Annotated in this window: 829 protein-coding genes, 4 tRNA genes, 10 pseudogenes and 1 riboswitch (2 of these 844 running past the window's edge); of the genes and pseudogenes, 469 read left to right on the top strand and 374 right to left on the bottom strand. The window is 65.3% G+C overall.

Features of this window, described 5'->3' with window-relative positions:
* From AN936_RS18965 to AN936_RS18955, 3 genes are all read left to right on the top strand, one after another.
* Positions 1-255 carry the 3' portion of a 3-hydroxyacyl-CoA dehydrogenase NAD-binding domain-containing protein gene (locus AN936_RS18965; protein WP_054589446.1) on the top strand. 612 nt of this gene lie to the left of the window's left edge, so only the last 255 of its 867 coding nucleotides appear in the window; its start codon lies beyond the left edge, outside the window; the stop codon is at positions 253-255.
* A 152-nt stretch (positions 256-407) separates the two neighbouring features.
* Positions 408-896, top strand: a complete 489-nt coding sequence (locus AN936_RS18960) for a hypothetical protein (RefSeq protein WP_054589445.1) — start codon at positions 408-410, stop codon at positions 894-896.
* A gap of 21 nt (positions 897-917) precedes the next feature.
* Positions 918-2,060 (top strand): epoxide hydrolase family protein, encoded by a 1,143-nt coding sequence (locus AN936_RS18955; protein ID WP_054589444.1) that lies wholly within the window; start codon positions 918-920, stop codon positions 2,058-2,060.
* A gap of 39 nt (positions 2,061-2,099) precedes the next feature.
* On the opposite strand, the gene AN936_RS18950 is transcribed toward AN936_RS18955, so the two are convergent.
* The 3 genes from AN936_RS18950 to AN936_RS18940 form a co-directional block, all read right to left on the bottom strand.
* Positions 2,100-2,417: an MliC family protein gene (locus AN936_RS18950; protein ID WP_054589443.1), complete on the bottom strand. Its 318-nt coding sequence runs from the start codon at positions 2,415-2,417 to the stop codon at positions 2,100-2,102.
* 2 nt (positions 2,418-2,419) lie between these two features.
* The gene (locus AN936_RS18945; protein ID WP_084758539.1) at positions 2,420-3,034 is read right to left on the bottom strand and encodes a beta/gamma crystallin-related protein; all 615 of its coding nucleotides are present in this window, start codon (positions 3,032-3,034) and stop codon (positions 2,420-2,422) included.
* 80 nt (positions 3,035-3,114) lie between these two features.
* On the bottom strand, positions 3,115-4,356 hold the full coding sequence (locus AN936_RS18940; protein WP_054589442.1) for a NupC/NupG family nucleoside CNT transporter: 1,242 nt from the start codon (positions 4,354-4,356) through the stop codon (positions 3,115-3,117).
* 149 nt (positions 4,357-4,505) lie between these two features.
* Here AN936_RS18940 and AN936_RS18935 point away from each other — a divergent pair, with 149 nt between their 5' ends.
* From AN936_RS18935 to AN936_RS18905, 7 genes are read left to right on the top strand one after another with little or no spacing between them, the layout of a single operon-like run.
* Positions 4,506-6,476, top strand: a complete 1,971-nt coding sequence (locus AN936_RS18935; RefSeq protein WP_149037725.1) for an alpha/beta hydrolase family protein — start codon at positions 4,506-4,508, stop codon at positions 6,474-6,476.
* A 44-nt stretch (positions 6,477-6,520) separates the two neighbouring features.
* Entirely contained in the window at positions 6,521-7,168 is a 648-nt protein-coding gene (locus tag AN936_RS18930; RefSeq protein ID WP_054589440.1) for a queuosine precursor transporter, read from the top strand.
* The gene (argB, locus tag AN936_RS18925; protein ID WP_054589439.1) at positions 7,165-8,073 is read left to right on the top strand and encodes an acetylglutamate kinase; all 909 of its coding nucleotides are present in this window, start codon (positions 7,165-7,167) and stop codon (positions 8,071-8,073) included. Before AN936_RS18930 ends, argB begins: the two co-directional genes overlap by 4 nt.
* 41 nt (positions 8,074-8,114) lie before the next feature.
* Positions 8,115-8,423: a YggT family protein gene (locus AN936_RS18920; protein ID WP_054589438.1), complete on the top strand. Its 309-nt coding sequence runs from the start codon at positions 8,115-8,117 to the stop codon at positions 8,421-8,423.
* Position 8,424: 1 nt separating this feature from the next.
* Positions 8,425-9,321, top strand: coding sequence for a bifunctional methylenetetrahydrofolate dehydrogenase/methenyltetrahydrofolate cyclohydrolase FolD (folD, locus tag AN936_RS18915; RefSeq protein ID WP_054589437.1), 897 nt, complete (start codon positions 8,425-8,427; stop codon positions 9,319-9,321).
* Entirely contained in the window at positions 9,321-9,992 is a 672-nt protein-coding gene (locus tag AN936_RS18910) for a hypothetical protein (RefSeq protein ID WP_054589436.1), read from the top strand. The genes folD and AN936_RS18910 overlap by 1 nt, the downstream gene beginning before the upstream one ends.
* On the top strand, positions 9,992-10,621 hold the full coding sequence (locus AN936_RS18905) for a MarC family protein (RefSeq protein WP_054589435.1): 630 nt from the start codon (positions 9,992-9,994) through the stop codon (positions 10,619-10,621). The genes AN936_RS18910 and AN936_RS18905 overlap by 1 nt, the downstream gene beginning before the upstream one ends.
* 63 nt (positions 10,622-10,684) lie before the next feature.
* Here the strand turns inward: AN936_RS18905 and AN936_RS18900 are convergent, their stop codons facing one another.
* The gene (locus AN936_RS18900) at positions 10,685-11,374 is read right to left on the bottom strand and encodes an OmpA family protein (protein WP_054589434.1); all 690 of its coding nucleotides are present in this window, start codon (positions 11,372-11,374) and stop codon (positions 10,685-10,687) included.
* Between the two features lie 251 nt (positions 11,375-11,625).
* On the opposite strand from AN936_RS18900, the gene AN936_RS18895 reads away from it, so the two are divergent.
* A complete protein-coding gene (locus tag AN936_RS18895; RefSeq protein WP_054589433.1) occupies positions 11,626-12,951 on the top strand; it encodes a hemolysin family protein in 1,326 nt (441 codons plus the stop codon).
* A gap of 152 nt (positions 12,952-13,103) precedes the next feature.
* Here AN936_RS18895 and glpX read toward each other — a convergent pair whose 3' ends face one another.
* Positions 13,104-14,072: a class II fructose-bisphosphatase gene (gene glpX, locus AN936_RS18890; RefSeq protein WP_054590425.1), complete on the bottom strand. Its 969-nt coding sequence runs from the start codon at positions 14,070-14,072 to the stop codon at positions 13,104-13,106.
* Between the two features lie 141 nt (positions 14,073-14,213).
* Here glpX and AN936_RS18885 point away from each other — a divergent pair, with 141 nt between their 5' ends.
* The gene (locus AN936_RS18885; RefSeq protein ID WP_234715640.1) at positions 14,214-14,609 is read left to right on the top strand and encodes a hypothetical protein; all 396 of its coding nucleotides are present in this window, start codon (positions 14,214-14,216) and stop codon (positions 14,607-14,609) included.
* Here AN936_RS18885 and AN936_RS18880 read toward each other — a convergent pair.
* Both AN936_RS18880 and AN936_RS18875 read right to left on the bottom strand, forming a co-directional pair.
* Positions 14,606-15,934 (bottom strand): homoserine dehydrogenase, encoded by a 1,329-nt coding sequence (locus tag AN936_RS18880; protein WP_054589431.1) that lies wholly within the window; start codon positions 15,932-15,934, stop codon positions 14,606-14,608. The genes AN936_RS18885 and AN936_RS18880 overlap by 4 nt on opposite strands.
* A 93-nt stretch (positions 15,935-16,027) precedes the next feature.
* Positions 16,028-16,840 (bottom strand): hypothetical protein, encoded by an 813-nt coding sequence (locus AN936_RS18875; RefSeq protein ID WP_234715639.1) that lies wholly within the window; start codon positions 16,838-16,840, stop codon positions 16,028-16,030.
* Positions 16,841-17,191: 351 nt separating this feature from the next.
* On the opposite strand from AN936_RS18875, the gene AN936_RS18870 reads away from it, so the two are divergent.
* The 6 genes from AN936_RS18870 (at position 17,192) to AN936_RS18845 (ending at position 21,900) form a co-directional block, all read left to right on the top strand.
* Positions 17,192-17,848 (top strand): energy transducer TonB, encoded by a 657-nt coding sequence (locus tag AN936_RS18870; RefSeq protein ID WP_054589429.1) that lies wholly within the window; start codon positions 17,192-17,194, stop codon positions 17,846-17,848.
* 134 nt (positions 17,849-17,982) lie between these two features.
* The gene (locus AN936_RS18865; protein WP_054590424.1) at positions 17,983-18,729 is read left to right on the top strand and encodes a MotA/TolQ/ExbB proton channel family protein; all 747 of its coding nucleotides are present in this window, start codon (positions 17,983-17,985) and stop codon (positions 18,727-18,729) included.
* 125 nt (positions 18,730-18,854) lie between these two features.
* Entirely contained in the window at positions 18,855-19,373 is a 519-nt protein-coding gene (locus tag AN936_RS18860) for an ExbD/TolR family protein (RefSeq protein WP_084758537.1), read from the top strand.
* Positions 19,374-19,405: 32 nt separating this feature from the next.
* Positions 19,406-19,831 carry an ExbD/TolR family protein gene (locus AN936_RS18855; protein ID WP_054589428.1) on the top strand — a complete coding sequence of 142 codons (426 nt, stop codon included), beginning with the start codon at positions 19,406-19,408 and terminating at the stop codon, positions 19,829-19,831.
* A gap of 113 nt (positions 19,832-19,944) precedes the next feature.
* Complete coding sequence (locus AN936_RS18850) at positions 19,945-21,255, top strand: UDP-glucose dehydrogenase family protein (protein ID WP_054589427.1); 1,311 nt, start codon at positions 19,945-19,947, stop codon at positions 21,253-21,255.
* A gap of 78 nt (positions 21,256-21,333) precedes the next feature.
* Entirely contained in the window at positions 21,334-21,900 is a 567-nt protein-coding gene (locus AN936_RS18845; RefSeq protein ID WP_054589426.1) for a superoxide dismutase family protein, read from the top strand.
* Positions 21,901-21,945: 45 nt separating this feature from the next.
* On the opposite strand, the gene AN936_RS18840 is transcribed toward AN936_RS18845, so the two are convergent.
* Positions 21,946-23,544: a spinster family MFS transporter gene (locus tag AN936_RS18840; RefSeq protein WP_054589425.1), complete on the bottom strand. Its 1,599-nt coding sequence runs from the start codon at positions 23,542-23,544 to the stop codon at positions 21,946-21,948.
* Between the two features lie 106 nt (positions 23,545-23,650).
* On the opposite strand from AN936_RS18840, the gene AN936_RS18835 reads away from it, so the two are divergent.
* Positions 23,651-24,139, top strand: a complete 489-nt coding sequence (locus AN936_RS18835; RefSeq protein ID WP_054589424.1) for a low molecular weight protein-tyrosine-phosphatase — start codon at positions 23,651-23,653, stop codon at positions 24,137-24,139.
* Here AN936_RS18835 and thpR read toward each other — a convergent pair.
* Positions 24,049-24,663, bottom strand: a complete 615-nt coding sequence (gene thpR / locus AN936_RS18830) for an RNA 2',3'-cyclic phosphodiesterase (protein ID WP_054589423.1) — start codon at positions 24,661-24,663, stop codon at positions 24,049-24,051. The two genes, AN936_RS18835 and thpR, sit on opposite strands and share 91 nt — an antisense overlap.
* Before the next feature lie 139 nt (positions 24,664-24,802).
* Here thpR and AN936_RS18825 point away from each other — a divergent pair, with 139 nt between their 5' ends.
* A complete protein-coding gene (locus AN936_RS18825) occupies positions 24,803-25,540 on the top strand; it encodes a Bax inhibitor-1 family protein (RefSeq protein ID WP_054589422.1) in 738 nt (245 codons plus the stop codon).
* A gap of 290 nt (positions 25,541-25,830) precedes the next feature.
* Here the strand turns inward: AN936_RS18825 and AN936_RS18820 are convergent, their stop codons facing one another.
* Both AN936_RS18820 and purD read right to left on the bottom strand, forming a co-directional pair.
* The gene (locus AN936_RS18820) at positions 25,831-26,571 is read right to left on the bottom strand and encodes a hypothetical protein (RefSeq protein WP_054589421.1); all 741 of its coding nucleotides are present in this window, start codon (positions 26,569-26,571) and stop codon (positions 25,831-25,833) included.
* 59 nt (positions 26,572-26,630) lie between these two features.
* Complete coding sequence (gene purD, locus AN936_RS18815; protein ID WP_054589420.1) at positions 26,631-27,908, bottom strand: phosphoribosylamine--glycine ligase; 1,278 nt, start codon at positions 27,906-27,908, stop codon at positions 26,631-26,633.
* Here purD and xseA point away from each other — a divergent pair.
* The 5 genes from xseA (at position 27,907) to AN936_RS18790 (ending at position 35,966) form a co-directional block, all read left to right on the top strand.
* Complete coding sequence (gene xseA / locus AN936_RS18810) at positions 27,907-29,355, top strand: exodeoxyribonuclease VII large subunit (protein ID WP_054589419.1); 1,449 nt, start codon at positions 27,907-27,909, stop codon at positions 29,353-29,355. The two genes, purD and xseA, sit on opposite strands and share 2 nt — an antisense overlap.
* A gap of 87 nt (positions 29,356-29,442) precedes the next feature.
* Entirely contained in the window at positions 29,443-29,655 is a 213-nt protein-coding gene (locus AN936_RS18805; protein WP_054589418.1) for a DUF2093 domain-containing protein, read from the top strand.
* Positions 29,652-30,578 carry a peptidoglycan DD-metalloendopeptidase family protein gene (locus tag AN936_RS18800; protein WP_054589417.1) on the top strand — a complete coding sequence of 309 codons (927 nt, stop codon included), beginning with the start codon at positions 29,652-29,654 and terminating at the stop codon, positions 30,576-30,578. The genes AN936_RS18805 and AN936_RS18800 overlap by 4 nt, the downstream gene beginning before the upstream one ends.
* A 265-nt stretch (positions 30,579-30,843) precedes the next feature.
* Entirely contained in the window at positions 30,844-33,909 is a 3,066-nt protein-coding gene (locus AN936_RS18795) for a TonB-dependent receptor domain-containing protein (RefSeq protein WP_234715638.1), read from the top strand.
* Between the two features lie 68 nt (positions 33,910-33,977).
* Positions 33,978-35,966 (top strand): tetratricopeptide repeat-containing sulfotransferase family protein, encoded by a 1,989-nt coding sequence (locus AN936_RS18790; RefSeq protein WP_054589415.1) that lies wholly within the window; start codon positions 33,978-33,980, stop codon positions 35,964-35,966.
* On the opposite strand, the gene AN936_RS18785 is transcribed toward AN936_RS18790, so the two are convergent.
* Complete coding sequence (locus AN936_RS18785) at positions 35,963-36,679, bottom strand: 2OG-Fe(II) oxygenase (RefSeq protein ID WP_234715637.1); 717 nt, start codon at positions 36,677-36,679, stop codon at positions 35,963-35,965. The two genes, AN936_RS18790 and AN936_RS18785, sit on opposite strands and share 4 nt — an antisense overlap.
* Before the next feature lie 62 nt (positions 36,680-36,741).
* Between AN936_RS18785 and AN936_RS18780 the strand changes: the two genes are divergently transcribed.
* The 5 genes from AN936_RS18780 (at position 36,742) to AN936_RS18760 (ending at position 42,504) form a co-directional block, all read left to right on the top strand.
* Positions 36,742-37,062, top strand: coding sequence for a hypothetical protein (locus AN936_RS18780; RefSeq protein WP_149037724.1), 321 nt, complete (start codon positions 36,742-36,744; stop codon positions 37,060-37,062).
* A gap of 4 nt (positions 37,063-37,066) precedes the next feature.
* A complete protein-coding gene (locus AN936_RS18775) occupies positions 37,067-38,020 on the top strand; it encodes an aspartyl/asparaginyl beta-hydroxylase domain-containing protein (protein WP_054589412.1) in 954 nt (317 codons plus the stop codon).
* Positions 38,021-38,023: 3 nt separating this feature from the next.
* Positions 38,024-38,647 (top strand): sulfotransferase family 2 domain-containing protein, encoded by a 624-nt coding sequence (locus AN936_RS18770; RefSeq protein ID WP_054589411.1) that lies wholly within the window; start codon positions 38,024-38,026, stop codon positions 38,645-38,647.
* A gap of 23 nt (positions 38,648-38,670) precedes the next feature.
* Entirely contained in the window at positions 38,671-39,267 is a 597-nt protein-coding gene (locus AN936_RS18765) for an aspartyl/asparaginyl beta-hydroxylase domain-containing protein (RefSeq protein WP_054589410.1), read from the top strand.
* A gap of 234 nt (positions 39,268-39,501) precedes the next feature.
* Positions 39,502-42,504, top strand: coding sequence for a TonB-dependent receptor plug domain-containing protein (locus tag AN936_RS18760; protein WP_234715636.1), 3,003 nt, complete (start codon positions 39,502-39,504; stop codon positions 42,502-42,504).
* A gap of 72 nt (positions 42,505-42,576) precedes the next feature.
* On the opposite strand, the gene clpB is transcribed toward AN936_RS18760, so the two are convergent.
* The gene (clpB, locus tag AN936_RS18755; protein WP_054589408.1) at positions 42,577-45,159 is read right to left on the bottom strand and encodes an ATP-dependent chaperone ClpB; all 2,583 of its coding nucleotides are present in this window, start codon (positions 45,157-45,159) and stop codon (positions 42,577-42,579) included.
* Between the two features lie 163 nt (positions 45,160-45,322).
* Entirely contained in the window at positions 45,323-46,897 is a 1,575-nt protein-coding gene (locus AN936_RS18750; protein ID WP_054589407.1) for a leucyl aminopeptidase, read from the bottom strand.
* 157 nt (positions 46,898-47,054) lie between these two features.
* Between AN936_RS18750 and AN936_RS18745 the strand changes: the two genes are divergently transcribed.
* The 4 genes from AN936_RS18745 (at position 47,055) to AN936_RS18730 (ending at position 53,939) form a co-directional block, all read left to right on the top strand.
* On the top strand, positions 47,055-49,211 hold the full coding sequence (locus tag AN936_RS18745; RefSeq protein WP_173585675.1) for an acylase: 2,157 nt from the start codon (positions 47,055-47,057) through the stop codon (positions 49,209-49,211).
* Positions 49,212-49,309: 98 nt separating this feature from the next.
* Positions 49,310-52,195, top strand: coding sequence for a M16 family metallopeptidase (locus AN936_RS18740; protein ID WP_054589406.1), 2,886 nt, complete (start codon positions 49,310-49,312; stop codon positions 52,193-52,195).
* Positions 52,196-52,220: 25 nt separating this feature from the next.
* A complete protein-coding gene (locus tag AN936_RS18735; RefSeq protein ID WP_054589405.1) occupies positions 52,221-52,523 on the top strand; it encodes a hypothetical protein in 303 nt (100 codons plus the stop codon).
* Between the two features lie 177 nt (positions 52,524-52,700).
* Positions 52,701-53,939 (top strand): multidrug effflux MFS transporter, encoded by a 1,239-nt coding sequence (locus tag AN936_RS18730; protein ID WP_234715635.1) that lies wholly within the window; start codon positions 52,701-52,703, stop codon positions 53,937-53,939.
* A 65-nt stretch (positions 53,940-54,004) separates the two neighbouring features.
* Here AN936_RS18730 and AN936_RS18725 read toward each other — a convergent pair whose 3' ends face one another.
* From AN936_RS18725 to AN936_RS18705, 5 genes are all read right to left on the bottom strand, one after another.
* Entirely contained in the window at positions 54,005-55,570 is a 1,566-nt protein-coding gene (locus AN936_RS18725; RefSeq protein WP_054589403.1) for an amino acid permease, read from the bottom strand.
* A 115-nt stretch (positions 55,571-55,685) separates the two neighbouring features.
* Entirely contained in the window at positions 55,686-57,860 is a 2,175-nt protein-coding gene (pbpC, locus tag AN936_RS18720) for a penicillin-binding protein 1C (protein WP_054589402.1), read from the bottom strand.
* 230 nt (positions 57,861-58,090) lie between these two features.
* Positions 58,091-63,934 (bottom strand): MG2 domain-containing protein, encoded by a 5,844-nt coding sequence (locus AN936_RS18715; RefSeq protein ID WP_084758536.1) that lies wholly within the window; start codon positions 63,932-63,934, stop codon positions 58,091-58,093.
* A 259-nt stretch (positions 63,935-64,193) separates the two neighbouring features.
* Entirely contained in the window at positions 64,194-64,571 is a 378-nt protein-coding gene (locus tag AN936_RS18710; RefSeq protein ID WP_054589401.1) for a histidine triad nucleotide-binding protein, read from the bottom strand.
* A 14-nt stretch (positions 64,572-64,585) separates the two neighbouring features.
* The gene (locus AN936_RS18705) at positions 64,586-64,906 is read right to left on the bottom strand and encodes a phosphoribosyl-ATP diphosphatase (protein WP_173585691.1); all 321 of its coding nucleotides are present in this window, start codon (positions 64,904-64,906) and stop codon (positions 64,586-64,588) included.
* A 91-nt stretch (positions 64,907-64,997) separates the two neighbouring features.
* Between AN936_RS18705 and ung the strand changes: the two genes are divergently transcribed.
* The 4 genes from ung (at position 64,998) to AN936_RS18685 (ending at position 67,253) form a co-directional block, all read left to right on the top strand.
* A complete protein-coding gene (gene ung / locus AN936_RS18700; RefSeq protein ID WP_054589399.1) occupies positions 64,998-65,711 on the top strand; it encodes a uracil-DNA glycosylase in 714 nt (237 codons plus the stop codon).
* Positions 65,708-66,466, top strand: coding sequence for a sulfite exporter TauE/SafE family protein (locus AN936_RS18695; protein WP_054589398.1), 759 nt, complete (start codon positions 65,708-65,710; stop codon positions 66,464-66,466). The genes ung and AN936_RS18695 overlap by 4 nt, the downstream gene beginning before the upstream one ends.
* The gene (locus AN936_RS18690; RefSeq protein WP_054589397.1) at positions 66,463-66,921 is read left to right on the top strand and encodes a YaiI/YqxD family protein; all 459 of its coding nucleotides are present in this window, start codon (positions 66,463-66,465) and stop codon (positions 66,919-66,921) included. Before AN936_RS18695 ends, AN936_RS18690 begins: the two co-directional genes overlap by 4 nt.
* A 149-nt stretch (positions 66,922-67,070) precedes the next feature.
* Positions 67,071-67,253 carry a hypothetical protein gene (locus tag AN936_RS18685; protein ID WP_145923569.1) on the top strand — a complete coding sequence of 61 codons (183 nt, stop codon included), beginning with the start codon at positions 67,071-67,073 and terminating at the stop codon, positions 67,251-67,253.
* Between the two features lie 86 nt (positions 67,254-67,339).
* Here the strand turns inward: AN936_RS18685 and AN936_RS18680 are convergent, their stop codons facing one another.
* Positions 67,340-67,561, bottom strand: coding sequence for a hypothetical protein (locus AN936_RS18680; protein WP_054589395.1), 222 nt, complete (start codon positions 67,559-67,561; stop codon positions 67,340-67,342).
* Positions 67,562-67,660: 99 nt separating this feature from the next.
* On the opposite strand from AN936_RS18680, the gene AN936_RS18675 reads away from it, so the two are divergent.
* Entirely contained in the window at positions 67,661-68,002 is a 342-nt protein-coding gene (locus AN936_RS18675; RefSeq protein WP_054589394.1) for a DUF962 domain-containing protein, read from the top strand.
* 28 nt (positions 68,003-68,030) lie between these two features.
* Positions 68,031-68,459 carry an OsmC family protein gene (locus AN936_RS18670; protein WP_054589393.1) on the top strand — a complete coding sequence of 143 codons (429 nt, stop codon included), beginning with the start codon at positions 68,031-68,033 and terminating at the stop codon, positions 68,457-68,459.
* Positions 68,460-68,463: 4 nt separating this feature from the next.
* Here AN936_RS18670 and AN936_RS18665 read toward each other — a convergent pair whose 3' ends face one another.
* The 4 genes from AN936_RS18665 to AN936_RS18650 all read right to left on the bottom strand — a co-directional run bounded on the left by AN936_RS18665 (position 68,464) and on the right by AN936_RS18650 (position 71,221).
* Positions 68,464-69,048: a 2'-5' RNA ligase family protein gene (locus AN936_RS18665; RefSeq protein WP_054589392.1), complete on the bottom strand. Its 585-nt coding sequence runs from the start codon at positions 69,046-69,048 to the stop codon at positions 68,464-68,466.
* Between the two features lie 100 nt (positions 69,049-69,148).
* A complete protein-coding gene (locus AN936_RS25330; protein WP_201782939.1) occupies positions 69,149-69,721 on the bottom strand; it encodes a hypothetical protein in 573 nt (190 codons plus the stop codon).
* A gap of 43 nt (positions 69,722-69,764) precedes the next feature.
* Positions 69,765-70,655 carry a hypothetical protein gene (locus AN936_RS18655; protein WP_149037723.1) on the bottom strand — a complete coding sequence of 297 codons (891 nt, stop codon included), beginning with the start codon at positions 70,653-70,655 and terminating at the stop codon, positions 69,765-69,767.
* Positions 70,656-70,759: 104 nt separating this feature from the next.
* Entirely contained in the window at positions 70,760-71,221 is a 462-nt protein-coding gene (locus AN936_RS18650; RefSeq protein ID WP_054589390.1) for a glycine zipper 2TM domain-containing protein, read from the bottom strand.
* A gap of 182 nt (positions 71,222-71,403) precedes the next feature.
* Here AN936_RS18650 and AN936_RS18645 point away from each other — a divergent pair, with 182 nt between their 5' ends.
* Positions 71,404-72,270 carry an arylamine N-acetyltransferase family protein gene (locus AN936_RS18645; protein ID WP_054589389.1) on the top strand — a complete coding sequence of 289 codons (867 nt, stop codon included), beginning with the start codon at positions 71,404-71,406 and terminating at the stop codon, positions 72,268-72,270.
* A gap of 8 nt (positions 72,271-72,278) precedes the next feature.
* Here AN936_RS18645 and AN936_RS18640 read toward each other — a convergent pair whose 3' ends face one another.
* The 5 genes from AN936_RS18640 to AN936_RS18620 form a co-directional block, all read right to left on the bottom strand.
* Complete coding sequence (locus AN936_RS18640) at positions 72,279-73,172, bottom strand: hypothetical protein (RefSeq protein WP_054589388.1); 894 nt, start codon at positions 73,170-73,172, stop codon at positions 72,279-72,281.
* Between the two features lie 75 nt (positions 73,173-73,247).
* Complete coding sequence (locus AN936_RS18635; RefSeq protein WP_158500117.1) at positions 73,248-74,816, bottom strand: hypothetical protein; 1,569 nt, start codon at positions 74,814-74,816, stop codon at positions 73,248-73,250.
* 69 nt (positions 74,817-74,885) lie between these two features.
* Entirely contained in the window at positions 74,886-75,713 is an 828-nt protein-coding gene (locus AN936_RS18630) for a ThuA domain-containing protein (RefSeq protein WP_054589386.1), read from the bottom strand.
* Between the two features lie 86 nt (positions 75,714-75,799).
* The gene (gene arr / locus AN936_RS18625; RefSeq protein ID WP_054589385.1) at positions 75,800-76,216 is read right to left on the bottom strand and encodes an NAD(+)--rifampin ADP-ribosyltransferase; all 417 of its coding nucleotides are present in this window, start codon (positions 76,214-76,216) and stop codon (positions 75,800-75,802) included.
* Between the two features lie 195 nt (positions 76,217-76,411).
* Positions 76,412-76,882, bottom strand: coding sequence for an Lrp/AsnC family transcriptional regulator (locus AN936_RS18620; RefSeq protein WP_054589384.1), 471 nt, complete (start codon positions 76,880-76,882; stop codon positions 76,412-76,414).
* Between the two features lie 97 nt (positions 76,883-76,979).
* On the opposite strand from AN936_RS18620, the gene putA reads away from it, so the two are divergent.
* Complete coding sequence (putA, locus tag AN936_RS18615; protein WP_054589383.1) at positions 76,980-80,075, top strand: bifunctional proline dehydrogenase/L-glutamate gamma-semialdehyde dehydrogenase PutA; 3,096 nt, start codon at positions 76,980-76,982, stop codon at positions 80,073-80,075.
* Positions 80,076-80,256: 181 nt separating this feature from the next.
* Here putA and AN936_RS18610 read toward each other — a convergent pair whose 3' ends face one another.
* Positions 80,257-81,195, bottom strand: a complete 939-nt coding sequence (locus AN936_RS18610) for a tetratricopeptide repeat protein (RefSeq protein WP_173585674.1) — start codon at positions 81,193-81,195, stop codon at positions 80,257-80,259.
* 157 nt (positions 81,196-81,352) lie between these two features.
* Between AN936_RS18610 and gdhA the strand changes: the two genes are divergently transcribed.
* From gdhA to AN936_RS18585, 5 genes are read left to right on the top strand one after another with little or no spacing between them, the layout of a single operon-like run.
* Positions 81,353-82,708, top strand: a complete 1,356-nt coding sequence (gene gdhA, locus AN936_RS18605; RefSeq protein WP_054589382.1) for an NADP-specific glutamate dehydrogenase — start codon at positions 81,353-81,355, stop codon at positions 82,706-82,708.
* 60 nt (positions 82,709-82,768) lie between these two features.
* On the top strand, positions 82,769-84,226 hold the full coding sequence (locus AN936_RS18600) for a multiheme c-type cytochrome (RefSeq protein ID WP_054589381.1): 1,458 nt from the start codon (positions 82,769-82,771) through the stop codon (positions 84,224-84,226).
* A gap of 4 nt (positions 84,227-84,230) precedes the next feature.
* Positions 84,231-86,210 carry a heme-binding protein gene (locus AN936_RS18595; protein WP_054589380.1) on the top strand — a complete coding sequence of 660 codons (1,980 nt, stop codon included), beginning with the start codon at positions 84,231-84,233 and terminating at the stop codon, positions 86,208-86,210.
* A 3-nt stretch (positions 86,211-86,213) separates the two neighbouring features.
* On the top strand, positions 86,214-88,115 hold the full coding sequence (locus tag AN936_RS18590) for a hypothetical protein (protein WP_234715633.1): 1,902 nt from the start codon (positions 86,214-86,216) through the stop codon (positions 88,113-88,115).
* On the top strand, positions 88,116-92,417 hold the full coding sequence (locus AN936_RS18585; RefSeq protein WP_420496818.1) for a hypothetical protein: 4,302 nt from the start codon (positions 88,116-88,118) through the stop codon (positions 92,415-92,417).
* Between the two features lie 47 nt (positions 92,418-92,464).
* On the opposite strand, the gene AN936_RS18580 is transcribed toward AN936_RS18585, so the two are convergent.
* Positions 92,465-94,558: a RelA/SpoT family protein gene (locus AN936_RS18580; RefSeq protein WP_054589379.1), complete on the bottom strand. Its 2,094-nt coding sequence runs from the start codon at positions 94,556-94,558 to the stop codon at positions 92,465-92,467.
* 124 nt (positions 94,559-94,682) lie between these two features.
* Here AN936_RS18580 and AN936_RS18575 point away from each other — a divergent pair, with 124 nt between their 5' ends.
* The 4 genes from AN936_RS18575 to AN936_RS18560 all read left to right on the top strand — a co-directional run bounded on the left by AN936_RS18575 (position 94,683) and on the right by AN936_RS18560 (position 98,560).
* Positions 94,683-95,942 carry a glycosyltransferase gene (locus AN936_RS18575; RefSeq protein ID WP_054589378.1) on the top strand — a complete coding sequence of 420 codons (1,260 nt, stop codon included), beginning with the start codon at positions 94,683-94,685 and terminating at the stop codon, positions 95,940-95,942.
* A gap of 137 nt (positions 95,943-96,079) precedes the next feature.
* Positions 96,080-96,589: a winged helix-turn-helix transcriptional regulator gene (locus AN936_RS18570; RefSeq protein ID WP_054589377.1), complete on the top strand. Its 510-nt coding sequence runs from the start codon at positions 96,080-96,082 to the stop codon at positions 96,587-96,589.
* Between the two features lie 43 nt (positions 96,590-96,632).
* A complete protein-coding gene (locus tag AN936_RS18565) occupies positions 96,633-97,757 on the top strand; it encodes a sensor histidine kinase (protein ID WP_054589376.1) in 1,125 nt (374 codons plus the stop codon).
* Positions 97,754-98,560, top strand: coding sequence for a LytR/AlgR family response regulator transcription factor (locus AN936_RS18560; RefSeq protein ID WP_054589375.1), 807 nt, complete (start codon positions 97,754-97,756; stop codon positions 98,558-98,560). The genes AN936_RS18565 and AN936_RS18560 overlap by 4 nt, the downstream gene beginning before the upstream one ends.
* A gap of 108 nt (positions 98,561-98,668) precedes the next feature.
* Here the strand turns inward: AN936_RS18560 and ribA are convergent, their stop codons facing one another.
* The 4 genes from ribA to AN936_RS18540 form a co-directional block, all read right to left on the bottom strand.
* Positions 98,669-99,736, bottom strand: coding sequence for a GTP cyclohydrolase II (gene ribA, locus AN936_RS18555; protein WP_054589374.1), 1,068 nt, complete (start codon positions 99,734-99,736; stop codon positions 98,669-98,671).
* Positions 99,733-100,518, bottom strand: a complete 786-nt coding sequence (locus AN936_RS18550) for an exodeoxyribonuclease III (protein WP_054589373.1) — start codon at positions 100,516-100,518, stop codon at positions 99,733-99,735. The genes ribA and AN936_RS18550 overlap by 4 nt, the downstream gene beginning before the upstream one ends.
* 476 nt (positions 100,519-100,994) lie before the next feature.
* Positions 100,995-101,645, bottom strand: a complete 651-nt coding sequence (locus AN936_RS18545) for a LolA family protein (protein ID WP_084758534.1) — start codon at positions 101,643-101,645, stop codon at positions 100,995-100,997.
* Positions 101,646-101,762: 117 nt separating this feature from the next.
* Positions 101,763-104,075 carry a DNA translocase FtsK gene (locus AN936_RS18540; RefSeq protein WP_054589372.1) on the bottom strand — a complete coding sequence of 771 codons (2,313 nt, stop codon included), beginning with the start codon at positions 104,073-104,075 and terminating at the stop codon, positions 101,763-101,765.
* Between the two features lie 125 nt (positions 104,076-104,200).
* Here AN936_RS18540 and AN936_RS18535 point away from each other — a divergent pair, with 125 nt between their 5' ends.
* Positions 104,201-105,442, top strand: a complete 1,242-nt coding sequence (locus AN936_RS18535; RefSeq protein ID WP_054589371.1) for an FAD-dependent monooxygenase — start codon at positions 104,201-104,203, stop codon at positions 105,440-105,442.
* Between the two features lie 94 nt (positions 105,443-105,536).
* On the top strand, positions 105,537-106,205 hold the full coding sequence (locus AN936_RS18530) for a sigma factor (RefSeq protein WP_054590416.1): 669 nt from the start codon (positions 105,537-105,539) through the stop codon (positions 106,203-106,205).
* A 4-nt stretch (positions 106,206-106,209) separates the two neighbouring features.
* On the opposite strand, the gene AN936_RS18525 is transcribed toward AN936_RS18530, so the two are convergent.
* Complete coding sequence (locus AN936_RS18525) at positions 106,210-106,860, bottom strand: LON peptidase substrate-binding domain-containing protein (protein WP_054589370.1); 651 nt, start codon at positions 106,858-106,860, stop codon at positions 106,210-106,212.
* 4 nt (positions 106,861-106,864) lie between these two features.
* On the bottom strand, positions 106,865-107,776 hold the full coding sequence (locus tag AN936_RS18520) for a tetratricopeptide repeat protein (protein WP_054589369.1): 912 nt from the start codon (positions 107,774-107,776) through the stop codon (positions 106,865-106,867).
* 198 nt (positions 107,777-107,974) lie between these two features.
* Between AN936_RS18520 and AN936_RS18515 the strand changes: the two genes are divergently transcribed.
* From AN936_RS18515 to AN936_RS18470, 10 genes are all read left to right on the top strand, one after another.
* Positions 107,975-108,049, top strand: a tRNA-Gly gene (locus tag AN936_RS18515).
* Between the two features lie 195 nt (positions 108,050-108,244).
* Positions 108,245-109,096 (top strand): hypothetical protein, encoded by an 852-nt coding sequence (locus AN936_RS18510; protein ID WP_054589368.1) that lies wholly within the window; start codon positions 108,245-108,247, stop codon positions 109,094-109,096.
* Between the two features lie 178 nt (positions 109,097-109,274).
* Complete coding sequence (locus AN936_RS18505; RefSeq protein ID WP_054589367.1) at positions 109,275-109,448, top strand: helix-turn-helix domain-containing protein; 174 nt, start codon at positions 109,275-109,277, stop codon at positions 109,446-109,448.
* Between the two features lie 62 nt (positions 109,449-109,510).
* Positions 109,511-110,038 carry a hypothetical protein gene (locus AN936_RS18500; RefSeq protein ID WP_149037721.1) on the top strand — a complete coding sequence of 176 codons (528 nt, stop codon included), beginning with the start codon at positions 109,511-109,513 and terminating at the stop codon, positions 110,036-110,038.
* A 207-nt stretch (positions 110,039-110,245) separates the two neighbouring features.
* Positions 110,246-110,614, top strand: coding sequence for a hypothetical protein (locus tag AN936_RS18495; protein ID WP_054589365.1), 369 nt, complete (start codon positions 110,246-110,248; stop codon positions 110,612-110,614).
* Positions 110,611-112,512 carry a type IV secretion system DNA-binding domain-containing protein gene (locus AN936_RS18490; protein WP_054589364.1) on the top strand — a complete coding sequence of 634 codons (1,902 nt, stop codon included), beginning with the start codon at positions 110,611-110,613 and terminating at the stop codon, positions 112,510-112,512. The genes AN936_RS18495 and AN936_RS18490 overlap by 4 nt, the downstream gene beginning before the upstream one ends.
* Complete coding sequence (mobF, locus tag AN936_RS18485; RefSeq protein ID WP_054589363.1) at positions 112,512-115,322, top strand: MobF family relaxase; 2,811 nt, start codon at positions 112,512-112,514, stop codon at positions 115,320-115,322. Before AN936_RS18490 ends, mobF begins: the two co-directional genes overlap by 1 nt.
* Positions 115,323-115,362: 40 nt before the next feature.
* Entirely contained in the window at positions 115,363-116,283 is a 921-nt protein-coding gene (locus AN936_RS18480) for a nucleotidyltransferase and HEPN domain-containing protein (protein ID WP_054589362.1), read from the top strand.
* Between the two features lie 219 nt (positions 116,284-116,502).
* Positions 116,503-116,994, top strand: a complete 492-nt coding sequence (locus AN936_RS18475; RefSeq protein WP_234715632.1) for a hypothetical protein — start codon at positions 116,503-116,505, stop codon at positions 116,992-116,994.
* Positions 116,991-117,503: an RNA polymerase sigma factor gene (locus tag AN936_RS18470; protein ID WP_054589360.1), complete on the top strand. Its 513-nt coding sequence runs from the start codon at positions 116,991-116,993 to the stop codon at positions 117,501-117,503. Before AN936_RS18475 ends, AN936_RS18470 begins: the two co-directional genes overlap by 4 nt.
* A 207-nt stretch (positions 117,504-117,710) precedes the next feature.
* Here the strand turns inward: AN936_RS18470 and wecC are convergent, their stop codons facing one another.
* Together wecC and wecB (AN936_RS18460) are read right to left on the bottom strand one after the other, a co-directional pair.
* Positions 117,711-119,003, bottom strand: a complete 1,293-nt coding sequence (wecC, locus tag AN936_RS18465; protein ID WP_054589359.1) for a UDP-N-acetyl-D-mannosamine dehydrogenase — start codon at positions 119,001-119,003, stop codon at positions 117,711-117,713.
* Positions 118,993-120,108, bottom strand: coding sequence for a non-hydrolyzing UDP-N-acetylglucosamine 2-epimerase (wecB, locus tag AN936_RS18460; RefSeq protein WP_054589358.1), 1,116 nt, complete (start codon positions 120,106-120,108; stop codon positions 118,993-118,995). The genes wecC and wecB (AN936_RS18460) overlap by 11 nt, the downstream gene beginning before the upstream one ends.
* A 250-nt stretch (positions 120,109-120,358) precedes the next feature.
* Here wecB (AN936_RS18460) and AN936_RS18455 point away from each other — a divergent pair, with 250 nt between their 5' ends.
* The 5 genes from AN936_RS18455 (at position 120,359) to AN936_RS18435 (ending at position 127,005) form a co-directional block, all read left to right on the top strand.
* Positions 120,359-121,144 carry a metallophosphoesterase family protein gene (locus AN936_RS18455; RefSeq protein WP_054590415.1) on the top strand — a complete coding sequence of 262 codons (786 nt, stop codon included), beginning with the start codon at positions 120,359-120,361 and terminating at the stop codon, positions 121,142-121,144.
* A gap of 171 nt (positions 121,145-121,315) precedes the next feature.
* Positions 121,316-122,737 (top strand): O-antigen ligase family protein, encoded by a 1,422-nt coding sequence (locus AN936_RS18450; RefSeq protein ID WP_084758533.1) that lies wholly within the window; start codon positions 121,316-121,318, stop codon positions 122,735-122,737.
* A gap of 72 nt (positions 122,738-122,809) precedes the next feature.
* Positions 122,810-123,550: a polysaccharide biosynthesis/export family protein gene (locus AN936_RS18445; RefSeq protein WP_084758532.1), complete on the top strand. Its 741-nt coding sequence runs from the start codon at positions 122,810-122,812 to the stop codon at positions 123,548-123,550.
* Between the two features lie 18 nt (positions 123,551-123,568).
* Positions 123,569-125,755: a GumC family protein gene (locus tag AN936_RS18440; protein ID WP_054589356.1), complete on the top strand. Its 2,187-nt coding sequence runs from the start codon at positions 123,569-123,571 to the stop codon at positions 125,753-125,755.
* Between the two features lie 26 nt (positions 125,756-125,781).
* Entirely contained in the window at positions 125,782-127,005 is a 1,224-nt protein-coding gene (locus tag AN936_RS18435; protein ID WP_149037720.1) for a hypothetical protein, read from the top strand.
* A gap of 45 nt (positions 127,006-127,050) precedes the next feature.
* On the opposite strand, the gene AN936_RS18430 is transcribed toward AN936_RS18435, so the two are convergent.
* The 20 genes from AN936_RS18430 to AN936_RS18335 all read right to left on the bottom strand — a co-directional run bounded on the left by AN936_RS18430 (position 127,051) and on the right by AN936_RS18335 (position 150,374).
* Positions 127,051-127,995 (bottom strand): formyltransferase family protein, encoded by a 945-nt coding sequence (locus AN936_RS18430; protein ID WP_201782937.1) that lies wholly within the window; start codon positions 127,993-127,995, stop codon positions 127,051-127,053.
* The gene (locus AN936_RS18425; protein WP_201782936.1) at positions 127,901-128,470 is read right to left on the bottom strand and encodes a sugar transferase; all 570 of its coding nucleotides are present in this window, start codon (positions 128,468-128,470) and stop codon (positions 127,901-127,903) included. Before AN936_RS18425 ends, AN936_RS18430 begins: the two co-directional genes overlap by 95 nt.
* Positions 128,467-129,147: a PIG-L deacetylase family protein gene (locus AN936_RS18420; protein WP_234715631.1), complete on the bottom strand. Its 681-nt coding sequence runs from the start codon at positions 129,145-129,147 to the stop codon at positions 128,467-128,469. Before AN936_RS18420 ends, AN936_RS18425 begins: the two co-directional genes overlap by 4 nt.
* Positions 129,148-129,177: 30 nt before the next feature.
* Positions 129,178-130,122 (bottom strand): NAD-dependent epimerase/dehydratase family protein, encoded by a 945-nt coding sequence (locus AN936_RS18415; protein ID WP_054589353.1) that lies wholly within the window; start codon positions 130,120-130,122, stop codon positions 129,178-129,180.
* Positions 130,119-131,282: a glycosyltransferase family 4 protein gene (locus AN936_RS18410; RefSeq protein WP_054589352.1), complete on the bottom strand. Its 1,164-nt coding sequence runs from the start codon at positions 131,280-131,282 to the stop codon at positions 130,119-130,121. Before AN936_RS18410 ends, AN936_RS18415 begins: the two co-directional genes overlap by 4 nt.
* Complete coding sequence (locus tag AN936_RS18405) at positions 131,282-132,481, bottom strand: glycosyltransferase (RefSeq protein WP_054589351.1); 1,200 nt, start codon at positions 132,479-132,481, stop codon at positions 131,282-131,284. The genes AN936_RS18410 and AN936_RS18405 overlap by 1 nt, the downstream gene beginning before the upstream one ends.
* On the bottom strand, positions 132,478-133,560 hold the full coding sequence (locus AN936_RS18400; protein WP_084758528.1) for a glycosyltransferase: 1,083 nt from the start codon (positions 133,558-133,560) through the stop codon (positions 132,478-132,480). The genes AN936_RS18405 and AN936_RS18400 overlap by 4 nt, the downstream gene beginning before the upstream one ends.
* Positions 133,561-133,564: 4 nt before the next feature.
* Entirely contained in the window at positions 133,565-134,965 is a 1,401-nt protein-coding gene (locus tag AN936_RS18395; protein WP_054589350.1) for a hypothetical protein, read from the bottom strand.
* On the bottom strand, positions 134,962-136,155 hold the full coding sequence (locus tag AN936_RS18390; protein WP_054589349.1) for a glycosyltransferase: 1,194 nt from the start codon (positions 136,153-136,155) through the stop codon (positions 134,962-134,964). The genes AN936_RS18395 and AN936_RS18390 overlap by 4 nt, the downstream gene beginning before the upstream one ends.
* Before the next feature lie 7 nt (positions 136,156-136,162).
* Positions 136,163-137,509, bottom strand: coding sequence for a lipopolysaccharide biosynthesis protein (locus AN936_RS18385; protein WP_054589348.1), 1,347 nt, complete (start codon positions 137,507-137,509; stop codon positions 136,163-136,165).
* A gap of 64 nt (positions 137,510-137,573) precedes the next feature.
* Positions 137,574-138,728 (bottom strand): non-hydrolyzing UDP-N-acetylglucosamine 2-epimerase, encoded by a 1,155-nt coding sequence (gene wecB / locus AN936_RS18380; protein ID WP_054589347.1) that lies wholly within the window; start codon positions 138,726-138,728, stop codon positions 137,574-137,576.
* Position 138,729: 1 nt separating this feature from the next.
* Positions 138,730-139,854 carry an NAD-dependent epimerase/dehydratase family protein gene (locus AN936_RS18375; protein ID WP_054589346.1) on the bottom strand — a complete coding sequence of 375 codons (1,125 nt, stop codon included), beginning with the start codon at positions 139,852-139,854 and terminating at the stop codon, positions 138,730-138,732.
* Positions 139,851-140,876, bottom strand: a complete 1,026-nt coding sequence (locus tag AN936_RS18370; RefSeq protein ID WP_054589345.1) for an SDR family NAD(P)-dependent oxidoreductase — start codon at positions 140,874-140,876, stop codon at positions 139,851-139,853. Before AN936_RS18370 ends, AN936_RS18375 begins: the two co-directional genes overlap by 4 nt.
* Before the next feature lie 109 nt (positions 140,877-140,985).
* Positions 140,986-142,287, bottom strand: a complete 1,302-nt coding sequence (gene tviB, locus AN936_RS18365) for a Vi polysaccharide biosynthesis UDP-N-acetylglucosamine C-6 dehydrogenase TviB (protein ID WP_054589344.1) — start codon at positions 142,285-142,287, stop codon at positions 140,986-140,988.
* On the bottom strand, positions 142,284-143,297 hold the full coding sequence (locus AN936_RS18360) for an NAD-dependent epimerase/dehydratase family protein (protein WP_054589343.1): 1,014 nt from the start codon (positions 143,295-143,297) through the stop codon (positions 142,284-142,286). Before AN936_RS18360 ends, tviB begins: the two co-directional genes overlap by 4 nt.
* 256 nt (positions 143,298-143,553) lie before the next feature.
* Positions 143,554-145,500, bottom strand: coding sequence for a polysaccharide biosynthesis protein (locus AN936_RS18355; RefSeq protein ID WP_054589342.1), 1,947 nt, complete (start codon positions 145,498-145,500; stop codon positions 143,554-143,556).
* Positions 145,501-145,863: 363 nt separating this feature from the next.
* Positions 145,864-146,628 (bottom strand): ABC transporter ATP-binding protein, encoded by a 765-nt coding sequence (locus AN936_RS18350; RefSeq protein ID WP_054589341.1) that lies wholly within the window; start codon positions 146,626-146,628, stop codon positions 145,864-145,866.
* Entirely contained in the window at positions 146,621-147,604 is a 984-nt protein-coding gene (locus tag AN936_RS18345) for a FecCD family ABC transporter permease (RefSeq protein ID WP_054589340.1), read from the bottom strand. Before AN936_RS18345 ends, AN936_RS18350 begins: the two co-directional genes overlap by 8 nt.
* A complete protein-coding gene (locus AN936_RS18340) occupies positions 147,604-148,398 on the bottom strand; it encodes an ABC transporter substrate-binding protein (protein ID WP_054589339.1) in 795 nt (264 codons plus the stop codon). The genes AN936_RS18345 and AN936_RS18340 overlap by 1 nt, the downstream gene beginning before the upstream one ends.
* A gap of 23 nt (positions 148,399-148,421) precedes the next feature.
* Entirely contained in the window at positions 148,422-150,374 is a 1,953-nt protein-coding gene (locus tag AN936_RS18335; protein ID WP_054589338.1) for a TonB-dependent receptor plug domain-containing protein, read from the bottom strand.
* Between the two features lie 75 nt (positions 150,375-150,449).
* A riboswitch (cobalamin riboswitch) is annotated at positions 150,450-150,638 on the bottom strand.
* Between the two features lie 221 nt (positions 150,639-150,859).
* On the opposite strand from AN936_RS18335, the gene AN936_RS18330 reads away from it, so the two are divergent.
* Positions 150,860-151,096, top strand: a complete 237-nt coding sequence (locus AN936_RS18330; protein WP_054589337.1) for a hypothetical protein — start codon at positions 150,860-150,862, stop codon at positions 151,094-151,096.
* A 301-nt stretch (positions 151,097-151,397) separates the two neighbouring features.
* Here AN936_RS18330 and AN936_RS18325 read toward each other — a convergent pair whose 3' ends face one another.
* The 3 genes from AN936_RS18325 to AN936_RS24810 all read right to left on the bottom strand — a co-directional run bounded on the left by AN936_RS18325 (position 151,398) and on the right by AN936_RS24810 (position 154,804).
* Positions 151,398-151,730 (bottom strand): hypothetical protein, encoded by a 333-nt coding sequence (locus AN936_RS18325; RefSeq protein ID WP_149037718.1) that lies wholly within the window; start codon positions 151,728-151,730, stop codon positions 151,398-151,400.
* Between the two features lie 489 nt (positions 151,731-152,219).
* Positions 152,220-153,986, bottom strand: a complete 1,767-nt coding sequence (locus AN936_RS18320) for a diguanylate cyclase (protein WP_201782934.1) — start codon at positions 153,984-153,986, stop codon at positions 152,220-152,222.
* Between the two features lie 260 nt (positions 153,987-154,246).
* Positions 154,247-154,804: a hypothetical protein gene (locus AN936_RS24810; protein ID WP_149037717.1), complete on the bottom strand. Its 558-nt coding sequence runs from the start codon at positions 154,802-154,804 to the stop codon at positions 154,247-154,249.
* A gap of 716 nt (positions 154,805-155,520) precedes the next feature.
* On the opposite strand from AN936_RS24810, the gene AN936_RS18315 reads away from it, so the two are divergent.
* Positions 155,521-155,796, top strand: coding sequence for a hypothetical protein (locus tag AN936_RS18315; protein WP_054589336.1), 276 nt, complete (start codon positions 155,521-155,523; stop codon positions 155,794-155,796).
* A 444-nt stretch (positions 155,797-156,240) separates the two neighbouring features.
* Complete coding sequence (locus AN936_RS18310) at positions 156,241-156,825, top strand: sulfite oxidase heme-binding subunit YedZ (protein ID WP_234715630.1); 585 nt, start codon at positions 156,241-156,243, stop codon at positions 156,823-156,825.
* Here the strand turns inward: AN936_RS18310 and AN936_RS18305 are convergent.
* Positions 156,810-157,277 (bottom strand): helix-hairpin-helix domain-containing protein, encoded by a 468-nt coding sequence (locus tag AN936_RS18305; protein ID WP_234715629.1) that lies wholly within the window; start codon positions 157,275-157,277, stop codon positions 156,810-156,812. The two genes, AN936_RS18310 and AN936_RS18305, sit on opposite strands and share 16 nt — an antisense overlap.
* 717 nt (positions 157,278-157,994) lie before the next feature.
* Here AN936_RS18305 and AN936_RS25805 point away from each other — a divergent pair.
* Positions 157,995-158,129 (top strand): hypothetical protein, encoded by a 135-nt coding sequence (locus tag AN936_RS25805; protein ID WP_257719788.1) that lies wholly within the window; start codon positions 157,995-157,997, stop codon positions 158,127-158,129.
* A gap of 321 nt (positions 158,130-158,450) precedes the next feature.
* On the opposite strand, the gene istB is transcribed toward AN936_RS25805, so the two are convergent.
* Positions 158,451-159,179: an IS21-like element helper ATPase IstB gene (gene istB / locus AN936_RS18295; RefSeq protein WP_031304487.1), complete on the bottom strand. Its 729-nt coding sequence runs from the start codon at positions 159,177-159,179 to the stop codon at positions 158,451-158,453.
* Entirely contained in the window at positions 159,166-160,680 is a 1,515-nt protein-coding gene (istA, locus tag AN936_RS18290; RefSeq protein ID WP_021238707.1) for an IS21 family transposase, read from the bottom strand. The genes istB and istA overlap by 14 nt, the downstream gene beginning before the upstream one ends.
* A 105-nt stretch (positions 160,681-160,785) precedes the next feature.
* Here istA and AN936_RS25855 point away from each other — a divergent pair, with 105 nt between their 5' ends.
* On the top strand, positions 160,786-161,355 hold the full coding sequence (locus AN936_RS25855; protein ID WP_084758524.1) for a lasso peptide biosynthesis B2 protein: 570 nt from the start codon (positions 160,786-160,788) through the stop codon (positions 161,353-161,355).
* Positions 161,352-163,130: an asparagine synthase C-terminal domain-containing protein gene (locus AN936_RS18280; protein WP_054589332.1), complete on the top strand. Its 1,779-nt coding sequence runs from the start codon at positions 161,352-161,354 to the stop codon at positions 163,128-163,130. Before AN936_RS25855 ends, AN936_RS18280 begins: the two co-directional genes overlap by 4 nt.
* Here AN936_RS18280 and AN936_RS18275 read toward each other — a convergent pair.
* Together AN936_RS18275 and AN936_RS18270 are read right to left on the bottom strand one after the other, a co-directional pair.
* On the bottom strand, positions 163,070-165,241 hold the full coding sequence (locus AN936_RS18275) for a prolyl oligopeptidase family serine peptidase (protein ID WP_054589331.1): 2,172 nt from the start codon (positions 165,239-165,241) through the stop codon (positions 163,070-163,072). The two genes, AN936_RS18280 and AN936_RS18275, sit on opposite strands and share 61 nt — an antisense overlap.
* Positions 165,242-165,243: 2 nt before the next feature.
* Positions 165,244-167,781, bottom strand: coding sequence for a TonB-dependent receptor (locus AN936_RS18270; RefSeq protein ID WP_054589330.1), 2,538 nt, complete (start codon positions 167,779-167,781; stop codon positions 165,244-165,246).
* 371 nt (positions 167,782-168,152) lie between these two features.
* On the opposite strand from AN936_RS18270, the gene AN936_RS18265 reads away from it, so the two are divergent.
* On the top strand, positions 168,153-169,037 hold the full coding sequence (locus AN936_RS18265; RefSeq protein ID WP_054589329.1) for a PAS domain-containing protein: 885 nt from the start codon (positions 168,153-168,155) through the stop codon (positions 169,035-169,037).
* A 31-nt stretch (positions 169,038-169,068) separates the two neighbouring features.
* Here AN936_RS18265 and AN936_RS18260 read toward each other — a convergent pair whose 3' ends face one another.
* The 5 genes from AN936_RS18260 to AN936_RS18240 all read right to left on the bottom strand — a co-directional run bounded on the left by AN936_RS18260 (position 169,069) and on the right by AN936_RS18240 (position 171,457).
* Complete coding sequence (locus AN936_RS18260; protein WP_054589328.1) at positions 169,069-169,455, bottom strand: hypothetical protein; 387 nt, start codon at positions 169,453-169,455, stop codon at positions 169,069-169,071.
* Positions 169,455-170,039, bottom strand: coding sequence for a JAB domain-containing protein (locus tag AN936_RS25140; protein ID WP_054589327.1), 585 nt, complete (start codon positions 170,037-170,039; stop codon positions 169,455-169,457). Before AN936_RS25140 ends, AN936_RS18260 begins: the two co-directional genes overlap by 1 nt.
* The gene (locus tag AN936_RS25135) at positions 169,979-170,476 is read right to left on the bottom strand and encodes a hypothetical protein (RefSeq protein ID WP_054589326.1); all 498 of its coding nucleotides are present in this window, start codon (positions 170,474-170,476) and stop codon (positions 169,979-169,981) included. Before AN936_RS25135 ends, AN936_RS25140 begins: the two co-directional genes overlap by 61 nt.
* Before the next feature lie 38 nt (positions 170,477-170,514).
* Positions 170,515-170,829 (bottom strand): hypothetical protein, encoded by a 315-nt coding sequence (locus AN936_RS18245; protein WP_149037716.1) that lies wholly within the window; start codon positions 170,827-170,829, stop codon positions 170,515-170,517.
* 88 nt (positions 170,830-170,917) lie between these two features.
* Complete coding sequence (locus AN936_RS18240) at positions 170,918-171,457, bottom strand: helix-turn-helix domain-containing protein (protein WP_149037715.1); 540 nt, start codon at positions 171,455-171,457, stop codon at positions 170,918-170,920.
* 352 nt (positions 171,458-171,809) lie between these two features.
* On the opposite strand from AN936_RS18240, the gene AN936_RS25800 reads away from it, so the two are divergent.
* Positions 171,810-171,935, top strand: a complete 126-nt coding sequence (locus AN936_RS25800; RefSeq protein ID WP_257719787.1) for a hypothetical protein — start codon at positions 171,810-171,812, stop codon at positions 171,933-171,935.
* 163 nt (positions 171,936-172,098) lie between these two features.
* On the opposite strand, the gene AN936_RS18235 is transcribed toward AN936_RS25800, so the two are convergent.
* Complete coding sequence (locus tag AN936_RS18235) at positions 172,099-172,635, bottom strand: hypothetical protein (RefSeq protein ID WP_234715628.1); 537 nt, start codon at positions 172,633-172,635, stop codon at positions 172,099-172,101.
* A 588-nt stretch (positions 172,636-173,223) separates the two neighbouring features.
* On the opposite strand from AN936_RS18235, the gene AN936_RS24800 reads away from it, so the two are divergent.
* Positions 173,224-173,835: a hypothetical protein gene (locus AN936_RS24800; RefSeq protein WP_158500116.1), complete on the top strand. Its 612-nt coding sequence runs from the start codon at positions 173,224-173,226 to the stop codon at positions 173,833-173,835.
* 384 nt (positions 173,836-174,219) lie between these two features.
* Positions 174,220-174,423, top strand: a complete 204-nt coding sequence (locus tag AN936_RS18230; RefSeq protein WP_054589323.1) for a hypothetical protein — start codon at positions 174,220-174,222, stop codon at positions 174,421-174,423.
* A gap of 24 nt (positions 174,424-174,447) precedes the next feature.
* Here AN936_RS18230 and AN936_RS24275 read toward each other — a convergent pair whose 3' ends face one another.
* Together AN936_RS24275 and ftsH are read right to left on the bottom strand one after the other, a co-directional pair.
* Positions 174,448-174,759, bottom strand: a complete 312-nt coding sequence (locus AN936_RS24275; RefSeq protein WP_201782933.1) for a hypothetical protein — start codon at positions 174,757-174,759, stop codon at positions 174,448-174,450.
* Between the two features lie 896 nt (positions 174,760-175,655).
* Positions 175,656-177,599: an ATP-dependent zinc metalloprotease FtsH gene (ftsH, locus tag AN936_RS18220; protein WP_054589321.1), complete on the bottom strand. Its 1,944-nt coding sequence runs from the start codon at positions 177,597-177,599 to the stop codon at positions 175,656-175,658.
* Positions 177,600-177,839: 240 nt separating this feature from the next.
* On the opposite strand from ftsH, the gene AN936_RS18215 reads away from it, so the two are divergent.
* Together AN936_RS18215 and AN936_RS18210 are read left to right on the top strand one after the other, a co-directional pair.
* Positions 177,840-179,627, top strand: coding sequence for a recombinase family protein (locus tag AN936_RS18215; protein WP_234715627.1), 1,788 nt, complete (start codon positions 177,840-177,842; stop codon positions 179,625-179,627).
* Positions 179,628-179,680: 53 nt separating this feature from the next.
* Positions 179,681-181,360, top strand: coding sequence for a recombinase family protein (locus tag AN936_RS18210; protein ID WP_084758516.1), 1,680 nt, complete (start codon positions 179,681-179,683; stop codon positions 181,358-181,360).
* Between the two features lie 65 nt (positions 181,361-181,425).
* On the opposite strand, the gene tilS is transcribed toward AN936_RS18210, so the two are convergent.
* The 7 genes from tilS to AN936_RS18175 all read right to left on the bottom strand — a co-directional run bounded on the left by tilS (position 181,426) and on the right by AN936_RS18175 (position 188,439).
* Positions 181,426-182,451, bottom strand: coding sequence for a tRNA lysidine(34) synthetase TilS (tilS, locus tag AN936_RS18205; protein ID WP_084758514.1), 1,026 nt, complete (start codon positions 182,449-182,451; stop codon positions 181,426-181,428).
* A complete protein-coding gene (locus AN936_RS18200; protein ID WP_054589318.1) occupies positions 182,405-183,364 on the bottom strand; it encodes a tetratricopeptide repeat protein in 960 nt (319 codons plus the stop codon). The genes tilS and AN936_RS18200 overlap by 47 nt, the downstream gene beginning before the upstream one ends.
* A gap of 118 nt (positions 183,365-183,482) precedes the next feature.
* Positions 183,483-184,334, bottom strand: a complete 852-nt coding sequence (locus AN936_RS18195; RefSeq protein WP_054589317.1) for a helix-turn-helix domain-containing protein — start codon at positions 184,332-184,334, stop codon at positions 183,483-183,485.
* 155 nt (positions 184,335-184,489) lie between these two features.
* Positions 184,490-185,791: an ATP-dependent protease ATPase subunit HslU gene (gene hslU, locus AN936_RS18190; RefSeq protein ID WP_054589316.1), complete on the bottom strand. Its 1,302-nt coding sequence runs from the start codon at positions 185,789-185,791 to the stop codon at positions 184,490-184,492.
* Between the two features lie 74 nt (positions 185,792-185,865).
* The gene (locus AN936_RS18185; protein WP_335337315.1) at positions 185,866-187,032 is read right to left on the bottom strand and encodes an FAD-dependent oxidoreductase; all 1,167 of its coding nucleotides are present in this window, start codon (positions 187,030-187,032) and stop codon (positions 185,866-185,868) included.
* Positions 186,978-187,544 (bottom strand): ATP-dependent protease subunit HslV, encoded by a 567-nt coding sequence (hslV, locus tag AN936_RS18180; protein ID WP_054589315.1) that lies wholly within the window; start codon positions 187,542-187,544, stop codon positions 186,978-186,980. The genes AN936_RS18185 and hslV overlap by 55 nt, the downstream gene beginning before the upstream one ends.
* A gap of 472 nt (positions 187,545-188,016) precedes the next feature.
* A complete protein-coding gene (locus AN936_RS18175; RefSeq protein WP_149037712.1) occupies positions 188,017-188,439 on the bottom strand; it encodes a hypothetical protein in 423 nt (140 codons plus the stop codon).
* Positions 188,440-188,841: 402 nt separating this feature from the next.
* Between AN936_RS18175 and AN936_RS18170 the strand changes: the two genes are divergently transcribed.
* From AN936_RS18170 to AN936_RS18130, 12 genes and pseudogenes are all read left to right on the top strand, one after another.
* Complete coding sequence (locus tag AN936_RS18170) at positions 188,842-195,027, top strand: autotransporter domain-containing protein (protein WP_054589313.1); 6,186 nt, start codon at positions 188,842-188,844, stop codon at positions 195,025-195,027.
* Between the two features lie 72 nt (positions 195,028-195,099).
* Positions 195,100-196,635, top strand: coding sequence for a class I SAM-dependent methyltransferase (locus AN936_RS18165; RefSeq protein WP_054589312.1), 1,536 nt, complete (start codon positions 195,100-195,102; stop codon positions 196,633-196,635).
* Positions 196,628-197,290 carry a LuxR C-terminal-related transcriptional regulator gene (locus AN936_RS18160; RefSeq protein ID WP_054589311.1) on the top strand — a complete coding sequence of 221 codons (663 nt, stop codon included), beginning with the start codon at positions 196,628-196,630 and terminating at the stop codon, positions 197,288-197,290. Before AN936_RS18165 ends, AN936_RS18160 begins: the two co-directional genes overlap by 8 nt.
* A 246-nt stretch (positions 197,291-197,536) precedes the next feature.
* Positions 197,537-198,196, top strand: coding sequence for an AfsR/SARP family transcriptional regulator (locus AN936_RS24795; protein WP_149037711.1), 660 nt, complete (start codon positions 197,537-197,539; stop codon positions 198,194-198,196).
* Positions 198,197-198,621: 425 nt separating this feature from the next.
* On the top strand, positions 198,622-198,990 hold the full coding sequence (locus AN936_RS24790; RefSeq protein ID WP_149037710.1) for a hypothetical protein: 369 nt from the start codon (positions 198,622-198,624) through the stop codon (positions 198,988-198,990).
* A gap of 212 nt (positions 198,991-199,202) precedes the next feature.
* Entirely contained in the window at positions 199,203-199,607 is a 405-nt protein-coding gene (locus AN936_RS18150; protein WP_054589309.1) for a helix-turn-helix domain-containing protein, read from the top strand.
* A 150-nt stretch (positions 199,608-199,757) separates the two neighbouring features.
* On the top strand, positions 199,758-199,904 hold the full coding sequence (locus tag AN936_RS25130; protein WP_158500115.1) for a hypothetical protein: 147 nt from the start codon (positions 199,758-199,760) through the stop codon (positions 199,902-199,904).
* 1,073 nt (positions 199,905-200,977) lie between these two features.
* Complete coding sequence (locus AN936_RS18145; RefSeq protein WP_054589308.1) at positions 200,978-201,208, top strand: AbrB/MazE/SpoVT family DNA-binding domain-containing protein; 231 nt, start codon at positions 200,978-200,980, stop codon at positions 201,206-201,208.
* Between the two features lie 4 nt (positions 201,209-201,212).
* Positions 201,213-201,605: a PIN domain-containing protein gene (locus tag AN936_RS18140; protein ID WP_054589307.1), complete on the top strand. Its 393-nt coding sequence runs from the start codon at positions 201,213-201,215 to the stop codon at positions 201,603-201,605.
* Between the two features lie 157 nt (positions 201,606-201,762).
* Entirely contained in the window at positions 201,763-201,966 is a 204-nt protein-coding gene (locus AN936_RS24785; protein WP_149037709.1) for a hypothetical protein, read from the top strand.
* 146 nt (positions 201,967-202,112) lie between these two features.
* A complete protein-coding gene (locus tag AN936_RS18135) occupies positions 202,113-202,571 on the top strand; it encodes a MucR family transcriptional regulator (protein ID WP_054589306.1) in 459 nt (152 codons plus the stop codon).
* Between the two features lie 99 nt (positions 202,572-202,670).
* Positions 202,671-203,060, top strand: a pseudogene (locus tag AN936_RS18130) (ATP-binding protein); the annotation flags it as partial.
* 138 nt (positions 203,061-203,198) lie between these two features.
* On the opposite strand, the pseudogene AN936_RS18125 reads toward AN936_RS18130, so the two are convergent.
* The 8 genes and pseudogenes from AN936_RS18125 to copC all read right to left on the bottom strand — a co-directional run.
* Positions 203,199-203,522 (bottom strand): annotated as a pseudogene (locus AN936_RS18125) (type II restriction endonuclease); the annotation flags it as partial.
* Positions 203,523-203,707: 185 nt separating this feature from the next.
* Positions 203,708-204,301 (bottom strand): c-type cytochrome, encoded by a 594-nt coding sequence (locus AN936_RS18120; protein ID WP_223181176.1) that lies wholly within the window; start codon positions 204,299-204,301, stop codon positions 203,708-203,710.
* A 264-nt stretch (positions 204,302-204,565) separates the two neighbouring features.
* Entirely contained in the window at positions 204,566-205,042 is a 477-nt protein-coding gene (locus AN936_RS18115) for a YybH family protein (RefSeq protein WP_011542707.1), read from the bottom strand.
* A 52-nt stretch (positions 205,043-205,094) separates the two neighbouring features.
* Positions 205,095-207,416 carry a heavy metal translocating P-type ATPase gene (locus tag AN936_RS18110; protein WP_039578973.1) on the bottom strand — a complete coding sequence of 774 codons (2,322 nt, stop codon included), beginning with the start codon at positions 207,414-207,416 and terminating at the stop codon, positions 205,095-205,097.
* Between the two features lie 166 nt (positions 207,417-207,582).
* Positions 207,583-208,260 (bottom strand): class I SAM-dependent methyltransferase, encoded by a 678-nt coding sequence (locus AN936_RS18105; protein WP_003046415.1) that lies wholly within the window; start codon positions 208,258-208,260, stop codon positions 207,583-207,585.
* Between the two features lie 137 nt (positions 208,261-208,397).
* Positions 208,398-209,087 (bottom strand): helix-turn-helix domain-containing protein, encoded by a 690-nt coding sequence (locus tag AN936_RS18100; RefSeq protein WP_003046411.1) that lies wholly within the window; start codon positions 209,085-209,087, stop codon positions 208,398-208,400.
* A 32-nt stretch (positions 209,088-209,119) separates the two neighbouring features.
* Positions 209,120-210,088 (bottom strand): copper homeostasis membrane protein CopD, encoded by a 969-nt coding sequence (copD, locus tag AN936_RS18095; RefSeq protein ID WP_003046408.1) that lies wholly within the window; start codon positions 210,086-210,088, stop codon positions 209,120-209,122.
* A gap of 6 nt (positions 210,089-210,094) precedes the next feature.
* Complete coding sequence (copC, locus tag AN936_RS18090) at positions 210,095-210,478, bottom strand: copper homeostasis periplasmic binding protein CopC (RefSeq protein ID WP_011542702.1); 384 nt, start codon at positions 210,476-210,478, stop codon at positions 210,095-210,097.
* A 143-nt stretch (positions 210,479-210,621) separates the two neighbouring features.
* Here copC and AN936_RS18085 point away from each other — a divergent pair, with 143 nt between their 5' ends.
* The 10 genes from AN936_RS18085 (at position 210,622) to AN936_RS18045 (ending at position 219,167) form a co-directional block, all read left to right on the top strand.
* Positions 210,622-210,888 (top strand): hypothetical protein, encoded by a 267-nt coding sequence (locus tag AN936_RS18085; RefSeq protein ID WP_003046403.1) that lies wholly within the window; start codon positions 210,622-210,624, stop codon positions 210,886-210,888.
* A gap of 2 nt (positions 210,889-210,890) precedes the next feature.
* Entirely contained in the window at positions 210,891-211,328 is a 438-nt protein-coding gene (locus AN936_RS18080) for a periplasmic heavy metal sensor (RefSeq protein ID WP_003046401.1), read from the top strand.
* Positions 211,325-211,909 (top strand): RNA polymerase sigma factor, encoded by a 585-nt coding sequence (locus AN936_RS18075; RefSeq protein WP_003046398.1) that lies wholly within the window; start codon positions 211,325-211,327, stop codon positions 211,907-211,909. The genes AN936_RS18080 and AN936_RS18075 overlap by 4 nt, the downstream gene beginning before the upstream one ends.
* Positions 211,910-212,028: 119 nt before the next feature.
* Positions 212,029-213,864, top strand: coding sequence for a copper resistance system multicopper oxidase (locus AN936_RS18070; protein ID WP_420496817.1), 1,836 nt, complete (start codon positions 212,029-212,031; stop codon positions 213,862-213,864).
* Entirely contained in the window at positions 213,861-215,072 is a 1,212-nt protein-coding gene (locus tag AN936_RS18065; protein WP_003046391.1) for a copper resistance protein B, read from the top strand. The genes AN936_RS18070 and AN936_RS18065 overlap by 4 nt, the downstream gene beginning before the upstream one ends.
* A 92-nt stretch (positions 215,073-215,164) precedes the next feature.
* Entirely contained in the window at positions 215,165-215,554 is a 390-nt protein-coding gene (locus tag AN936_RS18060) for a DUF305 domain-containing protein (protein ID WP_223181178.1), read from the top strand.
* Positions 215,555-215,714: 160 nt separating this feature from the next.
* Positions 215,715-216,080 carry a DUF411 domain-containing protein gene (locus tag AN936_RS18055; RefSeq protein WP_234715625.1) on the top strand — a complete coding sequence of 122 codons (366 nt, stop codon included), beginning with the start codon at positions 215,715-215,717 and terminating at the stop codon, positions 216,078-216,080.
* 26 nt (positions 216,081-216,106) lie between these two features.
* Positions 216,107-216,454 (top strand): hypothetical protein, encoded by a 348-nt coding sequence (locus AN936_RS24775; protein WP_003046382.1) that lies wholly within the window; start codon positions 216,107-216,109, stop codon positions 216,452-216,454.
* A 7-nt stretch (positions 216,455-216,461) separates the two neighbouring features.
* Positions 216,462-216,620 (top strand): hypothetical protein, encoded by a 159-nt coding sequence (locus AN936_RS24770; protein ID WP_231292907.1) that lies wholly within the window; start codon positions 216,462-216,464, stop codon positions 216,618-216,620.
* Positions 216,621-216,695: 75 nt separating this feature from the next.
* On the top strand, positions 216,696-219,167 hold the full coding sequence (locus AN936_RS18045; protein WP_054589301.1) for a TonB-dependent receptor plug domain-containing protein: 2,472 nt from the start codon (positions 216,696-216,698) through the stop codon (positions 219,165-219,167).
* 36 nt (positions 219,168-219,203) lie between these two features.
* Here the strand turns inward: AN936_RS18045 and AN936_RS18040 are convergent, their stop codons facing one another.
* Positions 219,204-220,109, bottom strand: coding sequence for a LysR substrate-binding domain-containing protein (locus AN936_RS18040; protein WP_003046376.1), 906 nt, complete (start codon positions 220,107-220,109; stop codon positions 219,204-219,206).
* 55 nt (positions 220,110-220,164) lie between these two features.
* On the opposite strand from AN936_RS18040, the gene AN936_RS18035 reads away from it, so the two are divergent.
* The 7 genes from AN936_RS18035 to AN936_RS18005 all read left to right on the top strand — a co-directional run bounded on the left by AN936_RS18035 (position 220,165) and on the right by AN936_RS18005 (position 229,848).
* Positions 220,165-221,235 (top strand): amino acid ABC transporter substrate-binding protein, encoded by a 1,071-nt coding sequence (locus AN936_RS18035; RefSeq protein WP_003046368.1) that lies wholly within the window; start codon positions 220,165-220,167, stop codon positions 221,233-221,235.
* Positions 221,232-223,424 carry an ABC transporter permease subunit gene (locus AN936_RS18030; RefSeq protein ID WP_223181174.1) on the top strand — a complete coding sequence of 731 codons (2,193 nt, stop codon included), beginning with the start codon at positions 221,232-221,234 and terminating at the stop codon, positions 223,422-223,424. The genes AN936_RS18035 and AN936_RS18030 overlap by 4 nt, the downstream gene beginning before the upstream one ends.
* A complete protein-coding gene (gene metC, locus AN936_RS18025; protein ID WP_053555647.1) occupies positions 223,414-224,661 on the top strand; it encodes a cystathionine beta-lyase in 1,248 nt (415 codons plus the stop codon). Before AN936_RS18030 ends, metC begins: the two co-directional genes overlap by 11 nt.
* Complete coding sequence (locus AN936_RS18020) at positions 224,658-225,410, top strand: amino acid ABC transporter ATP-binding protein (protein ID WP_039578994.1); 753 nt, start codon at positions 224,658-224,660, stop codon at positions 225,408-225,410. The genes metC and AN936_RS18020 overlap by 4 nt, the downstream gene beginning before the upstream one ends.
* A gap of 285 nt (positions 225,411-225,695) precedes the next feature.
* Entirely contained in the window at positions 225,696-228,401 is a 2,706-nt protein-coding gene (locus AN936_RS18015) for a TonB-dependent receptor domain-containing protein (protein WP_037553305.1), read from the top strand.
* Between the two features lie 11 nt (positions 228,402-228,412).
* Positions 228,413-229,117, top strand: a complete 705-nt coding sequence (locus AN936_RS18010; protein ID WP_011542692.1) for a PepSY domain-containing protein — start codon at positions 228,413-228,415, stop codon at positions 229,115-229,117.
* Positions 229,114-229,848 (top strand): PepSY domain-containing protein, encoded by a 735-nt coding sequence (locus tag AN936_RS18005; protein ID WP_011542691.1) that lies wholly within the window; start codon positions 229,114-229,116, stop codon positions 229,846-229,848. The genes AN936_RS18010 and AN936_RS18005 overlap by 4 nt, the downstream gene beginning before the upstream one ends.
* Before the next feature lie 6 nt (positions 229,849-229,854).
* Here AN936_RS18005 and hutC read toward each other — a convergent pair whose 3' ends face one another.
* From hutC to AN936_RS17975, 6 genes are all read right to left on the bottom strand, one after another.
* On the bottom strand, positions 229,855-230,655 hold the full coding sequence (gene hutC, locus AN936_RS18000; protein ID WP_011542690.1) for a histidine utilization repressor: 801 nt from the start codon (positions 230,653-230,655) through the stop codon (positions 229,855-229,857).
* A 63-nt stretch (positions 230,656-230,718) separates the two neighbouring features.
* Positions 230,719-232,044 carry an alginate export family protein gene (locus AN936_RS17995; protein ID WP_011542689.1) on the bottom strand — a complete coding sequence of 442 codons (1,326 nt, stop codon included), beginning with the start codon at positions 232,042-232,044 and terminating at the stop codon, positions 230,719-230,721.
* Between the two features lie 162 nt (positions 232,045-232,206).
* Positions 232,207-232,962, bottom strand: coding sequence for an arsenical resistance protein ArsH (gene arsH, locus AN936_RS17990; protein WP_011542688.1), 756 nt, complete (start codon positions 232,960-232,962; stop codon positions 232,207-232,209).
* Positions 232,963-232,967: 5 nt separating this feature from the next.
* Positions 232,968-234,032 (bottom strand): ACR3 family arsenite efflux transporter, encoded by a 1,065-nt coding sequence (arsB, locus tag AN936_RS17985; protein ID WP_054590406.1) that lies wholly within the window; start codon positions 234,030-234,032, stop codon positions 232,968-232,970.
* A gap of 10 nt (positions 234,033-234,042) precedes the next feature.
* Positions 234,043-234,471, bottom strand: coding sequence for an arsenate reductase (glutaredoxin) (gene arsC, locus AN936_RS17980; RefSeq protein ID WP_054589300.1), 429 nt, complete (start codon positions 234,469-234,471; stop codon positions 234,043-234,045).
* A 13-nt stretch (positions 234,472-234,484) separates the two neighbouring features.
* Complete coding sequence (locus AN936_RS17975) at positions 234,485-234,814, bottom strand: ArsR/SmtB family transcription factor (RefSeq protein ID WP_011542685.1); 330 nt, start codon at positions 234,812-234,814, stop codon at positions 234,485-234,487.
* Between the two features lie 94 nt (positions 234,815-234,908).
* On the opposite strand from AN936_RS17975, the gene AN936_RS17970 reads away from it, so the two are divergent.
* Positions 234,909-235,334 carry a DUF5990 family protein gene (locus AN936_RS17970; RefSeq protein ID WP_011542684.1) on the top strand — a complete coding sequence of 142 codons (426 nt, stop codon included), beginning with the start codon at positions 234,909-234,911 and terminating at the stop codon, positions 235,332-235,334.
* 26 nt (positions 235,335-235,360) lie between these two features.
* Here AN936_RS17970 and AN936_RS17965 read toward each other — a convergent pair whose 3' ends face one another.
* Entirely contained in the window at positions 235,361-236,629 is a 1,269-nt protein-coding gene (locus AN936_RS17965) for a tyrosine-type recombinase/integrase (protein WP_054590405.1), read from the bottom strand.
* A 791-nt stretch (positions 236,630-237,420) separates the two neighbouring features.
* A complete protein-coding gene (locus tag AN936_RS17960; RefSeq protein ID WP_054589299.1) occupies positions 237,421-238,296 on the bottom strand; it encodes an aldo/keto reductase family oxidoreductase in 876 nt (291 codons plus the stop codon).
* 93 nt (positions 238,297-238,389) lie between these two features.
* Between AN936_RS17960 and AN936_RS17955 the strand changes: the two genes are divergently transcribed.
* Positions 238,390-239,331, top strand: a complete 942-nt coding sequence (locus AN936_RS17955; protein WP_054589298.1) for a LysR family transcriptional regulator — start codon at positions 238,390-238,392, stop codon at positions 239,329-239,331.
* A gap of 104 nt (positions 239,332-239,435) precedes the next feature.
* On the opposite strand, the gene AN936_RS17950 is transcribed toward AN936_RS17955, so the two are convergent.
* The 4 genes from AN936_RS17950 to AN936_RS17935 form a co-directional block, all read right to left on the bottom strand.
* Positions 239,436-239,948, bottom strand: a complete 513-nt coding sequence (locus tag AN936_RS17950; RefSeq protein WP_084758508.1) for a zinc-binding dehydrogenase — start codon at positions 239,946-239,948, stop codon at positions 239,436-239,438.
* Between the two features lie 107 nt (positions 239,949-240,055).
* Positions 240,056-241,279 (bottom strand): alpha-hydroxy acid oxidase, encoded by a 1,224-nt coding sequence (locus AN936_RS17945; protein ID WP_084758507.1) that lies wholly within the window; start codon positions 241,277-241,279, stop codon positions 240,056-240,058.
* A 233-nt stretch (positions 241,280-241,512) separates the two neighbouring features.
* Positions 241,513-242,241 (bottom strand): helix-turn-helix domain-containing protein, encoded by a 729-nt coding sequence (locus AN936_RS17940; protein ID WP_054589296.1) that lies wholly within the window; start codon positions 242,239-242,241, stop codon positions 241,513-241,515.
* Positions 242,242-242,368: 127 nt separating this feature from the next.
* Complete coding sequence (locus tag AN936_RS17935; protein WP_158500114.1) at positions 242,369-244,510, bottom strand: TonB-dependent receptor; 2,142 nt, start codon at positions 244,508-244,510, stop codon at positions 242,369-242,371.
* A 305-nt stretch (positions 244,511-244,815) separates the two neighbouring features.
* Here AN936_RS17935 and AN936_RS17930 point away from each other — a divergent pair, with 305 nt between their 5' ends.
* The 5 genes from AN936_RS17930 (at position 244,816) to AN936_RS17905 (ending at position 252,056) form a co-directional block, all read left to right on the top strand.
* Positions 244,816-246,024 (top strand): serine hydrolase domain-containing protein, encoded by a 1,209-nt coding sequence (locus tag AN936_RS17930; protein ID WP_054589294.1) that lies wholly within the window; start codon positions 244,816-244,818, stop codon positions 246,022-246,024.
* Between the two features lie 55 nt (positions 246,025-246,079).
* Entirely contained in the window at positions 246,080-247,402 is a 1,323-nt protein-coding gene (locus AN936_RS17925) for a spinster family MFS transporter (protein WP_054589293.1), read from the top strand.
* 19 nt (positions 247,403-247,421) lie between these two features.
* The gene (locus tag AN936_RS17920; protein ID WP_054589292.1) at positions 247,422-248,654 is read left to right on the top strand and encodes a metal-dependent hydrolase family protein; all 1,233 of its coding nucleotides are present in this window, start codon (positions 247,422-247,424) and stop codon (positions 248,652-248,654) included.
* 435 nt (positions 248,655-249,089) lie between these two features.
* Complete coding sequence (locus AN936_RS17910; RefSeq protein ID WP_084758500.1) at positions 249,090-250,346, top strand: serine hydrolase domain-containing protein; 1,257 nt, start codon at positions 249,090-249,092, stop codon at positions 250,344-250,346.
* Between the two features lie 183 nt (positions 250,347-250,529).
* Positions 250,530-252,056 (top strand): M81 family metallopeptidase, encoded by a 1,527-nt coding sequence (locus AN936_RS17905; RefSeq protein ID WP_054589289.1) that lies wholly within the window; start codon positions 250,530-250,532, stop codon positions 252,054-252,056.
* Here AN936_RS17905 and AN936_RS25325 read toward each other — a convergent pair.
* The 3 genes from AN936_RS25325 to AN936_RS17895 all read right to left on the bottom strand — a co-directional run bounded on the left by AN936_RS25325 (position 251,974) and on the right by AN936_RS17895 (position 254,761).
* Positions 251,974-252,315, bottom strand: coding sequence for a hypothetical protein (locus tag AN936_RS25325; RefSeq protein ID WP_201782932.1), 342 nt, complete (start codon positions 252,313-252,315; stop codon positions 251,974-251,976). The two genes, AN936_RS17905 and AN936_RS25325, sit on opposite strands and share 83 nt — an antisense overlap.
* A gap of 363 nt (positions 252,316-252,678) precedes the next feature.
* Complete coding sequence (locus AN936_RS17900) at positions 252,679-253,620, bottom strand: cytochrome P450 (protein ID WP_054589288.1); 942 nt, start codon at positions 253,618-253,620, stop codon at positions 252,679-252,681.
* 445 nt (positions 253,621-254,065) lie between these two features.
* Positions 254,066-254,761 (bottom strand): type 1 glutamine amidotransferase domain-containing protein, encoded by a 696-nt coding sequence (locus AN936_RS17895; RefSeq protein WP_054589287.1) that lies wholly within the window; start codon positions 254,759-254,761, stop codon positions 254,066-254,068.
* A 266-nt stretch (positions 254,762-255,027) separates the two neighbouring features.
* Between AN936_RS17895 and AN936_RS17890 the strand changes: the two genes are divergently transcribed.
* A complete protein-coding gene (locus tag AN936_RS17890; RefSeq protein ID WP_054589286.1) occupies positions 255,028-255,942 on the top strand; it encodes a LysR substrate-binding domain-containing protein in 915 nt (304 codons plus the stop codon).
* 233 nt (positions 255,943-256,175) lie between these two features.
* Here AN936_RS17890 and AN936_RS17885 read toward each other — a convergent pair whose 3' ends face one another.
* A complete protein-coding gene (locus AN936_RS17885; RefSeq protein WP_054589285.1) occupies positions 256,176-256,622 on the bottom strand; it encodes a carboxymuconolactone decarboxylase family protein in 447 nt (148 codons plus the stop codon).
* Between the two features lie 279 nt (positions 256,623-256,901).
* Between AN936_RS17885 and AN936_RS25125 the strand changes: the two genes are divergently transcribed.
* Positions 256,902-257,585: a hypothetical protein gene (locus tag AN936_RS25125; protein WP_234715623.1), complete on the top strand. Its 684-nt coding sequence runs from the start codon at positions 256,902-256,904 to the stop codon at positions 257,583-257,585.
* A 19-nt stretch (positions 257,586-257,604) separates the two neighbouring features.
* Positions 257,605-257,802, top strand: a complete 198-nt coding sequence (locus AN936_RS25120; protein WP_054589283.1) for a hypothetical protein — start codon at positions 257,605-257,607, stop codon at positions 257,800-257,802.
* Between the two features lie 303 nt (positions 257,803-258,105).
* Here AN936_RS25120 and AN936_RS17870 read toward each other — a convergent pair whose 3' ends face one another.
* Positions 258,106-259,527 (bottom strand): aldehyde dehydrogenase family protein, encoded by a 1,422-nt coding sequence (locus AN936_RS17870; protein WP_054589282.1) that lies wholly within the window; start codon positions 259,525-259,527, stop codon positions 258,106-258,108.
* Positions 259,528-259,660: 133 nt separating this feature from the next.
* Here AN936_RS17870 and AN936_RS17865 point away from each other — a divergent pair, with 133 nt between their 5' ends.
* The gene (locus AN936_RS17865; protein WP_158500113.1) at positions 259,661-260,269 is read left to right on the top strand and encodes a TetR family transcriptional regulator; all 609 of its coding nucleotides are present in this window, start codon (positions 259,661-259,663) and stop codon (positions 260,267-260,269) included.
* A gap of 10 nt (positions 260,270-260,279) precedes the next feature.
* Here the strand turns inward: AN936_RS17865 and AN936_RS17860 are convergent, their stop codons facing one another.
* Positions 260,280-261,065, bottom strand: a complete 786-nt coding sequence (locus tag AN936_RS17860; protein WP_054589280.1) for an SDR family NAD(P)-dependent oxidoreductase — start codon at positions 261,063-261,065, stop codon at positions 260,280-260,282.
* An 8-nt stretch (positions 261,066-261,073) separates the two neighbouring features.
* The gene (locus tag AN936_RS17855) at positions 261,074-262,816 is read right to left on the bottom strand and encodes an N-acyl-D-amino-acid deacylase family protein (RefSeq protein ID WP_054589279.1); all 1,743 of its coding nucleotides are present in this window, start codon (positions 262,814-262,816) and stop codon (positions 261,074-261,076) included.
* Positions 262,817-262,898: 82 nt separating this feature from the next.
* Here AN936_RS17855 and AN936_RS17850 point away from each other — a divergent pair, with 82 nt between their 5' ends.
* Positions 262,899-263,498: a TetR/AcrR family transcriptional regulator gene (locus tag AN936_RS17850; RefSeq protein ID WP_158500112.1), complete on the top strand. Its 600-nt coding sequence runs from the start codon at positions 262,899-262,901 to the stop codon at positions 263,496-263,498.
* Here the strand turns inward: AN936_RS17850 and AN936_RS17845 are convergent, their stop codons facing one another.
* Entirely contained in the window at positions 263,499-265,664 is a 2,166-nt protein-coding gene (locus tag AN936_RS17845; RefSeq protein WP_054589277.1) for a molybdopterin-containing oxidoreductase family protein, read from the bottom strand.
* Between the two features lie 176 nt (positions 265,665-265,840).
* Between AN936_RS17845 and AN936_RS17840 the strand changes: the two genes are divergently transcribed.
* From AN936_RS17840 to AN936_RS17830, 3 genes are read left to right on the top strand one after another with little or no spacing between them, the layout of a single operon-like run.
* Complete coding sequence (locus AN936_RS17840; RefSeq protein ID WP_084758495.1) at positions 265,841-268,168, top strand: TonB-dependent receptor; 2,328 nt, start codon at positions 265,841-265,843, stop codon at positions 268,166-268,168.
* On the top strand, positions 268,168-269,424 hold the full coding sequence (locus AN936_RS17835) for a cytochrome P450 (RefSeq protein WP_054589275.1): 1,257 nt from the start codon (positions 268,168-268,170) through the stop codon (positions 269,422-269,424). The genes AN936_RS17840 and AN936_RS17835 overlap by 1 nt, the downstream gene beginning before the upstream one ends.
* Before the next feature lie 9 nt (positions 269,425-269,433).
* Positions 269,434-269,805, top strand: coding sequence for an EthD domain-containing protein (locus AN936_RS17830; RefSeq protein WP_054589274.1), 372 nt, complete (start codon positions 269,434-269,436; stop codon positions 269,803-269,805).
* Here AN936_RS17830 and AN936_RS17825 read toward each other — a convergent pair.
* Both AN936_RS17825 and AN936_RS17820 read right to left on the bottom strand, forming a co-directional pair.
* Positions 269,802-270,812: a DUF7065 domain-containing protein gene (locus tag AN936_RS17825; protein ID WP_054589273.1), complete on the bottom strand. Its 1,011-nt coding sequence runs from the start codon at positions 270,810-270,812 to the stop codon at positions 269,802-269,804. The two genes, AN936_RS17830 and AN936_RS17825, sit on opposite strands and share 4 nt — an antisense overlap.
* A complete protein-coding gene (locus tag AN936_RS17820) occupies positions 270,809-271,933 on the bottom strand; it encodes a phosphotransferase family protein (RefSeq protein ID WP_054589272.1) in 1,125 nt (374 codons plus the stop codon). The genes AN936_RS17825 and AN936_RS17820 overlap by 4 nt, the downstream gene beginning before the upstream one ends.
* Before the next feature lie 218 nt (positions 271,934-272,151).
* Here AN936_RS17820 and AN936_RS17815 point away from each other — a divergent pair, with 218 nt between their 5' ends.
* The 7 genes from AN936_RS17815 (at position 272,152) to AN936_RS17785 (ending at position 279,609) form a co-directional block, all read left to right on the top strand.
* Positions 272,152-272,757, top strand: a complete 606-nt coding sequence (locus AN936_RS17815) for a TetR/AcrR family transcriptional regulator (protein WP_054589271.1) — start codon at positions 272,152-272,154, stop codon at positions 272,755-272,757.
* A gap of 106 nt (positions 272,758-272,863) precedes the next feature.
* Positions 272,864-275,188, top strand: a complete 2,325-nt coding sequence (locus tag AN936_RS17810; RefSeq protein ID WP_158500111.1) for a TonB-dependent receptor — start codon at positions 272,864-272,866, stop codon at positions 275,186-275,188.
* Positions 275,189-275,201: 13 nt separating this feature from the next.
* Entirely contained in the window at positions 275,202-275,993 is a 792-nt protein-coding gene (locus AN936_RS17805; RefSeq protein ID WP_054589269.1) for an SDR family NAD(P)-dependent oxidoreductase, read from the top strand.
* Positions 275,994-276,006: 13 nt separating this feature from the next.
* Positions 276,007-276,525 carry a cupin domain-containing protein gene (locus AN936_RS17800; RefSeq protein WP_054589268.1) on the top strand — a complete coding sequence of 173 codons (519 nt, stop codon included), beginning with the start codon at positions 276,007-276,009 and terminating at the stop codon, positions 276,523-276,525.
* A complete protein-coding gene (locus AN936_RS17795; RefSeq protein ID WP_234715622.1) occupies positions 276,522-277,613 on the top strand; it encodes a zinc-binding dehydrogenase in 1,092 nt (363 codons plus the stop codon). Before AN936_RS17800 ends, AN936_RS17795 begins: the two co-directional genes overlap by 4 nt.
* Positions 277,610-278,116, top strand: a complete 507-nt coding sequence (locus AN936_RS17790) for a hypothetical protein (protein WP_149037706.1) — start codon at positions 277,610-277,612, stop codon at positions 278,114-278,116. Before AN936_RS17795 ends, AN936_RS17790 begins: the two co-directional genes overlap by 4 nt.
* Entirely contained in the window at positions 278,113-279,609 is a 1,497-nt protein-coding gene (locus AN936_RS17785; protein ID WP_201782929.1) for a long-chain-fatty-acid--CoA ligase, read from the top strand. The genes AN936_RS17790 and AN936_RS17785 overlap by 4 nt, the downstream gene beginning before the upstream one ends.
* Positions 279,610-279,611: 2 nt before the next feature.
* On the opposite strand, the gene AN936_RS17780 is transcribed toward AN936_RS17785, so the two are convergent.
* On the bottom strand, positions 279,612-280,247 hold the full coding sequence (locus AN936_RS17780) for a TetR/AcrR family transcriptional regulator (RefSeq protein ID WP_054589265.1): 636 nt from the start codon (positions 280,245-280,247) through the stop codon (positions 279,612-279,614).
* Positions 280,248-280,321: 74 nt separating this feature from the next.
* Here AN936_RS17780 and AN936_RS17775 point away from each other — a divergent pair, with 74 nt between their 5' ends.
* Genes AN936_RS17775 through AN936_RS17760 form a run of 4 tightly spaced genes read left to right on the top strand, consistent with a single transcriptional unit; the run spans position 280,322 to position 284,399 of the window.
* Positions 280,322-281,347: a phosphotransferase family protein gene (locus AN936_RS17775; RefSeq protein WP_234715621.1), complete on the top strand. Its 1,026-nt coding sequence runs from the start codon at positions 280,322-280,324 to the stop codon at positions 281,345-281,347.
* 11 nt (positions 281,348-281,358) lie between these two features.
* Positions 281,359-282,096, top strand: coding sequence for an SDR family NAD(P)-dependent oxidoreductase (locus tag AN936_RS17770; RefSeq protein WP_054589263.1), 738 nt, complete (start codon positions 281,359-281,361; stop codon positions 282,094-282,096).
* Positions 282,097-282,110: 14 nt separating this feature from the next.
* On the top strand, positions 282,111-283,337 hold the full coding sequence (locus AN936_RS17765; RefSeq protein WP_054589262.1) for an acyl-CoA dehydrogenase family protein: 1,227 nt from the start codon (positions 282,111-282,113) through the stop codon (positions 283,335-283,337).
* A gap of 21 nt (positions 283,338-283,358) precedes the next feature.
* The gene (locus AN936_RS17760) at positions 283,359-284,399 is read left to right on the top strand and encodes an alcohol dehydrogenase family protein (protein WP_054589261.1); all 1,041 of its coding nucleotides are present in this window, start codon (positions 283,359-283,361) and stop codon (positions 284,397-284,399) included.
* Positions 284,400-284,466: 67 nt separating this feature from the next.
* Here the strand turns inward: AN936_RS17760 and AN936_RS17755 are convergent, their stop codons facing one another.
* Positions 284,467-286,461, bottom strand: a complete 1,995-nt coding sequence (locus tag AN936_RS17755; protein ID WP_201782928.1) for a serine hydrolase domain-containing protein — start codon at positions 286,459-286,461, stop codon at positions 284,467-284,469.
* A 376-nt stretch (positions 286,462-286,837) separates the two neighbouring features.
* On the opposite strand from AN936_RS17755, the gene AN936_RS17750 reads away from it, so the two are divergent.
* The gene (locus AN936_RS17750; RefSeq protein WP_054589260.1) at positions 286,838-287,089 is read left to right on the top strand and encodes an FAD-dependent oxidoreductase; all 252 of its coding nucleotides are present in this window, start codon (positions 286,838-286,840) and stop codon (positions 287,087-287,089) included.
* Between the two features lie 246 nt (positions 287,090-287,335).
* Positions 287,336-288,049 carry a Bax inhibitor-1/YccA family protein gene (locus AN936_RS17745; RefSeq protein ID WP_149037705.1) on the top strand — a complete coding sequence of 238 codons (714 nt, stop codon included), beginning with the start codon at positions 287,336-287,338 and terminating at the stop codon, positions 288,047-288,049.
* A 39-nt stretch (positions 288,050-288,088) separates the two neighbouring features.
* On the opposite strand, the gene AN936_RS17740 is transcribed toward AN936_RS17745, so the two are convergent.
* A complete protein-coding gene (locus tag AN936_RS17740; RefSeq protein ID WP_054589258.1) occupies positions 288,089-289,099 on the bottom strand; it encodes a MipA/OmpV family protein in 1,011 nt (336 codons plus the stop codon).
* Positions 289,100-289,287: 188 nt separating this feature from the next.
* On the opposite strand from AN936_RS17740, the gene AN936_RS17735 reads away from it, so the two are divergent.
* From AN936_RS17735 to AN936_RS17715, 5 genes are read left to right on the top strand one after another with little or no spacing between them, the layout of a single operon-like run.
* Positions 289,288-290,115, top strand: coding sequence for a hypothetical protein (locus AN936_RS17735; RefSeq protein ID WP_054589257.1), 828 nt, complete (start codon positions 289,288-289,290; stop codon positions 290,113-290,115).
* Positions 290,112-290,360, top strand: coding sequence for a hypothetical protein (locus tag AN936_RS17730; RefSeq protein ID WP_054589256.1), 249 nt, complete (start codon positions 290,112-290,114; stop codon positions 290,358-290,360). The genes AN936_RS17735 and AN936_RS17730 overlap by 4 nt, the downstream gene beginning before the upstream one ends.
* Entirely contained in the window at positions 290,347-290,868 is a 522-nt protein-coding gene (locus AN936_RS17725; RefSeq protein ID WP_149037704.1) for a hypothetical protein, read from the top strand. The genes AN936_RS17730 and AN936_RS17725 overlap by 14 nt, the downstream gene beginning before the upstream one ends.
* 55 nt (positions 290,869-290,923) lie before the next feature.
* Complete coding sequence (gene dxs / locus AN936_RS17720; protein ID WP_054589254.1) at positions 290,924-292,852, top strand: 1-deoxy-D-xylulose-5-phosphate synthase; 1,929 nt, start codon at positions 290,924-290,926, stop codon at positions 292,850-292,852.
* A 29-nt stretch (positions 292,853-292,881) separates the two neighbouring features.
* A complete protein-coding gene (locus AN936_RS17715; protein WP_054589253.1) occupies positions 292,882-293,550 on the top strand; it encodes a hypothetical protein in 669 nt (222 codons plus the stop codon).
* Between the two features lie 56 nt (positions 293,551-293,606).
* Here the strand turns inward: AN936_RS17715 and AN936_RS17710 are convergent, their stop codons facing one another.
* From AN936_RS17710 to purE, 10 genes are all read right to left on the bottom strand, one after another.
* Positions 293,607-294,026 (bottom strand): DUF3035 domain-containing protein, encoded by a 420-nt coding sequence (locus tag AN936_RS17710; RefSeq protein ID WP_054589252.1) that lies wholly within the window; start codon positions 294,024-294,026, stop codon positions 293,607-293,609.
* A 25-nt stretch (positions 294,027-294,051) separates the two neighbouring features.
* Positions 294,052-294,597, bottom strand: coding sequence for a signal peptidase II (gene lspA / locus AN936_RS17705; protein ID WP_054589251.1), 546 nt, complete (start codon positions 294,595-294,597; stop codon positions 294,052-294,054).
* Positions 294,594-297,488 (bottom strand): isoleucine--tRNA ligase, encoded by a 2,895-nt coding sequence (ileS, locus tag AN936_RS17700; protein ID WP_054589250.1) that lies wholly within the window; start codon positions 297,486-297,488, stop codon positions 294,594-294,596. The genes lspA and ileS overlap by 4 nt, the downstream gene beginning before the upstream one ends.
* 148 nt (positions 297,489-297,636) lie before the next feature.
* Complete coding sequence (locus AN936_RS17695; protein ID WP_054589249.1) at positions 297,637-297,927, bottom strand: GIY-YIG nuclease family protein; 291 nt, start codon at positions 297,925-297,927, stop codon at positions 297,637-297,639.
* Between the two features lie 71 nt (positions 297,928-297,998).
* On the bottom strand, positions 297,999-299,045 hold the full coding sequence (locus AN936_RS17690) for a glycerophosphodiester phosphodiesterase family protein (RefSeq protein WP_054589248.1): 1,047 nt from the start codon (positions 299,043-299,045) through the stop codon (positions 297,999-298,001).
* Positions 299,046-299,118: 73 nt separating this feature from the next.
* Positions 299,119-300,048 (bottom strand): bifunctional riboflavin kinase/FAD synthetase, encoded by a 930-nt coding sequence (locus tag AN936_RS17685; RefSeq protein ID WP_054589247.1) that lies wholly within the window; start codon positions 300,046-300,048, stop codon positions 299,119-299,121.
* Positions 300,045-301,262 (bottom strand): dipeptidase, encoded by a 1,218-nt coding sequence (locus tag AN936_RS17680; RefSeq protein WP_054589246.1) that lies wholly within the window; start codon positions 301,260-301,262, stop codon positions 300,045-300,047. The genes AN936_RS17685 and AN936_RS17680 overlap by 4 nt, the downstream gene beginning before the upstream one ends.
* Positions 301,262-301,756 (bottom strand): dihydrofolate reductase, encoded by a 495-nt coding sequence (locus AN936_RS17675; protein ID WP_054589245.1) that lies wholly within the window; start codon positions 301,754-301,756, stop codon positions 301,262-301,264. The genes AN936_RS17680 and AN936_RS17675 overlap by 1 nt, the downstream gene beginning before the upstream one ends.
* Positions 301,753-302,826 (bottom strand): 5-(carboxyamino)imidazole ribonucleotide synthase, encoded by a 1,074-nt coding sequence (locus AN936_RS17670; protein WP_257719810.1) that lies wholly within the window; start codon positions 302,824-302,826, stop codon positions 301,753-301,755. The genes AN936_RS17675 and AN936_RS17670 overlap by 4 nt, the downstream gene beginning before the upstream one ends.
* A 4-nt stretch (positions 302,827-302,830) precedes the next feature.
* Complete coding sequence (gene purE, locus AN936_RS17665; RefSeq protein WP_054589244.1) at positions 302,831-303,328, bottom strand: 5-(carboxyamino)imidazole ribonucleotide mutase; 498 nt, start codon at positions 303,326-303,328, stop codon at positions 302,831-302,833.
* A gap of 178 nt (positions 303,329-303,506) precedes the next feature.
* On the opposite strand from purE, the gene AN936_RS17660 reads away from it, so the two are divergent.
* The 4 genes from AN936_RS17660 to AN936_RS17645 all read left to right on the top strand — a co-directional run bounded on the left by AN936_RS17660 (position 303,507) and on the right by AN936_RS17645 (position 305,747).
* Complete coding sequence (locus tag AN936_RS17660) at positions 303,507-304,151, top strand: GGDEF domain-containing protein (protein WP_054589243.1); 645 nt, start codon at positions 303,507-303,509, stop codon at positions 304,149-304,151.
* 79 nt (positions 304,152-304,230) lie between these two features.
* Positions 304,231-304,560: a hypothetical protein gene (locus tag AN936_RS17655; RefSeq protein WP_054589242.1), complete on the top strand. Its 330-nt coding sequence runs from the start codon at positions 304,231-304,233 to the stop codon at positions 304,558-304,560.
* 30 nt (positions 304,561-304,590) lie between these two features.
* Positions 304,591-305,163 carry a hypothetical protein gene (locus tag AN936_RS17650; protein WP_054589241.1) on the top strand — a complete coding sequence of 191 codons (573 nt, stop codon included), beginning with the start codon at positions 304,591-304,593 and terminating at the stop codon, positions 305,161-305,163.
* A gap of 98 nt (positions 305,164-305,261) precedes the next feature.
* Positions 305,262-305,747, top strand: coding sequence for a Dps family protein (locus tag AN936_RS17645; RefSeq protein WP_054590401.1), 486 nt, complete (start codon positions 305,262-305,264; stop codon positions 305,745-305,747).
* A 172-nt stretch (positions 305,748-305,919) separates the two neighbouring features.
* Here AN936_RS17645 and AN936_RS17640 read toward each other — a convergent pair whose 3' ends face one another.
* From AN936_RS17640 to AN936_RS17625, 4 genes are all read right to left on the bottom strand, one after another.
* Complete coding sequence (locus AN936_RS17640) at positions 305,920-307,293, bottom strand: glutamate--cysteine ligase (protein WP_054590400.1); 1,374 nt, start codon at positions 307,291-307,293, stop codon at positions 305,920-305,922.
* A gap of 61 nt (positions 307,294-307,354) precedes the next feature.
* A complete protein-coding gene (locus AN936_RS17635; protein ID WP_054589240.1) occupies positions 307,355-309,721 on the bottom strand; it encodes a beta strand repeat-containing protein in 2,367 nt (788 codons plus the stop codon).
* The gene (locus AN936_RS17630) at positions 309,721-311,634 is read right to left on the bottom strand and encodes a proprotein convertase P-domain-containing protein (protein ID WP_234715619.1); all 1,914 of its coding nucleotides are present in this window, start codon (positions 311,632-311,634) and stop codon (positions 309,721-309,723) included. Before AN936_RS17630 ends, AN936_RS17635 begins: the two co-directional genes overlap by 1 nt.
* Before the next feature lie 155 nt (positions 311,635-311,789).
* A complete protein-coding gene (locus AN936_RS17625) occupies positions 311,790-312,536 on the bottom strand; it encodes a 16S rRNA (uracil(1498)-N(3))-methyltransferase (RefSeq protein WP_054589238.1) in 747 nt (248 codons plus the stop codon).
* A gap of 204 nt (positions 312,537-312,740) precedes the next feature.
* Between AN936_RS17625 and AN936_RS17620 the strand changes: the two genes are divergently transcribed.
* The 4 genes from AN936_RS17620 (at position 312,741) to ubiA (ending at position 316,891) form a co-directional block, all read left to right on the top strand.
* Positions 312,741-314,663, top strand: coding sequence for a TadE/TadG family type IV pilus assembly protein (locus AN936_RS17620; protein ID WP_054589237.1), 1,923 nt, complete (start codon positions 312,741-312,743; stop codon positions 314,661-314,663).
* Positions 314,660-315,259 (top strand): TadE/TadG family type IV pilus assembly protein, encoded by a 600-nt coding sequence (locus AN936_RS17615; protein WP_054589236.1) that lies wholly within the window; start codon positions 314,660-314,662, stop codon positions 315,257-315,259. Before AN936_RS17620 ends, AN936_RS17615 begins: the two co-directional genes overlap by 4 nt.
* Entirely contained in the window at positions 315,250-315,912 is a 663-nt protein-coding gene (locus tag AN936_RS17610; RefSeq protein ID WP_084758488.1) for a TadE/TadG family type IV pilus assembly protein, read from the top strand. Before AN936_RS17615 ends, AN936_RS17610 begins: the two co-directional genes overlap by 10 nt.
* Before the next feature lie 70 nt (positions 315,913-315,982).
* Complete coding sequence (gene ubiA, locus AN936_RS17605; protein WP_054589234.1) at positions 315,983-316,891, top strand: 4-hydroxybenzoate octaprenyltransferase; 909 nt, start codon at positions 315,983-315,985, stop codon at positions 316,889-316,891.
* Here ubiA and smc read toward each other — a convergent pair whose 3' ends face one another.
* The 4 genes from smc to AN936_RS17585 form a co-directional block, all read right to left on the bottom strand.
* A complete protein-coding gene (gene smc / locus AN936_RS17600; RefSeq protein ID WP_054589233.1) occupies positions 316,892-320,335 on the bottom strand; it encodes a chromosome segregation protein SMC in 3,444 nt (1,147 codons plus the stop codon).
* Between the two features lie 304 nt (positions 320,336-320,639).
* A complete protein-coding gene (locus AN936_RS17595; RefSeq protein ID WP_054589232.1) occupies positions 320,640-321,383 on the bottom strand; it encodes a thioredoxin domain-containing protein in 744 nt (247 codons plus the stop codon).
* Positions 321,384-321,420: 37 nt separating this feature from the next.
* A complete protein-coding gene (locus AN936_RS17590) occupies positions 321,421-322,146 on the bottom strand; it encodes a thioredoxin domain-containing protein (RefSeq protein WP_054589231.1) in 726 nt (241 codons plus the stop codon).
* Between the two features lie 14 nt (positions 322,147-322,160).
* Positions 322,161-322,733, bottom strand: a complete 573-nt coding sequence (locus AN936_RS17585) for a DUF721 domain-containing protein (protein ID WP_054590399.1) — start codon at positions 322,731-322,733, stop codon at positions 322,161-322,163.
* Positions 322,734-322,759: 26 nt separating this feature from the next.
* Between AN936_RS17585 and AN936_RS17580 the strand changes: the two genes are divergently transcribed.
* From AN936_RS17580 to nudC, 3 genes are all read left to right on the top strand, one after another.
* The gene (locus AN936_RS17580; RefSeq protein WP_420496816.1) at positions 322,760-323,824 is read left to right on the top strand and encodes an A/G-specific adenine glycosylase; all 1,065 of its coding nucleotides are present in this window, start codon (positions 322,760-322,762) and stop codon (positions 323,822-323,824) included.
* Positions 323,821-325,107, top strand: a complete 1,287-nt coding sequence (locus AN936_RS17575; RefSeq protein ID WP_054589230.1) for a serine hydrolase domain-containing protein — start codon at positions 323,821-323,823, stop codon at positions 325,105-325,107. Before AN936_RS17580 ends, AN936_RS17575 begins: the two co-directional genes overlap by 4 nt.
* A 266-nt stretch (positions 325,108-325,373) precedes the next feature.
* Positions 325,374-326,243 carry an NAD(+) diphosphatase gene (gene nudC, locus AN936_RS17570; protein WP_054589229.1) on the top strand — a complete coding sequence of 290 codons (870 nt, stop codon included), beginning with the start codon at positions 325,374-325,376 and terminating at the stop codon, positions 326,241-326,243.
* Between the two features lie 144 nt (positions 326,244-326,387).
* On the opposite strand, the gene AN936_RS17565 is transcribed toward nudC, so the two are convergent.
* From AN936_RS17565 to AN936_RS17555, 3 genes are all read right to left on the bottom strand, one after another.
* Positions 326,388-326,813, bottom strand: a complete 426-nt coding sequence (locus tag AN936_RS17565; protein ID WP_054589228.1) for a DUF2497 domain-containing protein — start codon at positions 326,811-326,813, stop codon at positions 326,388-326,390.
* A 75-nt stretch (positions 326,814-326,888) separates the two neighbouring features.
* A complete protein-coding gene (locus AN936_RS17560; RefSeq protein WP_054590397.1) occupies positions 326,889-328,382 on the bottom strand; it encodes a TolC family outer membrane protein in 1,494 nt (497 codons plus the stop codon).
* A gap of 34 nt (positions 328,383-328,416) precedes the next feature.
* Positions 328,417-329,079: a protein-L-isoaspartate O-methyltransferase family protein gene (locus tag AN936_RS17555; RefSeq protein WP_054589227.1), complete on the bottom strand. Its 663-nt coding sequence runs from the start codon at positions 329,077-329,079 to the stop codon at positions 328,417-328,419.
* 266 nt (positions 329,080-329,345) lie between these two features.
* Here AN936_RS17555 and AN936_RS17550 point away from each other — a divergent pair.
* Positions 329,346-329,419: transfer RNA gene (locus AN936_RS17550), tRNA-Cys, on the top strand.
* Positions 329,420-329,493: 74 nt separating this feature from the next.
* Here the strand turns inward: AN936_RS17550 and AN936_RS17545 are convergent.
* From AN936_RS17545 to AN936_RS24255, 5 genes and pseudogenes are all read right to left on the bottom strand, one after another.
* Positions 329,494-330,042 carry a winged helix DNA-binding protein gene (locus AN936_RS17545; protein ID WP_149037703.1) on the bottom strand — a complete coding sequence of 183 codons (549 nt, stop codon included), beginning with the start codon at positions 330,040-330,042 and terminating at the stop codon, positions 329,494-329,496.
* 86 nt (positions 330,043-330,128) lie between these two features.
* On the bottom strand, positions 330,129-330,530 hold the full coding sequence (locus tag AN936_RS25795) for a spore coat protein U domain-containing protein (RefSeq protein ID WP_158500109.1): 402 nt from the start codon (positions 330,528-330,530) through the stop codon (positions 330,129-330,131).
* A gap of 116 nt (positions 330,531-330,646) precedes the next feature.
* On the bottom strand, positions 330,647-330,796 hold the full coding sequence (locus AN936_RS25110; protein WP_158500108.1) for a hypothetical protein: 150 nt from the start codon (positions 330,794-330,796) through the stop codon (positions 330,647-330,649).
* Positions 330,793-331,206: an amidohydrolase family protein gene (locus tag AN936_RS17535; protein WP_054589225.1), complete on the bottom strand. Its 414-nt coding sequence runs from the start codon at positions 331,204-331,206 to the stop codon at positions 330,793-330,795. The genes AN936_RS25110 and AN936_RS17535 overlap by 4 nt, the downstream gene beginning before the upstream one ends.
* A 40-nt stretch (positions 331,207-331,246) precedes the next feature.
* Positions 331,247-331,692 (bottom strand): annotated as a pseudogene (locus tag AN936_RS24255) (hypothetical protein).
* A 251-nt stretch (positions 331,693-331,943) separates the two neighbouring features.
* Here AN936_RS24255 and AN936_RS17525 point away from each other — a divergent pair.
* Complete coding sequence (locus AN936_RS17525; protein ID WP_054589223.1) at positions 331,944-332,699, top strand: helix-turn-helix domain-containing protein; 756 nt, start codon at positions 331,944-331,946, stop codon at positions 332,697-332,699.
* Between the two features lie 19 nt (positions 332,700-332,718).
* Here the strand turns inward: AN936_RS17525 and AN936_RS17520 are convergent, their stop codons facing one another.
* Positions 332,719-334,095, bottom strand: coding sequence for an amidohydrolase (locus tag AN936_RS17520; RefSeq protein ID WP_234715618.1), 1,377 nt, complete (start codon positions 334,093-334,095; stop codon positions 332,719-332,721).
* Positions 334,096-334,250: 155 nt separating this feature from the next.
* On the opposite strand from AN936_RS17520, the gene AN936_RS17515 reads away from it, so the two are divergent.
* From AN936_RS17515 to AN936_RS17495, 5 genes are all read left to right on the top strand, one after another.
* Positions 334,251-334,631: an OsmC family protein gene (locus tag AN936_RS17515; protein ID WP_054589222.1), complete on the top strand. Its 381-nt coding sequence runs from the start codon at positions 334,251-334,253 to the stop codon at positions 334,629-334,631.
* 186 nt (positions 334,632-334,817) lie between these two features.
* Entirely contained in the window at positions 334,818-335,429 is a 612-nt protein-coding gene (locus AN936_RS17510) for a TetR/AcrR family transcriptional regulator (RefSeq protein WP_054589221.1), read from the top strand.
* Between the two features lie 405 nt (positions 335,430-335,834).
* On the top strand, positions 335,835-337,103 hold the full coding sequence (locus AN936_RS17505) for an efflux RND transporter periplasmic adaptor subunit (protein ID WP_054589220.1): 1,269 nt from the start codon (positions 335,835-335,837) through the stop codon (positions 337,101-337,103).
* 135 nt (positions 337,104-337,238) lie between these two features.
* Positions 337,239-340,445 (top strand): efflux RND transporter permease subunit, encoded by a 3,207-nt coding sequence (locus AN936_RS17500; RefSeq protein WP_054589219.1) that lies wholly within the window; start codon positions 337,239-337,241, stop codon positions 340,443-340,445.
* An 11-nt stretch (positions 340,446-340,456) separates the two neighbouring features.
* On the top strand, positions 340,457-341,866 hold the full coding sequence (locus tag AN936_RS17495) for an efflux transporter outer membrane subunit (RefSeq protein WP_149037702.1): 1,410 nt from the start codon (positions 340,457-340,459) through the stop codon (positions 341,864-341,866).
* 4 nt (positions 341,867-341,870) lie between these two features.
* Here AN936_RS17495 and AN936_RS17490 read toward each other — a convergent pair whose 3' ends face one another.
* Both AN936_RS17490 and AN936_RS17485 read right to left on the bottom strand, forming a co-directional pair.
* Positions 341,871-343,241, bottom strand: coding sequence for a PLP-dependent aminotransferase family protein (locus tag AN936_RS17490; RefSeq protein WP_234715617.1), 1,371 nt, complete (start codon positions 343,239-343,241; stop codon positions 341,871-341,873).
* Positions 343,231-343,662, bottom strand: coding sequence for a DUF983 domain-containing protein (locus AN936_RS17485; RefSeq protein ID WP_054590393.1), 432 nt, complete (start codon positions 343,660-343,662; stop codon positions 343,231-343,233). The genes AN936_RS17490 and AN936_RS17485 overlap by 11 nt, the downstream gene beginning before the upstream one ends.
* A 313-nt stretch (positions 343,663-343,975) precedes the next feature.
* On the opposite strand from AN936_RS17485, the gene AN936_RS17480 reads away from it, so the two are divergent.
* The 4 genes from AN936_RS17480 to AN936_RS17465 all read left to right on the top strand — a co-directional run bounded on the left by AN936_RS17480 (position 343,976) and on the right by AN936_RS17465 (position 351,402).
* Positions 343,976-345,307, top strand: coding sequence for a hypothetical protein (locus tag AN936_RS17480; RefSeq protein ID WP_054589217.1), 1,332 nt, complete (start codon positions 343,976-343,978; stop codon positions 345,305-345,307).
* Positions 345,308-345,467: 160 nt separating this feature from the next.
* A complete protein-coding gene (locus tag AN936_RS17475) occupies positions 345,468-350,180 on the top strand; it encodes an NAD-glutamate dehydrogenase (RefSeq protein WP_054589216.1) in 4,713 nt (1,570 codons plus the stop codon).
* Complete coding sequence (locus AN936_RS17470; RefSeq protein ID WP_054589215.1) at positions 350,180-351,043, top strand: ATP-grasp domain-containing protein; 864 nt, start codon at positions 350,180-350,182, stop codon at positions 351,041-351,043. The genes AN936_RS17475 and AN936_RS17470 overlap by 1 nt, the downstream gene beginning before the upstream one ends.
* A 53-nt stretch (positions 351,044-351,096) precedes the next feature.
* Positions 351,097-351,402: a hypothetical protein gene (locus tag AN936_RS17465; protein ID WP_054589214.1), complete on the top strand. Its 306-nt coding sequence runs from the start codon at positions 351,097-351,099 to the stop codon at positions 351,400-351,402.
* Between the two features lie 26 nt (positions 351,403-351,428).
* Here AN936_RS17465 and AN936_RS17460 read toward each other — a convergent pair whose 3' ends face one another.
* Positions 351,429-351,656: a ribbon-helix-helix domain-containing protein gene (locus AN936_RS17460; RefSeq protein WP_054589213.1), complete on the bottom strand. Its 228-nt coding sequence runs from the start codon at positions 351,654-351,656 to the stop codon at positions 351,429-351,431.
* 74 nt (positions 351,657-351,730) lie between these two features.
* Here AN936_RS17460 and AN936_RS17455 point away from each other — a divergent pair, with 74 nt between their 5' ends.
* A complete protein-coding gene (locus AN936_RS17455; protein ID WP_084758481.1) occupies positions 351,731-352,162 on the top strand; it encodes a DUF4019 domain-containing protein in 432 nt (143 codons plus the stop codon).
* Positions 352,163-352,456: 294 nt separating this feature from the next.
* Here the strand turns inward: AN936_RS17455 and phbB are convergent, their stop codons facing one another.
* The 8 genes from phbB to AN936_RS17415 all read right to left on the bottom strand — a co-directional run bounded on the left by phbB (position 352,457) and on the right by AN936_RS17415 (position 361,161).
* Positions 352,457-353,179, bottom strand: coding sequence for an acetoacetyl-CoA reductase (gene phbB / locus AN936_RS17450; protein WP_054589211.1), 723 nt, complete (start codon positions 353,177-353,179; stop codon positions 352,457-352,459).
* 110 nt (positions 353,180-353,289) lie between these two features.
* A complete protein-coding gene (locus AN936_RS17445) occupies positions 353,290-354,975 on the bottom strand; it encodes a DUF1963 domain-containing protein (RefSeq protein WP_054589210.1) in 1,686 nt (561 codons plus the stop codon).
* 77 nt (positions 354,976-355,052) lie between these two features.
* The gene (gene hemH, locus AN936_RS17440) at positions 355,053-356,048 is read right to left on the bottom strand and encodes a ferrochelatase (RefSeq protein ID WP_054589209.1); all 996 of its coding nucleotides are present in this window, start codon (positions 356,046-356,048) and stop codon (positions 355,053-355,055) included.
* Positions 356,045-358,333, bottom strand: coding sequence for a xanthine dehydrogenase family protein molybdopterin-binding subunit (locus AN936_RS17435; protein WP_054589208.1), 2,289 nt, complete (start codon positions 358,331-358,333; stop codon positions 356,045-356,047). Before AN936_RS17435 ends, hemH begins: the two co-directional genes overlap by 4 nt.
* Before the next feature lie 65 nt (positions 358,334-358,398).
* Positions 358,399-359,115 carry an SIMPL domain-containing protein gene (locus tag AN936_RS17430; RefSeq protein WP_054589207.1) on the bottom strand — a complete coding sequence of 239 codons (717 nt, stop codon included), beginning with the start codon at positions 359,113-359,115 and terminating at the stop codon, positions 358,399-358,401.
* Between the two features lie 53 nt (positions 359,116-359,168).
* A complete protein-coding gene (locus AN936_RS17425) occupies positions 359,169-359,765 on the bottom strand; it encodes a hypothetical protein (RefSeq protein WP_054589206.1) in 597 nt (198 codons plus the stop codon).
* Complete coding sequence (locus AN936_RS17420; protein WP_054589205.1) at positions 359,762-360,184, bottom strand: CoA-binding protein; 423 nt, start codon at positions 360,182-360,184, stop codon at positions 359,762-359,764. The genes AN936_RS17425 and AN936_RS17420 overlap by 4 nt, the downstream gene beginning before the upstream one ends.
* The gene (locus AN936_RS17415; RefSeq protein WP_054589204.1) at positions 360,184-361,161 is read right to left on the bottom strand and encodes an Mrp/NBP35 family ATP-binding protein; all 978 of its coding nucleotides are present in this window, start codon (positions 361,159-361,161) and stop codon (positions 360,184-360,186) included. Before AN936_RS17415 ends, AN936_RS17420 begins: the two co-directional genes overlap by 1 nt.
* Positions 361,162-361,252: 91 nt before the next feature.
* On the opposite strand from AN936_RS17415, the gene hflK reads away from it, so the two are divergent.
* The 4 genes from hflK to AN936_RS17395 all read left to right on the top strand — a co-directional run bounded on the left by hflK (position 361,253) and on the right by AN936_RS17395 (position 365,410).
* Positions 361,253-362,422 carry a protease modulator HflK gene (gene hflK, locus AN936_RS17410; protein WP_084758479.1) on the top strand — a complete coding sequence of 390 codons (1,170 nt, stop codon included), beginning with the start codon at positions 361,253-361,255 and terminating at the stop codon, positions 362,420-362,422.
* The gene (gene hflC / locus AN936_RS17405) at positions 362,422-363,273 is read left to right on the top strand and encodes a protease modulator HflC (protein WP_054589203.1); all 852 of its coding nucleotides are present in this window, start codon (positions 362,422-362,424) and stop codon (positions 363,271-363,273) included. Before hflK ends, hflC begins: the two co-directional genes overlap by 1 nt.
* Positions 363,274-363,411: 138 nt before the next feature.
* Complete coding sequence (locus AN936_RS17400) at positions 363,412-364,908, top strand: Do family serine endopeptidase (protein ID WP_054589202.1); 1,497 nt, start codon at positions 363,412-363,414, stop codon at positions 364,906-364,908.
* Positions 364,909-365,041: 133 nt separating this feature from the next.
* Positions 365,042-365,410, top strand: coding sequence for a VOC family protein (locus tag AN936_RS17395; RefSeq protein ID WP_054590391.1), 369 nt, complete (start codon positions 365,042-365,044; stop codon positions 365,408-365,410).
* A gap of 440 nt (positions 365,411-365,850) precedes the next feature.
* Here the strand turns inward: AN936_RS17395 and AN936_RS17390 are convergent, their stop codons facing one another.
* From AN936_RS17390 to AN936_RS17380, 3 genes are all read right to left on the bottom strand, one after another.
* On the bottom strand, positions 365,851-366,432 hold the full coding sequence (locus AN936_RS17390; RefSeq protein WP_054589201.1) for a CHAP domain-containing protein: 582 nt from the start codon (positions 366,430-366,432) through the stop codon (positions 365,851-365,853).
* A gap of 175 nt (positions 366,433-366,607) precedes the next feature.
* Positions 366,608-368,959: a putative bifunctional diguanylate cyclase/phosphodiesterase gene (locus tag AN936_RS17385; protein ID WP_054589200.1), complete on the bottom strand. Its 2,352-nt coding sequence runs from the start codon at positions 368,957-368,959 to the stop codon at positions 366,608-366,610.
* A 98-nt stretch (positions 368,960-369,057) separates the two neighbouring features.
* The gene (locus AN936_RS17380) at positions 369,058-370,818 is read right to left on the bottom strand and encodes a fatty acyl-AMP ligase (RefSeq protein WP_054589199.1); all 1,761 of its coding nucleotides are present in this window, start codon (positions 370,816-370,818) and stop codon (positions 369,058-369,060) included.
* A 181-nt stretch (positions 370,819-370,999) separates the two neighbouring features.
* Between AN936_RS17380 and AN936_RS17375 the strand changes: the two genes are divergently transcribed.
* The 4 genes and pseudogenes from AN936_RS17375 to AN936_RS25850 form a co-directional block, all read left to right on the top strand.
* Entirely contained in the window at positions 371,000-371,572 is a 573-nt protein-coding gene (locus tag AN936_RS17375) for a regulatory protein RecX (protein WP_054589198.1), read from the top strand.
* 35 nt (positions 371,573-371,607) lie between these two features.
* Positions 371,608-372,069 carry a DUF192 domain-containing protein gene (locus tag AN936_RS17370; protein WP_054589197.1) on the top strand — a complete coding sequence of 154 codons (462 nt, stop codon included), beginning with the start codon at positions 371,608-371,610 and terminating at the stop codon, positions 372,067-372,069.
* 61 nt (positions 372,070-372,130) lie between these two features.
* Positions 372,131-372,517 carry an NADH:ubiquinone oxidoreductase subunit NDUFA12 gene (locus tag AN936_RS17365; protein ID WP_054589196.1) on the top strand — a complete coding sequence of 129 codons (387 nt, stop codon included), beginning with the start codon at positions 372,131-372,133 and terminating at the stop codon, positions 372,515-372,517.
* 53 nt (positions 372,518-372,570) lie between these two features.
* Positions 372,571-372,930, top strand: a pseudogene (locus tag AN936_RS25850) (DUF2155 domain-containing protein); the annotation flags it as partial.
* Positions 372,931-372,974: 44 nt separating this feature from the next.
* Here the strand turns inward: AN936_RS25850 and aat are convergent.
* Both aat and AN936_RS17355 read right to left on the bottom strand, forming a co-directional pair.
* Complete coding sequence (aat, locus tag AN936_RS17360; RefSeq protein ID WP_257719809.1) at positions 372,975-373,751, bottom strand: leucyl/phenylalanyl-tRNA--protein transferase; 777 nt, start codon at positions 373,749-373,751, stop codon at positions 372,975-372,977.
* Positions 373,748-374,596 (bottom strand): class I SAM-dependent methyltransferase, encoded by an 849-nt coding sequence (locus AN936_RS17355; RefSeq protein ID WP_054589195.1) that lies wholly within the window; start codon positions 374,594-374,596, stop codon positions 373,748-373,750. Before AN936_RS17355 ends, aat begins: the two co-directional genes overlap by 4 nt.
* Positions 374,597-374,651: 55 nt before the next feature.
* Here AN936_RS17355 and AN936_RS25590 point away from each other — a divergent pair, with 55 nt between their 5' ends.
* Both AN936_RS25590 and AN936_RS17350 read left to right on the top strand, forming a co-directional pair.
* Positions 374,652-374,837 (top strand): hypothetical protein, encoded by a 186-nt coding sequence (locus AN936_RS25590; protein WP_145923529.1) that lies wholly within the window; start codon positions 374,652-374,654, stop codon positions 374,835-374,837.
* A gap of 10 nt (positions 374,838-374,847) precedes the next feature.
* Complete coding sequence (locus tag AN936_RS17350) at positions 374,848-375,834, top strand: isopenicillin N synthase family dioxygenase (protein WP_054589194.1); 987 nt, start codon at positions 374,848-374,850, stop codon at positions 375,832-375,834.
* Between the two features lie 4 nt (positions 375,835-375,838).
* Here the strand turns inward: AN936_RS17350 and AN936_RS17345 are convergent.
* Positions 375,839-376,816: pseudogene (locus tag AN936_RS17345) on the bottom strand (CpaF family protein); the annotation flags it as partial.
* Between the two features lie 94 nt (positions 376,817-376,910).
* Between AN936_RS17345 and AN936_RS17340 the strand changes: the two are divergent.
* Positions 376,911-378,266: an IS1380-like element ISPme1 family transposase gene (locus tag AN936_RS17340; protein WP_012112698.1), complete on the top strand. Its 1,356-nt coding sequence runs from the start codon at positions 376,911-376,913 to the stop codon at positions 378,264-378,266.
* Positions 378,267-378,592: 326 nt separating this feature from the next.
* Positions 378,593-379,687 carry a Zn-dependent alcohol dehydrogenase gene (locus AN936_RS17335; protein ID WP_054590112.1) on the top strand — a complete coding sequence of 365 codons (1,095 nt, stop codon included), beginning with the start codon at positions 378,593-378,595 and terminating at the stop codon, positions 379,685-379,687.
* Between the two features lie 191 nt (positions 379,688-379,878).
* On the opposite strand, the pseudogene AN936_RS24760 reads toward AN936_RS17335, so the two are convergent.
* Positions 379,879-380,082 (bottom strand): annotated as a pseudogene (locus tag AN936_RS24760) (transposase domain-containing protein); the annotation flags it as partial.
* 18 nt (positions 380,083-380,100) lie between these two features.
* Positions 380,101-380,619, bottom strand: a pseudogene (locus tag AN936_RS17330) (CpaF family protein); the annotation flags it as partial.
* A gap of 322 nt (positions 380,620-380,941) precedes the next feature.
* Here AN936_RS17330 and rimP point away from each other — a divergent pair.
* From rimP to rbfA, 6 genes and pseudogenes are all read left to right on the top strand, one after another.
* A complete protein-coding gene (gene rimP, locus AN936_RS17325; protein ID WP_054589192.1) occupies positions 380,942-381,487 on the top strand; it encodes a ribosome maturation protein RimP in 546 nt (181 codons plus the stop codon).
* Positions 381,487-383,112, top strand: coding sequence for a transcription termination factor NusA (gene nusA, locus AN936_RS17320; protein ID WP_054589191.1), 1,626 nt, complete (start codon positions 381,487-381,489; stop codon positions 383,110-383,112). Before rimP ends, nusA begins: the two co-directional genes overlap by 1 nt.
* Positions 383,093-383,863 carry a DUF448 domain-containing protein gene (locus tag AN936_RS17315; RefSeq protein WP_084758473.1) on the top strand — a complete coding sequence of 257 codons (771 nt, stop codon included), beginning with the start codon at positions 383,093-383,095 and terminating at the stop codon, positions 383,861-383,863. Before nusA ends, AN936_RS17315 begins: the two co-directional genes overlap by 20 nt.
* Positions 383,864-383,880: 17 nt before the next feature.
* Positions 383,881-386,418, top strand: coding sequence for a translation initiation factor IF-2 (gene infB, locus AN936_RS17310; protein WP_054589190.1), 2,538 nt, complete (start codon positions 383,881-383,883; stop codon positions 386,416-386,418).
* A gap of 84 nt (positions 386,419-386,502) precedes the next feature.
* A pseudogene (locus AN936_RS17305) lies at positions 386,503-386,768 on the top strand (GIY-YIG nuclease family protein).
* A 42-nt stretch (positions 386,769-386,810) separates the two neighbouring features.
* Positions 386,811-387,212 carry a 30S ribosome-binding factor RbfA gene (gene rbfA, locus AN936_RS17300; protein ID WP_054590388.1) on the top strand — a complete coding sequence of 134 codons (402 nt, stop codon included), beginning with the start codon at positions 386,811-386,813 and terminating at the stop codon, positions 387,210-387,212.
* Positions 387,213-387,222: 10 nt separating this feature from the next.
* Here rbfA and AN936_RS17295 read toward each other — a convergent pair whose 3' ends face one another.
* Complete coding sequence (locus AN936_RS17295; RefSeq protein WP_054589189.1) at positions 387,223-388,647, bottom strand: WS/DGAT/MGAT family O-acyltransferase; 1,425 nt, start codon at positions 388,645-388,647, stop codon at positions 387,223-387,225.
* Positions 388,648-388,872: 225 nt separating this feature from the next.
* Between AN936_RS17295 and AN936_RS17290 the strand changes: the two genes are divergently transcribed.
* The 7 genes from AN936_RS17290 to AN936_RS17260 all read left to right on the top strand — a co-directional run bounded on the left by AN936_RS17290 (position 388,873) and on the right by AN936_RS17260 (position 395,211).
* Positions 388,873-389,475, top strand: coding sequence for a thymidine kinase (locus AN936_RS17290; protein WP_054589188.1), 603 nt, complete (start codon positions 388,873-388,875; stop codon positions 389,473-389,475).
* On the top strand, positions 389,468-390,010 hold the full coding sequence (locus AN936_RS17285) for a GNAT family N-acetyltransferase (RefSeq protein WP_054589187.1): 543 nt from the start codon (positions 389,468-389,470) through the stop codon (positions 390,008-390,010). The genes AN936_RS17290 and AN936_RS17285 overlap by 8 nt, the downstream gene beginning before the upstream one ends.
* 45 nt (positions 390,011-390,055) lie before the next feature.
* A complete protein-coding gene (locus tag AN936_RS17280; RefSeq protein ID WP_257719786.1) occupies positions 390,056-390,463 on the top strand; it encodes a DUF6491 family protein in 408 nt (135 codons plus the stop codon).
* Positions 390,464-390,496: 33 nt separating this feature from the next.
* A complete protein-coding gene (gene truB / locus AN936_RS17275; protein WP_054589185.1) occupies positions 390,497-391,471 on the top strand; it encodes a tRNA pseudouridine(55) synthase TruB in 975 nt (324 codons plus the stop codon).
* A 25-nt stretch (positions 391,472-391,496) separates the two neighbouring features.
* Positions 391,497-391,766, top strand: coding sequence for a 30S ribosomal protein S15 (rpsO, locus tag AN936_RS17270; protein WP_054590387.1), 270 nt, complete (start codon positions 391,497-391,499; stop codon positions 391,764-391,766).
* A 192-nt stretch (positions 391,767-391,958) separates the two neighbouring features.
* Complete coding sequence (pnp, locus tag AN936_RS17265; protein WP_054589184.1) at positions 391,959-394,280, top strand: polyribonucleotide nucleotidyltransferase; 2,322 nt, start codon at positions 391,959-391,961, stop codon at positions 394,278-394,280.
* Between the two features lie 199 nt (positions 394,281-394,479).
* Positions 394,480-395,211 carry a hypothetical protein gene (locus AN936_RS17260; RefSeq protein ID WP_158500107.1) on the top strand — a complete coding sequence of 244 codons (732 nt, stop codon included), beginning with the start codon at positions 394,480-394,482 and terminating at the stop codon, positions 395,209-395,211.
* Positions 395,212-395,241: 30 nt separating this feature from the next.
* On the opposite strand, the gene AN936_RS17255 is transcribed toward AN936_RS17260, so the two are convergent.
* The gene (locus AN936_RS17255; protein WP_084758471.1) at positions 395,242-396,774 is read right to left on the bottom strand and encodes a M28 family peptidase; all 1,533 of its coding nucleotides are present in this window, start codon (positions 396,772-396,774) and stop codon (positions 395,242-395,244) included.
* A gap of 102 nt (positions 396,775-396,876) precedes the next feature.
* Between AN936_RS17255 and AN936_RS17250 the strand changes: the two genes are divergently transcribed.
* The 14 genes from AN936_RS17250 to phhA all read left to right on the top strand — a co-directional run bounded on the left by AN936_RS17250 (position 396,877) and on the right by phhA (position 411,584).
* Positions 396,877-397,584 (top strand): peptidylprolyl isomerase, encoded by a 708-nt coding sequence (locus AN936_RS17250; RefSeq protein ID WP_054590385.1) that lies wholly within the window; start codon positions 396,877-396,879, stop codon positions 397,582-397,584.
* 61 nt (positions 397,585-397,645) lie between these two features.
* Positions 397,646-398,437: an outer membrane protein assembly factor BamD gene (locus AN936_RS17245; protein WP_054589182.1), complete on the top strand. Its 792-nt coding sequence runs from the start codon at positions 397,646-397,648 to the stop codon at positions 398,435-398,437.
* A 49-nt stretch (positions 398,438-398,486) separates the two neighbouring features.
* The gene (gene recN / locus AN936_RS17240) at positions 398,487-400,172 is read left to right on the top strand and encodes a DNA repair protein RecN (protein WP_054589181.1); all 1,686 of its coding nucleotides are present in this window, start codon (positions 398,487-398,489) and stop codon (positions 400,170-400,172) included.
* A complete protein-coding gene (locus tag AN936_RS17235) occupies positions 400,169-400,852 on the top strand; it encodes a GNAT family N-acetyltransferase (RefSeq protein WP_234715615.1) in 684 nt (227 codons plus the stop codon). Before recN ends, AN936_RS17235 begins: the two co-directional genes overlap by 4 nt.
* Positions 400,852-401,247 carry a putative quinol monooxygenase gene (locus tag AN936_RS17230; protein WP_084758468.1) on the top strand — a complete coding sequence of 132 codons (396 nt, stop codon included), beginning with the start codon at positions 400,852-400,854 and terminating at the stop codon, positions 401,245-401,247. Before AN936_RS17235 ends, AN936_RS17230 begins: the two co-directional genes overlap by 1 nt.
* Positions 401,244-403,388: an NAD-dependent DNA ligase LigA gene (gene ligA, locus AN936_RS17225; RefSeq protein WP_054589179.1), complete on the top strand. Its 2,145-nt coding sequence runs from the start codon at positions 401,244-401,246 to the stop codon at positions 403,386-403,388. Before AN936_RS17230 ends, ligA begins: the two co-directional genes overlap by 4 nt.
* A 159-nt stretch (positions 403,389-403,547) precedes the next feature.
* A complete protein-coding gene (locus AN936_RS17220; RefSeq protein WP_054589178.1) occupies positions 403,548-404,717 on the top strand; it encodes a sterol desaturase family protein in 1,170 nt (389 codons plus the stop codon).
* A 40-nt stretch (positions 404,718-404,757) separates the two neighbouring features.
* Positions 404,758-405,150, top strand: a complete 393-nt coding sequence (locus AN936_RS17215) for a hypothetical protein (protein ID WP_054589177.1) — start codon at positions 404,758-404,760, stop codon at positions 405,148-405,150.
* A gap of 71 nt (positions 405,151-405,221) precedes the next feature.
* On the top strand, positions 405,222-407,213 hold the full coding sequence (locus tag AN936_RS17210; RefSeq protein WP_054589176.1) for a TonB-dependent receptor family protein: 1,992 nt from the start codon (positions 405,222-405,224) through the stop codon (positions 407,211-407,213).
* Between the two features lie 12 nt (positions 407,214-407,225).
* The gene (locus AN936_RS17205; RefSeq protein WP_054589175.1) at positions 407,226-408,566 is read left to right on the top strand and encodes a PepSY-associated TM helix domain-containing protein; all 1,341 of its coding nucleotides are present in this window, start codon (positions 407,226-407,228) and stop codon (positions 408,564-408,566) included.
* A 26-nt stretch (positions 408,567-408,592) separates the two neighbouring features.
* Complete coding sequence (gene modA, locus AN936_RS17200; protein ID WP_054590383.1) at positions 408,593-409,360, top strand: molybdate ABC transporter substrate-binding protein; 768 nt, start codon at positions 408,593-408,595, stop codon at positions 409,358-409,360.
* Positions 409,360-410,055, top strand: a complete 696-nt coding sequence (modB, locus tag AN936_RS17195; RefSeq protein ID WP_173585672.1) for a molybdate ABC transporter permease subunit — start codon at positions 409,360-409,362, stop codon at positions 410,053-410,055. Before modA ends, modB begins: the two co-directional genes overlap by 1 nt.
* A complete protein-coding gene (locus tag AN936_RS17190; RefSeq protein ID WP_054589174.1) occupies positions 410,045-410,662 on the top strand; it encodes an ATP-binding cassette domain-containing protein in 618 nt (205 codons plus the stop codon). Before modB ends, AN936_RS17190 begins: the two co-directional genes overlap by 11 nt.
* A gap of 52 nt (positions 410,663-410,714) precedes the next feature.
* A complete protein-coding gene (gene phhA, locus AN936_RS17185) occupies positions 410,715-411,584 on the top strand; it encodes a phenylalanine 4-monooxygenase (RefSeq protein WP_054590381.1) in 870 nt (289 codons plus the stop codon).
* A gap of 5 nt (positions 411,585-411,589) precedes the next feature.
* On the opposite strand, the gene AN936_RS17180 is transcribed toward phhA, so the two are convergent.
* The 4 genes from AN936_RS17180 to AN936_RS17165 all read right to left on the bottom strand — a co-directional run bounded on the left by AN936_RS17180 (position 411,590) and on the right by AN936_RS17165 (position 415,329).
* Positions 411,590-412,561 (bottom strand): 50S ribosomal protein L11 methyltransferase, encoded by a 972-nt coding sequence (locus AN936_RS17180; protein ID WP_054589173.1) that lies wholly within the window; start codon positions 412,559-412,561, stop codon positions 411,590-411,592.
* Between the two features lie 3 nt (positions 412,562-412,564).
* The gene (locus AN936_RS17175) at positions 412,565-413,257 is read right to left on the bottom strand and encodes an SDR family NAD(P)-dependent oxidoreductase (RefSeq protein WP_054589172.1); all 693 of its coding nucleotides are present in this window, start codon (positions 413,255-413,257) and stop codon (positions 412,565-412,567) included.
* 118 nt (positions 413,258-413,375) lie between these two features.
* Positions 413,376-414,728, bottom strand: coding sequence for a methyl-accepting chemotaxis protein (locus tag AN936_RS17170; protein ID WP_054589171.1), 1,353 nt, complete (start codon positions 414,726-414,728; stop codon positions 413,376-413,378).
* A 127-nt stretch (positions 414,729-414,855) separates the two neighbouring features.
* Positions 414,856-415,329 carry an Lrp/AsnC family transcriptional regulator gene (locus AN936_RS17165; protein ID WP_173585671.1) on the bottom strand — a complete coding sequence of 158 codons (474 nt, stop codon included), beginning with the start codon at positions 415,327-415,329 and terminating at the stop codon, positions 414,856-414,858.
* A gap of 161 nt (positions 415,330-415,490) precedes the next feature.
* Here AN936_RS17165 and ald point away from each other — a divergent pair, with 161 nt between their 5' ends.
* The 6 genes from ald (at position 415,491) to AN936_RS17135 (ending at position 420,640) form a co-directional block, all read left to right on the top strand.
* Positions 415,491-416,606, top strand: a complete 1,116-nt coding sequence (ald, locus tag AN936_RS17160) for an alanine dehydrogenase (RefSeq protein ID WP_054590379.1) — start codon at positions 415,491-415,493, stop codon at positions 416,604-416,606.
* A 20-nt stretch (positions 416,607-416,626) separates the two neighbouring features.
* On the top strand, positions 416,627-416,860 hold the full coding sequence (locus AN936_RS17155) for a hypothetical protein (RefSeq protein WP_054589170.1): 234 nt from the start codon (positions 416,627-416,629) through the stop codon (positions 416,858-416,860).
* A 375-nt stretch (positions 416,861-417,235) separates the two neighbouring features.
* Positions 417,236-417,685 carry a succinate dehydrogenase, cytochrome b556 subunit gene (gene sdhC / locus AN936_RS17150; RefSeq protein ID WP_054589169.1) on the top strand — a complete coding sequence of 150 codons (450 nt, stop codon included), beginning with the start codon at positions 417,236-417,238 and terminating at the stop codon, positions 417,683-417,685.
* Positions 417,678-418,085, top strand: a complete 408-nt coding sequence (gene sdhD, locus AN936_RS17145) for a succinate dehydrogenase, hydrophobic membrane anchor protein (RefSeq protein ID WP_054589168.1) — start codon at positions 417,678-417,680, stop codon at positions 418,083-418,085. Before sdhC ends, sdhD begins: the two co-directional genes overlap by 8 nt.
* 1 nt (position 418,086) lies before the next feature.
* Complete coding sequence (gene sdhA / locus AN936_RS17140) at positions 418,087-419,889, top strand: succinate dehydrogenase flavoprotein subunit (RefSeq protein WP_054589167.1); 1,803 nt, start codon at positions 418,087-418,089, stop codon at positions 419,887-419,889.
* Between the two features lie 316 nt (positions 419,890-420,205).
* The gene (locus tag AN936_RS17135; RefSeq protein ID WP_054589166.1) at positions 420,206-420,640 is read left to right on the top strand and encodes a PilZ domain-containing protein; all 435 of its coding nucleotides are present in this window, start codon (positions 420,206-420,208) and stop codon (positions 420,638-420,640) included.
* An 85-nt stretch (positions 420,641-420,725) separates the two neighbouring features.
* On the opposite strand, the gene ctrA is transcribed toward AN936_RS17135, so the two are convergent.
* Both ctrA and AN936_RS17125 read right to left on the bottom strand, forming a co-directional pair.
* Positions 420,726-421,433 carry a response regulator transcription factor CtrA gene (gene ctrA, locus AN936_RS17130; RefSeq protein WP_054589165.1) on the bottom strand — a complete coding sequence of 236 codons (708 nt, stop codon included), beginning with the start codon at positions 421,431-421,433 and terminating at the stop codon, positions 420,726-420,728.
* Positions 421,434-421,637: 204 nt separating this feature from the next.
* Positions 421,638-422,585, bottom strand: a complete 948-nt coding sequence (locus AN936_RS17125; RefSeq protein WP_054589164.1) for a LysR family transcriptional regulator — start codon at positions 422,583-422,585, stop codon at positions 421,638-421,640.
* A gap of 135 nt (positions 422,586-422,720) precedes the next feature.
* Here AN936_RS17125 and AN936_RS17120 point away from each other — a divergent pair, with 135 nt between their 5' ends.
* The 7 genes from AN936_RS17120 to AN936_RS17090 all read left to right on the top strand — a co-directional run bounded on the left by AN936_RS17120 (position 422,721) and on the right by AN936_RS17090 (position 427,022).
* Positions 422,721-423,419 carry a pirin family protein gene (locus tag AN936_RS17120; protein ID WP_054589163.1) on the top strand — a complete coding sequence of 233 codons (699 nt, stop codon included), beginning with the start codon at positions 422,721-422,723 and terminating at the stop codon, positions 423,417-423,419.
* A gap of 89 nt (positions 423,420-423,508) precedes the next feature.
* Positions 423,509-424,105, top strand: coding sequence for an FMN-dependent NADH-azoreductase (locus AN936_RS17115; RefSeq protein ID WP_054589162.1), 597 nt, complete (start codon positions 423,509-423,511; stop codon positions 424,103-424,105).
* 4 nt (positions 424,106-424,109) lie between these two features.
* Positions 424,110-424,928, top strand: coding sequence for a DODA-type extradiol aromatic ring-opening family dioxygenase (locus tag AN936_RS17110; protein ID WP_084758466.1), 819 nt, complete (start codon positions 424,110-424,112; stop codon positions 424,926-424,928).
* Positions 424,929-424,934: 6 nt separating this feature from the next.
* Positions 424,935-425,618 carry an RluA family pseudouridine synthase gene (locus AN936_RS17105; protein WP_054589161.1) on the top strand — a complete coding sequence of 228 codons (684 nt, stop codon included), beginning with the start codon at positions 424,935-424,937 and terminating at the stop codon, positions 425,616-425,618.
* A complete protein-coding gene (arfB, locus tag AN936_RS17100) occupies positions 425,611-426,012 on the top strand; it encodes an alternative ribosome rescue aminoacyl-tRNA hydrolase ArfB (protein ID WP_054589160.1) in 402 nt (133 codons plus the stop codon). The genes AN936_RS17105 and arfB overlap by 8 nt, the downstream gene beginning before the upstream one ends.
* 9 nt (positions 426,013-426,021) lie before the next feature.
* Entirely contained in the window at positions 426,022-426,609 is a 588-nt protein-coding gene (locus AN936_RS17095) for an SOS response-associated peptidase family protein (RefSeq protein ID WP_054589159.1), read from the top strand.
* A gap of 89 nt (positions 426,610-426,698) precedes the next feature.
* Positions 426,699-427,022 carry a PilZ domain-containing protein gene (locus tag AN936_RS17090; RefSeq protein WP_054589158.1) on the top strand — a complete coding sequence of 108 codons (324 nt, stop codon included), beginning with the start codon at positions 426,699-426,701 and terminating at the stop codon, positions 427,020-427,022.
* Here the strand turns inward: AN936_RS17090 and AN936_RS17085 are convergent, their stop codons facing one another.
* Positions 427,023-427,448, bottom strand: a complete 426-nt coding sequence (locus AN936_RS17085; protein WP_054589157.1) for an EVE domain-containing protein — start codon at positions 427,446-427,448, stop codon at positions 427,023-427,025.
* Between the two features lie 119 nt (positions 427,449-427,567).
* On the opposite strand from AN936_RS17085, the gene AN936_RS17080 reads away from it, so the two are divergent.
* The gene (locus tag AN936_RS17080; protein ID WP_054590377.1) at positions 427,568-428,497 is read left to right on the top strand and encodes an isopenicillin N synthase family dioxygenase; all 930 of its coding nucleotides are present in this window, start codon (positions 427,568-427,570) and stop codon (positions 428,495-428,497) included.
* 184 nt (positions 428,498-428,681) lie between these two features.
* Here AN936_RS17080 and AN936_RS17075 read toward each other — a convergent pair whose 3' ends face one another.
* The 6 genes from AN936_RS17075 to AN936_RS17050 are packed head-to-tail and all read right to left on the bottom strand — an operon-like array spanning position 428,682 to position 433,139.
* Positions 428,682-429,086, bottom strand: a complete 405-nt coding sequence (locus AN936_RS17075; RefSeq protein WP_054589156.1) for a DUF1801 domain-containing protein — start codon at positions 429,084-429,086, stop codon at positions 428,682-428,684.
* Entirely contained in the window at positions 429,083-429,493 is a 411-nt protein-coding gene (locus AN936_RS17070; protein ID WP_054589155.1) for a DUF1801 domain-containing protein, read from the bottom strand. Before AN936_RS17070 ends, AN936_RS17075 begins: the two co-directional genes overlap by 4 nt.
* A 23-nt stretch (positions 429,494-429,516) precedes the next feature.
* Positions 429,517-429,939, bottom strand: coding sequence for an SRPBCC family protein (locus AN936_RS17065; protein ID WP_054589154.1), 423 nt, complete (start codon positions 429,937-429,939; stop codon positions 429,517-429,519).
* Positions 429,936-430,259, bottom strand: a complete 324-nt coding sequence (locus tag AN936_RS17060; RefSeq protein ID WP_054590376.1) for an ArsR/SmtB family transcription factor — start codon at positions 430,257-430,259, stop codon at positions 429,936-429,938. Before AN936_RS17060 ends, AN936_RS17065 begins: the two co-directional genes overlap by 4 nt.
* Before the next feature lie 56 nt (positions 430,260-430,315).
* Positions 430,316-431,947, bottom strand: coding sequence for an alkaline phosphatase D family protein (locus tag AN936_RS17055; protein ID WP_084758462.1), 1,632 nt, complete (start codon positions 431,945-431,947; stop codon positions 430,316-430,318).
* A gap of 58 nt (positions 431,948-432,005) precedes the next feature.
* Positions 432,006-433,139 (bottom strand): DUF3667 domain-containing protein, encoded by a 1,134-nt coding sequence (locus AN936_RS17050; protein WP_054589153.1) that lies wholly within the window; start codon positions 433,137-433,139, stop codon positions 432,006-432,008.
* 76 nt (positions 433,140-433,215) lie between these two features.
* On the opposite strand from AN936_RS17050, the gene AN936_RS17045 reads away from it, so the two are divergent.
* The 29 genes from AN936_RS17045 (at position 433,216) to AN936_RS16905 (ending at position 457,405) form a co-directional block, all read left to right on the top strand.
* Positions 433,216-434,499, top strand: coding sequence for a glutamate-5-semialdehyde dehydrogenase (locus AN936_RS17045; RefSeq protein ID WP_054589152.1), 1,284 nt, complete (start codon positions 433,216-433,218; stop codon positions 434,497-434,499).
* A gap of 32 nt (positions 434,500-434,531) precedes the next feature.
* Complete coding sequence (locus tag AN936_RS17040) at positions 434,532-434,786, top strand: CopG family ribbon-helix-helix protein (protein WP_054589151.1); 255 nt, start codon at positions 434,532-434,534, stop codon at positions 434,784-434,786.
* Complete coding sequence (locus AN936_RS17035) at positions 434,786-435,070, top strand: type II toxin-antitoxin system RelE/ParE family toxin (protein WP_054589150.1); 285 nt, start codon at positions 434,786-434,788, stop codon at positions 435,068-435,070. The genes AN936_RS17040 and AN936_RS17035 overlap by 1 nt, the downstream gene beginning before the upstream one ends.
* On the top strand, positions 435,067-435,720 hold the full coding sequence (locus AN936_RS17030; RefSeq protein WP_054589149.1) for a nicotinate-nucleotide adenylyltransferase: 654 nt from the start codon (positions 435,067-435,069) through the stop codon (positions 435,718-435,720). The genes AN936_RS17035 and AN936_RS17030 overlap by 4 nt, the downstream gene beginning before the upstream one ends.
* The gene (gene rsfS / locus AN936_RS17025; protein ID WP_084758460.1) at positions 435,717-436,127 is read left to right on the top strand and encodes a ribosome silencing factor; all 411 of its coding nucleotides are present in this window, start codon (positions 435,717-435,719) and stop codon (positions 436,125-436,127) included. Before AN936_RS17030 ends, rsfS begins: the two co-directional genes overlap by 4 nt.
* A gap of 145 nt (positions 436,128-436,272) precedes the next feature.
* Positions 436,273-436,701 carry a 23S rRNA (pseudouridine(1915)-N(3))-methyltransferase RlmH gene (locus AN936_RS17020; RefSeq protein ID WP_054590373.1) on the top strand — a complete coding sequence of 143 codons (429 nt, stop codon included), beginning with the start codon at positions 436,273-436,275 and terminating at the stop codon, positions 436,699-436,701.
* Positions 436,698-437,912: a murein hydrolase activator EnvC family protein gene (locus AN936_RS17015; RefSeq protein ID WP_054589148.1), complete on the top strand. Its 1,215-nt coding sequence runs from the start codon at positions 436,698-436,700 to the stop codon at positions 437,910-437,912. The genes AN936_RS17020 and AN936_RS17015 overlap by 4 nt, the downstream gene beginning before the upstream one ends.
* A 129-nt stretch (positions 437,913-438,041) precedes the next feature.
* A complete protein-coding gene (locus AN936_RS17010; protein ID WP_054589147.1) occupies positions 438,042-439,433 on the top strand; it encodes a S41 family peptidase in 1,392 nt (463 codons plus the stop codon).
* 11 nt (positions 439,434-439,444) lie between these two features.
* On the top strand, positions 439,445-439,924 hold the full coding sequence (locus tag AN936_RS17005; protein ID WP_054589146.1) for a disulfide bond formation protein B: 480 nt from the start codon (positions 439,445-439,447) through the stop codon (positions 439,922-439,924).
* Entirely contained in the window at positions 439,921-440,436 is a 516-nt protein-coding gene (locus AN936_RS17000) for a demethoxyubiquinone hydroxylase family protein (protein WP_054589145.1), read from the top strand. Before AN936_RS17005 ends, AN936_RS17000 begins: the two co-directional genes overlap by 4 nt.
* Before the next feature lie 80 nt (positions 440,437-440,516).
* Positions 440,517-441,131 (top strand): hypothetical protein, encoded by a 615-nt coding sequence (locus AN936_RS16995; protein WP_054590372.1) that lies wholly within the window; start codon positions 440,517-440,519, stop codon positions 441,129-441,131.
* Between the two features lie 291 nt (positions 441,132-441,422).
* A complete protein-coding gene (locus AN936_RS16990) occupies positions 441,423-441,743 on the top strand; it encodes a hypothetical protein (RefSeq protein ID WP_234715614.1) in 321 nt (106 codons plus the stop codon).
* A gap of 138 nt (positions 441,744-441,881) precedes the next feature.
* Positions 441,882-443,225, top strand: coding sequence for a TldD/PmbA family protein (locus AN936_RS16985; RefSeq protein WP_054589143.1), 1,344 nt, complete (start codon positions 441,882-441,884; stop codon positions 443,223-443,225).
* Positions 443,226-443,236: 11 nt separating this feature from the next.
* Positions 443,237-444,028: an inositol monophosphatase family protein gene (locus tag AN936_RS16980; protein ID WP_084758458.1), complete on the top strand. Its 792-nt coding sequence runs from the start codon at positions 443,237-443,239 to the stop codon at positions 444,026-444,028.
* 197 nt (positions 444,029-444,225) lie between these two features.
* Positions 444,226-444,594, top strand: a complete 369-nt coding sequence (gene rpsM / locus AN936_RS16975) for a 30S ribosomal protein S13 (RefSeq protein WP_054589142.1) — start codon at positions 444,226-444,228, stop codon at positions 444,592-444,594.
* A gap of 99 nt (positions 444,595-444,693) precedes the next feature.
* A complete protein-coding gene (gene rpsK, locus AN936_RS16970) occupies positions 444,694-445,083 on the top strand; it encodes a 30S ribosomal protein S11 (RefSeq protein ID WP_003040416.1) in 390 nt (129 codons plus the stop codon).
* A gap of 99 nt (positions 445,084-445,182) precedes the next feature.
* The gene (locus AN936_RS16965; protein ID WP_054589141.1) at positions 445,183-446,241 is read left to right on the top strand and encodes a DNA-directed RNA polymerase subunit alpha; all 1,059 of its coding nucleotides are present in this window, start codon (positions 445,183-445,185) and stop codon (positions 446,239-446,241) included.
* A 106-nt stretch (positions 446,242-446,347) separates the two neighbouring features.
* Positions 446,348-446,767: a 50S ribosomal protein L17 gene (gene rplQ / locus AN936_RS16960; RefSeq protein WP_054589140.1), complete on the top strand. Its 420-nt coding sequence runs from the start codon at positions 446,348-446,350 to the stop codon at positions 446,765-446,767.
* A gap of 212 nt (positions 446,768-446,979) precedes the next feature.
* Positions 446,980-447,285, top strand: coding sequence for a helix-turn-helix domain-containing protein (locus AN936_RS16955; RefSeq protein ID WP_084758456.1), 306 nt, complete (start codon positions 446,980-446,982; stop codon positions 447,283-447,285).
* A 154-nt stretch (positions 447,286-447,439) separates the two neighbouring features.
* The gene (locus AN936_RS16950) at positions 447,440-448,015 is read left to right on the top strand and encodes a GbsR/MarR family transcriptional regulator (protein ID WP_054589138.1); all 576 of its coding nucleotides are present in this window, start codon (positions 447,440-447,442) and stop codon (positions 448,013-448,015) included.
* A gap of 10 nt (positions 448,016-448,025) precedes the next feature.
* Positions 448,026-448,703 carry a DUF4166 domain-containing protein gene (locus AN936_RS16945; RefSeq protein WP_054589137.1) on the top strand — a complete coding sequence of 226 codons (678 nt, stop codon included), beginning with the start codon at positions 448,026-448,028 and terminating at the stop codon, positions 448,701-448,703.
* Entirely contained in the window at positions 448,696-449,115 is a 420-nt protein-coding gene (locus AN936_RS16940; RefSeq protein ID WP_054589136.1) for a thiol-disulfide oxidoreductase DCC family protein, read from the top strand. The genes AN936_RS16945 and AN936_RS16940 overlap by 8 nt, the downstream gene beginning before the upstream one ends.
* Before the next feature lie 2 nt (positions 449,116-449,117).
* Positions 449,118-450,773 (top strand): SDR family oxidoreductase, encoded by a 1,656-nt coding sequence (locus tag AN936_RS16935; RefSeq protein ID WP_054589135.1) that lies wholly within the window; start codon positions 449,118-449,120, stop codon positions 450,771-450,773.
* Between the two features lie 96 nt (positions 450,774-450,869).
* Positions 450,870-453,023 carry a prolyl oligopeptidase family serine peptidase gene (locus AN936_RS16930; protein WP_084758454.1) on the top strand — a complete coding sequence of 718 codons (2,154 nt, stop codon included), beginning with the start codon at positions 450,870-450,872 and terminating at the stop codon, positions 453,021-453,023.
* A complete protein-coding gene (locus AN936_RS16925) occupies positions 452,999-454,138 on the top strand; it encodes a hypothetical protein (protein WP_054589134.1) in 1,140 nt (379 codons plus the stop codon). Before AN936_RS16930 ends, AN936_RS16925 begins: the two co-directional genes overlap by 25 nt.
* A 16-nt stretch (positions 454,139-454,154) precedes the next feature.
* Positions 454,155-454,649: a GAF domain-containing protein gene (locus AN936_RS16920; protein ID WP_054589133.1), complete on the top strand. Its 495-nt coding sequence runs from the start codon at positions 454,155-454,157 to the stop codon at positions 454,647-454,649.
* A 422-nt stretch (positions 454,650-455,071) separates the two neighbouring features.
* On the top strand, positions 455,072-455,950 hold the full coding sequence (locus tag AN936_RS16915; RefSeq protein WP_054589132.1) for a glycine zipper domain-containing protein: 879 nt from the start codon (positions 455,072-455,074) through the stop codon (positions 455,948-455,950).
* Between the two features lie 187 nt (positions 455,951-456,137).
* Positions 456,138-456,665: a hypothetical protein gene (locus tag AN936_RS16910; protein ID WP_054589131.1), complete on the top strand. Its 528-nt coding sequence runs from the start codon at positions 456,138-456,140 to the stop codon at positions 456,663-456,665.
* Between the two features lie 197 nt (positions 456,666-456,862).
* Positions 456,863-457,405: a hypothetical protein gene (locus AN936_RS16905; protein ID WP_054589130.1), complete on the top strand. Its 543-nt coding sequence runs from the start codon at positions 456,863-456,865 to the stop codon at positions 457,403-457,405.
* A 75-nt stretch (positions 457,406-457,480) separates the two neighbouring features.
* Here AN936_RS16905 and AN936_RS16900 read toward each other — a convergent pair whose 3' ends face one another.
* Entirely contained in the window at positions 457,481-458,380 is a 900-nt protein-coding gene (locus tag AN936_RS16900; protein ID WP_054589129.1) for a crotonase/enoyl-CoA hydratase family protein, read from the bottom strand.
* A 238-nt stretch (positions 458,381-458,618) separates the two neighbouring features.
* On the opposite strand from AN936_RS16900, the gene purC reads away from it, so the two are divergent.
* A complete protein-coding gene (purC, locus tag AN936_RS16895) occupies positions 458,619-459,398 on the top strand; it encodes a phosphoribosylaminoimidazolesuccinocarboxamide synthase (RefSeq protein WP_054589128.1) in 780 nt (259 codons plus the stop codon).
* A 64-nt stretch (positions 459,399-459,462) separates the two neighbouring features.
* Here the strand turns inward: purC and AN936_RS16890 are convergent, their stop codons facing one another.
* Positions 459,463-461,481 carry a lipoxygenase family protein gene (locus tag AN936_RS16890; protein WP_054589127.1) on the bottom strand — a complete coding sequence of 673 codons (2,019 nt, stop codon included), beginning with the start codon at positions 461,479-461,481 and terminating at the stop codon, positions 459,463-459,465.
* Positions 461,482-461,632: 151 nt separating this feature from the next.
* Here AN936_RS16890 and AN936_RS16885 point away from each other — a divergent pair, with 151 nt between their 5' ends.
* Together AN936_RS16885 and AN936_RS16880 are read left to right on the top strand one after the other, a co-directional pair.
* Entirely contained in the window at positions 461,633-462,778 is a 1,146-nt protein-coding gene (locus AN936_RS16885; protein WP_234715613.1) for a GGDEF domain-containing protein, read from the top strand.
* A 41-nt stretch (positions 462,779-462,819) separates the two neighbouring features.
* A complete protein-coding gene (locus AN936_RS16880; RefSeq protein WP_054589126.1) occupies positions 462,820-465,714 on the top strand; it encodes a M16 family metallopeptidase in 2,895 nt (964 codons plus the stop codon).
* A gap of 150 nt (positions 465,715-465,864) precedes the next feature.
* Here the strand turns inward: AN936_RS16880 and AN936_RS16875 are convergent, their stop codons facing one another.
* The gene (locus tag AN936_RS16875) at positions 465,865-466,062 is read right to left on the bottom strand and encodes a DUF1192 family protein (protein ID WP_054589125.1); all 198 of its coding nucleotides are present in this window, start codon (positions 466,060-466,062) and stop codon (positions 465,865-465,867) included.
* A 139-nt stretch (positions 466,063-466,201) separates the two neighbouring features.
* Between AN936_RS16875 and AN936_RS16870 the strand changes: the two genes are divergently transcribed.
* Positions 466,202-467,200: an NAD(P)H-quinone oxidoreductase gene (locus AN936_RS16870; RefSeq protein ID WP_084758452.1), complete on the top strand. Its 999-nt coding sequence runs from the start codon at positions 466,202-466,204 to the stop codon at positions 467,198-467,200.
* Positions 467,201-467,207: 7 nt separating this feature from the next.
* On the opposite strand, the gene AN936_RS16865 is transcribed toward AN936_RS16870, so the two are convergent.
* Complete coding sequence (locus tag AN936_RS16865) at positions 467,208-468,341, bottom strand: dipeptidase (RefSeq protein ID WP_054589123.1); 1,134 nt, start codon at positions 468,339-468,341, stop codon at positions 467,208-467,210.
* Positions 468,342-468,553: 212 nt separating this feature from the next.
* Here AN936_RS16865 and AN936_RS16860 point away from each other — a divergent pair, with 212 nt between their 5' ends.
* From AN936_RS16860 to AN936_RS16850, 3 genes are read left to right on the top strand one after another with little or no spacing between them, the layout of a single operon-like run.
* On the top strand, positions 468,554-469,213 hold the full coding sequence (locus AN936_RS16860; RefSeq protein ID WP_234715612.1) for a DUF1013 domain-containing protein: 660 nt from the start codon (positions 468,554-468,556) through the stop codon (positions 469,211-469,213).
* A gap of 3 nt (positions 469,214-469,216) precedes the next feature.
* Positions 469,217-470,356, top strand: a complete 1,140-nt coding sequence (locus AN936_RS16855; RefSeq protein ID WP_054589122.1) for an MBL fold metallo-hydrolase — start codon at positions 469,217-469,219, stop codon at positions 470,354-470,356.
* Entirely contained in the window at positions 470,353-471,327 is a 975-nt protein-coding gene (locus AN936_RS16850; RefSeq protein WP_234715611.1) for a TraB/GumN family protein, read from the top strand. The genes AN936_RS16855 and AN936_RS16850 overlap by 4 nt, the downstream gene beginning before the upstream one ends.
* Here AN936_RS16850 and AN936_RS16845 read toward each other — a convergent pair.
* On the bottom strand, positions 471,299-471,574 hold the full coding sequence (locus AN936_RS16845) for a hypothetical protein (protein ID WP_149037700.1): 276 nt from the start codon (positions 471,572-471,574) through the stop codon (positions 471,299-471,301). The genes AN936_RS16850 and AN936_RS16845 overlap by 29 nt on opposite strands.
* Positions 471,575-471,700: 126 nt before the next feature.
* On the opposite strand from AN936_RS16845, the gene AN936_RS16840 reads away from it, so the two are divergent.
* Positions 471,701-472,885: a DUF481 domain-containing protein gene (locus AN936_RS16840; RefSeq protein ID WP_234715610.1), complete on the top strand. Its 1,185-nt coding sequence runs from the start codon at positions 471,701-471,703 to the stop codon at positions 472,883-472,885.
* Here AN936_RS16840 and AN936_RS16835 read toward each other — a convergent pair.
* From AN936_RS16835 to AN936_RS16790, 10 genes are all read right to left on the bottom strand, one after another.
* Complete coding sequence (locus AN936_RS16835; RefSeq protein WP_054589120.1) at positions 472,882-473,340, bottom strand: VOC family protein; 459 nt, start codon at positions 473,338-473,340, stop codon at positions 472,882-472,884. The genes AN936_RS16840 and AN936_RS16835 overlap by 4 nt on opposite strands.
* 19 nt (positions 473,341-473,359) lie before the next feature.
* Complete coding sequence (locus AN936_RS16830; RefSeq protein WP_054590365.1) at positions 473,360-474,898, bottom strand: M20/M25/M40 family metallo-hydrolase; 1,539 nt, start codon at positions 474,896-474,898, stop codon at positions 473,360-473,362.
* A 92-nt stretch (positions 474,899-474,990) separates the two neighbouring features.
* Positions 474,991-475,476, bottom strand: a complete 486-nt coding sequence (locus tag AN936_RS16825; protein WP_054589119.1) for a hypothetical protein — start codon at positions 475,474-475,476, stop codon at positions 474,991-474,993.
* 84 nt (positions 475,477-475,560) lie between these two features.
* The gene (locus tag AN936_RS16820; RefSeq protein WP_054589118.1) at positions 475,561-477,096 is read right to left on the bottom strand and encodes a M20/M25/M40 family metallo-hydrolase; all 1,536 of its coding nucleotides are present in this window, start codon (positions 477,094-477,096) and stop codon (positions 475,561-475,563) included.
* 215 nt (positions 477,097-477,311) lie between these two features.
* A complete protein-coding gene (locus AN936_RS16815) occupies positions 477,312-477,602 on the bottom strand; it encodes a GIY-YIG nuclease family protein (protein WP_054589117.1) in 291 nt (96 codons plus the stop codon).
* A gap of 121 nt (positions 477,603-477,723) precedes the next feature.
* The gene (locus tag AN936_RS16810) at positions 477,724-479,247 is read right to left on the bottom strand and encodes a fumarate hydratase (RefSeq protein WP_054589116.1); all 1,524 of its coding nucleotides are present in this window, start codon (positions 479,245-479,247) and stop codon (positions 477,724-477,726) included.
* Positions 479,248-479,317: 70 nt separating this feature from the next.
* Positions 479,318-480,181, bottom strand: coding sequence for a hypothetical protein (locus tag AN936_RS16805; RefSeq protein ID WP_201782926.1), 864 nt, complete (start codon positions 480,179-480,181; stop codon positions 479,318-479,320).
* A gap of 34 nt (positions 480,182-480,215) precedes the next feature.
* Positions 480,216-480,680 (bottom strand): Fur family transcriptional regulator, encoded by a 465-nt coding sequence (locus tag AN936_RS16800; RefSeq protein ID WP_054589115.1) that lies wholly within the window; start codon positions 480,678-480,680, stop codon positions 480,216-480,218.
* Positions 480,681-480,807: 127 nt separating this feature from the next.
* Complete coding sequence (locus tag AN936_RS16795; RefSeq protein ID WP_173585670.1) at positions 480,808-481,242, bottom strand: MerC domain-containing protein; 435 nt, start codon at positions 481,240-481,242, stop codon at positions 480,808-480,810.
* A gap of 285 nt (positions 481,243-481,527) precedes the next feature.
* Positions 481,528-483,198: a long-chain-fatty-acid--CoA ligase gene (locus AN936_RS16790; RefSeq protein WP_054589114.1), complete on the bottom strand. Its 1,671-nt coding sequence runs from the start codon at positions 483,196-483,198 to the stop codon at positions 481,528-481,530.
* A gap of 126 nt (positions 483,199-483,324) precedes the next feature.
* Between AN936_RS16790 and AN936_RS16785 the strand changes: the two genes are divergently transcribed.
* The 19 genes from AN936_RS16785 to AN936_RS16690 all read left to right on the top strand — a co-directional run bounded on the left by AN936_RS16785 (position 483,325) and on the right by AN936_RS16690 (position 506,668).
* Complete coding sequence (locus AN936_RS16785) at positions 483,325-483,873, top strand: hypothetical protein (protein ID WP_149037699.1); 549 nt, start codon at positions 483,325-483,327, stop codon at positions 483,871-483,873.
* A gap of 32 nt (positions 483,874-483,905) precedes the next feature.
* A complete protein-coding gene (pabB, locus tag AN936_RS16780; protein WP_173585669.1) occupies positions 483,906-485,726 on the top strand; it encodes an aminodeoxychorismate synthase component I in 1,821 nt (606 codons plus the stop codon).
* A 115-nt stretch (positions 485,727-485,841) separates the two neighbouring features.
* Entirely contained in the window at positions 485,842-487,053 is a 1,212-nt protein-coding gene (locus tag AN936_RS16775) for a pyridoxal phosphate-dependent aminotransferase (protein WP_054589112.1), read from the top strand.
* 275 nt (positions 487,054-487,328) lie between these two features.
* Positions 487,329-489,632 carry a TonB-dependent receptor gene (locus AN936_RS16770; protein WP_054589111.1) on the top strand — a complete coding sequence of 768 codons (2,304 nt, stop codon included), beginning with the start codon at positions 487,329-487,331 and terminating at the stop codon, positions 489,630-489,632.
* 66 nt (positions 489,633-489,698) lie between these two features.
* Complete coding sequence (locus tag AN936_RS16765; RefSeq protein WP_054589110.1) at positions 489,699-491,642, top strand: CocE/NonD family hydrolase; 1,944 nt, start codon at positions 489,699-489,701, stop codon at positions 491,640-491,642.
* 327 nt (positions 491,643-491,969) lie between these two features.
* On the top strand, positions 491,970-492,659 hold the full coding sequence (gene msrA / locus AN936_RS16760) for a peptide-methionine (S)-S-oxide reductase MsrA (protein ID WP_054589109.1): 690 nt from the start codon (positions 491,970-491,972) through the stop codon (positions 492,657-492,659).
* A 148-nt stretch (positions 492,660-492,807) separates the two neighbouring features.
* Entirely contained in the window at positions 492,808-493,968 is a 1,161-nt protein-coding gene (locus AN936_RS16755; protein WP_054589108.1) for a serine hydrolase, read from the top strand.
* Positions 493,969-494,046: 78 nt separating this feature from the next.
* A complete protein-coding gene (locus tag AN936_RS16750) occupies positions 494,047-494,358 on the top strand; it encodes a hypothetical protein (RefSeq protein ID WP_054589107.1) in 312 nt (103 codons plus the stop codon).
* A gap of 103 nt (positions 494,359-494,461) precedes the next feature.
* Positions 494,462-495,670, top strand: coding sequence for an ADP-forming succinate--CoA ligase subunit beta (gene sucC, locus AN936_RS16745; RefSeq protein ID WP_054589106.1), 1,209 nt, complete (start codon positions 494,462-494,464; stop codon positions 495,668-495,670).
* 111 nt (positions 495,671-495,781) lie between these two features.
* Positions 495,782-496,531, top strand: coding sequence for an electron transfer flavoprotein subunit beta/FixA family protein (locus AN936_RS16740; RefSeq protein WP_054589105.1), 750 nt, complete (start codon positions 495,782-495,784; stop codon positions 496,529-496,531).
* Entirely contained in the window at positions 496,528-497,457 is a 930-nt protein-coding gene (locus AN936_RS16735; protein ID WP_054589104.1) for an electron transfer flavoprotein subunit alpha/FixB family protein, read from the top strand. Before AN936_RS16740 ends, AN936_RS16735 begins: the two co-directional genes overlap by 4 nt.
* Before the next feature lie 12 nt (positions 497,458-497,469).
* Entirely contained in the window at positions 497,470-498,831 is a 1,362-nt protein-coding gene (locus tag AN936_RS16730; protein WP_054589103.1) for a DUF389 domain-containing protein, read from the top strand.
* A gap of 93 nt (positions 498,832-498,924) precedes the next feature.
* Entirely contained in the window at positions 498,925-500,205 is a 1,281-nt protein-coding gene (locus AN936_RS16725) for a serine hydrolase domain-containing protein (RefSeq protein ID WP_054589102.1), read from the top strand.
* A gap of 55 nt (positions 500,206-500,260) precedes the next feature.
* On the top strand, positions 500,261-501,253 hold the full coding sequence (locus AN936_RS16720) for a cupin-like domain-containing protein (protein WP_054589101.1): 993 nt from the start codon (positions 500,261-500,263) through the stop codon (positions 501,251-501,253).
* A 192-nt stretch (positions 501,254-501,445) separates the two neighbouring features.
* Positions 501,446-501,521, top strand: a tRNA-Cys gene (locus AN936_RS16715).
* 424 nt (positions 501,522-501,945) lie between these two features.
* On the top strand, positions 501,946-503,091 hold the full coding sequence (locus AN936_RS16705; RefSeq protein ID WP_201782925.1) for a slipin family protein: 1,146 nt from the start codon (positions 501,946-501,948) through the stop codon (positions 503,089-503,091).
* Between the two features lie 77 nt (positions 503,092-503,168).
* Positions 503,169-503,951, top strand: coding sequence for an enoyl-CoA hydratase (locus AN936_RS16700; protein ID WP_054590361.1), 783 nt, complete (start codon positions 503,169-503,171; stop codon positions 503,949-503,951).
* A gap of 70 nt (positions 503,952-504,021) precedes the next feature.
* Positions 504,022-505,365, top strand: a complete 1,344-nt coding sequence (locus AN936_RS16695; RefSeq protein ID WP_054589100.1) for a phosphotransferase family protein — start codon at positions 504,022-504,024, stop codon at positions 505,363-505,365.
* A 13-nt stretch (positions 505,366-505,378) separates the two neighbouring features.
* The gene (locus AN936_RS16690) at positions 505,379-506,668 is read left to right on the top strand and encodes an acyl-CoA dehydrogenase family protein (protein WP_054589099.1); all 1,290 of its coding nucleotides are present in this window, start codon (positions 505,379-505,381) and stop codon (positions 506,666-506,668) included.
* Positions 506,669-506,687: 19 nt separating this feature from the next.
* Here AN936_RS16690 and AN936_RS16685 read toward each other — a convergent pair whose 3' ends face one another.
* Positions 506,688-507,017: a DMT family transporter gene (locus tag AN936_RS16685; RefSeq protein ID WP_054589098.1), complete on the bottom strand. Its 330-nt coding sequence runs from the start codon at positions 507,015-507,017 to the stop codon at positions 506,688-506,690.
* Positions 507,018-507,147: 130 nt separating this feature from the next.
* A complete protein-coding gene (locus tag AN936_RS16680) occupies positions 507,148-507,897 on the bottom strand; it encodes a class I SAM-dependent methyltransferase (RefSeq protein WP_054589097.1) in 750 nt (249 codons plus the stop codon).
* Positions 507,898-508,023: 126 nt separating this feature from the next.
* Between AN936_RS16680 and AN936_RS16675 the strand changes: the two genes are divergently transcribed.
* Together AN936_RS16675 and AN936_RS16670 are read left to right on the top strand one after the other, a co-directional pair.
* On the top strand, positions 508,024-509,763 hold the full coding sequence (locus AN936_RS16675) for an N-acyl-D-amino-acid deacylase family protein (RefSeq protein ID WP_054589096.1): 1,740 nt from the start codon (positions 508,024-508,026) through the stop codon (positions 509,761-509,763).
* Positions 509,763-510,770: a zinc-dependent alcohol dehydrogenase family protein gene (locus AN936_RS16670; RefSeq protein WP_054589095.1), complete on the top strand. Its 1,008-nt coding sequence runs from the start codon at positions 509,763-509,765 to the stop codon at positions 510,768-510,770. Before AN936_RS16675 ends, AN936_RS16670 begins: the two co-directional genes overlap by 1 nt.
* 9 nt (positions 510,771-510,779) lie before the next feature.
* Here AN936_RS16670 and AN936_RS16665 read toward each other — a convergent pair whose 3' ends face one another.
* Both AN936_RS16665 and nhaA read right to left on the bottom strand, forming a co-directional pair.
* Positions 510,780-512,375 carry a hypothetical protein gene (locus tag AN936_RS16665; RefSeq protein WP_234715609.1) on the bottom strand — a complete coding sequence of 532 codons (1,596 nt, stop codon included), beginning with the start codon at positions 512,373-512,375 and terminating at the stop codon, positions 510,780-510,782.
* Positions 512,372-513,658, bottom strand: coding sequence for a Na+/H+ antiporter NhaA (gene nhaA / locus AN936_RS16660; RefSeq protein WP_054589093.1), 1,287 nt, complete (start codon positions 513,656-513,658; stop codon positions 512,372-512,374). The genes AN936_RS16665 and nhaA overlap by 4 nt, the downstream gene beginning before the upstream one ends.
* Positions 513,659-513,807: 149 nt before the next feature.
* Here nhaA and AN936_RS16655 point away from each other — a divergent pair, with 149 nt between their 5' ends.
* The 5 genes from AN936_RS16655 to AN936_RS16635 all read left to right on the top strand — a co-directional run bounded on the left by AN936_RS16655 (position 513,808) and on the right by AN936_RS16635 (position 519,975).
* Positions 513,808-515,214 carry a glycosyl transferase family protein gene (locus tag AN936_RS16655; protein ID WP_054589092.1) on the top strand — a complete coding sequence of 469 codons (1,407 nt, stop codon included), beginning with the start codon at positions 513,808-513,810 and terminating at the stop codon, positions 515,212-515,214.
* Between the two features lie 497 nt (positions 515,215-515,711).
* Positions 515,712-516,371 carry a hypothetical protein gene (locus AN936_RS16650; RefSeq protein WP_158500106.1) on the top strand — a complete coding sequence of 220 codons (660 nt, stop codon included), beginning with the start codon at positions 515,712-515,714 and terminating at the stop codon, positions 516,369-516,371.
* 107 nt (positions 516,372-516,478) lie between these two features.
* A complete protein-coding gene (locus tag AN936_RS16645) occupies positions 516,479-517,387 on the top strand; it encodes a sulfite exporter TauE/SafE family protein (protein ID WP_054589090.1) in 909 nt (302 codons plus the stop codon).
* Positions 517,384-518,160, top strand: coding sequence for a TIGR02186 family protein (locus AN936_RS16640; RefSeq protein WP_054589089.1), 777 nt, complete (start codon positions 517,384-517,386; stop codon positions 518,158-518,160). Before AN936_RS16645 ends, AN936_RS16640 begins: the two co-directional genes overlap by 4 nt.
* A gap of 93 nt (positions 518,161-518,253) precedes the next feature.
* A complete protein-coding gene (locus AN936_RS16635; protein ID WP_149037697.1) occupies positions 518,254-519,975 on the top strand; it encodes an ATP-binding protein in 1,722 nt (573 codons plus the stop codon).
* 108 nt (positions 519,976-520,083) lie between these two features.
* Here the strand turns inward: AN936_RS16635 and AN936_RS16630 are convergent, their stop codons facing one another.
* The 10 genes from AN936_RS16630 to AN936_RS16585 form a co-directional block, all read right to left on the bottom strand.
* The gene (locus tag AN936_RS16630; RefSeq protein ID WP_054589088.1) at positions 520,084-520,470 is read right to left on the bottom strand and encodes a VOC family protein; all 387 of its coding nucleotides are present in this window, start codon (positions 520,468-520,470) and stop codon (positions 520,084-520,086) included.
* 48 nt (positions 520,471-520,518) lie between these two features.
* Positions 520,519-521,730: a cell wall hydrolase gene (locus AN936_RS16625; RefSeq protein ID WP_234715608.1), complete on the bottom strand. Its 1,212-nt coding sequence runs from the start codon at positions 521,728-521,730 to the stop codon at positions 520,519-520,521.
* Positions 521,731-521,867: 137 nt separating this feature from the next.
* Complete coding sequence (locus AN936_RS16620) at positions 521,868-522,329, bottom strand: hypothetical protein (RefSeq protein ID WP_149037696.1); 462 nt, start codon at positions 522,327-522,329, stop codon at positions 521,868-521,870.
* Between the two features lie 23 nt (positions 522,330-522,352).
* Positions 522,353-523,342, bottom strand: coding sequence for a DUF4189 domain-containing protein (locus AN936_RS16615; protein WP_054589086.1), 990 nt, complete (start codon positions 523,340-523,342; stop codon positions 522,353-522,355).
* Between the two features lie 374 nt (positions 523,343-523,716).
* Positions 523,717-524,511 carry an ABC transporter ATP-binding protein gene (locus AN936_RS16610; RefSeq protein WP_054589085.1) on the bottom strand — a complete coding sequence of 265 codons (795 nt, stop codon included), beginning with the start codon at positions 524,509-524,511 and terminating at the stop codon, positions 523,717-523,719.
* 291 nt (positions 524,512-524,802) lie between these two features.
* On the bottom strand, positions 524,803-525,060 hold the full coding sequence (locus AN936_RS16605) for an ATP synthase F1 subunit epsilon (protein WP_054589084.1): 258 nt from the start codon (positions 525,058-525,060) through the stop codon (positions 524,803-524,805).
* Positions 525,061-525,108: 48 nt separating this feature from the next.
* Entirely contained in the window at positions 525,109-526,650 is a 1,542-nt protein-coding gene (gene atpD, locus AN936_RS16600; RefSeq protein WP_084758446.1) for a F0F1 ATP synthase subunit beta, read from the bottom strand.
* Between the two features lie 57 nt (positions 526,651-526,707).
* On the bottom strand, positions 526,708-527,583 hold the full coding sequence (locus tag AN936_RS16595; protein ID WP_054589083.1) for a F0F1 ATP synthase subunit gamma: 876 nt from the start codon (positions 527,581-527,583) through the stop codon (positions 526,708-526,710).
* Positions 527,584-527,639: 56 nt separating this feature from the next.
* Positions 527,640-529,169, bottom strand: coding sequence for a F0F1 ATP synthase subunit alpha (gene atpA, locus AN936_RS16590; protein WP_054589082.1), 1,530 nt, complete (start codon positions 529,167-529,169; stop codon positions 527,640-527,642).
* Between the two features lie 3 nt (positions 529,170-529,172).
* Positions 529,173-529,739, bottom strand: coding sequence for a F0F1 ATP synthase subunit delta (locus tag AN936_RS16585; protein WP_054589081.1), 567 nt, complete (start codon positions 529,737-529,739; stop codon positions 529,173-529,175).
* Positions 529,740-529,998: 259 nt separating this feature from the next.
* Between AN936_RS16585 and AN936_RS16580 the strand changes: the two genes are divergently transcribed.
* Positions 529,999-530,676: a dienelactone hydrolase family protein gene (locus tag AN936_RS16580; protein WP_054590357.1), complete on the top strand. Its 678-nt coding sequence runs from the start codon at positions 529,999-530,001 to the stop codon at positions 530,674-530,676.
* A complete protein-coding gene (locus AN936_RS16575) occupies positions 530,673-531,461 on the top strand; it encodes an alpha/beta hydrolase (RefSeq protein WP_149037695.1) in 789 nt (262 codons plus the stop codon). Before AN936_RS16580 ends, AN936_RS16575 begins: the two co-directional genes overlap by 4 nt.
* A 161-nt stretch (positions 531,462-531,622) precedes the next feature.
* Here the strand turns inward: AN936_RS16575 and AN936_RS25585 are convergent, their stop codons facing one another.
* The 3 genes and pseudogenes from AN936_RS25585 to AN936_RS25925 form a co-directional block, all read right to left on the bottom strand.
* Entirely contained in the window at positions 531,623-533,182 is a 1,560-nt protein-coding gene (locus AN936_RS25585) for a S1C family serine protease (RefSeq protein ID WP_054589079.1), read from the bottom strand.
* A gap of 41 nt (positions 533,183-533,223) precedes the next feature.
* A complete protein-coding gene (locus tag AN936_RS25580) occupies positions 533,224-533,484 on the bottom strand; it encodes a hypothetical protein (RefSeq protein WP_234715607.1) in 261 nt (86 codons plus the stop codon).
* Between the two features lie 223 nt (positions 533,485-533,707).
* Positions 533,708-533,794: pseudogene (locus AN936_RS25925) on the bottom strand (hypothetical protein); the annotation flags it as partial.
* A 411-nt stretch (positions 533,795-534,205) separates the two neighbouring features.
* On the opposite strand from AN936_RS25925, the gene AN936_RS16560 reads away from it, so the two are divergent.
* Genes AN936_RS16560 through AN936_RS16550 form a run of 3 tightly spaced genes read left to right on the top strand, consistent with a single transcriptional unit; the run spans position 534,206 to position 536,573 of the window.
* Positions 534,206-534,676 carry a DUF1203 domain-containing protein gene (locus AN936_RS16560; RefSeq protein WP_054589078.1) on the top strand — a complete coding sequence of 157 codons (471 nt, stop codon included), beginning with the start codon at positions 534,206-534,208 and terminating at the stop codon, positions 534,674-534,676.
* Positions 534,673-535,713, top strand: a complete 1,041-nt coding sequence (ada, locus tag AN936_RS16555) for a bifunctional DNA-binding transcriptional regulator/O6-methylguanine-DNA methyltransferase Ada (RefSeq protein ID WP_054589077.1) — start codon at positions 534,673-534,675, stop codon at positions 535,711-535,713. Before AN936_RS16560 ends, ada begins: the two co-directional genes overlap by 4 nt.
* The gene (locus tag AN936_RS16550) at positions 535,710-536,573 is read left to right on the top strand and encodes an isocitrate lyase/PEP mutase family protein (RefSeq protein ID WP_234715605.1); all 864 of its coding nucleotides are present in this window, start codon (positions 535,710-535,712) and stop codon (positions 536,571-536,573) included. The genes ada and AN936_RS16550 overlap by 4 nt, the downstream gene beginning before the upstream one ends.
* Here AN936_RS16550 and AN936_RS16545 read toward each other — a convergent pair.
* From AN936_RS16545 to AN936_RS16525, 5 genes are all read right to left on the bottom strand, one after another.
* Positions 536,477-538,018 (bottom strand): hypothetical protein, encoded by a 1,542-nt coding sequence (locus AN936_RS16545; protein WP_054589076.1) that lies wholly within the window; start codon positions 538,016-538,018, stop codon positions 536,477-536,479. The two genes, AN936_RS16550 and AN936_RS16545, sit on opposite strands and share 97 nt — an antisense overlap.
* A gap of 34 nt (positions 538,019-538,052) precedes the next feature.
* Complete coding sequence (locus tag AN936_RS16540; RefSeq protein ID WP_149037694.1) at positions 538,053-539,639, bottom strand: tetratricopeptide repeat protein; 1,587 nt, start codon at positions 539,637-539,639, stop codon at positions 538,053-538,055.
* A gap of 355 nt (positions 539,640-539,994) precedes the next feature.
* A complete protein-coding gene (locus tag AN936_RS16535) occupies positions 539,995-542,163 on the bottom strand; it encodes a primosomal protein N' (RefSeq protein WP_054589074.1) in 2,169 nt (722 codons plus the stop codon).
* A gap of 49 nt (positions 542,164-542,212) precedes the next feature.
* A complete protein-coding gene (locus AN936_RS16530) occupies positions 542,213-543,298 on the bottom strand; it encodes a PepSY-associated TM helix domain-containing protein (protein WP_054590356.1) in 1,086 nt (361 codons plus the stop codon).
* 2 nt (positions 543,299-543,300) lie between these two features.
* A complete protein-coding gene (locus AN936_RS16525; protein ID WP_420496815.1) occupies positions 543,301-545,451 on the bottom strand; it encodes a TonB-dependent receptor in 2,151 nt (716 codons plus the stop codon).
* 126 nt (positions 545,452-545,577) lie between these two features.
* Between AN936_RS16525 and AN936_RS16520 the strand changes: the two genes are divergently transcribed.
* A complete protein-coding gene (locus tag AN936_RS16520) occupies positions 545,578-547,899 on the top strand; it encodes a patatin-like protein (RefSeq protein ID WP_054589072.1) in 2,322 nt (773 codons plus the stop codon).
* 111 nt (positions 547,900-548,010) lie between these two features.
* On the top strand, positions 548,011-549,123 hold the full coding sequence (locus tag AN936_RS16515) for a hypothetical protein (protein WP_054589071.1): 1,113 nt from the start codon (positions 548,011-548,013) through the stop codon (positions 549,121-549,123).
* A 21-nt stretch (positions 549,124-549,144) separates the two neighbouring features.
* On the opposite strand, the gene dnaJ is transcribed toward AN936_RS16515, so the two are convergent.
* Positions 549,145-550,269 (bottom strand): molecular chaperone DnaJ, encoded by a 1,125-nt coding sequence (gene dnaJ, locus AN936_RS16510; RefSeq protein ID WP_054589070.1) that lies wholly within the window; start codon positions 550,267-550,269, stop codon positions 549,145-549,147.
* Positions 550,270-550,420: 151 nt separating this feature from the next.
* The gene (dnaK, locus tag AN936_RS16505) at positions 550,421-552,325 is read right to left on the bottom strand and encodes a molecular chaperone DnaK (protein ID WP_054589069.1); all 1,905 of its coding nucleotides are present in this window, start codon (positions 552,323-552,325) and stop codon (positions 550,421-550,423) included.
* Positions 552,326-552,481: 156 nt separating this feature from the next.
* Here dnaK and AN936_RS16500 point away from each other — a divergent pair, with 156 nt between their 5' ends.
* The 3 genes from AN936_RS16500 to AN936_RS16490 are packed head-to-tail and all read left to right on the top strand — an operon-like array spanning position 552,482 to position 554,896.
* Positions 552,482-553,018 carry a copper chaperone PCu(A)C gene (locus tag AN936_RS16500; RefSeq protein ID WP_054589068.1) on the top strand — a complete coding sequence of 179 codons (537 nt, stop codon included), beginning with the start codon at positions 552,482-552,484 and terminating at the stop codon, positions 553,016-553,018.
* A 7-nt stretch (positions 553,019-553,025) separates the two neighbouring features.
* Positions 553,026-553,508 (top strand): hypothetical protein, encoded by a 483-nt coding sequence (locus AN936_RS16495; RefSeq protein ID WP_054589067.1) that lies wholly within the window; start codon positions 553,026-553,028, stop codon positions 553,506-553,508.
* Between the two features lie 44 nt (positions 553,509-553,552).
* Positions 553,553-554,896 (top strand): DNA recombination protein RmuC, encoded by a 1,344-nt coding sequence (locus tag AN936_RS16490; protein ID WP_054589066.1) that lies wholly within the window; start codon positions 553,553-553,555, stop codon positions 554,894-554,896.
* Here the strand turns inward: AN936_RS16490 and AN936_RS16485 are convergent.
* Genes AN936_RS16485 through AN936_RS16450 form a run of 8 tightly spaced genes read right to left on the bottom strand, consistent with a single transcriptional unit; the run spans position 554,893 to position 560,921 of the window.
* Entirely contained in the window at positions 554,893-555,603 is a 711-nt protein-coding gene (locus tag AN936_RS16485) for an META domain-containing protein (RefSeq protein ID WP_054589065.1), read from the bottom strand. The genes AN936_RS16490 and AN936_RS16485 overlap by 4 nt on opposite strands.
* Positions 555,604-555,655: 52 nt before the next feature.
* Positions 555,656-556,477, bottom strand: coding sequence for a TrmH family RNA methyltransferase (locus tag AN936_RS16480; RefSeq protein ID WP_054589064.1), 822 nt, complete (start codon positions 556,475-556,477; stop codon positions 555,656-555,658).
* A gap of 4 nt (positions 556,478-556,481) precedes the next feature.
* Positions 556,482-556,760 (bottom strand): HPr family phosphocarrier protein, encoded by a 279-nt coding sequence (locus AN936_RS16475; protein WP_054589063.1) that lies wholly within the window; start codon positions 556,758-556,760, stop codon positions 556,482-556,484.
* Positions 556,760-557,161, bottom strand: coding sequence for a PTS sugar transporter subunit IIA (locus AN936_RS16470; protein ID WP_054590355.1), 402 nt, complete (start codon positions 557,159-557,161; stop codon positions 556,760-556,762). Before AN936_RS16470 ends, AN936_RS16475 begins: the two co-directional genes overlap by 1 nt.
* A 38-nt stretch (positions 557,162-557,199) precedes the next feature.
* Positions 557,200-558,141, bottom strand: coding sequence for an RNase adapter RapZ (gene rapZ, locus AN936_RS16465; protein WP_054589062.1), 942 nt, complete (start codon positions 558,139-558,141; stop codon positions 557,200-557,202).
* Entirely contained in the window at positions 558,138-558,581 is a 444-nt protein-coding gene (locus AN936_RS16460; protein WP_054589061.1) for an HPr kinase/phosphorylase, read from the bottom strand. Before AN936_RS16460 ends, rapZ begins: the two co-directional genes overlap by 4 nt.
* Positions 558,582-558,634: 53 nt before the next feature.
* The gene (locus tag AN936_RS16455) at positions 558,635-560,221 is read right to left on the bottom strand and encodes a sensor histidine kinase (protein WP_054589060.1); all 1,587 of its coding nucleotides are present in this window, start codon (positions 560,219-560,221) and stop codon (positions 558,635-558,637) included.
* Positions 560,211-560,921, bottom strand: coding sequence for a response regulator transcription factor (locus AN936_RS16450; protein ID WP_054589059.1), 711 nt, complete (start codon positions 560,919-560,921; stop codon positions 560,211-560,213). Before AN936_RS16450 ends, AN936_RS16455 begins: the two co-directional genes overlap by 11 nt.
* Before the next feature lie 267 nt (positions 560,922-561,188).
* Between AN936_RS16450 and AN936_RS16445 the strand changes: the two genes are divergently transcribed.
* A complete protein-coding gene (locus AN936_RS16445) occupies positions 561,189-562,790 on the top strand; it encodes a phosphoenolpyruvate carboxykinase (RefSeq protein ID WP_054589058.1) in 1,602 nt (533 codons plus the stop codon).
* Between the two features lie 49 nt (positions 562,791-562,839).
* Positions 562,840-563,289: a hypothetical protein gene (locus AN936_RS16440; RefSeq protein ID WP_054589057.1), complete on the top strand. Its 450-nt coding sequence runs from the start codon at positions 562,840-562,842 to the stop codon at positions 563,287-563,289.
* On the opposite strand, the gene AN936_RS16435 is transcribed toward AN936_RS16440, so the two are convergent.
* From AN936_RS16435 to AN936_RS16425, 3 genes are all read right to left on the bottom strand, one after another.
* On the bottom strand, positions 563,286-564,203 hold the full coding sequence (locus AN936_RS16435) for a DUF2268 domain-containing putative Zn-dependent protease (protein ID WP_054589056.1): 918 nt from the start codon (positions 564,201-564,203) through the stop codon (positions 563,286-563,288). The two genes, AN936_RS16440 and AN936_RS16435, sit on opposite strands and share 4 nt — an antisense overlap.
* The gene (locus tag AN936_RS16430) at positions 564,200-566,053 is read right to left on the bottom strand and encodes a DUF885 domain-containing protein (RefSeq protein ID WP_084758445.1); all 1,854 of its coding nucleotides are present in this window, start codon (positions 566,051-566,053) and stop codon (positions 564,200-564,202) included. The genes AN936_RS16435 and AN936_RS16430 overlap by 4 nt, the downstream gene beginning before the upstream one ends.
* A 126-nt stretch (positions 566,054-566,179) precedes the next feature.
* Entirely contained in the window at positions 566,180-566,599 is a 420-nt protein-coding gene (locus AN936_RS16425) for a DUF3597 domain-containing protein (protein ID WP_054589055.1), read from the bottom strand.
* Positions 566,600-566,776: 177 nt separating this feature from the next.
* Between AN936_RS16425 and AN936_RS16420 the strand changes: the two genes are divergently transcribed.
* Positions 566,777-567,367, top strand: a complete 591-nt coding sequence (locus tag AN936_RS16420) for a DUF937 domain-containing protein (RefSeq protein ID WP_054589054.1) — start codon at positions 566,777-566,779, stop codon at positions 567,365-567,367.
* 31 nt (positions 567,368-567,398) lie between these two features.
* Here the strand turns inward: AN936_RS16420 and AN936_RS16415 are convergent, their stop codons facing one another.
* The 3 genes from AN936_RS16415 to rplU all read right to left on the bottom strand — a co-directional run bounded on the left by AN936_RS16415 (position 567,399) and on the right by rplU (position 569,041).
* Complete coding sequence (locus AN936_RS16415; protein WP_054589053.1) at positions 567,399-567,995, bottom strand: GNAT family N-acetyltransferase; 597 nt, start codon at positions 567,993-567,995, stop codon at positions 567,399-567,401.
* A 238-nt stretch (positions 567,996-568,233) separates the two neighbouring features.
* Complete coding sequence (gene rpmA, locus AN936_RS16410; RefSeq protein ID WP_054589052.1) at positions 568,234-568,503, bottom strand: 50S ribosomal protein L27; 270 nt, start codon at positions 568,501-568,503, stop codon at positions 568,234-568,236.
* A gap of 46 nt (positions 568,504-568,549) precedes the next feature.
* Complete coding sequence (rplU, locus tag AN936_RS16405; protein ID WP_054589051.1) at positions 568,550-569,041, bottom strand: 50S ribosomal protein L21; 492 nt, start codon at positions 569,039-569,041, stop codon at positions 568,550-568,552.
* A gap of 227 nt (positions 569,042-569,268) precedes the next feature.
* On the opposite strand from rplU, the gene AN936_RS16400 reads away from it, so the two are divergent.
* Positions 569,269-569,790: a hypothetical protein gene (locus AN936_RS16400; protein WP_054589050.1), complete on the top strand. Its 522-nt coding sequence runs from the start codon at positions 569,269-569,271 to the stop codon at positions 569,788-569,790.
* 103 nt (positions 569,791-569,893) lie between these two features.
* Here AN936_RS16400 and pspF read toward each other — a convergent pair whose 3' ends face one another.
* The gene (gene pspF, locus AN936_RS16395) at positions 569,894-570,919 is read right to left on the bottom strand and encodes a phage shock protein operon transcriptional activator (RefSeq protein WP_054589049.1); all 1,026 of its coding nucleotides are present in this window, start codon (positions 570,917-570,919) and stop codon (positions 569,894-569,896) included.
* 177 nt (positions 570,920-571,096) lie between these two features.
* On the opposite strand from pspF, the gene AN936_RS25790 reads away from it, so the two are divergent.
* From AN936_RS25790 to AN936_RS16350, 10 genes are all read left to right on the top strand, one after another.
* The gene (locus AN936_RS25790; protein ID WP_257719785.1) at positions 571,097-571,228 is read left to right on the top strand and encodes a hypothetical protein; all 132 of its coding nucleotides are present in this window, start codon (positions 571,097-571,099) and stop codon (positions 571,226-571,228) included.
* 105 nt (positions 571,229-571,333) lie between these two features.
* Positions 571,334-571,996, top strand: a complete 663-nt coding sequence (gene pspA / locus AN936_RS16390; protein ID WP_054589048.1) for a phage shock protein PspA — start codon at positions 571,334-571,336, stop codon at positions 571,994-571,996.
* A gap of 12 nt (positions 571,997-572,008) precedes the next feature.
* Positions 572,009-572,284, top strand: a complete 276-nt coding sequence (gene pspB / locus AN936_RS16385) for an envelope stress response membrane protein PspB (protein WP_054589047.1) — start codon at positions 572,009-572,011, stop codon at positions 572,282-572,284.
* Between the two features lies 1 nt (position 572,285).
* Positions 572,286-572,666, top strand: a complete 381-nt coding sequence (gene pspC / locus AN936_RS16380; RefSeq protein ID WP_054589046.1) for an envelope stress response membrane protein PspC — start codon at positions 572,286-572,288, stop codon at positions 572,664-572,666.
* 32 nt (positions 572,667-572,698) lie between these two features.
* Positions 572,699-572,998, top strand: coding sequence for a hypothetical protein (locus tag AN936_RS16375; RefSeq protein WP_054589045.1), 300 nt, complete (start codon positions 572,699-572,701; stop codon positions 572,996-572,998).
* Positions 572,999-573,010: 12 nt separating this feature from the next.
* On the top strand, positions 573,011-573,328 hold the full coding sequence (locus AN936_RS16370) for a hypothetical protein (RefSeq protein ID WP_054589044.1): 318 nt from the start codon (positions 573,011-573,013) through the stop codon (positions 573,326-573,328).
* A gap of 14 nt (positions 573,329-573,342) precedes the next feature.
* Positions 573,343-573,591: a hypothetical protein gene (locus tag AN936_RS16365; RefSeq protein WP_054589043.1), complete on the top strand. Its 249-nt coding sequence runs from the start codon at positions 573,343-573,345 to the stop codon at positions 573,589-573,591.
* A 39-nt stretch (positions 573,592-573,630) separates the two neighbouring features.
* Complete coding sequence (locus tag AN936_RS16360) at positions 573,631-573,900, top strand: hypothetical protein (RefSeq protein WP_054589042.1); 270 nt, start codon at positions 573,631-573,633, stop codon at positions 573,898-573,900.
* Between the two features lie 26 nt (positions 573,901-573,926).
* A complete protein-coding gene (locus AN936_RS16355; RefSeq protein WP_054589041.1) occupies positions 573,927-574,184 on the top strand; it encodes a hypothetical protein in 258 nt (85 codons plus the stop codon).
* A 94-nt stretch (positions 574,185-574,278) separates the two neighbouring features.
* Positions 574,279-574,689 carry a SufE family protein gene (locus AN936_RS16350; protein ID WP_054589040.1) on the top strand — a complete coding sequence of 137 codons (411 nt, stop codon included), beginning with the start codon at positions 574,279-574,281 and terminating at the stop codon, positions 574,687-574,689.
* A gap of 72 nt (positions 574,690-574,761) precedes the next feature.
* Here AN936_RS16350 and AN936_RS16345 read toward each other — a convergent pair whose 3' ends face one another.
* From AN936_RS16345 to AN936_RS16315, 7 genes are all read right to left on the bottom strand, one after another.
* Positions 574,762-578,193: a TonB-dependent receptor gene (locus AN936_RS16345; protein WP_054589039.1), complete on the bottom strand. Its 3,432-nt coding sequence runs from the start codon at positions 578,191-578,193 to the stop codon at positions 574,762-574,764.
* Between the two features lie 274 nt (positions 578,194-578,467).
* Positions 578,468-579,049 (bottom strand): hypothetical protein, encoded by a 582-nt coding sequence (locus AN936_RS16340; protein WP_054589038.1) that lies wholly within the window; start codon positions 579,047-579,049, stop codon positions 578,468-578,470.
* Entirely contained in the window at positions 579,049-580,317 is a 1,269-nt protein-coding gene (clpX, locus tag AN936_RS16335; RefSeq protein ID WP_054589037.1) for an ATP-dependent Clp protease ATP-binding subunit ClpX, read from the bottom strand. The genes AN936_RS16340 and clpX overlap by 1 nt, the downstream gene beginning before the upstream one ends.
* A 259-nt stretch (positions 580,318-580,576) precedes the next feature.
* Positions 580,577-581,227, bottom strand: a complete 651-nt coding sequence (locus AN936_RS16330; protein WP_054589036.1) for an ATP-dependent Clp protease proteolytic subunit — start codon at positions 581,225-581,227, stop codon at positions 580,577-580,579.
* A 136-nt stretch (positions 581,228-581,363) separates the two neighbouring features.
* Positions 581,364-581,702, bottom strand: coding sequence for a ferredoxin FdxA (gene fdxA / locus AN936_RS16325; RefSeq protein WP_054589035.1), 339 nt, complete (start codon positions 581,700-581,702; stop codon positions 581,364-581,366).
* Positions 581,703-581,813: 111 nt separating this feature from the next.
* Positions 581,814-582,173, bottom strand: a complete 360-nt coding sequence (locus AN936_RS16320; RefSeq protein WP_054589034.1) for an RNA-binding S4 domain-containing protein — start codon at positions 582,171-582,173, stop codon at positions 581,814-581,816.
* Entirely contained in the window at positions 582,173-584,947 is a 2,775-nt protein-coding gene (locus tag AN936_RS16315) for a helicase-related protein (protein ID WP_054590353.1), read from the bottom strand. The genes AN936_RS16320 and AN936_RS16315 overlap by 1 nt, the downstream gene beginning before the upstream one ends.
* 280 nt (positions 584,948-585,227) lie before the next feature.
* Between AN936_RS16315 and AN936_RS16310 the strand changes: the two genes are divergently transcribed.
* The 4 genes from AN936_RS16310 to AN936_RS16295 are packed head-to-tail and all read left to right on the top strand — an operon-like array spanning position 585,228 to position 590,634.
* Positions 585,228-586,772, top strand: a complete 1,545-nt coding sequence (locus AN936_RS16310; RefSeq protein WP_054589033.1) for a M23 family metallopeptidase — start codon at positions 585,228-585,230, stop codon at positions 586,770-586,772.
* A 60-nt stretch (positions 586,773-586,832) separates the two neighbouring features.
* Positions 586,833-587,831 (top strand): porphobilinogen synthase, encoded by a 999-nt coding sequence (gene hemB / locus AN936_RS16305; protein ID WP_054589032.1) that lies wholly within the window; start codon positions 586,833-586,835, stop codon positions 587,829-587,831.
* A complete protein-coding gene (locus tag AN936_RS16300) occupies positions 587,828-590,089 on the top strand; it encodes a fused MFS/spermidine synthase (protein ID WP_054589031.1) in 2,262 nt (753 codons plus the stop codon). Before hemB ends, AN936_RS16300 begins: the two co-directional genes overlap by 4 nt.
* Positions 590,086-590,634, top strand: a complete 549-nt coding sequence (locus AN936_RS16295; RefSeq protein ID WP_054589030.1) for a gamma carbonic anhydrase family protein — start codon at positions 590,086-590,088, stop codon at positions 590,632-590,634. The genes AN936_RS16300 and AN936_RS16295 overlap by 4 nt, the downstream gene beginning before the upstream one ends.
* Positions 590,635-590,742: 108 nt before the next feature.
* Here AN936_RS16295 and AN936_RS16290 read toward each other — a convergent pair whose 3' ends face one another.
* The 6 genes from AN936_RS16290 to AN936_RS16265 all read right to left on the bottom strand — a co-directional run bounded on the left by AN936_RS16290 (position 590,743) and on the right by AN936_RS16265 (position 596,802).
* Positions 590,743-591,315, bottom strand: coding sequence for a urate hydroxylase PuuD (locus AN936_RS16290; protein WP_054589029.1), 573 nt, complete (start codon positions 591,313-591,315; stop codon positions 590,743-590,745).
* A 79-nt stretch (positions 591,316-591,394) separates the two neighbouring features.
* Positions 591,395-592,069: an inner membrane-spanning protein YciB gene (locus AN936_RS16285; protein ID WP_054589028.1), complete on the bottom strand. Its 675-nt coding sequence runs from the start codon at positions 592,067-592,069 to the stop codon at positions 591,395-591,397.
* Entirely contained in the window at positions 592,066-592,992 is a 927-nt protein-coding gene (ftsY, locus tag AN936_RS16280; RefSeq protein ID WP_054589027.1) for a signal recognition particle-docking protein FtsY, read from the bottom strand. Before ftsY ends, AN936_RS16285 begins: the two co-directional genes overlap by 4 nt.
* The gene (locus AN936_RS16275) at positions 592,989-594,227 is read right to left on the bottom strand and encodes a MiaB/RimO family radical SAM methylthiotransferase (RefSeq protein ID WP_054589026.1); all 1,239 of its coding nucleotides are present in this window, start codon (positions 594,225-594,227) and stop codon (positions 592,989-592,991) included. Before AN936_RS16275 ends, ftsY begins: the two co-directional genes overlap by 4 nt.
* A complete protein-coding gene (gene dapF, locus AN936_RS16270; protein WP_054589025.1) occupies positions 594,224-595,030 on the bottom strand; it encodes a diaminopimelate epimerase in 807 nt (268 codons plus the stop codon). The genes AN936_RS16275 and dapF overlap by 4 nt, the downstream gene beginning before the upstream one ends.
* Positions 595,031-595,170: 140 nt before the next feature.
* Positions 595,171-596,802, bottom strand: a complete 1,632-nt coding sequence (locus AN936_RS16265) for a putative bifunctional diguanylate cyclase/phosphodiesterase (RefSeq protein ID WP_054589024.1) — start codon at positions 596,800-596,802, stop codon at positions 595,171-595,173.
* Between the two features lie 251 nt (positions 596,803-597,053).
* Between AN936_RS16265 and ffh the strand changes: the two genes are divergently transcribed.
* The 4 genes and pseudogenes from ffh (at position 597,054) to AN936_RS16245 (ending at position 601,340) form a co-directional block, all read left to right on the top strand.
* Positions 597,054-598,517 carry a signal recognition particle protein gene (gene ffh / locus AN936_RS16260; protein WP_054589023.1) on the top strand — a complete coding sequence of 488 codons (1,464 nt, stop codon included), beginning with the start codon at positions 597,054-597,056 and terminating at the stop codon, positions 598,515-598,517.
* A gap of 47 nt (positions 598,518-598,564) precedes the next feature.
* Positions 598,565-599,041 (top strand): annotated as a pseudogene (rpsP, locus tag AN936_RS16255) (30S ribosomal protein S16); the annotation flags it as partial.
* A gap of 228 nt (positions 599,042-599,269) precedes the next feature.
* A complete protein-coding gene (gene rimM, locus AN936_RS16250; RefSeq protein ID WP_054589021.1) occupies positions 599,270-599,764 on the top strand; it encodes a ribosome maturation factor RimM in 495 nt (164 codons plus the stop codon).
* Between the two features lie 58 nt (positions 599,765-599,822).
* The gene (locus AN936_RS16245) at positions 599,823-601,340 is read left to right on the top strand and encodes a serine hydrolase domain-containing protein (protein ID WP_054589020.1); all 1,518 of its coding nucleotides are present in this window, start codon (positions 599,823-599,825) and stop codon (positions 601,338-601,340) included.
* A gap of 8 nt (positions 601,341-601,348) precedes the next feature.
* Here the strand turns inward: AN936_RS16245 and AN936_RS16240 are convergent, their stop codons facing one another.
* Together AN936_RS16240 and AN936_RS25105 are read right to left on the bottom strand one after the other, a co-directional pair.
* Positions 601,349-602,338 (bottom strand): GGDEF domain-containing protein, encoded by a 990-nt coding sequence (locus tag AN936_RS16240; RefSeq protein WP_054589019.1) that lies wholly within the window; start codon positions 602,336-602,338, stop codon positions 601,349-601,351.
* A 353-nt stretch (positions 602,339-602,691) separates the two neighbouring features.
* Positions 602,692-602,844 (bottom strand): hypothetical protein, encoded by a 153-nt coding sequence (locus AN936_RS25105; RefSeq protein WP_158500105.1) that lies wholly within the window; start codon positions 602,842-602,844, stop codon positions 602,692-602,694.
* Positions 602,845-602,949: 105 nt separating this feature from the next.
* On the opposite strand from AN936_RS25105, the gene AN936_RS16235 reads away from it, so the two are divergent.
* The 15 genes from AN936_RS16235 to glnA all read left to right on the top strand — a co-directional run bounded on the left by AN936_RS16235 (position 602,950) and on the right by glnA (position 617,626).
* Positions 602,950-603,870 carry a LysR substrate-binding domain-containing protein gene (locus AN936_RS16235; protein ID WP_054589018.1) on the top strand — a complete coding sequence of 307 codons (921 nt, stop codon included), beginning with the start codon at positions 602,950-602,952 and terminating at the stop codon, positions 603,868-603,870.
* A gap of 45 nt (positions 603,871-603,915) precedes the next feature.
* Complete coding sequence (locus tag AN936_RS16230; protein ID WP_054590352.1) at positions 603,916-604,203, top strand: AbrB/MazE/SpoVT family DNA-binding domain-containing protein; 288 nt, start codon at positions 603,916-603,918, stop codon at positions 604,201-604,203.
* A complete protein-coding gene (locus AN936_RS16225) occupies positions 604,200-604,580 on the top strand; it encodes a type II toxin-antitoxin system VapC family toxin (protein ID WP_084758442.1) in 381 nt (126 codons plus the stop codon). Before AN936_RS16230 ends, AN936_RS16225 begins: the two co-directional genes overlap by 4 nt.
* Positions 604,577-605,314 carry a tRNA (guanosine(37)-N1)-methyltransferase TrmD gene (gene trmD, locus AN936_RS16220; protein ID WP_054589017.1) on the top strand — a complete coding sequence of 246 codons (738 nt, stop codon included), beginning with the start codon at positions 604,577-604,579 and terminating at the stop codon, positions 605,312-605,314. Before AN936_RS16225 ends, trmD begins: the two co-directional genes overlap by 4 nt.
* Before the next feature lie 5 nt (positions 605,315-605,319).
* On the top strand, positions 605,320-605,697 hold the full coding sequence (gene rplS / locus AN936_RS16215; protein ID WP_054589016.1) for a 50S ribosomal protein L19: 378 nt from the start codon (positions 605,320-605,322) through the stop codon (positions 605,695-605,697).
* A 94-nt stretch (positions 605,698-605,791) separates the two neighbouring features.
* Positions 605,792-606,415, top strand: coding sequence for a DUF1287 domain-containing protein (locus AN936_RS16210; RefSeq protein ID WP_201782923.1), 624 nt, complete (start codon positions 605,792-605,794; stop codon positions 606,413-606,415).
* A gap of 47 nt (positions 606,416-606,462) precedes the next feature.
* Positions 606,463-607,488 carry an aspartate-semialdehyde dehydrogenase gene (locus tag AN936_RS16205; protein WP_054589015.1) on the top strand — a complete coding sequence of 342 codons (1,026 nt, stop codon included), beginning with the start codon at positions 606,463-606,465 and terminating at the stop codon, positions 607,486-607,488.
* A gap of 61 nt (positions 607,489-607,549) precedes the next feature.
* Positions 607,550-608,329: a dimethylarginine dimethylaminohydrolase family protein gene (locus tag AN936_RS16200; RefSeq protein WP_054589014.1), complete on the top strand. Its 780-nt coding sequence runs from the start codon at positions 607,550-607,552 to the stop codon at positions 608,327-608,329.
* Entirely contained in the window at positions 608,326-608,943 is a 618-nt protein-coding gene (locus AN936_RS16195) for a DUF2238 domain-containing protein (RefSeq protein ID WP_234715603.1), read from the top strand. Before AN936_RS16200 ends, AN936_RS16195 begins: the two co-directional genes overlap by 4 nt.
* 2 nt (positions 608,944-608,945) lie before the next feature.
* The gene (locus AN936_RS16190; RefSeq protein ID WP_054589012.1) at positions 608,946-609,563 is read left to right on the top strand and encodes a hypothetical protein; all 618 of its coding nucleotides are present in this window, start codon (positions 608,946-608,948) and stop codon (positions 609,561-609,563) included.
* 273 nt (positions 609,564-609,836) lie between these two features.
* Positions 609,837-612,176, top strand: coding sequence for an ATP-dependent Clp protease ATP-binding subunit ClpA (gene clpA / locus AN936_RS16185; RefSeq protein WP_054589011.1), 2,340 nt, complete (start codon positions 609,837-609,839; stop codon positions 612,174-612,176).
* A gap of 164 nt (positions 612,177-612,340) precedes the next feature.
* Positions 612,341-613,180 carry a type I methionyl aminopeptidase gene (map, locus tag AN936_RS16180; protein ID WP_054589010.1) on the top strand — a complete coding sequence of 280 codons (840 nt, stop codon included), beginning with the start codon at positions 612,341-612,343 and terminating at the stop codon, positions 613,178-613,180.
* Positions 613,181-613,388: 208 nt separating this feature from the next.
* Positions 613,389-615,575, top strand: coding sequence for a PQQ-dependent dehydrogenase, methanol/ethanol family (locus tag AN936_RS16175; RefSeq protein ID WP_054589009.1), 2,187 nt, complete (start codon positions 613,389-613,391; stop codon positions 615,573-615,575).
* Between the two features lie 228 nt (positions 615,576-615,803).
* Positions 615,804-616,142, top strand: coding sequence for a P-II family nitrogen regulator (locus AN936_RS16170; RefSeq protein ID WP_037518110.1), 339 nt, complete (start codon positions 615,804-615,806; stop codon positions 616,140-616,142).
* Positions 616,143-616,213: 71 nt separating this feature from the next.
* Positions 616,214-617,626: a type I glutamate--ammonia ligase gene (gene glnA, locus AN936_RS16165; protein WP_054589008.1), complete on the top strand. Its 1,413-nt coding sequence runs from the start codon at positions 616,214-616,216 to the stop codon at positions 617,624-617,626.
* 68 nt (positions 617,627-617,694) lie between these two features.
* Here the strand turns inward: glnA and AN936_RS16160 are convergent, their stop codons facing one another.
* Both AN936_RS16160 and AN936_RS16155 read right to left on the bottom strand, forming a co-directional pair.
* Positions 617,695-618,354: a hypothetical protein gene (locus AN936_RS16160; RefSeq protein ID WP_149037691.1), complete on the bottom strand. Its 660-nt coding sequence runs from the start codon at positions 618,352-618,354 to the stop codon at positions 617,695-617,697.
* Positions 618,351-618,563 carry a helix-turn-helix transcriptional regulator gene (locus AN936_RS16155; protein ID WP_054589006.1) on the bottom strand — a complete coding sequence of 71 codons (213 nt, stop codon included), beginning with the start codon at positions 618,561-618,563 and terminating at the stop codon, positions 618,351-618,353. Before AN936_RS16155 ends, AN936_RS16160 begins: the two co-directional genes overlap by 4 nt.
* Before the next feature lie 171 nt (positions 618,564-618,734).
* Here AN936_RS16155 and AN936_RS16150 point away from each other — a divergent pair, with 171 nt between their 5' ends.
* From AN936_RS16150 to argJ, 3 genes are all read left to right on the top strand, one after another.
* Positions 618,735-620,033 (top strand): M20/M25/M40 family metallo-hydrolase, encoded by a 1,299-nt coding sequence (locus AN936_RS16150; protein WP_054590349.1) that lies wholly within the window; start codon positions 618,735-618,737, stop codon positions 620,031-620,033.
* Positions 620,034-620,124: 91 nt separating this feature from the next.
* A complete protein-coding gene (locus AN936_RS16145; protein ID WP_054589005.1) occupies positions 620,125-621,564 on the top strand; it encodes an aldehyde dehydrogenase family protein in 1,440 nt (479 codons plus the stop codon).
* Positions 621,565-621,718: 154 nt separating this feature from the next.
* Positions 621,719-622,945 carry a bifunctional glutamate N-acetyltransferase/amino-acid acetyltransferase ArgJ gene (gene argJ / locus AN936_RS16140; protein WP_054589004.1) on the top strand — a complete coding sequence of 409 codons (1,227 nt, stop codon included), beginning with the start codon at positions 621,719-621,721 and terminating at the stop codon, positions 622,943-622,945.
* A 96-nt stretch (positions 622,946-623,041) separates the two neighbouring features.
* On the opposite strand, the gene trxA is transcribed toward argJ, so the two are convergent.
* From trxA to AN936_RS24755, 9 genes are all read right to left on the bottom strand, one after another.
* Positions 623,042-623,362 carry a thioredoxin TrxA gene (trxA, locus tag AN936_RS16135; protein WP_054589003.1) on the bottom strand — a complete coding sequence of 107 codons (321 nt, stop codon included), beginning with the start codon at positions 623,360-623,362 and terminating at the stop codon, positions 623,042-623,044.
* Positions 623,363-623,396: 34 nt separating this feature from the next.
* The gene (gene addA, locus AN936_RS16130) at positions 623,397-626,936 is read right to left on the bottom strand and encodes a double-strand break repair helicase AddA (RefSeq protein WP_054589002.1); all 3,540 of its coding nucleotides are present in this window, start codon (positions 626,934-626,936) and stop codon (positions 623,397-623,399) included.
* A complete protein-coding gene (gene addB / locus AN936_RS16125; protein WP_054589001.1) occupies positions 626,936-629,905 on the bottom strand; it encodes a double-strand break repair protein AddB in 2,970 nt (989 codons plus the stop codon). Before addB ends, addA begins: the two co-directional genes overlap by 1 nt.
* Positions 629,898-630,617: a nucleotidyltransferase family protein gene (locus AN936_RS16120; protein WP_234715602.1), complete on the bottom strand. Its 720-nt coding sequence runs from the start codon at positions 630,615-630,617 to the stop codon at positions 629,898-629,900. Before AN936_RS16120 ends, addB begins: the two co-directional genes overlap by 8 nt.
* Complete coding sequence (locus AN936_RS16115; RefSeq protein ID WP_054590348.1) at positions 630,614-631,585, bottom strand: aminoglycoside phosphotransferase family protein; 972 nt, start codon at positions 631,583-631,585, stop codon at positions 630,614-630,616. The genes AN936_RS16120 and AN936_RS16115 overlap by 4 nt, the downstream gene beginning before the upstream one ends.
* Positions 631,582-632,034, bottom strand: coding sequence for a tRNA (adenosine(37)-N6)-threonylcarbamoyltransferase complex ATPase subunit type 1 TsaE (gene tsaE, locus AN936_RS16110; RefSeq protein WP_054588999.1), 453 nt, complete (start codon positions 632,032-632,034; stop codon positions 631,582-631,584). Before tsaE ends, AN936_RS16115 begins: the two co-directional genes overlap by 4 nt.
* Complete coding sequence (locus AN936_RS16105) at positions 632,031-634,394, bottom strand: PAS domain-containing sensor histidine kinase (protein WP_054588998.1); 2,364 nt, start codon at positions 634,392-634,394, stop codon at positions 632,031-632,033. Before AN936_RS16105 ends, tsaE begins: the two co-directional genes overlap by 4 nt.
* Positions 634,395-634,663: 269 nt before the next feature.
* Complete coding sequence (gene ahcY, locus AN936_RS16100) at positions 634,664-636,079, bottom strand: adenosylhomocysteinase (RefSeq protein ID WP_054588997.1); 1,416 nt, start codon at positions 636,077-636,079, stop codon at positions 634,664-634,666.
* Positions 636,080-636,153: 74 nt separating this feature from the next.
* The gene (locus tag AN936_RS24755) at positions 636,154-636,507 is read right to left on the bottom strand and encodes a hypothetical protein (protein ID WP_158500104.1); all 354 of its coding nucleotides are present in this window, start codon (positions 636,505-636,507) and stop codon (positions 636,154-636,156) included.
* On the opposite strand from AN936_RS24755, the gene AN936_RS16095 reads away from it, so the two are divergent.
* Complete coding sequence (locus AN936_RS16095; protein WP_234715601.1) at positions 636,494-636,880, top strand: hypothetical protein; 387 nt, start codon at positions 636,494-636,496, stop codon at positions 636,878-636,880. The two genes, AN936_RS24755 and AN936_RS16095, sit on opposite strands and share 14 nt — an antisense overlap.
* Here AN936_RS16095 and AN936_RS16090 read toward each other — a convergent pair.
* Positions 636,877-637,443, bottom strand: a complete 567-nt coding sequence (locus AN936_RS16090) for a YqgE/AlgH family protein (RefSeq protein WP_054588995.1) — start codon at positions 637,441-637,443, stop codon at positions 636,877-636,879. The genes AN936_RS16095 and AN936_RS16090 overlap by 4 nt on opposite strands.
* A 162-nt stretch (positions 637,444-637,605) precedes the next feature.
* Here AN936_RS16090 and AN936_RS16085 point away from each other — a divergent pair, with 162 nt between their 5' ends.
* From AN936_RS16085 to AN936_RS16070, 4 genes are all read left to right on the top strand, one after another.
* On the top strand, positions 637,606-638,088 hold the full coding sequence (locus AN936_RS16085; protein ID WP_054588994.1) for a peroxiredoxin: 483 nt from the start codon (positions 637,606-637,608) through the stop codon (positions 638,086-638,088).
* A gap of 227 nt (positions 638,089-638,315) precedes the next feature.
* Positions 638,316-639,800 (top strand): AMP nucleosidase, encoded by a 1,485-nt coding sequence (locus AN936_RS16080; RefSeq protein WP_054588993.1) that lies wholly within the window; start codon positions 638,316-638,318, stop codon positions 639,798-639,800.
* Complete coding sequence (locus AN936_RS16075) at positions 639,797-640,588, top strand: SDR family NAD(P)-dependent oxidoreductase (protein ID WP_054588992.1); 792 nt, start codon at positions 639,797-639,799, stop codon at positions 640,586-640,588. Before AN936_RS16080 ends, AN936_RS16075 begins: the two co-directional genes overlap by 4 nt.
* Positions 640,589-640,791: 203 nt before the next feature.
* The gene (locus AN936_RS16070) at positions 640,792-641,718 is read left to right on the top strand and encodes an OmpA family protein (protein ID WP_054588991.1); all 927 of its coding nucleotides are present in this window, start codon (positions 640,792-640,794) and stop codon (positions 641,716-641,718) included.
* Positions 641,719-641,777: 59 nt separating this feature from the next.
* On the opposite strand, the gene AN936_RS16065 is transcribed toward AN936_RS16070, so the two are convergent.
* The 4 genes from AN936_RS16065 to AN936_RS16050 form a co-directional block, all read right to left on the bottom strand.
* Positions 641,778-642,671 carry an SDR family NAD(P)-dependent oxidoreductase gene (locus AN936_RS16065; RefSeq protein ID WP_084758440.1) on the bottom strand — a complete coding sequence of 298 codons (894 nt, stop codon included), beginning with the start codon at positions 642,669-642,671 and terminating at the stop codon, positions 641,778-641,780.
* Positions 642,672-642,747: 76 nt separating this feature from the next.
* Positions 642,748-643,344: a TetR/AcrR family transcriptional regulator gene (locus AN936_RS16060; protein WP_234715600.1), complete on the bottom strand. Its 597-nt coding sequence runs from the start codon at positions 643,342-643,344 to the stop codon at positions 642,748-642,750.
* A gap of 108 nt (positions 643,345-643,452) precedes the next feature.
* On the bottom strand, positions 643,453-644,007 hold the full coding sequence (locus AN936_RS16055) for a sigma-70 family RNA polymerase sigma factor (protein WP_082395379.1): 555 nt from the start codon (positions 644,005-644,007) through the stop codon (positions 643,453-643,455).
* 105 nt (positions 644,008-644,112) lie between these two features.
* Positions 644,113-644,553 carry a BLUF domain-containing protein gene (locus AN936_RS16050; RefSeq protein ID WP_054588987.1) on the bottom strand — a complete coding sequence of 147 codons (441 nt, stop codon included), beginning with the start codon at positions 644,551-644,553 and terminating at the stop codon, positions 644,113-644,115.
* 169 nt (positions 644,554-644,722) lie between these two features.
* On the opposite strand from AN936_RS16050, the gene AN936_RS16045 reads away from it, so the two are divergent.
* Together AN936_RS16045 and AN936_RS16040 are read left to right on the top strand one after the other, a co-directional pair.
* Positions 644,723-644,977 (top strand): NepR family anti-sigma factor, encoded by a 255-nt coding sequence (locus tag AN936_RS16045; protein WP_054724460.1) that lies wholly within the window; start codon positions 644,723-644,725, stop codon positions 644,975-644,977.
* Positions 644,977-645,627 (top strand): sigma-70 family RNA polymerase sigma factor, encoded by a 651-nt coding sequence (locus AN936_RS16040; RefSeq protein ID WP_054588985.1) that lies wholly within the window; start codon positions 644,977-644,979, stop codon positions 645,625-645,627. The genes AN936_RS16045 and AN936_RS16040 overlap by 1 nt, the downstream gene beginning before the upstream one ends.
* A gap of 6 nt (positions 645,628-645,633) precedes the next feature.
* Here AN936_RS16040 and AN936_RS16035 read toward each other — a convergent pair whose 3' ends face one another.
* From AN936_RS16035 to leuC, 5 genes are all read right to left on the bottom strand, one after another.
* Positions 645,634-645,927 carry a hypothetical protein gene (locus AN936_RS16035; RefSeq protein ID WP_054588984.1) on the bottom strand — a complete coding sequence of 98 codons (294 nt, stop codon included), beginning with the start codon at positions 645,925-645,927 and terminating at the stop codon, positions 645,634-645,636.
* A 62-nt stretch (positions 645,928-645,989) separates the two neighbouring features.
* A complete protein-coding gene (locus AN936_RS16030; protein WP_257719784.1) occupies positions 645,990-646,199 on the bottom strand; it encodes a DUF167 domain-containing protein in 210 nt (69 codons plus the stop codon).
* 65 nt (positions 646,200-646,264) lie between these two features.
* The gene (locus tag AN936_RS16025; protein ID WP_054590347.1) at positions 646,265-647,260 is read right to left on the bottom strand and encodes an NADPH:quinone oxidoreductase family protein; all 996 of its coding nucleotides are present in this window, start codon (positions 647,258-647,260) and stop codon (positions 646,265-646,267) included.
* Between the two features lie 29 nt (positions 647,261-647,289).
* A complete protein-coding gene (gene leuD / locus AN936_RS16020) occupies positions 647,290-647,880 on the bottom strand; it encodes a 3-isopropylmalate dehydratase small subunit (protein ID WP_054588982.1) in 591 nt (196 codons plus the stop codon).
* On the bottom strand, positions 647,877-649,307 hold the full coding sequence (leuC, locus tag AN936_RS16015) for a 3-isopropylmalate dehydratase large subunit (RefSeq protein WP_054588981.1): 1,431 nt from the start codon (positions 649,305-649,307) through the stop codon (positions 647,877-647,879). Before leuC ends, leuD begins: the two co-directional genes overlap by 4 nt.
* Before the next feature lie 222 nt (positions 649,308-649,529).
* Here leuC and AN936_RS16010 point away from each other — a divergent pair, with 222 nt between their 5' ends.
* Positions 649,530-650,048 carry a sterol desaturase family protein gene (locus tag AN936_RS16010; protein WP_054588980.1) on the top strand — a complete coding sequence of 173 codons (519 nt, stop codon included), beginning with the start codon at positions 649,530-649,532 and terminating at the stop codon, positions 650,046-650,048.
* Between the two features lie 2 nt (positions 650,049-650,050).
* Here the strand turns inward: AN936_RS16010 and AN936_RS16005 are convergent, their stop codons facing one another.
* From AN936_RS16005 to AN936_RS15980, 6 genes are all read right to left on the bottom strand, one after another.
* Complete coding sequence (locus AN936_RS16005) at positions 650,051-650,731, bottom strand: glutathione S-transferase family protein (protein ID WP_054588979.1); 681 nt, start codon at positions 650,729-650,731, stop codon at positions 650,051-650,053.
* A complete protein-coding gene (locus tag AN936_RS16000) occupies positions 650,719-651,696 on the bottom strand; it encodes an NAD-dependent epimerase/dehydratase family protein (protein ID WP_054588978.1) in 978 nt (325 codons plus the stop codon). Before AN936_RS16000 ends, AN936_RS16005 begins: the two co-directional genes overlap by 13 nt.
* A 65-nt stretch (positions 651,697-651,761) precedes the next feature.
* Positions 651,762-653,042 carry a serine hydrolase domain-containing protein gene (locus tag AN936_RS15995; RefSeq protein WP_054588977.1) on the bottom strand — a complete coding sequence of 427 codons (1,281 nt, stop codon included), beginning with the start codon at positions 653,040-653,042 and terminating at the stop codon, positions 651,762-651,764.
* 10 nt (positions 653,043-653,052) lie between these two features.
* On the bottom strand, positions 653,053-653,694 hold the full coding sequence (locus AN936_RS15990) for a CoA transferase subunit B (RefSeq protein WP_054588976.1): 642 nt from the start codon (positions 653,692-653,694) through the stop codon (positions 653,053-653,055).
* The gene (locus AN936_RS15985) at positions 653,694-654,566 is read right to left on the bottom strand and encodes an HAD family acid phosphatase (protein WP_149037688.1); all 873 of its coding nucleotides are present in this window, start codon (positions 654,564-654,566) and stop codon (positions 653,694-653,696) included. Before AN936_RS15985 ends, AN936_RS15990 begins: the two co-directional genes overlap by 1 nt.
* Positions 654,566-655,288, bottom strand: a complete 723-nt coding sequence (locus AN936_RS15980) for a CoA transferase subunit A (protein ID WP_054588974.1) — start codon at positions 655,286-655,288, stop codon at positions 654,566-654,568. The genes AN936_RS15985 and AN936_RS15980 overlap by 1 nt, the downstream gene beginning before the upstream one ends.
* Positions 655,289-655,376: 88 nt before the next feature.
* Here AN936_RS15980 and AN936_RS15975 point away from each other — a divergent pair, with 88 nt between their 5' ends.
* On the top strand, positions 655,377-656,276 hold the full coding sequence (locus AN936_RS15975; RefSeq protein WP_054588973.1) for a LysR family transcriptional regulator: 900 nt from the start codon (positions 655,377-655,379) through the stop codon (positions 656,274-656,276).
* Between the two features lie 124 nt (positions 656,277-656,400).
* On the opposite strand, the gene AN936_RS15970 is transcribed toward AN936_RS15975, so the two are convergent.
* Positions 656,401-657,192: a response regulator gene (locus AN936_RS15970; RefSeq protein ID WP_054590346.1), complete on the bottom strand. Its 792-nt coding sequence runs from the start codon at positions 657,190-657,192 to the stop codon at positions 656,401-656,403.
* Positions 657,193-657,443: 251 nt separating this feature from the next.
* Between AN936_RS15970 and AN936_RS25830 the strand changes: the two genes are divergently transcribed.
* The 7 genes from AN936_RS25830 (at position 657,444) to AN936_RS15935 (ending at position 666,601) form a co-directional block, all read left to right on the top strand.
* The gene (locus AN936_RS25830; RefSeq protein ID WP_269465187.1) at positions 657,444-658,919 is read left to right on the top strand and encodes a sensor histidine kinase; all 1,476 of its coding nucleotides are present in this window, start codon (positions 657,444-657,446) and stop codon (positions 658,917-658,919) included.
* Between the two features lie 45 nt (positions 658,920-658,964).
* Positions 658,965-660,215 carry a putative DNA modification/repair radical SAM protein gene (locus AN936_RS15960; protein WP_054588972.1) on the top strand — a complete coding sequence of 417 codons (1,251 nt, stop codon included), beginning with the start codon at positions 658,965-658,967 and terminating at the stop codon, positions 660,213-660,215.
* Complete coding sequence (locus AN936_RS15955) at positions 660,212-661,639, top strand: UdgX family uracil-DNA binding protein (protein ID WP_054588971.1); 1,428 nt, start codon at positions 660,212-660,214, stop codon at positions 661,637-661,639. Before AN936_RS15960 ends, AN936_RS15955 begins: the two co-directional genes overlap by 4 nt.
* The gene (locus AN936_RS15950) at positions 661,639-662,652 is read left to right on the top strand and encodes a ligase-associated DNA damage response exonuclease (protein ID WP_054588970.1); all 1,014 of its coding nucleotides are present in this window, start codon (positions 661,639-661,641) and stop codon (positions 662,650-662,652) included. Before AN936_RS15955 ends, AN936_RS15950 begins: the two co-directional genes overlap by 1 nt.
* Complete coding sequence (locus AN936_RS15945; RefSeq protein WP_054588969.1) at positions 662,649-664,217, top strand: cisplatin damage response ATP-dependent DNA ligase; 1,569 nt, start codon at positions 662,649-662,651, stop codon at positions 664,215-664,217. Before AN936_RS15950 ends, AN936_RS15945 begins: the two co-directional genes overlap by 4 nt.
* A 232-nt stretch (positions 664,218-664,449) precedes the next feature.
* Positions 664,450-665,064 carry a superoxide dismutase gene (locus tag AN936_RS15940; protein ID WP_054590344.1) on the top strand — a complete coding sequence of 205 codons (615 nt, stop codon included), beginning with the start codon at positions 664,450-664,452 and terminating at the stop codon, positions 665,062-665,064.
* 157 nt (positions 665,065-665,221) lie between these two features.
* Positions 665,222-666,601, top strand: a complete 1,380-nt coding sequence (locus AN936_RS15935; RefSeq protein ID WP_054588968.1) for an L-serine ammonia-lyase — start codon at positions 665,222-665,224, stop codon at positions 666,599-666,601.
* 52 nt (positions 666,602-666,653) lie between these two features.
* Here AN936_RS15935 and AN936_RS15930 read toward each other — a convergent pair whose 3' ends face one another.
* Together AN936_RS15930 and AN936_RS15925 are read right to left on the bottom strand one after the other, a co-directional pair.
* Positions 666,654-667,310 (bottom strand): DMP19 family protein, encoded by a 657-nt coding sequence (locus AN936_RS15930; protein ID WP_234715599.1) that lies wholly within the window; start codon positions 667,308-667,310, stop codon positions 666,654-666,656.
* Entirely contained in the window at positions 667,310-668,203 is an 894-nt protein-coding gene (locus AN936_RS15925; protein ID WP_054588967.1) for a LysR family transcriptional regulator, read from the bottom strand. The genes AN936_RS15930 and AN936_RS15925 overlap by 1 nt, the downstream gene beginning before the upstream one ends.
* A 114-nt stretch (positions 668,204-668,317) precedes the next feature.
* Between AN936_RS15925 and AN936_RS15920 the strand changes: the two genes are divergently transcribed.
* From AN936_RS15920 to fghA, 5 genes are all read left to right on the top strand, one after another.
* Entirely contained in the window at positions 668,318-669,430 is a 1,113-nt protein-coding gene (locus AN936_RS15920; protein ID WP_054588966.1) for an S-(hydroxymethyl)glutathione dehydrogenase/class III alcohol dehydrogenase, read from the top strand.
* A 71-nt stretch (positions 669,431-669,501) separates the two neighbouring features.
* Positions 669,502-670,362 (top strand): formyltetrahydrofolate deformylase, encoded by an 861-nt coding sequence (gene purU, locus AN936_RS15915; protein ID WP_054588965.1) that lies wholly within the window; start codon positions 669,502-669,504, stop codon positions 670,360-670,362.
* 54 nt (positions 670,363-670,416) lie between these two features.
* Positions 670,417-670,797 carry a VOC family protein gene (locus AN936_RS15910; protein WP_054588964.1) on the top strand — a complete coding sequence of 127 codons (381 nt, stop codon included), beginning with the start codon at positions 670,417-670,419 and terminating at the stop codon, positions 670,795-670,797.
* A gap of 9 nt (positions 670,798-670,806) precedes the next feature.
* Positions 670,807-671,313: a prolyl-tRNA synthetase associated domain-containing protein gene (locus AN936_RS15905; RefSeq protein WP_234715598.1), complete on the top strand. Its 507-nt coding sequence runs from the start codon at positions 670,807-670,809 to the stop codon at positions 671,311-671,313.
* Positions 671,310-672,158 carry an S-formylglutathione hydrolase gene (gene fghA / locus AN936_RS15900; protein WP_054588963.1) on the top strand — a complete coding sequence of 283 codons (849 nt, stop codon included), beginning with the start codon at positions 671,310-671,312 and terminating at the stop codon, positions 672,156-672,158. Before AN936_RS15905 ends, fghA begins: the two co-directional genes overlap by 4 nt.
* Positions 672,159-672,254: 96 nt before the next feature.
* Here the strand turns inward: fghA and AN936_RS15895 are convergent, their stop codons facing one another.
* The 5 genes from AN936_RS15895 to AN936_RS15875 form a co-directional block, all read right to left on the bottom strand.
* Entirely contained in the window at positions 672,255-673,241 is a 987-nt protein-coding gene (locus AN936_RS15895; RefSeq protein WP_054588962.1) for a quinone oxidoreductase family protein, read from the bottom strand.
* Between the two features lie 102 nt (positions 673,242-673,343).
* Positions 673,344-675,185: a DEAD/DEAH box helicase gene (locus AN936_RS15890; protein ID WP_054588961.1), complete on the bottom strand. Its 1,842-nt coding sequence runs from the start codon at positions 675,183-675,185 to the stop codon at positions 673,344-673,346.
* Between the two features lie 148 nt (positions 675,186-675,333).
* On the bottom strand, positions 675,334-676,506 hold the full coding sequence (locus tag AN936_RS15885) for an NAD(P)/FAD-dependent oxidoreductase (protein WP_054588960.1): 1,173 nt from the start codon (positions 676,504-676,506) through the stop codon (positions 675,334-675,336).
* Between the two features lie 6 nt (positions 676,507-676,512).
* Positions 676,513-676,692 carry a hypothetical protein gene (locus tag AN936_RS15880; protein WP_054588959.1) on the bottom strand — a complete coding sequence of 60 codons (180 nt, stop codon included), beginning with the start codon at positions 676,690-676,692 and terminating at the stop codon, positions 676,513-676,515.
* Positions 676,689-677,165: a GreA/GreB family elongation factor gene (locus AN936_RS15875; RefSeq protein ID WP_054588958.1), complete on the bottom strand. Its 477-nt coding sequence runs from the start codon at positions 677,163-677,165 to the stop codon at positions 676,689-676,691. Before AN936_RS15875 ends, AN936_RS15880 begins: the two co-directional genes overlap by 4 nt.
* 163 nt (positions 677,166-677,328) lie before the next feature.
* Here AN936_RS15875 and AN936_RS15870 point away from each other — a divergent pair, with 163 nt between their 5' ends.
* The 3 genes from AN936_RS15870 (at position 677,329) to AN936_RS15860 (ending at position 679,142) form a co-directional block, all read left to right on the top strand.
* Positions 677,329-678,105: a head GIN domain-containing protein gene (locus AN936_RS15870; RefSeq protein ID WP_054588957.1), complete on the top strand. Its 777-nt coding sequence runs from the start codon at positions 677,329-677,331 to the stop codon at positions 678,103-678,105.
* Positions 678,106-678,148: 43 nt separating this feature from the next.
* Complete coding sequence (locus AN936_RS15865) at positions 678,149-678,856, top strand: head GIN domain-containing protein (protein WP_054588956.1); 708 nt, start codon at positions 678,149-678,151, stop codon at positions 678,854-678,856.
* A gap of 64 nt (positions 678,857-678,920) precedes the next feature.
* Positions 678,921-679,142 carry a hypothetical protein gene (locus AN936_RS15860; protein ID WP_054588955.1) on the top strand — a complete coding sequence of 74 codons (222 nt, stop codon included), beginning with the start codon at positions 678,921-678,923 and terminating at the stop codon, positions 679,140-679,142.
* Positions 679,143-679,410: 268 nt separating this feature from the next.
* Here the strand turns inward: AN936_RS15860 and AN936_RS15855 are convergent, their stop codons facing one another.
* Positions 679,411-680,214 (bottom strand): SDR family oxidoreductase, encoded by an 804-nt coding sequence (locus AN936_RS15855; protein WP_054588954.1) that lies wholly within the window; start codon positions 680,212-680,214, stop codon positions 679,411-679,413.
* Between the two features lie 147 nt (positions 680,215-680,361).
* On the opposite strand from AN936_RS15855, the gene AN936_RS15850 reads away from it, so the two are divergent.
* The 7 genes from AN936_RS15850 to AN936_RS15820 all read left to right on the top strand — a co-directional run bounded on the left by AN936_RS15850 (position 680,362) and on the right by AN936_RS15820 (position 688,853).
* Positions 680,362-681,360, top strand: a complete 999-nt coding sequence (locus AN936_RS15850; RefSeq protein ID WP_054588953.1) for an energy transducer TonB — start codon at positions 680,362-680,364, stop codon at positions 681,358-681,360.
* 90 nt (positions 681,361-681,450) lie between these two features.
* A complete protein-coding gene (locus AN936_RS15845; protein WP_234715597.1) occupies positions 681,451-681,711 on the top strand; it encodes a hypothetical protein in 261 nt (86 codons plus the stop codon).
* 114 nt (positions 681,712-681,825) lie between these two features.
* On the top strand, positions 681,826-684,561 hold the full coding sequence (secA, locus tag AN936_RS15840) for a preprotein translocase subunit SecA (RefSeq protein WP_054588951.1): 2,736 nt from the start codon (positions 681,826-681,828) through the stop codon (positions 684,559-684,561).
* Positions 684,562-684,911: 350 nt separating this feature from the next.
* Complete coding sequence (locus tag AN936_RS15835) at positions 684,912-686,309, top strand: circularly permuted type 2 ATP-grasp protein (RefSeq protein WP_173585668.1); 1,398 nt, start codon at positions 684,912-684,914, stop codon at positions 686,307-686,309.
* Positions 686,309-687,250 (top strand): alpha-E domain-containing protein, encoded by a 942-nt coding sequence (locus AN936_RS15830; protein ID WP_054588950.1) that lies wholly within the window; start codon positions 686,309-686,311, stop codon positions 687,248-687,250. Before AN936_RS15835 ends, AN936_RS15830 begins: the two co-directional genes overlap by 1 nt.
* Positions 687,251-687,264: 14 nt before the next feature.
* On the top strand, positions 687,265-688,068 hold the full coding sequence (locus AN936_RS15825; protein WP_054588949.1) for a transglutaminase family protein: 804 nt from the start codon (positions 687,265-687,267) through the stop codon (positions 688,066-688,068).
* A 53-nt stretch (positions 688,069-688,121) separates the two neighbouring features.
* Positions 688,122-688,853, top strand: a complete 732-nt coding sequence (locus tag AN936_RS15820) for a peptidase (protein WP_054588948.1) — start codon at positions 688,122-688,124, stop codon at positions 688,851-688,853.
* Positions 688,854-688,959: 106 nt separating this feature from the next.
* On the opposite strand, the gene acs is transcribed toward AN936_RS15820, so the two are convergent.
* The 5 genes from acs to fsa all read right to left on the bottom strand — a co-directional run bounded on the left by acs (position 688,960) and on the right by fsa (position 694,215).
* Complete coding sequence (acs, locus tag AN936_RS15815; protein WP_054588947.1) at positions 688,960-690,924, bottom strand: acetate--CoA ligase; 1,965 nt, start codon at positions 690,922-690,924, stop codon at positions 688,960-688,962.
* Between the two features lie 155 nt (positions 690,925-691,079).
* Positions 691,080-692,573 (bottom strand): acetyl-CoA acetyltransferase, encoded by a 1,494-nt coding sequence (locus tag AN936_RS15810; RefSeq protein WP_054588946.1) that lies wholly within the window; start codon positions 692,571-692,573, stop codon positions 691,080-691,082.
* The gene (locus AN936_RS25785) at positions 692,570-692,692 is read right to left on the bottom strand and encodes a hypothetical protein (RefSeq protein WP_257719783.1); all 123 of its coding nucleotides are present in this window, start codon (positions 692,690-692,692) and stop codon (positions 692,570-692,572) included. The genes AN936_RS15810 and AN936_RS25785 overlap by 4 nt, the downstream gene beginning before the upstream one ends.
* A 1-nt stretch (position 692,693) precedes the next feature.
* Positions 692,694-693,488: an enoyl-CoA hydratase-related protein gene (locus AN936_RS15805; RefSeq protein ID WP_054588945.1), complete on the bottom strand. Its 795-nt coding sequence runs from the start codon at positions 693,486-693,488 to the stop codon at positions 692,694-692,696.
* Positions 693,489-693,564: 76 nt separating this feature from the next.
* The gene (fsa, locus tag AN936_RS15800; protein ID WP_054588944.1) at positions 693,565-694,215 is read right to left on the bottom strand and encodes a fructose-6-phosphate aldolase; all 651 of its coding nucleotides are present in this window, start codon (positions 694,213-694,215) and stop codon (positions 693,565-693,567) included.
* Positions 694,216-694,431: 216 nt separating this feature from the next.
* On the opposite strand from fsa, the gene radA reads away from it, so the two are divergent.
* The 4 genes from radA to AN936_RS15780 are packed head-to-tail and all read left to right on the top strand — an operon-like array spanning position 694,432 to position 698,660.
* The gene (radA, locus tag AN936_RS15795; protein ID WP_054588943.1) at positions 694,432-695,793 is read left to right on the top strand and encodes a DNA repair protein RadA; all 1,362 of its coding nucleotides are present in this window, start codon (positions 694,432-694,434) and stop codon (positions 695,791-695,793) included.
* A gap of 10 nt (positions 695,794-695,803) precedes the next feature.
* Positions 695,804-696,364 (top strand): CvpA family protein, encoded by a 561-nt coding sequence (locus tag AN936_RS15790; RefSeq protein ID WP_173585667.1) that lies wholly within the window; start codon positions 695,804-695,806, stop codon positions 696,362-696,364.
* Positions 696,361-696,789, top strand: a complete 429-nt coding sequence (locus AN936_RS15785) for an iron-sulfur cluster assembly scaffold protein (protein ID WP_054588942.1) — start codon at positions 696,361-696,363, stop codon at positions 696,787-696,789. Before AN936_RS15790 ends, AN936_RS15785 begins: the two co-directional genes overlap by 4 nt.
* Before the next feature lie 2 nt (positions 696,790-696,791).
* A complete protein-coding gene (locus AN936_RS15780) occupies positions 696,792-698,660 on the top strand; it encodes a cation:proton antiporter (RefSeq protein WP_084758436.1) in 1,869 nt (622 codons plus the stop codon).
* Between the two features lie 209 nt (positions 698,661-698,869).
* On the opposite strand, the gene aroB is transcribed toward AN936_RS15780, so the two are convergent.
* Both aroB and AN936_RS15770 read right to left on the bottom strand, forming a co-directional pair.
* Complete coding sequence (gene aroB, locus AN936_RS15775) at positions 698,870-699,973, bottom strand: 3-dehydroquinate synthase (protein WP_054588940.1); 1,104 nt, start codon at positions 699,971-699,973, stop codon at positions 698,870-698,872.
* The gene (locus AN936_RS15770) at positions 699,961-700,536 is read right to left on the bottom strand and encodes a shikimate kinase (RefSeq protein ID WP_054588939.1); all 576 of its coding nucleotides are present in this window, start codon (positions 700,534-700,536) and stop codon (positions 699,961-699,963) included. The genes aroB and AN936_RS15770 overlap by 13 nt, the downstream gene beginning before the upstream one ends.
* 243 nt (positions 700,537-700,779) lie before the next feature.
* Between AN936_RS15770 and AN936_RS15760 the strand changes: the two genes are divergently transcribed.
* From AN936_RS15760 to AN936_RS15745, 4 genes are all read left to right on the top strand, one after another.
* The gene (locus AN936_RS15760) at positions 700,780-702,597 is read left to right on the top strand and encodes a hypothetical protein (protein WP_054588937.1); all 1,818 of its coding nucleotides are present in this window, start codon (positions 700,780-700,782) and stop codon (positions 702,595-702,597) included.
* Between the two features lie 107 nt (positions 702,598-702,704).
* Positions 702,705-703,628 (top strand): tyrosine recombinase, encoded by a 924-nt coding sequence (locus AN936_RS15755; RefSeq protein WP_054588936.1) that lies wholly within the window; start codon positions 702,705-702,707, stop codon positions 703,626-703,628.
* Between the two features lie 9 nt (positions 703,629-703,637).
* Entirely contained in the window at positions 703,638-704,585 is a 948-nt protein-coding gene (locus AN936_RS15750; RefSeq protein WP_054588935.1) for an acetyl-CoA carboxylase carboxyltransferase subunit alpha, read from the top strand.
* A 146-nt stretch (positions 704,586-704,731) separates the two neighbouring features.
* Positions 704,732-706,240, top strand: a complete 1,509-nt coding sequence (locus tag AN936_RS15745) for a M48 family metalloprotease (RefSeq protein ID WP_420496814.1) — start codon at positions 704,732-704,734, stop codon at positions 706,238-706,240.
* Positions 706,241-706,309: 69 nt separating this feature from the next.
* On the opposite strand, the gene AN936_RS15740 is transcribed toward AN936_RS15745, so the two are convergent.
* Positions 706,310-706,501 carry a Flp family type IVb pilin gene (locus AN936_RS15740; RefSeq protein ID WP_054588934.1) on the bottom strand — a complete coding sequence of 64 codons (192 nt, stop codon included), beginning with the start codon at positions 706,499-706,501 and terminating at the stop codon, positions 706,310-706,312.
* A 137-nt stretch (positions 706,502-706,638) separates the two neighbouring features.
* Complete coding sequence (locus tag AN936_RS15735) at positions 706,639-706,818, bottom strand: Flp family type IVb pilin (protein ID WP_054588933.1); 180 nt, start codon at positions 706,816-706,818, stop codon at positions 706,639-706,641.
* Between the two features lie 66 nt (positions 706,819-706,884).
* On the opposite strand from AN936_RS15735, the gene AN936_RS15730 reads away from it, so the two are divergent.
* Positions 706,885-707,313, top strand: coding sequence for a (deoxy)nucleoside triphosphate pyrophosphohydrolase (locus tag AN936_RS15730; RefSeq protein ID WP_234715596.1), 429 nt, complete (start codon positions 706,885-706,887; stop codon positions 707,311-707,313).
* On the opposite strand, the gene AN936_RS15725 is transcribed toward AN936_RS15730, so the two are convergent.
* A complete protein-coding gene (locus AN936_RS15725) occupies positions 707,310-708,155 on the bottom strand; it encodes a methyltransferase domain-containing protein (protein ID WP_054588931.1) in 846 nt (281 codons plus the stop codon). The genes AN936_RS15730 and AN936_RS15725 overlap by 4 nt on opposite strands.
* Before the next feature lie 42 nt (positions 708,156-708,197).
* On the opposite strand from AN936_RS15725, the gene AN936_RS15720 reads away from it, so the two are divergent.
* From AN936_RS15720 to AN936_RS15695, 6 genes are all read left to right on the top strand, one after another.
* A complete protein-coding gene (locus AN936_RS15720) occupies positions 708,198-709,046 on the top strand; it encodes a ComF family protein (protein ID WP_054588930.1) in 849 nt (282 codons plus the stop codon).
* 4 nt (positions 709,047-709,050) lie between these two features.
* Positions 709,051-709,311 carry a glutaredoxin 3 gene (grxC, locus tag AN936_RS15715; RefSeq protein ID WP_054588929.1) on the top strand — a complete coding sequence of 87 codons (261 nt, stop codon included), beginning with the start codon at positions 709,051-709,053 and terminating at the stop codon, positions 709,309-709,311.
* Between the two features lie 4 nt (positions 709,312-709,315).
* Positions 709,316-709,786, top strand: coding sequence for a DUF1178 family protein (locus tag AN936_RS15710; RefSeq protein WP_054588928.1), 471 nt, complete (start codon positions 709,316-709,318; stop codon positions 709,784-709,786).
* Between the two features lie 51 nt (positions 709,787-709,837).
* A tRNA-Arg gene (locus tag AN936_RS15705) sits at positions 709,838-709,914 on the top strand.
* A 52-nt stretch (positions 709,915-709,966) separates the two neighbouring features.
* A complete protein-coding gene (locus AN936_RS15700; protein ID WP_054588927.1) occupies positions 709,967-710,326 on the top strand; it encodes a hypothetical protein in 360 nt (119 codons plus the stop codon).
* A 96-nt stretch (positions 710,327-710,422) separates the two neighbouring features.
* Positions 710,423-710,806, top strand: a complete 384-nt coding sequence (locus AN936_RS15695; RefSeq protein ID WP_084758434.1) for a winged helix-turn-helix domain-containing protein — start codon at positions 710,423-710,425, stop codon at positions 710,804-710,806.
* Positions 710,807-710,816: 10 nt separating this feature from the next.
* Here the strand turns inward: AN936_RS15695 and AN936_RS15690 are convergent, their stop codons facing one another.
* On the bottom strand, positions 710,817-711,335 hold the full coding sequence (locus AN936_RS15690) for a homogentisate 1,2-dioxygenase (RefSeq protein WP_149037686.1): 519 nt from the start codon (positions 711,333-711,335) through the stop codon (positions 710,817-710,819).
* An 86-nt stretch (positions 711,336-711,421) separates the two neighbouring features.
* Here AN936_RS15690 and AN936_RS25565 point away from each other — a divergent pair, with 86 nt between their 5' ends.
* The 4 genes from AN936_RS25565 to AN936_RS15675 are packed head-to-tail and all read left to right on the top strand — an operon-like array spanning position 711,422 to position 713,525.
* Entirely contained in the window at positions 711,422-712,351 is a 930-nt protein-coding gene (locus AN936_RS25565; protein WP_054588925.1) for a TonB-dependent receptor plug domain-containing protein, read from the top strand.
* Positions 712,239-712,832: a TonB-dependent receptor plug domain-containing protein gene (locus AN936_RS25560; RefSeq protein WP_234715840.1), complete on the top strand. Its 594-nt coding sequence runs from the start codon at positions 712,239-712,241 to the stop codon at positions 712,830-712,832. The genes AN936_RS25565 and AN936_RS25560 overlap by 113 nt, the downstream gene beginning before the upstream one ends.
* A 40-nt stretch (positions 712,833-712,872) precedes the next feature.
* On the top strand, positions 712,873-712,998 hold the full coding sequence (locus AN936_RS25555; protein ID WP_234715595.1) for a TonB-dependent receptor: 126 nt from the start codon (positions 712,873-712,875) through the stop codon (positions 712,996-712,998).
* A gap of 41 nt (positions 712,999-713,039) precedes the next feature.
* Positions 713,040-713,525, top strand: coding sequence for an MgtC/SapB family protein (locus AN936_RS15675; RefSeq protein WP_054588923.1), 486 nt, complete (start codon positions 713,040-713,042; stop codon positions 713,523-713,525).
* Here AN936_RS15675 and AN936_RS15670 read toward each other — a convergent pair.
* The 5 genes from AN936_RS15670 to AN936_RS15650 form a co-directional block, all read right to left on the bottom strand.
* Positions 713,522-714,373, bottom strand: a complete 852-nt coding sequence (locus tag AN936_RS15670; protein ID WP_054588922.1) for an FAS1-like dehydratase domain-containing protein — start codon at positions 714,371-714,373, stop codon at positions 713,522-713,524. The genes AN936_RS15675 and AN936_RS15670 overlap by 4 nt on opposite strands.
* Positions 714,373-715,968: an acyl-CoA dehydrogenase family protein gene (locus AN936_RS15665; protein WP_054588921.1), complete on the bottom strand. Its 1,596-nt coding sequence runs from the start codon at positions 715,966-715,968 to the stop codon at positions 714,373-714,375. Before AN936_RS15665 ends, AN936_RS15670 begins: the two co-directional genes overlap by 1 nt.
* Positions 715,969-716,083: 115 nt before the next feature.
* Entirely contained in the window at positions 716,084-717,298 is a 1,215-nt protein-coding gene (locus tag AN936_RS15660) for an acetyl-CoA C-acetyltransferase (RefSeq protein ID WP_054588920.1), read from the bottom strand.
* 1 nt (position 717,299) lies between these two features.
* Positions 717,300-718,508: a CoA transferase gene (locus AN936_RS15655; RefSeq protein WP_054588919.1), complete on the bottom strand. Its 1,209-nt coding sequence runs from the start codon at positions 718,506-718,508 to the stop codon at positions 717,300-717,302.
* Positions 718,508-719,683: an acyl-CoA dehydrogenase family protein gene (locus AN936_RS15650; RefSeq protein ID WP_084758432.1), complete on the bottom strand. Its 1,176-nt coding sequence runs from the start codon at positions 719,681-719,683 to the stop codon at positions 718,508-718,510. The genes AN936_RS15655 and AN936_RS15650 overlap by 1 nt, the downstream gene beginning before the upstream one ends.
* A 97-nt stretch (positions 719,684-719,780) precedes the next feature.
* Here AN936_RS15650 and AN936_RS15645 point away from each other — a divergent pair, with 97 nt between their 5' ends.
* Positions 719,781-720,527 (top strand): IclR family transcriptional regulator, encoded by a 747-nt coding sequence (locus AN936_RS15645; RefSeq protein WP_054588917.1) that lies wholly within the window; start codon positions 719,781-719,783, stop codon positions 720,525-720,527.
* Here AN936_RS15645 and AN936_RS15640 read toward each other — a convergent pair.
* From AN936_RS15640 to AN936_RS15620, 5 genes are all read right to left on the bottom strand, one after another.
* Positions 720,520-721,383, bottom strand: coding sequence for an ATP-grasp fold amidoligase family protein (locus AN936_RS15640; RefSeq protein WP_084758430.1), 864 nt, complete (start codon positions 721,381-721,383; stop codon positions 720,520-720,522). The genes AN936_RS15645 and AN936_RS15640 overlap by 8 nt on opposite strands.
* Complete coding sequence (locus tag AN936_RS15635; protein WP_054588916.1) at positions 721,383-722,765, bottom strand: efflux transporter outer membrane subunit; 1,383 nt, start codon at positions 722,763-722,765, stop codon at positions 721,383-721,385. Before AN936_RS15635 ends, AN936_RS15640 begins: the two co-directional genes overlap by 1 nt.
* The gene (locus AN936_RS15630) at positions 722,765-723,931 is read right to left on the bottom strand and encodes an HlyD family secretion protein (protein ID WP_054588915.1); all 1,167 of its coding nucleotides are present in this window, start codon (positions 723,929-723,931) and stop codon (positions 722,765-722,767) included. Before AN936_RS15630 ends, AN936_RS15635 begins: the two co-directional genes overlap by 1 nt.
* Positions 723,928-725,613, bottom strand: a complete 1,686-nt coding sequence (locus AN936_RS15625; RefSeq protein WP_054588914.1) for an MFS transporter — start codon at positions 725,611-725,613, stop codon at positions 723,928-723,930. Before AN936_RS15625 ends, AN936_RS15630 begins: the two co-directional genes overlap by 4 nt.
* A 61-nt stretch (positions 725,614-725,674) precedes the next feature.
* Entirely contained in the window at positions 725,675-726,583 is a 909-nt protein-coding gene (locus AN936_RS15620) for a LysR family transcriptional regulator (RefSeq protein WP_054588913.1), read from the bottom strand.
* An 89-nt stretch (positions 726,584-726,672) separates the two neighbouring features.
* Here AN936_RS15620 and AN936_RS15615 point away from each other — a divergent pair, with 89 nt between their 5' ends.
* From AN936_RS15615 to ahpF, 3 genes are all read left to right on the top strand, one after another.
* Positions 726,673-727,839, top strand: coding sequence for an MFS transporter (locus tag AN936_RS15615; protein WP_054588912.1), 1,167 nt, complete (start codon positions 726,673-726,675; stop codon positions 727,837-727,839).
* Between the two features lie 113 nt (positions 727,840-727,952).
* Complete coding sequence (ahpC, locus tag AN936_RS15610) at positions 727,953-728,516, top strand: alkyl hydroperoxide reductase subunit C (RefSeq protein ID WP_054588911.1); 564 nt, start codon at positions 727,953-727,955, stop codon at positions 728,514-728,516.
* 80 nt (positions 728,517-728,596) lie between these two features.
* Positions 728,597-730,180 (top strand): alkyl hydroperoxide reductase subunit F, encoded by a 1,584-nt coding sequence (ahpF, locus tag AN936_RS15605; RefSeq protein ID WP_054588910.1) that lies wholly within the window; start codon positions 728,597-728,599, stop codon positions 730,178-730,180.
* A gap of 140 nt (positions 730,181-730,320) precedes the next feature.
* Here ahpF and AN936_RS15600 read toward each other — a convergent pair whose 3' ends face one another.
* The gene (locus AN936_RS15600; protein WP_054588909.1) at positions 730,321-731,223 is read right to left on the bottom strand and encodes an AraC family transcriptional regulator; all 903 of its coding nucleotides are present in this window, start codon (positions 731,221-731,223) and stop codon (positions 730,321-730,323) included.
* A 99-nt stretch (positions 731,224-731,322) separates the two neighbouring features.
* Between AN936_RS15600 and AN936_RS15595 the strand changes: the two genes are divergently transcribed.
* A complete protein-coding gene (locus AN936_RS15595; RefSeq protein ID WP_054590336.1) occupies positions 731,323-732,063 on the top strand; it encodes an SDR family oxidoreductase in 741 nt (246 codons plus the stop codon).
* On the opposite strand, the gene glpD is transcribed toward AN936_RS15595, so the two are convergent.
* On the bottom strand, positions 732,064-733,581 hold the full coding sequence (glpD, locus tag AN936_RS15590) for a glycerol-3-phosphate dehydrogenase (protein ID WP_054588908.1): 1,518 nt from the start codon (positions 733,579-733,581) through the stop codon (positions 732,064-732,066). It abuts the gene before it with no gap.
* A gap of 275 nt (positions 733,582-733,856) precedes the next feature.
* Here glpD and zwf point away from each other — a divergent pair, with 275 nt between their 5' ends.
* The 11 genes from zwf (at position 733,857) to AN936_RS15535 (ending at position 748,125) form a co-directional block, all read left to right on the top strand.
* Entirely contained in the window at positions 733,857-735,326 is a 1,470-nt protein-coding gene (zwf, locus tag AN936_RS15585; protein WP_084758429.1) for a glucose-6-phosphate dehydrogenase, read from the top strand.
* Positions 735,319-737,160, top strand: coding sequence for a phosphogluconate dehydratase (edd, locus tag AN936_RS25550; RefSeq protein WP_054588907.1), 1,842 nt, complete (start codon positions 735,319-735,321; stop codon positions 737,158-737,160). The genes zwf and edd overlap by 8 nt, the downstream gene beginning before the upstream one ends.
* A complete protein-coding gene (locus AN936_RS15575) occupies positions 737,157-737,777 on the top strand; it encodes a bifunctional 4-hydroxy-2-oxoglutarate aldolase/2-dehydro-3-deoxy-phosphogluconate aldolase (protein ID WP_257719782.1) in 621 nt (206 codons plus the stop codon). The genes edd and AN936_RS15575 overlap by 4 nt, the downstream gene beginning before the upstream one ends.
* 68 nt (positions 737,778-737,845) lie before the next feature.
* Positions 737,846-739,426, top strand: a complete 1,581-nt coding sequence (locus AN936_RS15570) for an HAD-IB family hydrolase (RefSeq protein WP_234715594.1) — start codon at positions 737,846-737,848, stop codon at positions 739,424-739,426.
* Positions 739,427-739,429: 3 nt separating this feature from the next.
* Positions 739,430-741,781 (top strand): glycerol-3-phosphate 1-O-acyltransferase, encoded by a 2,352-nt coding sequence (locus tag AN936_RS15565; protein WP_054588905.1) that lies wholly within the window; start codon positions 739,430-739,432, stop codon positions 741,779-741,781.
* Between the two features lies 1 nt (position 741,782).
* Positions 741,783-743,354, top strand: coding sequence for a wax ester/triacylglycerol synthase family O-acyltransferase (locus AN936_RS15560; RefSeq protein ID WP_054588904.1), 1,572 nt, complete (start codon positions 741,783-741,785; stop codon positions 743,352-743,354).
* A 23-nt stretch (positions 743,355-743,377) separates the two neighbouring features.
* Positions 743,378-744,826, top strand: a complete 1,449-nt coding sequence (locus AN936_RS15555; protein ID WP_054588903.1) for a DUF3336 domain-containing protein — start codon at positions 743,378-743,380, stop codon at positions 744,824-744,826.
* Positions 744,827-744,828: 2 nt separating this feature from the next.
* Complete coding sequence (locus tag AN936_RS15550; protein ID WP_054588902.1) at positions 744,829-745,689, top strand: alpha/beta hydrolase; 861 nt, start codon at positions 744,829-744,831, stop codon at positions 745,687-745,689.
* Entirely contained in the window at positions 745,686-746,618 is a 933-nt protein-coding gene (locus AN936_RS15545; protein WP_054588901.1) for an alpha/beta fold hydrolase, read from the top strand. The genes AN936_RS15550 and AN936_RS15545 overlap by 4 nt, the downstream gene beginning before the upstream one ends.
* A 40-nt stretch (positions 746,619-746,658) precedes the next feature.
* A complete protein-coding gene (locus AN936_RS15540; protein ID WP_054588900.1) occupies positions 746,659-747,660 on the top strand; it encodes an NAD(P)H-dependent glycerol-3-phosphate dehydrogenase in 1,002 nt (333 codons plus the stop codon).
* Positions 747,661-747,786: 126 nt separating this feature from the next.
* Positions 747,787-748,125, top strand: coding sequence for a hypothetical protein (locus AN936_RS15535; protein ID WP_054588899.1), 339 nt, complete (start codon positions 747,787-747,789; stop codon positions 748,123-748,125).
* A 273-nt stretch (positions 748,126-748,398) separates the two neighbouring features.
* On the opposite strand, the gene AN936_RS15530 is transcribed toward AN936_RS15535, so the two are convergent.
* The 5 genes from AN936_RS15530 to AN936_RS15510 form a co-directional block, all read right to left on the bottom strand.
* Positions 748,399-749,553, bottom strand: coding sequence for an acyl-CoA dehydrogenase family protein (locus AN936_RS15530; protein ID WP_054588898.1), 1,155 nt, complete (start codon positions 749,551-749,553; stop codon positions 748,399-748,401).
* Positions 749,550-750,755, bottom strand: coding sequence for an acetyl-CoA acetyltransferase (locus AN936_RS15525; protein ID WP_054588897.1), 1,206 nt, complete (start codon positions 750,753-750,755; stop codon positions 749,550-749,552). Before AN936_RS15525 ends, AN936_RS15530 begins: the two co-directional genes overlap by 4 nt.
* 192 nt (positions 750,756-750,947) lie before the next feature.
* Complete coding sequence (locus AN936_RS15520; protein ID WP_054588896.1) at positions 750,948-752,387, bottom strand: 3-oxoacyl-[acyl-carrier-protein] synthase III C-terminal domain-containing protein; 1,440 nt, start codon at positions 752,385-752,387, stop codon at positions 750,948-750,950.
* The gene (locus AN936_RS15515; protein WP_054588895.1) at positions 752,384-753,232 is read right to left on the bottom strand and encodes a MaoC/PaaZ C-terminal domain-containing protein; all 849 of its coding nucleotides are present in this window, start codon (positions 753,230-753,232) and stop codon (positions 752,384-752,386) included. Before AN936_RS15515 ends, AN936_RS15520 begins: the two co-directional genes overlap by 4 nt.
* Positions 753,232-754,149 carry an SDR family NAD(P)-dependent oxidoreductase gene (locus tag AN936_RS15510; protein WP_054590333.1) on the bottom strand — a complete coding sequence of 306 codons (918 nt, stop codon included), beginning with the start codon at positions 754,147-754,149 and terminating at the stop codon, positions 753,232-753,234. The genes AN936_RS15515 and AN936_RS15510 overlap by 1 nt, the downstream gene beginning before the upstream one ends.
* 89 nt (positions 754,150-754,238) lie before the next feature.
* On the opposite strand from AN936_RS15510, the gene AN936_RS15505 reads away from it, so the two are divergent.
* Positions 754,239-754,982 (top strand): IclR family transcriptional regulator, encoded by a 744-nt coding sequence (locus tag AN936_RS15505; RefSeq protein ID WP_054588894.1) that lies wholly within the window; start codon positions 754,239-754,241, stop codon positions 754,980-754,982.
* Here AN936_RS15505 and AN936_RS15500 read toward each other — a convergent pair whose 3' ends face one another.
* Entirely contained in the window at positions 754,983-755,612 is a 630-nt protein-coding gene (locus AN936_RS15500; protein WP_054588893.1) for a TlpA family protein disulfide reductase, read from the bottom strand.
* Between AN936_RS15500 and argH the strand changes: the two genes are divergently transcribed.
* The 5 genes from argH to AN936_RS15475 all read left to right on the top strand — a co-directional run bounded on the left by argH (position 755,611) and on the right by AN936_RS15475 (position 760,581).
* A complete protein-coding gene (gene argH, locus AN936_RS15495) occupies positions 755,611-756,981 on the top strand; it encodes an argininosuccinate lyase (RefSeq protein ID WP_054588892.1) in 1,371 nt (456 codons plus the stop codon). The genes AN936_RS15500 and argH overlap by 2 nt on opposite strands.
* Before the next feature lie 4 nt (positions 756,982-756,985).
* The gene (locus AN936_RS15490) at positions 756,986-757,243 is read left to right on the top strand and encodes a hypothetical protein (RefSeq protein ID WP_173585665.1); all 258 of its coding nucleotides are present in this window, start codon (positions 756,986-756,988) and stop codon (positions 757,241-757,243) included.
* A 10-nt stretch (positions 757,244-757,253) separates the two neighbouring features.
* Positions 757,254-758,513: a diaminopimelate decarboxylase gene (gene lysA, locus AN936_RS15485; RefSeq protein WP_054588890.1), complete on the top strand. Its 1,260-nt coding sequence runs from the start codon at positions 757,254-757,256 to the stop codon at positions 758,511-758,513.
* Between the two features lie 125 nt (positions 758,514-758,638).
* Positions 758,639-759,409 (top strand): precorrin-2 dehydrogenase/sirohydrochlorin ferrochelatase family protein, encoded by a 771-nt coding sequence (locus tag AN936_RS15480; protein WP_054588889.1) that lies wholly within the window; start codon positions 758,639-758,641, stop codon positions 759,407-759,409.
* Entirely contained in the window at positions 759,406-760,581 is a 1,176-nt protein-coding gene (locus AN936_RS15475) for an aminotransferase (protein ID WP_054588888.1), read from the top strand. The genes AN936_RS15480 and AN936_RS15475 overlap by 4 nt, the downstream gene beginning before the upstream one ends.
* Here the strand turns inward: AN936_RS15475 and AN936_RS15470 are convergent.
* Positions 760,578-761,222, bottom strand: coding sequence for a DUF4198 domain-containing protein (locus tag AN936_RS15470; protein ID WP_054588887.1), 645 nt, complete (start codon positions 761,220-761,222; stop codon positions 760,578-760,580). The genes AN936_RS15475 and AN936_RS15470 overlap by 4 nt on opposite strands.
* A 178-nt stretch (positions 761,223-761,400) precedes the next feature.
* Here AN936_RS15470 and AN936_RS15465 point away from each other — a divergent pair, with 178 nt between their 5' ends.
* From AN936_RS15465 to AN936_RS15450, 4 genes are all read left to right on the top strand, one after another.
* On the top strand, positions 761,401-763,503 hold the full coding sequence (locus AN936_RS15465) for a TonB-dependent siderophore receptor (RefSeq protein WP_054588886.1): 2,103 nt from the start codon (positions 761,401-761,403) through the stop codon (positions 763,501-763,503).
* Between the two features lie 129 nt (positions 763,504-763,632).
* Positions 763,633-765,777 (top strand): TonB-dependent siderophore receptor, encoded by a 2,145-nt coding sequence (locus tag AN936_RS15460; RefSeq protein ID WP_054588885.1) that lies wholly within the window; start codon positions 763,633-763,635, stop codon positions 765,775-765,777.
* 169 nt (positions 765,778-765,946) lie between these two features.
* Complete coding sequence (locus AN936_RS15455) at positions 765,947-766,954, top strand: DUF3011 domain-containing protein (protein WP_054588884.1); 1,008 nt, start codon at positions 765,947-765,949, stop codon at positions 766,952-766,954.
* Between the two features lie 118 nt (positions 766,955-767,072).
* A complete protein-coding gene (locus tag AN936_RS15450; protein ID WP_084758427.1) occupies positions 767,073-767,999 on the top strand; it encodes a DMT family transporter in 927 nt (308 codons plus the stop codon).
* Positions 768,000-768,002: 3 nt separating this feature from the next.
* Here the strand turns inward: AN936_RS15450 and AN936_RS15445 are convergent, their stop codons facing one another.
* Both AN936_RS15445 and AN936_RS15440 read right to left on the bottom strand, forming a co-directional pair.
* Positions 768,003-768,614 (bottom strand): 2-hydroxychromene-2-carboxylate isomerase, encoded by a 612-nt coding sequence (locus tag AN936_RS15445; protein ID WP_420496813.1) that lies wholly within the window; start codon positions 768,612-768,614, stop codon positions 768,003-768,005.
* Positions 768,611-769,342: an SDR family oxidoreductase gene (locus tag AN936_RS15440; protein ID WP_054588882.1), complete on the bottom strand. Its 732-nt coding sequence runs from the start codon at positions 769,340-769,342 to the stop codon at positions 768,611-768,613. The genes AN936_RS15445 and AN936_RS15440 overlap by 4 nt, the downstream gene beginning before the upstream one ends.
* A 67-nt stretch (positions 769,343-769,409) precedes the next feature.
* Here AN936_RS15440 and AN936_RS15435 point away from each other — a divergent pair, with 67 nt between their 5' ends.
* Positions 769,410-769,913, top strand: a complete 504-nt coding sequence (locus AN936_RS15435) for a winged helix-turn-helix transcriptional regulator (protein WP_234715593.1) — start codon at positions 769,410-769,412, stop codon at positions 769,911-769,913.
* Here AN936_RS15435 and clpS read toward each other — a convergent pair whose 3' ends face one another.
* From clpS to AN936_RS15420, 3 genes are all read right to left on the bottom strand, one after another.
* Positions 769,914-770,279, bottom strand: a complete 366-nt coding sequence (gene clpS / locus AN936_RS15430; protein WP_054588880.1) for an ATP-dependent Clp protease adapter ClpS — start codon at positions 770,277-770,279, stop codon at positions 769,914-769,916.
* A 189-nt stretch (positions 770,280-770,468) separates the two neighbouring features.
* Positions 770,469-771,209 carry a phasin family protein gene (locus AN936_RS15425; protein ID WP_054588879.1) on the bottom strand — a complete coding sequence of 247 codons (741 nt, stop codon included), beginning with the start codon at positions 771,207-771,209 and terminating at the stop codon, positions 770,469-770,471.
* A gap of 122 nt (positions 771,210-771,331) precedes the next feature.
* The gene (locus AN936_RS15420) at positions 771,332-773,101 is read right to left on the bottom strand and encodes a PHA/PHB synthase family protein (RefSeq protein ID WP_054588878.1); all 1,770 of its coding nucleotides are present in this window, start codon (positions 773,099-773,101) and stop codon (positions 771,332-771,334) included.
* 113 nt (positions 773,102-773,214) lie between these two features.
* Here AN936_RS15420 and AN936_RS15415 point away from each other — a divergent pair, with 113 nt between their 5' ends.
* Complete coding sequence (locus AN936_RS15415; protein ID WP_054588877.1) at positions 773,215-774,435, top strand: LL-diaminopimelate aminotransferase; 1,221 nt, start codon at positions 773,215-773,217, stop codon at positions 774,433-774,435.
* Positions 774,435-774,914, top strand: a complete 480-nt coding sequence (locus AN936_RS15410; protein WP_054588876.1) for a DUF2721 domain-containing protein — start codon at positions 774,435-774,437, stop codon at positions 774,912-774,914. The genes AN936_RS15415 and AN936_RS15410 overlap by 1 nt, the downstream gene beginning before the upstream one ends.
* 1 nt (position 774,915) lies before the next feature.
* Here AN936_RS15410 and AN936_RS15405 read toward each other — a convergent pair whose 3' ends face one another.
* On the bottom strand, positions 774,916-776,502 hold the full coding sequence (locus tag AN936_RS15405; RefSeq protein WP_054588875.1) for an amidase: 1,587 nt from the start codon (positions 776,500-776,502) through the stop codon (positions 774,916-774,918).
* Between the two features lie 111 nt (positions 776,503-776,613).
* On the opposite strand from AN936_RS15405, the gene AN936_RS15400 reads away from it, so the two are divergent.
* A complete protein-coding gene (locus AN936_RS15400; protein ID WP_054588874.1) occupies positions 776,614-777,930 on the top strand; it encodes a spinster family MFS transporter in 1,317 nt (438 codons plus the stop codon).
* 15 nt (positions 777,931-777,945) lie between these two features.
* Here AN936_RS15400 and AN936_RS15395 read toward each other — a convergent pair whose 3' ends face one another.
* From AN936_RS15395 to AN936_RS15380, 4 genes are read right to left on the bottom strand one after another with little or no spacing between them, the layout of a single operon-like run.
* Complete coding sequence (locus AN936_RS15395; protein WP_054588873.1) at positions 777,946-778,536, bottom strand: NADPH-dependent FMN reductase; 591 nt, start codon at positions 778,534-778,536, stop codon at positions 777,946-777,948.
* Between the two features lie 8 nt (positions 778,537-778,544).
* Positions 778,545-779,057 (bottom strand): L,D-transpeptidase family protein, encoded by a 513-nt coding sequence (locus AN936_RS15390; protein WP_054588872.1) that lies wholly within the window; start codon positions 779,055-779,057, stop codon positions 778,545-778,547.
* Positions 779,054-779,653, bottom strand: a complete 600-nt coding sequence (locus tag AN936_RS15385; RefSeq protein WP_054588871.1) for a ferric reductase-like transmembrane domain-containing protein — start codon at positions 779,651-779,653, stop codon at positions 779,054-779,056. Before AN936_RS15385 ends, AN936_RS15390 begins: the two co-directional genes overlap by 4 nt.
* 47 nt (positions 779,654-779,700) lie before the next feature.
* Positions 779,701-780,990, bottom strand: a complete 1,290-nt coding sequence (locus AN936_RS15380) for an adenylosuccinate synthase (protein ID WP_054590331.1) — start codon at positions 780,988-780,990, stop codon at positions 779,701-779,703.
* 174 nt (positions 780,991-781,164) lie between these two features.
* Here AN936_RS15380 and AN936_RS15375 point away from each other — a divergent pair, with 174 nt between their 5' ends.
* Positions 781,165-781,542 carry a DOPA 4,5-dioxygenase family protein gene (locus AN936_RS15375; RefSeq protein WP_054588870.1) on the top strand — a complete coding sequence of 126 codons (378 nt, stop codon included), beginning with the start codon at positions 781,165-781,167 and terminating at the stop codon, positions 781,540-781,542.
* Positions 781,543-781,643: 101 nt separating this feature from the next.
* Here the strand turns inward: AN936_RS15375 and AN936_RS15370 are convergent, their stop codons facing one another.
* From AN936_RS15370 to AN936_RS15360, 3 genes are all read right to left on the bottom strand, one after another.
* The gene (locus AN936_RS15370; protein ID WP_054588869.1) at positions 781,644-782,759 is read right to left on the bottom strand and encodes an ATP phosphoribosyltransferase regulatory subunit; all 1,116 of its coding nucleotides are present in this window, start codon (positions 782,757-782,759) and stop codon (positions 781,644-781,646) included.
* A 142-nt stretch (positions 782,760-782,901) separates the two neighbouring features.
* Positions 782,902-784,488, bottom strand: a complete 1,587-nt coding sequence (serA, locus tag AN936_RS15365) for a phosphoglycerate dehydrogenase (protein ID WP_054588868.1) — start codon at positions 784,486-784,488, stop codon at positions 782,902-782,904.
* 84 nt (positions 784,489-784,572) lie between these two features.
* A complete protein-coding gene (locus AN936_RS15360) occupies positions 784,573-785,700 on the bottom strand; it encodes a phosphoserine transaminase (protein ID WP_054590330.1) in 1,128 nt (375 codons plus the stop codon).
* Between the two features lie 172 nt (positions 785,701-785,872).
* Here AN936_RS15360 and AN936_RS15355 point away from each other — a divergent pair, with 172 nt between their 5' ends.
* Positions 785,873-786,586, top strand: a complete 714-nt coding sequence (locus AN936_RS15355) for an extensin family protein (RefSeq protein ID WP_054588867.1) — start codon at positions 785,873-785,875, stop codon at positions 786,584-786,586.
* A gap of 49 nt (positions 786,587-786,635) precedes the next feature.
* Entirely contained in the window at positions 786,636-787,511 is an 876-nt protein-coding gene (locus AN936_RS15350) for an LOG family protein (RefSeq protein WP_054588866.1), read from the top strand.
* A gap of 49 nt (positions 787,512-787,560) precedes the next feature.
* On the opposite strand, the gene AN936_RS15345 is transcribed toward AN936_RS15350, so the two are convergent.
* Positions 787,561-787,995 carry a c-type cytochrome gene (locus AN936_RS15345; protein ID WP_054588865.1) on the bottom strand — a complete coding sequence of 145 codons (435 nt, stop codon included), beginning with the start codon at positions 787,993-787,995 and terminating at the stop codon, positions 787,561-787,563.
* Positions 787,995-788,663: a c-type cytochrome gene (locus AN936_RS15340; RefSeq protein WP_054588864.1), complete on the bottom strand. Its 669-nt coding sequence runs from the start codon at positions 788,661-788,663 to the stop codon at positions 787,995-787,997. Before AN936_RS15340 ends, AN936_RS15345 begins: the two co-directional genes overlap by 1 nt.
* A gap of 179 nt (positions 788,664-788,842) precedes the next feature.
* On the opposite strand from AN936_RS15340, the gene AN936_RS15335 reads away from it, so the two are divergent.
* A complete protein-coding gene (locus tag AN936_RS15335) occupies positions 788,843-789,733 on the top strand; it encodes a prephenate dehydratase (RefSeq protein WP_054588863.1) in 891 nt (296 codons plus the stop codon).
* A 4-nt stretch (positions 789,734-789,737) separates the two neighbouring features.
* Here the strand turns inward: AN936_RS15335 and AN936_RS15330 are convergent, their stop codons facing one another.
* The 3 genes from AN936_RS15330 to AN936_RS15320 all read right to left on the bottom strand — a co-directional run bounded on the left by AN936_RS15330 (position 789,738) and on the right by AN936_RS15320 (position 792,256).
* Positions 789,738-790,421, bottom strand: a complete 684-nt coding sequence (locus AN936_RS15330; protein WP_054588862.1) for a CDP-alcohol phosphatidyltransferase family protein — start codon at positions 790,419-790,421, stop codon at positions 789,738-789,740.
* Positions 790,422-790,568: 147 nt separating this feature from the next.
* Entirely contained in the window at positions 790,569-791,066 is a 498-nt protein-coding gene (locus AN936_RS15325; RefSeq protein ID WP_054588861.1) for a hypothetical protein, read from the bottom strand.
* Between the two features lie 32 nt (positions 791,067-791,098).
* The gene (locus AN936_RS15320; RefSeq protein ID WP_234715592.1) at positions 791,099-792,256 is read right to left on the bottom strand and encodes a hypothetical protein; all 1,158 of its coding nucleotides are present in this window, start codon (positions 792,254-792,256) and stop codon (positions 791,099-791,101) included.
* Between AN936_RS15320 and AN936_RS25545 the strand changes: the two genes are divergently transcribed.
* A complete protein-coding gene (locus AN936_RS25545; protein WP_234715591.1) occupies positions 792,239-792,700 on the top strand; it encodes a hypothetical protein in 462 nt (153 codons plus the stop codon). The two genes, AN936_RS15320 and AN936_RS25545, sit on opposite strands and share 18 nt — an antisense overlap.
* Here AN936_RS25545 and AN936_RS15315 read toward each other — a convergent pair.
* The 5 genes from AN936_RS15315 to purT form a co-directional block, all read right to left on the bottom strand.
* Positions 792,688-794,385 carry an Hsp70 family protein gene (locus AN936_RS15315; protein ID WP_054588859.1) on the bottom strand — a complete coding sequence of 566 codons (1,698 nt, stop codon included), beginning with the start codon at positions 794,383-794,385 and terminating at the stop codon, positions 792,688-792,690. The two genes, AN936_RS25545 and AN936_RS15315, sit on opposite strands and share 13 nt — an antisense overlap.
* Positions 794,386-794,488: 103 nt before the next feature.
* Positions 794,489-797,299 carry a DNA polymerase I gene (gene polA / locus AN936_RS15310; RefSeq protein WP_054588858.1) on the bottom strand — a complete coding sequence of 937 codons (2,811 nt, stop codon included), beginning with the start codon at positions 797,297-797,299 and terminating at the stop codon, positions 794,489-794,491.
* Between the two features lie 33 nt (positions 797,300-797,332).
* Positions 797,333-797,788 carry an AAC(3)-I family aminoglycoside N-acetyltransferase gene (locus AN936_RS15305; RefSeq protein WP_054588857.1) on the bottom strand — a complete coding sequence of 152 codons (456 nt, stop codon included), beginning with the start codon at positions 797,786-797,788 and terminating at the stop codon, positions 797,333-797,335.
* Entirely contained in the window at positions 797,785-798,438 is a 654-nt protein-coding gene (locus tag AN936_RS15300; protein ID WP_054588856.1) for a TVP38/TMEM64 family protein, read from the bottom strand. Before AN936_RS15300 ends, AN936_RS15305 begins: the two co-directional genes overlap by 4 nt.
* A gap of 16 nt (positions 798,439-798,454) precedes the next feature.
* Entirely contained in the window at positions 798,455-799,636 is a 1,182-nt protein-coding gene (gene purT, locus AN936_RS15295) for a formate-dependent phosphoribosylglycinamide formyltransferase (RefSeq protein WP_054590329.1), read from the bottom strand.
* Positions 799,637-799,746: 110 nt separating this feature from the next.
* On the opposite strand from purT, the gene AN936_RS15290 reads away from it, so the two are divergent.
* Positions 799,747-800,223 (top strand): methylated-DNA--[protein]-cysteine S-methyltransferase, encoded by a 477-nt coding sequence (locus AN936_RS15290; protein WP_054588855.1) that lies wholly within the window; start codon positions 799,747-799,749, stop codon positions 800,221-800,223.
* Between the two features lie 15 nt (positions 800,224-800,238).
* Here the strand turns inward: AN936_RS15290 and AN936_RS15285 are convergent, their stop codons facing one another.
* Positions 800,239-800,676: an Lrp/AsnC family transcriptional regulator gene (locus AN936_RS15285; protein ID WP_054588854.1), complete on the bottom strand. Its 438-nt coding sequence runs from the start codon at positions 800,674-800,676 to the stop codon at positions 800,239-800,241.
* Between the two features lie 142 nt (positions 800,677-800,818).
* Here AN936_RS15285 and AN936_RS15280 point away from each other — a divergent pair, with 142 nt between their 5' ends.
* Entirely contained in the window at positions 800,819-801,865 is a 1,047-nt protein-coding gene (locus AN936_RS15280) for an ornithine cyclodeaminase (RefSeq protein WP_054588853.1), read from the top strand.
* Between the two features lie 36 nt (positions 801,866-801,901).
* Positions 801,902-802,840, top strand: coding sequence for an arginase (rocF, locus tag AN936_RS15275; protein WP_054588852.1), 939 nt, complete (start codon positions 801,902-801,904; stop codon positions 802,838-802,840).
* A gap of 12 nt (positions 802,841-802,852) precedes the next feature.
* On the opposite strand, the gene AN936_RS15270 is transcribed toward rocF, so the two are convergent.
* A complete protein-coding gene (locus tag AN936_RS15270) occupies positions 802,853-803,725 on the bottom strand; it encodes a helix-turn-helix domain-containing protein (RefSeq protein WP_054588851.1) in 873 nt (290 codons plus the stop codon).
* 192 nt (positions 803,726-803,917) lie between these two features.
* Between AN936_RS15270 and cysD the strand changes: the two genes are divergently transcribed.
* From cysD to AN936_RS15240, 6 genes are all read left to right on the top strand, one after another.
* Positions 803,918-804,832, top strand: coding sequence for a sulfate adenylyltransferase subunit CysD (gene cysD / locus AN936_RS15265; protein ID WP_084758425.1), 915 nt, complete (start codon positions 803,918-803,920; stop codon positions 804,830-804,832).
* A complete protein-coding gene (gene cysN, locus AN936_RS15260) occupies positions 804,832-806,760 on the top strand; it encodes a sulfate adenylyltransferase subunit CysN (protein WP_054587794.1) in 1,929 nt (642 codons plus the stop codon). Before cysD ends, cysN begins: the two co-directional genes overlap by 1 nt.
* Complete coding sequence (locus AN936_RS15255) at positions 806,757-807,518, top strand: 3'(2'),5'-bisphosphate nucleotidase CysQ (RefSeq protein ID WP_054588849.1); 762 nt, start codon at positions 806,757-806,759, stop codon at positions 807,516-807,518. The genes cysN and AN936_RS15255 overlap by 4 nt, the downstream gene beginning before the upstream one ends.
* On the top strand, positions 807,515-808,693 hold the full coding sequence (locus AN936_RS15250) for a sulfotransferase family protein (protein WP_054588848.1): 1,179 nt from the start codon (positions 807,515-807,517) through the stop codon (positions 808,691-808,693). Before AN936_RS15255 ends, AN936_RS15250 begins: the two co-directional genes overlap by 4 nt.
* A complete protein-coding gene (locus AN936_RS15245; RefSeq protein ID WP_054588847.1) occupies positions 808,686-809,870 on the top strand; it encodes a hypothetical protein in 1,185 nt (394 codons plus the stop codon). Before AN936_RS15250 ends, AN936_RS15245 begins: the two co-directional genes overlap by 8 nt.
* A gap of 70 nt (positions 809,871-809,940) precedes the next feature.
* Positions 809,941-812,331, top strand: a complete 2,391-nt coding sequence (locus AN936_RS15240; RefSeq protein ID WP_054588846.1) for a TonB-dependent receptor — start codon at positions 809,941-809,943, stop codon at positions 812,329-812,331.
* A gap of 70 nt (positions 812,332-812,401) precedes the next feature.
* On the opposite strand, the gene AN936_RS15235 is transcribed toward AN936_RS15240, so the two are convergent.
* Positions 812,402-814,009: a GMC family oxidoreductase gene (locus AN936_RS15235; RefSeq protein WP_054588845.1), complete on the bottom strand. Its 1,608-nt coding sequence runs from the start codon at positions 814,007-814,009 to the stop codon at positions 812,402-812,404.
* A gap of 118 nt (positions 814,010-814,127) precedes the next feature.
* Here AN936_RS15235 and AN936_RS15230 point away from each other — a divergent pair, with 118 nt between their 5' ends.
* From AN936_RS15230 to AN936_RS15220, 3 genes are read left to right on the top strand one after another with little or no spacing between them, the layout of a single operon-like run.
* Complete coding sequence (locus AN936_RS15230) at positions 814,128-815,306, top strand: aromatic ring-hydroxylating oxygenase subunit alpha (RefSeq protein WP_054588844.1); 1,179 nt, start codon at positions 814,128-814,130, stop codon at positions 815,304-815,306.
* Between the two features lie 37 nt (positions 815,307-815,343).
* Positions 815,344-816,843 carry a class I adenylate-forming enzyme family protein gene (locus AN936_RS15225; RefSeq protein WP_054588843.1) on the top strand — a complete coding sequence of 500 codons (1,500 nt, stop codon included), beginning with the start codon at positions 815,344-815,346 and terminating at the stop codon, positions 816,841-816,843.
* 10 nt (positions 816,844-816,853) lie between these two features.
* A complete protein-coding gene (locus tag AN936_RS15220) occupies positions 816,854-818,074 on the top strand; it encodes a cytochrome P450 (RefSeq protein WP_054588842.1) in 1,221 nt (406 codons plus the stop codon).
* A 1-nt stretch (position 818,075) separates the two neighbouring features.
* Here AN936_RS15220 and AN936_RS15215 read toward each other — a convergent pair whose 3' ends face one another.
* A complete protein-coding gene (locus AN936_RS15215; RefSeq protein ID WP_054588841.1) occupies positions 818,076-818,717 on the bottom strand; it encodes a TetR/AcrR family transcriptional regulator in 642 nt (213 codons plus the stop codon).
* A 142-nt stretch (positions 818,718-818,859) separates the two neighbouring features.
* Between AN936_RS15215 and AN936_RS15210 the strand changes: the two genes are divergently transcribed.
* Both AN936_RS15210 and AN936_RS15205 read left to right on the top strand, forming a co-directional pair.
* Positions 818,860-819,717, top strand: a complete 858-nt coding sequence (locus AN936_RS15210) for an alpha/beta fold hydrolase (RefSeq protein WP_054588840.1) — start codon at positions 818,860-818,862, stop codon at positions 819,715-819,717.
* Between the two features lie 154 nt (positions 819,718-819,871).
* Positions 819,872-822,319, top strand: coding sequence for a TonB-dependent receptor (locus AN936_RS15205; RefSeq protein WP_054588839.1), 2,448 nt, complete (start codon positions 819,872-819,874; stop codon positions 822,317-822,319).
* A gap of 194 nt (positions 822,320-822,513) precedes the next feature.
* Here the strand turns inward: AN936_RS15205 and AN936_RS15200 are convergent, their stop codons facing one another.
* From AN936_RS15200 to AN936_RS15190, 3 genes are read right to left on the bottom strand one after another with little or no spacing between them, the layout of a single operon-like run.
* Positions 822,514-823,809 (bottom strand): MFS transporter, encoded by a 1,296-nt coding sequence (locus AN936_RS15200; protein WP_054588838.1) that lies wholly within the window; start codon positions 823,807-823,809, stop codon positions 822,514-822,516.
* A complete protein-coding gene (locus tag AN936_RS15195) occupies positions 823,806-825,914 on the bottom strand; it encodes a molybdopterin-containing oxidoreductase family protein (RefSeq protein ID WP_054588837.1) in 2,109 nt (702 codons plus the stop codon). Before AN936_RS15195 ends, AN936_RS15200 begins: the two co-directional genes overlap by 4 nt.
* Positions 825,915-825,931: 17 nt before the next feature.
* Positions 825,932-828,244, bottom strand: a complete 2,313-nt coding sequence (locus AN936_RS15190) for an arylsulfatase (protein WP_054588836.1) — start codon at positions 828,242-828,244, stop codon at positions 825,932-825,934.
* A 105-nt stretch (positions 828,245-828,349) separates the two neighbouring features.
* Here AN936_RS15190 and AN936_RS15185 point away from each other — a divergent pair, with 105 nt between their 5' ends.
* Both AN936_RS15185 and AN936_RS15180 read left to right on the top strand, forming a co-directional pair.
* A complete protein-coding gene (locus AN936_RS15185; protein ID WP_054588835.1) occupies positions 828,350-829,498 on the top strand; it encodes an aromatic ring-hydroxylating oxygenase subunit alpha in 1,149 nt (382 codons plus the stop codon).
* An 80-nt stretch (positions 829,499-829,578) separates the two neighbouring features.
* Positions 829,579-831,114, top strand: coding sequence for a class I adenylate-forming enzyme family protein (locus tag AN936_RS15180; protein ID WP_054588834.1), 1,536 nt, complete (start codon positions 829,579-829,581; stop codon positions 831,112-831,114).
* Positions 831,115-831,314: 200 nt separating this feature from the next.
* Here the strand turns inward: AN936_RS15180 and AN936_RS15175 are convergent, their stop codons facing one another.
* On the bottom strand, positions 831,315-832,934 hold the full coding sequence (locus AN936_RS15175; protein WP_054588833.1) for a tannase/feruloyl esterase family alpha/beta hydrolase: 1,620 nt from the start codon (positions 832,932-832,934) through the stop codon (positions 831,315-831,317).
* Positions 832,935-833,114: 180 nt separating this feature from the next.
* Here AN936_RS15175 and AN936_RS15170 point away from each other — a divergent pair, with 180 nt between their 5' ends.
* The 4 genes from AN936_RS15170 to AN936_RS15155 all read left to right on the top strand — a co-directional run bounded on the left by AN936_RS15170 (position 833,115) and on the right by AN936_RS15155 (position 838,447).
* Positions 833,115-833,741, top strand: a complete 627-nt coding sequence (locus tag AN936_RS15170; protein WP_084758414.1) for a TetR/AcrR family transcriptional regulator — start codon at positions 833,115-833,117, stop codon at positions 833,739-833,741.
* Positions 833,742-834,086: 345 nt separating this feature from the next.
* Positions 834,087-836,474, top strand: a complete 2,388-nt coding sequence (locus AN936_RS15165; RefSeq protein WP_054588831.1) for a TonB-dependent receptor — start codon at positions 834,087-834,089, stop codon at positions 836,472-836,474.
* 61 nt (positions 836,475-836,535) lie between these two features.
* Positions 836,536-837,276 carry a cysteine hydrolase gene (locus AN936_RS15160; protein ID WP_158500101.1) on the top strand — a complete coding sequence of 247 codons (741 nt, stop codon included), beginning with the start codon at positions 836,536-836,538 and terminating at the stop codon, positions 837,274-837,276.
* Positions 837,266-838,447, top strand: coding sequence for a CaiB/BaiF CoA transferase family protein (locus tag AN936_RS15155; RefSeq protein ID WP_054588829.1), 1,182 nt, complete (start codon positions 837,266-837,268; stop codon positions 838,445-838,447). The genes AN936_RS15160 and AN936_RS15155 overlap by 11 nt, the downstream gene beginning before the upstream one ends.
* A gap of 162 nt (positions 838,448-838,609) precedes the next feature.
* Here AN936_RS15155 and AN936_RS15150 read toward each other — a convergent pair whose 3' ends face one another.
* Positions 838,610-839,815 (bottom strand): aromatic ring-hydroxylating oxygenase subunit alpha, encoded by a 1,206-nt coding sequence (locus AN936_RS15150; protein WP_054588828.1) that lies wholly within the window; start codon positions 839,813-839,815, stop codon positions 838,610-838,612.
* A gap of 149 nt (positions 839,816-839,964) precedes the next feature.
* Here AN936_RS15150 and AN936_RS15145 point away from each other — a divergent pair, with 149 nt between their 5' ends.
* Positions 839,965-841,572 (top strand): AMP-binding protein, encoded by a 1,608-nt coding sequence (locus tag AN936_RS15145; protein ID WP_054588827.1) that lies wholly within the window; start codon positions 839,965-839,967, stop codon positions 841,570-841,572.
* Here AN936_RS15145 and AN936_RS15140 read toward each other — a convergent pair.
* The 4 genes from AN936_RS15140 to AN936_RS15125 all read right to left on the bottom strand — a co-directional run bounded on the left by AN936_RS15140 (position 841,544) and on the right by AN936_RS15125 (position 846,859).
* Entirely contained in the window at positions 841,544-843,145 is a 1,602-nt protein-coding gene (locus AN936_RS15140; RefSeq protein WP_054590328.1) for an AMP-binding protein, read from the bottom strand. The two genes, AN936_RS15145 and AN936_RS15140, sit on opposite strands and share 29 nt — an antisense overlap.
* Before the next feature lie 5 nt (positions 843,146-843,150).
* On the bottom strand, positions 843,151-843,942 hold the full coding sequence (locus AN936_RS15135) for a DUF2889 domain-containing protein (RefSeq protein ID WP_054588826.1): 792 nt from the start codon (positions 843,940-843,942) through the stop codon (positions 843,151-843,153).
* A gap of 109 nt (positions 843,943-844,051) precedes the next feature.
* Positions 844,052-844,660, bottom strand: a complete 609-nt coding sequence (locus AN936_RS15130; protein ID WP_054588825.1) for a TetR/AcrR family transcriptional regulator — start codon at positions 844,658-844,660, stop codon at positions 844,052-844,054.
* A gap of 84 nt (positions 844,661-844,744) precedes the next feature.
* A complete protein-coding gene (locus AN936_RS15125) occupies positions 844,745-846,859 on the bottom strand; it encodes a molybdopterin-containing oxidoreductase family protein (protein WP_054588824.1) in 2,115 nt (704 codons plus the stop codon).
* Between the two features lie 97 nt (positions 846,860-846,956).
* Between AN936_RS15125 and AN936_RS15120 the strand changes: the two genes are divergently transcribed.
* Positions 846,957-848,396 carry an aldehyde dehydrogenase family protein gene (locus AN936_RS15120; RefSeq protein WP_234715590.1) on the top strand — a complete coding sequence of 480 codons (1,440 nt, stop codon included), beginning with the start codon at positions 846,957-846,959 and terminating at the stop codon, positions 848,394-848,396.
* Between the two features lie 41 nt (positions 848,397-848,437).
* On the opposite strand, the gene AN936_RS15115 is transcribed toward AN936_RS15120, so the two are convergent.
* The 3 genes from AN936_RS15115 to AN936_RS15105 are packed head-to-tail and all read right to left on the bottom strand — an operon-like array spanning position 848,438 to position 851,895.
* Positions 848,438-849,454 (bottom strand): acyl-CoA dehydrogenase family protein, encoded by a 1,017-nt coding sequence (locus AN936_RS15115; protein ID WP_054588822.1) that lies wholly within the window; start codon positions 849,452-849,454, stop codon positions 848,438-848,440.
* Entirely contained in the window at positions 849,451-850,641 is a 1,191-nt protein-coding gene (locus AN936_RS15110; RefSeq protein ID WP_054588821.1) for an acyl-CoA dehydrogenase family protein, read from the bottom strand. Before AN936_RS15110 ends, AN936_RS15115 begins: the two co-directional genes overlap by 4 nt.
* Before the next feature lie 57 nt (positions 850,642-850,698).
* On the bottom strand, positions 850,699-851,895 hold the full coding sequence (locus AN936_RS15105) for a cytochrome P450 (protein WP_054588820.1): 1,197 nt from the start codon (positions 851,893-851,895) through the stop codon (positions 850,699-850,701).
* 226 nt (positions 851,896-852,121) lie between these two features.
* Here AN936_RS15105 and AN936_RS15100 point away from each other — a divergent pair, with 226 nt between their 5' ends.
* A complete protein-coding gene (locus AN936_RS15100) occupies positions 852,122-854,257 on the top strand; it encodes a molybdopterin-containing oxidoreductase family protein (protein ID WP_054588819.1) in 2,136 nt (711 codons plus the stop codon).
* A gap of 11 nt (positions 854,258-854,268) precedes the next feature.
* Here AN936_RS15100 and AN936_RS15095 read toward each other — a convergent pair whose 3' ends face one another.
* Together AN936_RS15095 and AN936_RS15090 are read right to left on the bottom strand one after the other, a co-directional pair.
* Positions 854,269-854,913: a TetR family transcriptional regulator gene (locus AN936_RS15095; protein WP_054588818.1), complete on the bottom strand. Its 645-nt coding sequence runs from the start codon at positions 854,911-854,913 to the stop codon at positions 854,269-854,271.
* 26 nt (positions 854,914-854,939) lie between these two features.
* Positions 854,940-855,260 (bottom strand): 2Fe-2S iron-sulfur cluster-binding protein, encoded by a 321-nt coding sequence (locus AN936_RS15090; RefSeq protein WP_054588817.1) that lies wholly within the window; start codon positions 855,258-855,260, stop codon positions 854,940-854,942.
* A gap of 128 nt (positions 855,261-855,388) precedes the next feature.
* Between AN936_RS15090 and AN936_RS15085 the strand changes: the two genes are divergently transcribed.
* Genes AN936_RS15085 through AN936_RS15065 form a run of 5 tightly spaced genes read left to right on the top strand, consistent with a single transcriptional unit; the run spans position 855,389 to position 860,850 of the window.
* On the top strand, positions 855,389-857,005 hold the full coding sequence (locus tag AN936_RS15085; RefSeq protein ID WP_054588816.1) for a GMC family oxidoreductase: 1,617 nt from the start codon (positions 855,389-855,391) through the stop codon (positions 857,003-857,005).
* Positions 857,002-857,775: an enoyl-CoA hydratase-related protein gene (locus AN936_RS15080; RefSeq protein WP_054588815.1), complete on the top strand. Its 774-nt coding sequence runs from the start codon at positions 857,002-857,004 to the stop codon at positions 857,773-857,775. Before AN936_RS15085 ends, AN936_RS15080 begins: the two co-directional genes overlap by 4 nt.
* A gap of 10 nt (positions 857,776-857,785) precedes the next feature.
* Positions 857,786-858,562, top strand: coding sequence for an enoyl-CoA hydratase/isomerase family protein (locus AN936_RS15075; RefSeq protein WP_054588814.1), 777 nt, complete (start codon positions 857,786-857,788; stop codon positions 858,560-858,562).
* 21 nt (positions 858,563-858,583) lie between these two features.
* Complete coding sequence (locus AN936_RS15070; RefSeq protein WP_054588813.1) at positions 858,584-860,068, top strand: aldehyde dehydrogenase; 1,485 nt, start codon at positions 858,584-858,586, stop codon at positions 860,066-860,068.
* On the top strand, positions 860,065-860,850 hold the full coding sequence (locus tag AN936_RS15065; RefSeq protein WP_054588812.1) for an SDR family NAD(P)-dependent oxidoreductase: 786 nt from the start codon (positions 860,065-860,067) through the stop codon (positions 860,848-860,850). Before AN936_RS15070 ends, AN936_RS15065 begins: the two co-directional genes overlap by 4 nt.
* On the opposite strand, the gene AN936_RS15060 is transcribed toward AN936_RS15065, so the two are convergent.
* Positions 860,847-862,010: a thiolase C-terminal domain-containing protein gene (locus tag AN936_RS15060; RefSeq protein WP_054588811.1), complete on the bottom strand. Its 1,164-nt coding sequence runs from the start codon at positions 862,008-862,010 to the stop codon at positions 860,847-860,849. The genes AN936_RS15065 and AN936_RS15060 overlap by 4 nt on opposite strands.
* On the bottom strand, positions 862,007-862,417 hold the full coding sequence (locus AN936_RS15055; protein ID WP_054588810.1) for a Zn-ribbon domain-containing OB-fold protein: 411 nt from the start codon (positions 862,415-862,417) through the stop codon (positions 862,007-862,009). Before AN936_RS15055 ends, AN936_RS15060 begins: the two co-directional genes overlap by 4 nt.
* A gap of 130 nt (positions 862,418-862,547) precedes the next feature.
* Here AN936_RS15055 and AN936_RS15050 point away from each other — a divergent pair, with 130 nt between their 5' ends.
* Complete coding sequence (locus AN936_RS15050) at positions 862,548-862,922, top strand: EthD domain-containing protein (RefSeq protein ID WP_234715589.1); 375 nt, start codon at positions 862,548-862,550, stop codon at positions 862,920-862,922.
* A gap of 15 nt (positions 862,923-862,937) precedes the next feature.
* On the opposite strand, the gene AN936_RS15045 is transcribed toward AN936_RS15050, so the two are convergent.
* Positions 862,938-865,193: a CaiB/BaiF CoA-transferase family protein gene (locus tag AN936_RS15045; protein WP_234715588.1), complete on the bottom strand. Its 2,256-nt coding sequence runs from the start codon at positions 865,191-865,193 to the stop codon at positions 862,938-862,940.
* 201 nt (positions 865,194-865,394) lie between these two features.
* Here AN936_RS15045 and AN936_RS15040 point away from each other — a divergent pair, with 201 nt between their 5' ends.
* The 6 genes from AN936_RS15040 (at position 865,395) to AN936_RS15015 (ending at position 871,213) form a co-directional block, all read left to right on the top strand.
* Positions 865,395-866,504, top strand: a complete 1,110-nt coding sequence (locus tag AN936_RS15040) for an acyl-CoA dehydrogenase family protein (protein ID WP_201782921.1) — start codon at positions 865,395-865,397, stop codon at positions 866,502-866,504.
* Positions 866,505-866,514: 10 nt separating this feature from the next.
* Complete coding sequence (locus AN936_RS15035; RefSeq protein WP_054588807.1) at positions 866,515-867,738, top strand: acyl-CoA dehydrogenase family protein; 1,224 nt, start codon at positions 866,515-866,517, stop codon at positions 867,736-867,738.
* Between the two features lie 19 nt (positions 867,739-867,757).
* Positions 867,758-868,546: a crotonase/enoyl-CoA hydratase family protein gene (locus tag AN936_RS15030; RefSeq protein WP_054588806.1), complete on the top strand. Its 789-nt coding sequence runs from the start codon at positions 867,758-867,760 to the stop codon at positions 868,544-868,546.
* A gap of 11 nt (positions 868,547-868,557) precedes the next feature.
* On the top strand, positions 868,558-870,048 hold the full coding sequence (locus tag AN936_RS15025) for an acetyl-CoA acetyltransferase (RefSeq protein WP_054588805.1): 1,491 nt from the start codon (positions 868,558-868,560) through the stop codon (positions 870,046-870,048).
* A 110-nt stretch (positions 870,049-870,158) separates the two neighbouring features.
* Complete coding sequence (locus AN936_RS15020) at positions 870,159-870,815, top strand: TetR/AcrR family transcriptional regulator (protein WP_234715587.1); 657 nt, start codon at positions 870,159-870,161, stop codon at positions 870,813-870,815.
* Positions 870,812-871,213 carry a GFA family protein gene (locus AN936_RS15015; protein ID WP_054588803.1) on the top strand — a complete coding sequence of 134 codons (402 nt, stop codon included), beginning with the start codon at positions 870,812-870,814 and terminating at the stop codon, positions 871,211-871,213. Before AN936_RS15020 ends, AN936_RS15015 begins: the two co-directional genes overlap by 4 nt.
* Before the next feature lie 24 nt (positions 871,214-871,237).
* On the opposite strand, the gene AN936_RS15010 is transcribed toward AN936_RS15015, so the two are convergent.
* The 3 genes from AN936_RS15010 to guaA form a co-directional block, all read right to left on the bottom strand.
* Positions 871,238-871,978, bottom strand: a complete 741-nt coding sequence (locus AN936_RS15010; protein WP_054588802.1) for an SDR family NAD(P)-dependent oxidoreductase — start codon at positions 871,976-871,978, stop codon at positions 871,238-871,240.
* A 128-nt stretch (positions 871,979-872,106) separates the two neighbouring features.
* The gene (locus tag AN936_RS15005) at positions 872,107-873,027 is read right to left on the bottom strand and encodes a M14 family metallopeptidase (protein WP_054590326.1); all 921 of its coding nucleotides are present in this window, start codon (positions 873,025-873,027) and stop codon (positions 872,107-872,109) included.
* A 23-nt stretch (positions 873,028-873,050) separates the two neighbouring features.
* Positions 873,051-874,637: a glutamine-hydrolyzing GMP synthase gene (guaA, locus tag AN936_RS15000; protein WP_054590325.1), complete on the bottom strand. Its 1,587-nt coding sequence runs from the start codon at positions 874,635-874,637 to the stop codon at positions 873,051-873,053.
* 194 nt (positions 874,638-874,831) lie between these two features.
* Between guaA and AN936_RS14995 the strand changes: the two genes are divergently transcribed.
* Positions 874,832-877,279 (top strand): TonB-dependent receptor plug domain-containing protein, encoded by a 2,448-nt coding sequence (locus AN936_RS14995; protein WP_054588801.1) that lies wholly within the window; start codon positions 874,832-874,834, stop codon positions 877,277-877,279.
* Positions 877,280-877,282: 3 nt separating this feature from the next.
* Here AN936_RS14995 and AN936_RS14990 read toward each other — a convergent pair whose 3' ends face one another.
* The 5 genes from AN936_RS14990 to AN936_RS14970 all read right to left on the bottom strand — a co-directional run bounded on the left by AN936_RS14990 (position 877,283) and on the right by AN936_RS14970 (position 882,975).
* Complete coding sequence (locus AN936_RS14990) at positions 877,283-878,332, bottom strand: glycosyltransferase family 4 protein (RefSeq protein ID WP_054588800.1); 1,050 nt, start codon at positions 878,330-878,332, stop codon at positions 877,283-877,285.
* Between the two features lie 10 nt (positions 878,333-878,342).
* The gene (locus tag AN936_RS14985; protein WP_054588799.1) at positions 878,343-879,224 is read right to left on the bottom strand and encodes a UDP-2,3-diacylglucosamine diphosphatase; all 882 of its coding nucleotides are present in this window, start codon (positions 879,222-879,224) and stop codon (positions 878,343-878,345) included.
* Between the two features lie 263 nt (positions 879,225-879,487).
* Positions 879,488-880,927 carry an aldehyde dehydrogenase family protein gene (locus AN936_RS14980; RefSeq protein ID WP_054588798.1) on the bottom strand — a complete coding sequence of 480 codons (1,440 nt, stop codon included), beginning with the start codon at positions 880,925-880,927 and terminating at the stop codon, positions 879,488-879,490.
* Between the two features lie 49 nt (positions 880,928-880,976).
* Positions 880,977-881,270: a GIY-YIG nuclease family protein gene (locus AN936_RS14975; protein WP_054588797.1), complete on the bottom strand. Its 294-nt coding sequence runs from the start codon at positions 881,268-881,270 to the stop codon at positions 880,977-880,979.
* A 58-nt stretch (positions 881,271-881,328) separates the two neighbouring features.
* A complete protein-coding gene (locus AN936_RS14970) occupies positions 881,329-882,975 on the bottom strand; it encodes an acetolactate synthase large subunit (RefSeq protein ID WP_054588796.1) in 1,647 nt (548 codons plus the stop codon).
* Positions 882,976-883,638: 663 nt separating this feature from the next.
* On the opposite strand from AN936_RS14970, the gene AN936_RS14965 reads away from it, so the two are divergent.
* Positions 883,639-884,853: an IS256-like element ISSpma2 family transposase gene (locus AN936_RS14965; RefSeq protein WP_006954973.1), complete on the top strand. Its 1,215-nt coding sequence runs from the start codon at positions 883,639-883,641 to the stop codon at positions 884,851-884,853.
* Between the two features lie 273 nt (positions 884,854-885,126).
* Positions 885,127-885,423 (top strand): hypothetical protein, encoded by a 297-nt coding sequence (locus AN936_RS24750; RefSeq protein WP_234715586.1) that lies wholly within the window; start codon positions 885,127-885,129, stop codon positions 885,421-885,423.
* 3 nt (positions 885,424-885,426) lie between these two features.
* On the opposite strand, the gene cobT is transcribed toward AN936_RS24750, so the two are convergent.
* Positions 885,427-887,250 (bottom strand): cobaltochelatase subunit CobT, encoded by a 1,824-nt coding sequence (cobT, locus tag AN936_RS14960; protein ID WP_054588795.1) that lies wholly within the window; start codon positions 887,248-887,250, stop codon positions 885,427-885,429.
* 166 nt (positions 887,251-887,416) lie between these two features.
* Between cobT and AN936_RS14955 the strand changes: the two genes are divergently transcribed.
* Together AN936_RS14955 and AN936_RS25780 are read left to right on the top strand one after the other, a co-directional pair.
* Positions 887,417-888,613: an MFS transporter gene (locus AN936_RS14955; RefSeq protein ID WP_201782920.1), complete on the top strand. Its 1,197-nt coding sequence runs from the start codon at positions 887,417-887,419 to the stop codon at positions 888,611-888,613.
* Positions 888,610-888,744: a hypothetical protein gene (locus AN936_RS25780; protein ID WP_257719781.1), complete on the top strand. Its 135-nt coding sequence runs from the start codon at positions 888,610-888,612 to the stop codon at positions 888,742-888,744. Before AN936_RS14955 ends, AN936_RS25780 begins: the two co-directional genes overlap by 4 nt.
* Before the next feature lie 6 nt (positions 888,745-888,750).
* Here the strand turns inward: AN936_RS25780 and AN936_RS14950 are convergent, their stop codons facing one another.
* Positions 888,751-889,941, bottom strand: coding sequence for an alpha/beta hydrolase (locus AN936_RS14950; protein WP_054588793.1), 1,191 nt, complete (start codon positions 889,939-889,941; stop codon positions 888,751-888,753).
* Positions 889,942-890,097: 156 nt separating this feature from the next.
* On the opposite strand from AN936_RS14950, the gene AN936_RS14945 reads away from it, so the two are divergent.
* Positions 890,098-891,171, top strand: coding sequence for a DUF5694 domain-containing protein (locus AN936_RS14945; protein WP_054588792.1), 1,074 nt, complete (start codon positions 890,098-890,100; stop codon positions 891,169-891,171).
* 4 nt (positions 891,172-891,175) lie between these two features.
* On the opposite strand, the gene cobS is transcribed toward AN936_RS14945, so the two are convergent.
* The 3 genes from cobS to AN936_RS14930 all read right to left on the bottom strand — a co-directional run bounded on the left by cobS (position 891,176) and on the right by AN936_RS14930 (position 893,405).
* Positions 891,176-892,165, bottom strand: a complete 990-nt coding sequence (gene cobS, locus AN936_RS14940; RefSeq protein ID WP_054590324.1) for a cobaltochelatase subunit CobS — start codon at positions 892,163-892,165, stop codon at positions 891,176-891,178.
* A gap of 201 nt (positions 892,166-892,366) precedes the next feature.
* Positions 892,367-892,804: an ester cyclase gene (locus AN936_RS14935; protein ID WP_054588791.1), complete on the bottom strand. Its 438-nt coding sequence runs from the start codon at positions 892,802-892,804 to the stop codon at positions 892,367-892,369.
* Between the two features lie 10 nt (positions 892,805-892,814).
* Positions 892,815-893,405, bottom strand: coding sequence for a DnaJ domain-containing protein (locus AN936_RS14930; protein ID WP_054588790.1), 591 nt, complete (start codon positions 893,403-893,405; stop codon positions 892,815-892,817).
* A gap of 28 nt (positions 893,406-893,433) precedes the next feature.
* Between AN936_RS14930 and AN936_RS14925 the strand changes: the two genes are divergently transcribed.
* The 5 genes from AN936_RS14925 to AN936_RS14905 all read left to right on the top strand — a co-directional run bounded on the left by AN936_RS14925 (position 893,434) and on the right by AN936_RS14905 (position 896,452).
* Positions 893,434-893,712: a BolA family protein gene (locus AN936_RS14925; protein WP_054588789.1), complete on the top strand. Its 279-nt coding sequence runs from the start codon at positions 893,434-893,436 to the stop codon at positions 893,710-893,712.
* A gap of 11 nt (positions 893,713-893,723) precedes the next feature.
* A complete protein-coding gene (locus tag AN936_RS14920) occupies positions 893,724-894,092 on the top strand; it encodes a DUF2200 domain-containing protein (RefSeq protein WP_054588788.1) in 369 nt (122 codons plus the stop codon).
* A gap of 24 nt (positions 894,093-894,116) precedes the next feature.
* Positions 894,117-895,001, top strand: coding sequence for a pirin family protein (locus tag AN936_RS14915; RefSeq protein ID WP_054588787.1), 885 nt, complete (start codon positions 894,117-894,119; stop codon positions 894,999-895,001).
* The gene (locus AN936_RS14910; RefSeq protein WP_054588786.1) at positions 894,998-895,447 is read left to right on the top strand and encodes a hypothetical protein; all 450 of its coding nucleotides are present in this window, start codon (positions 894,998-895,000) and stop codon (positions 895,445-895,447) included. Before AN936_RS14915 ends, AN936_RS14910 begins: the two co-directional genes overlap by 4 nt.
* 81 nt (positions 895,448-895,528) lie before the next feature.
* On the top strand, positions 895,529-896,452 hold the full coding sequence (locus AN936_RS14905) for an alpha/beta fold hydrolase (protein ID WP_054588785.1): 924 nt from the start codon (positions 895,529-895,531) through the stop codon (positions 896,450-896,452).
* Positions 896,453-896,479: 27 nt separating this feature from the next.
* Here the strand turns inward: AN936_RS14905 and AN936_RS14900 are convergent, their stop codons facing one another.
* Entirely contained in the window at positions 896,480-897,253 is a 774-nt protein-coding gene (locus AN936_RS14900; RefSeq protein WP_054590323.1) for an SDR family oxidoreductase, read from the bottom strand.
* A gap of 312 nt (positions 897,254-897,565) precedes the next feature.
* Here AN936_RS14900 and AN936_RS14895 point away from each other — a divergent pair, with 312 nt between their 5' ends.
* Together AN936_RS14895 and AN936_RS14890 are read left to right on the top strand one after the other, a co-directional pair.
* Positions 897,566-898,324, top strand: coding sequence for a helix-turn-helix domain-containing protein (locus AN936_RS14895; RefSeq protein WP_054588784.1), 759 nt, complete (start codon positions 897,566-897,568; stop codon positions 898,322-898,324).
* Between the two features lie 3 nt (positions 898,325-898,327).
* Positions 898,328-898,582 carry a hypothetical protein gene (locus AN936_RS14890; RefSeq protein ID WP_084758402.1) on the top strand — a complete coding sequence of 85 codons (255 nt, stop codon included), beginning with the start codon at positions 898,328-898,330 and terminating at the stop codon, positions 898,580-898,582.
* On the opposite strand, the gene AN936_RS25260 is transcribed toward AN936_RS14890, so the two are convergent.
* Positions 898,579-899,019, bottom strand: coding sequence for a hypothetical protein (locus AN936_RS25260; protein WP_420496812.1), 441 nt, complete (start codon positions 899,017-899,019; stop codon positions 898,579-898,581). The two genes, AN936_RS14890 and AN936_RS25260, sit on opposite strands and share 4 nt — an antisense overlap.
* On the opposite strand from AN936_RS25260, the gene AN936_RS14880 reads away from it, so the two are divergent.
* The gene (locus tag AN936_RS14880) at positions 899,018-900,175 is read left to right on the top strand and encodes a serine hydrolase domain-containing protein (protein ID WP_054588782.1); all 1,158 of its coding nucleotides are present in this window, start codon (positions 899,018-899,020) and stop codon (positions 900,173-900,175) included. The genes AN936_RS25260 and AN936_RS14880 overlap by 2 nt on opposite strands.
* Before the next feature lie 24 nt (positions 900,176-900,199).
* On the opposite strand, the gene AN936_RS14875 is transcribed toward AN936_RS14880, so the two are convergent.
* The 3 genes from AN936_RS14875 to pdxH form a co-directional block, all read right to left on the bottom strand.
* Positions 900,200-901,405, bottom strand: coding sequence for a cation:proton antiporter (locus AN936_RS14875; RefSeq protein WP_054588781.1), 1,206 nt, complete (start codon positions 901,403-901,405; stop codon positions 900,200-900,202).
* An 84-nt stretch (positions 901,406-901,489) separates the two neighbouring features.
* Complete coding sequence (locus AN936_RS14870; RefSeq protein WP_054588780.1) at positions 901,490-902,311, bottom strand: PhzF family phenazine biosynthesis protein; 822 nt, start codon at positions 902,309-902,311, stop codon at positions 901,490-901,492.
* Positions 902,308-902,886: a pyridoxamine 5'-phosphate oxidase gene (pdxH, locus tag AN936_RS14865; protein ID WP_054588779.1), complete on the bottom strand. Its 579-nt coding sequence runs from the start codon at positions 902,884-902,886 to the stop codon at positions 902,308-902,310. Before pdxH ends, AN936_RS14870 begins: the two co-directional genes overlap by 4 nt.
* Positions 902,887-903,024: 138 nt before the next feature.
* On the opposite strand from pdxH, the gene AN936_RS14860 reads away from it, so the two are divergent.
* The 4 genes in view from AN936_RS14860 to AN936_RS14845 are tightly spaced (at most 3 nt apart) and all read left to right on the top strand, a layout consistent with a single transcriptional unit that may run on beyond the window.
* Complete coding sequence (locus tag AN936_RS14860) at positions 903,025-903,960, top strand: DnaJ C-terminal domain-containing protein (protein ID WP_054588778.1); 936 nt, start codon at positions 903,025-903,027, stop codon at positions 903,958-903,960.
* Between the two features lie 3 nt (positions 903,961-903,963).
* Entirely contained in the window at positions 903,964-905,049 is a 1,086-nt protein-coding gene (locus tag AN936_RS14855) for a YihY/virulence factor BrkB family protein (protein WP_084758390.1), read from the top strand.
* Positions 905,046-905,873, top strand: coding sequence for an SDR family oxidoreductase (locus AN936_RS14850; RefSeq protein ID WP_054588777.1), 828 nt, complete (start codon positions 905,046-905,048; stop codon positions 905,871-905,873). Before AN936_RS14855 ends, AN936_RS14850 begins: the two co-directional genes overlap by 4 nt.
* Positions 905,866-906,387, top strand: the 5' portion of a protein-coding gene (locus AN936_RS14845) for a GNAT family N-acetyltransferase (protein WP_054588776.1). It continues 9 nt past the right edge of the window; 522 of the gene's 531 nt are visible here — the first part of the coding sequence; it begins with the start codon at positions 905,866-905,868; its stop codon lies beyond the right edge, outside the window. Before AN936_RS14850 ends, AN936_RS14845 begins: the two co-directional genes overlap by 8 nt.

Here is a 906,387-nt window from a genome sequence, read left to right as displayed (position 1 = left end):
GTCGCGTCGATGCAGGACATCGATACGGGCTGCCGCCTCGGCCTCAACCATCCGATGGGGCCGATCACGCTGGCCGACTTCATCGGGCTCGACACCTGCCTCGAGATCATCCGCGTGCTCTACAGCGGCACCGGCGATCCGAAATTCCGTCCCGCGCCGCTGCTCGTCAAATATGTCGAGGCGGGCTGGGTCGGCAAGAAGGCCGGGCGCGGCTTCTATGACTGGACGGGGCCGGAGCCCGTGCCGACGCGGTGACGGAAAGCGGCCGCGCGCCGCCCGGCATTTATGGCTGGACGATCGCTGTGCCATTGCACAGTGTGGCAGCGGTCGGCGATGGAACGGAGCCGAAACGGCCGGCGGGCGTTTGTAAGACAAGGCGCCCTCCGGCGCCGCCAGGGGAGCCGATCATGCACCGCAAAATTGCCTTCACGCTTTCGCTATTTGCCCTGACCTCCGCCGCGCCGCTTTACGCGCAACAGGGGGCGCCCGAAGAAACGACGATCAAGAAAACCGCCGATTCGGTGACCGAACCCTTCGACGGCAAGGAAGTCCCCGAAAAGCTGTTGGCGATCCAGGACGATCCCTATTCGCTCGGCGGGCTCGGCAAATGCGCCGCGATCATCCGCGAGGTTACCGAACTCAACGAGGTGCTCGGCCCCGACGTCAACGAGCAGGTCGACAAGAGCCTCGGCAAGAAGCGCGAGGAAACCACCGGCCGCGTCGCGGGCAATGTGGCCGGCTCGATCATCCCGTTCGGCGGGCTGATCGGCGAGGTCACCGGCGCCAATGCCGAACGCCGCCGCTATGCCTTTGCGGTCTATGCCGGGACGGTGCGCCGCGGCTTCCTGAAAGGCATCGGCCTGCAACGCGGCTGCAAGGCGCCGGCGCGGCCCTGACCACCGCACAAGGGGAAGGTGATGAACGTCGAACATATCCGCCCATTCCGCGTTGAGGTGCCGCAGGACGCGCTCGACGATCTTCGCGACCGGCTGGCACGCACCCGCTGGCCCGAGAAGGAAACGGTCGACGATTGGGATCAGGGCATTCCGCTCGCTTACGCCCGCGAACTCGCCACCTATTGGCGCGACGAATATGACTGGCGGCGGATCGAGGCGCGGCTCAACACCTGGCCCAACTTTCTGGCCACAGTCGACGGGCTCGATATCCATTTCCTCCATATCCGCTCGGACAATCCTGCCGCGCGGCCGCTGGTGCTGACGCACGGCTGGCCGGGATCGGTCCTCGAATTTCTCGACGTCATCGAACCGCTGTCGGCCGACTATCACCTCGTCATCCCGTCGCTTCCCGGTTTCGGTTTCTCGGGCAAGCCCACCCGCTCCGGCTGGGATGTCGAGCAGATCGCCGCCGCGTGGGACGCGCTGATGCGCGCGCTCGGCTATGACCGCTATTTCGCGCAGGGCGGCGACTGGGGCAGCGCGGTAACCTCGGCGATCGGCATGCATCACGCCGGCCATTGCGCGGGCATCCACGTCAACATGGTCACCGGCGCGCCGCCGCCCGAGCTGATGAGCGATCTCACCGATGAAGAGAAGCTCTATCTCGCGCGCTTCGGCTGGTATCAGGCCAAGGACAATGGCTATTCGACGCAGCAGGCAACGCGGCCGCAGACGATCGGCTATGCGCTGACCGATTCCCCGGCCGGACAGATGGCGTGGATCGCCGAGAAATTCCACGGCTGGACCGATTGCGGGCACCAGCCCGGCGGCCAGTCGATCGGCGGCCATCCCGAACAGGCGGTGTCGAAGGATGCGATGCTCGACACGATCAGCCTCTATTGGCTGACCGCCAGTGCTGCTTCGTCGGCGCGGCTCTATTGGCACAGCTTCCGTCAGTTCGCGGCGGGCGAGATCGACGTCCCGACGGGATGCAGCCTGTTCCCGAACGAAATCATGCGCCTGTCGCGGCGCTGGGCCGAACGGCGGTATCGCAACATCGTCTATTGGAGCGAAGCGGCTCGCGGCGGCCATTTCGCCGCGTGGGAACAGCCCGAGCTGTTCGCCGCCGAGGTCCGCGCCGCCTTTGCACAGATGGATCTTTGAAAGGGCCGCCGGCTTTTACCGGCGGCCCATCCCCCTTTTTCAGAGCGGACGCATCGCGACGCGGCAGCTTTCGGGCGCCGAGCGCAGCGCGGTATTCCATGTCACGCTGTTGCCGGTGCGATGCAGCCGGGCGCCGCTCTTGTTCTCGTAAATCTGGCCCATATTGGCCGGCGTCGACCGCAGGGTCATCGTCTGGCGTCCGTTGACGCGGACGATCGCGGCATTGGGCAGATAGTTGACGACCAGCCGCGTTCCGCGGTCGCAATCATAGGATGTTCCGGTACGGGCCGGGGTGGAGGCGCAGGCCGCCAGCATGAGCGTGGCGGCGGCGAGGGCGAGGGGGGCGGAGCGGCGCATCGTCAATAGCCCGAGCGGACGCACAGCACGTCGGCGAGATAGACGCGGTTCGCGACCGTTTCCATATGCTCGCGCGCCGAGCCGTTCCAGCCGACGGAGCGGCACCAGCTGTCGGCGGTGCGCGCGGCGCAATTGGCGGTCGACGATCCGCTGGCGCAGGCGAGAACGCGGTAGCCGCCAGTGCCGGGCTGGGTATGGAATTCGGCGAAATTGCCACGCACGACCTGATCGTTCGCGGGCGGGTTGGGGTTCCAGCCGCCACCCCCCGATCCAACGGGGCGGATCGACTGGATGGTCAGCCCGCGCAGGACGTTGCCGAGCATCGGGGTGTCGCGCTCGACCGTCCGGCAGGTACCGCGATAGCGCGTCTTTTCGCACAATTCCCAGCGGCCGCTGGCGACCCGGATCGAATTGACCGGCCACGCGAGGCCGAGGTTGGACTTGGCCTCGCCGATGAACACTGCGGGGCCGCGGTAGGCGGCATCGCGATAGATGGTGGCTTCGGGCGGCCGGTACCGCCGTTCGTCGGGAATCTGCGCCGTGCTGGTCGTCAGCATGCCGCTCCCGGCGATCAGGATAATTCCCGCCGCCGCTTTCCATGGGAATGAAAGTCGCATCACCGCAAAACCTTTCCCTGCCAAAGGTCACTGCTGGTCCCGGGGAAGGCTACGTCACACCGGCCCGATTTGCAATCCGGCTACATCAGCCCGAGCATCAGCCCTGCCAGAGCCGCGGACATCAGGTTTGACAGGCTGCCCGCGAGCAGCGCCTTCAGCCCGAGCCGCGCGATCATCGGCCGCTGGTTCGGGGCGAGTCCGCCGGTCACCGCCATCTGGATCGCGATGCTCGAGAAATTGGCAAAGCCGCACAGCGCAAAGGTCGCGATCGCGACCGAGATCGCCGACAAATCGCCCTGCACCTTGCCGAGGTCGATGAAGGCGACGAATTCGTTGAGCACGACCTTGGTCCCGAACAGGCCGCCCGCGACGGCACTTTCGTCCCACGGCACCCCCATCAGCCACATGACGGGACGAAAGATCGCGCCGATCACCGCCTGAAAGGACAGGTCGGGATAGCCGAACCAGCCGCCGATGCCCGCGAGCAGCCCATTGGCGAGGGCGACGAGTGCGACGAAGGCGAGCACCATCGCGCCGACCGCGACCGCCAGCTTGACCCCCGTCTGCGCACCCTGCGCCGCCGCCATGATGATGTTCGCGGGGCGCTCCTCGTCGTGGCTCGCCTCGGGCATGATCACGGGTTCGATGCCGATGTCCTTGGGATCGTCGGGCATCATGATCTTGGCCATCAGGATGCCGCCCGGCGCCGACATGAAGCTGGCCGCGAGCAGATAGGGCAGCAATTGCTCGCCGATCATGCTGGCATAGGCGCCGAGAATCGTCCCCGCGACCCCCGCCATGCCGACGGTCATGACGGTGAACAGCTGCGACGGCGTCAGCCCCGCGAGATAGGGACGGATGACGAGCGGGCTTTCGCTCTGGCCGACGAAGATATTCGCCGCGGCGCCGAGGCTTTCGACTTTGGTGATGCCGGTGATCGTCTGGATCGCGCCGCCGACCCATTTGATCACCAGCTGCATGATGCCGAGATAATAGAGGATCGAGATCAGCGAGGCGAAAAAGATGATCACGGGCAGCGCCGCGATTGCAAAGCTGTTGGCGCCGATTTCGGGCGAGGCGAGCGGCCCGAAGATGAAATCGGTTCCGGCCTTGGCATAGCCGAGCAGGTTCGACACGCCGCTCGACATCGCTTGGATGATCGCGCGGCCCCATGGCGTCCCGATCACCAGCAGCGCGAAGCCGGCCTGCAGCAGGAAGGCGGGCACGACGACGCGCAGGCGGATCCAGCGGCGATTCGACGAAAACAGCAGGGCAATCGCCAGCAGCGCGACGATGCCGAGCAATCCGATAAACCGTTCCATAGTCCGCCGCGTCTCCGCCAAGATGATGCCGCCTGTCTAACGGGCTTTGGCGGCGGGGCAAGGGAATCGCAGCGGTGCGCGTCGCGCTATCGGGCTTGGCGCGCGGTGAATTGGTTTGTAGTTACAGGCTGTTGAAGGGGGGGGTGATCATGCGGTGGTTCCTGGTTCTGACGGGCCTATTGGCGGGCATGATGGCGGCAGCGGCGGCCGAACCTGGATCGCCTTCTCCAGCACCGGCGGCGACTGCGCCGCTGCCGACACAGGCTTTTGCCGAGTTGCCCTTCGTTGAAGGCGCTCGATTGTCTCCCGACGGCAGACATCTGGCAGGGCTTTTTGCCGTCCGTGGCGAACAGCGCATCGTCCTGCACGAGATCGGCAGCGATTTCAGCACGGCGGTGATCATCAAGCTCCCGGACGATGCCGAAGTTGGCTGGCTACGCTGGGTCGGCAACGACAACGTCATCGCAGGTGTCACCGCGTTGCAACAGGTCACGGGCGATCGATGGTATATTTCACGCCTCGTCGGGATCAGCCGCACGACGGGCAAGGTGACCAAGCTGCTCTGGGATCTGAACGGGCAGAATACGGCAAATCTGCTGTGGGTGCCGGCCGACGGCAGTACCGAGATCCTCGTGGCGGCGCAAAATTCAATCTACAGCTCGCCCGAATTTTGGCCCGCAGTCTATCGCGTCGATGTAACGTCCGGACGCAAGCGGCTGGAAGAAAAGGGACGGGAGGGCGTGCTTGACTGGGGCGCTGATCACCTGGGCCAAGTTCGTTACGGCATCCATTATCGCGACCAAACTACGAAGGCGGCGCTCCTCTACCGGTCGGCCGGCAAGGACGTTTTTCAGGCGGTCGATAGCGCACAGCTGCGCGACGAAGAGGATCTACGCGTCCCGTTTCTATTCGTTCCGGGCGGTGATAACGGCTTTGCCATTGCCGAGGGCGCCGACGGGCGATCCGTCGTAACCGAAGTCGACATTGTTACCGGGCGGCATATTCGCACCGTCTATGCCGCCAAGGGCGCCAATATCGAAGGCCTCGCGCTGTCCGTTGACGGGTCGAAGCTGCTTGGCGTCTATACGAACGACCCGGCGCGGCCGGTACACTGGCTCGATCCCGTCATGGCGGCGCACCAGAAGGAGCTCGACGGCCGCGCGCCGATGGCTGTCGTCCGGATCGAAAGCTACAGCCAGGACCTCGCGAAGATGCTCGTGAGGGTCAGTACGCCCGAAAATCCGGGCCTTTTATTCTATTATGACACCGTCTCGGGCAATCTTGCCAAACTGGCGGAGATGAACGAGGCGATCGGCAGCAAGCGGCTTTCACGGGCAAAAATGGTGCAGTACAAGGCCCGCGACGGCCTAGCGATCGAAGGCGTACTCACCTTGCCCCGCCATCGCACCGCAACGCCGCTGCCTTTCATCGTCATGCCGCACGGTGGGCCCTGGGCGCACGACGCGCTGGACTATGACTATTGGGCGCAGTTCCTGGCCGAGCGCGGCTATGGCGTTCTCCAGCCGAATTTCCGCGGCTCGACCGGTTACGGGGCGGCCTTCGAACGCGCCGGGCAGGGGCAGCTGGGCTTTGCGATGCAGGACGATGTCAGCGACGGTGTCGAGTGGGCGGTGAAGGAAGGGATCGCCGATCCGAAACGCGTCTGCATCGTCGGGGGCTCCTACGGCGGCTACGCGGCGATGTGGGGCATCGCCAAGGATCCCGATCTCTATCGCTGCGCCATTTCGATCGCCGGCGTCGCCAACCTGCGGCGCGAGGTCAACGATTTCGCCCGCAGCACGCGCGGCCGCCTCTATCGCGGCCAGTGGGAGAAGATGACGCCCGATTTTGCCGCCGTGTCGCCGATCCACGCGATCGACCGGATCAAGGCGCCGCTGCTGTTGATCCACGGCAGGAAGGACGCCACCGTCGATCATGTCCAGTCGGTGAAGATGCACGCGGCGATGACGAAGGCGGGAAAAGCGGTCGAGTTCGTGTCGGTCCCGCTTGCCGACCATTATTTCAGCCGCGAGGCCGACCGAATGACGCTGCTGACGGCAATGGAAAGCTTCCTGCAAAAATATAATCCGCCCGATGGAAAGGATAACCCGTCCGATTGAGCGCGCATCTTTCCAGCGCCCGCAAAAGCGATTAAGCGGCGCCGATGGAACAAGGCTCCCCGCGCGTGATCGCGCCCTCCCTGCTGCTCTTCGCGATCCTCTATGGCGGCATGGTGCCGCTCGGCGGCTTTCTGGGCGCGAAGCAGGTCGCGCTCGGGCCGCTGGCGGTCGAGGCGGGCATCTTTCCCTTCCTGACCCTGATCGCGATTTCGAGCGGTATCGCCGAACTGCACGGGCGCGTCGTCGCCGACCGGCTGGTGCGGCTGGGCTTCATTCCGCTGATCCTCGCGATTATCCTCACCGTGTTCGTGCTGCAATTGCCGACCGACGCGGGAATGTACGAGCCCGCGAAGGAGGCGTTTCCGATCATCGTCGGCCAGGGCTGGCGGATGATGGCGGCGGGCATTCTCGCCTATGGCGTCTCGGTCAGCCTCAACGTCTGGCTGTTTTCGCGGATGACCGCGAACAACGGCCGGCTGCTGCCGCTGCGCGGGTTCGTCGCGGCGGCCTTGAGCCAGATCATCGATACGCTGATCTTCATCACGGTCAGCTTCTATGGCGTGCGGCCGATCGGCGACCTGATGCTCGGCCAGATGATCGCCAAGGTGGTGCTGTCGGCGGTAATGGTGCCGTTGCTCGTGATGGCGGTGGTCGCGATCGGCCGCCGCCTCGATACAAAGAATGCGGAATGACCCCTGTGACTGACCCCTCGAAAATGCCCGACCTGCTCGCCAAGGCGGAAACGCTCGTCGAGGCGCTGCCCTATCTGCAGCGTTATGCCGGCGAGACCTTCGTGATCAAATATGGCGGCCACGCGATGGGCGATCCCGAAGCGCAGCGCGATTTCGCCGAGGATGTCGTGCTGCTGAAGGCGGTCGGCATCAATCCGGTCGTCGTCCACGGCGGCGGGCCGCAGATCGGCGCGATGCTGAAACAGCTCGGCATCGAATCGCAGTTCGTCGGCGGGCTGCGTGTCACCGATGCTGCGACCGCCGAGGTTGCCGAAATGGTGCTGGCGGGCAAGATCAACAAGGAAATCGTCGGCTGGATCGCCGGGCTCGGCGGCCGCGCGGTCGGCATTTCGGGCAAGGACGCCAATCTGGTGCTCGCCGAAAAGGTCCATCGCAGCGAACCCGACCCCAATTCGGGGATCGAGCGCCACGTCGACCTCGGCTTCGTCGGCGAGCCGGTGGCGGTCGACCCGACGATCCTCGCCAATCTGACCAAGGATAATTTCATCCCGGTCATCGCGCCCGTCGCGCTGGGCGCCGACGGCGCGACCTACAACATCAACGCCGACACGATGGCGGGAGCAATCGCCGGCGCGCTTGGCGCGAAGCGCTTTTTCCTCCTTACCGACGTTTCGGGTGTGCTCGACAAGTCGGGCGCACTTCTTACCGATCTCGACCGCCCGGCGATCGAGGCGCTGAAGGGCGACGGGACGATCACCGGCGGCATGATCCCGAAGGTCGAGACGTGCGTCGCCGCGGTCGATGCCGGGGTCGAGGCGGCGGTCATCCTCGACGGACGCATCCCGCATGCGATGCTGCTCGAAATTTTCACCGCCAGGGGTGCAGGCACGCTCATTCACCGCTAGGAGGGGGCTACGACCCGACACCAGCCTGGCCGGAGACCCTGATGTACGTAATGTTGCTGCAAATCCTGTCGATCATCCTCAACGTGCTGTGGTGGATCATCATCGTGCAGGCGGTGATGTCGTGGCTGATCGCCTTCAACGTCATCAACACCCACAATGATTTCGTGGCGCAGCTCTGGAATGTGCTCGAACGGATTACCGAGCCGCTCTATCGCCCTTTCCGGCGGATCATGCCCGATTTCGGAGGGCTTGACCTGACGCCGATGGTCGTGCTGATCCTGATCATCATCCTGCAGGGGCCGGTGATCTCCTATCTCTATCAGCTCGGCATGAACGCCGGGGTGGCCTGACATGACCGCCGCGGACGTCATCGACGGCAAGGCGTTCGCCGCCGGCCTGCGCGCACGGATCGCCGATGCGGTTCCCGCCTTCGCCGCCGCGACGGGCCGGGTGCCCGGTCTCGCGGTCGTCCTCGTCGGCGACGATCCGGCGAGCGCGGTCTATGTCGGGTCGAAGGGCAAGGCGACGGTCGCCGCCGGCATGGCGAGCTTCGAGCATCGCCTGCCCGCCACAGCGACGCAGGACGAGGTCGAAACGCTGCTGCGCCAGCTCAACGCCGACGACAGCGTCGACGGCATCCTGCTGCAATTGCCGCTTCCCGGCCATCTCGACGAACAGGCGGCGGTCGCGACGATCCACCCCGACAAGGATGTCGATGGGCTGACTCCGGTCAGCGCGGGCCGCCTGGCGCTCGGCATCGCCGGGATGGTCCCCTGCACGCCCTATGGCTGCCTGCTGCTGCTGCAGGACCGGCTCGGCGACCTTTCGGGCAAGGATGCGGTGGTGATCGGCCGCTCGATCCTCGTCGGCAAGCCGATGGCGGCGCTGCTGCTCGGCGCCAATTGCACCGTCACCATCGCGCATAGCCGGACGCAGGACCTTGCCGATGTCGTGCGCCGCGCCGACATCGTCGTCGCGGCGGTCGGGCGTCCGGAGATGGTGAAGGCCGACTGGATCAAGCCCGGCGCGACGGTGATCGACGTCGGCATCAACCGCCTGCCGCCCGCCGAGGGCGCCGCGAAAGGCCGGCTGGTCGGAGACGTCGACTATGCGGGCGCGGCATCGGTCGCGGCGGCGGTCACCCCGGTGCCCGGCGGCGTCGGTCCGATGACGATCGCGTGCCTGCTGCGCAACACGCTCGTCGCCGCGCATCGCCGCGCCGGGCTCGCCGACCCGGAGGGTTTCTGATGCGGCGTTTGCTGATCGCCGCGGTTCTGTCGTCGGCGATCGCGATCGGCGGCGCGGCGGCGCGCGAGCGCGACCGGCCGCTGGCGCCGAACCCCAGCGCCTATATCGCCGCCGAAATCGCCTTTGCCCGGCTGGCGCAGGAAAAGGGCCAGTGGACGGCGTTTCGCGAGACGGCCGCGCCCGATGCGGTGATGTTCGTGCCGCAGCGCGTCGTCGCGCTGGACTGGCTCAAATCGCAGAAGGACCCGGCCGAGGCGGTCAAATGGCAGCCGCACGCCGTCTATATCAGTTGCGACGGCCATAGCGGCGCCACCACCGGCGCGTGGCAGAAGGGCGGCGCGCAGGGCTATTTCACCACCGTCTGGCGGCGCGATCCCAAGAAGGGCCGGATACGCTGGGTACTCGACCATGGCGACACGCTGACGACGCCGCGCGATGCGCCCGATTTCATCGAAGCGAAGCAGGCGAAATGCGGTTCGCGTCCCGGGGTTGCGGTCGATGCGGGCGAGGAAGGCGGCGGCGATATGGTCGTCGGCGTTTCGCCCGACCAGACTTTGAGCTGGACGTCGAGCGTCGCCGCCGACGGGTCGCGCCGCGTCACGGTGCGGATGTGGGACGGCACCGCGATGCAACCGGTGATCGACGACCGCGTCGCGGCGGCGCCCCGCTGATGCTCGACCTCTTCATCTCGGCCTTCGTGACGCTGTTCGTGATCATCGATCCGCCGGGCTGTGCGCCGATCTATGCCAGCCTGACGACAGGCGCCAATGCCGAACAGCGCCGGTCGATGGCGATCCGCGCCGTGATCATCGCGGGCGCCATCCTCGTCTTCTTCGCGATGTTCGGCGAAGCGCTGCTGAGTTTCCTGCACATCGACCTCGACAGCTTCCGCATCGCGGGCGGTGTCATGCTGTTCATCATCGCGATCGACATGGTGTTCGAAAAGCGCACCGAACGGCGCGAGCAGCGGGCCGAAAAGGTCAAGGCGACCCCGGAGATCGAGGATGTGTCGGTCTTTCCGATGGCGATGCCGATGATCGCCGGGCCGGGATCGATCGCGTCGGTGATGCTGCTGGTGGCGCAAAACAACGGGCTCGACCGTGCCTTCGTGATCTTCGCCGCGTTGCTTCTCGTGCTGCTGCTGACGCTTGCCGCGCTGCTGTCGGCGGGGCCGCTGATGCGGTTGATCGGCAATAAGGGCGAGGCGCTGATCACCCGGCTGCTCGGCGTGCTGCTCGCCGCCCTCGCGGTGCAGTTCCTGATCGACGGGCTGAAGGCCAGTTTTCCCAGCCTAGCCTAAAAGCGCATACAAAAAAGGGCGCCGCCCACAGGCGACGCCCTTTCCTGTCCACGGGAGTGGAGATCAGCGTGCGGCGTTCACATCGGCCTGCGTCACCGGCGCGATGCGGATTTCGACGCGGCGGTTGCATTGATAGTCGGCTTCGCTGCGTTCGGGCGAACATTTGAGCTGCGATTCGCCATAGCCCATCGTCGCCATGCGGGCGCGTTGGATGCCGCGGCCGCCCAGATAGTCGGCGACCGACGCGGCGCGGCGTTCGGACAGGCCTTGGTTATAGCTGTCGCTGCCGGTCGAATCGGTGTGACCATAGATGTCGATATAGGTGCTCGGATATTCGGCGAGCGTCGATGCGACATTGTCGAGGGCGCTGCGAAACTGCGATTTCACCAGCGCGCTGTTATAATCGAAGGTGACGTCGCCGGGCATGTTGAGCACGAGCTGGTCGCCCTGCCGTTCGACGTCGATGCCGGTGCCGGCGGTACGTTCGCGCAGCTTCTTTTCCTGCTGATCCATATAATAGCCGACGCCCGCGCCGGCGACCGCGCCGATGCCCGCGCCGACGATTTCCTCGGTGCGGCTGTTCTTGCCGCCGATGAGATCGCCGAGCAGATAGCCGCCCAGCGCGCCGCCGACGCCGCCGATCGCGGCCTTTGAAATCTTCTTCTCGCCAGTCACCGGATCGGTGACGCAGGCGCTCAGCGACAGCGCGCCGATGCTCGCGAGGATGGTGAGCCTGATCATATTGGTCTTCATCTTTTCGCTCCCTTGCTTGGCGGTCCGACCCGGTCCTGCGATGGCCGCCCAATGTGCCGATAACAGCTGGCCCGCCAACTGGTTCCAAAATCATGCTGAACGGCGGCTGAGCCGGGCGACGATCCCCCTTGGCCGGCTGGCGCCGATCCCATTGTGTATCCCGTCGCCTTTCGCCTATAGGAAGGCATGACCGAAGCTGACAGGGGCCGGGCGCCGATGCGCCGTACGACCGCCCCCCCCTCGATTCTCCCATGACCCCTTTTCCCTGGTCGGATGTCGTGATCATCCTGATCCTCATCCTCCTCAACGGCGTTTTCGCCATGTCCGAACTCGCGATCGTCTCGTCACGCGACCCGCGGTTGCAGGCCGCCGAAAAGCGCGGCAGCCGCGGCGCGAAGATCGCGCGCCAGCTCGCATCGGACCCCGGTCGTTTTCTCTCGACCGTGCAGGTCGGCATCACGCTGATCGGCGTGCTGACCGGCGCTTATTCTGGCGCCAGCCTCGGCCAGCCGGTGGCCGAGCGCCTGCAGGCGCTGTTCGGGTTCGACGCGGAAACCGCCTTGTCGGTGGCCTTCGCGCTGGTCATCGCACTCACCACCTACGCTTCGCTGATCGCCGGCGAACTGGTGCCCAAACAATTTGCGCTCCGCGCCCCCGAACGGATCGCGATCATCGTCGCGCCGATGATGTACTGGCTGTCGCGAATCGCCGCGCCGCTCGTCTGGCTGCTCGACAACAGTTCGGCGCTGGTCTTTCGCCTGCTCGGCCTCAACCGCGAATCGGAAGACCGGGTGACCGCCGAGGAACTGCACCTGATCGTCGCCGAGGCGTCGAAATCGGGGGTGATCGAGGAAAGCGAGCGCGCGATCATCTCGGGCGTCGTCCGGCTGGCCGACCGTCCGGTGCGCGAAGTGATGACGCCGCGCAAGGATGTCGACTGGATCGAAATCGTGTCGGACGCCGACATGGTGCGCGCCAAGCTGCTCGAAACCCCGCACACGCGCATCCCCGTCGCGCGCGGTTCGGTCGACGAGATCGTCGGCGTCGTGCAGGCGCGCGATATCGCGGCGGCGCTGTTCCGCGGCGACACGCTCGACCTTGAAACGCTGACCCGGCCGGCCAAGGTCATCCACGACCAGATCGACGCGATGGACGCGCTCGAAAGCCTGCGCGCGGCCGACGTGCCGATGCTGTTCGTCCATGACGAATATGGCCATTTCGAAGGACTGGTGACCCCCGCCGACCTGCTCGCGGCGATCGCCGGCGAATTCGCGTCGGACCAGGATATCGGCAGCGAACCCTTCGTCGTCGAGCGCGACGACGGCAGCCTGCTGATCGCCGGATCGATGCCCGCCGACCAGATGGCCGAACGATTGGGAATCGAACTGGCGGACGATCGCGACTATGCGACCGCCGCCGGCCATGCGCTTGCCATTCTGAAGCGCTTGCCGGAGGAAGGCGAGCATTTCAGCGACAAGGGCTGGCGCTTCGAGATCGTCGACATGGACGGCCGCAAGATCGACAAGCTGCTCGTTAGCGAAATCCGCCGGCCGAAGGACGACGGCGAGGACGAATAGGGCGAGGCGGCGAAAACCGCCGTTGCTTTCCATTTTCGTCATCCCCGACTTGATCCGGAATCCATTTCGGCGTCGGGGTCATGGACCCCGGATCAAGTCCGGGGTGACGATCTGACAAGGCCAGTGTCCGGCCGCAACCGCCCGGTGTACGGTTACCCCGCCCGATGTTCGCCCTTAACCCAGCGCACCGTCCCCGACGAGGCGCGCATCACGACAGTTTCGGTGGTCATCACGCCGTCGCGGCGATGCTTGACCCCGCGCAGCAGCGACCCGTCGGTGACGCCGGTCGCGGCGAAGATCACGTCGCCCTTGGCAAGGTCTTCGAGGTCATAGACGCGGTCGAGATCCTCGACGCCCCATTTGGCGGCACGCTTGCGTTCGTCGTCGTTGCGGAACAGCAGCCGGCCCTTGAACTGGCCGCCGACGCAGCGCAGCGCCGCCGCGGCGAGGACGCCCTCGGGCGCGCCGCCCGACCCCATATAGATGTCGATGTTGGTTTCGGGGTTGGTCGTCGCGATCACGCCGGCGACGTCGCCGTCGGGGATCAGCGCGACGCCGCAGCCGAGGCTGCGCAATTCGGTGATCATCGCTTCGTGGCGCGGCCGGTCGAGCACGCACACCATGATGTCCTCGGGGCCGCAGCCCTTCTCGCGCGCCACCGCCTCGACATTTTCGCGGATGCTGTTGTCGAAATTGACGATGTTCGGTGAATAGCCGGCGCCGACCGCGAGCTTGTCCATATAGACATCGGGGGCGTTGAGCAGGCAGCCTTCCTCGGCGATCGCCAGCACCGCGAGCGCATTGGGCCCCGCCTTGGCGGTGATCGTCGTGCCTTCGAGCGGGTCGACCGCGATGTCGATCTTCGGGCCCTTGCCCGGCGCATTGCCGACCTTTTCGCCGATATAGAGCATCGGCGCCTCGTCGCGCTCGCCTTCGCCGATGACGATGGTGCCGTCCATATAGAGCGTGTTGAACGCGGTGCGCATCGCCTCGACTGCCGCGGCATCGGCGGCTTTCTCGTCGCCGCGCCCGATCAGCTTCGCCGCCGCGATCGCCGCGGCTTCGGTGACGCGCACCATTTCGAGCACGAGCACCCGGTCGAGGTTGCTGCTGTTCGTCATCCCGATACTCTCCGTCTTTGCTATTGCCTTGCCGCCCCCGTCGGGCATGGTGCGCGCCATATGGCCGGCCGCACCGCTTGTCGAGGATGCTTCGCCCGATTCGGCGGCGCTTTTGCCGCATCCTGTGTCATCGCGATGACGATGGCAGGGACGACCGCCGCACAGGTGCAGGGGCCGCCCGCACCGCCGCCGCCGCGCAATGCCGAAACCGCTGCCGCCAATGCCAAGGAGATGGTCGACCCGATCCGGCGCTGCAAACCGGCCGACGATGGGTCGATTACCGTGTGCGGCACCGACACGGAGCGGCATCGGCTGTCGCCCGAGCTGCGTGCGATCGCGGGGGTCGGCCGCGACGCCAGGCCCAAACTGCCGCGCGCCGAGGCGCAGGGGATGATGTTCGACCGCCTGCCCTATAATTGGGTGGCGCTGGGCAAGGGCTATCCGCCCGGGCCCGAATATAATGCGCTCTATGAAATGGCGAAGCGTGCGACCGATCCCGATACGGGTACGCCGGTCCCCGAAGAAGCCGAACCTTAAAGCGCGAGGATCGGCATGTGCATCGGCGTGCCGACGACATGGTCCGACGCCGCGAGGATGCCGAGCGCGGCGTGGATCGCGCTCGCCGGGCCCTCGTGGGTGACGAGCACGATGATGACGCTGTCCTCGTCGTCGCCGCCGCGCTGGATGAGGCTTTCGATCGAGACGCCGGCGTCGCGCATCGCCGCGGCGATCTCGGCGAGCACGCCGATGCGGTCCTCGACGATCAGGCGGACATAATGTTTGCCGATCCGTGCGCCCGCGTCGGCCGCCGGGGCTTTATCGAGCGAATCGACCGGCATCGCGAAGGCGGGGCCATATTCGTCGCGCGCGATGTCGATGATGTCGGCGACGATCGCCGACGCCGTCGGTCCCGCGCCGGCGCCGGCGCCTTCGAAGAACAAGCGGCCGACGAAATTGCCCTCGGCGACGACAGCGTTGAGCGCGCCCGGAACATAGGCGAGCGGGTGGTCGGCGGGGACGAGGCATGGCTGGACATGCTGATAGAGGCCGCCGCCGTTTTCTCCGCTGTCGCGCTCGGCCATGCCGATCAGGCGGACGCGATGCCCGAGAGCTTCGGCTTCGCGGATGTCGGCCGCGGTCAGATTGCGGATGCCGTCGGCGGTCACCGCATCGATATCGAGCTTCGTCCCGAAGCACAGCGCGGCGAGGATCGACAATTTATGTGCCGCGTCGATGCCGTCGACGTCGAAGGTCGGATCGGCTTCGGCATAACCCTCGGCCTGCGCCGCGGTGAGCGCCTCGGCGAAGCTCGCGCCGTTCCGTTCCATTTGGGTCAGGATATAATTGCAGGTGCCGTTGAGGATGCCATAGACGCGCGCGATCTCGTTCGCCGACGCGCCCTCGCGGATCGCCTTGATCACCGGGATGCCGCCTGCGACGGCGGCCTCATATTTGAGCGGCGTGTCCTTCGTTTCGGCCAGCCGCGCGAGGTCGAGCCCATGGTGCGCGATCATCGCCTTGTTCGCGGTGACGAGCGCCTTGCCCGCGCCGAGCGTCTGGCGCGCCAGCGTCAGCGCTGCGCCATCGGCGCCGCCGATCATTTCGACCACGACGTCGACATCGTCGGCCGCGACGAGCGCACCCATGTCGTCTTCCCAGCGATAGGAAGCAAGGTCGATGCCGCGGTCGCGGTGGCGGTCGCGCGCCGAGATGGCGACGATCTCGACCGGGCGTCCGGCGCGGCGCGCGATCAGGTCGCGATTGGCCTCGAGCAAGCGGACGACGCCGCCACCGACGACCCCGATCCCGGCGAGCGCGACGCGGAGCGGCGGGCGTGGGGCAGGAACGGTGGAAGCGGACATCGGGGCACTCCTTGGATGACGGTCGCCAGCGCCCCTATCGGCTTTTCGCCATGACACAAGCCCGCTGTGCCTTGGCGGGCCGGTAGCTCTTCTTTATCCGGCCACGGGAGGCTTGCGCGTTCGCGTGCATTCGCCGAGCGCGCCAAGCACGACGGCATAATCCGACGCGGCCTTGCGGCGGTCGTCGGGAGCCGTGCCCGCCAGCTTGTTCAGCGGCAGGTTTTTCGGCAGCCCGCAGGCAAGGCGGTACCACGCCAGCGTATTGCGTTTGGGCACCGCGGCCGATCCATCGACGATCTCGCCGAATGCCGCGGCCCAGCGGCGCGACCCGTCGGCGGCGGTCAGGATGGTGAGCGAAACCGGCTCGCCCGTCTTGGTATCGAGGAACAATTGCGTCTCGCCCTCGCCCGGCAGCGTGCCCGGGACATGGAAGCCGTTGGCGATTCCCTTGATCGCGGGCGGCGCGCCCGGCTTGACGAGCTCGGTCAGGATCGCGCGCAGTTGCGCCTCGGTTGCCGGATCCCACAAAAGCTGGGCGTCGGGCGCGATCAGCCGGACGCTCCCGGTGCTGTTGGTGCCCGCCGCAGTCCCCGCGACAGGGCGGGCAAAGAGCAGGACGGGCTGTTTCTTCTTGAGCTTCGCCGCCTTGCCGTTCGCCGCCAGCGGCAGATCGACGAGATAGGTGATCCGCGCGGCGAGCGGCCCCGATCCGCGAATCAGCCCGACGACGTCGGCCTCGACGTAGAATCGGGCGTGCCCGGCCGCGAGACCGGGTGCACGGTCGGGCTTCAGGACCGTGGCGCTGCGAATTTGGGCGTGGATCGTCATCGGCGCGGCGGTCGCGAGATCGGCGATGTCGGCGTAGCTATAGGCGCTTACCGTCGCGGGAGCGCTGGCGGTCTGCATCGCGGAAACCGGCTGAATCCCGCCCGTTGCAAGCAAAATTCCGGCAAGGGCGGTCGGCAAAAGCGCGCGCATGGTCAAATCACTTTCCATCATTTGTGACACCGGGATGACACCGGTAACGCTATCGGAAGCCCCATCATGGGGCAGGGCACATTAACCGCTGATAAAGGGTTTGCGAACTTGCCGCCACCGCGATAGGACGGGCCCGAAGCGTCCGGCAAGAACATAAACAGCCGGATGCTATGCTATCGGGTCTCGCAAAACGCATCGGAAATCATCCGGGCATTTGGCAACCGAACCCGATGGTACGGATTGGTGTCAGGATGATCTAGCAAGGAGCGTCGTCCCTGAATGGCTTATGGTGATAATGTCGACCCTAAAAACAGGGTAGTGGCAATTGTCTTGGTTGGTCTGTTCACGGCAGTGCTGGGCTATGGCCTGGTAAATGGTTTGAACATCAGTATCGTCAAGAAGATTGCCGAAAAATTGGACGTGGTGGACGTCGAAGAGCCGCCGCCGCCGGAGGAGCCGCCGCCGCCGCCGCCGCCGGACAACAAGCTGCCGCCGCCGCCTCCGGTCGTGACGCCCCCGTCGCCGATTCCGCCGCCGGTAACGACGAACACGGTCCAGTCGGTGCCGACCCCGCCGCGGCTTCCGCCGCCGCCGGTCTATACGCCGCCGGCCCCGCCGGCGCCGCCGCCGGCTCCCGACCTGAGCGCACAGGGCACGCCGAAGGGCAATCCGGGCCGCTGGGCGACGAACGACGACTATCCGGCGCGCGCCATGCGTGAGGAACGCGAGGGAACGACCGGCTTCCGCGTCACCTATGGTGTCGATGGCCGGATCACTTCGTGCGACATCACCTCGTCGAGCGGCCATGCCGACCTTGACGCGGAAACGTGCAAGCTGATCACGCGTCGCGGCCGCTTCAATCCCGGCAAGGACCGTGCAGGCAACCCCACGGGCGGGAGCTACAGCAATCGTATCCGGTGGCAGATTCCGCGCTGACAAGGCGCGGGTCGCCCCGACCCAGTATTTTGACTAATTTTATTCTTTGAGAGGGAATAACCAGCATGTTTAATCTGATCGCAAATGCCGCCGCTGCGGCGCCGGCAGCTGCTCACGACGCAGGCCTGAGCCTGATGCCCGCTTCGATGTGCGTTAAGGAAGAAGGCCAGAACCCTTACGGTCTCGTTCCCGCGCTGTGCGAAGGCGGCATCGTGTCGCAGATCACCTTCCTGGTGCTGCTGATCATGTTCATCGGGACGCTCTACATCCTGTTCACCAAGCTGTTCGAACAGAATAAGGTGATCAGCCAGGGCAAGGCGGTCGACGCCAATTTCTGGCGCGCGCCGACGCTGGCCGACGGTGCCGCGAAGCTCGAAAAGAACAGCGCCTATCGTCAGGTCGTCGAAGACGGTCTGCGCGCCAACGAAGAGCATAACAAGCTGACCGACCCCGTCGAAGCCCACGACTGGATGCACGGCACGCTCGAGCGGTCGCAGAACCACATCAACTCGAAGCTCAACGGCGGCCTCGCCTTCCTCGCGACCGTGGGTTCGACCGCGCCGTTCGTCGGTCTGTTCGGTACCGTTATCGGTATTCTTCGCGCCCTCGTGAAGATCGGTGCGTCCGGTCAGGCGTCGATCGATACCGTCGCAGGTCCGGTCGGTGAAGCGCTGATCATGACCGCTATCGGTCTGATCGTCGCCGTTCCCGCGGTGCTCGCGTTCAACTGGCTGCAGAGCCGCAACAAGGCGATTGCCCGTCGTCTGTCGACCTTCTCGAACGACGTTCTCGGTTCGATCATGTCGGGTGGTCAGGTGAAGCCGGCGGTTGCCGCCGCTCCGGCGAAGGCTGCTCCCGCCGCCGCGCCGAAGAAGGCCTGACCGGTCTAATGGATCCTCGCCACGCCTCCCGACGGGGGCTGGCGAGGTCCGCTGGACAGGTCGATGCGCCGCTGGCGGGTCGACCCGGTCCGTAACAGACAATTTTGTGACAGGATGCTAATCCTATGGCGATGAGTGCAGGCGCAAAGGGCGAAGAAGCCCCGATGTCCGAAATCAACACGACGCCGCTCGTGGACATCATGCTTGTGTTGCTCATCATCTTCCTCATCACGGTTCCCGTGGTGTTGGAGACGGTGAACCTCAAGCTGCCGGCCGTGGTATTCGAGCCGACGACGACGAAGCCAGAAAATGTGCTGCTGTCGGTCCGTTCGGCCGACACCGACGGCGACGGCGAACCCAACCCCGAGAGTACGGCATGCGAAGTCTATTGGGGCCAAACCCCGGTCGATTCGCGCGAATTGCTACAGCGTGGGCAAGACAAGCTCGAAAAGCTGCTCGAAGATATCGGCGGACCGCAGAATATCACTGAGGAAAATTTCCCCGAAGTGCATATCCGCGGCGACATCAACACGCCGTATCAGTGCATCGGCGGGGTGATCTACACGATGCAATATGCCGGCTTCCAGAAGATCGGGTTCATTTCGGAACCGGCTCCTGGTTCGGGTACGGTGGGCCGCCTGTAAGGCGGTCCGCGCAGTTATGAAGGAATAATCCTATGTCCATGGCCGTTGGCGATCGGGACGACAATGAACCGATGATGGACATGAACACGACGCCGCTTATCGACGTCATGCTCGTGCTCCTCATCATGTTCATCATCACCATCCCGGTCCAGACCCACGCGGTGAAGATCGACCTGCCGGTTCCGACCGACAGCAAAAACAATGTCGATCCGGAAAAGAACAAGGTGATGATCGACCCGGCCGGGACGATCACCTGGAACGGCGCACCGGTCGACCTTGCCCAGCTCGCGAATTATCTCGAGCAGACCAAGGCGCTGCCGGTCGAGCCCGAGCTTCAGGTTCAGCCCGACCCCTATGCGCGTTATTTCGTCGTCGACAATGTGATGGCGGTGATCAAGCGCAGCGGAGTCGGCAAGCTCGGCTTCGTCGGCAACGAACAATATGCGCGCGTTTTCTGATCACTGATCCTTAACGCGTTTTATGGAAAGGGCCGCGAAGCAATTCGCGGCCCTTTTCGTTTGAAACATTTGTCCTTAATGACACGCCGGCCGCAACAACAAAGGTAGTTCGCATGAAAATCGCCATGATCGGAACCGGCTATGTCGGGCTGGTATCGGGGGCGTGCTTTTCCGATTTCGGCCATGACGTCGTCTGCGTCGACAAGGACGCCGGCAAGATCGAGGCGCTGAACGCGGGGCGGATGCCGATTTACGAGCCCGGCCTCGATTCGCTGGTCGCCAAGAATGTCGCGGCGGGCCGCCTGTCCTTCACCACCGACCTTGCGCCTGCGGTTGCCGGGGCCGACGCGGTGTTCATCGCGGTCGGGACGCCGTCGCGCCGCGGCGATGGCCATGCCGATCTTTCCTATGTCTTCGGCGCCGCCGAGGAACTGGCGGCGACACTCGATCATGATTGCGTGATCGTCACCAAATCGACCGTGCCCGTCGGCACCGGCGACGAGGTCGAGCGCATCCTGCGCGAGGGCGCGCCCGGGCGCTCGCACAGCGTCGCCTCGAACCCCGAATTCTTGCGCGAAGGTGCCGCGATCGGCGATTTCAAGCGCCCCGACCGCATCGTGATCGGTGCCGAAGACGCGCATGGCGAGTCCGTCCTTCGCGAAGTTTACCGGCCGCTCTTCCTCAACGAGGCCCCGATCCTCGTCACGCGCCGGCGCACCGCCGAGATGATCAAATATGCCGCCAACGCCTTCCTCGCGACCAAGATCACCTTCATCAACGAGATCGCCGATCTTTGCGAGGCCGTCGGCGCCGAGGTGCAGGACGTCGCGCGCGGCATCGGGCTCGACAACCGGATCGGCGCGAAATTCCTCCACGCCGGTCCCGGCTATGGCGGGAGTTGCTTCCCGAAAGACACGCTCGCGCTGCTCAAGACCGCGCAGGACAATGAAGTGCCGCTGCGCCTCGTCGAAGCGACGGTGCAGGCCAACGACCTGCGCAAGCGTGCGATGGGCCGCAAGATCATCGCGGCGATGGGCGGCAACGCGCGTGGCAAGACGGTCGCGCTGCTCGGGCTCACATTCAAGCCGAACACCGACGACATGCGCGATTCGCCGAGCCTCGCGATCGTCCAGACGCTGCTCGACGCCGGCGCGCGCGTCACCGCTTATGATCCCGAAGGAATGGAGATCGCGGCGCCGATGATGCCCGAGGTCGAAATGAAGGCGAGCGCCTATGCCGCAGCCGAAGGCGCCGACGCGGTGGCGATCATCACCGAATGGGATGCCTTCCGCGCGCTCGATCTCGCGCGGCTTGGCGGCAGGATGGCCGACAAGCTGCTCGTCGACCTGCGCAACATCTATCGCCGCGACGAAGTGCTCCGGCATGGCTTTCGCCATATCGCTATTGGAACCCGCGCCGAATAAGGGCATTCATCCTTTGAAGGGCCCGGACGGTCGCCGATGCGGCCGCCGTGCCCCACGCCAATCCATGGGGAGCAAGTTATGACGATCGTATCGCGCCGCAACGGCACATTGCTGGCCACCGGCCTGATCGCCCTCGCGCTGGCGGGCTGCGCCAGCCTGACGGGCAAGGGATCGCCCGACAAGCTGCCCGAGCCCGATGCGGTGGCGCAACTGACCGACGCCAGCGGTAGCGATCGCGGCCGCGTCGATATTTTCAAGGATACGAACGGCCTCCGGCTCGAACTGGTCGCGCGCGGCTTCGCGGCGGGCACCTATGGCATGCACGTCCACGCCGTCGGGCTTTGCGAAGGCCCCAAATATACGAGCGCCGGGCCGCACTGGAATCCGACCGGCGCGCAGCACGGGCGTGAAAATCCGATGGGCGCGCATCATGGCGACATGCCGAACCTCGTCGTCGAGCCCGACACGATCGGCCGCGCGACGCTGACCCTCGTCGGCACGCGCCTGGCCGGCGACGGCGGGTTGCTCGACGCCGACGGCGCGGCGTTCGTGATCCATGCCAAGCCCGACGATTACCGGACCGATCCCAGCGGCAACAGCGGCGACCGCATTGCCTGCGGCGTGATCGTCGCCAAGGCGGACTAGTCGCAATCGCTCCTCCCCGCGCGCGGGGAGGAGTCCCGGGACAACCTAGACCCGCGCCCGTTCCTCGATCGTCGCTTCGGCCTGCGGCACGGCGCGATAGGCATAGATGAGCAGCCCGAGCGCGATCGGCGCGACGCCGATCAGCGACAGGATGCCGGTGCGCAGGTCGCCCACCGGTTTGCCGTCGACGATTGTCCCGGCAAGATCGGAAATCTGTCCGACCATATAGGGGCCGAAGGACAGGCCGACGAGCGTCGTGCCGAGGAAGAAGGCGGCCGTCGCCGTCCCGCGCATCCGCGGCAGCACCAGATCCTGCGTCGTAGCCGCGGCGGCGCCCAGTGCGGCGGCACCGAAAAGGCCGGCAAGGAAGTTCATCGTATAGAATATCGTCGAATCCTCGGTCGTATAACCGATCCAGATCGGCACGACCGGCGCGACGACGCCGAAGATGATCATCAGGATGCGCCCCGCCGGGTTTTTCTCGCGCAGCGCGTCGGCGATCCGGCCGCCGATGATCACTCCGACAAAGCCGCTGACCGCGCCGTTCGCGCCGAGGATGAAGGCCAGTTCCTGCTTGGGGAGGCCCAGCACCGCTTCGGCATAGGGCGCCGACCAGAAGGCGAGCGCATAGGCGGCGAGGCTGACAAGGCCGTAGCCCAATGTCGTGCAGATAAACGCCGGCGTCCCCCAGATCAGCCGGAAGGTCGCGGGATCGTGTGCGCGGAGCGTGCAGGCCCAGGAGAAGACAGCATAATAGCCGAGTGCGACGGCCGACCATTGCGGGAAATTGCCGGTCAGCCCGATCATCCACCAGGCAAAGGCGCTGACCGCCGCGGCGAAGCCGATGTTGATCGCCAGTGCCGCGGGCCCGCGCTGCCATGCGCCATAAAGCGTAAGCGGCGGCACGATCATCGACAGATCCTTGCCGAATTCGCGGAAGGGCGTCGGCGAGCCGTGCGCCGGGGTGCCGTCCATCGCCCCGCGCACCGGCTCGCGCAGCGATGCGACCCACAGGGCGAGCAACAGTCCAGGAATGCCGACGGCGAGGAAGGCCGCCTGCCAGCCCACCAGCCCCAACGGGCCGCCAGCCGGATAGGCCCTATTCCACCCCTCGAGGATCAACGCGCCAATGAACAGCGAAACGCCGCCGCCGAGGTACAAGCCCGACGAATAGATGGCGAGCGCCGTCGCTTTCTGCCGCTTCGGGAAATAGTCGGAGATCAGCGAATAGGCGGTCGGGCTGGCGGTCGCTTCGCCGACGCCCACTCCCATGCGCGCGAGCGTCAGGGTCGCCTGGTTGTATGCGAAGCCCGATGCGGCAGTCATCGCCGACCACAGGGTCAGGCCGATCGACAGCAATTTCACCCGGTTCCAATTGTCGGCGAGGCGGCCGAGCGGAATGCCGAACAGCGCATAAAAGACCGCGAAGGCGGCGCCGCCGAGGAAGCCCATGTCGCCGTCGGACAGGCCAAGGTCGGCCTTGATATCGACCGCGAGGATACTGAGGATCTGCCGGTCGATGAAGTTCAGGATATAGACGACGACGAGCACCAGCAGCACGTACCAGCTATAGCCGCTCGCGCTGGCCGGGGCGGCGGGCGCCTGCTCGTGCGCCGCGCCACCGTGGCTCATATCCTCGGCCATCTGGCATCCCTCCCACTCACCCGTTATCGTTGACGCCAATGGCTAGCAGAGCCGCGAAAAGGCGCAAGTTGAAAGTCGGTTCAACTTTGCGGGCGACAGGAGCGATATGCGTAACGATCGACAGGATGCGAAACCCGCGATTCTCTTCCTCTGTCTCGGCAATATCTGCCGCTCGCCGCTGGCCGAGGGCGCGGCACGCGCGGCCTTTGCCGCAGCGGGCATCGATGCGACGCTCGATTCGGCGGGCACGGCCGACTGGCATATCGGCCATCCGCCCGACCGGCGCGCGCAGGCCGAGGCGCGTCGCCGCGGCACCGACATCGGCGACCTTCGGGCTCGCCAGCTGGTTCGCGAGGATTTCTATCGCTTCGACCTGATCCTCGCCGCCGACGAAGCCAACCTTCGCGATGCCCGTGCACTCGCGCCTGCCGATGCGATGGCAAAGCTGCGGCTGATGCTCGATTTGGTGCCGGGGCGCGCGGGCGACAGCGTCGCCGATCCCTATTATGGCGACGAAGGCGGCTTTGCCGCGACGTGGGACGATGTCGGCGCGGTCGCCGCGGCGCTGGTCGCGGCGTCTGCGAAAAGCGTATAGCGCGCGACCGGATGATAGCGCGACCCGCCATGGCCCATCTCGCTTTCGTAGAGCAGGGCATGGTCAAAGACGAAGGGTGCGCTCGCGAGATCGCTGTGCAGCGCGAGGAACGGCGCGACCAGCCCGGCGGCATGACTCAGGCGGGCAAGGGTGATATGCGGCTGAAAGGCACGCGTTTCGGGATCGACGCCGACACGCGCGAGGAGTTGGTCGACCTTGCGGTGGAGTGCCGCAACCGGTTCCTGTGGCTCGACGCCGGCCCAGACGGTGTGCGGGCGACCCCGGCGTTCGAACATTCCGACCCCGGCAAGGCGCGCGGCGACGGCGGGCGCGTGCAGGCTGCCGAGCGCCGCGGCGATATCCTCGGCACGGTGGCGGTCGACCTCGCCGATGAAGCGCAACGTCAGGTGAAGCTGGTCGTCGCTCTGCCAGCGGGCGGCGGAAATGCCGTGCATCGCGGCGACGAGCTGTTCGCGGATCGCTCGCGGCGGCCGCAGCGCGACGAAGAGGCGGTGGGTCGACATGGCCGCGCCAGCATAGGAGCTTTGCGGCGTTCGAAAACCGCAAAGCGCGGGTAATGTCCGGTTTCGCTTGAAAGCGGGGAGGAAAATGCCGATATTCGCCCTACGGCCGGTATGGGCTGGCCGGTGATGGAGATGAAAAATGGCGAATTGGAACGACCCCAATGTGGCGGCTTCCGGTTTTGGCGCCGGCGCGAACGCAATGGACCAGGCCGTCGATGCCGGGCTGCGGTCGTACATGCTGTCGGTTTACAACTACATGGCGTCGGGGGTGCTGCTGACCGGCATCGTCGCGCTGCTCTTTTCGCGCTGGGAAGGCGCGCCCGCCCTGCTGTTCGGCCCGGGCGCGGTCAAATATCTGATCATGTTCGCGCCGCTGGCATTTGTGATGGTGCTGAGCTTTGGCATCAACAAGCTATCGACGACCGCGGCACAGGGCCTGTTCTGGGCTTTCTCGGTCGTCATGGGCCTGTCGATGGCGTCGATCTTCTTCGTCTTTACCGACGCGTCGATCGCGCAGACCTTCTTCGCGACGGCGGCCGCCTTCATGGGCCTCAGCCTCTATGGCTATACGACCAAGAAGGATCTGTCGGGCCTCGGCACCTTTCTGATCATGGGTGTGTTCGGCATTATCGTCGCGATGCTGCTCAATGCTTTCGTCTTCCAGTCGAATGCGCTCAGCCTGGCGATCAGCGTGATCGGCGTGCTCGTTTTCGCGGGTCTGACGGCCTATGACACGCAGAAGATCAAGAGCATGTATTTCTATGTCCGCGGGACCGACTTTGTCGGCAAGTCGGTGATCATGGGGGCGCTCAGCCTCTATCTCGACTTCGTCAACATGTTCACCTTCCTGCTCAACCTGCTGGGCAGCCGCGAATAAGCGGTCGGACAAGCAATCGAACGGGAAAGCCCGGCGAAGCGATTCGCCGGGCTTTTTCTTTGCGTGAAAGATCGTCGGGTTTGAATGTCGGCTTTGGGGTGGGGAACGGACGTTGGCGGTTCCGATGTGATCCCCGGCGGAAGCCGGGGCCCAGAGCGATGGAAAGCCGGCCTTGCGTGACTACGCCCTGGGCCCCGGCTTTCGCCGGGGTGCACGACGGGAACGGCAACTATCGGCCGCAATCGGCCGTTAAGAGCGCTTGCGATACAAGCCTCGAAACACTGCCGAAATCAGAGTTCGCCGCCGAGCGCCCCATATTTCGCTTCGAAACCGGCCTTGTCGCCGCGGGCAAGATACCCCGCCTGATCGACGATATTGTCGCGCGCGATACGGCCTTGGAACGCGCCGAGTTGCGGATCGATCACCGCGATATCGGCGTCGGTCCAGTCCGCGATCTGTTGAAAGCTGGTGACGCCGAGACCGCCGAGCAGCGCGACCATCTTGGGCCCGACGCCCTTCAACAATTGCAGATTGTCCGTCTTTGCCGCCGGCGCCGGCGCCGGCGAAGGTGCCGGAGCGGGTTCGGGGGCCGGCGGCGGAACGGTCGGTTCCTCGGGAACAGCGCGCTCCGGTTCCGACGTGGGCTCCGGTTCCGGTTCCGGCTCGGGCGCCGTGGCAGGGCGGGGTTCGGGGGCGGGCGGCGTCTCGGCTGCGGGCGCTGCCGGAACCGAGGGTTCTTCGGGAATATCGAGGGCGGGCTCGGGCTTTGGTGCGGGAGGAGGCGCCGCCTTGGCGACCGGCGTGGGCGGCGGCGTCGGTGCGGGTGCCGGCTCGACCGGCTTGAAGCGCGCCGGCTCGGCCGCGATGATCTCGGGCTTTGCCGGTTCGAGCGGCTTGCGCGGTTCGGCGCGAGTCGCGGCCGGCGGCGCGATCTCTTCGGGTTTCTTGCGGCCGAAGAGCCACCACAGCAGTATGACCGCGACGACGAGGCCGACGACCGCGACGATCCAATTTTCCTGAAGCCACGTCATGTTGCTCTCCCTGCTTTCCGTTCAGCCTATGCGGGCGCGCCGGCCGCGTCCAGCGCCGCCTATTCCGCCTCGCGCGCGACCTCGCGCCAGCCGATGTCGCGGCGGCAGAAACCGGTCGGGAAATCGAGTTTGTCGACCGATGCGTAGGCCCGTGCCTGCGCTTCGGTAACGCTCTTGCCCGTCGCCGTCACGTTGAGGACGCGGCCTCCCGTCGCAACGATTGCGCCATCGACCCTCGCCGTTCCGGCGTGGAAAACGCGCACGCCGCCAGCTTCGGCCGCGGCGATGTCGCGAATCGCGCCGCCCTTTTCGGGTGTGCCCGGATACCCGTTCGCCGCCATTACGACGGTGAGCGCATAGTCGTGCGCGAAGGCCGGCGCCTCCGCCGCGGTAATGCTGTCCGTGGCAGCGGCGTACAGCAGCGCCGCGAGGTCGCCCCTGAAGCGCATCATCAGCACCTGGCATTCGGGATCGCCGAAGCGGCAATTATATTCGATCAACTTCGGCCCTTCGCCGGTGAGCATCAGCCCGGCGAACAGCACGCCGACATAAGGCGAGCCCTCGGCGGCAAGCGCCCTGACAGTCGGCCGGATGATGCGGTCCATCACCGCGGCTTCGAGTTCGGCGGTGAGCACGGGCGCGGGGCTGTAGGCGCCCATGCCGCCGGTGTTCGGACCGATATCGCCGTCGCCGACGCGCTTGTGATCCTGCGCGCTGCCGAATGCGATCACGTCCGTACCGTCGGACAGCGCGAAGAAGCTTGCCTCCTCGCCGGTCATGAATTCCTCGATCACCACCTCGGCGCCGGCGCCGCCGAAGGCGCCGTCGAACATGTCGTCGATCGCAGCCGCCGCTTCGGCCGCGGTTTCGGCGATGATCACGCCCTTGCCTGCGGCAAGGCCGTCGGCCTTGATCACGACGGGGATCGCAAAGCCCTCGAGCACCGCATGCGCTTCCTCGGCGCTGGTGCAGCGGACATAGGCGGCGGTCGGGATCGACGCACGCGCGCACAGGTCCTTGGTGAAGCCCTTCGATCCCTCGAGCCGCGCTGCCGCGGCGCCGGGGCCGAAGGTCGCGACGCCGATCGCGCGCAGCCGGTCGGCGAGCCCCGCGACCAGCGGCGCTTCGGGACCGACGACGACGAAATCGATCGCGTGCGCCTTTACGAACGCGATCAGGCTGTCGATGTCATCTGCGGCGATCGCGACGCATTCGGCGTGCGCCTCGATCCCCGGATTGCCCGGCGCGGCATAGAGCTTGCGGCAACTCGCCGATTGCGCCAACTGCCAGCTCAGCGCATGTTCGCGGCCCCCCGAGCCCACCAGCAGGATATTCATGTCTGTCCCTTTTCCCGATACGGCGTCCGACGATGGCACCGAAGCGCGGCTGTTAGCCGAGGCGGCGCCGGGGGACAATGCGCCTGCCTTGTCAGTCAGCCAATTGTCGGCGGCGATCAAGCGGACAGTCGAGGATGGCTTCGCGCGCGTTCGGGTACGCGGCGAGCTGTCGGGCGCCAAGCGCGCGGCCTCGGGGCATTTCTATGCGGCGCTGAAGGACGATAATGCGCTGATCGACATGGTGATGTGGAAGGGGCAGGCGGGGCGCCTCGCCTTCCGGCCCGAGGACGGGATCGAGGTGATCGCGACCGGCAAGCTCACCACCTATCCCGGGCGTTCGAAATATCAGCTCGTCGTCGACACGCTGGAGGTTGCGGGCGAGGGTGCGTTGATGCTCCTGTTCGAAAAGCTCAAGGCACGGCTCGGTGCCGAAGGGCTGTTCGACCCGGCGCGCAAGCAGCCACTGCCGCGGCTTCCCGCTGTCATCGGAGTCGTCACGTCGCCGACCGGTGCGGTGATCCGCGACATCCTCCACCGCCTCGCCGACCGTTTTCCGATGCACGTGATCGTCTGGCCGGTGCTGGTGCAGGGCGACGGCGCGGCGGCGCAGGTCGCCAATGCGGTGCGCGGGTTCGATGCGATCCGGCCGGGCGGGCCGGTGCCGCGTCCCGACCTCGTCATCGTTGCCCGCGGCGGCGGCTCGATCGAGGATCTGTGGGCGTTCAACGAGGAAGTTGTCGTGCGCGCGATCGCCGATTGCCGCATCCCGACGATCAGCGCCGTCGGCCACGAAACCGACGTGACGCTCGCCGATCACGTGGCCGACGTGCGCGCGCCGACCCCGACGGCGGCCGCCGAGATCGCGGTGCCGGTGCGCGCCGAGCTGCAGGAATTGCTCATCCATCGCGCCAGCCGCATGATCGGCGCTGCGAACCGGCATCAGGCCCTGGCAAGTGAACGGCTTGCCGCCCTCGCGCGGCACCTGCCGCGGCGCGAGGCGCTTTACGCGCCGCAGCGGCAGCGGCTCGACGATGCCGGCGACCGGCTCGACCGGGCGCAGCGGCACCGGCTGACGGTGGTCGCCGAACGGCTGGCGACGCGCGGTGCGGCGCTGCGTCCCGGCCTGCTCGCGCGGCGCTGGGATCGCGACCGGGCGTTGCTCGAAGGGCTAGGGCGGCTGCTCGTCTCGCTCGACCCGCGCGCGCTGCTGTCGCGCGGCTATGCGATGGTGCGCGATGCGGGCGGGGCGATCGTGACGACGGCCGGCGCCGCGCGCGAAGCAGGGGCGCTCCGGCTGCAATTCGCCGACGGCGACGTGCCGGTTGCGGTGAGCGGGGGCGATCCGACGCCTCCGTCGCCGGCGCCAGTTTCGTCTCCGGCTCCGCCAAAGTCGGCCCGCAAACCTGCCGATCTATGGCCGGAGCGGGGGCAGGGCGAGCTGTTCTGAGCCGCCGACGTAACGGGGAGGGGGTGGCTGCGCTGCCAGATATGGCTATAGTCGGGCAAAGACCCGACACCGAATGGACCAAAAACCATGTTGATCGCCAGCCGCAACCGCCTCGCCAACCTCCACTACGGACCCAACGGCTTTCGTGTCCTGTCGCCGGGCGACCATGTCCTGTGCGCGGTGACCGGGGTGGCGATCGGGCTCGACGAGCTGCGCTACTGGTCGGTCGCGCGGCAAGAACCCTATGCTACGGCGGCGATCTCGGTACAGGCCGCGCTGGACGATACGCGCGGCGCATGAGGGGCACGAAGGACCGGTTCCGCACCGCGGCCGCGCTGCCGCTATTGATCCTCACGGCGAGCTGCGTCCCGCCCGCCGGCACGCCCGCCCCGATGCCGCCGCCCGTCGCAAGCCCGGCGCCGACACCGGCACCGGTGCCGCGACCGAGCGCGCCGGTGCGTAGCGATTTCACCTTTCGCGGCATGCCCGAACAGGGCGGCGTCCTGATCGGGCAGGTGCCGGGCGGTACGCGCACGCTGATGCTGGACGGCAAGGCGGTGCCGGTCGCCGCCGACGGCAGCTTCCTCATCGCCTTCGACCGCGATGCCGAAACCGGCCAGCACCTCGTTGCCACGCTCGCCGACGGACGCGCCGTCGAGCGCTCTCTCGCGGTCGCGGCGGGGAGCTGGCGGATCGAGCATATCAACGCGCCCTATCGTGGCAGCGCGGCGAGCGACGCCGAGTTCGAGCGCCGCCGTCCCGCCGAACTCGCGCAGATCGCCGAGGCGCGGCGGACCGATCACGAATCGAACGGCTGGCGGCAGCAATTCCGCTGGCCGGTGACCGGGCGCCTGTCAGGCTTCTTCGGGTCGCAGCGCGTCTATCAGGGCAAGCCCGGCAGCTATCACGGCGGCACCGACGTCGCGGTGCCGGCGGGAACCCCCTTCGTGGCGCCCGCCGACGGGGTCGTCGTGCTCGCGGCGGCGGCACCGTTCACGCTCGAGGGCAACCTGCTCATCGTCGACCATGGCATGGGTCTCAACAGCGCCTTCCTCCATTGCCAGCGGCTCGACGTGAAGGTCGGCGACAGGGTGGTCCAGGGGCAGCGGCTGGGGACGGTCGGCCGGACGGGACGCGCCACCGGGCCGCACATGCACTGGGGCCTCAAATGGCGCGACGCGCGGCTTGATCCCGGAAAACTCGCGGGCCCCATGGGCAACTGAGCTGCCGCGGAGCCCGAAGCGATTTCGTAACCGATGAAACAAAATGTCGCGAAACAGGTGCGGCTACCGCATTGTGTTTCGTCGTTTCTCCGGGTTGTTGCAAATACGTCACAATCACTTCCGAAACCGCCGAACGCGCCGGGAATTTCCTTTACTCAAGATGAATGACCCTCCATCCCGCACGCTATCGGGGTGTCTGCTCGGGGGTTTGTGCCTTCGCGCTGGGGCCCGGGTATCTTAGCCACCAGTAGCAAGGGACTGCACTGTGAAGAAAACCCAACTTTCCATGCTGAAACTGAGCGCCGCGCCCCTCGTCTTGGGCGTCGCGATGGTTTCGGCTCCCGTCCAGGCGCAGGACGCGCCCGCCGACGAAGGCGAAGCGACGATCGTCGTCACCGGTTCGCGCATCGCGCGTCCGAACCTCGAATCGAACAGCCCGGTTGCGGTTGTCACCGGCGAAGCGACGGTCGAAAACGCCGACGTCACGCTCGACACCTTCCTCAACACGCTGCCGCAGGTCAATCCGGCCGGCACCACCACGTCGAACAACCCCGGCAACGGCGGTCAGTCGAACATCAACCTGCGCGGTCTCGGCTCGAACCGCAACCTCGTCCTGATCAACGGCCGCCGCCCGATGGTGTCGGCATCGGACCAGACGGTCGATCTTAACACGATCCCGCAGGGCCTGATCGAGCGCATCGAAATCGTGACCGGCGGCGCCGGCGCGGCTTACGGCGCCGACGCGGTCGCGGGTGTCGTCAACCTGATCCTCAAGGACAATTTCGAAGGCATCGATCTTCGTGCGACCTATTCGAATTCGGTTCCGAAGACCGACGCGCGCGAATATCAGATCAGCGGCATCATCGGCGGCAACTTCGCCGACGGTCGCGGCAACATCGCCTTCTCGGCCGAATATTCGAAGCGCCAGGGCCTGATCAAGGCGCAGCGTCCGTTCGCGTCGCAGGCGACCTCGACGACGAGCTCGTTCCCCACCGGTTCGCTGACCAACAGCGCCCTGAACCCGTATGACCAGGCTGCTGTCGATGCCCTGTTCACGAGCTATGGCGTTGCCGCCAGCCAGCTTCCGCGCGTCAACCAGCTCGCGTTCAACTCGGACGGTTCGCTGTTCGGCGTCGGGACGTTCAACAGCCCGGTCGAGGTGTCGAACTTCCGCTACGACCTTGCCTCGCCGGCGAACCCGAACCTCAACTTCTACCCTGACTTCTACAGCTACAACTTCGACATCGTGAACATCCTCGTCCTGCCGCTGGAGCGCAAATCGGCGTTCCTGACCGCGAAGTACGAGATCAATCCGGCGTTCGAAGTGTTCGTGCAGGGTGGCTACACCAACTATAACTCGGCGACGGCGCTTGCGCCGACCCCGGTCAGCACCGGCATCGTCAACACCAACAGCACGGCATCGGTCCTGAACGCGCGTTCGCCGCTGGTGAACCTGATCCAGGATGGCGGTCCGAACGACGGCCAGCCGGGACGCATCACGGGCTTCGTGGTGCCGGTTTCCAACCCGTTCATCTCGGACGATCTGCGTCTGTTGCTCAACTCGCGCACGGGCAATGACCCCAACCTTGCGGGCACTGGCGCCGATGAAGGCGTGCGTATCGGTTATCGTTTCCTCGGTACCGGTCTGCGCGAACAGCAGCTCGAGAACGAAGTCATCCAGGGCCTCGTCGGCCTGCGCGGCGAGTTCGCTCCCGGCTGGCGCTATGAAGCCTATTACAGCTGGGGCGAAACCACGATCGACCAGCGCGCGACGGGCAACGTCAACGTCCAGAAGGTGCAACAGCTGCTCGAAGCCGCCGACGGCGGCGTCAGCCTCTGCGACGGCGGCTTCAACCCGTTCGGTATCCAGCCCTTCTCGCAGGATTGCGTCGATTTCGTTTCGGAAACGGGCGTGACGCAGACCAAGTTCACGCAGAAGGTTGCCCAGGCTTATGTCTCGGGTGAGCTCGCCGATCTGCCGGGCGGCCCGCTGGGCGTCGTGTTCGGTGTCGAACAGCGCAAGTTCAAATATGCGTTCGACCCGGGCGCTCTCTTCGGTCCGATCGCCGGCTTCAACACCAGCACGCCCGACCTCGGTACCAACGAGTTCCTCGACTTCTTCGGCGAACTTCGTGCGCCGATCATGGATACGCTGGAACTGTCGCTGACCGCGCGTCATTCGAAGAGCGACTTCAACGACATCCAGAACGGCGTCGATGGATCGCCGTCGAACGACTGGACCTATGGTGGCACGATCACCTGGAGCCCGATCGATCAGGTTCGCCTGCGTGCGAGCTACCAGCACTCGGTCCGCGCGCCGAACTTCGGCGAACTCTTCTCGGGCGGCGGCAGCTTCCCGCAGATCTTCGACCCCTGCTCGGCGAACAGCAACTTCCGCCAGAATGGCGGCGCCGATGCCCGCGCGCTCTGCATCGCGACCGGAGTGGGTGCAGGCACGGCCGATACGTTCGTTGCGACTCCCGGTGCCCAAGCGTTCATTACGACGACTGGCAACCCGAACCTGAAGCCGGAAAAATCGGACACCTTCACCGTCGGTGCGGTGTTCCAGGCCGGCGGCTTCACGGGGTCGATCGATTATTACAACATCAAGATCAAGGACACGATCCTCAACCCCGATGTCAATGAAATCATCGCATCCTGCTATGGTTACAACGACATCAACCCTGAGCTCGATCCGGACAGCCCGTTCTGCGACGCGATCGGTCGTTCGAACAACAGCATGACGGGTATCTACCTGCCGGCAGAACTCGGCGGCGACGCCAGCGGTTACTTCCAGTTCGTCAACGCCGGGTCGGTCAAGACCTCGGGTGTCGACGTTCAGCTGGGCTATCGTCTGCCGACGCCGTTCATCAACGAAGACAGCGCGCTCAACCTGAACCTGATGGTCAACTACCTGATCGACTTCAAGAATGTCGGTCTGGGTGGGCTGAAGACGGATTATGCGGGCACCGCATCCTACTTCGGCGCTGGCCTGGGAACGAGCTTCCCGCGCTGGAGGGCGACGCTCAACACCAAGCTCAACATCACGCGTGAGCTGAGCTTCGACACCCGCGTCCGCTTCACCGACTCGATGAAGAACCGCGCTGCGGTCCAGTATGTCGGCGAAGAGTTCACCGGTCCGGGCAGCGTCTTCTACTTCGACTTCGCGCTTCAGGCCGAAGTCGATGCGATGACCTTCCGCATCGGCGTCAACAACGCGTTCGACAAGCAGCCGCCGACCTATGCACCGAACGTGCAGTCGGGCACCGATCCGTCGCTGTACGACGTCATCGGTCGCCGCGCTTACGTGTCGGCACGCCTGAAGTTCTAAGCTTCGGCAACCAACGAATGAGGAGGGCGGGACTGGTGTCCCGCCCTCTTTTTTTATAGACAGCGTCGATGACCGTGACCGACAGATTACGCGCCGCTTATGCGGCCTATGCCAAGGGCGACCTTGCGACCGCGAAGGCCCAGGGCGAAGCGGCGCTCAGCGTCCAGCCGACCAATCCCACCGTGCTCCAGCTGCTTGGCGTCGTTTCGTGCCAAACCGGTGCGTTGCGGCAGGGGGTGGATTATCTCCGCCGGGCGCTCGCCAATGGCGCCGACACCAGCGATACCCGGATCAACCTCGCGCGTGCCCTGCTCGATCTGGGCGAGGCGGACGAGGCGGCGCGTGTGTGCGCCGAAGGCGATGTCGCAGGATCGGCCGAATTGAAGGTTATGCAGGCGCAGATACTGAAAGCGCAGGGGCGCGCGACCGAAGCCGGCTGGGCCTATGAAAAGCTGGTTTCGGACGATCCGAAGAATTTCGCCGCCTGGAACAATCTCGGCAATGCACGGCACGAGGCCGGCGATCTGGAAGGCGCGTTGCAAGCCTTTCAGGAAGCGCGGCAGATCGATCCGAAATCCTCGCTTGTCCACACCAATATCGGCCGCGTCCTGATTTCGATGGACCGCTATGAAGATGCGTGCCGGATGCTCGAAAAAGCGGCGCTGCTGGCGCCGCAGGAGGCGGCACCGCTGATCGAACTGGGGCGGGCGCTTACCAGTATCGATCATGCCGAACCGGCGCTGCGCGCGCTTGGCGCGGCGGCGCGTCTCGATCCGTCGAATCCCAGAATCTTCCTGGCGATCGCCATCGCCTTTCTCGACCTGTCGAACAACGACCAGGCCGAGCGGGCGCTGCGCTTTGCGATCAAGGCCGATCCGCACTTCGCCCCCGCCTATCTCAACCTGGGCATCCTGCTCGAAAAGGCCAACCGGCTCGACGAGCTACGTGCCGTACTGGCCGATGCCACCGCGGCGGGGGTAACCGGCGACGATATCGATTATCTCCGCGCGCTGATGCTGTCGCGCGACGGCGACCGCGACACCGCGCTCGCGCTGATCCGCGACCTGCATGGGTCGAGCGTCAATTCGACGATCCGGATGCAATTCGCGGGGCAGCTCGCCGACCGGCTCGGCCGGGCGGAGGACGCGCTCTATTTCTATGAGGAAATGAACCGGGCCCAGGCGCAAAGCCCGATGGGGGTCGGCGTCGATCGCAGCGCCTATCAGCGCGCCATTGCTGCGGCCGATCGCCAGACGACGCAAGCCTGGTTCGCGGGATGGGCCGAGGTGCCGCCCGCTGCCGACCGCGCTTCGCCCGCTTTTCTGGTGGGTTTCCCGCGTTCGGGCACCACCTTGCTCGACACGATCCTGATGGGACACAGCGGCACCCATGTGCTCGAAGAGCTGCCGATTATCGAGGAACTGGCGCAATCGCTGGGCGACCTCGACCACATCCGCACGCTCGACGCGGCCGCCGTCGCCGACCTGCGGGGCCGCTATTTCGCCGAACTCGACAAGCGCGCGCCGCCCCCGGCCGGCGCGCTCGTCATCGACAAGAATCCGCTGTCGATGATCCGCGTCCCGCTCATCCATCGCCTGTTTCCCGACGCGAAGTTCATTCTCGCGATGCGGCATCCTTGCGACGTCGTGCTCAGCTGCTATATCCAGAATTTCAAGCCGACCGAGGCGATGGCGAGCTTTCTCGATCTCGCCAACGCCAGCCGCACCTACGACAGCATTTTCCATTATTGGGAAAACTGCCGGGCCCTGTTCCCGATCAACGTGCATATGCTGCGCTATGAAGCGATGATCGCCGACGTTGCGGCGGCGACGCGGCCGCTTTTCGATTTCCTCGGGCTCGACTGGGAGGAGGGCGTCCTCGATCACCAGAAAACGGCGGTCGAGCGCGGCTTCATCCGCACCCCCAGCTATGCGCAGGTTACCGAACCGATCTATTCGTCGGCGAGCGGGCGCTGGAAGCGCTACGAACCCCAGATGCGCGAAATCCTACCGATTCTCGCGCCGTGGGTCGAGCGTTACGGTTACAGCCTCGACTAGCCGTCGCGCGCGCGCAGCCAGCCGGTGATCGACAGGCGTGGTTCGGGCGCGAACGGGGTGACATAGCTGACGCTATGCTGTTGCGGCACCGAGAAGAGCCGTAGCGCGTCCATGCGGGGGGCAAAGGCTTCCTCGATTTTGCCGTCGTCGCCGTGGAACATCAGCAGGCCGCCCCATTCGGCGCGCCATGCCGGCGCCAACGAATAGACATAGGCGGCGCGGCGGTGCTTGCCCGCCACATCGTCGTCGTGGCGGGTCAGGAAATGTCCCGCGCCATAACTCGTCGCCTGACCGTCGGCAAAGGCCGCATCCTTGCAGCCCAGAATGGCGCCGAGCATAGCCAGCACGGCGGGCGAGGAGAGGAAGGCGACGAACCCGGTCAGCAGGTCAGAGGGATCGAGGGTACGGCCGGCATCGGGAACGCGAATAGCCTCGTACCGATACTGGAAACCCTCGCGGCCTGCGTTCACGATATGCCGGTCGAGTTGGACGTGCTGGGCGGGGTCCATCGCCGCATAGGCTTCGCGCGTCATCTCATAGACCTTGTCGCCCGCGTTCATGACAAGCTTCCAGTCGGTGCGCGCGAGCAGGTAATGCCGCAGGGTTTCGGCCTGCCCCTCCGCCAGCAAGCCCTCGATCTCCACGCGCCCGTTGCGCAGGAACTGCCGCCGCAGCGCATCGTGGTCGATCCGGTCCGAAAGCCGAAAATCCAAGGCCATGATCCTTTGGTTCCCAAGGGTTTTCCCGCCCGGTCGCTGGCGGGGTCGAATTGACAGTGACGGGGGCAAGCGAATATATTCCTTGCATAGCGATATTGCTTTGGAGTTGGACTGTCATGCGCGGAATTCATCTGTTGAGCCTCGCCTCTGCTTCCTTGCTGCTTCCCATAACCCCCGCGTTCGCCAGCCCTTCGACCGACAAGGCGGCTGTCGATGCTAAGGACAAGATGGTCTGCAAGCGCACCCAGCGGACGGGTACGCGTTTTTATAGCCAGATCTGCAAGACTGCGGGACAATGGGAAGCAATTGAGGAGGAGCAGAAGCGCAATGCGCGCGAACTGATCGATCGCCCGCAGATCGAGATCCGGCGCGAGTGACCCGATGAAGCTGGGGATGCCGCTGGTCAAGCTGGCGCGGCAATATTGTGCTGAAACGCTGGCCGCCGAGGTTGCGGCCTTGCCCGCGGCTGCCTGGTTGCCGCACCCCGGCCGCCTGCCCGGCAACGATGCGGTGCCGCTGATCACGCCGGCGGGACAGGTGTCGAACGGGTTCAGCGGCCCGATGGCGCCGACCGAAGCGCTGCGCCAATGTCCCTATATCACCGAAATCCTTGCCGATCTGGGTGCGGTGTGGGGGCGTAGCCGGCTGATGGGGCTGGCGCCGGGGGCGGTCGTGCCCGAACATGTCGACGTCGGCTATTACTGGCGCACCCATATCCGCATCCACATCCCGGTGATCACCAACCCCGGCGTTGCCTTCAGCTGCGATCGCGAGACCGTCCATATGGCGCCGGGCGAATGCTGGCTGTTCGACAGCTTCTGCCTGCACAATGTCCGCAACGACGGCGACCAGAAGCGCGTCCATCTGGTGCTCGATACCGTCGGCGGCGAAAAACTGTGGGGGCTGATTGCCGAAGCCAAAAATATGGGCCGCGATGCGCAGCCGGTCCAGCGGATCGCGCCGGGATCGGTCGCGCCGGTGCCGCTTGCCTATGAACAGGTCAACCTGCCCGCGGTGATGTCGGTGTGGGAAGTGCGCTGCCATATCGATTTTCTGCTCGCGCAATGCGCCGATACCGACGCGCGCGGCGTGATCGCGGCGCGGCTCGAGCAGTTTGCCAACGCTTGGGGTGCGCTATGGGCGCAATATGGTACCGCAGCGGCGGGGCTTCCGGCCTATCGCCGGCTGATCGGCGACGTCCAGCGCGACCTCCAGCGGCTCGAGGCGCAGCGTATGCTGCTCCCGAACAATGTTCCCTTCGACCGCGCGCTGGCCGAACTGGTGTTCATGGTCGCCGCGCCCGACGCGGCATCGCCGGTCGCTGCTGCTGCCTGACCGATGATCGTTTCGTACAAGCACCGCTTCATTTTCGCCGCGATTCCGAAAACCGGAACGCATTCGGTGCGGCACGGCCTGCGCGAGCATATGGGACCCGACGATATCGAGCAGGCCCGCCTGTTCGTCGAAAAGAAGTTCCCGATCCCCGAACTCGCGCGGCTCGGCCACGGGCATATCAGCCTTGCCGAAGTGCGCCCTTTCCTCGGCGAGGAGACCTTCTCGGACTATCTGAAATTCGCTTTCGTCCGCAACCCGTTCGACCGCTTCGTCTCCTATTGCGCCTTTGCGACCAGTCGCGAGGGGACGTTCGCGCGCGACCCGCAACGCGTGATGCGCCATTTCCTGTTTGTCGCGCCGCCGCATCAGCACATCATCTTTCGCCCGCAACATCTGTTCCTGACCGACCGCGACGGAACGCTGCTCGCCGATATGCTGGGCAAGGTGGAGGAGATGCAGCAATCCTATGATGCGATCTGCGCGCGCATCGGCATCGCGTCGACGCCGCTCGATCATGCCAACCGTTCGCAGCGCGGCGCCTATCGCGACTATTATAATCAGGAACTGATAGACGGCGTCGCGAAAATCTATGCCCGCGACCTCGACCTCTTCGGTTATGAATATTGACCGGCAAGATTGAGGCGCGCGCCATGTATCCGAACCCTCGCAAGACCAAAAGCATCCGCCGGCTCGGCGCAGTCGACATCGCGGCGCTGAAGGCCGCGGTGCTCGCGATTCCCGAAGACATATGGCAGGCGGAAAATGCCGACAAGCCGAACCGTTTCGAGGCGCTCGACGCGACCGCGCACATCGTCTTCCGCTTCGTATCGGACGTGCGCGATTGGCGCGCCTCCTTCGCGCGGCCGATCTGGGAGGCCTGGGAGCCGTTGATCATGCCGGTGCTGCGCGCGGCGACCGCCGATTATGGCTATGCCAACGGGGTCTTCCCGCGCGTCATGCTCGCGCGCATGCCCGCCGGCGGTATCATCCAGCCGCACCGCGATGCCAACCCGGCCGCCAAATGGCCGCACAAGATCCATGTGCCGATCCAGACCAACCACCAGGTGCTGTTCCGCCTCGGCGGCGAGACGCACCATATCGCCGAGGGCGAGGCGGCCGAGGTGAACAATATGGACATGCATGCGGTGGTCAATCGCGGTGCCGACTCGCGCATCCACCTGATCTTCGAATATTATGATGCCGATCAGGCGGACCCCGCGTGGATCGGCGAGGCGGTTGGCGCCTGACGCTTCACCGGCGAACCGTGCCGCGTCCGGGACAGGCTGAGACGGTCGGGCCCGGCATCGTGCCCGCTTGTTGCATCATGGCCACAGTGGCGCCAGAAATGACCGAAATGATTGGAGATTTTCTTTACTCCTGAGGCGGTGGTTGCCAAGCACCACTGCATGGGGGTGTGCTCGTGGCGTACCAACACCCCCACGGCGCATGCCGCTATGATCCACGAGCAAGGAACTTCAAACGTGAAAAAACTGATCGATGCGCGGCGCCTTCGCCTTGGCGCGGCCCCGCTGGCTATGGGCATTGCGCTCATTGCGGTTCCGGCGATCGCGCAGGATGCGCCCGCCGATGAAACAGCCGCCGAAGAAGGCGATGCCATCGTCGTCACCGGGACGCGGATCGCGCGCCCCGATTTCAGCAATCCCAATCCGGTGGTCACCGTCGATTCGACGACGATCCAGCAGTCGGGCCAGACCAACCTGACCGAATTCCTGTCGGACAACCCCGCCCTGCTCGGTTCGCAGCGCAACATCAACACCGGCGGTTCGAACCTGCTGAATGCGCAATCGGTCGGCGTCAATCTGCTCAACCTGCGCAACCTCGGCACCAGCCGGACGCTCGTCCTCGTCGACGGCAAGCGCCATGTCGCGGGCTATCCCGGGACGGCCGCGGTCGATATCAACACGATCCCGACCGATCTCGTCGAGCGCGTCGATGTGCTCACCGGCGGGGTGTCGGCGATCTATGGCGCCGACGGCGTTTCGGGCGTCGTGAACTTCATCCTCAAGAAGGATTTCGAGGGCCTGAGCCTGCGCGCCCAGAACAGCATTTCGCAGCGCGGCGACGCCGGCGAGCGCTATATTGCGGCGACCGCGGGCAAGAATTTCGCCGACGGCCGCGGCAATGTCACGGTTGCCTACGAATTCAACGAAACCGACCGGTTCAGCCAGAAGCAGCGCCTGAACTACGGACGCACCGGCCCGTCCTATGCGCTCGTGCGCAATCCGAACGATGGCGATCCCAATTCGGCCGATGACGATCCGAACGTGCCCGACCGCATCCTGCTGACCGGCCTGCGCTGGGCCGACAGTTCGATGGGCGGTGCGATCGATTTCACCGGCGACGGCGTTCCCGAATTCACCGGCGAGGGCAAACCCTATGACCTCGGCAGCTATGTTCCCGGCACCGCCTTCACCATCGGCGGCGACAGCACGCCGCGCGAGACCTATTATGGCGACTACACGCCCTATACGCGGCGCCACATCGCCAACGCGATGGCGAGTTACGAGTTCGATCCGGCGTTCAAGCTGCACGCCGAGGTCAAATATGTGAAGTCGAAGGCGTGGACCGAATCGCAGCCGACCTATGACCTTTATACCGAGCTCGCACCCGACAACGCGTTCCTGATCGAGCGTTTCGGCGAAGATCTGGCGTCGGAGGGCGCGCTGTTCAGCCGCGACAATTTCGATTTCGGCCAGCGCCGTTACGAACTCGACCGCGAACTGTGGCGCGGCGTGATCAGCGCGACGGGCGAGCTGACGCCGCACCTCAACTATGACGCGTCGTTCGTGTTTGGTCAGGCGACGCAGCGGTCGACCAACTATGGCGACCGGATCGCCGACCGCTATTATGCGGCGCTCGATTCGGTGTACGACGCCGACGGCAACATCACCTGCCGCATCAACCTGCCCGGCGAAACCGACATCTTCGGGTCGAGCTTCGGTAATCCGGTCGTGTTCAACGGCCCGCCGAAGACGTTCCGGCCGGGCGAGTGCGTGCCGCTCAACATCCTCGGCAACGGTTCGCCGTCGAAGGAGGCGCTCGCCTTCGTCCTCGCCGACCATTCGGACTATTCGCGCCTGCGCCAATATGTCGCCAGCTTCGCACTGTCGGGCGACACAGGCGCCTTTTTCGAGCTGCCGGGCGGCCCGGTCGGCTTTGCTCTCGGCGCCGAATATCGCAAGGAAACGAGCTATTCGCGGCCGTCCGAATATAGCCAAGGCGGCGACCTGATCGACAATAGCGCGGCCCAGGTCGAACGCGGCAGCTTCGACGTCAAGGAGGTCTATGGCGAAATCCGCCTGCCGATCCTCGCCGACATGGCCTTTGCGAAGGATTTGTCGGTCGGCGGCGCGATCCGCGTCTCCGACTATTCGACGGTCGGCACGACGACGACCTGGAACGTCAACGGCACCTATGCGCCAGTGCGCGACATCGCCTTCCGCGGCACCTATTCGAAATCGGTGCGCGCGCCGAACATCACCGAATTGTTCTCGCCGCTGAACGGGTCGTTCGAGTTTATCGACGATCCGTGCGGTCCCGACCGGATCGCCGAAGGCAAGGCACCGCGCGAGGCCAATTGCCGCGCGGCGCTCGGCGCGCTCGGTATCGACATCGATGCCGTCGACGGCGACGGCGACCCGCTGTTCGATCCCGCGAACAACGGCGCTTCGCCGGGGAACAGCAGCTTGCTGGGCCAGCAGGGCGGCAACCCCGACCTCAGCGCCGAAAAGGCGAAGACCTGGACGGCCGGCGTGGTGCTCAACCCGAGCTTCCTGCCCGGCCTGACGATGAGCTTCGACTGGTACGACATCAAGCTGACCAAGGCGATCCAATACTCTACCGCGCAGGATATCGTCGACCTCTGCTACGATCAGCCGTCGCTCGACAACGACTATTGCGCGCTGATCAGCCGCAGCGGCACGACCGGCTTCGTCAACAATTACAAGGTCATTCCCCAGAATGTCGCTTCGTTCCGCACCGCGGGCCTCGATGCGAACATCCGCTACCGGATCGACCTTGGCGACAAGGCAGGCAGTCTCGACCTGCGGCTCGTCGGCAATTATCTCGACAAGCTGAGCTTCGTGCCGTCGCTCGGTGCGGATCCCGAAAACGAGCGCGACAGCGCGGCCTATCCGGCGCCCAAGTTCAGCGCCAGCTTCGACCTGACCTGGCACAAGGGGCCGTTCACGCTCAACTATGGCATCGACTGGTGGGACAAGACCCGCCGCGTGACCCGCGAGGAGCAGGCGGCGAACCCCGATTATGCGCCCTCGCAATATATCTGGTACCGCCAGAAGTGGGAGCATGAACTGTATATGGCGTATGACGTCGCCGACAGGTTCCAGTTCTACGGCGGCGTGAACAACCTCTTCGACCGCAAGCCCGACGACGGCGCGGTCGGCTATCCGATCAGCGCGGTCGGCCGGTCGTTCTACGTCGGGATCAAGGCCAAGGTGTTCTGATCCGGCAGAACGAGACAAAAAAGGGGCCGGAGGGATTTTCTCCGGCCCCTTTCTTTTGCCTTGAGGCGCGGCTCAGCCGGCCGGTGTCAGGATCAGCGCCCCGTCGCCTTCGTCGACTTTGATCGTCGAGCCGTCCCGGACCTCGCCCTTCAGGATCAGGTCGGCGAGCGGGTCCTGCAGATATTTCTGCACTGCCCGCTTCAATGGCCGGGCACCGTAGACGGGATCGTAACCGACGCGGCCGAGCCACGCGCGCGCCGCGTCGGTGAGGTCGAGCGTCACCTTGCGATCGGTCAGCAGCTTCTGGACGCGTGCGACCTGGATATCGACGATGCCGCCCATATGCTGCTGCGCGAGGCGGTTGAAGAGTACGATCTCGTCGAGCCGGTTCAGGAACTCGGGCCGGAAATGCGCCCGCACGACTTCCATCACCGCAGGCTCGGCCTGTTCGACCGGCGCGTCGTCGGGCAGCGCCGCGATCGCCTGACTGCCAAGGTTCGAGGTCAGGATGATCAGCGTGTTGGTGAAGTCGACCGTGCGGCCCTGCCCGTCGGTCAGCCGCCCGTCGTCGAGCACCTGCAGCAGGATGTTGAACACGTCCTGATGCGCCTTTTCGACCTCGTCGAACAGCACGACCTGATAGGGGCGGCGGCGCACCGCTTCGGTGAGCGTACCGCCTTCCTCATAGCCGACATAGCCCGGCGGCGCCCCGACGAGCCGCGCGACGCTGTGCTTCTCCATGAATTCGGACATGTCGATGCGGACCATCGCATTGTCGTCGTCGAACAGGAAACGCGCGAGCGCCTTGGTGAGTTCGGTCTTGCCGACGCCCGTGGGGCCGAGGAACAGGAAGGAGCCGAGCGGGCGGTTCGGATCCTGAAGGCCCGCGCGGGCGCGGCGGACCGCGGTCGACACGGCGCGCACGGCTTCGTCCTGGCCGATGACGCGCTGGGTCAGCGTGTCCTCCATGCTCAGCAGTTTCTCGCGCTCGCCCTCCATCATCCGGTCGACGGGGATGCCGGTCCACTTGCTGACCACCGCGGCGATATCGTCGGCGGTGACTTCCTCACGCAGCATTGCATTGCCCGCCGCGGTCTGCGCCGCCTCGAGCTGTTTTTCGAGGCCGGGGATGGTGCCGTAGCTGAGTTCGCCTGCCTTCGCGAGGTCGCCCGCGCGCTGCGCCTGGTCGAGCGCCGAACGCGCCGCGTCAAGCTCTTCCTTGATCTTGGCCTCGGCGTGGATCTTGTCCTTCTCGGCATGCCATTTCTGGGTGAGCTCCGCCGACTGCTGCTCGAGATTGGCGAGTTCGGACTGCAAGGTCGCGAGTCGGTCTTTCGACGCAGCGTCGCTTTCCTTGCTGAGCGCCGCTTCCTCGATCTTCATTTGGATGATGCGGCGGTCGAGGCCTTCGATCTCCTCGGGCTTCGATTCGACTTCCATGCGAATACGGCTTGCCGCCTCGTCCATCAGGTCGATTGCCTTGTCGGGCAGGAAGCGGTCGGAGATATAGCGGTTCGACAAGGTCGCGGCGGCGACGATCGCGCCGTCGGTGATCCGCACGCCGTGGTGCAGCTCATATTTCTCCTTGATGCCGCGCAGGATCGAGATCGAATCCTCGACCGTCGGTTCGCCGACGAACACCGGCTGGAAACGCCGCTGGAGCGCGGGGTCCTTTTCGACATGCTTGCGATATTCGTCGAGCGTCGTCGCGCCGATGCAGTGCAACTCGCCGCGTGCCAATGCTGGTTTCAGCAGGTTCGAGGCGTCCATCGCGCCCTCGCCCTTGCCCGCGCCGACCAGCGTGTGCATCTCGTCGATGAACAGGATTATCTCGCCCTCGGCGGCCTTCACATCGTCGAGCACGCCCTTCAGCCGTTCCTCGAACTCGCCGCGATATTTGGCGCCCGCGATCAGCGCGCCCATATCGAGCGACAGCAGGCGGCGATCCTTCAAACTGTCGGGCACGTCTCCGTTGACGATGCGCAGCGCGAGCCCTTCGGCGATCGCGGTCTTGCCGACCCCGGCTTCGCCGATCAGCACTGGGTTATTCTTGGTCCGGCGCGCGAGAATCTGGATCGTGCGGCGGATTTCCTCGTCGCGGCCGATGACGGGGTCGAGCTTGCCCTCGCGCGCGACTTCGGTGAGATCGCGCGCGAATTTCTTGAGCGCCTCATAACGGTCTTCGGCCGAGGCGGTGTCGGCCGTGCGCCCGCCGCGCAGATCGTTGATCGCCTTGTTGAGCGCATCGGCCCTGACGCCCGCGTCCGCGAACGCCTTGCCCACCGGGCTATTCGCCGCGAGCACCATCGCGAGCAGCAGCCGCTCGACGGTCACATAACCGTCGCCCGCCTTGCTCGCGACCTGTTCGGCCTGGTCGAGCAGGCGCACCGCGTCATTGTCGAGCCCCGGCGTTTGCTGCGCGCCCGATCCCGACACCGCGGGCACCTTGGCGAGCAACGCGTCGATGCCCGCGACCGCGCGCGCCGCGTCGCCGCCGCTCTTCGCGATCAGGCCAGCCGCCATGCCTTCATTGTCTTCGAGCAGCGCTTTCGCGATATGCTCGGGCGAAATCCGCTGGTGGTTCATGCGGATCGCGATCGTCTGCGCCGCCTGCAAAAAGCCCTTGGCGCGATCGGTAAATTTTTCGAGGTTCATTCTGGATAAGCCCCTTTCTCGCCAAGCAAGATAGTGTTGCTATTGTGCAACACAAGGGGTGTCCTGCTAGTTCCCGTCCGTGTCGAGCGAAGTCGAGACACCCAGAAGGCGCGCGTCACCGATGAGCATCTCGACTTCGCTCGATGCGAACGGAAAAGGCGGGTTACGAACCTGACCGTGCCAGCTCGTCGAGCAGCCTGACGCCAAAGCCCGACATGCCCTTCGGCACCAACGGGGTCGCCTTGTCGGCCTGGTTGACGCCGGCGATGTCGAGATGCGCCCACGGCGTCGCTTCGTCGACGAAATAGCCGATGACATGCGCCCCGATGCTCGCGCCCGGCCCCTGGCTCGGGGCGATGTTGCGGATGTCGGCGATGTCGGACTTGATCTTCTCGGCATAATTTTTGTGGAGCGGCATGCGCCACAATTCCTCGCCGCTCGCCGTCCCGGCCGCGAGCAGCGCGGCGGCGAGCTTCTCGTCGCGCGCGAACAGGCCCGCATATTGATCGTCGAGCGCGCCGACGATCGCGCCGGTCAGCGTCGCGATGTTGACGATCGCCCGCGGCTTGTAAGCGCTGGCGACATATTCGTTCGCATCGGCGAGGACGAGGCGGCCTTCGGCGTCGCTGTTGAGCATCTCGATCGTCTTGCCCGACATGGTGCGGGTGATGTCGCCGGGGCGCTGGGCGTTGCCGTCGGGCATATTCTCGGCCAGCGCCGCGACACCGACGACATGGACGGGCGCGCGCGATTTGGCGAGCGACAGCACCGCGCCGACCGCCGAGGCGGCGCCCGACATGTCGCCCTTCATGTCCCACATGCCAGCGCCGGGTTTCAGCGAAATGCCGCCCGAATCGAAGGTGATCCCCTTGCCGACGAAGGCCAGCGGCGCGTCGGGCGCGCCGCCGCCGCGATAGCGGACGAGCAGCAGCCGCGACCCGCGCGGGCTGCCCTGACCGACGCCGACGAGCGTGCCCATGCCGAGCTTGCGCATCGCCGCTTCGTCGAGCACTTCGATGCTGACGCCGCCGACACCGGCAAAGGCATCGCGGACGCGCGCGACGAAACTTTCGGGATAGATGATGTTCGCGGGTTCGTTGGCGAGGTCGCGCGACAGGCGCACCCCGTCGGCGAGCGGCTGCCAGCGTCCGTCGAAAGCGGCTTTGGCGGCAGCGGGATTGGCGCCGAGCAGCGTCACCGCGCCCGTCGGCACCGCCTTCCGGTCGACGGTCTTATAGCGGTCGAAGCGATATTGGCCGAGCGCGAAGCCATAAGCGACGTCGGCCGCCGCTGCGTCGCCATAGGCGCCCGCGACCGTCACCGGCTGCGCTTCGTTCGCCAGTTCCTGTGCTGCCTTGCCCCCCGCCTCGGCGAGCGCGAGCGACGAGGGCGCAGCGCCGGCGCCGACGAGCAGGACGCGCGAATGCGCCCCGATGCCGCGCAGCGACAGGGTCGATCCGGCTTCGCCCTTGTAATCGGCGGCGGCGATCGCGGCAGTGACGGCCTGCCGCTCGGCGCCGGTCAGCGGTGCCCCGTCCAGCGGCGGCAGCACCGCGTCGGTCATCACGACGACCAGCGCACCCCCCGCCGGGGCTTCGGCGGCGAAGCCGATCGCGCGGCCGGTGCTGTTCGCGGCGGTCGCCGGAACGACGCCCGAACCGGTGACGGTCTGGGCCAGCGCGGCGGATGCCGGGGCAAAAGACAGGCAGGCGGCGAGGAGCAGGCTCTTGGTGCGCATTGGACGATAATTCCCTGTTTTTCAAATGATGCTGCCTGCATAGCGGGACCGGCCCGCCGCGCAAACCGCACTCGACGAACGACAGCCGCTTGCCATCCGACGACAGGGTCGCCACACAGGCGCGATTTTGAAACATGCCCCGACGGGAGAATGGACCATGCTGCGACGGGCTTTGCTGGCTTTGCTGTTGCTGCTTGTCGTCGGGGCGGCATCGCTCGCTTTCTGGGAGCCGCTGACCGCCAGCGCGCCGCCGGCACCGACCTACAAGCCCGCCGATGTCCGGATCGCGCGCGACAAGTTCGGCGTCCCTCATATCTTCGGCAAGACCGATGCCGATGTCGCATACGGCGTCGCTTATGCGCATGCCGAGGATGATTTTTCGACCTTGCAGGAAGTGCTCGCGATGACGCGGGGCCGCGCGGGCGCGATGCTCGGCGAGGATGGCGCCAAGGTCGATTATGCCGCGGCGCTGCTGGATATCCGGGCAACGACGGCGCGCGACTGGCCGCGGCTGCCGGAGGATGTGAAAAAGCTCTTCACCGCCTATGCGGCGGGGCTCAACCATTATGCCGACAAGCATCCGGGCGAGGTACGGCTGTCGGGGCTGTTCCCGGTGACCGGCGAGGATGTGGTTGCGGGTTTCGTGCTGCGTTCGCCCTTCTTCTTCGGGCTCGATTCGGTGCTCGGATCGCTCGTCGGCGATACGCCGATCGGTCGCGAGGGCGGCCCGGAGCTCGACGCGACAGGCAAGCTGGTGCCGCGCGAGCTGACGCCGGTCGGCACCGATCCCGCCGATAACGGATCGAACGGTATGGCGGTTGCGCCCGCGCGGTCGACCGACGGCGCGACGCGGCTGGTCTCGAATTCGCACCAGCCATGGACCGGTGGAGTCGCCTGGTACGAACTCGTCGTCCATTCGGAAGAGGGCTGGGATTTCGCCGGCGCGAATTTCCCCGGCTCGCCCTATCCCTTCCTCGGCCACAATAAATATCTCGGCTGGACGAATACGGTGAACCGGCCCGACCTGATCGACGTCTACCAGCTTGTTCTCGATGGCGAGGGCAAGAATTACCGCTTCGACGGCAAATGGCTGCCGCTCGAGGAAAGGCGCATCTGGTTGAAGGTGAAGTTCGGGCCGTTCGTCCTGCCGGTGCCGCGCACCATCTGGCGTTCGGTTCACGGACCGGTGATCAAAAATGCCAAAGGGGCGTTCGCGATCCGCTACGCGGGGCAGGACCAGGCGAATATGGTCACCCAATATTACCGGCTGAACAAGGCGAAGAATTTCGCCGAGTGGCGCGCTGCGATGGCGGGGCAGGGCGTGCCCGCGACCAATTTCATCTATGCCGACGCCGCGGGCAATATCGGCATGTTCTATAATGCGATGTTCCCCGACCGGCCGGCGGGATACAACTGGCGCGGCGTCCTGCCCGGCGACACCTCGGCGGACATCTGGACGAAGACGCTGCCGTTCGACCGCGTCCCCGCGCTGGTCAATCCGCGTTCGGGCTATGTGATGAACGCCAACAACACGCCGTGGGTCGCGGCCGGGCCGGGCGACGAACTCGACGCCGCCGCCTTTTCGCCTTTGCTCGGCATCGAGGACGACATGACCAATCGCGCCGCGCGGCTGATCGACCTGTTCGAGGCATCGGGGCAGATCGACGAGGCGCGGCTGAAGGCGATCAAATATGACACCAGCTATGCGAAGACCGGCTATGCCAAGGCGTGGATCGACCGCATCCTCGCGCTCGACGTCAAGGGCGATCCGGCGCTCGTCGAGGCGCAGCGGCTGCTCGGCAAATGGGACTGGAACCTCGACGGCAAGGGCCACGGCGATGCGCTCGCGCTGATGCTGCTCCGCCCCGCGAACGGCAGCCATTATCAGCGCCGTGCCGAGCCCGATCCGCTGACGACATTGAAGGAGGTCGTCGCGCATTTGCAGGATCATTTCGCGGGTCTCGACCCCAAGCTCGGTACGGTGCTGCGGCTGCGCCATGGCGAGGGACCGCACCGCGTCGACCTGCCGCTCGACGGCGGTAACGACACCGTCCGCGCCTCGACCTTGTGGGACGAAGAGCCCGACGGGCGGCTGAAGGTGCGCCACGGCGACAGCTTCATCATGTTCGTGACTTGGGACAGGGCGGGGCGCGTCCGCTCCGAATCGATCCAGCCCTTCGGCGCCGCAACGACGCGGCCGGACAGTTCGCATTACAACGATCAGGCGCCGTTGTTCGTGGCGCACAAGCTGAAGCCGGTGCTGTTCGACCCGGCGGCGCTGAAGGCCAGCGGTGCGCGCTTCTATCGGCCTTGAAAGGCGCATTCCGCTGTCCTAAACCGCTGATACAGTACCTTTCCGGCGCAACGCCGCGCGCTGGCAATCCCCTGCCTCGCGTCTTCAAGAGGATGTCCATGTCCCGTTTTCCCCGCCTCGCTATCGCCCTTGCGCTTTCGACCTCGCTCGTCGCCGCGGGGCCCGCGCTCGCCAAATCGAAGGCCGCCGCGCCGGCGCCGATCGCCGACCTCGTGAAGGCGGTCGATATCCCCTATCAGAGCTTCACGCTCGACAACGGCCTCCGGGTCATCGTGCACGAGGACAGGAAGGCGCCCGTCGTCGCGGTGTCGGTGTGGTACCGCGTCGGGTCGAAGCACGAGCCGAAGGGCAAGACGGGCTTTGCGCACCTGTTCGAGCATTTGATGTTCAACGGGTCGGAAAATGCGCCCGGCGATTTCTTCGAGCCGCTGCAACAGGTCGGCGCGACCGACAGCAACGGGACGACCAATGTTGACCGCACCAACTATTTCGAGACGGTGCCGACCGGTGCGCTCGACCGCGCGCTGTTCCTCGAAAGCGACCGCATGGGGCATCTGCTCGGCGCGGTGACGCAGGAAAAGCTCGATAATCAGCGCGGCGTCGTCCAGAACGAAAAGCGCCAGGGCGACAACAATCCCTATGGCCTGCTGCGCTACGAGATTTTCGAGAATCTCTTTCCGACCGGCCACCCCTATCATCACAGCACGATCGGCTCGATGGCCGACCTCGACGCGGCGAGCCTCGCCGATGTGAAGAAATGGTTCACCGACAATTACGGCCCGAACAATGCGGTGCTCGTGCTCGCCGGCGACGTCGATCTTGCGACCGCGAAAAAGAAGGTGGCCGAATGGTTCGGCGATATTCCGCGCGGGCCGGCGGTGCAGGCGCCGAAGACGTCGGTCCCCAGCCTGCCCGCGCCGCTCGCCAAGGAGGTCAAGGACCTTATCCCGACGACGCGCCTCTACCGCATGTGGGCGATCCCCGGACTCAACGATCCCGAGGCGGTGCCGTTGCAGATGGCGATGGGCGTGCTCGGCGGCCTGTCGTCGTCGCGGCTCGACAACGCGCTCGTCCGCAAGGATCCGGTCGCGGTTGCGGTCGCCGCTTATGCCCAGTCGTTCGAGGATGCCGGCATCCTGATCGTCCAGGCCGACGTCAAGGACGGGGTCGACCCCGCGCATGTTGCGAAACGGCTCGACGAGGAAATCGCCGCCTATCTGGCGAGCGGCCCGACCGCCGACGAACTGCAGCGCACTGCCGCCAGCTATCTCGGCGGCACGATTTCGGGGCTCGAAGCGGTCGGCGGGTTCGGCGGCAAGGCGGTGACGCTGGCCGAGGGCGCGCTCTATTCGAACGATCCCGCCTATTACAAGGTCGAGCTCGACCGGATGGCGAAGGCGACGCCCGAACAGGTGAAGGCGGTTGCGAACAAATGGCTGTCGCGTCCGGCCTTTTCGCTGACCTATACGCCGGGCGAGCGTACCGAGGGCGGCGAAGCGCGTGGTGGCGCGGTGACGGCGGGCAAGATCGCCGCCGCCGTCGAGCCCGACCGCTACTGGAACGCCGCGCTTGGCGATGTCGGCCCCGACACCGGGATCGGCGATGCGACGTCGATCGCCGACCGGTCGCAATTGCCTGCGGTCGCCGAGCTGAAGGCGCTCGATTTCCCGGCGATCGAACGGACGAAGCTCAAAAACGGGATCGAAGTCGTGTTCGCGCGACGCGCGACGGTACCGACGGTCAACGTCGCGGTGAGCTTCGACGCCGGCTATGCCGCTGATCCGCATAATGCTCTCGGCACCCAGTCGCTGATGCTGAGCTTGATGGACGAGGGCACGACCAGTCTCGATTCGATCGCTTTCGCCGAAGCGAAGGAGCGCCTCGGCGCGCAGATCGACGGATCGGCGAACGCCGACGAGACGGTGTTCAGCTTGTTCGCGCTCAAGCCCAACCTCGGCGCCTCGCTGAGCCTGCTCGCCGATTATATCCGCAACCCGGCGTTCGACGCGAAGGAACTGGAGCGCGTCCGCGCGCAACAGCTCAACCGGCTGAAGGCCGAGATGAACAATCCGAACGCGATCGCTTCGCGGGTGCTCATGCCGGTGCTGTACGGTGCGGATCATCCCTATGGCATCCCGCCGTCGGGGCTCGGCGATGCCAAGTCGGTGGCGGCTGCGACCCGCGACCAGCTTGCGGCCTTTCATTCGACATGGGTCCGTCCCGATACGGCGCGGATCTTCGTCGTCGGCGACACGACGCTCGCCGAGGTGAAGAAGCAGCTCGACGCGAGCTTCGGGGCATGGAAGGCGCCGGCAACGGCGAAGCCGGTCAAACATTTCGACATCGCGATCCCGGCGCCGAAACCGCGTATCCTGCTGTTCGACCGCCCCAAGTCGCCGCAGTCGGTGATCCTCGCGGGCAAGGTGCTCGACGCCAAGGGCGGCGACAAGCTCGAGGTGCTGCAATCGGCGAACGATATCTTCGGCGGCAACTTCCTGTCGCGCTTCAACACCAATTTGCGCGAGACCAAGGGCTGGTCCTACGGCGTGCGCAGCCGCATCTCGGGCGAGCAGGACCGCGTGAACTGGGTGGCGGCGGCGCCGGTCCAGGCCGACCGCACCGGCGATTCGATCCGCGAGCTGCAAAAGGACCTCAAAAGCTTCCTCGGCGACAACGGCGTGACGAAGGAGGAACTCGAGCGCACGATCAACGGCAGCGTTCGCGAACTGCCCGGCAGCTTCGAAACCTCGGGCGACGTGCTCGGCGGCCTGAGGGCGATCGTCAAATACGGGCGCGCCGACGATTATTACGAGACATTGCCCGCAACCTATGAAGCGATGACTGCGGCCGAGATCGACGTCGCGGCGCGCAAGGCGCTCAGCACCGACGATCTCGTCTATGTCGTCGTCGGCGATGCCGCCGTGGTCAAACCGCAGCTTGACGGATTGGGTCTGGCGGTGGAAACGGTGCCTCCAGCTAATTAACATTTGTTTCAGTAGGAGAGATAGGATGGCCCAAGTTGACGGCAGCTACGATTGCGTGACCAAGTCGCCGATGGGCGACCAGAAGTCGGTGTTCACCGTGACCAGCGACGGCGACAGCTTCACCGGGCAGAATGCCGGTGCGATGGGTTCGCTCGATGTTGAGAACGGCAAGGTCGATGGCAACAAGCTGACCTGGACGATGAACATGAAGGTGCCGATGCCGATGACGCTCGAATGCGAAGCGACGATCGACGGCGACGCGCTGACCGGCACGATCAAGGCGGGCGCCTTCGGTTCGATGGCGATGACCGGCACCCGCCAGGGCTGATTGCCGGGACGATTTGCAGAAGGGCCGTCCTGCCGCGTGCGGGGCGGCTCTTCTGTTTTGGGCCGCCACATACAGCTTTGTCTTTTTCATTGAATAGCATTGCCAATCGATACCGGAGGCATGCGGGGGCTATCCAAAGCAGCGGCATAGGCGCATAGCGCCGCTGCAATGCACAAAATGACTCAGTCTTCGCAGCGGTCGGGTCTCCCGGGCGATCGTGAAATGGTGTTCATGATGGCGATGGTCATGGCGCTCAACGCGCTCGCCATCGATGCGATGCTCCCCGCGTTGCCCGCAATCGGTGCGACGCTCGGGGTGACTGTCGCAAACGACCGCCAGTTCGTCATTTCGATCTATCTGCTCGGCACCGCGATAGGCTCGCTGGTCTACGGCCCGCTCGCCGACCGCTTCGGCCGCAAGGGCGTGCTCGTCCCGGCGCTCGTCGCCTATACGGTCTTTGCGATCGGTTGCGGTCTTGCGACCAGCTTTCCGATGCTGCTTGCGCTGCGTTTCGCGCACGGGATGGTCAGCGCCGCGCTGGGGGTGATCGTCGTCGCGGTGATTCGCGACTTGTTCGCGGGCGATGCGATGGCAAAGCGCATGTCGCTCATCTTTCTCGTCTTCATGATCGTCCCGGTCATCGCGCCGACGCTCGGGGCCGGGGTGGCGGCGATCGCCGGCTGGCGCTGGATCTTCCTCGTGCTCGCCGTGATGGGCGTCGTCATGCTCGTCTGGCTGCGCCGCCTGCCCGAGACGCTGGCGGCGGAGGACGTCCGTCCGCTCGACTGGCGGACGCTGATCGCCGGCTGGGCGACGGTGACCCGCCACCGGCGGGCGACGGGCTATATGATCGCTGCGGGGGTGATGCAGGGCGCCTTGTTCGGTTACCTCAACAGCAGCGAACAGATCATCGCCGAAGTGTTCGGTTCGCGCGCGCTCTTCCCGCTTGTCTTCGCCTGCGTCGCGATCGGCATCGCGATCGCCAATTTCTCCAACGCCGCGATCGTCGAGCGCTTCGGGACGCGGCGCGTTTCGCAGACGGCGGTATTTGCGTTCATGGCGACATCGCTCGCCCAGATCGCCGCCGCCCTGAGCGGCGTCGAAACGCTGGCGATGTTCACCGTGCTGATGATGGTCAATGTCGGCCTGATCGGCTTTATCGGCAGCAATTTCGGGTCGATCGCAATGGAGGATTTCGGGCATATGGCCGGCGTTGCGTCCTCCTATCAAAGCTTTGCCAGGACGCTGCTCGCGGCGAGCGCGGGGGCGCTGATCGGTCAGCAATATGACGGTTCGACGCTGCCGCTGGCCTATGCCTTTGTCTCCTGCGCGGTGGCCGGCCTGCTGCTGGTGCTGTGGGCCGAGCGCGGCAAATTGTTCACCCGTCCGGGAACCGCGCCGAAAACGCCCTTCTGACCGACAAGAAAAAGGGCCGTCGCAGCCGGTGCTGCGACGGCCCCTGAACTTTCCCGGAGCGATCTTTATTCGTGGATCGGCGCGGTGGGTTCCAGATCGTCCTCGTGCAGTTCCACGATCCCGCGGCCGAGATGGCTGCGGCTGCGGCTATAAGTGAAATAGATCACGAGACCGAGGATGCCCCAAAGGGGCAGCACCAGCATCGCGTCGAGCGGCAGGTTGAAGAAGAGGAAGATCGTGCCGGCGATGGTAAGCGGTCCCACCAGCCAGAGCGCCGGGGTGCGGAACGCGCGCGGTGCGTCGGCGGCGGTCTTGCGCAGGATCATCACCGCGATGGCAACCATCATGAACGCATAAAGCGTGCCGGCGTTGGCGATGTCGGCGAGCTTGCCGACCGGCAGGAAGGCCGCGGCGAACGCGACGACGATGCCGGTGACCGCGGTGATCACGTGCGGCGTCTTCCACTTCGGGTGCACCTTGCTCCACGATTCGGGCAGCAGGCCGTCGCGGCTCATCACGAAGGCGATGCGGGTCTGGCCGAACAGCAGGATCAGGATGACCGACGGCAGCGCGACGAAGGCGGCGATGCCGAGCATGTTGCCGACGCCCGACCAGCCGATCTGGCGCAGCACATGGGCCAGCGCCTCGTTCGAGCAGACGAGCGGCAGATTGTCCTCGGCAAAGGTCGCGCACTGGCGCGCCAGTTCTTCGGACCCGGCGGGGAAGGGGATGCCGTTCGGGCCCATGATCGGCTGGCCGCCGATCGTGCCTACCGCGCCTGCGGCGACGAGAATGTAGAAAACGGTACAGAACAGCAGCGACCCGATCAGCCCGATCGGAACGTTGCGCTGCGGATTCTTGGTTTCCTCGGCGGCGGTCGAAACCGCATCGAAGCCGACATAGGCGAAGAAGATCGTCGCCGCGGCGCCGATCGCGCCGATGCCCGAGCCGAAACCGCCGAAGACGCCGGCGGGCAGGAAGGGGTTGAACTTGTCGGTCGAGAATTGATCGCTCGGCAGCGTCAGCAGGATGAAGGCCGAGAGCGCGGTGACCTTGATCGTCACGAGGACCGCGTTGAAGCGCGCGCTTTCGGTGGTGCCGATCATCAGCAGCCAGGTCATCAGCAGCGCGATGACGACGGCGGGCAGGTTGATGAAACCGCCCTCGATCCCGCCGAGCGCCAGCGGCGCGCCGGCGAGGAAGGATGGCAATTGTATCCCGAGGAACTGGTTCAATATCGTGCCGGAGAAATAGCCGGACCAGCCCACCGACACCGCCGACGCGGCGACGGCATATTCGAGGACCAGCGCCCAGCCGACGGTCCAGGCGAGAATCTCGCCCATCGTCGAATAGGTATAGGTGTAAGCGGACCCGGCGACCGGGATCATCGCCGCGATTTCGGCGTAGCAGAGCGCGGCGACGACGCAGATCAGACCGGCGATGGCAAAAGCGAGCATCAAGCCGGGGCCGGCCTTTTGCGCGCCGGCGGCGGTGAGCACGAAGATGCCGGTACCGATGACGCAGCCGATGCCGAACAACATCAGCTGAAAGGCACCCAATGTACGCGGAAGTGACTTCTTCTCCGCGGCCGCCAAGATGGCGGCGAGCGGTTTGACGCGACCAAATATCATGTGTGTATCCCCTTGTGGGCGTCCCTGGACCGGCGCCCCTCTCCTGACCGGGCAGACTAGCCGCTCGCCCGGACAGCGCAACTTAATTTCGCTAGGCCTATCGTGCCTATCGCACCTATCGCACCGTGAAGCGGACGCGGTCGATCGTGCGTCCGCCGGGATCGACGAGGGTCAGGATATGGACGCCGGGGCGCGGCAGGAGCTGCAGCCCGGCATCGGCGTCGCCCGCCGGCTTTTTGTCGAGGATCAGCCGGTAACCGGCGACCGCGCCGCTGACGGTGACCGCCAGCCGTTGCCGGTCGATCGGGATATCGGGGTCGAGCGCATAGACGCTGCCGCTGAGCGGACTGGTGATGCGTGGACGGCGCGCCACCTCGGGTGCGGCGGCCATTTCGGTCTGCGCGGTGCCTCGGATAAAATATTCGCGGCGCGGCGGCTCGCGGGTGCCGGGAAGGCTGATCTGGCGGGCTTCGACGCCATCGGGCATCGTTGGCGGCTTGCCCGGCCGGTCGGCGTGAAGCGCGAGCATGACGTCGCGCCACACCGGCGCGGCGCCCGAGGTGCCCGACACGGCGCGCATCGAATCGCCCTCGAGATTGCCGACCCAGACCGCAACGGTGAAGCGGTCGGACCAGCCGATGCACCAATTGTCGCGCATGGCCTTCGACGTGCCGGTCTTGGCGGCGGCCCAGAAGGGGAGACGGAGCGCGCTGTCGGCGCCGAAGGCGTCGGCGCGCGCGGTTGCGTCGGCGAGGATGTCGCCGACGATGAAGGCGGCGGCGGGGCTGACAATCTGGCGTTCGTCCTGCGGCGCTTTGCCGGGCGTAAAATGCACCGGCGACCAGCGCCCCGCGTTCGCGAAGGTGCGGAAGGCATTAGCCTGTTCCACCAGCGAAACTTCGGCCGATCCGAGCGCGAGGCTGAAGCCGTAATATTCGCCGTCTTCGACGAGGCCGTGGTAGCCGAGGGCCCAGAGGCGGTCGCGGAACTCCTGGACGTCGTCGATGACGAGCGTGCGCACCGCGGGAACGTTCAGCGAGGAAGCGAGCGCGTTGCGGACGCTGACCGGCCCCTTGAAGCTGCGGTCGTAATTCTTGGGAACGTAGAGCCCTGAAGCAGTGTCTAGCTGGACCGGGCTGTCGTCGAGGATCGACGCCGCGGTGAGCCAGCCATGTTCGATCACCTGCGCATAGAGATGCGGTTTCAGCGTCGAGCCCGCCTGCCGCCGCGCGTTGGCGCCATCGACCGCCGCCGCGGTCGATTTGAGACCGACGCCGCCGACATAGGCAATGACGTCGCCGGTGGCATTGTCGAGCACGACGACCGCGCCGTCGCGGACGCGGTCGGAGCCGAGACCGGCAAGCTGGCGGCGTAGCGCGACGATCGCCGCCGTCTGGATCCGGCGGTCGATCGTTGTCGTGACGCGCTTGCCGGGTTTGTCGAGCAGGCGGACGGCGAGGTGCGGAGCGAGCGCCGGGTCGAACTGCGCGGCGCGCTCGCCCGAGACGAGCGTCGCCGCCGCGGTGCGGATCGCGCTGCAATCCTTTGCCTTGACGGCGCGGCAGGCGCGGCGGCCGAGCGCTTCGGCGCCCGCGGCGGGATCGGGGAGCAGTCCGGCGAACAGCGCCGCGTCGGTGCGCGTCATGGCGGCGGGCCGCTTGCCGAACAGGCTGCGTGCGCCAGCGCCGATCCCCTGCGCCTCGCCGCGCAAGGGGACGAGGTTGAAATAGGCCTCGAGCATCTGGTCGCGCGTCCAGCCCGACGCGAGCGCCTGTCCGGCGCGCATCTGACGGATCTTGGTGCGCCAGTCGCGCTTGCCCGGCTGCGCGAGGCCGGGGTCAATAAAGGCGGCAAGCTGCATCGGCAAGGTCGAGGCGCCGCGCGAGCGATCGCCGGTTCCCCCGATCTTGAAGCGTGCGCGAACTGCGCTGGCGACCGCGAGCCAGTCGACGCCGCCGTGCGACCAGAAGCGCCGGTCCTCGCTTTGCACTACGGCGTCGCGGACGGCGGGGCTGATGTCCTGCAGCGGCACCCACGCGAGGCGGCGTCGTTCGAAGTTGACGCGCTCGCTGTCGAGCAGGCGGCCGTCGCGGTCGTAGAGCCACGCTTCGCTGGACTGCCAGTTCGCGCGGACGCTTTCGTAGGCGGGCATCGCGGGCGGACGGGTGAGGAGGTGGGCGACGGTGACGAGGATCAGCGCGGCGAGCGCGAGCCAGGCAAGGGCGTCGAACCAGCGGCGTTTGCGTGGAGAATGCCCGCTACCCTGAACCTGCTCAACCAACCTCGTCATGCTGAACTTGTTTCAGCATCCATGGCCCGGCTTTGCCTCCAACGCCGGGCGGGTCGCGAGGACAGGCCATGGACCCTGAAACAAGTTCAGGGTGACGAAATCTGGATATTCGGGGTTCCCCGTGATTCCCGTTCGTGTCGAGCGAAGTCGAGGCACGCCAAGGGCGTGCGCCGCCGATGGGCATCTCGACTTCGCTCGACGCAAATGGACAATGAGGGGGCGTCTATTCATTACGACCCCACATTCGCCACCGTCACCGGGGTGTTCGGCCACTGGCCGCGGATCGCGGGCGAGTACATCGCCTCGACGCGGGTCGGCGGCAGCGAGAAGCGGCCCGAGCCATTGAGTCGGACGACATATTCGACGGCATGGGTGCCCGCGGGCATCCAGCCGAAATAGCCGCGCCAGCTATCCTTGCCGCGTTCGACATAGCTCGGCTGCGCGCCCGATCCGCTCGCCTGCTGGCCAAGCATTTCGGACTGGCCGCCGAGGTTGCCGACGATCGTCGCGCCCGGCGGGACCGGATCGTTGATGACGACCCATGTCCGCCCGGCCGCAGCAACGACCTCGATGCGGATCTTCACCACATCGCCGCGCGTCAGCCGGTCCTTGTTCGCCGCCTTGACGATGCTCATCGAGCGCTTGATCCGGTAGCCGGCGTTGAGCGGCTCCTTGAGCGGTACCGCGGCCTTGACGCTGACCGTCGCCCATGGCGCGCCGGTGCCTTCATGGCTGAGGCTCATCGTCGCCGCGGCGAGCGCGACACGCAGCGGCGAGGGCGCCTCGGCGGGCAGCGGCCAGCTTTGTGACGCGCTGTTCCCCGCGAGGGCGATATTGGTGACGCCGGTGATCGCGCTTGCCGGATAAAGCTCGGCGAAGCGGCGGACGGTGGTGGCGCCCCATGCGTTGGCGGGGGTGGTGTCCCAATGCCCCTTGCGCTGGCGCTGCGCCACGCCGACCATCAGCTTGCCGGCGTCGTCTTCCCAGCCCTGACGGCCGAGCACGGCTTCGAGCGCCTTGACCGCCATTTCGTCGCCGCTGGTCATCATCCACCAAGGCGCGCGCGCGTCGTCGACAAGGTCGAGGCGCGTGCCTTCGTAGACGAGCCGCTTGCGAAGCTCGGCTTCGGCGGCGGTGCGCAGGCCGGCGGCGTTCCGCACGCCGGGCGTCTTTTCGAGCGCGACGAGCCAGTCGGCGAGCGTGCCGGTGGCCATGTCGACTGGCGCGACGTCGATCGCCGCGACGAGCGCGGGGCTCGACGCATTGTTGCGCGCGAGCGCCGCCAAGGCCGCGATGCGGACCGGGCGGATGTCGTAAGGGCCATAGCCCTTGCGCGTCAGCCGCCCGTCGACGACCGCCTGCAGCGCCTTGATCATCTTCGCTTTCGACGCCTCGGGGATCGCGTAACCGTTTGCCGCCGTGATCGCGAGGACATAGGCGGTGAGTTCCGCCGAGCCTTCGAGCCGGTCGTTCGGCCAGTAGCGGAGCAGCCCGTCGTCATCGAGATAGGTCGGCATTGCGCCCGCGAGTGCCTGCCAGCGGCCGATATCCCCCAAGGCGATGGCGCGCGATGTCGACTGCTCGAAGCAATTATAGGGATAGATCGCCATATAATCGCGCACCCCCGACAGCGGCGGCGCGAGCGTGCCGGCGAGCGCGACGTCGACATAGCCGCCGGGCAGGGCGCCCGCCGGGATGGCGATCGGCAGCGTCGTCGCGGGGCCGACACGGAACAGGCTGGCGGCCCAGGTTTCGACCGGCACCGCGGGTTCGACGACCTGCTGCGCGACGAGGCGGTCGCGCTGCTTGCCGTTCTTCGACACTGCCTCGACCGTCCATTCGATCGGGCCGGTCTGTTCCGGCGCGGTCATCGACCAGCTGATCGGCACTGCGCCGCCCGCTGGAATGGTAACCGTCAGCGGCGGCGCGGTCGCGACCGCGGGCGACAGCGTCGCGCTGGCGGTGACCGTCATCGCCTGATCGGTGCCGTTGCGCAGCGTGAAGCGCGCGTCATAGCTGTCGCCGGTGCGGACGAGTTCGGGCATGCCGGCGAAGACCGACAGATCCTGCACGGTGCGCACGCTGGTCGACCCGGTGCCGAAATATTGCGATCCGTCGGTCGCGATCGCGACGAGGCGGAAGCCCGACAGATTGTCGGACAGCGGCACATCGACGAGCGCGCGGCCCTTGCTGTCGAGCGGGACATTGCCCTTCCACAGCAGCACGGGGCGGAAATCCTCGCGGGTCAGTCCCGAAAGGTCGCCGCCACCGCCGCCGCCGGGTTCGAGCGCCTTGCGGCCATAATGGCGCTTGCCGACCACCTGCATCTGCGCGGTCGAGGTCAGCACGTCGAGTGTGCGTTCGCCCATCATCGCGTCGAGGACGTCCCAGCTTTCGTTCGGGGCAAGCTGGAGCAGCGCCTCGTCGACCGCGGCGAAGGCGACATCGGCGTTGGCGGGCGCCTTGCCGTTCGGCGTCTTGACCTCGATCGCGACCTTTGCGGTTTCGCGGACGGCGTATTTTTCCTTGTCGGCCTTGACCTTGACGCCGAGCTGATGGCCTTCCCAGCCGACCTTGATGCGCGCGACGCCCATCCGGTAGCTCGGCTTGGCGAGGTCGACGAGCGCGGTCGGGGGGGCGCCCTCGCTATTCTCGATCTTGAAGCCGACCGCGCGTTTCATCTTGCGGAACCAGCTTTCGCCGCCGGTCACGCGCCCGCGTACCGCCATCACCGAGACATAGACGTCGGGCGCGTAGGTGGCGGGCAGCTTGACCTTGACCACCGGGTTGGTGCCCTTGAGCGGCACGACGAAGCTCGACAGCACGCCCTCGCGTTCGACGGTGACGAGCGCGGTCGCCTCGCGGAACGGCATGCGGACCTGGAAGCTGGCGGTATCGCCCGCCACGTAGCGCGGCTGTTCGGCGATCACGTCCATACGGTCGCCATTGTCGCCGCCGAACCACCAGTCGTCGTCGCCCGCGAGCCAGACCGAACGCACCGCGCGCGCTTCGTTGCCGTCGGCATCCTGGGTCGTCGCGACGACGGTCACCTCGCCCGAGACGCCGGGCGCCATCGCGCAGCTCGCGCGGCCGAGCTTGTCGGTCGTCGCCGAACAATTGGCGGCGAGCCGGGTCGTCCGCATCTGGTTGTCATAGGCATAGAAGCCGCCGATCAGGCGGCGCCGCGCGGTGATGATCTCGCGGTTGTAGACCGCGACCTGGACGCGCTGGCCGCGGATCGGCTTGCCGTCCAGATCGAGCGCGATGAAATTGAGCCGGAGGTCGTTGTCGCGCATCAACCAGCCGTCGGTCTTGAGGCCGAGGCGGACGGCGGACGGGAAGAGGGTGATGCGACGGCTGGCGGTCAGCGTTTCGCCATTGGCATCCTCATAATCCATTTCGGCCGCCATCACCGTCGGTTCGGTAATCGGCTGGTCGACTGCGACGTTGGCGGTTGCGGTGCCATTGGCGTCGAGCAACAGCGGCACCGAGCGCGCGAGCGGCATCTCGGCACCGGGTTCGTCGCCGCTGTCGTCGAGCTGGACGGTGCCTTCCTTCACCGGCTGGCCGTCGAAATCCCAGTCCTTATAATCCTCGGGCGGCGACCAGCTCGGGCGGAAATTGGTGCGTAGTTCGACCGGCAGGCTCGCGGCAGGGCCGCCCGAGAGATAGCTGACGAACAGCGACAATGGCACCGCGGTCGGGCGCACCGGCGCCATTTTGGGGCCGGTCACCGTCGCCTTCATCGTCGGCAGGCGATATTCGTCGACCTTGACCGACTGGTTCGACCAGATCGTCTTGTCCTCGCCATCCTTGTCCTTGGTGACGAAGACGAGCTCATAATCGCCCATCGGCGCCGAGGCCGGGACGTTCCATGTCGTTTCGCCGCTGCCGGTCGCCGCAATGCTGAACGGCATCTCGAATTCGGTGTCCGATCCGCGGTGGACGAGGCGGAGCTTGCCCGCCAGCGGCTCGGGGGTCTTGAAGCCGGTGCCGACCGGGCGGCGCAGCAGATGCTTCATATGGACGGTCTCGCCCGCCTTGACGAGCGCGCGGTCGAAGACGGTGTGGAGGATATCCTCGCGGTCCGACCAGCCGTAAGGAAGGTCGAAGTCATAGGGGCGGATGCCATTGCCCCAGTCGGTGAGGGTGAAGCTGAAATCATCGCCGCTGCGCGCGGTGACCATCAGCGCATGGCCTTCGCTGCTGTTCGGATCGGGATCGTCCTCGCAGCTCGAATAGGTTTCGGGCTGCGGCAGCCCGTTCGGGAAGGCGAGACGGCCCGACTTGTCGGCGGTGCCGCGTGCGAGCAGGCGGCCGGTGCAGCTATCCGAAACGCGGATTTCGGCGCCCGCGACGGGGAGGCCGGTATCGAGCGAGGTGACCCAGGCGAGCGAGGCTTCGCGGCCCCATTTGAAATGCACCGCCATGTTGGTCACCAGCGCCGCGGTCGCGACATAGCGCGTCGCCTTGCGGCCGAGCAGTGCCGCGCCGAGTTCGGGGCTGGCGATCTCGACGACGTGGAAACCCTTTTCCGACAAGGGTATACCGACGACCTCGAACTCCTTGCCGCCCGCGGGGGGCGAGAGCTGGAGGTCGCGGCGTTCGCCGCCCGCCGGCGCGCCGTTGAATACCGATTTGGTGCCGGTATAGTTGACCGTCACTTCCTTGCCGGTGCGGTCCTTTTCCTCGCGATAATCGGTATCGTCGGCGTCATCGACGCGCTTCAGCCAGCGCGCGATCGCGGCATCGTCGTCGCCGACCTTGAGCGCGGTGGCGGGCATCTTTAGGTTCGCCTGGACGAGCGACGATTCGACCCCGCGCACGGTGACCGGCAGTACGCCGCCCTCGCTCGCTTCCAATATGCCGAACTCGGCGGCGAATTTGACCAGCGGCGGCGCGCGGTCGATGTGGAATTTGAGCGGGAAGTTCGACTGGTTCTGCAAGCGTCGGCCGCTCTGGTCGGTGACATCGGCGGGCAGGGTCAGCGTCGCGTCGACATTCTGCGGCAGCGGGCCGATGAAGCGGACCTGCGTCAGATACGCATCATTCTTGTCGTCGTCATCGACCTTCGGGATCAGCCGCTTGCCGTCGGCGGTGGAGAGCGTCGCGGCGAGTGCGGTCTCGCGCGCGACCGGCGAGGCGAAGCTCAGCGTCACGTCCTTGATCGGGTTGCAGCCCGCCTGCGGATTGACGCGGCTGCACGACATCTTGGCGGTAAAGGCGGGACGGATGTCATAGTCGAAGCGCTGGTCGCGCCCCGCGGTGCGGCTCGGGACGCCAGCCTGCGAAATGCGCGCGTCCCAGACGAGCGCCATGTCGCGGCCGGGGGGCAGCGGGCGGCGGCACTTGACCGGCACGACGCGGTCGAGCGCCGCCTCGCGATCGGCGCCCGCGGCAGGTAGGCGCAGCGGCAGGCCGGCGTCATAGGCGAAGGACTGGCGCGACCAGTTGTTGTCGCCGAGCCCGGTCAGGATTTCGGTTGCGGTCTCGCGCGGCAGGACGTCGAGCGGAATCTTCTCGCCGATCCCGTCGACGGCGCAATAGCCGAAGCGGCCGACCGAGGCGCGGTCGGCGGCGACATTGGTCGCGACGAGGAAGATCTGGTCCTCCTCGATCCCGTCGTAGATGCCGCCCGCGAGCACAGCACGCGCCGACGGGCCGCCGGTGTCGAGCGCGAAGCGGTCGTTGCCGCCGACCGCGACGCCGCGCGCGGTGGTGAGGTCGGAGCGAAGCTGGACGTGGCAGCTCAGTCCGCCGGGCAGCGGCTTTTCGAATTCGAGCACCCAGGTGCGCGTGTCGACCCAGCGGCCGTCGGCGGGGAGTTTGCAATCGTTGGTCGCGGGGGCCTTGGCGCGGGGGTCGCCGAGCGGCACCATGTCTTCGGAAAAGCGCAGCGTGAAGCGGGTAATCGTGCCGTCGCCGGTGCCCGAACTGCCGGGCGCAGCGAGGGTGACCTGCGGGACGGTATCGGCGGCCGCGGTCGCCGCCATCGCGAGGCTCAGGGGGATGATGAGCGCCAGTTTCGCCTTGCCGGCCAGCCGCTCCGCCAGCGCGCGCCATCCCGTCTTCATCGCACCGTCTCCCCGCTTTGACATGCGCGACTATCCTGCTGGAAACAGGGACAAGAGTCCACCGCGCATCGCGCACGCTTAGTCTTATCTGCGCGCGGCGCTGTGACCGCGATCATAGACAGGCGGAAAAGTCGGAAGATGCGCGGCACAGGATCCCCAATATTCTTCATCCCGAACTTGATCCGGGATCCAGACACGGTGGGTCGAATGGACCCCGGATCAAGTCCGGGGTGACGAGTAGGAGAGGGTTGCCGTCAGCTTAGCGGACAAGCATCGGCCCGAGCGGCTGTCCGGCGAAAAGATGGACGTGGAGATGCGGGACTTCCTGCCCGCTGTGCGGCCCGACGTTGGCGAGCAGGCGGTAGCCGGGGACGACGAGGCCATTGTCGCGTGCGACGGTGCCGACCGCGCGGACGAAGCCCGCAATTTCCGCTTCGCTTGCGCGCTGCGAAAAATCGTCCCAACTCACATAGGGTCCCTTGGGGATTACGAGGATGTGTATCGGCGCCTGCGGGTTGATGTCGTGGAAGGCAAGCGCATGCTCGTCTTCATAGACGGTCTTTGACGGCAGTTCGCCGCGCAGGATGCGCGCGAAGATATTATTGTCGTCATAGGGAAGCGTCGCGTCAATCGCCATGAAGGATACTCCTGTTATCGCGCGCGGCTGGCTTTTTCGGCGTGACCCGAGGTGCCGTGGCGCCGGGCGAGCTCGGCGGCGACGTCGCCCCAGGCGATGCCGCGGTCGGCGAGCAGCACGGTGAGGTGGAAGATCAGGTCGGCCGCCTCGCCGGTCAGCGCCGCATCGTCCTCGGTGAGCGCGGCGATGACGGTCTCGGTCGCTTCCTCGCCCAGTTTCTGCGCGATCTTGCCACGGCCTTTGGCGGCAAGGCTGGCGACATAGGAGGCGCCCGCATCGTTCGCGGCGAGCCGTTCCTTCACCACCGCTTCGAGCTGCGCGAGCGCGCCGCCGATATCCTGTGCCATGCCCCGATCCTTTCGGGAGCGTGCCTAGCCGCCCAATAGCCGCTGGACAAGGCGTGGCGGCTCCGGTCAAAGGGCGCGCATGGCCGAGGTCAAACTCCATCCCGACTGGCTCGCCCGTATCGGCGGCGAGTTCGAACAGCCCTATATGGCGGCGCTCAAGCAATTTCTCGCGGACGAGCGGGCAAAGGGCAAGGCGATCTATCCGCGCCCGCGCGACTGGTTTGCCGCGCTCGACGCGACCCCGCCGCACGATGTGCGCGTCGTGATCCTCGGGCAGGATCCCTATCACGGGCCGGGGCAGGCGCACGGCCTGTGCTTTTCGGTCCAGCCGGGGGTGCGCACCCCGCCGAGCCTCCTCAACATCTACAAGGAGATGGAAAGCGACCTCGGCATCGCCCGCGCCCGCCATGGATATCTCAAGCATTGGGCCGACCAGGGCGTGCTGCTGCTCAACAATTGCCTGACCGTCGAGGCGGGACAGGCGGCGTCGCATCAGGGCAAGGGTTGGGAGAAGTTCACCGACGCTGCGGTCGCGGCGGTCGCGGCCGACCCGGCGCCGAAGGTCTTCATCCTGTGGGGCAGCCATGCGCAGAAGAAAGCGGCGAACGTACCGGGGCTGGGGGCGGGGAGCCCGCACCTGATCCTGCGTGCGCCGCATCCGTCGCCGCTGTCGGCGCACAACGGCTTTTTCGGGTCGCGGCCGTTCAGTCAGGCCAATGCCTTTCTGGAAGCGCATGGGCGCGGCGCGATCGACTGGCGGCTTCCCGACGACCCCGGGCACGCCCCGGGATGAGCATTTTGGCCGACCCGGCGACGCTCGCGGTCCTGATCATCGCGGTGGTTCTGGTCGGCATGGCAAAGGGCGGGCTTGCCGGGGTCGGCGCGCTTGCGACGCCGCTGGTCGCGCTCGTCCTCCCGCCTGCAACCGCGGCGGCGATCCTGCTGCCGATCCTGATCGTGCAGGATGTGATCAGCGTCTGGTCGTTCCGCCATACGTGGGACGGCTGGATCATCGGCTGGATGCTGCCCGGCGCGGCCGCCGGCATTGCGGTCGGCTGGTATTATGCCGAGCGGGTGAACGAGGGGCAGTTGATGATGGCGCTCGGCGCAATCACGCTGGCGTTCGGCGTTTATCGGCTGTGGGTCGAACGCGGCGGGCGGATCGTCGCGCCGTCGACGTCGCCCGGCTGGGTCGGCACGATCTTCGGCGGCATCATGGGGCTGACCAGCCAGATCGCGCATGCCGGCGGACCGCCGTTCCAGATGTGGGTCACGCCGCGCAAGCTGCCGCACCTGACCTTCATCGGCACCAGCGCGATCCTATTCGCAATCGTCAACTGGATGAAGGTGCCCGCCTATCTCGCGCTCGGCGCCTTTCCGCACGAGGTGGTCGTCGCGGCGCTGCTGCTGATGCCGCTCGCGATCGTGTCGACGCTGGTCACGGTGCGCTGGATGAAACGGATGAACCCCGCGCGTTTCTATGTGCTCATCTATGTTTTGATGGTGCTGCTCGGCGCGAAGCTGCTCTGGGACGGGGTGTCGGCATGAGCGCGATCCGGATATTGGTCGATGCCGATGCCTGCCCGGTGAAGGACGAGGTCTATCGCGTCGCGTGGCGGCACGAGGTCGCGGTGACGATCGTCAGCAACAGCCGGCTGCGCGTCCCCGACCACCCGCTGATCGAGCGGGTCGTCGTCTCCGACGGCTTTGACGCCGCCGACGACTGGATCGTCGAAGCGGCCGATGCGCGGAGCATCGTGATCACCTCGGACATCCTGCTCGCCGACCGGGCGCTCAAAGCCGGCGCGACGGTGCTGGCGCCGACGGGCAAGCCGTTCACGCTCGCCTCGATCGGCCCCGCGATCGCGACGCGCGCGATCATGGCCGACCTGCGCGCCGGGGGCGACCAGATCGGCGGCCCGCCGGCCTTTTCGAAAGCCGATCGCTCGCAATTTTTGCAGGCGCTCGACGCCGCGCTCGTCCGCCTGAAGCGCCAGGCGTAATTTCTTCCGTTTCTTTCCAAGGCTTTGTGAAATTGTTTCGCGCCAGTGACGGCGATCACCGCCGCGCGCGCGGCGTCGCGGCATAAGCGGGGCATCGGGAACGACCCGAGCCAGTTTCGAACAGACGAACCGCTTTGAAAGGAATGACGATGACCCGGAAGATGTTTCTCGCCCCCGTACTTGCTCTCACCGTTCTTGCGTCGGCGACCCCCGCGATGGCGCAGTCGGCGCAGCCCTCGCAGGGCATGACGATCACCACCAACCCGGTGCAGATTCTCATCGGCCTGCTGCTGCCCGCGGTGCAGAAGGTGCGCGAAGCCGCGAACCGCTGATCCACATTTACCGATTTCGGGCCGGTCCCTCCGGCCGGTCCGGATGACCCTCCCGCCGATGCGACCCCGGCGGGAGGGTCTTTGCGTCAATTGCCCGCGCGGCGGTGCATGACGAAAGCGAGCAGCATGACCACCGAGCTGAAGCCCACCAGCGCGCCCGCGCCGGTCGAGATCATCTCGATCGATGCCACCGGATCGTTCGAATTCCAGGCCCCGCTCTTCGTCTGCGCGACCATATACCAGGCGCCGATGAGGATGATCGCATCGAGCAGGACCAGACCGAGCAGCGCGCGCGTCGATTTCTTCATATGCTCCTCTGTATAGAGCCTCGCCAGTCTATCACGATGGGGGGCTCGCGTCTTCAAGGGCCGCTTGACCTCGCCGCCCGCCCGCCGCATCCTCGCGCCATGCCGGGACGCTACACAAGCTTCGCCGAATTCTGGCCCTTTTATCTGCGCGAACACAGCAAGGCGCGCACGCGGGCGCTGCATTATGTCGGCACCAGCCTGGTCGTGCTGATCGCCGTCGCGGCGGTGGCGAGCGGGCGCTGGGGCTGGCTCGCCGCGCTGCCGCTCGCGGGCTATTTCTGCGCGTGGGTCGCGCATTTCGGGGTCGAGAAGAACCGGCCGGCGACCTTCACCTATCCGCTGTGGAGCCTCGCCGCCGACTTCCGCATGTGGGCGCTGTGGCTCACCGGCCGGCTGGGCCCCGAGCTCGACAAAGCAGGAGTCGCGCGCGGCGCGTCCTGAAAACGGTTTTGGCCAAGGAGACATATCGATGACCGTCAATCGCGCATCCGCCCGTTACGAAGGCTTCGGCAAGGAAGGGCGGGGATCGATCACCACGAAGTCGGGCGTCCTCGACAAGCAGCCCTATGGTTTCGGCACCCGCTTCGAAGGGCAGCCGGGAACGAACCCCGAGGAGCTGATCGCGGCGGCGCATGCTGCCTGTTTCACCATGGCGCTGTCCTTCGGGCTCGCGCGCGCCGGCTATTCGGGCGACACGCTGGAGACGAGCGCGGCGGTGACGCTCGAGCAGCAGGACGGCGGTTTTGCGATCGTCAAATCGGCGCTGACGCTGACCGGCACGGTGCCGGGGATCGGCGCCGACGAGTTCGCGAAGATTGCCGAGGAAGCCGAGAAGAATTGCCCGGTGTCGAAGCTGCTGAACTGCGAGATCACGCTCGAGCACAGCCTCGAAAACTAGGGTCCTAGGCGGCGCGGCGCAGCGGCGGCGGCAGTTCGTCTTCCATGAAGGCGAAGGCGCCCTGCGCCGGCGGAAGCAGCGACCAGCTTTGCAGCACGCGGTGGCGGCGATGGCCGACATGGCTTTCGATCAGGACGAGCTCGCGCGGCGTCCACCGCCAGGCCATGGGGACAGGGTCGAAGGCACAGGCACCATAGCCGAGCGTGATGTGAGGCCGCAGCCCCGACTTTCGATGCATCGGTTCGATGCCTTGCGCCGCCAGGAGCGCGACGATGCCCTCATAGAGATGGCGTATGCCGCCGATGCTGCCGACCGTGGTGAGTTCGGCCCCCATTTCCCGGCTCATGATCCGACCGAAGGGAATGTGACTCGCAGCGGGGAGCCCCGATGCGAACGCCGTCGTGACGCGCTGCCGCAGGAAAGGCTGCGGCTCGGCTGTTTCGGCGATCGTGCAGAGCGTCAGGTGATAATTTTGCGGCTTCAGCCCCGCAAACAGGTCGCCCGCGACGGGCGGCAACTGGCGCGCGAGCCAGCCCGCACGGTCGGCGGCAACCTGAAAGCCCAGGAAATAGCGGAACATCGGGTCCATCGTCCTTCCTCCGAATCGGATCAATGTTTCTATTATGTTCTCATTTACCGGAAGAGTCGAATCGCAAGGGACGGGGAGGGCGTGCCCTCCCTCGGTGCGGTCAGCCCTTTTTCGCCGCGCAATCGCCGTCGCGCTTTTCCTTCTTGCCGTTCGCGAGGAACCAGCGTGCATCGTCGACCATCGCCGGGTCGTTCATATAGCAGACGTCGGTGGCGCCGGTCTTCGGATCGACAAGGACCATCCACTGATGCTCGCCGCATTTATGCTGCTGGCACGACCAGGAAGCGATCTTTCCGTCGATCGCCTCGATCGGCGCCGAGGGGCCCTGCGTCGTGGTAATGGCGGTGCGGATGCGGGCGTCCTTCACTGTTGCCGCAATGCCCGCCTTGACCAGCGGATGGTCGCCGAAGGCGATGCCGTCGACCTTGTCGAACGGGTATTTGCCGACATAGGCGGCAAGGTCGGGGGCGCCCGCCGCGGGTGCCGCAGCGGCCGGGGCGGCTGCCGGCGCTGCGGTTTCGGGCGTAGCCGAGGCGGCGGGCTGTTCCTTCGCCTCGCCGGCCGGCGCCGCGGCTGCCTGCTTTTCCGGGCTGGCGCCGTCGCATGCCGCCAGCGTCAGGACGGCCGCGCCGATCAGGGCAGCAAGGGGCAGGCGGGGCGCGCGAAAGATCATGTCATATCTCCTGTGGAATGGGCCGGGTGATGGCAAAGCGGGATCAATCCTCGCCAGCGTCGCGGGCGGCGCCGACATGCAGGCGCACGACGCGCGCGATCGCCTTGCGCTGTTCGTTCGAGCGAAAGGCCGGGTCGAGCCGGTAAAGCCCGGCGAGGAAGCCGAGATCCCAGTGGGTCAGGCTGGGCGGCGCGGCCTCGGCGCCGCCCGGGCCGAAAAGCGAGAGGATCGTCGGCATCGCCTGCGCGGCGCCGCGACCGTCATCGGTTCGCGCGAGCGTCCGCATCGCGGCATAGTCGGCGAGCTGGGTCAGCGTCATGTCGCGGAGCGCCGATGCCTCGACGAGCAGGAAGGCGCCGCTGAATTCGAACTGGATCGTCGTACCGATGCGCGTCGGCACGACCTGGTTCTGGACATAATAATCGACCGCGCCATCCTCGGTGCGGCCGACAGGGCGGCGGTCGGCCCCCTTCAGGCGGACGATCTGCCACGCCGCGACGGGACCGTCGCCGTTCGCCAGCGCCGCTATCTCGGCTTTCGGGAGCGTGTCGAAGAAATCGGGGCGCGTCTTTTGCCAGTGCGCGATGGCGCGGGCCCGGTCATCGACGACGAGGATGACGAGATTGGGGCGGCAGTTCTCCCTCGCGGTGCGGATGTCGGCTGCCTTGGCGACGGCGCGGATACGGCGCGCGACGATCGCGGCATCGCGTTCGGCGAGCCCGATGCTGGTCGGGCACAGCGGATCCTCAAACCGGGCGATCTGGTCCTTTTGCGAGGACGTGGCGATGGCGTCGACGAAGGTTTCGCTTCGCCGGTCGGGACCGCGCTGACCGGTTACGACGAGCTCGCGCGGATCCGTGGGGGCCGGGGGCGGCACGACGGCGGGAGCGGGCCCGGCGGACAGCGCCATTGCCAACAGGATCGTCGTCGTCATCCGGCATCATGCCGACCGTTGCCGGCCAATGATAGGCCGGAAACAGCCGGGTTCCAATAGTTTGATGACCACTGCCGGCAGGCAGGCCGCGCGTTACCGCGGCCTTAGCGGCAGCGCACGCCGTCCTTTTCCTTGCTGGCGCTACGATCGATTGCCCGGCCCGCGACGGCGCCGCCGACCGCGCCGAGCACGGTGCCGAGGGTCTTCGAATCGCCCGGCGCGATGACGTTGCCGGCAATGCCGCCGACCACCCCGCCGACGATCAACCCGGTCGACCCGTCGCTGCGGCGGCAATAATATTGGCCGTTGCGGCCGCGATAGACGCGGTCGTTATTCGACAGGCGGCGTTCCTTGTAACGGCGGTCGCTGCGATAATAATCGTCGGCATAATAGCCGCCGCGCCGCGGATCGGGCCGGTCATAGTCGTAACGGCCATTCTGGTCGTAATAGCCGCGATCATAATAGCCGTAGCCGCCGTCGTCATAGGCGCCATAGCCGCCGGTCGAGGCACAGCCGCCGGCGAGCATCGTCGCGGCGATGAGGGGGGAAAGCATCAGTCGGTTCATCTGCTTCACTCCTGATGGGGGCCGGCGAGCCGGCGTGCCCGCCGGGTTTGGCGCGGCATGCGGGGAAGCTTATGCCGGATAGACCCGCGAGACCGCCCGCAGGTTCCCGCTTATCGCTTGATCTCCACCAAGGTTGAGCTTTCATAAGATGCGGCGAACGATTCGCGAGACCGGAGAATGGCATGCCGCACGACCCCCGACCCACCGCAGATTTTGCTGCCCCGCCCGACGTCGACCTGCCGCGCTACCTTGCGCGGATCGGCTATGACGGACCGCTGGCGCCGACGCTCGAGGTGCTCGCTGCGCTCCAGGCAGCCCATATCGCCGCGATCCCGTTCGAGGCGATCGACGCGCTCACCGGCGCCGGCGTCGATATCGGCGCCGAGGCGGTCGATGCCAAGCTGATCGCGGCGCGGCGCGGTGGCTATTGCTTCGAACAGAACGGGCTGTTCCTGCGCGTGTTGAGAGCGCTCGGCTTTGCCGCCGAAGGCCTGATCGCGCGCGTCCGGTGGATGCTGCCCGACGATGCGCCGCCGACGCCGCGGACGCATATGGCGGTGCGGGTCATGCTCGACGGACGCGCGTGGCTCGCCGATGTCGGCTTCGGCGCCGCCGTACCGCCCGCGCCGCTCGCGTTCGATGTCGCCGCACCGCAGGAAACGCCGCACGAAACCTATCGCATCGCGCGGCGCGGGGCCGAATGGCGGCTCGCGGCGCTGATCGACGATGAATGGCGGACGCTCTATGCCATCGAGGACGCGTCGCCCCCGGCGATCGATTACGAAGTGGGCAACTGGTACACCGCGGCACACCCCGATTCGCATTTCCGCCACCAGCTGATCGCCGCGCGGACGACCGCAGAGGCGCGTTACGGGTTGCGCGACAACCGGCTGTCGATCCGCTTTGCCGACGGGCGCAGCGAGCGGCGCTATCTTGGCGCCGACGAGATCGAGGAGGCGCTGGCGTCGATTTTCCTGCTGCCGGTGCGGCCGCACTGGCGCACCGCGATCGAGCGGGCCGCGACCGCGGAGATAGCCGTGCCGGCCTGAGCGGCGGCTCATTCTTTCGCCGGCGGGACGCTTTCGAGGTCGCGGACCATCGCCCTGCCGATTTCGGCGCGCTGCTGCGGTGCGAAGCGGTCGGTGCTGATCGCGTTATAGCCGCGCAGATAGGCGAGGTCCCAATGGGTCAGGGTGGGCGGCACCTCGCTGCCCATCGGCGCCTCCAGCACCGTCAGGATCGTCGGCGCGTTCAATTTTTCCAGCCGCTCGGGATCGGCGCGGGTGAAGGCGCGCATCGCGGCATAATCGCCGACCTGCGTCGTCGTGAGCCCCGCAAGCGCGCGATATTCGACCACGACAACCGATGCGACGATCATCGGCCGCGTCGTCGGGGCGATCCGCGACGGCGTATCGGTCGAGCTCAATATGCGATAGCCGCGCTGGTTGTTCATCGGCACCGACGTCCCGTTGCGATCGACCACATCCTCCAGATACCAGGAGACTGCAGGACCGGGGCGGCTGGCGAGTTCGACCGGCCGGTTTTCGTCGCCCTTGAAATAGGCGGGATGCGCGCGAAGCAGCGCGCGGACCAATTCTTCCTTGTCCTGCGCGAAGATGACCAGCGCATTGGGGCGGCAGCCGGGGACGGCGACGCGCATCTTCGCCGACATGGCGACCCGGCGCATTCGTGCGGTCACCGCGGTATCCTGCGCTTCGCTCAGCCCGACCGCCGCCGGACACACCGCGTCGCGGTCGAAGCGCGCGACCGGATCGATCCCCTGTGTGTCGGTGAGGTCGCGGACAAAGGCGCGGATCTGCCGCTCGCGCTGCTCGCGGTCGTTCTTGCCGATCACGACGATGTCGGATTTGCCGGTTGCCGGCGCGCTTTCCTGCGCCGCCGCTCCGGCGAAGCAGGAAAGCGCGAGAATGAGGGTCGTCAGCGGACGCATCGTCGATTCTTCCGTGCGGCAGGAACCCGTCGCGGCAGTTTAGGTGCGGGCGCGCGATACGCAAGCCGCTTGCCGTTACGGATCGGCGGGAAATACCGGGATACGCGTGCAATCGCTCGCCGCGCCGTCGAAGGGCAGGGTCGACGAACTGCACGTCCAGCCCTTGTACCAGTCGTCGTTCGCGTCGCGGACGGCGCCGACATAGGGTGTGGTGTCGAAGAAGGCGTCCACCGTCTTGGCATCATAGGCGGTCAGCGCGGTTTCGGTGACACCGTTGACGAAGCCGCCGATCAGGCCGGGCGTGTAAGACGCGCTGTTGTTGGTGCCCATGTTGAAGATCGCCTGCACGTCGGCGTCGCTTACCCCGTTCGACCCCGCGAAGCGCGGGCTGCCGCACTGCATCGATACCGAGAAAATGCGCGGCGGGCCCAGTTCGCCGATCGCCGGGTTCGCGGCCTGGATCGTCGCTGCGCCGCCGATGCCGAGGCACGGCGCGCCCGGCGAGACGAGCAGCCCGTTGACGAGCGCGGGGTCGGCGCCGCCGCGGATCGAGATCGCCGCTTCGCCGGCCGGCACGCCGTTGCGCTGGAGCAGGGTGAAGTTCGACATCCGGAGCTGCGAGCGCAGCGTTACATCCTCGTTGCCGTCCGAATCGATCTTCAGGATCGGGCCGGCGGGACCGCCCGCGCGCTGCGCCGCGACGACATATTGCAGATTGCCCTGATATCCGACGTCGGCATAGAGGCGGTCGTTCCCTGTCAGCAACAGATGCTGGAAATTGCCGCGCCCGCCGAGCAGCGACATGCCCTGGCCGCTGTTGTGCACCTGGATATGGTGCTGGGTCCGCACCGGCTGCGAACCCGCCATGACGAGGCCGCTGAGGTCCGAACCCGGAATCGGCGCGCCCGCATAACGGATCTGGACGTAGCGCAGCAGGCTTTCGCGATAATTGACGATGTTGCTGCCATAAGGGAAACTAGGGAGAAGCTCACGCTTGCAATTTCGCGAACCGGGCACCGCGGCCGGTGCGTCGCAGTCGCTGATCGGCGCCCAGTTCGCTGTCAGGATGCCTCCCCACTGCTTCGAGCTGACGTCGGTCGCTGTACCCTCGACATTCGCGCGGCTGGTGAAAATGATTGGCCGCGTCGGCGTCCCTTCGGCAATCAGCCAGGCGCCACGTCCCACAACCAGATAGGAATCGGCGTCTTCCGCCATGAGGATGGTCCCGGGCGCAAAATTTATGGAAGATTCCACGCTATCTTCGAGTTCGGGGTCAGCGCCGTTGATCTCGACGCGTCCCTTGATCGTATAGACGACGCCCGGCGCGTAAACGAGCCCGACGCGACGCAGGCCAAGATCCGAAGGGAGTCGGCACATACGCCACGTTCCCTCCGGTCCGGTGACAGTGCCGGCATTTTCAAGCGTGAAAGCAGCCGCGCCGCTGACAAAGGGGCAACTCGGTGGTGCCACGACCGGTGTAGGCGTCGGAGTAGGTGTCGGGGTCGGTGTGGGCGTCGGAGTGGGTGTAGGCGTCGGCGGAACAACCACTACTCCGCCGCCGCTGTCTCCACCGCCGCATGCCGCGAGCATCGAACAGGCTGCGGCACCGAGCAGCAGCCGGTGGATGCGCTTGACCGTCGCCATCGACTTTCTCCCTTTTGCGAGAGATAGATAGCGTGGTCGGCGGCGCGTGCCAATCGCATTAAGCCGCGCTCAATCGCAGCCCGCCCCTTCTGCCCGAGCCGCCCAGCCGATCGCGCCGTCGAGCATTTCGAGATGCGTGGGGTCGGACCAGGCCTCGGCCCGGTGACCCAGCGCCGAATAGAAGATGCGGGCGCGGCCTTCGCAGCGCCACCAGACGAGCGCATGGCCATCGCCCATGCGATATGCCGCATCGAGCCGCAGGCTGTCCTCGTCGAGCCGGGCGAGAATATGCGCGTCGGCGGCGGGCGGGGCGTCCCACGCATAATATTCGTCGGTCCAGCGCCAGCGCGGCGGCAGGTGGCGCGTCGCGGGATGGCTCCGGTCGGTCAGCACCAGATCGGCGGGCTGGAACTGGTCGGCGCCGCCCGGATGGCCGGTGAAATTCCCGTTGCCGCGCATCCGCACGAACCAGCCGGGGTGGCTGCCGTCGCCCGCGCTGTGAAGGCCGACGAAGCCGCCGCCCCTGGCGATCCACGCCTGAAAGGCGGCGCGCTGGCCGGGGGTATAGATGTCGCCGCTGGCATTGGCGAAGACGATGACGTCGAAGCGGGCGAGCTGTTCGGGGTTGAAGATCGCGGCATTTTCGGTGGCAAAGCTGCTCCAGCCGCGCGAGCGCACCAGCGCTTCGATCGCGGGAACCGCCTCGGCGATGCTGTCGTGGCGATAGCCGTTGGTCTTGCTGACGATCAGCACGGCGGGGCGCGTCAGCGCGGGCAGTTCGGGCGGGACGCTGTCGAAAACCGGTGCGGGGTGCCGGGGGCCGGGGGCGGCCGCCGTGCCCGACGATTGGGCGGCGAGCGCCAGCAGCAGCGCGGCGGCGAATGGGGCGGCGATCATGATCGTATCTCCCTGCTCTTGCCTCTTGCTACTGCTACCGGTGTCTTTTGCAAGCGCCGGATACCGGGATCGTCATGCAGGGGCGCTCAATCGATGATCGGCGCGCCCTCGGCCTTCAGCCTGGCGAGATTTTCCTTCATCGCTTGCAGCACCTCGGGTGCGTGCGGCTCCCAGCTAGCGACCTCGCCGACGATGCGCAGCGGCGCGCGGCTGCGATAGCTGCGCGTCGGATTGCCGGGGAATTTCTTGTCGGTGAGGTTCGGGTCGTCGAACCAGTCGCCGGTCGGCGCGACGATATAGATGCGCTCGCGGCCTTCGCCGCGCGCCAGCTCGCAGCCCCAGATCGCGGCGTCGAGCGTCGCCGAAAAATAGATCCACGACAGCGGTTCGGAACGGTAATTGCCCGTCCAGCCGGCGACGAGCAGGTCGCCCGCCTTCAGGTCGGAACGCGTGCCGTGATAGAAGATGGCGCCGGTATCGGGGCCGGTGGGGGTGTCAGTCATGGCTTGGCTCGCAGCGGGGTCGGGGCAGGGAAAGCGAATCGGGAGACGATGTCAAACGCGCCGGGCCTTGATCCCTATGGTGACTTGGTCCTCTTCGTCACCCCGGACTTGATCCGGGGTCCAGGCAACGGCCGTCGTCATGGACCCCGGATCAAGTCCGGGGTGACGAGATTGGGGAGGTGCCTTGAGTCCAGCTTAGCGCGCCGATTCGAGGATCGTTTCCATCGCAACGAAGGTCGAGGTGCTGGCGACGTGCGGCAGGCTCGATATTTTTTCGCCCAGCACGATGCGGTAACGGCGAATGTCAGCGGTGCGCACCTTGAGCAGATAGTCGAAGCTGCTCGCGATCATGTGGCATTCCTCGACCTCGGCGATCTGGCGGACCGCCGCGTTGAACTGGCGCAGCGCTTCCTCGCGCGTGTCGGAAAGTTTGACCTCGGCAAAGGCGACATGGTCGAGCCCGACCTTTGCGGGGTCGATGATCGCGCGAAAGCCGATGATCAGCCCGCTTTCCTGCAGGCGCTTGACGCGCTGCTGGCACGGGGTTTTCGACAGGCCGACGCGCTGCGCAAGCTCGGTGAAGGTGATGCGGCCGTTTTGGCCGAGAATCGCGAGAATCTTCCGGTCGAATTCGTCCATATCGACTGTCGAAGATTCATTTTTCATACAAATAGACTAAGATTATACGTGAAATAGGTCAAATCATAAACTTCAGGACGAATATGAAGTCGGATCGACCGACCGATATGCGCTATCATGCGCCATGACCCAGACCAACGATCGCGCCGCGCTGCGCACGCTCGCCCGCCGTCCCGAAGCCGATATCGTCGCCGATCTGCGCGCCGCGCTGGCGACATCGTCCGCCAGTGTCGCCGCGGTGACGCAGCGCGGACTGACGATCATCCGCCGTGCCAAGGACGAAGGCGAGCGCGAGACGCTCGTCGCGCAGTTGATGAACCGCTATCGCCTGTCGACCGAAGAGGGCGTCGTGCTGATGTGCCTTGCCGAGGCGCTGCTGCGCGTACCCGACAATGCGACCGCCAACGCGCTGATCCGCGACAAGATCGCGGGGCGGCACTGGGCCGAGGGCGACGATGAAGACAGCCCGCTGATCGTCGCGCTATCGGCGCGCGGCCTGTCGCTGGGGTCGGCGACGCTGATGCTGGGCGCGATGGGCAGCAAGGCGAATCCGCTGAGCTTGCTGAAGTCGATGATCCGCCGCTCGGGCGAGCCGGTGATCCGTCAGGCGGCGCTCGCCGCGATGAAATTACTCGGCCAGCAATTCGTGATGGGCGAAACGATCGACGCGGCGGTCAGGCGCGCCGACAAGGAAAAATCGGAACTGGCGAGTTTCGACATGCTCGGCGAGGCGGCGCGCACCGCCGAGGATGCCGCGCGCTATTATGACAGCTATGCGGGTGCGATCGCGCGGATCGGCAAGGCGGCGAAGCCGGGCGACCCGCACGCCAATCACGGCATCTCGATCAAGCTGTCGGCGCTCCACCCGCGCTATGAATATCTGCAGCCGGCGCGTGTGCAGGAAGAGCTGATCCCGCGCGTTATCGAACTGGCGCGCGCCGCGCGTGCGGTGAACATCCCGCTGATGATCGACGCCGAGGAAAGCGACCGGCTCGAACCCCATATGGACGTGTTCGCGGCGCTCATCGACGCCGGAATCGCTGACGGCTGGACCGGGCTCGGCATCGTCATCCAGGCCTATCAGAAGCGCGCGCCGGCGGTGATCGACTGGCTCGCGGCAAGGGCGCGCGCGCGCGGCGTCAAGCTGTCGATGCGCCTCGTCAAGGGCGCCTATTGGGATACCGAGATCAAGCGCGCGCAGGCGCTCGGGCTCGGCGATTTCCCGGTGTTCACCGAAAAGCTCCACACCGATCTCAATTACCTTCGCTGCGCGCAGTTGCTGCGCGACTGTCAGGATTGCATCTATCCGGCTTTTGCCAGCCACAATGCGATGACGCTGGCGTTTGTGTCCGAACTGTTTGCGGGCGGCGATTACGAACTGCAGCGGCTGCACGGCATGGGCGAAGGCGCGCATGATGCGCTCGTCGCGCTGTTCCCGCCGCGGCGCCCGGTGCGCGTGTATGCGCCGGTCGGCACGCACCGCGACCTGTTGGCTTATCTTGTCCGCCGCCTGCTCGAAAATGGCGCGAACTCCAGCTTCGTGCACCAATTTTCCGATCCCGACGTCACCGCCGAACAGCTTGCGGTCGACCCGCGCAGCGTCGCGAGCAAGCCGGCATCGACGATCGCGACCGGCCTCCAGCTGTTCGGGCTCCACCGCCGCAATTCGCGCGGTTACGACTTGGGCGAGCCCGGCGTGCCCGAGGCGCTGGTCGCCGCGATCGCGAAGGCGCGGCGGAGCGATGCCGTTGCGGCGCCGATCGTCGGCGGCAGCCCGCGCAGCGGCAAGGCCGAACCAGTCCGCAACCCCGCGACCGGTGCTGCAGTCGGACAGGTGATCGAGGCCGACACCGCGGCGGTCGCCGACGCGGTTGCCCTTGCTCGCGCGGCGCAGGACGACTGGAGCCTCGCCGGCGGCGCCTTCCGCGCCGAACGGCTCGAACGCGCCGCCGACCTGCTCGAGGAACGCGACGCGCAGTTCCTCGGCCTTGCGATCGACGAAGCGGGCAAGACGCTCGTCGATGCGATCGCCGAGGTGCGCGAGGCAATCGACTTCCTGCGCTATTATGCGGGGCAGGCGCGTGCCGATTTCACTTACCCCGTCGCGCTCCCAGGGCCGACCGGCGAGCGCAACGAACTGATCCTCGAAGGCAAGGGCATCTTTACCTGCATCAGCCCGTGGAACTTCCCGCTCGCCATCTTCCTCGGGCAGGTGTCGGCGGCGCTCGCGGCGGGCAACGCCGTGCTGGCCAAACCCGCCGAGCAGACGCCGCTGATCGCCCATGCGGCGGTGGAACTGCTGCTCGAAGCGGGCATTCCCGGCGATGTGCTCGCGTTCCTGCCCGGCCGCGGCGAGACCGTCGGGGTCGCGCTGACCGGCCATGCCGATATCATTGGCGTCGCCTTTACCGGCTCGACTGAGGTTGCGCGCGCGATCAATCGCGGGCTGGCGATGCGCGACGGGCCGATCGCGACGCTGATCGCCGAAACCGGCGGCGCCAATGCGATGATCGTCGATTCGACCGCGCTCCCCGAACAGGTCGCGCGCGACGCCGTCGCCAGCGCCTTCCAGTCGGCGGGGCAGCGCTGCTCGGCGCTGCGCCTGCTCTGCGTGCAGGAGGATGTCGCCGACGGAATGATCGAAATGGTCGCGGGCGCGATGGCCGAACTCAATGTCGGCGACCCGGCGCTGCTCGCCACCGACGTCGGCCCGATCATCGACGACGAGGCGCAGGCGAATATCGCCGCCTATGTCGCGGAAGCGCGCGCGGCGGGGCGCGTCATCGCCGAGGCGGGGCGGACGAATCTGCCCGCCGACGGCCATTTCGTGCCGCCGGTGCTGATCCGGCTCGACCATGTCGCCGACCTGAAGCGCGAGATTTTCGGGCCGGTGCTCCACGTTGCGACATGGAAAGGCGGCGAGCTCGATCAGCTGATCGATGCGATCAACGCCTCGGGCTATGGCCTGACCTTGGGCGTCCACACGCGCATCGACGGGGTGGCGGCGCATGTCGCGGCGCGCGCGCAGGTCGGCAACGTCTATGTCAACCGCAACCAGATCGGCGCCATCGTCGGCTCGCAGCCCTTCGGCGGCCGCGGGCTGTCGGGGACGGGGCCGAAGGCGGGCGGGCCGCATTATCTGCACCGTTTCGCCGAGGAAAAGACGATCAGCACCGATGTCACCGCCGCAGGCGGCAATGCGGCGCTGATGGCTGGATAGCATCCGCCGGTTGTCCGGTGGGATAGCAAGACCACGAGGCCCGATACAGAGTGGACGGCTGTCCCGGGCAATACGTCCGAAAGCGTCCCGCGGCTTTGTGCCGCGGCGACCCTTTGTTATGGTTCCCCCCGCAGCAACGGGAGCTGTATATCTGTTTCCCGGTCGTGGGCCAACGCGCAAATCACGCGCCGGGCACGCCGAGCAACTGGGCCTGCGCTTTCAGGCGTCCCGCCGCCGCTGGATTGGCGGCGATGCCGTCCTTCAGCGCCTGTGCCGCCTTCGCGGTTTCGCCGAGCGTCATCCGGCTGCGCATCAGCATGATCCAGCGGTCGACGTCGGCGGGATTGGCCTTCAGCTTGGCTTCGAGCCCGCTCACCATGCCCTCGATCATCTGGTCCTGCTGACCCTTGGGAAGCTGCGATGCGGCTTCCATGTCGGCGCGGCTCGGGCCGGGGATCGCGCGCGCGGCGACCGGCATTTCGTTGGCGGTCAGCGGCCGCGCCTGCGTATTGGTCAGCCGGGTGGCGACGTCGATCTTGTGGATCGCGCCGACCTGTTCGATCGTGCGGCGCAGGTCGGCCTCCCACGGTGCGCCCTGCGGCGTGTCGGCGAGCAGCGCGAACCAGTCGTCGATCGCGCCCTTGTGATCGCCGCCGATGTCCTTCTTCACCGCCATGAAATAGCGCGCGCGCGGATCCTTGGCGTCGAGTGCGATCGCCTTTTCGAACGCCGTCAGCGCCTGCGGCGGCATCGGGTCGCGGTCGCTCGCCATCACGCGCGCCTCGCCGAGCGCCGACCAGAGCCCCGCCGATTCGGGCGAAATCCCGACCGCTTTCTCATAGGCAGCGGCCGCCCCCGCAAAATCGGAGAGGTCGAATCGCGCCGCGCCGAGCGCGGTCCAGGCCTCGGAGCTGTTCGGTTCGCGCTGCGTTCGCGCCTCGAGCGCGGCGAGCTGGTCGGACGGCGCGGCGGCGGCTTCGGCGACCGCACCGGGCGCCGCTGGCGCGGAATCGCGCCACACCGCATAACCGATCGCCCCCGCCAGCAGGACGAAGGCGGCGGCCAGGATCGCCCGGTTGGTGCGCGTGATGCCGCCGGTCATCTTGTTGCTCTCGCTCATTTTTGCCCCTCTTGTGCGCCGCCGAAAAAATATCGTCCGTGCGCGCCGTCATATTGCCTTTGCTTCGCGATGGTGTAGCCTTGATCGGGCAAGGTCGGTCAACGACTAAATCGTTAACGGGGTCGCACCGGCTTTCCAGTCATCAGGGGAGGGGTGCATGGCAGTATCGGATCACGTCGATTTTCCGACGTTCATGGAGGGTGTGAAAAAGCGCAACCCGGGGCAGCCCGAGTTTGCGCAAGCGGTGCAGGAAGTCGCCGAGGACATCTTCGATTTCATCAAGGACAAGGAAGAATATCACGCGCAGCAGATCTTGCGGCGCATCGCCGAGCCCGACCGGGTCGTTTCTTTCCGCGTCTGCTGGGAAGACGATAACGGCAATATCCGTGTCCAGCGCGGCTGGCGGGTGCAGAACAACAATGCCATCGGCCCGTACAAGGGCGGCATCCGCTTTCACCCGTCGGTCACCGAAAGCGTGCTCAAGTTCCTCGCCTTCGAACAGACGTTCAAAAATGCGCTGACCGGGCTGCCGATGGGCGGCGGCAAGGGCGGGTCGAACTTCAACCCCAAGGGCAAGAGCGTGCGCGAGATCATGCGCTTCTGCCAGAGCTTCATGACCGAGCTCTATCGCCACATCGGCGCCGACATCGACGTGCCCGCGGGCGACATCGGGGTCGGCGGGCGCGAGATCGGCTTCATGTTCGGCCAGTATAAGCGGATCACCAACGAATTTACCGGGGTGCTCACCGGCAAGGGCCTCGAATGGGGCGGCTCGCTGATCCGTACCGAGGCGACGGGTTATGGCGCGGTCTATTTCCTCGCCAACATGCTCGCCGCGAAGGGGCAGGATTTGGTCGGCAAGACCGCGGTCATTTCGGGCTCGGGCAATGTCGCGACGCATGCGGCCGAAAAGATCGTCCAGTTGGGCGGCAAGGTGCTGACCCTGTCGGATTCGGGCGGTTTCATCCACGATCCCGACGGCATCACGCAGGAAAAGATCGACTGGGTGAAGACGCACAAGACGCACCGCCGCGGCCGGATCGAGGAATATTGCGACGAGTTCAAGGGCGCGACCTTCACCGCGGGCAAGACGCCGTGGGGGGTGAAGTGCGACGTCGCGCTGCCGTGCGCGACGCAGAACGAGTTGCTTGGCGAGGATGCGAAGGCGCTGGTCGCGAACGGCTGTATCGCGGTCAGCGAGGGCGCCAACATGCCGACCAATCTCGACGGCGTGCACATCTTCAAGGACGCGAAGATCATGTTCGCGCCGGGCAAGGCGGCCAATGCCGGCGGCGTCGCGGTTTCGGGGCTGGAAATGAGCCAGAACAGCGGCCGCCGGAGCTGGAGCGAAGCCGAACTGCAGCAGATGCTCAAGGATATCATGGACGGCATCCACACGCGCTGCCTGACCTATGGTGATCAGGGCAACGGTTATGTTGACTATGTGAAAGGCGCCAATATCGCTGGCTTCAAGAAAGTCGCCGATGCGATGCTGGCATTCGGGGTGGTTTAGGCTAGTGAGATCAGGGGCCAAGGCGCAAAAGCGCCGGGCCGGGGTAAAAGGGGACTGCGGATGACGACGAACGCGGGTTCAGGGCGCGGCGATCGGCCTTGGGCGGCATTTGCCGCCCTCGCGTCGATGCTGTTCGTGCTGGCGCTCGCCGCTGTCGTCGCCGCGCCGCCCGCGCGTTCACAGGGCGAAAGCGGCGCTCGCTATACCGGCGTCGCCTCGTGCGCCGGATCGACCTGCCACGGCCGGATGGAAGGCGACGGGGTCGTCGTTCGCCAGGACGAGCTGATGAAATGGCAGGAGCCATCGACCCCCGGCGGCGCCCACAGCCGCGCCTGGGCGGTGCTCAGCAACAGCCGCAGCCGGTTCATCGCGCAAAATCTCGGCATCGGCGACGCGGCGACGGCGCCGATGTGCCTCGGCTGCCACAGCACCAAGGGCGCGATCGACGCGGCGGGCGGCGCGATGCGCGGCACGGTGCCGCTCGAGGACGGCGTCGGCTGCGAATCGTGCCACGGCCCCGCCGGCGGGTGGATCGCGAGCCATTATGCCGGGGTCGGCACCAACGCCGATCCCGACGCCGAAATGCGCCAGAAGCATCTCGCCAACCTGTCGGCGGGGCTGAAAAAGCTCGAAGACCCGGTGGTCCGCGCGGGGGTCTGCGTCGATTGCCATTTCGGTTCGGCCGGCGAGGGCCAGTTCGTTACCCATCGCATCATGGCGGCGGGGCATCCGCGGATCAGCTTCGAACTCGACCTCTTCTCGTCGCTACAGGCGCATCATCAGGAGGATGCCGATTACGGCTGGCGCAAGTTCGGCGCCCCGGCGGGGCGGACCGACCATGTCCAGATGTGGGCGGTCGGGCAGGCGACCGCGATCGAACGCAGCCTGTCGCTGTTCCAGTCGCGGCGCGGGACCGAGGGCATGTTCCCCGAATTTTATTTCCTCGATTGCCATAGCTGCCATCGCCGCATCTTCGATCAGGCGAAGCCGGTGAAGACGAGCCTCGGCAACCCCGGGCGCAACATTCCCGAAGGCATGCCGCCCTATAATGACGAGAATCTTATCATGCTCGCCGCCGCGGCGCGGCTCGCCTCGCCGGCGCTCGCGGACCAGCTCGCGGCGCGCACCGCGGCGTTCCACAAGGCGATGGCCACCGACCGCGCAAGCGCGGTCAAGGCCGCAGCGGAGCTGTCGCAGACGGTCGCGGCGCTCAAGAGCGCCTTTGCGTCGCGCGGCTTTTCGGGCGCCGATGCCTTTGCGATGGTCGATGCGATCTCGGCGAAGGCGATCAACTACCGTTTCACCGACTATTCGGGTTCGCAGCAGGCGGTGATGGGGGTGGACACGTTGCTCAATGCGATGGTGTCGTCGGGGCGCGTGACCGTCGGCGCGGCCGCCGGCATCCGCGGCGACATCGATCGTGCCTATACCGCGGTCAAGGACCCCAACGCCTATAAACCCACCGACTTCCAGACCGCGCTCGGCAGCGCGGTCCGCTCGATCAGGGCTTTGCGCTAACGATATGAAAACCCGGTCCTCTCTGTTCCGCTCGGCGACCTTCGCGGCCATCGGCGCGCTCCTCCTGACCTCTTGCGGCGGTGGCGGGGGCGGCGGCACGCCGACGCCTACTCCCACGCCGACGCCGACCCCCACACCGACCCCGACGCCGGGCGGCCTCTATACCCCGCCCGCCGCGCAATCGCTGAGCGTGACCGAGGTCCAGCAGATCCTGGCCAATGCCGTTGCCGAGGCGCAGGCTCGCGGCTTGCCGTCGGTGATCGCGGTGACCGACCGCGTCGGCAACGTCCTCGCGGTGTTCCGCATGAACGGCGCGCGCGCCACCGCGACGACCGCCGCGGCGCCGAACGGCGCCAATATCGACGCGCAGAATGTGCCCTTTCCCGCGGCGGCCGGGGCAATCGCCAAGGCGGTGACCGGCGCCTATCTGTCGAGCGGCGGCAACGCCTTTTCGACCCGCACCGCCAGCCAGATCGTCCAGGAGCATTTCCCGCCGGCACCGACCACTGTCGGACTGGAGAGCGGGCCCTTGTTCGGGGTGCAGTTCAGCCAGCTCCCGTGCAGCGATTTGAGCAGCCGTTTCGGCGCCGCGGGTTCGGCGGCGCTGATCGGGCCGAAGCGCTCGCCGCTCGGGCTCGCCGCCGATCCGGGCGGGCTGCCGCTGTACAAGAACGGCGTGCTCGTCGGCGGCATCGGGGTGATGGGCGACGGCGATTACGGCATCGACACCGACACGCTCGATATCGACGCCGACCCTGAGGAGTTCATCGCGCTCGCCGGGACGCGCGGGTTCGAGGCGCCCGCGAGCATCACCGCCGACAAGATCACCGTCGACGGGACGAGCCTGCGCTTCTCCGACGCGACCTTTGCGGGGGTGATGAGCGGCGGCGGGACAAGCTTTGCGAGCATCAACGGCAGCGCAGGCAGCCTTGTCGCGGTCACCGGCTATGCCAATGCCGCAGTGATCGCGGGAACCGCCTATGGCAGCGAGGCGTCGGGGATCCGCGCCTCGACCAGCGCCGAATTCTCGAACCGCGACGCCTTTGTGCTGACCAACGGCAGCGGCACCAACCGCTACCCGATCCGCGCCGGAACCGACGGCGCGTCGAACAGTGCGCCGCTGACCGCCGCCGAGACGCGCGCGGTGCTCGAGGAAGCCTTTGCGGTGATGAGCCGCGCGCGCGCGCAGATCCGCCGCCCGCTCGACAGCCGCGCGCAGGTGACGATCAGCATCGTCGACACGCATGGTTCGGTGCTCGGGATCGTCCGCTCGCCCGATGCGCCGATCTTTGGCACCGATGTCAGCCTGCAGAAGGCGCGTACCGCCGCCTTCTTCTCGGGCGCGCAGGCGGGCGCCGAACTCAGCGCCAATGCGAGCGCCGATGTCCGCCAGTTCGTGCCGGCGACGCGGACTTTCCTGGGTGATTCGACTGCGCTCACCGGCAAGATCGCCTTCGCCGACCGTTCGGGCGGCAATCTGTCGCGGCCCTATTTCCCCGACGGCGAAGTCGGGCGGCCGCACGGGCCGCTGTCGCGCCCGATCCAGCAGTTCAATCCCTTCTCGACCGGGCTGCAATCGGCGCTGATCATCAGCAATCTCGGCGCGCATCTGGGTTTTGTGGGCGGCAGCAGCGCGACCGACACGCCGCAGCGTTGCACGACGCTGCCCGACGTCGCGGCCGGTCAGAACCGGCTTCAGAACGGCATCCAGATCTTTCCCGGCTCGGTCCCCATCTATCGCGGCGACCGCCTTGTCGGTGCGATCGGGGTGTCGGGCGACGGCATCGACCAGGATGACATGATCAGCTTTTTGGGCACGCATAACGGTGGCGCACGGGTCGGTGGCATCGGCAACGCGCCGAAAGCGATCCGCGCCGACACGATCGTCGTCAATGTCGGTGCCGGGGTGCGGCTGCGCTATATCAGTTGTCCTTTCGCGCCCTTCCTCGACACGGCGCAGCAAAATGTCTGCGACGGGCTATAGACGATGATGGCGGGGGGCAGCCTTTGGCCGATCATTGCGAGCCTTGCGGCGCAGGGCGCGCCGGAGGCTGCGGCCGAACCCGCGCCGCCGCCTGCTGCTGAAGAGCCTGCGCTCGACGAACTGACCCCGCCGCCGCCGCCGGTCGACTGGAAAGAGATGATGGACGACGACCTCGTCACCCAGATCATCGAAGGCCGCCGCCGCCCCGGCTACACCCCCGACCTGCCCGACCAGTTGACGCAGGATAATGTCGGCGCACTGCGGCCGCCGCCACCCGAAGCCTTTCCGGGGATCGAGGACCAGCTTCCGGTCCCCGACCGCTGGCGGCTGATCGAAACGCTGGGGGTGGTCAAGGAACGCTGGTTCGACCCCTATCATCAAAATGTGCTGAAGGGCGACCGCGCGATCGATCGCAGCAAGGTGCCATGGCTGCCGATCAAGGGCGACGATTGGTTCTTCGTCGCCAACCTCGTTTCGGACTCGGTGTTCGAACCGCGCACCTTCCCGATCCCGAATGGCGTCCAGACCACCGAGCGGCCGGGCAGCCTCGATGTGTTCGGCAAGAACCGCAGCTTCGTCGCGGCGCAGACCTTCATCGCGGGTTTCGCGCTGATCAAAGGGTCGACGGCGTTCAAGCCGCCCGATGTCGAATATCGCCTGACGCTTGCCTATCAGGCCAATTATGTCGACGTGCCCGAACGGCGCGTGCTCGACGTGCGCCCGTCGAAGGCCAGCCACCGTTTCGATCATTTCATCGGGGTGCAGGAAGCGTTCATCGACAAGCATCTCGGCAACACGTCCGACCGCTATGATTTTTATTCGATCCGGCTCGGCATCCAGCCGTTCCAGAGTGATTTCCGCGGCTTCCTGTTCAACGACAGCCAGCTCGGTATCCGGCTGTTCGGCAACCGCGACAACAACCGCTTCCAATATAATCTCGCCGCTTTCTGGCGACTCGAGAAGGATACGAACAGCGGTCTTAACGATATCACCCAGACGCCGCGCGACGATTTCATCTTCACCGGCAATCTCTATCGCCAGGATTTCCCGTTCGTCGGGCTGACCAGCCAGGTCAGCGTGACCTACAATATGAACCGCGAAAAGAACGATATCCACATCGACCATAATGGTTTTCCGGTGCGGCCTGCGCTGCTCGGCGACCTGCGCGGGCGCGAATATGACGTCGTCTATCTCGGCTATAGCGCCGACGGGCGGATCGGGCGGATCAACCTGACCGCGAGCTTCTACGCCGCGCTTGGCGAGGACCGGAACAGCTTCTTCACCAGCAAGCCCGCCGAAATCCGCGCCGGCTTCGGCGCGGTCGAGCTCAGCTACGACCACGACTGGATGCGTTTCCGCCTGTCGGGGCTCTATGCGACCGGCGACGGCGACCCCTATAACAACACCGAGGGCGGCTTCGACGCGATCTTCGAAAACCCGATCTTCGGCGGCGCCGACACCAGCTACTGGATCCGCCAGACGATCCCCTTTGCGGGCGGCGGGCGCGTCATCTCGATCAACGGGCGCAACGGCATTTTGAACTCGCTGCGCTCGTCGAAGGAAGAGGGGCAGTCGAACTTCAACAACCCGGGTACCATCTTCCTCGGCGCGGGGGCCGATTTCGACCTGACGCCGGAGTTTCGCCTCAGCACCAACCTCAATCATTTGTGGTTCGAGAATACGTCGTCGTTGCAGGTGCTGCGCAGCGAGGGTTCGATTCCGAAGGATATCGGCTGGGATCTGTCGCTGGCGGCGATCTGGCGCCCGAAGGCGACGCAGAATATCGTCGGGCGCTTGAGCGCGGCGGTGCTGCTGCCCGGCAAGGGGTTCAAGGACCTGTTCGAAAACAAACAGCGCGACGACGCCTATCTGTCGATCCTCGCCAATGTGATCGTGAGTTTCTAGATGGTGGCGCGCAAACTCTTCGCTTTCCTCGCCTTCGCGCTGATGACGCTGGCCTTCGGCGCCAGCATCGTGCGCGCCTCCGAAGAGGAAAAGCCGCTCAAGATCGAATATCGCTTCACCCCGCCCGCGCCGCGTGAGCAGACCGAAGCCGATGTCGCGGCGAAGTCGGAGGGTTGCTATAGTTGCCACACGCGCACCGACCAGCCGTCGATGCATACGACGCCCGCGGTGCGGCTCGGCTGCACCGACTGCCACGGCGGCGACGCGACGACCCCCGCCGCCTTCGGCAAGCCCGAACTCGGCTATAAAAATCCCTATAATCTCGCGGCGATGAAGTTGGCGCACCCGCAGCCGACGCTGCCCGGCGCCTGGCACGACAGTTCGGCGAACCCCGAGCGGAGCTATACGCTGCTCAACAAGGAATCGCCCGAGTTCATCCGTTTCGTGAACCCCAGCGACTATCGCGTCGCGCGCGAGGCGTGCGGGGCGTGCCACCTCGAGGTGATCGAGGCGACCGAGCGCTCGATGATGTCGACCGGCGCGATGCTGTGGGGCGGCGCAGCGTATAACAACGGCATCGTCCCCTACAAGAATTACATTTTCGGCGAGGCCTATACGCGCACCGGCGAATCGGCATGTATCCTGTCGCCATCGTCGCGGCTGACCGCCGAGGAATATAAGGAGGCGTGCAAACCGGGCTTCCCGTCCGACAAGATATTGACCGAGGACGAGAAGAAGCGCGGCGCGCTGGCGAAGATGTATCCGCTGCCGCGCTGGAGCGTCATTCCGCCGGGCGACGTCTTCCGCGTCTTCGAGCGCGGCGGGCGCAACATCAATACGCAATTCCCCGAGATCGGCCTGCCGAACCCGACGGGCAGCATCCAGCGGCTCGAGGAACCGGGACGCCCCGACCTCAAGCAGTCGAACCGCGGCCCCGGCACCGGCCTGCGCGTCTCGATCCCGGTGCTCAACATCCACAAGACGCGCCTCAACGATCCGCTGATGTGGTTCATGGGGACGAACGACCAGTCCGGCGATTATCGCCATTCGGGCTGTTCGGGCTGCCACGTCATCTACGCCAACGACCGCGAGCCGCGGCACAGCCTGACCTATGCGAAGTTCGGCCGCGATGGCGAGACGGCGACGGTCGACCCGACGATATCGGAAAAGAAGCGGAAAGCCGGTGACGGGCATGGCGGCGACGCTCATGGCACCGACGATGGCCATCAGGCCGGCGGCGGCCATGGTTCGCTGATCGACCCCGCCGATCCCGAGGTGCCGGCACGCCCCGGCTCGCCCGCACGCGGCGAATCGGGGCATCCGATCAGCCATGCGTTCACCCGTGCGATCCCGACCTCGCAGTGCATGAGCTGCCACATGCACCAGCCGAACATCTTCCTGAACTCCTACCTCGGCTACACGATGTGGGATTATGAATCGGACGCGCCGCAGATGTGGCCGGGGCCCGACAACACCGCGCCGCGCCCGCCGGGGATGAGCGACGAGGAATATCAGAAGAAATACAAGCAGCAGCGCTATCCGACCGCCGCCGAGGTGCACAAGGTGCTCGAACGCAATCCCGAGGCGGCGGCAGCGCGCGGCCTGTGGGCCGATGTCGAGTTCCTGCGCGACGTCTATGACGTCAACGACAGCAACAAGGATACGCAGTTCGCCGACTATCACGGCCATGGCTGGAATTTCCGCGGCATCTTCAAGCGCGACCGCAACGGCAATCTGCTGACCGCCGACGGCAATATGTCGACCTATGGCACTGACACCGCGAACATCGTCGATCCCAAGGATCCCGAGAAATGGCGCAAGAGCTGTAGCCATTACAGCGATCCGAAGCAGCGCGACCTCTGCCTGATGAGCGCCGATCCCGGCAAACCGGGGGTCGAGGGCAAGTTCGTGCCGCCCGGCATCAACCCCGGCAAGGCGGTCCATATGATGGACATCCACGCCGAAAAGGGCATGCAATGCGCCGACTGCCACTTCGCGCAGGACAGCCATGGCAATGGTTATATCCAGGGCGAAGTCGCGAATGCGGTAGAGATAAGCTGCAAGGACTGCCACGGCACCGCCGACGCGCTGCCCAACCTCTTGACCTCGAACGTCGCGGCGCGGCCGCAGGGCACCAACCTCGCGCTGCTGCGCAACCCCGACGGGCGGCGGCGCTTCGAATTCCAATATGACGACAATGCCGAGGTGGTCGGGCTGATCCAGCGTTCGATTGTCGACCCCAAGCTCGAATGGCAGGTCAGCCTCGTCAAGCAGGCGGTGACACCGGGGCCGCATTTCAACGCCAAGGCGGCGCGCGCCAAGCTGATGGCCCGTTCGGGCGCCGACGACGGAAGTTTCGCCTGGGGTCCCGGGGTGGCGAAGGAGGATCGTGCGCACGGCGACGACAAGATGACCTGCTTCACCTGCCACCTGTCGTGGACGACGAGCTGCGGTGGCTGCCATTTGCCGATCGAGGCAAATTGGAAGACCAAGATGCACCATTTCGAGGGCGAGGAGACGCGCAACTTCGCCACTTATAATCCGCAGGTGGCGCGCGACGAAATGTTCCAGCTTGGCCGGCACCAGCTCACCAAGCCGGGCGAACCCGGCCCGAACGGCGAGGTGCGCGGGATCATCACCCCGGTGCGATCGACATCGGCGCTTGTCCTGTCATCGACCAATATCAACCGCGAGCGCATCTATGTGCAGCAGCCGCCGATCAGCTCGGCGGGCTATTCGAGCCAGGCCTTCGCACCGCATTTCCCGCACACAGTGCGCCGCTCTGAAACCAAGCAATGCACCGACTGCCATTTGTCGGCGGCCGACGACAACAATGCGATCATGGCGCAGCTCAACCTGCTCGGCACCAATTTCGTCAATTTCGTCGGGCTCAACGTCTGGTCGGGACTCGAGGGCGGCTTCCAGGCGACGCGCGTTACCGAATGGGACGAGCCGCAGGCGGTGATCGGCAGCTATCTCCAGAAATATGCCTATCCCGATTACTGGAAACTGCACGTCGAACAGAACGGCCGCGAGCTCAAGAACTGGGTGCGCGGCAAGACCTTCGACAAAAAGGGCTCGGGCGAAACGCACGCGCTCGAAGAGTTTGCCAATATCGTCCAGGGCACCAGCGGACGGGTGAACTGCTTGCAGCAACGCGGCGAATATATGTTCGTCGCGGAGGGCAAGGGCGGTTTCCGCGTCTATGACGTCGCTTCGATCGGCAACAAGGGCTTCTCCGAACGCATCGTCCGCGCGCCCTTCTCGCCGCTCGGCCACGACACGCATGTGAAGACGAAGAATGCGACCTGCATGGCGCTCGCGACGACGCAGCCGGTCAGCGTGTCGCGCAACGAAAATATCGTGAAGAATTTCCCCGAGAACCATGAGCAGAAGATGCACGACATCTATCGCTATGCGGTGATCACCGACAGCGTGGAGGGACTGGTGCTCGTCGATATCGACACGCTCGCCGACGGCGAATTCCGCAACAACAAATTCACCCGCGCGCTGACCTGGAATGAAGGCAATGTGCTGGCGGGGGCGCGGCATGTGACGCTCGCGGGCAGCTTCGCTTACGTCACCACCGACGCGGGGCTCGTCGTGCTCGACCTCACCACCCCGCTCCAGCCGAAGGTGACGGCGCAATTGCCGCTGACCGACGCACGCGCCAGCGCGGTGCAGTTCCGCTACCTCTGGGTGACCGACGGCGAGGGGGTGAAGCTGTTCGACGTCACCAACCTTGCGCAGCCGGTCGCGGTGCCATCAGGCACGGTGCGGCTCGCCAATGCGCGGAAAGTCTACGTCGCGCGCACTTATATGTATGTCGCGGCGAAGGCGGATGGCCTCGTTATCGTCGACGTGACGCGGCCGGCGGCGCCGCTCGTCTGGCCGGGGCTCAATTTCGGGGGGGCGCTGAACGATGCCGAGGATGTGATCGTCGGATCGACCAACGCCTCGCTCTTTGCCTATGTCGCCGACGGCCGCAACGGTATCAAGGTGCTCCAGCTCACCAGCCCCGACAATCCGGGTCTCTACGGTTTCTCGCCGAAACCGACCCCCGAACTGATCGCCTGGGCGAAAACGCCGTCGCCGGCGCTTGCGCTGTCGAAGGGCCTCGACCGCGACCGCGCGGTCGACGAGACAGGCGGGCAGATGGCGGTGTTCGGCCGCGTCGGATCGCGGCCCTTCACGCGCGGCGAGATGGAGAAGCTGTTCCTGAACAGCAAGGGGATCGTCTACAAGGTCCGCGACGCAGTCGATCAGAGCGGCTGGCGGCCGCCGCTGGCCTATCCGAACTAGTTCGTAGTCATTGCAAGAAGAGAAGCACCGCTCGTAAGGGCGATGAGCTAGAGCCGTTCGGCCTGCACGACATTGTCCGACGCGCGCAGGGCCGACAGGATCCGCATGACATGGTGGACGTCGCGCACCTCGACGACAACGTCGTAGGTGTGGAAACCGCCCTCGCGGTTCGACAGGCGCAAATTGGTGATGTTCGCCATATTGGCGGCGAGGATGCCCGACATTTCGGCGAGCGTGCCGGGTTCGTTGAGGATGACGACGCACAGCCGCGCATTGCCGCCCTCGCTATCCTCCTGCCAGCGGAGGTCGATCCAGTCGGCATCGACCCCGTCGGCAAGGCTGGGGCAGTCGATGACATGGACCTCGATCCCTTCGCCCGGCCGCGCGAGACCGACGATACGGTCGCCGGGGACGGGGTGGCAGCAATCGGCGAGCTGGTAGGCGACGCCCGGTGTGAGCCCGGCGATCGATACTGCGGCGCCCTGCGCGAGCTTGCCGGGCTTGCTCTTCATCTCGGCGGTGATGCCGGGGACCAGCGCCTCGAGCACCGCATTATCGGTCAGCCTCTGTTTGGCGATCGCTACATAAAGTGCGCTGTCGCTTTCGAGCTTCAGGCGGGTCAGCGCTGCGGCGCGCGCCTTGTCGCCGACCTTGTTCGGCAGGCGCGCGACGATCTCGTCGTACATCTTGCGGCCCAGCGCGGCGAGTTCGACCTTTTCCTTCGAGCGGACGTGACGGCGGATCGCCGCGCGCGCCTTGCCGGTGACCGCAAAGCCGAGCCACGCCGGTTGCGGCGTCTGCTTGTCCGACGAAAGAATTTCGACGGTGTCGCCATTGGCGAGCTGGGTGCGCAGCGGCACGAGGCGGCCGTTGACCTTGGCGCCGACGGTGCGGTCACCGAGGCCGGTGTGCACGGCGTAGGCGAAATCGACCGGGGTCGCGCCTTTCGGCAACTGATGCAGGCTGCCCTTCGGGGTGAAGGCGAAGATGCGGTCCTGGTACATCGCGATCCGGGTGTTCTCGAGGAACTCTTCCGGGTCGTGCGTCTGTTCGAGGATTTCGATGAGGTCGCGAATCCACCCCGCCTGCCCGTCGGGCGTGCCGCCACCCTGCTTGTACGCCCAGTGCGCGGCGAGCCCGAATTCGGACTGCTGGTGCATGCCGAGGCTGCGGATCTGGATTTCGATCCGCATATTCTGTTGATGCATGATCGTCGTGTGCAGCGACTTGTAGCCGTTGCGTTTCGGGGTCGAGATATAATCCTTGAACCGGCCGGGGACCATTTTCCACTTGCGGTGAAACAGGCCCAGCGCGGCATAGCAATCGGCATCGGTCGGGGTGATGACGCGAAAGGCGATGATATCGGTGACCTGTTCGAAGCTGACGTGCCGCTCCTGCATCTTGCGCCAGATCGAATAGGGATGCTTCTCGCGCCCCGACACCTCGGCCTCGATACCGTTTTTGGCGAGCAACTCCTTGAACTCGCGGCTGATCGCGGCGACCTTGTCCTTGCCGCCGGCGGTCAGCTTGGCGAGGCGGCCGGTGATCGTCGCATAGGCCTCGGGCTCGAGCTCGCGGAACGCAAGGAGCTGCATCTCGCGCATATATTCGTACATGCCGATCCGCTCGGCGAGCGGCGCATAGATATCCATCGTCTCCTTGGCAATGCGGCGGCGCTTTTCGGGGCTCTGGATGAAATGGAGCGTCCGCATGTTGTGCAGCCGGTCGGCGAGCTTGACGAGCAGCACCCGGATGTCGTCCGACATCGCAAGCAGGAACTTGCGCAGGTTTTCGGCGGCGCGCTCATTCTCGGTCTGCGCCTCGATCTTGCTCAATTTCGTCACGCCGTCGACCAGCCGGCCGACATCGCGCCCGAACAGGCGCTCGATCTCCTCGGGCGTCGTCAGCGTGTCTTCGAGCGTGTCGTGGAGCAGTGCCGTGACGATCGTCTCGCTGTCGAGGTGCAGATCGGTCAAAATTCCCGCGACTTCAACCGGATGGCTGAAATAGGGGTCGCCCGACGCACGTTTCTGGCTGCCATGCTTCTGGACGGTGAAGACATAAGCGCGGTTGAGCAACGCCTCGTCGACGTCGGGATCATAGGCGCGCACGCGCTCGACGAGTTCATATTGCCTCAGCATCTGTTCCAATGTCGTCCCAGACGCAGCAATTGCAATGCGAAAATGACTTGCACATCCTCACAAACCTCCCGCAACTTGGTAAAGGCGGTTGGAAGCACCGGCCCTGCACACTAGGACCGGCACGATGGGGACCCATATTCTTGATTCGACGTCATCGGTTGCGGAGCAATCTCCCGCCGCGAAGCGTCTCTGGATCTTCAGCTACTGGTTTCCCCCGGTCAATGAAGTCGGCTCGTCGCGCGCCGTCGCGATGGCGCGTTATTTCACCGCGCGCGGCTGGCAGGTCACGGTCATCGCCGGCGCCTCGGAGGCGGTTCCGCAGACCTTCGTTACTGACCTTTCGGGTTTCGACGTCCATTATGTGCCCGATAGCTGGCTGACCCGCTCGTCGAGTTTCAAGCCGGGCCGGGGCAGTATCGCGCATCGGCTCAGTACGGCGCTGCGCCTGCTCTCGTGGCCCGACCATATCCGTCCGGTCGCGCAGGCGATGAAGCGGCGGGCTCGCGACCTTCTCAGTAATCTCCCGGCGCCTGATGTCGTGTTGTCGACCGCGCTGCCCTTTTCGGTCCATGCCGCCGCCCGCGATACCGCGCGGCAATGCGGTGCGCTGTTCGTCGCCGACAATCGCGACATCTGGGCTCGCAATCCCTACAAGTTGACGGCGCCCTTCTATCAGTCGCTCGACAGCAGCTATGAACGCCAGATGCTTGCCTTGGCGGATCTGGTCGTCGCGGTGAGCGAGGGGATGAGCGATTATTACCGGGCGACCTATCCCGCGCTGGCGGACAAGGTTCTCACGGTGATGAACGGGGTCGATGCGGGCATCGAGGATTGCGATCGCTACCGCCGCGACCCCGCCCGTCTGCGTCTCGTCTACACCGGCATATTATATGGCGAACGGCGCGACGTGACGCCGTTGCTGCGCGCCGCGCAAAGGCTGGGATCGCCGGTCGGCATCGACTTCTATGGCTCGGAGCCCGAGATCGTCGCTCAGCTCGCCGCCGACTTCCCCGGCATCGACATCGTCGATCGCGGCCGGGTACCGCGCGCTCAGGCCCTTAACGCGCAATGCCACGCCGACGCCCTGATCCTCGTCGTCGGTACTGCGCCGTGGGAAGACACGCTGCTGCCCGGCAAGCTGTTCGAATATATCGGCTCGGGCCGTCCGATCATCGCGCTGGCGAACCCGGGATCGGATTCGGGCAAGGTCATCGCCGGTTATGAACTGGGTATCGCGACGACGCAGGAAGACGCGATCGCCGATTTCCTCGCGCGCCTCGCTGCCGACGGCATGGCAAGCAAGACGGCGGTTCCCGCCGCTCTCGAACGGGCGCACCAGCTTCGCATCCTCGAAGAACGGTTGGAGGCGATGCGGTTCTCCTGACGCGTGGTCCCGCCGCAGAGCTCGGCGCACAGCAGGGGTTGCAGATCGCCGGCGCCGCGCCATTTCCTTTAGGGCAAGCTTGCCAGCGCCGTAATTTTTTTTGGCGCTGACGCATATTATCGGATAGTGCTCGACCCATGGGAAAATTACGCGAACCGCTGAACATTCTTTACGGGGACAATTGCGCCCTGCCGCTCGCGCTCGAGGCGATGGGCGAGCGATGGTCGTTCATGATCCTGCGCGCCGCCTTCAATGGCGTTCATCATTTCGAGGAGTTCCAGCAGGAACTCAATATTGCGCGCAACATCCTGTCGAACCGGCTGTCGCGGCTCGTCGACCATGGCATCATGGCGCGCGAGGTGATGGCCGAGGACCGGCGCAAGGTGCGCTACGAACTCACCGAAAAGGGTGTCGAGCTGCTCCCGGCGATGATCGCGCTGCGCCAGTGGGGCGAAAAATGGGGCGCGGGCGTGCCGTCGACCCCGGTGCTCGTCGATACGCGCGACGAACAGCCGATCGGGCCGGTGACGATCACCGCGCACGACGGCCGACCGCTCGGGTACAAGGAACTGGTGTGGATGCACCGCTCCGAACTTCAGCCGCTCGGGCAGGCGCGCGCGCGGATGGCCCCGGTCGCGGCGGAATGATCGCCTCGCTGCGACGCGCCCAGCGCTGATCACATAGGCCGCCATGTCGCTGTTCGGACTGTCCTCGCCGGGCCCCTTTTTCGGCAACAAGGTGCGCGCCTTTTGGAATCTCCAGATATTGGGGTGGACCGCGTGGCTTGGGCTGCGCGGCGTATCGGGGCTCGCCAACGGGCAGAGCTTTTCTTTCCTGATCCCGCAGATGATCTCGGCGATCACCGGCTTCTCGCTCTCGCTTATCCTGTCGGTCTGCTATCGCGCGCTGATCAACCGCCGCCCGCTGCTCATGTGGGGGGTCAGCTTCGGGCTCGCCGGGGTGGCGACCGCGCTCTGGGCGTTCATCGACGCCTGGGTCGCGCAAATCCAGAACCCGGCGAGCGAGGCGGGGTTCACCAGCCTGCTGCTCGGCGCGGTCTATATCGATGCGACCTCGCTCGGCGCCTGGTCGGCGCTTTATTTCGCGATCAACTATTTCCTCCAGCTCGAGGAGCAGCAGGACCGCATGCTGCGGCTCGAAGCGCAGGCGGCGTCGGCGCAGCTTGCGATGCTGCGTTATCAGCTCAACCCGCATTTCTTGTTCAACACGCTGAACAGCATTTCGACCCTCGTGCTGCTTAAACAGGCCGAGCCCGCCAATGCGATGCTGTCGCGCCTGTCGGCGTTCCTCCGCTACACGCTCGCCAACGAGCCGACCGCGCAGGTGACGCTGGCGCAGGAGATCGAGACGCTCAAGCTTTATCTCGATATCGAGAAGATGCGCTTCGAGGAGCGTTTGCGCCCGCATTTCGCGATCGATCCGGCCGTTGCGCGGGCGCGATTGCCCTCGCTTTTGCTCCAGCCGCTGATCGAAAATGCGATCAAATATGCGGTGACGCCGCAGGAAGACGGCGCCGATATCACCATTTCCGCACAGCTTGCCGGTCAAAATGTCCGGATCACCGTGTCCGACACCGGGTCGGGATTGTCAGCCGACGGTACCGACCCCACCACGGGCTTTGCAACGGAATCGACCGGTGTGGGTTTAGCCAACATCAGGGACCGGTTGGCGCAGGCTTTTGGCGACCAGCACCGGTTCGATGCCCAGGTGGGCGCTGAGGGCGGGTTCACGGTGGTTATCGAGTTTCCGTTCCAGCCTGACGGTCAAATGACGATTGGAACCGAACGCACATGACGATCAGAACCATCCTGGTGGATGATGAAAAACTGGCCACCCAAGGCCTGCAACTGCGGCTCGAAGCCCATGCCGATGTCGAGGTGGTCGACACCGCGCTCAACGGCCGCGAGGCCATCAGAAAGATCAAGACCCACAAGCCCGACCTCGTCTTCCTTGACATCCAGATGCCGGGGTTCGACGGCTTTTCGGTCATCCAGGGGCTAATGGAGGTCGAACCGCCGCTGGTCGTCTTCGTCACCGCCTATTCGGACCACGCGATCCGCGCGTTCGAGGCGCAGGCGGTCGATTATCTCGTCAAGCCGGTCGAGCCCGAGCGGCTCGCCGACGCGCTCGATCGCGTCCGCCAGCGCCTTGCCGAGAAGCGCGGCGTGGCCGAGGTCGAAAGGCTGAAGACGGTGCTCGCCGAAGTCGCCCCCGAAGCGGTCGAGGAATATGGTGCTGAGGTCCAGCCAGATGCGCATGCCGCCGACCGCTATGAAAAGATGATCAACATCAAGGATCGCGGCCAGATTTTCCGCGTCGATGTCGATAGCATCGAGCGGATCGACGCCGCGGGCGACTATATGTGCATCTATACCGCCGACAATTCGCTCATTCTGCGCGAGACGATGAAGGACCTCGAAAAGCGGCTCGACCCGCGCAACTTCCAGCGCGTCCACCGCTCGACGATCGTCAACCTCAGCCAGGTCAAGCAGGTCAAGCCGCATACCAACGGCGAATGCTTCCTCGTACTCGGATCGGGCGCGCAGGTGAAGGTGAGCCGCAGCTACCGGGACGTGGTGGCGCGCTTCGTGCACTGAGCCAGCAACAGCAAATATCGTCATTGCGAGCGTAGCGAAGCAATCCAGGGCGGGTTTACGCCGCTCTGGATTGCCGCGTCGCCTTCGGCTCCTCGCAATGACGGTTAACTAAAGTTGGTGCCCCGTCCGGTCGCGCTTTGTCGCGAGATATTGCTCGTTATGCGGGTTCGTCGGCAGCGCCAGCGGAATGCGTTCGGCGACCTCGACGCCCTCCTTCTCCAGCCGCGCGACCTTCTCCGGATTGTTGGTCATCAACCGGATGCGCGGGATGTTCAGCAGTTCGAGCATCCGCCCGGCAATCGCGAAGTCGCGCGCCTCGACCGGGAAGCCGAGCCGCAGATTGGCGTCGACCGTGTCATAGCCCTGATCCTGCAGCGCATAGGCGCGCAGCTTGTTGACGAGCCCGATGCCGCGGCCTTCCTGCCGGAGGTAGAGCAACACCCCCCATGGTGCGTCGGCCATTGCGTGGAGCGCGGCGTGGAGCTGCGGTCCGCAATCGCATTTGAGGCTGCCGAGCACGTCGCCGGTCAGGCATTCGCTGTGCAGCCGCACCACGGGAGGATTGCCGTCGCGCTTGCCGATGACGAGCGCGACATGATCCGAGGCCTCTTCGGGCGAACGAAAGGCGACGATCTCGGCGCTTTCGCTCGCTTCGACGGGCAGGCGCGCGCGCGCCGCGACCTGCAGCCGGGCGGGGTCGAGCAGCAGTGCGACGTCGTCCGCCGAACAGGCGGTCTCGGTCGCGCCGGTAGCTTCGCGAACGAAAAAGGCGGGGAGCAGTCCGGCGTGGCGTGCCATCGTCATCGCGGCCGACGCGGCGGTCTCGCCGCCGATGGCGACGGTGCGGAAGGGCCCCTTGAGCGGATGGGCGAGGTCGAGTGCGGGGTCGGCGATTGCCAGCGCCGCCGCAACCCGGTCGGCCGCGCCGGCGAGCCGCACCGGCCCCGGCGTGGCCGCGACGCGTTGGTTGGTGAGTTTCAGCGTCACGGCGCGCTCGCCCGAAATCAGCACGTCGCCGCTGCCGAATTCGGCGAGCGCGTCGTCGCGCGCGCTTTCGACTGCCAGCAGGTCGAGCGCCCCGTCGGGGCCCGTCACCCGGAACGGCCACCCGCGGCGCAGCGCGTCGATGGCGCGCGCCGCCTGGCGGGCGCCGGCATCGCTCGCGCCGTCGGTCAAAAAGCGAACTCCGTGACGAGCGGGATATGGTCCGACGGGCGTTCCCAGCTGCGCGCCGGCTGGACGATGCGGTGCGACAGCGCTTGCGGCAGCAGGTCGGGTGTGATCCACATATGGTCGAGCCGGCGGCCGCGGTTCGACGCTTCCCAATCCTTCGCGCGATAACTCCACCAGGTGTAGAGTGGCGTCGGCGCGGCGATGAAATGGCGGCCGAGGTCGACCCAGTTCGATGCCGCCTGCAGCTTGCCGAGGGTTTCGACCTCGATCGGCGTGTGGCTGACGACGTCGAGCAGCGCCTTGTGGTTCCAGACGTCGCTTTCGAGCGGCGCGACGTTGAAGTCGCCGGTCAGGACCGTCGGCTGGTCGAGCGCGCCGGCCCATTCGGTCATCCGGCCAAAGAAATCGAGCTTTTGCCCGAACTTCGGATTGAGATCGCGGTCGGCGATATCGCCGCCGGCGGGGATATAGACATTGTCGAGCCGGACGCCCGAAGGCAGCGTCACGCCGACATGGCGCGCCTCGCCATTCGCCTGCCAGTCATATTTGCGCACGTCGGTCAGCGGCACCTTGCTGACGATCGCGACGCCGTGGTGCATCCGCTGGCCGTGGGTCTCGATATGCTCGTAACCGAGGGCGCGGAACATCTCCTTGGGGAAGGTGCCGCACTCGACCTTGGTTTCCTGCAGGCACAGGATGTCGGGAGCCTCCTCGCGCAGCAATTTTTCGACGATGCCGATGCGCGCACGGACACTGTTGATGTTCCAGGATGCGATGCTTGTCATGCGGTGGCTCTATCGGCGCAGGCGGACCGGTGCAACGGTGGCTTTCTTGCTTTGCAGCAGCCGCCCGCTCCCCCCGCGCGGCCTCCCATTCCAGAATACGCTGTTGGGAGGCTGGGCGGGGGAGCGGGCCGGTGCCGCCTGCCGCGTCAGCGGCAGAACGTAAACGCCGGACAAATTAAACCCCCGTCCCAGGGGCGGTGGAACGGGGGTTCAAGGTCAGCGTTCGTCACGCTCTTGAATGAAGGCACCGGGCGTTCCGGATGGGGCAACAGGGGGAAACCCAAGTCCGGGTGCCGTGTTGGCGCCTTCGAGAAGTGAAATAGCCGCTCCTCCCTGTCGCCAAGCTGAACGAAAATGAACGGTTTTGGACGCGTCATTGCAGTTCGTCGATACTGGGCGGCGGTTCGGCGGAAAAACGGCGCCGGTTTCGTTCGTGAAACCGGCGCCGTCTCAACAGCTTCGCAAAGGACGGCAGCTCAGCCGGCGCGGCCGCGCTGTTTCGGCCGCGGATCTGTCCATTTGAAGGCCGAATCGGCGACGGCGACGTTGAACTTCTGGTTGGCGAGATCGATTCGCGTCCGGTTGTTCTGCGAATCGAGCGCCACCCAGCCGCGCAGCCGGAGGCCACCGGGCGACGCGCCGTCGCGGATGAACACCATGGTGATCGTGCCATATTCGGGCCGCTTCGGATCCTTGACCTCGACGCTGAGGACGCCGTCGTTACCCGTCGGCAGCACCTTCGCATATTTGCTGAGGTCGCGGTCGGGGTCGAGCAGCGCGCCGAGCGGCGAATTCTTCACCGGCCAGCGCTGCACCTGCTTCACCTCATAATCGATCATGGTCAGCGAACTGCCGTCGCCGACGATCAGCAGCGGCACGCCCTTCTGATACTGGAAGCGGATCTTGCCGGGGCGCTTCAGGGTCAGCTTGCCGGTCAGCCGCTGGCCGTTGCGGTCGGTCTGCGTGAAGTCGGCGGTCATCGAGCTGGTCGATTTGAGATGCGCCTGCACCGAGGCGAGCGCGTTCGACGACTGCGCGACCGCAGGCACGGCCAGCGCGAGGCCGGCGGCAGCGGCCGGAGCGAGGAGGAACGCGGCGGCGCGGGTGAGGGGATTCTTCAGGGTCATCGGGCTCTCATTCTGTTTGTTCCGGCCGGTTCATGGCGTCCGGGCATTGAACATGCCCTGAACCCGCCGGTTAGATGCTGTTCAAGTCGCGGGCGCGGCGATGGTTCCGAACCGGGGTCAGCGCTGCTGCCCATATTGGTCGGTCAGCACGTCGCGGCGGCCGACATGGTTGGGCGGGCTGACCAGCCCTTCCTCCTCCATCCGCTCGATCAGGCGCGCGGCGCTGTTGTAACCGATGCGCAGTTGCCGCTGCAGCCAGCTCGTCGACGCCTTCTGGCTTTCGATGACGATCTGGCACGCCTTGGCATACATGCGGTCCTCGGCGCTGTCGCCGCCCGCCGGGGCGCCCTCCATCGCGAAGCCGCCATCCTCGGGATCCTCGGTGACGCTCTCGATATAGTCGGGGCGGCCCTGACCCTTCCAGTGATCAGCGACCGCGCGCACCTCGTCGTCCGACACGAAAGGTCCGTGGATGCGGGTGATCTGCTTGCCGCCGGGCACGTAGAGCATGTCGCCCTTGCCGAGCAATTGTTCGGCGCCGGCTTCGCCAAGGATGGTGCGGCTGTCGATCTTGCTGGTGACGTTGAAGCTGATGCGCGTCGGCAAATTCGCCTTGATGACGCCGGTGATGACGTCGACCGAGGGGCGCTGCGTCGCGAGGATCAGGTGGATGCCCGCCGCGCGTGCCTTTTGCGCGAGCCGCTGGATCAGGAATTCGACCTCTTTGCCCGCAGTCATCATCAGGTCGGCAAGCTCGTCGACGACGACGACGATCTGCGGCAGCGGCGCGTAATCGAGCGTTTCTTCCTCATAGACCGGCTGGCCGGTGTCGGGGTCGTAGCCCGTCTGGACCCGTCGCCCGAGCGACTTGCCCTTGGCGAGCGCGCCGCGGACCTTGTCGTTGTACGAGGCAAGATTGCGCACCGACAGCGACGACATCATCCGGTAGCGGTCCTCCATCTGCTCGACCGCCCATTTGAGGGCGCGGATCGCCTTCTTGGGCTCGGTCACCACTGGGGCGAGGAGGTGCGGAATGTCGTCGTAGACGCTGAGTTCCAGCATCTTGGGATCGATCATGATCATCTTCACCTGATCGGGACCGAGGCGATAGAGCAAAGAGAGGATCATCGCGTTGAGGCCGACCGATTTACCCGAGCCGGTCGTACCCGCGATCAGCAGGTGCGGCATCGGGGCAAGGTCGGCGATCATCGCATCGCCGCTGATATTCTTGCCGAGGATGATCGGCAGCGCGCCGGTCTGGTCCTGGAACAGCGCGCTGCCGATGATTTCGTGCAGGACGACCGATTCGCGATGCGCGTTGGGCAGTTCGATGCCGATCACGGTGCGGCCGGGGATCGGCGCGATACGCGCCGACAGCGCCGACATGTTGCGCGCGATATCGTCGGCAAGGTTCGACACGCGGCTCGCCTTGGTGCCCGGCGCGGGTTCGAGTTCGTACATGGTGACGACGGGGCCGGGGCGCACCGCGGTGACGACGCCCTTGACCTGAAAATCCTCGAGCACCGATTCGAGCAATCTCGCGTTGCGTTCCAGCCCTGCCTTGTCGATCTGCCCGGTCGGTCCGGGCGGCGGCGGCGCGAGCAGGTCGATCGAGGGGAGCTGGTAATTGGTGAACAGCTCGGTCTGCGGTTTCGGCCGCGGTTTCGAGGGCGCGCTACGCTGCGCGGGATCGGCGATTTCGGGCGGGGCACGGTCGCTGGGTTCGGCGAGCGGACGCGGCTTGACGACGCGCTCGGCCGGATCGACGATCCTCGCGTCGGTTTCGGCGGCCCTCGCTGGCATGGCGACGCGGCCGCTCTCGGCCGCGGGCAGCCGGAAGCGCGAGGCCCAGCCCTTTTCGAGCCGCAACGCCCGCCAGCCGAGCCACAGGCCGACACCGACGAGCAGGAGGATCGTGGCGAAGCGGATCAGCGCCGCCGCGGGATCGCCGGCGCGTTCGAACAGCGGGTCGATCGCCCCGCCGACGATCAGCGCGATGATCCCGCCCCAGCCGGCGGGCAGCGGCGCATTGCTGTCGGGTGCCCAGAGCTGCAGCCCCAGCCCGACGAGCAGGATCGCAACGAAGGCCAGGGCGAGCTGGCGCTTCCAATAGGGCTGCGGCGTCGCCGCCCACAGCCGCCATGCGACGACGCCGAACAGCGGCAATAGCAGGACGATCGCGGCGCCGCCGACGAACAGCATCAGGTCGGCGAACCACGCCCCCGCGCCGCCCATCCAGTTCGACGGGTTGCCGCCGGCAGCGGTGTGGATCGCGGCGTCGGTGCCGTCGTAGGTGACGAGCGCGAGGGTCAGGAACAGCGTGAAGATGCCAAGCGCGACCGCGGCGGCGATCACCAGCGATCGTGCGATGCTCTGGCGGAAAACGGTGCGCCAGTCGGCCTTTGCGGTAATGGCCTTGCGGCTTGCCATGCTGAGTTCGGGTCCCTGTCAGTTAACCACGGCGATATGCGCATGGGCCGGACTCGCCGTCAAGCAGGGCCCCGCCGGTTGCGCACAGCCTTTCCAATGATCGTGGCCCGCGCTAGGGCAGCGGCATGAGCGAAACCCTGCGCAGCGATGTCCTGATTTCGGGCGGCGGCCTCGTCGGCCAGGCGCTGGCACTGGCGCTGGCGCATCATGGCCTGTCGTCGCAGGTCGTCGATCCCGCCGATCCGGTGGCGACGATCGCGCCGGGCTTCGACGGCCGCGCCTCGGCGATCGCCAGCGCGACCTGGCAGATGTTCGAAGTGCTTGGCCTCGCCGATCGTCTTGCCGGTCACGGCTGCCCGATCCGCGCGATCAAGGTCGGCGATGGCGCCCCGGGGCAGGGGCGCGGCGGCGAACTCGATTTCGTCACTGCCGAAGACAGCGCGCCGCTCGGCACGATGGTCGAAAATCGCCGGCTACGGCTGGCGCTGGCGGCCGCGCTTGCCGACGCGCCGCTCGTCCGGTTGCACATGCCGGCGCGGGTGACGGCGCGCGACATCGGCGCCCATGGCGTGACGTTGACGCTCGCCGACGGAGCGCAGCTCGCCGCGCCGCTGCTGATCGTCGCCGAGGGCCGCCGCTCGCCGACGCGCGACGCGGCGGGGTTCAGCATCGCGAACTGGTCCTATCATCATCATGCGATGATCGGTGCGGTTGCCCACGAACGCCCGCACGGCCATGTCGCGCACGAAATCTTCTATCCCGCCGGGCCGTTCGCGCTGTTGCCGCTCGTCGACGACGAACAGGGCCGGCATCGCTCGGCCTTTGTGTGGACCGTCTCCGAAAAGGATGGACCCGGTTTCGCCAAGCTCGGCGACCGCGGCTTCACCGCCGAACTCGAAAAGCGCGCCGGCGGTCTGCTCGGTACGATGGAGCTCGTCGCGCCGCGGATGACCTATCCGCTCGGCTTCCACCACAGCGCGTCGATCGTCGCGCAGCGGCTGGTGCTCGTCGGCGACGCCGCGCACGGCATCCATCCGATCGCGGGGCAGGGGCTCAACCTTGGCCTGCGCGATGTGGCGGCGCTGACCGAAGTGCTTGTCGAAGGGGCGCGGCTTGGCCTCGATCTCGGCGATGCGGCGCTGCTCGCGCGCTACCAGCGCTGGCGCGGGCTCGACAGCCTGATGGTCAGCCTTGCGACCGACGGGCTGACGCGGTTGTTCGGTATCCCCGGCCGCACCGCCGCGGCGGTACGCCGCACCGGGCTCGGCGCGGTGCAGCGGTTGCCTTTGCTCAAGCGCTTTTTCATGGAGGAAGCGCGCGGTGAGGCGGGCGACCTGCCGCGCCTGCTGACCGGCGCCGAAGTCTAGGTGTAAATGCGTAGGCGGCCGGCATGCCGGCGCTAACCATGACGTCCTAACCCCGCGCTTGCGGCAATCGTGCCGCGCGGTCGGGGGAATGATCATGTCGGCGAAAAGCGATACGCTCGAACAGGCGGTGACGGCGTTGATCGCGGCGCGCACCGCGCTCGACATTGCGCCGGGCGCCCGCGCGAGGGCCCGGGTCGACCGCGCCTTCGCGCGCCTCGCCGCGTTGCTAACGCCGCGGATCCGCTATCTTATCCGCGTCTATGGGCTGACCGGTGTCGCCGACGATGCCGGGCAGGCCTGTGCGATCGCGATTCACCGCGCCGCCGATCATTATGATCCGGCGCGCGCGCGGTTCACCACCTATGTCACGTGGCAGCTCCGCGCCGAATTGCAGGCGCTGCGCCTTCGCCTCTACGGCGAACACCGCAGCGCCGGGCGCCGCCAGGTGACGACGATATTATCGCTCGACGCGATGATCGACGCCGGCGCCGATGCGTGGTTGGCCGATCCCGCGGCGGAGGCGGCGGCCGAACGCCGCGCCGCCGACTGCCTGGCCGGGCGGGTGGCCGACCGCCTGGTCGCGGATTGGGCCGACCGGCGGGGCGCGCGGCTCGATGCGCGCCGGAGCGTCGCCGAACAGACGCTGGTTCGCCGCCAGCTCATCGGCGCCGAGGCGGCCGAGCGGCTCGGCGAAAGCGACCGCCATATCGTGCGCCGCGCGTTCGCTGATATCGTCCGCCATGCTGGCGGGAAACTGCACTGAGCGTCTATTGCAGCGTCGCGCGCCCATCGTCGCCATCGAAGCGACCGAAGAACTGCATCATCTGGACGACCAGTTCGGCGCGGGCGTCGATCGGCGTCGCTTCGAGTAGCGCCTGTTTCGCCGCAGCGTCGAAGGGCGCGACCTGCGCGATGCCGTTGACCAGCGTCGCGTCGTCGAGCTGGCCGACCGAATCCCAGTCGACGACATAGCCCTGCCGCGCCGCGAAGCGCTTTGCTTCGCGCTCGAGGCTGGCGCGTTCGATGCTCGACAGCACCGCGTCGTCCTCAGCCTCGATCTCGATTTCGGCCTCGACCTGACGGAAGGGCGTCGTCACGTCGAGCTCGCGGCGAACGCGAAAGCGCGCGACGCCTTCGAGCACCAGGTTGAAGCGCCCCTCGTCGAGCGCCTCGACGTCGATAATGCGGCCGACGCAGCCGATGTCGTACAGCGCGGGGGGCTCGCGATATTCTTCGCCGGGAAGCTGGCGCGGCTGGATCATCCCGATCTGCCGGTCGCGCGCGAGCACCTCTTGCACCATTGCCGAATAGCGCGGCTCGAAGATGTGCAGCGGCAGGTGCAGCCCCGGAAACAGCACCGCGCCGGGCAGCGGAAAGATCGCGATCCGCTGGATGGTCAGGGGCGCCGCTTCCGTCATCGGCCTAACCGAACAGGATCAGCGACAGGCGGCGGCGCTGCGCCGCTACCCACGGGTCCTCGAGCCCGACCGCCTCGAACAGCGACAGCAATTTGGCCCGCGCGGCACCGTCCTGCCATTCGCGGTCGGCGGCGACGATGTGGAGCAGGTTGTCGGCGGCGGCATCGCGCTGCCCCGCGCCGATCTGGGCCGCGGCAAGGTCGAAGCGCGCCTGATGGTCGTCGGGGTTCGCCGCGACTGTGGCCTCGAAGCCGGCAAGCTCACCCGCGTCGGGGGCGTCGGCAGCCAGTGCCAGCGCGCTCTTCGCCTGCGCGACGGCCGGGTCTGCGGCGATTTCGGCGGGGACCGCGTCGAGTGCGGCCTGCGCGCCGTCGATATCGCCCGCGAGCAGCAGGGCGCGAATCATCCCGCCATGCGCGGCGGCATTGTCGGGCGCCATGTCGAGGATCTGGGCAAAGATGCTCGCGGCGCGCGGCCCGTCGCCTTCGACGAGGATATTTTCGCCCATCTCGATCAGCGGCGCGATCTCGACCGCGCGGGCACTCGCCGCGCTCTCGATCGGGAGCTGGGCGAGCAACTGGTCGAGAATCGCCTTGAGCTGGCTTTCGCTGCGCGCGTTGGTCAGGTTTGCGACCGGCTGCCCCTGAAAGATCGCATAGACGGTCGGGATCGACTGGACCTGGAACTGGCCGGCGATGAACGGATTGGCGTCGACGTCGACCTTTGCCAGCACGACGCCCTTGTCGGCATAATCGGCGGCGACCTTTTCGAGCGTTGGGGCAAGCTGCTTGCACGGCCCGCACCATTCGGCCCAGAAATCGAGAATGACGAGGCTCGTCATCGACGGTTCGACGACGTCGCGGCGGAAAGCTTCGACGGCTTCCTTCTCTTGCGGGTTCAGACCCAAAGTGGCCACGTGGGGATGCTCCTTAAAATCTGCGGCTCCGGCATCGGCCGGAAAAGACTCGCACCCGCTTATGTGGGATTTGCGGGCGATATGCCAACCCTTCGGCCGTCATGTTGCGGGAAAAGCATGAAGGGGGTTGCCGACTCCGAAAGCCGGTGCTAATCGCCCGCCTCACCCGCTGGGAGCCACCCGTTTCCAGCCGCCAGAGCGGGCGTAGCTCAGGGGTAGAGCACAACCTTGCCAAGGTTGGGGTCGAGGGTTCGAATCCCTTCGCCCGCTCCAGATTTTCCAGCAAAATCAATGGTCTGCGAGATTTCAGGTTGATGCCTGAAGCCGCCTTTTTCTCCGGGCTACCACCGGGCTACCACCGAAGAAATATTCTTCGTCCTTATTTGCTGCAGTTTGCCAACGGCTGCGCATGGATTTGTATCGGCATGCGATCAATGCCATGGTGTGATCTCGCGCTAGGAGAAGATCGTGGACGATCGGAAGGAAGTGTTGCCTCTACGTATCGTCGCGGCCCGTTTCATCAGCGCGGACGAACAGGCAGGCCTTGTCGAACTAGACCGCATTGCGGCGGATGCCTCGCGCGTCATTCAGAAACGCTATTGGCTACTATGCCTGGCCCTAGTCTCCACTGCTTTCGCGACGATAATTACCCTCGGGCCCGGTATCTTTCTGACCGTCAGCGACACCTCTGGCGCAGATACCGTGGTTTTCATCGGGCTGGTTTGCTTCGTGCTAACGATGGCCGTGTTCGCGTCATGGCGCGTGTTTCAGTATGGCGGGATGAAGGCTTCGGCGCCGCAGACGGCTCTTTATGCCAATGCTGACGACCCCGCGGCGCGGAACCTTGAACGGCTCTTCTCCCTGCTCCAACGCGAGTCGACTTTGCGCGCCTTCTATCGAACCACGAATGGGGCGCGGCGCTATATCGATCACCGCTATTTCTTCGGCAAGCTTCGGGCGGCTCATGTTGCGAGGGACGGGACAATTCGCAGTGCGCTCTTCGGCCCGGTCGGTTTCTGGTTCGACCGCGAACTATTTCTGGATGCGGACGTCCTCAAACTGATCGCGGATGCCAAAGCTGAACCGAGCCGTGTCGGAGCGCCCAGAAAGTACGATTATACCGATGCCGTGATGTCGCTGATCGAACATCCCGACGTGCGGAAGATCGACATTGCCAAGAAGCGCGGTAATCAAAAGCTAATCGTCGGGCTTCTGGAGGATTGGTATCGCAGCAGGCGCCGCGAAGTACCCGGCGAAACCCAGCTTTCGAGTTACGCCAAGCAGATTCTGGAAACGATCGCGAAAAATCGCTCCGCTTAATCACGACCCCAATTGCCGAGGAACGGCGCATTTACGCGGATTCCTCCCAAGCGCAATTACCGGGAAACGTCTGCAAACGGCGGAATCCCTGATCATCCGCACTCCGTTGGAACTCGGAGCACATAACTGCAACTGATCCTGTCGCCCGCCGCATCGCGGCACTCGGAAGGAGGCGACGATGGAAGAAATCGCATACTCGATTAACCGCACGGCCAAGGCGCTCGGCGTCGGCCGGAGCACCATCTACAAGCTCATCAAGACCGGCCAGGTCGATGCGCTGAAGATCGGCACGCGAACGCTGATCACGACCGCATCCATTGCGCGGCTCACCGAGGCTCGCCCCGAGACTTGATACCGACGCGGCGAATTGCCGCCCGCGCATCCCGATCACTTCTCGATTCAGGAGGACAAGACATGTCCGTTCTTCGCAAGGCTCTCGCTCGTCTTTTTTCTTCGGGCCGAAAGCCCGACATGCACATCGAAGCCGATGTTCAGACCGCCATCTACATGTGGCCGATCATCGAAAAGTTGCTCGCCCATGGCGAGGATGGCGACACCTACCGCGCCGCAGTCAATTTCTGGCGCTACGCCGAGCGACCGCCGCTTGCCACATACGACGGAGATGGGAGCCGCTGTCACATCGATGGTCCGCTTCAAATGGCAGGCGATTTTGATCTTCCTTTGGGCGGAGAAATCTTCAGCCGCGGCGTCACGATTGATCTCGACCCCTTCGAGGCGAACGACCTTCGCGAACATATGCGGGCTGCTATCGACCGCGCTATTCTCGCTTGGCTTGCGGACAATGGCCGCCGCAAATCTCCATCGGCAAGAAATCCTTACGATCGCGAAACAGCCGACCGCGAAGCCAAGACGATGATCGCCGACTGGGTCGCTCGCAAGGGAGCTAGGCGCCCCGTCACGGAGGGCCCGGATCATGCCTGAATCGGTCGTCTTTGACGCAAGGTCGCAGGGCCGCGATGCTACGCATCGGACCCGTAATTTGCATACACACCTCACGCACGGGTGCATCCAGCTTTTCCGCCACTTTTCGAGGGTGCGATCAGAGTGCGCCCCGCAGTCGCTTCGCCAAAGCGACGCTTTCTCACCAAAATCCGAGGGTGCTATCCGCACCCTCAGGGAGGCGGCGCGATGAAGACTGTCCAACATTCCGTCCGCCTGCCCGCGGCGCTCGACACGGCGCTTCGCGCACTCGCCGACCAGCAGGGCAAGACGGTTTACGCGATGCTTCGCCGCTGCGTGAAGACAGGGATCGACGGGCAGACAAATCCCATCGCCAGCCATGCCGACGATCGCGAACTGGTCGCTGAGGTGGCGTCGATCAGCACGCGCCTCGCCGACGTCGAAAGCATTCTGGACCGTACCCTGCACTCCGCGTGCGCCGCCTATTGCTATGCGCGCAGCGCGGCGAAGGGAGGCGGCAAGAGCGACGACGTCATCACCGCAGAGACGCAGCGGGCTTATGACCGGCAAAAGGCGGCAGCGGAGGAACGGTCATGAGCGAGCCTCACGATCTCCGGCTTCATGCCGAGACGCTGCGGCGTCATCTTCGCTACAGCCAGACCCGGCGGTTCAAAAGACAGCTTGCGATCATGGTCTCGTCGATCGCGCTCGGCGGTTTGGCCGCGCCCTATCTGACGCTCGACCCGAGCATCCTTCGGGACACCGGCACCCATTATCATGCGAAGATGCTGTCGTGGTTTGCGGGGAGCGGCGGTGGCGATCCCGGGATAGTCGTCCGCTACCAAGGGACGGACTATCTGACGCCCGCTCGCACGGTTGCGACCGATCCTTATTTCGTCCGCCGGGCGAGCATCGCCAAGTCGTTCGTCATGCGCGGCGCCATGCTGGGGTTTGTAGCGTGGCTGTCAGGCTTGTTCCTGCTCCGCGATGTCGCCGCGCGCAGGCGCGAACGCGCGCTCCGCGATCGCGTGATCGACGGCACCAAGGTGACGAGCGAGAAGGAGCTTGTGAAGCTGGCGCGAGCCGACGCCGGTTCGCATCCGCTGACGATCGGTCCCGTTCCCTTTCCACGCCGCCTCGAAACCCGGCACATGGCGATGGTCGGCACGACCGGCAGCGGCAAGACGACGGTGCTGCGCCAGATGCTCGACGGGATCGCCGCGCGCGGCGAAGCCGCGCTGGTCTATGACACCAGCGGCGAGTTCATCGCCCATTACTTCCGGCCCGAGTGCGGCGACATCATCCTCAATCCGTTCGATGCCCGCTGCGTCTATTGGTCGCCCTTCGCCGAGATCGCCCACCCCGCCGATGCCGATCGCATCGCGCAGCAACTCGTTACCGAGACCGGGAAGCAGGACGACGACGTGTGGCTGGAAACGAGCCGCATCCTCGTCGCCAACATGATCCGGGAACTCTGGAAGGAGCAGAAGTGCACGCTGCCCGACCTGCTCGAAGCGCTGCAGAAGATGGACAAGGACAAGCTCAAGACCTGGCTCAAGGATACGTCGTCGGCGCGCACCTTCTCGGACGACGCCGACCGGGCCACCGGCAGCGTGCTCTTCATGCTCGCGAAGGCCGCGAACCTGATCCAGTTCCTGCGGATGCCCGAAGAGGGCGAGAAGGTCTTTTCGTTCCGGGAGTTCATCGCCGGTCTCGACGAGACGAAGGGCGCCAAGCCCTGGATCTTCGTGCCGCGGAAGGAAGAGCAATTTGCGGCGCTGAAGCCGCTGCTGGCCTGCTGGCTCGAATGCGCCGCAAGCGCCATGCTCGGCCTTGCTCCGTCCTCGGACCGCCGCGTCTGGTTCCTGCTCGACGAGCTTGCCGACTTGCCGCGTGTCGACAATCTGACGCGGTTGCTGCCCGAGGGCCGCAAGTTCGGGGCGGCAGTCGTCCTCACCTTCCAGGGCGTCGGGCAGATGCGGCATCGCTATGGCGACGACCTTGCCGAATCCATGCTCGGCTGCTGCAACACCAAGCTGTTCCTCCAGATGGGCGATGGCGAGTCCCGGCGCTGGGCCAGCGACACGATCGGCACCTGCGAGGTCGAGGTCCAGACCATGACCGGCGCGCTCGGCGACGGCGACGACAAGCCGCGAATAACGCTCGGCCGCCAGCGCAAGACCCGGCCGGCCGTGTTCGAAAGCGAACTCCGCCTCGCACGCTATGAGGGCTATTTGCTGTTCCCCGATGGGCTCCCCGTCGCGCGCATCGCGCTCACCGCCGACCATATCGAGAAGCGGGGCGAGCCGCGCCAGCCCGCCTTTGTTGCCGCGAACCCGGATACGACCCTTTGGCACCGGTCGTTGAAGGAGGCGCCCAAAGACGAGCCCGACAGCGCGGTCCAATCCCCGGTCGAACAGCAGGTCGTCGAAAAGCCGAAGGCAAGGAAGAAGCCGCCGGCACCCCCGCCCGCAGACGATGGTGGACCGATCTGATGGTCGCGTCGGTATCGGCGCTGACCAGTTCAGCGCAGGCGAGCAGTTACTATGAGGCCGACGATTATTATGCCGAGGGCGGGCTGTCGCCGTCCGAATGGCACGGCAAAGGCGCGGAGGAACTCGGCCTGTCGGGTGACGTCGATCGCGATACCTTCCGCGAACTGCTCGACGGCAAGATCGCGGGCCAGCAGCTCGGCACGGTCCGCGACGGCGAGCTCGAACATCGCCCCGGTTGGGATGTGACTCTGAGTGCGCCCAAGTCGGTGTCGGTCATGGCCGAGGTTGCGGGCGACCGGCGGTTAATCGAGGCACATGGGCAGGCGGTGAAGACCGCGCTCGCGCATGTCGAGGCGCATATGGCCGCGACCCGGGTCCGGCATGGCGGAACGGTGAGCCGCGTGGCCACCGGCAATTTGATTGTCGCGAGCTTTCAGCACGGCACCAGCCGGGCGCAGGACCCGCAGCTTCATACCCATAATGTCATCATGAACGCGACGCAGGGTGAGGATGGAAGCTGGCGCAGCCTCGAACCGCGCGCGATCTATCAGTTACAGAAGCAGATCGGCGCGATCTACCGGCAGGAGCTGGCCTTGAAGGTCCGCGAGCTCGGCTATGAAGTTGTACCGGGCAAGGAGTCGATGTTCGAGATCAAGGGTGTCTCGGCGGACGTGATGGCGGCGTTCAGTACGCGCAGCGCCGAGATCGAGGTGGCGCTCGGCGAACGGGGCACATCGCGCGAGGAAGCCAGCGCCGCCGAAAAACAGGTTGCCGCGCTCGATACGCGGCAGGCGAAAGTCGCGACCGATCATGGCGCGCTCGTCGCCGACTGGCGCGAAACCGCCGACCGGGCGGGATTCGATGCCGAGGCCCGGCTGGCGCTAGTGCGCGAGGCCGAGGCCAATGCAGCGAGCGGCCTCCACCTTCCCGATCCATCGATCGCCGATGGCGCCGTCGGCCATGCCGCCGACAAGCTTGGCGAGCGGCAATCGGTGTTCTCGGTCGCGGCGCTCCACGAAGAAGCGGGGCGGGTTGGACTTGGGAAGGTCGGCTATGCCGAGATTGGCGAAGCGATAGGGCGGGCTGCGCAGGAGCGCGAGTTGGTCGACCGTACCTTCCTCGATCGGCGCGGTGCGACGTTCGCCGGGTTCACAACTCGCCAGAATATCGCGGCCGAGAAGACGCTGCTTCGGATCGAAACCCACGGACGCAGTGCGCTAGCGCCGATCGCCTCGCCGCTTGCCGCCGCCAAGGCGGTTGCGGCAGCGGCGGCGCAATCGGAGCGGTCCGGCTTTGGCTGGAACCATGACCAGAAGGCCGCGACCGAGCAGCTTCTTACCAGTCGCAATCGGATCACCGCCGTGCAGGGTTATGCTGGCACTGCCAAGACGACGACAGTGCTCGCCACCTTCGCGCGCGAGGCCGAAGCGCGCGGCGTGTGCGTGGTCGCCCTCGCGCCGACGGCATCGGCGGCGATGACACTCGGCGAGGCGCTCGGCACGCGCGGCGATACCGTCGCGCGCCATCTGCTGGCGCCGGAACAGTCGGTGCCCGGCCAGACGGTCGCGTGGATCGTCGATGAGGCCTCGCTCTTGTCGGCGCGCGATACCGCGCGGCTGTTCGACTTGGCCGAGCAGCATGATGCCCGCGTGATCCTGGTGGGTGATGTGAAGCAGCTCGGATCGGTCGAGGCCGGCGCGGCATTTGCGCAGCTTCAGAGTGCCGGCATGCAGACCGCCACGCTCGGCGAAATCGTCCGGCAGAGCAATGCGGTCACGAAGGAGGCGGTGCTCGCCTCGATCGAGGGCGATGCGAAGAAAGCGCTCGCAGCGCTCGATCGTGGCGGTGGCCAGATCGTCGAACAGGCCGATCGCACTGGCCGCTTCGCCGCCATCGCCGAACGCTATGCCGGGCTCGACAAGGCGGCGCGGGCGCGAACGCTTGTCATCGAACCATCGCGCGAAGGGCGCGATGCGCTGACAGCAGACATAAGGGCGGCGCTCGTCAGGTCGGGCGCGCTTTCCGGCCCCGCCGTCGCCGTGGAAAGCCTCGTCAACAAGGGGCTCACCCGCGCCGAGGCGCGCGACCCGCTGAGCTATGACCGGGGCGATGTCGTTCGCTTTACCCGCGATTATGCCGACAAGGGCGTCGTCCGCAGCGAGGCCTATCGTGTCGAGGCGGTCGATCCGGCCAAGGCCGCCATCGCGCTGAGGTCCGGAGATGGGCGTGAGGTTGACTGGCGGCTCCGCCAATGGGGCGCCAGCAAGGCGCAGGTGTTCGCGCCCCAGAATATGGATCTCCGGACCGGCGACAGTATCCGCTTTACCCGTAACGATCGTGAGGCCGGGCGGATCAACGGCGCGCGCGGCGAAGTCACGGCCATCGACGAGCAGGCGCGGACGGCGACGGTGCTTAGCGCGCGTGGACAGGTACAGACTCTCGACCTCGATGCCGCGCGCGACCGGCATATCGCCCACGCCTATGTCGACACCGCCTTCGCCGCGCAGGGGCGCACCGCCGATCATGTGATCATCCACGCCGACAGCAAGGCGACCAATCTGGTCAATCAGAAAAGCTTCTATGTCGGCATTTCGCGCGCGAAGGAGTCGGCGACAATCGTCACCGATGATCGCACGAAACTGACCTCAGCGATCAAGGAACGCGCCGGGGTCGTCCAGACCGCGCTATCGCGTGCGCCGGTCGCGGGGGCGGCCATATCGCAAGCAGCCATCGCGACGCCCGCCGCCGACAAGGCGATCAGCGCAGCGGTCTCGCAAGCGGCGGCCTCGCTGCCCGGCATGGGGCTTTAGCTCTTGCCAAAGCAGCCGATCTTCCCGAAGATTCCGCTGCATGCGTACCGATCTCACCCATCTTCCCGCCGCCAAGCAGCGCGAGCTTGAACGGATCGTCGAGACGATCTTCGAGGAATTTCGGGGAGCGACCGAGAATGCGACCGGGCCGCGCAAGGGAGCGCGCATCCTCAAGATCATCCTTTTCGGTAGTCATGCGCGGGGCGACTGGGTCGATGCTCCGTTCTCGGCGAACCAGTATAAATCCGACTATGATATCCTCATCATCGTCAGCCAGAAGGAGATGACCGACCGCGCCGCCTATTGGGCCACGGCCGAGGAACGTCTCATTCGCGCCTACACGATCGAGAAGACCCTGCACACGCCGGTCAACTTCATCGTCCACAGCCTCCATGAGGTGAACGACGGACTCTCGCATGGCCGCGTTTTCTTCATGGAGGTCGCGAAGGACGGTGTCGCAATTTACGAAGCGGACGATCGAGAGCTGGCTACGCCGAAGCCGAAGACACCTGAGCAGGCGCTCGAAACGGCGCGGGAATATTTTGAGGAATGGATGCCAAGCGCAGCCGGTTTTCTCGATACCTCAAAATATGCGCGGAGCCGCGGCAGACTAAAAGAATCTGCTTTCCAAATGCACCAAGCGACCGAACGGCTTTACGGATGCTTATTGCTTACCCTAACCTTCTACACGCCGTACAATCATAACATCGCGTTCCTGCGGTCACTCGCCGAAGGACTTGACCGTCGTCTCTTCGGTATCTGGCCCGAAGCGACGCATCGCGAGCGAGCGATGTTCCAGAAGCTGAAAGAAGCGTACACGAAGGCAAGGTACTCAAAACACTATCGGATCAGCGAAGAAGAACTCGCGTGGCTTGGCGATCGCGTCGAGGAACTTGGCCGCGTCGTCCATCAGGTCTGCTCGGACAAGATCGCCGAGCTTGAGGCGGCGGCGCGCCGATAGGCGCTGGGCCGGACCCGCTTGCCGGGACTCTCGGATTCTGGCATAATCGTCGGCACGGAATGGAACGACTGGCGGCCATTCCGGGGATTATCCTGCCAGGCATCATGTAGGTCCGGCCGCGTGTCGGACGGTTGCTGATAGCCGCTTCGGCGGCACCACAGCGAGCACCGCTTGCCCATCCGCGCCCAATCGCGCGGACCGCCGTGGTGCGAGCTGCAAATGACACCCCCAACACCCGACGTTTACGCGCGCGAAGTCGTAATGGTGCGCGTCGGCCATCTCATCCAGCGCAAGCAGCGCGAAATCGAGCGCATCACCCGCATCCTGCGCGGCCTCTTCGACCCCTCGCAGGTTCAGGCGCCCGAGCCGGGACGGATCAAGCGGATCATCCTCATCGGCCCCTATGCGCGGCGATCCTGGTACGAAGACAGCCGGACGATCGAATTTTCCGATTATGGATTCTGGGTCGTCGTCAATCATCCGCTCTTCGCCGACGAGCGTTGTTGGCGGCGCGCGCGGGCGACGATTGACCGCGAGCTGGGCAGTCGCTGTGCGGTCGATATCGAGGTTTATTCGAAATCTGACATCCGCACCGCGAAGGCCGAGCGCGACACCTTCATTCTCGATCGGATCGAGGCTGGGATAGCACTCTATCGTGCGTCGCGCGATGCGCCGCTGCCCATGGGTGAGCGCCGGGGAGACCGGCCATGACCACCGTTGGACCCTACCCTACGTTCGACGCCTTCTATCTGGCGCAGCATGATCGGATGTTCCATTTCTTCCGGAGGAAAGTTGGGCGTGATGAAGCGCCTGATCTGGTGCAGGAGGCATTTACCTGTGTGCTACGAAGCGGGGCTTTCGATAGGCTCGAAAATCCAAACGGCTATTTGACACGGACGGCTCATAATCTGGTAATCAACCGGGCGCGGACTTGGCAACGGAAAGGTTGCGTGCTCTACCCGTTGGACGAGGCCCGTGATGCTCCACTCGCTCCGGAACAGGAATGGAAGCTCGAGGGGCGGGAGATTCGAGCAGCCTATCGGCGAGCGCTACTTGCCCTCCCGCAACGGACGCGGAGGATATTTCTGATGCATCGGTTGAAGGGCATGTCTTATCGAGCGATAGCGGAAAGTCTCAAGCTCGGGGAAAAGGGCGTTGAATATCATATGATGCGCGCACTCTCACGATGCCGAAAGACCGTTGCATTTTATCTATCGTAATTGGGAGGCGCGCCGAGACGATGGCTTCGCACTCGAGGGAGGCGTACACGGCCTATCGATCCCGTTCTAGCGAATGATCACAAGATGTAGATCGACCCGTTATCAATCGGACTGCTCGAAGCGGGAGGCATCGAATCCCGACTTGGGAAGAGCAGCCGCCGCTCAATGCCGTAACCCGGCAGGCGAACTGGACATCTATCGTATGTTTCAAGCAACGTGGCGTTCTTGCGTTGATGTCGGCCATTGCTGATCAGGCCAAAGGCCGCGCGTGTCGTAAACGATCTTACCACTGCGTTCCTCGAGCGGCACCGATTTGAAGACGTCATGATCGACAAGCACAATCAGGAGGTCGCAGTCGGTTAACGCATCGTCCAGCTCGACAAGTTTGGCCCCGCTGTCGGCGAATTCGACCGGCAGACTTTTGGCATATGGCTCAACGATCTGGATGCGCGCGCCGAACTGGCGCGCGAGGGCCGCAGCAACCTCGACCGCCGGGCTTTCGCGGAAATCGTCGATATTGGGTTTGAAGGCGAGGCCGAGAACGCCGACCTTCGCTTGCGGATGGCTCGCGACAAGCGCGGCGGTCGCGGCAATAACATGCGAGGTCTTTGCCAGATTCACTTCGCGCGCGGTACGGATCAGGCGGCTTTCGTCGGGAGCGCCGTGAACGAGGAACCACGGATCGACTGCGATGCAATGGCCGCCGACGCCAGGGCCGGGCTGGAGGATGTTGACGCGCGGATGGCGGTTCGCGAGACGGATCACGTCCCATACATCGACGCCCATCTTGTCGGCGATCATCGACAACTCATTGGCGAAGGCGATGTTGACGTCGCGGTAGCTGTTTTCGACCAGCTTGACCATTTCGGCGGCGCGTGCCGTCGTGGTAACGCAGGCGCCGCGGACGAACTGGCGGTAAAAGGTCATCGCACGGCGCGCACAGCGCGGAGTGATGCCGCCGATGCAACGGTCGTTATCGACCAGTTCGACGAGAATCCGGCCTGGCAGCACGCGTTCGGGACAATAGGCGATGAAGATGTCGGGCGTGCCGGAGCAGCGTCCCGGAATCTTGAGATCGGGACGCTCGGCGGCGAGCAATTCTGCAACTTTCTCGGTCGTGCCGACGGGAGAGGTCGATTCGAGGATAACCAGATTGCCGGCTTCGAGCACTTTTGCAATCTTGCGCGCGGCATCAAGCACATAGGTGATGTCGGGACGATGCGCCTCATCGTGCGGTGTCGGAACGGCGATGACGAACGTGTCGGCGGCGGCGGTTTCGGTCGAGGCGACCAGCGCGCCGCGCGATACGACGCCCTGGACGAGGCCGTCGAGATCGACTTCCTCGATATGGACGCGGCCGCTGTTGACCGTTCCGACCACATGCGCGCTGACGTCTATGCCGGTGACCTTGCAACCCGAACGGGCGATGAGTGCCGCGGTCGGAAGGCCAATATACCCCAGGCCGACCACGGTAACTTTCTGTTCGATATCAACTGGCACGCGCGACAATCTCCGCAATCTGGGTCCCCGCTGTACCGTCACCAAAGGGATTATGGGCGCGGGCCATGGCGGCATAGGCGCCTTCATCGTCCAAAAGGCTGAAAATTTCGGAAACGATCCGGTCGCGGTCGGTACCTACCAGCCGTGCAGTGCCTGCGGCGATGCCTTCTGGACGCTCAGTCGTCTCCCGCATCACGAGCACCGGCTTGCCGAGCGAAGGCGCTTCCTCCTGCAATCCGCCGCTGTCGGTGAGCACGAGTTCGCTGAGACAAAGGAGACGAACGAAATGCGGATAGTCGAGCGGATCGATCAGCGCGACGTTCGGGAGATTGCCGAGAATCGGCTCCATTGCGCTGCGGACATGCGGATTGGGGTGGACGGGGAAAACCACCGCGACGTCGGGGCGCGCGGCAAGCGCGGCAATCGCCTCCGCAATTGCCCTCATCCCATCGCCGAAATTCTCGCGGCGGTGCGACGTAACCGCGATGATGCGCTTGCCGGTGAACCGTGCAGCGATCGGATCTAGCCCCGCGGCGAGCGCGGGCTCCTCGTCGATCCGCGCCTTGGTCGCGAGCAGCGCATCGATCACCGTATTGCCCGTCACATGGATACGGTCAGCGGCGACATTTTCAGCGCGCAGCGCAGCGGATGCGGTTTCGGTCGGCGCGAAATGCATGTCGGCGACCGCGCCAGCGACCTTGCGGTTCACCTCTTCGGGCCAAGGATGATAAATATTGCCGCTGCGCAGCCCGGCCTCGACATGTCCGACCGGTATCTTGCGGAAATAGGCCGATAATGTCGCCGCCATCGTTGTCAGCGTGTCGCCATGCACAAGGATGCGGTCGGGCTTTTCGGCGTCGAAGGCCTCGCCGAGCCCGATCACCAGCCGCGCGAGAAGACCGTCTAGGGTCTGATTCGCTTGCATCACGTCAAGGTCGATGTCGGGCACGATGCGCGCGATGTGGAGTACCTGATCGAGCATTTCACGGTGCTGCGCAGTCACGCAGACGCGAACATCGATATCGGATCGGTCGCGCAGTGCATGCACGACGGGAAACATCTTGATTGCCTCCGGGCGCGTCCCGAAAACCGTCATGACTTTCATTTAAAAGGCTCCCGTGAAGCTAGGAAGAGGCAGGAACGGCCGGGCAAATTGTTAAACGAAAAATAGGCAGCAACGCCCTTGAGCATGAGGCTTTTTTTAAGGCTATGCTATGCGGCAGCCTGCATTGCAACAAATGCGCCCTTGTGGCGTATATTGTCACCGCGCGATTGCAGCGGTAGGGGCCGTGGTTGGCTGGGCCTTTTTTGGGCGATTAGAGTTTTGATCTAGAAGCGGATTGGTAAATATTTTCATGTTCTGGAAGCGCAAAAGCGAGCCCATCGAGGCGACACCTCGCGGCTATGCGATCCCCGAAGGACAGCGCGTATATGCGATCGGGGATATCCACGGACGCGATGACCTTTTCGCCGAGATGATCGATCTTATCCGCGCCGACCATGCCGCGCGAGGTCCTGCCGATATCACGCTTGTACTGCTTGGAGACCTTGTCGACCGCGGCCCCGACTCCGCCTCGGTGGTCGACCGCGCAATGCAACTCCACAAGGAATTTGCGGATACACGCTTACTCATCGGAAACCATGAGGAATGCTTCCTTGCCGCGCTGACTGGTGATGTGCGCCGGGTGCGCTACTTTATGCGAATCGGTGGCGATGCGACGGTGCGCAGCTACTGGAATGACGACATGGATCTCGATGGCGCCAGCTTCCAGGATGTGGCCGATCGGCTGCCGCACCTTGTTCCGGCCGACCACGTCCATTTTTTGGGAATGGGCGAGGACGTCATCGAAATTGGCGACTATGTTTTCGTACACGCCGGCATTCGGCCGGGGGTGCCGCTTGACAAGCAATCGCTGGCCGATTTGCGATGGATTCGTGATGATTTCCTGGATGCTCTCGACGAACATGGAAAGATGATCGTCCACGGACATAGCATTACGGCGGAGCCGGACGAGCAAGCCAATCGAATTGGGATCGACACAGGCGCTTTCCGCAGCGGAACTTTGGCAGCGATCGGCTTGGAGGGGAGAAAGCGATGGTATCTGTTCGCGCGCGAAGGTGCGATCCGCAAGGCAGCTTAAACCACGACGGCGCGACCGGTTTTGCACCCCACCAGCAGCGGTTCAGAGCTGATTTATGGCGTCGGCCCGGCGCGCGCTTGTCTTATTATGTTTGGCACGCTAATTCAGCAGGCTAAGCGCCCGAATGTCGCCAAAATTGGATGCTTTTTCGAGAATTAGAAATCAAATTGCATGAATGTAGAATCAGGACGCACCATTTCTCAGTCCAAAACGGAGACAAAAAAATATTGGCTTTCGCTGCCGATATTTTTTCTGGTTTTTGTGTTCATTTTGGGTGGGGCGTCGCGTAGCGACGTCGCGTCGCTTCCTGTTTTGCGCGCCGGATGTTTGCTTTTTGCTTTCTGGACGGCCCTCGAACTGCAGCCGGAAGACTGGCGCAGAATTCGCATGCCACTGCTTCTCTTGGTCGCGTTGACGATATGGATGGCGGTGCAACTCATTCCGTTGCCGCCGGAATTATGGCATAGTTTGCGTGGGCGCGACACCATCGTCACTATCGACCGGCTATTGGATCAATCCGACGTCTGGCGTCCGATTTCGCTGACTCCGTCCCAGACGGCCAATAGTTTACTGGCGATGTCCGTGCCCATCTCGGCACTGCTGGTCATCGCGGCGACCGACCGGGACGATTACGCCGAATTGCTTCTCGCCTTCGTCGCAATCGCGTGTCTTAGCGTGGTTCTTGGCATTGTTCAGATATTTTCGGGTTCGTCGAGCGTCGCATACCTTTATCGTATAACGAGTGCCGACGCGATGGTTGGTCTTTTTGCCAATCGAAATCATCACGCCGTATTCATTGCCTGCTGCGTGCCGATTGTAGCGACGCTGATACGCGATGAAATGATGCGTAAGCGCCGGCGCGGACTGCACCAGAACGGACTTTTGATCGTGGGGTTTGTGCTGGTGGCAATGACGGCCCTCATCGGGTCGCGGGCGGGGCTAGGTGCGGGGATTCTGGCATTTATGGTAAGCTATATCGTTGTCCTTTCCGCTTGGCGCCTTCGGCCTGACCATGCGGGACGTTCGCAAGTCGCGCGCCGCCCGGAGCGTCGCTTTCTGACGTACGTTCCTCCTGTCCTGATGGCGATTTTGCTTGGATTGGCGCTGTGGCTCTCCAGCCGAACGACCGGATTCAGCCGACTGGTCGATGGCGACATTGCATCGGATCTGCGTGTCACGGCGTGGCCGACGGTGGAGGCCATGATCGCAAAATATTGGGTCTTCGGTAGCGGTTTCGGTTCATTTCCAGACGTTTACGAGATGTTTGAGCCCGACAAACTCTTGCAGCCCAGCTATTTCAACCATGCCCACAATGATTGGGCCGAAGTAGTGATGACGGGAGGCGTGCCGTTCGCGCTGATCCTGCTGGGTGCAATCATCTGGATCGGGCGAAGCGTCGCGGCGACAGGGACTCGCAATCTTATCAAGGGATATCGCGGAGACGTTCGGCTGTGCGCGCTGATGGTGATTTTGTTCCTAGCGATCGCTAGCATCTTCGACTATCCGCTTCGCGTGCCGTCGATCCAGGTGATGGCGGTCTTTTTCGTCGTGCTTCTCTGTTGCCCAAAGAAGGCCGGAATAGCCGGGGATTAGACGTGAAGCGGGTTGCGGCGTATCTGTTGCGCCTATAGGCCGAACTCCAACCATTGCTGGAACCATGATTCTATGAGAAAATTCGCCCTCAGCATCGCGGCCGGGACAACGGTCTTGCTCTCCGCCTGTGCGAAGGACGCTCCGCCCGTCGCGAGCGTGCCCAACGCACCTGTGACGGTTTTGGCCTCGTTGCCCGAACCCGAAGCTGGCGATGTCGTCCGGTCGACGCGGCTCGCCTACGTCGGTCCGTTTAGCGAATTGCGTGTCGAGGTCTTTGGCATCCCTGACATGCAGCGCGATATCATGACCGACGGCGAAGGGAATTTCTCCTTTCCGCTGGTGGGAGCGGTGGCCGCGGCAGGGAAAACCCCGAGTGTCGTCGCAGAAGAAATCAGAAACAGGCTGGCCGGGAAGTATGTTCGCGATCCGCAGGTGACTGTTAATTTCAAATCCTCCGTCAATCCGCTATCGGTGCAATCGATGTCGGTCACTGTCGACGGACAGGTGAACCGAGCCGGCTCCTATCCTGTCGTCGGCCGTGTCACCTTGATGCGCGCCGTCGCACTTGCCGGGGGCGTCAATGAATATGCAAAGCTCGAGGATGTGGTCGTTTTTCGTGATGTCGGAAGCAGGAAATATGTCGGCATCTATAACCTTGAGGCGATCCGCCGCGGAAATTACTCTGACCCAGAAATTTTCCCCAACGATGTTGTCATCGTAGGCGATTCTCCGGCGCGGAGACAGTTTAAGGATATTCTTCAGATTGGGCCGGCGTTGCTATCGCCGATCATTCTATTGGCTCGCGAACTGTAAATAGGACTGGCTCCGCAAATGAACCAATTGACCGAAACTCGCGAGACCCCCTTGGGCGATGCGCAACCCTTTCAGGGTGACGCCAGCGATGACGCGCTCCGGCAAGAGTTGCCGATCATTGAGCAAATATGGACCGCTGCCCTCAATCATCGCAACTTGGCGCTCGCCATCGTCGCGGCGTTCTTGGTGCTTGGTTTTCTGGCGACCTTTCTTGCGACCCCGCAATATACTTCGACGACGCGGCTCGAAATCTTGCCGGACGTTCCCGTCGCAACGTCGGTCGAGGGACAACGCGACAAGGCGCTGGTGAACGAAGTCGCCTTTTACAACACGCAGTACTCGTTGTTGCAGTCAGAATCGCTTGCCGAACGCGTCGTACGCGCAGGCAATCTGACGGCCGACCGAGAATTTCTCGGGGCTTTCAAGCTTGACGATCCTGATGCCTCGATGACTAGCGCGCAGCGTCAAAACCGGACGCGGCAGATAGCGAAAATCCTGCTGGCGCAGCAGGCCGTTTCGCCGGTGCGTAATTCCAGTCTCGTCGACGTGAGCTTCTCGACGCCGTCTCCCACGCTGTCTGCCAGGCTTGCCAACCTCTGGGCGAAGCAGTTCCTGCTTGCGAGCATCGACCGCCGTTTCGCTGCAACTTCGGATGCCCGCAAATATCTGGAGGCGCGCCTCGCATCGTTGCGCCAGAATCTAGAGGCGTCCGAGCGCGCTTTGATCAATTACGGCACCGGCAAGGGGATCGTCACGATTTCCTCGCAGACGGACGTCAATGGGCGGACGCAGACGCAGACGCTGGTCGCCTCCGACATCGAAGCCATTAGCGAGGCGCTTGCGAAAGCGCGGGAGCTGCGAATCGCAACGGAAGCTGAACTTTCGAATACGTTGACGGGGAATGCGGCGACCAACGCTACGACGATCAGCAGCTTGCGTCAGAAGCGTGCTGAAGTTGCCGCCGAACTGGCGCAACAGCAGACCATATTCGCCGATGGTTATCCCACGGTCATCTCCCTTCGCGCCGAGCTTGAAAATCTTGATCGCAGCATCGCAAAGGAAAGCACGCGTTCGTCGCAGGGAAATCGCGAAGCCTATAATGCTGCGCTAAAGCGCGAGAACGACCTGCAGGCGGAACTCGATGGCCTGACCCAGAAATATAATGTGCAGCAGCGCGACTCGATCGAGATGGCGATCCTGCAGCGTGAGGTCGATTCGAACCGCCAACTGTATGAAGGGCTATTGCAGCGCTATAAGGAAATCGGCGTGTCCGGCGTGGGCACGAACAATGTTTCGATGGTCGATGTAGCCAGACCGGGAGAATCTCCGTCTAGCCCCAATCTGTTGCTGAACTTGATCCTAGCTCTGTTTCTCGGGATTGTGGCGGCTGCGGTGCTGATCTTCATCCTTGAAAAGATGGACAGCTCCATTCGCGATCCACAAGATGTCACGAAACGGTTCGGGTTGCCGCTGCTGGGCACGATCCCGGAGATTCAGGATCAAACGCTCGCAGAGGCGATCACAGACAAGAAGTCATTGGCCTACGAAGCCTATTTCTCGCTACGGACCAACTTGACGTTCTTGACGAGTCATGGCGCACCGCGATCAATCATGCTGACATCCTCACGCCCCCGCGAAGGAAAGAGCAGTTCGTCGCTATGCTTGGCGACGACTCTCGCGGCGACGGGAAAATCGGTGGTGCTCGTCGATGCGGACGTCCGCAATCCGTCTCAGGATAAATATCTGAACGTGGAGAACAAGCGGGGCCTTAGCCATTACTTGGCCGGCGACGACGATCTGGATGGCATTATCATGAAAATGCCGAGCCATGGTTTCTCGTTGATAACGGCCGGCAAGTTGCCCCCGAACGCTGCGGAACTGTTGGACAGCGACCGGCTCGATAATTTGATCGCTCTTCTCACACGGCGTTACGACCATGTAATCGTCGATGCGCCACCATTGCTGGGGTTGGCCGATGCGCCGCTCATCGCCCGTCGTGTGGAAGGCGTGCTTTTCACCATCGAAGCCAATTCGACGAAGACCCGCGCGTTGGCGACCGCGCTTGCGCGACTTCGGATGGGCGGAGCCAAAATATTCGGGGCGATCGTCACCAAGGTTGGGGCCAAGAATAGCGCTTATGGCTACGGCTACGGCTACGGCTACGGCTACGGTTATGGCTATGGTTCCAGTGCTGAAAAGAACTGAAGCATGGATGGCGACTTGATCACAGCATGAACATTCGGCGTATATTGGGCTGGTTCGTGACCATTGTCCTCGCTGGAGGCGTGGGCCTGTGGAGTCATGCGATCGGGAACGAGATCCGGATGCCCACTCCGGCACCGCTGTTCGGATACTCGCTTAACCCGCAAGCAGGCGGCAATTTTGCCTTTGCCTCTTTTGCCACTCGTGAGGAGCAAAAGCGCGGCACGCGCGTAACCCGGATCGAGCGGACCTTGGCTGATCGGGCCTATCGTACAGAGCCGCTATCGGCTCCCGCGCTTGCCATTTTAGCCAAGGCGATGATGGCCGAAGGCGCACGTGAAAAGGGCGTGGCGCTGCTCACGCTGGCGGGAAAGCTTACGCGGCGAAACCTGCTGATCAGCAGGGAACTGATCGCGGCATCGGCGGAGCGCAACGATTCGCGCGGTTTCTTTACTTGGCTTTCCCGATCAGTGCTGACAAATGAGCAAGCGCGGAAGACCTATATTCTCGCGATGGCCGATGCGACCGCCCGCCCCGATGCGGTCGAGGCGCTTCTGTCGGTGCTCGGCGCCAAGCCCCGCTGGGCCGATGATTATTGGCGGTCGGTAGTTACGCGACCAGCCAGCCTCGCCAATGCGGCCGCGTTGCGCATGAAGCTCGCGCGCGGGCCTTGGAGCCAAGGCGCATTAACTCCGACGGATCAGACGTTGATCGCGCGACTTGTGAACCAGCGCCAGTTCAACACGGCAGAACGATTGGCGCTGTCGCTGGGACTCGGCCACAGCAACACCCAATTGGTGCGCAATGGCGACTTTGCGCGATCTCCTTTGTTCGCCCCCTTTGACTGGGAACTCGCAACGCTTGGCAATCTGGGCGCTTCGATCAATCCGAATGACAAAAAATTGGCGATTTCGGCGATCGGTGGCGCGAAAGGGCTAGCAGCCCAGCAGTTGCTGCGCCTTCCACCCGGACATTTCCAGCTTAGCTGGTCGCTTTCTGGAAACATTCCCAACCAGAATGGCGGACTTTCGATTGGCATCCGCTGCGCCGAATTGAATGTCGGCGCGATGGCACCGCTTTCGGTTCCGCTCGTCGCCGGCAAGCAACGGCGTGACTTTGTGATCGAGAATAACAACTGCCGGTGGTTTTGGTTATCGATGGAGATGGACGTTCCCGACGATGCGCTCGGGCTGGACGCCTATATAGATAATGTCTCGATATCGCCCGTAGCCGGAAATACGCCCGGCTCCTGACTGCCAGTGCGCGGCCTGCGCTGCAGCCGCCAGCCCTTTCAGCGGTCAGCCTTTGTCGATCGTTGATATCTCGACGTCATCGAGGATGAGAATACCGTCGTGGAAATGCAGCATAGGCTCTCCGCCCTGCGGCAGGCCGTTTGCGACGCGGGCGCGCCAAACGACCGTTCTCGTCCCGTCCTGGACGAAAAATGCCCCAGGATAAGGACGCGTCACGGCGCGTACGAGTCGTTCCGCTTCGTGGACCGATCCGTCGAGCGCAATCTCGCCGTCTTCGGGCTTGCGCCCCGGCCAAAACGTGGCCTGCGCCTCGTCCTGTTCGACGAGCGGCAGTTCGCCGCGGACGAGCCGGGGAATGGCATCGCGGATGAGCAGCACATGCGCGTCATTCACCAAATTATAGAGCTTCGCCGCATCGACGTCGGGCGAAAGAGGAATTTCGTGCTGCGCCACGACCGGGCCGGTATCGACGCCACTATCCAGCTTGAACAAGGTGACACCCGTCCTGTCGAGCTGCTTCAGGATCGCCCAGGGAATCGCTGCCCGGCCGCGCCCCACCGGGAGCAGCGTCGGGTGGATGCCAAGCACGCCCAGCGTCGGTGCCGCGAGCAACTCGTTGCCGGCAATCTGCGACCAGCCGATGATGAAGAGCCAGTCGATGGCATCATGCTCGATCCGATCCCGAACGGCCTGGTCGTTGATATGCCCGGCCTTCAACAACGGAACGCGGTTATTGCGACAGAAGTCGTCGACATAGACCCGTCCGGATTTGCCGACCGCTTTGTCGTCCGGAAGTGTGATAACGAGATCGAGCGTGGCGCCAGCCTCGTAAATCGCTTCCATGCAACTCAGTCCGAGCTGGACGCAGGTTACGAAACCAAATTTCATGGGCACCTCAATAGACCGGCGGAGGTTTTCGCAGATAGGCGAACGTCCGCAGCAGGATTTTGAAATCGAGACGCGCCGAGATTCGGGCGGCGTAATCGCCATCGAGCGCTGCCTTCTGATCGATCGTCATGAAGTCGAACGAATTGACCTGGGCCCATCCGGTGAGGCCGGGGCGCAGCCGAAGCGCGCCATTCGCCCCGCGCGCTGCAATAAGTTCCTCCTGCGTGCAGAGCGACGGGCGCGGGCCGATCAGGCTCATCTCGCCGCGAAGAATATTGAAGAGCTGCGGCAATTCGTCGAGGTTCGTGCGCCGAATGAAGCTGCCGACCGGTGTCAGCTGGACGTCGCCGAGCTTGTCCGACGGCAGGTTCCGCGTATCGACCGGCATGCTGCGAAACTTGTAGAACATGAAGGGTTCGCCATCGCGCCCGGCGCGACGCTGGCGAAAGATCGCCGGCCCAGGGTCGGTGAACTTTATGGCCAGCGCAACCGCGACAAGGAGCGGCGTCAGCACCAATATGGCCGATGCTGATACAAGAATGTCGAGCGCGCGTTTGCCGAACCGGGAATAGATCATATCGAACTGCGAAACACCGTCTGGAAGGATTCTGCGAGGTCGAGCCCCGACTGGCCACCGCGATAGGCGGCGAGGCCGCGCACCGCTGCGGCCGAACGTGGATGAGGATAGGGGCGCATGACGCCGCGGTACATCGCGAGCGCTTCGAGCTTTGCATCGATCGTTTCCGCGATCTCGACGAAACTGTTCGGCTGGAAGAGTTCAGACTGTCCCGGCAACGCCCAGTCGGTCGAGGACAAGATTTCCATGTAGGAAAAAGATTGCAGTCGCCGAAGGCCCGGCTGGCGCTGAAACAGCCTTGCCGCGGCGGCGCAGGCGCGTGCGACATGGACATGGTCGTCGTTCACGTCGCTGGGATGGTGCGTAACGATTCGCGACGGCGAAAATCGCCGGATCTGCTCTTCGATGAATTGCACGATCTCGATATGCGCCACGGTGTTCATACGGATGTTGGGCATCGATCCCAAGACGGGCGTGTCGAAGCCCAGCCGCCGGTTGGCGGCCAGCATGTCACTTTCCAGATCGGCATCGCCCGGGCGCGCGCCGCGCGCATCGACGTTGCCGCAAAGGATGATCGGCTGCACGCGTTCGCCCGCCGTCACGAGCTTCGCGCCCGTGGCGCCGAAGCCAAGCACTTCGTCATCGGGATGCGCCACGACCACGAGCGTGGTCATCATGTCCTCAGCCATAACGACATATCTTCCTGTTCATTGGTATCCGCCTGCGAACGCCGCGACGCAATTTTCGATTTCGCGGTCGACCGAGGTGCGGGGCGACCAGCCCAGCGTGTCGCAGCTATGGTCGATCGCGACCCGCAGCGGACTGAGCAAACGTTCGACATCGTCCGTCCGGGCCAGCAACCGTCCTCCGAGCCTGAGCGTCCATAGCGGCACCGGCAGCAGGAGAGGGCGCTTTCCCATATAATGCGCGATGCGCCGGATGAGGTTTGCGGTCGACAGATCCTCGCCGTCTGAAACCATGAATGTTCCGGATTTGGCATTCGGGGATTCCACGCACGCCCAAAGCATCTCGGAAAGATTGGATATCCCGACAAAGGATCGCTTAGCGTGCACGAGTCCGAGGGGCAACGGTATTCCGCGATCGACGACGCGCAGCAAGCGCTGGAAATTGGCCGGCGCGCCGGGGCCGTAGACCAACGGCGGACGGACGATGACGGTCTCGAGACCCGATTGCTGCGACAGTTCCGCAAGGCCCTGTTCGGCTTCCCATTTCGACCGGGCATAATCCTGAACAGGGGCGGGCGTATCGAAAGCGGAGAAGGGGCGATCCGTGGGCTTCTGCTTGCCCATCACCCCCACCGAGCTCAGAAAGACGATACGCCGAACCCCTGCCTTCGCCGCCGAATGGGCGAGATGCAGCGTTCCATCGCGATTGACCTGTCGATAGCGCGCGAGCGGATCGGCCTCGCTTTCGTCGAGGACATGCGCCCGGCCCGCGCAATGAACGACGGCGTCAACGCCTTCGAGCGCGGCGGCCCAATCGGTTTGTGGGCCGATGTCGCCGATCGCAACCCGGCCTGTTTCGCCTGCCGCGTGCCGCACGATCGGTCGTAGATTTGCCTTCGCCTGCCAGTCGGTGACGAGTGACCGCCCGATGAAGCCGGCAGCGCCGGTGATGGCGATTGTCCTCATGCGAGCATTTCCTCGATGCGTCGCGTCAAACGGTCCAGCGCCGTTTCGGCCGAAAAGCTGGTTTCCATCAGCGCACGGCAACGTCCGCGGGGAATCGGCAGCGGTGCGCCGCAGATGGCGTCGATCGTTGCCGCAATGCCGTCAGGATCATTGGCAATACAGGTCCAGCCCAGGCGATGTTCCTGCACCATCAGCGCGATCTCCGATCCTTCGTCCATGATCGCGAGCAAGGGGCGATCGGCCGCGAGGCTGAAATAGGCCTTGCTCGGGACGCCGAGACCGAACATCCCAGGCTGCAGGCATACCAGCGCCACGTCGCAGGTCGCGAGAAGCGTACTGCGATCGAGCCCCGCTTGCGAGCGGACATAATGGCTGCGGGGATGCGCGGCACAGAATTGCTCGATGTCGCCCTGCATCACCCCCGAGCCGACGAATAGAAAAGCAGCATTGTGCGCCTGCACGCGCTCGATCCCTCGTAACAGGCCGTCGATTCCCTGAAGCCGACCCATGTTGCCGTAGAATTGAAAAACCACATGGTCCTGCCAACCGAGCGAGGCGATCAGCCCGGATGCGAGCCGGTCGAGCGGTTGGACATCGCCCTGATCGACCCAGTTATGCACGAATGTCGAGCGATTGTTTCCAGCCTTCAGATCGACGAGCTTCTGCATGTCGCGCCCGATTACGATAGTGGCGTCGAAGCGCCCGTAGATCCAGCGATAGAGCGCGGATAGCAAGGCATAGGCCCGGTCCGACGATTTCAGCACCCCCGCGGGTCCGAGATTTTCAGGAAAGACATCGTGCACCAGAACGCAAAGTCGGAAGCCCAGAAGCGGCTTCAACATCACTAGCATCGGCAGCAGTATCTCTGGGTTGGTGCCCGAAAAGACGACATCGCCGCGGCGCGCGGATCGGGCCACTTTCATTGCCAATCTGAGCGAAATCAAGAGTTTCAGGCATAGACGCAGCAGGACGCTCGACCGCACTCGCGGCGTCATCTCCCGGGTGTAGGACGCGAGGTGGACAGAGATGCCCGCCGCGCGCAGATATTCGGTCGCCTGATACCAGAAATAGCCGGTCGAGTTCTGCGCCCGCTCGGTATATTCGGATACCGCGACGACCTTTGCGCCGGGCCGGGGCGAGAGCGAATGCGCGCAATCCATCATCGTTCCACGGCCGGCATGGGACGGACCAGCGCCGCGAGACGCCGACCGACCGCCTTTTCCCCATAAAGCGTTTCGACATTGGCGGCGGCATTGGCGCCCCCGGGTTCACGCGCGAGCGTTTTCCGGACGGCCTCGGCGATTCCCGCTGGCGTCTCGTCATCGATATAGGCGAAATGATCGGCGATGTCGGCCGGGATGCTTTGAATCCGGGTCGTCAGCACGGGACGACCCGTGGCAAGATATTCTATGAGCTTGGACGGGAAGGACTGGACCGCGAAATCCGTCCCGGACGGGCGTGGATTGATCAGGATCGACGCCCCGCGCATCGCATCGGCCAGCGTGCTGGCGTCGGCAAAGCCCTTATACAGGACATTTGCGGCCGTGCTGTTCTCCAGCCTCGCGACTTGGTCCCCCTTGCCATAAAAGACGAAGTCCACATCAGGAAGCAACAGCGCCGCGTCGATCAAACGGTCGGCCCCATAGGCCGCGGCAAGGCCGCCTGCGTAAAGGACGATAGGCCGCCCTCCCGTCTTGCGATTGTCGGCTGCCGGCGCGAAGCCGCGCACCCGATCGAGCCAATGGCCATTGAGAATGCCGGGAAGCACCAGCGTCGGTAGCTTCGCCGCATAGGGACGCACAAGTTCGGGCGCCAGCGCGACGACCGCAGTGGACGGCCGGATCAGGGCGCGGATGATTGCCGCATCGATCCGTTTCAGCATTGCCGCGAACGTGCCGTCGGTCGGCAGGATGACGCCCGGCGGATCGGTCAGGATCGGGATGACCCGATACCCGAGCAGGCGCAGCAGGACGCCGAAGAGCAGAAAGGGACTGTGAACCCCATGAATATAGACGGTCTGCACCCGCCAGCGCCGAAGCTGGGGCAGCGCGACCAAGCACGAGAAGAAGCGCGTCAGATGCTTCAATATTATCAGGTTGGCGAAGGCTAGCATGCGTCCATCTGTGCCATTTTCCACAAATTGGCGGCCGCCGAACCATTTGCGCGGCACGAGCGGATAATTCTGAACAGGAACCGCTGACAGCAGAAATACCGTATCATGGGCTGCGCGGATCGCGCGGACGAGGCTCCACGCGAAATTATGCGTCTGCGCTGCGGGAAGCGGGTCGGCGGCAAAAACCTCCTGTGCGATCACGTCGGGAATGGTGAAGCCCAGCAAAAGGGCAGGCTGCGCTGTCATCGCGGTCGCCCACCTTTCGCTGTTACCGTATGATAATGCGCCGTCCACGACCGCGCCATCCGGTCGAGGCTGTAATGGTCTACGATTGTTTGGCGCGCGGCTTGTCCAGTTTCGGCGCGCAACGCCTCGCTGCCGGCCATTCGCCGGATCGCATTGGCGAGCGCCGTCGGATCGTGCGGCGGAACAAGAAGCCCGCCACCATGATCTAGAACCTCGATATTGCCGCCGACCGCGGTGGCGATCACCGGGAGGCCATGGGACATGGCTTCGAGCAGGGCGTTCGACAAATTTTCGTGCCATGAGGGGAAAAGGAATATGTCGGCGGCGTCAAGATAGGGGCCGACGTTCGCCTGCTGGCCGACGAAATGCGTTCGCGACCGGGCGAGGCCCGCAAATTGCCGCGCGATCAAGCCGTCGTCGTCACCGCCGCCCACGACGATCAGGTCGAGTTCCGCGTCGTCGGCATTTCGCTCGATCCAATGCAGCGCGGCCGCGAGGTCGCCATAGCCCTTCTGTTCGGTAACCCGCGACACGATCACTGCGACGACGCGCTCAGACGCGATACCCAGCCGCGCGCGGACCGCCAGCGCCGCGGCGGGGTCGGGCGAGGGCAGCGACACGCCGTTGGGAACGGGAGACAACAGCTTGTGGCGAAAGGGATCGAGGAAATCGCGCTCTGCCGCCGAACGGCACATGGTGACGATCGCGTCGGCCATCCGCAGCGTCGCGGGCTCGAGCAGGTTGACCACCACCGAGCGCCTGAGCCCGCCATCGCCGACGAGATCGCGCTGGGTGCCGTGCACCGACACCAGAATGCGCGGGACGCGTGCGATGCGGCCTGCGAGGGCCGCGTGAAAGCCTTCATTGCCGAGCCCGCGCACGTGTAGCAAATCGGGGCGCAGTCGGCGGAGCTCGCCGATGAAATGGCGAACAAGTGGAAGCGATAATCCTCCGGCAGCTTCGCGCTGCCAGATTTCGGGATAGGGCTCTGCGCGCGTTGATTGCAGGCGCATGAGCGCCGTCGGAGGGCCGCCCGCGTGGGGCGCACCGAAGCAATGCTGGACGACCAAGGGCTCCATTGCGTCAGCGGATATGAGGACGGTGCGTCAGGAAATGGCCCAGTCCGATGGCGACCAAACTGATCACAGCCCATAATCCCTGCCGCTGCATCAGCACCTGGTTGTTCGCGGGGATGAAGGCGATGAAGATCAGCATCTGCCCCAGCGCTGCCAGCGCGAAAGGATTGTTGCCGTAGAGGCACGCAATCCACAGCCGGGCGAATATGAAGCCCATCAGCATCATGAAGATTGGCACGCCATAAAAGCTCATATCAGATGCCAGCCAGGGAAAGATCGTCGACCAATACATGCCGGCCGGCCAGCCCGTGCGCTGTTCGGACCGAAACGGGTAGGTCAGATAGCGATTGTCTTCGCCGCCGAGAAACTGCAGACGGTAGGATTCATAAGCTTGGGAAAGCCCGGCGCCGTGGGAAAATTCGAAAGGCTGTTCAAGGCTGTAGGCAAGGCCGCGGTAGCCGTGGCTGGGATAGGCGAGCGTCTGGTAAACGCCGAAAGCGGCATCTTGCCCGATTGCCCGGACCAGCAGCGTATCGGAGATGTCGCCGACGATTCCCGATTCCGAAATGCCGAACTGCTCGGCGCGCTGGACCTGGTTGACCGCCATATAGGTGAAGAAGGTAAAGCCCGCGAGGCCGATCAGAACATAGGCGCGCGTCCGGTCGATGCGCCGGACGCTGGAGATGCTCTGCCGCGCGAGGATCACCGCGACGCCCGTGGCGAGGAACAAGACGATATCGCCAATACCCTTCAGCGTACCGATGAACAGAAAGCTTGCGATATATATTACCACGCTGAAAACGACGAGCGCCTTGATATAGCGATTGATCCGCGGCCAGGACACCACCGCCAGCGGCAGGAAAACCGCGTAAAGGATGCTGAGCAGGATGAGCAGCTGGACAACGCGGCTTACCTGTTCGGTGTCCATTCGTTCGGAGAAGACGTCGAACTTTGCCTTATAGGCTTCGCCCGGCGACAGAATGGCCTCGAGAATGCTAGCGAGGCTGGTTGCGCCAAAATCGTAGAACTGGTTGATACCCCAAATGACGAAATAGATTGCGCCGGCAATTATGAGCAGCCTGTGATAGGGCTTGTCGCCGAACTGCGGTCCGCGTGAGCGGATGTAATGAGCCGACGGGCGACCGATTCCCATATAATAACCCAGATACAGAGCGGCGAAAGACAGGCTGATGAATGCGATAAGCGTCATCAGGTTGGTCACATCGCTGACGAGGTTGCTGATCAGGAACAGGCCAAAGGTCGCCAGGAGATAAATCAGCGAGAAGCGGATCGGGGCAAAGAGGGTCCGGCGCGTGCGCGATTGGATCGCCAGGCGATCGGTGACGGACTTTGTCTCGCGGCGTCTCAGGTCATCGGCCGCGCTAACGGAAGAGACGGGAAGGGTCACCTGTGCAATCTCTCTAGCATCTCGCTCATTGGCTGCGCATGGCCTTGGGGGGAAAATTGCGTTCGGGCAAGGGTCTGTGCGTTGGCGCGCCGCAAATTCCGGACTTCGGGTGTCTCGTCCGCGGCGCGCATCACCGCCGCGGCGAGCGCCTCTTCCGATAGTTCGGGGAGCAGCAATGCATTTTCGCCGTCACGCAGGAAGCGCGACAGGTCGCTGAACAGGTTGGCGATCACCGGTGTGCCCAGCATCATGCTCTCAGCAAGCTTCGATGGGAAACCGAATTGATTGGATCGGCGTAGCGGGCGTAGCAGCAGGCTGAAATCCGATCGCGATACAATCTCTTGCGCCCGGGCATTGGCCACGCGGCCATAACAAATCGTTTTGGCGGCATCGGGTCGATCCAGCCAGCCCGGGCCGCCCGGCACGGCCCGCAGATCGGCCTCGGTAATGCCGACGACATGCAGGGTGATCGCCGTGCCGCGCGCCGCCGCGATGCCCAGTCCGCCAATCAGCGTCCCGAACGCCTCCTTGTTGCCTGGCGAGCCGGCGTAAACGAGGTGCAGGCGCCCGTCGCCGGCAGACCATTTGCTTTCGGTTGCGGCGGCTTCGGCAAAGAGGGGCGGGACGGTGACGACGGGCTTGCCCGTACGCCCGTAATGATCGGCCAGGCGTTCGCTGATGACGAAGAAACCATCGGCCCCAAGCGATGCCCATCGCATGCTCAGCATGTTGGAAAAGGCATAAGGACCGAAGCGTCCTCCCGGCAGATCCTCCGCCGCATACCATTCCACCACGTCAAGGACGAACGGAATACGCCATTCGTCGCAAAGCCTGCGCAGTCGCCGGACATAGCCCAGATGTGTGCCATAAAGGATTATGAGGTCCGGCCGCGCATCCGAACGACAAAGCTGCTCCGTGATCGCATCGCCAAGAAACAGGCCCCTGATTCCGGGCGAGGATGACGATAAAAACCCTTCGGCATATTCGTCGATCGAAATGCCGGACAGGTCCGCCTGGCCGTCCGGCACGGTGATCGACCAGTTTTCGCCGCCGGACGGGACGCCGCGGCGGACATCGTAGATATGCACATCGTGCCCGGCGATGCGCAAAGCTTGCGCCGTCCCGCGCACACGCAGACTCGCCGCCGCGCTTTCGCGCGTATCGAAATGGCCGATGATCCAGATGCGCATGGGACGATCAACCGGTCTGTGATCGCAACGCGTCGTTCGCAGTCTTCCACATCGGCGGCGTTATGCAGACGGCGTACATAACTAAAGAGATCATCGGGACGACCCACAGACGTTCTGCCGTCACAAAGATCATCTTCAAGCAAATGGTCGATAAGGCGAAAAGAGACCAAGCTATGATCTGAACCCTGATGCGTCCACTAGCGTTCAAAATCATATTGAATGGAGCAGTGATCGCCATCACCACCGAAAAGCCGCCGAGAAGCCCCAGGATCAACTGCTGATCGGCAAAGCTGCGCCCCATCCACAGATGAATGATCCAGTTGCCGGCGGCGGTCAGCGCGATCGCGGCCGCTGCTACGCCGGCGCCGCCGATCCAGACCATTCGCCGGGTGTTTTGACGCACCCATTGCCGGTCGCCGCGCGCCAGGGCCTCGCCGTTGGCCGACCACAGCGGTAGATAGATGGTCGTGATCGCCAGGCCGAGCAGGGATCCGATTTTTGCCGGCACCGAATATTGCGTCACCGCATGGGGGCCTGCATTCGCAGCAATGATCACATTGTCGGCATTCAGCGCGATCGACGTCAAAACGCCGAGCAGGAGGAAGCGGAGACCAAGCATCAGCAATTTTCCGCTCGATTCCCTGCCTATATCAGCAAAGCGCGGCCGCAGTTCGGGATGGCGAAGGAAATACCACAGCGCCGAGATGAGCAGGGTCACAACCATCGGAAGCCCATAAGCGAGAACGACGGCCCAGGGCGGCAACCGCAGCCCGATCGCTCCCCAGCACGACACGACGGCCAGAGCCGCTCCGGCGATCTGCCACAAGTTGCTCAGCATGACCTGTTGCCGCGCGTACATTACACGCTGGATGATGGTTGCCGGAATTCCGGCAAAAAACGTGCCGAGCGCCGCGGCGATGATAGCGATCGAGGCGGAATCGGACACGCTTGCGATCGGAAAGCTGCCAAGGGCGAGGAGCACGCCGCCGACGACGGTAGCGAGCAGCAGCGCGACCCAAGTCAGCATGGCATAGGCGCTGGATATGTCTGCCCGGGCGGCGGCGGTGTCGTCGCGGCCCAGCGCCGCCGATAATCTGGTGAGCAGCCCGTTGCCGATGCCGAGATCGCTGAACTGCGCCATGCTGGTGATCGATACTGCGGTCATCCAGATGCCGAAATGCGCGTCGCCGAGATAGCGCAACATGACGGGCATGACGAGAAATGGGGCGATCAGGGTGACCGAGCGGCCCAATGCCCCTCCGATAACCGCCAGTATCAGCCGCCGCGTCCGATCCAGGGCGTGGTCTATGGTCGACATCGGCGTCGCCAGATCATCGGCATTGGCCTGCGCCATCGAAGATCAAACCGACCGAGAAGGGTCGCCTTCGACGGCGCGGGAAGCGTGAGGACGCGATCGGCTAAGCAAGATCATGCGTGCGAATCCCGTCCCAGCTGTTCGAAAGCCGTGCCGTCCCGAGGATCAGGCTGACGACGCGTTCCGACGTGTTGGTGATCGTATAATCGGTGGGGACGGGGTGTGGCGTGCCGGCGGCGGTGCGCTCGGCGAACATGCGGGTTACCGCGTCGATGCCGTCCAGCATCGTGTCGCGGTGAAGGCCGGTCATGATCAGGCAGCCGACGTCGAGGCCCTCGGGCCGCTCGATCGCGTCGCGCGGCGTGATCGCGGGGAAGCCGAGCATCGAGCTTTCCTCGGCGATCGTGCCGCTGTCCGAGATCGCGCAGAAACATTGCTTTTGCAGCGCGTTGTAATCGTGAAAGCCAAAGGGCTTCATATATTGAACGCGGGGATCGAGCGCGATGTCCGCCAGCGCCTCGAGCCGCTTGCGCGTGCGCGGATGGGTCGAGACGATCACCGGCATGGCATAGCGCTCGGCCAGCGCGTTGAGCGTTTCCAGAAGCGAGCGCAGCCGCGCGGCGCTGTCGACATTTTCCTCGCGGTGGAGCGAGACGATGAAATAGCCCTGCGGCGTCAGTTCGAGGCGATCCAGCACGTCCGACGCGTCGATTTGGGTGCGATAATGGTCGAGCACCTCGCGGATCGGCGAGCCGGTCAGGTAGATGCGCCGGTGCTGCACCCCTTCGGAGAGCAGATGACGCCGCGCATGCTCGGTATAGACGAGGTTGAAGTCGGCGATATGGTCGACCAGCTTGCGGTTCGTTTCCTCCGGCACATTGCGGTCGAACGACCGGTTGCCGGCTTCCATATGATAGACGGGCACCTTCATGCGCCGCGCCATGATCGCCGAAATCGCCGAATTGGTGTCGCCGAGCACGAGCACCGCATCGGGACGTTCGGCGGCGATGACGCGCTCGCTTTCGGTCAGGATCTTGCCGAGCGTTTCGCCCAGTGTGCCACCGCCCGTCCCCAGGAAATGGTCGGGCTTGCGGACGCCGAGATCCTCGAAAAAGACTTCGTTGAGCTCGAAATCCCAATTCTGCCCCGTGTGGACGATGACATGCTCGGCATAATCGTCGAGCCGCGCCATCACGCGCGAAAGGCGGATGATCTCGGGGCGCGTGCCCAAAATGGTCATGACTTTAAGGCGGGACATGTCAGGCTCCGGAAACAGGATCGGCATAGGTGTCGGGCGCGGCCGGATCGAACACGGCATTGGTCCAGAACAGGGTCAGCAACGGCTTGTCGCCGACATTGACGATATTGTGGGTGTGCAGCGTCGGCATGTCGATGGCGGCCGGGGCATCGCCGCTGACGCGGCATTCCCATATGGTTTCGCCCAGGACCGGGCGGATGCGGATGATCGCTTCGCCTTCGACGACCAGAAAGCGCTCGACCTTGTCGAGGTGGAAATGGTCGCCCCGCGTGATGCCGGGATGCGTCCAGCTGAGAAAGGTCTGGCCGCCGCCACCGCCGCGCGAAGCTTCGAACAAGGTCCCGCGGGCATCGCCGTTGAGCTTGAGCATCTTTGGATATTGGCCGGGATAGAGCGCGGCGCGATAGCTGTTGAACAGCGCAAGGTCGAAGGGATCGGTGAGGTCGGGAAAAAGGTTGGCGCTGTAATCGGTGTGGAATTGCTGAATTTTGGCGAGCAGGTCGACAACCGATGTCGGCCGCGCCGCGGGTTCGATCGTCCCCGTCGTTCCCTCGATGGCGGCATCGATCGCGATCTGCGCCGCTTCGCCTGCATGGAGCAGTGTGACGCGTCCGTCGGGGTTCACATCCGGCGTCTCGCCGGCGATGACCTGCGCGATGAACGTCGCGGTGACATTGTTATAATGCGGCCGCGCCCCTTCGCCGAATATATGCGGCAGCACGAGGTTGGTGTAGCGCCCGCCCGCCGCGGCCAGGATTTCGCCGGCGATCCGCTTGCTGTTGCCATAGACGGTGTCGTTCGCGGCATGGGTCGAATTGGCATAGACGATGTGCGGCGCCGAACCGGCGGCGCGGCATGCGTCGGCCAGCCGGCGCGCGATATCGGGATTGCCGCTCGCCAGATCGGCGTCGCTGGCGCGATTGACGCCCGCGAAGTGCAGCACGGCATCGGCGCCGTCCAGCGCGTCGGCGAGCCGCGCATCATCGGCGAAGGCGCCATGGTCGAGGCGCACGAGCCCATAAGGCTCGCTCTGCTTCTTGAAGCGCGCGGCGCAATTGGCCGCGTGCAGCCGCACCGCCGCGTGATGGCCGATCAACCCGCCGCCGCCTGTGACGACGATCTTCATTTGCGCTCGCTTTCCCAAATGTCGATTTCACCCCGCACCTCGGCAAGCGTCAGCAGCAGATCCTTCACCTGCGGCACGGTCAGCTGGTTCGTATTGTGCGAATGATAATCGTCGAAATGGCTCGTCTCGCTGTCGCCTTCGCTGAAATAGGCCTGATAGTTGAGATCGCGGGCGTCCATGCGGATGCGGTAATAATCGCCCATATCGTCGCCGCTCGCCAGTTCCTGGCCGCTCGCCAGCGTTTCATAGAGCTTTTCGGCGTGGCGCCAGCCGATGACTTCCACCGGATGATCGGGGACGCCGAACAACTCCTTGATCGCGGACACCAGGTCGGCAATCGTCGATGCGGGCGCCTTGCGAATGAACAGATCGCCCTGATTGGCATGTTCGAACGCATGGTGGACCAGCGCGACCGAATCGCGCAGCGGCATCAGGAACCGCGTCATCGTCGGTTCGGTGACGCTGATCGGCCGGCCGGTGCGAATTTGCCGCATGAAAAGCGGGATTGCCGAACCGCGCGAACACATGACATTGCCATAGCGCACCATCGAGATGGTCGTGGCGGCATCGTCGGGAAGCGAGCGCGCGACCGACTGTGCCAGCTTTTCCATCATCGCCTTTGACATTCCCATGGCGTTGACAGGGAAAACGGCCTTGTCCGTTGACAGGCAGACCACGCTGCGGACGTCGTGCGCCACCGCGGAACGGACGACATTTTCCGATCCCACGATATTGGTGCGCACCGCTTCCATCGGGAAGAATTCGCACGAGGGAACCTGCTTGAGCGCGGCGGCGTGAAAAACGCAGTCCACGCCGGCAACCGCTCGATCGACGCTTTCGCGATCGCGAATATCGCCGACATAGAAGCGCACGCGCGGATCGCGCAGTTCGTTGCGCAGCGCGTCCTGCTTTTCCTCGTCCCGGCTCAGCACGCGAACCTCGTCGATATCGCGTGAAAGCATGTCGCGCAGCATGGTCTTGCCAAAAGATCCCGTGCCGCCGGTTATCAAAAGTTTTTGCATGGGTTGCTTCGGTCCATTCCTGTTTGGAGCGCCCTTAGGGCGTCGCTGTGGCTTTGTCATCCCGGCCGTCCGCGAATTGCTTCGTGAACGCGCCATCGATCGATTCTCATTACAGTCGCAGATCGACCCTCTCGGCCTCGAAGGCATATTTTATGTCATAAAGGACATGGTCGCGGCGCCCCCATTTGCGAATGGCGTCCGGGCCGAGATCGCGGAATTTCTGGTGGGCGACCGCGACCAGGATCGCATCATAGCTATTCGGCTGCGGTTTGTCGGTAAGCGTCAGCCCATATTCGTGCGACGCTTCCGTGGGGTCCGCCCACGGATCGTGAACATCGACATCGACCCCATAGGTTCGCAGTTCCTCGACCACATCGACGACACGCGTGTTGCGAAGATCGGGACAGTTTTCCTTGAAGGTCAATCCCATGACCAGAACGCGCGCGCCGTTCACCTGCACCCGCCTTTTCAGCATCGTCTTGACCAGCTGTTCGGCGACATAGGCGCCCATGCCGTCGTTCAGGCGACGGCCGGCCAGAATGATCTCCGGATGATAGCCGATCGACTGCGCCTTGTGGGTCAAATAATAGGGGTCGACGCCGATGCAATGTCCGCCGACCAGGCCGGGGCGGAAAGGCAGGAAATTCCATTTCGTCCCTGCGGCCTCGAGCACCGCTTGCGTGTCGATTCCCATCCGGTTGAAGATGATCGCGAGTTCGTTGATCAAGGCGATGTTGAGGTCGCGTTGGGTGTTTTCGATGACTTTCGATGCTTCCGCGACCCGGATTGACGGCGCCTTGTGGGTGCCGGCCGTGATGATCGATGAATAAAGTGCATCGACAAGGTCGGCGACCTCCGGATTCGAGCCCGAGGTCACCTTGCGGATCGAGGGCAGTCGATGTTCCTTGTCGCCGGGATTGATCCGTTCGGGACTGTATCCGCAAAAGAAATCGACGTTGTAGGTCAGGCCCGAGAGGCGTTCGAGGACCGGGACGCAATCCTCTTCGGTCGCGCCGGGATAGACGGTCGATTCATAGATGACGATGTCGCCGCGCTTCAATATCCGTCCCAGCGTTTCAGACGCCCTCAGTAGCGGCGTCAGGTCGGGACGTCGATGCGCGTCGATGGGGGTCGGCACCGTGACGATGAAGAGGTTGCACGCGCCAAGATCAGCCGGGTCGCTCGAGAAGCGGAGTTGTTTTGCCGCCACCAGCTCCTCTGCATTGGTTTCGAGCGTCGCGTCGATGCCCTTGCTCAGCGCGTCGATACGCCCGCGGTCGATATCGAAACCGACAACGGGTCGGATCCGGCCGAATTCGACCGCGAGGGGAAGGCCGACATAACCGAGGCCGATGACCGCGACCTTCAATTCTTCCAGCGTCGGCACTTCTGCCGTTTGCGACGACGTCATTTTCCCGAATACTCCCTGTACCAGCGAACGAACTCCTTGATGCCGTCGCGAAAATCAGTTGCCGGGCGATAACCCGTCAACCGTTCGAGCAGCGATGCGTTCGCCCAGGTAGCAGGAACATCTCCGGTCTGCATCGGCATGTAGTTTCGCTTCGCTTTGATCCCCAGTTCCTTTTCGATCGCATCGACGAAATCGAGCAAGCGAACCTTGTCACTGTTGCCGATGTTGACGATTCGAAAGGGTGCGACTGGACTGAGCGAATCGCCTGGTTCGATATCATCACGCGATGACGGGCGTACCGGCGCTGCGTCGATCAGCAGCCGAATGCCGCGCACCAGATCGTCGACATAGGTGAAGTCGCGATACATGTCGCCATGGTTATAGATGTCGATCGGACGGCCATCGAGCATCGCGTCGACAAATTTGTAGAGCGCGAGATCGGGGCGACCCCATGAGCCATAGACGGTAAAGAAGCGGAACATTGTTGTCGGCAGATTCCACAGATGGGCATAGGCATGCGCCATCGATTCATTGGCCTTTTTCGTGGCCGCATAGATCGTCAGCTGGGTATCGGCCTTTTCCGTCTCGATGAATGGCATGTCTTCATTCGCGCCATAAACCGACGAAGTGGAAGCCATCAGCAGATGCTGCACACCGTTGCGGCGCGCCGCCTCCATCACGTTGAAGGTGCCGATGACATTACTGTCGAGATAGGCTCGCGGATTTTCGAGGCTGTATCTTACGCCGGCTTGCGCCGCGAGATGGACGATGACATCGGGCCGAGAGGCGTCGATGCTTGCATCGAGCACCTCCCGGTCTTCCAGCATTGCTTCGGTCGCGGCGAATCGTCCTGACTCCATCAATTGGCGATGGCGCGTCTGTTTGAGCCGCACATCATAATAATCGGTCATGCCGTCATAGCCATGGACCTCGAACCCTTCGGCCAACAGTAGACGGGCCAAGTGAAAGCCGATGAACCCCGCGGTTCCGGTCACGTATATTCTGGTCATAAAAATCCTGTGCTGGCGGCCTTCATCCGGCCGCGTGGAGAGTTTCTGTGGCAAGTAGTTTGGATTGGTTCCAGCTTTAATGTCGAGGTTCGGCGGCTGAAACTCCCTTCAGCGGAAAAGATGATCGGCGGCGTTGGCTATTAGCAAAGGCTTTCTTCGGCCTGATGGCAGCCGGCATACTTCCGAAATCGGCTTCCGGCGGGAATGGATGGCGGTCGCTGCCATCAATGGCATTTCGATCCCGATAGGCCTTTCGTCACCCCGGGTTCGACATCAGACGCTTCGCCCAAGACGGATCGGGTATATATTCCGGCACTAGCTTTCTGACGATCGATACTGCGCTGACCGCTTCACCGCTCTGGCGGATCATCGTATCGAGTAATTGCAGTTCGCGTTCCAGCTCTTCCCACGGCCAAAACACCTCATGCGCGCGATGAATCCGCGGATGTTTTGTCGCTTCTGGATTATTCCCTAGGAGCAATTCCTCGTATAATTTTTCCCCGGGCCGCAGCCCTGTCTCGACGATTTCGATATCGCCATCGGGATGGTCGGAATCGCGGACACTCAGGCCCGAAAGATGGACCATGGCGTGGGCAAGCTCGATGATCTGGATCGGCTCGCCCATGTCGAGCACGAACACCTCGCCGCCCTTGGCCATCGCGCTTGCCTGCACGACAAGTTGCGCGGCTTCGGGGATGGTCATGAAATAGCGCGTGATTTCCCTGTGCGTCAGCGTGACGGGGCCGCCAGCCTCGATCTGGGCCTTGAAGCGCGGGACGACCGAACCGCTCGATCCCAGCACATTGCCGAAGCGGACCATGCTGAACACAGTCTTGACGTCGGGCCGGTCGGCCCGCGCCTGCAGGATCAGTTCGCAGACGCGCTTCGACGCGCCCATGATGTTGGTCGGCCGCACCGCCTTGTCGGTGCTGATCAGGATGAAGTTGGCGACACCGACCGCCTCGGCGGCAGCCACGCTGTGCAACGTCCCCATGATATTGTTGCGCAGCCCGGAGATCGGGTTCGCCTCGACCAGCGGGACATGCTTGTAGGCGGCGGCGTGAAACACGGTTTCGGGCTTATGATAGTTGTAGATACGGAACATCGACGAGCGTTCCGAGGCGCTCGCGAGTTCGAGCACGAGCGGCACGTCTATCGCCAGTTCGCGCATCAGTTCGATCAACTCCTGCTCGATCGCATAAAGTGCATATTCGGATTGCTCGAGCAGGACGAGGCGGGCCGGGCGGCACCGCAGGATCTGGCGGCATAGCTCGCTGCCGATCGAGCCGCCGGCACCCGACACGAGAACGATCTTTCCGGCGGTCGTGCGGCTCATCAGCAACTGGTTCGCCGCGACTGTCTCACGGCCGAGAAGCTCCTCGATCTGGATTTCGCGCAAATCATTGACCGTCACCGACCCCTCGATGACGCCGGTCAGATTGGGAAGCGAGCGGACATAGACCTCCTCATTCTTCAGCGTGTCGATGATCTCGCGGCGGCGTGTGCGCGACGCGCTGGGGATGGCGAGCAGCACCTCGTCGATATCGGTATCTTCGAGCAGTTCTTTCAGACGGTTGGCGCCAAATACCGGCACGCCGTCGAGGCGCTGGCCGTCGAGCCGCAGGTCGTCGTCGACGAAGCCGACGAGATGGACCTGCGATTCATGGCGAAGCGAAAGCGCCAATTGCTGTCCAGCCCGGCCCGCTCCGTAAACGAGCACGCGGCGGGCATTGACCGACACGACCTTGAAAAGGTCAAGAAGCATGAAACGTATGGCGATGCGGCTGGCACCCAGCAGGAGCAGGAAAATGATGGGGTGCAGCATCGAGAGCGTGCGCGGCACGGAAGGAAGGCGGAAGACGACGCAGACGATGAACAGCGGCACCGCCAGCGCCGCGCAGGCGATTGCCAGGTCGGTGATCGTTCGCGCGCCGGAAAAACGGATCAGCGAGCGGTAGACGCCTGTTTTCCAGGCAATGGGATACCAGAATAGCAATGCGATCGCGGCGAAGGTCAGGATCGGTTGGGAAAACAGCTCCCAGACGCCGAGACGGAGCGAAAAGGCGATCCATACGGCCGCGATGCAAAGCGATCCGTCGATGGCGACGGCGGCCATCTGGCGCTGGATACGCGGCCGGTCGACCACGAAGGCCAGCATCTTCGCGCGCCAGTCGCGCCACCGATCATCTTTTGCCGAAATCATCTATCGCCAACCGCTTTCTATGGATCCCTGCCGGAAGGCGCGGGATAGAGTATAGCAGATTGCAGGAATATTTCCCTGCGGCGACCCTGCGTTCAATCGAGACAAGTTCACGACGAACAATGCCCGTCCCATAAACGGGACGGCAACATAACTCAATATGTAACGGTAAACCTTGCCCCCGCATCCCGATCGCCTTCTGCGGCGCTTACAACTCGCGACGGGGAAAAACGATCCCGCTCCCGATGTGTTGCCGCGAACAATTCCTGCCCGATCCTCGTTTCGTCGAATCGTCATGAGATGGGGATTACTGCCATGCTGTGATCTCGCGCACAGCTGACCGGTTCATTTGAAAGGGCTATGAGCTCAGTTGTTCTGGGAACCGCCGCAGATCGCGACGGAGCGGACGCGTTCGTCGTCGTCGACTTCGACGTGCACTTCGGCGCCGAATATAGCTGCCGCATTGGCCGTCAGCGCCGCGGGCTCGGGGGGCGTTTCGGCCTCGATGCGCCCGCCCATCATCCAGACGATCCGATCGGCAAACTGCGCGGCGAGGTTGAGATCGTGGAGCACAACGGCGATTCCGCGGCCGTCGCGCCTCCGCTTCGCAAGCCGCGCCATCGTGTCGATCTGGCGTTTTGGGTCGAGTGCGGCGGTCGGCTCGTCCAGCAGCAACAGCGGCGTTTCGGCAGCGAATGTACGGGCGAGCGCGACCAGCGCCAGTTCGCCCCCCGAAAGCGTCGCGGTCGAGCGGCTTGCCAAGGCTTCGCAGCCGACCTCCTCCAGCCAGTGCCCCGGCGCAATATTTCGCTTCATGTCTTCCGCGCCGAAGGCATAACGGCCGAGTGCGACCATGTCGGCGACGAGGATCGGCCACGCCACCTCGGCGCGCTGGGGCAGATAGGCAAGCGCGCGTGCGCGTGTGAGCAGATCGAGGCTGTCGAGGGCCAGATTGTCGAGCGAAACCGTCCCGCTGTCCGGGCGCAGCAGGCCCGCGAGAATGCGAAGCAGGCTGCTCTTTCCCGAACCATTGGGGCCAACGATGGCGACCAGTTCCCCTGGCGACAGGGTGAAGTCGGTGCTGCCGAGCCGCCCGGCGATCGCGACGTTGCGTGCGGCAAGATCAGTCATGGCGCACATTTCCCCGTCGCAGCACGATGAGCAGGAAGATCGGCGCGCCGGCCAGCGCGGCAACCACGCCGAGCCGCAATTCGGTGTCGGTCGGGAGCAGCCGGACGAGCATGTCGGCGGCGATCAGCATGATTGCGCCGGCCAGCGCCGCCGGTACCAGCGTCCGGCCGGGATCGTGTCCGGCCCATGGCCGCACGAGATGTGGGGCGACGATCCCGACGAAGCCGACCGATCCGGCAAGCGCGACCGACGCTCCCGTCGCGAGGCCGGTGGCGATGACGACGATGAGCTGCGTGCGGCGATAGTCGAGACCGTGCGCGATCGCGGCCTCCTCGCCGATCGAAAGCAGCGAAAGCTGCCGGCGCTGGGTCAGCAGCAGCGCCATCCCGGCCGCCATGAACGGCACCGTCAGCCCGAGATCGGACAGCGAGCGGTTGGCGACCGACCCGAGCGTCCAGGTGACGAGGTCGGACAGCGAAAAAGGGTTGGGTGCGAAATTGAGGATCAGCGCCATCAGTGCCCCGGTCAGGCTCGACAGGCCGACGCCGATCAGGATCAGTGTCGCCATGCCGCGCGTTCGCACCGCCGCCGAAGCGAGCAGCGCGGTGACCAGCCCGGCGCCGACGATCGCGCCAACCGGCAGCGCCCACGACCAGAGTGCCGACAGGCCGAAATAGAGCGTCAGCGTCGCGCCGAGCGTCGCGCCCGATGATACGCCGAGGATGCCGGGTTCGGCGAGCGGATTGCGCGTCAGTGCTTGCAGCGCGGCGCCGCAAACCGCCAGCGCCGCTCCGACGATCGCCGCGCTCAGCACGCGCGGCAGGCGGATGTCGGCGACGATGGTCGCTGCTGCCGGGTCGCTTCCCGTCGCCCAGTCGAACAGCAGGTGCGGCGTAACGCCATCGGGGCCGGTCATCAGCGCCGCCATGGCGATGAATACGAGCAGCGCCGCGAGCAGGATGTTGGTGCGCCGCATCAGCCTTCCTTTCGCGCCTTCGCAAGCCTTGCGACGGCATGACCCGCAAGCCAATTGCCGCAGGCGAGCCAGCTTCCCGGCACTTCGACCTCTTCTGCCCGACGCGACGCTTGGGCGACGACGGGATGGAGGGACGATGACCAGCGATCCTGCCGGTAACGGGCGCTGTCGTAGAAGGCGCGGAAGACCACATCGGGCGGACGGCGAACCATCTCCTCGAGCGGCAGCGTGCCCCACCCCGGCTGTTCGCGATAGGACTTCAGTCCCGCAGCGGCGATGACATCCGCGACGAACGAACCCGGGCCGGTGGTGACATCGCCGGGCGTCACATAGAGCGCGCTCTGTGTCGGTGCCGCCGTGCCGCGCGCCGCCGCCAGTTCTGCATCATAGCCGGCAAGCAACGCCGCCGCCTTTGTTTCCGCATCCAGTTCGGCGGCGACGCGCCGCATGTCGCCTGCGACGTCGCCGAGCGTTCCGGCATAGCCGAGCTGGACGACGCGGATTCCCATCGCGCGTAGCTGCCGGTCGAGCCGGGCGTCGCCGCGGAAGGAACGAACGACGATTGCGGGGCGAAGTGCGGCGATATCCTCGATTTGCGGGCGCAGCCGCGAGAGACCGCGAGCGCGAGGCGCCGCGAAGCCGGCGTCGCTTTCCGCCTCGAACGACACGGCGCGCACCCGCTCGCGCGGCAGCAATCCCAGCACCATCTGGTCGGCGCAGAAATCGATGCTGACGACGCCGCGGCGTTCGGGCAGCGGCGCGCGCTGCTGGCAGCCCGTCAGGACCGCCAGCATTGCGAGAGCCGCCGCCGATCGCATCAGAAGCTGACGCGCACGCCGCCATAGGCCGCGCGGCCCTGCGTGCGGTAGCTGAAGACTTCCTCATAATCCTCGTCCGCGAGATTTTCGACGCGGGCGAAGACCGAGATGGCGTCGGTCAGCTTGTAGTTGGCGTTGAGGTTCACCAGCACATATTCCTTCAGCGACACGGTGGTCGGCGCGAAGAAGATCGGGTCGAGGAAGGCGACATCGGTCTGGCGACCGTTATAGCGCAGCGTCAGCGTCGTCGAAAAGCGCTCGTCCTTGCTGAAGATCGTCGCGTTGAAGCTGGCGACATGCTTCGGCCGGCGGACCTCGACCGCACCGTTCTCGCGCGCCTTCAGCCAGGTGTAGGCTAGGTCGAGTTCGATCTGCGGGATCGGGCGCGCCGACGCGAACACTTCGACGCCGCGCTGCTTCGACGTCGTCGTGCGGTTCGCAGGGGTCGCGGTGAAATCGGGGGCGGGGTAGGTCGTGTAGATCTCGCCCTTCAGCTTGTTGTCGAAATAGGTGACGCCGATCGTCGCCTGATTGTCGTCGATCGTCTGTTCGATGCCGGCTTCCCAGCCCTTCGACTTTTCGGGCCGGAGGTCGGGATTGCCGATGAACACGCCGTCCGAATAACCGTAAAGCTCGTAATAGCCCGGGTTCTTTACCCCGGTGCCATAGGCGCCGCGGATCCGCGTGCCGGTGGGCAGCTTGTAGCTCGACTGGATGCGGAAGGTCGTTGCGTCGTCGAACCGGTCGTTCTCGTCGTGACGCACCGAGGCGCCGAGCGCGAAGGCGTCGCCCGCGAGCAGCTCATACTGTCCGACGAAGCCCACATTGTCGGTGTCGCGCTTGCCCTGGAAGACGAAGGGCGAGGGGGTGGTATTGCGGAATTCCTCGCGTTCGACGTCGACCGCCGCGGTCAGCCGGTGGACGACGGTATCGGTACCGAAGCGCAGGCTCGATTCGAACGAGCCCTTGTAACGGCGCCCTTCGCTGCCGCCGTCGCGGCCGAACGCCGAATAGCTTTTGCGCACCGTGTCGGTGACCTGGCCGGTCAGCGCGTTGGTCCAGCGGCCGTCGAGCGCGGTAAACTCGGCGCGCAGCAGGCCGTGGAAGGACTGGCTGGTGAAATAGGTGCCGGGGCTGTCGACGATGAAGCCATAGCGCGGGCTGGTGCCATCGAACTCGCTGTTGTTGCTGTCGGCATCGGTATAGCCGTAGCGCGCGACGCCGGTCAGTTTGAGGCTCTCCGACGGCGACCAGATCAGCTTGCCGCTGACGCCGACATTGTCCGACCCGATGTCGCGGGTGCCGAAGCGTGCGGTCGGCGAACCGCCGGTGTGGAGATAGGTGCCCGAAACGGCATAATCGAGATCGCCACTGACCCCCGCGACGCGCACATCGCCCGAGAAGGTCTCGAACGAGCCGCCTTCGGCGCGGGCGCTGATCCCGGGCGCTTCTGCGCCGGTCAGCGTGATATAGTGAACGACGCCGCCGATCGCATCCGACCCGTAAAGCGAAGATTGCTGGCCGCGCAGTACCTCGATCCGCGCGGCGGGCGAGGCGATCAGGGTGCCGAAATCATATTCGCCGTTGAACGGATCGGACACCTCGATGCCGTCGATCAGCGTCAGGACATGATTGCCCTCAGTGCCGCGGATGCGAAGCTGCGTCTGCCCGCCGATCGCGCCAAGCCGGCTGACGGCGACGCCCGGCACGTCGCGCAGGACGTCCGACAGCACCCGCGTCTGACGGTTTTCGATTGTCTTGGCGTCGAGCACGGTGACCGACGAGCCGAGCTGATCGACGCGGACGCCTTCGCCCGAACGCGACGCGGTGACGACGATCGTGTCGCCGGCTTCGTCGGTGGTCGCGAGGTCGGGGTTCGCCTGGGCGAATGCGGGCGATGCCGCGGCGATGGCGAGCGCCGACAGGCTCGCACGATAAACAGCAATATGCATTATAGTCCCTCCAACGTAACGGCCTTGCCGTCACGCGAGGAACCTCGCCTGCCGCCGGTACACCCCGCCCGCGACAGATAACGGCGACGCTCGGGCAGGTCTCCTGGCTTGCCGGATCATCGGAGGACGCGGCCTTCCCGGAACCGATGTTCCAGTGGCATGTTCGCATCCACCTCACCGACGACAGTTGCGGGGGCAGCGCCGGCTTTACCGGACTTCCCTTTTCATCCCCGTTGCCGGGGAACCTGAGGTCACGGGGCGGGCCGCTAGCAAAAGCGTGGCTTGGCTGCAATCGAGAATCTATAGATGGACAGAGGTGAAGCCGAAGTTGATTTGGTTGCAGATTGCGATCGCGAAAACGGCAGTATGTACGGCGGCTAACCCTGTCTTGCCGAAAGAAACAGCCGCGATTCGGGTGCAAAGAAACATTGCTGTCTTGTGGGATACGAATATATTGACGCCGCAAGCTGTGGATGGAGATTCTAATGAATGTTATCTCAAAGGCCGTAATCGCCCTTGCCGCAACGTCGCTGGCGGCGGCGCCGATTGCTGCTTCGGCGGCACCTGCGACTATGGTCGAAGGTGTTCGCGCCACCTCGACCACGGAAGACCAGAGTGAGTTCAACGGCGACTCGACGTGGCTATATGTATTGCTGGCACTCGCTGCGGTTATCGGCGTTGTGCTTTTGCTCGACGACAATGACGACCCGGTGAGCGCCTGATCCTGTCCATAGCAAATGAGTGATTAGCTTGTGGTAGCAGGCTAACCTCATTTTGTCCGGTTGAAATAGCGCCACGGCGCTAGGTCTCAAGGGGACTTTCGCCTCTTCTGATCGCCCATGCAGATCAGATTCCCCGTGGTCACGCGGCGGCCCGCTAGCAGATTATGTGGCAATGGAGCAATCACTCCATCGAACCGCAGCTATCTTCTCTATTCGTGTCTTCGGTTCGCTTGCAAACCGGGGTTTGCTCACCACTTGATCTGACCGATGGCGGAGCACGAAACGCTGGAGGAGACCGCGCCTAGTCCTGGCTTGCCGCGCGATCGGGATGGGCGCGGCGCCAGCGAAGGCCCATCATCAATATCCACTGCCAGAATATCGTGTTGATGATGTCGAACACCGAATCTGGCATCCGCCACGCCCCGTGCGCAATTCTGTCGGCAATTTCCTTCATCACTGCTGCCGTCAGAACGAAAAGAAAGGGTCCCCAGGTTGCGAGTGACCGGCGGGTGATGATCCTGGCAAGGATCAGTATCGCCATGCCGCCGTGAACATGGGCGAGGCTGTCTGACGCTCCGGTCATGCTCGCTATTTCGCCGCTGAGTGGGCGGTAAAAGTCGATAATATATTTCATTAGATCTGCATGGTCAGGCGCGGGATTCCGGTCAACGGCTGCTGTTAGAAAAGTAAGGAAATCTATGGCGAGGTAATGCGACGCAAATATTTGCTTGGGCTATCGCTGGCGCGCGGTGGTGTACCAACTCGCTAGGCCGGGGCCTGGCCATCTCCCTCCCATATCCGCTCGCTGAAGCGCGCGAGCCGCGGAATTCGGAGGCGCCGACTGGCTGTCAGCGCCTCCATCCTGTCGGCGCACTGCAGAAGCAGCGACAGGACGGGTCATTCTGGGGAGCTTCCTATCGCTTTTCAAGCTCGGTGCGATTAATCGTTTGGATGGTCCAATTGTTAGCGAGATCGAGGACGCTGGCGGCTTCATGATCGGCGGCATCATCCTACTCGCACCATTTCGAATGGCGGTCCTCGTTCGAGCGCTTTGCTGCTTGAGGGCAAGCGTTTGCTGCCGGAGCAGGCGGATGATCCGTTGCCTCTTTGCGATCGACCAAATTCACCGGTTGCGCATTGCTTTCGCCTGAAGTCGCGTAGTACATTCGCCGGAACGATTTTCTGGATGTCCGGACGACGGCTTGCGTTTCCCAAGGCCTTCGAACTCGACGCGATTGCGGCCCGCCGCCTTGGCTTGATAGAGCATTTTGTCTGCGCGCTCGAATTGCGACCGGAATCCGGGTTCGCTCGAAGTCGCACTCGCCAACGCGCTGACGCCCATACTGGCCGTTACCGGCCCTGAAAGGCCTGACACAGCCTTGGCTACCATAGCGGGAATCGCCTGTCTTCGGCGCTCCGCCAGATCGAAGCCATTGTCACTGCGTAGCAGGAGGACAAATTCCTCGCCTCCGAGGCGGTAGGCGAGCACATCGGCGGTGGGTTGAAGTGCCGTGGCGACCGCCTTGAGTACCGCATCGCCAACGGCATGCCCGTGAGTATCGTTGATCTGCTTGAAATGATCCAGATCAAGGACCGCCAAGGTGTCGAAGCCCTCGCCGCGATGTTCGGCGTAGCGCTCCTCAAGCGCCCGGCGATTCAACAATCCAGTCAACGAATCGCGTTCGGAGAGGCGTTCGAGCAATTCGGCTTCCGTGCGCGCGCGGTCGCGTTGTTTCTTGAGGGTCATGAACCGATCGGCAACGCCCATCGCAGTCGACATGACTTCGAACACGCAGCCACAATAGAAGAGCAACATCGCGTCCTCGCTTTCCAGCGAGGGCAGGAGACCTGTTACGAGCCTTGTCAGGCCGACCGCGACCATCGGCGCCCAACCGACCATCTGATATTTCGCTGCGCGGCTGCCGCGCCGGAGGGCGTCGATCATCGACCAGATGAAAATTGCGAGAATGGGGGCGAACCCGGCGGTATATATGGTCGACTGGACCGGCCGTGCGACAAACGGGAAGGCGGCGTGAAACAGACTCAGGAAAATGGCAGCCCCGGCGCAATAGGGCAGGGAGTGTCGCAGCTTTGCGTGGAGGCAACCCGGCTCGACAAAGCTGTATGTGAACATCGCACCTGCCGCAACCGAGAGGCCGAAGGTCATCGTGGCCATCCAGCTGAGCGTCATGACCGGAAGGCCGAGGAGGATGGGGGAAAGACCCGATGATATCAGGATGGTGAGTACCAGCGAAACGGCAAGCGCCGAATGCCAGAGGACGAACGGCTCGCGCAATATGCGATAAAAGGCCGCATTGAAGATGAGCGGCATAAGCAACATCCCGACCAGGCCGGCCAACAAGATCAGGAAGCGCGTCTGGCCGGGGCTTTGGCTATCATCTTTCGAGGTCAGATAGGCTTGCTCGAGTGTCATGCGATGGGTTGGTCGATCGAAGGCCACGATGATTTGTCGCGTTTGCTGCGATAATTTCGGCAAGCCCGCTTTAAAGAATCCGCCGTAGCGTGAGTTGAGAAGCGCGTCTGCATGGATCGTTGTCCGGTGGACCGCGCCGCCGGTCTCCACCGACAAGATGTGGACCGCTTCCAGAGCTGCCCTTCTCGAGAAAAGGTAGCGTGGAGGAGCGTCATGTTGAGTGATATCGAAGCGGAGCAACACCCGCTCGGCCTCGATAGAATATTCATGTTTTCCGCAATGCCATTGCCGGGTTGCCTTGTACGCAGCCACCGGGTCTTCCGACAGCGATGTGGCTGCCCAGCAGGAACTTCCGATGTTCGTCGTCGGCGCGGCGGCCATTGCGGGAAAGCAAGCGGTCAACAGAGTGATCAAGCCCGCTAACGCAATCGCAATCTTGTCGACGAGCCATGACATTCACGATTAATGACATTGAAAGTTTAGAATGCAGTTAACCATGGCCGACACAGGCGCCGCCATTTGCGTTATTCAGATGGACTGGCCGATGCGTTTTCGCGACCGCGAGGCCGGCGATTTCAATTTGTGCGTTGGGGGAAGAATCCAAACCCGGCTTACGTGCCAACGCCGCCGCCAAAGCGTCGGCCCGCTTCCCGCCCCCATTCTACCAGTCATTGCCGATTCGGCTACCATGACCGGAAACGACCGATTGCGGTCATTCAGCTAATCGAGAGTTGTTCCCGCTCCCGCTCTATCCATTTTCCCGCTTCTTTCCGGTAGGTTACAGCATAGGTCCCGCCAGCAAGGCCTCCCCAATCCTCGCTGACATAAATCAGCGCTGTAGAAGCGTCGTCCGAAACTGCTGGCAGCGACATTGTCAGAACGGCCACCGGCCAAGGTTCTTTCCGGGTGAGGCGGTCTATTTCTGAATTGCTAGAAATTACGTTGCTATTCGAAAGCCAGATTTTAAGGGAAGGGCATCGGTCGACGACCACAGCGTCCTGCTCTTTTGCCGCTTTTCGCATTAAGAGCACGCCAAGGTCTCCGCTAGCATCCGGCATCTTCGCTAAAATCGCATCAAGCTCTCCGACTGTCGGTGTGCCAAAGACAGGGCTTGGCCGAATCGCTATCGGCCGGGATTCATCGCGCTTGAAGCTGGCGGCATGCGCGACTGCGACAGCGCATGCATCGTCGAGCAGTACATGCTCATCTGCTAAGGGCGTGCATCCCTGTAAAGCAACAATCGGCAATAACACTCTGAACACGATGTTATACATTGCCCAACTTCGCACGACTTCAGCGCTTTAGCAATGACAGCTTCCCACCCCATTCCGGCCATTCCCGTCCCCGCTGAACCCTGTCCAAGCGGCCAAATGGTCCCAGCTTCTGACGACGGGCGCCAGCCGCGGCAACAACTCGGTATATCGGAGAAATTGCGCAGCGTCCCGAGATCTTCATTAGGACGCAGCAACCGCCTCGACATGGTTCAAATCACGGCCATGCCGACAGGCTCAGGCAAGCACCCTTCTTAGAAAACTGTTGAGGCATTGCGGATCGCGACGGGTGCATCTACTTCCGTAAAACACGCCTGAACCGAGAGGGATCGGGGGCCCATCGCGCCCTCTTCGGGTACATTAAAAACCCCGCCGGGCGCAGGCCCGGCGGGGTCACGAGCGGATTGTCGAGAAGACGGTCACAGCGATCCGCTCAATGCTTTGGAGAAGCGTTCGCGTAACGCTCAGTCTTGGGATCGGTTGCAGAGAAAATCCCCGCCGGACAGCGCTCGCCCGGCGGGGATCAGGTTTGCCCGCGCCCAATCGAAGACAGGAGGATGGACGCGGTCGGATAACGCTAGAGTAACGTTAGAGTTGCGGCGGTCCGTGATAATCAGCGCAGGGCCGCCCGGCTGATGCCGGTGAGGTGCTGATCTGGGGCACGCAACTCTATCTGTGCTGCGGCGTTAGCACTTCGATCGAACGGAGGGAGAATGATCATGAAGAAGTTGTTCGTAACGCTTGGTGCAACGTCCGCATTGTTGCTTGGAGCTTGTCAGAGCCCGGCCGCTGACAAGGTCGAGGACCAAGCCGAAGCCAAGGCTGAAGCGATAGACGACCAGGCCGATGCGATGCCCGAAGGACCCGCAAAGGAGGCGATGGAGAAGAAGGCCGACATCGTTGAGGAGCAGGGTGAGGAAAAGGCGAACGCCATGGATGATAATGGCGAAATCGCTCCATCCGAAACCGGGGTTGGCGACACGCAAAAGAAGTAGGATTGCCTTCCCCTAAAAGGCATCCTGAAGGGCGCCGCCTTTGCGGCGCCCTTCATATTTTCGACGCAAAGATTTTGGGAGCTGCGACAAGGCATCTCGCGCAGAATAGGGACCGGCAATGATAGAGCCGGACGCTCCGATCAGGCGCGAGCTTGCCGCGAAAGACGAACAGCTTGATTGCGGCAGGCGACGGGTGAAAGTTGGCGGGAAAAGTTCGCCGGAGTGGCAGCAGACCATCTCCCGATCAGTGTCGATCGGCACGGGCCGGCACGTATTGATGTTTAAATCGCAACGTGCCGGAGGCCCGAAGTCGGGGCTAGTCGACCCTTTGAACCGAAATCGGGCTGACTTGAAACCATCGGTTGCGAGGACTCCTCTGTTTGCCAATAACGTTTTCTGCAGCTGCTGCGTCATTGCTCGCTTAGCCTCCGATCGAAAGAGACTATGAAAACCGTCGCACACTCCCGTCCGCTATTGTGGCTGATACTGGCTGTGCCAGGTCTGTGGATGCTTGGGCGCTGGGCGGTGACGCCGGAGCTTTACGGTTACGGGCACATCATCGGCGACACCGGCGAGTGGGCGGTGTGGCTCCTTATGCTGACGCTGGCAGTCACGCCGATCCGTCTCATGTTCCGGCGTCAAAACTGGGCGCAGTGGCTGATGCGGCGGCGGCGCGATTTGGGTGTGGCCAGCTTTGCGTATGCCGCCAGCCACACCATAATCTATCTGATCCGAAAGGGTTCGCTCGATATATTGCTGACCGAGCTTTCCACACCTTATATCCTTATCGGGTGGTTCGCGCTGGCGTTGTTCGTCCCGCTTGCGGCCACATCCAACGACTTCGCGACCCGAGCCCTCAAGCGGTCATGGAAACGCCTTCACAGGCTCGTCTATCCCGCGGCGATACTGGTCTTCCTTCATTGGGTCCTGCTGGCATTCGATCCCACCACCGCCTTTATTCACATAGCGATCCTGACCGTGATCGAACTGGTCAGGGTCGGCCTGCAGTGGCGTCAAAGAGTGACGTAATTGCGGAATCGCGCCCCCTCGATTTTGTCTACATATTTGCCAATTTCGCGGTCGAACACGCCCATGTCCGCATAGGGACGGTATTCGAGGAATTCGTGGACCATCTTGTCGGTCATGCCGGGGATGAGCTTGATGTCCGCTTCGCTGCCGGTGTTGAGATTGACCGGAACGAACACGCCGACGAGAACCTTCGCCGCTTCGTCCGCTTTCAGTTTTTCGAGGAGTTTCTTGTTCAGCGCCGAGGCATTGGCATAGGGCTTTCCGGCCACGATTGCGGCGGCAAGTTCGGGCGTAACCCCTTCCACGCCAGCAAGCTGTTCCGCGGTTGCGGTATTCGCATCCAGTACGGTCGCGGTCGCTGCGGGCGCCGCTGTTCCGGCATCCGCCGTTGGCGTCTGTTCGGCGGTTTTCGAAGCGTCATCGGCACCGCCCGAGCAGGCGGACAGGGTCAAGGCGGTTCCGGCGAGACCCGCAGCGATTACGAATTTCCGCATAAAACGTCCTTTTATGTTGGGGGGAAATTGAATTTAGCAGATTTGGTCTGAAGTTGTGAGCCGCTCATTCGTGCGCGGCCTTTTCGAGTTGGCAATATATTCCGTGCCAATCCGATTACCGATACGCATCTTCAAGGCGTGACAGCCGCTTCGCTATAGCATCCTCGACGCTTTCACGGATAGGCGCCTAGCTGCTTAGCGGTTCGTACCATCTGACCCATGCCTTGTCTCCGCGCGCTGATATACCCCGCAGGGTATAATTTCCAAATACACCCTGCGGGGTATGGATTTGAGAGATGCTCTAGAGGCTCGATTTCAAATTCGAGTCGCGCGTGAGTTCTGGGCGAACGTCATAGGACATTGATGAACGCGACGAGCGAGGTGCGAGCAGATTCATCCATTCGGCCTGATGTCTGCGCGGAGATAAATGCAGATGCAGCCTTGGTCGGACTCTAATGTAGATTGAGTCTGATCGAGAGACCGGATGAAAAAACCCGAATGATCAGACAGGGTTGGTAAAGATATTTGGAAGCAATAATTAAGGTAATTCCAAAGATAAAAATAATCTGAATATATTTCAATTATAATTAGATTATAAAATTAATATATAAAATTTCAGTAATATGCTCTCATTGCGACTCAATCCCGGGTCGCGATATGGTAGAGAGAGTAAACATGAACAAGAGTGAAAACAGCATCGTCGATCTTGGCGATGCCCGTGTCGAAACCCGCGGCACCGGCGAACTCGGCCCGCTGGACATCCAGACGTTCCAGCGGACGTACAACGCCGGCATCCAGACCGACGATTGACGCGATGGGCGTGCGGCACCGCCAGCGGTGCCGCACGCACGCGCTCGTAGAGCTATCCCGCATGACCGGCTACCGCCTCCGCGCTGACCTCAGCTACTGCCTGATCGGCGCGCGCGCGATCTTCCTCGATCTAGCGGCAAGCCTGTCAAACGGCGTTCAAAAGGGACCCCCGATCGGCGTCGAAGAGGGACCCCCTTTTCGGATAATATGATGCTGGTTTGTTGAAGATGGCCTTGCGCTGCGTGCGGCGGAGGGCGGGCGTAGCCCGACCGGAGGCGCGCGCAGCGCAAGATAGATTTTTGAAGGCGCCGAAGGTGGCTGTCAGCTGCGGTTTTTGAAGCGCCAGCTGTCGTTGCCCGTCTCGACGATATCGCAGTGGTGGGTGACGCGGTCGAGCAGCGCCGTGGTCATCTTGGGATCGCCGAACACGGTCGGCCATTCGCCGAAGGCGAGGTTCGTGGTGATGATGACGCTGGTCCGCTCATAAAGCTTGCTGATGAGGTGGAACAGCAACTGCCCTCCCGAGCGGGCGAACGGCAGATAACCGAGCTCGTCGAGCACGATCAGGTCGAGCCGCGACAGCTGCGCCGCCAGGGTCCCGCCTTTGCCGATCCGGGTCTCCTCTTCGAGGCGTGTCACCAGATCGACGGTGTTGAAGTAGCGGGCGCGAGCGCCCCTTCGCACGACATTGGCGGTGATCGCGATGGCGAGGTGGGTCTTGCCTGTCCCCGTGCCGCCGACCAGCACGATATTGCGGCGAGGCGGGAGGAAGGAGCCATCGTGAAGGGAGCGGATCATCTCCTCATTGATCGGTGTGCCCTCGAAGCTGAACCGCTCCAGGTCCTTCACCACGGGCAGCCTCGCAGCCGTCATCCGATAGCGGATGGAGGCTGCATCCCGGTGGGTCGCCTCAGCACGGAGCAGGTCGGTCAGTATCTCCATGGTGGTGCGCTTGCGCTGGAGGCCGGTGGTGACCGCCTCGTCGAACGCCGCCGCCATGCCCTTGAGTCCGAGGCCGCGCATCGTGTCGATCATATCATGCCGCTGCATCATAGCCTCGCAGCAGATCATAGCGGGCACAGTCGGCGAGCGGAGGATGCTGCAGCATCCGGTCTTCCGAAGTGACGATGCTGTGGGGTGTCGCCGGCTCGCGGCGCCGGGAGAGGATGTTGAGGATCAGCTCGTCGCTGGCCGTTCCGTTCGCCAACGCTTCGCGCACGGCAGCCTCTACCGGCTCCAGGCCATCGGTGAGCACCGCCGAGAGGACCCGCACGAACCTGCGATCGGCCTCGTCCCCGGTGCCGAGCCTTCGCCGTAATCGGTGCAGGGCGGGCGGCAGATCCCAGTCCTGGAACGGTGCGCCGTTACGCAGCGCGCCGGGCTTGTGCGCGAGGACCGGCAGATAATGCCAGGGATCGTATATCGTGCGGTTCCGACCGAAGTGGCGCTCATGCTCCCCGACGATCGCATCGCCGCAGCGTATGACGATGCGATCGGCATAGGAGCGCACCTGAACGGTCCGGCGTGCGGCCGTCGACATGACCGAGTAGCGGTTGCGATCGAAGCTGATGAGGCAGGTGCCGGTGACGGCATGCTCGCTCTCATGGAAGCCGTCGAACGGTGCCAGGATCGGCTGCAGGGCCGGTCGCTCCATATCCAGCGCCTCGGCGACGGTAATATCCCCGCGTTCGGGATGGGCATGATGCTCGGCCCAGCGCCGGCACTCGGCCTCCAGCCACCCGTTGAGCTCGGCCAGGCTGGCGAACCGGAGTCGCGGCTGGAAGAAGCGGCCTCGGATCGTCTGGACCTGCTGCTCGACCTGGCCCTTCTCCCATCCCGCCGCCGGCGAGCAGGCGGTCGGCTCGACCATGTAATGATCGGTCATGATCAGGAAGCGGCGGTTGAACACACGCTCCTTGCCGGTGAACACGGCCGTCACCGCCGTCTTCATATTATCGTAGATACCGCGTCGCGGCACACCGCCGAAGAACGCGAACGCCCGGGCATGGGCATCGAACAGCATCTCCTGGCCCTCGCGCGGATAGGCCCGGACATAGGGTGCGCGCGAGTCGCAGAGACGCATATGCGCCACCTTCACCCGCATCGGCTTGCCGGCGATCTCCACATCCTCGTGGCTCCAGTCGAACTGGTAGGCCTCACCCGGCTGGAAGGTCATCGGGATGAACGCCGGTGCGCCTTCGCCAGCATCCTTCCGCCGCGCAGCACGCCAGCGCGCCGCATAGCGGCGCACCGCATCATAGGATCCATCGAACCCCTCGCGCACCAGCAGGTCATGGATACGCGTCATCCGTAGCCGATCGCGGCGGCCGCGACCTTCGTTCTCCTCAAGCAGCGCATCGAGACGATCCTGATAAGGACCGATCCGCGGCAGCGGCTGGACTTTGCGCTGATAGTTGAACGCCGCCTCCGGCGACCGGATCGCTTTGCGGACGACCTTCCGCGACAAACGAAGGTCACGAGCGATCGCCTTGATCGCCTTACCCGCTGCATGCTCACGCCGAATCCGAACCACTGTCTCCACGATCAACATCCCGTTCTCGCCAACTGATCAAAACCAGTCGGCCGACTAAATCCCCGGGATGAAGGGGTCCTTTTTGCACGCCGATCACCCCACGAAGGGGGTGCCTATTGCACGCTGATCCTCACGGCAAGCCGCTACTTTCTCCTTGAAGGGGCGGGAGCGGCGTGCCTTACGGCCTTTGCCGAAGGCACAGCGAGCGCGCATGATCTGGCCTGGCTCCTTGAGCAGGGGCTGATCGAACCTGGCGCCTCGCAGGCGGGGCGCGCCAGCGCGCCATCGCCGGTCGCCAGTCTGCATGACCGACGTCTGGGGACGCCGCGGCCGTGGCTGCTCCTCGAAGCGATCGCGGGGCAATCCCGCGCCCGCCGACGTCTCGCCCATCATTCGCTCGGCGCGCTTCTCGAAGCCTCAGTCGTTCCCGGCTCGGCCGCCGATCCCGACCGGTGCCGCCCCATCGCAGCAGCGATCGAGCGCGTATCGCGCTACCGCGACGCAACCGACCAATGCCTCGCGCGTGGCCTTGCTATGCGCGCCATGCTGGCGCGCCGGGGTCTCGCCGCCGATCTCGTGGTCGGGGTAATGCTTCCCTTCACGGCCCATTGCTGGCTCCAGTCGGGCACGACCGTGCTCAGCGACCCGCTCGACCGGGTCGTCAATTTTACGCCCTTGCTGACGGTGCGATGAGGTTAGCCTTCCGCCTCGATATCGCGCCGTCCGGCCTCGCGGCGCACACCGACCATCATGCCGAACCCGGTTCATCGGCATATGAGGTGCGCGCCGCGAGGCTATGGAGCGATGCCCCCCGGATCGACCTTGGCGAGAGGGGCTTTATTGTCGGGGCGCTGTTTCGGCGGGACGTCCCCACGACGCGCGTTACCGAGCTCCCTCCCGCCGAGCGGCAGAGCATATTGGATACGAACGGCGACGCACTGCTTGCCGATTATTGGGGCGGATATGTGGCGCTGTTCATCGGTGAGGATGGCGGACTCTCGGTCTTGCGCGACCCTTCCGGGATGATGCCTTGCTATATGCGGCGCGGCGCTGCGGGCATCGCGCTCGCGAGCGACATGACGGCGCTTGCCAAGCCGGGTGCCGTCGCGGTTGACTATGCCGCGCTCGCACGGATGTTCGCTGGCATCGACGTGATCGGACGCCAGACGGGTATCGCCGGGATCGAGGAACTCTTCCCCGGCGAGCGTCTGATCGTTACGTCGTCGGGAAGTCGTATCGAACAGGCCTGGTCCCCATGGGATCATGTAGGGCCCCCTGCCGGATCGAATTTCGATACAGTGGCCGCCGCACTGCGCGTCACGCTTAAGGACAGCATCGGCGCTTGGTCGACCTGCTTCGACAAGATTCTGGTCGGCGTATCGGGCGGGCTCGACAGTTCGATCGTCGCCGCCGCGCTCGGCCCGCGCACGCCGGGCCTTAGATGCCTGTCGATGGTCGAGCCCGGAACCGACGGCGACGAACGGCGCTATGCCGAGGCGCTTGTCGGCAAACTCGGTGTACGGCTCGATGCGCCAGTCTATGAAATCGCCGCCGTCGATGTTACGCAGCCGGTGCTCCCGCATCTGCCGTTGCCCTTCGCGCTGCATTTCTTTCACGCGATCGAGGCGGAGCACGCGAGGCTGGACGGCCCGGTCGATGCCTATTTCTCGGGCAATGGCGGCGACAATATCTTCTGTGGTCTGCGTAGTGCAGTTCCGCTCGCTGATCGCTTCCTCACCCGCAGTCTCCGGCCCGGCCTTCTGCAAACCGCGCGCGACCTTGCGGACCTCACCGGATCGGGAATGGTCGCCGTGGCGGCGAAAGGCTGGGAGCGTGTCCGCCGAAGGAGGGCGGGGCATCGTGCCCGTCGCGACCTGAGTGGCCTTGGCCCCGTCGGACGCGCGGCAGCGATGGACGAGAGCGATCGCCATCCCTGGCTCACGGCGCCGCCGGGAACGCTGCCGGGCAAGGCGGCGCATGTCGCGATGCTTGCCCGCGCGCAGAAAAGCATCGAACTCTATCCGCGCAGCGCGGCGCCGCCACAGATCTCGCCTTTATTGTCGCAGCCGATTGTCGAACTCTGCCTGTCGATCCCGACCTGGTATTGGGTGCGCGGCGGCCGCGATCGTGCGGTCGCGCGCAAGGCCTTCGAAGGCTTGCTCCCCGACCTCATTCTCGAACGCCGCACGAAGGGCAGTCCGAGCGGCTTCATCCGGCGCGTGTTCGTCGCGCAGGGCGAGACGGCCATCGCGATGCTGCGCGGCGGGCGGCTCGTCGAGGCGGGGCTGATCGATCCCGAATCGCTGGCGCGCGCGGGCGAGGGAGCATGGCGGGATGACGGCCGCGATCACCGGATACTGACCTTCGCGGCGGCCGAGGCTTGGGTCCGCTGGTGGGAGGAGGCGGGCTATCCGTCCGGACCGTCGCAGCGCGGCGATGCCGCGCGCATCTTGTCCCAGAATGCGTAGCGCTCGGCGACGGGTGATCCGGGGTCAAGTTTGCCGAGCAGCCAATAGTCGAACCAGGCGATATTCTCCTGCATCGCGCCGATCCGGTTCGAGGGGATGTGGAAGATATGCGTCTCGTCGGAGGCGCTATCCTCGCCGGGATAGAGGCTGAGCTGCGTCGGCACGCCGGCCTTGCGGAGTGCGGTATAGAGGTCGATCGACGGCACGTAGGGCGCGGCGACCTGCTGCAGGATGGCGCCGCACACCTCGCTCGCACGTAGCGATGGCGAGAGGCGGCGATAATACACGAGAGCTGCGGGATCGGTCGGCGGTCCCCCGAACACCGCGTCATAGGATCCCGCGATGTCGGCATAGAAGGCCGGCTCCAGATAGCCGCCGTCACCGCTCGAAGCCGCCCGGAAGACATGCGAGTTCGTCATCGTCACATTGACCATCTGCGAGCCGCGGCTGTAACCCGCGATCCCAACGCGCGCGGCATCGATGACGCCTGCGTCGACCAGTTCCTTCACCGCATCCTCATAGCTCGCGACGCCATTGAGCCAGATCAGTTGCTGAAGCGTCTCGGGCGGCAGATCGCGGGTTTCGTTGATCCACGCATCATAGGCCGCGCTGATTTCCGCATTTTGCCGCGAGCTGGGATCATTGACGAGCAGCACGACATATCCCCGTTCCGCGAAGAGCTGGACCGGATATTCCCATTGGTTCTCGCGATTGGCGAAGCGATCGTCGGCATCGGTGCCGTGGGTCACAACAATTGCCGGATAGCGCTGGCCTTTCTCATATCCGCGCGGCCAGACGATATAGCCGGTCGCCTTGTAGCCGTGCCGGTTGGTCCAAGTGCGTGGCTCGATCGTCAGCGGCGTGATCGCCTCATGGGCCGGCGACGCGGATGCGACCCGCCTAATCTTGCCGCTGCTCACATCGACCGCGACGACCGCGGGCGGTGCGGCCTGGCCTTGCGCGATGCATGCGCCATGTTCAAGCGTCGGCCCGAAATCGCAGAGGTTCAGGCTTTGCTCGCCTCCGATCTTGCGCACGGCCCCATTCTCCACCACCGCGAGGCCGAAGCGGGGGGCATCGATCGTCCGGGTGCCGGTGATCGCGCGCTTGCCGTCCCGCGAGCGGAAGCCGCCGACCGCGCGTCCATCGCCGACCGCGAAGGCAAAATTTCCGTAGCTTCGCGTTTTGTCGCCGGGCAGCGTCTCGACGAGCTCGCGCGTATCGCCATTGCCTTGCGAAGAAAGCTTGCCGCCGTTCGGTCCGGCGAGCAGCCAATAGACGCGTTCGACCTTGGGATCGAGCAGGCGGGCCTTTCGGTCGGCGAAGCCCCAGGCCATGGTGACGACCTTCTGCTGGCCGTCGGCACCTGCCTCCATGACATCATATCGGACTTCGTCCTTCTCCCAGCGCACATGGTTCCGGTCGAAGAAGGTGGTGAGATCGCTCTGCGGACGCATCCCGAGCAAGAGATCTGTCCCGTCCGGTTCGCGCAGATAGATCGATGCGGTTGCCTGACCCGGCGATCGCCGCCGCGCGCGTTCGGCGGTCACGTCGCTGTCGTAGCGGACGGACTTGGTGGGCGGCGCGGCATCGACGGTGACGTAGAAGAGGCGCTTCCCGTCCGGCGACCAGCTATGCGCGCGGACGCCGGTCGGGAGCGGCGCATGCCCATAGCCGGGAAAGACGGCGCCTTCGCTGTCGCCGAAGATCGCCCTTGCCGGGTGAACGACGAGCGGCATCACCGTGCCTGTCGGCTCGATCCGGTAGAGCTGCACGCCGTCGCCCTTGTCGATCCGCGCGCTCCAGTCCGCTGTGCCGGGAATACGGCTGAGCTGGTCGATCCATCGCGCCCGAAGCAGGTCGCGCGTCGCCCCGCTCGCCAGATCGACCTGCCGCAGGATCGCATCGGTGCGGTCGCTCTCACGGTCGGCAATGCGCACGACATAGGCGGCGCTCTTGCCGTTGGCGGCGATCGCGATCGCGCGAACCTCGGGGATGGACAGTTGATCGTCGAGCGTCCACACGCGCTCTGGCTCGCTGCCGAGCGCTTGGGATGTCAGCATCACGCCAGAAATCAGTGCCGCGCCGGCGAGGAGAATAGGCCTCGCCATTATCACCACTCCTGCCGGACGGTGATGCCGACGAAGCGTCCTGCCGCCGAATAATTGGTCGTGTCGAACGGTGTGTCGGCGGGCAGCGCGGTCGAGATCGCAGCCGGTTTTCTGTCGAAGAGGTTGAGCGTAGCGAACGAGATTTCGGTGCCCGACCCGATCCGCGCCCGGGCCGTCAGGTCGACCGTGGTGTAGGCGGGGATCCGCACTGGTACCGCCTGCCGGTCGTCGTCGAGCCCGCTCATATGATTGAAGAAGCCCGACAGCGAGAAGCGCTCGCTGCCGTAGGTCACGCCCGCGCGCCCGCGAAAGTGCGCCGGATGAAAGAGCGTGCCGGCAAGACGCGTCCACGCGGCTCCGGGAAGCAATTGCTGGCGGCTTTTGAGGAAGCTCCCCGCAGCCGAAAGCGTCAGCTCCTTGCCGCTCGCGAGATTGATGTTGTAGCGCATCGCGAGGTCGACCCCCGAGTAGCGCTGACGCGCGATATTGCGATCGCGCGCGTCGATGAATGCGACGACATTGGCGGGATTGTAGGGACGTCCCGCGCCATTCTCGAGCCCGAGGAGGGCGCCGTCGATAATCGCCTCGAGGTCAGCGGCGCCGGGGCTCAATGTCACGAGATCGGCGTAGAGGGGATTGTCGAGCACGCCGAACAGCGACGGGATCGGTGTCGCGACCCGGTCCCGGTAATCGATCCGGTACCAGGCGGCGGTCAGTTCGAGGCCGCGCGCGGGCGTGAGAATGGCGCTCAGGGTCAGGTTCTTTGACCGCTCGGGCCCGATCCGGCTGTCGGGGCCGGCAGCGAATACGATATCAGCGCTTGCCGGATAACCGCTGCCGTAGCGTGCAGCGCGTGCGAGCACCGCCGAATAGCCGCTATATTGCTGATAGAGCGTCGGCATCTTGAACGAGCGGCCCCAGGATGCGCCGAGACGCAGCATCTCGACAGGCTCCCAGACCATCCCGAGTTTCGGGGTGAGGATGCTCTCGGCGTCCGAATAATCCTCGAAACGCAGCGCGCCGGTCAGCGCCAGGCGGTGCAGTCCGGCGATGTCCTGTGAGGGGGAGGTAAGGGGAACGAGGAGTTCGCCATAAGCGAAGATATTGTCGCGCCGCCGCTCGACGTCGCCGGTCGGCGACGTGGCGAAGAAATGATTGCGCCGCGCGCCGCCGCCGAAGGCGATTCGGATGTCGCCCGCCGGAAGTTCGAACAGCGGTCCCTGAAAGCCCGCTTCGAGCGCGAGGTTGCGGTTGAAGAAATGCTTGTCAGTGCGCTGCAGAAGGTCGCCGCCGAAATAGAGATCGGTGAAACCGCCCGTGCGGTCGGTGCCGAAGAAGCCGCTCGCCTTGAAGCGCCAGTCGCCGCCGAGTTCGGCGGTCAGGCTCGGCGCGATCCCGAAAATCTCGGACGTGCTGAGATTGTCGAGCCCGAACTCGTCGGGCGGGATTGTGAGGCTGTAACCCGTCGCCGAGCGCAGCCGGCTCTTCTTATAGAGAAGATCGGCGGCAAGGGTAACGTCGGGTCCGATGGCCTGATGGCCGCTCACCAGCAGCGAGTGGCGCGAGATCGCCGGGAAGAGCGTCGTGTCGGGATTGGCGGCAACGGCATAATCGCGATCTCCGGCCTTGGTCGCGGTGGAGCGGCTATAGTCATAGGCGGCGAGCAGGCCGCCCGACGCCCAGCTCTTGCCGCCGAGCAGGCCATATTGTTGCTGGACATTGCCGCCGTCGGTCGAGCCGCCGACGCGCGCCATCGCCGACAGACCATCATAGTCGCGTTTTAGCAGGATATTGACGACACCCGCGACTGCATCGGCGCCGTAGATTGCCGAGGCGCCGTCGGCGACGATCTCGATTCGCTCGACCGCCGACACCGGGATCGCGCTCACGTCGATGACCGAGGAGACGCCGGTGTAGGCGAAACGATTGCCGTTGAGCAGGGTCAGCGTCGCGTTGGAGCCGATGCCGCGCAGATTGAAGGTCGACGCTCCATTAGCATTGGCATTCTCGTTGGGAGCGCCCTGGCTGTTGCCGATGCCGGGATTCTGGCCGCCGCCGAAGTTCTGCGGAAGGCTGCGCGCAACCTCGCCAAGATCGGTCTGTCCGCCGTTCCGGATGTCCTCGGCCGAGACGCGGGTGACTGGCACCGCCGCGGGCGCGCCCGCGATCCGCGTGCCGGTCACGATGATCTCCTCGGGAGGAGTCTCGTCCGGCGTTTCGGCCGCGGATCGCCCTGCGATAATGACCGCGCCCTTTTCGTAACGCGCTACGAGGCCGGTTCCGCGAATTAGCCCGTCGATGGCTTCGCGTGCAGTCATTCTCCCGACAAGCGACGATGACGTGCGACCCTCGAGATCGCGGGCCGAGACATAGAGTTCGATCCCCGCCTGGGCGGCGACGCTACGTAGCGCATCGCCGAGATCCTGCCGCGGCAGGTTGAAGCTTTGCTGCTCTTGCTGGAATGCGTGTGCCGTCCCCGGCGTCAGCGCCATCGCGGCGCCCGCCATCAGCGCCGCGAGCGACTGAGATTTTCCGGACATATTTCCCCCTTCATCGTTGGGCCGTGCGCGGGTTGCACGGCCGGCAAAGGGGAAAGACGGCGAGAGAGCGGAAACCCTAGTGAGCTTCGAAGATTTTTTCGCTGCAGATGGGCCAGGGGAGGGCCGACTTTCGGTTGCCTGGTCGAGAAGCGTAACAGGGCGCCTCAGTGTGACAGCACATATCCGCAACATTTTGTGAGCGCGATCAAGCGATGTTCAGCCCAGACTGCAAATCCGGAAGCCAATGGCAGAGCGGAGAATGCAGCATTGGCGACGGAACGATTGGTCCAATTCGACAACAGGATGGATGCAATAGTATCTGGCACTTGTTTTCCGGCCTAGTACCGTGGAACTGGACGTGTGGAGGGATAATGAGGCACGGGCAGATTCCCGACCGAGTGTCGGCGGCAGACTTCATTCGCGGCTTCGCAAGCTGGCGCCTCCAATCGGCGCGCAGGCCTGTGGTCGTGACGCATCATGGCAAAGATGCGCATGTGCTGATATCGCTCGACGACTATCGCCGACTTGGCAGCGATGGTTGCCAGTCCGGAAACGGACGTCTCCAAGAGTCGCAGATACTACTTATGGAATCTGTCCGCGACTGCGTGATACTGATTGATCGCGAGCAACGCATCGCTGCGCTCAATCCCGCGGCAAGTGACATGTTCGAAATCGCAGCGAGCAGTCTCGTCGGGCGGCCACTGGTGGCGGCTCTGCCGACGCTCGAGACAAGCGTCCTTTTTCCTCATATCCTGAGGATGATCGATCATCGCGAGCGCTTTACGGGAGAGTTGCCGTCTTTGCTGCGTCCTGGTCAGTGGCTCCGCGCCGACCTGATCCCCTTGCCGGTGGGCGGTGCTATCGTCCTGCGCGATATCAGCGAAACGATTCTGGCGCGTGAAGCTGCAGATGCGCAGCATGCGGTAATCCGTGCCCTCGACATCGATGGCGGTATCGGACACGCGTTGCTTTCGGTTCGAGAGACGATTGAATATGCCAATCCCGCGCTGGCGGAGATGATCGGGGCCAATGAGCAAGCGATACGCCGCGTGCGTTTTTCAGCCCTGCTTCCACTCGCCGCACGCAATCAGTTCGCCGAGGCTATCGGAACACTCTTTCGCACCGGAGCGCCGTTACGACAGGCGTCGGAACTGCTTTCGCGCGAAGGTTTGCCTGTTCCTGTGACGCTGTCGATCGTCGAACGCCGCGGCACCTACGGGAGCGAAGGCGCTGCCATCTTGGTGACGCGCCGCTGACCAGCCGTGCTGCTTCGGCGCGCCGCTATCTTCAGGGCTCGCGGAAGTAGCGGTCCAGATCGTCACCGAGCCGTTCCCGGTGCAGGAAATCGCGCAAATAGCGCTCCATCTCTTCGATGCCGCAGGGGCTGAGGAGGATATGCACGTCACCTTGCGCGGAGTCGGGAGCGAGATGCTTAGCGAGCCCGCGGTCGAGGAGTTGTCCGATCCAGCGAAGTGCAGTGGTTGGCGCGACCGAAACCGCCGTGCAGAGACGCCCGACCTCCATCGTCTGATCGCGGTGGTGGGCAATGTAAAGCAGAAGCAGAATGTCCCAGGCCGGCTCCGCGAAGAGGTCATGGCGGATGAGGCTGTTGCGGCGCCGGCGACTGTGAAACTCGCTTTGCGCAATCGCGGCAAAGGCTTCCTTCTCCTGCATCACAGCAGCCCCCTTTCCCGCATGCTGGCGATCTCGTTGGCACCGATCACCAGATGATCGAGCAGCTTCACGCCGACCGAGCCGACGATCGATGAAATGCGGAGGGTCAACACGATATCCTCCGCGCTCGGCTCTGCGGACCCCGATGGATGATTGTGGGCAAGGATCACGCCCTGCGCGGCAAGATCAAAGGCGCGGCTCAGCAGGCGCCGCAGATCGGCCTCGACATGCCGGCTCGTTCCTTCCGCCAATATTTCGTCGCCAAGATACCGCCAGTCATAGGTCACGAAGGTGGCGTGCAGGCATTCGGTGGGAGATTTTCCGATACGCGCGCGCAGATAGGCGCCGAATGCGGGATCGCCGACAGAAACCGGTGTGCGACTTATCTGCTCGAGTAACCCGCCGGTGACGAGGGCGCGAGCTGCGGTGATGACGTGGACGAGGTCGCTATTCCCCCCGAGGGCGAGGTCGAGCTGTTCGCGGGGCGCTGCGATCGCGCGGCCGAGACTTCCGAAATGTGCGATCAGCTGGCCGGCCGCCGCCTCGGCTCGGTTGCCCGCGAAGGGTTCGAGGAGGCGCGCCACGGCCGGTAGGCCCCGTAACGCTTCGTCCGGGTCGCATGCGCCCAGATCCCGCCGGTAAGGATCAGCAGGATGCAGTAATAGGGCGCGTAATTCAACAGGACATAAGCGATAACCGACATCTTGCCGCTCGCTTCGCGGGCGAAATGCGAGGCGACCGAGACGAGCTGAAATGCCGAGAGCCATAGCGGATAGATCCTGTTCGCCCGGAGCGCGACGCCGGTGAAGATCGCCGCGACGAGAAGATCGATGATCAGGTGGCCGATATCGACCGAACCGTAGATCGTGTTCCGCCCGACGAGGATATGATAGAGACGGTCGCCGACGGTCATCCCGAGAAGCGTCGCCGCGCAAATCCGCTCGGGAGCCGCGCCCCAGCGCAGCGCTGCTGCGCAAAGGGCGAGGACCCAAATGAAATTGAAGGACCATAAGATGCTCACCCCGCCGGACTGGACCGGCGCGGCAGCATCGTCAACCGTCAGGCTGTGGCCTGGCGGCCGCCTTCTCCCGTCGTGGGGCTGAACCGCTGGGTATCGTCATGCCCCGGCATACCGGTGATCAGCGTCTTGTCGTCGACGAGCGCATTGTGCGATCGGAAAACGTCGTTCGCGCCGCTGATATCCGACTGGATGGCGCGCCCGAGGCGGATAATCGCCTCTTGGCCGACATGCGGTGCCGGCAGGTCTTCCGCCTGCCGAGCCCGGAGGATCGCGCTCATGACCGTGAGTTTTGCTAGCAGGCTTTCGTCGGCTTTCGCTTCGGCGTCGCGGATCTGACTACGGATGCGCGCCATATAGGCAGGAACAGGAATATTCATGGCAAACCCCCCGGACCCCGATTGCTCCTGATCGCCGGCCCATCATCACTCGTGGACAGGGCGGCTAGCCGCCAAGCGCTTCCGTGATCGCCCAGGCCGCCGTGATAGCGAGCACCAGGCTGGCGAGGATCGATGTCACCATGATCGTAATCGCCGCACCACGGGTGAGCGTGGCATTTGCGCCGTCGAGCACCCTGGGGACGACCACCGGTTCTTCCTGTCCCGCCCAGGGCGCTTCGATTTTCATCGTGAGCGAGTCCTGAAAGAGGAGGTCGGCTTCGGCGTCGTCCCGATCCGGTCTTTCGTCGGTTGGCGGCGGCGCGACGAGATCAATTTTTTGCTGAGAAGAATCTACACGTAACACGGACGGGGCATCCGGACATGCGTTACGGTAACGTCGGGCGAGCTCGAGGCGAGTTATCCCACCCAGACGCGATCTCATAATCTCGATATGGCGGTTGACAGCTGACTCGCCCGTGTCGAGAAGCCCCGCAATCTCCTTGCTCGTTCGGCCCTGAGCCAACAAATGTAACACGGCAGTCTGCTTTGCGGTCAGCAATTCGAATTCACCGGCGTTCGGTTTCGAGTCTTGGTCCGTCTGCATCGCAAGGGTCAATTAACCATAAGTGTCGTTGCGGCAAAAAGGCTTTTTTTTCTGTTGCTCATCGTCCAAAGGCTCGACGGCACGCGCTACGCGAAAGGATTCGCGGGCACCGTGACGCAAATTTCAATGCATTTTCTGGGTTATCGGTGGAAGCTTTGCGTCGCGAGACTGCTCGGTCTGCCGAATTGCGCTGTTTTGGCATCAATATGCTGCCAATATGGAGGTGATCGCTGCGGATCGGGCTTTCATGATTTAGGTCCGCATCCGGTTCGTTTGCCGCCTACGGTCAGCAGCCTCGAATCTTTTCGCCATCCGGCTTTTCTGCACGACTCGAAGCTGGCATATTCCTGGCATGAGAGGCGACAAACAGGGCAAATGGCGCAAGCTCGCGTTCACCATCGAATTGTGGTTCGCTTTCCTCATCGTCGGCAGCCATGTCCTGATCGGGCTGTGGGGCATCGTTCGGCCGCTGTTTTGACAGCGAGGCGCGCGGATGAAGATGATGGGCAGCTATCGGTGACGGGCAACCGGGCGGCGAGGGCGTTTATTTCCGGTTTGATGCAATCGACCTTTTTCCCTCGATTTTGGTCGATGCGGCTGGTCGTTCGTCTGCTGGATGGAGCGCCGTTCTGTGAATGAGATCAGGATCGCGCGGCCGGCGCTTGGTGCGGCGAGGATGGAAAGTCCGCCCACTCGAGGCACAGCATATCGCGGTTTGTCTTGGGCAGCGCTTTGCGATCAATAAGCTTGCCTTCGACCTCGAAATTGGCGTCGATCTTCACGATCAGCACCTTGCTGAAATTGCCCTTAAGGTTGAGCGTTACGGTCTCCGTCGTCTTGAACGGTGTGATCGTCTTCACCTCGACAAAGTCATTCCCGAGTTTGCCGTCGGAGCCCTGCGCGTATATCCGGTGCGGCTTTATGCCATAGGTGATCGCGCCATAAAGTTCGCCAATGTCACCATAGACCTGCAGATGGCGCCCGGTGAGTTCATGATAATCCGCAGCAGCTTTGAGCAGGCGTTGGAAGATCGGTACCAGATCGACGTCAAGGTTCGGGAAGCGCGCTTGGAACTCGAGCCGTTCAAGATGCGAATTGATTTCCGTCCATGTGATCCACTCACCATCGTCGTAGATGGCGTTGTCGTCATTCCACATATCTGTCGGGCCGTGCATCATGATCCCGACGTTAGACGCTAATCCGTAAATGCCCAGTTTCGACGCGCTGTGTATGTCGGCCACATCGCGTAACAGGAGCAATTTCCGTCGGTCCTTGCACACAGGTCGTAAAGCGGATCGCAACGTTCGCGAAACCTCGATACCCGCAAATGGCTCGGATTGGGCTGCCGCGGAAATGCGGTGGAGGCGCGCCGGGCAGATGGCGCGTAAGCAGTTCATAACTACGCGTAGGCGAGCGAGGCCGATGCAACGACCTACAACCGATTGATTGCGGTCTGCCCGAACTGTGATCCAAGGGCTGCTTTTCAGGATTTACCGCCAGAACCGGCTGGTCTCCAAACGGCCATTTTTATTCGCACTTAACCCTTCGGGTCTAGCAATGCCTCGACAAGAAAAGGCGGAAATATGCGAACGACCTTGAACTCGACGGCATCAGCAATTCTACTGATGGTTCAGCCTTCGCTCGCTCAGACTGGGGATAAGCGCGACTTGGCTGTGCCAGTCTCGATAGGAGACGGGCCTGTCGCTGGCTCCACGCCGTTGGTACTGCCCACGAAGGCTAGTGATGCTCAAGGTCCCGGTTATTCCATGTCTAAGCTTCGTGACGTTTCGATTTTTGGAGCCCGAATTTCGATGCGGCTCGCAGATGCGCGAGCAGAATTAGAAAAACACGGTTTGAGGCGCGCTCCATTCAAAACTCCGGCACGGATTCTTGGTGAAGCACAAGTTCTGGAAGCGGACTATATTCATCCTTCCCAAAACACCAAGGTCGGACTTTTTTATGCAGCGCTTGCGAACGGCGAAAGGCGGGTGTCTCGTATCGTTCTATGGGAAGAAATCCCCTTAATCGAGCGCGCTGATTTTAGGCAATTCCTTGCGAAACGCTATGGCGCTCCCACAGATGTGACGGTTTTTCAGGGACACGATACATTTGTCTGGTCACAACAAGCCGCCCGGTACACTGATTTTTTGCGCTCGGTTCAATGCCTGATGCCCTGCATTTCCTCCAACCTCATCGGCGAATGCAGCACAAACTCCATTTCTCGCCAAGTGTTCATGTCAGGTGGCTTCAACACGAATATGCCGGGAAAGCTCTACTGGACGGCTGACCTCAATGATTTGACTTTGCAACGAAATGCGATGTTTGGTCTGGGAAACTATCCGCTGGACAGGCCGATCTGCCCGCAGCCCGTGATCTGAGTGGCGCTCCTCGCTTGATACCCGCTTCCGCAGATTCCATTTTTGAGGCTGGCAGGTTCAACCTACCACGCTCGCTAATTTGCGTAGCGGTAGGATCTGGCCATCGGCGCGTTCGCGTTCGCGTGGCAGCTGGTGAGTGGGCGCCGCGCGGCGTCGACGAACGGACTGCCGCGGGTGCGGGTGGCTGGGACGGCGCAATGACTTGACGGCATGCTTCGATCATTGTGGGTAATTTGCAGCTTTGAGTAGTGATGCCGACCTGTACCTTCGCAACCATATCGGTGCGGAAGAGGTTTCCGCGTCGCAGCTAGTTTGCTATGTGCCGCCCGCCCCGCCTCCAGCAATCGGCTGCACCGGACCGGCGGCTGACGAGGCGGAGGCACAATGGCAAATGACTTCGATCGGGTGACGGAACTGCGTGCGATCCGCGATGTGCTGGTCGAGCAGCTGATCCGTCTTGAGGTGCTGGGGGAGGGACGCACCGCGACCGATCTCAGCACGGCGATAGAGCGACTCAATCAGCTGCTGGGGGAAGCGCCGAGCGCAGAGGAGTTCGAGCGGCTACGGCGCAATTATTTCTTGAGCTGAGCCAGTTTGCCGGCACCCGCCGCCTCAGTCGTCGAAATCGTCGAAATATTCGTCAAGCTGCAATCGCGCCTCGTCGCTGAGCCTTACGATGATGCGCCGGCCGTCATCAGGATCGGCAATGCGGACGAACCGGCCTTCATCGACCATCAATTTGATCCAGCGCAGCGCCGTCGTTGCCGGCACGGCCGCCGCGATGCAAAGGCTCGAAACCGAGATTTCGCGGCGTTCATAATGCGCAGCGTAAAGATCGAGCATCATGTCCCAAGCGGGATCGGCGAAGATATCTGCAGGAAAATGATGCTCACGGCGGCGACGGTGACGGATGAGGCGGCGCACGAATTTCGCCCGGCCCAGTGGAAATCCGCTCGGCGCAGCGTCGGCGCGCTCCACGGCTTGGGTGCCCGTGCCTAGCCGCGCAGAGGATGGGCCAAATGGAAGTTGTGCGGGGATAAGGCTGTCTTCCGGAAGCCTTTCGGGCTTGGCGGTGTCGCCCATCATGCGAAGTATGAGCTGTTCGATTTGGCTGACCCGTGCGTATAGTTCTTCGTTCGATGCGTTAGCGGTGTCGAGAGCTTCCCCCATGCTTTGCCCTTTCCCCAAAAGCGACGCATCTTTTATGTCCGGTTTCTAACATGGTTTCTGCGTCATTTACATCCGATATGGAGAAATTGCGATGCCGCCTGCCCTGGCGGCCGCTGCGGACAAGTGCCTTTTACCGCTATCTATGGGTCTGAATTTCCCTTCATGCCGGGTCATGTGTGCGGCGATTTTTTACAGCCAGATTGCTACCGATCGCGAAGCGCGCTGCTGTTTAAGCGCCGATATAGCGAAAAGAACCGGGGCAAAATGCCGCTACCTTCCCATTCCGGGGTCATGATGGATCAATTGACCGGTTGTCGGGACGGCGGCTTTGAGTCCTGTACCCAAGGCCTGAGGCCTAAAGGACGATTCGCCACGCTTGCGCGAAATCCGTCGGGAACGCTGTCGTCACCCGCAGCTCTCGTCGAACCCAGTTTAGAAGCGGGCGGCTGCTGTAGGTAGGAGCGCAAGCGAAGCAAGAACGCCACAGTAGGCCGGAAAATAGACGGCGGCGTTACGGGCCGTTTTGGCGCGGCCGTAACCGCCGCCACGGATCGCTCGTCCGGGCGCGCACCCGTACCGTTCGCGATTGTCGTCCATCCCACCGTTGATTTTGCCCCGGACGAGAGCCAATGTTTGAAAACTCTCGTCGGCTACGCACCCTGCGGGTTGGCGTCGCCGAACGGGCGCGGCTTGCGCTTGATCTGCGGCATGCCGCCGGCATGACCCGATACCGGGCCTCCCGACTTGTCGTGATCGCCCTCACGGCCGATATCCTCGCCCTTGATCGCACGCTTCGCTTCCTCGCCCGACAGCGTCTCATATTCGAGCAGCGCGCCGGCGAGCAGGTGCAGTTCGTCGATATTGTCGGTGAGCACCTTGCGCGCGACCTTTTCGCCTTCCTCGACGAGGCGGCGGACTTCGGCGTCGATCAGCTTGGCGGTTTCCTCGGACATGTTCTGGGCGCGCGACACGCTGTGGCCGAGGAAGACCTCATCCTGATTGTCGCGATAGCGCAGCCAGCCGAGCTTTTCCGACATGCCATATTCCATGACCATGGCGCGTGCCATGTCGGTCGCCTGCTGGATGTCGTTCGACGCGCCGGTGTTGAGCTCGTCCTTGCCGTAGATAAGCTGCTCGGCGATGCGGCCGCCGAAGCAGAGCGCGAGACGCGCCTTCATCTGCTTCATATTCTGCGAATAGCGGTCGCGCTCGGGCAGGTTCCAGGTGACGCCCAGCGCGCGGCCGCGCGGGATGATCGTCACCTTGTGCAGCGGATCATTATGCTCGACGTGGAGCGAGACGAGCGCGTGGCCGGCCTCGTGATAGGCGGTCGCCTTCTTCTCGTCCTCGGTCATCACCATCGACCGGCGCTCGGCGCCCATCATGACCTTGTCCTTGGCTTCCTCGAATTCGTTTGAGGCAATGAGGCGCTTGCCCTTGCGCGCCGCAAGCAGCGCCGCTTCGTTGCAAAGATTAGCCAGATCGGCGCCCGAGAAGCCCGGGGTGCCGCGCGCGATGCGGCGGAGGTCGACGTCGGGCGCGAGCGGCTTCTTGCGCGTGTGGACCTCGAGGATCTTCTGGCGGCCTTCGATGTCGGGGCGCGGCACGACGACCTGGCGGTCGAAGCGGCCGGGACGGAGGAGGGCGGGGTCGAGCACGTCGGGGCGGTTCGTCGCGGCGACGATGATGATGCCCTCGTTCGCCTCGAAGCCGTCCATTTCGACGAGCAGCTGGTTCAGCGTCTGCTCGCGCTCGTCGTTGCCGTTGCCGAGGCCCGCGCCGCGATGGCGGCCGACGGCGTCGATTTCGTCGATGAAGACGATGCATGGCGCATTGCGCTTAGCCTGTTCGAACATGTCGCGGACGCGCGATGCGCCCACGCCGACGAACATTTCGACGAAGTCCGAACCCGAAATGGTGAAGAAGGGGACGCCCGCTTCACCCGCGATCGCGCGGGCGAGCAGCGTCTTGCCGGTACCCGGCGAGCCGACGAGCAATGCGCCCTTCGGGATCTGGCCGCCGAGTTTCGAGAATTTGGTCGGGTCCTTCAGGAATTCGACGATTTCTTCGAGTTCCTCACGCGCCTCGTCGATGCCCGCGACATCGTCGAAGGTCACGCGGCCCTGCTTTTCGGTGAGCATCTTGGCGCGCGATTTGCCGAAGCCCATCGCGCCCGAGCCGTTGTTCTTCTGCACCTGGCGGAAGACGAAGAAGGCGATGCCGAGAATCAGCAGGAAGGGCAGCGACTGGACGATCAGATACATCCAGAAATTGGGAACTTCGGTCGGCTTGCCGTCATATTTGACGCCATTGTCGTTGAGCATCTTGAGAAGGTCGGGATCGCGCACGACGTTGGCGGTGAACCGGTCGCCGTTCGACAGCGTGCCGGTCACCTTGTCTTCGGACAGCACGACGTCCTTGACGCTGCCTTCCTCGACCTTCTGGCGGAACTCGGAATAGGCAAGCGGATTGCCTGCGGGCTGCGAAGCGCCGCCGAACATCGAGGCGACGAGGAGCATGGCCAGCAGGATGCCGCTCCAGATCATCACGCTCTTCATCCAGGGGTTGCCCTGCGGTTCCTTGTCGTCCTGCATGCGGAATCTTTCCCAATCGCCGCGCGAGCGCACGGCGTTACCCGGACAAGATAAGGCGCCGGGTCCGAATCGCAATCGCAAGGCCGTTCGGCTGGGGTGCCATTCGCCCCATTGCCGGACCGTTTCCCCGACTCAGGGATTTTCCGGAGATCGGCTCGATGTAGGTGCGCGGCACGAGCGCCAACTGCTTTTGCGCTGTCACAATCGCCCCATCTCAATTCGTTCCGAGAAATTACTAGGGTGTTGCCTTCCTCGGTCATCAAACCGGTTATGCACCTCCCTGAAGAACCACTTCGACCTGGATCAGCCCGCGCGCGGGCAGCGCTCTATTTGCGCGTATCGACGCAGCGTCAGGCTGACCAGCAAGTTTCGCTCCCGGATCAGCATCGTCATGGCATCGCTTATTGCCAGGCAAACGGATACGACATCGCGGCGACATTTATCGAGGAAGGCGCGTCTGGGATGACCGATCGCCGCCCGGAATTTCGCCGAATGATCGAAGCGGCGCTCGCCTCGACCCGCCCTTTCGATCTGATCATCGTGCACAGTTTCTCGCGCTTCTTTCGCGACCATTTCGAATTCGAACTTAATGTCCGCAAGCTGGCGAAGAACGGGGTCAGTCTGGTGTCGGTGACCCAGCAGACCGGTACGGATCCGGCGCAGGTCATGATGCGCAAGGTAATCGCCCTATTCGACGAATATCAATCGAGAGAGAACGCCAAGCATGTCATGCGCGCGCTGAAGGAAAATGCGCGTCAAGGCTTCTGGTGCGGATCCACGCCTCCAGTCGGTTACCGAACTGTCGCTGCCGAGCAGCGCGGCCCGACGCTCAAGAAACGGCTCGCCATTGATCCGGAATATGCCGATCTCGTCCGGCTCGTCTATCGCCTTGCTCTCAAGGGTTGCTCCACCGAAGGTCCGATGGGCGTACACAAAATCGCAGCCTATCTGAACAGGCAGGGCCTTTCGACTCCGCACGGCGGGCGATGGCATACCACTCAGATTCACCGGATGCTGACCCGTCGCACCTATATGGGAGAGCACACATACAATCGCCGCTGCAAATCGGGCTCGCTCAATCGCCAAAGCGAAGTCATAATCGTGCCCGTGCCACCCCTCGTTAGTCGGGTGGATTTTGAAACAGTCCAATCGCGGCTCAGGCGGCATGCATTCGATGCGACGCCCAGCAAAGCCTATGGACCCTATCCTCTTCTTAAAGGCGCGGTATATTGCGCTGGCTGTGGCCGCGTCATGACCGTCAGGCCAGCGAAAGGCCGCGGTTTTCGATATTACACTTGCTTGGCGAAACTGCTGCCCAACGGCAGCCGCTGCCCCGTTCGCACGATACCGGCGCCTGAATTGGACGGCATGGTGGAAAAATTCATCCGGCAACAACTGCTCGGTCCGAAATCAATCGTCAAATATTTTGCTGCCGAGACCGCGTCCCAATCCCAATCCGAGCTCGCTCGTGAGGCTGGGGCGAGAGAAGCGGCATCGGCCGACGCCCATCTGAGGCTTTGTCGAATTTACGATGCCATTGAAGCCGGCGCGATCAATTCGGATGATGTCGCGGTGATCGACAGGATCGGCACCTTGCGCGAATGGCGATCCGATCATCTCCGATCCATGGAAGCGTTAGCTAAGCTGAATGATCGAATGGCTGCGGCGCGCTCGAAGCCGGAATTTGCCGCGAGCGTGAGCCGCAAGGCGCTCATCCGATTGAGAGAAAATCCTGCCATTCTCAAGCATCTCCTCAAAATATTGGTCCAGCGCGTGGATGTTTCTTCGGCGGAGATCAGGCTGACCTGCGCCAATTCCCGAGTTGCCGATGTGATCTTCCATCTCGGCGCCGGAACCGAGATTGCTGACGTTAATTGGCGCTCCCGCGGAGGTCTCAAAACAGGTGATTGTGCACAATATCGCATCCGCAGACCTGCCCCGGGGCAGGGCTGCGACACGGGTACGCCGCGCTCCACTGCGTCAACCGCCCGATCCAAAGCGCGCGCTGCTTCAGCCATCGGGAAATGAAGCCCTAGACGATTGCATGTTCGGGCCATCAACCTAGTGAAAGAAGGCGAAGTGTGAAAAGAGTTGCTGGGCTCGCGTCTCGCGCCGCGATCTATGTTCGTGTTTCCACCGCCCGCCAAGTGGAGCCACGGCTGTCTATCCCTGATCAGAAGAAGCAGGCCGAGGCCTTTTGCGTCTTGAAGGGATATCATGTGGTCGAAATATTCGAAGAGCGCGGTGCGTCGGCTGTGACGGACCGCAGACCACAGTTTCGCCGAATGATGGAAATGGCGAGTTGGACTCCCGCACCGTTCGACCTCATCATCGTGCACAGCTACTCTCGTTTTTTCCGCGACCAGTTTGAGCTTGAAGCCAATATTCGTGCATTAGCGAAAAATGGCGTAAAACTCGTATCCATCACCCAGATGATAGGTGATGACCCGTTGGCGGAGATGATGCGGCATATCATCGGGCTTTTCGATGAATATCAGTCCAAGGAAACCGGAAAGCATGTGCGCAGGGCGCAACGAGAGAATGCGCGGCAAGGCTTTTGGAATGGGTCGGTGCCGCCTGTCGGCTATCGTGCCGTCGTTGTTGAGAAGCGAGGTCTGGCATCCAAGAGGCGGCTCGAGATTGACCCGCTTCATGCAGACACGATCAGGCTCATCTACCGTCTCTCCTTGGGCAGGGAAGGCACCGGCCCGCTAGGTGTCGCGCGCATCGCCGCTTATTTGAATGATCGGAAGGTTCCAGCCTCCGGCGGCGGATATTGGGGCCTTGCAGCGGTCTACCGCGTCTTGCGTCGGCGTCTTTATACTGGCGAGCTGGTGTATGATGCGCGCGGCCAGGCGGGGCAAGCGGGGGCGCAGGATGAGATTATCCGTACCGCCGTGCCGCCCATTATCGATCATGAAACATTTGACGCTGTCCAAGCGCTCCTGGATCGTCGCGGGGGTATTACGCTGCGGGTTCCGGGACGTCGCACACAGTATCTGCTAAAAAGTTTGGTCTACTGCGGAAAATGCGGGGCGAGGCTATACGGTGCCGTGGGCGGCAGCGGCTATAAATCCTATGTCTGCTCCGCTCGTGCGCGCCATGGGGCTGCGGCCTGCAGCGGCCTGATACTATCAGCGTTGCGTCTCGACGGATTTATCAAAGACTTCATCCAGGAACGGCTGCTGCAACCTGCGTTTCTGGCCAAAACTCTCGATGACGTGCTACTTCGATATCAAGCGATGTTTGAAAGGTTCGACCGGCAGGCTGGTGAATTGCGCGCCGCTGCCGAAAAGGATGGCATCGACATTGCGCGCCACCTCGGCGCGATCGAGGATGGGAGGCGAAGCTGTGAGGATCTTGCCGCCAGGAAACAGCTCCCTTTCTTACAAGCGTCCCGCGACGGACATTTTCGCGCCGCAGAGCATGCCCGACAACAGCGGAACCTCTTCCCGAGTAGGGTCATGGGCATCGATGATCTAGCGCGCATGGCACTTCAGATGCGCAGTGATTTGCTCGATCACACGGTCCCATATCGCGGCTTCGCCAAACTGGCGATCGACGAGATCAAGGTCACCGAAGAAAAGATAGCGATAATTGGATCAAGGTCGAGATTGCTCGCAGCGCTTACGGGAGACCGCGATACGCTCGAAAAGAGACTTAGCGTCTTTCGCGAGAGTGGCAGCGGTCGTCGTGACCGGTTTCGCATTACCATGCCGCACGAATTGAAGACATCCAGAAGGAAAGTTCGGGGGTCATAATCCGAAATGGCTTTTGCTCGACATTGCTGCCGGCGGCGGCACGGGCGATGAAAAGCAGAAAGTGACTAGGTTTCGTTCCCTCGCGATTGTCCACCTCCGGAAGGGCGTCGACGCGGCGCAGGCGAAACTCTCCAAATCGTACCTTCGAGCCCGCGAACCGCGTCGATCAGCAGCGCGCCGACCATTGCCCGACGCCCGTCTTTCATTGCCGCGATGACGCCGTCGAGCGATGCGCCGCGCAGCGCCAGTCCGGGATCGTTGGCACGCAGCCGCTGGGTGACGATGCGGCGGAAAATTTCGGGCGGATAGCGCTCGTCGCGGATCACCGCGATGTCCGAGGCGTCGGGCCAGGAAGCGATCAGCCGTTCGACCGCCCAGTCGATCGCGTCGTCGGCTTCGGCGAGCCAGTCCGCCGAGCGTGCCGCCGCTTCGGGATCGAGAGCGGTCTGCGAGCGCAATGCATGGCGGAGCCGGGCGCGGTCGAAGCGATTGTCGCAATTCGACGGATCGTCGACGAAGGGCAGGTCGTTTTCGAGCGCGAGTTCGACAAGCTGCGCGCGGCGCCAGTGCAGGAGCGGACGGAGCACGACGCCGTTGCGCGCGCGGATCGCGGCGAGCCCGCCGACCCCGCTGCTGCGGTTCAGCCGCATGACGATCGTTTCGAGCTGGTCGTCGGCATGATGCGCGGTCACGATATGGTCGAGCGCGTTTGCCTGCCGCCACTCTTCGAGCAGGCGGTAGCGTTCGGCGCGGGCCGCGGCCTGCAGAGACCCCTTGATCGGTACCTGCGGCACGAGCGTCGCGTGCGGAATATGCTCGCGCGCGCAGAAGCCCGATACCATGCGCGCTTCCTCGTCGGAGCCCTTGCGCAGCGCATGATCGACTGTTGCCGCCCAGACCTGTCCGGGCAGCAGCGATGCCATCAGCCATAGCAAGGCCATGCTGTCGGGGCCGCCCGAAACGGCGACGCCATAATCGAGCCTTTGCCAGTCGGGGCCGAGCAGCGCGGAAAGGTCGCGCCCGAGCCGTTCGACGGCGTCGGTGTCAGCAGCCTGCTTTTGTTTTTGCGGCGGCAGCATCGGTGCGGACATCCTGCGGGGCCTTTTCCCCGTAAACCTCGTCGAATTCGCGGAACGCCTTGCATGCATCGGCCTTGCGGCCGAGCTTGTCGAGCGCGACGCCCATATACATCAGGCTGTGCGGCGCGCGCGCGCCGCTCGGGCGATCCTTGTAATTGTTGTAGAAAGCGACCGCGGCCAGGCTGGGCTTTCCCTCGTCGAGATAGGCGCGGCCCAGCAAATTCTGCGCATAGCTCGCCTGGCTGCTCTTCGGCCATTTGGCGACCACCTGCTTGAGCTGCGCCTGCGCCTCGGGATAGAGTTTGGCCTGCCATAGCCGAAAGCCATAGTTGTAGCCGTCTTCGGTCTCGTTACCTGTTGCGGGAATTTCGACCTTCTTGACCAGCGCCAACCGCGCCGCGTCGGGGGTCGCAGCCGCTGCCGCCGCCGGCTTGGGCGTCGCGGGCTTTTTCACCGGGGTCGCCGCGGCGGTGGTCGGCGTCGCTGCCGGCGGCCTTGCCGCCGGAACCGGCGTCAGGCTGGCGGGGGTGGCTTCGACGTCGGCCGCGGGGGCCGCGAACCTCTTGTCCATTTCGGCCTTGTAGGCCGCGAACTGCTTTTCGAGTTCGCGCAGCTGATAGCTGTTTTGCTCGGTCTGACCGGTCAGCGTCTGGAGCTGCGCCTCGAGCGCATCGACGCGCGCGGTCAGGTCGGCGACCGGCGCCGTGCTCTTGACGCGCTCGCCGGGCGTGTTGTCGGGCGCGATCTCGCCTTCGAAGAAAGCGGGGCTACCGCCCGGGAACACCGAGCGCTGGACCGCGCGCATTTCCTTTTCCAACCGATCGACGCGCTTGCCGATCTCGGCGTCCTGCGCCTGCGCGGCGGGCACGACGGCGCCCAGCGCCAGCGCGGCGGTTCCGAGGAAAATAATATGGCGTTTTGTCATCTGCCTGTCGGCCCCCACCTATTAACCATTCTATCCTGCGATTCATAGCGCCGCAAGGCGCGGCTGCGCAAATCCATTTCGGCGCGCTGCCGCTCCCGCCGGACGAATATTCCTATGGTCAGCGGTTGGTTTTCGGTGCGGGCGTTGTCGCGGGCGCACTCGCGCCGGCGCGCGCGACAAGGTCGGCGGGCTTCAGCGAGATGCCCTTGACCAGCGTGTCGGCGGGGCCGATCGCTCCGACGTCGCGGCCGCCGACGGTGACCTTGAGCGCCTGCGGGATGCTGGTGCGCAGCGTGAACTGTTCGATATAGGCAGGCGGTACCTGATAAGTTTCGCCCGGATCGAGGGTGCGCCAATTCTCGGTCTTGCCGGTCGCATCGTCGAAACCGATCCAGACCTCCGAGACGCCGGTCAGCACCACCGGCGCATCGGCGGCGACCGCCGCGCCCGCAGGGCCGGCTTTGGCTGGAACCGTTGCTGCAGCGCCCGTCGATGGGGCTTCGGATTCTTCGGCGGCGCGATTCTGCGCGGCAATCAGGGCTTCGTCGGGCTCGACCGACAGGAAGCGCCAGACGCCATAGGCCGAAGCGAGCAGGGCGGTGACGATAACCAAAGTCCAGGTCAGCCGGGCGGTCGGCAGGCGGGCGGGATCGGTTGGCTCATAGGCCTCGTAAAGCGGCCGCGAGCCATATTCGTCCTCTTCGAGCTCGCGGCGGACCGAGGCACCGATTTCGGCTTCGGGCAGGTCGACTGCGCGAGCGTAGGCGCGCGCGAATCCAGTGACGTAAGTGCGCCCCGGAAGATCGGAAAAATCAGATTTTTCAATGGCTTTGAGGTGACGCTGGGTGATGCGCGTCCGCGTCGCGATATCGGCGAGCGACAGTCCTGCCGCCTCGCGGGCCAGGCGAAGCCGATCGCCGGTGCGCGTGATCGCCAGTTCGCCTTGCTCGGCGACCTCTTCGTCTGCCATTACTGTCTCCGTGCCAGCCGTTTGACCCAGTTCGGCCGTGTATGAACCGTTCATCGCATTGACGATGCGCGAAAGTCAAATGGAGTTCGGCGAACGAACGACTGATAATGCGGCGCTATTCGGTCCGTCCGAAAGACTGCACGGCAGGCCGCCGATCAGAGCACATATTTGCTGAGGTCGGTGTCGCCGACGACATCGGCGAGCTGGCGGTCGACATAGGCCGCGTCGATATCGAGCGTCGTGCCGGGCGCATCCTCGGCGGTGAAGCTGATCTCCTCGACGAGCCGTTCCATGATCGTCTGGAGCCGCCGCGCACCGATATTCTCGACCTTTTCGTTGACCTCTGCCGCCAGCTTCGCGACGCGCGCGATCGCATCGGGCCGGAAGTTCAGCGTCACGCCCTCGGTGCCGAGCAGCGCGACATATTGTTCGGGCAGACCCGCCTTGGTTTCCGAAAGAATGCGTACGAAATCGACTTCGCTGAGCGCGCCCAGTTCAACGCGGATCGGCAGGCGGCCCTGCAGTTCGGGCAGCAGGTCGCTGGGCTTGGCGACATGGAAGGCGCCCGAGGCGATGAACAGGATATGGTCGGTCTTCATCGGGCCATATTTGGTTGCGACCGTCGTGCCCTCGATCAGCGGCAACAGGTCGCGCTGGACGCCCTCGCGGCTTATCGAGCCGCCGCGCACGTCGCTGACCGCGATCTTGTCGATCTCGTCGAGGAAGACGATACCGTTGGCTTCGGCATCGGCGAGCGCGACGCGCGCGACATCGTCCTGGTCGAGGCGCTTGTCCTGCTCTTCTTCGATGAGCCGCGTCGCGGCATCGATGACCTTAAGCTTGCGGCGCTTCTTGGGCAGCCCGCCCATCGCCTTGCCGAGCATGTCGGACAGGTTAATCATGCTCATCTGCCCCGGCTGCCCGGGCAGTTCGAAGGGCATGCCGGGTGCGTCGGCGACCTCGATCTCGACCTCGCTGTCGTCGAGATGGCCCTCCCGGATGCGCTGGCGGAAACTCTGGCGGGTCGCCTCGCTCGCCCCTTTGCCGGTCAGCGCGTCGAGCAGCCGTTCCATGGCAGCTTCTTCGGCGGCGGCGCGCACGGCGTCGCGGCGGCGGTCCTTTTCGAGCCGCACCGCTTCCTCGACGAGGTCGCGGGCGATCTGCTCAACGTCGCGGCCGACATAGCCGACCTCGGTAAATTTCGTCGCCTCGACCTTGATGAACGGTGCGTCGGCGAGCTTGGCGAGGCGGCGCGAAATCTCGGTCTTGCCGCAGCCCGTCGGGCCGATCATCAGGATATTCTTTGGGCTCACTTCGTCGCGGAGGTCAGGGGACAGTTGCTGGCGGCGCCAGCGATTGCGCAGCGCCACCGCGACCGCACGCTTCGCGGCGTCTTGGCCGATGATATGGGTGTCGAGCGCCGCAACGATCGCCTTCGGCGTCAAATCCTTGTTCATATGTCGGAGAGTTCCACAGAGAAGGTCAGGTCGCCGCTAGATGGGAGCGGGCCAGTGCAAGTCAAGCGCCGGGCTCAGGCGGGACAGCGAAAGCCGCCGAACTGTGCCTGATGCGCCGCGACGATCCGGGCGATGCGTTCGGGCTGCGGCTCGGCGAGCCATTCGCCGCGCTCGAAACTGCCGCCGAGGACGATTCCGTCGGCGCGCGGGAACATATAACCGGCGCGGCCATTGAAGGCGTAATCGACCTCGGGCTGCGGCAGCAGGATCGCGAGCTGGCCGCGGATCGGGGTAAGTTCGGTGTCACCGAACAGGCCGTGCGAGCCGAGTCCGGTGCAGTTGAAGACGAGGGTTTCGGGGAGCGTCTGAAGCTCGGCGGGCGCGGAGAAATTGCGGATGGCGATCCGGCCGGCGGCGCCCTCGATGTCGCGGATCATCTGGCGAAGATAGCGCCCGGTCTCGACATACATCGTATCGTAACGCCACAGTCGCTCGACCGGGAAAGGATGTTCTTCCGCGCGGACGATCCGCGCCGCGGGCGGGAAGGTGGCCATCAGAGGCTCTTCGGGCGTGCCTTCGACATAGGTGGTGAGCCAGCGGACGCCATAATCGTCACCGACCATGATCTGGAAGCGCCGCCAGCTATAGTCGAGCGCGGCGGCGAACTGGCGCCGCCATTCGGGCGTGACGGCATCGTCGTCGAACAGGCCGAAGGGGTGAAATTGTCCTCCGGCGACGTTCGAGGTCGTGTCGGGCGGCAGCGCCTTGGCGTAAACGGTCACCGGGAAACCGGCTTCCTGCACCAGCCGCGCGGTCGACAGGCCGACGATGCCGGCGCCGATGACCGCGACCGGGCCGCTATGCCCCGCGACTCCCATGTCTACCGCGAGCTTCGACGTTCCCCAGCTCATTGTGATTCCCGAGCCGCCATGCCCGTAGTTGTGAACGAGCCGTTTCCTACCGAGCGCGTCGGCGCGGACGACGAAGCCGCTGCGGCGATAGGGACGGAGCCCGGCCGCGGTGCGAATCACGCGGTCGGGTGCGGCATCGACGGGATGCAGGCACGCGGGCTTCGCCGCCGCGGTGCGCGCCGCGGTCGTCGCGCAGCCGGGCAGGGCAAGCGCCGCGGAGGCGGCGACGAAATGGCGGCGGGGCAGCGTGTGAATCACGCGCCGACCATAAGCGGTCAGTTCTTGATGTCGATGGTTTCGGAGGTGAACTGGTCGTTGGTATAGACGCAGATGTCGGCCGCGACCTCCATCGCCTTGCGCACCAGCACCTCGGGATCCTTTTCATAATCGACCAGCGCGCGCGCCGCCGACAGCGCGAAATTGCCTCCCGAACCGATCGCGGCGATCCCACCCTTGGGTTCGAGGACGTCGCCGTTGCCGGTGATCACCAGCGTGACCTCCTTGTCGGCGACAATCATCATCGCCTCGAGGTTGCGCAGATATTTGTCGGTGCGCCAGTCCTTCGCAAGTTCGACCGCGGCGCGCAGGAGTTGGCCGTTATGGCGTTCGAGCTTCGCCTCGAGCCGTTCGAACAGCGTAAAGGCGTCGGCGGTGGCGCCCGCGAAGCCGCCGATCACGCTGCCGTCGTGGAGGCGGCGAACCTTGCGCGCGTTCGGTTTCATCACCGTCTGGCCCATCGAAACCTGACCATCGCCGATAATGACGACTTTGCCTTCGCTGCGCGCGGAGAGGATGGTGGTGCCGTGCCAAGGCGCGGCGCGGTGCGTGTTCTGGTCGCTCATCGGAGCGATATGGGAAATCGGCTGGCGCGCCGCAAGTGGCCGGCTGGGGCGCCCAAGCTACGTCATTCTGTTCAAGCTGGGCACGACGATGAGAGCAGGTACTAATTAGGACGTAGGGATTTGATGAGGGCGCCGATAGATCGGGCGACGCCCAGGCGAGAACTTTCCGTATTTGGTTCTGAGATCTTCTGCGGAATAGCCCTAGCGATGCAGTCAATCCTTGACCGCGTTTCCGAGCCCCTTCCGTCCCTGAGCGCGCTGTTGCGCCGGCTGTTCCGGGCGAAGAATATTGCCCCTGAAACCTGCCAACACGGCAACGCTACCGGGCCAGACGTTTCGGAGTGTGAAGACTGCTACTTCGATCGCCAATATTAAGCGCTCAGAAGCGGACGGCGAGGTGGAGCTGTTAGCGCTGATCAGGCGTTGCGGATGCCGATCCCCTTTCGTTGTCCGGAAGACGGGTCGATCGAGGTCAATTTGGCTGTTGCGGCGCAGCGACTGAGTTGAAGCTTGTGTCGTTGACCGCCCCTTCATTGGCCAGGTCTGCGAGGCTGATCCGCATTTCGCGCAGCCATTCTTCGAATGATTCCTCACCGGCGATGTCGATTCCCTCGAGAAACTCCCCCGACGATCGGGCGATCACCTCCCGGCTCCGTATATCGACGTCGATCGCTTGCAGGTTAAGGCGGACGGTACGTGATGTCGCCTCGACCAGCGAGACCGACGCATCGGCGGTAAGCCTGCGAAGACCGTGAAGTTCGCGCCGAAGGCTCGCCTGAGCCTGACGTAGTTCCCGCGATCCCCAGAGCTTCGCCTGAATCCAAGCTCGCCATCGCTCGCCGGAATTGGCGCTCGCCAGTAGTCCAAGCAGCGCAATACCCTTCTTGCTGGTCACGTCGATCCGTTGCCCGTTCGGTGCTGTCAGCTGAAAGGCTCCCAAAAGCCGAAGCTGATAGCGACTCGTTCCGTTCACCCCCCAATCCCCTTTTTTCCGGTCCTCCCACAGGCCAAAAGCAAGCCTCTGAAATCCGGATAGGGTCTCGGTACGCGAATGAGCAACGCCGAATAACCACCCGACGAATTAATAACGCTGTGGAAACGTCTAGAAAACGTTCGAGTAACGCTGCGGGAACGCACAGATTGGCATCTGCATCCTGATCAATCGGGCGACCGGTCTGAATCAGGGGGAATGCTTCAGTATCTAATGAATCATCAGCAGATTTAACTGCCGCGCGCATTTCCATGCGCGGTCAGCCAATTCTCATACTCAGTCATACTCATAAGTAGAGGAATAATCATGACGACCAAATCCACTTCTCGGGCACGTCGCTTTGCAAAAGGCGCTCTGCTTGTTTCCGCGGCCTTCCCGATTTCGGCGCTTGTTATCGCGGGCAGCGCCCACGCCGAGCAGACGGTCGAAGTGAATGGTGCCGAAGCGGCGGTCAGTGTTCAGGCCAAGATCGATGCAGCCAAGGCGACGCCCGATCGCGATATCACGATCTCGGTGACCTCTAAGGGCGAAGTGACCGGTCCCGGAACGATCGGCATCACGCCTATCGCTGGGCAAGGCGATGGCGCAATCGGCTTCAGCAATGCTGGCAGCATCGGTGCGACCGACGCGACCGGGGCCGTGACCGACAATGTCGGGGTTGTGTTGAACGGGTCTTCCTCCAAGGCGGACAACAAGCTCGCAGCAAGCAACGCCGGTCTGATCACCGGCGGCTTTTCGGCGACCGGATTTGGCGGAACCGTGTCGCTTGATAACAGCGGCGCGATCCACAATGGGGTGACGCTCGCCGGCAAGGGCGACGTTTCGCTCGCCTCTTCGGGGTCGGTGCGTTCGGGCGATGTCCTCGTCGCGGCTGCGGGCACGCAGACGACCACCGTGTCGGGCGACACCACGACCAACAGCTTCGCGAGCGGCGATGTGACCGCGGCAGTGACCAACATCGCCAGCGCCGACGGCAAGACGAAGGGCAATGCGACTTTCTATTCCGAATATGGCGATGTCGACGCGACTGTTTCCGGTACGGCTGGTAACATCGTCGGCTATTCGGGCGGGACGCGCACGGTCGTAGCTACGAGCGTGGCGCCGCCGGCCGGAAAGACGACGGTCACCAACGACTATAGTGACACCTATGGTGCGACGAACGTCAATCTCACGACCACAAGCACGAGCGCGGTGGACGATATCGTCGGGGTGGCCAACGGTAATGTCGAAGTCGCGGTGGCTGGAAGCGTCGAAAATAATGTTCAGGCGGTTCCTCTTGGCAATAACAGCTTCGCAACCAAGACCACCGTTACCCTCGACGACAAGGGCGGCTTGCTCGAGGAGGTCCAGACGTCCGGCGGCGGCGCCGTCGCGGGCAATTCGACCATCGATATCGCCGCGACCGGAAAGGTCGGAGGTTTCGCGCGCGCGGTAGCGACGCGGGACGCGTCGATCAGCAACGCCGGTGAGGTAGAAGGCGCGCTTAACGCATTCGCTGGCAATGGCGGGCTGACGAGCAGCAATAGCAGCACCCGGACCGAGGACGGGCTGGGCGGCGTGCTCAAAAATGTGACGGCAAATTCGCTGACCAGCGCGATCGGTAGCGCATCGGTGAGTGTCGCTGGCACTGGTGTGGTCGGCGGCGGCGTGCAGGCCAGCGGCACCAAGGACGCAACGGTGGTTAACGCCGGTGCCATCGATGGTTCGGTGACCGCAAGCGCGGGCACCGGCAACGCCACGACGTCCAGTCAGGAACTGGTCTTCGACGGCAAGGGCAACATTCTCAGCAACGCGACGACGTCGACCAGCACCCGGACCGCGGGCAATGCGTCGATCGATATCACCGAAACCGGCAAAGTTGGCGGCAATGTCGTCGCCACGGCGTCGAACAGCGCATCGGTCGTCAACGCCGGCGCCGTCGAAGGATCGGCTACGGTCAATGCGGGCACCGGCGGCTCGGCCTATGCGAACGAACGGCTCGTCAGCTATGACGGCAAGGGAAGTCAGATCAGCGACGTCTATAGCGAAAGCTCGACCCACCTCGCTGGTGACGCAAGCGTGGATGTCGCCGCGACCGGCTCGATCGGCGGCGCGGTCAATGCTACGGCGACGGAAAATGTCACGATCGTCAACGCTGGCATGATCGGCAGCGGCGTGAACGCTTCGTCGTCGGGTAGCGACACGACCTACAGCTATTCCGAGCAGACGCCGACACCCGTGGTCGACGCGAAGGCGGGGACGACGACAAGCCAATATTCGGTGACTTCGGAATCGACCGCAACCGCAACCACCGGCGCGATCGACTTTACCAATTCGGCTGGCGGAACCGTCGGCTTCAATGGCGTTGGCAACGTCAACCTGACCGCCGGCGGGGACATCACGATCCTGAACCAGGGCGATGTCCGCGGTGCCACCTATGCGCAAAGCACTGGCGGCAAGTCGGTGAGCAGCTCGTCCTACAGCACGACCAGCATCGACGATGGCAAGGGTGGTAGCAGCTTCACCGAGCAGGATACGCAAAGCACCTCCTATGTGTCGACGGGCGGCAGCGTGACCGGCACCTATGCCGGTGCGAACGGCACGCTGAATTTCTCGCCGGCCGCAATCGGTAACGTCACCCAGGTCGCCGATCAGGCGAGCACGGTGACAATCACCGGTGCGGTGCTCGGGAATGTGAGCTCGGTTGCTGGTAATGCAGGCGTGGCGAGTTCTTCGTCTGAAACCAGCGGCAAGGGCACGACGATTGTTGACGTCGACGGCACGGGTTCCTTCACTGGTGGGTATAGCGAAAGCTCCGAGACGACCGCGATCAGCGGTGGCGACAGCAAGGTCGTAGTGTCCGGGAAGGTTGCGCGCAGCAACGCTGGCGGTTCGGCGGGTGTCTACTCGCAGGGAACCAACTCGTCGACTGTGGCGATCAGCGGCTCGGTCGAGGACGATGTGGCCAGTAATGCGACTGGCGCAACCGCGAACGTGACCGAGGAATCGGGCAGCGTCGCCCAGACGATCACCGAGGGCGTCTATGTGACCGACACGCTGGCCGGGAAATACAGCAGCACGTCAGTGGTCACCGACGGTGCGAGCTCGGTTACGATTACCGGCAAGGCCACCGCGAACCAGGATACGGTTGGCGGCAACGTCGATGTGAATGGTGTCAAATCCGCATCGGCCGAGGTCGCCAGCAAGGCGGTCGTCGGCGGTAACTTGACTGTCAACGCCGCTAACGGCACCGACAGCCAGACGACTCTTGAGCGCAGCTATGTACGTGATGCCGAGACGGGTGTCGCAACGGCTACCGAAACGCAGAGTGTTTCCTACGGTGCCTCCGCGGCACAGGGTGATGCGTCGGCAACGATCGCAGGAGCCGTCGAAGGCGGCACCTATGCGACGGCTGGTCGCGGCGATGCGACGGTCACGCTCACGGGTGTGTCGGAAGACTATGTCTCCGCTGTCGCCTCGGGGAGTGTCACCAGCGTCGAGATCGAGCGGACATGGACCGGTAAATCCGATTCGGCGTCGGATAACTTCGGGACGCTGGTCGGCAGCCTGGCTGGGCGCACGCTCGAAGAAAGCGTGACGACCGAGACCACAGCCGTCGGCGGCAAGGCAAGCGTGCTTGTCGATTCGGCGCAGGCGCTCAAGGACAAGGCCGTCTCGGCAACCGAATCGGTCTATGCTTTCGGCATCGAGGGCGCGACGGTCACGGTGACCGCAGGTTCGATCATCGACGGCAGTGTCGAAGCGCAGAGTGCTGCCTTCAATACTGTCCAGACCAGCACCAAGAGCGATGACGGCAAGGGAACGGTAAATCTGTCGAGCACGACAACGACGACAATTGTCGGCGGTCCGGCAGTCGTCAGCAATGCCGGCATCATTACCGAAGATGTCAGCGCCATCAGCGCGACGTCGGCGACGGTGACCAACACCGGACGGATCGGCGATGCGGACTCTGTCGATGACGTCTTGGCCTCGGCGATCGTGATCGGCTCGAATTCGAGCAGCGAAACGACAAACTTCGGCAAAGCATCGCTGCAGACGGTGACCGAAACTTTCACTCCGGTCGTCGCGCTCGGCAAGGCCAGCGTAACGAACGCGCCGGGTGCGGTCATCGTCGGCAATGTTGCCATCGAAGGCGGCGAGGGTACGCTGACGAACAATGGCACGATTGGCGGGACCACGATCTTCGGTCGCAACATCGATACCGCTTCCGTCACCGAGGTTCGCACCGACACGACGACCGAAACCAGCTATGCGCCAGGCGTGGAATTGCTGGCCCAGACCTACACGGCCAATCAGAACGGCGTTTCGGGCGGCTTCGTGGTTACCGGCGGTCTCGACAATGATCCGACCGGCGAAGGAGCGGTGAAGACCAGCGACGTCAACGCGACGATCAATCTGAACTCGGGTTCGGCGACGCTCGGCAGCATCTTCGGCGAAATCGACGAAGATGGTAACCGCACCACAAATACCACGGTCAATCTGAATGGCTCGGGCTTCCTCGGAGCCGACGCCATCCTCTACCCGAACCAGAAATGGCCGGTCGGGAGCGACAAGCCCAACCAGGTCCTGTCCTTGGGCAAGGATGCGCAGGAGCTCTTCGGCGGCTCGAACTATCAGGTCCGGGTGATCGGCATCGAAACGCTGAACAAGGAAGGTGCCGGCACCTTCGTGATTAACGGCGCCGAATATGTCCCGGCCGTGCCGGGAGGCGAACCGATCTACACGCTCGACGTAGGCAACTTCAACATCAAGGCGGGTGAAGTCCAGCTCACCACGAGTGATTTCGAGGGCGCGGAATTCGGGATCCGCGGTAACGTCAATAACGCCGCAACGCTCGTGATCGGCCGCCGCATCACGCCGGGACAGAATCTCTTCGGGAACAATCTGGTCGGACAGACCGAGCTGATCGACGGGATCACCGTCAATCAGGTCGGCAATTTCAACCAGACCGCGACGGGTACGACCGTCGTCGGGATCACGCCGACGCTGGTTCGCGTATACCGCAGCGAAGTCAGCGACGGCTCCGTCCTGCCCGAGCCCCTGGGTCCGGTGGTCGGCGGCGTTTATGTCGGCTACTTCACCACCCCGGAACTGGCGGGGATCGATGTCGATCCGTCGCAGGTGAACATTACGGGTGACCTCAATCTCGCAGGTACGGTGGCGGTCAACGTCTACCGCGACAGCCTCTATGCCGATGGCGACGGCTATACGCTGTTCACCTACACCGGGACGGGTGCTGTTTCGGCCGACGCCACGCCAACGCTGACGTCGCCCTATGTCGGGTTCGAACTCGTCCACGACGCGGCGACGAAGGAAGTCCGGCTGGAAGTGACCCGGTCGAGCTACACTGCCGGTGCGACCAACCCCAACGCCCAGGCAGCGGCGGCCGGCCTCGACTCCGCGCTGGCCTCGGCGGTGACCCGCATCCGCACCGACGCGGCAGGCGGCGCAGGCTTCGGCTCGGTAACCGAGCTTGGCTATGCCCAGGATATCGCCAACGTCGCGACGGCGCTCGACTTCCGCCTCTCGGGGGATCAGGCAGCGCAGCTCTTCAACGAGCTGTCGTCGGGCGAGGTCTACGGCTCACTCGCGGCGGTCGACCAGAACGGGGTCTTCGGCCAGACGCTTGATATGTTGACCAATCGCCGTTCCTTCGGTGGCGATTTCGCGACCCAGCTGTGGCTCAACCCGGTCGGTCGCTGGGGCAAATATGGTGACGGCGACGCCTTTGGCGCTTCGGATATCCGCGCCAACAGCTACGGTCTCGCCGGCGGCCTCGACTTCGCCTATGCGCCCGATGGTGCCTTCGGCTTTGGCGGTGCCTATGCCGAGCATGACATCGCCGCGCGCGGCACGCCGGAAGCGGTCGATGGCCGCACCTGGACTGTCGGTGCCTATGTCACGCAAGGCTTCGGACCGATCTACGCCAATGCCAAAGTCGCCTTCGGCTGGACCAACTATGATGTGACCCGTACGATGAGCCTCCTGGCTCGAACGGCGGAAGCATCGGTCAATGCCAAGCAGCTCGATGCCAGCCTCGAATTGGGCTACGACTATCGCGCCGGCAGCCTGACGGTTACGCCCTACGGCAAGCTCGTCCTGCGTCGTTCGTCTCTGGAAGGCTTCACCGAAACCGGTGCAGGCGCGTTCAGCCTCGACGTCGACGGTCGCAAGAAGACGGTCTTCTCGCCCGTCATCGGCGTCAAGATCGGAACGGAAACCGAACTCTCGGATACCGTCACGCTTCGTCCCTTCGCCCGGGCTTCCTACACCTTCCAGGGGAATCTCCCGAACGACGTCAGCGTTCGTTATGTCGGCGGCGGAGACTCGTTCGTCCTGCGCGGGGTGGAGCCGGACAGCTTCGGGGCGGTCGAAGCCGGATTCGAAGCAAAGATGGCCGAACGCCTGAACCTGTTCTTCTCCGGGAGCCAGACCTTCGGCGGAGATAACAAGGTGACGGGCCTCAGGGGCGGTGTGACGTTCCAGTTCTGAAACCAATAATAGTCCACTGGGAACCCTCGGGGGCGTGTCGGTGGCGCGCCCCCTTCTTTTTGGAGAGTTGAAATGTGGAACGCCGGCTATGTTTCAGAGGTCGATTACATCTACGGCTATTTCTCCGAACTTGCCCCTATCCGGCTCGAGTTCGCGCTTCTTTCGCGCGGTATCTCGCATGATGTCGGTGACCGTCCGAATTATCTCGAACTTGGATTCGGCCAGGGACTGTCGCTGAATATCAATGCGGCAACCTCCTCCGGACAGTTCTACGGTACTGACTTCAACCCGTCGCAGGCGGCCTATACCGCTCAAGTGGCCCGCGCCGGCGGGAAACCGATCCGCATATTCGACGACAGCTTCGAAGAGTTTGCGCGCCGCAGCGACCTGCCGCAGTTCGACATCATCGTTCTGCACGGAATCTGGTCATGGGTTTCGGAAGACGCGAGGCAGGCTATCGTCGATGTTGTACGAACAAATCTGAAACCGGGAGGAATCCTCTACGTCAGCTACAATTGTAAGCCCGGCTGGTCGCCGATTGAGCCCTTGCGGCATCTTCTCAATCTTCATGCGGCGAAAGCCGCGACCGGCGGATTGATTTCGCGGGTCGGCGAGTCACTCGATTTCGCGCAGCGGCTTGTCGACACCAATTCGGGGTACTTCGCGCAATATCCGGCGATCGGCGAAATGGTGAAATCGATTGGCAAGCTCGATCGGAATTATGTCTCACACGAATATTTCAACCGGCACTGGCTCCCGGAGTCCTTTTCCGAGGTCTCGGCGAGGCTTGCCGAGGCGAAGATGGATTTTGCCGCGTCGGCGAGCTTGATCGATAATATGCCGGGTCTCGGCGTGCCCGCGCACTGCCAGGATCTTCTTGCTGGAATATCGGACCTCGCGCTTTACGAGACGACGAGAGATTATCTGGTCAATCGGCAGTTTCGCCGCGATATCTATGTCAAAGGCAAGCGACATCTGACCGGAGCCGAGGTAGCAGACCGGCTCGAAGCGTATAATTTCCTTGCTCTCGCCGATGCTGAAGAGCTGCCACTTTCGCTCGCCACCGCCGCCGGGTCGGCGACGTTACGCGAAGACATCTACAAGCCGGTATGGACCGCAATACGGTCGGCGGCTGGCGAACTCATTTCCTTCTCGAAGCTCTGTGAGACCGTCACCGCCGATGGGATTTCGCGAACGCAACTGGCCGAGGCACTTTTCGTGCTCACTGGACGGGGCGATTTAGCGCCAGCCACCCGATCCGCCGACCCAGACGGCGATGTTGCTGCATCCGTGGCCCTGAACCACGAATTATGCCGTCGATCCAAATATATGGCAGGCGCAAGCAGTCTCGCGGCGCCGCGCATTGGGGCGGCTGTGACCGTCGGGCGGGTCCAGCAGCTTGTGCTGCTCGCCCTTTGGGAAGGCGAGAAGGATATCGATGGGGCAGTCTGGAATTGGCTTTCGGCGCAGAATGAAAGATTGATGCGCGAGGGCAATGTCCTGGAGACCGAGGAAGAAAATCTCGGAGAAATCAGGAAGATTCGCGCGGACGTCGAAGAACGGCTGCTTCCCCTGCTCGAGCGATTGGGAGCATGTCCAGTTGCTTGAGGTCGAGGCCGGGATCAATATGGACCGCATCGGCGATATGCCCGATGCTGCGCGCGTTCTCGTCGTTGATAATCACGCGGTTACGCATCTCGGCCTGCGCCTTCTCTTTGCCGCCGATCTCCGTTACCAGGTCATCGGCTGCCTTCAGCGTGGTATGCTCGTTGGGGCTTTTCTCGCTTCGGAAGCGGTGGACCTCATCATTCTCGATCTGCAACTGCCGGATACCAGAGGCGTCAATGTCGTTGCCGAACTGATCGGAGCGCATGACATGACGGTGGTTATCCTCACCGGAGCGGCAAGCTTTGCGGAGGTTGATTACGCGATGCGACTGGGCGTACGGGCCGTCGTCAGCAAGGCCGATGCGACAAGGGAAATCCTTGCGGCATGCGACGCCGCGCTGTCGGGAGATACTTATATATCATCTGCGATGAAGACGTCGCTTGCCGGTTTCTCGCCTCCTGCCATCACCCTGTCGGCCCGTCAGATGGCAATCCTGCATTTTCTCGCCGAAGGAGCGTCCAACAAGGAAATTTCGGGGCGCTTGGCGATCGCCGCGCCGACGGTCTCCTTCCATCTCTCTGAGTTGATGCGAAGGCTCGAGGTCCGGAGCGACAGTGCCATTATCCCGCGCGCGCGTGAATGGAACCTATTGTGAGCGCGATCAGGCTTGGCGATGCCGGATCGGGCTCATTTTGAGCCCGAGAGGACGCTAAGGATTTGGAACCCTAAAGAATTTCTAGGTGGAAGCGCGGTAAATACGTTATAATCTATGATAACAATGCGGAAGACGAAACCGTCATTCCGCGGGTGGGCGCATCATCAGTGGGTCGAGTGAAGGAACGGAAATTCCGTTCCGGCAGGACATTTGTCGTGCTCGTTCGATTGCTTTGGGGGATGTTTGGTGCCGCATTCAGTTGCTCGGAAGAAGTTTGAAGGATTTGTCGACGATTGTCAGTTCGTCGAACGCCATCGCGGTGACGTCGTCAAGCTGACGCATCCAGCGCCGCGCTATCGCCTTTCCTTTTTGGGTGCCTTCCGCCTGACTGCGCCCGATGGGCAGCGTCTGGAAATAACCAGCAAGAAGTCGATTGCGCTGCTGGCACTTCTGTCGACAGCAGAAACAGGAGAGCGCTGGCGGTCCTGGATACAGGAAAGATTGTGGGGCTCCCTCGATCTCCAACAGGCCCAAGCAGGTCTTCGCCGGGAACTGCACCGCTTGCGCAAACTGACTAACGGCTTTGGAATTCCTTTGCTGCAGAGCGACTTTCGGGCTGTGCGGCTTAACCTCCCTTTTGTCGAATCGGACGTTCGGCGTGAAGTGAGCGACACCGCCTATGGTGGCGAATTTCTCGAGGGTCTCGATATCCCAGGTGAAGAATCTTTCGAAGACTGGCTCCGCGACATGAGAAGCAATTACTTCGATAGTGTTCAGGCGGGTGACGGGGAGAGTTCGGTCGACAGCTTGTTTCTGACCGCTCACGCTGGGGCAGAAAGATCCATCGGAGATGCGATGACTCCAACCGGCAACGCATGTGATCATGGAGATTTCGCTGCCCGTTAAGATGGCGGACGTTCGGCCGGCAGATTGCCGGCATGTTGGTGTCGCCACATGGGGCATCGAGCCCTGAAACATTGGTCGCGCGGCCGGATCTAACGGAAACATCAACCGCCGAGCGGTCTGCGTGATGCAGCCAGCCCGCTTCTGATCATGGGGATTCGCCACTAAACCGTACTAGTTGTCAGCTTCTGTCTGTGGGCGAAGCGCCTATACTGCAACGCTCGGACCGATCGATGTGAAGCGCTTTGCAGTGGTGTCACGTAGGGCCCGCGATATCTGCTCTCGATAAGCAGGGAGTCTTTCCATTCGTCCGGGCTTCCGGCGATAATTGATGACCTTTGCCATGCATTTCCTGCTATGAGGAGAGACCATTAATATGGCGGTTATTCGAAAGACGCTTTTATCGCCTTGAAAAGGATGAGAAGCGCATGGCGTTTAGCACGGTAGCAGGCCGCATCACGATCGGCGGCGTATCGGTGACTACCGGTGCGCCGGGATCAGTTTGGTATCTCCGAACTCTCAGCGCGCTGGAGCATATTTACAATTCATCATCCTTGGCCGCCGTTGCGATAGAGCATTGGCTTGAAACTAACCCCGAAAGAAATATTGAAATTATACTTAGTAATTACAAAGAATCTCTGTTGAGAGGAAGCGGAATTGTCAATTTGTCGAGTTTCATTGACGGGAAAAATGGATCAAAATATTTTCAATCTGATTTAGATCCAGAATTTGTTGATTATTTGTGTGATTCATTAGGTAACGCTGTAACTTCATTAAAATGGCGCGTTTTGGATTAATTATTTCTATTATATTTTTATTTTCCTACTTCATTTTCTTCGGGTGCACAGCCGGCTGCAAGTCCATTTTCGGCGAACTCACGGCTCGCGCCTCTGCGGTGCCGCGGTTGAGTTACCAAAACTCGCGGCATCGGCGAAATGCTGTTGAAAGAACTCGCGAGCGTTGGTGATTGCATAGCAGCGCTTGCTGGTTCAGGATGACAAGTCTTAGGATGACAGGCATCGGCGACACGGAAGGTCTCAAACAGGCTTCGCCTGCTAAAGAAGTCGCTGGTGAAGCGACAGGCAACCTTGACACGGATGCCGTCTACGGGGCGGAAGAAAGCTTCGGAGCAAGCTTGCGCCGCATGCGCCGCGCGAGCGGGTTGACGGCGTCGGAGTTCGCGACGGCCGTTGGCGTGAGCGTTCCAGCTGTTTGCAACTGGGAGCTGGGTCATGCCCGCCCTAGGCCAAAGCGCCTCGCGAGGATTGCAGATGTGCTGGGCGTGAATAGCTGCGATCTTGTCGGGTCTTCCCGAACCGGCACGTTGACCGAGACGGTAAGCCGGGTCCGTTTGGAAATTGCCCAGCTTGCGGGCGTTGCGCCCGAGCGAGTGAAAATATATATCGAACTGTAGGCGCAGCTTCGCATCGTTGCCTTTGACAATCCGTCATAGTGCGACGCAGAAAGTTCAGGAAAGCTCCAGTTTTCCGTCTGCTTCCTGACTGGCATCGGGCGAATAATGAAAATGCCGGCGCGCAAGATTTGGGGATGTAGGATTGTCGCATTGAAGCGCCCAGCTGGTCTGCCCGAAGGAAAACCGCCGCCGAACCCGTATCGTGAATTCTTGTTCTGGTCGATCTTCGCCCTCGTCGCGTTGCTGATGGCCGCCAATCTGTGGAGCGTGCTAAACGGGAGTGGCTGGAGTTTCTGATTCTCGAAAAGGTGACCGGTTGGAGAGAAATCGGCAACCACCGTTACAGAATCGTTCCAATACCGTTGAGATCGCTGTTGAGCGTGAGAGACGCGTGCAGGACTTTATCTGCGTCTTTTCTCCACGATACCGTAACATGGTTGACTCTCCGAGATAACAAGAGCAGCGAATGCGGGGTCGTTTCAGAGGGATTCGCAAAATGGCGGATGATGATCGCTACCAATATTCCTGGCGACAGACGACACTTTTCTTTCCCCGCTTTGGGAGAGTGATTACAAGTAGTGGATTGCGGATCCGCTTGCTGATGCCGGGTGACTATTTGACCCGCCGATCGAGAACCACGGGAAAGCAAATTTATCGGCAACCTTAGGAGCAGATGCATTAGGGCATCACTGCACCTGAACGTTGTCCCTATTTCGCCGGTCGAGCTTCCACATGGCTTGCCGCCCCTGTGACGCGCCCAGAAAATGAGCGCAGTTGCTGATGAGAGCTCGCTGCCGCCAAAAGGGCCGGCAGGGGGCGCACCTTTGTTCTGGCCGCGCTGCGCAATCGTCGCGGCTGTCTTGGCGGTGCGGCGGCTAAGCACATTTGCTCACGGACGCCGCCCCGCCGGCGGCTGCGCCGAGAACGCGTTTGCCTTCTCGATCCGTGGTGTCGGATCGGGGGCCATGGAGACATGGCCTAGCGGCTGATAGGTGGCGCCGCGCTTCCGGGCGCGGCGGCGTTTTCATGGGCCTCCCGTCGATCGCGGGAGTGGGCGGCGCTTCCTTCTGGGCGCGTTCCGCCGAAGCAGAGGCCGAGCGGGAAGCGGCTTAGTGCCACAAGGCGGGACGGCGGCGGAAGCCGCCGTCACATTGCGTCTCGTACGGCCTGCCCGGCGGGAGGCAAAGAGACGGACTGCACCGGATGCCGAGATTAGCGCCCTAATGTCCGCAATGTGTGCGGAGATTATGCCTTCCCTTCGGGAGGCTGCCTGTTGGTGAGGGCGAGGGCGGCTGTCAAACCGCCCTCGCTTGCTCCTCCATGCAGAATGATATACATGTATTTCATGTATATCCATGAGGAGATTGATAATGCAGCTCGCGCGCTGGGGAAATAGCCTCGCCCTTCGGATACCGGCATCCATCGTCGAATTGCTTGGTCTCAAGGAAGGCGACGATATTGAGGTCAATGTCGCCGGGACTCACCGTTTCGAGATCGATCGGGATAGGTCTCGCGAGAAGCTGGTGGAACGCATGCGCATGTTGCGCAAGCCTTTGCCTGCCGGTTGGCGCTTTGATCGCGACGACGCCAACGAACGCTGAGCCGATGCCCGTCTTTCTCGATACGAATATCCTCATCTACGCGTTCAGCGACGATCCGCGCACCAGCACAGCTGAGAAACTCTTGTCGGACGGGGGCGAAATCAGCGTTCAAGTTCTGAACGAATTCTCGAACGTCGCCCGGAAGAAACTTCAGTTCGATTGGCAACAGCTCGGCGAAGCGCTGGGTATCGTTCGGGGTCTCGCAAGCCGCGTTAATCCCCTCAACGTAGAAACCCATATCGAGGGGATCGCACTAGCGGAGCGATACGGGATCTCAATTTATGATGGGCTTATCGTTGCGTCCGCAATTCAAGCGGGATGCGACATACTATATTCGGAAGACATGCATGACGGACTGGGAATCGGCGAACAGTTGAGGATCGTGAATCCGTTTTGAGACTTTGAGCTATGGACGACCCGACGAGAATCTGCGTGACCGACGCGCCCGGCATGCTCGATGAGCTGATCCATCGAGCAGAAGCGGGTTAGGTAGTGATCCTGACATTGGATGTTCGTCCGGCTGTCCGCCTGGTGCCATTTAAACCGGTCGTGATATGAGCGCGCGCCGGGCGGCGGCGCTGAGGCGCGCGCGAGGAATCTTGCCAAAAAAAGAGGACATCGCCGAAGCCGCGCGCAGCCATAACTTTTCATACCGCGACAAGGGACTGCCTACGGAACAGTGGATGCTTCTCGATAAGCGCATATCGAAAAGGGGCGCGAACACCCTGAAAACGTCTCCTGTGGGCGCCGGCATATGACGGGATAAGTTTTGCTAATCAGGAAGCCTGGAAATCGCCGCGCCGCGCGACATTGCGGGGCGCGCGGGGCAATGCCCTCCCGACAAGAATAATCGTGGCAGCACGCAAAGACTGTTGGTAGGGCGGCGGCGTAGAGGAGATATTCGATGGCCGACGAAACCCAGGATATGTTGCTGACGCTCACTGCCGATATTGTTGCGGCCCATGTATCGAACAACAGTGTCTCGATGACGGAACTTCCCGATCTGATCGGACGCGTTCATGGCGCGCTCGCGGGACTTGGCGGCGATACCGAAGCGCCAGTCGAAGAACTAAAGCCCGCTGTGTCGATCCGCTCTTCGGTGAAAACCGACCACATCGTCTGTCTCGAGGATGGCAAGAAACTTAAGATGCTGCGCCGTCACTTGATGACGCACTATGGCATGACCCCCGAAGACTATCGCGCCAAGTGGAACCTGCCCAAGGATTACCCGATGGTCGCGCCCGCCTATGCCGAGAGGCGCCGCGCTCTTGCCAAGGAATTCGGCCTCGGCACCAAGGGCCGCGGCGGCGGCCGCAAACCCGCCGCCAAGACGGCTGCCACGAAGGCCGCGCCCACGCGGTAAAGCGAGCGCCTGACAGCCACGGCCGCGCGACGTGGACCGTGCCGCCCGCCTGCGCACACCGGCGGGCGGCGCGGGCGTTCGATTTGGATGGACGTCCGCCATCTTGCTGTTGCTGCCCCGCGTGCCGAGCCTATCTCGGGCTCAAGATCGACGATCCCTCGTTCACGGCTGGTGACACGCCTCGAAGAGGAGACCCGGATCGGCAAAGGCGGGACCCTGGCGGCGCAGCTGTCGCGGCTCGACCTGATCGTGCTCGACGAGCTCGGTTATCTGCCGTTCGCCCGCTCGGGAGGGCAGTTGCTGTTCCACCTCATCAGCAAGCTTTATGAGCGGACCAGCGTCATCATCACCACGAACCTCGCCTTCGGCGAATGGCCGACCGTGTTCGGCGATCCCAAGATGACCACGGCGCTGCTCGACCGCGTCACCCACCACTGCGATATCGTCGAGACGGGCAACGACAGCTGGCGCTTCAAAAACCGCAGCTGACAGCCACCTTCGGCGCCTTCAAAAATCTATCTTGCGCTGCGCGCGCCTCCGGTCGGGCTACGCCCGCCCTCCGCCGCACGCAGCGCAAGGCCATCTTCAACAAACCAGCATCATATTATCCGAAAAGGGGGTCCCTCTTCGACGCCGATCGGGGGTCCCTTTTGAACGCCGTTTGACATAGATGTCCGGGATTCGGAGTTTGGGCTTCCACAAGAAAGCATGATCCGCACCTTTGAAAATCTGTCGTTGCTCGGCGATTGAATGAACAATGATCTCCAATGACGAGCCCCGATATGCCGCTCCGAAGGTGCCGGCCTCAATTTCGGCGACGACCTGCGAGATTCCTCTTCTGATCGACCGAAAATTCTTCAGTCGTTCCTCCCACAGGAACCAGCTTTGATAGGTCGAGCCGGAATCGCCGCGCCAGCGCTCGATCAGTTCGCGAACAAGATCGCGCTTCATGTTTATAGCCCCCGCTTGATCCATTCCGAATTGCTGTTTTCCACCTGCGGCTTGCCGGCCAAGACAGTTCGCTCGATCCGGCCCTTAGCGAAAGGCGAAACCTTCCGTCCCACCGGCAAGGTGGGCGGGAATGGAAGGTCGAAACGAGCCCGTTCACGCCCGGCGCTGCATAATTGTCGACGACCTCAGTGCCCTGCGTGTTCGCCCGCTCCGCTTGGTTTCTGACTCGCGCCTTCCGCCTCTGTCATGCCCTTCATCATCGCGTCATGGTCCATTGGCGCATTCTGCGTAATAGCCTGATATTGTGCCGGCGACAGGCCAGGGAGTTTTCGGACAAACGCGACCATATCCCAGATGAGACGATCATCATGCGTTTTCCCCCAGGCCGGCATGGCGGTCATCTTGATGCCATGCTTGATGATCCAGAATTGCTCCGCAGCCGAACGTTCCGAACCTTTGAACAAGACGGGCGCTTGCGGATACAGCCCTTGACTCATTTCGGTCTTTTCCATCCCGGGCGCGAGATGGCAGCCGCTGCACATCTCGGTATAGAGACCTGCGCCCGACGCGATCCGCGCCGGAGCCGCCAAATCTGCCGGCACCGCGATCGATCCGGATCGCGCTGCGATGGACTTCTCCCTGAATGTTTCGATGACGCTGTAAGTCAGCCGGTTATGGGGGGCATCGGCCGCTATATTATATAGGCCGAGATAGACGGTGATCGCACCCGCGCCCGCTATCAGGGCAACCGCCAGCAGCGTGAACGTCACGCTCGGCATATGCTTTCGGAAATCGAAAGTTCGAAATCGCTCCATTATCTATCTCCCGCATAACAGGCCTTGAGCTTTGCAGCCGAACGCAATGCGGCGGCTGTGCAACAGATGATACGCACCCCAACAGCTTTGCCCTTGTCACAGACGAGGCAGGCGTTTCCGTACTTGCCGCGACGAGCCATTTCAGGGTGCCCACACCCGCTCGGGCTCATGCGTCCTGCTAGGTGTGGGTTCGGAGAGATCGTGAGGACTAGCCCCTTTTTTGCCCGCTCAGATGCCACCCGCCGGCCGCACCTTCGGCTTGCGTGAGGAGCTGTGGAGATTGAAGATCTGCCACTTTCCGTTGTCCTGTTTGAGGACACTCGTAGCGACGCCATCCCGTTCGATGGTCTCGCCGCTCGCGAGCACAATCGAGAAGCTGTAGGTCTCGGTTGCGATCGCGATATTTCCTTCGCCGCGAACCGAAATCTTGTAATTGCGGAAGGTGAAGGATTTGAATTCCTTGAGTTCGGGACCCATGTGATGGTCGCGATAGTGGGCGAAGTTCCCTTCAACGCCGCCGGACTCGAATATCTGGGCGTCTGGCGAAAAGAGGGCCTCGACGCCGGTCAGGTCCAGTTTCTCCATCGCCGATTTATACTGCGCGAGCGCTGCCGCCGCGCCCTGATAATCCGCAGGCTCGGTCGCCTGAGCCGGGACGGCCACCAGCATGGCCAATGCGATTGCTGTAATCGTCAGTCGTCTCATATCATTTCCCCTTGTTGTGCCGACACTTCACGAGTGCCTCCGGTGGTTTCGATCAGATTCTGGCAAAGCGCAGCCGCAAAGAATTGGCGATGACGCTGACGGACGAGAGTGCCATTGCAGCGGCGGCAATGACCGGCGAGAGCAATAGTCCGAAAATCGGATAGAGCACGCCCGCAGCGACGGGAATCCCGGCGACATTATAGGCGAAAGCGAAGAAGAGATTCTGACGGATGTTCGCCATCGTCGCATGGCTGAGATGCCGCGCCCGCACGATGCCCAGAAGGTCGCCGCGCAGTAGCGTCACACCCGCGCTTTCGATGGCGACATCGGTTCCCGAACCCATCGCGATGCCGACGTCGGCGGCGGCGAGCGCGGGGGCGTCGTTTACCCCGTCGCCGGCCATGGCGACGATCCGGCCCTCTTCGCGCAGCCGCTGCACGACCGCACTCTTCTGGTCGGGGAGGACATCGGCCTCGACGTCGTCGATGCCGAGGCGCCGCGCGATCGCCTCGGCGGTGACGCGATTGTCGCCGGTTAGCATGATGACCTTGATTCCGGCTTCGCGCAGCGCCGCGAGTGCGTCGCCCGTCGTCTCCTTGACCGGATCGGCGATGGCGATGACGCCGGCCGCCTTGCCGCTGACCGCGATGTAGATCGCCGTTGCACCGTCTGTACGAAGCCGGTCAGCCGCCTCGGCGAGTGCGCCCAGATCGACGTCATATTCTTCGAGAAAGTTCGCATTGCCGAGGACGATCGCCTTGTCGTCGACGACCCCGACGATGCCCTTGCCGACCGGCTGGTCGACTCCCGATGGCTCGACGAGCGCGAGGGCGCGGTCTTCCGCCGCTTTGACGATTGCGGCGGCCAATGGATGTTCGCTGCTGCGCTCAAGGCTCGCGGCAATCCGGAGGAGGTCGTTTTCCTCGAACCCTTCGGCGACTTCGATGGCGACGACCGAGGGTCTGCCTTCTGTCAGCGTCCCGGTCTTATCGACGACGAGCGTGTCGACCTTCTCCATCCGCTCAAGCGCCTCGGCATTTTTGATCAGCACGCCAACTTCGGCGCCGCGCCCCACGCCGACCATGATGGACATTGGCGTCGCGAGGCCGAGCGCGCAGGGACAGGCGATGATGAGCACCGAGACGGCGGCGATAAGGCCATAGGCCATGGCGGGCACGGGGCCCAGAAGCGACCAGACAACGAAAGCGGCAATGGCGACGACGATGACGCCGGGCACGAACCAGCCCGAAACGGCATCGGCGAGACGCTGGATCGGCGCGCGGCTGCGCTGCGCATCGGCGACCATCTGTACGATTCGCGCGAGCATCGTGTCGCGCCCGACCTTCTCGCTGCGCATGAGCAGGCCGCCCGTTTGATTGATCGTTCCGCCGACCAGCGCCGCCCCGGCCGCCTTGGTCACCGGCATCGATTCGCCCGTGACCATCGATTCGTCGACCGTGCCGCGGCCTTCTACGACGATGCCATCGACGGGGACTTTTTCGCCCGGACGGATGCGTAGCATGTCACCGACCGCGACGTCCTCGAGCGCGACCTCCTCGTCGCTTCCATCGCTGCGGACGCGCCGGGCGAGCTTCGGTGTGAGGTCAAGGAGCGCGCGGATCGCGCCGCTCGTCGTTTCGCGGGCCCTGAGTTCGAGCACCTGCCCGAGTAGCACCAGCACCGTGATGACCGCCGCCGCCTCGAAATAGACCGCGACCGAGCCATCATCGGCGCGGAACGCAGCCGGAAAGATTTGGGGGACGATCGCCGCGATCATGCTGTAGCCCCACGCGACCCCGGTCCCCATCGCGATGAGGGTGAACATGTTGAGGCTTTTGTTGCGGATTGAGAGCCACGCGCGCTCGAAGAAGGGCCAGCCCGCCCATAGAACGACGGGAGTCGCGAGCAACATCTGGGTCCAGTTGTTCGTCTGGCGACCGACAAATTGATGAAGGCCTGTCAGATGGCCGCCCATTTCGAGCGCAACCACCGGGAGTGCGAGAAGGAGCCCGATCCAGAAGCGCCGCCGCATATCGCGATATTCTTCGCTGGGGCCGCCCGATGCTGTCGGCATGACGGGCTCGAGTGCCATGCCGCAGATCGGGCAGCTTCCGGGGCCGGCGCGCTGGATCTCGGGATGCATCGGGCAGGTCCAGATGGCGCCTTCGGGTGCATCGGCTGCGGCCGGCTCGCGTTTTGCGGCATAAAGATCGGGATCGGCCTCGAATTTGGCGAGGCAGCCTGCGCTGCAGAAATAGTGATGCTTGCCGCTATGCGTCGCGATATGAGGTGTGGTGGCCGGATCGACCATCATGCCGCAGACCGGATCAGTCGTGCTCCCGCTGCCTTTTTCTGCGCCCTGATGATCGTGCATCGCCGCCGCTCCCGTATGTGTCGGATGCCCGCCTCGCGGCGGGGCGGTCCAAACGCCACCGGTCGAGTTCGCCGTTGGCGTCGTTCCTGGCGGTTCCAGAATGGAGCCGCTTCTATCGATACGCAAGAAGAGCGGTTATCCCTTGGATTTTCTTTGCCCCGTGCCGTCAGGTCCCGGGCTTTCGGGCCTCGATGATCCCGATCGCACCGGTTGGCGTGCGGAACGTCTCAAGCTCGCGAACATCGCAAAAGCCTGCCTCTCTCATCAGCACCGGGAGCAATCCATCGGCGTTGGGCTGGGTGTCCTGGACGCCGTCGAGCTGCTGGATCGTGAGGCGGAACAACAACCGCATGAGGCGGCTGCGCTGTTCCCCATAGTCGGCAACATAGAGTTTGCCGCCCGGCGCGAGCACCTGCCGGGCCTCGCGTAGCAGACGTGCCTTTTCCTCAAGCCCGACCTGATGAAGGACGAGGCAGATCGCAATCTTGGCAGGCGGGGGCCAGTCATCGATCGCCGAAGCCGCGAAAAAGCCAACTCGAAACTCCGGCGGTGGAACAATCTGCGCGGTCTTCGTTCGGGCAATTCGCGTCGCTGCCTCGTCGGGGTCGAAACCAAGATAGCGGACGTCCCGGCTATGGCGAGCGATCGCCAGCGCAAGATTTCCCGTACCCGAGCCGATATCGAGAATGACGTCACCCTCGCCGAGCGCCATATGGCGAACGAGACGGTCGCGCCACACGCGCTCGCGCGTTGTCACCGCGACGCCGAAATCATAAAAGGGCGTCAGGAAGTGATATCCTGCCGCTGGCGTGTAGGATCTTGCTACGGGTTTCGGGTCGGGCATGGCCGTCTCCTTTCGACGCTTTGGCTTGCCGCCGGATTGCGGCCGCAATCGCCGGTCTCGACGAGACGCTTAAGGGCAAACAGGCGCGGCAGTCTTGAATGTTTCGCCGGGGCGACGCGGTGCGAGGCGCATCCGGCTCAGGGCACGATTTCGAACGCGAAGGCACTAAGGCCGGCCGAAGGCGTCACGCCTAGCCATTGAGCGCAGCGGCGCGTGAAGTGCGATTGATCGGCGAAGCCTCCCGCCGCCGCGGCGTCGGCAAGACCTCCGCCGCCGACCAGCGTCCGCACGGCGCGTTGAAGCTGGAGCCATTGCAGCAATTTGGCCGGAGGCACGCCGAAGTCGCGGCTGACGATTTCGCGGAGGCGCGAGGGCGAAAGGCAGGCGACGTCGGCCAAGGCGCGCGCGGTCGACAAATCGTCAGGGGCCGCGAGCACTTCGGACAGGCGGGCATCCACCGGACGCGCCTGCGAGCGGTCGAGATAGTCGGACGCCCAGCGCTTCGCGTCCGCGCCGCTTGCGATGTCACCTAGTCCGGCTGTCTCTATCGGCGTCAACAGGACAGGCGCCGATCCGGCGGACAGCCGGGTGCCGGCACGAAAAAGCGGGTCGAGATAAAATGACCGCACGAGGGCGCCCGGCGGCCCGAGGCGGTGCCGGACATGCGACGCTATCGCAATGGCGTGTCCGGCGGGAACTATCAGGTCGGCATCACCGGAAATTTCGAGGTCGCGTTCGATGGCGAGGCTGATCTGGTGCGCCACATGGTTATGGGGACGGCTGCTCCCGATGCGCGCGTCAATGAGCGCCCAGCCGGTCCCGAGCATGATCGAACCCGACCAAGAGGCGGTGCTTGGGGTCAAACCGGATCGGCGGTGACGAAGGGTTCGAGCGTACCGAACCAGGCAACCAGCGCGAGTATGGCGAGCGCGGCCGACGCTTCGATGATGAGGCTTCTGCGCATGGCTGCAATCGCGAGGTCGGGGTCGGCGTCGACATTGTCGGTATCGGTCCCCGGGACGGCGGCCGCGAGCGCCGGGGTCAGCCGCCAGCGGTTCGCCGCCGCGAGCGCCAGCATCAGTCCGAACAGCGCAAGCTTGGCGAGAAGCAATTGTCCATAGGGCGAGCCGAGGGAACGGCCGAGATTCTCGGCGCCGACGATCATCTGGCTGTTGACGAGGCCGGTGGCGGCGATGACGAGGACGCAGATCGTACCGACGCGCGAGAATTGATCGAGGCTCCGCGCCGCAATTTGGAGTCCGCCCGGCCATTCGCGGACACGACGTGGTGAGATCAGGATCAGGAAGGCGCCGATCGCGCCGATCCAGACCGCCGCTGCAATCAGGTGCAAGATGTCGCTGATCCGGTGCACGGTGCCTGCGGCGCCTTCGGTCGCGCCGGCGTGGCCGGACCAGACCAGACTCGCGACGGCCACCGAGCCCGCGGCCGCGAGTACGGCGGCCGAAGTTGTCGGCCAGCGGACCATCCAGATCGCGACTCCCAGCGCGAGCAGCAGCGCTGCGCTCCGGTAGACCCAGGCTGTGCCGACCTCGGTCTCGCGAACAAGGTCCCAAAAAGGCTGGAGTTCCAGGGAGAGGAGCCCCACACCCTGCATCGAAGCCGCGAGCACGCCCATCCCCAAGATGGAGAGAAGCAGTCCGGCGGCGCAGAGCCATCGCTCTGCGCGCCAGATCGAGGCCATCATCGACTGCGGCGCAAGGCGTTCGCTCCGTGTCAGCGCAAAAAGCGGGAACGCAGCAAGGCCGGCGATGAGCATCAGGTCCGCATAAAGTGCGAACCTGATGCCGATCAGAACGGGGTCCCCCACCGTCTTTTACTTTACGGTGAAGCTGAATTCGCTGCCCATGCGGTGGGTATCAGCGCCCGCCGCCGACCATGTGACCTTGTAGGTTCCGGCTGTCAGCGGCCGCTTGAGCATCAGCATCGCCGACTTGCCCTCTTTGCCCATCATCGACGAGTAAGGCACCTTCATCGGGGCATGATTGGCCATGCCGGGCATGCCGGTCATGACCAGCTCGGTCTTGAGGGTCGAGGCGACGATCTTTTCGTTGAACTGAAGATTGACCGACGTGACCTTCGAAACGGTCGAATTGGCGGCGGGCGTCGAGCTGACGAGCTTGGTGTGCGCGCTTGCCGTGGCCGGCATGAGAAGCAGAGCGAAAGCCGCCGCTGCAGAGGGGAGAAGAGACTTGAACATGAACACCTCCAAATGCGTGTCTGTCCTGCTAATACGCAGGATATCGGCATGGCCCTCAAATATTCCGGAATAATATTCTGGTGTGAGGGGTGAGGCGCTTCGGCGCGTATGTACAATGATGGAAAGGTTTGAAGAGACGATCGATGGATAAGGAGCTTCGCATTTTGAACAGGATCGATCTGCCCGCAGCGCTCGATGCGCTCGATGATCGCATCATGGGCGCATTGGCGATCCGCCGGCGCGAAGCGGTAGCGATGCGCCGCCTGATGGCGCTCGCGGCCTTTGTCTCGCTCGGCGGCGGTGTCTTTGCGGGGAGTGCGATTTCCCAGCCGGCGGTCGCGGCAAGCCCCCTGACCCCATTCGGCCCGCCTAGCGCATTGGTGCCTTCCACCTTGCTGGATGTACAGTAGCGATGCCGTCGCGCCGTCTTCTTCTCTTGGGGCTCATTGCCTTCGCCGCGGCGATTGCCGGCGTGTTCATCGGCCGTCTGGTAGCCGATGCGCCCAAAGCCAGCGAAACCGAACTTCATGCGCTTCTCCACGGCCAACTCGACCTGACCCCGGAGCAGGAAAAGAAACTCGAGCGGATCGAAGCCGACTTCGCCGGTCGCCGCCAGGCGCTCGAACTCGAGATGCGCGCCGCCAATGTCCGGCTCGCGCAGGCGATCGAAGCCGAGCATGGCTATGGACCGCGCGTCACCGAGGCGATCGACGAGACGCATGAGGTGATGGGGACATTGCAGAAGGAAACGCTCCAGCATCTCTTCGCGATGCGCGGGGTTCTCAACCCCGATCAAGCGGAAATGTTCGACAAAAGCGTGGTCAAGGCGCTGACCGCCGATGCGCGGTGAGCGCCGACCTATCGCAATGTAGCGACCAGGATCTGGCGGCCTTTGCGCGCGCGCACCGCGAAGACGCCTATCGCGAGTTGCTGCGCCGTTACAAAACGGGCGTCTACCGGCTCATCGTAAAGCAGATCGGCGATGCCGACGAGGCGATGGATTTGACGCAGGAGACGTTCGTCTCCGGCTTTTCGGCGCTCGATCGCTATGATGGCGAACGCCCCTTCCGCACATGGATCGCCCGTATCGCGCTCAACAAATGTCGCGACTGGGCACGACGGCGAAAGGTGCGCGCCTTTTTCTCCCGCGCGCTCCCGCTCGAAAATGCGCATCACGTAGCAAGCGATGGTCCTGGGCCCGATTCCGCGGCGACCGACAGGCGAGAGCTCGCCAGGGTTCGCGGGGCGATCGATCAGCTGCCGCAGAATTTGCGCGAAGTGTTGCTCCTCCGCGGTGTCGACGAGGTCAGCCAGGCCGAAACAGCGGTCATTTTGCGGGTCAGCGAGAAAACAGTCGAAACGCGCCTCTATCGAGCGCGGACCAGGCTCCGGGAATTGCTCGCGGGAACATCTGCGAGCGCCGAGGGTTGAGGGTTCGACCGCTCGTTCAGGCGGCATCTCCTCATCGTCCGGCATTTTTATTGAGGGGCAGGCGTGCCGCCTGCGTATAGCTTTAGGAACAGTCAGTAACGGTCGGAAAGAATATGCAGATGGAAAGGCGTCGGTTCGTCAGTGGAGCTTTGGGTGGAGGGGCTGCTGCGGCGATGGCCGCATGGTTCCCGGCCTGGGCCCAGCCGGTGTCGTCCGGCATCACCGCGCCGCTTCCGACCGTATCCGGCAATGACATAACGCTGCGCATCGCGCGCCAGACGATGCGCATCGACGGCAAGGTCAGTCGCGCGATCGGGATCAACGGCACCGTGCCCGCGCCGCTCGTCCGGCTGAAGGAGGGACAAAGCGCGCGCCTCACCGTCGTCAACGATCTCGACGAGGACAGCTCGATTCACTGGCACGGCCTGATCCTGCCGTTCCAGATGGACGGCGTGCCCGGCGTCAGCTTCCCCGGGATCAAGCCGCGCTCGAAGTTTGTCTATGAATTCCCGGTCGTTCAATCGGGGACCTATTGGTATCACAGCCATTCGGGGCTTCAGGAACAGCTCGGCCATTATGGCCCGATCGTCATCGATCCCGCGGGCGCCGACCCGATCGGCTACGACCGCGAGCATGTCGTCGTCCTGTCCGACCACAGTCAATTGTCGCCCGAGGCGATCTTCCGCAAGCTCAAGGTCAATCCCGGCCATTTCAACATGCAGCGCCAGACGCTGGCGGGCCTGCTTGCCGGCAAGGATCAACCGCTCAAGGAGCGGATCGATTGGGGCAAGATGCGGATGGACCCGACCGACGTCGCCGACGTCAATGGTTCGACCTACACCTTCCTCGTCAACGGCCATGGTCCGCGCGACAACTGGACCGCGCTCTTCAGCCCCGGCGAGCGGGTACGCCTGCGCATCGTCAATGCGTCGGCGATGACGATCTTCAACGTCCGTATCCCGGGCCTCAGGATGACCGTCGTCCAGGCTGATGGGCTCAATGTCGTGCCGACCGAAATCGACGAGTTCCAGATCGCGGTCGCCGAAACCTATGACGTCATCGTGACCCCGGTCGAGGACCGTGCTTATACGCTCGTTGCCGAGGCCAATGACCGCTCGGGCATGGGACGCGCGACGCTCGCACCGCGCGCTGGCATGGTCGCCGAGGTGCCGCCGCTCCGCGAACGGCCGCTCGCGACCATGAAGGACATGGGCATGGGCGACATGTCGGGCGGCGCGATGGCGGGTATGGACCATTCGGGCGGCGATATGGGCGCCATGCCCATGCCGGCGAGCGACCCTTCTTGTCCTCCCGAACATGCCAAGATGGGCCATTGTACGCCAGCGGGGGAAAGCGGCGCGATGGCGGGCATGGATCATGGATCTGGCGGAGGCATGCAGCACAGCATGCGCGACTTCAGTGTCGCGCCGCAGGTCAAGCGCGATCCCAGCGTTCAGACGATCTCGCCGATGCCGATGGATCGCATGGGCGAGCCGGGGCAGGGACTGGAGAATGTCGGGCACAAGGTGCTGACCTACCATGACCTTGTCGCGCTCGAGCGCAACCCCGATACCCGCGCCGCCTCGCGCTCGCTCGACATCCATCTGACCGGCAATATGGAACGCTTCATGTGGTCGTTCGACGGCATCAAGATGTCCGACTATCACGAGCCCATCCCCTTCATCGAGGGAGAGCGCGTGCGGATCAACCTCATCAACGATTCGATGATGAGCCACCCCATCCACCTCCACGGCCATTTTTTCGAACTGGTGACGGGCAAGGGCGACCGGTCGCCGCGCAAGCATACGGTGCTTGTCCAGCCGGGCGGCATCGCGAGCTTCGATTTCACCGCCGACGCGCTCGGCGACTGGGCGTTCCATTGCCACCTTCTCTATCACATGCACGCGGGGATGATGCGCGTCGTCAGCGTCCGTCCGAAGGGAGACGGCGAATGACCCGGGTCGCGCTTCTCCTCGCGGGTATCGCCCCGCTGGCCTTTGCTGTGCCCGCCGCGGCGCAGTCGATGGATCATTCGATGCATGGTGCGGCGCCCGCGCCGACACCCGCTCCCTCGCCAACGCCAGCACCCGTAGCGCAGTCCGCGCCCGAAGCGCCCGCCGAAGGGTCGATGGAGCAGATGGACCATGGGAACATGCAGGGCATGGACATGGAACCCGAGGCTTCAAGCTGCCCGCCCGAACATGCGGCGATGGGTCATTGTACGCCTGAGGCGGAAGCTCCAGGCAAGGGCGCTTCGGACATGGGTGCGATGGATCATGGCGCACCGCAGCCGTCCGATCCCGATTGCCCGCCCGAACATGCCAAAATGGGCCATTGCACCCCGAAGGGCGGATCTGCGGACGCGATGGCGGGAATGGAAGGCATGGCGACCACGAGCAGCGCTAGCGGCACCGATTTGCCGCCGGGCGATGCTACCGCGCCTGCGCCTCCCGGCGACTGGTATGCCGATCGCATTTATCCCCAAGCCGAAATGGAGCATTCGCGCCACGACATGATGAAAGAGAATGGTGCGCAGACCATCGCTTTCATCAGCTTCAACCTTGCCGAATATCAGGCGCGCAAGGGCCGCGACGGGTTCCGCTGGGACGGTGAGGCTTGGTACGGCGGCGACATTAACCGGCTGACGATCAAGAGCGAAGGCGAGGGCGTGTTCGGCGAAGGCATCGAGAGCGCCGAGGTACAGGCGCTCTACAGCCGGGCGATCGGACCCTATTTCAACGCGCAGGCGGGTATCAGGCAGGATCTTGGGCCCGGCCCCGACCGCACCTATGCGACGATCGGCTTCGAGGGGCTCGCCCCCTATTGGTTCGAAGTCGAGGGCGCGCTGTTTCTTTCGAACAAGGGTGATCTGCTCGCCCGGCTCGAAGGCTATTACGACCAGCGCATCACCCAGAAACTGATCCTCCAGCCGATGGCGGAGGTCAATTTTGCGCTCCAGGATGTCCCCGAGACCGGCGTTGGTTCGGGGCTTTCGGATTTCGAGCTCGGGCTTCGCCTGCGTTACGAGGTCGTGAAGGAATTCGCGCCTTATGTCGGCGTCGAATGGGCGCGCAAGGTCGGCGATACCGCGCGTTTTGCCCGCGCCGCGGGCGAGGATGCGAGCGGCGTCAGCTTCGTGATGGGGGTGCGGGCCTGGTTCTAGAAGTTTCGCGGGGTGGCGACACGTCGAGGAGAAATGCCGTGAAACCAGCCTATCGCAGCCTCGCGCTGCAGACGATCGTCAGCGGCGTCATCATGTATCTGGTGATGTTCGTCATGATCGACCGCCTCTCGAGCTTCTACAATAATCTCAACATGCTCTACATGACGCTGATGATGGTCTCGCCGATGGTCGTGCTGATGATCGTCGCAATGCCGGGCATGTTCCCGTCGAAACGTCTCAATACGTTCCTGCTGCTGGGATCGGCAGTTGCCTTCTTCGGGAGCTTCGGGCTCATCCGGACACAGACGACGATCGGCGACACGGCCTTCTTGCGTTCGATGATCCCGCATCACTCGGGCGCGATCCTCATGTGTGAACAGGCTTCTCTCAAAGATGCCGAGATACGCGAACTCTGCCGCGGCATCATCGCGGGGCAGGCGGCCGAAATCGAACAGATGAAATCCATTCTCGCGAGGAAATGACATGAAAAATCTGATGACGCGCCGTCATCTTTTCGGCCTGATTGCGGTCGGATCGGGGATCGCGCTTGCGGCATGCAATTCTGCCTCGGGCCCGGCGGCGACCAGCGATAAGAATGGCGCGGCGCCCGCGCCGGGCGCCGAGACGTCCAGCCCCAAGCGAATGCTCGTTTATCGCGATCCCGAATGCGGCTGCTGCGAAGCTTGGGCGGATATCGCACGCAAGGCCGGTTATGATGTGACTGTCGAGAACCGCGCTGACATGGCCGCCGTAAAGACGCGATATGGTGTGCCTGGCCAGCTGGCGTCGTGCCACACGGCCGTGATCGGCGGCTATGCGATCGAGGGTCATGTGCCGATGCGGCATGTTGCGAGACTCCTCCACGACAAGCCACGCGACATTCGCGGAATCGCCGTGCCCGGCATGCCGCGCGGTTCTCCGGGAATGGAAATGCCGGACGGAAGCGCGGACGCATTCGAAGTGATGGCATTCGGCAGCGACGGCAAGGTTTCTGAATTCCGCGCATGACCTGCCGACACGAAGAGGAGACAGATATGACGAGATTCATTCCCCTAGCGAGCGCCGCCGCGCTGATATTTGCTCTGGCAGGATGCGGCACTGAGCCCGCGCAGCAGAGCGACGTCACACCGGAACAGAGTGAGGTCACTGCCGGTGAGCCGCCCGCAATGGTCGAGACCATGCCCGTAGCGGACGAGCCGCCCGCCGCGTCTGCCCCGGCGGCGCCGACCGAAGAAGCGATGCCTCCGGAGAAATCCCGCCCCAAGCAAGAACCCGCCGCGAAGGCCGCTGTGCCGCCGCGGGCAAAGGCCGCGCCGGAAGCGCCGAAACCTGTCGAACCCGAACCCGATCCTCATGCCGGGCACGATATGGACAAAAAATAAGGAGCATGTGCCGACGCGGCATGTCGCCCGGGCGGTCGAGGACAAGCTGCGCGAAGTGTCCGGCATCGCCGCGCCCGGCATGCCGCGCGGTCGGGCGCTGCTCGATGCCGCAGCGAGAGATATAACCATATGGAATAACCATCTCGTTTATAGCGATGAGTGGTGATTATTTCTGGTCATGCCAAGGCCGCGAAGATAGCTCGGTGGCGAAGCCGAGAGCTTTCGCAAATGGGAGGGGACCATGAGAAAATTGCTTCGCACGAGTGGCTCGATTATCGCCGTCCTGGCAGGCATGTCGGCCGCCGCCGCCTTCGCGCAGGATAACGCCAAAGAGGCGCCGGGGCCAGGCGCGTCGCAGGGCGAAATCGTCGTGACGGGTACGCGGCGGAACGATCTCAAGGCGGCCGATTCCGCTCAGCCGATCGACATCATCACCGGTGCCGAACTGCTCGAAAAGGGCACGGCCGACATGAATGATCTCCTGCGCACCGAGGTCCCGTCGCTCAATGTCCAGCGCCTCGTCAGCAACGACGGCGCCGTTTTTACCCGGCCTTTCTCGCTGCGCGGCCTGCCGCCGGACCAGACGCTGGTGCTCGTGAATGGCAAGCGGCGCCATCGCGGCGCGACGGTCCAGTTCACCAATGTTCCCTATATCCGGGGATCGCAGGGACCCGATCTTTCGGCGATCCCGTCGATCGCGATCGGCCAGCTCGAGGTTCTGCGTGACGGCGCGTCGGCGCTCTATGGATCGGATGCGATCGCCGGCGTCCTCAATTTCGGTCTGCGCCGCGACCGCGAAGGCGGATTGCTGATCGCCCGCTATGGCCAATTCTATAAGGGCGACGGCGAGGATTTCCTCGTCCAGGGCAATGTCGGGCTTCCCTTCACCGACGCCGGTTTCGTCAACATCAGCGGCGAATATGTGAACGCCAGCACGACGTCGCGCGGCATTCAGCGTCCCGACGCGCAGGCGCTCATCGATGCCGGCGTTCAGGATGTCCCGGTCCCGGCGCAGCGCTGGGGAAATCCCGAATCCGAGGCGGCGCGCATCTTCGTCAATGCCGGCATCGAACTGTCGGAGGAGATGGAATTCTACACCTTCGGCAACTATAGCTGGAGCCGCGGCACGACGGCCTTCTTTTACCGCAACCCCGATGCCAGCTTCATTTCCACCTCGATTCCGCTCACCAATACGCCCGGAGGACAGCGGTTCAGCTTCCGCCAGCTCTTTCCCGGCGGTTTCACCCCGGATTTCGGTGCCACGGTGACCGATGCGGCGCTGGCGGCCGGCCTCAAGGGCGAATTCTCCTCGGGCCTGACCTATGACCTCAGCGCTTCCTATGGTCAGAACCATGCTTCCTACCGGATCGAAAATACGGTCAATCCGTCGCTTGGCCTCGCGTCGCCGACCTCCTTCAAGCCGGGGCAGCTCGAGCAGCGCGAACTCGCTTTCAATCTCGATCTCACTTACCCCATCGCGATCGGCACCTCCGATCCGCTGACGCTTGCAGGCGGTCTCGAGTATCGGCGCGAGACATATGAGATCACGGCCGGCGACATCGCATCATGGCAGGTTGGTCCTTTCGCGTCGGTCATCGATCCCGATACCGGAAACCGCGTCGGACTGCCGGTCGGCTCGAACGGCTTCCCGGGCTTCAGTCCCATCCAGGCGGGCGAGTTCGCGCGCAGCAACTGGGCCGCCTATACGTCGCTCGAAGGCAATCTCACCGACGCGCTCCAGTTCGGCCTTGCCGGCCGCTACGAGAATTACTCGGACTTCGGCTCGAAATTCACCTGGAAGATCAACGGGCGATATGATTTCTCGGACGTCTTCGCGGTGCGCGGATCGGTCAACACCGGCTTTCGGGCGCCGACGCCGGGCCAGTCGAACGCCTCGCAGGTCCAGACCAACATCGACTCGATAACCGGGGCGCCGCTGACCGCAGGCATTATCGCGCCCAACAATCCGGTGGCGCAATTCTTCGGCGCGACGCCGCTTCGGCCCGAGAATTCGTTCAACGTCGCCGGCGGCATCGTGGTGAAGCCCTCCAATCGCATCACCTTCACGCTCGACTATTTCAACATCAAGGTCGAAGACCGGATCGCCGTATCGGGCAATTTCAATCTCACCCCGGCGCAGCGTGCGCAGCTCGCGGCGCTTGGCATTCCCGGTGGGGATTCCTTCCAGCAGGTGAGCTTCTTCACCAATTCCTTCGACAGCCGCACCCAGGGCGTCGATGCGGTGCTCACCGTGGGCTTCGACCTCGGCGACGGCAAGGCCACGCTCGGCCTCAACGGCAACTATACCAAAACCGATGTCATCAAGGCCTCGCCGGTGATCACTGCGGACCGCGAGCGGCTGCTCGAACTCGAGGGCTTCGTTCCGAAGTGGAAGGGCAATGCGTCCTTCACTTATGCGGGCGAGCGCTTCGGCTTCGTCGCGCGCGCGAACTATTATGGCAAATGGACCGACTATGGCGCCGCACCGGCTGCCGACCAGACGGGCGGCGCCGAACTGCTGGTCGATCTCGAGCTGTCCTACAAGGTTAGCGACATGCTCAAGCTCGCGGTCGGCGGCGAGAATATCTTCGACAATTACCCCGACGTCGAGGCGCGGCAATCCCAGATCAACAACGGGATCCGATATCTCCGCTTCGCGCCGACGGGGTTCAACGGGGGCTTCTGGTACGTCCGCGCGACCGCCTCCTTCTGATCGGTGGCCGTGAGGGCCGTGCGGCGTCTTGTGTCTTCAGCTGGCGTCGGAGCCGAACATCGCGTCGCGGTGGGATTCGAGCACCGCGATAAAGGCCGCAGCGACTTGGGACATCGGCCTCAACTTCGGCGTGAAGAGCATATATTCGAAATGGACCTCCGGCGCGAAATCACGGACCGTAAGGCCCCGCTCGGCATAATCCGCTGCGGTCACGGGGTTGAGAATCGAACATCCGACCCCCTGCATGACAAGCGCGCAGATGGTCATCGCATATTGGGTTTCGATGACCATCTCGCGGTGGACGCCCGCGTCCTCGAAAATGCGGTCGATGCGGTGACGCACGCCGTCCTCGAGCGCGAGCGAAATGAAGGGCTCGCCCTCGAGATCGGCCGGCCGGATGACGTCCTTGACGGCCAAGCGGTGGCCGGCAGGGAGAACGCAGGCGCCGGGGCAGCGCAGGAAGCGCTCCATCCTTATGCCGGGCAATTCGCGCGCCGGCGTCGCGAGCCCGATGTCGAACTGCTGGTTCGCCATCCATTGCCGCACCGTCGAGGAACTGCGGGTCTGGAGCTGAACGGTGACGCCGGGATGTGTCTCGCGAAAGGCCGCGATCACACGCGGCAGGAAACTGACCGCGAGCGCCGGAAGGGCGGCGATCCGGAGCGTGCCGGTCGCCATGTTGCGGATGTCTTCCGCTACCCGCTTCAGGGCCGCAATGCCCGAGAAGCTCCGCTCGACTTCGTAGAAAAAGGCGTCGGCTTCGGGCGTCACGGTGAGCGCGCTGCCGCGCGAACGCAGGAAGAGCTGAAAGCCCAGCTGATGCTCGAGCTCGGCAAGCATCTTGCTCACCGCGGGTTGCGACAGGTTGAGCGACTGCGCGGCCTGGGTGACCGATCCCGAGAGCATCACGGCCCTGAAGGCTTCGAGGTGACGCAGGTTCATCGGACATCGCTCCCTATAGCTATTTCTTATGGCGCTAGCATTGAAAGCCTCGTTTATGAATAGGTCGCACGCATCGCGCCGCTGGTTACCGGCGCTGCTCGCCGCAGGCGCCCTGTTACTCGGCGGCTGCGGCCGCGAGCCCGCCGGCACCGGTGGGCATGAAATCGCCGCGGCGAAGGGATCGACGCTTGCGCGGATTCGCGCGCGCGGAACGCTCAATTGCGCAATTCATACGGGGCAGCTCGGCATGTCCTATCTCGACAAGCGCGGGCGCTGGCAGGGGTTCTTCGTCGACTACTGCCGGGCGCTCGCCGCTGCGGTCCTCGGCGATGCCCGCAAGGTCCGGTTCATGCCGGTCGCCTCGAACAAGCGCTTCACGATCGTGCAGACGGGCGAGGCCGACGTCCTGTCGCGGACGACGACATGGACGCTGACGCGCGACACCGACCTCGGGGTGAATTTCGTCGGCACCATGTATTATGACGGGCAGAGCTTCCTGGTGCCCCGGCGATCGGGTGTGCGGCTTCCGACGGATCTCGATGGCGCATCGATCTGCATCACCAAGGGGACGACCTCCGAACTCAACACCGCCGAATATTTCGAGCGCAAGGGGCTGCGTTTCCAGTCGGTCGTGTTCGAGAATCCCGAGGAAGCCAAGCTCGCCTTCTTTGCCGGGCGGTGCGACGCGATGACCACCGATGCCTTCACGCTGACCGTGATCCGTCTCGCCGATACCGCGCATCCGGACGATTATGTTGTGCTGCCCGAACGACTCACCAAGGAGCCGGTAGGTCCCGTCGTGCGCAGCGACGACGAGCAATGGTATGAGATCAACAAATGGGTGCTGAACGCGCTCTTTGCTGCCGAGGAAATGGGGGTCACCCGCGCGAATGCAGCGCGCATGCGCATGGCCTCGCGTGACCCCGAAGTGCGCAAGATGCTCGGCGGCCTGCCCGGATTCGGCAAGTCGCTCGGCCTCGACGATGACTGGGCGTATCGCGCGATCGAGGCGACGGGCAATTATGGCGAAATCTTCGACCGGCACATTACGCCGCTCGGCGTCGAACGCGGACAGAATAAGCTCTATCGGGACGGCGGGCTGATCTACCCGTTGCCGATGCGATGACTCATAAACACAGGCGGCTTGCCATCGCTGCGTTACCCTGGCTGCTGATCGCGGGCGGGCTTGTGGTCGCCTACGGCCTGTTTGCGACATTGGCGGACAATCTCGCGGACCGAAACATCCGGACGGGGTTCGGTTTCCTGTTCGACCGGGCGGGTTTCGCGATTGGCGAAACGCTGATTGCTTACGCGCCGGGCGATTCCTATGCCGCGGCGCTGGCGGTGGGTCTTCTCAACACGCTCCTGATATCGGCGCTCGGCATCATCTTCTCGACCTTGCTCGGCCTCGCGGTCTGCATGGCGCGCCTGTCGTCCAACTGGCTGCTTGCGAGGCTCTCCGGCCTTTATATCGAGCTGGTTCGCAATATTCCGCTGCTGCTCCAGATGTTCGTCTGGTACGCCGCGCTGCTGTTCGGTCTGCCCGGACCCGGCCCGGGCGCCGTCGGACCGTTCGACCTCGATAATCGGGGATTGCACCTCCCCGCGCTCTCCTTGGCCGATCCGGGACGGCCGGTCTTTCTCATCGCGATCGTCGCCTGTGCGATCCTGCTGGGTGCCGTGCGGCGAGGAGCCGTTCGCACGCGCACTGCGCTGGCCTTCGCCGGCATCTCCCTGGTGCCGCTCTTGCTGTGGGGCGGGATCGATCTGCCGCGGGCGGGGCGCTTCGGAACCGTCGGCGGATTGTCGCTCTCCACGGAGTTTCTGACGCTGGTCGCCAGCCTTTCGGTCTATGCCTCGGCCTATCTGGCCGAGATATTCCGCGGCGCGATCCTCGCCGTTCCCGCAGGGCAGAGCGAGGCCGCCAAAGCGCTCGGCCTGTCGCCCGCGCAAACAATGGGACGGATCGTGATGCCGCAAGCGCTGCGCATCGCCATACCGCCGATGACGAGCTGGCATCTCAACACGATCAAGAACAGCTCCCTGGGGGTCGCGATCGGATATCCCGAATTTGTCTCGGTGGTCGATACCGTCATCAGTCAGACAGGGCAGGCGATCGAGGGCGTCGGCCTGATCGTCGCGACCTTCCTGCTGCTTTCGCTATCCTTGTCGTTCGTCACCGGCCTCTATGCCCGCCAGTTGGGCTGGAGCGTCGCCGGGCAGCCCGGCCGGAGCATCCAGTCGGCGCCCCTCGAACCCTTTCCGCTGCGCTCGGCGACCGCCTGGCCGTCGTGGATACGGCGCAATCTGTTCAGAGGAGGACGCCAGTCGATACTCACCATCGCGATCCTCGCCATGACCGCGGCTTTCGCCGGCAAGGGGCTCTCGTGGCTGCTGTTCGACGCGACCTTCGCCGGGGGCGCGGCCGATTGCCGTTTGGCCAGCGGTGCTTGCTGGCCATTCCTCCGCGAAAATGCGCGGCTGATATTGTTTGGCACCTATCCCGAAGCCGAGCAGTGGCGGTCCGCAGCAGCGGCGGCCGCGCTGCTTTCATGCCTTGCCTTCTCCTTCGTCCCGCGATTCTGGCGCAGCCGCCTCGGGCTTGTCTGGCTCGGCGCAATCGCCGTGGCGGTACTTCTGCTACGAGGAGGATTCGCGGGCCTTTCCTATGTCCCGATGGAGAAGTGGAGCGGCCTGCCGGTCACATTGCTGCTCGCGAGCCTTGCGGTGGTCGGCGCTTTTCCATTGGCTATACTCCTCGCGTTCGGCCGCAGGTCGGCGCGGCGCGGCATTCGCTGGCCGAGCGTCGCCTTCATCGAGCTGGTTCGCGGAACGCCGCTGATCGGAGTGCTCTTCCTCGCTGCGGTCCTGTTCCCGCTGTTCGTGCCCTCCTATCTCTCGATCGACAGCCTGCCGCGCGTCCAGCTCGCGCTCATATTCTTCACTGCCGCCTATATGGCCGAGGTCATCCGGGGCGGCCTGCTGGCGGTTCCCGTCGGGCAAGCCGAGGCCGCGCATGCTCTTGGCCTCACCAAATGGCAGGCGCGGCGCCATATCCTGTTGCCGCAGGCGCTGAAAGTCAGCGTGCCGGGGCTGGTCAACACTTCGATCAGCGAGGTCAAGAACACGACGCTCGTCCTCATCGTCGGCGTCTTCGATTTGTTGCAGACGACCCGCCTCTCCTACGTCGAGGCGCAATGGCGACCCTATTTCGCCGAAGCCTATCTTTTTACCGGGACAATCTTTTTCCTCCTCTGTTTCTCCCTGTCCCGGCTCAGCATGAAGATCGAACGGAAACTAAACTATGCAGGATAATCACGACAGAAAATGGCCCGGGGAGCCGGCAAGCCCGAAAGGGCGCGCCTGGCAGGATCCGACGCGTGCCGTGCACGGCGGTCCCCGTCCGTGCGATCAGCGGGGCCTCATCAATCCGCCCGTCGACCGGGCCTCCACCATTATCTACGACAGCGTCGAGGCCTATATGGACCGGCACCAGGGTCTCTACGATGAGGTCATCTATGGCCTGTACGGAACGCGAACGACCTTTGCGCTCGCCGAGGCTGTCAGCGAACTTGAAGGCGGCTGCGCGACCGTCATCACCTCGTCCGGAACCAGCGCAATCGCGCTAGCCCTCACGGCTTTCGTGGCCGGGGGCGACCATCTGCTCGTCGCGGACTGCGTCTATGGGCCGACCCGCAAGTTTCTGACCGACGTTCTCGCGCGTTTCGGGGTCGAGGTGGAATATTTCCGGCCCGATATCGGAGCGGAGATTGCCGGGCTGTGCCGCAGCAACACCCGGCTCATCTATATGGAGACCCCGGGCTCGCAGACATTCGATATGATCGACGTCCCCGCGATCACGGCGGTTGCGCGCAGCCGGGGCATATTGACCGCTCTCGACAACACCTGGGCCACGCCGCTCTTCTTCAAGCCCTTGGCCCATGGCGTCGACATCTCGCTTGCTTCGGCAACCAAATATCTCTCGGGGCACTCCGACTGTCTGCTCGGCACGATGACGGCGGCCAGCGATGCCGTCTACCGCCAGCTCAAGGACGCGGCGGCGCGCTGGGGCAACTGCGCGAGTCCCGACAATTGCTATCTGGTCCACCGGGGCATCAGGACGCTCGATGCGCGCCTTGAACGCCACCAGCGCACCGCAGCGACGCTGATCGAATGGTTCGCCCAGCAACCCGAAGTGGTTGCGGTCCGCTATCCGGCTCATCCCGCCGACCCCGGCCATGCAATCTGGAAGCGGGATTTCACCGGTGCTTCCGGATTGTTCGGTGTTCAGCTCGATGGCCTGACCCCGCCCGAAACCAGCGCCTTTTTCAACGAATTCTCGCTATTCCAGCTCGGTTCGAGCTGGGGCGGCTTCGAAAGTCTCGCGGTTCCGGCGTGGCCCGCTCCGATCCGCGATTTTCCCAATGGCGAGGCAGATGGGGCGCTGATCCGCATTCACGCCGGCCTCGAAGCGCCGCAGGATCTGATCGCCGACCTCGCCGCAGCCTTCGCGCGGGTACGAGCGCTCCGCGGCCGGGGGCAGGCGTCATGACCGACGCCTCGGGCCACGCGGCCGTCAGCTTGCGGCAGGTCGACAAATATTATGGCGCCTATCATGCCCTCCGCTCGATCGACCTCGAAATCGCCCCGCGCGAGCGGATCGTGATTTGCGGCCCTTCAGGCTCCGGCAAATCGACGCTCATTCGCTGCATGAACAGGCTCGAGGTGCCCGACTCCGGTGCCGTCCTGATCGAGGGAACCAGGATAACCGACGCGTCGCGGGAGGCCGTTGCGGCGCTCCGCGCCGTCGGCATGGTCTTTCAACAGTTCAATCTGTTCCCGCACAAGACGGTGCTGGAGAATTGCACCCTCGCGCCCGTCCTGCTCGGCGGCTTGTCTCTTCCGGAGGCGGAGGCGCGCGCCATATCCTATTTGGACAAGGTGAGGATTGGCGACCAGGCGGGCAAATATCCGGGGCAGCTCTCGGGAGGGCAGCAACAGCGGGCCGCGATAGCCCGCGCTCTGGCGATGGAGCCCCGGATTCTTCTCTTCGACGAGCCGACATCGGCGCTCGATCCCGAGATGATCAAGGAGGTACTCGATGTGATGACGTCCCTTGCCGGCGAAGGACGGACGATGGTGTGCGTGACGCACGAAATGGGATTCGCGCGCGAGGCGGCCGATCGCATGCTTTTCATGGATCAGGGCCAGATCATCGAAGACGCAAGGCCGGCAGATTTTTTCGCCGCGCCGAAAAGCGAGCGCGCACGGACCTTTCTCGAACAGATACTTTCGCATTGAGCGGCTCAAGTCGGTCGCGCCCCCAAGCTGTGCCGACCCACTTAATCATGTCATTTCATAAGCAAGCCGAGGGAGGGGCCCGCCGGCTCCTTGCGCGAAAAGGCTCAGGCCGGAAAAAATTTCAAAATTGATGAGGGGTAGAGCTTTGGGGTGCGTATCTAGTAAGTATCGTGCGCCCGGAATTTACTTCATAACCAATTGATATGATTCAATAAATTCCTATTGACCTGTATATACATTTGATGCTCTCTGAGGGGAATCAGCCAACCATCAGGGGGTTTCGCTATGATGACCAGGACAATTTTGCTCGCCAGCGCCGCAGCGGTCGCGACCTTTGCAACGCCAGCGCTCGCGCAGAGCGATGCTGCGACGCAGTCACCCGCCGCGGAGGATGCTCCGAACGGATCGGACATCGTCGTGACCGGCTCGCGCATTCGTCGCCAGGATCTCGCGGGCGTCGGCCCCGCGACCGTCGTGTCGGCCGAGCAGATCGAGAACACCGGCGTCGTCAATATCGAGACGGTGCTGCAGCGCCTTCCCGCCAACGCCGGCTTCGCAGGCAACCAGACCTCCGCCTATTGGGCGAACAATGGATATGGCACGGCGCAGGTGAACCTGCGCGGTCTCGGCATCAAGCGCACGCTTGTTCTGCTCAACGGCCGCCGCCTCGTCGCGGGCGGCACCGGCGCGAACTCCTCGCCCGATCTTAACATGATCCCGGTCGCGGCGCTCGCGCGCACCGATGTGCTCAAGGACGGCGCCTCGGCGATCTATGGCGCCGACGCGATGGCGGGCGTGGTCAACCTCGTGACCCGCACTGACTATGAAGGCCTCGGCCTCAGCGTGCGCCAAGGCATCACCGAAAAGGGCGATGGCTCGGACTTCACCGCCGACCTCCTGTGGGGCGTCCGCAACGATCGCGGCGGTTTCATGGCGGCGGTCACCTATCAGAAGACGAGCGCGGTCAATATGGCAACGCGCGCGCCTTGCTCGCTTGCCGAAACCACGCCCGGCATGCTGAGCTGCGTGAACAGCGCCTCGACGATCGGCGGCCGCGCGGTGCTGCCGAACGGCCAGCAGATCAACTTCAATCAGGTGCTGGGCGGTAACGGCAACTTCTTCGAGCCGTACAGCGCTGCCAAGCACAACTTCAACTCGAACCCGTTCCTCAACGCGGTGAGCCCGGTCGAGCGCGTGAGCACGGCGTTTTTCGCCGACTATGACATCACTGACAATATCGAGGCGTTCGGCGAATTCCTTTACACCTTCCGCAAGTCGAATCAGATCGCGACGCCCGGAACGCTGCGCAACCTCTCGATCGCGGCGAGCAATCCCACCAATCCGACGGGGCAGAATATCGTCCTCATCCAGCGCCGCCTCGCCGAGCCCGGCCCGCGCCAATTCTTCCAGGAAACCGATACCTGGCAGGGTACGTTTGGCCTCCGCGGCAAGCTCTCGAACGATTGGGGATGGGAAATCGCGGGCGCCTTCGGCCGCAACACCGCGGTCGATGGTTCGACCAACATCGCCAATCTCGAGCGAGTGGCGAATTCCCTCGATACGACCAAGTGCAGTCTTGCTGCCGGTGCCACGATCCCCTGCGCCGACTATCTCGGGTTCGGCGACCTGACCCCGGAGGTTCTCGACTATATCCTGTTCACGTCGCGCGACCGCGGCGGCAACGAGCTTGCGACGGTCACCGCCGATATCAACGGCGATCTCTTCAAGCTGCCCGCAGGCCCCGTCTCCTTCGCGGCGGGTGTCGTCTATCGCAAGGAAAAGGGTTGGCGCGATCCCGATCCGCTGACGGTGCTCGGTATTGCCAACACCAACCAGCAGGATCCGATCTCCGGAACGAGCACGGCGAAGGAAGCCTATCTCGAACTGTCGGTGCCCGTTCTGGCCGACACACCCTTCTTCCAGTCGCTTACCCTCGACGGCGCGGTTCGCTACTCGAACTACGACCTGTTCGGCAGCGACTGGAACTACAAGGGGAGCGTCGACTGGGTCATCAATGACAGCTTCCGCCTGCGCGGCACCTACGGCACCGGCTTTCGCATTCCGAACGTCCCCGAATTGTTCGGCGGCGTCTCCGAGGGCAATCTGACGACCACCGACCCCTGCTCGCGCTATTCGACCAGCGGCAATGCGACACTGATCGCCAATTGTCAGGCGTCGGGCGTGCCGGCCAATTATGTTCAGCTCGGTACAACGATCCTGACAACGGTCGGCGGCAACGAGAATCTGAAACCCGAAAGCTCGACGACCTGGACCGTCGGGACGGTGATTTCACCGAAGGGACTGGTTCCGGGACTCTCGCTCACTGCCGACTGGTTCGACATCAAGATCAAGGATGCGATCCGTGCTATTCCGGGCTCGACAAAGCTCAGCATTTGTTATGCGAGCCAGAATCTTTCGCATCCCTTCTGCGAAGATTTTACCCGCAGCCCGTTGACCGGCGAGGTTACCTTCCTCTCCGCGCAACCGATCAACACGGGCCGCGAAGAAATGAACGGCCTCGATCTGGGTCTCGTTTACAACAATGACATCGGCAGCGTGAACGTCTCGCTCGACGTCAACGTGACCTATCTCAACAAATATGTGGTCCTGCCTTTCCCCGGCGGCGCGCCGATCGACTTCGACGGCTTTATCGGCGGCGGCAATGGCGGCTATCCGAAATGGCGCGGCTATGGCGTGCTGACCGCTGAAAAGGACGGGGTCAGCGCGACCTGGTCGACCCAGTGGATCGGCAAGGCGACCGACTTCAATGCGGCCCCCGGCGACATCGGCTACAGCACGCCGAATGTCTTCTACCACAATCTCCAGGTCGCTTTCGAAATCGACGAGAAGACCCGGTTCCAGGTCGGTGTCGACAATCTTTTCGATCGCAAGGCGCCCTATATCCAGAGCTTCACCGATGCGAACACCGACACGATGACCTATGACCTGCTCGGACGGCGTTTCTACGTCGGCTTCCGCACCGCGTTCTGAGGGTAATCGATATGGCGATCCGTTGGCCGCTGCTCGTCCGGCGAACGCATAAATGGCTGGCCTTGGTGGTCGGCGTCCAGGCGCTGCTCTGGACGCTGACCGGCTTCTACATGGTGGTCGTGCATATCGACACCATCCATGGCGACCATCTCGTGCGCGCGCCGATGGTTCAGCCCTTCGACCTCGCGGGCCTCGCGCCGCCGTCGCGGATCGTTGCGGCCGCGCCCGGTGCGTCCGAGGTTCGCTTGCAGCGGTTCTTCGATCGCCCCGTCTGGCGCGCTGAAACTCCCGAAGGGGCGCGGCTGTTCGATGCCCGCTCGGGTGCGCCGCTGCCTGCGCTTACCGAGTCCCAGGTCCGCGAGCAGGCGCGGCGCATCTACACCGGCGACGGCAAGATCGTGTCGGTGCGGCTGTTGACCGAAGCGCCACAGGAAATGCAGTCGCGCAAGCCGCCCTATTGGCAGGTCGAGTTCGAGGGCTGGAACCGCCCGACGCTCTATCTGTCGCCGACGACCGGTGAGCTTATCTCGCGCCGCCACGCATTGTGGCGCGTGTTCGACTTCGCGTGGATGCTCCACATCATGGACTATGATGAGCGGACCGACGTCAACAACCCGTTGCTCCGCGTCGCGACCTGGAGCGTCTTCGCGATGGCGATCAGCGGGGCGTGGTTGCTGATCTGGTCCTTCAAACGCCGCAAGAGGAAGCAGGCATGAAACGCATCCGACTGACGCCGCTCTTCTTCCGGCGCATCCACAAATGGGTCGGGCTGATCCTGGGTCTCCAGTTCCTGCTCTGGGCGCTCAGCGGATCGGTGATGGCGCTGCTCGACAAGGATAAGGTCGGCGGGCACGGCGGCGGGATGTCGCATGCGCATCCACTGCCACCGGGGGAATATTTCGACGTGGCGGCCCTGCCGCGCGGCGAACCTGTCACGGGCGTGATCCTTCGCGATCTCGGAACCCGGCCGGTCTATGAAGTGCGCTCCGCAAAAGGCGTCCGTCTCGTCGACGCGACAAGCGGCGAGCACATCCGGGTCGACGAGGCCATGGCGCGCGAAGTCGCCTCCATGATGAACGAGGCGCCGATCCGAGAGGTGAGCGTAATCGCCAAGCCGAACCTCGAATCGCGCGATCATGAGGGGGCGATGTGGCGCGTCGATTTCGCGGACGACGAGAACAGCAGCGCCTATGTCTCGCTCGACACCGCGCGCTTCCTCGTCATGCGCGGCGACACCTGGCGGACGTGGGACTTCTTCTGGATGCTCCACAACATGGATTACATCAACCGGAAGAGCTTCAATCACCCGCTCATCATTTTCGTCGCCTTTGGCGCGCTCTGGCTCTCGGGCACCGGCTTCTATCTGCTGTTCAAGAGCTTCAGCCGCGCCGATTTCCGCTGGCTGCGCCGGCGCCGCAAACCGGTGGTCGTCACGCGCACCAGCTGAGCGGCGTCAATCGTCGATCGAGAAGGCCGCCGACAGCTCGAATCGCGATCCGGGATGCGTCAGCCAGGCATGGCTGACGAGGCGCGAATGGCTCCACGTCCGCCGCGTCATCCGCAACACGGGTTCGCCGTCCGAGAGCCCCAGCATGCTGTGGGTGTGCGCGTCGGGCATCTCGGCGCGAACCCGATGTTCGACGCGCTCGAGCGGCGCCGTCCGCGTCAGATATTCGTTCGGCGTCATCTGGGTGAAGTCGATCTTCCCATAATCGGGAGCCGCCGACGCGAGCACGAAACGCTCCTCGAGCTGGATCGGGAACTCGGCTTCGTGATGAACGATGATCGAGTGGAAAAGCCTCGTGCCGACCGGAACCTCCAGTAGCGCCGCAAGGTCCGCATTGGCGCGTATCTCGTCATTCTGCACGACGCGGGCCCGATAGATGTGACCGCGCTCGCGGATCTCTTCGGCGATATTGCGAATTTCGATCATCTGGCCGATCGGCTTGGGCTCGGCGATGAACGATCCGCTACCCGCGCGGCGTACAAGAACGCCTGCCGCCTGTAGTTCGCGAAGCGCCCGATTGGCGGTCATCCGTGACACGTCGAATTGTTGGACTAGCTCTGCTTCCGATGGAACCCGGTCGCCCGGCTTAAGAAGTCCGTCGCGAACGGCATCGCAAATGCTCTGCTTGATGGCGGCATAGCGAGGCGGAGACTTGTCATTTTCGTCATCGGAGTTGCCGGGCCGGGCGGCCGCAGATCCATTCGAGAGTTTTGATCCGCGTCCGGGGGTGCGAGTGGTAACATCCATAACCCGTCTATACAGGTTGCTGCTCGCAGAAGCCAAGCATGCTGTTTGCGACCTGCGCCGGTTTCAGAAGCTGATGGTGGCATTGAAGGAATTATACAGCGTGTTGCCCCCGGCCGGTGCATTGGGCGCGTTTCGGAGAAACCGGCCCTTGCCGAGAAACAGGCCGCTCCATTCGAGGCGGAGGCGCTTCGGTACGAGCCAGTAGCGCAGGCGCGCTTCGACCTGGTGTCCCGCGAAGCGGCCGGAGGCGCCGGATGGATCGCGAACGCCGGTCGTCGAAAAACTGTCGAACCGCGAGGCCAGCCAGAGCGGCCGGTAGGCCGCAAAGGCATCGAGGCGCCTTGACGGTATTGTTTCGATACGGATCGCCGGGGACAGAAGATTGGCCCGTCCGACCGCATTATAGAGGCCCGCTGGCGCGAGTTCCGCGCGGCGCATGCCGAACAAGGTATCGAAGCGGCCGAAATCGCCTCCCCGGCCGTCGCCGCTCGCATAGTCGAATTCGAGCGATAGGCGCGGCGACCAAGGGTGGCGGAAGCTGTAACCCGCCTCGAGATGCGTGAACCACGCCGACACATCGGACTTGGCTGCCGAGGGAGCGAGGCTGCTGCTGATCGTACCGAACTGGTAGAAAGTCTCGCTCTCATAATCGAACCGGCCCGGCGCGGGATCGCGATAGGCGCGCAGTCCGATCGTTTCGAGCGAACGGTCGCGCGTCGGCCGCTGCGGCGCGTCGCGCTCGCCGAGATGGAAGTAGGAAATCTCGACCGAGCCGCGCGACCCGCCGAGCTTCTTCGTCGCGAGGCCGCCCCAGAGTTGCAGGTCAAAGCTCTCCTTGTCGAACTTGACCCGGTTGGCGTCGAGCGACGCGCGGTCGTCGGGCAGCCGCACCTGCGGAAGCGTATAGATAAAGGTCGCCGCGACACCTCCGCGCAGCGCCAGGTCGGCGCGGAGACCCGTATAGCCGCTGGTCGTATTGCGATAATCGTCCGCGGCCACCAGCCGCCGCGATCCCAGGTTCAGCGTGAAGCGGCCGGCCTGGAGATCGAGCTTCGTGCCTGCACCGAAGGCATCGCGCGCCTCATAGCCGACATAGGCCTGGACCAGTTCGAACGCGTTGACTTCGCCCGTCGTCACCGGGGTTCCCGCCTCGCTCCCATAGACGCGGCTGTCGTAGAGTTCGGCGCCCAAGCGAAATCCGTCGCTGCGATATTCGCCGCCGACGATCGTGCGGACATTGAGCAGGTCGTCCTTCTCGTCGAATCCCGTCCGCGCCTGTCCTTGGATCATTTCATAGCGCAGGCGCATGCTGCCCGTGATGGTCAGGCCATCTTCGGCGAGAGCGGGTGCGGGCAGGGCGAGTAAAGTCGCGGCAAGATACAGCCTCAAGCAAACCTCCTGATCCCCGAAATCGAGGACGAACAGGCAACGCTTGAGCGCCGGGACGCTTTACCGGGAGGTTGCGCGGCCCCGGTAATCCGCCTCTAGATCGGAGGCGCCCCTGGTGCAAGATCGCTTCGGTGCCGACCTGGGCTGGACGTGGTCCCGGGCTCAGGCTCCCGGCAGCCCCGCCAATCGCGCCGGCGTCACGACGGGTTCGGCGCGGTCCTTGCGTTCCGAATAGCGGTCGACAAGCTGCGTGGCATGGCCGCGCGTCAGCACGGTGAAGCACACAAGTTCCTCCGCAACGTCGACGATCCGGTCGTAATAGCTCGACGGGAGCATCCGGCCCGCCTCGTCGAACTCGGCATAAGCCTTGGCGACGCTCGACTGGTTGGGGATGGTGATCATCCGCATCCAGCGGCCGAGGATGCGGAGCGTATTGACGCTGTTGAACGATTGCGACCCCGCCGACACCTGCATCACCGCGAGGGTGCGGCCCTGTGTCGGGCGTAGCCCTTTGTATGCGAGCGGCAGGTGATCGACCTGCGCCTTCATGATGCCGGTGATCTGGCCATGCCGTTCGGGGCTGCACCAGACCTGGCCCTCGGACCAGAGCGAATGCTGGCGCAGTTCCTCGACGGCCGGGTGGTCGTCGTCGGCGATCAAATCGGGCAGCGGCAGGTCCGACGGATCGAAGATGCGCGTCTCGCAGCCGAAGAGCTGGAGCAGGCGCGCGGTCTCTTCGACGACGAGCCGCGAATAGGAGCGTTCGCGCAAGCTGCCGTAGAGCAGCAGGATGCGCGGCGCTGGGTCGAGCGGGCCGAGGCCGAGCGCGGGCTGCGAGCGGATATATTCCGCGCTGAGCGCCGGAAGATGGGTGGGATCGGCGAGCGCGCGCAGGCGCGAAAAGGTGGGGGAAGCCATGACAATCAGTCTTTCGCGGGGGTGGATGCCGGGAACCAGCGGCGTCCGAACCAGAAGGCGACGCTCACCAGCAGGATGAGCACGGGAACTTCGACGAGCGGGCCGATGACGGCGGCGAAGGCGACCGGCGAGGCGAGCCCGAAGGCGGCAATCGCAACCGCGATCGCAAGCTCGAAATTATTTCCGGCGGCGGTGAAGGCGACCGCGGTCGTGCGCGGATAATCGGCCTCGATCAGCTTGCCCATCCAGAAGCTGATGACGAACTGCACGACGAAATAGATGGTCAGCGGGACGGCGATGCGCACGACGTCGCCGGGAATGGTGACGATCTCACCGCCCTTGAGGCTGAACATTGCGACGATCGTGAAGAGCAGCGCGACAAGCGTGATCGGCGCGATGCGCGGGAGGAAGCGCGTCTCATACCATTCGTTGCCCTTGGCGTCTGCGAGCCACTTGCGAGTGAGATAGCCCGCCGCAAAGGGAACGCCGAGATAAATGAGGACGGCTTCGGCGACGGTCCAGAAGCTTACGTCGATAACGCTGCCTTCGAGACCGAACAGCGGCGGCAATATCGTCAGGAAGAACCAGGCATAGATGCTGAAGAACAGGATCTGGAAGATCGAGTTGAACGCCACCAGTGCCGCGACATATTGATTGTCGCCCTTCGCGAGCTGGTTCCAGACGATCACCATCGCGATGCAGCGCGCGAGGCCGATCAGGATCAGCCCGGTCATATATTCGGGCTTGTCTGACAGGAAGATCACCGCGAGCGCGAACATCAGCACGGGACCGATGATCCAGTTCTGGATGAGCGAGATGGCGAGCACCCTTTTGTCCTCGAACACGCGCGGCAATTCCTCGTAGCGGACGCGCGCGAGCGGCGGATACATCATCAGGATAAGGCCGATCGCGATCGGGATGTTGGTCGAGCCCCACGAGAGGGCATCGATCGCGGCGGGCAGGCCGGTGAACACCGAACCGAGCAACACGCCGAGCGCCATCGCGAGGAAGATCCAGAGCGTCAGGTAGCGATCAAGGAACGACAGGCGTTCGCGTTTTGCCGCAGTCATGATGCTGTCCTCAGGCCTGAGCGCGATTGCCGCCGGCGTCGACGACCTGTTCGCCATCTTCCTTTGTGAAGGCGCCAAGCTGCCGTGCGGGCAGGATGTCGAGCACGGCTTCGGAGGGACGGCAGAGCTTGACTCCGAGCCGCGAGACGACGAGCGGGCGGTTAATGAGGATCGGATGCGCCATCATCGCATCGACGAGTGCGCGGTCGGTAAGGCTTTCGTCGCCGAGACCGAGCTCCGCATAGGGCGTCCCTTTCTCGCGGAGCAGCTCGCGCGGTGTGATCCCGGCGCGCTCGATTAATTGCTCGAGCAAGGCACGGGACGGCGGCGTCTTCAGATATTCGACGACATGCGGTTCGATCCCGGCATTGCGAATCATCGCGAGGGTGTTGCGGGAGGTCCCGCAGGCGGGGTTATGGTAGATGACGATGTCGGTCATAGCGCGCGTTCCTTCAGCAGCAGGCGAGTTCTGCGAGCAGCGGCTCGCACAGCTCCGCCCGGCCTTGGCAGCAGTCCTTCGCCAGGAAGAGCATCAGGCCGCGAAGCGCGTCGATATCCGCGCGCTGGATAATTTGACGCCCGCGCTTCTCGGATATCACGAGGCCGGCTTTGGCGAGCACCGCGAGATGGGTGGAGAAGGTACTCTGGGTGAGTCCCGACGCTTCGACAAGTTGACCCGTCGACAGGCCGTCGGGCTCATGTTTGACGAGCAGGCGAAAGGCATCGAGGCGTGTCGGGTGTCCCAGCGCGGCGAGAATGGACAAGGCGGAATCGGTTTGCATGCATCGGAATTATCCGATGGAATCGCATCCGTCAATTCCAATCGGGAATATCCGATTAGTTGGTCCGCTTGCGCGATCGGGCTATAGCCTCGTCATGGGTCGCGAACAGCAGAGCGAGATCGCCTTTCGGATCGTCATCGAACAGCCGGTGCCTGGCGTGCTTCACAGCTTGCAAGGCAAGGACGACGGGCCGCTCGATCCCAAAGCGTCCCGCATGGGTGAAGCCTTGGCCTTCGATTTCTCCGTGCGCGTCGGCCCGGGTCCCAAATTCTTCGGCGACCAGGTGCGGCGCGAGGGGCCGGAGCGCCGGTTCGTCTATATTCGTGTCGGGCAAATGGCGGGTGACGCGGCTTCGCCTTGGTCGCGGCGGATGAAGATCGACATACATGATATCGATCAGGAGCTGCTCGACGCGGCCGCGAAGGATATGCGGCCCATCGAGATTGCGATCATTGGCACGGGTAAGGATGGCACGCCCGCGTGCGCGACGGTGCGTCCGACGATGCGGCGCATCGCCTAGCAGAGCTCGTATCCTGTTCCGTCCCGTCAAGCGGCGTGTCGCATGGTCCCGAGCTTGGCCGCGCCGCTCGCCAGCAGCCGCTCGATTTCGTCCGAGGTCCGCCGGACAGCGAGTTTCAGCGCTTCCTCGATGTGGACATAATCCTGGGTCACATTCTGCGAAGCATGTCCGAGCATTGCGCGGATCGTGAGTTCCGAGAATCCCAAATCTCCCGCGACGCTTCCGAAGGTGTGGCGAAGCGTATGGGGCGTCACACCCTCTATACCTGCCAAAACGCACACGCGCCGGAGGCACTCGCTAACCGCCGTGAAGGGACCGTCGCCGATGGTCGAGGGAAACAGGTGCGGATTGCCCGCAATCTCTGCCTGGTCTTGCAGAACCCGCACCGCGGCCGGACCGATCGCTCGAATCTGTGCGCCGCCCTTCGTGTCGGGAAAAGCAACATAGCCGGCATCGGGATGAAGCCAGCTGCGGCGCATCGCTTGCCCTTCTTCCCGGCGATAGCCCGTCAGCAGCAAGGTGCGCAGGACGCCGAGAGCGACCGGATTCTCGCCGCTCGCCTCGGCATGAGCGATGGCCTTCCCCATCATCTCGATTTCAGCGACGCTGAGGCGCCGCGTCTTCTTTTTGCTCGCGAGCTTCTTGGCCCCGAGGGTCGGGTGTACTTCGAGCAGACCCTTGTGCTTCGCGTGACCGATGATCGCCTGAAGCGTGCCGAGGCAGCGGCCCGCCACGCCGGGCCCGCCCGTTGCCATGCCGCCTCGCCCTCCCGTTCGGGGTTTGGCCGTCTTCCCGTTCTTTACGTCGGATTGCATCTGCTCGACGTCGGCGATCCGGAGATGCTTCACGATGCGATTGCCAAGCAGGGGTACGATGTGGGTTCGAACCCGGCTCTCGTCCATATCGAGCGACGACGTTTTGATGGGAAGATTCTTGCGGCCTAGGATATTCCCGGCGCGAGCTTCCTCCAAATACCAGTCGCACATCTCCGCTACGGTCATTCCCTTGCGGACCTGCCTGACCTTGTCGGCGGGATCCTCGCCGACGATGACCTCGGCCAACTTGAGCTTTGCAAGATCGCGGGCCGTATCGACCGTCAGCACGCCGAACCGGCCGAGGTTCATCCGGCGTTTGATACCCTCGGCATTGCGATATTGAACGACGAAAGTCTTGAGCCCCGAAGGGAGCACCCTCAGGCCGAAGCCCTTCACTTCGCTATCCCAATAGATGAGCTGCTTGCTGTCTGGCACGGCAAGCGCGTCGATCGCCCGTTTGGTCAGCTTGCCCGTCGGCATCATGTCTCTCCTGCTGGAGACAAAACCAAAACCGAGCGGCTTTGTCTCCAAATTGTCTCCTGCAACCGTCAAACTGGAGACAAAATTAGGATACGAGAGGGCAGAAAGAAAATCAAGAAATATAGGAAATATAGGGTTTTAGGATAGCATTGGAAGCTCTAGGAAAGCCCGAAGGTCAAGTTGCCAAGGTTGGGGTCGAGGGTTCGAATCCCTTCGCCCGCTCCAGTTTTTCCTAATATTTTCAACGAGTCATTTGAGTGGTCGTTTTATTACGCGCCGGCGCGCGCGGGGTGTTTCTAACTCGCGTAATAGGGACGTAATATGCTCCCGGCGAGCTTTCGCCCGGTTTAGCGTAGAATTGCTGGGTACCTCGGAGCCTGTGCTTTGCGCCCTGCACTCGCCTGGCTGGATATAAGTAGATGAGCGCGAGACTATGGGTGGGAGCCCAGCAATCATCGCTAATGCTCGCCGGAGAACCCCCCTTTCGCGCCTGAAGTCAGTCGTTCTTAGCCCGGGAAACGAGGGCCCCTAAGGCGAGCGGTGCTGGGCACCGAATTGTGGTTTCCGACATGCATCCCTGCCAACCGTATCGAAGCTGACGCACGGCTAGCGCGACATCCTACGCCTTTCATCTTGGGTGGCTGCGTCGACCCGACTGCGCCGGACGGAAATATCTGCGACTAGGCGCGGTATCGCGATGCCAGTTCAGGACAGCCGTAGCATTGGGCGAAAATAGCCTGTCACAAATTCACCTGTGGTCTGTCCCGTTGCCACTGGCGATTTCGATACAGTCACGCGGCTCCGCGACTGACAGCATCGAGACCGCGAAGCAAATCGTCATCCAACGTCAAGGTCGCCGCGGCGAGGTTTTGCTGCAGATGCTCGACCGACGAGGTGCCCGGGATCAGCAATATGTTGGGCGAGCGGTGGAACAGCCATGCGAGCGCCAGCTGCATCGGCGTCGCACCGACTTCCGAAGCGAGCGACGACAAGCTGTCTGACTGGATCGGGCTGAATCCGCCGAGCGGGAAGAACGGGACATAGGCTATGCCCGCAGCGGCCAGCTCGTCGACCAGCGCATCGTCGCTGCGCTGGACGAGGTTATACTGGTTCTGGACACATACCACGGGCGCAATCGTCCGCGCCTCTGCGATCTGCGCCGAAGTGACGTTGCTGAGGCCCAGGTGCCGGATCAGTCCGCGCTGCTGCAATCGCGCCAGCACCGAGAATGTCTTTTCGACCGAGCCTTCGCCGGGCTTGCCGTGATCGGCGGTCCCAGGGATCATCACGCGCAGATTGACGATGTCGAGCACGTCCAGACCCAGATTGCGGAGATTGTCCTCGACCGCGCGCTCCAGCTGCGCGGGCGCGAACGCCGGGATCCACGACGCGTCATCGCCGCGCACGGCGCCAACCTTCGTGACGATCAGCAGGTCGTCGGGATAGGGGTGCAGCGCTTCGCGAATGATCTGGTTGGTGACGTGCGGGCCATAAAAATCGCTCGTGTCGATGTGGTTGACGCCGCTTGCAACGGCTTCGCGCAGCACCGCAATCGCGGCCTCTTTGTCCTTCGGCGGGCCGAACACGCCGGGCCCGGCAAGCTGCATCGCGCCATAGCCCATGCGGTTCACGGTGCGGTCGGCGAGCGGAAAGGTCTTTGTGGTCATCGGTGATCTCCTTCGGGGTGATCGCCATATGCGCCTTCAGCGATTGCACGATAAGCCGTGCAATACCGAATGACCTGTGCGATATTTCGTACAATGATTGGGCAACTCGACGATCTTGCGACTTTCGTTGCCGTGGTCGACGCGGGCGGCTTTCGCGACGCCGCGCGCGTCTCGGGTTCGTCGGCGTCGGGATTGAGTGAAGCGATACGCCGCCTCGAGACCCGGCTCGGCATCCGTCTGCTCCACCGCACCACGCGCAGCGTCACCCCAACCGACGCGGGCCACCAGCTTTATGAACGCCTTCGTCCGGCACTCGGAGAGGTGGGACAAGCGCTCGACGCGGTGAATAATTTTCGCGACCGTCCCGCCGGCACGCTGCGCCTCAACGTTCCCGCCAATGTCGCACGCACCGTCCTTGCGCCGATCATCGTGCCGTTCCTGAAGGAATATCCCGAGATCCGCGTCGAAATCACCGCCGAAGACAGTTTCATCGATATGGTCGGTGGCGGCTATGACGCGGGCATTCGCTATGACGAGCGGCTCGAGCAGGACATGATCGCGCTGCCGGTCGGCCCGCGGACGCAGCGCATCCTGATCGTCGGCGCCCCCGCCTATTTTGCCGAGCATGGCCGGCCGCAGCACCCGAGCGACCTGCTCCGGCACCGCTGTCTGCGCGGGCGCTTCGCCGGGGGAAGAATGGCGGTGTGGGAGTTCGAGAAGGATGGCGAGATTATCCGCGTCGATCCCGACGGCCCGCTGATCAGCCAGCCGGGCAGCGCGTCCGACCTGCTGATCCAGGCCGCGGTCGGCGGGCTTGGCCTCATGGGAATTTTCGAGGACTGGATGCGCGCCGAACTGAAGAGCGGCGCGCTGGAACCAGTGCTGGAGGATTGGTGCCCACCCTTCGCGGGGCCCTTTTTATACTATGCTGGCCGAAGCTACCTTCCCGCCCCGCTACGCGCCTTCGTCGACTTCGTGAAGCGCCCACGCCTTCCTCCGGGAAGTGCCTCTCTCCAAGTCGAGACCGCCGGGTAGCGAGAGCGGCGCGACACTCTGGCGCGGCGTTATGTCGAGATATTGATCCGGATGTCGGCCTTCTCGCCCTTAATCGCGACAGCTCGTTTGTCGTCCAGCATCGATCAGGTCGTCAGCACGATCGGTCCGCGAGAAACGCCGCTCTCGATATCCGCATGGGATTTCGCAGCCTCTGTTAAGCTATAAGTGCGCCCGATGTTCGGCGCGATCACGCCGCTAGCCACCGCATCGAACAGGGCTTGGGCGCGCTCCCGGTACTCATCGACATTGCTGATATGCGCAGCCAGCCCGGGTCGCGTCAGGTAGAGCGATCCCTTGCTGTTGAGGGTGTCGACCGAGACCGGATCGGGCGTACCTGTGGAAGCGCCGAACGAGACCATCAGCCCGCGCGGGCGAAGGCAATCGAGCGAGGTCGCGAATGTCTCGCGCCCTATCCCATCGTAGACAACATCTGCTTTCCGTCCGCCGGTCACAGCCCGGATGCCATCGGGCAAGTTGTCCCGACCCCACAGCAGCGCGGCGGTACAGCCCGCTGCCTTGGCCGCATCGATGCTCTCCGCCCGAGATACGACGCCGATAACGGTGGCGCCCAAATGCGCCGCCCAGCGGGCCAAGATCTGACCGACGGCTCCAGCCGCACCCCGAGCACCATGCTTTGCTCACCATCTGTCAAATGCAGGGGAGCACATCGCCTTGTTGAATTGTGGAAGCCGACAGCCCGTCCTTAGGCGGTATTTCTCCGCGGTCCGATATGCCCGACGGCGGCCGACGCTGGGCTTTTGGCAAATTCTGTCAGATGATGAATGTCACTGGCGGTAATATCGGTGGCGCGGCAACGACCCATGAGCGCCATGCCGCGTTCGATTTCGCTGCGAAAAAGTCCAAGCACATGTTCGACGCCCGCCTGCCCGCCCGCCGCAAGTCCGTACAGATACGGCCGTCCGACCGAGCAGCCGTCGGCGCCGAGCGCCAAGGCCTTTAGCACATGCGTTCCGCGTCGGATGCCGCCATCGACGATCAACTGCGCACGGTTCTGTACACGGTCGCGTATCGCCGGAAGATAATCGATCGGCGCACCTGTTCCATCAAGCTGCCGTCCGCCATGGTTTGACACCATAATCGCGTCGGCACCGCAGTCGACCGCGGTCTCGCAGTCGGCGGGTAACATGGCGCCTTTGACGACAAGCCGCCCCCGCCAGCGCGCGCGCAACCACTCCAGGTCGCGCCAATTGGCCGATCGATCGAACTGGCTGTTTACATAATCTATGACGCTGGTGCCGGATGCGTCCAGATTGCCGACATGCTGAACGATATTCGCAAGCTGAAACGACGGGTTACGAAGTGCGCCCAACGCCCAGCGTGGGTGCGCAGCGAAACTGAGCAGGCTGTCCAAGGTGAAGCGAGGCGGCATGACCATTCCCGAACGCAGATCGCGCTCGCGGTTGCCGGCAAGATTCGTATCGGTGGTCAGCGCAATTGCGTTATAGCCATGCGCTTCTGCGCGCTCGAGCAAGGCTTCGGTCAAGCCGCGATCTCGAAAGAGATATAATTGAAAATACCGGCTTGCGCCGCTTGTCGCAACTGTTTCCATCGAGGTCGTCGCCATCGTCGAGAGCCCATATGGGACGCCTGCCGAGGCCGCTGCGCGGGCAACAGACATCTCGCCCGACGCGTGAAATAGCTGGGACATTCCTGTCGGCGAAAGCATGAGGGGCAGCATCGCCGGCATCCCGAGCAACTCGGTTGTCGTGTCGGTGGCCGTTACGTCCACCAGCGTACTCTGCGCCAGGGCCCAGTTGTTGAAGGCGCCGGTATTTCGGGCCATCGTGATCTCATCGTCAGCGCCGCCGTCGAGATAGTGCCAAATAGGCCCCGGAAGTGCTCGTTTGGCAAGCCGGCGCATATCTTCGACATTGTATGCACGTTCGAGGCGCCGCAGGCCGGTCATTCGTTCGCACCGACCATGAACGCTCCGCACCGCTGATTTGGCTTTCCTGCCATTCCCCCCCCCCGAGTTACAAACGCGCTACCATGAGATTTGGAATAATTTCCATAAGTGAAAGTCGGAAAGTGCGCAATGGACTAACCCTACGCGCATGGAATTTTCGGGCATTAGCGTGCCGGCTTGATTTGTCAGGCAGGACCGAATCTTCGTGACAGAAAGTTGGAAAGCTTCCGGTTTTAGCTCGCCTTTCGCATCGGCAATGCATCAGGACTGGATCCCACATCGTCTGTGTTCGCGCCGACCACATGCAGCGAATTATAGTCGCGGCCGGCAGAGGCGGCAGCCTCGGCGCGCGGGCACAGGATCGCGAGAATGCGGCATCGTCCTTTTCCGATCCTGATGTGCGCATGCTTCATTTCGGCGTCGAAATAGATGGACGCACCGGCCGCCAGACGGACGGGCGCGTAGATTTCGGTGTGGAACTCAACCTCGCCTTCCAGGACATAATTGAACTCCTCCCCGCTATGGCTTGTGAACGGTCCATAATTGGCAATATCGTCTAGCAGAATCTCCGCGATGATCGGTTGAAATCGCTTGTTGAGGAGGTCGGCGGCAAGAAACCACTCAAGATATCCGCCTGCATCGATCAGAGTCCCTTCGTCGGGAAGGGTCACGCTGCGGCGCATGCCAAATGAGAGCGGAGAGGGCGGAGCGACAGCCATTCCTTCGCTGCCGAGAAACTCCGCGAGATCGGCGTCGAGGGCACGGCAAATGCTGTCCAACCGCTCGAAGCTAGTCGAAAGCTTGCCATTCTCGATCTTGGACATGGTAGATAAGGCGACCCCGATCTGTTCGGCCAGCTGGGCGAGCGACAGGCCGGCCGCCACCCGCTTCTCGCGAACGGCTGCGCCCACCTTAAGTCGGCTGCTTGCCAAGGCACTTTTCTGTCCGGTCTTTTCGCGCATTGCATGACCTTATGCTGTTTCATTCGTTCGGCCGAAATGCCGGTCAGGTTCATCTTAACGGCGGCAGGCTTCGTTGTCATGGGATTGCCTGCAGGAGCGGACCGCCAGGCGCTCCTGCAGCAAGGACTCAGAATTTACCCGAGAGGCTGACCCCGAAGGTTCGCGGCTGAACGACCGTCACGCGTGCCGGCCCCCCGAGCGCCGCCGTTGCCATGTAGGCAGAGACGTCGCCGCGGACGTCAAACAGATTGCGGACGAAAAATTGGACTTTGGCCGGCCCCACAGTCGCGCCGGCGCGCAAGTCGATCGTGACATAGTCGCCGAGGTCATATTGCGGAAGGTTCGGGTTCGCATCGAACCCCGCGTTTCGATCGGAGACGAATCGCAGTGTCGCGCCGATCGTGGGGCTGAGCCCTTCACCGCTGCCGAGATAGTCCGCGTTGATCGCCGCGGTGAACTTGGGAACAGTCGGCAAGCGATCGCCCTTTTGCCCGCCGAGGTCCGGTGAGTCGGCTGCCAGGCGTGCGTCCTGATAGGCAAATGCCCCGGTAATATTCACGCTTCGCACCGGGCGCGCGGTCAGCGTCAGTTCGGCGCCGTCAATCTTCGCACCGCCGGTGTTAATGTAGCTGTTCAGACCGTTACGAATGCCGGAGATCAGCATGTCGTCCCAGTCGATGTGGTATCCGGCGGCATCGATGCTGAACGTCCGGTCTGCCGTTTCGCCCCGGATACCGGCCTCGTAGCTGGTGAGGCTGTCCGACCGGAACGTCGGCGGACCCAGTGGCGCCCCCGTGATAGGATCGAACGTCACGATGTTGGGTCCGCCGGGACGATAGCCGGTCGCAAAGCGGACATAGGCGGTTGCATGCGGGCTGAAACGGTAACGCGCGTTGGCGAGATAGGTTGTGACCCCCTCGTGCGAGCGAAGCGTCGGCACCGAGGGCGCGAGGATGCCGGTAGCGTTTTGAGTGTAGGTCTGGCGGTTATAAGCGTATCTCAGACCACCTGTGACATCGAACTTCTCGGAAAGATGGACGGTGACGTTTCCGAAGGCCGCGACTTCCTTGTAGGTGCTGGGCAGATTGGCTGTGAGCAAGTCGACGGGGAACAAGGATCCGTCCGCGTTATAGCCTACGAGGCTGCTGGGCGCGAGGCTCTTTTCATCGGTATAGAAGCCCCCGACTATCCATTCGATGGTGCCGCTTTGCGACGAAGAAAGCCGGACTTCCTGCGTGAATTTGTCGGTCGAGACGCCGCCGTCGACGGCTGTCGAAGCAACCGGCAAGCCGAACGCGCCAAGCAAAGGTACATAGAGCGCCGATGCGTCGATCCGAAAGCGCACATCATTGGTCTGATAGCTGGTGATCGAGGTGAGCGTTGCTGGCCCGAAATCATAGTTGAGCGTGCCGCTCACGACGCGGAAACGTTGATCAAACGGCTCGCGAAGAATTCGCTGCTGCTCCAGATCCCCGGTAATCAATTGGCCATCGGGGGTGTAATCGACCTGGGCATTTCCCTCCCGGTGGATGTCTTGCGCAAATCCGCTCAGGCGAATCGAAAGCCGATCGGTCGGCTGCAGCAGGACGTCGAGCCGGCCGCCATAAATGTTCGCGCGCCCGACATTCTTTTCGCCGCGCCCGACATCGTCGATGAACCCGCCATCGCGCGAATAATAGCCGCCTGCACGCACAGCAATCTTGTCGGTGACGAGTGGAGCGCTGACCGCTGCTGCCACATTGTAGCTGGGGTCACCCTTTTCGGTGATGGAAAGACCCGCCTGAACGCTGCTTTCGAATTCGCTCAGATTGGGGCCGCGCGTCACATATTTCAGCAGTCCGCCCATCGAACTCGAACCGTAAAGCGTCCCTTGCGGGCCGCGGAGCACCTCGATCCGTTCGAGGTCGAACAGGCCGGCGTCAAGCGCCACACCGGCATTGATCGAGAAGACCGTGCTACCTCCATAAGGTACGTCATCGACGTAAACGCCGACGGTAGATGCGACGTCGGCGCCCGAGGTCACGCCGCGAAGCGTGATCTGGTTGCGGCCCGCGCCACCGTTCGAACTGACTGTCATGGCCGGGATCGTATCTGCGTAATCGCGCAATTGGGTCGCATTGAGCCTCGCAAGATCATCCGAGGTCACCGCCGTAATCGATTGAGGCACATCGATGAGGCGCTCGACGCGGCGTGTCGCCGTCACGACGATTTCGGTCGATTCCGCATTTTCGCCTGCGGGCTGTTCAGCCGACTGCGCCCAGACCGGCAACGGCGCGGCTAGAAGCGACGCGGCGGTACTCGCAAGCAAGGCAACTCGAATGTTCATAAAACCTCCCCAACTTTGCCTGATCCCGGATGGCCGATGCGCTCGACCAGCCCGGGCCGATTTCCAAATGTCTACGCTGACTTTCCAAATCGTCAAGCAAGGAAAAATATTTTCCTATCTTTATCGAAGGGGAATCTCGCAGCGGGGGATAATCGATTAATAGCGGCCAAAATAGAGATTGACGGCCTAGTTTCTAAATTTCATTATTGGAAATGTGCAGGGCGTTTGAGCTGTCTAGGGAGCATGTGATGTCGTCGTCTTTTCGTTTCGAGCATGCGACCGTGGGCGAGGTGGGGTTGTCGAGGTCGATGCTCGCCGAATTCGACAGTTACCTGGATGGATCGGTCGCCCGCGCCGAGGCCCCGGGCTATGTGTTCATGCTTCTTCGCGGCGATCAGCTCATCCATAGCCATGTCACGGGGTTTGCGGACTGGGAAAGTCGCGCGCCGCTCCAGCCCGACTCGATTTTCACCCTTTACTCGATGAGCAAGCCCTTCGCTGCGGTCGCGATGATGCTGTTGCACGAAGATGGCAGGTGGCAGCTCGACGATCCCGTCTCGAAGTTTCTGCCGGAGTTTGAAGACATCGCGGCGCTTCCGGGGAGCAAGGCCACGCGTGGGCCGACGATCCGCGAGACGTTCACGCACACAGCGGGTTTCATCCTCGGCGCGACGCCCGAGGAGCGGATGGCGACGATAGAATCGATCTCATGGCACAAGGCGCGCTCCTTGACCGAATTGATCGGCCGCTACGCAAAGATGCCGCTCGGCTATGAACCAGGATCGGCTTATGAATATGGCGTAGCGACCGACCTGCAGGCGGAAATCGTAGAGCGGCTGACCGGCGAGCGCTTCGACCTGTTTCTGAAGCGGCGCGTTTTCGATCCGCTGGGCATGGTCGATACGGGCTTCCAACTGAGTTATGAGCAGAGCCGGCGGCTCGCACGCGGTCACCGGCTCGACCTGGAGACCGGTCGGCTTCGCGCCGCCACGCCGGACGAGCAGATCGAATCGATTTTCCCGATGGGCGGTACATCGTTCAAGTCGACGGCGCATGATTTTGCGCTGTTCTGCCGGATGTTGTTGAACCGCGGGAAGCTCGGGAATGTCCAGATACTGACTGCGGAAAGCGTCGATCTGATGCTTGCCAATCATCTCAGCGACAAATTCATGGAGGCTGTTTACCCGATCCTTCATTATCGCATCGGCCAAGGGAACGGCCACGCGATGAACGGGATGGTCTGCGTCGATCCGGCGCGCGCCGGCCGGCCCGTGGGCAAGGGGACATATGAGTGGGGTGGGGCGTTCGGCGCCTGGTTCTGGATCGACCCCGAACATGACATTGCCTGCATCGGGATGACCAATCGCGGCCGGCTCGGCGAAGAGCGCCCGCCAGAGGTCGTCGCCCAAGACATTATCTACCGGGCGCTTGGAGCTGATGGCGTTCACGGGATGTGACCCGAACTGCGCTCGCGGCTCGGCCGCTTACCCCGGGATAGATCAGGAGATCTCGATGCAACAGGCGGACGGAACGATGCAGTCGAGTGGCGCCGGCCCGGTCGTCCCCGCGGCCGGACCGTGGGAACGTTACACTCCGCGCGAGCGCAACCTGCTGCTGCTCGTTCTCTTTCTGGTCGGCACGTCCAATTTCGTCGATCGCAACATCATCGGCGTGCTTCTCGAGCCCATAAATGCCGAATTCGGCGTATCGGACACGATGCTGGGGTTGCTGTCGGGACTTTCGTTCGCTGTCTTCTATGCGACATTGGGTTTGCCAGTTGCCCGCTGGGCGGATCGTGGCGATCGCCGCTTCATCATCACGCTGTCGCTCACTGTGTGGAGCCTGATGACCACGCTATGCGGGTTGACGCAAAGTTTCTGGCAGCTTGCCCTCGCACGCATCGGAGTGGGCGCCGGGGAGGCGGGAGCTATACCTCCAGCGCAAAGTCTGATTGCCGACTATTTCCCACCTGATCGCCGCGCGCGGGCGATCGGCATCTTCATGCTGTCTTCGATGGCGGGATATATTCTTGGCATGGCGGGCGGCGGCTGGATCGCGCAAACCTACGGGTGGCGAGCAGCCTTTTTGGCCGTCGGTCTGCCCGGCCTGGCGCTCGCGGTATTGGCGCGATGGGTCCTCAAGGAACCGAGGAATTTGCCGCAGTTCCGCGTCGACCCGACGGCGCAGGAGAGCATTGGCGAAACCGGCCGGGCTCTTTTCGCCAAACCGGCTTACCGCAACATCGTCTGGGCAATGATCATCTATTATCTCATGGCTTATGGCGCGCTGATCTTTACGGTTCCCTTCGTGATCCGTGTCCACGGTCTCACAGTCGTTGAGGCGGGCGCCATCGTCGGGGGTGTCTCGGCCGTGGGAGCCGTGCTCGGCAGCGTCTTCGGCGGCAGCTTGGCCGACCGTCTCGCCAGGCAGGATCTAGCCGGATTTGCGTGGCTACCGGGCTGGGGCTTGATCGTTGCGCTACCGCTCTACGAGGCAGCCCTTCTCGCACCAAGTGTGACCGCAATGGCTGCGATCCTTTTGGTCGCGAGCACATTGCTGGCCGGAGTCGTGCCGCCGATCTTCGCGGCACTGCTCAGCGTGTGCGGCTCGTCGCGCCGTGCGATGGCGGTAGCGATCGTCTTTTTCTTCGCCAATCTGATCGGATTGGGTGCGGGGCCAGTCATCGCGGGGATGCTGAGTGATTATTTTGCGGTTGCTTACGGACCTGCCGAAGGACTGCGATACGCGATGATGATCATGATGTGCGCGTTTCTCCCGAGCGGCTTTTTCATGCTGCGAGCCGCGCGAACGATGCGTTCGGACTCCGAAGATTGATCAAAATGAAAGGGGAATCATGAAAACTCTTTTCCGCAATGCGCTGATCTTTGACGGGGTGTCGCGCGACCTTCGCGAAGGTGATGTTCTGATCGAAGAGGGCGTCATCGTCGAAGTAAGCGAGCAGGCAATCAAGACTGATGCGGAGCGCGTCGTCGAGGCGGGTGGCCGGACCCTGATGCCCGGGCTAATCGATCTTCATGTCCACATCTGGGCCGCGGACATGAATGTCGCGAGGCTGTCGCAGATGCCGACCGAATATTACTCGCTCTATGCAGCGCAATTTCTTCAGTCGACGCTGGATCGCGGGTTTACCACCTTGCGCGATGCTGGCGGGACCGATGCGGGATTCGCGATGGCGATCGAAAAGGGCTTCATCAAAAGCCCGCGCTTCTATCATAGCGGGCGTTACATCTCGCAGACCGGCGGTCACGGCGATTTTCGCGAGGGTCACGAGCAGCATTTCTCCGACTGCATGTGCTGCCCGCCGCGCCACGAGCGCTTTACCGCCATAGCTGATGGCGCGGACGCGGTGCGCAAGGCGGTTCGCGAGGAATTCCGGCGCGGGGCGCGAGCGATCAAGATCATGGCATCCGGCGGCGTTGCGAGCCCGACCGATCCGCTGGACAAGCTGCAGTTCACCGATGCCGAGATCCAGGCTGCGGTGGAAGAAGCGGCAATGCGCGGCTCCTATATCTTCGCGCACTGCCATCCCGACATCGCGATCCGCCGCTGCTCGGAACTCGGCGTGCGGTGCATCGAACATGTATCGATGGTCTCGCCGGAAACCGCAGCCATCATGGCGAAGAACGGAACCTATGGCGTGCCGACGCTCGCGGTCGTTCAAGCCTTTTACGAAGACGGCGCGAAGTTCGGACTGCCCGCGACAAGCATCAGCAAGATGCAGAACCTTCTGGAAGCCATGACGGAAGGCCTGGTGCATATGAAGAACGCCGGCGTCAAGATCGGGTTCGGAACCGATCTGCTGGCTGAGCACAATAATCGCCAGGGAATTGAGTTCGGTCTGCGCGCCGAGGTCCTGGACCCCTATGATATTCTCATTTCCGCCACGTCGGTGGCCGCCGAGATTATTATGGAGGAAGGGCGATTGGGGGTCATCGCGCCGGGCGCCTATGCCGATATCCTGTTGGTCGACGGAAATCCGATGAACGACATTACGATTCTGGGGCAGGGCGGGCAAAATTTTCCTGTCATCATGAAGGCGGGCGAGTTCCACAAGATGGCGCTGTAAAGTGACCGTGTCGGTCAATCGCGAAGGAGTGCCCGTGGGTGAAGCGCTCGCAAGTCAGACCGGATCGGAGAGCATCCACCATTATTCGACGTCCCTGCTCAGTCACGCGCCTGCAAGCTCGGCGAATAATTTCTGATGGACGAGCGCGAGTCGATGCGAACGGCGTTTGGCGAGCGGTTCGACATTCGGGGCCGACGACGCAGTCTTGAAACGCGGTGTTCTGCCGCTGCCGCTGAATGCGAAGAATGTTGATCCTGCCACCGGCGAGGTGCCAGCCAAAACCAGATCCTTTTCGAAGAGCTGACGTGTGTAAAGCAATGCAGAAAAGCATCTTTCCTAATATCCATATCCGAAAGGAGCGATTCGGACAAAACCGGCTGTCAGAGATTTCTGCTACGTTTTTGGCTTATTTTTCGATATTCAGCTTGACGAAGAATGATTTTCCATCTTTCTTCCTTGGAAAATATTCGTTCAATCGCGCGTGGTAAGGAGAGACATATGCCTCATTTCAAATTTGCCCCCGCGCTTGCGAATGAAGCCGGGTTTTCACCCGATGTGTTGGCCGAGCTGGACAGCTACTTCGATGTCATGGTCGCGAATGGCGAGATACCGGGACAGGTCATGCTGCTTGCGCGCGGCGACAAGCTTGTACGGGGGCATGTAACCGGCTTTGCGGATTGGGAAACCAAGCGGCCGTTGTCACCCGATGCGGTCTTTCCGCTTTATTCGATGAGTAAACCCCTCACGGCCGTTGCCATGTTGTTACTCTACGAAGAGGGAAAATGGGATCTCGACGATCCGCTCGCCCAATATCTTCCGGAGTTCGACGGCATAGAAAAATTGGGGGAGAGCGGTGCTACGCGAGGTCCCACGCTCCGTGAAACCTTCACACACACGGCGGGCTTCAGCATCGGAAAAACGCCCGAGCAAATGGCGGCGAACGCGGCAAAGCTCGATTTCGCAAGCCGGCGGTCGCTCAGCGATCTGGTCGAAAAGATCGCGACGATGCCGCTGGGCTATGAACCAGGCTCGGCGTGGGAATATAGCGTTGCAACCGATCTGCAGGCCGAGATTGTCGAACGCCTGTCTGGAGAGCGTGTCGATCTGTTCCTGAAGCGGCGCGTCTTCGATCCGCTGGGCATGAATGATACGAGTTTCATACTCGACGACAAACAATCGCAGAGACTGGTGCTGGGTCATGTCTTTGACGCCGAAGCGGGGAGGCTGAGGCAAGCGGCGCAGGCAGAACGCTTCGAGTCCATTTTTCCGATGGGCGGAACATCGTACAAGACCACTGCGCTCGATTTCGCTCGCTTCGCGCGGATGCTGCTCAACCGCGGCTCGCTCGGCGACGTGCAGGTGCTAAAGCCCGAGAGCGTCGATCTGATGCTGCAGAACCACCTCTCCGAGGCATTTTGCGAGAACCGGTATCCGGTGCTGCATTATACCATCGGTCAAGGTAACGGGCATGGGCTCAACGGGATGGTTTGTGTCGATCCCGAGCGCGCCGGCCGGCCGGTTGGCCGCGGGACGTATGAGTGGGGCGGGGCCTTCGGAACATGGTTCTGGATCGACCCCGAAAACGACATTTTGTGCGTCGGCATGGGAAATTGCGCACGCAGCCCGACCAATTTGCGGCCACCCGAAATCGTGGCGCAGGAACTGGTTTATCGCGCAGTTCTGACGAACTGATCGGCACCGGCAGTGGCGGGATCGTCCAAGCCGCCAAAAAGTCGGATGTCCCGTGACACTCCGCGCTCGGTTACGACGCGTGCTGCGGTCACGCGCAACGGGCGAAAGCCGTTTGGCAAGTCCCGAATACAAGGTGGAGACCATCGTGGCCGCGGCCTGAGCTTGAGTAAGGAAAAGGTGAAAATGACCGACGAGAGTCGACCCTTGCGGATATTCGTCGCGGGCCTCATGCATGAAACGAACGGCTTTTCGCCGATACCGACGAGCATAGGCAGTTTCGAGGCCGATCTGGCCTATATTCCGCCCAGTGACAATATGCGCGAACTTGCCTTGAACTTTGCCGGTTATGGTGATGCCGTTCGCGCCGTTCGGGACGCCGGGAACGAGCCAATTGAAGGACCGTGCTTCTGGGCTCAGCCTTCGGGGCCGATCTCGGCGGCTGTCTACGCAAAGTTGAAGCACATTGTTTTGGACGCGCTGAGCGAAGCCGGCCCGATCGATGCAGTGCTGTTGGTCCTCCACGGCGCAATGATCGCGGAAGGCTTTCCGGACTGCGAGGCGGATTTGCTGGAAGCGGTTCGTGAAGCGGCTGGTCGGGAAATGCCCGTGGGCGGCCTTCTCGATCTGCATGGCAATGTCAGTGAAGCCATGGTCAAAAGCGGCGCGCTTCTGGTCGGCGTCAAGGAATATCCCCATGTCGATTACCCCGAGCGTGCGCGTGAACTCCATGACATGCTCGTGGAACTGGCCGGCGGCGCTTGCATGACGATGACGCTCCGCACGATTCCGTGGTTGAGTCTTCAGGGGACGGTCGAACAACCGATGCGTGGGTTCGTCGATCGCATGATCGAAGCCGAAAGCGCGGATGGGATCCGATCGGTCACTTTGATGCACGGATTTCCCTGGGCTGACTGGGCGCACGCCGGTGCTTCGGTGCTTGTTGTATCGCAGGGGGCGAATGCAGAGGCAGCATCCGCGCTTGCGGAGGACTTGGCGGACGCCTTCGTTCCGATCGCCGACGGCGCGCCGACGGAGCGCTTGAGTATAGCCGACGCCATCGATACCGCGCTGTCGGCGCGGGGTAAGGGCCCGGTTGTCATTGCTGACAGTTCGGACAATCCCGGCGGCGGGGCGGCATGCGACAGTACGTTCCTCCTGCGCGAGTTGATCGAGCGCGGGTGTGGAAATGCGGCGGTGGGAATGATCTGGGATCCCCAAGCCGCGCAGATCGCCGCCGATGCGGGAGTGGGAACGAAATTGCGGCTGCGCATCGGCGGAAAGGTAAGCGCGATGTCCGGCGATCCCGTCGATCTGGAATGCGAAGTGCTGGCCGTTCGTGACGATGTAAAGCAGCGGATGTTTTCTGCGGAGCCGAACGTCCCGATCGGGCTTTCGGCCGCCTTGCGCGCGGGGGGCATCAAGATCGTCGTGAATTCGATCCGTCAGCAGGTATTCGACCCTGACTGCTTCCTTCAGATGGGAGTCGAATTGGTCTCCAAGCAGCTCGTGGTCGTCAAGTCGAGCCAGCATTTTCGCGCGCTTTTCGATCCGATCGCGCAAACTACGCTTTATTGCGACGCGCCGGGCTCGCTAAGCTTGGACTTTGCGAAATTGCCTTATCAGAGTGTCAAGCTGGCGCGTTCGCGGGCCGGTTTCGTAAGTGCGGAGCCCGTGATAAGGGTTCAGCAGGCGATTGCGGCGCCGCACTAAAGCCGGTCAGCAACGCGAGGTTGTGCGCGGCTTCGATCTTCACAGGTCGGATCACAACAGTCTGGTTGCCGTTTAGTGAAATGCGGCGATCGGCGTGCCAGCGGACGGCGCGGCTGAGAACCGATGCCTCGATCTCGCGGCCGATCGCCACCATCTCTTCTGCGGGTGCCGCGTGGCTGACGCGCCGGACGTCCTGTTCGATCACAGGCCGCACGTCCTTGGCGGTGACGAAATGCGCCGCGGCTCCGATAATCTTCACATCGCGGGCATTCGCCCTCGGAATTCGGCCGTCCTGCTAGGCCTTGCCCGTCAGAAATTGTGCATGAGACATTGGCAACCAAGATCATGCAGATCGGTATGGAAATGGCACGCAAGCGGGACGGGTCCCCCCTGTTCACCATCGATGGAAAGGGGGCCGCTCTCTTCCCGACGAGAGGCCAGGTGACCACCGCGACGCACTGGGCGACTCCCGGCCGGCGGCGCTCGAGACAGTGCAGCTAGCGATACCGAAAGCAAATATGCCTAACCATCTGGAAGCGTCCGCTATCATTGTTTGATCGCGGAAAGCAGCCCGTCCATAAGCGGCCAACTTGAACATGAAACTGCCAGCCCGGCACCCCGTTCAACGTAAACGGACATCGAGTCTCTTGATACCGGACACGAAATTGCTCCGCAGAAAATCCGGCTCCGAGACGGCTTCGATGGCAGGGAAGTTGCTCAGTAGCGCGGAGAGCATCTTTTCAAGCTGCAGGGTTGCCACCGGCGCGCCGATGCAACGATGGACGCCGACGCCGAAGCCAAGGTGACGATTGGCGTTGGCGCGGCGTACATCCAGCCTATCGGGATCTTCGAACATCTCGGGATCGCGGTTGGCGGCGCCGTACAGCATGACCACGGCTTCGCCCTCGCGGATCTTCTGGCCTCCCACGACGACGTCGCGCTTCGCAAAGCGCATCATCTGGAAGACTGGGCTGACGTATCGGACGATCTCGCGCACCGCATTTGGGATGAGCGATGGATCCGCAACGAGAGCCTCTTTCTGATCCGGGAATTTCGTGAGCGCTATGATCGCACCGGTCAGCGAATTGCGTGTCGTTTCATTGCCGGCCGCGAGCAGCGTCGTAAACAGACCGCGCCGCGCCATTTCTTCGCGCGAGTCGGTTTTGGGAAGCGTCGCAACAGCGCTCAGCAGGTCACCGCTCGGCGAGGCCTCGCGCTCTTCCAGGAGCGCCGTGCCATAGTTGAAGACTTCCATGAAGGCGGCCGCGGCTTGGACAGGCTCGGAATTATACTCCGGGTCGTTGGCACCGACGAGACGGTTGGTCCATTCGTAGATGCGGTCGGCATCGCCTTCGGGGGCGCCTAGCAAGCGCATGAGCGTGAAAATCGGCACGATCGCGGCAAACTCCGAAACAAACTCGATGGTTTGGCGATCGCGAAGGCATTCGATCAGGCCGTCAACGGCTCCCTGTACCTCCTCGTCGATCTGCCTGAGCATGCTCGGCATGAAGTGCGGTTGAAGCACCTTGCGGGTGACTCCATGCTTCGGCGGATCGCTGCCCATGAAGGTCGAGCTGATCGTCTCGGCGATTTCCGAGGGCGGCTGACGTCCTTCCTCGAGATGCGGCAGCCGAAACCCACGCGTTGAGGTGAAATTGTCGGTGTCGCGGGAGACAGCATCGATGCGGCGTAGCGTGTGAGGACATGATAGCGATACCGCCAGCCCTCATGCTCGCGCCGGAGATAATCGATATGCTTGCTGGACATCTTCTTCTCCATGCCAAGTTGAGGATGCTGCAGCCCGAGCGGCTGCGCCGGCGATATAAGGAAGACATAGTCCTGATTTCAATGGGTTGAAGCGATATCGGGGCTTGGGTCAACTCCCTTTGAGAGAGAGAGAGACTCGGCAAAGTCTGCTTTGCGGCTTATCGATTGAAAGCTTACAGTCTCCAATCGGACACGAGCGAATGCGGGGTCGGCCAGGAGCCGACCCCGTTTGCGAAGATCGTTCAGCGCAGCGCTGCCAACACCGCTTCGGCGAGTGGTTCGCTCGAGGCCGGATTCTGGCCCGTGAGGAGATTGCCGTCGCGCACGACATAGGCGCCCCAGTTCGGCCCCTTCTCATAGCGCGCGCCGGACTTGCGCAGAGTGTCGGCGAGCAGCCAGGGGGCGTTGTCGGCAGTGCCCAGCTCGACCTCTTCCTCGTCGCTGAACGAGGTCATCGCACGTCCGGCGAACGGCCAGCTTCCATCGGCACCTCGCGTCGCAAGCAGGGCCGCTTGGCCATGGCAGACCGGCGCGATAAGGATGCCGGCTCGATCGGCTTCGAGAAGGACGCGGCCCATGTCAGGATCCTTGTACAGGTCCTCGACGGGACCATGCCCGCCGGGGATGACGATGGCATCATAGCGGCGGCCGTCGACGTCGGCGAGGACGAGGGGGATCGCCAGTCTTTCGGCAATCGCGTCGAGATAGCTGCGGAAGTGATCGACGTTCGCTTGGCCAACCACATCCGGGTTCATGCTGTGCGGATCGATCGTCGGTGAAACGCCGCCGGGCGTTGCAATGTCGACGGTGCAGCCCTCGGCAATGAACTTCTCGTCCATGACGACAAATTCTTCGGCCCAGACGCCGCTTTCATATTTCGAGCCGTCTGCGCGGGTCCAGGTATCCGCGGCAGACAGGACAATCAGGATCTTGGTCATCGCTTTTCTCCAACAAGTTTGCGTTGAGATGCTTGGCTCCCGCGAACGCCGTGAGGAGGTGCATCATCCGCGACGAACGACCGGCAGGCGCGCAGGACCTCGCCGTACGAAGCACGCTCCGCACGCTTATGCCTGCTTGGATGATTGCCGTTGGTCAGACCTTTGAGGCAGGTCCTTATCGCCTCGGTAGGCACCAAGTACGCCTTGGCGCTTGGCGCTACAAAGACTTTGCATCTTGGGCTTCCATGCCTAGAAAGCATGGCAAGATGGAACTGCGTCACCTTCGCTACTTCGTCGCCGTGGCGGAGACCGGTAGCCTTACCGAGGCAGCGGAGACGCGCCTTCACACATCGCAGCCGTCGCTCAGCCGTCAGTTGCGCGACCTGGAGGCTGAGGTCGGCACACCGCTCTTTGTCCGCGGCTCGCGCGGCGTCGTGCTCACCCCTGCAGGGAAGGCATTCCTCGATCATGCCCGCCTGGCGCTTGCTCAGGCGCGCGAGGCGGTTTCCGCTGCACGGCGTACCGCCCGGCCCGCAAAGGCGAGCTTTGCCGTGGGTTTTCTTACGGGACATGAGGTGGAGTGGCTGCGCCACATCACGAGCGTGCTAAGCGATGAGCTGCGGACGACCGATTTTCGGGTCACGAGCGACTTCTCTCCCGCGATCGGCGCCGCGGTGCAGAGCGGTGACATCGACCTCGGCTTCTCGCGTATCGAGCCGCAGCCTGATGTGACCTACAAAGTCATCGCGCACGAACCGATCGTGGTGATCTTGCCCCGCGAACATGCGCTGGCTTCCCGAGCCGAGATCGATCCGCGCGAGATCGATCCCCTATCGTTTGTCGGTTATTCCGACACCCCGCATGTGCTGCGCGGGATTGTCGAGCGCTATTTCGAAGATCGCGGGCTGACTATGGCGCCTAGCCACTTCCTCGATGGCTATGCGACCGGGATTTCTCTCGTTGCTTCGACCAGAGGGGTCACCCTGCTGCCCGCGTATGTGGAAGCCTTGCTTCCTGCCTCCTTGGTCAGCCGACCTCTCACCGGGAATGGACCGGTGATCGAAGTCGCGGCCGGCTATCGCGCCGACAACCCGTCACCCGTCTTGGCTGCTTTCCTCCGGAACATCGACCGGCTGGTCTCCGCACGTGCGGCGGGCGTGGATGGTGGCTCAAACGTTTGAGTGGGGCGGGAGCGATGACCGCTTTCCATGCTCTGGCGCTAAAAGCGGAACGGCCGCAATCGGCCACTAGGACGATTTGCCGAAAAAGAACGCCCGCCCGATCGAAATCGGACGGGCATAAGATGAAGAGCCGTGTTTCCTGAAAGGAAGAGCCCTCCTGGGTCGCATGCGCGGTTAGCCTCGCTGATCGACTTGATATTATACCGCGACGCCAAAAGAGCAGCTCTCACGCGTCAGGGCTTGGCCGCAACTGGAAGGCGGAATGGTGCGCCGAGCCTGTTGAAGGCGTTCACCGCCGCGATCGCGATCGTCAGGTCCACAAGATCTTTCGGCTCGAATGCCTCGGCTGCTGCTGCATAGGCCTCGTCGGAAGCATGCGTCTCGCTGACGCGCGTGACTTCCTCCGCCCAGGCCAGAGCCGCGCGATACTGGTCGGGGAAGAGATGCGGGACTTCCTCCCACACCGGAAGCAGCGCGACTTTGTCGATCGACATGGTCTTGAGGAGGTCCCGGCTATGCAGATCGATGCAGTGAGCGCATCCGTTGATCTGGGAGACCCGGAGGAAGACGAGGTGAATCAGTTCTTCAGGGAGGGCCGTGTTGTTGGTGACATAATGGTGCACACCGTACAGCGCCTTCGCTCCGGCGGGAGCGACTTCGGACCAATTCAACCGCTTCATCTGATCTTCCTTTCTTCCTGAGCCATTTCGGCATCACCATGACGAGCGGGATCTATCCGCTGTGACATCCCGCGAAAAAATGCCGGTGCGACCGGATGTTGGCGAAATGGACCGGAAGAAAGGCCCGAGATTGATCCAGCGCAGCTTACCAATCTCGCGGATGACGCGAAAGCTGTCGAGCTCAAGGGCTTTTCCGATCGCTTCCTCCTTTCCGAATGGACGAATGTCATCGACGCGTGGGGGATCGCCGACATGGACTCTTATGCGACTGTCCAGCGTATGGGCCGAAAGAGCCGCCTCGGCCCGAACCAGCGCGAGCGGCTGTGGCCCGTGTTCGATGCCGTGCGCACCGCCTTGGCGGCTGAGCGCTACACAATCTGGGCGCAGGCCTCCACCGGATTGGCCGAGGCGTTTTCGGATCGGACTCGAAAGCCTTTCGATCACCAGATCCTTGATGAGGCACAAGATCTGGCACCAGCGGAGCTCCGCTTTTTCGCTGCACTTGCGCCGGACCGTCCTGACAGCCTTTTCCTCTCCGGCGACATGGGCCAGCGCATCTTCCAGCATCCCTATTCTTGGTCGAACCTGGGTGTGGAAGTGCGAGGCCGGTCCTGCACGCTGAAAGTCTGCTACCGCACCTCGCAGCAAATCCGCCGGGCGGCAGACCATCTGCTGCCCGCGGTATTGCGCGACGGGGACGGTATCGAGGATGAGCGCAGCGGCATCGTTTCCGTTTTTGACGCACCTGCGCCGCAGATCATGGTCCGTGAAACAGCGGCCGATGAGGCTACGGCAGTTGCCGGCATAGTTGCCGGCTGGCTTGCCGATGGCATCGCCGCGCAGGAGATCGGCATATTCGTGCGCACCTCCGATTTGGTGCCACGCGCGCGTATTGCTCTCCGCGATATTGCCGATGGTGACCGGATTGCGACCGCTTCGATGCATCTCGCCAAGGGGCCTTGAATTCCGCGCTGTCGTGGTGATGGCCTGCGATCAGGGCGTTCTGCCACTTGATGACAGGATTGCGGATGCCGCCGACGAGGCCGAACTTGATGAAATTTATGAAACCGAGCGTCGGCTCCTATACGTCGCGAGCACGCGCGCGCGTGAATATCTGCTCCTAAGCGGCGTGCTTCCCGCGTCGGAGTACCTAGCCGATTTTGATCGCGGACCCGTTTGATGTTCAGGACTGCATCGAAAATACGCATTACCTGGGAGTTGTCACCAGGCGTGCTACTTCGTGAGGTTCGAACAATCAGCAGGGTGACAATTCATTGTCGGGATCGTGCTTCGCGACGATCCCGAACAGTGCATGCCCAAGAGTAGCGCGAGATCTCGCTACAGTCTCGAAGCCCTTCCCGTCCGATCACCTTTACGATATTGAGGTGCGCGGCATGATCGTGAAGCCCGTTGCTTTCACATTGTCCCGTGCTCGATTCTCGACGAGGGATCGGCGCGTGTGGCCTTGTTGGCTAGCGACCGGTCACGATGGCAACGGAATATAGATGCTTTGCGGCACCATATATTCGAGCATTCCTTCCATGCCGTTTTCGACCCCGAAGCCGCTCTGCTTGTGTCCTGCGAAGGGGGTGTCGGGGCGGAGCATTAGATTCTGGTTGATCCACACCGTGCCGGTTTCGAGCCGGCGCGCGATTGCGACGGCCTGATCGACGTCTTTCGACCAGACGGCGCCGGCAAGGCCATATTCGCTGGCGTTCGCCCGGTCGATGACCTCGTCGAGCTCGCGAAAGCGCATCATCGGCAGGACGGGGCCAAAGGCTTCTTCCTGCACCACTGCGGCATCCTCGGGCGGATTGTCGATGATCGTGACGGGGATGAAATAGCCGCCGGTATCGGGGCCGGCGGGCCCTTCGACGAGCGCGAGGCCGGCGGTTCGGGCATCGTCGATCAGCGCGGTCACCCGGTCGAACTGGCGGCGGTTCTGAAGCGGGCCGAGAACGGTGCCCTGTTCGCTCCCGTCGCCGAGCTTGACCGCCTGCGCAATCGCCGCGAGCCGGTCGCGCAGGTCGTCATAGATGCTGTCGTGGACATAGAGCCGCTTGGTCGCGACGCAGATTTGCGCGCTGTTGAAGAAGGCGCCGAAGAAAATCTTCTGCGCCACATCGTCGAGGTCGACGTCGGGCATGACGATCGCGGCGTCGTTACCGCCGAGTTCGAGCGTCAGGCGCTTCAGATCCTTCGCTGCGCTTTCCATCACGCGCTTGCCGGTCGCGGTCGAGCCGGTGAACGAGATTTTGGCGAAGCCGGGGTGCGCGGTCATCAGCGGGCCGAGCGCGTCGGCGCCCGAGACGATGTTGAGCACCCCCGCCGGAAACACATCTTTCAGAAGCTCGCCGATCTTGAGCATGCAGAGCGGCGTGAAGGGCGATGGTTTCAGGACGATCGTGTTGCCCGCGGCGAGCGCGGGGGCAATCTTCCAGACCGAGAGATTGATCGGGAAATTCCACGGCGAAATCGCGCAGACGACGCCGAGCGGAACATAGCTCGTCTCGATCCGCTGTCCGTCGCCCTTGTCGATCACATGGGTCGGCGGCGTCATCGCCGCATAGGCGCGCAGCCACGCCACCGCGATGCCGACTTCCGACAGCGCGCCGTCGGTCGGGCGCCCCTGTTCGCGCGTGAACAGGCGCGCGAGCTGCTCGGCGTTGGCGGCGAGAATGTCGGCCGCCTTGAGCAGGCACGCCTGCCGTTCTGCGATCGGTACCGCGCGCCATGTCTTGAACGCGCGCTGTGCGGCGCTCACCGCCATATCGAGCTGGTCCGCCGAGCAATCGGGCGCGGCGGCGAAGACCTGTCCGGTCGCGGGGTTGATCACTTCGATCTGCGCGTCGCTGGTGACCAGCGCGCCATCGATGAGCATCGAATAGCCGGTTTCGAAATTCATGGGAGCCTCTCCTGCGATCCGATTGACTCGGATTAAATGAGTATTTAAATCTCGATTAAATGAACATTTAAATCGCGTCAAGGAAGGCGCGGCGACGCAATCGGAGGGGCGACGGGGCACGATGGCCGAGGATATGACCGACCAACCGGCGACCGCGCAGCGCATCGTCGAGGCGGCGCGCAGCCTGATGATAGAACGCGGATTGCTCGAGGTATCGATCGCCGACATATCGGAACGCGCGGGGACCAATGTCGCGCTCGTCAGCTATTATTTCGGCAATCGCGAAGGGCTGATGATCGCGATCATCGAGGGTGACGCGCGGCGCGCCTCGGGGCATCTCGAACGCCTGCTCGCGGCCGATATCTCGCCGACGGCGAAGATGGAAATCCACGTTAAGGGATTGATCGAAGCCTATTTCGAGCGGCCTTATCTCAATCGCTTGCTCCAGAAGCTGCTCCGCGAGGCGTCGTCCGAAGCCTCGGCGAAAGTCGGTGCGACCTTCGTCCAGCCGGTGATCGAGGCGCGGCGCGCGATCATCGCCGACGGCGTCGCGCGCGGCGAATTCCGCCCCGTCGACGCCAATCTCGTCAGTTTCGCGATCGATGGCGCGTGCGCTCATCTCTTCTCCTCGGTGCAGTCGCGGCGCACCATCCTCGGCGACGGATCGCTCGAACATGATCTCGTCGAACGCTATACCGCGACGGTCACCGGTCTGGTCGTCGGCGGCCTGCTAATGCGCTAGAGTCCTGACCCTAGCCGGCGAGCGCAGCCTGCGGGTTGAAACCAAGCGTCGCCGAATAACCGCCGTCGACGCCGATCGACTGGCCGCAGACGAACGAGGCCGCGTCGGAGAGCAGCCAGACGATCGCGGCGGCGCTTTCCTCCGGCGTGCCGAAACGGCCGATGGGATGCATCTTCGCTGCGCCGCGCATCGCTTCCTCATCGCCCTGCAGGACGCGGTGGAGCATCGGCGTTTCGGTGCCGGCCGGCGCGACCATGTTGATGCGGATGCCGCGCCCGGCATTCTCCACTGCCGCCGAGCGGGTGAGCGCCCAGACCGCGTGCTTCGATGCGGCATAAACCGACTGGCCGACGAGCCCGGTGAACGATCCCACCGATCCGACATTGACGATGGCGCCGCCGCTCTCGCCCATCGCCGCGATCTCGGCGCGCATCGCGAAAAAGACGCCGCGTGCGTTGACGTCCATGATCTCGGCATAATCGGCATCGGTCAGCCGATGCATCGGGGCCAGCCGCCCCTCGACTCCGGCGTTGTTCACCGCACCGTCGAGGCGGCCGAAGCTGTCCGCGGCGGCCGAGACGAAGGCGTCGACCGCTTCGGACGAGCGCACGTCGACGGGGAGTCCCAGCGTGCGCGGTGCACCGGCGCGCGCGGCTTTGCCGGCGACCTCTTCTGCCTTCGCGCGGTCGCGGGCGCCGACGACAACGGTCGCGCCCGCCTGTCCGCAGGCGATTGCGGTCGCGCGTCCGATGCCCGTCGAGCCGCCGACGACGAGGATGACCTTGTCCTTGAGCACGGGCGCGATCAGGCGGCGCGGGCGATCTGCGGGCGCGGCGCGCTGTCGCCCAGATAGACGCCGGGCGTCGCGCCTACCGGGCGGTCGCGCTCGAAAGTCTGCTCGCCGTTCACGAAGATCTGGCGATATCCCCCGGCGCGCGCCTTGCGCCGCCAGTCGCCGCCGGGCTGATCGTGGACGACGTCGAACCGGTCCTGATCGAAATAAAGTTCGCCAAGATCATAGACGAGGATATCGGCCGCCATACCCTCGAGCAGCGCGCCGCGGTCCTTGATGCCCATGGCGCGCGCGGGCTGGTACGAGAGGCGGTAGTGCATCTCCTCGAGCGAGAGGAAGTCGTTGTCGCGGACGAGCCACAGGATCAGGTCGGTGGTCCACTGGCCTCCGCTGAAATTCTTGGTGTGCGCACCGCCGTCCGACGCACCGGCGAGGACGCGGCCGTTCGACAGCAGATCGGCGACTTTCGCGGGGTCGATCGCGATTCCCGGCGTCTTGAGTTCGATCCGGAGGTCGCTTTCGAGCGCGGTGTCGATGAAGGCGTCGACTTCGCTTTTGCCTTCGGCCGCGGCGATCTCGCCCAGCGTCTTGCCGAGATAGTTTTTGGCATCGTTCGAACCGGCGCCCATGCCGATCACGGTGTAATCGGCGAGGCCGCCCGCGGTCGCCTCGAACATCACGGGGTCATAGCTTTCGTTGAAACGGCGGCGGAATTCGGGATCGAGCAGTTTCGCGCGCTTGTCGGCGGGGTCCTTGCAGAAGGTCAGTTCGCGATAGACGTCGAGCGCGTCGAGCGAACAGCCCGGCGAGTTGAACAACTCGGTTTCGTTCCACGCGCGGCAGATGACCGTCGCGGCGTACATCTCGACCCCGTCCTCTTCGTTCATCGCGTCGAGCCATGCCATGCTCTGCCGGTGGAGGTCGGGCGTATATTCGCTGACCGAGAAGACGTTGTGGAGGATCGGGCGGCCGGTCTCGCGCGCCAGTTTCTCGCTGATCGAACGGTCGCCGACCGGGCCGATCTGCGAGATTACCTGAATGATCCCCTCCTGCCGCTCCTTGAGTGCGGCCGCCATCGCGGCGGCATCGTCAGGGTGCATGATATCGGTCGGCATCGGCGATCCATCGACGTCGACATGGTTGTTCTCATGCCCCATGAAGCTCAGCGACAGGCCGCAGGCGCCGGCATCCATCGCCTCGTGGATCAGGTCCTTGATCCGGTCGATCTCGGCCGCGGTCGGGCGGCGGTGCTTCGCCTCCTCGCCCATCACATAGAACATCACGGCGTTGAGCGGCAGGAACATGGTCAGGTTCACTGCCTTGGGCGTCCGCCGCATCGCCTCGACCAGTTCGGGGAAAGTCTCCCACGACCAGGGGAGGGCGGTCTGCATCTGGATCGCCGGAACCTGCTCGGTCGTTTCCATCATCAACATCGCGCGCTCGCGGTCGTGCACATGGACGGGCGCGAAGCCGAAACCGCAATTGCCCGTGACGACGGTGGTGATGCCGTTCTCGCCCGCATTCGAGCAGGTCGGATCCCAGAAGATCTGCGCGTCATAATGGGTGTGGGTGTCGATATGGCCGGGCGCGACGATCAGCCCTTCGGCATCGACGACGCGCGCCGCGCCGGGATCGGCGATATGTCCGATCCGCGCGATCTTGCCGTCCTTGACCCCGATGTCGGACCTGAAGCGCGGAAAGCGCGTGCCGTCGATGATCGTCCCGTTCTTGATGACGAGGTCGAATCCGTACATGACAAATCTCCCGGTATGTCGTTATCCGGGAATAATGCGACAAAAATTCATTTTCGTCAAATTTTGGGATTTTCTGCGGATTATGATCGATACGGAACTCGAAACCGAGGTCGCGCGCCGGACACAGGCCCGCATATTGGACGCCGCGAATCAGGTGATCGCGAAGGTCGGTTACAAGCGGCTGCGGATGGAGGCGGTGGCGAAGGGCTCGGGGATCACGCGCCAGACGATCTACAATTATTTCCCGAACAAGCAGCAACTCGCGACCGCGGTGCTGCTGCGCGAAGGGGCGCTGGTCAACGAGCGCGCGAAGCAGAATATTCCGGACGATCTGGAAGGCGAGGCGCTGCTGTCGGCGGCGGTGCTGGCGCTGGTCGATGCGGCGCGCGCGATGCCGATCTTCGAGGGACTCTTCGAGGAAGGGTCGATGGGCTATGTCAACGAACTCGCCGAGCATTCGCAGGTCATCGAACGGATGATGCACGATTATTGGGCGCCGGTGATCGGGCGGATCGCGGCAGCGGGACGCGTTCGCACCGATATTGCCGCCGAGCGGATCGAATGGTGGCTGAGCTTCGTCTATCGCGCGCTGCTTCAGCGCCCGGCCGAGGATCTCGACGACCGCGCCGGCATGGACGCGCTGGTTCGCAACTTTCTGGCGCCGGCGGTGATGTCGCGCTGATCAGGCCGCGACCGGGGTGACCGTCACCGGAAGGCCGTCGATAAAGGTCGTGCCCGAAACGAGCTCGACCGCCGCCGGGCCCAGCCCGAGCAGCAGGTTGATGTTCGCGCCGGGCAAGGTGTTCGCGTGACGCCAGCCGCCGTTATGGCCCCACCCGTGCGGATAGCAGACCGCGCCTTCGACGACATCTTCGCTGATCTCGACCGCGACCTCGACCGAACCATGTTCGTTCGCCACCCGCGCCTCGCCCCCGTCGCTGAGGCCGTGCCGGGCCGCATCCGCGGGATGGACGAGCAGGGTCGGGCCCTGCGAACGGGCCAGTTTTTCGGGGTTGTGCATCCAGCTGTTCATCGACTTGAGCTTGCGCTGGCTGAACAGCTTCAGCGTCCCGTCGCCGGCGGGCGACGAATGCTCGGTGGCGAAGCGGGCGAACTCGTCGGCGATGATCGGATGCCATAGACGGATCCTCCGGTCGTCGGTGGCGATATGGTCGGCCCAGCCGTCGTAGGTGAGCGGGAGGTCGAGCATCGTCCCGTGCGGCATCCCGGCGAGCTTGGCGAAACTCAGCGCCGCCTCGCCGCGGCGTTTGCCGAGCGGGCCATGGCGCAGCGCGAGTTCGACGAGGGTGAGCGGGGTGATCGACATGCCCTGGCGTTCGAGCCAGCGCAGGCCCGGCGTCGGCGCGATCGAGCCGAGCCCCATGCGCGCGACGAGGTTGTCGAAAATCGCCTTTTCCTCCCGTGCTTCGCCCATCGGCGGCACTGCGGCGCGGGCATACTGGATATAGGGGCGCACCATGTGCGACAGCCCGATCAACGGAATATCGTCCTTTTCGAGGAAGGTGGCCGCGGGAAGGATATAGTGTGCAAAGCGGTTGGTTTCGGTCACGTACAGATCGACCGAAAAAAGGAGGGCGAGCGACTCGAGTGCCCTTTCGAGCCGCTCGCCCCCCGGCGCCGACAGGACGGGATTGCCGGCGATGACCATCATGGCGCGGACCCGGCCCTTGCCGGGTTCCAATATGTCGTCGGGAAGCGCGGCGGCCGGCATCAAACCCGCGACCACCGGGAGGTCGCCGACACGGGTGCGATGTTCGCCATAACCCGACAGCGGTTCGGCCCCTTCGGCGAGCGGAAAGGCGCCGAAGGTCGATCCGCCGACCTTGCCGAACTTGCCGCCGGCGATGTTGATCGCGTCGAGCAGCAGATTGGCGATCGTCGAAAAACGGCCGCGGCACAGGCCGACGCGGCCGTACATCGCGGCGCGCGGGGCAGCGGCGAAATCGCGCGCCAGTTGTTCGATGTCGTCGCGCGCGATGCCCGTCGCCATCGCGGCCTCGTCGAGGTCGATGCCGCCGACCGCTGCGCGCAATTCGGGCCAGCCCGAACAGTGGGCGGCGAGGAAGCTTTCGTCGACGACGTCCGTGTCGATCATCACCTTGAGCATCGCGGCATGCAGCCAGGCGTCGGCGTCGGGCTGAATCGCGACATGCTCATATCGTTTGGCGGTTTCGGTCCGGCGCGGGTCGATCACGATCACCCGGCCGCGTTCGGCAATGGCGTCGAGATCGTGGCGCATCCGCGGTGCGGTCAGCAGGCCGCCGTGCGAAACCAGCGGATTGGCACCGGTGATGATGAGGAAGTCGCAATTGGGCAGATCGGGGATCGCGTTGCGGAAGGCGACGCCATAGAGAATCCAGCTCGCCAGATGGCGCGACGTGCTGTCCTGCGACCCCGCGGCATAGAATTTGGTGCTGCCGATCCGCTGCAGGAACCATTGGCTCGACATGAAAGTGTCGGTCGAAAAGGCGCCGGGGTTGCCGAAATAGGTCGCGACCGCTTCGGGGCCGTCACTGTCGATGATCGCTTTCAGCCGCGCGGCGATATCGTCCAGCGCTTCATCCCACGAAACCGGGGCGAACTCGCCGGGACCGCCGATGCGTTTCAGCGGCCGCAGCACGCGGTCGGGGTCGTTCGCGATGTCGACGATCGCGGCGCCCTTGACGCAGATATGCCCCTGCGTGTGCGGGTTGTCGCGGTCGGGAGAGAGCTTGACCGGGCGGCCGTCCTCGACCGCGATCACGGTGCCGCAAAAAGCCTCGCACAGGCGGCAGAAGCTCGTCGTCTCGGTTCGAATCGCGGCGCCGTTCGCCAATTCACCCTCCATCCATTTCGCCGAAAATCCGCGGAATCGCTTGTTAAATGAGCGTTTAAAATCCCGGTTGACAGAATAAAATACGACGAATATCTATTTTTGTCGTGTCGGGGATATGCGCCACTGTGGCGCGGGCTGGCAAGCAGAAAGATGGAGCGGAAAGCTCCACGATCTGGAGGGAGACGAAGATGCGTAAGGCTGTTCTGATGGCCGGTGTTGCCATCGCCACCATGAGCGTTTCGCCCGTATGGGCCCAAGCGGCTCCGGCCCCGGCGCCCGCCGCGGACGACAGCACGGCTGCGGAGAGCGGAGGGCTGGTCGATATCGTCGTGACCGCGCAGCGCCGGTCCGAAAATCTGCAGAAGGTTCCGGTCGTGGTTACCGCGGTCGAGCCCGAAGTGCTCGAAGCGCGCAATGTTTCGACGTTGCAGGATCTGCCCAAGCTGACCCCGTCGCTGACCGTCCAGAATCAGGCGAGCAACGTCACGCCCTTCATCCGCGGCGTGGGATCGACCGTCACCGGCGCGGGGCAGGCGGCGAGCGTCGCGACCTATGTCGACGGGGTCTATATCTCTACGCTCACCAGCGCTGCCTTCGACCTCGACAATGTCGAACAGGTGCAGGTGCTCGAAGGGCCGCAGGGCGCACTCTATGGCCGTAATGCGACCGGCGGCGCGATCGTCGTAACGACGAAGACGCCGCGGCCGGGCGACCCGATCTCGGGCCGCTTCCGGGCAGGATATGGAAATTACGACAATCGCGAGGCGTCGGCGATCATCTCGGGCGGGCTCGGCGACATGTTCGCTTTCTCGGTCAACGGATCGATCCGCAAGCGCGACGGCTATATCAGGAATTTGAACGCGCCGGGCGCCGGTGCCACCAACGACGATTTCTATGACCGCGATTCCAAGTCGATCGGCGCGGTTCTGGTCTTCCAGCCCTCCGAACGGTTCAATCTGGTCCTGCGTGCGCAGCATTTCGAATCCGACGACCGGTCGGGTCAGGGCTATCAGGCGGTCGGGCTCGATATCGACGTCGGCGGCACCGGCCTCAACGGGTCGCAGCTCTATTACGCCGGGCTGTTGCAAAGCTTCGGCGTCTCCCCTGCCGACGCGATGGCCGCAGCCGCGAACCTGCGTTTCAGCAACAAGCATGGTGCGACCTATGACAATGAGGCGAACGGATCGACCCGCGGCGTCCTGCGTCCGGGGCCGGCCGGATCGTTCGTGCAGCTCAATACGGAAACCTATTCGGCGAAGGCGACACTCGACCTCGGTTCGGTCGAACTGAGCTCGCTGACCGCTTATCAGACCGCCAAATCGCTGTCCGCGACCGAGGTGCTCTTTGCCGATCCCGACAGCTATCCCGCCGGGTTCGAGGGCGGGTCGGTCGGCTTCACCGGCGATTTCCCTTCGCGGACCTGGCAGCAGGAATTCCAGATCGCGTCGGTCGGCTCGCCGGTCGAATGGATCGCGGGCGTGCTCTATCTCGACGCGGCGGGCGATGTGCTGCTCACCGGCGACCTGCCGCCTTTGTCGGCACTCACGGCCGACAACCGCTGGCAGAACAAGTCGATCGCCGGCTACGGCCAGATCACGGTGCCGATCACCGACCGGCTCAGCATCACGGCGGGCGGGCGCTACACCGACGAGAAATATATCAGCAACGACTTCATCTCGCTGACCGACCCGCGCAACGTTTTCGGCACGCCGAACCAGGGGCGGCAAGTGCTGAAGGGGTCGAAATTCACCTATACCGGCCGCATCCAGTACGACACCGGCGACCTACTGCTCTATGCGGGCGTTTCGACCGGTTTCAAGGGCGCGACGCTCTCGAATACCAATCTTCTGAGCCCGGGTGTCACGCCCGAGACGATCACCTCGTTCGAGGGCGGGGCGAAGATCCGCCTGTCGCCCGACGCACGGCTCAATCTCGGCGCGTTCCGCTACGACTATGGCAATATCCATATCGCCTATACCGACTCGGCAAGCGGATCGAATATTCTGGTCAACGGAACCGGCGCCAAGATCACCGGCACGCAATATGACCTGCTCTGGCAGGTCTCGCCGATGTTCACGCTGCGCTCGAACGGGTTGCTGCTCGACACCAGCTACGACCGCGACGTCCAGTCGGCGGGCGGGGCGGGGGTGCTGTTCATCAAGGGCAATCGGCTCGCGGGCGCGCCGAAGTTCGCGATCTCGCTCGGTGCCGATGTCAAATATCAGATCGGTGATGGCGAACTCAAATTGTCGGTCGATGCCTCGCACAACGACGGCTATTATTTCGATGCCGAGAATCTGACCGGCACCGGCGGTGCGACGGCACGCGGCATGCAACTGGTCGATGCCAGCCTGACCTACACCGCGCCGAACGACCGCTGGCTGGTCTCGCTGTTCGCGGCGAACATCACCGACGAGAAATATTTCGACAGCGGCCTGCCGATCAGCGGCCTCGTGCGCAACGCGCGCGCAGCGCCGCCGGCGACCTACGGCGTGCGCGTCGGGTTCAATTTCTGATGGCCACGATCGCGACGCCGCCGACCGACGACGACGCGATCGTCGCACCCGCGACCTACGCCGACCCGGATGCCTATCACCGGCTCTTCGCGCGCCTGCGCGCCGAAGACCCGGTGCACTGGACCGAGCCCGCCGATTATCGCCCCTTCTGGAGCGTCACCAGATTCGCCGATATTCAGGAGGTCGAGCGTAATGCGGCGCAATTCCTCAACGCACCGCGGATGATGCTGCGGCCGGTGTCGGTCGAGGAACAGGTGCGCAAGCTCACCGGCGGCAGCGCGCTGATGCTGCGCGACATCGTCCATATGGACGGCCGCGACCATATGGTGCACCGCAAGCTGACGCAGGCGTGGTTCATGCCGGGGCGGCTGAAGGCGCTCGAAGAGGATTTGCGCGCGCTGGCACGGCATTTTGTCGGCCAGATGATCGAGCGCGGCGGGAGCTGCGAATTCGTCGACGATGTTGCGGTCTGGTATCCGCTGCGGGTGATCATGCGCATCCTGGGGGTGCCCGCCGAGGACGAGGCGCGGATGCTCGTGCTGACGCGCGACATCTTCGGCCCCGACGATCCCGATATCCGCAAGGGGCCAAAGCCCGACCTCGCGACGACGATCAAGGGCTTTACCGACTATTTCGCCGAACTGACCGAAGCGCGCCGCCGCGATCCGTCGGACGATATCGCGACGCTGCTGTCGACCGCCGAAGTCGACGGACAGCCGATCGGCACGCTCGAACTAATGTCCTATTACATCATCATCGCGACCGCGGGGCACGACACGACCAGTTCGACGATCGCCGGCGGGCTCCTCGCGCTGCTCCAGAATCCGGCCGAAATGGCACGGCTGCGGGCCGATCCGGCGATCCTTGCGGCGGGCGGCGTCGACGAAATGGTGCGCTGGGTCACCCCGGTGAAGCATTTCTTCCGCACCGCCGTGGAAGATTACGCGTTGCGCGGGAAGACGATCCGGGCGGGCGACCATCTGATGATGTGCTACCCCTCGGCCAATCGCGACGCCGACGCCTTTCCCGATCCGTTCCGCTTCGATCTGTCGCGGCCGCCGAACCGGCACCTCGGTTTCGGCTATGGGCCGCATCTCTGCCTCGGCCAGCATCTCGCCAAGATGGAAATCCGCATCTTCTTCGAAGAACTGCTGGCGCGTGTCGATGCGATCGAACTTGCGGGCGACCCGGCGTGGGTTGCCTCGAATTTCGTCAGCGGGCTCAAGCGTCTGCCGATCGCATACAGGGCGCGATAAGGGGCTCCGATGATCCGGATGCTCTTTTGCCTGCACCGGCTGCCCTCGCTCAGTCTTGCCGAATTCCAGACCTATTGGCTCGAAACGCACGCGCCGCTCGTCGCCCGCCATGCGCCGGCGATCGGGCTCGCGCTCTATCGCCAGCACCACCGGCTGGACGATCCGGTCCTCGGGGCGTTGCTCAAGGGGCGCCGGACCGACGGAGCCTTCGACGGCGTTGCCGAACTCGGCTGGAACAGCGAAGCCGATCTGCTCGGCGGCGGCAGCGATCCGGCGCGGCGCGCCGCCAATCGCGCACTGTTCGAGGACGAGCAGCGTTTCATCGACCTTGCCTGTTCGCCAATCTTCTTCGCCCGCTCGCACACGATCGTCGGCGACTAGGGTTTTCGCACGTCCTGAAAGGCCTGCGCGCGATAAAGTCCGTTCGCGGGTGAGGTGCCGAACAGCATCGGCGGCTGGCCGGTTCCTCCGCGCGCATTGAACAACGTGCTGAGATGCACCCCGCCGGTACGGCCGTTCCAGCGCCCGCGCGCCGGCATACCGACCTCGAGATAGCGTCCGCCCATCCCGAGCAGGACATTGCCTAGCCCTTCGAGTTCGACCGTGTGTGTGCCCAGCGCGCCGGCGTCGAAGGTCACGCGCGCGTCGCGCATCGTCATGCCGTCGAGCGTCACGCCGAAGCGGGCATCCTGCGTCAGCGGCCGAGCGATTTCTCCGCCCTGGATCACGAAGCCGGTGCGGTTGCGTTTGCCTGAAAAGGTGATCGATTCGCTCATGCTGAAGATGAGGTCGGGGCCGAACGAACCGACGAGCCAGAAGAAGGTCGCGAGCGCCGCTTCGGGATCGTCGTGTTTACGCACCCCCCAGCTATGGTCGCGATGGCCGAAGCCGTCGACGGTCCAGGTCCGCTCGCCGATCCGCACCGTTCCGCGCACGCGCCCGGCGACCTCGGTATGCATCGCGGCAAATTTCTCGCGGAAGCCGCCGGTCAGGCCCGAGAGCGCCCAGGCGTCGTAATGCGGGTGGAGATTTTCGACATGGAGGTCGAGAGCGCAATCGGCATCTTCGGCGACCCAGCGGTTGGTCGCGCTGTCGAACGTTGCGGTCAGGAAGCCGTCGATCGCGAAGCCGGTCGCGAAGCGATCATCCTCGCGCATCGGCACGTCGATCCGCGAGCGGTTGTAGCCGACCCCCGGCGCCACGACGCCGAAGGTGCAATTGCCGGTCCCGAGGTTCGGGTGATGGCCGATGCGGATGAAGCCGCCGAGGCCCTGTTCGATATCCTGAAAGCAGAGCACGACGCTTTCCTGCCAATGCGCGTCGGGTTCGGGGGTGTGCGGCCACTCGTCCTCGACCGGCAGGATGACGATATCCTCGGCCGCAATCATGCGCCGATCCCCGGCACCAGTGCCGCGAGGCGCTTGCGCGAAGCAGCCCAATAGGTCCGCTCGACATCCTCGAGCTCGGGCGGCAACCGGCTCATCCCCATCGAGGCAAAGACCGCGAGGCGCCATTCGCCGAGTACCTGCGCAAAGTCCCAGTCTTCGAGCTTGCCGCGCGCCTGCGCGTAGGCGGCCATCATCTCGTCGGGGGCCGGAATGCCGTCGATCGGCGGCGCGAGCAGCGCGAAATGCGCGATCCCGGCGATCTGATACGCCAGATCGGCTTCGCCGACGCCGTGATGCGCCAGCTCCCAGTCGAGCAAGGCGACGACCTGGCCGGCGTCGTCGTACATGAAGTTCGAGATATTCGCGTCGCCGTGTGCGAGTTCGGGGGTGCGGTGACGCGGCGCATGCGCGGTCAGCCAGTCGGCGACCTTCTCCAGCGTGTCGCGGATATCGCGGTATAAATTGGCCTTCGCGCCGGGTGCGGCAGGCGGGATCGTCCGCCGCAGTTCGACGAGGGTCCAGCCGATCTCGCGATCGAGATAGTGGCCATCGCCGCCGCGCCGGGCAAAATGATCGTCGGCGAGACCTGCCGATGACGTCGCGTGCACCGCCGCAAGCGTTCGCGCGGCTTCGAGCAACATCCTGTGCCGGTCTGCCGCGCCAACCGCCATATAGGGACCTTCGTTGAAGGGCATCGTGCTGGGGGCGATGCCCTCGATCCGTTCCATGAACAGACCGGGCTTGCCGTTTACCTCGCCGCCGGCATCGAGCCAGAGCGGCCTGGGGACCGGGAGGCCGCGCGCGTACAGCGCCTGCATGATGTCGAATTGCGGCGGCAGCGCATATTGGCTGAAGAAGGCGCCGCCCAGATCATAGCGAAACACGAGTCTGCGGACCCGCGTACCGGTATCAGTATCGACGTCGGCATCGAACAGGATCGTCCCGCTCGACGCCCCTGCCGAGCGTCGTCCATCGTCGAGCCGGATCGCCGTTATTTTGCCCCCGAGACCCGTTTGCCGTTGCAGGAAATTCTCCAGTCGCAACCCGATTTCGTCATCTTCGCCCTGCTGGGTCGCGCCCGTAATCGCGCGGCTTGCTTCGAGCGCATTGTCGTTATCCATCGGTATCTCCCAAGCCCTCGTCCGTGGCCTCTTTTGAAAAATGCGACGAAAAATAAATTTTGTCAAATTTAGTCGTCATGACGTATCGCCACGCTTCCGGCGAACGAGTCTGGGGCCGTCCGAAGAGGAGGCACGGGATTTGACCTTTCAGTCCCATACGGTCAAATGGCCGGATGACCGAAGTCATCTCTGCGCCCGTTTCCGGGCGGGCAAGACGCTTGACGAAACGCGGAATCGATACGCGCGAGAAGATTCTCGACGCGACGATCAAATGTATCGTGCGCGCGGGTTTTACGGCAACGACGATCGAGCATGTCATGGTCGAGGCCGGTCTCAGCCGCGGGTCGGTCCTGCATCAATTCCCCAATCGGGTGGCGCTGATGGTGGCGACGGCGGAGCGCGCGATGCGGCGCGTAATGGATTCGGCGCGCGTCATGGCCGAGGCGATCGAGGACCCCTTCGAGCGACTGTCCGATTATGCGCGGATTTCATGGGAAACCCATTCGCAGCCCGAAGGGCTGGCGCTGACCGATATCCTGCTCGCCGCGCGCTGGGATGGCGAACTGCTGGCCGGATTGCAGCCGATCACGAGCCGGGTCGAACAGGAAATCCACGACGAGTTCATCAACCTCGCGAGCGAGGCGGGTTTCACCGATGCCGAGGCGCTGGTTCCGCACGGCTGGCTGCTGATCGCCAGCGTGCGGGGCCTGATCATCGAGCATAGCGTGAACCAGTCGCGTCCAATGATCCTCGCTGCGATCGAACGCATGAAGGAACGGCACCGGCGTTTTTGCGCCAATCTCGCCGCACGAGACGCGCGATAGGATAAAAATAGTCATCTTTGATTAGTCGATCTTGACTAATTTTGGACAATCTGGTTTCCTGATTGGGAGCCGGCATCAATAGCCGGCCCCAAAAAGGGAGAGTATGATGTCCAAGGGAGTGGCCGCGCGGCTGTGTGCCGGCGTTACCTATATCGCGTTGATGGCTGCCGCACCGGCGATGGCGCAGACGGCGGAAGCCGACGGCGACGATAGCGCCGCAAGCGCCCGGGCAGACAATGCCGGCGAAATCATCGTCACCGCACAGCGCCGCGAACAGTCGCTGAACTCGGTCCCGATGTCGATCACCGCGATCGGCGGCGACCAGCTCGTCTCGCAGGGCATCAGCACCGTTGCGGATCTCGCCAAGATCGTGCCCGGCCTGACCTTTACCCAGAGCCAGATCGCAACCCCGGTCTATACGATCCGCGGCGTCGGCTTTTACGAATCGACCCTCGCCGCGTCCCCCGCGGTCAGCGTCTATGTCGACGAAGTGCCGCTGCCCTTCGCGATCCTGACGCAGGGCGCCGCGCTCGACCTGTCGCGCGTCGAAGTGCTCAAGGGGCCGCAGGGCACGCTCTATGGACAGAATGCCACCGGCGGCGCGATCAACTACATCTCCGCCAAGCCCGGTAATGATTTCGAGGCAGGCGCCGACGCCAGCTTCGGCCGTTTCGGCGCGCTGGAGCTGTCGGGCTTTGTCAGCGCACCGGTCACCGACACGCTGGGCGTGCGCCTCAGCGCGCGCATCGACGAGGGCGGCGCCTGGCAGCAAAATTATACCCGCGACGACAAGCTCGGCCGCGCGCGCCGCATCGCGGGCCGCGCGCTGGTTGTCTGGAATCCGACTGACACGCTCGAATTCACGCTCAACCTCAACGGCTGGCGCGACAAGTCCGACGTGCAGGCGCCGCAACTGACCGCGCACACGCCCTATAACCCGGCGGGCGCCTATCCCTATGTCCTCGCCACCCCGCTCGCGCCGGAAAATGCGCGCGCCGCCAACTGGTCGGCGTCGACGCCGATGCGCCGCGACGATGATTTCTATCAGGCGTCGCTGCGTACCGACTGGGATGTGTCGGACGACGTCCGCCTGACCTCGATCACCTCGTGGCTCGAATTCAACACCGATGCGACGCAAGATCTCGACGCCACCCAGTGGCGCCAGCTCGACAGCTATACCCCGGGCAGCGTCAAGAGCTTCTTCCAGGAATTGCGCCTCACCGGCACCAGCGGCGACGCGCGCTGGATTCTCGGCGCCAATTATTCGCACGACAAGGCGAGCGAGCAGCAGATCCTGTTCACGAACGATCTCAGCAGCAACGTCATCATCCCCGGTCTGCCGATCCTGACCGTGTCGGCGGTGTTCACCAACCAGAAGGTGACCACCTATGCCGGCTATGCGAACGTCGAATATGATCTAACGCCGAATCTGACTGCGCAGGGGGGCATCCGCTACACGCGCAACGAACGCAGCTTCGACGGTTGCGGCTATGACGGCGACGGCACGACCTATTTGAGCTTCAACGTGCTGACCGAGCTGTTCACCGGCGCCCCGCCGATCACGCCGATCCCCGCCGGCGGCTGCCTGACTTTCAGTCCCGAATTCCAGCCGTCGCTGGTCGTCGACGAACTGAAGCAGGACAATATCTCGTGGCGCGGCGGGCTGACCTATACGTTCGACAATCGCGCGATCGTCTATGCCAATATCTCGCGCGGGTGGAAGGCGGGCGGATTTCCGACGGTGCCGGCCTCGTCCTTCACGGGCTTCCTGCCCGCGACGCAGGAATCCTTGCTCGCCTATGAGGCCGGGTTCAAGCTGCCGCTGGCCGACCGCACGCTGCAGTTCAACGCCGCGGGCTTCTATTATGATTATAAGGACAAGCAGGTGCGTGGCCGCATCCTAGACCCGATTTTCGGGCTGCTCGAACGGCTGGTCAACATCCCGACGTCGCACATCTACGGCGTCGAAGCTGCGATCGACTGGCGCCCGGTCGATGGGCTGACCGCGAATCTGTCAGGCACTTATGTAAAGAGCCGCATCGACGAATTCACCGGCTATAACGGCACAGGCGTCTTCGCCGACTATGAAGGCTCGGCCTTCCCCTTCACCCCGAAGTGGCAAGCGACCGCCGACGTCCAGTATAAATGGCCGGTCAGCGACCGCTGGAACGCGGTGATCGGCACCAACGTCAATTACAACAGCGCGACCAATTCGACCTTCGGCGATCCCGCGATCCTGCGTATCAACGCGCGGACGCTGGTCGATGTGCGCGCGGGGGTCGAGAGCGAGGATGGCAAGCTGCGCGTTCAATTGTGGGGCCGCAACATCTTCAACGAATATTACTGGAACTCGACCTTCCAGGCCGACACCGCCTGGCGCATGGCCGGCCGCCCCGCGACCTACGGCATCTCGGTCGGCTGGCGTTACTGAGGGAGCTGAAGCCATGCGATTTGCAGGCAAGACCGCGATCGTCACCGGCGGCGCCTCGGGCATCGGGGAGGCGTTCGTGCGCCGCTTCGTCGCCGAGGGCGGATCGGTGATGATCGCCGAGCTCGACGTCGAGCGCGCCGCCGCGCTCGCGGCCGAACTGGGCGAGCGCGTGGCTTACGAGCTGATCGACGTCTCCGACGCCGATGCCTTCGCGCCGCTCGCCGACAAGACGGCCCGTCGCTTCGGCGGCATCGACATCCTCTTCAACAATGCGGGGATCGGCAATTTCGGCCTGACCCCCGATATGGACATCGAGCAATGGCGCCGCTGTATCGCGGTCAATCTCGACGCCGTCTTCTATGCCTGCCGCGCCGTCATCCCCCATTTGAAAGCGCGCGGCGGTGGAGCCATCGTCAATACCGCATCGGCCTCGGGCATGGCCGCTGACTATGGTTTCACCGCCTATAATGCCGCGAAGGCGGGGGTGATCAATTACACCCGCTGCCTCGCGATCGACCATGCGCGCGACAACATCCGCGCCAACTCCATCTGTCCGGGGCCCGTCGATACGCCGCTTCTTACCAGCGGCGTCGATGAGATCGAGGGACTGCGTACCGAATGGGAGCGGATCGTGCCGGCGGGTCGCTTCGCACGTCCCGAGGAGATCGCCGCCGTCGCGCTGTTCCTCGCTTCGGACGATGCCAGCGGCATGACCGGCGCGACCGTTCCCGTCGACGGCGGGCTGACCGCGCATACGGGCCAGCCCGACCTCCGCGATGTGCTGGGCGCCGCGGGCACAGCGTGAAAGGATAGAGACGATGACTGCCAAAAAACCGAGCTTCGAAGTCTACCGCGCCGCCGACGCGCCGCCGTACAGCGAGACGTCGTGCATGGAATATTCGGGCATCACCCCGGTGATCGAGGACGGCATCGTCCGCGCCACCGCCGAGGGGGCCGACGACGGCAACGAGGTGAAGCTGCTCTTCTCGATGCCGGGGATGAGCCTGACCTACGCGTGGTTCAAGAGCGGCTTTCCATTGCCGCTGCACAGCCACAATGCCGATTGCCTCTATTATATCATCGCGGGTTCGCTGAAGCTTGGGACCGAAGAGCTCGGCCCCGGCGACGGCTTCTATGTCGGCACCGACGTCCCCTATACCTACAAGCCCGGCCCCGAAGGCGTCGAGGTGCTGGAGTTCCGCACCGCCGATGCGTTCGATATCCGCTTTCGGGGCAACACCGCGGCATTCTGGGACAAGATCGTCGACGGGTTGCGCAAGGAAAAGCCGGGCTGGGCAGGCCAGCGCAAGCCGACCGAACTTGCAGGCATCAAATGAGCGGTGCCACGATGCGCGCGGCGGTGCGCCGCGGCGCCGCGCTGACCGTCACCGACGTCCCCGATGTCGTGCCCGAGGCGGAGCAGGTCGTCGCGAAGACGCTCGCCTGCGGGATCTGCGGATCGGACCTGCACGCCGTCCATCATCTGGAACATGGCGTCGAAATCGGCCGCCGCTGCGGTGCACCCGACACGATCGATCCGTCGCAGGATCTGGTGCTGGGACACGAGTTCTGCGCCGAGATCCTCGACCATGGACCGGGGACCGAAAAGCGCTTCGCGGCGGGGACGCGCGTCGTCTCGACGCCCTTCGCCTTCGGGCCGCTCGGCGCCGAACTGATCGGCTTTTCGACCCGCTATCGCGGCGCGTTCGCCGAGCGCGTGCTACTCACCGAGGCGTTGCTGCTGCCGGTGCCGAACGGTCTTCCGTCCGAGATCGCGGCACTGACAGAGCCGCTCTCGGTGGGCACCCATGCCGTCGCGGTCGCCAATCCGGAGCCGGGTAGCGTCGCGATGGTGATCGGTTGCGGTCCGATCGGGCTCGCGGTGATTGTTGCGCTGAAGCGCCGCGGCATCGGTCCGATCATCGCCGCCGATTTCTCGCCGGCGCGCCGCGCACGCGCCGAACGGCTCGGCGCCGACATTGTCGTCGATCCTGCCGCAACCTCGCCGCACGATCATTGGGAGGCGCTCGACGTCCCCGCGACGCTCGCCACCTTCGGCATGGCGCAATTGTTGGGCCGCTCGATGCGCGACGCGATCGTCTTCGAATGCGTGGGCGTGCCCGGCATGCTGCAGAACCTGCTCGAACAGGCGCCGCCGCTCGCGCATATCGTCGTGGTCGGCGCGTGCATGGAGGACGACCGCATCCTCCCCGTGCTCGGCATCAACAAGCAGATGCGCTTCAGCTTTGTCTGGGCTTATTCGCAGGGCGAGTTCGCCGACACGCTGCACGCGCTCGGTGAAGGCGCGATCGACGGGTCGGCGTTCCTGACCGATCAGGTCGGGCTAGCCGATGCCCCGGCGGCTTTCGAGCGGCTGGCTTCGCCCGGCGATCAGGTGAAGATCGTCGTGGAGCCTTGGCGGTGAGCGACGAAGCGGCCCCGGCGATGGCGGGCGGGCAGGCGGCGGTCGTCACCGGCGGTGTCGTACTGCTGATTGCAGGGTTCATCGCGCTCGGTTTTCTGTTCGGACTGACGCCGCTCTACGCTGGCTTCCTGCTGCTCTGGTACTGGGGCAGCGTCGATATGGTCGAGGGCAAGGCGCTCGCACCGCTGCTCGTCGGCGCGTGCGGCGGGACGGCGACGGCGTGGCTGCTGCAATACGGCGCGGTTCACGGCGGGCTGGCCGGTGTGGCGCCGGTGCTCGGCCTGATCGTCGCCGCGATCTATTGCCAGCTTCGCGGCTGGCTGCCGTTGCTCATCAACCGGCCCTATATGCTCTATCTCACCGTGATGGCCGCGCCGCTGCTGCAGGCGGGCGAAAGCTTTGGCCATGTCATGGCGGCGATTACGCTCGCCACACTCTATTTCGGCAGCATCGTCGCGGCCGGACGCACAATCGTGGCGCGTCGCACGGTGGCCGTGGCATGATGGGCCTCGCGATCACCCAGCCGATGCACCGCGCCGCGCGCGAAATGCCGGATCGGGTCGCGACCGTCGACAGGGGGCGGCAGCGCAACTGGCGTGAGGTCGCCTTGCGAACGCGCCGTATTGCGGGGGTCTTGCAAAGTCTCGGCGTTGCGCCGGGCGACCGCGTTGCGTTGCTCGCGCCCAATGGCGAATTGTTCGTCGATTTCCTGTTCGGCAGCCTGTGGGCCGGCGCGGTCGCCTGTCCCGTCAATACGCGCTGGACCGCCGACGAGATTGCCTATGCGCTCGCCGATTGCGGCGCCGAGGTGTTGATCGTCGATCCGGATTTCCGGGCCATGCTGCGGGACATTCGCCGGGCGGCCCCGGCGCTGCGCGAGGTCGCGATTGCCGGACCGGTATTCGAGCAGTTGATCGCCGCTGCTGACGAACCCGGCGAGCATCTGCGCCACGGCGACGATCTGGCGATGATCCTCTATACCGGCGGCACCACCGGACGGTCGAAGGGGGTGATGCTCTCGCACCGCGCGCTGATGACCTATGCGCTGTGCCTCGCGGGCGCGGGCGACGCGGCGCCGGGCGAATGCATGCTGCACACCGCGCCCTTGTTCCATGTCGGTGCGATCTCGGGCTTCCTCGCCTGTTTGCTCGGCGGCGGGCGGCATGTCTTCTTGCCGGCCTTCGATGCCGAGGCGGTGATGGCGGCGATCACGGCCCAGCATGTTACCGACCTGTTCCTCGTCCCGACGATGTTGCTGGCGGTGCTCGACCATCCGCGCTTCGGCGAGCATGATCTCACCAGCGTCGAGCGCATCTATTATGGCGCGGCACCGATGCCGCCCGCGCTGATGGACCGTGCGATTGCCGCGATGCCGCGCGTCGGTTTCGTGCAGGGCTATGGCATGACCGAGACGTCGGGCTCGATCTCGCTGCTCAAGCCCGCCGACCACCGCGACCCTCAGCGGCGGCGCTCGGCCGGGCGCGCGGTGATGGCGATCGAGGCGCGCATCGTCGACCCCGACGATGTCGAGGTGCCGGCCGGCGCAATCGGCGAGATCGTCGCGCGCGGCGAGGCGGTGATGAGCGGCTACTGGAACCGGCCCGAGGAAACGGCCGAAGCATTGCGTGGCGGCTGGATGCACACCGGCGACGTCGGGCGGATGGACGCCGACGGCTATATCCATGTCGTCGACCGCCTGAAGGATATGATCATTACCGGCGGCGAGAATGTCTATTCGGTCGAGGTCGAAGCCGTGCTGGCGGGCCATCCGGCGGTGTCGCAATGTGCCGTCGTCGGGCTCCCCGATACACGCTGGGGCGAACGCGTCCATGCGGTGATCGTCGCGAATCAGGCACCGCAAGCGGATGCCGACGAGATCATTGCCTATATGCGTACAAAGCTCGCCGCCTATAAATGCCCGCGCTCGGTCGAGTTTCGCCGCGAAATGCCGCTCTCGGCCGCGGGCAAGATCTTGAAGGCCGAGCTGCGCGGCTGAGGTCAGCCCTCGATGATCGACGCCAGCGCGCGGGCGACGCGGCCCAGCGTTTCCGCATGCGACCACATCGGGTGCTGGCGCGACCGGTCGGCAAGTTCGGTTTCGCGGCCCGCCAATATGCCGTTGATCGCGCCGCCCATGAAGACGAGCCGCTGGTTGAGCAGGTCGGGCGGGGCTTCCGGCATCAGGCGCCGGACCTCGTCGAGGCAGCGCTGATAGCCGGAGTTCCAGCGCCCCGCGAGTGCGTCCATGAACAGCGCCCGGTTCGACAGTTGCAGGCCGACGATGAAGCGGTTGTAGCATTCGCCCCATGGCGGAGGGTCCGGGTCGACGGAGGTTTCGACCAATATCTCCATCACCTCGACGACGCTGCGCGGCCCGCCGGCCGCGACGCTGCCATCGAGCGCGGCGTTGCGCCGTTCGTCGATCGCGCGTGCGCCGTCGACGATCAACTCGCGGATCAGCGCCTCCTTGGACCCGAAATAATAGGTGAGCGCGGCGTGGTTCTTCTGCCCCGCCGCCTCGGCGATCTGGCGCACCGTCACCCCGTCGATGCCGCGTTCGGCAAAAAGTTTCAGCGCCACCGCCCTGATATGGGCGGGCGCTTCGGAATGCGCGGTCGAGGGGGCACGGGGCATGCGCCGCATTTGCCATTGACAGCGGCACGCGTCAAATGCATTTATCCAAATGGATAAAGAACGGGAAGAGGATGATGGAGGGAGTCGATCTCCCGGCGCTCCAGCGCTGGATGGACGGGCAGGGCGTCGGCTTCGGGCCGATTGCCGACGCGCGCCTGTTGTCGGGCGGCACCCAGAATATCCTGATGCGCTTTCGCCGCGGCGAGGCGGCCTATGTGCTCCGCCGCCCGCCGCCGGTACCGCGCGTCAATTCCAACGATACGATGCGGCGCGAGGCGCGCGTGCTCGCCGCGCTCGACGGCACGGCGGTGCCGCACCCGCGTCTCGTCGCGGCCTGCGCCGAAGAAGATGTGCTGGGCGTCGCCTTTTATCTGATGGAACCCGTCGAGGGCTTCAACCCGACGCAGGGGCTGGCCGCGCTGCATGCCGGCGACAGGGCAGTCCGTCATCGCATCGGCCTGTCGATGGTCGAGGCGATCGCGGCGCTCGGCGGGCTCGATTATCGCGCGGTCGGGCTCGACGGCTTCGGCAAGCCCGACAATTATCTCGAACGGCAGGTCGGGCGGTGGAAGGCGCAGCTCGCAAGCTATGCCGATTTCGCCGAATGGCCCGGTCCCGAAGCGATCCCCGGGGTCGAGCGCGTCGCGGACTGGCTCGACGCGCATCGTCCGGCGGATTTCCGCCCCGGCATCATCCATGGCGATTTCCATCTCGCGAACGTCATGGTGCGCCCCGACAGTGGCGACCTTGCTGCGGTGGTCGACTGGGAATTGAGTACGATCGGCGATCCCTTGCTCGATCTCGGCTGGTTGCTTGCGACCTGGCCCGAGGGTGACGCGCCGCGTGCGACCGACGTTGCAATCACGCCGTGGGAGGGGTTCGCGGCTCCCGACGAGCTCGCCCAGCACTATGCCGCGGTCAGCGGCCGCGATCTCGCGGCGCTCGACTGGTATGTCGTCCTCGCCTGCTACAAGCTTGGCATCATCCTCGAGGGCACGCATGCCCGCGCCTGTGCCGGCAAGGCGCCGAAGGAAACGGGCGACCGGCTTCACGCCCATACGCTCGACCTGTTCGACCGCGCGCTGCGCCGCATCAGCTGAAGGAAAGAGAAATGAAGGACGATACCGATTTCACGGGCCGGCGGGTGCTGGTCGTCGGCGGGTCGAGCGGCATCGGCAACGGTGTTGCGCATGGCTTTCGCGAGCGCGGCGCCGAGGTCCATGTCTGGGGCACGCGTGCGGCGGCGAGCGATTACGACGCGGCGGACGGATCGGACCTGAGCGGGCTCGGCTACAGCTGCGTCGATGTCGGCGATCCCGATGCGATCGAGGCGGCGGGCCTGCCGTTCGACGGGCTCGACGTGTTGATCCTGTGCCAGGGCACCGTCGTCTATCGCCGCGGCGAGTTCGAGCGCGCGGGGTGGGACCGCGTGATGGCGGTCAATCTCGACAGCCTGATGCACATATCGCGCAAGTTCCGCGCGCAGCTCTCCGATGCGGGCGGCTCGATCGTCATCGTCAGTTCGATCTCGGGGCTGACGGGCAATATCGGCAACCCCGCCTATGCCGCGTCGAAGGCGGGCGCGATCAGCCTGACCAAGACGCTGGGACAGGCGTTCGCCGCCGACGGCATCCGCGTCAACGGGCTCGCTCCCGGCCTCGTCGATACCAAGCTGACCAAGGTCACCACCCAGAACCCCGAGCGATTGCAAGGCACGCTCGCCCACATCCCGCAGCGGCGGATGGGCACGCCCGGCGACATGGCGGGCGGCGCGATCTTCCTCGCGTCGCCGCTCGCTTCCTATGTCACCGGCCACACGCTCATCGTCGATGGCGGGCTCTCCCTCTAACGAAAGGCTGACAGATGAATTTCGAATATAGCGACAAGGTCGCCGCGCTCCTCGCCCGGATCGAAGCCTTCATGGACGAGCATATCTATCCCAACGAGCAGGCCTATTATGATTTCGTTCACGATCAGGACAATCGCTGGCAGGAATGGCCGGGGATGGAGGCGCTGAAGGACAAGGCGCGCGAACAGGGGCTGTGGAACCTGTTCCTGCCGCACGAATATGGCGCATTCTCGCCGGGTCTCACCAACCTCGAATATGCGCCGCTGGCCGAACTGTTCGGGCGCGTGCCCTGGTCGAGCCAGGTCTTCAACTGCTCGGCGCCCGACACCGGTAATATGGAGGTGCTGGCGAAATTCGGATCGCCGCAGCAGCAGGAAAAATGGCTGAAGCCGCTCCTCGCGGGCGAGATCCGCTCGGCCTATGTGATGACCGAGCCGCAAGTAGCCTCGTCCGACGCGACAAACCTCGAACTGTCGATTATCCCCGATGGCGACGATTATGTCATCAACGGTCGCAAATGGTGGATTTCGAACGCGATGCACCCGCGCTGCGACATCTTCATCGTGATGGGCAAGACCGATTTCGACGCACCGCGCCACGCGCAGCATTCGCAGATCCTCGTCCCGCGCGACACGCCGGGGGTGACGGTGGTCCGACATCAGACCGTCTTCGGATCGTATAATTCGCCGGGCGGCGAGTCCGAACTGCGCTTCGACAATGTCCGCGTGCCGAAGGAAAATCTGATCCTCGGCGAGGGGCGCGGCTTCGAGATTGCGCAGGGGCGCCTCGGGCCGGGCCGCATCCACCACTGCATGCGCTCGATCGGGCAGGCACAGCGCGCGCTCGAACATATGGCGCGCCGCGTCGACAGCCGTGTCGCCTTCGGCAAGAAGCTTGCCGACCAGAGCAGCATCCGCCAAGACGTCGCGAAAAGCTTTTGCGAGGTCGAAATGGCGCGGCTGCTGACGCTGAAGGCCGCCGATGCGATGGACCGCTATGGCAACAAGCAGGCGAAGGATCTGATCGCCGCGATCAAGGTCGTCGCGCCGACGATGGCGCAGACCGTTTCCGACCGCGCGATCCAGGCGCATGGCGGCATGGGGGTCAGCGAGGACACGCCGATCGCCTATTTCTTCACGCTCAACCGCTACGTCCGCATCACCGACGGACCCGAGGAAGTGCATATGTCGCAGCTCGGCAAGCAGAAGATCGCCGAATATGTCGCCGCGAACCGGCGCTGAGCGGGACGGGGAGCCACGGCCATGAAAGCCCTTCGCTATTACGGCGCGCACGACATCCGCTACGAGAGCATGGATGACCCGACGCCGCAGTCGGATCGCGACGCGATCGTCAGGGTCACCGCCTGCGCGATCTGCGGCAGCGACCTGCACATCTATCACGGCCACGGCTTTTCGGAGGATGTCGGCTTCTGCGTCGGGCACGAAGCGGTGGGGGAGGTCGTCGAGACCGGGCGCGGTGTGTCGCGGCTGAAGGTCGGCGACAAGGTGATGATCCCTGCCGCGGTCGGCTGCGGATCGTGCCGCCAGTGCCTCGCCGGCGTCGTCAACCTCTGCGAATATGGCATGGGTTCTTGCTACGGCCTGTCGGCAAAGCTGCAGGGTTCGCAGGCGGAGGCGGTGCGTGTTCCTGCCGCCGACGTCAATGCGGTGCCGATCCCCGACGGCGTGTCGGAGGAGCAGGCGCTCCTGATGACCGACGCGCTCGCGACCGCATGGTTCGGCGCTCGCAACGCCGACATCGTCCCGGGCAGCAGCGTCGCGGTGATCGGGCTGGGGCCGATCGGCCTGATGGCGGTCGAAAGCGCCTTCGTCATGGGCGCGCACGTCGTCTATGCGATCGACCCGGTCGCGGAGCGGCGCGCGCTGGCCGAGGAAGCGGGCGCCATCGCGCTCCATCCGGGCGAAGCGGTCGAAACGATCCGCGAGGCCACGAAGGGACGCAAGCTCGACTGCGCAATCGAGGTCGTCGGGCGCGACGAGGCGGTCGATCTGGCGCTCCGCCTCGTCCGCGCGCGCGGCACCGTGTCGGTGATCGGGGTACAGCAATCGCGCCGCTATGCCTTCCCGCTCGAACGCTTCTTCGCTGCGGGCCTGACCTTCCGCGCCGGCACCTGTTCGGTGCCCGAGGAACTGCCGACGCTGTTCCCGCTGGTGCAGTCGGGCCGGTTGAAACCCGAAAAATATATCAGCCATCGCATGCCGCTGAGCGCGGGGGCCGAAGCCTACAAGCTGTTCGACGGGCGCAGCGCCGGGGCGCTCAAGATGCTTCTGGTGCCCGACTGAAGAACCCGTGCCGGCCCAAAGGCTGTGTCCGGCGGCGGGTGAAGGCGATGAAATTTGCGTCCGGGGTTCAGCGAGCCGCAGCTACCCCACCGTCGCGTGCCTCGATGAACACATATTCGTGCTGGCCGTCATTGAGAATGAGCGCCCGTTTGCCGTCGCGCGTCGCCGCCAGCAGGTCGACGCCGCCGATCCCCGGCGAGATGGTGACCAGCGAAATCGTCCCGTCCTTGTTTGTCTTCGTCGCGACGTCCGACCATATCGAAGTCGCCCGGACCGACAGCGTGCCGTTTCTATATTGTACCGACAGGGGGCCGAGTTCGGGATTCGAATATTCGCCGACCCACGCTTTCGATGCCTCCGCACCGACAGGGAGCGTCAGTTCGCTGCGGAATTTGGCGAAGGATTCGGCATTGCGCTTTACGGCGCTGGCGACATTTTCCTTCGCCTCGGGCTTGCCGTCGAAAACAAGTTCGAGCAGCCGGCGCTTGACCTGATTGGCCAGTGTGTAGCCATTTTCCGAGTTGGTCAGGACAACCACGCCGATCCCCGATGCGGGGAGCGCGAACCAGTTGCTCTTGTAGCCGAACAGGCTGCCCCCGTGCGAGATGACGGAGACGCCGCTGCTGGCGTCATCCTCGAGACCCATGCCATACCATTGGTTCTCGCCGGTCGGCACATAATGGACCCGGCGCGCGAGCAGATTCCGGGCCGAGACCATCCGCTTGCCGCCGGGCAGCTCGCCCTGTTTGAGCTCGTTGAGAACATAGAGCGCCATGTCGTGCGCCGACGACCAGGCGCCTCCTGCCGGGCGATAGGGCACGACGGTGTCGTTGAACTTCATATCGACCAGCGCGATCTTGTCGTCGAGGTCGGTGTCATAGGGCTTGGCCCAATTGCCTGCGATCGCCTTCGGATTGCTCATCGTGCTGTCGCGCATGCCGAGCGGGTCGAAAATCCTTTCCTGAATCGCGCGGTCGAACGCCGCGCCGATTTCCAGGTCGGGATAAAGGATATGCGCGCCGAGATAGCCCGCCGCGCTCGCCATCAGATTGTTATACTGGAACACCTCGCCGAACCCCGAGGTCGGCTGGGTCTCGGCAAGCTGCCGGAACGTGTCGTCGGCGCCCGTTTCGGGGCGCGTGTTGAACAGCCACAGCATGTCCTTTCGCGGCAGGCCCGTGCAGGCGCAGACGAGATGCTTGACGAGCACCTTGCGTGTCGTCTCTGCATCGCCGAGGCGGAAGCTCGGCATATAGTCGATCACCGGCTTGTCCCAGTCGAGCTTGCCCTGATCCACCAGGGTGGAGAGCAGCAGCGTCGCCATGCCTTTCGTGTTCGACGCGATCATGAACAGCGTGTCCTTGTCGACCGGCGCGCCGGTCTCGATATCCTTCACGCCGATCCCGCGCTCATAGACGATCTTGCCATCGTCGATCAGCGCGATGCCGGCGCCGGGGATTTTGAGCTCGTCCATCGAAGTGCGGATGAAGGTTTCGAGCTCGGCGATCCGCGCGGTATCGAGCGCATGCGGCTGGCGGCCCGCGAAGCTCTCCTTGGTGTAATTGGCGGGGCGAAGCGTGTCGGCGGCGGTGTTGATCTGCGCGCCCCGCTTGGCGAGGGTTGCGAGGGCGCCGTCGATCGTCACCACGGTCCATGCCGTGCCTTTCCGCGATGCGACGGCCTGGGCAACCGCATTTTCGGCCGGGGGGACGTCGTAGCTGACGACGACAACCTCGTCCCACCCGTCGCGCGCGGGCAGGGTCTGGGACAAATGGACGGGGCGGGAGAAACCGGGCTTGGCCATCGTCCAGGCCGCTGCGGCGGCATCCGCTCCGCTTTTCGCCCCGGCGACAGGGACGAGCGTGATGACGAGATTGGCTTCGGGCGGAACGAAGCGGACCATATTGCCCTCGCGCGCGACACTCCAGCCTTCCGGGGGAACCATCGACGCATCGGATCCCACTGCGATCGATGCCGGGGCAGGCGAGGGTTGTTCCGCCGCCGCCGGGGAAACGGCAAGAAGCGCCGCCGACAAGCTCAGCCCGACGAAGAATGATCGCATTTTCATAAATCCCCCCAGATTCTCTTGGCCGTTATGAATGGCTTATGGTGAGGTTGCAACGGCCTCCGGAAAGACGGTCGTCGGGTGGCCGGCGGCGGGGCGCGCCTTCATCCTCAGGTCATCCGTCGTGAAGATCTCGGCAACTCATTTCATCGTAGCCCGAGTATCGCAGCCCCGATCACCATCGTCTTGAGCCTGTCCGCATCGCCCCAGTCATATTCGGGTATCGTGATCAGATTTTAGGCCACGCCTTGAAGGCAGCAGAGCAGTATCATCCGGATCTCGTCGGAATTGCCGGAACCAATTTCACCGCGTGCCTGCCCATCGACGATCGCCCGGTGCATGATGCCGAGATAGCGCGCCGCGTCTCGGTACGGTGTTCGATCAGTCGCTCGGCGATGACGGGATCGGCGTGCTGGTCGGCCTGATCGAAGCCCGGCACGCCGTCGCTCTGAGCGCGCTGGACCCGGATGCCCGCCGCGCTGCGGTCATCGATGACCTCGTTCATTATTTTGGCGCCGCGGCGTCGCGGTCGATCGGCTATGCCGAACAGGACTGGCTGACCGAGCCATGGTCGCTCGGCGGTTATGCGGCGCATATGCCGCCGGCCTTGCGCCAGGCCGCCTGAGAACGGACTATTCGCTTCGGCAGCAGGGATTGCCCGGCTGTTCGCCGAACGGTCGGGACTCACCGTTCATTGAAATTTCATCGCGGCTGTGCCATCTGGCTCGCATGCGGGCCGGGCCCCTCTGGCGATCGTCTTCGGGCGGTCGTGATGTCGGACCGCATCGAGCGTGCTCGATGCAGGTCCATTTCTATTTTCTTTCGTAGAACCTGTTCGTGCGGCTCGTTGGATCGATCAACGAGGATGGTTATGTTCGAACAGCAATCTCTTCACCGGACCGCCGCCGCTCAGGGCGCCGAGTTCGATGCGGGCCTGAAGCGTCACATGCTGCGGGTCTATAATTATATGGCGTCGGGCGTGCTGCTGACCGGCATCGTCGCGATGCTCGTCGCCTCGACGCCGGCGCTCTATCAGCCGATTTTCGGCACGCCGCTCAAATGGGTGGTCATGCTCGCACCGCTCGCCTTCGTCTTTCTCTTCTCCTTCCGGATCGAGAAGATGTCGGCCGCGACCGCGCAGACGATGTTCTGGGTCTTTTCGGGGCTGATGGGCCTGTCGCTCGCCTCGGTATTTCTGGTCTTCACCGGCGCCAGCATCGCCCAGACCTTTTTCGTCACGGCGATCATGTTCCTGTCGATGAGCCTCTATGGCTATACGACCGGACGCGACCTGTCGAAGGTCGGCAGCTTCCTGATCATGGGCCTGATCGGCGTCGTGCTCGCGAGCCTCGTCAACCTGTTCCTGCAATCGAGCGCGCTGCAACTGGTCGTCTCGATCGTCGGCGTGATCGTCTTTACCGGCCTGACGGCGTGGGACACGCAGAACATCAAGTCGCAATATGCCGCGCATCACGGCCACGAAGCGAACAGCAAGCTCGCCGTCTTCGGCGCGCTGTCGCTGTATCTGAACTTCGTCAACCTGTTCCAGATGCTGCTCACCCTGATGGGTCAGCGCGAGGAATAGGCCTTTCGGGGCGGCCGGTGACCGAAAGCCCGGTCGCCCTCAGAACTGGTAGGCGACGCCGCCGCCGAACAGCCACTGGTCGGCGCTGCCCGCCTGCGACACGATCGGCGAATCGGCATAGCGCCCGGTCAACCGGCCATATTGCGCCCCGCCGACGAGCACGAAGCCCTTCCTGAGGTCGCCGGACAGGGCATAGGCGCCGGCAACGCCGATGGTATATTTGCCCGCGGTCGCCTTGCGCCCGGCACCGGTGTAGACGGGGAGCCCGCTTGCAGCGCTGCCGAGCGGGTCGATGTCGTAATAATAGCGGCCGAAACCCTTGCCATAGACGTTCACCGACACCGAAGCGCCAAGATAGGCGCGCTTCGAGATCGGGGTGCCGTAGTCGAGCGTCGGCGACACGACCCAGCTTCCGTGCTTGCCCGAAATATCCTTGAGCCCGACGACGCGGAAACCGATCTGGTCATATTCGCTGGTGAGCACCCCGGTGTGGGTGACACCCGCCGATATGCCGAGCTCGACCGCCATTTTCTTTTCGCCGAGCGCCTCGACCTGCGGATCCTTGATGCGGCCGGTCCGGTCGCTGCGCAGGTTGATGATCGGGCCGAACTTGAAATCGGTCTTTTGCCCCCGCCGCTGGCGGATCAGGTCGACCTGGAAATTGGTGCCGCGGGTCGAGAAGGAAAAGCCGCTGACGCGCCCGCGCAGGTAAAAGGCGGGCAGGATGTTGCGGTCGTCCGAACCATTGTAGCTCGGGGTGCTGAGCACCCCGGCGCCCACCGCAAGATAATCGCGCGACCATTTGCGTTCGGGATTGTCGTCCTGCGGCCGCGCGGCGGGAAGCAGGATATTCTCGTCGAGATCGCTGGTGTCCTGGACGTAGCGGGCCGGCTCGTTGTCGCTTGCAGCCAGCCGCGTGTCGGGGTCGCCGGCCAAATCATAGGGCAGGGCGAAATCTTCGGCGTGCGCCGGCGCGGCGGCCAATCCACCGCCGACGCAAAGCGCAAACAGGTGCAAGCGGCAGGCAAGGCGGGTAAAGCTCATCGGCATGGGTATGAATATCCTGTGATCCGCCCCTCTGGACACGCGTGTAAGTGATTGTCGGCGCAATGCAAAGGCTTCGTCTTGCGGAGGGGCGCTTTTCGTTTCAACGTGACTTGCATGCATCGATCCTGTGTTCCCGTGCTCATATGCCCCCCGGCCGCCTTTGGTTCCGCCGCAGCCGCAGGCGGTGCGGCATGAGCCTGTTCGGGCCGCGCCGCCCGCTGTCGGCCGCCGAGTGGGAGTGGCAACTTGCCGCCTTTCGATGGCTGCTCGATGAACATGGCGGGCTCGCCGCGCATCGCGGCCGGATTTTGGCTGCCCCCGACGGCAGTTGCTTTCCCGACAGCCGCCTGACCGGCGACGAGCGGGCGCGTGAACTTCTGGGGCAGGTCATGGCGATTGCCGGCATCGCCGACTGGCCGGTGCGGCTGGTCATGGTCGACGGAGGGCGGGCGCACATGCCGGTGGGCGATCGCCATGCCGTTGTCCATGCGGGCGCCAGCGCTGCCGGCACCTTCCAGCTCGTCGAGGATGGCGCCGGAGGCTGGCTGGCGGAGATCGTTGCGGCGCGCAGCCAGCTCGCCGATGAGGCGGCGCTCGTCGCGACATTGGGGCATGAAACCGCGCATTACTGGATGACGGTGACCCGGCGCGCCGCCCCCGGCGGCCCCGATTGCGAGGAACTGCTGACCGACCTTGTCGCCGTAGCGCTCGGCTTCGGCATCTTCCTCGGCAACAATGCCCGCTATGGTTATCACACGGCGGCGGAGGCAGACCAGGTTGGCGGCTGGTATCTTTCGGGTTCGCAGGGCTATCTGTCCGAACGCGCGCTGATGACCGCGCTGGCGGTCAGCGAAGCGCTGGCGGGACGCGATCCGCTCACCGCTGTACCCTATCTGAAGCCGCATCTTGCCGCCGACCTCAGGGATGCCGCGCGCTATGTGGCCAAACGCGACATCGTCGCCGATATCATGAGCATCGACCTTGCCGACTATGGATCGCCGCCGGAGCAGGCGGCATGAGCCGGGCGCCGCGTCTTGCCGGTTATGCGCTGATGGCGGTCGCGGCGCTGCTCGCGCTCGCGATGCGGCGCGGCGCGATCGACCAGATCGGTCCCTTTCCGGTCGCGGCGGTCGCGCTGCTCGTCGGCATGATCGGGGTTATGCTCGTGTTCACAGATTTGATGGTGCGCGGGCTCTATGCGCAGGTCGGCGCGGCGAAAAACGCCGCGCCCGACGAGGAGAAGCGGCGCAATGAAAAAGAGTGAAGCCTGGACCCCCCGTATGCTCGCGGCGGCGCTGTTCGCGCTGATGCCGGCAGCGAGTGCCATAGCCGATGAGCCGGCGAGCGAGAGCGACCGTTTCTTTCTGGACGAGGCCGCGAGCGCCTGCCGCAGCGGCGATTTTCCGGCCTTCCTGTGGCCTTTCGCGAACAGCAGCGCCGTGCGCGCGCGTTATGGCGCGGCGGCCGGTGCTTCCGACGATTTTCCGATCGTGATGATCGATTACAGCTATGTCACCCGCGCGTCGGAACGGCTGTTCGAGGCGAACGGCGGCGATCCGCGCCAGCTCGTCTATGTGCAGGTCGATTTCAGCACCGGGCCCGACGGCGTCGAGCGTGTCGACTGGGCGCCGGGGCGTTTCGAACCCGACGAGGGCGACGGGCCCGGAACGCTGATCGAAAAGACGGGGCCGGGCGGGTCGCTGCATTTCCGGAAGGCGGCCGATTGCTGGCAATTGACGCAGGATATCCGGAACAAGGCCGGCGCGCCCTGACCGGCACGCCCCCTTTTCGTTCGACAGCTTCGGGGCTTGGCTTTATGACGGCGGCATGACCGATCGTCCGCATACGCCGCTGCTCGACACGGTGGATGTCCCAGCCGACCTCCGCAAGCTGAAGCCCGAAGATCTCCGCCCGTTCGCCGACGAGCTGCGGGCCGAGATGATTTCGGCCGTCGGCACCACCGGCGGTCATCTGGGTTCGGGGCTCGGCGTCGTCGAGCTGACGGTCGCGATCCATTATGTGTTCGACACCCCGCGCGATAAGCTGGTTTGGGACGTCGGCCACCAATGCTATCCGCACAAGATCATCACCGGGCGGCGCGACCGCATTCGTACCTTGCGCACCGGCGGCGGGCTTTCGGGCTTCACCAAGCGCAGCGAGAGCGAATATGACCCGTTCGGCGCCGCGCACAGTTCGACCTCGATCAGCGCCGCGCTCGGTTTCGCGATCGCCAACAAGCTGAAGGACGAGCCGGGCCGTGCGATCGCGGTGATCGGCGACGGGTCGATGTCGGCGGGCATGGCCTATGAAGCGATGAACAACGCGGCGGCGGCGGGTAACCGCCTGATCGTCATCTTGAACGACAATGACATGTCGATCGCGCCGCCGGTCGGCGGGCTCAGCGCCTATCTCGCCAAGCTGGTGTCGTCGCGGCCGTTCCTCGAACTGCGCGAAATCGCGCGGCGCTTCGCAAGGAAATTGCCCGAGCCGCTCCACAAGGCCGCCAAACGGACCGACGAGTTCGCGCGCGGCATGGCGATGGGCGGCACGCTGTTCGAGGAACTCGGCTTTTATTACGTCGGGCCGATCGACGGGCATAATCTGGAACATCTGATCCCGGTGCTCGAAAATGTCCGCGACAGCGATCATGGCCCGGTGCTGATTCATGCGGTGACCAAGAAGGGGCATGGCTATGCCCCCGCCGAGGCGGCCGCCGACAAATATCATGGCGTGCAGAAATTCGACGTCATCACGGGCGAACAGGCGAAGGCGCCGCCGGGCCCACCCCAGTATCAGAATGTCTTCGGTGAAACGCTGGCGAAGCTTGCGGACACCGATCCGCGCATCGTCGCGATCACCGCGGCAATGCCGTCGGGGACGGGCGTCGACAAATTCGCTAAGGCGCACCCGACAAGGACTTTCGACGTCGGGATCGCCGAGCAGCATGCGGTGACCTTTGCCGCGGGGCTGGCGGCGCAGGGGATGCGGCCGTTCGCGGCGATCTATTCGACCTTCCTCCAGCGCGCCTATGATCAGGTCGTCCACGACGTCGCGATCCAGAATCTGCCGGTGCGCTTTGCGATCGACCGCGCCGGGCTCGTCGGTGCCGACGGATCGACGCATGCTGGCTCGTTCGACGTCACTTACCTCGCGACCTTGCCGAATATGGTGGTGATGGCGGCAGCCGACGAAGCCGAACTCGTCCATATGACCTATACTGCCGCCGAATATGACGACGGCCCAATCGCCTTTCGCTACCCACGCGGCAACGGCACCGGGGTGGCTTTGCCCGAGGTTCCGCTGAAGCTCGAGATCGGCAAGGGCCGCGTCGTGCGCAGCGGCAAGACCGTCGCGATCCTGTCGCTCGGCACCCGCCTTGCCGAAGCGCTCAAAGCCGCCGACACGCTGGAAGCAAGGGGCCTGTCGACGAGCGTGATCGATCTGCGCTTCGCCAAGCCACTCGACGAGGAGCTGATTCGCAAGACGCTCGCCGCCCATGAAGTGTGTGTGACGATCGAGGAAGGCAGCATTGGCGGCTTGGGCGCGCATGTACTGACGCTGGCGAGCGACGCGGGGCTGATCGACGCGGGGCTGAAGCTGCGCACGATGCGCCTGCCCGACGTTTTTCAGGATCAGGACAAGCCCGAGCTGCAATATGACGCGGCGGGGCTCAACGCGCCACAGATCGTCGATACCGTCCTGAGGGCGCTGCGCCACAACAGCGCGGGCGTCGAAGAGGCTGGCGCGCGGGCATGAACCGCTAGCCGCGCGGAATCGGGGGCGGCATGAACTTCTTCAACCTCCTGAAGTCGCTCGACGAGCTGCTTTACGAGGTGATGTCGTGGCTGATCTTCTATCCGGTGACGCTGTGGCAGGGGCTGACCCGGCCACTCAAGATGATGGATTATTCGGACGCCGAGCAGGGCGATGCCGAGGAAAAGCAATATACCGATACGCTATCGCCGCCGCTGTTTCTGCTGCTGACGCTGGTGATCAGCCACGCGCTCGAACTGTCGACGGTCGGCGAGAGCGCGATCGTCGCCGACAAGACCGGGCTGGGCGGGCTGGTCAACGACGATACGACCTATATTCTGATGCGCGTCGCCTTCTTCAGCCTGTTTCCGCTCGTCATGGCGGCCCGGCTGGTGCGGGCGCGGCATGTGAAGCTCGACCGGGTGCCGCTGAAGGCGCCTTTCTACAGCCAATGCTATGTTGCCGCGCCCTTCGCGCTGATGGTCTCGGGCGCTTCTATCCTGTTGCAGCTCAAGCCGCTCGCGGCGGGGATCGCGGGGCTGGCGCTGCTCGCGCTCGCGCTCTTGTGGTTCGGCAGCCTGCAGATCTTGTGGTTCGCGCAGCATCTGCGGATCAGCCGCTGGCGCGCCGCGCTGCACGCCTCGCGCGCGATGGTCGAGGCGCTGGTCCTCTTTGTGCTTTTTTCGCTGATCGTCACCTGACCCAAAAGAAACCGGCCCGGAAAGCCGGGCCGGTTTCATGCGCGATGCGGGGCGGTTCAGTTCCCCGGGATCGCCGCCTGCGCCTCGCGGCCGTCGCCTTCGGGGGCCGCCAGGATGTCGCGGGTGACGAGACCCTTGTCGACGACCTGCGTGTCGGGGCTGCCGACCTGGCTGCGGATGCCCGGGTCGCCGCGCGTGCCGTCGGCGCTGCCGATGATCGCGGCTTCGGTTGCGCTGCGCGGGGCAGGGCCGCCGAACAGGGCGCGCAGCGTCTGCTCTGCGGTCGATTCGCCGCCGGGGCGCGCCGAGCCGGGCGCCGGCGGGGTGAGCGCGAAATCGGGCGGTACGACGAGCGGCGCTTGACGCGACACGGCGAATTCGTCGGGCCGGTCGCGGCTGAACAGGCTGTTCGACCCACAGGCCGACAGGGTCGATGCGGCAACGGCGGCGGCGAGGATGGCGGTGGTCCGGTTCACTTGAAAATCTCTCCTATGCGCCCCGTTAATCGGCGGCGGCGCCCTTGTTCGACGAAGGGTTCGATGAAGGGGCTGCCTCGGGGGCCTTTTCGCGCAAGAGCAGCGCGCGTGCAACCAGCAAAAGCACCCCCAGGGTGATGCAGGCATCGGCGACGTTGAAGATCATGAAGGGACGAAAGTCACCGAAATGCAGGTCGGCATAGTCGACGACATAGCCATAGCGGACGCGGTCGACGATATTGCCGAGCGCGCCGCCGAGGATCATCGCGAGCGCGATCACGTCGCCGCGCGCTTTTTCGCGCGTCATCCAGATGGCGACCGCACCGGCGACGATTCCCGTCACCGCAACGAGCGTCCAGCGCGTCGTGTCGGTGCAACTGGCGAACATCGACAGCGAAATGCCGCAATTTTCCGCCCAGGTCAGGTTGAAGAAAGGCAGGATCTCGATGACGCGCTTCGGTTCGAGCGACAGCGGCACGATCACGACCCATTTGCTGACCTGGTCGAGAAGAAAGGCGAAGGCCGCGATCAACAGGCCGAAGCGCAGATACGGCGAACGTTGGCTACTCATTCCGCTTCCAATACCGTGTCGCAGCGATTGCACAAGCTGCCGTCGGTCTCGACCTCGGGCAGATGGCGCCAGCAGCGGCCGCATTTGTGGTTTTCGGTGCGGGTCACCGCAAGTTCGTCGCCGGCGCGGGCCACCGACACGATGAACACCTCTTCGAGCGCGGCGGTGCCGAGCGTCGGCGCCGGAATTACAACCTCGGCCTCGAGGCTGGAACGGATCGTCTTTTCGCGGCGATAGGGTTCGATCGCTTCGGTCACCGCTTCGCGCTGCGCGCGGACCCCGGCCCATTTCCCGCCAAGCTCAGCATCGTTCCATGCGGCATCGACGGCGGGCCATTCGAGCAAGTGAACCGACGTCGCTTCGGGATATCGCGTCCCCCACACTTCCTCGCTGGTGAACACCAGCACCGGCGCGGCATAGCGGACGAGGGCGTGGAACAGCGTGTCGAGCACGGTGCGGTAAGCGGCGCGTTCGGCGGTCTGGTAGCCGGTCGCCGGGTTGACGTCGCAATAGAGCCGGTCCTTGCGGATGTCGAAATAGAAGGCCGACAGATCCTCGTTGCAGAAATCGGCAAGGCTGCGCGTGTAGCTGTTGAAGTCGAAATCGTCGACCGCGCGCGCCAGCTTCGCGTCGAGGTCGGCGAGCAGGCTCAGCATATAGCGTTCGAGTTCGGGCATCGCCGCAACCTCGACGCGCTCCTCTTCCGTGAACCCGTCGAGCGCGCCGAGCAGGTAGCGGAAGGTGTTGCGGAGCTTGCGATACTGGTCGGCGACCCCGGCGAGGATTTCCTTGCCGATACGGTGGTCCTCGGTGAAATCGACCGACAGCGCCCACAGGCGCAGGATATCGGCGCCATAGTCGCGCATCAAGTCGATGGGGCTGATCGTGTTGCCCAGCGACTTGGACATTTTCATGCCCTTGCTGTCCATCGTGAAGCCGTGCGTCAGCACTGCCTTGTACGGCGCGCGGCCGCGCGTGCCGCAGCTTTCGAGCAGCGACGACTGGAACCAGCCGCGATGCTGGTCGCTGCCTTCGAGATAGAGGTCGGCGCTGTGCGTCGAGCCGTCGCGGCGGATCAGCGCCGGCCATTTGCCGCTTTCGAGCACGAAGGCGTGGGTGCAGCCCGAATCGAACCACACGTCGAGGATGTCGGTGATCCGCTCGTAATCGGCGGCGTCATATTGATCGCCGAGATATTCCTGCGCGCGCGCGTCGCTCCACGCGTCGACGCCGCCCGCCTTGACCGCGGCAACGATGCGGTCATTGACCGCGGTGTCGATCAGATATTGCCCGCTCTTGCGATGGACGAACAGGGTGATCGGCACGCCCCAAGCACGCTGGCGGCTCAGCACCCAGTCGGGGCGCCCCTCGACCATCGACCCGATGCGGTTGCGGCCCTTGGCGGGGACGAAGCGCGTGTCCTCGATCGCCTGCATCGCAAGCTGGCGCAGCGTTTCGCCTGCGCCCTGTGCGGCGCGAATGTTCGCTTCGTCGGCGCAGCGCGGGGTGTCGCGGTCGATGACCTTGTCCATCGGCACGAACCATTGCGGGGTGCAGCGGTAGATGACCTTGGCCTTCGAGCGCCAGCTATGCGGATAGCTGTGCGTATAGTCGGCCGAAGCGGCGAGCAGCGCGCCGGCTTCGCGCAGGTCGGTGCAGATCGGGCCGTCGGGGGCGTTGAACTTCGGGTTGATGACGCTGCCCTGACCGCCGAGCCACGCCCAGTCCGCGCGATATTTGCCGTCGCCCTCGACCGCGAAGACGGGGTCGATGCCGTTCGCCTTGCACAGGTCGAAATCGTCCTCGCCATGATCGGGCGACATGTGGACAAGGCCCGTGCCGCTGTCGGTGGTGACGAAGTCGCCGGGCAGGAACGGGCGCGGGCGAGCGTAAAAGCCGCCGAGTGCGTGCATCGGGTGGCGGGCAATGGTGCCGGCAAGGTCGGAGCCCCTAAACATGGCTTTCAAAGCAGTCTTGTCAGGAAAAGCCCATTCGGGATTGTGGTCTAGACGCTTCTCAAATTCTTGTTGAAGCTGAGCTGCGATCACAACGCGCAGTTTTCGACCCGTCGCGTACCACTCATATTCGAGATGAACGTACTCCACCTCCGGCCCATAAGCCAAAGCCTGGTTCACCGGGATCGTCCACGGCGTCGTTGTCCAGATCACCGCATGCGCGCCGACCAGTTCCTTGATCGGGCTCTCCACGATCTCGAACGCCACGTCGATCTGGGTCGAGACGATATCTTCATATTCGATCTCGGCTTCGGCGAGCGCGGTCTTTTCGACCGGCGACCACATCACCGGCTTGGCGCCGCGATAGAGCTGGTTCGATTCGGCGAATTTCATCAGCTCGCGGACGATCACCGCCTCGGCCTCATAATCCATCGTGAGGTACGGATGGTCCCAGTCGCCGCCGATGCCGAGGCGCTTCAGTTGTTCCCTTTGGGTGTCGACCCAATGCTGCGCATAGGCGCGGCATTCGGCGCGGAATTCCTCGACCGGCACTTCGTCCTTGTTGAGCTTCTTCTTGCGATACTGTTCCTCGACCTTCCACTCGATCGGCAGGCCGTGGCAGTCCCAGCCGGGGACGTAAGGCGAATCCATGCCCTTCAGCGTCTGGGTGCGGACGACCATGTCCTTCAGGATATGGTTGAGCGCATGGCCGATATGCATGTCGCCGTTGGCGTAGGGCGGGCCGTCGTGGAGGATGAACTGCTCGCGATCCTTGCGGCTTTCGCGAATCTGCCCTTCCAGATTGCCCTCGAGCCATTTCGCCAGAATCAGCGGCTCCTTCTGCGGCAGGCCGGCTTTCATCGGAAAGTCGGTCTTGGGCAGGAAGACGGTGTCGCGGTAATCGCGGGTTTCGGGGGCAGGCGTGCTGTCGGTCATGGCCCGGGCGCTTAGCGTAACTGGCACGGAAGAGTCACCTTTAAGTTGACAACTCCGACTACCCGGTTGTTTCGGCGGCCCGCTTTCGTCGGGGATCACGGGAGGAGCGGGAGTTTGTGATCCCCGGCGAAAGCCGGGGCCCAGAAGGCTAACATAAAAGCTCGAAAGAGAGATCGCGCCATTCCGGGTTCGCCGCCTCGATCAACTCGATCTTCCATGCACGTTTCCATTCCTTCATCTGAACTTCCCGCAGGCGGGCGTCATGGAGGTTGTCAAAATGGCGGTACCAGACGAGCATCTTGAGGCCATATTTCTTTGCGAAACCATCGATCACGCCGCCGCGATGCTGCCCGATTCGTTGAGAAAGGTTGCTGGTCACCCCGATATAGAGTGTCCCGTTCCGCTTGTTGGTGAGGATATAAACCCAGCCTTGCTTCATGATGCGCCGTTATACTGGGCCCCGGCTTTCGCCGGGGATCACCTTGTCCGCTTTGGAGTCTTTTCGGTTACCTACTTCTGCCGCGGCCGCAGCGCCGGGCCGATTTCGCGGATGTCCTCGACCCAGATATAGCCGTTGAAGCTCGCGGGCACCTTCGCGAGTTGCTGCGGCGTCGTCAGCCCCTCGTTCGACTTGCCGCTGTCATAGGGGCCGAAGACGATGATTCTCGCGCCGACGCGGTCCATCCGCGCGATCAGCCGGTCGGGCCAGCCCCAGAAAGCCCATTGGTAATTGACCGGGATCGCGATCACGCCGTTCCGGCAGCTTTCGGGGACGATACCCGTCCAGCCCCACGTCACATAGTCCTTCGAGCACGCCATTGCCCCGGTCTTGAGGTCGAACGACCAGTTCGCGGGCAGCAGCTGACGCATCCGCTTCACCGGAGCTTCGGCGCCGTAAAAGGCGTCGCCGATCTTCGCGCTGTCGCGGCCCGATGCTTTCAGGATCGCAAACAATTGGTCGGCCTCGGCCCCATCCTTCGACTTGAAGTTGAAGAGGATCGGATGGACGGGGAGCGCCGCGAGGCCCTCCTCGACCGTCGGCATCAGCCCGACGCCCTTGCCGCGCAAGGGAAAGGTATGGCCGCCGTCGGCGGTATAGCCATAGCCGATGTCGAGCGCCTTGAGCTCAGCCAGCGTCAGGTCGCGCGTCTCGCCCTGGCCGTCGGTGCGGCAATCGACCGTCCAGTCGTGGAACAGCACCATGCGGCCGTCCTTGGTCGGCGCGACGTCGACCTCGACCATCGCCGCGCCCATGCCGACCGCGCGGCGCATCGATTCGGGCGTATTCTCGAACGTCGCGTCGCGCGGCGGCAGGATATGGCGCGCGGTGCAGGTGTCGCGGCCGGCCGCGGCGCGCTTGTCGTAGAGATGATAGACGCCGCGGTGCGCGATCAGCTTCGGCTTGCCGGCCGGATCGGGGGCGAGGAAGCTGGCATTCGACAGGGTGAGCCACGCGACGAGCGCCGCAAAAACCCAGAGAAAGATCTTCGTGCCGCGCTTCATCGGCTTTTTGGGCGGGCCTTCGAGCCCCGCCGCCCAGTCGTCGCTATCGGCCATCTTTCCCCCTCCGTGTCCCGGACCCGATCCGGGGGTCATGGATGCCGGATCAGGTCCGGCATGACGAGGAAAATTATAGGTCCGCCAACAATTTGCGCGCTTCGTCGCAATCCGCCGCGATCTGCACCATCAGTGCGTCCATCCCGTCGAATTTCGCTTCGGGGCGGATGAAGGCGTGGAAGGCGACGTCGATCTCCTGCCCGTAAAGATCTTCGGCGAAGTCGAAGAAATGCGGTTCGAGCAATTCCTTCGGCGGATCGAAGCTCGGGCGGATGCCGAGGTTCGCGGCGCCTTTCAAAATCCGCCCGTCGGGCAGGCGGCCGGTCACTGCATAGATGCCGTAACGCGGGCGCAGATAATTGCCCATGTCGATGTTCGCGGTCGGAAATCCGAGGAGGCGGCCGTTCTTGTCGCCGTGCTGGACGGTGCCGCGGACGGTGAACGGGCGGGTGAGCAGGCGCGCCGCGGCGGCGCAGTCGCCGGCCTGCAGCGCTTCGCGGATACGGCTTGACGAGATAACCTCGTCGTCGTCGTCGACCGGCGCGACCATTTCGGTGAAGAAGCCGAGGCGGCGGGCGTGATCGGCGAGCGTTACGACATTGCCGCCGCGCCCCTTGCCGAAGACGAAATCGGCGCCGGTGACGACTCCGGCAGCGCCGTAGCGGTCGAGGAGGAGCCCGGTGATGAAATCCTCGGCGCTCGTCGCCGCGAGCGTGGCGTCGAAGGGCAAGACGAGCATCGCATCGGCGCCCGCCGCGGCGAACAACTCCTGCCGCTGGTCGAGCGTGGTGAGGCGGAAGGGCGGCACGTCGGGCTTGAAGAAGCGCACCGGATGCGGGTCGAAGGTCGCGACGATCGCAGGGCGGCCCTCGTCCCGTGCGTGACGCACCGCGCGGCCGACGACCGCCTGATGTCCGGCGTGGAAGCCGTCGAAATTGCCGAGCGCGATCACCCCGCCGCGCAGCGGTTCGGCGATCCTTTCGTGGCCGTCGAGGCGGATCATCGCGCCGGAGTGGATGGAGTCGGTGCGGACGGGGGCGGTGCGGGGGACGCCATCGGGGCGATGCCCGCCTTCAGGACGCGGATCGCATTGCCGCCCATCGCGGCGCGAATTTCGTCTTCGGTAAAGCCCGCGTCGATCAGCGCCTGCGTCATCTGGACCAGCTTCGACGTGTCGAAGCGGACGGTGGTGGCGCCGTCATAATCGCTGCCGAGCGCGACATATTGGATGCCGACAAGGTCCTTCACATGCTTCATCGCCTTGGCGATGCTCGTGGGCGAGGTGTCGCACACCGCGGCGTCCCAGTAACCGATGCCGATCAGGCCGCCGGTCGCGGCGACCCCGCGGATCTGGTCGTCGTCGAGGTTGCGGTTGACCCGGCACGTCGCCTGCACGCCGCCATGGCTGGAAACGACGGGGCGGCGCGCCATCTTGAGGATGTCGGCGACGCACGCCTTGCTGCAATGTGCGATGTCGACGATCATCCCCTTGGCCTCCATCGCCTGCACGACCTGCCGGCCGAACGGCGTCAGTCCGCCCTTCTTGAGGCCGTGCATCGAGCCCGCGACCTCGTTGTCGAAGAAATGCGCCGGTCCCGCCATGCGGAAGCCCGCGGCATAGAGCCGGTCGAGATTGGCGAGCTTGCCTTCGAGCCCCTGCAGCCCCTCGATGCTGAGCATGGCGCCGACCGGCACCGCCTTGCCGCGGCGCCCAGCGAGCAGCGCGTCGACATCGGCGGGCGCGGCGACGGCGCGCAGCTGGCCACCCGACGCCGCGACCGCGCGGTGCAGCTTTTCGGCGTGCCACAGCGAGCGTTCGAGCAGCGAGCCCCACGTCCGCAGCGGCTGGAGCTGGGCGATCGCCAGTGTCGTGATATTGTCGGTGTCGCCGCTGTTGGCGTCGTAATTCTGCCCCTTCGGCGACTTGGTCGTGCTGGCAAGCACCTGCAGCGCGACATTGCCGTCCGCGAGCCGCGGCAGGTCCATATGGCCGCGGTCGGCGCGATCGAGGATGCTGCGTTTCCAGAGCAGCGTGTCGCTGTGCAGATCGACGATCGTCAGCGTCTTGTGCAGCGCCGCGGCGCGTGCGCTCACTTGCGGGAGCGGTTTGCCGTCGATCTTGTTCGTCCCGCGCTCGATCATCCCGGGCGCGAGGAGGAAGAAGCTGCCGGCGGCGACCAATGCGACGATCAATATGCCAAGCGGCCAGCGACGCATCATGCTTTCCTGACGAAGGTGACGAAGCTGTAGGCGGGACGCCCCGCATCGTCGGCGGCGTGGCTCTCGCGCGCGACTTCTTTCCAGTCGCCGGCGTCAGGATAGGGGATCGACGCGTCGCCCTGCGGTTCGAGCGCGACCTCGGTCAGTTCGATGCGGTCCGCGCCCGCCAGGAACAGGCCGTAAATCTCGGCGCCGCCGATCACCATCACCTGCGGCGCGTTGGCGAGGCGCAGCGCCTCCTCGACGCTGTGCGCGACCTCGGCATTCTCGTCCTGCCAGTCGGTATCGCGGGTCAGCACGATATGCCGCCGTCCTTCGAGCACCGCGGGCAGGCTGTCGAAGGTCTTGCGCCCCATGATCATCGGGCGCCCCATGGTGAGTTGCTTGAAGCGGCGGAGATCGGCGGGGATATGCCAGGGCATCTTGCCCTTGGCGCCGATGACGCCATTGGCAGCGCGCGCGAGGATCAGGGTGATTTCGGGGTGGTTCATGCTGGTTCGGCTCCCACCCATGTGACGTGGCCGAGCTTGCGGCCGGCGCGGACCTCGGCTTTGCCATAATGATGGACATGCGCGGCACCGTCGGCGAGCAGCTCCGGCACGCCATCGATATCGTGGCCGATCAGGTTGCGCATGATGACCGGCAGCGCGACGGTCGCGGTGTCGCCGAGTGACAGGCCCGCGACGGCGCGGATGTGATTTTCGAACTGGCTCGTCACCGCCCCTTCGATCGTCCAGTGGCCGCTATTGTGGACGCGCGGTGCCATCTCGTTGAAGATCGGGCCGTCGTCGGTGGCGAAAAATTCGCCGGTGAGGACACCGATATAGTCGAGATCGTCGGCGATTTTCGCCAGCAGCGCGCGCGCTTCGTCCTGCTGGTCAAGGATGATCTGCGGCGGCGGCAGGCTCGATGTCGCAAGGATGCCGCCCTCGTGGACGTTGACGCTGCTGTCCCAGAAGCGCGCCTCGCCGTCGATGCCGCGGACCATCAGCACCGAAAATTCGTGCGCGAAGGTCACGAAGCCTTCGAGCACCGCGGCGTGGCGGTCGATCGCATCCCACGCCGCGTCGGCGTCGCCGACGACCGCGAGGCGCGCCTGCCCCTTGCCGTCATAGCCCATGCGCACGGTCTTGAGGATCGCCGGAGCGCCGACCTGATCGAGTGCGGCGTCGAGCGCGGCGCGGTCGGGGACTGCGGCAAAGGGGGCAGGGCGGCCGCCGAGCCCGGCGACGAAATTCTTCTCGGCGAGCCGGTCCTGCGCGATTTCGAGGACGCCGGCCCCGGGGCGGACGGCGACATGGCCCGACAGGAAGCGCACCGTGTCGACGGGCACATTTTCGAATTCATAAGTGACCACGTCGCATGCGGCGGCAAAGGCGGCGAGGCGCGGTTCGTCGTCCCACGCCGCCTGCGTGTGCTGCGCGGCGACCTGCGCGGCGACGCTTTCGGCGTCGGGGGCATAGATGTGGATACGGTAGCCGAGCTGTGCCGCGGCGACGGCCAGCATGCGGCCGAGCTGGCCGCCGCCCAGGATGCCGATGGTCGAACCGGGTGGCAACAAAAGCTCAGCCCTCACGCACGGGGACAGGCGCCACGCTGTCGGTCTGCGCGGCGCGCCAGGCATCGAGCCGTTCGGCAAGCGCGGGGTCGCTATTTGCGAGCAGCGCGGCGGCGAACAGCCCGGCGTTGGTCGCGCCCGCCTTGCCGATCGCGAAGGTCGCGACGGGAATGCCGCCGGGCATCTGAACGATCGAATAGAGGCTGTCGATGCCGCTGAGGGCGGCCGACTGGACCGGCACGCCGAGCACCGGCACGCGTGTCATCGACGCGACCATGCCGGGCAGGTGCGCGGCGCCGCCGGCGCCCGCGATGACCGCCTTCAGTCCGCGATCGGCGGCACTTTTCGCATAGGCGATCAGGCGGTCGGGGGTGCGGTGCGCCGAGACGATCTGCACCTCGTGCGCGATGCCGAATTCCTCGAGGATCTGGACCGCGTGCGTCATCGTCGCCCAGTCCGACTGGCTGCCCATGATGACGCCCACCAGCGGCGCATTCTCGCCCATCGATCAACCCTCCTCGCGGCGCGATTCACCGCCGTCGCCCTTCCCCTAGCGACTGTACCCGATGGGGGCAACGCCGCGCGGCGGGCGCGTTTACCGATTGGTATCATGTCGGGGGTTACACCGCTTCGCACCGTCGGCATCCCGCCGCCGGAAACTGGGGTCGCACCGGGGACAGAGAATGGATAGCGTAGGGGGGGCACGGATAGCGGTCGACCAGTTCGGCGTCGCTCCGATTGTCTCCATCGAAGACGAACTGCGCGACGTGCGCCGCGAACGCGATGCGCTGCGCCGCGAGAATCGCGTCCTGAAGATCGCTGTCGCCGAACTCGAGCGCGTGTCCGAACGCGATACGCTGACCCCGCTGTACAATCGCCGCTATTTCCTGACCGCGATCCATCACCGTCTGGCGCGCTTCGAACGCCATGCCGAATGCGCGGCGGTGGTGTTCGTCGACGTCAACCAACTCAAATATATCAACGACAGCTTCGGTCACGCCGCCGGCGACTTCGCCCTGATGGAGGTCGCGGCGAGGCTCGCCGCCTCGATCCGCTCGACCGACGTCGCGGCGCGGATCGGCGGCGACGAATTCGGACTGATCCTCGATCAGTCGACCGAGGGCGGCGCGCGCGCGCAAATCGAACGGCTCGGCGAGGTGCTCAGCACCGGTCCGGCGCTCTACGATGGCAACGAAATCGCGCTGTCGGCGTGCTTCGGGGTCGCGATGCTGCAGGTCGGGATGGCCGAGGCCGACATATTGGCCGCCGCTGATCGCGACATGTATCGCTGCAAGCAACAACAGGACCGGCCCCGGTCGCATCGCTAGGGTTAGAGCCCAAGCCGGCCTAAACCGATCGTTAACCAAAAAGGCGCATCGTCTCTCCCGGACCACAGGGGGGAATGGCATGCAAACGCAGGGCGATCCTTTTCACGACATTCAGGGCCGGATCACCGGCCAGATCGGGGCTTTGGCCGAGGCGCTGCCGCACTGCGCGCTGGCGCAGATCGTTCAGGGTATCGACGATATCCGCTGTCTGGCGCGCGACAATGGCTTCGGGGCGGTCGAGACGCTCGCCAGCCGGCTCGAATCGGCGGTCGCCGCGGGTGGTTACCGCGCGGCGATCCTGACCTATCTCGACGCGATGAGCGACGCCGCGAGCGCGCCGCGGGGACCGCTCCCCGCCGCCGCCGAGGAAGCGTGGCTCGCCTCGGTGGCGATGCGGCTCGGCCATTGACCGCGGCGCGCTGACGTCGCAGGTCGGGTTATGGACGCGATCATGCTGGCCCTCGTCGCGGTGGCGCTTGCCAACGCCGATGGACGAACGGGCGCCCTTCTTTCGAACCTGCTGAGCGTGCGCAGCGACCGGCGCGTCGTTGTGATCATCGCCTTTTCGGCCTTCATCCTCAACGCGGTCGTCGCGGCGGTCCTCGGGTCGGTCGCGAACCGCATGATCGGGCAGGGCGTCGCGGCGCTGCTCGTCGCTTTTTCTATGCTTTCGGCGGTGGTCGCGCTGCTCTGGCGCGACCGCGCTGCCCCCGCCGACGCGGACCAGGCCCCGCCCGCGCTGCTCGCCGGACGGATGCTGGTCACCCAGTTCGGCGACCGCAGCCATTTCCTGATCGGCGCGCTCGCTGCGACGAGCGGCGCCGGGGTGTGGGCGGCGGCGGGCGGGCTGGTCGGCTGGACGATCGCGATGCTGCCCTGCCTCGCTTTCGGCCCGGCGCTGCGCGAAAAGCGGGCGGCACGGATCGTTCGCGGGGCGAGCGCGACGGTGCTGCTGATCTGGGCGATCCGCACCGCGCTCGGCGCGTTCGGGTTGATCGGCAGCGCTGCCTGAACTCATTTCAGATCATCGATTTTTTCGATGATAGCGACGAAGAGCCTTCATGGGCCTTTCCGTCAACGGCGCCCTATCTAGGGACGGTAACAGAAAGGATTTCTTCCATGTCCGCTACGACGATGTCCGACACGCAGAAAAATGAGCCTGCGGTTGCCGACGCGCTCAACGCGCTGCTCGCCGACAGCTTTGCGCTCTATCTCAAGACGAAGAATTATCACTGGCACGTCCACGGCCCGCATTTTCGCGAACTGCATCTGCTGTTCGATGAACAGGCGACGCAGATTCTCGCGACCACCGACCTGATCGCCGAGCGGGTGCGCAAGAATGGCGCGGTGACTTTGCGCTCGGTCGGCGACATCGGCCGTCGCCAGTCGATCCGCGACGACGATGCCGCTGGCGTCGCGCCCGACGCGATGGTCCGTGCGCTCGCGGAGGACAACCGGACGCTGCTCGCGCAGATCCGGGAAGCGAAAGCGGCCGCCGAGGAGGCGGGCGACATCGCGACGAGTGGGCTCGTCGACGGCTGGGCCGACGAAACGCAGCAGCGCATCTGGTTTCTGGAAGCGACGCTGGGATATTGAGGTGCGGCAGTTTGCCGCCGGTAGCGGACCTAAGTGACATGTACCCACGCGAAGGCCGGGGTCCAGAGCGTTGGAAAGCCAGCGCCGCATACTTGCGCCTTGGACCCCGGCCTTCGCCGGGGTACACAAAAAGGCGAACGGCCGCTCCCCACCCCGAAAGCTGACGCCAATCCTAGAAGCTGAGCTCGTCGTAAATCTTCGAAAGGTCGTGGTTCCACGCGCCGTCATAGCGGTCGAGTAGGTCGTGCGCCGGCGATTTGCCGCTCTTGGCGATGCGACGCAGCGGTTCGAGGAAGCCGACCTCGTTGTCGCCCATCGAATTGACCTCGCCGCGCGCGGCCAGCCCTGCCGCGGCGATGTCGAGAACGCGGTGGGCGAGCTCGCCGAGCGTGCCGCCGCCCGGGGCAGCGGCGTCGAGGCCCTCGGCCGGAACCGCGTCGCGGAGCGTCTGCTGTTCCTCGATGCTCCAGCCCTTGACGAGGTCCCACGCGGCATCGAGCGCGCTTTGGTCGTAGAGCAGCCCGACCCAGAGCGCGGGAAGGGCGCAGATACGGTTCCACGGGCCGCCGTCGGCGCCGCGCATTTCGAGGAAGCTTTTGAGCCGCACCTCCGGAAAGGCGGTCGACAGATGGTCGTTCCAGTCGGAAAGGCGCGGCTTTTCGCCGGGGAGCGCCGGCAGTTCGCCCTTCAGGAAGTCGCGGAAGCTTTGCCCCGCGGCGTCGATATATTTCCCATCGCGGAAGACGAAATACATCGGCACGTCGAGCATATAGTCGACATAGCGTTCGTAGCCGAAGCCGTCTTCGAACACGAAGGGCAGCATGCCGGTGCGCGCCGGATCGGTATCCGTCCAGATATGGCTGCGATACGACATATAGCCGTTGGGCTTACCCTCGGTGAAGGGCGAGCTGGCGAAGAGCGCGGTCGCGAGCGGCTGGAGCGCGAGCGACACGCGGAACTTCTGCACCATGTCGGCCTCTGACGAATAGTCGAGGTTGGTCTGGATCGTGCAGGTGCGCAGCATCATGTCGAGCCCCATCGTGCCGACGCGCGGCATATGCTCGAGCATGATCTTGTAGCGGCCCTTGGGCATGATCGGCAGCTCGGCACGCGTCTTGTCGGGCCACATGCCGAGGCCGAGGAAGCCGAGCCCGAGCTCGGCGCCGACTTCCTTGACCTGCTTCAGGTGGCGGCCGGTCTCGGCGCAGGTCTGGTGGAGATTTTCGACCGGCGCGCCCGAAAGTTCGAGTTGCCCCGCAGGTTCGAGGCTGACGGTGCCGTCGCTGCCGGCTAGCGCGATGACATTATCGCCCTCGATCACCGGTTCCCAGCCGAAGCGGGTCAGCGCCATCAGCAAGTCGCGGATGCCGCCGGGCTCGTCATAGGACGGGGCGCGATGGTCGGCGGTGCGATAGACGAATTTCTCGTGCTCGGTGCCGATGCGCCAGCGTTCGCGGGGCTTTTCGCCCTTGATCATGGGAACTGCGAGATCGCTCGCATGTTCGACGACGGGATCGTTGCTGTCCGAGGCGGTGCGCGTGCTCATTTCGCGCATTTAGACGGTTCGGTACAAAATACAATCGGCTGTTGTAGCGCCTTTTGCCCGCCTATTCGACCATCGCGCGCAGGTTGATCGTGAAGCTCGATCCCGGTGCCATGCTGCCCTTCGGATTGACGCGGACATGGGTGACATTGGTGTCGACACCATTGGCGTCGGCGACCGGGGTATAGGTCCAGGTCGAGCCGCCGTCGCTCGAGAAGCTGAGGTCGTCGCTGCCGCTCGCGAGGCTGGTGAAGCTGTAGGTCAGGCCGCTGCTCCCGGCGGTAAAGCCGATCGGCCCGGGCCCGGGCGCATAGGTGCCGACGAACAGCGCAAGGTTGGCGGGGATCGCGTCGGTAACGACGACGCTATTGCTCGTCGGTGCGGTGCCCGACGGCGCGGTGACGGTGATGCTATAATCGGCGAATCCGCCGGGGATCAGCTTCGGGTTCGTCGTCCCGTTCACCGGGTCGCTATAGGCGACCGAAGTCTTGGCGATCGCGAGCGGCAGGACATAGGCGTTGGTGTAGGTGCACACCGTCGCCGTCGTGCTCGGCTGGATCGTCAGCGTCCGTCCCGTCGCGCCGCTGGCGAGCGGGCTGCCGCCGGTGCATTCGACCGTGGCGTTATAGAGCGCAGCGACCGCGCCGCCGCCCCAGCTTTCGGCGGGAAGGTTCACGACGTCGCCCGCCCGCATCGTGACCTGCGTTCCGTTTGTCGCGGTCGGCGCGGTCGAACTGAAGCTGGCATTGGCGGTGCCGCCGCTCGTCGTCGCGGCGGCGGTGTGGCCGACCGTGGCGCCCGACCATGTTTTGGCGAGGCGGAACTGCTGCGCGATGCGGCTGTTGGTGAAGGTACAGACGATCGCGGTGTCGGCGGGATTGACCGTCAACATATTGCCCGCCAGCGCGGTCGTATTGCCGGTGCAGGCGAGCGCCTGCGCATAATTAGCGCCATTGCCGACCGTCCAGCTTTCGGTCAGCGCGCCGCTTTCGGCGGCATAGACGGTGACCGCGGCATTGGTGTCGGTTTCGTTGGCGCTGTTCGCGACCGAGGACAGCGTCGCATCGTTGACGAAGCCGTCGCTCGCCACGGTGACCGCGTTGGTCGTCTGGGCATTGACCCAGGTCTTGCGGACGACGAGCGTCGCCGACTTGCGGCTGTTGGTAAAGGTACAAGTCAGCGAAGTGCCCGACGGCATCGTCACGGTGCGGCTGAGCCCGCTGCCGCCGGTCGCGACCACCGCATTGTCGCTGTTGCGGCGGCATTCGATGCTGCTGGTGTAATTCGCCGCCGATCCCGTCGTAAAGCTTTCGGTCAGGGTCAGCGTCGTTCCGGCGACCGCGACGGTGCTGGCGTTGGTGGCGCTGCCGCCGACGGTCGACGATCCGGCAACGGGGACGAGGCCCCCCGAAATCGACAGCCCGACCGCGTCGCCCGCGATCCCGTTCGTCCAGCTCTTCGCGAGCACGACCGGCGAATCATTATCGGTGATCGTGTAGGTGCTGGCGGTCCGCGGGGTGCCGCCGCAGCTCGATGTGCTCGACACGGTGTAGCCGGTGCCCGTGTTCAGCGCGATCTGGATCGTCTCGCTACCCTCGGTCACCGTATCGTCGATGATCTGGATGCCGAGCGGGACGGTGACATTCTGATAGGTGCCGGCCGGAATGGTGACGGTGAAGGTCGCGCCGCCGCCGGGCGTCGTATAGTCGGTGCCGCGCGTCGCGGTGCCGCCGGTAATGCTGACGTTGACCGTGCGCGCAGAGAACAAGGTGCCGCTGACGACAAGGCCCGGCAGGTTCGCCGACGCGATCGATTCGACCCCCGAGGCGGTCGCGGTCGACAGCTCGATGAACGGATTGAGCGTGATGCGGATGTCGTCGAGGAAATTGCCGTAGCTGCCCGCGTCGGTGGTGATGAACTGGACGCGCTGGACGCCCGACGCGCCGCTATAGGTCGCGGTGCCGGTGTTGACGTTCCAGACCTGGTTCGCCGTGGTCGATGCCTGCGTCGCCAGATTCTGGATCAGCGTGCCGCTGCCGTTCGCGATCTGGAAGCGCGCGGTCTGCGTCGCCGGGCCGCCCGAGCGGGCGCGGTGGGCAAAGGTCCAGCCGATCGTCTCGCCGTTCACCATGCAGATATTCTGGTAGAGCGCGCCGGGCACGTTAGCGTTCATTTCGGCGAAGACCGAACCGTCATAGGCAGGAACGCTCTGAAAGCCGGTATCCCACAGCTCGATCTCGCCCGACGCCGAATCCCAGCCGGTCACCGATCCATTGGTGTAGATTTCGTAATTCGCCGCGCCCGCGCCCTGCGGGTTGTTCGATTCGAACGAGGGATTGACGATGACGCGCTGCGCCATCGCCGGCGCGCCGGCCCCGGCGGCGATGAGGAGGAGTGCGCCCAGGCGCGCCAAGCGGGCCAGCGAAGCCATTAGTTGACCGTCACGTTGAACGCGACCGCCATCGCGGCGGCCGGGGCGAGAGTCGCGGTAGTCGCCGATACGGTCGCGCCCGCGAACGACGCGCCGAACGGGTCGCTTTCGTCGGCGCCGCTGGCATTGTCGTCCTCGACCGTCGTCGCCCCGGCACAGCTTGTTCCGCTGCGCATCGAGCCCGCAACGAAGGTCATCGTCGGCGGCAGCGGATCGGCGATATTGATCGTGGTCGCGGTGCTGCTGCCGTTGTTCGTCACGAGCAGGCAATAGCGCATCGTTGCGCCGGGGATCGCCTTGGGGTCGGTGGTGCCGTTGACCGGATCGCTGACGACGCCGCTCGTCTTGGCGATCGCGAGATTGCCGACCGGGCGGCAAAAGACGATGTCGTGGATCGCCATCCCCTGCTGCCCGGGATTTGCGGGCGCGATCGAATGGCTGCCATATTCGATGACGATGGTATCGACCGGGGCGGTGAAGGTTACGGTTACCGTACCGTTGGCGCTGGTGTCGGCCGACAGGACGTCGCCATAGGCGCTGTTGCCGATGACATAATTGCTCGCCCCGTTGGTCAGTACGGGCATGACGGGCGATCCGTTGAAGCTGCCCGTGACGGTCACGCGGTCGGCAAACTGGCTCGACGAATAATCGATGTCGAACAACCGGAACTGGGCGCCGGGAACCGCGGTCGGCAAGGTGATCGTCGAGGTGGCGGTGCCCGCCTGGCTGGTGAAATCGACAAGTTCAAAGATCGAATATTGCGCCGGCGACAGTCCGCCGGTGACGACATTCTGCCGCGTCGGCGACTGTCCGCCATAGGTCGCGTTGCTGAGGAAGCTGCCGCCGCTGATCGTGATGCCGAAGTTGGTCGTGCCGATGCCGGCAAGCGCATAGCTGCCGCTGGTCGCTCCGGCCGACCAGCTGATATTGTCCCAGTCGTGGGTCGTCGTCAGCGCGGGGCAGACGAGCGTCGGCGCGACGCCTGCGGTGCGCGTACCCGACACGGTGAAGCTTGCCGAATCGCCATCGTCCTCGCCGGCGGCGCCGTTGCCGGGGGTCGAGTCCGTGTCATAGGCCGAAGAGGCGCTGATCTCGGCGCTGTTGGTGACGGTGGCGCCCGACGTTGCGGTCACCGTGCCGCTGATCGTCAGCGTTCGTGTCGTGCCCGGCGGGATACTCCCGACGGTCCAGACGCCCGTACCGCTGCTGTAGCTTCCGACGCCCGAGGCGCCGGTGAAGGCGAACCCCGGCGGCAGGCTGTCCTGTACCGTGACGCCGGTGGCGGTGAGCGGCGAGGCGCTCGCATTGGTGACGCTCAACGTATAGCTGATGCTCGCGCCGAACGCCGGCGACGCGCTGCTCACCGTCTTGGTCAGCGAAAGGTCGGCATAGGGCGTGAGCGGTACGGTGGTGAGATAGAGATGTGCACGGGCAAAGCTGCCGCTGTCGCCGTTCAGCGAATCGCAGATCGTCAATTGCCAGCTTCCCGCCGACGCTTCGCCGTTGAAGCTGGCGAGCGAGCCTTCGGGCCTGAAATTGCGCTGATAGGGCGGGGCCGCTGTCGTGTTGTCGTTCGAACTGTGTGTCGAGATGCTCGCGGCCGCGCCGTCGTCGAACAGGACGTTCAGATTGTCCGCCGACGTGCCGACGTTGGTGATCAGGCTGACCACCGTGCCGCCGGGCGACACCAGCGTCGCGCGAAGGTCGCCGCGATAGGTGTGGCTGAGCTGGACGCCGATATCGACGTCGGTGATCTGGGCGTTCGACGCGACGGTGAAATTGCGCACCAGCGGGGCGGTGCACGGGGTCGCGGTCTCGCTGATCGTTCCGGTGGTCGTGTTGCTGTACGTCGTGGTGGCCTGCGCCCCGACGGGCGCAGCGACGAGACCCGCCGCCAGACAGGCGAGCGCCATCAACGCTCGCAATAGCTGCACATACTGGTCCCCACACCAGCAGTTTCGGCTCTGGTCCCGCCGCTGCATGGCGGCGCTATGGGGCAGTTGTGGCTAACAGCGGGTTAAGATTGTGAAGTTTGGGCCTTCATTGTGTCGGATGGGCACAAATATGGTTAGCCGCCGCTCCAGTCGCCATGCTTCGCCATCCACAGGCCGGTCGCCGCGATCGCGGCGGTTTCGGCGCGCAGGATGCGCGGGCCCAGCGCGACGCGGCGGACTGCGGAACAGTCCAGCAGCAGGTCGCGTTCGCGGGTCGTAAAGCCGCCTTCGGGCCCGGTCAGAATTGCCGCCGGGGCCGGGGCATCGACGCTATTGAAAGCTGCGCCGCCGGCTTCGTCCGCGAACAGGAGCGCACGTTCGGCCGGCCAGTCCCGCAAAAGCTGCGGCAGCTTTACGGGGTCGGCGAGTGCGGGAAGGGCGGTGCGGCCGCATTGCTCGCATGCCTCGACGATCTGCGCTGCGATCCGTTCCGCCTTCACCCGCTCGACGATCGTCCGTTCGGTGATCACCGGCTGCAGGCGCGCGACGCCGAGTTCGGTCGCCTTTTCGATAATCCAGTCGAGCCGCGCCTTCTTGACCGGCGCAAAGCAGAGCCAGAGGTCGGGCACGCGTTCGAGCGGACGCGTCTGGCGCTCGATCCGCACGGTCAGCGACCGCTTGCCGGCGTCGGCGACGACCGCCAGCCATTCGCCGCTGCGGTTGTCGAACAGCAAGACCGGATCACCTGCCTTCAGCCGCATGACGCCGAGCAGATAATGCGCCGAACTGCCGTCGATCACCGGCGCGGCATCGGGTCCGAGCGGGGTGTCGATGAACAGGCGGGGGGTGCTGGCGGGCGGCCAGGCGGGTGTCGCGGGCATGGCGCACGCAATAGCAGAAGGCGATTCCTTGTGCATCTTTTGCGGCAGGACGGCGAATCTGTCCTGAAACGGAGCAAATCAGCCGTTTGGCCGCCAAACGCCGCGGGGTCGATTAGCCATTTGGTAAGCAGTTTCCCGCTAGTGCGACGATACCAGTCGCGCATCCGGGTGGGCTGTGAGCCTGGTCCAAGAGGGGTTTTGACCATGGGTGGGACCATTTTCAGCCGCTTGCGGCAAACAGGAAAAGCACTTGCGCGCGACCAGCGCGGCAATGCCCTGATTCTGACTGCCGCGGCGATCGTGCCGGTCATCGGCATCGTCGGATCGGGTGTCGATATCGGCCGCGCCTATATGACGCAGCTCCGCCTCCAGCAGGCGTGCGACGCCGGCGTGCTGGCGGGGCGCCGCGCGATGGCGGCGGGCACCTATTCCGATACGGCGAAAGCCGAAGCGAACAAGATGTTCAACTTCAACATGCCGTCCGGAATTTACGGCAGCAACACCGCGACTTTCTCGTCGAGCGCGCCGAACACGGCGGACGTCACCGGCACCGCGAGTGTGAAGCTGCCGACCGCGATCATGTATATTTTCGGCACCGACAAGTTCGACCTGTCGGTCAATTGCACCGCGAAGCTCGAAATCTCGAACGTCGACGTGATGCTCGTGCTCGACGTGACGGGATCGATGGCGCGCGCCAACGGGTCGGATACGGTAACGAAGATTCAGGGCCTGCGCACCGCGGCGATCGACTTTTTCGACACGCTGACCAAGGCCGATATCGGCGACGGCCAGCTGCGTTTCGGGGTCGTTCCCTATAGCTCGACGGTCAATGTCGGGCAGATCCTGCGCGCCAAGAATCCCGACTGGCTGGCGAACGAAACGACGCTGCCGTCGCGGACGCCCAATTTCAAGATCACCTACGGCAACGCGTCGACCGAGATCAGCAACACCTACAACGACGGCACCACCACTGCGGGAAGCTGGTCGAGCGGATCGAACGTCGACAAGAGCTTCTGCAACAACAATGCGAACCCGCCGCCCGACACGACGCCGACGGCCAGCGGGACGCCGACGCGCAACCAGACCGCGCAGTTCATCGATGGTGAGGGCGACCGCATCACGACGTACGACCGCAACCAGAAATACGTCTATTACAGCTATCGCTACACGACCTCGAGCAACAAGTGCAAGTTGCAGGAACGGACGATGACCTTCACGCGGACCTTCAAGGAAACCGTGACCGAAGAGCCGATCAAGACGTTCCAGAACTATACCTACCAGAATCGCTCGTTCGACGTCACCGCGGTGAAACAGGGCAATTCGCTCGTCACCAACACTGGCACGAACGGCGCGGACGTTACCGTTGCCTGGAACGGCTGCATCATCGAACGCGCTACCGACCCCTTCGGCCCGACCGCGACCGCGCCCGACGACGCGCTCGACATGAACATCACGCTGGTCCCCGACCCGAGCGATGCCGACACCCAGTGGCAGATGTTCCTGTCCGAGGTCGCCTATGGCCGGTCGTCGAGCAGCAACACGACGAGCACGACCAACAGCTCGAGCTTTGCGACGCGTTCGCTGACCAGCGACTATGGCGCCTGTCCGGTCGCGGCGATGAAGCTGACCAAGATGACGAAGGCGGACAAGTCGACCTTCGAAGCCTATATCAACGCTCTGCAGCCCAAGGGGTATACCTACCACGACGCCGGCATGGCGTGGGGCGCGCGGCTGATTTCGCCGGTCGGCCTGTTCGCCAGCGAAAATGCGACCGCGTCAAACAACCGGCCGATCAGCCGCCATATCGTCTTCATGACCGACGGTGACATGACCGCGCCGCGCGACAATCTGTCGCACCAGGGCAATGAGATCACGATGCAGCGCATCGGCGCGACCAGCGACAATGATGCCGTCGCGCGGCACAACAACCGCTTCGTCCAGCTCTGCCGGCGGACGCGCGAACTCGGCGTCACCATCTGGGTTGTGTCGTTCGGCGTCGGGACCAATACCCAGCTCGACAGCTGTTCGACTTCGGGCAAAGCTTATGAATCGGACGATTCGGCAGAGCTGAACGCGAATTTCCAGTCGATCGCACGGCAGATTTCGAAGCTGAGGCTATCGCAATGACGCGCCGCCACGCCCTGATCCGCCGCCTGCGCCGCAACAAGCGCGGCGTGGCGATGGTCGAATTCGCGCTCACCGCGCCGGTCTTCCTGCTCCTGCTTATGGGCATCTTCGACTATTGCTGGCAAATGTATGCACAGCAGGTGCTGCAGGGCGCCGTCAGCAAGGCGGGCCGCGATTCGACGCTCGAGCAATTTGCGACCAACCAGAAAGCGCTCGACGACCGGGTCAAGGCGCAGGTGCTGAACGTGTTCAACCACGCCGATGTGACCTTCACCCGCAAGGCCTATGATACCTTCGACCAAGTGGGTACCGAGGAGCGCTATACCGACGACAAGCCGAAAAACGGCCGGTACGACCCCGGTGAATGTTTCGACGACTTCAACAAGAACGGCCGGTGGGATCGCGACCGCGGCCGCGACAGCAACGGCACTGCGGGCGACGTCGTCCTTTACACCGCGTCGATGAAGTTCAAACGCGTCCTGCCGGTGTGGTACATGCTGGGCCAGCCGCAGGAGACGACATTGTCGTCGTCGACGGTGCTGCGCAACCAGCCTTTCGCGAACGGCACCGATGCGCCGCCGGACGAATGCAAATGATCGCCCGTCCCGACCTTCTCCGCCGTGCGCGGATCGCAACCCGGCGCCTGGCGCGCAATGTGCGCGGCGCGATCATGATCGAAATGGCCTTTGCCATCCCGATCCTCGTCCTCATCGGCTTCGGCGGGCTCGAGGTCGCCAACCTGACGCTCGTCAATACGCGGATCAGCCAGATCGGCCTCAGCGTTGCCGACAACGCTTCGCGCATCGCGGCGGGGAGCAACCTCGCGCTGCCGCAGGTGCGCGAGGCCGATATCAACGAGGTGTTCGCGGGCATCGAGAAACAGGGTGTCGGGCTGGATTTCCAGAATAACGGCCGCATCATCCTGTCGAGTCTCCAGCGCAACAACGACGGCGGCCAGACGATCAAATGGCAGCGCTGCTACGGCAAGCTTGCCGTTGCGTCGGCCTACGGTACGGAAGGAACGGGGGCGACGGGCAAGAGTTTCGCCGGCATGGGAGACAAGGGCAAGGAAGTGACCGCAGCCGGCGGTACGGCGGTGATGTTCGTCGAGATCAGCTATAAATATCAGCCCCTCGTCTACGGCAAATGGTTGGGACCGAAGACGATCAAGTCGATGGCCGCCTTCAATGTCCGCGAAACGCGCGACCTGACTCAGGTCTATAGCCCCGGTACCAAATCGAGCTGCTGACGCGCCGCGCGGCGCGCGGACAAAATCGGCATTTATCGGCGCGCCGCCCCCTGCTATCGCGCCGGGGCCGATGACTGCAATCCATCCTCCCGACAGCCAGCACCGGGGTTTCGTCGCCCTGCTGCCGGCCCGTGCGCGGCCCTATGCGCTGCTCGCGCGCTTCGACCGGCCGATCGGCTGGTGGCTGCTTTACTGGCCGTGCGCCTTCGCGCTTGCGCTCGGGGGCGGGGCGGTCAGCCATTGGCCGCTGTTCCTGTGGCTGCTGCTCGGCGCGATTGCGATGCGCGGTGCCGGCTGCGTGTATAACGATATCGTCGACCGCGACCTCGACGCGAAGGTTGCGCGCACCGCGTCGCGCCCGATCGCGAGCGGGGCGGTATCGGTGCGGCGTGCGCTGCTGTGGGCGCTGATCCTGTCGCTTGTCGGGCTGGCCGTGCTGCTCCAGCTGCCGCGCGGTGCGCAGATCGTTGCGCTGGGCAGTCTGCTGCTGGTCGCGGGCTATCCGTTCATGAAGCGCATCACCTGGTGGCCGCAAGCGTGGCTGGGGCTTGTGTTCAGCTGGGGCGCGCTCGTCGCGTGGGTAGCGGTCGGCGGGCAGGACGGCCTCGCGCTGCCCTTGCTCTACGCCGGCTGCATCGCGTGGGTGATCGGCTATGACACAATCTATGCGCTGCAGGATATCGAGGACGATATGCTTGTCGGCGTGAAGTCGAGTGCGCGCGCGATGGGGCGTCATGTCCGCGGCGGCGTCGCGCTTTGCTACGGCACGGCACTGGCGGCGTGGGGCGGGGCATTATGGGCAGTGCGTCCCGATCCGCTGGTGCTCGTCGCATTGCTTCCGGCGGCGGTGCATTTCACCGGACAGGTGGTGACGCTCGACCCGGCGAACGAGGCCGATGCGCTGGCGAAGTTCCGCAGCAATCGGTTTGCGGGCCTGCTCGTCTTCGCCGCGATGCTCGTCGTTGGCAGCGCGCCCTGATCACTCCGCGGCGAGCAGTTCCTCGGCACCGCCCAGATCGACCGAGACAAGGCGGCTGACGCCCTTTTCGATCATCGTCACCCCGAACAGGCGGTGCATGCGCGCCATCGTCACCGCATTATGGGTGACGATCAGATAGCGGGTGTTGGTTTCGCGCGTCATGCGGTCGAGCAGGTCGCAGAAACGCTCGATATTCGCATCGTCGAGCGGCGCGTCGACCTCGTCGAGGACACAGATCGGCGCCGGATTGGTCAGGAACAGGCCGAAGATCAGCGCTACGGCGGTCAGCGCCTGTTCGCCACCTGACAGCAGTGTCAGGGTGCCGAGCCGCTTGCCCGGCGGCTGCGCCATGATCTCGAGCCCAGCCTCGAGCGGATCGTCCGAATCGACGAGTTCGAGATGCGCCTGCCCGCCGTTAAACAGCGTAGTGAAAAGGCGCTGGAAATGCTCGTTAACCGTCTCGAACGCCGCCAGCAGGCGAACCCGGCCCTCGCGGTTGAGATTGCCGATCGAGCCGCGCAGGCGATTCACCGCCTGCGTCAGTTCCTCGATCTCGGCGGCATTTTTTTCGCGCTCGGTATCGAGTTCGGCGAGCTCGTCGGCAGCGACGAGGTTCACCGGGCCCAGCCGTTCGCGGTCGGCGATCAGCCTGTCGTGCTGCGTCGATTCGTGCGTGGCGTCGCCGACCTCGGCGCTGTCGAAACCGGCCTTCTGGGGCAGCAGCGGCGGCGGGCATTCGAAGCGCTCGCCCGACAGGCGGCCCATTTCGATGCGGCGGAGCTCGGCATTTTCGGAGCGTGCAATCGCGCCGGCGCGGGTTTCGCGCGCGGCCGCGACGCGTTCGCGGATCGCGGCCAGCGCCGTTTCGGCTTCGCGCAGCGCCGCTTCGGCGGCCCGTTCCTGCGCTTCGGCGGCGCCTACCTTTTCGCGCAGCGCGGTCTGCTGCTGCTCGACCGCGACGCGTTGCGCCGCGAGCCGCTCCGGCAGGTCGGCAAGCTTGGCGGCCTCGGCGGCAAGCGCGTCGGCGCGCTTGTCCATTTCGGTCACGCGGCGTGCGGCCTCGCCAGCGCGGGCCTTCCAGCTCTTGATCTCGGCGCTGACCACCGCCTGGCGTTCGTTCAGCGCCGCGAGTGCGCGTTCGTGCGCGGCGAGCGCATCGCGGGCGGTGCCGGCGTCGGTGCGGGCGCGTTCGGCCGCTGCCTCTTCGGCTTCGAGCGCGGCGCGCGCGATGCTGTCGTCGGGCAGCGCCGCGAGCGCGGCTTCGGCCACCGCCAGCGCCTCGGCAGCCTCTTTCGCGGCTTCGGCGATTTCGCCCAGCCGGCGGTCGAAAAGCGCGGCGGCGTCGCGGTGACGATCGAGCGCGGCTTGCGCCTGATCGGCAGCGCGCAGCGCGGTCCGGCGCGCCTCGTCGGCCTGCGCCAGTGCCTTGCGCGCCGCTGCGGCAGCTTCGACGATCCGGGCGCTCTTTGCCGCGGCGGCATCGCGCCGGTCGCGCAATTCCTGCACGCCCAGTTCGACCTGTGGTCGCTGCGCCGCGAGCGCGTCGAGCCGGTTCTGGCGTTGCAGGCGCTCGGTCGCGGTCGCGCCGTCGCCGCGGGTAACGAAGCCGTCCCAGCGGCGCATCACGCCTTCGGTGGTCACCAGCCGTTGGCCCACCGCGAGCGGTTGCCCGTCGTCGGTTTCGGCGACTGCAACCTGTGCGAGGCGCCGCGCAAGTGCCGCCGGTGCGGTCACGAAATCCGCGAGCGTGCGGGTCCCGGCCGGGAGCGCCGGATCGGCCTTTACCGGGTCGGCGCCGCCCCAACTGCGCGCCGCCTGCCTGTCGGTTCCGGCGTCGAGGTCGTCGCCGAGCGCTGCGGCGAGCGCGGCCTCATAGCCGGCGGCAACGCGCAACTGGTCGAGAACGCGGTCGTCGCCGCTACGCGCTGCCGCCAAAGCACGCTCGAGCGTTGCGGCCTCGCCGTCGAGCGCGGCGAGCGCGGCGCGGGCCTCGGCCAGTCCGGCTTCGACGCCCGCGAGGTCGGCGGCGGTGGCTTCGCGGTCGGCCTCGGCGTCCTGCAGCGCGGTTTCGGCCGCCGCGATCGCGGCTTCGGCTTCGCCGGCAGCCGCGGCGCTTTCGATCTGCCGCGCGGCGAGCGCGTCGCTCTCGCCAAGCGCGGCAACTTCGGCGTCGACCCGCGCCTTGTCGCCGGCGACGCGGCGCACCGCGCTTTCGGCGCTGTCGCGGGCCGAGGCGGCGATGCGCCGGTCGGCGGCTTCGCTCGCCGCTCTGGCGCGCGCCTGCGCCAGCGCGACCTCGGCGTCGCGGAGACGCGCTTGCGCGGCGAGGCTGGCTTCGGCGAGTGCCGCCTTGCCGGCGTCGTGCCCGGCGATCTCCTGCGCGAGCGATTTCGTCTCGGTATCGAGTGCGGTGAGCGCGCTATGGGCTTCGCGCGCCAGTTCGCCTTCGTGCGCACGGTCGTCGGCGATGCGTCGCTGCTGCGCCGCCAAATCTTCGAGGCGTTGGAGCGCGGCGCGTTCCTCGCCTTGCAGCCGCACCTGCGTCGCGGTCGCCTCGGCCAGCGCGTCGCGCTGCGTCTGCGCATCGCTGCGCGCCGCAGCGACGCGCGTCGCAACCTCGGTCTGCGCCTTCGAGACGGTTTCGAGCTCGTCCTGCGCGGTCTTTACCGCGGCTTCGGCCGCGTCGGCGTCGCGCCGCGCCTGGTCGGCGGCGGCAGCCGCATCGCGCCAGCGTGCATAGATGAGCCGTGCTTCGGCGACGCGGATCTCGTCGCTCAGCCTCTTGTATTTCTCCGCCGCGCGGGCCTGCCGGCGCAGCGCGTTGGCGCGCACCTCCATATCGGCGACGATTTCGGACAGGCGGGTGAGGTTGGTTTCGGTCGCGCGCAGTTTCTGCTCGGCGTCCTTGCGGCGGACGTGCAGCCCCGCGATGCCCGCCGCTTCCTCAAGCATGGCGCGGCGGTCGGTGGGCTTCGCCGCGATGACATTGGCGATCTTGCCCTGGCTGACCAGCGCCGGGCTGTGCGCGCCGGTTGCCGCGTCGGCGAAGATCAGCGCGACATCCTTGGCGCGCACGTCGCGGCTGTTGGCGCGATAGGCGGAGCCGGCGCCGCGTTCGATGCGGCGGATGATTTCGAGTTCGTGGCCTTCGCTCGCGTCGGATAATCCGGCGACCAGCGCCCCTTCGGTGTCGCAATGGATTGCGACCTCGGCAAAGTCGCGCGCCGGACGGGTCGAGGTGCCGGCGAAGATGACATCTTCCATCCCGCCCCCGCGCATCGATTTCGGCGAGGATTCGCCCATCACCCAGCGAATCGCTTCAAGCAGGTTCGACTTGCCGCAGCCGTTGGGACCGACGACGCCGGTCAGACCGGGTTCGATGCGCAGCTCGGTGGGTTCGACGAAGCTTTTGAAACCGGTCAGGCGCAAGCGCTTTATCTGCACGGAGAGCTCCCGCGCAGGCTATCGAATCGGAGCTGTTGCAACCTTGATGTCACATTTCCCCCTGCGACCCGTCATGCCGTGTGGCCGGGGGAGTCGCAAGGGTTTAAGCCCCTCCCCTTCAGGAGTGTCAGGTCGGTCATGCCCCCAGCATGACCTAAACCGTCCGGGGGACGGTTTACCTGACACTGGGTTGGGGTGGGTGGGGGGGCATCGGCCCCGCCCAAGGCCGATGCCCCCCACCCGCTGCGACCAGGCAGCAAGCTGCCAAGTCTCGCTGCCCTCCCCTGAAGGAGAGGGCGTAATACTACCGCGCGCCCATCGTGCGCAGCCGGTCGCGGAGCAGCGGCCAGGTCGCGACACCCTCGGCGACCTGCCCGTTGATCAGGAAGGTCGGGGTGCCCTGCACCTGATATTTCTCGATCGCCGCGTTGGTGCCTTCTTCGAGCTTCGAGATATTCTCGATCTTGCCGAGGCAGGCGTTCACCTGCTCCGCGGTCACGCCGCGCGACTGGAAGAAGGTGTCGAGCTTCCAAGCCTTGGCGAGCGCGGGGAAACGCTGCGCGGGCGCCAGCGCCATCGCTTCCTCGCCGCCCTTCGGGTTTGCCTGCGCCGCGGCGAAGAGTTCGGCCTGCGAGGCGAAGGTATTCTCGATCAGCGGGTAGAAGCGGTCGACAGGCGCGCAGCGGATGATCGCGGCGGCCGACGCGTCGAGCGGATCGCGGACGAAGTTGCGGAGTTCGAGGCTGACGCGGCCGGTATCGATGAAGTCGCGCTTGATCTCTTCGTGGCTTTCCTTCGAGAATTCGGCGCAGTGCGAACAGGTGATCGACGCGAATTCGACGATCTTGATCGGCGCGTCGGGGTTGCCCATCACATAGCCGCCATCGGGGGAGACGGCGACCGTCTGCGACCAGCTCTTGTTCGCGGGCGCCGCGACCTTGGCAATGACATCCTGTTCCTTGGCGGGGTCGGTCTTGCTGTCGCCGCAGCCGGCAAGCGCGAGTGCGCCGAGCGAGGACAGGATGGCGATACGCAGCGTGCGGGTCATGGGTTTTCTCTCCGGACGAAAAGGGTTTGGCGGGCTTTTAGGAGCCCTTGAGCGCGGCGTCGAGCGGCGTTTTCAGCGCTGGCCACGTCGTCGTGCCGGCCTCGCGGCCATTGATGAAGAAGGTCGGCGTGCCTCTCACCCGGTCACCGTTAAAGGCGATATTGGTCATGCCCTCGAGTTCGGCCTGCGCAACGCCGTCGTTCATGCAGCGATCGAGCTGCGCCGCCGTATAGCCGCGCGCGCGCATCAGCGCGTCGAGCCCGGTAAAGGCGGCGATCTTTTTCGCCCGCGCGCCGAGATCGCCCTGATACCAGCTCTTCATTTCGGCCTCGCTGGCCTTCTGGACCTTGGCGAGCCAGACCTTTTGCGCCGCGAAAATCGCCTGATGGTTGCCCGCAAATGCCTTGCCGCCGCCGCACCGGGCGAGGAGCGCGGCGGTCATGTCGACCGGGTCGCGGACGAGGTTGCGATATTCGAAGACCACCAGCCCCTTGTCGACATACAGCGTTTTCAGCGGCACCGAGCCCAGCCGCGCGAAGTCGGCGCAATGGCTGCACGTATAGCTGAAATATTCGATCAACCGGACTTTCGCCTTGGGGTTGCCGATGCTGAACGAGCCGATGTCGGTGGTCGCGACGTTGGCCGACCAGCGCGGCGCCGCGGGCTTGGCCGGTGCGGCGGCGCCGATCAGCGTCAGCGCCCCTGCGGCGAGGGCGCCGATCGCGGCGCGGCGTCCGAAAAGGATGGAGCGGTAAGCGGGCATCGTCGCGGGTCTTTCTAACTGATGCGGGGAAGCTTCGGTGCCGTCGCCAGCCCGGCCGCCATGCGTTCGAGCACGGTCCTGAGCTCCGGGTCGCCGATGTCGCGAAGACTGTCCCCCAGTTCGGCCGGTACGGGTTTCAGCATTGCCGGAGGCTGAACGGGCGGCGCCGGCGTCACCTGGCCGTGCGTCATCCGCACCGTAGCGATCGCGGCATAGCCGAAGAAGCGGTTGACCGCGCCGATGATGTCGGGCGCGACATGCTGGAGCATCGGCGCGTGCGCGCCGCTGATCGTGAGGTGCAGCGTGCCGCCCGCTTTCTGGCCGGCCGGAAAGCGGATCATCGCGGGCTGGGTGACGTCGGCGAGCCGGTCGCCGACGATCTCGCGCCAGCGGCTGACCACCGACGACTGGATGAACCCGAACTTGCGAAAGGCGGTGCGGCCGATTTCGGGAACAAGGTCGGCGATCGACCGCGCCTCGCCGCCACGCGGGCGTTCATAGGGGCGCGCGCTTGCCTTGGGCTTTTTGCTGCCCTCTTTTGCCTTCGCCTTTTTGGCGGGCGGCCGGTCTCCCGTGTCTTTCGTCATCGCATCCGCCATGCCATAGGCGGGGGGTGAGCGTCCAGACATCCGACCATATCGACGATCCGATTGACGCGACGGCCGGCGATTTCGCGGGACGCATCCTGAGCTGGTACGACCGCGCGGCGCGCGACCTGCCGTGGCGGATCGGGCCGGGCGATCTCACCGTCCCCGATCCGTACCGCGTCTGGCTTGCCGAAATCATGCTTCAGCAGACCACTGTTGCAGCGGTTAACGGCTATTTCCTGAAATTCACCGCACGCTGGCCGACGGTTGCCGACCTTGCCGCGGCCGACGACGCCGACGTCATGGCGGCGTGGGCGGGGCTCGGCTACTACGCCCGGGCGCGCAACTTGCTCGCCTGCGCGCGGACGGTGGTCGCAGCGCATGGCGGGCGCTTCCCCGACAGCGAGGCGGGCCTGCGCACCTTGCCCGGGATCGGCGATTATACCGCGGCGTCGGTCGCAGCGATGGCTTTCGGCCGTCCGGCGGTCGTGATCGACGCCAATATCGAACGCGTGCTCGCACGCCACCGGCTGATCACCACCCCGCTGCCGCTGGCGAAGCGCGAGATTCGCGCCGCGCTGGCGCCGCTGGTGCCCGAAGATCGTCCGGGCGATTTCGCGCAGGCGCTGATGGACCTTGGTGCGACCATCTGCACGCCGCGTGCGCCCGCTTGTGCGATCTGTCCGGTGATGGCCGATTGCCGTGCGCGCGGGCGCGCCGATATCGTGCGGATACCGGTCAAGCCGCCCAAGAAGGCCAAGCCGCATCGCCACGGGGTCGCGTGGTGGATCGAGCAGGACGGCCGGCTCTGGCTGGTCCGCCGGCCGGGCAAGGGCATGCTCGGCGGGATGCGCGCGCTCCCCGGCGGCGAATGGGCCAATACTCCGGTGGACGAGTCGGGAATCGCCAGCGTCGATCATGGTTTCACCCATTTCGACCTGACGCTGACCCTCATCCGCCGCGAGGCGCCCCCGGAAGCCACCGATGCCGCAGCGGAAGGCGAATGGTGGCCGGTCTCGGACCTTGACGCGGCGGGTCTGCCGACGCTCTATCGCAAGCTGGTCGACAAGATGCGGGAGAGAGACGCATGAACATGATGGTTTCGCGGCGCGCGCTGCTCGGCGGATTTGCCGCCGCCGGGGCGACGGCGCTGCTGCCGCGCAATGCCTTCGCGTGGAAGGCGGGCGGCGAGCAGCTTTACCCCGGAACCTACAGCTTCATCAAAGGCTTCGTCGACCGCCGCGAACTCGTCGGCACGCTCGCCGCGATCGGCAAGGGGCAGGAGGCGCCGGTGTTTTTCGGCGCCGGGGTACAATCGAACGATGCGCCGACCCCGGTCGGTCCCGACACGCTCTGGCGGCTCTATTCGATGACCAAGCCGGTCACCGGCATCGCGGCGATGCTGCTGATCGAGGACGGCAAGATGACCCTCGACCAGCCGATTGCCGATTTCCTGCCGCTGTTCGCAAAGATGAATGTGCAGAACACGCCCGATGGCTCGATCACCGACGTGCGCCCGGCGAAGGGCCCGATCACGGTTCGCCAGTTGCTCACCCACACCGCGGGGCTCGGCTATAACATCATCCAGAAGGGTCCGATCAAAAAGGCCTATGACGATGCCGGCATCGTCGGCGGACAGGCGAGCCGCCTGCCGATTCCGGGCTTTGCCGACGTGAAGCCTGCGCCGAGCCTTGCCGCGATGGCCGACCGGCTCGCGGCGCTGCCGCTGGTCTATGAGCCCGGCACCAAATGGAGCTATTCGATCGGTCTCGACCTGATGGGCCGCGTCATCGAGGTCGTGTCGGGGCAAGCCTTCGACGCCTTCCTCAAGGCGCGGCTGTTCGATCCGCTCGGTATGTCGAACACGGGCTTCATGGTCGGCGCGCAGGATGTCGCGCGCTTCACGAGCAACTACGCCCCGTTCGGCGGCGCGCTGATCCCGTTCGATCCCGCTGCCAACTCGATCTATCTCGATCCGCCGCCCTATCCGTTCGGCGGCGGCGGGCTGGTGTCGAGCGCGCGCGATTACGACCGGTTCCTCGCGATGCTACTCGGCGAAGGCGAGACGGGCGGGGTGCGGGTGATGCAGCCCGAAACCGCGCGGCTCGCGATGTCGAACCTCATCTCCGACAGCGTCGACCGCAAGGGCAGCTTCATCGACGGCGAAGGCTTCGGTGCGGGCGGCCGCGTGTCGCTGCCGACCTCGCCGGGCGGCGAAGGGATTTTCGGCTGGGCTGGCGCGGCGGGGACGATCGGCTTCGTTCACCGCGGGCTCGGTTATCGGGCGGCCGGTTATACGCAGATCATGCCGCCCGACGCCGTTTCCTTCCAGGGCAAGTTCGGCGAGACCTTCTTCAAGGACGTCGCGGGCTAAGGGCGTGTTCCTCCCACTGACGCATTCGAGGTTTGAAGCGATTTTGTACAGGGCAAGGAAGCGAGGCGCAGGCATATGAATATATTCCAAGGCTCGCTGACGCGGCCATCGACAAAATCGGTCAAATCCCGGAGGGACGCCGAAATGGCTTCGATCTCGTCTCCGCGCGGCCTTGCAAATGGAACCACCATCTGCGGCGGCCGCGCGAAGTCGATATCTTCGCCATTTCGACGCCTCGAATGCGTCAGTGGGAGGAACACGCCCTAATGACTTTGCCGCTGGGTTTCACAGGCGCGCGGCTCGACCGCGCTGACCAGTTGCGCACCGACGCCGATGCCTTTGCGGCGGCGACGTCCGATCCGCGGGCGCGCTGCCTCGCGCTCGACGGAATCGATTTCGTGCCCGGCGATGGCGGCGGGCTGCGCTGGGAGCCGCTCGACCCTGACGATGACCGCGGACTGCTGCTGCTCGGCCTCGACGATGACCGGGTGCCGCATTTCGTGCGTGAGCCTGCTGCGGGCCAGCGAATCGACGCGCGCTCGCGCACCGTCATGCGTCTGCTGCCTTTGCTGTCGGGCGAGGAGGCGGCGCTCTACGGCGGCGCGCGCAGTCTTGTCGACTGGCACGCGCGGCATCGCTTCTGCGCGGTGTGCGGCGTCCCGACCGCGTTGTTTCGCGGCGGCTGGGGCCGCAAGTGCGGTGCCTGCAATGCCGAGCATTTTCCGCGCGTCGATCCCGTGGTGATCATGCTCGCCGAATGCGACAGGCGCGTGCTCGTCGGGCGGCAGGGCGGCTTTCCGCCGGGCTTCTTCTCGGCGCTCGCGGGGTTTGTCGAGCCCGGCGAATCGCTCGAGGAAGCGGTCGCGCGCGAGTTGTTCGAAGAAGCCGGGATTCGCGTGTCCGACGTGACCTATGTCGCAAGCCAGCCCTGGCCCTTCCCATCGTCGCTGATGATCGGCTGCCGCGCGGTCGCGTGCGACCCCGCGCTGACGCTCGACACGACCGAAATCGAAGCGGCAATGTGGGTCGATCGTGCCGAAGTCCGCGCGGCGCTGGCGGGCGACATGGGGGCGCCGTTCACGGCGCCGCCATCGCTGGCGATCGCCCGACACCTGCTGGAAGATTGGGCCCGATAATCCTCCCTGTGGCGAAGCCATGGGGAGGTGGCAGTCTCGAAGAGGCTGACGGAGGGGCAAATTGCGCGGCGCCTTGGCCCCTCCACCACCGCTTCGCGGCGGTCCCCCTCCCCATGGCTTCGCCACAGGGAGGAATCGGAAATGTCAGGGCCGCTTGCCGGTAATCCGGCTGATTTCCTTCGCCACCATCGCCTCGACGAGCGATGGCAGGTTGGTATCGAGCCAGTCCTTGAGCATCGGGCGCAGCGCGTCGAGAACGACGTCTTCCATCGTGCGCGCTGCCGATGCGGGAACTTCGGTAGCACGCGCCGGCGCGGCCTCGGGCGTCACCGCCGCGCTCAAGGCTTCGAGCGACTGGCGCGCAGCATCGGCACTCGCCGCGGACACCAACTCGTCGTTTGACGGCGCGGGATCGCCGCCGCCGACGTCTTCGTCCTGAAGGTCGAGGATATCCTCGACGCGGACCGCCTGCGCATCGCGGGCGGCGCCCGGCGCCTCGTCGCGCGCGATAACGCGCCGGATCGACGACAAGATATCTTCCATCGATGGCTCTCGCGACATGTCGCCCATCAGATCCCCCTTCGGCGCGCCCGGCAAGGGCGATTAACCATGATCATACCGGTGAGGGGCGTCGCTTGCCAAGCCCTATTGTCCGGGGAGCGGTTCGCCGGCAGGGACATTGGCGTTGGCGGCGGGGACGCTGCGCGTGTCGGTCGATTGCTGCTGCGGCTTCGGATCGTCGTCCCAGTCGAAGATCTTGCCGCGCACGCGCTCATAATTGACCGCCGGATCGTAAAGCGCGCCGCCCTCGATGCCGAGGTCGCGCGCCTCGGCCTTGCCCATCGCCGCGAGCACGGAAAAGGCGGCGACGTAGCTGTTGCGCCGCGCGGAGACGAGCTGGACCTGGGTGTTCAGATATTCCTGTTCGGCGTTCAATATGTCGAGGATCGAGCGCGTCCCGACGCTGTTTTCGGCGCGTACGCCTTCGAGCGACAGCGCATTGGCGCCGACCGCCTGCTGCGTCGCCGCGATGATTCGCTCGTTCGCCTGCCACGCCGCATAGGCGCCGCGCGTCTGCGCGATCACGCCGCGTTCGGTCTCGACATAATTTTCGATCGCCTGGCTGGTGCGCGACTGGGCCTGCCGAACCTGCGCTGCGGGGCGGCCGCCCTGGAAGAGCGGGACGGTCAGCGACAGGCCGGCCTGTGCGCTCGTCGTCGTCTGGGCGAAACGCGCCCCGGTCTGGTCGGTGCCGCGCAGCGAACCGAGATAGTCGCTATAGCCGCCGCCGACCGTGCCCGACAACTTGGGCATCCGTGAAGCACGAGCAACGCCGATGTCGGCGCGATTCGCGTTGACGATCTGGTTTGCCGCCTCGATGTCGGGATTGCTGGTGAGTGCGATCGCCACCGCATCCTCGGCGCTCGCGGGCAGGTTCGGCAGCGTCGGCGGGCTTTCAAGGTCGACCGGCGCGTCGCCGACGAGCCGGATATAAGATTCGCGGCTGGCGATCAGGTTCGCCTCGGCGGTGCGCAGATCGCCCTCGGCGAGCGCCAGCCGTGCTTCCGACTGGGCGACGTCGGTGCGGGTGAGGTCGCCGATCTCGAAGCGGTCGCTCGTCGCCTGCAAATTGGTCCGCAGGACCGAGACATTCTTCTGATTGAGCTGGACGATGGCCTGATCGCGGATGACGTCCATATAGGCGCCGACAACTTGCGAAAAGATGCTCGCTTCGGTCGCACGCAGATCGGCCTGTCCCGCCTCGACGCGATATTTCGCCGCCTTCACGGCGTTGCGCACCGCACCGCCCTGATAGATGGGGACCGAAAACTGCCCCGTCGCGCTCAGCACCCGGCCGGGCGAGGTGAAGCTGTTGCCCGGGACGACGATATTTTCCTGATAATCGACCTGCCCGCCAAGGTTCGGCAGGCCATAGCTTTTCTGGATCGGAACATTTTCGTCGTTCGCACGCTGTCCGGCGCGCGCCGCGGTCAGCGTCGGGTTATTCTCATAGGCTTTGGCGAGCGCCCCCTGCAGCGTTTCGGCCTGCGCCTGCGATGCCAGCATCAGCGCGCCGAACGCCAGTCCGCCGAACAGCCGCGCGCGGCGGATTGGCGGTCTGATCTGGATATCGTGCATTATGGTCGTCGCCTGAAGCAAGAGGGAAGGGCGTTTAGAAGCGAAATCCCGCCGGGGCGGCAAAGCCGGGCAGCGGCGCGACATCCATATCGGCGAAGCTGCGCAGCGCGATCGTTCCGCCGGTCTTGACGCCCTGGACCAGCCGGGTCACCGCACCCTCGCGGCGCGCCGCGACCAGTCGCCCGCCTTCGGCAAGCTGCGCGGCGAGCGCCTCGGGCAGCGTCTCGATCGCACCTTCGACGATGATGCGGTCGAACGGCGCGGCGTCGGGCGCACCGGCATGCAGCGGGCCTTGGACCCATCGGATATTGTCGTCGGTGGCGGTGGCCTGAGCGGCCGCCATCAACTCGGCCGCTTCCTCGACGGCATGGACCTCGGCATCCATCAGCGCGAGCAGCGCGGCAGTATAGCCGGTTGCGCTGCCGACCAGCAGCACGCGCGATCCCGGCCGGATCGCTGCCGCGGCGAGCAAACGGCCGGTGACAAGCGGCGGATTGATCACCCGGCCCTGACCCAGCGCGATCGCGCGGTCCATATAGGCAACGCCCGCGAGCGCCGCCGGCACATAGCCCTCGCGCGGCGCCTCGGCCATCGCACCGATGACGGCAGGATCGATGACGTCGCTGGGACGCAGCTGGCTGTCGATCATCGCCGCGCGCATGTCGGCCGCGCTTATCTCGCTATATTGGGTCGCCATCAGCCTGTTTTCCGATTCCTAAGGGTCTTATCCTTACGGGGAAGCTCTACCCGAAGCGGCGCTGTATTGCAATAGTAATACAGGTGCATCCCCATGCTGACGCCGCATAGCTGGCAATGGGGGTGCCGCCAAGCCCGCATCGCCCTTTCGCGAATGCGTCGGTTCGATAGCGGGCGCGGAACTGCGGCCGATTTGCCCAACAATCGGATTGCAGTCGCGAAGTGAAACGGCTAGGGGCGCTGTCTCCACGCATTTCTGCGCTTTGAGGCCCGATGGCGGAGTGGTGACGCAGCGGACTGCAAATCCGTATACGCCGGTTCGATTCCGGCTCGGGCCTCCAACCTTATCCGTCGCAGCAAACGATAGACGGTGTTGTCAGCGAAATAGCGCAATCGCCTGCTTCAGCGACTGTCGTTAATAGGGCAGGTCGTCGAAATAGGCATCCAGCCGGCCCCGCGCGCTGTCGCTCAATTTGATGTACGAGCGCCGGCGGTCGTTCGGATCGGCCCAGCGGACCAGCCATCCTTCGTTGGTCAGCAAGGCGATCCACCGCAAGGCGGTGGTTTGCGGCACCGATGCCGCGATGCAAAGGCTGGAAATCGATACCGCTTCGCCCTCATAGTGCGCGGCATAGAGGTCGAGCAGAATGTCCCAGCAGGCATCCGAAAATAGTTCGGCCGGGAAATATTCCTCGCGTTTGCGCCTGCGGCGAATCGTTTCGCGGGCAAAGCGCGCGCGCGCCTTCGGAAAGCTGGTCGGGCGAATGATGTCCGCCTTGCGCTCGGAGGCAGGCAAAAGACTATCGGGAGCGAGCGCGGCTGCGGCAGATGGCGGTCCCGTTTCCGGAGCCCCCGTGACCATGGTTTCGAGTAATGCAACAAGCTTGTCGAGCCGACTTTCCAGCCGGTCGAGACGCGATTCTTCGGATTCGCTGCGGGCACCGTCCTGCGCCTGATGACCCATTGGCCACCCCTTTCGCTACGGTCCCCGCCCTATAGCGCTTGGCATGCGGGATTTGTTCCATATTTTGTTCATGGCCGGATGCAGTCTCAAAAAGCCACGTCGATCCGGACCGTGTCGCTGTAGCTGCCCGCCGGCGGGGTGATCTGCCCGGGCAGGATCGCGGCGCGATAGCTATAGCCCTGCGTCGTCGTGGAATCATAGATGCCGGCGTTCGTGTCGGCGCTGGCGCTGCTGCGGCGGGCGGCGCCGACGGCGCCCCACCGGTCGGCGGACGTGGCAGTCTTGTAGAGTTCGTAGCGCAGATAATTGGTGCCGCTGCGCATCCGCCGCACGCCGCTGAGGGCATTGTTGCCGTCGTTGAGACCGACATGTGCATGATCTCGGCGCTCGTCTTCGTCGCCGCGACAAGCGCTTCCGCTTTCGTGTAGCCGATCCGTTCGAAGCTCTCGAGCTCGTTGATATAGGCGCCCGGCATATAGTCCGGCCAATCGCTGATCAGGTCGAGCCCGATTCCCATTTTGATGCCGGCGCGCCGCATCTTCTTGCCCATCGCGAGGATGCTCTCCTCGTTCAGTTCGAACCGGCGCGAGGTGGAGCCGAAATATCAACCGTCCCAAGTCCGCATGACGAGGCGATAGGGAACGAAGGTCGGCACCGAGGCGATGCCGCGCCTGGCCATCAGCGCGATGGCGGCGTCGCTCCGCGGCAGCGGATGTTCGATCGAGTCCACCCCGGCCCTGAGCGCCATGTTCATATATGGGTTTCGGTATCCGTCGTCACCGGCAGGCCGAGCGAATGCGCCTCATCGACGGCCGCGGTGATCTCGGCCTGATTATATTCGCTGGCAAGTTTGATCAGATCGGCGCCCTTGGCGAACTGGATGCGCACCGCCTCGCGCCACTGGTCGGGACCTGATGCGATACGGGTCATCGAATTCGGGTTACCGTTGGGGACTTCGGGAAAGGCCGGGCCGAAGGCATGGATTGCAGCATGGCCGCCGGTCTGGGTGATGAGCTGGCCCGCCGCGAAGATACGGGGACCGGGAATTTCGCCGGCCGCTTGCGCCCGCTTGAGCACGAACGGCGAGTCGCCATGCGACCCGACGTCGCGCATGCTGGTGACCCCGGCCTGCAGGAAGATGCCCATGCGCCACTGCCCGCGCATCACGGATTCTGCGCCGCCGATCCCGGCTGACGAATAGACGTTAGCCGCGTCTGCCGAGCGGAAGTTCGTCCGCTGTCGACGTCGAGGACGCGGAAGGTCCGCCGCCGCCTTCCTGCACGGCATAGGCGATGCGCTTGCCGTCGCTTGATACCGACAGCTCGGCGAGCGCGTCGGCTCCGTCTTTCGACCAGCTATTGGGGTCGATCAGCACCCGTTCGGGCCCGTTCAGGCTGTCGCGGACATAGAGTACCGCCTGATTCTGCAGTCCCGAATTGCGGCGCTGGTTACCTTGTTCTGTGCCTCGACCCACGCCGCGACCTGCCTGTCCTCGCAGACGTCATTCTCCAGCCAGCGATAGGGATCGGCGACCTTCTGTCCGAAATGATCCTCGACGACATTATCGCGGCGGGTTTGGGGATAAGCGATAGGCGCCGCCGCCGCTGTGGCCGCCGTTTCCGGTGCAGCCCGGGCAGCGGGCGGTGTCATCAGCATCAATCCCGACACCGACATCGCGAATAGGAAATGTCCCCGCATGCTCACCTCTCGTTTTCAATTATCGTATAATATATTCCATATTACCCGTGACGTGAAAATGCCGGATTCGGACACATGTTGTTCCGAACGGGAATGAGGTTGAAGGCGATATTGGCTTCGATCGGCTAGCGGAGAATTGCGCGATTGATACACAGCTGTATCTTGCTAGACTTGGCCCAGCCGCGACATGTGAACCATTGCCAATGACCAGCAAGCTTTCCGTCATCATCTCACCCGCGTTCACGAGCTTCGTCGGGCGCGGCGTCTGCGACCCCGCCCGCCTGCCGCTTGATGCGGTGATCCTGGGCTTTGGCGATATCGGCGAGCCGGCGGTGATGATGCTGACCGCAGATGATCTGGACGGCGAGGCGCAGGACCATCTGATCGTCTTCGCGATCAGCCGGAGCGAATGTCTGCGCCTGTTCGACCTGCTGCCACGCCCCGACGGGCGCTGGTATCTGCCCGCCAATCTGCGCGGGCTGGGGCGCGCCGTCGTTGCGGTCGAGGGCGAGGGGCTGGTGCCGGAGATGCTGCGCGTCGCGCGCAGCATGGAGCTGCTCTGTCAGCTTTTCATCGCGCTCCAGGCGAACAGCATGGTCGAGGTCGGCGGCGTCACGACGCTGAGCGAGCAGGACATCACGCGGATCGCGGCGGCGCACCAGATGGTCAACGAGCGCTGGCAGGAGAAGCTGACGGTCGGCAATGTCGCGCGGCGGTGCGGGCTCAGCAAGGCGAAGCTGACCTACGGCTTTCGCGAGCTTTACCAATGCACCGTTCCCGAAGCGGTCAGCGAACGCCGGCTGGAACATGCGAAACGGCTGCTGGCCCAGAGCGACCTGCCGATTTCGAGCATCGGCTATCGCTGCGGCTATATGAGCAACGCCAGCTTCACCCGCGCCTTCGCGCGTCGTTTCGGGATGGCGCCCACCGAAATGCGGCGGCTCGAAACGACGGCGTGACGCTGCCCCGCCGCGCGGGCTATTTCTTGAGGATATCGAGCGCCGCGACCGTCATCGCCTGCGTCCCCAGGGTGACCGCCGGACGCGGCTCGATCCGGAAGAATGGCGAATGGTGTGGACGTAGCGGGGCGCCGCCCTTCGCCGCCGCGTCATATTCGGCGCGCGGGGTGCCGCCGACCCAGAAGAAGGCGCCGGGCACCTTGAGGTCGGGCTGGATGAAATAGGAGAAATCCTCCGACCCCATGCTTTCGCGCGGCTTTGAATAGAGGACATCCTCGCCGAGCGCGGCGGCGAAGGCGCTGCGCACGCGCTGGGTCAGCGCCGGGTCGTTCGAGGTTACCGGAGTCGATTCGAACCCAACCTTGACCTCGGGCAGCTTGTCCTCGGGCATGCCGTTCATCCTGCCGACATTGACCGCGATCCGCTTGATCCCGTCGATCAGCTTGGCGCGCGTCGCCTCGTCATCGGCGCGGACGCTGAGTTGCAGCAGCGCCTTGTCGGGAATGATATTATGCTTGTTGCCCGCCTGGAACGAGCCGACGGTGACGACGCCGGGTTTGAGGGGCGATATCTGGCGGCTGACCAGCGTCTGGAGCGCCATGACGATTTCGGACCCCATCACGATCGGGTCCTTGCCCATCTGCGGCGAAGCGCCGTGCGCGCCGACACCCGGGATGATCACGTCGACGCTGTCGGCCGAGGACAGCACCGTCCCGGGCTCGATCCCGAGCGTCCCTGACGGGAAGTCGGACGTGACGTGGAAACCGATCGCATAGTCCGGCTTGGCGAAGCGGGTGTAGAGCCCGCCTTCGAGCATCATCCGGGCGCCCGCGATCCGTTCTTCCGCAGGCTGGACGACGAACAGGATCGTACCCTGCCACCGGTCCTTGAGCCGTGCGAGCTGGCGCGCCGCGCCGATCAGCGCGGTGATATGGACGTCATGACCGCACGCCTGCATCACCGGCTTGGTCACCCCGTCGCGGTCGACCTGCGTCGCGGTCGAGGCGTAGGGCAGCCCGCTGTCTTCCTTCAGCGGCAGTCCGTCCATGTCGGCGCGCATCAGCAGCACCGGGCCGTCGCCGTTGCGCATCACCCCGACGACGCCGGTGCCGCCGACCTTTTCGGTAACCTCGATCCCGCCGATCGCGCGGAGTTCCTTCGCCATGATCGCGGCAGTGCGGACCTCGAGGAACGAGAGTTCCGGATTCCGGTGGAAATCGAGGAACAGCTTTTCGAGATGCGCGGCATAATCGGCTTCGACGGCGGGCACGACATCGGATGCGGCAAGTGCGGGCGTGGCGGTGAGACATGCCGCGACCAGCGCGGCGAAGCCGGTCCCGTGGAAGGCTCGCAGCTTCTTATCAATCCCGCCGCTGCCTTGCTTCCGATGCCTCACGATCGCTTCTCCCATTGCTGCTCATCCCTTCGTCGTGCCGGAGCACTGCCCGGGCCTTGCTTCTGGTGCCCGCTTATCGGAGGGCTGGCAAGCGCTGCCGGCTTGCCCGGCGGCCGCAAATCGCCTTAGTGGTGCGGCAGCAAAGGAGAGACGGCATGGCGCAGGGCACCGCACGGATCGGCAACGACCGCTATCGCACCGAGATCGAGGTCGGCGGCCACACGATCGTCGCCGACGAGCCCGCCGCGCTCGGCGGGCAGGGGGTCGGTCCCGCGCCCTACGACCTGTTGCTCGCCAGCCTCGGCGCGTGCACCGCGATCACGCTGCGCATGTATGCCGATCGCAAGGGCTGGCCGCTGGCGTCGGTCGAAGTTGCGCTGCGTCTTCACGGCAAGGACGAACGACGGATCGACCGGCTGTTGACGATTGCGGGGCTCGACGACGAACAGCAGGCGCGGCTGGCCGACATTGCCGAACGGACGCCGGTGACGCTGACGCTGAAGAATGGCTTGCCGATCGATACGCGGCTGGCTTGATCCTCCCCGTCGCGCAGCGACGAGGAGGTGGCAGCGGCGTAGCCGCTGGCGGAGGGGCAACGAGCGCGAGGCCCCGGCCCCTCCACCATGCTTCGCATGGTCCCCCTCCCCATCGCTGCGCGACAGGGAGGATTGAAAGTTCGCCCACTGGACAAAGCCCCCCCGACCACATATATACCGCCCGTTATGGAAGTCGATTCCCTTCCCGCCACCAAGGGCCGCCCGCGCGAATTCTGCGTCGATGCCGCACTCGCGGCGGCGCTGCGCGTGTTCTGGAGCAAGGGGTATGAGGGCGCCTCGATGGCCGACCTCACCGATGCGATGGGGATCACCAAGCCCAGCCTTTATGCCGCCTTCGGCAACAAGGAAGCGCTCTTCAACAAGGCGCTCGACCTCTACGAGCGCGAAAAGGCCGATTATATGCACGCGGCGCTCGATGCGCCGACCGCGCGCGGGGTCGCCGAACGGCTGATGTACGGTGCGCTCGACATGCACACTTGCCCCGACAATCCGAACGGCTGCCTCGGGGTGATCAGCTCGGTCGCCTGCGGCGCCGAGGCCGAATGCATCCGCGAGGCGGTCGTCGCGCGCGGCGCGGCGGCGAAAAAGGCGATGCTCGAACGCTTTGCGCGGGCCCGGGACGAGGGCGATTTTCCCGAAGGCACCGATCCCGAAGGCCTCGCGTCCTTCCTCACCGCGGTAAACCAGGGAATGGCGGTGCAGGCGGGTGCGGGCGCGACGCGCGCCGAACTCGAACGGCTCGTCGAGACTAGTCTGAAGCTGTGGCCGGGACGCTGATAGAAATATTTTTACTGCGCGGTACAGAAGGGTCTTGACGCGGCGCAGCATAGATTATATACCGCATAGTACATAAAGAAGGATGAACCGGCACCGGTGGAGCGCTTGGCGCTTTTTCCGAGAAGGCGCGGTCGCGTTCGAAAGGAAACAGTCTCTCCCCCGACCGGCTGCCGCACCCCGTCCGTGCGGCGGCCGGGAAGATTCGCCGCTGCCCGGTCCACCGGGGGCGGGCTTCAGATCCGACGAATATGCCAGATAACCGGCAGCCGCGACAAAAGCGGCTGTCCAGGGAGGGCGGCGCTTTGCCGCTTCTCGACAAGGGATTGCCCGATCCGGCCCGGAAGATGCGCTTCCGGGATCGGGGGCGTGTGCCCGATCGACCGAACAAAAAGAAGAGGCCCAGCCATGACCGTCCACACTCCGATCGAAAAATTCGATCCCGCCGATGCCAAGGTCCGCCGCGACCTCAATGAGCTGCTCCACCCCGGCCGCCGCCGGCGCGCAGCGTGGGTCGGCGCCTTGCTTGTGCTGATCGCAGGCGCCTGGTGGCTGCTCGGCGACCGCACCCCGCAGGCCGCCGCCGCACCGCCGCCGGTGCTGACCGTCGCGGCGCCGCTGGCGCGCGAGATCACCGAATGGGACGATTATATCGGCCGCTTCGAGGCGAGCAAATCGGTCGAGGTGCGCCCGCGCGTGTCGGGCGCGATCACCGCGATCCACTTCACCGACGGTCAGGTCGTCCGTCAGGGCCAGCCGCTTTTCACCATCGATCCGCGTCCCTATCGCGCCGCGCTCGCCGAAGCGCGCGCGTCGGCGGCCAGCGCGCGCAGCGACCTGGCGCTCGCGCAGCTCGAACTCGAACGCGCCGGCCGGCTCGTCGATGTCGAGGCAGTGTCGCAGAGCGAGATCGATCGTCTCCGCGCCCGCGTCCGTGCAGCGAATGCGGCGCTCGCCGGGGCCGACGCCCGCATCGCGGCGCGCGCCCTCGACGTTGAATTCACCACCGTGCGTGCGCCCCTGAGCGGGCGCATCTCGGATCGCCAGATCGACGCGGGTAACCTCGTCTCGGCGGGCGACGCCGGGGGCACGCTGCTCACCACGATCAATGCTCTCGATCCGATCTATTTCAGCTTCCAAGGCTCCGAAGCCCTGTTCCTGAAGGCCAAGCGTGCCGCTGCCGAAAAGGGCTCGACGGTCGAAGTCCGCCTGCAGGATGAAGGCGATTACCGCTGGAAGGGCCAGCTCGATTTCACCGACAACGGGCTCGACCCGCGTTCGGGGACGATCCGCGCCCGCGCCCGCTTCGCCAACCCCGAAATGTTCCTGACCCCCGGCATGTTCGGCAACATGCGCCTGTCGACCGGCCAGACCGTTCAGGCGCTGCTCGTCCCCGCGGCGGCGGTGCAGACCGATCAGGCGCGCAAGATCGTCTATGTCGTCGGCAAGGACGGCATGGTTGCCGCGAAGCCTGTCGAACTCGGTCCCGAGGTCGACGGCCTGCGTGTCATCCGTTCGGGGCTCGCCGCGACCGACCGCGTCGTGATCACCGGCTATCAGTTCGCACGGCCCGGCGAAAAGGCGGCGACCAAGCCCGGCCGGATCGCGGCGGCAGCGGAGAAGAAAGCCGCATCGGCCAGCGAACCGCTGTCGGCGCAGGCGACCTTCGCGAAGTGAGTTGAGTTAGCCCCTCGCCATCGGGCGAGGGGCCGGGGTGGGGGCTGCGGCCACCCGCAAAGGCCGGCGGCCCTCACCCCTTACGCTCCGGATCGGTCCGGAGGTTCGACACCATCCTAGAACAGGGGCTCTCCCATGCGCCTATCGCGTTTCTTCATCGACCGGCCGATCTTCGCGGCGGTTCTTGCGGTGATCATCACCATCGTCGGCGCGGTCGCCTATATCGGCCTGCCCGTCTCGCAATATCCCGACATCGTCCCGCCGACGGTCACCGTCACCGCGACCTATCCCGGCGCGTCGGCCGAAACCGTCGCCGACACGGTGGCGGCACCGATCGAACAGGAAATCAACGTCGAACAGGAAATCAACGGCGTCGACAATATGCTCTATATGAGCAGCCAGTCGACCGGCGACGGCGCGGTGACGATCACGGTGACTTTCAAGATCGGCACCGACCTCGATGCGGCGCAGGTGCTGGTACAGAACCGTGTCGCGATCGCGACCCCGCGGCTGCCCGAGACGGTGCAGCGGCTCGGCGTCGTGACGCGCAAGACGTCGCCCGACTTCCTGCTGATCGTGAACCTGGTGTCGCCCGACAAGTCGCTCGATCGCGCCTATATCTCCAACTATGCGCTGACCCAGCTGCGCGACCGGCTCAGCCGCATCGACGGGGTCGGCGACGTGCGGCTGTTCGGCAGCCGCGATTATGCGATGCGCGTGTGGATCGACCCCGGTCGCGCCGCCGCGCTCGACCTGACGGCGGGCGAGATCGTCGCGGCGCTGCGCCGCGAAAATGTGCAGGTCGCGGCGGGGTCGCTCGGCCAGCCGCCGCAGGCGAATGGCAGCAGCTTTCAGTTGAACGTCGAAACGCAGGGCCGACTCGCCGATCCCGCCGATTTCGCCAACATCGTCATCCGCAGCGACGCCGACGGGCGGCAGGTGCGGGTATCGGACGTCGCGCGCGTCGAACTCGGCGCGTCGGACTATAATTCGAACACCTATTTGTCGGGCGATCCGACCGTCATCCTCGCGACCTTTCAGCGCCCGGGATCGAACGCGCTCGCCGCCGCGCAGGCGGTCGAGGCCGAAATGCAGGCGGCGTCAAAAAGCTTTCCCAAGGGGCTCGAATATCGCGTCATCTATAACCCCACCGAATTCATCGCCCAGTCGATCGACGCGGTGATGGACACCTTGTTCGAAGCCGTCGTGCTCGTCGTCATCGTCATTCTCGTTTTTCTGCAAAAATGGCGCGCGGCGGTCATTCCGGTGCTCGCGATTCCGGTGTCGCTGATCGGTACCTTCGCGGTGCTCGCCGGCCTCGGATACAGCCTCAACAACCTGTCGCTGTTCGGCATGGTGCTGGCGATCGGCATCGTCGTCGACGACGCGATCGTTGTCGTCGAGAATGTCGAGCGCAATCTCGAACGCGGCATGAGCGCGCTCGAAGCGGCGCGGACGTCGATGGACGAGGTGTCGGCGGCATTGGTGGCTATCGTGCTCGTACTCTGCGCGGTGTTCGTGCCGACGCTGTTCCTCACCGGGCTGTCGGGTGCTTTCTACCAGCAGTTCGCGGTGACCATCTCGACCGCGACGATCATCTCGCTGATCCTGTCGCTCACCCTGTCGCCGGCGCTCGCCGCGATCTTGCTGAAGCCGCACGCGGCGCCGGTGAACGAGGGGCGCGGCATGCAGCTCGTCCGCCGCGCCGGCGACGCGTTCAATCGCGGTTTCGAACGGATGGGCGACGCCTATGCGGCGCTCACCGCGCGGCTGGTGCGCGCGCCGAAGAAGGTAATGGCGACCTATGCGGGGCTGATCGCGGCGACCGTCGCGCTGTTCTGGGCAACCCCGACCGGCTTCATCCCGGCGCAGGACCAGGGCTATTTCCTCGTCGTCGCCAAGCTGCCTTCGGGCGCTTCGGTCGAGCGCACCGACGCGGTGCTGCAAAAGGTCGCGCAGCGGGTGCTGCCGGTCGACGGCGTGCTTGGGTCGGTGATGCTCGCGGGCTTCGACGGCCCGTCGCAGACGCTCGCTCCCAATTCGGCCGCCGCCTATTTTCCGCTCAAGAGCTTCGAGGAACGGGGGAAGCTCGGCGTCACGCTGGCGGACATCATGGGCGAGGCGCAGAAGCGCACCGCCGATATCACCGAGGCGCAGATCGTCATCATCCCGCCGCCGCTGATCCAGGGGATCGGCACCGCGGGCGGGTACCGGATGATCGTGCAGGATCGCGGCGGCCACGGCTATGCCGAGCTGGCGAAGGAAGTGAACGGCCTGATCGGCAAAGCGAACCAGACGCCGGGGCTGGCGAATGTCTTCACCTTCTTCGATCCCAGCAACCCGCGCATCTATGCCGATATCGACCGCGCCAAGGCGAATGCGCTCGGCGTCCCCTCCGACCGCGTGTTCGAGGCGTTGCAGGTCTATCTCGGATCGGCCTTCGTCAACGACTTCAACCTGCTCGGCCGCACCTATCGCGTCACCGCGCAGGCCGATGCGCCCTATCGCCAGACGGTCGCCGATATCGCGAACCTCAGAACCCGGTCGAATTCGGGGGCGATGGTGCCGATCGGATCGGTCGCCAATTTCGAGGACCGCACCGGGCCGTACCGCGTCACGCGCTACAATTTGTTCCCCGCGGTCGAGGTCGATGGCGACACCGCGCCGGGATCGTCGTCGGGCGCCTCGCTGACGACGATGGAAAAGCTCGGCGCCGAAACGCTCCCCGCGGGCTACGGCACCGAATGGACCGGCATCGCCTTCCAGCAGAAGGCGGCGGCGAACACCGCGGGCATCGTCTTCGCGCTCGCGGTGGTCTTCGTCTTTCTCGTGCTCGCGGCGCAATATGAGAGCCTGACCCTCCCGCTGGCGATCATTCTGATCGTGCCGATGTGCCTGCTCGCGGCGATGATCGGGGTCAATTTGCGCGGCATGGACAATAATGTCCTCACCCAGATCGGGCTCGTCGTGCTGATCGCGCTCGCGGCGAAAAATGCGATCCTGATCGTCGAATTCGCCAAGCAAGCTGAGGAACAGGACGGACTGTCGCCGGTCGAGGCGGCGGTACGCGCGGCGCGCGATCGCCTGCGCCCGATCCTGATGACCAGCTTTGCCTTCATCCTCGGCGCGGTGCCGCTGTTGATCGCGAGCGGGGCGGGGGCGGAGCTGCGCCAGGCGCTCGGCACCGCCGTCTTCTTCGGCATGCTCGGCGTGACGGCGTTCGGCCTCATCTTCACCCCGACCTTCTACGTCGTCTGCCGCGCGCTCGGCGAGTGGATCGCCGCGCGGCGGCGGCGCGGGTCGGACGACCATGGCGCGGCGCTGCCGGCGCCGGCGGAATAAGGAGAATGACCATGCTGCTCCGCAATCTCATAACCGCCGCTTCGGCGCTCGCGCTTGCCGCCTGCGCCGTCGGCCCCGACTACAAGGCGCCGCAGTCCGCGTCGGCGCCCGCCGCGACCGGGCCGTTCCTCTCGGCAAGCAGTCCCGCCGTGAGCCTTGATCCGGTCGCGGCCGACTGGTGGCGGCTGTACAACGACCCCGTGCTCGACGGGCTCGTCGCCGATGCGCTGGCCGCGAACACCGACGTTCGCGTCGCGGTCGCCAACATCGCCAAGGCGCGGGCATCCTTGCGCGGCGCGCGTGCCGACCGGCTGCCGCAGGGCGAGATCGGTGCGGGCGCCAACTATGGCCGCAGCCCCGAAGGGCAGCGTCTGCCCGGCGCCGATCGCGAGGACTGGTCGGTCGATGTCGGGCTGAACGTCGCATACGAGGTCGACCTGTTCGGCCGCGTCGACCGCTCGATCGAGGCAGCGCGCGGCGATAGCGAAGCCGCCGAGGCCGATGCCGACGCGGTGCGCGTGATGGTCGTCTCCGACACCACGCTCGCCTATGCCGATGCGGCGTCGGGCGCGGCGCGGCTCGACGTCGCGCGGCATATCGTCGAATTGCTCGACCAGCAGGTCAGGCTGACCGAGCGGCGCAAGGAGGCGGGGCTCGCGACCGGGCTCGACCTTGCGCGCATCACGACGCTGCGCGACCAGCGCGCGGCGGACATTCCCGACATCGAGGCCGACCGGCAGGCGGCATTATTTCGTCTCGCAACGCTGACCGGCCGCCCCCCCGCGGCGTTGCCGACGATCGCCGCCGACCGCAACATCAGCCTCGAGATCACCGACCCCATCCCGGTCGGTGACGGGGCGGCGCTGCTGAAGCGCCGCCCCGACATCCGCGCCGCCGAACGGCGGCTGGCCGCCGACACCGCGCGCATCGGGGTCGCGACCGCCGACCTCTATCCGCGCATCACGCTCGGCGGCTCGGTCGGCTCGACCGGTGCGGGCTTCGGCGACATCTTCGGCGGCGGGCCGCTGCGCTGGCTGCTCGGGCCTTTGCTCAACTGGGCCTTCCCCAATCAGGAACCGGCGCGGGCCCGCATCGCGGCGGCCGAGGCCGAGACGCAGGCGTCGCTCGCGCGCTTCGACGGCACGGTGCTGCGCGCGATCGAGGAGACCGAAACCGCATTGTCCTCCTACGCCCGCTCGCTCGACCGGCGGCAGGCGCTGCGCGCGGCGCGCGACCAGTCCGAACGCGCGGCACGGATCGTCCGTGCGAAGCGCGCCGAGGGCGCGTCGGATTCGCTCGAATGGCTCGATGCGGAACGCACGTTCGCGGAGGCCGAAGCGGTGCTCGCCGCGCAGGACGCGCAGATCTCGCGCCGCCAGATCGCGCTGTTCCGTGCGCTGGCGGGCGGCTGGTCGAGCTGAGTTTTCAGATCACCGGCAGCGCCTGCGCGGCGGGTGACCGCAAATGCGCGTCGAGCGTGCGGAGGCCGCGCGCGAGGGTGTTGCGGTCGATCGCGCCGCCGAGCGAAATGCGCAGCGCTTTCGGTGCATCGGCCGCGACCGCAAAGCGGTCCGAGGTTACCGCCGACAGCCCTTCGAGCGCGATCGCTGCGGCGAGCATCTCGGGCGCGAGACCCGGCGCGAGCGGCAGCCACAGATGATAACCCTCGGGGTGCGCCGTGTGCCGCGCGTCGCCAAGCATCGTGTCCGCAAGCCGCTGGCGCCAGGCCGACTCCTTGCGCACCGCGCCGACCAATGCGTCGAAGCTGCCGTCGGCGAGCCATAAGGAGACCATCGCGGCGTTGACCGGCGGCGCCATCACCGCGCTTTCATGCTGGCAGGCGGCGAGCGCCATCGCGTCGACGACCGTCGGGGCGCGGACAAAGGCGACGCGCAGCGCGGGCGAGACGATCTTCGCCGTACTCGCGATGTACCAGCCGATATCGGGCGCGAAGCTGGTAATCGCGGGCAACGGTTTTTCGGGGAGCAGGCCATAGGCGTCGTCTTCGATGACCCGCACGCCGGTAGTCTCCGCCCAGGTCGCGATCGCTGCCCGGTCATCGGCAGCGATCGTCTGCGCGGTCGGATTGTCGTTCGTCGGGACCACATATAGCGCGCGGAGCGGCGCGGCGTCATGCGCGGCGGCGAGGGCGGCGGGCGTGATCTCGGCAAGCGGGACGAGCGTGAAGCCGATCCGCCGGGCAAGGGCGTGGAAGCCCGGATAAATATAGAGGCCGCACGCAACGCGGTCGCCGGGACGAAGCAGCATCGAAGCGATGGCGTGGAGTGCGTTCTGGCCGCCGGCGGTCACCGCCAGCTGTTCGGCGTCCGATGCCAAACCGACCCGGGCGAGCAGGGCGCTGCCGGTCTCGCGATCCGCCGCCGCGCCGCCGGGGCGCTGATAATGCAGCCGCGCCAGTTCTCCCCGCCGCGTCAAGGCTCCCAAAGCGGCCGCCATTGCTTCGCTCAGCCGTGCTTCGGGCGGGGTTGGTGGGCTGTTCATCATGATATCGGTCTGCGCGGCCGATGCCGCCGCGTGATCGCGCGCCTGCGGGCTGACGAAGCTGCCCGCGCGCCCGCGGGCGACGATCAGCCCGCGCTGGCGGGCTAGGTCATAGGCTTTGGTGACGGTGGTCAGGTCGATGCCGAGTCGCGCGGCCAGGTCGCGCTGCGGCGGCAGGCGGTCGCCATGATGGAGGCGCCCGCGCGCGATGTCGGCGGCGATCGCTGCCGCGACGGCGCGATATTTCGGACCCGCCTCTGCCGACAGGTCGGGCAGCCAGCCGCTATTGGTCACGCCGCTTGTCCGCCTCCTCGCGGGCATGGAGCTTGGCCCACAGATGCTCGGTCCCCGATTCCTGCGCCTTGTTCACATATTGCGAAGCGACGAGCCAACCCTTGATCGGACGGAGCGGTAGCACGCAGCCGATAACCATCAGCGGGATCGAAAAAAACAGATGGACCCAGATAGGCGGATCATAGGCGATCTCGAGCCACAGGACGAGGAAGGTCAGCGGAAAGGCGACGAAGCATTGCGAGAAGAAGGCCGGGCCGTCGTCGGGCGCGGCGAAGCGGAAATCGAGTCCGCAAACCTCGCAGCGGTCCGCGAGCTTCAGCCACGACCGGAACATCTTGCCCTCGCCGCATTCGGGGCAGCGCCCGTGCCAGCCCGCCCACAGGATCCAGCGCAACTTGTCGTTGCCGAGTTCGCTCAACATTCCTCATCTCGCCTGTACATGCAATGTACCGTACATAGGAGTGCAATCAATATTGTCCATATCGATAAAAATATAACGTTTACAAATATATAAACTAAAATATGCGATTTTGCATGGATAAAACAGGCAATATATCCATGCATATGGAGAACATGATCAGCTTTGTCTTGCCGGCAATCTTGCCTGGCCTGAAAGGTCGCGGCGCGGCTTGATCGCGCATCGCGTCGGCGCGAGGCGATGGAGCCATCGTTTACGCCGCTTTTACCAGTCCTGTTGCATGGTGTTTACCAATGTTTGCGACTGGGGATGAATGATGGACAGCATGCGCGGACTGCTCTCGGGCAGCCACGGCCACGATGACGGGGCGATCGACGCGCCCGTCTCTGTCGGCGTCGACGAACGGCGGATGCAGGTGCGCGCCTATAATTACTGGGCGTCGCTGCTCGCCGATCGCGCCTATCCGTCGGTCGAGGACCTCGACCTCGAGAATGTCGGCGATTTCGGCCCGCATTCGGTCTTGCTCGATTTCACCACCGGGGTCGAGAACCCCGGCATCGCGTTCATCGGCGAGCGGCTGCGCGCCGAGTCGGAAATCGACGAAGAGGTCCATTATATCAACCAGATACCGGGGCGTTCGCTGCTGTCGCGGCTGACCGACCATTATCTGCAGATCATCGCCAACCGCGCCCCGATCGGTTTCGAGGCCGAATTCGTCAACGACCGCGGCGTGACGATCATGTATCGCGGCATCCTGCTGCCCTTCTCGTCGGACGACGACACGATCGATTTCATCCTCGGCGTGATCAACTGGAAGGAAGCGGCGCCCGCCGACGAGGCGGAGGAGCTCCAGCTTTCGGTCGAACAGTCGCTGCGCAGCGCGCCGCCGCTCACCGCGCCGGTGCCGGTGTGGGCCGACGGTCCCGACTCGGGGCATATCGACGACGATGCGGCGCCGGGCTTTGCGGCGCTGGGCGAGGGGAGCGAATTGCTCTCGGTCCGCGGTGGCGCAAGGCATGCGGGTCTTTCGCCCGTCGATCCCGGCGATGACGCCGAACTTGCCGACTGGCTCGCGCTTGCGCGCGAAACCGCCGACCGGGCGAGCGCCGCCGACAGCCGCAGCCGCAGCGCGCTGTATCAGGCGGTCGGCCAGGCATGGGATTTTGCGCTCGTCGCCGAACGTCAGCCCGAAGCCTTTGCCGCGCTGCTCGACGATGCCGGGCTGACGGTGCAGGACCGCGCGCCGATGACGCCGGTCGTGAAACTGGTTTTCGGCGCCGCCTATGACAAGACGCGCCTCGCCGAATATGCCTGCGTGCTTGGCCATGCGAAGGGCGAAGGTATCGGCCGCGGCGAACTCGCCGCCTATCTCGATCGCTATCCCGGCGGGCTCAAGGGTCTCGTCAAGGACGAGCGCGCACGGCGGCGGCCGGCGAAGGACGGCGACGAGGGTAGCGGCACGGCGCTCGACACGCTCCGTCAGGCGCATCCTGCCGTGATCCTCGAACATGAAGCGGAGGGCGCCGAATTTGTCGTGCTGATCGCCCGGGCGCTGCCGGGCGGGCATATCGGCATCGTCGCCAAGGCGGCCGATGATCCTGCTCTCGTCGCCCGGCTGGCGCGCAAAGCGAGCCCGATTTTGCCCTGACATTGACGTTCACGTAATAGTCAATCAATTGCGTGATATTTATTTGCGCGACCGCTGCGCGGGGGGTTGAGCCCTGCGCGCGGCGGGCGCATAGGGACGGCAGCGAACGGACCAGCCGATCGTCGGCAAGGGTTCGCCTCGGTTCAGGATGCCGCACCCCATGCCTAAAAAATTGTCCGAAACCCCCGATACGGACGCCACGCTTTCGACCCCCAAAATCCCCGCCAAAATCGCCGCCGCCTATCTGGCCGCGCTACGCGGCAGCGCGCTGCCCGGTGAAGGCGACGACCTCGATCAGGCGGCGCTTGCCGATGCCGCGCAGTTCGTCGGCCGCGCCTCGATCGCGCGCGCTCCGGGCAAGCCTTCGTTGCTGCTGGAGCCCGTCGTCGCCGACGGCACCGACCGGCGCATGCGGCTGGCGATCGTCAATGACGATATGCCGTTCCTCGTCGATTCGACCTCGCAGGTCGTCGCGGCGCAGGGGCTTGTCGTCCACCGCATCCTCCACCCCGTCGTCGCGGCAAAGCGCGATGCCAAGGGACAGCTTCAGGAAGCCGGCGATGCGCAGCCCGGCAGCGCCGGGCGCGAATCGGTCATCTATATGGAACTCGAACGCGGCGATGCCCGCGCCCGCCGCCGCCTGGTCGACGGCCTCGAACAGGCGCTCGGCGACGTCCGCGCCGCGGTCCAGGACTGGAAGGCGATGCGCGCCGCGATGCTCGCCGATGCCGCGATGCGCGCCGACGGCGAAGCCGCCGAACTGCTGCGCTGGTTCGAAGGCGGCGCGCTGACGCAGCTCGGCCACGAATGGCGCGCGCGCTCGGGCCCGGCGCAGGACCCGCTCGGAATTTCGGCCTCGGGTGCCGGCGATCTCCTGTCGGCGGCGGCGCTCGAAGCGGCGTTCGCCTGGTTCGACAAGGGCAACCAGGGGCCGCTGCTCATCAAGTCGAACCGGCTGTCGGCGGTGCATCGCCGCGTCCTCCTCGATCTCGTCATCGTCCCCGAATATAAGGGGACGAAGGCCGAACGCCTGTCGATCCACGCCGGCCTGTGGACCAGCGCCGCGCTGTCGGCGCGTCCCGACAAGGTGCCGATGCTGCGTGCGCAGCTCGCCGCGCTGATGGCGAAATTCGGTTTCGATCCGACGGGCCACGCCGGCAAGGCGCTGACCCATGCGCTGACCGCGCTGCCGCACGACCTGCTCATCGCCTTCGACGCCCCCTCGCTCGAGGAACTGGTGCTGACCTCGATGTCGATCACCGACCGGCCGCGCCCGCGCATCGTCATGGTGCAGAGCGCGCTCGGCCGCCACCTGTTCGCCTTTGTCTGGTTGCCGCGCGACGAGGTGTCGACCGGCCGCCGGCTTGCGGTCGAAACCTTGCTGGTGCGCGAGGCGAAGGCCGGGGTGATCGGTTGGACGATGGTCCTCGAAGACGGCGGTGCCGCGCTGCTCCGCTATACGCTCGACCTGCGCAGCGGCGGGGTCGTTCCCGACGCCGATACGCTGAACGCACAGCTCGAACAGATGGTGCGCGGCTGGCAGCCCGAGGTCGAGGCCGAGCTGGCGAAGCGCGGCGATCCCGGCCGTGCGGCGGCGCTGGCGTCGCGGTTCGCCGCTTTGTTCCCGCCCAATTACCGCAACCTCTATTCGCCTGAGGAGGCCGCACGCGACATCCTGCGGCTCCGCGACCTCGACGCCGAGAGCCCGCGCGGGGTGCGGCTGGCGCGCAAGAGCCTCGACGGCGACGACCGGCTGCGGCTCAAGGTTTACAGCTCGGCGGGCGCGCTCGCATTGTCCGACGTCGTCCCGGCGCTCGAACATTTCGGCTTCCAGGTGCTCGAGGAAATCCCGACCGCGCTCGGGCCGAACCGCGCCCCTGACGCCGACGGCGAAGAGCAGCCGGCGTTCATCCACGACTTCACGCTGCGCGTGCCTGCGAATGTCGACGAGACCGCGCTGCTCCCGCACACCGACGTGATCGAAGGTGCGATCACCGCCGTGCTCGGCGGTACGGCGGAGAATGATGCCTTCAACGAACTGGTCATCGCGACGCAGACCGATCCGCAGGCGATCGTCTGGCTGCGCGCCTGGTTCCGCTATCTGCGGCAGGGCGGGGCGAGCTATGGCATGGACACCGTCGTCGCGGCGCTGCGCCACGCGCCTGAACTGACCGCGAAGATGATCGAGCGTTTCTGCGCGCTCCACGATCCGAAACGCGCCGATGCCGACCGTGCGAAGACGCTCGGCGAAGAGATCGTCGCCGGGTTCGCCGACATCAAGTCGATCGACGACGACCGCATCCTCCGCCTTTTCCACGCCGTCATCGGCGCGACCTTGCGCACCAACGCCTTTGCGCCCGCGGCGGCCGAAGCGCTGGCGTTCAAGATCGATTCCAGCCTGATCCCCGGCCTGCCCAAGCCGCTGCCGTGGCGCGAAGTGTGGGTGTACAGCCCGCGCGTCGAGGGCATCCACCTGCGCGCTGGTCCGGTCGCGCGCGGCGGGCTGCGCTGGTCCGACCGCCGCGACGACTTCCGCACCGAAATCCTCGGCCTGATGAAGGCGCAGCGGGTCAAGAACGCGGTGATCGTGCCGACGGGGGCGAAGGGCGGCTTCTATCCGAAGGCGCTCCCGGATGTAGCGCTCGACCGCGATGCGTGGTTCGCCGAGGGCACCGAATGCTATCGCATCTTCATCCGTTCGCTCCTGTCGATCACCGACAATATCGTTGCGGGCAAGGTCGTGCATCCGAAGGGCGTCGCGATCCACGACGGCGAGGACCCCTATTTCGTCGTTGCCGCCGACAAGGGCACCGCGACCTTCTCCGACGTCGCCAACGGCCTGGCGATGGAGCGGAACTTCTGGCTCGGCGATGCTTTCGCGAGCGGCGGGTCGAAGGGCTATGACCACAAGGCGATGGGCATCACCGCCAAGGGGGCATGGGTTTCGGTCCAGCGCCACTTCGCCGAAATGGGTGTCGACGTGCAGACCGACAGCATCCGCGTCGTCGGTTGCGGCGACATGTCGGGCGACGTGTTCGGCAACGGCATGCTGCTCAGCAAGGCGATCAAGCTCGTCGCGGCGTTCGACCATCGCCACATCTTCCTCGACCCCGATCCCGATCCGGCGAAGAGCTGGAAGGAACGCGACCGTATGTTCGCGCTGCCGCGGTCGAGCTGGGAAGATTATGACAAGAAGCTGATCTCGAAGGGCGGCGGGGTCTTCCCGCGCAGCCAGAAGAGCATTCCGCTGACCGCCGAAGTGCAGGCGGCGCTTGGCCTTTCGCAATCCGAAATCGACCCCGGCTCGCTGATCTCGGCGATCCTCCGGGCACCCGCAGACCTGCTCTGGTTCGGCGGTATCGGCACCTATGTGAAGGCCGCGAGCCAGAATAATGCCGAGGTCGGCGACCCCGCGAACGACGCCCTGCGCGTCGATGCCGAGGATTTGCGCGTCAAGGCGGTTGGCGAGGGCGCCAACCTTGGCGTCACACAGGCGGCGCGCATCGCCTTTGCGGCGAAGGGCGGCCGGATCAACACCGACTTTATTGACAACAGCGCCGGCGTCGACTGCTCGGATAACGAGGTCAATATCAAGATCGCGCTCAACCGCGAGATGGCCGAAGGCCGGCTGGCGCAGGACGATCGCGATGCCTTGCTCGTCCGGATGACCGACGATGTCGCGGCGCTGGTGCTCGAGGACAACCGGCTGCAGGCGCTGGCGCTGTCGATCGCCGAAAAGGGCGGTTCGTCGGCGGTGCCTTCGCTCGTCCGGATCATGGAGACGTTCGAGGCATCGGGCCGGCTCGACCGCAAGGTCGAGGGGCTCGCGGCGAACGACGAACTGCTCCGCCGCTCGGCCGAGGGCCGCGGGCTGACGCGGCCCGAACTCGCGGTGCTGCTGTCGACCGCGAAACTCGCCTTGCAGGACGCGATCGAGAATAGCGAGCTGCCGGGCGACCCGGCGCTCGGGTCCGACCTTGCGGCGGCCTTCCCGGCCGAGATGCAGCGCGACTTTGCGGGGGCGATCGCCGATCACCAGTTACGCCGCGAAATCATCGCGACCAAGCTCGCCAACCGGATGATCAACCGTCTGGGCGTCGTCCATCCCTTCGAACTCGTCGAAGAGGAAGGCTGCGCGCTCGGCGATATTGCGGCGGCGTTCGTCGCGGTCGAACGCCTGCTCGACATGCCCGCGATCTGGACCGCGCTCGACGCGGCGAAGATCGACGAGACGATCCGCCTGTCGCTGTTTGCGCAGGCGGCGTCGGCGATGGCTTCGCAGATGGCCGACCTTCTGCGCGTCAAACCAACGCTGACGCAGCCCGGCCCGATCGTCGCCCGGCTCGAACCGGGGGTCGATCGCCTGACCACCGGGGTCGACGGCCTGCTCAGCCCGTCGGTCAAGCGCCAGTGGGACATGCTCAGCCAGCAGTTGCTCGATGCCGGGGCGCCCGAGGCGCTGACCGCATCGGTCGTGCGCCTGTTCAAGACCGACGGCGCGATCGGCATCGTCGACTTGGCCGAACGGCGCGGCGACGACGAGATCGCGGTGACGCACGCCTTCACCCATTTGGGCGAAGCGCTGGGGCTCGACTGGGCGCAGACGCTGGCGGCGCATATGAGCCCCGCCGATCCGTGGGAGCGGCTGCTGGTCAACAGCCTTGCGCGCGATTTCCAGCAGATGCGGCTGGGTTTCCTGGCGGGATTGCCGAAAGGCGATCTCGACGCGGCGGTGACCAAATGGCTCGCTGACAATGCGCCGCGCGTTGCGCAATTCAGGGCGACGGTCGACCGCGCGCGAACGATTCCGAACCCGAACGGCGCGATGCTGTCGCATATCGCCGGGCAGGCGCGCGGGCTGCTGGGGAGGTAATGCCTTTCCAGCCCCGCGTCGCGATCCTCGTCCCGGCGTCCGACTATTACGAAAAATGGCGGCCCGCCTTCGCGCGCAAGGCGGCGGCGCTGACAGCTGCAGGGCTGGTCGTCGAGCAGCGCGTGTGGACCGATCCCGGCGACCTGACGGGATATGAGCTGATCCTGCCGCTCTTTACCTGGGGCTATCAGCGCGACGTCGCCGCCTGGTATGCGCTGCTCCACCGGCTCGAAGCTGAGGCGCTGCCGGTGGTCAATCCGGTGCCGGTGCTGCGCTGGAACAGCGACAAGGCCTATCTGGCCGAACTGGGCGCGGCAGGGGTTGCCGTCGTGCCGACGGTCGAGATCGCCGCGCTCGACGAAGCGGGGCTTGGCAAGGCGCGCGCCGCGCTCGGTGCCGAAGAGGTGGTGATCAAGCCCGCCATTTCGGGCGGCGCCGACGGCACGCACCGTGTGGCTCCGGGGGCGCCGATCCCCGGCGATGCGCTCGGCCGGCGCCGGCTGGTCCAGCCATTGATGCAAGGCATCCTGACCGACGGCGAATATTCGCTCTTCTTCTTTGCCGGCAAGTTCAGCCACGCGATCGTCAAGCGCCCTGCGGCGGGCGACTTTCGCGTCCAGGAACAGTTCGGCGGGCGCGAGGCCGATTGGGACGCGAGCGAAGCGGCGCGCAATCTTGCTGCCGCCGCGCTCGCCGCGGCGCCGGCGCCGCCGGTCTATGCGCGCGTCGACATGGTCGGCGATGCGGCGGGCAGGTTGCACATCATCGAACTCGAGCTGATCGAGCCTTCGCTCTTTCTGCACCACGCGCCCGACAAGGGGGCGGCGTTCGGCAGGGCGGTGGCGGCGGCGCTGTTCGGTTGAATGCCCGGCGCATGACGATTGCGCCGACGCGCCTCGCGGCCTAAATCGACGTCATGGCTTTCGACCTCAGAGCGGCCCTGCTTCGCAAGGAAGAGGTGGAATCGGCGCGGCTGATGGATTTCGAATTCCGGCAGCGCGCGCGGACGTTCCGCCTGCTCGCCGAAGCGTTGGGCGCGAGCGGTGACGAACTGGTCGGCGAAATCGCGCTGTCCGACGATGCGGGAATATTGGACCGGCTTGTTGCCGAGCGGCGCCTCGATCGGGCGGAACTCGGCGCGTCATATGCGCGCTGCCGTGCCGAAGCCTATCGGCAGCTCGTCGGCGAACTGGGAGACCCGACGCCGCACCGTCTGGGGTAGGGGGCGCGGCGAACGCGCCCGCCGGATCAGCGTTCGCGCCACAGCCATTGCCGGATCGCCGATGTCAGGTTGGGGGGATCGTCGACCTCCATCCGCTCGACATCGATGCGTGCGACGAGCGCGTTGACCGGGAGCGCGAGCCGCGCTGCCGCTTCCTCCAGCGCGTCCCAGAACAAGGGTTCGAGGCTGATCGACGTCGGGTGGCCGGCGATGGTGACCGAGCGTTTGACGGGGGGACGATAGGGGACGGCCATCGCCGCAGCATAGCGGCTCCGCCGTGGATTGAGGTACGAATTATTTGGGGGTGACCGCGTTCGGGCGGGGCTTAATGTCGGCGTCGATAGCAGTGGAGCGAGGGACAGGAAACGTGACGACCGCCGGAATCCAGGCGCTCACCGAAAAGGAAAAGGAGACGCTGCGTCTGCTGGTCAGCGGCTATGACGCCAAGTCGATGGCGCGCCACCCGGGCCTGTCGGTGCATACCGTCAACGAGCGGCTGCGCGATGCGCGGCGCAAGCAGTCGTTCAAGACGCTCAACACGCTGGAGACCCGGGCGCGCGTGGCGCGCCAGGTGCAGGGGCCGCTCGGCGCAGTGAAGGCGCGCGTGCTGCTGAGCGAAGAGGCGGTCCCCGCGCCGCCCTATGGCTATCAGATGGTCAAGTTCCGCACCGACTATGCGAACAAGGCGGGGGCGATCGAAACGCTGTCGCTGGTGCGCGAGGGCGGGAGCTGGCGGGTTGTGGGCGTGATGGTGGAGTAATCGGGAGGCGCCGATCCGGGGTCGGAATTCCCCTCTTCCCGTTTGTGGTGAGCGACGTCGAGACAGGCGGCGAGATAGCCAAGCCCGAGGGGCATCTCGACTTCGCTCGATGCGAACGGGTTTATATTTGGTGGAGCGCTAGCGGCGACGGCAAAGCCGCCGCCATGACGTCAGACGGGTTCGGCGATCTTGCGGATCGCCGCCCCGCTGGCCGAACCGATGGCTGCCGCTGCGCGGCACCGGCGGGTAACGCGTCGTTCGCTGCGCGAACGCCTTTTTACCCGCCTGCCATCGTCAATACATATGCTGTCCGCCGTTGATGCTCATCGTCGATCCGGTGACGAAACCCGCATCCTCGCTGCACAGAAAGGCAACGCCGCGCGCGATCTCGTCGGCCTGGCCGAGGCGGCCGACCGGGATCTTGGCGACGATCTTTTCGAGCACCGGCGCGGGCACCGCAGCGACCATGTCGGTGTCGATATAGCCGGGCGCGATCGCGTTGACCGTCACGCCCTTCTTCGCGCCTTCCTGCGCGAGCGCCTTGGTAAAGCCGTGAATCCCCGATTTGGCGGCGGCATAGTTGACCTGACCATATTGGCCGGCCTGTCCGTTGATCGAGCCGATGTTGACGATGCGGCCCCAGCCGCGCTCGACCATGCCGCCGAAGGTCGCCTTGGCCATGTTGAAACAGCCGCCGAGATTAACGCGCATGACGTCGTCCCAATCGTCATAGCTCATGCGGGCGAGCGTGCCGTCGCGGGTGATCCCCGCGTTGTTGACGACGATGTCGATCGGGCCGACATCGGCGGCGATCCGCGCACAACTGTCGAGACACGCCTGATGGTCGCCGACGTCCCACTTCATCGCCGCGATGCCGGTGCGTTCGGTAAATTCCCGGGCTTTTTCGTCGTTGCCGGCATAGTTGGCGACGACGGTGACGCCCTGCTCCTGCAATTTCAGCGAAATGGCTTCGCCGATACCGCGGCTGCCGCCGGTGACGATTGCTACGCGTGTCATGAATCAGGCTCTCCCACAGAGTTGAAGGACCAGAGTAGGCGGCGGTACGGGGCGCCGCAAGTTGACCGGAACGTCAATCGCAACGCTATTTCAGGGAGGTGGGCAGGGGGCTAGTTGCTGACCTGCACGACCGGCCGGTCGAGCCGTCCCGCAGCCAGATCGGCCTTGCGCATCGTCAGCACCAGATGGTCGACATCGCCGAACATCCAGCTCATCAGCCCGCTCGACGGCAGTTCGAGCATCGTCGCATCGGCGTCCGCATCATAATCATGGACATAGGCGAAGGGGACGTGGCCGATCCCGCCCATCTCGCGCGCCGCCAGTTCGCGGCAATAGGGCTCGAGGACCGCAAGCGCCTCGGGCGACAGCGCGTCCGACCCGGCGGCATAGGCATGTTTGGCATGGTCGAACCAGATGCTGTGGTAATCATGCGCCCACAGCGGCGCATCGGGATGATGCTCGGTGAGCGGCAGAATGAGCGTCTCGATCGCCTCGGCGCCGGGGCGCCCTGCCGGATCGGGCTTGCGGTTGACCTTGGCCCAGCGGATCGTCTGCAGGGCCCCCATCACCGCCGCGGCGGCCGCCGGCGAGAATTCGTCGCGGCCGGCGCTTTCGCGGACGATTGCGATGATCTCCTGCGCATTGGCCAGCGCTTCGCGGTTCATCTCGGCTGCGGCATGTGCGGCTTCGGCAAGCTCGGTCAGCGTCGCAAGCTGGTTTTCGAGCAGCGTCCGGTCGAGCGGATCGCCCTCGGCCGTGTCGGGCTCGCCGAGGCGGCGTTCGATATTGGCGAGCTGGACCTCGATCGGCGATGGCGCACCGCCGGGATCGCGCCAGAAGCGCGAAATCCGCATGTCGAGGATTTCGGCCATCGCGGTCATGCTCGCCCAGTCGAACGGGTGCCACGCCGGGTCGGCGATATCATAGCCGGCGCGATAAAGGCGGTGGCCCGGCCCGTCGTCGCCGCCTTCGGCGTCGCGCGGATCGGGATCGCCGGGGCGTACCGCGACCAGATCGACGGGCCATTGGGGAAAGGCGCGCCGCGTGAAGGGCATAAGGTCGCCGAAACGCAGCCCGCCGTGCGGCGCGAAGAAAACATCGTCGTCGCCCTGCGGCCGCGGCGGGCCGACCGGATCGCCGGGCTCGGCGACATGGACGACGAGCATGTCGCCGTCGCGCGGATGGATGAAGAAGGCGAGCGCGCCGCTGCGCGGTCCCAAACCGTCCCAAAGCTCGGCGGGCAGCGCGGCGCAATCGATCTGCGCGAGGAAATCGGCCGGCGTCTCGCGAATCTCGGGCCATGGCGTGCGCGCGTCGAGGCGCGGGGTGCCGCCGAGCCAGCTCGTCGCCCCGTCCGCGTCGCGCGGCGGAATTTGCGGGACAAGGCGGATGGCCACGGCGTCGTTACCGCGTCGGTCGACCAGATCGGCCTCATGTTCGACCTGCGCCACCATCGACGCGAGCATCGCTTCGGCCATCGCGCGCGCTTCGGGATCGGGCGGCGGCGCGCTCGGTTCGGGTTCGGGGGCAGGTTCGCTCAGCCCGGCGAGCGGCGCCTTGCCGCTGACCCGCGCGAGCCGCGATGGCGAGATTTCGACCGGTTCCTCCGCGACCGCCCGTTCCTTGCGCGACAGCGCCGGCAGCTTGAATTCGCGCGGCATCGACGGCGAGCGGGGCATTTTCGGGGCGGCCGGCACGGTCTCGCCCTGGCGTTTCCGCCACACGAACCAGGCGACCAGCAGGAAGGCGAGCGTAACGCCGATCAGCTTCACTGCTGCCGATTCAAGCTGGCTCATCGATCCTACCTCCGACTGAAGCGGCTTTGCGCCGTGCCGGAGAGCTTAACGCAAGGACCTAAACAGGAAGTAAGCGTCTACAGCCATCCCGCGAGTTCGCGCCGGACCAGCGTTTCGAGCATCGTCATGCCGGGAGCGCTGTCGTTCAGACACGGCAGATAGGCGAACTGCCGCCCGCCCGCGTCTGCAAACTGCTCCTTGCCGCGGATCGCCAGCTCCTCGAGCGTCTCGAGGCAGTCGGCGGCAAAGCCCGGCGCGAAGACGGCCACGCTTCGGCCCTCTGCGCCCAGCCGTGCCAAGGTCGCATCGGTCGCGGGCTCGAGCCATTTGGCGCGGCCGAAGCGCGACTGAAACGCGACCTCGACCGGCCGCCCCAGCGCGTCGGACAAAAGACGCGCTGTTTTCCGACATTGGCAATGATAGGGGTCGCCGAGATGCAATGTTCGTTCAGGCATGCCGTGAAAGCTCGCCAGCAATACATCGGGGGTAAAGTCGAGCGCGGCCAGCCCCGCCTCGACGGAGATTCTCAGGGCGTCCAGATAGGCGGCATCGTCATGATAGGGCGGCAGGAAACGCAGCGCCGGCTGCCAACGCAGCCGGTTCAGGTGCGAGCCCACGGCATCGACCACCGTCGCCGTCGTTGCAGCGCAATATTGGGGATAGAGTGGTGCGACGAGTATGCGTCTGCACCCCGCCGCCATCATGGCATCGATCGCCGGACCGATAGCGGGCCGGCCGTAGCGCATCGCATAGGCGACTTGCACCGCGTCGCCGAACGCCGCCTGCAGAGCGCTGCTCTGCGCGCGGGTTATCGAAGCAAGGGGCGATCCTTCGTCCGTCCACACCTGGGCATAGGCGTGCGCCGACTTTTTCGGGCGGGTGGTCAGGATGATGCCGCGCAGGATCGGTTGCCACAGAAGTTGCGGAATCTCGACCACCCGGCGGTCCGACAGGAACTCGGCAAGGTAACGGCGCACCGACGGCGCATCGGGGGCGTCGGGGGTGCCGAGGTTGACCAGCAGGACACCGACGCCCGGCGCGGCGATTGGAGGATGCCCGCTCGGGATCTTCATAGCGGATGCGCCGAGAGGGGCAGGCGGCGGATACGGCGCCCGGTCGCCGCGAACAGCGCGTTGGCGATCGCGGGGGGAACCACTGGTACGCCGATCTCGCCGAGCCCGCCGGGGTCGCGGTCGCTGTCGACGAACTCGATCAATATCTGCGGCGTTTGCGACAGTCGCGGCAGGCCGAGCTGGCCGAACTTGCGCGCCGTCGCGACGCCGCCCTCATAGTCGGTCGTCGCCCCGACCGCGGCGGCGAGGCCGAAGATCAGCCCCCCTTCGATCTGCTGGCGCGCGATCGCCGGATTGACGAGGCGGCCGGCGTCGACGACCGCGACGAGCTGTTCGACCTGCAGGCCCTTGTCGCTTTGGCGCGCGGTCGCCATCAGCGCAATGTGACTGCCGCGCATGCTGTGGCAGGCGAGACCCTGCGCGGTTCCCGACAGGCCGCCCTCCCAGCCGCCGAGGCTCGTCGCGGTGAGCAGGCAGCGCGCGAGCAACGGCGCATCGCCGAGCATCGCAATCCGGTACGACAGCGCGTCGGTCCCGGCGCGCGCCGCCATTTCGTCGACGAAGGATTCGGTGAAGAAGGCGGTGTAGCTGTCGGCATTGCCGCGCCAGCGCGCGGTCGGCAGGCCGATATCGGCGGGGCAATGATCGACCGCGAGATGGGGGATCGCATAGCCGTTTGCCGCCCCCTCGACCGCTGCGGCGTCGGCTTTTCCCGCTGCGGAACGCTGCGCGACGTCGGGCGGGCTATTGTCGAACAGCCGCTCGCGGACTTCATGGTTGGTGGACGGCACCGAGATGCGAGTAACGAGCGCGTCGATGCCGCCGGCGGCGTTCAGCGTCGCGGTCAGCTTCGCGCGCGCCGGCGCGCGCGGGGGCACGCGCATGATCTCCTCGGCGCGCGACCAGGCGAGCTGGACGGGGCGCTTGATCTGCAAGGCGATGATCGCCGCCTGCACCGCGACATTATGGTCGAGGCAGGCGTCGAACGAACCCCCGGCCATCATCGGGAACAGCGTGACGGCCGCCGGCGCCAGCCCGGTCGCGCGGGCGATCGCATCGCGGCACTGCGCGGGCGCCTGCGTCGCGACCCAGACGCGCAGCTTCGCGCCATCAGGGGCGGCGGTCGCGGTGCGCGTTTCGATGGAAGCGTGGAGCGCCGGAGCGACGGCATATTCGGCCGCGACCTTGGTGCGCCCCGCCATCGCCTCGCCAACGTCGCCTTCGCTCCTGATCCGGAAGGCATCCTCCTTGAGCGCGCTTTTCAGCGCCTTGTCGATCCGGTCGCTCGAAACCGGCGTGCCGTCGGTCTCGAAAACCGGGGCGAAGCGGTCGAGCGCGCGGTTTGCCGCCCACCAGTTGCGCGCGACGGTGGCGAGCCAGCGCTCATGCTCGACGATATGGAGCAGGCCGGGCGATTTCATCCCGGCTTTGCGGTCGATGCCCTTCAGCCGCGTCGCGCCGACCGGGCCCTGGCGGATCGCGGCAAACACCATGTCGGGCAACCGGATGTCGCCGGCATAGTTCGCCGATCCGTCGACCTTCGCCGGCAGGTCGAGCCGCGTCAGTTCCTTGCCGTACAGCGGATCGGCGCTCGATGCGCGATAGACCGGCTCGGCGGGCGGCTCGAGCAATGCGGCCGCTGCCGCGACCTCGGCGAAGCGAAGCTTCTTCGCGCCAAGGATCACAAAGCCGTCCTGCGTGTCGCACGCCTCCCAGTCGGCATCCCAGCGCCGCGCCGCCGCCATCATCAGCAGCGCGCGTGCCTGCGCCGCCGCGTCGCGGCACGGCGCCTCGAACATCCGCACCGACGAACTGTTCGCGGTCAGCATCACGGCGTGGCGGACCGCCCATTCGCGGCGCACCCAGCCGCGCACATCGTGGACGAAATCGGGGACGCCGCCGCGCGGGCTAAAGACGGCGCTATCCTCGTCGATTACCAGCGTGTTGGTGTAGAGCGGGCTGATCGGCGCGGTTTCGACCGCGATCGTGCGCCAGTCGGCGCCGAGTTCGTCGGCCATGATCTGCGGCAGCAGCGTTGTGACACCCTGTCCCATCTCGCACTGCGGGACGATGGCGCTGATATGCCCGTCGTCGCCGATCTTCAGGAAGGCGTTGAAAATATGCTCGTCGGGCGCGGCAGTCAGATTGGGGCTATAATCGCGCGGCCACAGGCTCCACGCGATCGCGAGGCCCCCTGCGGCGGTCGCGCCGACGAGCAGCGAACGGCGGCTGACATGCGGCAGGCGCCTTTTGTCTTTCCCCACAGTGTCGCGAATGCCCGCCATCCCCGCCGCTGATAGTCGGCGCGAGTCGGCGACGCAAAGGCTTTCGGACGAGCGGGAGTCCGGCGCTATTTCTTCGTCAGCGCGAAATCGACCTGCACCGACACCTGCGATTCGCTGACGCCGGGGTTGAAGGGCGGCGCGGCGGCGACGGCCTGCGGCGCGACGCGGTTCGCGGCGTCCATTTCATAATAGGGCATCGGCGGTGGCGCGCCGCCGCCATCGCGGATCGCGAGGACGCGGTCGATCTTGAGCCCCGCCGCGCCGGCATAGGCGTCGGCACGCGCCCGCGCGGCACGGTAAGCGGCGGCATAGGCCGACTTGGTCGCGGCCTCCTGATCGGAGACGCGGAGCGTCGGACCCGACAGGACATTGGCGCCGGCGCGGGTCGTTGCCGCCACCGCTTCGCCCGCCTTGTCGACGGCGCGCATCCGCACCTCGACCTGGTTCACTGCTTCATATTTGCCCTTGTTGGCGCCCCAGTCGATCCGGTTGACGGTCAGCTGGCGCGTCTGAAGATCCTTTTCGGCGACGCCGAAGGCTTTCAGCGCTTCGGTCACCTTGGCCATGGTTTCGTTGTTGCGCTGGGTCGCTGTCTCGGATGACGCGGCGATCGTGCTCACCCCGGCGGTAAAGCGCGCCTCGTCCGGGCGGGTCTCGGACCGGCCGGTCGCAGACACCGACAGCAACGTCTCATCATGCTCGACCCCGCGCGGGTCGGGCGCCTTGTCGCCGCACGCGGCGAGCGCGAGCAGAGGGATCAGCATGAGGGGCTGGGTGCGCATGTTTTTCTCCCGTTCGATGCCGGGCTAGCGCATGACGGGCGGAAGGGTTCCCCTTACCAGCCCCAGGGTGCGGGCGGCGGCGCCACCGGGCTGGCATAGTCGAACGCGACGCGAAAATGCCTTTCTTCGCGGTTCAGCCCATAGGTAAAGCCCGCAGTGGTCGTTTCGACCGACCAGATGTTGGTGTTCGAAACGCTGCGGCCGGTCGCCGTGAACATCGCAATCGACTCAGCGTCGACGGGAAAGGTCTGGCGCGTCGCCGTCCCGCCATCGGCGGTGTCGCCGCCATAGAGGGTGACGGTGTCAGGCTTGCCATCGGCGTGGCGATGGTCGTGCTTGAGGCGGAGGCCGGTGGCCGTGCGGCTGATGATCCACGTCCGCGAGCGGTCCCAGCCGCCGTCGGGACCGAGGCCGTCGATGTGGAAAGGGATTTCGATGCGGTCGGGCGTGCAATGGCGGATATGCATCACCATCGCCTTGCCGCGCATGTCGGCGTCGGCGTCCTGATCGCTCGCGAGATGGCCGGCATAGGCCTTGCCGCAGCGCGCGGTGAGAGCCTCGAAGAAAGCGTCCTGCGGGTTCGTGCGCGTCGCCGCGGTCGCGCATCCAGCAAGCGTGGTGGGGATGAGCAGCGGCAGAAGGGCCTTCACCTGAGCAGGCCGAGGCGCGGGATTTCGACCTTGGGGCAACGGTCCATGACCACGACCAGCCCCGCCGCTTCGGCGCGTGCGGCGGCTGCTTCGTCGATCACCCCCATCTGCATCCACACCGCCTTGGCGCCATGGACGATAGCTTCGTCGACCGCGGCGCCGGCGTCGGCGCTGTTGCGGAAAATGTCGACGAGATGCGCGGGCGGCTCGACATCGGCGAGCGTCGCAACGACGGGAGCGTCATGGATCGTCTTGCCGGCGTGGCCGGGGTTGACGGCGATCACGTCATGGCCCTGCCGGACGAGGAAGGCGAGGACGCCGTTCGACGGCCGGGCCGGGTTGGGCGAGGCGCCGACGACGGCGATGCGGCGCGGCTGGCCCAGCAATTCGCGGATTTCGGCATCGTCGTTGATCGCCATCATTTGCCCTTTCGTGCAGCCAGCCATGCGGCGACCTTCGCCGCTATCGCGTGGAACGGCTCGCCCGCCGGGTCGGTTCCGGCGGCCGGGGGCACGCCGCCGTCGCTGGCGAGGCGGATACCCATCGACAGCGGCACGCGGCCGAGGAAGTCGATGTTCATCGTCTGCGCCGCCGCCTCGGCGCCGCCGCAACCGAACGGGTCGCTGACCTCGCCGCAATGCGGGCAGGCATAGCCCGCCATATTCTCGACAAGGCCGATGATCGGCACCTCGGCCTGTTCGAACAGGCTGATTGCGCGCGTCGCGTCCATCAGCGCGAGGTCCTGCGGGGTCGATACGATCACCGCGCCAGCGGGCTTGTGGCGCTGGATCATCGTCAACTGGACGTCACCGGTACCGGGCGGCAGGTCGACGACGAGCGTGTCGATATCGCCCCAGCTCGCATCGACGAGCTGCTCCAGCGCTTTGCCCGCCATCGGGCCGCGCCAGGCGATCGCCTGTCCGGGCGCCGCGATCTGGCCGGTCGACAGCATCGGCACGCCATAAGCGTTGGGGACGGGGGCGAGCTTCGATCCGCGCGCCTCGGGCTTGACGCCCTCGCTGTCCATCAGGCGGGGCTGCGATGGTCCATAGATATCGGCATCGACTAGCCCGACCTTCACCCCCTGCCGGCGCAGCGCGACGGCGAGGTTGGCGGCGAGCGTCGACTTGCCGACGCCGCCCTTGCCGCTGCCCACCGCGATGATCGTCAGCGCCTTCTTTTCGGCGGTCATCGCGACGCGCACCTCGGTAACGCCGGGCCGCGCGAGCAGTCCCGCGCGGAGCTTGTCCTCAAGCGGTTTGCGCTCGGCTTCCGCCAGCCCGGTGACGTCGAGGACGATCGCAAGCGTGCCTTGCTCGTCGAGAAAACGGAGGCCGGAGCTGCGGCCGCCGCTGAGGTCGGTGGCGATGCTGGCGAGAGGAGCGATATCGGTCATGTGAGCGGGAAATAGGGATGGCAGGGGGGATTGCCAGCCATTTTCGCGCGCACCCCCTGTTAATCGCGCCCGTCGCCCCTATAAAAGCAATATGAACGACAAGATTGACGGCAGCATGGGACGCCGCACTCCCCGGGGATTGCGGCAATTTTTCGATTCGATCAGCCTGATGGCGAACAGCCCGTGGGGCAGCGGCCCCAAGGGCGGCGGCGATGGCGGACCCGACGATGGCAAGAAACCCGGCCCGCGCAATCCCTGGGTCACCCCCGATCCCGCCGACCAGCAGCGCCCGCGTAAACCGCGCGGTCCCTCGGCGCTCGACGAATTGCTGCGCAAGGGGCGCGGCGGCTTCGGCAGCGGCGGCTCGGGCGGCGGCGGTGGCGGGGGGCTGAACCTCCCCGATTCGGCGCGGCTCTGGAAATGGGGGGTCCTCGCGGTCGCCGTGCTGTGGGTGCTGTTTTCCTCCTTCCACATCGTTCCGCCCGAAAAGGAAGGCGTCGTCACCCGCCTCGGCAGCTATTCGCGCACCGTCGGGCCGGGCGTCAAATTCACCTGGCCGGCGCCGATCGAGCGCATCCGGCTGGAGGACGTGCGCGCCATCCGCACGATGGCGATCGGCTCGCCGAATGCCACCGACGAGAATTTCGTCCTGACGCGCGACCAGAGCATCGTCGACCTCGCCTATGAGGTCCGCTGGTCGGTGCGCGATCCCGAACTTTTCTTCTTCCAGCTTGCCGACCCCGAAGGCACGATCCGCGAGGTCGCCGAAAGCGCGATGCGCGCGACCGTCGCCAATTTCGACCTTGTGCAGGCGATCGGTCCCGGCCGCGTCGAGATCGAAACGCAGGTTCAGGCGCGCATGCAGGAATTGCTCAACCAGTATCGCGCTGGCGTGACGATCCAGGGCATCGCGATCCGCCAGGCCGATCCGCCGAGCCAGGTCGACGAGGCCTTCAAGGAAGTCACCGCGGCGCGGCAGGAGCGCGAATCGGCCATCAACCTTGCGCGCGCCTACCAGCAGCAGGTCCTCGAACGCGCGCGCGGTGACACTGCGGCGTTCGACAAGATCTATGAACAGTACAAGCTTGCGCCCGCGGTGACGCGCCAGCGGCTTTATTATGAAACGATGGAGAATGTGTTGTCGAACGTCGACAAGACGATCGTCGAACCCCGCGGGGTGACCCCCTATCTGCCGCTCAATCAGGTCCAGCGCCGCGCCGCGGCCGCCGAGCCCGAAGCGGCGACGAAGGGAGGCCAGTGATGTTCGACGCCCTCTTCCGCAACCCGATGCGCTTGCTCGTCGGCCTCGTCGTCCTGCTCGTCATCCTGTCGCAGTCGCTGGCGATCGTGCCCGAAGACAAGCAGGCGCTGATCCTGCGCTTCGGCGAGATCGAGCGCACGGTGAACCGCTACAAGCCGAACGAGGATTTCGGCCGCTCGGGCGCCGGGCTTGTGCTCCGCGTGCCGTTCACCGACGGCATCCAATATATCGACAAGCGCATTCTCGGCGTAAACATGGAGCGCCAGCAGGTGCTGTCGACCGATCAGCAACGGCTGCAGGTCGACGCCTTCGCGCGTTTCCGCATCACCAACCCGGTGCGCATGTACACGGCGATCCGCACCGAGGATAAATTGCAGACGCAGCTTGCGACCATCCTCGGCTCGTCGCTGCGCAACGAACTCGGCAAGCGCACCTTCGCGACCTTGCTGTCGGCCGAACGCGGCGCGGTGATGGACAATATTCAGGTCGCGCTCAATCGCGAGGCGAACAAATATGGCGCCGAGATCATCGACGTCCGGATCAAGCGCGCCGACCTTCCCGAAGGCGCGACGCTCGAGGCGGCGTACAACCGCATGCGCACCGCGCGCCAGCAGGAAGCGATCTCGATCCGCGCCGAAGGGCAGAAGGAAGCGCAGATCATCCGCGGCGGCGCCGACGGCGAAGCGGCGCGCATCTATGCCGAAAGTTTCGGCAAGGACCCCGAATTCTATGATTTCTATCGTGCGATGCAGAGCTATCGGCAGACCTTCCTCGGTGAGAACAACCAGGGCGGGACGTCGATCATCCTGTCGCCCGACAATGAATATCTGAAGCGTTTCCAGGGAGGCTGAGCGGGGCAGGACGCCCGATGAACGGATGGTACAAGGATCGTTCATGTTCAAATAGCGTTCAGCCAACGGCGAGCAGATACCGCAGCGCCGGGATTCAGGACCTTCAACGGTTTTCGTAAGAGAAAAGGATTTGCGATCGTGCGTTATGTTTATGGCATCACTTCGGCCTTGCTGGTGGGTGGCACGGCGCTGGCGCTGGTAACCCAATCCCCCGTTGGCGCGCAGGTCGCGCAGAACGAGAAGAGCGAGATCGCCAAGGTCGTTCCGCGTTCGGGCGCGCCCGAAAGCTTCGCCGACCTCGTCGAGCAGCTCCAGCCCGCGGTTGTCAACATCTCGACCAAGCAGGAGGTCACGCTTGGCGTCCGGCTCAATCCCTTTGCGGGGACACGCGAACCGATCACGCAGGAACAGCAGGGCGGCGGCTCGGGCTTCCTGATCTCGGCGGACGGCTATATCGTCACCAACAACCATGTCATCTCTGGCGGCCCGCGCGGCGAGGCGGTCAATCAGGTGACGGTGACGCTGACCAACCAGAAGGAATATAAGGCGACGATCGTCGGCCGCGACGTCGCGTCCGACCTTGCGCTGCTCAAGATCGATGCGACGGGGCTGCCCTTCGTCAAATTCGCCGACAGCAGCACGGCGCGCGTTGGCGACTGGGTGGTGGCGATCGGCAATCCCTTGGGCCTCGGTTCGACGGTGACCGCGGGCATCATCTCGGCGGTGCAGCGCAACCTCGGGCAGGGCGGCGCCTATGACCGCTACATCCAGACCGACACGGCGATCAACCGCGGCAATTCGGGCGGTCCGCTGTTCGACCTGCAGGGCAATGTCGTCGGCATCAACAACATGCTGATCTCGCCCGTCGGCGCGAACATCGGCGTCAACTTCGCGATCCCCGCCGATGCGGCGATCCCGGTGATCAACGCGTTGCGCGCCGGCGAGAAGGTCGAGCGCGGTTACCTCGGCATCGGTATCGCACCGGTCGACGAGGATCTGGCGGCCGCCCTCGGCCTGCCGAAGGACCGCGGCGAATTCGTCCAGCGCGTCGAGGATGGCGGCGCGGCCGCCAAGGCCGGCCTGAAGCGCGGCGACGTCGTGACCAAGGTCAACGGCAAGGATGTGACGCCGCAACAAACGCTGTCGTACATCGTCGCCAATACCAAGCCGGGGACGCGCATTCCGCTCGAAATCGTCCGCGACGGCAAGCCGATGACGCTCAACGCCGTCGTCGGCACGCGGCCGCCCGAGGAACAGCTCGCAGGCACTAACTTCGACCCCGAGGAAGAACAGACGCTGCCCGACGATCCTTCGGGCGCCGCCGATACGACGATCCAGGAAGCGCTCGGCCTTGCGGTGCAGCCGCTGACCAGCGACATCGCGCGCTCGATCGGCGTCGATGCGACGACCAAGGGTCTCGTGATCGGCGCGGCGTCGGCGAACAGCGACGCGGGCCGCAAGGGCCTGCGCCGCGGCGACGTGATCCTCAGCGCCAATCGCACGCCGGTGACGACGAGCGACGCGCTGGCGAAGATCGTCGGCGATGCAAAGAAGGCGGGCCGCGATGCGGTGCTGCTCGAAATCCTCCGCCGCGGCGGCCCCTCGGCCTTTATCGCGGTACGGGTGAAGCCTTAACCGGCTGCGGTCCCGGCTCGCGGGACAAGCTATCGAAAAGGGCGCCGCGACCTTCGGGTCCGGCGCCCTTTTTGTTTGCGTCCCGGATTTTTGTTCCTAAAATGTTCTCATGGATCGAGTCGGGAGAGCAATGATGATCGGTTATGTGACTTTGGGGACGCGCGATCTGGCCAAGGCGGCGGTCTTTTACGACGCCATCGCCGCCGAACTGGATACGCCGCGGATGATGGAATTCGACGGCTTCATCGCTTGGGGCAAGGATGGCGGCGGCGCGGGCATCGGCCTGACGCGGCCGTTCGACGGCAATCCAGCGAGTGTCGGCAATGGCGTGATGGTCGCGCTGCAGGCGTGTGACAAGGAACAGGTGCATCGGCTCTACGACATCGCACTCGCGAACGGGGGGACCTGCGAAGGCCCGCCGGGACCGCGTGGCGAAGGCTTTTACGCCGGCTATTTCCGCGACCCCGACGGCAACAAGCTCAACGCCTTCATCATGGGGTGAGGGGGGCTGGGTCAGCGGTTGCGAGTTGGTGAGCTGCCGTTGCTTTGCACACTTTCGTCATCCCGGACTTGATCCGGGATCCACAGCCGCGCCGTCGTCATGGACCCCGGATCAAGTCCGGGTGACGAAGAGAGGAAAATCCTCCCTGTGCTGCAGGCATGGGGAGGTGGCGGCCCGTAGGGCTGACGGAGAGGCCGAGCGCGAAGCGCTCGCTGCGTTCGCGGCGCCTCCATCGCCGCTTCGCGGTGGCCCCGCTCCCCACGGCTGCGCCGCAGGGAGGATTTAAACGTCAGCAATCGGTCGAAAGCCGTCACTCGGTCTTTGCGGTTGGCAACAGCTGTCATCGGCTACCCCAAAAGGGGGGAAGCCACCCGGAGCGGCGAACCGTCCCGGATGGCTTCAGTGCTCGCCAATGGCCTTAGAGGGTTGGGGGGTAAGGCTCAGTTGGCGAGCGAGGCGACGACCATTGCGAGGCCGTTGCCGGGTTTCCAGTCGTTCTTCGTCCAGACGGGCTCCTGATCGACGACATTGCGGTCGGGGGCGCTGGCGCCGCCCGCGTAGATAAAGCCCTGCACGGGGTTGGCGCGCAGGCCGAGGTCGCCGATCGGCGCGTACCAGACGCGGACCATGCTCCAGTCGCCGCGGTCGCTGACATCGATCACGCGGACGTTGCGTTCGATCTGGCCGCGGCGGCCGTTGATCGGCGACCAATTGGCATGGTCGATCAGGATTTCGCGGTCGCTGACGATCTTCTTGACCACCGCGACATGGCCGAGCGGCATGCCGCGGGTGCCGGCAAACGCCATCACCGCGCCCTTGCGGGGCTCTTCGCCGCGTTCATAGGTGCCGGCGGCCTGTGACCACCAGGTCTTGGCATTGCCGCGGATTTCGACGCCCGATTCGGCGCGGGCGAAGGGAACGCACTGCAGATAACCGCGCGCCGCCGCAGGGGTGGCAGCAAGGATACCGGTCAGCATCATCAAGGACGCGGCGACGGCACCCAGAAAGCGGCTGTAAAGCATGGATTGCGACCCCCAATTGGCTTGTCTTCAAGCGTTGAAGGCTGTTTGCCACGTTTGACGAACGCGACCACAATCTAGCGGTGAGTTGCGCCCGAAGTGCGATGGGCGGCGGAACCTTTTGGTAAGGCTTTCAACTCGTCGTGGCAGGGCTTCGGCCCGTCGCCGAAAGCCGATATCATGCCGCTTGGGTGTCGAGCGAATCCGGGCGGCGGAAAAGCGTCAGCACGTCGCTCGCCGGCATCGGGCGGCCATAATAATAGCCCTGGATGTTGCTGCAGCCGAGCGCGCGCAGCGTGTCGACCTCGACTTCGGTCTCGGCGCCCTCGGCGGTCGTCGACATGCCGAGGCTGTCGGCGAGCGCGACGACGGCGCGAATGATCGCGATCGATTCGATGCTCCCCTTGGCGGCGCCGACGACGAAGCTGCGGTCGACCTTGATCGTCGAAAATTGCGTCTTGCGTAGATAACCGAGCGACGAATAGCCGGTCCCGAAGTCGTCGAGCGACAGGCGGATGCCGAGGCTGATGAGCTGGTCGAGCAATTGTGCCGCGCCGCCGCCGTCGCGCAGGAAGACGCTTTCGGTGACTTCGATCTCGAGCCGTTCGGGCGGCAACCCGCTCTGCGCGAGCGCCGAGACGACGACCGACGCGAAGGCGGGGTCGGTGAGCTGTTCGGCCGAGACGTTGACCGCGACCTTGAGGTTCGACGGCCAGCGCATCGCTTCGTGGCAGGCGGTGCGCAGCACCCATTCGCCGATCGGCGAGATCAGGCGGCTGTCCTCGGCCAGCGGAATGAAGCGGCCGGGCGAGACATTGCCGAGCTTCTGGTTGTTCCAGCGGATCAGGCCTTCGAACCCGTTGAGCGTGCCGTCGGTGGCGGTAACCACCGGCTGATAATACATCTCGAACTCGCCGCGATCGAGCGCACCGCGCAGCTCCTGTTCCATCACGCGCCGTTCCTCGGCCTGCGCATGGAGCGAGGCGACATAGGCCGCGACGAGATTGCCGCCCTTGTCCTTCGACTTGTAGAGCGCAAGGTCGGCGTTGCGGGTCAGCGTCTCGACCGTCGCGCCGTCCTGCGGCCCGATCGCGAAGCCGATGCTGGCGCCGACGAACAACTGGTGATTGTCGACCACATAAGGCCGGCTGACCGCAGCGATGATCCGCTGCGCCAGATCCTCGGCATCGAGCGCCGAGGGCACATCCTGCAGCACGACGGCAAATTCGTCGCCGCCGAGCCGGCCGCAAGTCATGCCGCGATCCATCATGCTCTTCAGCCGCGCGGCGACCTGCGCGAGCAGCTTGTCGCCGACGGGGTGGCCCAATGTGTCGTTGACCGCCTTGAACCGGTCGAGGTCGATCATCAGCAGCGCGCAGCGCGATTTCGCATCATTCGCGTGCTTCAGTGCCCGCGCGAGTTCCTCGTTGAGGTGCAGGCGGTTGGGCAGGCCGGTCAGATTGTCGAAGCGCGCCATCTTGGCGATCTGTTCAGCCGACGCGCGCTGTTCGGTGACGTCGGAGCCGACGCCGCGAAAGCCCAGGAACTTGCCGGTTTCGTCGAGGCGCGGCGATGCCGACAATTCCCACCAGCGCGGCTTGCCGCCGATGGTCACGGGCACGATCAGGTTCGAAAAGCTCTCGCGCCGTTTCATCCGCTCGGCGATGTCATGCAGGCTGCGGGGGAATTGTCCCGTCTCCCACGCGTCGCCCGACAGCGCCTGGAGCAGCGGCACGCCCTCCAGCCCTTCGGCCGAGGCGCCGAGCGCATAAGCAAGGCGCGGCGAGACATGGACGAGGCGGCGGGCGTTGTCGGTCTGCCACAGCCAGTCGGCTGAGGTTTCCTCGAACTCGCGGAGCAGCAGGCTGACCGTCTCGTTCTTTTCGTGCAGCGTTTCTTCGGCGCGGCGGAAGCGGACGTGCGTCTTGGCGAAGCGGATGCACGATGTGCAGAGCAGCAGCGCCGCGACCAGCGCCACCGCCGCGAGTTGCGGCGCCCCCGCGCGGACGAGCGCCACGGCTGCCGACAGGCTGACCGGCGCGATATACAGGATGCAGATCATGGGCATGCTGTGCGCGATCATCGCCAGCGTCAGCATCATCAGCAGCGCGATCGTCCAGATCGACAGCACATGATCGAGGGTCGGTACCCCCTGCAGCCAAAAGGTCGAGGACCAGAGCATCGCCGAATAGAAGGCGTGGCGATGGCAAAGCCGGTATTCGGGCAGGCCCGACAATTTGAGTTCGCCGATGGCAAGGCTCGCGAACGCCCGATAGGACCAGAGGCTGAACAGCAGTGCCACGGCGAACCACGCGCCGGCGATCGCGACGGGGACGCGCAGGACCATGGTCAGCGCAGCGACGAGCGCCATCCCGAGCCCCATCCACAGGCGCAGACTGCCCTTGCCGCGCAGCGGCGCGAGCTGGAGCTGGCGGAGGTCGCCGACATCCTCATCGCGCGGACCCAGCCCCAACAGGGTGCGCGCGGGAATGTCGTCGGCAAAGATCTGGTCGGTCAACAGGCTTTTCACGAGCGCCTGTTTAATGAGGTGGGGTTACCCGAAGGTAACCGTACCCGGCCTGCGCGTGATCATTTTTTGTCCTGCTGCGGGACAAATTTCCGATATCGTCAGGCGGCGATCGCGAACGGCTGGATTTCGCCCGCCAGATATTGCGCGCGCGCCTTCGACCGGCTCAATTTGCCCGAACTCGTCCGCGGCAGGGTGCGCGGCGGAATCAGCTCGATGACGCAGTTCATACCGGTGATCGCGCGGACGCGTTCGCGGATCGTTTCGCGCAGCAAGGCGCGTTCGCCATCGTCGCTGGTGCGGCACTGGACGAGCACCGCCGGCGTTTCCTCGCCCCCCGGCGCGGTGATCGCGAAGGCCGCGATATCGCCCGACTTGAAGCCCGGCAATTGTTCGACCGCCCATTCGATATCCTGCGGCCAGTGATTCTTGCCGTTGATGATGATCATGTCCTTGGCGCGGCCGACAATGTAGATGTAACCGTCTGACAAATAGCCCATATCGCCGGTATCGAGCCAGCCGTCGACCAGGCAGGCGGCGGTCGATTCGGGATCGCGGTAATAGCCGGTCATCAGCGACGGACCGCTGCACCAGACCTTGCCCACCGTCTGGTCGGGCAGGATGTTGCCGGCCTCGTCGCGGACCTCGATCGTCATATCCTTGACCGCGCGGCCGCAGTTGACGATCGCGCGATAACGCGTCGGGCGGCCGGCGTCGTTCGCGGCGCCCGACAATTCGGTTTCCTCGACCAGTTCGACGACGATGCCCTGACCCGGCGGCATGATGCTGACCGCGAGCGTCGCTTCGGCAAGGCCGTAGCTCGGCAGGAAGGCGGTTGCCTTGAAACCCGCATCGGCAAAGGCATCGACGAAGTTTTGCATGACGTCGGGACGGATCATGTCGGCGCCGTTACCCGCGACGCGCCAGCGCGACAGGTCGAAGCGGTCGGCGACGTGGGTCTGGCTCGAGATGCGGCGCGCGCAGATGTCGTAACCGAAGGTCGGCGAATAGCTGAGCGTCGTGCCCTCGTTGCGGCTGATCAGGTCGAGCCAGGCGAGCGGACGGCGGGCGAAATCCTCGGTCTTCAGATAATCGACCGAAACCTGGTTGGCGACGGGCGACAGCAGGCAGCCGACCAGACCCATGTCGTGATACCAGGGCAGCCACGAAATGCAGCGGTCGCTGTCCTGAAGCTGCATGCCGTGCGAATGCGCCGATAGATTGTTGAGCAGCGCGCCGTGGGTGACCGCGACGCCATGCGGGAAGCGCGTCGAGCCGCTGCTGTACTGGAGGTAGCAGGTCGCGTCGCTCTGCTGCGCCGGCAGGTCGGTGACCGGCGCCGGGCGCTGTTCGAACGCGCTCCAGTCGACCGGGGTCACGCCCCGCGCTTCGGCGGCCTCGATCGCCATCGCCGCGATTTCGGGCGGGAAGAAGAGCATCGTGGGATCGCAACTCGTCAGTTGGACGGTAAGCTGGCCGACATAGGAGTCGCGGCCGCCGAAGCTGGTCGGCAGCGGCAGCGGCACCGGCCACGCACCGGCATAGATGGTACCGAAGAAAAGCGCCGCAAATTCGGGGCCGGTTTCGGCGATCAGCGCGATCCGGTCCTCGGGCTTCACCCCCGCCGCGATCAGACGATAGGCGGTTGCAATGGCATCGGCCTGCAGCTCGCGGTACGGATAAGGCCGCGTCAGCTTACCGCGCGGATCGTGGAAATTGAGCCCGCGCGAGCCGCTGGCGGCATAATCGAGCGCTTCGCCGACGGTGGCGAAATCCGAAAAGCGGCGCGGCTGGGCGCAATGGGTCGGCGTCGGCGCGAGGCCGTCCGCAGCATCTGCGGTGAGGGCAGGATTTTCGGTCATAATGGGTGCTGAGTCCCGTAAACCGGGCCGCGCGGCAACAAGCATGTCATCTTTCTGAGCCATGTTATGGTGCGCGAACCCTATATTGTTGGAACAAAATGGCCCGTTTCCGGGCTTTGTTGCCCGATATGACGGTGCTGATCGTTCTCAATCGGGCCCGACTGTGGCATAAACATGGCATATGGCCAACCGCCGCGCTCTCCCCGACCGTTCAAAAAGGCCACTCGGCGCAGCAAAGCTCGACGAACTGGCGCTCGCCTATGTGGCGCGATTCGCGACCAGCCGCGCCAAGCTGACGCGCTATCTTTCCCGAAAAATTCGCGAATCCGAATGGGTTGACGAAATTGACGCCATGGCGGCGTGCGAGGCGGTCGCCGGCCGGATGGAGCGGCTCGGCTTTCTCGACGACCGCCAATATGCGGCGATGCGCGCCGGGGCGATGACGCGCCGCGGGCTGGGCGTTCGGCGGGTCAAGGCACAGCTCTTCGTCGACGGAATCGCGCCCGGCGACAGCGAGGATGCGCTGTCGGAAGCCGAAGACAAGGCGCTGGCGTCGGCGATCGGCTTTGCCCGGCGGCGGCGTTTCGGTCCGTTCGCGGTGCGCACGGCCGACGATCCGGCGATGCGCGAACGGCAGGTCGCCGCCTTTGCCCGCGCGGGCCACAGCCTCGCACTCGCGCGGCGGATTCTGGCGGTCGCGCCGGGGGACGAGGATGCTCTGGCCGCGCTGGACGCCGAAGCGGCGCTCGACTAGGCCGGGACATCATTTCCGGCGAAAGGATCTTGCCGATGCGTGCCGTGCTTGCCGCCCTTGCCCTGTCGTTCGCCTTGCCGATGGCAGCATGCAGCTCGCACGGCAACGGGGCGGAGCAAACCGCGACCATCCCGCTGACCATCGCCGCGGGCGAAAAGCTGCATAAATTCAACGTCGAAGTGGCGCGGACGGCCGAAGAGCAGCAGCAGGGACTGATGTTCCGCACCAGCCTGCCCGCAGGCGGCGGCATGCTCTTCCCGTTCGAAAAACCGCGCATCGCCAGCTTCTGGATGAAGAACACGCTGATCCCGCTCGACATGATCTTCGTCCGCGCCGACGGCAGCATCGACCGCATCGCCGAAAACACCATCCCCGAATCGCTCGAACCCGTGGCGAGCGGCGGCGAGGTGGCGGCGGTGCTCGAACTGGCGGGGGGCACGGCGGCCGAACTTGGCCTCGACGAGAACGCCAGAGTGACATGGGACGACAAGAAATAGCGGTGCGGCGGGTGGTTTGCGGCTTGCGGATTGCGCCAGCTTGGCTGTAAACGCCGCAGCCATGAGCATCTTGGGCAAGATTTTCACCTGGTGGGACGGCGCAACCGTCGGTACGCTGCTGAACAGCTGGAGCACCGGCGAGAAGGTCGGCGAGGACAGCCTTGGCAACCGCTATTTCCGCGCGAAGAAGGGCGGCCGCCGCTGGGTGATCTATAACGGATCGAACGACGCGAGCCGCGTCCCCCCCGAATGGCACGGCTGGCTGCACGGCACTTTCGATGAGCTTCCCGCCGATGTCCTTCCCGCGCCGCGCGCGTGGGAAAAGGAGCCGACCGCCAACCTTACTGGCAGCACCGGCGCCTATCGCCCGGCGGGCGCGCTCGAACGCGGCGGGCATCGTGCCGCCGCGACGGGCGATTACGAGGCCTGGCGGCCCGGCGCCGAGTGAGCGCCGGCGTGACGAGGCTGACCAGGGCGGCGGGGCTGGCGATTGTTGCCGCCATGTCGCTCGCAGCTTGCGACCGGTCGCCCGCCACGAAAACGGGCGGTACCGACAAGGCGCCGCAGATCGCAAAATCCGAGCGCGTGCCGCAGGAAGTCGGCGGCATCGAGGGCGCGACGCCGATGGCCGATCGCGTCGCGGTGCTCGGCCTGCTCAACAAGCGCAACGGGCTGGTCCGCGATCTCGAAATGAAGCCCGGCGATTCGGCGCGCGTCGGCCGCGCGATCGTCCGCCTGCGCGCGTGCGAACAGACCGCGCCATGGGAAGACCCGCCCGAAACCGGTGCCTTCGTGCAATTGACCGTGCAGGACCAGCGCGACAACAAATGGTACCGCGTCTTTTCGGGTTGGCTGTTCAAGGAACGGCCCGACCGCAACGTGATCGAGCATCCGATCTATGACGTTTATGTCAAAAGTTGCGCAATGACATATCCGGGCGGCGAACCGGTCGCGCGTTCGGCACCGAAGACGGCGTCCGGCGCCGCAGCGCCCAAGGCGTCGAGCGCCCCCCAATCGCCGGCGACGAACGGCGGCGAGGGAAGCCCGGCACCCGCCGCAGCGCCCGCGCCGGCACCCAGGGCCCCGCCGCCGGCACCTTCCGACAATACCGAGTAAAGCCGCGCCAGATAATCGCGCTGGGGAATTTCGATTGCCCCGAGGCTGGCGAGGTGCGGCGTGATGAACTGGCAGTCGAGCAGCCGCCACCCCCCGGCGCGCAGCCGCGCGACGAGATGCGCCAGCGCGACTTTCGACGCGTCGCGCGCGCGGCTGACCATCGATTCACCGAAAAAGGCGCGCCCGAGCGAAACGCCATAGAGTCCGCCCGCCAGCGCGCCGTCCAGCCACACCTCGACGCTGTGGGCATGGCCGAGCCGGAACAGGCGCTCGTAACTCGCCTTGATGACGGGGTTGATCCACGTCGTCGGGCGGTCGTCGGCGGACTCGGCGCACAGCGCCATCATCTCGGCAAAGGCGGTGTCGGTGGTGACCCGAAAGCGGTCGGAGACGATGACCTTCTTCAGGCTGCGCGACAGGTGAAAGCCGTCGAGCGGCAGGATCGCGCGCAGCCGTGGTTCGACCCAATGGACCGACGGGTCGTCCGCCCCGTCGGCCATCGGGAAAAGCCCCTGCGCATAGGCGCTCAGCAGCAGCGCGGGGTCGATGGTCTCTACATGCTTCAGCTTGCCGGCTTTACGAATTTCAGCGTCATGCGGTCCGATTCGCCGATCGCCAGATATTTTTCGCGGTCCTTGTCGCCTTCGGTCAGGTTCGGCGGCAGCGTCCACACACCCTTTTCATAATCGTGCGTGTCCTTGGGATTGGCGTTGATATCGCTCTCGCCGACGAGCTTGAAGCCCGCCGCTTCGGCAAAGCCGACGACCGACGAGCGCTTCATATAGCCGCTCTTTTCCTCGAGCGCCGAAGCCATCTCCTCGGGCAGCCGGTGCTCGACGACGCCGAGCGTGCCGCCGGGTTTGAGCATCGCGAAGATCTGCTTGAACGCATCCGCCGTCTTGTCGGCGCCGCCGAAGCGCCAGTTGTGGACGTTGCGGAAGGTCAGCACGGCGTCGGCGCTGCCATCGGGAACCTTGTCACCCGCGCCGGTGCCCGGGAATTCGGCGAGCTTGACCGCGCCATAGGTCGCGGCGTCCGCCGCCTGCTTTTCCTTGATCCGGTTCAGCCCCTTTTCCCACGGCGCTGCGACATAGAGCGTGCCGCCGCCGGCCTTGGTCAGCGGGGCGAGGATTTCGGTGTACCAGCCGCCGCCGGGCCACAGCTCGACGATCGTGTCGCCGGGCTTGACCCCGAAGAAGGCGAGCGTCTCGGCGGGGTGGCGATATGGGTCGCGCGCGGTGTTGGCGGGGGTGCGCGTCGAAGCGGCGACCGCGGCGGCGATGGCCGCACCCGCGGTATCGGCTTCCTTCACGGCGGCGTGCGTGTCGTGACCGGCATGGCCATCCTGCGCGAAGGCGGCGGGATCCGAAAGGGCAATGGCGGCACTTGCAACCAGCAACAGGGAACGCATATGGGCAACCTCTCTCTTGGGGGGAATGCCCCTGTTTGCGTAGGGATGCGCGGCAATGCAAGTATCCATGCTCTCGCTCGGCATCGGCGCCGCCGCGATGTTCGGTTTCGCCGAGGTCGCCGACTGGCGCCGCCGCAACCGCCGCGATGTCGACAAGGTCGGATTCATGCCCTGGCGCGGGATCGCGATGCTGTCCGCGATGGTCGCGCTGCTCTCGACCGCACTCTGGCTGCACCAGTGATGCGGCGCCGGTGACGACGCTCCCCGTCATCGATATCGCGCCGCTGCGCGCGATGGACGATGCGGAGATGGTGGAGCGCACCGCTGCGGCTATCGGCGCGGCGAGCGCCGAATTCGGTTTTTTCTATGCTGATGGACATGGCATCGCCGACAGCCTCGTCGCGCGGCTCGAAACGGCGAGCCATCGTTTCTTTGCCTTGTCCGGCAAAGAGAAGGCCGAAATCGCGATGGCGCATGGTGGCATCCCCTGGCGCGGCTGGTTCCCGCTCGGCGGCGAGCTGACCTCGGGCCTCGCCGACCGCAAGGAGGGGCTTTATCTCGGCGAGGAACTGACGGCCGAAGATTCGCGCGTGATCGCCGGCTGGCCGCTGCACGGCGCCAACCTCTGGCCGCGCGCGGTGCCCGAACTGCGGCGGGCGGTCGGCGACTATCTGGCCGCTGCGGTCGCCGCCGCCGAAGCGCTGATGCGCGGCATGGCGCTCGCGCTCGGCCTGCCCGCGGAGCATTTCGCGGCGGGCATGACGCGGCGGCCCACCCTGCTGTTTCGTATCTTCCACTATCCTCCCGACGGCGCGCCCGACCGCTTCGGGGTCGGCGAGCATAGCGATTACGGCCTGCTCACCTTGCTCGGGCAGGACCGCCATGGCGGGCTGGAGGTGCGCGCCGCGAATGGCGACTGGATCGCGGTGCCGCCACAAGGACGGATGCTCGTAGTCAATATTGGCGACATGTTCGAACGGCTGACGCGCGGCCGCTTCCGCTCGGCGCCGCACCGCGTGATCAACGCCTCGGGACGCGACCGGCTGTCGTGGCCTTTATTCTATGATCCCGATTTCGCAGCGCCGGTCGATCCGCTGCCGATCGCGGCTACGACGCGCAGCCTGCCCCGCTGGGACGATATCGACGTCCATGCCGCGGGCGGTACCTATGGCGATTATCTGCTCGGCAAGGTGGGCAAGGTCTTTCCCGATCTCGCCGGCAAGGCGTTTCGCAACTGAACCCTTAGAGGCACGCCTCGAGATAGGGCTGGTCGAAACCATACTGGCGCGCCTTTTCGAGCGTATAGGGGCGCAGGCCCATGGCGCGATATTCGCCGACGATCTTGCCGTCCTTGTCCTCGTCGAGATATTCGAACTTGAACAATTCCTGGGTGACTATGACGTCGCCTTCCATGCCGATCACCTCGGTGACGTTGGTGACGCGGCGCGAACCGTCGCGGAGGCGCTTGATCTGGACGATCATGTCGACCGAATCGGCGATCTGTTTCGAGATCGCTTCCTTCGGAATCTTGATGTCGCCCATCAGCACCATATTCTCCATACGGCCGAGGCATTCGCGCGGGCTGTTGCTGTGGAGCGTACACATCGACCCGTCGTGACCGGTGTTCATCGCGGCGAGAAGGTCGAAACATTCGGCGCCGCGGACCTCACCCATGATGATGCGGTCGGGGCGCATACGCAGGGCGTTCTTGACGAGGTCGCCCATGTGGATCGCGCCATTGCCCTCGAGGTTCGCGGGGCGCGTTTCGAGCGGAAGCCAGTGCGGCTGCTGCAGGCGAAGTTCGGCGGCATCCTCGATCGTCAGCACGCGCTCGCCGGGGTCGATCATCTTCGACAGCGCGTTGAGCATCGTCGTTTTACCCGAACCCGTACCGCCCGAGATGACGATGTTGAAACGGCTGGCGCCCGCGATCTTCAGCGCGGTGCACATCTTCTGGCTCATCGCGCCCCACTGGCAGAGCATGTCGAGCGTGATCGGCTTGGCCGAGAATTTACGAATCGAGATTGCGGTGCCGCGCAGGCTCAGCGGCGGGACGATCACGTTGACGCGGCTGCCGTCCTTGAGACGGGCGTCGGCGAGCGGCGTGGTCTGGTCGACGCGGCGGCCGACCATGTTGCAGATGCGCTGGGCGATCTGGAACAGATGCTGTTCGTCGCGGAACTGGATCGGCGCGATGACCAGCTGGCCCTTACGTTCGATCCCACATTCTCCAAGTAAGTCGCTGATTTCGCTGTCGTAATCGTGATATTTCGCATATAAATCATGGCGTTGACGGCTGCGAGGGGCGCGTTTCATGGATCACCTGGAGGGTGCGGGCTTGGCGCGGGGAGATCGGGTTGATTTCGACCGCCGTGTGCGTCTGGAGTTCCGTGGTGCGCAGATCAGTTCAGACGGTGGCCTGCTGGTGATGCGCGAGCTTGATGACGTGCTCGGCCTGTCCAATCTGGCGTCGGAGGCGCTGCGAGACAGCCGCACCGGGAAGAACACGCTCCATCGGCTTGACGGATTGTTCCGGCAATCGGTGTTCGGACGACTGGCCGGATACGAGGATGTGAACGATGCCGACCGCTTGGCCCTCGATCCCGTGATGCGTCAGGTCGTTGGCGGCAGGGCCGTCGAGGCGCAAGCTGCTTCGGCATCGCAGATGGGACGGTTCGAGACCGAGACGCTGGCTCTGGCCGCGAACCGGGCGGCGCTGGCCGATCTGAACGGCCAATGGATCGACCGGTTTCATGACCGCAACGGGTTGAAATACATCGTGCTGGACATGGACAGCTCGGTCAGCCCCACCCACGGCGATCAGGAAGGTGCTGCCTGGAACGGGCATTTCGACTGCACCTGCTATCACCCCATCTTCTTGTTCAACCAGTTTGGCATGCTGGAGCGCTGCGCCCTGCGTAACGGCAATGTCCACAGCGCCGATGGCTGGCGGGATGTCCTTGATCCCGTCATTGCCCGATATGCTGGCCGCGACCTTGGTGGACGCTTCTTCCGGGCCGACGCTGCCTACGCGATCCCCGCGATCTATATGCGGCTGGAAGAAGCCAGGTTCTTCTACGCCATCCGTCTGCCCGCCAACGCCGTCTTGCGCGAGAAGATCGCGCATCGGCTGACACGGCCCGTGGGACGGCCTTCGCTGACCAAGGTCAAACGGTTCTTCGAGGACTTCGAGTATCAGGCGGCGTCCTGGGACAAGCCGCGCCGCGTCATCGCCAAGATCGAATGGCATCCGGGCGAGCTGTTCCCCAAAGTCGGCTTCATCGTCACCAACCTGCCGATGGAGCCAGACTGGGTGGTGAGGTTCTACAACCAGCGCGGCACCGCAGAGCAGCACATCAAGGAAGGCAAATATGCCTTTCGCTGGACGCGGCTGTCATGCCGGAAGTTCCGGCACAACGAGGTGCGGCTGCAACTGCACGCGCTGGCCTACAACCTGGCAACCTTCCTGCGCTGCATCGAACTGCCCGAGGCCATGGCGGACTGGTCGTTGACCAGCCTGCAACTCAAGCTGATCAAGATCGGCGCCCGCGTCGTCCGCCACGCCCGCGCCATTACCTTCCAGTTGGCCGAGGTCGCCGTCACCGGCCCGATGGTGCGGGCCGTCCTTGCCGCCATCCGCCGTCTTCGAACGCCTCCGTCATGCGCATGACCACGATCCATGCCCAAGCTGAACGAAAGCGGCAGGACAGGTCCGTCTGCCGCGCGGAAAAGCGGCTCTGCCGGGCCAGAATGCTGCGGGTTCGAGGCTTGATCCACCCGACTTCGGCCGTTTGCGCGACGACAGACACCGCTCGGGGCGAAAAACGCTTGCCCAGCGAGCAAAATCAGGCGATCTTGAAGTCAAGCGGCAGGCCACTTGGGGAATGTCGGGTAAAATGCAAGATGGGCCGAGCAATTACGATACTCATCGAATTGCATGGCGGTCGCGTGAGCCATTCATGCACACAATTCTATGGAATAATCCAGGAGACCATAATGAAAGCTGCGATACTTAACAATCTCGACGGAACATTCCAGATCGAGGAGATTGAGATCGACGTTCCGCGCGGCCGAGAGGTGCTAGTGGAAGTCAAGGCTTCGGGTCTGTGTCATTCTGACCTGCATTTTGCCGAACAGGATTTCGGGGTCCCCCTGCCGGCCGTCTTGGGTCACGAACTGGCAGGCGTCGTTCTCGCTGTCGGCCCTGAAGTACGAGAATTTTCGGTAGGGGACCATGTAGTAGGATCATTGATCCAGTTTTGCGGTCATTGCCGGGCCTGTATTGGCGGCCGAACCTATCAATGCACCAGGCCTGAAGAAACATTGCGTGACGATCCCAACCATATGCATCGCTTGACCAGGGACGGCGAGGGGGTTGCACAGGGATTCGGTACAGGCGCCTTTGCAGAACGCGCGCTGGTGCATGAGAATCAGCTGGCCCTTGTACCAAAGGAACTGCCTTTCGCTCAGGCTTCGCTACTGGGCTGCGGCACGATCACCGGTGCGGGCGCGGCCATCAACACGGCTTCGGTCCGGCCAGGAGATACTGTGGCGGTAATCGGCATCGGCGGCGTTGGCCTCAATGTGATTTCCGGCGCTAAGCTGGCCGGTGCGTCACGGATCATTGCGATCGATATGCAACCCAAAAAGGCTGACCTAGCCCGCAAGTTCGGTGCAACCGACTTTATCGATGCGTCGGCTGGCGACACCGTGAATGCGGTGCAGGCCCTGACTGACGGCGGCGTCGATCATGCCTTCGAGGTTGTAGGAATCAAAGCGACTTCGCAACAGGCGATCCAGATGGTTCGCAAAGGCGGTGGCGCCTATTTGATTGGCGTTCACTCTCCCACGAGCACGATCGACGTCAATGTGACGATTGATCTGCTGACCCAACAGGTCGATCTGCGCGGCGTCTATATGGGATCGTCCAATATCAAGCACGATATTCCAATGTACGCCCACCTCTATCTGCAGGGAAAGATCAACCTCGATGATCTGATTTCCCGCGAGATCAATCTGAGCGATATTAACGAGGCTTATAAGGAACTGAAGGGGGGCTCAATTGCGCGCAGCGTAATTACATCCTTCTAAGCCTGATCCACGGTTAATTGATTTGATCAAGTGAGCCGATGGTTGCGCAAAATGGCGACCATCGGCAATGATATGCGGACATCCTAATCAAGCTCGCCTTTAAGGATAGGGCGACTGTTGTTCAAACGCATCGACCGGCGCGTCGTTGAAGCGAATCAAGGTTTGCAATAAAACATCTGTAAGCGGTGGCCTCAGCCCACGGCGGTCCAGGGCATGAGTTCATGAACGCGATTGGCGGGATGGCCGTTGGCGAGCGCAGTGAGGGTCTGGGTCAGCCAGTCGTTGGGGTTAATCGCGCCCAGCTTGCAGTTTTCGATGAGCGTGGCGATGACCGCCCAGTTGTCGCCGCCTTCGTCGGAGCCGGCGAAGAGCGCGTTCTTTCGGTTCAAAGAGAGGTGGCCTGGAGAATCTGGATCGATATAGGTCTGGTACGGGCCGTTGACCATGATGTCGCTGATGTCGGGATCGGCGAGCAGCTCCTCGAGCGGGCCGAAGCCGAGCAGTTCGTCGACGAGCACCTTTTCGAGCGCGAACTGTTCGCGGCGATTGAGCGTGATGCGCAGTTCGGCAAGCACTTCGAGAATGATCGGGCGGAATTCCTCGGTCAACTCGTCCTTGCTCAGCGTCGCCGCCGCCTCGGGATCGACGCGTTCGAGCAGGCGCGGCAGCACCTGTTCCTTGATCTTGTGGACGCTCGCCTCGAACCCTTGCGCCTTTTCCGGCTCCGCCATTTCGGCGGTCGAACGCTGGTTCAGCCGCTCCATCGCCTCCATTTCGGGCGACAGCGGACCCGACGGCGAATCGGGCATCGCAGCTGGCTCGATCGCCGGAAACTGGCTGCCGCCGGCGGCACCGCCACCGCCCTGCATCGGCTTCGCCACGCCAAAAGCGGGGCGGCCTGCGGTTCCGGGTCGACGTCCGAATGCACTCATCGCGTGGGTCCTGCCTCTATTTATACGGGAAACCGCGACATTTGTACGCGGACCCCCAATCCGACAGGGTGAATAATCCGGAAACTTTGACATTCTCCTAATGCGCCGGTGGGTGGGTGCGAGGAGGGCTGAGCCGATATCCCCGCCTGCGGGAGGGGAGAAGGTCGGCGGCTTCCGCCATGCCATTCCCCCTTGCCGAGTCCGGCGCATCGGCCTATATGCGGCGTACTTCTTGACATGGTTAGCCAGTTGGGACGTCGGGGCCGCGGGCCGCGGCGGCCGTTCCTGCATGGCTTCCGGTTCATGGTTTTGGGAATTTTCATTGGTCGATATCGGCGTCCTCAATGCGATCATCGCGCCCGAAGCCGAGGCGATGGGCCTCGCGCTGGTGCGCGTCGCTTTCTTCGGCGGCGAGAGCGACCCGACGCTGCAGGTGATGGCCGAACGGCCCGACACGCGCCAGTTGACGATCGACGACTGCGCCGATCTGTCGCGCCGCATCTCGGACCGGCTCGACGCACTCGAGGAAGCGGGTAAGGACCCGATCGACCAAGCGTACCGGCTGGAGGTCTCGTCGCCCGGCATCGACCGGCCGCTGACGCGCCGCGCCGATTTCGCCGACTGGGCGGGGCATGAGGCGAAGATCGCGCTCAAGGAAAAGCTGAACGGGCGTCAGCGTTTCAACGGCGAGCTCGTCGGCATCGACGGCGATACCGTCAGGATTTTGGACAAGGAAGAGGTGGAGCACAGCCTGCCGTTCGACGCGATCGACACGGCAAAGCTCGTCCTCACCGACAAGCTGATTGCCGCAACCGTCCCGCTCTCGATCGAGGGCGCCGACGAAATGGAAGAAGAAGGACAGGACTGATGGCCACTGCCATTTCCGCCAACAAGGCCGAACTGCTCGCGATTGCCAATTCGGTCGCCAGCGAGAAGATGATCGACAAGACGATCGTCATCGAGGCGATCGAGGAAGCAATCCAGCGCGCCGCGCGCGCGCGTTACGGCGCCGAAAACGACATCCGCGCCAAGCTCGACGCCCAGACTGGCGACCTCCGTCTGTGGCGGGTCGTCGAGGTCGTCGAGCAGGTCGAGGATTATTTCAAGCAGGTCGACCTCGCGTCGGGCCAGAAGCTGCAGAAGGACGCGAAGATCGGCGACTTCATCGTTGATCCGCTGCCCGCGGTCGACCTTGGCCGCATCGACGCCCAGTCGGCGAAGCAGGTGATCTTCCAGAAGGTCCGCGAAGCCGACCGCGAGCGCCAGTATCAGGAATTCAAGGACCGCGCGGGCGAGATCATCACCGGCGTCGTGAAGTCGGTCGAATTCGGCCACATCGTCGTCAACCTCGGCCGCGCCGAGGGCGTCATCCGCCGCGACCAGCAAATCCCGCGCGAACTGATGCGCGTCGGTGATCGTGTCCGCGCGCTGATCCTGTCGGTGCGCAGCGAAACACGCGGCCCGCAAATCTTCCTCAGCCGCGCGCACCCCGACTTCATGAAGAAGCTGTTCGCGCAGGAAGTGCCCGAAATCTACGACGGCATCATCGAGATCAAGGCGGCCGCCCGCGACCCGGGTTCGCGCGCCAAGATCGGCGTCATCAGCTATGACGGTTCAATCGACCCCGTCGGCGCCTGTGTCGGCATGAAGGGCAGCCGCGTCCAGGCGGTCGTCCAGGAAATGCAGGGCGAAAAGATCGACATCATTCCCTGGTCCGAAGACACGGCGACCTTCGTCGTCAACGCGCTCCAGCCGGCAACGGTCCAGCGCGTCGTCATCGACGAGGACGACAGCCGCATCGAAGTCGTCGTTCCCGACGACCAGCTCAGCCTTGCCATCGGCCGCCGCGGCCAGAATGTCCGTCTCGCGAGCCAGCTCACCGGCAGCCAGATCGACATCATGACCGAGGCCGATGCCAGCGAGAAGCGCCAGCGCGAATTCGTCGAACGCTCGACGATGTTCCAGGAAGAACTCGACGTCGATGAGACGCTCGCGCAGCTCCTCGTCGCCGAAGGCTTCGGCGAACTCGAGGAAGTCGCTTATGTGGGCCTCGACGAGCTCGCGAGCATCGAAGGCTTCGACGATGAACTGGCGCAGGAGCTGCAGAGCCGCGCGACCGAAGCGCTCGAACGCCGCGAGGAAGCATCGCGTCAGGAACGCCGTGCGCTCGGCGTCGAGGACGATCTTGCCGATATTCCGCACCTGACCGAAGCCATGCTCGTCGTGCTCGGCAAGGCGGGGATCAAGACGCTCGACGACCTCGCCGATCTCGCGACCGACGAGCTGATCGCCAAGAAGCGCACCGACAACCGTCGCGGCCCGCCGCGGGGCGAACGCGCCGAGGACAAGGGCGGCGTGCTCGGCGAATATGGCCTGAGCGAAGAGCAGGGCAACGAGATCATCATGGCGGCGCGGGCGCACTGGTTCGAAGACGAACCCGTGGCCGAAGCGCCGCAAGCCGGGGAGGCCGCCGATGCGGACCCCGCGCAATGATCAGCTGACCGAAACCGACCGCGCAAAGGGGCGCGGCCAGCATGTGCCCGAGCGGCGCTGCGTCGTCACCGGCGAGGTTTCGCCGGCGGAGCAGCTCGTGCGCCTGGCGCTCGGCCCCGACGGCAGCATCGCGCCCGACGTGCATGGCAAGGCGCCGGGACGCGGCGCGTGGATCGGCGTTTCGCGCGCCGACCTTGAAACCGCGCAGGCGAAGGGCAAGCTGAAAGGCGGGCTGGCGCGCGCTCTGCATGAGGGTCAGTTCACCATCCCCGACGATCTGGGCGACCGGATCGAGGCACAGCTTCGGCGCGCGACGCTCGACCGGCTGGGTCTCGAATCCCGTTCGGGAACGCTGATCAGCGGCAATGAAAAGATCGAACAGGCGGCGCGGCGCGGACAGGTCCGGCTGTTGCTCCACGCCAGCGACGCGGGCGAGGATGGCCGCAAGAAACTGGCGCAGGCATGGCGCGTCGGCGAGGACGACGAGGGCTCGGGCCGCGAGGGCCGGGTCTTGCCGGTGGACCGGCACACCCTATCTATGGCATTGGGCCGCGAGAATGCGGTGCATCTGGCGATCACGGACGCCCGCGCGGCGGACCGGGTGCTGGCGCATTTGAGCCGCTGGCAGTTTTTCACAGGATGGAGTAGGGACGCGGCCAACCGCGATTCCGATCCGCTTGCCCCGCCGCCCGCCGGCGAGGAAAAAACAGGGGCGGCGCCAGCTGGCACCGCCGCTTCGGACGCGTTTTGAAGGAATGATGGTTTTCGATGAGTGACGAACAGGACAAGCCGACCCTTACCCGCAAGCCTCTGGGGCTGAAGCGGACGGTCGAGGCCGGGCAGGTGCAGCAGCAGTTCAGCCACGGACGCCGCAACACGGTGGTGGTCGAGGTGAAGCGCCGCCGCGTGCTCGGTCGTCCGGGCGAAGCCGCTCCGGCGCCCGAGGCCGAAGAGGTTCAGGCCGCTCCGGCCCCCGCTCCGGCCCCCGCCCCGGCTCCCAAGCCTGCGGCGCCGCGCGCGACCGAGTCCGACAGCCTGATGTCGCGTCAGGAACGCCAGGCGCAGTTGCTCCGCGAAGCGGAAGAGGCCCGCATGGCGGCGCTCGAGGAAAATCGCCGCCGCGACGAAGCGGCGCGCGCGCGCGCTGCCGAGGAAGAAAAGGCGCGGGCCGAAGCGCGTGTCGAACAGGCGGCCGCCAAGGCGGACGAACCCGCTCCGGCGCCGGCTGCTGCCGAACCGGCCGCACCCGAAGTCCCCGCCGCAGCCGCCGAGCCGCAGGCCGAGGCTGCGCCGCGTCCTGCGACCACCAGCGCCGCCCCCGCGCCGCGCCGCTTCACGCCGGTCGAGGCGCCCAAGCGCCCCGAACCCAAGCGCCCCGAGCCCAAGGCGAACCGCGGCACTGACAATCGCCGCCAGTCGGGCAAGCTCACCGTCACGCGCGCGCTCAACGAGGACGAGGGCGCTCGCGCGCGCAGCCTCGCGGCGCTGAAACGCGCCCGCGAAAAGGAAAAGCGCTCGCACATGACCTCGTCGGGTCCGCGCGAGAAGCAGGTCCGCGAAGTCGTCGTTCCCGAATCGATCACGGTACAGGAACTCGCCAACCGCATGGCCGAAAAGGGCAGCGATCTGGTCAAGGCGCTGTTCAAGATGGGCAGCCCGGTCACGATCAATCAGGCGATCGATCAGGATACCGCCGAACTGCTTGTCACCGAGTTCGGGCACGAGATCAAGCGCGTCAGCGAAGCCGATATCGACATTCGCCACGACGAGGATGTCGACGATGCCGCGCAGCTCAAGCCGCGCGCACCGGTCGTCACGATCATGGGCCATGTCGATCACGGCAAGACCAGCCTGCTCGACGCGCTGCGCGGCGCGAATGTGCAGGCGGGCGAAGCCGGCGGCATCACACAGCATATCGGCGCCTATCAGGTAAAGGCGAAGGACGGCAGCGTCATCACCTTCCTCGATACGCCGGGCCATGAAGCGTTTACCGAGATGCGCCAGCGCGGCGCGAACGTCACCGACATCGTCATCCTCGTGGTGGCGGCCGACGATGGGCTGAAACCGCAGTCGATCGAGGCGATCAACCATGCGAAGGCGGCCGGCGTGCCGATCATCGTCGCGATCAACAAGGTCGACAAGGAAGGTGCCAACCCGCAGCGCGTCCGCGAACGCCTGCTCGAACATGAGCTGGTGGTCGAGGAAATGGGCGGCGACGTCCAGAATGTCGAAGTGTCGGCGCTGAAGAAGACCGGTCTCGACAAATTGCTCGACGCGATCGCGGTGCAGGCCGAAATCATGGAGCTGAAGGCGAACCCCGATCGCGCCGCCGAAGGCACGGTGATCGAGGCGAAGCTCGACAAGGGCCGCGGCCCGGTGGCGACGATCCTCGTTCGCCGCGGTACCTTGAAGGTCGGTGACATCTTCGTCTGCGGCGCCGAAAGCGGCCGCGTCCGCGCGCTCATCGACGATCATGGCAAACAGATCAAGGAAGCCGGTCCGTCGATGCCGGTCGAGGTCCTCGGCCTTGGCGGCGTCCCGATGGCGGGCGACACGCTGACCGTCGTCGAGAATGAGGCGCGTGCCCGCGAAGTCGCGGCATACCGCCAGGAGCAGGCGACGCGCAAGCGCACGGTGCAGGCGCCCGTCAGCCTGGAGGGCATGTTCGAGGCGCTCGCGGACAAGGCGAATGTCATCCAGTATCCGGTGGTGATCAAGGGCGACGTGCAGGGCAGCGTTGAGGCGATCGTCAATGCGCTCAACAGGATATCGACCGACGAGATCAAGGTTCGCGTGCTCCAGTCGGGCGCCGGAGCCATCACCGAAGGCGATGTGACGCTCGCGGCGGCGACGGGAGCCCCGATCATCGGCTTCAACGTCCGCCCCAACGCCAAGGCGCGCGATATCGCGAAGCGCGAGAAAGTGCGCTTCATGTATCATGACGTCATCTATCATCTGACCGACGAGGTCCGCAAAGAGATGGCGGGCGAGCTGGGTCCCGAACGCATCGAGAATGTCGTCGGCCGCGCCGAGGTCAAGGATGTCTTCCCCGCCGGCAAGCGCGACAAGGCCGCCGGCCTGCTCGTGCTCGAAGGGTCGATCCGCAAGGGCCTCCACGCACGCCTCACGCGCGACGACGTCATCGTCTCGGCGACGACGATCGCGTCGCTGCGCCGTTTCAAGGACGACGTCGCCGAAGTGCGCGCCGGTCTCGAATGCGGTGTCGTGCTGGCCGATACCAACGATATCAAGCCGGGCGACCACCTCGAAGTCTTCGAGGTCGAGCTGCGCGAACGGACGCTGTAAGCCCTTTGTGTCCCGGCGAAGGCGGGGACACAAAGCGGCACGGAGCCACAACGGATCGGCACAAGGCCGGGCTATGTCTACATCATGGCCAGCGCCCGTAACGGCACCATCTACATTGGCGTGACGAGCAATCTCGCGAAACGCGCATGGGAGCATCGCAGCGGTGTCGTGGCGGCTTCACCCGCGACTATGGTTGCAAGCTGCTGGTCTGGTATATGGCATTCGAGGATATCCAGGATGCCCGCGCCCACGAACTGCGTATGAAGAAATGGAATCGCGTCTGGAAACTGCGCGCAATTGAAGAGATGAATCCGCTGTGGAACGATTTATATCCAACCTTGGCGCCCTGACGCTCTGGGTCCCCGCCTTCGCGGGGAAACATGGAGGTTTCGATGCGGCATAAGGAACAACCCCAAGGCCCGTCGGTTCGCGTGCTGCGCGTCGGCGAACAGGTGCGTCATGTACTGAGCGAAATCCTCGCGCGCGGCGACGTGCACGACGACGTGCTGGCCACGCATCCGGTCAGCGTGACCGAGGTGCGCATGTCGCCCGACCTCCGTCACGCGACGGTGTTCGTGAAACCGTTGCTCGGCAAGGACGAGGCGGCGGTGCTCAAGGCGCTGCGCACCAACACCGCCTATCTGCAGCGCGAGGTCGCGCATCGCATCCGCATGAAATATGCCGCGAAGCTCAAATTCCTCGCCGACGAAAGCTTCGACGAGGCGAGCCATATCGATGCATTGCTGCGCGATCCGAAGGTAGCGCGCGATCTGGAGAGCGGCGAGGCGGAATAATAGCCGTCGGCTATTTCTTCCCCGTCTTGATCCCCGCCGCCGCTTCCAGTTCGACCAGCGCTTCCTCCAGATAGTCGATCATCCGCTGCGCATGCGGGACGCTGCGGCGGCACGCGGTGATGCCGAAATCGATATTCTGGAAATTCGAGACCTGCGTGATGTTCATCGCCATGCCGTCGACCGGAATGCTCGCGGGATACATGCCGTCGAGCCGCGCGCCGTTCCAGTACATCTGCTCGCGCGGGCCGGGGACGTTCGAAATCGTCACGCTATATGCCGGGAATTTGTCGGCGGTGCGCGTCAGCGCGGTAAGCATCATCGGGAAGCTGGTGATCGCGGTGTAGAGCTGGATCTGTCCCGCGGTCATCGCGCGGAGCTGCGCCTTTGCCGAGTTCATCGATTCCTGGATCGCCGCCATGCGCGTCGCCGGGTCGTCGATATGCGTCGCGAGATTGGCGGTGACCGACGCCACCGAATTGCCCGAATCGATGTCATCCTTGGGCCGGATCGACACCGGCGCCATGGCCTTCAGCGGCTTGTCGGGGAGTTCGTTGAGCGATTGCAGATATTTGCGCATCGCCCCCGCGCACATGCCGAGCACCGCGTCGTTGATCGTCCCGTCATAGGCCTTGCCGACCGCGCGCACGCGCTCCAGCGACCAGCTTTGCGCAACGAAGCGCCGCGCGCCGGTGATGTTGCGGTTGAAGCTGGTGCGCGGTACCCCGGCGAAGGGCGTGACCAGCCCGTCGCCGCCAAGGCCGAACATCGCGGCGAGATATTGGTTCATCGCCTTGGTCACGCCGACGCTGTTGCCCCATTGCTCCTTCAGGAAATCGCCGATCGCCTTGATGTCCATCAGGTTGGGGCGCGGCGGCTTTTTCGGCGCGGGGAATTGGCGTTTATACGCTTCATAGGCCTCGACCGACAGCGGCGACGCGGCGCGCCGTTCCGCGGGGTCCGCCGACAGCATCGAATTGTAGAAATGGATGCTCGCCGCGCCGTCCATCAACGCATGATGGACCTTCTTGAAGGTCGCGATCTGGCGGTTCGGCAGGCCGGAGATCAGCGTGATCTCCCACAAGGGCCGGGTGCGGTCGAGCAGCCCTGAATGGAGCCGCGAGGCGAGTTCGAACATCTCGCGGTAGCGCCCCGGCTTGGGCAGCGCCGCGGCACGGACATGGTAATGCATGTCGATGTCGCGGTCGGGTTCGAGACGGATCGGACCATATTGGCCGAGCGGGGTCAGCTTCAGCACCTCGCTGAACGGCCGCCGCAGCCCTTCCGACTGGCGGAGGAGCGCGAGCTGTTCGTTAAGCCATTCGGTCTCGTCGACCCCGTCGGGCAGCGTGTAGAGATTGATGCCGCCGATATGCATCGGCATCTCGCGGCTCTCGCCCACCAGGAACATCGCATCGCTGACCGGCATCAGGCGCATTCGCAGCTCTCCCCACTGAATATGCTGCACTCTTTGGATGCAGCATGACAGGGGACGAGGGCGAGTCAAGTTGCTCCTTCCCCTCGTCACCCCCGGGCGAGGCGCGTGTCTCGCCCGCCTTGATCCGGGGTCCATTATGCCGGTGCTGAATGGACCCCGGATCAAGTCCGGGGTGACGAAGCTTTGAAGATTGGCGGGCGGCCGTGAACGGGTTATCCCCCACCCATGGCCAAGCTCTATTTCTACTATGCCAGCATGAACGCGGGCAAGTCGACGACGCTGCTGCAGGCGGATTTCAATTATCGCGAGCGCGGCATGGAAACGATGCTGTGGACCGCGGCGCTCGACGACCGTTACGGCGCCGGACAGGTGACCAGCCGCATCGGGCTGATGGCCGAGGCGCATAAATTCGACCCCGACAGCGACCTGTGGGAAGCGGCCAATGCGGAAAACCGACAACGGCCGCTGGCCTGCATCCTCGTCGACGAGGCGCAATTCCTGTCGCGCGAACAGGTTTTCCAGCTCGCCCGGCTCGCCGACGAGGCGAATATTCCGGTGCTCTGCTACGGCCTGCGCACCGATTTTTCGGCGGCACTGTTTCCCGGCTCGGCGGCGCTGCTCGGCATCGCCGATGCGCTCGTCGAATTGAAGGCGGTGTGCGAGTGCGGGCGCAAGGCGACGATGAACCTGCGCGTCGATACCGAAGGGCGTGCGGTGGTCGAGGGCGCGCAGACCGAGATCGGCGGCAACGACCGTTATGTCGCGATGTGCCGGCGCCACTTCATGGCCAAGCGCCGCGAAGCGGCAAAGGTGCTGGCCGATGCGTGACCGTCTCTATGTCGAACTCGCCGACGGCGACCTTCGCCTCCTCAAGCTGGCGGAAACGCATCGCGAGGCGCTGCGCGCCGTCTGCGCCGCCGACTCCGATATCTGGCCGATCTATTCGTCGAGTTTCGGTCCTGACCATTTCGATGCCAGCTTTACCGCGCTGATCGCACACGATGCCCGCATGCCCTATGCGATCGTCGACGGCGACCGGCTCGTCGGCATGACGGCCTGGCTCCGCCCCGACTGGATGGCCGAGACGGTCGAAATCGGCAACAGCTATATCCATCCCGATGCGCGCGGCACCGGTTTCAACGGGCGGGTCAAGCGGCTGATGCTCGACCATGCGTTCGGCGCCGGCATCCGCCGCATCGAATTCCGCATCGACGAACGCAACAAACGTAGCCAGGCGGCGGTCGCGAAGCTCGGTTGCGCGAAGGAAGGCGTGCTGCGGTCCGAACGCATCACCTGGACCGGATATGTCCGCGATACCGGGCTGTGGTCGTTGCTGGCAGAGGAGTGGCGCGCGCGTTCCTGAACGGGGGTCAGCACCGGTTCAGACTCGCTGTGCTACCCGCTGTCTATGAAACAGAAACTCGCACTCTCCCTGGCCGCCATGCTGCTTCCCCTTTCTGCGGCGGCGGCCACCGAGCCCGCTGAGGCGCCAAGCGCGCTCGGCGTCGAATCGAGCATCGCCTTCCCGAGCGACAGCACGATCCGCAACTGGCGCGCCGACCGCGAGCGCGGCATCTGGATCGAGGGGCGCAGCGGCGAATGGTTTTACGGCACCTTCGCCGGGACCTGCCGCAATCTCGACTTTGCCGAGGCGATCGGCGTCGAAACGCGCGGCGTCTCGCGGCTCGACAAGTTTGGGACGCTGATCGTGCGCGGCCAGCGCTGTCTGCTGACCAGCTTCGTCACCTCGGCGCCGCCACCGACGAAGGAAGAGCAGAAGGCGGCGCGCGAAGCCGAAAAGGCCGCCAAAAATTGACAAGACATATTGCCGAGCCCTAGCGGCGCTCGGGTGAACGGCTGGATCATTCTCGACAAACCGGTGGGGCTGGGCTCGACGCAGGCGGTGGGCGCGGTGAAGCGCGTGTGCCGCGAAGCCGGGCTGGGCAAGGTCAAGGTCGGTCACGGCGGGACGCTCGACCCGCTCGCCTCGGGCGTGCTGCCGATCGCGCTCGGCGAGGCGACCAAGCTCTGCGGGCGGATGCTCGATGCGAGCAAGGTTTACGACTTCACGATCGCGTTCGGGACCGAGACTGCGGGGCTCGATGCCGAGGGCGAAGTTGTCGCGACCAGCGCCGTCCGGCCGAACCTGGCCGACGTGGAGGCGGTTCTGCCGCGCTTCACCGGCCCGATCGAGCAGGTGCCGCCGGCCTATTCGGCGATCAAAGTGGGCGGCGAGCGGGCGTACGATCGCGCCCGCAAGGGTGAAGTGGTCGAGATGAAGGCGCGGGCGGTGACCATATTTGCTCTCTCTTTCCGTCATCCCGGCGAAGGCCGGGATCTCGCCATTGGCGGCTCTGATCCGGACCGGCGAGACCCCGGTCTTCGCCGGGGTGACGAGGTTGGGGAAGGGGGGGAGTTGGAAGAAATCACCCTCACCGCGCATGTCTCCAAAGGCACCTATATCCGGAGCTTGGCCCGCGACATCGCTTATGCCGTCGGCAGCGTCGGCCACGTCACGATGCTGCGCCGCACGAAAGCCGGGCCCTTCACGCTCGAACAGGCGATTTCGCTGGACAAATTAAACGCTTTCGGCCAAGGGGCCGCCCAATCAGAAATATTTCTGCCGCTCGAGGCAGGGCTGGTCGACATCCCGGCTCTGAACCTTTCCCCGGAAGCGGCAGGGGCGATCCGTCAGGGTCGCGTCTGGACCGGGGGTAGCACGGATGACGGGCTCTATTGGGGAAGGGACAGCGACTTGCGTCCCGTCGCCCTGATCGAGGCTTTGGCGGGAACGCTGAAGGTCGTCCGCGGCTTCAATCTTTGACACGATGTTCGAAGGAAGTTTGCATATGTCGATTACCGCCGAGCGCAAGACCGAAGTCATCAACGACAATGCCCGCAAACAGGGTGATACCGGCTCGCCGGAAGTTCAGGTCGCGATCCTGACCGACCGCATCAACAATCTGACCGACCATTTCAAGGCGAACCACAAGGACAACCACAGCCGCCGCGGGCTGCTGATGATGGTCAACAAGCGCCGCAGCCTCCTCGACTATCTGAAGAAGAAGGACGAGGGCCGCTATCAGGCGCTGATCGCGAAGCTCGGTCTCCGCAAATAAGAATTTCTGGCGGCCCCGGACTTCCGGGGCCGCTGTCATATTGGTCCCGCGCTCTTGCGCCGGACCGCAGGGCCGCTCCCGCATCCGGCGGGACCGCCATAGGGCAGACCGATGCCCTGAACCGCCCCGGGCCGGATTGCCCGGAATCAGAGGCCCCGCCCGGCATAGGGCCCGGCGGGCGAAGGAAACCACATGTTTGACGTGAAAAAAGTATCGATCGAGTGGGGCGGTGAAACGCTGACGCTCGAAACGGGTAAGGTTGCCCGTCAGGCCGACGGCGCCGTGATGGCGACGCTGGGCGAAACGGTCGTTTTGTGCGCCGTGACCGCCGCGAAGTCGGTGAAGGACGGGCAGGATTTCTTCCCGCTCACCGTCCACTATCAGGAAAAATATTCGGCCGCCGGCCGCATCCCGGGCGGCTTCTTCAAGCGCGAACGCGGCGCGACCGAAAAGGAAACGCTCGTCAGCCGCCTGATCGACCGTCCGATCCGTCCGCTGTTCCCCGAAGGTTTCTACAACGAAATCAATGCCATTGCTCAGGTTCTGAGCTATGACGGCCACAACGAGCCCGACATCCTCGCGATGGTCGCGGCGTCGGCCGCGCTCACCATCTCGGGCGTGCCCTTCATGGGCCCGATCGGCGCTGCGCGCGTCGGCTATGTCGACGGCGAATATATCCTGAACCCGACCGATGCGCAGGTTGCCGAGGGCGACCTCGACCTCGTCGTCGCCGCCACTTACGACGCGGTGATGATGGTCGAATCCGAAGCCAATGAGCTGTCGGAAGAGGTCATGCTCGGCGCCGTGCTGTTCGCGCACGACGCGTGCAAGGAAGTCGTCAAGGCGATCGTCAAGCTCGCCGAACAGGCTGCCAAGGATCCGTGGGAAGTCGCCGCCGGCGACGACAATGCCGCGATCAAGGACAAGCTGAAGAAGCTGATCGGCAAGGACATCGCCGCCGCCTACAAGCTGACCGACAAGTCGGCCCGCTCGAACGCGCTCAACGAAGCGCGCGCGAAGGCGAAGGCACAGTTCGCCGAAGACGGCCTCAGCCCGCAGGAAGTCATGGCCGGCATCAAGCTGACCAAGAAGCTCGAAGCCGAAATCGTTCGCGGCGCCATCCTGAAGGACGGCAAGCGCATCGACGGCCGCACGACGACCCAGATCCGTCCGATCGTCGCCGAAACGCACTTCCTGCCCCGCGCGCACGGCTCGGCGCTGTTCACCCGCGGTGAAACGCAGACCATTGCGACCGCGACGCTCGGCACCAAGGAAAGCGAACAGATGGTCGATGGCCTCAACGGGCTGTCGTACCAGAACTTCATGCTGCACTATAACTTCCCGCCCTATTCGGTCGGTGAAGTCGGCCGCTTCGGCGCGCCGGGCCGCCGCGAAGTCGGTCATGGCAAGCTGGCATGGCGTGCGCTGCACCCCGTGCTGCCGACGAAGGACGAATTCCCCTATACGATCCGCCTCACCAGCGACATCACCGAGTCGAACGGCTCGTCGTCGATGGCGTCGGTCTGCGGCGGCAGCCTTGCGATGATGGACGCCGGCGTGCCGATCAAGCGTCCCGTCTCGGGCATCGCGATGGGCCTGATCCTCGAAGGCAAGGATTATGCGATCCTCAGCGACATCCTCGGCGACGAGGATCACCTCGGCGACATGGACTTCAAGGTGGCCGGCACGTCCGAAGGCATCACCACGATGCAGATGGACATCAAGATCGCGGGCATCACGCGCGAGATCTTCGAAGCCGCGCTGAACCAGGCCAAGGAAGGCCGCGCGCACATCCTCGGTGAGATGAACAAGGCGCTCGGCGAAACCCGCAGCGAATTGTCGGCGCACGCGCCGCGCATCGAGACGATGCAGATCGACAAGTCAAAGATCCGCGACGTCATCGGTACCGGCGGCAAGGTGATCCGCGAGATCGTCGCGACCACCGGCGCCAAGGTCGACATCGACGACGAAGGCCTGATCAAGATCTCGTCGAGCGACCTCGACCAGATCGAAGCAGCCCGCAAGTGGATCAGCGGCATCGTCGAGGAAGCCGAAGTCGGCAAGATCTATGACGGCAAGGTCGTCAACCTCGTCGATTTCGGTGCGTTCGTGAATTTCATGGGCGGCAAGGACGGTCTCGTCCACGTCAGCGAAATCAAGAACGAACGCGTCGAGAAGGTCTCGGACGTCCTCGCCGAAGGTCAGGAAGTCAAGGTCAAGGTGCTCGAGATCGACCAGCGCGGCAAGGTCCGCCTGTCGATGCGCGTCGTCGATCAGGAAACCGGCGAAGAGTTGGAAGACACCCGCCCGGCGCGCGAACCCCGCGAACCGCGCGGCGATCGTGGTCCGCGCCGCGACGGCGACCGCGGTGACCGTGGTCCGCGTGGCGGCGGTGGCCGCGATCGCGGTCCGCGCCGCGACGGCGGCGACCGTGGCACCCGAGGCGAAGGGCGCCGCGAGCGCAACGACGGTCCGGAAGATCAGGGCCATGTGCCCGATTTCCTGAAGGACTAAGTCCTTCGGCTATCGAACAAGGGAAAGGGGCCGCGTTTGCGGCCCCTTTTTTGTTAACATTTGAAGCGATATGAATGGTGCCAATCGCAGGGGAGGGTGAGCGGTGCCGAGATCAATGACATTGCTATTGGTTACGGTGCTTCTCGCCATCGCCGCCTCCTTTAGCGTTCCGACTAGTGCCTGCGCTTGCGTCGATCCTATGCCAGACAAGGAATTGCGCGCCCTGATCCGGTTGGCGGATCAGGGCGATATCCGGGCCACCGGACAAGTTTGGCAGGAATATGCTCTGGTGCGGGAGGACCGTCGCAATGCGAAGCTTTGGGCGAGTCGGGCTATTCGGGCGGGCGACCCGGATACCATGGAGTCCATGGCCGACGATTGGATGTGGGAGGGCCAGCGCGCCGTCGAAACGCGACACAAGCTGGTGTTTTACGATGCCGCTCTTCGACTGTTGGAAAATGGATATCGCAATCGCCGCTTGCTCCCCACCTGCGGTGGGGCCGGTCTGAACGACCGGTATTTTTATGTCGCGAATATTCGCAGAGCGCGCGCTGCCTTGGCTACCGCCCGCAATGGTCCAGACGTGTGGATACAGCGCGCGAATAAAGGCAGCTCATCGGCCGCCTATCATTTGGCGAATCATTATTTTTGGGTCGAACTCGACCAGACAAAGCGTGGCCAGTGGGAGCGCCGCGCTTCCGAACTTGGCGATCCCATGTTCGCCGGCAATATTGTTCTCGGGCGGCCAGCGTCGGAAGATATTCGCGATATCCTGTACGCATTGGGTAAAAAGCCCGAAATCGCGAAACTCGGGGACGCATGGGTGCAAGATGCCGTGACGGCCGATCTTCGGGATCGCCTCGCCCGAACGCGACACTTTGCGAGCGGGAAGACAGGCAAATTTAGCGGCGGCTCCTGTAAAACCGCCTGACGAGACTATCGGAGCGCGGCCCGAGCCAGCTTACGGTTTTAAGTATCCGGGTCGCAATGGACTATCCGCATTCCATCCCGGCACGCTATCCTTGTTCGCAACCCGGTCGACCAGCGCATAGAAGAAGCGGTTGAAATCACCCGCCGCCTGCCAGTCGATCGGCTGACCCGGATCGTCCTGCGGCGTGTGATAGCCGGTCTTGTACCAGTGCCGGTATATTTCCTCGCTCTTTGTGCCCGGGCGATATCCGAAGACGAAGCCCGTCGCCGGGATGCCCGCCTTGATGAACGCCCAATGCTCCGACCGCTTCAGCATGTTGCGTTCGGGTTCGGGGTCGCGCTGGACCGCGATGCCCAGCCCCGTCGCCACATCCCGGGCATCGACGCCGAGGCTGTTGTCTTCGAGCGCATGGACGGTGAGCAGGTCGAGCGGGAAGATCGGCCGGAGCTGGTCGAGGTTGATGTTCCCCGCCAGCGCCGCCTTGGGGAGCGTCGGATGGGTGACGAAATATTCGCCGCCGAGCAGTCCCTTTTCTTCGCCCGCAAAGGCCGCGAACAGCACCGGGCGCGCATAACCCTTGCCCTGCCGCTGCTGCGCGAGGCGAATCAGCAGCGCGACATAGGCGGCATCGTCGAGCGTGCCGTTATAGAGATTGTCGCCGCCGATCGGCTCGCCATAGCCGTACCCGTCGAGATGGGCGGACAGGACGATCGCTTCGCCGGCGCGCGCCGGATCGGTCCCGGGCAGCAGCCCCAGCACGTTCGACGAGCTGATCCGGCGGGCCTTGGTCTCGATACGCGCGTCGAGCGGATCGGCGATGTCGAAAGCGGGCAGCGGGTCGCCGCGGCTGCCCCGCGCGATCAGGTCGGCGGCCTCGGCGCCGCTCTTGCCGGTGAGGGTGCCGAGCGCGCCCGCATTGACGACGATCCGTACGAAGCGGTCGGTATCGGCGGAAGCTCCCGCGAGCCTGACCTGCCGTGCATAGGCGGCGGGCCAGCGCGGCGGCTCGACGGTGAAGCCGGGGTCGGCGATGCTCAATATGCCGATGCCGCCCGCCGCCTTGACCGCGGCTTCGCGGTCGGCATCGCCGGGCAGTCCGGCGCGCCGCGTCGCATGGCAGATGACGATCTTGCCTGCGACCATGCCTAGTACCGACGCATCGCAATAGCCGCGATAGGCGAGCGGGGCGGTGAACTGCAAAGGCATCGCCGCTGTGGGGGTGAAGCGATAATCGTACAGGAAGGTCAACGGGCGGCCGCCGACGCGCAATGCGGCGCGGGTGATCGCGATCTCGTCCATGGCCACCGGCTGGAACCAGCCGCCGTCGTTACCGGCGGGCTTGAGCCCGGCCGCCGCGAAGGCGCGCGCGACGACATCGGCAGCGCGATCATAACCCGCCGAACCCGTGTCGCGGCCTTCCATCGCGTCGCTCGACAGCTCCTCTGTGATCGACCACCAGGCTTTGGTGTCGGCATCGGCCGTTTCGGGCGGTGATGCCAGCGCGGCCGTTGCCAGGGAAGCCGCCGTCAGACCTGCCGCACACAGAAGCGCTGGAAAACGCATGCCAATCCCCTTGTTCAACCGGGGTGTCTTAACGAAGGCGGCCGCGCTGACAAACAGCAAAAGGGGTCGCCACCGCCGCGCCGCGCGGTTATGCCTTGGCCCATGCTGACCATCATTCTCTCCGCGCTCGCGCTCGCCGCCCAAGGTCCGACCACCCCGACCGTTCCACCCTCGGCGACCCAATTGCCGCCGCCTGCGCCGCCGGTCCCTACGCCCGTTACATCGGTCGTGGATACCGACACACGGCCATATGTTGCGCTCGCGACCGATCTCGGCACGATCACGGTGCGGCTCGAGGACAAGCGCGCGCCGGTCACCGCCGCCAATTTCCTCCGCTATGTCGATACGAAGCGGATGGACGGGTTCAAATTCTATCGTTCGACACGTAGCTGGGGGCCCGCCAGCCAGCTCATTCAGGCAGGCAATCGCGGCGACGCGCGCAAGAATTTCCCCGTCATCGCGCACGAGCCGACGAACGTCACGGGCCTCACCAATTGCAAGGGGGCGCTGGTGATGGCGCGGCTCGCGCCCGGCGACGCGATGACCGATTTCTTCCTGCTGCTCAGCGATATCCCGGGTTTCGACGCCGATCCGGCGCAGAGCGGCGACAATGCGGGCTTTGCGGTGTTCGGCGAGCTGGTCGGCGGCGCCGACGTCGCCGAAAAGATTTTTGCGGCTCCGGTCTCGCCGACTGCGGGCGAAGGCGTGATGCAGGGCCAGATGCTCGAACCGATGGTGACGATCAAGACCGCCCGCCGGATTCCCGCGCCCGCTGACGCACCGAAAGGCTGTGTCGTCAAGGCGCCGTAAAGCTGCGTCCACAGGCGATCATTTATTTTGCGTTCATGCGCGCTGTGGCTATACCGCCCGCATGACTCAGCGTCCCTCTTCGCGCGCCATGACGCGCCTGCTCGCCGCCGCCCTGTTGATTTCGCCTCTGGCGGCCTGTGCCGGGGGTGGCGGGGTCAAGAAGGACACGCGCTATGTCGCGCGCGACGTCAACACGCTTTACCGCGCCGCGCAGGACCGGCTCGAACGGCGCCAGTATCGCCTTGCCGCCGCGCTGTTCGACGAGGTCGAGCGCCAGCATCCCTATTCGCCCTGGGCGCGCCGGGCGCAGCTGATGAGCTCGTTCAGCTATTATATGGACCGCGAATATACCCCGGCGATCGAATCTGCGCAGCGCTTCCTCGCCATCCATCCGGGCAACAAGGACGCGGCTTATGCCTATTATCTGATTGGCGTCAGCTATTATGAGCAGATCAGCGATGTGACCCGCGACCAGAAGATCACCCAGCAGGCGTCGAACGCGCTGGGCGAGGTCATCCGCCGCTATCCCGACAGCCGCTATGCCGCCGACGCGCGGTTGAAGGTCGACCTCGTGCAGGATCACCTTGCCGGCAAGGAAATGGAGATCGGCCGTTTCTATCAGCGCAGCTCGAACTGGCTCGCCGCGTCGATCCGCTTCCGCGAGGTCATCGACAAATATCAGACGACCAGCCACGCGCCCGAGGCGCTTTATCGCCTGACCGAATCCTATCTCGCGCTTGGCATCCCGGCGGAAGCCAAGAAATCGGCCGCGGTGCTCGGCGTCAACTATCCGGGCAGCAAATGGTACGAGCGCGCGTACAAGCTGATGCAGAAGCACGCGCCGAGCGCCTGATTTCGCGCCGGCGTGGATTCGCGCTTTGTTCTAATGTAAGGGGCGCATTGTGCTGACCGCCCTGTCCATCGCCAATATCGTGCTGATCGAGCGGCTCGACCTCGATTTCGAGGCGGGGCTCGGCGTGCTGACCGGCGAGACCGGGGCGGGCAAGTCGATCCTGCTCGATGCGCTCGGCCTCGCGCTCGGCATGCGTGCCGACAGCGCGCTGGTTCGGCAGGGCAGCAATCAGGCACAGGTGACGGCAAGCTTCGCACCGCCCGCGCCGGGCACGTCGCTTGCCGACCTGCTCGCCGCGAACGAAATCGCGCTCGAAGCGGGCGAACCGCTGCTGATACGCCGCACGCTGAAGGCCGACGGCGGCAGCCGCGCCTTCCTCAACGACCAGCCCTGTTCGGCGGCGCTGCTCCGCGAAATCGGCACCCATCTGGTCGAGATCCATGGCCAGCACGACGACCGCGGCCTGCTGGCGCCCGCCGGGCACCGGGCCCTGCTCGATACCTATGCGCGCGCCGATACGGCGGCGGTGGCGTCGGCGCATGCCGCGTGGCGCGCCGCCGAAGCGAAACTCGCCGCCGCGCGCGCCGCCATCCTCGAAGCCGAACGCGATCGCGAATGGCTCGCGCATTGCGTTACCGAATTACAGGCGCTCGGTCCGCAACCGGGAGAGGAAGCCGAACTCGCCGAAGCGCGCGCCGCGATGCAGAAGGGCGAACGGCTGGCCGGCGACCTCGGCGCGATCATGGAAGCCTTCGAGGGAAGCGAAAGCGGCCCGGCGCTGCTGCGCGGCGCGGCGCGGCGGCTCGACCGGCTTGCGGGCGATCATCCGCTGCTCGCCGAGGCGCTTGCCGGGCTCGACCGCGCGATCATCGAGGCCGACGAGGCCGAGACGAAGCTGCACGAAGCGGCGCGCGCGATGGAATATGACCCCGAGCGGCTCGAAGCGACCGAGACGCGCCTGTTCGAACTGCGCGCGATGGCGCGCAAACACAATGTCCAGCCCGACGATCTTGCGGCGTTGACCAGCGACCTCGCCGCGCGGCTCGATGCGATCGAGGGCGGCAGCGCCGGGCTCGCGAAGCTCGAAGCGGCGGTGGCAGAGACGGCCGCCGCCTACACCCATGCCGCGACCGCACTGTCCGACCTGCGCACGAAAGCGGCGGCGCGGCTCGACGCGGCGGTGGCGGGCGAACTGGTGCCGTTGAAGCTCGACGCGGCGCGTTTCCGGACGCTCGTCGAGCGTCTGCCCGCGGAACGCTGGGGCGAGGCCGGAATGGACCGCGTCGAATTCCTCATCTCGACCAACCCCGGCGCGCCCTTTGCGCCGCTCGCCAAGATCGCGTCGGGCGGCGAGCTTTCGCGCTTCATCCTCGCGCTCAAGGTCGCGCTCGCCGAAGAGGGCGGCGCTGACACGATCATCTTCGACGAAATCGACCGCGGCGTCGGCGGCGCGGTGGCGAGCGCGATCGGCGAGCGGCTGGCGCGGCTGGCCAAGGGAACGGGAGGGGGCGCGGGGAAGCAATTGCTCGCCGTGACGCACAGCCCGCAGGTCGCGGCGAAAGGCGCCGCGCATTTCATCATCGCCAAGTCGAGCGAAGGGACGGTCACCCGCACCAGCGTCCGCGCGCTCGACGACGCCGGCCGCCGCGAAGAAATCGCGCGCATGCTGTCGGGCGCCGAAGTCACCGACGAAGCGCGCGCGCAGGCCGAACGGTTGCTGGAGGTCGCCGCGTGAGCGGGCACCCCCTCGACCGGCCGATCTGGAGTATGCTGACGGGGCGGCAGGCGCATCTTGCCGAGGGCGATGATCGCGCGCTCAGGATCGATCGCGGTTACGGCGTTTTCGGCGTCGCGGCCGATACGGGCGCTGGGGCGCAGGCGGCGCTTGCCGCGCTGGTGCCCGACGAGGGCGAACTTTGGATCGTCGAGGGCGAGCCGGCGTCCGTGCCGCCCGGGATGCGCGAGGTAAAGCGCGCCGTGCTCGCGCAGATGGTCGCCGAAGGCGCGCCGCCGGTACCGCGCGCCGGCGAACCCGATATTCTGCCGCTCGGCGAGGATGATGCGGCCGAAATGGCGACGCTGGCTGAACATGCCAAGCCCGGTCCATGGGGTCCGGCGACGCATCGTTACGGTCCGTTCTTCGGCATCCGCGAAGAGGGCCGCCTGCTCGCGATGGCGGGGCAGCGCATCCTCGTGCCGGGCATGGCGGAGGTCAGCGGCGTGTCGACATGGGAGGATTGCCGCGGCCGCGGGCTGGCGCGGGCGCTGATCGGCCATGTCATGCGCGCTATGGTCCGGCGCAGTGAGCAACCCTTCCTGCACAGCTACGCCGACAATAAGGGGGCGATCGCGCTCTATGAATCGCTCGGCTTTCGCACCCGCCGCGAGGTGCATGTGCTGGTGATCGCGCGGTGATGAACCGGCGCGAACATATCGCGGCGCTGGTGGCGATGGCGACGATGTTGTTGCCGGCGGGACAATTGAAGGCGCTGGAGGCGCAAATGGAAGAAGTTGTTCCCGAATATGGCCTGATCGGCCAGATGATGGCGCAGCCGGGGCAGCGCGCGGCGCTGATCGCAATCCTGTCCGAAGGAACGGGATCGATGCCCGGCAATATGGGCTATCTGATCGGCGAGGACAGTACGAACCCCGACGCGATCTGGATCGTCGAAATCTGGGAGACACAGGAGGCGCATGCTGCGTCGCTGAACCTGCCAGCAGTGCAGGATGCGATCAAAAGGGGGCGTCCGCTGATTGCAGGATTTGGTACTCGCGCCGAGTTCAAGCCGGTGGCAAAAGCCCGTGCATGACCGAGATTGAATCGCTGACCGAAGCCGATGCCGCCAACGAACTGATGCGGCTGGCGAAGACCATCGCCCGTCACAGCAAGCTTTATCATGCCGAGGACGCGCCCGAAATTTCGGATGCCGACTATGACGCGCTTGTCCGCCGAAACAACGAACTCGAAGCGGCCTTCCCGAACCTGATCCGCGCCGACAGCCCGAACAACCAGATCGGCGCCGCGGTCGAGGCTTCGCCGCTGGCAAAAGTGACGCATGCGCAGCGGATGATGAGCCTCGACAATGCGTTCAGCGGCGAGGATGTCGAGGAATTCGCGGCGCGCGTGCGGCGCTTCCTCAATCTCGGCGAGGGCGACATCGTCGCGCTGACCGCCGAGGACAAGATCGACGGCCTGTCCTGTTCGCTACGTTACGAAAAGGGCAAGCTCGTGCAGGCCGCGACGCGCGGCGACGGCAGCGTCGGCGAGGACGTTACGCCCAATGTCCGCACCATCGCCGACATCCCGCAGCAGCTTGCCGGCGCGGTTCCCGACGTCTTCGAGATCCGCGGCGAAGTTTACATGGCGAAGGCCGATTTCACCGCGCTCAATGCGCGGCTGCTCGCCGAGGCCGACGACCCCAAAAAGGCGCGCCAGTTCGCCAATCCGCGCAACGCCGCCGCCGGATCGCTGCGCCAGAAGGACGCCGGCATCACCGCCGCGCGCCCGCTGCGTTTCCTCGCGCACGGCTGGGGCGAGGTGAGCGACGTTCCCGAGACGACGCAATTTGCGATGATGAAGCGGATCGAAAGCTGGGGCGTGCCCGTGTCGCCGCTGCTCGGGCGCTTCGAGGCGGTCGAGGATGTGCTCGCCCATTATGCGCTGATCGAGGCCGAGCGCGCCGAGCTGCCCTATGATATCGACGGTGTCGTCTACAAGATCGACAGGCTCGACTGGCAGGCACGCCTCGGCTTCGTGGCCAAGGCGCCGCGCTGGGCCATTGCGCATAAATTCCCCGCCGAACGCGCGCAGACGACGCTCGAAGCCATCGACATCCAGGTCGGCCGCACCGGCAAGCTGACCCCGGTCGGACGGCTCGTCCCCGTCACCGTCGGCGGTGTCGTCGTCTCGAACGTCACGCTGCACAACCGCGACGAGATCGGGCGACTCGGCGTGCGGCCGGGCGACCGCGTCGTCGTCCAGCGCGCCGGCGACGTCATCCCGCAGGTGGTCGAAAATCTGACCCGCGACGAGGATCGCGCGCCTTACATTTTCCCTGACCATTGCCCCGTCTGCGGCAGCGAAGCCGTCGCCGAGGAAGGCGAGGTCGACGTCCGCTGCACCGGCGGCCTGATCTGCAACGCGCAGAAGTTCGAACGCCTCCGCCATTTCGTCAGCCGCGGCGCGCTCGATATCGAGGGGCTCGGCGAAAAGAGTATCGCGGAGTTTCTTGAGCTTGGCTGGCTCGACAAGGGACCCGCCGATATCTTCCGTCTCAGGAACCACCGCGCCGAACTGCTCGGACGCGAGGGGTGGAAGGAAAAGTCGGTCGACAACCTTTTCGCCGCGATCGAGGTGAAACGGCAACCCGACGCGGCGCGGCTGCTGTTCGGGCTCGGGATCCGCCATGTCGGCGCGGTGACCGCGCGCGACCTGCTCAAGGGGCTGGGCGATATCGCGGTTCTTCCGGGGAAAGCCGCTGAAATTCAGGCGTATCTCGACGCGAATCCGCAGGCCGAAGGCGAGTCCGACGGCAAGTTCGTCGCGCGCAAGATGGAGGCGATCAAGGCGATCCTCGACGTTCGCGCCGACGGGATCGGGCCCGCGGTCGCCGAAGCGCTGGGCGATTTCTTCCACGAGCCGCATAATCGCGCCCTGTGGGACGATCTCCTCTCCGAAGTGTCGCCGCCGCCTTATGTGGTGGAGACGCGAGAAAGCGAGGTTTCGGGAATGACGGTGGTGTTCACCGGCAAGCTCGAAACGATGAGTCGCGACGAAGCAAAGGCGCAGGCCGAGGCGCTGGGCGCCAAGGCGGCGGGATCGGTGAGCGCGAAGACCGACCTCGTCGTCGCGGGGCCCGGCGCGGGGTCGAAGCTCAAGCAGGCAAGCGCGCTCGGCATCCGCGTGATCGACGAGAGTGAATGGGCGGAGATTGTCGCGGCGGCTGGGTAAGTAACGCTATCCCGTCACCCCGGACTTGATCCGGGGCCCGCCTTTCTTGCAGGAGTGAAGGCGGGTGCCGGGTCAAGCCCGGCATGACGAGTGAGAGGCTGAGACTGAACGGTGCGCATCGTCACAGACGGCGCGGCCAATATGCTGTGAAGGGGCCACATGGCAAAGCGTGACTATCTTCAGAAGCTGATGCGCGATCTCGAATCGCATACCGAGGTGCGCCGCTTCGGCAGCGGCTGGCTGTCGGGCTTTTTCGGGCTGCTGTTCGCAATCGCCGGTTTTTTCATGGTCGTTGCGCTGCGCTTTCCCGACTGGTTCGCAACCCCCGAGCTGGCGATCATCAAGGATTGGGGCGGATTTCGCGGCCTTGTTCATGCGGTGCTGCTCGTCAGCTATGGCCTCTCCCTGCTCAGCCTGCTGCTGCGGCCGCGCAAGGTGCTCGGCCTGACCGCGCTGATGATCGGACTGGCGGCAATCCTCGTCGGCGGCTCGAACGTCCAGCCGCAGGAGACGCGCGACTGGGGCATTTTCTTCGGGCTCGACTTTTTCGTCGTGAACCTGCTCGTCACAGGCTTCATGTTCGCGCCATTGGAGCGCGCCTTTCCGCATCGCCGGACGCAGCGCCTGTTCCGCACCGAATGGCGCGAGGACCTCTTCTATTATCTCGTCAGCACGATGTTCGTACAGGTGCTCGGCTTCCTTGCGCTCGCGCCCTCGACGATCATCAACGAACATACGTCGAACTGGCAGGCGTTCCGCACCGCGGTCGCCTCATTGCCCTGGATCGTCCAGTTCGCGATCGTGCTCGTCGCGTCGGACGTGGCGCAATATTTCTTCCACCGCACCTTCCATCGCTACCCCTTCCTCTGGGGTTTCCACGCGGTGCATCACAGCGCGAAGTCGATGGACTGGCTCGCAGGGTCGCGGATGCATTTCGTCGAGATCATCCTTTTGCGTTCGATCACCTCGCTGCCGCTGTTCACCCTCGGCTTCAGCCCGTCGGTGATGCAGGCCTATATCGGCTTCGTCTATGTCTGGTCGTCGCTGCTCCACGCCAATGTCGGGGGCAATTTCAACCGCCTCGGCCACTGGATCGCGACGCCGCGCTTTCACCACTGGCATCACGGGCTCGAGCGCGAGGCGTTCGACGTCAATTTCGCGATCCACTTCCCGTGGATCGACAAGCTCTTTGGCACCTTCCATCTGCCGAAGGACCGCTGGCCCGAAAATTACGGCATCCCCGAGGATGTCCCGAAAAACTATTGGGGCCAGTTCCTCTACCCATGGACGCGCACCGGCAAGAAGACCGACGAGACACCGGCCGAATAGCGACTTGCCACGCCCGGGCGGCGCGCATAGGAGCCGCCGCGTGAGTCTGCTCGCCGCCTTTCGCCGTCCCGGCATCCTCTTGCTGCTGCCGCTGCTGCTCGCGCTCGCCGCGCGGGTGCTCGTCGCACCGGGCTGGATGATCGAAAGCGATGCCGGCGGGTCGATCACCGTCCGCGTCTGTTCGGATCCCGCCAATCCCGGCGCAACCGTGACGATCCCGATCGAAAAACTGGGTGACCATCAGGCGGGCGAGGGGCAGCAGCATTGCCCATGGGGCGCGCTCGCCGCCGCACCGATCGTTCCCGATCTGCCGGTGCTGCCCGCGGCACCGATACTTGCCGAACCGGCGCCCGTCGCGCTGGCTTCGCTCGGCTTTGCCCCTGGCATCGCCTCGCCGCTGCCGCCGAGTACCGGACCACCCGCCTTCGCCTGATCCAGCCTGAAATGCCGCCCGCGCGCGAAGCGCGGTGCGGTTCCATGCCTGTATCCGGGGAAGATTTTCCGATGAAATATTCTGCATATTGCGCGGCGCCCTTGCTCGCGCTCGCCACCTGTCTTGCCGCCGCGCCCGTCCGTGCCGAGGAGGCCGACGCCACCATCATCGTCACCGCGCCGACCGCGACCGACGCCGCCGAAGGGCGCGCCGCGCGCACGCCCGGCGGCACCGATATCGTCGCGCACGAAGATTATGCCGACAAGGCGGTCGTATCGCTGCGCGACGCGCTCGCCTTTTCGCCCGGTGTCTATCTCCAGCCGCGTTTCGGGCAGGAGGTGCGGATCTCGATCCGCGGGTCGGGGCTGTCGCGCGGCTATCATATGCGCGGGCTGACGCTGCTGCAGGACGGGATTCCGATCAACCTCGCCGACGACAATGGCGATTTTCAGGAACTCGAACCGATCTTCTTCGACCATCTCGAAGTCTATCGCGGCGCCAACGCATTGCGCTTCGGGTCGGGCACCTTGGGCGGCGCCATCAATGGGGTGACCCCGACCGGCCGCAGCGCCGAGGGAGTATACCTGCGCGCCGACGTGGGCAGTTTCGATAGCTGGCGCGGGCTCGTCGCCGCGGGCGTGGCGGGGCCGCAGGTCGAGGCATGGGGGGCGATCAGCGCCGACACCTCGGACGGCGACCGCGACCATGCAAAGCGCCGGAGCGTCCGCTTCCACGGCAATGTCGGGCTGAAATTCAGCGACATGGTTGCGACCCGCTTCTACGCGAGCTTCAACCGCATCCGGCAGGACCTGCCCGGCGCGCTGACCTGGGACGACGCGCTGAGCGCGCCGCGCCGGGCCAACGCGGCGGCGGTCGCGGGCGATCAGGCGCGCGATATCGATTCGCTGCGTCTCCAGAACCGCACCAGCTTCGATTTCGGTGCGGTGAAACTCGACGTCGGCGCTTTCGTCAATGCGAAGGCGCTGCATCATCCCATCTATCAGCTCATCGACCAGAAGAGCGTCGATCGCGGCGCCTTCTTCCGCTTCGATTATGCGGGCGGTCCGGTCGAGGCGACGCTCGGCGGCGAATTGCGCGTCGGCGACGTCGCTTCACGGCGCTTCCTCAATCTGGCGGGCAAACGCGGCGCGAAGACCTTCGACGCCACGCAGGATGCGCGCACCGCGACGCTGTACGGCGAAGTGCGGCTGCGGCCGGTCGAGACGCTGACGCTGATCGCGGGCGGTATCTATGCCGACGGGATGCGCCGCCAGCATGAGGTGTTCAACAATGGCCCGGTCGATCGCGGCGGCCGCGCCGATTTCGATGCTTTCTCCCCCAAGGCGGGGGTGCTGTTCGAACCGGCGCCGGCGATGCAATTCTACGCCAACTACAGCCGCTCGGTCGAATTTCCCGGGTTCATCGAACTCGCGCAAGTGTCGGCCTTCGTTCCGCTCGATCCGCAACGCGCGTGGACGGCCGAGATCGGCACGCGCGGCCAGTCGGGTATCGCGAGCTGGGACCTGTCCTTCTACCGCGCCGACATCGGGGGCGAGTTGCTGCAATATACGGTCGGCGCCGATATTCCCGCCTCGACCTTCAACGCCGGTAAGACGCGGCACGAAGGGATCGAAGCGGCGCTCGAACTCGCGCCGACCGGCTGGCTGCGGCTGCGGCAGGTCTATGCCTACAGCAATTTCCGCTTCCGCGATGATGCCCAATATGGCGACAACCGCCTGCCGGTCGTGCCGCGCCACGTCTACCGCGCCGAATTGCGGCTCGGCAGCGACAATCTGCATATCGCACCCAATTTCGAATGGGTGCCGCAGGGGCCATTCGCCGATTACGGTAACGCGGTGCGGACGCCCGGCTATGCGTTGATCGGGATCACCGGCGGCGCGCGTCTGGCCGAGCGCATCGACGCCTTCGTCGATGTCCGCAACGTCACCGGCAAGAAGGCGATCGGCGATATCAGCGCCGCGATCGCGGTGACCGATACGTCGGCCATCTATTATCCGGTCGAACGCCGCGCCGTGTCGGCCGGCCTTCGCGCGCGTTTCTGAGAGGGGCGGGGGATGACCGACATCAAGACCGCGCCGCTCTATCGGACGATCTGGCGCTGGCATTTCTATGCCGGGCTGTTCGTCATCCCCTTCGTCCTTCTGCTGTCGCTGACCGGCGCCGCCTATCTGTTCAAGCCGCAGCTCGACCGATGGCAGGAACGCGGCTGGCGCGGGCTGCCGGCGGCCGAGCGCGTCGACGCCGACGCGCAGGTCGCGGCGGCGCTGGCCACCTATCCGGGCGCCAGTTTTCACTATTACCGCATCCCCGCAGCGCCGGGCGATGCGGCGGTCGTCCATCTCGCCCTGCCGGGCGGCGGCATGCGCGACGTCGCGGTGTCGCCGCGCGGGCGCGTCGTCGGCGCCGCCGATCCCGACGCGCGCATCTCGGCCTGGCTCGCGCGCATCCATTCGAGTCTGCTGATCGGGCGCGCCGGCGGCCTGCTCGTCGAACTCGCGGCGAGCTGGGCGATCGTGATGATCCTGACCGGCCTCTACCTTTGGTGGCCGCGCGGGCGCGGGGCGGCGGGGGTGGTCTGGCCGCGCCTGTCGCTCGGCGGCCGCGCGGCCTTGCGCGATCTTCACGCGGTGACCGGCTTCTGGGTCTCGGGTCTCGCGCTGGTCCTGCTCCTCACCGCCTTGCCGTGGACCGACGTCTGGGCGAGCGGCTTCCGGACCGTGCGCGCCGAAATGGGCTGGGTAGCGGGGGCACCGGACTGGAAGGGCGGCGCGGATCCGCATGCCGCGCACGATCATCGCGCCATGGCGATGGCCGCGCCTGCCGCCGCGCCGGCCGGCGTCCCGCTCGCCACCATCGTGTTGCGCGCGCGGAGCGAGGCGCTGCCGCCGCCGGTGATCGTCCAGCCGCCCGGCGCGCCGAACCTGTTCGGGCCGCCGAACGGCGATGTGTGGACGCTGACGACGCAGACGCAGAACCGGCCGCTGGTGCGCAAGGTCGGCTATGACCCCGCAACGGGCATCGAGGTGTCGCGATCGGGTTTCGCCGACAAGCATGTCATCGACCGTATCGTCGGCATCGGCATCGCCTGGCACGAGGGCGCGCTGTTCGGGATGGTCAGCCAGTTGATCGGGGTGGCCACGGCGCTCGCGCTGGTGACGCTCGCGATTTCGGGTTTCCTGCTTTGGCGGCGGCGCAAGCCGGAAGCGGCGCTCGGCGCGCCGCCGCTACCGCGCGATCCGGCGCGATTGCGCGGTGTGGCGGCGATCATCCTGTTGCTTGCAGGGCTGTTACCGCTACTCGCGGCGTCGCTGATCCTGCTGTGGATCGTCGATTGGCTGGTGATACCCCGGCTGCCGCGGCTCGCGCGCTGGCTCGGCGTTCGTGCCTTGGCGTGACCTATCCGGCCGTATATAGCGGTCCGATGATCCGTCTTCTCCGCCAGCTTTGCCTCGTTCTTGCCGCGCTTTTGTTCGCACCCGCTACGCTGGCGGCCGATCGCGGTCCGGTGGTGCTGGCCGCCGCCAGCCTGCAGGAATCGCTGACCGAAGCGGCCGATGCATGGGTGGCGAAGGGGCACCCCAAACCCGTGCTGTCGTTCGCCGCCTCGTCGGCGCTCGCGCGGCAGGTGATCGCCGGCGCCCCCGCCGACCTGTTCCTGTCGGCCGACGAGGAATGGATGGACGCGGTCGCGAAGGCGGGGCTGCTGCGCCGGGGGACGCGCACGACATTGCTGGGCAACCGGCTGGTGCTCATCGCCCCGGCGGCGAGTGCGGTCCGGCTCACGCCCGCGCGCGGTTTCCCGCTGGCCCGCGCCCTCGGCAGCGGCCGTCTCGCGCTCGCCGATCCCGATGCCGTCCCGGCCGGCAAATATGCGAAGGCTGCCCTGATCCATCTCGGCGTGTGGACCGGCGTCGCGGCTCGGGTCGCGCCGGCCGAAAATGTCCGCGCCGCGATGGCGCTCGTCGAACGCGGCGCCGCGCCGCTCGGCATCGTCTATGCGACCGATGCGAAAGCGTCACGCGCGGTGCGCGTCGTCGGTACCTTCCCCGCGGCGAGCCACCCGCCGATCCGCTATCCGGTCGCGGTGCTCAAGGCATCCCGGCACAAAGACGCGGCCGGTTTCCGCGCCTTCCTGCTGTCGAAACAGGCGCGCGCCATTTTTGCGCGCCACGGATTTTCGACGCCCTGATGCTCTCCGCCGAGGAATGGAGCATCGTAGCGCTGTCGCTGAAGGTCGGCGGCGCGGCGGTGCTCGTCACGCTGCCGGTCGCCTTCGCACTCGCCTGGGTGCTGGCGCGGAAGCGCTTTCCGGGGCGTGTGCTGCTCGACGGGCTCGTCCATTTGCCGCTCGTACTGCCGCCCGTGGTCACCGGCTGGTTGCTGCTCATCGCCTTCGGGCCGCTGGGGCCGGCCGGGCGCTGGCTTGAAAGCTGGTTCGGGGTCAGCCTGATGTTCCGCTGGACCGGTGCCGCGCTCGCCGCGGCGATCATGGCGCTGCCGCTGATGGTGCGCGCGATGCGGCTGTCGATCGAGGGCATCGACCGGCGATTGGAGGGCGCGGCGCGGACGCTCGGCGCCGGCCGCTGGCATGCCTTCCGCACGGTCAGCCTGCCGCTCGCGCTGCCCGGCGTGCTCGCCGCGCTCGTGCTCGGCTTCGCGCGCTCGATCGGCGAGTTCGGGGCGACGATCACCTTCGTATCGAACATTCCGGGCGAAACGCGGACGCTGCCGCTCGCCATCTATTCGGCGTTGCAGGTGCCGGGGGCGGAGGCGATGGTCACGCGGCTGGCGCTGCTCTCGGTCGCGCTATCGCTCGGCGCGCTGGTGCTCTCCGAATGGCTGGTGCGGCGAACGCACGCAGGCAGGCGGCCGCATGGCGATTGATATCGACATCGAACGGCGGCTCGGCGACCGGGTCATCGCGGCGCGCTTTACCGCCGGTCCGGGGCTGACCGCACTGTTCGGCCCGTCGGGGGTGGGCAAGACGAGCATTCTCAACATGGTCGCCGGGCTGCTGTGCCCCGACCGCGGGCATATCCGCGTCGGCGCGCGAACGCTGTTCGGGGGCGGCGTCGACCTGCCGCCCGAAGCGCGGCGAATCGGTTATGTGTTTCAGGACGGCCGCCTGTTCCCGCATCGCCGGGTGCGCGCCAATCTGCTGTACGGCCACGACCTTGCCGACCCCGCCGCGCGCTGGATGGGCCTCGACGAAGCGGTCGACTTCCTCGGCATCGGTCACCTGCTCGGGCGCTGGCCCGCGAGCCTGTCGGGCGGCGAGGCGCAGCGCGTTGCGATCGGCCGCGCGTTGCTCAGCGGCCCCGAATGCCTGCTGATGGACGAACCTTTGTCGTCGCTCGATGCGGCGCGGCGCGGCGAGATCATGGCGGTGATCGAACGGATTCGCGACGAGCTCAAGCTGCCGATCCTCTATGTCAGCCATGACCGGGCGGAGGTCGACCGGCTGGCGACCGGGGTCGTCGCGCTGGAGTGAGGCGGGCAGGAGAAGTTTCAATTGAAACCTTGTCATGCTATGTGCCGGGTCGATGAAAAGTCCTGATACGCACGTCCATCAGACGCCGCCGCCGGGTTCCGCGCCGGACTGGACCTGTCCGCAGAATTGGGATGCCTTTTCGCCCGACGAACATGCGATGTGGGATCACCTCTTCGCGCGCCAGTCGGACATGTTGCCGGGGCGCGCCTCCGACGCTTTCCTGCGCGGGATCGACGTCCTCCGGCTCGAAAAGCCCGGCATTCCCGATTATCGCGAACTCAATGCGCGGCTCGTCGATGCAACGGGGTGGCAGGTCGTGGCGGTGCCGGGGCTGGTGCCCGACGAGGTCTTTTTCGACCATCTCGCGAACCGGCGCTTTCCAGCGGGCAATTTCATCCGCACCCCCGAACAGCTCGATTATCTTCAGGAGCCCGACGTCTTCCACGACGTGTTCGGCCATGTCCCGATGCTCGCCGACCCGGTGTTTGCCGACTATATGGTTGCCTATGGCCTCGGCGGGCTGCGCAGCCTGAAATTCGACGCGCTTAAGCAGCTCGCGCGCCTTTACTGGTATACGGTCGAATTCGGCTTGATCCGCGAAGCTGGCGGCCTGCGTATCTACGGCGCCGGCATCGTCTCTTCCTATGCCGAGAGCATCTTCGCGCTCGAGTCGGACAGCCCGAACCGCATCGGTTTCGACCTTGCGCGCGTCATGCGCACCGATTACCGGATCGACGATTTCCAGCAGAATTATTTCGTCATCGACAGCTTGGACCAGCTTCTCGACACGACGGTCAACACCGACTTGGCGCCGCTCTATGTCGAAAACGCCGCGCTACCGCCGATCCCGATCGCCGACATCCTGCCCGGCGACGAGGTGATCACGCGCGGCACGCAGGACTATGCGGCGGCGAAAGCCTAGCTGCTTTACCAGCTCCCGAAGCTCGCATCCGACGGGCTCGCGCGGTGTCGCGCGCGTTCCTTGCGCCGCCAGCCATAGCGCCGCCGCTTGACCAGCAACAGGCACGGCCATTCGGCGCTGCCGCCGCGCGCGGCGAGGCGAAAGCCCTGCGCACGATAGGCGGCGAGCACCGGCTCCATCTGCCGCGCGATCAGCCCGGCGAGGATGGCACGGCCGCCCGGAGCGGTCGCGGCGGCGATATCGGGCGCCAGTGTGATCAGCGGTCCCGCAAGGATGTTGGCGACGACCAGATCGTAGGGCGCGCGGTGGCGGATCGCCGGATGGTCGGTTCCCGGCGCGACCGCGAGCGCGAGGCGTCCGCCGCCGCGGCCGAGCGGCACGCCGTTAATTGCGGCATTGTCGCGGGTGACGAGGATGCTCGCGGGGTCGATGTCCGATCCGATCGTCTTGGCGCGCGGCCACAGCGCCATCGCGGCAAAGGCGAGCAGGCCGGTCCCGGTACCGATGTCGGCGATGTTGCGCGGGCTTGCGCCGGCGCGCGCGAGCCGGTCGAGCATCGCGAGGCAGCCCGCGGTCGTGTCGTGCCCGCCGGTGCCGAACGCCTGGCTCGCGTCGATCAGGAATGAAATGGTGTCAGGCGGAACGCGATCGGCGTGGCTGCTGGTATGAACGAAGAAGCGGCCGGCCTGCACGGGTTCGAGCCCCTGCTGGCTCAGCGTCACCCAATCCTCTTCGGGTAGCTCGCTCACCGCGGGTTTGACGCCCTTCGCACTCGGCACGAACGACTGCAGCAATTTGAGCAGCGCCGCGCCCGGCTTGTCGTCCATATAGGCGTCGAGCTGCCACAGCCCAGCGTCCTCGTCGATCTCGCGCGTCACCACGACGGGGGCTTCGGGCAGCACATCGAGTTCGGGGATTTCGCCCGACAGCGCTTCGGCCTCGTCGCGCGTGCAGGGGAGGGAGACGAGCCAGCTCATCGTCTAGCGCACATAGCTGGCGCCATTGGCATCGAGCACCGCGCCGGTCATCGACGGCGGCGCGTCGAGTGCGCACCAGCGCGCCATTTCGCCGATCTCCTCCGGCGTGGCGACGCGGCCGAGCGGAATCTCGGCGAGCAGGTCCGCACCGCCTTCGCCCGCCAGATGCTCTTCGGCCATCCGGGTCAGCGTGAAGCCGGGGCAAATGGCAAAGGCGAGGATGCCGTCCTTGGCATAGCCGCGCGCGATCGTCTTGGTCATCGCGACCATGCCCGCCTTCGACGCCGCATAATGCCAATGCGCCGGGCTGTCGCCGCGATGCGCGGCGCGGCTCGCGATGTTGACGATGCGGCCCGCGGCATTGCGCTGCTGCCAGTGCAGTACGGCGCGGCGACAGAGCTGCGCGCTCGCGGTCAGGTTGATCTGCAGCGTCCGGTTCCAGTTCGCGAGCCAGTCGGCGTCGCCGGCGTCCAGCACATTGTCTTCGAACACCCCGGCATTGTTGACGAGCACGTCGATCCGCCCGTCCAGCCGGCCGAGGCTCTGCTGCCACAGCCGTTCGGGAACCGCGGGATCGCCAAGGTCGCCGTCGGCGCTCGACAGCGCGACAACCTTCGTTTTATCGCTGGCCAGCGCGTCGACGATCGCGGCGCCGATACCGCGGCTGGCGCCGGTAATCAGGATATGGGTCTGCATGGCTCCGCCATAGAGGCCCTGCGGGGGCTATGCTAGAGTGTGATCCCCGGCGAAAGCCGGGGCCCAGCCCTGACCCGCGATGGGCCCCGGCTTTCGCCGGGGATCACGGCAGGGGGCGTTACGCCACCCTGCGGCTGAACTCGCTTGCCGCCTGTTCGAGCGACTGGAGCCGCGCGCCCATTTTGGCGAATTCGTTGCTGAGCACGCTGATCTCGCTCGCGACCATCCCCGAATCGTTGCGGATGCTGGCGATCGTCGACGACATGCTGTCGGCGGCGAGCGCGGTTTCATCGACCGCCGCAGTGATCGAGGTGACCGTCTGCGCCTGCGCGTCCATCGCGTGCTGGATGCGCCGCGCCGATTGCTGGACCTCGACGATCGTCGCCTGGATCGACTGGTTGGCGCTGACCGACCCGCGCGTCGCCTGCTGGATCGCGGTGATCTTGCCCGCAATATCGTCGGTCGCGCGTGCGGTTTCATTGGCGAGGCTTTTGACCTCCTGCGCGACGACGGCAAAGCCGCGGCCCGATTCGCCGGCGCGCGCTGCTTCGATCGTCGCGTTGAGCGCCAGCAGGTTGGTCTGGCCCGCGATCTCGCGGATCAGGCCGAGGATCGATTCGATCGACTGGGCATGGTGCGACAGCGTTTCGGACATCGCCACCGCTTCGCCCGCCTGTTCGGAGGCGCGCGTCGCGACGCTCGCCGATGCCTCGACCTCGCTCCGCGCATCCTCGATCGCGCGGATCAGCCCCGCAGCAGTCGATGCCGCTTCGCGCATCGCCATCGCCGATTGTTCGGATGCTGCGGCGACTTCGCTGGTCTTGGCGATCATGTCCTTTGCGGCGTGGTCGGCCGATGCGGCCTGCTTGGCGAGCTGCTGACGCACCCCGTCGGTGTCCTGGACCAGCGAGGCGATCGAACGGTCGAAATCGCCCGCGAGCGACTGACGTTCGGCCGATATCACGGCGCGGTCGAGCTTTTTCGCATAACGCTGCATTACGTCATATTCGAGCAGGCCGAGGCGGTTGATCGCGCTGGTCAGCCGGACGATGCGTTCGGCATCGCCGCCGCACGCCGCCACCACATATTCGATCGTCAGGCGCTGGCTCTCGGCCATGCACGACAGCACCGATGCGAGCGGCAGTTTGACGCGCCGCGCCATATGCGTGTTCTGGCAAGCGATCGTCGCCACTTCCTGACCGGCGGCATCGCGATATTTCGCCTCGGTGTGGCGGGTGCTGCCCTTGATATAGGAATGGAGAAGCTCGCCCTCGACCTTGCGCTCGATACTCGGCAGGGCGTTGAAGCTGTCCCAATAGGCGCGCGCGATGCTTTCTTCGCGCCCGGCGATGATGCCGTGGATTTCCATGGCATCGGCGGCGAGCCTTCCGTCGAGATCGTAGAAGGGGAAGCGTTCGACCATCAAAACGGGGTCGATCTGCTGCTTATGAATCGGATTTTCCTTCACCATATCCCGTGCCCTCGTCGATCGCGCGCGGAGGCGCGGATCTGCCGCCCGCATTGGTCCGCGAAACTCGTAACCGGGATATGCTGCGGACCGGGTAAATTCGCCGTTAACCAACCGCGCTATTTTTCGCTTATCGCCCGTCGGGCGCGCGCACCGGATAGCCCTCGAACGCCTTGATCGTCCGCAGGGTAAAGGCGCTGTGCATCGCGGCGACGCCGGGCAGGCGCGACAGGCATTGGCGGTGCAGCCGGTCGAAGTCGGCGACGCTGCGCGCCGCGACACGCAGCCGGTAATCCGACGCGCCCGACATGAGCTGGCACTCAAGGATCTCGTCATAACTTTTAACCGCGCTTTCGAACGCGTTGAGCGCCTCCTCGCTCTGTGACGTCAGGCTGATGTCGACGAACACGTCGAGGCCGAGCCCGATGCGGTCCGGCGCCAGCCGCGCGGCGTAACCGGTGATGATTCCCGCGGTTTCGAGCGCGCGGATGCGGCGATGGCACGCCGACGCGGACAGGCCGACTGCCTCGCCCAGTTCGGCGGCGGGGCGCGGGCCGTGCCGTTGCAGCAAGTTGAGGAGCTTTATGTCGATTCGATCAATCATCGTGCGTCCAATGCCGATTACGCGCAAAAATCGTGCGTCCTTGTCGCGAAACGAACGACGATATGCAAGCACCTCGCACCATGGTTCTGCTATATCGCGTCCATAAGGTCGCCGGCATCGCGGCAGTGCGCGAGCGGCGGCTTGGCAATGGAGAGCGAAGCATGATCATCGGCACCCCCAAGGAAATCAAGAACCACGAATATCGCGTCGGCCTGACCCCCGAAAGCGCGCGCGAACTCGTCGTCCACGGCCACCGCGTGCTCGTCCAGACCGGCGCCGGCGCAGGCATCGGCGCGCACGACCGCTATTATGTCGAAGCGGGCGCCGAGATCGTCCAGACCGCCGAGGAAATCTTCGCCACTTGCGAAATGGTCGTGAAGGTCAAGGAGCCGCAGGCGGTCGAGCGCGCGATGCTCCGCGAAGGGCAGATCCTCTATACCTATCTCCACCTCGCGCCCGATCCCGAACAGACGCGCGACCTGATGAAGTCGGGTGCGGTGTGCATCGCCTATGAAACCGTGACTAGCCCGCACGGCGGCCTGCCGCTTCTCAAGCCGATGAGCCAGGTCGCGGGCCGCATGTCGATCCAGGCCGGCGCGACCGCGCTCGAAAAGGCACATGGCGGCCGCGGCGTCCTGCTCGGCGGCGTTCCCGGCGTCGCGCCGGGCAAGGTCACGGTGATCGGCGGCGGCGTCGTCGGCTTCAACGCGGCCCAGATGGCGGCCGGCCTCGGCGCCGACGTCACCATCCTCGACCGCGATCCCGAAGTGCTCGAACGCGTCGGCACCTTCTTCGAATCGCGCGCCAAGACGCGCTTCTCGAACCGCGCCAACCTTGCCGAATGCGTCGCCGAAGCCGACCTCGTCATCGGCGCGGTGCTGATCCCCGGTGCCGAGGCACCGAAGCTGGTCAGCCGCGAGATGCTCGGCACGATGCAGGCCGGGTCGGTGCTCGTCGACGTCGCGATCGACCAGGGCGGCTGTTTCGAAACCAGCCACGCGACGACGCACGCCGAGCCGACCTATGTCGTCGACGGCATCGTCCATTATGCGGTCGCCAACATGCCGGGCGGCGTTGCGCGCACCAGCACTTATGCGCTCAACAACGTGACCCTGCCGCATGCGCTGCGCATCGCCGACCTCGGCTGGAAAGAGGCTTTGAAGCGCGACATGCATCTTGCGCAGGGTTTGAACGTTTGGAATGGTAAGGTGACGTTCGAAGCCGTAGCGGAAGCGATCGGAACCGATTATGTGCCTGTTGATCAGGCGCTCGCCTGACAACAAGGACAGAAGACCCGATGACCGACCAGGTGCCGCCTCCCCCGCAGGATGAGGAAGAAGAGAATGAAGTGATCCGCGCCGCGCGCGAGCGTCAGCAGCAGCGCGAGGCAGCCGAAGCCACCGAAGCGGCCGACAAGGACGCCGCGAAGGGCAAGCGCGGCTGGAAAACCGCGGCGGCGGCGGGTCTCGGCATCGGCTCGGCGGCGGTAATCGCCGCGCTGCTTTACGCGAACCGCGGCAAGATCAAGTGATGCCTTTTCCCGCGCGCTGACAGCGCGTGGCTTGGATATGCGTCATCCCCCCTCAAGGCGGGACCCCAAGGGCGGCCCTGTGCCGCCCTTTTTCCTGCGCGAAGCAATGGCAGCTTCCGGCCTAAAAGCGGACACGTCCCTCTTCGTCACCCCGGGCTTGACCCGGGGCCTGCCTTTTCTTTGATGCGGCGACGAAAGAAGAAAGGCGGGTCCCGGGTCAAGCCCGGGATGACGACTTAACAAGCGGCAGCTTCCCACCCCAAAGCCGCCCGTCTTCGCCCCAATCTCGTCAAGATGGACTTAAGGCAATTGCATATCGTGGCTGGAGGGCTTACCGGCACCGCATCGACCGTTTAGAGTCAGGACAGGGCTGATATGGCTGGCAACGAACCGAGTGCGCGTCCGCGCGCCCCGCACCTGCAGGTGTATAAATGGGGGCCCGCGATGGCCACCTCGATCCTCCACCGCGTCAGCGGCGACGGTCTTGCGATCGTCGGCGCGCTGATGTTCCTCTGGTGGCTCGGCGCGCTTGCCGCCGGTCCCGACGCCTATGCCGCCTTCATCGCCTGCGTCTGGCACGACCCCAGCCCCGAAGCCGGCACCTTTCATCAGATCACCAACATCCTTGGCAAGGTCGTGCTGATCGGGCTGACCTGGGCCTTTTTCCAGCATCTTTTCTCGGGTCTGCGCCACCTCGTCCTCGACACCGGCGCGGGTTACGAGCTCAAGACCAACAAGCTGTGGTCGACCGTCGTCATCCTCGGCGCGCTGCTCGCGACCGCGGTGACCTGGCTCTATATCTTCAAGGAGGCGCTTAATGGGTAACGGAACGCGCCTCGGCCGGGTGCGCGGGCTCGGCTCGTCGCACCATGGCTCGCACCATTGGCTGCAGCAGCGCCTGACCGCGCTCGGCAACATCTTGCTCGTCGGCTTCCTCTTCGTCTCGTTCCTGCGGTTGCCGATGACCGACCACGGCGCGGTCGTACGCTGGGCGTCGAACCCGACGGTCGCGCTGGCGCTGATCCTGATGGTGGTCAGCGTTTTCTGGCACCTTCGCCTCGGCCTGCAGGTGCTGATCGAGGATTATGTCCACGGCGACGGGACGCGCCTGCTCGCGCTCGTCCTGCTCAATTTCTACGCGATCGGCGGGGCCGCCTATGGCATCTTCGCGATCGTCCGCATCGTGCTTGCGCCCGCCGCCGGGCTCGCTCCGGGGGGAATGTAAGATGACCGAAGCGTATAAGATCATCGACCATATCTATGACACCGTCGTTGTCGGCGCCGGCGGATCGGGCCTGCGCGCGACGATGGGCAGCGCCGAAGCCGGCCTCAAGACCGCGTGCATCACCAAGGTGTTCCCGACGCGCAGCCACACCGTCGCGGCGCAGGGCGGCATCGCCGCGTCGCTGGGCAACAATTCGCCCGATCACTGGCAGTGGCACATGTACGACACCGTCAAGGGCTCCGACTGGCTCGGCGATCAGGACGCGATCGAATATATGGTCCGCGAGGCTCCGGCGGCGGTCTACGAACTTGAACATGCCGGCGTGCCCTTCAGCCGCAATCAGGACGGCACGATCTATCAGCGTCCGTTCGGCGGCCATATGCAGAATATGGGCGAGGGCCCGCCGGTGCAGCGCACCTGCGCCGCCGCCGACCGTACCGGCCATGCGATGCTCCATGCGCTCTATCAGCAGAGCCTGAAGTATGACGCGGACTTCTTCATCGAATATTTCGCGCTCGACCTGATCATGGAAGACGGCGCGTGCCGCGGCGTGATTGCGCTGTGCATGGAGGATGGCAGCATCCACCGCTTCCGTTCGCAGGCGGTCGTGCTCGCGACCGGCGGCTACGGTCGCTGCTATTTCACCGCGACCTCGGCGCACACCTGCACTGGCGACGGCGGCGGCATGGTGCTGCGCGCGGGCCTGCCGCTGCAGGACATGGAATTCGTCCAGTTCCACCCGACCGGCATCTATGGCGCGGGCGTGCTGATCACCGAAGGCGCGCGCGGCGAGGGCGGTTACCTGACGAACAGCGAAGGCGAGCGGTTCATGGAACGCTATGCCCCCTCGGCGAAGGACCTCGCATCGCGCGACGTCGTGTCGCGCTCGATGGCGCTCGAAATCCGCGAAGGCCGCGGCGTCGGGCCGCACAACGACCATATCTACCTGCACCTCGACCATATCGATCCCGCCGTGCTCGCCGAGCGCCTGCCGGGGATCACCGAGAGCGGCAAGATTTTCGCCGGTGTCGACCTGACGCGCCAGCCGCTGCCGGTCGTGCCGACGGTGCATTACAATATGGGCGGCATCCCGTGTAATTATCATGGCGAAGTCGTGACGCTGGGCAAGGACGGCCCCGATACCGTCGTCCCCGGCCTGTTCGCGGTCGGCGAAGCCGCGTGCGTGTCGGTCCATGGCGCGAACCGCCTCGGCTCGAACAGCCTGATCGACCTCGTCGTCTTCGGCCGCGCCACCGGGCATCGCCTCAAGGAACTGATCAAGCCCGGCGCCGCGCAGGCCGCGCTGCCGAAGGACAGCGCCGACCTTGCGCTCGGCCGTCTCGATCATTTCCGCAACGCCAATGGTGGCTCTCCGACGGCGGAAATCCGCCTCGAAATGCAGCGCGCCATGTCGCAGCATGCCGCGGTGTTCCGCACCGACGAGCTGATGGCCGAAGGCAAGGAAAAGCTCGCCAAGACCTACCAGCGGATGAACGACGTCCACGTCACCGACCGCAGCCTGATCTGGAACACCGACCTGATCGAGACGCTCGAGCTCGACAATCTGATCGCGCAGGCGACGGTGACGATGCATTCGGCGTATAATCGCAAGGAAAGCCGCGGCGCCCATGCGCACGAGGATTTCCCGAACCGCGACGATCCGAACTGGATGAAGCACACGATCAGCTGGTTCGACGGCTGGGGCGGCAAGGGCGGCGGCGTGAAGCTCGATTACCGGCCGGTCCACGAATATACGCTGTCGGACGACGTCGAATATATCAAGCCAAAGGCGCGCGTTTACTAAGGGGTTGCGGGACGGTCGTTTTTCGGCCGATTTCGGCCAGTTTAGGCCGACCCCTGTTCGTTCGCATCGAGCGAAGTCGAGATGCCCCTCGGGCTAGGCGCCATCTCGATGGGTGTCTCGACTTCGCTCGACACGAACGGGAATAGATGACGGGCAGCTCCCACCCTAAAGCCGACATGCGGCCGACCATTGCCCCGCGCCCGCCAGATATGACCGAACATCTATAACGAAAATTTACCTTCCGCTGCTAATGCGGCGGACGGGACCATCGTCACCGCCCCGGAGTGGGAACCGGGCGGAAGCTATTAGGTCGCCCATGCCAGATCCTGGGGCCGAGACCGACTCGCCGGCCGCCGCCGACAAACGCCAGCCGCGCCAGTCGCGTCTGGTCAAGGCGGAGCTTTGCTGTGCGCGGCTTGGCCGGTTCGACGTCACGATCCGCAATGTCTCGAAGACCGGTATCGGCGGGCAGGGCCCGCATATGCTTCAGATCGGCGAGCGAATGACGATAATCCTGCCCGGCCACGACCCGATGCCGGGAACGGTCCGCTGGGTCCAGGACCGGCGGTTCGGCATCGAGACCGACCGGGCGATCGACACCGCACGCCTGCGCGGTGCGCAGGGCGACGGTTTGACGACCACCGACAGCAAGGCGGAATTCCAGATCGTCCCCGCGCCCCGCATCTCGGCGCGCCGTCCGGGGCTCACGCTCGGCGTCTCTCCCCGGGGCGATAGCTGGAAACGGCACTGAACGACCGCATGCGTTTGCGCCGGACAAAGGAAAACCGGCGCGGATCGCTCCGCGCCGGTTCCCCCGGTTGTTCGGTTAGATGGCGTCAGGCGACGCGGCGGACTTCGTTGCCGTCGTCGTCGATGTCGCGCAGCACATAGCCGCGGCCCCAGACCGTCTCGATATAATTTTCGCCGCCGCAGGCCAGCGCCAGCTTCTTGCGCAGCTTGCAGATGAAGACGTCGATGATCTTCAGTTCGGGCTCGTCCATGCCGCCGTAGAGGTGGTTCAGAAACATTTCCTTCGTGAGCGTCGTGCCCTTGCGCAGCGAGAGCAGCTCAAGCATCTGATATTCCTTGCCGGTCAGGTGCACGCGGGTGCTGTCGACCTCGACCGTCTTGGTGTCGAGATTGACCGCGAGTTTGCCGGTCTTGATAACGCTCTGGCTGTGCCCCTTCGAACGGCGGACGACCGCATGGATGCGGGCCACCAGTTCGTCGCGGTGGAAGGGCTTGGTGACATAATCGTCGGCACCGAAGCCGAACGAACGCACCTTCGAATCCATTTCCGAAATGCCCGACAGGATCAGCACCGGCGTCTGCACCTTCGCGGTGCGCAGCTTCTTCAGCACGTCATAGCCGTGCATGTCGGGCAGATTCAGGTCGAGCAGGATGATGTCGTAATCATAGAGCTTGCCGAGGTCCAGGCCTTCTTCACCGAGGTCGGTGGTATAGACGTTGAAGCCTTCGGTGGTGAGCATCGTGTCGATCGCCTTCGCGGTCGTCGGCTCGTCCTCGATCAGCAGTACGCGCATTGGGCACCCCTTAACCTTTATCCCAACTGGGACTGTTTCCCACGATGATCCCGCGATCCATCTGCGCGACCCCGTGAAAATGCGCCGACCGACCCCTGTTGCAGGACTGCCGGAACATTAACCATGAAACTAATGAAGGGAAAAGGTTAATTTTGATTTAACCCGCAGAACTCCACGAGTCGCGGCTAATTTACCACACTCCGGTCAGTCGTTTTCCGTGCGATGATGCTGCTTCACAAAGCGCTCGTGCGCGCCGGTGCAACTGATCTTGAGCCCATCGACCAGATGGTCCGACAGCGCACGCACGCGGGCGGGGCGGAGCCGCGACGGTGGCGACAGAAGGTGCAGGTGCGACTGCGGCAACGACCAGTCAGCAAGGATCGGGACGACCGCGCCCGACGCCAGTTCGTCGGCCGCGATGAAATCGGGGAGCACCGCGATGCCGCCGCCGGCAACGATCAGCGGCACCATGATGTCGCCGTTGTTCGCGAACAGCGGTCCCGTCGGCAGCACCGTCGCCTCTTCGCCCGCGCGCTGGAAATGGAGCGGCAGCGCACGCTGGCGATGCCCGTAACCGATCAGCCGGTGTCCCGACAGTTCGAGCGGATGCTTCGGAGTACCGTGCTTCTCCAGATAGGCGGGGCTGGCGATCACCGAGGCGGCCACCGGCGCGATCGTCCGCGCGCGCAGGCTCGAATCGGCGAGCGGCGCGATCCGCAAGGTGAGGTCGATACCCTCGGCGACCGGATCGTGCCGCGCGTCGCTCAGCAATACTTCGATCTCGACTGCCGGATGTCTGTCCAGGAACGCCGCGAGCGGCGGGCCGAGCACCTTGATCCCGAAGCTCATCGGCGCCGCGAGGCGGATCGGCCCCGCGAGATCGACCCGGTCGCCGCGCGCCGCTTCGGTCGCTGCGGTTGCCGCCGCGACCATTGCGCGCGCTTCGGCGAGCAGGCCCTCGCCGGCGGTCGACACCGCCACGACGCGCGAGCTGCGGTGGAGGAGGGTTATGCCGAGCGATGCCTCGAGCCGCGTCACCGCTTTCGACACGCTCGCCTTGGAGAGGCCGAGCGCGGTTGCGGCGGCGGTGAAGCTGCCGCCGTCGGCAACCGCGACGAAACAGGCCCAGCCTTCATAATCGGGAAGCGACATTGATTATCTCGTAAATGGAAACGATGGTTTTCCATCTACGCTATTTTCGAAACGATACATATCCCTATCTTGACCTCAACACGATGCGCCGCCGGGCACCATGCCTGCGAGCGGCCCGATTGAAAGGACAAGGCCATGATCGACATTCGCAAATTCGACACGCTGGGCCATGCCGACCACGGCTGGCTCGACGCCCGCCATCATTTCTCCTTCGCCAATTACCACGATCCCGATCGCATGGGTTGGGGCGCGCTGCGCGTCTGGAACGACGATGCGATCGCGGCGCAGTCGGGCTTCCCCGCCCACCCGCACCGCGACATGGAAATCATCACCTATGTCCGCAGCGGCGCGATCAGCCATCGCGACAGCATGGGCAACACCGGCCGCACCGCAGCGGGCGACGTGCAGGTGATGAGTGCCGGCACCGGCGTGACGCACAGCGAGTTCAACCTCGAGGACGAGGAAACGACGCTGTTCCAGATCTGGATCATCCCCGACCAGGCGGGCGGCAATCCCGGCTGGGGTGCGCGCCAGTTTCCCAAGGCCGACCGTTCGGGGCAGTTCGTGACGCTGGCAAGCGGTATCGAAGGCGACGACGATGCGCTGCCGATCCGCGCCAATGCCCGCGTCGCGGCGGCGACGGTGAATGCCGGAGAAAAACTCTCCTATGACCTTGCCGGCGGGCGCCACGCCTATCTGGTTGCCGCCAAGGGGCGTATCCGCGTCAACGGCACCGATGCCGACCCCCGCGACGGCATCGCGCTTCGCGACGTCGGCACGATCGAAGTCGAGGCGCTCGACGATGCCGAACTGGTGCTCGTCGACAGCCTCTAAGCGCTCCCCCGGGCCGCCGCATGTCCCCCTCCCTGGTGCGGCGGCCCACCCCCTTCTTCCCTTTCATCCCCGTCAAAGGAGTAACCGAAATGAGCCATATTCTTCGCATCGACGCCAGCGCCCGCAACGAAGGGTCGACGACGCGCCTGCTCGCCGACCAATTGGTGAACCGCCTTGTCGAACAGGGTTATGGCGCGACCGTCACCCGCCGCGACCTCAACGCCGCGCCGCCGGCGCTGCTCACCGAAGGCTGGGTCGGCGCCAATTTCACCGACGAGGCGGCCCGCACCGACGAACAGAAGGCGCTGCTTGCGGGATCGGACGAACTGATCGCCGAACTCGAAGCCGCCGACACGATCGTCATTACCGCGCCGATCTATAATTTCGCGATCCCCGCCTCGCTCAAGGCATGGGTCGACCTGATCGCCCGCGCCCGCCGCACCTTCCGCTATACCGAAGCCGGGCCCGAAGGGCTGCTCAAGGGCAAGCGCGCCTTCATCGTCTTCGCCTCGGGCGGCGTGCCGCTCGGCAGCGCGGTCGATTTCGCGAGCGGCTATCTGAAGCATATCCTCGGCTTTGTCGGCATCACCGACGTCACGATCATCGCGGCCGACGGTCATCTGACCGACGGCGAAGCGGTGGGCCGTGCCACCGCGGCGATCGACGGCCTGCAGCAGGCGGCCTGAACCGGTGCGCCGTCTCCCGAGCCTTTTCGTTTCGCACGGCTCGCCGATGATGGCGCTCGAGCCCAGCCCGGCGCGGGATTTTCTCGCCGGGCTGGGCGACCACCTGCCGCGGCCGCACGCGATCCTGATGATCTCGGCGCATCATGACGCGGCCTATCAGGGCGGCCGGGCGACCGTGACCGCTTCGCCCGCGCCGCCGACGATCCACGACTTCGGCGGCTTTCCCGACGAGCTGTTCGCGATGCGCTATCCGGCGCCGGGCGATCCGGCGCTGGCTGAGCGGGTTGCAGGCCTGCTCGCCGGGCATGGCCTCACCGTCGCCGCCGATCCCGATCGCGGTCTCGACCATGGCGCCTGGGTGCCGCTGTCGCTGATCTATCCGCAGGCCGATATTCCCGTCGTCCAGCTCTCGATCCACTCGAACGACAGCCCCGAATGGCATTTCGTGCTTGGGCAGGCGCTCGCGCCGCTCCGCGACGAGGGCGTGCTCGTCATCGGGTCGGGCAGCATGACGCATAATCTGCGCGCGCTGTTCTCGGCGCGCCTACCGATCGAGGCGCCGGCTCCGGCGTGGGTCGGCGATTTCACCGACTGGGTTGCGGAGCGCATGGCGGCTGGCGCCGTCGACGACGTCCTCCACGCGGTCGACCGCGCACCGCACGGCCGCGATAATCATCCGACCCCCGATCATATCCTGCCGCTGTTCGTCGCGATGGGGGCGGGCGGGACGCCGTTTGCTGCAAAGCGGCTGCACGACAGTGTGACATACGGCCTGCTCGCGATGGACGTTTACGCTTTCGGTGGGGAAGCCGCCGCCCTATAGCGCGCCATGCTTCTTTCAGACCGTGTCCTGTTCCTCGACGGCGAGGCCCTTGTCATCGACAAGCCCGCTGGCCTGCCGGTCGATGCCCCGCGCGACGGCAGCCTCAGCCTTGAAAATCATCTCGACAGCCTGCGTTTCGGCTTCAAGCGCTGGCCGCTGGCGGTGCACCGGCTCGACCGCGATACCTCGGGCTGCCTGCTGCTCGCGCGCAATCCGAAGGCGCATGGCCGTTTCACCCGGGCGTTCGAGAATCGCGAGGTCGAGAAGCAATATCTCGCGATCGTCGACGGCGTGCCCGACGGCGACGGCGGCACGATCGACCTGCCGCTCGCCAAGACCTCGACCGCCGAGACCGGCTGGCGCATGGTCGGCGACCCGAAAGGCAAACCGTCGGTGTCGCACTGGGCGAAGCTCGCTGTAGCCGAGGGCCGCAGCCTGCTCCGCTTCCGTCCCGAAACCGGCCGCACCCACCAGCTCCGGGTCCACGCCCTCGAAGGGCTCGGCTTTCCGCTCGTCGGAGATCCGGTTTACGGGCGCGGTGGCACGCGGACGCGCACCTTGCTCCACGCCGAAAGGCTCGTGGTAAAACGTGACGTCAAGCCGTCAATTATCGCTGAAGCGCCGTTTCCGGAAAGCTTCATCGCGCTGGGCTTTGCCGCACCGGAGGGTGCGGAGCCGACGCGTGGCTGACATTCCCGAAAGCGCGATCAGCGAGAAGTTCCTCGCGGGATCCGGTCCGGGCGGTCAGAATGTCAACAAGGTCGCAACCGCGTGCCAGCTCCGCGTCAACGTCTACGCGCTTGGCTTGGCGCCCGACGCCTATAAGCGCCTGAAAACGCTGGCAGGAAGCCGGATGACAAGCGAAGGTGAGCTGGTCATCCTCGCGCGCCGCTACCGCACGCAAGAGGCAAACCGCTCCGACGCGCGGGCGCGGCTGGGCGAGTTGATCGACGCTGCGCTCGTCCGCCCCGAACGCCGCGTCAAAACGAAGCCGAGCAAGGCGGCAAAGGCGAAGCGCGTCGACAGCAAGAAGGCGCGCAGCTCGGTAAAGGCCGGGCGCGGGCGGGTTCGCGCGATCGACTAGCGCGCCGACATGACCAGCCTCTACCGCCTCGACGCGCCGGCCAGCGCGATTGCCGCGGCCTTCGATGCCGAGGCCGGCGATGATCCATGGGCGGGCGGCTATGTCGCGCCGGGGCGCCCCGCGCCGGTAATCGCCAGCGACGGCCGCGACGGTTCGCGGCGATTTTTACGTCCGAAATTATGGGGCGTGCCGCCGCCGCCGCAGGGAACGCAGCCGGTAACCACGGTGCGTAACCTTGAAAGCCCGTTCTGGATCGGCACGCTGCGCCACCCCGAACTGCGCTGCCTCGTCCCCGCGACGGCGTTTCCCGCCTGGTCGGGGGCGGCGGGTGCGAAGCGGCAGCACTGGTTTTCGGTATCGTCGCGCCGCATCTTCGCCTTCGCCGGAATCCAGCGGCAGATCGAGGATTGGCCGGGCTTCGCGATCGTCACCACCGACGCCAACCGGCTGGTCGCGCATCACCGGCCGGGCGCGATGCCAGTCATCGTCCATGCCGAAGATTATGGTCGCTGGCTGTCGGCCGATTGGCGCGAGGCGAAAGCGCTCGTCTCCGCCTTTCCCAGCCAGTTAATGACGGTCGGCGACGCGCCGCCTTAACCCGAAGATTTCACCACGCGTTTTGACACAACGGTAACCATCGGCGGCGTAGAAAAGCCCGAATCGAATCGCTTCAGGGATCGCTAACCGTGCCGGGTAACAACAGCAGCATCGCTCAATCCGCCCCCGACGGCCGCCGTGCCGCACGCACCGATGTTTCCGCGCGGGCCCGCCTGCGCGTCGCCGGCATGAACCCGTTCGACGTCGACCTGTTCGACCTGTCGGCAACGGGCTTTCGCTTCTTCTCTTACTCGCCGCCCGCGGTCGACACGCATCTGTGGGTCAACCTGCCCGGCCTGCAACTGCTTGAGGCGGTCGTTCGCCGCGTCGATGGCACCAACTGCGGCTGCGAATTCGTCAGCCCGCTGCACCCGTCGATCACCCAGCACATGCAGTCGAAGCTGCGCAAATAATCAGCCCGCGGGCTTTTCCGATTTTTTGAGGATATGCTTCCACTCGTCGGGCGTGACGCGCCCGACCGAGAGGCGCGACTGGCGGATCAGGTCCATGTCGGCGAGCTTGGGGTCGGCCTTGATCGCCGCCAGCGTTACCGGATGCTTGAGCGCGCGGACGGGTTCGACGCGCACCACCACCCACGGCGATCCTTCGTCGGCGGTCGGATCGGGAAAGCTTTCCTCGACGATCTTCATGATCCCGACGCATTCCTTGCCGATATTGCTGTGATAGAAGAGCGCTTCGTCGCCATTCTTCATCGCCATCAGGTTGAGCTTGGCGGTGTGGTTGCGGACGCCGTCCCACATGCCGGTGCCGTCCGCGACGAGCTGTTCCCACGCATAGGCGTCGGGTTCGGATTTCATCAGCCAATATTGCTTTGCCATGCCGCTCTCTTAGCAACCATCGCCGGTTTGAAAAGAGCGAGCCTCTTTCGCGTCATCGCCGCTGGCCCTACATGCGGAAGCAGAATCGCGGCATCGCCCGCCCCATATGGATCCAGATCATGACCGCCGCCGTCCCCACCATTTCGATGTCGCTTCCTGCCGACGAATTCGCCCGTGCCTTTGGCGCCTCCTTCGAACGCTTCGGCTTCGCGATGATCACCGATCATGGCATCGACCCGGCGCTGATCGACGAAGCGTGGGACAAGGCGAAAGCCTTCTTCGCGCTGCCCGAAGAGGTGAAGCGCGCCTATCATATTGCCGGCGGCGGCGGCGCGCGCGGCTATACGCCGTTCGGTACCGAGATCGCGAAGGGTGCGAAGGAGGTCGACCTCAAGGAATTCTGGCACGTCGGGCGTGACCTGCCGCCGGGGCACCGCCTCGCGGCGCAGCAGCCGAACAATGTCTGGCCCGCCGAGGTCGCGGGCTTTCGCGCCGTCTACGACAGACTATTCGCCGAGTTCGACCGCGTCGGCGGGCGGCTCCTTTCGGGGATCGCGCGCTATCTGGGGCTCGCTCCCGATTTTTTCGACGACACGATCGCCGACGGCAACAGCGTGATGCGCCTGCTGCACTATCCGCCGGTCGCGGCCCCCGCGAAGGGCATCCGCGCCGAGGCACACGAAGATATCAACACGATCACCCTGCTGCTCGGCGCCGAAGAGGCGGGGCTCGAAATCCTCGACAAGGACGGCAGCTGGCTTCCCGTCAATCCGCCGCCGGGCGCGATGGCGGTCAATGTCGGCGACATGCTGCAGCGGCTGACCAACAACCGCTTGCCGTCTACGACCCACCGCGTCCGCAATCCCGACGCAGGGCGGGCCGGCGTCGCGCGCTATTCGATGCCCTTCTTCCTGCACTTCCGGTCCGATTATCCGATCGAGACGCTGGCAAGCTGCGTCGATGCGTCGCACCCCGATCTTTATCCCGACCCGATTACCGCCGATGCCTATCTGCAGGAACGGCTCCGCGAGATCGGTCTGAAGGCATAGCGGGCATAAGTTGATATGCGGTAGGAAGCAGATGTCGCTTCATCCACCTTCGTCATCCCGGACTTGATCCGGGATCCATAGCTGCGCCGTCGTCATGGCTCCCGGATCAAGTCCGGGATGACGATGATCAGAGGTCCGTTTCTGATCGAACTCCTCGACCCGCAACTCCAATCCAGCGCCGCTCCTATTTTCGCGGCGCCTTCGATGCGTTGAGCGCCACGGCCTCGCGCACCAGCGCCTTGAAAGCTTTTTCGTCGATCGTATCGCCTTCGAAAATGTCGATCGCGCGCCGGACATTGCCGTCGAGGCTGGAATTGAACAGGCGCGCCGGATCGTCGAGCGCGGCGCCGCGCGCGAAGGTGAACTTGACCTTGTCCTTGTAGGTCTCGCCGGTGCAGAGGATGCCGCCATGCTCCCAGACGGGAACGCCCATCGGGTTCGACGGCTTGCGCCACTTCACCGTTTCGGCGACCTCGGGCTCGGCCGCACGGATCAGCGCGCGCATTCTGGCCAGCGCCGCACCGCGCCAGTCGTCCAGCTTCGCGATGCGCGCATCGATGAGGTCGGAGGGATTTTCGTCAGCGCTCACATTTTCTCTCCCGGCAGCGTGCTTGCCTGCTTGACCCAGTCGGCGAATTGGGCCTCGTCGAAATCATCCTCGTGGATATGATAATAGCGCGTGTCGGCGACCTTCGATGCGACCGGCGGCACCGGATCGAGCGACCGGCCGCGAAAGAAGCTCACTTTGATATATTTGTCGAAGCAATGGAACGACACGAACCAGATGTCCTTCTCCATGCCATAGAAGGGCGAGTTCCATTTGACCGCTTTCTGGACGTCCGGGACGGCCTTTGCGATCAGCGCGTCGATCCGTTCGCCGACGCCGCGCTTCCACCCCGGCATTGCGGCGACATAGGCCTGCACCGGCGCGTCGCCATAGCCTTTCGGGATTTGCGGATTGCCGCCCGAGAGCAGTTTCGGGGCCTTGCCGGTCATCGCTTTTTCTCCTTGGCCAATCTTCAATCGAGACCGGCGACGAGCTTCTCGAGATTTTCGAGATGGATGCGCCAGCCGCCCTTGGCGCCGCCGAATGCCTGTTTCTGATCGGGGCGGAAGCCGGTCTGTTCCATGCGCAGCAGCGTCCCCGATCCGCTCGGCTCGAGCGTAAAGGTCACTTTGCTGTCGAGGCGATAGGCCGGGTCGTCGTGCGCGTGGTTCCAGGTGTAGGACAGGCTGCGGCCCGGATCGACGTCGAGGATCTCGCAATCGACATGGCCCCAGTCGCCGCGCATCTGGAACCGGTGGCCGAGGTCGAGCCCGAAGTCGTTCTTCATCAACCATTCCTCGATCAGATGCTGCGTCGTCAGCGCCCGCCAGATCTTTTCGGGCGGATGCGGAATGTCGCGCTCCACGGTCACGCTGCGCAGTTCGATCGCCGTCATTGATCCATCCTTTTCAGCAAATCTTCGAGATCGTCGAAGCGCGCTTCCCAGAAGGGCGCCATCCGGCCGGTCCAGTCGACCAGCGGCGCGAGCGCGCGCTGCTGCGCGCGATAATGGGTCTGGCGCCCTTCGTGGCGGTCGGCGACGAGGCCTGCCTGCCGCAGCACGCTGAGATGTTTGGACACCGCCGGCTGCGAAATGCCGGCCCCGGCGGTGAGCGTTCCGACGGTCTGTTCGCCGTCGCGGCAAAGCCGTTCGAAGAGCGCCCGCCGCGTCGGATCGGCGAGCGCCCGGAACAGCAGGTCGGGGGATGCGGTCATCGGCATTCATAACTTTCTGGTTATGGATTTCTCATAACCACCGGGTTATGGATGAGTCAAGTGGCGTTATAGGTTCTCCGCCCGCGTTCTACGGTCATGCTGTGCGTTCCCGAAAGCGCCGGATTGCGGGTCCGAATGCCTGCCACATTGTGCCAGTTCGCGGTAATCCGATCGCGCGTCAACGCGACCGAGACATAGCCGCGGTCCTGCGTATTGGCCCATTTGAGCTGCGGCGACGAAGCGCGGAGCGCCGACACCCGCGTCGCGTCCGAAATCTCGGGCGTATAGGCCTCGAATCCCGGCGAACTGACGCTGTGGCCGCCGACCTCGATCCCGGCGGGCCGCCCGTCGTGCGACAGGTCGAACGCCCAGGCATTGTGGCTGTCGCCCGCGAGCGTGACGAGATCGGCGTCGGCCGCCTGTGCTGCGGCGAGCAGGCGATCGCGCGCCGCCGGATAGCCGTCCCATGCATCGAGGTTGAGTGGCAGTCCCGCCTTCGCCGCGAGCTGTGCCGCGGCGACGCGGCGGCGGACGATGTCGGGCGGGTTGGCGCCGAACCAGTTTGCCGATTCGGGCGGCGTGAACAGGCTGCCCATGACGATCTGCTGCGCGCAGACCTGCCAGCGCGTGCCCGCCTTCACCGACGCGGCAAAGCCGTCGAACAGCCATTTTTCCTGATCGCCGCCGAGCAACTGGCGCGCCGGATCGCGATAGGCGGTTTCGGCAAAGCGCTTGAGCTTCGCCGCGGCGTCGCCGCCGCCCGCAACGATCTCCTCGATCTCGAACGGCTTGTCGCGCGCGGTGATCCGCGTTTCGGGAAGGAAGATCGTCGCAAGGTCGCCGACCTGATAATGGCGCCAGCGGGTGTCGCCGACCGGCATCCATTCGCGATAGGCGCGCTCGGCCGCGGCTTCGCGCGCGCGCCATTCGCCTTCGCCCTCGTTGTGATTCTCGGCGCCGCCCTTCCATGTGTCGTTGGCGAATTCATGATCGTCCCATTGCGCGATCATCGGAAACAGCTGGTGCAGCCGTTGCAGGTCGGGATCGCAGCGATAGGCGGCATAGCGCAGGCGATAGTCGGCGAGCGCGATCAGTTCGTGCGAGGGCTGCACCTCGCGGCCCGGCACCGCGTCCTGCAGCGACGGATAATCGCCGACCCGATATTCGTAGAGATAGTCGCCGACATGCGCGACGAGGTCGATGTCATTGCGCGCGGCGGCATGGCCATAGGCGTTGAACCAGCCGAAGGGCATGTTGGCGCAGGAGAAAAGCGCGAGGGTGAACGCGCTCGCCGGTCCCGCAGGCAGCGTGCGCGTCCGCCCGGTCGGCGATGTCGTCCCGTCGGGCGCGATGAAGCGGTAGAAATACCAGCGCCCGGGTTCGAGCCCGTCGACGAGCAGCCTCGCGGTATGATCACGCGCGCCGGTCGCCGTCACGGTGCCGCCGCCCGCGATGCGCGCGAAATCGGGGCTTTCGGAAAGCTCGGCGGTCAGCGCGGTGTCGTTCACCGCGGCATAGCGCGTCCACAGCAGCACCGAATAAGGACCCGGCTCGCCGCTCGCGACTCCGTGGGTGAAGCCCTCTGCTATCGCCGCCTTCGCCGCGCCGGGCAAGGCCAGCGCCGCAAGTCCCGCGGTGCCGAGCTTGATCAGCAGGCGCCTGTCCATCTCGCCCCACAGCCGATGCATCGCCTCTCTCCTTTGCGGGCCTATCAGGTCCTGCCCGCCTTTTGTTACGTCTCGCCGTCTATCCCATCACCCCCAGCGCCAACAGGAGCAGCATGAAGGTGATCACCGCGAACAGGCTGAAGAACAGCAATAATGTCGTGCGGATCAGCGCCCCGAACCACGATGCGCGATAGGCGCCGCGGATTTGCCGGTACATGTGGAACGGCGCGTAAAGCATCGCGCAGAAGGTCGCGATTTCGCCAAGCAGCGTCAGGTTGAACAGCCGCACGACGACGAAGAGCAGCAGCATGAACGAAATCGAATAGGTGACGAAGACGAAATGGTCATAGGTGTGGAAACGGCGGCTGAACGGATAGAGCAGCCACATGAAGGGCAACGACAGCGGGATCAGTGCCCAGGCGAATTTATAGGCGTTGGCTTGGAGCTTGTAGAGGACGAGCGCGGGGTTCGCGAACGCCTTTGCGAGGCCGTGGTCGATGAACTCCACCCCGGTGTCATATTTGTTCTGCGAGATGAAATCGGCGCTGGTCTTTATCTGCGCCGCGGGATCGTCGAGCACCGGTGGGCCGGCCGCGCGATCGGCGGCGCGTTCGGTCTTGCTGCGGCTGCGCGCGACGCCGAGATAATCGGCGCTCTTCTGCAACACGTCGCGTTCGGTCTCCAGCTCGCGCCGGGCGTCGGCGGAGAGCCCCGGCTTCGCCAGTTCAGCATCGACCCGGTCGACCTCCTGCTGCATGCTGTCCTTGATCGCCGCGGTACGCGTCTGCTCGGCCGCCGCCTTGCTGAGTTCCTCGCCGATGCCCCCGCCGCTGCCGACCATTGCCAGCACGGCATAGGTCAGGAACACTGCGAACAGGAACAGCGCCAGCGGCGAGATGAAGCGCGCACGCTCGCCATGGATATAGCGCCGCGTCAGGTCGCCCGGCCGCCAGACGAGCAGCGGCAGCGTGTTCCAGATCTTGCCCTCGAAATGGAAGATCGCGTGGACGAGGTCGTGGCCGATGGCGCCGAAGCTGCGGTGAATATCGGCCTTTTGCCCGCAATGATGGCAGTGCGAACCGGCGAGGCTCGTCCCGCAGTTGAGACAGCGTTCCCCCGCATGCGCCGTGTCGCCGCCATGGCGCGGTTCGACCGCATGTCCCGCCAGCCCCGCGGTCACCGCCGCGCCGATTGCCTCGATATCCCCGCTCATCGTCCCTAGGTAGCAGCGCGCGCCGATGGCGCAACGGGACTTTCACCGCCGCCGCAAAGCGTGATAGGGCGGCGCGATGAACGCTGAAGCTCTGACCCTGCCGCCGCTGGCCGATGCCGCGACGCTGATCGCTGAGATGGGCGCGCGCGCGCGCGCCGCCGCGAAACGGCTTGGCGTCGCGCCGACCGCCGACAAGGCTGCGGCGCTGCACGCCGCTGCGCATCAGCTCCGGGCGCAGGCGGCGGTCATATTGGAAGCCAATGCGCGCGACATGGCGGCGGGAAAGACCGCCGGCCTCACCGCCGCGCTGCTCGACCGGCTGCGGCTCGACGAAGGCCGGCTGGCGGGCATCGCCGATGCGGTCGATGCGGTCGCGGCGCTGCCCGATCCGGTCGGCGCCGAAATCGAGCGCAGCGTGCGGCCGAACGGCATGGAACTGAGCCGCGTCCGCGTGCCGCTGGGCGTCGTCGGCATCATCTATGAAAGCCGCCCCAACGTCACCGCCGACGCCGCGGCGCTCGGCCTGATGTCGGGCAATGCGGTGATCCTGCGCGGCGGCAGCGAGGCGGTTCATTCGAACCGCGCGATCCACGCCGCTTTCGCCACGGGCCTCGAAGAAGCGGGCCTGCCCGCCGATGCGGTGCAGCTTGTCCCGACACAGGATCGCGCCGCCGTCGGCGCGCTGCTTCGCGCGCAGGGACTGGTCGACATCATCATCCCGCGCGGCGGCAAGGGTCTTGTCGCGCGCGTCCAGGACGAGGCGCGGGTGCCGGTGCTCGCGCATCTCGACGGAATCAACCACCTCTACATCGATGCCGCCGCCAATCCCGCGAAGGCCGTCGAGCTGGCGGTCAACGCGAAAATGCGCCGCACCGGCATCTGCGGCGCGACCGAGACGATCCTGATCGACCGCGCCTATCCGGCACCGCTCGCCATCGTCGATGCGCTGATTGCGGCGGGCTGCGAAGTGCGCGGCGACAAGGCCATCGCGGCGCTCAGCCCGCATGTCGAACCCGCGACGGCGGGCGATTGGGACTGCGAATATCTCGATGCGATCGTCTCGATCGGCGAGGTCGACGGCCTCGCTGGCGCGCTCACCCATATCGACGCGCATTCGAGCCGCCACACCGACGCGATCGTCACCGAAGACGCCGCGACGGCCGAACGCTTCCTCGCCGAAGTTGATAGCGCGATCGTCATGCACAACGCCTCGACGCAATTTGCGGATGGGGGAGAATTCGGTCTCGGCGCGGAGATCGGCATCGCGACGGGACGGCTGCACGCGCGCGGCCCCGTCGCACTCGAAGGGCTGACGACGTATAAATGGCTGGTGCGTGGGAGCGGGCAAACGCGTCCTTGAATCGTTTGTATACAAATGATACACTGCGATACATGACCAAGCAGACCGTCATTTCCGCTCGGGTCGACGACGCCATATTGGATGATCTTGACCGTATTGCCGCTTTTCACGACCGCAGTCGCGCCTGGGTGATCGCGCGCTTGTTGCAACAAGCGGTTGTACGCGAACTGGAATATGTCGAACTTGTCGAACCGGCGCTTGAAGATGTCGCGGCGGGGCGGCTCATTCCGCATGAAGAAGTGATGGCCGAGGTAAGGGCCAGGCTGGCGGCGCGCAAAGCGGCCTGATGCGTCTTCGCTGGACGCCGCACGCGCGCGCAGACCTTTTCAGACTGGCAGATTTTCTGAACGAAGGCGAACCGGGGACGGGAGACGCCTTGCTGCACGCCATGACGCCCGTAACCGAACAGTTGCTGGCGCATCCGCGGATTGGCCCTGCGATCGGCGGTGCTCGAATCCGCAAGTGGCCGATTGCGGGAACCCCGGGTATATTTCTCTACATGGTTCGAGACGATGAGATTCTCTTGCTTCGGCTCGTCCCCAATCGCAGCGACTGGCAGTCGCTCCTGTGACCCCTACCGGCCTACTCGGCGGCAGCTTCAATCCCGCGCATGGGGGGCACCGCGCGATCAGTCTAAATGCGATCGACGCGCTCGGGCTAGCTGAACTGTGGTGGTTGGTGTCGCCGGGCAATCCGCTCAAGCCCGCAAAAGGCATGGCTTCGCTGCCCGCGCGACTCGGCTCGGCGCAGCGAATGGCGCGCCGCGCGCCGATCCGCGCGACCGCGATCGAGGCCGAACTTGGCACGCGCTATACCGTCGACACGTTGAAGAAGCTGGTGCGGCGCTACCCCGACCGGCGGTTCATCTGGATCATGGGCGCCGACAATCTCGTCCAGTTGCCCCAGTGGCGCGACTGGCGGGAAATCGCGCGATTGATGCCGATTGCGGTTGTCGCGCGTCCGGGCTATAATGACCGTGCCCATGCAAGACGTGCGATGGGATGGCTGCGGCGCTTTGTCCGGCCCGCAGACCAGAAGAAGCATTGGACAGACTGGAGACCGCCCGCCCTCGTGTTCTTGCGATTTTCGCCCGATGTGCGATCCGCGACTGCGATACGGCAGGCCAACCCCCGCTGGTTCGAACGCTATGAAGGCCGCGCGATGCGCGACCCGCTGACGCGTTCATGGCTGGTGGAACCGATCAGGAAAGGACGCATTTGATCTCCGCCAACCAGGATGCCGCCTCCGGCGCCGCATCCGCCCCAACGCCTTCCGGCGACAGCGTGGACGCGCTCCACGCGCTGATCCTCCACCAGCTGGACGAGGACCAGGCCCAGGAAACCATCTCCATCCCGCTTGCCGGCAAGAGCAGCATCGCCGATCATATGGTGATCGCGAGCGGCCGGTCGACGCGCCATGTCTCGGCGATCGCCGACAAGCTGGCGCAGCGGATCAAGCAGGAAGCGGGCCGCAGCGTTCGCGTCGAAGGACTTCCCAACGCCGATTGGGTGCTGATCGACGCGGGCGACGTCATCGTCCATCTGTTCCGTCCAGAGGTACGTAGCTTTTACAACCTCGAACGCATGTGGTCGTTCGGCGACGCGCCGCCGGTTGCAGCCGCGAATTGACGTCTATGTTCTGTTCGGCTTAACGCCCGAACAGAAGCGGCACCAGCCCGCTCCCCCTCCCGGCCTCCCATAGGCTACTATCGTCAGGGAGGCCGGGAGGGGGAGCGGGCTGGTGCCGCTTTCACCGAAGGTGAACGAAAACGTCATGTTGCTGCACATCATCGCGCGCGGGCGCATCGGGCGCTCACCCGAGGCCGAGCTGGTCGAGCGCTATATGAAGCGTGTGACCTGGGCGCAGAAGATCAGCGAACTTCCCGATACCGGCGGGCGCATGCCGCTTCCCGCCGACAACAGCCGGACCATATTGCTGGACGAGGGCGGCGAGCAGATGTCGTCGCTCGAATTTGCCCGGCTCCTCGAAAAATGGCGCGACGGCGGAGTGCGCGAGGCGCGCTTCTGCCTCGGCGCCGCCAACGGCTTCACCCCCGACGAGCGCGAGGGCGCCGACAAGGTCATCGCCTTCGGCCGCGCGACCTGGCCGCATCTGATGGCGCGCGCGATGCTCGCCGAACAATTGTGGCGCGCGACGAGCATCGTCGCGGGGCATCCCTATCACCGCGAGGGCCGGCAGTGAGGCGCGCCTTTGCCGCGCTCGCGATCCTCGCCGCCGCTGGCGGCGGCGCGCTCGCGCTGGCGCAAAGCGACGTCTTCGATCCGCAGGCGATCGCGGCGCGCGAGCGCGAGCAGTTGCTGACCGCCAAGCAGCAGTCGGCCGAAGCGATGGCGCGCAGCGCGACGCTGGAACGGCAAGCGACCGCGGCGCTGAGCGAAGCCGACCGCCTGAAGAAACGCAGCGCCGCGCTCGCCGCGCGCATCCAATCGGCCGAGGCCGATATCAGCGCCGGCGAGGCGCGCGTCGCGCTCGTCCGCCGCCGCCTGACGGCACAGGAGGCGCGGCTCGCCGAGCAACAGCAGCCTTTGCTCGAACTCACCGCCTCGCTCCAGCAACTCAGCCGCCAGCCGCCGGTTAGCGTGCTCGCGCAGCCCGGATCGCTCACCGACATGGTCCACGCCCGCGCGGTGCTCGACGCGGTGATGCCGGTGATCGAGCGCCGCACCGCCGGCGTCCGCCGCGAGCTCGGCGCGCTGCGCACGATTCGCCGCCAGCAATCGATCGCGTTGCAGGCGCTCGGCGCGAGCCGGACCCAGCTTGCGGCGCGCCGCGACGCGCTGACCCGGCTCGAAAACGAAGGCCGGCTGCGTTCGCGCGATCTGATGAGCAGCGCGCGGCTTGAAGCCGACCGCGCGCTCGGGCTTGGCGAAAAGGCGCGCGATATCGTCGACCTGATGGACGCGCTCGAAGCCGATGGCGCGGTACGCGCCGAGCTCGCCGAGCTGGCGGGACCGGTGCCGCGCCCTCGCGACCCCGGCGGCGCGGCGCCGAATGCCGTACCGCCCGTCGCCGCCGAACCCGAACTGACACGAGGCGCCTATCGCCTGCCCGTCGTCGGACGCATCGTCGCGGGCCTTGGCGAGGTCAATGAAAGCGGGGTGCGTTCGCGCGGGCTGACCGTTGCCGCGCAGCCCGGTGGACAGGTCGTGGCGCCCGCCCCCGGCCATGTGAGTTACGCCGGCGACTATCGCGGCTATGGCAAGATCGTCATCATCGACCATGGCGGCGGCTGGACGACCTTGCTCACCGGGATGATCGGCCTGTCGGTCGGGGTCGGCGATACGATCGACGCCGGAACGCCGATCGGCCGCGCCGGATCGGACGACAGCCGCATCACGATCGAACTGCGCCGCGGCGGGCGACCGGTCGATGTCGCGCAGATGCTGGGTTAGGCGGCATTAAGCCCCGGTTCGGCAATTGACCGTATCGGGATGTCGCGCTTGACGCCCGCGCAAATGCGTTGGAGGTTGGCGCGCCGGGGTTTATAAGGCGGCAAAGGCCCGCATGTCCGAAAGACGATCATGACCGAAACGACGAAGATTTCCGCCACTCCGAAGCGCCGCTTTGCGCTGTGGCAGGGCGCGGCCGCGCTCAGCACGCTGGCGCTGATCCCGCTCGCGACCGGCGCGATGGCCAGCGTCGATGCCTCGACGCAGCAGGAAATCGCGCGCTTCATGGACGTCTATCTCGAGGTGAAAGCCAATTATGTCGAGCCGGTCAGCGACGACAAGCTGATCGAAGGCGCGATCAACGGCATGCTTGCCAGCCTCGACCCGCATTCGGGCTATCTCGACAAGCGCGGCTATTCGACGCTGCGGACCCAGACCGACGGCCAATATGGCGGGCTCGGCCTGTCGGTGACGATGGAGGACGGGGTGGTCAAGGTGATCGCGCCGATGGCCGACACCCCGGCGGCGCGCGCCGGGATCAAGGCCGGCGATTTCATCACCCACATCGGCGGCCAGCTCATCTTCGGCCTCACGCTCGACGAAGCGGTCGAACAGATGCAGGGGCGCCCGGGCACCAAGATCGACATCACCGTCGTGCGCGAAGGCCAGGACAAGCCGATGGAATTGTCGCTGACGCGCGAAATCATCGACCTGAAACCGGTCAAATGGGAGGTGAAGGGTGACGTCGGCGTGCTGACCGTCGCGAGCTTCTCCGCCGACGCGACGACCGACGTCAAGGCTGCGATGCTCGCGGTCGAAAAGTCGCTCGGCAAGAAACCGCGCGGCTGGATCCTCGACCTCCGCTCGAACCCCGGCGGGCTGCTCGACGAAGCGGTCGGGATCAGCGACCTGTTCCTCGAACGCGGCGAAATCGTCTCGCAGCGCGGGCGCAAGAAGGGCGATATCGAACGCTATTTCGCCGAACCGGGCGATGCGGCGCAGGGCGCACCGGTCGTCGTGCTGATCGATTCGGGTTCGGCCTCGGCCTCCGAAATCGTTGCCGGCGCCTTGCAGGACCAGCACCGCGCGCTGGTGATGGGCGAACGCAGCTTCGGCAAGGGGTCGGTGCAAACGGTGCTGCCGCTGACCGATACCACTGCGCTGCGCCTGACCACCGCGCGCTATTACACGCCTTCGGGGCGCAGCGTACAGGAGGGCGGCATCGCCCCCGATATCCGGGTGCCACAGCTTTCGGATCCCGATTATGCGTCGCGGCCGAAGTTCCGTGAGAGCGACCTGCGCCGCCATCTGATCAACGAAAAGAAGGTCGACGACGGTTTGCTCGAAAAGGACGAGAAGACCGATCCGCGCTTCAGCCAGACCGCCGAGCAGCTCAAGGCCAAGGGCATCGAGGATTATCAGCTCTATTACGCGCTGCAGACGATCGGCCGGATCGGACCGGCAGCGACGCGCGTGGCGCAGGGCACGAAGCCGCCTGCCGCGAAGCCCGCGCAGCGTAATTGAGGCTGCCAGAGATGCTGAATTCGCGCCTTGCTGCGCCGATCGTGGCGTTCGCCGTGCCGCTGCTCCTCTATGGCGGCGCGCTCGTGTCGCAATATGGCTTTGGCCTGCACCCGTGCGAAATGTGTTATTGGCAGCGCTGGCCGCATCAGGCGGCGATGGTGCTTGCGGCGCTCGCGCTGCTGCTGCGGCGTAACGATGGCGCGATGCGCCTGTTCACCATCCTCGCCGCGCTCGCGATTGCGGTTAGCGGTGCGATCGGCATCTTCCACGCCGGGGTCGAATATGGCTGGTGGGAAGGGCTGACGACGTGCAGCACGGCCGCGAGCGGGCCGATTTCGCTCGACGACATCATGGCCGCGCCGATCACCCGCTGCGACGTCCCGCAATGGACGCTGGCGGGCATTTCGCTCGCCGGGTTCAACGCGATCTTCTCGCTCGCCGGCGCGGCCTTCGTCCTCGCGCTGCTTCGCCGCGGAAAGGCCATCCGATGACCAATAAGCGCACCGCCTCGATGATCCGCGTCGATCAGGCCGGCGAATATGGCGCGACGCGCATCTACGCCGGGCAGCTTGCGGTGATGGGCGACCGCCATCCGATGGCGCGCGAGATCGCGCATATGGCCGAACAGGAAAAACGGCACCGTAAATTCTTCGACGCGATGGTGGCGCGGCGCGGCGTGCGCCCCACCGCGTTGCAGCCGGTCTGGAACGTCGCGGGCTTCGCCCTCGGCGCGGTGACCGCCGCGATGGGGCCGCGCGCGGCGATGGCGTGCACCGCCGCGGTGGAGACCGAGATCGACCGCCACTACCGCGACCAGCTCGACGAACTTGCGGACAGCGACCCCGAACTCAGCACCGCGGTTGCCGACTTCCGTGCCGAAGAGCTCGAGCATAAGGAAAAGGCGCTCGCTTCGGGCGCCGAACAGGCGCCCGGCTATCCGCTGCTCAGCCTTGCCATTCGCGCCGGTTGCCGTGCAGCCATCGCGCTGTCGAAGCGTATCTGATAGAGTGTGACTTGCCTGCCCGTTCAGCACGGATGCAGGACTCCGATGCCAGAGGGCACGACATGATGAAGGAACGATCGATGACCCGCCTCCCCCTGTTCGCGTTGATCCTTGCCGGCAGCGCCGCTGCCGTGCCCGCCGCCGCGCAGCAAACGACGGTCGACGGCGAAAAGATCAACCAGGTCATCGTTTACGGCGACGACAAGTGCGAACAGTCGAGCCCCGACGAAATCGTCGTCTGCAACCGCCTGCCCGAAACCGAACGCTATCGCGTGCCGCAGATCTTCCGTGGCGGCAGCCCGCTCGATCCGCGCAACGAAGCCTGGGCGAACAAGATCGTCGCGGTCGAACGCGTCGGCCGCTTCGGCACCGACAGCTGCTCGCCGACGGGTCTCGGTGGTTTCACCGGTTGCACCCGGGCGCTCGTCGAGGGCGCCAAAGCCGAACGCAAGGCGGCCGACAAGACCGACTGGCAGGCGATGATCGCCGACGAACGCGCGAAGCGTATCGCCGGCATCGATGCCGCCGCCGACGAGGTCGAAGCCGCGGTGGTCGCCGAGGAAAAGGCGCTGCAGGAACGCCAGCGCGCCGCCGAAGAGCTGGAGCGGCAGGCCGGCGGCAACGCACCCGCACCCGCAACCGCGGACGAAAGCGGCGCCGATGCGGAGCCGCTCCCCGTTCCGCCTCGGCACTGATCGCGCGCCCGCGCCGGGTTGCCCTTTTTTCACCCTGAAATGATCGCGATCCGCGGTTTCGGCCGCCGTTTTTTGCAGCCCGGCGCACTTTTGTTGCGAATCCGGGGTGAACCGAGTGCAAAAATTAACGTTTCGCTGGCAGCCTGTCTTGACGAGGTAATATTTGGCTGAAAACTTGGCGTTTCTGGGAATCGCCGGCCGGGGAGGCTGATAATGGCATCGACATTCGGACCGCGCCTGTTCCGGCGCTCATCGGCTAGCGTGCCTCCTGCGCGCAGCCTCGGACGCCGAATGACATTGCACACTGCCGCCGCGCTGATCGCCTTTGCCGCCTTGCAGATCTGGCTGGTGTCGAGCGCGATCGCCGCGGGCGCCCCTTCGGCGCTGATCGTCGTCGCACTGGTCGTGCTGCTTGCGCTCGCGCTTCCCGTCGCCCGCTCGACCGAGCGGCGCTGGTATCATCTCAGCCGCCAGGCGCTCGCCAGCTGGGGCCTGCACGCGCGCTTTCGCCGCGATGTGCGCCGCATGTGGGTCGCCGCACTGACGCTGCCTTTCCTGTGGGTCAGCGGCGCGATGGCGGCGACCGACGCCATCGCCGCGATCACGCGCTAAGCCATTTCCCTCGTCATCCCGGACTTGATCCGGGATCTATTCCAGCGCTGGAGCCGTGGACCCCGCATCAAGTACGGGGTGACGAAGATTGGAGACATAGATTTTGACGCCCACGCCTGCGCCGTATAGGGCGCGGCCATGCTGACTGTTGCCGAAGCCCTCGACCGCGCGCAGATGATGTGCGACGCCGCGACCAAAGCCGGCGCCGACGCCGCTGACGCTCTCTATTATTGCAACGCCGCGACCTCGGTCTCGATGCGGCTCGGCGCGCTCGAGGATGTCGAACGCTCCGAAGGGCAGGATATTGCGCTCCGCGTCTTCGTCGGCCAGCGCAGCGCCAGCGTGTCGACCGCCGACATGGATGCAGGCGAACTTGCCAAGCTGGTCGAGCGCTGCGTCGCGATGGCGCGCGAGGCGCCCGAGGATCCCTATGCCGGCCTCGCGCCGCAGGACCGGCTGCTGCGCGGCCCGGCGCCCGACCTCGATCTCGACGACGGCAGCGAGGCCGATCCGCAGGCGCTGCGCGAAGCGGCGCTGGCGGTCGAAGAGGCCGCGCGCGGCGTTACCGGCGTCACCAACAGCGAAGGCGGCACCGCAAGCCACAGCCGCACCCGCTTTGCGCTGGCGACCAGCCACGGCTTCGTTGGCGGCTATGGATCGAGCGGGCACAGCCTGTCGGCGAGCGTCATCGCCGGCGAGGGCGCGAGCATGCAGCGCGACTATGGCTGGCATAGCGCGCATTATCTGGGCGATCTCGAAAGTGCTGCGGAGATCGGCGCGCGCGCCGGCACCCGCGCCGTCGCGCGTCTCAATCCCGGCAAGGCGCCGGTCGGCAAGGTCCCGGTCGTCATCGATCCGCGCATCGGCAGCAGCATCGTCGGCCATCTGCTCGGCGCGATCGCTGGTCCCGCGATCGCGCGCGGAACCAGCTTCCTGCTCGGCAAGGAAGACCGCATGCTGTTCGACAGCGGCATCGTCATCCGTGACGAGCCGCACCGGCCGCGGGGTCTGCGCAGCCGTGCCTTCGACGGCGAAGGCCTGCCGACCGCAGCGCGCGATATCGTGACTGGCGGCAAGATCACCGGCTGGCTGCTCGACACCGCCTCGGCGAAGCAGCTCGGCCTCGAACCCACCGGCCACGCGAGCCGCGGCGGCGGCGCATCGGGGGTGAGCGCGAGCAACCTGCATCTCGCGCCCGGCGCACAGTCGCCCGCGGCGCTGATCGCCGACATCAAGACCGGCGTTTACCTCACCGAACTGATCGGGCAGGGGGTCAATCCCGTGACCGGCGACTATAGCCGCGGCGCGTCGGGGTTCGTTATTCGCGATGGCGAGATCGCCGGGCCGATCGCCGAATTCACCGTCGCGGGGAATCTCGTCGACATGTTCGCCGCGCTCATTCCCGCCGACGACCTGGTGTTCCGCCATGGTACCAACGTTCCCACCCTGCGCATCGACGGCATGACCGTCGCGAGCAGCTAGGCAAGCGGCGGGTGCCGGGTCGCAATCTCGAGGCGGTGATCGCCGCGACGCGCGAGGTCGGCGACATGGCGATGGCGCGCTGGCGCGGCGAGGGGCAGGTGGTCAATGTCTGGAACAAGTCGCATGACAATCCGGTCAGCGATGTCGACCTGGCCGTCGATGCGCGGCTGAAGGCCGTGCTCGGCGCGATGGTGCCCGAAGCCGGCTGGCTGTCGGAGGAAACCGCCGACAGCGCCGACCGCCTGTCGTGCCGTGCGATGTGGTGCGTCGACCCGATCGACGGCACCCGCGATTTCATCCGCGGCCGTCCGGGCTGGGCGGTGTCGGTCGCGCTCGTCGTCGACGGTGCGGTCGAGCTGGGCGTACTCTATGCCCCGGCGCTCGACGAGTTATGGGTTGCGCAACGCGGCAAGGGCGCGCTGCTCAACGGCGAGCCGTTGCAGGCAAGCCGCCGCACGAGTTTCGATGGCGCCCGCGTCCCCGCCGACAGCCTGCCCAAGATCGACCGCGACCTCGTCATGGTCACCAAGCCGAACAGCATCGCGCTGCGCATGGCGCTGGTCGCCGACGACCGCGCCGATCTGGTCGCGACCCTGCGCTGGGGGTTCGAGTGGGACGTCGCGGCGGCGGCGCTGATCGTCGCCGAGGCGGGCGGGACGGTGACAGACGCGTTCGGCCAGCCGCTTATCTTCAATACTCCGCGCGCGCAGGCCTTCGGTGTGATCGCCTGCGCCCCCGGAATCCACCAGGCTGTCGTGGAGCGCTTGCACGATCGTGCGGTGGCTCTTACATCGCCATCCTGAGCAGCGATCGGCAGGTCCGATCCGCCGCACTCTGCTTGACAATCTGCCCGACTCACCCTAATTGCCCATCCATTCCGACATCTTGACCGGACGGCGAAGCGCGCCTGCGCATCGTGGTCCGTTTTTTGCGTTGGAAATCAGACGCTTTGAGATGGGGCCGATTGCCAGCGCGCCCTGTGGAGCAGGAGAAAGAATAAATGGCACGTATTGCGGGCGTCAACCTGCCCACCAACAAGCGCGTGATCATCGCGCTCACCTACATCCACGGCATCGGCCGCAAGACCGCCGTCGACATCGCCGACAAGCTGGGCATCGACCACACGCGTCGCGTCCAGGACCTCAGCGACGCCGAAGTGCTGCAGATCCGCGAAGCGATCGACGCCGATCACACGGTCGAGGGTGATCTTCGCCGCAACACGGCGATGAACATCAAGCGCCTGATGGACCTCGCCTGCTATCGCGGCCTGCGCCATCGCAAGGGCCTGCCGGTTCGTGGCCAGCGCACGCACACCAATGCGCGCACCCGCAAGGGCAAGGCCAAGCCGATCGCCGGCAAGAAGAAGTAAGGTCGAGCGCGCCCTTCCGGCGCGCTTCCTTGCTTTCCCTGCCGGGGCAGCGGCCCAGTGCCCACCGCCGGCCATTCAGGATTAGGTTAGGAATATATCATGGCTCGTGAACCGCAGCGTCTTCGTCGGCGCGAACGCAAGAATATCTCGTCGGGTGTGGCCCACGTCAACGCGACCTTCAACAACACGATGATCACCATCACCGACGCGCAGGGCAATGCGATTGCCTGGTCGAGCGCCGGCATGATGGGCTTCAAGGGCAGCCGCAAGTCGACCCCGTACGCCGCCCAGGTGTGCGCCGAAGACGCCGGCAAGAAGGCCGCCGAACATGGCGTCCGTACCCTCGAAGTCGAGGTCAAGGGTCCCGGCGCCGGCCGCGAATCGGCGCTCCGCGCGCTGCAGGCGGTCGGTTTCCACATCACGTCAATCCGCGACGTGACGCCGATCCCGCACAATGGCGTCCGCCCGGCCAAGCGCCGCCGCGTCTGACGTCTCTTCGGGCGCGCTCCGCCGGAGCGCCGCCCGCACAAAATCCTCGCTGGACAGGTGGCTGGTGCCACTCGTCCCGCTCAAAGCAAAGGGAAGTCCATGACTGTCAATATCCGGAACTGGCAGGAATTGAAGAAGCCCAGCAACCTGGAAATCAAGGCTGGCAGCGACGGCAAGCGCAAGGCGACCTTCGTCGCCGAGCCGCTCGAGCGCGGCTTCGGGCTGACGCTCGGCAACGCGCTGCGCCGCGTGCTGCTCTCGTCGCTCCAGGGTGCGGCGATCACGTCGATCAAGATCGAGAACGTGCTGCACGAATTCTCGAGCCTGGCCGGCGTGCGTGAAGACGTTACCGACATCGTCCTCAACGTGAAGCAGATCGCGCTCAAGATGGAAGGCGAAGGCCCGAAGCGGCTCCAGCTTTCGGCCACCGGTCCTGCGACCGTCAAGGCCGGCGACATCATGGTGTCGGGCGACATCAAGGTGATGAACCCGAATCATGTCATCTGCCATCTGGACGATGGCGCGACGCTGAACATGGAACTCGTCGCCGACACCGGCAAGGGCTATGTCCCCGCGACCGCCAACCGCCCGGCCGACGCGCCGATCGGCCTGATCCCGGTCGATTCGCTCTACTCGCCGGTGCGTCAGGTCGCCTACAAGGTCGACAATGCCCGCATCGGTCAGGAGCTCGACTATGACAAGCTGAACCTGACCGTCGAAACCGACGGCACGGTGACCCCGGAAGACGCCGTCGCTTACGCCGCGCGCATCCTTCAGGACCAGCTCCAGGTCTTCGTCCACTTCGAAGAAGCGATGAACGACAGCGGCATGATCGGGATGGCCGCGCCGTCGACCACCGCCGACGAATCGGACGTCAACCAGCTCAACCGCTTCCTGCTCAAGAAGGTCGACGAGCTCGAACTGTCGGTCCGCAGTGCCAACTGCCTCAAGAACGACAACATCATCTACATCGGCGATCTGGTCCAGAAGACCGAAGCGGAAATGCTCCGCACCCCGAACTTCGGCCGCAAGTCCCTGAACGAAATCAAGGAAGTGCTGTCGTCGATGGGTCTGCGCCTCGGCATGGACATCCCCGGATGGCCGCCCGAGAACATCGAGGAAATGGCCAAGAAGCTCGAACAGGAACTTCTCGGCTGATCTTGCGCCCCGGCTTCGGCCGGGGCCACCAACGGGAAGGGTCGGCCCGCAATCGACCTGGTCTGGGCTACCTCACACGGGCCCTTAACGAACGAAGGAAAGAAACATGCGTCATAAATCGGGTGGCCGGAAGCTGCAGCGCACGAGCGCGCACCGCACGGCCCTGTTCCGCAACATGTCGGCTTCGCTCATCAAGCATGAGCAGATCACGACGACTCTCGCCAAGGCGAAGGAACTGCGTCCCTATGTCGAAAAGCTGGTCACGCTCGCCAAGCGCGGCGGGCTTGCCAACCGTCGTCTCGCCAACAGCCGCCTGCTCGACGACACGCAGCTCAAGAAGCTGTTCGACGTTCTGGCCGAGCGTTACAAGGACCGCAACGGCGGTTACACGCGCGTCATCAAGGCCGGCATCCGCGCTTCGGACGCGGCGCCGATGGCGATCATCGAATTCGTCGACCGCGACGTCGATGCCAAGGGTCAGGACTCGGGTCCGGTCGAGCAGTATGACGAGGCCGAAGCCGCCTAAGCTTCCGGTCCCGAATCGAATCAAGGGCGGCGTCCGCAAGGATCGCCGCCCTTTTTCGTGCGTTGGCTTGACAGGAGCACGCGCTCGGCAGCGCATTTGCATCGTTTCGAATTGAAAACAAAGCAAAATTAACTTAAGTATAATTAATAATGATTCTCATCCGCTAAAAATTCTGTCATCACGAGGCGATGGATCAGGTTCGACGCTAGGATATTTCTGTTGAAAGTTTCGGCGCCCGCCTGCGGCGGCTGCGCAGCGAAAGGGGTATTACCCAGTCCGAATTCGCGATCGCGCTTTCGGTGAGCACCGCCGCGGTGTGCAGCTGGGAACAGGATCGGTCGCGGCCCAAGGTCAGCCGGATTCGTGCCATCGCCGCGCTGCTCAGCCTTTCGACCGCCGAGCTGCTGACCAGCGGCCCGACAGGACAGTTGCACGAAAAGCTCGCGCAAAGCCGCGAGGAAATCGCGCGCATTGCCGGCACGACGCCGGAAAAAGTGCGGATCATCATCGAGGTCTAAAGACAGCGGTCGCCGCACCTACCACGTTTCAACGAGCGTCCCCGATGGCCTTTCGTGGCCACGTCCTATCGTCAATAGCGACACGCAAAGGCGCGGCCGGACAACGGACGCGCGCCCGCTTGACTCCAAACCTGTTTTATCCGATATTTCTGTTATGACAGAAATTAACGAAGGAACGGCGCAACTGTCTCCGGCCGCAACCGAGTTCATTCTCCATTGGGGCAACCTCGGCGGACAATGGGGCGTCAACCGTTCGGTCGCCCAGATCCATGCCTTGCTCTTCGTCTCGGACCGGCCTCTGCACGCCGAGGAGATCGCCGACCTGCTCGGTCTGGCGCGGTCGAACGTGTCGAACTCGATCAAGGAACTGCTTGGCTGGCGGCTGATCCACCGCGTGCCCGTCCTTGGCGACCGCCGCGACCATTTCGCGGCCGAGACCGACATCTGGGAAATGGTGACGCGGATCGCCGCCGGCCGCAAGGCGCGCGAAGTCGATCCCGCCGAGGCGGCTCTCCGGGCCTGCGTCGCGCGCGCCGAACATGACCCCGGCCTGAGTGCGGGTGCGAAAGCGCGGCTGTCCGACATGCTCGATTTCGTGACGACGATGAGCCGCTGGCACGACGAGATGCTGGGTGTCCCGAAACCCGCGCTGATGCGGCTGATCAAGCTCGGCGCCGGGGTGACCAAGTTACTCAACTGGCGGCCGGGCAAGGCGAAGGACGCGGGGTAGGAGAAGGGCGATGCACGGGCGGACGATCGAGCGAGGCGAGACGCCGGCAGCCGTCGCCGTTCCGGCGCCCGTTGGCGAAGCCGCGCCGCATCACGACCGCTTCCGCCGGCTGGTCGCCGCCGACGCGTGGGACGCGCTGCCCGCCGACGTGCGCCGCCGCTTTTCCAAGCGCCTCGCCGGGCGGGCGACCGCGACCTACAGCGGAGAGATCGTCTGGACGCGGTTGTCTGGGGCGGGCTGGCTGCTCGCGCAGCTCTGCCGGCTGATCGGCGCGCCGCTGCCGACGGCCGCCAGCGGCCCGGCGCCGGCAGCGGTGGTGGTGAGCGAGGACCGCGCGAGCGGCGGACAGATATGGACGCGCCTCTATGGCCGCAGGCGCGGCAACCCGCAGGTGATCCACAGCGCCAAGCGCTTCGCGGGGCCGACGGGGCTCGAGGAACATATCGGCGGCGGCTTCGGCATGGCGCTGACGGTGCAGGCCGAAGGCGATGCGCTGGTCTTCACCTCCGACCATTATTTCTGGCAGGCGGGGCGGCTGCGGCTGCGCTTTCCGTCATGGCTGGCGCCCGGGACGACCGTCGTGACGCATCAGCATCTCGGCAGCGGCCGCTTCGCCTTCGACCTCACGGTCGTGCATCGCCGCTTCGGCGAACTGGTGAACCAGCATGGGTTGTTCCGCGATGGTTGAGCCCGAGGATCCCGCGCCGCAGGGGCCCGTCATCCTGTTCGATGCCGAATGCGTCCTCTGCTGCGCCAATGCCCGCCTCGTCCTGCGCCGCGACCGCGCCGCGCGTTTCCGGCTGGCGTCGGTGCAGACCGGCATCGGTGCCGAAATCTGCCGCCGCCATGGCATCGATCCCGCCGATCCGGTCAGCCTGCTCGTCGTCGATGGCGCGCGCGTCCGGCGCGACAGCGATGCCGTACTTTTCATCTACGAGCAGCTCGGCTTTCCGTGGCGGCTGGCCGGGGTGCTGCGCCTCGTTCCGGCGAGAATCCGCGATGGCGTATATCGCTGGGTCGCGCGCCATCGCTATCGCCTGTTCGGCCGGCGCGATAGCTGCTGGGTCGCGCCGCCCGAATATAGGAACCGCATATTGTGACGATGAAAATCCTGATTCTCGGCGGCTATGGCGTTTTCGGCGGGCGGCTGACCGAGCTATTGTCCGACCGCTCCGATATCGAACTGCTGATCTGCGGCCGCGACCTCGCGCGCGCCAAAGATTTTTGCGCCCGCTATCGCGGCCACCCGCGCGCGATACCCTGCCAGCTCGACCGGCGCGCGATCGACGAGGCCCTCGTGATTCGCAAACCCGACCTGGTCGTCGACGCATCGGGGCCGTTCCAGGATTATGGCGCCGATCGTTACGGCGTCGTCGAGGCGTGCATCGCGGCGGGTGTCGATTATCTCGATTTCGCCGATGCCGCCGATTTCGTTTTCGGCATCGACCGTTTCGATGCGGCGGCGCAGGCGGCGGGGGTGTTCGTCCTGTCGGGGGTCAGCAGCTTTCCGGCGCTGACCGCGGCCGTGCTCGCCGAAATGGCGAAGACGATGGACATCCGCAGTGTCGACGGCGGTATCGCCCCGTCGCCCTTCGCCGGCATCGGGCTCAACGTCATGCGCGCCGTCGTTGGCTATGCCGGCGCACCGGTGAGGCTGCGGCGCGGCGGCCGGGATACCCATGGCATCGGGCTTGCCGAAAGCCTGCGCTTCACCGTCGCGGTGCCCGGGCGCCTGCCGCTCAGGAACATCCATTTCTCGCTGGTCGACGTGCCCGACCTGCTCGTCCTGCCGAGCGCCTATCCGGCTATCGCCGACATCTGGATGGGCGCGGGGCCGGTGCCCGAGATTTTGCACCGCATCCTCAACCTGCTGGCCAAGGCGCGGGCGCGGTTCCGCCTGCCGTCGCTGCTGCCCTTCTCGCGCCTCTTCTACACCATCCTCAACTGGATGAAATTCGGCGAGCATCGCGGCGGCATGTTCATCCGCGCCCGCGGCGTCGCCGACGGCAAGGCGGTCGAGCGGAGCTGGCATCTGTTGGCCGAAGGCGACGATGGCCCTTACATTCCGTCGATGGCGATCGAGGCGATCGTCCGCAAGCTGCTCGCCGGCGAGCGGCCGGCGGCGGGTGCGCGGTCGAGCGTCGGGGCGCTCGATCTGGCCGACTATGACAATCTGTTTGCCGGCCGGTCGATCCACAGCGGCTTTCGCAGCGACGATTCCGGTGCGCCGCTTTACCGCCACCTGCTCGGTTCGGCGTTCGACGGGCTGCCGCCGCGGGTGCAGGCGTTGCACGACAGGCACGAGGCACGCGAATGGCGCGGCGAGGCCGAGGTTCGCCGCGGGCGGGGGCCGCTCGCGCGCCTCGTCGCGGCGCTCTTCGGCTTTCCCGAGGCCGCGACGCGCGTGCCCGTCGCCGTCCGCTTCACACCCGAAGGCGATGCCGAGCGCTGGACGCGCGACTTCGGGGGCCGCAGCTTCGCTTCGCTCCAGTCCGCCGGCACCGGTCGCAACGCCTATTTGCTGGTCGAGCGTTTCGGGCCGCTGGCCTTCGCCATGGCGCTCGTCGCCGAGCACGGCCGGCTGTATCTGGTGCCGCGCCGCTGGTCGGCATTCGGCATCCCGATGCCGCGCTTCCTGCTCCCCCGCGGGACGAGCTTCGAGAGCGAAAGCGACGGGAAATTCCGTTTTCATGTCGAGATTTCGCTGCCCATGATTGGCTTGATCGTCGCCTATCAGGGCACGCTCGAACCCGCATGATCCTGCCCGCCTGCGGCGCAAATCCCCTTGCCGCCGCCTTGTCCGTCCTTACATTGAGCTCCCGACCATGACCCGAAGAATGAGGATCGCCTTGCCATGTCCCGCAGACCCGTCTCGGCACCGCTGGCGCTGGCCGCGCTGATGATGACTCCCGTGACGGCAGAGGCGGCGGGCGACATGGCGGCGTCCGCGCCGGCGCTGGCCTATCCCGATACCGCGCGCGACAATATCGTCGACCCGCAGTTCGGCGTCGATGTCGCCGATCCCTATCGCTGGCTGGAGGACGACGTCCGCGTCAACCCGAAGGTCGCGGCGTGGGTGGCGGCGCAGAACAGGGTGACCGACGCCTATCTGGGCACGCTGCCCGGCCGCGATGCGTTCGCGAGGCGGATGACCGAACTCTATAATTACGAACGCTTCGGCCTGCCGAGGCGTGCCGGCACACGCTATTTCTACACCCGCAACGACGGGCTGCAGCCGCAATCGGTGCTTTACGTCCGCGAAGGGCTGAAGGGCGAGGGCAGGGAGCTGATCGACCCCAATGGCTGGGCAAAGGACGGCGCGACGGCGCTCGCAGAATGGGTGCCTTCGGAAGACGGCCGGCACCTGCTTTATTCGGTGCAGGACGGCGGCACCGACTGGCGCATCGTGCGGGTCAAGGATGTCGCGACCGGGCAGGACCTGCCCGACGAGATCCGCTGGGTGAAATTTTCGGCGCTCGACTGGGCGAAGGATGGCAGCGGCTTTTACTATTCGCGCTTTCCCGCCCCGAAAGCGGGCGAAGCCTTCCAGTCGCTCAACGAAAATCACGCGGTCTATTTCCACCGTCTCGGCACGCCGCAGGACGCCGACCGGCTGATCCACGCGACGCCCGGCCAGCCGGAGCTGAGCAACCGGGCGGTGGTCTCCGACGACGGCAAATATCTGCTGGTGACGGGTTCGACGGGTACCGACGAACGTTACAGCCTGACGCTGTACCGGACGGGCAAGGCGGGCGCGAAACCGAAGCTGCTGGTCGGCGATTACGAAAATAATTGGGAATATGTGACCAACAGCGGCACGCGTTTCACCTTCCTCACGAACAAGGGAGCGCCGCGCCAGCGGCTCGTGTCGATGGACATCCGCCAGCCCGGCGTGCTGACCGAACTCGTCGGCGAAGAGGAGGGCACGCTCGTCGGTGCTTCGCGCGTCGGCGACCGCATTATCCTCTCTTATCTCGGCGACGCCAAATCGGAGGCGCGGATGGTCGCGCTCGACGGCCGGCGGGTTGCGAACATCAACCTTGCCGACATCGGGTCGGCGTCGGGCTTTGGCGGCAAGTCGACCGACGCCGAAACCTTCTACGCCTTTTCCAGCTACGCGCGGCCGACGACAATCTACCGGCTCGACACGGTGACGGGACTGACCGAGATTTTCGCCGAGCCGAAGCTGACCTTCAAACCCGCCGATTTCACCGTCGAGCAGCGCTTCTACACCTCGAAGGACGGAACCGAGGTGCCGATGTTCCTCGTGATGAAGAAGGGCCTCGACCGGACCAAGGGATCGCCGACCATTCTCTATGGCTACGGCGGCTTCAACGTGTCGATGACCCCGGCCTTTTCGCCCACCCGGCTCGCGTGGGTCGACAAGGGCGGGGTGCTCGCGATCGCCAACCTGCGCGGCGGCGGCGAATATGGCAAGGCGTGGCACGATGCCGGGCGGCTCGACAAGAAACAGAATGTCTTCGACGATTTCGTCGCCGCGGGCGAATATCTGATCGCCGAGGGGATTACCGGCAAGGGACAGCTGGCGATCGAGGGCGGGTCGAACGGCGGCCTGCTCGTCGCTGCGGTGACCAACCAGCGTCCCGACCTGTTCGCCGCCGCGCTTCCCGCCGTCGGGGTGATGGACATGCTGCGCTTCGACCGCTTCACCGCCGGGCGCTACTGGACCGACGATTATGGTTTTCCGTCGAAGGAGGCCGACTTCCGCAACCTCCTCGCCTATTCGCCCTATCATAATATCCGCGACGGCAAGGTCTATCCGGCGGTGCTCGTGACCACCGCCGACACCGACGATCGCGTCGTGCCGGGACACAGCTTCAAATATGCCGCCGCGCTCCAGCATGCGCGGGCGGGCGGCAAGCCGCACCTCATCCGCATCGAAACGCGCGCCGGTCACGGGTCGGGCAAGCCGACCGACAAGATCATCGCCGAAGCCGCCGACAAATATGCCTTTGCCGCCCGATGGACTGGCCTCGACGTAGAATAGCGCGCTGGCTCGCCATCGCCGCGGTCGCCCTGCTCGGGCTGACGGTTGCGGTGTGGGCCGTGCTGCCGAACGGCAAGCTCGCGCGTGTCGAGCGGCGCGCCGACTGCTATGAACCCGCCAGGCAGCCGCCGGTCGAAACGCTCGCCGACGGGCGGAAGGCGGTGCGGCTCAGCGTGCTGCTCTGGAACGTCGAGGGTCTGCCCTGGCCGATCCGCAGCGGGCGCGATCCCAAGCTGGCCCGCATCGCCGACTGGATCGCGAAGCGGCGGGCGGCGGGGCTCGGCCCCGACATATTGATCCTGCACAAGGCTTTTATCCCCGCGGCTTCGCGAATCGGCGGCGTCGCGGACTATCGCTCGATCCTTCCCGGTCCGGCGGTCGATCGACCGCGCCATATGCCGATTCCCATACCGCCTGCGGGACATGCCGAAGGCGGCCGGTGGTGGAAAGGCGAGGGCATCGGCAAATGGCTCGACAGCGGCCTCTATATCGCGACCGACCTGCCATTTCTCGAGGGGACGCGCGAGCGGCCGCTGCCCGCTTATGCCAGCGATGCCTTTTACGCCGATAGCTGCGCCGGCTACGACTGCCTGTCCAACAAGGGCGGCATGATCGTCCATCTCGCGGTCCCCGGTGCGCCCGCCCCGCTGACCATCTTCAACACCCACCGCAATTCGCGCGAGCCATCGGGGGTGAGCATCGCGCGCGCCGAAGCCGCGCATGCAATGCAGACGCGCGAGAATGACGCGCTGCTGCACGCGCTCGGCGGCGACGGTGCGATGATCGCCGCGGGCGATTTCAACAATTATCGCGCCGGGGACCGGATCGGCCGCTTCGCGAACGACCCGGCATTCCGGCTTGCCGCCAAGGGGTCGGGCCTGCGCGCGCGCGCGGCGCCGATGACCGACGCAAAAGCGTGGATCGATGCTTACGACCTCCTCGGCTTTCGCAGTTCCGACGCGCTTCGTATCGAACCGCTGGCGGTCGCGACCTTGTTCGACGGCAAAAATGGTCCTCGCCTTTCGGACCATGACGCCCAATATATCGTCTTCCGGTTGAGCTGGCGCGGCAATGCGCTGGCACTGCCGGTCGCCGTCCCCCGCTGCGCCGCTTGACCGGAAAGAACCGCCGATGTCCTATGCCCTTTCCTTCACCGCGACCGAGGCCGACGCGCGCTGGGCCGAGGCGGCCGACGCCGCCGAGGCGCTGGTCGCGGGCGAGCCCGACACCATCGCCAACATGGCGAATATCGCGGCGCTGATCTGGCAGGCGATCCCCGATCTCAACTGGGCGGGCTTCTATCGCTTCGACGGACAGGAACTCGTCCTCGGGCCGTTTCAGGGCAAGGCGGCGTGCATCCGCATCCCGCTCGACAAGGGCGTGTGCGGCGCCGCGGCCCGGCTGCGCGCCACACAGCGCGTCGACGACGTCCATGCCTTCCCCGGCCATATCGCGTGCGACGCCGCGAGTCGCAGCGAGCTGGTCGTGCCGATCGTCGCGCGCGACCGGCTGGTCGGGGTGCTCGACCTCGACAGCCCGATTCCCGGCCGCTTCACCGCCGACGACCAGTCGGGCGCCGAGGCGCTCGTCGCGCGCATCGCAGCGGCGCTGGCCCCGAAGGTCTGACCGTCAATCGACCCACGGCAATGTCGGCATTGGAGTGGTGAGCTGCCTATAAAGTTCGTCATGCTGAACTTGTTTCAGCATCCATGGCCAGCACTCTCGGCTAGCGCTGCGCCGAAGGAAACGGCAGGTCATGGGCCCTGAAACAAGTTCAGGGTGACGAGGAAACAAATGGCAGCAAACGGCCGAGACCGGATATTTCCTTCGTCGCTCGTTTTCGGCAGTTCGGAACGGTGGCTCCTAGTCTCGACCTTGCCGCTTCTATCGTGCCATTGCGCAAGGCCCGTCATCGGTGAATCCGCCCCAAATCGGGACAGATAAGTCAGGGTTAACGGATTCGCCCGTCCCGGCCATTTTTGCTAACAAGCTGTTAACCAATTGGTTGTCGCCGCGCCGGCGCGACCGACGGAAGCAGGGAGTTTAGCATGCGCACCATTTTCATCCTGGGGGCTGCGGCGGGTTCGATGCTGATGGCAGCGCCCGCATTCGCCGGCGATCCGCGCCCGACGCTCGACTATGGCATGCCTGCGGCACCCGATACGCGCGTCTACACCGGCTATCCCGACCGCGTGCCGGGCGAAGTGGATTATCGCGGCGGCGGCGACTATCGGCAGGTCAATGGGACCTATGACGCCGAAGGGCGCTGGACCGGAACCTGGGACGGCACCTACGAAGCCCCCGACGGCCGCCGCTATGACGGCCGTTACGAGGGTACGGTCGAGGGTGCGGGCACCAGCTATGCCCCGCCGCCCTACGATCCCTATTATGACGGCGACGATCGCCGCGGCTACGACGGCCGCTACGACGCCGATATGGAACGCCGCTGTGGCCGGGGGGGCACGGTGGGCGGCGCGGTTGTCGGCGGCATCGTGGGGGGCATCGCCGGCAACCGCATAGCCGGACGCGGCGACCGCACCGCGGGCACGTTGATCGGCGGCGGGATCGGCGCGATCGCCGGCGGCGCGATCGGCAATGCGGCCGACCGCAAGAAATGCGAGGAATGGTGGGCCAGCCGCGGCGGTTATGCGCAGGGCGGCTATTATCAGGGCGCCCCCTATCCCGGCGGCTATTATCAGGGCGGCACCACCGTCTACCAGCAGGGCGGCTACGGCTATTATGGCGCGCCTTATGGCTATTACACGCCGGGCGTGGTGGTGACGACGGTGATCACCAACGGCGCGCCGGTCGTGACCGAAACGGTCGAGACCTCGACCCGCACCTATTATGAGAATGTCCCGGTGCGGAAGCGCTACGTCGCAAAGAAAAAGTGGAAACCCCGGCCCAAGCCGCGCTGCGTCTGCTGATATACCCGAAGGTCTGGTCACCTAACGGTTATGGGCCCGCCCTCCGCAAGGAAGGCGGGCCTTTTGCTGTCCGCGTCGGCCTGTCGCGCGTGCGGGGCGGTTCACCGGCGCGACAGCATCGTGGGCCTAAAGACGAGGGCGATTGCGGGCCGACTGTCGTTGCCCGTGCTGTGGGGAGTTTCCCGCTATGCGTAAATTGACCAGCCTCGCTGCCGCCGCCGCGGTCGTTATCACCTCGGTCGGCTTCAGCGCCGTGCCCGCCGAAGCACGCAGCCGCCATGGGGGCTGGGGCCACCGCGACCGCGACCGGATCAGCACCGGCGAAGTGTTGGGCGGGCTGTTCGTGATTGGCGCTATTGCTGCCATCGCGGGCGCCGCGAGCAAGAACAAGGCCGACCGCCGCGACGACCGTTACGATCCGCCTTACCGCGACGACGACTATCGCGAAGTCCCGCGCTACGAGCCCGAGAACCAGGGCGAGGCACAGCCCGGCGCCTATGGGCGCGGCGAGGCCGAGGCGCGCGCCGCAGACGCGTGCAGCTGGGCGGTCGAGGGCGAAATGGGCGCCGACGCCCGCGTCGACAGCATCGGCAGCACCGAACCGAGCGATGGCGGCTGGTACGTCACCGGCACCGCTTCGCGGCTCGGCGGCGAGACGCGCAGCTTCGGCTGCAGCTACCGCAACGGCCGCGTCGTCGACGTCAGTTTCGGCTGACCCGGCCGTTTCCGGCTATCGCCACAAGGGGCCCCGCCTCCACCCGGTGGCGGGGCCCTTCTCTTTGAAGCTGAACGCCAGCGAAACCGAGTCTGAACCGCAGATAAGTGGGGGGTTCAGCACGGTGTCACCCCCGCCGCGGTAAAAGCGAATCAACAGGCTGCAACGATGCCGCCTGCGCTTGAGGAGACCGAACCATGGCTATGACCAAATTGACCAAGGCCGCGATTGGTGCGGCCACCGCCGGTGCGATGCTGATGAGCGCCGCACCCGCCGCCGCGCGCGACCGCTATGACCGCGACGGCATCAGCGCGGGCGAAATCATCGCCGGCGCCGTCGTGATCGGCGGCCTCGCCGCGATCCTGTCGAGCGGCGACAACGACCGCTATGATCGCTACGATCGTTACAATGACCGCTATAACGACCGTTACCGCGGCGGCTATAACGACCCGCGCTATGGCTATGGTTATGACTATAACCGCTATGGCAACAGCCGCAGCGCGGTCAGCCAGTGCGTCAGCGCGGTCGAACGCGGCAGCAGCCGTTACGGCCGCACCGACGTGACCGAGGTGACCGGTATCGATCGCAAGCGCGACGGTTACAAGATCAAGGGCCGCGTCGTTGTCCGCGACGGCTACGGCGGCCGCTGGGGTCGCGGCGGCTATTACGACAAGGGCAAGTTCAGCTGCGACATCCGTTATGGCCGCGTGCAGGACATCCGTTTCTCGGGCCTGCGTTAAGCGATAGCAGCAGTCCCTTTCGGCCCGCCCATGCTCCGGCATGCGGCGGGCCTTTCGTTGAAGTGCGGGCGGCGATCACCCGTAAGGCGGCGCATCCTCGAACTCGGCGAACGCCGGATAGTCGTTCGCGACGCTGGCGGTGAAATTGGGGGCGCGCTTTTCGAGGAAGCTGGTGACGCCTTCGGCGGCGTCGGGGCTGCGCCCCCGCGAAAAGATCACCCGGCTGTCCCAGCGATGCGCGCTCATCGGGTGCGGCGCACCGAGCATCCGCCACATCATGTGCCGCGTCAGCGCGACCGATACCGGCGCGCTGTCGGCGGTATATTCGCGCGCCTTGGCGATCGCGGCGTCGATCAGTTCGCCGGGCGCGTGCACCGACTGGACGAGGCGCTTTTCATGCGCCTCGGCGGCGGGGATCAGCCGGCCCGAATAGCACCAGTCGACGGCGGTCTGGATGCCGACGAGGCGCGGCAGGAACCAGCTCGACGCCGCTTCGGGCACGATATCGCGGCGTGCGAAGACGAAACCGTAGCGTGCGGTATCGCTCGCCAGCCGCGCATCCATCGACAGCGTCATCGTCGCGCCGATGCCGACCGCAGCGCCGTTGATTGCGCCGAGCACCGGCTTCTTCGCCTCGAAGATGCGCATCGACACGCGGCCGCCGCCGTCGCGGACCAGCGGGTGCGACCAGTCGATCGTGCCGTCGGCCGCGACCGGGCTGTCCGATCCGTCGCCATGTTTGTCATAGTCGAAGGTCGCGGCGCCCGCGCCCAGATCCGCGCCCGCGCAATAGGCCTTTTCGCCATGGCCGGTGAAGATCACCGCCCGCACGCCGTCGTCGGCGTCGCAGTCGTCGAGCGCCGCGATGATCTCGGCCATCATCTCGCCGGTGAACGCGTTCATCCGCTCGGGCCGGTACAGCGTCAGCAGCGCGATACCCTCGTGCTTGTCGAGGCGAATCTGGTCGTAGCTCATGTTTCTCTCCTTGTAGTTGCCACCATGGTCGCAAGCCAAGCGGCCGAAGGCAAGCTCTAGTTTACGTAAGCGTAAAGATGTAAATCCTCCCTCTTCGGATGGGAGAAGGGGTGCTCTACGCCGGGGATGACGTGCGCGACCTTTGTCGCTATAGGCCGCCCGACCGCCCCGGCGCCGCGCCTCCCACTGAGTCGCTTGCCGGGGTCATTCTTTTGGTTCCGACAGAAAGTCCGCGCCCATGTCCCGTCGCCGCCAGATCTATGAAGGCAAGGCCAAGATCCTTTACGAAGGCCCCGAACCCGGCACGCTGATCCAGTATTTCAAGGACGATGCGACCGCGTTCAACGCGCAAAAGCGCGGCACGATCAACGGCAAGGGCGTGCTCAACAACCGGATTTCGGAGCATGTCTTCACGCTGCTCGGCAATATCGGCGTCCCAACCCACTTCATCCGCCGCCTGAACATGCGCGAACAGCTGATCCGGCAGGTCGAGATCGTGCCGATCGAAGTGATCGTGCGCAACGTCGCGGCGGGCACGCTGTCGAAGCGGCTCGGCATCGAGGAGGGGACGCAGCTTCCCCGCACGCTGATCGAATATTGCTACAAGGACGACGCCCTCGGCGATCCGCTCGTCGCCGAAGAGCATATCGCCTGCTTCAACTGGTGCAGCCAGGACGAGCTTCACGACATCCAGGACATGGCGATCCGCATCAACGACTTCATGTCGGGCATGTTCGCCGCGGTCGGCATCCGCCTCGTCGATTTCAAGCTCGAGTTCGGTCGGCTTTACGAAGGCGACTTCAGCCGCATCATCCTCGCCGACGAGATCAGCCCCGACGGCTGCCGCCTGTGGGACATGACGACGAACGAAAAGCTCGACAAGGACCGCTTCCGCCGCGACCTCGGCGGCGAGGTCGAAGCCTATCAGGAAGTCGCGCGCCGGCTTGGCCTGCTGCCCGAGGGCAGCGAAAATGCCGTGCTCGACCTCGAAAGCCACCGCAAGAAAAAGGGTAGCTGAGCCTTAGCTCAGCACATCTTTCCCGTTCGCTCGACACGAACGGGTTTGGTTTTCTCCCGTCCGGTCAGATATTGATGCTCGTCGGGATCAGGCTCGGCTGCAGATAGGGATAAGGCTGCATCCGCCCGGCATTGCGCGCGACGATTTCCGCCTCGACGTCGGCAAGCGCCGCCTTGAACCATGCGAGCGGGCCCTCCGCCGCAGTGACGCGCGGATCCTGGAACCACTGCGGATAGGGAAAGGCGTTGCTGCGATAATCGCCGAGCGGGCGGTAACGCACCGATCCCAGCAGTTCGAGCACGTTCAATTGTTCGAGCGCGAGGGCCATCGGCGGCATCATCGCGAGCCAGCCCGTCTTGTCATGCCCGCGCTGGCCGTTCGGCGCCGGTTGCCACGCTGCGCCTGTCACCGCGGGGGCGAAGGCCATGATGTCCTTTTGCGGGAAATTGACCGCCGCATGCTGCGCGCTGGCGGTGAACATCACCATCGCGCAGATTTCAGCGAGTTGGTTGCGCGTCGTCACCGGACCGAGCCCGCCGACCTTCGCTTCGCCTGCAAGGCACGCGGCCCATGCCGCCAGTTCGGTATCGGCAACGATATCGGCGTCGCCCTTATAATAAAGGTCGACATATTGCCGCGCCCATTCGTGGACCGCGTCCCATACCAACAGCGCGTCGTCGCGATACGGATAGTCGGCGAGCGCCGAATCGACCCCGACGCCCCGCGCGGCAAAATCGGCGTGCGGCATCTTGCCCCGGAAATCGAACGCCAGCCGCGCATCGACCGCGGCAAGCTGGCTCGACGCGATCGTCCCCGCGAAAATATGGTCGATCGGGCCGTTCGCCGCGATCAGCGAGGTCGCCGCCTGGTCGTTGATGAACAATGTCCCCTCGAAATGCGGGACGAGCAGCGCCCACACCGGATGCGCCTCGGCAAGATGGCGGTGCGTCGCGACCGCGAACGCCTCGATCACCAGATGGGTGCGCGCCAGATGGGTGAAGAGCTCGTGATAATTGCCGTCGGCGACCTGCACGGCGAATTTCGCCATTTCCCAGCCCCATTGCCTGTCGGCCGCCGGCGACGGCGTGAAAATCGGACCGTCGGCGGGGTCCTGACCACACTGGATTGCGACGGGGATGAGCGACGCGCCGCCCGGCGGTACAGCGAACAGCGCCATCGGCTGCGAGACATATTTGGCCTCGCCGCCATAGGTGCCGGGGTCGAGGACCGCGAGCGGCTTGTAATCGAGCATGAACAGGCGGCCGTCGGCGAGTGCGGCGGCCAGCGTGTCGCCATTCACCACCGCGGCATAGGCCTTTTCGCTCAGCGGGAAATTAGCGGGCAGCGTCCCGTCGACCGCCGCGATCAGCATGCAGTTCGGGCCCTGCACGCGCAGGCGGGCAAATTCCCGGTCGTCCTGAAACATATAGCTGATGCCCGGCACCGGCAGGGTGGCGAACAGCGCGCGATACGCGTCGAGGCTGCGCGGCGTCCTGCTGCCCAGCCCTGCGACCTCGGCCTCATCGACCTTCATCAGCACCTCGAGCCGTTCCTTATATCCCTGAAGCAAAGCGAGATGCACGTCGCGCTCGGCCGCGGCTACGGCATTTTCCACGTCGCCGACGATGCGTTCGAAGATATCGCCGCCGTTGTGAACGCCATGTTCGGCGACGATCTTCGCGGTCGATAGTTTGATCGCGTCGCACTCGGCGAGCGCGGTTTCATATTCGGCGCGCGGTGTGTCGAGTTCGCCCCGGTCGACGCCGCCGAGCTTCACCGTCAGCGCATTGCGCACGATCGCGAGGCCGACGCCGATCAAGATGCCGAACCAGGCGATCGTCGGTTCGTCGTTCTTCGGCACGTCGGTGGCGAGCGGCACGCCGGGCAGCGTCGGGACGTCGGTGGTCCAGACATAGACAGTCTGCGACGCGGCGAGTTGCGCGGCGCGTGCAGCCTGTTCGGCGGGCGTATCGTTCTGCGGCAGGCTGGGGCTCGCCGATGGCAACGGCGATACCTGGGCAGGCGATGGGGCAGGCGACGGGGCGGGCGAAGACGGGGTCAGCGAAGGCGACACAAAGGACATGGGCTGGGCTCCTGCGATAAGGCCTGCGGAGGTGCCCCAACATGGTTAATATTTCGCGAGCCATCTGTGGGGAAAGCACTGCCAAGCGGAGGAAAAGTCGACGCTTCCTTCCTTAACCGATGTTTTACCCCTGACCCGCTATCCCCCTTCCATGACGGGGGTCTTTCAATCGATACAGCGGCGGTTCTTCCCGCCGGTTCCGGAGGCAATCCGCGACGATGTCGCGATGCTGCGCGCCTATCGCGTCGAAACGCTGACCCCGATGCTCTTTCTGATGCTTGCGGCGACGACGCCGACCGCCATCTATGCCGGCGTCGCGAGCGTTCATCCCGTCATCCGCATCGGTTTTCCGGTGATTCTCGCGGTCGTCTGCTTGCTCGGCTTCGGCGTCCTGATGCACAATCGCGGCCGCAAGATGAGCCCGCGCCGCGCCCGCCGGGTGGTTAAGGAATCGACTTGGCTGTCGGGATTGATGGGCGCGATGTGCAGCATCTGGACGGTGATCAACTGGTTCGCTGCACCGCCCGAAGCGCACAGCTATTATGCGATGATCATGGCGATGGGGTCGCTTGCGACCGCTTATTGCCTGTCGTCGATCCGTCTCGCGACCTTCGTCAACCTGTCGATCGGCCTCGTCCCGATCTCGCTGCTCATGCTGTTGTCGGGCAACCCGGCAGAGATCGGCGCAGGGACCAGCCTTGTCGTCGCGACCTTGTTCCTGCTCCGGATGATGATCCAGCAGCACGGGCAGCTTATCGACCTCCTCGAACTGCAGCGCCAGATGCGCGAGCTTGCCCATACCGACCCGCTCACCGGCCTGTCGAACCGCCGCGAATTCGACCTGCGGCTCGACGAGGAAATCGCCGCAGCGAGCCCGGGCAGTCCCTTTGCCATCGCGCTGCTCGATCTCGACGGATTCAAACCCGTCAACGACCGCCACGGTCATGCGGCGGGCGACCTGCTGCTCTGCGAAGTCGCAGTGCGCCTGCGCCGCGCGTGCGGGGACCATGCAGCGGTGGCGCGGCAGGGCGGCGACGAGTTCGCCATCCTCGTCCCGGCGGGGTCGCTGCTCATGAACACATCGATCGCCGACCATATTCTCGCGGCGCTCGCGGCGCCCTATCATATCGAGGGTCAGGCGATCCGCGTCGGCGCGAGCATCGGCGTCGCCGCCTGGCCGGGCGACGGCAAGACCGCGAAGAAATTGTTCGAGGTCGCCGACCGCGCGCTTTACGCAGCCAAGGCGGCCGATCACGATCCCATGTCGTCTGTCGAAAGCGTCCAGCACATCGCCTGACCGCGGCTTGACCGCCCGGCGCGGCGTGGTCACACAGGGGCATGACATCGTCCTTCGTCCGGCGCGCTTCGACCGCCCTGTCGCCCCTTGCCCTCCTTGCCGTTTCCGCGCCTGCCGCGCTGGCCTGGCAGCCCGTCGCGACCGCCCCGGCCAGCGCAACGGTCAATCCGCAGACCGACGCCGCAAAAGCATGGAACTTCGCGGCGAGCGACGTGCCGGTCGATCCGAACATCGTCTTCGGCGTGCTGCCCAACGGGATGAAATATGCGCTGCTGAAGAACAGCACGCCGAAGGACAGCGTCGTCCTGCGCATGCGCTTCGACGTCGGCAGCTTTGCCGAGGCCGACGACCAGCGCGGGCTCGCCCATTTCCTCGAGCATATGGTGTTCAACGGATCGACCAACGTCCCCGAGGGCGAGATGGTCAAGCTGCTCGAACGCAAGGGGCTGGCCTTCGGCGCCGACACCAACGCCGTGACCGGCTTCGACGATACGGTCTACAAGCTCGATCTGCCCAATGCGACCGACGACCTGATCGACACCGGGCTGATGCTGATGCGCGAGACCGCGAGCGAAGTGACGATCGACCCCGCAGCGGTCGACCGCGAACGCGGGATCATCCTGTCCGAACGCCGCGCGCGCGATACCTATCAACTGCGTAGCCTGATCGACCAGCTCGGTTTCCAGATGGAGGGCATGCGGGTTGCGAGCCGCATCCCGGTCGGCACCGAAGAGGTGATCAGGACCGCCCCCGCGGCGCGCATCCGCGATATTTACGACCGCTATTACCGCCCCGAGCGCGCGACGCTGGTCATGGTCGGCGATTTCGATCCGGCGGCGGTCGAAGCGAAGATTAAGGCGCGCTTCGCCGACTGGAAAGGCCGCGGACCCGCCGGGCCGGACCCCGATATCGGCACGGTCGATTACAAGCGGCCGTCGGCGGCCGACGATTTCGTCGATCCCGCGATCCAGGACGCGGTGACCGTCACCGCATTCAAGCCTTGGGTGCAGGAACCCGACACCAAGGCGAAGCGCGCCAAGACCCTTGCCGAGGAGGTGGGCGAGGCGATCGTCAGCCGCCGCCTCGCCAAGATCGCGCTCAACGAGGATTCGCCGATCCTTGCCGGCTATTTCAGCGAAGCGGCGGGCTGGAAGGTCTTCGATCAGGTTACCGTCGGTGCGGTTGCCAAGGAAGGCGCGTGGAAGGAAGCGCTCGCGCTCGTCGAACAGGAATTGCGCCGCGCCGTGGAGCATGGCTTCACGCAGGCCGAGGTCGACGAACAGCTCGCAATCCGCCGCACCGCGCTCAAGAATGCGGTCGCCGGGGTGACGACCCGGCGCAGCGAGACGATGGCCGACGTCCTCCTGTCGGCCGCCGAGGGCGATTTCGTCGTCGTCCGCCCGGAAACGACGCAGGCGCTGTTCGACGCGACCGCGCCGTCGCTCGACGCCGCGGCGGTCAGCGCCGCCTTCCGCAAGCGCGTCGAAGGGCTGAGCGCGCCGCTCGCGCACGTGACCTCGAAAAAGCCGGTCGAGGGCGGCACCCCCGCGATCCTCGCCGAATTGCGGGCGTCGCAGCAGGTCGCTGTCGCGGCGCCGTCCGAAGCCGCGAGCAGTGCTTTCGCCTATGACGATTTCGGCACGCCCGGAAAGGTCGTCGCCGACGACCGGATCGACGACCTCGGCATTCGCCGCGTCCGCTTCGCCAACAATGTCATGCTCAACATCAAGAAGACCGATTTCCAGAAGGACAAGGTCTATCTGTCGCTGCGCGTCGACGGCGGCGAACTGCTGGCGACGAAGGACGATCCGACCAAGGTCGCGCTGGCGGGATCGATCAGCCTCGGCGGGCTCGAGGCGCACAGCGTCGACGAACTGCGCACGATCCTCGCCGGCAAGACGGTGAGCCCGGCCTTCGGCAGCGATACCGATGCCTTCGGGGGCAGCGCGCTGACCTCGCCCGACGATTTCGCGCTGCAGGCAAAGCTGATGGCGGCCTTCCTCACCCATCCCGGCTATCGCGCCGACGGGCTCGCGTTGATCCGCCGCTTCCTGCCGCAGCAATATGCCGCGAACGATGCGACGCCGTCGGCGGTGATCGCGCGCGACGCGGGGGGCATCCTCGCGAACGACGATCCGCGCGAGGTGACGCCGCCGCTCGCCAAGGTGATGGCGCTCGACTGGGCCGGGCTCAAGGCGGCGATGGGCGACAGCCTCGCGCACGGGGCGATCGAGATCGGTGTCGTCGGCGACATCGACGAACAGGCGGCGATCGACGCGATCGCCGCGACCTTCGGCGCGCTGCCCGAACGCCGCGCTGCGTTCGACCCGCGTAACGATGCGCGCGTACGCCAATATCCGGCCGACCGCAGCGAACGGACGCTGATCCACAAGGGTCCCGCCGAGCAGGCCGAACTGCGCGTCTACTGGCCGGCGCGCGACGACAGCGACCTCGCCGAGGCGATGCAGCTGAGCCTCCTGTCGCGGGTGATGCAGCTGAAACTGACCGAGGAATTGCGCGAGAAGCTCGGCGAAAGCTACAGCCCCGGCGCCGCGGCCAGCCTGTCGAGCGACTATCCGGGCTATGGCTTCCTGCTCGCCGCCAGCAACATCGATTACAAGGACATTGCGACGACGCGCGCCGCGATCTTCGCCATCGCGAAGGAACTGCGCGATGCCCCCGTCGATGCCGATCTTCTCGACCGCGCGCGCAAGCCGCTGGTCGAGGCGATGACCAAGGCGCGGCGCGAAAATGCCTATTGGCTGCCCTATGTCACCGAAGCGGCGACCCACGCCGCGCGGTTGGACCGCAGCCGGGGCGGCATCGCCGAAGTCGCGGCCGCGAAGCCGGCGCAATTGCAGGCGCTCGCCCGGCGCTATCTCGTCGACGACAAGGCGCTGGTGATCAAGGCCGTGAGTGACAAGGCGGGGAAATAGCCCCGGCGAATGAACGCCAGCGGGCGGTCGCATTCATAACTTCGTCATTCCGGACTTGATCCGGGATCCACTGGGCGCTGAAGTCATGGATCCCGGATCAAGTCCGGGGTGACGAAAGTGGGAACGGCATCTTCCGCCCGAAACCGGACGTCACCCCTTCTTGAACAGCGCCTCGGCGACCGCCTTGTGGCTTGCCGCCGCCGCCTTGTGCGCCTTGACGCGCTCGATCTCGGCTTCGAGCAGCGCGACGCGCTCGTCGAGTTCGTCGACCGACAACGGGTCGAGCGGCTCTCGGGTCAGTGCCGCGAGCGCATCGTCGCGGCGGCGGCGAATGTCGTCATCGTCCATGGCGCATCCTTTCTCGCCAGTCGGTCCGGTTCTGGCCCTGATTGAAGGTGCGCGACTGTTGACCCGCGGCCTCGCACTGTCAATAAGGCGGGCCGAGGGATCCGGGCCAGACTTTGGCGTGGAAAGTGGGGGATTTAGCGTGACCAGCGTGCCGACAAGCATGACCGCCATCGCGATCAGCGAGCCGGGCGGGCCCGAGACGTTGCAGCCGGTGGACCGCCCCGTGCCGCAACCGGGGCCGGGCGAGGTGCTGATCCGCGTCGGCGCGGCGGGCGTCAACCGTCCCGACGTGCTGCAACGCATGGGCTTTTACCCGCCGCCGCCGGGCGCGTCCGACCTGCCGGGGCTCGAGGTCGCGGGCACGATCGTCGCGATCGGGGCGGGCGGCGATCCCGAGCATCTGGGGCAGGCGGCGTGTGCGCTGGTCGCGGGCGGCGGCTATGCCGAATATTGCACCGCGCCGGCGGGAAGCTGTCTGCCGGTGCCGCGGGGCTTTTCGATGGCCGAGGCCGCGGCGCTCCCCGAAACCGTCTTCACCGTGTGGCACAATCTGTTCGAGCGCGCGTGGGTGCAGGAAGGCGATACGGTGCTCGTCCATGGTGGCACTAGCGGCATCGGGACCACCGCGATCGGGCTTTGCGGGCTGTTCGATATCAAGGTGATCGTCACTTGCGGCAGCGCCGCGAAATGCGATGCGGCGCGCGCCCTCGGCGCCGATCTTGCCATCGACTATTCCACCGAGGACTATGTCGAGGCGGTGAAGGCTTTTACCGGCGGACGCGGCGTCGATGCGGTGCTCGACATGGTCGGCGGCGACTATGTGCCGCGCAACCTTGCGTGTCTTGCCGAGGACGGGCGCCATGTCACCATCGCTTTCCAGCGCGGCGCGAAGGCCGAGATCGACATTTCGCAGCTCATGCGGCGGCGCCTGACGATGACCGGGTCGACGCTGCGAGCGCGCAGCGCCGACTTCAAGGCGGCGCTCGCCGACGAGATCCATCGCACGCTCTGGCCGCGCCTGTCGGAGGGCGCGTGGAAGCCGACGATGGACCGCAGCTTCCCGCTCGCCGAAGCCGGTGCCGCGCACGCCCGCATGCAGGCGGGCGAGCATGTCGGCAAGATCGTCCTGACGGTCTGAACGACCGTCAGCCGACGACGTCGGCGATGACGCGCAGCCAGTTGCCGCCGAGGATCTTGACGATATCGGCTTCCTTGTAGCCGCGCTTGATCAGGCCTGCCGTCGCGAAACGCCATTTCTTCGCATCGTTCATGCCCTCGGTCCCGAACGGATAGCGGAAGCGATAGCTCGACTTGAAATAGGGCTCGCCATAGGCGTCGAGGAATTCCTGCTTCTGCTTGGGATCGGTCGGCCAGCCGCGGATCAGCGTGTCGGTGCCGAAACCGACATGGTCGACCCCGACCAGCTTGACGATGTGATCGACATGGTCGAGCCAATGTTCCATCGTCACCGGGAAATCGCGCTTCACCATCGTGTTGACCGTGGTCAGCCCCATCACGCCGCCCTTCTTGGCGAGCGCGCGGATGATCTCGTCCGACTTGGTGCGGGGATGCTCGTTGAGCGCCGCGCAGTTGGAGTGCGAGATGATCGGCGGACGCTTCGAAAAGGTGATCGCGTCCATCGTCGTCTGAGCGCCCGAGTGCGACGAATCGACGAGGATGCCGACCTCGTTCATCCGGTGCACCGCCGCGATGCCGAAGTCGCTGAGCCCGGCATTGGTGCGCTCGGTCGATCCGTCGCCGAGCAGATTGCGTTCGTTATAGGTGACCTGCATCACGCGGATGCCGAGACCGTGGAACATATCGATATTGTCGAGTTCGCCGTCGATCGGCGCGTTCTGGAAGTTGAGCATCACCGACGTCTTGCCCGCCGCCTTCGCGCTGCGGATGTCGGCGGCCGAGCGCGCCGGCGCGATGATAGTGTTGTTTTCCGCGATGAACTTGTTCCACGCGACGCAGTCGGCGATGCCGTTGTCGCGCGTGAAGCCGTTCATCATATAACTGCCGCGCGGGCTCTCGGGACGCCGCACGCCGAGCGTGGTGCTCATCGTGGTGAGCCCGCTCAGCTTGATCTGTTCGAGCCCGCTCGCATCGCGATATTCGTCGCACAGCATGTCGATGATGATCGACTCGTTATAGAGCGCGTCGGCATCCTTCATCAGCGGTGCGATGTCCGCCGCCTTGCCCAGCGCCGGAGCTGCCCAGGCGAAGGCCGCCAGTGCGCCGCCGCCCCGGATCATATCGCGCCTGCTGATCGTCATCTTGCTGTCCTTCCCTGTTGCGACCCGCCGTGCCGGCGATCCTGATATCGAATTTAGTATACGATATTCTGCTCATTGCCTAGGGTCTAGTGACGTCCAAGCCGGCGCGGCGCAGGGCCTTGCCGCCACCGCCGATCCGGTATAAGGCGCGTTTCAATGTCCGGCCGCCCCGCGAGGGGCGGCCCTTATTATTTCCGCCTGGAGATTTCGTCATGGCCAATGCCAACCCGACCCCGTTGATGCCGCATGCGACCGCCGCTTGGCTGGTCGACAACACCGGTCTCACTTTCGCGCAGATCGCCGAATATTGCGGCATCCACATTCTCGAAGTGCAGGCGATCGCCGACGAGACTGCGGCGACCAAATATACCGGCCGCGATCCGGTCCGCGCGCACGAGCTGTCGATGGACGAAATCGAGAAGGGCCAGCAGGACCCGAACTACAAGCTCAAGATGAGCGTGCAGGCGCAGGACACCATCCGCCGCACCCGCGGCCCGCGCTACACCCCGGTCAGCAAGCGGCAGGACAAGCCCGACGGCATCGCATGGATCCTGAAGAACCACCCCGAGGTTTCGGACGGTGCGATCGGCAAGCTGATCGGCACGACGCGCAACACGATCGGCGCGATCCGCGACCGCAGCCACTGGAACAGCGCCAACATCGTGCCCAAGGATCCCGTGACGCTCGGCCTCTGCTCGCAGCGCGAACTCGACGCGCTCGTCGCCAAGGCGGCGAAGAAGGCCGGCATCAAGGCGCCCGAGGACAGCCGTTTCGAAGGCGACCGCGAAGCGCTGCTCGAGGAACTGCGCGCCGAGCGCACCGCGGCCAACGAAGCGCGCGCCGCCGAGGAAGCCGGCGAAGAACAGGCCTGACGCATGGCAGGCGGCGACGAGGACGATATCCCGGCGGTCAGCGGCTCGCCGGACGCCTCGCTGACGCAGGACGACAGCTTTACCGCGACGAGCCGCGCCGGGCTGACCTATCCGTGGGGCGAAGCCGCCCCGGGGGCTGGCGAGACGATCCGCATCGCCGACGGGATCAGCTGGGCGCGCATCCCGATGCCGGGCTCGCTCGGCCATATCAACAGTTGGCTGCTCGACGACGTTACCGCTGACGGGGGAGAGGGCGTTGCGGTGGTCGACACCGGCGTCTGCCTGACCATCTGTTCGGATGCGTGGAAGGCGCTTTATGCCGGGGCGCTGAAGGAAAAGCGTATCACGCGCGTCATCGGCACGCACCTCCACCCCGACCATATCGGACTCGCCGGCTGGATCGCGAAAAAGCAGGACGTCCAGCTCTGGATGACGCGCGGCGAGATGCTCACCGCGCGGATGATCGTCGGCGACACCAGCGAGACCGTGCCCGACGAGGCGCTGCTCCAGTCGCGCGCCGCGGGCTGGGACGACGAACAGATCGAGGCGCAGAGGAACGGCGGCTGGGGCCGCTTCGGCCTTGTGACCTACCCGCTGCCGCGCAGCTACCGGCGGATCAAGGACGGCGACCTGCTCGACATGGGCACGCATCAATGGCGTGTCGTCGTCGGGTCGGGACACAGCCCCGAACATGCCTGCCTGTGGAACGAGCGCGCCGGCGTGCTGGTATCGGGCGATCAGGTGCTGCCGCGGATCAGTTCGAACGTCTCGATCAACATCACCGAACCCGACGCCGACCCGCTCGGCGAATGGCTGGCGTCGATCGACAAGCTGATCGCGACGGTGCCCGGCGACGTCATCGTCTGCCCGGCGCACGGCGAACCGTTCAAGGGGCTGCACGTCCGCCTGATGGCACTCCGCGACGAGCATCGCATGCGGCTCTATAATCTTGCCGAGGCGATCGCGAAGGAACCGATGCGCGCGGTCGACAGCTTTCCGCTGCTGTTCAACCGGCCGATCGGTCCCGAGCAATTGGGCATGGCGACCGGCGAAGCGCTCGCCCACCTCCAGCGGCTGGAGGTCGAGGGGCGGGTGGGCCGCGAGGATCGCGACGGCGTCTGGTGGTATCACGGCGTCGCATGAGCCTTGCTCATGCCCTGCTGCTTGCCGCTGCGACGGTTGCTGTGCCGCCTGCAGAGGCGGCGCCGACAGAGACGCCCGCCGCCGATGCCAATGACGAGATCGTCGTCACCGCGCGCCGTTCGGGCGCGCCGATGTGGACGATCGACACCGACGCCGGGGTGGTAATTCTCGTTGGTGAGATCGCCGCGGTACCCAAGGCGACGCCGTGGCGGCCCCAGCGGCTGGAGGGCGCCACCGACCGCGCGCAGCGCGTCATCCTCGGCACCAAGGCGAAGGTGTCGCCGGGCGACATCTTGCGGCTGATCTTTAAGGGCGGCGCGCTCACCAAATTGCCCAAGGGGCGCGTCGCCGCCGACTATCTCGATGCGCGCCAGATGCAGCGGCTGCGGGCGCTCGAAACCCGTTTCGATCATGATTATGCGCGCTCGAACTTCCTGATGACGGCGTTCGACCTGCTGTCGAAACGCCTGTCGTTCAACAAGGACACCGCCGACGACGCCTCCGACGTCGTCCGCAAGGCGGCGCGCCAGTCGAAAATTCCGACGCAGCCGGTCGGCGAGGTGCGCGGCGAGGACATGCTCGACAATCTCTTCGCCGCACCGCCCGAAACGCATATCGCCTGCCTCGACGCGGCGATGACCGCGACCGAAGCGGGCGGCGATATCGTGACGGCGCGCGGCCGGGCGTGGACCGAGTTCGACGTGCCGGCGGTGATGGCCAATCCGCTCGAGGAAGCGCTCGGGCGCTGCTGGCCGTGGACGACCGACGGCTTCGGTACGGAAATCCGCCAGCAATGGGTCGGCGCGATCAACGACGCGGCCGCGCAGCCCGGCGTGACGCTAGCGGTCGTGCCGCTGCGCGTGCTGGCCGAGCCGGACGGCGTGCTCGACAGGCTCGCGAAGCAGGGGCTCCCGATCAGTGGACCCGCTTGGCAGGCCGGTGTCACTTCGGCCGGTTCGTCACCCAACTGAACGCCATCGCGTTGAAGATGGTGTAAAGGCCGTAGACCATCAGTGCGGTGAACCAGTTACGCGTCGCGATCGCCATCGCGCCGACCAGCAGCAGGAATTCGAACACATAGGTGATATTGGGCCCGACCTTGTCGGTCATCGGTTTCAGCATTTGCTGCACCAGCGGATCGTCGCTTTCCATGAAGGCGCGGTGCATCGCGAAATTGCCGACGCCGGCGCAGAAAATGGCGATGATTGCAATCCACATGGTTTTGAAATGGGGCAGGCGGGGTGGAAATGCCAGCATCTTTCCGGTTATAGGGATGCATCGACGCGCGCCGGCCGCGCCCATGATCGAACGAACCCGGCTTCTGCCCCCAGAGAAGGACCTTCGGTGACAGCCCTTCCCCGACTGGCACTGCTTTGCCTGCCGCTGACCATGCTTGCTTCGCCCGCAGAGGCCGCGCAGGAGCCCGTCGACCCGCCGCAACCGAACCCTGCGCTCGCCGACCCGGTGCTCGCCAATCCGGTACCGGTGCCCGAAATTATCGTGCGTCCGCCGGCCTTGCCCGATGCGGCGCGCGCGATGATCGAGGCCGCGATGGCGAGCGGTGCGGACGCCGATGTCGAAGCGGTGGTTAAGGCCGCGAGGATCGCCAATCCGCGCAATATTGCGGAAATCGACGCGATGCTGGCGGAGTATCGGGGCATCTATCCGCCGGTGCTCCCGCCCGACCCGGCGGGCGAAATGCTCGCCGCGGCGATCGCGGGCGGCAAGGATGCCGATGTCGAGGCCGTGGGAAAGCTGGCGAAAGCCACCTATCCCGACGAGGCGGCGAGGATCGATGCAGAACTCGTCGCCTATCGCGCCGAACGCAAGCGGGTGAGGGACGAGGCGGCGGCGGCAGCACGGGCCAAGCTCGCGAGCGCCAAAATCTGGCAAAACTGGAAAGGCGAGGGGCAGATCGGCGCGACGCTGAGCACCGGCAACACGAGTTCGAAGGGGCTCAGCGCCGGCATCGCGCTCGCCCGCAAGGGGCTCGACTGGAACCACAAGTTCCGCGCCCAGGCCGATTACCAGCGCTCGAACGGCCGGACCTCGGTCGAACGCTTCCTCGTCGAACTCGAACCGCAATATCGGGTCAGCGACCGCGCTTTCGCCTATGGCCTCGGCCGCTGGGAACAGGATCGCGTCCTCGGCTACGACACGCGCTGGAATGTGTCGGCCGGCTTGGGGTACAAGGTCGTCGACAAGAAAACCCTGTCGCTGAGCCTGAAGGGCGGCCCGACCTGGCGGCACACCGACTATATCACCGGCCTCACCGACAGCGAATTGACCGGGCTGGCCGGTCTCGACTTCGGCTGGCAATTGTCGCCGACCATCCGCGTCACGCAGGTCGCCTCGACGATTTTCGGCGAGCGCAACGTCGCGGTGAGCTCGCTGACCGCGCTCAACGCCAAACTCACCGGCGCGCTGTCGGCGCGGCTCGCCTATTCGGCCGAACTCGACACCAATCCCCCGCGGGGGATCGAAAAGCTCGACACGCTGACGCGCTTTACCCTGGTCTACGGCTTCTAATCGAACGCGTCGGCGCCGCCGATCTGCTCGCCATCGGCGAGCAGGCCGACGCCGGGGACATGGTTGAATTCGATGCGGATGCCGTCGGGGTCCTCGAAGAGCACCGAATAATAGCCCGGCGCCCACGGCTCCTCCTGCGGCGCGTGGACGATGTGGATATCGTCGCGCGCGCTCAGAAAGGCATGGACGGCGTCGATCGCGGCGCGGTCGCGCATCCGGAAGCAGGCATGGTGCAGCCCCGGCGCGCCCTGATCGAAACGCTTGCCGGCGTTTTCGGGGCTGCCGATGCGGATGCCGATCGCCGTGCGCCCGCCGACACCGTAAAGCATATGCTCGCTGTCGAGCACCAGCTTGAGGTCCAGATAGGCGATCATCGCGCGCCAGAAAGCGGTCGAGCGCGCGAAATCGCCCGCGGTCAGGATGACATGCGCGACGCCGTTGAGATCTCCCGCCAAGGCTTCGCCCCTATTTGCCCTATTTGATCGCCGCGAGCGTGTAGAGGAACTCGGCGTATCCCATCGTCGCATCGACAAGCCCGGCGACCTTCGGATTGGTCGAATCGATCAGATAATATTCGTCGGGAGCATGCGCGCCCGAGCCATGGCCGATGCCGAAATGCCCCGCCGGGATCGACACCGGCGGCGCAGTGAAGGTCGCGCCGGGCCAGCTCCCCGCCATGCGCGCGTTGAGGCTCGCATTCACGCCGAGCTTTTTATAAGTCGCCAGCTCGCTGCGGATCAGGCTGCTCTTTTCGTCGACCTCGGTGGGGTCGTAACCGCCCGAGACGTTCACTTCGACGTCGGTGAAGCCATGTTTGTCGAGATGCGCGCGCAGCTTCTTCTCCGCCTCGGCGCGCGTCTGGTTGGGCACGAGGCGCAGGTCGAGCTTGGCGACCGCGCGGCCGGGCAGCACCGTCTTCCCGCCCGGGCCGGTATAGCCCGCGACCAGCCCCTCGATATTGACCGTCGGCTCCTGCGCAAGGCGGATCAGCGCGTCGTCATAAGACAGATTGTCGATCCAGTGGGTGACGCCGAGCGCCTGCTTCATCTGCGCTTCGTCATTGTCGGCCTTGGCCGCCTCGCGGATCAACGTCTTCTCGCGCTCGGTCAGCGGGCGGACATTCTCGAACCAGCCCTCGATCGCCGGGGTGTTGCCGTCCTTGGTGACCAGCGTCTGCAGCGCCTGCACCAGCCGCCATGCCGGCGAATCGACCATCGCCTTCAGGCTCGAATGCACATCCTTCTTCGGTCCGCGGCCCCATTTCTCGCCGCTCGCGACCAGTTCGAGCTCGATGATCCCCTTCGACCCCAAGTTGACCGAGACATTGCCGCTGCTGTCCTGACCCGGCATCGGGATGAAGATGCCCTCGCATTTCTTGAGCGCGGCGAGGATATTGGGCTTGGTCGCGATCTGGCGGAAGTGCGGCGATCCGATCTCCTCCTCGCCTTCGCAGACGAGGACGATGTTGACCGGCAGCTTGCGTCCGGCGGCGCGGATCGCGTGGAGCGCGGCGAGGAAGGTCGCTTCGGGACCCTTCTGGTTCACCGCGCCGCGGCCCATGATCGACTGGCCGAAGCCGGGGCGGTCGACCATCTTGCCTTCGAGCGGCGGCGACGACCATTCGGCGGGGTCATATTGCTTCACGTCGTACATGAAATAGATGCCGAGCGTGCGCTTCGCCCCGACGTCGATCGTCCCGAACACCCCGGGATGACCGTCGGTCGGCACGATCTCGACATTGGTGAAGCCCGCATCCTTTGCGAGTTCGGCCATATAGGCCGCGCCCTCGGTCATGTTGCGGTTCTCGGCAGCAATCGAGGGAAGGGCGATCCAGTCGCGCAGCCGCTTGATCGACGCATCCTTGCCGGCCTCGACCGCCTTGCGGACGTCGCTCATCGACCCCGCCTGCGCGAGCAGCGGCAGTGGCTGCATGAAGGCGGCGCCGGCCCCCAGCATCGCGGTGCCGCGCAGCAGGTCACGGCGGTTCAGGCGGTCAAGCTCACGGAAATCCATCATGCGTCCCCTCTCTGGTTCGTATGCGAAGCAATGTGCCGATCCCGCACCGAAACGCAAGCGCGTGTCGGGGATTTGCCTGTTACGCCCCGTTACGCGATCGGCCGGGCGTCGATTTCGCGGGCAAGGAAGTCGAGAATTTTCGCCTTGTCTTCGGCGGGCTCCGGCTGGGCACGAAATGCGGCGAGGCCGGCGAAGATCATCAGGAGCGGGATACCGGCAAAGATGGTCGCGAACAGTCCGGCGCCGGGGATGTAGAGGAAGGCAAGGATGCCGCCGATGACGAAAAGCGACAGGAAACCGACCCAGATATAGGGGAAGTAGCGCGCGCCGGGCGGCGTGCCGAAGGTGCCGGTGATCCGTGTGCCGCCCCGGTACGAATCCATCACCGCGTCGAGCACGGGTTCCATATTGGTGCGCGAATTGCGCTGGCGATACCGCAGCACCATGTCGCATTCGCTGCCCTTGCCATAGACGCGCGCCTTCGCGCCCGGCATCGGGTCGTCCATGATCCGCTTGAGCGTGCGCGCGATCTGTTGGGGCGAGTGGGGCGAATAAAGGTCGACGGCTTCTTGCATGGGCCGGCATCATTTTCCGGGTCGGGGACCCGGAGAATGAACGAAAGCCCCGCCAGTGCAAGCCCCGAAGGGCCCGCCGCTACGCTATTTGATCGCCGCGAGCGTGTAGAGGAATTCGACGTAACCCATCGTTGAATCGACGAGCCCGGCGACCTTGGGATTGGTCGAATCGATCAGATAATATTCGTCGGGGGCGTGGGCGTTGCCGCCGGTGCTGAGCCCGAAGCGGCCGACCGGCACCGATACCGGCGGCTGGGTGAAGGTGCCGCCGGGCCAGCTTCCCGCGAGGCGGACGCTGAGGTTCGGCCGCACGCCGAGCTTCTTGTAGGTCGCGATCTCGGCGCGGATCAGCGCGCTGTTCTCGTCGGTCTCGGTCGGGTCATAGCCGCCCGAGATATTGACCTCGACGTCGTTGAAACCGCGCTTGTCGAGATGGGCGCGCAGCTTTTGCGTTGCCTCGGCGCGCGTCTGGTTGGGAACGAGGCGCAGGTCGAGCTTGGCGACGGCGCGGCCCGGCAGGATCGTCTTGCCGCCGGGGCCGGTATAGCCCGCGACGAGTCCCTCGATATTGACCGTCGGCTCCTGCATCAGGCGGACCATCGCATCCTCGAGCGACAGGTCGTCGATCCAGCGGGTGACGCCCAGATCGTCCTTCATCTGCGCTTCGTTGGTGTGCTTGATCGCGTCGCGGATCATCGCCTTTTCGCGATCCGAAAGCTTGCGGACATTTTCGAACCAGCCGTCGATCGCCGGGGTGTTGCCGTCGGGGGTGACGAGCGTCTGGAGCGCCTGCACCAGCCGCCAGGCGGGCGAATCGAGCATCGCCTTCAGGCTGCTGTGCACATCCTTCTTCGGCCCTCGGCCCCATTTCTCGCCGCTCGCGACGAGTTCGAGTTCGATGATGCCCTTGGCGCCGAGCTCGATCGTCGCGCCGCCTTCCATGTCCTGCATCGCGGTCGGCATGAAGACGCCGTCGCACTTCTGCAGCGCGGCCAGAATATGCGGCTTGGTGACGAGCTGGCGGAAATGCGGCGAGCCGATCTCTTCCTCGCCTTCGCAGATCAGGACGAGGTTGACCGGCAGCTTGCGGCCGGCGGCGCGGATCGCGTGCATCGCGGCGAGGAACGTGCCCTCGGGCCCCTTGTGGTTGGCGCTGCCGCGCCCGACCATCGTCAGCCCGAGATTCTTGCGTTCGACCATCCGCCCTTCGAGCGGCGGCGACGACCATTCGGCGGGGTCGTACTGCTTGACGTCGTACATCAGATAGAGGCCGAGCGTGCGCGGTGCGCCGACGTCGAGCGTTGCAAAGACGCCGGGATGGCCGTCGGTCGGGACGACTTCGACGTGGGTGAAGCCGGCATCCTTGGCGAGCTCGGCGAAATAGGCCGCCCCCTCGGGCATGTTGCGGTCCTCGGCGGCGATCGAGGGCAGGGCTACCCAGTCGCGGATGCGCTTGATCGAGGCTTCCTTTCCCGCCTGCGCCGCCTTGCGGATATCGGCGAGCGATCCCGCCTGCGCGAAAAGCGGCAGCGGCTGCAGGAAAGCGGCGCCCGCCCCGAGCATCGCGGTGCCGCGAATGATGTCGCGGCGGTTCAGTCGATCGGTATCGCTCAAGTCCATCTGGCGTCCCCCTTATGATATGGAATTGGGGGGCGTTTTCGAACGCGCGGGCGCGGAAGGCAAGGCGACAATGCCTATGCCTGAGGGTGAGTTTGTCTTGGGGCGACCTCATCCCCATAATGTCATCCCGGCGCAGGCCGGGATCTCGCCAGTGCGGGGGCTCGTGGCCGCGCGGGTGAGCCTGGCCTTTGCCGGGGTGACGATCTGTTGCGGCGCTATCCGAGCAGCCTATCGAACAGGTCATTCCACTCCGGATTGCTCTCACCAATCAATCGGCGTTTCCAGTCGCGATGCCACTCCTTCAAGGCCTTCTCGCGCGCAATGGCTTCGATCATGGTTGCGTGGAATTCGGCGTGGACGAGCTTGCGGATGTTGTAACGCTGGCAGTGCGCGGAGCCCATTCCCGCGCGGTGTTGCATCATGCGGGCAGCGATGTCGCCCGTGACCCCGATATAGAAAAGCTGGTTGTTGCGGTTGGTCAGAATGTAAACGCAGGGTTGGCGCATGGACCGACCCTACCCCACATCGTCATCGCGGCGAAGGCCGGGATCTCCCCGTTTCGGAGGTTGATGGTTGAGAGGGCGAGACCCCGGCCTTCGCCGGGGTGACGGGGAAGGGGAGGGCGCGTCACGCCTTCTCCAGCAACCCTTCGTCCCTGATCCGCTTTTGCCACAGTGCCGGCGCGTTGACGTGGACATTCTGGCCTTCGCTGTCGACCGCGACGGTGACGGGGAAGTCCTGCACCTCGAACTCGTAGATCGCTTCCATGCCGAGGTCGGCGAAACCGACGACCTTGCTGCCCTTGATCGCGCGCGCCACCAGGTACGCCGCGCCGCCGACGGCCATCAGATAGGCGCTCTTGTGCTTGGCGATCGCCTGCGTCGCGGCGGGGCCGCGTTCGGCCTTGCCGACGCAGGCGAGCAGGCCCTGTTCGAGCATCATGTCCATGAACTTGTCCATGCGTGTCGCGGTGGTCGGGCCCGCGGGGCCGACGATTTCTTCGCCGACCGGGTCGACCGGGCCGACATAATAGATGACGCGGCCCTTGAACTCGACGGGCAGTTCCTCGCCCTTCGCGAGCATGTCGGCGATGCGTTTGTGCGCGGCGTCGCGGCCGGTGAGCATCTTGCCGTTGAGCAGCAGCCGGTCGCCCTGCTTCCAGCTCGCGACGACCTCCGGGGTCAGCGCGTCGAGGTCGACGCGGATCGCCGCCTTGTCGGGCGCCCAGTCGATCTGCGGATAGTCTGCGAGCACCGGCTTTTCGAGATAGGCCGGGCCGCTGCCGTCGAGCGTCACGTGCGCATGGCGTGTTGCGGCGCAGTTCGGGATCATCGCGACCGGCTTCGACGCCGCGTGCGTCGGCCAGTCGGCGATCTTGACGTCGAGCACGGTGGCGAGGCCGCCGAGCCCCTGCGCGCCGATGCCGAGCGCATTGACCTTTTCATACAGCTCGATGCGCAGTTCCTCGGTCGGCGACGAAGGCCCGCGCGCGAGCAGCTCGGTCATGTCGATCGGGTCCATCAGCGATTGCTTGGCGAGCAGCATCGCCTTTTCGGCGGTGCCGCCGATGCCGATGCCGAGCATGCCCGGCGGGCACCAGCCGGCGCCCATCTGCGGGACCATTTCGAGTACCCAGTCGACGATGCTGTCGCTGGGATTCATCATCTTGAACTTCGACTTGTTCTCGCTGCCGCCGCCCTTCGCGGCGACGTCGATCACGACCTTGGCGCCGGGGACCATCTCGACGTTGAGGACCGAGGGGGTGTTGTCCTTCGTGTTCACGCGGCTGAACGCCGGGTCGGCGAGGATCGAGGCGCGGAGCTTGTTTTCGGGGTGGAGATACGCCTTGCGCACGCCCTCGTCGACGACCTGCTGCAGGCTGCGGGGTGAGTCGAGGCGGCAGTCCATGCCCCATTTGATGAAGACGGTGACGATGCCGGTGTCCTGGCAGATCGGGCGATGCCCTTCGGCGCACATGCGGCTGTTCGACAATATCTGCGCCATCGCGTCCTTCGCGGCGGGCGACACTTCGCGCTCATAGGCCGCGGCCAATGCGCGGATATAGTCCATCGGGTGGAAATAGCTGATGTACTGGAGCGCGTCGGCGATGGTTTCGACGAGGTCGTCCTCGCGGATGATGACGGTGTTCATGGGCAGTCTTTCCCCCTTTTGGCAGGATTCGGGGTCTCCCTAGACCCGCTGCGCGCGCACGGAAAGGGGGTTAGCGATCCGATTTGCGGCGGCCGAAGCGGCGGCGCGGCGCAGAGCGGAAGGCCGGCTCGGCCTCGCCGTGGTCGGCGGCGCGGCGAATGGTCGACCGGCGCTCGAAATCGACGAGCGGACGCTTGTGGACGAGCGCCCGCCAACTGCCGATCGTCGCCATGCCGAGCAGCACGATCCAGCCGCCGCCGATCGAGGCGACCAACGTCCAGGCGAAATCGGGCGGAGCCACGAGCGCCATCGCCACCGGCAGCGTCGCGCCGATCACCAGCGTTCCCGCGAACTGCCACCAGCGCCCCATCTGTGTCATCGCATGCCCGATCACGACATTGGTGATCGCGAGCAGCAGGAATTTTGCGCCGACCGGCCACGGCAGGCTGGCCATCGCGGGCGAATAGTCGCCGATCGTGAAGGCGGCCTGGATGTCGAGGAGCAGCCAGTTCTCCCATGCGTCGCAAAGCGCCGCAAGGACGGGCAGGGCGGCCGCCGCGAGCAGGTGGCGCGCCCTGAGTTCGCGCCACAGCGCGATGCAGCCGCTGGCGAGGAAGCCCGCGTAGAGCAGCATGTAGACATAATCCTGCTCGTTGCCGCTGCGCATCGCGGCGAGGCGCGAGACCTGCAGCGGGTCGCTGTCGGGCCCGAAGATGCCGAGCAGGTCGGCTTGGCTGCGCGCGAATTCGAACGCGATCACCGGCGAACCGTAACCGGCAGCGATCGCCGGGCCCGATGGCGGGAAGACCTGCGTCAGCGACAGGCCGAAGACCGTCGTCGCGACACCGAACAGCGCGGTCAGTGCCCACCAGCGCGTCGGCGCGGGCTCGCGCATGCGCTGCGCGTCGAACCAGTGATGGAGCCCCCCGACCATCGTTTAGATGTCCGGCGGAGCGGCGACGCTCACCTTATTGGCACTCGGCGCATTTGCCGCGCACCTCGATGACGGGGCGCTCGGCGACGAAACCGGTCTTTTCGGCGGCAGCACGGACCCCGCCCGAAAGCTTGTCGTCATCGACATGCACCGCGCTGCCGCAACTGTCGCAGATCAGGAAGATGCAATCGTGGAGGCAGCCGGGATGGCTGTTCGCGACAAAGGCGTTAGCGCTTTCGACGCGGCGGACGAGGTTGTTGGCGACGAACAGGTCGAGGATGCGATAGACGCTGTTCGGCGCGACGCGCTTGCCGCGCTTCTGCGATACGATGTCGGCGATTTCATAGGCGCTCGCCGGCTTGCCGATCTCGGCGACGGCATCGAAAATCTGGGCGCGCATGTCGGTCCAAGCTTCGCCAGCCTCCTCGAGCGCATTTTGCGCGGCCTTGGCGAGCGAGGCGCCGCTGGCCTCGACGTGCGGATGATCATGTTTGCCCATGGCGTTTTCCTATGTCGCCCCCGATATGCCGCGAAATGTCGCGCGGCGCCGATCTATCCCTGATGGAGACAATGTAGGCTGTTTGGGGGGCGCCCGCAAGTTGCGGACGGTCCCTTCCGGCGGCGGATCAGTGGCTGGCGCGGCGGTTGAGGTCGTGGCCGAGCGCGACGACAGCGACGCCCACCATCGTTGCCAGAACCTCGCTGCCGTCGTGCGGCCGAGACAGCGCGCCCGCCATCATGCCGAGCCCGAAGCTGCCGACTGCGAAAGGCATCATATAGCCGTGGCTGAGCACGCCCGAGACGAGCGTCACCAACGCGAAGCCGATCGCGATGATCAGGCCGATTTCGTGGAACAGATGGTTTTCGAGGAACACCCCGCCGACCGATGCGATCGAGGCGAAGAAGATCGTCGTTGCGAGGCAATGGACGAGGCACAGGCCCGAAAGCCCCATCGCGAGTTGGTCGCCATTGAGCGAGGTCAGCGGCCGCGAATCGCGCGCAGCCCGAACGATCGCGCCGAGACGCGTCGAAACAGGGGCATGGCTGGCGACGTGCGTCACCCGATTCTCCGTATGCTGCAATTGCGAACTTGGATATGGCATAACATGACAAAGGTTACAACATCACATTGCGATATTTCTGCTATCGCTATGCCGGCTATCGCTCGGCGTATGGGCGCAGGCGTGTGTATGGGCGAATGACGGTTTTCGGCCGGTAGCGGGCCATTTCCTCTCGTCATCCCGGACTTGATCCGGGATCCATCGCTGCGTCGTCGTTATGGATCCCGGATCAAGTCCGGGATGACGAAATCGGGGAGCAACGACAGCTCCCCGCCCCGCCGTCACCTACGCTGCCGCTTCTTCCGCCCGCAATGCCTTGCGATCGAGCTTGCCGATCATCGTCTTCGGCAGATTGAGCCGCACCTCGACCGCGCTGACCCGTTCGTGCTTGCCAAGCTGCGGGTTCAGCCACGCCGCGAGTTCCTCGCCCGTGGCGCTGGCGCCGTCCTCTATCGTCACATACGCCTTGGGCACCTCGCCGCGATAGGCATCGGGGACGCCGAGTACGATCGCTTCCTTCACCGCCGGATGTTCGTGAAGATGCGCCTCGATCACGCTCGGATAGACCTTGAAGCCGCCGACCGCGATCATGTCCTTCAGCCGGTCGACGATCCGGACATAGCCGTCGGCGTCGATCGTCGCGACGTCGCCGGTGCGCAGCCAGCCGTCCTCGGTGAAGCTGTCCTTGTCTGCGTCGGGGCGGTTCCAATAGCCCTGCATGATCTGCGGTCCCTTGACCACCAGCTCGCCGGGCTCGCCCGCCGGCGCCGGCCGCATCGGGTCCTCCTTGTCGACAAGGCGTAGGTGCGTGGCGGGTAGCGGCTGGCCGATCGTCCCCGGCTTGACGGAGCCGTCATAGGGATTGGTCGCGACGACGCCCGAACTTTCGGTGAGGCCATACCCTTCGACCAGCGACGCCCCGGTGGCGGCGACGAATTTTTCGCGGAGTTCGGCGGGCATCGGCGCGCCGCCCGAGATGCAGACGCGCAGGCTGGAGAAATCGGTCTTGGCAAGATCGGGGTGATCGAGCAGCGCCTGGTACATCGTCGGTACGCCGGGCAGGGCGGTCGTTTTCGTCCGCGTGATCGCTTCCAGCGCCTGTTTCGCGTCGAAGCGCGGCAGCATCGTGATCGTCCCGCCGTTAAGGACGGTGCGGTTGAGGACGCAGGTGTTGGCGAAGACATGGAAGAAGGGGAGGACGCCGAGGATGCGGTCCTCGGCGTCGTGATCCGGATCGATCGCATTCACCTGCCGCGCGTTGGCGGTCAGATTCTGGTGCGTCAGCTTGGCGCCCTTCGGCGTGCCGGTGGTGCCGCCGGTATATTGAATCAGCGCGATGTCGGTTGCGGGATCGATCGCCACCGGATCGGGACGGCCGTCATTGGCGACCAGCGCCGAAAAACGCGTAATGCGCGGGTCGTCGGGAAGCGGCGCGGTCTCCTTGCGCTTGAACAGGCGATAGAGCATCGACTTGGCGGCGGGCAACCCGCCGGCGACCGAACCGACGACAAGGTGGCGCAGGCTCGACCCGTCGAGCACCGCGAGCGCGGTCGGCAGCAATGCCGCGGCGCTGATCGTGAACAGGATGTCGGTGCCCGAATCCTCGACCTGTGCTTCCAGCTCGGCGACGGTGTAGAGTGGCGAGAAATTGACCACCGTCGCGCCGGCGGCGAGCGCGCCATAATAAGCGGCGACATAGTGGGGAACGTTGGGAAGGAACAGCCCGACACGGCTGCCCTTGCCGATCCCGCGCTGCTGCAAGCCGCGCGCGACGCGGGCGGCGCCGCTCGCGACCTCGGCATAGCCGAAGCGGCGGCCGAGGAAGTCGAGCATCGGCGCATCGCCGCGCCGCGCGACGCTGGCGGCCAGCATGTCGGGAAGCGACAGCGGCGCAAACTCCTGATCCCAAGCCGTCGGATGGCGGTAATTGGTCGACCAGTCATAAGGGCTGTCCATCGGGCGTTTTGTCCTCGGCTTTTCGTTACTGACATCACTCTAAGCAGCGTTGCGGCATATCGCAATCTTGCGGCGCGGCGGCGGGGCGGCTAGTCCATGGCGGAAATCGGCAAGGGGAATGGGCAGATGGCAATGCAGCGACCGGGTTCGGCGATGCTCGCGGGTGCATGCGCCCTGATCGTGCTGGGCATGTCCCCCGCCTTCGCCAAGGACAAGGAGCCGCCGCCGACCCCGGCGCAGGTCCAGCAAGTCTATGACTGCCGCGCCATCGCCGACACCGCGGCGCGCTTGGCATGTTTCGACCGGCAGGTCGCGGCGCTGCAACAGGCCGAGGTCGCGCGCGACGTCAATTTCTTCGACCGCGCATCGGCGCAAAAGGCGCGGCGCGGCCTGTTCGGTTTCACGCTGCGCGACCTGCCCTTCTTCGGCGGCGGCGACGACGACAAGGAACAGATCCAGCGCCTCGAAACCACCGTCGCCTGGGCGCGCCGCTATGATTACGACAAGATCCGCTTCGAGATCGAGGACGGGGCCGTCTGGGCGCAGACCGACCAGACGATCCTGCCGCGCGACCCGAAAACGGGCGACAAGGTGGCGATCTATCCCGGCGTGATGGGCAGCTATTTCGCCGAGATCGGCGGGCAGAAGCGCATTCGCGTGAAACGCGAGCGCTGATCCGCGGATCGGCGGGAAACGCGCGGCAGGCGATGATCGACCTATTGCAATCCCCGCCCGGGCCCGATTGCCCGCCCTTCGTCCTGCTCGACGACGCGCGGGCCGTGGGCGCGGTGCCGGCGCGGCTGTTCCGCGATCCGGTCGAGATATTGACCGCCCGGCAGGCGTCCGAAATCGGCGATCTCCTCGCGGCGCTCGAAACGGCGCAGCGGCGCGGGCTCTATGCGGCGGGCTATCTGGCCTATGAAGCGGGCAAGGGGCTGGCGCCGGCATGGCGCGGGCCGGCACGCGATAGCACCGGGGGCGCAACGCCGCTCGGCTGGTTCGGCCTGTTCGAACGGGTCGAGCGGATCGACGCTGACGCCATTCCTGCGCTGCTTCCTGATCCCGCCGGCGCGTGGGTCGGCAAGGCGGCGCCGCGGATCGCGCGCGCCGATTATGAGGCGGCGGTTCGCCGCGTGCTCGACCTTATCCGTGCCGGCGACATCTATCAGGCGAATCTGACCTTTCGCGCCGACGTTCCCGTTGCCGGCAATCCGCTGGCCATCCACGCGCGGCTGCGGCGGACGGCGCGCGCCGGCTATGGCGGGGTTCTCTGGACCGGCAACCAGGCGATCGTCTCGCATTCGCCCGAGCTTTTCTTCGCGCTGCGCGGCGGCGAGGTGATGGCGCGGCCGATGAAGGGCACGGCGGCGCGGCTCGCCGATCCCGACGCCGATGCGCGGGCCGCGGCCGAACTCGCGGGCGATCCCAAGCAGCGCGCCGAAAATCTGATGATCGTCGACCTGATCCGCAACGACCTGTCGCGCGTCGCCGCGCCGGGATCGGTCGCGGTCCCCGATCTCTTTCGCGTCGAGAGCTTTCCGACGATCCACCAGCTGGTGTCCGACGTCGCGGCGCGGCTCCCCGAAGGCACAGGCGCGGTCGACGTGCTCCGCGCCGCTTTTCCCTGCGGATCGATCACCGGCGCACCCAAGGTGCGCGCGATGGAGATCATCGACGAGCTGGAGGCGGATCCGCGCGGGCTCTATACGGGATCGATCGGTTTCATCGAACCCGGGGGCGATGCGGCGTTCAATGTCGCCATCCGGACATTGGTCTTTCCACACAATGGCTTGCGGGATGGCGCAAATCGGGCCACCCTGGGATTGGGATCGGGAATTGTCGCCGACAGCGTGCCGGGCGAGGAATGGCGCGAATGTCTGGCCAAGGGGGAATTTGTGAGCAGGGCGGGCGAAAGCTTCGATCTTCTGGAAACCATGCTTTTCGATCCGGTCGACGGTGTCCAGCGGCTCGAGGGGCATCTCGCGCGGATGAAGGCGAGCGCCGATGCGCTCGGTTTCGCTTTCGACCGGCACGGCGCCCGCAACAGCCTGCAATCGGCGACCTTCCGGTTGCGCAGCGCGGCGCGGGTGCGGATGCGGCTGGCGCCGTCGGGAGCGCTGGCGGTCGAGGTGTCGCCACTGCCGCGGCTCGCCGAACTGCCCGTGCCCGTTGCGGTGCGGCCGTCGCCGATGACCGCCGACGATTTTCGCCTTGCCCACAAGACGAGCCTGCGCGCCGCCTATGACGCGGCGCGGCACGAGAGCGGCACCGCCGAGGTGATCTTCGTCGACGAGCCGGGTTTCGTCACCGAGGGGAGCTGGAGCAACGTCTTCGTCGAGCGCGACGGCTTGCTGCTCACCCCGCCGCTGGCGCTCGGCCTGCTGCCGGGCGTGCTGCGCGGCGAGCTGATCGAAAAGGGGCGCGCGGTCGAATCGCACCTGCGTACCGCCGACCTTGCGGACGGTTTCTTCATCGGCAATTCGCTGCGCGGCCTGATTCCGGCGCGGCTGGCGGACGGGCAAGTTTAGCCCGCGTCCTGCATAGGTAAATTATCAACCAGCGCGCTTGCGAATTGCGGGCGGATTCTCTAGGCGCGGCCCCGCGCAATTTCCCGCCATTATGCCCGCGAAGGAATCTTCCTCCATGTCGCTGAAGCCGCATACCTCCGCCGCCCTCGGTCGCATCCAGCCTTCGGCAACGCTCGCAATGACCGCGCGCGTGACCAAGCTGAAAGCCGACGGGGTCGACGTGATCGGCCTCAGCGCCGGCGAACCTGATTTCGACACCCCCGATTTCGTCAAGGAAGCTGCGATCGAGGCGATCCGTAACGGGCAGACCAAATATACGCTGGTCGACGGCACGATCGCCCTTAAGGAAGCGATCCGCGGCAAGTTCCGCCGCGACAACGGGCTCGACTACGGGCTCGACCAGATCAGCGTCAACGTCGGCGGCAAGCACACCCTGTTTAACGCGCTGGTCGCGACCGTCGACGCGGGCGACGAGGTGATCATCCCCGCGCCCTATTGGGTCAGCTATCCCGACATCGTCGCCTTCTGCGGCGGCACGCCGGTGGTTATCGAGGCGTCGGCGGCGCAGAATTACAAGATCACCCCGGCGCAGCTCGACAAGGCGATCACGAAGAAGACGCGCTGGATCATCTTCAACTCGCCGTCGAACCCGTCGGGCGCCGCCTATGCGCCGGAGGAACTCGATGCGATCGGCGAGGTCGTGCGGCGCCACCCGCACGTCATGGTGATGTGCGACGACATGTACGAGCATGTCTGGTACGCCGATTTCGAATTTTCGACGCTCGCGCAGCGCTGCCCCGACCTTACCGACCGGATCCTGACCGTGAACGGCTGTTCGAAAGCCTATGCAATGACCGGCTGGCGCATCGGCTATGCGGGCGGCCCCGCGTGGATCATCAAGGCGATGGGCAAGCTGCAGTCGCAGTCGACCTCGAACCCCTGCTCGATCGCGCAGGCCGCCGCCGCCGCCGCGCTCGGCGGGCCGCAGCAGTTCCTCGACGACCGCAACGCCGCGTTCCGCAAGCGCCGCGACATGGTCGTCGCGATGCTCAACGACGCACCCGGACTCAATTGCCCGACCCCCGATGGCGCCTTCTATGTCTATCCCGACGCCAGCGGCTGCATCGGCAAGAAAACCCCCGACGGCAAGCTGATCGACACCGACGAAGCGCTGATCGACTATTTCCTCGATTCGGCGCGCGTCGCCGCGGTGCACGGCGGCGCCTTCGGCCTGTCGCCGGCGTTCCGCGTTTCCTATGCGACGTCGGAAGCGGTGCTCAAGGAAGCGTGCGTCCGTATCCAGCAGGCCTGCGCCGCGCTGAACTGATCGCGATAGCCAGCACGTCGACCCGAGGCTGCCATTGCCGGCAGTTTCGGCGGGTTGCGGGCCGGTGGTTTGCGCTGCCCGACCGTAAGAAAACAAGGCCTCCGGCAGGGTCGGGGCGCCAGCTTTTTATAACGGTACCCCCGGCGTTAGCGTAAGAATAATTCAATCTAGGCCTCAGGATTAATCATTTGCGCCGGCAGAGCAGGGGAGGGTTAATTCGCCCGACGGGCATAAAACGATCATAGCCAACATCCCCGTCGCAAAAGGGGATTGTAATGAAAAGCAAATTTGTAACCGGCTGCGCTCTCGCTCTGGTGTGGACGGCGCCGGCCCTGGCGCAGGATCGCGATACCGCCGGCAGGCAGCAGGCCGGGCAGGGCGACGACGAAATCATCGTTACCGCAACCCGCCGCGAGACCACCCTGCAGGACACGCCGGGTGCCGTCAGCGCCATCGGCGAGGAGCAGATCCTGAAGCGCAATCTGGTCGGAATGAACGACTATCTCCAATCCGTGCCCGGCGTCAGCTTTCAGGAGCGCGGCAACGGCCAGAACACGATCACCATTCGCGGCATCAGCACTGGCAGCCAGATTTCCACCAACACCCCGACCGGCAGCTATTTCGGCGAAGTTCCGGTGACGGGCAACGGCACGCAAATCAACGGCAACCAGGCCGGCAACTCCGACCCGAAGATGTTCGATATCGAACGCGTCGAAGTTTTGCGCGGGCCGCAAGGCACCTTGTTCGGATCGGGCGCGCTCGGCGGCGCGGTTCGGGTCATCCCCAACGCGCCGAATCTGACGGAATTTGAAGGCCGCGTGAATGCGGAATATTCTAACACGGCGCGTCGCGGCGGCGACAACTACACGGTGAACGGCATGGTCAACCTGCCCATCGTGCGGGATCGGCTGGCCGTCCGTCTGGTCGGCTACCGGGTTTTCGAGGACGGCTATATCGACAATGTCGCCGCCAGTCAGCCGACCGACGCCATCGATTATGCCGCAGGCCTCGGCGTACAATCGCGCGATCGCGACAATGTCGGGGCGTCGGAAACCACTGGCTTCCGCGGCAGCGTCCGCTGGGAGCCGATTGCGGGTCTGTCGTTCGAAGCGATGCACCTCTATCAACGGATCGAGCAGGACGGCTTCGGCTATATCGACACCAACGTATCGCCGACCGACTATCTCCAGGCGACGCCGCGCACCGGTCCTGACAGCACGGCGGACGAGTTCGCTAACACGACGCTCAACCTCTCCAATCTCATCGCCGAATATAGCTGGGACTGGGGTACGTTAATGAACTCCACATCCTATGTGGACTATAAGGCGATAAGCCACTTTTCTCTCGGCTATGTTGCTCCCGAGATTCTGGCCGGAACCTATTCTGCCGGCCGCAAATACAACAAGGTCTTCGTCAACGAAACGCGCTTCACCTCTGACTGGGGCGGGCCGCTCGCCGTGGTTGCGGGCATTTATTATGAAGATCGTTCGGAGCATGTGTTCGCCAATCTGCGCTACAGCGGCACGGTCACCACGGGCCCTGCCTATGACGATATCGCTCCGAATTTGGGGGAGGGGCCGGAGCGTGAACTGGTGACCAAACAGTTTGCCGCGTTCGGCGAAGCGGCGTTTACGCCCTGGGATCCGCTGACGCTGACGGTCGGCGCGCGCTATTACCGGTTCAACACCTCTTACCCGATCTTCCGCGACCAATATGTTGAACCCGTGATCGTGAACGGCTTGCAGGGCTTCAAGAGCAGCGTCGACGGCGTGAACTGGAAAGTGAACCTCGCCTACAAGCCGAACGACGAGATTTTCGTGTATGGCCAATGGGCACAGGGATTCCGTCAGCCGCAGGTCCAGAATCTTCTCGACCCGCTCGACGATCCCAATGGCGACGGTATCGTGGACTTTGTCGACGGGACCCAGCGTACCATCCCGCCCGGCCTCCTCGATCCGGACAAGGTCGATACCTATGAAGGCGGCGTCAAATTCCAGTCGCCCAGCGGCAACGTTCGCGGCTCGCTGACCGGCTACTACACCGACTGGAAGGGCATTCCGGTCATCCTCCTGACCTTCCCCCGCCGCGCCGGATTTTATTTCAACGCCGGCAGCGCCAAGGTAAAGGGCGTGGAGTTCGAACTGTCGGGTCGGTTGCCGGGCAATTGGCATGCCCAGTTCTCGATGTCGTGGGCCAAGGCGACATTGGGCAACGACGCCGATTCGCTTGCTCTGTCCGGCGGCATCACGGACGCCCAGCTTCCCGGCTCGCCCAACCACAATGCCTATGCCGCGCTGGAAAAGCGCTTCGACATCGGCGGCAACGAGGCATTTGTCCGCGGCGACTGGACCTATGTCTCCAGCTACTACAGCAACCTCAACGAGACCGGCAAGGTGGGCGACTATCATCAGTTCGGCGTCAATGCGGGCATCACGATCGACAGGATCAAGCTGGGCGTTTTCGCCAAGAATCTGACCAATCGCGATACCTTCACCTGGATCGACAATCTCCTGGGCGGCGGCCGCGCCTATCGCCTCCGCCCGCGCACCGTCGGGGTCAATGTCGGGTTCGATTTCTAGTATCGGACCCCGCCGGCGCCGCCCGGCGACCGGTGCGGCGCTGGCGGGAGCGGGGATCATGGGGTAATGGTCGGACGGGCCACGGCACTTGTTGCACTGGCGATGCTGGCGCAATTTCCGGTGACGGCGCAATCGGTGCGCTCCATCGTGGTGCCGGGCGGCGACATGGCGACGCTGGCGCCGCCCACCGTCCCGGCCGACTATATCCGCCGTGAAGCGATGATCCCGATGCGCGACGGGGTGAAGCTCTATACCGTCATGATGATCCCCAGGGGCGTCGCCAACGCCCCGATCGTCCTGACCCGCACCCCTTATGATGCGACCGCCCGCGCGATGCGGTCGCAGAGCCGCAAGCTGATCAACGCGAGCCAGCGCAGCGAAGAACAGTTCGTGCGCGCCCGCTATATTCGCGTCTGGCAGGACGTCCGCGGCAAATATAAGTCGGAGGGCGAATATGTGATGATGCGCCCCCCGGTGGGGCCGCTCAACGATACCGGCGTCGATAACGCCACCGACGCCTTTGACACGATCGCCTGGCTGGCGGACAAGGCGAACCTGCCTGAAAGCAATGGCCGCATCGGCATGATCGGTTCGTCCTATGAGGGGCATACGGTGGCGATGGCGCTGCTCCGCCCGCACCCGGCGCTGAAGGTTGCCGCCGCCGAGAGTCCGATGATCGACCAGTGGCGCGACGACTGGTTTCACAACGGCGCCTTCCACAACATCTACCTCGACTATTTTGCAATGCAGACCGGAGCGAAGGGCGCGCTCCCGCGGCCGCCGCACCATGGTTATGACGACTATGACAATTTCCTGCGCGCCGGATCGACCCATGACTGGGCCGTAAAGCATGGGCTGGACCAGATGCCCGTCTACAAGCGGCTCGAGGAACATCCCGCCTATGACGAACTCTGGCAGGGACAGGCGCTCGACCGGTTGCTGGCGGCCAACCCCTCCGACGTGCCGACGATCTGGGAAGCCGGGCTGTGGGATCAGGAAGAGATCCACGGCGCGGTGCTCGCGTGGGAAGCGCTGAAAGCCGCCGGCAAGGTCGGCAACCACCACCTGGTGCTGGGGCCGTGGCGGCACAGCCAGGTCAATCGCGAAGGGCGCCGCACCGGTGCCTTCGCGTGGAACGGCGACACGGTACGGCAATATTGGGACGAGATGGTGATGCCGTTGTTCCGCGAACGGCTGGAAGACGGGCCGAAGGCGAACCTGCCGTCGGCGATCCTCTACAACACCGCCGAGGATCGCTGGGAACGGTTCGCGCGCTGGCCGCTGGCCTGCGAGCGCGACTGTCCGGCGCCCCTGACGCCGCTGAATCTGGCGGGCGAGGGCGGGCTGAGCTTCGCGCAAGGCGCGCGCGGCGAGGACAGCTATGTTTCCGACCCGGCCAAGCCGGTGCCCTTCATGCCGCGGCCCTATGACATGGACGAATTCGCCGAGCCGTGGACCACGTGGCGTCTTTCCGACCAGCGCCACGTCGACAAGCGGCCCGACGTGATGACCTATGAGACCGAACCGCTGACCGCTCCGGTGCGCGTTTCGGGCGTGCCGATCGCCGAATTGTTCGCGCGCACCACCGGAACCGACGGCGACTTTGTCGTCAAGCTGATCGACGTTTTGCCACCGGAAAATGCCAACGATCCGCCGATGGGCGGCTATCAACTGCCGATCAGCATCGAGATATTGCGCGGGCGCTATCGCGACGATCCCTCAAGGCCGAGCGCAATTCCGGCCAATATCGTGCAGCGCTATCGATTCCGCATGCCGGTGGTCAATCATGTGTTCCGGCCGGGGCATCGCATCATGGTGCAGATACAATCGTCGCTGTTTCCGCTCTATGACCGCAACCCGCAGACCTTCGTGCCGAATATCTTCCGGGCGACGAAACAGGACTATCGCGCCGCCACGATCACGCTCGAGCGCGGTGGCAGCGAGGGCAGCAGGGTCTGGCTGCCGGTGCTGCCGCTCGACGCGCCGCCGCGCGCCGGCAAGCGGCAATGAGGTACCCCGCTGCGATATTTTATACCGGTCGGTCTTGAAATGGACCAGGCGCCATCCCAATTGGCAGATGAACGGCGGTTAAGCGTCCGGTTCACCATATGGTAAGTCTGAACGGCTAAGGTGATCGCCATCACTGCGTGACTGGTCCGGGGCGTGCCATATCATCGGTGTAACCAGCGCGGCACCCGCCGCCCGACCGAAGATAGAAATTAAAGAGGCTCTCATGATTGCCATGCTCCGCTCCGACTGGTTCCTGACGATGCTCGCCGGCTTTGCCATCGGCGCAACGTACATCATCACCAATCAGCCGGCGGTCGCCCTGCCGCTGTGACGGCGCGGCGCCGCCATTTCGTCTCCCATGCGCTGACGGCGCTCGTCGCCGGAGCGCTGCTCGTTGGATGCGCGCCTGCAAAGGCTGAAAGCGTCGTCCGGCGTCCCGCCGCTACAGTCGATCCCGCCGTCAAGGCGAAGCGCGCCACCGCTGTGCTTGCGGGGGGCTGCTTCTGGGGCGTCGAGGGCGTCTTTTCCAACGTCAAGGGCGTGATCTCGGTCGAATCGGGCTATCATGGCGGCAGCGCCGCGACCGCCCGGTACGAACTGACGCACGACGGCACCTCCGGCCATGCCGAAGCGGTGCGCATCGTCTATGACCCCACGCAGGTCAGCTATGGCACCCTGCTGCGCATCCTCTTTTCGGTCGTTGCCGACCCGACGCTGAAGAACCGGCAGGGCCCCGACGTCGGCACCCAATATCGCGCCGCGATCGTGCCGATGGACGCGGTGCAGCGGCAGGTGGCGACCGCCTATCTGGCGCAGATCGGCAAGGGAAAATATTTCGCGAAGCCGGTCGTCGTGCCGGTCGAAAGCTACAAGCGCTTTTATCGCGCCGAGGCGAATCATCAGGATTTCATGCGCCGCAATCCGGCCAACTCCTATATCGTCCGCTGGGACGCGCCGAAGCTGGCGGCGCTGAAGCGGCTCTATCCGGCGCTCGTCCGCGGTACCCCGGCACCCTGAACGCGTCGCCCGATGCGCCGCTCATCGCGGCAGAAGAATCATTCGTCGCAAATCGCTGGTCCGCTTCGCATGGCTGCGGGACGAACGGCCCGACCGATGGGGGTCGGGAACAAAACAAGATGATAATGGTCGCAAGCGCGGGGTCTGAATGAAGTTCGAGTTTACCGGCAAGCCGCTGCTCGCCGCGCTGACGAGTGCCGCGGTGCTCGCGGGCTGCGCCAGCTCCGCGATCGTCCCGCAACCGCGCGCGCAGCATGCGCCGCCGCAACAGCAGCAGCAACCCGTGCGCAGTTCGACCGGGTCGGTGACGGTGCCGATCGGCCAGCCGGTGCGGTCGCAGCTTCCGGCGCCGCGCGGCACGCTCGACCCTGGCTTCCGCCGCCCGCCCGCCGGGCTCTCCGACCGCATCAACGGCTTGTGGCGCGCCTTTCCCGGCAAGACCGGCATCGCCATCCAGCGCATCGACGGCGAATGGGAGTTTTCCGAGCGCGGCGGCGACCTGTTCCCGCAGCAGAGCGTGTCGAAGCTGTGGGTAACGATGGCGGTGCTCGACGCGGTCGATCAGGGCCGGCTCCGCCTCGATCAGATGGTGCGTATCGGCCCCGACGACCTCGCGGTGTTCCACCAGCCGCTCGCCGCACGTGTCCTCGCCGAAGGGTCGGTGACGATGAGCGTCCGCGACCTTATCGAGACCGCGATCACGCACAGCGACAATCTCGCCAACGACAGCCTGCTGCGCACCGTCGGCGGCCCCGACGCGGTGCGCCGTTTCATCGCGAACAAGGGTCTGGGGTCGATCCGCTTCGGCCCCGGCGAGCGGCTGCTGCAGAGCGGCACTGCGGGCCTGACCTGGCAGCAAAGCTATTCGCGCGGCCGCAATTTCCAGACCGCGCGCGCCGCGCTGCCCGACGCAACGCGCAAGGCGGCGATGGACAATTATCTCGCCAATCCGGTCGACGGTGCGAGTCCGTCGGCCATCGCCAGCGCCCTGACCCGCCTCGCCCGCGGCACCTTGCTGTCGCCCGAATCGACCGAGTATCTGCTCGGCGTGATGAGCCGGACCAAGAGCGGCCCGCGGCGGCTCAAGGGCGGACTGCCGCCCGGCTGGCAATTTCTTCACAAGACGGGGACGGGGCAGGATTACAAGGGCATGACCGCCGGCTATAACGACATCGGCATCGCGACCGCCCCCGACGGCACCCGCTATGCCATCGTCGTCATGCTCGGCAACACGACCTCGCCGATCCCGGCGCGCATGTCGCTGATGCAGGCGGTGTCGGGCGCGGTCGCCGAATTTCACGGGCGCTGAGCATCGCCGAATGCGTTTATCCCGAGGGAGGACAAACGGTCTTTGGCTTCTCCGTCTGACCGGCTAAAGGCGGCGATGATGAAACCTCTTCTTCTCCTTCCCGCGATCGCGGCCCTCGCGCTCTCCGCATGCGCGACACCCGAAACGCGGCTGCGCGCCGGGCTGGTGAACGCCGGACTGTCGCAAGCGATCGCCGCCTGCATGGCCGACCGGATGGTCGACCGGCTGTCGCTCGTCCAGCTCCGCCGCCTCGGATCGCTCGGCAGCCTCAAGGATAAAAGGATGAGCGACCTGTCGTTCAACCAGTTCCTTCACAAGGTCCGCGCGCTCAAAGACCCAGAGATTTTGACGGTCACCACCAGTTCGGCGGCGGTCTGCGCTTTCAGCTAGGCAAGAATTACTGTCGGGGTCTCAGGGGTAGCGTTGCCGCCAAACTTGTGCTTAGGCGGCGCCGATCATCTCTTCCCCAGAGTCGAAAGGCCCGGCAGACCTCATGAACATCCACGAATATCAGGCGAAAGAACTGCTCGCGAAATTTGGCGTCGCCGTGCCCAAGGGCATTGCCGCGATGAGTGTCGAGGAAGCCGTCGCCGCGGCGAAGCAGCTCCCCGGGCCGCTCTATGTCGTCAAGTCGCAGATCCACGCGGGCGGCCGCGGCAAGGGCAAGTTCAAGGAGCTCGGCCCCGATGCGAAAGGCGGTGTCCGCCTTGCCAAGAGCATCGAGGAAGTCGAAGCGCACGCCAAGGACATGCTCGGCAACACGCTGGTGACGATCCAGACCGGCGAAGCCGGCAAGCAGGTCAACCGGCTCTACATCACCGACGGCGCCGACATTAAGCAGGAATTCTATCTCGCCCTGCTCGTCGATCGCGCCAGCAGCCGCATCGCGGTCGTCGCCTCGACCGAAGGCGGCATGGACATCGAAACCGTTGCGCACGACACACCGGAAAAGATCCACACGATCACCATCGATCCCGCCACGGGGCTCCAGCCGCACCATGGCCGCAGCGTCGCCGCAGCACTCGGGCTGGAAGGCGACCTCGCAAAGCAGGCGGCCAAGGTTCTCGCCGGGCTGTATGCAGCCTTCCTCGGCACCGACGCCGAACAGATCGAAATCAACCCGCTCGCCGTATGCGAAGGCAAGGATGGTGACGAACTGCTCGTCCTTGATGCCAAGGTCGGGTTCGACGGCAATGCCATGTTCCGCCACAAGGACCTCGCCGAACTGCGCGACCTGACCGAAGAAGACCCGGCCGAGGTCGAGGCGTCGGAATATGACCTCGCCTACATCAAGCTCGACGGCAACATCGGCTGCATGGTCAACGGCGCCGGTCTCGCGATGTCGACGATGGACATCATCAAGCTGAACGGCGAATTCCCTGCCAACTTCCTCGACGTCGGCGGCGGTGCTTCGAAGGAAAAGGTCACCGCGGCGTTCAAGATCATCCTCAAGGATCCCGCCGTGAAGGGTATCCTCGTCAACATCTTCGGCGGGATCATGAAGTGCGACATCATCGCCGACGGCATCGTTGCTGCGGCGAAGGAAGTGAACCTCTCGGTTCCGCTCGTCGTCCGCCTCGAAGGCACCAACGTTCAGCAGGGCAAGGACATCCTCGCCAACTCGGGGCTGCCGATCGTTGCGGCCAACGATCTCGGCGACGCAGCAAAGAAGATCGTCGCGGAAGTTCGCGCCGTTGCGTGATAAGAGACGCGCGCTCCTCGTCGGGGAGCGCGCGCGGGACTGCTAGTTGACGTTTACGTAAAGCGCAACTATGGCGCAGTGCACAATTTTTCGAGAGGAGCTTTAAAAGCCATGAAAATCCTCGTCCCCGTCAAGCGGGTGCTCGATTACAACGTGAAGCCGCGGGTCAAGTCCGACGGCACAGGCGTTGACCTTGCGAATGTGAAGATGTCGATGAACCCGTTCGACGAGATCGGCGTCGAAGAGGCGATCCGCCTGAAGGAAAAGGGCGTCGCGACCGAGATCGTCGCGGTTAGCGTCGGCCCGGCGAAGGCGCAGGAAACGCTGCGCACCGCGCTCGCGATGGGCGCCGACCGCGCGATCCTCGTCCAGACCGACGACGAAGTCGAACCGCTCGCGCTCGCCAAGATCTTCAAGGCGATTGCCGATGCCGAACAGCCGGGCCTCGTGATCCTCGGCAAGCAGGCAATCGACGGCGACAACAACCAGACCGGCCAGATGCTCGCTGCGCTGACCGGCTGGGCGCAGGGTACCTTCGCCAGCGCCGTCAACGTCGAAGGCGATCATGTCAGCGTGACGCGTGAAGTCGATGGCGGCCTCGAAACGGTGAAGCTCAAGCTTCCCGCGATCGTCACCACCGACCTGCGCCTCAACGAGCCGCGCTATGCCTCGCTGCCGAACATCATGAAGGCGAAGTCGAAGCCGCTTGATACCAAGTCGCCCGCCGACTACGGCGTCGACACCACGCCGCGCGTCAAGACGGTCAAGGTATCGGAACCGCCCGTCCGCTCGGCCGGCGTCAAGGTTGCCGACGTCGATGATCTGGTTGCCAAGCTCAAAGCGCTGGGAGTGCATTCATGAAAACGCTCGTTTGGGTCGAACATGACGGCAGCGCCGTCAAGGATGCCACGCTCGCTGCGGTGACCGCCGCCGCGAAGCTCGGCGAAGTCCACCTGCTCGTCGCCGGTAGCGGCGTCGATGGCGTCGCCAAGGCGGCCGCCGGCATCGCCGGCGTCGGCAAGGTCCATGTCGCCGACAATGCCGCTTTCGGTCACAACCTGCCCGAAAACATTGCGCCGCTCGTCGCCGACCTCATGGGTTCGCACGATGCGTTCGTCGCGCCCGCCACCACGACCGGCAAGAATATCGCGCCGCGCGTCGCAGCCTTGCTCGACGTCATGCAGATTTCGGAAATCCTGTCGGTCGAGGGTCCGAAGACCTTCACCCGTCCGATCTACGCCGGCAACGCGATCGCGACCGTCGAATCGTCGGACGCGAAACTCGTTCTGACCGTCCGCGGCACCGCCTTTGAAAAGGCCGCCAGCACCGGTGGTTCGGGTGCGGTCGAAGCCGTCTCGGCGGGTGGCGACACCGGCATCTCGAGCTTCGTCGGCGCTGAAATCGCCAAGCAGGATCGCCCCGAGCTGACCTCGGCGAAGATCATCGTCTCGGGCGGCCGCGCGCTGGGTTCGAGCGAGAAATATCAGGAAGTCATCGTCCCGCTCGCCGACAAGCTCGGCGCCGCGCTCGGCGCTTCGCGCGCCGCGGTCGATGCGGGCTATGTCCCCAACGACTATCAGGTCGGCCAGACCGGCAAGATCGTCGCGCCGGAAGTTTACTTCGCGATCGGCATCTCGGGCGCGATCCAGCATCTCGCCGGGATGAAGGATTCGAAGACGATCGTCGCGATCAACAAGGACGAAGACGCGCCGATCTTCCAGGTCGCCGACTTCGGCCTCGTCGCCGATCTGTTCAGCGCCGTTCCCGAACTGACCGGGAAAATCTAAGCGGCAGCCGCCGTGGCGGGTCACCACCCCGGAGTCCCCGGACTGGGCGACGCACCGTTCAACGCCGGTGGTCGCCGGTCTGCGCGGACGGGGCCAGGCCGCGAGACCCGCGACGATGACGACGACGATGCGGCCGAAGAAGACGATCACGGCCGCGCGCTGACGTTGGCAAGCGTCGCGCGCGATGCGCGATTCAATCAAAAATTTCTGCTGCTGATCACCTTGTCGGCGGCGATCGCGACCTTGGGCCTGCTCCAGGGCTCGGCGGCGGTGGTCATCGGCGCGATGCTCGTGTCGCCGCTGCTGGGCCCCATCATGGGGGTCGGTTTCGGGCTCGCGACGCTTGAAAGCAGCCTGATCAAGCGCTCGCTGGCGACGATGGCGGCGGGCATGGCTGTCGCGGTGCTGGTCGCGATGCTGATCATCTGGCTCTCGCCGATCAAGGACGTAACGCCCGAAATCAGGGCGCGGACGCAACCGACCCTGCTCGACCTCGGCGTCGCGGTCGTCGGCGGCATCGCCGGCGTTTATGCGATCATGCGCAAGCTGTCGGGGGTGATGGTCGGGGTCGCGATCGCGACCGCGCTGGTGCCGCCGCTTTCGACGATCGGCTTCGGCCTCGCGACGGGGCGTTTCGACTTCGCACTCGGCGCGGCTTTGCTCTTCCTTACCAATACGCTCGCCATCGCGTTTGCGGCGACGATCGTCGCGCGGCTCAATCGGTTCGGCCCCTCGTTGACGCCGCAGCACACAGCGATGCAGGTGGTCGGCATCGCCGCGACGCTCGGTGTCCTCTCGATCCCGCTGGCGCTGTCGCTGAATAGTATCGTCCGCGAAATCGGCGCGCGTACGACGGTACAATCCGAACTCGCGGCGCTGCTCGGCAAGGATGACCGCGTCGACAGCCTGAACGTCCGGATCGAGAATGACGAGATCGCGATCGACGGGGTGGTGCTGGTCGACCGCTATGCGTCGCAGCTCAACGCCAACCTTGCCCGCGCCGTGCGCGACAAGGCGCGCCGCAACGTCCGCGTCAGCATCGTCCAGCTCAGGCAGCAGACCAACGCCGCCGCGCAGTTCGAGGAACGGCTGAACCAGCGCCTCGCGGCGCTCGAACAGCGCGAGGAGGAAAGCCGGGCGATCCTCACCGGGCTAACCGTCGGCGACCTGGTGGCGCGCGACCGGGTGCTGATCGACGCGCAGGCGAGGCGGGTGGTCGTCCAGCGCGATCGCGAAGAAGAAAGCGCCGAGGTCGCCGCCGCGGTCGACCGGATCATGGCGTCGGTACAGGCGCGTTATCCGCAGTGGCTGGTCCAGAATGGCTCCCTGACCGCAGCCGAAGCGCCCCCGGCCACAGGCACCGCCGGCGAATAAACGCGTTGCAGACCTATTCGGGTTGACCGTGCCCCGGCAATCCCATCTGCTGCGTCCCGAACCACGCCGAACCACCGGTCTGGGAGAGATGGCATGCGCGGCAGACGAATGGCACTGGCGATAATCGCAGCGAGCGTCCTGTTCGCTGCGACCGTTCCGGCGGCACAGGCCCACACCGCTCCGGCCGAAACGGTGACGATCGACAAGGCGCGCATCGACGCCGCGCTCGCCGCAATGGTCGCCGACGGGCGGGCGGCAGGGACGTCGGCGCTGATCTGGCAGGACGGGCGCGAGGTTTATTTCGGCGCGGCGGGCATGGCCGACCGCGCGGCGAAGCGGCCGATGCGCCGCGATACGATCGCGCAAATCTATTCTATGACCAAGCCGGTGACCGGGGTCGCGCTGATGCAGCTCTGGGAACAGGGCAAGTTCCGGCTCGACGATCCGCTGGCCCGCTACCTGCCCGAATATGCCGACATGCGCGTCTATGCCGGGGTCGATGCGACGGGCCAGCCGCGCTACTTAGCCGCCGAACGGCCGATCACCGTCCGCGATATCCTGCGTCATACCGCGGGCTTCGCCTATGGCGCGGGGGCGACCCCGGTCCACGCCGCTTATGTCGCCGCCGATCCGCTCGCGCTCGGCATCCCGCTCGCCGAGGCAAGCCGCCGGCTCGCCGCCGTGCCGCTCTTGTTCCATCCGGGAACGCGGTGGGAATATAGCGCCGCGGTCGACGTGCAGGCCGCGCTGGTCGAGAAACTGTCGGGCGAGTCCTTCGCCGCCTATGTGAACACACATATCTTCGCGCCGCTGAAGATGACCGAGACGGCATGGCGCCAGCCCGACGACCGGCTGCCGCGCTTCGCGGCGATGAACGTGAAAAAGGACGGCAAGCTCGTCCAGCAGGATGCAGCAACGGCGCGAACGCTGAATTTCACCGATCACGCGCTGACCCCGGGCGGTTTCGGCCTCGCCTCGACCCTCGACGATTATCATCGTTTCGCGCGCATGCTGCTGAACGAGGGGTTGCTCGATGGCGCCCGCATCCTGAAACCGTCGACGGTGCGGTTGATGGCGACCGACCAGCTCGATCCCGCGATTGCCGAACGCGCATGGCTTCCCGGCAAGGGCACCGTCGGCTTCGGCTTCGATGTCGCGGTTCGCAAGGGAACGCCGCAAACGCCGCAGGAAAATCGCGGCGCGACCGGCGAGTTTTTCTGGGACGGCATGGCGTCGACGCTGTTCTGGGTCGATCCTGCAAACCGGTTGACGGCGGTCTTCTTTGTCCAGACCATTCCCTATGACGGTACGCTGCACCGCGACTTTCGCGCGGCGGTCTATGGGGTGGACTATAAGGGACCGGCGGGCGACTAGCATTGTCATCCTTTTGTCATCGCAATATTCTTTGAGCGCAGCCGAGGAGTGTTCGATGCCCCAGCCCGATAAACGCACCCTGCTCGCCGAAGGCCTCGCGGCCGGCGAGGACGATGCTGCGCTCCACGCCCGGCTGGCGGCGGCGGGCGTGTCGGCGGCCGCGGCAAAGTATGAGATCGACCGGCTGGCGAAGGACCCGATGGCCGCGATGCTGCGGCGGCAGGCCGCGCGGATGGCGAAGCAGGGCTGGCTGCTCGCCAATCAGGAGCGCCTCGCGCGCGAGGCCGACGGCGGCTTCATGCTCGACATGCTCGATGCGCCTGCGCCCGATCAATTCTACCATCATTATTATGAGGCGAACCGGCCCGCAAAGCTCTCCGGCCTCGTCGATCATTGGCCGGCGCTCGTGCGCTGGTCGCTCGATCATTTCGCGGCGGTTGCGGGCGACGCGGTCGTCGAGGCGCAGGTCGAACGCGAACGCGACCCCGATTATGAGCTCGCGAAGGACGACCACCGCCGCCTCATACGCTTTGGCGAGCTGGTCGACTGGCTGCGCAGCGACGAGGCGAGCAACGACATCTATCTCACCGCCTATAACAGCGGCACCAATGCCGCGGCGCTCGCCCCGCTCTGGGACGATATGGCGCCGATCGCGCTGCTCGACGGCACCCGCGTGCGCGATGGCTTTTTCTGGCTGGGGCCGAAGGGGACGCTCACCCCCTGGCACCACGATCTCACCAACAACCTGCTTGTTCAGGTCGTGGGCCGCAAGCGCGTGCGGATGGCGCCGCCATGGGCATATGCGCGCATGCGCAACAGCCGTCACTGCTTCTCTGACTGGGGCAATGAAGCGTTGCCTGCCGGGGATGGCGATTCGGCTGTGCCGCCGGTGCTCGAAACGGTCATCGGTCCGGGCGAGGCGATATTCCTGCCCGTCGGCTGGTGGCATCAGGTCGAAGCGCTCGACCTGTCGGCCAGCATGAGTTTTACCAGCTTTCGCAGGCCCAATGCGCATGTCGAAGACTATCGATCATGGGGCGCGCTCTAGTCGATTCCGATGTAAAATATTCCTTATATGTCATTTTTTACTTGCACGATATTTTGACCGCGCCTAACGGCGCCGTCCCCCGGCCAGTCGGCGGGGCGGACATCGACGGATCGGGGTTTCGCGAAGCCCGCCCGCATCGACCGGCGCTGCCGGTTCGCTGTACGGATGCCGCCACGTTTGGTCGGTTGGACGACTTTTGTAGCTCAGTGGTGAGAGCGCCGGTCCGCAAGACCGGAGGTCGCGGGTTCGATTCCCGTCAAAAGACCCAATGGATAGCTCAGCGGGTAGAGCACTAGACTTGTAATCTAGGTGTCGAGGGTTCGACTCCCTCTCCACACGGTCCTTCAAAGACCGCCAGATTTAGGTTCTGGTCCTTAACGTGGGGCTTCGGGGATCGGCTTGCGAAAGGGCGCTGCGCCTGTTCGCCGCCTTTGGGTGGTGGATGGGACGGCTTCGTCCGGACGCCATGCCGGAAGGCTCGACAGGCGGTGATGGTTGCGCTGCGCCGGGACTGGGACGCGCCGTTTTCGAACGGTCTGTCCCCGTGCCGCGCGCTGCAAGGCCCGCTCGCCTCTTGTCCGCCCGCCGCCATGCCGCCGGTCCCCGGACCCTTTGGGCTGACGGGGAATGTGCAACCGCAAGCAAGAAAGGAAATCGGCGTGACGTGACGCGGATTAAGAATGGTGAATGAGATGATGAAGCAACTGATCGATAGCCTGATGGGCCGCAAGCGCGTGCTCATCGATGAAACCGAACGGGCGGTCTGGCTCTACAAGGGCGAGGTCCGCGGCATCCTGGGTGCCGGCGAACATGTGCTGAAGAACCGCGACGGGTCGCTGCGCATCGAACGTCAGCCGCTCGCGCGGATGATGTTCGCATCGGCCTATGAACAGGCGGTGCTCGACAAGCTGCCGGTGGATGTGGCGACGCATCTGACGGTGGTCCGTACGGCCGAGAACGAGATTGCTGTCATCGAACGCGATGGAATCATTAACACCATTCTCGGTCCGGACGCCAAGCTGATCGTGTGGAGCGATGCAGGCCCGTGGAAGGCGAGCCTCGTCGATATCGTCGATAATGTACGGGTCGAACCGAAGCTGCTCCAGCGTTTGCAGAAGACGGACCGGATGCAGTTCGTGACGGTGGTCGAGGTTGGCGAGGGCAAGACCGCGCTTGTCAGCATCGACGGCCGCATGACCGACCGGCTCGAACCGGGCGTCTATGGTTACTGGAACCCGGGGCGGAAGATCGGCGTCAAGCTGGTCGACCTGACCCGCCAGTCGCTCGACGTCACCGGGCAGGAAATGCTGACCCGCGACCGTGTGACGCTGCGGATCAACATCAGCGCGGAATACCGCGTTGCCGATCCGCTGCTCGCGGTGACGAGCGTGAAGGATTTCGCCGACGCGCTCTACCGGGCGCTGCAGCTGGCCTTCCGCAAGACGCTCGGCGCGCTGACGCTCGACCAGATCCTTGAAAACAAGGTGACGGTCGACGCCGGGGCGGCGGACAAGGTCCGTGCCGACATGGCGCTGATCGGGGTCGAGGTTTCGGACATTGCGCTCAAGGACGTGATCCTGCCGGGCGAGATGCGCGAAATCCTGAACCAGGTCGTCGCGGTGCAGAAGGAGGCGGAGGCGAACGTCATCCGCCGGCGTGAGGAAACGAACGCCACGCGCTCGCTGCTCAACACGGCGAAGGTCATGGCCGAAAACCCGGTCATGCTCCGCCTGAAGGAGCTCGAGGCGCTGGAAAGCATCGCGGGCAAGGTCGAACGGCTGACGGTGTTGGGCGGCACCGAAGGGCTGCTCAACGATCTGGTGCGCCTGCGCGATTGATCTTCGCGCGAAAATGGGAAGGGGCCGGTGAACGCCGGCCCCTTTTCTTTTGCTGCGCGGCGGGCAACAAAGGCGGCATGACCCTTGTTCTCGTCACGCGCGACGATGCTGTCGCCACCGTCACCCTCAACCGTCCCGACGCGATGAACGCCTTGTCGCGTGCGCTCCGTGCCGAGCTGGCCGGCACGATGCGGACGCTCGCCGCCGACGACAGCGTCCGCGCGATCGTCCTGACCGGTGCCGGCACCCGCGCCTTCACCGCGGGGCTGGACCTCAAGGAACTCGGTACCGATACGAGCAACCTCGGCGCCGCCAATGCCACCGGTGCCGACGAAAATCCGGTGAAGGCGATCGAGCTCTGCCCGCAACCGGTGATCGGCGCGATCAACGGGGTCGCGATCACCGGTGGGTTCGAGGTCGCGCTGGCGTGCGATATATTGATCGCATCGACCGACGCGCGCTTTGCCGACACCCACGCCCGCGTCGGCGTGATGCCCGGCTGGGGGCTGTCGCAGAAATTGTCGCGGCTGATCGGTATCTCTCGCGCCAAGGAACTGTCGCTGACCGGCAATTTCCTCGACGCCGGGACGGCGCGCGACTGGGGACTGGTCAATCGCGTCGTCGCGCCGGGGGAGCTGCTGCCCGCGGCGCAGGCGCTGGCCCGCGATATCGCCAGCGCCGATCCCGCGATGGTGCGCGCTTACAAAAAGCTGATCGACGATGGCTATGCGTTGCGGTTCGGCGTCGCGATGGCGCTCGAACATGAACGCTCTTCGGCGGCGAACCGCAGCGTCCGCGCCGAGGAGGTCGAGATGCGGCGGCAAGCCGTCATGGAGCGCGGACGAACGCACGCCGGCTGATCCGGCCCTCGCGTCAGGGCGGGTGCGATTGCGGCTTGCGGTTCGCGAAAATACTTAGCAAGGTTAAGTAATGAACGATCTCGGTGCACCACTTTCCGCCTTCATGACCCGCGTCGCCGGCCCCGGAAATCTCGAGCGGCTCATGCGCCTGTCGGGCGGCGCCAATATGGAAAGCTGGGCATTCGATTGGGCCGGGAAGGGCTATGTCCTGCGCCGCGCCCCCTCGGCCGAATATATGGAGGGGCGCCCCTATGGCCACGCCGACGAGGCGGCGCTGGTGATGGCGGCGCATGCGGGCGGCGTGCGGGCGCCCGAGGTCGTCGGCGTGCTGGGCGACGGCGACGGCATGGGCACCGGCTATGTCATGCACCGGGTCGTCGCCGAAGTCGCGCCGGCAAAGATATTGGCGGCCCCGCCGCCGTCGCTGCTCGCCGACCTCGCGCGCGAGCTGGCACGGACGCACGCGCTTCCGCGCGCCACGATCCCCGGCGCGATCCCGACGATGGACACCGCCGCGGCGCTCGCCGAACTCAAGGCGCGTTTCCTGTCCTACGGCGGCGACCGCCCGCTGATCGCGCTCGCGATCAAATGGTGCGAGGATCATCTGCCCGCACCGACGAATCCCGTGCTCGTCCACGGCGACTATCGCATGGGCAATATCATGGTCGATGCAGAAGGCCTTGCGGTCGTGCTCGACTGGGAACTCGCGCATCTGGGCGACGCGCATGAGGACCTCGCCTATGGCTGCATGACCGTGTGGCGCTTCGGCCGCCTCGACCAGCCGGCGTTCGGCGTCGGCGGGCTCGATGATTTTTTTGCGGCCTATGAGGCGGCGGGCGGAGCGCCGGTCGACCGCGACCGCTTTCATTTCTGGCTTGTCTACCGCACCCTGTGGTGGGCGCTCGGCTGCCTGCAGATGGGGCAGGCGTGGCGCAGCGGCGCCGACACGACCGTCGAGCGCGTCGTCGTCGGACGCCGCACCGCCGAGCAGGAACTCGACCTGCTGCTGTTGCTCGAAGCCGAAGCACCCGAAACCGAACGCCTTCGCGCGCTGCCCGCGTCGCCGCCCGCCGCTCCCGGGCCGGTGGGCGAACCGGTCAATCGCGAAATGGTGCAGGCGGTGCGCGACTGGCTCGAACAGGCGATCAAGCCCGGGGCCGAAGGCCATGACAAGTTCGAGGTCGCGGTGGCGATGAACGCGCTGGGCATCGTGATGCGCGACCTCGATGCTGGGGTGCGCGCCGAAGAGGCCGCGCTGGCCGGCGCGCTGCTGTCGGGCGCCCGGACGCTCGCCGAGGCCGGCCTGCTCGCGGCGCTGCGCCGCGCCGCGCTCGACAAACTCGCCGTCGACAGTCCCAAATATGCCGCGCTGGCGCGCGCGCAGTCGCTCTGGGGCGGGCGGGAACAGAATTAAGGGAGAAGAAAAGATGGATTTTGCGATGCCCGCCGACTTGCAGGCCTATCTGGACGAACTCGATTCGTTCATCACGGCGGAGATCAAGCCGCTCGAGCTGGCCGACGACAATATCCGCTTCTTCGACCATCGCCGCGAGCACAGCCGCACCGACTGGGACAATCAGGGGCTGCCGCGCCACGACTGGGAGGAATTGCTCAAACAGGCGACGAGGCTGGCCGACGCCGCGGGCCACTGGCGTTTTTCGGCGCCGAAGAAATATGGCGGCAAGGACGGGTCGAACCTGTGGATGGCGGTGATCCGCGAGCATTTCGCCGCCAAGGGCCTCGGTCTCCACAACGACCTGCAGAACGAGCACAGCATCGTCGGCAATTTCCCCTTCGTCGAGATGTTCGAGCAGTTCGCGACGAGCGAGGAGCAGAAACAAGAGTTCATCCTCGGCGGCTTCGAAGGCAAGCGTCGCACCGCCTTCGGCCTCACCGAACCCGATCATGGCAGCGACGCGACGCATATGGAAACGCGCGCGGTGCGCGAAACGCGCGACGGCGTCGACGGCTGGCTGATCAACGGGCGCAAGATGTGGATCACCGGCATGCATGTCGCGAGCCACTGCGCGACCTTCTGCCGCACCGACGGCAAGGACGGCGATGCCAAGGGCATCACCTGCCTGCTCGTGCCCACGGGCACGCCGGGGATGACGGTCGACGAATATATGTGGACCTTCAACATGCCGACCGACCATCCGCGCATGACCTTCACCGACGTGTGGGTGCCCGACAGTGCGCGCCTCGGGCCCGAGGGCGGCGGCCTGTCGATCGCGCAGAGCTTCGTCCACCAGAACCGCATCCGCCAGGCGGCGTCGTCCTTGGGCGCCGCGGTTTTCTGCATCGAGGAAAGCGTCAAATACGCCCGGACACGCAAGCCGTTCGGCGAGGCGCTGGCGAAGAACCAGGCGATCCAGTTCCCGCTCGTCGAACTCGCGACGCAGGCCGAAATGCTCCGCCTGCTGATCCGCAAGACGGCATGGGAAATGGACAATATGCCGCACAAGGAGGTCGAACATCGCCTCTCCGACCGCGTCAGCATGTGCAACTATTGGGCGAACCGCCTCTGCTGCGAGGCCGCCGATCGCGCGATGCAGGTCCACGGCGGCATCGGCTATTCACGCCACAAGCCCTTCGAACATATCTACCGCCACCACCGCCGCTACCGGATCACCGAAGGCGCCGAGGAAATCCAGATGCGCAAGGTCGGTGCCTATCTGTTCGGTTATCTGGGGCCGCGCAAGGCCCTGTTTTCCTGAAGTTTGAGGCGGCTGCCCGTCAGTGGGCGGCCGTCTTCGACCAGATGTTCATCACCGCGACCCCCGCGACGATCAGCGCCATGCCGATCATCGCGGGCGCATCGAGGCGCTGACCCTGAAACACCCACGCGACGGCCGCGATCAGCACGATGCCGACGCCGGACCAGATCGCATAGGCGACCCCGGTCGGAATATCGCGCAGCGCCAGCGACAGGAAATAAAAGGCAACGACATAACCCGCCGCCATGATCAGCGTCGGGCCGATATGGCGAAAGCCGTCCGACTGCTTGAGGAAAGAGGTCGCGATCACTTCGGCGACGATCGCGATGCCGAGATAGAGATATTGCACGGGGTGTTTTCTCCCGAATCACTTACGTCGTCATCCCGGACTTGATCCGGGATCCAATATCCCGCCGTCGGCGCCGATGGACCCCGGATCAGGTCCGGGGTGACGATGAGGATGGAATGACCGCCGCGTGCTACTCCGGTTTCCGGAAACGCAGCGCGAACTGGTCGGTCTTGCCGCGGATCGCGGCGTCGAACACATTCGCGGTGCGCGGGTCGTCGGCGCGGCTGTAGAGGTCGCTTTCCGCTTCGAGCGTGAAGCCCGCCTTGGTTAGCGCCGCGACCACCGCCGCCTTGTCGATGCGGTGCAGGCTGTCGGACAGCGTCGTTCCCGTGCCGTCGGCGGCGCTGTGGTCGACGACGATCAGCGTCCCGCCGGGCTTGAGCGCCGCGAACAGCGCCGCGCTCGCCTTGTCGCCCGTGCTCTCGGGGAAGGGCTTCAGATACAGATCATGGAAATTCTGCACCGTGATGATCGTGTCGAGCGGCACCGGAAAGGCGGGCGCCGCGAACGGCCCGGCGACCGCGTCGACATTGGCATAGGCGGCATCGACCGCAGCCTGATCGTCGCCATATTGTTTCTTGAAGGCAATGAATTCGGCCGGCTGGAAGGCATAGACGCGCCCCGCCGGGCCGACCGCGGCGGCGAGCAGGCGGGTGACATAACCGCCGCCCATCACGAAATCGCCGACCTGTTCGCCGGGCGTCACCTGCGCAAAGGCAAGCAGGTCGGCGGGTTTGCGCGCGGTGTCGCGTTCGCGGTCGGCGGCAGGGCGCGCCGGATCGGCGAGCGCGGCGCTATAATCGGGGGTGGCGGTCGGCGGCGCGGCGAGCGACGGTGCGGAGACCGCGAGGAAGAGGGCGCATGTAAGCGAGCGGATCATTACGGTGACTCCTGTTGCTTGATTGCCCCAGCATAGCGGGCCCGAGGGCTCTTGGCATCTCGCGAATCCATGATAGGTTTCACCTCGAAACGAAAAAATCTTACCAAAAGATTCGGGAGAGCGAACATGCATGATCTGGTGATTCGCGGCGGCACCGTCGTCGATGGGACGGGCGGCCAGCCTTTCGTGGCGGATGTCGCGGTCGATGGCGACCGTATCGTCGCGGTCGGCGAAAATCTCGGCGCCGGGCGCGAAGAGATCGACGCCAGCGGCAAGATCGTCACCCCCGGCTTCGTCGACGTCCACACCCATTATGACGGGCAGGCGACATGGGATTCCGAGATGGCGCCGTCGAGCTGGCACGGCGTCACCACCGTCGTGATGGGCAATTGCGGCGTCGGCTTCGCCCCCGCAAAGCCCGACCGCCACGACTGGCTGATTTCGCTGATGGAAGGCGTCGAGGACATCCCCGGCACCGCGCTCGCCGAAGGCATGTCGTGGGACTGGGAAACCTTCCCCGAATATATGGACGCGCTCGAAAAACTGCCGCGCACCGTCGACGTCGCGTGCCACGTCCCCCACGGCGCGGTGCGCGCCTATGTGCTCGGCGATCGTGAAAAGCCCGGCGCGATCCCGACCGACGCGGACATCGCGGAGATGTCGCGGATCGTCGAGGAAGGCGTGCGCGCGGGCGCGCTCGGTTTCTCGACCAGCCGCACCGTGCTCCACAAGTCGGTCGACGGCGAACTCGTCCCCGGCACCACCGCGACCGCCGAGGAGCTGATCGCGATCGGCCGCGCGATGGGCCGCGTCGGCTATGGCGTGTTCGAAATGGCGAGCGACATGAAGCGCGAGTGGAACGAGTTCCAGTGGATGGGCGATCTCAGCCGCGAGACCGGGCTGCCCGTGACCTTCGCCGCGCTCCAGTCGATCGCCAAGGAATTGCCGCTCGAAGAACAGATTGCCGAGATGCGCCAGCAGAATGCCACCGGCGCGAACATCGTCGCGCAGATCGCGCTCCGCGGCAACGGCGTGATCATGGCATGGCAGGGCACGGTGCACCCATTCCGTTTCAAGCCGGCGTGGAACGAGATCATCGACCTGCCGTGGGAGCAGCAGCTTGCGCATCTGAAGGACCCGGCGTTCCGCAAGCGCATGGTCGAAGAGGCGAATGTCTGGCCCGAAAGCGACATCCTAGACTTCCTGAAGATCGTCGCCGAGGGCTGGCCCGTCCATTTCGAGATGGACCCCGATTTCAACTATGAGCCGAAGATGGACGAAAGCATCGCCGGCCGCGCTGCGGCGGCGGGCGTCTCGCCGGCCGAATATGCCTATGACCTCCTCATGAAGGACGACGGCAAGGGCTTTATCTATTTCCCGATCCTCAACTACCGCGACGGCAATCTCAACTTCCTCGAGGATCTGCAGGCCGCGAACGATACGGTGAACAGCCTGTCCGACGGCGGCGCGCATTGCGGGACGATCTGTGACGCCGCGTCGCCAACCTTCATGCTCCAGCACTGGGTGCGCGACCGGGCGGGCAAGCGTATCGCGCTCGAACATGCGATCCAGCGTCAGTGCCGCGATACGGCGCTGCTCTACGGGCTCGAGGATCGCGGCGTGCTCGCCCCGGGGTATCTCGCCGACCTCAACGTCATCGACATGGATGCGATCAAGCTCGGCAAGCCCTGGCTCGCCTTCGACCTGCCGGCGGGCGGCAAGCGCCTGCTGCAAAAGGCCGACGGCTATGTCGCGACGGTGAAATCGGGGGTCGTCACCTTCCGCGACGGCGCGATGCAGGGGCCGACCCCGGGCGGCGTCATCCGCGGCCCGCAGCGCGTGGAAATGGCGATGGCGGCGGAATAGTGCGCGCCGTCCGGCTGGGCGCACCGGCCTCCCTCGACAGCCTTACCCCGACCGATCTTCCCGACCCGGGTGATCCGGGGCCCGGCGAAATTCGTGTGCGGCTCGTCGCCTCCTCGCTCAACTTCCATGACTTCGCGGTCGTCGCCGGAATGATCCCGACGGTCGACGGGCGCATCCCGATGTCCGACGGCGCGGGGACGGTCGAGGCGGTGGGTGAGGGCGTCAGCGACTTTCGCGTCGGCGACGCGGTCGTTTCGCTCTTCTTCCCCTTCTGGGCCGATGGCGCGCCGCCGCAGCATGCCTTCACGCAGGTCCCGGGTGACAGCATCGACGGCTATGCACGCGAGGTGGTGGTGACGCCGCAGCATTGGTTCACGCATGCGCCAAAGGGTTATTCGGCTGCCGAGGCGGCGACACTGACCTGCGCCGGGCTGACCGCGTGGCGGGCGCTGTTCGTCGATGGCGTCACGCAGCCGGGGTCGACGGTGCTCGTGCAAGGCAGCGGCGGCGTCTCGGTGTTCGCGCTGCAATTTGCAAAAGCGGCAGGCGCGCGCGTGATCGCGACAAGCTCGTCCGACGCGAAACTCGAACGGCTGAAGGCGCTCGGCGCCGATGAGCTGATCAATTACAAGGACGTCCCGGCATGGGGCGCGAAGGCGCTCGAACTGACCGGCGGGCGGGGGGTCGATACGGTCGTCGAAATCGGCGGTGCCGGCACGCTGGACCAGTCGATGGTCGCGACGCGTGTCGGCGGTCATGTCGCGCTGATTGGCGTGCTCGCGGGAATCGTGGGTCCAGTGCAGACTGCGCTGCTGATGCACAAGAATCTGCGCGTGCAGGGACTGACCGTCGGGAGCCGCGCGCAGCAACTGGCGATGATCGCCGGGATCGAGGCTAACGGGATCAAACCGGTCCTCGACCGTCATTTCCCGCTCGAAAATCTTGCCGATGCCTTTCGCCATCAGATGTCGAACACTCATTTCGGCAAGATCATCGTCGATATCTGAGGTCGTCCCTCAGTGCGCGAGGAGGTCCGCCGGCAGCGTCGGTTCGCCGAGGATCAGCGCCATACGCCGCCAGATTTCGTCGCGGTCGGGGCCCCCACGCTCGATGAAGGCGCGGACCATCTCCTCGCCGATGCCATAGTTGATCACATAGCTGCGATACTGGTCGGTGAAGGTGACCGACTGTTCGGCGCGCTGGGGCGAGAAGAGCAGATATTTCTGCGTCAGCGCGAGCGCAGTCGGCCGGTCGATCTGGCCATCGAGATATTGCTGCGCGATGGTCAGCCGCGCCCCCTGCAACAGCTTCATCGCATCGAGAAGCTGCCAGTAACGGTCGTCGCTCGGCGGCGCGATCTCGGCCAGCGGCATCAGCACGTCGCGCTCGGTGTCGGGGCGCGTCCGGTCGGGGAAGGCGAGGTCGATGCCGTAATTGGCGGTTCCCTCGGCGATCAGGCTTTGCGGGCTGTAGAGCGGATAGACGCTATACTCGGCCCAGCCGCGGCCCTTCACCAACTGCTCCTCGATCTTCATGTTCAGCAGGTGGTGGCCGGGATAGCCTTCGTGGCAACCGAGGTCGAGCGCGCGCGACAGGCGGATCGGCAGGTCGGTGTTGACCTGGATGATGCTGTGGTAGCCGCCCTGGTAATAATTATAGCCGCTCCAGCTCTTGCCGGTGACGAACTGCAAATCGAAGCTCTCGCCCTCGGGCATCGCGACATGCGTGGCGGTGCGGCCGCGACAGCGGGCGATCGCGGCGTCGAACACCTTCTGCAACCGCTCCTTGGGGATGGTGAAGCGATCGAGATAGGCCTCGACGCGGGTCGCGAGGTCGCCGGGGCCCGGCACCAGCGCGTCGATCGCCGCGAGCTGCGCGTCGTAACTCGCCAGCGGCTTGAGGTCGGGGCGCACCCCGAACAGCCGCTCGGCCTCTTCGGCAAAGGGAAAGCGCGTGCCGTCCATCATCATCAGCCGCGTTTCGGCGGCGCGAAGCTGGGCGCGGAGGAAGGCGCTGCGCCGTTTCTCGATCGGGTCCGACAGGTCGGGCGCGATGCCGTCGAGCTTCGCCATCAGCTGCCGCGCCGCCGCGAGCAATGCCGCCTTGTCGCGCGGCGAGGCGATCGCCGCGTCGAGCAGGCTCGGCGGACCGTAATAGGCGTCGATATAGCCCTTTTCATGCGTACCGATCTCGAGGCTGAGCAGCACATAGGCGGTCGCGACCGCGTCGATCGTCTGCGTCGCGAACATGGCGGCGGCGGGATCGGCGGGGCTTGCCGGGGCGGGCCAGTCGGCGCGGTCGGCTGGCGCAGGAAGTGTGGGCGCGGGGCCGGGCGCCGGTAGCTGGCTGGCGCCCGAAACGACTTCGAGCCGCCGGACGTCGATCGTCGGAATATCCTTGGCGGCCCGCGTGGTCAGCGCGGGCGCTTCGCCGGACGGCACAGCGGGCGTTGCGGCGGGCGGGGCCGGTTGCGTGCTACCCTGCGCCGCGCGCTGCTGCGCCTTGCGCTGCGCGACCGTGCGCTTCATCTCGGGGTCGAGCGAATAGCAGCCCGAGAGAGCGACGGCGGCGGTCAACGACAGCGCCATCGCCTTTCGCCAGCGGGATGTCATGCGTTCGCTCTCCCTTCGGGTTCGCATGTGTCGTTAACGTCGCCGTCGCTCGCGATTTCGGCGTCGGACTCGGTTTCGATCCGGTCATGCTCGGGATGGAGCGGAGTGAAGCGCAGCACCGCGAAACCGGCCAGCGCTGCGACCAGCGATCCCATCAAAATGCCGATCTTGGCTTCCTCGATCAGCGTCGCGTCGCCCGGGAAGGCGAGCCCGCCGATGAACAGGCTCATCGTGAAGCCGATGCCGCAGAGCAGCGAAACGCCATAGATTTGCGGCCAGGTCGCACCGCGCAATTTGCCTGCGATGCCGAGTTTGACCGACAGCCAGACGCTGCCGAAAATACCGATCTGCTTGCCGAGGAACAGTCCCGCGGCAATGCCGAGGGGGAGCGGTGCGAAGATCTGATCGACGGTGAGCCCGCTCATGTCGACCCCGGCATTGGCAAAGCCGAACAGCGGCACGATCGCGAAGGCCACCCATGGATGCAGCCCATGTTCGAGCCGGTGGAGCGGCGAGGTCGCACTGTCGGGGGCGCCCGGCGTCCGATCGAAAGGAATGGCCATCGCCGCGAGCACGCCGGCGATCGTCGCGTGCACGCCCGACAGGAGCATCGCGTACCAGAGCAGGACGAACATCAGCAGATAGACGATCAGGCTGCGAACGCCGAGGCGATTGCAGGCGAACATCGCGCCGACGATCACGGCCGCCGCGGCAAGCGCCGCGACATTGATCTTGGCGGTGTAGAACAGCGCGATGATCGCAACCGCGCCCATGTCGTCGACGATGGCGACGGTGACGAGGAACAGCTTCAGCGACGTCGGCGCGCGCTTGCCGAGCAGCGCCAGCACGCCGATGGCGAAGGCGATATCGGTGGCGGCCGGAATCGCCCAGCCTTGCGCGAGCCCCGGTGTTCCGCCTGCGAAGAGCATATAGAGCGCGGCAGGCACCGCCATCCCTGCGGCGGCGGCGATGAAGGGAAGGCGCCGCCGATCCCAGCTCGCCAGCCGCCCGTCGACGAACTCGCGCTTGATCTCCAGCCCGACGAGCAGGAAGAAAACCGCCATCAACCCGTCGTTGATCCAGAGATGGACGGTCATCGGGCCGAGCTTGTCGGTGAGCACCGGCCCCGTCACTGCATGGATGACATGGAGATAAGTTTCGCCGAAAGCCGAGTTGGCGACAATCATCGCCAATATGGCTGCAAAAATCAGCAGCATGCCGCCGGCGCTCTCGCTTTCGAGAAAATCGCGCAAGGCGGAGCGGGGGGCGGATTTGCGGGGCATAACGGGTGTGGAGGACCTTTCGGGACAGGGGTATCGCAAATTCTCCTAGCGCGGGGACCCGCCAGCGTCACCCTTTACAAAAAACCTCGCGCCATTACCCAAGACGGATCGATGGCGAGGCGCCGTCGATTGGGGGTGGGGCCAGCAGGGTGGAGCTGTCGACCGCAGGACTGGAGTGGCTGGTGCATGCTGCCGGGCATGAACTGATGCTGTTCGCATCGGTCGGCATCCTGCTGATCGGGCTCGACGACCTGCTTTTCGACGCGTTGTGGATCGCGAGCCGGCGCGCGGCACCGGTCCCTTTCTCCGCGCCGTCGCGGCTCGACGGGACGATCGCGATATTCCTGCCGGCGTGGAAGGAAGACGCCGTGCTCGCCGCAACCCTGCGGCGGACGCTCGCGGCATGGGACGGCGAAGATTTCCGGCTCTACGTCGGCTGCTATCCCAACGATGCGGCAACGCTTTTCGCGGTATCGCCGCTGATTGCCCGCGATCCCCGGTTGCGCCTCGTGATCGGCGGGGAGGACGGGCCGACCACCAAGGGCGACAATCTCAACCGGATGTGGGCGGCGCTGGGCGAAGACGAACGCGCGGAAGGGCGGCGCTTTGCCGCGATCGCGCTCCACGATGCTGAGGATCATGTCCATCCGGAGGAACTCGACCTCTATCGCCGCCATCTCGGCGCCTATGCGATGGTGCAGATTCCGGTGGTGCCGATCGTCGGCCGCGGCCCGCAATGGATCGCCGGCCATTATGGCGACGAATTTGCCGAAGCGCATGGCAAGGAGCTGGTGCTGCGTTCGCGGCTCGGCCTGCCGATCCCGTCGGCGGGCGTCGGCTGCGCGCTCACCCGCAATGCGCTGGCTCTCCTCGCGCTCGACCGCGGCGGCGAACCCTTTCGCGCCGATAGCCTGACCGAGGATTATGAGGTCGGCATGCTGATCGCCGGCTATGGTCTTGCGGCGCGTTTCGTCGATGCACCCGGCACCCGCGGCGGGCGGATCGTGTCGCAGGGCGAATTTCCCGACGAATGGGAAAAATCGGTGAAGCAGAAGTCGCGGTGGATCACCGGAATCGCGCTCGCCGGCTGGGAGCATCTCGGCTGGCTCAGACCGGCTGCGCCGAACGAGCCGGCGAGCCGGACATGGTTGATCCGCTGGATGCTATGGCGCGACCGGCGCGCGCCGCTCACCGCGACCATCCTGCTCGCTGCCTATGCCGCCTTCGTGCTCGTCACCGTCGGGTTCACCGGCGAAGTCCTGCTCGGCTGGCGTCCCGTAACCTCCGATGCGGCAATGGACCTGCTCCTCGGGCTCAATGCGATGCTGCTGATGTGGCGGCTCGGCATGCGCGGCTATTTCACGGCGCGATGCTATGGCTGGCGGCAGGGCGTCTTTTCCTTTCCGCGGGCGCTGGTCGCCAACATCATCGCGATCCTCGCGGCGCGCCGGGCCATCGTCGCCTATTGGCGGATTCTTCGCTCGGGACAGATCGTGTGGGAAAAGACCGAGCATCGCGAAGCGGGATGTGAGCCAGCGCCGGTGACCGTGCGGTGACGGCCGCGCGCCGATCGGGGCTGCGGCCGCTGCGCGACGCGCCGGCGCTGCGTTTCCTTGCGCTGTTTCTTGGCGCGTGGGTCGCGGTTCGGGTGGGAGCGCTCTGGAATCCGGCGGTTCCCATACCCCCGCCCGCGCACCCGCGATGGGCCGCGCCGTCGCCGTTTGCGGCAGTGCCAGCGCCCTCGATCGGCGGGAAGCATGCGGACGCGCTGCCCACGCTCGTGTCATCGTGGACCCGGCCGCCTGTTTCCCCGCCGCCCATGCTCGCCGCACAAATCCGCGGTGCTCCGGCACTGTTATCGGCGGCGGAGGAAAAGCCGGCGCCCGGCGGTTATAGCGCCGATCGCCACAGCCTTCGGATTGCGCTCATGGCCCGGCTGCTCCCTGCACCGCTCGGTGGCAATGCACGAACGGCGCTACCGGCCGGAAGCCTCGCGTGGTCGCCGGTTCCCGCGGCGGAGCGCGCGGAGCCAGGGCAAGCCAAGCACTTCTGGATGCAGCGGCAGCTTGCCGGCTGGTCGCTCGGTGGATGGCTGTACCTGCGGCAGGGGAGTGGCGACGCGCCCGGCGGGATCGCGGGGCCTGGCCAGTTAGGCGGCAGCCAGGCCGGGCTGCGGCTTGCCCATGGTCTCGGCGAAACGGGCCGCGCCCGCGCCTACGCGCGCGCGACGATGGCCGTCCAGCGCCAGCGGCAGCGCGAAATCGCTTTGGGATTTGCCTATGCACCGGTGGCGCGCTGGCCCGTCGACATCGCGATCGAACAGCGGCTGGCCATCGGCCCGGAGGGCCGCACGGCGCTGGCCGCGATGGTCAGCGGCGGGGTGAGCGGGGCGGCGCTGCCCGGCGGGTTCCGGCTCGACGCTTATGGGCAGGCGGGGCTCGTCGGTGCGCGTCGCCGCGACGGATTCGTCGACGGCGCCGTGGTGGTCGACCGGCGGCTAGGCCCTGATGAAAACGCTCCGCTGCGGCTCGGCGCGCTTGCGGCGGGTGCGGCCCAGCCGGACGCGGCACGCGTCGATGTCGGTCCGCGGCTGACCGTGCGCCTCCCAAAGCTGGGCGAAGGCAGCCGGATCGCGCTCGACTGGCGGCAACGTGTCGCCGGCGATGCGGCGCCCGCAAGCGGCCTGGCGCTGACCCTCGCTGCCGACTTCTGAATTTTGCCGAAAATTTAGGCTAAGGTGCGGATTCCCCACCCCTCAAAAATGGTCTAGGATCGCAGTAACCGGCGCGGTTCCAGCGCCGCGAAAGCATCTCGGGGCCCATGGACCTTTACCTTCCCGTCGCTAATCTGTCGGTCAATGCGTTGGTCATCATCCTGCTCGGCGGCGGTGTGGGGTTCCTGTCGGGCATGTTCGGAGTCGGCGGCGGCTTCCTGACGACCCCGCTGCTGATCTTCTACGGCATCCCGCCGACCGTCGCGGCGGCATCGGCGGCGACGCAGGTGACGGGCGCCAGCGTGTCGGGCGTGATGGCGCATCTCGAACGCGACGGCGTCGACCTGCGCATGGGCGCGGTGCTCGTGGCGGGCGGCCTCCTCGGCTCGCTGATCGGCGCCGGGCTGTTCGAATTGCTCACCGCCTGGGGCCAGATCGATACGACGATCAACATCCTGTACGTCGCCCTGCTCGGTACCGTCGGCAGTTTCATGGGGCGCGAGGCATGGGGTTCGTACCGCGCGGCGCAGGCGGGGCTTCCCGCGCCGGCGCGCAAGCGGCGCCACCACCCGATGGTCGCGAACCTGCCGCTTCGCTGGCGTTTCTATCGCTCCGGGCTCTATATCTCGCCGCTCGCGCCGCTCTTGCTCGGCATGGCGGTCGGCATCCTGACCATGCTGCTCGGCGTCGGCGGCGGTTTCATCATGGTCCCGGCGATGCTCTACCTGCTCGGCATGGGGACGCAGGTCGTCGTTGGCACCTCGCTGTTCCAGATATTGTTCGTGACGATCGCGACGACGATGGTCCATGCGATGACGACCGGCGCGGTCGACATCGTGCTGGCGGGGCTGCTGCTGCTCGGTAGCGTCACCGGGGCTCAGTTCGGCGCCCGTTTCGCACAAAAGGTGAAGCCCGAATATCTGCGCATGGCGCTCGCGGCGATCGTGTTGCTCGTCGCACTGCGCATGGCGGTCGATCTCTTTATCCGCCCCGAAGAAATCTACACGGTGCAATGAGGAACGCGTGCGCCTTGGCCCTGGCGTGCGCGGCGCTGCTGCTCCCGGCCGCGGCTGCGGCGCAGGGGAGCGATCCGCGGCTGGTCCCCGACGTGTCGAGCCGCGCCATCGATATCCAGTACAGCTTTACCGGCGAGGAACTGCTGCTGTTCGGCGCGATCCTCTATCCGGGACAGCGGCTGCCCGACGACCGCGCCGATATCGTCGTGGTGTTGAAGGGGCCGGTGCGCCCGATCGTGCTGCGCGAAAAGCGCCGCGTCGCGGGCATCTGGGTCAACGCCAACAGCATCCGCCTGCGCACCTCGCCGGGCTTTTATGCCATCGGCTCGTCGCGCCCGATCGACAAGCTGGTCGACGAACGCACCGCCGCGATCTTCGAACTGGGGCTAAACAACCTGTCGATGTCGCCGAGCGGCTTTTCGGAGGCGAAGAAGCTCGAGCGTTTCGAGGGCGGGCTGATCGATCTTTATCGCCGCCTCGGGCTTTTCTATGAAAATCCGGCGGCGGTCGAAATCAGCGAAGGCGTGCTCTACCGGGCGCGTATCCCGGTGCCGGCGCGCGTCCCGGTCGGCACCTATCGCGCCGAAACCTATCTGATCAGCCGCGGCCGCGTGCTCGCGGTGGCATCGCGCGACGTCCAGATCCGCAAGGCAGGCTTCGAACGCTTCGTCGCGCTCGCGGCGCAGCGTCACGGCTTTCTCTACGGGCTGGCGGCAGTGCTGCTGTCGCTCGTCCTCGGGTGGGGTGCATCGGCGATTTTCCGCCGCCGTTAGGGCGAACTTGGGGCGCTGCGGACGACCATAAGCGCTTTATTTACCAACTGGTGCGATATGTTGTCCGGGACCAATTTGAGGCGGGGCAACGGAATGGACAGCCAGGGCGGCGCGATCGGCGCCGGGGACATGACGGCGGCACAGCACGTCCGGCTCGCCGGCGGCGGCACCGTCGCTCCTGCTGCGCCCGTTGCGCCGGTGACGGCGCATCATCGCGACGACCTGCTGATCGGCGAAGTGATCGATATTTCGGGTTCGGCGTCGCGTATCCTGATCGATTCCGCCGTGATCGGCCAATTGTCGTCGTCGACCGACATGGCGGTCGCGATGGCGGGACAGGTCGGCGCGCAGGTCAAGGTCCGCGTCGGCAATGTGTGGCTCGTCGCGAGCATCCGCGACCAGCAGCTCCACGAACAGGGACAGGGCGTCATCGTCGCCTCGATCGACTTTCTCGGCGAAGGCGACGAGGAAAAGATCACCGGCCGCATCCATAATTTCCGTCGTGGCGTCACACGCTACCCGGTGCCGGGCGGCAAGGTTTATGCGGCGACCAGCGCCGATCTCAAGCAAATCTATGCCGCCGACGAACGCGCGCATGTCGAGATCGGGACCGTCTATCCGACCAAGGATATTCGCGGTTCGCTCTATGTCGACGCGATGCTCGGCAAGCATTTCGCGCTCCTCGGTTCGACCGGTACCGGCAAGTCGACGAGCGCCGCGCTGATCCTCCACAAGATTTGCGAACTCGCGCCGCAGGGTCATATTGTGATGATCGACCCGCACGGCGAATATTCGGCGGCGTTCAAGGGCACCGGCGCGCTGTTCGACGTCGACAATCTCGCGATGCCCTATTGGCTGATGAATTTCGAGGAACATTGCGAGGTGTTCGTCACCAGCGAGGGCCGCGACCGGCAGGGTGACTGTGACGTGCTCGCCAAATGCCTGTTGCAGGCGCGGCAGAAGAACCGGCTCGCCGAGGGGATGAACAAGATCACCGTCGATTCGCCGATTCCCTATCTGCTCTCCGATCTCCTCAGCATTCTCAGCAACGAGATGGGCCGGCTCGACAAGGCGACGTCGAGCGCGCCCTTCATGCGGATCAAGGGCAAGATCGAGGAAATGCGCGCCGACCCGCGCTATAACTTCATGTTCTCGGGCATGCTCGTCGCCGACACGATGGCGAATTTCATCGGCAAGATCTTCCGCCTGCCGTCCGACGGCCGGCCGATCTCGATCATCGACGTTTCCGGCGTGCCCTCCGACATCACCAGCGTCGTCGTCGCGGTGCTGTCGCGGCTGACCTTCGACTATGCGATCTGGTCGCGCGGCGAGCCGCAGCGGCCGATCCTGCTCGTCTGCGAAGAGGCGCACCGCTACATCCCGGCGAAGGACGTCGGGCAGGGGCAGGCGGTGCGCAAGATTCTCGAACGGATCGCCAAGGAAGGCCGTAAATATGGCGTGTCGCTGGGCCTGATCACCCAGCGCCCGTCGGACCTTGCCGAGGGCGTGCTGTCGCAGTGCGGCACGATCATCTCGATGCGCCTCAACAACGAACGCGACCAGCATTTCGTCAAGGCGGCGATGCCCGAGGGGGCGCGCGGCTTCATCGATTCGATCCCGGCGCTCCGCAACCGCGAATGCATCGTCTGCGGCGAGGGCGTATCGATCCCGATCCGCGTCTATCTCGACACGCTCGAAGAAGAAAAGCGGCCTGCGTCGAGCGACCCGCTGTTCTCGAAGCTTTGGCGCGAGACCGGCGGCGAAGCCGAGATACTCGAACGCGTCGTCAAGCGCTGGCGCAGCCAGGGGCGGTAAGAGCCTCCGTCAGTTTCCGTTCGTGTCGAGCGAAGTCGAGACACCCCGATGGCAAGCGCCAGACCGATGGGCATCCCGACTTCGCTCGATGCAAATGGGATTTCAGGGTTAGCCCTTCGGCGGCTCCCACAATTCGATCGGATTACCCTCCGGATCGTGGACGCGTGCGAAACGACCGACCGACGGGTCGTCCCACTCCTTCTTGGTGATGATCTCATCGCCCGCGGCGCGGAACGGCGCCAGCACCGCGTCGAGATCGTCGACGCGCAGGTTGATCATATACTGGCGGTCGGCCGCGAAATAATCGGTATCCGCCTTGAAGGGCGAAAAGACGAGTGGGCCGGCGGTGACGTTCCACACCCATTCGTTCGGCGGGACGCTCTCGTCGGCGCTGCAGCCGCCGCCGACGCCGAGCCGATCGCGGTACCAGGCGTTGAGCGCGGCGGGATCGCGCGCCCGGAAAAACAATCCGCCGATGCCTTTGACATGTCCCATGGCCATCCTCCCTGATGGTGGTGATGCGACGAGACTAGGAGGCTTCGGTCAGCGAATCCACTCTCCGCTTTTCTGGAACTCTTCCTTAATCTGCCCCGACTGGTTGAGCCGCGGATCGCTGTAGGTCACCGGCGGCGTGGCGGGCGCCGGCGCGGCCGGCGTGCCGATATCGCGGCCCTGCTGCGCCATCGTGCCCGGCATCGGCGCCGGTGCGACATCGGGTAGCGGCGCCGCGGCGGCGGGGCCGGTGATCGCCGGCAGCGGTCCGGCGCCGGGTGCGATCCCCTGTCCTTTCAGGATCGCGAGTTGCTGCGCGACGGGCAGATAGGGGCCCGGCACCGGCTCGCGGCCGAGATAGGGCGCGCGGAAGGCGTCGGGCATGCCCCAGCGGCCGCGCCAGCGATGGAAGATATGCGCGCCGACGATATTCGTCATCACCAGGCTCTTTCCCCAGCGCGGCCAGATCGCCGTCGTGTGATAATGGGTCGCGAGGCCAACCTTGGGGAAGACATAGCCGCCGAGCGCCGCCGACGCGATGCGGCTCGCGCGCAGCCAGTTGGGTTTGCTCGGCGCGCGCGCCATCGCGCCGTCGCAACTGAAGGTGAACTGGCACACGCCCGCGCGCTGCGACCCCTGGAAGACGACGCCGCAAATCGTGCTGGGAAAGCTCGGGTGACGGGCGCGGTTGATAATCACCTGCGCGACGCCGCGCATGCCGTCGTCGCTTTCGGACGCGGCCTCGTAATAGATCGCCGAGGTCAGGCAATAATGGGCGCGTTCACGGTCGAGCGCTGTCACGCCGCGAAAGACATAGCTTTTGGCCGGCGGCCCGACGAAGGCCTCGTCGCGCAGCGCCGCCGGGTCGGCGGGGGGAAGCGCCGTCGCATCGGCATAGCCGACGCTGTTCGGGTCGGGCAGCGTCGGGTCGATCTTCAGCGCCGCCTCATAGTCCTCGGCGTTCATCACCGCCCAGCGTGCGGGGTCATAGGTTTTGAAGCTCAGCGGCACGGTGACGCTGTACGGCCCGAACGGCGTATAGTCGCGCAGCCGTCCGCTCGCGAGCGCGAGGCCGAGGCACGCGACGATCACCGCCGCCGCCAGCGCGGTCCAGAACGAGCGGTCGGGTCCGGCGGGCTTCGGCGCCACCGGATCGAGCCACGCCGAGCGGGCCGTGAGGTTGAGTTCGGGCTTCATCCGCGTGTCGAAATTCCCATCCCGCCGCCGCACGACCGATTCGCGTGGAGGCGGGTCAGCCTGCATTATGCCCTGAAACGCCAATAAAATGTTTCATTCTCGATCGCATGTCCCGCAGGGGCACAGGCGCGCCGGCGCCGGTTAAGCGGTTCCGCCGCTCTGGCAAGCGATCGGTGGCGGGATAATGGCGCAAATGCGTCGCTTCAGGCCGTTGGCGTCGAATCGTCGACCGAATCGGGATCGTCCGCCGGTTCGCCGTCGGAGGTCGCGAGGAAGATGACCAGCCGCCCGTCGTCCGGCCGGCGCATCACCGTCACGAACAGCGAGGGCGTGCCAACCGCAAGTTCGGCTGCGGCCCGATCGTCCTGAAAGCGGATGTCGGCGCCGGCGATTTCTTCCCGCTGCGCCTCATCGGCAAAATATTCGTCGGGGCTATCGCCCGGCTGGAGGATGCCCCGCACATCGACATTGAACCGGTCCTGCGCGAGGATCGCGGCGGGATCGGTGAGCGCCGCGCCATCGCTGTCGATCCGGTCGGGCTCGCCGATCGTCGCGCCATATTCGGCCACATAGTCGAGGCCTTCGTCGGGATCGGCGTCTTGCGCCTGTGCTTGCGCGGCCATCAGTGCCGCCGATGCAAGCAGGGTGCGGGAAAGGAATTTCAAGGCGGCCTCCTTCGTCAAATCGGCTATTTCTTCATTTCGGCGAGGGCCTGATAGGCATCGTGGACGAACGCGCCCTTCTGCGTCGCATCGAAGGTCGCGGTGACGGTGCATTTGGTTCCCGTGTCCTTGCAGCGTTGCTCGGCATGTTTCCGGGCCTCCTTATAATCGGGGCTCGACCCGACCCGGATCGACCGGCTCGTATCGACCGCGATGGTCAGAAAAGCGTCGGAAATCGTCCGGACCGCCTTGCACTTCGCACCGCTGTCGCGTTCGCATTGGGTTACCGCAGCGGTTTCGGCATCCTTGCCGCTCGTATAGCCCGAATTGACCCATATTTTCGAGCCCCAGTCACCCTCGGCGCTGCCGCTGTCGACCCACGCGGTCGATGCATAGATGCGATGGAAATTGCCCTTCGGTGGAAAGACGATCGCCTGGCTGACCGGATAGCCGATCTCTTCGATCCACGACGGCGAGTTGGTCGTGTTGATGACCTCGCAGATCGCCTGCTGCTCCTTCACGCACAGTTTCTCGACCTCCTTCCTCGCCTTGCCGTCGCTCGCCCCAGTGGCGGCCCACAGGGTGCCGAGGCCGTCGCGCGCGATGGCGATCGAGCCGTTGGCGGCGCCCGGCGTCAGCGTGCAGCCGGGGCCCATCGCCGCGGCGCAGGCGGCGAGCGCGGCTTCGCCCGCGGCGTCGGCGCTGCGATAGCCCGCGGCGGTCCAGACATCCGACGCTTCGGGGTGCCACGCCGCGACATAATAGCTGTTCACCCATTGCGTCGGCGGCTCCTGCGGCACCGGCGCCGCCGCTTCGTCGCGCACGCACAGCGGCACCCCGGCGACGCCATTGCCGCCCGGCGTCATGCCGACCATCCGCTCGCCGGGGCCCGGGCCGTTGCAGGGATAGGCCTGCGCCATCGCGGGTCCGGCCGGGAGGAGCAGGGCAAGCAGCGTCGCGGCGAGAAAGGCCAGAACGACGGCGGTCTTTCGGGGGCGGTCGACAAGGGTTTGCATGGAAAGGATAATTCCTTCGATCAGTGTAGTCTCTTTCGTTTCACATGTCGAAGCCCGGCGGGCTGTGATCGTCACCATAGACGGACTCGCTTGCCTCGCTCCTTGGCCGCCACGGCTTTCGTCGGATCGGCGCGACCGGCGGCGACGAAGGACGGATTCATCCGTCGCGGATCGGCAAGATCCGTATCATCCGGCAGGACGACAGCGCCGATGCGGTCCACCTCTACGATCTCGACGGCGACCGGCTGTTCTGGTTCGACGAGGAGGTTATCCTCTGGCCCTATGAGCGCTGGGCCGGGCGATTGGCTGCGGCCTGGCCGCATATTGCGGTCGAGGTCGTCGATTGACCCGGACAGGGCTGCCCGGCGGCCGGATCAGGCAATAATATCGGCGTGGAACCAGTCGCCGCGCGGCGATGCTTCGATCGGCAGCCCGAACAGACGGGTGAGCGTGGCGCTGGTCAGCAGCCGGTCTTTGGTGCCGTCTTCGTCGATCCGGCCACCGCGCAATGTCACGATCCGCGAGATTTCGGGCAATATCTCCTCGATATGATGGGTGATCAGCAGCAAGGTCGTGCCGCCGCGCGCGACGGCGCGCAGCATGTCGAGGAAATGGTGCCGCGCCGCGGGATCGAGCCCGGCGCACGGTTCGTCGAGCAGCAGGGCGCGGGGCCGGTGGGCGAGGGCGCGGGCGATCAGGACGCGGCGCGCTTCGCCGGTCGACAGGCTTGCCATGCTGCGCCCGGCTAGATGCGCCGCGCCGACGTCCGCGAGCGCGGCGTGCGACGCTTCGCGCATTGCTGCGGTCACCTCGTTATGCGCCCATAGCCCGCGCGCCGCGAAAAAGCCCGAGACGACGCAATCGACGACTTCGAGCGGCGGATCGGCGTCGAAATCGAGCTGCATCGTCGAGGAGACAATCCCGAGCAATTTCCGGAGGTCGAAGACATTCCAGTTGTCCTGCCCGAAAATCCGCACCTGCCCGCCGTAAGGCGGATAGATCTGGCGCGTGATCAGCTTGACCAGCGTCGACTTCCCCGAGCCGTTGGCCCCCAGAATGGCGGTGCTTTCGCCGGGGTAGAGGGTCAGCGCGGGAAGGTCGAGGATACAGGTCTCGTCCGCCATCACACGGGCGTTGGCGATCGAAAGCAGGGGAGCGGTGTCGGACATGGCGCCGCCATGAGCATGGCGCGGCGCGATAGGGAAGAGGGAATTGCGGGTTGCGGATGTGGGAGCGAGGTGCCGGTGGCCGATATGGCGTGGTGAGCGGGCGTTCGTTGCCCTCATTCGTCATCCCGGACTTGATCCGGGATCCATCGCTGCGCTGAAGTCATGGACCCCGGATCAAGTCCGGGGTGACGATGATGGATGAGGCAGCTCGCAGCCGCAACCGATCATCCAAACAAAAAGGGCCCGCATTCGCGTCGAATGCGGGCCCTTTTTGTCGCCAATGCGGCGCGATCAGCCGGCGATATGCTCGGCCAGCACGGTCAGGCCGGCTTCGTTGACCTCGGCAAAGCCGCCTTCGACCTCGATCGTTTCGGGCGCCGCGCCGTTGGTCGCATAGATCGTCAGCGGGCCGTTGCGCAGCGTCGCCATGAACGGCGCATGGCCTTCGAGCACCGAGAAATCGCCTTCGCTGCCCGGCACGGTGACCATATAGACATCGCTCGACCGTTCGAGGCGGGCGGGGGTGACGAGTTCGAACTTCAGGGCCATTTTCAAATCCTTGGCCCCCTCCCCGTGCGGGGAGGGGCGATAGGTCTATTATGCGGCGTCGGCGGCCAGCTTGGCAGCCTTGGCGACCGCTTCCTCGATCCCGCCGACCATGTAGAAGGCCGCTTCGGGGAGGTGGTCATATTCGCCGTCGACAACGGCCTTGAACGACTTCACCGTGTCTTCGATCGCGACGAACTTGCCGGGGATGCCGGTGAAGACTTCGGCGACGTGGAACGGTTGGCTCAGGAAGCGCTGGATCTTGCGCGCGCGGGCGACGACCAGCTTATCTTCTTCCGACAGCTCGTCCATGCCGAGGATCGCGATGATGTCCTGCAGCGACTTGTATTTCTGCAGCGTTTCCTGAACGCGGCGGGCGGTCTCGTAATGCTCCTGCCCGACGGTCGCGGCGGTTAGCACGCGCGAGGTCGAATCGAGCGGATCGACCGCGGGATAGATGCCGAGTTCCGAAATCGCACGGCTCAGCGTCGTCGTCGCGTCCAAGTGAGCGAAGGAGGTTGCGGGAGCCGGGTCGGTAAGATCGTCCGCGGGAACGTAGATGGCCTGCACCGAGGTGATCGAGCCCTTGGTGGTCGAGGTGATGCGTTCCTGCAGCGCGCCCATGTCGGTCGACAGGGTCGGCTGGTAACCCACCGCCGAAGGAATACGGCCGAGCAGCGCCGACACTTCCGAACCCGCCTGCGTGAAGCGGAAGATGTTGTCGACGAAGAACAGCACGTCCTGGCCTTCTTCGTCGCGGAAATATTCGGCCATCGTCAGACCCGACAGCGCGACGCGGGCGCGGGCGCCCGGGGGCTCGTTCATCTGGCCGAACACCAGTGCCACCTTCGACCCGTCGGGGGTCGGGTTGCCGTCGGCGTCCTTGGCGATAACGCCGGCGTCGAGGAATTCGTGATACAGGTCGTTGCCTTCGCGGGTGCGTTCACCGACGCCCGCGAACACCGACACGCCGCCGTGGCCCTTGGCGATGTTGTTGATCAGTTCCTGAATGAGAACCGTCTTGCCGACGCCGGCGCCGCCGAACAGGCCGATCTTGCCGCCCTTGGCATAGGGCGCGATCAGGTCGATGACCTTGATGCCGGTGACGAGGATCGCGGCTTCGGTCGACTGGTCGACGAATTCGGGAGCCTTGGCGTGGATCGGCGCGGTCGTCGCGGCGTTCACCGGACCGCGTTCGTCGATCGGGTCGCCGATGACGTTGAGAATGCGGCCGAGCGTCTGCGGGCCGACCGGAACCGAAATCTGCGCGCCGGTGTCGGTCACCGGCTGGCCGCGGGTCAGACCGTCGGTCGCGTCCATCGCGATGGTGCGGACGGTGTTCTCGCCGAGGTGCTGCGCGACTTCGAGGACAAGGCGGTTGCCGTTGTTGTCGGTTTCGAGCGCGTTCAGAATGGCCGGCAGGGTGCCGGTGAACTGGACGTCGACGACGGCGCCGATGACCTGTGCGACACGGCCCGTGGCGGTGCCGGCGGTTGCGGCGGCCTTGGGAGCGGCGGCCTTCTTCGGCGCAGCAGCCTTGGGCGCGGCGGCCTTCTTGGCAGGAGCCTTCTTTTCAGCGGGAGCGGTTGCCATGGTCTTCTTCCTTGGGTTGATCGATTACAGCGCTTCGGCGCCGTTTTCTTCGTGTTGCTACAGCGCTTCCGCGCCAGCAATGATTTCGATGAGTTCGGTGGTGATCGCCGCCTGACGCGTGCGGTTGTAAACGATGGTCAGCTTGTTGATCAGGTCGCCCGCGTTGCGCGTCGCATTGTCCATCGCGGTCATCGACGCGCCCTGTTCGGATGCGGCATTTTCCAGCAGGCCCTTGAAGATCTGAATCGTGACGTTGCGCGGCAAGAGGTCGGCGAGGATCGCTTCCTCGTCGGGCTCATATTCGACCGCGGCGCCGCTCGACGTCGGGACGTCTGCCGGCGGCGGAACCGGGATCATCTGCTGGCCGGTGGCGATCTGGAGCAGCGCCGAGCGGAACTTCGAGTAGAAGAGATGCGCGACGTCGAAGGCGCCGGCCTCGTAAAGCTCCATCACCTTCGCCGAGATGTCGCTCGCCTGTTCGAAGCCGATGTCGCGGATGCCGGTGGTTTCGTAATTCTCGATGATCTGGCCGGGGAAGAGGCGGGCGATCACCGGTCGGCCCTTGCGGCCGACGAGGAAGAAGACGACCTTCTTGCCCTGCGCCTGCAGCTCGAGCGCCTTGTCGCGCGCGGCCTTGACGATGTTCGAGTTGAACGCGCCGGCAAGCCCGCGGTCGCTGTTGAGCACGACGAGCAAGTGCGTGTCGCTCTTGCCGGTGCCCGAGAGCAGCTTCGGCGCCGAATCCGACGCGCCGACCTTCGACGCGAGGCTCGCGACGACGCGTTCGAGACGCTCGGCATAGGGGCGCGCGGCTTCGGCGGCCGCTTGTGCTTTGCGCAGCTTGGCGGCGGCGACCATCTTCTTGGCCTTGGTGATCTTCTGGGTCGATTTGACCGAGACGATCCGCCCTTTGAGTTCCTTAAGCGATGCCATTACGGCCCCTCTTGTTCGTCAGCCCGGCGCGAAGGCCGGGCTCACGGTAACTTGGCTTACGCGAAAATCTTGCCGAACGCTTCGAGCGCCGCGACCAGACCCTTCTTGGCGTCGTCGCCAAGGTCCTTGGTGTCGCGGATCGTCTTCAGCACGTCGGCGTGGTCGCTGCGCAGATAGGCGAGCATCGCCTGTTCGTAACGCGACACGTCGGTCGTCGCGACATTGTCGAGATAGCCGTTGGTGCCGGCGAAGATCGACGCGGTCTGCTCTTCGAACGGCATCGGCTGGAACTGCGGCTGCTTCAGGAGCTGCGTCAGGCGCGCGCCGCGGTTCAGCAGCTTCTGCGTCGAGGCGTCGAGGTCCGAACCGAATTGGGCGAAGGCTTCCATTTCGCGATATTGCGCGAGCTCGAGCTTGATCGAGCCCGACACTTTCTTCATCGCCTTGGTCTGCGCGGCCGAGCCGACGCGGCTCACCGACAGGCCGACGTTGATCGCGGGGCGGATACCGGCGTTGAACAGGTTGGTTTCGAGGAAGATCTGGCCGTCGGTGATCGAAATCACGTTGGTCGGGATGTACGCCGAAACGTCGCCCGCCTGCGTTTCGATGATCGGCAGCGCGGTGAGCGAACCCGAGCCATTGTCGCTGTTCATCTTCGCGGCGCGCTCGAGCAGGCGGCTGTGGAGATAGAAAACGTCGCCCGGGTAAGCTTCGCGGCCCGGCGGGCGGCGGAGCAGCAGCGACATCTGGCGATAGGCGACGGCCTGCTTCGACAAGTCGTCGTACACGATCACGGCGTGCATGCCGTTGTCGCGGAAGAATTCGCCCATCGTCACGCCGGCGTAGGGCGCGAGATACTGCAGCGGAGCGGGCTCCGAAGCGGTTGCGGCGACGACGATCGAATATTCCATCGCGCCATTTTCTTCGAGCTGGCGGACGATCTGCGCGACGGTCGAGCGCTTCTGGCCGACGGCGACGTAGATGCAATAGAGCTTCTTGCTCTCATCGTCGCCCGCGTTGACGTCCTTCTGGTTGATGAAGGTGTCGATCGCGACGGCGGTCTTGCCGGTCTGGCGGTCGCCGATGATCAGTTCGCGCTGGCCGCGGCCGACGGGGACGAGCGCGTCGAGCGCCTTGAGGCCGGTCTGGACGGGTTCGTGCACCGAGGTGCGCGGGATGATACCCGGCGCCTTGACTTCGACGCGCATGCGCTTGTCGGCCTTGATCGGGCCCTTGCCGTCGATCGGGTTGCCGAGGCCATCGACGACGCGGCCGAGCAGGCCCTTGCCGACGGGAACGTCGACGATCGTGCCGGTGCGCTTGACGGTGTCGCCTTCCTTGATCTCGCTGTCCGAGCCGAAGATCACGATACCGACGTTGTCGGCTTCGAGGTTGAGCGCCATGCCCTTCACGCCGTTGGCGAATTCGACCATTTCACCGGCCTGGACGTTGTCGAGGCCGTGGACGCGGGCGATGCCGTCGCCGACCGACAGAACCTGGCCGATTTCGCTGACCGTGGCGTCGGTCCCGAAATTGGCGATCTGGTCCTTGATGACCTTGCTGATTTCAGCGGCGCGGATTTCCATTGTTTAGCCTTTCATCGCCTGTGCGAAGCTATTGAGACGGGTACGGATGCTGCCGTCGATCAGCTGGCTGCCCAGCTGGACGACGAGGCCGCCGAGAATGGCGGGGTCGACGGTCGTCGCGACGGTGACGTCGCGTCCGACACGGGATTTGAGGTTGGCGGTCAGCGCCTTGAGCTGCTCGGCCGTCAGCGGATGCGCGCTGGTGACCTGCGCCGTCACTTCGCCGCGGTGCTGGGCGACGATCGCTTCATAGGCGCCGATCATGCCGCCGAGGTCGGCGAGGCGGCGATTCTCGGCGAGCACGCCGAGGAACTTGGCGGTCAGCGAATCGAGCTTCAGCGTCTTGGCGACCGCGGCGACGGCCTTGGCGGCGTCGGCGCGGCCGACGACCGGGCTCTGGGTCAGTGCCGTGAGGTCGGCCGAATCGGCAAGGCCGGCTTTCAGCGTCGCAAGGCTCTTGGCGACCGCATCGATCTGATTCGATTCGCGGGCCAGATCGAACAGCGCGACCGCATAACGGCCCGCGAGGCCCGCCGTGATGTTGCCCTGAATGCCGCCGGAATTCTCCACGCGCGAAAGTCCTTTGCTACGATCCCGTGGGGGATGGGTCGCGCGCTTTTGTGGGGGATTCGACGAATGCCCCCCGCGCGAAGTCGCGGCGCGCCTAGCAACGATTTTGCTGCAATGCAAGGCGGGGGTTGGGACTCATTCCGCCCCCCGGCCGATCACGCTCGCGCCGAGCTTGTCGAAGGATCGATCTTTCTTCAAAGACCATCGGGAAAAGAGCGGTACTCCGATTAGCTCGGGACGAATGGAAGAGGATGGAACGATGGGCGAGATGATCCGCATGACGATGGACGATGGTGCGGAGATCGCCGTCTATCATGCCCAACCCGAAGGGGAGCGCCGCGGCGGGCTCGTCCTGATCCAGGAAATCTTCGGGGTCACCGATCATATCCGCGAGCTGTGCGACGAATATGCCGCCGACGGTTACGAGGTTTTGGCGCCCGCGCTGTTCGATCGCGAGCATCCGGGCTTCGAGAGCGATTATTCGGGGCCGCAGTTCGAGCGGGCGGTCGAACTCGCGCGCCATCTCCACCCGTTCGAGCAGAGCCTGAAGGACGCGCAGACCTGCGTCGATGCGCTGAAGGGCCGCGGTCCGGTCTTTATTACCGGCTATTGTTATGGCGGCTCGGTGGCCTGGCGGATGGCGCAGATCAGTCCCGACTTGGCCGCGGCGTCGGCCTATTATGGCAGCTTGGTCCCGACGCAGTTCGCCGATCAGGCACCCGGATGCGCGACGATCGCCCATTTCGGCCGCTATGACGCGGGCATCCCGATGGAAGGGGTCGAGGCGCTGATCGCGAAGGATCACCCGACCGCGCAGATCTTTGTCTATGACGCCAACCACGGCTTCAACAGCGACCGGCGCAAGGATTATCACGAGGCGTCGAGCGAGCTCGCGCGTGAACGGACGCTGATGCTGTTCAAGGCGTGCGGCGGGTGAGAATATTGGTCCAGCTTCTGCAGGGACTGTTCGTCTTTGGGCTCGTTGTCGCTGCGCTGCTCTATACGCAGCAGCGACGGATGATTTTTCCCGCGCCGCAGGATTATCCGCGCGCGGCGCTGCCCGGTTTCCGGCTCGTCCATACGGAGACGGAGGACGGGCTGCGGCTGATGGCCTTTTATCGCCCCGCGGCGCCGGGCAAGAAGACGATCCTCTTCTTCCATGGCAATGGCGACAATATGCGGGGCGCGATCGAGGCGACGCGCGGCCCGGGGGCGGCGGGGCATGGGCTGATGCTCGTCGAATATCGGGGCTATGGCGGCAATCCGGGGTCGCCCGGCGAGGCGGGATTCTATCGCGACGGCGCCGCGGCAATGCGGTGGCTCGGCGACGCGGGGGTGGCGCCGCATGATGTCGTCGTCGTCGGCAATTCGATCGGGTCGGGGCCGGCGACCGAGATCGCGCGGCATCACGAGGTCGCGGCGCTGATGCTCGTGTCGGGCTTTTCGGACCTGCCGTCGGTGGTACGACGGCAGGTGCCGTTCGTCCCGCGCTGGCTGGTGCGCGACCGGTTCGACAATGGCGCCAAGCTTGCGCGAGTGAAAGCGCCCGTTTTCCTGATGCACGGCGATGCCGACACGCTGGTGACGCCCGACAATCTCGACCGGCTGGTGCAGGCGCGGCGCGGTGCGACGGTCGCGCGCATCGCGGGGATCGGCCACGAGCTCGCCTATACCGCGCCCGCGCAGGCGCTGCTCACCAATTGGGTGGACGGGCTGCGCTAGAGTCTGTTCTGTTCAAATTGATCCGTAGCCCTGAGCTTGTCGAAGGGCGCTTCTCGCCGATAAGCGCCCCCTTCGACTGCCTTGCAGGCGCTCAGGACAGGCTTCGACAGGCTCAGGGCTACGGTGACTTGATTCAGCCTGAGCAGGACCGACCCTAAGGCTCAGCCGCCGGTCGCGGGCTTCGCCGCCGCGCCGCTCGCGGGCTGGCAGCGATAGACGAGGCGTTCGTTCGGGCTCGGCGGCAGCGCGCTGCGGATCGCTTCCTGCTGCGTCGCGAGCGCGGCGAGCGCGCCCGCGTCGGCGGTGCAGCCCTTGAGCGTCGTGCCGGCGCGAATCTCGCGCGCCTTCGCCATCGTCTCGGCATCGAGCAGGTAACGGTCGACGCGATATTCCTTCCCTGCCTGATCGATCGACGCGACGGTGACCGTTGCTTCCTCGTTCGGCACCAGAATGCGCTGCCAGCGCCCGTCCGATCCCTGCGCATATTGGGTGCGGTCGTTGACGCAGCCGCCGCCGCGGATCTTAACCGGCACGTCTGTCGTCGCCGACACCGTCACGCGGCTGCGTTCGGGCTGGATGGTGCAGAGATACTGCCCCTCGGCCAGCGCAGCCGTGACGGTGCCAGTCGCGGCGCCCGGCGCGGGCGTATCGGCCAGCTCGGCATGCGCGTCGGGGCGCGTCACGAACAGCACCGCGGCGCCGAGCACCAGCACCGCGCCGGCGCCGCCGGCGATCTTCGCGTTGCGCATATTCTTCTGGCTGTAAAAGAGCAGGCCGGCGCCTGCGGCGAGCGCGCCGATGACGAACAGCACCCCGGCGAGCGCGATACGGTTCTCGCGCGACGCCAGCGCCTCTTCCTCGGCGCGCGCCTGCCTGAGTTCGCGATCGAGCTTCGCCGCGGTTTCCTTCGCGGCATTGGCTTCGGCGCTCGCGCGGCTTTCGGCGTCGAGCGCGGCGCGATCGCGCGCATCGGCTTCGGCCATTGACAGGCAGGGGGTGCCGATGCCGGCATATTGCTGGTCGGCGTCGGCAAGGAAGCGCGCGAGTTCACGCGTCGAGATAGCGAAGGCGAAGGGCGAATCGCCGTCGTCGGCGCGGGTGATCGCGGTGTTGATACCGGTGATGCGGCCGCATCCGTCGACGAGCGGGCCACCCGAATTGCCGCGCGAAATCTTGGCAGTGTGGACGAGCATCGCGACTCCGTCGACGGCCTGCGTGTTCGACAGATTGCCTTCGCTGCGCGTCGGGGTGCGGGGGGTGATATAATCGGCGGCGCTGCGCGCGGTCGCGAGGTCGACATTGCCCGGATAGCCGAGCGCGACGACGTCGGCACCCGATTCGAGCGGGCCGGTATAGACTGCGGCGGCGGGCAGCCGCCCCTCGGTGATCTCGATCAGTGCGAGGTCGCGCGCCGTGTCGATCGCGATCAGCTTGCCGGTATAGCTCTTCTGTCCTTCGGAGGGGACGACCCCCAGCGCGACATTGCCGGGATACTTGACCGCCGATTCGACGACATGCGCGTTGGTGACGATGCGCGTCGGCGAGATTGCGATGCCGCTGCCGTGGCCGAAGCCGACAACCTCGCCATCGACCATCGCGACGGTGACGACGCGCACGACGCTGCGCGACGCGGCGCTGATATCGTCGGCGGCGCGGGCGGGAAGCGCCGGGGTCAGGGCAAGGGCGAAGAGGGCGAGTAGCAGCGTGAGGAGGCGGGTCATGGCGCGCAGACTAGCCGCCGCGGATGCGAAGGCAAGCGGTGCTAGATATAGGGCCCCCACATGACCATCCATGCCCCGGCGCTGCCGGCGAGGATGACGAGGGCGCAAAGTCCGAGCAGCCCCGCGACCGCCTTGCGCGCCGCCGGGGTGCCGGTCGCACCGGCACGCAGATACAGTTCGGCGACGGCAAGCGGCAGCAGGGAATTGGCAAAGGCGAGAAACAGGTCGAACGGCCCGTCCATCGCCTTGCCGATGCCCGCGCCGCCGGTCGCGAGGCCCCACGCCATATAGCCGACGCGCATGAACCACACCGCGCTCGCGACCGCGAACAGCCGGATCGCCCAGCGGCGGTGGTCGGCGAAGCGCCGCGCATGCGCCGCTCGCCACGCCAGCCCGGCAAATGCGAGGATCAGCAGCGCGTCGAGCGTAATGCCGATCGCGCCCCAGCGCCAGCCATGTGCCGCGAATCCACGTCAGCCACAGCCCGCCGAACGCAAGCCCCAGCGCCGAGAGCAGGTAGAGTCGGCCGTTCCAGCGATGGACCGCAGGCCAGCGGGACCGGATCGCGGGGACAAGCTGGACCAGTCCGCCGAGCGTGATGACCGCCGCCATCAGCACATGGACGGCGAAGAACAGGTTGCCCGCGGCGTCGCCCGCGACATGGCCGGTGATCAGCGGCTTGTCGTTCCACGCCGCGAAATTGCCGGTCAGCGTCGGCGGGTAATAAAAGAGCAGGATGAAGGCGACGAAGAGTAGCTGCCCCGCCGCGATGGCGAGATAGCAGAGGGTCGCCGCGCGCCCCAGCCAGTCGGCGCGGCGTCGCTTGCGTGCGGGTGCGAAAGATGCGTCGATGGTCGCCATATCGCCAACTCCGTTCTGAAGCAGCAGACTGGCCCGGATGCGCTAGTGAGTCAATGATATAATACAGTAACACACCAAGGGGAAGCTTTGAACGCAAGCCCCGGGACGCGGCCCTCAAAGCGGTATGGCAAAGATGATCGCGCCCAAAGAAAGGACAATCCGATGGCCTATTCGATTACCGGACTCGAACCCGACCGCTTCGCGCCGCTGTTTGCGATGGACGATGCCGCGCTTGCCGCCTGCAACGCCCGCCGCGTCATCGCGACCGCCGACCGGGGCTTTCCCTGCCGCATCAGTCTGGAAGATGCGCGCGCCGGCGAGGCGCTGATCCTGGTCCACCACACCAGCCACGATGTCGAAACGCCCTATCGCAGCGCCTATGCGATCTATGTCCGGCCGAGCGTCGTCGCGGCGACATATCGCGACGCGCCGCCGCCGGTGTTCGAAGGGCGTCTGCTGGCGCTGCGCGCCTTCGATCGCGACGGGATGCTGCAGGACGCACGGCTGGCGGGGCCGGGCGAGGCCGATAGCGCGATCCGGGACCTGTTTGCGGACGATCGTATCGCCTATATCGATGCACATAACGCCGCGCACGGCTGCTTTGCCGCGCGGATCGAAAGGGACGGGCAATGAGCGCCGCCGAGACCATGACCGACGACGATCGCTGGGACGCGGTGCTGCGCCGCGACCGGGCGCTCGACGGGCGTTTCGTCACCGGCGTGCTGACCACCGGCATCTATTGCCGGCCGAGCTGCGCTGCGCGCCATCCCAAGCGGGAGAATGTCCGCTTCTTCGAAGACGGCGCTGCGGCGCGCGAAACCGGGCTGCGCGCGTGCAAGCGCTGCCTGCCCGACGAGGTCGCACGCGACGAAGGCGCGGTGCTCGCCGCGATCGCGGCGATCAAAGAGAGCGAGGAACCGCTGGCGCTTGGCGATCTTGCGGACCGCGCAGGTTATTCGCCGACGCATTTCCAGCGCGTCTTTACTCGCCATACCGGGCTGTCGCCCGCCGCCTATGCGCGCGCCTTGCGCGAGGAGCGGGCGCGGCAGGCGCTGAGCGAGGGCGGCCGCGTCACCGACGCCATTTACGATGCGGGCTTTTCGGGGCCGTCGCGCTTCTACGAAAATATGGAAGGCCGCATGGGGATGACGGCGTCGGCGTGGGTGAATGGCGGCCGGGGCGTGACGATCCACTGGGCGGTCGTGCCGACCAGCCTTGGCGACATGCTCGTCGCTGCGACCGACAAGGGCGTCTGCCGCCTGTCGTTCGCCGAAGGGCGCGAGGCGCTCGAGGAACGCTTTCCCGCCGCCGGCCTGATCGAGGGCGGCGACGAGTTTTCCGCGCTGCTCGAACAGGTCGTCGCCGCGGTCGAGGCGCCGACCCGGGGCTTCGACCATATTCCGATCGACGTGAAGGGGACGGCGTTCCAGGAAGCGGTGTGGCGCGAACTCAGGAAGATCCCGGCGGGCGAAACGCGCAGCTATGCCGATATCGCCGCCGCGGTCGGCAAGCCGGGCGCGGTGCGCGCCGCGGGCAGCGCGAACGGCGCCAATAACGTGGCCGTGCTGATCCCGTGCCACCGCGTGGTCCGCAGCGACGGCACGCTTGGCGGCTATGCCTATGGCCTGCCGATCAAGGAAGAATTGCTCAAGAGGGAGACGATCAAGTGACCGACAAGATTGCGCAGTTTCGCGCGCTGCACGTGCCCGGCGACCCGCTGATCCTCGTCAACATCTGGGACGCCGGGAGCGCAAAGGCCGTCGCCGCGGCAGGGGCAAAGGCGATCGCTACCGGCAGCTATGGCGTCGCGGGGGCACAGGGGCGCGCCGACGGCGAGGATTTTCCGCTCGAAGACGTCTTCGAAAATCTGGCGCGCATCCTGTCGGTCACCGACCTCCCCGTCACCATCGACATGGAATCGGGCTATGGCGCCGATGCCGCGGCGGTCGGCGCCTCGGTCGGGCGTGCGAAAGCCGCGGGTGCGGCGGGGATCAATATGGAGGACCGGCTGCCGGGCGTTACCGAGCTGCTTTCGATCGGCGAGGCGCAGCACCGTTATCGCGCCGCCGCCGACACCGGCATTTTCGTCAATGCGCGCTGCGACACTTTCCGCGGGCAGGATATCGCGAAGGACGGCGGTGCGCTCGTCGCCGCGACGCTCGAACGCGCGCGGGCCTATGCCGATGCCGGCGCGGGATCGCTGTTCGTGCCCTTCCTGCTCGATCCGAAATGCATCGGCGAGATCTGCGAGGCGTCGCCGCTGCCACATCCTGCGCGCCAAGGGCGGACCGACGCACAAGCAACTCGCGGACCTCGGCGTCGCGCGGATCAGTCATGGCCATCAGCCATGGGCCGCGGCAATGACGTGGCTGACGGCGCAGGCAGGACAGGTGCTGGGCGGCGAAGAACCCGATTATTGACGCCAAGCGTCGATCAGTCGGTCACGCCTTCGGTTCCCTCGGTACGTATGAACGTCTTTTCGCGGTTGGCGCGCATGGCTTCGACCTGGTCGAGCAGCGATTGTCCCTGACCGCGATCGTGCGGGTCGAATGCGACGCTTTCGGCCAGCCCGATCGCTTCGTTGAAACGAGCCTGGTTGGCGAGCGCGAAGGCCTGGCTGATCCGGATGCTGACATTCTCGGGCTCGAGTATGAAGGCCTTTTCCAGCCCTTGCAGCGCCATGTCGGTCGCGCGGAAGCCCTGATCGCCGAAAGTCTGGAAATAGGCATAGAGCGGAATCGGGTCGTCGGGGTTGGTGCGGTTGGCGAGCATGATCGGCTTGCGCACCGCGCTCCACGCCCCGGCGCTGTAATCGCCTTTCTCGTCCAGCCCGACCGCGATCAGCCGCCCGAGCAGGACATTGGCGCGAACATGTTCGGGCTGCAGCGCGATCGCCTTGTCGACCGCCGCGCGCGCTGCGGCGAGGTCGCGCTTGTCCTTGTCCATGCCCCATTCGGCCGCGGCGAGTTCGTACCAGGTGCCGGCATCGCCCGGCTGGGAGACGGCAAGCTTTTGCAGCGCGAGGCGGACGGTGGCCATCCGTTCGGGCGAATATTGGGCGCTCAGCCGTTCGAGGCGGAGTGGGATCAGTGCATCTTCGGCGGCGGCGAGCGGCGCGATGGCGATCGTCCCCTCGACCTTCATCGGTTCGTGAAGCGCGACATAGGCGAGCGAGCGATTGAGGTAGCGATTGAGATCCTTGTCGAGCTGGCCAAGGTCGCCAAAGGTCTTGCGCGCCGCCTCGACGGCTTCCTCGCCGCGATTGATCGCCTGCATATAGGCGAGCAACTGGCCCTGCCGGTTCGGATCGCTGTAGAGCATGTGGGTCAGCAGCCATGACCGCCCATAATAGGCGTCGGCCATCCCGCTGCTGCGCATCGCGTCGGGACGCTGGGTGATCAGCTGCTCGACCGGAATCTTCGGCATTTCGAGCAACCCGTAGGCGCGGCGATAGACGGGTTTGCCGATCGAGGCCTTGCCCTCGCGCGAGAAGTCGACGGTCGACACATATTCGGCAAAGCCCTCGATGAACCATGCCGGGAAGGCGGCGGGGACATAGCGCTTCATGAAATGATGGGCATATTCGTGGAACAGCGTCTGCTGCGCCGCAGGGGTGCCGCGCCCTTCGTCATTCTCGCGGTTCGATACCGCAAACGCGCCGTCGGACCCCGCGAGATAGAAGCCCGCGATCGACGAGCCGCTTTTCCCCGACGCCAGCCGCCCCGCCTCGTCGGCGCGCTCGACCAGATAGATGGTCAGCCGGTTGGGCTCGGCCCCGCCCGGCACGTTGAAACGATGCCGCAGCGTCGCGTCGAACCGCTGCAGATTCTCGGCAAAGCTGCGCAGCGATTTTTCGCTGCCCTCGCTGTAGATGATGAAATTGTTCGTGTCGGCGCGCAGCCAGCGCGCGCTGGCCGGGGTGGCCAGCGCGGTGGTGAGCAGGACGGCAAGCGCTGCCGCAATCCAGTGTCGCATATGCCCCCCCGTTCGGGTCTGCGCCGCCCCGGCGTCAGCCCTTCTTCTTGCCCGCGGCCTCGTCCTTCTGCTCCTGGAAGATTTCGGCGATTTTTGCGCGCGCGTCGCCGAGCTTGTCTTGCTCGATAAATTCGACCGTCGCGAGAATCTTGTTTTCCTTGTCCGATCCGTGCGCCGAATAGGCGATCGGCGACAGCACGTCCTTGGCGAGCTTGCCCTTGTTCTCGTTCAGCAATTGCCGCGCGAGGATCAGACGGTAGCCCGTATCGTATGACGCATAATCCCATGCATCCTCGAGCGTGATGAGCGCGGCTTCGGGAATGGCCTCGCCGGCTTCGAAATAGGACATATAGAGCCCGATCATCGGCCGCGGGTCCTTGAGGTCGAGCTGGTGCGCCTTCTCGAACCACGGCCGTGCCGCGGCATATTGCGCCTTGTCGGCTTCGCCGCGCGCCATAAAGACGCCGCCCATCATGAAATGGGCGAGCGACGAAGCGGGCGCGATGGCGATCGCGCGTTTCGCCGCGGCCTCGGCGGCGTCGTAATTCTTCGCATCGAGCTGCGCCTCGGCGACGACAAGCTGCGCGAACAGGCTGTCGGGATTGGCCGCATCTTTCCCCGCGACGTCGCGAGCGACATCTTTGGCCTGCTTCTGGTCGACGCCGCGCTGCGAGCGGATATAGGACGACATCAGGCTTTCCTCGACCGGTGCCAGGGCGCGCATCGTCACCACCGGTTCGACGTAGGAGGCCGGCTTGACGTCATAGCCGGGGAAGGGGCCGTTCTTGTATTTGCGCAATTCGGCCTGCAGCTTGTCGAGGTCGCCGAAGATGCGCTTCGCGGCCTCGAGGCTGTCCTCGCCCTTGTTGAGCGCGCTCAGATAGGCCGGGAGCTGGCCTTTGCGTTCCTGACTGAAGTTCAGATAGTGCGAGAGCAGCCAGCCGACCGAATAGGACTGCATCAGCTCCATTCCCTTCAGCTTGACCTTGTGGTCGAACATGCGGGACAGACGGGTATCGGGCAGCACGCGCAGCGCTTCGCCGCGCGCCTGCGGCACATTGCCCAGATGGAAGCTGCCATCGTCCCTCAGCTCGATCGTGCCGTACACTTCGGCAAAACCTTCGGTGTACCAATAGGGATAGGCGGTGCTGAAATTGGTCAGCATGAAATGGTGCGTATATTCGTGGAACAGGACGCGCTGAGTGTCGAGCTGTACCTCGTTGAGGGTGCGCACGCCGACGCCGTCGCGGCGCTTGTTGCGCGCCGGCACGAAGGCGACGGTGCTGCCTGCCCGGGGGATGTAAAAACCGTAGATGCCCGATTCGGGGGCGCCGGCGAGCGCCGCGATGTCGTCGGTATCGCCGCTGCGGAACACCTTGACCTTGTTCGCCTTGCCCATGTCGGGGCCGGGGACCGGCCGGCCCTGCAAATAGCGCAGCGCATTGTCATAACGCTCGAGCAGGCGCGCGAACTGTTCGGCGTCTTCCTTCTTGCTTTCCGAATAGACGATGAAGTGCGACGTTTCTGCTTCCCACCATTCGGCGCGCGCCGCGCCGCTGATCGTCAGCGCTGCCAAAGCCACGCCCGCGCCGATCGCGCGGGCCATCTTGCGAATATTCACGGTAACCTCCACCCACTTGGAGTCTATCCTGGAGAGATTGAGGCGTCGTGATTGCCCTGGGAAGCCCGCCGGCAAGAAGCGGCGTGCAGCAGGGGCTGGTGGCCCCTGCCAGCGCCGCGACGAAGTCCGGCGGGCTTCCCAGGGCAACCGTTATGCGGCGGGCCGATTTTGGCCCAGGGCCGCGTCGCTCGTCGGTCACTATGCTTCCGCATAGCTCCCTCCTCGCTCCTCGCCCTGAGCCAAAATCGGCTCCGTCACGACGCCTCAATCTCTCCAGGATAGACTCTGACCCCGGTAATGCGCCGATGATTAACAGGAAAATCCGGCGAATCCAGATCGCTTCGTCGCAAGACGGTCAGACGAAACTATAAGGATCGATATCGATCGCCAGACGCGCCTTCGACGGCCAGTCAACGCTGTTCACCCACTCGCGGATCGTTCCCTGCAGATCGAAGCTGCGCGGCGCGTGGAGGAGCAGGCGGAAGCGGTGGCGGCCGCGCAGCATCGCGAGTGGTGCGGGCGCGGGGCCGTAGACGGCGAGGCCTTCGGCAACCGGTGCTTTCTGGCCCAGCCGCTGCGCCTGCCCGCGCGCGACCTCGATATCCTCCGACGAAATGACCAGCGCGGCGAAGCGGCCATAGGGCGGCGCCCCGGCGAACTTCCGCGCCGCCGCTTCGGCGGTATAGAAACCGTCGCGGTCGTTCGCGACGAGCGCCGCCATCACCGGCGCCTCGGGCACGCGCGTCTGGATCAGCACCGCGCCCGGCTTCACCCCGCGCCCGGCGCGTCCTGCGACCTGCGCGATTTGTTGAAAGGTGCGTTCGGAGGCGCGCAGGTCGCCGCCGTCGAGCCCGAGGTCGGCATCGACCACGCCGACGAGCGTCAGGTTGGGGAAATGATAGCCCTTGGTGACGAGCTGCGTCCCGATAATGATGTCGATGAGGCCGCCCTCGACATTGTCGACGAACTCGGCGGCCTTCGCGGGCGACCATAAGGTGTCGCTGGTGACAATCGCGACGCGCGCTTCGGGAAAGCGCAGGGCGACCTCGTCGGCGACGCGTTCGACCCCCGGGCCGCACGCGACGAGGCTGTCTTCGTCCTCGCACTCGGGGCAGAGCCGCGGCGGCGGCATGACATGGCCGCAATGATGGCAGGCAAGGCGGTGGACGAGCCGGTGCTCGACCATCCACGCGGTGCAGTTCGGGCACTGAATACGGTGGCCGCAGGTGCGGCAGAGCGTCAGCGGCGCGAAGCCGCGGCGGTTGAGAAACAGCAGGCTCTGCTCGCCCTTGTGAAGCCGGTCGGCGAGCGCCTCGACGAGCGGCGGGGCGAGCCAGCTTCCCCGGTCGGGCGGATCCTGCCGCATGTCGATCGCGGCAAGGTCGGGCATCGCCGCGCCGCCGAAGCGCGCGGGGAGGACGATATGGCGATAGCGCCCCGCCTCGACCTGCGCGAGGCTTTCGAGCGCCGGGGTCGCGCTCGCGAGCACCACCGGCAGTCCCTCGAAATGCCCGCGCATCACCGCGACGTCGCGCGCGTGATAATGGACGCCGTCCTCCTGCTTGAAGCTCGTCTCGTGCGCTTCGTCGACGACGATGACGCCGAGATTGCCATAGGGCAGAAACAAGGCCGATCGCGCGCCGACGACGATCCTCGCCTCGCCCGCCGCGATGCTGTGCCAGGCGCGGCGGCGCTCGGTCGAGCGGAGGCCCGAATGCCAAGCGACCGGTTCGCAGCCGAAGCGCGCGGCGAAGCGGGTCAGCATCGGTTCGGTGAGTGCGATTTCGGGGAGCAGGACGAGCGCCTGCTTGCCCGCGTCGATCGCGGCGGCGATCGCCTCCATATAGACTTCGGTCTTGCCCGATCCGGTGACGCCGTCGAGCAGCAACGTCTCGAACTTCGCGGCATCGACCGCCTCGCGAAGCTGATGCGCGGCGGCGGTTTGCTCGTCCGACAGATCGGGCGGCGCGAACGCAGGATCGGGCTGCGGATAGGGCTGGTCGGCCGACACGCTCACCGCTTCGAGCGCGCCCGTCTGGACGAGCCCGCGGATCACCGCCTCGCTGACCTCGGCCATCGCCGCGAGTTCGCGCACGATCCCCTGCCGCGTGCCGATCTTTTCGAGCGCGACGGTGCGTTGTGGCGTCATCCGCGCCGGCAGTTCGCCGGTGGCGCGATATTCGACGATCGGGCGCCGGGCATCGGCAAAGGCCGCACCGGGCAGCACCATGCGCAGCACCGACCCCGGCGGCGCGAGATAATAGTCGCTCGTCCATTCGACGAGCTTGCGCAGCGGCGCGGAAACCGGCGGCACCGGCACCACTTCGAACAGGTTGCGCAGGCGATTGTCGCCGACGGGTTCGGGCGCGCCGAAGCTTTCATCCTCCCACACCACGCCGCCCATCCGCCGCGGCCCCAGCGGCACGACGACGACGCTGCCGAGCGGCGCTTCGCTGCCATAAGGCACGCGATAATCGAGCGGGCCGAGGGCGGCGGTCAAAAGGAGGACGCGGGCGCGGGTCATGGATCGGGCAGGATATAGGGCTGCCCGCAAAATAGGAAAGCGCTGCGCGTCAGCCTGTCGCTAGCGTCGCCTTTTTCGCCTGCCGTTTCACCGACTTCGGCCGCTTGCCCCAGAAGGTCCATACCGCGAAGCTGCCGAGCATCGTCATCGCGAGGCCCGAAATTGTCAGCAGGATGCGCCAGGTCCAGCCGCCGACTTTCGACGCGTGGATCGGAAAGGCCATGTTGAACGCCTGTGCCCCGCCCGGCAGGGCGAGCGCATCGCGCGCGGCGAGCACGTCGCCGGTCGCGGCGTCGAAGGCGATCGTCGTGCGACCATTGGGCAGCCATTCGGCGGGCTGTTTCATGCGCAGGCTGATCGGGTCGCCGGGCTTGCGCGGCAGGCTCAGGATACGGAACTCGGCGTCGGGAAAGCGTCGTCGCCCCTCGGCCAGCATTGCCGCATAATCGGGCTTTGCCGCAAGCGGACCGCCCTTGTATTTCGGCGGGTCGAGCGCCTTCGCGGCGGCCCCCGGCGAGCCGAAAGGCGCGACCATCACCATCGCAAAGGGGCGAAAGATCATCATCGTTCCGGTGACGATCGAGATCAGCAGCAACGGCGCGGCGACGATGCCGAGGTCGCGGTGGTGCCACACGATCGACGGGCGGCTCATCCGCTTGGGCCACAGACGGAGCTGAAAGGTCCGCCGCGTCCGCCACCACAGGATCGCGCCGCTGATCACGAAGAACAGGCCGCACAATCCCGCGATCCCGATTACCCACTCACCGCTGTCGCCCGCGAAGAGATGATGGTGGAAGTCGAAAATCCACAGCTCGGGCCGCTCCCACTGGCTCGCCCAGCGCGTCACGACCTCGCCCGACTGGTCGGCATAGGCGCCCGCGCCTTCGCCGAAGCGGGTTTGATGCAGCCCGAAGCGCGCGTCGGCATAGATGATGCCTTGCGTGCCCGGCGTCGCCATCAGCCGCTCGGTTGCCGCGGTGACGGTGGGCAGGTCGCCGCGCAACGCGTCACCCGCGCCCGGCACCCCGATCCACAGATGCTCGTAGAGCAAAATCGTGCCCGACAGGCCGAGCAGGCCGAGCACGAGACCGATCAGGCCACCGGTCCAGCGGTGCAGCGTGTCGAGCAGTTTCATCATCAGAACCGGTAATCCCACCCGAGCGTGAAGGTCCGTCCGCGCCCGGTGAAAAAGCGGGCATTGTCGGTTGCCGCGACGGTCGAGCGAATGGTCTGGCTGTTATAGGTGACATAGTCGACGTCGAACAGGTTCGAGGCCGCAAGCGTGATCCCGCCCAGCCGCGGCAGTTCATAGCGCAGCACGGCGTCGGTCAGCGTGTAGCCCGAAAAATCGGTGTTCGCCGCGGCGCCATCGAATTTGCGGTCGAGATAAAGGCCCGCCTGTACGCGCGCGGACACCGGCCCCTTTTCATAGCTGGCCCAGACATTGACGCGGTCGGGCGAAATATTCGCGCCGTCCAGATCGATATCGACCTTGTCGTCCTTGTCGCTGTCGGTGCGGCCGGACAGATGGGCATAGCCGGTGCCGAGCTTCAACCCGTCGACCGGAAGCTGGACCGCAAGGTTGATCTCGAAACCCTGGATTTCGATGCGCTGGCGTTGAACGTCGTAGACGCCGGCGCTGTTGAGGACCAACAGGCCGCCGTCTTTCGACGTCGACCAGAAATAGGACGCGCTGGCATCGAGCGGCCCGCGCTTGATTTCGATCCCGACCTCGCGGTTGTTCGAAATCACGGGGGTGACGTTGACATCCTCGATGCGGAAATTCGGCTGGGTCGCGCCGTTGACCGCGCGCAGGATGCGGCCGACGTCGGCAATCGAATAGCCTTCGGCATAGCTGGCATAGGCGCGGATGCCCTGCGCGGGCTCGACAATCACGCCGCCATTGATCAGCAGATCGTCGAAATTGCGGGTGCCGCCGCTGACCCGGGCCGAATTATAGGAGGCCAGCGTCACATAATCGTCGACCTTGAGCTGGCCATTTTCCCAGCGCGCGCCGCCGGCCAGGCGTAGGGCGCCGTCGAACAGTTTCAGATTGGCCTGGCCGAAGGGCGCGAGCGTGCGGAAGGTCGTGGGCGGGACCCAATAACGTCCGGTCGCGAGCAAACCCTGCTGGGTCTTGTCCCACATCGAGTCGAAGCCGAGCGTGATGTTGAGCGCGTCGAAAAGCTGGCGTTCATAGCTGACGCGCGCGCCCAGCTTGCGCGAACGGTTCGCCGACTGGTCGAACAGGGTGCCGATGGGCGCGATGCTGGCGTCTTGGAAGGTGGCGCTGACATCGCCGCCGAAAATATCGCGCGACCGGTTGAAAAAGGCCTGAAATACCAGATTGCCGCCGCCAAGGTCGGTATCGGTCAGCGTCAGGTTGACCGTTTCGACGCGGTTCGAGGCGGCTTCGCCCTGAATGTCCTCACGCTTCGAGCTGGTCGGAAGGCCCGTCGCCCGATCGCCCGCGACCTGCACCCAGTTGCCATTGCCCTCGAGGTTGAAGCGCGTGGCGAACAGTTCGATGCGGGCGGTCGACGACAGGTCATAGCCCAGCCGCGCAAAGAAGCTGAGGCTCTTGCTGTCCTGCACATCGCCCTGCGTGTTGTCGATGCCGACGCGGCGGCCGGCGCCGTCGTAATAAAGGCCGCGCGTTTCATAGACGACGCCGCCGGTCACATCGAACGCGCCCTGACGATAGGCGAGCAGCCCGCCGAGCTTGCCGCCGAAGCTGCTATCCTCGAAATTGCCCGTCGATCCCTGCACCAGCGCGCGGCCCGAGAGGCCGTCTTCGCGCGGCGCCCTGATCACCACCTGATTGACCACGCCGCCGGTCGCGCCGATCCCCTGCAGGGCGTTCGATCCATAGATCAGCTCGACGCGATCGAGGAAAAAGGGGTCGATCGTATAGCCGTCGCGCGATCCGTCGCGGATCGGGGTCGATTGCGGAATGCCGTTGATCGCATAGAGCGGCGAGCGGCCGCGCAGCGTTTCGCCCGCGCCCGAGAGTTTCTGGCGCGTCGGCGAGAAGCTGGGGGTCAGGTGTGCCACCGCATCGATGACCGAGCCGGAAATCGCGACCTGTTGATCTAGGGTGTCCTGGGAAATGACATCGATCGTCAGCGGCAGGGCGTTGGGCGGCAGGGTCGTTCGCGCGGCAGTGACGATGATCGTGCCCTCGCCTTCGTCGCCATCGGCGACCGGCGCGCTGTCTTGCGCAAAAGCGGGCGAGGAAAGCGCCGTGCAGGCGAGCGCGGCGAGGGCAAATTTGCGATTCATTCTCATCTCCTGTTCGCGGCGCGGCTAATGCGACCAATTCGCATATGCAAGAAGAAACCCGGGAATCGGGCGTTTAGGTCTGGCGATGTGGAAAATTCGCCACAGTCGCGAAACCGCGCTATCAGCCGGCGCATGCGCGAAAAGGAACTGCGGTTTGCCCTGATTTGCTACGGCGGCATCAGCCTCGCCGTCTATATGCACGGTATCACCAAGGAAATATGGCGCCTCGCCGCCGCGTCGCGCGCCTGGCACGACGGTGGCGAGCCGGCGGGTTCGGGCGCGGTCTATCGCGATTTGCTCGCTGCCATCGCGGCGCGCAGCAGCGTCCGGCTGCGCGTGCTCGCCGACATCGTCGCGGGGGCGAGCGCGGGCGGGATCAACGGTATTTTCCTCGCGCGGGCGCTGGCGACCGGCCAGTCGCTCGACCCGCTGACCGAATTGTGGCTGGGCGGCGCCGATGTCGACAGCCTGCTCGACCCCGATGCGCGGCCGCTGTCGGCGGCGACCAAATTCTGGGCGGTGCCGATCGCCGGCTGGGCGATGAAGCGGCGCGGCAACGTCATCGACCGCACGGTGGGCGAGGGCGCGCAGGACGAGGTGCGCGCCAAGCTGTCGCGCTTCGTCCGCGCGCGCTGGTTCGAACCGCCGTTCGGCGGCGAAACCTTCTCGAATCTGCTTGTCGACGCCTTCGACGCCATGGACGCGGGGCCGAAGGGGCCGGTGCTGGTCCCGGCGGGGCAGCCCGTCGACCTCTTCGTCTCGGTCACTGATTTCGCGGGTCACAGCATGCCGCTTGCGCTCAACAGCCCGCCGCGGGTGACCGAACAGGAGCATCGGCTGATCCTGCATTTCCGTCAGGACGGCCGGCGCGGCAAAGATCTCGGCGATATGCCGGGCCTCGCCGCGGCGGCGCGCGCGACCGCGAGTTTCCCGGGCGCCTTCCCGCCCTTCACCTTGCGCGAACTCGACGCGGTGCTCGAAAAGCGTGGCATCGAGTGGTCCGGGCGCGATGCGTTCATCCGCACCCAGCTTCCCGCGGGCGGCGAGGGCGATCCCGCCGACCGGGTGCTGATCGATGGGTCGGTGCTCGCCAATGCGCCTTTCCGGCCGGCGATCGCGGCGCTGAAACAGCGCCCGGCACGGCGCGAGGTCGACCGGCGCTTCGTCTATATCGATCCCAAGCCCGATTATCGCTCGATCAGCTTCGGAAAACCGGGCGAGGTCGCGGCGGGCGAGGAGGCGCGGCTGCCCGGTTTCCTGCCGACGATCCTCGGTGCGCTGTCCGAAATCCCGCGCGAACAGCCGATCCGGGAGAATGTCGAGGCGATCGAGGGCATGTCGCGGCGCATTCGCCGGATGCAGCATATCGTCGACGCGATGAAGGTCGAGGTCGAGGAACAGGTCGCGGCGCTGTTCGGCACCACCTTCTTCCTCGACACGCCGACCTCGGCGCGGCTCGAGAAATGGCGCGCCAAGGCACAGGAGCAGGCGGCGGCACGCGCCGGCTTCGCCTATGCGCCCTATGGCCACCTCAAATTATCTGCGGTGGTCGAGGAGCTCGTCGGCATGGTCGACCGGCTGGCCCCGCCCGAGGGTGCCGTCCACCGCAGCAACCGGCGGCAGGCAATGTGGGACGAGGTGCGGGCGCGCGGACTCGACCGTATTTCGGGCCGGAAAGGCGCCGGGGCGAGCGGCGACGCGATCGCCTTCTTCCGCACTCACGACCTCGGCTTTCGCATCCGCCGCCTGCGCTTCATGGCGCGCGAACTCGACGCGGTGATCGAGAGCCGCCGCGAAGGACGCGATACGGCGTGCGAGGACATGCGCGGCGCGATCTTCACCGCGCTCGGCTTCTATCTCGAACGCGAGGGCGATAGCTGGCTTGCCGAACTCGACGTGCCTACCGACGCCGCACCGGGGCAGTGGATCGATGCCATCGCGGCGCGGCGCGACCTCACGGCCGTCGATGGCGAGGCGGACGTCCTGATCGCCGCGGCACTGACCGCGCTGCCGAAGGACGACCGGCGCGTGCTGCTGCTCGCCTATCTGGGCTATCCCTTCTACGACATCGCGACGCTGCCGTTGCTGCAAGGCGAGGGATTCGACGAGTTCGACCCGATCAAGATCGACCGTATCTCGCCCTCCGACGCGACCGCGATCCGCAGCGGCGGCGCGTCGGCGATGCTCAAGGGCATCGAATTCAACAGCTTCGGCGCTTTCTTCAGCCGTGCGTACCGCGAGAATGATTATCTCTGGGGACGCCTCCACGGCGCCGACCGGCTCATCGACATCGTATCGAGCAGCGTGACCGGCGAGGGCGCGCTGAAAGCCGACGAACTGGTCGCGATCAAGCGGCGCGCCTTTCACGCCATCCTTGATGAGGAGGAAGAGCGGCTGCCGAAGGTGAAGGCACTGATCGACGAGCTGCGCGGCGAGATCGGCCCGGAACGGTAACGAAAGCGCCGACATGGCGATCAATATGGAAGAATAATGGGCTTTCCTTTCCCGGCCGCGGGATTAGCAGATGATATCGGGCGAATCTGCTGTGGCTTTTGGGGAAGGCTGATGCGAAACACCGGTATGGTTGCGACGATGGCGGCGGCGCTTTGCCTCTCCGGCTGCGGGGCGATCACGCGCGATTTGCGCCATCCCGGGGGTTATCCGGGCCATCTTCTCGACGAGCGGACGTTCGACGCCAGCGAATCGAAGAAGGTTCAATTGCTTCGCTTCACCATCATCCTCGCGATGGCGGCGCGGATGGGGGGCGAAACGGTGACCGATGCAAAGGAAGCCGACGCCATCGCCGACTATCTGGCGGCCGCTGCCGACGAGATCAATTATGCCGCGGCGAATATCTACCCCTCCGACGGCGGCGTGGCTTGCCGGGTCGGCGACGTGGAACAGCCTGCTCGTCCTTTGCCCGGACAGATTGCGCGGCTCGATGCGGCAGTCGCCGACGCCGAACGGGCCGCACAGGACGCCGGGCGTTCGGCACAGGTGGCGACGGCCGCGGAAACATCGGTTCGTGCCATGCTTGCGAGCGGAAACCCTCCGGCGATTGCAACGGCAGCTGCTCCGGAACCGGCGGTGCCACCCTGCAACGGTTACTTCGTCAATTTCGAAGCCGATGTGCCGTTGATCGAAGCGCGGATGATGCGCCTGCTCTTCGCGACCCTGCCGCGCGACCATGTTCGCAAATTCGCCGAAGACATCCAGAAGGGCAATTTTCTGGGCAGCGCCTGGAACGGGCTCAAGGTGGTGTTCGTCGGGATCAAGGGACTGCATACCGCTTCGGGCACATATCGAAGCGGACAGGAGGCGGTGGTCGCCAACCTCGATCGCTGCAGCAGCAAATCCGCCGTGGCGCCCGATTATGACGAATATGACGAAACCCGCTGGACGGTAAAGCAGGCGGTGGCGTGCCTTGGCATTTCGGCCGACAATCTGTTCGGGCCCCATCCGGGGGAAATCGCCGGGGAGGATATGCGCATCGACGTCAGCGGGAAGACATTCATGGCGTTGATGCAGCTCGCCCGCACGTCCTGCGTTCGCCTGCCGATCGGAACCGCCGACAATAGCAATAGCGAACTCGCCGCCGCGCGTTCGCGCCGTGCCGCCTTGTGCGACAGGCTGCGCTGGAACCCGAAACCGAAGCTGGACTCGCTGGGGCTGCGATAACGACGGTCCCATCGCGCCGGATCAATCGGTCAAATCGTCCCACATTTCCTTGATGCGGCCGAAAAATCCCTGACTCGCGGGGCATTCGTCGCCGGTCTCGGTTTCGCGGAACGCTTGCAGCAGTTCCTTCTGCTTGGCATTCAGCTTCGTCGGCGTTTCGACGTCGATCTGGATCACGAGGTCGCCGTGGCCGCGGCCGTTGAGGACGGGCATGCCGGCGCCGCGCTGGCGGAGCTGCTTGCCCGACTGGATGCCCGCGGGAATGCTGATGTCGTGCTTCTTGCCGTCGAGACCGGGGATGCTGATCGACCCGCCGAGCGCTGCGGTGGTGAAGCTGATCGGGGCGCGGGTGAACAAGGTCGTCCCCTCGCGCTCGAACAATTTGTGCCGCGCCATATGGAGGAAGATATAAAGGTCGCCCGGCGCCGCGCCGCGCGCACCGCTCTCACCCTCGCCCGACAGGCGGATGCGCGTGCCTTCATCGACCCCGGCGGGAATGGTGACGGTCAGCGTCTTGCGCCGGTCGACACGCCCTTCGCCATGACAGCTGTTGCACGGGTCGGCGATGACCTCGCCCGCGCCCTGACAGGTCGGACAGGTGCGCTCGACCATGAAAAAGCCCTGCTGCGCACGGACCTTGCCGTGGCCGGCGCAGGTCGAGCAGCGATTGGTCGCGGTGCCGGGCTTGGCGCCGCTGCCGTCGCAGGTCTCGCAGCGTGCAGCGACATCGACCTGAATCTCGCGGGTGCAGCCGGTGTGCGCGTCCTCGAGCCTGATTTCCATGTCGTAGCGGAGGTCGGCGCCGCGCGCGGGGCCGCGTTGCTGGCGACCGCCGCCGCCGAAGGCCGAGCCGAAGATCGATTCGAAAATATCGCCGATATCGCCGAAGTCGGCGTTACCGCCGCCGCCGAAGCCGCCGTTGAGGCCCGCCTTGCCGAAGCGGTCGTAAGCGGCGCGCTTCTGCGGGTCTTTCAGGCAGTCATAGGCTTCGCTGATCGCCTTGAAGCGTGCCTCGCTGTCGCCGCACCCCGGATTCTTGTCGGGGTGATATTTCATCGCGAGCTTGCGATAGCTGGCCTTCAAGGCCGCATCGTCGGCGTTGCGCTCGACTTCGAGCAGCTCATAATAATCGATGTCGAGACTCATGGTCCGCTTATGCCCCCGAGGGTACAGCCCTTCGAGACGGGCCTTCGCCAGAGCTCAGTCCTTCCTCAGGGCGAACGGATAAAAACACACCGTTCGCCCTGAGGAGCCATTGAGCTTGTCGGAATGGCGTCTCGAAGGGCATGCCCTACGCTTACTTCTTGTCGTCTTCGACTTCCGAGAATTCGGCGTCGACGACATCTTCGTCGGCCTTGCTCTCGCCAGCGTCGGCGGCGGGCGATGCCGCGGCCTGCTGTTCCTTCTCGTAGATCGCCTGGCCGAGTTTCATCGCGACCTGCGCGAGCGCCTGCGACTTTTCGGTCATCGCCGCGGGATCGCCGCCCTCGACCGCGGTCTTGGCTTCGGCAACCGCCGCTTCGATCTCGCCCTTCAGCGTCTCGTCGACCTTGTCGCCATGCTCGCGGAGCTGGCTTTCGGTCGAGTGGATCAGGCTTTCGGCGTTATTCTTCGCCTCGGCCGCCTCGCGGCGCTTCTTGTCCTCTTCGGCGAACTGCTCGGCGTCCTTGACCATCTGGTCGATGTCCGCGTCGCTGAGCCCGCCCGAAGCCTGGATCTTGATCTGCTGTTCCTTGCCGGTGCCCTTGTCCTTGGCGTGGACCGACACGATGCCGTTGGCGTCGATGTCGAAGGTCACCTCGATCTGCGGCACGCCGCGAGGCGCCGGCGGAATGCCGACGAGGTCGAACTGGCCGAGCATCTTGTTGTCGGCCGCCATTTCGCGCTCGCCCTGGAAGACGCGGATCGTCACTGCCGACTGGTTGTCGTCGGCGGTCGAATAGACCTGCGACTTCTTGGTGGGGATGGTGGTGTTGCGGTCGATCATGCGCGTGAACACGCCGCCCAGCGTCTCGATGCCGAGGCTCAGCGGGGTGACGTCGAGCAGCAGCACGTCCTTGACGTCGCCCTGCAGCACGCCGGCCTGGATCGCGGCGCCGATCGCGACGACCTCGTCGGGGTTCACGCCGGTGTGCGGTTCCTTGCCGAAGAAATCCTTCACGACTTCACGCACGCGCGGCATGCGCGTCATGCCGCCGACGAGCACGACCTCGTCGATCTCGCTTGCCGAGACGCCGGCGTCCTTGATCGCCTTCTTGCACGGCTCGAGCGTGCGCTTGACGAGGTCTTCGACCAGCTTTTCGAGGTCGGCGCGCGTGATCGTCTTCACAAGGTGCTTCGGCCCGTTGGCGTCGGCGGTGATGAAGGGCAGGTTGACCTCGGTGGTCGCGGCCGACGAGAGCTCGATCTTCGCCTTTTCGGCGGCTTCCTTCAGCCGCTGGAGCGCCAGCTTGTCGCCGCGCAGGTCAATGCCTTCGTCCTTCTTGAAACCGTCGGCGAGATATTCGACGAGCTTGCTGTCGAAATCCTCGCCGCCGAGGAAGGTGTCGCCGTTGGTCGACTTCACCTCGAACACGCCGTCGCCGACTTCGAGGATCGAGATGTCGAAGGTGCCGCCGCCAAGGTCATAGACGGCGATCGTCTTGTTCTCGGTCTTGTCGAGGCCATAGGCGAGCGCGGCCGCGGTCGGCTCGTTGATGATGCGCAGCACTTCGAGGCCCGCGATCTTGCCGGCGTCCTTGGTCGCTTGGCGCTGCGCGTCGTTGAAGTAAGCGGGGACGGTGATCACCGCCTGCTCGACCTTTTCGCCCAGATAGGCTTCGGCGGTTTCCTTCATCTTCTGGAGGATATAGGCGCTGATCTGCGATGGCGAATAATCCTCGCCGCCCGCCTTGACCCACGCGTCGCCGTTCGAGCCCTTGGCGATGGTATAAGGGACGAGCTCCATGTCCTTCTTGGTCATCGGATCGTCGAAGCGGCGGCCGATCAGGCGCTTCACCGCAAAGATGGTGTTTTCGGGATTGGTGACCGCCTGGCGCTTCGCCGGCTGGCCGATCAGGCGCTCGCCGTCCTTGGCGAAGGCGACGATCGAGGGCGTGGTGCGCGTGCCTTCGACATTTTCGATAACCTTGGGCTTGCCGCCTTCCATCACCGCCACACAGCTGTTGGTGGTGCCGAGGTCGATCCCGATCACTTTGGCCATTGATATTCCGTCCTTGTTGCTTCTCCGGCGCCCTGAAAAGGCACGCCGTCCATGGTTTTCAATGGGGGCGATATAGGTGCGCTAATCCTTGGCACAAGGGCTTTGACGGCTTATCTGGAACAGGAAAATTGACGCATTTCGGGAGTCCCAGCCATCATGAAGTCTTTCGCACGCCGCTCGCTCACTCTGGCCGCCGTTGCCGCCGCCGCGCTGTCGCTGACGGCGTGTAAGGAAAATCTCGGCGCCGGACCGCAGCTCAACGTGGTGAGCGGCTATATCGAGATGGGCGCAACCCCCGACCGGCCCGCGGTCGGCTATTTCCGCGTCACCGGCGGTCCGCGCGGCGCGCAGCTCGTCGCGGTAACCGCCGATCTCGCGCAGCGCGTCGAAATGCATGAAAGCGTGCGCGAAAACGGCGTCGTGACGATGAAGCCACTCGTCCGCGCCGACGTGCCGGCGAAGGGCGAACTGGTGTTCAAGCAGGGCGGCAAGCATCTGATGATCTGGAACATCAACGGCGCCGCGGTGCGCGCGGGCAAGCTGCCGATGCAGTTCGTCTTCACCAACAACAACAACGAACGCATCCTGTTCGACCTGCCGATCAAGCAGACGTCGACCGCGATGGGCGGCGACGGCGCGATGGACCATGGCGCGATGGATCACAGCCCGCCGGCGGACGCGGCGAAGAAATAGGCCGCTTGTGGAGCGCGACGGGCGCCCGCTGACCGACGGGGAGGTCGCGCTGGCGCGCAGCGTCTTTGGCGATGCGATCCGCTATGGCGAGGTGCGGGTGCGGCACCGCAAATGGATTTTCTTCCAGCCGCGCCGTATCGTCATGGCGCCGATGGGGCATCTCCATTTCCACCCCCGCGGCGACAGCTATTGCGACGATTTTTCCTGCCCCGCGGACGGCGCCATGCGCGCCAAGGGGCTGTTCATCCATGAAATGACGCATGTGTGGCAGGCACAGACGCGCGGACGCTGGTATCTTGTCCTGATGCGCCACCCCTTCGCGACCTATGACTACAGCCTCAAGCCCGGCTGGCCGCTGCACCGCTACGGCCTCGAACAACAGGCGGAGATCGTGCGCCATTACTGGCTGCTGACGCAGGGCGTGACGATCGGCGGCGCGCCGAAGGTGGAGGCCTATCGCGCGATCCTGCCATTCACCCCGTTGGCGTAATTAGCGACTAGCCACAGGGACGGTGTTCGATCTATGTTCCCGTCATGGATGGACTGTCACTCGCAATCGCTTTCGTCGCCCTCGTTCTCGGTGCCCTGATCGGCTGGCTGTTCGCCGGGCGGCAGGCGGGCGGGTTGAAGGCCGAACGCGACGGGCTTTCCGACCGCTTCAAGGCGGCGGTCACCGATCTGGCGGCGGAAAGCGAGGCACGGCAGGCGGCGGATCGCCAGCTTGCGGCGTTGCTCGCCGAACAACGGGCGCGCGACGCGGCGCATGATGCGCAGATCGCCCAGCTCAAGGACGCGCAGGCGGCGCTGACGGCGCAGTTTCGCGAAGTCGGGCAGGCGATGCTCGACGGGGCGCAAAAGGCGTTTCTCGAACGCGCCGAAGCGCGCTTCAAGGAGAGCGAGGCGACCGCTGGGCAGAATCTGAAGGCGCTGCTCCATCCGGTCCACGACCGGCTCGAAAAATATGAAGCGGCTGTGGCAAAGGTCGAGGCCGAGCGGCGCGATGCCTTCGGCCTGCTGCATGGGCAGATCGCGGCGATGCGCGAGGGAACCGAGCGCGTGTCGAGCGAAGCGGCGAAGCTCGTCAACGCGCTCCGCAACGCGCCGAAAGCGCGCGGACGCTGGGGCGAACAGCAACTGAGGAACGTCCTCGAAAGCTGCGGGCTTTCCGAGCATGCCGATTTCCAGACCGAGGTCAGCGTCGACGGCGGTGATGGTAGCCGGCTCCGCCCCGACGTCGTCGTCAAGGTGCCGGGCGGACAGAGCCTCGTCATCGACGCCAAGGTATCGCTCAACGCCTATCAGGACGCCTTCGGCGCGGTCGATGAGGGCGAGAAGGCGGTGCACCTCGCCGCCCATGCCGCGGCGATGAAGGCGCATGTGAACACGCTCGGCGCCAAATCCTACTGGAACCAGTTCGACGACACCCCCGATTTCGTGGTGATGTTCGTCCCCGGCGAGCATTTCCTCGCCGCAGCGCTCGATCAGGATCACGAGCTCTGGGACTATGCCTTCGAACGCAAGGTGCTACTCGCGACCCCGACCAACCTCATCGCGATCGCGCGCACCGTCGCGGCGGTGTGGCGGCAGGAAAAGCTCGCGGGACAGGCGCGCGAGATCGCGGCGCTCGGCAAGGAACTCTACGCGCGCATGTCGGTGATGGGCTCGCACATCGCGCGCGTCGGCAAGAATCTCGATCAGGCGACGGGGGCGTATAACGCGTTCGTCGGCAGCTTCGAATCGCAGGTGCTGACGCAGGCGAAACGCTTCGAGGCGCTCGATGTCGAGACGGGCGACCGCGAAATTCCCGCGCTGCCGGTTGCCGAACAGGCCGCGCGCCCGCTGGCCAAATTATCGGGCGCCAACGGCGCGAACGACTAGATCGCCCGCTTCAGAACCGCCGTCTTGCCGTCGGCGCCGGTCAGGATCAGCGTCCCGTCGGTCGGAAAGCTCGTGCTCACCGGTCCGCGCATCAGTTCGAAGAAGGCGTTTTCCTGTGTCATGCCCGCGCCGGGGCACGCCATTTCGGTCGCTATCAGCGGACCAGCGGTCAGTGTCCGGTCGGCGTGTTTGTAGCTTCCCGAAAAGCGGTTGCAGCCCGCGCTGCCGCTCAGCCGCTCGCCCTCGAATTGCAACGAGGTGGGGCGGTCTGTAGCCACGGCCAGGCCGCCGATCGATACGAAGGTCCAGCTCGTTCCGGCAAGCTCGGCCGGGGGCAATATGCCGCCGCCGCAGCCCTTCACCATCTGGCCGTCGGCGGTTACCGTCACCGTGTCGCGATAGCGGCGGTCGCTCATCCCGTCGCTGCATTCGCCATGGGTGATGTCGACGGTCAGCCTTTGCGTGACATAGCGCTCGCCATTGAAGCTCGGCCGCGCGCCGGGGTTGGCAACGACGATCTTGGTGTCGCCATAATCCCCGTCGTAATTGAGCAAGCCGGGCGTGATCTCAAGCGTCCAGCCGGGCTCGGTGCCGAGCGCCATATAGGAGCCCGCGCCGCCGCCGGGCGATCGCGGCGGTTCGGCGGCGGGGACGCAGGCCGACAGCGCGAAGAGCGAAACGAGAGCGGGCAGGGCGATCCTTGTCATATGACGTCTCCTAAGCCGGGAGGACTGATCGCTTGATGAACGGCGCGGCGCGCTATCGGTTCCGCTGCTGGTTCAGTACCTCATAGGCCATCACTGCCGCCGCGACCGCAGCGTTCAGGCTGTCGGCCTTGCCCATCATCGGCATCTTGACCCGCACGTTGGCGGCGGCGGCATAGTCCGCCGGCATCCCCTGCGATTCATTGCCGATCAGGATGAAGGTCGGCGCGGCATAACGCACCGCCTGATAATCCTTCGTATCCTCGCCAAGCCAGGTCGCGACCAGTTCGCCGCGCCCGCTGCGCAGCCAGCCGAGAAATTCGCCCCATTCCGCCTGCACAAGGCGCTGGGTAAAGATCGCCCCCATGCTCGCGCGCACCGCTTCGACCGAATAGGGATCGGTGCTCTCGCCGAGCAGGATGAGCCCGCCGGCGCCGACCGCGTCGCCGGTGCGCAGCATCGTGCCGAGATTGCCGGGGTCGCGCAGCCGCTCGGCGACCAGCCAGATCGGCGCGGCGTCGCGGTCGAGGTCGGTCAGCACCGTCTGCGGCTCGGCATAGATGCCGACGATCGTCTGCGCATTGTCCTTGCCCGACAATTTGGAGAGGATCGCAGGCGTGGCGTCGATCACCTCGCCGCCCGCCGCGAGCGTTGCGTCGACGAGCGCCCTGGCAAGCGGATGCGCCGCGCCGTCGTCGGCCAGAAACAGCCATTGCGGCAGCACCCCGGCCTCGCGCGCTTCGGTTGCGATGCGCAGCCCTTCGGCCAGGAACAATCCCTCGGCGCGGCGATGGCGCTTCTCGCGCAGCAACCGCATCCGCTTGACCAGCGGGTTCGACAGGCTTTCGATGCGGGACCGGCGGCCGGCGCTGGTCATTCCGTCAATCCTCGCCGAAGCTGTCCTTGACCAGCCCGACGAGCTTGAGCAGCGCGGCGTCGGCGCCGTCGCCCTTCGTATGGATGGTGATTGAATCGCCCTTCGCGGCGCCGAGCATCATCAGCCCCATGATCGACGTGCCGTTGACGCGCGATCCGCCCTTTTCGACCTCGACCGACACGGTTTCGGGCAGGCGGCTGACGAAGGTGACGAACTTGGCGCTCGCGCGCGCGTGCAGGCCGCGCTGGTTGGTGATTTCGACCGTCTCGGAGACTTCCGCCATCATCCCACCCCCAGCATTTCCGACGCGACCGAGATATATTTCTGGCCCGCTTCCTTCGCGGCGATCACCGCGGCGCGCAATTCCATCGTCTTGCGCGCGCTTTCCAGCCGGATCAGCATCGGCAGATTGACGCCGGCGATCACCTCGGTCCGCCCGCTTTCGAGCAGGCTGATCGCGAGGTTCGACGGGGTGCCGCCGAACAGGTCGGTCAGCATGATCACGCCGCGGCCTTCGTCGACGGTGCGGATCGCATCGGCGATTTCCTTGCGCCGCATTTCCATATTGTCGTTGGGGCCGATGCACACCGTCGCGATCGCCCGTTGGGGGCCGACGACATGTTCCATCGCGGTGACCATTTCCTCGGCGAGTCGGCCGTGGGTCACCAGGACCATTCCCAGCAGCGGCAAGGCTTTATCGGTGGGCATTTAGTGCTAGACCCTCATGCTTTTCCGCCGCCGGGCGCGGAAGGCGCTGACGGGGGCCTGCCCTCAAGCCCATCTTGCGGGGCGGAGTCAAGATTGCGGTGGATGACCGTCAGCGCATGGCCCGCGTCGCGTAGCCTTTTGGCCACACGTTCGGCGACATGCACCGAGCGGTGGCGCCCGCCGGTGCATCCGAAGGCGACGGTGACATAGGATTTGCCCTCGGCGCGATAGCGCGGCAGCAGCGCGATGAGCAGCGTCTCGATCTGCGCGACCGTCGTTTCATAGGCCGGATCGGCGGCGATATAGGCGGATACGTCGGCATCGAGCCCGGTGCCCGGGCGCAGCTTTGCATCCCAATGCGGATTACGCAGATACCGCATGTCGAACACCAAGTCGGCGTTGCGTGGCAACCCACGCGCGAAGCCGAAGCTCATGATGTTGAGCACCGGTTCGTCCTGACCGGTATCGCCGAAACGCTGGCGCACCTCCTGCTGCAAATCATTGCTGCTGTAATTGGTCGTGTCGATGACATGCTCGGCCCAGCGGCGCAGCGATTCCATCATCTCGCGCTCGCGCGCGATGCCGTCGGCGGCGGGGCGGTCCTCGGCGAGCGGATGGCGGCGGCGGGTTTCGGAAAAACGCCGCTCCAGCTCGGCGCCGGCACAGTCGATGAACAATGTCTGGACGTCGCGCCCGCCGGCCTCGCGCAGCGACTTGATCTGCTTGACCAGCCTGTTGGGTTTGAACCCGCGGCTGCGGCTGTCGATGCCGACCGCGAGCGGGCGGCTCGCATTGCTACCCTTTGCGGGGGCGGCGATCAGGGCTTCGAGCAGCGACAGCGGCAGATTGTCGACGACCTCCCAGCCAAGGTCCTCGAGCACCTTCAGCACCGTCGACTTGCCCGCCCCCGACAGGCCGGTGACGAGCAGCAACCGCGGTTCGGCGGTCCGGCTCATCCCGCCACCAACGCGTCGAGCGCGAGCAGGATCTTGATCGGGGCCGAGGTTTCGAACGCCGACAGGAGCAGCGAGGGGAGCGCGTGCCCCGCGACGATTTCGACTTGCCCCCCCGGCGGCATGCGCTCGTAGCGCTCGACCAGCCGCACCGCGAGCGCCAGCGGTACCGGGCCGGTCCACGGCTGTTCGACGATGCCGACGCCGCGAACTTCCAGCTTGCCGGCCAGATTTTCGGGCGGCTGGCACCACAGCCGGCCCCGTTCGAACCAGATGTCGCAGCGGTCGTCGGCGACCAGCCGCGCCCCGCGGTCGATCAGGCGCAGCGCCAGATCGGACTTGCCCTGACCCGACGCGCCGAGCAGCAGGACGCCGCGCTCGCCCGCCGCGATGCAGCTCGCATGGATATTCGATATTGGGGGGCTGGTCCGGCCGGAAAGCATGGCGCTGGCTTACCGGGGTGCGCTCGTGGCCGCAAGGCGGATGGCGCCTGTGCCTATCCCGTTTCGGCATTGCCCTCGCGCGCGGGCAGGGTGATCAGCAGGCTGGCCCCCTGCTTGCCGTCGTCGCGGTCGCGCGCCGCTACCGTACCGCCATGGCCTTCGATGATCGTGCGCGCGATCGCAAGGCCAAGGCCGCTGTGGCGGCCGAACGCTTCGCCATCGGGGCGCTCGCTGTGGAAACGGCGAAAGATCGCCTCGCGCTGCGCCGGTTCGATCCCCGGGCCGTCGTCGTCGACGCGGACATGCACCTCGTCGCCGAGCCGGGTCGCGGCGATGCAGACGAGCCCGCCGGGCGGCGAAAAGCTGATCGCATTGTCGATCAGATTGTCGATCGCGCGCTCGAGCCGGTGGCCGTCGCCCATCACCGTCGCGGTGTCCTTGCGCGGGCGGGCAAAGGCGATGCGCGGCGCGTCCCCGCCGGCGCGGGCGGCGCGCCCGGCGAGCATCGATTCGATCATGATGCCGACATCGACGGGCTCGAACAGGGTGCGCGACAATTGCGCGTCGACGCGGCTTGCCTCGCTGATGTCGTTCACCAGCCGGTCGAGCCGCCGCACATCCTCGTCGGCGATCGCCAGCAGTTGCGCGCGCTGCTCGTCGGTGCGGACCCGCCCCAGCCCCTCGATCGCCGAGCGCACCGAGGCGATCGGGTTCTTGAGTTCGTGCGTCACGTCGGCGGCGAAATGCTCGCCCGCGTCGATGCGCTCACGCAAGGCTTGCGTCATATCCGATAGCGCGCGCGCCAGCGTGCCGATTTCGTCGCGGCGGCTCGGCAGCCGCGGCACGACCACCTCGCGCGCGCGGCCGAGCCGGACGCGCACTGCGGCGCGTGCGAGCTTGCGCAGGGGACGGACGATCGTGCGGGCAAGGAACAGCGACAGCAGCACCGACGTGAGCAGTACCACCGCGACGACGACCGCGAGACGGAAGCGTTCGGCGCGCACCGTCCGCGTGATGTCGCGCGCGTTGAGCGTCATCAGCATCGTCTGCGGCGTTTCGAGGTCGACGATGCGCGCCGAGCTCAGCAACGGCGTGCGTTCGGGTGCATAGCGGAAACGGCTCGTTGCGAGCCCGCTATGTTGGGTTTCGATGACTTCGGGCCATGCCGACGCACGGTCGATCTTCGGTTCCTCGAACTCGGGATAGGAAGGCGCGCCGACGATCCAGTCGATGCCGCGGTCCATCGCGCGCGCCGCATCTCGCTTCCACGGCTGGAGGTCGGGGTCGCGCAGCGTGTAGGTCGGCGGCGCGGCGCGGAAGCTGTCGGCGATGAGTCGCCCGTCGGGAGCATAAAAGCGCAGCCGCGATTCGGTGGCGCGGGTGAATTCGCCGATCAGCCGCTCGCGCTGGTCGGGGCGCGCCGCCTCGAGCGCTGCGTCGAGCATTTCGAGCTTTTCTTCCATCACCCCGATCCGCGTGTCGACGAGCCGCGAGCGATAGGTGTCGAGATAATAGAAACCGCCCGCGAGCAGCGCGACGGCAAGGATGTTGACCGCGAGGATGCGCGCGGTCAGCGACCAGCGCGCCGACCAGACAAGCGGCGCTTCCTCCTGCTCGACGGCGGGTACTTTAGCTGTCATCGGAAAAGCGGTATCCCGCCCCGTAAAGCGTCGCGATGGCGTCGAAATCGGGGTCGACCTCGCGGAACTTGCGGCGCAGCCGCTTGATGTGGCTGTCGATCGTGCGGTCGTCGATGTAGACGTCGTCCTGATAGGCGGCGTCCATCAACTGGTTGCGGCTGCGCACGATGCCGGGGCGCGAGGCGAGCGTTTCGAGGATCAGGAATTCGGTGACCGTCAGGGTCACGTCCTTGCCGTCCCACAGCACTTTGTGGCGCGCCGGATCCATCTGCAGCCGGCCGCGGGTGATCGGCTCGGCGACGGGCTCGTCGTCCTCGCTCGGCGGCGCGCGGTTGAGTTCGACGCGGCGCAGGATCGCCCGGATGCGCGCGATGACCAGCCGCTGCGAAAAGGGTTTGGCGATATAGTCGTCGGCACCCATCGCGAGGCCCAACGCCTCGTCGATCTCGTCGTCCTTGCTGGTCAGGAAGATCACCGGCAGCTGGCTCTTCTCGCGCAGCCGGCGCAGCAGTTCGAGTCCGTCCATCCGCGGCATCTTGACGTCGAAGACGGCCAGATCGGGCGGATTGTCGATCAGCGGCTTCAGCGCCGCCTCGCCGTCCGAATAGACGCGCGTGACAAAGCCTTCGGCTTGCAGCGCGATCGACAGGGATTGCAGGATGTTGCGGTCGTCGTCGACCAGCGCGATGGTTGCCGTCATGCTCTTTCCATTGGGCGGACCGCAGCAATTAGCCGATCCGCCGCCCAGCGACAACCGGGCAGGGGAAGTGGGCGGGTGAGGCCAACGGGCGATCCCGATCGACCCCTAAATCTTTTGACCTCGACCCCCATCATCGCTAACGCGGCCGGGATTTACGGAATCGGCGTCACGTCGGCACCCATTGCGATGCGGGCCCAGACCCTGCGGCTTGGCATCGGCTGCATACCTATGCAAAGGTGCGCGCGGGACAGAGGAAAGGCGAAACAAATGACCAAGGTGGTGATCGGCGATAAGGCCGTCGAGACGCAGGCGGATGTCGCCGAAAACTGGGGCACGGCCCAGCTCGTCGAAGACGCGGTCCGCAACGGCGAAGGCCGACTCGCCAAGGATGGCCCGCTCGTCGTCGCGACCGGCAAGCACACCGGCCGCAGCGCCAAGGACAAGTTCATCGTCCAGGACGACGAGACGCAGGGCACCATCTGGTGGGGCAAGACCAACGTCCCGATGACCCCCGATCATTTCGCCGCCTTGAAAGCCGACTTCCTCGCGCATCTCGCCGAGCGTCCGCGCCTCTATCGCCAGCAGCTCTTCGGCGGTTCGCAGCCCGAGCATCGCGTCGGGGTGCAGGTCATCACCGAATTTGCCTGGCACAGCCAGTTCATCCGCACCTTGCTCTGCCGTCCGACCGACGCGGAGCTGGCGGCGTTCGCGGCCGAATATACGATCATCGATCTGCCGAGCTTCCGCGCCGACCCGGCGAAGCATGGCTCGCGGACCGAAACGGTGATCGCAGTCAATTTCACTGAGAAGCTGATCCTGATCGGCGGCACGCAATATGCGGGCGAGATGAAGAAGTCGGTGTTCGGCATCCTCAACTATCTGCTCCCCGTGAAGGGCGTGATGCCGATGCACTGCTCGGCGAACATCGGCCCGAACGGCGACACCGCGGTCTTCTTCGGCCTCAGCGGCACCGGCAAGACGACCTTGTCGGCCGATGCCTCGCGCACCCTGATCGGCGACGACGAGCATGGCTGGTCGGACACCGCAGTCTTCAATTTCGAGGGTGGCTGCTACGCCAAGATGATCCGGCTTTCTCCGGAAGCCGAGCCGGAGATTTTTGCGACCACCAAGCGCTTCGGCACGGTGCTCGAAAACGTCGTGATGGATGCCCAGACGCGCGAACTCGACTTCGACGACGCGAGCCTCGCCGAGAACAGCCGCGGCAGCTATCCGATCGATTTCATTCCGAACACCTCGGAAAAGAATATGGGTCCGGTCCCGCAGACCGTCATCATGCTGACCGCCGATGCCTATGGCGTGCTGCCCCCGATCGCGAAGCTGACTCCCGACCAGGCGATGTACCACTTCCTCTCGGGCTATACCGCGCGCGTCGCCGGCACCGAAATCGGCGTCACCGAACCCGAGGCGACCTTCTCGACCTGCTTCGGCGCGCCCTTCATGCCGCGCCACCCGTCTGTTTACGGCAATCTGCTCAAGGAACGCATCGCCAAGGGCGGCGTCCAGTGCTGGCTGGTCAACACCGGCTGGACCGGCGGCATGGCGACGATGGACGGCATCAAGCGCATGCCGATCAAGGCGACCCGCGCGCTGCTCAATGCCGCGCTCGACGGCAGCCTCAACGACGCCGAGTTCCGCAAGGATCCAAACTTCGGTTTCATGGTCCCCGTTGCGGTGCCGGGCGTCGATTCGGCGCTGCTCGACCCGCGCGAGGCATGGGCCGACAAGGCGGCCTATGACCGCACGGCGCAAACGCTCGTCGGCCAGTTCATCGACAATTTCGAGCAATTTGCCGACCATGTCGACGAAGGCGTCCGCCAGGCCGCGCCGCAAGCCGCTGTTGCAGCATAATTGACCCGGATTTCTTCCGGGTGGCAAAACACCCGGAAGGACCGGACCAATGACGACCGATTACAGCCCGCGCCTGTTCGAGCGCGACGAAGACATCCGCGCGATCGGCACCGGCCTGCTCGCGCGCACCCTGCCGCGCGAGGCGTGGACGCACGAGGCGCATCTCGGCGCCTGCCTCTGGCTCGTCAGCGAACGCCCCGACATTGACGTCGATGCTGAGATCGCGGGCGTAATCAGCCGCTATAACGAGAGCGTCGGCGGCGTGAACGACGACCGCCAAGGCTATCACGACAGCATCACCCGCGCCTATGTCGCGGGGGTGCGCCTGTTTCTTGCCGAAACGACGGAGACCGGACTGGCGGCGCGCGTGAATGCGATGCTGCTCTCCGACGTCGGTCGCCGCGACTGGCCCTTGCGCTTCTACAGCCGCGACCTGCTCTTTTCGGTCGCGGCGCGGCGCGGCTTTGTCGAACCCGACCTTGCGCCGTTCCCGGGCTAAGGCTCGATCCCCGGCGTCCAGCGGCTTTCCGCGAGGAAGGCGGCGGGGTCGCGCATCTCGATGATCGCCTTGATCGCCGCGGCCTTGTCGGAGGCGCGGTTGTAATAGCTTTTGGCGACGCGGTAGCCGACCCAATAGCCAAGGTCGCCCGGCCAGCCGTCGCTGCCCTGCTGGTTGTAGAGCCAGCGCGATCCGATCGCTTTCGCATCCTTGTCGGCGAGGAAGGCGGGTTCGAGTTCGGCCTCGCGTCCCGCCGCCCATTGGTGGAGCAGCGGATAGGCGACCGATCCGGTCATCTGTTCGGCGACGAACTCGGCCGCCCCCTCGACCAGCGCGGCGTGGAGCACGCTGTCGTCCTCGCTCTCTACCTGCGCGAGCGGCTGCTGGGCGTGGACATATTCGTGCGCGATGATGTGGACGAAGCGGTCCTCGTCGTCGGCCTCGATGAACTTCGCCATGCAGAGCGTTTCGAGCCCGATGTAGAGCCCCTTGGCGTTCGCGGTCCCGGCGGTCGTGCCGCGCCCGATCGCGATGGTGATCGGCGGGAATTTCGCCGCGGGGTAGAGCTCCGCCAGCCGGTCGGTCGCGGCGACCAGCCGCGTCCGGACCTTGCCGAGTTTCGCCGCACATCCGCGCGCGTCCTTGAAGACCTGCGGCTTATCGCGCAGCGCCGCGGCCAGCTTTTCGGGCGTGATCCGGCGCAGTGCCATGAACTCGACCAACCCCGGCGAAGGGTCGGCGAGATAGCGTGCCGCCAGCCGCTCGGGGTCGGCGGCCAGTGCCGGATCGTCATAGAGCGTATAGAAGCGGTCGACATCCGACGTCACGATCGCGACGCGCGGCGCAGCTTCGGCCGCATGGGCGGCATTGCCCGACAGCAGCGCCGCCAGCGCGGCCGCAATCGGCCGGATCACGCCTTCGCCCCGCCTTTCGCGATATATTCGTCGACATTCTTGGCGAGCACGTCGAGCGGCACATTGCCGCCGTCGACGACGACATTGTCGAAATCGCGCAGGTCGTATTTCGCGCCCAGCGCCGTCTGCGCGCGGCCGCGCTGGCGGACGATCTCGCTATGGCCGACCTTGTATCCGCACGCCTGCCCGACCCAGCTGCAATAACGATCGACCTCGCTCGCGACCTCGAGCGGGTTCGAGCCATTCTCCTTGACGAAGAATTCGACGCCTTGCTCGCGCGTCCAGCGCTTGGCGTGGATGCCGGTGTCGACGACGAGGCGGCAGGCGCGGAAAGCCAGCGACTGCAGATAGCCGAGCCGGCCGACCTCGAAATCGTCGTACAGGCCCAGTTCGTCAGCAAGCTGCTCGGCATAGAGCCCCCAGCCTTCCGAATAGGCGTTAAATGCCAGCATCGTGCGGATGAGCGGCATCTTGTTCGCATATTCGCCCTGCCAGGCATGGCCGGGGATCGCCTCGTGCATCGTGAGGTCGGGAAGCGAATATTTGCTGTGGAGCTCTGTCGTGCGCAGGTTGATCCACATCCGGCCGGGGGTCGATCCATCGATCGACCCTGCGCCGCCATAGGCGGCCGGCGCGCCGGGTTCCTCGGCCAACGGCAGCCGCTTCACTTCGACATTGCCCTTGACCAGCGTGCGGAAAGCGCGCGGCAGTTCGGCGCGGATTTTGCCGAGCCAGGTCTGGATATAGGCGACGATCTCGGCGCGCCCGGCATCATTGTCGGGGAATTTATATTTGGGGTCCTTGGCGAGCGCGTTCATCCGGTCGCCGACCGATCCTTGCGTGTAGCCAAGCTTGTTCAGGATCGGGTCCATCCGCCCATGGAGTTCGGCAAGTTCGGCGCGGCCCATCGCATGGACCTCGTCGGGGGTCATCCGCGTCGTCGTCGAGGCGCGAAGCGCCCAGGCATAGAATTCGTCGCCGCCCGGCCGCGCCCACATGCCGGCGTCCATCACCGCCTTCGGCCGCTGCGCTTTCAGTTCGGCGAGCTGGCGTTCGAGCGCAGCGGCGACCGGGCCCTCGACGATCTTTGCCGACCGGGCGTCCCAGTCGCCGGCGATCTTCGCTTCGCCGGCGCGGCGAACGAGGCTTTCGACCATCGACCCGCCCGCCTTGGCGTCGGCAAGGCTCGCTTCCATCTGCTTGACCGCCTTGTCGATCAGGAAGGCGGGGGCGATCAGCCCTTGCGCGCCCGCGGCCTTCAGCCGTTCGGTCTCGCCGTCGAGCACGGCGGGAAAGGCGTTGAGGCGCGACAAATAGGCCTCGGCATCGGCGGCGCTCTTCACCGGATGGTCGCTGTCAAGGAATTTCGGCACGTCGAGATAGGCGCCGACATTCTGGATCACGACATAGGGCGTGTTGCGCCAGCCGCCGACCGCGACATCGCCATAGGGCAGGGCGAAGCCGTCGAGCGCGACGCCGTAGGCGCTTTCGACGACGGCGAGGCTGGTGCGCGTCGCATGGTCGAGCCCGCCGGTATCGACGGCGCGGACGCGGGCGAGGTCGGCCTTCAGCGTCCCGGCGAGCGCCGCCAGCCCCGCCGGCGAGCGGTCGCCGAGCTTGGCGCGCATCGCGGCGCGGTCGCCGGTGTCGATGCCGAGCGAGGTCGCCCCCTCGGGCGAATGGGCGAGCAGATTGTCGGCCACCGAGTCGAGCAGCTTCTGCGCGTCGTTTTTCGGCGCGGCGGTCTCCAGCGCCGCGGCCGGGCCGGCCATCGCCAGCCCGGCGGCGCCCGCGCCAAGGCTGGCAAGCGTGTGGCGGCGGCTTATCGGGGTGGAAAGTCTGTCGTGCACGTCGGCGCTCCCTTGCGACTTTGTTTCTTGTGAAACCTGTCTAGGCACGCCCGCGCGCCGGTCAACGAAAAGGGGCCGGGAAGCACAAGGCTTGCCCGACCCCCGTCGAAAACTATGGGCCGTTGATCAGTCGGTGAGGTCCGCGGGCACCCGGCCGCCGTTGGCCGCGAGTTCGCGCATCACCGCCTTGTGCAGCCAGATGTTCATCTCGGCGCTGCCGTTGAGTTCGCCGGTATAGCCGAGCTCCTTCGCCAGCTCCTTGCGGTTGTCGAGGCTCGGGTCGATGCCGAGCAGCTTCATCAGGTCCACGATCGAGGTACGCCAGTTGAGCGGCTGGCCGGCATTGGCCGCCTCAGCCGACAGGATCGCTTCGACATCGACTTCGCTGATCGGGGCGGGCGCCGCCGAAGCCGAAGCCATCGCGCTCGTGGCCGCGTCGAGCGCCGCTCCGACCGAACCGGCGGCCGGTGTCGCGGGGGCGGCGGGCTCGGCGGCCTGCGCCTTCTTGCCGAAAATCGCGTCCTTGATCTTGCCGAAAATGCTCATCGATTTGCTCCCACTGGATGATGCGGCCCGCCCCGGACGGGGCGAGTCGTATGGCCGCAGGCTAGGACTGTACCTCTGGAAATGACAGCCAAATGAACGGCTCGCCGTCCGCCCGCGCGCTGCTATACTAACCCGCATCGGCCCGGTTCGATCCGTGCCAAAGTGGGAGACCCGATCATGAACCTCACCGACATATTGCAGCAGGCCGGCGGCATCGAATCGATGGCCAGCGAACTCGGCGTGCCGCCCGCTATGGCGCGGCAAGGTGCCGAGGCTTTGCTCCCCGCGATCCTCGGCGGCTTCAAGAAACAGGTGCAATCGGGCGGCATCGAAGGGCTCGGCGGCCTGCTCGGGCAGCTGGGCGGCGGCGGGCTGTTCGACTCGGTGCTCGGGTCGCAGCCGACCCCGGTCGATCAGGGCAATGACGTGCTCGGGCAGATTTTCGGGTCGAAGGACGTCAGCCGCACCGTCGCCGGGCAGGCGTCGGCGCAGACCGGGCTCGATGCAGGACTGCTCAAGCAGATGCTGCCGATCCTCGCGATGATGGTCGCGGGCTATATGGCCAAGCAGGGTGGGCAATCGAGTGGCGGCGGCGGTCTCGGCGACCTGATCGGCAATGTGCTCGGCGGCGCGGTCGGTGGCGGTGCGGCGCCGTCGGCAGGCGGCCTTGGCGGGAGTCTCGGCGGTCTGGGCAAGATGCTCGACATGGATGGCGACGGCAATCCGCTCGACGACATCATGGGCATGGTGAACAAGATGCGGGGGTAGGCCGCTCCCTCCCGCTGGCGGGAGGGAATAATCAGGCCGCCATCAACCGGATATCCTCGCGGAAATCTTCTTCGATGGTGACGCGGCCGCGCATGGGGGTGACGGCATCGCTGCCGTCACCATCGCCTTCCTCGAACAGCGCGCATGCTGCATTGCCGCCGCGCGCCAGGCTGTAGCGCTGGGCGACCTTGCCGGTCGGCTGGAAGCCGAGCTTGCGCAGCACGGCGCCCGAGGCGGGATTGTCGACGAAATGCCCCGCCGACAGCTTCGGCAGGTTCATCGCCCGCGCGATGCGGACCAACTGGCGCCCGGCCTCGGTGGCGAAGCCGAGCCCCCAATAGGGACGCGCGATCCAGTAACCCATTTCGAGGCCGTCCTCGGGACTCGGCGAAATGCCGCAGCCGCCGACAAGGCGCGGGGCGCCGCCGGTGCGGGCGAAGATCAGGAAACGCGGCTGGTCGGGATCGATCGGCTGGCCGAGGAATTCCCGGGCCTGCGTTTCGTCATAAGGCCAGGGTGCGGTCGCGAGATTGCGGACCACCGCTTCCTCGCCGATCGCCTTTGCGAGCGCGGGGGCGTCTTCCAGCCAGCCGGGCCGCAGCAACAGTCTTTCGGTACGCGCGAACATCTTTTCAAACTCCCAGTGCCTGTCGCCTTGGCGCCAGATGGTGACGCTTTGACGACAATCGGTAGAGAGGGAGATGGAACGCCCTGTTTTCAGGTCTGAAATCCGGCGCGGCAGAGCCGGGACAAGAAAAAAGGGAGCACGGGGTGACCCGTCTCCCTCTTTTCGAACCTTGTTTCCGCTGGGCGGAAAGGACAGCTCCGGGTCATCCCTTGGATGGACGACCCGTCAGCGATCGTCCTTATTCGGCGGCTTCGGCCATCATGTCGACCGATACATATTTGCGGCCAAGCTTGCCGTCGTGGAATCGAACGCGGCCGTCGGCGGTGGCGAACAGCGTGTGGTCCTTGCCGATGCCGACGTTGACGCCCGGGTACACCTTGGTGCCGCGCTGGCGCACGATAATGTTGCCGCCGATCACTTCCTGACCGCCGAACTTCTTCACGCCAAGGCGACGGCCGGCTGAGTCGCGACCGTTGCGCGAAGAGCCGCCTGCTTTCTTATGTGCCATGACCTAAACTCCTTGTTTCGCTTGGGGCCGAGCTGCGTTGCCGCGCTCAGGCTTCCTTCTTGGGGGCCGCTTTCTTGGCGGCGGGCTTCTTTTCGGCGGGCGCCTTGTCAGCGGCTTCCTTCTTGGGGGCAGCGGCCTTCTTGGGCGCGGCTTCCTTAGCGGGTGCAGCAGCCTTGGTTTCGGCGGCCGGAGCTGCCTCTTCCTTCGGCGCGGCTTCCTTCTTCGGTGCGGCCTTCTTGGCTTCGCCGACGGCAAGGATGCGCAGCAGCGTCAGCGACTGGCGATGACCGTTGCGGCGGCGGTAATTGTGCCGGCGGCGCTTCTTGAAGACGATGACCTTTTCGCCGCGCGTCTGGGCGATGATCTCGGCCGAAACCGTCAGACCCTTGGCGTCCTTCACTTCGCCGCCGTCGCCGGCCAGCAGGATGTCGCCCAGCGACACGGTGTCGCCAGCTTCGCCGTCGATCTTTTCAACGGCGATCTTGTCTCCAGCGGCGACGCGATACTGCTTGCCGCCCGTGCGCACGATTGCGAACATGGTCTTCCATCCAATCAGAAACTAAAACACCCGCGCTGCCAGTCACCCGCCGAAGCAGGCGATTTTTCCGGCATGCGGGAAAGTCAGCGCCACTAACGTCCCCGTGCGCCGCTGTCAACCGCATATTTCCGCGCTTTTTGCGGTTTTGCGGCGACCGGTGCGATCACGGTGGCTGCGCGGCGATTCGCCCTTGCTGCCCGGACCGCCCGCCCATATCAGGAGCGATTATGAAGCGCGCCCTTCTTTTGCTGATTTTTGCAATGCCGGCATCGCTGTCGCTCGCGGCCTGCGCCGCGGCGCGGCAGACGCAGGCGCCCTCGCTCGCCAAGCGGCCGATCGAGGGGCGGTTCGACGTTGCCCCGCCGGCTATCGTGATTCCGCCGCCGGGGCCGCTGCCGTCCGATCTCGCGGGGCGCCTGGCGCGTTGGGAAGCCGATGCGGCGAGCGGGCAACAGGCCTTCGCCGCCGAACGCGACGCCACCGCGGCGCTCGTCGCGGCGGCCGCGGGTGCGCCGGTCGCCAGCGAGCGCTGGGTCGTCGCGCAACAGGCGATCTCGCGCCTCACCGCGGCGCGAGCGCCGCTGTCGGGAGCGCTTGCCGACATCGACCGGCTCTACATCGAACGCACCGTCGACGAAGCGGTCGACGGCTTGCCCGACATTTACGCGCTGCGCGACCGGATCGCCGAAATGGAGTCGGCGCAGGATGCGATCTTGCAGGCGCTGAGCGCGGCGTTGCCTGGGCAGTAATTGATACGTCGCCCCCGCGCAGGCGGGGGCCGTTGGCGTTTTACGGGACATGGCACGTGAGGCCGATAGCGGCCCCCGCCTGCGCGGGGGCGACGGCATTCTTCTACTGATTTAAGCCATGCTTCTTCAGCGCATGGCGAATCTGGTCGTAGCTGAGCCCCAAGGCCTCGGCCGCGACCTTCTGGTTGAAACGGCAGCGCGCCATCGTGTCCGACAGGATCTGCTTTTCATAGGCATCGACCGCCCCGCGCAGGTCGCTGACCAGACCCGACGGCGGCGACGCTGCAGGGGCGGGCGATTCGGCGGGCGAAGTTGGCGCGCTCGCGGTCTTCGCCGCCGTGCGATGCACCGGCTGCCACGGACTGGCAAAGGGGTCGAAGCTCAGCGAGTCGACGGGCTTTTCGGGATCGTGCCAGCGATAGATGGCGCGCTCGATGACGTTCCTCAGTTCGCGGACATTGCCGGGCCAGTCGTGCCCCTCCATCTGCGCCAGCGCGCGCGGGCCGAAGCCCGGCCATTCCTCCCAGCCGACCACCGCCGCCATGCGTTGGCCGAAGTAAGTGGCGAGCACCTCGATATCGCCTTCGCGCGCGCGCAAGGGGGGCAGGGTGATCACCTCGAACGACAGCCGGTCAAGCAGGTCGGCGCGAAAGCGATTCTCATCGACCAGCGCCGGCAGATGCTCGTTGGTCGCTGCAACGATGCGCACATCGACGCGGATCGGGCGCGATGAGCCGACGCGCGTCACCTCGCCATATTCGACCGCGCGCAGCAGCCGCTCCTGCGCGCCCATCGACATCGTCGCCAGCTCGTCGAGGAACAGCGTGCCGCCGTCGGCTTCTTCGAAGCGCCCGGCGCGTGTGCGCGTCGCGCCGGTGAAGGCGCCCGCCTCGTGCCCGAACAATTCGGATTCGATCAGCGTCTCGGGCATCGCGGCGCAGTTCATGATCACATAGGGGCGATCCCATCGCGCCGACAGCCGGTGCAGACGCTCGGCGATCAGTTCCTTGCCGGTCCCGCGCTCGCCGATCACCAGCACCGGGCGGTCGAGGGTCGCCGCCTGGCTGGCGCGCTCGACCGCGTCCTGAAAGGCGGCCGATTGGCCGATGAACTGCGTTTCGCGCTCCATTCCCAATGATTGGCAAAATTTCCCGCTGATTGGCAAGGGAAATTCGCCAAAATAGGCAGTTCAGTGGGAAGTTCGGCCATTTTCTGCGGTTCGCGCCAATTGGCACGGCCTCTGCATAGAATATGACGAACCGGCGCAACATGTGCCGGTGCAGCAAGAGCCAAGGAAGATCGAACCATGAAGATGATGTTTGCCCATGCCGCCACTTTCGCGTTCAGCGCGGTCGGAGCGCTGGCCATCCTCGTCGGGGTGATCGATCAGCCGCAGGTCGCCGCTGCAACAACCCCGGCGGTCGGCCTCACGGCCTGACCGGCACCGGTGCCGGGGCACTCTCCCCCCTTGCCCCGCTCCGGCACCGGCATTTTTTACGCAGACAACCAACAAGGTCTCAAGATTTTCGACAGGAGTTTCCCGATGGGTATTTTTTCACGCACCCGCGACATCATTGCCGCCAACGTCACCGACCTGCTCGACCGGGCCGAAGATCCCGAAAAGATGATCCGCCAGATCATCTTCGAGATGAACGAAACGCTCGTCGAAGTCCGCGCTTCCGCCGCCCGCACGATCGCGGACCAGAAGGAAATGCGCCGCCACATCGCCAAGCTCGAAAGCCTGCAGGACAGCTGGAAGGAAAAGGCCGAACTCGCGCTGTCGAAGGACCGCGAAGACCTCGCCACTGCCGCGCTTGTCGAAAAGCAGAAGGCCGGCGACATGGCCGAGAAGCTGAAGGCCGAAATCGCCGTCCTCGACGACTCGCTCAAAGGCTATGAAGCGGACATCGCCAAGCTGCAGAAAAAGCTCAGTGAAGCCCGCGCCCGCCAGTCGAGCATCGTCAACCGCCTCGAAAGCGCCGAGAACCGCTACAAGCTGCGCGAGATGACCAACGGCGACCGCGTCGAGGACGCCTTCTCGCGCTTCGAGATCCTCGAACGCCGCGTCGACGAAGCCGAAGGCCGCGCCGATGCGCTGGGTCTCGGCTACAAGAAGTCGCTCGACGAAGAGATCGCCGAACTACAGGCGGCCGACAAGGTCGCCGACGAACTCGCCGCGCTGAAGGCCGCGCAGGGCAAGAATTAAGGAGCCGGACCGATGGAAGAAATCATCATCGTCCCGATCGTCATCGGCACGCTCTTCCTCGGTCTGCCCTGGCTGATCCTCCACTACATCACCAAGTGGAAACAGGCCAAGACGCTGACCGGAGAGGATGAACAGCTCCTCGACGAACTTTACGATACGGCTCGCAGGCTCGAGAATCGTCTTCATACCGTCGAACGCATTATCAGCGCCGACCATCCCGATTTCCGCCCCGCGGTGCGCAGCGATGAGGATCTGGCGCAGCTTGAAAATATGAGCAGGAGGAACTGAAATGGCTGCCAGCCGTACCAAATTCTATCTCGATAAGCAGAACGCCAAGTGGAGTGGCGTGTGCGCCGGGATCGCGGACTATAGCGGGATCGACGTGCTCTGGGTCCGTGTCGGCGCGGTGCTGCTGACGCTGATGGGGGGCTTTCCCTGGACGCTGATCGCCTATTGGATGGTCGCCTGGATGGGAACGCCGAAGCCTTTCGCGCTCTATGGCTCGAACGAGGAAGCGAAATTCTGGCAGGGCGTGCGCTCGAACCCGACCGCGTCGACCCGCGACATCAAGTCGCGCTTCCGCGACATCGACCGGCGGCTCGCCGACATCGAGCTTTACTACACCAGCCACAACCGTCGCCTCGCCGACGAGATCGACAGCCTGCGCTGACACGCGGCTGACGGGCAACAGGGAGAAGACAGATGAATTTCGGTGGTACCGGCTTTGTCCTCGCCATCATCGCATTGTCGATCGGCGGCTGGATGTTCACCACCTGGATCCGCGCCAAGCATGGCTATCCGGTCGAGAATGAATGGGGTGGCACGGTTCATCGAACCGACCCCGACGCTGATCGAAAAATCAAGCTCTTGACCGACGACAATGCCAAGCTCGCCAGCCAGATCGGCCGGCTCGAAGAGCGGATTTCGGTGCTCGAACGCATCGCAACCGAAAATCACGGTCAGGCCGCGCAGCTCGCGGACCAGATCGACCGTCTGCGATAAAAGGGAAATATCATGAACCTCGATGCCCTCAACGTCCTTGCCCCCGTCGCCGCGATCGTCGGCCTGGCCGGGGTGGCGGGCTGGGTCTTCACCACCTGGCTCCGCGTCAAGAACGGCTATCCGCTCGAAAACAGCTGGGGCAAGGCGGTCTATCCGAAGACCAGCGACGAGGCGATGGAGCGGGTCAAGCTCCTCAGCCAGGAAAATGCCCAGCTTCGCGCCGAACTCGGTTCGGTGAAGGACCGGCTCGCGGTGGTCGAACGCATCGTCACCGACGAAAGCCACCGCGTCGCGAGCGAGATCGAGGCGCTGCGGCGCCCCACGAATTGATCCGGAGATAGACCATGGGTGACACCATCTGGATTCTCGTACCGCTTGCGCCCTTCCTGCTTGCCGGCTTTATCTTCTGGTCGAAGCATCAGCAGAAGATGATCGAGGTGCAGGCCGCGGCGACCGCCGAAAAGGCGGCGCAATATGCCGCTGCGACCGAACGGCTGGAGGCGCGCGTCCGCGTTCTCGAACGCATCGCCACCGATCGCGGCGTCGATGTCGCCGAAGAGATCGAAAAGCTGCGCGACGCGCCGCTGAACTGAAACGACAGACAACAACGATAAGAAGGAAAGGATCCTCCCATGAACCCCTTTGAAATGGTGATCGGCATCGTCCTCATCGTGACGATCGGCAGCATCATCCGCGCGAAATACGGCGTGCGCCGCGACCATCGCGGCGGGGAATATTTCGTCGGCAATCAGAATCAGGATGCCGAAACCAAGGCGTTGCAGGCCGAAATCCGCGCCTTAAAGGAGCGGATCCAGGTGCTCGAACGCATCGCCACCGACCATAACCGCGCCGCGACGCTCGACGAAGAGATCGAGCGGCTGCGCGACCGTTCACACCCCTGACCCCGTGACGAAGAAGGAGCCGACCCATGGCCACCATCATCGCTTCCGAACTCGGTGCCAACCTGCTGGTCGCGACCGTCGCGCTGGCTGCGCTCACCATCATCAGCCTCGTCGCGCTGCGCGGCTGGCGTGACTGGATCGCGCTGAAGCGCGACGAACTCGCCGCCGGTCACAGCATGCCGCAGGACCCCGCCGTCCCGCATGCCGGGTCGCGGATCGAGATCGCCGACCTCAAGGAACGGCTGCGCAAGCTCGAAGCCATCGCGGCCGGCGTCGACCTGTAACGGTCCGCCCCGCACCGATCCGCGTCGCCCCCATTCCCTTGCTGGGGCGACGCGGGACTTTCGCCGCGACGACAAATCTGCCACTGGCGCTGCGATGCGCAGCCTCTCCGACATTTTCGACGAATATGATTTTCTCGACGGCGACGATCGCTATCGCCTGCTGATCGAACTCGGGCGCACCCTCGAGGCGATGCCCGACGCGCTCAAGACCGACGCGACGCTGGTGCGCGGCTGTTCGGCGAGCGTCTGGGTCTATCCGGTACCGCAGGACGATGGCCGCCTCCATTTCCTCGCCGACAGCAATGCCGCGATCACCAAGGGTATCGTCGCGCTGGTGCTGGCGGCGGTGCAGGACCGGCCGGCGGCCGAGGTCGCGGCGATGGACATCGCGGCGGCGCTCGCCCCCTTCGACCTGACGCGCCAGCTCTCGTCGAACCGCACGCAGGGTGTCCCCAATATGATCGCGCTCGTTCAGGATACCGCGCGCCGCCTCGCGGCGGGCTGACGACGCGATTGCCGACACGAAAAAGGGCGCGGGAAATGACCCCGCGCCCTTTGTCCTTTGCGCGACGCGCGATCAGAATTCGTACGAAACGCCAACCTTGATCCGCCACAGCGACGAGCTGAAGTTGATCTGATTGTCCGCGTCGTAATTGGTGTAGCCAGGATTGCTCGCCGACGACGGCACGAAGAGATAGCGGCCATCCTCGCCGACACTGACCTTCGCCAGATCCTGGAACCCCAGATAATTGCGGCGTCGCTGGACGTTCCAGCCATTGTCGAGCAGGTTCAGGAAATTGTCGACCGTCGCATAGAGCTTCAGCTTGTCGTTCTTGCCGAACAGGCGGCCGGGACCCGGAATTACCTGCGAGAAGGACAGGTCGACATCGAAATACCAGTCGTTCGAACAACTGTTCCGCGGCACGGTGCGGCCGATATATTTGCGCGCGCAGCCGAGGCCGTTGGCGAAGTCCACGAGACCCTCGACAACGTCCATATCCGAATCTGCGGAAATGTTCGGATCGTCGATCCCCGTCGGAAGGTAGATCAATGCATTGTCGTTGCCCGACGAGCTGTCGGCAAACACCCCGCCGTCGGAGAAGGTCAGGCTGTATGGACGGCCCGACCGGCCGACGAAGGTCAGCCCGAGCTTGGTCTTCAGGTCCGAGAAGAAGTTTTCGGTGAAGAATAGCTGCGCGGTGATGTTGTGCTTGCTGCTGTAGAAGCTGCGCGACGCGGGCAGGAGCTGGCGGTCGAAGGCGGCGGTGTTGTCGAAGTTCGAACCGGCAGTCGAGTTATACATGCTCCGGCGGTCGTTCGAATCGGTGAAGGCATAGCCGACGCTGAAATCGACCGCACCGCCGCTGGTGAACAGCCCGCCCGCGAAATTCTTCGACAGCAGGAATGATGCGACCTGGCTGCTGTATCCGCGCGCGTTGGTCAGCATCAACTCGTCATCGCGGCTGGTGGCGAAGCAGGCGTCGGTGACATTCTGCCAGACCGGGACCGGGCTGACGCCGGTGAGCTGGGCGTTACAGCCTGCAACCGTCGGATCGATCGCCGCATAGATCGGGCGGCCGTCGATCATATAGCCGTCGAGCCCCTTGCGGATGTCTGGGGTCTGCGACAGGTCGATGATATTGAACGGGTTGCGATAGCGGCTGTAGATATAATCGACGGTCAGGTTCCAGCCTGAGAAGAAACCCGACGGCGCGAAGTTCAGCTCGGACGAGAAGCCGGCGTTGGCGCGCAGCACCGTCGGCATCTTGATGTTCGGATCGATCGACTGGGTGTCGCCAAGACCGCGCGATGCATTGGCCGTACCGGCAGTCACGACGCATTCGGGAAGGCCGGTATACTGGCCGGCATCGTTGACCACATCGAGCTGTCCCGCGCAGGGGGCGTCGGTGCTGCGCCCCTCGCCCTGATAGCCGTTGTTCTGGAAGGCGTTGCCGAACCAGACGACCGGGTCGCCGCCGGAGAAGATGCCCACGCCGGCGCGGAACTGCGGCCGGCCGAAGATCGCGAAATCGTCGGCGTCATAGGTCAGCGCAAGACGGGGCATGACGACCGGGGACAGGTTGCTGAACGACGCGGTGTTGGCAAAGCCATAGCGCGCCATGAAGTTGGGGTTGGCTTCGGGATGGCCGCCGTCATACCATTCGACGCGGACGCCGCCGACCGCCTTCAACTGGCTGTTGATCTCCCACTCATCCTGCACGAACACCGAATAGATGCTGCGCTTGAAGCGTGCGGCGAGGTCGTTGATGTCGCCCGACGGCGAGAAATTGCCGTAGGCGCCGATCGCAGTGCCGCCGACGACGTTCGCCGCGCTCGTCGTCGTGTTCGATCCGGGCGACAGCAGCCCGGCGCGCAGATCGTCGATGTTGCGGAAAACCAGGGTGCCGGTTGCGTTCTGGACGAACAGGTTGAACAGGCTGGCCTGGCTCAGTTCGGCGCCGAACTTGATCTGGTGCGCCCCGGCGTCGATGCGGCCGACGGCGCGATACTGGTTGACGTTGGTGCGCAGGTCGTTCGCGGTGCGCGAAAAGCCGGGACCGGCACTGACCACGCCCGCGGGCGCGTCGGCGCCGTTGTCGACGCCGACTATGATGCGCGGGATCGGGTTTGCCGACTGCGCTTCACCGCCGCCGAACGGATCCTGAATGTCGCGGACCTCGGAGCGCGAGAAACGGAGCTCGGTGGAGAAACGGTCGCTCCACTGCGAATAGAGGCGGCCCGAATAATAGTTCGACGTTGTCCCCGACAGCAGGAAGGTATTGCGGCCGACCGCAGTGTTGGCGAAAGTGCCGGTGGTCGCAAGGTCGTCGCCGCGCAGCGTCGTTTCCTCGAGCCGCTGGAACGTGCCCTCGAGCCGGTGATCGTCGTTGATCTGCCAGTCGGCGCGGACGAAATAGCGGTCGTTCTTGTACGGACGGCTATAGACAAGATCGCCGGTATCGACGCCGTAGATGCGGTTGATTTCGCCGCGAATCTCGTCGAACTGCGCCTTCGACACGCCTGGCATTTCGGTCGGATAGTCGGCGCCGCTCGGACCCTCGTCCTGCGGCTGGCCGGCGCGCTGGCGTTCGAAGGCGCCGAACAGGAACAGCCGGTCCTTGATCACCGGTCCGCCCAGATAGACGCCCCAGCGCTTGTCGGCTTCGATCGGCGCGACACCGATGCCCTTCACATTGTCGCCGCGCATGCCGTTGTCCGAATATTCGAAGAAACCGCCGAAATGATAATCGTTGGTTCCCGACTTGGTCACCGCGTTGATCGCGCAGCCGGTGAACTGGCCGTAATCGACATCGAACGGCGCGAACTGGACCTGCGTTTCGCGGATCGCGTCATAGGGGATGGGGGTCGAACTGCGCGACGAAAAGCCGGTGTCGTTGAGGCCGTAGATGTCGCCCTGACTGATGCCGTCGACGGTGAAGGCGTTGCCGCGGTCGTTGCCGCCGAGGCACGAGATGCGATCCTGACCCGAGCCGCCGTCGTCGCGGTCGAGGCTGACGCGGGGGTCGAGGCGGATGATGTCGCGCAGGTCGCGGTTGAAGGTCGGGGCACTCTGCAACACTTCGGTATTGAAGCTGACGCCGGGGCCAACCGCGAGTTGCGTCACCTTGACGCGCGTCCCGGTGACGACGATTTCGCCGCCGCCCGAGGCAAGCGAGAATGCGAGGTTCGTGTTGCCCTGAAGCGAGGTGTAAACGTCCTGGATCGTCTGGCCTTCGAAAGAATCGGCGGAAACGGCGATGCTGTAGGGGCCACCGGTGACGAGGCCGGTCGCGGCAAAGCGGCCGTCGGCTCCTGTCGTGATCGTGCGCGCGGCGCCGGTGCGGGTGTCGGTGACGACGACGGTCGCGCCGCCGATCGCGGCGCCGCTGTCGTCGCTGACCTGGCCCTGGATTCCGGTCGTGATCTGCTGGGCTTGTGCCGGGGCGGCAATCGCGGTTGCGGCGCCGATCGCCATCAGGCTCGCGGCGATCGAATAACGAAGTTTCATGTCACAATGTCCCTTGTTGCGTTGGGCAGGCGCGCAAGAATGGGGGAGTGCGCTTCACCTGCGAGCGCCCCTGAAGCCCGCGTGTGGCAGGGTTGTGACAGCAATTGTGACAGGGCAAGCGGGGTGCGACGACCTGTTGCGGGGTCAGCGGAAAAGCTTCGGGATTCCGTCGGAGGGTGGTTAACGTCCGCCAATGCGGATGCGTTTTTTCCGGGGCCTGTTGCTGCAATGCAACATGGTTCAACCGCGACTCGAAACGGGATGTCCGGGCGGCTCAGCGCCAGCGCGTCGGCCGGTCGGCCAGAGCCTCTGCCGCACGCGACCGCACGTCGTCCGTCGCTTCGCGCGGCATGCTGAACCGTATTTTCACGGCCCAGTCGCCGTGCCGGGCGAGCTGGTAATATGTGAGATAGGGTTTGCCGCCGATCTCGGCGTCATACCATCCGCTCATCACCGGCGCGCCGGGGTCGGTGAAGCCTTGCGGGGTCGGGAGCGGCGTGCCTTTATAGCGTTCGATCAGCAGCGCTTCGAGCGATTGCGCCTCGTCCGCCAGCGTGCCCTCATCGGGCCGGTAAACGAAAAGATCGATCCAGCCGTCGCCGTTCCCGCCGCCGCGCAGCGTATATTGGACGGAGATATTGCCCGGCGCGTAGACGACCAACTTGCGCGCCGGCATTTGCCCCAGTTGCGCGGGAAACAGATATTGCGAGGCAAGGTGGCGTATCGCATCGCCTTCGCGCCGGACCTCCGCCGAATCGGCGACCTCGGCGATCGGGATGCTGACCGGTTCGGCGCGGACGGGCGCCGCCGCAGCGAGGATCGCTGCGGCGAGTGCCAGACGCGCCGCGCGCAACATCAGGCGGCGTCGCCGGCTTCCTTCGCCTTGTCGGCATAGACGCGCACCGGGTCCTTGCGGCCCTCGACGACATCCTTGTCGACGACGATCTCGACCACGTCGGTGAGGTCGGGCAGGTCGAACATCGTGTCGAGCAGGATCGCCTCGACGATCGAGCGCAGCCCGCGCGCGCCGGTCTTGCGTTCGATCGCTTTCTTGGCGACCGCGACCAGTGCGTCGTCGGTAAAGGTCAGCGCGACCTCTTCGAGGTCGAACAGCTTCTTATACTGCTTCACGAGCGCATTCTTGGGCTCGCCGAGAATCTTGACCAGCGCATCGACGTCGAGGTCCTCGAGCGTCGCGATGACCGGCAGGCGGCCGACGAATTCGGGTATGAGGCCGAACTTCAGCAGATCCTCGGGCTCGATCTGCTTCAGCGTCTCGCCCGCGCGGCGCTCGTCGGGGCCGGCGACATGCGCGCCGAAACCGATCGACTTGCCCTGCAGGCGGTCGCCGATGATCTTTTCGAGGCCGGCGAAGGCGCCGCCCGCGATGAACAGGATGTTCGTCGTGTCGACCTGCAGGAATTCCTGCTGCGGGTGCTTGCGGCCGCCCTGCGGCGGGACGCTCGCGGTCGTGCCTTCCATCAGCTTGAGCAGCGCCTGCTGCACGCCTTCGCCCGACACGTCGCGGGTGATCGACGGGTTTTCGGCCTTGCGGCTGATCTTGTCGATCTCGTCGATATAGACGATGCCGCGCTGCGCCTTTTCGACATTATAGTCGCTGGCCTGCAGCAGCTTCAGGATGATGTTCTCGACATCCTCGCCGACATAGCCGGCCTCGGTGAGCGTCGTAGCGTCGGCCATGGTGAAGGGCACGTCGAGGAAGCGCGCGAGCGTCTGGGCGAGCAGCGTCTTGCCGCTGCCGGTCGGCCCGACGAGCAGGATGTTCGACTTCGCCAGTTCGACGTCTTCGCCGCGACCGCTGTTGGCAAGGCGCTTGTAATGGTTGTGGACCGCGACCGACAGCACGCGCTTGGCCTTGTTCTGGCCGATCACATAGGCGTCGAGATGCTGGCAGATTTCCAGCGGCGTCGGGACCGCGCCGTCTTTGCGCGCGGCTACGCCGCCCTTGATCTCTTCGCGGATGATGTCGTTGCACAACTCGACGCATTCGTCGCAGATGAACACGGTCGGCCCGGCAATCAGCTTGCGGACTTCGTGCTGCGACTTGCCGCAGAAGGAGCAGTAAAGAGTGCTCTTGCTGTCCGAGCCGCTCAATTTGGTCATATATTGTCCTCTGGCAGACGCCAAAAGGGCGTTGCCGTCTTTATCCTAGTTCGCCGCCACCCGATTACAATATGGCAATTGGGTGACATGGCTTCAATGTCCCGCATAGCGCCAAGGCGCGAAGCTAGCGTCAAGAAATGCAGTTACCGGGGCGTGACTCCATCGTCATGCCGGACTTGATCCGGCATCCGTTACGTCGCCGCCGGAATGGACCCCGGATCAAGTCCGGGGTGACGAAAGGCCCAAATCCCGACACGAATCAGGGCGTCGGGCCCTCGCTCTGGGTCGCGGCGCCGGTCTCGCCATCGGCGGCCGGGCGCGAGCCGAAGACGTGATCGACGAGGCCGAATTCCTTGGCTTCCTCGGCTTCGAGGAAGGTGTCGCGGTCCATCGCCTTCTCGATCTCTTTCAGCGGCTTGCCGGTATATTTGACGTAAAGGTCGTTCATCCGCTTGCGGATGCGCAGGATTTCGCGCGCCTGGATCTCGATATCCGACGCCATGCCGCGTGCACCGCCCGAGGGCTGGTGGATCATGACGCGGGCGTTGGGCAGCGCGACGCGCATGCCGGGCTCGCCCGCCGCGAGCAGGAAGCTGCCCATCGACGCCGCCTGACCGATGCAGAAGGTGCCAACGCGCGGCCGGATATATTGCATCGTGTCGTGGATCGCCATGCCCGCCGTCACAACCCCGCCCGGCGAGTTGATGTACATGAAGATGTCCTTCTTCGGATTTTCCGATTCGAGGAACAGGAGCTGCGCCGTGATCAGCGACGCCATATTGTCTTCGACTTCGCCGGTGACGAAGATGATCCGTTCGCGCAGCAGGCGGGAGAAAATGTCGAAGCTGCGTTCGCCGCGGCTCGTCTGTTCGACGACGACGGGAACAAGGGCGGCGAGCGGGTCGATCATTGGGAATTCGTCCTTCGTTGTTCGGGTTGCCCTGCCGAGGACCGGCGGGCTGCCCCTCCGCCATCCTACATCGGCGCCAAGCCGGACGGTTTCAAGGGGGCAAAAAAAGGGCGGGAAACTCCCGCCCTGGTGTTGGTCAGTCGCCTTCGCCCGGTTCGGGCGAGAAATATTTGTCGAACTTGTCATCGACGCCCTTGAACTCGTCGGCGTCCGCCGGGCTGTCTTTCTTGACCGTGATGTTCGGCCATTCGGCGCTGAACTTGGTGTTCACTTCCAGCCATTTTTCGAGGCCGCTTTCGGTGTCCGGCAGGATTGCCTCGGCGGGGCATTCGGGTTCGCACACGCCGCAGTCGATGCACTCGTTGGGATTGATGACGAGCATATTCTCGCCCTCATAGAAACAGTCGACCGGACAGACCTCGACGCAGTCCATATATTTGCAACGGACGCAGGCATCGGTGACGACATAGGTCATGGGTTCGGCTCCCTCAGATGACGGCAATCGGGCCGTCAGGCTCTCATATCGGCTGCCTCTATGCCGCGCGAGTGCGGCGCGTCAACGCTAAGCGACAGTTGCGAATCACTCTCACTCGATAGGGCTGCCGGAGCGGTTTGCGAGGACAGTATTTCCATCGTCGCTGATAGCCGGAGTGGCAGCTGCCGGGGTGTCGGCGTCGAGCTTGCGATAGCAGGCCTGCGCCTCGCTCGCCGGACCGCGGCGGGTGGGCAGCGACAGCAGCCGGATCACCTCGATCCGCTCGCCGACCGGCAGGACGAGCGTCTGGCCGACATGGACCGCGCACGACGAGCGCGTGACCCGCCGGCCGTCGAGCCGGATATGCCCCGCCGCGACGATCGCCTGCGCAAGGCTGCGCGAACGCGCGAAGCGCAGGTACCAGAGCAGCTTGTCGAGCCGGATGCTGCCCGCGGCGCCCGGACTCGCCATCAATCCTCGCGCGCGCCGGCGAGGAGCGCGGCAAGCCCCGCGAACGGGCTGTTCGGCGAGGGGCCACGGCGCTGAGGCTGGCTGCCCTGCGGCGGCCGGTGACCGTTTTTCGGCGGTTTGCCGGGTTGCGGCCGCGATCCCTTGCCATGCTTGACAGGTGGACGCGGGGCCTCATTGCCGGTGCGTGCGGGCGCACCGCCCTTGTGCCGCGACGGACGATGCTTGCCGCGCGCGCGCTTGTCGGCACTTTTCAGCCCCGACCAGCGCCAGCGTTCGAGCGCCGGGTCGCCGATCGGGCGGAAGCCGACGCTTTGCAGGAGTGCGCGCCGCGCTTCGCCGTCGAGACCGAGCGAGGTCGCCAGCGCGGCGTCGATCGCAAAGCCGGGCGCCACGACGGTCGACGCGCTTTCCCCGGCATCCTCGCCATGGTGATCCTCGCCATGCTCTTCGCTGCCCCCGGCTATCGGCGCGGTCGGGGGCGCGGCCGCCTGCAGTCGCGCGGCGTGAGCCTGACGCGCGAGGCGTTCGGCCATGTCGATGCGCAGCCACCCGGTGCCGCAACGGCGAAAACCCGCGATGCCGAGCCCGGTGGCCGCGCCATCCTTTTGCCAGACCGCGCCGTGCGGGGGCAGCGCGGGGACCGGCGTGCCCTGCTGCGCGGCGATCAGCGCGGCGCGCCAGCGCACCGCTTCGGGCTTCAGCAATTGCGGGTGGAAGATGTCGAGCGAGCCGATGGTCAGCCCGAGCTTGCGAAGCTGCGGCCGCTCGTCGGCGCTGATCGCCGCGAGTTGTTCGTCGACCGCGGCGCGGGTGATCAGCCCGCTGCCGTCGGTCATCGCCGCGAGCAACGCGCGCACGCGCGGCGGGGTGAACAGGTCGCCCGCGGCGGCGCCCATCGCGGCGAGCGGTCCCGCGTGGCGCGCGAGCTGCTGCGCGACATATTTCTGGAGCCGCTCGACGATCGCCTGCACCTGCGCGGGTTCGAGCCGACGAAGCGCGGGCTCGATCTGGATCGACGGCTGCACCAGTGTCGGCCCCTTGGCGAGCGACGCGACGACATGGCCGTGCCAGGCAAGGCGCGGCGCCGTACCGGGTTCGGCGACGAGCGCCAGCGCACCGTCCTCGCCCTCGGCCAGTGCCGTCGCGCGCCGCGCGAGCTCGGCGCGCAGATGTTTCTCGGCTGCGGCCAGCAGCATCTTGTGGTCGCTTGCCCGCGCCACCGGGTCGACTTTGAACTGAAAGCCTTTCAGCGTCCCGATCGCTTCGCCTTCGACCGCGACGGTGCCGTCGGGGCCGACCGCAACCGGCAAGGCGGCGTTCCGCTGCCCCGCGTCGCGAAGCAGCAAGGCAAGGCGGCGGTCGACGAAGCGCTGGGCCAGCGCGGCGTGCAGCGCGTCGGACAATCGCGATTCGAGCAATTGCGTCTGTTCGGTCCAGCCGGCGGCACCGGCGAGCCAGTCGCCGCGCTGCGCGATGAAGCACAGCGTGCGCACCGCGGCGATGCGGCTCGCGAGTTGGTCGATGTCGCCCTCGACATCGTCGAGCCGTGCAAGGCGGCGGGCGAACCAGTCGGGGTCGATCATCCCGTCGCCCTGCATCCGCCACTGCCAAAGCTTGAACACCGTGCGGCTGTGATGCTCGGCGCCGAGCTGTTCGAAATCGGGGAGGCCGCAGACGTCCCACAGGCGCTGGACGGCGTCGAAATCGCCGCCGCGCGCGCGCACTTCCATGTCGCCTGCCAGATGCTTGAGTACCGCGACGTCGACCGCTTCGGGCGCGGCGCGCAGCAACGGGTCCGACGGCGGCCGTGCGAGGTCGGCGAGCAATTGTTCGAGCGAGCCGAAGCCGGGATTGGGTTCGCGCCAGAACAGGCTGGCGAGCGGCGGGAAATGATGTCCTTCGATCGCGGCGATTTCCTCGGGCGTGAAACCGCCCTGCGGTAGGCCAATGGTGCCGAAGCTGCCGTCCTGCTGGTGGCGCCCGGCGCGGCCGGCGATCTGCGCCATTTCGGCGATCGTCAGCCGCCGCAGCCGCCGCCCGTCGAATTTCTGGAGGCTCGCGAAGGCGACATGCTGGACGTCGAGGTTCAGCCCCATGCCGATCGCATCGGTCGCGACGAGATAATCGACCTCGCCCGCCTCGAACATCGCCACCTGGGCATTGCGCGTCCGCGGGCTCAATGCCCCCATGACCACCGCCGCGCCGCCCGAGAACCGGCGCAACATTTCGGCGATCGCGTAAACCTCTTCGGCTGAAAAAGCGACGATGGCCGATCGCTTGGGCAGCCGCGACAGCTTCGACGATCCGGCATAGCTCAGCGTCGAGAAGCGCGGGCGGGTGATGATTTCGGCCTCGGGGACGAGCCCTTTGACCAGCCCCTTGATGCTCGCCGAACCGAGGATCATCGTTTCCTCGCGGCCGCGGGCGCGGAGCAGCCGGTCAGTGAAGACATGGCCGCGTTCGGGATCGGCGCCGAGCTGCGCCTCGTCGATGCCCACAAAGGCGACGTCGCGCTCGACCGGCAGCGCCTCCATCGTGCCGAGCAGATAGCGTGCTTCGGGCGGCATGATCCGCTCTTCGCCGGTGATGAGGGCGACTTGTGACGCGCCCTTGATGGCGACGACGCGGTCGTAAACTTCGCGCGCGAGCAGGCGCAGCGGAAAGCCGATCATGCCGCTCGACCGGGCGGTCAGACGCTCGACCGCCAAATGGGTTTTGCCGGTGTTGGTGGGGCCAAGGACAGCCTTGACCGGGTGGGAAGAGGATGACGTCATTGTCTTGATTCTCACGCTGGCATGCGGCGCGTCCGCGCGCAACAGGCGATCGATGGAAGCGGGGGCCGGGCCGCCATTTTCTTCGCTCGCTCACGCCATAACGCGGTCACGCCACGGCCCGCCGCAAGCCAAATCGGCGAACCGTCCATTAAATTGACTTTAACGCCCTTTGTTTACAGACATTGGCACGGAAACATCATCGACGGCGCCTTTTCGGGGGGCAATGCCGGCGAGCGGGGGTTGCAAAACTTTGTTCCAGCGTCACGAACCCATTGCGGGGATGTCCGGCAACGCGGCTGCGCTCACCATGTCGCAGGCGGTTTCGCTGCGCCGGGCGCCCGCCGAGGCCGAACCGCATGCGACGTGGCGCGATCGGCTGGCGCAGCTCGACCTGGTTCCCGATCTTGGCGACAATATCGGTTCGGCCGAATGGTGGCGCGGTCTTGCGACATTAACCCTGCTCTGCGGGACCGCGATCGCGACCTTCCCCGGCATCCAGCCGCTCCAGACCGCGGGCACGCCTGCGCTCGACGCCGCCGATTTCAACGAGGCGCGCGCGCAGATGATCGTCCCGCTCGCGCTCGGCGGCGATACCGGACGGCATATGGCGGCGACCGATGCGGTGCGCCCGCTGACTCAGACCCCCGAACGGCCGCAGATCGAACTCACCGCCACCCTCGGCAGCGGCGACAGCTTTGCGCGCCTGCTCGAACGCTCGGGCGTCGGCGGCAGCGAGGCACAGGCGCTCGCGAGCCAGGTCGCGGGCGCGGTGCCGCTCGCCGATATCGCGCCGGGCACGCGGATCGACCTGATCCTCGGCCGCCGCGCCGCGCGCACCATGCCGCGGCCGGTCGAAGCGCTGGCAATGCGCGCGCGGTTCGACCTCCGCATCGAGATGGAACGTATCGACGGCCGGCTCGTCATGCGCCGCATCCCGATCGCGGTCGACGCGACGCCGCTGCGCATCCGCGGCCGCGTCGGCGACAGCCTCTATCGCTCGGCGCGCGCTGCGGGGGCGCCGCCCGAGGCGATCCAAGCCTATCTGCGCGTCATCGGCAAACAGATTTCGGTCGGCAGCGATATCCGTTCCAGCGACGAATATGACATCATCGTCGACCACCGCCGCGCCGAGACGGGCGAAAGCGAGACCGGCAAGCTGCTCTATGCGGGACTGATCCGCGGCGGCAAGCCGAAGCTGTCGATGCTCGAATGGACCGTCGACGGGCGCAGTCAGTGGTATGAAGCGTCGGGCGTCGGCGAACAGCGCGGCGGCATGGCGCGCCCGACCAACGGCCGCGTCACCTCGACCTTCGGAATGCGGCGCCATCCGATCCTCGGTTATCGGCGCATGCACAGCGGGATGGATTTCGGCGGCGGCTATGGCGCGCCCATCTATGCGGTGACCGACGGCATCGTCACGGTCGCGGGGCGCACCGGCGGTTTCGGCAATTATGTAAAGCTCAACCACGGGAATGGGCTCGGCACCGGCTATGGCCATATGAGCCGCATCGCGGTCCGTCCCGGCCAGCGCGTCAATCGCGGGCAGGTGATCGGCTATATCGGCTCTACCGGCCTCTCGACCGGCCCTCACCTCCACTATGAACTCTACCGCAACGGCCATGCGGTGAACCCGGCGTCGGTGACCTTCGTCACGCGCGCGCTGCTCGAGGGCAAGGCGCTCGCCGACTTCCGCGCCCGCATCCGCACCCTGACCGCGGTCGCGCCCGGCGCCGCACTCACCCCGATTGCGGCGAAGCAGGCCGAAGGACCGAAGCTGGGCTCACTCGCCGATGTCGCCTCGAAGCGCGCCGGCGACGGGATCTAGTCCCACATAAAAGTGGCAATATCCATTTGCCCGGCAGCGCGGCGCCGCTATGCACGCCGCATGACCCAAGCCGCTTTCCCCGACCTCCGCCTCCGCCGTACCCGCCGCACCGGCTGGAGCCGCGCGATGGTGCGCGAGACGCAGCTTTCGCCGAGCAACCTCATCTGGCCGCTGTTCGTCTGCGACGGGTCGGGTACCGAGGAGCCGATCGGCAGCCTGCCCGGCGTGTCGCGCTGGTCGGTCGACCTGCTCGTCGAACGGGCCCGCGACGCGGTCGCGACGGGCATCCCCTGCCTCGCGCTGTTCCCCTATACGCAGGCGGACCGGCGCAGCGCGGACGGCGCCGAGGCGCTCAGTCCCGACAATCTGATGTGCCGCGCGGTCGCGGCGATCAAGCAGGCGCTCGGCGACGATATCGGCGTGCTCACCGACGTGGCGCTCGATCCCTATACGAGCCACGGGCAGGACGGGCTGATCGACGATGCGGGCTATGTGCTCAACGACGAAACGGTCGAGGCGCTGGTGGGACAGGCGCTCAATCAGGCGCGCGCGGGGGCCGATATCATCGCGCCCTCCGACATGATGGACGGCCGTATCGGTGCGATCCGGCAGGCGCTGGAAGCCGAAGGCTTTGGCCACGTCCAGATCATGAGCTATGCCGCCAAATATGCCTCGGCCTTCTACGGCCCGTTCCGCGACGCGGTCGGATCGCGCGGGCTGCTGAAGGGCGACAAGAAGACCTATCAGATGGACCCCGCGAACAGCGAGGAGGCGCTGCGTGAAGTCGCGCAGGATCTTGCCGAGGGGGCGGACAGCGTGATGGTCAAACCGGGATTGCCCTATCTCGACATCGTGCGCGCGGTGAAGGACAATTTTGCGGTGCCCGTCTACGCCTATCAGGTGTCGGGCGAATATGCGATGATCGAGGCCGCGGCGGCTGCCGGCGCGGGCGACCGTGACGCGCTCGTCCTCGAAACGCTGCTCGCCTTCCGGCGCGCCGGCGCGTCGGGCGTGCTCAGCTATCATGCGCTCCATGCCGCCCGGCTGCTGACCGCGTGACCCTTTCCGCACCCGCATCGCCGCGCCGCTGGCTGTTCGTGCTGACGATCCTCGTCGGCAGTTTCCTGCTCTTTCTCGTCCAGCCGATGGTGGCGCGGATGGTGCTGCCCAAATTGGGCGGCGCACCGGCGGTGTGGAACAGCGCGATGCTCGTCTATCAGGCGCTGTTGCTCGGCGGCTATGCCTATGCGCACTGGCTCGGACGGTTCACGCTCCGGCGGCAGGCGACGATCCATCTCGGGCTGTTTCTCGTCGCCGCGCTATGGCTTCCCATCGGCATCGCGGCGATTGCGCCGCCCGCGCCCGGACAGGAAGTGCTGTGGGTGCCGCTGCTGCTGCTCGCGTCGATCGGCCCCGTCTTCTTCGTGGTCTCGGCGCAGGCGCCGCTGATGCAACGCTGGTTCGCCGCCGACGCGCGCGCGGGCGACCCCTATTATCTCTACGCCGCATCGAACCTTGGCAGTTTTGCCGGGCTGCTCAGCTATCCGGCGCTCGTCGAGCCGAGCCTGCCGCTCGCGGCGCAAAGCTGGGGCTGGACCGCGGGTTATGCGCTGCTCGTGCTGCTCATCGCGGCGAGCGCGGCCGCGCGCTGGCAGCGCGGCACGGTGCATGACGAAGGGGCGGCACCGGACGAAGAGCCGCGCCCCGCGCTGCGGCGCCAGCTTCACTGGCTGCTGATCGCGGCGGTGCCGTCGGGGCTGATGCTGTCGACGACGACGCACCTCACCACCGACATCGTCGCGATGCCGTTGCTGTGGGTATTGCCGCTCGGCCTCTATCTGCTCAGTTTCGTGATCGCCTTTTCGACCGCGACGCGGCTGACGCAGATCATCACCTTCACCGCGCCCGCGGTCCTGCTTTCGGTCGGCGGACTCGCGCTGTTGAGTTCGGGCGGCGGGTCGATGATGGTCGCGCTCGCCAGCCTCGGGATGCTGTTCGTCGTCGCGGTGGCGTTGCACGGCTATCTCTATCACCTCCGCCCCGCAGCGCAGCATCTGACGCTCTTTTATCTCATCATGTCGGCGGGTGGGGTGCTCGGCGGGCTGTTCGCGGCGCTGTTCGCACCGCTCCTCTTCGACTGGGTTTATGAACATCCGCTACTCGTCCTCGCCGCCGCGGCGCTGCTACCGCTGCCCGCGCTGCTGCCGTGGGACCAGTGGCTGAAGCTGTCGGCGGCGAAAGCGCGCGCCGTCGCGGCGCTGCTCGTCGGGTTCGCCGCTTTTGCCTGCTGGCAAATGGTCGGCGGCTGGACGGGGTCGCTTGCCGGGGCGACGGCGATCTGGGGTCTCGCCATCTTCGTCATCGGCCTGCTCGTGATCGGCTGGCGCTGGGCCTATGTCGCCGCGCTCGCGTTGCTGATGGTCGGAGTCGGCGGCTGGGACACGATGGAGGAAAGCTTCACGGGGATGCGCGTGCGCAGCTATTTCGGCGTCTATACCGTCACCGACGACGGCTATCGTCACCAGCGCCGCCTCGCCCATGGCACGACGCTGCATGGGCTGCAGCGCACCGATACGGGGGGACGGCTCGAACCGACGACCTATTACGGGCACCAGTCGGGGGTCGGGCTGACGCTCGACAAGGCAGAGGCGCTCGCCGGACCCGATGCGGCGGTCGGCATCGTCGGGCTGGGGGCGGGGACGCTCGCCTGCTACCGCCAGCCGGGACAGCAATGGACGATTTTCGAGATCGATCCGGTGATGGTCGATATAGCGCGCGATCCCGCCAAATTCACCTTCCTGTCGGATTGTGCGGGCGACACCCCGGTGGTCATCGGCGACGCGCGCCTGCAAATCGCCAAACAGCCGGCGGGCAAGTTCGATGTCCTCGTCATCGACGCCTTTTCTTCCGACGCGATCCCGCTGCATCTGCTGACCGAGGAAGCGATCGGCATCTACGCGCGGGCGCTGAAGCCCGACGGCATATTGCTGGTCCACATCTCGAACCGCTTCTTCGACCTCGAACCGGTGCTTGCGGCCGAGGCGAAGGCGCGCGGCTGGACGGCGGCGATCCGGATGGATCCGGGACCGATGGGCGACGATTTCGGCGATCTCACCGGGTCGAACTGGGTGGCGCTGACCGCCACGCCCGCACGTATGCGGGAATTGACGGGCGGTATAAAGCTTCGCAAGGACCGCTTCGACAACGGCGCGTGGGTGCCGCTTGCCGCGCGTCCGCATTTCACCCGCTGGACCGACGATTACGCCTCCACGCTGCCGATCCTGCTCTGGAAACATCTCGTAGGAGGCCGCGAATGAACGACATCAGCATCATCAGCGTCAACGGCAAGACGCCGCAGATCGACCCGAGCGCCTTCGTTGCACCGGGATGCCGGATCATCGGCGACGTGACGATCGGACCCGATGTCAGCATCTGGTATAATTGCGTCCTGCGCGCCGATGTCAGCCATATCGTCGTCGGCGCCCGTTCGAACATCCAGGACGGCAGCGTCGTCCATTGCGACGGCCCGATGCCGCACCGACCCGAAGGCTTTCCGACGATCATCGGCGAGGATGTGCTGATCGGCCATCTCGCGATGGTGCATGGCTGCACGCTGGCGGACCGGGCGTTCGTCGGTTTGAAGGCGACGGTGATGAACGGCTGCCGCATCGGCAGCGATGCGATGCTCGCGGCGGGCGCGCTGCTCACCGAGAACAAGGAAATCCCCGATCGCGAGCTTTGGGCCGGCTCGCCGGCGCGCCGCGTGCGCGAGATCGGCGACGCGCAGGCGGCGGGCATGCAGATGGGCGTCGCGCATTATGTGATGAACGGCCGCATGCACAAGGCGGCGGTGGAGGGCTAACTCTCCCCTCCCGCTTGCGGGAGGGGTCGGGGGAGGGCCTGTCTCAGTACAAGCCCGGCTCTCGACATGCCCTCCCCTAGCCCCTCCCGCAAGCGGGAGGGGGACTCATCAGCTGAAGTTCACCATCGCATAGAGCATCGGGATCGACAGCAAGGTGTTGGTCCGCGAAAAGATCATCGCGGTCTTCGCGGCCTTGGCTTTCGTGGCATCGTCGGCCTCGACGATCCCCAGCGCCTTTTTCTGGTTCGGCCAGATCACGAACCAGACGTTGAACGCCATGATCAGCCCCAGCCACATGCCGACGCCGATCAGCTTGTACGGATCCTGCAGCCCCAGCGCGGGCCCCAGATATTTGGCGTGGCCGGCGATCGCGAGGCCCAGCAGTACGGTGATCAGCGCCGCCCAGCGGAACCAGAACAGCGCGGCTGGCGCGATATGCTTGCCCACGGCGGGTTTCAGCTCGGCCGGGATTTTCGGCATCGTCGGAATCTGGACGAAGTTGAAATAATAAAGCAGGCCGATCCACAAAATGCCGAAGAAGGTGTGGAGCCAGCGCATGATCGCATTGCCCGCGGCGACGCCATCCTCGAAATTCTGGCCGTTGAGCCCCAGCATCAGGATGATCGCGAGCACGAGGCCCGCTCCGAGCACGGCGTGAAGATTCCCGAAAAACTTGTCCATGGCATTCCCCCTCGCTTGTTATGGGGCGCGGCGCGACCCGGTGCCCTCGGCATTGCTATGCCAGCGACGGGGGATGGGCTCAAGCTTGCTTGTCGAGCGCCGTTTCGTCGGGAACCGCCAGCCCGTACTTCAGCATGACGGGAAGCTGGCTCAGCGTGAAGAGGAAGGAGAGGGCGGTGACCCCCCAGACCTTGATCGTCAGCCACAGGTCGAAGCTCATCCGCTTCGCCTCGATCAGCTCGTACATCACATGGTTGGCGATACCGAGCGCGGCGAAGAACAGGCCCCAGTTGCGCGACAGCAGCAGCCAGCCCTGCTCGGTGACCCCGTCGAGCGCAGATTGCAGCAGATATTTGAGCATCGGTTTGCCGAACCAGTATCCGCCGAGCAACAGCGCCGCAAAGGCGGCGTAGATGATCGTCGGCTTCATGACGATGAAGCGTTCGTCGTGGAACCAGATGGTCAGCGCGCCGAAGCCGATGACGAGCACGCCCGACATCCACAGCATCGGTGAAATCTTGCCGAGCTTCCACTTCGACACCGCCATTGCGATGACGATCGCAACCATGAAGGCGACGGTGCCCTTGATCGCGCCGGTCGTCGCGGCAAAGGCGCCGGTCCCGCCCGAGGAGAATTTATAGGTCAGGAAGAAAACGAGCAAAGGCCCGAAATCGATCGCGAAATTCAGCCAGCCATGTTTGGCGGGCGGCGGCGCCGGCGCGGCCTCGGGGCCGCCGGGAAGCACGTCGCTCATCTTATATTTCCTGCAATGATGCCCGCGATCTCGTCGGCGTCGAAGGGGCGGAGGTCGCCCATCGTCTCGCCGATACCGATCGCGTGGATGGGGAGGCCGTGGCGTTCGGCGGCGGCGACCAGCACGCCGCCGCGCGCGGTGCCGTCGAGCTTGGTCATGACGAGCCCGGTGACCCCGGCGACCTCGCGGAACACGTCGATCTGCGACAGGGCATTCTGGCCGGTCGTCGCGTCGAGCACCAGCACGACGTCGTGCGGCGCGGCGGGGTTGAGGCGGCCGAGCACGCGCTTGATCTTGGCGAGCTCGTCCATCAGCTCGCGCTTGTTCTGCAGGCGCCCGGCGGTGTCGACGATCAGCACGTCAATGCCGGTCGCGGTCGCCTGCTTGACCGCGTCGAAGACGATGCCCGCGCTGTCGCCGCCTTCGGGCCCCGCCATGATCGGTACGCCCAGCCGCTCGGCCCAGACCTTCAATTGCCCGATCGCGGCGGCGCGGAAGGTGTCGCCTGCGACCAGCATGACGCCATAATCCTGTTCCTGGAACAGGTGCGCCAGCTTGGCGATGGTGGTCGTCTTGCCCGATCCGTTGACCCCGATCACGAGGATGACCTGCGGCCGCGGGAAGGCATCGATCTCCAGCGGCTCGGCGACGGGGCGCAGCACCGCGGCGATCTCTTCGGCGACGACCTTGCGCAATTCCTCGGTGCCGTTGGCGGCGACGTCGCGGCGTTCGGACAGGCGGTCGCGGATACGCGCCGCCATCGCGGGACCGAGGTCGGCGGTGATCAGCGCTTCCTCGATCCGGTCGAGATCGTCGTCGTCGAGCCGCGACTTGCCAGTCAGCCCCGACAGATTCTCGCCGAGCCGTTCCGATGTGCGCTTGAGGCCGCCGAGCAGCCGTTCGCTCCAGCTCGGCCCGCTCATGCTGCGATATCCCGTTCGATGGTGGTGGCGATCATGCGGTCTCCGTCGCGCGCGGTCATCCGCACGTCGTTGATGGTGCCCGGCGCCGCGGGGGCGGCGAGGCTGATGGCAACGAAATTTTCCGCATGGCCGGTCACCCCGTCGCGCTCGACGAGCATCGATGCGGTGCGGTCGATCTGCGCGTCGAGCCAGCGGTGGCGGCGGCGGCCGTTGGCCTCGCGCAGCGCCGCGGCACGCTGGCGCGCCATCGCGCGACCGACTTGCGGCATCCGCGCGGCGGGGGTGCCGGCGCGCGGGCTGTAGGGAAAGATATGGCCGAAGACGATGTCGCAATCGTCGATCAGCGCCAGCGAGTTCGCGAACATCGCCGCATCCTCGGTCGGGAAACCGGCGATCAGGTCGGCACCGATGGCGATGTCGGCGCGCGCGGCCTTCAGCCGCTCGACCAGCCGGACGGCATCGGCGCGGCGGTGGCGGCGCTTCATGCGCGTCAGCACCATGTCGTCGCCGGCCTGCAGCGACAGATGGACATGCGGCATCACGCGCTTTTCCTGGGTCAACAGCGCGAACAGGCGGTCGTCGATCCGGTCCGGGTCGAGCGACGAAAGGCGAAGGCGTTCGACCGGCAATGCCAGCAACGCCTCGACCAGCGCCGCCAATGTCGTTTCGCTGTCGTCGCCGTAGCTCGCCAGGTCGACACCGGTCAGGATGATCTCGCGCTGGCCGCGGTCGAGCGCGGTGCGCGCGGCGGCGATCACCGCATCGGCACTCGCCGACCGTGCCGTCCCGCGCGCCAGCACCGTCGCGCAAAAGGTGCAGCTATGCGAACAGCCGGTCTGCACGCCAAGGAAGGCCCGCGCGTGATCGGCGCCCGAGAGGGCAGGGGCGTAAGCGAGCCTGCCGGGCGTGACGGCCACGCCACCATAGCTTTCGGCGCGCCCCTTCGCGTCGTTGCGCACGACCCGCGCGCCCATCGCCGCGAAACTTCCGGCTTCGAGCTCTGCCGCGCAGCCGGTCACCACAACGTCGGCGCCGGGCCGTTCGCGGAGCGCGCGGCGCACCGCCTGCCGCGCCTGCCGCACTGCCTCGTCGGTCACCGCGCAGCTGTTGAAGATGATCGCGTCCTTCGCGCCCGCCGCTCTCGCCGCGGCGCGTACCGCCTCGCCCTCGGCGATATTGAGCCGGCACCCGAAATTGACGACGTCAAGCCCGCCGTCCAAAACCTCGATGCTCATCCGAACTGCGCCCAGTCGGTCTCGCCCTCGAACACGCGCGTCGCGGCGCCGCTCATCACGATCGGCTCGCCCGGCGCCCAACGGATGACAAGGTCGCCGCCGGGCAGCGATACGGTCACGGGCGACTGGACGATACCGGCGCGGATTGCCGCGACGGCGGTCGCACAGGCGCCGGTGCCGCACGCCTGGGTCAGGCCGACGCCGCGTTCCCAGACCCGCAGTTGCAGGCAATCGGGTCCGTCGAGGCTCGCGACATTGACGTTGACGCGTTCGGGGAACAGCGGATCAGTCTCGATCCGCGGGCCTAGCTCGTCGAGCGCCACCGCATCGGCTTCGGGGACGAAGAAGACGATGTGCGGATTGCCGACATTGACCGCCGCGCCATGCTCCAGCTCGTCCCACGCGACGGGCATGTCGCGCGTGTCCATCGGCATGGCGAGCGGGATATGCTCCCAGTCGAACTGCGGTTCGCCCAGCACGACCTCGGCACCGCCGTCGGCGGGCGTCACGCGGAGCATGCCGCCGAGCGTTTCGATCACCGCGGGCTGGCCGATCAGCGTCGCGACACAGCGCGTCGCATTGCCGCACGCCTCGACCTCGCCGCCGTCGGCGTTGAAAATGCGCATGCGGACGTCGGCCTTGCTCGATGGTTCGAGCAGGATGAGCTGGTCGCAGCCGATGCCATGGCGCCGGTCGGCGATCGCATGCGCCCGCGCCGGCGTCATCTCGACGCTCTGCTCGCGCGCGTCGATGACGACGAAGTCGTTGCCGAGGCCATGCATCTTGGTGAAGCGATCCGCCATGGGCCGCATTTAGGAGCGCGGGGGCGGGAAGTCTAGCGACGTGCCTCATGTTCCGTCACCCCGGCGAAGGCCGGGGTCTCGCCGGTGCGTCATGTCGATAGGTCGAGATCCCGGCCTTCGCCGGGATGACGAAGATATGATTACGCGCTCTTGCGCAGCGGAGACTCATCGCCGGCCGGCGGCGCGGCCTTGGGCACCACCGGCGCGCGCAGCAGCCCGCGTTCGGCGAGCAGGGCGGCGGTGTCGGTGGCGGAAGCCGCGCGCCCGTAATACCAGCCCTGACCCTTGGCGCAGCCGAGCCGCGTCAGTTCGATCGCGGTCGCTTCATCCTCGACCCCCTCGGCCGTGATCGGCATCGACAGGCTTTCGCCCAGCCGGACGATCGCGACGACGATCGCCTGCGCGTCGGGGCTGCCGCGCATCGCGGCGATGAAGCTGCGGTCGATCTTGATCCGGTCGAAGGGCAGCGCGCGGAGGTGCGACAGCGAGCTGTAGCCGGTGCCGAAATCGTCGAGACTCAGCGACACGCCCTGATTCTTCAGGCTGGTGACGATCGAGCGGACGAGCGGCAGATTTTCGAACAGCGAGCTTTCGGTGATCTCGACCTCGAGCTGGCTGGCCGGGAAGCCCGTTTCGACGAGCAGCTTGGTGAGCTTCTGGCTGAACCACGGATCCTTGAGCTGCTGCGGCGAGATATTGACCGCGAGCATGATCGACGGGTCCCAGCCCTTGGCGATTTCCATCGCACGGCCGATGACCTGTAACGACAATTCGCCGATCAGCCCGCTTTCCTCGGCTACCGGAATGAAGCGTTCGGGCGGGATCATGCCATATTCGGGCGATTCCCAGCGCATCAGCATCTCGAAACCGAGCAGGCGACCGCTCGCGATGTCGACCTGCGGCTCGAAATGGGGGACGAATTCGCCGCGCGGCATGCCGGTGCGAATCCCGGTTTCGATCTGGTTGCGGACCTGCACCGCCATTTCCATGCCCGGCTCGAACCAGCAGAAGCGGTTCCGCCCCTCGTCCTTGCAATGATACATGGCGATGTCGGCTTGGCGCACGATCGTTTCCATCGTGATCCCCGCCTCGCTCGCCAGCGCGACGCCGAGCGAAGCGCCGGTGCGAATCTGCTGCGCGCCGTGAAAGATCGGTTCCTCGAGCGCGGCGATAAGCTGCGCCGCGAGCGCTTCGATATGATCGCGCGCCGCAGGTTCGAACGGCAGCATCGCGACGAATTCGTCGCCGCCGAGCCGTGCCTTGGTCGCGCTCGGCGGCAGCACCGCGGTGATGCGCTCGGCCGCGACCTGCAGCACCCGGTCACCCGCTGCGTGGCCGTGGATGTCGTTGACCGTCTTGAAATGATCGAGATCGAGCAGGAACAGGGCGACCTGCCGCTTTTCCAGCGCCGCATCGACGATCAACTGCTGCCCGTTCGCCATCAGCGCGCGGCGGTTCAGGAAACCCGTCAGCGGGTCGGTGTCGGCCAGATAGCGCGCGCGCTGTTCGGCCTCGGTGCGTTCGACGATTTCGCGATTGAGATCCTCGTAACGGCGCCAGCCGAACAGGATCAGCGCGATGTTGAGCACGAGCGTCGCGGTCAGCACATTGTCGGGGCCGCCGCCGATGCCGATCAGCGACCGGATCACCGATTGCATCACGTTGCTGCCGGTGCCGACGAACAGCAGGATGGCGGCGACGACGATGCCGCCCGCGACGATGTCGCGTTTGGCGCCTTCGCTGCGGTCCCTTGGTCTTGGCATCGCTGTCATAGATATTTCCCCACCACCCGCGCGCCGTTCTGGACCCGAAGCGGTGAAATTTGCGTTAAACGGAGTGCGGCGGCGCTCGCTTGCCAGCCTGCGCGTAAATGTGTATTGGCCGCCGCGTTCGCGCGCATCTTGCGCACGGACATATCGATGTCCGCGACGGAAAGTCTGTCCACGGATAGCCGCTGGTTGGCGAGGTTTCGCTCACCGGCGTCTTTTGCGTTGCGGGCCTCGAAACGAAGGATTTGAGGCGTATGTTCGACAGTCTGAGCAATCGGCTTGGCGATGTTTTCGGGAAGCTCCGCGGCCGCGGCGCGCTGACCGAGGCCGACGTGCGCGCCGCGATGCGCGAAGTGCGAATCGCCCTGCTCGAGGCCGACGTCGCGCTGCCCGTCGTGCGCAGCTTCGTCGATCAGGTCACCGAACTCGCAATCGGCCAGAATGTTCTGCGCTCGGTGACCCCGGGACAGCAGGTGGTCAAGATCGTCAGCGATGCGCTGACCGAAATGCTCGGGTCCGAAACCGCCGAGCTCGATCTGAATGTCGCCCCTCCCGCCGTCATCATGATGGTTGGTCTGCAGGGCTCGGGTAAGACCACCACCACCGCGAAGATCGCGAAGCGGCTCAAGGAAAAAGAGCGCAAGAAGGTGCTGATGGCGTCGCTCGACGTCAACCGCCCGGCGGCGCAGGAGCAGTTGGCGGTTCTCGGCAGCCAGATCGACGTCGCGACGCTTCCGATCGTTGCGGGGCAGCAGCCGGTCGAAATCGCGCAGCGCGCGATGCAGGCCGCGAAGCTTCAGGGCTATGACGTGCTGATGCTCGACACCGCGGGCCGCCTCCACGTCGACCAGCAGCTGATGGACGAAATGCAGGCGGTGTCGCGCACCGCGAACCCTGCCGAAACCTTGCTCGTCGTCGACAGCCTGACCGGGCAGGATGCGGTGCAGGTCGCGCAGCGCTTCACCGACCAGGTGCCGCTGACCGGCGTGGTGCTCACCCGTATGGATGGCGATGCGCGCGGCGGTGCCGCGCTCTCGATGCGCGCGGTCACCGGCAAGCCGATCAAGTTCGCGGGTACGGGCGAAAAGCTCGACGGGCTCGAACTTTTCCAGCCCTCGCGCATCGCGGGTCGCATCCTCGGCATGGGCGACGTCGTCAGCCTCGTCGAGCGCGCCGCCGAGACGATCCAGGCCGAAGAGGCCGAGGCGATGGCCGCGAAGCTGGCCAAGGGCCAGTTCGACCTCAACGACCTGCGCACGCAGCTCAACCAGATGCGCCGCATGGGCGGCCTCGGTGCGCTTGCCGGGATGATCCCCGGGATGAAGAAGGCGCAGGCGGCGATGGCGCAGAGCGGCACCGACGACAAGATGCTGGTGCATTTCGACGCGATCATGGGGTCGATGACCCCCAAGGAGCGCGCGAAGCCCGAGATCATCACCGCGAAGCGCAAGATCCGCATCGCCAACGGTTCGGGCACCAATGTGCAGCAGGTGAACCGGGTGCTGAAAATGCATCAGGAAATGTCCACCGCGATGAAGAAGATCCGCAAGATGGGCGGCCTCAAGGGGCTCGGCGCGCTGTTCGGCAAGGGCGGCGGCATTCCCGGCATGGGCGGCGGCGGAATGGGCGGTGGGGGCGGTGGCCTCGGCGGCCTCCCTGGCCTCGGCGGCGGGGCGATCCCGTCCGAACTCGCCAATCTGATGAATAAGAAGAAATAACCCGATCAACCGACTTTGAATTTGAATTAGAAAGAAGGACTTACATCATGGCTACCTCCATTCGCCTTTCGCGCGGCGGTTCGAAAAAGCGCCCCTATTACAAGATCGTCGTCGCCGACTCGCGCAGCCCGCGCGACGGCCGCTTCATCGAGCGCATCGGCAGCTACAACCCGCTGCTCGCCAAGGACAATCCGGAGCGCGTCAAGCTCGACGGCGAACGCGCCGCGCACTGGCTGAGCGTCGGCGCCCAGCCGAGTGACCGCGTTGCCCGTTTCCTCGACGCCGCCGGCATCAAGGAACGCGCTGCCCGCAACAACCCCAACAAGGCGGTCCCGGGTGAAAAGGCCAAGGAACGCGCCGAAGAAAAGGCCCAGAAGCTGGCTGACGCCGAAGAAGCCGCAGCCGCTGCTGCCGCCGCTCCGGCCCCAGAACCCGAGGCCGCTGAAGAGGCCGCTCCGGCCGAAGAAGCCGCTGCTGAAGCCCCCGCCGCTGAAGAGGCTGCCGCTCCCGAAGCCGCTGAATCGGATGCAACCGGTTCGGTGAAGAGCGAAGCGACCTCCGAAGCCGTCGCCGAAGCCGTCGCCGACGAAACCCCGGCCGACGCAACCGCCGACGACGCGACCGCGATGGCCGAACAGGCTGCCGAAGGCGGCCCGGCCGAAGAAGCCCCGGCTGCTCCGGCCGCCGAAGAAGCGGCTGCCGAGGAAGCGCCTGCCGCCGAAGCCGGCGAAGAAAAGGCCGAAGGCTAAGCCTTGGCCGACGCCCATCGCCCCGTCACCCTTGCCGCCATCGCCGGCGCGCACGGGGTGCGGGGCGAGGTGCGTCTCAAATTGTTCGGCGAAGGCGCGGAAGCTCTCCGCGCTTTTTCCGTTTTGAATGCAGGCGAGCGTAGGCTCACGCTCAAATCGGTGCGTCCCGCCAATCAGGGCGCCGTCGCGACCTTCGCCGAAGTGACCGACCGTAGCGCCGCCGAGGCGCTGCGCGGAACCGTGCTCACCGTGCCGCGCTCGGCGTTGCCGCCGCTTGGGCCGGGCGAATATTATCACCACGACCTGATCGGCCTGCCGTGCGTGTCGACCGACGGGAACGTGATCGGCCATGTCGCCGCGGTCGAGAATTTCGGCGCCGGCGACATCCTCGAAATCGAGAAGCCCGACGGCAAGCGCTTCATGGTGCCGATGAACGTCCAGGCAGTGTCCGCGTGGAGCGAAGACGGCGTGACCGTGAACGCGGCATTCGTCGAATAGCCGATTGTCCTTACCCGCCATTCTGATAGCCCCGTCGTAAATGGCCGGGGAGATTGTCATGCGCTGGAAATCGGGTTTCGCTTTGGCTCTCATACTCGGCGCCGCCGCGCCTGCGACGGCACGGGAGCCCGCTCCCAAAACCCTCGATCAGCTCGCTCCCGAAATTGACGCGCTCTTCGCCAGATATCAGGCCGAACAGCATATTCCCGGCATGGTCTATGGCATCGTCAAGGATGGCAAGCTCGCCTATGTAAAGGGCGTCGGCGTCCAGAATATCGCCGACAAGCGTCCCGTCACTCCCGACAGCCTGTTCCGCATCGCGTCGATGACCAAGGCGTTTACCGCGCTGTCGATCCTCAAGCTGCGCGACGACGGCAAGCTCCGCCTCGACGACCTTGCCGAGCAATATGTGCCCGAGATGAAGAGCTGGACCTATCCGACGGCGGACAGCCCGCGCATCCGGATCCGCGACCTGCTCCAGCATGTCGGCGGTTTCGTCACCGACGATCCGTGGGGCGATCGGCAACAGGTGCTGCCGCAGGAAGAATTTACGAAACTGATCGCTGCGGGCGTGCCGTTCAGCCGCGTACCGCAGAGCCAACATGAATATTCGAACTTCGGCTATGCCCTGCTCGGCCGCATCGTCGGCAGGGCGTCGGGCATGGCCTATACCGATTATGTCCGGCAGACGATCCTGACCCCGCTCGGCATGACGAGCAGCGGCTTCGATGCGCCGGGGGCGCCGAAGGCGCGTTATGCGCTCGGCTATCGCTGGGAAAATGAGCGATGGACCGCCGAGCCCGAGATGGCCGACGGCGCCTTCAACGCCATGGGCGGGCTGCAGGTCAGCGCCAGCGACTATGCCAAATGGGTCGCCTTCCTGCTCGCGGCCTGGCCGGCGCGCGACGACGCCGACACCGGCCCGGTCAGGCGCGCGACGGTGCGCGAAATGGCGCAGGGCCTCAACTTCGTGTCGGTCACGAACCGCCTCGGGGCGAGCGGTCCGACCGCCTGCAAACAGGCCGCCGCTTATGGCATGGGCTGGCGCGTCGCACAGGACTGCGACCTCGGCCTCACCATGGCGCACGGCGGCGGCTATCCGGGCTATGGCAGCCATGTAATGCTGATGCCCGACCATGGCGTCGGCGTCTTCGCACTATCGAACCGCACCTATGCGGGGCCGTCGGCGCCGGCATGGGATACCGCGGTGCTGATGGAGCAGGCGGGATTGCTTCCCGACCGCGCGGTGCCCGTCTCCCCGGCGGTGGCCGACATGGTCGCTGCGGCGCGCGGCGCTTATGCCGCGGGCAATCTCGCGCCGCTCGACGGCAAGCTGGCGATGAATTTCCTGCTCGATCGTTCGGCCGAAAACTGGACCGCCGAGTTTGCGCGGCTGAAAACCGAAGTCGGCGAATGTCCCGCCGCCGAGCCGCTCGCGCCGATGGGGGCGATGTCGACGGCCTTTCGCCTGAACTGCGACAAGGGCAAGCTCGACGGCATGCTGCTGCTCGCCCCAACCACGCCCGCAACGCTGCAGGCGCTGCGTCTCCGCGTCGTGCCGCCCGAACAGCCCTGAATTATAATCTAGGCCGCGGCGGCTTCGATGAACACCACCCGGTCGCGGCCGCTTTCCTTTGCGGCATAAAGATTGATGTCGGCCGATTTCATCGCCGCGCCAAAGCTTGTGTCGCGGCTGATATGGACCAGCCCCATGCTCGCGGTCACCGGCCGCTTCAGCGACGGCACCATCTGCGCGATATAGGCGCCGACGCGCTGGCGCAGTCGCTCGGCCTCGCCCGCAACCTCGCCCGCTTCGCAGCGGAACAGCAGCGCAAATTCCTCGCCGCCGATCCTCGCGGCGAGCGCGCTTCCCGACCCCAGCGCGACCCCGGCGGCGAAGATCACCCGGTCGCCGGCATCGTGGCCGTGATGGTCGTTGATCGCCTTGAAATGGTCGAGGTCGACGATGGCGATCGCCACCGGGGGCTCGTCGTTGAAGCTCGCCTCGATCGCGCGGCGGTTGGGTAGGCCGGTGAGCGGGTCGGTGTGCGCGATGACGCGCATCGCCTCGGCCTGCGCGCGCGCTTCCTGCCGCTCCTGCCGCAGCCGCACCAGCCGGTCGAGGATGCCGAATGCGGTCAGCATCACCTCGAGCCCGAGCGCCGGAAACAGCGCGAACAGGAACAGCTCGAACGGCGTGTGCAGGACGATGTCGTGGAACAGGCTGACGCCATAGACCGCGACGATCCCGCTCCACGCCGCAGCCTGATAGCGCGCCGTGCGGCTGCCCCGGGCAATCGCGATCACGACCGTGGCGATGCAGAGCGCGAGCATTGCGAGCAGCACCACGCTGCGCAATGCGAAATAGAGCGGCGGGCCGGCCATCAGCGCCGCTGGCGTCGTGAGGAGGATCAGGAAGGGCGGCCAGCCGAGCAGCGGATAGAGGCGCTTGTGCACCGTTCCGGGCTCGAGATAGGCGCGCAGGAAGGGCCCCGAAAAGACGACGCCAAGGTCGAACAGCACGCAAATCCATATTTGGCGCGCAAAGCTGTCGGGTGCCAGCGCCGGTCCCATCGCCAGCGGCGACAGGCCGATGGCGGGGCGAAATAGCTGAGCGTGCGCGCGCTTTGCCAGATCAGGAAGCGTTCGCGCAGCAGCGCGAAGAAGGCGGCGTTATAGGCGAGCGAGAAAAGCAGCAGCCCCAGGAACATGCCGGTTAGCGCGCCGTCCCAGTTCATGGTAGTTGCGTCGGCAAACGAGGATTGCGCACGCGCCGGAACCGTAGTGCCCCAAAGCACCACGCCCGCAGCCGCCGCTCGCGCCCATCGCCTCATCAATTCCCCCCGGATTTGGTCGAGGGGATGCTAAGCTCTTAGCCGCTGATTTTTGGTTAACGGCGGGCGGAATAGCGCCCGCCGCTTCCTGCGTCATACACGCGAGCGCCGCCGCGCGCGGGGCAGCGCGGCCCATTCGCCCAGCCGCCGGAATGCCGTCCGCAACCGCATAAGGCCGCGATGCAGGTCGGCGCTGAACTGGGGATGGCCTTCGTTCCAGCTCCGCATCCAAAGTTCGTCCTTCATGATCTTGTCTCCTGGCGATCGAATGATTGCCAGATGCGCCTTTGCCGCGCCGCGCGCCAACAAAAGGCGTGGACCATATCATAAGGACAGCTTATAGAGATTGCGATGCCCAAACTGCCGCCCCTTGCCGCGATAAGGACCTTCGAGGCGGCAGGGCGCCTACAGAATTTCTCGCGCGCCGCCGAAGAGCTGGGGATGACGCAGGCGGCGGTAAGCTATCAGGTCCGCCAATTGGAAGACCGGCTCGGCCGGGCGCTGTTCGTGCGCGAAAAGGGGCGGGTGCGCCTGTCGGAGACCGGGCTGCGGCTGCTCCCGGCGGTCAACAACGCCTTTACCGCGATGGGCGACGCTTTCGCCGCGCTCGACAGCGACGAGGCCGATGTATTGACGATCAGCGCGATGGCGACCTTCGGCGGTACCTGGCTTAGCGCGCGCATCGGCGCTTTCCAGCTCGCCTATCCCGATCTTGCGGTGCGCATGTCGATGAACAACGACCTCGTCGATTTCGACGCGACCAACGTCGACGTCGCGATCCGCGTCGGCCGCGGGCCGTGGCCCGGGCTGCGGGCCGACTTCCTCTATCGCAGCCATGTCACACCGATCTGCGCACCGGCCTTTCGCGACGCCAACCGCATCGAACGGCCCGAAGACCTGCTGCGCGTCGAACGGCTGGCGCCCAATGATCTGTGGTGGGCCGGCTGGCTCGCCGCCGCCGGCGTCGATGCGGTGCCGCCGCCGCAGCGCAGCGGCGTCGAACTCGACAGCCAGCTTCAGGAAGCGAGCGCGGTGCAGGCGGGCTTTGGCATCGCGATGATGACGCCGCTGCTGTGGCGCGCCGAACTCGATGCCGGGCGGCTCGTCCAGCCGTTCGCGACACTCTACGAGCCGGGGACCGCCCATTATCTCGTCCACCGCGAAAACCGCGTCGGGGTGCGCAAGATCGAACGCTTCCGCGAATGGCTGCGCGCCGAATTGGCGAAGGATCGCCACTTGCTGCCCGAGGCGCTATGGCGGCCGCTGTCTTGACCCTCCGGCAGGATGTATATACATGATGTATATACGGAGTTCCTCATGACGAAAGAATATCGCGCCAAAGTTTTCAAATCGGGCAATTCGCTCGCGCTGCGCTTGCCCAAGGCGCTCGGAATCGAGGAAGGAACCGAGATGATCGTCCGCGAGGAACGCGGCGAGTTTCGTTTCGAACCCGTCGACAAGCCCAAGGCGAAGATCGACGTCAGCGGCTTTTGGGGCAAGGCGCCGGGCCTGAAACTTGCGCCGCGCGAAGACTTCGAAGAACGCCCAAGCACGATCGCCGCGCGCAAAGCCGCTGAGGCAGCGAGGGCGGAAAAGAAAGGGTGACGCGCTATTTGATCGATGCTGATTGCGCGGTCTACGCGATGACCGCGCGCTACGAGCCGTTGCGCGATCGGCTTACCGCTCGCGCGCCGGGTGATGTCGCCATCTCGGCTGTCAGTTTCGCGGAAGTCGCTCTGGGAACCGAAAATGGCAAGCCGCCAGCGCCCGAGGTGCTGGAGGCTTTCGTCGCAGCCATCCCGCTGCTCCCATTCGACGAAGCGGCAGCGCGCGAATATGCGCGGCTGCCCTTCAAACGGGCTCGCTTTGATCGGTTGCTCGCGGCGCACGCGCTCAGCATCGGCGCAACGATCATCACCAACAATGACGCCGACTTCGCCGACGTGCCGGGCCTGAAGGTCGAGAATTGGACGCTGCCATGACCTTTACTGCCGTCCCGCTGACCCTCTATCCCGACATGTTTCCCGGTCCGCTGGGGCACAGCATGGCGGGGCGGGCGCTCGAAAGCGGGACGTGGAACTGCGCGCCGGTACAGATCCGCGATTTCGCGACCGATAGGCATCGCACCGTCGACGACACGCCGGCGGGCGGCGGCGCCGGGATGGTGCTGAAGGCCGATGTGCTGGCGGCGGCAATCGACCACGCCGTGGCGGCGCATCCGGGCCTGCCGCTCCTCGCGATGACCCCGCGCGGTACCCCGATCACGCAGGCGCGCGTGCGCCGGCTGGCGGCAGGGCCGGGCGCGATCATCCTCTGCGGCCGCTTCGAGGGATTCGACGAACGGATTTTCGAGGCGCGCGTCATCGAAGAGGTGTCGATGGGCGACATCATCTTGTCGGGCGGGGAGATGGGGGCGCTGCTGCTGCTCGACGCTTGCATTCGGCTGCTTCCCGGCGTAATGGGCGCGGCTTCAAGCGGGGACGACGAATCGTTCGAAAACGGTTTGCTCGAATATCCGCACTATACCCGGCCCGTTACATGGGAAGGGCGCACGATCCCCGAAGTGCTGCGATCGGGGGATCATGCGAAGATCGCGGCCTGGCGGAAACAACAGGCGGAAGATCACACACGGTTACGCAGGCCGGACCTTTGGGAGCGCCATGAGGGCGCTCGGGCCCGACCTGCCTCTGGCGCGCGGCGAAAAGAAAAGGACTAGAGGACATGAACCTCATCCAGACGATCGAAGCCGAAGAAATTGCCAAGGCCGGCAAGACGATCCCCGAATTCCGCCCCGGCGACACGCTGAAGGTCGGCGTGAAGGTGGTCGAAGGCGAACGCACCCGCGTCCAGAATTTCGAAGGCGTGTGCATCGCACGATCGAACAAGGGCATGGGCTCCAACTTCACCGTGCGCAAAATGTCGTTCGGCGAGGGTGTCGAGCGCGTCTTCCCGCTCTACTCGCCCAACATCGATTCGATTACCGTCGTCCGCAAGGGCGCTGTCCGTCGTGCGAAACTTTACTATCTGCGCGGGCGCACTGGTAAATCGGCACGTATTGCGGAGCGCCGCGAATACCGGTCGGAAGCCGGCGAAGGCTAAGGAGAACTTCTCCACCAAAAGCCGAAACAGCTTTCCAAAACGACCGGTTCCGCCAACAGGCAGAGCCGGTCGTTTTCATTTGGGCAACGCGAAATTGAACCAGCCGTCCATCACCGTTCAGCCATCGCGGCGCGCCTTCATCGGCGCGGCGCTGGCGCTTGGCATGGCGGCGGGCTGGCCGGGCAGCGCGACGGCGGCAACCCCCGCGCAGCGGCTCGTCGCGGCGGCGCGCAAGCAGGTCGGCGTCACGCTGACCTATGATCCCGCCTATACGGTGCTCGCTTTTCCGGGCGGCGATGTCGCGCGGGTCAAGGGCGTGTGCACCGACGTCCTGATCCGCGCCTATCGCGACGCGCTGGGTGTCGATCTGCAGGCGCTGGTCAACGCCGACATGCGCAGCGCCTTTTCGGCCTATCCGAAAAACTGGGGGCTGCGGCGTCCCGACCGCAATATCGATCACCGCCGGGTGCCGAACCTAGCGACCTATTTTACGCGCCAGCGCGCCCGGCTCCCGGTGTCCAGCGATCCCGCCGACTGGCGGCCGGGCGACATCTTCACCGCGATGACCGGCGGCCGCTTTCCGCACACCGGGATCGTCTCGGACCGAACTAGCGCAGCGGGCCGCCCGCTGATCATCCATAATATCGGCCGCGGGGCGCGCGAGGAAGACGCGCTCTTCGACCATCCATTGACCGGCCATTTTCGCTGGAAAGTCTGAACTACCGCAAATTTCCACCTGAGTTTCTTGCCTTGAGGAGTGAGTAAATGGGTTATCGTATCGTTGTCGCCGGGGCCACGGGCAATGTCGGGCGCGAAGTGCTCGCCATTCTCGCCGAGCGCGAATTTCCCTACGACGAACTGGCGGCGGTCGCCTCGTCGCGCAGCCAGGGCGACGAGATCGAGATCGGCGACACCGGCAAGACCGTCAAATGCCAGAATATCGAGAATTTCGACTGGACGGGCTGGGACATGGCGATTTTCGCGATCGGCAGCGACGCGACCGCGATCCACGCGCCCAAGGCCGCGGCCGCCGGCTGCGTCGTGATCGACAACTCTTCGCTCTACCGCATGGACCCCGACGTGCCGCTGATCGTGCCCGAGGTGAACCCCGACGCGATCGACGGCTATACGAAGCGCAACATCATCGCGAACCCGAATTGCTCGACCGCGCAGATGGTCGTCGCGCTGAAGCCGCTGCATGACGCGGCGACGATCAAGCGCGTCGTCGTCTCGACCTATCAGTCGGTGTCGGGCGCGGGCAAGGCGGGCATGGACGAGCTGTGGAACCAGACGCGCCAGATCTTTGTCGGCGACGAAAAGGACGTGCAGAAGTTCACCAAGCAGATCGCCTTCAACGTCATCCCGCACATCGACAAATTCCTCGACGACGGTTCGACGAAGGAAGAGTGGAAGATGGTCGTCGAAACGAAGAAGATCCTCGATCCGAAGATCAAGGTCACCGCAACCTGCGTCCGCGTCCCCGTCTTCGTCGGCCATTCGGAAGCGATCAACATCGAGATGGAGGACGAACTGTCGGCCGAGGACGCACAGCGCATCCTGCGTGAGGCGCCGGGCGTCGTGCTCCACGACAAGCGCGAGGACGGCGGCTACATCACCCCCGTCGAATGCGTCGGCGATTTCGCGACCTTCGTGTCGCGCGTTCGCGAAGACCCGACGGTCGAAAACGGCCTCAACCTCTGGTGCGTCAGCGACAACCTCCGCAAGGGCGCGGCGCTGAACGCGGTGCAGATCGCCGAACTGCTCGGCCGCCGGCACCTGAAGAAGGGCTGAGCCCGAAACCTCTCCCCGTTCGCATCTCGACTTCGGGGTGCGAACGGGTAGGGATGGGGGGATGACCAGCGCCTATGCCTTCACCCGCGCCCTCTGCCGCGCCCCTGCGCGCTCCGCCGTCAAGGGCATCCGCGCCGATGGCGGCCCCGATCCCGACTTCTACGGCCTCCTCGCCGAACATGAGGCCTATGTCGCGACATTGCGCGACCTCGGCCTCGCGGTCGACGTCCTCGACCCGCTCGACGATTTCCCCGACGCTTTGTTCACCGAAGATGTCGCGCTGACCTTTCCCGAGGGCGCGATCCTTCTGCGCCCGGGCGCGCCGAGCCGGGCGGGCGAAGTCGGCCATATCCGCGCGCCGCTCGCCGCCCGCCACAAGCGCCTGCTGGCAATGAGCGGCCCCGGTTTTGCCGATGGCGGTGACATCCTGCGCCTTGTCGATCGGGTGATCATCGGCCTTTCGGCGCGCACCGACCGTGCCGGGGCGGAAGAACTCGCCGGCTTGTTGGCCGAACTCGGCTACCGCGCCGTGATCGCCGAAACGCCGCCCGGCGTCCTCCACTTCAAGACCGGCTGCGGCCTGATCGACGAACGGACGATCCTCGCCGTTCCGGCGCTCGCCGCTTGTCCCGAGTTCGACGGGCTGGAGGTCATCCTGACCCCGCCGGGCGAAGAGCCCGCCGCCAACATCCTGCGCGTCCGCGACACCGTGCTCGTCGGCGACCGCTGGTCGGCGACGCACGCGCTGCTGGCCGCGCGCGGCCTCGAAGTCCGGCCGCTGCCGACCGACCAGATCGCGCATATCGACGCCGGGCTCAGTTGCATGTCGCTGCGCTGGTGATCGCCGCGCCCCCGCCCGCGCAGCGCCGCCTGATCGGCGCGCTCCTTGTGCTGCTGCTCCTCGCGCAGATCGACCAGCCCTATCCCGAGATCGCGCTGCTCCAGCATATCCCGACGATGCTGCTCATCGTCGCTTCACCGTGGCTGCTCCGCCGCTGGCCACTGTCGACCGCGTCGGTCGCCTGTATCGTGGTCTTCATGGCGTTCCACACGCTCGGCGGACGCTATGCCTACAGCAATGTGCCCTACGACGATTGGCTGCGCGCGCTGACCGGGGCGAGCCTGTCCGACGCCTTCGGCTGGACGCGCAACCATTACGACCGGCTTGTCCATTTCGCCTTTGGCGCGCTGTCGGTGGTGCCGGTAGCCGAAGTCGCGGGCCGCTGGGGCGGCCTCGGCGCGCGCGGCGCGGTGCTTGCCGTGCTCGGCTGGGTGCTCGCAATCTCGTGCCTCTATGAAATCTTCGAATGGCTGCTCACCATCGTCGCGGCGGGCGAGACCGCCGATCGCTACAATGGGCAGCAGGGCGATATCTGGGACGCGCAAAAGGATATGGCGCTCGCGACCCTCGGTGCGGTAATGGTCTTGCCGTTCGTGCACGCAGGCAGGAGATAATCATGCGGAAACTGGCGGCTCTCACCATCCTCGCGGCGCTTGCCGCATGCAAGCCGGCCGCCGACAAGCCCGTGGCCGATGGCGACGACAAGGCGGTGCCGACCGCCCCCGCGGTGCCCGAAGCCAAGGCCGACGGCCCCGCCGCGGCGACGCTCGCGGTTAGCCTCGACGGCGAAGGCCTGCGCTTCATCGACAAGGCGACCGGCAAGGCGAGCCTGCTCGCTTTCGGCGTCCCGCGCGGGCAGGCCGAAACCGCGCTCGCCAACGTCGCGGGCAAGGAAGACGACCGCAGCACGAACGAGGAATGCGGCGCGGGGACGATGGAGTTCACCCGCTACGACGCGATGACGCTCAATTTTCAGGGCGGCAAGTTCGTCGGCTGGTTCCTCGGCAACGAAAATGGCGCTGCTTCCTATTCGACGATGAGCGGGATCGGCATCGGCACGACGCGCGCCAAGGCGAAGGAGTCGGTGGCGATCGTCGACCTCGAGGACAGCACGCTCGGCGAGGAATTCAGCATCGGTACCGGCGACAATGTCATCGGCGGCATGTTCGCCGAACCCGGCGATGCGGCGAAGATCGACGCCTTGTTTGCGGGAACGAACTGCTTCTTCCGCTGAGCTGGTCGCTGACGACCGATTGCTCGTGATCCCCGGCGAAAGCCGGGGCCCAAGAGGGTACGCAGTCTTGGCAGCCATGGGCCCCGGCTTTCGCCGGGGATCAGGTATGGACCGCTCACCCCAAATCCTCAACGGGCCGTTAACCATAATGCAAGGCCTGTCATCGTAATTTCACATCCGCCTCCGCTTTTCCCTTGCGGCGGGGCGGCGGCATCGCCACCTTGTGTGTAGCGGGCGGGCCTCTCCCCGGCTTGTCCCCAAGGAGATAAGCCCATGCCGTCCTTTTCGGAAAGCCTCGAAAAGACCCTGCACAATGCGCTGAAGGCCGCGTCCGAGCGTCACCACGAATATGCGACGCTCGAGCATCTGCTCTACGCGCTGATCGACGACGACCATGCCGCCGAAGTGATGCGCGCCTGCGGCGTCGCGCTCGACGACCTGCAATCGGCGGTCGTCCACTATCTCGACACCGAACTCGACAGCCTGAAGGTCGAGGGGCACAGCGACCCGTCGCCCACGTCGGGCTTCCAGCGCGTCGTCCAGCGCGCGATCCTGCACGTCCAGTCGTCGGGCAAGGATGAAGTGACGGGCGCCAACGTCCTCGTCGCACTCTTCTCCGAACGCGAATCCTATGCCGTCTATTTCCTCCAGCAGCAGGATCTGACCCGCCTCGACGCGGTGTCCTATCTCAGCCACGGCGTCGGCAAGGGCGGCAAGCCCTCGCCGCAGGCCGAGCCCGAGGAAAAGGAAGAGGCGAAGGACAAGAGCGAAGGCAAGAACAAGAAGGAAACCGCGCTCGACCAGTTCACCGTCAACCTCAACGAGAAAGCGAAGGGCGGCAAGGTCGACCCGCTGATCGGCCGCAGTGCCGAGGTTGATCGCACGATCCAGATCCTCTGCCGCCGCAGCAAGAACAACCCGCTCTATGTCGGCGATCCCGGCGTCGGCAAGACCGCGATCGCCGAGGGCCTCGCGCGCAAGATCATCGAAGGCGACGTGCCCGAGGTGCTGCTGCCCGCGGTCATCTACTCGCTCGACATGGGCGCTTTGCTCGCCGGCACGCGCTACCGCGGCGATTTCGAGGAACGGCTGAAACAGGTCGTGACCGAGCTCGAAGGCCTGCCGCACGCGATCCTGTTCATCGACGAGATACACACGGTGATCGGCGCCGGCGCGACCAGCGGCGGCGCGATGGATGCGTCGAACCTCTTGAAGCCCGCGCTGTCGGGCGGCGTGATCCGCTGCATCGGTTCGACGACGTACAAGGAGTTCCGCAATCACTTCGAAAAGGATCGCGCGCTGCTGCGCCGCTTCCAGAAGATCGACGTGGTCGAGCCCACGCTCGAGGATACCAAGAAAATCCTCGCCGGGCTGCGCAGCGCGTTCGAGGCGCATCATCAGGTGCGCTACACGCAGGACGCGATCAACGCCGCGGTCGACCTGTCGGCGCGCTACATCAATGACCGCAAGCTGCCCGACAAGGCGATCGACGTGATCGACGAGGTCGGCGCGATGCAGATGCTGGTCGCTCCGTCGAAGCGCAAGAAGACGATCACCGCCAAGGAGATCGAGGCCGTGATCGCGACGATGGCGCGCATCCCGCCCAAGTCGGTGTCGACCGACGACAAGGCGACGCTCGCCAGCCTCGAAACCGACCTCAAGCGCGTCGTCTTCGGCCAGAACACCGCGATCGAGGTGCTGTCGTCGGCAATCAAGCTCAGCCGTGCGGGCCTGCGCGATCCCGAAAAGCCGATCGGCAACTATCTCTTCTCAGGCCCGACCGGCGTCGGCAAGACCGAGGTCGCGAAGCAGCTCGCGTCGATCATGGGCATCCCGCTTCAGCGCTTCGACATGTCCGAATATATGGAGCGTCATTCGGTCAGCCGCCTGATCGGTGCGCCCCCGGGTTATGTCGGTTATGATCAGGGCGGGCTGCTCACCGATGCGATCGACCAGAACCCGCATTGCGTGCTGCTGCTCGACGAGATCGAAAAGGCGCATCCCGACCTGTTCAACATCCTGCTCCAGGTCATGGACAACGGCCGCCTGACCGACCACCACGGCAAGACGGTCGACTTCCGCAACGTCATCCTGATCATGACGACCAATGCGGGCGCCAGCGACATGGCGCGCGAGTCGATCGGCTTCGGCGTCTCGACGCGCGAGGATGTGCAGGAAGAAGCGGTGAAGCGCATGTTCACTCCCGAATTCCGCAACCGCCTCGATGCGATCGTGCCTTTCGGTTATCTGCCGCCCGAAGTGGTCGCGCGCGTCGTCGACAAGTTCATCCTCGAACTCGAACTGCAGCTCGCCGATCGCAACGTCCACATCCAGCTCGACGATGCGGCGCGCGAATGGCTGACCGGCAAGGGCTATGACAAGCTCTATGGCGCGCGTCCGATGGGCCGCCTGATCCAGGAAAAGATCAAGCAGCCGCTCGCCGAGGAACTGCTCTTCGGCAAGCTGGTCCATGGCGGCGAGGTCAAGGTGAAGATGAAGACCGGCGAGGACGCCCATGTCGGCAATCCGCTCGCCTTCGAAATCACCCCCGCTGCGCCCAAGGCCGGCAAGGGCAAGGCGAAGGGCAGTAAGGCAGAGAAGGCTGCGGATTAAGACAAAAGCTCCCCTCCCGCTTGCGGGAGGGGCAGCGAGACTTGCGGGCTTGCCCGCTAGTTGCAGCGGGGAGGGCCGTAGCGCCCCAAACCCCTCCCGCAAGCGGGAAGGGCTTTCATTTGCCGCCCCTCGCTTTTTGAGCCCCCAGCGACTATATCATCGGTATGTACGACTATGTCTCCGTAACCGCCGACGATACGTCGGCGCCGGCCCGCGTCCGCGACGGCACGATCAAGCTGCACGACGCGGCGGGCTTTGCCGGGATGCGCAAGGCGGGGCGGCTGTCGGCCGAAATCCTCGACGCGCTTGTCCCGTTCGTCCAGCCGGGCGTCACCACCACCGCGATCGACGACCTCGTCCGCACGATGATGCTCGATGGCGGCGGCATTCCGGCGACGCTCGGCTATCGCGGTTTCACGCATAGCTGCTGCACCAGCATCAACCATGTCGTTTGTCATGGGATTCCCGACGACAAGCCGCTGCGCGAAGGCGATATCGTCAATATCGACGTCACCAGCATCATCGACGGCTGGCACGGCGACACCAGCCGCATGTATCTGGTCGGCGACGTGCCGATCAAGGCGAAGCGGCTCGTCGAGGTCACCTATGAATGCCTGATGCTCGGCATCGAGCAGGCGAAGCCCGGCAACCGCATGGGCGACGTCGCGCATGCGATCCAGACGCACGCCGAAAAGCATCGCTATTCGGTCGTCCGCGACTTTTGCGGCCACGGGCTCGGCCAGATGTTCCACGACGCCCCTGAAGTGGTCCACGCCGGCCGCCCCGGCACCGGCCCCGAGCTTCGTCCCGGCATGTTCTTCACCATCGAGCCGATGATCAACACCGGCAAATATGCCGTGAAGATGCTCGCTGACGGCTGGACCGCGGTGACGCGCGACCGCAGTCTCTCGGCGCAGTTCGAGCATAGCATCGGGATCACCGAAACCGGCTGCGAGATTTTCACCGCCAGCCCGACGGGCCTGAACGCGCCGCCGTGGGCCTGACCGGCGTCCGTTTGATTTCGTCATCCCGGACTTGATCCGGGATCCATGGCTTCCCGACGGTGCTGGCCTTCGTGGGCCCCGGATTAAGTCCGGGGTGACGAATGCTATGGAACCCCCTTTCTCACCCCCCAATTTCCCGCTTGCGCCCATGCGCCTTCGCGCGCAGTCTTGACGTTAACGTCAAGCATAGGCGTAGGGAGAGCATGGGATGGCAAAAAAGGTCTTTTCGGCCGCGCTGCTGGGCTGCGCGGCACTGGTATTGGCTTCGTGCAACGCATCGAAGAACGACAGTGTCTCGGGGGGCGGATCGCTCGACGAGACGGAAAAGGCCAGTGAGGCCCTGCTCAAGACCGGCGGTAACGGCGATAACTGGGCCGGCATCGGCTACAGCTACGACGAACAGCGCTTCAGCCCGCTCACCGATATCAACGACAAGAATGTCGGCGAGCTGGGCATCGCGTGGTACGCCGACCTCGAAGATGCGCGCGGGCAGGAGGCGACGCCGGTCGTCGTCGATGGCATCCTCTATGTCAGCCACGCCTGGTCGAAGGTCGACGCGTGGGATGCCGCGACCGGCAAGAAGCTCTGGTCTTTCGATCCCAAGGTTCCCGGTGAGCGCGCGGTCAGCGCCTGCTGCGACGTGGTCAACCGCGGCGTTGCGGTATGGGGCGACAAGCTGTTCGTCGGCACGCTCGACGGCCGCCTGATCGCGCTCGACAAGAAGACCGGCAAGGAGCTGTGGTCGACGCAGACCTTCGACACCTCGAAGCCCTATACGATCACCGGCGCGCCGCGCGTCGTGAAGGACATGGTGCTGATCGGCAATGGCGGCGCCGAGTTCGGCGTGCGCGGCTATGTCACCGCTTATGACGCCGACACCGGCAAGCTACGCTGGCGCTTCTACACCGCGCCGAACCCGACCAAAGCCAAGGACGGCGCGGCCAGCGACGACATCTTCGCGTCGAAGGCCAATGCGACATGGTCCGACACCGGCGAGTGGCAAACCTCGGGCGGCGGCGGCACTGTCTGGGACGCGATCGTCTACGACAAGGATCTCGACCAGATCTATCTCGGTGTCGGCAACGGCAATCCATGGAACCACGGCACGCGCTCGAACGGAGAGGGCGATAACTGGTTCCTCTCCTCGGTCGTGGCTTTGGATGCCACGACCGGCAAATATAAATGGCATTATCAGGAAACCCCCGGCGAGACGTGGGACTATACCGCGACCCAGCCGATCATCCTCGCCGAGCAGGCGGTAAACGGCACGCCGACCAAGGTGCTGTACCACGCGCCGAAGAACGGCTTCTTCTTCACGATCGACCGTACGAGCGGCAAACTGATCGATGCCAAGCCTTTCGTCGACGGGATCAACTGGGCGACCGGCTACGACATGGAGACCGGCCGCCCGATCGAGAATCCCGAGGCGCGCTTCTACAAGACCGGCAAGCCGTTCATCGCGGTGCCCGGGGCGCTCGGCGCGCACAACTGGCACCCGATGAGCTACAATCCCGCAACGGGCCTCGTCTATATCCCCGCACAGCAGATTCCGCAGGGCTATCTCGCCGACATGGACGAACTCGACAAAAGGAAGGTGCTCGGCTTCAACGTCGGCACTTCGCTCAACAAGACGATGCTCCCCGACGACAAGGCGGCGTTCAAGGCGGCGGTCGCAGCGACGACCGGCCGGCTCGTCGCCTTCGACCCGCGCACCGGCAAGGTCGCGTGGGGCGTCGACTATCCCGCCGCGTGGAACGGCGGCACGATGACCACCGCGGGTAATCTCGTCTTTCAGGGCACCAGCACCGGCCGCTTCCGTGCCTATGCCGCCGACACCGGCAAGCAATTGCTCGACCTCGACATGCAGTCGGGGATCGTCAGCGCGCCCTCGACCTTCCGCGTCGGCGGGGTGCAATATATCGCGTTCCAGACCGGAAAGGGCGGCGCCTTCCCGCTCGTCGCCGGGATCGCGGGCGGCGTCACGCGCAAGCTGCCCAACCTGCCGCGCCTAGTCGTGCTCAAGATCGGCGGCGCGGTGAAATTCCCCGCCCCGCCGGCGACGACGACGCTCGCGTGGAATCCGCCGGCGAAGATTGGTACCTCTGAACAGATCGCGGCGGGCAAGGCGCATTTCGGGCGCTATTGTCAGGTCTGCCACGGCGACAGCGCGATCGGCAACGGCTTCACCCCCGACCTCCGCGTCTCGGGTACGCTCGCCAACGCCGATGCGTGGAGGGGCGTGATCCTCGACGGCGCGCTCAAGGATCGCGGCATGGTCAGCTTCGCGCGCGTGCTGACCCCAGCCGATGCCGAGGCTATCCGCGCCTATGTCATCGACCGGTCGAACTGGACCAAGGCCAATCTGCCCGACGCTTCGGCCCCCGTCGGGCGCTGATTGCACAAAAAATGTGCACCGGATTGACGCCGCTGCCTACCCCTTGGGCAGCGGCGCAATGCGCCTTCAAAATTCATGGCGAAACCCCGCGATTCGGGAATTGGCACGGCTCTTGATTGGTGCAAGATGGCGGGACACCGCAGCGACTCACGGGTGAAGACCGGATCAGGCCCGCCTGGTCCGGCTTTGACTGCGAGCGGCGGAGGAAGGCCCAAAGGGGGATGAAGCGTGAAGAAGATTGAGGCGATCATCAAGCCGTTCAAGCTCGACGAAGTAAAGGAAGCGCTGCACGAAGTGGGCGTCAGCGGGATCACCGTCACCGAGGCAAAGGGCTTCGGCCGGCAAAAGGGTCACACCGAATTGTACCGCGGTGCCGAATATGTCGTCGACTTCCTGCCCAAGGTAAAGCTCGAGGTCATCGTCGAGGATTCGATGGCCGAACGCGTCGTGGAGGCGATCGCTGCGGCGGCGCAGACCGGCCGCATCGGCGACGGGAAGATCTTCGTCATCCCGGTCGAAACGGCGCTGCGCATCCGCACCGGCGAACGCAACGAGGATGCGCTTTAATCTTTCGCACTTTTCCAGACCTCAACCATCCCCGGTACGCCGGACCATTTCGCAAGAAGGAAGCATAGACCATGGCTACGAAGCCCAAGGATATCATCGCGCGGATCAAGGAAAACGACATCGAGTGGGTCGACCTGCGTTTCACCGACCCCAAGGGCAAGTGGCAGCACCTGACGATGGTCGCCTCGGTCCTCGGCGAGGATGAACTCGAAGACGGGCTGATGTTCGACGGCTCTTCGATCGAAGGCTGGAAGGCGATCAACGAGAGCGACATGATCCTCAAGCCCGACCTCGACGCGGTCTATGACGATCCCTTCTCGGCCACCCCGATGCTCGTCATCTTCTGCGACATCGTCGAACCGTCGACCGGCGAAGGCTATTCGCGCGACCCGCGCACCACGGCGAAGCGCGCCGAGGCCTATGTCGCCTCGACCGGTATCGGCGACACCGTCTATGTCGGCCCCGAAGCCGAATTCTTCATGTTCGACGACGTCCGTTTCGAAACCGGCTACAACAAGTCGGGCTTCGAGATCGACGATATCGAACTGCCGACCAACACCGGTCGCAGCTATGAGGGCGGCAACCTCGGCCATCGTCCGCGCGCCAAGGGCGGCTATTTCCCCGTCGCGCCGGTCGACAGCGCCGTCGATATCCGCGCCGAAATGGTCTCGACGATGCTCGAACTCGGCCTGCCGTGCGACAAGCATCACCACGAAGTCGCCGCCGCGCAGCACGAGCTGGGCCTGACCTTCGGCACGCTCACCGAAACCGCCGACCGCATGCAGATCTACAAATATGTCGTGCACCAGGTCGCGCACGCTTACGGCAAGACCGCAACCTTCATGCCGAAGCCGATCAAGGACGACAACGGCAGCGGCATGCACACCCACATCTCGATCTGGGAAAAGGGCAAGCCGCTCTTCGCGGGCAATGGCTATGCCGGCCTTTCGGACATGTGCCTCTATTTCATCGGCGGCGTCATCAAGCACGCGAAGGCCTTGAACGCCTTCACCAACCCGACGACGAACAGCTACAAGCGCCTCGTCCCGGGCTTCGAAGCGCCGGTGCTGCTCGCCTATTCGTCGCGCAACCGTTCGGCCTCGTGCCGTATCCCTTATGGTGCGGGCGCCAAGGCTAAGCGCGTCGAGTTCCGCTTCCCCGACGCGATGGCCAACCCCTATCTCTGCTATTCGGCGTTGCTGATGGCGGGCCTCGACGGCATCCAGAATAAGATCCACCCCGGCGACGCGATGGACAAGAATCTTTACGACCTGCCGCCCGAGGAACTGAGCGAAGTCCCGACCGTCTGCGGCAGCTTGCGCGAAGCGCTCGACAGCCTGATGGCTGACCATGACTTCCTGCTCAAGGGCGACGTGTTCAGCAAGGACCAGATCGAAGCCTATGTCGAGCTCAAGTGGAGCGAAGTCTATCGCTTCGAACAGACCCCGAGCCCGGTCGAATTCGACATGTACTACAGCGCCTGACCTTTGGGGGGCTTTGTAGGGGGGGCGTCCGGTTCGGGGGGAACCGGGCGCCCCTTTTCTTTTCGGGATCAGGGCGGCCCCATCATTCCGCGGCGCCCCGCGGCGACAAAGCTCGCCAGCAGGAATACTCCGAACGTCGCCGAGATGAGGTCGAGCGGGTGCGGCCCTGCCACCAGCCCCGCAGCCGCGCCGCCGCCCCAGACGACGCACATCGCAATCAGGATATTGCCCGCGATTGCCGAAGCATCGAGCGTCAGCTGCCGCCAAAGCTCGTCGAGGCTTCGCCACATGAGGATAGACACGGCGGTGCCCGCCACCAGCAGTGCCACCAAAATCCAGAACGCCGCCGCCGCCGTTACAGGTCCAGCAGCGCCGTCGACCGTCGCATAGGCGAGCAGGAACAGCGCCGCGCCGACCGCGACACAGGTCAGCGAACTACCCGCCATGCTCCGCCGTTCCTCGACGATTTCCTCGGCATCGGCGAAATTGAGCATTCGTTGCCCGAGCAATCGGGGCGCGAGAACGCCCACGCCGACGAACGCGCCCATCAGGAAATAGATAAAGCCGACGCCGGCCAAGACGATCTGCGACGCTTGCCAGTGAACGCCCGACTGCCCCGCGATCAGTTCCATCGCGACCAGCATGCCGCCGCCGCCAGCGACCGCGCCGGCGCCCGCTTGCAGAGCCAATTTGCGCCACGATGCAGCCGGGGTTGCCTGTGTCGTCATGTCCATGTCTCCGCTACCCAATGGTCAATAAACAACTCGCGCACCTCGAGCCCGAACAGCCCGGCCATGCGCAGCGCCAGCGGCAGGCTGGGGTCGTATTTGTCGGTCTCGACCGCATTGATCGTCTGCCGGGAGACGCCGAGGCGGCGCGCCAGTTCGCCCTGGCTCCACCCGGCGCCTTCCCGAAACTCGCGCACCCGATTTTCCACCCGCCATTCCTTCGCCTGTAAAGAGTTCTTTACATCGCTCCGGCTTCGCCTGTCAAACACTCTTTACAGGTGCGCGGCTTGCCTTGAACGCATGGCGGTTGCCCGCTTGCTCCGGCGGCAGCGCCGGGCCACAAAGGGATCGCCTACAGGAGTCTCCCCCCGATGAAATTCATGCCGCTCGCCGTCCTTGCCGCTTCGTTCGCCTTCGTTGCGCCGGTGCAGGCGAAGCTGAGCCCCGCTGAGGCGAAGATGGCAAAGACGGTCGCCGCCGAACAGGACCGCAGCCTCGCGCTGCTCGAAAAACTGGTCAACCAGAACAGCGGCTCGCAGAATCTCGCGGGCGTCGAAAAGGTCGGGCAGATGATGCGCGCCGAACTCGAACCGCTCGGTTTCACGGTGACATGGAAACCGATGACCGATACCGGCCGCGCCGGCCACCTGATCGCGACGCACACCGGCAAGCCGGAAGGCAAGCGCCTGCTGCTGATCGCGCATCTCGACACGGTCTTCGAACCCGACTCGCCGTTCCAGAAATTCGTCCGCAAGGGCGATATGGGAGAGGGGCCGGGTGCGGGCGACGACAAGGGCGGGATGGTCGTCGTCGTCGCCGCGCTGCGCGCGATGTACGCCGCGGGGACGCTGAAAGGCGCCAATATCGAATTTCACATGACCGGCGACGAAGAGGATGCGGGCCTGCCGATCGAAAAGGCGCGCGCCGATCTGGTCGCGGCTGGCCGGCGTAGCGACGTTGCGCTCGATTTCGAAGGGCTCGTGCGCGATAATGGCGCCGACATGGGCTCGATCGCGCGCCGCTCGTCGGATAGCTGGACCGTTACCGCGACCGGCAAGAGCGCGCATAGTTCGGGCATTTTCAGCGCCGCGGCGGGCGACGGTGCGATCTATGAACTCACGCGCATCATCCATCGCTTCCGCACCGAATTGCCCGAGCCCAACCTGACCTTCAACGTCGGGCTGATCGCGGGCGGACAGGAAGCGACGCTCGATGCGGGGGGCATTCGCGCCACCGCGAATGGCAAGACCAACATCATCGCGCCGATCGCGATCGCGCGCGGTGACCTGCGCGCGCTGTCGCCCGAACAGATCGAACGGGTCAAAGCGAAGATGGCGGCGATCGTCGCCGACCACGCCCCGGGTACCGATGCCAAGATCGGTTTCGACCCCGGCGGTTATCCGTCGATGGCGCCGACCGACGGCAATCGCGCGCTGCTGGCGAAGCTTAACACCGTCAACCGCGACCTCGGCCTCGCCGAAATGGCGCCGCTCGATCCGCTCAAGCGCGGCGCCGGCGACATCAGCTTCGTCGCCGCCGACGTCGATGGGCTTGCGGGGCTCGGGCCCTATTCGACCGGCGACCATGCGCCCGGCGAAGCCGTCGATATCCCGAGCATCGCGCGGCAGGCGACGCGAGCCGCGATCCTGATGTCGCGGCTCGCTACCGAAATTCGATGATCATATAATTTTCAATTTCGCTCGGCTTGATTCATTTGCCGAAGCGACTAGGTAGCAATCCAAGACGTAATTTCACGCCGATGGGAGACAGATGATGAGCGATACCGAAACACACCTGAAACAAAATTACATCGGCGGCCGCTGGGTCGACAGCAAGGGCGGCAAGCTCCACGACGTCATCAATCCCGCGACCGAGGAGGCGGCGTCGACCGTCGTGCTCGGCACCGCGGCCGATGTCGACGATGCCGTCGCGGCCGCGAAAGAGGCCTTCAAGACCTTCTCGCAGACGACGCGCGAGGAACGGCTCGACCTGCTGAACCGCATCGTCGAGGAATATAAGAAGCGCGGCGCCGATCTCGCCAAATCGATGGCGAGCGAAATGGGCGCCCCGGTCAGCTTCGCGGGCACGGCGCAGGTCGGCGCCGGCATCGGTGGCTTCCTCGGCACCATTGCCGCGCTCAAGGATTTCCAGTTCACCGAACAGCATGGCGCGAACAAGGTCGTTTACGAGCCGATCGGCGTCGTCGGCATGATCACGCCGTGGAACTGGCCGCTCAACCAGATCGCATTGAAGGTCGCTCCGGCGCTCGCCGGCGGCAATACGATGGTGCTGAAGCCTTCCGAAGAATGCCCGGGCAATGCCGTGATCTTCGCCGAAATCCTCGAAGCGGCGGGCGTTCCCGCGGGCGTCTTCAACCTCGTCCAGGGCGACGGTCCGACCGTCGGCAATGCGATCTCGTCGCACCCGGGGATCGAGATGGTGAGCTTCACCGGCTCGACCCGCGCCGGCATCCTCGTCGCCAAGGCCGCCGCCGACACCGTCAAGCGCGTCCATCAGGAACTCGGCGGCAAGTCGCCGAACATCGTCCTGCCGGGCGCCGATCTGGCCGCGGTGCTGCCGCCGACGGTGTCGGGCGTGCTCGTCAACACCGGCCAGAGCTGCATCGCCCCGACGCGCATCCTCGTCCAGAAGGACGAGGCACAGGCGGCGGTCGGCGTGATCAAGGCGATGTTCGACGGGACGAGCGTCGGCGACCCGCAGGCGGAGGGCGCGCATATCGGCCCCGTCGTCAACAAGGCGCAGTTCGACAAGATCCAGGGCCTGATCCAGTCGGCGATCGACGAAGGCGCGACGCTCGAAACCGGCGGCACCGGCCTGCCCTCGAACGTCAACCGCGGCTATTATATCAAGCCGACCGTCTTCTCGGGCGTCACCCCCGACATGCGGATCGCCAAGGAGGAAATCTTCGGTCCCGTCGCGACGGTGATGGCCTATGACAGCCTCGACCAGGCGGTCGATATCGCCAACGACACCGAATATGGCCTGTCGGCGGTGATCTCGGGCGACCCGGCGAAGGCGGCAGACGTCGCCCCGAAACTGCGGGCCGGCATGGTCGCGGTCAACGCCTGGGGCCCCGGCCCGGGCGCGCCGTTCGGCGGCTACAAGGCGTCGGGCAACGGCCGCGAAGGCGGCCTGTTCGGCCTCAAGGACTTCATGGAAGTGAAGGCGATCAGCGGTATTCCGGTGTAATATCTCCCCTCCCGCTTGCGGGAGGGGTCGGGGGAGGGCCTGTGGCGCCACGAACCCTCCCCACTGCGACTAGCGAGCAAGCTCGCAAGTCTCGCTGCCCCTCCCGTAAACGGGAGGGGTTTTTCTTTGTGCGTCGCCCAGCTAAGCGCCCCCGATGACCACCCGTTCGCCGCTCGCCCCCGACTCGTTTCCGGCCCTCCCCGACATCGCCGGGGTGACGCGCCGCGTCGCGCGGGCGCAGTACAAGAATTGGGACCGCTGCGATCTCACCTATGTCGAACTGGCTCTCGGCACGACGGTCGCGGGCGTGTTCACGCGCAACGTCTGCTGCTCGTCCGAGGTCGAACTCGGCCGCGAACAGGTCAAGGGCGGTGCCGGCCGCGCGCTGATCGTCAACGCGGGCAACAGCAATGCCTTTACCGGCTATCGCGGGCGCGAGGCGGTCGAGCAGATCATGGAACAGGTCGCCGGCCATCTCGGCTGCGATGCGAACGAGGTGTTCGTCAGTTCGACCGGCGTCATCGGCGTGCCCTTGCCCAAGGACAAGGCGCGCGCCGGGGTTGCGGCGGCGCTCACCGCCACGCCCTGCTCGTGGGAAGCCGCCGCCGAGACGATCTGCACCACCGACACCTTCGCCAAGGGGGCGGGCGCCAGCGCGGTCGTCGGCGACACCACCGTCCATGTTGCCGGGATCGTCAAGGGATCGGGGATGATCGCGCCCGACATGGCGACGATGCTCGGCTATATCTTCACCGACGCCGCGGTCGCCCCCGAACTGCTGCAGGCGATGCTCAGCGAGGCGACCGGCGGCAGCTTCAACAGCATCACCGTCGACAGCGACACCTCGACCAGCGACACGGTGCTGCTCTTCGCGACCGGGCAGGCGGGCAACCCGCTTCTTGCATCATGGGACGATGCCGGCGCCGATGCGCTCTACGCGGCGATCCGCGCCGTCGCGCTCGACCTCGCGCAGCAGGTGGTGCGCGACGGCGAGGGTGCGTCGAAATTCATCGAGGTGCAGGTGAGCGGTGCCGAGAGCGACGACAGTGCGAAGCGTATCGCGCTCGCCATCGCCAACTCGCCGTTGGTCAAGACCGCGATCGCGGGCGAGGACGCGAACTGGGGCCGCGTCGTGATGGCCGTGGGTAAGGCGGGCGAACCCGCCGACCGCGATCGCCTCGCGATCCGCTTCGGCGATCATTGGGTGGCGAAGGACGGCTTGCCCGTCGACGGTTATGACGAAGCGCCCGTCGCGGCGCATCTCAAGGGACAGAACATCCGCGTCGGCGCCGACCTCGGGCTCGGCGAAGGCCGCGCGACCGTCTGGACCTGCGATCTGACGCACGGTTACATCAGCATCAACGCCGATTATCGGAGCTGATCCCCAATAGAATCGTCATCCCGGACTTGATCCGGGGTCCATAGCCAGCGATGTCAGCATGGATCCCGGATCAAGTCCGGGATGACGAAAGAGGGATTATAGCGCGCCTTCGAGCCAGCCCTTGAGCGCGCTCTTCGGTGCCGCGCCGACCTTGGTGTCGGCGATCTCGCCATTCTTGAACAGGATCATCGTCGGGATGCCGCGCACGCCATATTTGGCGGGGGCATTCGGGTGATCGTCGATGTTGAGCTTGGCGATCACCACCTTGCCGCCGAGTTCGTCCGAAATCTCTTCGAGCGCCGGGCCGATCATCTTGCACGGGCCGCACCATTCGGCCCAGAAATCGACGAGCACGGGGGTGTCGCTGTCGAGGACATCGGCCTGAAAGCTGTCGTCGCTGATTGCCTTGGTACCCATAGTCTCAAACTCCTGAAAATCCGTTGCACCCAAGCTAAGGCGTCGGCGCCCCAGGCTCAAGGGTCGAACCCGGCAAATTCGCCTTGGTTGCCAGCAAGCCCGGCTTGTGCGCATCGAGCAGCGCGTCGTCGAGGGCGATCAGGCGCGGCGCGGCGGTGTAAAGCAAGGCCGCATCGACGCGCCAGCCGGGAAAGATCGCGCGCAGCGCATCGCGATACGCCGCCATCTGGCGCAGATAGGTCGGCGCGACGGCGGCCGCGCTGTCCGGCACCTGCCGCCCCGTCTTGTAATCGATCACCATCACCGCATCCGCCGTCACCACCAGCCGGTCGACGATCCCCGCCACCACCATGCCGTCGACGATGGCCGACAAGGGCACTTCGGCGAGGCTTCCCGGTTCGAACAGCGCGGCGTGCGCCGGGGCCTCGATCACCGCGAGCACCTCGTCGGCCATCGCCGCCCGCTGCGTGTCGTTAAGATCGGGTGCCTGCGCGGCCAGCCAGCGCAGCGCGGCGTCGCGGCGCCGGTCGGGCGCCACCGGCGGCAGCCGCTCGAACAGCGCGTGGAGCCATACGCCGCGCTCGGCGGCTGCGGCGCGCGCGACGCCCTGCGGCGCCACCGCGACATCGTCCTCGCCGAGCGCCGACGGGGCGAGCGGGCGCGGCGGGCGCGCTTCCTCTGGCGCGGGGCGATGCGCCCATTCGGGCAGGACGAGCGGCGGCGGCGCGGCCCTCGCGGCCTTTTCCTTCTTCGCCCATTTGCCCGCATTGGCGCGGTGGACACGGCGCTGGCCCCAGACCGGCCCCGCTTCCTCCCACGCGCTGCCCATGTCCGCCAGCACCGCCTCGACCGCGCCGTGCCAGCTCGCCTCGGGGATGCTCCGGTCGGGCTTTTTCGTCGTGCCCGCGACGACCAGTATTTCCTCGGCGCGCGTCATCGCGACGTAGAACAGCCGCCAATGCTCCTCCGACGCCGCCGCCGCCGCGCGCTGATACGCGTCAGCCAGCGCCCCGTGGCGTTCGTCGCCGGGTACGGCGAAGACGGGCAATTTCTCCCACCCCGCGACGTCGACGGTGAAGGGGCGGTGGCCGATCCCCGGATCGTCGGTCGCATCGGCAAGGATGACGATCGGCGCCTGCAAGCCTTTCGATCCGTGCACCGTCATCACCCGCACGACGTCGCTGCGCGCCTCGGTCTGGCGCTTGACGTCGGCGCCGCTGCTCTCGACCGCGGTGAGGAAGCCGAGCAGCGATACCGTTTCGCGCTGCTCGAAGGCGAGCGCCTGACCCAGCAGTTCGTCGACCGGGTCGCGTGCTTCGCGCCCCAGCCGCGCATACAGCTTCCGTCGCCCGTCGATCGTCCCCGACAGGATCGTCTCGAGGAACCGGAACGGCGTGGTGAAATCGGCCATGCCGAGCAGGTGGCGCAGCGCCGCCATCGTCGCCGCCGGAATATCGCCCTCGGTGGCACGCAGATGCTCCCACAGCGCCGCGCGCCCGCGTCCGTGCGTACGCGCGTAAAGCTCGTCCTGCGTCCAGCCGATCAGCGGCGAGACGAGCAGCGCCGCGAGATTGAGGTTGTCGAGTGGCTGCACCGCAAAGCGCATTGCCGCGAGCAAATCCTGTACCGCCAGCGGCTGGGTCAGCGTAAAGCGGTCGACGCCCGCCACCGGGACGTGCAGCGCCTGCAACCGCGCGACGATCCGCGCCGCGAGGTCGCGGCGGCGGCGGACGAGGATCATGATGTCGCCGGGCGAAACGGGGCGCCCGTCCTTGCCATTGTCGCCGGGCGAAACGGGGCGCCCGTCCTTGCCATTGTCGCCGGGCGAAACGGGGCGCCCGTCCTTGCCATTGGCGATCCAGTCCTGCACCTCCCCGGCGATCGCGCGCGCGAGCCGCATCGAGGCCGGGTCGGAGGCGGGGGTGCCGCTGTCGGCGCCGCCCTCGTCGCCCTCGGCTTCTTCGGATTCGGCATCGAGCGCCTTGCCGACCGGAAGCGGCGCCCACAGCTCGACCTGCCCGGCGTGGCTCGACCGGAACGGATGGTGCGGCGGCTCGTCGCCGTCGAGCCCCATCGCCGCTGCGCCGCCGGCTGCGAGCCACGCGTCGGCGACCGCGAGCACCGCCGGGGTCGAACGATAGTTGGAGACGAGATCGACCTGCCGGAACGGCTGACCGCCGATCTCGCCCATCGCGTGGAACATGTCGCGCGCGGTCGCGAACGCCTTGGGCTCGGTGCCCTGAAAGCCGAAGATTGCCTGCTTGCGGTCGCCGACGGTGAACAGCGTGCGGATGCGCTCGTCCTTTGCGCCGACGCCGGCGAAAAACTCCTCGGCCATCGACAGCACGATGCCCCACTGGCGCATATTGGTGTCCTGCGCCTCATCGACGAGGATATGGTCGGTGCGCTGGTCGAGCTTGAAGCGCACCCATTCGCCGAAGCTGCTGATCCGCAGCAAACTCCCCGCCAGCGTGATCAGGTCGTCGAAATCGGCGAGCCCCGCCTCGCGCTTGGCGAGCGCATAGGCTTCGGCGAAACGGCTGCCGAGCTTCCATGCCGCCGCCAGTTCGTCGGCGACGCGCATCGCCGTCGCGGTCGCGAGCAGGGCCTGCGCGGCGTCGACGATGCGCACCGCGCTGTCGACGCAATCGGTCATCTTGCCCTTATCGCCACCGAAATCGGCCCGCAGCTCGCCCTTGCCGGTCAGGAAGCGGCCGAGCAGGTCGGGCAGCATCGCGGCGCGGCCGGCGGTGTCGGCGATCAGCCAGCCGACCATGAAGTCCGAACAGGCCTCGCCCGTCTTTGTCCCCCACGCCGCGCCGCTTGTCGCCACCGCCTTGATATCTTCGTCGCTGATCGCGCCCGCGGCGACCTCGCCTGCGACCCACGCATCGGGGTCGCCGCCCGGCAGGTCGAACGCCGCCCGCAAATCATGCGCGGCGGGCGGCAGCATCGCGCGCGGCCCGCCGAACGCCGCGGCACAGCGCGCCAGGAAGGACAGCGCCGCATCTTGCCCCAGCCGCCGCGACAGCATGGCCGCCACGTCGCGCAGTTCCTCTTCGTCGCCTCTCAGAAGTTCGCCGAGGACCTGCCGCTGCAGCGCCGCCGCTTCATCCTCCTCGATCGCGCGGAAGCCCGGCAGCAGCTTCGCTTCGAGCGGGAAGCTCGCGAGCAACGTCTGGCAGAAGGCGTGGATCGTCTGCACCCGGATCGTGCCGCCGGGACTGTCGATCACGGTGGCGAACAGCGATCGCGCCCGCTTCATCAGCCCCGGCCGGTCCCAGTCGAGCCCCAGCGCGCGAAGGTCGAGCCGCAGGTCGCCGTCGTCCATCCGCACCCACGCCGCGAGCCGCTCGTGGATGCGGTGCGCCATCTCGGCGGCGCCCGCCTTGGTGAAGGTGATGCAGAGGATCGCCTCGGGTGAGACCCCATCGAGCATCAGCCGCAGCACCCGCGCCGACAGCACCTGCGTCTTGCCCGTGCCCGCCGACGCGCCCAGCCAGACATGGCTTTCGGGGTCGGCGGCGGCGCCCTGCCGCGGGTCGAGTTCGGCGAGGCCGGAGGGTTTCGCCATCAGTCCGCCTCGCCCCGCCCGAACCATTCGTCGCGGCGCATCAACTGGTCGTAATCGCCGTAGCCGCGGACATCGCCCGGCACGAAGGGTGCGTCGCCGAACAGATAGAGCGCGGCGAGCTCGGCGAGCGCGTCGCTCGCATGGTCGATCGTCTGTTCGGCGCTCTTGAGGTCGCTCCGCGAACCATAGGTGTTCGAGATTTTCCCGGCGCCGCCGGCGCGGCGGTCGGGGCGCAGGCTCCAATATTCGAGGGCATCGACCGGCGCCGCGGCAATATCCTTCATCCCGCCGCGCTGTGCGATCAGGCCGAGCAGGCCAAGCTGGCTGTCGAGCTTGTTGAACGCCGCTTTCGCGCTCGGCGCGCCGCCCGATTTATAATCGACGATCGCCAGGCCGCCGCCGTCCGTCCGGTCGATACGGTCGGCCTTGCCGTGCAGGGTGAGGCCGTCGACGACGATCTCGCCCGACGTCTCTACCGCCAGCGGCTCGCGTCCTTCGGCGTTCCAGACCTGTGCGGCGGCCCAGCGCAGCGCGGGCTCGATGCGCGGCAGCCAGAAGGCGCGCGCGATTTCATCGAGCGCCGGGTCGGCGCCGAGCGCGGCGAGTTCTGCCTCGAAGCCGTCGCGCGTCGCGCCGCCGCGCACCCAATCCTCGAACAATTTATGGACGCGCGTCCCGCGCCAGCGCGGGTCGGGCGCGGCGCTCAGCGGGTCGAGTGCCGACAGGCCGAGCATGCGGTCGGCATAGAAAGCGAAGGGATCGCGCGCCAGCCTATCGACTCCGGTGACGCTAATCCGGCGCGGCCGGTCGGCGGCGGGTGGCCGCGGCGCGGGCCTAGCGACCGGCTGCGGATCGCCGCTCGGCACGTCGAGCATCGTCGCCAGCCGGGTCAGCGGCACCCCGCCCGGCGCCGGTTCGGGCAGGTCGCCGGCCAGCGCCGACAGCCGCAGCCAGAAGCGCGACGCAACGACCGGATCGCCGCCGCTCCGCGCCGCGCGCGTCACGACGATCTCGCGCGCGCCGAGTGCGCCGGCGAAGTCGTGCGCCGCCATCCCCTGCTGCCGTTCGGGCGCGGGCAGGCCGAGCAGGCGGCGGATGCCGGGCGCGAGCCACGGGTCGGGCTGCGTTGCGGCGGGCCAGCGCCCCTCGTCGAGCCCGCCGAGGATCATCAAGTCGGCGCGCTGCAACCGCGCCTCGAGCAGCCCCCAGATGAACAAGCGCGGATGCCCCCCGTAGGGCGGCCGCACGCTCGCCTGCGTCAGAAGCTGCCCCAGCATCGCGGGAAACTCGGCCGGATCGACCAGCGCGGGACCGTCGCCGCGCGCGAGCGTCCACTGGTCGAACAGCTCGGCGAGCGCCCGTCCTGCCGGCCCCGTCCAGACCGCGTCGCCGCTCAGCCATTCGAGCGCGCCCTGCAGCGCCGCCAACAAGGTGGCGGGCAGCGTCTGCCCCGCCGCGAACGGCGCCAGCATCGCGCCGAACGCCGACAGTTCGTCCCACCACGGCGCCAGCTCCGCCGCCAGCCCGTGGCCGCGCGCCTTCGGGTCGGCGGCGCGCGCCGCGATCCGCGCCGACACCCCGTCCCAATCCGGTGCCAGCCCGGGCTCGCGCAGGATCAGATCGAGCCGCCGTACCTGATCGAGCCACGTCGTCCGCCCTTCGCCCTTGCGGACCAGCGGGTGGCCGAGCAGCGCGATCAGCGCCACCGGATCGAAGCTCGCTGCGAGTTCGGCGAGCAGCAGCAACAGCGCCCCCGGTGGCGTGCGCGACAACGGCTGCCCGGCGCTGTCGTCGACGTTTATCTCCCAGCGCGCGAGCGCCGCCGCGACGCGTTCGGCCAGCCCGCGGTCGGGGGTCACCAGCGCCGCGGTGCGCCCCGGCGTCTCGACCGCCTCGCGCATCAGCAGCGCGATCCCCTGCGCCTCCTGCCCGTCGTCGGCGAAGACGGCGCCCGCGATCCCCGCGGTCGCCGCCGAGAGGTCGCCCGCCGTCTGCCATTGGCCGGTGAAATCGGCGGGAGCGAAGAGCAAGGAGACGAACGCCGCGCGCGCTTCGGGTCCGTCGAAATCCGACCCCGCGTCCCACGCCCGGACCTCCTCGCGTGCCACCCCCATCCGGTCGAGCAGCAGCTTCAGATGATATTGCGGGTGCGTCTCAATCGGGCGCGCCGGATCGCCGGGGTCCGGCCGCGCCGGTCCCAGCGCGTGCCATTCCTCGGCCGCCATCCCGCAATCGACGCCGGGCAGCACGACCATGCCGCGCTCCAGATCGGCGACGGTGCGCAGCAGCCGCGCGATTGCCGGCGCGGCGGTAGTGATCCCCGCCGCGACCACAAAGGGCGCGGGCGGGGCGCTGCGCCACGCCGCCGTCACCCTTTGAAGCAAGCGGTTGCGGCGCGCCGCGCGGTCGATATGTCCGGTCGCCGCCAGCACCGCGGGCCAATGGTCGACGAGGATGCGCAGCCGGGCGAGCGACGCCTGCCAGTGGCCGGCAAAGGCGCCGAGGTCGAGGTCGACGAGCGCCGAAACCGGCACCTCCTCATAATGGAGCTGGTCGATCGCGCGCGCCAGCCCGTCGGCAAGCTGGAACGCCGCCGCACCGCGGATCGGCGCTTCGCCCGCGGGCGTATGCCGCTCGATCAAATCGGCGAGGAGCAGGCGGCGGCGCAGCGTATCGATCGCCGGGGGGATCGGCTCGGCGGCGTCGATCGCATCGAGCGCAATCCCGATCGATTCGTCGAGGTCGGCGTCGCCGATCACCGCCAGCCGCGGCATCAGCAGCCCGGCGCCGCCGGCGCGGACGAACGCCGCCTGCACCGCGCTCTTGGCGCGGTTGCTCGGCAGCAGGATCAATCCTTCCGCGAGCCCCAGCGCGCCATCGGCAAAGCGCGCGATCAATCCGGCGACAAGCGCGTCGGCAAAGGCCCGATGGACCGGGATCGAGAAGACGTCGGGTTTGGCGTCAGCCATCCGTCAGCGCGGCTTCGGTCGGCGCGATGCTCGCGGGGGTGCCGACATCGAACCACTGGCCCATGTGCGACAGGCCGAACAGCCTCCCCGCCGCGATCGCGCGGTCCCACAGGATGTTGGTCGAAAACGGCCCCTCGGGCGCGCCTTCGAGCAGGCGCGGCGAGACGAGCTGGATGCCGGTATAGACAAAAGGGGCGACATGCCCAGGCTTGCGCCGCGACAGCCGGCCCGCCGGGTCCATGTGGAAATCGCCGCGGCCGCCGTGCCCGCTGGCGCTTGCCTGCCGGATCACCAGCAACAGCGCGTCCATCCGGTCGCCGTCCCAGTGACGCGCGAGGTGGCGGATGCTGTCTTCGGGCCCATCGGTCCAGATATTGTCGCTGTTGACGATCAGGATCGGATCGCCGCGGAGCTGCGGCAGCGCCTTGACCATGCCGCCGCCGGTTTCGAGCAATTGCGCGCGCTCGTCCGAAATCGCGATGCTGAACGGCCGCTTCTGCGCCGCAAGATGCGCCTCCAGCGCGTCGGCGAGATAATGGACGTTGACCACGACATGGCCGATGCCCGCTGCCGCGATCCGGTCGAGGCTGTGGTCGATCAGCGCCTTGCCCGCGACGCGCACCAGCGGCTTCGGCCGGGTGGCAGTCAGCGGCCGCATCCGCTTGCCGATCCCCGCCGCCATCACCATCGCGCTTTCGATTTTCGCCGTCACTTCCACGCCTCCGCCCGCTTCGAAGCGGGGACATTGGCGTCGAACCATTGCCGGACGGCGACAAGCGCCGGATGCGCCAGATCGCGTTCGAGCAGCCCCCACATGCGCGGCTGGAAACTCCGGTAATGCGGCTTGTTGTCGCGTTTCCACAGCCGCACGAAGACGCCGAGGATGCGCGTGTTGCGCTGCGACGCGAGCGCCCAATAGGCGCTCTCGATATCCTGCCCGGTCGCCGCCTGATACCGCGCGAGCATCTCGGACTCGATCGCCGGGGTCACGTCGCGCCGCGCATCCTCGAGCACCGAGGCAAGGTCATAGGCGGGATGGCCGACCAGCGCGTCCTGGAAATCGAGCAGCCCGTAATGGGCGATGCCGTCCTGCCCTGCGACCAGCATGATATTTTCGGCATGGAAATCGCGCAGCACCGTGACGCGCGGCAGGCCGTCGCGTTCGACCGGGGTCAAGGCCTCTTCCCACGCGGCGCGAAACGCATCGCGGTCGACCTCGATATCGAGGGCAGGGCAGTACCAGTCGGTGAACAGCATCACCTCGTCCAGCCATTGATCGAGCCCGTGCACCGGCAGCCCGTCCATCGGCGGCTGCGCATGGAGATGGACGAGCAGGTCGGTGACCCCGGCATAATAGCCGGCTTCCTTGTGAAGCGCGGCATCGACCGTTTCGCGCAGCCGGACATCGCCGAAATCCTCGATCAGCAGCAGGCCTTGCGCCAGGTCGCGGGCGATGATCGTCGGCGCGTTCAATCCCCGTCCGCACAGATATTCGGCGATCGCGATGAAGGGGCGCGGGTCCTCGTGCGGCGGCGGCGCATCCATCAGCACCGCCTGCCGGCCTTCGCCCACGACGCGGAAATAGCGGCGGAAGGAAGCATCGCCGGCGAGCGGCAAAATCCGGGCGTCGCCCCAGCCATGCGCGGCGAGGAAAGCCGGGGCATGGGCGGGCGGAATCATCGAAGCGGCCATCGCGCTTCCCAAGCGGGCGGCACCGATGCTGTCAAGACGCGCGCGTCGCCGCTGCCCGAAATCGTCAGCGTCAGCGTATCGGGCCAGCCGCCCGGGCCCAGCCGGTCGGGCCATTCGATGAGCAGCGCGCCGTCGTACAGATAATCGTCGAGCCCCAGTTCGATCAGCTCGCTTTCGTCCTCGATGCGATAAAGGTCGACATGCGCGATGGCGAGATCGACTTCGGGCGGCGCATAGGGCTGGACGATCGCAAAGGTCGGGCTCGGCGCTTCGCCCGCGAGCCCGCGCGCCTTCAGCATCGCGCGCGCCAGCGTCGTCTTGCCGGCGCCAAGGTCACCCTCCAGCGCCACGACATCGCCGGGCCGCAGCGCCGCGCCGATCGCGGTGCCGAAGCGTTCGGCGTCGGCAAGCGGGTAGTCGTAACGATGGACGGTCATGCGCCCCGCGGCAGGCTGATCCGCACCATCGTGCCCTGACCCTTTTCGCTCAGCACCTCCATCGTCCCGCCGTGCGCCGCGACGAGCTGACGCGCGAGCGCGAGGCCGATGCCGCCGGTCGCGGTCCCCGCCTGCTCGCCCTTGGCGACCGCCGCGGCGGCTTCGGGCATGCCGGGGCCGTTGTCGGAGACGATGATATCGACGCCGCGCGCGTCGCCGTCGGCATGAAGCAGCACGCGCCCGCCCGTCTTGCGCGCCGGGGCGGTAAAGCGCACGGCATTGTCGAGCAGCCCCGCGACCAGCCGCGACAGCCGCGGCGCGTCGCCATCGATGCTGCCGAGGGTCGCCGACATATTGCCGACCAGCTCGATCTTCTCGGCATCCGCCAGCGGTTTGACGTCGGCCAGCGCCTGATCGAGCAGCGTCCGCACATCGACCGCCGCGCGTTCGATCGCCAGCGTGCCGGCTTCGCCCTGCGCAAGGTCGAGCACATTGTCGATCTGACGCCCGAGCACCGCGACCGAATCCATGATCGCGTCGACATAGACCTGCTGCTGGTCGGCGAGCTTGCCGGCGTAGCCCGCCTGCAGCATTTCGCCGAAGCCGCCGATCGAGGTCAGCGGCGTGCGCAGTTCATAGCTCATCCGCGACAGGAAGGCGGTCTTGACCTTGTCAGCCGCTTCCAGCGCCTCGTTGCGTTCGCGCAGCGCGCTTTCCATCCGCCGGCTGTCGCTGACGTCGAGCATGATCAAGAGCGCGTTGCCGTCGGGCAGCGGGATCGAGGCGAAGTCGAAATGGCGTCCGTCGGCAAAGCGGATCTCTCCGGCGCGCTGGGTGCGTTCGAGGGTCGCGGCGCGGATCACCTCCTGCACGATGCTGATCTGGTTGGGCTTGGACAGCCGGTCGGCGAGCCCGCCCATCAGCACGTCGACGCGTGGATGCGCCGCGAGGGTCGGTTCGTCGACCCCCCACAGGCGGCGGAAGCGCTGGTTCCACAGATGGAGGCGGCCGTCGGGCGCGAACACCGCGATCGCCTCGAACAGATTGTCGAAGGTCGCGGTGCGCACGCGCAGCAGCGTGTCGCGCGTCGAGGCGAGCTGCACCTGTTCGGTGCGATCCTCGGCGATCAGCAGTAGCCCGCCGTCGGGGGTCGGTTGCGCGACGACATGCAGGTGCGTCCCGTCGCGCAGCAGCCAGTCCTCTTCGACGGCGCCCGTGCTGGCGAACCAGTCGACATGCGCCTGCCGCCATTCGGGAAAATCGCGCACTTCGGGGGTCCGCCCGCTGTCGCGCCACGCGTCGAGCAGGCGCGCGAGGGGCCGGGCTTCGCCCACATCTTCGGGTTCGAGCGCGAACAGGCGGCGGAAGGGCTGGTTGGCGAAGACAAGGCCCTGATCGGGGCCGAATTGCGCGACCGCGGCCGACAATCGGTCGAGCAGTTCGCGCTGGGTATCGGCGAAGCGGCGGTGCGCGCCGCGTTCGCTTTCCAGTTCCTGGACGTCGATCGCATAGCCGGCGATGCCGATGACGCGGCCGCCTTCGGGCGCCAGCGGCACGTCGACGACGCGCATGATACGCCGTTCGCCCTCGATCGTCACCGGGATCGTTCGCATCTGCGCCGCTCCGGCGAGGCGGGCCTGCTCGGCGGCTTCGCCGGCGCTGACTCCGGCAACGGGTTCGCACAATTCGATCCTGGCCTCGATCACCGCCGCCGCGCTCTTCGCCTCGACCGCGCGCACATAGGCGCGGTTGACCAGCGCCAGGCCGAGACTGGTGTCGCGGAACCACATCGGGAAGGGCGCTGCCTCGATCAGCCCCGACAAGGCTTCGAAGGCGCCCATCGCCTCGTCGCGTTCGCTGCGCGCCTGCGCCAGTGCCTGCTGGCCGTCGGTCGCGTCGCTCAACCATAAGAGGACGCTGCCCGGGCCGCCGACCGCCTGCGGCGCCGCGGCGCCGTGAATGACGATCGTCCGGCTGCCGCCCTGCGGCTTCAGGCTCAGCATGAACGGCTTGGCGCCGCGCTGTGCGCCGAGGATCGCCTGCCGCAGCGCGTCATGCCCCTCGGGATCGAGCCCGGAATCGAGACCGCGCAATTCGTCGAAATTGCGCGGGCCCCGGCTGATGCCGAGCCAGCGGCCCAGCCGCTCGCTCGCCTCGATGCGCCAGTCGCTGCGGACGATGACGGGCAGGTAGGGCGACGCCTCGACCAGGCTCGCCAGCCGTTCGGTCTGTCCGGCGACGAACGCCGAGCGGCGCTGCATCGCGATGCCGCGCCCGACCGCCCACAGTCCGGCGAGCAGCCATAGCGCCGCGAACAGCCCGAGCGCGAACAAGAGGGTCGGGGAAAGCGATCCGCTCATCCCGCCCCGGTGCTTCGTTTGTCAGGATATCCCGCGCGCATGATCGCTTGCCCTAAAGGCGATGGAGTCATGTTTCAATCGCATGTCACAGCGAAACGGCGCGCAACATCGTCCGATGAGCGCGCCGTCCACAATTTCGTTCGTGTTTACGCGACGCGGAAACGTCGCAGCACCGGCCCGCTCCCCCACCCGGCCTCCCATAGGCTACTATCGTCAGGGAGGCCGGGTGGGGGAGCGGGCCGGTGCCGCTTCGCCGTCAGGCGAAGTAATCAATACCGATAATGATCGGGCTTGAACGGCCCTTCGACCGGCACGCCGATATAGTCGGCCTGTTTCTGGGTCAGCTTCGACAGATGCACGCCCAGCTTTTCGAGGTGCAGCGCCGCGACCTTTTCGTCGAGATGCTTGGGTAAGACATAGACGTCGTTCTTGTACTGATCGCTCCGCGTCCACAGTTCGATCTGCGCGAGCGTCTGGTTGGTGAAGCTCGCCGACATCACGAACGACGGGTGACCCGTCGCGTTGCCGAGGTTCACGAGGCGGCCCTTCGACAGGATGATGATCTGCTTGCCATCGGGGAATTCGACCAGGTCGACCTGCGGCTTCACCTCGGTCCACTTGTAGTTCGCGAGCGCTGCGATCTGGATCTCGCTGTCGAAGTGGCCGATGTTACAGACGATCGCCATATTCTTCATTGCCGCCATATGTTCGGCGGTGATGACGTCAGCGTTGCCCGTCGCGGTGACGAAGATGTCCGAACGCTTCACGGCTTCGTCCATCGACACGACCTCGAACCCTTCCATCGCCGCCTGCAGCGCGCAGATCGGATCGATTTCGGTGACGAGGACGCGGGCGCCGCCATTGCGGAGCGACTGCGCCGAGCCCTTGCCGACATCGCCGAAGCCGGCGACGGTCGCGACCTTGCCCGCCAGCATCACGTCGGTGCCGCGGCGGATCGCGTCGACGAGCGACTCCTTGCAGCCATAGAGATTGTCGAACTTCGACTTGGTGACGCTGTCGTTGACGTTGATCGCGGGGAAGGGCAGTTCGCCCTTCTTGGCGATGTGGTACAGGCGGTGGACGCCGGTCGTCGTCTCTTCCGATACGCCCTTGATCGCCTTGACCGTCTTGGTGAGGTAGCCGGGGTTGGCCGCGACGAACGCCTTCAGCGCGCGCTGCATCTCGATCTCTTCTTCATTCTCGGGCGCCGGCATCGTTTCGCCCGCTTCGAGCTTCGCGCCCCACAGCGCGAACATCGTGGCGTCGCCGCCGTCGTCGAGGATCAGGTTGCAGGTCGTGCCATCTTCGACGCCCCAGTCGAAGATGCGGCCGACATAGTCCCAATAATCGGCCAGGCTTTCGCCCTTCACGGCGAACACGGGCACGCCCGACGCGGCGATCGCGGCGGCGGCATGGTCCTGCGTCGAGAAGATGTTGCACGTCGCCCAGCGCACTTCGGCGCCGAGCGCGGTCAGCGTCTCGATCAGTACCGCGGTCTGTATCGTCATGTGCAGCGACCCGGTGATGCGCGCGCCCTTCAGCGGCTGCGCGGCGCCGAACTCGCTGCGCAGCGCCATCAGGCCCGGCATTTCGGTTTCGGCGATGTTGATTTCCTTGCGCCCGAAATCGGCAAGGCCGATGTCGGCGATCACATAGTCACGGCTGTCGGCGGCGAGAGTGGCCACGGTAGAGACTCCTGTAGGTGAATTGCGGCCGCAGGCGAGCGGCCCCGAATTGTCGAGCAATTATGCCTGGCGCCCTAGCGCAAAGCGCGTTCGGTATCAAATATAAACTTTTCTTTATATCCCGAACCCGGCTTGCCGCCCCGAATCTTCCGGGGGCGAATCGCCGACGCAAAAAACCACCCGGCAGCGAAAAAATTTCGCCGGGTCCGATTGTGACAATCGCCGCCGCACATTTGTGACAGCGAGTCGCAAAGCCCAAGATTCTGAAAATCCTGACTTATAATGCGCCCTGCGATGAGCATAATCGGCTTTTGTGACAGCAATGTTACAAACTGCAGAAAACATTGACTTTTTATGATCCCAGCGTGAAAATCACCCCAAGTTTTCGGGGAGATACAAAGAATGAAAAAAATCATGCTGCCGCTCATCGCACTGGCCTTCGCGAGCCCTGCCGCCGCCCAGTCGATCATCGTCGTCACCGGGCCGCAGGCCGATTCGCAGGTCCTGCCGGTCGCCTATTCCGAACTCAAGGCCGGCGAAAATCGGGCTGCGGTCGCCAAGCTCACGGGCGAAACGACGCTCGACTCGCGCGACCCGTCGCGGCTGATCAATCTCGGCACCGCCTATGCGCGCCTTGGCCGCACTGCCGATGCGGCGGCCGCCTATGACGCCGCGATCGACAGCCCGATCCGCTACGATGTCGAACTTGCCAGCGGCCGCTATGTGGATTCGCGCTGGGCCGCGCGCACTGCTCGCGCCAACCTCGATCAGGGCAAGCCGCTGCTCGCGCTCGCGCGCTAAGCCTCGCCGCCTTCCGTGGTCAGGAGCCGGGCGTCCACCCCGGCTTCCGCAAACGCCGCCTGCCACCTTTCAGCAGGCGGCGTTTCAAATAACAGATGGTCGCTGCCCGGGGTCAGGTGCCAGCCGTGGCGGACCATTTCCTCCTCGAGCTGTCCCGGCGACCAGCCGGCATAGCCTAGCGCCACCAGCCAGCGCGACGGGCCGCGCCCTTCGCCGATCGCGCGCAAGATGTCGTGCGAACTCGATACCATGAACCGGTCGCCGACCTGCACCGCGCCTTCGCCGCCCCAATCGCGGCTGTGCAGCACGAAACCGCGTGACGGCTCGACCGGGCCGCCAAGGAAGACCGGCTGATCGAGCGGGTCGGCGTCATGCGCGATTTCAAGCTGGTCGAGCACCGCGCCGACGGTCATCCCGCCGATCGGGTCGGCGATGCCGATCCCCATCGCGCCCTCTTCGTCATGGCTGATCATCGCTATCACCGAATGTTCGAAACGCGGGTCGCCGATGCCGGGCAAGGCCAGCAGCAGCTGGCCGGTGAACCAGGAGGGCGCGGTTTCCATATCGCTACAATGCCCGGCGGCGTGCAAAGGGTCCAGCGCCTTTGCGGTGCCCGGCCGGCTGCACGGCGATAATTTTCCCGGTCGGCTTCCTGTCCTTGACTCGCGCGCCGCGCGCCCCAATGTCTGCCGCGACCAAATCCCCTCAATGAAAAGGATGCCGAGATGACAATCCAGACCGGAGACAAGCTGCCCGAAACGACGCTGGTCAAGGTGACCGAAAACGGTCCCGAACAGGTCAGCACCGCCGATTATTTCAAGGGCCGCAAGGTCGCGCTCTTCTCGGTCCCGGGCGCCTTCACCCCGACCTGTTCGGCCAAGCACCTGCCGGGCTTCGTCGACAAGGCGGCCGATCTCAAGGCCAAGGGCGTCGACGAAATCGTCTGCACCGCGGTCAACGACGCCTTCGTCATGGGCGCATGGGGCAAGAATGCCAATGCCGGCGACAGCGTCACGATGCTCGCTGACGGCAATGGCGACTTCGCCGAAGCGGTCGGTCTGACGATGGACGGCAAGGCGTTCGGCATGGGCAAGCGCGGCCAGCGCTTCTCGATGATCGTCAACGACGGTGTCGTCGAACAGCTCAACGTCGAAGCGCCGGGCGAATTCAAGGTATCTAGCGCCGACCATATGCTCGAACAGCTGTGATGCAATTCAACCCCTCCCCTTCAGGGGAGGGGCAGAGAGACTTGGTCCGGCGATAGCCGGGCCTTAGTCGAGCGGGGTGGGGGCCATCGGCCTTACGCAAGCCAGATGGCCCCCACCCGCTGCAACTAACCAGCAAGCTGGCAAGTTTCGCCGCCCTCCCCTGAAGGGGAGGGCCTGACGATCTCCAACTCTTCCCTTTTGTCACAATTTCGTGCAACAGCGACGCGATGACATCATCATCGCAACCCCGTGAAACCGCCGACCCCGAAACGCTCGTCGAAGCCGTCATCGCCGAACTGCAGGACCGCTTCGCCGCCTCGGTTGCCGCCCTCAAATCCGCCATCGCCGCCTATGTCCAGCACGGCACCTTGCCGCCCGCCGACGCCGCGGCGACCGGGCTGTTTGACTATCCGGCGCTGCGCCTGATCACGACGGGCGAGCGGCTCGAAGGGCAGGCGGGGCACAATCTCGCCTTCGGCCGCATCGAACGCGCGGGCGAATTCGTCACCACGGTGACGCGCCCCGAACTGTTCGCCGATTACCTCCGCGATCAGCTCCTCCTGCTTCTCCGTCACTATGACGTCCGGGTCGAAGTGACGCGGACGGGGCAGCAGATCCCCTTTCCCTATGTGCTCGATGCCAGCGACGGCTCCGACATGGGCGGCGTCACCCCGCTCGAACTCGCGCGCCATTTTCCGACCACCGAGCTCGCCGATATCGGCGACGAGCTCGCCGACGGACTTTTCGGTCTCGATCCGGCGGCGCCGCAGCCGCTCGCGCTGTTCGACGCGCTGCGCACCGATTTCAGCCTCGCGCGCCTCCGCCATTACACCGGTACCGCTCCCGAGCATTTTCAGCGTTACATCCTGTTCACCAACTATCACCGCTACGTCGACGAATTCGTCGCCTGGGCGGGGTCGCAGGTCGGGCAGGGACTCTACACTGCGCTCGCCGGGGCAGCGGGGCTCTATGTCGACCAGTCGGGCGTCAACGCGAGCGCGCTCGTCGCCGACAGCGCGTGGCGGCGGCACCAGATGCCCGCCTATCACCTGATCGCCCCCGACGGCGGCGGCATCACGCTGGTCAACATCGGCGTCGGCCCGTCGAACGCCAAGACGATCTGCGACCATCTCGCGGTCCTGCGGCCCGAGGCGTGGTTGATGATCGGCCACTGCGGCGGCCTCCGGCCCAGTCAGCGGATCGGCGACTATGTGCTCGCGCACGCCTATCTTCGCGATGATCATATCCTCGACAGCGTGCTGCCTCCCGAAATCCCGATCCCGCCGATCGCCGAAGTGCAGGTCGCGCTGGCCGGTGCCGCCGAGGCGGTGTCGGGGACGAGCGGTGCCGACCTCAAGAAACGGATGCGCACCGGCACCGTCGTCACCACCGACGACCGCAACTGGGAACTACGCTATACCGATAGCGCGCTGCGCTTCTCGCAATCGCGCGCCATCGGCATCGACATGGAAAGCGCCACTATCGCCGCGCAGGGCTATCGCTTCCGCGTCCCCTACGGCACCCTGCTCTGCGTCAGCGACAAGCCGCTGCACGGCGAACTCAAGCTGCCGGGGCAGGCGAACCGCTTCTACGAGGAAGCGATCGCCGCGCACCTGCAGATAGGCATCCGCACCTGCGAGATGCTGCGCGACGAGGGCGCCAAGCTCCACAGCCGCAAACTCCGCGCCTTCAACGAACCGCCGTTCCGGTGAGCGGTCCGCGCGCCCTTTCGCGGTCGGTTGCCGGCCGCGTCGCGATCGTCACCGGCGCCGCAAGCGGCATGGGCCGCGCCACCGCGCTGCTCCTCGCGAGTGAGGGCGCGCGGGTCGCTGTCACCGATCTCGACCTTGCCGCCTGCGAAGCGGTGGCAGCCGAGGCCGGCGGCGATGCGCAAGCCTTCGCGCTCGACGTTGCCGACGGCGAGGCGATCAAGCGGATCGTCGCCGTCATCGCCGCGCATTTTGGCGGTATCGACATCCTCATCAACAACGCCGGCGTCTCGAGCTTTGCCCCGCTCGATGCCGGCGACGAATATGAGGCGATCTGGGAATATGAGGCGATCTGGCACCGTGCGATCGCGGTGATGCTGACCGCGCACCAGCGCATGGCCCGAGCCGCGCTGCCGTTCCTCCGAAAAAGCGATGCCGCGCGCATCGTCAACATCGCCTCGACCGAAGGGCTCGGCGCGACGCCGGGCGATACGCCTTATGTCGCCGCCAAGACCGGGGTTACCGGACTGACGCGCGGCCTCGCCGTCGATCTCGGCAAGGAAGCCATTACGGTCAATTGCATCTGCCCGGGCCCGATCCATACCGGCATGACCGACAAGGTGCCCGACGAGGACAAGGCGGTATTCGCGCGGCGGCGCACCGCGCTCCGCCGCTATGGCAACCCCGAGGAAGTCGCGCATATGACGCTCAGCCTCGTGCTGCCCGCCGCGAGCTATATCACCGGCGCGGTAATCCCCGTCGACGGCGGTCTGACGGCGCGCAACGCCTGAACCGCGCCGCCGGGCACAAAACGCAGCTTCGCTGACCCTTAGAATCCGCATCATGCGACGCGGGTTGCATCGCTTCGTCGCAACATCGGCTCCTATCGCCCGGCTTCGGGACCGCCTCGCCGGAACTTTCCTTTTACGCGGATGGTTGACGCGACGATCACGGGTTGCCGGGAGGGCGGCCTGTATTTTTGGAGGAGCGATATATGAAGGCCATTACCCAAAATCGTAAAATTCTACTGCTGGCTGCGATGCTGGCAGGGACCGCAACCATCAGCGTCGCCGCGCAGCAGCCCGACGAAGCGCCGCCGCAGGACGCGCAGGCGCAGGATACGCAGGCCCCGGACGCGTCCGGAGCAGAGCCGATGGCGACCGTCTATGGCACATTGCCCTCGCCCGAAGAAATGACCAAGGGCCCCAAGGTCGAAGGCATCATCTCGGCGCGCAGCGACGGCCGGATGCAGGTGACGACCGCCGAGGGCAACAACACGGTGATCGCCATCGCCGATTATACGAAGATCAAGAGCAGCGGCGGCTTCCTCGGCCTCGACCGCGACAAGCTGGCGGCGGACTCGCTGCTCAACGGGCTGCCGGTTGCAGTCGATACGTTGCAGTGGAACGGCCTCCTCGTCGCGAACCAGATCGCGCTCAAGAACAAGGATCTGCGCACCGCGTCGATGATCCGCACCGGCACCGACCAGCGCTTCGCCGAACAGACGGCGGCGACCGAGGCGCTGCGCGGCCGCGTCGGCGACATCGACCAGTATAATGTCAAAGGCACGACGAACGTGAATTTCGACACCGGCAAGGCCGTCCTGTCGGCGCAGGCGCAGTCGGACCTGTGCGCCGCGGCAAGCCAGGCGCAGGGAATGGACAACGCCCTGCTGCTCGTCGTCGGCTACACCGATTCGACCGGCAGCCAGGAGTTCAACCAGGAACTCAGCGAAAAGCGCGCCAGCCGCGTCGTCAACTATCTCCAGCAAGCCTGCGGCTGGAAGCCCTATCGCATGCTGACCCCGACCGGCATGGCGGAAGCCGACCCGGCGGCGGACAATTCGACGCCCGAAGGGAAGGCGCAGAACCGCCGCGTCGCGGTGAATATCCTCGTCAGCAAGGCTGTCGACGGCATTTAAGCCGGGCGGACTTCGGCTCCGTCCTGCAATCCCCCCATCGCTCGGCGATGGGGGGATTTTTATGGCGCGGTCTGCGCCAGCCCCAGCAGATCCTCGCAATCGTCCCACAGCTTCGCGCAGGCGGCATCGTCGCGCGCCAATGCCGACGGCGCGATCCGCACCAGCGCTGGGTTGCGCACCGACCAGTAATCGCCCCGCGCTTCGGCATAGGCCGGGTCCGCGGCCAGCGCCGCGAGATATTGGCCCGACAGCGCGATCGTGCTCTTGCGGTCGCGCTTCATCGTCAGCGGCAGGATCAGGCTGGCCAGCGACGAGATGATCTTCCCGCTCGACCGCGCCAGCCCGGTCCACGGCACATAGCCGGGATCGAAGCTCATCGCGGCCAGATCGGGGCGGCGGTGTGCCAGTTCGCGCGCCGTCATGATATTGGCGAGCTTCGACGCGCTATAGGCGCGGAACGCCTGCGCCTGATCCTTCTTCGGCAGCGTCGGGTCGCGATCGGGATACGCCAGCCATTCGGCATTGGCGTGCGCGGGCGGGGTCACCAGCGTCTTTTCCTCGGGATCGTGCGTCCCGCTGCCGGTCAGGATCACCCGCGTCCCGGGCGCGAGGTGCGGCAGCAGCCGGTGGAGTAGCCGGAAATGCGCAAGCTGGTTGACCGCAAAGGTCCGCTCGAAACCGTCCGCGCCGACCTCCAGCTTCGACGTCTGCAACCCCGCGTTGAGTATCAGTGCATCGATCGCCGGCCCCTTCGCAATCGCCTCGGCAAAGTGATCGACCGACGCGAAATCGTCGAGGTCGAGCGGCAGTGCCGCGGCGCCCCAGCCCCCGTCGACCGCATCGGGGCGACGCGCCCCGATCGTCAGCCGATGCCCCGCCGCCGCCAGCCGGCCCGCCGCATCGGCGCCGAAACCCGATGTCGCACCCGTCATCACCATATGCATCGCCGCCATCTCCGAGTAGGTTGGTTGACCAACCAAATAGCATCGGATGGGATAGCGTACAAGGGGGCGCCGCGCGGCGATGGGATCAGCCCGGCTTGTGAAGGACGGCGCGCATTCCCTCGGCCCATTCGCCGAGCACGGCGCGCATCGGAAAGTCGGGGTTGGTCAGCCACGACAGCATCATGCCCTCGAACGCCGCCTTGGTCGCGCGGGCGCGCAGCCGGTCGAGGTCGCTCGGCGTGTCGCGGCCCGCGCCGGCGGCGAAAACCGTGGCGAGCCGGCCGCGCACCGCTTCGTTGCCGATCTCCAGCCGCGCAGCCAGCCGAGCATCGTTCATCGCGCGTGCGCCGAGCGCCAGCCGGACGCGGAACAGGTCGCGATTGGCGTCGAGCGTCGCCGCGGCGAAGGCGACATAGGCGTCGAACAGCCGCGCGCGCGGCGTCGCGGCGATCAGCGTGTCGATGTCGGCCATATAGCGCGCGGATGCGCTTTCGATCGCCGCTTCGAGCAGCGCGTCCTTGCTCGCAAAATGGTAGTGGAGCAGCCCCGGGTTGACCCCGGCCTCGGCGGCGATCGACTTGACGTTCGTATCGGCAAGCCCGTCGCGCGCGACGGCGCGAAACGCCGCGTCGATCAGCTTGTCGCGCGTGCCCTGTCCTTCGCTACCGTTCTTCGCTGCCATGGCAGCGCGATAGGCCATGGCGGCCGCCTTGGGCAAGCTGTGCAAGGGGGCGACGTTATTTCCTTATGCCTCCTTCCGGCCGTTACCCGCCATTCCAGCTATAAAAACTCAATCGCCGGCCGGGCCGTTCGCGGTCAGATGGTCGACGTCGTCCATGATCGCACGAAAAACGTCGCTCGACGGCAGCACGTCGCCGCTGCGCAGCGGCATCGTGCCGCTTTCGAGGATGGCGTGCAGCGCGGTGCGCGCCCGCGACACCCGGCTTTTCATCGTCCCGACCGCACAGCCGCAAATTTCGGCGCCTTCTTCATAGCTGAGGCCGCCGGCGCCGATCAGCACCAGCGCCTCGCGCTGGTCGACGGGCAGCATCAGCAGCGCGCGCTGGACATCGGCGAGATGCAGACTGTCGTCCTGGTCGTCGGGCGCGACCAGCATCCGTTCGGCCGCCATTTCGTCATAATCGGCGGTGAATTTCTTGCGCCGCATCTGCGACAGGAAACAGTTGCGCAAAATGACGAAGGCCCAGCTTTTCATGCTCGCCGGCCCGGGAATATATTGCGCGCGCGCCTTCCATGCCTTCAGCATCGTTTCCTGTACCAGATCGTCCGCCAGATCGGCGTTGCCGGTCAGGCTGCGGCCGAACGCACGCAAATGCGGCAGCATCGCCGCCAGCTCGCGCTTGAAGCTTTCGTCGTCGAGCGGTTGAGGTGTTACGTCGCTGATAATATGACCTTTGTTTGATCTGTTTCGTTATTGTTTCCGTCCGGCTTAGCGGGTCGTGCCGCCGATGCAACCGGAACCGCTTCCCGCGTCTACGCTGCGCCGGCCGAGAGCGATGAAATTGGTCATCATCCTCTCATCCTGCGGATCGAGGCCCAATCCGGCGGCAAGCCGGTCGAGCGCAGCATCGTGACCCTGAAAATCCGCGCTGTAGAGCATCGACCATCCGGCAAAGTCGCGCCGCTCAACATCGCGCCGCCGGATCTCGACCATCCCGCTGTGGCGCATATCGCAACGAATCGCCGCGAGGCACGCCTCGACCTTGTCGGCCGGTCCTTCGAGAAGCTGCATGAAATTATGGCCGTTATAGATAAGTGCACCCGTCAGCCCGTCGCGCGCATTGTTGCGCTGAGCCTCGACGAGAAGCGCTGCAATATCCTCAGCGCCGATCAGCGGATCGGCGACGCTGACATAGATGACGGAAAGCAAGCGGTGATCCCCCGTCCTGCCTGGCGGCAGGATAAATTTGGCGACCCCTCGCCGCAGGTCTGATCACCCACTCCCGCGGAATTAGTAAAACTGTTGTTTCTTGGCAACGCTTTCGTCGCAAAAAAATATGGTCGCGGGAACTTGGCGCCGCTTCTGTCGTTGCTTCGGCATGGCTACGCACGGCAACAACAGGATCAACGGCAAGGGGCCCCCGCGCCCCGGCCCCGATGCGCCTCAGCGGGCGCAGGGCAGCTTCCCCGGCACGGGCAGCGACCAGTGGCACCGCACGCTGACCGGACGGCAGGCGCCCGAACCGGTAAGCGCTAAGCTGCGCATGATTTACGGCAATATCGTCGCCGAGCAATTGCCCGATAACATGCTCGACCTTCTTTCGCAGCTCGACCAGAAAAGCCCGAAACAATAATGGCCCTTCCCCAAGCCGCGCCGCAGTCGCGGGATGAAACGGACCTGCCCGCCGATCCGCTCTCCGATCAGGAGTTCAAGACTTTGCTTGCGGCTGTCATCCCGCATCTGCGCGCCTATGGCCGCAGCCTGTCGGGCAATCCGGATCTCGCCGACGACCTGACGCAGGATACGATGGTCAAGGCGTGGGCGTCGCGCGACCGGTTCGAGCGCGGCACCTCGATCAAGGCATGGACCTTCGTCATCCTGCGTAACACCTTCCTCTCGCAGATGCGCCGCAACAAATTTCGCGGCGAATATGACGAAGGCGTTGTCGAACGGACGCTATCGACCCCGGCGGTGCAGGAGGATTCGGGCGAAATGGCCGACCTCCAGCGCGGGTTAATGGAATTGCCGCAGGACCAGCGCGAAGCGCTGATCCTCGTCGGCGCGGGCGGCATGTCCTATGAGGAAGCGGCAAATATCTGCGACTGCGCGCTCGGCACGATGAAAAGCCGCGTCTCGCGCGCCCGCGCCGCGCTCGAGGAGATCATGGCTGGCGGCCAGTTTTCACGCAAGCGTGCCGACGCCGCACCGGCGAGCGAGGCGATGGCGGCGATCATGGACAGCGTCGAAACCATTACCGCGCGGCGCGAAGCCGAAAACCGCTGATCAGGCCTATTCGCCGAACAGACTTTCGACCGGATTGATGTCGGAGAAGGGCTCGTCGACATCCTGCCCCATCAGCCACAATTTGTGGCACGCGATGGTGAAGAACATCACCGCGATCGTCCAGACGATGATCGTCTTGATCACCTCCCAGCGCTTCGCCTCATAGGCCGCGCGGGCGCGCGCCTTGTGGTCGATGCCCAGCTCGCCCTCGAACTCGGCGATAAGCTGCGCGCGGCGGGTACGCGAAATGTTCGCGAGACTCGCGGCATGCTCATCACTCGTCGAACGGCGAGTCGCCATTGCAGACACCCTTGGCCCAGCTAATCGGATAGCAGGGATAGGGCGCACCCCCTGATAAAGGGTTAACCTTCGGCAATTCCGATCAGCTTGAGCCGTGCCTTCCCACCGCGGAGCAGCGTCAAATTGCGTGGCGGCCTGTCCAGCGCCGCGGCCAGCACGCGGAGTACCGCCGCGTTCGCAGCGCCATCGGCGGGCGGCGCGGTAACGCGCACCTGCACCACGCCATCAACGATCACGACCGCATCACGGTTCGCGCCGGGAGTCACTCGCACTTCCAACTGACCGGGCGCGGCGAGGGCGGCCAAAGCGGCGGTCAGCGCGGGGTCGGGACGATATTTCAGATGGTGACGACCAGCTTGCCGACCGCGCTGCGGTCGCCCAGCTTGGCGATCGCCTTGCCGCCGTCGGCCAGCGCGAAGCTTTCGGTGACCCGCGGTTTGATCTTGCCCTGTTCCCAAAGCTGGAACAGCCGCGCGATGTTCGCGCGGTTGCGCTCCGGTTCGCGCGCGACGAAGGCGCCCCAGAACACGCCCGCGACGTCGCAGCTCTTGAGCAGCGTCAGGTTGAGCGGCAGGCGCGGGATGCCCGCCGGGAAACCGACGACCAGATAGCGTCCTTCCCACGCGATCGAACGCAGCGCCGGCTCGGCATAGTCGCCGCCGACCGCGTCATAGATGACGTTGGCGCCCTCGCCGCCGACCGCCGCCTTGAACTTGTTCGCCAACTCCTTCGACTGGTCCTTGTCGAACGGCTGGCGGCCATAGACGACGACCTCGTCGGCACCCGCCTGGCGAGCGATTTCGGCCTTTTCCTCGCTCGACACGCCCGCGACGACGCGCGCGCCGAACGCCTTGCCCAGCTCGACCGCCGCAATGCCGACACCGCCCGATGCGCCGAGCACGAGCAGCGTGTCGCCTTCTTCGATATGGCCGCGATCGACCAGCGCGTGGATACTGGTGCCATAGGTCATGAGGAGCGAGGCGCCCTCGGCGAAATCATGGCCTTCGGGCAGGTGATAGACATTGTGGACGCCGACCGCGATCGCCTCCGACATGCCGCCATTGCCGCAGCCCGCAATCACGCGGTCGCCGACCTTGAACTCGGTCACGCCCTCGCCGACCTCGGCGACCAGCCCCGCGACTTCACCGCCGGGGGCAAAGGGACGTTCGGGGCGGAACTGATATTTGTCCTCGATGATCAGCACGTCGGGGAAGTTGACGGCGCAGGCCTTCACATCGATCACGATCTGGCCCTTGCCCGCGGTCGGACGCGGCAGTTCGCCCAGCGTCAGCGTTTCGGGGCCGCCGGTTGCGGTCGACAAAAGAGCCTTCATCATCTTCTCCTTTATGAAATCGGTCAGCCTTATGCAGCGGGCCGTAGCCACGGGCGGTCGGCGTCGAGCTGCTGCTCATAGGCAGCGATCGCCGCATCGCTCTTTTCGGTCAGCGAAATCTCGTCGAGCCCTTCGAGCAGGCACATCTTGCGGAAAGGATCGATCTCGAACGCGAAGCGGTCCTGAAACGGCGTCGTCACCGTCTGGGTGTCGAGGTCGACATGGATCGGATCGGTTGCCGCGACCTCCATCAGCCGGTCGATGGCCGCCTGCGGCAGCACCACCGGCAGGATGCCGTTCTTCACCGCATTGCCCGAGAAAATGTCCGAGTAGCTGGGCGCGATGACGACCCGGATGCCTAGGTCGCCGATCGCCCATGCGGCATGCTCGCGGCTCGACCCGCAACCGAAATTATCGCCCGCGATCAGGATCGGCGCGCCTTTATATTCGGCGCTGTCGAACAGATTATCGGGATCGGCGCGCAGGCTTTCGAACGCCCCGCGGCCCATGCCCTCGCGGCTGGTCGTCTTCAGCCAGTGCGCGGGGATGATGACGTCGGTGTCGACATTCTTGAGGCCCAGCGGGATCGCGCGGCCTTCGACCTTTTCGATCGGGGTCATGCCATCAACTCCCGCACATCGGTCAGCTTGCCGGTCACCGCCGCGGCCGCCGCCATCGCCGGGCTGACGAGGTGGGTGCGGCTGCCCGGGCCCTGCCGGCCGACGAAGTTGCGGTTGCTGGTGCTCGCACAGCGCTCGCCCGCGGGCACCTTGTCGGGGTTCATCGCGAGGCAGGCCGAACAGCCCGGCTCGCGCCATTCGAGCCCCGCTTCGGTAAAGATGCGGTCGAGCCCTTCGGCCTCGGCCTGCGCCTTGACGAGGCCCGAACCCGGGACGACGATCGCCCAGCGGACATTGTCGGCCTTGTGACGCCCCTTGATCACCGCTGCGGCGGCGCGCAGATCCTCGATGCGGCTGTTGGTACAGCTCCCGATGAAGATATTCTCGACCGGCACGTCCTGCATCCGGGTACCGGGTTCCAGTCCCATATAGGCGAGCGACTTGGCGGCGGCCGTCTGCTTCGACGGATCGGCGAAGCTCGCCGGGTCGGGGACGACGCCGGTGATCGGCACGACATCCTCGGGGCTGGTGCCCCAGGTAACGCTCGGCGCGATGTCGGCGGCGTCGATGACGACGACTTTGTCATAGGTAGCGCCCGGATCGGTCGCGAGGCTTTTCCACCAGGCGATCGCGGCATCCCAGTCGGCGTCCTTCGGCGCATAGGGGCGGCCCTTCAGATATTCGAAGGTCGTCTCGTCGGGCGCGATCAGGCCCGCCCGCGCGCCGCCCTCGATCGCCATGTTGCTGACGGTCAGGCGGCCTTCGATCGACAGGGCACGGATCGCGCTGCCGGTATATTCGATGACATGGCCGGTGCCACCCGCGGCGCCGATGACCCCGGTGATGTGGAGGATGATGTCCTTCGCCGAAACGCCGGGACCGACGTCGCCCTCGACGCGCACTTCCATCGTCTTCGACGGCTGGAGCAGCAGCGTCTGGGTCGCCAGCACATGCTCGACCTCGCTCGTCCCGATCCCGAAAGCGAGCGCGCCGATGCCGCCGTGGCACGCGGTGTGGCTGTCGCCGCAGACGATCGTCGTGCCGGGCAGCGAAAAGCCCTGTTCGGGCCCGACGACATGAACGATGCCCTGCTCGGGCGCGACCGCGTCGATATAACGGATGCCGAACTCGGGCGCATTCTTTTCGAGCGCCGCGAGTTGCGCCGCGCTCTCGGGATCGGCGATCGGCAGACGGTTGCCGGCCGCGTCGAGTCGCGCCGTCGTCTGCACATTGTGATCGGCCACTGCGAGCGTCAGGTCGGGGCGGCGCACGGTGCGGCCGCTGGCGCGAAGCCCGGCGAACGCCTGCGGACTGGTGACTTCATGGACGAGGTGGCGGTCGATGAAGATCAGGGCGGTACCATCGGGGCGCTGTTCGACGACATGCGCGTCCCAGATTTTCTCATAGAGGGTGCGGGGCCGGGTCATGCGGTGCCCTTACGCCAGTCGGATAACAATGCAAGCGAGTGGCGATCAAAAACGCAATTTTCGGTCGCGCACTCGATGGCGCTCCTTCTCGTCTCTTTAGCCGTCATCCCGGCGGAGGCCGGGATCCCGCCGGTGCGTCATTCCGATAGGGCTAGATCCCGGCCTCCGCCGGGATGACGAGTGGAGGTGGCCTCGTGTAAGTAACGAGCCTATAATCCTCCTATGTCGCCGCTCGCCATCCTCGCGCTCATCCTTGTCACCGTCGTGGCGATGGAGGGCATCGCCTGGGCGAGCCACAAATATATCATGCACGGCTTCGGCTGGGCCTGGCACCGCGACCATCACGAACCGCACGACAAGCTGCTCGAAAGGAACGACCTGTTCGGCCTCGTCGGCGCCGCGATGAGCATTTCGATGTTCGCCGTCGGCAGCCCGATGATCATGGGTGCCTCGGCGTGGGAGCCGGGGACATGGATTGGCCTTGGCATCCTTCTCTACGGCATCATCTACACGCTGGTGCACGACGGGCTCGTCCACCAGCGCTATTTCCGCTGGGTACCGCGACGCGGCTACGCCAAACGGCTGGTGCAGGCGCACAAGCTCCACCACGCGACGATCGGCAAGGAAGGCGGGGTCAGCTTCGGCTTCGTTCTCGCGCGCGATCCCGCCAGGCTGAAGGCCGAATTGAAGGCGCAGCGCGAGGCCGGAATCGCGGTGGTGCGCGACGCGCTCGACGGATAGCGTCAAGCCGTCCGATAATCTGCCGTAATCGCCCCCGCCGCCGCCAGTTCGGCCTCATGGCTTTCCTCGCGCCAGCTTTCGGCGAGTGCCTGCCGCTCCCAGTCGAGCATCGCCGGATGCGCCAGCATATGGTCGACCCATGCCTGCCCCCGGCCGACATCGAGGCCATAGGTGCGGATGCGAAAGGCGACCGGGGCGAAAAAGGCATCGACGGCAGTAAAGCTGGCGCCGGCCAGATAGGGCCCGCCGAACCGCGACAGCCCCTCGGCGAACAGTTCGCGGATACGCGCGACATCGAGCCGGAGCGCGCCCGACGGCGGCTTCGGCGTCACGCGGACGCCGACATTCATCGTGCAATCGCTGCGCAGCGCCGCAAAGCCGCTGTGCATTTCGGCGACCGCGCATTGCGCCCAGGCCCGCCCGTCGGGATCGGCCGGCCACACACCCTCGTGCCGGTCGGCAAGGTAAAGCGTGATCCCGAGCGAATCATACACCGTCCGCCCCTCGTCGAGCAGCGCCGGTACCTGCCCGGTCGGCGAGAAACTGCGGAATTCGTCATAGTTGATCGGGTTGGTGAACGGCTCGATCTGATCCTCGAACGCGATGCCGAGGCCCTTCATCAGCATCCACGGGCGCAGCGACCAGCTCGAATAATTGCGATTGGCGGTGATCAGCACATACATGCTTCGCGCTCCTGTCGGACGATGGGGGACGTATAATCGGGGTCGTGCGCAAAGGGCAGCGGGCCCCCTTCACGTAGCGCGGCGAGCACGCTGCCGAAATCGCTCTCCGCCCGCCAGCCGAAGCGGCGTTCGGCGCGCGACGGAACATAGACGCGCTCGATCGTCGCGGGCAGCACCCACCCCTTTGCGGCGTAAAGCTCCGCCGCGTCGGGATGATGCCGTGCGATCACCGCCCGCGCATCGCGGGCCAGTTCTTCGGTCTCCTCGCGGGCGAAGGGCGGCGGCGCCGAAAGGACGAAAGTGTCGCAGCCGATCGCCGGCGCCGCAGCAAGCGCGGCGAGATGCGCGGAGGCGGCATCTTCGACCGTCAGGCGGCGGTTGAGCAGCTCGTTCGCTTTCAGATTCTCGCCGCTCGGGCTGGCGTGCGTATCGTCATCCTCGGGGAAGAAACGTCCGGTGCGCAGGATCGCGACGTTGATGCCATGCTCGCGGTGGACCAGCTTCAACGCCTGTTCGGCGGCGAGCTTGGTGATGCCATAGATGTTGCGCGGTTCGAGCGGTCCGAAGTCCTCGTCCATCCACCACGCCCCCGCCTCGCCCGCGCCTTGGCGGACATCGGCGCGCACCATCAGCGAGGTGGTCGAGGTGAAGAGGAAGCGGTCGTTCCCCGCCGCAGCCGCCGCCTCGATCAGGTTCAGCGTCCCCGTCACATTGACGTCGACGAACGCCTGCCGCGGATAGCGGGCGATGTCGGGTTTGTGCAGCGCGCCGCCATGAATAACGGCCTCAATGCCATGCTCGCCCATTGCCCGCTCGACGAGCGCGCGGTCGGCAACCGTGCCGACGACCTGCGTATGCGCGCCGGGAACGACATCGAGCCCGGTGACCGCATGGCCGCTATTGGCGAGCAGGGGCGCAAGGGTGCGCCCCAGCCAGCCAGACGAACCGGTCAGCAGCACGCGCATCGATGATTCTCCTCCCGTCCTTCGCCGCGCCTGATACACAGGCGGCGGACAGCGGGGCAAGTCTGCTACCCCTTCGGCACCGCAACGATCGGGCCGGCGCGGACGGGTTCGCGTTTCGCCGGCGGCAATTCACTGAGGTCGAGCCAGCGGGCATCGGGGCGCTTGTGATAGCTGTCCATCGCCGCAAACGGGATACGAAATGGGAAACCCCAATTGCTGTTCCACAGGGCGACGACGCCCGTTCGCGTCGCCGGTTCGAAGATCATCGTCGCGCGATAACCCGCGACCGCGCCCGAATGGCCTTCGAGCCTGTGGCCGCCATAGGTAAAGCTACGCCAGCCGAGGCCATAGGCCGCATCCTTGTTCGCCTGACGCAGCGCGCCGCCGTAAAGATGCGCCGTTCCGACGCGCGGGCGGTGGGCGATCTGCAACACCGTCTCGGGCAGCACATCGGGGCGATTGCCCATCATCGCCTGCATCCAGGTCGCAAAATCGACGATGTCGCTTTCGACGCCCGCGGCCGCGGGGACGCGCCAATAGGCCTCCTTGAGCGGACTGACCTGCGCGCCGCTGTGCGGTCGCGCCCAGTCCTTCGCACCGGTCAGCCGGTTCATCCCATATCCGGCGCTAACCATGCCGAGCGGCAGGAAAAACCGCTGCTCGACCGCCTCGGCAAACGGCTTATCCGCCGCCTGCGCCAATATTTCGCTCGCCGCGTCGAAGGCAATATTCTGGTAGGTGTGACATGTACCCGGCTCGCACTGCAGCGGCGCGAGGGCGAGGCTCGCACGGATAAGCTGGGGGCTCTGTCCCGCCTCCAGCTTCTCGTCATAGGCATTTTTGGTAAGCCCGGTCCGCTGCGCCAGCAAATCGCTTACCGTCACCCTTTCCTCGGCCCCACCCGGCAGGCGGAGCGAAGTGCGCCAGCGGGAAATCGGACGATCGAGATCGACCGCGCCGTCTTGGGCGAGCGCTCCCGCCAGCACCCCCGTCGCGGTCTTCGAAACCGACGCCCAGCGGAAAAGCGTATGCGCGGTGACCGGCGCCCCGGTCGACCGGTCGGCAACCCCATAGGTGCGGACGAAACGCAGTTCGCCATCCTCGACCACCGCCACCGCCAGACCCGCCATCTCGGGCCGCTGCGCCAGTTCGGCGAGCTGCCTGTCGAAGGCGACATAATCGATACGCCCGCGCCATTCGGCGGGCGTATCGGGCAGGTTTTCGGCCGCCTTGAACGGGATCGCGACGCTGGCCAGCGTCCGGGTGCCGCCCAGCGCGTGAAAACCGAACCAGCCCGCGACTCCCAGTGCGACGACCGCGACGAGGCAGGCCAGAACCCGCGTCATCGACCTTTGTTTAGATGGCGACCTCATAATTGGCCGTCGTCTTAGCGGCGACATCCGCCGCCGTCACCCCCGGTGCGAGTTCGATCAGCCTGAACAGGCTGTCATGGTCGTCGCGCTTGAACACCGCAAGGTCGGTGATGATCATGTCGACGACATTCTTGCCGGTCAGCGGCAGCGTGCAGGCGGGGATGAATTTGGGGCTGCCGTCCTTGGCATTATGTTCCATCACGACGATGATCTTCTTGACCCCGGCGACGAGGTCCATCGCGCCGCCCATGCCCTTGATCATCTTGCCCGGGATCATCCAGTTGGCAATGTCGCCGTTTTCGGCAATCTCCATCGCGCCGAGCACGGTCAGGTCGATATGCCCGCCGCGAATCATCGCAAAACTCTGTTCGGACCCGAAATAGGCCGACTGCGGCAGTTCGCTGATCGTCTGCTTGCCCGCGTTGATCAGGTCGGGGTCTTCCTCGCCCTCATAGGGGAAGGGCCCGATGCCGAGCATGCCGTTTTCCGACTGCAGCGTCACCGTCATCCCCGCCGGGATATGGTTCGCGACCAGCGTCGGGATGCCGATGCCGAGGTTGACGTAATAGCCGTCCTGCAGTTCCTTCGCGGCGCGTGCCGCCATATCGTCGCGGGTCCAGGGCATTATCGGGGTTCCCATTCGCTGTCGGTGGAGAAAACATCGCCCTGGCCCAGCGTTTGCCAGGGGCCGTAGACGGGGTTGGGAAAAAGGAACCAGCCCTTGTCCCAGAGTGCGGTCGCGGCGGGCCCCGTCGCAAGCGCCATGCGCTGCGCGGCGGGCAGGTCCTTCGCATTGAACTGCTGGCTGAAATCGCCGAGTTGGTCGCCGCCCAAAATGATCACGCAATATTTCGACGCGATCGTCGCGCGGCGCGGGTCCTTGCTCGAACCCCCGGCGTCGTCGCCCATCAGGAACAGCGTTTCGCCATGCTTGAACTCGCCGAGCCCGGCGGCGCGGAGCGTATCCTCGCTGCCCCTGGCATTACGGGCGCTGCGGTTGGTGTTGGCGATCACGGTGATCCCCGCGGCGCGGAGCGCGTTGACCATCTGGGTCGTCCCGGGCATCGCCTTCGCCTTGCCCGCGCCGGTCTTTTCCCACTGATCCCAGACCGCCAGGTCGAAGGCGCCGCCTTTCTCTGCAAACAGGCGCATCGGCGCGATATTCCAGATCAACGTTTCGTCGGCATCGAACACCGCGGCAAAGGGCTTGTCGCCGCACGGCTCGAAGCGCGGCGCGTCCATCGTCGCGCCCGGTGCAAGGACAACGCTGTCGCGCGGTCGCTCCTTGACCCGCCACGCCCCATAGTCGGCGATCCGGGCATTGACCGCCCGCACCGCAATCGCCGCCTCGGCCGAGCCGTAGAGATATTGCAGCGGCACCGGCGGCTTGCCGGCTTGGGCAGGCGCCGCGGCGGCGGGCGGCGTTGTCGCCACCTCGGCCGGCGCACTCGCACAGCCGGCCAGCAGCAGCCCGGCCGTCAGGGCAAGGCTACGCATCACACCGCGCCGACGGTTTCTGGGCGCGGGCGCGTCGTGCGGAACTCGATCTTCTTGTCGTAAGGGGCGCCGACGATCATGCGCTTCACATAGATGCCGGGCAGGTGGATGCTGTCAGGGTCGAGGCTGCCGACGGGGACGATTTCCTCGACCTCGGCGACGCAAATCTTTGCCGCGGTGGCCATCGGCTGGTTGAAGTTGCGCGCGGTCTTGCGGAAAATGAGGTTGCCGCTCTCGTCGGCCTTCCATCCCTTGACGATCGCCAGGTCGGCGAAGATGCCGCGTTCGAGGATATAATCCTGCCCGTCGAAATTCTTCACTTCCTTGCCCTCGGCGACGAGCGTGCCGACGCCGGTCTTGGTATAGAAGCCGGGGATGCCCGCGCCGCCGGCGCGGCAGCGTTCGGCGAGCGTGCCCTGCGGGCAGAATTCGACCTCGAGTTCGCCCGCCAGATATTGCCGCTCGAACTCCTTGTTCTCTCCGACATAGCTGCTGATCATCTTTTTGACCTGCTTGGTGCGGAGCAGCTTGCCCAGCCCTTCGCCATCGATCCCGGCGTTGTTGCTGGCGATCGTCAGCTCTTTCGTGCCCGCATCGCGGATCGCGTCGATCAGCCGTTCGGGGATGCCGCACAGGCCGAACCCGCCGGCGCAGATATGCATGCCGTCAAAGAGCAGTCCTTCGAGTGCGGCGGCTGCGTCGGCGTATCGCTTGTTACCCATGAACGGACTCCTCACTCCTGGCGGCGGCGACATTGGCGGATTAAATCCATCAATTCTAATTACTCTATTTTTCGATTATACATAAACAATGTCTATCAATCGCATTTCGATCTATCACCTCGAAACGCTGCTCTGGATCGATCAGCTTGGCACCTTTTCGGCGGCCGCAGAGCGGCTCAACACGACGCAGCCCGCGGTGTCGGCGCGGATGCGCGAGCTGGAGCAGAGGCTGGGCACGACGCTGTTCCGCCGCGACGGACGGACGATGTCGCTGACCGCGGCGGGGCGCAAGCTGGTGCGCGATTGCGACCCGCTGCTTCGTGACATGCAGGTCGCGCTGCTCGGCAGCGGCGGCTTTGCCGAAGCGAGCGGCATCGTGCGGATCGGGGCGGGCGAGATTGCCGCAGCCAGCTGCCTGCCCGCCTTCGTCGCCGCGCTCAAGGCCGACATGCCGAACGTCGGGCTCGAGATCGAGATCGACCTGACGGCCAACCTCATCCAGCAACTGCTCACCGGCCGCACCGACATCGCCTTTGCCGCGGGTCCGATCGCGCATCCGGCGCTCAAGACGCAACCGATCGGCGAGGTCGCGCTGGTCTGGCTCGCGAGCCCGGCGGTCGCCGCCGCCTTCGGTCGCGGCGACAGCAGCCAGCCCGTCCCCGTCTGGTCGCTCGCCAGCCATTCGCCGATCCACGGCCGGATGCGCGACGCGATCCAGGCGTCGCGCATCGCGCAAAAATCGCTCAACCTCTGCAACAATGCGCGGACGATGATCGACATCGCCAAGGTCGGCGGCGGCATCGGCATCTTTCCCGAACCGATGGTCCGCGCCGAAATCGTCGGCGGCACGCTCACCCCGATCGCCGACATGCCGGCACTCGCGCCCGTCGAGTTCCACGTCGCAATGCGTGTTTCGGACACCGAACCGGTGCTCACCCGCATTTTCGACGAGGCGGCCAACCTCGATCTCGCGGAAGCGGCGGATTGAGCGGAACGGAGCGACGGAACCGGGAGTGGATATAGCCTCCCCTCCCTTTCAGGGAGGGGAATGGCTTAATTCCACCTCGAAGCCGACTTGACTTCGGAGCAGGCTGATACCGTCCGAAGCCCGATCAGGCCGCGAGTTGCGGGGTGAACAGCAAGCTCTGGCTGATCGCCGCGCGGACGGTATTTTCGCGGAACGGCTTCGAGATCAGGAAGGTTGGCTCGACGCGGTGGCCGGTGAGCAGGCGTTCGGGGAAAGCGGTGATGAAGATCGCCGGCACGGGCGCCCGCGCCAATATGTCCTGTACCGCGTCGATCCCCGACGATCCGTCGGCGAGCTGGATATCGGCGAGGACGAGGCCGGCATCGGTGGCCTCGAATGCCGCGACGGCATCCTCATGCGTGGTCGCGATGCCCGCGACGTCGTGACCAAGTCCGCGGACGATCGATTCGAGTTCCATTGCGATCAGCGGTTCGTCCTCGATGATCAGCACCGAAGTCCGCGATTCACGGTCGATTTCGCCCACCGCATCGGCGAGCAATGTTTCGACCGTGTCGTTGTCGGCGCCGGTAATGATCGCCGTTTCCTCGACCGAGAAGCCTTCGAGCGCGGTGAGGAGGAGCATCTGGCGGCCGAGCGGGGTGATCGCCGCGAGACGGCGGTTGGCGTTGCGGACGAGCATATCCTCTTCGTCGTCGCCTTCGCCGTCGTCGATATAGGCGCTTTCCCAGATGCGGTGGAAGTTGCGGTAGAGATCGATCCGCGTGCCGTTGCCGGCACTGAATTCGTCGGGCGCGGCGACGATCACCTCCAGCGTCGTGTGGACGAAATTGTCGCCATGCTGCTGGCTGCCGGTTAGTGCGCGCGCATAGCGGCGCAGGAACGGCAGGTGTCCGCGGATTTCTTCGCCCAATGTCATGATCGTCATGCTCCCTCTTGAACCATGCATACGCGGCGCGGGGGGAAGCGGTTCCCGTTTTTTGCTGCAACCAGTCGGTCCGCGATGCGTAGAGTCAGCCGGGACGCGACAAAGCAAAGCCGTAAGCGGATGGAAAGGTGCGACTTTCCTGCGTTTTTTGCCTTCAGGCTTTTTTAGGGACCAGATTCATGGCAGAGCGCCCCGGGGGACAAATTGGCGAAAAGCCGCCAAACGGCGCAGAGGGGCAAATCTTGGCAAATGCAGGGGAGGGCGATGCGACGCAGCGGGAGCGGCTGAGGCTCGATACCCTGCGCGAATATCGCCTGATGGATACCCCGCCCGAGCAGGCCTTCGACCGGGTGACCAAGCTCGTTGCCGACCTTTTCGATGCCCCGATCGCTCTCGTCTCGCTCGTCGATGACTGCCGCCAGTGGTTCAAGTCGGCCTATGGCCTCGACGTCGCGGAAACGTCGCGCGATATCAGTTTTTGCCAATATGTCGTCGCCGACGAACAGCCGCTGATCGTCACCGACGTGCTCGGCGACGCGCGGTTTCGCGATAATCCGCTGGTCACCGGCGACCCGTTCATCCGCTTCTATGCCGGCGTGCCGCTGCGTGCCTATAATGGCGCGGTGCTTGGAACCCTGTGCGTCATCGACCGCAAGGAACGCGCGATGCTGGGGCAGACGGAGCTCACCCGCCTCGAGGATTTCGCGGCGATCGTCATGGCCGAGGCCGACCTGCGCCGCACCGCGGCCGAGCGGGACGACGCCCGGCACATGCTCGAACGCGCGCTCGACTTTTCGGGCATCGCGACCTGGCAATATGATGCCCGCGACGGCAGGATCCGCTGGCGCGGCGCGGTGGCCGAACTCTGGGGCGGCGACTATCGCGAGGCGCTGACGACAATCGACGGCTTCTTCGAGCGATTGCACGCCGACGACCGCGAGCAGGTGCGCGCCATTCTGGAGGAATCGGTCGCGAGCGGCACCCCCTATGCGACCGAATATCGCATCGTCCATCCTGAACGCGGCGTGCGCTGGGTCGGCGTCCGCGGCGATTGGGACGTCCGCGCGGACGAGGCGCTGCTCACCGGGGTCAGCATCGATATCACCGAACAGAAGAGCCGGCAGGAAAATGCCAATCTGCTGATGCGCGAATTGCACCACCGGATGCGCAATCTCTTTGCGACGGTCAGCGCGATCATCTCGCTCACCCGCCATTCGGCGACCGACGTCGACGATTATGTCGAGCGGATCAGCAGCCGCCTCGACGCGCTCAACCGGGCGCAGAATGTGTTGCTCGGCGCGAATTTCATGACCGGGTCGATGCACGCGCTGATGCGCGAGGTCGAAGCGGCGTTTCCGCGCATCCGCTGGACCGGCCCCGACCTTCTGCTCCCCGAAAATGCCCTTGTCGCGATGGCCCTGCTGTTCAACGAGCTCGCGACCAACGCAGTCAAGCATGGCGCGCTGACCGGCGACGACGGGCGCGTCGAGGTGAGCTGGACGCAGGACGAGGAAGGCGCCGAGCCGCGGCTGTTCCGCCTCCACTGGTCCGAGACGGGCGGTATCGCGGAGGTCGTCGAACCAACCCGCACCAGCTTCGGCACCCTGCTGATTGAGCGCAGTGTGCGCAACAATCTGGGCGGCACGATCGAGCGGCGCTGGGAGCCCACCGGGCTGGTCGTCGATATTGCGCTCCCGGCAAAGTGGCGCGACGCCTAACCCAGGTTATTTTGTTCTTTCTTTGTTCCGTGCTAGGCATGGGGCATGTCGACCAAGCCGATTCTGGAAAAGCTCGCCGTGCTTGCGGACGCGGCCAAATATGACGCGTCGTGCGCGTCCTCGGGAACGGTGACGCGCGACTCGACGGGCACGAAAGGGATCGGTTCGACCGAGGGGATGGGCATTTGCCACAGCTATGCCCCCGACGGGCGGTGCATCTCGTTGCTCAAGATCCTGCTCACCAATTTCTGCATTTACGACTGCCGCTTTTGCATCAACCGCGCGTCGAGCAATGTCGAGCGGGCGCGCTTCAACCCGCAGGAGGTCGTGCGGCTGACGCTCGATTTCTACAAGCGCAATTATATCGAGGGGCTGTTCCTGTCGTCGGGGATCATCCGCTCCGAAGATTATACGATGGAGCAGCTCGTCGAGGTCGCGCGCATCTTGCGCGAAGAGCATCGGTTTCAGGGCTATATCCATTTGAAGACGATCGCGGGCGCGGACCCCGGGCTGATCGCGCTGGCGGGGCTTTACGCCGACCGGCTGTCGACCAATGTCGAGCTGCCGACCGAGGCCGGCCTGCAAAGTTTCGCGCCCGAGAAGAAATCCGCGACGATCCGCAAGACGATGGCATCGGTACGCGTCAGCGAATCCGACGCGATCGACGCGGCGAAGAGCCGGCTGATCGGCAAGGCGAAACCGCCGCGCTTCGCGCCCGCCGGCCAATCGACGCAGATGATCGTCGGCGCCGACGCGGCGCGCGACGACGATATCTTGCAGACCGCGACGAACCTCTATTCGGGCTACCAACTCCGCCGCGTCTATTATTCGGCGTACAGCCCGATCCCCGACGCGAGCAGCGACCTGCCGCCGGTGCGGCCGCCGCTGATGCGCGAGCACCGGCTGTATCAGGCCGACTGGCTGCTGCGCTTTTACGGTTTCGAGCGCGCCGAGATCATGGAGGGCGCGAGCGGCGGCATGCTCGATCTCGCGATCGATCCCAAGCTGGCGTGGGCGCTCCAGCGGCGCGAAGCTTTTCCGGTCGACATCAACCGCGCGCCGCGCGAAATGCTGCTGCGCGTGCCGGGGCTGGGGACGAAGGCGGTCGACCGGATCGTCGCGGCGCGGCGGCTGGGCAAGCTCAGGCTCGGCGATCTCGCCAAGCTGACGGCGTCGGTGAAGAAGTTGCTGCCCTTCATCATCACGCCCGACTGGCGGCCGGGCAAGCTCACCGACAGCGCCGACCTGCGCGCGCGCTTCGCGCCGCCGGCGGAACAACTGGCGCTGGCGCTGTGAGGGAAGTGGTCCTGACGGAGCCGGGCGATTTCGCCGAATGGCGGCGCGCGGCGCGCGGGCTGCTCGCAGGCGGCGTGGCGCCGGACGAGGTAAGCTGGCGCGGCAGCGCGGAGGGCGCGTCGCTGTTCGGCGATGCGGTTGCGGCGGCGCCCGCGGGCCGGCTCAGCCTGCCGCGCGCGCTGGTCGAGATCGCCGAACGCGTCATCTGTTACCGTGATCCCGAGGTGCCGGCGCGGCTTTACCGGCTTGTCTGGCGCGCGCTGCACGACCGGCAATTGCTCGCGCGCACGACCGACGCCGAGGTCGCCTGGCTGCGGGGCGCCGACAAGGCGATCCGCCGCGACGTCCACAAGATGCATGCCTTCGTCCGCTTCCGGCGGCTCGGCGAAGAAGCGGGCCGCGAAAGCTTTGCGGCGTGGTTCGAACCGTCGCATCGCATCTTGCGCCTCACCGCGCCTTTCTTTCAGCGCCGCTTTTACGGGATGGACTGGGCGATCCTGACCCCCGATGCGCGGGCGATCTGGCACGGCGAAAAGCTGAGCTATGGCCCCGGCGGGACGAGGGACGAGGTGCCCGACAGCGATGTCGTCGAAGACCAGTGGCGCACCTATTATGGCGCCATCTTCAATCCGGCGCGGGTGAAGATCGATGCGATGCGCGCCGAGATGCCGAAGAAATACTGGAAAAACCTGCCCGAAGCGCAGGATATCGCGCCGCTGCTCGCGGGCGCCGAAGCGCGGGTGGAACGCATGCGCGAGGCCGCCGTTTCCTTGGCGAACCCCCTGACCGACAAATGGCGGACGCGCGTGCCCGAAGAATTGCTCCTCGACGACGATGTGAAGACGCTGGACGACGTCGCGCGCGCGGTCGATCGCTGCACGCGCTGTCCGCTCTATTGCAACGCGACGCAGGGCGTGGCGGGCGAGGGGCCACAGACGGCGCGCATCATGCTCGTCGGCGAACAGCCGGGCGATCAGGAGGATCTGCAGGGGCGGCCCTTCGTGGGGCCGGCGGGGCTGGTGCTGAACGAGGCGCTGGAAGAAGCGGGGATCGACCGCACGCGATTGTTCCTGACCAATGCGGTCAAGCATTTCAAGTTCGAGCCGCGCGGCAAGCGGCGCCTGCACCAGAACCCGACGACGGGCGAAATCGATATCTGTCGCTGGTGGCTCGACAAGGAGCGCGCGCTGGTACAACCCGACCTGATCGTCACTTTGGGTGCGAGCGCGCTGCGGGGGGTGACGGGCAAGAGCGCGAGCATCAAGGCGATGCGCGGTGCGGTGCACGAACTGGCCGGGGGCACGAAGCTGATTGCAACGATCCATCCCTCCTTCCTGCTGCGCCTGCCCGACCGCGCGCGCGCCGCCGAGGAACGCGAGATGTTCGTTGCCGATCTGGCGCTGGCGCGGAAACTCGCGGCCTGATGGCAAAGGCGAAGACCTGGATCGAGCCGCATCCCGGCGGCATCTACGTCAAGCCCGCCGACCTGTGGATCGACCCCTCGCGCCCCGTCGCGCGCGCCGCGGTGACCCACGGTCACGCCGACCATGCGCGCAGCGGCCATGGCGCGGTGTTCGCCACGCCCGAGACGCTGGCGATCATGGCGCTGCGCTATGGTGTCGATGCCGAGGCGAGTCATAATCAGGCGTATGACTATGGCGACGGCTTCGAGCGCGGAGGGGTGCGCTTCAGCTTTCATCCCGCGGGACATGTGCTCGGCAGCGCGCAGATCTTGATGGAATATGCGGGCGAACGGATCGTCGTCACCGGCGACTATAAACGGCGGCCCGATCCGACCTGCGCGCCCTTCGAGGTCGTGCCGTGCGACATCTTCGTCACCGAGGCGACTTTCGGCCTGCCGGTGTTTCGCCACCCGCCAACGTCGGACGAGATCGCCAAGCTGATCGGCGCGGTGCGCGCCGAGCCTGACCGTTCGGTGCTCGTCGGCGCCTATGCGCTGGGCAAGGCGCAGCGCGTGATTGCCGAACTGCGCGGCGCGGGGTGGGATGCGCCGATCTATATCCACGGCGCACTCGAAAAGATGTGTCAGCTTTATGCGGTGCACGGCGTCGACCTCGGCGAACTGCGGCTGGTTTCGGAAACCGATAAGGCCGAGATGGCAGGGCAGATCGTCCTCGCGCCGCCCTCCGCGCTGAACGACCGCTGGTCGCGGCGGCTGCCCGATCCGGTGACGGCAATGGCATCGGGCTGGATGCGCGTCCGCCAGCGCGCGCGGCAGCGGATGGTCGAACTGCCGCTCGTCATTTCGGACCACGCCGACTGGGACGAACTGACCGCGACGATCGAGGAGGTGAACCCGAAGGAGAGCTGGATCACTCACGGCAGCGAGGACGGCCTGCTGCGCTGGTGCGAACTCGCCCAGCGCAAGGCGCGCGCGCTCCACCTTGTCGGCCGCGATCTGGAGGAAGAGGTGTGAAGCGCTTCGCGGCCCTGATCGACCGGCTGATCTATACGCGCTCGCGCAACAGCAAGCTCGCGCTGATCGTCGATTATCTGCGTCACACCCCCGATCCCGACCGCGGCTGGGCGATCGCGGCACTGACTGAGAGTCTCGATTTTCCGGCGGTGAAGGCGGGGACGGTGCGGGCGCTTCTCGCGACGCGGGTCGACGAGGAACTGTTCCGCCTGTCGCGCCATTTCGTCGGCGACACTGCCGAGACGGCGGCGCTGCTCTGGCCCGACGGGCCCGGGAAGAAGGCTGACCTCAGCGTGTCGGAAGCGGTCGACGCGCTCGCGGCGACCAGCCGCAGCGATGCGCCCGCGGTCGTCGCATCCTTGCTCGACCGGCTTGATGCCGACGGGCGCTATGCTTTGCTCAAGCTCGCGCTCGGCGGCATGCGCGTCGGGGTGTCGGCGCGGCTCGCCAAACAGGCGTTCGCGCAGGCGTTCGATGTGCCCGTCGACGATGTCGAGGAACTATGGCACGCAATCCCGCCGCCCTATGCGCCGCTGTTCGAGTGGGGCGAGGGAAGGGCGGAGCGGCCCGACCTCGCCGATGTCGCCTTCTTCCGCCCCTTCATGCTCGCGCATCCGCTCGAAGACCAGAGTGTGGACCTCAACGACTATGCCGTCGAGTGGAAATGGGACGGCATCCGCGTCCAGATCGTCCATGGCGGCGGCGAGACGCGAATCTATAGCCGCGGCGGCGAGGAGATCAGCGGGGCGTTCCCCGAACTGGTCGCTGCCTTCGATCAGGATGCCGTGATCGACGGCGAATTGCTCGTGCGCGGCGAGGTGCAGGGCGGCGAAGCCGCCAGCTTCAACGCGCTCCAGCAAAGGCTCGGGCGCAAGACGGTGTCGAAAAAGATGCTCGCCGATTACCCTGCCTTCGTGCGCGTCTATGACCTGCTCGGCGTCGATGGCGACGATTTGCGCGGCCTGCCGTGGACCGAGCGGCGGCGGCAATTGGAGGCCTTCGTCCCGCGCCTTGCGACCAGCCATTTCGACCTCTCGCAGGTGATCGAGGCGAAAGACTTCGACGACCTCGCCGAACGCCGCGCCGGCGCGCGCGATGCGGCGATCGAGGGGGTGATGCTCAAGCGGCGCGACGCGCCTTATGTGGCCGGGCGCCGCGCCGGGCTGTGGTACAAGTGGAAGCGCGACCCGCTGATCGCCGACTGCGTGATGATGTATGCGCAGCGCGGCAATGGACGCCGCGCCAGCTTCTATTCGGATTATACCTTCGGCTGCTGGTCGGACGCGGGCGAATTGCTGCCGGTGGGAAAGGCCTATTCGGGCTTCACCGACGAGGAATTGAAGTGGCTCGACAAGTTCGTCCGCGACAATACCCTCAATCGCTTCGGCCCGGTGCGCGAGGTCGAAAAGTCGCTGGTGCTCGAGGTTGCCTTCGATTCGATCCACGCATCGAAGCGCCACAAATCGGGGCTCGCGATGCGCTTTCCGCGCATCGCGCGCATCCGCCGCGACAAGCCCGCCGAAGAGGCCGACCGGATCGCGACGCTGCAGGCGATGGTGACATAGCCTCTTTTGCCTCGTCATCCCGGACTTGATCCGGGATCCATTCAAACCAGCGTTGCGCAAATGGATCCCGGATCAAGTCCGGGATGACGAAGGGGGTTTGCGTCGGCGGAGGCGAATAAATGGCAAAGCTATCGGTTATCCAAAGAAAAATTCCGCGTCACGACCTTGCAACCCGGCTAGGCGATCCCGAGTTTAACGCCGCAAACCCCTCAAAAACAAAATGGAGACTGTCATGACGATCGCCCATCCTCCTCTCCCCTATGCTCAGGACGCGCTGGAGCCGCATATTTCGGCCGACACGCTGGCGACGCATCATGGCAAGCATCACAAGGCCTATGTCGACAAGGTTAATGCCGCGATCGAAGGCACCGACCTCGCCGACAAGCCGCTCGAGGAGATCGTGCACCACGCCGAAGGGTCGGGCAACAAGGGCCTGTTCAACAATGCGGCGCAGTCTTGGAACCATGCTTTCTATTGGGAAAGCCTGAGCCCGTCGAAGACCGCGCCCGCGGGCGACCTTGCCGCCGCGATCGACCGCGATTTCGGTTCGCTCGACGAGCTCAAGAAGAAACTCAAGGAAACTGCGGTCAACCATTTCGCCTCGGGCTGGGCGTGGCTCGTCTCGCGCGACGGCACGCTGTCGGTCACCGACACGCACGATGCGGGCACCGAACTGACCGCGGGCATCAAGCCGCTCGTCGTCATCGACGTGTGGGAGCATGCCTATTATATCGACCGCAAGAACCTGCGTCCGGCCTATGTCGACGCGGTGGTCGACGAATTGCTGAACTGGGATTTCGCCGCGGAAAATTTCGCGCGCGACACCACCTGGACCTATCCGGCTTAAGTATTGAATAGTCGTCATCCCGGCGAAGGCCGGGATCTCATCGTTGCGTAGTGACGCGCGGTCGAGATCCCGGCCTTCGCCGGGATGACGCTATGCCGTAACGAAAATTGGCCCGCGCGGCCTATCCCGATGGTCGCGATCCGCCTATAGGGCCGGCATGACGATCAGCCTGTTCGAACTCTTCAAAATCGGTGTCGGTCCCTCCAGCTCGCATACGGTCGGGCCGATGGTCGCGGCGCGGCGTTTCACCGTCTGGCTCGACGAGCAGGCGCTGCTCACGAAGACCGTGCATGTCGAGGCCGACCTTTACGGGTCGCTCGCGCTGACGGGGAAGGGGCACGCCGCCGACACCGCGGTGGTCGCGGGGCTGGCGGGCGAAATCCCCGCCTCGACCAGCCTTGCCGCGATCAAGGCGCATTGGGACCGTGCCGAGAGCGAGGGCTTTCTCTATCTGCTCGGGCGCCAGCGCGTGCGCTTCCAGCCGAAGCGCGACCTGCATTTCCAGATGCGCCAGCGCCAGCCGTTCCACAGCAATGCCTTGAGCTTCACCGCCCGCGATAGCGACGGCGAAATCCTGGCGAAACGCATGTATTTCTCGATCGGTGGCGGCTTCGTCGTCGACGAGGACGAGGCGGGGCGCAACAGCCGCGGCGCCGAGGACGAGGTCGAGCTGCCCTTCGCCTTCACCTCGGGCGCCGACCTCATGGAAATGGGCGCGGCATCGGGCAAGAGCTTCGCCGAGATGATGCTCGAGAATGAACTCGCGCACCGCAGCCTCGACGAGGTGAACGCCGGGCTCGACGCGATCGCGGCGGCGATGGACGCCTCGATCGACGCCGGCTGTTGCAGCACCGGGATTCTGCCGGGAGGCCTCAAGGTCAGGCGCCGCGCGCCGCAGATCGCCGACGATATCCGGAGCCGCCACGAAACCAATCTGATCGACCCGCTCGCGATGATGGACTGGATCAACCTGTGGGCGATGGCGGTGAACGAGGAAAATGCCGCGGGCGGCAAGGTCGTCACCGCACCGACCAACGGCGCGGCAGGGATCATCCCTGCGGTGATCCGCTTCTACCGCCGCGGCTATCGCGGCGACGCCGCCGGGGTGCGCACTTTCCTGCTCGCGGCGGGGGCGGTCGGCGCCTTGTATAAGCGCAACGCCAGCATCTCGGGCGCCGAGGTCGGCTGCCAGGGCGAAGTCGGCGTCGCCTGTTCGATGGCGGCGGCGGGGCTGACCGCCGCGCTCGGCGGCACCAATGCGCAGGTCGAGAATGCCGCCGAGATCGGCATGGAGCATAACCTCGGCCTCACCTGCGATCCCATTGGCGGGCTGGTGCAGATCCCGTGCATCGAGCGCAACGCGATGGGCGCGATCAAGGCGATCGATGCTAGCCGCATCGCGATGATCGGCGACGGCACGCATGTCGTCAGCCTCGACACGGTGATCGCGACGATGCTGCAAACGGGCCGCGACATGCGCGATAAATATAAGGAAACGTCGAAGGGCGGGCTGGCGGTTAGCGTGGTGGAGTGTTGAACGTAGAATTGTGGCCGCCTGTACGCATGGCCCGGCAAGCGAAATTGAGTTTCTAACTTTTCTTCTCGAATGGTCGCGTCAAATTATGGGCCTCGGCGTATGCGGTTAGGAGATCGAGCAAGTTGTCGGGATCTTCGTAAAATGCTTTGTCGAGCTCGTCTATTAGCGCTTCGCGTTTTGCGGGAAGGAAAGACCATCGGCGGGCCTTTTTCATGATGTCCCAGCGTTCGGCTCGGTCTTCCGGGGGAAGCGATTTTCCGAAAAAGACGTCGGACGCCTTCTGTGCGATTTCGAGCGAATTGTAAGCGCCTATCTCGGACAAACCGGAAATCGCGTCTTTGTAATATCTGCCGGAACTGTTTGAAAAATACTGATCAAAGCCGCCATTATAAACCTCACCTTCTAGAAGGCAGACCGAGAAATATAGTCTTTCTTCCGGCGTAAGGGTGGAAAGATTCGGCTCATTCGACGATTTTTTTACTAAAGATTTCCAAAGCTCTTGCACGGGGTCGTACTCCCGTAATGAGGCATAGTAAGCTCGGGATTTTTCGATATCCGCTCTAATGCCCTGTTTGCAGGCCATGCAAATGCCGCCTGTGTTCTCGGCAGTAACGGGCAATATCAGCGCGCCGCAGTCCTTACAGGGTATCTTTTCCATTCGCTCCATCCTGCAGACGCCGTTTTCGGTATGCAAGATATAATCGCCCATTAGGACGCCCCAGTCCGCGACAACGCACCGGGCAATTCCTCGCGCAGCTTATCGATCAACAGCCGCACCTTCGGCAGCAAATGCCGCCGCTGCGGATAGACCGCCCAGATCGGTTCCTCCTGCGGGCGGAGCGGGTCGAGGAGCGAGACGAGCGCGCCGCTTTGCAGATGCGGCATCACATAGAAATCGGGAAGCTGGCAGACGCCGTGGCCCGCGAGCGCTGCTTCGGTGACCGCGGTGCCGCTGTTGCAGCGCCAGCGGCCCGCGGGGCGGTGGGTGATTTCCTTGCCCTGCGCGCGGAAATGCCAGGCGGGGGCGGTGCCGAGCAGGCATTCGTGGCGCGCGAGGTCGTCGATCGATGTCGGGGTTCCGGCGCGCGCGAGATAGGCGGGGGCGGCGCAGAGATGGAGGCTGCGCGAGGCGATGCGCGTCGCGACCAGCCCCGAGTCCGGCAGCGTGCCGGTGCGGATCGCGAGGTCGAACCCCTCCGCGAGCAAATCGACGACGCGGTTGGTGAGTTCGAGCGTCACCGTCACGTCGGGAAAGGCGAAGGCATAGTCGCGCGCGATCTGCGCGACGAAACGTTCGCCCATCGCGATCGAGCAGGTCATCCGCACCTCACCGCGCGGCGCGCCGTCGTCGCTGACCGCCGACAGCGCGTCGTTGCGCGCGGCGATGAGGCTGCGGAATTGCTCGATCAGCGTGCGGCCCGCGGGGGTGGGGACGACGCGGCGCGTCGTGCGCACGAAGATCTGCGCGCCGATGCGGTTTTCGAGGCGGATCACAGCGCGGCTGATGTGCGAGGTCGAGGTGCCGAGCCGCGCCGCCGCGGCGACGAAGCTGCCCGCGTCGGCGATCGCGACGATCTCGTCGATGCCCTCCCATGCGCCCATTATCTCACCTTTGGGATAATATATTGCCGATTGGCCCCTTTATCGCGCTTTGGATCGGTGTACAGCGGGCACAATCAAATTCTCGCCAAACCCCATCCGCAAGGAGTGCTCCCCATGAAGACCCGCGCCGCCGTTGCGTTCGAAGCGAAGAAGCCGCTCGAAATCGTCGAACTCGACCTCGAAGGCCCGAAGGCGGGCGAGGTGCTGGTCGAGATTATGGCGACGGGAATCTGCCACACCGACGCGTACACGCTCGACGGCTTCGACAGCGAGGGCATCTTTCCGAGCGTGCTGGGGCATGAGGGCGCGGGCGTCGTGCGCGAAGTCGGCGCGGGCGTCACCAGCGTCAAGCCCGGCGACCATGTGATCCCGCTCTACACCCCCGAATGCCGCCAGTGCAAAAGCTGCCTCAGCGGCAAGACCAACCTCTGCACCGCGATCCGCGCCACGCAGGGCAAGGGCTTGATGCCCGACGGCACGACGCGCTTTTCGTACAACGGCCAGCCGATCTTCCACTATATGGGCTGCTCGACCTTTTCGAACTTCACCGTGCTGCCCGAGATCGCGGTTGCAAAGATCCGTGAGGACGCGCCGTTCCAGTCGAGCTGCTACATCGGCTGCGGCGTGACCACCGGCGTCGGCGCAGTCATCAACACCGCGAAGGTCCAGGTCGGCGACAATGTCGTCGTCTTCGGGCTCGGCGGCATCGGGCTCAACGTGATCCAGGGCGCGCGGCTCGCCGGCGCGGACAAGATCATCGGCGTCGACATCAACCCCGACCGCGAGGAATGGGGCCGCAAGTTCGGCATGACCGACTTCCTTAACTCGAAGGGCATGAGCCGCGAGGATGTCGTCGCGATGATCGTCGCGATGACCGACGGCGGCGCGGACTATACCTTCGACGCGACGGGCAATACCGAAGTGATGCGCATTGCATTGGAAGCCTGCCACCGCGGCTGGGGTACCTCAATCATCATCGGCGTCGCCGAAGCGGGCAAGGAGATCGCGACGCGCCCGTTCCAGCTGGTCACCGGGCGCAACTGGCGCGGCACCGCGTTCGGCGGCGCCAAGGGCCGCACCGACGTGCCGAAGATCGTCGACATGTACATGACCGGCAAGATCGAGATCGACCCGATGATCACCCACGTCATGGGGCTCGAAGAGATCAACAAGGGCTTCGACCTGATGCATGCCGGCGAGAGCATTCGCAGCGTCGTCGTTTTCTGACGATTTCGCCTTCCCGCGACGCCCGTCTTCCGCCATGCGCCTCGGCGGAAGACGGGTGAGGGAGTGATGATGTGACCGGACCTTATGTCCTGACGTTCAGCTGTGTCGATGCGGTGGGCATCGTGGCCGCCGTGACGGGGCTGCTCGCGGAGCGCGACGGCTTCATCCTCGACAGCCAGCAATATGCCGACCTCGATTCGGGGCGCTTTTTCATGCGCGTCGAGTTTCGCGGCGCGGGCGAGCGTTTTCCCGCCGACTTTGCGGGGGTGCAGGCGGCGTTCGCGCCGGTCATCGCGCGCTTCGCGATGGACGCGCGGCTGAGCGATGCGGCGGTCAAGCCGCGCTTCGTGATCGCCGTGTCGCAGGGCAGCCATTGTCTCAACGACCTGCTCCACCGCTGGTCGACGGGCAACCTCGCGATCGATATCGTCGGCGTCGTGTCGAACCACGAGGCGCAGCGGCGGCTGTCCGAATGGCATGGCGTGCCGTTCCACTACCTGCCGGTCAGCGACGCGAACCGGGCGGACCAGGAGGCGGCGATCCTCGACATTATGGCACGCGGCGGGGCGGAATATCTGGTGTTGGCGCGCTACATGCAGGTGCTGTCGCAGGATCTGTCGAGCAAGCTGTCGGGGCGCTGCATCAACATTCATCACAGCTTCCTGCCGGGCTTCAAGGGCGCGAAACCCTATCACCGGGCGCAGGAGCGCGGGGTCAAGCTGATCGGTGCGACGGCTCATTTCGTGACGAGCGACCTCGACGAGGGGCCGATCATCGAACAGGCGGTCGAGCGCGTCGATCATCGCGACGGCGTCGACGAACTCATCCGCATCGGCCGCGATACCGAGGCGCAGGTGCTGGCCCGCGCGGTGCGCTGGGTCGCCGAACAACGGGTTTTGATCGACGGCCGCAAGACCGTGGTCTTCCGTTAGGCACGCGGGCAGGATAGGTTCCGATTCGCAACCAAAACCGGAGGAGCAAAGGCGATGTACAGTCACAATATGGTCGGGGCGAACGACCTCGAAGCCGCGAAGAAATTCTATGATGCGACCTTCCAGGCGATCGGCGGCAAGCCGGCGATCCAGGACGACAAGGGACGCCTGATCTATATGCACAATGGCGGGCTGTTCCTCGTCGGCACGCCGATCGACGGCGAACCGGCAACGGTCGGCAATGGCTGCACGATCGGCTTTGCGATGGAAGGGCCCGAGCAGGCGAAGGCCTGGCACGATGCGGGCGTCGCCAACGGCGGCACCTCGATCGAAGATCCGCCGGGCATCCGCGAAGGCGGGTTCGGCCAGCTCTATCTCGCTTATCTGCGCGATCCGTCGGGCAACAAGCTGTGCGCGCTGCACCGCGTCGTTTGAGGTAATGGAATGATGCGTGGCGAAGCGGGATTGCGATCCGACCTTCAATCGCTTGCGATCCCCTTCGTCGAGCTTGAGCATAAGCCGCTGTTCACCGTGGCCGACAGCGAAGAACTTTATGGCGTCATGGCCGGGGCGCACACCAAAAACCTGTTCCTGAAGGATGCCGGCGGCGCCTTTTGGCTGGTGACCGTCGCGTCCGACGCGCGCGTCGACCTGAAGGCGCTGCCCGCGGCGATCGGCAGCAAGCGCGTCAGCTTCGGCAAGGCCGAGGATATGGAACGGCTGCTCGGCATCGCGCCCGGGTCGGTGACGCCGATGGCCGCGATCAACGCGCCGCCGGGAAGCATCACCGTCGTGCTCGATGCGACGTTGGCGCTGGCCGGACAGGTCAATGTCCACCCGCTCCGCAACACCGCGACGCTCGGCCTCCCGGGCGCGGCGATCCTCGATCTGCTGCGTCACTGGGGCCATGACCCGCTCGTCGCACCTATCCCCATGCAGGAAGTCCCATGACCATCGAAACTCTCTCGACCAACCGCAGCCACGGCGGCACGCAGGGCGTGTACAAGCACAAGAGCACGACGACCGGCACCGACATGACCTTTGCGGTCTTCGTCCCCGACCATGAAAAGGGTGCGAAGCTGCCGGTGCTCTGGTATCTGTCGGGGCTGACCTGCACCCACGCCAATGTGATGGAAAAGGGCGAATATCGCGCCGCCTGCGCCGAACATGGCATCATCTTCGTCGCGCCCGATACCAGCCCGCGTGGCGAGGGCGTGCCCGACGATCCCGAAGCGGCGTGGGATTTCGGGCTGGGCGCCGGTTTCTACGTCGATGCGACCGAGGAACCCTGGGCCGCCAATTATCGCATGCGCAGCTATGTCGAGGACGAGCTGCCGTCGCTGGTGCTGCGCGAATTCGCTGCGGCCGACATGACGCGGCAGGGGATCACCGGCCATTCGATGGGCGGGCACGGCGCGCTGACCGTCGCCTTGCGCACCCCCGACCGTTTCAAGTCAGTGTCGGCCTTTTCGCCGATCGTCGCGCCGCTGCAATGCCCGTGGGGCGAAAAGGCGCTGGGCAACTATCTTGGCGATGACCGCGAAGCGTGGCGCGTTTACGATGCCTGCGCGCTGATCGAGAGCGGGGCGCGGGTGCCCGACCTGCTCGTCGATCAGGGCGACGCCGACAATTTCCTTGCCGAACAACTGAAGACCGAACTGCTGGTCGAGGCGTGCGAGCGTGCGGGGCAGAAGGTCGAAATCCGCATGCAGCCGGGGTACGACCACAGCTATTATTTCATCTCGACCTTCCTTGGCGAGCATGTCGCCTGGCATGCGGCGCGGTTGAAGGCGTAAACTGGCCAATAATTCCCGTTCGCATCGAGCGAAGTCGAGATGCCGTGAGCGCGCGCGGGGCCGATGGGCGTCTCGACTTCGCTCGACGCGAACGGGTCAGGGTTGTTCCGGAATCAGCAACGTTGACCCCGTCGTCCGTCCGGCCTGCAGATCGGCATGCGCACGCGCTGCATCCTCGAGCGAATAGCGCTGGCCGATGGTGACCTTCACCGCGCCCGAGCCGATCATCTCAAACACCCGGTCGGCACCCGCGGCACGTTCGCCGGGCAGGTGGTAATAGTCGAACAGCGTCGGCCGGGTGACGAACTGTGAGCCGTGCTGGGCGAGGATGCCGAGGTTGACGCCGGTCACCGGGCCGCCGGCATTGCCATAGCTGACGATCAGCCCGCGCCGCGCGGTGGCTTTCAGCGACACATCCCACGTCGCCATGCCGATGCCGTCGAAGGTCACGGGAACGCCCTGACCATCGGTGATCTCGCGAACATGCGCCGCGACATCGTCGCTTTTGTACATCAGCACATGGTCGGCGCCGGCTTCGCGCGCAGCATGCGCCTTGGCTTCGGTGCTGACGGTGCCGATCACCGTGGCGCCGACGGCTTTCAGCCACTGGACGAGGATCAGCCCGACGCCACCGGCGGCGGCGTGGACGAGGACCGGCCAGCCCGCCTCGACCTTGGCGCAGCGTTCGACGAGCATCTCGACCGTGCACGCCTTGAGCAGCGCGGCGGCCGCGGTTTCGTCGTCGATGGTCGCGGGCAGCTTGAACAGCGAGGCCGCGCCGACAATCCGCGCGCTGGCATAGGCGGAGCGTTCGGGACCGAAGGTCGCGGCGCGGTCGCCGGGCCGGAGGCCATGGACGCCTTCGCCGACCGCAACGATCTCGCCCGCCGATTCGACCCCGAGGCCGCTCGGCAGCGGAACGGGGTAAGTGCCGTCGCGGTGATAGGTGTCGAGATAGTTGAGCCCGACCGCCGTCTGGCGGAGCAGCACCTGCCCGGGACCGGGCGCGCCGAGCGTGACCTCGCGCCAGTCGATGACCTCGGGTCCGCCTTGGCTTTCGATAAAGGCTTCGATCGCTTTCATGCGCGCGCTCCTGCTGTCCGGTCCATCTGGTGGGCCGGGCAGGGGAGCGCAAGGGTTACGCGATGAAAGCCCCTCCCCGAAGGGAGGAGGCGATATACTGCCTTATTTCGGACGGCGCGGGCTGCGCTGGCCGTAGGGCTTGGGTTTGTAGCGTTCGTTGCCGCCCGGGCCGCCCGGGCCGCCGGGGCCACGCGGCCCGCGCGGGCCGGAACGGTCACCGCCCGGCGCCCGGCCCAGTGTGCTTCGCGGGGCGCCATCGCGTCCACCCTTCTCGCGGCGCGGCGGATAGGTGGGGCCGTCGGGTGCGGGGGTGATCGCGACGCCGCTGTCGTCCTCGCCATCGGCGTTGGCGCTGCGCTGCACGGCTTCCATGAAACGGTCGGCGATGCCGCGCGGAATGTTGAACATCGTTTCCCTGGGACCGATGCGGATCGCGCCGATCTCGTTCTTGCTCACATGGCCGCGGCGACACAGCAGCGGCAGGATCCAGCGCGGATCGGCATTCTGGTGGCGGCCGATGTTGAGGCGGAACCAGACGCTGTCCTCGAAGCCTTCGCGGCGGTCGGCGCTGCCGCGTTCGGGGCGTTCGAACCGCTCACCGCGGTCGCTGCGTTCGGGCCGGTCGCGGCCGCGCGGGCCGTTGTCGAGCAGATCCTCGGGCGGCGGCATCAGTGCACGGTGCGCGCGGACGAGCGAGGCGGCGATATCTTCGGCGCTGCGCTCGGCCATCAGGCGCTCGGCAAGTTCGAGATCTTCGGGCTCGTGTTCGACCGGGGCGAGCAGTTTCTCGATCAGCCGTTCCTGATCCTTCTGCCGGACGTCGGCGGCCGTCGGGGCTTCCATCCACTCGGCGTTGATGCGCGCGCCGCGCAGCATCCCGTCGACGCGGCGGCGGCGGGGATAGGGGACGATGAGTACCGCTGTGCCCTTTTTGCCGGCGCGGCCGGTGCGGCCCGACCGGTGCTGGAGCGCTTCGGCGTCGCGCGGGATTTCGACATGGATGACGAGGCTGAGCGTCGGCAGATCGATGCCGCGTGCCGCGACGTCGGTCGCGACACAGACACGCGCGCGGCGATCGCGCAGCGCCTGCAACGCCTGGTTGCGCTCGTTCTGGCTATGCTCTCCCGACAGCGCGACCGCGGCAAAACCTCGCTCGACGAGGCTGGCGTGGAGGCGGCGGACATTGTCGCGCGTTGCGCAGAACAGCATCGCGGTTTCGGCTTCGTGCAGGCGGAGCAGGTTGATGACGGCGCCCTCGATGTCGGCGGGGGCGACGGTTACGACCTGATAGGTGATATCGCCATGGCCGCGATCTTCGCCGACGGTCGAGATGCGCAGCGCATCGCGCTGGTAGCGTTTGGCGAGCTGGACAATCGGCTTCGGAAGCGTCGCCGAGAATAACAGCGTGCGGCGCGTTTCCGGGGTGCCGTCGAGGATTTCCTCGAGGTCGTCGCGAAAGCCCATGTCGAGCATCTCGTCGGCCTCGTCGAGCACCGCGACGCGCAGCGCCGTGAGGTCGAGCGCGCCGCGTTCGAGATGGTCGCGCAGGCGGCCCGGCGTACCGACGACGATCTGCACGCCCTGATTCAGCGCGCGGCGTTCCTTGCTGGCGTCCATGCCGCCGACGCAGGTCGCGATGCGCGCGCCGGCTTTGCCATAGAGCCAGCCGAGTTCGCGGCTGACCTGCAAGGCCAGCTCGCGCGTCGGTGCGACGATCAGCGCGAGCGGCGAGGTGGCGAAGGGGAGGCGGCCATCCTCGATGAGCTGATCGGCCATCGCGAGGCCGAAGGCGACGGTCTTGCCCGAGCCGGTCTGCGCGGAGACGAGCAGGTCGCGGTCCTTGGCCTCGGCTTCGGTGACATGCGTCTGGACGGGGGTGAGCGCTTCATAGCCGCGCGCGGTGAGGGCGTCCGCAAGGACGGGCGAGAGGTGTTCGAAAGGCATTTTGTTCTTCTTATCCTGTGCGGCAAAGTCGCCGTCGTTTGGTTCTTCGCCGCCCGGGATTCGATTCAGGTCTGATGCCCGAGTCCGAACAATTGGGTCGTGGATGCTGAAACCTGTCCAGCATGACGAGGAATTATCTGGGTTTTTCCTAAAGGGCTTGGCCCGCCGCGTGTCCGCTGGCCCAAGCCCATTGAAAATTATAGCCGCCCAGCCACCCGGTGACATCCACGGCTTCGCCGACCGCATAGAGCCCCGGAACGCTTTTGGCCATCATTGTTTGAGATGACAGGTTTGCGGTCGAAATTCCGCCGACGGTGACCTCGGCCTTGGCGAAGCCCTCGGTGCCGTTCGGACGGAAGAGCCAGCGCGAAAGCCGGGCCTCGGCCTCGGCGAGCTTGCGGTCGGTCAAAGCGCCGAGTTCGCCGGGCAGCGCGAGGCGGTCGGCAAGGGTTTGCGCGAGGCGGTCGGGGAGGGTGAGCACCGAGGCGAGCGTCGCGCGCGGGCGGGTACGCTTCGCTTCGAGAAGCCAGCCTTGCGGTGCGCCGGGCAGGAAGTCGACCGTCACCGGCTCGCCGCGGCGCCAATAGCTGCTGATCTGGAGGATCGCCGGCCCCGACAGTCCCTTGTGGGTGAAGAGTGCGGCTTCGCGAAAGGCCGCCTTGCCCGCTCGCGCCTCGACCGGCGTCGCAACGCCCGACAGGTCGCGGAACAGCACGTCGTCGCCGCCGAGCGTCAGCGGGACGAGCGCGGGGCGCGGTTCGACGATCTTGAGTCCGAACTGGCGGGCGAGGTCGTAGGCGAAGCCGGTCGCGCCCATCTTCGGGATCGACGGGCCGCCGGTCGCGATGACGACGTTGGGGGCGGTGAAATCCTGCCCGCCGAAAGTGACGCGGAACGCGCCGTCGGCCTGCGTTACCGTGCGCACCGGCTGGCCGCAGCGGATATCGACGCCGCCCTTGGCGCATTCTTCGAGCAGCATCGCGACAATCTGTTTCGCCGAGCCGTCGCAGAAGAGCTGGCCCAGCGTTTTTTCGTGGAAAGCAATGCCATAGGCGTTGACCAGCGCAATGAAATCGGCGGGCGTGTAGCGCGCGAGCGCCGATTTGGCGAAATGCGGGTTGGCCGAGAGGAAGCGCTCGGGGGCGGTGTGGATGTTGGTGAAGTTGCAGCGCCCGCCGCCCGAGATCAGGATCTTCTTGCCGACCTGTTCGGCATGGTCGAGCAGCAGGACACGCTTCCCCCTTTGCCCCGCGACCGCGGCGCACATCAGCCCCGCCGCGCCGGCGCCCAGCACGATGGCGTCATAATCGGGGGCGGTCATGCGAGCCTAGTGCAGCTTCGCGATCGACAGGCCGTCGGCCTTGGCGCGAAGCTTCACCGATTCCTCGCTGCGCGTCAGCGCCTTGGCGATCGCTTTCAGCGCCATGCCCTTTTTGGCGAGCGTGTGCAGCTTGTCGATTTCGGCGGCGGTCCACGGCTGTTTGTGGCGTTCGAACTTGTCTTTCATGCCTGTACCTCCGGGTCGGCCTGCGTCGCGATAATCTCGATCGCATCCTCGCGGCCCTGATATTCGAGCACGTCGCCGACTTCGGCGCCCATCAGCGCGCGGGCGAGCGGGGCGGAAAAGGCGATGTGGCCGCGCGCCGGATCGGCTTCGTCATGGCCGACGACGGTCAGGGTGCGTTCGCCGCCGTTCAGCGTGAAGGTCACGCGGCTGCCGATCGCCACCACCGCGTCACCGGGCGCGGGCTGCACCTCCGCGGTCGCGTGGCGCGTGTGGAAGTAGCGCAGGCGGCGCTGGAGCTTCTTGCGCTCCTCCTCCGGTTCGGTGGCGGCAATGGCGGCCTCGATACGCGCGACCTCTTCGCCGAGCAGGCGCAGCCCGCGCGGAGTCACCAGATTCGGGCCGACCGGAATAGGCAGCTCGAACTCGGGTTCCTTATGCTCGTCGTCGCTCTCGCGGCGAAAGGCTACGCTCATGACCGGGCTTTCAGGCTGGAAAAGGGGAAAGATGGGCGCGACGGGCGGCGCTGTCCACCCCTCTGGCCCGCGAAGGTGGCGACAAGAAGGCAGCGCGGCTGGACAGCATTTCCCATGTGTGTTATACAGACAATACACAAAGGAAATTTTGCGGAGATTTGCGATGCGTAACCGGACGATGGCGATTTTGCCGCTGGCCCTGACCCTGCCCCTGACCCTGATCGTCACGGGCTGCAGCGGCGCCGGTAATGACGGCAAGCGGCAGGAGGGTAGCCCGACGGCCGGGACAGCCGACGCCGGGCCGGTCACGACGCAAAACTATTCGCTGACCGGCTTTACCGGGGTCGAAGTCGCGGGCCCCGACGATGTCACCATCCGTCAGGGCGATGCCTTCTCGATCAGTGCGAAGGGGCCGAAGTCGATCCTCGACCGGCTCGAGATCAAGCTCGACGGGTCGACGCTGGTGATCGGGCGCAAGCGCGAAGGCTTCAGCTTTTCGAACCGCGACGACGACGATGTCGATATCGCGATCACGATGCCGAAGCTGGACGGCGTCCGGCTGACCGGGTCGGGATCGATCGACGTCGACACGATCGACGGCGATGCGGTGAAGGCGGTGCTTACCGGATCGGGCGATCTCAAGGTCGGGAAACTCACCGGCAAAAGCGCCAAGCTCACTCTGTCGGGTTCGGGCGATATCGAGGTCGGCAGCGGGACGATCGGATCGGGTGACGTGAGCATTACCGGATCGGGCGGTATCGATGCCGAGGGCCTTGTCGCGGATACGCTCGATATCTCGATCGCGGGATCGGGCAGCGTCGACGCGCAGGCGACCGGCAGCGCCGATATCAGCATCCTCGGGTCGGGCGACGTCAAGCTGCGCGGCGGTGCGACCTGCAAGACAAGCCAGATCGGATCGGGCACCGCGACCTGCACCTGACGGAGCGCTGGTGCGGCCCGCGCGAACGGGCTAGGACGGCGGCATGACCTTGACGATGCGATGGGCCGCGCTGACGGCCGCCGTCCTCCTTGCTGTTCCCGCTTCGGCGGCGGAGAAGCGCTATGGCCTCACCAGCTTCGAAGCGATCGAGGTCAATGCCGATGTCGCGGTCGAGGTGACGACGCGCGCGCCGGTCAGCGCGGTGGCGAGCGGATCGCAGCAGGCGCTCGACCGCCTGACGCTCGAGACGCGCGACGGCAAGCTGGTCATCGGTCAAAAGCAGTTCGCCGGCGACGACAAGCGCCGCTCGCCCGAGGGCGCGGTGACGGTTCGCGTCAACGCCGCGAACCTGCGCACCGCGATGCTCGGCGGCGCGGGGTCGCTGCGGATCGGCAAGCTGAAGGGTGCGCGGGTCATGATCGGGCTGCGCGGGCCGGGGCAGGTCATGGTCGGCGAAGTCGATGCCGACCGGCTGTCGGTCGCGATGGTCGGCAACGGATCGATGACGCTCGGCGGCCGCGCCAAGCAGGCGCAGATGACGCTGTCGGGAGCCGGGGCGGTCGATGCCGGCAAGCTCGCGGTCGACGAGCTGATCAGCGACAGCGAAGGTGCCGGCGATCATGTGCTGAACGCCGTCAAGACCGCCGCGATCACGACGCGCGGCATCGGCAAGACAGTGGTGCTCGGTCGGCCCGCGTGCACGGTGCGCAATGCGGGCAGCGGGTCGGTGACCTGCGGACCGGGGAAATAGGCTCGGTCGAGGAGGGCGATAGCGACCGATTGCGGCTGTCCTATTCAAATGCGAATAGGGTCATATGAACCTCGTTCACCGAATAATCAGTCCAGACGGCAAGAGGGAAGTCTGCGTTTATAAACGCATCGACGGCTTCTTCGCGTATGAAGAGATTTTTGAAGCGTTCGACGAGATCGCTGGGTCTTATTGGTCTAGTGGGTATCAATCTGGGGTGTTCGAAACGGAAGGCGCTGCGATGGCTGAGATCGCTGCCACGACGCCTTGGCTTCGAACTGGCAGCTAACGGCTGGAAACGGACATCAAGCCCCTCCCCTTCAGGAGTGTCAGGTCGGTCATGCCCCCGGCATGACCTAAACCGTCCGGGGGACGGTTTACCTGACACTGGGTTGGGGTGGGGGCCATCGGCCTCGCGCAAGGCCGATCGACCCCACCCACTGCGACTAGGCAGCAAGCTGCCAAGTCTCGCTGCCCTCCCCTGAAGGGGAGGGCCGGAGTTTGCTCGAACGTCCGCTCCCCACCCCAAAGCCGACGTCCCGGCCCGGTTGTAATGCTCAGTGCGCCGCCGTGCCCAGTCCGTCGATCTTCTTCGATTGCCGCACGATCAGGCCGGGGAACCAGCGCGCGATGCGCGCCAGCCGTTTTGCCATCTTGCCGACGGTGACGTGCACCCGGTCGCCGTGCACCGCCTCCCACGCCGCCTCGGCGACGCGTTCGACCGCCACGATCTCGAACCCGCTCGCCGACAGGCGGTTGCGGGCCGGTTCGTTGCTGTCGGCGCTGACCTGGTCGAGCAGCGGCGTGTCGATGAAGCCCGGCATCAGCGAGCGCACCCGGATGTCGTGCTTGGCGAATTCGATCTCGAGCGCTTCGGTGAGGCCGCGCACCGCGAACTTGGTCGCAGAATAGACCGCGAGCCCGGCGACGCCATAGAAACCCGAGGCCGAGCCGGTGTTGAGGATCGTCGACCCGGGCGTCGCGCGGAGCAGCGGCAGCGCCATGTAGATACCGTTGACGACGCCGCCGAAGTTGATCGCGATCAGCCGGTCGGCCTCTTCCGGCGCCATGTCGATATATTGGCCGCCCGAGCCGATGCCGGCGTTGTTGAACAGGACGTCGAGGCGGCCGCCGCTGGCGCCGGCAAAGGCATCGAGCGCCGCCTGCCACTGGTTGCGGTCGCGCACGTCCATAACGTGGCGCGACGACGCGCCGGCGGGGAGCAGCGCGGCGGTTTCGTCGATCCCTTGCGCGTTGACGTCGGCGATGCCGACGAACCAGCCCTGTGCGGCAAAATGGCGCGCGGTCGCGCGGCCGATCCCCGACCCGCCGCCGGTGATAAAAATCGCCTTTCGTGCCAATTTGCCTCTCCTTACATCGTTGTCAGTGAGAGATGATGCCAAGCCGGGCCGGGCGTCAAGCGGCAATCGCGCGCCATGACTTGGCAACCGCAGGCCATGCTGGCTAAGAGGCTGAGATAGTTGGCGGATGGGGAATGGGGTGCGATAATGCTGTTGATGACGATGATGCTGTTGACGACGGCAATGCAGCAGGGCGGCGCGCCATCGGACGAGGGACCCGCTGCCGACGTGATGCTGCCAGCGACCGATCCGGGCAGTTGGGTGACGACAGACGACTACCCCCCGGACGCGCTGGACGAGGAGCGCGAGGGAATCACGGGGTTTCGTCTGATGATCGAGCCAGACGGGCTGCCGCGCAAATGCGAGGTGATCGCGGCTAGCGGCCATGCGGACCTTGACGAGGCGACCTGTCGGCTCCTGATGGAGCGGGCGCGCTTCCATCCGCGCCTCGACGCTGGCGGCAAGAAGGTGGGCGGCAGTTATATCAACCGGATTCGCTGGCAGATCCCGACACTGGTCGCCGGTTTCCATCCCGACAGCTTGCGCGACAGTTGGCCGCAGGCAGCGGTCCCGTCCGCCCTGATGTCGAAGCTCGACCCCGCCGACCATTATCCGCCAGCAGCGCTGGCGGCGCGCGAGCATGGATCGGTGGATATGGCGGTAAGCGTCGACGTGACGGGCAAAGTGAGCGGGTGCAGCGTCATCAAGAGCAGCGGTTCGACCACGCTCGACAAGGCGTCCTGTGCGCTGATGGTCCGCGAAGGGCGCTTCGAGCCGGCACTCGACGCGAGCGGAAAGCCGACGAAGGGGGTTGTTCCGGCGCAGTTCAACTGGGTGCTGCCCGGCGCGACGTCGGACGAGCTCGACAAAGTGCAGTGGCGGACCCACAAATTCCCGATGAGCAAGGCGGGCGTCACGACATTGTCAATCCTGCTCGGCGCCGATGGGCAGGTAACCGATTGCCAATTCCTCGATCCGAACGAAATTTCGGGCGTGACACAGTGGAGCGTCTGCCGCGGATACGGCAAGCGCGCCCGTTTTTACCCCTTCGTCGACAGCGACGGCCAGCCGGTCGCGAAACAGGTTACGGTTCGCACGGAGGTGACTACGGTCGATGCGACGGCAAAAGACCCGAAGCAGCCCTAGACGTTCTGCTCCTTTCACCCTATGTTCAGGGTCCTGTGCGCACTATGTGGCGCTTACGGAAATGAACTGGGGCGATTCTTGCGGTTATTGTTGACCCTATTGGCATTGCTGACCGGCCTGGCGACCGCCGACCGGGCCGAAGCCGCGCCTGCCATGCCGGCGGCGATGGGGTCGCTCATCATGTTCGCCGAGACGGCCGGACAGGCCGAGACCAGCGACAATGAACGCCGCCCTGCGACAACCACCCCGACCCGCCGCACCAGCGGCGGTGGCGGCGGGCGCAAGGTTCGCAAGGCGGCTCCGCCGCACTTGCCGGGCCTGCTCACCGGTAGCGACCGCGCGCTCGAATAGCCGCGGATCATAGCGTTCGCGCGCGAACGCAGCGCCCCTGGCGGCGCCATTTTGCCATATCTCCAGCGGCCCCGAAGCTGCCCTCCATCTATCGATATTCCAAGGAAATCCGCCATGTTTGCTGGCCTCGCCAAAAGCCTGTTCGGCTCGTCGAACGACCGTTATGTCACCTCGATGCGCAAGATCGTCGACAAGATCAACGCGTTCGAGCCCGAACTCGAAGCCCTCGACGATGCAGCCTTGCAGGCGCAGACACAGAAATTTCGCGACCGGCTGGCGGCGGGCGAGACGCTGGACCAGATCCTGCCCGAAGCCTTTGCAACGGTGCGCGAGGCGTCGAAGCGCACGCTCGGCATGCGCCATTTCGACGTCCAGATGATCGGCGGCATTGTCCTTCACCGCGGCGAGATCGCCGAGATGGCGACCGGCGAAGGGAAGACGCTGATGGCGACGCTGCCCTGTTACCTCAACGCGCTCGAGGGCAAGGGCGTTCATGTCGTGACGGTCAACGACTATCTGGCCCGCCGCGACGCCGAGTGGATGAGCGCGGTGTACGGCTTCCTTGGCCTGACCACCGGGGTCATCGTTCCCAACCTCAACGAGGTGCAGCGGCGCGAGGCGTATAACAGCGATATCACCTATGCGACGAACAACGAACTCGGCTTCGATTACCTCCGCGACAATATGAAGTTCGACCGGGCGCAGATGGTGCACCGCGAGTTTAATTTCGGCATCGTCGACGAAGTCGATTCGATCCTGATCGACGAGGCGCGCACCCCGCTGATCATCTCCGGCCCGACCGACGACAAGTCCGAGCTCTACATCCGCGTCAACGAGGTGGTGCACCAGCTCGGCGAGGATGATTATGAGAAGGACGAGAAGACCAAGTCGATCAACCTGACCGAAGACGGCACCGAACATGTCGAGCGGCTGCTCGAGGCGGCGGGGCTGTTGCAGGGCAGCAACCTCTACGACATCGAGAACACCCAGATCGTCCATCACGTCAATCAGGCGCTGAAGGCGATCGTCATGTTCAAGCTCGACACCGACTATATCGTTAAGGACGACAAGGTCGTGATCATCGACGAATTCACCGGCCGCATGATGGACGGCCGCCGCTGGTCCGACGGCCTGCACCAAGCGGTCGAGGCCAAGGAAGGCGTCAAGATCGAGCCCGAGAACCAAACGCTGGCGTCGATTACCTTCCAGAATTATTTCCGCATGTACCCGAAGCTTTCCGGCATGACCGGTACTGCGGCGACCGAAGCGGCCGAATTTTTCGACATCTACAAGATGAACGTCGTCACCATCCCGACCAACCGCCCGATCGCGCGGCGGGACGAGGAGGACGAGTTCTACAAGAATATCACCGACAAGTTCGGCGCCATTGCCAAGACGATCCGCGAAGCGAACGAGCGCGGCCAGCCCGTGCTCGTCGGCACCGTGTCGATCGAAAAGTCGGAGCTGCTCTCGTCCTTCCTCGAAAAGGAAGGCGTCCCGCACAGCGTCCTCAACGCGCGGTTCCACGAGAGCGAAGCGCATATCGTCGCGCAGGCGGGCCGCACCGGCGCGGTGACAATCGCGACCAACATGGCGGGCCGCGGCACCGATATCAAACTCGGCGGCAACGAGGAGTTCCGCATCGACGACGAGCTCAAGGAGCTGCCCGAAGGCGCCGAGCGCGACGCCGCAATCGCGCGCATCCAGGCCGAGGTGGCGGCTGAGCGCGAGGCGGTCAAGGCGGCGGGCGGGCTGTTCGTGCTCGCGACCGAACGCCACGAAAGCCGCCGCATCGACAACCAGCTCCGAGGCCGTTCGGGACGTCAGGGCGACCCCGGCCTCAGCAAATTCTATCTCTGCCTCGACGACGACCTGCTGCGGATCTTCGGCCCCGACACGCTGTTTTCCAAGATGATGAACAAGAATCTGGAGGATGGCGAGGCGATCGGATCGAAGTGGCTGTCGAAGGCGATCGAGACCGCGCAGAAGAAGGTCGAGGCACGCAACTACGACATCCGCAAGCAGGTCGTCGAATATGATGACGTGATGAACGACCAGCGCAAGGTCATCTATGAACAGCGCGGCGATATCATCGACAGCGAGACCGTCGACGAGGTGATGGCCGCGATGCGCGCCGAGACGGTCAATGCGATCGTCGCCGACGCGTGTCCCCCGGGCAGCTATCCCGAACAGTGGGACGTTGAGGCGATGAAGGAACGGACGCTGAGCATCCTCGATCTCGCGCCGCCGATCGACGACTGGATGCAGGAAGACGCGGTCGACCCCGAAATGTTCGAGGAGCGCATTCAGGCGCAGGCCGACGCAGTCGCTGCGGAGAAAGCGGCGCAGGTCGACGTCGATACCTGGAAGGGGATCGAGAAATCGGTGCTGCTCCAGACGCTCGACCATCACTGGAAAGAGCATCTCTCGACGCTCGACGCGCTGCGTCAGGTCGTGTTCCTCCGCGCCTATGCCCAGAAGCAGCCGATCAACGAATATAAGCAGGAGGCCTTCGCGCTGTTCGAGCGCATGCTGTCGAACATCCGCGAGGATGTGACGCGGACGATCGCGCGGCTCGACCTGCGTTACGAAGAGCCCGAGCCGATGGCGCTGCCCGAGCTTCCCGACTTCCTGACCACGCACATCGACCCGTTCACCGGCGAGGACAACAGCGCCGATATCGACGGCGGCGACCTCGGCGTCATCGCCAACACGCTGCCGCCGATGCAGATCCCGCGGCCCGATCTGCCCGAGGGTGAGAATCCCTATGCGGAGATGGAGATCAGCCGCAACGCGCCGTGCCCCTGCGGTTCGGGGCGCAAGTACAAGCATTGCCACGGGGTGATTTGATCGCGCCCGCTTGCCTGCCCTTCTTCGTCACCATCGAACGAGGCAAGTGACTCTGTTCGACTTGATCCGGGGTCCATGACTTCGCCGTAGTTATGGATGCCGGATCAAGTCCGGCATGATGATGGAAGCGACAACAAACCCTTGAAGTTACGGTAACACACCCTTGCACGAGCCCGCTTGCCAAGGCGCGCGGGCGCGATTAGCATCGCCTTCATAAGCTTGACGGCCGCGTAGCCAGACAAGCGACGCAGCAGGCAGGAACTATGGTCCGCGCACGGCGGAAACGTCGCGCGCATCCGGTGGATGGCATGTTGCGTGGAAAGGGCTGGCGCATTTCCTTTTTCGACGAGATGAGGAGTCAGGAGGGCGGAACGCGCTCGCCCTATCGCGAATATTGCGAGTGGTTCGACGCCGAGGACAGCCAGCGCATCCAGCACAAGACGCAGCAGGCGGAGGCGCTGTTTCGCACCACCGGCATCACCTTCAATGTTTATGGCGATGCCGATGCCGACGAGCGGCTGATCCCCTTCGACGTCGTGCCGCGGATCATTTCGGCCAGCGAATGGCGACGGCTGTCGCGCGGCATCGAACAGCGGGTGCGGGCGCTCAACGCCTTTCTTCACGATATCTACCACCGGCAGGAAATATTGCGCGCCGGTCGCGTGCCGACCCAGTTGATCGCGCGCAACGACGCCTTTCTGCCGATGATGATGGGCATGGATCCGCCGGGCGGCATCTATACGCACATCAGCGGCACCGACATCGTGCGCACCGGTACACATGAATTTTACGTACTCGAGGACAACGCGCGCACGCCGTCGGGTGTCTCCTACATGCTCGAAAATCGCGAGACGATGCTGCAGATGTTTCCCGAGCTGTTCGCGAAGGTCGCGGTGCGCGAGGTCGGCGATTATCCGATCAACCTGCTGAAATCGCTTTCGGCATGCGCGCCGCCGAAATGCGGCGGCACTCCGACGGTCGCGGTGCTGACGCCGGGCATCCACAACAGCGCCTATTATGAGCACAGCTTTCTCGCCGACCATATGGGCGCCGAACTGGTCGAGGGGCACGACCTGCGCGTCGTCGACGGGCGCGTCGCGATGCGCACGACGCAGGGCTATCGGGCGATCGACGTCGTCTATCGCCGGGTCGACGACGATTTCCTCGATCCGCTGAACTTCCGTCCCGACTCGATGCTCGGCGTGCCCGGCATCTGGGACGTCTATCGCGACGGGGGCATCACCATCGCCAACGCGCCGGGCACGGGGATCGCCGACGACAAGGCGCTCTACAGCTATATGCCCGACATCATCGAATTCTATACGGGCGAAAAGGCGCTGCTGCCCAATGTGCCGACGTGGCGCTGCAGCGAGCCCCAGCATCTGCGCGAAGTGCTCGACCGGCTTCCCGAACTGGTGGTCAAGGAAGTGCATGGCTCGGGCGGTTACGGGATGCTCGTCGGCCCCGCGGCGAGCAAGAAGGAACTCGCCGCCTTTCGCGCCAAGCTGGAGGCCAATCCGGGCAATTATATCGCGCAGCCGACGCTGTCGCTGTCGACGGTGCCGATCTTCACCAAAAAGGGCCTCGCGCCGCGCCATGTCGACCTGCGCCCCTTTGTCCTGATGTCGCCGCAGGGAATCACGATCACCCCCGGCGGGTTGACGCGCGTCGCGATGACGCGGGGGTCGCTGGTGGTGAATTCGAGCCAGGGCGGCGGGACCAAGGATACGTGGGTGCTGGAAGACTGATGCTGGGCAAGACTGCAGCCTCGCTGTTCTGGATGGCGCGCTATCTCGAGCGGAGCGAGAACAACGCCCGGCTGATCGATGCGGGGTTTCGCATCGCGCTCACCCGCTCGCAGACCGCAGCTGCCGAGTGGAAGTCGGTGCTGGTCACCGCCGGGGTCAACCGCGCCTTCGTCGCAGCGCACGGCGATTACAGTTCGGCGCGGGTCGTCGATTTCATGCTCCGCGATCCCGCCAACCCGTCGAGCATCGCGTCGGTGATCAAGCAGGCGCGCGACAATGCGCGGACCGCGCGTACCGCGCTGACCCGTGAGGCGTGGGAAGCGGTCAACACCAACTGGATGACGCTGACCGCGCTGCTGAAACGCCCGGTGCGCGACGACGACCTGCCCGACGTGCTGACGGCGATCCGCCAGCAGAGCGCGCAGGTGCGCGGGGCGCTCAACGGCACGATGCTGCGCAACGACGGCTTCAACTTCTCGCTGCTCGGCACTTTCCTCGAACGCGCCGACAACACGGCGAGAATCCTCGACGTCAAATATTATCTGCTGCTGCCGTCGGTGGCGCATATCGGCAGTTCGATCGACAATGTGCAGTGGGAGACGATCCTGCGCTCGGTCTCGGCACACCGCGCCTATCGCTGGCTGTACGGGGCCGAGATCAGCGCGCTGAAGATCGCCGAATTCCTGATCCTGTACCGGCAGTTGCCGCGCAGCCTCGCTTTCTGCTGCGAGCGGATGGAGGATAATCTGGCGCAGCTCGAACGAGGCTATGGCGCGGAGACCGAGGCGGGGCGCATGGCGCGTGCGCTGTGCCACGAGCGGCTTTCGAGCCCGATCCAGGCGATCTTCGACGGCGGGCTGCACGAATATGTCACGGCGTTCCTGCGCGCCAATGCCGCGCTCGCGCGGCAGATCGAACATGATTACCGGTTTGTGGAATAGGACGGAGACCGACCATGCGCCTCGCCGTCGAACATACCACCCATTATCAATATGATGCCCCGGTCCATTACGCGTTGCAACAGCTCCGGCTGACGCCCAAGGACCGTCCCGGCCAGCAACTGATCAAGGATTGGGCGGTCGAGGTCGAGGGCGGCGAGCGCCAGCTTCATTACACCGATCATCATGGCAACGGCGTCGACCTGATCGCCGTCAGCGGTGGTGCGCGCGAACTGATGATCCGCTGCCGCGGCGAAGTCGATCTGGTGACGTTCGACGGGGTGATCGGCGCGCATCGCGGCGCCATGCCCTTATGGACCTTCCTGCGCCCGACGCCGCTGACCCGCGCGGGGCGCGGGGTGCGCGCGCTGACCGCAGCATTGGGGCGCGACTTTGCTTCGGACATCGAGCGTGCGCATGCCCTGTCGGCTTTGATCATCGACCGGCTGGCCTATCGCATCGGGATTACCGACGCCGATACGACCGCCGAGCAGGCGCTCGGCGGCGAGGGTGGGGTGTGCCAGGACCATGCGCATATCTTTATCGCCGCGATGCGGCACCTCGGACACCCCGCGCGCTATGTCTCGGGCTATCTGATGATGAACGACCGGACGCAGCAGGACGCGACGCACGCCTGGGCCGAAGCGCATTTCGATCATATCGGCTGGATCGGCTTCGACGTCAGCAACGGCCATTCGCCCGACCAACGCTATATTCGCGTCGCGACGGGGCTCGATTATCGCGATGCCGCCCCGGTTCGCGGCATGCGCTATGGCGCGGCGCAGGAAAATCTGGTTGTCCAATTGCAGGTCCAGCAATAAGCGGGCCGAGGGTGCGGACCCTAGGGCTTTCCGGGCGGGGAAAACGGGACAAGATGACCTATTGCGTTGGCATGCGTTTGAACAAGGGACTGGTGTTCATGTCGGACACCCGCACCAATGCGGGCGTCGACGACATCTCGCAGGTCCGCAAGATGCGCAGCTGGCATATGCCGGGCGAGCGGGTCATCACGCTGATGTCGGCGGGCAATCTGGCGACGACGCAGGCGGTCGTCAGCCTGCTCGACGAGCGCACCAAGGCGCCTGCGGACCGGCATCCGTCGATCCTCGAAGCGCCGTCGATGTTCCAGGTCGCGACGATCATCGGCGAAATGCTGCGCGGCATCGTCATGCGCCATGGCGACGAGGGACCGGCCGCCGAATCGCTGTTCCGCGCCTCGCTGATCGTCGGCGGCCAGATCAAGGGCTCCGACCCGCGGCTGTTCCTGATCTATCCGGAGGGCAATTTCATCGAAGCGGGCGAGGATAATCCCTTCTTTCAGATCGGCGAGACGAAATACGGCCGGCCGATCATCGTGCGCTCCTATGATCCCGCGATGTCTTTCGAGGATGCGGTGAAGCTGCTCTGCGTTTCGTTCGATTCGACGATCCGGGCGAATGCCGGCGTCGACCTGCCGATCGACCTCAAGGTCCATGAACGCGACGATTTCACCACCGTGCGCGAGCGGCGGTTCGAGCGCAACGACCCCTATTTCGAAAGCGTCGCCAACGGCTGGGCCGAAGCGCTGGGGATCGCGCTGGCCGAACTGCCCGATTTTCATTTTTGACCCGGTGACAGCGTAAATTATCCTCGTCACCCCGGACTTGATCCGGGGTCCACGATCGCGCCGTCGAAATGGATTCCGGATCAAGTCCGGGATGACGAGGGGTGGATTACCGGTTCTTCCGCCCCTCGATCAGCCCGTCGACGAGGCTGGGGTCGGCGAGGGTCGACGTGTCGCCCAATGATCCGAAATCATTCTCGGCGATCTTCCTGAGTATGCGGCGCATGATCTTGCCCGAGCGCGTCTTGGGCAGGCCGGGGGTCAGGTGGATATGGTCGGGCGTCGCGATCGGGCCGATTTCGGTGCGCACCTGCTGCTTGAGCGCCGCGGCGACCTCGTCGGTCGGCTCCACCCCGGCGTTCAAGGTGACATAGGCGTAAATGCCCTGGCCCTTGATGTCGTGCGGAAAGCCGACGACCGCCGCCTCGGCGACGAGATCGTGGAGGACGAGGGCGCTTTCGACCTCGGCGGTACCCATGCGGTGGCCCGACACGTTGATCACATCATCGACGCGGCCGGTGATCCGCCAGTAACCGTCGGCATCGCGGCGACAGCCGTCGCCGGTGAAATATTTGCCTTTGTAGGTCGAGAAATAGGTTTCGGCAAAACGCTGGTGGTCGCCGTAGATCGTCCGCGCCTGTCCCGGCCAGCTGTGTGTGATGCAGAGATTGCCTTCGGCCGCGCCGCCCGTCTGTTCGTCGACGAGCACGCCGCCCTCGGCATCGACGAGCTGCGGGCGGATGCCGAAGAAGGGGCGGCCCGCGCTGCCCGGCTGCATCGGATGGGCGCCGGGCAGGGTGGTGATCATGATGCCGCCGGTCTCGGTCTGCCACCAGGTGTCGATGACGGGGACGCGGTTCTTGCCGACCAAGTCGTGATACCAGCGCCATGCCTCGGGATTGATCGGTTCGCCGACGCTGCCGAGCAGGCGGATCGTCGAGAGATCGTGGCGGGTTACATAATCGTCGCCCTCGCGCATCAGCGCGCGGATCGCGGTGGGCGCGGTGTAGAGGATATTGACCTTGTGCTTATCGACGACGCGCCAGAAGCGGTCGTGGTCGGGGTAATTGGGAATCCCCTCGAACATCAACGTCGTCGCGCCATTCTGCAGCGGGCCGTAGACGACATAGCTGTGGCCGGTGACCCAGCCGATATCGGCGGTGCACCAGAAAATCTCGCCGGGACGATAATCGAAGCCGTAGAAAAAGGTCGACGCGGTCCACACCGAATAGCCGCCGACTGTGTGGAGCACGCCCTTCGGCTTGCCGGTCGAGCCCGAGGTGTACAGGATGAACAGCGGGTCTTCGGCGCCCATCGGTGCGCACGGACAGTCGGCGCCTACGTCGGCCGACAGCGCGTCGTACCAATGGTCGCGGCCTTCCTTCATGCTGACGTCGCCGCCGGTGTGCGCGATGACGAGCACCGCCTTCACACCGACCTTCTCGAGCGCCTTGTCGACATTGGCCTTCAAGGGGACGACCTTGCCGCCGCGCAGTCCTTCGTCGGCGCAGATCACCCAGTCGCTGGCGCAATCCTCGATCCGCCCGGCGATCGCGTCGGGCGAGAAGCCGCCGAAGATGACGCTGTGCACCGCGCCGATCCGCGCGCAGGCGAGCATCGCGACGGCGCCCTCGGGGATCATCGGCATATAGATGGTAACCCGGTCGCCCTTCTGGACACCCAGCTTCTTCAGCGTGTTCGCCATGCGGATGACGTCGGCGAGCAGCGCGGCATAGCTGATCGTCCGCGTCTCGCCGTCGGGGGCGTCGGGCTCGAAGATGATCGCGGTGCGCTCGCCGTGCCCCGCCGCGACGTGGCGGTCGAGCGCATTGTGGCAGAGGTTGAGGACGCCGTCCTCATACCATTTGATGTCGACGGGGTCGTAGGACCAGTTGGCGATTTTCGCCGGCGCGCGGGTCCAGTCGAGCCGCTTCGCCTGTTCGGCCCAGAAGCTGTCGGGATCTTCGATGCTTTGCGTGTAGAGCCGTTCGTAATCTGCCGCGCTGCAATGCGTATCGGCCGCGGCATCGGCCGGAACGGGGACAAAAGGCTCGGAAGGGGGCAATTCGGACACGGACGACTCTCCCAGTCGGTTCTCTGGTTCGCCCGCTGCGATAGCCCCCGCGCCGCAAACTGCAAGGCTACGCCAACGTCAACACCGGCAGATCGGGCGAATGACCTGACCCAAAGATGAGACGCGCGGCTTTGGCGCTGTCCCGAGCGGTGCCGTCAGGCCCGCCAGCCAAAGCCCTCGTCCAGCGCGACGATCTGCCCTTTGGTGCCCACCGGCTCGCCCCTGCCGTCGGTGAGGAAGGCGAGCATGGCCGCGTCGCTCACGTCGACATGCGCGAGGGTGCGTTTATCTTCGGGCGTACGTGCAACGACGACGCCGGCTTTCGGAGCACCGTCGCGGCCGTAAAAGACGGTGTAGCTTTCGATCGTCGCGGCGCCGGCATAATCCTCGATCAGTTCGGGCACCGGGCCGCGCTTCGCCTCGGCTTCGGCCTGATAATCGAAATCCTGCGGGAAGCTTGCCTTCGCGATCGGCTGGCTGCCGAGCACGATGCAATGATTGTCGGTGGCGAAGCCGCCGTTGGCGAAGAGGAAGCCGTAGCGGCCCTCCGTGCGCAGCCTTTGGGTCATCGAGACGATGGCATGGCTCATGTAGTTGGCGATCGGGCCGCCGCCGAAGGTCAGGCCGCCGAACACCGTCGCCGGGCGGTCCCACGGCCAGCCGAGGATGCGCCGCGCCATCTTCGGCACGCAGGGGAAGCAGCTATAGAGTTCGACGCAGTCGAAATCTTCGGCGGTCATGCCGTTGAGTTCGAGCGTGCGGCCGATCGCGGTTTCCATGCTGACGCTGCCGTCGTAGCGGTCGCGGCGGAGGATGCTGGCGGGCTCCTTCGCGGCGGCGCCCATGCCGACGTAGATCAGCCGCTCGTCGGCGATTCCGCGGCGGCGCGCTTCGGCGAGGCTGGCGACGATGAAACCCGCGCCCTGATTGACCGACGAATTGGCGACCATCAGCTTCGAATAGGGGAAGGCGATGGGGCGATTGCGTTCGTTTATGTCGAGGATATCGGCGGGGGCCGCGGGCTTGCGGATCCACGCGCCGTCGTTCGCGGCGGCGACTTCGGAGAAGCGCGACCAGATTTCGGCGCTTTCGAACTGCGCGTCCGCAAGGCTTTGGCCCCATGCCGGGCGTGTCGCATTCTCGTAGAGCGGATAGACGTCGACCGGTGCTGACAGCCCGTGTTTCTGGGCATAATTGGGCTCGCGCCGCGTCGCGACCTGGCGCACCGCATTATAGCTTTTGTCCTCGCCGCTCGCGGCCTTGGCGGCGCGGCCGGCGGCGGTGCGCAGCGCTTCGGCCCCGACGATGGCGGCGAGTTTCACCTCGCCCGCGCCGATCCGGTTCGCGGCCTCGTTGAGCAACCGCACCGGCGTGTCGCCGTGCGGCGCGGCGGACTGGTAATTGATCGCGGGATTGGCGCCGATCGCGGCGGCGAGCGGTTCGCAGAGCTTGCCGAGATGGTGGAAGCTGATCTGATCGACGATCGCGAGGCTGTCGATTTCGGCAAGCGGCACGCCGGCATCGGCGGCCGCGACTTCGAGCGCAGCGACCATCAATCCTAGCGAATCGAGTCCCTGGTCGGGATCGTCGGGGCGGTCGTTGACCTGCCCGACGCCGATGATGACGGGAATGCGTTCGGGATCGGTCATTCAAAAATCTCCGTTCGTGTCGAGCGAAGTCGAGACACACCGAAAGCAAGCGCCAAGCCGATGGGCATCTCGACTTCGCTCGATGCGAGCGGAAATTGGAGGGCGTCGGCGGTCATCATGTCAGCGCGCCTTCCACTCGGGCTTGCGCTTTTGCGCGAAGGCGAGCGGACCTTCGCGGGCGTCCTCGCTGCGCATCAGCACCGATCGTTCGCGCGTGTTGTGATCCCAATAGGGCGCGTCCGACGCGATGCGACCCGCCTCGATGCCGAGCGCGACGCGCTTCGAGGCCTGCACCGACAGCGGCGCGTTGGCCGCAATCTTTTCCGCGAGCGCAATTGCGGTCGGCATGAGCTCGGCAAGCGGCACGACATGGTTGACCAGCCCGAACTCGGCGGCGCGCGCGGCGGGGATCGGGTCGCCGGTCAGCATATATTCCATCGCCAGCTTGCGCGGCAGTTGCTGCGCGAGGCGGAAGGCGCCGCCCGCCGCGGCGAACAGCCCGACCTTGACCTCGGGCAGGCCGAATTGCGCATGATCGGCGGCGACGATGATGTCGCTCATCAGTGCGATCTCGCAGCCGCCGCCGAAGGCGAAGCCGTTGACCGCGGCGATGATCGGCTTCGAGATCGGATGCGCGACCATGCCCGCGAAACCCCACTCCTGCTGTGCCTTGTCGTCGGGCTGGAGGCTCTCGCCGCGCGACAGGGCGACAAGGTCGGCGCCGGCGCAGAAGCTCCTGTCGCCGGCGCCGGTGATCACGACGGCGCGAATCTCGGCGTCGTTTTCCGCATCTTCTAGCGCGGTGCCGATGCCGACATGGACTGCGGCATTGACCGCGTTGCGCGCCTCGGGGCGGTTGATCGTGACGATCAGGATGTGGCCGCGGCGTGTCGTGAGGATGGTGGTGTCGGTCATCGCGAATCTCTCCCTTTCGGGCGAGTATCGCGATGACTTGACGTTTACGTCAACTGCTAAGAGCGCGACGGGGCATTCAGATCGACTGGCCGGTCTTCGCCCAGTCGGCGAGGAAGCCCTCGATGCCCTTTTCGGTCAGGATATGCTTGAACAGCCCCTTGATCACCGACGGCGGCGCGGTCATCACGTCGGCGCCGATCTTGGCGGCTTCGAGTACATGGATGCCGTGGCGCACGCTCGCGACGAGGATTTCGGTGTCATAGGCATAATTGTCATAGATCAGCCGGATATCGGCGATGAGCTGCATGCCGTCGAAGCCATTGTCGTCGTGGCGGCCCACAAAAGGCGAGACGAAGGTCGCGCCAGCCTTGGCGGCGAGCAGCGCCTGCGCGGCGGAGAAGCAGAGCGTCACATTGACCATCGTGCCGTCGCTGGTCAGCGCCTTGCAGGTCTTCAGACCGTCGATCGTCAGCGGCACCTTGATGCAGACATTGTCGGCGATCTTGCGAAGGATTTCGGCCTCCTTCATCATCGTTTCATGGTCGAGCGCGACGACTTCGGCCGACACCGGGCCGGTCGTGAGCGCGCAGATTTCCTTCGTCACTTCCTTGAAGTCGCGCCCCGACTTGGCGATCAGCGACGGGTTGGTCGTGACCCCGTCGAGCAGGCCGGTCGCGGCGAGTTCCTTGATGTCGGCGATTTCGGCAGTGTCGGCGAAGAATTTCATGGCGCGGAGCTTTCTTGCGGGAAGGTGATTCGGTGTTGCTGATCCCCTAGAGCAACCCGCGCGCAAAATGAACCGCCGCCACTCCGCTTCGTCACCCCGGACTTGATCCGGGGTCCCGCTTGTCACCGCTGCTGAGCGGGACCCCGGATCAAGTCCGGGGTGACGGTGGTGGAAAAGGGGTGGCGTTCGTTGTTTGTTCTAGGTAAGCGCAACGTCATGGCCAAAGCGAAGCGTCAATATGTCTGCCAGAATTGCGGATCGGTTTCGTACCGGTGGCAGGGTCAGTGCGCCGACTGCGGCGAGTGGAACACGCTGGTCGAAGAGGCCGGCGAAACGGCCTTTTCGGCGAAGCATGACCTGAGCCGCGGCGGGCGGACGCTCGCGCTCGAAACGCTCGATGCACAAAGCGTGATGCCCGAACGGATGCTGTGCGGAATCGCCGAATTCGACCGCGCGCTGGGCGGCGGCTTCGTCGCGGGTTCGGCGACGCTGATCGGCGGCGATCCTGGGATCGGCAAGTCGACGCTGCTCTTGCAGGCGGCAGGACGGCTCGCGAAGGCGGGCAAGTCGGTCGTCTATATCAGCGGCGAGGAAGCGGCGGCGCAGGTGCGGCTGCGCGCCCAGCGGCTGGGGCTCGGCGATGCGCCGGTCGCGCTGGCGAGCGCGACCTCGGTGCGCGACATCCTTGCGACGCTCGACAGCCGCACCGCCGATTTCGTCGTCATCGATTCGATCCAGACGATGCACAGCGACCTGATCGACAGCGCACCGGGGACGGTGAGCCAGGTCCGCGCGAGCGCGCAGGAACTGATCCGCTATGCCAAGGACGGCGGCGCGGCGATCGTGCTCGTCGGCCATGTTACCAAGGACGGGACGATCGCCGGCCCGCGCGTGCTCGAACATATGGTCGACACCGTGCTGGCGTTCGAGGGCGAGCGCAGCCACCAGTATCGCATCCTGCGCGCGGTCAAGAACCGCTTCGGCGGCACCGACGAGATCGGCGTCTTCGCGATGGGCGAGGAAGGGTTGGGCGAAGTCGCCAACCCGTCGAGCCTGTTCCTGACCGACCGCAGCCGCGACGTGCCGGGGTCGGTGGTCTTCCCGGCGCTCGAAGGGACGCGCCCGGTGCTCGTCGAGGTGCAGGCGCTGACGGTGCGGCTGGCGAGCGGCGCGACGCCGCGCCGCGCCGTCGTTGGCTGGGACAGCGGACGCCTCGCGATGGTGCTCGCGGTGCTGGAGGCGCGCTGCGGGCTGCAGATGGGGGCCGCCGAAGTCTATCTCAACATCGCGGGCGGCTACCGGCTCACCGATCCGGCCGCCGACCTTGCGGTCGCCGCCGCGCTCATCTCGGCGTTCAGCGAGCGGCCGGTGCCCGCCGACGCGATCGTCTTTGGCGAGCTGTCGCTGTCGGGCGAGGTGCGGCAGGTCGCGCACGACGGGCTGCGGCTCCGCGAGGCCGTAAAGCTCGGCTTTGCGCGCGGCTGGGGCCCGAAAGGGATGAGAGGCGTCGGCGGAATTTCGGTCACCGGTTTCGGCCGCCTCGGCGAACTCGTTGACCTGATGCTCGGGCGCGACTAGCGACCGGCGAATGGGAAGTCTGACGGCTCTGGATATCCTCGTGCTGACGCTGGTCGGCGGCGGCGCGGTGCTCGGTTTCATGCGCGGGCTGGTACAGGAGGTGACGACCCTCCTGGCCTGGGTGCTGGCGATTCTGGCGGTGCGTTTTTTCCACCCGCTGGCCACCGATCTGCTGTCGGGCTGGATCGAAGCGCCCGGCGGCGCGGCGATGCTTGCTTTCGTGGTGCTGTTCGGCGGCGTCTTCGCGCTGGCCAAATGGGGATCGCGCGCGATGGGGCAACGCAGCCGCGCGTCGCTCGTCGGCGGTTTCGACCGCGGGCTTGGCGCCGGTTTCGGGGCGGTGAAGGGGCTGATCGTCGCGACGCTGCTCTTCATGGTGGTGACCCTGCTTTACGACATCGGCTACGGCAATGCGCAGCGGCCGGCGTGGATGGCTGACAGCCGCACCTATCCGGCGCTCAACGCGACGAGCGCCGCGATGAGCAAGGTGATCGCCGAACGCCGCGCCGCAGCGCGCGAGGACAGCGCGGCGACGGCAAAACAGGACGCGGCCGAAGCGGCAAAGCCATGAGCGCGCCGCTTTACAATCGCGACATATTGGCGCTGGCGGTCGCGACCGCCGAATATCTGCCCAATCCCGCCGCGCGCCACCATGCCAGCGCCCGCGCGCCACTGTGCGGCAGCCGGATCCTCCTCGATCTCGACACGGGCGACGATGGACGCGTGACCGGGGTCGGCATGCATGTCGAGGCCTGCGCGCTCGGGCAGGCGTCGGCGACATTGCTCGCGCGGCATGCGCCGGGACGCGGCATCGCCGAGATTCGCGCCGTGCGCGACGCCATCGCGGGCTGGTTCGCCGGCACCGGCACGTTGCCCGACTGGCCGGGGTTCGACCTGCTCGCTCCGGCGCGCGATTATCCGGCGCGCCACGGCGCGATACTGCTGCCGTTCGACGCCGCGATCGCGGCGCTCGAGGAACAGGCGGCGCGGGCGTGACGATGCTGGCGCTCGCCGCGGCCGCGACCGAGGTTGCTGCGGAGAAGGCGACCGACGCGGCGTTGGTCGAAGGCGCGATACTGCTCGGCGTCGCGACTTTGTTCGTGCTGATCTTTCGCCGCCTCGGGCTCGGCGCGGTGCTCGGCTATCTGATCGCCGGCGCGCTTGTCGGGCCGCACGGGCTGGGTCTCGTCGGCGGCGGCGAATCGAAACTCGCCTTTGCCGAACTCGGCATCGCCTTCCTGCTCTTCCTCGTCGGGCTGGAACTGCATCCGCGGCGCCTGTGGAATCTGCGGCGCGCGATTTTCGGGCTCGGGCTGGTGCAGGTCGTGGCGACCGGGCTGATTCTTACGGCGCTGATCTTCCTCACCCTCGGCTTCAGCTGGCAGGCGGCGCTGGCGCTTGGCTTGCCGCTGGCGCTGTCATCGACCGCACAGGTGCTTCCCAGCCTCAAAAGTTCGGGGCGGATCAATTCGCCCTTTGGCGAAAAGGCCTTCTCAATCCTGCTGTTCCAGGATCTGGCGATCGTACCGATGATCACCATCGTCGCGGCACTGTCGCGGGCGCCCGCCGATCCGTCGGCCCCGCCGGGCGGGACGATGGCGCTCTACACCGTGCTGGCAATCGCGGGGCTGGTGCTGGCGGGGCGGTTCGTCCTGAACCCGTTGCTTCGCGTCGTCGGGCGTTATGGCGAGCGCGAGCTATTCGTCGTCGTCGGGCTGCTCGCGATCCTCGCCAGCGCCGCGCTGATGCACAGCCTTCACCTGTCGACCGCACTCGGCGCGTTCGTCGCCGGGGTGATGCTCGCCGATTCGCCGTACCGGCACGAAATCGAATCGGACGTCGAGCCGTTCCGCCTGATCCTGCTCGGCCTGTTTTTCCTCGCGGTCGGCATGGTGCTCGACATCGACGCGGTGATGGCGCGGCCGTTGCTCGTCGTCGGGCTGGCGCTGGGACTCGTGGCGGTCAAGGTCAGCCTGCTCACCGTCATCGTGCGGCTGTTCGGCAAGAGCTGGAAGACCGCGCTGGGGCTCGGCCTGCTGCTCAGCCAGGGCGGCGAATTCGGTTTCCTGCTGTTTACCCAGGCGGCCGACGCGTTGCTGATCGAGCCCGCGGCGGCGAGCCTGTTCAGCGCGGTGGTGACGCTGTCGATGGTGACGACGCCCTTCCTGATGCTGTTTGCGCGCAACCTCGAATTCTCGCCCGACCGCGATGGGGAGATGCCCGAGGGGCCCGACAAGGCGCCGCGCGGGTCGGCGATCGTCATCGGTTACGGGCGGTTCGGGCAGATCGTCGCGCAGATGCTCAACGGCGTCGCCTGCTCGGTGACGCTGATCGACAAGAAGCCGAGCCAGATAGAGCTGTCGAGCCGCTTCGACACCAAGGTCTATTTCGGCGACGGGCTGCGCGTCGACCTGCTCCGCCGCGCGGGAGCCGACGAAGCGCGGCTGATCATCTTTTGCATCGACGATGCGTCCGTCGACGCGGCGGCGCTCAAGCCCGTCGTCGACGCCTTTCCACAGGCGAGAGTGCTGACGCGGGTGTTCGACCGCCGCCAGTTGATGGCGATCGACGGCGCGGGCACGGCGGGCGCGGTGCGCGAGGTGTTCGAAAGCTCGATCGCGCTGGGACTGCTTGCGCTGCGCGAACTCGACGTCGATCCGCGCGAGATGGAGGATGTCGAAACCGCACTCCGCCATCTCGACCAGACGCGGTTCGAGGCGCAGATGGTCGACGGCGACCTTTCGGCAGGCCAGGATCATCGCTTCAAACCGGGCGGCGGACGCGAGGCGACGAGCGTGCTCGAAGCGCTGCGCCAGCGGCGGCAGGCGGCGAAGGTCGCGAAGGGTGAGGCTGGCGAGGCGGTTTGAGCGGGACGGCGGGTTTCGGCCGGTTGTGGACATTAGCCCCTCCCCTTCAGGGGAGGGGTTGGGGTGGGGTCGATCGGCCTCGCGCAAGGCCGATCGACCCCACCCACTGCGACTAGGCAAGCTGCCAAGTCTCGCTGCCCACCCCTGAAGGGGAGGGCTGGAGTTCGCTCGAACGTCCGCTTCCCACCCCAATGCCGACATGCCTGATGTCAGCCGGGCACCCCATCCAGAAATGCGGCGACCGCGTCGAGCCCGTAATCTTCGGTGACGAAGCTCTGTCCGATGCCGCGGGTCAGGATCAGCGGCAGTTTGCCGCCACGAACCTTTTTGTCATGCGCCATATGGTCGGCGAGCGCACGGCCGCCGGTGTTGATGCCGGCGCTGGCGAGGCTGTGCGGCAGGTCGATGCTGGCCAGATGGTCGCGCACGCGCACCGCATCTTCGGGCGGGCAAAGGCCGTTTGCGGCGGAGAATTGATGCGCGAGCACCATGCCCGCTGCGACCGCTTCGCCGTGGAGCAGGCGGTCCGAATAGCCGGTCTCGGCCTCGAGCGCGTGGCCGAAGCTGTGGCCGAGGTTGAGCAGCGCCCGGATATCCTGCGTCTCGCGTTCGTCGGCCGCGACGATGCGCGCCTTGGCCGCGACGCTGTGCGCGATCGCGTGCGCGCGTGCCGCGCTGTCGCCGGCGAGCAGGGCGGCGCCGTTCGCCTCGCACCAGGCAAAGAAGGCCGCATCGTCGATGAGGCCATATTTGACGACCTCGGCATAGCCGGCGCCGAGTTCGCGGCGCGGCAAGGTTGCGAGCGTCGTCGGATCGATCACGACGAGCGCGGGCTGATGGAAGGCGCCGATCAGATTCTTGCCGGCGGGAACGTTGATCGCGGTCTTGCCGCCGACGCTGCTGTCGACCTGCGCCAACAAGGTGGTCGGGACCTGGATGAAGTTGCAGCCGCGCTTGACGATGCTGCACGCGAAGCCGACGAGATCGCCGATCACGCCGCCGCCCAGCGCGATGACATGATCGCTGCGCTCGACGCCTTCGCCGATCAGCCATTCGGTGAGGCGCGCGAGCCCCGCCCAGCTCTTGGTCGCTTCGCCCGGATCGAGCACGAAAGAGGAGAAGGAGATATTCTCCATCGCCAGCGACGTGCCGACCCCGGTCAGATAATGCTCCGCGACATGGCGGTCGGTGACGATCATCGTCCGCGGACGCGTGAGCAGCGGCGCGATATGGCGGCCGATGTCGGCGAGCAGCCCGTCGCCGATCAGGATCGGATAGCTGCGCTTGCCGAGGTCTACAGTCAGCTCTTGCATGTCGCGATAGCCTCCATGATCGCGCGCACGGTATGCTCGTGCGGCGTGCTTGCCGAACTGACACGCACATGCGCCTCGGCATAGATAGGGTTGCGGACCGCGGCGAGTTCGCGGAGCACCTCGCCCGGGTCGCGATCCTTGAGCAGCGGGCGGTGGCTGCGCCGCGCGACGCGGTCGACGAGCGTCGGGATATCGGCGTCGAGCCAGATGCACAGGCTGCTGTCGAGGATCAGCGCGCGCGTGTCGTCGTTGATGAAGGCACCGCCCCCGGTCGCAAGCACCAGCGGCTTGCCGGTCAGCAGCCGCTGGATCACCCGCCGTTCGCCATCGCGAAAATGCGCTTCGCCGAAGCGCGCGAAAATATCCGAAATCGTCATGCCCGCCGCGCGCTCGATCTCGTCGTCGGCGTCGGCAAAACGCATGCCGAGCCGCTGCGCGAGGCGGCGGCCGATCGTCGATTTTCCCGATCCCATCAGCCCGACGAGCACGATCGAGCGCTCGCGGATCGACGCAGGGATGGCCTGCGAGCGTGTGGCGGCCGGGCTTTTCGGGTTTCGCGACATGGTGCGCGCGGCTATACCGCCGAAGCCGCGCGGAACAATGGTTTTCGCCGGTACGACGAATGGTGGGCATTGGATATTGCGCGCGAAGGGCAGATCGGGAAAAGGCCGCTGGATTGCACGATCGATCGTGCTGGCCCTGCTGCTTGTCGCCTTCTGGCTGTTCCTGCTGTTTCTGGGCCGGCCGATCGAGCCAAGGACGATTGAGGTGGACGTGACCGACAAGATTGCCGAAAGCGGGACGCGATGAAGAAGTCGATCCTATCGCTGACGCTGGGCCTGTCGGGTGCCGCCATCGCCGCCGTGCTGGTCTTGCCCGCGCTCGCACAGGAATCGCTGTTGCCCGAAGGCTTCGGCAATCCTGCGGAAACCCCGGCGCCGCGTCCGTCGCCGACGCCGTCGCCCACCGCGACGCCGGCACCGACCGCGACGCCGAAGGCCGGGTCGCCGCCCCCGCCGCCGGTCACCGCGACACTCGGCAGCAGCGCCGCGAGCGACACCGGCGACGCGGAAGAAGGCGAGGAGGGCGAAGAGGTCGCGCCCGGGACGCTGAAATATGACTTGCCGCCGGGCGCGCGCCGGCTGCTCACCCGCATCGGGCCGTTGACGCCCGAAACCGGCGGGCTCGGTCCCGATGCCTTCGGCGTGCGAGGCCAGTATGCCGCCGCGATCATGCGCAACACGCGCGGCGAGCTTGCGTCGCGTTGGGGGCAGATATTGCTCCGGCGGTCGCTCGTCTCGGCAATCGACACGCCCGAAACGATCAACGGCGCCGACCTTGCCGCCGAGCGTGCCGCGCTGCTCCTGCGCATGGGCGAATCGATTTCGGCGCGCTGGATCGTGCAGTCGGTCGATTATGACCGCGCCAGCCCGCGCCTCGTTTCGGTTGCGCAGCAGACCTATCTCGCCAACGCCGATCCGGCCGGCCTGTGTGCCTATGTCCCCGCGGGCCTCGCGCATGGTGACGAACAGGCATGGCGTCTCGCTTCGGCGATCTGCGCCGGCCTGTCGGGCGAAGCGGGGCCCGCCGGCTGGGCGATCGGGCGCGTGCGGTCGAGCGGCAAGATTTCCAACTTCGACATCCTGCTCGCCGAGCGCGTGCTGGGCGCGACCGGGGCCGGACGCCGCTCGACGACGATCGAATGGGACAAGGTCGACCGGCTGACGAGCTGGCGCTTCGGGATGGCGACCGCGACCGCGGTTCCGATTCCCGAGCCGCTGCGTGCCTCGGAACCATATTATATGCGTGGCTGGACGGTGCTGGCCCCGATGACCGACATGACGCAGCGGATCGCGGCGGCGCCCGATGCCGCGGCGCGCGGGGTGCTGTCGAGCGAGGCCTATGTCTCGCTGCTCAGCGCCGCGGCGGGTCAGGAAGAGCCCGCCGAAGCGCTCACGGCGCAAACCGACGCGCTGCGTGACGCCTTCGGCGCGGCGAGCGGCGTCGAACGTTATACTGCGATGCAGGGATTGTGGGGCGCCGATGCGAACACGCCCGGCCGCTACGCCGCGATGATCGCGACAGCGCGCGCTGCCGCGGCGCTGCCGGTGAGCACCGAGGTTGGCGACGATCCGTGGCAGCTCGTGGGGTCGATGTTCGCGGGCGGATATGATCGCAATGCGATCGACTGGGTGCCCACCATATCGGTCGGCAGCCGGACGTGGGGCTTGCTCGCGGTCGGTTCGCCGCGGCCGCTGAACGGCACAAACGCGAGCGCGATCGGCAATTTTGCCGGCGGCGACGATAGCGCGGGATCGCTGCGGTCGAAATTCCTGCTCGCCGGGCTCGCGGGGCTCGGCCGTATCGATGCCAGCGCCGCCGCCTCGGCGGCCAGCGATCTCGACGTCGATCTCGGCAAGCAGACGCGCTGGTCGCGCGCGATCATGGCGGCGGCCGAACGGCGCGAGCCGGGCATGGTCGCGCTGCTCGCCGCGGCGGGGATGCAGGGTGACTGGTCGAAGGTGCCGCCCTATCACCTCTATTATATTGTCCGGTCCCTGCGCGAAGTCGGGCTCGGCTCCGAAGCGCGGATGATCGCCGCCGAAGCGCTGGTGCGTGTCTGAGTCTATCAAAGTGCGGCACCGGCCCGCGCCCCCACCCGGCCCCCCAAACAGCGTAACATGTCGTTGGGAGGCCGGGTGGGGGCGCGGGCGGGTGCCGGGCATCTCCGATGTCTGACGGGGCTCTTATCGAGCGCTTTCTCGAGATGATGGCGGCCGAGCGCGGGGCGTCGCGCAACACGCTGGCTGCCTATCGCCGCGATCTGGAACAGGCTGCCGAGCTTGCCAAGGGCAGTCTTGCGGACGCCGATACGGCGACGCTCAGAAAATTGATGGCGGATTATCAGTCGCTCGCCGCAAGCAGCGCGGCGCGCAAGCTGTCGGCGCTGCGCCAGTTCTTCGCCTTTTTGCTCGACGAGGGCGAACGCGCCGACAATCCGGCGCTCGACATCGCGCGCCCGGCGACGCGGCGGCCGCTGCCGCGCATCGTGACGCACGACGACGTCGAACGGCTGTTCGCGCAGGCGGGCGAGGAGGCGGCGGGCGAAACGCCGCCCGCGGCCGCGGTACGCATGCTGCTGCTGATCGAGCTTCTCTATGGCTCGGGCCTACGCGCGAGCGAACTTGTGACGCTGCCGCGGCGCGCGGTTGCGGGGACGCGCGAATATCTGATCGTGCGCGGCAAGGGCGACAAGGAGCGGTTGGTACCGCTCTCCGAACGCGCGCGCGGCGCGCTGGGCCGCTGGTTGCCGTTGCTCGCCGACGGGTCGCCGTGGCTCTTTCCGTCGGGCAAGGCGCATCTGTCGCGCGTGCGGTTGTTCCAGATGCTGCGCGAACTCGCGGGCCGCGCCGGGATCGATCCGGCGGCGATCAGCCCGCATGTGCTGCGCCATGCCTTTGCGACCCACCTGCTGGAGGGCGGCGCCGATTTGCGCGCGCTGCAACTGATGCTCGGCCACGCCGATATCGCGACGACCGAGATTTACACCCGTGTCGACAGCCGCCGTCTCGTCGAACTGGTCAACCGGCGGCATCCGCTGGCGCGGATGGATGTCGCGGCGGCGGGCGTTGACGTTGCGGCGCCTTCGTCCTAGCGACGGCGCATGACAGCCTTTCTGGACTTCGAAAAACAGGTCGCGGCGCTCGATCGCCAGATTGCCGAACTGCGCGAGATGGGCGACGATCCGACGCTCGACATCGATGGCGACGTTGGACGGCTAGAGGCCAAGTCCTCGAAATTACTGCGCGAAATCTATGCGAAGCTGACCCCCTGGCAAAAGACGCAGGTTGCGCGTCATCCCGACCGGCCGCATTTCAAACATTATGTCGCGGGGCTGTTCGACGATTGGATGCCGCTCGCCGGCGACCGCAATTTCGGCGACGATCAGGCGATCCTCGGCGGGCTCGCGCGCTTTCGCGGCCGCCGCGTGATGGTGATCGGGCATGAAAAGGGCGACGATATCCCCTCGCGCATGAAGCATAATTTCGGGATGGCGAAGCCCGAAGGCTATCGCAAGGCGATCCGCTTGATGCAGCTCGCCGACCGCTTCGAGCTGCCGGTGGTGACGCTGGTCGATACGTCGGGGGCCTTTCCGGGCATCCAGGCCGAGGAGCGTGGGCAGGCCGAAGCGATCGCCCGCTCGACCGAACAATGCCTCGCGCTCGGCGTGCCGATGATCGCCGCGGTGGTCGGTGAGGGCGGATCGGGCGGCGCCATCGCGCTCGCGGCCGCCAACCGTGTCCTGATGTTCGAACATGCCGTCTATTCGGTGATTTCGCCCGAAGGCTGTGCGTCGATCCTGTGGCGCACCTCCGACAAGGCGGCCGATGCCGCAGCGGCGATGAAGATGTCGGCCCAGGATCTGCTGGCGCTCAGGGTCATCGACCGCATCGTTCCCGAACCCGTCGGCGGTGCGCACCGCGCGCCCGAGGTCGCGATCGCGTCGCTGGGCGATGCGATCGCGCAGGAACTCGATGCGCTCGCCGGCCTGCCGCGCGACACATTGCTCGCCGCTCGCGAGGAAAAATTCCTCGCGATGGGCCGCGCCTGACCGCCTGGAACCCGATCCGCGGCTGTCGCGTTATTTCCGCAACATATGGGCAAGCTCCGGTCCCGCCGCGGCTTGCCTTGTCGCAATCAGCGGATATTCCTGAGTAAGGGATAGACCCGGCAAGAGATCATAAGGGAGGCGCACCGATGACCCGCAAGACGATGACCGCTTTGGCAATCATGCTGGCCGCCGGCATGACGCTCGGTACCGGTGGGATCGGCGTTCCGGCCGACGCCAAGACCAAGACGATCAAGACGGCGACGAGCATTTCGCCGACCGAGCGCAAGCAGGGGCAGGATGCCCATCCGCAGTTGATGGAAGAATTCGGCGGCGCCTATGCCGGGCCGCAGGCGAGCTATGTCAATCGCATCGGGCAGAATATCGCAGTGCAATCGGGCCTCTCACGGAACCCCGGCGATTTCACCGTGACCCTGCTCAATTCGCCGGTGAACAACGCTTTCGCGATCCCCGGCGGCTATGTCTATGTCACCCGCCAGTTGATGGCGCTGATGAACGACGAGGCCGAGCTGGCAGGCGTGCTGGGCCATGAGGTCGGGCATGTCGCGGCGCAGCACAGCAAGAAGCGCCAGTCGGCGGCGACGCGCAACGCGATCCTCGGCGTGCTGGCGCAGGTCGTGGGCGGCGCGATCGGCGACAATGGCGGGCTGCTCGGCGGCCTTGGCGGCCTGATCCAGAACAATGCGATGCAGGTCGCGCAATATGCGACCCTCGGCTTCTCGCGCAAACAGGAGTTGCAGGCCGACCAGCTCGGCGTGCAGTATCTGCGCAGCGCCGGCTATGACCCGCTGGCGCTATCGACGATGCTTGCGAGCCTTGCCGCCCAGACCAACCTCGAAGCGCGCCTCGCGGGCGGCGATGCACGCGCGCTTCCCGAATGGGCGAGCACCCACCCCGACCCGGCATCGCGCGTGCGCAATGCCCAGACGCTGGCGAGCCGCGCGGGAACGGGCGGCGTCCGCAATGCCGACGCCTTCCTCGCGTCGGTCGACGGCGTTCTCTATGGCGACGATCCCAAGCAGGGCGTGGTCGAGGGCAATGAATTCCTTCACCCCGATCTCAAGCTGAAATTCGCCGTTCCGAACGGCTATGGCATGCAGAACGGCAACAGCGCCGTCACCGTCAGCGGCAATGGCGGGCAGGCGCAATTTTCGACCGTTGCCTATAACGGCGATATGAATGCCTATGTTGCGGCGGTGTTCAAATCGATCGCCGGCAATAGCTCGGTCAGCCCGAGCAGCCTGCAGCGAACGACGGTGAACGGGATTCCGGCCTATTATTCGGTCGCGCGCGCGAACACCCAGTCGGGGCAGGTCGACGTGACCGTCTTCGCTTATGAGTTTTCGAAAAATCAGGCCTTCCACTTCGTCGCGCTGACCAAGGCGGGCGGGGCCGGGGTGTTCAACCCGATGTTCAACAGCGTACGGCGGCTGAGTACGGCCGAGGCGGCGGCGATCCGGCCGCGGCGTGTCGATGTCGTGACGGTCGGGCGCGCCGACACCGTGGCCAGCCTCTCGAAACGCATGGCGTACAGCAATTATCAGGCGGAACGCTTTCAGGTGCTCAACCGCCTGACCGCGTCGAGCCGCCTGACGCCGGGACAGAAGGTGAAGCTGGTCGTCTACGCGAGCCGGTAAGCAAAACACGAAAAAGGGCGGTGGATCGCTCCACCGCCCCTTCCTTGACCCGATGGGTCGTCTTTGGCCTTACGGGGTGGCCGGCGCGCCAGCCGAACGGGTCTTGAGCGCGGTGTCGACGTCCGTGAACGTGCCGCTGACGCTGGTGCCGACCGAACGGAAAGCAGCGATGCCGGCGACGGCGATGAGAGCTGCGATCAGGCCATATTCAATGGCGGTGGCAGCTTTTTCGTTGCGAATGAACTTCTTGAAAAACTTCATGTCTGGTCTCCTGACAATTCACTTACCCTGTTGACGGTCTGGTCGTGGTCAACATCAGCCGATTTACGGCGAATTGGTTTTGAAAAGCTTAATGTCGAAAATCCCTTTGTGCGGGCGCAAGTCCCGAAATCGGACAGTTACGGGTGATTCATCGCCTGTCCGGAGTGCGAGGAGATGTCGGTCCACATGTCGCCAGCCTGGGTTGCGACATTACCGACGGCGGCGATGAGGCCGATGAAGATCAGCGCGAGTATCAACCCGTACTCGACGGCTGTCGCGGCCCTGGTCGACCGCATCAGCCCGGAAATTTTGTTCATTGTCCCGCCCCTAACTGCAGTTATAGTTCCCGAGGCTGCCGAAGATCGCACAGGAGGGTTAATAATTTGGCTGTGGCGACGTCCGGGAAATCCCCGGAAAACTGTCTTATTGTCGTCGCTGCTGCGCTCGTCGACCGCGACGGCCGCCTGCTTGTCCAGCAGCGGCCCGAAGGTCTGTCGATGGCGGGCCTGTGGGAGTTTCCGGGCGGCAAGATCGAGCCCGGCGAAACCCCCGAACAGGCGCTGATCCGCGAACTTGGCGAAGAACTGGCGATCGACGTCGATCACGCCTGTCTGGCGCCCGCCTGCTTTGCTAGCGACACGCTCGGCGACCGGCACTTGCTGTTGCTGCTGTATGTTTGCCGCAAATGGCGGGGTACGCCGGTGGCGCAACACGCCAGCGCGCTGCGCTGGGTGCGGCCGGTCGAGTTGCACAGCCTCGCCATGCCGCCCGCCGACAAGCCGCTGATCGGACTGCTCGAAGCGCTGGTCTAGCTTTTCGGCTTGAGCGCATCAGCGAGCGATGCCGTGCCGCTGCCGCGCCGCGCCGGTTGCGGCTGGTCGGGGTGCGGCGCCCAGCCGCTGAAATGGATCAGGCGGAAGGTTTCGGCAATGCGGCCATCGGGATCGGCTTCGGCGGCGAATGCTGCAGCGATGCGCCCCGCCTCGTCGCGGGTCAGCGGCGGCGGCGCAGGGGAAAGCCGGCTCGACAGGCCTGCGGCGCGCAGATCGCGGACGAGCCCGAACCAGTCGCCATAGCGTACCGTCAGCGTATCGACGTCGACGACGGGGAGCGTGAAGCCGGTGCGCTGCAGCAAATTGCCCATCGCCGCAAGGTCGATCTGCGGGTGGAGGCGGGCGACCGGGCGCACGTATTCGGTCATCATAGCGCGGCGCAGGCGCGGCAGGCTGCCGTCGCCGACGAAGGCGCCGAGGAGCAGGCCGTCGGGGGCGAGCAGCGCCCGCAGGCGGACGAGCGCGCCGGGAACGTCGTTGATACTGTCGAGCCCGCCGGGCCAGACGATAAGGTCGAAACTGCCGAAGGGCAGGTCGATGTTATCGGCCTCGCCGACGATCGCGCCGGTATAGGCGGCGGGGGCCGGCCCCGCCTCGAGGAGCGTCAAATTGGTGCCAAGGCCGCGCAGATGCGCGATCAGCGTCGCGTCATGGGCGCCGATCAGCAAGGTGCGGGAAAAATCGCGGGTGACCATGGTGAGGCGGTCGAGCAGGGTTTCGGCGATGATCGGCGCGAGGAAATCGGCGCCGGCGGGCTGGCGGGCGATGCGGTCGCGCTGGGCGCGCTGGCGGGCCGGGGAGAAGAGCGGGGGCTGCGACATGCGGCGCTTGTGCCGTCCTCGGCGATGCTTCACAAGTCCGCTATGGGGGAAGGCGACGCGGATGAGGCATCGGGGTGGCAAGCGGACCGCGCATTGCGCCATATCGTCCGGACGATCGTCGACTATGCCCTGCCGCCGCGCTGCCCCGGATGCGGCCTCGTCGTCGATAACGACAGGCAGTTCTGCCTCTCCTGCTGGTCGTCGCTGACCTTTCTCGACGGACCGGCCTGTTCGCTCTGTTCGATCCCGCTGCCCGCTGCCTTGCCCGGCTCGGTGACTTGCGGCGCCTGCCTTGCCGCGCCGCCGCCGTTCGAAGGCGCCCCGTCCGCGGTTGCTTACGGACCCGTCGCACGCACCGTCGCGCTGCGGCTCAAATATGGGCGGCGCGTCGGGCATGCGCGGCTGATGGCACAGCTGATGGCACGCCCGCTCGGCAAGCTCGCGGACGCGGAGCCGGTGTTGCTTGTCCCGGTCCCGCTCCATCGCTGGCGCCTCTGGTCGCGCGGTTTCAATCAGGCGGCGCTTGTTGCCGACGAACTGACGCGGCTCACCGGTACCCCGCACGACCATGATCTCTTGCTGCGGATCAAGGCAACGAAAGCGCTGCGCGGCCAGGGGCGGCGCGAACGCGAGCGGATCGTCGCAGGTGCCTTCGCGCTGGCGAATGGCGCGAAAGAGAGGGCGGCGGGCCGGCATCTGGTGCTGATCGACGATGTCCATGCGAGCGGCGCGACGCTGCGCGCGGCGGCGCGGGCCCTCCGCCGCAGCGGAGCGGTCCGCGTTTCGGCGCTGACCTGGGCGCGGGTCGTCCCCGACGCGCTCATGACCAGCAACATATTTGACTTTGCGCGCGTTGATTCCGATATGATGGACGAAAGGATGACAGGATAGCCGCATGGCGAAGATCGAAATCTTTACCAAATTCTTCTGCCCCTATTGCTCGCGCGCGAAAGCGTTGTTCGACAAGAAGGGCGCCGTCTATCAGGAAATCGACGTGACGATGGATCGCGCCGGATTTGACGCGATGGTCGATCGCGCCGGCGGCGCGCGCACCGTGCCGCAGATATTCATCGACGGAAAGCATGTCGGCGGCAGCGACGACCTTGCCGCGCTCGACGCGCGCGGCGGGCTCGACCCCCTGCTCGGCGCGGGATAATCCCGTGATCGTCTTCGACCTTTGCTGCGCGGCCGGCGATCACCGGTTCGAGGCGTGGTTCGCGAGCAGCGAGAGCTTCGCGGACCAGCAGGCGCGCGGGCTGATCGCCTGCCCGGTCTGCGGCGACAGCGCGGTTGCAAAGGCGGTCATGGCGCCGCGGGTCGGGGCGAAATCGAACCAGCAATCGGGTGCCATTGCCAAACCTGCCGATGCTTCGGCAACCGGCGAGCCTTCGCCCGAGCTGGTGCGCAAGGTGATCGCGGAGATTGCGGCGAAACAGGCCGAAATGCTGCCGCAGTCGCGCTGGGTCGGGCGCGATTTCGCCGATGCCGCCCGCGCGATGCACGAAGGGCGGGCGAAGGAAGACCTGATCCATGGCCAGGCCTCGCCCGAACAGGCGGCGGAGCTCCGCGAGGATGGCATCGCCGCGATGCCGCTCCTCGTCCCTATTGCTCCGCCCGACGCGGTGAATTGATCGCCCGCCGATTGACGCTGGACGCCTCGCGCCGCTAAACGGACGCCGCGTGCACCCGTAGCTCAGCAGGATAGAGCATCAGATTCCTAATCTGGGGGCCACAGGTTCGAATCCTGTCGGGTGCACCACTTCCCGGTTGGGTGGCACAATAGATTTTGTCATCGAGGACAGGGGGTGAATATGCTGAAACAACGTCTCGAGGCCGCCAACGTTGTTGCGCGCATGATGGTCGAAGCGGAGCGCGCGATCGAAAACGCGATTGCCGCGACCGGCGTACTTGCCGGTGCGCTTGCGCAGGGGCAGGCGAGGGCGGGGCTATCTGCAGTTGCGGCCGATCCGGCTTATTCGCGTTTGGCGGTCAGCTTCGCCGCGCTCTTCGAGGCGCATGCCAATATGGCGGCTCTCCATAAGGAGCTTGAAATGGTCAAGGACGCCATCGGACTGCGCAATTTCCCTATCGAAGGCACCGGCGATGCGGCCAAGATCCTGCGACCGACGGGCGGAAATGATCGGGTAGTCCCTACAGCGCAGGTAGCGTGAAATTGATGCTCGTCACCTTCACTTGGCTCTGAGAGAGCCCGCTTTGAATCGGCCGGGGGGTAGGATATCAGGGGCATTCACAGGCGAGGCGGGACGATGGTGAGAGAGGGCGCGCTCAAGCTGAAAGCGCAGCTATTCTGCGGCGACGAGCCCGCGATCGGCCCCGGCAAAGCCGATCTGCTCGAAGCGATCGATCGCGAAGGATCGATCTCGGCGGCGGGGCGGTCGCTGGGGATGAGCTATCGCCGGTCGTGGTTGCTCGTCGACAGCATGAACCGCTGCTGGACCGAAAGACTCGTCGAAACGACGGCGGGCGGCGGAGCGGCGAAAGGCGCCCGGCTGACCGATTGCGGCCGGACGGTGCTGGCAAGCTATCGTGCGCTCGAACGCCGGCTGGCCGATGCCGCGCGGCGCGGGGAATTGGACAGGCTGACCGCGCTGATGCGCGCTGCGCCGCTGCCGCCGAGCGCGAAGCCCTGACGCGCCCGCGTCAGGGCAGCTTTGCGACCAGCGCCGCGATCGACGGCGTGGAGCTCGCGGCGATCTGCAGCAGATAATCCCCTGGGGTCAGCGAAAAATCGACCATCTTGCGGATGCCCGAGCATTGCGGACCGTGGCCGTGCGCGGTCGACGCGAGTGCGCTGCCGCCCTCGATCACATCGACCCACGCGCCCGCGCCCAGCGCGACGCGGTAGCTGCCCGCTGTCTCGACGTGAAAAGCAAGGAGACCGGCGTGCGTTTCACCTTCGCCGGGCTTGCCGGGCGGCGCAGCGAACCGGACCTTGCCGGCGGGTTGGAGCGCGACATCGGCGGTGTGGCCGATCGCGATGGGCGAAGCCTTGGCTGCGGCGGCATCGCTCGCTGCCGTCAGCGTGCCGCGCGACGTCCACCCGGCCAGTTCGGCGGGGAGCGCTGCGCTGCCGGTCGTGCAGTCGGGCTCTTCCGCATAAGCGCCGCCGGGCGCGGCCAGCGCAAGCGCCGTCATTGCGGCAAAAAGAGAGCGGCGCATGCTTTCCCTCCGAGGCGACCAATGTATATGGCCGTATATAGCGATTCGCCCAAAAGCAATGGCGATCTGCGACATAAGGTATCTCCATGCGACTGCTTCTTTTCGTTACGACGGCGCTCGTCGCCACCGCGCCGGCCCATGCCCAAGCGGCAGACGAAGCAATTGCCGCGAAAGACAGCGCCCTCACGCTCGGCCAGATCGTCGTCACGGCGCCGCATTCCGAGGATATCACGATCGGGACCGAAACCCTGTCGTCCGAAGCGATCTACACCTTCAACCGCGACACGCTCGACGAGGCGGTCAACCTGATGCCCGGCGTGACGTCGGCGAACAGCGGCGGATCACGCAACGAGCGACTGATCTTCGTCCGCGGGTTCGACCGCTTCCAGGTGCCCGTGTCGCTCGACGGTATCCGCGTCTATCTGTCCGCCGACAACCGGCTCGACTATGGCCGCTTCCTGACCCCCGACATTGCCGAAATCCAGGTCGCCAAGGGCTATGCCTCGGTGCTCGACGGCCCCGGCGCGATGGGCGGGGCGATCAACCTCGTGACGCGCAAGCCGACCAAGGCATTGGAAGCCGAGGCACGCGCGACGATCGATCTCGACCGCGACGTCGATTATGCCGGTTACAACGTCTTCGCGCTGCTCGGCACGCGGCAGGAAAAATTCTACGCGCAGGCGTCGTACACGCGCAACTTCTGGGACCATTGGGACCTTGCAGGCGGTTATGATCCCGCGCTGGGTTCGGCCGAGGACGGCGGCGCGCGCGATTTCTCGTGGACACGCGACTGGGGTGTCAATGGGAAATTCGCTGGGGGCGGGCTTCGACTGGCGCGGCCTCAAGAAGGCCGAGGAATATACCATCTCCTTCACCTCGCCGGGGCGCCTGTTCGAATATCCGCTGACCAACGCTTCGGCGTTCAACTGGCAGGGCCGGATCGAATATCGCCCCGACGATGCGACACGCCTGCATGCGAGCGTCTCGCGCCGTTCGCGTTTCCCGACGATCTTTGAACGATTCAGCACCCAGTTCGGCAATGCGGCGTCGAATCCGGGTCTTGAGCCGGAACGGGCGACGAATTTCGAGATTGGCGGATCGCGCGATTTTGGCGGCGTCCATGTCGAGGGTACGGCCTTCTACAGCAACATCGACGACGCCATCGTGTCGGTGCGGCCGCCCGGATTCCCGGCCAATACCAGCCAGCGTCAGAATCTGGGCAGCGCCGAATATTATGGCGCCGAACTGGCGCTGACCGCGCACGTCGGACCCTCGCTCGAACTCGGCGCGAACTACACTTGGACGCATCGCTCGTTTGACATCGCAGCGGGGGCGGCGGGAACCGTAATCCCGGTATTACGTCTGACCGACGTGCCGGCGCATAAGGGATTCGCATATGTTGACTGGTCGCCGCTGGCCGGGCTGAGCATTGTGCCGAGCGTCGATATTGCCTCCAACCGGACGACGTTGGATACGTTTTCTCCGGTCTTCTATTAACGCACCGGCAGCAATGTGCAGGCGAATCTGCGTATCGATTATGCGCTGCGCGACGGCATCGAGATCGGCGTCGGCGCGTAACCTGTTCGACGACAATTATGTCCTGACCGACGGCTTCCCCGAACCGGGACGCAGTTTCTCCGCGAGCATCCGGGCGCGCTACTGAGCGCCCGGAACCCTTTCGGCGCTGCCGCGCTATGAAGGGCGATGGAGCTCAACGCGCCTATACTCGTCCACTGGATCGACTTCGACCTGCTGTCGCGGCTGGGCGTTGCGGCGGTGCTCGGATTGCTGCTCGGCCTCGACCGCGAGATTCGCGGGCATGAGGCGGGTTTCCGCACGCACGGGCTGATCTGTTTTTCGGCGGCGATGATGACGGTGTCGATCATCGCGCTTTACACCCAGATCGGCGGCGAACGGTCCGATCCGCTGCGCATCTATGAGGCGACGGGGGCTTTCATCGGCATCATCGGCGCCGGGCTGATCGTGTTCAGCAAGGGCGAGGTCAAGAATCTCACCACCGCGGCGCATCTGTGGCTGGCGGCGGTGATCGGCATCGCGTGCGGCGCGGCGCAATGGCCGCTGGTGCTGATCGGATCGGCGATCAGCGTGATCATGTTGACGCTGCTCGGCTTCGTCGAGGCACGATGGGAGCGCAAACGTGGCGGCGAAGGGCAGACCGGCGAGCGCTAGAGCGTGGCCGAAGCCTGCATGACCTGCCGCCCGTCCGCGGCAAACGCCCCTAACTCCAGTCCGCCGTTTTGGCCGCGCAATGATAGATAAAGGGGGTCGCCGCAGATCGCCGGGGAGACGCCGCGGAAAGCGAAGCTCTTCAGGCGATTGTCGCCATACTCGCGCTGCGCGAGGTCGAGCAGCAGTGTCGCGGTGAGCGGGCCATGGACGACGAGGCCGCGATAGCCCTCTTCCTCGGTCGCATAGGGCAGGTCGTAGTGGATGCGGTGGCTGTTGAAGGTCAGAGCCGAATAGCGGAACAGCAGTGCTTCCGACGGGAAGAGCATGCGGTGCGCGTCCCAGCCCGACGGGTCGAAACCATCATCGCCGGGCGGCGGCGGAGCAGGCGGCGCTCCCGCGGGGGCGGGTTCGCGAAAGACTATCGATTGGGTTTCGCGCACCGCGAGGGTGCCGTCGCCACGGGTTTCGTGCGCGACGTCGGCGAAGACGAGCTTGCCGGTGCCGCCCTGCTTTTCGGTGATCGCGGCGACGCGCGAGGTGCGGATCACCGACTGGCCGGGGCGCAGCGGGGCGAGGAACTCGACCTTGCTCGCGGCCCACATCCGGCGTGGAAGCGGGATCGGCGGCAGGAAGCTGTCGTCGCTGTCCGCGCGCACGGGATGGCCGTCGGCGCCGAGGATCGCGCTCGGCGCGTCGGGCAGGCAGAGGCACCAGTGATAGGCCTGCGGGACGCTGCCGTCGGCGGGCGCGGCGCGGTCGAGCGTCGCCAGCCAGCGCGCGGCGGCCGCTTCGTCGATGCGGTCGCGGCGCGTTTCGATCCGGCCGATCCAGTCCTGCCAGTCGCTCATCAATTGCGTCCTCCGGTCAGCCCGCGCGCGATCACCTGCGCCTGAATTTCCGCCGCGCCCTCGAAGATGTTGAGGATGCGCGCATCGCAGAGGATGCGGCTGATTTCATATTCGAGCGCATAGCCGTTGCCGCCGTGGATTTGCAGCGCCGCGTCGGCGTTCGCCCATGCCGCGCGGGAGCCGAGCAGCTTCGCCATCCCCGCCTCGATGTCGCAGCGCTTGCCCGAATCCTTGGCGCGCGCGGCGGCATAGCTCAGCTCGCGCGCCATGACGAAATCGACGAGGCTCATCGCCAGCTTGTCCGATACGCGCGGGAAATGGACGATCGCCTTGCCGAACTGCTTGCGGTTGATCGCATAATCGAGCCCGAGTTCGAGCGCGCGGCGCGCAACTCCCACGGCGCGCGCCGCGGTCTGGATCCGCGCGCCCTCGAAGGTGCGCATGAGCTGTTTGAAGCCTTGCCCTTCCTCGCCGCCGAGCAGCGCGTCGGCGGGTGCGGTCATGCCGTCGAACTGCAGCGCATATTCGCGCATGCCACGATAGCCGAGCACCTCGATCTCGCTGCCGGTCATGCCGGTGGCGGGGAAGGGATCGGCCTCGGTCCCGCGCGGCTTGGGGACGAGCAGCATCGAGAGGCCGGCATAGCCTTTGGCATCGGGCACGGTGCGCACCAGCAAAGTCATCAGGTCCGAACGTGCAGCGTGGGTGATCCAGTTCTTGGCGCCGTCGATTGTCCATCGGTCGCCGTCGCGCCGGGCCTTTGTCTGGAGCGAGCCGAGGTCCGAGCCGACATCGGGTTCGGTGAACACCGCGGTGGGCAGGATTTCGCCGCTGGCGATCTTTGGCAGCCATTCGGCCTTTTGCGCTGCGGTGCCGCCGAGGACGATCAACTCGCCCGCGATTTCCGACCGGGTGCCGAGCGAGCCGGTGCCGATCCAGCCGCGCGACAATTCTTCGGTGACGATGCACATGACGAGCTTGCCGAGGCCGAGCCCGCCATATTCCTCGGGAATGCAGACGCCGAAAGTGCCGAGTTCGGCCATCGCCTGCACCGTCGTATCGGGGATCAGCGCGTTGGCGAGGTGCCAGCCGTGGGCGTGCGGGATGATCGCCGCGTCGGTGAAGCGGCGGTACTGTTCGCGGATCGCGTCGAGGTCGGCGTCGTGGAGCGTCTCGCTGGGCCAATCGCCCCCGGCCAGCGCGGCGGCAACTTCGGCGCGGGTCGCGGCATGGTCGGCGTCGAGCAGGCTGGCGCAGGCTTCGGCGAGCGCGCGCGCGGCGGCGCCAAGGCCGAGGTCGGCCGGACGGAAAATCTCGTTCTGCCCCATCGGCAGGCCACCGGTGAGCTGGCCGATGCTTTCGGCGAAGGCGAGGGTGGCGATCTGGGCGTCGAGCGGGTTTGCGCCCTGGCCTGACTCGTACCACGCCAGCGTTGCTTCGAGCGCCGCGACCGTCGTCGCAACCCATGCGAAGCCGTGCGCCGCGCGCTGCTCGCTGTCGATCGGGTTTGTCGCCAGGCGTTCGCTCAGCGCCGCCTGGGCGGCGCTCCGGTATGTCTGTGCGGCGGCAAGCGCTTTGGTTAGATCGGCGCGCATCGTCAGAGCCTGCTCTCTTTCCCATCGTCACCCCGGACTTGATCCGGGGTCCATGACAACGGCGCCGCAATGGACTCCGGATCAAGTCCGGGGTGACGAGGATGAGGGGGCTTGTTCAAGTCGCGCGCTCGAAGATTGCGGCGATGCCTTGGCCGCCACCGATGCACATCGTCTCGAGGCCGTAACGGCCGTCGCGGCGCACCAGTTCGCGCGTCAGATTGGCGAGAATGCGTCCGCCGGTCGCGCCGATCGGATGGCCCAGCGAGATGCCCGAGCCGTTGACGTTGAGGATGTCGCCCCGGCTGTCGTCGTCGCTCCAGCCCCAGCCTTTAAGTACGGCCAGCACCTGTGGCGCGAAGGCTTCGTTGAGTTCGACGAGGTCGATGTCGTTCCAGCCGAGGCCGCTCCGCGCAAAGAGCCGTTCGACCGCGGGGATCGGGCCGATGCCCATCCGGCTGGGGTCGCAGCCGGCAGCCGCCGAGCTGTGGTACCAGGCGATGGGCGTCAGGCCGAGTTCGCCCAGCTTGTCCTCGGCGACGACAAGACACGCGGCGGCGGCGTCGTTCTGCTGGCTGGCGTTGCCCGCGGTGACGACGCCGCCTTCGAGGGGCTTGAGCTTGCCGAGCGATTCCAGTGTCGCGTCGGCGCGATAGCCTTCGTCGTGCGCGAAAACGACGGGATCCCCCTTTTTCTGCGGCACCGACACGGGGACGAGTTCGTCGTCGAACAGCCCGTTCGCCCAGGCGGCGGCGGCGCGCTGGTGGCTGCGGACGGCATAGGCGTCGCACGCTTCGCGGCTGATATCATAGTCCCTGGCGAGATTTTCGGCGGTCTCGATCATGCCGGCGATGACGCCGAAGCGCTCGACCGGCTGTGACATGACGCGGCCGCGGGTCAGGCGGTCGTGGAGGGTGAGATTGCCCGCGCGCACGCCTTTCCTGATATCGGTGCTGTAATGCTCGACGTTCGACATCGATTCGACGCCGCCCGCGACGACGACGTCGGACATGCCGGTCTGCACCATCATTGCGGCGTTGACGATCGCCTGCAGCCCCGAGCCGCAGCGGCGGTCGAGCTGGTAGCCGGGGACCTCGATCGGCAGCCCGGCGGCAAGCCATGACCAGTGGCCGATGCACGGCGCCTCGCCATTGCCATAGCCTTGCGAAAAGACGACGTCGTCGACTCGCGCGGGATCGATCTTCGTGCGTTCGATCAGCGCCTTCAGGATGACGGCGCCGAGATCGCCGGCGGTCAGCGACGATAGCGCGCCGCCGAACTTGCCGACGGGGGTGCGGATCGGGGCGACGATGGCGGCGCGGCGCAGGGTCATTTCATTCTCCGGTGTTGGCGGTGCCGACGATGCCGGCCTCGATCAGGCGGGCAATCTCGCCCGAGGATAGCGACAGGCGGGTAGCGAGCACTTCTTCGCTGTGCTGGCCGTTGCGGGGCGCTGGGCGCGGCGGTTCGCGCTCCGCTTGCGGAATGGTCGAGAAGGCGCCTGCGGCTGGGTAGGCGAAGCCGCTGGGGTTCTCCACCGCACCGAAGATCGGGTTGTTCGCGACGAGCGCCGGGTCCTGCACTGCGTCGTGCATCGTCCGGTAGGGCGAATGGACGATCCCGCCCGCATCGAAGGCGGCGGCGAGGTCGGCGTGGTCGCGCGCGGCGACCGCCCTCTCGAACAGCGGATAGAGCGCGTCGCGGTGGTTGAAGCGGAGGCCGTCGTCCTTGGCGAAGGACACGCCGCGTTCGCTCTCGATCGCGGCGATCGCATCGCCGAGATTCAGTGCGGCGATCAGGTTCGCCCATTGGCGCGGGGTGACGACAACGATCATCGTCCGCTCGCCGTCGCGCGTCACGAAATCGCGGCCGAACAGGCCATAGACGGCGTTGCCGAGCCGCGGGCGGTCCTCGCCCGAATAGAGCACTTCGGCGATGCCGCCCAAATTGGCGACGGTGCCGATCGCGACGTCGGAGAGGGGAATGCGGACCTCGCCGCCTTCGCCGCTGACGCTCCGCCGCTGGATCGCCGCGAGCAGCGCGAAGGCGGCGTAGGCGCCGGTAAGCAAGTCCCATGCGGGGAGGACATGATTGACCGGTTCGGGACCCGCGCCGGTGAGCATCGGATAGCCGACGCTGTTATTCACCGTGTAGTCGAGCGCGGGCGAACCATCGGCCCAGCCCATCACGCGCACCGTGATGAGATCGGGGCGGCTGGCCGCCAGCTTTTCGTGCGACAGGAATCCGTCGACCGGAAAGTTGGTAATGAACTGGCCCGTTGCGCGCACCAACTCCTGCAGCAGTTCGCGTCCCTCGGGCCGGCCGAGGTCGAGCGCGACCGACTTTTTGGCGCGGTTGAGATTTTCCCAATAGAGCGAGTTGTTCTCGGCGGTCACCGGCCAGCGCCGGGAATCGGGGCCGCCGCCGATCTGGTCGACGCGGATCACCTCGGCGCCGAACTGCGCGCAATAGAGCCCGGCCGTGGGCGAGGCGACGAAGGACGACGCCTCGATCACCGACAGTCCGGACAGCAAGGAATACATTAGTTCGCCGCCGCAAATTCGCGCAGCATATGCTTGGCGATCTGGAGCTGGAGGATCTGCGTCGTGCCTTCGTAGATGCGATAGATGCGGGCATCGCGGAAGAAACGCTCGGCGTCATATTCGGCGAGATAGCCCGCACCGCCATAGACCTGCACGCACGCATCGACGACGCGGCCGCACATCTCGGACGCGAATACCTTGAACGCCGCGGCCTTGCGCAGGACATTCTCGCCCGCGTCGGCGCGGCGGGTGACATCCTCCATCATGCATTCGGCGGCGTAGATGTCGATTTCGCTCTGCGCGAGCATCTGCTGGATCAACTGGAAATTCGCGATCGGTTCGCCGAACGCCTTGCGCTCGGTCGCGTAGCGCACGGCGCTGTCGAGCGCGCGGCGGGCATAGGCGGTGGCGGCGGCGCCGACCGACATGCGGCCGTTGTCGAGGCTCATCATCGCATAGGCAAAGCCCTTGCCGAGTTCGCCGCCGAGCAGCGCCTCGCCGCCGACGCGCACATCCTCCATGATGATGTCGGCGATATGGCTGCCCGACTGGCCCATCTTCTTGTCCGACTTGCCGACCGTCACCCCCGGCGTGTCCATCGGCACGATGAAGGCCGAGACATGGGCGTTTTTGGGAAGGTTCTCCTTGCTTGTCCGCGCCATGATCAGCGCGACCTTCGCGAAGGGCGAATTGGTGATGTAGCGCTTGGTGCCGTTGAGCACCCAGCCGTTGTCGGTCTGCACTGCCGTCGTCTGCAGCCCCGCCGAGTCCGACCCGGAGCCGGGTTCGGTCAACCCGAAAGCGGCAATCTCGCCCGCCGCGACGCGCGGCAGCCATTCGGCCTTCTGCGCCTCGGTCCCGCCATTCTTCAGCGCCGAGGCGAACATGCCGAGGTTGATCGAGATGATCGAGCGGAAGGCCGGCATCGCATAGCTGAGCGTGTGGATGGTGCGGACATATTGGCTGACGTTCATTCCCGAACCGCCATATTCCTCGGCCATCGTCAGCCCGAACAGGCCCATCTCGCGCATTTCGGACAGGATGTCGGCGGGGATCGCGTCGGTCTCGATGATCGTCTGTTCGGCGGGGAGCAGCCGTTCGCGGACATAACGCTGCAACTGTTCGATGAACTGCTCAAAGACATCGGCGTCCATGCCGGGGTTGGGACTGCTCATGTCGGCCTCCTAATCTAGTCATAGGCCGATAGGCGCATCGCGGCTAATATTCAATATTCGGAATTGCTTTTTATGTGTATGAAAACTATTAAACGGCATGACCGGTCCCGTCCGTTCCGTATCGCAAGCGCTCGCCATCCTGCGCCTCCTCGCCGAGACGAGCCCGCTGTCGCTGTCCGAAGTCGGCCGGATGGTGGGGCTGAGCCCGTCGAGCTGCCTCAATCTACTCAAGACGCTGGCGAGTGAGGGCGCGGTCGAGCGCGATGCGCGGACGAAAACCTACCGCCTCGCCCCGGCGTGGGCGGGGCTCGATGTCCTGCGCGACGGCGATGCGGGGCGGTTGGTCGAGCGCGCGCGGCCGCTGATGGTGCGGTTCGCGCAGTCCTTCGATGCCGCGGTCGGGCTGTGGAAAATGGTGTCGCGCGAGCGGACGCGGCTGATCGCGCGGGCGGAAAGCGATGCCGGGATGCGCCTCCACCTTGCCGACGATCAGCGCCAGCCGCTCGGCGGCGGTGCGGTCGGTCGCGCGCTCGCGGCGATGCAGGGCGTTGACGATATTGAACTTGCCCGCCGCTTCGCGCCGGTTCGCTGGCAGGCCGATCTGGCGTTCGAAACCTATGGCGCGCAGGTGCGCGAGGCGGCCGGGCGGGGCTTCGCGATCGACGACGGCTTTGCCCATCGTGGGGTGTGTACGGTCGCGGTCGGGATTGCCGGCGTGGCGCCGGGCTTTTGCCTGTCGGCTTCGATCTTTGCGGGGTCGCGGAGCGATGACGATATTGCGGCGCTGGGCGCCGGGCTCGGGGCGCTGGCTGCGGCGCTCGTACCGGAAAAGAGCTTCATCTAGGGCCCGGCACGCTGGCCAGCGCTGCCAGCCAGAGCGCACCCAGTTCGACATCGATCCAGTCGGCGGCAAAGGGGTCGAGCCCCGAACCGGGATAGAGGCAGAATTCGCCGAAATAGGGCCGCCCTGCGATGTCGTAGAAATCGACGCGCAGGAAGCTGGTGCCGCGCGCGAGCGTTTCGGCGGCAGCGAGCATGGCGGCGAGCGAAGGCGGCGGGGCGGGGCAGTCGCGCGCCGGGACGAGCTGGCGCCAATCGCGGTCATGCAAAATCCAGCGATGCTGCTCGCCGCGGCCGAGATGGACCTGCACATGCGTCGCGACGCCGCCGAAGACGTAGATCTTGTAGTCCACCGGCAAGGGCAGGCGGCCGCCGAGCAGCGGCTCGGCAAGCAGGCCGCGGGGGACGTCGCGATACGCCCATTCGTCGAGCCAGCCGCCATAGGCCGCGCGTTGCCAGCGGTCGGCGGTGCGCCGGATGCGGCGCCATTGGCGGGCGCCGGGGGCGGTGCACAGCACGGCATATTGATTGCAGCCGTGCCGCGCTTTGAGGATCGCAGGGAACGCGAACGGTATGGTGGGCGGCAATTCGGTGCCGGTCCAGAGCGTCGGGACGATCCAGTCCTCGCCGAGCTGCGCGGTGGCGATCCGCTTGGCCGCGAGCTTATCCATCAACTCGGTCTGGGCCGGCGAACGGTCGTGGAGCTTGCGCCATTGGACCAGCTCGGTGAAGCGGCGCGGCGCCGCGAGGCGGAGGCGCCGGTGGTGGCGCACGGCGTAGAGCAATTCGACGCGCAGGCGCGCGGGCAGGGGAATGCTGCGGGGCGGCGCAACGGACGGGTCGAGCGCCAGCGCCGGCATCAGCGCGGCGACGCGTTGGCGTCTGAACCGCCGCCGCCAAGCGCCTGATAGAGCGCGACATAGGCGGTGAGGCGGTCGGTGCGGAGCTGGATCAGCGCGAGGTCGACCGCGAGCAGAGCGCGCTGCGCGTCGATCTGTTCGAGATAGGGCGAATAGCCGGCGCGGTAGCGGTTGGTCGCATGGCGCAGCGCGTCGGCGACCGCGGCGCGCTGGGCGAGCAGCGCCTGCTCCTGCACGCCCGAGCGGTCGATCACCGCGAGCTGGTCCTCGACCTCGCGAAAGGCGGTGAGCACGGCGCGGCGATAGGCGAAGGCGGCCTGATCGCGCTGTGCGGTCGCGGCGTCATACTGGCCCTGCAACCGGCCGCCCTGGAACAAGGGCGCCAATATGCTGCCGCCGATCGACCAGATACTCACCGGATCGGGCAGCGCGGACGAGATGACGGCGCCCGCCGACGCCGACAGACGGACCTGCGGCAGGAATTGGGCGCGCGCGACGCGGAGATTGGCGTCGGTCGCGGCGAGCGCATATTCGGCCTGCGCGATGTCGGGACGGCGGCGGACGAGATCGGACGGCAGTACCCCGGGCACCGCCGGCCGCGCAAGCGCGTCGAAATCCTGCCCGCGCGTGATGGCGTGCGGCGTATCGCCGACGAGCTGCGACAGGGCATTTTCCTGCCGCGCGATCGCGGCCTCGATCGCCGGAATCTGCTGCTCGGCGGCGCGATATTCGGCTTCGGCCTGCCGCAGTTCGAGCTGCGACGTATAGCCGGCCTCGGCGCGATCGCGCGCGATGCGCAGTGCCTCGCCGCGCGATGCCATGGTCTGGCGCAGCAATTCGCGCCGCGCGTCGAGCGCGAGCAGGGTGATATAGCTGCTGGCGGTCGCAGCGCTCACCGACAGCGTCGCCGTCTCGCGCGCCGCCGCGACCGCCGCCGCATTGGCGCGCGCGGCCTCGACCTGCGCCGCATTGCGCCCGAACAGGTCGATTTCATAGGCTGCCTGAAAGGCGGGCTGCGCGGCGAAGCTTTCGGTGGCGACGCCGAAGGGGTTGAGCGCGCGCTGCTCGGCGCTCGGCGCGTTCGCGCTCAACGTCGGCATCAACAGCGACCGCGCGACGCGTTCCTGCGCCCGCGCTTCGGCGACGCGCGCCGCGGCGATGGCAAGGTCGGCGTTGTTCGCGCGCGCCTGTTCGACCAGCGCCGTCAGTTGCGAGTCGCCGAAACCGACCCACCAGTCGCGCTCGCTTGCCGCCGTTGCCGGCATGGCGGTGCGCCAGTCGGCAGGCGGGGCGATATGGCTCGCCTCGGGGCGCGGGGTCAGCGCGGGCATGCAACCCGCGAGGAGCAGCGGCAGGAGCAGGGCCGGACGCGCGAAGCCCATCACTCGGCCCCGGTGTGCACGGTTGCGATCACCGACATGCCGGGCCCCAATCGCGCGGCAAGTTGCTGGTCCTTGTCGATGCGAATGCGCACCGCGATCCGTTGCGGTACCTTGACGAAATTGCCCGATCCGGTGTCGGGCTTGATCACGCTGAATTCGCTCCCCGCCGCCGGTGCGACGCTTTCGACATGGCCCGAAAGCTTGGCGCCGCCGAGCGCGTCGACACGCAGGGTGGCGCGCTGGCCGACGCGGATCTTTGCGGTCTGTGCTTCCTTGAAATTGGCGACGACCCAGTGGCGCTCGGGGACGAGGTACATGAGCTGGGTGCCCGGATTGACGAGCTGGCCGACGCGCACCGTCACTTCGCTGAGCTTGCCGTCGCGTGGGGCGCGGATGACGGTGTTTTCAAGGTCGATGTCGGCGAGGCCGCGCGCCGCCTTCGCATTCTCGACCCCCGCCTGCAGTCCGCCGCGCCCGACCCCGACCGAGCGGAGCTGTTCGACCGCGATCTGGCGCTGCGCCTCGGCCTGGCGCACCGCGGCTTCGGCCTGGCGGAGCGCGGCGAGCGTCTGGTCGCGCTCGCGCAGCGACACCGATCCGGCATCGACCAGTTCGCCGACGCGGCGCATGTCGGCCTGCGCCCGCGCGAGCTGCGCGCGCGCGTTGGCAACCGACGCCTCCTGCAGCGCGATCTGCGCCTCCGCCGAGCGGCGGCTCTGTTCGCTGTTGTCGAGCGAGGCCGATTGCGCGGCGATGTTCGCGGTCCCCTGCGCGACGCGCTGGCGATAGATTCGGTCGTCGATCCGCGCGAGGACCTCGCCCGCTTTCACGCGCTGGAAATCCTGCACCAGCACCGCGGTGACATAGCCGCCGACCTGCGGCGCGATGATCGTCGTCTGGCCGCGGACATAGGCGTTGTCGGTGGTCTGGCTCGACGGCCTGAACGGCGGCAGGCCCCATGCATAGAGAATGGCGAGCGCGCCGACGAGGATCAGCGAACCGAACAGGATGATCCGGCCGCGCGAGCGCGGCGGCTTCCAGCCTTCGTCGCTTTCCTCCGCGGGCGCGGCGGCGGGTTCGGGCGGCGGCACCGGTTTCGCTGGCGCCGGCGCGGGCTTCGTGGGCTTCGCCGTGGCTGCGTCGTTTTTCTCAGGCACGTCGTTCATTGGTTTCCCGCCCTCATCTTCTGAAGCGCCTCGAGTTCGGCGGCGAGTGGATTGAAGCCGCGCCGGCGATCGTAGAGCCAGCGCACGAACATGACGGCAAAGGCAAGCGCCGACAGCGCGCCGATGACGAAGAAGGTGTCGTTGAAAGCAAGGATCGCCGCCTCGCGCGCCGCTTCGCGTACGACCTGCGCCCCCGCGCTGGCGCTGCGCAGCGCCGGATCGGTCATCGTCCCCGTCAGGCCGTTCGCGAGCGACGCGATGCCCTGCGCGACGTCGGGGTTGCCCGGCGACAGGCTCTGGCCGAGCGTCATCAGATGCGACTTGGTGCGCAGCGTGTGGAAGGCCGACAGCGCCGCAACCCCCGCAAGGCCGCCGAGCGTCTGCGACAGCCCGAACACCGCGACGAAGCTGACCAAATAGGATGGTCCCTTGGTCAGCGCGCGGAGCAGCCCCTCCATCAGCATCGGCCCCATGAAATAGACCGCGGCAAAGGCGATTGCGGCCTGCGAGAAATAAAGGTTCATCGGACCGGTGCGCAACCCCGAATGGGTGTCGAGAAAGGCGCCGATCGCGATCACCGCGAGCGATATGAGCGTCTGGCGGCGGAGGTCCATCGGGTTGAGCGTGACGATCGACAGCAGCGCGCCGGCGAGCGTTGCTGCCGCGAGCACGCTATAATAGGAAACGAGCTGGTCGTTGACGAGGCCGATCGACGACAGAAGGCCGGTCGCGCCGAAATTTTGCTCCGACGTCAGCACGCGCACCAGCGCGCCGGTGAGGGCGAATTTGACGAGATCGCGGCTGCCCATCCAGCGCGTCTGGAGCATCGGGTTCTTGCGGTTATGCTCGATCAGAAAGGCGGTGCCGATGAGCACCACCGATGCGGCGAGTGCGCCGCCGAGCCAGGGCGTCGACCACCACTGGATGCGCCCCTGCACCAGAAAGGCGCAGAGCAGCCCGACCCCGGTCGCGAGCATCGGGAAGGTGAGGAGGTCGAGCTTTTCGAAAGAGCGGATCGTCTCGCCCGGGGGCAGATGGAGGATGTTGACGAGCCCGAAGGCGACGAGCGACATCGCGAATTGCAGCACGAACAGATTGGCGATGTCGCCGTCGGCGAGCAGCAGCGGCGAGATCGCGCGCGCCAGCGGTACCGCCACCTGGGTGAGCCCGATCGCGAGCAGGAAGCCCGCAATGCGCTTTTCCTGCGGCAGCCCCTGCATCAGATAGAAGGCGGCGAGCGTGGTGAGGCCGCTCGCCGCGATCCCCGAAACGCCGCGCGCGATCAGCTCCATCCGGTAGCCCGCGTCGAAAAGCTGCAGAAAATTGGCGAGCAACAGCGCGAGCATCATCGCGCGGACGAAGCGCTGGATGCCGAATTGCTGGCGCGACTTGTAGAGCAGGATGCTCATGCACGCGTTGGTCATATTATAGGCGACGGTGACCCAGCCGGCATCGACCGGGGTCAGGTCGAGATGCCCCTGCAAAGCGGTGAGATTGGCGATCAGCATCCCGTTCTGGAAACCGCCGACGATCGCGAGGAAAACGCCGATCAGGAAATAGGCGACCTTGCGCCGCACCGGATGGTCGGGCGACGCGGGCGAGCCCGGCATGAACGGGCGCTCGTGGGGTTTGAAGACATAATCGCTGCCGCCGGGGGCAGGGGACGAACGCGACTCAGCCATTGCGTATAGCGATAGACCTTCGCGGCGCCGGTTTCGACCTGTTTCAGTCGCGCCCCCAAGGTCAGGACGCGAGCCGTTCGGCGAGGAAGTCGATGAAAACGCGAACGCGCGCCGGCAAGGTCGAGCCGCCGAGGAACAGGGCGTGAAAGGGCTCGATATCGCCGGGGTTATAATCGGCGAGCAGTTCGACGAGGCGGCCGTCGGCGAGCGCGTCGGCGACGTTGAAGCGGCCGACACGGGCGATGCCGACCCCGTCGATGGCGAGCTGGACGACGGTATCGCCGTTATTCGCTTCGACCGCGGGCGCGATCGGGAGCTCGAAGACCTGGCCCGCACGCGCGAACGGCCACCACGGCTGGCGGCGGCGGAAATTGAAGCCGAGGCAGCGGTGGGCGAGCAGTTCCTCGGGCTCGGCTGGCGTGCCGCGGCGTGCCAGATAGGCGGGCGATGCGATGACGACGCGGTCGCTTTCGCCCAGCCGCCGCGCGATCAGCGGGCTGTCGGGCAGCGGCCCGATGCGGATCGCGACGTCGGCGCGCTCCTCGACGAGGTCGATCACCGTGTCGGTCAGGCTGATGTCGACCAAGATGCCGGGATAAAGGTCGAGGAATTCGCCGAGCAGCGGCACGATCCGGGTGCGGCCATAGGACAGCGTGGTGCTGACGCGCAGCCGCCCGCGCGGTGCCGCTTGCTCGCCGATCGCCTGTTCGACCTCGGCAAGGTCGGCGAGGATGCGGCGCGCGGCGTGATAATAGGCCTCGCCGTCGGCGGTCATCGCGAGCGCGCGGGTCGAACGGAGCAGCAGCCGGGCGCCGAGCCGCGCCTCGATCCGGTCGATCGTCCGGCTGACCGCCGACGGTGTCAGGCCGAGGAGGCGGCCGGCGGCCGAAAAGCTGCCCTTGTCGATTACCGCGACAAAGATTTCCATCGCCCGGGCGCGATCGCCGCCTTCGTTCATCTTTGCGTTCAATTCAAAAATCCTTCGCGCAACATCCCTCTAATTCCGGCGATGCGTCCAATCCATTTATGCCTCCAATTCGTAACCGAAAGGGTGGACGTATGAAACTCAATTTCCCGCTGCTGGCGCTGGCGACCGGAGCCTTCGGCATCGGCATCACCGAATTCGCCCCGATGGGGCTGCTTCCCGACATGGCCGAGGGGCTGGGGGTTTCGATCCCCGCCGCCGGGCTGCTCGTCTCGGCTTATGCGCTCGGCGTCATGCTCGGCGCGCCGCTGATGACGCTGACCACCGCGCGGATGAAGCGGCGCACTTTGCTGATCGCACTGATGGGCATCTTCACTCTCGGCAACTTCCTGTCGGCGATCGCCGCCGATTATACGACATTGATGGTCGCGCGGGTCATTACCTCGTTCAACCATGGCGCCTTCTTCGGGGTCGGATCGGTCGTCGCGGCGAGCATTGTGGCGCCCGAAAAGCGCGCGAGCGCGGTGGCGGCGATGTTCATGGGGCTGACGCTCGCCAATGTGATCGGCGTTCCGCTCGCGCCATGGATCGGCGAGAGCTTCGGCTGGCGTACCGCGTTCGGCGGCATTGCGGTCTGGGGGCTGGTCACCATGGCCGCGCTGTGGTTCGCGCTGCCCGATACGCCGCAACCGGCGGGCGGCGACATGCGCGCCGAACTCGGCGTGTTCCGGCGCCGCGAGGTGCTCGTCGCGCTGGCGCTGACCGCCATCGGATCGGCGGCGATGTTCACCGTCTTCACCTATATCGCGCCGATCCTGAAGGAGGCGACCGGCATCAGCACGCTGCATGTCACCGCGATGCTGGTGATCTATGGCCTCGGCCTGACGTTCGGTAACTGGCTGGGCGGCGTGTTCGCCGACCGGTCGATCGACCGGACGCTGATCGTCTCGCTCGCCGGGCTTGCCGTGACGCTGCTGATCTTCGCCGCCGCGATGTTCGAGCCGCTTGCCGCTGCTGTCACCATCTTCTTCTGGGGGATCGCGACCTTTGCCATCGTCCCGCCGCTGCAGATGCGGGTGATGGAAGCGGCGTCGGACGCGCCGAATCTGGCCTCCGCGGTCAATATCGGCGCCTTCAATCTCGGCAATGCGATCGGCGCGGCGGTTGGCGGCGGGGTGATCGGCCTCGGCCTCGGTTTCCCGGCGGTGTCGATCGCGGGGGCGGTGATGGCGGTCGCGGGCCTCGTCATCGTGCTGGTCTCGCAAAAGAAAGTCGCGGGCGGCACGGCGATCGCGGTCTGAGCAGCGATTTTCGGCATCAATCGAAAAATTCGATCACAGGCGTAGATATTTTCGCTTTTCGCGATGCAACATAAATGGCTAGGGGGAGCCTCCAACAACAAAGGAGGCTCTCCATGTCCGTTCTCAACACCACCCTCAAACCCTTCAAGGCGACCGCGTTCAAGGACGGCAAGTTCGTCGACATCACCGACGCCGACGTGAAGGGCAAGTGGGCGGTCTTCTTCTTCTACCCGGCCGACTTCACCTTCGTCTGCCCGACCGAGCTCGAAGATCTCGCCGACATCTATCCGACGCTGCAGAAGATGGGCGTCGAGGTCTATTCGGTGTCGACCGACACGCATTTCTGCCACAAGGCCTGGCACGACACGTCGCCGGCGATCGGCAAGATCAACTATTATATGGTCGGCGACCAGAACCACACGCTGTCGAACAATTTCGAAGTGCTGCGTGAAGGCGTCGGCCTGGCCGACCGCGGCACTTTCGTGCTCGACCCGCAGGGCGAAATCCAGCTCCTCGAAATCACCCCCGAGGGTGTGGGCCGCAACGCCGCCGAACTGCTCCGCAAGATCAAGGCGCTGCAGTACTGGGTCAGCCACCCGGGCGAAGTTTGCCCCGCGAAGTGGGAAGAGGGCGCCGAAACGCTCGCCCCCTCGCTCGACCTCGTCGGCAAGATCTAAGCTGAACGACTACTGCCGGAGGGGCGGTGGCTGGACTGCCGCCCCACGGTTTCTCTCCCCCTCTCGCAGGAGCTCTCCCCATGCTCGACGCCAATCTGAAGCAGCAGCTTCAAGGCCTCCTCACGAACCTTCGTGAACCGATCGAACTCGTCTCGTCACTCGGCGACGATGCCAAGTCGGCCGAGCTTGCGGATCTTCTCGACGAAATCGCCGCACTGTCGGACATGGTCAGCGTGGAACGCGCCGACGACGATGCGCGCCGCCCGAGCTTCCTGATCCGCCGCGCCAGCGACGCGCAGGTCGCCGTGCGCTTCGCGGGCATTCCGCTCGGCCATGAATTCACCTCGCTCGTCCTCGCGCTGCTCCAGGTCGGCGGCCATCCGCCGAAGGTCGCGCCCGAGGTGCTGGAGCAGGTCGCGGCGCTGGATGGCGACTATCACTTCGAAACCTATTTCTCGCTGTCGTGCCAGAACTGCCCCGACATCGTGCAGGCGCTCAACCTGATGAGTGTCGTCAACCCGCGCATCACGCACACTGCGATCGACGGCGGACTGTTCCAGGCCGAGGTCGAGGATCGCAAGATCATGGCGGTGCCGACGATCTTCCTCAACGGCGAGAATTTCGGTCAGGGCCGGATGGAGCTCGAACAGATTCTCGCGAAGCTCGACAGCGGCGCCGAGGCCAAGGCGGCCGAGAAGATCGCCGCGAAGGAGGCGTTCGATGTGCTCGTCGTCGGCGGCGGCCCGGCGGGCGCCGCGGCCGCGATCTATGCGGCGCGCAAGGGCATCCGCACCGGCATCGCCGCCGAGCGCTTCGGCGGGCAGGTGCTCGACACGATGGCGATCGAGAATTTCATCTCGGTCCAGCACACCGAGGGGCCGAAGCTCGTCGCGCAGCTCGAACAGCACGTCAAAGACTATGACGTCGACATCATGAACCTGCAGCTTGCCGAAAAGCTCATCCCGGCGAAGGTCGAAGGCGGCCTCCACGAGGTGAAGCTTGCGAGCGGCGCGTCGCTGAAGGCGCGCACCGTGATCCTCTCGACCGGCGCGCGCTGGCGCCAGCTCGGCGTGCCGGGCGAGGATGCCTATCGTAACAAGGGCGTGGCCTACTGCCCGCACTGCGACGGCCCGCTTTACAAGGGCAAGCGCGTCGCGGTGATCGGCGGCGGCAACAGCGGCGTCGAGGCGGCGATCGACCTCGCGGGTCTCGTCGCGCATGTCACGTTGATCGAGTATGACAGCGAGCTGCGCGCCGACGCGGTGTTGCGGCGCAAGCTCGCGAGCCTGCCCAACGTCATGATCATCACCTCGGCGCTGACCACCGAAGTGCTGGGCGACGGCGAGAAGGTGACGGGGCTCAGCTACAAGGACCGCAACAAGGACGAACTGCACCAGATCGAACTCGAAGGCATTTTCGTCCAGATCGGCCTCGTCCCGAACACCGAATGGCTGAAGGATAGCGTCACTTTGTCGCGGCATGGCGAGATCGAGGTCGACCATCGCGGCGAGACGAGCCAGAAGGGCGTTTTCGCGGCGGGCGACTGCACGACGGTGCCGTACAAGCAGATCGTCATCGCGATGGGTGAAGGGTCGAAGGCGGCGCTGTCGGCGTTCGACTATATGATCCGCCTGCCGGCCGAGGTGGAAGCCGCGGCAGCGTGAGATCATCCTCCCTATCGACTTGCGATGGGGAGGGGGACCGCTCGCGAAGCGAGTGGTGGAGGGGTCAGCGACGTCAGCGCTATTGCCCCTCCGTCAGCGCTTCGCGCTGCCACCTCCCCATCGCAAGTCGATGGGGAGGATCATGCGGCCGCCATCGCGGCGAACCGCTTCGGCGGCATCCCGACCTGCCGCGCGAACGCCGTGCTGAAGGCGCTCGCCGACCCGTAACCGACGGTGAGCGCGATCTCTTCGATCCGCCCCGCGCCCCGGCGCAGCAGATCCTTCGCGAGGTTCATCCGCCAGCCGAGCAGATATTCCATTGGCGGCACGCCGACAGTGCGCGCGAAGCGCTCGAAAAAGGCCGAGCGCGACAGCGCCGCCTCCCTCGCCAGCTCGGCGGTGGTCCACGCCCGCGCGGGCTCGGCGTGCATCTGCCTTATCGCCGCCGCGAGCCGTGGGTCGGCAAGGCCGCGCAGCAGCCCCGGCGGCGTCTCCGCGGCGCCGGCCGCGCGCAGCGCTTCGACCAGCAATATCTCGACCAGCCGCGCGAGCAGCAGGTCGCGCCCCGGCCGCTCGGCGCCCGTCTCCTCGCGCAGCATTGCGACCAACGCCGTCAGCCGCTCTGCGCCGCGCAGGTGAATCATTGTGGGCAATTGCTCGACCAGCACGCCGGCGTCGGGCGAGGCGAAGGCGAAATAGCCGCCGATCATCCGCACCTCGGACGGGCCGTCGGCGCGGCCGTGCCGAACCTCGCCGGTCATCCCGGCAGTCGCATGCGGGTCGAGCAGGGACGGTTCGGCGGGGACAAAGCCCGACATGGTGAAGCCGGGTGTCGCGGGCAGCAGGATGAAATCGCCCGCCTCCAAGGTCACCGCCGCCTGCCCATCGACCGCGAGCCGGCACGATCCTTCGAGCACCGTACAGAAGCTCGGGTGCCCGAAATCCGAATAGCGCACCGCCCATGCACCCGCGCCGCTGATCCCCTTCGAGAAGATCGTGCTCGGTCGCAGCAGCGCGATGAGGTCGGAGAGGGGGTCGAGCATATTGGGACGTTTAATAAAGAAATGTGGATTTTGAATTATAGATAGTCCGAAACGACCGGTCTAGAGGCTTTTCGTCCCCGGATGAAAGGAACCAAGACGATGAAGACCATCCTGATTACCGGCTGTTCGTCGGGCTACGGCCTCGCGACGGCCCGCCATTTCCACGCTCGCGGCTGGAACGTCGTCGCGACGATGCGCACGCCGCGTCCCGACCTCTTCGAAGCCTCCGACCGGCTGCGCATCCTAGCGCTCGACGTCAACGACCCCGACAGCATCGCGCTAGCGCTCGAACGTGCGGGGCCGATCGACGTGCTCGTCAACAATGCCGGCATCGGCCTGTTCGGCGCGCTCGAACATTCGCCGATGAAAAAGATCCGCGACGTTTATGCGACCAACACGCTGGGCACGATCGCGATGACGCAGGCGGCGATCCCGCAGATGCGGATGCGTGGTTCGGGGACGATCGTCAACGTCACCTCGTCGGCGACGCTGGCGCCGTTCCCGCTCGCGGCCGCCTATACGGGCAGCAAGAGCGCGATTCAGGGCTTCACCGGCAGCCTCGCGCACGAATTGGCGCCGCTCGGCATATCGGTAAAGCTCGTCGAACCGGGCTATGGGCCGACGACCGCCTTTGCGCAGAACACCGATATCCGGCTCGAGGACGTGCTGCCCGAACCCTATGGCAGCTACGCCGCGCCGATCCTCGCCGCGATGGCGGAGCCTGCGCTGTTCACGACCGAGGCCGACGTTGCAGAGGCAGTATGGGCGGCCGTGCACGACATAAGCGGCCGGTCGCATTTTCCGGCCGGCGCCGACGCGCTGGCGCTGGCCGGCGGATGATCAGGCCGGCTGGCCCGCCGGTCGCCGCGCTTGCAGCCAGGCCGCCAGCTTCGCGACGTCATCCGCACCAAACAGCAGCCCGAGCTTGCTGCGGCGCCAAAGGATATCCTCGACGTCGCGCGCCCATTCGCGCTCGATCATCCACTGGGCTTCGGCCGCGCTGAGGCCGTGGGCAATTTCGCCGCCCAGCGCGTCCCAGTCTTCGGCCTTGCCGAGCCAGGCGCGGGCGTCGGTGCCATAGGCCTTGACCACCCGGTCGACCGTCGCGGCGGACAGGAAGGGATGGGCAAGCTTGTATTCGGCCTTGAGCGCGCCGGCGCCGTCGATCCGGAAATCGCCGCCGGGAAGCGGCGTTTTAGCGGTCCAGTGTCTGGTCGACACCGCATCGAGATGGCCTGCCAGTTCGTCGACGGCATGCTCGGCAACATGGCGATAGCTGGTGATCTTGCCGCCATAGATGGTGAGCAGCGGCGCGCCTTCGTCGACGTCGATATCGATCCGGTAGCCGCGCGTCGCGGCTTCGGGGCGGCCCGATCCGTCCTCGATCAGCGGCCGCACCCCCGAATAGGTCCAGACGACATCGGCGGGGGTGACCGGCTCGCGGAAATATTCGCTGGCGCCTTCGCAGAGATAGGCGATCTCGTCGGCGCTCGCATGCACCTCTGCGAGCGGTCCGTCATGATCCTGATCGGTCGTCCCGATCAGCGTGAAGTCGCGTTCGTACGGAATGGCGAAGAAGATGCGCCCGTCGGGAAGCTGGAAGAAATAGGCATAGTCGTGCGCGAACTTCCGGCGCACGACGATGTGCGAGCCGCGCACCAGCCGCATCCGGTAATTGGGCGGCGCCGAGGCGCGCGCGAGCAGGTCGAGCACCGCCGGGCCCGCGGCGTTGACCAGGCTTTTGCCGGTGAAGCGATAGCGATGCCCGCGATCGTCGCTGCCCTCGACCACCCATAGCCCGTCTTCAACGCGCATGGTTTCGGCGCGGGTGCGCGTCCGGATTCGCGCACCGCGCTCGGCGGCATCGCGCGCGTTGAGCAGCACGAGCCGGGCGTCGTCGACCCAGCCGTCCGAATATTCGAACGCATGGACATATTGCGATTGAAGCGGCGCGCCCGCTTCGTGCTGCGCCAGATCGATCGAGCGCGTCGCGGGCAGTTTTTTCCGCCCGCCGATATGGTCGTAGAGAAACAGGCCAAGCCGCAGCAGCCAGCGCGGGCGGAGGCCGGTGCGATAGGGCAGGACGAAGCGCAGCGGCCAGATGATGTGCGGCGCGATGCTCCACAGGATTTCGCGCTCTTTCAGCGCCTCGCGGACGAGGCCGAATTCATAATGTTCGAGATAGCGCAGCCCGCCGTGGATCAGCTTGGTCGATTTCGACGAGGTGCCCTGCGCAAGGTCGCCGGCTTCGAGCAGCAGCACGCGCGCGCCACGTCCGGCGGCATCGCGCGCGACGCCGGCGCCGTTGACACCGCCGCCGACGACGATGACATCATAAGGGGCAGCGGGTTCGGTCATTGGATCGGGTTCTTATGAGGGTTCGATGCGAAATGGAATCTATCCCTCTCAACTCTCGTCACCCTGAACTTGTTTCAGGGTCCATGGCCTGTCGTTGCGACTAATGCTGGGTCAAGGGAAAGGTCCGGGCCATGGATGCTGAAACAAGTTCAGCATGACGAAGAAAACTGACCGCCCGTCATGTCTGCCGCGCAGGCTGTCATTCTCCGGCCTACGTATGCTGCGTTGCATTCGGGCGATGCATCCTCCACCTAAGCTCGCGGATATCCAAGGGGATGAGCGTGAGCGTGAAAGTCGAGACATTGCTGCTGTTCGGCGCAACGGGCGACCTTGCGCAGCGCATGCTGTTCCCTTCGCTCTATAATCTCCACGTCGACGGGCTGCTCGCCGATACGCTGACGATCATCGCCTCGGGACGGTCGAAGATGGACCGCGCCGGTTGTCACGCGCTCGTGCGGGAAGCGCTGACCGAGCATCTCGCCGCCGACCGGCTCGATGAGGCGCAGATCGGTAGCTTCCTTGCCCGGATCGATTATTGTCCGGTCGATGCCGGCGCGGGCAGCGGATACGACGACCTTGCGGCGCAACTCGGCGACCGGCTCGGTCGCCCGATCGGCGCCTATCTGTCGACCCCGCCGTCGATGTTCGGCCCGATCGCGCAAGGCCTCGCCGCCGCCGGGATCGCTTGCGCCGAATGCCGCATCGCGATGGAAAAGCCGATCGGCCACGACCTCGCCTCGTCGCGCGAGGTCAACGAACAGGTCGGCAGCGCCTTTGCCGAAGACCATATTTTCCGCATCGACCATTATCTCGGCAAGGAAACGGTCCAGAACCTCCTTGCGCTGCGCTTCGCCAACATGCTGTTCGAACCGTTGTGGAATGCGCAGGCGATCGATCATGTCCAGATCACCGTCGCCGAAACCGTCGGGCTCGAAGGCCGCGTCTCCTATTATGACGGCGTCGGCGCGCTCAAGGACATGGTGCAGAACCATATGCTGCAACTGCTCGCGATCATCGCGATGGAGCCGCCCGCCAGCGTGTCGGCGACCGCGGTGCGCGACGAAAAGGTCAAGCTGCTCCGTAGCTTGCGCAAGCTGAGCGCCGCCGACGTCAAGGCGCACAGCGTCAAGGGCCAGTATACGAGCGGCGCCGTGAAGGGCGTCGCGGTCGCGGGCTATGCCGACGAACTCGGCCAGCCGTCGAACACCGAAACCTTCGTCGCGATCAAGGCGTTCATCGACAATTGGCGCTGGAAGGGCGTCCCCTTTTACTTGCGCACCGGCAAACGGATGCCGCAGCGCAAATCCGAGGTGCTGATCCAGTTCAAGCCGGTGCCGCACAATATCTTCGCGCGCGTCGGTACGGGCAAACTCGACGCCAACAGCATGATCATCAACCTGCAGCCCGAGGAGAATATCCGGGTCAAGGTGATGGCGAAGCAGCCGGGGCTCGACCGCGACGGCGTGAAGCTGAAAGAGGTCACGCTCGACGTCTCGCTCTCGCACAGCTTCGAGGGCGAGCGGCGGCGGATTGCCTATGAGCGGCTGCTGCTCGACTTCATCGAGGGCGAACAGACCTTGTTCGTGCGCCGCGACGAGGTCGAGGCGCAGTGGCAGTGGATCGATTCGATTCTCGGCGCCTGGGCCGAGGTCGACATGGCGCCGCAGAATTACACGGCGGGAAGCTGGGGGCCGTCGAGCGCCATCGCGCTGATCGAGCGCTACGGAGCGAGCTGGCATGACTGATCTGCACCCCGCCATCGCAAAAGTGACCGAGCGGATCGCCCGGCGCAGCCGCAAGAGCCGCGCCGCCTATCTCGATCTGATGGAGCGCCAGCGCGAGGCGGGGACGAACCGCGGCAATCTGTCGTGCGGCAACCTGGCGCATGGCTTTGCCGCAGCGGGCGACGACAAGGCGGCGATCCGCACCGGCGCGGCGATGAACATCGGCATCGTCACCAGCTACAACGACATGCTCTCGGCGCATCAGCCGTACGGCCGCTATCCCGAGCAGATCAAATTGTTCGCGCGCGAGGCCGGCGTCACCGCGCAGGTCGCGGGCGGCGTTCCGGCCATGTGTGATGGGGTGACGCAGGGGCAGGCGGGGATGGACCTGTCTCTGTTCAGCCGCGACACTATCGCACAAGGCACCGCGATCGCGTTGAGCCATGCGATGTTCGAGGGCGCGCTGCTGCTCGGCATCTGCGACAAGATCGTTCCCGGGCTGCTGATCGGCGCGCTGCGCTTCGGTCATCTGCCGCAAATTCTCATCCCTGCGGGGCCGATGCCGTCGGGGCTTGCGAACAAGGAAAAGCAGCGCGTCCGCCAGCTCTATGCCGAAGGCAAGGCGAGCCGCGACGAACTGCTCGAGGCCGAGGCGGCGTCTTATCACGGCGCGGGCACCTGCACCTTCTACGGCACCGCGAACTCGAACCAGATGATGATGGAACTGATGGGGCTGCACATTCCCGGTAGCGCCTTCGTCAACCCCGGTACCAAATTGCGGCAGGAACTGACGCGTGCCGCGACGCACCGCATCGCGGCGATCGGCTGGGACGGCGACGATTATCGCCCGCTGGCGCGCTGTATCGACGAAAAGGCGATCGTCAACGCCGCGATCGGCCTGCTCGCAACAGGTGGTTCGACAAATCATGCAATCCACCTGCCCGCCATCGCGCGCGCAGGAGGGATTGTCATCGACTGGCAGGATTTCGACGAGCTCAGCCATGCGGTGCCGCTGCTGGCGCGGGTCTATCCGAACGGCGCGGGCGATGTGAACCATTTCCATGCGGCCGGCGGTATCGGTTTCATCGTGCGCGAACTGCTCGGCGCCGGCTTGTTGCATGATGATGTCCTGACCGTCGGCGGAACGATGGCCGATTATGCGTCGGAGCCCGTACTCGTCGACGGCCAACTGCACTGGCAGGCAGCGCCCGCCGAAAGCCGCGACGACACGGTGCTGCGTCCGGTCCCAGCGCCTTTCTCGCCCGACGGCGGGATGCGCCTGCTATCGGGCAATCTCGGCCGTGCGATCATCAAGACGAGCGCGGTCGCCGAGGATCGCTGGACGATCGAGGCGCCGTGCCGGATTTTCGACGACCAGAATCAGGTGCTGACCGCGTTCAAGGCGGGCGAGCTCGACCGCGACATCGTCGTCGTCGTCCGCTTCCAGGGACCGCGCGCCAACGGCATGCCCGAACTGCACAAGCTGACCCCGGCGCTTGGCGTGCTGCAGGACAAGGGCTATCGCGTCGCCTTGCTGACCGACGGCCGCATGTCGGGCGCGAGCGGCAAGGTGCCCGCGGTGATCCATCTTTCGCCCGAGGCGCTGCCCGGTCCCGACGGCGTGAGCGGTCCGCTCGCTTACCTCCAAGAAGGCGACGTCGTGCGCGTCTGTGCGGTGAGGGGAGAGGTCGTCGCGCTGGTCGACGAAGCCGAATGGGCGGCGCGCACTCCCGCCATTGCCCCGCCGCCTGCGCTCGGCGTTGGCCGCGAGCTATTCGCGCTGTTCCGCCATCACGCCGACGAAGCCGAAAAGGGCGGATCGGCGATGCTCGCCGCCATGGAGGCCGTAGTTTGACCCAGTCCATCGACCAGATCATGCGCCTTGCCCCGGTGATCCCGGTGATCGTGATCGATCGTGTCGAGGACGCGGTACCGATGGCCGAGGCACTCGTTGCTGGCGGGCTGCCAGTACTGGAAGTGACGCTGCGCACTCCTGCCGCACTCGACGCAATCGCGGCGATGAAGACGGTGCCCGGCGCGGTCGTTGGCGCGGGGACGGTGCTCAACCAGCCTGACCTGAATAAGAGCATCGACGCGGGCGCCGAGTTCATTGTCTCGCCTGGAATAACAGCCGGGCTTTGCAAGGCTGCCATCGACAATGGCATTCCGTTTCTTCCCGGCACCGCCAACGCATCGGACATCATGCTGGGAATGGACATGGGTCTCTCGCGCTTCAAATTCTTCCCCGCCGCGACGAGCGGCGGCATTCCGGCGCTGAAGGCGCTCGCCGGTCCGTTCGGCGGAATCCGTTTCTGCCCCACCGGCGGCATCACCCCCGCGACCGCACCCGAATGGCTCGCGCTCGATCCGGTGCTGTGCGTCGGCGGTAGCTGGATCGTTCCGCCGGGTCCGCTCGATCCCGTCCGCATCGAAGCTCTGGCCCGCGAGGCATCGGCGCTTTCGGGCCATTGATTAACCCCATTTTACCTGTCATCGTGCAGAGATAGACGGGATTATAGCCGTTGGTGGGGAGGGTGCGCGTGCCGAGGCCGCAACCGCATTTGGACGAAGTGCTGGCGTCGGAGCCGGGATCGCATATCGCCGCGCTGTTCGATTTCGACGGCACGATCATCTCGGGCTATTCGGCGACCGCGATGCTGCGCGAGAAATTCCAGCGCCGCGAAATGTCGGTCGAGGAGATTGCCGAGACCGCACAGGTCGTTGCGCAGCACAGCCTTGGCCAGCTCGGCTTCTCGGGGCTGATGTCCGCCGCCGCCAAATTCATGAAGGGCGTCGAGGAGGAAAGCTTCGTCGAGTTCGGCGAAGAACTCTACAAGAAGCACATCGCCCGGAAAATCTATCCCGAGACGCGCGCGATCATCGAGGCGCATCAGGCGAAGGGCCACCGCGTCGCAATCATCTCGTCGGCGACGATCTACCAGATCGAACCGACCGCGCGCGACCTTGGCATCACCGACATCAAATGCTCGGCCTATGAGATCGAGGACGGGGTGTTCACCGGCGACATCATCCGCCCGCTGTGCTTCGGCGACGGCAAGGTGCTCGCGGCCGAGGAACTGGCGGCCGAATATGGCCTCGATCTCGATCAGAGCTTTTTCTATTCGGACAGCGACGACGATATCGAACTGCTCGAACGCGTCGGCAAGCCGCGCCCGCTCAACCCGAACATGAAGTTGAAGGGTATCGCCGACGAACGCAACTGGCCGGTGCAGCGCTTTGCGAGCCGCGGCACACCGTCGTGGATCGATTATACGCGCACCATCTATGCGACCGGATCGCTGGTCGGCGCCTTCGCCGCGGGGCTGCCGATTTGGGCACTGACGCGTTCGCAGCGCGAGGCGGCGAATTTCTCGATCGGGCTGTTCGGCGATTTCGCGACCGCGATCACCGGGGTCGAGCTGGAGGTCGAGGACGAGCGCCATCTCTGGTCGTCGCGCCCGTGCGTATTCATCTTCAACCACCAGAGCAAGGCGGACGTGATGATCCTCGCCAAGCTCATCCGCCGCGACATGGGCGGGGTGGGGAAGAAGGAGATCAAGGATATCCCCATCCTCGGCAAGCTGATGGAATGGGGCGGCACCGTCTTCGTCGACCGCGCCGACGGCAAGAGCGCGATCAAGGCGATGGAGCCGCTGGTCGATGCGATCCGCGAGGAAGGCAAGTCGATCTGCATCTCGCCCGAAGGGACGCGGACGCTGACTCCCAAGCTGGCGCCGTTCAAGAAGGGTGCCTTCCATCTGGCGATGCAGGCCGGGGTGCCGATCGTCCCGATCGTGATCCATAACGCGACCGACGTCGCGCCGAAGAACGAGTTCGTGATGCGCCCGGCGACGGTGCGCGTCACCGTGCTGCCGCCGGTCGACACCTCGAAGTGGAGCGCGCGGACGATGAACGCCCATGTCCGCGACGTCCGTAATATGTTCCTGCGCGCGCTGGGGCAGGCGGAGGAAAGCGCCGAGGAAGCGGTCGCTGCCGAGGCGCCGCCGCCCGCCGCCAAGGCAGCGAAGCCGGCGCCGAAGAAAGCGGCGGCGAAAAAGCCACCGGCCAAGAAAAAGCCACCCGCCAAAAAACCTGCGGCCGGCAAGGGACGGGCCGGCTAAGGCGTGGCGGACGGAACGCCCCGCACCGAAATCGTGGCGGAGGAGGCGGCCGACCGGCTCTATATCATCGACGCGCGCAACCGGGTCGAGCGGCGCATATTGCTCGACTGGATCCACGCGACGGCGGGCGATCTGGGGGGAGACCGCGCGCCGCAATGGGCCAGCCTGTCGATCGCCGACGGCGACCATGCGCTCGACCTCGATCAATTGAAGGCGCGGCTCGCCGGAGCGCCCGGGCGGCAGGTTGTGCCGCTGCGCGTCGCCTGGCGCATTCCGGGGTTCGAGCGCGACCGGGCGCTGAAATTCCGCCATCTGATCTTCGGCGACCCGCGCCAGCCGGGGCCGCTGCGCTCGCAATTCATCCTGTGGCGCGACCGCCGCCGCGCGCAGATCCTCGTCGGCGAGGCGGCCACGCAGGCGGCGCTGAAGGATCGCTTTCTGGCGCAGACGGGAGGCGGCGACGGCGGGGAGGAAGGCGGCGCCGAATATGCGGGCTTCGTCGCGCGGCAGGCGGGGCTCGCGCTCGACGTCGCCGAACGCGGCATCCGCGGCAGCCGCTACAAGGTGCCGCGCTTCGTCGCCGACGGCCTGCGCACGAGCCCGAAATTCCGCGCCGCGCTGGCCGAGCTGTCCGAAACGCTCGGCCGCCCGGTCGGCGATCTCTACCGCGAAGCACGGCCGCTGATGAAGGAGGTCATCGCCCGGCCGAGCGCGCTGTTCCTCGACCTTCGCGCCAAGCTCGACCGGATGATGTTCGGCGGCTACGCGCCCGAGATGGAGGCCGACGCGGTCGAACTCGCCCGGTTGCGGTCGATCCTGCGCGAGCATCCGACCTGCATCCTGTTCACGCACAAGACCTATATCGACGGCGCGACGCCGAGCCGGCTGCTCTACGAGAACGACATGCCGATGCTGCACAGCTTCGGCGGTGCCAATCTCGACATTGCGGTGATGGGCGAATTCTTCCGCCGCTCGGGGATGATTTTCATCCGCCGCAGCTTTCAGGGGCAGCCGGTCTACAAGGTTGTGCTGCGTCACTATATCGCCTGGCTGCTCGCCAAGCGCTTCCCGCTGTCCTGGGCGTTCGAGGGCACGCGCTCGCGGCTCGGCAAGCTGATGCCGCCCAAATATGGCCTGATGAAATATGTCCTCGACGCGGCGCATGCGACCGGCACGCGCGACGTTCATTTCGTGCCTTTCGTGACGAGCTTTGACCTGATCCGCGATGTCGAGGAATATGCCGCCGAGCAGACGGGGCGGAACAAGAAGCCGGAGAGCCTGAGCTGGTTTCTCGGCTATATGCGCAGCCTGCGCGCGCCGTCGGGGCGCATCCGGCTCGACATCGGCAATCCGGTGGTGATCGATATGGCGCCGGGGCCCGACGACAAGCGCGCGCTCGAAAAAATCGCCTTCGCGGTCGCGGTCGAGGCGAACCGGGTGACGCCGCTGACGGTGACCTCGGTGATGTGCCTGATCCTGCTCGGCACCGCGCCGCGCGGGGTGACCGCGACCGAATTGCTCGCGACCATCGCGGCGGTTGCCGACTGGGCGCGCGCCCGCGGCATCCGGCTCAGCAAGGAACTCGAAAGCGGCGACGATGCCGCGCTGTCGGCGACGGTCGACACGCTCGTCGCGAGCGGGCTGCTGACGCGTTACGAGGCGGGCAGCGAGAGTGTCTATTCGATCGACCCCGCCAAGCATCCGATGGCGAGCTATTACCGCAACATCATCGTCCACCATTTCCTCGATCGCGCGATGATCGAGATCGCGCTGTTCGAGCTCCGCGATGGCGACAGCAAGGATGCGACCGCGGCCTTCTGGGCGAAGATCGACCGCCTGCGCGATCTGTTCAAATTCGAATTCTTCTATCCGCCGCGGGGCGAGCATATGGCCGCGCTGCAGGCCGAGCTCGAACGGATCGATCCGGTGTGGGATCGCCGCCTTGCAAGTGGCGACCGCGGTGTCGCACAGCTTATCCGGCGCTGCCAGCCGCTCGTCGGCCACGCGATCCTGCTGCCCTTTGCCGAGGCCTATTCGGTCGTCGCCGACCTTGCGGCGCGCGCGCGGCCGGGCGAGGAGATCGACGAAAAGACGCTGCTCGACGCGGCGCTCGTCGAAGGCAAGCAGGCCTATCTGCTCCGCCGGATCAGCAGCGAGGCGGCGATCGGCAAATTGCTGTTCGCCAACGGCCTGTCGCTGATGCGGCATATGGGGATGGCGGGGACGGCGACGCCCGACAGCCTGAACGCCCGCCGCGCGTTGCTGATGGAACTGCGCGGGCTTGCCAACGTCATGGAATCGATGCGCCTCGCGACGCTCGCGCTCGCGGACCGCTTGCCACCATCGGGAGGATAGGATGCTCAAACAGCTCAGCGCGCAGGACGCCCAGTTCCTCTATACCCAGACGGCAAACAATCTGACGCATATCATGGGGGTCTATATCTACGACCCGTCGACCGCGCCGGGCGGATTCGTGCGTTTCAAGGACATTATCCGCCACGTCGAAAGCCGCGTCGATACCTCGCCCTTGTTCAAGCGCCGCCTGCACCGGCTGCCGTTCGACGTCGACCATCCCTATTGGGTCGAGGACGAGCATTTCGACATCGAGGCGCATATGAGCCACGCGCGGCTGCCCGAGCCCGGCGACTGGCGGCAATTCACAATCGCGGTCGCGCGCTATTTCTCGAAGCCGATGGATATGAACCGCCCGCTCTGGGACATTTATATCATCGAGGGGCTCGACCGCATCGAGGGCATTCCGAAGGGCAGCTTTGCGATGCTCCACCGCGTTCACCATGCCGCAGTCGACGGCGCGTCGGGGGCGCACGCCTTCATCGCGATGAGCGATATCGATGCGAAGGGCACGCCGGCGATCGCCGAACCGCCACCGCCCGAAAATCTCGGCAAGCCGCCATCGAGCGCCGAGGTCGTCACCCGCGCCTGGTCGGCGTCGATGCAGTCGCCGGTCAAGTTCATGAATGCGCTGCTGAAGATGTCGCCCGCGCTGGTGTCGGCGGCGCGCAAGACGATGATGACCGAAGGCGGGATGACCGCCGGTGTTCCCGAAACGCGCTTCAACGTGCCCGTCGGGCCGCACAAGATGTTCGACGCGACGACGGTCGCGCTCGCCGATGTCGCGGCAATCCGCGCGAAGGTGCCCGGCGCGACGGTCAACGATGTCGTGCTGACCACCGTCGGCGGGGCGCTGCGCAAATATCTCGCGAAGCACAAGGAACTGCCGAAGGAGAGCCTCGTTGCGGTCGCGCCGATCAATCTGCGCGGCAAGGGCGGCAAGGCGGCGACGCCCGGAAACCAGGTGTCGGCGATGAGCGTGCCGGTGCGCAGCGACATCGCCGATCCGCTGGGCCGGCTCGCGGCGATCCGCGACTATACGGTCGAGGCGAAGGAAGCGAAGGCCGGGGTCAGCGCGCGCATCATGACCGACCTGTCGCAGCATATCCCCGGCGCGACGATGGCGGCGGTGGCGCGGATCGTGACGAGCGAGCGCTTCGCGGTGCGCGGCACCAACCTCTTCATCTCGAACGTGCCGGGCGCGCAGGTGCCACTCTATCTGGCGGGCGCACAGCTTGTGCAGCAGCACGGCATGGCGCCGCTCGCGAACAATATGGGGCTGTTCGTCGCGACGCCGAGCTACAATGGCCGCATCGCCTTTTCGATCATCTCCGAACGGTCGGTGATGCCCGATATCGCCTTTTTCCGCGAATGCATCGACGAAAGTTTCGCCGACCTGATGGCCGCGGCACCGAAACCCGAAAAAGCGAAAGCTGCTACGGAAAAGCCGAAGGTAGCGGCCAAGGTCGCGCCAAAACCGGCGGCGAAAGCGAAAACTGCGCCAAAACCGGCCAGCAAACCGAAGGCGAAACCGGTTGCCAAAGGCAACGCAACCGGCAAGACTCGTAAAAAATAAATCATGTCTTGCAGGAAGACCGAATGCTTTTCACCCCGACGCTCAGCGCCGATCGCGATCTTGTGACCGCGCCCGATTATATCGTCTGGGCCAAGGCGGCGCGCGAGCATGACCGGAAATCGGGGGCGCAGGCGTGGCGCGATGCCGACGAAAGCAAGCATTTCGACTATAGGGCGATCCGCGGCCGGCTGGAAAAGCTGCGCAAACTGTCGGCGGCGGGTGACGTCAAGGGGCTGCTCTTCGTGCTCAACGAGGGCATCCACGGCAATATCGACGGCATGGGGCACGAGCGGCTGTACCAGAAGGCGCGCTTCGGCACGAAAAAGCTGATCGAGGATTATGTCGCCGAGGTGGTCGCGGCGCTCGACAAGATCGCCGCGTCGCGCGGCATCCCGCGCGAGGAAAAGCGCGATTTCTTCCGCCGTGCCCAGCATTGCTACGGCCGCTCGGCGCTGCTGCTGTCGGGCTCGGGCAGCTTCCTCTTCTTCCATATCGGCGTCGTCAAGGCGCTCTGGAGCGAAGGCGTGCTGCCGAACATCCTCGCCGGATCGAGCGGCGGTTCGATCGTCGCTGCGGTCGTCTGTACGCGCAAGGACGCCGACGTCGGCCCCTTCCTCGAAAGCGAGCGTCTCGCCAACCCGGCGCGCGATCCCGAGATGCGGCGGCTGGCGCCCGACGAGGTTGCGGCGCGGCTGGCCGAACTGATCCCCGACCTGACCTTTCAGGAGGCTTATGAAATCAGCGGCCGCCACCTCAACGTCTCCGTCGCGCCCGCCGAAAAGCACCAGAACGGGCGCCTGCTCAACGCGATCACCGCGCCCAACGTGCTGATCCGCGAGGCAGTGCTCGCCTCGTGCGCGGTGCCGGGCGTTTTCCCGCCGGTGATGCTGATGGCGCGCGACGAGAGCGGCAAGCGCGTGCCCTATCAGCCTGATCGGCGCTGGGTCGACGGGTCGGTCACGCACGACATCCCGACCAAGCGGCTCGAACGCCTCTATGGCGTCAACCACCATATCGTCAGCCAGGCGAACCCGCTGGCGCTGCCTTTTGCGACCGACACGCGCAAGCAGATGGCGCCGATCGAGGCCATCCAGCACGCGTCGATGGCGACCTTCAAGGCGTGGCTCAACGCCAATATGGTGATCTTCCAGAAGCCGCTCGAAATGGTGCCGCCACTCAACAGCCTTGCCAACCTCGCGCGCTCGGTGATCAATCAGGAATATACCGGCGATATCAACATCATCCGCCCCCCGAAATTCTGGTCGCCGACGAAGATTCTCTCCGACCTGTCGCGCGACGACATCGACGAACTGATCGACAGCGGGATGCGCACGGCGTGGCCGAAGATCGAGATGGTGCGGACGCAGACCGCGATCAGCCGCGCGCTCGACGTCATTCTCGCCAAGATCGACAAAGCGGGCGACGACGGCCCCGGCCACCGCAGCGCGGCGCTCAAGAAGGCGGTGCGCTGACCGTGGCGACGGGCGCGATCGTCCTGCCCGCCGGATCGGCCGGTGCCGGTGCGGCGCTTCACGTCACCCACTGGCTGCCCGCAACCGCGCCGAAAGCGATCGTGCTGCTCGCGCACGGTTATGCCGAGCATGCCGGACGCTATGCGCATGTCGCGAAGCGGCTGACCGATGCGGGTTATGGGGTCTATGCGATCGATCATTGGGGGCACGGGCGGTCGGACGGGACGCCGGGGTTCGTGCCGCGCTTTTCGGCCTTCACCGACGGCATGGCCGAACTGCTGACATTGGTCGAGGTCAATCACGGCGATACGCCGCGCCTGCTGCTCGGTCACAGCATGGGCGGGCTGATCGCGACCTTGTTCCTGATTGAGCGCCAGCAAGCGTTCGTCGCTGCGGCGCTTTCGGGCCCTGCGATCGTGTCGGGGGCGCCGCCCTCGCGTTTCACGGTGTGGATCAGCCGCTTCCTGTCGCGCTTCTTACCGCACCTCGGGGTGCTAGCGCTCGATGCCAACGGCGTCAGCCGCGATCCTGCGGTGGTCGCCGCCTATCTCGCCGACCCGCTCGTCTACACCGGCAAGATCGGCGCGCGGCTGGGCAAGGAATTCATGGACGCAATGGCGGCGGCGCAGGCCGGTGCGCCGAAGATCCGCCTGCCGATCCTGCTCCAGCATGGCGAGGCCGACAGCCTCGCCTCGACCGAGGGGTCGCAATATCTGTTCGACCATGTGTCGTCGGCGGACAAGACGCTCAAAATCTATCCGCGCCTGTTCCACGAAATCTATAATGAACCCGAACAGGACGCGGTCCTGAGCGATCTGGTCGGCTGGTTCGATGCGCATGTGAGCTCGGAGGCCACGGCATGAGAATCCTGCTCGTCCTCCTCTTTGCGCCGCTGATCGCGCTCGCGCTGATGTATTTCATTTTCCCCGGCCGCCTGCTTGCGCTTGGCCGCTGGCTGCTGCGCAAGCGTGGCGGCACGGTGCAGAAAAGCGTGGCCGTAAATGGCCGCGCCTGGCCCTATCTGGAAGGCGGCGACCGGTCGAAGCCGTTGCTCCTCCTCGTCCATGGTTTTTCGGGCGACAAGGATAATTGGTCGATGATCGCGCCCTATCTGACGCGCGATTATCACGTCATCGCGCCCGACCTGCCCGGTTTCGGCGAGAATGAACGCAACCCGGAACTCGCCTATGACATCGAGGCGCAGACGCGGCGGCTCAAGGAATTTTCCGACGCGCTCGGTCTCGCGCGGCCGCATATCGCGGGCAACAGCATGGGCGGCTGGATCGCGCTGCGCTATGCGCTCGATTATCCGGATGCGCTGGCCAGCCTGATCCTGATCGACAATGCCGGGGTGCTCGGCGCGGACGAGAGCGACCTTCAGAAGCAGGCGGTCGAAGGGGAGGGTAGCCCGCTCGTTCTCGCCAGCCTTGAGGATGCCGACCGGCTGGTGGCGATGGTCGTCCACAAGCCGCCCTTCATCCCGCGGCGGCTGAAACCCGCGCTCTACGCCGACGGGCTGCGCTACCGCGACCAGCTCGACACGATCTTCTGGATCATCGCCAACGAAGCGCGCGACCATCCGCTCAACGGCCGGCTCGGCGAGGTGAAGGTGCCGACATTGATCCTGTGGGGCCGCCATGATCGCGTCATTGATGTGAGCTGCGTCCCCGTCCTCGAAGCGGGGATCGCGGGCAGCCGCTCGCACATCATGGAGCATGTCGGTCATGTTCCGATGGTCGAGGACCCGAAGGGGACGGCCGAGGTGATCAAGGGCTTTCTTGCCAAGCTGTGAGAAGCGCGCCACTCTCCTGCGAAAATAGCGGGAGAGGTTCATGCGGTTGAAGGTCGGGCTGCTCGGTGGGGGCAGTTGGGGAACGACGGTCGCGTCGGTGGTGTCGCGCAATGCGCCGATCACGCTGTGGGCGCGCGATGCGGAGACCGTCGACGGCATCAACCGCGACAATGAGAACCGCAAATATCTGCCCGGCATCAAGCTGCCGCTGGCGCTCGGCGCCACCGCCGACATGGGCGACGTCGTCGCGGGGGCCGATGTGCTGGTGATGGGCGTCCCCTCGCACAGCTTTCGTAGCGTGTTGGAGGAAGCGAAGCTGCATCTCCGCCCATGGGTGCCGGTGATCAGCCTGACCAAGGGGCTCGAACTCTCCTCGGGCAAGCGGATGACTGAACTGATCGAGGAAGTGCTGCCCGGCCATCCCGTCGGCGTCCTCACCGGCCCCAATCTGGCGCGCGAGATCATGACCGGGCAGGCGGCGGCGAGCGTGCTCTCGATGGAAGACGAGATCGTCGTCCGCGCGCTCCAGCCGGTGTTCCATTCGGGTCTGTTCCGCGTCTACACCAACACCGACCTGCTCGGCTGCGAACTCGGCGGGGTGCTCAAGAATATCATCGCGATCGCGGTCGGCATGGGCGACGGGTTGGGGGCGGGCGACAACACGCGCGCCGGGCTGATGACGCGCGGGCTGGCCGAGATCACCCGGCTCGGCGTCGCGATGGGCGGGCGGCCCGAGACTTTTGCGGGGCTCACCGGCATGGGCGACCTCATCGCCACCTGCACCAGCACGCTGTCGCGCAACCGCCATGTCGGGGTCGAGCTCGGCAAGGGGCGGCATATCGACGAGATCATCGCGGGCATGAACATGGTCGCCGAGGGGGTGAAAAGCGCCCCGACGGTGATCGCGCTCGCCGAAAAGCACGCTATTGCGATGCCGATAGCGCAGGATGTGTTCGATGTGACGCAGGGAAAGCGGAGCGCGCAGGATGTGTTTCGCGGTCTGCTCCGCTCGGCGGTCGGCGACGAAGCGCACCCCGGCTGAGGCTATTCCAGACGATTCCGCTACCAGCCGTGCCAATTCATCGGCCAGCCGGGAAGAAAATCGCCCGTTGCTTCGTTTTCTCCTGTGACGCTCCGCTGCGGTGGAGCGCAAATCAGGAGTTGGACAATGAAAAAGTGGACCACCCTCGCCGTTCTGATGGCTCTCCCCGCCAGTGTCGCCGTTGCGGCCGTGCCCTATGGCTCGATGCCGCCGGGATTCGAGGCGCCGCACATCCGCACCGCCCCGATCGCGGGCGTCGTCAACCAATATTGGTATAATTACAAGGCCGACATTCTGGAGGCAGAGAAGGAGCTGACCAGCGACCTTCGCCATGCCACCGACCGCGAGGACCGCTGGGACGCGTGGGATGAATGGGAGACCGAGGTGGTCGACGCCGACAAGGATTATGTGAAGGAAATGCGCAAGAAGGGCTATCGCAGCGGCCGCGTGACGGTCGGCGGCTAAGCCTTCGACGCTTACCCGGACCTTGCTCCGGGTCGCAGGGAAGGGCGGGCGTGATCGGGCGCCCGCCCTTCTTTGCGTCTTTGTCCGCTCCCGGTCGAAACGCGACATTGGCCTAAACCACATCCGTCACCCCGGGCTTGACCCGGGGCCTGCCTTTTCGGGTTCAGGGGCGCAAGTGCGCGGCGCTGGCTTCCCACGCTTTGGACCCCGGCCTTCGCCGGGGCACTCAAAACGGCCGAACGTCCGCTCCTCACCCCAAAGCAGACTTTCCGCTCAATAGCTCCGCGGCATTCCCAGCACATGCTCCGCCACATAGGACAGGATCATGTTCGTGCTGATCGGCGCGACCTGATAGAGGCGCGTTTCGCGGAACTTGCGTTCGATGTCATACTCGGCCGCGAAGCCGAAGCCGCCGTGGGTCTGGATGCACGCCTCGCCCGCCGCCCAGCTCGCCTCGGCGGCGAGCATCTTGGCCATATTTGCCTCGGCCCCCGCATTCTCGCCCGCTTCATATTTGGCGATGCCATCGTGGACGAGCAATTCGGCGGCGCGCATCTGGGCATAGGCGCGAGCGATCGGAAATTGCACACCCTGATTCTGGCCGATCGGGCGCCCGAACAGCACGCGTTCCTTCGCGTATGCGCTTGCCTTGTCGATGAACCACTTCGCGTCGCCGATGCATTCGGCGGCGATCAGCAGCCGTTCGGCGTTCATCCCCGACAGGATATAGCGGAAGCCCTTGCCCTCCTCGCCGATCAGGTTGGCGGCAGGAATGCGCATATTATCGAAGAAGATTTCGGTCGTCGCATGGTTCATCATCGTGTCGATCGGGCGGATCGACAGCGTGCCCGCGGCAAGCGCTTCCTTCATGTCGACAAGGAAGACCGACAGGCCTTCGGTGCGGCTCGCCGCCTGATCGCGCGGCGTCGTGCGCGCGAGCAGGATCATCAGGTCGCTATGCTCGGCGCGGCTGGTCCATAGCTTCTGTCCGTTGACGACATAATGATCGCCGTCCTTCCGCGCGACGGTCTTCAGGCTCAGCGTGTCAGTGCCGCTCGTCGGTTCGGTGACCCCGAACGCCTGCAGGCGGAGTTCGCCGGTCGCGACCTTGGGGAGATAGCGCGCCTTCTGCTCCTCTGAACCGTGGCGCAGCACGGTGCCCATCACATACATTTGCGCGTGCACCGCGCCGCCGTTGCAGCCCTGCCGCTGGATTTCCTCGAGGATCGCCGCGGCGGCCGACAAGGGCAGGCCGGCGCCGCCATATTCTTCGGGGATCAGCGCGGCGAGATAGCCCGCTTCGCCGAGCGCGGCGACGAACTCCGACGGATATTCGCGGACCTTGTCTTTCGCCTGCCAATAGGGGCCGGGAAAGGCGGCGCAGAGCTTCGCGACTTCTTCGCGGATGGCGGTGTAATCGTGGCTCATGCGTCGGCGCGCCCGATGATCGCGATCGACGACACATTCTGGTTCGGCATGCCGCCGAGGTTATGGCTCAAAGCAAAGACCGGATTGTCCTGCCGCTGGCGTTCGCCGGCGCGGCCGAGAAGCTGGAGATAATTTTCGTAGATCATCCGGAGGCCCGATGCCCCGATCGGATGGCCGAAGCATTTGAGCCCGCCGTCGATCTGGCAGGGGATCTGGCCGTCGGCGTCGAAGAAGCCGTCGAGCACGTCGCGCCAGCCCTGGCCCTCCTTCGAGATATGAAGATCCTCCATCGTCACCAGTTCGGTCACCGAGAAACAGTCGTGAACCTCGATCAGGCTCAATTGCGACCGCGGGTCGGTGATCCCCGCCTCGTCATAGGCCTTGGTCGCGGCGACGCGCGTCGTGTGGAAATAGCTGCCGTTCCACCCCGATGCCTGCATCTCCCAGCCGTTCGAGGTCGCGAGCTGGAGCGCCTTCACCGTCACGATATCGGTCTTGCCGAGCGCGCGCGCGATTTCGGGCGTCGTCACGATCGCGCAGGCGGCGCCGTCGCTGACCCCGCAGCAGTCGAACAGGCCCAGCGGCTCGGCGATCATCGGCGCGTTCAGCACCTGATCCATCGTCACCGCCTTTTGCAGATGCGCCTTGGGGTTCTTTGCGCCATTGGCGTGGCTCTTGACCGAGACATGCGCCATCGCGCGCTTGAGGTCGTCCTTGCCGACGCCGTGGACGCCGCGGTACGCGCTCGCGAGCTGGGCGAAATTGCCCGGCGCCGATCCGGTGATACCGATCATGTCGTGCGTCGTGCCGCGGGTGCGGACGGGCAGGCCGCCATAGCCGGTGTCCTTGAGCTTCTCCGCGCCCATCGCCAGCGCGATGTCGCACGCGCCCGAGGCGACGGCATAGACCGCGCCGCGAAAACTTTCGGTGCCGCTGGCGCAGTAATTTTCGACCTTGGTGACGCCGATGTCGGGCAGTCGCAGCGCGACCGCGAGCGGGATGCCGCTCGGCCCGATATTCTGCGCGTCGAAGGCGGCGCCGAGCCACGCGGCGTCGATCTGGCTCGCCTCGATCCCGGCGTCGGCCATCGCCTCCTCATAGGCTTCGAGCATGAGCTGGTCTTCGTCCTTGTCCCAGCGTTCGCCGAACTTCGCGCAGCCCATGCCCAATATGGCGACCTTGTCGCGGATACCCTTGGCCATCGTCTCGTCTCCACTTCTTTCCCTCTCCCGTTGGGAGAGGGTTGCGAAAGCTTGGCAGCTTGCTGCCTAGCTGAAGCTGGGCGAGGGGATCGCCGCTGGCGGAATCATGCGCCCGCCGAAACCCTCATCCAACTGCGCCTAGCCGCTTCGCGACAAGGCTCCCTATCCTTCTCCCGGCGGGAGAAGGAAAGATCAGAAAGCCGGCGCGGCTTTCCAGAAATAGCGGCGGAACCCCCGGTTCTCGTCATAGGCCTTGATGCGGAACATCATGCGCAGATCGGCGCCGACGTCGAGCGCATCGCCCGCGAAATCGGTGAACTCGGTCATCATGCGCCCGCCGCCGACAAAGTCGATATTGCCATAATAGCTCGGCGGATCGGGCGAGTAAGTGAGCGCGTCGGCAGTCCAGGTGAGGATTTTGGCGGGGACTTCGGCGAGGGGATAATCTTCCTGCGTGCCGACCGCATGGTCGTTAGCGTTGACGCTGACCTCGCTCTTGGGGAACTGCACCGTCCCCGTCTTGGTGCAGCGACCGCCGACGAGCCCGAGCACCGCCTTGCGATTGCGCCAAAGCGCGGTGAGCGCGGTCTTGCTGTCGTGCTCGGCGCGCATCCCGCGGTCGAGCTGGAGCAGCCCGCGATGGAAGAGATATTTGGCATAGTTGCTCGACTCGATCCGCCGCGCGAGCCAGCCTGACACTCCGAGCCGCGGCTTGACCGACCCGATCGCGCCGGTGACTTCCAACAGGATGAGGTCGCAGCCCTGACCGAAGCTCGCGAGCAGGATGCGCTCGCCCGGCTTCGCCTTTTCGAGCGTCGCTGCGAGCATCACCAGCGCATGTGCCGCGCCGGCATGGCCGAGGTTCGCACCGAGCGTGTCGGCGACCGCGCCCTCCCCGATGCCCGCTTTCTTCGCGAGCATCTCGGGCACGCCCTTGACCGCGACGGGGACGACGAAATGGTCGATCGCCGCGCCCTCAACACCGGCTTTTTCGAGCAGCGCCGCGATGGCGGGATTCATGATCCGCGCAAAGCCCTCGTCGCGTACCCAGCGCGCTTCCCAGTCATAGTCGTGCGCTTTGCCGGCCTCGCGGAAATGATCGACGAAATCCATCGTGATGCTGTGGCTCGCGACGAACGTGGCGATTGGTGTGCCGGTGCCGACGAGGACGGCCGCGGCGGCATCGCCGCTCGTCATCTCGCGTTCGGACGCGGGCTTGGGCGTCGTGATTTCCGCCGCCGTGACCAGCGTGGTTTCGTTCCCGCCCAGCGCTGCCAGCAGCGCCGAGGTCGCGGCCCGCTGCGATCCGGCGACATCGAGCGCGCCGACCGCGTCGGGCAGGTTCAGCGCTTCCTTGACGATGCCGGCATTCTGGCGGTCGGCGAAGGGCAGGGTGGTCGAGGCGATGGCGACGCGCTCGATGGTCGTGCGGTCGATCCCTTCGAGCGCATCGCGCGCGGCCTCGACCGCCATGGTGACGCTGTCCTCGTCCCAATTGGCGACCGCTTTCTCGCCCTTGGCGAGCCCGCGCAGGCCGCCAGCGAACCAGCCGTTCGTCGCATGGATCGCGCTGCGCTGCAGCCGGGTGACCGGCACATAGGCACCGAAGGACAGGATTCCGAACTCGATCATGCTGTCTCCGCATAGCCGTTGGTAAAGACAATCTTGTCGCGCTCGACGACGCGGGCGCGGAAGGCGAGCTTGCCACCATCCCCAGATTCTTTGGAGTCCCAGATCGATGTCTCGATCGTCTCGCCCGGATAGACCGGCGCCGAAAAGCGGCCGTCGATCCGCTTGAGCCGGGCGGGTTCGTTCCCGCAGCGCGCCGCGAGCAAGGCGCGTCCGATAACACCGTAGGTTGCGAGGCCGTGCAGGATCGGCGCTTCGAACCCGCCCGCCCTGGCGACATCGGGGTCGATGTGCAGCGGGTTGAGGTCGCCCGACAGGCGATAGATTTGCGCCAGATTGGCGGTGCTGGTCAGCGTCACGATGTCGTCGGGCGCACGATCGGGGACCGGGTGCGGCACCGGGGCGCCTTCGGACGATCCGCCGAAGCCGCCGTCGCCGCGCAGGAAGGTCATCGAGCGCGAGGTCGCGAGATGCATGCCAGCACCGTCGTGAATCTCGCGTGTCACCATCGCAAGCGCGCCCTTGTCAGCGCCCTTGTCATAGAGCGCCTCGATCCGGGTCGACCCGACGATCTCGCCCGCGACCGGCAGCGGCGCGTGGAGGACCGTCGACTGTTCGCCGTGCAGGATTTTCTGCCAGTTCGCGCCATAGGCGGGGTCGCGCCAGAAGAAGCCGGGATAGCCGAGCGTCACCGCCATCGTCGGCAGCGCCTGCAGCCGTTCCTCGAATAGGAAGTCGAGTTCGGTCGCGCCGACGCCGAGCGCGTAGAGGATCGTATCGCGCCGCGTCAGCACCTGCCGCGTTACGATCGGCGGCATCGACAGCAGCTTGTCAGGATCGATCGCCATCAGATCGGATCGTAGCCAAACACGTCGCCCGAGCGCTCGGCCGGATCGGCGAAGCTGCCGCGGAAGGCCGGGAGCATCTCGTCGGCAATCGCCTGCGGGGTCCAGCCCTCGTTCTTCTGCATCGAGCGGATCGGACGCGGTTTCGAGAAGAGGAAAATCTCGTTCTTGCGGACGCCGAAGACCTGATTGCTGACCTCTTTCGACGCGTCGCTGGCGAGGAAGGCGACGAGCGGGGCGATCTTGTCGGCGGTCATCGTCTTCATGCGCTCGATGCGCAGTGCCTCGGCCTCGTTGGTCGCGGGGATCGTCGCAATCAGCCGGCTCCATGCAAAGGGCGCGATGCAGTTCGACCGCACCCCGGCGCGCGCCATGTCGAGCGCGATCGACTGCGACAGTCCGACGATGCCGAGCTTCGCCGCCGAATAATTGGCCTGGCCGAAATTGCCGATCAGCCCGCTGGTCGAGGTGAAATGGATAAAGCTGCCCGACTGCTGGTCGCGGAAATAGGGCGTCGCCGCCTTCGACACGTTGAAACAGCCGTTCAGGTGAACGTCGATCACCGCATTCCAGTCTTCATGGCTCATCTTGTGCCAGATGCGGTCGCGCAGGATGCCGGCGTTGTTGACCACCGCGTCGATGCGGCCGAACGCCTGCACCGCATCCTCGATGATGCTCGCCGCGCCCTTGGGGTCGGAAACGCTGGCGCCGTTCGCCAGCGCCTTGCCGCCGGCGGCCTTGATGTCGTTCACCGTTTCCTGTGCCGGCGACAGGTCGGCGCCTTCGCCTTCCGCACTGCCGCCGAGGTCGTTGACGACGACTGCCGCGCCTTCCTTCGCGCAAAGCAGGGCGATTTCGCGCCCGACCCCGCGCCCTGCGCCGGTTACCGCCACTACCTTGCCGTCCAGCATCCCGCCCATCGCATCCTCCATTTCATCGGTTCGAAATCGGCTAGTTGAGTCGGTCTATATATTCAATATAAAGAATTGTGTTTTCACAATGAAGAAAAATGGCGGTGCACGTGGCAGACGGGGTGAGATCGGTTTCGCAGGCTTTTGCGATCATGCGGCTGTTCGCCGATTCGGAGACGCTGACCTTGTCCGATGTCAGCCGGGCGGTCGGCCTCAGTCCCTCGAGCGTTTTCAACCTGCTCGGTACTTTGCTGGGTGAAGGGGTGATCGTCCGCGAACAGCCGGGAAAACGCTATCGGCTCGCTGATGCGTGGCGGCGGTCGGGACTGCTGCGCGACGGCGATGCACGGCGGCTGATCGATCGCATGGTGCCGTTGCTGGCGGAATTCGCGCAGGCGCATGAAGTCACCGTCGGGCTGTGGCAGACCGCGTCGCGCGATCGTATGCAGCTTGTCGCGCACGCCGAAAGCAACGCGGTGCTCCGCATCCATCTCGCGCGTGGGCAGCGCCAGCCGCTCGGCGGCGGCGCGGTCGGGCGCGCGATCGCCGCGGCGCAAGCCCCCGGACCGGACGAAATCGCGCGCCGTTTCGCTGCGGTGCGCTGGCAAAAGCCCGTGTCGCTGGCCGTCTACGCCGAGCAGATCGGCGCGGCGGCGCAGGCGGGCTATGCGCTCGACGACGGCCATACCCACATCGGCATCTGCACCCTCGCGGCGGTGATTCCGCAGGCGAAGCCCGAGTTTTGCGTTTCGGCCAGCTTTTTCGCGGGGGCGCGGAGCGCGGTGGATGTGGCGGCGCTTGGCAGGGCCCTCGTCGAACTGGCGCAAACCGGCGCCGATTGATCAGCCCGCTTCGGCGAGCAATTTCTGCGCTTCTTCGCCCTGCCAGTCGATCGCGCCGACCACCCGCCAGACCTCGCGACCCTCGGCATCATAAAGGATGCTCGTCGGCAGCGCGCTGTTCGCGGCGTCGAGCAGGCCGTTCTGCGGATCGATATAGGGCTGGAGTGCTGTCAGTCCCGCCTTCTGGAACCACGGGTCGACGACCTCGGCGCCTTGCAGGTCCTGTGCCACCGCGATCACCGTCATCGTCTCGCGGCGCGTTGCGGCAAGTTTGTCGAGCGTCGGCATTTCGGCAACGCACGGCGCGCACCATGTCGCCCACAGATTGACGAGCAGCGGCTTGCCCTTGAACGCGGCAAGCGTCAGCGGCGCGTCGTCGGGCCCGCGAAACGCCGCCGCCGGGGCGGATTTTCCGGCATTGCCGCGTTCCACGACATGCTCGAATTGCCCTACGGCAGGGGTCCCTTTCGCTTCACCGCGCGAAATATTTCCTTCACCCGGCACCGCTTGCTCCGCCGCCTGCTTTTCCCTATCGCAGCCCGCGATCGATCCGGCGAGGCAGAGCGCGAGGATCAGGGCGATTTTTCTCGGGACGCGTTGAATGGCGGAATCTCCGGACAGCAACAGCATGTGGGGTGGCCGCTTCGGTGGCGGACCCGCGGCGATCATGCAAGAGATAAACGCGTCGATCCCTGTCGATAAGCGCCTGTGGGGAGAGGATATCGCTGCCAGCCGCGCGCACGCCGCGATGCTGGGCGCGACGGGCATCATCGCGGCGGAGGATGCCGTGGTGATCGACCGCGGCCTCGCCGAGATCGCCGAAGAATTCGCGCGCGACGGCGTGCCGGTCGATCTTGCGCTCGAAGACATTCACATGACCGTCGAATCACGGCTCAAGGAGCTGGTCGGCGAGGCGGCCGGGCGGCTGCACACCGCACGCTCGCGCAACGATCAGGTCGCCACCGACTTCCGCCTGTGGACGCGCACCGCCTGCGAGCGGATCGACGCCGGGCTGGCGGCGCTGCAAACGGCGCTGCTGATGCGGGCCGAGGAGCATGCCGACAGCATCATGCCCGGCTTCACGCATCTGCAGGTCGCGCAGCCGGTGACGCTCGGCCACCATCTGCTCGCCTATGTCGAGATGTTCGGCCGCGACCGCGGCCGTTTCGCCGACGGCCGCGCGCGGCTCAACGAATCGCCGCTCGGTGCGGCGGCGCTCGCGGGCACCGGATTTCCGGTCGACCGCCACGCGACGGCGACGGCGCTCGGGTTTGCCCGGCCGATGGCGAACAGCATCGATGCCGTCTCGGACCGCGACTTCGCGCTCGAATTCTGCGCCTCGGCGTCGATCGCCGCGATCCACCTTTCGCGCCTCGCCGAAGAGGTGGTGATCTGGGCGAGCCAGCCCTTCGGTTTCGTCAGCCTGCCCGACGCCTGGTCGACGGGCAGCTCGATCATGCCGCAAAAGCGCAACCCCGATGCCGCCGAACTGGTGCGCGGGCGCGCAGGACTGCTGCTCGGGGCGTTCCAGCGGCTCAGCGTCATCGTCAAGGGCCTGCCGCTCACCTATTCGAAGGATCTGCAGGACGACAAGGAAACGCTGTTCGGCGCCTTCGACGCGCTGGCGCTGTCGCTCGCCGCGATGACCGGGATGGTCGAGACGCTGACCTTCCGCACCGACCGCATGCGCGCGCTCGCTGCGTCGGGCTATTCGACCGCGACCGACCTTGCCGACTGGCTGGTGCGCGAGGCGGGGTTGCCGTTCCGCGAGGCGCATCATGTCGTTGGGGCCTGCGTCAAGCGCGCCGAGGAGTTGGGCGTCGAGCTGTCGGCGCTGCCTGCTGCCGACGCGGCCGCGATCCACGCAGCGGTTACGCCCGAGGTGCTCGCCGCGCTGACCGTCGAGGCGTCGGTCGCCAGCCGCACCAGCTATGGCGGTACCGCCCCCGAACGGGTAAGGCAGGCCATTGCTGCGGCGCGTGCCGCCTCGAAGGAATAGGATGATGGCCCAGCGTTCCCTTGCCGCCGCCCTGACCGGCGCCGCCCTTTTGGCCACGCTTGCCGCGTGCGGCAGCAAGGAAGACCTGAAGCCCGTCGCCGGCCAGCCGGCACCGGAGATCCCGCTCGGCGCGACGCGCGCCCCGACCACGGAGGAGCTCACGACGCCTGACGCGCAGGCCCGGCCAGCGCGCAGCGACGAACTTCTCAAACGCTCGGAACGCCGCGAACCCGACGATTTCGATTTACCGCCTCCGGGCTGAGGATTTTCCAATGGATCATTTTGACTATCGTGACGGCGTCCTCCACGCCGAAAACATTCCCTTGCCGCGCATCGCCGAGGAAATCGGCACTCCCGTCTATGTCTATTCGCGCGCGACGCTCGAACGCCATGCGCAGGTGTTCCGCGATGCGCTGAGCGATATTCCGAAGAAGCACATCGCCTTCGCGATCAAGTGCAACCCCAACCTCGGCGTGCTGCGCGTCCTCGCGCGGCAGGGCTATGGCGCCGACGTCGTCTCGGGCGGCGAGCTCGAACGGGCGCTGGCGGCGGGCATGGCGCCCGAGGACATCGTCTTTTCGGGCGTCGGCAAGACGCGCGCCGAACTGGCGCTCGGGCTTGATCGCGGCATCGGGCAGTTCAACATCGAACATGAACCCGAAGGCGTTGCGCTTGCCGAAATCGCGCTCGGCAAGGAGATGACCGCGCGCGCCGTGCTGCGCGTCAACCCCGACGTCGATGCGGGCACGCATGCGAAGATTTCGACCGGCAAGGCCGAGAACAAGTTCGGCGTCGGTATCGACGTCGCGCCCGAAATCTTCGGGCGTCTCGCAGGGCTGCCGGGGCTGCAAATGCGCGGTATCGCACTGCATATCGGCAGCCAACTCACCAGCCTCGACCCGCTCGAGGCGGCGTTCGAGCGCGTCGGCCGCCTTGTCGCCGACCTCCGCGCCGCCGGGCACAGCATCACCCATGTCGACCTTGGTGGTGGTCTTGGCGTACCGTATCGGCCCGACGACAATCCGCCGTCGCCGGCCGAATATGGCGCGATGGTCGCGCGGGTGACGAAGGATTGGGATGTCACCTTGATGTTCGAACCCGGCCGCGTCATCGCGGGCAACACCGGCGTGCTCTTGACCGAAGTGCTGTGGGTCAAGCCGGGCGCGACCAATCCCTTCGTGATCGTCGATGCGGCGATGAACGATCTGGCGCGCCCGGCGCTTTATGACGCCTATCATGATTTCGTTGCCGTGCAGCCGGGCGGCGAAAAGATGACCGCGTCGGTCGTCGGGCCGGTGTGTGAGACGGGCGATACCTTCGCGCGCGACCGCGTGACCGACAAGGTGGAGGCGGGCGACCTTGCCGTCTTCCGCACCGCAGGCGCCTATGGCGCGACGATGGCGTCGACCTATAACAGCCGCAGCCTTGTTCCCGAGGTGCTCGTCGATGGCGATCGCTATGTCGTCGTCGCCGACCGCATCGCCGCGGGGACGATCATGGCCGCCGAGCGCGTGCCCGACTGGATCGAATAACCGGGATCGTCATTGCGAGGAGCGAAGCGACGCCGCAATCCAGAGTGGCGTAAACCGCCCTGGATTGCTTCGCTCCGCTCGCAATGACGATTTTCTGAGCGACTGGCTTGGTCTAAAGGATAGCCATGAACCAACTCCCCCTTTTCCTCAATCTGCGCGGCCGGCCGGTCGTGCTGGTCGGGGAGGGGGAGGCGGCCGACGCCAAGGCGCGGCTGATTGTGCGCGCCGGCGGGCGGATCGTCTCCGATTTGGAGGAGGGCGCAGCCGTTGCGTTCGTCGCCCTCGCCGACGAGGGCGCGGCCCGCGCCGCTGCGCAGGCGCTGCGCGCGCGCGGGCTGCTCGTCAATGTCGTCGATCGCCCCGACCTGTGCGATTTCACCACCCCGGCGATCGTCGACCGGGCGCCGGTCACCATCGCGATCGGCACCGGCGGGGCGTCGGCGGGGCTGGCCAAGGCGGTGCGGCAACGCATCGAGGCGCTGTTTCCTACGCGGCTCGGGGCGCTGGCTTCGGCGCTGCATGCGGCGCGGGATGCAATGAAAAGCCGCTGGCCCGCCGCCGCCGACCGCCGCCGCGCGATAGACGCGGCGCTGGCGAGCGGTGGCGCGCTGGACCCGCTCGATGGCGCGGCGGCGGACAAGGTCGATGCCTGGCTGGCGGGTGCGGTGGCAGCGCAGCCGTCGCGTCTCGAAACCATCGCCCTCGTCAGCGCCGACCCCGACGACCTCACCCTCCGCGCCGCACGCCTGCTCGGCGAGGCCGATCATATCTTCCACGGCGCGGCTGTTCCCGCGGCAATCCTCGACCGCGCCCGCGCCGATGCGGTGCGCCATATCGCCGATGCGCCGCCCGCCAATCCGCCGCCGGGCCTGTCGCTCTGGATTGCGCAGCCATGACCGCCGTCCATCCGCTCTACGCCGCGATGGCGCCGACGATCTTCGAGCATATGTCGGCGCTCGCCCGCGAACATGGCGCAATCAATCTGGGGCAGGGTTTCCCTGACGAACCGCCGCATTCGGACATGGTCGCTGCTGCAGCGCGCGCGCTTACCGAAAAATCGAACCAGTATCCGCCGGCCTTTGGCCTGCCCGAGCTACGCGCCGCAATCTGCGGTTTCTACGCGCGGCGGCAGGGGCTCGCGCTCGCGCCGGAACAGGTGATCGTCACCTCGGGCGCGACCGAGGCGCTTGCCGCGGCGCTGCTCGCGCTGGTCGCGCCGGGGGACGAGGTGATCCTGTTCCAGCCGGCCTATGACAGCTATGCGCCGGTGATCCGCCGCGTCGGCGGTGTGCCGGTTTCGGTCGCGCTCCGCCCGCCCCATTGGCGCTACGATGCCGCCGACCTTGCCGCGGCGATCACGCCGCGCACGCGCGTGCTGATGCTCAACGACCCGCTTAACCCCTCGGGCACGGTGGCGAGCGAGGCCGAACTGGCGATGATCGCCGATATCTGCGCGCGCCACGACCTCACCGCAATCTGCGACGAAGTGTGGGAGGATGTCCGTTTCGACGACATCCCCCATCGTTCGTTGCTGTCCTTCCCGGGCATGGCGGAGCGTGCGGTCAAGATCGGGTCGGCGGGCAAGATCTTCGGCCTCACCGGCTGGAAAACGGGCTGGATGTGCGCCGCACCGGCGCTGGCAACCGCACTCGGGCGCGCGCACCAGTTCCTGACCTTCACGACGCCGCCCGCGCTGCAATGGGCGGTTGCCGAGGGGCTGGGTCGGCCCGACGACTGGTTTGCTGCGCAGCGCAACGGCTGGGCGGCATCGCGCCGGCGACTAGGCGGAGCGCTGGACCGTGCAGGTTTCAACGTGCTGCCGAACGCCGCGACCTGGTTCCTGTGCATCGACCTAGCGGCGTCGGGCATCGCGCTTTCCGACCGGGACTTCAGCGAGCGCGCGGTGCCTGAGGCGGGGGTTGCGTCGATCCCGGTGTCGGCGCTGTTCGAAGGCGACGGCCCGCGCCACATCCTGCGCCTCTGCTTCGCCAAGGACGGAGCGGTCCTCGACGAAGCGGTGGCACGGCTCGCACGGTTTCGCGACCGGCTTGGGGCGGACCGGGCTTAAGGCTCGACGAAGGTCAGCGTCGAAACGTGGATCGTCTTGGCGAGCGTCTTGCCGCCAAGCGTGCGTTCGCCCTCGACGTCGTGCGAAACCGCGAGCAGATAGCGCCCCGCTCCCGACACCGGCACATCGACGCGGCCGGCGCCGTCTGCGGTGAAGCTTTTCTGCCAGTGATCGGCGTTGATCACATTGACCTTCGCGGCGGGCAGGGGCTTGCCCTGCCAGTGAACGATAAAGCTGTCCGACCCGGCGGCGACGGGCACGATTTCAAGGTCGAGCGCATGGCTGGGGTCGCTGCGGCCGGCGCGCGCATAATAGATGACGCCTTCCCATTTGCCGTCATTTTCCCACGGCGCGAAGACATTGTCGTCGGTCAGGCGCACGTCGCCTTCGCCGGCGATAGCGGCTTCGATATGGTTGGCGCGGCGCACGAGCGCGGCCGGCGTCTTGCTGCCGGCGAGGAAAACGCCCGGGGTCTTGAGGTTCGAAAATTCGGGGTCGCCGGCCTCGGGAACCGGATCGGCGGGTTCGCCGAGATAGACGCGCGCCGGGCCGGCGCCGTCGCGTTCGATCCACACTTCATGCGCGGCGGCGTGCGACGCGAGCAGGCTTAAGGCGATCAGCGCGGCGAAGCTTTTTTTCATCGGGAGTTCCTCTTTTTGAATCGGCCTCAACGGCGTTTTGGCTGCTGGAAGCGCCCGCCAGCGCACACCTGTGAAGTCAAGGACCTCTTATTGCAAATGATAATTACTCGCTTGCTATTGCGAATGAGTCGCTATAGCCGCCATGCCGAATCGAGATCGGGTCTCAAAAAGGGTGAATATGATGACTGTCCGAATGATCATGCTCTGCGGAGCATCCATGCTTGTTTCTTCGGTCAATCCGGCATGGGCTGGCGAGGGCGCGGACGATGCCGCGTCGGCGGCTGCCGACGCCGCCGCTGAAGCCGATGCTTATGCAGGCGGCGAGGAGACGATCGTCGTCACGGGCTATACCGGCACCAAGACCGACACCGCGCTCACCGAATTGCCGCAGCCGATCAAGATCGTCACCGCCGAGCAATATCAGGCGCAGGGCGCGATCAGCATCAGCGATACGGTGAAATATGCCGCCGGCGTCCTCGCCAATCCCTATGGCCGCGATACCCGCGTCGACGGGTTCAACGTCCGCGGCCTCGATGCGCTGCAGTTCCGCGACGGCATGCGCGACATCTTCTCCTATTACGCCTCGATCACCTCGGACCCCTATAATTTCTCACGCGTCGAAATCGTGCGCGGCCCGGCCTCGGTGCTGTTCGGTCAGGGGTCGATCGGTGGTCTCATCAATCTCGTCAGCAAGACGCCGGATTTCACCACGCGCGGCGAAATCAGCCTCGTCTATGGCAGCTTTGACCGCAAGGAAGTGCTCGCCGACGTCAATCTCGCCGCCTCCGACACGCTCGCCGTCCGCCTCGTCGGCCGTGCGCGCGACGCCGGCACCTATGTCGATCATGTCCCCGACGACCGGGTGATGTTCGCGCCCTCGATCCGCTGGCAGCCGACGCCCGACACCGACGTGGTGCTGACCGGTCTCTATCAGGAGGACGATACCGGTTCGACATCGCAGTTCCTGCCGATCGTCGGGACCTTCCGCCCGAACACCGCCTATCCCGAAGGCAGGCTCGGCATGTATAGCTTCGTCGGCAAGCCGGGTTGGGACCGCTATAACGGCCGCTCGATCCAGGGCGGCGGGTCGATCACACACAGCTTCTCGGACTCGATCAAGCTCAGCCTCAAGGCGCGCTATATCGACAGCGACCTCGAATATTTCACCCACTATACCGACAGCTACAGCAACCCCGAAAACCCCTTCGCCGCGGATGGCCGCACGATCGGTCTCTATGCCGACGCCAGCGACGCGCAGATGAACGTCTTCTCGACCGACAACAACTTCCAGTTCAACTTCAATACCGGCGCCAACATCGAACATAAGCTGCTCGTCGGCCTCGACTATAGCTGGAACAAGGTGCGCAAACGCTATGCTGGCGGTTACGAGATCATCGACCTCTACGACATCGATACCGACGCGCTGCTGACCTACGATCCCAGCGGCCCCTTCTCGAACGAATCGCAGAAGCAGCTCGGAATCTACGTCCAGGATCAGATCCGATTCTACGACCGCGTTTCGGTCGTCCTCGGCGCCCGCCGCGACCGCGTCACCGGCTCCTCGGGCCAGACCGACAATGCGACGACCTTCCGCGCCGGCATCATCGGCGAGATCGGCGCCGGCTTCTCGCCGTTCTTCAGCTATACCGAAAGCTTCCTGCCGGTCGCCGGTTCGGTCCAGGATATCGACGGCACGCCGCTCTCACCCTACAAGCCGCAGACGGGCACACAATATGAAGCCGGCGTGAAGTGGCAGCCAACACCGAACACACTGATCACGGCCACTGTGTTCAAGATCAAGGAACAGAACCGCGTGCTTTACGGCGCGGGCAGTTCGACCACCCAGTCGGGCGTGCTCAATACCAAGGGGTTCGAGTTCGAGGCCAGCCATATCTTGCCCGGCAACTTCGAACTGCTGGCGAACTATGGCTATGCCAAGCTCAAGTCCGAAACCAACACCAGCCTTGACTATATGCCGCGCCACACCGCGTCCTTCTGGACGATCAAGACCTTCGGCCTGGCGGATGCGGCGCAGCTGCGCCTGGGCGGCGGCGTCGTCTATAATGGCAAAAGCATCTCGACCAGTTCGCTCTGGTCGATCGTCACGCCGTCGCGCACGACGGTCGACGCGTTGGCCGAGGTCAACTGGAACAACTGGCGCTTCGCGGTCAACGCTACGAACCTGCTCAACAACAAATATTTCGCGTCCTGCCTTGCGCGCGGCGACTGTTTCATGGGCGCGCCGCGCAACGTGATGGGCACCGTCGGCTATCGTTTCTGATCGGGGCCGGCGGCGGGGCCTGTCTGGCGCCGCCGGCCTTCGTCGTCGCGGGCTCGATCTCGGCCGGGCCTATGCCGTGGGGGCGCATAGCCGCCGGATGCGCTCTTTCACGACAACAGGGGAAAGGCTATGACCAAGACTGTCGTCAACCGGCTGATTGCCGGCACCGCCCTTTCGCTGATCTTCACGCTGCCCGCAGCGGCGGCGGAAGCGGACGACCAGTCACAGCCGGGCCGCGACATCGTCGTGACCGGCGAACGGCTGGAACGCGTTCCCGACGCCGGCAAGTCCGACATTCCGCTGATCGAGACGCCGCAGGCGGTTTCGGTGATCACGACCGAGGACCTGCAAAAGCGCGGTGTCACCCGCCTTGCCGAGGCGCTGCGCGGGGTCGCCGGGGTGTCGCGGAGCAGCACCTATGGCTATTACGACGCCTATCAGATCCGCGGTTTCGACGCCGCCTATGGCAGCGTCTATCTCGACGGTCTCGCCAGCCTCAATGTTGCGGGCAGCAACAATGAACTCGCCGGGCTGGAACAGGTCGAGGTCGTCAAGGGGCCGGCGTCGATGCTTTACGGCTCGGCGCCGCTCGGCGGCATCGTCAATCTGGTCAGCAAGCGCCCGAAGCCGGAGGCCTTCGCCGATGCGACGATCGCGACCGGGTCCTACGGCCTTGTCGAAGCAAGCCTCGATGCCAATGCGCCGCTGACCGGCGACGGCGCCTTGCTCGGCCGGATCAATCTCCTCTTTCGCGACAGCGGCGATTTCGTCGATTTCTCGTCGAAGAACCGGATCTATATCGCGCCGTCGCTGACGTGGAATATCGGCCCCGCGACGCGCCTGACCCTGCTCGGCCGCTACGAACGCAATCACGACCGCCCCTGGTCGCCGGTGTCGGCGTGGGGGACGGTGCTGCCTTGGGCGCATGGCGAGCAGCCGATCGACTTTTCGATCAACAACGACACGGTCGATCACGCGATCCACAACCAGCGCTATGTTCACGCCGGCTATGTCTTCGGTCATGAATTTTCGGATGCGCTGTCGTTCGATCAGACGCTGCGTTACACCGACCGCAAGATATTCTGGAACAACTGGAATTTCTGGTCGGGTTTCGTCGACAACGAAATCGTCGACGGCGTCCAGCAGGGCCATATCGCGGGCCGCTACATCTACGGTCCCTTTTATGAGCGCGACAAGGATATCGCGGTCGATAGCCGCTTCACGTTGAAGGTCGCGACCGGGATCGTGAAGCACAATATCGTCGCCGGGCTCGATTACCGGCAAAGCAAAAGCCGCTTCCACGAAGATGGCGGTAATTACGATCCCGCCGCCAACCCGCTCGACCTGCTCGATCCCGATTTCGACGCGCCGCTGATCCACGATCCGGCGGCAGCCTATGCCGGCGGCGGCCAGTCGCGCCAGACGGGTATCTACATCCAGGACCATCTGAACTTCGCCGACGTCGCGACGCTGACGCTCGGCGGCCGCTATGACTGGGCGAGCGCCGATGGGCAGAAGGACAGGAAGTTCAGCCCGCGCATCGGCGCCACCGTCAATGTCGCGCCGGGGGCGGCACTTTATGCAAGCTGGTCGCGGTCGTTCACGCCGCAGGCCGGGTTCTTCACCGTCGACGGCGACTCATTGCCTCCCGAAACGGGCCGCAATATCGAGGCCGGGATCAAGTTCCAGCACGGCAGCACGCTCAGCGGCATGGTTTCGGTCTTCGAACTGACGCGTCAGAATGTTGCGACCGAAGATCCGGCCAACCCCTTCTTCTACGTCACGACGGGCGAGCAGCGCAGCCGCGGTATCGAGGTCGAAGGGACATGGCATCCCGCGCCGGGGGCGACGATCGCGATCGCTTATGCCTATCTCGATGCGAAGATCACCAAGGACAATAACCTTCCCGTCGGCGCGCGGCTCCAGAATGTGCCGAAGCACGGGTTCAACCTGTTCGGCGAATATGTCGTTCCGTCGGGGCCGCTCGCCAATCTCGGCATCAACGCCGCCTTCCAGTATAACAGCCGCAAGGTCGGGGCGAATTTACCCGAGGACCTCGATTTCGACGGCAACTTCGACGCGTTGTCGCTGTTCACCCTGCCCGGCTACGCGTTGTTCGACGCCGGCCTTTCCTATGCCTATCGCGACTGGACGATCCGGCTCAACGTCAACAACCTGTTCGACAAGCGCTATTTCCCCGACAGTTGCTGCGTCGACCGCGTCACCCCCGGCGAACCGCGGAGCTGGCGCCTCAGCCTGTCGAGGCATTTCTAGGGTGCCGCGCACCCTCTGATCTTGGTAACCTCACGCTATCCGACGGCATTTTTGCGATGGCTTTGCCCCGCGAAACGTGAAAACATCGGTGTCAATATTCGGGAGCAAGAAGGCAGCACGGAAAAAGACAGGGCAAAACGGATCGATCTTCAACAGCAGGGGCAAAGACATGCGGAATCCGGTTCTCACGGTCGCCACGACCGCTTCGCTGATCGCTACACAGCTCGCCACGCCGGCGCTGGCCCAGATCACCACCCAGCCCTATCCGTCTCCGGGCGGCCCGCAGATCCAGCCGCCGCGGCCCGGCGACAATTATGCCGGCACGCTCCGCTGTGAATCGCGGAACAACAAGATCCAGCGCTGCAACGTGCGCACCGGTAACCGCGTCGACCTGATCCGCGTCATCGGCGGGCGTTGCTCGAAGGGGCGCGACTGGGGCTTCACCGCGTCGCAAATCTGGGTGTCGGGCGGCTGCCGCGCCGAATTCGGCTATGGCTATAATTATGGCGGCGGTGGCGGCTATCCGGTGCCGTTGCCGCAACCGGTCGGCGACTATGCCGGCACGATCCGCTGCGAATCGCGCAGCAACCGCTACGAGCAATGCAATGTCGCGACGAACGACCGCGTCGAACTGACACGGCGGCTCGGCGGGCGCTGCAATGCGGGCCGGCAGTGGGGTTATACCGCCTCCTACGTCTGGGTGAACAGCGGCTGCCGTGCCGAATTCGGCTATGGCTACCGCAATGCGCGGCCGCCCGAGAAGGACAAGGACAAGGGGCCGAGCACCGGGCTGATCATCGGCGGTGCCGTGGTCGCGGGCGGTCTGCTCGCGCTGCTGCTCAGCAAGAAAAAGAAGACGCCGACGGGTGAGGAAACGGCGACGACCGAGCCCGTGACCTATCCTGCGGGACCGCCGGCGACGCTCAGCGCCGACCTCTCGAGCCTGCCGAGCGCGGCGCGCCCGTCGGTGCAGAATTGCATGAACGACGCGGCGCGGCAGATCGGCGCGACGGGCGGCTCGCGGCTGACGTACGACCGGCTCGTCAACCTCGAGCAGGGCAATGGCGGCTGGCGCATCCGTGCCGCCATGACCGCAACCTATCCCGACGGCGCGCGCTCGATCGAAATGTATTGCCGCGCGACGCCGAGCCAGATCATCCAGCTCGATTTCAGCTAGGCGAGGTGACGGAAGGGACCGGCGTCCGTGCCGGTCCCTTCCCACGCCGGTTGCATATTTCCGCCGGGCCGTGAAAGAGCGGGCTGACGCCCTGCGGCGCGAACGGGAAACGATGCGAATGACGAACGATGGCGGGCCGCTGACGGCGCTCTGGTCGCGGGCCTATGTGCTGCTGACTTTCACCGCGCTGTTCTGGGCGGGCAATTCGATCGTCGGGCGCGCGGCGCGCGAACTCGTCCCGCCCGCGGCGCTTTCCTTCTGGCGCTGGACCTTCGCGCTGTTGCTGTTGCTGCCGCTGGCGTGGCCGCATCTGAAGCGCGACTGGCCGGCGCTGCGGGCGAACTGGCCGATCGTCGCGGTCCTCGGCGCGCTGGCGATCGGGTCGTTCAACATCCTCCTCTACACAGGTTTGCAGAGTACGACGGCGCTCAATTCGATGCTGATCCAGTCGGCGCAGCCGGCGCTGATTCTGATCGTCGGGGCGCTGGTGATGCGCGACCGGACGAGCCTGCGTCAGGTCGCGGGCGTGCTGGTGTCGCTGGCCGGGGTGCTGACGATCGTCGGGCGCGGCGACCCGGCGCTGCTGATCGCGCTACAGCTCAATATCGGCGATGCGATCATCGGCGGCGCGGTGCTGCTCTGGGCGCTCTATTCGGTGCTGCTCCGCCGCCGGCCGGCGGTGCATCCGCTGAGCTTTCTCGCCGCCTCGATCATCGTCGGGATCGTCGTGATCGCGCCCGTTTATGCGGTCGAACTGTGGGCAGGGAAGCGGATCGTCGCGGCGCCAGGAAGCGCGCTGGCGATCGCCTATGTTTCGGTCTTTCCTTCGTTCCTCGCCTATCTTTTCTTCAATCGCGGGGTCGAACTGATCGGGTCGGCCGCGACCGGCCAATATATGAACGTCATGCCGCTGATGGGCGCAGGGCTGGCGATGCTTTTCCTCGGCGAGACGCTGCACCTGTTCCATGTCGCAGGGCTGGCGCTGATCGTCGCGGGCATCTGGGTGGCGGGGCGGCCGCCGCAGCCGGCAGCGACCGCTGGATAGATATCAGCCGAGCGCCGCTTCGACCTGCGCCAGCCGGTCCTTGCCGAAGAACATCTCGTCACCGACGAAGAAGGTCGGGATACCGAAGACGCCACGCGCGACCGCTATTTCGGTATTGGCGACGAGCTTCGCCTTGATCTCCGGCTCCTGCGTCCGTGCCAGCAGCGCCGGGCCGTCGAAGCCGTTTTCCGAGAGGAAGGTCGCGGCGACTTGCGGGTCGTCCATTTTCAGCCCTTCTTCCCACATCGCGCGGTTCACCGCATCGACATAGTCGTCGAGCACGCCTTCGTCCGCCGCGACGATCCCGCCGCGCATGATCAGCAGCGTGTTCACCGGAAAATGCGGGTTGAGGCGGAATTTGGTCAGGCCGTGTTTTTCGATGAAGCGCCGCATCTCGAGATGCTCATAGGCGAGCTTGGCCGGAGCCTCGGCATATTGGATCATCGGCGCCTTGTTGCCCGTGGCCTTGAAGATCCCGCCGAGCAGGCACGGGGTGATCACCAGATCGGCACCGGTGCGGTCGAGCAGTTCGGGCAGCACCCGCAGCGTCAGATAGGCGTTCGGGCTGCCGAAATCGAAGATGAGTTCGAGTGTCTTTTTCGGGCTTTCGGTCACCATTTTTCTCCCCAGGGGCGGAGGTCGAGTTCGTGCGTCCAGGCGCTTTTTGGCTGCTTGTGGAGCATCACATAATTGGCGGCGATGGCGTCGGGATTGAGGATCAGATCCTGCGCCTTGGCCTTGTCGAAGTCGGGATGGCGGCCCTTGATGAATTCGGTGTCGATCGCGCCGTCGATGATCGTGTGCGCCACGTGCACGCCATGCGGACCCAGCTCGCGCGCCATCGACTGGGCAAGCATGCGCAAGGCGCCCTTGGCGCCCGAGAAGGCGGCAAAGCCGGCGCCGCCGCGCAAGGACGCCGTCGCGCCGGTGAAAAGGATCGTACCGCGGCCGCGCGGCGCCATGCGCTTCGCGGCTTCGCGGCCCATGAGGAAACCGCCGAGGCAGGCCATTTCCCAGACCTTGGTATAAACGCGGACGGTGGTCTCGCCGATCGGGAAGTTCACGTTGGCGCCGATGTTGAACACCGCGACCTCGACCGGGCCGACCTCGGCCTCGACCCGATCGAACAGCGCGATCATCGCCTCTTCGTCGCGGGCATCGGCGGGGAAGGCGCGTGCCTTGCGGCCGTCGTCGCGGATCGACTGCGCCAGCGTTTCGAGCGCGTCGGCATTCCGTTCGCGCCGGTTGACGCACGCGGTGAGGCCTTCGGCTGCGAAGGCGCGCGCGATGGCGCCGCCGGTTGCGTCGCCGGCTCCGATGATCACGGCTGCGGGGGTGGACATAAGCGACTCTCCTCTTGCCCCCGATCGTAACTATGATAAACATAGTGACAAGAGCAAATTTGCATCGTTGAGTGACGCCATGCCCAAACGCGCCGATCTGTCGGATACGTTCTGCCCCGTCGGGCGGTCGGCCGAACTGCTCGGCGACCGCGCGGTGCTGCTGATCCTGCGCGATCTGTTTTTCGGCAAGCGGCGGTTCGAGGCCATCGCGGCGAACACCGGTCTCGGCCCGCAACTCGTCTCGGCGCGGCTCAAGCTGCTGGTGGGGGAAGGGGTGGCAGAGCGTCACGCCTATCAGGATCGCCCGCCGCGTTACGAATATCGGCTGACCGCCAAGGGCAAGGACATGTTCGATATCCTCTATGCGATGCGCAATTGGGCCGAACGCTGGGCCTATGCGGAGGGAGAGACCGGATCGGGCCCGGCCATGCGCTATTTTCATCGCGCTTGCGGCGCCGATGTCGGCACGTCGACCGTCTGCCCCGGCTGCGGCGAGCCTTTGCGTTACGGCGATCTGAAAGGCGAGCCGTCGGCGGCGCTCAGGGCCGAACAGGCGGCGAAAGCGGGCTGATCAGGCCTTTTCGAGCGTGCACTGGAGCGGGTGCTGGTTCTGCCGCGCGGCGTCCATCACCTGATTGACCTTGGTCTCTGCAACTTCGTAGCTGAACACGCCGCAGACGCCGACGCCCTGCTGGTGGACGTGGAGCATCACCTGCGTCGCCTGTTCGATGTCCATGTTGAAGAAACGCTGGAGCACCATCACGACGAATTCCATCGGCGTGTAATCGTCGTTGAGCAGCAGCACCTTATACATCGAAGGCTTTTTCGCCTTCGCGCGGGTACGCGTCGCGATGCCGACACCCGGGGTGCCGGGCGAGCCATCGTCCTTGTCGGCCATCGCACGGGCCGGATGGGGGATCGGAGCGGGAAACATCATGGTCCAGAATATCGCACGCCGAAGCGGATTCGCAAGAGGGCGGGGTGGTTAATCGCCGTTTCGCCGCGAAACCGGCCCGAAAAAAGCAGGAACCGCCCGCATCCGTAAAGGCTGCGAGCGGTCCTGGTTTGCCTGCGCGGGCGGGGAGGAGGGGAGAGTGCCCGCGCCGGCGGTGGAAAATGAAGGCCCTTAGGCTGCCTTCATCTTCGAGCTGATGACCGAAACGCGGTTCGAGATCGGCGCAAAGCTGTCGTTCGTCAGCTTGACGACGAGTTCGCTGGTCTTCGAGGTCTGCGCAACGGCGGCGTCGAACGCCTTCTTGCTGTTTTCGGCATAGAGCTTGAAGAATTCGGTCGGCGACTTGACGGCGGTGTAGCCCTTCAGCGCGGCGGTCGTGTCTTCGAAGCTCTTGCGGGCGAAGGTCACGCCTTCCTGGCCGAGCGTTTCGATGCCCTTGGCAGCGATCTTGCCCGATTCAACCAGCGCTTCGATGTTCGCCTTGTTGAATTCGACGGCTTCTTCGGCGAGCTTGCTCGACTTGGCGAAAGCTTCCTTCGCCTTTTCGTTGAAGTCGGCGGTCAGCGCTTCGGCGCGGGTCTTCGCATCTTCGGCGAACTTCTTGACGGTGTCGTTCATGGTCTTCAGTCCTTTGGTGGCGGCGGCGACCGGCTTCGGCGCGGCCTTTGTCGTGGGGGCAATGGTCTTTGCGGCCGCCTTCTTGGGAGCGGCCTTCTTTGCTGCCGGCTTTGCGGCTTTCTTTTGGACCGGCTTGGCCTTCGCCGCGACGGTCTTGGTCTTTACGGGCGCTTCGATCTTTTCGGCTGCCGGGGCAGCAACGACCGGAGCGGCAGGAGCAGCCACGGGGGCGGCAGCGGTATCCAGCGTCGCGGCTTCGAAAGCCTTTTCGGCACTATCCAACTTGGTAGCCATCGGGACAACTCCTTTATGTTGCAGTGCACAATATAGCAGTGGATCGGGAATTTCAAGAGTTTTTGTGCAGTGCACAAAAATGGCGGTAGCCCCGATCGCCCGAACCTTATATTTCGCTGATATTACCGCTGTTTGACATAGCGTCCGGGGGCATCCTCGATCGCCTTTTTGGCGCCTTTTCCGGGGATGCGAGCGCCCTTTGCGGCGATTTTTTTGCCGTCTTGCCCGGCGATCCAGCCGATCCAGTGCGGCCACCAGCTGCCCTTGGTCTCGGTCGCACCGGCCTCGAACGCTTCGAGCGACGATGCCGCATTGTCGCCGGTCCAATATTGATATTTGCCGGCGGCGGGCGGGTTGACGACGCCCGCGATATGCCCCGATCCGGCGAGCAGGAAGGTTTTCGGACCCGACAGATTGTCCATCAGCCGCCACACGCTCGCCAGCGGTGCGATATGGTCGTCGCGTCCGGCCTGGATATAGGCAGGAACCTCGATCTTGCGGAGGTCGATCGGCGTGCCGCACACCGACAGGCTGTTCGGAACGACCAGCCGGTTGTCGCGATAAAGATCGACCAGATACTGGCGGTGCCAAGTCGCGGGCAGGTTGGTCGTGTCGCCGTTCCAGTAGAGGAGATCGAAGGGCGGATAGTCGTTGCCGAGCAGATAATTGCTGACGACATAATTCCAGATGAGGTCGCGGCCGCGCAGGCTGTTGAAGGTCGCGGCCATGTAACGCCCGTCGAGATAGCCCGGCGCCGAGAGCTGTTGCAGCAGCGACAGATAGCTGTCGTCGACAAACATCTTGAGCTCGCCGGCGCGCTCGAAATCGACCTGTGCGGTGAAGAAGGTCACCGACTTGACCTTGTCCGCCTCGCCCTTCGCAGACAGCATCGCGAGCGTCGCGGCGAGCGTCGTGCCCGCAACGCAATAGCCGATCGTGTGGACCGCGGGGACATCGAGCAGCGCGCGGACGGTGTCGATCGCGTCGACCTGTGCTGCGACATAATCGTCCCATATGACGTCCTTCATCGACGCGTCGGCCGACTTCCAAGACACCATGAACACCGAAAGACCCTGTTCCACCGCCCAGGCGACGAAGCTTTTCGCCGGGTTGAGGTCGAGGATATAGAAGCGGTTGATCCATGGCGGGAAGATGACGAGCGGGACCGCGAAGACCTCCTTCGTCGTCGGGGCGTAATGGATGAGCTGGTAGAGCGGGGTCTCGTGGATCACCTTGCCCGGGGTCGTCGCGATATTGACCCCGACCTCGAACGCATCGGGGTCGACATGGCTGAGCTGCCCGCGCGACAGGTCGCTCAGCATATGTTTGAGTCCCTTGAGCAGGCTCTCGCCGCGCGTTTCGACCGCGCGCCGGATCACTTCGGGATTGGTGAGCGCAAGGTTGGTCGGCGACAGCGCCTCGGCCATATTCTTCGCCGCGAACTCCAGCTTCGCGCGCGCCGCCTCGTCGAGCCCCTGCATCTGGCGCGTCGTCGTGAGCAATTGCTCGGACAGCATGCCATAGGTCTGACGGATCATCGCGAAGACCGGGTTCCCGGTCCAGTCGGGGTCGGCGAACCTTTTGTCCTTCGACGCTTCGGCGGCGGGGGTGAAGGGCTGCAAGGTGGCGAGCGAGGTCCAGAAGCGCGCGCCCTGCTCCCACATCTGCGCCGATTGTTCGGCCCACGCCTGCGTCGTCGGGTTCTGCAGCCAGCTCGCCGGATCGAACAGGGTGGCGGCGGCGCTGTTGCCCTGGTTCGCCTGACCCAGCGCATATTCGAGCATCATCTGCTGCGCGCGGCCCATCACGCTGGCCCAATGCTGTATGTCTTCGGGCGAGGGCAGGAAGGGATTGGAAGCTTCGGTCGTATCACCCTTGTCTGCTTCGTTCATGCTCGTTCCCGCTGGCCAGTACCGATAGAATCTCTATAACAAGGCTTGCCGCGACTGGCGAGAAGCCGTTCACGCTTCTGTTCATAAACGCAAAGGAGTTGTTCTAGTTTCCCATGTCCGACGATGAATTCTATCGCATCAAGCGCCTGCCGCCCTATGTCATCGCCGAAGTCAATGCGATGCGTGCGGCCGCCCGCGCCGCGGGAGAGGACATCATCGACCTGGGGATGGGCAACCCCGACCTGCCGCCGCCCGCGCATGTGATCGAGAAGCTCTGCGAAGTCGCAATGAAGCCCGACGCGCACGGCTATTCGCAGTCGAAGGGCATTCCGGGCCTCCGCCGTGCGCAGGCCAATTATTACGCGCGCCGTTTCAACGTCGAGCTCGATCCCGAGAGCGAGGTCGTGGTGACGATGGGGTCGAAGGAAGGGCTCGCGAGCCTCGCGACCGCGATCACCGGGCCGGGCGACGTCGTGCTCGCGCCGAACCCCAGCTATCCCATCCACACCTTCGGCTTCATCATCGCCGGGGCGACGATCCGCAGCGTGCCGACGACGCCGGACGAGAATTACTGGCGCGCGCTCGATCGCGCGATGGCGTTCACCGTGCCGCGCCCGTCGATCCTCGTCGTCAACTATCCGTCGAATCCGACAGCGGAATCGGTCGATCTCGCCTTTTACGAACGGCTCGTCGCCTGGGCGAAAGAGAACAAGGTCTGGGTGCTTTCGGACCTCGCCTATTCGGAGCTCTATTACGACGGCAACCCGACGCCTTCGATCCTGCAGGTGCCGGGTGCGAAAGATGTCGCGGTCGAGTTCACCTCGATGTCGAAGACCTATTCGATGGCGGGCTGGCGCATGGGCTTTGCGGTCGGCAACAAGCGGCTGATCGCGGCGATGACGCGCGTGAAGTCGTACCTCGACTATGGCGCCTTCACCCCGATCCAGGCCGCCGCCTGCGCCGCGCTCAACGGTCCGCAGGATATCGTCGCGAAGAACCGCGAACTTTACCAGAAGCGCCGCGACGTGATGGTCGAAAGCTTCGGCCGTGCCGGCTGGGACATCCCGAGCCCCAAGGCGTCGATGTTCGCCTGGGCGCCGCTGCCCCCCGCGCTCAAGGAGATGGGCAGCCTCGAATTTTCGAAGCAGCTCCTGACCCATGCCAAGGTCGCGGTTGCCCCTGGCGTCGGCTATGGCGAGGATGGCGAAGGCTATGTCCGCATCGCGATGGTCGAGAATGAGCAGCGCATTCGCCAGGCGGCGCGCAACGTGCGCAAGTTCCTCGCGATGCACGGCGTCAACACGCCATCGGTTGCGGCGGGCGGCGGGGGGTAATGTCCTCGGCGAGCGCGATCGCGCAGACGATCCAGTTGTCGGTCACGCCGGTGTTCCTGCTGGTGGCGACCGGCAGCCTGCTCAACGTCATTGCGGGCCGACTGGCGCGCGTCGTCGACCGTTCGCGGACGTTGATCGAGCGCTGGCCCGACACCGAAGGCGCCGAACATGAGCGCATTGTGGCGGAACTGCGCACCGCCGACCGGCGCATGGCGATCATCAACAACTCGATCCTCGCGGCAGTCGCGTGCGGGATCGTCGTCTGCCTGCTCGTCGCGCTGCTGTTCGCGCAGGAGGTTGCCGGCTTCAACCTCGGCCGCGCCGCGGCTTGGGCGTTCACCGTGGCGATGCTGCTTCTGTTGACTTCGCTGATCCTGTTCCTCGTCGAGGTGCGGCTCGCGATCCGCACCATCCATGTGCCGATGGAACTGCTCGAGCTCGAGGAACTGGGCTGGCAGCGGCGGCGGGGCGGAAAATAGCCTAGGGCGTCGAGCTGGCGCGATAGGTCGGTGGCGTGCGTTTCCGGTTCGCCTGTTCATAGGCATAGCCCGCCGCCAATATGTCGGCATCGCTCCATTTGGCGCCGATGAAGGACAATCCGATCGGTAGCCCGTCGACCAGTCCCATCGGCACCGTCAGGTGGGGGTAGCCGGCGACGGCGGGCATCTGGCTGACGCTCGGGCCGTCATAGGCGTCGCCCTTTTCGAGGTCGCTGACCCACGCAGGGCCGTTGGTGACCCCGAGCAGCAGGTCGACATCATGCGCCTTGAGCAGCCGGTCGATGCCCTCGGCGCCCGCCAGTCGCAGCGCGGTTGCCTTCGCTTCGAGATAGGCGGGATCGTCGAGGCCGCCTTTGGTTTCGGCCAGCTCGAACAGCGCCTGATCGAACCATTGCAATTCTTCGGGATGCGCCTTGTTGAACGCGATGACGTCGGCGAGGCTTTTGGGGCCGTTCGCGTTCGGCAGAGCCGCAAGATAGGCATTCAGATCCGCCTTAAGCTCGGTCATCAGGACGTCGAGTTCGGCCTTGCCCAGCTTCTCCTGCCCGCTGCGGCTGTCCCCGATCTCGACGACCGTCGCACCGAGCGCCGTCATCTGCGCCAGCGCCGCGTCGAACAGCGCGGTGATATCGGCCCGGTCGCCGACGCGGTCGCGCAGCACCCCGACGCGCTTGCCCTTCAACGCGCCGGGCGACAGCGCCGCGACATAATCCGCCTTGCGCGCGTCGGCCCCGGCCGTCGCCGGATCGGCGGGATCGCTGCCGACGATCGCACTCATCACCGCCGCGGCATCGCGCACGGTCAGGGTGATCGGCCCGGCGGTGTCCTGACTGTGACTGATCGGCACGATGAAGCTGCGGCTGACCAGTCCGACGCTTGGTTTGAAGCCGACGACGCCGTTGACCGCGGCGGGGCAGGTGATCGAGCCGTCGGTCTCGGTGCCGATCGCGAGCGGCGCGAGGCTTGCGGCGACGGCGGCGGCGCTGCCCGACGACGAGCCGCACGCGTTGCGATCGAGCGCGTGTGGATTTTTGGTAAGCCCGCCGACCGCGCTCCAGCCGCTCGTCGATTTGTCCGAACGGATGTTCGCCCATTCGCTGAGGTTCGTCTTCCCGAGGATGACCGCTCCCGCATCGCGCAGCCGGGTGACGATGAACGCATCGCGGCCCGTCATATTGTCCTTGAGCGCGAGCGAACCGGCGGTGGTCGAAAGACCGGCGACCTCGATATTGTCCTTGATCAGGACCGGGATGCCGTGGAGCGGCCCGCGCAGCTTGCCGGCCTTGCGTTCCTCGTAAAGGCGCTTCGTTTCGACCCCGACGTCGGCGAAGGAAAAGGTCGCGATGACGGCGTCCAGTTTTGGTCCATAATCGTCGAGCCGACCGAGCCGGTCGAGATAGGCGTCGCCGACCAGCCCGTCATACAGCCAGCCGGTCGCCATTTCCGCCTGCAGCATCGCGGCATCCTTGCCCTCGACGTCGGGAAGCGGCGGCGGCATGGCCGCGCTCGGGGCTGCGGGAGCGATCGCGAGCAGGGCGGCAGCGGCTAACAGCGAAATTTTTTGCATGGCGGCGAGGCTGGCAGCCGTAGCGGCAATTGCAAGCGGTGATTTCCCGGGCGCCGGCGCGACGTTGACACCGGGTGTCATCGCCTGCACCCATGGTCCCGGGAGAGACGGATGAACGAAAAGCCTGCCTTGGCTCAGGGTATCGGCGCGCCGCCGACCGATGGCGTCGCCGCGCACACGCGGACGATGCTGTGGATCCTGCTGGTCGTCTATATCTTCAATTTCCTCGACCGGCAGATCGTCAATATCCTTGCCGAGCCGATCAAGCGCGACCTTGGGCTGTCGGATACCGAGCTCGGCCTGCTCGCGGGCCCGGCGTTTGCGGTCTTTTACGCGCTGCTTGGTATCCCGATCGCGCGTTATGCCGACAAGGACGGGACCAACCGCGTGCGGCTGATCGCGCTGTCGCTGGCGATCTGGTCGGCGATGACGGCGGTGTGCGGGCTGGCGCAGAATTTCGTCCAGCTCCTGCTTGCCCGCATCGGCGTCGGCATCGGCGAGGCGGGCTGCACGCCGGCGGCCCATTCGCTGATCGCCGACAGCGTCGCTCCCGAAAAGCGTTCGTCGGCGATCGCTTTCTATGGGCTCGGTGTGCCGGTCGGGTCGCTCCTCGGGCTGATCATCGGCGGCGTCGTCAACGACCTTTATGGCTGGCGCGCAGCGCTGATGCTCGTCGGGGCGCCGGGGCTATTGCTGGCGCTCGTTGTGCTGTTCGTGATGCGCGAGCCGCGGCACCTCCGCCCGGCGGAAACCGCTGCGACGGCCAATACAGCGGCGCCGCTGTCGACGCGCGAGGCGCTGCGCGAAATCTTCGCCTCGCGCGCCTTCGTCTATATCCTGATTGCCGCTTCGGTCACCGCCTTCCTCGGTTACGGCAAGGGGCTGTGGACGATCAGCTTCTTCATCCGCAGCCATGGGCTGTCGACGACCGAGGCGGGACTGTCGATGGCGGTCGTGCTCGGGTTGGCGGCGGCGCTCGGCACCTGGCTCGGCGGCAAGCTCGCCGACAAATATGGCGCGCGCGACAAGCGGCATATCCTGACTTTCCCCGCCTTCGGCATGGTGATCGTCGCGCCGATCCTGTTCCTCGGCTATTATATGGAGCATTGGCTGGTCGCGATGGCGCTGCTCGTCGTGCCGAGCATCGTCAACAATGCCTATTACGGCCCAGCCTATGGCTGTGTGCAGGGGCTGGTGCAGCCGCGCGCCCGCGCGGTCGCCGCGTCGATCATGCTGTTCGGGCAGAATCTGATCGGGCTCGGGCTCGGGCCTTTCCTGTTCGGGGTGATGTCCGACGCCTTGCAGCCGGTGGCCGGGCAGGAAAGCGTGCGCTGGGTACTCTATGGCGCCGCATGGCTCGGGCTGATCCCGGCCTTCTTCTTCTGGCGCGCGAGCCTGCGGCTCAATGCCGAGCTGAAATCGGGTTAGAAAAGCGGCGATGATTCAGTAGGGCGGGTCCTGCCGGGCGCGCTGCGCCTTTGCTGCATCGATCCACCAGTTGAAATCGTCGGCGAAGCGCGGGAAGGATTTCACCAGACGAGCGCCGTCGTCCCCGGCGGGCCGGCCATCCTCGTCAAACGCCTTGCCGATCTTGCCGACCGGCAGGATCGATGAAATGACCGCCATTCCCATCTCGCCCAGCGTATCGCGCCATCCCATCATCGCACGCACCCCCGAATAGGGGCCGGCAGAATAACAGGCGATTGCGGCGGGGCGCCAGAACCATTCCTCCAGATAATGGTCGGTCAAATTCTTCAGCCCCGGCTGCATGCCCCAATTATATTCGCCGGTGACGAACAGAAAGCCGTCGGCGGCGCGGATCTTGCCCGCGAGTTCCTCCATTGCCGGCGGCGCCTCGCCTTCCGCATATTCCTTGTACATGCGGTCGAGCATTGGAAGATCGACCGCTTTGGCGTCGATCAACTCGGCACTGTCGCCGCGCGTGCCGATCGCATCGACCAGCCACCGGGCAAGCTTGATACCCTGACGGTCGCGGCGGTAGCTTCCATAAAAGACGAGGATGTGCCGGGACATATGATCTCCTAAGGACGGATGGTGATCGGCGTGCCATCGGGGACGATGTCCCACAACTGCTTTATCTCGGCATTCGACAGCGCGATGCAACCGTCGGTCCAGTCGCGCGCGATCGGCGGGCCGGGCCAGCCATTGGGCTGGCCGTGGATGAAGATGTCGCCGCCCGGCGAGCGCCCGCGCGCCCTAGCATAGGTGCGGTCGGCGGTGTTCGGATAGGATATTCGGAGCGAGAGATGGTAGCGGCTGGCGCCGTTGCGGCCGTCGATCATGTAGTGGCCCTCGGGTGTCCGCTCGTCGCCCTCGAAGCGCTTGGGGCCGGTGGGGGCGTCGCCGAACCGGATGCCCGTATATCGAACGATCTCGCGGTCGCCGCGATAGGCGATCAGGGTGCGGTCGCTTTTATCGACGAGCAGGCGGTCGGCCTTGGTGCCGGCGGCAAGCGGCGGCGGTTGCGAACTCGCCGATCCACAGGCGGCAAGCGTCAGCAGCGACAAGCCGGTCAATATATTGTGCGGGATCATGTCGCTACCTTCCTGCGCTTTGCGGGGATACGCAGACCTGCCGTCGCGATCAGCAACAGCGCCGGTGGCCAATAGAAGGGATCGACCGCGGCGCGACCGCCGTAGCTGACCATGAAGATCAGCCAGATATACCAGACGCCTGCGGTGTGCAGACGCTTCCAGTTCCGCGCGCCGAGCTTCCGGATCGCGCCATCGAACGAGGTCGCGGCGAGCAGCGCGATGAAGACATAGGCGATGCCGCCGCGGACGAGCGTCGTGACCGGCGGTGGCGGCTGGCCGTCATGCGCGCCGAAGAGCCACAGGATCGCGATCAGGTGGACAAGGTGCGAAACGGCGAAGCCGAGCCCGATCCAGCGCCGGTTGAGGATCGTCCAGCGCGTCATGGGCATGGGCCACAGCCGGACCAATGCGCTGGCGGTGAAGGCGGCGACGAACAGCAGCAGCGAGCTGCGCGCCGTCGCGCGGATCAGCATGCGGATGCCGTCGACGCCGGTGCCGGCGAGGCCGAGGACGAGGGCGCTCATGACGAGCAGCGCCGCCATCAGCACGATCAGCAGCGTCGCGCCTTCGTTCCAGCCGGTCTTGCGTGTCGCCATTTCACCCTCCCGCGGGAGGGCGAGTATAGCGCGCCCGCGCGCGTCGCCTAGTCGCTGAACGGATCGCGGATCAGGATCGTGTCCTCGCGCTCGGGGCTCGTCGATACGAGCGCGATCGGGGTTTCAATGAGTTCCTGCACGCGCTGGATATATTTTATCGCCTGCGCGGGCAGGTCGGCATAGCTGCGCGCGCCCGCGGTCGTTTCCTGCCAGCCGTCCATTTCCTCGTAGATCGGCTCGACCTCGGCCTGATCGGCGGCGTGCGCCGGGAAATAGTCGAGGATCTTGCCGCGCAGCCGATAGCCGGTGCAGATGCGGATCGTGTCGAAGCCGTCGAGCACGTCGAGCTTGGTCAGCGCGATGCCGGTGACGCCCGATACCGCGCAGCTCTGCCGCACGAGCACCGCATCGAACCAGCCGCAACGGCGCTTGCGTCCGGTGACGGTGCCGAATTCATGCCCGCGCTCGCCGAGCTTCTGGCCGATCTCGTCCTCGAGTTCGGTCGGGAAGGGGCCGCTGCCGACGCGGGTCGTATAGGCCTTCGCGATCCCGAGCACGAAGCCGACCGCCGACGGACCGAGTCCCGAACCCGACGCCGCGGTGCCGCTGACGGTGTTCGAGCTGGTGACGAAGGGATAGGTGCCGTGATCGACGTCGAGCAGCACGCCCTGCGCGCCCTCGAACAAGATGCGTGCGCCCGCCTTGCGCACCTTTTTCAGACGCTTCCACACCGGCTGCGCATATTCGAGCACATAGTCGGCGATCTCGGCGAGATCGGCCTTCAGCCGCTCGCGGTCGATCGGCGGTTCGCCGAAGCCGGCGCGCAGCGCGTCGTGGTGCGCGGTCAGGCGGTCGATCTGCGGATCGAGCTTGTCGAGATGGGCAAGGTCGCAGACGCGGATCGCGCGGCGGCCGACCTTGTCCTCATAAGCGGGGCCGATGCCGCGGCCGGTGGTGCCGATCTTGCCGGCGCCTGCGGCGGTCTCGCGCAGCGCATCGAGGTCGCGGTGGAAGGGCAGGATCAGCGGGCAATTGTCGGCGATCGCGAAATTGTCGGCGTTGATCACGACGCCCTGTCCGCGCAGCTTCGTGATCTCGTCGCGCAGCGCCCACGGGTCGAGCACGACGCCGTTGCCGATGATCGACAGCGTGCCGGTGACGATGCCCGACGGGAGCAGCGACAGCTTGTAGGTCTGGTTGCCGACGACGAGCGTATGGCCGGCATTGTGACCGCCCTGGAACCGGACCACGGCATCGGCGCGGCTGGCGAGCCAGTCGACGATCTTGCCCTTGCCCTCGTCGCCCCATTGCGACCCGATGACGGTAACATTTGCCATGATGCTGTCCTGCTGAACCGGGCCTTGAAACACGCGGTGCTGGCCCGGCGCGGCCTTAGCGGATTTCGCTGCAGAGGCAAGCGTGACGGTACGGTTTTGTCATATTCCGGCGATATTGTACCGTCGCATGCGGAGGTCTGGCGGTGGCGCCAAAAATGCGCGAAAGCATAAGCCATGACCGATGCCTCCGCCCCCTATCACGCCCATATCTATTATGATGCCGACGAACGCCGCGCCGCCGAGGATTTGCGCGAGCGTTTCGGGCGCGACCCCGCGATATTGTTCGTCGGGCAGATGACCGATGCCGGCGTCGGCCCGCATCCGATCGCGCAATATGAGGTGCATTTTCTGGCCGAATCGATTTCCGCGGTGACGGCCGCGATCGAGGCGACGGCGCTCCGGGCGCTGGTCCATCCGCTGACCGACGACGACCTCGCCGATCATACGACGCTGGCGCATTGGATCGGCGAGCCGGTCGAACTCGACGTGACGGTGCTCGATCCGCCGGGCGTCAATCAGGGGATTCCGCGGTTCGGCGTTTCGGATTTCTGAGCCATCCGTCATCTCGGCGAAGGCCGGGATCTCGCCGGTGCTTTGGAACGCGATGATGAGATCCCGGCCTTCGCCGGGATGACGATCAGGAAGCGAGGCGCCTATACCTCGACCGGCCCGTCGGGGCCAAGCATGAACCCGCAACCGAGCGCGCGGGCGTCGTCGGCGTCGGATAGCGCCGCCAGCGTCTGCCACCCGTCGGCGCGTAGCCCCGCCGCAATCGCTGCGTTATGGCCCAGCGGCAGGAAGATGCGGCGTTCGGCATCGTCCTCGCCGCCCAGCCCTTCGTCGATCAGCGGATCGGGGTAGAGCGAGAAGCCGACCGCCGCCTCTTCGCGGTCTTCGCCGACCGGGATGGCATAGCTGCCGCCGCGGCCGATGATGTCGCCCTGTCCGGGAACGAAGATCGAGAAGCCGAACCAGCTTTGATAGGCGAATCCGTGGCGCTCGGTCGGGTCGAGCGTGAGCGTCGCTCGGCCGCGGATCGGCGCCGCAATCGCTTCGAGCGCGTCGATGCGCGTGTCGAGAACGCCCGTCGTATCGAACGCGCGCAGCTCTGCAATCGCCTGATCGAAAGGTCCCGTTGCGCGCAGTAACGGCAGATAGCCCTCGGCGCCGAGCCGGGCGAGCGCGCCAGCGTCCTTGGCGTCGAGCTCGCCCTGCAAATCCTCGACGGGGACGGCGACGGGGAGCGGCCCGTTCGCCAGCAGCTCGACGACGTCGGGCAGGGTGAAATCGATCGTCACCGGACCGATCCCGGCGGCATCGAGCGCGTCGATCGCGACGGTGACGATCTCGCGCGCCGCGGCGACGCTGTCGCTGCCGATCAGTTCGGCGCCGACCTGCAGCATCTCGCGCGCGGGGCGAAGCTGGCTGGCGCGCAGCTTGACGACCTGCCCTGCGTAGCAGAGCCGCAGCGGGCGCGGCGCGCCGGCGAGCAGCGAGGTCGCGATGCGGCCGACCTGGCGGGTGATGTCGGGACGCAGCGCGAGGGTGCGCTGCGATACCGGGTCGGTGAAGCGGAGGAGATCGCGCGTCAGCCGGTCGTCGTCGCCGCCGAGCGTCTCGCGAAACTCGGCGAGCGGTGGCGAGACGCGGCCATAGCCATGCGCGCGCATCGCATCGACGAGCGCGCGGGTGACGCGCGAAGTGGCCTCGGCCTGCACGGGCAGGCGGTCGCGGAGGCCTTCGGGAAGCAGGGCAGGGGCCTTGGTCATCGCATGCGGCCTTAGGATGGTCGAAGAGAGTCAACAATCCCGAATTCCGTTCGCATCGAGCGAAGTCGAGATGCCGTGAAGGCATTTCTCACCGATGGGTGTCTCGACTTCGCTCGACACGAGCGGGATTGAGAGGTGGGCTTTAAAACTTGAGGCCCTTCACCGTCTTCACGCCGGGAAGCTGGCAAAGCTGCCACAGCAGCGGTTCGGGCATCGGCGAATCGAGGCTGAGCAACAGCACCGCTTCGCCGCCCGCGGCGCGGCGGCCGAGGTGGAAGGTGCCGATGTTGAGCCCGGCTTCGCCGAGTGCGGTGCCGATGCGGCCGATGAAGCCCGGCGCATCCTCGTTGACGATATAGAGCATGTGGCCGTCGAGATCGGCCTCGACCTTGATGCCGAACATCTCGACGAGGCGCGGTTCGTTGTTGCCGAACAGCGTGCCGGCGACCGAGCGGTCGCCCGCTTCGGTGGCGACGGTGACGCGGACGAGCGTGTGGTAATCGCCCTCGCGGTCGTGGCGCACTTCGCGCACGTCGAGGCCGCGTTCACGCGCAAGATGCGGCGCGTTGACCATGTTCACGCTGTCCGAATAGCGGCGCATGAGACCCGTGAGCACCGCGGCGGTGATCGGCTTCAGGTTGAGCTCGGCGGCGGCACCCTCGGCTTCGATGGAGATCGTCGTGAGGTTGTCGTGCGCGAGCTGGCCGATCAGGCTACCGAGCTTTTCGGCGAGTTCCATATAGGGACGCAGCTTCGGCGCCTCTTCGGCCGACAGGCTGGGGACGTTAAGCGCGTTGGTGATGCCGCCGGTGAGCAGATAGTCCGAAATCTGTTCGGCCACCTGAATGGCGACATTGACCTGCGCCTCGTCGGTCGACGCGCCGAGATGCGGCGTGCAGATGAAGTTCGGCGTGCCGAACAGCGGATGATCGGCCGCGGGCGGCTCGGACGCAAAGACGTCGAGCGCGGCGCCCGCGACATGGCCCGAATCGAGCGCTTCCTTGAGAGCCGCCTCGTCGACCAGCCCCCCGCGCGCGCAGTTGATGATCCGCACGCCCGGCTTGGTCTTCGCGAGATTTTCCTTCGACAGGATATTGCGCGTCTGGTCGGTCAGCGGGGTGTGCAGCGTGATGAAATCGGCGCGCGTCAACAGGCCGTCGAGCTCGACCTTCTCGACGCCGAGTTCGATCGCGCGTTCTGGGGTCAGGAAGGGGTCGAAGGCGATGACCTTCATGCGCAGCCCGATGGCGCGTTCGGCGACGATGCTGCCGATATTGCCGCAACCGATCAGGCCGAGCGTCTTCGATGTCAGTTCGACCCCCATGAAGTCGTTCTTCGGCCATTTGCCCGCCTGTGTCAGCGCATTTGCCTCGGGAACCTGGCGCGCGAGAGCGAACATCATCGCGATCGCATGTTCGGCGGTGGTGATGCTGTTGCCGAAGGGGGTGTTCATCACGATGACGCCCTGCTTCGACGCCGAGGGAATGTCGACATTGTCGACGCCGATGCCGGCGCGGCCAACAACCTTCAGGTTCGTCGCGGCGGCGAGGACGTCGGCAGTGACCTTGGTGGCCGAACGGATCGCGAGGCCGTCATAGTCGCCGATCATCGCGATCAGCTCTTCCTTGGTCTTGCCGGTGATGACATCGACGTCGATGCCGCGTTCCTTGAAGATCGCGGCGGCTTTGGGGTCCATCTTGTCGCTGATGAGGACTTTGGGTGCGGTCATTTTATGTCTCCGTATCCCGGCGATAACCGGGATGTGTGGCGGAATGGGGAAATGGGCCCCGGCTTGCGCCGGGGAACACAAAGGTCAGGCCGAAAGGCTGGCGTAGGCCCAGTCGAGCCACGGGCCGAGCGCTTCGATATCGGCGGTGTCGACGGTCGCGCCGCACCAGATGCGCAGGCCCGGAGGCGCGTCGCGGTAGCCGGCGACGTCGTAAGCCGCGCCTTCCTTTTCGAGCGCGCCGGCGAATTTCTTGATGAAATCCGCATCAGCGCCCGCGACCGACAGGCAGACCGAGGTCTTCGAGCGGCTGGCGGGATCGGCGGCGAGGTGGGAGAGCCAGTCGCGGTCGGCGACGATCTTGTCGAGCGCCGCGGCGTTTGCATCGCTGCGCGCCTTCAGCCCGTCGAGACCGCCGAGCGACTTCGCCCATTCGAGCGCGAAGATCGCATCCTCGACCGCGAGCATCGAGGGGGTGTTGATCGTCTCGCCCTTGAACACACCCTCCGCGAGCGCGCCCTTCGAAACGAGGCGGAAGACCTTCGGCAGCGGCCAGGCGGGGGTGTAATTCTCCAGCCGTTCGACCGCGCGCGGGCCAAGGATCAGCACGCCATGGCCGCCTTCGCCGCCGAGCACCTTCTGCCAGCTGAAGGTTGCGACGTCGATCTTGTCCCACGGCAGGTCGTAGGCGAACACCGCGCTGGTCGCGTCGGCGAAGCTCAGCCCCTCGCGGTCGGCGGCGATCCAGTCGCCGTTCGGGACGCGCACGCCGCTGGTGGTGCCGTTCCAGGTGAAGAGGACGTCGTTCGACCAGTCGACCTGGGTCAGGTCGGGAAGCTGGCCGTAATCGGCGCGGATGACCGTCGGGTCGAGCCGGAGCTGCTTGGCGGCGTCGGTGACCCAGCCTTCTCCGAAGCTTTCCCATGCGAGCGTCGTGACGGGGCGGGCGCCGAGCATCGTCCACATCGCCATTTCGAAGGCGCCGGTGTCGGAGCCGGGGACGATGCCGATGCGGTGCGTGTCGGGAAGCTGCAGCATCTCGCGCATCAGGTCGATGCAATAGGCGAGGCGCGTCTTGCCGATCTTGGCGCGGTGCGACCGGCCCAGCGATTCGACAGCGATTTTGGAGGCGTCCCAGCCCGGCGGCTTCGCGCAGGGACCGGAAGAAAAATAGGGGCGCGTCGGGCGCACCTGTGGCGTCGTCACTTCACTCATCATAGTCTCTCCTTGCAGAGAGCTCGCGCGGCGTTGGGACCGCGTGGCCCGGCGCCGCCTTTAGGGTCGCGCGCCCGCCTGTCAAATGAAATGCGCGGCCCGGGCGAAATTAGCGACGAGGCGAGAAGATAGTTTACAGCCTGTTAACCAAATTGTCGGTAAATTGACGCCCATGGCGATCCCCTCCTTCCTGCAGCCCCGGATGCTCGTCGCAGCGACCATGGCGCTGGCGCTTTCGGCCTGTTTCGGAACGCCCGAGGCGATGAAGAACAACCGCGGGAAGCGGCCGGACGCTAGCGCGAGTGCGAACACGCCCAAGCGTCCGCAGGTTACGGGAACGCCTTCGTTCACCAGTGCCGAGGCGCAGCAATGCGCGTTCGACCTCAAGCAGGCGGGGGTACGCTTCACGCCGCTGCCGAACCAGGATCATGGCGGCGGCTGCAGTTCGATCGATTCGGTGAAGCTGCTCGATATCGGCACCCCGGTCACCAACCTTGGCGCGATGACCTGCCCGCTCGCGCGCAATTTCGCGGCATGGGCGCAATATGCGGTCCGCCCCGCGGCGCGGAAATATTTCGGGCAAGAGGTCGTCAAGATCGAGACCTATGGTACCTATAGTTGCCGCAACATCTATGGCGGCCGCTCGGGCCGGCTGTCGCAGCACGCCTATTCGAACGCGGTCGACGTCTCGGGCTTCGTACTTGCCGACGGACGGCGGATCATGCTCGACGGCGGCTGGCAGGGCGACAAGCCGTCGCAGGATTTCCTCCGCGCGCTGCACAAATCGGCGTGCCGGCGCTTCGGGACGGTGCTGAGCCCCGATTACAATGCGGCGCATTATAACCACTTCCACCTCGACATGAGCGGCAACGGCTACTGCCGCTAAAATCCCGCGCGGCTTGGCAAAGCGGCGCCAAGCGGCTAGCCGTCCGCCAATGGCTGAAGATAAACAACCTCATCGTTCGCGTTTCCACAAGGCCAAGGACGACGCGCGTTTCGCCGAACAGGCGACCACCACACCGCAGACCGCCAGCGCCGCTTACCGGCTCGCCTTTCAGGATACCGACTTCCTGTTGCGCGAGGATTTGCGCCCGGTGCGCTTCCAGCTCGAACTGCTCAAGCCCGAACTGCTGCTCGACGAAGCGGGGATCGAATCGACGCTCGTCATCTATGGCTCGGCGCGCATTCCCGAACCTGACGAGGCCGATGCGCTGGAAACCGCGGCGACCGACGACGTCCAGCGCAACATCGCGCGGCGGCTGAAGGCGAAGGCGCATTATTACGACGAGGCGCGGGCGCTGGCGCGGCTCGCGAGCCAGGTGCCGTGCGACGACAAGGGCTGCCGCCATTTCGTCGTCTGCTCGGGCGGCGGACCGTCGATCATGGAAGCCGCGAACCGCGGCGCCGCCGACGAGGGCCGCGAGTCGATCGGGCTCAACATCGTGCTGCCGCACGAGCAGGCGCCGAACCGGTACGTCACGCCTGATTTGAGTTTCCAGTTCCACTATTTCGCGCTCAGGAAGATGCACTTTCTGCTTCGCGCGCGCGCGGTCGCGGTGTTCCCTGGCGGCTTCGGCACGTTCGACGAGATGTTCGAGCTGCTGACGCTGATCCAGACCGGCAAGATCAAGCCGATCCCGATCGTCCTGTTCGGCAAGGAGTTCTGGCACCGCGTCGTCAATTTCGACGCGCTGGTGGAGGAGGGGGTGATCAGCGCCCGCGACCTCGACCTCTTTACCTTCGTCGAGACCGCCGCCGAGGCGTGGGCGATCATCGACGGTTTCTACGCGAATATCGAAGAGGCGCATTGAGCGCCGAAATCCTCCCTGTCGCAAAAGCGGCGGGGAGGATGGTCGAAAGTTATTTCGACTGTTCTTTCAGATACAGGATCAGCGCCTTGCGATCGGCGGCATCGATCACGCCGGCAAAGGCCATGCGCGTGCCGGGCAGCGCCTTCATCGGCGCTTCGAGATAGGTGTCGAGCGCCGCTTCGTCCCAGATGCCGCCCTTCGCCTTCATCGCGCCCGAATAGGAAAAACCTTCGTGCGAGGCGACTGCGCGTCCGACGACGCCGTGGAGATTGGGGCCGATCCCGTTGCGGCCGCCGGCGTCGATCGTGTGGCAGGCCATGCAGCGCTTGAAGACCTGCTCGCCCATTGCGGCGGTCGGTTCGATCGCAGCGGCAGGCGCTTCGGCTGCAGCCTCGCCGGTCGTCGCCGAATCGGCGGCCGGTTCGCTCTTGCCGCAGCCGGCGAGGGCAAGCGCGCCCGCCAGCAGGACGGGCAGGGTGCGCATTATTTCTTGGCTTCGGCCGGAGCGGGGGACGCACCGGCGGCGGGGGCTGCGCCCTCGGCCGGGGCTGCGGCGGCCTTGTCCGCGCCTTCGGCCGGCGCCGCGGCGCCTTCCGCGGGAGCGGCGGCATCGGCTGCCGGGGCCGCCTCGGCGGCGGGCAGCGGCAGGTTCGAACCCTGTGCGTTCAGATAGACGAGCAGATTGGCGCGATCCTCGGCGCTGCTGAGCCCCGCGAACGACATTTTCGTCCCGGGTGCGAACTTGCGCGGGCTGGTCAGCCACGCGTCCATTTTTTCGAAGTCCCAGCTACCGCCCATGCCCGAGAGCGCAGTCGAGAAAGCGAAGCCATGCTTGCCGTGGCCGATTTCCTCGCCCAGTGTGCCATAGAGGTTGGGGCCGATGCCGTTGGCGCCGCCCGAATTGATCGTATGGCAGGCGGCGCATTTCGCGAACACCGCTTCGCCCTTGGCGACGTCGGCCGCAGCGAGCAGGTTACCGAGCGGCACGGCCGATTCGCCGCCGCCGGCACCGCCTTCGGCGTCCTCGATGGGGAAACCCGGCTTTTCGGGAGCGTGGCCGGCGAACAGCATGCCCGATCCGATCGTCAGGCCCAGCGCGCAAATGCCGGCAAAAAGTACCCATCCGGCAATAGTGTTGTTGCGATTGTCCATGCTCTTGCAGCCCCGTTCGCTGGCGCCCGCTCCGGGCGCACGATATGATTTGGTCGCTCCCTTACTGGCGCGGGCACGGTGGCGCAAGGGGATGAAATGGCCGATCGCCCAGTCGCGCGCGAGTTGCGAACGCTTCGTCGCCCGGCTATGCGCCGCCGCTCCGGTTGAGGAAGGTGGTCATGGGCAGTTATTCGGCATCCGCGCAGCATCTGGTCGACGCCATGACGGCGGCGGCACTCGCCGAACCGGCGCGCGGGCTGGCGTTTCAGGGCGCGCCCGGCGCGAACAGCGACCTTGCGGCGCGCGAATATGCCGCGGATTCGTTGCCGCTCCCCTGCTACAGCTTCGAGGATGCGATCGACGCCGTTCGCGAGGGGCGCGTCGACCGCGCGATCATCCCGATCGAAAACAGCCTGCACGGCCGCGTCGCCGACATCCACTTCCTGCTTCCCGAATCCGGTCTGTCGATCGTCGGCGAACATTTCCTGCGCATCCGCCACGGCCTGATGAGCCGCAATCTCGGACCGATCACCCGCGCGATGAGCCACGAGCAGGCGCTCGGCCAGTGCCGCCACTGGCTGCGCGCAAACCATATCGATCCGGTCGCGCACAGCGACACCGCGGGCGCCGCGGCTTGGGTCGCCGACAGCGACGAAGTCGGCCTTGCCGCAGTGGCGCCGCCGCATGCCGCCGACCTTTACGGGCTGACGCTGCACGAGGCGGGGATCGAGGATGCCGATCACAATATGACCCGCTTCGTCGTGCTGGCGCGCGAACCGCTCGCCGACGTGCCGCAGGGCGTGCCGCTCATGACGACCTTCGTCTTCGAGGTGAAGAATATTCCCGCGGCGCTGTACAAGGCGCTCGGCGGCTTCGCGACGAACGGCGTCAATATGACCAAGCTCGAAAGCTATCAGGTCGGCGGCAGTTTCGCGGCGACGAAATTCTACGCCGACATCGTCGGCGCGCCGGGCGAGGACCATATCGACCGGGCGCTCGAGGAGCTGGATTTCCAGACCAAGTCGCTGCGGTTGCTCGGGACCTATCGTCAGGCGCGGGTTCGGCCCTAGGGTATCAGTTGCCGCGGGCGCGCAGCGTCCGTGCCAGCGCAAAGCTTTGCACGACGAACAGCGTCACGAGGATGCTGGCGACGAACAGGCCGAACAGGTCGAACGGCGAAAAATTGGTGCCGCGAATGTCGTCGCCGCCGACGATCGGCATCGCCATCGTCATCGCCATCAGCATCAGGCGCAATTCGGTCGGGCCGCCGGCCATGTAGGACAGGCGAAATTCGCCGACCACCTTCGCGGAAAGGAAAGTGTGAATCGACAGCAGGAAATAGCCGATGACCCCCATCAACGCGACGTCGAGCCGCAGATAGGGGCTCATGCCGATCGCGCTGATCATCAGCAGGGTGGCGGCGGCGTCGACGCTGTGATCGACGAAATAGCCATAGGCGGGGCGCTCGATCCGCCGCCAGCGGGCAAGGCTGCCGTCGAGCGAGTCGCCGAACCAGTTGACGATATAGCCGACGAGCGACAGGCCGAGCCATTCGCTGTCCTGCCAGCTCAATATATAGCCCGCGGCGACGAGCACCGCGCCGAGGAAGCCCAATATGGTGAGCTGGTCGGGGGTTACCCAGCGGGGCAAGCGCGGACAGATCCAGTTCAGTAGCCGCCGCTCGCTTCGCGCCAGAATATTCTGCTGGATACGGACCGGTGGTGTCACGGTGGTCTGGATGCGGGGATTGCTGCTCATGCTCGTCTTTCGCGGAGGACTGTCACATCTGTGTCAGCCAGACGTCACCCCAGCGTCATAGTTCGCCTTGGCCGCGGAAGATAGTGCTGGAGCCGGCCAAGGGGACGGGAGGCCTCCCAAACGCGTCCAACGTCGGCCGCCAGCCGCCTATTCGCGCCAGGGTCCGATTTCGCCGACCTCGCCGATCGTGCGGAAGCGGACGGTATCGTCGACCCAAGCGACCTCCCACATCGGCGCCGGACGCGCCCATTCGCCGATCACGAACAGCGGAATCCGGTTCGCCCCGACAAAGGCAAGATCGTCGTCGGTCGGACCGGGGACGATGGTTGTCGACCGCTGGTGCAGGCGGATGATCGCGAGCGTGCCTTTCGGAGGTGCAGGCAACGACTGGCGCGAGGGCAGGCCGAAACTACCGGCAATATCGGGAAAACCCTTGTCGTCGCGCACGAGGAGCAGCACCTTGTCGGCGGTCGCGACCGGGCCGCCGACCGGGTGCCCGACGACCTTGCGCCCCGCGATGGCGGCGAATTGGCGGACGTCGGTGTCGGCTATGGACGGCGTTGCGTCATTTGGCGCTGTGACTGGCGGCAATGCATCTTGCGCGGCAGCGGTTGAAATGACGGCGACCGCAAGCAGGGCGGACATGAGGGCACGCAAGCAAATGGCTCCGATCGATGTTACAAGACAGCGGGCAATATCTGGCTCGCTTCTTTGGCAGGAATTTCGGTCAGCAACTCGTAGAAACTGCCCATCGTGCGGCAGACATCGGCTTCGGGTGCCATGCTTGAGCTCAAAACCTTACGCACCCTGGCTTCCGGTACCCCCGAGCGCTTAATCAACCTTCCGATCAATTCACCCGGAATGCTAGCGTTTTTGTGAACGAGGGCCCATTCTCGATCGTCATACTGATCGTGTACAACCGAGAACATCCGATACTGATAGTCCGGCGCGATGTAGGCAGTGCTGTTCCCCTGCCGGAGGTAGGTTCGCGGATTGCGGATGAAATCCGCACAACCCCGTGGATTGTCCTTCATCTTCTTGATCATCGCCGCACGGAATCTCGCATCAGCGACTTGCAATTCATAGGGAAGCTTATCGATGATCAGATAATAGGTCTCGGTAATCTCTCGCATCATGATGCGGTTGCGGGCTTCATCGAGCGTGTCGAATTCGGCGGCGACGCGCTGAAGCGTGGCATAGGTTTTCGGGCTTTCGACGCGCAGAGTTTCCACCGATCGTCCGTCCGCGCTTGCATATGGAAAGGTGCCGATAAATTCGGCGATATGCTTGTCGGTGTTTGCGGCCGACAGCGCCGCGACGGCGGCCGGATTATGATCGATCTGCGATGAGTCACTTCCTGCGAGGCGGCCGATTGCCGAAAGGGCCAGAAAGGCGATAATAGCCCAGGTCCAGGCGCCCGGCCCCTTGACCCCACCACCTTCGACCTTCTTTTCCCAGCGCGCGACAAGCGCGGGCTGCCAATGCTCCTGCTCCAGCCACGGATAGTCGCGGCGTACCGTTGCGATCAGGTTCGCCATTCGCGGCTTGTCGATCGCGCGAAACCAGAGCAGGCCGTCGGGCTTCCCCCGCGCCAGTTCGGCCCATTCGCGATGATAGGCGTGGCCGGGCGTTTCGATTTCGCGGACCAGGCTGTGGCCCTCATGCGCGTTGAACAGCCAGGGGATCGCCGGATGGATGCCGAGTTCGTGCGCGCGCGCGGTCCAATGGAAATATTCCGCCACCTTGGGGAACAGGTCGGCGCCGCGCGGAAAACGTTCGGCGAGCAGTTGGGCGAGCCATGCTTCGATGCGGGCGTAATGGCCGAGATCGGCCATGCGTTCGTCGGCGAACAGCGCGTCGACATGCTGTTCCAGCTCCTCGGTTTCAGCTGCCGTCAGCGCGTTTTCGCCAACGAAAAGATCGACGACGCGCTGGAATCGCCGATCGTCTTGATCATTATATTCGACGGTGAAGACCGGTCTTTCCTGAGGTGCGCCGCCAGCCGCCGGTTCCTCGCTTCGCACCTGCTCGCGGTCGTCGGGCAACGGCGTGCCGAGTCCGAAATCATCATCTTCTTCGCTCGCCGTTTCGGGATGGAGAAACTGCCCCGACAATGCGGCATCGCGCGCGTCGCGCAACGCCATATAGGCCTCGGTCTCGGCATCATGGTCGAGCGTCTTGAGCAGACGCGAATAGGCTTCGCGGATCGTCTTGCGGTCGTCCGTGGCGGCAATCTCCAGGATCGTCCACGGCCAGTGGGCGGCGGTCACAGCCGGTAATCCCGTTCCAGCTCTTCGAGCGCCGCGGCCAGCGATCCGCGCGCCGTCTCGATCTCACGTGGATCCTGGGTTTCGAGCACGCCTTCGAATTGGAGCAGCATGCGTCCGATATGTTCGCGCCGCTCGTCGATGAACTCTTCGTAGAGGCGAGCCGCCCAGCCGACAACATATTGGTTTTCGGCAACATCGCGCGGGTGGGTTTTGAGCGCCGCAAGTTGCTCGCGCCGGGTCTTCAGTTGCTCGGGAGTCAAAGCCTCGCCATCGTCCGCGATCAGCATCGAGCGCGTCTCGCCGGTTTCGGGGATGGTGACATCGACATCCAGCAGGCCCGAGCTGTCGTAGGTGAAGCGGCAATCGATCGAAACCTGTCCGGCAGGCTTTTTCGGGATGGGGAATTCCATCGTCCCAAGCTGGATATTGTTCGCGACCTCGCGCGATTCGCCTTGGTAGATATTGAGCCTGATGTGACTTTGATTATCGGACATCGACGCATAATTGTTTGTGCGGCTGATCGGTGTCGGGCTGTTGCGGCTGATGATAGGCGAGAAAAGGCCGCCACGCAGCCGGCCGTGGCTGTCATATTCGGTCACCTCGACGCCCAGCGTAAACGGGCAGATGTCGGTGAGCCGGACCTCATCGAGCGCCGCGTTGCGTTCGACGAGCCCGGCCTGGATCGCCGCGCCGATCGCAACGGCGTGATCGGGATGAACAATATGGTTCGGAAAACGGCCGAACATCTTGGTGATTGCCTTGCGGATAATCGGCATCCGCGTTGCGCCGCCGACGAGGACGATGTCGCTCAGCGCTTCGATACGGAGATTGCTGTCGCGGAGCGAGCGCAGGATCGGATCGCGCAGACGGGTCAGCAGGGGTTCGGCCAGCCTTTCGAATTGCTCGGCCGTGATCGTTAGTTCGAACTGCCGATCGCCGAGCGTCAAGGCGAGCTTCGCTTCGGCTTGGTCGGTCAGCATCCGCCGGGCGGTGTCGGCGACCTGAAACAGCCGCGCTTCGAGCAGGTTGCGCCGTATGTCGGACGGAAATTCGTGCATCTCCATCCAATGCGTAACGATCGCGTTGGTGAAATCGTCGCCGCCGAGCCGGTTGTCGCCCGATGAGGCGCGCACCTCGACGATCGCATCGAACATTTCGACAATCGATACGTCGAACGTCCCGCCGCCAAGGTCGAACACGAGAAAAGGCTCGCGGTCTTGCTTATCGGCGATGCCGAAGGCGAGCGCCGCAGCGGTCGGCTCGTTGAGCAGACGCGCGACCTTGAGGCCGGCCAACTCGCCGGCGCGGCGCGTCGCCTTGCGCTGCTTGTCGTTAAAGTAGGCGGGAACGGTGATGACCGCCTCCGTCACCTCTTCGCCGGTCGCGGCCTCGATATCCTCCTTCAGGCTGCGGAGGACGATCGCCGACATGTCCTCGGCCTTGAACGAATGGCGGCCGATCTTGATCGTACGGTTGGTGCCGATGAAGCGTTTGAAGCTGGTGACAGCCTCTGCAGGCTTCAATACCCAGTGATTCAGGGCAGGCTTGCCGACCAGCGTCGTTCCGTCCGCCAGGACAGCGACTGCCGAGGGGGTCAGGAGATCGCCCAGCGCGTTAGGGATCAGTCGTGTCTCGCCATTGTCGAAAATTGCGGCTGCGCTGTTGGTCGTACCCAAATCGATCCCGACGATCATCCTGCCCCCAAACGAACCCCTGAAACGGCGACCCTGAAGATCGCGCCCCTCACGCGACGTGCCTCAACTCGTTTCGAGGATCAACGCAAAGTTGATCCGCGAATCAATGTGCCTCGCCCCAGCTCTTGCCGATGCCGATCTCGACCTCGAGCGGCACCGAGAGAGTGAGCGCCGGCTCGGCGGCGGCCATCATGACGGCGCGGATGACGTCGCCCGCCGCGGCGGCCTTGTCCTCGGGCGCCTCGAAGACCAGTTCGTCGTGGACCTGCAGCAGCATTTTGACATCGTCCAGCCCGGCGGCTTCGAGCGCCTTCGGCATGCGCGCCATCGCGCGCTTGATCAGGTCGGCGCTGGTGCCCTGGATCGGGGCGTTGATCGCGGCGCGTTCGCTGCCCGCGCGTTCGTTCTGGCTCGCCGCCTTGATGCGCGGGAACCAGGTTTTCCGCCCGAACAGGGTCTCGGTATAGCCCTTGGCGCGCGCGCTATCGAGCGTGTCGGTGATATAATCGCTGATGCCGGGGAAACGCTCGAAATAGCGTGCGATCAGTGCCTGCGCCTCGTCGGGCGTGACTTCGAGCCGGCCCGCGAGGCCCCAGCGCGAGATACCGTAGAGGATCGAGAAATTAACCGTCTTCGCCTTGCCGCGCGTGTCGCGGTTGACCTCGCCGAACAGTTCGATCGCGGTCGCGGCGTGAATGTCCTGCCCCTGCGCAAAGGCTTCCTTGAGCTCGGGAACGTCGGCCATATGCGCGGCGAGACGCAGTTCGATTTGGCTATAGTCGGCGGCGATCAGCACATGCCCCGGCGCCGCGATGAAGGCGTCGCGGATCTGGCGCCCGGTCTCGGTCCGGATCGGGATATTCTGCAGATTCGGGTCGGTCGACGACAGCCGGCCGGTCTGGGCGCCGACGAGGCTGTAGTTGGTGTGCACGCGGCCGGTCTTCGGGTTGATCTGTTGCTGCAGCGCGTCGGTGTAGGTGGATTTCAGCTTCGCGAGCTGGCGCCACTCCAATATCTTGCGCGCGATCGGCACGCCGTCGCGTTCGAGACGTTCCAGTTCGTTCTGGTCGGTCGACCAGTCGCCCGACTTGCCCTTGCGCCCGCCCTTCAGGCCAAGCTTGTCGAAAAGGATTTCGCCGAGCTGCTTGGGGCTGCCGATCGCGAAAGGCTGGCCTGCGAGTTCGTGGATTTCGCCCTCGATACGCAGCATCTCGTTGGCGAACTCGCCCGACAGCTTCGCGAGATAATCGCGGTTCACCATGATGCCGGCGCGCTCCATCGTCTCGACGACGGCGGCGAGCGGGCGGTCGACCATCTCATAGACGCGCGTGCCGCCGTCGAGCGGCAGGCGGAGCTTGAGCAGCTTCCACAGGCGCCAGGCGACCTCGGCGTCTTCCGCCGCATATTCGGTCGCGCGGTCGAGTTGCACTTCGGCGAAACTGATCTGCGACTTGCCGGTGCCGCAGACATCCTTGAACGACAGGCAGACATGATCGAGGTGGAGCTTCGACAGCTCGTCGAGGCCATGGCCGTGCTTGCCCGCGTCGAGCGCGAAGCTCATCACCAGCGTATCGTCATAGGGTGCGATGGCGATGCCGTGCTGCGCGAGCACGCCGATGTCATATTTGAGATTGTGCCCGACCTTGAGCACCGCCTCGTCGGCAAACAGCGCGTGGAGCCGTCCGAGCGCATCGGCCATCGGCACCTGCTCGGGCTTTTCGGCGAACATGTCGGTGCCTCCATGGCCGAGCGGGATATAGCAGGCCTTGCCGGGGCCGGTCGACAGGCTGACCCCGACGAGGGTGCCGGTAACGCTGTCGAGCGTCGCGGTCTCGGTATCGACCGCGACGACATGCGCGGCGCGGGCCGCTTCGATCCAGCGGTCGAGCGCCTCGATCGTCGTCACCGTCTCGTACAGCGAACGGTCGATGGGCGGCATCGGCGGGAGCGTCGGTGTCGAGGGCGCGTCCGGGGCGGCAGCGGGGGTGCTGGCCGCTCGCGGCAGTGTCGGCGGCCCGCCCGGCGTCGCGCCGAGGTCGAGCTTCGCCGAAAGCGAGCGAAAGCCATGCTCGTCGAGGAAGGCCTTGAGCGGCAGCGGCGGGATCGCGCCGAGCTTCAGGTCGTCGAGCGCGTCGGGCAGGTCGCAGTCGCGCTTCAGGTCGACGAGGATGCGCGACAGTTCGGCCATGGCGCGATGCTCGATCAGATTGTCGCGGAGCTTGCTGGCTTTCATCGTCGCGGCACCGTCGAGCGCGGCGGTCAGATTGCCATATTCCTGGATCAGCTTGGTCGCGGTCTTGGGCCCGACTCCGCGTACGCCGGGGACATTGTCGACGCTATCGCCCATCAGCGCGAGGACGTCACCGACCAGATCGGGAGTAACGCCGAACTTCTCGTTCACCGCCTCGAGCCCGAGGCGGACATTCTTCATCGTGTCGAGCATATCGACGTGCGGCCCCTCGGCGGGCTCGCGGATCAGCTGCATCAGATCCTTGTCGGACGAAACGATCGTGACGTCCCAGCCCTCGCGCACGGCCGCCTCGGCATAGCTGGCGATCAGATCGTCGGCCTCGAACCCCTCCATCTCGATGCACGGCAACGAGAAGGCGCGTGTGGCGTCGCGGATCAGCGGGAATTGCGGGCGCAGGTCTTCGGGCGGTTCGGGCCGGTTCGCTTTATACTGGTCGTAGATTTCGTTGCGGAATGACTGGCTCGAATGATCGAGAATGACCGCAAGATGGGTCGGCCCGTCGGCGTCGTGCAGGTCTTTCGCCAGCTTCCAGAGCATGGTCGTGTAGCCGTAAACCGCGCCGACGGGCACGCCCTTCGGGTTCGTCAGCGGCGGCAGGCGGTGATAGGCGCGGAAGATGTAGCTGGAGCCATCGACCAGATAGAGATGATTCTTCTCGGACATGGCGGGCGGTGTAGCGCGGCCCAGAGGCGCGGGCTAGGGGCGCGGTCGGGGCGGCAGATCGAAATGCATCACATCCTCGCGCGCGCCGAGCTTCGTATAGAGCGCGACCGCAGGCGGATCGGCATAGTCGGCCTGTACGAATAACGCCCAGGCGCCAGTTTCGGCAGCGATATGCTGAAGCTCGGCGATCAGGGCCGTGGCAATACCGCGACGCCGATGACGCGCGTCGACCGCGAGGTCGTAGAGATAGATTTCGCTGCGTGCCTGTTCGAGCTTGGGCAACTCATAAGCGGTAAGGCCGCCGACGGTGTAGCCGTCGGCTTCGGCGATCAGAACTATAATACCTTCCTTGCCGAGCTGACGGGCAAGCCACGCGTCGTCGGGCCGGTCGCGGCGATAGGTTTCGGGATCCTCGAACGCGTCGGCGTAGAGCGCGTTAAGGTCGCGGAGAGCTTCGATATCTTGCCGACCGAGGCGACGGATCATCATCGCGCGCGCCAGCGTTCGACACCCTGCCAGCTCAGCCAGAAGAGCAGCGGCAGGCCGACAGCGCCGAGCATCAGCAGTTCGCCGGACGCCTGGCCGATCGCCGCCGCTCCGATCGCGGCGAAGAGCATCGCGACGCCGAGATTGGCGAGTGCCATGACGAGGGCGAAGCGCGCGAAAGACATTCCCGCGATCCCGGCGGCGACGGACATGACCTCCGCGAGTACCGGAACCGGGCGCGAGAGGATCAGCGCGACCGGGCCGGCGCGCTCGGCGAGCCGGTGCGCCTTTTCGATATCGTCTGCGCCAAGCAGGCGCTTGGCCAGCGGCCGTGCCGCCCAGCGGCCGAAGGCGTAGCCGGCAAGGCTGGCGCCCATTAACCCGGTCCAGATCACGAGCGTGCCGACCGGAAAGCCGAACGCCGCGCCGGCGAGCGTGTTGGTCACGCCATTGGGAACGGGGAGGAACAGGTCGAGCGTCAGCGCCGCGACGATGAATGCCGCGGCCGCCAGCGGCTGTTCTTCGGCAGCCGCGAGGATGGCGTTGCTCGCCGCCATGAACTGGTCGCGAAAGACCAGCGGCAGGCCAACGACAATCGCCAGCAAGGCGGCGATAACGACCCAGCGGGTCAGCAGGGCGGGGCGCTTGGCCATGCCCCTGCTTAACCGATCAATCGCGATAGTCGATGGCGAGCTTCGCCGCGGCGGCGACGGCCGCAGCGCGTGCGTCGTCGGTGGTGCCGCCAGCGACTTTGGCGAGCGTCACGCCCATGCGCCGGTACGGCCGGGTTACCGGCTTGCCGAAGATACGGGCATCGACCGAGGTCGCGGCGTCGGGCGCCGCCAGTGCTTCCTCCAGCCCGGTGATCGCGAAATCTGCCGCTTCGCGATCGGCGAGCAGGACGGCGCTGGCGCTCGCGTCGGGTACCGCGATGGCGGGGATGGGCAGGCCGAGGATCGCGCGCGCATGGAGGTCGAATTCCGACAGTTCCTGCGAAATCAGGGTTACCATGCCCGTATCGTGCGGGCGCGGTGACAGTTCGGAGAAGATCACCGCGTCGCCCTTCACGAAGAATTCGACCCCGAAAATCCCGTTTCCGCCGAGCGCATCGACGACCTTCGTCGCCATATCCTGCGCCGACTGCAGCGCCGCCGCGGACATCGCCGCCGGCTGCCAGCTTTCGCGATAGTCGCCGCGTTCCTGCCGATGGCCGATCGGCGGGCAGAAGCTGACGCCATCCTTGTGACGCACCGTGAGCAGGGTGATCTCATAATCGAAATCGATGAAGGCCTCGGCAATCACGCGCAGGCGGTCGCCGCGCATGCCCGCGGCAGCATAGTCCCATGCGGCGTCGATGCCGGCGGCGTCCTTGACCGTGCTTTGCCCCTTGCCCGACGACGACATCACCGGCTTGACGACGAGCGGGAAACCCACCCGCGTCGCCGCCGCAGCGAGTTCGTCGCGGCTCGTCGCATATTCGAAGGTCGAGGTGGTGAGGCCGAGCTCGCTCGCCGCAAGATCGCGGATCGCATCGCGGTTCATCGTCAGCTCTGCGGCGCGCGCCGACGGGACGATATGAAAGCCCTCGGCCTCCAGTTCGGCGAGCACTTCCGTGCGGATCGCCTCGACCTCGGGCACGACATGATCGGGGAGGTGCTTTTCGATCGTGGCGCGCAGCGCATCGCCGTCGAGCATCGAGAAGACCTCGAACCCGTCGGCGACCTGCATCGCCGGCGCGCCGGCATAGCTGTCGCAGACGACGACATGGCAGCCGAGCCGCTTGGCCGAGATCACGAATTCGCGCCCGAGTTCGCCCGAGCCGAGCAGCAGGATTTTGGCGGTGGGAGTCATGGCAATCTTTCCGTCGATGTTGGGCGCAAGATTCGGGACGCGCCGCTGTCTCGCGCTTGCCATATGAAGTTCATCGACAAAGCGCGACAGCGAATGACAGGATCGAAGCCGTGACTTACTATTTCAAAACCATCTGGTCCCCGGTCGGCGAATTGACGCTGGTCGCCAATGTCGAAGGCCTTGCCGCGATCCTGTGGGAAAACGACCGGCCGGGGCGCGTCCGGCTCGGCCCGCTGACCGAGGATGACAAACATCCGGTGCTGATCGAAACCGAGCGGCAGCTCGGCGAATATTTTGCCGGCGAGCGCCGCGAATTCGACGTGCCGCTGTTCTTTGCGGGAAGCGATTTCCAGAAGCGCGTCTGGCAGGCGCTGCTCGCCATCCCGTTCGGCGAGACGCGCAGCTATGGCGAGATCGCGCATCAGCTCGGCAATGCCGGTGCTTCGCGCGCGGTCGGCGCCGCCAATGGCCGCAATCCCATTTCGATCATCGCGCCGTGCCACCGCGTCGTCGGATCGACCGGCAAGCTGACCGGCTTTGCCGGCGGGCTGGAGGCGAAGGCGTTCCTGCTCGCACTCGAACAATAGGGCGCCGTCGCGCGACTATATCGTGCTGAGAAACAGGCTGGTTTCGCTGTTCTCGACGCCGTCGATCATGCGCACCTCGCGCAACACGCGGTCGAAGTCCGAAAGGCTTCCCGCGTTGATATCGGCGATGAGATCCCAATTGCCGTTCGTCGTGTGCAGCGTTCGGATTTCGGAAATGCCGCGCAGTTTCTGGATGACCTGGGTGGTCGATCGCCCGCTGACCTCGATCAGCATGACCGCGCGAATGTCGAGATCGTCATAATCCTCGCGCACGCGCACCGTGAAGCCCAGCAACGCTCCGGTGTCGAGCAAGCGGTCCAACCGGTTCTGCACGGTCGCCCGGGCGACCCCGAGCGCCCCGGCCAGTTTCGATAGCGAAGCACGGCCATCGACGCGCAGATGCGCGATGATGCGGCGGTCGAGATCGTCGGGGATGAATTTTGCGATGGCCATCAGGATTCCCGGATTTTGGCAAATTGTATGGTGGAGCTATTCAAATTTACCAGATCCGATAAATTTTCAAGTAGAGATGACGATTTAGACAGGCAGGATGCCGCTTTAGGCTGGGCAAGTTCTCGATTTCAAAGGATGTGCCATGCCCACCGCGCCTTCGCCGCTTGCTTATATCCCGTTCGTCAGCGTCGAAAACATGATGCGCTTCGTCCATCATTTCGGCATCGAAAAAATCCTCGTCGAACTCACCGACGCGATCGAGGCCGACTATCGGCGGTGGGATCTTTTCGAGAAAATTCCCCGCCTCGCCTCGCATTCGCGCGACGGCGTGATCGAACTGATGCCGACTTCCGACGGCGAAGCTTTCAGCTTCAAATATGTGAACGGCCATCCGAGCAACACCGCCAAGGGGTTTCAGACCGTCGCCGCCTTCGGGCTGCTCGCACGCGTCGACACCGGCTATCCGCTCATGCTGACCGAAATGACCTTGCTGACGGCGCTGCGCACCGCCGCAACCTCGGCGATGGTGGCGCGCCACCTCGCGCCGGGTAACGCAAAGGTCATGGCGATGATCGGCAATGGCGCGCAGGCCGAGTTTCAGGCACTGGCGATGAAGGCAGTCGTCGGGATCGAGGAGGTCCGGCTTTACGACATCGATGCGAGCGCCACCGCCAAGGCCAACCGCAATCTGGGCGATAGCGGCCTGCGGGTCGTATCCTGCACCAGCGCGCAGGACGCGATCGAAGGCGCGCAGATCATCACTACCTGCACCGCCGACAAGGCCTATGCGACGATCCTGACGGACAATATGGTTGGATCGGGCGTCCACATCAATGCGATCGGCGGCGATTGCCCGGGCAAGACCGAATTGCACAAGGACATCTTGTCGCGCGCCGTCACCTTCGTCGAATTCGAACCGCAAACGCGGATCGAGGGCGAGATCCAGCACATGGATGCGAGCTATCCGGTGACCGAATTCTGGCAGGTCCTGAGCGGCGATGCCGAGGGCCGGCGCGACGCCCGGCAAATCACGCTTTTCGACAGCGTCGGCTTTGCTACCGAGGATTTCTCGGCGCTCCGCTACATCTACTCGAAATTGCAGGGCACCGATTTTTTCCAGCAGATCGACATCCTCGCCGACCCCGACGATCCGCGCGACCTGTTCGGCATGCTCCAGCGCGCCGCCTAGCGCGCTCGACAATTTATCAGGAACGGGGACGAGAGAATGGAACGGCGAAGGATCAGCCTGATCGGGGCTCCGGTCGAATTGGGCGCGGGACTTCCCGGCTGCGCGATGGGGCCGGGGGCAATGCGGATTTCGGGACTGGCGCCGGCGCTCGCGGCGCTCGGGCACGAAGTGGTCGACGATGGCGACGCCATGGCGGCGGCGGTGTCCGGGGTCGGCTTCGGCGGCAATGCGCGCCACGCGCCCAATATCGCCGGGTGGACGCGCTCGCTCGGGGAGGTCGCGTACCGGACCTTGCGCGAGGGACGCCTGCCGATCTTCATGGGCGGCGATCATGCGCTTGCCATGGGTACCGTTTCGGGCGCGGCGCGCCATGCGCGCGACGTCGGGCGCCCGCTGTGCGTGATCTGGCTCGACGCGCACGCCGACTTCAATACGCCGATGACGTCGGAGTCGGGCAATATGCACGGGATGCCCGTCGCCTATTATTGCGGCGAACCGGGCTTCGACGGCATTCTCGGCGACGATCGCGCCACCGTCGATCCCGCCAATGTCTTCATGCTCGGTATCCGGTCGGTCGACGACCGCGAGCGCCAGTTGATCGCGGAGCGCGGCGTGCAGGTCTTCGACATGCGGGCGATCGACGAATTCGGCATTGCGGCGATCGTCCGCCGTATCCTGGCACAGGTCGGGAAAATCGGCGCCATGCTGCACGTCAGCCTTGACGTCGACTTCCTCGACCCCGCCATCGCGCCCGGCGTCGGCACGACGGTGAGCGGCGGCGCCAGTCTTCGCGAGGCGCATCTGGTCATGGAGATGCTCTGCGAATCCGGGCTGACCACGTCGATGGATCTCGCCGAACTCAACCCCTATCTCGATGAGCGCGGCAAGAGCGCCCGCCTGCTCACCGACCTCACCGCCAGCCTGTTCGGGCGCAAGGTTCTAGACAAGGTTGCGACCCTGGCGACCATCCCCTGAGCTGGCCGGCGGCTAGTTGCTGCGCTGGCGAAGACTCGCAGGTGAAAAGCCGAAGCGGCTCTTGAAAGCGTTCGAAAGATGGGCCTGATCGGCAAAGCCGCACCGGTGGGCGATGTCGACCAGCGGCGTGCCGCGGCGCGCGAGGTCCATCGCCGTCGACAGGCGGATGTCGTGCAGGAAGCCATGCGGGGTGAGGCCGACCTCGCGCTTGAACTCGCGCGCGAAGTGGGCGCAGGAATAGCCGAGCCGGTCGGCCATGTCCTGCACCCCGATCTTCTGCTCCAGATTGCGCTCGATCCAGGCGCGCAGGTCGGCGACCATATAGGGCGCGATGCCGCCGCGCGCCGAAGCGGTGGATGAAGCCGGCGCGCGCTGGTGCAGCGCGAGGATGAAGCTGTCGATCAGCGACTGGGCGAGCGCCCGGTCGCCGCTGGTGTCGCGCCGCTCGTAGCAGAGCTGTTCGATCAGCGCCTGGAACAACAAGGTCAGCATCTGGTCGTGATCCGACCAGCCCAAGGTGTCATCGGGCCCCCGCCTTGTCGCCAGCGCCGGATGGTCGATGATCGCAAATGCCCAGCGGGTCCACAGATCGTGCCGGATATTGAGCGGCGTTCCCGCCGGGTGGATGAACAGTTGATGCGAGGGCAGCGCGGTCGGAACCCACCGGCCATTTTCATGGATTTCGACTGCGATCGGCTGGCCGGTGATTTGCATACCGATCAGATGACCCTGCAGCATCAGCGAGCGGACGTCGCAGCCGCGATTGTGACCCACCTCGAGATGCAGCCCGCGCCAGCCCTTCTGCGCCGAACAGCGTTCGACGACCAGATCCGACTGGTGCCGCGCATAAATGGCGCGATCGCTTTTAAAGAAGCTTCCCAGCATCCTCACCTCCCGTGAGGCCGCGCTTTACCGCGCGGTCCCCGATCCAGCCATCGCGCCATTCCTTCAGCGCGAAGATATCTAGTCAGTCGATTAATTAGCAGGATTCTACAAAATAGCAGGATTCGTCAAGAGCCGAACGCGGAGCCTGCCTAAGAACCGGCTATGAGACCGGCGAACTTCCATTCCCCACGCATGCCTGCGGCCCCGAAAATGCACAACCATCTCGACCGTCTTGAGGCGGAGAGCATTCACATTATGCGCGAGGTGCTGGCGGATGCGGCCAAGCCCGTGATGCTTTACAGTGTTGGCAAGGACAGTGCGGTGATGCTGCATCTGGCGCGCAAGGCCTTTTATCCTTCGCCGCCGCCGTTTCCGCTACTGCACGTCGACACGACGTGGAAGTTCCAGGCGATGTACGCGCTGCGCGACCGCATGGCGGCGGAGAGCGGCATGGAGCTCATTGTCTACCAGAACCCCGAGGCGAAGGCGCGGGGGATCAACCCGTTCGACCATGGCCCGCTGCACACCGACATGTGGAAGACCGAGGGGCTGAAGCAGGCGCTCGACCTCCATGGCTTCGACGTCGCTTTCGGCGGCGCGCGGCGCGACGAGGAAAAGAGCCGCGCGAAAGAACGCATCTTCTCCTTCCGCACCGCAAGCCACGGCTGGGATCCGAAGAAGCAGCGGCCCGAACTGTGGAACCTCTACAACGCCCGGAAGGCGAAGGGGGAGAGTATCCGGGTGTTCCCGATCTCGAACTGGACCGAGCTCGACATCTGGCAATATATCGCGCGCGAGAATATCCCGATCGTACCGCTCTACTTCGCCGCCCCGCGCCCGACGGTGGAGCGTGACGGCCTGTTGCTGATGGTCGACGACGATCGCTTCCCGCTGAAAGAAGGCGAGGTGCCGGTTCAGCGCTCGGTGCGCTTCCGCACGCTCGGCTGTTATCCGCTGACCGGCGCGGTCGAAAGCGAAGCGACGACGCTCAGCGAAGTCATCCAGGAAATGCTCCTCACCACCACCAGCGAGCGGCAGGGCCGCATCATCGACAAGGACGGCGGCGACGCCAGCATGGAGAAGAAGAAGCAGGAGGGGTACTTCTGATGCCGGCTCCCTCCGACACCCCCGTCTATGTCACCGACGCGCTGATCGCCGAGGATATCGACGCCTATCTCGAACAGCATCAGCAAAAGTCGCTGCTGCGCTTCATCACCTGCGGCTCGGTCGACGACGGCAAATCGACGCTGATCGGGCGCCTGCTCTATGACTCGAAGATGATCTTCGAGGACCAGCTGGCGGCCTTGGAGGCGGACTCGAAGCGCGTCGGCACGCAGGGGCAGGAGATCGACTTCGCGCTGCTCGTCGACGGCCTCGCCGCCGAGCGCGAGCAGGGGATCACGATCGACGTCGCCTATCGCTTTTTCACGACGGAAAAGCGCAAGTTCATCGTCGCCGACACCCCGGGGCACGAACAGTACACGCGCAACATGGTCACCGGCGCCTCGACCGCCGACCTCGCCGTCATCCTGATCGATGCGCGCAAGGGCGTGCTCACCCAGACGCGGCGCCACAGCTTCCTCGCGCATCTGATCGGCATCAAGCATATCGTGCTCGCGGTGAACAAGATGGACCTTGTCGATTACGACAAGACGGTGTTCGAGCGCATCCTGCTCAGCTACCGCGCCTTTGCGAGCGAGATCGGCATCACGAACTTCACCGCCATCCCGATCTCGGGGTTCAAGGGCGACAATATCACCGCGCTGTCGGACAACATGCCCTGGTACAAGGGCCCGGCGCTGATCGAGCATCTGGAAGGCGTCGAGGTCGGCAGCGCCGCCGACGAGGCGAAGCCCTTCCGCATGGCGGTGCAGTGGGTCAACCGGCCCAACCTCGACTTCCGCGGCTTCTCGGGCCAGCTTGCGAGCGGCAAGGTCAGGCCGGGCGACGCGGTGCGTATTCTGCCGAGCGGCAAGACGACGGCGGTTGCCCGCATTGTCACCCTCGATGGCGACCTCGACGAGGCCGTCGCGGGCCAGTCGGTGACGCTGACGCTGGCCGACGAGGTCGACTGCTCGCGCGGCGACGTCATCGCGGCGGCCGACAATCCGCCCGAGGCGGCCGACCAGTTCGAGGCGACTTTGGTGTGGATGGCCGACGAGGCGATGATCCCGGGGCGCGCCTATTGGCTGAAGCTGGCGACGCAGAGCGTGTCGGCGACGGTGCAGGCACCGAAGTACGAGATCAACGTCAACACGCTCGACCATCTCGCGGCGAAGACGCTCGACCTCAACGGCATCGGGGTTGTCGAGCTGTCGACCGACAAGCCGATCACCTTCGAGGCCTATGGCGACAATCGCACAAGCCCAAACAAGGTGTTGGGCGGGTTCATCCTGATCGACAAGCTGACCAATGCGACGGTCGCGGCGGGCATGCTGCACTTCAGCCTGCGCCGCGCGCAGAATGTCCACTGGCAGGCGACCGACATCGACCGCGACATGCGCGCGGGCCTCAAGAACCAGCGTCCCGCGCTACTATGGTTCACCGGCCTCTCGGGCTCGGGCAAGTCGACGATCGCCAACCTCGTCGAGAAGAAGCTGCACCGGATGAACCGGCACAGCTTCCTGCTCGACGGCGACAATGTCCGCCACGGGCTGAACCGCGATCTCGGCTTCACCGAGGCCGACCGGATCGAGAATATCCGCCGCGTCGGCGAGGTCGCGAAGCTGATGACCGACGCAGGGCTGATCGTCATCACCGCCTTCATCTCGCCGTTCAAGGCCGAGCGCGAGATGGTCCGCGCGATGCTGCCCGAGGGCGAGTTCATCGAAATCTTCGTCGACACCCCGCTCGCCGAAGCCGAACACCGCGACGTCAAGGGCCTCTACAAAAAGGCCCGCGCCGGACAGCTCAAGAACTTCACCGGCATCGACAGCCCCTATGAGGCACCCGAAAACCCCGAAATCCGCATCGATACAACCAACATGACACCCGATGAGGCCGCCGACATCATCGTCGACAGGCTGCTGGGATGAGCGCCGCGCTCGACGACGCCGCGCTGGCCGCGCATCTCGCCGAGACCGCGGGGCGCATCCTGCTCACCGTGCGGGAGTCCGGCCTCTTCGCCGGCAAGGCGCTCGGCAGGGCCGGCGATCAGGTCGCGAACCAGTTCCTGATCCATGCGCTCCGCGAACAGCGCCCCGATGATGGCATCCTGTCGGAGGAGAGCAAGGACACCCCTGATCGCCTTACCAAAAGCCGCGTCTGGATCGTCGACCCGCTCGATGGCACCCGTGAATATGGCGAGGGCCGCAGCGATTGGGCCGTCCATGTCGCACTCGCGATCGACGGCGAACCGGTCATCGGTGCGGTCGCCTTGCCCGGCCTCGATGTAACGCTGACGTCAGGGGCTCCCGTCGCGCTCCAGCCCGCTAATACGCCGCCGAAAATGCTGGTCAGCCGCACGCGCCCTGCTGCCGAAGCGCTGGCCGTTGCCGAAAGCTTCGGTGCCGAACTCGTGCCGATGGGCTCGGCGGGGGCCAAGGCGATGGCGGTGGTGCGCGGCGAGGCCGATATCTATCTCCACACCGGCGGTCAATATGAGTGGGACAGTGCCGCGCCCGCGGCGGTGGCGCTCGCGCACGGCCTCCACGCCTCGCGCATCGACGGTGCGCCGCTCGTCTACAACCAGCAAGACGTCGCGATGCCCGACCTGCTGATCTGCCGCAAGGAGATGGCGGACAGCCTCATCGCGGCGTGCCGCAATCCAGACACCAAGGGGAGAGACGAATGACCGGTTTTGATACGGCGGACGGCGCGCGCGCGTTGGCGGAAGCGCGTGCAACAAGCGGTATCGACCGCCGCGAGCCCGAGGAGTTCGTCGCCGCGCTCGATGCCTTCTATCATTTCGCGCGCCGGGGCACCCCGGACGAAGCCGGCTTCGCGCAGCTCGACGCGATGGCACAGCGCCTCCTCGTCAACCGGCTGCGCTTCGCCGACGATCTCGCGCGCCACCCCGAGATCCTCGACGAGAATGTTGCCGACCCGATCGTCGTCATTGGTTTCCCGCGCAGCGGCACCACCGTGCTGCAGCGCATGATGTCGGCCGACCCCGCGATGCAGTCGCTCAAATTCTGGCGCCTGCTCAACCCTGCTCCCTTCCCGGGCGAGGCGCCGCACGAACCCGGCGGGCGACTGGTTTTCGCCGAAGCTGTCGCCGATGCGATCCGCATCGGCAATCCCGCACTCCACGCCGCGCACCCCGCGGTCGCCGACGATGCCGACGAGGACTGGAACCTCCACCATCTGAGCTTCCAGCATGTCGGCCATATCTACACCGGCGTGCCCGACGCCGATTATCTCGAATATCTGCGCACCCTGCCGCGCCGTCCGAGCTATGCCTATGTCGCCGACCTGCTGCGCTATCTGCAATGGCAGGACGGCGGGCGCCGCGGCCGCAAATGGATTCTGAAAAGCCCGGTTCATGTCGGCCATCTCGAGGAGATGCTGGCCTTTCACCCCGGCGCGACCTTCGTCTATCCGCGCCGCGATTTTCGCACCGTCGTCGCCTCCTTCTGCAACGCGCTCGAGGCCGCGCAGCAGCCGTATCTGACGCGCCAGCCCGCCGCGATCGGGCGCATCGCGCTCGAATATTGGGTGCCCGAAATGCACCGCTTCCAGCAGGCGCGCGCCCGGCTGGGCAACCGGCTCAAGATGATCGAGGTCGATTATCGCGATATGCTCGCCGACCCGATCCGACATATCCGCAGCTTCTACGAACAGGCCGGCCTCGCCTTGTCCGATACGGGCGAGACCGCGATCCGGACGTGGATCGCCGACAATCCCGCCGGCAAGCACGGCATAAACCAATATTCGCTCGAACGGTACGAACTGACCGAGGCGATGGTCGACGATGCCTTCGGCTTCCTCGACGCCAACCCGAGCACGGAGACCCAGCTACATGTCTGATATTGCAAGCGGCTATGCCCAGTTCATCGATGCGGCCCGCGAGGTCGAAGCGATCATTCGCGCCCATCCCGGCACCACCAACGCCGATCTGGCGGAGGGGTATCAGTATCTCGCCGGCATGTGGATTTTCCACGTCGAGCGCGCGTTCAAAAGTTACGATCTCGACCGCCCTGCTTTCGTGCGCGACATGGACAATGTCCGCACCTGGGGGCTGCCGACCCCCGATCATCATTATTACAGCGCCCAGATCGACGGCGGCGGCGTCTATCGCGTGCTGGGGCATCGCGGCAACACCGTCGACTATTGCTTCGAGCTGGTGTCGGGCCTCGCGGGCGACGACGGCGTGGTCGGCGACCGCATCGGCGCGCTCGAATCGAGCCGGCTCGAGATCGAGGCCGACGGGCGTTTCGAGCTGTGGATCGGCGGCCCCGAACGCCCCGGCAACTGGATGAAGAGCGACGATCGCGCGCGCTGCCTGTTCGTGCGCCAGACGGTGAACGACTGGCTGACCGAACAGCCGACCCCGATGCTGATCGAGCGCATGGACCAGCCGGTGCCGGTATCTCGCCGCCCCACACTCGCCGATGTGCAGCAACTCTATGCCGTCGCCGCGCGCAACATGGTCGACCAGGTGAAATTCCTCGACGATTTCGCCCGCAACTGGACCAAGGTACTGCCGCTCAACGATTATCCCGCGCCGACCGTCGGCCCGGCCGATGCCGGCTATTTCCCGGGGCAGTTCAACACCAAGGGCCGCTGGGAAGTCCCTGCGGGACAAGCGCTGGTCATCACGATCGATCCCTGCGACGCCAAATATCAGAGCCTCGCGCTCGCGCATCCGCGCTGGTTCAACAGCTTCATCCCGCGTTCGGTGCAGTCGAGCATCACCGGTGCCCAGTCGCGCGTGTCGAGCGATGGGCGCTTTCGCTATGTGCTCGCGGGCGAGGATCCGGGGGTGTGGAACTGGCTCGACACGACGGGCGTGGAATCGGGCTTCATCTTCATGCGCTTCCAGCAACTCGCCTCGGGCGTGCCGCCGAAGAAGCCGCTGACCAAGCTCGTGCCGCTCGCCGCGGTGAAGGACGAATTTCCCGCCGACGAACCGCGTGTCACGCCCGAGGAGCGTCTTGCGACCGCGCGCCTCCGCCGCCTCGCCGCCGACCGCCGCTATTTTTGAAGGACCGCCGGGCACAGCGTCCGGACCGTAGAATGTCGATTTATAACAGACAGATATGGGGAGAGAGAAGATGATTGTTTCACACAAAATCTTATATGGTTCGACCGCGATGCTGATCGCGATGGCCGCGGTGCCCGCCGCGGCGCAGACCGACGCGGCGGCGCCCGCCGCCGAGGAGAATGACGGCGGCGACGGCGTTATCGTCGTCACCGCGCAGCGGCGCGAAGAAGCGCTGCAAGACGTGCCGATCGCGGTCTCGGCGTTCCAGGGCGAGCAGCTTCAGTCGACCGGGATCGATGGCCTGCGCCAATTGTCGCAGATGGCGCCCTCGCTGGTGGTGCCCGAGGGCGGCAGCCAGTCGGTGCCCTATATCCGCGGTGTCGGCAGCCGCAACATCACCCCGGGCAATGAGTCCAGCGCGGCGGTCTATATCGACGGCGTCTATCAGACCGACAAGACGGGGATATTGCTTCAGACCTTTCCCGAGGTCGAATCGATCCAGGTGCTGCGCGGGCCGCAGGGGACTTTGTTCGGGCGCAACGCGACCTCGGGCGCGATCCTGATCTCGACGAAAAAGCCGAGCCAGGACTTCGGCGGCATGGTCGAAGGGACCTTCGGCACCGATGATCGCGGCGCGCGCGCCTATATCACCACCGGGCTCGGCGAAAATCTGGCGTTCAGCGTCAGCGGCTTCTATCGCTACGAGACGCCCTATATCACCAACCGCAACCCGTCGAACGGCATCGGCAAGGGTACTGGCGAGGAGGAAACCTATGGTTTCCGGGCCAATTTGCTCTTTGAAAGCGGCGATTTCTCGGCACAGCTACAGGGCAATTACATCAATGGCTATACCACCCCGATCATGGCGATGCAGCCCGCGCCGGGATCGTCCCTCTCGGTCGGCGAGGCGGTATCGGGGGTCGATATCCGCAATCCGAAGCGCGCCTATTATGGTGAGGTGCCGCCCGAGGTGCGTTACGATAGCTGGGGCATGTCGCTCCACCTCGACTATGATCTCGGCGACGTCGCGATCAGCTCGACCAGCGCCTATACGCGCAGCGGTTCGGGGGTTCAGCTCGACCTCGACCTGTCGCCCGCCCCGGTCTTCTGGTTCGACACCGACCTCAAGGGCCGCACCTGGCAACAGGAATTGCTTGTGTCGTCGAAAGGCAGCTCGCCCTTCCAGTGGCTGCTCGGCGGTTTCTATATCAATTATCGCGACGGCTATACGCAACTCGACCAATATGTCGGCCTGCCGGTCCCGACCAAACTCCAGCCGCATGCCATCCCGCAGCGGCTGCTCGAACTGTCGGCGCTCGGCCTCGGGCCGACGTCGGGGCTCGCCTATATCGACCTCAGCACTTTCGTGAGAATCGAATCGGTCGGCCTGTTCGGCGAGGCGTCCTATGAGTTCGGGCAGGGGACGAAGATCACCGCCGGACTGCGTTACACCGACGAGACCGCGACGCTCGACGAGGATAATGGCAAGGTCACCTATGTCCCCGACGGCACCGGCGGGGTCATCGCGATCCCGCAGACGATCGGCGACGTCTGCACTGCCGATCCGCTGTGCGACGGGCTGAGCACCGGCTTCTCGGAACTGACCTATCGCCTCGTGCTCGACCATAAATTCTCGGACGATTTCCTCGTTTATGCGAGCTACAACCGCGGCTTCAAGAGCGGGGTCTACAATATCTCCTCGCTGTCGGCGCGCGCGACCGAGCCCGAGACGATCGATGCTTTCGAGGTCGGACTGAAGTCGCAATTGTTCGACCGCAAGCTGACCCTCAATCTCGCGGGCTATTATTATAAATATGACAATCTGCAGGTGCCGGTCGTCGACCCGGCGACCAACACGCAGATTTCGATCAACGCGGCGAAGGCGACGATTTCGGGGCTGGAAGCTGAAATGTCGTTCCGGCCCGATGACCGGCTGACGCTGAACACCAGCTTCTCGACCTATTTCAAATCGGAATATGACAGCTTCCCGAATTGCGAAATCTATCGCCCTGCGGGGGTCGGCCTGGCGCTGGCGACCAACGCCGATTGTTCGGGCGAGGATCTGCCCGTCACGCCGAATATCATGGCCAGCGTGTCAGCGAACTACAAGCTGCCGCTGGGCGCCGCGGGCGAGCTCGAACTGGCGGGGCTGCTCAGCTATACCGACAAGTTCGACCATGCGACGCACGGTTTCTATCCCGCGGGGGTCGATGCCGGCGGCAACCCCTATCCGGCGGGAGAGGGCAGGGCGCCGGTCCAGAAAGCGCTGACGACGCTCAACCTCTCGGCGACCTTCCGGCCGCTGAAGGATAATTTCTACGTCACCGTCTGGGGCCGCGACCTCCTCAACCAGGGCGACCGCGTATTCCGCAACATGCAGACGACGACATTCGGCTATTCGACGGCGCTCGGCCGCGGGATCACCGGGGGCGTCACGATCGGCTTCAAATTCGGTTCGTGACGGCGTGACGAGGCGGCGGGGCGGCGATGAGGCGGTAAGGGCATCGCCGGCCGTCCCGCCGCCTTAGTCGTCAGGCCGCAGGCGCATCGCGCAGGATGATGTCGGCGCCGCGCCAGGCCATCGCCATCGTCGGGCCGTTGGTGTTGCCCGACGGGATCACCGGCATGATCGAGGTATCGATAATGCGCAGGCCCGCGACGCCGCGGACGCGGAGGGCCGGATCCACGACCGAAGCCTCGTCCTTGCCCATCCGGCAACTGCCCACGGCATGATAACCGCAGGTGCCGAACCGGTCATAGGCATCGAGAATTTCGGCGTCGGTCGCAAAGGCGGGACCGGGCAGCGTTTCCTCGGCGATCATGCTGGCCAGCGGTTCCTGCCGTGCATATTCGCGCATCACGCGCACGGCGCCGGTCATCGCGGCGCGATCCTCCTCGGTGTCGCGGTAATTGGGTCTGAAGCTGGCCGCGGCGTCTGGATCGCGCGTCGCGATATGGATGCTGCCGCGCGAGGTCGGACGCAGCGGATAGATCACCGCATTGATCCCGGGATGCTTTTCGAGCGCGGTGCGCTGCTTTTCCATGTCGAAGCTGAACGGCGCGATCAGCATCTGGACGTCGGGGCGGTTGAGCCCCGGACGCGATTTGAACCAGCCGCCGATTTCATAGGCGGCGGCCGACATCGGCCCGTCGCCGGTGAGATAATATTTGAGCGTGGCGAGCAGCAGGCGCCAGCCGCCGAAGACGCGGTTCTGCGACAGCGCCGCTTTCGTCAGCTTCCACTGCATGATGATCCCGCGATGCTCGATCAGCCCTTCGCCGACCTCGGGGCTATGGTGGACGAGCGGGATGTCGAGCGCGGCGAGGCGGCTCGCATCGCCCACGCCCGAGCGTTCGAGGATCGCCGGGCTCGCCATCGCGCCGCCGGAGAGGATGACCTCATGCTGCGCATCGATCCGCTCGCGCACGCCGTTGTGGACGACTTCGACCCCGACCGCGCGAGTGCCGTCGAAGATCACGCGGTCGACGGTGCGTTCGGTCAGGACGGTAAGGTTGGGGCGCTTTTCGGCGGGGCGCAGAAAGGCTTGCGCGGCGCTCTGCCGCTTGCCTTTCCAGATCGTCCGCGGCGCATAGCCGATCGCGACCTGATCGTCGGGCGCGTTGATGTCGGTCTTTTTCGCCCAGCCCATTGCTTCGCCCGCCGCGACCTGTGCGTCGCTGACCGGCAGGCGCTGCGTCGGCATCGAAATCTTCATCGGCCCCGCATCGCCGCGCGTCTCGGCGGCGCCCAGCTCGTGATTTTCGAAGGCGCGATAGGCGGCGCCGATACGCGCCCAGCTCCAGTCGTCACTCGATTTCTCCGCGATCGCGTCGAAATCGGCAGGCTGGCCGCGGACATACATCATGCCGTTGACCGACGACGATCCGCCGAGCACGCGTCCGCGCACCCACGCCTCGGACTGGCCCGCGGTCGACGCCTCCGGCTCGCTCATATGCACCCACAGATGCTTCGGATCCTGCATCACCTTGGCGAGCCCCTTGGGCATCGAGATGAAGGGATGGCGGTCGCGCGGCCCCGCTTCGATTAGCGCGATCTTCAGATGCGGATTCTCGGACAGGCGGTAAGCGAGGACGCAGCCGGCGGCGCCGGCGCCGCAGATAATATAGTCGAAACTCATGCCGCAATCCCCTCGATTTGGCCGTTTTTACGGCACTCTCATCCTCATCATAAAAAACTATTGTCATTAGGTAAAGGGTCGAATAGGCTGAGGCCAACGAAAAGGAGAGGATCGCGATATGAGTGACGTTGCAGACGTTGCACGCCCAGCCCGCAAGCTGACGACGCTCGCCGACCTGACGCCGAGCCAGATCGAGGCGATCCGCAAGATCCCCGCCGAAAAGGATGCGGTGGTCGTCCCCTTCGGGTCGACGCGCCCCCACGATATCTTCACGGGTCAGGCGCGTTACGACCGCGAGCAGGAGCGGATTTTCCGCCGCTATCCGGTTCCCGTCACCGTCTCGGCGCTGCTCGAACCCGGCAGCATCGTCGCCAACGACAGCTATGGCTTCCCGATGCTCGTGTCGCGCACCCGCGACGGCACGATCAAGGCATTTATCAACGCGTGCCAGCACAAGGGGGCGAAGATCATCGAGGATTGCGCGCTCCACAAGCAGGGCCGCATGACCTGTCCCTATCACGCCTGGACCTATGGCATCGACGGCAAGCTGATCGGCGTGTCGCGCAGCGAGGCCTTTCAGGGACTCGACAAGAGCCAGCGTGGGCTGATCGAGCTTGAGGCGCGCGAATGGGGCGGCATCGTCTATGTCCAGCTCAACCGCGACATCGCCGCCGACTGGTCGAACCTGTCGCAGCAGGTCGCCGACGATTTCGACGCGCTCGGGATCGGATCGGCGCATGTCTATGGTCGCAAGACATTCGACCTCAAGGCGAACTGGAAGGTCGTGCTCGAACCCTTCCTCGAGGGCTATCATGTCCAGCGGCTCCACGCCGCATCGATCGGCGACCGCTTCCAGGACGCGCCGAACATCGTCGACATGTTCGGCCCCAACATCCGGCAGGTGTCGGGGCGGATCGGCTATGTCCCCGAAATGCTCGACGAGGACCCGGCGGCGAACGTCCACAAGCTCGTCACCCATGCCTATACGGCCTTCCCCAACTGCGTCGTGGTGACCAGCCAGTATTATACCAGCGTCATGCTCCTGATGCCGCGCGGCCCCGATCGCACGACGGTCGAATATTTCATGCTGACACCTGAAGCCGCGGCGACGCCTAAGGCCGAGGAGGTGTTCGCGCGCTCCTACGAACTGATCCTCGGTGTGTTCGGGGGCGAGGATTTCCGCGCTGCCGAGATCAGCCAACAGGGGCTGAACGCGGGTGTGCCCGAAGAGACGATCTATTGCGGGCTCGAGACCAATATCATCCGCTATTATGAAGCGATCGAAGCGCTTCTTTGAACGATAAGCCGGCAAAGACCGGATGGAGAGGGACTGAATGGCGCAGACTTTGCCGGGCGCAATGGATTGGTGGGCGCGGATGCGGCCGGAGCAGCCTGCTGTGGTGCTCGGCGGCGACCGGCTGAGCTTTGCCGACTATAAGGATTGGTCCGACCGCGTTGCCGCCATGCTCGAGGCCGACGGGTTGCAGCCCGGCGATCGCGTCGCGATCTGCTCGACCAACAGTCTCGCTTATTGCGCGCTGATCATGGGGATCATCCGCACCGGCGGCATCGTCAACCCGGTCAACTTCCGCTTCACCCCGCGCGAAATCCGCGAGCTGTGCGAGACGACCGAGCCGCGCTTCGCTTTCGCCGCGCCCGAGTTTGCGGCGAATGTCGAGGCGGCAGGGCTAACCCCGCGTCCGATGGCAGAGGTCGAAGCCTTGCGTCATGCTGCACCCGCCTTGCCCGCGCACGATCCGCTTCCCGATGCGCCCGTGGTCATCATCGCGACGAGCGGATCGACCGCCAAGCCCAAGGGCGTCGTCTTCACCAACCGCTCGATGACCGCCTATGCCGCCTGCTGGGCGGTCGAGGAGACGTCCTCGTCGCCGGGGTCGCGCGTTATTACGCTCGCGCCGCTCAATACTTCGGCGGGCTTCGTCCAGCTCGTCCATTATACGGTGCAGGGCTGCACCGTTTATATGGAGCCGGCTTTCGTTCCCGACGCGATCCTGCAACTGATCCAGGACGAGAAGATCAGCTGTTTCGGCGGTGTACCGACCTTCTTCGAGGCGATCACGCGCTGTCCGGGTTTCGCCGACGCCGACCTGTCGTCGATCCGCCTCGCGACCGCGGGCGGCGCGCGGGTGAGCCGGAAATTGCTCGACACGTGGAAGGCAAAGGGGATCACGATCCGGCAGATTTACGGCCAGACCGAAGTCGGCGGCAACGCGACGATGATGCCCGAACATCTGGCGATCGAAGAGCCCGAGAAATGCGGTTGGGGCGGCGTCTTCATGGATCTGCGCGTCGTACGCCCCGACGGCAGCGATTGCGATCCGGGCGAACCCGGCGAGATATTGATGCGCTCGCCCGGGATGATGCAGGGCTATTGGCGCAACCCGGAGGAAACGGCGAAGGCGATCCGCGATGGCTGGCTCCATTCGGGTGACATCGGCACGCTCGACGAGCGCGGGCTTCTGACCTTCGTCGACCGGATGAAGGATCTGATCATCTCGGGCGGGCTCAACATCTCGGCGGCCGAGGTCGAGCGGGTGGTGTGCGAATTCCCCGGCGTGATCGAGGCGCTTGCCATTGCTGCGCCCGATCCCAAGTTCGGCGAGACGCCTTTCGTCGTCTACCACGCGGCCGCCGAGGTCGATGTCGCGGCGCTGATCGCGCACTGCAACACCAATCTCTCCAATTACAAGGTGCCGCGCTACGTCGCTTTTTCGGCCGAACCGCTGCCGCGGCTCGCGACCGGCAAATTGTCGAAGCCCGCGGTGCGCGAAGCCTATGCCGGCGCGCATGAAAGGATGGAGCGCGTCAGATGAGGAGCCAAGGATGACTGCTGCCCAGCTCGCCGCCGCGCCGGTGCCGCCGCATATCCCGGCGCATCTGGTGTTCGATTTCGACATCTATGCCGACCCGCGCATCGGCGAGGATGTGCAGGGAACCTATGCGGCCGCACTCGAGGACGCACCGGGCATTTTCTGGACGCGGCTCAACGGCGGACACTGGATCGTCAAGAGCTTCGACGCGATCAGCCAGATCGTACTCGATCCCGAGCATTTTTCGGTGCGCGAGATGCAGATTCCGCGCGTCCAGAACCCGCCCTTCATGATCCCGCTGAGCCTCGATCCGCCCAAAAACCTGCCCTATCGCCGTGCGATGATGCCGATGTTCGGACCCGCCGCGATCAAGGCGCTCGAACCGCGGATCCGCGAATGGGCTGCCGAATTTGTCGAGGCGGTCGCCGACAAGGGCGCCTGCGACTTCCAGGCCGATGTGTCGAAGGTGTTTCCGGTCAGCGTGTTCATGGAACTGATGGGCATGGACCTCGCGCGGTTGCAGGATTTCCGTCATCTCGCCGAGGATTTCTTCTCGGCGCAGAATGACGAGGCCGAGCTTGGGCGGCTGAGCGCGCTGATCCTCGGCGAGCTCAAGGGGCTGATCGCGGAGAAGCGTGCGGTTCCCGACGGCAAGCTGATGTCGCACTTCATCACCGTCGATGTCGACGGGCGCACGATGAGCGACGACGAGATATTGGCGATGAGCTTCGTGCTCTTCCTCGGCGGCATGGATACGGTGACCAATGTCACCGGTTTCGCCTTTCAGCAGCTCGCGCAGATGCCCGAGGTTCAGGCACGGCTCGCCGCCGACCCGTCGCTGATTCCGGCCTTCGCCGACGAGGCGGTGCGGCTCTATGGCGTCGTCAACACGCCGCGACTAGTGGTGCAGGACCAGCAGATCGGCGAGGCCCGGTTTCGCGACGGCGAGATGGTGCTCAATGTCCTCTGTCTCGGCAGCCGCGACCCGGCGAAGTTCGAGCAGCCGAACATCTTCGATCTCGACCGCAAGAAGACCGCGCATCTGACCTTTTCGTCGGGGCCGCATCTGTGCGTCGGCCATGTCCTCGGCCGCGCCGAACTGCGTATCCTGACCGAAGAATGGGTGAAACGCGTCCCCGCTTTTCGTGCGGTTCCCGGCGAGAAGCACGGCTTTCGCATCGGGACGGTGATGGCGCTCGAATCGCTGCCGGTCGAATGGGATATCGCGGACTGAGCTAGTCGGTCTCGCCGAGCGGCGCGCCGATCGTATCGGTGCCGAGCCGGCGACGCACCCCGACGAGAAACATCCGCAGCGCCTCGACGAACATCTCTTCGTCGCCGAAGGGATTGTCATCGACGGCCTTCGCAAAATTCGGATATTTGGCGGCGTCGACCGGCGGAATCACCGGGATACCGCGCACCTGCGCCGACGCCTCGAACAGCGCGGTGCCGAAAGTGTACTTCTCGATCGCGTCGATCACCGTCAGGTGGATTGAGGGGGGATAGGGTTCCTCGGATGCCGCCCGCTCATAGGCGGCGAGCAACAAATGGCGCGGGAAATAGCGGAGCATCAGCGGCGCGGCATTGGGGTGCTTGAGCAAGGCGCGGCGGGTGACGACGCAGCGCGCGATGATCTGTTCCTCGAAGGATTGGGACGGATCGTTCACGGTCGGGATGCGCACGAACATCATGCGCGCGACTTCCTGCAACAGCTCCGACTTGTCCTTGAAATGGTGATAGAGCGAGGGCGGACGCACGCCGAGCTTTTGCGCCACGAGATTGAGGCTCAACTCTTCGAGCCCGGCCTCGTCGATGACTTCCAGCGCGGCCTCGGCCGCATTGGCGCGCGATATCAGCGGTTTGGATGGTCGTGCCAAAGATTGTTTCCCCTTGCCCGGTTGCTCATGGCAGTGAGGCGCGGCTAGCGCCAGTGCTAAAGCCGTCGTCCGGTTGCACATGTTCAATCTATTGACGTTAGGTAAGCGCGGGGTCATTGTCGAGACTGAGGAGAGAAAAGCGATGGCAGATCGTCTGAAGCGCAGCGTTTTCGTATCGGCCGACGGCGTCAAGCTGGTCGGCGATCGGGGCGGTGACGCCGACGCGCCGTGCGTCGTGTTGTTGCACGGCGGCGGGCAGACGCGGCACAGCTGGAGTCGCGCGGTCGACAGTCTGATCGGGGCGGGGCTGCAGGTGATCAATTTCGACGCGCGCGGACATGGCGACAGCGATTGGTCGCCGAGCGGCGCTTATGCATTGAGCGACCGGGCGGCCGACCTTCGCGCGGTGGTCGCGGACCTTTGCGTGCCGTTCGTGCTCGTCGGCGCATCGCTCGGCGGCGCGACCGCGATCCAGGCGGTGCACGAGGGGCTGCGGCCGGCGGGGGTGGTACTTGTCGATATCGTGCCCGAGCCAGATCCGCGCGGGATCGAACGCATCGTCGGTTTCATGCACGGGAACAGCGGCGGCTTTGCGAGCATCGACGAGGCGGCGGCGGCGGTCGCGGCCTATAATCCGCAGCGCGCTCGCCCGGCCGATGCCGGCGGCTTGATGAAGAATCTGCGTCCGCGCGACGACGGGCGCCTCTATTGGCACTGGGATCCGCGCATCCTCGATACCGCGCCGACGACGCATCATATTGTCGTCGAACGCGCGACCGAGACGTTGGGCGCGTTGGTCAACATCCCGGTCCTGCTGGTTCGGGGCCTGTCGAGCGACGTGGTGAGCGATGCCGGGATCGCCGCCTTCCGGCGACAGGTGCCGCGTCTCGAAATCCTTGATGTGCAGGGCGCAGGGCACATGGTTGCGGGCGATCGCAACGATGCCTTTAATGACGGCGTGATTGCCTTTGCGAAGCGGCTGCTCGTGCCTGCTGACTGATACCTCAATAGAGGTAAGATACTGATTTAAAACGATATACGCCGCCATTTTCAAAAACCTTATGGCGTTAAATTTGCGATTGACTTTAAATCTAATGACTGTAGGTTAATTCCCAAGGCCGCAGATGATGGCCTCATCTTGGGAGGAGACGGTCATGGATCGCACATTTTCGCGTCCTGCAATTCGCTACGCTTGCCTGGCATCGGTTATCGCGCTCGCGGCGGTCGCCGCACCGGCTTCTGCCCAAGACGATCCGGCTGCTCAGGCGCCGGCTGACGAGGCGACGACCGGCAGCATGGCCGACAGCGAAATCATCGTCACCGCCCGCCGCCGCGATGAGCGTCTGATCGACGCGCCGGTGGCGATCACCGCGCTCGGCGGCGCGGCGCTCGACAATTATGCGGTTACCGAATTCAACGATATCGCGCAGCTTGTGCCGACGATGGTGGCAGGCAAGGCGGCGTCGGGTTCGTCGGCAAGCATCTTCCTGCGCGGCGTCGGATCGACCGCGCTCAGCGCCGGGTTCGACCAATCGGTGTCCTTCGTCGTCGACGGCATGCCGATGAGCCGCGGCCGCGAGATCGGGCTCAGCCAGTATGACGTCCAGCGCGTCGAGGTGCTCAAGGGTCCGCAGGCGCTGTTCTTCGGCAAGAATGCGACGGCCGGCCTGATCTCGGTCACCACCAACAACCCGCGCGACGTATTCGAGGCGGGGCTCAAGCTCGGCTACGGCTTCGAGGCGAAAGAGAAATATGGCGAGGGCTATATCTCGGGCCCGCTCGCCGAAGGGCTGCGCGCACGGCTGGCCTTCCGCATTTCGGACAGCGAGGGCGCCTTCACCAACACCGCGGGCGAAACCTATATCGATCCGTTCGGGCTCGAACGCCATCGCAACAGCAAGAATCGCGGCTATGGGCGGACCTACAGCAGCCGTGCGACGATCGAATGGGACGCGACCGACAATCTGACCTTCCAGGTCAAGACCGGATATACCGACCAGAAGGACGGCGGCCCGACCGACATCATCGAACGCATCTGCGGCGGCGGCCGCACCGTGCCCTTCGCCGCGAACGGCATCCCGCCGAGCCCCAACGCCGATTGCGTCATCAACGGCCGGTCGGACAGCTCGACGATCCCGGTCGAGGTGGCAGAACTCGATTACCGCTACGCCGGCGACGGGCGCATGTATTCGCGGCTGAAATCGGGCTTCGGTATCCTGACGGCGACGCTGACCAGCGACGTGTTCGACGTGACCTCGATCACCTCCTATTACCGCTTCAAGCAGACCGACCTCAACAATGTGTCGGGCGAGGCCTATCCGGCCACCTTCTCGCAGCTCGCCGATTATCGCCAGACATCGGAGGAACTGCGCTTCCAGTCGAAATGGGACGGGCCGGTCAATGTGCTGTTCGGGCTGTTCGCGTCGAGCAACAAGTTCATCTTCAACACCGACGCCTATATCTTCCCGCTGCCGGCGGTCGCGGCAGGCACGACCTATGTGACCTTCAAGCGCGACAATGGTTTCAAGGGCAGTTCGATGTCGGCGTTCGGCGAAGTGACGGCGAATCTGTCCGATGCGATCGAGCTGGCGGCGGGTGCGCGCTACAGCTATGAATCGCGCGACAGCTTCCAGCAGTCGCTTGCCGCCAATCCGGCGTTTGGCGCCGCCTTCCCGGGTGGGCTGCGGCTCGACGATCGTTATCGGGAGTCCGACGTGTCGCCGCAGGTGACGCTGCGCTACAAGCCGTCGCGCGACCTGACCTTTTATGCCGCCTATAAGGAAGGCTTCAAATCAGGCGGGTTCAATATCTCGCAGACGCTGACCCCCGCCGCAACGGTCGCGGCCGGCGAGTTCGGCGCGGAGCGCGCCCGCGGCGGCGAAGTCGGCGCGCGCGCAATTCTGATGGGCGGCGCGCTGTCGCTCAACGCCACCGCTTATTATTACGACTATCTCGACCTGCAGGTGCAGAATTTCGATCCGGTGACGATCGGGCAGGTGGTGGCGAACGCCGGCACGCTGCGCGTCAAGGGCATCGAGGGCGATTTTAACTGGCGTTCGGGCGGCTTCTCGCTGCGCGGCGCGGCGGCGTACAACAATGCGACCTACAAGGATTATGTCGGCCAATGCTATGGCGGCCAGACGATCGCACAGGGCTGCAACCTGCTCGCACCGGCGCCCGGGGCTGCTTTCACCAGTCAGGATTATGACGGACTGACCCCGCCCAAGGCGCCGCGCTTCGCCGGCCGTCTCGGCGCAAGCTATGAGGTCGAGCTGTCGGGTTCGGGACTGCGGCTCGAGGCGAGCGGCGACATGAGCTATTCGTCCAAATATAATTTCTCGGACACGCTGCGCCCCGACGCAATCCAGCCGAGTTTCACCAAGTTCGATGCGTCGTTGCGGCTGAAAGGCCCCGAGGATCGTTGGACCCTCGCACTCATCGGCCGTAACCTCAGCAACAAATATGTCGTGACCGGCGGTTCGGAAATCCCGTTCACCGGGGGGACCGGCACGGGCACCGCAGGACCGGGCGTGCTCAGCGACCTGTCGGCCTTCGTCGATAATCCGCGCGAATTTTACATCGAAGCATCCGTGAAATTCTGATGTCCGGAACGACATGGAGCCCGGCACCGCGTAAGCGGCCGGGCTCATGCTGTTGCTATTGTTGGCCACGACGGTTCCGGCAGCGGCCAAGCCGTCCGATGTCGGCGACGGCGGCGTGCCGTCCTTCTATCGCTGGTCCGGCGCTTTGCCGAACGAAGGCGGCCGCTCGCGGCGACCTGCAAGCCGTAGCCGGGTCAGTACCCCTCATCGGCGACGCGGCGGTGCGCCATCGTGGCGAGCAGGATCAGGCCGACGGTGAGCGGCAGCATGATCAGGGCCAGCACCGACAGGCTCTGGCGCAGCGCGTCGTCGTCGGTGAACACCGCATCGGACAGCCACGCCGACAGTGCCGGGCCACAGGTCAGACCGACGAGATTGCCGACGAGCACATAGAGCGAGGTGATCTTGGCGCGCATGCGCGGCGGGGCGATGTGCTGGATGATCAGCACCGCAAGCCCGCCCGCCGCGCCATAGCCGAAGGTTGCGATGGCGATGAGCGCAATCGCGCCGTCGATATCGCTTGCGAGCAGGAAAGCCGCAACCGCGGCGTGACCGATGCCCAGGCCGATAGCGAGCGCGAGCACTGCCAACTCGGCGCGGCCGCGCTTCAGCACCCAGGCGCTGATGGCTGGCCAGAAAATCGCGGCGACGGCCGCTGCGATCACGCCCACCAGTCCGAAGATCGCACCGGCCTCGGCGACGCTCTGCCTATAGCTGCGCGTCAGCATCGTCGCGGTCCAGGCGATGAAGCTGTAGCTCGCGAGCGCCGACACGCCGAAGCTCAGATAGAAGGGGAGATAGAAGCGCCAGTGGCGGCGGAGATAGGCGAAGGCGACTGCGATACTGGTCTGGTCGGCCTGTCCCGGCTCCTCGATGCGCTGAGGTTCGGCGACGCTGATCAGCCAGAGCGGGCCGAGGAGCAGTCCCGGCACGCCGACGATAACGAGCGTCAGCCGCCACGGGCTGAGCCCGAGGTCGGGCGACAGGACCGTCGCCAGCTCGAAAGCCCAGGCACCGATCAGGAAGGCGCCCGATGCCATGAGGGTTGATACCGCCATGAACAGCCCGATCGGCAGTGCTCGCTTTTCGGGCGGGAACAAGTCGGCGACGATCGAGACCGTCGCGGGCACCAGCACTGCTTCGCCAATCGCGACTCCCGCCCGTGTTCCCAGCAATATCTCGAAATTGGGCGCGAAGCCCGAGGCGACCGTCGACAGGCTCCAGACGATGACGCCGATTCCGACGATGCGCACGCGCGTGCCGCGGTCGATCAGATAGGCGACGGGGACGCCCGACAGCGCGTAGAGCAATCCGAACCCGAGCCCAATGAGCAGGCCGATCGCGGTTGCATCGATGCCCATATCCCTGATGATGGGATCGGCGAGCAGCGCGATGATATAACGGTCGAGATAGGAGAGCGCCGCGATCATGCAGAGCAGCGCCGCGACATACCAGGCGCGGCGGAGCGACGGCCATGCGGTCTCCGTCATGCCGCGCAAATCTCGACCGCAAAGCCTTCGAGCCAGCTCATGCCCGACACCTGCTCGGCCTGATCGGGGGTAGCCGGGGTAATCTCGTTGAGGTTGCGCCCCGGTTGGGCATTGGCCCCCTGCCAGCCGCCGCGATGACCCCAGCCGTGCGGATAGGCGACGCAGCCCGGGCGGACCTCGTCGGTTACCTCGGCCACGACCTCGATCGTGCCCCACTGCGTCGAAATCTTCACCGCCATCCCGTCGTCGATGCCGCGCGCGGCGGCGTCCGCCGGGTTGATCAGCAGCGCGGGCGAGTCCGAGCGGACGAGCTTGTCGACATTATGCATCCAGCTGTTGATCGAGCGCAATTTGCGCAGGTTGATCAGGCGGAGCATATTGGGGTCGGGATCGGGTTCGGCGCGGAGCCGCGCGACCTCGTCGCCCGCGATATCGTCCCACAAGTGGATCTTGCCGTCGGGGTGGCCGATGCGCTTTTCGAAGTCGAAGGCCCAGCGGCCGCGTTCGATCATCACACCGTGCGGGTTGGCTTTCAGCTTGGCAAGCGACAGTCCGTCCTGGCCCTCGATTCCCGCTTGCAGCGCGCCGTCGGCCATCTCGAACGGCGTCATGTTGCCGAAGGCGCCGTCGCGGTCCATCCGCGCGGCGAGGTCGCGCAAAATTTCATATTCGCCGCGCGCCTGCCCGGTCGGCGGGACCACCGCGGGGACATATTGCGCGAAGGGGCGGACCATGTGGTTCATGAAGAACTGGTTGATATCCTCACGTTCGAGCGCGGTGGTAGCGGGAAGGATGTAGTGTGCGTGGCGCGAGGTTTCGGTCATGTAGAGATCGACCGACACCATCAGGTCGAGCCCTGCGAAACCTTTGGGCAGGCGCGGGCCGCCGGGCATCGACAGCACCGGATTGGCGCCGACGGTGAGCAGCGTCCTGATCTGCCCCTCGCCGGGCGTCGTCATTTCTTCGAGGAAGGTCAGGCTCGACTGGGTGCCCCAGACCGAGGCCTGGCCGCTGACGCGCGAACTGTGACGTTTGTGGCGCGCGTGCCCCGGCCCGGTCGATTGCGCCTCGGTCGCGGTGCCGCCGTGCCCCCAACCGACGCCGCCCGGCTTGTGGAACTTGCCGCCGAGGACGTTGAGCAGGTGCAGGAAATAGTTGGTCAGCGTCGAGTAGCTGGCGCGGCAGATGCCGATGCGGCCCATCGCGGCGGCACGCGGCGCGGCGACGAAATCGCGCGCGAGGGTCCGGATTTCGTCGGCCTCGATGCCGCAGCGCGGCGCCGCCAGTTCGGGGGTGATCCAGTCGATTGCCGCCGCCAGCTCGGCAAAACCGGTGCAATGGCGTTCGACAAAGTCCATGTCGGCCAGCCCTTCGACAAGCACGGTCCGCACCATGGCGCCGAGCAGCCAGACGTCGCCGGCGGGGATAATCGAGACATGTTCGAACTTGCGCGCCGTCTCGCTGCGCCGCGGATCGACGACGATGACGCGGCCGCGCTCGGCGATCTCGACCAGATCCTCCTTGAAGCGCGGTGCGATGAGCAAGGAGCCATGGCTGACCAGCGGGTTCGACCCGAAGATCAGCAGGTGATCGCATTGTGCGAGGTCGGGGAAGACGAAGCCGTGGGTGCCGAAGATCAACTCGGTCGCGAGCACGACCGATGTGATATCCTCCGAGGACGGCGTGAACAGCTTGGTGCAGTCCATGGCGCGGCTGAAGAGGTAATTGCCCATTGAGCTGGGCCAGCCCATGCTCGGCGGGTTGCCGGTGTTCATCGCAAAGCTCTGGCTGCCATGCGCGTCGATCGAGGCCGACAGGCGCGCGGCGATATCGTTCAGCGCTTCGTCCCAGCCGACCGGCGCAAACTCGCCGGGGCCGCCGACGCGCTTCAGCGGCGTGGTGACGCGGTCGGGATCATAGGTAACCTCGGCGAGCGCCGGGCCCTTGACGCAGATGTGGCCGCGCGAATGGGGATTGTCGCGGTCGGGGCGGACCTTGACGATCTTGCCGTCCGCGACCGTCGCGATCATGCCGCACAGCGCCTCGCAGACACGGCAGTACGTGATGTGGTCGCCATCGGCGCCGGGGATGGTGGTGAAGGCCATGCGACTTCCTCCTTCTGTCACTGCGCCCTTGGCGGGGTGATCCGGATATTGACGGTACGGATGCGGCCATCGAGCACGCCCGCGGTCTTGCCATCGGCAAGCGGGCCCGATCCGCTGTCCTGTCCGAGGTCGAAGGTTTCGCTCGGCGAGAAGGACAGGCGGGGCAGGGCGCCTTTGATCGTGCCGCTCGCGACTTCGGCGCCGTCGGCGAGGATGTGGACAAGCGCCTCGCTTTCGCCGCGTCGTTCGAAGCGGAGCAGCACATTGGCGGCACCGCGGCGAAGCACGCGGTCGGCGGCGACCTCGCTCAGCTTCATGTCGAGGCTGCGATAGGTGAAGACCGGACGGCCCTTGCGCATATGGAGTGCGAAGCCGCCGTGACGGCCACCGATCGCGGCGATGGTGCCATTGGCGTCGGCATCGAGATCGAGCGCTGCCTCGATCGTGAAGCTCGTCGACGGGACAGGCGGGGCGAGCGCTTCGGGGATGCGCGCAGTGGCGCCGGTGTAGGTCCACAGATAGCCGCGGCGCGCCATATCCGCCGCCATGATCTTGCGGACATAGCCCCATGCGTCGCTGGTGTTGGTCAGCGGATAGACGTTGTTCGCCTTTGCCTCGCGATCGAACAATGCCTTCATTTCGGCAAGCTTGCGCGGGTTTGCGGCGGCGACGTTGCGCTGTTCGCCGGGATCGGCCGCGACGTTATAGAGTTCCCACTTGTCGTCGCTAAATGTCGGCCGGTTCATGAAATCCCACACGTCGAGCCGGTGCGGCACGACGGCTTTCCAGCCGTTCGCATAGATCGACCGGTTGCCGTACATCTCGTAATATTGCGTCGCATGGCGCGTCGGCGCGGCGGGGGCGGCGAAGCTGTATTTCATGCTGACGCCGTCGAACGCCATCTGCCGCTGGCCGTTGACCATCGCCGCGGGGGCGATGCCGGCGGCGTCGAGGATCGTCGGAGTGATGTCGGTGACATGCTGATACTGACCGCGCAGCTCGCCGCGCGCCGCGATGCCGCCGGGCCACGACAGGATCAGCGGGACGCGGGTGCCGCCCTCATAGGCCGTCTGCTTGTAATAGCGGAACGGCGTGTTGCCCGCGACCGCCCAGCCATTGGCGTAGTGCGGATAGGTCGAGGGGCCGCCCCAATCGTCATAGTGGCGCAGATTTTCAGCGAGCGTCGCGAAATAGGCGTTGGCGAAATAATGTTCGCTGAAGGTGCCCTGCGGTGCGCCCTCGGCACTGGCGCCATTATCGGCGGTGATCACGACGACCGTGTTGTCGAGTTCGCCCCGCGCTTCGATCGCATCGAGGATGCGGCCGAACTGTTCGTCGGCGTGGCTGAGTTGCGCCGCGAAGGCCTCCATCTGACGCGCGAACATGCGCTGCTCGTCGCGGCTGAGCTCGGCCCAATGTTTTACCCCGGCGGGCAGCGGCGGGAGCGCCATGTCGGACGGGACGAGGCCGAGTTTCTTCTGGCGATCGAGCACCTGTTGCGCCGCGACGTCCCAGCCCGCGTCGAAGCGGCCCTTATAATGGTCGAGCCAGCGCTGCGGCGCGTGGTGCGGGGCATGAACCGCGCCGGTCGCCCAATACATCATGAATGGCCGCTTCGGATCGGTGGCGTCGCGCGCACCGATCCAGCCGATCGCCTTGTTGGCCATGTCGGCGCTGAGATGATAGTCGGGGCGCGGCGACAGCGTGACCGGATCATGGTCCGACCAAAGCTTCGGGTCGAAGTTGTCGGCGTCGAAGGCGAGGAAGCCATAATAGCGGTCGAACCCTTGGCCGCTCGGCCAATAGGTGAAGGGCCCCGCAGCCGAGGCATCGGTTTGCGGCAGATGGTCCCATTTGCCGATCGCATAGGTGAGATAGCCCGACTGGCGCAGATTCTCGGCGACGGTGCCCGCGCTCCGCGGGACGAGCGCGTCCTGCCCGGGAAAGCCGACCGCGATCGCCGAATGGCCGCCGATATGGACGCGGTGCGAATTGCGCCCGGTGAGCAGCGCGGCGCGGCTGGCGGAGCAGATGGGGGTCGTATGGTAATTGGTGTAGCGCAGGCCCCGCTGCGCGACGCGGTCGATGTTGGGGGTTTCGACGAGGCCGCCATAGCTGCCGAGCTGGCCGAAGCCCATGTCGTCGATCACCCAGACGAGGACATTGGGGGAGCCTGCGGGGGCAACGGTCCGAGCGATTTTGCCGGGCGCCGAATCGGCGAAGGTCTTGCCGATCTTCGGCTGGTCGCCGGGCGCCGCCGATGCCGGCATGGCCGCCGCCGCTGCGATCGCGCAGGCGCTCGCCATGTTGAAAAAGCGGTAGTTCCTCATTCCCGTACACCTCGTGTCTGTCGATCGCCGGATGCTTGACGCCGCACTATAGATGAATTACAATCTTCGTAAAGTGTAAACATGCAGGATGGCGAGGGACAGGACATGAAAATCGAGCTGGATACGATCTATCGCCGCATCGTCGACCATCTGGAAAACGGCACGACCGACATGGCCGCCGATTCGATCGAGGTCCCCGCCGCGCATTTCACCGATACCGATCATCTGGCGCGTGAGCTGGAGGTGTTCCGCCGCCAGCCGCTCGCCGCCGCAACGAGCATGGAGGTGCCCGAGCCGGGCAGCTTCGTGACGCGCGACATATTGGGCGTGCCGCTGCTGATCGTGCGCCAGAAGGACGGCAGCGTCGGGGTGTTTCGCAACATGTGCCGCCACCGCGGCGGCAAGGTCGAGCAAAGCGAGAAGGGGAAGAAGCCCTTTTTCGTCTGCGCCTATCATGGCTGGAGTTTTAAGGGCGACGGGAGCCTGCGCGGTATTCCGTTCGAGGATCAATATGGCACGCTCGACAAGGGGTGCCGCAACCTCTTCTCGGTCGAGGCCGAGGAACGCCATGGCCTGATCTGGATCAAGCTGCCACAGGCGCCGCAGGACTTGTCGCTTGCCGACTATCTGGGCGAGGCCGACGAGCGGCTCGCAGCCTATGACATCGACCTGCTCACCGTGTTCATGGACCAGAAGATCGACCTCGATATCAACTGGAAGCTGGTGATGGACGGTGCGATCGACGTGCTGCACCCGCAATTTCTGCACGCCGAAGGGGTCGGCAAGCTGATCCAGACCGGCGCCGCGGTGTGGCTCGACCTCGGGCGGCACGGCCAATCCTATTCGGCGCGCAAGCGGTTGGCGCGCAAGCTCAAGGCGGGCGAGCCGATCGACAAGGGATTCCGCTATCTGACCGGCAACCTGATGATCTTCCCGAACATGAGCGTGATCCCAACACCCGACCATATCGAGCATTGGACGGTGTGGCCGCACCTGACCGACCCCGGCAAATGCCATGTCCATATTCGCTTCCTGACCGATCCGGCCAAGCTGACCGACGAGGTCGCGGCGCGGATCAACCGGAGCTGGGACATATTGCGGCAGGCGGCGACGGAGGAGGATTTCCCGATGGAGGAGATGATCCAGGCCAATGCCGCGGCGCTGCCGACGACCGATTTCCTCTATGGCGCGAACGAGGTGCCGACGCAGCATTTGCACCTGCAGATGGCGCGCGAGTTCGAGGCGTTGACCTGACGAGCGCGCCGCGCCGATGATCGAATGAAACGACCGGACGAAGAGCCGGGCTCCGCGACAAACCCCTCGGGAGAGACTGCATGAATATCGCCGAACTCGTTCGCTATTGGGCGCGCTGGAGGCCGGGGCACACCGCGGTGATCACCGACGACGTCCGCACGAGTTGGGCCGAGTTCGACGCGCGCAGCGATGCGATCGCGCGCGGGTTGCGCGCTGCCGGCGTGGTCAAGGGCGACCGCGTCGGCATGCACCTCGACAACCGGATTGAGGCGCCGCTGCTCACCGTCGCCTGCCTGAAGCTCGGCGCGATGATCGTGCCGCTTAATTTCAAGCTGACGGCGAGCGAAATCCTGCCGCTGCTTGAGGATGCCGACTGCAAGCTCGTCGTCACCCAGGCGAAGCATCTGGACCGGCTCGAACTGGCCGCGGCGAAGCTGCCGTTTGCGATCTATAGCCTCGACGGCAACGATGTGCCGAGCTTCTCTTCGCTGCTGATCGACAGCGGTCCGGCGCCGGTCGAGGCGATCGGGCTGAACGATGCGGGTTTTCTCTGCTACACCTCGGGCACGACGGGGCGGCAGAAGGGCGCGCTGCTGACGCATGGCGGCGCCATGTATCCGGGGCTCGCCAAGAATATCGCCGAGGGGCTGACCTGGCGCGATTCGATCATGGTCGCAGTGCCTTTCGTCTTCACCGGTGCGATCGTCTCCTGCTTCATCCAGTTCGCGGTCAATGCCGGCGGCACGATGGTGCTCGAATCCGATTTCGACATCGACCGTTACCTCGACGTGATCCAGCGTCACCGCGTCAGTGCGGCGACGACGGTGCCGGTGGTATGGGAACGGCTGATGCGCTCGCCGGGGTTCGACAAGGCCGATCTGTCGAGCATGATTTCGGCCGCCGCGGGCGGCGCGCCGGTCAGCGTCGACCTGATCGAGGCCTATCGCGCCAAGGGCATTTCGCTGATCCAGTCCTACGGCCTGACGGAAGCTTCGGGGCTGGCCGCGACGATGCATGGCGAGGATGCAATCGCGCATATCGGCTGGGCCGGGCGCCCGATTGTCGGCAGCGAGATGAAGATCGGCGATGCCGACGGCAACGCGCTCGCCAATGGCGAGGTCGGCGAGATCATGGTGCGCGGGCCGCATGTCATGCGCGAATATTGGCGCAATCCGGAAGCCACCGCGGCGACCTTCGCGGGCGACTGGCTGCGTACCGGCGACACCGGCATGATGAACGACGAAGGTTTCGTGAAGGTCGTCGACCGGTCGAAGGACATGATCATTTCGGGCGGCATCAACGTCTATCCGGCCGAGATCGAAAAGATCCTGTCGGCCAACCCGCATGTCCCTGAACTGGCGGTGATCGGGGTTCCGGACAGCGACTGGGGCGAAGTGCCGATGATCGTCGCGAGCGGCGTGAAGGACGAGGGCGCGGCGCTGTCGGTCTTCGAATGCGACGGGTCGGCGCAGCTCGCGCCGTTCAAGCGTCCGCGCCGCGTGGTGTTCATCGACGAACCGCTGCCGCGTACGCTGTCGGGCAAGATTTCCAAACCGACGCTGCGCGGGCTGTTCCCGGCGGTGCCCGAGGGGGCGAGGGCGCTGTTCGGGAAATAAGCGGCGGGTTTCGGCCGAAAGCTGCCGTCTCTTTCATCGTCATCCTGAACTTGTTTCAGGATCCATTGTCTGTCGTTTACTTCGGCGCTGCGCCAAATTCGAGTTCGGGCCATAGATGCTGAAACGAGTTCAGCATGACGAGATTTGAAGGGCAGCTCCCCACCCCCAAAGCGGACATTCGCCACGCCCCGGTAAGGTCTCTACGGCGTCATCGTGCCCGTACAACTCCAGTTGCGCGCATCATTGATGTCGCTGCCCGCCGCACCCGTAAACTGCGCCACCTTCGGAAAGGCGCAGATGCGGTACGTACGCGCGGGCGGGGCCTCGACCACCGCCGGTTTTTCCTTGCTCATCCCCGACACATACATGGCGGTGTTCGAGGTCGAGTTGAGCTCGAGTTCGCGCGGGGCGTTGGTCATCAGGATTTCGGTCGGGCGGTGGCCGCCCTCGACCCACCGCTGCATCGTCTCGAGCAGCGCGCGCGAGCTGTCGGTCGGGGTGCCTTCGCCGCCGCGGCAATGATACATGCCGGGGACGAAGAAGCTCTGGAAAAAGTCTTCGCTCGCGGCGCCGTATTGCTGGCGGACGCCGGCGCTGTAATTGGCGGTATAGGCGGGCGGGACCGCTTCGTCGGATGCCCCGGTCCACATGATCAGCTTGCCGCCGGTCCGGGTCATGCCGGCGAGTTTTCCGGGGGCATAGCCATAGCCGCCGACCTTGTCCCAGATCGCCGCTTCGGCGTTGCGCTGGCGCGGATCGGCGAAATTCATTTGGGTCAGCGCGTCATAGCCGGTGCCGCGCAGCGCCTTCATGCTGAGCACGGTCGATCCGAACAAGGGCGAGCGTGTCGCGTCGGTCCACGGCGGCGCGGCGGTTCCCAATCCGATCGGGCCGAGCAGCGCGGGGTTCGCGAGCCAGTAGCCGGGCGCCGATACCGCCGATCCCTTGATCGCGGGCAGCCCGCCCGCGAGCCGTTCGAGCGTGGAATATTGCGCGTCGCTGAGGAATGGGAAGAGGGTGCGCGACAGCTCGATGCGCGTCGGGTCCCAGATCAGGCCGTCGCGCGCGCCGTCGCTTTCGTCGAACCGGTCCATGAACACCTGTCCGACGCGGGCCATATCCGCCGGGGAAATCCACCGCTTCGGATCGCGCGCGACATGCTGCGCGATATAGGCCCAGAAGGTCTGGATATAGGCGCTGGTGGGCGCGCCGCCGGCAATGAAACCGTCGGCGTCGCCCGGATAGCGCTCGGCCTCCATCAGCGTGCTGACGCCGCCGCCCGAGCAACCCATGATATAACGCGGCATGCGCGGCCGGTCGTAATAGCCGCGCGCGATCGCCTGCGTCGCCAGCGCCGCGACATGCGCGCCGCGATGGGCATAATCCTCCGACTTTCCGGGGTCGGCGCGGAACGACATGTCGAGCGCGCCGGTCGAATGCGACCCCTTGTCGGTCGATGCGACGGCGTAGCCCGCGGTGATATGCTCGCGCGACGGGTTGACAATGTATCCGGCCGACCCGCCGGGAATGACCATCAGGTAGCGGCCGTTCCAGCTCTGCGGCAGCGCGATCATGAAGCCGACGCTGTTCGGCCCGGGCTTGTCGGTGCGCACGATGCCGTCGACGCGGCAATAGGGCGCGGGATCGGAGAGCCATTGCGCCGACCGGATTTCGACATCCTTGCCGGCCCAGGTCATCACGTCGGCCGAGCAGGCCGCCGCGGCCGTGCCGGGGATTGCGACGGGGGCTCCATCCTGCGCCGCAGTTGCCGATGTTGCCGCTATCATGCCAGCCGCCATCAACATCGCCCGATACAGCATGTCTTTTTCCTCCACCCAATGTGATTTTGACGGATCGAGAATCCGTTGAGGCATCAAATAACAAAAAATGGAAAATGTAAATAACGATGCTATGCTCGGAACCGGACGCGGAGTCGGCTGTCGGGTTCGCGGGCGGCTGCGCTGGTCAAAAGCGCGGCGGAAAGCTAGGCAGGGGGAAGGATGGGAGAGGCATTGGACGATCCGGCACAACAGGCCATGCCCGATATCGGCAAGACCGGCGCGAGGATCGTCGACGGCGCGCGGCGCTGCTTCGAACGTTACGGTATCGAGAAGACGACGATCGAGGATATTGCGCGCGCCGCCGGCGTCTCGCGCCCGACGGTCTATAAATTCTTCGGCGGCAAGATGGATATCGTCGATTACATCGGTTTCGCCGAGCTCGACAAGATTCAGGAGCTTGTCCGCGCGCGCATCCAGCGCCACCGGAATTTCGCCGACACGACCACCGAGGCGATCGTTGCGTCGGTGCAGGTGGCGAGCGGCAATCCCTATATCCGGCGCTTCGTCGAGGATCTGGAAGTGTCGGCGCAGAGCCAGCTCCCCACCAGCCCCTATCAGGAACAGGCGCGGCATCGCTGGGAGTCGGTGATGAAACGCGCGCAGGCGAGCGGCGAACTTGCGGCCGATCTGGATCCCGCCGACGTCGTCAACTGGCTGTCGCGCAACCAAGTCATGCTGCTGCGCGTGCTCGACCAGTTTCGTGGGGACGAGGACAAGCTACGCCACATCGTCCGCCGCTTCGTTGTCGAGCCCCTGCTTGCCAATCGGGCGATCACGTCAAGCTGACTCTTTTGGACGGCACGGGCCCGATTCGCCGTGCGCCCGACATCTGCCATATCCTGGGCCGCGATCGAAATTTCGAGGGTAACGGCCGATCCGGCCCAAGAATATCAAGCTTTTCTGCGCATTAAACTACATATCATAGATTGTGCGCTGCAGCGTCGTTTCTGCGTTTGGCGACACAGTTGACATTTTATCGAATCTGTTGTCTGTAAGTTTTGGGAGTGATGCACGGCAACAGGACCGGCCGACACGATCTGCCCTGATCGCGTCGAGCAGCGCGCCTCCCACGATTTTGGACTGCGCGGGCTCGCCTCCACGAATGGCGGGCACCGCAAATGGGAGGATGCAATGCGCTTTTCTTACAAGCTCGCCACCTGCTCGCTGGCAATTGCGGTTTCGACCGTCTCGACGGCGGCGATGGCACAGACCGCCGACGCCGCCGACGACAGCTCGGGCGCCAATGAAATCGTCGTGACCGCGCAGAAGCGCGACGAGCGCCTTCAGGACGTGCCGATCGCCGTCACTGCCTTCACGCCCGACCAACTCCAGCAAAGCGGCATCTCCGACGTTCTGGAACTGGCCGCGGTTACCCCGTCGCTGTTGATCACCGAAGGATCGAGCGCGGCGCAACCCTATATTCGCGGCGTCGGCGGCCGGAACATCACGCCCGGCAACGAAGCCACGACCGCGGTTTATGTCGATGGTGTCTATCAGACCGACAAGACCGGTATCCTGTTGCAGGGTTTCCCCGATGTGCAGTCGGTGCAGGTGCTGCGCGGTCCGCAAGGCACGCTGTTCGGCCGTAACGCGACCTCGGGCGCGATCCTCGTCACCACCCTGAAGCCCGACACCGAATTCGGCGGCATGCTCGAAGGCACCTATGGCACCGACGAGGAGGGCGCGCGCGGCTTCCTGACCGGCGGCCTGTCGGACACGCTGGCGGTCAGCGTCAGTGGCTTCTACCGCAACGAGCGTCCCTATATCCGCAACCGGACCCAGGCCCTGAACGGCGCCGGAAAATATGTCGGCGGCGACCAGAGCTTCGGCTTTCGCGGGTCGCTCCTGTGGGAAGCGACCCCCGATTTCACGGCGACGCTATCGGGCTATTATTCCAAGGGCGAAACGAACGCCGTGGTGGCTTTGCAGCCGATCCTTGGAGAAACCACCACGACCGGTCAGGTCGCATCGGGTATCGACATCTCGCGGCCCGAACGTTCCTATTACGGCGAAATCGATCCCGAGGTTCGCTTTCAGGGCTATGGTGCATCGCTGACCCTCGACGCCGATGTCGGCGCGGTTAACATCAAGTCGATTTCGGCCTACAGCCACAGCACTTCGGGCGTCGAATATGATCTCGACGGCTCGCCCGCGTCGGTCTTCTGGTTCGATACCGCGCTCAAGGGGCGGAGCTACCAGCAGGAAATCGACATCACTTCGCAGAACGACGGCCCGTTCCAGTGGATCCTTGGCGGTTTCTATCTCAACTACCGCGATGGCTATGCGGGGCTCGATCAATATGTCGGCCTGCCGGTTCCGGCGACGCTGCGGCCGCACACCATCCCGCAGGCGCTGCTCGATCGCTCGGCTGCGGGCGCTGGTCCGACCTCGGGCCTCGCTTACATCGATCAAAGCGCCTTTGTGACGGTCAAGTCGCTGGGGGTGTTCGGTGAAGCATCTTATGAGTTCAGCGACGCCGCCAAGCTGACGCTGGGGCTGCGCTACACCGACGAGAAGCATGTGCTCGACAAGGATAATGCCGGCACGACCTATGTGCCCGACGGCACCGGCGGGGTCATTGCGATCGCGAGCAGTTCCGCCGCGATCTGCGCCGCAAACCCGGCGTGCAAGGGCCTCAGCGCGCCCTTCTCCGAGCTGACCTATCGTGCGGTTTTCGACTATAAGTTCAGCGACGATGTCATGGGTTATCTGAGCTACAACCGCGGCTTCAAGAGCGGCGTCTATAATATTTCGTCGATCCCGAACGTCATCCCGACGCAGCCGGAGACGATCGATGCGTTCGAAGCGGGTCTCAAGACCAGCCTGTTCGATCGCAAGGTGACCTTCAACGCCGCCGCCTATTATTATAAATACGACAATCTGCAGGTTCCGGTGGTCGATCCGGTAACCAACACGCAGCAGTCGATCAATGCGGCGAAGGCGACGATTTCCGGTCTTGAAATCGAAGCGGCCTACCGCCCGAATGATCGCTTCTCGCTTTCGGCCGGCTTCGCGACCTTCTTCAAATCGGAATATGACAGCTTCAACAACTGCGCCATCTACCGCCGCCGGGCATCGGGGCTTGCGGTCCCCCCCAATGCGGATTGTTCGGGCTTCGACCTGCCGGCAACGCCTGACGTCACCTTCAGCCTCCAGGCCAATTACGACATTCCGCTGGCCAATGGCGGGAAGTTCGAACTCAGCGGCCTGTTCAGCTATGTCGATGAATTCGATCACGCAACCTACGGCGCCTATCCGGCGGGCGGCACGGGTGCCGGCGCCTATCCGGCCGGCATCGGACGCGCGCCGGTCCAGAAGGCGACGGAAACGCTGAACCTGTCCGCGACCTTCCATGCGCCCGACGACGCCTTCTATGTGTCGGTGTGGGGCAAGGATCTGTTCAACCAGAACGACGTCTTCCGCAACGTGTCGACGACATCCTTCGGCTATTATTCGGTGCTGTCGCGTGGGATCACGGGCGGCGTCACGATCGGGACGAAGTTCGGATCGCAGCGCTAAAAAAGGGGCACGGCCGCCGGCGGGGGCACTGTCGGCGGCCGCGTTTTTCGAGGAGAACGACGTGGCTACTTCCCCGGGGGCCGCGGGCGGGATGCTGCCGCCCGATCTTTCGGCGCATTGGTATAATGCCGACGATTTCGCGCCGGGCGAGCCGTGGAGGGCGTTCGATCCCCGCCGGACCGCGCTGGTCCTCGTTGACCTCATTAACTGGCAGGTCGATCCCGGCGGCCGTTCGATCGCCGCGATCCGCGCAGCCGGACACCCCGAGCGCGCCGACCATCTGCTCGATCGCTTCGCGGGCACCATCGCACCCAATCTCAAGCTGCTGTTGTCTGCAGCGCGCCGCGCGGGCGTCCGCGTCGTTCACGCGCGGCTCGCCAGCCGGCATCCGGACTATGCCGACATTGTTCCGGCGCTGCGCCCCTATGTGAAGGCGGCCGAGGCCCGTGACGGATCGCTCGCCGCGGCGCCGATCGCCGAGGTCGGCGACGAACCCGGCGACCTGTCGATCGTCAAGCGAGGGTCGGGCGCCTTCGGCGGAACCGAGCTCGACTTCCTGCTCCGCCGCGAAGGCATCGACACGATCCTCTATGCCGGGGTGGTGACGACGGCGTGCGTGCTGCTCAGCGTTGCCGCGGGGTTCGACCTTGGATACCGGCAATATCTGGTCGCCGATTGCACCGGCACCCTGTCGGCGCGCGATCAGGAGGATGCTGAACGGCTGATCGGCAATTATCTCGCCGAAATCGTGACCGCCGCCGATGCCGTGGCGGCGATGGAGAAACACAGCGATGCCCTATGATTTCCTGACCGATCTGCTTGTGATCGAGGTTTCGCATTTCGGCCCCGATGCGCTTGGCGGCCGGCTTGCCGACATGGGCGCCCGGGTGATCAAGGTCGAGGACCCCGACGGCGGCGATCCGGTGCGCCGCGCCGGGCCGTGGTCGGTGGGTGAGGAACATGGCTTCTCCTATCTCCACCTCCGCTGGAATCGCGGCAAGGAAAGCGTGATCATCGACCTTGCGACCGACCAGGGCCGGGCCGACTTCTTGACGCTGACGGAAAAAGCCGACGTCGTGATCGAAGGAATGCGCGCGGGCGTGATGGCGCGGCTCGGCCTCGGGTACGAGGTGCTGAAGGCTGCCAATCCCGCGATTGTCTTTTGCTCGCTGTCGGGGCTCGGTGAGACGGGTCCTTACGCTAAGCTTGCTTCGCACGGCCCGTCGTTCGACGCCTATGGCGGGCTCGGCACGCCGGTGGGCGAGAGCATCTCGCGCTACGACGGGCCGCAGGCGCCGTCAATCGGCATGTATGCTTATGGGTTGGAGGCAGCCTTTGCGGTCGTCGCGGCGGTGCATCGCGCGCGCCGGACGGGCGAGGGCGCAGCGATCGAGGTCGCCGCCGCCGATTGCTCGGCGCACTGGATGCCCGAGGCGCTCGACCCGCTGCTCAATCCCGACACGACCTTTGCGCGGCCGGGCTTCCTCGACGCGAGCGGCAAGATGCGCTTCTGGGCGCGGATGGAGAATTATCGCTGCGCCGACGGCAAGCTCATTTTCCTGATGACCTTTACCGCCAAGAGTTGGCACGCGCTGCTGAAGCTGATCGGCCGCCCCGATCTCGATGGCATCTACACGCGCGCGGCGCAGACCGGGACCGAGGATGCCGAGGTTAATGCCGCGCTGATCCCGATCTTCGCCTCGCGCCCGCGCGCCGAATGGCTCGCCGATTTCGAGCGCGACAATGTCGCCGCAATGCCGGTGAACAGTTTCGCCGACGTCATCGCCGACCCGCATTTCCGCGCACGCGACAACGTCTATCAGGCGACGCTATCCGATGGGCGGAAACTGACGCTGACGTCGACCGCGATCCACGTCGCGGGGCAGCATTTCGGCATGCCGCTTGCTCCCGAAGCCGGCGAGGATAGCGCCGCGATCCGCGCCGAATTCGGACTCGGCGGGGACAGGGAGTAGGGCGGCTTTTGGTCGGAAGCGGACTTTTCTTTGTCGTCACCCCGGGCTTGACCCGGGGCCTGCCTTTTCTTTGATGCGGCGACGAAAGAAGAAAGGCGGGTCCCGGGTCAAGCCCGGGATGACGACTTAACAAGCGACAGTTCTCTACCCCACAGCGGCCGTTCAGCCGCGCGCGGCGCGCGCCTGTATCGGAACGACGCTGGGCCCCGCCATCACCCGGTCATAGCTGCGGTGAAACTGCTGGTTGATGACCTCGTTGTGCGCGAGCAGCATCGTGCCGGTGTTCGGCATGTTCGCCGAGCGCTGGATGCTGTCGCCGATCGGCACGTCCTCGTTGAGGATCGCGGCCTCGGCGATGTCCCAATTCTTGGCGAGGATCGTCTGGCCTTTCTCGTCGTAATCGCCCGGCGCCTTCGGGGTCAGGAAGCGCAGGTGGACGCGCGAGCGGCCGGGATCGTGGACGTCCTGATACATGGTCCAGAATTCGGCGTGATGCGGGTGCAACTGGATGCTGACATTGGGGAAAACCATATTGCCATAGACCACATAAGGATCGAGGTCGTGCTCGCCCGGCTCGCTATCGAGGATTTCGTCAATCTTGCGCCGCGGCGTCGTCGTCACCGCATGATCGCCGGTGCCTTCGACGCGCGCCATCATGTTCATGTAGAAATAGGGCCGGATCGTCGGGCCGTGGACCCATTGGACATGATAGCCGTCGGTCAGTCCGTCGACCATGATCTTCCAGTTCTGGTCGAACTCGAAAAACGCCTCGCGATAGAAATATTGCCGGTCGAGGCCGTAATTGGCGAGCACGCCGTCCATCACCGGGCCGAGATGCGCAGCGACGTCGATCGAGCCTTCGGGATTTTCGACGATCCAGACAAAGCCGTGGCGTTCCTCGCACGGCAGCGCGATCAGGTTGCGCTCGCGACACGGCAGGGTGAGGCCGAGCGTCTGCTTGAAGGTGAGGCCGATCAGTTCGCCCTCATTGGTATAGGTCCAGCCATGATAGGGGCAGGAAAAGCGCCCCTGCTTGCCCTCGGCCTCTGCTACCAAAGTCGCGCCGCGGTGGCGGCACATGTTGAGGAAGGCGCGGACCTGCCCGTCCTTGCCGCGCGTGACGAGCGCTTCGCTGCGGTTGAGTTTGACGGTGACATAGCTGCCCGATTCGGGAAGCTGGCTGCTGTGCAGCGCCATCATCGGATAATGTTCGAAGATCTTCTCGCGCTCGGCGACCGCGATATTGGGGTCCGAATAGACCGAGAGCGGATATTCGTAGGTTTCCTCGATCATGTCGGTGCTGTTGTCGCGGATATGGCGGAACAGTTTCTCCGCGACCTGCCGGTTATGTTCGGGGCTCAAATACATTCGTCTCTCCGTGGGGGCGCCCGCGACGGGAGCGATCGCCTTTACACATATGTAGCATTGTAAATGGAAAAAACCTATATAAAAAGGGCTTTGCAAAAAATGCGACTTTACGCAGCCGTGAATCGGCAAGGCAAAGCGCGGGGAGAGTTATGGTCGACACGCTGAAGATGCCCTCGGTCCCGGTGCTGATCCGCGAACGCGCGGCGCGCGATCCGTCGGCGCCGTTCCTCACCGACGTCGCGGGCGGCACGATGACCGGCGGCGCGTTTCACGAGGCGGCGCTGCGTATTGCCGATGCCATGGCGGCAATCGGGATCGAGCCCGGCGAATGCGTCGCGACGATGCTCGATCCGTGCCTGACCGCTTATACGGCGTGGATCGGGCTGAGCTGGCGCGGCGCGCTCGAGGTGCCGATCAATCCCGAATATAAGGGCAATCTGCTCGCCTATGCACTGAACGATTGCCGTGCGCGGGTGCTGATCACCAGCAATGGCTGCATCGATCAGGTCAATGCGATCCGCGATCGGTTGGAGACGCTCGAACGCATTATCACGATCGATGATGCAGCGTACGTCAGCCAAATTCCGCTCGCGACGCTGGCATCGGTCGAGGCGGGTGCGCCGCGGCTCGAGCATGCGGAACCGACACTCACCGACACCAATGCCGTTATCTACACCTCGGGCACCACGGGCCCGTCGAAGGGTGTGTTGCAGGCGTGGGGTTCGATCCAGCAGGTCCAGCATAATTTCAGCGGTGAGGTGATCGATCCCGAACAGGTGCCGGTCTATTATTCGCCGTGGCCGACCTTTCATTCTTCGGGGCGTGTCGGCTTTGTCTTCGCGGCGGTGCGTGGCGGGCATATGGTGTTTCGCAGCCGCTTTTCGGTCAGCCATTACTGGGCCGATGTGCGGGCACATGGCTGTACCCATACGCAGTTGATGGGGATCGCGGGCTTCCTGATGAACGTCGAGCGGCGGTCGGACGACGCCGACAATCCGTTGCAGTGGGTGCTGATGAACCCGGTGCTCCCCAATTATCGCGATTTCGAGGCGCGCTTTGGGGTGAAGGTGTGCACCGGCTGGGGCATGACCGAAATCGGCTTTCCATTGAACGCGTCGAACCTTCCCAATGCGCAGACCTGCGGCAAGCTGTCGCCGCTCTATGAGGTGCGCATCGTAGACAGCGAGGGCCGCGACCTTCCCGACGGGCAGGCGGGCGAATTGCTGATCCGCGGCAAGGCGCCCTTCCTGATCACGCAGGGCTATCTGAACAAGCCCGAGGCGAACCGGAAGGCATGGCACGACGGCTGGTATGCGACGGGCGACATCCTGCGCCGCGATGCCGACGGTTATTTCTACTTCCTCGACCGCGCCAACGACTATCTGCGCGTGCGCGGCAACAATGTCTCGTCGCTCGAACTCGAAGGCGAGGTGCGCGGACATCCGGCGGTTGCCGAGGCAGCAGCGATCGCGGTGAAGGCGGCTGACGTTCCGGCGCTGTCCGGTAACGCCCGCGCCAGCGAGGACGAGATCAAGATCGCCGTGCAACTCAACGGCTCGGCGTCGCTCGCCGAGGGAGATCTTGTCGATTATCTCGCCGAGCGGCTGCCGCGCTACATGGTCCCCCGCTTCGTCGAGTTCGTTGCCGAGCTGCCGCGCACCCCGACGGGCAAGATCCGCAAGGCGGGGCTGCGCGAGGCGCCGGTCAACGACGCGACGTGGGACCGGCTCAGCCGATCCGTTCCCGCCGCAACCTGATCCCCGCCGCCTCGCGGTCCCAGGTGTCGGCGGTCACCCCGTCGTCGCGCAACGCATATTTCTGGATCTTCTGCGTCGGGGTGCGCGGCAGGTCGGGCATCAGGCGGAAATAGCGCGGCACCATATAGTGCGGCAGGCGCGTCGCGAGGAAATCGGTCAGCGCCTTGAGGTCGATGTCGGCGCCGTCCGAGGGCATGACGCACGCCATCACCTCATCCTCGGTCTTGTCGCTCGCGACCCCGATCACCGCCGCCTCCCGTACCCCGTTGAAGGCACGGATTTCCTGCTCGACCTCATAGGCCGAGATATTCTCGCCGCGCCGGCGGATCGCGTCCTTGCGTCGGTCGACGAAGAAATAATCGCCGTCGGCATCGCGGCGCAGCAGGTCGCCGGTGTGCAGCCAGCCGTTGCGCCAGGTTTCGGCGGTCGCTTCGGGATTCTTGTAATATTCGGTGAACATCGTCCAGGGCTGGTCGCAGCGCAATATCGCCTCGCCGACCGCCCCCTCGGGCACCTCGATGTCATGCTCGTCGACCAGCCGGATATGCTGCCCGGCGCGCAGCCGGCCGGCGACGCCGATCTTATCGGGGTTGAGCGGGCTCTGCACCGGGTTGGCGAGTTCGGTCATGCTATAGGCGGCGAAGGCGCCGACCCCGAAACGCGCGGTGAAAGCCTTGACGTCGGCGGTGTAGGGCACCGCGCTCACCGATCTCAGGCTGTGGTCGCGGTCGTCGTCCGACGGCGGCGCGCTGAGCAGGAAGGGGATCATCGCGCCGAGCAGCGTTGTGGTGTTCGCGCCATGCTCGCGGACAATCTGCCAGAACTGGTCGGTCTTGAACGATTCGACGAGCACGACCGATCCGGCGTTCGAGAGCTGGCCGTAAAGGCAGCCGAAGCCACCCGAGTGGAAGATCGGCAGATGCGCGAGATGACGGTACTCGCGGCCGATCATCGCCGGCATCGCGGCGTGATAGAAGGTCCACATATGCGCATAGGAGCACATCACCGCCTTCGACGGGCCGGTGGTACCCGACGTGAAGATGATCGTCATATTGTCCCAGGGCGCGAGCGGCCTCGCGAGGTCGCCGGCATGTCCGGGCTCGTCGAGCATCGCCTCGCCGTGGAGGGTGAGGCCGTCGACCGGATCCGCCTCGCCGCCGATGACGATGACCTTCTCGAGCATGCCGCGCTCGACCTCGGCGAGACGGGGCATGAGGTCGCGATGGACCAGCCCGACCCGGGCATCGGCGAGCCACAGCACATGCCGGAGCAGGCTGCCGCGATAGGCGAGGTTCGCAGGCACAAACACGGCGCCGAGCATATGCGTGCCGAGCCAGGCGCGCACTGCGGCCTTGCCATTGGGCAGCCAGTTGAAGACATGGTCGCCTTGTTCGACGCCCAGTTTCTTCAGGGCCGCCGCGGCGCGGTGTCCCTGTTCCAGTGCCTCGGCGAAGGTCCATTCGCTGCCGTCTTGAAAGCGCATGTAGAGATCGTCCGGATGCTCGCGCGCCTGCCGCTCGAGCAGATGGCGGGTGACGGCCTGGTCTGGCGTGGGGAAGGGCATGTCAGACATCGGCGTCATTCCTGCTGTGCACGGGTGAAGGGAAAAAGCGCGGCATCCTTGCGGCGGAGACCGGCGCGCGCGTTGGCGAGGCGGAGCGAGGTGGGGTAGCGTTCGGGCTGCGAGCCGAAGCAGGTCGCGGGCAACGGGCCCGACAGCGCGCCGTCGCGGCCATAATATTGGGCGATGTCCATGCGCCGGCCGCGCCCGACGAAGGCGCCGCGCTGGATCAGGAACAGGCGTTCGAATTCCACCGCCGACAGTCGCTCGGCGGCCCAGCGCGCGAAGCCTTTCAATAGGGGCGCTCCCGCATAGGCGGCGGGCGCGGTGATATGAAAATCGGCGTCGATCATGATTTCCAGCACAAGCGCGCCGTCCTGAAGGAGCTGCACCGGCTGTTTGTCGGCGTCGGAATCGGGCAGGATGACGTCATGCCGCCGGTCGTCGCGCGCCTGCGCGATATGCACCGCCGCGAGGCGCAGCGTGTCGAACATATGCGTACAGTGCAGTGTGGGTTCGGCCTGCAACCAGCGGGTGCGGAGGTCGCCGATCAGCCGCAGGCCCGCGAGGCCGGCGAGCGCGCTACCCGCGCCCGCGCAGCTCGTCAGCGGATGGCGCTCCCAGCGTCCTTCGATGGCGGTCAGCGCGCGGTCGTCGTGTTGGATCCGCAGCGCGAGAGCGTGAAACGGATCCTCCAGCACCGCTTCGATCCGGTCGGGAGCGAGGCGGCGGAAGCGTGTCGTCCGGACGAAATAGCCGTCGCCATAGGTGGGATTGGCGGGCCTTGGGTGCCCCGGATCGTCGGTCATCGCTCGATCGGGCCTCCCATGCTCTGTCGCGATTTTCGCGGCTATTTAATCGATTGATTAAATAGCTGTGTCAGCTTGGAGAGGAGGCGTCAAGCCGCCTGTGATGACCTCAGCGGATTTCGCTGCCCGCGAGCAGGGGTTGGACGATGAAACGCCGGATAAAGCGGCGCTTTTCGGCATCGTCGATCTGTGGCGAAGCGACCTGCAGCATCAGCATCGCTTGTGCCCGCGCGAGCCAGTAGATGCATTCGTCGATCTCGAGGTCGGTTGCGATGTCGCCGCGGGCGCGCGCCTGTTCGAACATGTTCGCCCACCAGGTGCGCTGCAACTGCTGCATCAGGCTGCTCGGCGAGATTACCGATTCCTGAAATTCGATGCTTTCGACCATGCGGCGAATATAGATATTCTCGTTCGCCAGCCGGATGACGAGCAGCAGCGTGTCGGACAGGAAATCGGCGAAATCGTCCGAGCGCACCAGCCGCCGCCGCACTTCGCTGTTGACCCGCCACGTCTCTCGCACTGAAATCTCGTCGAGGATCGCATCCTTGCTCGGATAATATTTATAGACGGTTGGACGCGACACCTTGGCACGGCTCGCGATATTCTCGATCGTCGTCTTGCCGATCCCATATTGCTCGAAACAATCATAGGCGGCGCGCAGGATGCGCTCCTGCGTCGAATTGTCGTCCGTCCGGGCTGCCACCGGGCCGCTGTCCATCACCTGATCTCCTGCCCCGCGACGGGGAATGCTGCATCGCGTCGTCGTTAGCAAGGCTGGCAGTGCGAACAAGTCGCAAATTCGTCACGCTGCGTCGGCGATCTTGCGGATCGATACCTCCAGTCCGTCCATGATCGTCGTGCCCGAGATCGCCTCGACCGCCTCCGGACCGACCGGGAGCAGCCAGTTGATGTTGCTGCCGCCCTGCGCATTGGCATGCTGCCAGCCGCCGTGGTGGCCCCAACCGTGCGGATAGCTGACAGTGCCGGGGCGCATGTCATCGGTGACCGCGATGCAGACGATGACCGTGGCGGCGCCGGTCGACAGGTCGACGGCCTCGCCATTGCTCACGCCCAGCCGCGCGGCATCGTCGGGATGCATCAGCAATTCGGGATGCTGGCTGCGGACGAGACGCGGTACATTGTGCAGCCAGCTGTTGAGCGAGCGGATGTCGCGGTGCGTGATCAGGCGCAGCGTATCGGTCGGTGCGGGCGTCAGCCGCGCGAACTCGTCGGCGATCATCGCATGCCACAGCTTCGCGCGCCCGTCGGCGATGCGCGGCCATGGAGCATAGGGATCGGGCAGGTCGACCATCACGCCGTGCGGCACGTCGCGGAGCTTGTCGAAGCTCCATCCGTCGCGCGCGCCCATGTCGTCGCCGGCGGGGCCGAGGCGGAAGGCCTTGTCGAGATCGTCCATCGGCCGGCCGTGCGTCGGCTTGCCCATGCGGGTCAGGATCGCGTTGAAAATCTCCCATTCGGAACGCGCCTCGCCCACCGGGGGGATGACCGCATCGGTGACCTGCACGAAGGGGCGGATCATCGAGCCGAGCCCCGCCATCGGATAATCGTCGCGCTCGAAAAAGGTCGGGACGGGCAGGATATAGTCGGCGTAGCGGTTGCTTTCGGTCTGGTAGAGGTCGAGCGCGACGATCAGGTCGAGTTGCCCAAGCGCATCGACCAGCGCCTGCCCGCCTGGCGCCGACATCACCATGTTGCCGCCGGTCAGGATCATCGCGCGCACCTGTCCGGGGCCGGGTTCCAGTATGTCGGCGGGCAGCATTGCCGAGGCGAGGAACTGCGCGACGCTGGGGAAGTCGCCGACGCGGCTGCGTGTGTCGCCATAGCCGCCGGTCAGCACCTTCTGCGATCCGCCGAGGATCGTGCGGCTGAAGATCGCGCCGCCCTGACGGCCCAATTTGCCGCCGAGCAGGTTGAGCGCGATCAGCAGGAAATTCTCGAGCGTCGCATGCGGCCCGCGGCACACGCCGAGACGGCCATAGGCGACCGCGCGCGGCGTCGCGGCGAAGCTGCGCGCGAGATCGCGGATCGTGTCGACATCGACGCCCGCACGCTCGGCACAGTCGGTGAGGTCGTTCCGCGCGACGGCGGCTGCCAAGTCCGCGAAGCCATCGGTATGCGCGGCGACATAGTCGGCATCGTACAATTCTTCGTCGATCAGGACCCGGAGCAGCGCGAGCAGCAGCCAGATGTCGCCATTGGCGCGCACCGCGACATGTTGGTAGCGGCGCGCAGTCTCGGTGCGGCGGGGGTCGACGACGACGACGCGTCCGCGTTCGGCGATCGCGTCGAGGTCGTGGCGCACGCGCGGCGACCAGACCATCGATCCATTGGAAACCAGCGGATTGGCGCCGAACATGAGCAGCATATCGGTATGCGGCAGGTCGGGGATGTCATAGGTCACCGCCGACCCGAAAGCGAGATAACAGGCGGTCAGCCGTGCGTTGGTATCCTGCGACCCCGCGCCATAATATTTGGTGATACCCAGCGTCTTGAGAAAGGCTTTCAGGCTGAAAGATACGTCGATGCCGAAGGCGATCGGATTGCCCTTGTACGATGCCACCGCGTCGGGGCCGTGGGTTTCGATCACCTGGCCGAGCCGTACTGCGATATCGTCCAGCGCCTCATCCCAGCCAACCGGCGCGAACTCGCCCGGGCCGCCGACGCGCTTCAGCGGGGTCAGGATGCGGTCGGGGTCGTAGGTGACATTGTGGAAGGCGATGCCTTTCAGGCAGACATGGCCCAACGAATGGGGATTTTCCTTGTCGGGCTGGACGTCGGTGATGCGGCCGCCCTCGACCTTGGCAGCAAGTCCGCAATGCGCTTCGCAGAGGCGGCAGAAGGTGACATGCACCCCGTCCTCGCCGGGCTGGAGCCGCTTCGGCTGGCTCTCGGTCATCGCCTGCTCCTCATGAATTGAACCTAATATCTAATATCATTTGATTATCGCCGCAAATGCTGCAAATCCGGGGACGAGAACCGGATTTCCGAACGAAATGGGCGAGACTAAAATGGACTTCACCACCAACTACACGCTGACCATCGATGGCGCTGCGGTCGACACTGCGGAGCGCGTCGACGTGATCAATCCCGCGACGGGCAAGGCCTTTGCTTCGGCTCCCGCGGCGGGGCAGGCCGAACTTGACCTCGCGGTCGCCGCGGCGAAGCGCGCGCTGCCGGCGTGGACGGCGCTCGGCTGGGAGGGACGGCGCGAACTGCTGGTCAAAGCGGCGAAGGCGATCGAGCCGCACCTTGATCAGTTTGCCGCCTTGTTCGTCGCCGAACAGGGGCGGCCGACCGCGCTTGCCAAGGGTGAGGTGCAGATGGGCGCCTGGTGGCTGAAGTCGGTCGCGCGGCAGGACCTGCCCAACGAAGTGGTCGAGGACAGCGACACGCGGCAGGTGATCGTCAAGCACGAGCCGCTGGGCGTCGTCGCCGCGATCGTACCGTGGAATTTTCCGTTCCTGCTCGCGATGTGGAAAATCGCGCCGGCCTTGCTCGCGGGTAACACGATGGTGCTGAAGCCCTCGCCCTACACGCCGCTCTGTTCGCTGAAGCTCGCCGAACTGTGGCGCGATATCCTGCCCGCCGGGGTCTATAACGTCATCTCGGGCGATGATGCGCTCGGTCCGCTGATGACCGCGCATCCGGGCTTTGCGAAGATCAGCTTCACCGGCTCGACCGCGACGGGCAAGCGGGTGATGGAGGCGGCATCGCGCGACCTCAAGCGCATCACGCTCGAACTCGGCGGCAACGATGCCGCGATCGTGCTGCCCGACGTAGACGTCGCCGAGGTCGCGCCGAAGCTGTTCTTCGGGTCCTTCTACAACACCGCGCAGGTCTGCATCGCGACCAAGCGCATGTATATCCACGACGATATCTATGACGAGATGCTGGCCGCCTTCCACCGGCTCGCGAAGGACGCGGTGGTCGGCGACGGGGCGCAGCAGGGGGTGCAATATGGTCCGGTCCAGAACCGCGCCCAATATGACCGCGTCCGCAGCCTGATCGACAGCGCGCGTGCCGAGGGGCTGAGCTTGCTGCAGGGCGCCGACGTGCCCGAGGGCGACGGCTATTTCATCCCGATCACCCTCGTCGACAACCCGCCCGAGGACGCTGCGGTGGTGACCGAGGAGGCGTTCGGCCCGGTGCTGCCGCTGCTGCGCTTCTCCGACATCGACGATGTCGTCGCGCGCGCCAATGATTGCGATTACGGGCTCGCGGGCGCGGTCTGGTCGAAGGATATCGACGCGGCGGTCGCACTCGCCGATCGGATCGAAACCGGCACCGTCTGGATCAACGACAATTTCCAGAACGGCCCGCATATCCCCTTCGCCGGCGCGAAGCAGTCGGGCTTCGGGGTCGAGAATGGCGCCGATGGCCTGCGCGAATTCACCTTTCCGAAGGTGATCTTCGTACCGAAGAAACCGGCCTGACGGGCGAGGGCGCATCGGCGGTTCCGGCATGCGCGCCCGGCCTAGATCCCGGCGATCCGGGCGAGGTGCCAGTCGCTATCCGCCCACAGCACCTCGATCGCCATCGCGCGCTTCACATAATGGCCGACCGGCAGCTCGTCCGTCATTCCCATGCCGCCGTGAAGCTGGATCGCCTGCTGCCCGACAAAGCGGCAGGCGCGGGCGACATTGACCATCGCGCTCGACACCGCTCGGGCGCGATCGGGAGCGGCTTCCCCGAGTGCCTCGACCGCGAGCCAGGCCGACGAGCGCACCAGCTCGCATTCGAGATACATGTCGACCATGCGGTGCTGGAGCGCCTGAAAGCCGGCGATCGGCTGGCCGAACTGGCGCCGCTGGCCGGTGTAGGCGATCGTCTGTTCGAGCAGGCTGTCGAGCAGGCCTACCGCCTCGGCGGCGAGCAGCGCGAGCGCGCGGTCGCGGGCTTCTTCGAGCAGGTCGAGCGCGCCGCCTTCGGGGCCGATCAGGGCTTCGGCGGGGAGGGCTTGGCCCTCGAAAATCAGATCGGCGGCGGGGTGGCGATCGATCGTCCGATAGGGCGACAGCCGGAGGCCTGCGGTCCGCGCGGGGTCGATCCGGAAGAGCGACAGCGCGTCGCCACCGGTGCGCGCGGCGACCAATAGGACATCGGTTTCGGCCGCCCAGCCGACGACCGCCTTGGTCCCGTCGAGACGCCAGCCGTCGCCGTCGCGCCGTGCGTGCGTCTCGATGCCTGCAAAATCGTAGCGCATAGCGGGCTCGGCCCAGGCGAGGGTCGCGATTACTGCGGCGGGCAAGGCCGGGGCGTTGCAGCGATCGAGCAGCCACGCCGCCGTTGCCGCGTCGGCGAAGGGCAGATGCGCGCAGGTGCGGCCGATCTCTTCGGCGATAATCGCACCCTGCCGCGTGTCGAGCAGCGCGTCGCCGATGCCGAGCCGTTCGGCGAAATCGGGCCAGCGAGGAGCTTCGTCCCTGCTGAGATACCCCCGCACCGCGTCCCGCAGCATCGTCTGTTCGGTTTCGGATAGCGGCGCGCTCATCGTGCCATCCCCGCCAGCGAGCGCCAGATGATATTCTTCTGCACTTCGGTCGAGCCGCCGTAGATCGTTTGGGCGCGCTCGAAGAGATAGGATTGCACCGCCACCGGGCCGAATGGCGAGGTCGCGGGTGCTGCCGCTGCCCAGTCGGCGCCGCCGCGATCGAGCATCGGCAGCCGGTTACGGCCGGCGAGGTCGATGGCCAGTTCGGTGATCGCCTGCGCGCATTCGGTGCAGGCGATCTTGAGCGCCGCCGCGGTCGCCATCGAAATCTCGCCGCGCAGCGCGCGCAGGATCGAGGCTTCGATCGCCGCGAGCCGCGCCTCGACGCGGGCATGGGCGAGGCGGAAAGCGGCGTCACGGTCCATCGTGCCGCCGCCGTTCGCGGGCAGCCGCGCCGCTTCTTCGAGCAGCTTGGCGAGATCGCGCTTCTTCGATCCGATATGCGCGTAGGACAGTCGCTCGTTCTTGAGCAGCACATTGGCATAGTGCCAGGCCTGACCCTCGTCGCCGATGCGGTTGGTGACCGGCACGCGGACATTGTCGAATTCGATGCGATTGAGCTCGTCCGACCCGTCGATCAACCGGATCGGGTGGACGCTGATCCCGGGCAGATCGAGCGGCGCGCAGATCAGCGAAATGCCCTGCTGCTTGCGCTCCTCGCGGCTGGTGCGCGCGAGGCAGAAGATCCAGTCGGCCCACTGCGCGCCCGACGTCCAGATCTTCGTGCCGTTGAGGATATAATCGTCGCCGTCGCGCACCGCCGAAAAGCGCAACGAAGCGAGATCGGACCCGGCTTCGGGTTCCGAATAGCCCTGCGCCCAGAAACTGCGCGATTCGAGGATCGCGGGCAGCCATTCAGCCTTCTGCTGTTCCGATCCGAACGCCGCGATGATCGGCCCGATATAGATCACCGCCATCGGAATGATCGCGGCGGCGTGCGCGAGTTCGAGTTCCTGATCGAAGATATAGCGTTCGGTCGGCGTCCAGCCGGTGCCGCCGACCTCGCGCGGCCAGCCGACGCCGAGCCAGCCGCGCGCATTCAGCGCGCGCTGCGCGTCGATATGATCCTGCTTGGTAAGCCGCTGCCCCGCCTTGTTCCTGGCGATGACGTGCGCGGGATAGTCACGTGCGAAAAACGTCCGCACGGCATCGCGAAATTCGGCTTCTTCGGCAGTCAGTTTGAGCACGTCGGGATCCTGTCGACAGGGTGGGACAGCGGGTTACGGCCCCACCCTAGAACATGGTCAGGACGCGCGGAAGGTGACCGGCAGCGTTTTGAGCACCCGCGATTCCCCGACCGCGAAATCGGGCTGGAAATCGGAGCGGATCTTGAGGTCGGGCAGGCGCTCGAAGATCGAGCGGATCATCATTTCGAGCAGCGCCTTGGCGAAATGCTGGCCGATGCAGATATGCGCGCCGCCGCCGAAGCCCAGATGGTCATGCTCGCTGCGCACCGCGCGGTCGAAGCGGACCTCGTTGGGGTCGGCGAAATGGCCTGGGTCGTGGTTCGCGGCGCCGTTCATCGCCATGATATAGTCGCCGGCCTTGAGCGGACAGCCCTCGAGCTCGGTGTCGCGCGTGACGGTGCGGCGGAGGCCCTGGATCGGCGAGGCATAGCGCACGAATTCCTGCAGCGCGGTCGGGAAATCGATCTCGCCGTTCAGCAGCTTTGCGCGCTCCTCGGGATGTTCGATCAGGTACCAGAGCGACATGCCGGCGACCGCGCTGGTCGTGTCGAGCCCGCCGAACAGCACCAGCGTCGCAATGCCGACGATTTCGTCATCGGTCAGCTTTTCTCCGCCGATTTCGGCGTCGATCAGCGTCTGCATCAGATCGTCCTCGGGCGGCGACTGCCGCCGCCGCGCGGCAAATTCATACAGATACTGGCTGAGTTCGAGGCCATATTGGCCGCAGGTTTCGGGATCCTCGACGCGCATGCGGGTGAGGAAGTCGATCTTGTGCGACAATGTTTCCCAGTCCGCGCGGGGTACGCCGAGGAAGGGCATGATCACCGTCGCGAGCGTCGGGCGGACAAGCTGTTCCTGCAATTCGGCCTCGCCGACCGGGACGATCGCGTCGAGCAGCTCGGTGATGATCGCCTCGAAACGCGGGCGATATTTCTGGATCGCGTCGGGCAGGAAGATCGGGTTGAGCAGCTTGCGCATCCGCGTCTGCTGCGGCGGATCGAGGTCGATGGGATAAAGTGCCAGCGGCTGCTTGGGGAGAGCAGTGCCGTCGGCCGAACTGAAGGTCCGGAAATCGTCATAGACGCGGCGCGTTGCGGCATAGTTGGTGGTGTACCAGAAGCCGCCGAGCTGTTCCGACCGGGCGACCGGACAGCCGCCGGCGCGGACCTTGTCATAGAAGTCATAAGGGCGCTGCATCAGCGTGCGGTCGTGCTGGCTGAATTCTTCCACCGCATAGTCTTTGACGTCCGCCATCGATCGATCCTCTCGCCTGTGCCACCCGCGGGCCTTTTCGCGATGCAATTTCGATCAAACGGCAAGCCGTGTCAACCAATCGATTAATTGTTTTCGGGGCGCGCTAACAGAAAAACGGCACTTTTCGGCTATTTCATCGATCTGTGGCGACTTTACATTTCGAAGAATATGGACAGTCGGCGAAAAGGATGAGAGGTTCTAACCGATCAACTAACTGGAGCGAATCATGCGGCCAGCGACGGGCGAGGACGGCGACCATATCACCTTCTGCCGCATCTGCACGGCGGTGTGCGGGCTGGTGGCGACGGTCGAGGACGGCAAGGTGGTGCGCGCGCGGCCCGACCCCGACAACCCGTCGTCACAGGGTCATGCCTGCGTGAAGGGTATCGCCTATCATGGCGTGACCCACGACCCCGACCGCGTGACGCGGCCGATGAAGCGTGTCGCGCCGGGGCGTTTCGAGCCGGTGAGTTGGGACGAGGCGCTGGGCGATATCGCCGCGCGGCTTTCGGCGATCATCGCCGAACATGGTCCCGATGCGGTGGCGAGCTATCAGGGCAATCCGCCCGCCTATGCCACCGACGGCATGACGGGCTTCCGCATGTTCCTGAAGGCGCTGGGAACGACCAAGATTTATGGCGCGGGGTCGCAGGACACCAACGCGCGCTTTACCGCGAACTGGATACTTTACGGCAGCCCGCTGACGATCGACGTGCCCGACGTCAACAATGCCGACTTCATGCTGATCTTCGGCGCCAACCCGCTGATCTCGCACGGCTCGCTGATCTTCACCCCGCGCGTCCGGCACCAGCTCGACGCGGTCGCGGCGCGCGGCGGGGTCGTCGTTGTCGATCCGCGGCGCAGCGAGACCGCGGCGCGCTACGAACATGTCGCGATCGAGCCCAATTCGGATTGCTGGCTGATGCTGGCGATGCTCAAGACGCTCGCCGACGAGGGGCTGGCCGATGAGGCGTTCCTCGCCGAACGCTGCGCGGGTTGGGGCGAGTTGCAGGTGGCGCTTGCGGGTATCGATTATGCCGATGCCGCGCAGCGCACGGGCATCGATGTCGAAACGATCAAGACCCTCGCGCGGCGGCTGACCGCCAGCCCGAAGTCGGTGTGCTACGGCCGCGTCGGCATCTGCCGCGGGCCGCATGCGACGCTCGCGAACTTCCTGCTGTCGGCGCTCAACATGGTCGGCGGAACCTTCGGACACGAAGGGGGTAGCACGTTCGCGACGCCGGTGCTTGCGGGCAGCGACCGTGCTACCGCTGGCGGCTATGACGAGGTGCGCAGTCGCGTCGGCAATTTCCCCAGCGTGACGCAATTCCTGCCCTCGGCGGTGATGCCCGACGACATTCTCGAACCCGGACCGGGCAAGGTCCGCGCGCTCCTGTCGCTTGGCGGCAATGTGCTGCTCGCGGCGCCGGGGGGTGACCGGTTGCGGCGCGGGCTCGAACAGCTCGAGCTATCGGTGTCCTTCGACCTCTATATCAACGAGGCAGGGTCCTACGCCGATTATGTATTACCCGGCCTGACCTTCTACGAGCGTGCCGACCTGCCGATGGTGCCGTTCATGAGCATGGTGCAGCCCTTCCTGCAATATGCCGAGCCGGTGATCGCGCCGGTCGGCGAGGCGCGGAGCGAGTTCGACACCTTTTGCGAGATTTTAGCGCGGATGGGGCTGCGCATGCCCGCTTCGTCGCCCGATGAGGTGGCGGCGCAGGCGGCGGGCGGGCAGATGCGCCCGCTCGAAGTGCTCGACGGCGCGATCCGGCAGGGGCCGGCGGGCGTACATGGCGACTGGTCGATCGACAAATTGCGCGAGCATCCGCACGGCGTGATGCTCGATATCCCGATCCCCTGGGGCAATCAGGAGAAGATCGCGCACGCCGACGGCCGTATCCATCTGTGGGATGATATGGTCGCCGCAGAACTCGGCCGCCTGTTCGCCGCGGCGCCGGTCGAGGGGCTGAAGCTGCTGTCGCGGCGCGACATGCGCTCGCACAATGGCTGGCTCCACAATGTCGACCGGCTGATCCGCTCGCAGAAGCCGACCTTGCATATCCATCCCGACGATGCCGCCGAGCGCGGCCTCGCCGACGGCGACCGCGCGACCTTGTCGAACCGTTTCGGCGCGATCGAGGTCGAGGTCGAACTCAATGACGATCACCGGCGCGGCACCGTTTCCTATCCGCATTGCTTCGGGCATGACACGGGCGGCTGGCAGCGCGCGAACCGGGCCGGCGGCGCAAACGTCAACATCCTGCTCGGGCACGGCCCCGATGTCGTCGAGGCGGTGTCGGGGACGACGCTGATGGACGGGATCGCGGTCGAGGTGACCGCGCTACAGCCGGCGTGAACGCGGTGGCTTTAGGGCGCGAGGCCGCGCAGATAGATGTCGCAGACCATCTCGGCATATTTCTGCTTGATCCCATCGTCGAGCTTCGCGACCCCCAAGGTCGACGGCACCGAATAGCCGGCGTGGAAAATATGGTCTGCCGCGCCGACGAGGCAATAATAGAGCAGTCCGGGATCGACGTCCTTCAGCACGCCTTCGCGCACCCCCTGCGCGACGATGTCGCGATAGACCTCGATCATCGGCTCGATGAAGATTTGCGCGACGCGCTTGCTCGCCGCGGGGCTGCCGGACTCGACCATATAGTGGATCAGCCGGTTGATGTAGGGCGAGCGATAATAGGCGTTGATGATGCCGTTGATGTGGATCTTCAGCTTCTTTTGCGCCGGAATGTCCATTTCGCTGAGCGCTTTGAGCGCGGTCATCGCAGTCTCGGCGTCGCGTTCGAGCACCGCGAGCAGCAGCCCTTCCTTGTTGCCGAAATAATATTTGATCATCGCGCTGTTCACGGACGCACGCTGCGAAATCTCGTTCAGCGACACGTCGATCGTCGTCGCCTCGGACAGCAGCTGCGCCGTCGCGTTCAAAAGCGCCTCGGCCGATGCCGAACGTTCCTCGCGCCGGGCTGCCTTGATCGTCAAGCCGCTGTCTTTGTCCATGCTGATGTCCGTTGTCTCCGCCCCGCCTACCGTTGGGACTCGGGAAGGAAGACTGTCAAGCCCTCCAGATCGTCGGTCATCGCGATCTGGCACGAAAGGCGGCTGTTCGGGCGCGGGTCGTTGACGCAGTCGAGCATCTCGCTTTCGTCGGCGCCGGCGGGGCCGACACGCTCTAGCCAGTCGGGGGCGATGTAGATGTGGCAGGTCGCACAGGCGCAGACCCCGCCGCAATCGGCCTCGATCCCCTCGACCATATTGTCACGCGCGCCGCGCATGACGGAATCGCCGACCTCGATCTCGATCGTCTCGACGCTTCCGTCCGCTGCATGGAAATTCACGCTCGGCATATGCTTTTCCCCGTCCCGGCCATGGTGGATCAATCCACTTTCAATCGATCAATTAATATTGCATGGTGACGGTGTCAATGAATGCGCTTATGCAGAGAAAAATTAATTAGTCGATTGATGGAGAGGTCATGGCGGGCGAGGAAGCGGACTATGAAGCGGACTATATCGTCGTGGGCGGCGGCAGTGCGGGTTGCGTCCTGGCGGCCCGGCTCAGCGAGAATCCGGGCGTCCGCGTCGCGCTGGTCGAGGCGGGCGGCGAATCGACCGGTTTGATGGTCCAGATGCCCGTCGGCTTCGCCAAGATGCTAGTCGACGACCGATACGACTGGAAATATTGGCAGCTCCCCGACGAATCGATCAACGGGCGGCGCTTCATCTGGTCGGGCGGGCGGATGCTCGGCGGCGGCAGCGCGATCAACGGCCAGGTCTATATCCGCGGAACGCGCGCCGATTTCGACGCGTGGGAACGGCTGGGTGCGACGGGGTGGAATTTCGACAGCGTCTTTCCCTATTTCCTGCGCAGCGAGAGCTGGAACGGCGCACCGAACCAGAGTCACGGATCGCAGGGGCCGCTGTCGGTGTCGCCGATGCGCGACCCGCATCCGCTGTGCGATCTCTTCCTCCGCGCCTGCGAGCAATATGGCCTTGCGCGGCTCGACGATTATAACGGCGGGCAGATGGAGGGGGCCTATCTCACGCAGGCGACGCAGCGCGACGGCTGGCGCTGCAGCACCGAAAAGGCCTATCTTCGCGACGCGCGGAAGCGGCCCAATCTGACGACCGTGACCCATGCGCATGTCGAAACGATCATTCTCGAAAATGGCGAGGCGGTCGGCATCCGCTACCGGCAGGGCGGCGATGCCAAGGTGCTGCGCGCGCGCCGCGAAGTGATCGTCTCGTCGGGGTCGATGGGATCGCCGGCGCTGCTGTTGCGCTCGGGGATCGGTGCCGGCGACTATCTGCAATCGCGCGGGATTGCGGTGCAGGCCGACCGGCCCGAGGTCGGCCACAACCTGCAGGAACATCCCGGCATCACCCAGAACAAGTTCGTCAGCGTGCCGACGCTCAACAGTCAGGTCGGCCCGCTCGACATGGTCCGCCACCTCACCAAATTCTTCTGGAACAAGACGGGGCCGATGGGCGCCCCCGCGGTACAGGCGATGGGCCTCGCACGGACGCGCGACGGGCTCGACGAACCCGACGTACAGCTCCATTTCATGCCGCTTGCCTATAATGTCGAGCCCGAGACGGTGTCGTCGGCCGAGGCGGTGATGCCCAAGGAACCGTGCATCAGCATCAACGTCTCGCTGACGCGGCCGAAGTCACGCGGCCGCGTCGAGCTGGGCGATGCGCTCGAGCCGGTGATCAACCACCAGTTGCTCGGCGAGCGTGCCGACGTCGACACGCTGATCGGCGCGATGAAGCTGGTCGACCGGCTGTTCGCGATGCCCGCGCTGAGCGCGATCACGCTCGGCGACCGCTCGCCCGACCCGGTGCCGGCCGACGATGCCGGCTGGGAGGCCTATGTCCGCGCCAAGACGATGATCACCTATCACCCCGTCGGCAGCTGCCGCATGGGGTCGGACGCCGGCTCGGTCGTCGATCCCGAGTGCCGCGTGCGCGGGGTCGGGCGGCTACGCGTCGCCGACGCCTCGATCATGCCGCAGATCACCAGCGGCAACACCAATGCCGCAACGATCATGATCGGCGAAAAGGCCGCCGAGATGATCCGCACCAACGCATGAGCACTACCGCTGCCTACGACTTCGAGTACATAACGGTCGAGCGGCCGGCGCCCGGCATTGTCCTGTTGACGCTCAACCGGCCCGAGCGGATGAATGCGACCAACGACGTGCTGCACAGCGAACTCGTGCGGCTACCCGCGCTGATCGATGCCGACCCGGATGCCCGCGCCGCGGTCGTGACTGGGGCGGGGAGCGCCTTTTGCGTCGGCGGCGACTGGGCCGACATCGCGGGCGACGGCAACGATTATGCCAACAAGATCCGGATGATGCGCGAAACGTCGCAGATACTGACCGCACTGATCGAGATGCGCAAACCGCTCGTCTCGGCAATCAACGGCCCGGCGGCGGGGATCGGGCTCGCGCTCGGGCTGCTCGCCGATATTTCGGTGGTGAACGAAGAGGCCAACCTCTCGGACGGCCATCTGCGCATCGGGCTCGCCGCGGGCGATCATGCTGCGATGGTCTGGCCCTTGCTCTGTTCGATGGCGAAGGCGAAGCGCTATCTGCTCACCGGCGACAAATTGAACGGCCGCGAGGCGGAGCGCGTCGGGCTCGTTTCCGACGCGGTGCCCGCGGCCGACGTGCTGCCGCTCGCGCTGCGTTATGCCGCGACGCTCGCCGAGCGCTCGCCGCTCGCGGTCGAGCTCAGCAAGCGCGCGCTCAACCATTGGCTGCGCGATGCGATGCCGATTTTCGAAGCGTCGCTGGGTTACGAGATGGTGACCGCCTTCGACCCCGACCAGACGGCGCATGTGCCGTCCAGGAACTGAGGATATAGTGATGACCACCGAACCGACGCTGATCGTCGCGACCCCCGCGCCGGGCGTGCTGCACCTGATTTTCAACCGGCCGGATGTGCACAACGCCTACGACACGCCGACCTTTACGGCCTTTGCCGAACAGCTCGACCGCGCCGCGAGCGACCCCGATATCCGCGCCATTGTAATAAGCGCGCGCGGGGGCAAGGCGTTCAGCGCCGGCTTCGACATCCATGAAATGGCCGGCTTCGATGCCGCGACGATGCGCCGCGCCTTCGAGAGGCGCGATCCGGTGTTCGGGCGCGTCGCCACGCATCCTTTGCCGATCATCGCCGCGATCGACGGCATCTGCTTCGGCGCGGGCGCGCTGCTCGCGCTCGCCTGCGACATGCGCATCGCGACCCCCGGCTTTCGCTTCAAGGTCACCGCCGTCGGCTATGGCTGCGCCAATGCCACCTGGTCGCTGCCGCGTGCGGTTGGCGCACCACGCGCCAAGGCGATCCTGATGACCGGGCAGGTCGTCGGAGCCGAGGAGGCAGAGCGCATCGGGCTGGTCAATGCGGTCGTCGAGGCGTCGGACCTCGACGCGCACGCCATCGCGCTTGCCTCGGCCATCGCCGCGCATCCGCCGCAGGGGATCAAGGGCATCAAGACGCTCGTCGACGGCAGCCTGACGCGCACACCGATCGAGGGCTGGCAGGCCGAATATGACTGGATGATCGCCAGCATGACCGACGCCCCCGGCGGCGGCGAGACTTTCGGAAAATTCCTGTCCGAGCACGACGACCACAAACGCTGAACACGAGATCAGGAGAGTAGAATGATCGGCCAAGCCAACGCGCAGGTGGCGCATCCCGACCGGCTTTTCATCGGCGGACGCTGGATTCCCGTCGAGGGCAGCGGGCGCTTCACGGTGACCAACCCCGCGACCGAGGAAGCCTTCGGCGAAGTCGTCGCTGCCGGCGCGCCCGAGGTCGAACGCGCCGTCGCTGCGGCACGCAAGGCGTTCGACGAGGGACCCTGGCCGCGGATGTCGGCCGCCGAACGCGCGACCTATATGCGCGCGCTGTCGCAGGCACTGCAGCGTCGCGGCGCCGCGCTCGACAGCGCGTGGATATCGCAGGTCGGGGTGCCGATCTGGATGGCGCAGGGCTCGGGTGCGGGCACGGCAGGGCTGCTCGACTATTATGCCGGGCTCGCCGAGGCATATCCGTTCGAGGATGTGCGTCCGTCGAACGGCATGATGTCGAAGGTTGCGGTGGTGGTGCGCGAGCCGGTCGGCGTCGTCGCTGCGATCGCGCCGTGGAACGGGCCGCTCGCTTCGTTGCTGATCAAGCTGGCGCCCGCGCTCGCGACCGGATGCACTGTCATCCTGAAGCCCGCCCCCGAAACCCCGCTGGAGGCGTTCATGCTCGCCGAAGCCGCCGAGGAGGCGGGTTTCCCTGAGGGGGTAATCAACCTGCTGCCCGCCGACCGCGAGGCATCGGACCTGCTCGTCCGCCATCCCGGCATCGATAAAGTCGCCTTCACGGGCTCGACCGAGGTAGGGCTGCATATCGCCCAGGTCTGCGCCGGGCGCATGGCGCGCTTCACGATGGAGCTCGGCGGCAAGTCGGCGGCGATCGTGCTCGACGATTTCGAGCCCGAGGCGATGGGTCCCGCGCTCGCGCCGATGATCACCCTGCTGTGCGGCCAGGTGTGCATCAATTTCAGCCGCGTGCTCGTCCCGCGCGCACGCAAGGATGCCTACGTCGAAAGCCTTGCCGCCGCGATGGCAGCGACCAGCATCGGCGACCCACTCGACGCGAACACGATGATGGGCCCGCTCGCGATGGCACGGCACCATGCCAAGGTGTCGAGCTATTTCGACAAGGGCGTTGCCGAGGGTGCGCGCATCGCGACCGGCGGCCGCCGCCCGCCCGCGCTCAACAGCGGCTATTATGTCGAACCGACGGTGTTCGCCGACGCGACCAACGACATGGCGATCGCACAGGAGGAAATCTTCGGCCCTGTCACTGCGGTCATCCCCTATGACAGCGTCGAGGAAGCGATCGCCATCGCCAACGACAGTCCGTTCGGCCTGTCGGGCGGCGTCTACACCCACGACACCGACCGCGCCTATGGCGTCGCGCGGCGCATCCGCACCGGCCATTTCACCCAGAACGGCCGCGATTTCGACCTGACCAACCCGTTCGGCGGCTTCAAGAAATCGGGCGTCGGACGCGAGGGCGGACCCGAGGGGATCGAACCCTTTACCGAGGTCAAGACCGTTTTCCTGCCGCAGGCGCCCGGCACGCTCGCATGAGCGCCGACTACACCGCCGGACTGTTCGACGTCGCGGGCAAGCGGGCGCTGGTGACCGGCGCGACCTCGGGCATCGGCCGGATGATCGCGCGTGGGCTGGCGCAGGCGGGTGCCGAAGTGTGGGTCGTCGCGCGCGGCGCCGACGACGTCGATGCGATTGTCGGGGAATTGGGCGGCAAAGCGCAGGGTGTCGTGGCGGATATCGCGACCGAGGACGGCATCGCGCGCATCGCCGAGGCGCTCGGCGACCGGCCGCTTCATATCCTCGTCAACAATGCGGGGACCGATCGCCCGACCCCGCTCGACGCCGAGGGGCGCGAGGATTTCGACGCGGTGCTCGGGCTCAACCTCACCACGCCCTTCCTGCTGACGCGCAAGTTGCTCTCGCAGCTCGAAGGCGCCGCCAGCCCCGGCGACCCGGCGCGCGTGATCAACATCGCGTCGATCGCCGCGCTCAACCCCGGCCATCTCGAAAATTTCGCCTATGCGTCGAGCAAGAGCGGGGTCGCGATGATGTCGCGCCATCTCGGCCGCCATCTCGCCAAGCGCAACATCAGTTGCAACGCGATCGCACCGGGCCTGTTCCCCTCGCGCCTGACCGAGCAATTTCTCGGTATGGGGGAGGCGGACGAGGTCCCCAAGGCATTCGTTTCGCCGCTCGGTGCACGGGCGGGCGAGATGGACGATATCGCGGGCGCGGTGATCTATCTTTCGTCGCGCGCGGGCGCCTGGGTGACCGGCGTGCTGCTCCCGGTCAGTGGCGGCATCTCGACCGTCAGTTAATCCACCCCGAAGATTGCCGAACTGATCGTCGGCGCGCCGGGGCCGCCGGCGAGCAGACAGGTCCGCGCGTCCGGCACGGGGTTCGGGCTTTCGCCGCGCAGGCAGCGCACCGCTTCGACCGCGGTGACGAAGCCGTGGACGAAACCATGCGCGAGGTTCCCGCCCGAGGTGTTGACCGGCAGCTTGCCCGACGGCGCGATCAGATTCTCGAAGCGCACGACCTCGGCGACATTCTCGTAGGTGCAGAAACCGTGATCGATCAGCGACGCGATGCCCTGCGCGCTGAAATTCTCATAAAGCTGGACGACGTCGATATCGGCGGGGGTCAGCCCGGCGGCGCCGTACAGCCGGTCGCGGATGGCGCGGAAACCCGCAGTCGGGTATAGGTCGGTCGCGTCGTTTTCGAGCAGGTCGCCATAACCTGCTTCGGTGCCCTGCGCGACCGACAGCAATTTGACCGGTTTCTTCTTCAGGTCGCGCGCCATCTCGGTCGACACGAGCAGGATCGCCCCGGCGCCGTCATTCTCGCGGCTGCAATCGAAGAGGTGGAAGGGTTCGGCGATGATCCGCGACTCGCGATACTCATCATGGTCGAACTCTTTGCCATAGGCGACCGCGTCAGGATTGCGGCTGCCGTGGTAATAGGAAGCGCGGACCAGTTCCTCGCACAGCTCGTACGGCACGCCGTGATATTCGAACATCCGCTGCGCACGCATCGCGCAGACCTGCGCGGGCGCGAGGATGCCCGACGACACCATATGGTCGTTGAGGTGGTGCGCCATCACGGCCGCCGACAGCCGCCCGCTATTGCCCTCGACCAGTGCGCGAAAGACGACGACCGCGCGCGCCTGGCCGGTCAGGATCGCCGAGGCAGCGATGCCGAAGGCGCCCGCGATACCGCCGCCGCCGCCGCCCCACACCTGCGCCGACCAATTGATCGCCTTGGTACCGAGGTCGGGCATCAGCCGCACCGGCTCGTTCTTGTCGTCGCCATAGGAGACGAAGCCGTCGACGTCGGCAGGGTCGAAGCCCGCATCCTTGCACGCATCTACGATCGCGTGGACGAGCACGCCGCGCTCGGGCAGGGGCGCGGTGCCGCGCTTATACTGGCGATAGCCGACGCCGGCGGCGGCCGTCAGGCCGGACAGGTTGGGGGTCATGCAAGCCTCCAGCGCAGCGCAGGGATTTCTGCGTCACCGAAGGCGGTGCGCGCGATGGTGCCGGTGACGGGGGCGCCGATTTTCAGCCCCGCCTCGTCGCCTTCGAGCACGCCGACCAGACGCACCGGCACGGTATCGAGGGTGACGACGAGCGTCGAAAAGGGTTTGGCGAAGGATTCGGTGCCGCCGAACGGGTGGTGCGTGCGGGTGTAGGTGAAGACCGTGCCCGTCAGCGGCTGCTCGACCCACTTATGGTCCCAGCCGCCACAGCTGCCGCACCGCCACACCGCAGGCCAGTGCCATTCGCCGCAACCCGTGCAGCGCGGCAATTCGAGCCGCCCTTCCAGAAGCGCATCCCAATAGCGCCCTTCGGCGCCGATCGGCCCCGTTGCTGAATGATAGGTCATTCGCCCCGCATCCTTTCCCGCCGCTTTCCAGCGGCCATTGCATCATTTATCTACACTATATAGATTCGATGCCGACGTGCAATGGTGAAGTGCGCGGGACGGGATAAAGCCCGCGCGAATGGGAGAGACGATGATGCTGCGAGTAACCTTCTGCCTGAAGCGGCTGCCCGGGCTGACGCGCGCGCAGTTTCAGGATTATTGGCGGAACCGCCATGCCCCGCTGGTCCGGGAACATGCCGCGGCGCTCGGCATTCGCAAATATGTCCAGTCGCACAGCCTGACCCTGCCCGGCGCCTTTCCGCTGGCCGATGTAAGGGGCTCATCGGGCCTCGATTTCGACGGCGTCGCGCAGCTCTGGTGGGACGATATGGCAAGCTTTACTGCGGCCGGGACGACCGAGGCGGGGCGCGTTGCGGGTGCGCTGCTGCTCGCCGACGAGAAAAAGTTCATCGACCTGCCCAATTCGCCGATCTTCCTGTCGGACGATTATCACGTCATCGGTTAGACGGGACGGGGAGCCCTATTTGGGACGCCCCGTCGCGGTCACGGGTTGGCGGCTTGCCATATGCGCCTCCGCCTGTTGCCGGGTCAGTTCGGTGAGCGGCTCGAGGACGGCATTGTCCTTGAGTGCGTCGATGCCCTCTGGGTCGACCCCGAGCCAGTCGGCGATGACCTCCGCGCTCTGCTCGCCGCTCAGCGGCGCGGGCCGCAGGGGCGGCGCGGGCAGGTCGCCGGTCCGCGCGATATAGGCATCGCCGAACACGTCTTCCTGCAACCAGGGGTGACCTTCGATCCGGTAGAAGCCGCGTTCGCGATAATAGGGAAAATCGGGAAGTTCGGAGAGGCGCAGCATCGGGGCGGCGGCGATCCCCGCCGCCTGCAGTATCTCGGCTGCGTCATATGGCGTGCGGTCGGCCAGCCAGGCCTCGATCCGCTCATCGATCGCGGGGCGCGCGGCAAGCCGCTTGGCCGCCGTATCGAACGCCGTGCCCTCGACATAGCCGATGGTGTCGCACAATCGCGCCCAGTCGGCGTCGGACTCGACGGTGATCACGCACCATTCATCATCGCCCGCACTGCGATAGGCGGCCCACGGCCAGTCGGTCGGGGCACCGCCCGCCGGCGTGCCGCGCACGACGTCGGCGGCGAAATGGCCGATCATCACCTCGGACTGCGCGACCTTGGCAACTCCGCCCAGCCCGGTGCGCAGCCGGCGGATCAATAGCGCCGCAACGCCGATCGCGCAGATGCGGCCTGCGACATGATCGGGATAGACTGTGATCGAATCGCTGAAGCTCTGCGGGTCGTCGGGGTAGCGCCAGGCAAGCGTCAGCCCGGTCGATGCACGGACGAGCGGACCATAGCCCATGCGCCCGCTCCAGGGTCCGGTGTCGCCGAAGGCCGAGCTTTCGGAAACGACGATCCGCGGGTTGATCGCGCGCAGTTCGGCCTCGCCGAGGCCCAGCTTCTCCATCGTGCCGGGTTTGAAATTCGAGCAGACGACGTCGGCCTGTTTCACGAGGTCGAGGAACAATCCGCGCCCGGCCTCGCTGCGCAGGTCCAGCCCCAGGCTGCGCTTGTTGCGATGGCCGGCGGCGAAGCTGACCGACATGCCGTGCTCCAGATAGGATTGGCGGCTGCCGTCGGGGAAGGCCTGGCTTTCGATCTTGATCACATCGGCGCCGAAATCGCCGAGCAACCGCGCGCCCTCGGCGCCGACGACGATGACACCAAGGTCGAGGACCTTGAGGTCGCCGAAGGGGGCGAGGGGAGGAACAGCGCTTGCCGCGGGAAATGCGACGTCTTCCGGGACGGGGAGCGGTCCCATGCGCTCGCCGTCGACCGTCAGGAAGCCGTTGGGCAGCCGTGTCCCGTCGCCGAGCGTCGCCACCGCCTCGCGCGCCGCCGCATGATAGCTGTCGAGAAACTCGCCGAGCGTCAACACCGACGCGATCGGCACGCCATGCTCCTGCCCCTCGCGCTCCAGATCGACGCGATGCTTGTCGGCGAAGAAGCCTGCAATATAGGGAAGCAGGTCGGCCGACGCATAACGGTGCGACGTCCGGTCGAAATCGGGCGAGGCGAACTGCTCGGGCTCGCCCATCCAGCGGAACATGCCGCGCCACTGCCGCTTCGCGAGCAGGCAGATTCGCACATAGCCGTCGGCGCAGCGCATGATCGGATATTGGAAACCGGCGCGCGGCCGATCGCGGAGCAGCAGCCCGACCGGCTTGCCCATCGTTGCGCTGCCGTTGATGCCGAAGCCCGGATCGAGACCTTGGACCGCACCGTCGAGTGCCGCGAAGTCGAAATGCGCGCCTGCGCCGCCGCCGAGTGCGCGATAGAGCGCGCCGAGCAGCGCAAAAACGGCCTGCGGGGCGGCGCACTGGTAAGCAAGATCGCCGGGCGGGATCAGCGGCTCGCGGCCTCGAATGCCCGAACGCGACAGCACGGCGGACAGTGCGTGAAGGACCGGGCCGGTTGCGCGCCAATCCGCCAGCGGGCCGTTTTCGCCGAAGTCGCTGACGGTCATGGTGACTAGCGCGGGTCGGTCGCGGCGCAGCGTGGCGAGGTCGATGTCCGCCGAACGATCGGCGATGACGATATGCGCTCGTTCGATGAGGGCGGAGGTCCCGGTCAGCGCTTCGACGTGAATCCGTTTGCCTGCTTGCGCGACGATTGTTTCGGCACTGCGATCCGGATCGGGTGCGAAAGTATCGACCTGCGCTCCCAGATCGGCAAGATAACGCCCGATCATCGCCAGCGGACCACGCACGCTTTCAACAATGCGAACGCCGGAAAGCGGTCGGATGGACATGGACTTACCTTTCTGTTCGGCGCTCGGCCAGGCGTAAAATCATCCGGCTGGCATCACGGGCGCTTGCCATATCCGCGCCACGAAGAAAAGTTAATTAATCGACTAATTCGTTTTGCGGGCTCGGACCTTCTATGTTAGCGGCCCTGTCACGGAGAGCTGATGATGGACTTCACTTTCACCGACGACCAGCGTCAGTTGCGCGACGCGTTGCGCGGCTATCTGGCACGCAACAATGGATTTTCCGGGCGTACGGCGAGCGCCCGGAGTGCGTTGGGCTGGAACGAATCGCTGTGGCGCGGGCTCGCCGACGATCTCGGCATTCTTGGCGTGCTCGTCGCCGACGCCGCGGGCGGTGCCGGTGGCGATGCGGTCGACATGATGGTGGTGATGGAGGAACTGGGCGCCAACCTGCTTGTCGAACCCTATCTCGAGACCGCAGTTATCGGCGCTTCGGCGCTGGGTGCCGCCGGAGGGCGCGAAGCCGAGCTGAAAGCGATCGCGAGCGGCAGCATGCGCGTTGCCTTTGCCTGGGCCGAGGCCGAAACGCGCTTCGACCGCATGCCGTACGATAGCATCGCGTCGCGCACGGCCACCGGGTGGCGCCTCGACGGCGCCAAGGCGGTGGTGATCGCGGCACCGATCGCGACGCACTTTCTCGTCACGGCGCGCGCCGAAGACGGGCCGGCGCTTTTTCTCGTCAAAGCCGATACGGCCGGCATCTCGCTCACCGCTTTCCCTACTATCGACGGGCGCCGCGCGGCCGATATGAGCTTCGACGCCGTGGCAATACCCGAGCGCGCGCTCGTTGCGCGGGGCGCGGAAGCGATCGAGCGGTTATGCGATGTCGCGACCGCGATGCTCGGCGCTGAAGCGTTGGGGGTGATGCGCGTGATGCTCGACGACACCATCGCCTTCACCCGCGAGCGCCGCCAGTTCGGGCAGGCGATCGCCACCTTTCAGGTGCTCCAGCACCGCATGGTCGATATGTATATGCAGCTCGAACTCGCCACTTCGGCTGTGTATCGTGCGGTGCTCAGTCTCGATGCCGCACCCGCCGAACGCGCGCGCGCCGTGTCGGCGATGAAGGTGACGGTCGCGGGCGCCTGCCGCTTCATCGGCCAGAATGCGATCCAGCTCCACGGCGGGATGGGCATGACCGACGAGGTCGCGGTGACCCACTATTTCCGCCGCGCGACCGTCATCGAAAGCGAATTCGGATCGGCCGACTGGCACCGCCGCCGCTTCGCCAGCCTGTCGCGCGCGGCCTGAGGAGGGATAGATGGATATCGCCTGGAGCGCCGACGAAATCGCTTTTCGCGACGAAGTGCGTGCCTTTCTCGCCGACAAGCTCACCGACGACCTGCGCGCCAGCGGCGCGCATATGACGAGCGTCTATGCCGACCCCGATCACGCGCGGGCGTGGCAGGCGATCCTGCACGAAAAGGGCTGGGTCGCGCCGTCCTGGCCGGTCGAGCATGGCGGCACGGGCTGGAGTCTCGCGCAGCGTTACATCTGGCAGCGCGAACGCATCGCCGCGGGCGCGCCGCCGGTGTCGCCGATGGGCGTGCAGATGTGCGGCCCCGCGATCATCGGCCATGGCAGCGCAGAGCAGAAGGCGTTTTTCCTGCCGCGCATGCTGTCGGGCGAGCATTTCTGGTGTCAGGGTTATTCGGAAACCGGCTCGGGCTCCGACCTTGCCAGCCTGCAATGTCGTGCCGAAGAGGCTGGCGATCATCTGGTCGTCACCGGCCAGAAATTGTGGAGCACGCACGCCCATGCCGCGAACTGGGGCTTCTTCCTTGTCCGCACCGCGACGCTCGACCGGCCGCAAAAGGGGATCAGCTTTCTGTTGATCGACATGACCAGCCCCGGGATTACCGTGGTGCCGACGATCTCGCCCGCCGGCGAGAATATCCAGAACGAGATTTTCCTCGATAACGTGCGCGTGCCCAAGTCCAACGTCGTCGGCGCGATCGGTGACGGCTGGACCGTCGCCAAATATCTGCTCGAGTTCGAACGCGGCGGCGCCGCCTATGCGCCGGGGCTGCAGATCGATCTCGACGAAATCGAGCAATTCGCCAGCGCGGCGCGCGGCGACGATGGCGGCCGGCTGATCGACGACACCGCCTTCGCCGACGCCATGGCGCAGGCGCGGATCGACGTGCTGGCGCTTGAAATCTTCGAATTTCGCGCGATGAGCGATGCCGGGGCGGGCCGTTATCCGCATGCGATCCCCTCGCTGATGAAAATCCGCGGTACCGAATTGCAGCAGCGGATCACCGAACTGCGCCTGCTCGCCGCGGGACGTTATGGCATGGCTTATCAGCCGCAGGCCGGCGTGTCGGCCGGCCCCGTCCACTTTCCCCATGCGGAGGGCGGCTTTGCCGGGCCGCGCGAGGCGGCGATCGCGCCGATGCGCTACGTCAGCGAACGCGCCGCGTCGATCTATGCCGGGACCAACGAGATCCAGCGCAACATCATCGCCAAGATCATGGGCCTCTAACCCCTTTCGGAGAAACAAGATGACCGAAGTGCTCGCCGAACGTCGCGGCCATGTCCTGATCCTGACGATCAACCGGCCCGAGGCCCGCAACGCAGTGAACGCCGCCGTCCATGTGGGCCTTGGCGAAGGCCTTGAGCTGGCCGAGGCCGACCCCGAAATTCGCGCGGTGATCGTCACCGGTGCCGGCGATCAGGCCTTTTGTGCCGGCGCTGACCTCAAGGCGCTCTCGCGCGGCGAACGGCTGGAGCCAGAGGACAAGGCGCAGCGCGCGTGGGGTTTTGCGGGCTTCGTGCGGCACCCGATCGGCAAGCCGATCATCGCCGCGGTCAACGGTTTCGCGCTCGGGGGCGGTACCGAACTCGCGCTGGCGTCCGACATCGTCATCGCCGCCGACCATGCGCAATTCGGCCTGCCCGAGGTCAAGCGCGGCATCATTGCCGCGGCGGGCGGTGCTTTCCGCATCGTCCAGCAGCTCCCCCAAAAGGTCGCGATGCAGATATTGCTGACCGGCGAGCCGATTTCGGCGCAGCGTGCGCTCGACCTCGGTCTCGCCAACGAGGTCGTGCCGCTCGACCGGCTGATGGAGACTGCACTCGATTTCGCCGATCGCATTGCGGTCAACGCCCCGCTCGCGGTGCAGGCGAGCAAGCGGATCGCGATGGGCATCGCCGAGGGACGGATCGCCAGCGACGAGGATTTCTGGGAAGCGAACAAGCGCGAAACACGCCTTGTCTTCACGTCCGAGGATTCGCGCGAAGGCCCGCGCGCCTTTGCCGAAAAGCGTCAGCCCGTCTGGCAGGCTCGCTGAGGAAGCAGGATATGTCGGAAGAGAATATCCCCATCATCGTCGGCGTCGGCCAGATCAACGATCGACCGGAAAATCCTGTCGACGGACACAGCCCGGTCGGCTTGATGGCCGAGGCCCTCAGGATCGCCGAAAAGGACGCCGGAGGCGCATTGCTTGCCGACGCCGATTATCTCGGCATCGTCCAGCAGATATCGTTCCGCGACATCCGCGACGCACGCGGCCCGCTGGCCCAGGAACTCGGCATCGCGCCCGCGACGATGGTGCAAAGCGAGGGGCCGAACGGCGACAGTCCGGTCATGCTGCTCAACGAGGCTGCGAACCGGATCGGGGCCGGCGAGTCCCGGATCGCGCTGGTCTGCGGTGCCGAGGCGCTGCGAACCGCGGCGGCGAGAGCGGCGGCGCAGGAATCCGGTCGGCGCGTCGACGCGACGCGCGAAGCAGCGCAGCGGCGCGAGCCGAGCTATGCCCAGCAATATGGGCTGGTCGCGCCGGTCGACGTGTATCCGCTTTACGAAAATGCGCTTCGCGCATCGCTCGGGCAAAGTTTCGCCGAGGCGCAGGCCGAGAGCGGGCTGATCTGGTCGCTTTTTTCGGAGGTCGCGGCCGCCAATCCGAACGCGTGGCTTCGCAAGCCGGTCAGTGCCGACGAGGTTATCGCACCGTCCGAACGCAACCGGCCGATCGCCTTCCCCTATAACAAGCTGATGGTCGCCAACGCCTCGGTCAACCAGGGCGCCGCCTTCATCGTGACGAGCGTCGCGGAGGCGCGCCGGCGCGGTATCGCGGAGGATCGCTGGATCTATGTCGGCAATGGGGCGGCCGCTCACGAACCGAACAGCCCCCTGCAGCGCGATCGTTACGACCATAGCGCGAGCATGGAGGTTTCGATCCGCCGGACCCTGGCGCTGAATGATGTCGACCCGTCGAGGCTGGATATGGTCGAACTGTACAGCTGCTTTCCCTGCATCCCGAAGCTCGCCCGCCGGATCATCGATTGGCCCGCCGAACGGCCAGCCACGGTCTTTGGCGGTCTCACCTTCGGGGGCGGGCCGATCGGCAACTATATGGGCCACGCCATTGCGAGCATGACCGATCGGTTGCGGGCGGATTGCGGCACGGGGCTGCTCTTCGCAAATGGCGGTTACGCGACGCACAATCACAGCATCGTGATCAGCAGCGAGCCGATCGCCGCTGCCTCTTTTCCCCGCAGTTACGACTATCAGGAGGAGGCTGACGCGATGCGCGATGCAATTCCGGCGCTGGCGCGCGACTATCTGGGCGACGCGACGATCGAAAGCTACACAATCCTCTATCGGCGCGACGGATTGCCGAAGGCGGGCGTGGTCGTCGCGAGGACCCCGGCGGGCGAGCGGACGCTCGCCCATGTCCCACCGGGCGATGAAGCCGTGCTGCGCCGGCTGGCCGATGCGGAGGCGGATCCTGTCGGCGCCACCGGCTGGATCGTGGAGGGCGCGGCGCTTCGCGAATGGCGCTTTGCGTGATCGCGAGCGGCAGGATTGAAGGGGAAGCGACGCATCGCAGCCTCCTGACTGTTCAAAGCCGGGCAATGGTGGCATCTGTCGGCCTAATGCCGATAGGGAAAGGAATGGGTTTGCCCGCCAGCCAAGCCAGGAAGAAAAAGGGGCCGGGACGCCCGCTGACGCCCCTGATCACGCGCGATACGGCAATCGCCGTGTCGATCGACCTGCTCGATCGCAAGGGGCTCGACGCCTTGACCGTGCAGGCGGTGGCGCGCGAACTGAACGTCCAGGCGCCGTCGCTCTATTATCATTTCAAGAATCGCGACGAGCTTCTCCACATGATCGCGAGGACCTTGCTGGTCGAGGTGGGGCAGGGCGAGAAGCCGGGCTCGTCGTGGGAGGAGCGGGTGATCGATCTCGCGGTTGCGACGCGGCGCGTGATGTTGAATCATGCGCATGCCGGGCCGTTGATGCTACGCTTCTTCCCGCGCGAGTTGATGCTCGGTGCCTATGAGCGCGGACTGTCGGACTGCCCTTATCCGCCCGAGCATCACCTCGCGGTTCTCGAGGCGCTCGAAAAGCTGACCTATGGCAAGTCGCTTTTCGACGCGGCGGCCAAGGCGCACGACCATGCCGCGATGCCGCCGGTGGATGCGACGCGCTACCCGCTGCTGGCCGCGGCGATTGCCAAATCGCCGGTGTCGGACGAGGCACTGTTCGTCGAAACATTGCAGGTGCTGCTCGACGGTTTCAGATTTCGATACGGACAGAGAGGTGAAACGATATGATCGAGGGCGGATGCAATTGCGGCGCGGTGCGTTACCGCGCCGAAGGCAACCCCATCGTGGTGGCGCAATGCCATTGCACCAACTGCCGCCGGCAGTCGGGCAGTGCCTTCTCGGTCAACCTGCTCTTCAAGGGGGCGGCCGTCAGCCAAGACGGTGAACTGTCGGTCTATGAAGACAGGGACACCTTCTCCGGCAACGCGGTGCTGCGGAAATTCTGCGGTCGCTGCGGGTCGCCGGTCTTTTCGGAGCCCACCGATGGAAAGGGGCTGTTGATCGTCAAGGCGGGAACGCTCGACGATCCGGCCTCCTTCGTTCCGACGGTCAGCGTCTGGACGTCGACCGCGCTGCCTTGGGTCGTGTTACCCGAAGGGCAATATGCGTTCGAAAAGAACGCCTGACGCGCGTTGCCTCTTTCTGACGGCTCAGGCGGTGTAGCCGCCGTCGACGACGACCTGTGTACCCGTCACGAAGCTGCTTTCGTCCGAAAGCAGGAACAGCACCGCACCAACGCTCTCTTCCGGTTGCGCGACGCGCCCGAGCGGCGTCAATTGCGCCCCGCGGACGAGGGCCTCGCTGTTCGTCGTCTCGGTCAGCAAGCGCGTCGCGAAAAAACCGGGGATCAGGACATTGACGCGAATGCCGCGGGGCGCGAGTTCCTTGGCCGCCGCCCGCGACATCCCGATCACTGCCGCTTTGGCGGCCGAATAGGCGACAAGATTCGCATGGGCCTTCGTGCCCGCAGGCGATGCGACGTTGACGATCGAGCCGCCGCCCGATTGCAGCATCGCGCGCGCGCCCTCGCGCATGCCCCAGAATACGCCATTCTGGTTGACCGCGATGATGCCGGCCCACTCCTCATCGCCGATGTCGATCAGCGGGCGCGTGGCGCCCACCCCTGCATTGTTCACAAGCCCGTCGATCCGGCCGAACCGCTCCACCGCGAAGTCGACTACAGTCTTCCATTCCTCGGGCTTGGTGACGTCGAGCGGCACAAAATGGGCCTTGCCGTCGAGCGATGCCGCGACCGCCGTTCCCGCGTCCCGGTCCCGCCCGCCGAAAACGACCTGCGCGCCTTCGCGTACCATTCCGCGAACCTGCGCTTCGCCCATCCCCCGGGTCCCGCCCGACAGAAGAATGATTTTCCCCGACAACCGGCCTTCCATCGAATCTTCTCCCCAAGATCTGCGGCACCGCAGCCCTCATTGGCCATCCGAGCCTATTATCTATAGGGTATAAATATATTCCCTCGGTTGCAATGGGTCGTCCGCCGCGAAGGTCCGGCAACAGGCTGTCAGGGATTGGCGAGCGCAAAGTCGATGGCGGCGCGCACCGCCACGACCTGCGCCTCGATGCACTCCTCCGGCGATGTGCGCGGGCTGTCCGGATAGACTTCGGTGGTTGTCGTATACCGCGCCCCCGTAATCGCGCCGCAGAGGCCGAGGTCCTTCAGGGGATATTCGATCACGCCATGGGCCACGACCGGTGAGCCGATGATCTCGCCATTGTCGTCGGGCGGAGCGATGTGGGTTACGCGCTCGACCGCGGCGATAATCGCCTGCTGGAACGCCGGCTGCCGATTTGCGCTGTCGTCGACAACATAAAAGCCGTCGGGGATCAGTTCGAGATCGTTGACCTTGCCGTCGCGCGCCGCCCGCGCGGGCCCGAATTCGCTGGCGTCGGTGTCGGTCGTTTCATGAAGGTCGATATGCATCAGAAATGGCGACGGCACCGACGCGATCAACTCGATGAGCGCCGTCGCTTCGCGCGCCGGCCCGTCGGGACGAAAGTTGCGGTTCGGATCGACCGCGTCGTAATTCCATCGGTTGATACGCTCATAGGCCCACGGGCTGACGCAGGGGATCGCGAGAAGATTGACCTTGCCGGCATAATCCGAAGCGGCGGTTTCCATAAAGGTCAGCGCGCCGAGGACGCCGCTTGTCTCGTAACCATGCACGCCTCCCGTCACGAGGACGGTCGGAAGATGGGGCGCGAACGAGCGGTCGCGAAGCGCGAGCAGCGGGTATGTTTCCCCAGCATAGTCGACTTCGCCGTAAACGACCCGATCATAGCGTCCGGCCAATGCGTCGATACGGGGTATGATATCGACATCGTAATGGCGCTGGCGCGATTGCCGGCTGCGCCACGTCTCGATTTCGGCGGCGCCCCAAGGCTCGCCGGGGGTGCCGATCGGATAAATCTGCGACTTGGTCATGATCACCGTCCTCTCGCGGCCCGTCACTCCCACTCGATGGTGCCGGGCGGCTTCGAGGTATAGTCGTAGACGACGCGGTTGATGCCCTGCACTTCGTTGATGATGCGCGTTGCGCAGCGGCTGAGGAAGCTGGCGTCAAAGGGGTAGATGTCGGCTGTCATGCCGTCGGTCGAGGTAACGGCGCGCAGGGCGCAGACATGGTCATAGGTGCGCCCGTCGCCCATCACGCCGACCGTTTTCACGGGCAGCAGTACCGCGAAGGCCTGCCAGATCGCATCGTAGAGGCCGGCATTGCGGATTTCCTCCAGATACACCGCGTCGGCTTTGCGCAGGATGTCGCAGCGTTCCTTCGAGACTTCGCCGGGAATGCGGATCGCGAGGCCGGGGCCGGGGAAGGGGTGACGGCCAACGAAGATGTCGGGAAGACCCAGCTCCTTGCCGAGCAGGCGAACCTCGTCCTTGAACAGTTCGCGCAGCGGCTCGACGAGCTTCATGTTCATGCGTTCGGGCAGGCCGCCGACATTGTGGTGGCTCTTGATCGTGACGCTCGGTCCGCCGGTAAACGAAACGCTCTCGATCACGTCGGGATAGAGCGTGCCCTGCGCGAGGAAATCGGCGCCGCCGATCTTCTTCGCTTCTTCCTCGAACACGTTGATGAACTCGGCGCCGATGAACTTGCGCTTCTTTTCGGGGTCGGTGACGCCCGCGAGGCCGCTCATGAAGCGCTCTTCGGCGTCCACCACGACGAGCGGGATATTGTAATGGTCGCGGAACAGGCGCTCGACCTGTTCGCGCTCGTTCATACGGAGGAGGCCGTGGTCGACGAAGACGCAGGTGAGCTGCTCGCCGATCGCCTCGTGGATCAGCACCGCAGCGACGGCGCTGTCGACGCCGCCCGACAGGCCGCAGAGCACGCGCTGGTCGCCGACCTGCTCGCGGATCTCGGCGATCTTGGTGGCGCGGAACTCGGCCATCGTCCAGTCGCCCGAACAGCCGCAGACGTGGCGGACGAAATTGGCGATCAGCTTTGCGCCGTCGGGCGTATGGACGACCTCGGGGTGGAATTGCGTGCCGTAATAGCGACGCTCGTCATCGGCGATCAGCGCGAAGGGGGCGCCGTCGCTGATCGCGACGATGCGGAAGCCGGGCGCGAATTGCGTGACGCGGTCGCCATGGCTCATCCACACCTGATGGCGCTCGCCGACCTCCCACAGGCCGTCGAACAGGACGCAAGGCTCGGTGACGGTCAGGAAGGCGCGGCCGAATTCGCCGTCGCGTTCGCCATCGGAGCCGCCGGGCTCGACCTGTCCGCCGAGCTGCTGGCTCATCACCTGCTGGCCGTAGCAGATACCGAGGATCGGCAGGCCGCTGTCGAAGACGGATTGCGGGGCGCGGGGGCTGCCGGATGCGGGGACCGAGGCGGGTGAGCCCGAGAGGATCACGCCCTTCGGTTGCATGCGTTCGAGCGCGGCTTCGGCAGCACTGAATGGCACGATTTCGCTGTAGACGCCGGCTTCGCGGACGCGGCGGGCGATGAGCTGGGTGACCTGGCTACCGAAATCGATAATCAGGATCGATTCAGGGGCGGCGGGAGAGTCGGGAGTCGGCATGGCTGGCCGATAAAGAGGCGCGGCGTCGCTGTCCAGCCGCCAAGGCGATGCATCGGTCGACCTTTTGCCGCACTGCCACACTGTTGCGACAAATGCGACATAGCTGAACCGCAGGAACAAACCGGTGTCATGACCGGTTCAGCCGCCGACGATAAGAAATAACAAAGACAAAAAGACAGAAGGCATCTCTCCCGATGAATAATAATCGCCTCTCGCTTTCGATCCGCGCCGCGTTGCTGGCAGCGACCGCGATCGCATCGACGCCTGTATTGGCGGCCGACGAGCAAATCGCCGACCCGGCCCTCTCGACCGCCAATATCGACGATGGCGAAGAGGATATCGACGGCGAGGAAATCGTCGTGACCGCCCCCCGCCTTGCCGGGCAGCTCGACACCGACTTCGCGGCGGAGGCCGAACTCGACGAAGCGGCAATCGCCAGTTACGGTGCATCGTCGATCGAGGAACTGCTCGACGCCCTCGAACCGCAGACGCGGTCGGGCCGCGGCCGCGGCGGCGGGCGCCCGGTGATCCTCGTCAACGGCCGCCGGACCTCGGGGTTCGGCGCGGTGCGCAATATCCCGCCCGAGGCGATCGCCAAGGTCGAAATCTTTCCCGAAGAGGTCGCGCTGCAATATGGCTATGCGGCGACCGAACGCGTCGTCAATTTCGTGCTCAAGCCCAATTTCCGGCAGGTGTCGGCGGAGGCCGAGGCGGGCATCCCGACACAGGGCGGACAGTTCAAGAGCGAGTTCGAACCGGCCTTCATCGCCATCGGTCAGAACGGCCGGCTCAATCTCAACGGGAGCTGGGAGCATCAGACGATGCTGCGCGAGGACGAGCGGAACCTCGTCTATGACGATCCGGTCCTCGCGGCCGGCGCCCCGGCGCGCAGCCTGTCACCCGCGAGCGACGCCTATGTCATCGACGGGACGCTGGTCCGCAACATCGGCAAGGTGACCGAGGCATCGGTCAGCCTGCGCTTTGACCAGACCGACAGCCTCAGCCTGCTCGGCCCCGGTCCGGGCGGCGCGACCGACCCGCTGCGCCGCGACAGCCGCAGCCAGAACTGGACCAGCTCGGCCAGCGTCAACGGCATGCTCGGCGACTGGCGCTGGTCGGTCACAGGCAATTATGCCGACGCCGACACGCGCACCTTCACCGACCGCGACAGCGGCACGCGCGACCGCTTCGACAGCAGTCAGCAGAGCTTCGGCGCCAATACCAATTTCTCGGGCAGCCTTGGCGACGGCTGGGCGGGACCGATCCGCGTGTCGGCGACGGCGGGTTATTCGGGGCTACGCTTCGACAGCCGGTCGCAGCGCGGGACGACGATCACCACCACCGACCTTGCGCGCGACGTGCCGAGCGCCTTCGGTTCGCTCAACATCCCGCTGCTCGATCCCGACTATAATGCCGGGCCGTTCCGCGTGTCGGCGACGCTGAGCGGGCAGATCCAGAAGCCGAGTGATTTTCAGACGCTCAAAAATTGGGGCGCCAACCTCAATTTCAACTTCACCGACAATCTGTCGCTCGTCGCGAGCTTCAACAGCGACGAGGAAGCGCCGACGGTGACCCAGCTCGGCGCTGCGCCGCAGGTGACCGACGGCGTCACCTATTATGATTTCCGTACCGGGCAGACGGTGCTGATCTCGACGATCAGCGGCGGCAATCCCGACCTGCTCGCCGAGCGTCGCCGCGATTTCAAGCTGGGGCTTAACTGGTCGCTGCCGATGGTCGAGGGGCTCAAGTTCTCGATCAACTACAACAGCAACAAAAGCTATGACACGGCGAACAGCCTGCCGGTGCTCACCCCCGAGATCGAAGCAGCTTTCCCCGGCCGCGTCGTCCGCGATGACGACGGCAACCTGCTCTCGATCGACCAGCGCCCGGTCAATTTCGACCGCGCGAGCAATTCGCAGATCCGCTGGGGCTTCAACTTCGGCAAGAGCTTCGGACAGAAGGATGAAGCGGGCGGCCGTGGGCGCGGCGGTGCGGGCGAAGGACGCGGAGCAGGCGGCCCGCCGCCCGGAGCCGGCGACGGGCAGGCCGCGCCCACTGGCGAAGGCCGGCCGCGGGCAGATGGCGAGCGCAGGCGCGGCGGGGGTGGCGGTGGCTTCCGCGGCATGGGTGGCCCGCGCGGCATGTTCGGCGGACAGCAACAGCAGGGCGGGCGTTGGCAGATGTCGCTCTACCACACCATAAAGCTGACCGACAAAGTGCTGATCGGACCCGGGGTGCCCGAACTCGACCTGCTGGGCGGCTCGGCGACCGGGAGTGGTGGTGGCAGCAGCCGTCACCTCGTCGAACTCGACGGCGGGCTGTTCTACAAGGGCTTCGGCTCGCGCGTCAGCGCGAAATACGACAGCGGCAGCACCATCGTCGGCGGGGCCAACGGCGACCTGAAGTTCCACGACCTCGCGACCTTCAACCTGCGCTTCTTCGCGGATTTCAACCAGATGCCGAAGCTGACCGACGATCTGCCCTTCCTCAAGGGTTCGCGCCTGCGTCTGTCGATCGACAATCTATTCGACGCGCAGCGCAAGGTAACCGACGGCAGCGGCGTCGTGCCGCTGAATTATCAGCCCGGCTACACCGATCCGCTTGGCCGCTATGTCGAGCTGGAGTGGCGCAAGGCCTTTTAGGCCCTAGGCGGTGGCCGGCGCTGCGGCGGCGTGGCGGGGCATCGGTTCGACGGGGATGAACGTGAGCGCCTTCAGGAACTGCTGGGTGCAGTTCGGCCAGTTGTAGCGTGCGCCTAGCGCCGCTGCGTCGGCCCGGTCGCACGCCAGCGCGGCGGCGATTGCGATATCGAGATTATCGTCGAGCGCGCCCGCGCCATCGCGGACGATATCGCCGGGCCCCGGGACCGGATAGGCCGCGACCGGCGTCCCGCACGACAGCGCCTCGATGACCACCAGACCGAAAGTGTCGGTGCGGCTGGGAAAGACAAAGACATCGGCGCCGGCATAAGCGCTGGCCAGGGCTTCGCCGCCCAGCTTGCCGAGGAAGAGCGCGTCCGGATGCAGCACCTTGAGCTCGGCGAGCGCGGGACCGTCGCCGACGATCACCTTGGTGCCGGGCTGCGTGGTATCGAGGAAGGCTTCGATATTTTTTTCGACCGCGACGCGTCCGACATAGAGCTGGATCGGCCGCGTCAGCCCTTGATAGGCCGGACATGGAGCGCGATCGGAGCGGAACAGTGCATGATCGACACCCCGTTCCCACATCATCGTCTGCCCAAGTCCCTGCTCGGCGAGTTCGCGCGCGAGGCTGCGGGTCGCGACCATGATGTGGCGGGCGGGACGGTGGAACCAGCGGATGAAGCGCCAGACGAAGGCGGGCGAAACGGGCAGGCGCGCCGCGACATATTCGGGAAAGCGCGTGTGATAGGCGGTGGTGAAGGGAAAGCCGTTGGTCAGGCACCAGCGCCGCGCCGCGAGGCCGAGCGGCCCTTCGGTCGAAATATGGATCGCCTGCGGGCCGAACCGTTCGATCAGCCGCCCGACCTTGCGCGCACCCGCGAAGGCGAGACGGATTTCGCCATAGCTGGGGCAGGGGATCGACCGGAACAGGTCGGGCGAGACGACCTCGACCTCATGGCCGTCCGTGCGCAATTCGCCGATGGTCGCTTGCAGCGTGCGGACGACACCATTGACTTGCGGATCCCACGCGTCGGTGACAATCAGGATCTTCATGCCCGATTCCTCAAGCTGCGCGCGCCGGTGCGGGCAGTTCGAGCGTTGCGGGTACCGACCGCGCCGCAACCTCTTCGGCCCAGTGCAAAATCTCCATCGTGCCGTCGTGATGTTCGACCAGCGCGGTGCAGCCTTCGACCCAGTCACCGTCGTTATAATATTCGGTGCCTTCGATCTCGCGCATCTCGGCGCTGTGGATGTGGCCGCAGACGACACCGTCGACCCCGCGCGAGCGTGCGGCGTGCGCCACCACTTCTTCGTAGCGGCCGATGAACTGCACCGCGTTCTTGACCTTGTGCTTGGCGACCATCGACAGCGACCAATAGGGAAGGCCAAGCTTGCTGCGCACCGCGTTCACGATCACGTTGCACTTCATCAGCGCGGTGTAGGCGGCATCGCCGACGAAGGCGAGCCAGCGGTGCGCCAGCATCACCGCGTCGAATTCGTCGCCGTGGACGACGAGCAGCTTTCTGCCGTCGGCGGTTTCGTGGACCGCCTCGCGGCGGATTTCGACGCCGCCGAAATCGAAGCCGTCGAACGGCTTGACCATCTCGTCATGGTTGCCGGGAACATAGACGACGCGCGTGCCGCGCTTGGCGCGTTTGAGCACCCGCCAGACGACGTCGTTGTGCTCGGGCGGCCAGAAGTGCCGCTTCTTGAGCCGCCAGCCGTCGATGATATCGCCGACGAGGTAGAGCGTCTCGCAGTCGACATGGTCGAAAAAGTCGATCAGCATCGCGGCGTTGCAGCCGCGCGTGCCGAGGTGGATGTCGCTGACCCACACGGTGCGATAGCTTCGCCGCTTGCCGATAACGCGTTCGGGAATATGCGGATCGGTCGTGAACGGGTCGGGAAAGCGGGCGGGGATCGGCAGGGTCGAAATCGTGGCCATGTCGCACTCCGGAAGCAGGTTTTGCTGCCCCCGGCCTAGACAGGAGATTTGTTACATGGTGCGATTCAAAGCCGCGACAGTTTGAAGAAAGTTTGAGGGCGGATTTGTGAAATTGTGGGTGATCCTCCCTACGGCGAAGCCGTGGGGAGGGGGACCATCCGAAGGATGGTGGAGGGGCGGCGGCTTGGCACGACGCTGACGGCGGCGGCCCCTCCGTCAGCGCTTCGCGCTGCCACCTCCCCATGCCTGCGGCACAGGGAGGATCAGACCCGCCGGATCACCAGATTGCGGATTTCGCTCATATCCTCCATCGCAAAGCGCACGCCCTCGCGGCCGAGCCCGCTGTCCTTGACGCCGCCATAGGGCATGTTGTCGACGCGATAGCTCGACACGTCGTTGACGACGACCCCGCCGACATCGAGCGTGTCCCACGCCTCGAGCACTTGATGGATGTCGCGCGTGAAGATGCCCGCCTGCAGCCCGAACTTGCTGTCGTTGACCTCTGCCATCGCCTTGTCGAACTTCTTGAACTTCGACAGGATGGCGAGCGGCCCGAAGGCTTCCTCGCGATAGGCTTTCGACTTGCGGTCGACATTTTCGAGCAGCGTCGCTTCGAGCATCGCGCCGTCGCGCTTGCCGCCGGTGAGCAGCTTGGCGCCGCCCGCGACCGCTTCCTGGATCCAGCCGTCGAGCCGCGCGGCTTCCTTTTCGGAAATCATCGGGCCGATGAAGGTGTCGCGCTTCTTGGGATCGCCGGCGATCAGCGTCTTCGTCCGTTTGACCAGCATGGCGCGGAACTTGTCGTAGATATCCTCGTGGATGATGATCCGCTGCACGCCGATGCACGACTGGCCCGACTGGTAGAAGGCACCGAAGATGATGCGTTCGAGCGCGTGCTTGAGGTCGGCGTCCTTGTCGACAATCACCGCCGCGTTGCCGCCGAGTTCGAGAACGATCTTTTTCTTCCCCGCCTTTGACTTGAGGTCCCAGCCGACCCCGGGCGAGCCGGTGAAGGAGAGGAGTTTCAGCCGCTCGTCGGTGGTGAACAGGTCGGCGCCGTCGCGGCTCGCGGGCAGGATGCTGAACGCACCTTCGGGCAGGATATCGCACTCGGCCAGCACCTCGCCCATGATGATCGCGCCCAAAGGCGTCATCGACGCGGGCTTCATCACGAAGGGGCAGCCCATCGCGATCGCCGGCGCGATCTTGTGCGCGGCGAGGTTGAGCGGGAAGTTGAACGGCGAGATGAAGCTGCACGGGCCGATCGGCACCCGCTTCCACATTCCCATATAGCCCTTGGCGCGCGCGCTGATGTCGAGCGGCTGGACCTCGCCATAATTGCGCACCGCTTCCTCGGCCGCGATGCGGAACGTGTCGATCAGTCGGGTGACTTCGCCTTCGGCATCGTTGATCGGCTTGCCGGCCTCGACGCACAGCGCATAGGCGAGTTCGTCGAACCGTTCCCGGAAGCGCGTAACGCAATGGTTGAGCACCGCCTGTTTCTCGAAGCTCGCAAGCCGCGCCATCGGCTCGGCGGCGCGCACGGCGCCCGCGATCGCCTCGTCGATCACATCCGGCGTAGCGAGCGCGGTGCGAAAGGCCGGCTTGCCGGTATATTTGTCGGTGACGACGAGATCGGTGTTCGGCTGTGCAGCCTTGTTGTTGAGGTAGAGCGGATAGACGGATTTCAACTTCACAATCATTCTCCAACGCTGTCATCCCCGCGAAAGCGGGGACCCAGGGGCGGTACAATCAAACGTTGAGCCGGTCGTACAGGTCGAGCCATTGCGGATTGTCTCTTTCGATCAGTTCCAGCTTCCACGCCCGGTGCCATTTCTTGATCGCCTTTTCACGCGCAATAGCTTCGCTGACGTCAGCGAAGGTTTCCGCATGCACCAAGCGGTGAACGCCGTAACGTTCGGTAAATTGCGACCCTTGCCCATTACGATGCTGGCTGCAACGCGCTGCGAGATCTCCCGTCACGCCCGTGTAGAGCGTACCGTTGCGTCTGCTGGCAAGGATATAAACGTGATAGGTTTGATCCATCTCGCTCCTGGGTCCCCGCTTTCGCGGGGATGACAAGAAAACAGGCGGTGGCGAAGGCTTACAATTCCTTCGACAGCTTCTTGATGTCGATGTTCAAAATCTGGTCGTTCTCCGAATAATCGACCGGGCAGTCGATCAGATGCACGCCCGGCGTGTCGCGGGTGTGCGCGAGCAGTTCCTTCAAATGCGCAGCGCTTTCGACGCGGTGGCCCTTGGCGCCATAGCTTTCGGCATATTTGACGAAATCGGGGTTGCCATAGGTCAGGCCCCAATCCTTGAACCCCATATTCGCCTGTTTCCAGCGGATCATGCCATAGCTGTTGTCGTTGAGGATCAGCACGGTGATGTTGAGGCCGAGGCGCACCGCGGTCTCCATCTCCTGACTGTTCATCATGAAACCGCCGTCGCCGCAGATCGCCATGACCTTGCGCCCCGGATAGACCATCGCCGACATCATCGCGCTCGGCAGCCCGGCGCCCATCGTTGCCAGCGCATTGTCGAGCAGCACCGTATTCGGGCGATAGGCGGTGTAGCCGCGCGCAAACCAGATCTTGTAGACGCCATTGTCGAGGCAGATGATCCCGTCGTCGGGCATCGCGTCGCGGATCGACTGCACCAGATGCGGCGGGAAGATGGGGAAGCGCGCATCCTCGGCGAGCGGCGCGGTATGTTCGACCTCGGCCTTGCGATAGGCGAGCAGATGGTCGAATTTCCAGCCGCCGTTGGGGACGATATCTTCCTTCATCTGCCAGACGGCATTGGCGATGTCGCCGATCACCTCGATGTCGGGGAAATAGACGGGGTCGACTTCGGCGGTCTTGGTGGAGACGTGGATGACCTTCGGCCCGCCCTGCTTCATGAAGAAGGGCGGCTTTTCGATCACGTCATGCCCCAGGTTGACGATACAGTCCGACGCCTCGACCGCGCGGTGGACGAAGTCGCCGGCGCTGAGCGCGGCGCAGCCGAGAAATTTCGGGTGCCGCTCGTCGATCACGCCCTTGCCGAGCTGGGTGGTGAGGAAGGGGATGCCGGTCTTTTCGATGAACTGGAGGAGCATGCGGCTGGTCATCGTGCGGTTCGCGCCGGCGCCGATGACGAGGACGGGCGAGGTCGCTTCCTCGAGCGCCTTCACCGCTTCGCGGATCGACTTGACGTCGGCGGTCGGCCGGCGGCTGTGGCTGCGCTTCAGCGGCAGGCTGTCGGTATGTTCGTCGGCAATGTCTTCGGGCAGTTCGATGTGCACCGCGCCCGGCTTTTCCTCCTCGGCAAGGCGAAAGGCCTCGCGCACCCGGCTCGGGATATTGTCCGACGAGGCCATTTGGTGGGTATATTTGGTGATCGGCCCCATCATCGCGACGACGTCGAGGATCTGGAAGCGCCCTTGCTTCGACTTCTTGATCGGCTTTTGCCCGGTGATCATCATCATCGGCATGCCGCCGAGTTGTGCGTAAGCCGCCGCGGTGACGAAGTTGGTCGCGCCGGGGCCGAGCGTCGCAAGGCAGACGCCGGTCTTGCCCGTATGACGGCCATAGGTCGCGGCCATGAACCCCGCGCCCTGTTCGTGGCGGGTCAGGATCAGCTTGATCTTCGTCGACCGCGACAGGCTGTCGAGGAAATCGAGATTCTCCTCACCTGGAACGCCGAAAATATACTCGACGCCTTCTTCTTCCAGGCACTCGATGAACAGGTCGGATGCTTTTTTCATATGCCAGTCGCCCCCTCAGCCACGCACCACCCCGGTGCGGCCCTAAGTCATGCTGGCGACCCCTCAGCACATATGTCGTTGCAGCGGCTCTCGTCATAGGCCGCGAGTCCCTGCTGCACCGGGAAGCGGTTGTAACGAGGGGGAAAGGGGTTGTCACCCTGTGTGGGAAACGTGCATCTCGTACCGATGGCGGTTCGAAATTCGAACTATAAAGTGGATGCGATCTTGATTGACAACGAAATCTTTCCCGAGGCAGGGTGCTAGTGGCGCGACGGGGAAAGAGCGCCAGCATAACTACACGATGGGGGTGGAATGACAAAAAATGCGATTGCGATGGCTGCAATTATGGCGGCTGCATTAGGCGGGTGCGCGTCTACGCCACGGAATTACACTGCTCCGACCACGCAAATTAGTTATCCGGACTTAAACACCGTAACTACGGTTTCAATCGGGTCCGATATGCTGCGGCAGGGAACTTCGACAGAAACAAAGGGAATTCAGCTTTCGTTAGCGTCCGCGCTCGTGGTGTAATTTCCGGTGTAGGCGATGGTGTATTCCGGGGTGGGGCATGCCCCACCCCGGAATGCGGCGTCGCTGGTGGCCACCGGGTTCATCGTTATGGTGGAGTTTGCACACTTCAACCGTGACGAAGAGGAGTTCCCGATGACCGAGGACAGATTACTGATCGAAGAGCTGGCTGCAAAGGGCGGCCAACCGGATTTTTTGCGCACCATCGCCGAGAACGTGCTGCAGCTGATCATGGAGGCCGACGTTGATGGCCTGATCGGCGCGGGTCGCCACGAACGCAGCAGCGAGCGCGCGACCTGGCGCAACGGCTATCGCGACCGTTCGCTGGATACCCGGGTAGGCACGCTGAACCTGAAAATCCCCAAGCTGCGTGCTGGGTCCTATTTTCCGGGCTTCCTTGAGCCCCGCAAGATGGTCGAGAAAGCGCTGGTTGCGGTGATCCAGGAAGCGTGGATCGGCGGGGTCAGCACCCGGCGGGTCGATGAACTCGTCCAGGCCATGGGCATGACCGGCATCTCCAAGTCCACCGTCTCCAAGCTTTGCAAGGACATTGACGAGCGCGTCCATGCCTTTCTGAAACGCCCGCTCACCGGCGAATGGCCGTATCTCTGGCTCGATGCCACCTATCTCAAGGTACGCGAAGGCGGGCGGATCATCAGCGTTGCCGCAATAATCGCCATGGCCGTCAACACCGAGGGCCGGCGCGAGATCGTCGGCCTGCATATCGGCCCCTCGGAAGCGGAGGTCTTCTGGTCCGACTTCCTGAAGGACCTTGTTCGGCGCGGTCTTACCGGCGTGAAGCTGGTCATCTCCGATGCTCACGAGGGCCTCAAGGGCGCGATCACCCGCGTCATGGGCGCCACCTGGCAGCGCTGCCGGGTGCACTTCATGCGCAATGCCCTGTCCTATGTGCCCAAGGGCCAGAACACTGTCGTCGCCGCCGCGATCCGCCAGGTCTTCCTGCAGCCCGATCAGAAAAGCGCAACGCAGGTCTGGCGACAGGTCGCCGACCAGTTGCGCACCCGTTGGCCCAAGCTCGGCGCCTGCATGGACGAGGCCGAAACCGACGTGCTCGCCTACACCGGCTTCCCCACCCAGCACCGCACGAAGTTACACTCAACCAATCCGCTCGAGCGGCTCAACAAGGAGGTCAAGCGCCGCGCCGACGTCGTCGGAATCTTCCCGAACGAAGACAGCATCATCCGCCTCGTCGGGGCTGTGCTGATGGAGCAGAACGACGAGTGGCAGCTCCAGCACCGATACATGCAGATCGAAGGCATGGCCGAACTCAACCAACCCATGATCGAGGAGGAAAATCAGCCCCTACACATCACCGCCAAAGCCGCCTGACGATGGCCCACGGCCACAGCCGAAATTACACCACCTTGACGGACGCGACCTCAGCTTTCCGGAGAGAATAATATAAATAATTATCTCCTGAGTAAGGGATTCTATCCTCAGATTGGCGAGGATAAGAAATGGACTTATCACTCATTTCAAGTGGGAACTGGGCTCAATGGTCTCGGTGGAATAACACTTACGGGCGGTTTTTTTGGGCAGGTCGTCTACCCGCAGTCGATTCTAGCTTCGAAAACCGAGCAGAAGATATGCGCGAAGGACTCGATGCTGGGTCAGAACCGCTGTGACACGGAGCATGGATTTACTCGTGTTACGCGCCCGGTAGTCTCTGAGAGCAACTTTCAGCAGACTTTAATCTACAGTGGTCGCGTCGGCGATAGGGTAAAGATCGGATATCGAGAATCAGCTGGCGATATGGCTAGGCCGGCTTTTTCAAACGAGGCCGAATATGACCTATCGGTTTCAAAGGAAGTTGCTTATCGCGGCGCAAAAATTCGTATCATTGAGGCAAATAATCAATCTATCACATATGAAGTGATTTCAAACTTCAACGTTCAATAGCACTCAATCGATATCGAACAATCCCGCCAGCTGCTCGACCATCGTGCCGCCGAGCTGTTCGGCGTCCATGATCGTCACCGCGCGGCTGTAATAGCGGGTCACATCGTGCCCGATACCGATCGCGCATAGTTCGACCGGGGAGCGGTTTTCGATCCATTCGATCACCTGGCGCAGATGCTGGTCGAGATAGGCGCCATGGTTGACCGACAGCGTCGAATCGTCGACCGGCGCGCCGTCCGAAATCACCATCAGGATGCGGCGTTCCTCGGGACGATTGACGATCCGGTGGTGCGCCCACATCAGCGCCTCGCCGTCGATATTCTCTTTCAGCAGCCCTTCGCGCATCATCAGGCCGAGCGACTTGCGGGCGCGGCGATAGGGTTCGTCGGCGGGCTTGTAGATGATGTGACGAAGGTCGTTGAGGCGGCCGGGATGCGCGGGGCGGCCCGCGGCGAGCCAGTCTTCGCGGCTCTGTCCGCCCTTCCACGTGCGGGTGGTGAAGCCCAATATCTCGGTCTTCACGCCGCAGCGTTCGAGGGTGCGCGCGAGGATGTCGGCGCTGATCGCGGCGATGCTGATCGGCCGTCCGCGCATCGAGCCCGAATTGTCGATCAGCAGCGTGACGACGGTGTCGCGGAAATCGGTATCGCGCTCGATCTTGTAGCTGAGCGAATGGCCGGGCGAGACGATGACGCGCGCCAGCCGCGCCGCGTCGAGCTGGCCTTCCTCCTGATCGAAATCCCACGCGCGGTTCTGCTGGGCCATCAGGCGGCGCTGGAGGCGGTTGGCGAGCTTGGTCACCGCGCCCTGCAAATGCGCCATCTGCTGGTCGAGATAGGCGCGGAGCCGCGTCAGTTCCTCGGCGTCGCACAGTTCGGTGGCGAGGATGATCTCGTCATGCTTTTCGGTGAAGCGGACATAGTTGAAATCGGGAACGTCGGTCGGCAGGCGGTTGGGGCGCACGGGGAGCATGCCCTCGTCGCCTTCGCCGCCCATTTCGGGCTCGCCGTCGGCCTCCATTTCCTGCGCGTCGGGGTCGGTGTCGCCGTCGTCGGCTTGGTCGCCCGCCATTTCGGCGCGTGCATCGACCTGGCTTTCCCCCGCGCCGCCTTCTTCGCTTTCCTGTTCCTCGGGCGATTCTTCGGCTTCGGACTGGTCCTCGTCACCGCCGTCCTCGGCGCCTTCCTCCATCGGCTCGTCGCCATAGATGAGGTCGAGGTGACGCAGCGCGAGCTTCGCGGTTTCGGCGAACGCCGCCTGATCGTCGAGCAGCATCGACAGCGCGGTGATGTCGGCGCCGGCGTCCTTGGCGATCCATTCGCGGACCAGCGACAGGCCGGTCTCGGTGCCTTGCGGTGCCTGTTCGCCGGTCAGTGCTTCGCGCAGCATCAGTTCGAGTGCGCTCGACACCGGCACTTCGTCGCGGTTCTGCGCGCGGCTGATCGGGTCCGACCGCATCCGCATCGTCAGTGCGGCCGACAGGTTGCCGCGCATCCCGTCCATGTGGCGCGCACCCAGAGCCTCGATCCGCGCGCGTTCCATCGCGTCGAACGCGGCGGCGGCGAGCGGTTCGGACGGCCGCGCGGCGGCGTGCAGTTTCTCGCTGTGATGCTTCATCCGCAAGGCATAGGAATCGGCAAAGCCGCGCGCTTCGGCGACCTGTTCGGCGGGTAGGGTGCGCGAGGGAGTCGGCACCTTGATCGCCTTGCCGATCTGTGCGGGCGCGTCGGCGGTAAACCCGACCTCGACCTCGGCATCGCGGGTGACCGCGCGCGCGACGCTCGACAGCGCGGCCTTCAGATCGTCGAGGGGAGAGGAAGCAGACATCGAGTCGGCTCTAACCAGCTTTGTCGCGCGAAGGAAGAGCTACTCCTTCGTCACCCCGGATCCGGAGTGACGAAGTGGGTGTAGGTCGGACGATAGCTATGCTCGCTTGACCCAGCACCGCAAGGGTTGCATCCGGCAACCTATGGTCTCCCCCGCTATCTCTCCCATGAAAAGGCCGTGGATCGTTATCCTCTGCGCCGCCTTCATCGTCACGCTGGCGATGGGCGTACGGCAGAGTTTCGGCCTGTTCCTGCCGCAGATGAGCGTCGATATCGGCATCAGCCGGTCGGACTTCGGCCTCGCGATGGCGCTCCAGAATCTGCTCTTCGGTCTTGTCCAGCCGTTCGTCGGCGCGCTCGCCGACAAGCATGGCGCCGGACGCGTCGTGCTTGCGGGAGCGTTGCTTTATGCGCTCGGGCTCGTCGGTGCAGCCTTTGCGACCGATGCAATGGGGCTGCATATCAGCTTCGGCATCCTCATCGGCATGGCGCAGTCGGCGACGACGTTCGTCGTCGTGCTCGGCGCGGTCGGGCGGGTGGTCAGCCCCGAAAAACGCAGCAGCGCGTTCGGTATGGTCACCGCAGGCGGTTCGCTGGGGCAGTTCCTTGTCGTGCCGCTCGCCTCGATGTTGCTCGGTGATCTCGGCTATCACCAGACGCTGTGGATCATGGCGGGGCTGGTGGCGCTGTGCGGGCTGCTGGCCATCGGCGTTGCGGGCCGGACCGACAGCAATCCGGGCGTCAGCGCTGCCGTCGAACAGACGGCGCGCGAGGCACTCCGCGAAGCTGCAGTTCACCGTGGTTACTGGCTGCTCAACGCGGGCTTTTTCGTCTGCGGTTTCCATATTGCCTTCATCGCGACGCATCTGCCCGCCTATCTCGACGACAAGGGGCTCGGCATCGAAATCGGGGCGCAGGTGCTCGCGCTGGTCGGGCTGTTCAACATCCTGGGCTCCTATGTGTTCGGGCGCGCGGGCGACCTCATGCGCCAGAAATATGTGCTCTCGGCGCTGTATGTCGCGCGCTCGGCGGTTATCGCCGTCTTCCTCTTCCTGCCGCTGAGCCATTGGACCGCGCTGGCTTTCGCGGGTGCGATGGGGTTCCTGTGGCTCGGCACCGTGCCGCTCACCAGCGGTATCGTCGGGCGCATCTTCGGGGTGCGCTATCTGTCGATGCTCTACGGGATCGTGTTCCTCAGCCACCAGGTCGGGAGCTTCTTCGGCGCGTGGATGGCGGGGCTGATCTTCGACGCCACCGGCAGTTACGATATCGCATGGGGCTTCGCGATCGCGCTCGGCCTGTTCGCCGGGATCGTCCACCTGCCGATCGCCGACGCGCCGGTCAAACGGCTGCAACCGGCATGAAGCTCGCGCGGCAGGACTGGGTGGCGCTTGGCCTGTTTGCCCTGATCGCGGTCGGCGGGCTGTGGCTGTGGACCGGCGAGGGACCGGTCGTCTGGCTCGCCGATTTCGCGGTCCTCTGCGGTTTCGGCTGACAGCGCCTATTCGTTTTCGGAGCCGCCGGCGATGCGGTTGCAGATCAGGTCGTCTTCGGGCTTGGGGTTCGCGGGATCGGGCAGCAAGCGGAAGACATGGCCAAGCTGCGTCGCCGTCCGCTCGGGCCGCGTCCGCTTGCCCGCGACGACGTCGATGAAATCGCGGCAAGCGACCGCGCTGCGCAGGAAATTGCTGTGCCCCGTCGATCCGCGCGATACGTCGGTGGTGTCGACGACGGTCATTCCGGCGATCGCCACCGGATAGCAGCGCTCGGGAAGCCCCCTCGCTTTCAGATCGGCAGCCTCGAACGGGTCGAAGCAATAGGGCGAGCCGAGCCGCGGATAGCCGTGCAGCGCGCGCGACGCGGCGAGCGCCTTGTCGGCGCGCGAGACATAGACGGTGATCCGCCGGTCGCGCGCGACGCGCCGCGCCGACAAGACCTCTTCCTCGATATCGCGCTCGAACGTCTCGCGGTCGATGTCGGGCGAGGCGAGGATGATGTTCGAGATATTGCTGCTGTCGGCGCTGCTCGACGTGCGGTCGACATAGGATATCGCGGGGATCACCAGCCGCGCGCCGAGCGAGTGCGAGACGATCACGATTTCCTTCACCCAGCTCTGTTCGGCGAGCGATTTCAGGAAGATGCGGAAATTGCGCACGTCGTGGTACATGTTGGTTTCGTCGACGACATAGCCGAGCACCTTGTGCTGCGACGGCCAGCTATAGGCGATCACCGGCCCGTCGAAGCCGGTCATTCGGGCGATCTGTGCGGCATCCTTCGTCGTCGTCTCGAAATTCTCGCGATAGCCATGGACATAGAGTAGGACACGGCCCTGCCGCCGGTCGGTCTCGGCGCGCAGCGCCGCCCACCAGTCGGCGTCGGTGTGGAAGGCGAGCGGGGTCAGGAACAGCTTCTTCTTGTCGATCTCGACGTCGCGTGGCGGCGCAAAACGCCCGTAACGCACCTCGTCACCGCGATATTGCAGCAGGCGGATATCGGCAGTGCGGCAGTCGGGCAGGCGGCTCGTCGCGAAGAACAAAGGCAGCGCCTCGCCATCGACTGCGGCGCCGGGCTGCGCGGTGCAGCGCGGATCGGCGACATAATCGGCGTGGCGGACCTTGCCATAGTCGACCGGAGTGATGCAGCCGCCGAGCAGCAGCGCGGTCAGGATCGAAAGAAAGGGCGTCGTTCGCATGGCGGCTTCCATCTTCGGTCCGGCGCGTCGCGCGATGCTGGCAGGAGAACATCGCCTTTGGAAGGCGAAAACTGCGGCGTCAAGGAGTATTGATCGAATAACACACTTCGCTTATCGAGAGACCGCAGGCGCCGCGCAGACGCCGGTTTGGGGGAGATGTCCGTGTCGCTGTTCGCCGCCTTGCTGCTGGTCACCGCCGCCGCCCCGCCGCCGCCCTATGAACCGGCTTTCGATCCTCGCGACCTCAAGGCAGGGGTGGCGGGGGAGGTCGGCGAAGCGCTCGTCCTCGGCACACCGCATCTTTCGGGCCTGCCCGACAGCTTCGCTCCCGAAAGCCTCGAGCCGCTGCTGGCGCGGCTTGCGGCGTGGAAGCCGGAGATCATCACGATCGAGGGATTGTCGGGCCGCGATTGCGAGCTGCTCATGCGCTACAAGCCGCTCTATCCGGGCGCATCGGACTATTGTTGGGATCCCGCGCCGGCGCAGAAGGTGATCGGTCTCGATATGGTGGCGGCAACGGTGGAGGCGGAGCGCCTGCTGGCCGCCTGGCCCGCCCAGCCCGCGCCGGGCGATCGCCGCCGCCTTGCGGGACTGTTTCTCGCCGGCGGCGAACCGGCCTCTGCGCTTGTTCAGTGGCTGCGGCTTCCCGCAGACGAACGCCGCGCGGGTGACGGCCTCGACGACACGCTCGTCGCGGCGCTCGAAAAGCTGCGGACGCGCCGTAACGAGAATTTTCTCATCGGGTCGGTGCTCGCCGCACGGCTGGGGCTGGAGCGCGTTTACGCGGCCGACGACCATAGCGCCGACGCGACGACGGCGTCGCTCGACAAGGATCCGGGCTATGCGGCGGCGATGCAGCGCATCTGGGAAACGCCGCAGCTCAAGGACCGGATCGCCGCCGAAAAGGCGCTGGAGGCAAAGCTCGATGGCGACGGGGTGATGTCGCTCTATCGCTTCTATAATCGCCCTTCTACGATGCGCCTCGCCTTCGACACCGATTTCGGTCCCGCGCTCGCCGATGCCACGCCGCAAAATTATGGACGCCGCTACACCGGCTGGTGGGAGGTGCGGAACCTGCGCATGGTCGCCAATGCCCGCGCTGCGATGGCTGAGCGGCCGGGGACGCGCACGCTCGCGATCGTCGGCGCGTCGCACAAGGGCTATTTCGAGGCCTATCTCGCCATGATGCACGACGTCCGGCTCGTCGACGCCGAGACCCTATTGAAGTGACCGGTTATTTGCCGATCACGCTTTCGGGCAGGTCTTCGCCGAACACGCGCTGATAATATTCGGCGACGATCATCCGTTCGGCCTCGTCGCACTTGTTGAGGAACGACAGGCGGAAGGCGAAGCCGAGATTGTTGAAGATCGCGGCATTCTGCGCCCAGCTGATCACCGTGCGCGGCGACATCACGGTCGAGATGTCGCCGTTTATAAAGCCCTGACGGGTCAGGTCGGCGACCTTGACCATATTGGCGACCGTCGTCTCGTCGGTGTTCGGCACCTTGGCGAGGATGATCGCGCTTTCGGTCGCCGCGGGCAGATAGTTGAGCGTGACGACGATGTTCCAGCGGTCCATCTGGCCCTGGTTGATCTGCTGCGTGCCGTGATAGAGGCCGCTCGTGTCGCCGAGCCCGACGGTGTTGGCGGTCGAGAACAGGCGGAAATGCGGGTTCGGGCGGATCACGCGGTTCTGGTCGAGCAAAGTCAGCTTGCCCTCGGTCTCGAGCACGCGCTGGATGACGAACATCACGTCGGGGCGGCCGGCGTCATATTCGTCGAAGACGAGCGCGGTCGGGGTCTGCAGCGCCCACGGAAGCAGGCCTTCGCGGAATTCGGTCACCTGCTGACCATCCTTCAGCACGATCGCATCGCGGCCGACGAGGTCGATACGGCTGATGTGGGCGTCCAGGTTGACGCGGATGCACGGCCATTTGAGCCGCGCCGCGACCTGTTCGATATGCGTCGACTTGCCGGTGCCGTGATAGCCCTGCACCATCACACGGCGATTATATTTGAAGCCCGCGAGGATCGCGAGCGTCGTGTCGCCGTCGAAGACATAGGCCGGGTCGAGGTCCGGCACGCGCTCGTCGGCCTCGCTGAACGCCGGCACCTTCATGTCGATATCGACGCCGAACAGCTCGCGCGCATCGACCTCGGTATCGGGCGCCGAAAGGAGCGTCGAGCCGTGGTGGTCGGGAAGGCTGTTCGGAATATCGGTCATGGTCGCGTCCATAGTTTCATGATCGTCATGCTGAACTTTTTTCAGCATCCATGGCCTTGGCTCTCGTTTGACGCCGCGCCAGCGGAAAGGTCAGGCCATGGGCCCTGAAACAAGTTCAGGGTGACGAGGAAGAGGAGTCGGCGCGTTATTGCCGACCGTCGGAGCGCGGTATCGCTGTCCGTTTCGCCTTGCAACGCCTTTTCAGAGCAGACCCAGCGCCTTCATCACCGCCGATTGGTCGTAATAGGGACGTTCGCAGAGGATCTTGTCGCTGCCGGGCGCAAACTGGAAGCTCGCCGCCATGCGAATGCGGAACGCCTTGCCGGTCGGCTCGATCGTCCGCACGCCAAGGCGCAGCGGGCCGAGGTGGGTGCCGGTCAGCCAGAATTCGACGAGCACCGTGTCGGTATCCGCGTCGGCGGCGATCGCGATGACTTCGTTCGCCTGATCGGGGAAGGGCTCGCGCGACGAAGCAAAATAGGACCGGACCGCCGTCTCGCCGTCGAAGATGGTGCCGGGGCCCATCAGTTCGTAGCGGGGATGCTCGAAGGTCGCGAGAACGCCGTCCCAGTCGTGCGTGATCTCGAGCGCCATGTGCCGGCGCACCACTTCGATCCTTGCCTCATCGAGATCGGTCATCGTTACTCTCCTATGCAAAGGCCTTCGTCTTGCGCAGCAATTGATACGCCTGGACCACCTCGCCCAGCCGCGTTTCGAAACTGCGATCGCCGCCATTCCGGTCGGGATGATATTTGCGCACCAGTTCGCTGTAGCGGCGGCGGAGCGCGGCGCGGTCGGCGTCGGCCGCGAGGCCCATCAGTTGCAGCGCGCGATGCTCCTCGCGGGTGAAGCGCGGGTCGGCCGCTTCGCGCCGCGCCTCGTCCATGCGCTGGCGAAAACGCGCGCCCAAGGCATCGATCGGATCTTTGAAATCGGCCCAGCGCGGCGGCAGGTCGGCGCTGCCCGCGGCGCGAAAGGCGCGGCTTTCGGTTTCCCAGCCAGCGGTGGGCGATTGTGCCGCCATGATCTGGTCGGCGGTCATGCCGTCGAAATAATTATAGCCGGCATTATGTTCGCGCACATGATCGAGACAGAGGTAGCGGTACGGCGGCGGCCCGTCGGGCGAGCGGTGCGGTGAGGCGGGCGCGCGAAATTCGCCGGGTTCCTCGCAGCCGGGAACGGCGCAAGCGGCTTCGCGCGGGACGCGGCCGTGGAATCGATTGGACCTGGGGCTTGTCATGCTGTTCTTTCCTCCCCAACATGGGGGCATGAGCGAAAAAGGTCCAGTGCAACGCGAGATGGAGGAGCTGCTGACCGCGGCTTTTCCCGACGCGAAATTCACCCTCAGCAACGACAGCGCCAGCCATCACGGCCATTCCGGCGACGACGGATCGGGCGAATCGCATTTCAGCCTCGCCATCGAATGGCCGGGTTTTGCGGGGCAGAATCGCGTCGCGCGCCAGCGCGCGGTGAACAGGGCGCTCGGCGACCTCCCGGGGCAGCGCATCCACGCGCTCGCGATCAAGGCGACGGCGCCGGGCGAATAGGAGGAGCGGACGTGGACGAGCATCGTGTCTATAAATACAGCTTTGCAAGCGTCTATCCGCACTATGTAGCCAAGGCGGAGCGCAAGGGGCGCACCAAGGCCGAGGTCGACGAAATCATCCGCTGGCTGACCGGTTACAGCCAGCAGCAGCTCGACGATCAGATCGCCGCCAAGACCGACCTCAGGGGTTTTTTCGATGACGCGCCCGCGATGAATGCGGCGCGCGACCAGATCAGGGGCGTTATCTGCGGCATTCGCGTCGAAGAGATTGCCGAGCCGCTGATGCGCGAGATCCGTTATCTCGACAAGCTGATCGACGAACTCGCGAAGGGCAAGGCGATGGAGAAGATCCTTCGCGCCGCCGATCCCGGCAAGCCCTGAGCAACCACGCCAAAAGGATAGCCGATGTTCGACATCATCACCCCCTCGACCCACGACCTCGGCGCCTTCGAGGTGCGGCGGACGCTGCCGAACAAGGCGCGGACGATGGTCGGCCCGTTCATCTTCGTCGACCAGTTCGGCCCGGCGCATTTCGACATCGGCAAGGGCATGGACGTGCGCCCGCATCCACATATCAACCTCGCCACCGTCACCTATCTGTTCGAGGGTGCGATCGATCACCGCGATAACCTCGGCACCTATGCGACGATCCGCCCCGGCGCGTGCAATCTGATGACCGCGGGCAGCGGCATCGTCCATTCGGAACGCACGCCCGCCGCCGAGCGTGCGACCGGATCGCCGATCTCGGGGATGCAGACCTGGCTCGCGCTGCCCGACGGCAAGGAAGAGATCGACGCCGCATTCGAGCATGTCGCGAAGGACGATTTGCCGCTGATCGAGGACGGCGGCGTGTCGGCGCGTGTCATCATGGGCAGTCTGTGGGGTGCGACCTCCCCGATCACCCAGCATGCGGCGACCATCTATGCCGATATCCTGATGAACGCCGGGGCGACGATCCCGATCGAGGCGGAGGCCGACGAGCGCGCGGTGCTCGTCGCGCTCGGCGACGCGAGCCTCGATGGCGAAGCGCTCGACCGTTACAGCCTCTATATCCTGAAACCGGGGCAGGCGATGACGCTGCGCGCCGACAGCGACGCGCGCGTGATGCTGCTCGGCGGCGAGGCGTTTACGACGCCGCGGCATGTTTGGTGGAATTTCGTCAGCTCGTCGCGCGACAGGATCAATCAGGCCAAGCACGACTGGAAGGACGGGAAATTCCCGCTCGTCCCCGGCGACAGCGAGGAGTTCATCCCGATCCCTGAAGTGCCCAAGACGGTGAGCTATCCGTGAGCCTGCTGCTCGCGCTGGCGATGACGCCGCCGCCCGAGCCGATCTTTGCGTGCAGTTTCGGGGCGAAACAGTTGGTGGTCGCCGAAGCGGGTGGTTCGCTCATCTATCGCTATGGCACCGCGACGAAGACCGAACTCCGCCTCGTCGCCAATGCCGCGAGCAATCGCGTCTTCTATCATCGCACGCTCTATCCGCGCGCCGAGGATCAGACGCTCCGCTTTGTGAACGGCGAGTATAATTATGTCGTCTATGCGCATTGGACCGCGCCGAGCGCGGGGATGACCGAGGAGGCGTCGACGTCCGAAAGCCATTATGGCGGCCTGATCGTGATGCGCGGCGAAAGGGAAGTGGCATCGTACCGGTGCAGCCGCGGCGGCGACATGCGGGAATGGCCGATCTTCAAGACGCTGCCGACCGACGAAACGAACATGACGCCGCCCGAATAGCGGTCGCTTCGGCGTTGCGGCTTGCCAGCCGGAGCGATCGCCGCCAGATTGGTTTTGAAAAGAAACCAAAAGGAGTGGAATATGGTCGGCCATTTCGAACAGCGGCGAGTGGCGCTTTCGACCGGGATCGAACTCGACGTCGTCGATATGGGGCCAAAGGACGCCCCCGCAATCATCTTCCTCCACGGCTTTCCCGAATCGCACCGCACCTGGCGCTACCAACTCCCGCATCTATCGGGCCGGTTTCGCTGCATCGCTCCCGACCAGCGCGGCTATTGCGGGTCGTCGAAACCGCAGGATGCCGCCTCCTATTCGACCGACAAGCTGATCGCCGACATTTTCGCGCTCGCCGACGCGCTTGATGTCGAGAGTTTCACGGTCGTCGGCCACGACTGGGGCGGCGCGATCGCGTGGGGCGTCGCGCTCGGCGGCCAGCCGGACGGACTGTTTCCGGCATGGTCGGGCCGCGTGACGCGCGCGGTGATCGCCAACGCGCCGCACCCGGCGATCTTCCAGAAATTGTTGTTGACCAACCCCGACCAGCGCGCCGCAAGCCAGTATATCCGCACCTTTCGTGATCCCGCGAGCGACGCAATCATCGAGGCGCACGGCATCGCCGGGCTCCTCGCGCACGCCTTCGCCGACAAGGTGCCGAGCGGCGGCATCCAGCCGCCCGACGAGATCGCCCGGTCGCTCAAAAATTGGGAAGATCGCGACACGTGCCGCGCGATGATCAACTGGTATCGCGGGTCGGCAGTCACGGTCCCGGCGATGGACGAACCCTATGCCGAGCCGCCTGCCACGCCCTTCCCGAAGCTTGCCATCCCGACGCTGGTCATCTGGGCGCTCGACGACGTCGCTTTGCCGCCGTGCAACCTCGACGGCATCGATGCACTGGTCCCGGATGCGACGATCGTAAAGGTCCCCGGATGCGGCCATTTCGTGCCGTGGGAGGCGCCGGACGCCGTCAATGCGGCGATGGATGACTTTCTCGCGCAAAGCTGAGACTGCGCCGGCGTCCGGCGGCCGGCATCATTTCGTAGTATAGCCGCCGTTCACCAGCACCGTCTGGCCGGTCATCCACCAGCCGTCGGTGACGAGGAAGCGGATCCACGGCACGATATCCTCGATATCGGTTAGGCCGGTTTTCGAAAAGGGCGACAGCGCCGCCGCGGTCTTGTGATAGGCGACGGCGTCTTCGCCCTCGGCCGGGTAGAAGAAGGGCGTATCCATCGGCCCCGGTCCGATCGCGGTTACCGAAATGCCCCGTTCGCCAAATTCCTTCGACGCCGCGCGCGTATAATGTTCGACCGGTGCCTTGGTCCCGGCATAGCTGGAGTAGAAAGGCGTATAGGCACCGAGCAGTGACGTCACGAGCGTGCAGATTTTGCCATTGTCGCTGACATGCTTTCCGGCCTCTTTCAGGAAGAAAAAGGCTGATTTCGAATTGACCGCGCTCATCGCGTCGAACTCGGCTTCGCTGATGTCGACCATCGGCTTTTTCAGCACCTTGCCGACAGTGTTGATCGCAATGTCGATGCCGCCCATCGCGTCCTTCGCGCTGGCGAACAGTTTTTCCATGGCGCTCGCCGAGGTCAGATCGGCTTGCATGGCGTGGCCCTTCGCGCCCGCCGTTTCGATTGCGGCGACCGTTTCCTCGGCCTCCGCGCGCGATGCTTCGCTGTTGTAGTGGACGTAGACGGCACGCGCTCCCTGCAAGGCGAAGTCGCGCGCAATCAACCCGCCGAGGTTCTTGCCGCCGCCGGCGATGAGAACCGCTTTTCCTGCGATATTATGGTCAGCCATGATCATCTTCCCGAACATCAGGAAAGGAGAACTTTCCTTGCGATTGACCCGGACCGCGAGCCTGGCCAGGCAGGCGGCGCCCGCGAGGATATGGCAAACGGTGACCGGAAAAAGTGGCGGGCAACGGGGTTGGCGCTGCCCGCCGGGAGGGGTCGGTTTCCGGTGGACGGGGTCCACCAAATCCTTGCCCCAATTCCCTAGTCCACGTCGGGAATTGAAGGCGCGAGTTAACCATAAAAGCCGCCAATATTGCAGGCTTTCAGATTCTCCCACACTTGCCATAGTCGCGCGATGGAAGTGGGCGGACTGAGGGTGGCATCGATCGTCAAGCGGATCGAGGGCCCTGCCAGCTGGACGATCGAGCGCGACGTTCATGCGCTGATCCTGCACGAGGCGGGAAGCTATCACTGGCTGGAAACCTGGCTCGACGGCCGCCGCACGTCGCTCGGCGATCCATTGCCGGGCGAGATATGGCTAGCGCCCGCCGGGCAGAGCTATCGCGCGACGGCGCAGGGCGGCGGTGTGCGTTATATCGAGGTCGAAATTCCGTCCGAACGATTGGCCGTTCCACCGACCGCGCGGGCGCTCGCCGGCTATCACGATCCCGCGATGGCTGCGCTCGTTCGCGCACTGACGGCGGGCGACGCCGAAGCTGCCGATGCGCTGGTCGCGATGCTTGCCGAAACCTTGGGCGGCATGACGTCACCCGCCCAACCGCGCGCCATCGCACGGCGGATCGATGATCTGCTGGCGTTCATTCAGACGCGACTCGAAGCGCCGCTGACGTCGCGCGAGATGGCGGCGCGTGCGGGCATGTCGGTGAACAGCCTGATCGTCCATTTTACGCGTGCGACAGGGCGCACGCCGGCGCAATATGTGCTGCACCAGCGGCTCCGTCGCGCATGCTGGTTCCTGATGCACCGGCCGCTGACGGTCGCCGAAATTGCTTTCGCTACCGGCTTCTCCAGTCATGCGCATCTGTGCGCGGCGTTTCGTCGCAAGCTCGGCATGTCGCCGGGACAATGGCGTCGCAGCTCCGCTTCGGCTATCATGACCGAGGGGGAGGCCTGACCAATGTCACACACGGCTGTCATGCTGCTCGCGGGGCTTGTCCTGCTGATCGTCTTGCGCCTCGCCGTCCGCGACGCACGGTGTGCGACCCGTCTGTTCCTTTCGTTATGGCTGATCGTGTCGATCGGCAACCTGCTCGTCGGCGTGCTCTACGCGGGCTATGGCTGGGCCGAGGAAGCGGTGATCGGCTTGCTCGTCTTCGGCGTTCCGGCAGCGATCGCGTTTGTGGCGGCGCGTCTCGGCGCTAATCGGCGCTAATCGGCCGGATTGAGCAGGCAGCCGTTCGCATCGGCAAAACGCGCGCTGCGCGAAGCGAGCAGCGGTACGCTGCCGGTGATCGTCTTCGTCGCCGTGTCTTCGGCCAGCGAGACCATCTCCATCCCCGGTTCGAAATCGCTCTGGCAGCTTTCGAGGCTGCGGCCCTGGACATAGCGGCATGAGCAACCGACTCGCGCAGCATAGGCGGAGCCGAGTTCGGCCTGCGCCTTGAACGAAGGGAACTTCCAGATCGCGAAGACCGTCATCAGCGCGAGCAGGATCAGCACCCACGGCAGGCATCCGCCCCAGCGGCTCTGCCGCGGCCTGCCGCGCAGCTTCTTCGGCACCTCGGGCGGCGGGGCCGAAGGTGTCGGTGCGGGCGGTAATGGGTCGGGCGTTGCCGTGCCCGGTGGGTTGGTGTTAGTCACCGCAGCCATGATCACGAAAAAAGCCATGCTGGCAAGTGCCGCGCTCGTGATGCTGGGGGGCTGGTCGCTGACGCACGCGGCGGGGCAGGGCGCCATTGCTCCCGCATCGCCCGCGCCGAAACTCGGCGCGTCGCTCGACGATGTCGCGCCGGTCGAAGCCTCGCAGGCGCTTCCCGTCCTCGATCCCGCGATCAAGGCCCGGGCCGATGCGCTGTTCGTCGATGCGGACGATGTGGGGGAAACCCGCGCGCTGTACGTGCTCCGCGACGGCGAACCGGTCTACGAACGCTATGGTGCGGGTTTTGGACCGGACAGCAAGCTGATCAGCTGGTCGATGGCAAAGAGCATTACCGCCGTGCTCACCGGTTTCCTCGTCTCCGACGGCCAGTTGTCGCTCGACGGCCCCGCCCCGGTCGCGGCGTGGCAGCGCAGCGGCGATCCGCGCGGTGCGATCACGCTCAAGCATCTTCTCCACATGTCGTCGGGGCTCGAGCATATCGAAAATGGCGATCCGGTCTGGGATGGCGACACCGTCACGATGCTGTTCGGCGGCGGTGCAGGGGACATGGCCGCTTTTGCCGAGGCCAAGCCTGCGGCGGCGCAGCCGGGCGAGGTTTTCAACTATAGCTCGGCGACCAGCGTCATCCTCGCCGACATATTGGCCGACACGCTGACCCCTTCGCAAAATCCTGCGGCCCGGCGCGATGCGGTGCGCGAGTTTATTCAGGGGCGGCTTGCCGAACCGCTCGGCATGACCAGCCTGACCCCCGAATTCGACGCGAAGGGCACCATGATCGGCGGGTCGATCATGCACGCGACGGCGCGCGACTATGCCAGGTTCGGCGAGTTTTTGCGCAATCACGGCGTCGTGAACGGCCAGCGGCTGCTACCCGAAACCTGGATGAATTTCATGCTGTCGCCGTCGGCGAACGACGCGGGCTATGGCGGGCATATCTGGCTCAACCGCCGCCGCCCAGCCGGCGCCGACGTGGCACTGTGGCCCGATCGCGGTCCGAACGACCTGTTCGCCTGCATCGGGCATCAGGGCCAGTATATCATCGTTTCGCCGTCGCAGCGGGTGACGATCGTGCGGCTCGGCATCACAAGCGACGAACAGTTTCCTGCGCTGCGGCGGCATCTGGCGGATTTGACGGCCGCGCTCTGATTCGATCGTCGCCCCGACGGCGGATCAGCGGGCGGGTTTCCGCTGCATCGCGCGAGCGCGGGAGACAGAGCGAAACAACGGGACGGTCAGGGTCGTCGATATCAGCGCCAGCGTTACCAGCACCGCAAAGACAGTCGGCGTGATCAGTCCCGCCTGCACGAGGATCGTTGCGGCGACGATTTCCATCAGCCCCTTGCACTGAAGCAACAGGCCCAGCCGGGTACGCTCGGTCATCTGCATGTCCGCCACCGGCGGCGCGATATGCACCGCCGCCACCTTGGACAGGCCCGCGAGCAAGAGCAGGGCGAGCGCCACGCCGAGTGCTTCCGCAGTCACGACTGCGCCGTCGATGCTCAATCCGCGATGCGCGAAAAACAGCGGCGACAGGCCGAACAGCGCCAGCTTGCCGAGCGCTTCCGGGTGCAAATGTTCCGCGAGCTGCCGCGGCGCCAGCATGCCGGCGAAATAGGCGCCGAGCAATTCGTGCAGGCCGAGCATGCTCGTCGCCCAGGTACCCGCCGCAAGATAGGCGATGCCGAGCGCGCCGCTGATCAGGATATGGTCGGGCAGCCGGTCGACAAACCGCCTGCGAACCGCGATCATCGCCGCGAAGACGGCGATCGCCCCGGCTTGCGGCAGGCCGCCGGCAAACAGAGAATCGGTTTCGCCCTTGTGCAGGAAGAGCAATGCAGCGAGTCCGATCCACAGGATCGCGTCGTCGAGCGCCGCAATGCGGAGCGACAAATTGCCGAGCGGGCGGTCTTCCATCGGCAATTCGCGGACGATTCCGACGAGCACCGGCAACGCGCTGACCGCAAGGCACAGCCCGATCGCGCTCGCCGACAGCAGGCTTGAAACCCCCGCCGGCTGGGCGAGCACCATGTTCATCGCGCCCGACAGGATGACGACGAAACCGACCGCGAACGGCAAAGCAACGCCGACCAGCGCGGTGGTCGCCACCCGGCTACCGGACCTTGGCCCGGAATTTGCGGTGATCCGCGTTTCGAGTCCTGCGATGAACGCGAGTATCAGCACCCCAACCCATCCGATCGTTTCGCCCCATTTCGATGGCCCGAGAACCGACTTGTCGAAGCCGAAACGATCCGCCGCGATCGCCACCGCAAGTCCGGTCAGGATCGGCAGCACCGCCATGGGGACAGCGCCGCGGACGAGGCGCCAGCAGATAACGGGCACGAACAGGAAGCAGGCCAGATCGATCAGAAACCCCATGGGCAAAGGCTAACCCCTGCCGGGCACCCGGACAAGCATTATTGTGAACGTTCTCTTTTTGGCGGGCCGCACGGCAACGGTGGCTTACAGGAGAAAGTCGCCAACCAGAGTTGTGACGCAATTCCCCGTCAACTCGACCTGCTCGCCATCCATCCGGCAGCCGACATGCCCGCCGCGAGCGCTCGCCTGATAGGCTGCGAAGCTGTCGCGGCGCAGCCGCGTCGACCAATAGGGGGTCAACACGCTGTGTGCCGACCCGGTGACCGGGTCCTCGTCGATTCCCGCGCCCGGCGCAAAGGCCCGGCTGACCACGACGGCGCCCGACGCGTCGCCCGTGCCCGGCGCCGTCGCGATATAGAGGATGTCGCCGCCCGCCTTCAGCGCGCGGAGGTCGGGTTCGAGCGCGCGGACGCTGGCGGCATTGGGATAGACGATCAGTGCGTAACCGCCGTCGTGCCATAGCGTCTCAAGGACGTCGCCGCCCATTGCCCGCACGATGTCGGGCATCGCCTTCGGCGCCGGCGGATAGGCGGGCAGGGCCATTTTATAGCCTTCGTCTTCGCCGTTGCGCGCGACGCGCAGCAAGCCGGCCTTGCGCGTGCGAAATACCATCTCGTTCCGCCAAGGCGCGGCCGACAGCAGCACATGCCCGCTCGCGAGCGTTGCATGACCGCACAGCGCGACCTCCACGCCCGGCGTAAACCAGCGCAGTTCATAATCGGCGTCCCCGCTTTCGTCGGGAATCAGGAAGGCGGTCTCGGCGAGATTATTCTCGGCGGCGATCGCCTGCAGCACGGCGTCGTCCAGCCATTCGTCGAGCGGCATCACCGCGGCGGGATTGCCGGCGAAGGGGCGGTCGGCGAAGGCGTCGACCCGGGTGATGGGCAGGGGCCGTGATGCGCTCATGGGTATAGCATTCCTTTCGTCCAGCCCGTGCCCTCGCGCACGAACAGCGTGCGTTCGTGCAGACGGTGCGCGCGGTCCTGCCAAAATTCGATGCGTTCCGGCGTGACGCGCCAGCCCGACCAGCGCGGCGGGCGCGGGACGTCCTGTCCCGCGAAGCGCGCTTCCATGTCCGCAAAGCGAGCCTCGAATGTCTCGCGGTTGTCGAGCGGGCGCGACTGGTCGCTCGCCCAGGCGCCAAGCTGCGAATCGCGGCCGCGCGTCGCGAAATAGGCGTCGGCGGTGGCATCGTCGACCGGCCCGACCGGCCCCTCTATGCGGATCTGGCGACGCAGCGACTTCCAGTGAAAGAGCAGCGCGACATGCGGGTTCGCCGCAAGCTCGCCGCCCTTGCGGCTGTCGAGATTGGTGTAGAAGACGAACCCGTCGGGGCCATGACCTTTCAGCAGCACCATGCGCAGCGACGGGCGTCCGTCGGCGGTCGTCGTCGCGAGCGCCATCGCGTTTGCGTCGTTGGGCTCGCTCGCGCGGGCTTCGGCGTACCAGTTGTCGAACAGGGCGAAAGGATCGGTCGTCATGCGGGCGCTTCTATCGTGCCCCTTGATCTAGTGAAAGCGCGATCATCGGCGGGAACTTGACCCTCTGCTGCGATGTTCCCACATGGCGCGCGCAATCGGGCCTTCCCGGCCAAACACTTATCGGGCTACAGAAGACATATGGCAGACCCCTATTCCACCCTCGGCGTTGCGAAGAGCGCCAGCGAAGCGGAGATCAAATCCGCCTATCGCAAGCTCGCCAAGGAATTGCACCCCGACAAGAACAAGGACAATCCCAAGGCGTCGGAAAAGTTTTCGGACGTCACCCGGGCCTACGACCTGCTTTCCGACAAGACCAAACGCGCGCAGTTCGATCGCGGCGAAATCGATGCCGATGGCAATCCGGCGATGCCGTTCGGCTATGGCGGAGGCGGCGGTTTCCGCGGCGATCCGCGCGGCCAGCAGGGTGGTTTCGGCGGATTCGGCAATGACGGCGCCGACTTCGGCGACATCTTCGAGGGCTTGTTCGGTGGTCGCGGCGGTGGCGGCGGCGGCGGCCCGTTCGGCGGTTTCGGCGGTCGCGGCGCGGCGCCGCCGAAGGGCGCCAATGTCGCCTATCGCCTGTCGGTATCCTTCATCGATGCCGCGACGCAGGCGCCGCAGCGGATCACGCTCGCCGACGGCGGTACGATCGACCTCAAATTGCCCGCCGGCGTCGAAACCGGCACGCAGATGCGCCTCGCCGGCAAGGGGCAGCCGGGCCCCGGCGGCAACGGCGACGGCATCGTCACGATCACCGTCAAGGATCATCCCTTCTTCGTGCGCGAGGGCGCCAATATCCGTCTCGACCTGCCAGTGACATTGGGCGAGGCGGTCAATGGTGCGAAGGTCAAGGTGCCGACGGTCGACGGCCCGGTGATGCTGTCGATTCCCGCGGGATCGACTTCGGGCAAGGTGATGCGCCTCAAGGGCAAGGGTTTCAGCCAGAAGAGCGGCGGACGCGGCGATCAACTCGTGCGGTTGATGGTCGACCTGCCCGCCGACGACGCCGCGTTGGTCAAGCTGGTCAGCGAATGGACCGACCCCCGACCGGTGCGCGCGGAACTCGGTGTGTGATGCGTGGCTGAGCCGGCGGAAAAGAAGATCGTCGCCGCGCTCGAGCGCGAGATTGCCGAGGAAGTCGGCAAGGAATTTCTCGCCGAAGGCCATTCGCCGCATTCGCCCGAAGCCCGCGCCGAACGCGCCAAACGGGTCAAATTGCGGGCGCGCGCCGAGGGGCTGATCCATCGTGGCCGCGAAACGCTCGGGCCCGGGACCCGCATCTTCCGGGTCGCGCGCCGCGTCGTCGTCGGAACCTACACCGACGGCTTTATTCATGCGGGAAATCTCGCTTATTTGGCGCTGATCGCGCTCTTCCCCTTCTTCATCCTGCTCGCCGCGGCGCTCAGCATTTTCGGTGGCAGCAGCGGCGGCGAGGCGGCGATCGAGGCGGTGTTCTCGACGATGCCGCCCAGCGTCGCTAAGGCGCTGTCGGGTCCGATCCGCGAGGTTATGACCGCGCGCACCGGCATTTTCCTTTGGCTTGGCGCGCTCGTCGCATTGTGGACGGTGGGCAGCCTGATCGAGACGGTGCGTGATATCCTCCGCCGCGCCTATGGCACGCACTTCAGCAAGGGTTTCTTCCATTACCGGCTGCTCTCGATCGGCATCATAACCGGCGCAGTCGTACTGATGCTGCTTTCTTTCAGCATGCAGGTGCTGATCGTCGGCGTCGAACAGTTCGTGACGCGCGTTCTTCCCGAACGCTTCCAGTCGGTCGGGATCGTCCTCATTTCGCGCGGCGTGTCGGGTTTCGGCCTGTTTCTCGCCATCTACATGCTGTTCTACAGCCTCACCCCGTCCAAATACCGTCGCCTGAAGAATTGCCCGAAATGGCCCGGGGCGCTGTTTACGACGCTCTGGTGGATCGCCGTGACGCTGGCGCTGCCGCCGCTGCTCGCCAGCCTGCTCAGCTATGACGCAACCTACGGCAGCCTTGCGGGGGTGATGATCGCGCTGTTCTTTTTCTACCTCGTCGGATTGGGTATGGTGATGGGCGCCGAACTCAACGCCGCTTTGGTAGAGGTTGAGGATTTGGGACACGACGCTATTGGGCGCGTCGACGACATCATTATTGAAGCCAAAAAGGCCGGAGAAGAAGAATGACGGGTCTGATGAAGGGCAAGCGCGGGCTGATAATGGGCCTCGCGAACGACAAATCGCTTGCCTGGGGCATTGCCAAGGCGTTGCACGGCGCGGGCGCCGAGCTCGCGATCAGCTATCAGGGCGAAGTGATGGAAAAGCGGGTGAAGCCGCTCGCCGACCAGCTCGGCTGCGATTTCCTGATAGATTGCGACGTTGCCGACATGGACAATCTCGACGCGGCCTTCGCCACGCTGGCCGCGCGCTGGCCGACGATCGACTTCGTCGTCCACGCGATCGGCTATACGAACAAGGAGGCGCTGCGCGGCCATTATGCCGACGTCACGCTCGAAGACTTTCTGATGACGATGAACATCAGCGTCTACAGCTTCACCGCGGTGGCAAAACGCGCGGCGGCGATGATAACGCCGCTCGATCCCGAAACCGGCGAAGGCGGCGGCTCGCTGCTGACCCTCAGCTATTATGGCGCCGAAAAGGTGATCCCGCATTACAACGTCATGGGCGTCGCCAAATCGGCGCTCGAAACCAGCGTCAAATATCTCGCCAACGACTATGGCCCGCAGGGCGTGCGCGTGAACGCGATCTCGGCCGGTCCGATCAAGACGCTGGCGGCATCGGGGATCGGAGATTTCCGCCTGATCCTGAAGTGGAACGAGCATAATGCGCCGCTGCGCCGCAACGTCACGATCGACGACGTGGGAGGCTCGGCGCTCTATCTGCTCAGCGACCTTTCGGCGGGCGTCACCGGCGAGACGCATCATGTCGATGCGGGTTACCACACCGTCGGCATGAAGCAGGAAGACGCGCCGGACATCGCGCTTGCCTGACGGCCTCGTCATCCGACCCGCACGTGCGGAGGATGCCGAGGCGATCGATGTGGTGATCCGGGCGGCCTTCGCGGAGACCGAATTCGGTCATCAGGGGGAGGCGGACCTCGTGCGGATGGTGGGCGAAGACGGCGATACGCTCGTTTCGCTGGTCGCCGAAAGCGGCGGCGCGATTATCGGGCATGTGTTGTTCAGCCGCATGGATGTCGATGCCGACGGTGCCGCCCTGTCCGCGGCGGGGCTCGCGCCGGTCTCGGTTGCGCCGGCTTTCCAGCGGCAGGGCATCGGCGATGCGCTGATCCGCGCCGGGCTGGAGGTGCTCCGCGCGCAAGGCGTGACGATCAGCTTCGTTCTCGGTCACGAAGCCTATTATCCGCGCTTCGGCTATTCGACGGACCTCGCCGCGCGCTTCGCTTCGCCTTTCGCGGGGCCGCATTTCATGGCGATGATGCTGGACTCGGACGCGGCTTGGCCGCTAGGCGGACGCGCGGACTATGCGCCCGCATTTGGCCGG

The organism is Sphingopyxis macrogoltabida (genome assembly GCF_001307295.1).
Classification (GTDB): Bacteria; Pseudomonadota; Alphaproteobacteria; order Sphingomonadales; family Sphingomonadaceae; genus Sphingopyxis; species Sphingopyxis macrogoltabida_B.
Note: the sequence above shows the minus strand (reverse complement) of the source record. Positions and strands in the feature narration are given on the sequence as shown.

What these genes read in the sequence shown, in the direction of transcription:
- AN936_RS18960 (WP_054589445.1), top strand. Translation starts at nt 408, where the DNA reads ATGCACCGCAAAATTGCCTTCACGCTTTCGCTATTTGCCCTGACCTCC.
- AN936_RS18955 (WP_054589444.1), top strand. Translation starts at nt 918, where the DNA reads ATGAACGTCGAACATATCCGCCCATTCCGCGTTGAGGTGCCGCAGGAC.
- AN936_RS18950 (WP_054589443.1), bottom strand. Translation starts at nt 2,417, where the DNA reads ATGCGCCGCTCCGCCCCCCTCGCCCTCGCCGCCGCCACGCTCATGCTG.
- AN936_RS18945 (WP_084758539.1), bottom strand. Translation starts at nt 3,034, where the DNA reads ATGCGACTTTCATTCCCATGGAAAGCGGCGGCGGGAATTATCCTGATC.
- AN936_RS18940 (WP_054589442.1), bottom strand. Translation starts at nt 4,356, where the DNA reads ATGGAACGGTTTATCGGATTGCTCGGCATCGTCGCGCTGCTGGCGATT.
- AN936_RS18935 (WP_149037725.1), top strand. Translation starts at nt 4,506, where the DNA reads ATGCGGTGGTTCCTGGTTCTGACGGGCCTATTGGCGGGCATGATGGCG.
- AN936_RS18930 (WP_054589440.1), top strand. Translation starts at nt 6,521, where the DNA reads ATGGAACAAGGCTCCCCGCGCGTGATCGCGCCCTCCCTGCTGCTCTTC.
- argB (WP_054589439.1), top strand. Translation starts at nt 7,165, where the DNA reads ATGACCCCTGTGACTGACCCCTCGAAAATGCCCGACCTGCTCGCCAAG.
- AN936_RS18920 (WP_054589438.1), top strand. Translation starts at nt 8,115, where the DNA reads ATGTACGTAATGTTGCTGCAAATCCTGTCGATCATCCTCAACGTGCTG.
- folD (WP_054589437.1), top strand. Translation starts at nt 8,425, where the DNA reads ATGACCGCCGCGGACGTCATCGACGGCAAGGCGTTCGCCGCCGGCCTG.
- AN936_RS18910 (WP_054589436.1), top strand. Translation starts at nt 9,321, where the DNA reads ATGCGGCGTTTGCTGATCGCCGCGGTTCTGTCGTCGGCGATCGCGATC.
- AN936_RS18905 (WP_054589435.1), top strand. Translation starts at nt 9,992, where the DNA reads ATGCTCGACCTCTTCATCTCGGCCTTCGTGACGCTGTTCGTGATCATC.
- AN936_RS18900 (WP_054589434.1), bottom strand. Translation starts at nt 11,374, where the DNA reads ATGAAGACCAATATGATCAGGCTCACCATCCTCGCGAGCATCGGCGCG.
- AN936_RS18895 (WP_054589433.1), top strand. Translation starts at nt 11,626, where the DNA reads ATGACCCCTTTTCCCTGGTCGGATGTCGTGATCATCCTGATCCTCATC.
- glpX (WP_054590425.1), bottom strand. Translation starts at nt 14,072, where the DNA reads ATGACGAACAGCAGCAACCTCGACCGGGTGCTCGTGCTCGAAATGGTG.
- AN936_RS18885 (WP_234715640.1), top strand. Translation starts at nt 14,214, where the DNA reads ATGGCAGGGACGACCGCCGCACAGGTGCAGGGGCCGCCCGCACCGCCG.
- AN936_RS18880 (WP_054589431.1), bottom strand. Translation starts at nt 15,934, where the DNA reads ATGTCCGCTTCCACCGTTCCTGCCCCACGCCCGCCGCTCCGCGTCGCG.
- AN936_RS18875 (WP_234715639.1), bottom strand. Translation starts at nt 16,840, where the DNA reads ATGCAGACCGCCAGCGCTCCCGCGACGGTAAGCGCCTATAGCTACGCC.
- AN936_RS18870 (WP_054589429.1), top strand. Translation starts at nt 17,192, where the DNA reads ATGGCTTATGGTGATAATGTCGACCCTAAAAACAGGGTAGTGGCAATT.
- AN936_RS18865 (WP_054590424.1), top strand. Translation starts at nt 17,983, where the DNA reads ATGCCCGCTTCGATGTGCGTTAAGGAAGAAGGCCAGAACCCTTACGGT.
- AN936_RS18860 (WP_084758537.1), top strand. Translation starts at nt 18,855, where the DNA reads ATGGCGATGAGTGCAGGCGCAAAGGGCGAAGAAGCCCCGATGTCCGAA.
- AN936_RS18855 (WP_054589428.1), top strand. Translation starts at nt 19,406, where the DNA reads ATGTCCATGGCCGTTGGCGATCGGGACGACAATGAACCGATGATGGAC.
- AN936_RS18850 (WP_054589427.1), top strand. Translation starts at nt 19,945, where the DNA reads ATGAAAATCGCCATGATCGGAACCGGCTATGTCGGGCTGGTATCGGGG.
- AN936_RS18845 (WP_054589426.1), top strand. Translation starts at nt 21,334, where the DNA reads ATGACGATCGTATCGCGCCGCAACGGCACATTGCTGGCCACCGGCCTG.
- AN936_RS18840 (WP_054589425.1), bottom strand. Translation starts at nt 23,544, where the DNA reads ATGGCCGAGGATATGAGCCACGGTGGCGCGGCGCACGAGCAGGCGCCC.
- AN936_RS18835 (WP_054589424.1), top strand. Translation starts at nt 23,651, where the DNA reads ATGCGTAACGATCGACAGGATGCGAAACCCGCGATTCTCTTCCTCTGT.
- thpR (WP_054589423.1), bottom strand. Translation starts at nt 24,663, where the DNA reads ATGTCGACCCACCGCCTCTTCGTCGCGCTGCGGCCGCCGCGAGCGATC.
- AN936_RS18825 (WP_054589422.1), top strand. Translation starts at nt 24,803, where the DNA reads ATGGCGAATTGGAACGACCCCAATGTGGCGGCTTCCGGTTTTGGCGCC.
- AN936_RS18820 (WP_054589421.1), bottom strand. Translation starts at nt 26,571, where the DNA reads ATGACGTGGCTTCAGGAAAATTGGATCGTCGCGGTCGTCGGCCTCGTC.
- xseA (WP_054589419.1), top strand. Translation starts at nt 27,907, where the DNA reads ATGTCTGTCCCTTTTCCCGATACGGCGTCCGACGATGGCACCGAAGCG.
- purD (WP_054589420.1), bottom strand. Translation starts at nt 27,908, where the DNA reads ATGAATATCCTGCTGGTGGGCTCGGGGGGCCGCGAACATGCGCTGAGC.
- AN936_RS18805 (WP_054589418.1), top strand. Translation starts at nt 29,443, where the DNA reads ATGTTGATCGCCAGCCGCAACCGCCTCGCCAACCTCCACTACGGACCC.
- AN936_RS18800 (WP_054589417.1), top strand. Translation starts at nt 29,652, where the DNA reads ATGAGGGGCACGAAGGACCGGTTCCGCACCGCGGCCGCGCTGCCGCTA.
- AN936_RS18790 (WP_054589415.1), top strand. Translation starts at nt 33,978, where the DNA reads ATGACCGTGACCGACAGATTACGCGCCGCTTATGCGGCCTATGCCAAG.
- AN936_RS18775 (WP_054589412.1), top strand. Translation starts at nt 37,067, where the DNA reads ATGAAGCTGGGGATGCCGCTGGTCAAGCTGGCGCGGCAATATTGTGCT.
- AN936_RS18770 (WP_054589411.1), top strand. Translation starts at nt 38,024, where the DNA reads ATGATCGTTTCGTACAAGCACCGCTTCATTTTCGCCGCGATTCCGAAA.
- AN936_RS18765 (WP_054589410.1), top strand. Translation starts at nt 38,671, where the DNA reads ATGTATCCGAACCCTCGCAAGACCAAAAGCATCCGCCGGCTCGGCGCA.
- clpB (WP_054589408.1), bottom strand. Translation starts at nt 45,159, where the DNA reads ATGAACCTCGAAAAATTTACCGATCGCGCCAAGGGCTTTTTGCAGGCG.
- AN936_RS18750 (WP_054589407.1), bottom strand. Translation starts at nt 46,897, where the DNA reads ATGCGCACCAAGAGCCTGCTCCTCGCCGCCTGCCTGTCTTTTGCCCCG.
- AN936_RS18745 (WP_173585675.1), top strand. Translation starts at nt 47,055, where the DNA reads ATGCTGCGACGGGCTTTGCTGGCTTTGCTGTTGCTGCTTGTCGTCGGG.
- AN936_RS18740 (WP_054589406.1), top strand. Translation starts at nt 49,310, where the DNA reads ATGTCCCGTTTTCCCCGCCTCGCTATCGCCCTTGCGCTTTCGACCTCG.
- AN936_RS18735 (WP_054589405.1), top strand. Translation starts at nt 52,221, where the DNA reads ATGGCCCAAGTTGACGGCAGCTACGATTGCGTGACCAAGTCGCCGATG.
- AN936_RS18730 (WP_234715635.1), top strand. Translation starts at nt 52,701, where the DNA reads ATGACTCAGTCTTCGCAGCGGTCGGGTCTCCCGGGCGATCGTGAAATG.
- AN936_RS18725 (WP_054589403.1), bottom strand. Translation starts at nt 55,570, where the DNA reads ATGATATTTGGTCGCGTCAAACCGCTCGCCGCCATCTTGGCGGCCGCG.
- pbpC (WP_054589402.1), bottom strand. Translation starts at nt 57,860, where the DNA reads ATGACGAGGTTGGTTGAGCAGGTTCAGGGTAGCGGGCATTCTCCACGC.
- AN936_RS18715 (WP_084758536.1), bottom strand. Translation starts at nt 63,934, where the DNA reads ATGAAGACGGGATGGCGCGCGCTGGCGGAGCGGCTGGCCGGCAAGGCG.
- AN936_RS18710 (WP_054589401.1), bottom strand. Translation starts at nt 64,571, where the DNA reads ATGGCGATTGACGCGACGCTTCCCTATGACGACAATAATATCTTCGCG.
- ung (WP_054589399.1), top strand. Translation starts at nt 64,998, where the DNA reads ATGGCCGAGGTCAAACTCCATCCCGACTGGCTCGCCCGTATCGGCGGC.
- AN936_RS18695 (WP_054589398.1), top strand. Translation starts at nt 65,708, where the DNA reads ATGAGCATTTTGGCCGACCCGGCGACGCTCGCGGTCCTGATCATCGCG.
- AN936_RS18690 (WP_054589397.1), top strand. Translation starts at nt 66,463, where the DNA reads ATGAGCGCGATCCGGATATTGGTCGATGCCGATGCCTGCCCGGTGAAG.
- AN936_RS18685 (WP_145923569.1), top strand. Translation starts at nt 67,071, where the DNA reads ATGACCCGGAAGATGTTTCTCGCCCCCGTACTTGCTCTCACCGTTCTT.
- AN936_RS18680 (WP_054589395.1), bottom strand. Translation starts at nt 67,561, where the DNA reads ATGAAGAAATCGACGCGCGCGCTGCTCGGTCTGGTCCTGCTCGATGCG.
- AN936_RS18675 (WP_054589394.1), top strand. Translation starts at nt 67,661, where the DNA reads ATGCCGGGACGCTACACAAGCTTCGCCGAATTCTGGCCCTTTTATCTG.
- AN936_RS18670 (WP_054589393.1), top strand. Translation starts at nt 68,031, where the DNA reads ATGACCGTCAATCGCGCATCCGCCCGTTACGAAGGCTTCGGCAAGGAA.
- AN936_RS18665 (WP_054589392.1), bottom strand. Translation starts at nt 69,048, where the DNA reads ATGGACCCGATGTTCCGCTATTTCCTGGGCTTTCAGGTTGCCGCCGAC.
- AN936_RS25330 (WP_201782939.1), bottom strand. Translation starts at nt 69,721, where the DNA reads ATGATCTTTCGCGCGCCCCGCCTGCCCCTTGCTGCCCTGATCGGCGCG.
- AN936_RS18655 (WP_149037723.1), bottom strand. Translation starts at nt 70,655, where the DNA reads ATGACGACGACGATCCTGTTGGCAATGGCGCTGTCCGCCGGGCCCGCT.
- AN936_RS18650 (WP_054589390.1), bottom strand. Translation starts at nt 71,221, where the DNA reads ATGAACCGACTGATGCTTTCCCCCCTCATCGCCGCGACGATGCTCGCC.
- AN936_RS18645 (WP_054589389.1), top strand. Translation starts at nt 71,404, where the DNA reads ATGCCGCACGACCCCCGACCCACCGCAGATTTTGCTGCCCCGCCCGAC.
- AN936_RS18640 (WP_054589388.1), bottom strand. Translation starts at nt 73,172, where the DNA reads ATGCGTCCGCTGACGACCCTCATTCTCGCGCTTTCCTGCTTCGCCGGA.
- AN936_RS18635 (WP_158500117.1), bottom strand. Translation starts at nt 74,816, where the DNA reads ATGGCGACGGTCAAGCGCATCCACCGGCTGCTGCTCGGTGCCGCAGCC.
- AN936_RS18630 (WP_054589386.1), bottom strand. Translation starts at nt 75,713, where the DNA reads ATGATCGCCGCCCCATTCGCCGCCGCGCTGCTGCTGGCGCTCGCCGCC.
- arr (WP_054589385.1), bottom strand. Translation starts at nt 76,216, where the DNA reads ATGACTGACACCCCCACCGGCCCCGATACCGGCGCCATCTTCTATCAC.
- AN936_RS18620 (WP_054589384.1), bottom strand. Translation starts at nt 76,882, where the DNA reads ATGAAAAATGAATCTTCGACAGTCGATATGGACGAATTCGACCGGAAG.
- putA (WP_054589383.1), top strand. Translation starts at nt 76,980, where the DNA reads ATGACCCAGACCAACGATCGCGCCGCGCTGCGCACGCTCGCCCGCCGT.
- AN936_RS18610 (WP_173585674.1), bottom strand. Translation starts at nt 81,195, where the DNA reads ATGAGCGAGAGCAACAAGATGACCGGCGGCATCACGCGCACCAACCGG.
- gdhA (WP_054589382.1), top strand. Translation starts at nt 81,353, where the DNA reads ATGGCAGTATCGGATCACGTCGATTTTCCGACGTTCATGGAGGGTGTG.
- AN936_RS18600 (WP_054589381.1), top strand. Translation starts at nt 82,769, where the DNA reads ATGACGACGAACGCGGGTTCAGGGCGCGGCGATCGGCCTTGGGCGGCA.
- AN936_RS18595 (WP_054589380.1), top strand. Translation starts at nt 84,231, where the DNA reads ATGAAAACCCGGTCCTCTCTGTTCCGCTCGGCGACCTTCGCGGCCATC.
- AN936_RS18590 (WP_234715633.1), top strand. Translation starts at nt 86,214, where the DNA reads ATGATGGCGGGGGGCAGCCTTTGGCCGATCATTGCGAGCCTTGCGGCG.
- AN936_RS18585 (WP_420496818.1), top strand. Translation starts at nt 88,116, where the DNA reads ATGGTGGCGCGCAAACTCTTCGCTTTCCTCGCCTTCGCGCTGATGACG.
- AN936_RS18580 (WP_054589379.1), bottom strand. Translation starts at nt 94,558, where the DNA reads ATGCTGAGGCAATATGAACTCGTCGAGCGCGTGCGCGCCTATGATCCC.
- AN936_RS18575 (WP_054589378.1), top strand. Translation starts at nt 94,683, where the DNA reads ATGGGGACCCATATTCTTGATTCGACGTCATCGGTTGCGGAGCAATCT.
- AN936_RS18570 (WP_054589377.1), top strand. Translation starts at nt 96,080, where the DNA reads ATGGGAAAATTACGCGAACCGCTGAACATTCTTTACGGGGACAATTGC.
- AN936_RS18565 (WP_054589376.1), top strand. Translation starts at nt 96,633, where the DNA reads ATGTCGCTGTTCGGACTGTCCTCGCCGGGCCCCTTTTTCGGCAACAAG.
- AN936_RS18560 (WP_054589375.1), top strand. Translation starts at nt 97,754, where the DNA reads ATGACGATCAGAACCATCCTGGTGGATGATGAAAAACTGGCCACCCAA.
- AN936_RS18550 (WP_054589373.1), bottom strand. Translation starts at nt 100,518, where the DNA reads ATGACAAGCATCGCATCCTGGAACATCAACAGTGTCCGTGCGCGCATC.
- AN936_RS18545 (WP_084758534.1), bottom strand. Translation starts at nt 101,645, where the DNA reads ATGACCCTGAAGAATCCCCTCACCCGCGCCGCCGCGTTCCTCCTCGCT.
- AN936_RS18540 (WP_054589372.1), bottom strand. Translation starts at nt 104,075, where the DNA reads ATGGCAAGCCGCAAGGCCATTACCGCAAAGGCCGACTGGCGCACCGTT.
- AN936_RS18535 (WP_054589371.1), top strand. Translation starts at nt 104,201, where the DNA reads ATGAGCGAAACCCTGCGCAGCGATGTCCTGATTTCGGGCGGCGGCCTC.
- AN936_RS18530 (WP_054590416.1), top strand. Translation starts at nt 105,537, where the DNA reads ATGTCGGCGAAAAGCGATACGCTCGAACAGGCGGTGACGGCGTTGATC.
- AN936_RS18525 (WP_054589370.1), bottom strand. Translation starts at nt 106,860, where the DNA reads ATGACGGAAGCGGCGCCCCTGACCATCCAGCGGATCGCGATCTTTCCG.
- AN936_RS18505 (WP_054589367.1), top strand. Translation starts at nt 109,275, where the DNA reads ATGGAAGAAATCGCATACTCGATTAACCGCACGGCCAAGGCGCTCGGC.
- AN936_RS18500 (WP_149037721.1), top strand. Translation starts at nt 109,511, where the DNA reads ATGTCCGTTCTTCGCAAGGCTCTCGCTCGTCTTTTTTCTTCGGGCCGA.
- AN936_RS18495 (WP_054589365.1), top strand. Translation starts at nt 110,246, where the DNA reads ATGAAGACTGTCCAACATTCCGTCCGCCTGCCCGCGGCGCTCGACACG.
- AN936_RS18490 (WP_054589364.1), top strand. Translation starts at nt 110,611, where the DNA reads ATGAGCGAGCCTCACGATCTCCGGCTTCATGCCGAGACGCTGCGGCGT.
- mobF (WP_054589363.1), top strand. Translation starts at nt 112,512, where the DNA reads ATGGTCGCGTCGGTATCGGCGCTGACCAGTTCAGCGCAGGCGAGCAGT.
- AN936_RS18480 (WP_054589362.1), top strand. Translation starts at nt 115,363, where the DNA reads ATGCGTACCGATCTCACCCATCTTCCCGCCGCCAAGCAGCGCGAGCTT.
- AN936_RS18475 (WP_234715632.1), top strand. Translation starts at nt 116,503, where the DNA reads ATGACACCCCCAACACCCGACGTTTACGCGCGCGAAGTCGTAATGGTG.
- AN936_RS18470 (WP_054589360.1), top strand. Translation starts at nt 116,991, where the DNA reads ATGACCACCGTTGGACCCTACCCTACGTTCGACGCCTTCTATCTGGCG.
- wecB (WP_054589358.1), bottom strand. Translation starts at nt 120,108, where the DNA reads ATGAAAGTCATGACGGTTTTCGGGACGCGCCCGGAGGCAATCAAGATG.
- AN936_RS18455 (WP_054590415.1), top strand. Translation starts at nt 120,359, where the DNA reads ATGTTCTGGAAGCGCAAAAGCGAGCCCATCGAGGCGACACCTCGCGGC.
- AN936_RS18450 (WP_084758533.1), top strand. Translation starts at nt 121,316, where the DNA reads ATGAATGTAGAATCAGGACGCACCATTTCTCAGTCCAAAACGGAGACA.
- AN936_RS18445 (WP_084758532.1), top strand. Translation starts at nt 122,810, where the DNA reads ATGAGAAAATTCGCCCTCAGCATCGCGGCCGGGACAACGGTCTTGCTC.
- AN936_RS18440 (WP_054589356.1), top strand. Translation starts at nt 123,569, where the DNA reads ATGAACCAATTGACCGAAACTCGCGAGACCCCCTTGGGCGATGCGCAA.
- AN936_RS18435 (WP_149037720.1), top strand. Translation starts at nt 125,782, where the DNA reads ATGAACATTCGGCGTATATTGGGCTGGTTCGTGACCATTGTCCTCGCT.
- AN936_RS18430 (WP_201782937.1), bottom strand. Translation starts at nt 127,995, where the DNA reads ATGGCGATTACGCCGCCCGAATCTCGGCGCGTCTCGATTTCAAAATCC.
- AN936_RS18425 (WP_201782936.1), bottom strand. Translation starts at nt 128,470, where the DNA reads ATGATCTATTCCCGGTTCGGCAAACGCGCGCTCGACATTCTTGTATCA.
- AN936_RS18420 (WP_234715631.1), bottom strand. Translation starts at nt 129,147, where the DNA reads ATGATGACCACGCTCGTGGTCGTGGCGCATCCCGATGACGAAGTGCTT.
- AN936_RS18415 (WP_054589353.1), bottom strand. Translation starts at nt 130,122, where the DNA reads ATGAGGACAATCGCCATCACCGGCGCTGCCGGCTTCATCGGGCGGTCA.
- AN936_RS18410 (WP_054589352.1), bottom strand. Translation starts at nt 131,282, where the DNA reads ATGGATTGCGCGCATTCGCTCTCGCCCCGGCCCGGCGCAAAGGTCGTC.
- AN936_RS18405 (WP_054589351.1), bottom strand. Translation starts at nt 132,481, where the DNA reads ATGACAGCGCAGCCTGCCCTTTTGCTGGGCTTCACCATTCCCGACGTG.
- AN936_RS18400 (WP_084758528.1), bottom strand. Translation starts at nt 133,560, where the DNA reads ATGGAGCCCTTGGTCGTCCAGCATTGCTTCGGTGCGCCCCACGCGGGC.
- AN936_RS18390 (WP_054589349.1), bottom strand. Translation starts at nt 136,155, where the DNA reads ATGCGCATCTGGATCATCGGCCATTTCGATACGCGCGAAAGCGCGGCG.
- AN936_RS18385 (WP_054589348.1), bottom strand. Translation starts at nt 137,509, where the DNA reads ATGGCGCAGGCCAATGCCGATGATCTGGCGACGCCGATGTCGACCATA.
- wecB (WP_054589347.1), bottom strand. Translation starts at nt 138,728, where the DNA reads ATGTCCCGCCTTAAAGTCATGACCATTTTGGGCACGCGCCCCGAGATC.
- AN936_RS18375 (WP_054589346.1), bottom strand. Translation starts at nt 139,854, where the DNA reads ATGAAGATCGTCGTCACAGGCGGCGGCGGGTTGATCGGCCATCACGCG.
- AN936_RS18370 (WP_054589345.1), bottom strand. Translation starts at nt 140,876, where the DNA reads ATGCAAAAACTTTTGATAACCGGCGGCACGGGATCTTTTGGCAAGACC.
- tviB (WP_054589344.1), bottom strand. Translation starts at nt 142,287, where the DNA reads ATGACGTCGTCGCAAACGGCAGAAGTGCCGACGCTGGAAGAATTGAAG.
- AN936_RS18360 (WP_054589343.1), bottom strand. Translation starts at nt 143,297, where the DNA reads ATGACCAGAATATACGTGACCGGAACCGCGGGGTTCATCGGCTTTCAC.
- AN936_RS18355 (WP_054589342.1), bottom strand. Translation starts at nt 145,500, where the DNA reads ATGATTTCGGCAAAAGATGATCGGTGGCGCGACTGGCGCGCGAAGATG.
- AN936_RS18350 (WP_054589341.1), bottom strand. Translation starts at nt 146,628, where the DNA reads ATGACTGATCTTGCCGCACGCAACGTCGCGATCGCCGGGCGGCTCGGC.
- AN936_RS18345 (WP_054589340.1), bottom strand. Translation starts at nt 147,604, where the DNA reads ATGCGGCGCACCAACATCCTGCTCGCGGCGCTGCTCGTATTCATCGCC.
- AN936_RS18340 (WP_054589339.1), bottom strand. Translation starts at nt 148,398, where the DNA reads ATGCTGGCGGTCCTGACGGGCTGCCAGCAGCGCGCGCCGCTGCCCGAA.
- AN936_RS18335 (WP_054589338.1), bottom strand. Translation starts at nt 150,374, where the DNA reads ATGCATATTGCTGTTTATCGTGCGAGCCTGTCGGCGCTCGCCATCGCC.
- AN936_RS18330 (WP_054589337.1), top strand. Translation starts at nt 150,860, where the DNA reads ATGAATGTTATCTCAAAGGCCGTAATCGCCCTTGCCGCAACGTCGCTG.
- AN936_RS18325 (WP_149037718.1), bottom strand. Translation starts at nt 151,730, where the DNA reads ATGAAATATATTATCGACTTTTACCGCCCACTCAGCGGCGAAATAGCG.
- AN936_RS18320 (WP_201782934.1), bottom strand. Translation starts at nt 153,986, where the DNA reads ATGTCATGGCTCGTCGACAAGATTGCGATTGCGTTAGCGGGCTTGATC.
- AN936_RS24810 (WP_149037717.1), bottom strand. Translation starts at nt 154,804, where the DNA reads ATGTATAACATCGTGTTCAGAGTGTTATTGCCGATTGTTGCTTTACAG.
- AN936_RS18315 (WP_054589336.1), top strand. Translation starts at nt 155,521, where the DNA reads ATGAAGAAGTTGTTCGTAACGCTTGGTGCAACGTCCGCATTGTTGCTT.
- AN936_RS18310 (WP_234715630.1), top strand. Translation starts at nt 156,241, where the DNA reads ATGAAAACCGTCGCACACTCCCGTCCGCTATTGTGGCTGATACTGGCT.
- AN936_RS25805 (WP_257719788.1), top strand. Translation starts at nt 157,995, where the DNA reads ATGAACAAGAGTGAAAACAGCATCGTCGATCTTGGCGATGCCCGTGTC.
- istB (WP_031304487.1), bottom strand. Translation starts at nt 159,179, where the DNA reads ATGCAGCGGCATGATATGATCGACACGATGCGCGGCCTCGGACTCAAG.
- istA (WP_021238707.1), bottom strand. Translation starts at nt 160,680, where the DNA reads ATGTTGATCGTGGAGACAGTGGTTCGGATTCGGCGTGAGCATGCAGCG.
- AN936_RS18280 (WP_054589332.1), top strand. Translation starts at nt 161,352, where the DNA reads ATGAGGTTAGCCTTCCGCCTCGATATCGCGCCGTCCGGCCTCGCGGCG.
- AN936_RS18275 (WP_054589331.1), bottom strand. Translation starts at nt 165,241, where the DNA reads ATGGCGAGGCCTATTCTCCTCGCCGGCGCGGCACTGATTTCTGGCGTG.
- AN936_RS18270 (WP_054589330.1), bottom strand. Translation starts at nt 167,781, where the DNA reads ATGTCCGGAAAATCTCAGTCGCTCGCGGCGCTGATGGCGGGCGCCGCG.
- AN936_RS18265 (WP_054589329.1), top strand. Translation starts at nt 168,153, where the DNA reads ATGAGGCACGGGCAGATTCCCGACCGAGTGTCGGCGGCAGACTTCATT.
- AN936_RS18260 (WP_054589328.1), bottom strand. Translation starts at nt 169,455, where the DNA reads ATGCAGGAGAAGGAAGCCTTTGCCGCGATTGCGCAAAGCGAGTTTCAC.
- AN936_RS18245 (WP_149037716.1), bottom strand. Translation starts at nt 170,829, where the DNA reads ATGGCGCGCATCCGTAGTCAGATCCGCGACGCCGAAGCGAAAGCCGAC.
- AN936_RS18240 (WP_149037715.1), bottom strand. Translation starts at nt 171,457, where the DNA reads ATGCAGACGGACCAAGACTCGAAACCGAACGCCGGTGAATTCGAATTG.
- AN936_RS25800 (WP_257719787.1), top strand. Translation starts at nt 171,810, where the DNA reads ATGAGAGGCGACAAACAGGGCAAATGGCGCAAGCTCGCGTTCACCATC.
- AN936_RS18235 (WP_234715628.1), bottom strand. Translation starts at nt 172,635, where the DNA reads ATGATGCACGGCCCGACAGATATGTGGAATGACGACAACGCCATCTAC.
- AN936_RS24800 (WP_158500116.1), top strand. Translation starts at nt 173,224, where the DNA reads ATGTCTAAGCTTCGTGACGTTTCGATTTTTGGAGCCCGAATTTCGATG.
- AN936_RS18230 (WP_054589323.1), top strand. Translation starts at nt 174,220, where the DNA reads ATGGCAAATGACTTCGATCGGGTGACGGAACTGCGTGCGATCCGCGAT.
- ftsH (WP_054589321.1), bottom strand. Translation starts at nt 177,599, where the DNA reads ATGCAGGACGACAAGGAACCGCAGGGCAACCCCTGGATGAAGAGCGTG.
- tilS (WP_084758514.1), bottom strand. Translation starts at nt 182,451, where the DNA reads ATGTCCGCACCGATGCTGCCGCCGCAAAAACAAAAGCAGGCTGCTGAC.
- AN936_RS18200 (WP_054589318.1), bottom strand. Translation starts at nt 183,364, where the DNA reads ATGACAAAACGCCATATTATTTTCCTCGGAACCGCCGCGCTGGCGCTG.
- AN936_RS18195 (WP_054589317.1), bottom strand. Translation starts at nt 184,334, where the DNA reads ATGGCAGACGAAGAGGTCGCCGAGCAAGGCGAACTGGCGATCACGCGC.
- hslU (WP_054589316.1), bottom strand. Translation starts at nt 185,791, where the DNA reads ATGAACAAGGATTTGACGCCGAAGGCGATCGTTGCGGCGCTCGACACC.
- hslV (WP_054589315.1), bottom strand. Translation starts at nt 187,544, where the DNA reads ATGAGCGACCAGAACACGCACCGCGCCGCGCCTTGGCACGGCACCACC.
- AN936_RS18170 (WP_054589313.1), top strand. Translation starts at nt 188,842, where the DNA reads ATGACGACCAAATCCACTTCTCGGGCACGTCGCTTTGCAAAAGGCGCT.
- AN936_RS18165 (WP_054589312.1), top strand. Translation starts at nt 195,100, where the DNA reads ATGTGGAACGCCGGCTATGTTTCAGAGGTCGATTACATCTACGGCTAT.
- AN936_RS24790 (WP_149037710.1), top strand. Translation starts at nt 198,622, where the DNA reads ATGGCGTTTAGCACGGTAGCAGGCCGCATCACGATCGGCGGCGTATCG.
- AN936_RS18150 (WP_054589309.1), top strand. Translation starts at nt 199,203, where the DNA reads ATGACAGGCATCGGCGACACGGAAGGTCTCAAACAGGCTTCGCCTGCT.
- AN936_RS18145 (WP_054589308.1), top strand. Translation starts at nt 200,978, where the DNA reads ATGCAGCTCGCGCGCTGGGGAAATAGCCTCGCCCTTCGGATACCGGCA.
- AN936_RS18140 (WP_054589307.1), top strand. Translation starts at nt 201,213, where the DNA reads ATGCCCGTCTTTCTCGATACGAATATCCTCATCTACGCGTTCAGCGAC.
- AN936_RS24785 (WP_149037709.1), top strand. Translation starts at nt 201,763, where the DNA reads ATGAGCGCGCGCCGGGCGGCGGCGCTGAGGCGCGCGCGAGGAATCTTG.
- AN936_RS18135 (WP_054589306.1), top strand. Translation starts at nt 202,113, where the DNA reads ATGGCCGACGAAACCCAGGATATGTTGCTGACGCTCACTGCCGATATT.
- AN936_RS18120 (WP_223181176.1), bottom strand. Translation starts at nt 204,301, where the DNA reads ATGCCGAGCGTGACGTTCACGCTGCTGGCGGTTGCCCTGATAGCGGGC.
- AN936_RS18115 (WP_011542707.1), bottom strand. Translation starts at nt 205,042, where the DNA reads ATGAGACGACTGACGATTACAGCAATCGCATTGGCCATGCTGGTGGCC.
- AN936_RS18110 (WP_039578973.1), bottom strand. Translation starts at nt 207,416, where the DNA reads ATGCACGATCATCAGGGCGCAGAAAAAGGCAGCGGGAGCACGACTGAT.
- AN936_RS18105 (WP_003046415.1), bottom strand. Translation starts at nt 208,260, where the DNA reads ATGCCCGACCCGAAACCCGTAGCAAGATCCTACACGCCAGCGGCAGGA.
- AN936_RS18100 (WP_003046411.1), bottom strand. Translation starts at nt 209,087, where the DNA reads ATGCTCGGGACCGGCTGGGCGCTCATTGACGCGCGCATCGGGAGCAGC.
- copC (WP_011542702.1), bottom strand. Translation starts at nt 210,478, where the DNA reads ATGTTCAAGTCTCTTCTCCCCTCTGCAGCGGCGGCTTTCGCTCTGCTT.
- AN936_RS18085 (WP_003046403.1), top strand. Translation starts at nt 210,622, where the DNA reads ATGGATAAGGAGCTTCGCATTTTGAACAGGATCGATCTGCCCGCAGCG.
- AN936_RS18080 (WP_003046401.1), top strand. Translation starts at nt 210,891, where the DNA reads ATGCCGTCGCGCCGTCTTCTTCTCTTGGGGCTCATTGCCTTCGCCGCG.
- AN936_RS18070 (WP_420496817.1), top strand. Translation starts at nt 212,029, where the DNA reads ATGGAAAGGCGTCGGTTCGTCAGTGGAGCTTTGGGTGGAGGGGCTGCT.
- AN936_RS18065 (WP_003046391.1), top strand. Translation starts at nt 213,861, where the DNA reads ATGACCCGGGTCGCGCTTCTCCTCGCGGGTATCGCCCCGCTGGCCTTT.
- AN936_RS18060 (WP_223181178.1), top strand. Translation starts at nt 215,165, where the DNA reads ATGTATCTGGTGATGTTCGTCATGATCGACCGCCTCTCGAGCTTCTAC.
- AN936_RS18055 (WP_234715625.1), top strand. Translation starts at nt 215,715, where the DNA reads ATGCTCGTTTATCGCGATCCCGAATGCGGCTGCTGCGAAGCTTGGGCG.
- AN936_RS24775 (WP_003046382.1), top strand. Translation starts at nt 216,107, where the DNA reads ATGACGAGATTCATTCCCCTAGCGAGCGCCGCCGCGCTGATATTTGCT.
- AN936_RS18045 (WP_054589301.1), top strand. Translation starts at nt 216,696, where the DNA reads ATGAGAAAATTGCTTCGCACGAGTGGCTCGATTATCGCCGTCCTGGCA.
- AN936_RS18040 (WP_003046376.1), bottom strand. Translation starts at nt 220,109, where the DNA reads ATGAACCTGCGTCACCTCGAAGCCTTCAGGGCCGTGATGCTCTCGGGA.
- AN936_RS18035 (WP_003046368.1), top strand. Translation starts at nt 220,165, where the DNA reads ATGAATAGGTCGCACGCATCGCGCCGCTGGTTACCGGCGCTGCTCGCC.
- AN936_RS18030 (WP_223181174.1), top strand. Translation starts at nt 221,232, where the DNA reads ATGACTCATAAACACAGGCGGCTTGCCATCGCTGCGTTACCCTGGCTG.
- metC (WP_053555647.1), top strand. Translation starts at nt 223,414, where the DNA reads ATGCAGGATAATCACGACAGAAAATGGCCCGGGGAGCCGGCAAGCCCG.
- AN936_RS18020 (WP_039578994.1), top strand. Translation starts at nt 224,658, where the DNA reads ATGACCGACGCCTCGGGCCACGCGGCCGTCAGCTTGCGGCAGGTCGAC.
- AN936_RS18015 (WP_037553305.1), top strand. Translation starts at nt 225,696, where the DNA reads ATGATGACCAGGACAATTTTGCTCGCCAGCGCCGCAGCGGTCGCGACC.
- AN936_RS18010 (WP_011542692.1), top strand. Translation starts at nt 228,413, where the DNA reads ATGGCGATCCGTTGGCCGCTGCTCGTCCGGCGAACGCATAAATGGCTG.
- AN936_RS18005 (WP_011542691.1), top strand. Translation starts at nt 229,114, where the DNA reads ATGAAACGCATCCGACTGACGCCGCTCTTCTTCCGGCGCATCCACAAA.
- hutC (WP_011542690.1), bottom strand. Translation starts at nt 230,655, where the DNA reads ATGGATGTTACCACTCGCACCCCCGGACGCGGATCAAAACTCTCGAAT.
- arsH (WP_011542688.1), bottom strand. Translation starts at nt 232,962, where the DNA reads ATGGCTTCCCCCACCTTTTCGCGCCTGCGCGCGCTCGCCGATCCCACC.
- arsB (WP_054590406.1), bottom strand. Translation starts at nt 234,032, where the DNA reads ATGACTGCGGCAAAACGCGAACGCCTGTCGTTCCTTGATCGCTACCTG.
- arsC (WP_054589300.1), bottom strand. Translation starts at nt 234,471, where the DNA reads ATGACCGACATCGTCATCTACCATAACCCCGCCTGCGGGACCTCCCGC.
- AN936_RS17975 (WP_011542685.1), bottom strand. Translation starts at nt 234,814, where the DNA reads ATGCAAACCGATTCCGCCTTGTCCATTCTCGCCGCGCTGGGACACCCG.
- AN936_RS17970 (WP_011542684.1), top strand. Translation starts at nt 234,909, where the DNA reads ATGGGTCGCGAACAGCAGAGCGAGATCGCCTTTCGGATCGTCATCGAA.
- AN936_RS17965 (WP_054590405.1), bottom strand. Translation starts at nt 236,629, where the DNA reads ATGCCGACGGGCAAGCTGACCAAACGGGCGATCGACGCGCTTGCCGTG.
- AN936_RS17960 (WP_054589299.1), bottom strand. Translation starts at nt 238,296, where the DNA reads ATGACCACAAAGACCTTTCCGCTCGCCGACCGCACCGTGAACCGCATG.
- AN936_RS17955 (WP_054589298.1), top strand. Translation starts at nt 238,390, where the DNA reads ATGATTGGGCAACTCGACGATCTTGCGACTTTCGTTGCCGTGGTCGAC.
- AN936_RS17945 (WP_084758507.1), bottom strand. Translation starts at nt 241,279, where the DNA reads ATGACCGGCCTGCGGCGCCTCGAACGTGCATACAATGTCGAAGATATG.
- AN936_RS17940 (WP_054589296.1), bottom strand. Translation starts at nt 242,241, where the DNA reads ATGCGCGAAAAGACCGGACAGAAAAGTGCCTTGGCAAGCAGCCGACTT.
- AN936_RS17930 (WP_054589294.1), top strand. Translation starts at nt 244,816, where the DNA reads ATGTCGTCGTCTTTTCGTTTCGAGCATGCGACCGTGGGCGAGGTGGGG.
- AN936_RS17925 (WP_054589293.1), top strand. Translation starts at nt 246,080, where the DNA reads ATGCAACAGGCGGACGGAACGATGCAGTCGAGTGGCGCCGGCCCGGTC.
- AN936_RS17920 (WP_054589292.1), top strand. Translation starts at nt 247,422, where the DNA reads ATGAAAACTCTTTTCCGCAATGCGCTGATCTTTGACGGGGTGTCGCGC.
- AN936_RS17910 (WP_084758500.1), top strand. Translation starts at nt 249,090, where the DNA reads ATGATTTTCCATCTTTCTTCCTTGGAAAATATTCGTTCAATCGCGCGT.
- AN936_RS17905 (WP_054589289.1), top strand. Translation starts at nt 250,530, where the DNA reads ATGACCGACGAGAGTCGACCCTTGCGGATATTCGTCGCGGGCCTCATG.
- AN936_RS17900 (WP_054589288.1), bottom strand. Translation starts at nt 253,620, where the DNA reads ATGGGCAGCGATCCGCCGAAGCATGGAGTCACCCGCAAGGTGCTTCAA.
- AN936_RS17895 (WP_054589287.1), bottom strand. Translation starts at nt 254,761, where the DNA reads ATGACCAAGATCCTGATTGTCCTGTCTGCCGCGGATACCTGGACCCGC.
- AN936_RS17890 (WP_054589286.1), top strand. Translation starts at nt 255,028, where the DNA reads ATGGAACTGCGTCACCTTCGCTACTTCGTCGCCGTGGCGGAGACCGGT.
- AN936_RS17885 (WP_054589285.1), bottom strand. Translation starts at nt 256,622, where the DNA reads ATGAAGCGGTTGAATTGGTCCGAAGTCGCTCCCGCCGGAGCGAAGGCG.
- AN936_RS25125 (WP_234715623.1), top strand. Translation starts at nt 256,902, where the DNA reads ATGGGCCGAAAGAGCCGCCTCGGCCCGAACCAGCGCGAGCGGCTGTGG.
- AN936_RS25120 (WP_054589283.1), top strand. Translation starts at nt 257,605, where the DNA reads ATGGCCTGCGATCAGGGCGTTCTGCCACTTGATGACAGGATTGCGGAT.
- AN936_RS17870 (WP_054589282.1), bottom strand. Translation starts at nt 259,527, where the DNA reads ATGAATTTCGAAACCGGCTATTCGATGCTCATCGATGGCGCGCTGGTC.
- AN936_RS17865 (WP_158500113.1), top strand. Translation starts at nt 259,661, where the DNA reads ATGACCGACCAACCGGCGACCGCGCAGCGCATCGTCGAGGCGGCGCGC.
- AN936_RS17855 (WP_054589279.1), bottom strand. Translation starts at nt 262,816, where the DNA reads ATGTACGGATTCGACCTCGTCATCAAGAACGGGACGATCATCGACGGC.
- AN936_RS17850 (WP_158500112.1), top strand. Translation starts at nt 262,899, where the DNA reads ATGATCGATACGGAACTCGAAACCGAGGTCGCGCGCCGGACACAGGCC.
- AN936_RS17845 (WP_054589277.1), bottom strand. Translation starts at nt 265,664, where the DNA reads ATGGAGGGTGAATTGGCGAACGGCGCCGCGATTCGAACCGAGACGACG.
- AN936_RS17840 (WP_084758495.1), top strand. Translation starts at nt 265,841, where the DNA reads ATGCGTAAGGCTGTTCTGATGGCCGGTGTTGCCATCGCCACCATGAGC.
- AN936_RS17835 (WP_054589275.1), top strand. Translation starts at nt 268,168, where the DNA reads ATGGCCACGATCGCGACGCCGCCGACCGACGACGACGCGATCGTCGCA.
- AN936_RS17830 (WP_054589274.1), top strand. Translation starts at nt 269,434, where the DNA reads ATGATCCGGATGCTCTTTTGCCTGCACCGGCTGCCCTCGCTCAGTCTT.
- AN936_RS17825 (WP_054589273.1), bottom strand. Translation starts at nt 270,812, where the DNA reads ATGATTGCGGCCGAGGATATCGTCATCCTGCCGGTCGAGGACGAGTGG.
- AN936_RS17820 (WP_054589272.1), bottom strand. Translation starts at nt 271,933, where the DNA reads ATGGATAACGACAATGCGCTCGAAGCAAGCCGCGCGATTACGGGCGCG.
- AN936_RS17810 (WP_158500111.1), top strand. Translation starts at nt 272,864, where the DNA reads ATGTCCAAGGGAGTGGCCGCGCGGCTGTGTGCCGGCGTTACCTATATC.
- AN936_RS17805 (WP_054589269.1), top strand. Translation starts at nt 275,202, where the DNA reads ATGCGATTTGCAGGCAAGACCGCGATCGTCACCGGCGGCGCCTCGGGC.
- AN936_RS17800 (WP_054589268.1), top strand. Translation starts at nt 276,007, where the DNA reads ATGACTGCCAAAAAACCGAGCTTCGAAGTCTACCGCGCCGCCGACGCG.
- AN936_RS17795 (WP_234715622.1), top strand. Translation starts at nt 276,522, where the DNA reads ATGAGCGGTGCCACGATGCGCGCGGCGGTGCGCCGCGGCGCCGCGCTG.
- AN936_RS17785 (WP_201782929.1), top strand. Translation starts at nt 278,113, where the DNA reads ATGATGGGCCTCGCGATCACCCAGCCGATGCACCGCGCCGCGCGCGAA.
- AN936_RS17780 (WP_054589265.1), bottom strand. Translation starts at nt 280,247, where the DNA reads ATGCCCCGTGCCCCCTCGACCGCGCATTCCGAAGCGCCCGCCCATATC.
- AN936_RS17775 (WP_234715621.1), top strand. Translation starts at nt 280,322, where the DNA reads ATGGAGGGAGTCGATCTCCCGGCGCTCCAGCGCTGGATGGACGGGCAG.
- AN936_RS17770 (WP_054589263.1), top strand. Translation starts at nt 281,359, where the DNA reads ATGAAGGACGATACCGATTTCACGGGCCGGCGGGTGCTGGTCGTCGGC.
- AN936_RS17765 (WP_054589262.1), top strand. Translation starts at nt 282,111, where the DNA reads ATGAATTTCGAATATAGCGACAAGGTCGCCGCGCTCCTCGCCCGGATC.
- AN936_RS17760 (WP_054589261.1), top strand. Translation starts at nt 283,359, where the DNA reads ATGAAAGCCCTTCGCTATTACGGCGCGCACGACATCCGCTACGAGAGC.
- AN936_RS17755 (WP_201782928.1), bottom strand. Translation starts at nt 286,461, where the DNA reads ATGCGATCATTCTTCGTCGGGCTGAGCTTGTCGGCGGCGCTTCTTGCC.
- AN936_RS17745 (WP_149037705.1), top strand. Translation starts at nt 287,336, where the DNA reads ATGTTCGAACAGCAATCTCTTCACCGGACCGCCGCCGCTCAGGGCGCC.
- AN936_RS17740 (WP_054589258.1), bottom strand. Translation starts at nt 289,099, where the DNA reads ATGCCGATGAGCTTTACCCGCCTTGCCTGCCGCTTGCACCTGTTTGCG.
- AN936_RS17735 (WP_054589257.1), top strand. Translation starts at nt 289,288, where the DNA reads ATGAGCCTGTTCGGGCCGCGCCGCCCGCTGTCGGCCGCCGAGTGGGAG.
- AN936_RS17730 (WP_054589256.1), top strand. Translation starts at nt 290,112, where the DNA reads ATGAGCCGGGCGCCGCGTCTTGCCGGTTATGCGCTGATGGCGGTCGCG.
- AN936_RS17725 (WP_149037704.1), top strand. Translation starts at nt 290,347, where the DNA reads ATGAAAAAGAGTGAAGCCTGGACCCCCCGTATGCTCGCGGCGGCGCTG.
- dxs (WP_054589254.1), top strand. Translation starts at nt 290,924, where the DNA reads ATGACCGATCGTCCGCATACGCCGCTGCTCGACACGGTGGATGTCCCA.
- AN936_RS17715 (WP_054589253.1), top strand. Translation starts at nt 292,882, where the DNA reads ATGAACTTCTTCAACCTCCTGAAGTCGCTCGACGAGCTGCTTTACGAG.
- lspA (WP_054589251.1), bottom strand. Translation starts at nt 294,597, where the DNA reads ATGAGTAGCCAACGTTCGCCGTATCTGCGCTTCGGCCTGTTGATCGCG.
- ileS (WP_054589250.1), bottom strand. Translation starts at nt 297,488, where the DNA reads ATGACCGACAGCACGCCTGCCCCCGAAACCCGCGATTACCGCGACACC.
- AN936_RS17695 (WP_054589249.1), bottom strand. Translation starts at nt 297,927, where the DNA reads ATGAAGCAAGGCTGGGTTTATATCCTCACCAACAAGCGGAACGGGACA.
- AN936_RS17690 (WP_054589248.1), bottom strand. Translation starts at nt 299,045, where the DNA reads ATGGCCGATAGCGACGACTGGGCGGCGGGGCTCGAAGGCCCGCCCAAA.
- AN936_RS17685 (WP_054589247.1), bottom strand. Translation starts at nt 300,048, where the DNA reads ATGATCCGCCTCGACGGCCACGAAAGGATCGCCGAACCGCTGCGCGGC.
- AN936_RS17680 (WP_054589246.1), bottom strand. Translation starts at nt 301,262, where the DNA reads ATGCGTCGCTGGCCGCTTGGCATATTGATCGTCGCATTGGTCGCCGCC.
- AN936_RS17675 (WP_054589245.1), bottom strand. Translation starts at nt 301,756, where the DNA reads ATGAACCACCCCGAAATCACCCTGATCCTCGCGCGCGCTGCCAATGGC.
- purE (WP_054589244.1), bottom strand. Translation starts at nt 303,328, where the DNA reads ATGGGCGAGAATGCGCCGCTGGTGGGCGTCATCATGGGCAGCCAGTCG.
- AN936_RS17660 (WP_054589243.1), top strand. Translation starts at nt 303,507, where the DNA reads ATGGATAGCGTAGGGGGGGCACGGATAGCGGTCGACCAGTTCGGCGTC.
- AN936_RS17655 (WP_054589242.1), top strand. Translation starts at nt 304,231, where the DNA reads ATGCAAACGCAGGGCGATCCTTTTCACGACATTCAGGGCCGGATCACC.
- AN936_RS17650 (WP_054589241.1), top strand. Translation starts at nt 304,591, where the DNA reads ATGGACGCGATCATGCTGGCCCTCGTCGCGGTGGCGCTTGCCAACGCC.
- AN936_RS17640 (WP_054590400.1), bottom strand. Translation starts at nt 307,293, where the DNA reads ATGAGCACGCGCACCGCCTCGGACAGCAACGATCCCGTCGTCGAACAT.
- AN936_RS17635 (WP_054589240.1), bottom strand. Translation starts at nt 309,721, where the DNA reads ATGGCTTCGCTGGCCCGCTTGGCGCGCCTGGGCGCACTCCTCCTCATC.
- AN936_RS17630 (WP_234715619.1), bottom strand. Translation starts at nt 311,634, where the DNA reads ATGGCGCTCGCCTGTCTGGCGGCGGGTCTCGTCGCTGCGCCCGTCGGG.
- AN936_RS17625 (WP_054589238.1), bottom strand. Translation starts at nt 312,536, where the DNA reads ATGCCCGCGACACCCGCCTGGCCGCCCGCCAGCACCCCCCGCCTGTTC.
- AN936_RS17620 (WP_054589237.1), top strand. Translation starts at nt 312,741, where the DNA reads ATGGGTGGGACCATTTTCAGCCGCTTGCGGCAAACAGGAAAAGCACTT.
- AN936_RS17615 (WP_054589236.1), top strand. Translation starts at nt 314,660, where the DNA reads ATGACGCGCCGCCACGCCCTGATCCGCCGCCTGCGCCGCAACAAGCGC.
- AN936_RS17610 (WP_084758488.1), top strand. Translation starts at nt 315,250, where the DNA reads ATGCAAATGATCGCCCGTCCCGACCTTCTCCGCCGTGCGCGGATCGCA.
- ubiA (WP_054589234.1), top strand. Translation starts at nt 315,983, where the DNA reads ATGACTGCAATCCATCCTCCCGACAGCCAGCACCGGGGTTTCGTCGCC.
- AN936_RS17595 (WP_054589232.1), bottom strand. Translation starts at nt 321,383, where the DNA reads ATGACCCGCACGCTGCGTATCGCCATCCTGTCCTCGCTCGGCGCACTC.
- AN936_RS17590 (WP_054589231.1), bottom strand. Translation starts at nt 322,146, where the DNA reads ATGCCCGCTTACCGCTCCATCCTTTTCGGACGCCGCGCCGCGATCGGC.
- AN936_RS17585 (WP_054590399.1), bottom strand. Translation starts at nt 322,733, where the DNA reads ATGACGAAAGACACGGGAGACCGGCCGCCCGCCAAAAAGGCGAAGGCA.
- AN936_RS17575 (WP_054589230.1), top strand. Translation starts at nt 323,821, where the DNA reads ATGAACATGATGGTTTCGCGGCGCGCGCTGCTCGGCGGATTTGCCGCC.
- nudC (WP_054589229.1), top strand. Translation starts at nt 325,374, where the DNA reads ATGACTTTGCCGCTGGGTTTCACAGGCGCGCGGCTCGACCGCGCTGAC.
- AN936_RS17565 (WP_054589228.1), bottom strand. Translation starts at nt 326,813, where the DNA reads ATGGGCGACATGTCGCGAGAGCCATCGATGGAAGATATCTTGTCGTCG.
- AN936_RS17560 (WP_054590397.1), bottom strand. Translation starts at nt 328,382, where the DNA reads ATGCACGATATCCAGATCAGACCGCCAATCCGCCGCGCGCGGCTGTTC.
- AN936_RS17555 (WP_054589227.1), bottom strand. Translation starts at nt 329,079, where the DNA reads ATGGCGACCCAATATAGCGAGATAAGCGCGGCCGACATGCGCGCGGCG.
- AN936_RS17545 (WP_149037703.1), bottom strand. Translation starts at nt 330,042, where the DNA reads ATGGGTCATCAGGCGCAGGACGGTGCCCGCAGCGAATCCGAAGAATCG.
- AN936_RS25110 (WP_158500108.1), bottom strand. Translation starts at nt 330,796, where the DNA reads ATGAACATGGCGCTCAGGGCCGGGGTGGACTCGATCGAACATCCGCTG.
- AN936_RS17535 (WP_054589225.1), bottom strand. Translation starts at nt 331,206, where the DNA reads ATGCGCGGGCAGTGGCGCATGGGCATCTTCCTGCAGGCCGGGGTCACC.
- AN936_RS17525 (WP_054589223.1), top strand. Translation starts at nt 331,944, where the DNA reads ATGACCAGCAAGCTTTCCGTCATCATCTCACCCGCGTTCACGAGCTTC.
- AN936_RS17515 (WP_054589222.1), top strand. Translation starts at nt 334,251, where the DNA reads ATGGCGCAGGGCACCGCACGGATCGGCAACGACCGCTATCGCACCGAG.
- AN936_RS17510 (WP_054589221.1), top strand. Translation starts at nt 334,818, where the DNA reads ATGGAAGTCGATTCCCTTCCCGCCACCAAGGGCCGCCCGCGCGAATTC.
- AN936_RS17505 (WP_054589220.1), top strand. Translation starts at nt 335,835, where the DNA reads ATGACCGTCCACACTCCGATCGAAAAATTCGATCCCGCCGATGCCAAG.
- AN936_RS17500 (WP_054589219.1), top strand. Translation starts at nt 337,239, where the DNA reads ATGCGCCTATCGCGTTTCTTCATCGACCGGCCGATCTTCGCGGCGGTT.
- AN936_RS17495 (WP_149037702.1), top strand. Translation starts at nt 340,457, where the DNA reads ATGCTGCTCCGCAATCTCATAACCGCCGCTTCGGCGCTCGCGCTTGCC.
- AN936_RS17485 (WP_054590393.1), bottom strand. Translation starts at nt 343,662, where the DNA reads ATGTTGAGCGAACTCGGCAACGACAAGTTGCGCTGGATCCTGTGGGCG.
- AN936_RS17480 (WP_054589217.1), top strand. Translation starts at nt 343,976, where the DNA reads ATGGACAGCATGCGCGGACTGCTCTCGGGCAGCCACGGCCACGATGAC.
- AN936_RS17475 (WP_054589216.1), top strand. Translation starts at nt 345,468, where the DNA reads ATGCCTAAAAAATTGTCCGAAACCCCCGATACGGACGCCACGCTTTCG.
- AN936_RS17470 (WP_054589215.1), top strand. Translation starts at nt 350,180, where the DNA reads ATGCCTTTCCAGCCCCGCGTCGCGATCCTCGTCCCGGCGTCCGACTAT.
- AN936_RS17465 (WP_054589214.1), top strand. Translation starts at nt 351,097, where the DNA reads ATGGCTTTCGACCTCAGAGCGGCCCTGCTTCGCAAGGAAGAGGTGGAA.
- AN936_RS17460 (WP_054589213.1), bottom strand. Translation starts at nt 351,656, where the DNA reads ATGGCCGTCCCCTATCGTCCCCCCGTCAAACGCTCGGTCACCATCGCC.
- AN936_RS17455 (WP_084758481.1), top strand. Translation starts at nt 351,731, where the DNA reads ATGTCGGCGTCGATAGCAGTGGAGCGAGGGACAGGAAACGTGACGACC.
- phbB (WP_054589211.1), bottom strand. Translation starts at nt 353,179, where the DNA reads ATGACACGCGTAGCAATCGTCACCGGCGGCAGCCGCGGTATCGGCGAA.
- AN936_RS17445 (WP_054589210.1), bottom strand. Translation starts at nt 354,975, where the DNA reads ATGAGCCAGCTTGAATCGGCAGCAGTGAAGCTGATCGGCGTTACGCTC.
- hemH (WP_054589209.1), bottom strand. Translation starts at nt 356,048, where the DNA reads ATGAAGATCCCGAGCGGGCATCCTCCAATCGCCGCGCCGGGCGTCGGT.
- AN936_RS17435 (WP_054589208.1), bottom strand. Translation starts at nt 358,333, where the DNA reads ATGGCGGGCATTCGCGACACTGTGGGGAAAGACAAAAGGCGCCTGCCG.
- AN936_RS17430 (WP_054589207.1), bottom strand. Translation starts at nt 359,115, where the DNA reads ATGCGCACCCAGCCCCTCATGCTGATCCCTCTGCTCGCGCTCGCCGCG.
- AN936_RS17420 (WP_054589205.1), bottom strand. Translation starts at nt 360,184, where the DNA reads ATGGCGATCAACGACGATGCCGAAATCCGCGAATTGCTGGGCCAGCCG.
- AN936_RS17415 (WP_054589204.1), bottom strand. Translation starts at nt 361,161, where the DNA reads ATGACCGATATCGCTCCTCTCGCCAGCATCGCCACCGACCTCAGCGGC.
- hflK (WP_084758479.1), top strand. Translation starts at nt 361,253, where the DNA reads ATGAACGACAAGATTGACGGCAGCATGGGACGCCGCACTCCCCGGGGA.
- hflC (WP_054589203.1), top strand. Translation starts at nt 362,422, where the DNA reads ATGTTCGACGCCCTCTTCCGCAACCCGATGCGCTTGCTCGTCGGCCTC.
- AN936_RS17395 (WP_054590391.1), top strand. Translation starts at nt 365,042, where the DNA reads ATGATCGGTTATGTGACTTTGGGGACGCGCGATCTGGCCAAGGCGGCG.
- AN936_RS17390 (WP_054589201.1), bottom strand. Translation starts at nt 366,432, where the DNA reads ATGCTTTACAGCCGCTTTCTGGGTGCCGTCGCCGCGTCCTTGATGATG.
- AN936_RS17380 (WP_054589199.1), bottom strand. Translation starts at nt 370,818, where the DNA reads ATGACCGAAAATCCTGCCCTCACCGCAGATGCTGCGGACGGCCTCGCG.
- AN936_RS17375 (WP_054589198.1), top strand. Translation starts at nt 371,000, where the DNA reads ATGGCCAACCGCCGCGCTCTCCCCGACCGTTCAAAAAGGCCACTCGGC.
- AN936_RS17370 (WP_054589197.1), top strand. Translation starts at nt 371,608, where the DNA reads ATGCGTGCCGTGCTTGCCGCCCTTGCCCTGTCGTTCGCCTTGCCGATG.
- AN936_RS17365 (WP_054589196.1), top strand. Translation starts at nt 372,131, where the DNA reads ATGAGCATCTTGGGCAAGATTTTCACCTGGTGGGACGGCGCAACCGTC.
- AN936_RS17355 (WP_054589195.1), bottom strand. Translation starts at nt 374,596, where the DNA reads ATGCGTTCCCTGTTGCTGGTTGCAAGTGCCGCCATTGCCCTTTCGGAT.
- AN936_RS25590 (WP_145923529.1), top strand. Translation starts at nt 374,652, where the DNA reads ATGCAAGTATCCATGCTCTCGCTCGGCATCGGCGCCGCCGCGATGTTC.
- AN936_RS17340 (WP_012112698.1), top strand. Translation starts at nt 376,911, where the DNA reads ATGGATCACCTGGAGGGTGCGGGCTTGGCGCGGGGAGATCGGGTTGAT.
- AN936_RS17335 (WP_054590112.1), top strand. Translation starts at nt 378,593, where the DNA reads ATGAAAGCTGCGATACTTAACAATCTCGACGGAACATTCCAGATCGAG.
- nusA (WP_054589191.1), top strand. Translation starts at nt 381,487, where the DNA reads ATGGCCACTGCCATTTCCGCCAACAAGGCCGAACTGCTCGCGATTGCC.
- AN936_RS17315 (WP_084758473.1), top strand. Translation starts at nt 383,093, where the DNA reads ATGCGGACCCCGCGCAATGATCAGCTGACCGAAACCGACCGCGCAAAG.
- infB (WP_054589190.1), top strand. Translation starts at nt 383,881, where the DNA reads ATGAGTGACGAACAGGACAAGCCGACCCTTACCCGCAAGCCTCTGGGG.
- rbfA (WP_054590388.1), top strand. Translation starts at nt 386,811, where the DNA reads ATGCGGCATAAGGAACAACCCCAAGGCCCGTCGGTTCGCGTGCTGCGC.
- AN936_RS17295 (WP_054589189.1), bottom strand. Translation starts at nt 388,647, where the DNA reads ATGCGCCTGATGCCGGTCAGCGATGCGATGTTCCTGGTGGGCGAGAGC.
- AN936_RS17290 (WP_054589188.1), top strand. Translation starts at nt 388,873, where the DNA reads ATGGCCAAGCTCTATTTCTACTATGCCAGCATGAACGCGGGCAAGTCG.
- AN936_RS17285 (WP_054589187.1), top strand. Translation starts at nt 389,468, where the DNA reads ATGCGTGACCGTCTCTATGTCGAACTCGCCGACGGCGACCTTCGCCTC.
- AN936_RS17280 (WP_257719786.1), top strand. Translation starts at nt 390,056, where the DNA reads ATGAAACAGAAACTCGCACTCTCCCTGGCCGCCATGCTGCTTCCCCTT.
- rpsO (WP_054590387.1), top strand. Translation starts at nt 391,497, where the DNA reads ATGTCGATTACCGCCGAGCGCAAGACCGAAGTCATCAACGACAATGCC.
- pnp (WP_054589184.1), top strand. Translation starts at nt 391,959, where the DNA reads ATGTTTGACGTGAAAAAAGTATCGATCGAGTGGGGCGGTGAAACGCTG.
- AN936_RS17260 (WP_158500107.1), top strand. Translation starts at nt 394,480, where the DNA reads ATGCCAGACAAGGAATTGCGCGCCCTGATCCGGTTGGCGGATCAGGGC.
- AN936_RS17255 (WP_084758471.1), bottom strand. Translation starts at nt 396,774, where the DNA reads ATGCGTTTTCCAGCGCTTCTGTGTGCGGCAGGTCTGACGGCGGCTTCC.
- AN936_RS17250 (WP_054590385.1), top strand. Translation starts at nt 396,877, where the DNA reads ATGCTGACCATCATTCTCTCCGCGCTCGCGCTCGCCGCCCAAGGTCCG.
- AN936_RS17245 (WP_054589182.1), top strand. Translation starts at nt 397,646, where the DNA reads ATGACTCAGCGTCCCTCTTCGCGCGCCATGACGCGCCTGCTCGCCGCC.
- AN936_RS17230 (WP_084758468.1), top strand. Translation starts at nt 400,852, where the DNA reads ATGAACCGGCGCGAACATATCGCGGCGCTGGTGGCGATGGCGACGATG.
- ligA (WP_054589179.1), top strand. Translation starts at nt 401,244, where the DNA reads ATGACCGAGATTGAATCGCTGACCGAAGCCGATGCCGCCAACGAACTG.
- AN936_RS17220 (WP_054589178.1), top strand. Translation starts at nt 403,548, where the DNA reads ATGGCAAAGCGTGACTATCTTCAGAAGCTGATGCGCGATCTCGAATCG.
- AN936_RS17210 (WP_054589176.1), top strand. Translation starts at nt 405,222, where the DNA reads ATGAAATATTCTGCATATTGCGCGGCGCCCTTGCTCGCGCTCGCCACC.
- AN936_RS17205 (WP_054589175.1), top strand. Translation starts at nt 407,226, where the DNA reads ATGACCGACATCAAGACCGCGCCGCTCTATCGGACGATCTGGCGCTGG.
- modA (WP_054590383.1), top strand. Translation starts at nt 408,593, where the DNA reads ATGATCCGTCTTCTCCGCCAGCTTTGCCTCGTTCTTGCCGCGCTTTTG.
- modB (WP_173585672.1), top strand. Translation starts at nt 409,360, where the DNA reads ATGCTCTCCGCCGAGGAATGGAGCATCGTAGCGCTGTCGCTGAAGGTC.
- AN936_RS17190 (WP_054589174.1), top strand. Translation starts at nt 410,045, where the DNA reads ATGGCGATTGATATCGACATCGAACGGCGGCTCGGCGACCGGGTCATC.
- phhA (WP_054590381.1), top strand. Translation starts at nt 410,715, where the DNA reads ATGAAAAGTCCTGATACGCACGTCCATCAGACGCCGCCGCCGGGTTCC.
- AN936_RS17180 (WP_054589173.1), bottom strand. Translation starts at nt 412,561, where the DNA reads ATGAGCTGGCTCGTCTCCCTCCCCTGCACGCGCGACGAGGCCGAAGCG.
- AN936_RS17175 (WP_054589172.1), bottom strand. Translation starts at nt 413,257, where the DNA reads ATGCAGACCCATATCCTGATTACCGGCGCCAGCCGCGGTATCGGCGCC.
- AN936_RS17170 (WP_054589171.1), bottom strand. Translation starts at nt 414,728, where the DNA reads ATGGTGAAGGAAAATCCGATTCATAAGCAGCAGATCGACCCCGTTTTG.
- AN936_RS17165 (WP_173585671.1), bottom strand. Translation starts at nt 415,329, where the DNA reads ATGATTGATCGAATCGACATAAAGCTCCTCAACTTGCTGCAACGGCAC.
- ald (WP_054590379.1), top strand. Translation starts at nt 415,491, where the DNA reads ATGATCATCGGCACCCCCAAGGAAATCAAGAACCACGAATATCGCGTC.
- AN936_RS17155 (WP_054589170.1), top strand. Translation starts at nt 416,627, where the DNA reads ATGACCGACCAGGTGCCGCCTCCCCCGCAGGATGAGGAAGAAGAGAAT.
- sdhC (WP_054589169.1), top strand. Translation starts at nt 417,236, where the DNA reads ATGGCTGGCAACGAACCGAGTGCGCGTCCGCGCGCCCCGCACCTGCAG.
- sdhD (WP_054589168.1), top strand. Translation starts at nt 417,678, where the DNA reads ATGGGTAACGGAACGCGCCTCGGCCGGGTGCGCGGGCTCGGCTCGTCG.
- sdhA (WP_054589167.1), top strand. Translation starts at nt 418,087, where the DNA reads ATGACCGAAGCGTATAAGATCATCGACCATATCTATGACACCGTCGTT.
- AN936_RS17135 (WP_054589166.1), top strand. Translation starts at nt 420,206, where the DNA reads ATGCCAGATCCTGGGGCCGAGACCGACTCGCCGGCCGCCGCCGACAAA.
- ctrA (WP_054589165.1), bottom strand. Translation starts at nt 421,433, where the DNA reads ATGCGCGTACTGCTGATCGAGGACGAGCCGACGACCGCGAAGGCGATC.
- AN936_RS17125 (WP_054589164.1), bottom strand. Translation starts at nt 422,585, where the DNA reads ATGTCGCTTCCCGATTATGAAGGCTGGGCCTGTTTCGTCGCGGTTGCC.
- AN936_RS17120 (WP_054589163.1), top strand. Translation starts at nt 422,721, where the DNA reads ATGATCGACATTCGCAAATTCGACACGCTGGGCCATGCCGACCACGGC.
- AN936_RS17115 (WP_054589162.1), top strand. Translation starts at nt 423,509, where the DNA reads ATGAGCCATATTCTTCGCATCGACGCCAGCGCCCGCAACGAAGGGTCG.
- AN936_RS17105 (WP_054589161.1), top strand. Translation starts at nt 424,935, where the DNA reads ATGCTTCTTTCAGACCGTGTCCTGTTCCTCGACGGCGAGGCCCTTGTC.
- AN936_RS17095 (WP_054589159.1), top strand. Translation starts at nt 426,022, where the DNA reads ATGACCAGCCTCTACCGCCTCGACGCGCCGGCCAGCGCGATTGCCGCG.
- AN936_RS17085 (WP_054589157.1), bottom strand. Translation starts at nt 427,448, where the DNA reads ATGGCAAAGCAATATTGGCTGATGAAATCCGAACCCGACGCCTATGCG.
- AN936_RS17080 (WP_054590377.1), top strand. Translation starts at nt 427,568, where the DNA reads ATGACCGCCGCCGTCCCCACCATTTCGATGTCGCTTCCTGCCGACGAA.
- AN936_RS17070 (WP_054589155.1), bottom strand. Translation starts at nt 429,493, where the DNA reads ATGACCGGCAAGGCCCCGAAACTGCTCTCGGGCGGCAATCCGCAAATC.
- AN936_RS17065 (WP_054589154.1), bottom strand. Translation starts at nt 429,939, where the DNA reads ATGACGGCGATCGAACTGCGCAGCGTGACCGTGGAGCGCGACATTCCG.
- AN936_RS17060 (WP_054590376.1), bottom strand. Translation starts at nt 430,259, where the DNA reads ATGACCGCATCCCCCGACCTGCTGTTCCGGGCGCTCGCCGATCCGACG.
- AN936_RS17055 (WP_084758462.1), bottom strand. Translation starts at nt 431,947, where the DNA reads ATGCATCGGCTGTGGGGCGAGATGGACAGGCGCCTGCTGATCAAGCTC.
- AN936_RS17050 (WP_054589153.1), bottom strand. Translation starts at nt 433,139, where the DNA reads ATGAGCGGGGATATCGAGGCAATCGGCGCGGCGGTGACCGCGGGGCTG.
- AN936_RS17045 (WP_054589152.1), top strand. Translation starts at nt 433,216, where the DNA reads ATGAACGCTGAAGCTCTGACCCTGCCGCCGCTGGCCGATGCCGCGACG.
- AN936_RS17040 (WP_054589151.1), top strand. Translation starts at nt 434,532, where the DNA reads ATGACCAAGCAGACCGTCATTTCCGCTCGGGTCGACGACGCCATATTG.
- AN936_RS17035 (WP_054589150.1), top strand. Translation starts at nt 434,786, where the DNA reads ATGCGTCTTCGCTGGACGCCGCACGCGCGCGCAGACCTTTTCAGACTG.
- AN936_RS17020 (WP_054590373.1), top strand. Translation starts at nt 436,273, where the DNA reads ATGTTGCTGCACATCATCGCGCGCGGGCGCATCGGGCGCTCACCCGAG.
- AN936_RS17010 (WP_054589147.1), top strand. Translation starts at nt 438,042, where the DNA reads ATGACCGAAACGACGAAGATTTCCGCCACTCCGAAGCGCCGCTTTGCG.
- AN936_RS17005 (WP_054589146.1), top strand. Translation starts at nt 439,445, where the DNA reads ATGCTGAATTCGCGCCTTGCTGCGCCGATCGTGGCGTTCGCCGTGCCG.
- AN936_RS17000 (WP_054589145.1), top strand. Translation starts at nt 439,921, where the DNA reads ATGACCAATAAGCGCACCGCCTCGATGATCCGCGTCGATCAGGCCGGC.
- AN936_RS16995 (WP_054590372.1), top strand. Translation starts at nt 440,517, where the DNA reads ATGACCCGCCTCCCCCTGTTCGCGTTGATCCTTGCCGGCAGCGCCGCT.
- AN936_RS16990 (WP_234715614.1), top strand. Translation starts at nt 441,423, where the DNA reads ATGACATTGCACACTGCCGCCGCGCTGATCGCCTTTGCCGCCTTGCAG.
- AN936_RS16985 (WP_054589143.1), top strand. Translation starts at nt 441,882, where the DNA reads ATGCTGACTGTTGCCGAAGCCCTCGACCGCGCGCAGATGATGTGCGAC.
- rpsM (WP_054589142.1), top strand. Translation starts at nt 444,226, where the DNA reads ATGGCACGTATTGCGGGCGTCAACCTGCCCACCAACAAGCGCGTGATC.
- rpsK (WP_003040416.1), top strand. Translation starts at nt 444,694, where the DNA reads ATGGCTCGTGAACCGCAGCGTCTTCGTCGGCGCGAACGCAAGAATATC.
- AN936_RS16965 (WP_054589141.1), top strand. Translation starts at nt 445,183, where the DNA reads ATGACTGTCAATATCCGGAACTGGCAGGAATTGAAGAAGCCCAGCAAC.
- rplQ (WP_054589140.1), top strand. Translation starts at nt 446,348, where the DNA reads ATGCGTCATAAATCGGGTGGCCGGAAGCTGCAGCGCACGAGCGCGCAC.
- AN936_RS16950 (WP_054589138.1), top strand. Translation starts at nt 447,440, where the DNA reads ATGACAGAAATTAACGAAGGAACGGCGCAACTGTCTCCGGCCGCAACC.
- AN936_RS16945 (WP_054589137.1), top strand. Translation starts at nt 448,026, where the DNA reads ATGCACGGGCGGACGATCGAGCGAGGCGAGACGCCGGCAGCCGTCGCC.
- AN936_RS16940 (WP_054589136.1), top strand. Translation starts at nt 448,696, where the DNA reads ATGGTTGAGCCCGAGGATCCCGCGCCGCAGGGGCCCGTCATCCTGTTC.
- AN936_RS16935 (WP_054589135.1), top strand. Translation starts at nt 449,118, where the DNA reads ATGAAAATCCTGATTCTCGGCGGCTATGGCGTTTTCGGCGGGCGGCTG.
- AN936_RS16930 (WP_084758454.1), top strand. Translation starts at nt 450,870, where the DNA reads ATGTCCCGCAGACCCGTCTCGGCACCGCTGGCGCTGGCCGCGCTGATG.
- AN936_RS16925 (WP_054589134.1), top strand. Translation starts at nt 452,999, where the DNA reads ATGGACTGGCCTCGACGTAGAATAGCGCGCTGGCTCGCCATCGCCGCG.
- AN936_RS16920 (WP_054589133.1), top strand. Translation starts at nt 454,155, where the DNA reads ATGTCCTATGCCCTTTCCTTCACCGCGACCGAGGCCGACGCGCGCTGG.
- AN936_RS16915 (WP_054589132.1), top strand. Translation starts at nt 455,072, where the DNA reads ATGCGCACCATTTTCATCCTGGGGGCTGCGGCGGGTTCGATGCTGATG.
- AN936_RS16910 (WP_054589131.1), top strand. Translation starts at nt 456,138, where the DNA reads ATGCGTAAATTGACCAGCCTCGCTGCCGCCGCCGCGGTCGTTATCACC.
- AN936_RS16905 (WP_054589130.1), top strand. Translation starts at nt 456,863, where the DNA reads ATGGCTATGACCAAATTGACCAAGGCCGCGATTGGTGCGGCCACCGCC.
- AN936_RS16900 (WP_054589129.1), bottom strand. Translation starts at nt 458,380, where the DNA reads ATGAGCTACGACCAGATTCGCCTCGACAAGCACGAGGGTATCGCGCTG.
- purC (WP_054589128.1), top strand. Translation starts at nt 458,619, where the DNA reads ATGTCCCGTCGCCGCCAGATCTATGAAGGCAAGGCCAAGATCCTTTAC.
- AN936_RS16890 (WP_054589127.1), bottom strand. Translation starts at nt 461,481, where the DNA reads ATGTCCTTTGTGTCGCCTTCGCTGACCCCGTCTTCGCCCGCCCCGTCG.
- AN936_RS16885 (WP_234715613.1), top strand. Translation starts at nt 461,633, where the DNA reads ATGACGGGGGTCTTTCAATCGATACAGCGGCGGTTCTTCCCGCCGGTT.
- AN936_RS16880 (WP_054589126.1), top strand. Translation starts at nt 462,820, where the DNA reads ATGACATCGTCCTTCGTCCGGCGCGCTTCGACCGCCCTGTCGCCCCTT.
- AN936_RS16875 (WP_054589125.1), bottom strand. Translation starts at nt 466,062, where the DNA reads ATGGACGATGACGACATTCGCCGCCGCCGCGACGATGCGCTCGCGGCA.
- AN936_RS16865 (WP_054589123.1), bottom strand. Translation starts at nt 468,341, where the DNA reads ATGACGATCAGCAGGCGCGATATGATCCGGGGCGGCGGCGCACTGGCG.
- AN936_RS16860 (WP_234715612.1), top strand. Translation starts at nt 468,554, where the DNA reads ATGGCCAATGCCAACCCGACCCCGTTGATGCCGCATGCGACCGCCGCT.
- AN936_RS16855 (WP_054589122.1), top strand. Translation starts at nt 469,217, where the DNA reads ATGGCAGGCGGCGACGAGGACGATATCCCGGCGGTCAGCGGCTCGCCG.
- AN936_RS16850 (WP_234715611.1), top strand. Translation starts at nt 470,353, where the DNA reads ATGAGCCTTGCTCATGCCCTGCTGCTTGCCGCTGCGACGGTTGCTGTG.
- AN936_RS16845 (WP_149037700.1), bottom strand. Translation starts at nt 471,574, where the DNA reads ATGTGGATTGCAATCATCGCCATTTTCTGCGCCGGCGTCGGCAATTTC.
- AN936_RS16830 (WP_054590365.1), bottom strand. Translation starts at nt 474,898, where the DNA reads ATGGATTTCCGTGAGCTTGACCGCCTGAACCGCCGTGACCTGCTGCGC.
- AN936_RS16825 (WP_054589119.1), bottom strand. Translation starts at nt 475,476, where the DNA reads ATGCAAGAAGCCGTCGACCTTTATTCGCCCCACTCGCCCCAACAGATC.
- AN936_RS16820 (WP_054589118.1), bottom strand. Translation starts at nt 477,096, where the DNA reads ATGGACTTGAGCGATACCGATCGACTGAACCGCCGCGACATCATTCGC.
- AN936_RS16815 (WP_054589117.1), bottom strand. Translation starts at nt 477,602, where the DNA reads ATGCGCCAACCCTGCGTTTACATTCTGACCAACCGCAACAACCAGCTT.
- AN936_RS16810 (WP_054589116.1), bottom strand. Translation starts at nt 479,247, where the DNA reads ATGAACACCGTCATCATCCGCGAGGACGACCTCGTCGAAACCATCGCC.
- AN936_RS16805 (WP_201782926.1), bottom strand. Translation starts at nt 480,181, where the DNA reads ATGGTCGGGGGGCTCCATCACTGGTTCGACGCGCAGCGCATGCGCGAG.
- AN936_RS16800 (WP_054589115.1), bottom strand. Translation starts at nt 480,680, where the DNA reads ATGGGCAAACATGATCATCCGCACGTCGAGGCCAGCGGCGCCTCGCTC.
- AN936_RS16790 (WP_054589114.1), bottom strand. Translation starts at nt 483,198, where the DNA reads ATGGACAGCCCTTATGACTGGTCGACCAATTACCGCCATCCGACGGCT.
- AN936_RS16785 (WP_149037699.1), top strand. Translation starts at nt 483,325, where the DNA reads ATGGCAATGCAGCGACCGGGTTCGGCGATGCTCGCGGGTGCATGCGCC.
- pabB (WP_173585669.1), top strand. Translation starts at nt 483,906, where the DNA reads ATGATCGACCTATTGCAATCCCCGCCCGGGCCCGATTGCCCGCCCTTC.
- AN936_RS16775 (WP_054589112.1), top strand. Translation starts at nt 485,842, where the DNA reads ATGTCGCTGAAGCCGCATACCTCCGCCGCCCTCGGTCGCATCCAGCCT.
- AN936_RS16770 (WP_054589111.1), top strand. Translation starts at nt 487,329, where the DNA reads ATGAAAAGCAAATTTGTAACCGGCTGCGCTCTCGCTCTGGTGTGGACG.
- AN936_RS16765 (WP_054589110.1), top strand. Translation starts at nt 489,699, where the DNA reads ATGGTCGGACGGGCCACGGCACTTGTTGCACTGGCGATGCTGGCGCAA.
- AN936_RS16755 (WP_054589108.1), top strand. Translation starts at nt 492,808, where the DNA reads ATGAAGTTCGAGTTTACCGGCAAGCCGCTGCTCGCCGCGCTGACGAGT.
- AN936_RS16750 (WP_054589107.1), top strand. Translation starts at nt 494,047, where the DNA reads ATGAAACCTCTTCTTCTCCTTCCCGCGATCGCGGCCCTCGCGCTCTCC.
- sucC (WP_054589106.1), top strand. Translation starts at nt 494,462, where the DNA reads ATGAACATCCACGAATATCAGGCGAAAGAACTGCTCGCGAAATTTGGC.
- AN936_RS16740 (WP_054589105.1), top strand. Translation starts at nt 495,782, where the DNA reads ATGAAAATCCTCGTCCCCGTCAAGCGGGTGCTCGATTACAACGTGAAG.
- AN936_RS16735 (WP_054589104.1), top strand. Translation starts at nt 496,528, where the DNA reads ATGAAAACGCTCGTTTGGGTCGAACATGACGGCAGCGCCGTCAAGGAT.
- AN936_RS16725 (WP_054589102.1), top strand. Translation starts at nt 498,925, where the DNA reads ATGCGCGGCAGACGAATGGCACTGGCGATAATCGCAGCGAGCGTCCTG.
- AN936_RS16720 (WP_054589101.1), top strand. Translation starts at nt 500,261, where the DNA reads ATGCCCCAGCCCGATAAACGCACCCTGCTCGCCGAAGGCCTCGCGGCC.
- AN936_RS16705 (WP_201782925.1), top strand. Translation starts at nt 501,946, where the DNA reads ATGATGAAGCAACTGATCGATAGCCTGATGGGCCGCAAGCGCGTGCTC.
- AN936_RS16700 (WP_054590361.1), top strand. Translation starts at nt 503,169, where the DNA reads ATGACCCTTGTTCTCGTCACGCGCGACGATGCTGTCGCCACCGTCACC.
- AN936_RS16695 (WP_054589100.1), top strand. Translation starts at nt 504,022, where the DNA reads ATGAACGATCTCGGTGCACCACTTTCCGCCTTCATGACCCGCGTCGCC.
- AN936_RS16690 (WP_054589099.1), top strand. Translation starts at nt 505,379, where the DNA reads ATGGATTTTGCGATGCCCGCCGACTTGCAGGCCTATCTGGACGAACTC.
- AN936_RS16680 (WP_054589097.1), bottom strand. Translation starts at nt 507,897, where the DNA reads ATGATCCGCTCGCTTACATGCGCCCTCTTCCTCGCGGTCTCCGCACCG.
- AN936_RS16675 (WP_054589096.1), top strand. Translation starts at nt 508,024, where the DNA reads ATGCATGATCTGGTGATTCGCGGCGGCACCGTCGTCGATGGGACGGGC.
- AN936_RS16665 (WP_234715609.1), bottom strand. Translation starts at nt 512,375, where the DNA reads ATGACATCCCGCTGGCGAAAGGCGATGGCGCTGTCGTTGACCGCCGCC.
- nhaA (WP_054589093.1), bottom strand. Translation starts at nt 513,658, where the DNA reads ATGCCCCGCAAATCCGCCCCCCGCTCCGCCTTGCGCGATTTTCTCGAA.
- AN936_RS16650 (WP_158500106.1), top strand. Translation starts at nt 515,712, where the DNA reads ATGCAGCGGCAGCTTGCCGGCTGGTCGCTCGGTGGATGGCTGTACCTG.
- AN936_RS16645 (WP_054589090.1), top strand. Translation starts at nt 516,479, where the DNA reads ATGGACCTTTACCTTCCCGTCGCTAATCTGTCGGTCAATGCGTTGGTC.
- AN936_RS16640 (WP_054589089.1), top strand. Translation starts at nt 517,384, where the DNA reads ATGAGGAACGCGTGCGCCTTGGCCCTGGCGTGCGCGGCGCTGCTGCTC.
- AN936_RS16635 (WP_149037697.1), top strand. Translation starts at nt 518,254, where the DNA reads ATGGACAGCCAGGGCGGCGCGATCGGCGCCGGGGACATGACGGCGGCA.
- AN936_RS16630 (WP_054589088.1), bottom strand. Translation starts at nt 520,470, where the DNA reads ATGGGACATGTCAAAGGCATCGGCGGATTGTTTTTCCGGGCGCGCGAT.
- AN936_RS16625 (WP_234715608.1), bottom strand. Translation starts at nt 521,730, where the DNA reads ATGCAGGCTGACCCGCCTCCACGCGAATCGGTCGTGCGGCGGCGGGAT.
- AN936_RS16615 (WP_054589086.1), bottom strand. Translation starts at nt 523,342, where the DNA reads ATGCAAACCCTTGTCGACCGCCCCCGAAAGACCGCCGTCGTTCTGGCC.
- AN936_RS16610 (WP_054589085.1), bottom strand. Translation starts at nt 524,511, where the DNA reads ATGTCCGACACCGCTCCCCTGCTTTCGATCGCCAACGCCCGTGTGATG.
- AN936_RS16605 (WP_054589084.1), bottom strand. Translation starts at nt 525,060, where the DNA reads ATGGCCCTGAAGTTCGAACTCGTCACCCCCGCCCGCCTCGAACGGTCG.
- atpD (WP_084758446.1), bottom strand. Translation starts at nt 526,650, where the DNA reads ATGGCAACCGCTCCCGCTGAAAAGAAGGCTCCTGCCAAGAAGGCCGCC.
- AN936_RS16595 (WP_054589083.1), bottom strand. Translation starts at nt 527,583, where the DNA reads ATGGCATCGCTTAAGGAACTCAAAGGGCGGATCGTCTCGGTCAAATCG.
- atpA (WP_054589082.1), bottom strand. Translation starts at nt 529,169, where the DNA reads ATGGAAATCCGCGCCGCTGAAATCAGCAAGGTCATCAAGGACCAGATC.
- AN936_RS16580 (WP_054590357.1), top strand. Translation starts at nt 529,999, where the DNA reads ATGGGCGAGATGATCCGCATGACGATGGACGATGGTGCGGAGATCGCC.
- AN936_RS25585 (WP_054589079.1), bottom strand. Translation starts at nt 533,182, where the DNA reads ATGACCCGCCTCCTCACGCTGCTACTCGCCCTCTTCGCCCTTGCCCTG.
- AN936_RS25580 (WP_234715607.1), bottom strand. Translation starts at nt 533,484, where the DNA reads ATGCGCGTCGGCTATATGGCGTGGGGCCTCGCGACCGGCGGCGCGGGC.
- AN936_RS16560 (WP_054589078.1), top strand. Translation starts at nt 534,206, where the DNA reads ATGGCCTATTCGATTACCGGACTCGAACCCGACCGCTTCGCGCCGCTG.
- ada (WP_054589077.1), top strand. Translation starts at nt 534,673, where the DNA reads ATGAGCGCCGCCGAGACCATGACCGACGACGATCGCTGGGACGCGGTG.
- AN936_RS16545 (WP_054589076.1), bottom strand. Translation starts at nt 538,018, where the DNA reads ATGCGACACTGGATTGCGGCAGCGCTTGCCGTCCTGCTCACCACCGCG.
- AN936_RS16535 (WP_054589074.1), bottom strand. Translation starts at nt 542,163, where the DNA reads ATGACCCGCGCCCGCGTCCTCCTTTTGACCGCCGCCCTCGGCCCGCTC.
- AN936_RS16530 (WP_054590356.1), bottom strand. Translation starts at nt 543,298, where the DNA reads ATGAAACTGCTCGACACGCTGCACCGCTGGACCGGTGGCCTGATCGGT.
- AN936_RS16525 (WP_420496815.1), bottom strand. Translation starts at nt 545,451, where the DNA reads ATGAGAATGAATCGCAAATTTGCCCTCGCCGCGCTCGCCTGCACGGCG.
- AN936_RS16520 (WP_054589072.1), top strand. Translation starts at nt 545,578, where the DNA reads ATGCGCGAAAAGGAACTGCGGTTTGCCCTGATTTGCTACGGCGGCATC.
- AN936_RS16515 (WP_054589071.1), top strand. Translation starts at nt 548,011, where the DNA reads ATGCGAAACACCGGTATGGTTGCGACGATGGCGGCGGCGCTTTGCCTC.
- dnaJ (WP_054589070.1), bottom strand. Translation starts at nt 550,269, where the DNA reads ATGAGTCTCGACATCGATTATTATGAGCTGCTCGAAGTCGAGCGCAAC.
- dnaK (WP_054589069.1), bottom strand. Translation starts at nt 552,325, where the DNA reads ATGGCCAAAGTGATCGGGATCGACCTCGGCACCACCAACAGCTGTGTG.
- AN936_RS16500 (WP_054589068.1), top strand. Translation starts at nt 552,482, where the DNA reads ATGAAGTCTTTCGCACGCCGCTCGCTCACTCTGGCCGCCGTTGCCGCC.
- AN936_RS16490 (WP_054589066.1), top strand. Translation starts at nt 553,553, where the DNA reads ATGGATGGACTGTCACTCGCAATCGCTTTCGTCGCCCTCGTTCTCGGT.
- AN936_RS16485 (WP_054589065.1), bottom strand. Translation starts at nt 555,603, where the DNA reads ATGACAAGGATCGCCCTGCCCGCTCTCGTTTCGCTCTTCGCGCTGTCG.
- AN936_RS16480 (WP_054589064.1), bottom strand. Translation starts at nt 556,477, where the DNA reads ATGACCAGCGCCGGCCGCCGGTCCCGCATCGAAAGCCTGTCGAACCCG.
- AN936_RS16475 (WP_054589063.1), bottom strand. Translation starts at nt 556,760, where the DNA reads ATGGCGGAAGTCTCCGAGACGGTCGAAATCACCAACCAGCGCGGCCTG.
- rapZ (WP_054589062.1), bottom strand. Translation starts at nt 558,141, where the DNA reads ATGAGCCGGACCGCCGAACCGCGGTTGCTGCTCGTCACCGGCCTGTCG.
- AN936_RS16460 (WP_054589061.1), bottom strand. Translation starts at nt 558,581, where the DNA reads ATGCTTTCCGGCCGGACCAGCCCCCCAATATCGAATATCCATGCGAGC.
- AN936_RS16455 (WP_054589060.1), bottom strand. Translation starts at nt 560,221, where the DNA reads ATGACAGCTAAAGTACCCGCCGTCGAGCAGGAGGAAGCGCCGCTTGTC.
- AN936_RS16450 (WP_054589059.1), bottom strand. Translation starts at nt 560,921, where the DNA reads ATGACGGCAACCATCGCGCTGGTCGACGACGACCGCAACATCCTGCAA.
- AN936_RS16445 (WP_054589058.1), top strand. Translation starts at nt 561,189, where the DNA reads ATGACCAAGGTGGTGATCGGCGATAAGGCCGTCGAGACGCAGGCGGAT.
- AN936_RS16440 (WP_054589057.1), top strand. Translation starts at nt 562,840, where the DNA reads ATGACGACCGATTACAGCCCGCGCCTGTTCGAGCGCGACGAAGACATC.
- AN936_RS16425 (WP_054589055.1), bottom strand. Translation starts at nt 566,599, where the DNA reads ATGAGCATTTTCGGCAAGATCAAGGACGCGATTTTCGGCAAGAAGGCG.
- AN936_RS16420 (WP_054589054.1), top strand. Translation starts at nt 566,777, where the DNA reads ATGAACCTCACCGACATATTGCAGCAGGCCGGCGGCATCGAATCGATG.
- AN936_RS16415 (WP_054589053.1), bottom strand. Translation starts at nt 567,995, where the DNA reads ATGTTCGCGCGTACCGAAAGACTGTTGCTGCGGCCCGGCTGGCTGGAA.
- rpmA (WP_054589052.1), bottom strand. Translation starts at nt 568,503, where the DNA reads ATGGCACATAAGAAAGCAGGCGGCTCTTCGCGCAACGGTCGCGACTCA.
- rplU (WP_054589051.1), bottom strand. Translation starts at nt 569,041, where the DNA reads ATGTTCGCAATCGTGCGCACGGGCGGCAAGCAGTATCGCGTCGCCGCT.
- AN936_RS16400 (WP_054589050.1), top strand. Translation starts at nt 569,269, where the DNA reads ATGAAGCGCGCCCTTCTTTTGCTGATTTTTGCAATGCCGGCATCGCTG.
- pspF (WP_054589049.1), bottom strand. Translation starts at nt 570,919, where the DNA reads ATGGAGCGCGAAACGCAGTTCATCGGCCAATCGGCCGCCTTTCAGGAC.
- AN936_RS25790 (WP_257719785.1), top strand. Translation starts at nt 571,097, where the DNA reads ATGAAGATGATGTTTGCCCATGCCGCCACTTTCGCGTTCAGCGCGGTC.
- pspA (WP_054589048.1), top strand. Translation starts at nt 571,334, where the DNA reads ATGGGTATTTTTTCACGCACCCGCGACATCATTGCCGCCAACGTCACC.
- pspB (WP_054589047.1), top strand. Translation starts at nt 572,009, where the DNA reads ATGGAAGAAATCATCATCGTCCCGATCGTCATCGGCACGCTCTTCCTC.
- pspC (WP_054589046.1), top strand. Translation starts at nt 572,286, where the DNA reads ATGGCTGCCAGCCGTACCAAATTCTATCTCGATAAGCAGAACGCCAAG.
- AN936_RS16375 (WP_054589045.1), top strand. Translation starts at nt 572,699, where the DNA reads ATGAATTTCGGTGGTACCGGCTTTGTCCTCGCCATCATCGCATTGTCG.
- AN936_RS16370 (WP_054589044.1), top strand. Translation starts at nt 573,011, where the DNA reads ATGAACCTCGATGCCCTCAACGTCCTTGCCCCCGTCGCCGCGATCGTC.
- AN936_RS16365 (WP_054589043.1), top strand. Translation starts at nt 573,343, where the DNA reads ATGGGTGACACCATCTGGATTCTCGTACCGCTTGCGCCCTTCCTGCTT.
- AN936_RS16360 (WP_054589042.1), top strand. Translation starts at nt 573,631, where the DNA reads ATGAACCCCTTTGAAATGGTGATCGGCATCGTCCTCATCGTGACGATC.
- AN936_RS16355 (WP_054589041.1), top strand. Translation starts at nt 573,927, where the DNA reads ATGGCCACCATCATCGCTTCCGAACTCGGTGCCAACCTGCTGGTCGCG.
- AN936_RS16350 (WP_054589040.1), top strand. Translation starts at nt 574,279, where the DNA reads ATGCGCAGCCTCTCCGACATTTTCGACGAATATGATTTTCTCGACGGC.
- AN936_RS16345 (WP_054589039.1), bottom strand. Translation starts at nt 578,193, where the DNA reads ATGAAACTTCGTTATTCGATCGCCGCGAGCCTGATGGCGATCGGCGCC.
- AN936_RS16340 (WP_054589038.1), bottom strand. Translation starts at nt 579,049, where the DNA reads ATGTTGCGCGCGGCGCGTCTGGCACTCGCCGCAGCGATCCTCGCTGCG.
- clpX (WP_054589037.1), bottom strand. Translation starts at nt 580,317, where the DNA reads ATGACCAAATTGAGCGGCTCGGACAGCAAGAGCACTCTTTACTGCTCC.
- AN936_RS16330 (WP_054589036.1), bottom strand. Translation starts at nt 581,227, where the DNA reads ATGATCGACCCGCTCGCCGCCCTTGTTCCCGTCGTCGTCGAACAGACG.
- fdxA (WP_054589035.1), bottom strand. Translation starts at nt 581,702, where the DNA reads ATGACCTATGTCGTCACCGATGCCTGCGTCCGTTGCAAATATATGGAC.
- AN936_RS16320 (WP_054589034.1), bottom strand. Translation starts at nt 582,173, where the DNA reads ATGGCGAGTCCGGGCGCCGCGGGCAGCATCCGGCTCGACAAGCTGCTC.
- AN936_RS16315 (WP_054590353.1), bottom strand. Translation starts at nt 584,947, where the DNA reads ATGACGTCATCCTCTTCCCACCCGGTCAAGGCTGTCCTTGGCCCCACC.
- AN936_RS16310 (WP_054589033.1), top strand. Translation starts at nt 585,228, where the DNA reads ATGTCCGGCAACGCGGCTGCGCTCACCATGTCGCAGGCGGTTTCGCTG.
- hemB (WP_054589032.1), top strand. Translation starts at nt 586,833, where the DNA reads ATGACCCAAGCCGCTTTCCCCGACCTCCGCCTCCGCCGTACCCGCCGC.
- AN936_RS16295 (WP_054589030.1), top strand. Translation starts at nt 590,086, where the DNA reads ATGAACGACATCAGCATCATCAGCGTCAACGGCAAGACGCCGCAGATC.
- AN936_RS16290 (WP_054589029.1), bottom strand. Translation starts at nt 591,315, where the DNA reads ATGGACAAGTTTTTCGGGAATCTTCACGCCGTGCTCGGAGCGGGCCTC.
- AN936_RS16285 (WP_054589028.1), bottom strand. Translation starts at nt 592,069, where the DNA reads ATGAGCGACGTGCTTCCCGGCGGCCCCGAGGCCGCGCCGGCGCCGCCG.
- ftsY (WP_054589027.1), bottom strand. Translation starts at nt 592,992, where the DNA reads ATGAGCGGGCCGAGCTGGAGCGAACGGCTGCTCGGCGGCCTCAAGCGC.
- AN936_RS16275 (WP_054589026.1), bottom strand. Translation starts at nt 594,227, where the DNA reads ATGAGCATCGAGGTTTTGGACGGCGGGCTTGACGTCGTCAATTTCGGG.
- dapF (WP_054589025.1), bottom strand. Translation starts at nt 595,030, where the DNA reads ATGGCGGATCGCTTCACCAAGATGCATGGCCTCGGCAACGACTTCGTC.
- AN936_RS16265 (WP_054589024.1), bottom strand. Translation starts at nt 596,802, where the DNA reads ATGACAGCGATGCCAAGACCAAGGGACCGCAGCGAAGGCGCCAAACGC.
- ffh (WP_054589023.1), top strand. Translation starts at nt 597,054, where the DNA reads ATGTTCGACAGTCTGAGCAATCGGCTTGGCGATGTTTTCGGGAAGCTC.
- AN936_RS16245 (WP_054589020.1), top strand. Translation starts at nt 599,823, where the DNA reads ATGCGCTGGAAATCGGGTTTCGCTTTGGCTCTCATACTCGGCGCCGCC.
- AN936_RS16240 (WP_054589019.1), bottom strand. Translation starts at nt 602,338, where the DNA reads ATGGGACCGGCGCTGGCACCCGACAGCTTTGCGCGCCAAATATGGATT.
- AN936_RS25105 (WP_158500105.1), bottom strand. Translation starts at nt 602,844, where the DNA reads ATGAAGGACGAACTTTGGATGCGGAGCTGGAACGAAGGCCATCCCCAG.
- AN936_RS16235 (WP_054589018.1), top strand. Translation starts at nt 602,950, where the DNA reads ATGCCCAAACTGCCGCCCCTTGCCGCGATAAGGACCTTCGAGGCGGCA.
- AN936_RS16230 (WP_054590352.1), top strand. Translation starts at nt 603,916, where the DNA reads ATGACGAAAGAATATCGCGCCAAAGTTTTCAAATCGGGCAATTCGCTC.
- trmD (WP_054589017.1), top strand. Translation starts at nt 604,577, where the DNA reads ATGACCTTTACTGCCGTCCCGCTGACCCTCTATCCCGACATGTTTCCC.
- rplS (WP_054589016.1), top strand. Translation starts at nt 605,320, where the DNA reads ATGAACCTCATCCAGACGATCGAAGCCGAAGAAATTGCCAAGGCCGGC.
- AN936_RS16205 (WP_054589015.1), top strand. Translation starts at nt 606,463, where the DNA reads ATGGGTTATCGTATCGTTGTCGCCGGGGCCACGGGCAATGTCGGGCGC.
- AN936_RS16200 (WP_054589014.1), top strand. Translation starts at nt 607,550, where the DNA reads ATGACCAGCGCCTATGCCTTCACCCGCGCCCTCTGCCGCGCCCCTGCG.
- AN936_RS16190 (WP_054589012.1), top strand. Translation starts at nt 608,946, where the DNA reads ATGCGGAAACTGGCGGCTCTCACCATCCTCGCGGCGCTTGCCGCATGC.
- clpA (WP_054589011.1), top strand. Translation starts at nt 609,837, where the DNA reads ATGCCGTCCTTTTCGGAAAGCCTCGAAAAGACCCTGCACAATGCGCTG.
- map (WP_054589010.1), top strand. Translation starts at nt 612,341, where the DNA reads ATGTACGACTATGTCTCCGTAACCGCCGACGATACGTCGGCGCCGGCC.
- AN936_RS16175 (WP_054589009.1), top strand. Translation starts at nt 613,389, where the DNA reads ATGGCAAAAAAGGTCTTTTCGGCCGCGCTGCTGGGCTGCGCGGCACTG.
- glnA (WP_054589008.1), top strand. Translation starts at nt 616,214, where the DNA reads ATGGCTACGAAGCCCAAGGATATCATCGCGCGGATCAAGGAAAACGAC.
- AN936_RS16160 (WP_149037691.1), bottom strand. Translation starts at nt 618,354, where the DNA reads ATGACGACACAGGCAACCCCGGCTGCATCGTGGCGCAAATTGGCTCTG.
- AN936_RS16150 (WP_054590349.1), top strand. Translation starts at nt 618,735, where the DNA reads ATGCCGCTCGCCGTCCTTGCCGCTTCGTTCGCCTTCGTTGCGCCGGTG.
- AN936_RS16145 (WP_054589005.1), top strand. Translation starts at nt 620,125, where the DNA reads ATGATGAGCGATACCGAAACACACCTGAAACAAAATTACATCGGCGGC.
- argJ (WP_054589004.1), top strand. Translation starts at nt 621,719, where the DNA reads ATGACCACCCGTTCGCCGCTCGCCCCCGACTCGTTTCCGGCCCTCCCC.
- trxA (WP_054589003.1), bottom strand. Translation starts at nt 623,362, where the DNA reads ATGGGTACCAAGGCAATCAGCGACGACAGCTTTCAGGCCGATGTCCTC.
- addA (WP_054589002.1), bottom strand. Translation starts at nt 626,936, where the DNA reads ATGGCGAAACCCTCCGGCCTCGCCGAACTCGACCCGCGGCAGGGCGCC.
- addB (WP_054589001.1), bottom strand. Translation starts at nt 629,905, where the DNA reads ATGGCTGACGCCAAACCCGACGTCTTCTCGATCCCGGTCCATCGGGCC.
- AN936_RS16115 (WP_054590348.1), bottom strand. Translation starts at nt 631,585, where the DNA reads ATGATTCCGCCCGCCCATGCCCCGGCTTTCCTCGCCGCGCATGGCTGG.
- tsaE (WP_054588999.1), bottom strand. Translation starts at nt 632,034, where the DNA reads ATGACCGTCCATCGTTACGACTACCCGCTTGCCGACGCCGAACGCTTC.
- AN936_RS16105 (WP_054588998.1), bottom strand. Translation starts at nt 634,394, where the DNA reads ATGAGCGGATCGCTTTCCCCGACCCTCTTGTTCGCGCTCGGGCTGTTC.
- AN936_RS16095 (WP_234715601.1), top strand. Translation starts at nt 636,494, where the DNA reads ATGCTGCCGCTCATCGCACTGGCCTTCGCGAGCCCTGCCGCCGCCCAG.
- AN936_RS24755 (WP_158500104.1), bottom strand. Translation starts at nt 636,507, where the DNA reads ATGAGCGGCAGCATGATTTTTTTCATTCTTTGTATCTCCCCGAAAACT.
- AN936_RS16090 (WP_054588995.1), bottom strand. Translation starts at nt 637,443, where the DNA reads ATGGAAACCGCGCCCTCCTGGTTCACCGGCCAGCTGCTGCTGGCCTTG.
- AN936_RS16085 (WP_054588994.1), top strand. Translation starts at nt 637,606, where the DNA reads ATGACAATCCAGACCGGAGACAAGCTGCCCGAAACGACGCTGGTCAAG.
- AN936_RS16080 (WP_054588993.1), top strand. Translation starts at nt 638,316, where the DNA reads ATGACATCATCATCGCAACCCCGTGAAACCGCCGACCCCGAAACGCTC.
- AN936_RS16070 (WP_054588991.1), top strand. Translation starts at nt 640,792, where the DNA reads ATGAAGGCCATTACCCAAAATCGTAAAATTCTACTGCTGGCTGCGATG.
- AN936_RS16065 (WP_084758440.1), bottom strand. Translation starts at nt 642,671, where the DNA reads ATGGCGGCGATGCATATGGTGATGACGGGTGCGACATCGGGTTTCGGC.
- AN936_RS16060 (WP_234715600.1), bottom strand. Translation starts at nt 643,344, where the DNA reads ATGGCAGCGAAGAACGGTAGCGAAGGACAGGGCACGCGCGACAAGCTG.
- AN936_RS16055 (WP_082395379.1), bottom strand. Translation starts at nt 644,007, where the DNA reads ATGCTGCCGCATTTGCGTGCGTTCGGCCGCAGCCTGACCGGCAACGCC.
- AN936_RS16045 (WP_054724460.1), top strand. Translation starts at nt 644,723, where the DNA reads ATGGCTACGCACGGCAACAACAGGATCAACGGCAAGGGGCCCCCGCGC.
- AN936_RS16040 (WP_054588985.1), top strand. Translation starts at nt 644,977, where the DNA reads ATGGCCCTTCCCCAAGCCGCGCCGCAGTCGCGGGATGAAACGGACCTG.
- AN936_RS16035 (WP_054588984.1), bottom strand. Translation starts at nt 645,927, where the DNA reads ATGGCGACTCGCCGTTCGACGAGTGATGAGCATGCCGCGAGTCTCGCG.
- AN936_RS16025 (WP_054590347.1), bottom strand. Translation starts at nt 647,260, where the DNA reads ATGAAGGCTCTTTTGTCGACCGCAACCGGCGGCCCCGAAACGCTGACG.
- leuD (WP_054588982.1), bottom strand. Translation starts at nt 647,880, where the DNA reads ATGACCCCGATCGAAAAGGTCGAAGGCCGCGCGATCCCGCTGGGCCTC.
- leuC (WP_054588981.1), bottom strand. Translation starts at nt 649,307, where the DNA reads ATGACCCGGCCCCGCACCCTCTATGAGAAAATCTGGGACGCGCATGTC.
- AN936_RS16010 (WP_054588980.1), top strand. Translation starts at nt 649,530, where the DNA reads ATGTCGCCGCTCGCCATCCTCGCGCTCATCCTTGTCACCGTCGTGGCG.
- AN936_RS16005 (WP_054588979.1), bottom strand. Translation starts at nt 650,731, where the DNA reads ATGTATGTGCTGATCACCGCCAATCGCAATTATTCGAGCTGGTCGCTG.
- AN936_RS16000 (WP_054588978.1), bottom strand. Translation starts at nt 651,696, where the DNA reads ATGCGCGTGCTGCTGACCGGTTCGTCTGGCTGGCTGGGGCGCACCCTT.
- AN936_RS15995 (WP_054588977.1), bottom strand. Translation starts at nt 653,042, where the DNA reads ATGACGCGGGTTCTGGCCTGCCTCGTCGCGGTCGTCGCACTGGGAGTC.
- AN936_RS15990 (WP_054588976.1), bottom strand. Translation starts at nt 653,694, where the DNA reads ATGCCCTGGACCCGCGACGATATGGCGGCACGCGCCGCGAAGGAACTG.
- AN936_RS15985 (WP_149037688.1), bottom strand. Translation starts at nt 654,566, where the DNA reads ATGCGTAGCCTTGCCCTGACGGCCGGGCTGCTGCTGGCCGGCTGTGCG.
- AN936_RS15980 (WP_054588974.1), bottom strand. Translation starts at nt 655,288, where the DNA reads ATGGGTAACAAGCGATACGCCGACGCAGCCGCCGCACTCGAAGGACTG.
- AN936_RS15975 (WP_054588973.1), top strand. Translation starts at nt 655,377, where the DNA reads ATGTCTATCAATCGCATTTCGATCTATCACCTCGAAACGCTGCTCTGG.
- AN936_RS15970 (WP_054590346.1), bottom strand. Translation starts at nt 657,192, where the DNA reads ATGACATTGGGCGAAGAAATCCGCGGACACCTGCCGTTCCTGCGCCGC.
- AN936_RS15960 (WP_054588972.1), top strand. Translation starts at nt 658,965, where the DNA reads ATGTCGACCAAGCCGATTCTGGAAAAGCTCGCCGTGCTTGCGGACGCG.
- AN936_RS15950 (WP_054588970.1), top strand. Translation starts at nt 661,639, where the DNA reads ATGGCAAAGGCGAAGACCTGGATCGAGCCGCATCCCGGCGGCATCTAC.
- AN936_RS15940 (WP_054590344.1), top strand. Translation starts at nt 664,450, where the DNA reads ATGACGATCGCCCATCCTCCTCTCCCCTATGCTCAGGACGCGCTGGAG.
- AN936_RS15935 (WP_054588968.1), top strand. Translation starts at nt 665,222, where the DNA reads ATGACGATCAGCCTGTTCGAACTCTTCAAAATCGGTGTCGGTCCCTCC.
- AN936_RS15930 (WP_234715599.1), bottom strand. Translation starts at nt 667,310, where the DNA reads ATGGGCGATTATATCTTGCATACCGAAAACGGCGTCTGCAGGATGGAG.
- AN936_RS15925 (WP_054588967.1), bottom strand. Translation starts at nt 668,203, where the DNA reads ATGGGCGCATGGGAGGGCATCGACGAGATCGTCGCGATCGCCGACGCG.
- AN936_RS15920 (WP_054588966.1), top strand. Translation starts at nt 668,318, where the DNA reads ATGAAGACCCGCGCCGCCGTTGCGTTCGAAGCGAAGAAGCCGCTCGAA.
- AN936_RS15910 (WP_054588964.1), top strand. Translation starts at nt 670,417, where the DNA reads ATGTACAGTCACAATATGGTCGGGGCGAACGACCTCGAAGCCGCGAAG.
- AN936_RS15905 (WP_234715598.1), top strand. Translation starts at nt 670,807, where the DNA reads ATGATGCGTGGCGAAGCGGGATTGCGATCCGACCTTCAATCGCTTGCG.
- fghA (WP_054588963.1), top strand. Translation starts at nt 671,310, where the DNA reads ATGACCATCGAAACTCTCTCGACCAACCGCAGCCACGGCGGCACGCAG.
- AN936_RS15895 (WP_054588962.1), bottom strand. Translation starts at nt 673,241, where the DNA reads ATGAAAGCGATCGAAGCCTTTATCGAAAGCCAAGGCGGACCCGAGGTC.
- AN936_RS15890 (WP_054588961.1), bottom strand. Translation starts at nt 675,185, where the DNA reads ATGCCTTTCGAACACCTCTCGCCCGTCCTTGCGGACGCCCTCACCGCG.
- AN936_RS15885 (WP_054588960.1), bottom strand. Translation starts at nt 676,506, where the DNA reads ATGACCGCCCCCGATTATGACGCCATCGTGCTGGGCGCCGGCGCGGCG.
- AN936_RS15880 (WP_054588959.1), bottom strand. Translation starts at nt 676,692, where the DNA reads ATGAAAGACAAGTTCGAACGCCACAAACAGCCGTGGACCGCCGCCGAA.
- AN936_RS15875 (WP_054588958.1), bottom strand. Translation starts at nt 677,165, where the DNA reads ATGAGCGTAGCCTTTCGCCGCGAGAGCGACGACGAGCATAAGGAACCC.
- AN936_RS15870 (WP_054588957.1), top strand. Translation starts at nt 677,329, where the DNA reads ATGCGTAACCGGACGATGGCGATTTTGCCGCTGGCCCTGACCCTGCCC.
- AN936_RS15865 (WP_054588956.1), top strand. Translation starts at nt 678,149, where the DNA reads ATGACCTTGACGATGCGATGGGCCGCGCTGACGGCCGCCGTCCTCCTT.
- AN936_RS15860 (WP_054588955.1), top strand. Translation starts at nt 678,921, where the DNA reads ATGAACCTCGTTCACCGAATAATCAGTCCAGACGGCAAGAGGGAAGTC.
- AN936_RS15850 (WP_054588953.1), top strand. Translation starts at nt 680,362, where the DNA reads ATGCTGTTGATGACGATGATGCTGTTGACGACGGCAATGCAGCAGGGC.
- secA (WP_054588951.1), top strand. Translation starts at nt 681,826, where the DNA reads ATGTTTGCTGGCCTCGCCAAAAGCCTGTTCGGCTCGTCGAACGACCGT.
- AN936_RS15835 (WP_173585668.1), top strand. Translation starts at nt 684,912, where the DNA reads ATGAGGAGTCAGGAGGGCGGAACGCGCTCGCCCTATCGCGAATATTGC.
- AN936_RS15830 (WP_054588950.1), top strand. Translation starts at nt 686,309, where the DNA reads ATGCTGGGCAAGACTGCAGCCTCGCTGTTCTGGATGGCGCGCTATCTC.
- AN936_RS15825 (WP_054588949.1), top strand. Translation starts at nt 687,265, where the DNA reads ATGCGCCTCGCCGTCGAACATACCACCCATTATCAATATGATGCCCCG.
- AN936_RS15820 (WP_054588948.1), top strand. Translation starts at nt 688,122, where the DNA reads ATGACCTATTGCGTTGGCATGCGTTTGAACAAGGGACTGGTGTTCATG.
- AN936_RS15810 (WP_054588946.1), bottom strand. Translation starts at nt 692,573, where the DNA reads ATGACCGATCCCGAACGCATTCCCGTCATCATCGGCGTCGGGCAGGTC.
- AN936_RS25785 (WP_257719783.1), bottom strand. Translation starts at nt 692,692, where the DNA reads ATGATGACCGCCGACGCCCTCCAATTTCCGCTCGCATCGAGCGAAGTC.
- AN936_RS15805 (WP_054588945.1), bottom strand. Translation starts at nt 693,488, where the DNA reads ATGACCGACACCACCATCCTCACGACACGCCGCGGCCACATCCTGATC.
- fsa (WP_054588944.1), bottom strand. Translation starts at nt 694,215, where the DNA reads ATGAAATTCTTCGCCGACACTGCCGAAATCGCCGACATCAAGGAACTC.
- radA (WP_054588943.1), top strand. Translation starts at nt 694,432, where the DNA reads ATGGCCAAAGCGAAGCGTCAATATGTCTGCCAGAATTGCGGATCGGTT.
- AN936_RS15790 (WP_173585667.1), top strand. Translation starts at nt 695,804, where the DNA reads ATGGGAAGTCTGACGGCTCTGGATATCCTCGTGCTGACGCTGGTCGGC.
- AN936_RS15785 (WP_054588942.1), top strand. Translation starts at nt 696,361, where the DNA reads ATGAGCGCGCCGCTTTACAATCGCGACATATTGGCGCTGGCGGTCGCG.
- AN936_RS15780 (WP_084758436.1), top strand. Translation starts at nt 696,792, where the DNA reads ATGCTGGCGCTCGCCGCGGCCGCGACCGAGGTTGCTGCGGAGAAGGCG.
- aroB (WP_054588940.1), bottom strand. Translation starts at nt 699,973, where the DNA reads ATGCAAGAGCTGACTGTAGACCTCGGCAAGCGCAGCTATCCGATCCTG.
- AN936_RS15770 (WP_054588939.1), bottom strand. Translation starts at nt 700,536, where the DNA reads ATGTCGCGAAACCCGAAAAGCCCGGCCGCCACACGCTCGCAGGCCATC.
- AN936_RS15760 (WP_054588937.1), top strand. Translation starts at nt 700,780, where the DNA reads ATGAAGAAGTCGATCCTATCGCTGACGCTGGGCCTGTCGGGTGCCGCC.
- AN936_RS15755 (WP_054588936.1), top strand. Translation starts at nt 702,705, where the DNA reads ATGTCTGACGGGGCTCTTATCGAGCGCTTTCTCGAGATGATGGCGGCC.
- AN936_RS15750 (WP_054588935.1), top strand. Translation starts at nt 703,638, where the DNA reads ATGACAGCCTTTCTGGACTTCGAAAAACAGGTCGCGGCGCTCGATCGC.
- AN936_RS15745 (WP_420496814.1), top strand. Translation starts at nt 704,732, where the DNA reads ATGACCCGCAAGACGATGACCGCTTTGGCAATCATGCTGGCCGCCGGC.
- AN936_RS15740 (WP_054588934.1), bottom strand. Translation starts at nt 706,501, where the DNA reads ATGAAGTTTTTCAAGAAGTTCATTCGCAACGAAAAAGCTGCCACCGCC.
- AN936_RS15735 (WP_054588933.1), bottom strand. Translation starts at nt 706,818, where the DNA reads ATGAACAAAATTTCCGGGCTGATGCGGTCGACCAGGGCCGCGACAGCC.
- AN936_RS15725 (WP_054588931.1), bottom strand. Translation starts at nt 708,155, where the DNA reads ATGTCGCAGCCCCCGCTCTTCTCCCCGGCCCGCCAGCGCGCCCAGCGC.
- AN936_RS15720 (WP_054588930.1), top strand. Translation starts at nt 708,198, where the DNA reads ATGGGGGAAGGCGACGCGGATGAGGCATCGGGGTGGCAAGCGGACCGC.
- grxC (WP_054588929.1), top strand. Translation starts at nt 709,051, where the DNA reads ATGGCGAAGATCGAAATCTTTACCAAATTCTTCTGCCCCTATTGCTCG.
- AN936_RS15700 (WP_054588927.1), top strand. Translation starts at nt 709,967, where the DNA reads ATGCTGAAACAACGTCTCGAGGCCGCCAACGTTGTTGCGCGCATGATG.
- AN936_RS15695 (WP_084758434.1), top strand. Translation starts at nt 710,423, where the DNA reads ATGGTGAGAGAGGGCGCGCTCAAGCTGAAAGCGCAGCTATTCTGCGGC.
- AN936_RS15690 (WP_149037686.1), bottom strand. Translation starts at nt 711,335, where the DNA reads ATGCGCCGCTCTCTTTTTGCCGCAATGACGGCGCTTGCGCTGGCCGCG.
- AN936_RS25565 (WP_054588925.1), top strand. Translation starts at nt 711,422, where the DNA reads ATGCGACTGCTTCTTTTCGTTACGACGGCGCTCGTCGCCACCGCGCCG.
- AN936_RS25555 (WP_234715595.1), top strand. Translation starts at nt 712,873, where the DNA reads ATGCGCTGCGCGACGGCATCGAGATCGGCGTCGGCGCGTAACCTGTTC.
- AN936_RS15675 (WP_054588923.1), top strand. Translation starts at nt 713,040, where the DNA reads ATGGAGCTCAACGCGCCTATACTCGTCCACTGGATCGACTTCGACCTG.
- AN936_RS15670 (WP_054588922.1), bottom strand. Translation starts at nt 714,373, where the DNA reads ATGAGCGACTGGCAGGACTGGATCGGCCGGATCGAAACGCGCCGCGAC.
- AN936_RS15665 (WP_054588921.1), bottom strand. Translation starts at nt 715,968, where the DNA reads ATGCGCGCCGATCTAACCAAAGCGCTTGCCGCCGCACAGACATACCGG.
- AN936_RS15660 (WP_054588920.1), bottom strand. Translation starts at nt 717,298, where the DNA reads ATGACCCTGCGCCGCGCCGCCATCGTCGCCCCGATCCGCACCCCCGTC.
- AN936_RS15655 (WP_054588919.1), bottom strand. Translation starts at nt 718,508, where the DNA reads ATGTATTCCTTGCTGTCCGGACTGTCGGTGATCGAGGCGTCGTCCTTC.
- AN936_RS15650 (WP_084758432.1), bottom strand. Translation starts at nt 719,683, where the DNA reads ATGAGCAGTCCCAACCCCGGCATGGACGCCGATGTCTTTGAGCAGTTC.
- AN936_RS15645 (WP_054588917.1), top strand. Translation starts at nt 719,781, where the DNA reads ATGACCGGTCCCGTCCGTTCCGTATCGCAAGCGCTCGCCATCCTGCGC.
- AN936_RS15640 (WP_084758430.1), bottom strand. Translation starts at nt 721,383, where the DNA reads ATGCCGGCGCTGGCGCTCGACCCGTCCGTTGCGCCGCCCCGCAGCATT.
- AN936_RS15635 (WP_054588916.1), bottom strand. Translation starts at nt 722,765, where the DNA reads ATGGGCTTCGCGCGTCCGGCCCTGCTCCTGCCGCTGCTCCTCGCGGGT.
- AN936_RS15630 (WP_054588915.1), bottom strand. Translation starts at nt 723,931, where the DNA reads ATGAACGACGTGCCTGAGAAAAACGACGCAGCCACGGCGAAGCCCACG.
- AN936_RS15625 (WP_054588914.1), bottom strand. Translation starts at nt 725,613, where the DNA reads ATGGCTGAGTCGCGTTCGTCCCCTGCCCCCGGCGGCAGCGATTATGTC.
- AN936_RS15615 (WP_054588912.1), top strand. Translation starts at nt 726,673, where the DNA reads ATGAAACTCAATTTCCCGCTGCTGGCGCTGGCGACCGGAGCCTTCGGC.
- ahpC (WP_054588911.1), top strand. Translation starts at nt 727,953, where the DNA reads ATGTCCGTTCTCAACACCACCCTCAAACCCTTCAAGGCGACCGCGTTC.
- ahpF (WP_054588910.1), top strand. Translation starts at nt 728,597, where the DNA reads ATGCTCGACGCCAATCTGAAGCAGCAGCTTCAAGGCCTCCTCACGAAC.
- AN936_RS15600 (WP_054588909.1), bottom strand. Translation starts at nt 731,223, where the DNA reads ATGCTCGACCCCCTCTCCGACCTCATCGCGCTGCTGCGACCGAGCACG.
- AN936_RS15595 (WP_054590336.1), top strand. Translation starts at nt 731,323, where the DNA reads ATGAAGACCATCCTGATTACCGGCTGTTCGTCGGGCTACGGCCTCGCG.
- glpD (WP_054588908.1), bottom strand. Translation starts at nt 733,581, where the DNA reads ATGACCGAACCCGCTGCCCCTTATGATGTCATCGTCGTCGGCGGCGGT.
- zwf (WP_084758429.1), top strand. Translation starts at nt 733,857, where the DNA reads ATGAGCGTGAGCGTGAAAGTCGAGACATTGCTGCTGTTCGGCGCAACG.
- edd (WP_054588907.1), top strand. Translation starts at nt 735,319, where the DNA reads ATGACTGATCTGCACCCCGCCATCGCAAAAGTGACCGAGCGGATCGCC.
- AN936_RS15560 (WP_054588904.1), top strand. Translation starts at nt 741,783, where the DNA reads ATGCTCAAACAGCTCAGCGCGCAGGACGCCCAGTTCCTCTATACCCAG.
- AN936_RS15555 (WP_054588903.1), top strand. Translation starts at nt 743,378, where the DNA reads ATGCTTTTCACCCCGACGCTCAGCGCCGATCGCGATCTTGTGACCGCG.
- AN936_RS15545 (WP_054588901.1), top strand. Translation starts at nt 745,686, where the DNA reads ATGAGAATCCTGCTCGTCCTCCTCTTTGCGCCGCTGATCGCGCTCGCG.
- AN936_RS15540 (WP_054588900.1), top strand. Translation starts at nt 746,659, where the DNA reads ATGCGGTTGAAGGTCGGGCTGCTCGGTGGGGGCAGTTGGGGAACGACG.
- AN936_RS15535 (WP_054588899.1), top strand. Translation starts at nt 747,787, where the DNA reads ATGAAAAAGTGGACCACCCTCGCCGTTCTGATGGCTCTCCCCGCCAGT.
- AN936_RS15530 (WP_054588898.1), bottom strand. Translation starts at nt 749,553, where the DNA reads ATGAGCCACGATTACACCGCCATCCGCGAAGAAGTCGCGAAGCTCTGC.
- AN936_RS15525 (WP_054588897.1), bottom strand. Translation starts at nt 750,755, where the DNA reads ATGGCCAAGGGTATCCGCGACAAGGTCGCCATATTGGGCATGGGCTGC.
- AN936_RS15520 (WP_054588896.1), bottom strand. Translation starts at nt 752,387, where the DNA reads ATGATCGAGTTCGGAATCCTGTCCTTCGGTGCCTATGTGCCGGTCACC.
- AN936_RS15515 (WP_054588895.1), bottom strand. Translation starts at nt 753,232, where the DNA reads ATGGCGATCGATCCTGACAAGCTGCTGTCGATGCCGCCGATCGTAACG.
- AN936_RS15510 (WP_054590333.1), bottom strand. Translation starts at nt 754,149, where the DNA reads ATGGGCGGGATGCTGGACGGCAAGGTAGTGGCGGTAACCGGCGCAGGG.
- AN936_RS15505 (WP_054588894.1), top strand. Translation starts at nt 754,239, where the DNA reads ATGGCGGTGCACGTGGCAGACGGGGTGAGATCGGTTTCGCAGGCTTTT.
- argH (WP_054588892.1), top strand. Translation starts at nt 755,611, where the DNA reads ATGTGGGGTGGCCGCTTCGGTGGCGGACCCGCGGCGATCATGCAAGAG.
- AN936_RS15500 (WP_054588893.1), bottom strand. Translation starts at nt 755,612, where the DNA reads ATGCTGTTGCTGTCCGGAGATTCCGCCATTCAACGCGTCCCGAGAAAA.
- AN936_RS15490 (WP_173585665.1), top strand. Translation starts at nt 756,986, where the DNA reads ATGGCCCAGCGTTCCCTTGCCGCCGCCCTGACCGGCGCCGCCCTTTTG.
- lysA (WP_054588890.1), top strand. Translation starts at nt 757,254, where the DNA reads ATGGATCATTTTGACTATCGTGACGGCGTCCTCCACGCCGAAAACATT.
- AN936_RS15480 (WP_054588889.1), top strand. Translation starts at nt 758,639, where the DNA reads ATGAACCAACTCCCCCTTTTCCTCAATCTGCGCGGCCGGCCGGTCGTG.
- AN936_RS15475 (WP_054588888.1), top strand. Translation starts at nt 759,406, where the DNA reads ATGACCGCCGTCCATCCGCTCTACGCCGCGATGGCGCCGACGATCTTC.
- AN936_RS15470 (WP_054588887.1), bottom strand. Translation starts at nt 761,222, where the DNA reads ATGAAAAAAAGCTTCGCCGCGCTGATCGCCTTAAGCCTGCTCGCGTCG.
- AN936_RS15465 (WP_054588886.1), top strand. Translation starts at nt 761,401, where the DNA reads ATGATGACTGTCCGAATGATCATGCTCTGCGGAGCATCCATGCTTGTT.
- AN936_RS15460 (WP_054588885.1), top strand. Translation starts at nt 763,633, where the DNA reads ATGACCAAGACTGTCGTCAACCGGCTGATTGCCGGCACCGCCCTTTCG.
- AN936_RS15455 (WP_054588884.1), top strand. Translation starts at nt 765,947, where the DNA reads ATGCGGAATCCGGTTCTCACGGTCGCCACGACCGCTTCGCTGATCGCT.
- AN936_RS15450 (WP_084758427.1), top strand. Translation starts at nt 767,073, where the DNA reads ATGACGAACGATGGCGGGCCGCTGACGGCGCTCTGGTCGCGGGCCTAT.
- AN936_RS15440 (WP_054588882.1), bottom strand. Translation starts at nt 769,342, where the DNA reads ATGTCCACCCCCGCAGCCGTGATCATCGGAGCCGGCGACGCAACCGGC.
- clpS (WP_054588880.1), bottom strand. Translation starts at nt 770,279, where the DNA reads ATGATGTTTCCCGCTCCGATCCCCCATCCGGCCCGTGCGATGGCCGAC.
- AN936_RS15425 (WP_054588879.1), bottom strand. Translation starts at nt 771,209, where the DNA reads ATGGCTACCAAGTTGGATAGTGCCGAAAAGGCTTTCGAAGCCGCGACG.
- AN936_RS15420 (WP_054588878.1), bottom strand. Translation starts at nt 773,101, where the DNA reads ATGAACGAAGCAGACAAGGGTGATACGACCGAAGCTTCCAATCCCTTC.
- AN936_RS15415 (WP_054588877.1), top strand. Translation starts at nt 773,215, where the DNA reads ATGTCCGACGATGAATTCTATCGCATCAAGCGCCTGCCGCCCTATGTC.
- AN936_RS15410 (WP_054588876.1), top strand. Translation starts at nt 774,435, where the DNA reads ATGTCCTCGGCGAGCGCGATCGCGCAGACGATCCAGTTGTCGGTCACG.
- AN936_RS15405 (WP_054588875.1), bottom strand. Translation starts at nt 776,502, where the DNA reads ATGCAAAAAATTTCGCTGTTAGCCGCTGCCGCCCTGCTCGCGATCGCT.
- AN936_RS15400 (WP_054588874.1), top strand. Translation starts at nt 776,614, where the DNA reads ATGAACGAAAAGCCTGCCTTGGCTCAGGGTATCGGCGCGCCGCCGACC.
- AN936_RS15395 (WP_054588873.1), bottom strand. Translation starts at nt 778,536, where the DNA reads ATGTCCCGGCACATCCTCGTCTTTTATGGAAGCTACCGCCGCGACCGT.
- AN936_RS15390 (WP_054588872.1), bottom strand. Translation starts at nt 779,057, where the DNA reads ATGATCCCGCACAATATATTGACCGGCTTGTCGCTGCTGACGCTTGCC.
- AN936_RS15385 (WP_054588871.1), bottom strand. Translation starts at nt 779,653, where the DNA reads ATGGCGACACGCAAGACCGGCTGGAACGAAGGCGCGACGCTGCTGATC.
- AN936_RS15380 (WP_054590331.1), bottom strand. Translation starts at nt 780,990, where the DNA reads ATGGCAAATGTTACCGTCATCGGGTCGCAATGGGGCGACGAGGGCAAG.
- AN936_RS15375 (WP_054588870.1), top strand. Translation starts at nt 781,165, where the DNA reads ATGACCGATGCCTCCGCCCCCTATCACGCCCATATCTATTATGATGCC.
- AN936_RS15370 (WP_054588869.1), bottom strand. Translation starts at nt 782,759, where the DNA reads ATGACCAAGGCCCCTGCCCTGCTTCCCGAAGGCCTCCGCGACCGCCTG.
- serA (WP_054588868.1), bottom strand. Translation starts at nt 784,488, where the DNA reads ATGACCGCACCCAAAGTCCTCATCAGCGACAAGATGGACCCCAAAGCC.
- AN936_RS15360 (WP_054590330.1), bottom strand. Translation starts at nt 785,700, where the DNA reads ATGAGTGAAGTGACGACGCCACAGGTGCGCCCGACGCGCCCCTATTTT.
- AN936_RS15355 (WP_054588867.1), top strand. Translation starts at nt 785,873, where the DNA reads ATGGCGATCCCCTCCTTCCTGCAGCCCCGGATGCTCGTCGCAGCGACC.
- AN936_RS15350 (WP_054588866.1), top strand. Translation starts at nt 786,636, where the DNA reads ATGGCTGAAGATAAACAACCTCATCGTTCGCGTTTCCACAAGGCCAAG.
- AN936_RS15345 (WP_054588865.1), bottom strand. Translation starts at nt 787,995, where the DNA reads ATGCGCACCCTGCCCGTCCTGCTGGCGGGCGCGCTTGCCCTCGCCGGC.
- AN936_RS15340 (WP_054588864.1), bottom strand. Translation starts at nt 788,663, where the DNA reads ATGGACAATCGCAACAACACTATTGCCGGATGGGTACTTTTTGCCGGC.
- AN936_RS15335 (WP_054588863.1), top strand. Translation starts at nt 788,843, where the DNA reads ATGGGCAGTTATTCGGCATCCGCGCAGCATCTGGTCGACGCCATGACG.
- AN936_RS15330 (WP_054588862.1), bottom strand. Translation starts at nt 790,421, where the DNA reads ATGAGCAGCAATCCCCGCATCCAGACCACCGTGACACCACCGGTCCGT.
- AN936_RS15325 (WP_054588861.1), bottom strand. Translation starts at nt 791,066, where the DNA reads ATGTCCGCCCTGCTTGCGGTCGCCGTCATTTCAACCGCTGCCGCGCAA.
- AN936_RS25545 (WP_234715591.1), top strand. Translation starts at nt 792,239, where the DNA reads ATGGCCGAGATCGGCCATGCGTTCGTCGGCGAACAGCGCGTCGACATG.
- AN936_RS15320 (WP_234715592.1), bottom strand. Translation starts at nt 792,256, where the DNA reads ATGGCCGATCTCGGCCATTACGCCCGCATCGAAGCATGGCTCGCCCAA.
- AN936_RS15315 (WP_054588859.1), bottom strand. Translation starts at nt 794,385, where the DNA reads ATGATCGTCGGGATCGATTTGGGTACGACCAACAGCGCAGCCGCAATT.
- polA (WP_054588858.1), bottom strand. Translation starts at nt 797,299, where the DNA reads ATGTCCGAGAAGAATCATCTCTATCTGGTCGATGGCTCCAGCTACATC.
- AN936_RS15305 (WP_054588857.1), bottom strand. Translation starts at nt 797,788, where the DNA reads ATGATGATCCGTCGCCTCGGTCGGCAAGATATCGAAGCTCTCCGCGAC.
- AN936_RS15300 (WP_054588856.1), bottom strand. Translation starts at nt 798,438, where the DNA reads ATGGCCAAGCGCCCCGCCCTGCTGACCCGCTGGGTCGTTATCGCCGCC.
- purT (WP_054590329.1), bottom strand. Translation starts at nt 799,636, where the DNA reads ATGACTCCCACCGCCAAAATCCTGCTGCTCGGCTCGGGCGAACTCGGG.
- AN936_RS15285 (WP_054588854.1), bottom strand. Translation starts at nt 800,676, where the DNA reads ATGGCCATCGCAAAATTCATCCCCGACGATCTCGACCGCCGCATCATC.
- AN936_RS15280 (WP_054588853.1), top strand. Translation starts at nt 800,819, where the DNA reads ATGCCCACCGCGCCTTCGCCGCTTGCTTATATCCCGTTCGTCAGCGTC.
- rocF (WP_054588852.1), top strand. Translation starts at nt 801,902, where the DNA reads ATGGAACGGCGAAGGATCAGCCTGATCGGGGCTCCGGTCGAATTGGGC.
- AN936_RS15270 (WP_054588851.1), bottom strand. Translation starts at nt 803,725, where the DNA reads ATGCTGGGAAGCTTCTTTAAAAGCGATCGCGCCATTTATGCGCGGCAC.
- cysD (WP_084758425.1), top strand. Translation starts at nt 803,918, where the DNA reads ATGCCTGCGGCCCCGAAAATGCACAACCATCTCGACCGTCTTGAGGCG.
- cysN (WP_054587794.1), top strand. Translation starts at nt 804,832, where the DNA reads ATGCCGGCTCCCTCCGACACCCCCGTCTATGTCACCGACGCGCTGATC.
- AN936_RS15255 (WP_054588849.1), top strand. Translation starts at nt 806,757, where the DNA reads ATGAGCGCCGCGCTCGACGACGCCGCGCTGGCCGCGCATCTCGCCGAG.
- AN936_RS15250 (WP_054588848.1), top strand. Translation starts at nt 807,515, where the DNA reads ATGACCGGTTTTGATACGGCGGACGGCGCGCGCGCGTTGGCGGAAGCG.
- AN936_RS15245 (WP_054588847.1), top strand. Translation starts at nt 808,686, where the DNA reads ATGTCTGATATTGCAAGCGGCTATGCCCAGTTCATCGATGCGGCCCGC.
- AN936_RS15240 (WP_054588846.1), top strand. Translation starts at nt 809,941, where the DNA reads ATGATTGTTTCACACAAAATCTTATATGGTTCGACCGCGATGCTGATC.
- AN936_RS15235 (WP_054588845.1), bottom strand. Translation starts at nt 814,009, where the DNA reads ATGAGTTTCGACTATATTATCTGCGGCGCCGGCGCCGCCGGCTGCGTC.
- AN936_RS15230 (WP_054588844.1), top strand. Translation starts at nt 814,128, where the DNA reads ATGAGTGACGTTGCAGACGTTGCACGCCCAGCCCGCAAGCTGACGACG.
- AN936_RS15225 (WP_054588843.1), top strand. Translation starts at nt 815,344, where the DNA reads ATGGCGCAGACTTTGCCGGGCGCAATGGATTGGTGGGCGCGGATGCGG.
- AN936_RS15220 (WP_054588842.1), top strand. Translation starts at nt 816,854, where the DNA reads ATGACTGCTGCCCAGCTCGCCGCCGCGCCGGTGCCGCCGCATATCCCG.
- AN936_RS15210 (WP_054588840.1), top strand. Translation starts at nt 818,860, where the DNA reads ATGGCAGATCGTCTGAAGCGCAGCGTTTTCGTATCGGCCGACGGCGTC.
- AN936_RS15205 (WP_054588839.1), top strand. Translation starts at nt 819,872, where the DNA reads ATGGATCGCACATTTTCGCGTCCTGCAATTCGCTACGCTTGCCTGGCA.
- AN936_RS15200 (WP_054588838.1), bottom strand. Translation starts at nt 823,809, where the DNA reads ATGACGGAGACCGCATGGCCGTCGCTCCGCCGCGCCTGGTATGTCGCG.
- AN936_RS15195 (WP_054588837.1), bottom strand. Translation starts at nt 825,914, where the DNA reads ATGGCCTTCACCACCATCCCCGGCGCCGATGGCGACCACATCACGTAC.
- AN936_RS15190 (WP_054588836.1), bottom strand. Translation starts at nt 828,244, where the DNA reads ATGAGGAACTACCGCTTTTTCAACATGGCGAGCGCCTGCGCGATCGCA.
- AN936_RS15185 (WP_054588835.1), top strand. Translation starts at nt 828,350, where the DNA reads ATGAAAATCGAGCTGGATACGATCTATCGCCGCATCGTCGACCATCTG.
- AN936_RS15180 (WP_054588834.1), top strand. Translation starts at nt 829,579, where the DNA reads ATGAATATCGCCGAACTCGTTCGCTATTGGGCGCGCTGGAGGCCGGGG.
- AN936_RS15175 (WP_054588833.1), bottom strand. Translation starts at nt 832,934, where the DNA reads ATGCTGTATCGGGCGATGTTGATGGCGGCTGGCATGATAGCGGCAACA.
- AN936_RS15170 (WP_084758414.1), top strand. Translation starts at nt 833,115, where the DNA reads ATGGGAGAGGCATTGGACGATCCGGCACAACAGGCCATGCCCGATATC.
- AN936_RS15165 (WP_054588831.1), top strand. Translation starts at nt 834,087, where the DNA reads ATGCGCTTTTCTTACAAGCTCGCCACCTGCTCGCTGGCAATTGCGGTT.
- AN936_RS15155 (WP_054588829.1), top strand. Translation starts at nt 837,266, where the DNA reads ATGCCCTATGATTTCCTGACCGATCTGCTTGTGATCGAGGTTTCGCAT.
- AN936_RS15150 (WP_054588828.1), bottom strand. Translation starts at nt 839,815, where the DNA reads ATGTATTTGAGCCCCGAACATAACCGGCAGGTCGCGGAGAAACTGTTC.
- AN936_RS15145 (WP_054588827.1), top strand. Translation starts at nt 839,965, where the DNA reads ATGGTCGACACGCTGAAGATGCCCTCGGTCCCGGTGCTGATCCGCGAA.
- AN936_RS15140 (WP_054590328.1), bottom strand. Translation starts at nt 843,145, where the DNA reads ATGTCTGACATGCCCTTCCCCACGCCAGACCAGGCCGTCACCCGCCAT.
- AN936_RS15135 (WP_054588826.1), bottom strand. Translation starts at nt 843,942, where the DNA reads ATGACCGACGATCCGGGGCACCCAAGGCCCGCCAATCCCACCTATGGC.
- AN936_RS15130 (WP_054588825.1), bottom strand. Translation starts at nt 844,660, where the DNA reads ATGGACAGCGGCCCGGTGGCAGCCCGGACGGACGACAATTCGACGCAG.
- AN936_RS15125 (WP_054588824.1), bottom strand. Translation starts at nt 846,859, where the DNA reads ATGACCGAGAGCCAGCCGAAGCGGCTCCAGCCCGGCGAGGACGGGGTG.
- AN936_RS15120 (WP_234715590.1), top strand. Translation starts at nt 846,957, where the DNA reads ATGGGCGAGACTAAAATGGACTTCACCACCAACTACACGCTGACCATC.
- AN936_RS15115 (WP_054588822.1), bottom strand. Translation starts at nt 849,454, where the DNA reads ATGAGCGCGCCGCTATCCGAAACCGAACAGACGATGCTGCGGGACGCG.
- AN936_RS15105 (WP_054588820.1), bottom strand. Translation starts at nt 851,895, where the DNA reads ATGGCGGACGTCAAAGACTATGCGGTGGAAGAATTCAGCCAGCACGAC.
- AN936_RS15100 (WP_054588819.1), top strand. Translation starts at nt 852,122, where the DNA reads ATGCGGCCAGCGACGGGCGAGGACGGCGACCATATCACCTTCTGCCGC.
- AN936_RS15095 (WP_054588818.1), bottom strand. Translation starts at nt 854,913, where the DNA reads ATGGACAAAGACAGCGGCTTGACGATCAAGGCAGCCCGGCGCGAGGAA.
- AN936_RS15090 (WP_054588817.1), bottom strand. Translation starts at nt 855,260, where the DNA reads ATGCCGAGCGTGAATTTCCATGCAGCGGACGGAAGCGTCGAGACGATC.
- AN936_RS15085 (WP_054588816.1), top strand. Translation starts at nt 855,389, where the DNA reads ATGGCGGGCGAGGAAGCGGACTATGAAGCGGACTATATCGTCGTGGGC.
- AN936_RS15080 (WP_054588815.1), top strand. Translation starts at nt 857,002, where the DNA reads ATGAGCACTACCGCTGCCTACGACTTCGAGTACATAACGGTCGAGCGG.
- AN936_RS15075 (WP_054588814.1), top strand. Translation starts at nt 857,786, where the DNA reads ATGACCACCGAACCGACGCTGATCGTCGCGACCCCCGCGCCGGGCGTG.
- AN936_RS15070 (WP_054588813.1), top strand. Translation starts at nt 858,584, where the DNA reads ATGATCGGCCAAGCCAACGCGCAGGTGGCGCATCCCGACCGGCTTTTC.
- AN936_RS15065 (WP_054588812.1), top strand. Translation starts at nt 860,065, where the DNA reads ATGAGCGCCGACTACACCGCCGGACTGTTCGACGTCGCGGGCAAGCGG.
- AN936_RS15060 (WP_054588811.1), bottom strand. Translation starts at nt 862,010, where the DNA reads ATGACCCCCAACCTGTCCGGCCTGACGGCCGCCGCCGGCGTCGGCTAT.
- AN936_RS15055 (WP_054588810.1), bottom strand. Translation starts at nt 862,417, where the DNA reads ATGACCTATCATTCAGCAACGGGGCCGATCGGCGCCGAAGGGCGCTAT.
- AN936_RS15050 (WP_234715589.1), top strand. Translation starts at nt 862,548, where the DNA reads ATGATGCTGCGAGTAACCTTCTGCCTGAAGCGGCTGCCCGGGCTGACG.
- AN936_RS15040 (WP_201782921.1), top strand. Translation starts at nt 865,395, where the DNA reads ATGATGGACTTCACTTTCACCGACGACCAGCGTCAGTTGCGCGACGCG.
- AN936_RS15035 (WP_054588807.1), top strand. Translation starts at nt 866,515, where the DNA reads ATGGATATCGCCTGGAGCGCCGACGAAATCGCTTTTCGCGACGAAGTG.
- AN936_RS15030 (WP_054588806.1), top strand. Translation starts at nt 867,758, where the DNA reads ATGACCGAAGTGCTCGCCGAACGTCGCGGCCATGTCCTGATCCTGACG.
- AN936_RS15025 (WP_054588805.1), top strand. Translation starts at nt 868,558, where the DNA reads ATGTCGGAAGAGAATATCCCCATCATCGTCGGCGTCGGCCAGATCAAC.
- AN936_RS15015 (WP_054588803.1), top strand. Translation starts at nt 870,812, where the DNA reads ATGATCGAGGGCGGATGCAATTGCGGCGCGGTGCGTTACCGCGCCGAA.
- AN936_RS15010 (WP_054588802.1), bottom strand. Translation starts at nt 871,978, where the DNA reads ATGGAAGGCCGGTTGTCGGGGAAAATCATTCTTCTGTCGGGCGGGACC.
- AN936_RS15005 (WP_054590326.1), bottom strand. Translation starts at nt 873,027, where the DNA reads ATGACCAAGTCGCAGATTTATCCGATCGGCACCCCCGGCGAGCCTTGG.
- guaA (WP_054590325.1), bottom strand. Translation starts at nt 874,637, where the DNA reads ATGCCGACTCCCGACTCTCCCGCCGCCCCTGAATCGATCCTGATTATC.
- AN936_RS14995 (WP_054588801.1), top strand. Translation starts at nt 874,832, where the DNA reads ATGAATAATAATCGCCTCTCGCTTTCGATCCGCGCCGCGTTGCTGGCA.
- AN936_RS14990 (WP_054588800.1), bottom strand. Translation starts at nt 878,332, where the DNA reads ATGAAGATCCTGATTGTCACCGACGCGTGGGATCCGCAAGTCAATGGT.
- AN936_RS14985 (WP_054588799.1), bottom strand. Translation starts at nt 879,224, where the DNA reads ATGGCCACGATTTCGACCCTGCCGATCCCCGCCCGCTTTCCCGACCCG.
- AN936_RS14980 (WP_054588798.1), bottom strand. Translation starts at nt 880,927, where the DNA reads ATGATTGTGAAGTTGAAATCCGTCTATCCGCTCTACCTCAACAACAAG.
- AN936_RS14975 (WP_054588797.1), bottom strand. Translation starts at nt 881,270, where the DNA reads ATGGATCAAACCTATCACGTTTATATCCTTGCCAGCAGACGCAACGGT.
- AN936_RS14970 (WP_054588796.1), bottom strand. Translation starts at nt 882,975, where the DNA reads ATGAAAAAAGCATCCGACCTGTTCATCGAGTGCCTGGAAGAAGAAGGC.
- AN936_RS14965 (WP_006954973.1), top strand. Translation starts at nt 883,639, where the DNA reads ATGACCGAGGACAGATTACTGATCGAAGAGCTGGCTGCAAAGGGCGGC.
- AN936_RS24750 (WP_234715586.1), top strand. Translation starts at nt 885,127, where the DNA reads ATGCTGGGTCAGAACCGCTGTGACACGGAGCATGGATTTACTCGTGTT.
- cobT (WP_054588795.1), bottom strand. Translation starts at nt 887,250, where the DNA reads ATGTCTGCTTCCTCTCCCCTCGACGATCTGAAGGCCGCGCTGTCGAGC.
- AN936_RS14955 (WP_201782920.1), top strand. Translation starts at nt 887,417, where the DNA reads ATGAAAAGGCCGTGGATCGTTATCCTCTGCGCCGCCTTCATCGTCACG.
- AN936_RS25780 (WP_257719781.1), top strand. Translation starts at nt 888,610, where the DNA reads ATGAAGCTCGCGCGGCAGGACTGGGTGGCGCTTGGCCTGTTTGCCCTG.
- AN936_RS14950 (WP_054588793.1), bottom strand. Translation starts at nt 889,941, where the DNA reads ATGCGAACGACGCCCTTTCTTTCGATCCTGACCGCGCTGCTGCTCGGC.
- AN936_RS14945 (WP_054588792.1), top strand. Translation starts at nt 890,098, where the DNA reads ATGTCCGTGTCGCTGTTCGCCGCCTTGCTGCTGGTCACCGCCGCCGCC.
- cobS (WP_054590324.1), bottom strand. Translation starts at nt 892,165, where the DNA reads ATGACCGATATTCCGAACAGCCTTCCCGACCACCACGGCTCGACGCTC.
- AN936_RS14935 (WP_054588791.1), bottom strand. Translation starts at nt 892,804, where the DNA reads ATGACCGATCTCGATGAGGCAAGGATCGAAGTGGTGCGCCGGCACATG.
- AN936_RS14930 (WP_054588790.1), bottom strand. Translation starts at nt 893,405, where the DNA reads ATGACAAGCCCCAGGTCCAATCGATTCCACGGCCGCGTCCCGCGCGAA.
- AN936_RS14925 (WP_054588789.1), top strand. Translation starts at nt 893,434, where the DNA reads ATGAGCGAAAAAGGTCCAGTGCAACGCGAGATGGAGGAGCTGCTGACC.
- AN936_RS14915 (WP_054588787.1), top strand. Translation starts at nt 894,117, where the DNA reads ATGTTCGACATCATCACCCCCTCGACCCACGACCTCGGCGCCTTCGAG.
- AN936_RS14905 (WP_054588785.1), top strand. Translation starts at nt 895,529, where the DNA reads ATGGTCGGCCATTTCGAACAGCGGCGAGTGGCGCTTTCGACCGGGATC.
- AN936_RS14900 (WP_054590323.1), bottom strand. Translation starts at nt 897,253, where the DNA reads ATGGCTGACCATAATATCGCAGGAAAAGCGGTTCTCATCGCCGGCGGC.
- AN936_RS14890 (WP_084758402.1), top strand. Translation starts at nt 898,328, where the DNA reads ATGTCACACACGGCTGTCATGCTGCTCGCGGGGCTTGTCCTGCTGATC.
- AN936_RS14880 (WP_054588782.1), top strand. Translation starts at nt 899,018, where the DNA reads ATGATCACGAAAAAAGCCATGCTGGCAAGTGCCGCGCTCGTGATGCTG.
- AN936_RS25260 (WP_420496812.1), bottom strand. Translation starts at nt 899,019, where the DNA reads ATGGCTGCGGTGACTAACACCAACCCACCGGGCACGGCAACGCCCGAC.
- AN936_RS14875 (WP_054588781.1), bottom strand. Translation starts at nt 901,405, where the DNA reads ATGGGGTTTCTGATCGATCTGGCCTGCTTCCTGTTCGTGCCCGTTATC.
- AN936_RS14870 (WP_054588780.1), bottom strand. Translation starts at nt 902,311, where the DNA reads ATGAGCGCATCACGGCCCCTGCCCATCACCCGGGTCGACGCCTTCGCC.
- pdxH (WP_054588779.1), bottom strand. Translation starts at nt 902,886, where the DNA reads ATGACGACCGATCCTTTCGCCCTGTTCGACAACTGGTACGCCGAAGCC.
- AN936_RS14860 (WP_054588778.1), top strand. Translation starts at nt 903,025, where the DNA reads ATGGCAGACCCCTATTCCACCCTCGGCGTTGCGAAGAGCGCCAGCGAA.
- AN936_RS14850 (WP_054588777.1), top strand. Translation starts at nt 905,046, where the DNA reads ATGACGGGTCTGATGAAGGGCAAGCGCGGGCTGATAATGGGCCTCGCG.